Annotated in this window: 833 protein-coding genes, 17 tRNA genes, 3 rRNA genes, 10 pseudogenes and 1 riboswitch (2 of these 864 cut by a window edge); of the genes and pseudogenes, 372 read left to right on the forward strand and 491 right to left on the reverse strand. The window is 59.9% G+C overall.

Going from position 1 to position 917,703, the window contains the following annotated elements; genetic code table 11:
• Positions 1-1,317, reverse strand: partial view of an MATE family efflux transporter gene (locus IF199_RS18740; protein ID WP_102622031.1) — the 5' portion only. The gene continues 39 nt to the left of window position 1, outside the view; 1,317 of the gene's 1,356 nt are visible here — the first part of the coding sequence; the start codon lies at positions 1,315-1,317; its stop codon lies off the left edge, out of view.
• Positions 1,318-1,444: 127 nt separating this feature from the next.
• On the opposite strand from IF199_RS18740, the gene IF199_RS18745 reads away from it, so the two are divergent.
• Together IF199_RS18745 and IF199_RS18750 are read left to right on the forward strand one after the other, a co-directional pair.
• Positions 1,445-2,011, forward strand: a complete 567-nt coding sequence (locus IF199_RS18745; RefSeq protein ID WP_096822614.1) for a chorismate mutase — start codon at positions 1,445-1,447, stop codon at positions 2,009-2,011.
• Positions 2,012-2,135: 124 nt separating this feature from the next.
• Positions 2,136-2,615, forward strand: coding sequence for a phage infection protein (locus tag IF199_RS18750; protein WP_192558378.1), 480 nt, complete (start codon positions 2,136-2,138; stop codon positions 2,613-2,615).
• 72 nt (positions 2,616-2,687) lie between these two features.
• Here the strand turns inward: IF199_RS18750 and IF199_RS18755 are convergent, their stop codons facing one another.
• From IF199_RS18755 to IF199_RS18765, 3 genes are all read right to left on the reverse strand, one after another.
• The gene (locus IF199_RS18755; RefSeq protein ID WP_102622033.1) at positions 2,688-3,023 is read right to left on the reverse strand and encodes a hypothetical protein; all 336 of its coding nucleotides are present in this window, start codon (positions 3,021-3,023) and stop codon (positions 2,688-2,690) included.
• Positions 3,024-3,180: 157 nt separating this feature from the next.
• Positions 3,181-4,269 carry a polyamine ABC transporter substrate-binding protein gene (locus tag IF199_RS18760; RefSeq protein ID WP_192558379.1) on the reverse strand — a complete coding sequence of 363 codons (1,089 nt, stop codon included), beginning with the start codon at positions 4,267-4,269 and terminating at the stop codon, positions 3,181-3,183.
• Positions 4,270-4,320: 51 nt separating this feature from the next.
• Positions 4,321-5,622 (reverse strand): NAD(P)/FAD-dependent oxidoreductase, encoded by a 1,302-nt coding sequence (locus tag IF199_RS18765; RefSeq protein WP_192558380.1) that lies wholly within the window; start codon positions 5,620-5,622, stop codon positions 4,321-4,323.
• Positions 5,623-5,782: 160 nt separating this feature from the next.
• Between IF199_RS18765 and IF199_RS18770 the strand changes: the two genes are divergently transcribed.
• Positions 5,783-6,667: a LysR substrate-binding domain-containing protein gene (locus tag IF199_RS18770; RefSeq protein WP_192558381.1), complete on the forward strand. Its 885-nt coding sequence runs from the start codon at positions 5,783-5,785 to the stop codon at positions 6,665-6,667.
• A gap of 49 nt (positions 6,668-6,716) precedes the next feature.
• Here the strand turns inward: IF199_RS18770 and IF199_RS18775 are convergent, their stop codons facing one another.
• The gene (locus tag IF199_RS18775; RefSeq protein ID WP_192558382.1) at positions 6,717-7,106 is read right to left on the reverse strand and encodes a c-type cytochrome; all 390 of its coding nucleotides are present in this window, start codon (positions 7,104-7,106) and stop codon (positions 6,717-6,719) included.
• A 59-nt stretch (positions 7,107-7,165) separates the two neighbouring features.
• The gene (locus IF199_RS18780) at positions 7,166-8,497 is read right to left on the reverse strand and encodes an aminotransferase-like domain-containing protein (RefSeq protein WP_192558383.1); all 1,332 of its coding nucleotides are present in this window, start codon (positions 8,495-8,497) and stop codon (positions 7,166-7,168) included.
• 91 nt (positions 8,498-8,588) lie between these two features.
• Between IF199_RS18780 and IF199_RS18785 the strand changes: the two genes are divergently transcribed.
• On the forward strand, positions 8,589-9,482 hold the full coding sequence (locus IF199_RS18785) for a DMT family transporter (protein ID WP_192558384.1): 894 nt from the start codon (positions 8,589-8,591) through the stop codon (positions 9,480-9,482).
• Between the two features lie 3 nt (positions 9,483-9,485).
• Here the strand turns inward: IF199_RS18785 and IF199_RS18790 are convergent, their stop codons facing one another.
• Positions 9,486-10,307 (reverse strand): cupin domain-containing protein, encoded by an 822-nt coding sequence (locus IF199_RS18790; protein ID WP_192558385.1) that lies wholly within the window; start codon positions 10,305-10,307, stop codon positions 9,486-9,488.
• Positions 10,308-10,440: 133 nt separating this feature from the next.
• On the opposite strand from IF199_RS18790, the gene IF199_RS18795 reads away from it, so the two are divergent.
• Entirely contained in the window at positions 10,441-10,959 is a 519-nt protein-coding gene (locus IF199_RS18795; protein ID WP_192558386.1) for a carboxymuconolactone decarboxylase family protein, read from the forward strand.
• 19 nt (positions 10,960-10,978) lie between these two features.
• On the opposite strand, the gene IF199_RS18800 is transcribed toward IF199_RS18795, so the two are convergent.
• Entirely contained in the window at positions 10,979-12,424 is a 1,446-nt protein-coding gene (locus IF199_RS18800; RefSeq protein WP_192558387.1) for a SulP family inorganic anion transporter, read from the reverse strand.
• A gap of 159 nt (positions 12,425-12,583) precedes the next feature.
• Between IF199_RS18800 and IF199_RS18805 the strand changes: the two genes are divergently transcribed.
• On the forward strand, positions 12,584-12,877 hold the full coding sequence (locus IF199_RS18805) for a DUF7693 family protein (protein WP_192558388.1): 294 nt from the start codon (positions 12,584-12,586) through the stop codon (positions 12,875-12,877).
• A 78-nt stretch (positions 12,878-12,955) separates the two neighbouring features.
• Entirely contained in the window at positions 12,956-13,501 is a 546-nt protein-coding gene (locus IF199_RS18810; protein ID WP_096822626.1) for a hypothetical protein, read from the forward strand.
• Between the two features lie 62 nt (positions 13,502-13,563).
• Here the strand turns inward: IF199_RS18810 and IF199_RS18815 are convergent, their stop codons facing one another.
• Both IF199_RS18815 and IF199_RS18820 read right to left on the reverse strand, forming a co-directional pair.
• A complete protein-coding gene (locus IF199_RS18815) occupies positions 13,564-14,178 on the reverse strand; it encodes a hypothetical protein (RefSeq protein WP_096822627.1) in 615 nt (204 codons plus the stop codon).
• 118 nt (positions 14,179-14,296) lie between these two features.
• Positions 14,297-14,755: a GNAT family N-acetyltransferase gene (locus IF199_RS18820; RefSeq protein WP_096822628.1), complete on the reverse strand. Its 459-nt coding sequence runs from the start codon at positions 14,753-14,755 to the stop codon at positions 14,297-14,299.
• A gap of 124 nt (positions 14,756-14,879) precedes the next feature.
• On the opposite strand from IF199_RS18820, the gene IF199_RS18825 reads away from it, so the two are divergent.
• Complete coding sequence (locus tag IF199_RS18825; RefSeq protein ID WP_192560978.1) at positions 14,880-15,521, forward strand: TetR/AcrR family transcriptional regulator; 642 nt, start codon at positions 14,880-14,882, stop codon at positions 15,519-15,521.
• Positions 15,522-15,530: 9 nt separating this feature from the next.
• Here IF199_RS18825 and IF199_RS18830 read toward each other — a convergent pair whose 3' ends face one another.
• From IF199_RS18830 to ggt, 3 genes are all read right to left on the reverse strand, one after another.
• Positions 15,531-16,550, reverse strand: a complete 1,020-nt coding sequence (locus IF199_RS18830; RefSeq protein ID WP_192558389.1) for a lysozyme inhibitor LprI family protein — start codon at positions 16,548-16,550, stop codon at positions 15,531-15,533.
• Between the two features lie 109 nt (positions 16,551-16,659).
• Positions 16,660-17,193, reverse strand: a complete 534-nt coding sequence (locus tag IF199_RS18835) for a cysteine hydrolase family protein (RefSeq protein WP_096822630.1) — start codon at positions 17,191-17,193, stop codon at positions 16,660-16,662.
• 66 nt (positions 17,194-17,259) lie between these two features.
• Entirely contained in the window at positions 17,260-18,987 is a 1,728-nt protein-coding gene (ggt, locus tag IF199_RS18840; protein WP_192558390.1) for a gamma-glutamyltransferase, read from the reverse strand.
• Positions 18,988-19,122: 135 nt separating this feature from the next.
• Here ggt and IF199_RS18845 point away from each other — a divergent pair, with 135 nt between their 5' ends.
• Positions 19,123-19,638: a methylated-DNA--[protein]-cysteine S-methyltransferase gene (locus IF199_RS18845; RefSeq protein WP_096822632.1), complete on the forward strand. Its 516-nt coding sequence runs from the start codon at positions 19,123-19,125 to the stop codon at positions 19,636-19,638.
• On the opposite strand, the gene IF199_RS18850 is transcribed toward IF199_RS18845, so the two are convergent.
• The 4 genes and pseudogenes from IF199_RS18850 to IF199_RS18865 all read right to left on the reverse strand — a co-directional run bounded on the left by IF199_RS18850 (position 19,635) and on the right by IF199_RS18865 (position 22,709).
• Positions 19,635-20,225: an NUDIX domain-containing protein gene (locus IF199_RS18850; protein WP_096822633.1), complete on the reverse strand. Its 591-nt coding sequence runs from the start codon at positions 20,223-20,225 to the stop codon at positions 19,635-19,637. The two genes, IF199_RS18845 and IF199_RS18850, sit on opposite strands and share 4 nt — an antisense overlap.
• A gap of 119 nt (positions 20,226-20,344) precedes the next feature.
• Positions 20,345-21,373: pseudogene (locus IF199_RS18855) on the reverse strand (chitinase); the annotation flags it as partial.
• Positions 21,374-21,412: 39 nt separating this feature from the next.
• Entirely contained in the window at positions 21,413-22,048 is a 636-nt protein-coding gene (locus IF199_RS18860) for a lytic polysaccharide monooxygenase auxiliary activity family 9 protein (RefSeq protein ID WP_192558391.1), read from the reverse strand.
• Between the two features lie 223 nt (positions 22,049-22,271).
• Positions 22,272-22,709 (reverse strand): hemerythrin domain-containing protein, encoded by a 438-nt coding sequence (locus IF199_RS18865; RefSeq protein WP_192558392.1) that lies wholly within the window; start codon positions 22,707-22,709, stop codon positions 22,272-22,274.
• A 149-nt stretch (positions 22,710-22,858) separates the two neighbouring features.
• Between IF199_RS18865 and IF199_RS18870 the strand changes: the two genes are divergently transcribed.
• Positions 22,859-23,284, forward strand: coding sequence for a GNAT family N-acetyltransferase (locus tag IF199_RS18870; protein ID WP_096822636.1), 426 nt, complete (start codon positions 22,859-22,861; stop codon positions 23,282-23,284).
• 20 nt (positions 23,285-23,304) lie between these two features.
• Here the strand turns inward: IF199_RS18870 and IF199_RS18875 are convergent, their stop codons facing one another.
• Positions 23,305-23,655, reverse strand: coding sequence for a hypothetical protein (locus IF199_RS18875; protein WP_096822637.1), 351 nt, complete (start codon positions 23,653-23,655; stop codon positions 23,305-23,307).
• A 136-nt stretch (positions 23,656-23,791) separates the two neighbouring features.
• On the opposite strand from IF199_RS18875, the gene IF199_RS18880 reads away from it, so the two are divergent.
• From IF199_RS18880 to IF199_RS18915, 8 genes are all read left to right on the forward strand, one after another.
• Entirely contained in the window at positions 23,792-24,121 is a 330-nt protein-coding gene (locus IF199_RS18880; protein ID WP_192558393.1) for a DUF6388 family protein, read from the forward strand.
• A gap of 25 nt (positions 24,122-24,146) precedes the next feature.
• Positions 24,147-24,851 (forward strand): YoaK family protein, encoded by a 705-nt coding sequence (locus IF199_RS18885; RefSeq protein WP_102622706.1) that lies wholly within the window; start codon positions 24,147-24,149, stop codon positions 24,849-24,851.
• A gap of 77 nt (positions 24,852-24,928) precedes the next feature.
• Positions 24,929-25,321, forward strand: coding sequence for a sulfurtransferase complex subunit TusD (tusD, locus tag IF199_RS18890; protein WP_192560979.1), 393 nt, complete (start codon positions 24,929-24,931; stop codon positions 25,319-25,321).
• A 1-nt stretch (position 25,322) separates the two neighbouring features.
• Positions 25,323-25,679: a sulfurtransferase complex subunit TusC gene (tusC, locus tag IF199_RS18895; RefSeq protein WP_192558394.1), complete on the forward strand. Its 357-nt coding sequence runs from the start codon at positions 25,323-25,325 to the stop codon at positions 25,677-25,679.
• Complete coding sequence (gene tusB / locus IF199_RS18900) at positions 25,679-25,972, forward strand: sulfurtransferase complex subunit TusB (protein WP_192558395.1); 294 nt, start codon at positions 25,679-25,681, stop codon at positions 25,970-25,972. The genes tusC and tusB overlap by 1 nt, the downstream gene beginning before the upstream one ends.
• Positions 25,969-26,304 carry a TusE/DsrC/DsvC family sulfur relay protein gene (locus IF199_RS18905; RefSeq protein WP_085732133.1) on the forward strand — a complete coding sequence of 112 codons (336 nt, stop codon included), beginning with the start codon at positions 25,969-25,971 and terminating at the stop codon, positions 26,302-26,304. The genes tusB and IF199_RS18905 overlap by 4 nt, the downstream gene beginning before the upstream one ends.
• Positions 26,301-27,302, forward strand: a complete 1,002-nt coding sequence (locus IF199_RS18910) for a glycosyl transferase family protein (RefSeq protein ID WP_192558396.1) — start codon at positions 26,301-26,303, stop codon at positions 27,300-27,302. The genes IF199_RS18905 and IF199_RS18910 overlap by 4 nt, the downstream gene beginning before the upstream one ends.
• Before the next feature lie 91 nt (positions 27,303-27,393).
• Positions 27,394-28,395: a glutathione S-transferase family protein gene (locus IF199_RS18915; RefSeq protein WP_192558397.1), complete on the forward strand. Its 1,002-nt coding sequence runs from the start codon at positions 27,394-27,396 to the stop codon at positions 28,393-28,395.
• Between the two features lie 45 nt (positions 28,396-28,440).
• On the opposite strand, the gene cysG is transcribed toward IF199_RS18915, so the two are convergent.
• From cysG to IF199_RS18945, 6 genes are all read right to left on the reverse strand, one after another.
• Positions 28,441-29,835: a siroheme synthase CysG gene (gene cysG / locus IF199_RS18920; RefSeq protein WP_192558398.1), complete on the reverse strand. Its 1,395-nt coding sequence runs from the start codon at positions 29,833-29,835 to the stop codon at positions 28,441-28,443.
• Complete coding sequence (gene serS / locus IF199_RS18925; protein ID WP_192558399.1) at positions 29,836-31,116, reverse strand: serine--tRNA ligase; 1,281 nt, start codon at positions 31,114-31,116, stop codon at positions 29,836-29,838. It abuts the gene before it with no gap.
• A 15-nt stretch (positions 31,117-31,131) separates the two neighbouring features.
• Positions 31,132-31,506 carry a fluoride efflux transporter CrcB gene (gene crcB, locus IF199_RS18930; protein ID WP_096822646.1) on the reverse strand — a complete coding sequence of 125 codons (375 nt, stop codon included), beginning with the start codon at positions 31,504-31,506 and terminating at the stop codon, positions 31,132-31,134.
• Positions 31,506-32,828, reverse strand: a complete 1,323-nt coding sequence (locus tag IF199_RS18935; RefSeq protein ID WP_102622713.1) for a replication-associated recombination protein A — start codon at positions 32,826-32,828, stop codon at positions 31,506-31,508. Before IF199_RS18935 ends, crcB begins: the two co-directional genes overlap by 1 nt.
• 24 nt (positions 32,829-32,852) lie before the next feature.
• Positions 32,853-33,473: an outer membrane lipoprotein periplasmic chaperone LolA gene (gene lolA / locus IF199_RS18940; RefSeq protein WP_007958184.1), complete on the reverse strand. Its 621-nt coding sequence runs from the start codon at positions 33,471-33,473 to the stop codon at positions 32,853-32,855.
• 78 nt (positions 33,474-33,551) lie between these two features.
• The gene (locus tag IF199_RS18945) at positions 33,552-35,960 is read right to left on the reverse strand and encodes a DNA translocase FtsK (protein WP_102622714.1); all 2,409 of its coding nucleotides are present in this window, start codon (positions 35,958-35,960) and stop codon (positions 33,552-33,554) included.
• Between the two features lie 535 nt (positions 35,961-36,495).
• On the opposite strand from IF199_RS18945, the gene aat reads away from it, so the two are divergent.
• The 3 genes from aat (at position 36,496) to infA (ending at position 38,273) form a co-directional block, all read left to right on the forward strand.
• Positions 36,496-37,176: a leucyl/phenylalanyl-tRNA--protein transferase gene (gene aat, locus IF199_RS18950; RefSeq protein WP_192558400.1), complete on the forward strand. Its 681-nt coding sequence runs from the start codon at positions 36,496-36,498 to the stop codon at positions 37,174-37,176.
• A gap of 58 nt (positions 37,177-37,234) precedes the next feature.
• Positions 37,235-37,942, forward strand: coding sequence for an arginyltransferase (locus IF199_RS18955; RefSeq protein ID WP_096822650.1), 708 nt, complete (start codon positions 37,235-37,237; stop codon positions 37,940-37,942).
• Between the two features lie 112 nt (positions 37,943-38,054).
• Positions 38,055-38,273 carry a translation initiation factor IF-1 gene (gene infA, locus IF199_RS18960; RefSeq protein ID WP_002553999.1) on the forward strand — a complete coding sequence of 73 codons (219 nt, stop codon included), beginning with the start codon at positions 38,055-38,057 and terminating at the stop codon, positions 38,271-38,273.
• Between the two features lie 924 nt (positions 38,274-39,197).
• On the opposite strand, the gene clpA is transcribed toward infA, so the two are convergent.
• Entirely contained in the window at positions 39,198-41,468 is a 2,271-nt protein-coding gene (gene clpA, locus IF199_RS18965) for an ATP-dependent Clp protease ATP-binding subunit ClpA (RefSeq protein ID WP_085732141.1), read from the reverse strand.
• Between the two features lie 30 nt (positions 41,469-41,498).
• Positions 41,499-41,861 carry an ATP-dependent Clp protease adapter ClpS gene (gene clpS, locus IF199_RS18970; protein WP_015094394.1) on the reverse strand — a complete coding sequence of 121 codons (363 nt, stop codon included), beginning with the start codon at positions 41,859-41,861 and terminating at the stop codon, positions 41,499-41,501.
• 224 nt (positions 41,862-42,085) lie between these two features.
• Between clpS and IF199_RS18975 the strand changes: the two genes are divergently transcribed.
• Positions 42,086-42,367, forward strand: a complete 282-nt coding sequence (locus tag IF199_RS18975) for a cold shock domain-containing protein (RefSeq protein ID WP_096822254.1) — start codon at positions 42,086-42,088, stop codon at positions 42,365-42,367.
• A gap of 79 nt (positions 42,368-42,446) precedes the next feature.
• On the opposite strand, the gene icd is transcribed toward IF199_RS18975, so the two are convergent.
• The gene (icd, locus tag IF199_RS18980; protein WP_003223831.1) at positions 42,447-43,703 is read right to left on the reverse strand and encodes an NADP-dependent isocitrate dehydrogenase; all 1,257 of its coding nucleotides are present in this window, start codon (positions 43,701-43,703) and stop codon (positions 42,447-42,449) included.
• A gap of 481 nt (positions 43,704-44,184) precedes the next feature.
• Here icd and IF199_RS18985 point away from each other — a divergent pair, with 481 nt between their 5' ends.
• From IF199_RS18985 to nuoN, 22 genes are all read left to right on the forward strand, one after another.
• The gene (locus IF199_RS18985) at positions 44,185-46,410 is read left to right on the forward strand and encodes an NADP-dependent isocitrate dehydrogenase (protein WP_192558401.1); all 2,226 of its coding nucleotides are present in this window, start codon (positions 44,185-44,187) and stop codon (positions 46,408-46,410) included.
• A gap of 78 nt (positions 46,411-46,488) precedes the next feature.
• Positions 46,489-46,935, forward strand: coding sequence for an NUDIX hydrolase (locus IF199_RS18990; protein ID WP_096822256.1), 447 nt, complete (start codon positions 46,489-46,491; stop codon positions 46,933-46,935).
• 59 nt (positions 46,936-46,994) lie between these two features.
• Positions 46,995-48,119 carry a tRNA 2-thiouridine(34) synthase MnmA gene (gene mnmA / locus IF199_RS18995; protein ID WP_074688946.1) on the forward strand — a complete coding sequence of 375 codons (1,125 nt, stop codon included), beginning with the start codon at positions 46,995-46,997 and terminating at the stop codon, positions 48,117-48,119.
• Positions 48,116-48,739 carry a high frequency lysogenization protein HflD gene (gene hflD / locus IF199_RS19000; protein ID WP_096822257.1) on the forward strand — a complete coding sequence of 208 codons (624 nt, stop codon included), beginning with the start codon at positions 48,116-48,118 and terminating at the stop codon, positions 48,737-48,739. Before mnmA ends, hflD begins: the two co-directional genes overlap by 4 nt.
• 126 nt (positions 48,740-48,865) lie before the next feature.
• Positions 48,866-50,236 (forward strand): adenylosuccinate lyase, encoded by a 1,371-nt coding sequence (gene purB, locus IF199_RS19005; RefSeq protein ID WP_039767413.1) that lies wholly within the window; start codon positions 48,866-48,868, stop codon positions 50,234-50,236.
• 86 nt (positions 50,237-50,322) lie between these two features.
• A complete protein-coding gene (locus tag IF199_RS19010; RefSeq protein ID WP_096822258.1) occupies positions 50,323-51,495 on the forward strand; it encodes a ribosomal protein uL16 3-hydroxylase in 1,173 nt (390 codons plus the stop codon).
• Positions 51,488-51,913: a GNAT family N-acetyltransferase gene (locus tag IF199_RS19015; protein WP_085712389.1), complete on the forward strand. Its 426-nt coding sequence runs from the start codon at positions 51,488-51,490 to the stop codon at positions 51,911-51,913. Before IF199_RS19010 ends, IF199_RS19015 begins: the two co-directional genes overlap by 8 nt.
• 132 nt (positions 51,914-52,045) lie before the next feature.
• Positions 52,046-52,783, forward strand: a complete 738-nt coding sequence (locus IF199_RS19020) for a secretin N-terminal domain-containing protein (protein ID WP_096822260.1) — start codon at positions 52,046-52,048, stop codon at positions 52,781-52,783.
• A gap of 476 nt (positions 52,784-53,259) precedes the next feature.
• Entirely contained in the window at positions 53,260-54,585 is a 1,326-nt protein-coding gene (aceA, locus tag IF199_RS19025) for an isocitrate lyase (RefSeq protein WP_011334956.1), read from the forward strand.
• A gap of 545 nt (positions 54,586-55,130) precedes the next feature.
• The gene (locus IF199_RS19030) at positions 55,131-55,544 is read left to right on the forward strand and encodes an NADH-quinone oxidoreductase subunit A (RefSeq protein ID WP_003223812.1); all 414 of its coding nucleotides are present in this window, start codon (positions 55,131-55,133) and stop codon (positions 55,542-55,544) included.
• Positions 55,545-55,554: 10 nt separating this feature from the next.
• Positions 55,555-56,229 (forward strand): NuoB/complex I 20 kDa subunit family protein, encoded by a 675-nt coding sequence (locus IF199_RS19035; protein WP_003223809.1) that lies wholly within the window; start codon positions 55,555-55,557, stop codon positions 56,227-56,229.
• A gap of 70 nt (positions 56,230-56,299) precedes the next feature.
• Positions 56,300-58,084, forward strand: coding sequence for an NADH-quinone oxidoreductase subunit C/D (nuoC, locus tag IF199_RS19040; RefSeq protein ID WP_016987416.1), 1,785 nt, complete (start codon positions 56,300-56,302; stop codon positions 58,082-58,084).
• Positions 58,085-58,086: 2 nt separating this feature from the next.
• Positions 58,087-58,584 carry an NADH-quinone oxidoreductase subunit NuoE gene (gene nuoE / locus IF199_RS19045; protein WP_003223804.1) on the forward strand — a complete coding sequence of 166 codons (498 nt, stop codon included), beginning with the start codon at positions 58,087-58,089 and terminating at the stop codon, positions 58,582-58,584.
• Entirely contained in the window at positions 58,581-59,936 is a 1,356-nt protein-coding gene (nuoF, locus tag IF199_RS19050; protein WP_064380702.1) for an NADH-quinone oxidoreductase subunit NuoF, read from the forward strand. The genes nuoE and nuoF overlap by 4 nt, the downstream gene beginning before the upstream one ends.
• A 136-nt stretch (positions 59,937-60,072) precedes the next feature.
• On the forward strand, positions 60,073-62,787 hold the full coding sequence (gene nuoG, locus IF199_RS19055; RefSeq protein ID WP_192558402.1) for an NADH-quinone oxidoreductase subunit NuoG: 2,715 nt from the start codon (positions 60,073-60,075) through the stop codon (positions 62,785-62,787).
• A complete protein-coding gene (gene nuoH / locus IF199_RS19060) occupies positions 62,784-63,791 on the forward strand; it encodes an NADH-quinone oxidoreductase subunit NuoH (protein ID WP_007951460.1) in 1,008 nt (335 codons plus the stop codon). Before nuoG ends, nuoH begins: the two co-directional genes overlap by 4 nt.
• Before the next feature lie 11 nt (positions 63,792-63,802).
• A complete protein-coding gene (nuoI, locus tag IF199_RS19065; protein WP_085712394.1) occupies positions 63,803-64,351 on the forward strand; it encodes an NADH-quinone oxidoreductase subunit NuoI in 549 nt (182 codons plus the stop codon).
• Between the two features lie 9 nt (positions 64,352-64,360).
• Positions 64,361-64,861 carry an NADH-quinone oxidoreductase subunit J gene (gene nuoJ / locus IF199_RS19070; RefSeq protein WP_096822263.1) on the forward strand — a complete coding sequence of 167 codons (501 nt, stop codon included), beginning with the start codon at positions 64,361-64,363 and terminating at the stop codon, positions 64,859-64,861.
• Between the two features lie 3 nt (positions 64,862-64,864).
• Positions 64,865-65,173 (forward strand): NADH-quinone oxidoreductase subunit NuoK, encoded by a 309-nt coding sequence (nuoK, locus tag IF199_RS19075; protein ID WP_003180046.1) that lies wholly within the window; start codon positions 64,865-64,867, stop codon positions 65,171-65,173.
• Positions 65,170-67,023, forward strand: a complete 1,854-nt coding sequence (nuoL, locus tag IF199_RS19080; protein WP_102622477.1) for an NADH-quinone oxidoreductase subunit L — start codon at positions 65,170-65,172, stop codon at positions 67,021-67,023. The genes nuoK and nuoL overlap by 4 nt, the downstream gene beginning before the upstream one ends.
• Before the next feature lie 39 nt (positions 67,024-67,062).
• The gene (gene nuoM / locus IF199_RS19085) at positions 67,063-68,595 is read left to right on the forward strand and encodes an NADH-quinone oxidoreductase subunit M (RefSeq protein WP_096822265.1); all 1,533 of its coding nucleotides are present in this window, start codon (positions 67,063-67,065) and stop codon (positions 68,593-68,595) included.
• Positions 68,596-68,602: 7 nt separating this feature from the next.
• Complete coding sequence (nuoN, locus tag IF199_RS19090; RefSeq protein ID WP_102622478.1) at positions 68,603-70,066, forward strand: NADH-quinone oxidoreductase subunit NuoN; 1,464 nt, start codon at positions 68,603-68,605, stop codon at positions 70,064-70,066.
• A 66-nt stretch (positions 70,067-70,132) separates the two neighbouring features.
• Here nuoN and IF199_RS19095 read toward each other — a convergent pair whose 3' ends face one another.
• Positions 70,133-70,597, reverse strand: a complete 465-nt coding sequence (locus IF199_RS19095; RefSeq protein WP_192558403.1) for a GNAT family N-acetyltransferase — start codon at positions 70,595-70,597, stop codon at positions 70,133-70,135.
• Between the two features lie 369 nt (positions 70,598-70,966).
• On the opposite strand from IF199_RS19095, the gene IF199_RS19100 reads away from it, so the two are divergent.
• From IF199_RS19100 to IF199_RS19110, 3 genes are all read left to right on the forward strand, one after another.
• Entirely contained in the window at positions 70,967-71,311 is a 345-nt protein-coding gene (locus IF199_RS19100; RefSeq protein WP_096822369.1) for a toxin, read from the forward strand.
• Positions 71,308-71,622 carry a helix-turn-helix domain-containing protein gene (locus tag IF199_RS19105; protein WP_007951468.1) on the forward strand — a complete coding sequence of 105 codons (315 nt, stop codon included), beginning with the start codon at positions 71,308-71,310 and terminating at the stop codon, positions 71,620-71,622. The genes IF199_RS19100 and IF199_RS19105 overlap by 4 nt, the downstream gene beginning before the upstream one ends.
• 159 nt (positions 71,623-71,781) lie before the next feature.
• Positions 71,782-73,107: an OprD family porin gene (locus IF199_RS19110; protein ID WP_192558404.1), complete on the forward strand. Its 1,326-nt coding sequence runs from the start codon at positions 71,782-71,784 to the stop codon at positions 73,105-73,107.
• Positions 73,108-73,258: 151 nt separating this feature from the next.
• Here IF199_RS19110 and IF199_RS19115 read toward each other — a convergent pair whose 3' ends face one another.
• The 5 genes from IF199_RS19115 to IF199_RS19135 form a co-directional block, all read right to left on the reverse strand.
• Positions 73,259-73,591, reverse strand: a complete 333-nt coding sequence (locus tag IF199_RS19115; protein WP_192560980.1) for a DUF2790 domain-containing protein — start codon at positions 73,589-73,591, stop codon at positions 73,259-73,261.
• A gap of 79 nt (positions 73,592-73,670) precedes the next feature.
• Positions 73,671-73,871 (reverse strand): co-regulatory protein PtrA N-terminal domain-containing protein, encoded by a 201-nt coding sequence (locus tag IF199_RS19120; protein WP_096822271.1) that lies wholly within the window; start codon positions 73,869-73,871, stop codon positions 73,671-73,673.
• A 134-nt stretch (positions 73,872-74,005) separates the two neighbouring features.
• On the reverse strand, positions 74,006-77,158 hold the full coding sequence (locus IF199_RS19125; protein ID WP_192558405.1) for an efflux RND transporter permease subunit: 3,153 nt from the start codon (positions 77,156-77,158) through the stop codon (positions 74,006-74,008).
• A gap of 15 nt (positions 77,159-77,173) precedes the next feature.
• Positions 77,174-78,367, reverse strand: coding sequence for an efflux RND transporter periplasmic adaptor subunit (locus IF199_RS19130; protein WP_192558406.1), 1,194 nt, complete (start codon positions 78,365-78,367; stop codon positions 77,174-77,176).
• A 49-nt stretch (positions 78,368-78,416) separates the two neighbouring features.
• Complete coding sequence (locus tag IF199_RS19135; protein ID WP_192558407.1) at positions 78,417-79,664, reverse strand: TolC family protein; 1,248 nt, start codon at positions 79,662-79,664, stop codon at positions 78,417-78,419.
• Positions 79,665-80,073: 409 nt separating this feature from the next.
• Here IF199_RS19135 and IF199_RS19140 point away from each other — a divergent pair, with 409 nt between their 5' ends.
• The 6 genes from IF199_RS19140 (at position 80,074) to IF199_RS19160 (ending at position 85,760) form a co-directional block, all read left to right on the forward strand.
• Entirely contained in the window at positions 80,074-80,748 is a 675-nt protein-coding gene (locus tag IF199_RS19140) for a heavy metal response regulator transcription factor (RefSeq protein ID WP_192558408.1), read from the forward strand.
• Positions 80,745-82,151, forward strand: a complete 1,407-nt coding sequence (locus tag IF199_RS19145) for a heavy metal sensor histidine kinase (RefSeq protein WP_192558409.1) — start codon at positions 80,745-80,747, stop codon at positions 82,149-82,151. Before IF199_RS19140 ends, IF199_RS19145 begins: the two co-directional genes overlap by 4 nt.
• Before the next feature lie 384 nt (positions 82,152-82,535).
• Positions 82,536-82,664 (forward strand): hypothetical protein, encoded by a 129-nt coding sequence (locus IF199_RS30475; RefSeq protein ID WP_279612876.1) that lies wholly within the window; start codon positions 82,536-82,538, stop codon positions 82,662-82,664.
• Between the two features lie 50 nt (positions 82,665-82,714).
• On the forward strand, positions 82,715-83,938 hold the full coding sequence (locus tag IF199_RS19150) for a YcaO-like family protein (RefSeq protein ID WP_192558410.1): 1,224 nt from the start codon (positions 82,715-82,717) through the stop codon (positions 83,936-83,938).
• Between the two features lie 41 nt (positions 83,939-83,979).
• Positions 83,980-84,885, forward strand: coding sequence for a class I SAM-dependent methyltransferase (locus IF199_RS19155; protein ID WP_244142404.1), 906 nt, complete (start codon positions 83,980-83,982; stop codon positions 84,883-84,885).
• Positions 84,882-85,760: an alpha/beta fold hydrolase gene (locus IF199_RS19160; RefSeq protein WP_192558412.1), complete on the forward strand. Its 879-nt coding sequence runs from the start codon at positions 84,882-84,884 to the stop codon at positions 85,758-85,760. Before IF199_RS19155 ends, IF199_RS19160 begins: the two co-directional genes overlap by 4 nt.
• Before the next feature lie 43 nt (positions 85,761-85,803).
• Here the strand turns inward: IF199_RS19160 and IF199_RS19165 are convergent, their stop codons facing one another.
• From IF199_RS19165 to IF199_RS19190, 6 genes are read right to left on the reverse strand one after another with little or no spacing between them, the layout of a single operon-like run.
• A complete protein-coding gene (locus IF199_RS19165; RefSeq protein ID WP_192558413.1) occupies positions 85,804-87,546 on the reverse strand; it encodes an ABC transporter substrate-binding protein in 1,743 nt (580 codons plus the stop codon).
• 47 nt (positions 87,547-87,593) lie between these two features.
• Positions 87,594-87,866, reverse strand: a complete 273-nt coding sequence (locus tag IF199_RS19170) for a DUF2160 domain-containing protein (RefSeq protein WP_039767461.1) — start codon at positions 87,864-87,866, stop codon at positions 87,594-87,596.
• A gap of 10 nt (positions 87,867-87,876) precedes the next feature.
• Positions 87,877-88,677 carry a carbohydrate ABC transporter permease gene (locus IF199_RS19175; RefSeq protein ID WP_085732164.1) on the reverse strand — a complete coding sequence of 267 codons (801 nt, stop codon included), beginning with the start codon at positions 88,675-88,677 and terminating at the stop codon, positions 87,877-87,879.
• Between the two features lie 9 nt (positions 88,678-88,686).
• Positions 88,687-89,553 carry a carbohydrate ABC transporter permease gene (locus IF199_RS19180; protein ID WP_007981247.1) on the reverse strand — a complete coding sequence of 289 codons (867 nt, stop codon included), beginning with the start codon at positions 89,551-89,553 and terminating at the stop codon, positions 88,687-88,689.
• Positions 89,550-90,659: an ABC transporter ATP-binding protein gene (locus IF199_RS19185; protein WP_102622487.1), complete on the reverse strand. Its 1,110-nt coding sequence runs from the start codon at positions 90,657-90,659 to the stop codon at positions 89,550-89,552. The genes IF199_RS19180 and IF199_RS19185 overlap by 4 nt, the downstream gene beginning before the upstream one ends.
• Positions 90,659-91,753, reverse strand: coding sequence for an ABC transporter ATP-binding protein (locus IF199_RS19190; RefSeq protein ID WP_192558414.1), 1,095 nt, complete (start codon positions 91,751-91,753; stop codon positions 90,659-90,661). The genes IF199_RS19185 and IF199_RS19190 overlap by 1 nt, the downstream gene beginning before the upstream one ends.
• A 249-nt stretch (positions 91,754-92,002) precedes the next feature.
• Here IF199_RS19190 and IF199_RS19195 point away from each other — a divergent pair, with 249 nt between their 5' ends.
• Together IF199_RS19195 and IF199_RS19200 are read left to right on the forward strand one after the other, a co-directional pair.
• Entirely contained in the window at positions 92,003-93,850 is a 1,848-nt protein-coding gene (locus IF199_RS19195; protein ID WP_192558415.1) for a sigma-54-dependent Fis family transcriptional regulator, read from the forward strand.
• Between the two features lie 244 nt (positions 93,851-94,094).
• Positions 94,095-94,967: an undecaprenyl-diphosphate phosphatase gene (locus tag IF199_RS19200; RefSeq protein WP_096822281.1), complete on the forward strand. Its 873-nt coding sequence runs from the start codon at positions 94,095-94,097 to the stop codon at positions 94,965-94,967.
• Positions 94,968-95,033: 66 nt separating this feature from the next.
• Here IF199_RS19200 and IF199_RS19205 read toward each other — a convergent pair whose 3' ends face one another.
• From IF199_RS19205 to IF199_RS19215, 3 genes are all read right to left on the reverse strand, one after another.
• The gene (locus IF199_RS19205; protein WP_192558416.1) at positions 95,034-96,242 is read right to left on the reverse strand and encodes an MFS transporter; all 1,209 of its coding nucleotides are present in this window, start codon (positions 96,240-96,242) and stop codon (positions 95,034-95,036) included.
• Between the two features lie 172 nt (positions 96,243-96,414).
• Entirely contained in the window at positions 96,415-97,797 is a 1,383-nt protein-coding gene (gene cysS, locus IF199_RS19210) for a cysteine--tRNA ligase (protein ID WP_096822283.1), read from the reverse strand.
• Between the two features lie 20 nt (positions 97,798-97,817).
• Positions 97,818-99,518, reverse strand: coding sequence for a glutamine--tRNA ligase/YqeY domain fusion protein (locus IF199_RS19215; RefSeq protein ID WP_096822284.1), 1,701 nt, complete (start codon positions 99,516-99,518; stop codon positions 97,818-97,820).
• A gap of 252 nt (positions 99,519-99,770) precedes the next feature.
• On the opposite strand from IF199_RS19215, the gene IF199_RS19220 reads away from it, so the two are divergent.
• Positions 99,771-100,277 (forward strand): peptidylprolyl isomerase, encoded by a 507-nt coding sequence (locus IF199_RS19220; RefSeq protein ID WP_096822285.1) that lies wholly within the window; start codon positions 99,771-99,773, stop codon positions 100,275-100,277.
• A complete protein-coding gene (gene lpxH, locus IF199_RS19225; protein WP_192558417.1) occupies positions 100,274-101,029 on the forward strand; it encodes a UDP-2,3-diacylglucosamine diphosphatase in 756 nt (251 codons plus the stop codon). Before IF199_RS19220 ends, lpxH begins: the two co-directional genes overlap by 4 nt.
• A 40-nt stretch (positions 101,030-101,069) precedes the next feature.
• On the opposite strand, the gene IF199_RS19230 is transcribed toward lpxH, so the two are convergent.
• The 8 genes from IF199_RS19230 to IF199_RS19265 all read right to left on the reverse strand — a co-directional run bounded on the left by IF199_RS19230 (position 101,070) and on the right by IF199_RS19265 (position 113,552).
• The gene (locus tag IF199_RS19230; RefSeq protein ID WP_096822287.1) at positions 101,070-102,599 is read right to left on the reverse strand and encodes a DHA2 family efflux MFS transporter permease subunit; all 1,530 of its coding nucleotides are present in this window, start codon (positions 102,597-102,599) and stop codon (positions 101,070-101,072) included.
• A gap of 81 nt (positions 102,600-102,680) precedes the next feature.
• Positions 102,681-103,883: an HlyD/EmrA/EmrK family protein gene (locus IF199_RS19235; RefSeq protein WP_096822288.1), complete on the reverse strand. Its 1,203-nt coding sequence runs from the start codon at positions 103,881-103,883 to the stop codon at positions 102,681-102,683.
• Between the two features lie 15 nt (positions 103,884-103,898).
• Entirely contained in the window at positions 103,899-105,368 is a 1,470-nt protein-coding gene (locus IF199_RS19240; RefSeq protein ID WP_192558418.1) for an efflux transporter outer membrane subunit, read from the reverse strand.
• Positions 105,358-105,840 (reverse strand): MarR family winged helix-turn-helix transcriptional regulator, encoded by a 483-nt coding sequence (locus IF199_RS19245; RefSeq protein WP_192558419.1) that lies wholly within the window; start codon positions 105,838-105,840, stop codon positions 105,358-105,360. The genes IF199_RS19240 and IF199_RS19245 overlap by 11 nt, the downstream gene beginning before the upstream one ends.
• Positions 105,841-105,995: 155 nt before the next feature.
• A complete protein-coding gene (locus tag IF199_RS19250) occupies positions 105,996-107,318 on the reverse strand; it encodes a hypothetical protein (protein WP_192558420.1) in 1,323 nt (440 codons plus the stop codon).
• Positions 107,319-107,436: 118 nt separating this feature from the next.
• Positions 107,437-111,111 (reverse strand): translocation/assembly module TamB domain-containing protein, encoded by a 3,675-nt coding sequence (locus tag IF199_RS19255; protein WP_192558421.1) that lies wholly within the window; start codon positions 111,109-111,111, stop codon positions 107,437-107,439.
• Positions 111,108-112,835, reverse strand: a complete 1,728-nt coding sequence (locus IF199_RS19260) for an autotransporter assembly complex protein TamA (protein WP_096822293.1) — start codon at positions 112,833-112,835, stop codon at positions 111,108-111,110. Before IF199_RS19260 ends, IF199_RS19255 begins: the two co-directional genes overlap by 4 nt.
• Positions 112,836-112,901: 66 nt before the next feature.
• Positions 112,902-113,552: a GNAT family N-acetyltransferase gene (locus IF199_RS19265; RefSeq protein WP_085732178.1), complete on the reverse strand. Its 651-nt coding sequence runs from the start codon at positions 113,550-113,552 to the stop codon at positions 112,902-112,904.
• Positions 113,553-113,726: 174 nt separating this feature from the next.
• Between IF199_RS19265 and xthA the strand changes: the two genes are divergently transcribed.
• On the forward strand, positions 113,727-114,539 hold the full coding sequence (gene xthA, locus IF199_RS19270; protein WP_192558422.1) for an exodeoxyribonuclease III: 813 nt from the start codon (positions 113,727-113,729) through the stop codon (positions 114,537-114,539).
• A gap of 115 nt (positions 114,540-114,654) precedes the next feature.
• Entirely contained in the window at positions 114,655-115,989 is a 1,335-nt protein-coding gene (locus tag IF199_RS19275) for a substrate-binding domain-containing protein (protein WP_192560981.1), read from the forward strand.
• 50 nt (positions 115,990-116,039) lie between these two features.
• Here the strand turns inward: IF199_RS19275 and IF199_RS19280 are convergent, their stop codons facing one another.
• Positions 116,040-117,269, reverse strand: coding sequence for an acyl-CoA dehydrogenase (locus tag IF199_RS19280; protein ID WP_102621748.1), 1,230 nt, complete (start codon positions 117,267-117,269; stop codon positions 116,040-116,042).
• A 176-nt stretch (positions 117,270-117,445) separates the two neighbouring features.
• On the opposite strand from IF199_RS19280, the gene IF199_RS19285 reads away from it, so the two are divergent.
• The 6 genes from IF199_RS19285 (at position 117,446) to IF199_RS19310 (ending at position 122,634) form a co-directional block, all read left to right on the forward strand.
• Positions 117,446-118,390 carry a LysR family transcriptional regulator gene (locus tag IF199_RS19285; protein WP_011334997.1) on the forward strand — a complete coding sequence of 315 codons (945 nt, stop codon included), beginning with the start codon at positions 117,446-117,448 and terminating at the stop codon, positions 118,388-118,390.
• A 55-nt stretch (positions 118,391-118,445) separates the two neighbouring features.
• The gene (locus tag IF199_RS19290) at positions 118,446-118,847 is read left to right on the forward strand and encodes a MerR family transcriptional regulator (RefSeq protein ID WP_007951507.1); all 402 of its coding nucleotides are present in this window, start codon (positions 118,446-118,448) and stop codon (positions 118,845-118,847) included.
• Between the two features lie 29 nt (positions 118,848-118,876).
• On the forward strand, positions 118,877-119,776 hold the full coding sequence (locus IF199_RS19295; RefSeq protein ID WP_192558423.1) for a hydroxymethylglutaryl-CoA lyase: 900 nt from the start codon (positions 118,877-118,879) through the stop codon (positions 119,774-119,776).
• A gap of 915 nt (positions 119,777-120,691) precedes the next feature.
• Positions 120,692-120,904 (forward strand): phage head morphogenesis protein, encoded by a 213-nt coding sequence (locus IF199_RS30415; protein ID WP_244142405.1) that lies wholly within the window; start codon positions 120,692-120,694, stop codon positions 120,902-120,904.
• Between the two features lie 166 nt (positions 120,905-121,070).
• The gene (locus IF199_RS19305) at positions 121,071-122,270 is read left to right on the forward strand and encodes an S-type pyocin domain-containing protein (RefSeq protein ID WP_192558424.1); all 1,200 of its coding nucleotides are present in this window, start codon (positions 121,071-121,073) and stop codon (positions 122,268-122,270) included.
• Positions 122,271-122,280: 10 nt separating this feature from the next.
• On the forward strand, positions 122,281-122,634 hold the full coding sequence (locus IF199_RS19310) for a DUF6572 domain-containing protein (RefSeq protein ID WP_192558425.1): 354 nt from the start codon (positions 122,281-122,283) through the stop codon (positions 122,632-122,634).
• Positions 122,635-122,972: 338 nt separating this feature from the next.
• On the opposite strand, the gene IF199_RS19315 is transcribed toward IF199_RS19310, so the two are convergent.
• Positions 122,973-123,647, reverse strand: coding sequence for a hypothetical protein (locus IF199_RS19315; RefSeq protein WP_192558426.1), 675 nt, complete (start codon positions 123,645-123,647; stop codon positions 122,973-122,975).
• A 700-nt stretch (positions 123,648-124,347) separates the two neighbouring features.
• Here IF199_RS19315 and IF199_RS19320 point away from each other — a divergent pair.
• Together IF199_RS19320 and IF199_RS19325 are read left to right on the forward strand one after the other, a co-directional pair.
• Positions 124,348-124,713, forward strand: a complete 366-nt coding sequence (locus IF199_RS19320) for a DUF6124 family protein (RefSeq protein WP_192558427.1) — start codon at positions 124,348-124,350, stop codon at positions 124,711-124,713.
• A gap of 87 nt (positions 124,714-124,800) precedes the next feature.
• Positions 124,801-125,160 carry a DUF6124 family protein gene (locus IF199_RS19325; RefSeq protein ID WP_192558428.1) on the forward strand — a complete coding sequence of 120 codons (360 nt, stop codon included), beginning with the start codon at positions 124,801-124,803 and terminating at the stop codon, positions 125,158-125,160.
• Between the two features lie 99 nt (positions 125,161-125,259).
• On the opposite strand, the gene IF199_RS19330 is transcribed toward IF199_RS19325, so the two are convergent.
• Positions 125,260-126,957: an AMP-binding protein gene (locus IF199_RS19330; protein WP_192558429.1), complete on the reverse strand. Its 1,698-nt coding sequence runs from the start codon at positions 126,955-126,957 to the stop codon at positions 125,260-125,262.
• A 201-nt stretch (positions 126,958-127,158) separates the two neighbouring features.
• On the opposite strand from IF199_RS19330, the gene IF199_RS19335 reads away from it, so the two are divergent.
• The 4 genes from IF199_RS19335 to IF199_RS19350 are packed head-to-tail and all read left to right on the forward strand — an operon-like array spanning position 127,159 to position 132,720.
• Entirely contained in the window at positions 127,159-128,322 is a 1,164-nt protein-coding gene (locus IF199_RS19335) for an isovaleryl-CoA dehydrogenase (protein WP_102621744.1), read from the forward strand.
• A gap of 12 nt (positions 128,323-128,334) precedes the next feature.
• Complete coding sequence (locus IF199_RS19340) at positions 128,335-129,942, forward strand: carboxyl transferase domain-containing protein (protein WP_192558430.1); 1,608 nt, start codon at positions 128,335-128,337, stop codon at positions 129,940-129,942.
• 13 nt (positions 129,943-129,955) lie between these two features.
• A complete protein-coding gene (locus tag IF199_RS19345) occupies positions 129,956-130,771 on the forward strand; it encodes a gamma-carboxygeranoyl-CoA hydratase (RefSeq protein WP_192558431.1) in 816 nt (271 codons plus the stop codon).
• Positions 130,771-132,720 carry an acetyl/propionyl/methylcrotonyl-CoA carboxylase subunit alpha gene (locus IF199_RS19350; protein WP_192558432.1) on the forward strand — a complete coding sequence of 650 codons (1,950 nt, stop codon included), beginning with the start codon at positions 130,771-130,773 and terminating at the stop codon, positions 132,718-132,720. The genes IF199_RS19345 and IF199_RS19350 overlap by 1 nt, the downstream gene beginning before the upstream one ends.
• Positions 132,721-132,759: 39 nt before the next feature.
• On the opposite strand, the gene IF199_RS19355 is transcribed toward IF199_RS19350, so the two are convergent.
• Complete coding sequence (locus IF199_RS19355) at positions 132,760-133,416, reverse strand: LexA family protein (RefSeq protein ID WP_192558433.1); 657 nt, start codon at positions 133,414-133,416, stop codon at positions 132,760-132,762.
• Positions 133,417-133,545: 129 nt separating this feature from the next.
• Here IF199_RS19355 and IF199_RS19360 point away from each other — a divergent pair, with 129 nt between their 5' ends.
• The 3 genes from IF199_RS19360 to IF199_RS19370 all read left to right on the forward strand — a co-directional run bounded on the left by IF199_RS19360 (position 133,546) and on the right by IF199_RS19370 (position 136,860).
• Positions 133,546-133,884: a DUF6124 family protein gene (locus tag IF199_RS19360; RefSeq protein WP_096822304.1), complete on the forward strand. Its 339-nt coding sequence runs from the start codon at positions 133,546-133,548 to the stop codon at positions 133,882-133,884.
• Positions 133,885-134,351: 467 nt separating this feature from the next.
• A complete protein-coding gene (locus IF199_RS19365) occupies positions 134,352-135,503 on the forward strand; it encodes a M14 family metallopeptidase (RefSeq protein ID WP_192558434.1) in 1,152 nt (383 codons plus the stop codon).
• Between the two features lie 148 nt (positions 135,504-135,651).
• On the forward strand, positions 135,652-136,860 hold the full coding sequence (locus IF199_RS19370) for an MFS transporter (protein WP_192558435.1): 1,209 nt from the start codon (positions 135,652-135,654) through the stop codon (positions 136,858-136,860).
• 9 nt (positions 136,861-136,869) lie between these two features.
• On the opposite strand, the gene IF199_RS19375 is transcribed toward IF199_RS19370, so the two are convergent.
• Together IF199_RS19375 and IF199_RS19380 are read right to left on the reverse strand one after the other, a co-directional pair.
• Positions 136,870-137,415 carry a cytochrome b gene (locus IF199_RS19375; RefSeq protein WP_096822307.1) on the reverse strand — a complete coding sequence of 182 codons (546 nt, stop codon included), beginning with the start codon at positions 137,413-137,415 and terminating at the stop codon, positions 136,870-136,872.
• The gene (locus tag IF199_RS19380) at positions 137,412-138,506 is read right to left on the reverse strand and encodes a catalase family peroxidase (protein WP_192558436.1); all 1,095 of its coding nucleotides are present in this window, start codon (positions 138,504-138,506) and stop codon (positions 137,412-137,414) included. Before IF199_RS19380 ends, IF199_RS19375 begins: the two co-directional genes overlap by 4 nt.
• Before the next feature lie 157 nt (positions 138,507-138,663).
• On the opposite strand from IF199_RS19380, the gene IF199_RS19385 reads away from it, so the two are divergent.
• Together IF199_RS19385 and IF199_RS19390 are read left to right on the forward strand one after the other, a co-directional pair.
• Complete coding sequence (locus IF199_RS19385; RefSeq protein ID WP_192558437.1) at positions 138,664-139,170, forward strand: RNA polymerase sigma factor; 507 nt, start codon at positions 138,664-138,666, stop codon at positions 139,168-139,170.
• Positions 139,167-139,919 carry an anti-sigma factor family protein gene (locus IF199_RS19390; protein WP_192558438.1) on the forward strand — a complete coding sequence of 251 codons (753 nt, stop codon included), beginning with the start codon at positions 139,167-139,169 and terminating at the stop codon, positions 139,917-139,919. Before IF199_RS19385 ends, IF199_RS19390 begins: the two co-directional genes overlap by 4 nt.
• A 5-nt stretch (positions 139,920-139,924) precedes the next feature.
• Here IF199_RS19390 and IF199_RS19395 read toward each other — a convergent pair whose 3' ends face one another.
• From IF199_RS19395 to IF199_RS19425, 7 genes are all read right to left on the reverse strand, one after another.
• Positions 139,925-140,896 carry a Csu type fimbrial protein gene (locus IF199_RS19395; protein ID WP_192558439.1) on the reverse strand — a complete coding sequence of 324 codons (972 nt, stop codon included), beginning with the start codon at positions 140,894-140,896 and terminating at the stop codon, positions 139,925-139,927.
• Positions 140,893-143,250 (reverse strand): fimbria/pilus outer membrane usher protein, encoded by a 2,358-nt coding sequence (locus tag IF199_RS19400; protein WP_192558440.1) that lies wholly within the window; start codon positions 143,248-143,250, stop codon positions 140,893-140,895. The genes IF199_RS19395 and IF199_RS19400 overlap by 4 nt, the downstream gene beginning before the upstream one ends.
• A gap of 108 nt (positions 143,251-143,358) precedes the next feature.
• Complete coding sequence (locus IF199_RS19405; protein WP_192558441.1) at positions 143,359-144,141, reverse strand: fimbrial biogenesis chaperone; 783 nt, start codon at positions 144,139-144,141, stop codon at positions 143,359-143,361.
• Between the two features lie 23 nt (positions 144,142-144,164).
• A complete protein-coding gene (locus IF199_RS19410) occupies positions 144,165-144,665 on the reverse strand; it encodes a Csu type fimbrial protein (RefSeq protein ID WP_102621736.1) in 501 nt (166 codons plus the stop codon).
• Between the two features lie 4 nt (positions 144,666-144,669).
• Complete coding sequence (locus IF199_RS19415; RefSeq protein ID WP_102621735.1) at positions 144,670-145,206, reverse strand: Csu type fimbrial protein; 537 nt, start codon at positions 145,204-145,206, stop codon at positions 144,670-144,672.
• A 19-nt stretch (positions 145,207-145,225) separates the two neighbouring features.
• Positions 145,226-145,759 (reverse strand): Csu type fimbrial protein, encoded by a 534-nt coding sequence (locus tag IF199_RS19420; RefSeq protein WP_096822316.1) that lies wholly within the window; start codon positions 145,757-145,759, stop codon positions 145,226-145,228.
• 86 nt (positions 145,760-145,845) lie between these two features.
• On the reverse strand, positions 145,846-146,355 hold the full coding sequence (locus IF199_RS19425; protein ID WP_192560982.1) for a Csu type fimbrial protein: 510 nt from the start codon (positions 146,353-146,355) through the stop codon (positions 145,846-145,848).
• Positions 146,356-146,652: 297 nt separating this feature from the next.
• Here IF199_RS19425 and zapE point away from each other — a divergent pair, with 297 nt between their 5' ends.
• A complete protein-coding gene (gene zapE, locus IF199_RS19430; RefSeq protein ID WP_192558442.1) occupies positions 146,653-147,783 on the forward strand; it encodes a cell division protein ZapE in 1,131 nt (376 codons plus the stop codon).
• Positions 147,784-147,846: 63 nt separating this feature from the next.
• Positions 147,847-149,160: a protein kinase gene (locus IF199_RS19435; RefSeq protein WP_192558443.1), complete on the forward strand. Its 1,314-nt coding sequence runs from the start codon at positions 147,847-147,849 to the stop codon at positions 149,158-149,160.
• A gap of 56 nt (positions 149,161-149,216) precedes the next feature.
• Here IF199_RS19435 and IF199_RS19440 read toward each other — a convergent pair whose 3' ends face one another.
• Positions 149,217-149,921 carry a YebC/PmpR family DNA-binding transcriptional regulator gene (locus IF199_RS19440; RefSeq protein WP_007951538.1) on the reverse strand — a complete coding sequence of 235 codons (705 nt, stop codon included), beginning with the start codon at positions 149,919-149,921 and terminating at the stop codon, positions 149,217-149,219.
• A gap of 219 nt (positions 149,922-150,140) precedes the next feature.
• Here IF199_RS19440 and IF199_RS19445 point away from each other — a divergent pair, with 219 nt between their 5' ends.
• A complete protein-coding gene (locus tag IF199_RS19445; RefSeq protein ID WP_192558444.1) occupies positions 150,141-151,547 on the forward strand; it encodes a type VI secretion system Vgr family protein in 1,407 nt (468 codons plus the stop codon).
• Positions 151,548-151,550: 3 nt separating this feature from the next.
• On the opposite strand, the gene IF199_RS19450 is transcribed toward IF199_RS19445, so the two are convergent.
• Entirely contained in the window at positions 151,551-152,948 is a 1,398-nt protein-coding gene (locus IF199_RS19450; RefSeq protein ID WP_192560983.1) for an FAD-dependent oxidoreductase, read from the reverse strand.
• 67 nt (positions 152,949-153,015) lie between these two features.
• The gene (locus tag IF199_RS19455; RefSeq protein ID WP_192558445.1) at positions 153,016-154,341 is read right to left on the reverse strand and encodes an MFS transporter; all 1,326 of its coding nucleotides are present in this window, start codon (positions 154,339-154,341) and stop codon (positions 153,016-153,018) included.
• 270 nt (positions 154,342-154,611) lie between these two features.
• Between IF199_RS19455 and IF199_RS19460 the strand changes: the two genes are divergently transcribed.
• A complete protein-coding gene (locus IF199_RS19460; protein WP_039767551.1) occupies positions 154,612-155,484 on the forward strand; it encodes a LysR family transcriptional regulator in 873 nt (290 codons plus the stop codon).
• 28 nt (positions 155,485-155,512) lie between these two features.
• On the opposite strand, the gene IF199_RS19465 is transcribed toward IF199_RS19460, so the two are convergent.
• Entirely contained in the window at positions 155,513-156,373 is an 861-nt protein-coding gene (locus IF199_RS19465) for a LysR substrate-binding domain-containing protein (protein ID WP_192558446.1), read from the reverse strand.
• 113 nt (positions 156,374-156,486) lie between these two features.
• On the opposite strand from IF199_RS19465, the gene IF199_RS19470 reads away from it, so the two are divergent.
• The 3 genes from IF199_RS19470 (at position 156,487) to IF199_RS19480 (ending at position 159,226) form a co-directional block, all read left to right on the forward strand.
• On the forward strand, positions 156,487-157,596 hold the full coding sequence (locus tag IF199_RS19470) for a 2-aminoethylphosphonate--pyruvate transaminase (RefSeq protein WP_192558447.1): 1,110 nt from the start codon (positions 156,487-156,489) through the stop codon (positions 157,594-157,596).
• Between the two features lie 57 nt (positions 157,597-157,653).
• Positions 157,654-158,481 (forward strand): phosphonoacetaldehyde hydrolase, encoded by an 828-nt coding sequence (gene phnX / locus IF199_RS19475; protein WP_192558448.1) that lies wholly within the window; start codon positions 157,654-157,656, stop codon positions 158,479-158,481.
• Positions 158,482-158,671: 190 nt separating this feature from the next.
• Positions 158,672-159,226 carry a cytochrome b gene (locus IF199_RS19480; RefSeq protein WP_096822327.1) on the forward strand — a complete coding sequence of 185 codons (555 nt, stop codon included), beginning with the start codon at positions 158,672-158,674 and terminating at the stop codon, positions 159,224-159,226.
• On the opposite strand, the gene IF199_RS19485 is transcribed toward IF199_RS19480, so the two are convergent.
• Complete coding sequence (locus IF199_RS19485) at positions 159,223-160,131, reverse strand: 1-aminocyclopropane-1-carboxylate deaminase/D-cysteine desulfhydrase (protein ID WP_192558449.1); 909 nt, start codon at positions 160,129-160,131, stop codon at positions 159,223-159,225. The two genes, IF199_RS19480 and IF199_RS19485, sit on opposite strands and share 4 nt — an antisense overlap.
• A 41-nt stretch (positions 160,132-160,172) precedes the next feature.
• On the reverse strand, positions 160,173-162,209 hold the full coding sequence (locus IF199_RS19490) for an oxidoreductase (RefSeq protein WP_192558450.1): 2,037 nt from the start codon (positions 162,207-162,209) through the stop codon (positions 160,173-160,175).
• Positions 162,210-162,414: 205 nt separating this feature from the next.
• On the opposite strand from IF199_RS19490, the gene IF199_RS19495 reads away from it, so the two are divergent.
• Both IF199_RS19495 and IF199_RS19500 read left to right on the forward strand, forming a co-directional pair.
• Positions 162,415-163,545, forward strand: a complete 1,131-nt coding sequence (locus IF199_RS19495; RefSeq protein WP_192558451.1) for a carbon-nitrogen hydrolase family protein — start codon at positions 162,415-162,417, stop codon at positions 163,543-163,545.
• 3 nt (positions 163,546-163,548) lie between these two features.
• Positions 163,549-164,589: an AraC family transcriptional regulator gene (locus IF199_RS19500; protein WP_192558452.1), complete on the forward strand. Its 1,041-nt coding sequence runs from the start codon at positions 163,549-163,551 to the stop codon at positions 164,587-164,589.
• A 315-nt stretch (positions 164,590-164,904) separates the two neighbouring features.
• Here IF199_RS19500 and IF199_RS19505 read toward each other — a convergent pair whose 3' ends face one another.
• From IF199_RS19505 to IF199_RS19555, 11 genes are all read right to left on the reverse strand, one after another.
• Complete coding sequence (locus tag IF199_RS19505; protein ID WP_192558453.1) at positions 164,905-165,771, reverse strand: DUF2242 domain-containing protein; 867 nt, start codon at positions 165,769-165,771, stop codon at positions 164,905-164,907.
• A 226-nt stretch (positions 165,772-165,997) separates the two neighbouring features.
• Entirely contained in the window at positions 165,998-167,869 is a 1,872-nt protein-coding gene (locus tag IF199_RS19510) for a SurA N-terminal domain-containing protein (RefSeq protein WP_102621719.1), read from the reverse strand.
• A 233-nt stretch (positions 167,870-168,102) separates the two neighbouring features.
• Positions 168,103-168,375, reverse strand: a complete 273-nt coding sequence (locus IF199_RS19515; RefSeq protein ID WP_096822334.1) for an HU family DNA-binding protein — start codon at positions 168,373-168,375, stop codon at positions 168,103-168,105.
• A 148-nt stretch (positions 168,376-168,523) separates the two neighbouring features.
• Positions 168,524-170,920 (reverse strand): endopeptidase La, encoded by a 2,397-nt coding sequence (lon, locus tag IF199_RS19520; protein ID WP_096822335.1) that lies wholly within the window; start codon positions 170,918-170,920, stop codon positions 168,524-168,526.
• A 162-nt stretch (positions 170,921-171,082) separates the two neighbouring features.
• The gene (gene clpX / locus IF199_RS19525; RefSeq protein WP_007951558.1) at positions 171,083-172,366 is read right to left on the reverse strand and encodes an ATP-dependent Clp protease ATP-binding subunit ClpX; all 1,284 of its coding nucleotides are present in this window, start codon (positions 172,364-172,366) and stop codon (positions 171,083-171,085) included.
• Between the two features lie 112 nt (positions 172,367-172,478).
• Complete coding sequence (gene clpP, locus IF199_RS19530; RefSeq protein WP_007951559.1) at positions 172,479-173,114, reverse strand: ATP-dependent Clp endopeptidase proteolytic subunit ClpP; 636 nt, start codon at positions 173,112-173,114, stop codon at positions 172,479-172,481.
• A 92-nt stretch (positions 173,115-173,206) separates the two neighbouring features.
• Positions 173,207-174,517 (reverse strand): trigger factor, encoded by a 1,311-nt coding sequence (tig, locus tag IF199_RS19535; RefSeq protein WP_011335037.1) that lies wholly within the window; start codon positions 174,515-174,517, stop codon positions 173,207-173,209.
• A gap of 401 nt (positions 174,518-174,918) precedes the next feature.
• A tRNA-His gene (locus IF199_RS19540) sits at positions 174,919-174,994 on the reverse strand.
• A gap of 76 nt (positions 174,995-175,070) precedes the next feature.
• Positions 175,071-175,155: transfer RNA gene (locus tag IF199_RS19545), tRNA-Leu, on the reverse strand.
• A 58-nt stretch (positions 175,156-175,213) separates the two neighbouring features.
• Positions 175,214-175,289, reverse strand: a tRNA-His gene (locus IF199_RS19550).
• Positions 175,290-175,321: 32 nt separating this feature from the next.
• A tRNA-Arg gene (locus IF199_RS19555) sits at positions 175,322-175,398 on the reverse strand.
• Positions 175,399-175,672: 274 nt separating this feature from the next.
• Between IF199_RS19555 and folD the strand changes: the two genes are divergently transcribed.
• A complete protein-coding gene (gene folD, locus IF199_RS19560) occupies positions 175,673-176,527 on the forward strand; it encodes a bifunctional methylenetetrahydrofolate dehydrogenase/methenyltetrahydrofolate cyclohydrolase FolD (RefSeq protein ID WP_085712473.1) in 855 nt (284 codons plus the stop codon).
• 228 nt (positions 176,528-176,755) lie between these two features.
• Positions 176,756-177,694, forward strand: coding sequence for a D-alanyl-D-alanine endopeptidase (gene pbpG / locus IF199_RS19565; protein ID WP_096822336.1), 939 nt, complete (start codon positions 176,756-176,758; stop codon positions 177,692-177,694).
• A gap of 54 nt (positions 177,695-177,748) precedes the next feature.
• Here pbpG and IF199_RS19570 read toward each other — a convergent pair whose 3' ends face one another.
• A complete protein-coding gene (locus tag IF199_RS19570) occupies positions 177,749-177,955 on the reverse strand; it encodes a hypothetical protein (protein ID WP_102621718.1) in 207 nt (68 codons plus the stop codon).
• Between the two features lie 96 nt (positions 177,956-178,051).
• Positions 178,052-178,723, reverse strand: coding sequence for a peptidase C39 family protein (locus IF199_RS19575; protein WP_102621717.1), 672 nt, complete (start codon positions 178,721-178,723; stop codon positions 178,052-178,054).
• Positions 178,724-178,954: 231 nt separating this feature from the next.
• Here IF199_RS19575 and IF199_RS19580 point away from each other — a divergent pair, with 231 nt between their 5' ends.
• Positions 178,955-179,125, forward strand: coding sequence for a hypothetical protein (locus tag IF199_RS19580; protein ID WP_176504897.1), 171 nt, complete (start codon positions 178,955-178,957; stop codon positions 179,123-179,125).
• 74 nt (positions 179,126-179,199) lie between these two features.
• On the opposite strand, the gene IF199_RS19585 is transcribed toward IF199_RS19580, so the two are convergent.
• Together IF199_RS19585 and IF199_RS19590 are read right to left on the reverse strand one after the other, a co-directional pair.
• Entirely contained in the window at positions 179,200-179,949 is a 750-nt protein-coding gene (locus IF199_RS19585; protein WP_192558454.1) for a TerC family protein, read from the reverse strand.
• 28 nt (positions 179,950-179,977) lie between these two features.
• Complete coding sequence (locus IF199_RS19590) at positions 179,978-180,220, reverse strand: hypothetical protein (RefSeq protein WP_192558455.1); 243 nt, start codon at positions 180,218-180,220, stop codon at positions 179,978-179,980.
• A gap of 144 nt (positions 180,221-180,364) precedes the next feature.
• On the opposite strand from IF199_RS19590, the gene nhaR reads away from it, so the two are divergent.
• Positions 180,365-181,264: a transcriptional activator NhaR gene (nhaR, locus tag IF199_RS19595; RefSeq protein ID WP_096822341.1), complete on the forward strand. Its 900-nt coding sequence runs from the start codon at positions 180,365-180,367 to the stop codon at positions 181,262-181,264.
• On the opposite strand, the gene IF199_RS19600 is transcribed toward nhaR, so the two are convergent.
• Complete coding sequence (locus IF199_RS19600; RefSeq protein ID WP_102621716.1) at positions 181,261-182,421, reverse strand: MFS transporter; 1,161 nt, start codon at positions 182,419-182,421, stop codon at positions 181,261-181,263. The two genes, nhaR and IF199_RS19600, sit on opposite strands and share 4 nt — an antisense overlap.
• Before the next feature lie 337 nt (positions 182,422-182,758).
• On the opposite strand from IF199_RS19600, the gene sstT reads away from it, so the two are divergent.
• A complete protein-coding gene (gene sstT / locus IF199_RS19605) occupies positions 182,759-183,991 on the forward strand; it encodes a serine/threonine transporter SstT (RefSeq protein ID WP_192558456.1) in 1,233 nt (410 codons plus the stop codon).
• Positions 183,992-184,057: 66 nt separating this feature from the next.
• On the opposite strand, the gene IF199_RS19610 is transcribed toward sstT, so the two are convergent.
• Positions 184,058-184,567 (reverse strand): DUF1993 domain-containing protein, encoded by a 510-nt coding sequence (locus IF199_RS19610; protein WP_096822344.1) that lies wholly within the window; start codon positions 184,565-184,567, stop codon positions 184,058-184,060.
• A gap of 124 nt (positions 184,568-184,691) precedes the next feature.
• On the opposite strand from IF199_RS19610, the gene IF199_RS19615 reads away from it, so the two are divergent.
• Positions 184,692-185,339 (forward strand): YceH family protein, encoded by a 648-nt coding sequence (locus IF199_RS19615; protein ID WP_102621713.1) that lies wholly within the window; start codon positions 184,692-184,694, stop codon positions 185,337-185,339.
• Between the two features lie 17 nt (positions 185,340-185,356).
• Here the strand turns inward: IF199_RS19615 and IF199_RS19620 are convergent, their stop codons facing one another.
• A complete protein-coding gene (locus IF199_RS19620) occupies positions 185,357-185,875 on the reverse strand; it encodes a cupin domain-containing protein (protein WP_192558457.1) in 519 nt (172 codons plus the stop codon).
• 97 nt (positions 185,876-185,972) lie between these two features.
• The gene (locus tag IF199_RS19625) at positions 185,973-186,791 is read right to left on the reverse strand and encodes a shikimate 5-dehydrogenase (protein ID WP_102621711.1); all 819 of its coding nucleotides are present in this window, start codon (positions 186,789-186,791) and stop codon (positions 185,973-185,975) included.
• Between the two features lie 254 nt (positions 186,792-187,045).
• Between IF199_RS19625 and IF199_RS19630 the strand changes: the two genes are divergently transcribed.
• The 3 genes from IF199_RS19630 to IF199_RS19640 all read left to right on the forward strand — a co-directional run bounded on the left by IF199_RS19630 (position 187,046) and on the right by IF199_RS19640 (position 188,121).
• Positions 187,046-187,396 carry a hypothetical protein gene (locus IF199_RS19630; protein ID WP_096822348.1) on the forward strand — a complete coding sequence of 117 codons (351 nt, stop codon included), beginning with the start codon at positions 187,046-187,048 and terminating at the stop codon, positions 187,394-187,396.
• A 245-nt stretch (positions 187,397-187,641) separates the two neighbouring features.
• Positions 187,642-187,836 (forward strand): hypothetical protein, encoded by a 195-nt coding sequence (locus IF199_RS19635; protein ID WP_085712486.1) that lies wholly within the window; start codon positions 187,642-187,644, stop codon positions 187,834-187,836.
• A 102-nt stretch (positions 187,837-187,938) separates the two neighbouring features.
• Positions 187,939-188,121, forward strand: a complete 183-nt coding sequence (locus IF199_RS19640) for a hypothetical protein (protein ID WP_096822349.1) — start codon at positions 187,939-187,941, stop codon at positions 188,119-188,121.
• Here the strand turns inward: IF199_RS19640 and IF199_RS19645 are convergent.
• Positions 188,118-189,179, reverse strand: coding sequence for an AI-2E family transporter (locus tag IF199_RS19645; RefSeq protein ID WP_192558458.1), 1,062 nt, complete (start codon positions 189,177-189,179; stop codon positions 188,118-188,120). The two genes, IF199_RS19640 and IF199_RS19645, sit on opposite strands and share 4 nt — an antisense overlap.
• Before the next feature lie 521 nt (positions 189,180-189,700).
• Here IF199_RS19645 and IF199_RS19650 point away from each other — a divergent pair.
• The 3 genes from IF199_RS19650 to trhP all read left to right on the forward strand — a co-directional run bounded on the left by IF199_RS19650 (position 189,701) and on the right by trhP (position 196,575).
• Positions 189,701-194,284, forward strand: a complete 4,584-nt coding sequence (locus tag IF199_RS19650; RefSeq protein WP_192558459.1) for an RHS repeat-associated core domain-containing protein — start codon at positions 189,701-189,703, stop codon at positions 194,282-194,284.
• Between the two features lie 79 nt (positions 194,285-194,363).
• Entirely contained in the window at positions 194,364-194,855 is a 492-nt protein-coding gene (locus tag IF199_RS19655; RefSeq protein ID WP_192558460.1) for a hypothetical protein, read from the forward strand.
• 391 nt (positions 194,856-195,246) lie between these two features.
• Positions 195,247-196,575, forward strand: coding sequence for a prephenate-dependent tRNA uridine(34) hydroxylase TrhP (gene trhP / locus IF199_RS19660; RefSeq protein ID WP_192558461.1), 1,329 nt, complete (start codon positions 195,247-195,249; stop codon positions 196,573-196,575).
• Between the two features lie 6 nt (positions 196,576-196,581).
• Here trhP and IF199_RS19665 read toward each other — a convergent pair whose 3' ends face one another.
• Positions 196,582-197,445, reverse strand: a complete 864-nt coding sequence (locus IF199_RS19665; RefSeq protein ID WP_192558462.1) for a LysR family transcriptional regulator — start codon at positions 197,443-197,445, stop codon at positions 196,582-196,584.
• A gap of 102 nt (positions 197,446-197,547) precedes the next feature.
• Between IF199_RS19665 and IF199_RS19670 the strand changes: the two genes are divergently transcribed.
• A complete protein-coding gene (locus tag IF199_RS19670) occupies positions 197,548-198,441 on the forward strand; it encodes a DMT family transporter (RefSeq protein ID WP_192558463.1) in 894 nt (297 codons plus the stop codon).
• A 12-nt stretch (positions 198,442-198,453) separates the two neighbouring features.
• Here IF199_RS19670 and IF199_RS19675 read toward each other — a convergent pair whose 3' ends face one another.
• On the reverse strand, positions 198,454-199,170 hold the full coding sequence (locus IF199_RS19675) for a FadR/GntR family transcriptional regulator (RefSeq protein ID WP_192558464.1): 717 nt from the start codon (positions 199,168-199,170) through the stop codon (positions 198,454-198,456).
• 365 nt (positions 199,171-199,535) lie between these two features.
• Here IF199_RS19675 and IF199_RS19680 point away from each other — a divergent pair, with 365 nt between their 5' ends.
• Together IF199_RS19680 and gudD are read left to right on the forward strand one after the other, a co-directional pair.
• A complete protein-coding gene (locus tag IF199_RS19680; protein WP_192558465.1) occupies positions 199,536-200,882 on the forward strand; it encodes an MFS transporter in 1,347 nt (448 codons plus the stop codon).
• Between the two features lie 14 nt (positions 200,883-200,896).
• Positions 200,897-202,240 carry a glucarate dehydratase gene (gudD, locus tag IF199_RS19685; protein WP_192558466.1) on the forward strand — a complete coding sequence of 448 codons (1,344 nt, stop codon included), beginning with the start codon at positions 200,897-200,899 and terminating at the stop codon, positions 202,238-202,240.
• Here the strand turns inward: gudD and IF199_RS19690 are convergent.
• Positions 202,237-203,112, reverse strand: coding sequence for a LysR family transcriptional regulator (locus IF199_RS19690; protein WP_192558467.1), 876 nt, complete (start codon positions 203,110-203,112; stop codon positions 202,237-202,239). The two genes, gudD and IF199_RS19690, sit on opposite strands and share 4 nt — an antisense overlap.
• 160 nt (positions 203,113-203,272) lie before the next feature.
• On the opposite strand from IF199_RS19690, the gene ampC reads away from it, so the two are divergent.
• Positions 203,273-204,439: a class C beta-lactamase gene (gene ampC, locus IF199_RS19695; RefSeq protein WP_192558468.1), complete on the forward strand. Its 1,167-nt coding sequence runs from the start codon at positions 203,273-203,275 to the stop codon at positions 204,437-204,439.
• Between the two features lie 71 nt (positions 204,440-204,510).
• Here the strand turns inward: ampC and IF199_RS19700 are convergent, their stop codons facing one another.
• A complete protein-coding gene (locus IF199_RS19700; protein ID WP_096822362.1) occupies positions 204,511-205,074 on the reverse strand; it encodes a DUF4174 domain-containing protein in 564 nt (187 codons plus the stop codon).
• 209 nt (positions 205,075-205,283) lie between these two features.
• Between IF199_RS19700 and IF199_RS19705 the strand changes: the two genes are divergently transcribed.
• Entirely contained in the window at positions 205,284-205,760 is a 477-nt protein-coding gene (locus IF199_RS19705; protein WP_192558469.1) for a GNAT family N-acetyltransferase, read from the forward strand.
• Here IF199_RS19705 and IF199_RS19710 read toward each other — a convergent pair.
• The gene (locus IF199_RS19710; RefSeq protein ID WP_192558470.1) at positions 205,742-206,527 is read right to left on the reverse strand and encodes a sulfite exporter TauE/SafE family protein; all 786 of its coding nucleotides are present in this window, start codon (positions 206,525-206,527) and stop codon (positions 205,742-205,744) included. The two genes, IF199_RS19705 and IF199_RS19710, sit on opposite strands and share 19 nt — an antisense overlap.
• 293 nt (positions 206,528-206,820) lie before the next feature.
• Here IF199_RS19710 and IF199_RS19715 point away from each other — a divergent pair, with 293 nt between their 5' ends.
• Positions 206,821-207,492 carry a hypothetical protein gene (locus IF199_RS19715; RefSeq protein WP_096822365.1) on the forward strand — a complete coding sequence of 224 codons (672 nt, stop codon included), beginning with the start codon at positions 206,821-206,823 and terminating at the stop codon, positions 207,490-207,492.
• 21 nt (positions 207,493-207,513) lie between these two features.
• Here the strand turns inward: IF199_RS19715 and IF199_RS19720 are convergent, their stop codons facing one another.
• Positions 207,514-208,263 carry a hypothetical protein gene (locus tag IF199_RS19720; RefSeq protein WP_192558471.1) on the reverse strand — a complete coding sequence of 250 codons (750 nt, stop codon included), beginning with the start codon at positions 208,261-208,263 and terminating at the stop codon, positions 207,514-207,516.
• Positions 208,264-208,509: 246 nt separating this feature from the next.
• Here IF199_RS19720 and IF199_RS19725 point away from each other — a divergent pair, with 246 nt between their 5' ends.
• The gene (locus IF199_RS19725) at positions 208,510-209,658 is read left to right on the forward strand and encodes an aldose epimerase family protein (protein ID WP_192558472.1); all 1,149 of its coding nucleotides are present in this window, start codon (positions 208,510-208,512) and stop codon (positions 209,656-209,658) included.
• 182 nt (positions 209,659-209,840) lie between these two features.
• On the opposite strand, the gene IF199_RS19730 is transcribed toward IF199_RS19725, so the two are convergent.
• The 26 genes and pseudogenes from IF199_RS19730 to IF199_RS19855 all read right to left on the reverse strand — a co-directional run bounded on the left by IF199_RS19730 (position 209,841) and on the right by IF199_RS19855 (position 230,824).
• A complete protein-coding gene (locus tag IF199_RS19730) occupies positions 209,841-210,278 on the reverse strand; it encodes an SUKH-3 domain-containing protein (RefSeq protein ID WP_192558473.1) in 438 nt (145 codons plus the stop codon).
• Positions 210,279-210,349: 71 nt separating this feature from the next.
• The gene (locus IF199_RS19735; RefSeq protein ID WP_192558474.1) at positions 210,350-210,820 is read right to left on the reverse strand and encodes a hypothetical protein; all 471 of its coding nucleotides are present in this window, start codon (positions 210,818-210,820) and stop codon (positions 210,350-210,352) included.
• An 86-nt stretch (positions 210,821-210,906) separates the two neighbouring features.
• A complete protein-coding gene (locus IF199_RS19740) occupies positions 210,907-211,338 on the reverse strand; it encodes a hypothetical protein (protein ID WP_192558475.1) in 432 nt (143 codons plus the stop codon).
• An 85-nt stretch (positions 211,339-211,423) separates the two neighbouring features.
• Positions 211,424-211,678, reverse strand: coding sequence for an Imm32 family immunity protein (locus tag IF199_RS19745; RefSeq protein ID WP_192558476.1), 255 nt, complete (start codon positions 211,676-211,678; stop codon positions 211,424-211,426).
• A 222-nt stretch (positions 211,679-211,900) separates the two neighbouring features.
• Positions 211,901-212,332 (reverse strand): DUF4265 domain-containing protein, encoded by a 432-nt coding sequence (locus tag IF199_RS19750; protein WP_192558477.1) that lies wholly within the window; start codon positions 212,330-212,332, stop codon positions 211,901-211,903.
• A 130-nt stretch (positions 212,333-212,462) separates the two neighbouring features.
• The gene (locus IF199_RS19755) at positions 212,463-213,128 is read right to left on the reverse strand and encodes a hypothetical protein (RefSeq protein ID WP_192558478.1); all 666 of its coding nucleotides are present in this window, start codon (positions 213,126-213,128) and stop codon (positions 212,463-212,465) included.
• 52 nt (positions 213,129-213,180) lie between these two features.
• Positions 213,181-213,804: a hypothetical protein gene (locus IF199_RS19760; RefSeq protein WP_192558479.1), complete on the reverse strand. Its 624-nt coding sequence runs from the start codon at positions 213,802-213,804 to the stop codon at positions 213,181-213,183.
• A 40-nt stretch (positions 213,805-213,844) separates the two neighbouring features.
• On the reverse strand, positions 213,845-214,390 hold the full coding sequence (locus tag IF199_RS19765) for an Imm15 family immunity protein (RefSeq protein WP_192558480.1): 546 nt from the start codon (positions 214,388-214,390) through the stop codon (positions 213,845-213,847).
• 127 nt (positions 214,391-214,517) lie between these two features.
• On the reverse strand, positions 214,518-215,012 hold the full coding sequence (locus IF199_RS19770; RefSeq protein WP_192558481.1) for a hypothetical protein: 495 nt from the start codon (positions 215,010-215,012) through the stop codon (positions 214,518-214,520).
• A 106-nt stretch (positions 215,013-215,118) separates the two neighbouring features.
• The gene (locus IF199_RS19775; protein ID WP_192558482.1) at positions 215,119-215,469 is read right to left on the reverse strand and encodes a hypothetical protein; all 351 of its coding nucleotides are present in this window, start codon (positions 215,467-215,469) and stop codon (positions 215,119-215,121) included.
• A 444-nt stretch (positions 215,470-215,913) separates the two neighbouring features.
• Entirely contained in the window at positions 215,914-216,327 is a 414-nt protein-coding gene (locus IF199_RS19780; RefSeq protein ID WP_192558483.1) for a hypothetical protein, read from the reverse strand.
• Positions 216,328-216,380: 53 nt separating this feature from the next.
• Entirely contained in the window at positions 216,381-216,650 is a 270-nt protein-coding gene (locus tag IF199_RS19785) for a hypothetical protein (protein WP_192558484.1), read from the reverse strand.
• A gap of 87 nt (positions 216,651-216,737) precedes the next feature.
• Positions 216,738-217,199 carry a hypothetical protein gene (locus tag IF199_RS19790; RefSeq protein WP_192558485.1) on the reverse strand — a complete coding sequence of 154 codons (462 nt, stop codon included), beginning with the start codon at positions 217,197-217,199 and terminating at the stop codon, positions 216,738-216,740.
• 190 nt (positions 217,200-217,389) lie between these two features.
• Positions 217,390-217,986 carry a hypothetical protein gene (locus IF199_RS19795; protein ID WP_192558486.1) on the reverse strand — a complete coding sequence of 199 codons (597 nt, stop codon included), beginning with the start codon at positions 217,984-217,986 and terminating at the stop codon, positions 217,390-217,392.
• Between the two features lie 101 nt (positions 217,987-218,087).
• The gene (locus IF199_RS19800) at positions 218,088-218,456 is read right to left on the reverse strand and encodes a hypothetical protein (RefSeq protein WP_192558487.1); all 369 of its coding nucleotides are present in this window, start codon (positions 218,454-218,456) and stop codon (positions 218,088-218,090) included.
• A gap of 37 nt (positions 218,457-218,493) precedes the next feature.
• A pseudogene (locus IF199_RS19805) lies at positions 218,494-218,592 on the reverse strand (PAAR domain-containing protein); the annotation flags it as partial.
• A gap of 67 nt (positions 218,593-218,659) precedes the next feature.
• The gene (locus IF199_RS19810; RefSeq protein ID WP_192558488.1) at positions 218,660-218,992 is read right to left on the reverse strand and encodes a hypothetical protein; all 333 of its coding nucleotides are present in this window, start codon (positions 218,990-218,992) and stop codon (positions 218,660-218,662) included.
• 37 nt (positions 218,993-219,029) lie between these two features.
• Entirely contained in the window at positions 219,030-219,767 is a 738-nt protein-coding gene (locus tag IF199_RS19815) for a hypothetical protein (protein WP_192558489.1), read from the reverse strand.
• Positions 219,768-219,938: 171 nt separating this feature from the next.
• A complete protein-coding gene (locus IF199_RS19820; RefSeq protein ID WP_192558490.1) occupies positions 219,939-220,532 on the reverse strand; it encodes a DUF1963 domain-containing protein in 594 nt (197 codons plus the stop codon).
• A 439-nt stretch (positions 220,533-220,971) separates the two neighbouring features.
• Complete coding sequence (locus IF199_RS30420) at positions 220,972-221,157, reverse strand: hypothetical protein (RefSeq protein WP_244142406.1); 186 nt, start codon at positions 221,155-221,157, stop codon at positions 220,972-220,974.
• A gap of 359 nt (positions 221,158-221,516) precedes the next feature.
• Positions 221,517-221,780, reverse strand: a complete 264-nt coding sequence (locus tag IF199_RS19830) for a PAAR domain-containing protein (protein ID WP_192558491.1) — start codon at positions 221,778-221,780, stop codon at positions 221,517-221,519.
• 67 nt (positions 221,781-221,847) lie between these two features.
• A complete protein-coding gene (locus IF199_RS19835) occupies positions 221,848-222,180 on the reverse strand; it encodes a hypothetical protein (RefSeq protein ID WP_192558492.1) in 333 nt (110 codons plus the stop codon).
• A 49-nt stretch (positions 222,181-222,229) separates the two neighbouring features.
• The gene (locus tag IF199_RS19840; protein ID WP_192558493.1) at positions 222,230-222,586 is read right to left on the reverse strand and encodes a hypothetical protein; all 357 of its coding nucleotides are present in this window, start codon (positions 222,584-222,586) and stop codon (positions 222,230-222,232) included.
• A complete protein-coding gene (locus IF199_RS19845) occupies positions 222,586-227,277 on the reverse strand; it encodes an RHS repeat-associated core domain-containing protein (protein ID WP_244142407.1) in 4,692 nt (1,563 codons plus the stop codon). The genes IF199_RS19840 and IF199_RS19845 overlap by 1 nt, the downstream gene beginning before the upstream one ends.
• Complete coding sequence (locus IF199_RS19850; RefSeq protein WP_192558494.1) at positions 227,274-230,180, reverse strand: type VI secretion system Vgr family protein; 2,907 nt, start codon at positions 230,178-230,180, stop codon at positions 227,274-227,276. The genes IF199_RS19845 and IF199_RS19850 overlap by 4 nt, the downstream gene beginning before the upstream one ends.
• Positions 230,181-230,308: 128 nt before the next feature.
• Positions 230,309-230,824 (reverse strand): Hcp family type VI secretion system effector, encoded by a 516-nt coding sequence (locus IF199_RS19855; protein WP_007949952.1) that lies wholly within the window; start codon positions 230,822-230,824, stop codon positions 230,309-230,311.
• Positions 230,825-231,256: 432 nt separating this feature from the next.
• On the opposite strand from IF199_RS19855, the gene IF199_RS19860 reads away from it, so the two are divergent.
• Both IF199_RS19860 and IF199_RS19865 read left to right on the forward strand, forming a co-directional pair.
• Positions 231,257-232,078, forward strand: a complete 822-nt coding sequence (locus tag IF199_RS19860; RefSeq protein ID WP_096823053.1) for an aldo/keto reductase — start codon at positions 231,257-231,259, stop codon at positions 232,076-232,078.
• A gap of 29 nt (positions 232,079-232,107) precedes the next feature.
• The gene (locus IF199_RS19865; protein WP_096823054.1) at positions 232,108-232,578 is read left to right on the forward strand and encodes a DUF1810 domain-containing protein; all 471 of its coding nucleotides are present in this window, start codon (positions 232,108-232,110) and stop codon (positions 232,576-232,578) included.
• Here the strand turns inward: IF199_RS19865 and IF199_RS19870 are convergent.
• Positions 232,543-234,903: a DNA polymerase II gene (locus IF199_RS19870; protein ID WP_192560985.1), complete on the reverse strand. Its 2,361-nt coding sequence runs from the start codon at positions 234,901-234,903 to the stop codon at positions 232,543-232,545. The genes IF199_RS19865 and IF199_RS19870 overlap by 36 nt on opposite strands.
• 189 nt (positions 234,904-235,092) lie before the next feature.
• Between IF199_RS19870 and IF199_RS19875 the strand changes: the two genes are divergently transcribed.
• A complete protein-coding gene (locus tag IF199_RS19875) occupies positions 235,093-235,533 on the forward strand; it encodes a CBS domain-containing protein (RefSeq protein WP_096823056.1) in 441 nt (146 codons plus the stop codon).
• 12 nt (positions 235,534-235,545) lie between these two features.
• Here the strand turns inward: IF199_RS19875 and IF199_RS19880 are convergent, their stop codons facing one another.
• Entirely contained in the window at positions 235,546-236,169 is a 624-nt protein-coding gene (locus tag IF199_RS19880; protein WP_192558495.1) for a glutathione S-transferase N-terminal domain-containing protein, read from the reverse strand.
• A gap of 1,090 nt (positions 236,170-237,259) precedes the next feature.
• Between IF199_RS19880 and IF199_RS19885 the strand changes: the two genes are divergently transcribed.
• The 12 genes and pseudogenes from IF199_RS19885 (at position 237,260) to IF199_RS19935 (ending at position 250,247) form a co-directional block, all read left to right on the forward strand.
• Entirely contained in the window at positions 237,260-238,075 is an 816-nt protein-coding gene (locus IF199_RS19885; RefSeq protein WP_192558496.1) for a TonB family protein, read from the forward strand.
• A gap of 49 nt (positions 238,076-238,124) precedes the next feature.
• Complete coding sequence (locus IF199_RS19890) at positions 238,125-238,829, forward strand: MotA/TolQ/ExbB proton channel family protein (RefSeq protein WP_007959058.1); 705 nt, start codon at positions 238,125-238,127, stop codon at positions 238,827-238,829.
• Positions 238,829-239,230: an ExbD/TolR family protein gene (locus tag IF199_RS19895; RefSeq protein ID WP_007959059.1), complete on the forward strand. Its 402-nt coding sequence runs from the start codon at positions 238,829-238,831 to the stop codon at positions 239,228-239,230. The genes IF199_RS19890 and IF199_RS19895 overlap by 1 nt, the downstream gene beginning before the upstream one ends.
• Before the next feature lie 208 nt (positions 239,231-239,438).
• Positions 239,439-242,144 carry a TonB-dependent receptor gene (locus IF199_RS19900; RefSeq protein WP_192558497.1) on the forward strand — a complete coding sequence of 902 codons (2,706 nt, stop codon included), beginning with the start codon at positions 239,439-239,441 and terminating at the stop codon, positions 242,142-242,144.
• A gap of 110 nt (positions 242,145-242,254) precedes the next feature.
• Positions 242,255-244,117: pseudogene (locus IF199_RS30425) on the forward strand (extracellular solute-binding protein); the annotation flags it as partial.
• A gap of 9 nt (positions 244,118-244,126) precedes the next feature.
• Entirely contained in the window at positions 244,127-245,191 is a 1,065-nt protein-coding gene (locus IF199_RS30430) for a microcin C ABC transporter permease YejB (RefSeq protein ID WP_085686623.1), read from the forward strand.
• The gene (locus IF199_RS19910; protein ID WP_096823062.1) at positions 245,191-246,213 is read left to right on the forward strand and encodes an ABC transporter permease; all 1,023 of its coding nucleotides are present in this window, start codon (positions 245,191-245,193) and stop codon (positions 246,211-246,213) included. Before IF199_RS30430 ends, IF199_RS19910 begins: the two co-directional genes overlap by 1 nt.
• Before the next feature lie 14 nt (positions 246,214-246,227).
• On the forward strand, positions 246,228-247,853 hold the full coding sequence (locus IF199_RS19915) for an ABC transporter ATP-binding protein (protein WP_192558499.1): 1,626 nt from the start codon (positions 246,228-246,230) through the stop codon (positions 247,851-247,853).
• Between the two features lie 89 nt (positions 247,854-247,942).
• Positions 247,943-248,464: a DUF3455 domain-containing protein gene (locus IF199_RS19920; RefSeq protein WP_192558500.1), complete on the forward strand. Its 522-nt coding sequence runs from the start codon at positions 247,943-247,945 to the stop codon at positions 248,462-248,464.
• 42 nt (positions 248,465-248,506) lie between these two features.
• A complete protein-coding gene (locus IF199_RS19925; protein WP_192560986.1) occupies positions 248,507-249,040 on the forward strand; it encodes a sigma-70 family RNA polymerase sigma factor in 534 nt (177 codons plus the stop codon).
• Positions 249,037-249,732, forward strand: a complete 696-nt coding sequence (locus IF199_RS19930; RefSeq protein ID WP_192558501.1) for an anti-sigma factor — start codon at positions 249,037-249,039, stop codon at positions 249,730-249,732. The genes IF199_RS19925 and IF199_RS19930 overlap by 4 nt, the downstream gene beginning before the upstream one ends.
• Positions 249,733-249,845: 113 nt before the next feature.
• The gene (locus IF199_RS19935; protein ID WP_192558502.1) at positions 249,846-250,247 is read left to right on the forward strand and encodes a hypothetical protein; all 402 of its coding nucleotides are present in this window, start codon (positions 249,846-249,848) and stop codon (positions 250,245-250,247) included.
• 77 nt (positions 250,248-250,324) lie between these two features.
• Here the strand turns inward: IF199_RS19935 and IF199_RS19940 are convergent, their stop codons facing one another.
• On the reverse strand, positions 250,325-251,413 hold the full coding sequence (locus IF199_RS19940) for a DUF1615 domain-containing protein (RefSeq protein WP_192558503.1): 1,089 nt from the start codon (positions 251,411-251,413) through the stop codon (positions 250,325-250,327).
• Between the two features lie 184 nt (positions 251,414-251,597).
• Between IF199_RS19940 and IF199_RS19945 the strand changes: the two genes are divergently transcribed.
• Entirely contained in the window at positions 251,598-253,133 is a 1,536-nt protein-coding gene (locus IF199_RS19945) for an FAD-dependent oxidoreductase (RefSeq protein WP_192558504.1), read from the forward strand.
• 4 nt (positions 253,134-253,137) lie between these two features.
• Here IF199_RS19945 and hemB read toward each other — a convergent pair whose 3' ends face one another.
• A complete protein-coding gene (gene hemB / locus IF199_RS19950; RefSeq protein ID WP_003223551.1) occupies positions 253,138-254,112 on the reverse strand; it encodes a porphobilinogen synthase in 975 nt (324 codons plus the stop codon).
• Between the two features lie 143 nt (positions 254,113-254,255).
• Positions 254,256-254,954 (reverse strand): glutathione binding-like protein, encoded by a 699-nt coding sequence (locus IF199_RS19955; protein ID WP_096823070.1) that lies wholly within the window; start codon positions 254,952-254,954, stop codon positions 254,256-254,258.
• 297 nt (positions 254,955-255,251) lie between these two features.
• On the opposite strand from IF199_RS19955, the gene IF199_RS19960 reads away from it, so the two are divergent.
• Positions 255,252-255,926, forward strand: coding sequence for a histidine phosphatase family protein (locus IF199_RS19960; RefSeq protein WP_096823071.1), 675 nt, complete (start codon positions 255,252-255,254; stop codon positions 255,924-255,926).
• A 31-nt stretch (positions 255,927-255,957) separates the two neighbouring features.
• Here the strand turns inward: IF199_RS19960 and mnmH are convergent, their stop codons facing one another.
• The 3 genes from mnmH to IF199_RS19975 form a co-directional block, all read right to left on the reverse strand.
• Positions 255,958-257,061, reverse strand: a complete 1,104-nt coding sequence (gene mnmH, locus IF199_RS19965) for a tRNA 2-selenouridine(34) synthase MnmH (RefSeq protein ID WP_192558505.1) — start codon at positions 257,059-257,061, stop codon at positions 255,958-255,960.
• Positions 257,061-258,095 carry a selenide, water dikinase SelD gene (selD, locus tag IF199_RS19970; protein ID WP_096823073.1) on the reverse strand — a complete coding sequence of 345 codons (1,035 nt, stop codon included), beginning with the start codon at positions 258,093-258,095 and terminating at the stop codon, positions 257,061-257,063. Before selD ends, mnmH begins: the two co-directional genes overlap by 1 nt.
• A gap of 99 nt (positions 258,096-258,194) precedes the next feature.
• The gene (locus tag IF199_RS19975; protein ID WP_192558506.1) at positions 258,195-268,715 is read right to left on the reverse strand and encodes an autotransporter-associated beta strand repeat-containing protein; all 10,521 of its coding nucleotides are present in this window, start codon (positions 268,713-268,715) and stop codon (positions 258,195-258,197) included.
• Positions 268,716-269,122: 407 nt separating this feature from the next.
• Here IF199_RS19975 and IF199_RS19980 point away from each other — a divergent pair, with 407 nt between their 5' ends.
• On the forward strand, positions 269,123-270,082 hold the full coding sequence (locus IF199_RS19980; RefSeq protein ID WP_096821989.1) for a nucleoside-specific channel-forming protein Tsx: 960 nt from the start codon (positions 269,123-269,125) through the stop codon (positions 270,080-270,082).
• A 14-nt stretch (positions 270,083-270,096) separates the two neighbouring features.
• Positions 270,097-271,119 (forward strand): purine-nucleoside phosphorylase, encoded by a 1,023-nt coding sequence (locus IF199_RS19985; protein WP_192558507.1) that lies wholly within the window; start codon positions 270,097-270,099, stop codon positions 271,117-271,119.
• Positions 271,120-271,122: 3 nt separating this feature from the next.
• Here IF199_RS19985 and IF199_RS19990 read toward each other — a convergent pair whose 3' ends face one another.
• The 3 genes from IF199_RS19990 to IF199_RS20000 all read right to left on the reverse strand — a co-directional run bounded on the left by IF199_RS19990 (position 271,123) and on the right by IF199_RS20000 (position 273,161).
• Positions 271,123-272,079 (reverse strand): quinone oxidoreductase family protein, encoded by a 957-nt coding sequence (locus IF199_RS19990; protein WP_192558508.1) that lies wholly within the window; start codon positions 272,077-272,079, stop codon positions 271,123-271,125.
• Between the two features lie 30 nt (positions 272,080-272,109).
• Positions 272,110-272,283 (reverse strand): DUF1427 family protein, encoded by a 174-nt coding sequence (locus IF199_RS19995; protein WP_085733565.1) that lies wholly within the window; start codon positions 272,281-272,283, stop codon positions 272,110-272,112.
• 89 nt (positions 272,284-272,372) lie between these two features.
• On the reverse strand, positions 272,373-273,161 hold the full coding sequence (locus tag IF199_RS20000) for an AraC family transcriptional regulator (protein ID WP_192558509.1): 789 nt from the start codon (positions 273,159-273,161) through the stop codon (positions 272,373-272,375).
• A gap of 137 nt (positions 273,162-273,298) precedes the next feature.
• On the opposite strand from IF199_RS20000, the gene IF199_RS20005 reads away from it, so the two are divergent.
• Both IF199_RS20005 and IF199_RS20010 read left to right on the forward strand, forming a co-directional pair.
• Positions 273,299-273,526: a DUF6555 family protein gene (locus tag IF199_RS20005; RefSeq protein ID WP_096821993.1), complete on the forward strand. Its 228-nt coding sequence runs from the start codon at positions 273,299-273,301 to the stop codon at positions 273,524-273,526.
• A gap of 38 nt (positions 273,527-273,564) precedes the next feature.
• Positions 273,565-273,837 (forward strand): hypothetical protein, encoded by a 273-nt coding sequence (locus IF199_RS20010; RefSeq protein WP_096821994.1) that lies wholly within the window; start codon positions 273,565-273,567, stop codon positions 273,835-273,837.
• 23 nt (positions 273,838-273,860) lie between these two features.
• On the opposite strand, the gene IF199_RS20015 is transcribed toward IF199_RS20010, so the two are convergent.
• The 3 genes from IF199_RS20015 to IF199_RS20025 form a co-directional block, all read right to left on the reverse strand.
• Positions 273,861-274,028, reverse strand: a complete 168-nt coding sequence (locus IF199_RS20015) for a metallothionein (RefSeq protein WP_074689145.1) — start codon at positions 274,026-274,028, stop codon at positions 273,861-273,863.
• A gap of 421 nt (positions 274,029-274,449) precedes the next feature.
• The gene (locus tag IF199_RS20020) at positions 274,450-274,905 is read right to left on the reverse strand and encodes a DMT family transporter (protein WP_192558510.1); all 456 of its coding nucleotides are present in this window, start codon (positions 274,903-274,905) and stop codon (positions 274,450-274,452) included.
• Between the two features lie 4 nt (positions 274,906-274,909).
• Positions 274,910-275,398 carry a DMT family transporter gene (locus IF199_RS20025; RefSeq protein WP_192558511.1) on the reverse strand — a complete coding sequence of 163 codons (489 nt, stop codon included), beginning with the start codon at positions 275,396-275,398 and terminating at the stop codon, positions 274,910-274,912.
• 111 nt (positions 275,399-275,509) lie between these two features.
• Between IF199_RS20025 and IF199_RS20030 the strand changes: the two genes are divergently transcribed.
• Complete coding sequence (locus IF199_RS20030) at positions 275,510-276,445, forward strand: LysR family transcriptional regulator (RefSeq protein ID WP_192558512.1); 936 nt, start codon at positions 275,510-275,512, stop codon at positions 276,443-276,445.
• A 21-nt stretch (positions 276,446-276,466) separates the two neighbouring features.
• Here the strand turns inward: IF199_RS20030 and IF199_RS30605 are convergent, their stop codons facing one another.
• The 3 genes and pseudogenes from IF199_RS30605 to IF199_RS20040 form a co-directional block, all read right to left on the reverse strand.
• Positions 276,467-277,288 (reverse strand): methyl-accepting chemotaxis protein, encoded by an 822-nt coding sequence (locus IF199_RS30605; RefSeq protein WP_371855536.1) that lies wholly within the window; start codon positions 277,286-277,288, stop codon positions 276,467-276,469.
• An 84-nt stretch (positions 277,289-277,372) separates the two neighbouring features.
• Positions 277,373-278,149 (reverse strand): annotated as a pseudogene (locus IF199_RS30610) (cache domain-containing protein); the annotation flags it as partial.
• 125 nt (positions 278,150-278,274) lie between these two features.
• Positions 278,275-279,594, reverse strand: coding sequence for a Na+/H+ antiporter family protein (locus IF199_RS20040; RefSeq protein WP_096821997.1), 1,320 nt, complete (start codon positions 279,592-279,594; stop codon positions 278,275-278,277).
• Positions 279,595-281,051: 1,457 nt separating this feature from the next.
• On the opposite strand from IF199_RS20040, the pseudogene IF199_RS30735 reads away from it, so the two are divergent.
• Together IF199_RS30735 and IF199_RS30620 are read left to right on the forward strand one after the other, a co-directional pair.
• Positions 281,052-281,198: pseudogene (locus IF199_RS30735) on the forward strand (HAMP domain-containing protein); the annotation flags it as partial.
• 102 nt (positions 281,199-281,300) lie between these two features.
• A complete protein-coding gene (locus IF199_RS30620; protein ID WP_404943238.1) occupies positions 281,301-282,056 on the forward strand; it encodes a methyl-accepting chemotaxis protein in 756 nt (251 codons plus the stop codon).
• A gap of 40 nt (positions 282,057-282,096) precedes the next feature.
• On the opposite strand, the gene IF199_RS20050 is transcribed toward IF199_RS30620, so the two are convergent.
• From IF199_RS20050 to IF199_RS20065, 4 genes are read right to left on the reverse strand one after another with little or no spacing between them, the layout of a single operon-like run.
• Positions 282,097-283,410, reverse strand: coding sequence for an ATP-binding protein (locus IF199_RS20050; RefSeq protein ID WP_192558514.1), 1,314 nt, complete (start codon positions 283,408-283,410; stop codon positions 282,097-282,099).
• The gene (locus IF199_RS20055; RefSeq protein WP_192558515.1) at positions 283,407-284,075 is read right to left on the reverse strand and encodes a response regulator transcription factor; all 669 of its coding nucleotides are present in this window, start codon (positions 284,073-284,075) and stop codon (positions 283,407-283,409) included. The genes IF199_RS20050 and IF199_RS20055 overlap by 4 nt, the downstream gene beginning before the upstream one ends.
• A 3-nt stretch (positions 284,076-284,078) precedes the next feature.
• Positions 284,079-284,405, reverse strand: coding sequence for a PepSY domain-containing protein (locus tag IF199_RS20060; RefSeq protein ID WP_096822001.1), 327 nt, complete (start codon positions 284,403-284,405; stop codon positions 284,079-284,081).
• Positions 284,405-284,716, reverse strand: coding sequence for a PepSY domain-containing protein (locus IF199_RS20065; protein ID WP_096822002.1), 312 nt, complete (start codon positions 284,714-284,716; stop codon positions 284,405-284,407). The genes IF199_RS20060 and IF199_RS20065 overlap by 1 nt, the downstream gene beginning before the upstream one ends.
• Positions 284,717-284,865: 149 nt before the next feature.
• Here IF199_RS20065 and IF199_RS20070 point away from each other — a divergent pair, with 149 nt between their 5' ends.
• The 5 genes from IF199_RS20070 (at position 284,866) to codA (ending at position 289,988) form a co-directional block, all read left to right on the forward strand.
• Entirely contained in the window at positions 284,866-285,945 is a 1,080-nt protein-coding gene (locus IF199_RS20070; RefSeq protein ID WP_192558516.1) for a patatin-like phospholipase family protein, read from the forward strand.
• 86 nt (positions 285,946-286,031) lie between these two features.
• Positions 286,032-286,388, forward strand: a complete 357-nt coding sequence (queD, locus tag IF199_RS20075; RefSeq protein ID WP_007955941.1) for a 6-carboxytetrahydropterin synthase QueD — start codon at positions 286,032-286,034, stop codon at positions 286,386-286,388.
• An 84-nt stretch (positions 286,389-286,472) separates the two neighbouring features.
• On the forward strand, positions 286,473-287,285 hold the full coding sequence (locus IF199_RS20080) for an alpha/beta fold hydrolase (protein WP_192558517.1): 813 nt from the start codon (positions 286,473-286,475) through the stop codon (positions 287,283-287,285).
• A gap of 176 nt (positions 287,286-287,461) precedes the next feature.
• Positions 287,462-288,733 carry a cytosine permease gene (codB, locus tag IF199_RS20085; RefSeq protein ID WP_102622361.1) on the forward strand — a complete coding sequence of 424 codons (1,272 nt, stop codon included), beginning with the start codon at positions 287,462-287,464 and terminating at the stop codon, positions 288,731-288,733.
• Positions 288,734-288,746: 13 nt separating this feature from the next.
• On the forward strand, positions 288,747-289,988 hold the full coding sequence (codA, locus tag IF199_RS20090; protein ID WP_102622360.1) for a cytosine deaminase: 1,242 nt from the start codon (positions 288,747-288,749) through the stop codon (positions 289,986-289,988).
• A gap of 143 nt (positions 289,989-290,131) precedes the next feature.
• On the opposite strand, the gene IF199_RS20095 is transcribed toward codA, so the two are convergent.
• Positions 290,132-291,124, reverse strand: a complete 993-nt coding sequence (locus IF199_RS20095; RefSeq protein WP_192558518.1) for a diaminopimelate epimerase — start codon at positions 291,122-291,124, stop codon at positions 290,132-290,134.
• Between the two features lie 136 nt (positions 291,125-291,260).
• Here IF199_RS20095 and IF199_RS20100 point away from each other — a divergent pair, with 136 nt between their 5' ends.
• Together IF199_RS20100 and IF199_RS20105 are read left to right on the forward strand one after the other, a co-directional pair.
• Positions 291,261-292,412: an MFS transporter gene (locus tag IF199_RS20100; protein WP_096822008.1), complete on the forward strand. Its 1,152-nt coding sequence runs from the start codon at positions 291,261-291,263 to the stop codon at positions 292,410-292,412.
• 111 nt (positions 292,413-292,523) lie between these two features.
• Complete coding sequence (locus IF199_RS20105; RefSeq protein ID WP_244142408.1) at positions 292,524-294,053, forward strand: trypsin-like serine peptidase; 1,530 nt, start codon at positions 292,524-292,526, stop codon at positions 294,051-294,053.
• A 63-nt stretch (positions 294,054-294,116) separates the two neighbouring features.
• On the opposite strand, the gene IF199_RS20110 is transcribed toward IF199_RS20105, so the two are convergent.
• From IF199_RS20110 to IF199_RS20125, 4 genes are all read right to left on the reverse strand, one after another.
• Entirely contained in the window at positions 294,117-296,540 is a 2,424-nt protein-coding gene (locus IF199_RS20110) for a TonB-dependent siderophore receptor (RefSeq protein ID WP_192558520.1), read from the reverse strand.
• Between the two features lie 98 nt (positions 296,541-296,638).
• Entirely contained in the window at positions 296,639-297,622 is a 984-nt protein-coding gene (locus tag IF199_RS20115; RefSeq protein WP_192558521.1) for a FecR family protein, read from the reverse strand.
• A gap of 40 nt (positions 297,623-297,662) precedes the next feature.
• Positions 297,663-298,163: a sigma-70 family RNA polymerase sigma factor gene (locus tag IF199_RS20120; RefSeq protein WP_045121794.1), complete on the reverse strand. Its 501-nt coding sequence runs from the start codon at positions 298,161-298,163 to the stop codon at positions 297,663-297,665.
• Positions 298,164-298,220: 57 nt separating this feature from the next.
• Entirely contained in the window at positions 298,221-299,060 is an 840-nt protein-coding gene (locus IF199_RS20125) for a hypothetical protein (RefSeq protein WP_192558522.1), read from the reverse strand.
• 208 nt (positions 299,061-299,268) lie between these two features.
• Between IF199_RS20125 and IF199_RS20130 the strand changes: the two genes are divergently transcribed.
• The 3 genes from IF199_RS20130 to IF199_RS20140 are packed head-to-tail and all read left to right on the forward strand — an operon-like array spanning position 299,269 to position 303,187.
• Positions 299,269-300,438, forward strand: coding sequence for an aromatic ring-hydroxylating oxygenase subunit alpha (locus IF199_RS20130; RefSeq protein WP_192558523.1), 1,170 nt, complete (start codon positions 299,269-299,271; stop codon positions 300,436-300,438).
• Positions 300,439-300,477: 39 nt separating this feature from the next.
• Positions 300,478-302,139, forward strand: a complete 1,662-nt coding sequence (locus tag IF199_RS20135) for a choline dehydrogenase (protein WP_192558524.1) — start codon at positions 300,478-300,480, stop codon at positions 302,137-302,139.
• 13 nt (positions 302,140-302,152) lie between these two features.
• Positions 302,153-303,187 (forward strand): GlxA family transcriptional regulator, encoded by a 1,035-nt coding sequence (locus IF199_RS20140; protein ID WP_192558525.1) that lies wholly within the window; start codon positions 302,153-302,155, stop codon positions 303,185-303,187.
• A gap of 1 nt (position 303,188) precedes the next feature.
• On the opposite strand, the gene IF199_RS20145 is transcribed toward IF199_RS20140, so the two are convergent.
• Complete coding sequence (locus IF199_RS20145) at positions 303,189-303,917, reverse strand: class II aldolase and adducin N-terminal domain-containing protein (protein WP_192558526.1); 729 nt, start codon at positions 303,915-303,917, stop codon at positions 303,189-303,191.
• Positions 303,918-304,294: 377 nt separating this feature from the next.
• Here IF199_RS20145 and IF199_RS20150 point away from each other — a divergent pair, with 377 nt between their 5' ends.
• Entirely contained in the window at positions 304,295-308,173 is a 3,879-nt protein-coding gene (locus IF199_RS20150; protein ID WP_192558527.1) for a non-ribosomal peptide synthetase, read from the forward strand.
• Positions 308,174-308,233: 60 nt separating this feature from the next.
• Here IF199_RS20150 and IF199_RS20155 read toward each other — a convergent pair whose 3' ends face one another.
• The 3 genes from IF199_RS20155 to IF199_RS20165 all read right to left on the reverse strand — a co-directional run bounded on the left by IF199_RS20155 (position 308,234) and on the right by IF199_RS20165 (position 315,764).
• On the reverse strand, positions 308,234-312,703 hold the full coding sequence (locus tag IF199_RS20155) for a hemagglutinin repeat-containing protein (protein WP_192558528.1): 4,470 nt from the start codon (positions 312,701-312,703) through the stop codon (positions 308,234-308,236).
• Positions 312,704-312,797: 94 nt separating this feature from the next.
• Positions 312,798-314,525: a ShlB/FhaC/HecB family hemolysin secretion/activation protein gene (locus IF199_RS20160; RefSeq protein WP_192558529.1), complete on the reverse strand. Its 1,728-nt coding sequence runs from the start codon at positions 314,523-314,525 to the stop codon at positions 312,798-312,800.
• 105 nt (positions 314,526-314,630) lie between these two features.
• On the reverse strand, positions 314,631-315,764 hold the full coding sequence (locus tag IF199_RS20165) for an MFS transporter (protein WP_192558530.1): 1,134 nt from the start codon (positions 315,762-315,764) through the stop codon (positions 314,631-314,633).
• A 97-nt stretch (positions 315,765-315,861) separates the two neighbouring features.
• Here IF199_RS20165 and IF199_RS20170 point away from each other — a divergent pair, with 97 nt between their 5' ends.
• The 3 genes from IF199_RS20170 to IF199_RS20180 all read left to right on the forward strand — a co-directional run bounded on the left by IF199_RS20170 (position 315,862) and on the right by IF199_RS20180 (position 319,446).
• Positions 315,862-316,626 (forward strand): AraC family transcriptional regulator, encoded by a 765-nt coding sequence (locus tag IF199_RS20170; RefSeq protein ID WP_192558531.1) that lies wholly within the window; start codon positions 315,862-315,864, stop codon positions 316,624-316,626.
• Positions 316,627-316,735: 109 nt separating this feature from the next.
• Complete coding sequence (locus tag IF199_RS20175; RefSeq protein ID WP_096822021.1) at positions 316,736-317,857, forward strand: HlyD family secretion protein; 1,122 nt, start codon at positions 316,736-316,738, stop codon at positions 317,855-317,857.
• On the forward strand, positions 317,854-319,446 hold the full coding sequence (locus IF199_RS20180) for a DHA2 family efflux MFS transporter permease subunit (protein ID WP_096822022.1): 1,593 nt from the start codon (positions 317,854-317,856) through the stop codon (positions 319,444-319,446). The genes IF199_RS20175 and IF199_RS20180 overlap by 4 nt, the downstream gene beginning before the upstream one ends.
• Before the next feature lie 4 nt (positions 319,447-319,450).
• On the opposite strand, the gene IF199_RS20185 is transcribed toward IF199_RS20180, so the two are convergent.
• Positions 319,451-319,891: a carboxymuconolactone decarboxylase family protein gene (locus IF199_RS20185; protein ID WP_192558532.1), complete on the reverse strand. Its 441-nt coding sequence runs from the start codon at positions 319,889-319,891 to the stop codon at positions 319,451-319,453.
• Positions 319,892-320,143: 252 nt separating this feature from the next.
• On the opposite strand from IF199_RS20185, the gene IF199_RS20190 reads away from it, so the two are divergent.
• From IF199_RS20190 to IF199_RS20200, 3 genes are all read left to right on the forward strand, one after another.
• A complete protein-coding gene (locus IF199_RS20190) occupies positions 320,144-320,650 on the forward strand; it encodes a sigma-70 family RNA polymerase sigma factor (protein WP_192558533.1) in 507 nt (168 codons plus the stop codon).
• Positions 320,650-321,609, forward strand: a complete 960-nt coding sequence (locus tag IF199_RS20195) for a FecR domain-containing protein (RefSeq protein ID WP_192558534.1) — start codon at positions 320,650-320,652, stop codon at positions 321,607-321,609. The genes IF199_RS20190 and IF199_RS20195 overlap by 1 nt, the downstream gene beginning before the upstream one ends.
• A gap of 99 nt (positions 321,610-321,708) precedes the next feature.
• Positions 321,709-324,138 carry a TonB-dependent receptor gene (locus IF199_RS20200; protein WP_192558535.1) on the forward strand — a complete coding sequence of 810 codons (2,430 nt, stop codon included), beginning with the start codon at positions 321,709-321,711 and terminating at the stop codon, positions 324,136-324,138.
• A gap of 70 nt (positions 324,139-324,208) precedes the next feature.
• Here IF199_RS20200 and IF199_RS20205 read toward each other — a convergent pair whose 3' ends face one another.
• The 3 genes from IF199_RS20205 to IF199_RS20215 all read right to left on the reverse strand — a co-directional run bounded on the left by IF199_RS20205 (position 324,209) and on the right by IF199_RS20215 (position 327,244).
• Positions 324,209-325,780: a sensor domain-containing diguanylate cyclase gene (locus IF199_RS20205; protein ID WP_096822027.1), complete on the reverse strand. Its 1,572-nt coding sequence runs from the start codon at positions 325,778-325,780 to the stop codon at positions 324,209-324,211.
• Positions 325,781-325,964: 184 nt separating this feature from the next.
• Positions 325,965-326,426, reverse strand: coding sequence for a hypothetical protein (locus tag IF199_RS20210; protein WP_192558536.1), 462 nt, complete (start codon positions 326,424-326,426; stop codon positions 325,965-325,967).
• Between the two features lie 152 nt (positions 326,427-326,578).
• Positions 326,579-327,244 (reverse strand): ribonuclease T2, encoded by a 666-nt coding sequence (locus IF199_RS20215; RefSeq protein ID WP_096822029.1) that lies wholly within the window; start codon positions 327,242-327,244, stop codon positions 326,579-326,581.
• Positions 327,245-327,413: 169 nt separating this feature from the next.
• Between IF199_RS20215 and IF199_RS20220 the strand changes: the two genes are divergently transcribed.
• Positions 327,414-327,896, forward strand: coding sequence for a hypothetical protein (locus IF199_RS20220; protein WP_096822030.1), 483 nt, complete (start codon positions 327,414-327,416; stop codon positions 327,894-327,896).
• Positions 327,897-327,902: 6 nt separating this feature from the next.
• On the opposite strand, the gene IF199_RS20225 is transcribed toward IF199_RS20220, so the two are convergent.
• Entirely contained in the window at positions 327,903-328,757 is an 855-nt protein-coding gene (locus IF199_RS20225; RefSeq protein ID WP_192558537.1) for a LysR substrate-binding domain-containing protein, read from the reverse strand.
• A 101-nt stretch (positions 328,758-328,858) separates the two neighbouring features.
• On the opposite strand from IF199_RS20225, the gene IF199_RS20230 reads away from it, so the two are divergent.
• The 7 genes from IF199_RS20230 (at position 328,859) to pseH (ending at position 335,102) form a co-directional block, all read left to right on the forward strand.
• Positions 328,859-329,506 (forward strand): FMN-dependent NADH-azoreductase, encoded by a 648-nt coding sequence (locus IF199_RS20230; protein ID WP_192558538.1) that lies wholly within the window; start codon positions 328,859-328,861, stop codon positions 329,504-329,506.
• Between the two features lie 84 nt (positions 329,507-329,590).
• Positions 329,591-331,294, forward strand: a complete 1,704-nt coding sequence (locus tag IF199_RS20235; RefSeq protein ID WP_192558539.1) for a copper resistance system multicopper oxidase — start codon at positions 329,591-329,593, stop codon at positions 331,292-331,294.
• An 11-nt stretch (positions 331,295-331,305) separates the two neighbouring features.
• Entirely contained in the window at positions 331,306-332,163 is an 858-nt protein-coding gene (locus IF199_RS20240; RefSeq protein WP_192558540.1) for a copper resistance protein B, read from the forward strand.
• A 55-nt stretch (positions 332,164-332,218) separates the two neighbouring features.
• Positions 332,219-332,593 (forward strand): copper homeostasis periplasmic binding protein CopC, encoded by a 375-nt coding sequence (gene copC / locus IF199_RS20245; RefSeq protein ID WP_192558541.1) that lies wholly within the window; start codon positions 332,219-332,221, stop codon positions 332,591-332,593.
• Between the two features lie 3 nt (positions 332,594-332,596).
• A complete protein-coding gene (gene copD / locus IF199_RS20250; protein WP_192558542.1) occupies positions 332,597-333,460 on the forward strand; it encodes a copper homeostasis membrane protein CopD in 864 nt (287 codons plus the stop codon).
• Positions 333,461-333,519: 59 nt separating this feature from the next.
• Complete coding sequence (locus tag IF199_RS20255) at positions 333,520-334,305, forward strand: transporter substrate-binding domain-containing protein (protein WP_192558543.1); 786 nt, start codon at positions 333,520-333,522, stop codon at positions 334,303-334,305.
• Between the two features lie 245 nt (positions 334,306-334,550).
• Positions 334,551-335,102: a UDP-4-amino-4,6-dideoxy-N-acetyl-beta-L-altrosamine N-acetyltransferase gene (gene pseH / locus IF199_RS20260; RefSeq protein WP_192558544.1), complete on the forward strand. Its 552-nt coding sequence runs from the start codon at positions 334,551-334,553 to the stop codon at positions 335,100-335,102.
• A gap of 42 nt (positions 335,103-335,144) precedes the next feature.
• On the opposite strand, the gene IF199_RS20265 is transcribed toward pseH, so the two are convergent.
• Together IF199_RS20265 and IF199_RS20270 are read right to left on the reverse strand one after the other, a co-directional pair.
• Entirely contained in the window at positions 335,145-335,360 is a 216-nt protein-coding gene (locus tag IF199_RS20265; protein WP_096822039.1) for a hypothetical protein, read from the reverse strand.
• Positions 335,361-335,537: 177 nt separating this feature from the next.
• Positions 335,538-335,900 (reverse strand): DUF6124 family protein, encoded by a 363-nt coding sequence (locus tag IF199_RS20270; RefSeq protein ID WP_192558545.1) that lies wholly within the window; start codon positions 335,898-335,900, stop codon positions 335,538-335,540.
• A gap of 454 nt (positions 335,901-336,354) precedes the next feature.
• Here IF199_RS20270 and IF199_RS20275 point away from each other — a divergent pair, with 454 nt between their 5' ends.
• The 4 genes from IF199_RS20275 (at position 336,355) to IF199_RS20290 (ending at position 338,594) form a co-directional block, all read left to right on the forward strand.
• Positions 336,355-336,900 carry a PAAR domain-containing protein gene (locus IF199_RS20275; protein WP_192558546.1) on the forward strand — a complete coding sequence of 182 codons (546 nt, stop codon included), beginning with the start codon at positions 336,355-336,357 and terminating at the stop codon, positions 336,898-336,900.
• A 9-nt stretch (positions 336,901-336,909) separates the two neighbouring features.
• Positions 336,910-337,692 carry a hypothetical protein gene (locus IF199_RS20280; protein WP_166223752.1) on the forward strand — a complete coding sequence of 261 codons (783 nt, stop codon included), beginning with the start codon at positions 336,910-336,912 and terminating at the stop codon, positions 337,690-337,692.
• Positions 337,677-338,039 (forward strand): DUF7079 family protein, encoded by a 363-nt coding sequence (locus IF199_RS20285; RefSeq protein ID WP_192558547.1) that lies wholly within the window; start codon positions 337,677-337,679, stop codon positions 338,037-338,039. Before IF199_RS20280 ends, IF199_RS20285 begins: the two co-directional genes overlap by 16 nt.
• Positions 338,040-338,189: 150 nt before the next feature.
• Positions 338,190-338,594 carry a DUF7079 family protein gene (locus IF199_RS20290; protein ID WP_192558548.1) on the forward strand — a complete coding sequence of 135 codons (405 nt, stop codon included), beginning with the start codon at positions 338,190-338,192 and terminating at the stop codon, positions 338,592-338,594.
• Positions 338,595-338,829: 235 nt separating this feature from the next.
• Here IF199_RS20290 and IF199_RS20295 read toward each other — a convergent pair whose 3' ends face one another.
• Entirely contained in the window at positions 338,830-339,492 is a 663-nt protein-coding gene (locus IF199_RS20295) for a hypothetical protein (protein WP_192558549.1), read from the reverse strand.
• Positions 339,493-339,705: 213 nt separating this feature from the next.
• On the opposite strand from IF199_RS20295, the gene dusA reads away from it, so the two are divergent.
• On the forward strand, positions 339,706-340,701 hold the full coding sequence (gene dusA / locus IF199_RS20300) for a tRNA dihydrouridine(20/20a) synthase DusA (RefSeq protein ID WP_192558550.1): 996 nt from the start codon (positions 339,706-339,708) through the stop codon (positions 340,699-340,701).
• Between the two features lie 84 nt (positions 340,702-340,785).
• Positions 340,786-341,157 carry a DUF2388 domain-containing protein gene (locus IF199_RS20305; protein ID WP_192558551.1) on the forward strand — a complete coding sequence of 124 codons (372 nt, stop codon included), beginning with the start codon at positions 340,786-340,788 and terminating at the stop codon, positions 341,155-341,157.
• On the opposite strand, the gene IF199_RS20310 is transcribed toward IF199_RS20305, so the two are convergent.
• Positions 341,158-341,988: an undecaprenyl-diphosphate phosphatase gene (locus IF199_RS20310; RefSeq protein ID WP_102621820.1), complete on the reverse strand. Its 831-nt coding sequence runs from the start codon at positions 341,986-341,988 to the stop codon at positions 341,158-341,160. It lies immediately after the preceding gene.
• A gap of 505 nt (positions 341,989-342,493) precedes the next feature.
• Between IF199_RS20310 and IF199_RS20315 the strand changes: the two genes are divergently transcribed.
• The 3 genes from IF199_RS20315 (at position 342,494) to IF199_RS20325 (ending at position 345,945) form a co-directional block, all read left to right on the forward strand.
• Entirely contained in the window at positions 342,494-343,234 is a 741-nt protein-coding gene (locus IF199_RS20315; RefSeq protein ID WP_192560987.1) for a winged helix-turn-helix domain-containing protein, read from the forward strand.
• A gap of 291 nt (positions 343,235-343,525) precedes the next feature.
• Positions 343,526-344,167, forward strand: coding sequence for a winged helix-turn-helix domain-containing protein (locus IF199_RS20320; RefSeq protein ID WP_102621822.1), 642 nt, complete (start codon positions 343,526-343,528; stop codon positions 344,165-344,167).
• A gap of 383 nt (positions 344,168-344,550) precedes the next feature.
• A complete protein-coding gene (locus IF199_RS20325) occupies positions 344,551-345,945 on the forward strand; it encodes an undecaprenyl-phosphate glucose phosphotransferase (RefSeq protein WP_192558552.1) in 1,395 nt (464 codons plus the stop codon).
• Between the two features lie 288 nt (positions 345,946-346,233).
• Here the strand turns inward: IF199_RS20325 and IF199_RS20330 are convergent, their stop codons facing one another.
• The 6 genes from IF199_RS20330 to galE all read right to left on the reverse strand — a co-directional run bounded on the left by IF199_RS20330 (position 346,234) and on the right by galE (position 352,432).
• A complete protein-coding gene (locus IF199_RS20330; protein WP_096822055.1) occupies positions 346,234-348,312 on the reverse strand; it encodes a YjbH domain-containing protein in 2,079 nt (692 codons plus the stop codon).
• The gene (locus tag IF199_RS20335; protein WP_096822056.1) at positions 348,309-349,073 is read right to left on the reverse strand and encodes a capsule biosynthesis GfcC family protein; all 765 of its coding nucleotides are present in this window, start codon (positions 349,071-349,073) and stop codon (positions 348,309-348,311) included. The genes IF199_RS20330 and IF199_RS20335 overlap by 4 nt, the downstream gene beginning before the upstream one ends.
• A complete protein-coding gene (locus IF199_RS20340) occupies positions 349,070-349,735 on the reverse strand; it encodes a YjbF family lipoprotein (protein WP_192558553.1) in 666 nt (221 codons plus the stop codon). Before IF199_RS20340 ends, IF199_RS20335 begins: the two co-directional genes overlap by 4 nt.
• A gap of 12 nt (positions 349,736-349,747) precedes the next feature.
• A complete protein-coding gene (locus IF199_RS20345; RefSeq protein WP_141401799.1) occupies positions 349,748-350,863 on the reverse strand; it encodes a polysaccharide export protein in 1,116 nt (371 codons plus the stop codon).
• A gap of 89 nt (positions 350,864-350,952) precedes the next feature.
• A complete protein-coding gene (locus IF199_RS20350) occupies positions 350,953-351,189 on the reverse strand; it encodes a hypothetical protein (RefSeq protein ID WP_003226528.1) in 237 nt (78 codons plus the stop codon).
• A 226-nt stretch (positions 351,190-351,415) separates the two neighbouring features.
• Positions 351,416-352,432, reverse strand: coding sequence for a UDP-glucose 4-epimerase GalE (galE, locus tag IF199_RS20355; RefSeq protein WP_192558554.1), 1,017 nt, complete (start codon positions 352,430-352,432; stop codon positions 351,416-351,418).
• A gap of 381 nt (positions 352,433-352,813) precedes the next feature.
• Here galE and galU point away from each other — a divergent pair, with 381 nt between their 5' ends.
• Together galU and IF199_RS20365 are read left to right on the forward strand one after the other, a co-directional pair.
• The gene (gene galU, locus IF199_RS20360) at positions 352,814-353,647 is read left to right on the forward strand and encodes a UTP--glucose-1-phosphate uridylyltransferase GalU (protein WP_085733509.1); all 834 of its coding nucleotides are present in this window, start codon (positions 352,814-352,816) and stop codon (positions 353,645-353,647) included.
• A 31-nt stretch (positions 353,648-353,678) separates the two neighbouring features.
• Positions 353,679-354,089 (forward strand): phosphohexomutase domain-containing protein, encoded by a 411-nt coding sequence (locus tag IF199_RS20365; protein WP_192558555.1) that lies wholly within the window; start codon positions 353,679-353,681, stop codon positions 354,087-354,089.
• Positions 354,090-354,093: 4 nt separating this feature from the next.
• Here IF199_RS20365 and IF199_RS20370 read toward each other — a convergent pair whose 3' ends face one another.
• Genes IF199_RS20370 through IF199_RS20405 form a run of 8 tightly spaced genes read right to left on the reverse strand, consistent with a single transcriptional unit; the run spans position 354,094 to position 363,576 of the window.
• The gene (locus IF199_RS20370; RefSeq protein ID WP_192558556.1) at positions 354,094-355,230 is read right to left on the reverse strand and encodes an SGNH/GDSL hydrolase family protein; all 1,137 of its coding nucleotides are present in this window, start codon (positions 355,228-355,230) and stop codon (positions 354,094-354,096) included.
• Positions 355,230-356,282 (reverse strand): acyltransferase family protein, encoded by a 1,053-nt coding sequence (locus tag IF199_RS20375; RefSeq protein WP_192558557.1) that lies wholly within the window; start codon positions 356,280-356,282, stop codon positions 355,230-355,232. Before IF199_RS20375 ends, IF199_RS20370 begins: the two co-directional genes overlap by 1 nt.
• A gap of 12 nt (positions 356,283-356,294) precedes the next feature.
• On the reverse strand, positions 356,295-357,398 hold the full coding sequence (locus IF199_RS20380; protein ID WP_096822062.1) for a hypothetical protein: 1,104 nt from the start codon (positions 357,396-357,398) through the stop codon (positions 356,295-356,297).
• Positions 357,389-358,621: an MATE family efflux transporter gene (locus IF199_RS20385; protein ID WP_192558558.1), complete on the reverse strand. Its 1,233-nt coding sequence runs from the start codon at positions 358,619-358,621 to the stop codon at positions 357,389-357,391. Before IF199_RS20385 ends, IF199_RS20380 begins: the two co-directional genes overlap by 10 nt.
• Entirely contained in the window at positions 358,618-359,730 is a 1,113-nt protein-coding gene (locus IF199_RS20390; RefSeq protein ID WP_096822064.1) for a polysaccharide pyruvyl transferase family protein, read from the reverse strand. Before IF199_RS20390 ends, IF199_RS20385 begins: the two co-directional genes overlap by 4 nt.
• Positions 359,731-359,744: 14 nt before the next feature.
• A complete protein-coding gene (locus IF199_RS20395; RefSeq protein ID WP_192558559.1) occupies positions 359,745-360,827 on the reverse strand; it encodes a glycosyltransferase in 1,083 nt (360 codons plus the stop codon).
• Positions 360,828-360,868: 41 nt separating this feature from the next.
• Positions 360,869-363,097 carry a polysaccharide biosynthesis tyrosine autokinase gene (locus IF199_RS20400; RefSeq protein WP_192558560.1) on the reverse strand — a complete coding sequence of 743 codons (2,229 nt, stop codon included), beginning with the start codon at positions 363,095-363,097 and terminating at the stop codon, positions 360,869-360,871.
• A gap of 38 nt (positions 363,098-363,135) precedes the next feature.
• Complete coding sequence (locus IF199_RS20405) at positions 363,136-363,576, reverse strand: low molecular weight protein-tyrosine-phosphatase (RefSeq protein ID WP_096822067.1); 441 nt, start codon at positions 363,574-363,576, stop codon at positions 363,136-363,138.
• A 303-nt stretch (positions 363,577-363,879) separates the two neighbouring features.
• Here IF199_RS20405 and IF199_RS20410 point away from each other — a divergent pair, with 303 nt between their 5' ends.
• Together IF199_RS20410 and tal are read left to right on the forward strand one after the other, a co-directional pair.
• Positions 363,880-364,845 (forward strand): cellulase family glycosylhydrolase, encoded by a 966-nt coding sequence (locus IF199_RS20410; RefSeq protein ID WP_192558561.1) that lies wholly within the window; start codon positions 363,880-363,882, stop codon positions 364,843-364,845.
• Between the two features lie 202 nt (positions 364,846-365,047).
• Positions 365,048-365,974, forward strand: a complete 927-nt coding sequence (tal, locus tag IF199_RS20415) for a transaldolase (RefSeq protein ID WP_096822069.1) — start codon at positions 365,048-365,050, stop codon at positions 365,972-365,974.
• Positions 365,975-366,046: 72 nt separating this feature from the next.
• On the opposite strand, the gene rssC is transcribed toward tal, so the two are convergent.
• The 3 genes from rssC to IF199_RS20430 all read right to left on the reverse strand — a co-directional run bounded on the left by rssC (position 366,047) and on the right by IF199_RS20430 (position 368,722).
• Positions 366,047-366,529: an anti-sigma factor antagonist RssC gene (rssC, locus tag IF199_RS20420; RefSeq protein ID WP_042560140.1), complete on the reverse strand. Its 483-nt coding sequence runs from the start codon at positions 366,527-366,529 to the stop codon at positions 366,047-366,049.
• Positions 366,529-367,710 carry a two-component system response regulator RssB gene (gene rssB, locus IF199_RS20425; protein ID WP_096822070.1) on the reverse strand — a complete coding sequence of 394 codons (1,182 nt, stop codon included), beginning with the start codon at positions 367,708-367,710 and terminating at the stop codon, positions 366,529-366,531. Before rssB ends, rssC begins: the two co-directional genes overlap by 1 nt.
• Positions 367,711-368,032: 322 nt before the next feature.
• The gene (locus tag IF199_RS20430; RefSeq protein ID WP_096822071.1) at positions 368,033-368,722 is read right to left on the reverse strand and encodes an MlaA family lipoprotein; all 690 of its coding nucleotides are present in this window, start codon (positions 368,720-368,722) and stop codon (positions 368,033-368,035) included.
• Between the two features lie 184 nt (positions 368,723-368,906).
• Here IF199_RS20430 and pcrP point away from each other — a divergent pair, with 184 nt between their 5' ends.
• Both pcrP and IF199_RS20440 read left to right on the forward strand, forming a co-directional pair.
• Positions 368,907-369,527, forward strand: coding sequence for an HAD superfamily inactivated hydrolase PcrP (pcrP, locus tag IF199_RS20435; protein ID WP_192558562.1), 621 nt, complete (start codon positions 368,907-368,909; stop codon positions 369,525-369,527).
• A 108-nt stretch (positions 369,528-369,635) separates the two neighbouring features.
• The gene (locus IF199_RS20440) at positions 369,636-369,899 is read left to right on the forward strand and encodes a DUF4404 family protein (RefSeq protein WP_096822073.1); all 264 of its coding nucleotides are present in this window, start codon (positions 369,636-369,638) and stop codon (positions 369,897-369,899) included.
• A gap of 68 nt (positions 369,900-369,967) precedes the next feature.
• Here IF199_RS20440 and queF read toward each other — a convergent pair whose 3' ends face one another.
• Positions 369,968-370,798 (reverse strand): NADPH-dependent 7-cyano-7-deazaguanine reductase QueF, encoded by an 831-nt coding sequence (gene queF, locus IF199_RS20445; protein WP_192558563.1) that lies wholly within the window; start codon positions 370,796-370,798, stop codon positions 369,968-369,970.
• A gap of 61 nt (positions 370,799-370,859) precedes the next feature.
• Positions 370,860-371,393 carry a copper-resistant cuproprotein CopI gene (copI, locus tag IF199_RS20450; RefSeq protein ID WP_096822075.1) on the reverse strand — a complete coding sequence of 178 codons (534 nt, stop codon included), beginning with the start codon at positions 371,391-371,393 and terminating at the stop codon, positions 370,860-370,862.
• A gap of 159 nt (positions 371,394-371,552) precedes the next feature.
• On the opposite strand from copI, the gene IF199_RS20455 reads away from it, so the two are divergent.
• Together IF199_RS20455 and IF199_RS20460 are read left to right on the forward strand one after the other, a co-directional pair.
• A complete protein-coding gene (locus tag IF199_RS20455) occupies positions 371,553-372,233 on the forward strand; it encodes a heavy metal response regulator transcription factor (protein WP_192558564.1) in 681 nt (226 codons plus the stop codon).
• A complete protein-coding gene (locus IF199_RS20460; RefSeq protein ID WP_192558565.1) occupies positions 372,233-373,573 on the forward strand; it encodes a heavy metal sensor histidine kinase in 1,341 nt (446 codons plus the stop codon). The genes IF199_RS20455 and IF199_RS20460 overlap by 1 nt, the downstream gene beginning before the upstream one ends.
• Positions 373,574-373,603: 30 nt before the next feature.
• Here IF199_RS20460 and IF199_RS20465 read toward each other — a convergent pair whose 3' ends face one another.
• The 3 genes from IF199_RS20465 to IF199_RS20475 all read right to left on the reverse strand — a co-directional run bounded on the left by IF199_RS20465 (position 373,604) and on the right by IF199_RS20475 (position 376,853).
• Positions 373,604-374,848: a lipoprotein-releasing ABC transporter permease subunit gene (locus tag IF199_RS20465; protein ID WP_096822078.1), complete on the reverse strand. Its 1,245-nt coding sequence runs from the start codon at positions 374,846-374,848 to the stop codon at positions 373,604-373,606.
• Positions 374,849-374,911: 63 nt separating this feature from the next.
• Positions 374,912-375,595: a lipoprotein-releasing ABC transporter ATP-binding protein LolD gene (gene lolD / locus IF199_RS20470; RefSeq protein ID WP_169844077.1), complete on the reverse strand. Its 684-nt coding sequence runs from the start codon at positions 375,593-375,595 to the stop codon at positions 374,912-374,914.
• A 7-nt stretch (positions 375,596-375,602) separates the two neighbouring features.
• Positions 375,603-376,853 carry a lipoprotein-releasing ABC transporter permease subunit gene (locus IF199_RS20475; protein ID WP_096822079.1) on the reverse strand — a complete coding sequence of 417 codons (1,251 nt, stop codon included), beginning with the start codon at positions 376,851-376,853 and terminating at the stop codon, positions 375,603-375,605.
• Positions 376,854-376,947: 94 nt separating this feature from the next.
• Between IF199_RS20475 and IF199_RS20480 the strand changes: the two genes are divergently transcribed.
• Positions 376,948-377,529 carry a PilZ domain-containing protein gene (locus IF199_RS20480; protein WP_096822080.1) on the forward strand — a complete coding sequence of 194 codons (582 nt, stop codon included), beginning with the start codon at positions 376,948-376,950 and terminating at the stop codon, positions 377,527-377,529.
• A 13-nt stretch (positions 377,530-377,542) separates the two neighbouring features.
• Positions 377,543-378,265, forward strand: a complete 723-nt coding sequence (locus IF199_RS20485) for a glycerophosphodiester phosphodiesterase (protein WP_096822081.1) — start codon at positions 377,543-377,545, stop codon at positions 378,263-378,265.
• Between the two features lie 42 nt (positions 378,266-378,307).
• On the opposite strand, the gene sthA is transcribed toward IF199_RS20485, so the two are convergent.
• Both sthA and IF199_RS20495 read right to left on the reverse strand, forming a co-directional pair.
• On the reverse strand, positions 378,308-379,702 hold the full coding sequence (gene sthA / locus IF199_RS20490) for a Si-specific NAD(P)(+) transhydrogenase (RefSeq protein ID WP_007984277.1): 1,395 nt from the start codon (positions 379,700-379,702) through the stop codon (positions 378,308-378,310).
• 197 nt (positions 379,703-379,899) lie between these two features.
• Positions 379,900-380,949 carry an FAD:protein FMN transferase gene (locus tag IF199_RS20495; RefSeq protein ID WP_192560988.1) on the reverse strand — a complete coding sequence of 350 codons (1,050 nt, stop codon included), beginning with the start codon at positions 380,947-380,949 and terminating at the stop codon, positions 379,900-379,902.
• A 75-nt stretch (positions 380,950-381,024) separates the two neighbouring features.
• Here IF199_RS20495 and tcuC point away from each other — a divergent pair, with 75 nt between their 5' ends.
• Complete coding sequence (tcuC, locus tag IF199_RS20500) at positions 381,025-382,317, forward strand: MFS transporter (protein WP_096822083.1); 1,293 nt, start codon at positions 381,025-381,027, stop codon at positions 382,315-382,317.
• A 65-nt stretch (positions 382,318-382,382) separates the two neighbouring features.
• Here the strand turns inward: tcuC and IF199_RS20505 are convergent, their stop codons facing one another.
• Complete coding sequence (locus tag IF199_RS20505) at positions 382,383-383,846, reverse strand: glyceraldehyde-3-phosphate dehydrogenase (protein ID WP_192558566.1); 1,464 nt, start codon at positions 383,844-383,846, stop codon at positions 382,383-382,385.
• Between the two features lie 354 nt (positions 383,847-384,200).
• On the opposite strand from IF199_RS20505, the gene mfd reads away from it, so the two are divergent.
• The 3 genes from mfd to IF199_RS20520 are packed head-to-tail and all read left to right on the forward strand — an operon-like array spanning position 384,201 to position 390,929.
• On the forward strand, positions 384,201-387,650 hold the full coding sequence (mfd, locus tag IF199_RS20510; protein ID WP_102621842.1) for a transcription-repair coupling factor: 3,450 nt from the start codon (positions 384,201-384,203) through the stop codon (positions 387,648-387,650).
• 10 nt (positions 387,651-387,660) lie between these two features.
• Positions 387,661-388,227: a CsiV family protein gene (locus tag IF199_RS20515; RefSeq protein WP_096822086.1), complete on the forward strand. Its 567-nt coding sequence runs from the start codon at positions 387,661-387,663 to the stop codon at positions 388,225-388,227.
• A gap of 11 nt (positions 388,228-388,238) precedes the next feature.
• The gene (locus IF199_RS20520) at positions 388,239-390,929 is read left to right on the forward strand and encodes a DEAD/DEAH box helicase (RefSeq protein ID WP_192558567.1); all 2,691 of its coding nucleotides are present in this window, start codon (positions 388,239-388,241) and stop codon (positions 390,927-390,929) included.
• Positions 390,930-390,971: 42 nt separating this feature from the next.
• On the opposite strand, the gene IF199_RS20525 is transcribed toward IF199_RS20520, so the two are convergent.
• From IF199_RS20525 to IF199_RS20535, 3 genes are all read right to left on the reverse strand, one after another.
• Positions 390,972-391,709, reverse strand: a complete 738-nt coding sequence (locus IF199_RS20525) for an S-methyl-5'-thioinosine phosphorylase (RefSeq protein WP_085733486.1) — start codon at positions 391,707-391,709, stop codon at positions 390,972-390,974.
• 12 nt (positions 391,710-391,721) lie between these two features.
• Entirely contained in the window at positions 391,722-392,732 is a 1,011-nt protein-coding gene (gene nagZ, locus IF199_RS20530; protein ID WP_102621844.1) for a beta-N-acetylhexosaminidase, read from the reverse strand.
• 158 nt (positions 392,733-392,890) lie between these two features.
• Entirely contained in the window at positions 392,891-393,598 is a 708-nt protein-coding gene (locus tag IF199_RS20535) for a TetR/AcrR family transcriptional regulator (protein ID WP_085713141.1), read from the reverse strand.
• A 230-nt stretch (positions 393,599-393,828) separates the two neighbouring features.
• Here IF199_RS20535 and lexA point away from each other — a divergent pair, with 230 nt between their 5' ends.
• Both lexA and sulA read left to right on the forward strand, forming a co-directional pair.
• The gene (gene lexA / locus IF199_RS20540) at positions 393,829-394,437 is read left to right on the forward strand and encodes a transcriptional repressor LexA (RefSeq protein WP_096822089.1); all 609 of its coding nucleotides are present in this window, start codon (positions 393,829-393,831) and stop codon (positions 394,435-394,437) included.
• Positions 394,438-394,447: 10 nt separating this feature from the next.
• Positions 394,448-394,921: an SOS-induced cell division inhibitor SulA gene (gene sulA / locus IF199_RS20545; RefSeq protein WP_096822090.1), complete on the forward strand. Its 474-nt coding sequence runs from the start codon at positions 394,448-394,450 to the stop codon at positions 394,919-394,921.
• Positions 394,922-395,000: 79 nt separating this feature from the next.
• On the opposite strand, the gene IF199_RS20550 is transcribed toward sulA, so the two are convergent.
• The 7 genes from IF199_RS20550 to IF199_RS20580 all read right to left on the reverse strand — a co-directional run bounded on the left by IF199_RS20550 (position 395,001) and on the right by IF199_RS20580 (position 403,451).
• A complete protein-coding gene (locus IF199_RS20550; RefSeq protein ID WP_003226592.1) occupies positions 395,001-395,234 on the reverse strand; it encodes a hypothetical protein in 234 nt (77 codons plus the stop codon).
• Between the two features lie 106 nt (positions 395,235-395,340).
• The gene (locus IF199_RS20555) at positions 395,341-395,865 is read right to left on the reverse strand and encodes a DUF6586 family protein (RefSeq protein WP_085733483.1); all 525 of its coding nucleotides are present in this window, start codon (positions 395,863-395,865) and stop codon (positions 395,341-395,343) included.
• 171 nt (positions 395,866-396,036) lie between these two features.
• The gene (topA, locus tag IF199_RS20560) at positions 396,037-398,667 is read right to left on the reverse strand and encodes a type I DNA topoisomerase (RefSeq protein WP_096822091.1); all 2,631 of its coding nucleotides are present in this window, start codon (positions 398,665-398,667) and stop codon (positions 396,037-396,039) included.
• A 114-nt stretch (positions 398,668-398,781) separates the two neighbouring features.
• The gene (locus IF199_RS20565; protein WP_007953059.1) at positions 398,782-399,018 is read right to left on the reverse strand and encodes a DUF1653 domain-containing protein; all 237 of its coding nucleotides are present in this window, start codon (positions 399,016-399,018) and stop codon (positions 398,782-398,784) included.
• A gap of 99 nt (positions 399,019-399,117) precedes the next feature.
• Positions 399,118-400,293 carry an acetyl-CoA C-acyltransferase FadA gene (gene fadA / locus IF199_RS20570; protein WP_085608206.1) on the reverse strand — a complete coding sequence of 392 codons (1,176 nt, stop codon included), beginning with the start codon at positions 400,291-400,293 and terminating at the stop codon, positions 399,118-399,120.
• Between the two features lie 32 nt (positions 400,294-400,325).
• Positions 400,326-402,473: a fatty acid oxidation complex subunit alpha FadB gene (gene fadB / locus IF199_RS20575; protein ID WP_096822092.1), complete on the reverse strand. Its 2,148-nt coding sequence runs from the start codon at positions 402,471-402,473 to the stop codon at positions 400,326-400,328.
• Between the two features lie 540 nt (positions 402,474-403,013).
• Positions 403,014-403,451, reverse strand: coding sequence for a hypothetical protein (locus tag IF199_RS20580; protein WP_085733480.1), 438 nt, complete (start codon positions 403,449-403,451; stop codon positions 403,014-403,016).
• 103 nt (positions 403,452-403,554) lie between these two features.
• Here IF199_RS20580 and IF199_RS20585 point away from each other — a divergent pair, with 103 nt between their 5' ends.
• Positions 403,555-403,992 carry a universal stress protein gene (locus IF199_RS20585; RefSeq protein ID WP_047295289.1) on the forward strand — a complete coding sequence of 146 codons (438 nt, stop codon included), beginning with the start codon at positions 403,555-403,557 and terminating at the stop codon, positions 403,990-403,992.
• A 76-nt stretch (positions 403,993-404,068) separates the two neighbouring features.
• Here the strand turns inward: IF199_RS20585 and IF199_RS20590 are convergent, their stop codons facing one another.
• Positions 404,069-405,991, reverse strand: a complete 1,923-nt coding sequence (locus tag IF199_RS20590; RefSeq protein ID WP_096822094.1) for an ATP-binding cassette domain-containing protein — start codon at positions 405,989-405,991, stop codon at positions 404,069-404,071.
• A 213-nt stretch (positions 405,992-406,204) separates the two neighbouring features.
• Between IF199_RS20590 and IF199_RS20595 the strand changes: the two genes are divergently transcribed.
• Positions 406,205-408,133 (forward strand): transglycosylase SLT domain-containing protein, encoded by a 1,929-nt coding sequence (locus IF199_RS20595; RefSeq protein ID WP_096822095.1) that lies wholly within the window; start codon positions 406,205-406,207, stop codon positions 408,131-408,133.
• A 93-nt stretch (positions 408,134-408,226) separates the two neighbouring features.
• On the opposite strand, the gene IF199_RS20600 is transcribed toward IF199_RS20595, so the two are convergent.
• The gene (locus IF199_RS20600; RefSeq protein ID WP_192558568.1) at positions 408,227-410,020 is read right to left on the reverse strand and encodes an ABC transporter transmembrane domain-containing protein; all 1,794 of its coding nucleotides are present in this window, start codon (positions 410,018-410,020) and stop codon (positions 408,227-408,229) included.
• Between the two features lie 258 nt (positions 410,021-410,278).
• Between IF199_RS20600 and IF199_RS20605 the strand changes: the two genes are divergently transcribed.
• Positions 410,279-410,458, forward strand: coding sequence for a PA1571 family protein (locus IF199_RS20605; RefSeq protein ID WP_065260694.1), 180 nt, complete (start codon positions 410,279-410,281; stop codon positions 410,456-410,458).
• A gap of 57 nt (positions 410,459-410,515) precedes the next feature.
• Here the strand turns inward: IF199_RS20605 and pdxB are convergent, their stop codons facing one another.
• Complete coding sequence (pdxB, locus tag IF199_RS20610) at positions 410,516-411,658, reverse strand: 4-phosphoerythronate dehydrogenase PdxB (RefSeq protein WP_192558569.1); 1,143 nt, start codon at positions 411,656-411,658, stop codon at positions 410,516-410,518.
• A gap of 177 nt (positions 411,659-411,835) precedes the next feature.
• Between pdxB and IF199_RS20615 the strand changes: the two genes are divergently transcribed.
• A complete protein-coding gene (locus tag IF199_RS20615) occupies positions 411,836-413,245 on the forward strand; it encodes an MATE family efflux transporter (RefSeq protein ID WP_096822097.1) in 1,410 nt (469 codons plus the stop codon).
• Between the two features lie 50 nt (positions 413,246-413,295).
• On the opposite strand, the gene tusA is transcribed toward IF199_RS20615, so the two are convergent.
• Entirely contained in the window at positions 413,296-413,547 is a 252-nt protein-coding gene (gene tusA, locus IF199_RS20620) for a sulfurtransferase TusA (RefSeq protein WP_011335204.1), read from the reverse strand.
• 65 nt (positions 413,548-413,612) lie between these two features.
• Positions 413,613-414,686: a 23S rRNA (cytidine(2498)-2'-O)-methyltransferase RlmM gene (gene rlmM / locus IF199_RS20625; RefSeq protein ID WP_192558570.1), complete on the reverse strand. Its 1,074-nt coding sequence runs from the start codon at positions 414,684-414,686 to the stop codon at positions 413,613-413,615.
• A 364-nt stretch (positions 414,687-415,050) separates the two neighbouring features.
• On the opposite strand from rlmM, the gene acnA reads away from it, so the two are divergent.
• The gene (gene acnA / locus IF199_RS20630; RefSeq protein WP_102621852.1) at positions 415,051-417,792 is read left to right on the forward strand and encodes an aconitate hydratase AcnA; all 2,742 of its coding nucleotides are present in this window, start codon (positions 415,051-415,053) and stop codon (positions 417,790-417,792) included.
• A gap of 289 nt (positions 417,793-418,081) precedes the next feature.
• On the opposite strand, the gene IF199_RS20635 is transcribed toward acnA, so the two are convergent.
• Entirely contained in the window at positions 418,082-418,897 is an 816-nt protein-coding gene (locus tag IF199_RS20635) for an aminoglycoside phosphotransferase family protein (RefSeq protein WP_192558571.1), read from the reverse strand.
• Positions 418,890-419,378 carry an SRPBCC family protein gene (locus tag IF199_RS20640; protein ID WP_085713126.1) on the reverse strand — a complete coding sequence of 163 codons (489 nt, stop codon included), beginning with the start codon at positions 419,376-419,378 and terminating at the stop codon, positions 418,890-418,892. Before IF199_RS20640 ends, IF199_RS20635 begins: the two co-directional genes overlap by 8 nt.
• Before the next feature lie 196 nt (positions 419,379-419,574).
• Here IF199_RS20640 and IF199_RS20645 point away from each other — a divergent pair, with 196 nt between their 5' ends.
• Together IF199_RS20645 and IF199_RS20650 are read left to right on the forward strand one after the other, a co-directional pair.
• Positions 419,575-420,492: an ADP-ribosylglycohydrolase family protein gene (locus IF199_RS20645; RefSeq protein ID WP_192558572.1), complete on the forward strand. Its 918-nt coding sequence runs from the start codon at positions 419,575-419,577 to the stop codon at positions 420,490-420,492.
• Positions 420,493-420,550: 58 nt separating this feature from the next.
• Positions 420,551-420,955: a lysozyme inhibitor LprI family protein gene (locus IF199_RS20650; RefSeq protein WP_192558573.1), complete on the forward strand. Its 405-nt coding sequence runs from the start codon at positions 420,551-420,553 to the stop codon at positions 420,953-420,955.
• Positions 420,956-421,005: 50 nt separating this feature from the next.
• Here IF199_RS20650 and peaD read toward each other — a convergent pair whose 3' ends face one another.
• From peaD to peaA, 4 genes are all read right to left on the reverse strand, one after another.
• Positions 421,006-422,127: a quinohemoprotein amine dehydrogenase subunit beta gene (peaD, locus tag IF199_RS20655; RefSeq protein WP_102621853.1), complete on the reverse strand. Its 1,122-nt coding sequence runs from the start codon at positions 422,125-422,127 to the stop codon at positions 421,006-421,008.
• A 23-nt stretch (positions 422,128-422,150) separates the two neighbouring features.
• Positions 422,151-422,474 (reverse strand): quinohemoprotein amine dehydrogenase subunit gamma, encoded by a 324-nt coding sequence (qhpC, locus tag IF199_RS20660; protein WP_008016081.1) that lies wholly within the window; start codon positions 422,472-422,474, stop codon positions 422,151-422,153.
• Position 422,475: 1 nt separating this feature from the next.
• Positions 422,476-423,906 (reverse strand): quinohemoprotein amine dehydrogenase maturation protein, encoded by a 1,431-nt coding sequence (gene peaB / locus IF199_RS20665; RefSeq protein WP_192558574.1) that lies wholly within the window; start codon positions 423,904-423,906, stop codon positions 422,476-422,478.
• Positions 423,907-423,987: 81 nt separating this feature from the next.
• Positions 423,988-425,568 carry a quinohemoprotein amine dehydrogenase subunit alpha gene (gene peaA / locus IF199_RS20670; RefSeq protein ID WP_192558575.1) on the reverse strand — a complete coding sequence of 527 codons (1,581 nt, stop codon included), beginning with the start codon at positions 425,566-425,568 and terminating at the stop codon, positions 423,988-423,990.
• Between the two features lie 371 nt (positions 425,569-425,939).
• Here peaA and IF199_RS20675 point away from each other — a divergent pair, with 371 nt between their 5' ends.
• The gene (locus tag IF199_RS20675; protein WP_192558576.1) at positions 425,940-427,880 is read left to right on the forward strand and encodes an amidohydrolase; all 1,941 of its coding nucleotides are present in this window, start codon (positions 425,940-425,942) and stop codon (positions 427,878-427,880) included.
• Between the two features lie 49 nt (positions 427,881-427,929).
• Here IF199_RS20675 and IF199_RS20680 read toward each other — a convergent pair whose 3' ends face one another.
• Positions 427,930-428,358, reverse strand: coding sequence for a hypothetical protein (locus IF199_RS20680; RefSeq protein WP_192558577.1), 429 nt, complete (start codon positions 428,356-428,358; stop codon positions 427,930-427,932).
• A 285-nt stretch (positions 428,359-428,643) separates the two neighbouring features.
• Here IF199_RS20680 and IF199_RS20685 point away from each other — a divergent pair, with 285 nt between their 5' ends.
• Complete coding sequence (locus IF199_RS20685; RefSeq protein ID WP_192558578.1) at positions 428,644-430,134, forward strand: aldehyde dehydrogenase family protein; 1,491 nt, start codon at positions 428,644-428,646, stop codon at positions 430,132-430,134.
• A 16-nt stretch (positions 430,135-430,150) separates the two neighbouring features.
• Here IF199_RS20685 and qhpG read toward each other — a convergent pair whose 3' ends face one another.
• The 7 genes from qhpG to IF199_RS20720 all read right to left on the reverse strand — a co-directional run bounded on the left by qhpG (position 430,151) and on the right by IF199_RS20720 (position 439,447).
• Positions 430,151-431,446, reverse strand: a complete 1,296-nt coding sequence (qhpG, locus tag IF199_RS20690) for a flavin-dependent monooxygenase QhpG (RefSeq protein ID WP_192558579.1) — start codon at positions 431,444-431,446, stop codon at positions 430,151-430,153.
• On the reverse strand, positions 431,443-432,120 hold the full coding sequence (qhpE, locus tag IF199_RS20695) for a subtilisin-like serine protease QhpE (RefSeq protein WP_192558580.1): 678 nt from the start codon (positions 432,118-432,120) through the stop codon (positions 431,443-431,445). Before qhpE ends, qhpG begins: the two co-directional genes overlap by 4 nt.
• Positions 432,110-433,825 (reverse strand): ABC transporter ATP-binding protein, encoded by a 1,716-nt coding sequence (locus IF199_RS20700; protein ID WP_192558581.1) that lies wholly within the window; start codon positions 433,823-433,825, stop codon positions 432,110-432,112. The genes qhpE and IF199_RS20700 overlap by 11 nt, the downstream gene beginning before the upstream one ends.
• Positions 433,825-435,729, reverse strand: a complete 1,905-nt coding sequence (locus tag IF199_RS20705; protein ID WP_192558582.1) for a sigma-54-dependent Fis family transcriptional regulator — start codon at positions 435,727-435,729, stop codon at positions 433,825-433,827. Before IF199_RS20705 ends, IF199_RS20700 begins: the two co-directional genes overlap by 1 nt.
• Positions 435,730-435,852: 123 nt before the next feature.
• Positions 435,853-436,872, reverse strand: coding sequence for a histone deacetylase family protein (locus IF199_RS20710; RefSeq protein ID WP_192558583.1), 1,020 nt, complete (start codon positions 436,870-436,872; stop codon positions 435,853-435,855).
• Positions 436,873-436,875: 3 nt separating this feature from the next.
• Positions 436,876-438,114: a Zn-dependent hydrolase gene (locus IF199_RS20715; protein WP_192558584.1), complete on the reverse strand. Its 1,239-nt coding sequence runs from the start codon at positions 438,112-438,114 to the stop codon at positions 436,876-436,878.
• A 22-nt stretch (positions 438,115-438,136) separates the two neighbouring features.
• Positions 438,137-439,447 (reverse strand): MFS transporter, encoded by a 1,311-nt coding sequence (locus IF199_RS20720; protein ID WP_192558585.1) that lies wholly within the window; start codon positions 439,445-439,447, stop codon positions 438,137-438,139.
• A gap of 162 nt (positions 439,448-439,609) precedes the next feature.
• Here IF199_RS20720 and IF199_RS20725 point away from each other — a divergent pair, with 162 nt between their 5' ends.
• Positions 439,610-440,545 carry a LysR family transcriptional regulator gene (locus tag IF199_RS20725; RefSeq protein ID WP_192558586.1) on the forward strand — a complete coding sequence of 312 codons (936 nt, stop codon included), beginning with the start codon at positions 439,610-439,612 and terminating at the stop codon, positions 440,543-440,545.
• On the opposite strand, the gene IF199_RS20730 is transcribed toward IF199_RS20725, so the two are convergent.
• From IF199_RS20730 to IF199_RS20740, 3 genes are read right to left on the reverse strand one after another with little or no spacing between them, the layout of a single operon-like run.
• The gene (locus IF199_RS20730) at positions 440,539-441,468 is read right to left on the reverse strand and encodes a 2-hydroxyacid dehydrogenase (protein ID WP_192558587.1); all 930 of its coding nucleotides are present in this window, start codon (positions 441,466-441,468) and stop codon (positions 440,539-440,541) included. The two genes, IF199_RS20725 and IF199_RS20730, sit on opposite strands and share 7 nt — an antisense overlap.
• Complete coding sequence (locus IF199_RS20735) at positions 441,465-442,220, reverse strand: class II aldolase/adducin family protein (protein WP_096822115.1); 756 nt, start codon at positions 442,218-442,220, stop codon at positions 441,465-441,467. Before IF199_RS20735 ends, IF199_RS20730 begins: the two co-directional genes overlap by 4 nt.
• Positions 442,217-443,518 (reverse strand): MFS transporter, encoded by a 1,302-nt coding sequence (locus IF199_RS20740; RefSeq protein WP_192558588.1) that lies wholly within the window; start codon positions 443,516-443,518, stop codon positions 442,217-442,219. The genes IF199_RS20735 and IF199_RS20740 overlap by 4 nt, the downstream gene beginning before the upstream one ends.
• A 144-nt stretch (positions 443,519-443,662) precedes the next feature.
• Here IF199_RS20740 and IF199_RS20745 point away from each other — a divergent pair, with 144 nt between their 5' ends.
• Positions 443,663-444,622, forward strand: a complete 960-nt coding sequence (locus tag IF199_RS20745) for a LysR family transcriptional regulator (protein ID WP_192558589.1) — start codon at positions 443,663-443,665, stop codon at positions 444,620-444,622.
• A gap of 12 nt (positions 444,623-444,634) precedes the next feature.
• Here the strand turns inward: IF199_RS20745 and mrdA are convergent, their stop codons facing one another.
• The 7 genes from mrdA to IF199_RS20780 all read right to left on the reverse strand — a co-directional run bounded on the left by mrdA (position 444,635) and on the right by IF199_RS20780 (position 452,446).
• The gene (mrdA, locus tag IF199_RS20750) at positions 444,635-446,527 is read right to left on the reverse strand and encodes a penicillin-binding protein 2 (protein ID WP_192558590.1); all 1,893 of its coding nucleotides are present in this window, start codon (positions 446,525-446,527) and stop codon (positions 444,635-444,637) included.
• 214 nt (positions 446,528-446,741) lie between these two features.
• Positions 446,742-446,857: ribosomal RNA gene (gene rrf / locus IF199_RS20755) — 5S ribosomal RNA — on the reverse strand.
• A 179-nt stretch (positions 446,858-447,036) separates the two neighbouring features.
• Positions 447,037-449,927, reverse strand: a 23S ribosomal RNA gene (locus IF199_RS20760).
• A gap of 245 nt (positions 449,928-450,172) precedes the next feature.
• Positions 450,173-450,248, reverse strand: a tRNA-Ala gene (locus tag IF199_RS20765).
• Between the two features lie 30 nt (positions 450,249-450,278).
• Positions 450,279-450,355 (reverse strand) — tRNA-Ile (locus tag IF199_RS20770).
• An 81-nt stretch (positions 450,356-450,436) separates the two neighbouring features.
• A 16S ribosomal RNA gene (locus IF199_RS20775) occupies positions 450,437-451,973 on the reverse strand.
• The 16S, 23S and 5S rRNA genes sit together here with 2 tRNA genes alongside, the layout of an rRNA operon.
• 293 nt (positions 451,974-452,266) lie before the next feature.
• A complete protein-coding gene (locus IF199_RS20780; protein ID WP_192558591.1) occupies positions 452,267-452,446 on the reverse strand; it encodes a hypothetical protein in 180 nt (59 codons plus the stop codon).
• A gap of 201 nt (positions 452,447-452,647) precedes the next feature.
• Here IF199_RS20780 and rhtA point away from each other — a divergent pair, with 201 nt between their 5' ends.
• On the forward strand, positions 452,648-453,535 hold the full coding sequence (gene rhtA, locus IF199_RS20785; protein WP_102620395.1) for a threonine/homoserine exporter RhtA: 888 nt from the start codon (positions 452,648-452,650) through the stop codon (positions 453,533-453,535).
• A 168-nt stretch (positions 453,536-453,703) separates the two neighbouring features.
• Positions 453,704-453,985: a hypothetical protein gene (locus tag IF199_RS20790; RefSeq protein WP_096821152.1), complete on the forward strand. Its 282-nt coding sequence runs from the start codon at positions 453,704-453,706 to the stop codon at positions 453,983-453,985.
• Positions 453,986-453,995: 10 nt separating this feature from the next.
• On the opposite strand, the gene IF199_RS20795 is transcribed toward IF199_RS20790, so the two are convergent.
• On the reverse strand, positions 453,996-454,565 hold the full coding sequence (locus tag IF199_RS20795; RefSeq protein ID WP_096821145.1) for a TetR/AcrR family transcriptional regulator: 570 nt from the start codon (positions 454,563-454,565) through the stop codon (positions 453,996-453,998).
• A 92-nt stretch (positions 454,566-454,657) separates the two neighbouring features.
• On the opposite strand from IF199_RS20795, the gene IF199_RS20800 reads away from it, so the two are divergent.
• Entirely contained in the window at positions 454,658-455,386 is a 729-nt protein-coding gene (locus tag IF199_RS20800) for an SDR family oxidoreductase (RefSeq protein ID WP_096821144.1), read from the forward strand.
• A 33-nt stretch (positions 455,387-455,419) separates the two neighbouring features.
• The gene (locus IF199_RS20805) at positions 455,420-456,010 is read left to right on the forward strand and encodes a 2-hydroxychromene-2-carboxylate isomerase (protein ID WP_192558592.1); all 591 of its coding nucleotides are present in this window, start codon (positions 455,420-455,422) and stop codon (positions 456,008-456,010) included.
• On the opposite strand, the gene IF199_RS20810 is transcribed toward IF199_RS20805, so the two are convergent.
• Positions 456,007-457,005, reverse strand: a complete 999-nt coding sequence (locus IF199_RS20810; RefSeq protein ID WP_192558593.1) for a zinc-dependent alcohol dehydrogenase family protein — start codon at positions 457,003-457,005, stop codon at positions 456,007-456,009. The genes IF199_RS20805 and IF199_RS20810 overlap by 4 nt on opposite strands.
• A 112-nt stretch (positions 457,006-457,117) precedes the next feature.
• Here IF199_RS20810 and IF199_RS20815 point away from each other — a divergent pair, with 112 nt between their 5' ends.
• A complete protein-coding gene (locus tag IF199_RS20815) occupies positions 457,118-458,026 on the forward strand; it encodes a LysR family transcriptional regulator (protein WP_244142410.1) in 909 nt (302 codons plus the stop codon).
• Here IF199_RS20815 and IF199_RS20820 read toward each other — a convergent pair.
• From IF199_RS20820 to IF199_RS20835, 4 genes are all read right to left on the reverse strand, one after another.
• On the reverse strand, positions 458,019-459,827 hold the full coding sequence (locus IF199_RS20820; RefSeq protein ID WP_192558595.1) for an aminopeptidase P family protein: 1,809 nt from the start codon (positions 459,825-459,827) through the stop codon (positions 458,019-458,021). The genes IF199_RS20815 and IF199_RS20820 overlap by 8 nt on opposite strands.
• A 57-nt stretch (positions 459,828-459,884) precedes the next feature.
• Entirely contained in the window at positions 459,885-461,051 is a 1,167-nt protein-coding gene (locus tag IF199_RS20825) for an aminotransferase class V-fold PLP-dependent enzyme (RefSeq protein WP_192558596.1), read from the reverse strand.
• A 205-nt stretch (positions 461,052-461,256) separates the two neighbouring features.
• Complete coding sequence (locus IF199_RS20830; protein WP_192558597.1) at positions 461,257-461,871, reverse strand: LysE family translocator; 615 nt, start codon at positions 461,869-461,871, stop codon at positions 461,257-461,259.
• Between the two features lie 101 nt (positions 461,872-461,972).
• Positions 461,973-462,242, reverse strand: a complete 270-nt coding sequence (locus tag IF199_RS20835; protein ID WP_192558598.1) for a hypothetical protein — start codon at positions 462,240-462,242, stop codon at positions 461,973-461,975.
• A gap of 388 nt (positions 462,243-462,630) precedes the next feature.
• Between IF199_RS20835 and msuE the strand changes: the two genes are divergently transcribed.
• Genes msuE through IF199_RS20855 form a run of 4 tightly spaced genes read left to right on the forward strand, consistent with a single transcriptional unit; the run spans position 462,631 to position 466,675 of the window.
• Positions 462,631-463,194: an FMN reductase gene (msuE, locus tag IF199_RS20840; RefSeq protein ID WP_192560989.1), complete on the forward strand. Its 564-nt coding sequence runs from the start codon at positions 462,631-462,633 to the stop codon at positions 463,192-463,194.
• Between the two features lie 10 nt (positions 463,195-463,204).
• Entirely contained in the window at positions 463,205-464,350 is a 1,146-nt protein-coding gene (gene ssuD / locus IF199_RS20845; RefSeq protein WP_007955828.1) for an FMNH2-dependent alkanesulfonate monooxygenase, read from the forward strand.
• 10 nt (positions 464,351-464,360) lie between these two features.
• Complete coding sequence (locus IF199_RS20850) at positions 464,361-465,548, forward strand: acyl-CoA dehydrogenase family protein (protein WP_096821137.1); 1,188 nt, start codon at positions 464,361-464,363, stop codon at positions 465,546-465,548.
• A 23-nt stretch (positions 465,549-465,571) separates the two neighbouring features.
• Entirely contained in the window at positions 465,572-466,675 is a 1,104-nt protein-coding gene (locus IF199_RS20855) for a sigma-54 interaction domain-containing protein (RefSeq protein ID WP_096821136.1), read from the forward strand.
• On the opposite strand, the gene IF199_RS20860 is transcribed toward IF199_RS20855, so the two are convergent.
• Positions 466,672-467,037, reverse strand: a complete 366-nt coding sequence (locus tag IF199_RS20860) for an antibiotic biosynthesis monooxygenase (RefSeq protein WP_096821135.1) — start codon at positions 467,035-467,037, stop codon at positions 466,672-466,674. The two genes, IF199_RS20855 and IF199_RS20860, sit on opposite strands and share 4 nt — an antisense overlap.
• Before the next feature lie 90 nt (positions 467,038-467,127).
• On the opposite strand from IF199_RS20860, the gene soxR reads away from it, so the two are divergent.
• Positions 467,128-467,586: a redox-sensitive transcriptional activator SoxR gene (gene soxR / locus IF199_RS20865; RefSeq protein WP_192558599.1), complete on the forward strand. Its 459-nt coding sequence runs from the start codon at positions 467,128-467,130 to the stop codon at positions 467,584-467,586.
• Between the two features lie 36 nt (positions 467,587-467,622).
• Here the strand turns inward: soxR and IF199_RS20870 are convergent, their stop codons facing one another.
• The 3 genes from IF199_RS20870 to IF199_RS20880 all read right to left on the reverse strand — a co-directional run bounded on the left by IF199_RS20870 (position 467,623) and on the right by IF199_RS20880 (position 470,349).
• A complete protein-coding gene (locus tag IF199_RS20870; protein ID WP_085710692.1) occupies positions 467,623-468,393 on the reverse strand; it encodes a MetQ/NlpA family ABC transporter substrate-binding protein in 771 nt (256 codons plus the stop codon).
• A 73-nt stretch (positions 468,394-468,466) separates the two neighbouring features.
• The gene (locus IF199_RS20875) at positions 468,467-469,132 is read right to left on the reverse strand and encodes a methionine ABC transporter permease (RefSeq protein ID WP_192558600.1); all 666 of its coding nucleotides are present in this window, start codon (positions 469,130-469,132) and stop codon (positions 468,467-468,469) included.
• Between the two features lie 2 nt (positions 469,133-469,134).
• Entirely contained in the window at positions 469,135-470,349 is a 1,215-nt protein-coding gene (locus IF199_RS20880) for an SfnB family sulfur acquisition oxidoreductase (protein ID WP_192558601.1), read from the reverse strand.
• Positions 470,350-470,620: 271 nt separating this feature from the next.
• Between IF199_RS20880 and IF199_RS20885 the strand changes: the two genes are divergently transcribed.
• From IF199_RS20885 to IF199_RS20930, 10 genes are all read left to right on the forward strand, one after another.
• A complete protein-coding gene (locus IF199_RS20885; protein ID WP_192558602.1) occupies positions 470,621-471,079 on the forward strand; it encodes a VOC family protein in 459 nt (152 codons plus the stop codon).
• Positions 471,080-471,221: 142 nt separating this feature from the next.
• On the forward strand, positions 471,222-472,097 hold the full coding sequence (locus IF199_RS20890; protein WP_192558603.1) for an alpha/beta fold hydrolase: 876 nt from the start codon (positions 471,222-471,224) through the stop codon (positions 472,095-472,097).
• 224 nt (positions 472,098-472,321) lie between these two features.
• Positions 472,322-473,521 (forward strand): PepSY-associated TM helix domain-containing protein, encoded by a 1,200-nt coding sequence (locus IF199_RS20895; RefSeq protein ID WP_096821129.1) that lies wholly within the window; start codon positions 472,322-472,324, stop codon positions 473,519-473,521.
• A 14-nt stretch (positions 473,522-473,535) separates the two neighbouring features.
• The gene (locus IF199_RS20900; RefSeq protein WP_192560990.1) at positions 473,536-474,060 is read left to right on the forward strand and encodes a thiamine pyrophosphate-binding protein; all 525 of its coding nucleotides are present in this window, start codon (positions 473,536-473,538) and stop codon (positions 474,058-474,060) included.
• Positions 474,057-474,389, forward strand: coding sequence for a hypothetical protein (locus tag IF199_RS20905; protein ID WP_096821127.1), 333 nt, complete (start codon positions 474,057-474,059; stop codon positions 474,387-474,389). Before IF199_RS20900 ends, IF199_RS20905 begins: the two co-directional genes overlap by 4 nt.
• Positions 474,386-474,952, forward strand: a complete 567-nt coding sequence (locus IF199_RS20910; protein WP_192558604.1) for a DUF6162 family protein — start codon at positions 474,386-474,388, stop codon at positions 474,950-474,952. The genes IF199_RS20905 and IF199_RS20910 overlap by 4 nt, the downstream gene beginning before the upstream one ends.
• 35 nt (positions 474,953-474,987) lie before the next feature.
• Positions 474,988-475,917 carry a metal ABC transporter substrate-binding protein gene (locus IF199_RS20915; RefSeq protein WP_102620413.1) on the forward strand — a complete coding sequence of 310 codons (930 nt, stop codon included), beginning with the start codon at positions 474,988-474,990 and terminating at the stop codon, positions 475,915-475,917.
• Positions 475,914-476,657: a metal ABC transporter ATP-binding protein gene (locus IF199_RS20920; protein WP_192558605.1), complete on the forward strand. Its 744-nt coding sequence runs from the start codon at positions 475,914-475,916 to the stop codon at positions 476,655-476,657. The genes IF199_RS20915 and IF199_RS20920 overlap by 4 nt, the downstream gene beginning before the upstream one ends.
• Positions 476,657-477,556 carry a metal ABC transporter permease gene (locus IF199_RS20925; protein WP_192558606.1) on the forward strand — a complete coding sequence of 300 codons (900 nt, stop codon included), beginning with the start codon at positions 476,657-476,659 and terminating at the stop codon, positions 477,554-477,556. Before IF199_RS20920 ends, IF199_RS20925 begins: the two co-directional genes overlap by 1 nt.
• Positions 477,557-478,462: a metal ABC transporter substrate-binding protein gene (locus IF199_RS20930; RefSeq protein ID WP_192558607.1), complete on the forward strand. Its 906-nt coding sequence runs from the start codon at positions 477,557-477,559 to the stop codon at positions 478,460-478,462. It abuts the gene before it with no gap.
• A gap of 71 nt (positions 478,463-478,533) precedes the next feature.
• Here the strand turns inward: IF199_RS20930 and IF199_RS20935 are convergent, their stop codons facing one another.
• From IF199_RS20935 to IF199_RS20955, 5 genes are all read right to left on the reverse strand, one after another.
• Positions 478,534-478,758, reverse strand: coding sequence for an MbtH family protein (locus IF199_RS20935; RefSeq protein WP_192558608.1), 225 nt, complete (start codon positions 478,756-478,758; stop codon positions 478,534-478,536).
• Positions 478,759-478,841: 83 nt separating this feature from the next.
• Positions 478,842-480,254 (reverse strand): aspartate aminotransferase family protein, encoded by a 1,413-nt coding sequence (locus IF199_RS20940; protein ID WP_102620417.1) that lies wholly within the window; start codon positions 480,252-480,254, stop codon positions 478,842-478,844.
• Positions 480,255-480,397: 143 nt separating this feature from the next.
• Entirely contained in the window at positions 480,398-480,883 is a 486-nt protein-coding gene (locus IF199_RS20945; protein WP_192558609.1) for a GNAT family N-acetyltransferase, read from the reverse strand.
• 101 nt (positions 480,884-480,984) lie between these two features.
• Positions 480,985-482,307, reverse strand: coding sequence for an ATP-binding protein (locus IF199_RS20950; protein WP_096821118.1), 1,323 nt, complete (start codon positions 482,305-482,307; stop codon positions 480,985-480,987).
• A complete protein-coding gene (locus tag IF199_RS20955) occupies positions 482,307-482,987 on the reverse strand; it encodes a response regulator (protein ID WP_085607085.1) in 681 nt (226 codons plus the stop codon). The genes IF199_RS20950 and IF199_RS20955 overlap by 1 nt, the downstream gene beginning before the upstream one ends.
• 153 nt (positions 482,988-483,140) lie before the next feature.
• On the opposite strand from IF199_RS20955, the gene dsbD reads away from it, so the two are divergent.
• From dsbD to dsbG, 3 genes are read left to right on the forward strand one after another with little or no spacing between them, the layout of a single operon-like run.
• Positions 483,141-484,874 carry a protein-disulfide reductase DsbD gene (dsbD, locus tag IF199_RS20960; RefSeq protein ID WP_192558610.1) on the forward strand — a complete coding sequence of 578 codons (1,734 nt, stop codon included), beginning with the start codon at positions 483,141-483,143 and terminating at the stop codon, positions 484,872-484,874.
• Positions 484,874-485,749 (forward strand): TlpA disulfide reductase family protein, encoded by an 876-nt coding sequence (locus IF199_RS20965; protein WP_102620420.1) that lies wholly within the window; start codon positions 484,874-484,876, stop codon positions 485,747-485,749. Before dsbD ends, IF199_RS20965 begins: the two co-directional genes overlap by 1 nt.
• Complete coding sequence (gene dsbG, locus IF199_RS20970; protein ID WP_192558611.1) at positions 485,725-486,495, forward strand: thiol:disulfide interchange protein DsbG; 771 nt, start codon at positions 485,725-485,727, stop codon at positions 486,493-486,495. Before IF199_RS20965 ends, dsbG begins: the two co-directional genes overlap by 25 nt.
• Before the next feature lie 82 nt (positions 486,496-486,577).
• Here the strand turns inward: dsbG and IF199_RS20975 are convergent, their stop codons facing one another.
• Together IF199_RS20975 and IF199_RS20980 are read right to left on the reverse strand one after the other, a co-directional pair.
• Entirely contained in the window at positions 486,578-487,390 is an 813-nt protein-coding gene (locus IF199_RS20975) for an alpha/beta fold hydrolase (RefSeq protein WP_192558612.1), read from the reverse strand.
• Between the two features lie 121 nt (positions 487,391-487,511).
• The gene (locus IF199_RS20980; RefSeq protein WP_192558613.1) at positions 487,512-500,510 is read right to left on the reverse strand and encodes a non-ribosomal peptide synthetase; all 12,999 of its coding nucleotides are present in this window, start codon (positions 500,508-500,510) and stop codon (positions 487,512-487,514) included.
• Positions 500,511-500,890: 380 nt separating this feature from the next.
• On the opposite strand from IF199_RS20980, the gene IF199_RS20985 reads away from it, so the two are divergent.
• Positions 500,891-501,445, forward strand: coding sequence for an RNA polymerase factor sigma-70 (locus IF199_RS20985; protein WP_096821112.1), 555 nt, complete (start codon positions 500,891-500,893; stop codon positions 501,443-501,445).
• A 71-nt stretch (positions 501,446-501,516) separates the two neighbouring features.
• Here IF199_RS20985 and IF199_RS20990 read toward each other — a convergent pair whose 3' ends face one another.
• From IF199_RS20990 to IF199_RS21000, 3 genes are all read right to left on the reverse strand, one after another.
• Complete coding sequence (locus IF199_RS20990; RefSeq protein WP_192558614.1) at positions 501,517-502,530, reverse strand: GNAT family N-acetyltransferase; 1,014 nt, start codon at positions 502,528-502,530, stop codon at positions 501,517-501,519.
• A gap of 87 nt (positions 502,531-502,617) precedes the next feature.
• Positions 502,618-503,415 (reverse strand): substrate-binding periplasmic protein, encoded by a 798-nt coding sequence (locus tag IF199_RS20995; RefSeq protein WP_096821110.1) that lies wholly within the window; start codon positions 503,413-503,415, stop codon positions 502,618-502,620.
• A 91-nt stretch (positions 503,416-503,506) separates the two neighbouring features.
• Complete coding sequence (locus IF199_RS21000; protein WP_096821109.1) at positions 503,507-504,130, reverse strand: TetR/AcrR family transcriptional regulator; 624 nt, start codon at positions 504,128-504,130, stop codon at positions 503,507-503,509.
• A 187-nt stretch (positions 504,131-504,317) separates the two neighbouring features.
• Here IF199_RS21000 and IF199_RS21005 point away from each other — a divergent pair, with 187 nt between their 5' ends.
• The 8 genes from IF199_RS21005 (at position 504,318) to ppnP (ending at position 513,593) form a co-directional block, all read left to right on the forward strand.
• Positions 504,318-506,108, forward strand: coding sequence for an acyclic terpene utilization AtuA family protein (locus IF199_RS21005; RefSeq protein ID WP_192558615.1), 1,791 nt, complete (start codon positions 504,318-504,320; stop codon positions 506,106-506,108).
• A 10-nt stretch (positions 506,109-506,118) separates the two neighbouring features.
• On the forward strand, positions 506,119-506,988 hold the full coding sequence (locus tag IF199_RS21010) for an SDR family oxidoreductase (protein WP_192558616.1): 870 nt from the start codon (positions 506,119-506,121) through the stop codon (positions 506,986-506,988).
• Between the two features lie 3 nt (positions 506,989-506,991).
• Complete coding sequence (gene atuC / locus IF199_RS21015; RefSeq protein ID WP_192558617.1) at positions 506,992-508,608, forward strand: geranyl-CoA carboxylase subunit beta; 1,617 nt, start codon at positions 506,992-506,994, stop codon at positions 508,606-508,608.
• A gap of 29 nt (positions 508,609-508,637) precedes the next feature.
• Entirely contained in the window at positions 508,638-509,795 is a 1,158-nt protein-coding gene (gene atuD / locus IF199_RS21020; RefSeq protein WP_085710720.1) for a citronellyl-CoA dehydrogenase, read from the forward strand.
• Positions 509,792-510,589 (forward strand): enoyl-CoA hydratase/isomerase family protein, encoded by a 798-nt coding sequence (locus IF199_RS21025; RefSeq protein WP_192558618.1) that lies wholly within the window; start codon positions 509,792-509,794, stop codon positions 510,587-510,589. The genes atuD and IF199_RS21025 overlap by 4 nt, the downstream gene beginning before the upstream one ends.
• A gap of 64 nt (positions 510,590-510,653) precedes the next feature.
• Positions 510,654-512,615: an acetyl/propionyl/methylcrotonyl-CoA carboxylase subunit alpha gene (locus tag IF199_RS21030; protein WP_192558619.1), complete on the forward strand. Its 1,962-nt coding sequence runs from the start codon at positions 510,654-510,656 to the stop codon at positions 512,613-512,615.
• 69 nt (positions 512,616-512,684) lie between these two features.
• A complete protein-coding gene (locus IF199_RS21035; RefSeq protein ID WP_192558620.1) occupies positions 512,685-513,227 on the forward strand; it encodes a 3'-5' exonuclease in 543 nt (180 codons plus the stop codon).
• Between the two features lie 81 nt (positions 513,228-513,308).
• Positions 513,309-513,593, forward strand: coding sequence for a pyrimidine/purine nucleoside phosphorylase (gene ppnP / locus IF199_RS21040; RefSeq protein WP_007940055.1), 285 nt, complete (start codon positions 513,309-513,311; stop codon positions 513,591-513,593).
• Positions 513,594-513,664: 71 nt separating this feature from the next.
• Here ppnP and IF199_RS21045 read toward each other — a convergent pair whose 3' ends face one another.
• Both IF199_RS21045 and IF199_RS21050 read right to left on the reverse strand, forming a co-directional pair.
• Entirely contained in the window at positions 513,665-514,471 is an 807-nt protein-coding gene (locus IF199_RS21045; protein WP_102620430.1) for an MOSC domain-containing protein, read from the reverse strand.
• Between the two features lie 112 nt (positions 514,472-514,583).
• Positions 514,584-515,519, reverse strand: coding sequence for a chemotaxis protein CheV (locus tag IF199_RS21050; protein WP_034155209.1), 936 nt, complete (start codon positions 515,517-515,519; stop codon positions 514,584-514,586).
• Positions 515,520-515,974: 455 nt separating this feature from the next.
• Here IF199_RS21050 and IF199_RS21055 point away from each other — a divergent pair, with 455 nt between their 5' ends.
• The 3 genes from IF199_RS21055 (at position 515,975) to IF199_RS21065 (ending at position 518,485) form a co-directional block, all read left to right on the forward strand.
• On the forward strand, positions 515,975-516,445 hold the full coding sequence (locus IF199_RS21055; RefSeq protein ID WP_096821100.1) for a hypothetical protein: 471 nt from the start codon (positions 515,975-515,977) through the stop codon (positions 516,443-516,445).
• 490 nt (positions 516,446-516,935) lie between these two features.
• Positions 516,936-517,829 (forward strand): sensor histidine kinase, encoded by an 894-nt coding sequence (locus IF199_RS21060; RefSeq protein WP_096821099.1) that lies wholly within the window; start codon positions 516,936-516,938, stop codon positions 517,827-517,829.
• Positions 517,826-518,485, forward strand: coding sequence for a response regulator (locus IF199_RS21065; RefSeq protein ID WP_096821098.1), 660 nt, complete (start codon positions 517,826-517,828; stop codon positions 518,483-518,485). The genes IF199_RS21060 and IF199_RS21065 overlap by 4 nt, the downstream gene beginning before the upstream one ends.
• On the opposite strand, the gene yegS is transcribed toward IF199_RS21065, so the two are convergent.
• Positions 518,469-519,386, reverse strand: coding sequence for a lipid kinase YegS (gene yegS / locus IF199_RS21070; RefSeq protein ID WP_192558621.1), 918 nt, complete (start codon positions 519,384-519,386; stop codon positions 518,469-518,471). The two genes, IF199_RS21065 and yegS, sit on opposite strands and share 17 nt — an antisense overlap.
• 315 nt (positions 519,387-519,701) lie before the next feature.
• Between yegS and IF199_RS21075 the strand changes: the two genes are divergently transcribed.
• Positions 519,702-520,010 carry a hypothetical protein gene (locus IF199_RS21075; protein WP_173861321.1) on the forward strand — a complete coding sequence of 103 codons (309 nt, stop codon included), beginning with the start codon at positions 519,702-519,704 and terminating at the stop codon, positions 520,008-520,010.
• Between the two features lie 41 nt (positions 520,011-520,051).
• On the opposite strand, the gene IF199_RS21080 is transcribed toward IF199_RS21075, so the two are convergent.
• Both IF199_RS21080 and moaB read right to left on the reverse strand, forming a co-directional pair.
• Positions 520,052-521,278: a molybdopterin molybdotransferase MoeA gene (locus tag IF199_RS21080; protein WP_192558622.1), complete on the reverse strand. Its 1,227-nt coding sequence runs from the start codon at positions 521,276-521,278 to the stop codon at positions 520,052-520,054.
• Positions 521,262-521,801: a molybdenum cofactor biosynthesis protein B gene (gene moaB, locus IF199_RS21085; protein ID WP_096821094.1), complete on the reverse strand. Its 540-nt coding sequence runs from the start codon at positions 521,799-521,801 to the stop codon at positions 521,262-521,264. Before moaB ends, IF199_RS21080 begins: the two co-directional genes overlap by 17 nt.
• Before the next feature lie 81 nt (positions 521,802-521,882).
• Between moaB and mobA the strand changes: the two genes are divergently transcribed.
• Positions 521,883-522,485 carry a molybdenum cofactor guanylyltransferase MobA gene (gene mobA, locus IF199_RS21090; RefSeq protein ID WP_192558623.1) on the forward strand — a complete coding sequence of 201 codons (603 nt, stop codon included), beginning with the start codon at positions 521,883-521,885 and terminating at the stop codon, positions 522,483-522,485.
• Positions 522,486-522,563: 78 nt separating this feature from the next.
• The gene (locus IF199_RS21095; protein ID WP_085710733.1) at positions 522,564-522,785 is read left to right on the forward strand and encodes a YgdI/YgdR family lipoprotein; all 222 of its coding nucleotides are present in this window, start codon (positions 522,564-522,566) and stop codon (positions 522,783-522,785) included.
• 74 nt (positions 522,786-522,859) lie between these two features.
• Here the strand turns inward: IF199_RS21095 and IF199_RS21100 are convergent, their stop codons facing one another.
• The 3 genes from IF199_RS21100 to IF199_RS21110 form a co-directional block, all read right to left on the reverse strand.
• On the reverse strand, positions 522,860-523,753 hold the full coding sequence (locus IF199_RS21100) for a pseudouridine synthase (RefSeq protein WP_192558624.1): 894 nt from the start codon (positions 523,751-523,753) through the stop codon (positions 522,860-522,862).
• Positions 523,754-523,822: 69 nt separating this feature from the next.
• The gene (locus IF199_RS21105; RefSeq protein ID WP_192558625.1) at positions 523,823-524,140 is read right to left on the reverse strand and encodes a transcriptional regulator; all 318 of its coding nucleotides are present in this window, start codon (positions 524,138-524,140) and stop codon (positions 523,823-523,825) included.
• A gap of 172 nt (positions 524,141-524,312) precedes the next feature.
• Positions 524,313-524,549 carry a glutaredoxin family protein gene (locus IF199_RS21110; protein WP_007955734.1) on the reverse strand — a complete coding sequence of 79 codons (237 nt, stop codon included), beginning with the start codon at positions 524,547-524,549 and terminating at the stop codon, positions 524,313-524,315.
• Positions 524,550-524,751: 202 nt separating this feature from the next.
• Here IF199_RS21110 and IF199_RS21115 point away from each other — a divergent pair, with 202 nt between their 5' ends.
• A complete protein-coding gene (locus IF199_RS21115) occupies positions 524,752-526,464 on the forward strand; it encodes a cation:proton antiporter (protein ID WP_192560991.1) in 1,713 nt (570 codons plus the stop codon).
• Here IF199_RS21115 and IF199_RS21120 read toward each other — a convergent pair.
• On the reverse strand, positions 526,461-527,669 hold the full coding sequence (locus IF199_RS21120) for an ammonium transporter (RefSeq protein WP_192558626.1): 1,209 nt from the start codon (positions 527,667-527,669) through the stop codon (positions 526,461-526,463). The genes IF199_RS21115 and IF199_RS21120 overlap by 4 nt on opposite strands.
• 316 nt (positions 527,670-527,985) lie before the next feature.
• Between IF199_RS21120 and IF199_RS21125 the strand changes: the two genes are divergently transcribed.
• From IF199_RS21125 to IF199_RS21160, 8 genes are all read left to right on the forward strand, one after another.
• Positions 527,986-528,300: an ElaB/YgaM/YqjD family protein gene (locus tag IF199_RS21125; protein WP_085710739.1), complete on the forward strand. Its 315-nt coding sequence runs from the start codon at positions 527,986-527,988 to the stop codon at positions 528,298-528,300.
• A 2-nt stretch (positions 528,301-528,302) separates the two neighbouring features.
• Entirely contained in the window at positions 528,303-528,689 is a 387-nt protein-coding gene (locus IF199_RS21130) for a phage holin family protein (RefSeq protein WP_096821090.1), read from the forward strand.
• A complete protein-coding gene (locus IF199_RS21135; protein ID WP_096821089.1) occupies positions 528,686-529,024 on the forward strand; it encodes a hypothetical protein in 339 nt (112 codons plus the stop codon). Before IF199_RS21130 ends, IF199_RS21135 begins: the two co-directional genes overlap by 4 nt.
• 124 nt (positions 529,025-529,148) lie before the next feature.
• Positions 529,149-530,312: an EAL domain-containing protein gene (locus tag IF199_RS21140; protein ID WP_096821088.1), complete on the forward strand. Its 1,164-nt coding sequence runs from the start codon at positions 529,149-529,151 to the stop codon at positions 530,310-530,312.
• 68 nt (positions 530,313-530,380) lie between these two features.
• Positions 530,381-531,709: a deoxyguanosinetriphosphate triphosphohydrolase gene (locus IF199_RS21145; RefSeq protein WP_096821087.1), complete on the forward strand. Its 1,329-nt coding sequence runs from the start codon at positions 530,381-530,383 to the stop codon at positions 531,707-531,709.
• Positions 531,710-532,103: 394 nt separating this feature from the next.
• Positions 532,104-532,730 carry a response regulator transcription factor gene (locus IF199_RS21150; protein ID WP_096821086.1) on the forward strand — a complete coding sequence of 209 codons (627 nt, stop codon included), beginning with the start codon at positions 532,104-532,106 and terminating at the stop codon, positions 532,728-532,730.
• A gap of 8 nt (positions 532,731-532,738) precedes the next feature.
• On the forward strand, positions 532,739-536,383 hold the full coding sequence (locus tag IF199_RS21155; protein WP_192558627.1) for a transporter substrate-binding domain-containing protein: 3,645 nt from the start codon (positions 532,739-532,741) through the stop codon (positions 536,381-536,383).
• A gap of 48 nt (positions 536,384-536,431) precedes the next feature.
• The gene (locus tag IF199_RS21160) at positions 536,432-539,377 is read left to right on the forward strand and encodes an HD domain-containing phosphohydrolase (RefSeq protein WP_192558628.1); all 2,946 of its coding nucleotides are present in this window, start codon (positions 536,432-536,434) and stop codon (positions 539,375-539,377) included.
• On the opposite strand, the gene IF199_RS21165 is transcribed toward IF199_RS21160, so the two are convergent.
• Positions 539,378-539,860, reverse strand: coding sequence for a GAF domain-containing protein (locus IF199_RS21165; protein ID WP_085710746.1), 483 nt, complete (start codon positions 539,858-539,860; stop codon positions 539,378-539,380). It abuts the gene before it with no gap.
• Complete coding sequence (locus IF199_RS21170; protein WP_096821083.1) at positions 539,857-540,747, reverse strand: ATP-binding protein; 891 nt, start codon at positions 540,745-540,747, stop codon at positions 539,857-539,859. Before IF199_RS21170 ends, IF199_RS21165 begins: the two co-directional genes overlap by 4 nt.
• Before the next feature lie 166 nt (positions 540,748-540,913).
• Between IF199_RS21170 and IF199_RS21175 the strand changes: the two genes are divergently transcribed.
• Complete coding sequence (locus IF199_RS21175; protein ID WP_192558629.1) at positions 540,914-543,235, forward strand: hybrid sensor histidine kinase/response regulator; 2,322 nt, start codon at positions 540,914-540,916, stop codon at positions 543,233-543,235.
• Here IF199_RS21175 and IF199_RS21180 read toward each other — a convergent pair.
• The 3 genes from IF199_RS21180 to msrB all read right to left on the reverse strand — a co-directional run bounded on the left by IF199_RS21180 (position 543,219) and on the right by msrB (position 544,659).
• Entirely contained in the window at positions 543,219-543,680 is a 462-nt protein-coding gene (locus tag IF199_RS21180) for a MarR family winged helix-turn-helix transcriptional regulator (RefSeq protein WP_192558630.1), read from the reverse strand. The two genes, IF199_RS21175 and IF199_RS21180, sit on opposite strands and share 17 nt — an antisense overlap.
• Positions 543,677-544,162 carry a glutathione peroxidase gene (locus IF199_RS21185; RefSeq protein ID WP_085730592.1) on the reverse strand — a complete coding sequence of 162 codons (486 nt, stop codon included), beginning with the start codon at positions 544,160-544,162 and terminating at the stop codon, positions 543,677-543,679. The genes IF199_RS21180 and IF199_RS21185 overlap by 4 nt, the downstream gene beginning before the upstream one ends.
• Positions 544,163-544,263: 101 nt before the next feature.
• Positions 544,264-544,659 (reverse strand): peptide-methionine (R)-S-oxide reductase MsrB, encoded by a 396-nt coding sequence (gene msrB / locus IF199_RS21190; RefSeq protein WP_096821149.1) that lies wholly within the window; start codon positions 544,657-544,659, stop codon positions 544,264-544,266.
• A gap of 225 nt (positions 544,660-544,884) precedes the next feature.
• Here msrB and IF199_RS21195 point away from each other — a divergent pair, with 225 nt between their 5' ends.
• Positions 544,885-546,096 (forward strand): pyridoxal phosphate-dependent aminotransferase, encoded by a 1,212-nt coding sequence (locus IF199_RS21195; RefSeq protein ID WP_085710751.1) that lies wholly within the window; start codon positions 544,885-544,887, stop codon positions 546,094-546,096.
• 304 nt (positions 546,097-546,400) lie between these two features.
• Complete coding sequence (gene htpX, locus IF199_RS21200; RefSeq protein ID WP_096821080.1) at positions 546,401-547,288, forward strand: protease HtpX; 888 nt, start codon at positions 546,401-546,403, stop codon at positions 547,286-547,288.
• A gap of 51 nt (positions 547,289-547,339) precedes the next feature.
• Here htpX and IF199_RS21205 read toward each other — a convergent pair whose 3' ends face one another.
• Positions 547,340-547,996 (reverse strand): thiopurine S-methyltransferase, encoded by a 657-nt coding sequence (locus IF199_RS21205; protein ID WP_096821079.1) that lies wholly within the window; start codon positions 547,994-547,996, stop codon positions 547,340-547,342.
• A 102-nt stretch (positions 547,997-548,098) separates the two neighbouring features.
• Here IF199_RS21205 and IF199_RS21210 point away from each other — a divergent pair, with 102 nt between their 5' ends.
• The gene (locus IF199_RS21210) at positions 548,099-548,866 is read left to right on the forward strand and encodes a DODA-type extradiol aromatic ring-opening family dioxygenase (protein ID WP_192558631.1); all 768 of its coding nucleotides are present in this window, start codon (positions 548,099-548,101) and stop codon (positions 548,864-548,866) included.
• Positions 548,867-548,956: 90 nt separating this feature from the next.
• Here the strand turns inward: IF199_RS21210 and IF199_RS21215 are convergent, their stop codons facing one another.
• Positions 548,957-550,630, reverse strand: a complete 1,674-nt coding sequence (locus IF199_RS21215; protein WP_007955707.1) for a DEAD/DEAH box helicase — start codon at positions 550,628-550,630, stop codon at positions 548,957-548,959.
• 422 nt (positions 550,631-551,052) lie between these two features.
• Here IF199_RS21215 and IF199_RS21220 point away from each other — a divergent pair, with 422 nt between their 5' ends.
• Complete coding sequence (locus IF199_RS21220; protein ID WP_192558632.1) at positions 551,053-551,844, forward strand: crotonase/enoyl-CoA hydratase family protein; 792 nt, start codon at positions 551,053-551,055, stop codon at positions 551,842-551,844.
• Positions 551,845-551,847: 3 nt separating this feature from the next.
• Here the strand turns inward: IF199_RS21220 and IF199_RS21225 are convergent, their stop codons facing one another.
• Positions 551,848-552,603: a spermidine synthase gene (locus tag IF199_RS21225; protein ID WP_096821076.1), complete on the reverse strand. Its 756-nt coding sequence runs from the start codon at positions 552,601-552,603 to the stop codon at positions 551,848-551,850.
• A gap of 150 nt (positions 552,604-552,753) precedes the next feature.
• On the opposite strand from IF199_RS21225, the gene IF199_RS21230 reads away from it, so the two are divergent.
• Positions 552,754-554,100, forward strand: coding sequence for a class II 3-deoxy-7-phosphoheptulonate synthase (locus tag IF199_RS21230; protein WP_007955704.1), 1,347 nt, complete (start codon positions 552,754-552,756; stop codon positions 554,098-554,100).
• Here the strand turns inward: IF199_RS21230 and IF199_RS21235 are convergent.
• Together IF199_RS21235 and IF199_RS21240 are read right to left on the reverse strand one after the other, a co-directional pair.
• Positions 554,097-555,344, reverse strand: coding sequence for a winged helix-turn-helix domain-containing protein (locus IF199_RS21235; RefSeq protein ID WP_192558633.1), 1,248 nt, complete (start codon positions 555,342-555,344; stop codon positions 554,097-554,099). The two genes, IF199_RS21230 and IF199_RS21235, sit on opposite strands and share 4 nt — an antisense overlap.
• A 64-nt stretch (positions 555,345-555,408) precedes the next feature.
• A complete protein-coding gene (locus IF199_RS21240; RefSeq protein ID WP_192558634.1) occupies positions 555,409-555,624 on the reverse strand; it encodes a DUF1127 domain-containing protein in 216 nt (71 codons plus the stop codon).
• Between the two features lie 97 nt (positions 555,625-555,721).
• Here IF199_RS21240 and IF199_RS21245 point away from each other — a divergent pair, with 97 nt between their 5' ends.
• Positions 555,722-556,576 carry a LysR substrate-binding domain-containing protein gene (locus tag IF199_RS21245; RefSeq protein ID WP_007955701.1) on the forward strand — a complete coding sequence of 285 codons (855 nt, stop codon included), beginning with the start codon at positions 555,722-555,724 and terminating at the stop codon, positions 556,574-556,576.
• On the opposite strand, the gene IF199_RS21250 is transcribed toward IF199_RS21245, so the two are convergent.
• Positions 556,566-557,315, reverse strand: coding sequence for a sulfite exporter TauE/SafE family protein (locus IF199_RS21250; protein WP_085744971.1), 750 nt, complete (start codon positions 557,313-557,315; stop codon positions 556,566-556,568). The genes IF199_RS21245 and IF199_RS21250 overlap by 11 nt on opposite strands.
• 112 nt (positions 557,316-557,427) lie before the next feature.
• Between IF199_RS21250 and IF199_RS21255 the strand changes: the two genes are divergently transcribed.
• The 4 genes from IF199_RS21255 to IF199_RS21270 all read left to right on the forward strand — a co-directional run bounded on the left by IF199_RS21255 (position 557,428) and on the right by IF199_RS21270 (position 560,681).
• Complete coding sequence (locus IF199_RS21255; RefSeq protein ID WP_192558635.1) at positions 557,428-558,384, forward strand: LysR family transcriptional regulator; 957 nt, start codon at positions 557,428-557,430, stop codon at positions 558,382-558,384.
• 83 nt (positions 558,385-558,467) lie between these two features.
• Positions 558,468-558,932 (forward strand): MarR family winged helix-turn-helix transcriptional regulator, encoded by a 465-nt coding sequence (locus tag IF199_RS21260; RefSeq protein WP_102620446.1) that lies wholly within the window; start codon positions 558,468-558,470, stop codon positions 558,930-558,932.
• A 282-nt stretch (positions 558,933-559,214) separates the two neighbouring features.
• A complete protein-coding gene (locus tag IF199_RS21265; RefSeq protein WP_041069547.1) occupies positions 559,215-559,634 on the forward strand; it encodes an organic hydroperoxide resistance protein in 420 nt (139 codons plus the stop codon).
• A 33-nt stretch (positions 559,635-559,667) separates the two neighbouring features.
• Positions 559,668-560,681 carry an alpha/beta hydrolase gene (locus tag IF199_RS21270; protein WP_192558636.1) on the forward strand — a complete coding sequence of 338 codons (1,014 nt, stop codon included), beginning with the start codon at positions 559,668-559,670 and terminating at the stop codon, positions 560,679-560,681.
• Positions 560,682-560,745: 64 nt separating this feature from the next.
• Here the strand turns inward: IF199_RS21270 and IF199_RS21275 are convergent, their stop codons facing one another.
• Together IF199_RS21275 and earP are read right to left on the reverse strand one after the other, a co-directional pair.
• Positions 560,746-561,315 carry an elongation factor P gene (locus tag IF199_RS21275; RefSeq protein ID WP_096821070.1) on the reverse strand — a complete coding sequence of 190 codons (570 nt, stop codon included), beginning with the start codon at positions 561,313-561,315 and terminating at the stop codon, positions 560,746-560,748.
• A 48-nt stretch (positions 561,316-561,363) separates the two neighbouring features.
• Complete coding sequence (gene earP, locus IF199_RS21280) at positions 561,364-562,506, reverse strand: elongation factor P maturation arginine rhamnosyltransferase EarP (protein ID WP_192558637.1); 1,143 nt, start codon at positions 562,504-562,506, stop codon at positions 561,364-561,366.
• A 124-nt stretch (positions 562,507-562,630) separates the two neighbouring features.
• On the opposite strand from earP, the gene IF199_RS21285 reads away from it, so the two are divergent.
• On the forward strand, positions 562,631-563,038 hold the full coding sequence (locus tag IF199_RS21285; protein ID WP_192558638.1) for a hypothetical protein: 408 nt from the start codon (positions 562,631-562,633) through the stop codon (positions 563,036-563,038).
• Between the two features lie 2 nt (positions 563,039-563,040).
• Positions 563,041-563,523, forward strand: a complete 483-nt coding sequence (locus tag IF199_RS21290; RefSeq protein WP_192558639.1) for a GreA/GreB family elongation factor — start codon at positions 563,041-563,043, stop codon at positions 563,521-563,523.
• A 22-nt stretch (positions 563,524-563,545) separates the two neighbouring features.
• Here IF199_RS21290 and cysB read toward each other — a convergent pair whose 3' ends face one another.
• From cysB to IF199_RS21315, 5 genes are all read right to left on the reverse strand, one after another.
• Entirely contained in the window at positions 563,546-564,520 is a 975-nt protein-coding gene (gene cysB, locus IF199_RS21295) for an HTH-type transcriptional regulator CysB (RefSeq protein WP_007955684.1), read from the reverse strand.
• A 113-nt stretch (positions 564,521-564,633) separates the two neighbouring features.
• Positions 564,634-565,137: a universal stress protein gene (locus IF199_RS21300; protein WP_085730577.1), complete on the reverse strand. Its 504-nt coding sequence runs from the start codon at positions 565,135-565,137 to the stop codon at positions 564,634-564,636.
• Between the two features lie 98 nt (positions 565,138-565,235).
• A complete protein-coding gene (locus tag IF199_RS21305; RefSeq protein WP_096821066.1) occupies positions 565,236-566,141 on the reverse strand; it encodes a 5'-nucleotidase in 906 nt (301 codons plus the stop codon).
• Between the two features lie 30 nt (positions 566,142-566,171).
• Complete coding sequence (locus tag IF199_RS21310) at positions 566,172-567,125, reverse strand: putative 2-dehydropantoate 2-reductase (protein WP_425220323.1); 954 nt, start codon at positions 567,123-567,125, stop codon at positions 566,172-566,174.
• Positions 567,125-567,511: a thioredoxin family protein gene (locus IF199_RS21315; RefSeq protein WP_192558641.1), complete on the reverse strand. Its 387-nt coding sequence runs from the start codon at positions 567,509-567,511 to the stop codon at positions 567,125-567,127. The genes IF199_RS21310 and IF199_RS21315 overlap by 1 nt, the downstream gene beginning before the upstream one ends.
• On the opposite strand from IF199_RS21315, the gene IF199_RS21320 reads away from it, so the two are divergent.
• Together IF199_RS21320 and IF199_RS21325 are read left to right on the forward strand one after the other, a co-directional pair.
• Positions 567,510-567,938 (forward strand): PilZ domain-containing protein, encoded by a 429-nt coding sequence (locus tag IF199_RS21320; protein WP_085730573.1) that lies wholly within the window; start codon positions 567,510-567,512, stop codon positions 567,936-567,938. The two genes, IF199_RS21315 and IF199_RS21320, sit on opposite strands and share 2 nt — an antisense overlap.
• A 145-nt stretch (positions 567,939-568,083) precedes the next feature.
• A complete protein-coding gene (locus IF199_RS21325; RefSeq protein WP_042560279.1) occupies positions 568,084-569,160 on the forward strand; it encodes a 3-deoxy-7-phosphoheptulonate synthase in 1,077 nt (358 codons plus the stop codon).
• Positions 569,161-569,230: 70 nt separating this feature from the next.
• Here IF199_RS21325 and IF199_RS21330 read toward each other — a convergent pair whose 3' ends face one another.
• Positions 569,231-569,512, reverse strand: a complete 282-nt coding sequence (locus tag IF199_RS21330; protein WP_007955658.1) for a GNAT family N-acetyltransferase — start codon at positions 569,510-569,512, stop codon at positions 569,231-569,233.
• Positions 569,513-570,149: 637 nt separating this feature from the next.
• Between IF199_RS21330 and oprI the strand changes: the two genes are divergently transcribed.
• Positions 570,150-570,401, forward strand: a complete 252-nt coding sequence (oprI, locus tag IF199_RS21335; protein WP_003183784.1) for an outer membrane lipoprotei OprI — start codon at positions 570,150-570,152, stop codon at positions 570,399-570,401.
• A 123-nt stretch (positions 570,402-570,524) separates the two neighbouring features.
• Here oprI and IF199_RS21340 read toward each other — a convergent pair whose 3' ends face one another.
• The 3 genes and pseudogenes from IF199_RS21340 to IF199_RS21350 all read right to left on the reverse strand — a co-directional run.
• Positions 570,525-571,496: a L,D-transpeptidase family protein gene (locus IF199_RS21340; RefSeq protein ID WP_096821063.1), complete on the reverse strand. Its 972-nt coding sequence runs from the start codon at positions 571,494-571,496 to the stop codon at positions 570,525-570,527.
• A gap of 150 nt (positions 571,497-571,646) precedes the next feature.
• Positions 571,647-571,940 (reverse strand): hypothetical protein, encoded by a 294-nt coding sequence (locus IF199_RS21345; RefSeq protein ID WP_007955656.1) that lies wholly within the window; start codon positions 571,938-571,940, stop codon positions 571,647-571,649.
• 57 nt (positions 571,941-571,997) lie between these two features.
• Positions 571,998-572,144: pseudogene (locus tag IF199_RS21350) on the reverse strand (arylesterase); the annotation flags it as partial.
• 150 nt (positions 572,145-572,294) lie between these two features.
• Here IF199_RS21350 and hxsA2 point away from each other — a divergent pair.
• The 4 genes from hxsA2 (at position 572,295) to hxsC (ending at position 575,490) form a co-directional block, all read left to right on the forward strand.
• A complete protein-coding gene (hxsA2, locus tag IF199_RS30625; RefSeq protein ID WP_081493573.1) occupies positions 572,295-572,579 on the forward strand; it encodes a His-Xaa-Ser repeat protein HxsA2 in 285 nt (94 codons plus the stop codon).
• 1 nt (position 572,580) lies between these two features.
• Positions 572,581-572,883 (forward strand): His-Xaa-Ser system protein HsxD, encoded by a 303-nt coding sequence (locus IF199_RS21355; RefSeq protein WP_192558642.1) that lies wholly within the window; start codon positions 572,581-572,583, stop codon positions 572,881-572,883.
• Between the two features lie 97 nt (positions 572,884-572,980).
• Entirely contained in the window at positions 572,981-574,333 is a 1,353-nt protein-coding gene (hxsB, locus tag IF199_RS21360; RefSeq protein WP_238553833.1) for a His-Xaa-Ser system radical SAM maturase HxsB, read from the forward strand.
• The gene (gene hxsC / locus IF199_RS21365; RefSeq protein WP_192558643.1) at positions 574,327-575,490 is read left to right on the forward strand and encodes a His-Xaa-Ser system radical SAM maturase HxsC; all 1,164 of its coding nucleotides are present in this window, start codon (positions 574,327-574,329) and stop codon (positions 575,488-575,490) included. The genes hxsB and hxsC overlap by 7 nt, the downstream gene beginning before the upstream one ends.
• Positions 575,491-575,514: 24 nt before the next feature.
• Here hxsC and IF199_RS21370 read toward each other — a convergent pair whose 3' ends face one another.
• Positions 575,515-576,120, reverse strand: a complete 606-nt coding sequence (locus IF199_RS21370) for an arylesterase (protein ID WP_096821062.1) — start codon at positions 576,118-576,120, stop codon at positions 575,515-575,517.
• A gap of 10 nt (positions 576,121-576,130) precedes the next feature.
• On the opposite strand from IF199_RS21370, the gene IF199_RS21375 reads away from it, so the two are divergent.
• Genes IF199_RS21375 through greB form a run of 3 tightly spaced genes read left to right on the forward strand, consistent with a single transcriptional unit; the run spans position 576,131 to position 579,850 of the window.
• Positions 576,131-576,814 (forward strand): ABC transporter ATP-binding protein, encoded by a 684-nt coding sequence (locus tag IF199_RS21375; protein WP_085730571.1) that lies wholly within the window; start codon positions 576,131-576,133, stop codon positions 576,812-576,814.
• Entirely contained in the window at positions 576,814-579,318 is a 2,505-nt protein-coding gene (locus IF199_RS21380) for an ABC transporter permease (protein WP_192558644.1), read from the forward strand. Before IF199_RS21375 ends, IF199_RS21380 begins: the two co-directional genes overlap by 1 nt.
• 34 nt (positions 579,319-579,352) lie before the next feature.
• Entirely contained in the window at positions 579,353-579,850 is a 498-nt protein-coding gene (gene greB / locus IF199_RS21385; RefSeq protein ID WP_003226818.1) for a transcription elongation factor GreB, read from the forward strand.
• Between the two features lie 3 nt (positions 579,851-579,853).
• Here greB and IF199_RS21390 read toward each other — a convergent pair whose 3' ends face one another.
• The 3 genes from IF199_RS21390 to IF199_RS21400 all read right to left on the reverse strand — a co-directional run bounded on the left by IF199_RS21390 (position 579,854) and on the right by IF199_RS21400 (position 582,376).
• A complete protein-coding gene (locus tag IF199_RS21390) occupies positions 579,854-580,162 on the reverse strand; it encodes a hypothetical protein (RefSeq protein WP_096821060.1) in 309 nt (102 codons plus the stop codon).
• A gap of 250 nt (positions 580,163-580,412) precedes the next feature.
• Positions 580,413-580,847: a DoxX family protein gene (locus IF199_RS21395; RefSeq protein ID WP_096821059.1), complete on the reverse strand. Its 435-nt coding sequence runs from the start codon at positions 580,845-580,847 to the stop codon at positions 580,413-580,415.
• Positions 580,848-580,954: 107 nt separating this feature from the next.
• Positions 580,955-582,376, reverse strand: a complete 1,422-nt coding sequence (locus tag IF199_RS21400) for an MltF family protein (protein ID WP_096821058.1) — start codon at positions 582,374-582,376, stop codon at positions 580,955-580,957.
• A gap of 236 nt (positions 582,377-582,612) precedes the next feature.
• On the opposite strand from IF199_RS21400, the gene IF199_RS21405 reads away from it, so the two are divergent.
• From IF199_RS21405 to IF199_RS21415, 3 genes are all read left to right on the forward strand, one after another.
• The gene (locus IF199_RS21405; RefSeq protein ID WP_192558645.1) at positions 582,613-583,419 is read left to right on the forward strand and encodes a TatD family hydrolase; all 807 of its coding nucleotides are present in this window, start codon (positions 582,613-582,615) and stop codon (positions 583,417-583,419) included.
• A 122-nt stretch (positions 583,420-583,541) separates the two neighbouring features.
• Entirely contained in the window at positions 583,542-585,020 is a 1,479-nt protein-coding gene (locus tag IF199_RS21410) for a methyl-accepting chemotaxis protein (protein ID WP_096821056.1), read from the forward strand.
• A gap of 119 nt (positions 585,021-585,139) precedes the next feature.
• A complete protein-coding gene (locus IF199_RS21415; RefSeq protein ID WP_085730565.1) occupies positions 585,140-585,505 on the forward strand; it encodes an Mpo1-like protein in 366 nt (121 codons plus the stop codon).
• Between the two features lies 1 nt (position 585,506).
• On the opposite strand, the gene IF199_RS21420 is transcribed toward IF199_RS21415, so the two are convergent.
• The 3 genes from IF199_RS21420 to IF199_RS21430 form a co-directional block, all read right to left on the reverse strand.
• Positions 585,507-586,301, reverse strand: coding sequence for an acyl-CoA thioesterase (locus IF199_RS21420; protein ID WP_192558646.1), 795 nt, complete (start codon positions 586,299-586,301; stop codon positions 585,507-585,509).
• Between the two features lie 120 nt (positions 586,302-586,421).
• A complete protein-coding gene (locus IF199_RS21425) occupies positions 586,422-587,189 on the reverse strand; it encodes a CHAD domain-containing protein (protein ID WP_192558647.1) in 768 nt (255 codons plus the stop codon).
• 77 nt (positions 587,190-587,266) lie between these two features.
• The gene (locus tag IF199_RS21430) at positions 587,267-587,545 is read right to left on the reverse strand and encodes a hypothetical protein (RefSeq protein ID WP_096821053.1); all 279 of its coding nucleotides are present in this window, start codon (positions 587,543-587,545) and stop codon (positions 587,267-587,269) included.
• A gap of 217 nt (positions 587,546-587,762) precedes the next feature.
• Between IF199_RS21430 and IF199_RS21435 the strand changes: the two genes are divergently transcribed.
• Positions 587,763-588,800 carry a patatin-like phospholipase family protein gene (locus tag IF199_RS21435; protein ID WP_096821052.1) on the forward strand — a complete coding sequence of 346 codons (1,038 nt, stop codon included), beginning with the start codon at positions 587,763-587,765 and terminating at the stop codon, positions 588,798-588,800.
• On the opposite strand, the gene IF199_RS21440 is transcribed toward IF199_RS21435, so the two are convergent.
• From IF199_RS21440 to kdpF, 6 genes are read right to left on the reverse strand one after another with little or no spacing between them, the layout of a single operon-like run.
• A complete protein-coding gene (locus tag IF199_RS21440) occupies positions 588,797-589,495 on the reverse strand; it encodes a response regulator (protein ID WP_102620456.1) in 699 nt (232 codons plus the stop codon). The genes IF199_RS21435 and IF199_RS21440 overlap by 4 nt on opposite strands.
• A 48-nt stretch (positions 589,496-589,543) precedes the next feature.
• Positions 589,544-592,195: a sensor histidine kinase gene (locus IF199_RS21445; RefSeq protein ID WP_192558648.1), complete on the reverse strand. Its 2,652-nt coding sequence runs from the start codon at positions 592,193-592,195 to the stop codon at positions 589,544-589,546.
• A gap of 28 nt (positions 592,196-592,223) precedes the next feature.
• Positions 592,224-592,769 carry a potassium-transporting ATPase subunit KdpC gene (gene kdpC / locus IF199_RS21450; RefSeq protein WP_096821049.1) on the reverse strand — a complete coding sequence of 182 codons (546 nt, stop codon included), beginning with the start codon at positions 592,767-592,769 and terminating at the stop codon, positions 592,224-592,226.
• 57 nt (positions 592,770-592,826) lie between these two features.
• Positions 592,827-594,893: a potassium-transporting ATPase subunit KdpB gene (gene kdpB / locus IF199_RS21455; protein WP_096821048.1), complete on the reverse strand. Its 2,067-nt coding sequence runs from the start codon at positions 594,891-594,893 to the stop codon at positions 592,827-592,829.
• A gap of 10 nt (positions 594,894-594,903) precedes the next feature.
• A complete protein-coding gene (kdpA, locus tag IF199_RS21460; protein WP_096821047.1) occupies positions 594,904-596,598 on the reverse strand; it encodes a potassium-transporting ATPase subunit KdpA in 1,695 nt (564 codons plus the stop codon).
• An 8-nt stretch (positions 596,599-596,606) separates the two neighbouring features.
• Positions 596,607-596,696 (reverse strand): K(+)-transporting ATPase subunit F, encoded by a 90-nt coding sequence (kdpF, locus tag IF199_RS21465; protein WP_007899818.1) that lies wholly within the window; start codon positions 596,694-596,696, stop codon positions 596,607-596,609.
• Positions 596,697-596,999: 303 nt separating this feature from the next.
• On the opposite strand from kdpF, the gene eat reads away from it, so the two are divergent.
• Positions 597,000-598,364, forward strand: a complete 1,365-nt coding sequence (gene eat / locus IF199_RS21470) for an ethanolamine permease (RefSeq protein WP_102620459.1) — start codon at positions 597,000-597,002, stop codon at positions 598,362-598,364.
• Between the two features lie 130 nt (positions 598,365-598,494).
• Positions 598,495-598,662 (forward strand): DUF2897 family protein, encoded by a 168-nt coding sequence (locus IF199_RS21475; protein WP_096821045.1) that lies wholly within the window; start codon positions 598,495-598,497, stop codon positions 598,660-598,662.
• Positions 598,663-598,708: 46 nt separating this feature from the next.
• Here the strand turns inward: IF199_RS21475 and IF199_RS21480 are convergent, their stop codons facing one another.
• A complete protein-coding gene (locus IF199_RS21480; RefSeq protein WP_192558649.1) occupies positions 598,709-599,560 on the reverse strand; it encodes an urea carboxylase-associated family protein in 852 nt (283 codons plus the stop codon).
• A gap of 175 nt (positions 599,561-599,735) precedes the next feature.
• Between IF199_RS21480 and IF199_RS21485 the strand changes: the two genes are divergently transcribed.
• The gene (locus tag IF199_RS21485) at positions 599,736-600,293 is read left to right on the forward strand and encodes a TetR/AcrR family transcriptional regulator (protein ID WP_192558650.1); all 558 of its coding nucleotides are present in this window, start codon (positions 599,736-599,738) and stop codon (positions 600,291-600,293) included.
• Here the strand turns inward: IF199_RS21485 and fabF (IF199_RS21490) are convergent.
• The 5 genes from fabF (IF199_RS21490) to IF199_RS21510 form a co-directional block, all read right to left on the reverse strand.
• Positions 600,290-601,564, reverse strand: a complete 1,275-nt coding sequence (fabF, locus tag IF199_RS21490; protein ID WP_192558651.1) for a beta-ketoacyl-ACP synthase II — start codon at positions 601,562-601,564, stop codon at positions 600,290-600,292. The two genes, IF199_RS21485 and fabF (IF199_RS21490), sit on opposite strands and share 4 nt — an antisense overlap.
• A gap of 32 nt (positions 601,565-601,596) precedes the next feature.
• Positions 601,597-602,391 (reverse strand): SDR family NAD(P)-dependent oxidoreductase, encoded by a 795-nt coding sequence (locus IF199_RS21495; protein WP_192558652.1) that lies wholly within the window; start codon positions 602,389-602,391, stop codon positions 601,597-601,599.
• 216 nt (positions 602,392-602,607) lie between these two features.
• Positions 602,608-602,943 (reverse strand): ComEA family DNA-binding protein, encoded by a 336-nt coding sequence (locus tag IF199_RS21500; RefSeq protein WP_096821040.1) that lies wholly within the window; start codon positions 602,941-602,943, stop codon positions 602,608-602,610.
• 110 nt (positions 602,944-603,053) lie between these two features.
• Positions 603,054-605,048, reverse strand: a complete 1,995-nt coding sequence (locus tag IF199_RS21505; protein WP_192558653.1) for a polysaccharide biosynthesis protein — start codon at positions 605,046-605,048, stop codon at positions 603,054-603,056.
• Between the two features lie 88 nt (positions 605,049-605,136).
• A complete protein-coding gene (locus IF199_RS21510) occupies positions 605,137-606,165 on the reverse strand; it encodes an MraY family glycosyltransferase (RefSeq protein ID WP_192558654.1) in 1,029 nt (342 codons plus the stop codon).
• Between the two features lie 732 nt (positions 606,166-606,897).
• Here IF199_RS21510 and IF199_RS21515 point away from each other — a divergent pair.
• The 6 genes from IF199_RS21515 to IF199_RS21540 are packed head-to-tail and all read left to right on the forward strand — an operon-like array spanning position 606,898 to position 612,108.
• Entirely contained in the window at positions 606,898-607,677 is a 780-nt protein-coding gene (locus IF199_RS21515) for an ABC transporter permease (protein ID WP_096821037.1), read from the forward strand.
• Positions 607,678-607,682: 5 nt separating this feature from the next.
• Positions 607,683-608,426: an ABC transporter ATP-binding protein gene (locus tag IF199_RS21520; protein ID WP_176504855.1), complete on the forward strand. Its 744-nt coding sequence runs from the start codon at positions 607,683-607,685 to the stop codon at positions 608,424-608,426.
• Between the two features lie 4 nt (positions 608,427-608,430).
• Entirely contained in the window at positions 608,431-609,567 is a 1,137-nt protein-coding gene (locus IF199_RS21525; protein ID WP_192558655.1) for a DegT/DnrJ/EryC1/StrS family aminotransferase, read from the forward strand.
• Between the two features lie 2 nt (positions 609,568-609,569).
• Positions 609,570-610,391 carry an NAD-dependent epimerase/dehydratase family protein gene (locus tag IF199_RS21530; protein WP_096821034.1) on the forward strand — a complete coding sequence of 274 codons (822 nt, stop codon included), beginning with the start codon at positions 609,570-609,572 and terminating at the stop codon, positions 610,389-610,391.
• Positions 610,392-610,399: 8 nt separating this feature from the next.
• Positions 610,400-611,380, forward strand: coding sequence for an ATP-grasp domain-containing protein (locus IF199_RS21535; protein WP_096821033.1), 981 nt, complete (start codon positions 610,400-610,402; stop codon positions 611,378-611,380).
• 41 nt (positions 611,381-611,421) lie between these two features.
• Positions 611,422-612,108 carry a metallophosphoesterase family protein gene (locus IF199_RS21540; RefSeq protein ID WP_176504854.1) on the forward strand — a complete coding sequence of 229 codons (687 nt, stop codon included), beginning with the start codon at positions 611,422-611,424 and terminating at the stop codon, positions 612,106-612,108.
• 121 nt (positions 612,109-612,229) lie between these two features.
• On the opposite strand, the gene IF199_RS21545 is transcribed toward IF199_RS21540, so the two are convergent.
• The 21 genes from IF199_RS21545 to mtnA form a co-directional block, all read right to left on the reverse strand.
• Entirely contained in the window at positions 612,230-613,390 is a 1,161-nt protein-coding gene (locus tag IF199_RS21545; RefSeq protein WP_192558656.1) for an acyltransferase family protein, read from the reverse strand.
• Between the two features lie 315 nt (positions 613,391-613,705).
• Positions 613,706-614,557 (reverse strand): class I SAM-dependent methyltransferase, encoded by an 852-nt coding sequence (locus tag IF199_RS21550; RefSeq protein ID WP_192558657.1) that lies wholly within the window; start codon positions 614,555-614,557, stop codon positions 613,706-613,708.
• A 107-nt stretch (positions 614,558-614,664) separates the two neighbouring features.
• Positions 614,665-615,585, reverse strand: coding sequence for a glycosyltransferase family 2 protein (locus IF199_RS21555; RefSeq protein WP_192558658.1), 921 nt, complete (start codon positions 615,583-615,585; stop codon positions 614,665-614,667).
• Between the two features lie 78 nt (positions 615,586-615,663).
• Positions 615,664-616,998, reverse strand: a complete 1,335-nt coding sequence (locus IF199_RS21560) for a glycosyltransferase (protein ID WP_192558659.1) — start codon at positions 616,996-616,998, stop codon at positions 615,664-615,666.
• The gene (locus IF199_RS21565; protein ID WP_192558660.1) at positions 616,995-618,251 is read right to left on the reverse strand and encodes a glycosyltransferase family protein; all 1,257 of its coding nucleotides are present in this window, start codon (positions 618,249-618,251) and stop codon (positions 616,995-616,997) included. The genes IF199_RS21560 and IF199_RS21565 overlap by 4 nt, the downstream gene beginning before the upstream one ends.
• Positions 618,252-618,429: 178 nt before the next feature.
• A complete protein-coding gene (locus IF199_RS21570) occupies positions 618,430-619,401 on the reverse strand; it encodes a UDP-glucose 4-epimerase family protein (protein ID WP_192560992.1) in 972 nt (323 codons plus the stop codon).
• A 5-nt stretch (positions 619,402-619,406) separates the two neighbouring features.
• Complete coding sequence (locus IF199_RS21575; protein ID WP_192558661.1) at positions 619,407-620,327, reverse strand: glycosyltransferase; 921 nt, start codon at positions 620,325-620,327, stop codon at positions 619,407-619,409.
• 55 nt (positions 620,328-620,382) lie between these two features.
• A complete protein-coding gene (gene rfbA, locus IF199_RS21580; RefSeq protein WP_192558662.1) occupies positions 620,383-621,273 on the reverse strand; it encodes a glucose-1-phosphate thymidylyltransferase RfbA in 891 nt (296 codons plus the stop codon).
• Entirely contained in the window at positions 621,270-622,163 is an 894-nt protein-coding gene (gene rfbD / locus IF199_RS21585; RefSeq protein WP_192558663.1) for a dTDP-4-dehydrorhamnose reductase, read from the reverse strand. The genes rfbA and rfbD overlap by 4 nt, the downstream gene beginning before the upstream one ends.
• Positions 622,160-623,236, reverse strand: coding sequence for a dTDP-glucose 4,6-dehydratase (gene rfbB / locus IF199_RS21590; RefSeq protein ID WP_176504853.1), 1,077 nt, complete (start codon positions 623,234-623,236; stop codon positions 622,160-622,162). Before rfbB ends, rfbD begins: the two co-directional genes overlap by 4 nt.
• 226 nt (positions 623,237-623,462) lie before the next feature.
• On the reverse strand, positions 623,463-623,702 hold the full coding sequence (locus IF199_RS21595) for a lipopolysaccharide assembly protein LapA domain-containing protein (protein WP_096821022.1): 240 nt from the start codon (positions 623,700-623,702) through the stop codon (positions 623,463-623,465).
• A 27-nt stretch (positions 623,703-623,729) separates the two neighbouring features.
• The gene (ihfB, locus tag IF199_RS21600) at positions 623,730-624,026 is read right to left on the reverse strand and encodes an integration host factor subunit beta (protein ID WP_003189779.1); all 297 of its coding nucleotides are present in this window, start codon (positions 624,024-624,026) and stop codon (positions 623,730-623,732) included.
• Between the two features lie 153 nt (positions 624,027-624,179).
• A complete protein-coding gene (locus tag IF199_RS21605; RefSeq protein WP_096821021.1) occupies positions 624,180-624,458 on the reverse strand; it encodes a hypothetical protein in 279 nt (92 codons plus the stop codon).
• A 207-nt stretch (positions 624,459-624,665) separates the two neighbouring features.
• Positions 624,666-626,351, reverse strand: a complete 1,686-nt coding sequence (gene rpsA, locus IF199_RS21610; RefSeq protein ID WP_007950918.1) for a 30S ribosomal protein S1 — start codon at positions 626,349-626,351, stop codon at positions 624,666-624,668.
• 120 nt (positions 626,352-626,471) lie between these two features.
• Positions 626,472-627,161 (reverse strand): (d)CMP kinase, encoded by a 690-nt coding sequence (gene cmk, locus IF199_RS21615; RefSeq protein WP_011335369.1) that lies wholly within the window; start codon positions 627,159-627,161, stop codon positions 626,472-626,474.
• Positions 627,158-629,365, reverse strand: a complete 2,208-nt coding sequence (locus tag IF199_RS21620; RefSeq protein ID WP_244142485.1) for a bifunctional prephenate dehydrogenase/3-phosphoshikimate 1-carboxyvinyltransferase — start codon at positions 629,363-629,365, stop codon at positions 627,158-627,160. The genes cmk and IF199_RS21620 overlap by 4 nt, the downstream gene beginning before the upstream one ends.
• A gap of 28 nt (positions 629,366-629,393) precedes the next feature.
• The gene (hisC, locus tag IF199_RS21625) at positions 629,394-630,506 is read right to left on the reverse strand and encodes a histidinol-phosphate transaminase (protein WP_085730519.1); all 1,113 of its coding nucleotides are present in this window, start codon (positions 630,504-630,506) and stop codon (positions 629,394-629,396) included.
• 13 nt (positions 630,507-630,519) lie between these two features.
• Entirely contained in the window at positions 630,520-631,614 is a 1,095-nt protein-coding gene (gene pheA / locus IF199_RS21630; protein ID WP_007950913.1) for a prephenate dehydratase, read from the reverse strand.
• Entirely contained in the window at positions 631,614-632,699 is a 1,086-nt protein-coding gene (gene serC / locus IF199_RS21635; protein WP_096821019.1) for a 3-phosphoserine/phosphohydroxythreonine transaminase, read from the reverse strand. Before serC ends, pheA begins: the two co-directional genes overlap by 1 nt.
• Before the next feature lie 64 nt (positions 632,700-632,763).
• Positions 632,764-635,547, reverse strand: a complete 2,784-nt coding sequence (gene gyrA, locus IF199_RS21640) for a DNA gyrase subunit A (RefSeq protein ID WP_192558665.1) — start codon at positions 635,545-635,547, stop codon at positions 632,764-632,766.
• Between the two features lie 424 nt (positions 635,548-635,971).
• On the reverse strand, positions 635,972-637,048 hold the full coding sequence (mtnA, locus tag IF199_RS21645; protein ID WP_096821017.1) for an S-methyl-5-thioribose-1-phosphate isomerase: 1,077 nt from the start codon (positions 637,046-637,048) through the stop codon (positions 635,972-635,974).
• A 108-nt stretch (positions 637,049-637,156) separates the two neighbouring features.
• On the opposite strand from mtnA, the gene IF199_RS21650 reads away from it, so the two are divergent.
• The 5 genes from IF199_RS21650 to IF199_RS21670 all read left to right on the forward strand — a co-directional run bounded on the left by IF199_RS21650 (position 637,157) and on the right by IF199_RS21670 (position 642,020).
• On the forward strand, positions 637,157-638,491 hold the full coding sequence (locus IF199_RS21650; protein ID WP_102620488.1) for a TRZ/ATZ family hydrolase: 1,335 nt from the start codon (positions 637,157-637,159) through the stop codon (positions 638,489-638,491).
• Between the two features lie 57 nt (positions 638,492-638,548).
• Positions 638,549-639,247, forward strand: coding sequence for a bifunctional 2-polyprenyl-6-hydroxyphenol methylase/3-demethylubiquinol 3-O-methyltransferase UbiG (gene ubiG, locus IF199_RS21655; RefSeq protein ID WP_007950906.1), 699 nt, complete (start codon positions 638,549-638,551; stop codon positions 639,245-639,247).
• A 4-nt stretch (positions 639,248-639,251) separates the two neighbouring features.
• Positions 639,252-639,923 (forward strand): N-acetylmuramic acid 6-phosphate phosphatase MupP, encoded by a 672-nt coding sequence (gene mupP / locus IF199_RS21660; protein WP_096821015.1) that lies wholly within the window; start codon positions 639,252-639,254, stop codon positions 639,921-639,923.
• Positions 639,924-639,990: 67 nt separating this feature from the next.
• Positions 639,991-640,731 (forward strand): YciK family oxidoreductase, encoded by a 741-nt coding sequence (locus IF199_RS21665; protein WP_007950904.1) that lies wholly within the window; start codon positions 639,991-639,993, stop codon positions 640,729-640,731.
• A 362-nt stretch (positions 640,732-641,093) separates the two neighbouring features.
• Positions 641,094-642,020, forward strand: coding sequence for a GGDEF domain-containing protein (locus IF199_RS21670; protein ID WP_096821014.1), 927 nt, complete (start codon positions 641,094-641,096; stop codon positions 642,018-642,020).
• A 64-nt stretch (positions 642,021-642,084) separates the two neighbouring features.
• Here IF199_RS21670 and IF199_RS21675 read toward each other — a convergent pair whose 3' ends face one another.
• Together IF199_RS21675 and IF199_RS21680 are read right to left on the reverse strand one after the other, a co-directional pair.
• Positions 642,085-642,846, reverse strand: coding sequence for an iron-containing redox enzyme family protein (locus IF199_RS21675; RefSeq protein WP_425220324.1), 762 nt, complete (start codon positions 642,844-642,846; stop codon positions 642,085-642,087).
• A 79-nt stretch (positions 642,847-642,925) separates the two neighbouring features.
• Complete coding sequence (locus IF199_RS21680; protein WP_192558667.1) at positions 642,926-645,388, reverse strand: EAL domain-containing protein; 2,463 nt, start codon at positions 645,386-645,388, stop codon at positions 642,926-642,928.
• 191 nt (positions 645,389-645,579) lie between these two features.
• Here IF199_RS21680 and IF199_RS21685 point away from each other — a divergent pair, with 191 nt between their 5' ends.
• Positions 645,580-647,241: a hypothetical protein gene (locus tag IF199_RS21685; protein WP_192558668.1), complete on the forward strand. Its 1,662-nt coding sequence runs from the start codon at positions 645,580-645,582 to the stop codon at positions 647,239-647,241.
• A gap of 266 nt (positions 647,242-647,507) precedes the next feature.
• Positions 647,508-650,159: a hypothetical protein gene (locus tag IF199_RS21690; protein WP_192558669.1), complete on the forward strand. Its 2,652-nt coding sequence runs from the start codon at positions 647,508-647,510 to the stop codon at positions 650,157-650,159.
• Between the two features lies 1 nt (position 650,160).
• On the opposite strand, the gene IF199_RS21695 is transcribed toward IF199_RS21690, so the two are convergent.
• The 5 genes from IF199_RS21695 to IF199_RS21715 all read right to left on the reverse strand — a co-directional run bounded on the left by IF199_RS21695 (position 650,161) and on the right by IF199_RS21715 (position 654,483).
• Complete coding sequence (locus tag IF199_RS21695) at positions 650,161-651,978, reverse strand: ABC transporter ATP-binding protein (RefSeq protein ID WP_192558670.1); 1,818 nt, start codon at positions 651,976-651,978, stop codon at positions 650,161-650,163.
• On the reverse strand, positions 651,971-652,573 hold the full coding sequence (locus tag IF199_RS21700; protein WP_172829544.1) for a DsbA family protein: 603 nt from the start codon (positions 652,571-652,573) through the stop codon (positions 651,971-651,973). The genes IF199_RS21695 and IF199_RS21700 overlap by 8 nt, the downstream gene beginning before the upstream one ends.
• A 35-nt stretch (positions 652,574-652,608) precedes the next feature.
• On the reverse strand, positions 652,609-653,550 hold the full coding sequence (gene trhO / locus IF199_RS21705) for an oxygen-dependent tRNA uridine(34) hydroxylase TrhO (RefSeq protein WP_096821010.1): 942 nt from the start codon (positions 653,548-653,550) through the stop codon (positions 652,609-652,611).
• Positions 653,551-653,652: 102 nt separating this feature from the next.
• Positions 653,653-653,952 (reverse strand): BolA family protein, encoded by a 300-nt coding sequence (locus IF199_RS21710; protein WP_096821009.1) that lies wholly within the window; start codon positions 653,950-653,952, stop codon positions 653,653-653,655.
• Positions 653,953-653,964: 12 nt separating this feature from the next.
• The gene (locus IF199_RS21715; protein ID WP_192558671.1) at positions 653,965-654,483 is read right to left on the reverse strand and encodes a DUF2059 domain-containing protein; all 519 of its coding nucleotides are present in this window, start codon (positions 654,481-654,483) and stop codon (positions 653,965-653,967) included.
• Positions 654,484-654,676: 193 nt separating this feature from the next.
• On the opposite strand from IF199_RS21715, the gene IF199_RS21720 reads away from it, so the two are divergent.
• The gene (locus IF199_RS21720; protein ID WP_192558672.1) at positions 654,677-656,071 is read left to right on the forward strand and encodes a class II fumarate hydratase; all 1,395 of its coding nucleotides are present in this window, start codon (positions 654,677-654,679) and stop codon (positions 656,069-656,071) included.
• Positions 656,072-656,108: 37 nt separating this feature from the next.
• Here IF199_RS21720 and IF199_RS21725 read toward each other — a convergent pair whose 3' ends face one another.
• Positions 656,109-657,068, reverse strand: coding sequence for a DMT family transporter (locus IF199_RS21725; RefSeq protein WP_096821006.1), 960 nt, complete (start codon positions 657,066-657,068; stop codon positions 656,109-656,111).
• A 210-nt stretch (positions 657,069-657,278) separates the two neighbouring features.
• Here IF199_RS21725 and IF199_RS21730 point away from each other — a divergent pair, with 210 nt between their 5' ends.
• Positions 657,279-657,479, forward strand: coding sequence for a DUF6316 family protein (locus IF199_RS21730; RefSeq protein ID WP_192558673.1), 201 nt, complete (start codon positions 657,279-657,281; stop codon positions 657,477-657,479).
• Here IF199_RS21730 and IF199_RS21735 read toward each other — a convergent pair.
• A complete protein-coding gene (locus IF199_RS21735) occupies positions 657,476-658,660 on the reverse strand; it encodes a thiolase family protein (RefSeq protein WP_192558674.1) in 1,185 nt (394 codons plus the stop codon). The genes IF199_RS21730 and IF199_RS21735 overlap by 4 nt on opposite strands.
• A 102-nt stretch (positions 658,661-658,762) precedes the next feature.
• Positions 658,763-660,277, reverse strand: a complete 1,515-nt coding sequence (gene pap / locus IF199_RS21740; RefSeq protein WP_096821003.1) for a polyphosphate:AMP phosphotransferase — start codon at positions 660,275-660,277, stop codon at positions 658,763-658,765.
• 173 nt (positions 660,278-660,450) lie between these two features.
• Between pap and mnmC the strand changes: the two genes are divergently transcribed.
• The gene (gene mnmC, locus IF199_RS21745) at positions 660,451-662,430 is read left to right on the forward strand and encodes a bifunctional tRNA (5-methylaminomethyl-2-thiouridine)(34)-methyltransferase MnmC2/FAD-dependent 5-carboxymethylaminomethyl-2-thiouridine(34) oxidoreductase MnmC1 (protein WP_192558675.1); all 1,980 of its coding nucleotides are present in this window, start codon (positions 660,451-660,453) and stop codon (positions 662,428-662,430) included.
• A gap of 18 nt (positions 662,431-662,448) precedes the next feature.
• On the opposite strand, the gene IF199_RS21750 is transcribed toward mnmC, so the two are convergent.
• Entirely contained in the window at positions 662,449-667,281 is a 4,833-nt protein-coding gene (locus IF199_RS21750; protein ID WP_192558676.1) for an NEL-type E3 ubiquitin ligase domain-containing protein, read from the reverse strand.
• 298 nt (positions 667,282-667,579) lie between these two features.
• Here IF199_RS21750 and IF199_RS21755 point away from each other — a divergent pair, with 298 nt between their 5' ends.
• The 4 genes from IF199_RS21755 (at position 667,580) to IF199_RS21770 (ending at position 672,640) form a co-directional block, all read left to right on the forward strand.
• Positions 667,580-669,352 (forward strand): N-acetylglutaminylglutamine amidotransferase, encoded by a 1,773-nt coding sequence (locus IF199_RS21755; protein ID WP_192558677.1) that lies wholly within the window; start codon positions 667,580-667,582, stop codon positions 669,350-669,352.
• A 3-nt stretch (positions 669,353-669,355) separates the two neighbouring features.
• Positions 669,356-671,101 (forward strand): N-acetylglutaminylglutamine synthetase, encoded by a 1,746-nt coding sequence (gene ngg / locus IF199_RS21760; RefSeq protein ID WP_192558678.1) that lies wholly within the window; start codon positions 669,356-669,358, stop codon positions 671,099-671,101.
• Between the two features lie 61 nt (positions 671,102-671,162).
• The gene (locus tag IF199_RS21765) at positions 671,163-672,353 is read left to right on the forward strand and encodes an osmoprotectant NAGGN system M42 family peptidase (protein ID WP_096820998.1); all 1,191 of its coding nucleotides are present in this window, start codon (positions 671,163-671,165) and stop codon (positions 672,351-672,353) included.
• 59 nt (positions 672,354-672,412) lie between these two features.
• Positions 672,413-672,640 carry a YheU family protein gene (locus tag IF199_RS21770; protein ID WP_003236706.1) on the forward strand — a complete coding sequence of 76 codons (228 nt, stop codon included), beginning with the start codon at positions 672,413-672,415 and terminating at the stop codon, positions 672,638-672,640.
• A 5-nt stretch (positions 672,641-672,645) separates the two neighbouring features.
• Here the strand turns inward: IF199_RS21770 and csrA (IF199_RS21775) are convergent, their stop codons facing one another.
• The 3 genes from csrA (IF199_RS21775) to IF199_RS21785 all read right to left on the reverse strand — a co-directional run bounded on the left by csrA (IF199_RS21775) (position 672,646) and on the right by IF199_RS21785 (position 674,179).
• Positions 672,646-672,831: a carbon storage regulator CsrA gene (csrA, locus tag IF199_RS21775; protein WP_102620500.1), complete on the reverse strand. Its 186-nt coding sequence runs from the start codon at positions 672,829-672,831 to the stop codon at positions 672,646-672,648.
• A 136-nt stretch (positions 672,832-672,967) separates the two neighbouring features.
• On the reverse strand, positions 672,968-673,300 hold the full coding sequence (locus IF199_RS21780; protein ID WP_085710895.1) for a YnfA family protein: 333 nt from the start codon (positions 673,298-673,300) through the stop codon (positions 672,968-672,970).
• A 63-nt stretch (positions 673,301-673,363) separates the two neighbouring features.
• Positions 673,364-674,179 (reverse strand): SDR family oxidoreductase, encoded by an 816-nt coding sequence (locus IF199_RS21785; RefSeq protein WP_192558679.1) that lies wholly within the window; start codon positions 674,177-674,179, stop codon positions 673,364-673,366.
• A gap of 256 nt (positions 674,180-674,435) precedes the next feature.
• On the opposite strand from IF199_RS21785, the gene IF199_RS21790 reads away from it, so the two are divergent.
• The gene (locus tag IF199_RS21790; RefSeq protein WP_169432680.1) at positions 674,436-674,594 is read left to right on the forward strand and encodes a DUF3309 family protein; all 159 of its coding nucleotides are present in this window, start codon (positions 674,436-674,438) and stop codon (positions 674,592-674,594) included.
• A 59-nt stretch (positions 674,595-674,653) separates the two neighbouring features.
• Here IF199_RS21790 and IF199_RS21795 read toward each other — a convergent pair whose 3' ends face one another.
• The 10 genes from IF199_RS21795 to IF199_RS21840 all read right to left on the reverse strand — a co-directional run bounded on the left by IF199_RS21795 (position 674,654) and on the right by IF199_RS21840 (position 684,096).
• Complete coding sequence (locus IF199_RS21795; RefSeq protein ID WP_102620503.1) at positions 674,654-676,747, reverse strand: LTA synthase family protein; 2,094 nt, start codon at positions 676,745-676,747, stop codon at positions 674,654-674,656.
• A 314-nt stretch (positions 676,748-677,061) separates the two neighbouring features.
• Positions 677,062-677,667 carry an START domain-containing protein gene (locus IF199_RS21800; RefSeq protein WP_085704686.1) on the reverse strand — a complete coding sequence of 202 codons (606 nt, stop codon included), beginning with the start codon at positions 677,665-677,667 and terminating at the stop codon, positions 677,062-677,064.
• Positions 677,668-677,708: 41 nt separating this feature from the next.
• Complete coding sequence (locus IF199_RS21805) at positions 677,709-677,963, reverse strand: YkgJ family cysteine cluster protein (RefSeq protein ID WP_102620504.1); 255 nt, start codon at positions 677,961-677,963, stop codon at positions 677,709-677,711.
• 166 nt (positions 677,964-678,129) lie between these two features.
• Positions 678,130-678,606 carry a translation initiation factor 2 gene (locus IF199_RS21810; RefSeq protein WP_096820993.1) on the reverse strand — a complete coding sequence of 159 codons (477 nt, stop codon included), beginning with the start codon at positions 678,604-678,606 and terminating at the stop codon, positions 678,130-678,132.
• Between the two features lie 78 nt (positions 678,607-678,684).
• On the reverse strand, positions 678,685-680,124 hold the full coding sequence (locus tag IF199_RS21815; protein ID WP_096820992.1) for an aminotransferase-like domain-containing protein: 1,440 nt from the start codon (positions 680,122-680,124) through the stop codon (positions 678,685-678,687).
• 200 nt (positions 680,125-680,324) lie between these two features.
• On the reverse strand, positions 680,325-681,137 hold the full coding sequence (locus IF199_RS21820; protein WP_192558680.1) for an OmpA family protein: 813 nt from the start codon (positions 681,135-681,137) through the stop codon (positions 680,325-680,327).
• The gene (locus tag IF199_RS21825; RefSeq protein ID WP_096820990.1) at positions 681,134-681,490 is read right to left on the reverse strand and encodes a DUF4398 domain-containing protein; all 357 of its coding nucleotides are present in this window, start codon (positions 681,488-681,490) and stop codon (positions 681,134-681,136) included. Before IF199_RS21825 ends, IF199_RS21820 begins: the two co-directional genes overlap by 4 nt.
• A 9-nt stretch (positions 681,491-681,499) precedes the next feature.
• Positions 681,500-682,336 carry a substrate-binding periplasmic protein gene (locus IF199_RS21830; RefSeq protein WP_192558681.1) on the reverse strand — a complete coding sequence of 279 codons (837 nt, stop codon included), beginning with the start codon at positions 682,334-682,336 and terminating at the stop codon, positions 681,500-681,502.
• 80 nt (positions 682,337-682,416) lie between these two features.
• Positions 682,417-683,346: an electron transfer flavoprotein subunit alpha/FixB family protein gene (locus IF199_RS21835; protein WP_085710904.1), complete on the reverse strand. Its 930-nt coding sequence runs from the start codon at positions 683,344-683,346 to the stop codon at positions 682,417-682,419.
• A complete protein-coding gene (locus IF199_RS21840) occupies positions 683,347-684,096 on the reverse strand; it encodes an electron transfer flavoprotein subunit beta/FixA family protein (RefSeq protein ID WP_003226982.1) in 750 nt (249 codons plus the stop codon).
• A 525-nt stretch (positions 684,097-684,621) separates the two neighbouring features.
• Here IF199_RS21840 and IF199_RS21845 point away from each other — a divergent pair.
• Complete coding sequence (locus IF199_RS21845) at positions 684,622-686,286, forward strand: electron transfer flavoprotein-ubiquinone oxidoreductase (protein WP_096820988.1); 1,665 nt, start codon at positions 684,622-684,624, stop codon at positions 686,284-686,286.
• Between the two features lie 66 nt (positions 686,287-686,352).
• Here IF199_RS21845 and IF199_RS21850 read toward each other — a convergent pair whose 3' ends face one another.
• Positions 686,353-687,243, reverse strand: a complete 891-nt coding sequence (locus IF199_RS21850; RefSeq protein ID WP_192558682.1) for an AraC family transcriptional regulator — start codon at positions 687,241-687,243, stop codon at positions 686,353-686,355.
• 191 nt (positions 687,244-687,434) lie between these two features.
• On the opposite strand from IF199_RS21850, the gene IF199_RS21855 reads away from it, so the two are divergent.
• Positions 687,435-688,487, forward strand: coding sequence for an NAD(P)-dependent alcohol dehydrogenase (locus IF199_RS21855; protein ID WP_096820986.1), 1,053 nt, complete (start codon positions 687,435-687,437; stop codon positions 688,485-688,487).
• Here IF199_RS21855 and IF199_RS21860 read toward each other — a convergent pair.
• The 11 genes from IF199_RS21860 to IF199_RS21910 all read right to left on the reverse strand — a co-directional run bounded on the left by IF199_RS21860 (position 688,484) and on the right by IF199_RS21910 (position 697,538).
• Positions 688,484-689,287, reverse strand: coding sequence for an IclR family transcriptional regulator (locus IF199_RS21860; protein ID WP_192558683.1), 804 nt, complete (start codon positions 689,285-689,287; stop codon positions 688,484-688,486). The genes IF199_RS21855 and IF199_RS21860 overlap by 4 nt on opposite strands.
• Before the next feature lie 60 nt (positions 689,288-689,347).
• Positions 689,348-690,658, reverse strand: coding sequence for an MFS transporter (locus IF199_RS21865; RefSeq protein ID WP_192558684.1), 1,311 nt, complete (start codon positions 690,656-690,658; stop codon positions 689,348-689,350).
• Positions 690,659-690,755: 97 nt separating this feature from the next.
• Positions 690,756-691,904 carry a galactonate dehydratase gene (gene dgoD, locus IF199_RS21870; protein ID WP_007908327.1) on the reverse strand — a complete coding sequence of 383 codons (1,149 nt, stop codon included), beginning with the start codon at positions 691,902-691,904 and terminating at the stop codon, positions 690,756-690,758.
• Between the two features lie 46 nt (positions 691,905-691,950).
• A complete protein-coding gene (locus IF199_RS21875; protein WP_192558685.1) occupies positions 691,951-692,571 on the reverse strand; it encodes a 2-dehydro-3-deoxy-6-phosphogalactonate aldolase in 621 nt (206 codons plus the stop codon).
• A 19-nt stretch (positions 692,572-692,590) separates the two neighbouring features.
• Positions 692,591-693,580 (reverse strand): 2-dehydro-3-deoxygalactonokinase, encoded by a 990-nt coding sequence (locus tag IF199_RS21880; RefSeq protein ID WP_192558686.1) that lies wholly within the window; start codon positions 693,578-693,580, stop codon positions 692,591-692,593.
• 107 nt (positions 693,581-693,687) lie between these two features.
• Positions 693,688-694,569, reverse strand: coding sequence for a 3'-5' exonuclease family protein (locus tag IF199_RS21885; protein ID WP_192558687.1), 882 nt, complete (start codon positions 694,567-694,569; stop codon positions 693,688-693,690).
• Between the two features lie 189 nt (positions 694,570-694,758).
• A complete protein-coding gene (locus tag IF199_RS21890) occupies positions 694,759-695,274 on the reverse strand; it encodes a hypothetical protein (protein ID WP_192558688.1) in 516 nt (171 codons plus the stop codon).
• Positions 695,271-696,005: an alpha/beta hydrolase family protein gene (locus IF199_RS21895; RefSeq protein WP_192558689.1), complete on the reverse strand. Its 735-nt coding sequence runs from the start codon at positions 696,003-696,005 to the stop codon at positions 695,271-695,273. The genes IF199_RS21890 and IF199_RS21895 overlap by 4 nt, the downstream gene beginning before the upstream one ends.
• A 5-nt stretch (positions 696,006-696,010) precedes the next feature.
• The gene (locus IF199_RS21900) at positions 696,011-696,505 is read right to left on the reverse strand and encodes a PAAR domain-containing protein (protein ID WP_192558690.1); all 495 of its coding nucleotides are present in this window, start codon (positions 696,503-696,505) and stop codon (positions 696,011-696,013) included.
• Positions 696,502-696,900 carry a hypothetical protein gene (locus tag IF199_RS21905; protein WP_192558691.1) on the reverse strand — a complete coding sequence of 133 codons (399 nt, stop codon included), beginning with the start codon at positions 696,898-696,900 and terminating at the stop codon, positions 696,502-696,504. Before IF199_RS21905 ends, IF199_RS21900 begins: the two co-directional genes overlap by 4 nt.
• Positions 696,901-697,058: 158 nt before the next feature.
• Positions 697,059-697,538, reverse strand: coding sequence for a GNAT family N-acetyltransferase (locus IF199_RS21910; protein ID WP_041475599.1), 480 nt, complete (start codon positions 697,536-697,538; stop codon positions 697,059-697,061).
• A 111-nt stretch (positions 697,539-697,649) separates the two neighbouring features.
• Here IF199_RS21910 and IF199_RS21915 point away from each other — a divergent pair, with 111 nt between their 5' ends.
• The 3 genes from IF199_RS21915 (at position 697,650) to IF199_RS21925 (ending at position 700,023) form a co-directional block, all read left to right on the forward strand.
• Positions 697,650-698,303, forward strand: coding sequence for an HD domain-containing protein (locus IF199_RS21915; protein WP_192558692.1), 654 nt, complete (start codon positions 697,650-697,652; stop codon positions 698,301-698,303).
• A gap of 111 nt (positions 698,304-698,414) precedes the next feature.
• Entirely contained in the window at positions 698,415-699,611 is a 1,197-nt protein-coding gene (locus IF199_RS21920; RefSeq protein ID WP_192558693.1) for an MFS transporter, read from the forward strand.
• 82 nt (positions 699,612-699,693) lie between these two features.
• Complete coding sequence (locus IF199_RS21925) at positions 699,694-700,023, forward strand: hypothetical protein (protein WP_096820975.1); 330 nt, start codon at positions 699,694-699,696, stop codon at positions 700,021-700,023.
• Here IF199_RS21925 and IF199_RS21930 read toward each other — a convergent pair.
• The 27 genes from IF199_RS21930 to IF199_RS22060 form a co-directional block, all read right to left on the reverse strand.
• A complete protein-coding gene (locus tag IF199_RS21930; protein WP_192558694.1) occupies positions 700,017-700,946 on the reverse strand; it encodes a PfkB family carbohydrate kinase in 930 nt (309 codons plus the stop codon). The two genes, IF199_RS21925 and IF199_RS21930, sit on opposite strands and share 7 nt — an antisense overlap.
• Positions 700,939-702,405 carry a purine-cytosine permease family protein gene (locus IF199_RS21935; protein WP_192558695.1) on the reverse strand — a complete coding sequence of 489 codons (1,467 nt, stop codon included), beginning with the start codon at positions 702,403-702,405 and terminating at the stop codon, positions 700,939-700,941. The genes IF199_RS21930 and IF199_RS21935 overlap by 8 nt, the downstream gene beginning before the upstream one ends.
• Before the next feature lie 70 nt (positions 702,406-702,475).
• Positions 702,476-703,474, reverse strand: a complete 999-nt coding sequence (locus IF199_RS21940; protein WP_192558696.1) for an ADP-ribosylglycohydrolase family protein — start codon at positions 703,472-703,474, stop codon at positions 702,476-702,478.
• On the reverse strand, positions 703,471-704,184 hold the full coding sequence (locus IF199_RS21945) for a GntR family transcriptional regulator (RefSeq protein WP_096820971.1): 714 nt from the start codon (positions 704,182-704,184) through the stop codon (positions 703,471-703,473). Before IF199_RS21945 ends, IF199_RS21940 begins: the two co-directional genes overlap by 4 nt.
• Before the next feature lie 118 nt (positions 704,185-704,302).
• Complete coding sequence (gene araH, locus IF199_RS21950) at positions 704,303-705,271, reverse strand: L-arabinose ABC transporter permease AraH (RefSeq protein ID WP_085697229.1); 969 nt, start codon at positions 705,269-705,271, stop codon at positions 704,303-704,305.
• A gap of 12 nt (positions 705,272-705,283) precedes the next feature.
• Entirely contained in the window at positions 705,284-706,825 is a 1,542-nt protein-coding gene (gene araG / locus IF199_RS21955; protein WP_192558697.1) for an L-arabinose ABC transporter ATP-binding protein AraG, read from the reverse strand.
• Between the two features lie 54 nt (positions 706,826-706,879).
• Complete coding sequence (locus tag IF199_RS21960) at positions 706,880-707,884, reverse strand: substrate-binding domain-containing protein (RefSeq protein ID WP_192558698.1); 1,005 nt, start codon at positions 707,882-707,884, stop codon at positions 706,880-706,882.
• Positions 707,885-708,028: 144 nt separating this feature from the next.
• On the reverse strand, positions 708,029-708,847 hold the full coding sequence (locus tag IF199_RS21965; protein ID WP_102622546.1) for an SDR family oxidoreductase: 819 nt from the start codon (positions 708,845-708,847) through the stop codon (positions 708,029-708,031).
• Positions 708,848-709,117: 270 nt separating this feature from the next.
• Positions 709,118-709,993, reverse strand: coding sequence for an SMP-30/gluconolactonase/LRE family protein (locus tag IF199_RS21970; RefSeq protein WP_192558699.1), 876 nt, complete (start codon positions 709,991-709,993; stop codon positions 709,118-709,120).
• A 25-nt stretch (positions 709,994-710,018) separates the two neighbouring features.
• Complete coding sequence (locus tag IF199_RS21975) at positions 710,019-710,735, reverse strand: FadR/GntR family transcriptional regulator (RefSeq protein WP_102622544.1); 717 nt, start codon at positions 710,733-710,735, stop codon at positions 710,019-710,021.
• Between the two features lie 102 nt (positions 710,736-710,837).
• Positions 710,838-711,398: a DUF1285 domain-containing protein gene (locus IF199_RS21980; protein ID WP_096820965.1), complete on the reverse strand. Its 561-nt coding sequence runs from the start codon at positions 711,396-711,398 to the stop codon at positions 710,838-710,840.
• A 15-nt stretch (positions 711,399-711,413) separates the two neighbouring features.
• Positions 711,414-712,019 (reverse strand): DUF4823 domain-containing protein, encoded by a 606-nt coding sequence (locus tag IF199_RS21985; RefSeq protein ID WP_007950810.1) that lies wholly within the window; start codon positions 712,017-712,019, stop codon positions 711,414-711,416.
• 120 nt (positions 712,020-712,139) lie between these two features.
• The gene (locus IF199_RS21990) at positions 712,140-713,108 is read right to left on the reverse strand and encodes a GTP 3',8-cyclase MoaA (protein WP_096820964.1); all 969 of its coding nucleotides are present in this window, start codon (positions 713,106-713,108) and stop codon (positions 712,140-712,142) included.
• 138 nt (positions 713,109-713,246) lie between these two features.
• Positions 713,247-713,885, reverse strand: coding sequence for a TetR/AcrR family transcriptional regulator (locus IF199_RS21995; protein ID WP_007950805.1), 639 nt, complete (start codon positions 713,883-713,885; stop codon positions 713,247-713,249).
• Between the two features lie 341 nt (positions 713,886-714,226).
• On the reverse strand, positions 714,227-715,012 hold the full coding sequence (locus IF199_RS22000; RefSeq protein WP_085730469.1) for a TatD family hydrolase: 786 nt from the start codon (positions 715,010-715,012) through the stop codon (positions 714,227-714,229).
• Positions 715,013-715,027: 15 nt separating this feature from the next.
• On the reverse strand, positions 715,028-715,384 hold the full coding sequence (locus tag IF199_RS22005; RefSeq protein WP_085710925.1) for a PilZ domain-containing protein: 357 nt from the start codon (positions 715,382-715,384) through the stop codon (positions 715,028-715,030).
• Positions 715,385-715,426: 42 nt separating this feature from the next.
• The gene (locus tag IF199_RS22010; RefSeq protein ID WP_192558700.1) at positions 715,427-716,410 is read right to left on the reverse strand and encodes a DNA polymerase III subunit delta'; all 984 of its coding nucleotides are present in this window, start codon (positions 716,408-716,410) and stop codon (positions 715,427-715,429) included.
• Positions 716,403-717,035, reverse strand: a complete 633-nt coding sequence (tmk, locus tag IF199_RS22015) for a dTMP kinase (RefSeq protein WP_096820962.1) — start codon at positions 717,033-717,035, stop codon at positions 716,403-716,405. Before tmk ends, IF199_RS22010 begins: the two co-directional genes overlap by 8 nt.
• Positions 717,036-717,054: 19 nt before the next feature.
• Positions 717,055-718,236: an endolytic transglycosylase MltG gene (gene mltG, locus IF199_RS22020; protein ID WP_192558701.1), complete on the reverse strand. Its 1,182-nt coding sequence runs from the start codon at positions 718,234-718,236 to the stop codon at positions 717,055-717,057.
• 3 nt (positions 718,237-718,239) lie between these two features.
• Positions 718,240-719,055 (reverse strand): aminodeoxychorismate lyase, encoded by an 816-nt coding sequence (gene pabC / locus IF199_RS22025; RefSeq protein ID WP_096820960.1) that lies wholly within the window; start codon positions 719,053-719,055, stop codon positions 718,240-718,242.
• Positions 719,055-720,299, reverse strand: coding sequence for a beta-ketoacyl-ACP synthase II (gene fabF / locus IF199_RS22030; RefSeq protein WP_007908259.1), 1,245 nt, complete (start codon positions 720,297-720,299; stop codon positions 719,055-719,057). Before fabF (IF199_RS22030) ends, pabC begins: the two co-directional genes overlap by 1 nt.
• 108 nt (positions 720,300-720,407) lie before the next feature.
• Complete coding sequence (gene acpP, locus IF199_RS22035) at positions 720,408-720,644, reverse strand: acyl carrier protein (protein ID WP_003175607.1); 237 nt, start codon at positions 720,642-720,644, stop codon at positions 720,408-720,410.
• Between the two features lie 196 nt (positions 720,645-720,840).
• The gene (fabG, locus tag IF199_RS22040) at positions 720,841-721,584 is read right to left on the reverse strand and encodes a 3-oxoacyl-ACP reductase FabG (RefSeq protein ID WP_007950790.1); all 744 of its coding nucleotides are present in this window, start codon (positions 721,582-721,584) and stop codon (positions 720,841-720,843) included.
• 16 nt (positions 721,585-721,600) lie between these two features.
• Positions 721,601-722,539 carry an ACP S-malonyltransferase gene (fabD, locus tag IF199_RS22045; RefSeq protein WP_096820958.1) on the reverse strand — a complete coding sequence of 313 codons (939 nt, stop codon included), beginning with the start codon at positions 722,537-722,539 and terminating at the stop codon, positions 721,601-721,603.
• Between the two features lie 125 nt (positions 722,540-722,664).
• On the reverse strand, positions 722,665-723,675 hold the full coding sequence (plsX, locus tag IF199_RS22050) for a phosphate acyltransferase PlsX (protein WP_192558702.1): 1,011 nt from the start codon (positions 723,673-723,675) through the stop codon (positions 722,665-722,667).
• Positions 723,676-723,679: 4 nt separating this feature from the next.
• Positions 723,680-723,862, reverse strand: coding sequence for a 50S ribosomal protein L32 (rpmF, locus tag IF199_RS22055; protein WP_003179396.1), 183 nt, complete (start codon positions 723,860-723,862; stop codon positions 723,680-723,682).
• A 13-nt stretch (positions 723,863-723,875) separates the two neighbouring features.
• On the reverse strand, positions 723,876-724,403 hold the full coding sequence (locus tag IF199_RS22060; protein WP_003204262.1) for a YceD family protein: 528 nt from the start codon (positions 724,401-724,403) through the stop codon (positions 723,876-723,878).
• Between the two features lie 106 nt (positions 724,404-724,509).
• Between IF199_RS22060 and IF199_RS22065 the strand changes: the two genes are divergently transcribed.
• Positions 724,510-725,088 (forward strand): Maf family protein, encoded by a 579-nt coding sequence (locus IF199_RS22065; protein WP_192558703.1) that lies wholly within the window; start codon positions 724,510-724,512, stop codon positions 725,086-725,088.
• A gap of 48 nt (positions 725,089-725,136) precedes the next feature.
• Here the strand turns inward: IF199_RS22065 and IF199_RS22070 are convergent, their stop codons facing one another.
• From IF199_RS22070 to rluC, 3 genes are read right to left on the reverse strand one after another with little or no spacing between them, the layout of a single operon-like run.
• Complete coding sequence (locus IF199_RS22070) at positions 725,137-726,126, reverse strand: S49 family peptidase (RefSeq protein WP_192558704.1); 990 nt, start codon at positions 726,124-726,126, stop codon at positions 725,137-725,139.
• A gap of 24 nt (positions 726,127-726,150) precedes the next feature.
• Positions 726,151-726,813, reverse strand: coding sequence for an HAD-IA family hydrolase (locus tag IF199_RS22075; protein ID WP_096820954.1), 663 nt, complete (start codon positions 726,811-726,813; stop codon positions 726,151-726,153).
• The gene (gene rluC, locus IF199_RS22080; protein ID WP_192558705.1) at positions 726,800-727,762 is read right to left on the reverse strand and encodes a 23S rRNA pseudouridine(955/2504/2580) synthase RluC; all 963 of its coding nucleotides are present in this window, start codon (positions 727,760-727,762) and stop codon (positions 726,800-726,802) included. Before rluC ends, IF199_RS22075 begins: the two co-directional genes overlap by 14 nt.
• 697 nt (positions 727,763-728,459) lie before the next feature.
• Between rluC and rne the strand changes: the two genes are divergently transcribed.
• Positions 728,460-731,702, forward strand: coding sequence for a ribonuclease E (rne, locus tag IF199_RS22085; protein WP_192558706.1), 3,243 nt, complete (start codon positions 728,460-728,462; stop codon positions 731,700-731,702).
• A gap of 68 nt (positions 731,703-731,770) precedes the next feature.
• On the opposite strand, the gene IF199_RS22090 is transcribed toward rne, so the two are convergent.
• The 12 genes from IF199_RS22090 to IF199_RS22145 all read right to left on the reverse strand — a co-directional run bounded on the left by IF199_RS22090 (position 731,771) and on the right by IF199_RS22145 (position 743,219).
• On the reverse strand, positions 731,771-732,367 hold the full coding sequence (locus tag IF199_RS22090; RefSeq protein ID WP_192558707.1) for a nucleotidyltransferase family protein: 597 nt from the start codon (positions 732,365-732,367) through the stop codon (positions 731,771-731,773).
• Positions 732,364-733,341 (reverse strand): XdhC family protein, encoded by a 978-nt coding sequence (locus tag IF199_RS22095; RefSeq protein WP_192558708.1) that lies wholly within the window; start codon positions 733,339-733,341, stop codon positions 732,364-732,366. The genes IF199_RS22090 and IF199_RS22095 overlap by 4 nt, the downstream gene beginning before the upstream one ends.
• The gene (locus IF199_RS22100; protein WP_192558709.1) at positions 733,341-735,662 is read right to left on the reverse strand and encodes a xanthine dehydrogenase family protein molybdopterin-binding subunit; all 2,322 of its coding nucleotides are present in this window, start codon (positions 735,660-735,662) and stop codon (positions 733,341-733,343) included. The genes IF199_RS22095 and IF199_RS22100 overlap by 1 nt, the downstream gene beginning before the upstream one ends.
• Positions 735,659-736,129 (reverse strand): (2Fe-2S)-binding protein, encoded by a 471-nt coding sequence (locus tag IF199_RS22105; RefSeq protein WP_096820949.1) that lies wholly within the window; start codon positions 736,127-736,129, stop codon positions 735,659-735,661. Before IF199_RS22105 ends, IF199_RS22100 begins: the two co-directional genes overlap by 4 nt.
• A gap of 246 nt (positions 736,130-736,375) precedes the next feature.
• The gene (gene murB / locus IF199_RS22110) at positions 736,376-737,395 is read right to left on the reverse strand and encodes a UDP-N-acetylmuramate dehydrogenase (RefSeq protein WP_192558710.1); all 1,020 of its coding nucleotides are present in this window, start codon (positions 737,393-737,395) and stop codon (positions 736,376-736,378) included.
• Positions 737,392-737,856: a low molecular weight protein-tyrosine-phosphatase gene (locus tag IF199_RS22115; protein WP_102622528.1), complete on the reverse strand. Its 465-nt coding sequence runs from the start codon at positions 737,854-737,856 to the stop codon at positions 737,392-737,394. Before IF199_RS22115 ends, murB begins: the two co-directional genes overlap by 4 nt.
• Positions 737,856-738,620, reverse strand: coding sequence for a 3-deoxy-manno-octulosonate cytidylyltransferase (gene kdsB / locus IF199_RS22120; protein WP_192558711.1), 765 nt, complete (start codon positions 738,618-738,620; stop codon positions 737,856-737,858). Before kdsB ends, IF199_RS22115 begins: the two co-directional genes overlap by 1 nt.
• A complete protein-coding gene (locus IF199_RS22125) occupies positions 738,617-738,802 on the reverse strand; it encodes a Trm112 family protein (RefSeq protein ID WP_003174668.1) in 186 nt (61 codons plus the stop codon). The genes kdsB and IF199_RS22125 overlap by 4 nt, the downstream gene beginning before the upstream one ends.
• 24 nt (positions 738,803-738,826) lie before the next feature.
• On the reverse strand, positions 738,827-739,837 hold the full coding sequence (gene lpxK, locus IF199_RS22130) for a tetraacyldisaccharide 4'-kinase (RefSeq protein WP_192558712.1): 1,011 nt from the start codon (positions 739,835-739,837) through the stop codon (positions 738,827-738,829).
• Positions 739,837-740,265: an ExbD/TolR family protein gene (locus IF199_RS22135; protein ID WP_007950767.1), complete on the reverse strand. Its 429-nt coding sequence runs from the start codon at positions 740,263-740,265 to the stop codon at positions 739,837-739,839. Before IF199_RS22135 ends, lpxK begins: the two co-directional genes overlap by 1 nt.
• Positions 740,262-740,897, reverse strand: coding sequence for a MotA/TolQ/ExbB proton channel family protein (locus IF199_RS22140; protein ID WP_162803506.1), 636 nt, complete (start codon positions 740,895-740,897; stop codon positions 740,262-740,264). Before IF199_RS22140 ends, IF199_RS22135 begins: the two co-directional genes overlap by 4 nt.
• A gap of 78 nt (positions 740,898-740,975) precedes the next feature.
• Complete coding sequence (locus IF199_RS22145) at positions 740,976-743,219, reverse strand: DNA internalization-related competence protein ComEC/Rec2 (RefSeq protein ID WP_192558713.1); 2,244 nt, start codon at positions 743,217-743,219, stop codon at positions 740,976-740,978.
• Positions 743,220-743,373: 154 nt separating this feature from the next.
• Between IF199_RS22145 and IF199_RS22150 the strand changes: the two genes are divergently transcribed.
• Positions 743,374-743,892 carry a DUF2062 domain-containing protein gene (locus IF199_RS22150; RefSeq protein WP_192558714.1) on the forward strand — a complete coding sequence of 173 codons (519 nt, stop codon included), beginning with the start codon at positions 743,374-743,376 and terminating at the stop codon, positions 743,890-743,892.
• A gap of 55 nt (positions 743,893-743,947) precedes the next feature.
• Here the strand turns inward: IF199_RS22150 and IF199_RS22155 are convergent, their stop codons facing one another.
• From IF199_RS22155 to IF199_RS22170, 4 genes are all read right to left on the reverse strand, one after another.
• The gene (locus IF199_RS22155) at positions 743,948-744,727 is read right to left on the reverse strand and encodes an ABC transporter permease (protein WP_096820942.1); all 780 of its coding nucleotides are present in this window, start codon (positions 744,725-744,727) and stop codon (positions 743,948-743,950) included.
• On the reverse strand, positions 744,724-745,656 hold the full coding sequence (locus tag IF199_RS22160) for an ABC transporter ATP-binding protein (protein ID WP_192558715.1): 933 nt from the start codon (positions 745,654-745,656) through the stop codon (positions 744,724-744,726). The genes IF199_RS22155 and IF199_RS22160 overlap by 4 nt, the downstream gene beginning before the upstream one ends.
• A gap of 132 nt (positions 745,657-745,788) precedes the next feature.
• Positions 745,789-746,412, reverse strand: a complete 624-nt coding sequence (locus tag IF199_RS22165) for a glutathione S-transferase family protein (protein ID WP_192558716.1) — start codon at positions 746,410-746,412, stop codon at positions 745,789-745,791.
• 43 nt (positions 746,413-746,455) lie between these two features.
• Positions 746,456-747,115, reverse strand: coding sequence for a transglutaminase-like domain-containing protein (locus IF199_RS22170; RefSeq protein WP_192558717.1), 660 nt, complete (start codon positions 747,113-747,115; stop codon positions 746,456-746,458).
• A 247-nt stretch (positions 747,116-747,362) separates the two neighbouring features.
• Here IF199_RS22170 and IF199_RS22175 point away from each other — a divergent pair, with 247 nt between their 5' ends.
• Together IF199_RS22175 and IF199_RS22180 are read left to right on the forward strand one after the other, a co-directional pair.
• On the forward strand, positions 747,363-749,810 hold the full coding sequence (locus tag IF199_RS22175; protein ID WP_192558718.1) for an acyl-CoA dehydrogenase: 2,448 nt from the start codon (positions 747,363-747,365) through the stop codon (positions 749,808-749,810).
• Positions 749,811-749,884: 74 nt separating this feature from the next.
• Positions 749,885-750,292: a PA2817 family protein gene (locus IF199_RS22180; RefSeq protein ID WP_007950758.1), complete on the forward strand. Its 408-nt coding sequence runs from the start codon at positions 749,885-749,887 to the stop codon at positions 750,290-750,292.
• A gap of 59 nt (positions 750,293-750,351) precedes the next feature.
• On the opposite strand, the gene IF199_RS22185 is transcribed toward IF199_RS22180, so the two are convergent.
• Positions 750,352-751,347 carry a LysR family transcriptional regulator gene (locus IF199_RS22185; protein ID WP_192558719.1) on the reverse strand — a complete coding sequence of 332 codons (996 nt, stop codon included), beginning with the start codon at positions 751,345-751,347 and terminating at the stop codon, positions 750,352-750,354.
• Between the two features lie 90 nt (positions 751,348-751,437).
• Between IF199_RS22185 and IF199_RS22190 the strand changes: the two genes are divergently transcribed.
• The 4 genes from IF199_RS22190 to IF199_RS22205 all read left to right on the forward strand — a co-directional run bounded on the left by IF199_RS22190 (position 751,438) and on the right by IF199_RS22205 (position 755,500).
• The gene (locus IF199_RS22190) at positions 751,438-752,064 is read left to right on the forward strand and encodes an alanyl-tRNA editing protein (RefSeq protein ID WP_192558720.1); all 627 of its coding nucleotides are present in this window, start codon (positions 751,438-751,440) and stop codon (positions 752,062-752,064) included.
• 90 nt (positions 752,065-752,154) lie between these two features.
• Positions 752,155-752,925 (forward strand): 2OG-Fe(II) oxygenase, encoded by a 771-nt coding sequence (locus tag IF199_RS22195; RefSeq protein ID WP_192558721.1) that lies wholly within the window; start codon positions 752,155-752,157, stop codon positions 752,923-752,925.
• A gap of 1 nt (position 752,926) precedes the next feature.
• Positions 752,927-753,565, forward strand: a complete 639-nt coding sequence (locus tag IF199_RS22200) for a LysE family translocator (RefSeq protein ID WP_096820935.1) — start codon at positions 752,927-752,929, stop codon at positions 753,563-753,565.
• 195 nt (positions 753,566-753,760) lie between these two features.
• The gene (locus IF199_RS22205; RefSeq protein ID WP_192558722.1) at positions 753,761-755,500 is read left to right on the forward strand and encodes a dipeptidase; all 1,740 of its coding nucleotides are present in this window, start codon (positions 753,761-753,763) and stop codon (positions 755,498-755,500) included.
• A gap of 125 nt (positions 755,501-755,625) precedes the next feature.
• Here the strand turns inward: IF199_RS22205 and IF199_RS22210 are convergent.
• From IF199_RS22210 to IF199_RS22235, 6 genes are all read right to left on the reverse strand, one after another.
• Positions 755,626-755,701, reverse strand: a tRNA-Gly gene (locus IF199_RS22210).
• A 2-nt stretch (positions 755,702-755,703) separates the two neighbouring features.
• Positions 755,704-755,779, reverse strand: a tRNA-Glu gene (locus tag IF199_RS22215).
• A 58-nt stretch (positions 755,780-755,837) separates the two neighbouring features.
• Positions 755,838-755,913: transfer RNA gene (locus tag IF199_RS22220), tRNA-Gly, on the reverse strand.
• A gap of 3 nt (positions 755,914-755,916) precedes the next feature.
• A tRNA-Glu gene (locus IF199_RS22225) sits at positions 755,917-755,992 on the reverse strand.
• A 106-nt stretch (positions 755,993-756,098) separates the two neighbouring features.
• Positions 756,099-756,174: transfer RNA gene (locus tag IF199_RS22230), tRNA-Gly, on the reverse strand.
• Between the two features lie 2 nt (positions 756,175-756,176).
• Positions 756,177-756,252, reverse strand: a tRNA-Glu gene (locus IF199_RS22235).
• 387 nt (positions 756,253-756,639) lie between these two features.
• Between IF199_RS22235 and IF199_RS22240 the strand changes: the two genes are divergently transcribed.
• Complete coding sequence (locus tag IF199_RS22240; protein ID WP_065261849.1) at positions 756,640-757,398, forward strand: hypothetical protein; 759 nt, start codon at positions 756,640-756,642, stop codon at positions 757,396-757,398.
• A gap of 585 nt (positions 757,399-757,983) precedes the next feature.
• Here the strand turns inward: IF199_RS22240 and IF199_RS30630 are convergent.
• From IF199_RS30630 to IF199_RS22255, 4 genes and pseudogenes are all read right to left on the reverse strand, one after another.
• On the reverse strand, positions 757,984-758,865 hold the full coding sequence (locus tag IF199_RS30630) for a methyl-accepting chemotaxis protein (protein ID WP_425220391.1): 882 nt from the start codon (positions 758,863-758,865) through the stop codon (positions 757,984-757,986).
• Positions 758,845-759,945 (reverse strand): annotated as a pseudogene (locus tag IF199_RS30635) (HAMP domain-containing protein); the annotation flags it as partial. The gene IF199_RS30630 and the pseudogene IF199_RS30635, both read right to left, overlap by 21 nt.
• A 108-nt stretch (positions 759,946-760,053) precedes the next feature.
• Positions 760,054-761,454: an aminotransferase-like domain-containing protein gene (locus tag IF199_RS22250; protein WP_192558724.1), complete on the reverse strand. Its 1,401-nt coding sequence runs from the start codon at positions 761,452-761,454 to the stop codon at positions 760,054-760,056.
• A gap of 193 nt (positions 761,455-761,647) precedes the next feature.
• Entirely contained in the window at positions 761,648-762,409 is a 762-nt protein-coding gene (locus IF199_RS22255) for an SDR family oxidoreductase (RefSeq protein ID WP_192558725.1), read from the reverse strand.
• Between the two features lie 225 nt (positions 762,410-762,634).
• Here IF199_RS22255 and IF199_RS22260 point away from each other — a divergent pair, with 225 nt between their 5' ends.
• The gene (locus IF199_RS22260; RefSeq protein ID WP_192558726.1) at positions 762,635-763,639 is read left to right on the forward strand and encodes an NADP-dependent oxidoreductase; all 1,005 of its coding nucleotides are present in this window, start codon (positions 762,635-762,637) and stop codon (positions 763,637-763,639) included.
• A gap of 52 nt (positions 763,640-763,691) precedes the next feature.
• On the opposite strand, the gene pyrF is transcribed toward IF199_RS22260, so the two are convergent.
• Positions 763,692-764,390 carry an orotidine-5'-phosphate decarboxylase gene (gene pyrF / locus IF199_RS22265; protein ID WP_065258867.1) on the reverse strand — a complete coding sequence of 233 codons (699 nt, stop codon included), beginning with the start codon at positions 764,388-764,390 and terminating at the stop codon, positions 763,692-763,694.
• A gap of 295 nt (positions 764,391-764,685) precedes the next feature.
• Between pyrF and IF199_RS22270 the strand changes: the two genes are divergently transcribed.
• From IF199_RS22270 to xopAW, 3 genes are all read left to right on the forward strand, one after another.
• Positions 764,686-765,435: a response regulator gene (locus IF199_RS22270; protein ID WP_085710962.1), complete on the forward strand. Its 750-nt coding sequence runs from the start codon at positions 764,686-764,688 to the stop codon at positions 765,433-765,435.
• On the forward strand, positions 765,435-766,484 hold the full coding sequence (locus tag IF199_RS22275) for a sensor histidine kinase (RefSeq protein ID WP_192558727.1): 1,050 nt from the start codon (positions 765,435-765,437) through the stop codon (positions 766,482-766,484). The genes IF199_RS22270 and IF199_RS22275 overlap by 1 nt, the downstream gene beginning before the upstream one ends.
• Before the next feature lie 110 nt (positions 766,485-766,594).
• The gene (xopAW, locus tag IF199_RS22280; RefSeq protein ID WP_192558728.1) at positions 766,595-767,452 is read left to right on the forward strand and encodes an EF-hand domain-containing protein; all 858 of its coding nucleotides are present in this window, start codon (positions 766,595-766,597) and stop codon (positions 767,450-767,452) included.
• Positions 767,453-767,800: 348 nt separating this feature from the next.
• On the opposite strand, the gene IF199_RS22285 is transcribed toward xopAW, so the two are convergent.
• From IF199_RS22285 to IF199_RS22325, 9 genes are all read right to left on the reverse strand, one after another.
• Positions 767,801-768,853, reverse strand: coding sequence for an AI-2E family transporter (locus tag IF199_RS22285; protein ID WP_096817984.1), 1,053 nt, complete (start codon positions 768,851-768,853; stop codon positions 767,801-767,803).
• A gap of 69 nt (positions 768,854-768,922) precedes the next feature.
• Complete coding sequence (locus IF199_RS22290; protein ID WP_192558729.1) at positions 768,923-769,729, reverse strand: DUF4892 domain-containing protein; 807 nt, start codon at positions 769,727-769,729, stop codon at positions 768,923-768,925.
• Between the two features lie 127 nt (positions 769,730-769,856).
• Positions 769,857-770,711, reverse strand: a complete 855-nt coding sequence (locus tag IF199_RS22295; RefSeq protein WP_192558730.1) for an alpha/beta hydrolase — start codon at positions 770,709-770,711, stop codon at positions 769,857-769,859.
• On the reverse strand, positions 770,708-771,514 hold the full coding sequence (locus IF199_RS22300) for an alpha/beta fold hydrolase (protein ID WP_192558731.1): 807 nt from the start codon (positions 771,512-771,514) through the stop codon (positions 770,708-770,710). Before IF199_RS22300 ends, IF199_RS22295 begins: the two co-directional genes overlap by 4 nt.
• Positions 771,515-771,630: 116 nt before the next feature.
• Entirely contained in the window at positions 771,631-772,074 is a 444-nt protein-coding gene (locus tag IF199_RS22305; RefSeq protein WP_007957810.1) for a hotdog fold thioesterase, read from the reverse strand.
• Positions 772,075-772,105: 31 nt separating this feature from the next.
• Positions 772,106-773,761, reverse strand: coding sequence for an AMP-binding protein (locus tag IF199_RS22310; protein ID WP_192558732.1), 1,656 nt, complete (start codon positions 773,759-773,761; stop codon positions 772,106-772,108).
• 82 nt (positions 773,762-773,843) lie between these two features.
• Positions 773,844-774,296 carry a phosphohistidine phosphatase SixA gene (gene sixA / locus IF199_RS22315; RefSeq protein ID WP_085710970.1) on the reverse strand — a complete coding sequence of 151 codons (453 nt, stop codon included), beginning with the start codon at positions 774,294-774,296 and terminating at the stop codon, positions 773,844-773,846.
• Positions 774,293-774,640 carry a DUF4389 domain-containing protein gene (locus IF199_RS22320; protein WP_096817994.1) on the reverse strand — a complete coding sequence of 116 codons (348 nt, stop codon included), beginning with the start codon at positions 774,638-774,640 and terminating at the stop codon, positions 774,293-774,295. The genes sixA and IF199_RS22320 overlap by 4 nt, the downstream gene beginning before the upstream one ends.
• 32 nt (positions 774,641-774,672) lie before the next feature.
• Entirely contained in the window at positions 774,673-775,698 is a 1,026-nt protein-coding gene (locus IF199_RS22325) for an NAD(P)H-dependent glycerol-3-phosphate dehydrogenase (protein ID WP_096817996.1), read from the reverse strand.
• Positions 775,699-775,954: 256 nt separating this feature from the next.
• Here IF199_RS22325 and IF199_RS22330 point away from each other — a divergent pair, with 256 nt between their 5' ends.
• The 6 genes from IF199_RS22330 (at position 775,955) to IF199_RS22355 (ending at position 783,311) form a co-directional block, all read left to right on the forward strand.
• Positions 775,955-778,018, forward strand: a complete 2,064-nt coding sequence (locus tag IF199_RS22330) for a TonB-dependent receptor plug domain-containing protein (RefSeq protein WP_425220392.1) — start codon at positions 775,955-775,957, stop codon at positions 778,016-778,018.
• A complete protein-coding gene (locus IF199_RS22335; protein WP_192558734.1) occupies positions 778,019-778,951 on the forward strand; it encodes an ABC transporter substrate-binding protein in 933 nt (310 codons plus the stop codon). It begins immediately after the preceding gene.
• Positions 778,948-780,849, forward strand: a complete 1,902-nt coding sequence (locus tag IF199_RS22340) for an ATP-binding protein (protein WP_102620998.1) — start codon at positions 778,948-778,950, stop codon at positions 780,847-780,849. Before IF199_RS22335 ends, IF199_RS22340 begins: the two co-directional genes overlap by 4 nt.
• 247 nt (positions 780,850-781,096) lie before the next feature.
• Entirely contained in the window at positions 781,097-781,612 is a 516-nt protein-coding gene (gene fabA / locus IF199_RS22345; RefSeq protein WP_003227150.1) for a 3-hydroxyacyl-[acyl-carrier-protein] dehydratase FabA, read from the forward strand.
• Positions 781,613-781,623: 11 nt separating this feature from the next.
• The gene (fabB, locus tag IF199_RS22350; protein WP_096818004.1) at positions 781,624-782,844 is read left to right on the forward strand and encodes a beta-ketoacyl-ACP synthase I; all 1,221 of its coding nucleotides are present in this window, start codon (positions 781,624-781,626) and stop codon (positions 782,842-782,844) included.
• A 278-nt stretch (positions 782,845-783,122) separates the two neighbouring features.
• A complete protein-coding gene (locus IF199_RS22355; protein ID WP_096818006.1) occupies positions 783,123-783,311 on the forward strand; it encodes a hypothetical protein in 189 nt (62 codons plus the stop codon).
• A gap of 96 nt (positions 783,312-783,407) precedes the next feature.
• On the opposite strand, the gene IF199_RS22360 is transcribed toward IF199_RS22355, so the two are convergent.
• The 7 genes from IF199_RS22360 to IF199_RS22390 form a co-directional block, all read right to left on the reverse strand.
• Positions 783,408-783,950, reverse strand: a complete 543-nt coding sequence (locus IF199_RS22360; RefSeq protein WP_007957793.1) for a DUF2058 domain-containing protein — start codon at positions 783,948-783,950, stop codon at positions 783,408-783,410.
• A 26-nt stretch (positions 783,951-783,976) separates the two neighbouring features.
• On the reverse strand, positions 783,977-784,810 hold the full coding sequence (gene mazG, locus IF199_RS22365; RefSeq protein WP_192560993.1) for a nucleoside triphosphate pyrophosphohydrolase: 834 nt from the start codon (positions 784,808-784,810) through the stop codon (positions 783,977-783,979).
• A gap of 5 nt (positions 784,811-784,815) precedes the next feature.
• Positions 784,816-787,059, reverse strand: a complete 2,244-nt coding sequence (relA, locus tag IF199_RS22370) for a GTP diphosphokinase (protein ID WP_096818008.1) — start codon at positions 787,057-787,059, stop codon at positions 784,816-784,818.
• Between the two features lie 124 nt (positions 787,060-787,183).
• On the reverse strand, positions 787,184-788,536 hold the full coding sequence (gene rlmD, locus IF199_RS22375) for a 23S rRNA (uracil(1939)-C(5))-methyltransferase RlmD (RefSeq protein WP_192558735.1): 1,353 nt from the start codon (positions 788,534-788,536) through the stop codon (positions 787,184-787,186).
• A complete protein-coding gene (cysM, locus tag IF199_RS22380; protein WP_096818012.1) occupies positions 788,536-789,438 on the reverse strand; it encodes a cysteine synthase CysM in 903 nt (300 codons plus the stop codon). Before cysM ends, rlmD begins: the two co-directional genes overlap by 1 nt.
• A gap of 170 nt (positions 789,439-789,608) precedes the next feature.
• Positions 789,609-791,033, reverse strand: a complete 1,425-nt coding sequence (locus tag IF199_RS22385) for a sensor histidine kinase (RefSeq protein ID WP_192558736.1) — start codon at positions 791,031-791,033, stop codon at positions 789,609-789,611.
• Positions 791,020-791,742, reverse strand: coding sequence for a response regulator transcription factor (locus IF199_RS22390; protein ID WP_192558737.1), 723 nt, complete (start codon positions 791,740-791,742; stop codon positions 791,020-791,022). Before IF199_RS22390 ends, IF199_RS22385 begins: the two co-directional genes overlap by 14 nt.
• Positions 791,743-791,958: 216 nt before the next feature.
• Between IF199_RS22390 and IF199_RS22395 the strand changes: the two genes are divergently transcribed.
• Both IF199_RS22395 and IF199_RS22400 read left to right on the forward strand, forming a co-directional pair.
• Positions 791,959-794,712: a response regulator gene (locus IF199_RS22395; RefSeq protein ID WP_096818639.1), complete on the forward strand. Its 2,754-nt coding sequence runs from the start codon at positions 791,959-791,961 to the stop codon at positions 794,710-794,712.
• 83 nt (positions 794,713-794,795) lie between these two features.
• The gene (locus tag IF199_RS22400; RefSeq protein WP_102621004.1) at positions 794,796-795,785 is read left to right on the forward strand and encodes a 2-hydroxyacid dehydrogenase; all 990 of its coding nucleotides are present in this window, start codon (positions 794,796-794,798) and stop codon (positions 795,783-795,785) included.
• Between the two features lie 10 nt (positions 795,786-795,795).
• Here IF199_RS22400 and IF199_RS22405 read toward each other — a convergent pair whose 3' ends face one another.
• Complete coding sequence (locus IF199_RS22405) at positions 795,796-796,266, reverse strand: hypothetical protein (protein ID WP_096818020.1); 471 nt, start codon at positions 796,264-796,266, stop codon at positions 795,796-795,798.
• Between the two features lie 133 nt (positions 796,267-796,399).
• Between IF199_RS22405 and IF199_RS22410 the strand changes: the two genes are divergently transcribed.
• Together IF199_RS22410 and IF199_RS22415 are read left to right on the forward strand one after the other, a co-directional pair.
• Positions 796,400-796,834 carry a hypothetical protein gene (locus IF199_RS22410; RefSeq protein WP_192558738.1) on the forward strand — a complete coding sequence of 145 codons (435 nt, stop codon included), beginning with the start codon at positions 796,400-796,402 and terminating at the stop codon, positions 796,832-796,834.
• Positions 796,834-797,238, forward strand: coding sequence for an META domain-containing protein (locus tag IF199_RS22415; RefSeq protein WP_096818024.1), 405 nt, complete (start codon positions 796,834-796,836; stop codon positions 797,236-797,238). The genes IF199_RS22410 and IF199_RS22415 overlap by 1 nt, the downstream gene beginning before the upstream one ends.
• Before the next feature lie 39 nt (positions 797,239-797,277).
• Here IF199_RS22415 and IF199_RS22420 read toward each other — a convergent pair whose 3' ends face one another.
• Complete coding sequence (locus IF199_RS22420; protein WP_096818026.1) at positions 797,278-797,745, reverse strand: TlpA disulfide reductase family protein; 468 nt, start codon at positions 797,743-797,745, stop codon at positions 797,278-797,280.
• 114 nt (positions 797,746-797,859) lie between these two features.
• Between IF199_RS22420 and arsC the strand changes: the two genes are divergently transcribed.
• The 3 genes from arsC to IF199_RS22435 are packed head-to-tail and all read left to right on the forward strand — an operon-like array spanning position 797,860 to position 799,233.
• On the forward strand, positions 797,860-798,213 hold the full coding sequence (arsC, locus tag IF199_RS22425; protein WP_011335489.1) for an arsenate reductase (glutaredoxin): 354 nt from the start codon (positions 797,860-797,862) through the stop codon (positions 798,211-798,213).
• Positions 798,210-798,806, forward strand: coding sequence for an NAD(P)H:quinone oxidoreductase (gene wrbA / locus IF199_RS22430; RefSeq protein WP_192558739.1), 597 nt, complete (start codon positions 798,210-798,212; stop codon positions 798,804-798,806). Before arsC ends, wrbA begins: the two co-directional genes overlap by 4 nt.
• A 1-nt stretch (position 798,807) precedes the next feature.
• Positions 798,808-799,233: a DUF2069 domain-containing protein gene (locus tag IF199_RS22435; protein ID WP_096818030.1), complete on the forward strand. Its 426-nt coding sequence runs from the start codon at positions 798,808-798,810 to the stop codon at positions 799,231-799,233.
• A gap of 51 nt (positions 799,234-799,284) precedes the next feature.
• Here the strand turns inward: IF199_RS22435 and IF199_RS22440 are convergent, their stop codons facing one another.
• Together IF199_RS22440 and ttcA are read right to left on the reverse strand one after the other, a co-directional pair.
• Positions 799,285-799,959 carry a DNA-3-methyladenine glycosylase I gene (locus tag IF199_RS22440; protein WP_102621007.1) on the reverse strand — a complete coding sequence of 225 codons (675 nt, stop codon included), beginning with the start codon at positions 799,957-799,959 and terminating at the stop codon, positions 799,285-799,287.
• Between the two features lie 69 nt (positions 799,960-800,028).
• Positions 800,029-800,853 (reverse strand): tRNA 2-thiocytidine(32) synthetase TtcA, encoded by an 825-nt coding sequence (gene ttcA / locus IF199_RS22445; RefSeq protein ID WP_096818033.1) that lies wholly within the window; start codon positions 800,851-800,853, stop codon positions 800,029-800,031.
• A gap of 289 nt (positions 800,854-801,142) precedes the next feature.
• On the opposite strand from ttcA, the gene IF199_RS22450 reads away from it, so the two are divergent.
• The gene (locus IF199_RS22450) at positions 801,143-801,745 is read left to right on the forward strand and encodes a Yip1 family protein (RefSeq protein ID WP_053122787.1); all 603 of its coding nucleotides are present in this window, start codon (positions 801,143-801,145) and stop codon (positions 801,743-801,745) included.
• Positions 801,746-801,905: 160 nt separating this feature from the next.
• A complete protein-coding gene (locus tag IF199_RS22455; RefSeq protein ID WP_096818035.1) occupies positions 801,906-802,400 on the forward strand; it encodes a SprT family zinc-dependent metalloprotease in 495 nt (164 codons plus the stop codon).
• Position 802,401: 1 nt separating this feature from the next.
• On the opposite strand, the gene IF199_RS22460 is transcribed toward IF199_RS22455, so the two are convergent.
• Entirely contained in the window at positions 802,402-803,583 is a 1,182-nt protein-coding gene (locus tag IF199_RS22460; protein ID WP_192558740.1) for a CaiB/BaiF CoA transferase family protein, read from the reverse strand.
• Positions 803,584-803,741: 158 nt separating this feature from the next.
• The gene (locus IF199_RS22465; RefSeq protein ID WP_096818039.1) at positions 803,742-805,076 is read right to left on the reverse strand and encodes a dicarboxylate/amino acid:cation symporter; all 1,335 of its coding nucleotides are present in this window, start codon (positions 805,074-805,076) and stop codon (positions 803,742-803,744) included.
• 353 nt (positions 805,077-805,429) lie between these two features.
• Here IF199_RS22465 and IF199_RS22470 point away from each other — a divergent pair, with 353 nt between their 5' ends.
• Complete coding sequence (locus IF199_RS22470; RefSeq protein WP_192558741.1) at positions 805,430-806,428, forward strand: AraC family transcriptional regulator; 999 nt, start codon at positions 805,430-805,432, stop codon at positions 806,426-806,428.
• A gap of 4 nt (positions 806,429-806,432) precedes the next feature.
• On the opposite strand, the gene IF199_RS22475 is transcribed toward IF199_RS22470, so the two are convergent.
• The gene (locus tag IF199_RS22475) at positions 806,433-807,779 is read right to left on the reverse strand and encodes an ATP-binding protein (protein ID WP_096818044.1); all 1,347 of its coding nucleotides are present in this window, start codon (positions 807,777-807,779) and stop codon (positions 806,433-806,435) included.
• Positions 807,776-808,453, reverse strand: coding sequence for a response regulator transcription factor (locus IF199_RS22480; RefSeq protein WP_096818046.1), 678 nt, complete (start codon positions 808,451-808,453; stop codon positions 807,776-807,778). Before IF199_RS22480 ends, IF199_RS22475 begins: the two co-directional genes overlap by 4 nt.
• Positions 808,454-808,659: 206 nt before the next feature.
• Between IF199_RS22480 and IF199_RS22485 the strand changes: the two genes are divergently transcribed.
• Positions 808,660-809,451, forward strand: coding sequence for a dienelactone hydrolase family protein (locus IF199_RS22485; protein WP_096818048.1), 792 nt, complete (start codon positions 808,660-808,662; stop codon positions 809,449-809,451).
• Between the two features lie 93 nt (positions 809,452-809,544).
• Complete coding sequence (locus tag IF199_RS22490) at positions 809,545-810,270, forward strand: 4'-phosphopantetheinyl transferase family protein (RefSeq protein WP_192558742.1); 726 nt, start codon at positions 809,545-809,547, stop codon at positions 810,268-810,270.
• A 6-nt stretch (positions 810,271-810,276) separates the two neighbouring features.
• Here the strand turns inward: IF199_RS22490 and IF199_RS22495 are convergent, their stop codons facing one another.
• Together IF199_RS22495 and IF199_RS22500 are read right to left on the reverse strand one after the other, a co-directional pair.
• On the reverse strand, positions 810,277-811,887 hold the full coding sequence (locus IF199_RS22495; RefSeq protein ID WP_102621011.1) for an ATP-binding protein: 1,611 nt from the start codon (positions 811,885-811,887) through the stop codon (positions 810,277-810,279).
• On the reverse strand, positions 811,884-812,606 hold the full coding sequence (locus IF199_RS22500; protein ID WP_096818051.1) for a response regulator: 723 nt from the start codon (positions 812,604-812,606) through the stop codon (positions 811,884-811,886). Before IF199_RS22500 ends, IF199_RS22495 begins: the two co-directional genes overlap by 4 nt.
• Before the next feature lie 734 nt (positions 812,607-813,340).
• Here IF199_RS22500 and IF199_RS22505 point away from each other — a divergent pair.
• Positions 813,341-816,235 carry a ribonucleoside-diphosphate reductase subunit alpha gene (locus IF199_RS22505; protein ID WP_096818053.1) on the forward strand — a complete coding sequence of 965 codons (2,895 nt, stop codon included), beginning with the start codon at positions 813,341-813,343 and terminating at the stop codon, positions 816,233-816,235.
• Positions 816,236-816,410: 175 nt separating this feature from the next.
• Here the strand turns inward: IF199_RS22505 and IF199_RS22510 are convergent, their stop codons facing one another.
• From IF199_RS22510 to IF199_RS22555, 10 genes are all read right to left on the reverse strand, one after another.
• The gene (locus tag IF199_RS22510) at positions 816,411-816,608 is read right to left on the reverse strand and encodes a hypothetical protein (protein ID WP_096818055.1); all 198 of its coding nucleotides are present in this window, start codon (positions 816,606-816,608) and stop codon (positions 816,411-816,413) included.
• 384 nt (positions 816,609-816,992) lie between these two features.
• Complete coding sequence (locus IF199_RS22515) at positions 816,993-818,378, reverse strand: efflux transporter outer membrane subunit (RefSeq protein ID WP_192558743.1); 1,386 nt, start codon at positions 818,376-818,378, stop codon at positions 816,993-816,995.
• Positions 818,375-820,393, reverse strand: coding sequence for a MacB family efflux pump subunit (locus IF199_RS22520; RefSeq protein ID WP_192558744.1), 2,019 nt, complete (start codon positions 820,391-820,393; stop codon positions 818,375-818,377). The genes IF199_RS22515 and IF199_RS22520 overlap by 4 nt, the downstream gene beginning before the upstream one ends.
• Entirely contained in the window at positions 820,390-821,550 is a 1,161-nt protein-coding gene (locus IF199_RS22525) for an efflux RND transporter periplasmic adaptor subunit (protein ID WP_192558745.1), read from the reverse strand. The genes IF199_RS22520 and IF199_RS22525 overlap by 4 nt, the downstream gene beginning before the upstream one ends.
• Before the next feature lie 190 nt (positions 821,551-821,740).
• Positions 821,741-823,078, reverse strand: coding sequence for a flagellar hook protein FlgE (gene flgE / locus IF199_RS22530; protein ID WP_192558746.1), 1,338 nt, complete (start codon positions 823,076-823,078; stop codon positions 821,741-821,743).
• A gap of 30 nt (positions 823,079-823,108) precedes the next feature.
• Positions 823,109-823,834 (reverse strand): flagellar hook assembly protein FlgD, encoded by a 726-nt coding sequence (flgD, locus tag IF199_RS22535; RefSeq protein ID WP_096818065.1) that lies wholly within the window; start codon positions 823,832-823,834, stop codon positions 823,109-823,111.
• A gap of 15 nt (positions 823,835-823,849) precedes the next feature.
• On the reverse strand, positions 823,850-824,293 hold the full coding sequence (gene flgC, locus IF199_RS22540; RefSeq protein ID WP_007960329.1) for a flagellar basal body rod protein FlgC: 444 nt from the start codon (positions 824,291-824,293) through the stop codon (positions 823,850-823,852).
• 3 nt (positions 824,294-824,296) lie between these two features.
• The gene (gene flgB, locus IF199_RS22545; RefSeq protein WP_007960328.1) at positions 824,297-824,704 is read right to left on the reverse strand and encodes a flagellar basal body rod protein FlgB; all 408 of its coding nucleotides are present in this window, start codon (positions 824,702-824,704) and stop codon (positions 824,297-824,299) included.
• A gap of 241 nt (positions 824,705-824,945) precedes the next feature.
• Complete coding sequence (gene cheR, locus IF199_RS22550) at positions 824,946-825,773, reverse strand: protein-glutamate O-methyltransferase CheR (protein WP_007960327.1); 828 nt, start codon at positions 825,771-825,773, stop codon at positions 824,946-824,948.
• A 47-nt stretch (positions 825,774-825,820) separates the two neighbouring features.
• Positions 825,821-826,753 (reverse strand): chemotaxis protein CheV, encoded by a 933-nt coding sequence (locus tag IF199_RS22555; RefSeq protein WP_007960326.1) that lies wholly within the window; start codon positions 826,751-826,753, stop codon positions 825,821-825,823.
• Between the two features lie 82 nt (positions 826,754-826,835).
• On the opposite strand from IF199_RS22555, the gene flgA reads away from it, so the two are divergent.
• The 4 genes from flgA (at position 826,836) to IF199_RS22575 (ending at position 829,476) form a co-directional block, all read left to right on the forward strand.
• Positions 826,836-827,597: a flagellar basal body P-ring formation chaperone FlgA gene (flgA, locus tag IF199_RS22560; RefSeq protein ID WP_096818067.1), complete on the forward strand. Its 762-nt coding sequence runs from the start codon at positions 826,836-826,838 to the stop codon at positions 827,595-827,597.
• 194 nt (positions 827,598-827,791) lie between these two features.
• Positions 827,792-828,118 carry a flagellar biosynthesis anti-sigma factor FlgM gene (gene flgM, locus IF199_RS22565; RefSeq protein ID WP_096818069.1) on the forward strand — a complete coding sequence of 109 codons (327 nt, stop codon included), beginning with the start codon at positions 827,792-827,794 and terminating at the stop codon, positions 828,116-828,118.
• Positions 828,119-828,166: 48 nt separating this feature from the next.
• Positions 828,167-828,634, forward strand: coding sequence for a flagella synthesis protein FlgN (locus tag IF199_RS22570; RefSeq protein ID WP_096818071.1), 468 nt, complete (start codon positions 828,167-828,169; stop codon positions 828,632-828,634).
• Positions 828,635-828,729: 95 nt separating this feature from the next.
• Complete coding sequence (locus IF199_RS22575; RefSeq protein ID WP_096818072.1) at positions 828,730-829,476, forward strand: flagellar brake protein; 747 nt, start codon at positions 828,730-828,732, stop codon at positions 829,474-829,476.
• A gap of 75 nt (positions 829,477-829,551) precedes the next feature.
• Here the strand turns inward: IF199_RS22575 and IF199_RS22580 are convergent, their stop codons facing one another.
• The 4 genes from IF199_RS22580 to IF199_RS22595 all read right to left on the reverse strand — a co-directional run bounded on the left by IF199_RS22580 (position 829,552) and on the right by IF199_RS22595 (position 834,745).
• Positions 829,552-830,922, reverse strand: coding sequence for an MFS transporter (locus tag IF199_RS22580; RefSeq protein ID WP_192558747.1), 1,371 nt, complete (start codon positions 830,920-830,922; stop codon positions 829,552-829,554).
• Positions 830,923-830,990: 68 nt separating this feature from the next.
• On the reverse strand, positions 830,991-832,232 hold the full coding sequence (locus IF199_RS22585) for a glutamine synthetase family protein (protein WP_173861370.1): 1,242 nt from the start codon (positions 832,230-832,232) through the stop codon (positions 830,991-830,993).
• 219 nt (positions 832,233-832,451) lie between these two features.
• Entirely contained in the window at positions 832,452-833,144 is a 693-nt protein-coding gene (locus IF199_RS22590) for a sensor histidine kinase (protein ID WP_096818078.1), read from the reverse strand.
• Positions 833,141-834,745 (reverse strand): tetratricopeptide repeat-containing response regulator, encoded by a 1,605-nt coding sequence (locus IF199_RS22595; RefSeq protein WP_192558748.1) that lies wholly within the window; start codon positions 834,743-834,745, stop codon positions 833,141-833,143. Before IF199_RS22595 ends, IF199_RS22590 begins: the two co-directional genes overlap by 4 nt.
• A gap of 222 nt (positions 834,746-834,967) precedes the next feature.
• On the opposite strand from IF199_RS22595, the gene IF199_RS22600 reads away from it, so the two are divergent.
• The 7 genes from IF199_RS22600 to IF199_RS22630 all read left to right on the forward strand — a co-directional run bounded on the left by IF199_RS22600 (position 834,968) and on the right by IF199_RS22630 (position 846,305).
• Positions 834,968-836,353 (forward strand): lysozyme inhibitor LprI family protein, encoded by a 1,386-nt coding sequence (locus tag IF199_RS22600; RefSeq protein WP_192558749.1) that lies wholly within the window; start codon positions 834,968-834,970, stop codon positions 836,351-836,353.
• Positions 836,354-837,014: 661 nt separating this feature from the next.
• Entirely contained in the window at positions 837,015-838,970 is a 1,956-nt protein-coding gene (locus IF199_RS22605) for a type VI secretion system Vgr family protein (RefSeq protein ID WP_192558750.1), read from the forward strand.
• 29 nt (positions 838,971-838,999) lie between these two features.
• Complete coding sequence (locus IF199_RS22610; RefSeq protein ID WP_192558751.1) at positions 839,000-839,449, forward strand: DcrB-related protein; 450 nt, start codon at positions 839,000-839,002, stop codon at positions 839,447-839,449.
• A 44-nt stretch (positions 839,450-839,493) separates the two neighbouring features.
• A complete protein-coding gene (locus IF199_RS22615; RefSeq protein WP_192558752.1) occupies positions 839,494-843,687 on the forward strand; it encodes an RHS repeat-associated core domain-containing protein in 4,194 nt (1,397 codons plus the stop codon).
• Position 843,688: 1 nt separating this feature from the next.
• A complete protein-coding gene (locus tag IF199_RS22620) occupies positions 843,689-844,126 on the forward strand; it encodes a hypothetical protein (protein WP_192558753.1) in 438 nt (145 codons plus the stop codon).
• A 221-nt stretch (positions 844,127-844,347) separates the two neighbouring features.
• Positions 844,348-844,683, forward strand: a complete 336-nt coding sequence (locus IF199_RS22625; RefSeq protein WP_192558754.1) for a hypothetical protein — start codon at positions 844,348-844,350, stop codon at positions 844,681-844,683.
• A gap of 410 nt (positions 844,684-845,093) precedes the next feature.
• A complete protein-coding gene (locus IF199_RS22630; RefSeq protein ID WP_192558755.1) occupies positions 845,094-846,305 on the forward strand; it encodes a site-specific integrase in 1,212 nt (403 codons plus the stop codon).
• Here the strand turns inward: IF199_RS22630 and IF199_RS22635 are convergent.
• The gene (locus IF199_RS22635) at positions 846,302-846,799 is read right to left on the reverse strand and encodes a hypothetical protein (protein WP_192558756.1); all 498 of its coding nucleotides are present in this window, start codon (positions 846,797-846,799) and stop codon (positions 846,302-846,304) included. The two genes, IF199_RS22630 and IF199_RS22635, sit on opposite strands and share 4 nt — an antisense overlap.
• Before the next feature lie 160 nt (positions 846,800-846,959).
• Between IF199_RS22635 and IF199_RS22640 the strand changes: the two genes are divergently transcribed.
• The 4 genes from IF199_RS22640 (at position 846,960) to IF199_RS22655 (ending at position 848,150) form a co-directional block, all read left to right on the forward strand.
• On the forward strand, positions 846,960-847,160 hold the full coding sequence (locus IF199_RS22640; RefSeq protein ID WP_161776283.1) for a helix-turn-helix domain-containing protein: 201 nt from the start codon (positions 846,960-846,962) through the stop codon (positions 847,158-847,160).
• Between the two features lie 2 nt (positions 847,161-847,162).
• On the forward strand, positions 847,163-847,345 hold the full coding sequence (locus tag IF199_RS22645; protein WP_192558757.1) for a hypothetical protein: 183 nt from the start codon (positions 847,163-847,165) through the stop codon (positions 847,343-847,345).
• Positions 847,346-847,448: 103 nt separating this feature from the next.
• A complete protein-coding gene (locus IF199_RS22650; RefSeq protein WP_226499613.1) occupies positions 847,449-847,685 on the forward strand; it encodes a helix-turn-helix domain-containing protein in 237 nt (78 codons plus the stop codon).
• Positions 847,686-847,748: 63 nt separating this feature from the next.
• Positions 847,749-848,150 (forward strand): MarR family transcriptional regulator, encoded by a 402-nt coding sequence (locus IF199_RS22655; RefSeq protein ID WP_085730383.1) that lies wholly within the window; start codon positions 847,749-847,751, stop codon positions 848,148-848,150.
• 451 nt (positions 848,151-848,601) lie between these two features.
• On the opposite strand, the gene IF199_RS22660 is transcribed toward IF199_RS22655, so the two are convergent.
• From IF199_RS22660 to IF199_RS22675, 4 genes are all read right to left on the reverse strand, one after another.
• Positions 848,602-848,928, reverse strand: coding sequence for a hypothetical protein (locus IF199_RS22660; RefSeq protein ID WP_192558758.1), 327 nt, complete (start codon positions 848,926-848,928; stop codon positions 848,602-848,604).
• Positions 848,925-849,170 carry a hypothetical protein gene (locus tag IF199_RS22665; protein ID WP_134023841.1) on the reverse strand — a complete coding sequence of 82 codons (246 nt, stop codon included), beginning with the start codon at positions 849,168-849,170 and terminating at the stop codon, positions 848,925-848,927. Before IF199_RS22665 ends, IF199_RS22660 begins: the two co-directional genes overlap by 4 nt.
• The gene (locus IF199_RS22670; RefSeq protein ID WP_192558759.1) at positions 849,167-849,352 is read right to left on the reverse strand and encodes a hypothetical protein; all 186 of its coding nucleotides are present in this window, start codon (positions 849,350-849,352) and stop codon (positions 849,167-849,169) included. Before IF199_RS22670 ends, IF199_RS22665 begins: the two co-directional genes overlap by 4 nt.
• Positions 849,353-849,471: 119 nt before the next feature.
• A complete protein-coding gene (locus tag IF199_RS22675; protein ID WP_192558760.1) occupies positions 849,472-849,693 on the reverse strand; it encodes a hypothetical protein in 222 nt (73 codons plus the stop codon).
• 245 nt (positions 849,694-849,938) lie between these two features.
• On the opposite strand from IF199_RS22675, the gene IF199_RS22680 reads away from it, so the two are divergent.
• A complete protein-coding gene (locus IF199_RS22680; RefSeq protein WP_192558761.1) occupies positions 849,939-850,700 on the forward strand; it encodes a TIGR04255 family protein in 762 nt (253 codons plus the stop codon).
• An 850-nt stretch (positions 850,701-851,550) separates the two neighbouring features.
• Here IF199_RS22680 and IF199_RS22685 read toward each other — a convergent pair.
• On the reverse strand, positions 851,551-851,721 hold the full coding sequence (locus IF199_RS22685; protein ID WP_192558762.1) for a hypothetical protein: 171 nt from the start codon (positions 851,719-851,721) through the stop codon (positions 851,551-851,553).
• Positions 851,722-851,892: 171 nt separating this feature from the next.
• On the opposite strand from IF199_RS22685, the gene IF199_RS22690 reads away from it, so the two are divergent.
• From IF199_RS22690 to IF199_RS22730, 9 genes are all read left to right on the forward strand, one after another.
• Positions 851,893-853,380 carry a PIN-like domain-containing protein gene (locus IF199_RS22690; RefSeq protein WP_192558763.1) on the forward strand — a complete coding sequence of 496 codons (1,488 nt, stop codon included), beginning with the start codon at positions 851,893-851,895 and terminating at the stop codon, positions 853,378-853,380.
• Positions 853,381-853,480: 100 nt separating this feature from the next.
• Complete coding sequence (locus IF199_RS22695; protein WP_192558764.1) at positions 853,481-853,813, forward strand: DUF7957 family protein; 333 nt, start codon at positions 853,481-853,483, stop codon at positions 853,811-853,813.
• A gap of 585 nt (positions 853,814-854,398) precedes the next feature.
• Positions 854,399-854,575: a hypothetical protein gene (locus tag IF199_RS22700; RefSeq protein ID WP_164486614.1), complete on the forward strand. Its 177-nt coding sequence runs from the start codon at positions 854,399-854,401 to the stop codon at positions 854,573-854,575.
• Positions 854,572-854,988: a DUF5681 domain-containing protein gene (locus tag IF199_RS22705; protein ID WP_192558765.1), complete on the forward strand. Its 417-nt coding sequence runs from the start codon at positions 854,572-854,574 to the stop codon at positions 854,986-854,988. The genes IF199_RS22700 and IF199_RS22705 overlap by 4 nt, the downstream gene beginning before the upstream one ends.
• A complete protein-coding gene (locus IF199_RS22710; protein WP_192558766.1) occupies positions 854,985-855,416 on the forward strand; it encodes a hypothetical protein in 432 nt (143 codons plus the stop codon). Before IF199_RS22705 ends, IF199_RS22710 begins: the two co-directional genes overlap by 4 nt.
• Positions 855,403-855,621: a hypothetical protein gene (locus IF199_RS22715; protein WP_192558767.1), complete on the forward strand. Its 219-nt coding sequence runs from the start codon at positions 855,403-855,405 to the stop codon at positions 855,619-855,621. Before IF199_RS22710 ends, IF199_RS22715 begins: the two co-directional genes overlap by 14 nt.
• Positions 855,618-856,388, forward strand: a complete 771-nt coding sequence (locus IF199_RS22720) for a hypothetical protein (RefSeq protein WP_244142411.1) — start codon at positions 855,618-855,620, stop codon at positions 856,386-856,388. The genes IF199_RS22715 and IF199_RS22720 overlap by 4 nt, the downstream gene beginning before the upstream one ends.
• A 115-nt stretch (positions 856,389-856,503) precedes the next feature.
• Complete coding sequence (locus IF199_RS22725) at positions 856,504-856,866, forward strand: hypothetical protein (RefSeq protein ID WP_192558768.1); 363 nt, start codon at positions 856,504-856,506, stop codon at positions 856,864-856,866.
• A 9-nt stretch (positions 856,867-856,875) separates the two neighbouring features.
• Positions 856,876-857,454, forward strand: coding sequence for a tail assembly protein (locus IF199_RS22730; RefSeq protein WP_192560994.1), 579 nt, complete (start codon positions 856,876-856,878; stop codon positions 857,452-857,454).
• Positions 857,455-857,469: 15 nt separating this feature from the next.
• Here IF199_RS22730 and IF199_RS22735 read toward each other — a convergent pair whose 3' ends face one another.
• On the reverse strand, positions 857,470-858,375 hold the full coding sequence (locus tag IF199_RS22735; protein ID WP_192558769.1) for a DUF4435 domain-containing protein: 906 nt from the start codon (positions 858,373-858,375) through the stop codon (positions 857,470-857,472).
• An 8-nt stretch (positions 858,376-858,383) separates the two neighbouring features.
• On the reverse strand, positions 858,384-859,697 hold the full coding sequence (locus IF199_RS22740) for an AAA family ATPase (RefSeq protein ID WP_192558770.1): 1,314 nt from the start codon (positions 859,695-859,697) through the stop codon (positions 858,384-858,386).
• 200 nt (positions 859,698-859,897) lie between these two features.
• On the opposite strand from IF199_RS22740, the gene IF199_RS22745 reads away from it, so the two are divergent.
• Entirely contained in the window at positions 859,898-860,518 is a 621-nt protein-coding gene (locus tag IF199_RS22745; protein WP_192558771.1) for a recombinase family protein, read from the forward strand.
• Positions 860,519-860,615: 97 nt separating this feature from the next.
• Positions 860,616-861,128: a hypothetical protein gene (locus IF199_RS22750; RefSeq protein ID WP_192558772.1), complete on the forward strand. Its 513-nt coding sequence runs from the start codon at positions 860,616-860,618 to the stop codon at positions 861,126-861,128.
• 137 nt (positions 861,129-861,265) lie between these two features.
• On the opposite strand, the gene IF199_RS22755 is transcribed toward IF199_RS22750, so the two are convergent.
• Positions 861,266-861,342: transfer RNA gene (locus IF199_RS22755), tRNA-Arg, on the reverse strand.
• Positions 861,343-861,625: 283 nt separating this feature from the next.
• Between IF199_RS22755 and IF199_RS22760 the strand changes: the two genes are divergently transcribed.
• The gene (locus tag IF199_RS22760; protein ID WP_192558773.1) at positions 861,626-861,856 is read left to right on the forward strand and encodes a hypothetical protein; all 231 of its coding nucleotides are present in this window, start codon (positions 861,626-861,628) and stop codon (positions 861,854-861,856) included.
• 19 nt (positions 861,857-861,875) lie between these two features.
• The gene (locus IF199_RS22765; RefSeq protein ID WP_096818082.1) at positions 861,876-862,055 is read left to right on the forward strand and encodes a PA3371 family protein; all 180 of its coding nucleotides are present in this window, start codon (positions 861,876-861,878) and stop codon (positions 862,053-862,055) included.
• Here IF199_RS22765 and phnN read toward each other — a convergent pair.
• Positions 862,030-862,599, reverse strand: a complete 570-nt coding sequence (phnN, locus tag IF199_RS22770; RefSeq protein WP_192558774.1) for a phosphonate metabolism protein/1,5-bisphosphokinase (PRPP-forming) PhnN — start codon at positions 862,597-862,599, stop codon at positions 862,030-862,032. The genes IF199_RS22765 and phnN overlap by 26 nt on opposite strands.
• 389 nt (positions 862,600-862,988) lie before the next feature.
• Here phnN and IF199_RS22775 point away from each other — a divergent pair, with 389 nt between their 5' ends.
• Positions 862,989-863,315, forward strand: a complete 327-nt coding sequence (locus IF199_RS22775; RefSeq protein ID WP_003178899.1) for an Arc family DNA-binding protein — start codon at positions 862,989-862,991, stop codon at positions 863,313-863,315.
• 114 nt (positions 863,316-863,429) lie between these two features.
• On the opposite strand, the gene mgtE is transcribed toward IF199_RS22775, so the two are convergent.
• On the reverse strand, positions 863,430-864,872 hold the full coding sequence (gene mgtE, locus IF199_RS22780) for a magnesium transporter (protein WP_085730362.1): 1,443 nt from the start codon (positions 864,870-864,872) through the stop codon (positions 863,430-863,432).
• A 319-nt stretch (positions 864,873-865,191) separates the two neighbouring features.
• Between mgtE and IF199_RS22785 the strand changes: the two genes are divergently transcribed.
• On the forward strand, positions 865,192-865,710 hold the full coding sequence (locus IF199_RS22785) for a cell envelope protein SmpA (RefSeq protein WP_192560995.1): 519 nt from the start codon (positions 865,192-865,194) through the stop codon (positions 865,708-865,710).
• Between the two features lie 19 nt (positions 865,711-865,729).
• On the opposite strand, the gene IF199_RS22790 is transcribed toward IF199_RS22785, so the two are convergent.
• From IF199_RS22790 to ltaE, 8 genes are all read right to left on the reverse strand, one after another.
• A tRNA-Arg gene (locus tag IF199_RS22790) sits at positions 865,730-865,806 on the reverse strand.
• A gap of 72 nt (positions 865,807-865,878) precedes the next feature.
• Positions 865,879-865,955 (reverse strand) — tRNA-Arg (locus IF199_RS22795).
• A 72-nt stretch (positions 865,956-866,027) separates the two neighbouring features.
• A tRNA-Arg gene (locus IF199_RS22800) sits at positions 866,028-866,104 on the reverse strand.
• A gap of 107 nt (positions 866,105-866,211) precedes the next feature.
• Positions 866,212-866,302 (reverse strand) — tRNA-Ser (locus IF199_RS22805).
• A 62-nt stretch (positions 866,303-866,364) separates the two neighbouring features.
• Positions 866,365-866,553: a carbon storage regulator CsrA gene (gene csrA, locus IF199_RS22810; protein WP_002554426.1), complete on the reverse strand. Its 189-nt coding sequence runs from the start codon at positions 866,551-866,553 to the stop codon at positions 866,365-866,367.
• Positions 866,554-866,740: 187 nt separating this feature from the next.
• The gene (locus IF199_RS22815; RefSeq protein ID WP_096818090.1) at positions 866,741-867,982 is read right to left on the reverse strand and encodes an aspartate kinase; all 1,242 of its coding nucleotides are present in this window, start codon (positions 867,980-867,982) and stop codon (positions 866,741-866,743) included.
• 90 nt (positions 867,983-868,072) lie between these two features.
• Positions 868,073-870,691: an alanine--tRNA ligase gene (gene alaS / locus IF199_RS22820; protein ID WP_102621024.1), complete on the reverse strand. Its 2,619-nt coding sequence runs from the start codon at positions 870,689-870,691 to the stop codon at positions 868,073-868,075.
• Between the two features lie 146 nt (positions 870,692-870,837).
• A complete protein-coding gene (gene ltaE, locus IF199_RS22825; RefSeq protein ID WP_102621025.1) occupies positions 870,838-871,842 on the reverse strand; it encodes a low-specificity L-threonine aldolase in 1,005 nt (334 codons plus the stop codon).
• Positions 871,843-872,039: 197 nt separating this feature from the next.
• Positions 872,040-872,211: riboswitch (FMN riboswitch) on the forward strand.
• Between the two features lie 102 nt (positions 872,212-872,313).
• Here ltaE and IF199_RS22830 point away from each other — a divergent pair.
• A complete protein-coding gene (locus IF199_RS22830) occupies positions 872,314-872,823 on the forward strand; it encodes a 6,7-dimethyl-8-ribityllumazine synthase (RefSeq protein WP_011335530.1) in 510 nt (169 codons plus the stop codon).
• Between the two features lie 43 nt (positions 872,824-872,866).
• Here IF199_RS22830 and astE read toward each other — a convergent pair whose 3' ends face one another.
• The 7 genes from astE to IF199_RS22865 all read right to left on the reverse strand — a co-directional run bounded on the left by astE (position 872,867) and on the right by IF199_RS22865 (position 880,577).
• Positions 872,867-873,877, reverse strand: coding sequence for a succinylglutamate desuccinylase (gene astE, locus IF199_RS22835; RefSeq protein WP_192558775.1), 1,011 nt, complete (start codon positions 873,875-873,877; stop codon positions 872,867-872,869).
• A gap of 12 nt (positions 873,878-873,889) precedes the next feature.
• Positions 873,890-874,180, reverse strand: coding sequence for a topoisomerase II (locus IF199_RS22840; protein ID WP_192558776.1), 291 nt, complete (start codon positions 874,178-874,180; stop codon positions 873,890-873,892).
• 62 nt (positions 874,181-874,242) lie between these two features.
• Positions 874,243-875,589, reverse strand: a complete 1,347-nt coding sequence (gene astB / locus IF199_RS22845) for an N-succinylarginine dihydrolase (RefSeq protein ID WP_192558777.1) — start codon at positions 875,587-875,589, stop codon at positions 874,243-874,245.
• A gap of 73 nt (positions 875,590-875,662) precedes the next feature.
• Positions 875,663-877,132 (reverse strand): succinylglutamate-semialdehyde dehydrogenase, encoded by a 1,470-nt coding sequence (gene astD / locus IF199_RS22850; RefSeq protein ID WP_173861371.1) that lies wholly within the window; start codon positions 877,130-877,132, stop codon positions 875,663-875,665.
• Positions 877,129-878,154, reverse strand: a complete 1,026-nt coding sequence (gene astA / locus IF199_RS22855) for an arginine N-succinyltransferase (protein ID WP_096818101.1) — start codon at positions 878,152-878,154, stop codon at positions 877,129-877,131. Before astA ends, astD begins: the two co-directional genes overlap by 4 nt.
• 51 nt (positions 878,155-878,205) lie before the next feature.
• Positions 878,206-879,225 (reverse strand): arginine/ornithine succinyltransferase subunit alpha, encoded by a 1,020-nt coding sequence (aruF, locus tag IF199_RS22860; RefSeq protein ID WP_096818103.1) that lies wholly within the window; start codon positions 879,223-879,225, stop codon positions 878,206-878,208.
• Between the two features lie 131 nt (positions 879,226-879,356).
• On the reverse strand, positions 879,357-880,577 hold the full coding sequence (locus IF199_RS22865; RefSeq protein ID WP_096818105.1) for an aspartate aminotransferase family protein: 1,221 nt from the start codon (positions 880,575-880,577) through the stop codon (positions 879,357-879,359).
• A 306-nt stretch (positions 880,578-880,883) separates the two neighbouring features.
• Between IF199_RS22865 and IF199_RS22870 the strand changes: the two genes are divergently transcribed.
• Positions 880,884-888,590, forward strand: coding sequence for a dermonecrotic toxin domain-containing protein (locus IF199_RS22870; protein WP_192558778.1), 7,707 nt, complete (start codon positions 880,884-880,886; stop codon positions 888,588-888,590).
• Positions 888,591-888,638: 48 nt separating this feature from the next.
• Here the strand turns inward: IF199_RS22870 and argR are convergent, their stop codons facing one another.
• The 7 genes from argR to acs all read right to left on the reverse strand — a co-directional run bounded on the left by argR (position 888,639) and on the right by acs (position 896,398).
• Positions 888,639-889,619 (reverse strand): transcriptional regulator ArgR, encoded by a 981-nt coding sequence (argR, locus tag IF199_RS22875; protein ID WP_192558779.1) that lies wholly within the window; start codon positions 889,617-889,619, stop codon positions 888,639-888,641.
• A 111-nt stretch (positions 889,620-889,730) separates the two neighbouring features.
• Positions 889,731-890,495, reverse strand: coding sequence for an ABC transporter ATP-binding protein (locus IF199_RS22880; RefSeq protein ID WP_016983952.1), 765 nt, complete (start codon positions 890,493-890,495; stop codon positions 889,731-889,733).
• A 23-nt stretch (positions 890,496-890,518) separates the two neighbouring features.
• Positions 890,519-891,631, reverse strand: coding sequence for a succinylglutamate desuccinylase/aspartoacylase family protein (locus IF199_RS22885; protein ID WP_192558780.1), 1,113 nt, complete (start codon positions 891,629-891,631; stop codon positions 890,519-890,521).
• Between the two features lies 1 nt (position 891,632).
• Positions 891,633-892,331: an ABC transporter permease gene (locus tag IF199_RS22890; protein ID WP_102621033.1), complete on the reverse strand. Its 699-nt coding sequence runs from the start codon at positions 892,329-892,331 to the stop codon at positions 891,633-891,635.
• A complete protein-coding gene (locus tag IF199_RS22895) occupies positions 892,328-893,017 on the reverse strand; it encodes an ABC transporter permease (protein ID WP_096818114.1) in 690 nt (229 codons plus the stop codon). Before IF199_RS22895 ends, IF199_RS22890 begins: the two co-directional genes overlap by 4 nt.
• Before the next feature lie 91 nt (positions 893,018-893,108).
• Complete coding sequence (locus tag IF199_RS22900) at positions 893,109-893,882, reverse strand: ABC transporter substrate-binding protein (protein WP_192558781.1); 774 nt, start codon at positions 893,880-893,882, stop codon at positions 893,109-893,111.
• A gap of 560 nt (positions 893,883-894,442) precedes the next feature.
• Positions 894,443-896,398 (reverse strand): acetate--CoA ligase, encoded by a 1,956-nt coding sequence (gene acs, locus IF199_RS22905; RefSeq protein ID WP_102621034.1) that lies wholly within the window; start codon positions 896,396-896,398, stop codon positions 894,443-894,445.
• 463 nt (positions 896,399-896,861) lie between these two features.
• Between acs and IF199_RS22910 the strand changes: the two genes are divergently transcribed.
• Both IF199_RS22910 and IF199_RS22915 read left to right on the forward strand, forming a co-directional pair.
• On the forward strand, positions 896,862-897,122 hold the full coding sequence (locus IF199_RS22910) for a DUF2790 domain-containing protein (protein WP_102621035.1): 261 nt from the start codon (positions 896,862-896,864) through the stop codon (positions 897,120-897,122).
• 561 nt (positions 897,123-897,683) lie between these two features.
• Positions 897,684-898,931 (forward strand): ribonucleotide-diphosphate reductase subunit beta, encoded by a 1,248-nt coding sequence (locus tag IF199_RS22915; RefSeq protein ID WP_096818122.1) that lies wholly within the window; start codon positions 897,684-897,686, stop codon positions 898,929-898,931.
• Between the two features lie 165 nt (positions 898,932-899,096).
• On the opposite strand, the gene IF199_RS22920 is transcribed toward IF199_RS22915, so the two are convergent.
• Positions 899,097-900,194, reverse strand: coding sequence for an HNH endonuclease (locus tag IF199_RS22920; RefSeq protein WP_192558782.1), 1,098 nt, complete (start codon positions 900,192-900,194; stop codon positions 899,097-899,099).
• 172 nt (positions 900,195-900,366) lie between these two features.
• Between IF199_RS22920 and IF199_RS22925 the strand changes: the two genes are divergently transcribed.
• Entirely contained in the window at positions 900,367-901,353 is a 987-nt protein-coding gene (locus IF199_RS22925; RefSeq protein ID WP_192558783.1) for a hypothetical protein, read from the forward strand.
• Between the two features lie 3 nt (positions 901,354-901,356).
• On the opposite strand, the gene IF199_RS22930 is transcribed toward IF199_RS22925, so the two are convergent.
• The 3 genes from IF199_RS22930 to IF199_RS22940 form a co-directional block, all read right to left on the reverse strand.
• Positions 901,357-902,481, reverse strand: a complete 1,125-nt coding sequence (locus IF199_RS22930) for a hypothetical protein (RefSeq protein ID WP_192558784.1) — start codon at positions 902,479-902,481, stop codon at positions 901,357-901,359.
• A gap of 126 nt (positions 902,482-902,607) precedes the next feature.
• Positions 902,608-903,756: a hypothetical protein gene (locus IF199_RS22935; protein WP_192558785.1), complete on the reverse strand. Its 1,149-nt coding sequence runs from the start codon at positions 903,754-903,756 to the stop codon at positions 902,608-902,610.
• Positions 903,757-903,846: 90 nt separating this feature from the next.
• On the reverse strand, positions 903,847-904,662 hold the full coding sequence (locus IF199_RS22940; protein WP_192558786.1) for a sulfite exporter TauE/SafE family protein: 816 nt from the start codon (positions 904,660-904,662) through the stop codon (positions 903,847-903,849).
• 112 nt (positions 904,663-904,774) lie between these two features.
• Between IF199_RS22940 and IF199_RS22945 the strand changes: the two genes are divergently transcribed.
• Together IF199_RS22945 and IF199_RS22950 are read left to right on the forward strand one after the other, a co-directional pair.
• Positions 904,775-905,542, forward strand: a complete 768-nt coding sequence (locus tag IF199_RS22945; protein ID WP_192558787.1) for an AraC family transcriptional regulator — start codon at positions 904,775-904,777, stop codon at positions 905,540-905,542.
• Between the two features lie 93 nt (positions 905,543-905,635).
• Positions 905,636-905,950, forward strand: coding sequence for a helix-turn-helix domain-containing protein (locus IF199_RS22950; protein ID WP_192558788.1), 315 nt, complete (start codon positions 905,636-905,638; stop codon positions 905,948-905,950).
• 93 nt (positions 905,951-906,043) lie between these two features.
• Here IF199_RS22950 and IF199_RS22955 read toward each other — a convergent pair.
• Positions 906,044-907,560 (reverse strand): annotated as a pseudogene (locus tag IF199_RS22955) (amidase family protein).
• 112 nt (positions 907,561-907,672) lie between these two features.
• A complete protein-coding gene (locus tag IF199_RS22960) occupies positions 907,673-908,746 on the reverse strand; it encodes an MBL fold metallo-hydrolase (RefSeq protein WP_192558789.1) in 1,074 nt (357 codons plus the stop codon).
• Between the two features lie 214 nt (positions 908,747-908,960).
• On the opposite strand from IF199_RS22960, the gene IF199_RS22965 reads away from it, so the two are divergent.
• The 5 genes and pseudogenes from IF199_RS22965 to IF199_RS22980 all read left to right on the forward strand — a co-directional run bounded on the left by IF199_RS22965 (position 908,961) and on the right by IF199_RS22980 (position 912,862).
• A complete protein-coding gene (locus IF199_RS22965; protein ID WP_192558790.1) occupies positions 908,961-909,569 on the forward strand; it encodes a TetR/AcrR family transcriptional regulator in 609 nt (202 codons plus the stop codon).
• A 147-nt stretch (positions 909,570-909,716) separates the two neighbouring features.
• The gene (locus tag IF199_RS22970) at positions 909,717-910,769 is read left to right on the forward strand and encodes a diguanylate cyclase (protein ID WP_192560996.1); all 1,053 of its coding nucleotides are present in this window, start codon (positions 909,717-909,719) and stop codon (positions 910,767-910,769) included.
• Positions 910,770-911,043: 274 nt separating this feature from the next.
• Positions 911,044-911,727, forward strand: a pseudogene (locus tag IF199_RS30640) (PAS domain-containing protein); the annotation flags it as partial.
• Between the two features lie 108 nt (positions 911,728-911,835).
• Positions 911,836-912,273, forward strand: a pseudogene (locus tag IF199_RS30645) (methyl-accepting chemotaxis protein); the annotation flags it as partial.
• Between the two features lie 61 nt (positions 912,274-912,334).
• The gene (locus IF199_RS22980) at positions 912,335-912,862 is read left to right on the forward strand and encodes a DUF1003 domain-containing protein (RefSeq protein WP_096818152.1); all 528 of its coding nucleotides are present in this window, start codon (positions 912,335-912,337) and stop codon (positions 912,860-912,862) included.
• On the opposite strand, the gene IF199_RS22985 is transcribed toward IF199_RS22980, so the two are convergent.
• Positions 912,863-913,804, reverse strand: coding sequence for a LysR family transcriptional regulator (locus tag IF199_RS22985; protein ID WP_096818154.1), 942 nt, complete (start codon positions 913,802-913,804; stop codon positions 912,863-912,865).
• 15 nt (positions 913,805-913,819) lie between these two features.
• Between IF199_RS22985 and IF199_RS22990 the strand changes: the two genes are divergently transcribed.
• Both IF199_RS22990 and IF199_RS22995 read left to right on the forward strand, forming a co-directional pair.
• Positions 913,820-914,527: a CTP synthase C-terminal region-related (seleno)protein gene (locus IF199_RS22990; protein ID WP_192558792.1), complete on the forward strand. Its 708-nt coding sequence runs from the start codon at positions 913,820-913,822 to the stop codon at positions 914,525-914,527.
• Positions 914,524-914,844, forward strand: coding sequence for an antibiotic biosynthesis monooxygenase family protein (locus tag IF199_RS22995; RefSeq protein ID WP_192558793.1), 321 nt, complete (start codon positions 914,524-914,526; stop codon positions 914,842-914,844). Before IF199_RS22990 ends, IF199_RS22995 begins: the two co-directional genes overlap by 4 nt.
• Here the strand turns inward: IF199_RS22995 and IF199_RS23000 are convergent, their stop codons facing one another.
• A complete protein-coding gene (locus IF199_RS23000) occupies positions 914,845-915,171 on the reverse strand; it encodes a DUF2025 family protein (protein WP_085730336.1) in 327 nt (108 codons plus the stop codon).
• Positions 915,172-915,386: 215 nt separating this feature from the next.
• Here IF199_RS23000 and IF199_RS23005 point away from each other — a divergent pair, with 215 nt between their 5' ends.
• Both IF199_RS23005 and IF199_RS23010 read left to right on the forward strand, forming a co-directional pair.
• Complete coding sequence (locus tag IF199_RS23005) at positions 915,387-916,514, forward strand: glycerophosphodiester phosphodiesterase (RefSeq protein ID WP_192558794.1); 1,128 nt, start codon at positions 915,387-915,389, stop codon at positions 916,512-916,514.
• Entirely contained in the window at positions 916,514-917,197 is a 684-nt protein-coding gene (locus tag IF199_RS23010) for a helix-turn-helix transcriptional regulator (RefSeq protein WP_192558795.1), read from the forward strand. The genes IF199_RS23005 and IF199_RS23010 overlap by 1 nt, the downstream gene beginning before the upstream one ends.
• A 1-nt stretch (position 917,198) precedes the next feature.
• On the opposite strand, the gene IF199_RS23015 is transcribed toward IF199_RS23010, so the two are convergent.
• A protein-coding gene (locus IF199_RS23015; RefSeq protein ID WP_192558796.1) for a sterol desaturase family protein crosses the window boundary here: on the reverse strand, positions 917,199-917,703 show its 3' portion. 374 nt of this gene lie beyond the right edge of the window; the window shows 505 of its 879 coding nt (coding positions 375-879); its start codon lies off the right edge, out of view; the stop codon is at positions 917,199-917,201.

Consider the following 917,703-nt stretch of genomic DNA (forward strand, 5'->3'; position numbering starts at 1 on the left):
TTTGTAGTACAGCGTCTGCAGCACCAGCATCCCGAGGTACGCCACCGGGAACGCCATCCACACGCCCTGCAAGCCAAACTGCCCGTCCAGCCAGTACGCCGCCGGCAACTGCACACCGACCACGCAAATGATCGCGATCGCGACGGGTACCAGCACCGTGCCGCTGGCGCGCATGATCCCGCCGATGATGGCCTGGAAGCCGAAGATCAACAGGCTCCACAGCATGATGTGCAGCAAGTGCTCGGCCATCGCCCGGGTCGAGTCCTCGGTCAGGAACAGCCCCAGCAGCCAGTGCGACAACAGGTAACCGAGCACAATCAAGCCACCGGTCAGGCACACGTTGATCCACAGCCCGGTGCGCAGGATCGGGCCCATCCGCTCCAGCCGCCCGGCGCCAATCGCCTGGGCGCCGAGGATCGACGCGGTGATTGCAATCGACAGCGCCGGAAACTGCACATAGTTGACGATCTGCGTCACCGCGCCATAGGCCGCCGTCGCCTGGGAGCCGTGCTGGTTGACCAGCGCCAGAATCACCAGCTCCGACAGCGACAACACAATCATCTGCACCCCGGTCGGCAGACCGATGCGCAACACCTTGCCGAGAATCTCGCCGTCCAGCCGCAACGCCCCGAAGAACTCCCGGTCCGGCGCCAGTGGATGGCCCTTGCGGATCAGGCTCCACGCCAGCCATGCCATCGCCGCCAGCGTACCGGCCAGCCCGGCGAACGCCGCGCTCTGAATCCCCAACTGCGGCAAGCCCAGCCATCCGCGAATGAACGCCGGGGTCAGCGCCAGACCGACCACGGTCGACAGCAGCAGTGCCAGCATCGGCGACAGCGTGTCGCTCACCCCGCGCAACAACTGGGTGAACAGCACGTACACCAGCACAAACGGCAAGGTCCACATCATCACGCGGGCATAGGCCACCGCATCGTCCAGCACATCCGCCGGCGTCCCCAACCCCTGCAACGCCTGACGCGCAAACACACTGCCCAGCACCGCCGCGACCAGCCCGATCAACACCCCCAGCAACAACGTCGCCCCGGCAATCGCCTTCACCATATGCGACTCACGCGCGCCCCACGCCTGGCCGATCAACACCCCCGCCCCGGCGCCCAGACCGATGACCAGCGCGATAAAGAAAAAGATGATCGGAAACATCCCCGACACCGCCGCCAGCGCCTGAGTGCCGAGCATCTGGCCGATATAGATGCTGTTGACCGTGCCGGACATCGACTGCAGGAAGTTCGACAGCACCATCGGGGCAAGGAACAGCAGGTAGGTTTTCCAGAGGGGTTTTTGGGCGGGGTTTTGCATTGAGGGTCCGTCTCGGGTGGGAGCGATGGGGAGAGTCTAAGGTATGCAAAGCGCTTCAGGTCGTACCCGTTTGCATTAAAACTTCGTAATCTCTACCACTTGCCCAAAATGGAAGTGAACCGATCCCATGTCCCGCGTCTCGACCCTGCTGACCTCTACCCTTTTTGCCGTTCTGGCGACGACAGCCAACGCCGCCCCGACACCAGCGCCCCAATCGCTGCAAAGCCTGCTGAGCACCCTGAACGAACGCCTGAACATCGGCGATCTCGTCGCCCTGACCAAGTGGGACAGCGGCAAGCCGATCCAGGACAGTCCCCGCGAAGCCCAGGTCATCGCCAACGCCCGAACGCTGGCCACTGAACGCAAGCTTGATCCAGAAGACGTGGCGCAATTGATCGCCGCGCAGATGGAAGCCAACAAGCTGGTGCAATACGGTTTGCTGGCGAAGTGGCAAGCGGCGGGTGCCGCGCCGGACACACCTCGCCCGGATCTGGGCAAGCAGATTCGGCCGCGCCTGGATGAGCTGCAATCCCGCCTGTTGCAGCAATACGCCGACTTCACGCCCTACCGCCGCGACCCGAATTGCCCGGTATGGCTGGCCAAGGCGCGTAGCGGTTTGACTCACGACGGGTTGCACGAACTGGCCCTGACCCGCGCCACCGGGGAGCTATGCGTTCGCGCGACAGCCCCGTGAATCGGGGCTCAGGCATCCATCGCTGGCGTCGATAGTCACCATCACGTCAATGAAGTTCTCATAAAAAATCCCGGGCGTAAGATCGGCTCCATACCAAACAAACAACACCCCGGAGCACACGATCATGAAACGCCAAATCCTTCTCGGCATCGCTTTCTCGGTTCTTGCAGTCAACGCTTTTGCAGCCAAACCCGCTCACACCATGATCGCCGAAGGCGGTTCGGATCGATTGATCGAACACCGTGTAGCTGAAGGTGGTTCGGATCGTCTGCAAGAACGTCGAGTTGCCGAAGGTGGCTCGGACCGTCTGCAAGAGCGCCGTTTAGCTGAAGGTGGCTCGGATCGTCTGCAAGAGCGCCGTGTAGCTGAAGGTGGCTCGGATCGTCTGCTGGAACGTCGAGTTGCCGAAGGTGGCTCGGATCGTCTGCAAGAGCGCCGTGTAGCTGAAGGTGGCTCGGATCGTCTGCAAGAACGTCGCGTTGCCGAAGGTGGCTCGGATCGTCTGCTGGAACGTCGCGTTGCTGAAGGTGGTTCGGATCGACTGATGGAACGCCGTGTTGCCGAAGGTGGTTCGGATCGTCTGATGGAACGCCGCGTCGCATGACTTGACGGCCCAATCGCAAGAAAAAGAAAAGCCCGGCCTGATCAGCCGGGCTTTTTCACATCCAACCGTCGCTTACTGAGCGGTTCTCAGCTTGACCACGTCACCGGAGATCTTGGTGGTGTAGCCAGTCAGAACCCACGCCCAGAACCAGTTTTCCTGGACTTGGGTGTTGATCATCGCGTCACCGCCACGGGCTTTGATCGCGGCATCTTGGGCGCGGACGAAACGGCTGTTCTGACGGATCGGGATAATGCCGAACAGCAGCAGGCCGGTGGCGGTCGCTTCGCTGTGGCCAATCACGGTGTATTGGCTGCTGTCGTATTGTTTGGTGTTCATCGCGGTGCCGGTGCAACCTGCCAGAACCACACCGAACAGTGCGGCGGCGACTACTTTGCTGAGGTATTTCACTTCAAGACTCCATGGGTATAAGCCCGGGATCCATCTCTCGGGCGGCGCACACTTTACTGGAGGCAGTGGCACATTGGTATCAACCTGACAATATTTCATGAAGCGTGTTTCATGTAACGCTGTCGGTTTAATCGCCGACAGCGTTACCTCTTCAACTTCAAGTGTTGGTCTTGAGTTTGGTCCACAACCGCGTCGTCAACCGGGCAATCGCCGCCGGCAACTCTTCCACGGTGAACAATTTGTCCATCACCTCTTTAGGCGGATAGATCGCCAGATCCTGTTTCACCGCCGGTGTCAGGAACTCATTGGCAGCCGCGTTGGGGTTGGCGTAGTGAATGCTGTTGCTGATGTTGGCGATCACCTTGGGTTCAAGCAGGTAGTTCATGTAGGTGTAGCCGTTCTTCTCGTGGGGCGCGTTCTTGGGCATGACCACCATGTCGAACCACAACGTCGTGCCTTCGTCCGGGATCGAATAGGCGATGTCGATGCCGTTTTTCGCTTCCCTGGCACTGGCGGCCGCCTGGACCACATCGCCGTTGAAGCCGATCACCGCACAGACGTTGCCGTTGGCCAGATCGCTGATGTACTTCGACGCATGGAAGTACTGCACGTAAGGGCGAATCTTGAACAAGGCCGCTTCGGCTTTTTTGTAATCCACCGGTTCATGGCTGTGTGGCGGCAAGCCCAGGTAGTTGAGGGTGATCGGTAGTACCTGAGTCGGGTTGTCGATGATTGCCACGCCGCACTGGCTCAACTTCTTGATGTTGTCCTCTTCGAAGAACATCTTCCACGAGCGGGTAACGTCCGTGTTGCCGAAGATCGCCTTGATCTTCTCGACGTTGTAACCGATGCCGGCGGTGCCCCACATGTACGGATAACCGTATTGATTGCCCGGGTCGTTGACTTCGAGTTTCTTCATCAACTGCGGATCGAGGTTCTTCCAGTTCGGCAGTTGCGACTTGTCGAGTTTCTGGATGGCGCCGGCCTTGATCAGTCGCGACAGAAAGTGGTTCGACGGACTGACCACGTCGTAACCGGTATTGCCGGTCATCAACTTCGATTCCAGCACTTCGTTGCTGTCATGAATGTCGTAAGTGGCCTTGATGCCGGTGTCTTTGGTGAAGTTGGCCAGGGTGTCGTCGGCGATGTAGCCGTTCCAGTTGGAAATGTTGACCGCTTCGTCGGCAAGAGCGCCCGCCGAAGCTGTTGCGAGCAAGACCGCCAGGGAAAGTGTATTGACGCGCATGTTCTGTCACCTGAATTGAGTGGCTTTTGTTCTTGTGGGATGTGCGGAATTTCAGATTTCTGTTCTGGCCCTGACCGCCTCCACGCGCATGCGAAGCATGGCACCGATATCGAAGAAAGGTCGCGGCGGCAGCCAGCCCGGTTCGGCCCGTTGCATCACCGATTGCAACAAGGGCGAGTCGATGCCCGACGCCAGCTCCGCCAACAGCCGTCCCCACAGGGTTCCGCGCGCCACGCCCGAGCCGTTGCAACCGGCCACGGCGAAAACGCCCTCCTCAACCCGGTCGAAATACGCCTGGCCGCTGCGGGTCGCACTCAGGTGGCCCGTCCAGGTGTAGCGAATGTCTTGCTCGCCGAGGAACGGAAAACGCCGTTGCAGACCGCGCACATGATGTTGCCGCCGCAGGACCAGCTCGCTGTTGGACAGGTCCCGCGTGCGGTATTCGGCGGTATTGCGAATCATCACCCGGCGATCCGGGGTCAACCGCACGGTGGCGCCCAGCGGCCGGGTCGACAGCACGCCCCACGGCTCGACCGAACCGATGGCCGCGAACTCCTGATCCGTGAGCGGACGCGTAAGGCTGGCGCTCAACTCCATCGGGAACGTGGCACTGTCGTTGATGCCGACGCGGGGAATGAAGGCGTTGAGGCACACCAGCACCTGCTTCGCCTCGATACTGCCTTCGGCACCTTGGGCGCGTAGACACCCCTGACCGACACGCTCAAGACCGGAAATATCGGTGCTCTCGAACACCGTGACGTTGTCCGGAAGTGCACTGAGCAAACCCTTCACGTACTTGGCCGGTTGCAGCAGCGCGTTGCCATTGCCACACCAGATCGCGGCCTGATAGTGGCGAGTGCCGAGCTTCTGGCTCAGCGCCTCGCCTTGCAGAAACTCGGCGCGGGCACCGAGGGCGCGCAGCGTGGCCAGTTTCGTGTCGACCTGATTGAGCTTGGCCGGATCGTTCACGGCAAAGAAGTACCCACTGTCGCGGAAGTCGCAGTCGATGGCGTGTCGGGCAATTCGTTGGCGGACTTCTTCGCTGGCGGCGCGGGAAATCGCCGTGTCGACTTCAAACCCGGCAAAACCTGCGGCGCCGATCAGTTCACTGTCGGCCGGGTGTTCATGGGCGACGACAAAACCCGAGTTGCGCGCCGACGCGCCCTGCGCCGCCGATTGCCGATCCACCACCACAATCCGCGCCTGGGGATGCAGTTGCGCGAGGTTATGCGCGGCGCTGAGCCCGGTGATGCCGGCCCCGATCACCAGCCAGTCGGCTTTTTGCGCTCCGCTCAGGCGACCGCGTGCCGGGGAGTTTCCGGCTTGCGCGATCCAGCCACAGATATTGTCCATGCATCACCTCGTTCGACTGTCGTTCGGCGACTTGCCTTCTTCTGATGGCCATGCGTGAATCGCATGCCCGTGTTGTGAAGATCGCCGCCAGAGCTAGAATCTATAAGGTCTTCGAACGCCTCACCAACGCTAAGAAATCATCGAGCCATTCTGAAAACGCATGGATAAAATTCGCCACGTCCCTTCCCTGCAAGCCATGCAGGCACTGGTCGAAGTCGCCCGATGCGGCAGCTTCACTCAGGCAGCGCAGACGTTGTGCCTGACCCAAAGCGCCGTGAGCCGGCAGATCCAGCAACTGGAGAGTCACTTCAACGTGGCGCTGTTCGTGCGCACCAGTCGCAACCTGCACCTGACCCCGGAAGGCGAGCAGGTTTTGGCCAGTGCACGGAGCATCTTCGAGCAACTGAAAACCCTCAAAGAACGCCTCACGCCGCAGAAACGTCCATTCCGCATTCGCATGCACGTGTCGCTGGCAGTGCGTTGGCTGCTGCCCAAACTCAGCGACTTCTATCTGCGCCATCCCGAGGTATCGCTGGCCATCGAAACCGTCGCCACCGAAGTCGTCGAACCGACCGGCGACAGCGATGCCTACATCCTTTACTTGCCGACAGCATCAAGCGATCCGGATTGCCTGACGCTGTTTCAGGAAACGCTGGTGCCGGTGTGCGCCCCGAATCTGGCCGGAGCACCGCGCTCAGTGGAAGCGTTGCTGCGCTTCCCGCTGCTGCATCGCTCAGTAGATCGCCAGGCGTGGATCGAATGGCTGGCCGCGAACGACGGCAAACCGCTGGAGGATTACCGGCACATCCCGTTCAACCTCGATGAACTGGCACTGGATGCGGCGGCGCGGGGATTGGGTGTGGCGGTGACGGACATGACGCTGGCGGCAGAATCCATCGAGCGTGGCGTGCTGGTGGTGCCGTTCGGGGAACCGCTGAAAACCGGGGGGATTTACTCGTTGTGCTTACAGCCGTCGGCGGCTTCGCATCCGGCGTGTGGGGTCGTGATGGGATGGTTTGCGGGGAAGGCCGAGCGCGAGGTTTGAACGCAGACGTCACACGGGAGCTGTCTTACTCAGCTCCCGTGCAAGATTTTCATTGCTGGGCAAACGTCTGAAGATACGCCAACAGATTATCGATCTTCTCCTCGTCACTCAGCCCCCAGAAGATCATCCGCGTCCCCGGCACCACGCCCTTCGGGTCCTTCAGATACGCCGTCAGCGTTTCACGGTTCCAGGTCACGCCGGAGTTCTTCATGGCATCTGAATACACGTAGTTCGCCGACGTCCCGGCCGGGCGGCCGATGATGCCGTTGAGTTCCGGGCCGAATCCGGGGCGGGCGGATTCGCCGACCTGATGGCAGCCGCCGCACAGGCGCGGGAAGATTTTGGCGCCGGCCTCGGCGTCGCCCGCCGCCAGGGCGGGCGTGCTGAGCAGGCCTGCGTTGAGGATCAGGGCGAAGGTCAGTAAGGCGCGTTTTTTCATTGCAGGTTCCGGACTGGCGTAAATCGGGCGGCGCAAGGGTAACATTTTGTGGCGATCGGCTATTGGTAGGCGCCCACCACCTGCCGGACTTTTATCAGCGCCTGACGCAGTACATCCATGTCCACCGACCCCAGGGCAATCCGGATCGCATGGGGGATGTGCGCCGAAACCACGAACGGTTCAGCGATCGATACCGCAATCTGCTGCTGCATCAACTCGACCACGACCTGATCGGCGCGCGCGTCCTCCGGCAATGGCAGCCAGAGGAAATACGAGGACGGATGGCCAATGTGCACGATGTCTTTGAGTATTTCGCCCGCCAGCACCTGACGTGCCCGAGCGTCGTGACGTTTTTGCGCTTCGAGCACCGTGACGGTGCCGTCGTCGAGCCAGCCGCAGGCAATGGCAGTCATGACGCCCGGAGTGTTCCAGGTGGTGGCGCGGATGATGCGCTCAAGGGCCGGGACGGTTTGCAGCGGCGCGGCGATGAAGCCGACGCGCAGGCCGGTGGCGATGTTTTTCGAGAGACCCGAGACGTAAATCGTCCGCTCCGCTGCCAGATCGGCCAACGGTGGCGGCGGGTTATCGACCAGAAAGGCGTAGGCCGCGTCCTCGATGATCGTCAGATCATGCTGTCGGGCAATCGCCACCAGCTGTTCGCGCTGATCAAGGGACATGACCCAGCCGAGCGGATTGTGCAGGGTCGGCATGCTGTACACGGCACGCACCGAGCGGCTGTGGCAGAGTCGCTCCAGCGCCGGCAAATCCGGCCCGTGATCGGTCACCGGAATCGCCACCACTTCCAGGTGCAACGCCTCAGCCAGCACCTTGAAGCCGGAATAGGTCAAGGCATCGGCGGCAATGACATCCCCGGGTTTGAACAGCGCCATCAGCGCGACGGCCAGTCCCTGTTGCGCCCCGTTGACGATCAGCACTTGCCCGGCATCGACCTTCAGGCCACGGGTTTGCAAATGCCGGGCGACCGAGGCGCGCTCGTGCACTCGGCCGGCGTGGGGTTGATAGCGCAGCAGCGCTTCGAGGTCGCCGGAGAGCGCCAATTGCCGCAGCGCCGTTCGCAATAACTCGGCCTGACCGGGCAACGACGGGTAGTTGAAATTGAGGTCGACCATACCGACCGCCACGTCTTTCTGATCGATGCTGTGCCCCGGCGGCAACGACATCTCCCGCACAAACGTACCTCGCCCCGCTTCGCCGCTGACCAGGCCCATCGCCTCAAGCTCCGCGTATACCCGCGACGCCGTGACCAGCGCCAACCCTTCGCTGGCGGCCAGTTGCCGGTGGGTCGGCAGCCGCGTGCCGGGCAACAGGCGACCGCTGCGAATATCGGCGGCATAGGTATCAACGAGGGTCTTGTAACGGGAGCGCGGCATGTCGGGATGTATCCATGACAATTCTTTGATTGTGCTGATTCTCAGCCCTAGGATGAGCCACAAGCAACCCCACTCTTGAGCGTGACCCAACATGGAACGAACCACGAATCTGCCCGCACCGGCCCTGGAAAAAACCAGTGGTTGGATCAACGGTTTCATCGGCGTCGTGATTTTCAGCGGTTCGCTGCCGGCCACGCGGCTGGCGGTGCTGGAATTCGACCCGGTGTTCCTCACCGTCATCCGCGCCGCCATCGCCGGGGTGTTGGCGCTGTGCCTGTTATGGCTGTTTCGCGAACGACGACCGGCGCGGGATCAGTGGTTCTCGTTGTTGATCGTGGCGTTGGGCGTGGTCGTGGGTTTCCCGTTATTGACCGCCCTTGCGCTGCAATACGTGACGTCGGCGCATTCCATTGTGTTTGTAGGATTGCTGCCACTGGCGACAGCGATTTTCGGCGTGTTGCGCGGCGGTGAACGGCCGCGTCCGGTGTTCTGGATCTTTTCGGTGCTGGGCAGTTCGCTGGTGGTCGGTTTTGCTGTTTCACAAGGCCTGACCGCCTCGCCCACCGGCGATCTGTTGATGCTGGCGGCGATCCTCGCCTGCGGTCTCGGTTATGCCGAAGGCGCAAAACTCTCGCGTACCCTCGGCGGCTGGCAAGTGATCTGCTGGGCGTTGGTGCTTTCGTTGCCCGCGATGGCCGTATTAAGCGTATGGCTGGCGCCCGTCTCGTTCAGTGGCATCAGCGTGTCGGCGTGGGTGTGCCTGGCTTACGTTTCGCTGTTCAGCATGCTGATCGGTTTTGTGTTCTGGTATCGCGGACTGGCTCAGGGCGGGATTGCTGCGGTCGGACAGTTGCAGTTGTTACAGCCGTTCTTCGGTCTGGCGCTGGCGGCGACGTTGCTGCATGAACAGGTCAGCGTCGGCATGCTGGTGGTCACGTTGGGCGTGATCCTGTGCGTCGCCGGGGCGAAGAAATTCGCCAAATGACCTTCAACTCACTCCCGCTTTCCACTCCCGTGGACTGAGCCCGGTCTTGCGCCGAAACGCCCGGGCCAGCGCCGAAGGGCTTTCATAGCCGACTTCTTCGGCGATCAGGGCGATCGGCCGCCCTTCGCGCAGACGTTTCTGCGCGAGGCTGATTCGCCAGCTCACCAGATAATCCACCGGCGTCTGCCCCACCACTCGCCGGAAGTGCTCGGCAAAACCGGCACGGGACACATGCGCGGTCGCTGCCAGTTCGGCAACACTCCAGGCCTTGGCCGGTTGGTCATGCATCAGGCTCAACGCACGGGAAATCTTCGGATCCGCCAGCCCCGCCATCATGCCCGGCTGCTGGTCGCGACTGCTGATGAGATGCCGCAGCAGCAGAATCACCAGCAACTCGAACAGCCGATCCATCACCGCTTCGCGCCCGCAGTGGCCGTCGAACGCTTCCTTGAACAGCCACTCCAGGGTGCTGGCCATTTCAGGAAGGTCGACGAGTTTCAGCACCAGATAATCCGGTAATGCCGCCGCCAGCGCATTGCCTGCACCGCCATCAAACGTCAGTGAGGCGCACACCAGTTGCGTGTTCATGGCTTCATCGGCGAACAGTCGGTGAGCAAACGGTCGGGGGAAGAAAATCAGGGTCGGTTCACTGAGCGTGAGTTCGGGGTCATTCCCCGGTTTGAGCAGCACCTGCCCGGCCTGCAACAGATGCACATGACCGCAGACTTGATCGCCACCATAGGCACTGATGCCGCAGAAGGTGCCGCTGTGGAAGGTGCCGGCATTGACGCCGAAGTGGCTGAGCAACGTGGACAAGCGATCCATGGAAGAATCCCTGACGGAAGGTTTGGACGATCTGTCGCATATCCTCGACGATTTGCACCCAAAGCACCAGTCGCGCTCAATAACATGACCTCCATCCCCGGCGCACTTCGCACCGGACTTTCGGAGAATCACCATGAGCCGCATCGTTCCTGTCAGCCTCGAAACCGCCACTGACGCCACTCGCCCGACGCTTGAAGGCGTGCAGAAAAAAATCGGCTTCCTGCCCAACCTGTTCAAGACCCTGGCTGTTGCGCCCGCCGCACTGGATGCCTACGTGCAAATCTCCGCCACACTGGGCAAAACGTCCCTGAGCGCCAAGGAAAAAGAAGCGGTGTACCTCGCCACGTCGCAGGTCAACGGCTGCGATTACTGCCTGGCGGCGCACACCTTGTTTGCCAGCAAGGCCGGACTGGCAGCGCAGGAGATTGTCGAGGCGCGTCACGGTCGGCTGAACGCCTTCGCCACCCTCGCCCATCAACTGACGGAAACCCGTGGCCATCTGAGCGATGAACATATCGCCGCCGCCCGCGCTGCCGGCATCGACGACAAGAAGATCATCGAAACGATCGCCATCGTCGCCGCGCAGACCCTGACCAACTACCTCAACAACGTGGCGCTGACCGACATCGATTTCCCGGCCATCGATGCCTGATCAGTGACCGGGGTCGATCTCAGTCGTGATCGACCCCGGCGCGTTTCAGCAATTTCTTGCAGCGCTCGGACAGGTGAAACACCTGCAATTGCTTGCCGGCCTTGGCGTAACGTTCGCGCAGGGTTTTCAACGCAGCGATGGCCGAGTAGTCGACAAAGCTCAGGTGCCGGCAATCCAGCGTCACCCGCTGTGGGTCGCTGGCCGGGTTGAACTGATTGAGGAACGGCGTGGTCGAGGCAAAAAACAGCGTGCCGTGCAGGCGATACAGTTTGCTGCCGTCGGCTTCCAGATGTTCATCGGCGTACAGTTCGCGCGCTTGCTGCCAGGCAAAGTTCAGCGCCGCGATGATGATCCCGCACAGCACTGCCGTGGCCAGATCGGTGAACACCGTGATGGTGGTTACCGCGATGATCACCAGCACATCGTTGAGCGGCACTTTGTTCAGCACCCGCAACGAGGCCCAGGCAAACGTCTGCTGCGACACCACGAACATCACCCCCACCAGCGCCGCCAACGGAATCCGCTCGATCAGCGGCGACAGAAACAGAATGAACAGCAGGATCAACACCCCCGCCACCACCCCGGACAACCGCCCGCGCCCGCCGGAACTGAGGTTGATCACGGTCTGGCCGATCATCGCGCAACCACCCATGCCGCCGAACGCGCCGGACACCATGTTCGCAGCGCCCAGCGCCACGCACTCGCGATCCGGGTAGCCACGGGTTTCGGTGATTTCGTCGGTGAGGTTGAGGGTCAGCAGGGTTTCCAGCAGGCCGACCATAGCCATCAAAATCGCGTAGGGCGCGATGATGCGCAGGGTGTCCAGCGTCCACGGAATGTCCGGCAGCGCGAACGTCGGCAGACCGCCGGCGATGTGCGCCATGTCGCCGAGGGTGCGGGTCGGCAGGCCAAGCAGATAAACCAGCAAACCGACGCCTAGGATCGCCACCAGCGCTGGCGGCACCGCGCGGGTCAGGCGCGGCAGGAGGTAGACGATGGCCATGGTCAGCAGCACCAGCCCGGTCATCAGGTACAACGGCGTGCCGCTGAGCCACTGCTCACCGCTTTTGAAATGCTCCAGTTGCGCCAGCGCAATGATGATTGCCAGACCGTTGACGAACCCTAGCATCACCGGGTGCGGCACCATGCGCACCAGTTTGCCCAGGCGCAACAGCCCGAACGCCATCATGATCAAGCCGCCGAGCAACACGGTCGCCAGCAGGTACTGCACGCCGTGCTGCACCACCAGCGCGACGATCACCACCGCCATCGAACCGGCCGCCCCGGACACCATGCCCGGCCGGCCGCCGAACAACGCGGTCAGCGTGCAAATGATGAAGGCGCCGTACAGGCCCATCAGCGGATTGAGGTGAGCCACCAGCGCAAACGCAATGCATTCGGGCAACAGGGCAAACGAGGTGGTGAGTCCGGCCAGGACATCGGCGCGCAGACGAATCGGTTTCATGGCTTACCTGACAAAGCGGCCGACACGGGCGGCCACTGCATTCGCGGGAAAAAGAGGGTTGCGGATGTTACGCAAATGCCCGGGCACGGGCCAGTGATCGCTGACAGGGACGGGTTGGCGCTCTATGCTTGCGGGCTTCATTGATCTACGGGTTTGAACATGTCACCTCTATCCGCCCGCGAAGTTTGCCAGTGCCTGCGTGATGCCGCGCTGGGCGTGCGCCATTTCCGGGTGACGGGCCCGCGATCCGGTCAGGTTTCAGTCGACATTGAAGGCTGGAACCTGCAACTCGACTTCGACGGCCAACACCTGCACCACTGTTGCGACTGTCGTTGTCCGCAAGGTCGTCGATGGACACTCGACACCCGGCAACGCTTTGGCACCGATCCGGTCAGCCTGCTGAGTACCTGGGAACTGGCCCGGATCGAAGCGTTGTTGCGACAGGTTGATTGACTCACGGCAAAGAAGGTTGCCGGATGATGGCACTCTGCCCATAATTCGCCCCCCTTCTTCAACGCGCAAGGAACTGCTGTGAAAAAAACCCTGCTGTTGGTCCCGCTGTTTGCTCTGCTCCTGCAAGGCTGTGGCATGACCATGACCCGCTACGAGCCAAGCTTCGACAACGTTCAAAAGCTCAAGCAAACTCCGCCGCTGCACGCGATCAGCAATCCGCAGGTTACCGCCGAGTCGGGCGAAGGCTCGTTGATGGTCCGCGCCAACCCGATCAAGTCGCCGACGGGCAGCATCCCGGCGCATATCCAGGACGCGATCACCGAAGAACTGCGCAAGGCCGGCCTGCTCGACCCGAACGCCACTCGCCACCTGCAAGTGCTGGTAGTGAAAAACCAGTTGAATGCCGGGATGGGTACCGGTGACGGCAAGATTGCCGCGCGCTTCACGATGCTCGACGGCAAGAACGTGGTGTACGACGCGACCAAGGAAGTCAGCCATCAGTGGAACAGCAGCTTCTTCGGCTTCATCGCGATTCCCAACGCGACCAACGCCTACAACCCGATGCTGCAGGATTTGCTGAAGGATCTGTACAGCGATCCTCAGTTCATCCAGGCCCTGAAGTAAGGGCAAAAAAAAGAGCCGCGATTGCGGCTCTTTTTTTGGCTTCCTGTCGACGGGCGAGTCGTTCAGAGTGCCGAGTATTTCGGGCTGTTGCTTTCAGCCCACTGCTTGAGCAGCGCGTTGACCTGACGATTGAAAGTGTCATTAACCGCGTCTTTAGGGGTGTTGGCCATCAGCGGGATAAACCAGATACCGAACCAGGTGCCAACCGCGTCATGGTTGCTGGCAGTGGCCATCGCCTGGCCGTTCTGGTCGAGGGTTTCCAGGCTCAATGTGTACTGGTCGGTGCCATAGGCCGGGATGACCATCATGCTGAAACCGCTGATGAACGCCAGTACCATCGAACCGGCATTCGGCGGATGGTTGTACATCTTCAGGCGCAGGCTGTAATCGCCTGGCTGCTTCTCGAACTGATCGAGGGTCACACGGCCGAACAGACCTGAATCCTTCAGGATCTTTTGCAGCTGTGGCTTGAGATTGTCACGCGCTTGCGGAATTTCCACGGCGGAAGCGCTTTTCGGCTCGCCCTGGTAGAAGTCGAAATCCACATAAACGTTAGGTTTGTTGGTGTAGTTGGCCATCGATGGCAGCGTGACCGGTGCTACTTCATCCTTGGTGAAACTGGCACAGCCGCCCAGCGTGAGCACCAGACCCAGCGCAAGGATTTTCCCGAATTGCATGATGTCGTCCCTAAAGTGATATCAAAGAGCCTCCATTGCGGAGCGCCGGGGCGGATTCTAGTGATCGCCCGCGCTCGGGAAAAGACCTGATTCGGGAAAACCTGAAAATATTGCCGGCTCAGCCCTGCCGCAGGTCGAGCACGTAAGTGTAATACCCGGTGTCACGCACCCAACCGAGAGACTCGTACAACCCCTGGGCGGTGAAGTTGTCAGTGGCGGTTTCCAGCACCAGCCCCTTGGCACCGGTTTCCACGGCGAAGTCGCGCGCGGTGTTCATCAGCAATCGTCCGACGCCACGACCTCGGGCGGCCGGCGTGGTGAACAGGTCGCTGAGCAGCCAGGTGCGGTGGGCGTCTATCGAAGAAAATGTCGGGTACAACTGGACGAATCCCAGCGCATTACCGCTTTCGTCCTCAACCAGAAAAATCGCCGATTCATTGCCGGCCATGCGCTCGGCGATGAAGGCCCGCGATTGCGCCAGGTTCGACGGCTGGCCATAGAAACCGCGATAACCATCGAACAGTTCGGCTACCGCATCCAGATGTTCCGCGTGGGCGCGCAGTGCCTGAAGACTCATATCCCCTCCCCGATCGATTCCAATGATTGCACCAGCATAGCGCTGTCCGTCGAGTACACTGGCTTAACCGCTATATAGTTTTGTATATTGCGAGCCCGAAATGGCCAGATCTTCCATGCCGTCCATGAGCAGCATCCGCGAACGCAACCAGCAACAGATCCTCAAAGCCGCCAGCGAAGAGTTTGCCGCCAACGGCTTCGACGCGACCCAGACCCGCGACATCGCCGCCCGTGCCGGGGTGCCCAAGGCCAATCTGTATTACTACTTCCAGAGCAAGGAAAACCTCTACGGCAAAGTGCTGCTCGGCTTCGTCGAGCCGCTGCTGGAAGCCTCGGCGGTGCTGCGCGAAAGTGATGACCCGCTGATCGGCCTGCGCGCCTACGTCGCCGCGCGCATCCGCATTGCCCGCGAGCATCCGGCAATTGCCAAAGTGTTCAGTGGTGAACTGCTGCTGGGCGGTCGCCAGTTGCCCGACGAATGCCGTGACCTGCTGCATGCCGAAGCCAGGCGCAATGTCGAGTGCCTGCGCAGCTGGATCGAACGCGGCTTGCTGGCCCCGGTCGATCCCGAGCATTTGATGTTGTTCATCTGGTCGGCGACGCGCACCTACACCAATATCGGCTGGCAGATGGGGCGCATCACCGGGCGGGAAGTGCCGCAGGATGAGGATTATGCGGTGGCGGCGGATACCATTACGCGGCTGGTGCTGGGCGGTGTGGTGTCCGAGCCGGTGAGTGATGTTCGCAGGTTGATGTTTGCGACTTGAGCGGGAGGGTCAGGGCATGATGTCCAGAGGTAGTGCGTGGTCGCCTTCCATCCGTTCGTACCAGGCCTGGAACTGAGCAGGCAGACGCTTTTTCCATTCCGGTACATTGGTGTAATAACGGGCTCGCGTATGGCCCTCTTTATCAGGCACCAACATCAGCACCCAGAAACGGTTACTGGCCGCACGCATCAGAATGGCCGCGTTCACATTGCCCAGTCCGCGCACCCACATCTCGATGATCTCTGCATCAGGCACATCAACCGCCGGGTCGCCGACGGTCATGGTACTCGTACGGTCCACCAGCTTCTGATAATCACCCTTGAGCAGTTTATGCAACGCCTGATCCTCTTGCTGCGTACGAGCAAGTCCAAGGCTGAGCAAGTTGTAATTCATCGAAAGTGGTTTATCAGACGCCACATAACGACCTGAGTAGAAGACGCCCATACCTCCACCGCAATCACCGTCGCCACCATTCTGTGTGACGTCCAGGACACCATTGATCGCTCGAAAAACAAGCGTGCAACTACCCTCTTCGAAACGGGCTTCACCACCATTCAACACAGCAATACCTTCCAGATCACCAGAGTTGGCGCCCTCCTGTGCTGAAACCCCAAAGCGGATGTGTGTGGCGTCCTGACGCTTGATGATCACTTCAGATGCCGAGTTCACCCCGTGAGGAATCAACTGCCATGTGGCATCCCAGGTGAACGCTCTGGTCGCATGTTCCAGCTCACTCAGGCGCATCAGATATTGACGACGCATGCAGGCCGGTTCGGCGCCACAAAGGCTGCGGTTCTTCAACCATGCTCTTTGATCAGCCTTGAGCGTTTGCGGATCTGCAACCTGCACCACCGCTGTCCTCCAGACCTCCCCAAGCTTCTCATCAAGTCTCGACGTATACGGATCAGCGCAAATGGCTTTTTCAACCGGGCTGGAAGCGCCAGCGCAGTCAAAACTGGCAGCGTGAGTGTTGGCAGCAAAAACGAGAGACGTCAGCAGCAAGGCGTGACGGAGATTGAAAGCGAGCATCGACAGATTCCATTCCTGAGGCGGCGGCAGTATGCCGCGCCCGGGCTATCGATGCTCTGGATTTTTCACCGGTTGCAGGCAGACAACCGGGGGCTTCGGCAAAAGAGCATCAGAACGCGATGTCAGCCGCCGGCTTCACATCGATCCGTGCCACGGAACCGGTCAGGTGCGCCCAGTCCTTGTTGTGCTCGGCGATGATGTCTTCGGCGCTCATGTTGCCGTTGTCGACGGTGGAATGTGCGTCGGCCGCCAGTTCCACGTCATAGCCCAGTTGATGGGCCTGGCGCACGGTGGCGTTGACGCAGTAATCGGTTTGCAGACCGCAGATCACCAGGCGGTCGAAGTCTTCCCGGGGGATCAGTTTCTGCAGGTTGGTCTGGTAGAACGAGTCATTGGCGGTCTTGTCGACGCGCAGATCGCCCGGCGCGGTGGCCAGGCCGTCAGCCAGTTGCCAGCCCTCGGTGCCGTGGACGAACGGACTGTCCTTTTCGTTATGCTGGATCAGTACAACTGTAACCCCAGCCTTGCGCGCGCGGGCACTGAGGCCGTTGATGGTGTCGATCACCCGTTTGATGTCGTGGCACTCGTATTCGCCTGTGCACAGGGCGCGCTGGACATCAATGATCAGCAATGCGGTGGTCATGGTGAGCCTTCCTTGATCGGTCCTTGAGACAGGGGCGGACGTGTGCCCGCCCCCTTTTTACCCTTCTCAGTAACCCAATGACAACCCGGTGTTGCGCCGTGGATCGTTGGCGCCGTAGAAGCGGTTCTTGCCGACCGGTTTACCGCCCAGCGACGGCGCGCCGACCAGAATGGCAGCGATGTGGTTGGCGTCCTGCGGACCCGCGAACTTATGGCCCCAGCTCTCGAGAATTTTCTTCGTGTCGGGGCTGGCGGCGAAGTCTTCGAGGTTGGTCTGTTCCGGCATCCACTGCTGGTGGAAACGCGGCGCATCGACCGCTTCCTGCAGGCCCATGCCGTAGTCGATGACATTGAGCATGGTCAGCAAGGTTGCCGTGATGATGCGACTACCACCCGGCGTGCCCACCACCATCACCACCTTGCCGTCCTTGGTCACGATGGTCGGGCTCATCGACGACAGCGGCGCCTTGCCGGGCGCGATGGCGTTGGCTTCGCCCTGCACCAGGCCATACATGTTCGGCACGCCGACTTTCGAGGTGAAGTCGTCCATTTCATCGTTGAGGATCACCCCGGTCTTGCTCGCCATCACGCCTGCGCCGAACCAGTCGTTGAGGGTGTAGGTGACAGACACCGCGTTGCCCCATTTGTCGACGATCGAGTAGTGCGTGGTGTTGCTGCCTTCGTGCGGCGCAACGCCGGGTTTGAGTTCCGCAGACACGCCGGCCTTCTGCGGCTGGATCGCGTTGCGCAGCTTGGTCGCGTAGTTCTTGTCCAGCAGATGTTCGATCGGGTTCTTCACGAAATCCGGGTCGCCCAGATAGCTGTTGCGATCCACATACGCGTGGCGCATCGCCTCGATCTGGTAGTGCATGCCTTGGGCCGAATGGAAGCCCAGATCTTTCATCGGGTAGCCTTCGAGGATGTTCATGATCTGGCAGATCACCACCCCGCCGGAGCTTGGCGGCGGTGCCGACACGACGTGATAACCGCGATAGTCGCACTCCACCGGAGCCAGCTCGCGGGTCTTGTATTTGTCGAGGTCGGCCTGGGTGATGATGCCCTTGTTGGCCTGGCTGGAAGTGACGATCGCGTCGGCGACCCAGCCTTTATAGAAACCGTCCGCACCTTTTTCGGAAATGGTGCGCAGGGTTTTACCGAGGTCCTTCTGCACCAGTTTCTGCCCGACCTGCATCGGCTCACCGTTGCTCAGAAAGATCGCGCCGGAGTCTTTGATGTCCTTCTTGAACACGTCGGTGGCGTAATCCAGCAGATCGACGTCGCCCTGTTCCAGTTCGAAACCTTCTTCCGCCAGTTTGATCGCCGGGGCGATCATGTCCTTGCGCGGCTTGGTGCCGTACTTGCTCAGCGCCAGCTCCATGCCGGACACGGTGCCAGGAACGCCAACGGCCAGGTGACCACGGGTACTCAGATCAGGAATGACGTTGCCCTGCTTGTCGAGGTACATGTCGGCCGTTGCGGCCAATGGGGCTTTCTCCCGGAAGTCGAGGAAGGTCTTGCGTCCGTCCGCCAGTTGAATGGTCATGAAACCACCACCACCGAGGTTGCCCGCTGCCGGGTAAACCACCGCCAGTGCGTAGCCTACGGCGACCGCCGCATCCACCGCATTGCCGCCACTTTTCAGTACATCGACACCCACATGGGTCGCCAGATGCTGGGCGGTGACCACCATGCCGTTTTCGGCGGCAACCGGTGCCACGGAGGCGGCGTGGGCCATGAGGCAACTGAGCGCCAATGAGGTCGCAATCAGCGATTTGGCAAAAGGTTCGTACTTCATGAGTCGGTCTCTTCTTTTTATAAGGTAGGAAAGCGCTTCAAGAGCATCAGCCAGTATGGTCGCGATTGCGGTTTGCGCCTCCCCGATCCGGCAGTATGCTGGGCGCTGTTGCCGAGCCGATCCGGAGTTTTCCCCATGGCCTACACGTTCATCACCCTGCCCTCGCCCGTTGGCGAGTTGAAGCTGGTCGCGAACGGTTCACGACTGGCCGCCATCCTCTGGGAAAACGACAAACCGAATCGGGTGCGCCTCGGGCCGATGAACGAAGCCCCGGACAATCCGGTGTTGATGAAAACCGCGCAGCAACTGGAAGAATATTTTGCCGGGACGCGAAGTGCGTTCGATCTGGATCTGGATTTCGCCGGCACCGAGTTCCAGAAAAAGGTCTGGGCCGCATTGCTCACCATTCCGTTTGGCGAAACCCGCACCTACAGCCAGATTGCCCGGCAGATCGGTCACCCCAGCGCAGTGCGCGCCGTCGGCGCGGCGAACGGCAGAAACCCGATTTCGATCATCGCGCCCTGTCATCGGGTGATCGGAGCGTCGGGAAAACTGACCGGGTTTGCCGGAGGCCTTGAAGCCAAGGAGCGGTTGCTGACACTGGAAGGTGGCCAGTGGTCGGACATCGGCAAGACCGGTGATCTGTTTTAAGCGCCGAAGAAGTGATTCATCGCCGCGTACTGCAACAGCATGATGGTCTTGGCATCGCAGATTTCGCCTCGATGAAACGCTGCCAGTGCATCGTCGAAACGCCACTCCAGCACTTCAAGTTCTTCGGTTTCCTCTTCCAGGCCGCCGCCATCGCCGACCTTCGACTTCGCGTCATATTCGGCGACGAAGAAGTGCAGCTTCTCGGTCACTGAGCCCGGGCTCATGTATGCCTCGAACACCTTCTTCACGTCATGCACGCGGTAACCGGTTTCCTCCTCGGCCTCATCGCGAATGCGCTGCTCCGGTGCTGCGCCTTCCAGCAACCCGGCAGCGACCTCGATCAGCAAACCGTCGTGACCGTTGACGAACACCGGCAGACGGAACTGGCGAGTCAGTACCACTGTGCGTTTTTCGCGGTTGAACAACAGAATTGCCGCACCATTGCCACGGTCGTAGACCTCGCGGGTCTGGCGTTGCCATTCACCGTTGTTGCGCAGGTAGTCGAAGGTGATTTTCTTCAGCAGGTACCAGTCGTGGGACAACACCTGAGTGTCGACGATATTGATCCGCTCGGCGGTGTTGGGCATGACGCTTCATCCATTGTTGTCATCGGGAAGCCCCATGTTAGGCGAAAAAAAGCCCGGCAGCGCTACCGGGCTTTTTTATTCAATTACCGCTGGCGGGCCATGTCCGCAATCGCGACATCAGGCTCCGGCGAGGCCGCTCCTGCGCCGTTGATCAACGGTCCATAACGCCGACTGAACTCCCAGTTGTACGGCACACGATCCTTGCTGGTGCCGTTGTCCCAGTTCACCGACCACGTCATCAGGCCCTTGATCGGGTGCCCTTTGACCGCCAGGCGTTTCATCGCATTGCCGACCACGTTCTTGTCGATCACGTAACCGGTGGCAGCGGCGTCGACGTTGGCTGGCAGGCCGATGACGAACTTGTCCGCAGGGATTTTGGTGAATCCGCGAGTGCCGGTCACCAGACTTTCGGTCAGGTAATAGAGGAAGTCCTCTTTCAGCGCATCGTTGTTCTGCGCGATCCACGCACCGTTGCCGTTGTTGGCCTCCGGCACCCAGACACCGTCACCGCCCTGGTTGTAGAACTGCGGCGCGATGAAGTCGTAGTAGCCTTCCAGCGCCTGCAAGTAACCGACGTATTTGCCAGTGGTCGTCAGGTACGGAAACTCCGGGGCCATGCTGATGATGAAATGCTTGCCCTGGCCTGCGTAGTGATCCTTGACCAGTTTCAGCGCGGCCGGCAGGACGGTCTTGTTGGCAGCGAAATCAATCGCGCTCTGCTCAAGATCGATGTCCAGCCCGTCGAAGCCGTAGGTTTCCACCAGACGGATGATTTCGTTGGCCAGCGGTTGCTCCTGCCCGGCACGCAACTCGATGTGCGCATCGGCGCCGCCGAGGGAAATCAGCACGGCCCGGCCCTGGCTGTTGAGCACGCCGACCTGACGGCGAAACTCGGCATCGGAGACGTTGAACGGCTTGAAGGTCGGAATCCCGCTGCCCTTCATGAACGCCACCGCAACCACGTTGTAGTCCTTGGGCACGTTTTCCAGGGCGATGTTGGCGAACTGACCACGCTGATAGCCATCGCTCGGGCCGGCCGGCCAGTTGTGCCAGAAGCCCATGAGGATTTTCTTGCCGGCGATGCTCGGCATCAGCGAAGCCGCGTCGCTCGCCTGGTTTTGCAATAAGGTGAAGTCGATATTTGACATGTTCTAATCCTTCAGAACGTGTAGGTGGGTGTTACGGACTTATTTGAAGTCCACATCGAAGGCCTGATAGAAGGCGTTGCCGGTGTTGGCGACGATCCACATCAGGACAACAACGTGATGACCTTGCTTGTTGGCCGGAAGTTTCACCGCGTGATTGACCTTGGCCTTCAGCTCCGCCGCATGACTGTAGTACGGCACTTGCGGATAGAAGTCCTCGGCGAACGGTTTTGCTTCCAGTTGTGCACGGGTGATGCGTTGTTTCGGGTCCCAGCCATCCTTGGTGATCAGCCAGCGGTAACCGCGAGTGGTGTGCGGCGCGGTGTATTCCCATTTGACTTCAAGGGTCTGGCCAGGGGTGACGTTGAGCAGCGGCCAGGTGAACGGACGACCGAGTTTCTTGCTCATTTCCTCGTCGGTGAAGTTCACGCAATCGCGGGCATCGTCCTTGCCACCGCTGAGAATGTGACCGTCGGCCGGAGGCACGACACTCGGGTTATCCGACTCGAAAGGCGCCGGGAACGGGCCGGCCACCAGTGCCGGGAAGTTCTTGCCACCTTCCATCTCGTTGACCTGCCAGCCACCGAGCAGTCCTTGTTCGATGGCCACCGCACCGCGGCTTGCAGGGGAAATGACGCGACCGTGTCGCAGTTGGGTTTGAGCTTGTGGTTGGTTCATGTTTTTCACTCCGTTGATTTAAGAACTCTCCTTTCCGAGGAGAGGCCTTCAAGCTAACGGAGGGGGATTTTTTGTCCATCGGCGGTTTTGTCGCTGCCTGCGGCGGTGAAATGCGTAAAACACCGAAAATACTGGATATAAATACAGTACATTGCGACGACGCTCACCCAACGCATGGCAAAAAGCCTACACGGCGTCATTACAAAAACCTGCATTCACCGGCTCAGGGAAGCTGCGCCTTGAACTCCTTTTCATACTGCCCGGCGAGCTGTTCTTTCTGTTTGTCGTCGAGCAGCTTGCCAGCCATCTGGAAGAACTTCTGCTCCTCCTCCTTCAAGTGGTGATGGACCTTGTCCGAGAGCTTTTTCGCCGCGGCCAGCCAGGCCGGACTGGACATTTCGGTCTCGTCGAGCTCCTCCATCATTTCGTCCATTTCATGGTGTTCGGCGATGGCGTGGCGACTGAGATCGACGCCGTTGTCGAACTCCATCAACGGGATGTAGAAGTGGCGTTCTTCGGCCGTTTCGTGGGCCTGCAGTTCGGCTTTGAGTTGCTTGTAGGCTTCGACGCGTTCCGGGGTATCGCCGCTGGTCTTGATCAAGGTCTTGGCGTACCCACGCTGGCGATCGTGGCTCTCGCGAAGGGCTTCGAAAATGTTCATGGACTCTCCTCGATAAACGCATTCGGAATGAACGCCTTCAAGGGCTAGACCCCAACGCTGGAGCGACGGTTCCAACTGTTCGATGCCGGGATGGATCAATTGACCGAGGCGCGATAGGCTGCCGGTTCACTGCCATAAGGATGTTGCACATGAGTTTACGGATCGAGCTGTCGCAAGACTCTACAGAAGAAGAACGCCTGGCCATTCTGGCGCCGCTGCACGCCTACAACGTCGCTCAGGCCGGGATTGCCGTATCGGAGCCGCTTACGCTGCTGGTACGCGATGAACACGACACCATTCTGGGTGGACTCTATGGCCGGTTGGTCTGCCAGTGGCTGTTTGTCGATTTGCTGTCGGTGCCGGAGCAGGGTCGCCACCAGGGGATCGGGTCGAAACTGATGCGCATGGCCGAAGACCTGGCGCGTGAGAAGGGTTGCATCGGGGCCTGGCTCGACACCTTCGATTTTCAGGCGCCGGAATTCTACAAGAAGCTGGGATATAGCCAGTTTGGCGAGTTGTCGGATTACCCGCCGGGGCACAAACGCATGTTTTTCCAGAAGCGTCTGGACGTCTGAACCCCGCGGATCGCTAGGTGTTACAGACAGGTCGCCAACGCCGCCAGCCGGCGCTTGGCGACAAAGTCATCCTTCTGCGCGTAGTAGCTCAGCACCGTGCCGGACGCATTCGTGGTCACGTCGACAAACGACTCCGCCGAACGGGTGTAGACCGTCGAACCGCCCTTCTTGCCCGGTTGCAGATACGCCGCCGCATCGACGCCGAACACCGCTTCGTCCTGCCAGGCGAATTGCACGCACTGGGCCACGACTTTCTCGGGTTTGTCCGAGTTCAGGACTTTGTAAGGGGTTTGCGTGCGGGCGTCTTCCATCGCCGAACCCGCGCAACCGGCCAGCAGGGTTGCCGCCAGTGCCACCATCAGCATTCGCATTGCATTCGCTCATTCGGAAAAAAAACGGACTGTATCACCGCAACGCGCAAAATCGTTCTGCTTTACTGCATTTAGAGCGCGACACCCGCCGGCCGCTGCGGCACATTAAAGGTCATCAGCCCCACAAGGAAACCCCATGGCGCCTACCGACCAGCGACATGAACATGCCCTGAAACTGTTTCTCGATGCACACCCTGAAGTGCGCGAAGCCCTCGATCATCTCAACCCGTTGCTGGCCCAGGCCAAAGGCGAAACCCCGGCACAGTACCGCGAAGAACGCCTGCACGAAGCCTTCGAAGCCGAGGCCGAAAGCCAGGGCTTGTTTGCCTGGGAACTGACGCTGCAACTGACCGCTGCAACGCCCGAGGACTATCAGGCGCAACGCCTGGAAGTGCATCGGGAAGTGGCGGAGATGGCCGGGATGGAATGGTTGGAATATTGCGACCTTTATGGCATAGAACCCTGACCTCTACGCAAGGACATCCGCACCAATGCTGCCAACCCTCTCGACTCACCGCGCCAGCCCCGGCCACTTGCATATGCAGAAATGGCGCGGTCGCGTAGGGCTGGCCATGGTGGCCGCGCTCTCGGTCCTGGCGGGGATGACCGATGCCATCGGCTTCATGGCCAGTGGTGACTTCGTTTCATTCATGAGCGGGAACACCACACGGCTGGCGGTGGCGATCAGTGATGGCGATGTGAGTCTGACGCTGCGGCTGGTGATCCTGGTCGCGACGTTCATCCTCGGCAACGCCCTCGGCGTGGTGATCGGTCGCCTCGGCAGGCGCCGCGCACTGCCGTTGCTGCTGTGCATCGCGACACTGCTCTGCGGGGCCGCCGCCTGGCCGTCCGATGTGCAACTGCCGGCATTGCTGGCGGCAATCACCGCCATGGGCATGCTCAATGCCGCGGTGGAGGAAGTGAACGGTCTGGCGGTCGGACTGACCTATGTCACCGGTGCACTCTCGCGGTTCGGTCGCGGTCTGGGGCGCTGGATAATGGGCGAGCGGCGCAATGGCTGGCGCGTGCAACTGGTGCCGTGGAGCGGCATGTTCATCGGCGCCATCCTCGGTGCCGTGCTGGAGCATCACCTGGGGCTCAAAGCGCTGTACGCCAGCGGTTTGCTGGCTGCGTTGATCGGCCTGGTCTCGCTGAAAATCCCCCGGCGCTGGCAGTTGGGGTACATGCCGCGCTGAAGTCTGCGGCAACATCCACTTCGCCGCCCCGCCGAGAAAGCTTTATCATGGCCGCAGTTTTGCTGATCGAGTCCGTCATGAAGTTCGCCATTGCGTTGTTTTCCGCCGCCCATGCGCCCTCCTCGCGCCGCGCCCTGCTGTTTGCTCAGGCCGCGCTGGCCGGCGGGCATGAAATCGTCCGGCTGTTTTTCTATCAGGACGGTGTCTACATCGCGTCTGACGCCGTGGTCACGCCGCAGGACGAACTGGACCTGCCCAAACAGTGGCGAACGTTTATCACCGAACAAAACCTCGACGGTGTGGTGTGCATCGCCGCCGCTTTGCGCCGTGGCGTGTTGAATGCCGAGGAAGCCGGGCGTTATCAGCGTGAAGCCGTGGCGGTCAGCGCGCCGTGGGAATTGTCCGGCCTCGGCCAGTTGCATGACGCGGTTCAGGATGCCGACCGTCTGATCTGTTTCGGAGGCGCATGACATGGCCAAGTCCCTTCTGATTATCAGCCGTCAATCGCCGTGGTCCGGCCCCGGTGCCCGCGAAGCATTGGATATCGTGCTGGCCGGCGGTGCCTTCGATCTGCCGATCGGCCTGCTGTTTCTCGACGACGGTGTGTTGCAACTGGCCGCCGGGCAAAACGCCAAGGCCCTGCAACAGAAAGACCTGAGCGCCAACCTGCAAGCGTTGCCGATGTTCGGTGTGGAAGAGCTGTTCTACTGCGCCGACAGCGCCAGTGCTCGCGGCCTCGGCGATCGTTCGCTGGACGAGGCTCAGCCTTTGGCCGCCGATGAAATCACCGCCCTCATTGACCGTTACGACCAGGTGATCACCCTCTGATGTCGACTTTGCATGTGTTGTCCCATTCCCCGTTCGGCGACGAACGCCTGACCAGTTGCCTGCGCCTGCTCGGTTCTGCCGACGCGCTGTTGCTGTCTGGCGATGCTGCTTATGCGCTGCAACCCGGCACTGCGCCGTTCATTGCGCTGGAAACCCGTCGGGTGAAACTCTTCGTTCTGGCCGAAGACGCGCAAGCCCGCGCCGTGCAGGTTCCGGATTGGGCCGAATCCATCGATTACCCGGCCTTCGTCGAACTGTCGATCCACCACGACAAGGTCAATTCCTGGCTATGAATGCGCTGACCGTCGGCGCCCGCGCCATCGAACTGGACAAGGACGGCTTCCTGGTCGACCTGAACGACTGGTCGGCCGAAGTCGCCAGCGCCCTCGCCGCTGCCGAAGACATCGAACTGAGCGCCGAACACTGGGAAGTCCTCGAACTGCTGCGCAGCTTCTATGCCGAATTCCAGCTGTCCCCGGCCACCCGGCCGCTGATCAAATACACCGCGCTCAAGCTCGGCGCAGAGAAAGGCAACAGCCTGCACCTGAACCGACTGTTCAAAGGCACCCCTGCCAAACTCGCCGCGAAACTGGCGGGCCTGCCCAAACCGACGAATTGTCTATGACCGACTATCCAGCGCTGACCCTCGAAACGCCCGCCGAGCACCCGTTCGCCCAGTTCGTGCGCATCCTCGGCAAGGGCAAGCGCGGCGCCCGCGACCTGACCCGCGAGGAAGCCCGGGAAGCCATGGGTATGGTGCTCGACGAAGCCGTCGAAGAAACCCAGCTCGGCGCCTTCCTGATGCTGCTGCGGCACAAGGAAGAAAGCGCCGAGGAAATGGCCGGCTTCACCGAAGCCCTGCGTGAACGCTTGCAGGCGCCAGCACTGAAGGTCGATCTGGACTGGCCGACCTATGCCGGCAAGAAGCGTCACCTGCCGTGGTATCTGCTGGCAGCCAAGTGCCTGGCACAGAACGGCGTGCGCATCTTCATGCACGGCGGCGGCGCGCACACCGCCGGGCGCTTGTACTCCGAACAACTGCTCGGTGAACTGAACATCCCGCTGTGCCGCAACTGGCAACAGGTCGGCGCGGCGCTGGACAACGGTGGCCTGGCGTTCATGCCACTGTTGGACTGGGCACCGCAGCTGCAGCGAATGATCGATCTGCGCAATACCCTCGGCCTGCGTTCGCCTATTCATTCGCTGGCGCGGATCCTCAATCCGTTGGGCGCGCGTTGCGGCTTGCAGAGTATTTTCCACCCCGGCTATCAGGCTGTGCATCGCGATGCCAGTGGTCTGCTCGGCGATACGGCGATCGTGATCAAAGGTGACGGCGGCGAAATCGAGATCAACCCGGATGCCGACAGCCACCTGTACGGCACCACCGGCGGCGAGAGCTGGGACGAGGAATGGCCGCAGTTGTCGGCGCAACGCCACGTCAAACCGGCGTCGCTGGATGTCGAGCATCTGAAGGCCGTCTGGCGTGGCGACGTGGTCGACAGCTATCCGCAAATGGCCCTGATTTCGACCATGGCCCTGGCCCTGCGAGGCCTTGGCCAAAGCCGCGAACAAGCCTTCGAAACTGCCGAGCAATACTGGGCCGCACGGAACAAATCGATTTAACCGATCATTCACGCCCGATCTTTGCGCTTTTTGTTCGAACTCATCGGAATAGACTCGGCTCCAACGATTATTGGTTTGTGGAGTCTTGATCATGGGTTTACTCGTCGACGGCCGCTGGCAGGACAAGTGGTACGAAAGCAGCAAGGACGGCGCGTTCCAGCGTGAACAGGCGCAGCGTCGCAACTGGGTCACTCGCAACGGTGAGCCTGGCCCGAGCGGTGAAGGCGGTTTTGCCGCCGAGGCCGGGCGCTATCACCTCTACGTCTCCCTCGCCTGCCCTTGGGCGCATCGCACGCTGATCCTGCGCAAGCTCAAGGGCCTGGAAAGTCTGATCGATGTTTCGGTCGTCAGTTGGCTGATGCTGGAAAACGGCTGGACCTTCGACCAGAACCTCGGCTCGACCGGCGACAAACTCGACCACTTCGACTTCATGCACCAGCGCTACACCGCTGACACCGCCGACTACACCGGCCGCGTCACCGTACCGGTTCTGTGGGACAAAAAGCTCAAGCGCATCGTCAGCAACGAATCGGCGGAGATCATCCGCATGTTCAACAGCGCCTTCGACGACTTGACCGGCAACGATCTGGACTTCTATCCGGCGCCGTTGCGCGGTGAGATTGATGCGCTGAACGAGCGGATCTATCCCGCCGTGAACAACGGCGTGTATCGCGCCGGGTTTGCTACTTCGCAGAACGCCTATGAAGAGGCTTTCGATGATGTGTTTGCCGAACTGGATCATCTGGAGCAGGTGCTGGGCGCCAACCGTTATCTGACGGGTGAATACCTGACCGAGGCGGACGTGCGGTTGTTCACCACGCTGATTCGTTTCGACGCGGTGTATCACGGGCACTTCAAATGCAATCTGCGGCGGATCAGCGATTATCCGAACCTGTCGAACTGGCTGCGTGAGATGTGCCAGTGGCCGGGCGTTGCCGAGACCGTGGATTTCCAGCACATCAAGAACCACTACTACGGCAGCCACAAGACCATCAACCCGACCGGGGTGGTACCGAAGGGGCCGAAGCAGGATTTCAATGTGGCCCATGACCGGGACCGGTTGGGCGGGAAAGGGGTTTGGCGCCGAGGTTGAAAGCAGCATGATCGTTCCCACTCGATGGGAACGATCATTTCAGGCTCAGACCTGCGCCTGAGCGCCTTCGAACCACGCCAGTTTCTCGCGCAGTTGCACCACTTCACCGACGATCACCAGCGTCGGCGCATGGACTTCATGCTCCGCCACCAGACGCGGCAGGTCGGCCAGCGTGCCGGTGAAGACCCGCTGATTGACTGTGGTGCCCTGCTGGATCAACGCTGCCGGGGTATCGGCCGCACGACCATGCTTGATCAACTGCTCGCAGATGATCGGCAACCCCACCAGCCCCATGTAGAACACCAACGTCTGCGCCGGCGCGACAAGGTCGGCCCACGGCAGATCGGTGGAACCGTCCTTCAGGTGCCCGGTGACGAAACGCACCGACTGCGCGTAATCACGATGGGTCAGCGGAATACCGGCATACGCCGCGCAACCGCTGGCCGCCGTGATGCCCGGCACCACCTGGAACGGGATGCCATGGGCCGCCAGTTCTTCGATCTCTTCGCCACCACGGCCGAAGATGAACGGATCCCCGCCCTTCAACCGCACCACGCGCTTGCCAGCCTTGGCCAGATCCACCAGTTGCTGGTTGATCTGATCCTGCGGTACGGCGTGATCGGCGCGACGCTTGCCGACGTAAACCCGCTCTGCATCGCGACGGCACAGCTCAAGAATCGCCGGAGCGACCAAACGGTCATACAGCACCACATCGGCTTGCTGCATCAGGCGCAAGGCGCGGAAGGTCAGCAGATCCGGATCACCCGGCCCCGCGCCCACCAGATACACCTCGCCCGTGGCCACGGCCGCTTCGCCATCGATTTTCGCCTGCAACAGACGTTCGGCTTCAGCGCCCTGCCCGGCCAGTTGCCGGTCGGCAATCGGCCCCTGGAACACGTCTTCCCAGAAGGCACGACGCTGCTGCACATCGGGAAACAGGTTTTTGACCTGATTGCGAAAACGTGCGGCCAGACCGGCCAGATGGCCGTAGGTCGAAGGAATCCAGGTTTCGATCTTGGCGCGAATCAGCCGGGCCAGCACCGGCGCATCGCCGCCGCTGGAGACCGCAATGATCAGCGGCGAACGATCAACGATCGCCGGGAAGATCACGCTGCACAGCGCCGGCGCATCCACCACGTTGACCGGCACGCAACGCCGATGAGCATCGGCGGAAACTTGCGCGTTCAAGGCTTCATCGTCGGTGGCGGCAATGATCAGCCCGCAACCGTCCAGATCCGTTTCGGCGTAACCGCGCGACAGACACTCGCCACCGCTGGCGGCAACCAGCTCGCGCAGTTGCGCTTCGATTTCAGGTGCGACCACCCGCAGCAGCGCACCGGCATCGGCCAGCAGGCGGGATTTGCGCAAGGCAATCTCCCCCCCACCGACGACCAACACACGACTGCCGCGCAGGTTGTGAAACAGCGGCAGATATTTCATTTAGCCGATGACCTCAAGGCCACCCATGTACGGCTTCAGCACGTCCGGCACACGGATCGAACCGTCGGCCTGCTGGTAGTTTTCCAGCACAGCTACCAGGGTACGACCGACCGCCAGACCAGAACCGTTCAGGGTGTGTACCAGTTCAGGTTTGCCGGTTTCCGGGTTGCGGAAACGCGCCTGCATGCGGCGGGCCTGGAAGTCGCCGCAGTTGGAGCACGACGAGATTTCACGGTATTTGTCCTGGCTCGGGATCCACACTTCCAGGTCGTAAGTCTTGACCGCGCTGAAGCCCATGTCGCCGGTGCACAGCGCCAGGGTACGGTAAGGCAGACCCAGCAGTTGCAGGACTTTCTCGGCGTTGGCAGTCAGGCTTTCCAGCGCGTCCATCGACGTCGACGGCTCGACGATCTGCACCATCTCGACCTTGTCGAACTGGTGCTGGCGGATCATGCCGCGAGTGTCACGACCCGACGCACCGGCTTCGCTACGGAAGCACGGAGTGTGAGCGACGAACTTGATCGGCAGCTGCTTCGAATCGACGATTTCACCGGCCACGATGTTGGTCAGCGACACTTCGGCGGTCGGGATCAGGTACAGATCGGCTTCGCCTTCGCGAGCGATCTTGAACAGGTCTTCTTCGAACTTCGGCAGTTGACCGGTGCCTTGCAGCGCCGGGGCCTGAACCAGATAAGGCGTGTAAGCCTCTTCGTAGCCGTGCTCGGTGACGTGCAGGTTGATCATGAACTGCGCCAGTGCGCGATGCAGACGGGCAATCGGGCCACGCAGCAGCGCAAAACGCGCACCGGACAGCTTGGCGGCGGTTTCGAAGTCGAGCCAGCCGAACTTCTCGCCCAGGGCCACGTGATCCTGAACCGGGAAATCGAAGGCAGTCGGAGTGCCCCAGCGGCGGACTTCGACGTTGCCGTCTTCGTCTTCGCCAACCGGTACCGATTCGTGCGGCAGGTTCGGAATGCCCAGCAGGATCGAATCCAGTTCGGTCTGGATCGCGTCCAGCTCGACTTTACCGGCGCTCAGTTCGCCCGCCATGCGCTCGACGTCCGCCATCAGCGGCGCGATGTCTTCACCGCGCTGCTTGGCCTGACCGATGGATTTGGAACGCGCGTTACGCTCAGCCTGCAGTGCTTCGGTGCGGGTCTGGACGGTCTTGCGCTGTTCTTCCAGCGCTTCGATGCGCGCGACATCCAGGGCAAAGCCACGGGAAGCCAGGCGGTCCGCTACGTCCTGGAGGTTGCTACGTAACAGTTTGGAATCGAGCATGTCGGTTTCTCGTTATCAAAGTTTGGTCAAAGTCAGGCCAGCCCAGGTCGCGAGCAGGCCGCCGAACACGCTGATGCCCAGATAACCGAAGGCTATCAGGGCCTGTCCGCTTTCCAGCAAACGCAGCGTATCCAGTGAAAAGGATGAAAACGTCGTCAGACCGCCGACAAAACCGACGATCAGACCGGCGCGGATTTCGATCGGCACTTCCGGCCGGGTCAAAAACAGTCCGTACAGCAGGCCGATGATCAGACAGCCGACCAGATTGACCGCCAGCGTTGCCGCATAGAAATGCCGGGGCCAATTGGCGCTGACCCAATTGCCAGCCGCGAAACGCAGTAATGTACCAGCGATGCCCGCCACGGACACCGCAAGAATCGTTCGAATCACTATTTTCTCCGCTGCCGGGGGCTTAAACGATCGAGTTTGGCGAGGTGGTTGAGCTTCTCGCCAATCTTCAGTTCCAGGCCACGGGGCACCGGTTGGTAGAACGGGATGGGGTCGAGCTCTTCCGGAAAGTAGTCTTCGCCGGCCGCGTAGGCGTCCGGTTCATCGTGTGCATAGCGATATTCGTCGCCATAACCCAATTGTTTCATCAACTTGGTCGGTGCGTTGCGCAGGTGCAGCGGCACTTCCAGCGAGCCATGTTCGGCAGCGGCCCGCAATGCGGTCTTGAAGCCCATGTACACCGCGTTGCTTTTCGGCGCGCAAGCCAGATACGTAATAGCTTGAGCCACTGCCAACTCACCTTCCGGGCTGCCAAGTCGCTCCTGCACTTCCCACGCCGCCAGGCACAGACTCAGGGCGCGCGGGTCGGCATTGCCAATGTCTTCGCTGGCCATGCGCACCACGCGGCGGGCCAGATACAGCGGATCGCAGCCACCGTCGATCATCCGCGCAAACCAGTACAACGCGCCGTCCGGATTGGAGCCCCGCACCGATTTGTGCAGCGCGGAAATCTGGTCGTAGAACGCTTCGCCGCCCTTGTCGAAACGCCGACGCGTGTCGCCGAGCAGGCTTTGCAGAAGCTCAGTGCCCATTTCGCTGTTGTCTTCAGCGAGGTCCGAAGCGTTCTCCAGCAGATTGAGCAAGCGTCGGCCATCGCCGTCGGCGGCGGACAGCAGCATCTGGAAGCCCTCATCACTGAGGGTCAGGTTGCGCTTGCCCAGGCCGCGTTCTTCGGTGAGTGCGCGGTGCACCAGTTTACGCAACGCCGCCTCGTCGAGGCTCTTGAGTACGTAGACCCGGGCCCGCGACAGCAACGCGTTGTTCAATTCGAAGGAAGGGTTTTCGGTGGTTGCGCCGATGAAGATCAGCGTGCCGTCTTCAACGTAAGGTAGAAAGGCGTCCTGCTGGGACTTGTTGAAGCGGTGAACTTCGTCGACAAACAGGATCGTGCGCTTGCCGTATTGGCCGGCCTGCTGTTTGGCGATTTCCACCGCCTGACGGATCTCTTTTACCCCGGCCAATACGGCCGAAACCGTTTCGAAGTGCGCATCCGAGACTTCCGCCAGCAGCCGCGCCAGGGTGGTCTTGCCCACGCCCGGCGGGCCCCAGAAGATCATCGAATGCAGGGCACCCTGCTCCAGCGCTTCGCGCAGTGGTTTGCCGCGAGCGAGCACGTGTTCCTGACCGACGTACTCATCCAGATTGGTCGCCCGCAAACGGGCGGCCAGTGGCTGGGCAATCGGTGCACTGCGAAACAGATCCATCACGTACCGTTGAAACCTCTGTGTTTATTCCTGGATCACATCGGCACCCTTCGGGATGTCGAATTTGAACTTCGAGGCCGGGACCGCTTCGTTGGCCTTCACCCCGGTGAACAGGATGTTGGTGCGCTGGCCGACGCTGTCGATCAATTGCATGTCATTGACCAGACCGTTGCGGAACGACAGACGCAGGCTGTCGAACAGGGTGTCCTTGGTTTTCGGCTTCAGGGTGAAGTCGATCACGCCACCGGCTTCCTTGGCGCTGATATCGAAGCTCTGGCTGATCTTCGATACGTCACCGGACAGCAACAGGGCCGGGGTCTGGGTCAGGCGCTCATCGAGTTTCTTGATGGTGGCCTGTTCCAGATCCGGGTCCCACAGGGTGACTTTCTTGCCGTCGGACACCATGGTCTGCTCGGCGGGGGCATTGGTGTGCCAGTAGAACAGGCCCGGACGCTGCAGGGTCATGTCGCCGGTGGTTTCCTGCAACTGGGTGCCGCTGCCGTCGAGAGTGAGCTGGGAGAAGTTCGCGGTCAGGGTCTTGGATGTTTCCAGCAATTGGGTCAGGCGTGCCACATCCTTGTCATCGGCGTGAGCCGTGAGGGTGGTCAGAGCCAGTACTGGCAGCAGCATGCGGATAAGACGCATGGGAGTCCTCTTGAATACTCGTGGGAAAGTGGACGGCGCTTCATGCACCGTCCTTTGCATGTGAATCAGGGTATCGAATCAGTCGCGCACCGGGCCAGGGGCCAGGACTTCGCGGGAACCGTTGGTGTTCATGGACGTCACGACCCCGGCCATTTCCATGGCTTCGATCATGCGCGCGGCACGGTTGTAACCGATCTTCAGCTTGCGCTGTACAGCGGAGATGGAGGCGCGGCGGCTTTCCAGTACAAACTGCACGGCTTCGTCGTACAGCGCGTCGGCTTCCGGATCATCGCCGTCACCACCGCCGCTGCTGCCTTCGAAACCACTACCCGCCTCTTCGACACCGTTGAGGATGTCGTCGTTGTATTCCGGCGCACCGCGCAGCTTCCAGGCTTCCACCACCCGGTGAACTTCATCGTCGGACACGAAGGCGCCGTGAACCCGGATCGGCAGGCTGGTGCCCGGCGGCATGTAGAGCATGTCACCGTGGCCAAGCAGTTGTTCGGCGCCACCCTGATCGATGATGGTCCGAGAGTCGATCTTGCTCGATACCTGGAACGCCATCCGCGTCGGGATGTTGGCCTTGATCAGACCGGTGATCACGTCCACCGACGGCCGCTGGGTCGCAAGGATCAGGTGAATACCAGCCGCCCGCGCTTTCTGGGCGATACGGGCGATCAGCTCTTCAACCTTCTTGCCGACGATCATCATCATGTCGGCGAATTCGTCCACGACCACAACGATGGTCGGCAGCTTCTGCAATAGAGGAGCTTCGTCGTGGATGCTTTCGCGCTTGTACAGCGGATCACTCAGCGGCTCGCCGGCGTCCTGGGCTTCCTTGACCTTGGCGTTGAAGCCGGACAGGTTTCGCACGCCCATCTTCGCCATCAGCTTGTAGCGACGTTCCATCTCGGCAACGCTCCAGCGCAGGGCGTTGGCGGCGTCCTTCATGTCGGTCACGACCGGGCACAGCAAGTGCGGAATGCCTTCGTAGATCGACAGTTCCAACATCTTCGGGTCGATCATGATCAGCTTGGCGTCTTCCGGGCCGGACTTGAACAGGATCGACAGGATCATCGCGTTCACGCCCACCGACTTACCGGAACCGGTCGTACCGGCCACCAGCAAGTGAGGCATCTTCGCCAGGTCAGTAATGACCGGCTTGCCGCCGATGTCGTGGCCCAGGGCCAGGGTGACCGGCGACTTGAAGTTGTCGTACTCAGGGGTCGACAGCACTTCGGAGAAACGCACGATCTGGCGGTCTTCGTTGGGAATCTCGATACCGACCGTGGTCTTGCCCGGAATCACCTCGACCACCCGCACGCTGGTCACGGCCAGCGAACGTGCAAGGTCTTTGGCCAGGTTGGCGATACGGCTGACCTTGACGCCAGCGGCTGGCTGGATTTCGTAACGGGTAATGACCGGGCCGGGATGGATCGAATCCACAGTGACTTCGACGCCGAATTCCTTGAGCTTGATCTCCAGCAAGTGGCCGACTGCCGCCAGGGACTCGGGCGAGTAGTTGAGCTGTTTCTTTTCCGCAGGATCGAGAATCGAGATCGGTGGCAAGGTGCCTTCCACGGCGCTGTCGACGAACAGCGGCGCCTGCTTCTCTTTCTGCACGCGCTTGCTTGGCTCTGGCGCCTTGACCGGGGCCGGAGCGATGACCGGCGGAACCTGTTTCTCGCGCTCGGACATGTGCTTGCTCAGGGCCTGTTCACGCTCGATCAGACGTTCCTTGACCTTGGCCTGCTCGCGCTTGTCGGTGACTGTCGGGGCGACCACGTCGTGCACCCGGTCATCGACTTCACGCAATTGCGCGACCAGTTGCTTGCGCTCGGTCCGCGCCGACCACCAGCGGTTGACCGCGCCCTGGAACAGTTCGAACAGGTCGAGGGTGATCTTGCCGGTAACGTCCATCACCTTGAACCACGACAGGTCGGTGAATACGGTCAGGCCGAACAGGAACAGCGCGATGAACAGCAATGTGCTGCCCTGAATGTTCAGGGCGTTGCGGGCCAGATCACCGAGGCTTTCACCCAGCGCGCCACCCGCACCGGCCGGCAACGCGGTGGCCGCATGGAAATGAATGTGCGCCAGCGCAGCGCCGGACAGCACCAGAAACACCAGGCCGATCAGGCGCCAGGAGAACAGCCAGCCGCTCCACTGCCAGGGTTCGTGGCGCTGACGGAAGATCTGATACGCCTTGATCGCCAGCAGCAACGGGAAGATGTACGCGAAGTAACCCAGCACCATGAACAGGATGTCGGCGCTGTAGGAGCCCGCCGGGCCGCCGAAATTCTGCACGTCGTCGATCTTGCTGTTGTGGCTCCAGCCCGGATCGTCCTTGCCGTAAGTCAGCAAGGCCATCATCAGGAACAGGCACAAGGCACCGATGGCGATCAATGCACCTTCCTTGAGTCGGTAGTGCAATTGCTGGCGCCAGAGCGGGACGACTGTTTTTGGTGCTGCGGTGGATTTCTTCAAAACGCTTCTTTTCCTGCGCCAGAGGCGCGTCCATCTATTGAATGACAATAAAAAACTGCCCAATCCAGGCAGGTAAAAAAATTGACGGGCACAACTGAGACTACTTTTAACACTGCGCCCCGTGTTTTATAAACACGGCTCGCTGCGAATATTCTGTAACAGCCCGGCATTGTACGGGTTTGCGCGTGCGATGCCATGCTTCGAGCCCCAGCTTCAAGCATAGCCAAGCAGACAAAACCTGCGACGCAATTTGAGCATGCATTGTCTTTTGTGACAAAGGCTTATGAGGTGTATTTGATGAACGTAGCGAAGCATCTACCTCTGATTGCTCATGACGGCCAAATGCCCCCACTCGACGCCTTCCCGGACACCGTGCACATTCGCCCCCGACGCCCGTCTACGACCGCGTCCACCCGACCAAGTTGCAGCCGTGCAATCTTCGAACAGGTTCGGGGGGACATTCGCGCTTTTTACCGGCACACTTTGTAACGGGCCTCACCGCCTACTGCCCTCCCCTTCTGCAAGCCTGGACGCCATGCTGACTTGGTTACAACGCAATTCACTGACTTTCCCGCCACTGGAAAAGGCCATGCGCGATCCCAACGGATTGCTGGCGGCCGGCGGCGACCTGTCCGCCGATCGTTTGATCCAGGCCTATCGCCATGGCTGCTTTCCGTGGTTCTCCGAAGGCCAGCCCATCCTCTGGTGGTCGCCGGATCCGCGCACCGTGTTGTTTCCCGACGAACTGCATGTCTCGCGCAGCCTCGGCAAACTGCTGCGCCAGCAACGCTATCAAGTGACTTTCGATCAGGATTTCGAGGCGGTCATTCGTGCCTGCGCCGCACCACGGGATTACGCCGATGGCACCTGGATCACCCAGGCCATGCAAGACGCCTATGTCGAACTGCACCAGCGCGGCTTCGCCCATTCGGTGGAAGTGTGGGAACAGGGCGAACTGGTCGGCGGACTCTACGGCCTGGCGATGGGGCAATTGTTTTTTGGCGAGTCGATGTTCAGTCGCGCCGACAACGCCTCCAAGTACGGCTTCGCCACGCTGGTGCGACACCTCAAAGACTCGGGTTTCGTGCTGATCGACTGCCAGATGCCTACCGATCATCTGCACAGCCTCGGTGCCCGGGCGATCTCCCGCCCCGCATTTGCCGAATATCTGGCCCGGCACCTCGATCAACCCAACCTTGCCACCTGGGTTTGCTGAGCGACTTTTGCGCGCGTGGCTTACACTTAATTCACCAGCTTACCCCCGAGGGTTGATCATGACCGAGTTGGCGCGGTTGAAGTTTTATGCCACTCAGCCTCACTCTTGCAGTTATCTGCCCGAGGAGCAGGCCACGACCCTGTTTCTCGACCCGAGCCAGCCCATGGATGTGCATGTCTACGCAGACCTGTCGGAAATGGGCTTTCGTCGCAGCGGCGATCACCTGTACCGCCCGCATTGCCAGAACTGCAATGCCTGCGTGCCTGCGCGCATCCCGGTGGCGCAGTTCAACCCCAATCGGCAGCAAAAGCGCATTTTCAAACGCAACGCCGACTTGCAGGTGCGCCCGGTCAAGCCTGGTTTCAGCGAAGAATATTTCGATCTTTATCAGCGTTACATCGAACAGCGCCATGCCGACGGCGATATGTACCCGCCGAGCCGTGATCAATTCTCGACTTTTCTGGTTCGCGACCTGCCCTTCTCACGCTTCTACGAGTTCCGGCTCGACGGACGGTTGCTGGCGGTCGCCGTCACCGATCTGCTGCCTAACGGTCTGTCGGCGGTCTACACCTTTTACGAACCAGAGGAAGAGCGCCGCAGCCTCGGGCGCTACGCCATTCTCTGGCAGATCGGCGAGGCCCAGCGACTGGGGCTCGAAGCGGTGTACCTGGGTTACTGGATCAAAAACTGCAAAAAGATGAACTACAAGACCCAATATCGACCGATCGAACTGCTGATTAATCAGCGCTGGGTCATCCTGAACTGAATGCAAGCCCTAAACCCCTTGGCGTAAACCCCATTTTTCGGGCACAATGCACGCCGCTTTTGCCTGGCGCAGTTGCACCGGGCCATTCATTGGACACCGAGGGCTTTACTGCATGTCGAAAGAAGACAGCTTCGAAATGGAAGGCACTGTCGTCGACACCCTGCCCAACACCATGTTTCGTGTGGAGTTGGAAAATGGGCACGTCGTAACCGCGCATATCTCCGGCAAGATGCGCAAGAACTACATTCGTATTCTTACCGGTGACAAAGTGCGCGTCGAGCTGACGCCCTATGACTTGAGCAAAGGGCGTATTACTTACCGCGCTCGCTAATCAAGTCAATACAAGACGCCCGGCTTAATGCCGGGCGTTTTTGTTTGTCTGGGATTTGGCGCTTTGGGTTTGTGCTTGAGTTTTGGGTGTATATCCGTTGTTTCGGGTGCTGCCGCTGGCGGTTTCGCTCTTACAGCGAGTCACTTTTGACAAACGCCTCAAAAGTAACCAAAAAGTCTTGGCCCCGGCGTACGGCACTTCGCTTAGGCTCAGTGTTCCCTCGCTACGGTGTCCATCAGGGGGCATCGCCTACGGTTTGCTTCGCTGCACCTCCTCTCGATGTATGCGGCTTCGCCGCACGGCGCTGCGCGCCTACCCCCTGATGGACACCTTCGCTCGGCCTGCCGAAGGGGCAAAAATCAAAAGCCAAAGCCAAAGCCAAAGCCAAAGCCAAAGCCAAAGCCAAAGCCAAAGCCAAAGCCAAAGATCGCAGCTTCGGCAACTCCTGCGGACAATTCCCAAATCAAACAAATTGGTCAGCCAACAAGCCGCCATTCTCAGCAAGCCGGCTCCCACAGCTCTAATCCACGTGCAACCCAAGCGGCAAAGCCGCCCCACTCAACACAATGAGCGTTAGCTCGAGTAAAGCTGTTGATCGCAAGGCCCGTCGGCAGGCTGAGTGGAGGGATTGATCCCGGGGTGGGAGCGCAGCGACCGTTTGGCGAAGCCAAACACATCGAGAGGAGGTGCAGCGAAGCAAACCGTAGGCGATGCCCCCGGATCAATCCCGGAGCGAAGGAACCCGAGCCACAGCGAGGGCCGAACGTCAGGGCATAGACCTTTTGGTTACTTTTGGGGCGTTTGCCAAAAGTGACCCGCCGTAAGGGCGGAACCCTAAGCGGCCATAACCGCAGCAACGGATATTCACACCAAACAAACAGACAACAAAAAGGCGCCCGAAGGCGCCTTTTCACTTCACAGCCGTCAGGCCATTTCCGCCGTAGTCTCGAAGTCAAACGTCAGTTCACCATCCTTGATGTCGATGTGAACCACACCGCCATGCTCGGCCAGCTCGCCAAACAGAATCTCCTCCGCCAGCGGACGCTTGATCTTGTCCTGGATCAGACGCGCCATCGGACGAGCGCCCATGGCCGAATCGTAACCACCGGCCGCCAGCCAACTGCGCGCCGCATCGGTAACTTCCAGAAGCACACGCTTGTCTTCCAGCTGCGCCTGAAGTTCGGTGAGGAACTTGTCCACCACGCTTTTGATGACCTCATGACTGAGGCGACCAAACTGAATGATGGTATCCAGACGGTTGCGGAATTCCGGCGTGAAGCTCTTCTTGATCACTTCCATCGCATCGGACGAATGATCCTGATGGGTGAAACCGATCGAAGCACGCGCCGCCGTTTCAGCACCGGCGTTGGTGGTCATGATCACGATCACGTTGCGGAAGTCCGCCTTGCGCCCGTTGTTATCGGTCAGCGTGCCGTGGTCCATCACCTGCAGCAGCAGGTTGAAGACTTCCGGATGCGCCTTCTCGATTTCGTCGAGCAGCAATACGCAGTGCGGCTGCTTGGTGATCGCTTCGGTCAGCAGACCGCCCTGGTCGAAACCGACATAACCCGGAGGCGCACCGATCAGACGCGATACGGTGTGGCGCTCCATGTACTCGGACATGTCGAAGCGAACCAGTTCAATCCCAAGAGCCTTGGCCAATTGGCGCGCAGCCTCGGTTTTACCGACACCGGTAGGCCCGGCGAACAGGAACGAACCGACCGGCTTGTCCGGCGACTTGAGGCCGGCACGGGACAGTTTGATCGCAGTCGACAGCGAATCGATCGCCGCGTCCTGACCAAACACCGTCAGCTTCAGGTCACGCTCGAGGTTACGCAGCAGTTCCTTGTCGGAACTGGTGACGTGCTTCGGCGGAATCCGCGCGATCTTCGCTACGATGTCCTCGACCTGCGGCACTTCGATGCGTTTCACACGCTTCTCGACCGGTTGCAGACGCTGATAGGCGCCCGCCTCGTCGATCACGTCGATGGCCTTGTCCGGCATATGCCGGTCATTGATGTAGCGCGAAGCCAGTTCTGCAGCGGCGCGCAACGACTCATCGCTGTATTCGATGTTGTGGTGCTGCTCGAAACGCCCTTTCAGGCCGCGCAGGATACCGATGGTGTCTTCCACCGATGGCTCGACCACATCGACCTTCTGGAAGCGACGTGCCAGGGCACGGTCTTTCTCGAAGATGCCACGGAATTCCTGGAACGTGGTCGAGCCGATGCAGCGAATGTCGCCAGACGACAGCAGCGGCTTGAGCAGGTTCGAGGCATCCATGACGCCACCCGACGCGGCACCCGCACCGATAATGGTGTGGATCTCGTCGATGAACAGGATCGCCTGCGGACGTTTTTTCAGTTCGTTGAGCAACGCCTTGAAGCGCTTCTCGAAATCACCGCGATACTTGGTGCCTGCGAGCAAGGCGCCGAGATCGAGGGAATAAACGACGCTGTTGGCCAGCAGGTCCGGCACCTGGTTGTCGACAATGCGCTTGGCCAGGCCTTCGGCAATCGCGGTTTTACCCACGCCCGCCTCGCCCACCAGCAGCGGATTGTTCTTGCGACGACGCGCGAGAATCTGCGCGACACGCTCGACTTCCGTTTCACGCCCGACCAGCGGATCGATCCGGCCCTGACGTGCGAGTTCGTTGAGGTTGCTGGCATAAGCATCCAGCGGATTGCCTGAAGAAGAAGACTCACCGCCCTCGTCGTCCTGCATATCTTGTTCACCTTCAGAGTGATCGCCATGCCCCGGCACCTTGGAAATGCCATGGGCGATATAGTTGACGACATCAATGCGTGCAACGCTCTGCTGTTTCAGCAGGAACACCGCCTGACTCTCTTGCTCACTGAAGATTGCAACCAGCACGTTGGCGCCGGTCACTTCGCGTTTGCCCGAGCTCTGCACATGAAAGACAGCACGTTGCAGCACACGCTGGAAGCCCAGGGTTGGCTGGGTTTCGCGATCTTCGTCATGGACGGGGATCAGCGGCGTGGTGGAGTCGATGAACTCCTGCAGGTCGTGCTTGAGTTTGTCGAGGTTTGCGCCGCAGGCACGCAATACGGTGGCGGCAGCCTCATTGTCCAATAGGGCCAGCAGCAGGTGTTCGACGGTCATGAACTCATGACGCTTCGAACGTGCCTCCTTGAAGGCAAGATTGAGGGTGACTTCGAGCTCGCGGTTTAACATAGCTTCACCTCATACCCAAGTGGTCGGCGATTAACCGTCCTTCTCGATTTCACAGAGTAGCGGATGCTGGCTTTCCCTGGCGTACTGGTTGACCTGCATGGCCTTTGTCTCGGCGATGTCGCGGGTAAACACTCCACATACTGCCCGTCCTTCTGTGTGGACGGCCAGCATGACCTTGGTCGCCAGCTCGCGATTCAGGTTAAAAAACACCTCGAGCACTTCGACGACGAAATCCATCGGTGTGTAGTCATCATTAAACAAAACCACCTTGTACATCGGCGGCGCCTGTAACGCAGGCTTTGCTTCCTGAACAGCAATACCCGCTGAATCGTCGTCGTGTAAATCAGGGCGATCCTGATTGAATGTTAGTCGAATCTGGCTGATTGCATGCATGGAAAGAAAGGTTCGTCAGTTGTGCAAATACAGTGGTGGGGGCGGCTTGACACGTTTTCAACTCCGACTGCCCGGTCACCTTGACTATCGGGAAAACGGTGTTACAACCAATAGAACCCACAGTGGGTAAAAAAGATCCGCGGAGTCAATCTTTTTAACGGATTCGACTGCGGATGAATTGGATGATACTCCAGCGATGGAGACTGTTGCAGAGGGATTTGAGCATGGCTGTCGGCAAGGTGAAATGGTTCAACAATGCCAAGGGGTTCGGTTTCATCAATACCGAATCCCGCGAGGGGAAGGACGAGGACGGCAAGGAAATCGATTTCTTTGCACACTACTCCGCCATTGAGATGGACGGGTACAAAACCCTCAAAGCCGGGCAAATCGTCAAATTCGATATCGTGCAAGGCCCCAAAGGGCTGCACGCCACAAAAATTCAGAATGCCGAGCCTGCGAAAGATACCGTCTCGGCCGCCGCGCAGCATCAATCAGTGACCAGCTGAAGCGACCAGAACACCTGCCAGAAAACAAACCGCCCGGCTCGATCACTCGAGCCGGGCGGTTTCGTTGCAGCGGTCTTTCTTACATGTGTTTGATGATCGCCTCACCGAAGCCCGAAGAAGACACCAGCGTGGCGCCTTCCATCAGACGTTCGAAGTCGTAGGTCACGGTCTTGGCCTTGATCGCGCCATTGGTGCCCTTGATGATCAGGTCAGCCGCCTCGGTCCAGCCCAGGTGGCGCAGCATCATCTCGGCCGACAGGATCACCGAACCCGGGTTGACCTGGTCCTTGCCGGCATATTTCGGCGCGGTGCCGTGGGTCGCCTCGAACATGGCCACGGTGTCGGACAAGTTGGCACCCGGCGCGATACCGATACCGCCCACTTCCGCCGCCAGGGCGTCGGACAGGTAGTCACCGTTGAGGTTGAGGGTGGCGATCACATCGTATTCGGCCGGACGCAGCAGGATCTGCTGGAGCATGGCGTCGGCGATGGCGTCCTTGACGATGACTTCGCGGCCGGTTTTCGGGTTCTTGAATTTCATCCATGGGCCGCCATCGAGCAGCTCGGCACCGAATTCTTCCTTCGCCACCTCGTAGCCCCAGTCCTTGAAGGCACCTTCGGTGAATTTCATGATGTTGCCCTTGTGCACGATGGTCAGCGACTTGCGGTCGTTGTCCACCACGTATTGCAGGGCCTTGCGCACCAGACGCTTGGTGCCTTCTTTCGAAACAGGCTTGATGCCGATGCCGCAATCCTGGTCAAAACGGATCTTGGTGACGCCCATTTCTTCTTTCAGGAACTTGATGACCTTGGTAGCTTCAGGAGAGCCAGCCTTCCATTCGATACCGGCATAGATGTCTTCGGAGTTCTCGCGAAAGATCACCATATCGACATCGCCAGGCTTTTTCACCGGGCTCGGTACGCCTTCGAACCACACCACAGGGCGTAGGCAGACATAGAGATCGAGCTGCTGACGCAGGGCAACGTTGAGAGAGCGGATGCCGCCACCGACCGGAGTGGTCAGCGGGCCCTTGATGGAAACCACGTAATCTTTAACGGCGTCCAGGGTTTCCTGGGGCAGCCAGGTGTCCTGGTCATAAACTTGAGTTGCTTTTTCGCCAGCATAAACCTCCATCCAGGAAATCTTGCGCTTGCCCCCGTAGGCCTTGGCCACGGCAGCATCAACCACTTTGATCATCACAGGGCTGACGTCGACGCCAATGCCGTCACCTTCAATGAAGGGAATGATCGGGTTATCAGGGACATTGAGAGAATGGTCTGCGTTGACGGTGATTTTGTCGCCGACGGCTGGAACCTGAATCTTCTTGTAACCCATGCTGAACTCCATTGTTTGGATTGAACATCTGGCTTGGTTCGAGCGTAACCCAGTTGAATCAACACGCAAACCCTCTGTTCCGGGCGCGACCACATCTCGTTTCGTACAAGCCTGAAAGCAAAGGGAAAAGCGCCAATCTCAAGCATTCACGGCGACTCTACGCCCCACCCCGGCCTGCGACCTTTAGACCAATGGACGAGAATCGTTGCATATGAACCATCGGCAGATTGCCAGCTACCTATGTATAATGCCGCCCGCTGACCAAAGGGTCACGACGGCTGGCCTCTCTAGCACGAGACTTTCCGCCTGATTGGTTGAACTGTTACCGCAGTCCGACTGCTTGACGCTCTACTGATGCACCCAACATCACCGCGAAGAATCTCGACATTCGGTTCATGGATGACTTTGAACGAACGCGCTTACCCGGCGCCCCTCGAGTTTCTGCGCACGCTTTAGCAAAGAAGAGAGAGTTAATCCGAATATGCCCACCCGCTCGAAGATCATCTATACCTTCACCGACGAAGCTCCAGCCCTCGCCACCTATTCCCTGCTGCCGATCATCGAGGCTTACACCGCCTCGGCCGATATCGCCGTGGAAACCCGCGATATCTCTCTTGCAGCACGTATTCTGGCCAGCTTCCCCGAGCAACTGGGCGACAAAGCCGTAGCCGACCACCTCGCCGAACTGGGCGACCTGGCCGTTACGCCTGAAGCCAACATCATCAAGCTGCCGAACATCAGCGCCTCGGCTCCGCAACTGCAAGCCGCGATCAAAGAGCTGCAAGCCCAGGGCTACAACCTGCCGGACTACCCGGAAACCGTGACCAGCGACGCCGACAAAGACACCAAGGCACGTTACGACAAGGTCAAGGGCAGCGCCGTGAACCCGGTTCTGCGTGAAGGCAACTCCGACCGTCGTGCTCCGCTGTCGGTCAAGAACTACGCGCGCAAGCACCCGCACAAAATGGGCGCCTGGGCCAAAGACTCCAAGTCCCACGTCGCTCACATGAGCACCGGCGATTTCTACGGCAGCGAAAAAGCCGCCCTGATCGACGCCGCTGACGCCGTGAAGATCGAACTGATCGCCAAAGACGGCACCGCGACCGTCCTGAAAGAAAAAACCACCGTTCAGGCGGGCGAGATCCTCGACTGCTCCGTAATGAGCAAAAAGGCCCTGCGCGCGTTCATCGCCGCTGAAATCGACAGCGCCAAGCAACAAGGCGTGCTGCTGTCGGTTCACCTGAAAGCCACCATGATGAAGGTCTCCGACCCGATCATGTTCGGCCAGATCGTTGCCGAGTTCTACAAAGACGCCCTGACCAAGCACGCCGACGTGCTGGCCGAGATCGGTTTCAACCTGAACAACGGCATCGGCGACCTGTACGCCCGCATCAAAGCCCTGCCGGCCGAGCAACAAGCTCAGATCGAAGCTGACATTCAAGCGGTCTACGCCGTTCGTCCGTCACTGGCGATGGTCAACTCCGACAAAGGCATCACCAACCTGCACGTGCCGAGCGACGTTATCGTCGACGCCTCGATGCCGGCCATGATCCGTGACTCCGGCAAAATGTGGGGCACCGACGGCCAGCTGCACGACACCAAGGCCGTGATCCCGGATCGTTGCTACGCCACCATCTACCAGGCCGTGATCGAAGATTGCAAAGCCAATGGCGCTTTCGATCCGACCACCATGGGCAGCGTGCCAAACGTTGGCCTGATGGCTAAAAAGGCCGAAGAGTACGGTTCCCACGACAAGACCTTCCAGATCAAGGCCGATGGCGTGGTTCGAGTGACCGACAGCAAAGGCACCCTGCTGATGGAACAGGCTGTTGAAGCCGGCGACATCTTCCGCATGTGCCAGACCAAAGACGCGCCGATCCAGGACTGGGTCAAACTGGCCGTCAACCGTGCTCGCGCAAGCAGCACCCCGGCCATTTTCTGGCTGGACCCGATGCGCGCCCACGATGGCGTGGTGATCGAGAAGGTTCAGGCTTACCTGAAGAATCACGACACCGCCGGTCTGGACATCCAGATCATGGCGCCGGTCGACGCCATGAAGTACACCCTGCAGCGCACCCGTGACGGCAAGGACACCATTTCGGTGACCGGCAACGTACTGCGCGACTACCTGACCGACCTGTTCCCGATCATGGAACTGGGCACCAGCGCCAAGATGCTGTCGATCGTGCCGCTGATGAACGGCGGTGGCCTGTTCGAAACCGGCGCTGGCGGTTCGGCTCCGAAGCATGTGCAGCAACTGGTCGAAGAGAACTTCCTGCGCTGGGATTCGCTGGGTGAATTCCTGGCCCTGGCCGCGTCTCTCGAGCACCTGGGTGTGAACTACAACAACCCGAAAGCGCTGGTTCTGTCCAAGACTCTGGACCAGGCCACTGGCCAGTTCCTGGACAACAACAAGTCGCCATCGCGCAAAGTCGGCAACATCGACAACCGCGGCAGCCACTTCTACCTGGCAATGTACTGGGCACAAGCCCTGGCCGCCCAGACCGAAGACGCTGCACTGCAAGCGCAGTTCGCGACCCTGGCCAAGACCCTGACCGAGAACGAGGCGACCATCGTTGCCGAGCTCAACGCCGTTCAAGGCAAGCCAGTGGACATCGGCGGTTACTACCACGCCAATGCCGAGCTGATCAGCAAGGCCATGCGCCCAAGCACAACCCTCAACGCGGCCATCGCTGCGCTGGTATAAGGTTGTAAAGGGAACATCACAAACCCCGGCCTCGTGCCGGGGTTTGTGTTTCCGCCTTCCGCCCAGGAGATTCAATTCATGCAATGGCTCCCCCACATCACCGTCGCCACCATCGTCGAGGACAACGGTCGCTTCCTGATGGTCGAGGAACACAAGGCTGGCCGTAACGTGCTCAATCAGCCCGCCGGTCATCTGGATCCGGACGAAACCCTGATCGAAGCCGCCGTGCGCGAAACCCTCGAAGAAACCGGCTGGGACGTCGAACCCACCAGCGTGATCGGCATTTATCTGTACACCGCACCCAGCAACGGCGTGACTTACCAGCGCGTGTGCTTCAGCGCCAAAGCCGTGAAACACCACCCGGATTATCAGCTGGACGACGGTATCGTCGGCGCCAAGTGGCTGACCCGCGACGAATTATTGGCCCAGCGCGATCACTGGCGCAGCGAGCTGATTATCCGCTGCATCGATGATTATCTGGCCGGCAATCGCTTCGGCCTCGAACTGATCCGCCCTTCCCTTTAGCCTTGAGGCCGTGAGCCTGATAGAATCGCGTCCTTTTTCAAGACACTCATTGAATCCCTATGCGTGATCCAGCCCCTTCTGACACATCCAAGAAGCGCGTCATTGTCGGCATGTCCGGCGGCGTGGACTCTTCCGTTTCCGCTCTCCTGCTGATCGAGCAGGGTTATGAGGTGGAAGGCCTGTTCATGAAGAACTGGGAAGAAGACGACGGAACGGAATACTGCACCGCCATGGACGACCTGGCGGATGCTCAGGCTGTGTGCGACAAGATCGGTATCAAGCTGCACACCGCCAACTTCGCCGCCGAGTACTGGGACAACGTGTTCGAGCACTTCCTGGCCGAATACAAGGCCGGCCGCACGCCGAATCCGGACATCCTGTGCAACCGCGAGATCAAGTTCAAGGCGTTCCTCGACTACGCCATGATGCTCGGCGCCGACCTGATCGCCACCGGCCACTATGTGCGCCGCCGCGACATCGATGGCCGCACCGAACTGCTCAAGGGCCTGGACCCGAACAAGGATCAGAGCTACTTCCTGCACGCCGTCGGCGGCGAACAGATCGCCAAGACCCTGTTCCCGGTCGGTGAGCTGGAAAAACCGGAAGTCCGTGCAATTGCCGAGAAATACGAACTGGCGACCGCCAAGAAGAAGGATTCCACCGGGATCTGCTTCATCGGTGAGCGTCGTTTCAGCGATTTCCTCAAGCAATACCTGCCGGCACAACCGGGCGAGATCAAGACCACCGAAGGCGAAGTCATTGGCCGTCACCACGGCTTGATGTACCACACCATCGGCCAGCGCCAGGGCCTGGGCATCGGCGGTCTGAAAGACGCTGGTGACGAGCCGTGGTACGTGCTGCGCAAGGATCTGGACACCAACGAGCTGATCGTCGGCCAGGGCAACAACCATCCGTGGCTGTTCTCCAGCGCCCTGCTCGCTTCGGAAATCTATTGGGTCAACCCGATCGATTTGAGCCAGCCGCTGCGCCTGACCGCCAAGGTTCGTTATCGCCAGAGCGATCAGGCCTGCACACTGGAAAAAACCGAGACCGGCTATCGCGCGGTGTTCGACGAGCCGCAACGCGCGGTCACGCCGGGCCAGTCGGTGGTGTTCTACGACGGAGAAATCTGCCTCGGTGGCGGCGTGATTGAAGTCGCCGAGCCGTGGAGCGGCCAGGCATGAGCCCGACTCAGGAGCAACTGACGGCTCTGGGCGGTGTGTTTCTCGCCGCCGTGCTGGTCGACCGGATCGCCAAGACCGGCCAGACCAACGAGGCCGGTCTGAGCTGCATGCTCGGCAGCCTGCTGGTTCGCGACCCGAAAGACACGCTGGACGTGTACGGCGGCGACGATATCAACCTGCGCGACGGTTACCGCGCATTGATCGGCGCCCTCGAACGCGACCCGAGCACCTTGCAGCGCGAGCCGTTGCGCTACGCTTTATCGATGCTCGGCCTTGAGCGGCAACTGGCCAAGCGCAACGACATGCTCGACGTGATCGGCAAGCGTCTGCCGCAGATCCAGTCGCAGGTCGAGCATTTCGGCCCGGCCCACGAAAACGTGATCGCCGCGTGCGGCGCGTTGTACCAGGACACTCTGAGCACCTTGCGTCAACGCATCCAGGTGCACGGCGACATGCGTAACCTGCAGCAGCCGAGCAACGCCTCGAAGATCCGCGCCCTGCTGCTCGCCGGCATCCGCTCGGCACGCCTGTGGCGTCAGCTGGGTGGTCATCGCTGGCAGTTGGTGATCAGCCGTCGCAAGTTGCTCAAAGAGCTTTACCCGCTGATGCGCAGCAGCTGAACCGCGCCCGCAACACCGTTTTGAGTCAGTAACGCGTAATACGCCGGTCAGTTGGCGACGGACCGGCGGATTTTTTCATGTATGATACGCGCCCCATTTCGTTGCCCGACTGTCCGAGAACACCCCATGCAGCTCTCTTCGCTCACTGCGGTTTCCCCTGTTGACGGCCGCTACGCCGGCAAAACCCAGGCCCTGCGCCCAATTTTCAGCGAGTACGGTCTGATCCGTGCCCGTGTTCTGGTTGAAGTGCGCTGGCTCCAGCGCCTGGCCGCTCACGCCGGTATCCCGGAAGTGCCAGCCTTCTCCGCCGAAGCCAATGCCGTTCTGAACGAACTGGCCGAAAACTTCTCGCTGGAGCACGCCGAGCGCGTGAAAGAGATCGAGCGCACCACCAACCACGACGTAAAAGCGATCGAATACCTGCTCAAGGAGCAGGCGGCCAAGCTGCCGGAACTGGCCAAGGTCAGCGAGTTCATCCACTTCGCCTGCACCAGCGAGGACATCAACAACCTGTCCCACGCCCTGATGCTGCGCGAAGGCCGTGACGACGTGATGCTGCCGCTGATGCGCCAGACCGCCAACGCCATCCGCGAGCTGGCCATCCGCTTCGCCGACGTGCCAATGCTGTCGCGCACCCACGGTCAACCGGCTTCGCCGACCACCTTGGGCAAAGAGCTGGCGAACGTGGTTTACCGTCTCGAGCGTCAGATCGCTCAGGTCGCTGCCGTTCCGCTGCTGGGCAAGATCAACGGCGCTGTCGGCAACTACAACGCTCACCTGTCGGCCTACCCGCAGATCGACTGGGAAGCCAACGCCCGCGCCTTCATCGAAGACGAACTGGGTCTGGGCTTCAACCCGTACACCACGCAGATCGAGCCGCACGACTACATCGCCGAGCTGTTCGACGCCATTGCGCGCTTCAACACCATCCTGATCGACTTCGACCGTGACATCTGGGGCTACATCTCCCTGGGTTACTTCAAACAGCGCACCATCGCTGGCGAAATCGGTTCGTCGACCATGCCGCACAAGGTCAACCCGATCGACTTCGAAAACTCCGAAGGCAACCTGGGCATCGCCAACGCGCTGTTCCAGCACCTGGCGAGCAAGCTGCCGATCTCCCGCTGGCAGCGCGACCTGACCGACTCCACCGTTCTGCGTAACCTCGGTGTCGGCTTCGCCCACAGCGTGATCGCGTACGAAGCGAGCCTCAAAGGCATCAGCAAGCTCGAGCTGAACGCTGACAAGATTGCTGCCGATCTGGACGCTTGCTGGGAAGTCCTGGCCGAGCCGATCCAGACCGTAATGCGCCGCTACAACATCGAAAACCCGTACGAGAAGCTGAAAGAACTGACTCGTGGCAAGGGCATCAGCCCTGAAGCGCTGCAGACTTTCATCGATGGCCTGGACATGCCGGCCGCTGCGAAAGCCGAGCTCAAGCAACTGACCCCGGCCAACTACATCGGCAACGCTGTAGCGCAAGCCAAACGCATCTGATCGACTGCTTGACCCGTTTGAGACGCCCGGCCGCGCCGGGCGTTTTTATTCCCGTCTGAAAAATGCTTTTTTTCAATAGGTTACATATGAATCCCGATATTCCTCTTCAACTTCTGGGTGGTCTCACGGCGCGCGAGTTCATGCGCGACTACTGGCAGAAAAAGCCACTGCTGATCCGTCAGGCGATTCCTGATTTCGAAAGCCCGATCGACGCCGACGAACTCGCCGGCCTGGCCCTGGAAGAAGAAGTCGAATCGCGCCTGGTGATCGAACACGGCGAGCGCCCTTGGGAACTGCGCCGCGGCCCGTTCGCCGAAGACGAATTCAGCAAACTGCCGGAACGCGAGTGGACCCTGCTGGTGCAGGCTGTCGATCAGTTCGTGCCGGAAGTCAGCGAACTGCTGGAAAACTTCCGTTTCCTGCCAAGCTGGCGTGTCGACGACGTGATGATCAGCTTCGCCGCCCCGGGTGGCAGCGTCGGCCCGCACTTCGATAACTACGACGTGTTCCTGCTGCAAGGCCACGGCAAGCGCAACTGGAAAATCGGCCAGATGTGCGACTCCGAAAGCCCACTGCTGCAACATGCGGACCTGCGCATCCTCGCCGAATTCCACGAGACCGAAGAGTGGGTCCTGGAACCGGGCGACATGCTCTACCTGCCGCCGCGCCTGGCTCACTGCGGCGTTGCCGTTGATGACTGCATGACCTACTCGGTCGGTTTCCGCGCACCGAGCGCCGCTGAAGTGCTGACCCACTTCACCGACTTCCTCAGCCAGTTCCTGACTGACGAAGAGCGCTACACCGACGCCGATGCGAAGCCGGTCAGCGATCCACACCAGATCCAGCACGATGCACTCGGCCGCCTGAAAGCGCTGCTCGCCGAGCACATGAGCGACGAACGCCTGCTGCTGACCTGGTTCGGCCAGTACATGACCGAGCCGCGTTATCCGGAGCTGGTGGTCGGCCCGGAAGAAGTCGAAGAAGAAGACTTCCTCAGTGCACTTGAAGACGGCGCCATCCTGATCCGCAACCCGAGCGCGCGCCTGGCATGGTCGGAAGTCGATGACGATCTGCTGCTGTTCGCCAGCGGCCAGAGCCGTTACCTGCCGGGCAAGTTGCGCGAACTGCTGAAGCTGATCTGCTCCGCCGACGCTCTGCACACCGACAACCTCGGTGACTGGCTGAGCGACGAAGACGGTCGCGGCCTGCTGTGCGAACTGGTCAAGCAAGGGAGCCTGGGGTTCGCCGACGATGAATAAGATTCGCGTACGTGTTGCAGACTGGCAAAAGGACAACGCCGAGATCCGCCGCATTCGCGAAACGGTGTTCATTGCCGAACAATCGGTTCCGCCCGAGCTTGAGTGGGACGCCGATGACGCCACGGCGGTGCATTTCCTGGCCTTCGAAGGTGATTTTCCGATCGGCACCGCCCGCCTGCTGCCCGACGGGCACATCGGCCGGGTTTCGGTGCTCAAGGACTGGCGCGGGCTGAAAGTCGGTGACGCGCTGATGCAAGCGGTCATCGCCGAAGCCGAAGCTCGCGGACTGAAGCAGCAGATGCTTAGCGCGCAGGTGCAGGCCACGGCGTTCTATGAACGCCTGGGTTTCAACCTGGTCAGCGAGGAATTCCTGGAAGCCGGGATTCCGCATGTCGACATGGTTCGTCATTCGGCATAACGCTTGATGTACACCTCAAAACGCCCCGCCATCTCATGATGCCGGGGCGTTTTGCTGTCTACGATTCAACTTGCCCCACCCCGGGCCGACAAACTGGCAATATCAAGCCTTTCGAAAGCGGAGATAACGGACATGTCCCTACGCACCCTGCTCACCACCCTGCTGCTCGGCTGCAGTTTTTCGGTGATGGCAGCCACAGAAATCGTGCCCCTCAAGTACCACACCAGTGCCGACATGCTGCCGGTGGCCCAGGACTTCATCGGCAAGGACGGCCAGGTCAGCGCCTATGGCAACCAACTGATCGTCAAGGCCGAACCGGACAAGATTCAGGCCCTCAAGGCCCTGCTGACCCAACTGGACACCGAGCCCAAACGCCTGCTGATCACCGTCGACACCAACGAAAACAACCAACAGAACACCGGCGACCAGCAAACCAGGATCATCAACTACAGCACGTCCAGCCGCGACGGCGGCATCCAGCAGATTCAGGCCAGCGAAGGCGCGCCCGCCCTGATCCAGGTCGGCCAGAGCGTGCCGATCACCAGCAGCCAGACCAATTCCTACGGCGATTACAGCAGCCAGACCCAGTATCGCAACGTCACTCAGGGCTTCTACGTCACCGCCAGCGTCACCGGCGACACCGTTCACCTGGCAATCAGTACCAACCGTGACCGCATGAGCCAGGAACGTCCCGATGTAGTGAACGTGCAGAGCACCGACACAACCGTCACCGGACGCCTGGGCGAATGGATCACCCTCGCCGGCGTGAACCGCGAGACTCAGGCCGACAAACAGGGTCTGGCCCGCAGCTACTCGACTCAAGGCCGGGATGACATGACGTTGCGGGTAAAAGTCGACACGTTGGACTAAAGCACCAAAAACTGACTGATTAGTCGTATTAGACGAAAGATGTAGTGCTTGAAAAAAAGCACTACAAAACGTTTGACGAGCCAAAAAAGCGAAGGCATGATGGCCTCGCTCCCGCTAATCAGAGGCCCTGGCAAGGGCCTTCGAAGCGATGCTCGCACCCATCCCCGCGAGCCGTTTCGTGTCTGTACCGCCCACAAGGTGTGTTTGACGAGGTTGCCGACTGGAACGAAGTTGTCCCGAGGGACGGAAGCGTAATTAGGTAACCCGGCTTTACACTGTAGTTCGCATAAAGGCCCACGACGCCCGAATGCGCCCGCCAGTTCGCCTTTACCTGCTCACTTCCCCTCGAGCCCATCGTTCATCCCGTCGCCTGCCCCGCCGAACCCGACCTGACCACCTAAGCTTCTGGTCAGCGAGCGCAAGGAATTTTCCACCGCAGAACAACTTTTCATAAAGACGCGACGAGGTTTATCTCCATGGCACTGACACGCGAACAGCAAATTGCAGCCCTTGAAAAAGACTGGGCTGAAAACCCGCGCTGGAAAGGCGTGACTCGCAATTACTCCGCTGCTGACGTCGTCCGTCTGCGTGGCTCGGTTCAACCAGAGCACACCTTTGCAAAAATGGGCGCCGAAAAACTGTGGAACCTGGTCACCCAGGGTGCCAAGCCGTCCTTCCGCCCAGAGAAAGATTTCGTCAACTGCATGGGCGCCCTGACCGGCGGCCAGGCTGTGCAGCAGGTTAAAGCCGGTATCCAGGCGATCTACCTGTCGGGCTGGCAAGTCGCTGCGGACAACAACTCCGCCGAATCGATGTACCCGGACCAGTCGCTGTACCCGGTGGACTCGGTTCCAACCGTGGTCAAGCGCATCAACAACTCGTTCCGTCGTGCCGACCAGATCCAGTGGAAAGCCGGCAAGAACCCGGGCGACGAAGGCTACATCGACTACTTCGCACCAATCGTGGCTGACGCTGAAGCCGGTTTCGGCGGCGTACTGAACGCCTACGAGCTGATGAAGAGCATGATCGAAGCAGGCGCCGCCGGCGTTCACTTCGAAGACCAACTGGCTTCCGTGAAGAAATGCGGCCACATGGGCGGCAAGGTGCTGGTTCCTACCCAGGAAGCCGTACAGAAGCTGACCGCTGCTCGTCTGGCTGCCGATGTTGCCGGCGTACCGACCATCATCCTGGCCCGTACCGACGCCAACGCTGCCGACCTGCTGACTTCCGACTGCGACCCGTACGACCAACCGTTCGTAACCGGCACCCGCACTCAGGAAGGTTTCTACAAGGTTCGTGCAGGTCTGGACCAGGCAATCGCCCGCGGCCTGGCCTACGCGCCGTACGCCGACCTGATCTGGTGCGAAACCGCCAAGCCGGATCTGGACGAAGCCCGCCGCTTCGCTGAAGCGATCAAGAAGGAATACCCGGACCAGATCCTGTCGTACAACTGCTCGCCTTCCTTCAACTGGAAGAAAAACCTGGACGACGCGACCATCGCCAAGTTCCAGCGCGAACTGTCCGCCATGGGTTACAAGCACCAGTTCATCACCCTGGCCGGCATTCACAACATGTGGCACAGCATGTTCAACCTGGCGCACGACTACGCCCGCAACGACATGACTGCCTACGTGAAGCTGCAAGAGCAGGAATTCGCTGACGCCGCCAAGGGTTACACCTTCGTGGCTCACCAGCAGGAAGTGGGCACTGGCTACTTCGACGACATGACCACCGTGATCCAGGGCGGCACGTCCTCGGTGACCGCGCTGACCGGTTCGACCGAAGAAGAACAGTTCCACTGATCGACTTCGCCTGAGTAAACGGCCTTTGCGGACCGTGTAGAAAGCTAACCGCATTGCCGAAAGACTGACGCCCCGACTGGTTCGGGGCGTTTTTTTGCCTGCGGCTTTCGGAGCACCTCGAGGACAGCACAACCTGCGAGACAAAACATTGATCCAGAGCGCTATCCAGGTCACAAAAATCGGTTAAAACGTGCGCCGCCGCTACTTGCAGTAACGCGGATATAAGACAACTTCCCAACTGCCCAATCGCTAAACAGTTACAAAACCACTCCAAACGATATTAATTATCATTTAGCGGCAACTATGTTCGTTACATTTCCTACAAAACATAATTCGTGAAATCCCGGCTAATGCCCGCAACGCATGGGCTGCGGGGCCATCGAGGTGCGCTATGTCCTTATTCCAATAAATAATTTCGCTATAGGAATTTTACTTGCAGGGTGTTTAGCCATAAAATCAGCGCGATTGATTGCTGCGACATATCGTCACTGCCTTATTTCTTTATCAAGCTCAGAGACCTTTGCTCTCTGTTAAGGATTACCAGCATGCCCGAAGCGACAGGACTCATGGCCCACAACTGGGGCTTTGCCATTTTCCTTCTGGGTGTAGTCGGCCTGTGTGCCTTCATGCTCGGCGTCTCCAGCCTCCTCGGGTCAAAAGCCTGGGGCCGCAGCAAAAACGAACCGTTCGAGTCCGGCATGCTACCTACCGGTGGCGCCCGCTTGCGGCTCTCAGCCAAATTCTATCTGGTCGCGATGCTGTTCGTGATCTTCGATATCGAAGCCCTCTTTCTCTTTGCATGGTCTGTGTCCGTCCGCGAAAGCGGCTGGACCGGATTCGTCGAAGCTCTCGTTTTCATAGCAATTCTGTTGGCAGGTCTTGTCTACCTGTTCCGAGTGGGCGCCCTTGACTGGGCTCCGGAAGCTCGTCGCAAGCGGCAGGCGAAGCTGAAACAATGAGGCTTTGGCAATGCAATACAATCTCACCAGAATCGACCCCGATGCTCCTAACGAGCAGTATCCGATTGGCGAACGGGAAACCGTTTCCGATCCGTTAGAAGATCAAGTCCACAAAAACATTTTCATGGGCAAGCTGGAAGACGTGCTGAGTGGCGCGGTCAACTGGGGACGTAAGAACTCCCTGTGGCCGTACAACTTCGGTCTTTCGTGCTGCTACGTGGAAATGACCACGGCCTTCACGGCGCCCCACGACATCGCGCGCTTCGGCGCCGAAGTTATCCGGGCATCACCGCGTCAGGCCGACTTCATGGTTATCGCCGGTACGTGCTTCATCAAGATGGCGCCGATCATTCAGCGTCTGTACGAGCAGATGCTCGAGCCCAAATGGGTGATCTCGATGGGTTCGTGCGCCAACTCCGGTGGCATGTACGACATCTACTCCGTGGTTCAAGGGGTGGACAAGTTCCTGCCCGTTGACGTCTACGTACCTGGCTGCCCGCCCCGTCCGGAAGCATTTCTGCAAGGCTTGATGCTGTTGCAGGAATCCATTGGACAGGAGCGTCGCCCACTTTCCTGGGTCGTTGGCGATCAAGGCGTTTATCGCGCCGACATGCCTTCGCAGAAGGAACAGCGCCGCGAACAGCGAATCGCAGTCACCAACCTGCGCAGCCCTGACGAAGTCTGATCCAGATCTGTTTCAAAGAAACGAGAAGCTGGCTTCATTCTTTACGTTGACCGAAAGCGAAAAAATAACCATGACTACAGGCAGTGCTCTGTACATCCCGCCTTATAAGGCAGACGACCAGGATGTGGTCGTCGAACTGAACAATCGTTTTGGCCCCGAGGCGTTCACCGCCCAGCCGACCCGCACCGGCATGCCGGTGCTGTGGGTGGCGCGTGCCAAGCTCGTCGAAGTCCTGACCTTCCTGCGCAACCTGCCCAAGCCGTACGTCATGCTCTATGACCTGCACGGCGTGGACGAGCGTCTGCGCACCAAGCGTCAAGGCCTGCCGAGCGACGCCGAGTTCACCGTGTTCTATCACCTCATGTCGCTGGAACGTAATAGTGACGTGATGATCAAGGTCGCCTTGTCCGAGAGCGACCTCAGCTTGCCGACCGTCACCAGCATCTGGCCGAACGCCAACTGGTACGAGCGTGAAGTCTGGGACATGTTCGGTATCGACTTCAAAGGTCACCCTCACCTGTCGCGCATCATGATGCCGCCGACCTGGGAAGGTCACCCGCTGCGCAAGGACTTCCCGGCGCGCGCCACGGAATTCGATCCGTACAGCCTGAACCTGGCCAAGCAACAGCTTGAGGAAGAAGCCGCGCGTTTCCGTCCTGAAGACTGGGGCATGAAGCGTTCCGGCCCGAACGAGGACTACATGTTCCTCAACCTGGGTCCGAACCACCCTTCGGCTCACGGTGCCTTCCGCATCATCCTGCAGCTGGACGGTGAAGAGATCGTCGACTGCGTTCCGGACATCGGTTACCACCACCGTGGTGCCGAGAAGATGGCCGAGCGTCAGTCCTGGCACAGCTTCATTCCGTACACCGACCGTATCGACTACCTCGGCGGCGTGATGAACAACCTGCCGTACGTGCTCTCGGTCGAGAAGCTGGCCGGCATCAAGGTGCCCGAGAAGGTCGACGTCATCCGCATCATGATGGCCGAGTTCTTCCGTATCACCAGCCACCTGCTGTTCCTGGGTACCTACATCCAGGACGTCGGCGCCATGACTCCGGTGTTCTTCACCTTCACCGACCGCCAGAAGGCGTACACGGTGATCGAAGCCATCACCGGTTTCCGTCTGCACCCGGCCTGGTACCGCATCGGCGGCGTCGCCCACGACCTGCCACGCGGCTGGGAAAAACTGGTGAAAGACTTCGTTGAATGGCTGCCAAAGCGCCTCGACGAATACACCAAGGCTGCCCTGCAGAACAGCATCCTCAAGGGTCGTACCATCGGCGTTGCCCAGTACAACACCAAAGAGGCCCTGGAATGGGGCGTCACCGGTGCCGGCCTGCGTTCCACCGGTTGCGACTTCGACCTGCGTAAAGCGCGTCCATACTCCGGCTACGAAAACTTCGAGTTCGAAGTACCGCTGGCCGCCAACGGCGACGCCTACGACCGCTGCATGGTTCGCGTCGAAGAGATGCGCCAGAGCATCAAGATCATCGACCAGTGCATGCGCAACATGCCGGAAGGCCCGTACAAGGCGGATCACCCGCTGACCACGCCGCCGCCGAAAGAGCGCACGCTGCAACACATCGAAACCTTGATCACGCACTTCCTGCAGGTTTCGTGGGGCCCGGTCATGCCGGCCAACGAATCCTTCCAGATGATCGAAGCGACCAAGGGCATCAACAGTTATTACCTGACGAGCGACGGCGGCACCATGAGCTACCGTACCCGGATCCGCACTCCAAGCTTCCCGCATCTGCAACAGATCCCTTCGGTGATCAAAGGCAGCATGGTCGCGGACATGATTGCGTACCTGGGTAGTATCGATTTCGTTATGGCCGACGTGGACCGCTAAGCATGAACAGCACGCTTATCCAGACAGACCGTTTCACCTTGAGTGAAACCGAGCGCTCGGCCATCGAGCACGAGCTGCATCACTACGAAGACCCGCGCGCGGCGTCGATCGAAGCCCTGAAGATCGTTCAGAAAGAACGCGGCTGGGTGCCGGACGGCGCTCTGTACGCCATCGGCGAGATCCTCGGCATCCCGGCCAGCGACGTTGAAGGCGTGGCCACGTTCTACAGCCAGATCTTCCGCCAACCGGTCGGCCGTCACATCATTCGCGTCTGCGACAGCATGGTCTGCTACATCGGCGGCCACGAGTCGGTCGTCAGCGAAATCCAGAACAACCTGGGTATCGGCCTGGGCCAGACCACCGCCGACGGTCGCTTCACCCTGCTGCCGGTCTGCTGCCTCGGCAACTGCGACAAGGCACCGGCGCTGATGATCGATGACGACACCTTTGGCGATGTCCAGCCTGCCGGCGTCGCCAAACTGCTCGAGGGCTACGTATGACCCTGACCTCTTTCGGTCCTGCCAACCGCATCCAGCGTTCGGCCGAGACTCACCCGCTGACCTGGCGCCTGCGCGACGACGGCGAAGCCGTATGGCTCGACGAGTACCAGGCCAAGAATGGTTACGCGGCGGCACGCAAAGCCTTTGCCGACATGGATCAGGACGCCATCGTCCAGACCGTGAAAGACGCCGGCCTCAAGGGTCGCGGCGGTGCAGGCTTCCCCACTGGCGTGAAGTGGGGCCTGATGCCAAAGGACGAATCCATCAACATCCGCTACCTGCTGTGCAACGCGGATGAAATGGAGCCGAACACCTGGAAAGACCGCATGCTGATGGAGCAACTGCCCCATCTGCTGATCGAAGGCATGCTGATCAGCGCCCGCGCGCTGAAAACCTACCGGGGCTACATCTTCCTGCGCGGCGAGTACACCACCGCCGCCAAGCACCTGAACCGTGCCGTGGAAGAAGCCAAGGCAGCGGGCCTGCTGGGCAAGAACATCCTGGGCAGCGGCTTCGATTTCGAGCTGTTCGTCCACACCGGTGCCGGGCGTTACATCTGCGGTGAAGAAACCGCACTGATCAACTCCCTCGAAGGCCGCCGCGCCAACCCGCGCTCCAAGCCGCCCTTCCCTGCCGCCGTTGGCGTCTGGGGCAAGCCGACCTGCGTGAACAACGTTGAAACCCTGTGCAACGTGCCGGCGATCATTGCCGACGGCGTTGACTGGTACAAATCGTTGGCCCGCGACGGCAGCGAAGACATGGGCACCAAGCTCATGGGCTTCTCTGGCAAGGTCAAGAACCCTGGCCTGTGGGAACTGCCATTCGGCGTGACCGGTCGCGAGCTGTTCGAAGACTACGCCGGCGGCATGCGCGACGGTTACAAGCTCAAGGCCTGGCAGCCAGGCGGCGCCGGTACCGGTTTCCTGTTGCCGGAACACCTCGACGCACAAATGTACGCCGGCGGCATCGCCAAGGTGGGCACCCGTATGGGTACCGGCCTGGCCATGGCGGTGGACGACAGCGTCAACATGGTGTCCCTGCTGCGCAACATGGAGCAGTTCTTCGCTCGCGAATCCTGTGGTTTCTGCACCCCTTGCCGTGATGGCCTGCCATGGAGCGTCAAGCTGCTGATGGCCATCGAACAAGGCCGCGGCCAGCCAGGCGACATCGAGACCCTGCTGGGTCTGGTCAACTTCCTCGGACCGGGCAAGACCTTCTGTGCTCACGCACCGGGTGCCGTGGAACCGTTGGGCAGTGCCATCAAATACTTCCGTCCAGAGTTCGAAGCCGGTATCGCGCCCGCAAGCGCCGCCGTCCCGCCTCTGGCAAAGCCGATCGTAGTCGGCGCGTAAACGCTTAAAAAGGCGAAGGGTCCGTGCCCTTCGCCTTTCGTCCGATGACGCCTTTCGGGGCTGACTGGATTCGGACGGATAACAAGATTCCATTAGCCACGCCCGCTGACACCGGGCCAACGAAGACCTTTGAACCATGGCCACTATCCACGTAGACGGCAAAGCGCTCGAAGTCGACGGGGCAGACAACCTGTTACAGGCATGTCTGTCGCTGGGCCTCGACATCCCTTATTTCTGCTGGCACCCCGCGCTTGGTAGCGTCGGGGCCTGCCGCCAGTGCGCGGTCAAGCAGTACACCGACGAGAACGACACCCGTGGTCGCATCGTCATGTCCTGCATGACGCCTGCCACCGACAACACCTGGATCTCCATCGACGATGAAGAATCCAAGGCGTTCCGCGCCAGTGTTGTTGAATGGCTGATGACCAACCACCCGCACGACTGCCCTGTGTGCGAGGAAGGCGGTCACTGCCACCTGCAAGACATGACCGTGATGACCGGCCACAACGAGCGCCGTTATCGCTTCACCAAACGCACCCACCAGAACCAGCAACTGGGCCCGTTCATTTCCCACGAAATGAACCGCTGCATCGCCTGCTACCGCTGCGTGCGTTTCTACAAGGACTACGCCGGCGGCACCGACCTCGGTGTATTCGGCGCCCACGACAACGTGTACTTCGGTCGCGTTGAAGACGGCACGCTGGAAAGCGAGTTCTCCGGCAACCTCACCGAGGTCTGCCCGACCGGTGTGTTCACCGACAAGACTCACTCCGAGCGCTACAACCGTAAATGGGACATGCAGTTCTCGCCGAGCATCTGCCATGGCTGCTCCAGCGGTTGCAACATTTCCCCGGGCGAGCGTTACGGCGAACTGCGTCGCATCGAAAACCGTTACAACGGTTCGGTGAACCAGTACTTCCTGTGCGACCGTGGCCGTTTCGGTTATGGCTACGTCAACCGCACCGACCGTCCACGTCAGCCGCTGCTGGCCGACGGCACCAAGCTTGGACTGGATGCTGCGCTGGATAAAGCCGCCGACCTGCTGCGCGGTCGCAACATCGTCGGTATCGGTTCGCCGCGTGCCAGCCTCGAAAGCAACTACGCGTTGCGTGAGCTGGTGGGCGCCGAGCACTTCTACTCCGGTATCGAAGCCTCCGAACTGGAACGCATCCGTCTGGTCCTGCAAGTGCTGAAAGACAGCCCGTTGCCAGTGCCGAACATGCGCGACATCGAAGACCACGACGCCGTGTTCGTCCTCGGTGAAGACCTGACCCAGACCGCCGCCCGTATGGCCCTGGCCCTGCGTCAGTCGGTAAAAGGCAAGGCCGAAGACATGGCCGAAGCCATGCGCGTTCAGCCTTGGCTCGACGCCGCCGTGAAGAACATCGGTCAGCACGAGCTGAACCCGCTGTTCATCGCCAGCCTGGCTGAAACCAAGCTCGACGATATCGCCGAAGAGTGTGTACACGCCGCTCCAGACGATCTGGCCCGCATCGGTTTCGCCGTGGCTCACGCCCTGGACGCCAGCGCACCTGCCGTCGAAGGTCTGGACGCCGAAGCCCTGGAACTGGCCAAGCGCATCGCCGACGCCCTGATCAAAGCCAAGCGTCCGCTGATCATCGCCGGTACTTCGCTGGGCTCCAAAGCCTTGATCGAAGCTGCTGCGAACATCGCCAAGGCCCTGAAGCTGCGCGAGAAGAACGGTTCGATCAGCCTGATCGTGCCGGAAGCCAACAGCCTCGGTCTGGCCATGCTCGGTGGCGAATCGGTTGATGCTGCCCTGCAAGCGGTCATCGACGGCAAGGCCGACGCCATCGTCGTGCTGGAAAACGATCTGTACACCCGCACCACCAAAGCCAAGGTCGATGCTGCACTGAACGCTGCGAAAGTAGTGATCGTTGCCGACCATCAGAAGACGGCCACCAGCGACCGCGCGCATCTGGTTCTGCCAGCCGCCAGCTTCGCTGAAGGCGACGGTACTTTGGTCAGCCAGGAAGGCCGCGCCCAGCGCTTCTTCCAGGTTTTCGACCCGCAATACATGGACTCGAGCATTCTGGTCCACGAAGGCTGGCGCTGGCTGCACGCCCTGCGCGCCACCCTGCTGAACCAGCCGATCGACTGGACGCAACTCGACCACGTGACCGCTGCCGTTGCTTCGAGCACCACGCAGCTGGCGCGTATCGTCGACGCCGCACCGTCCGCCTCGTTCCGCATCAAGGGTCTGAAACTGGCGCGTGAACCGCTGCGTTATTCCGGTCGCACCGCGATGCGCGCCGACATCAGCGTTCACGAACCACGCACCCCGCAAGACAAGGACACCGCGTTCGCCTTCTCGATGGAAGGTTACTCGGGCTCCGTCGAACCGCGTCAGCAGGTTCCTTTCGCCTGGTCGCCAGGCTGGAACTCGCCGCAAGCCTGGAACAAGTTCCAGGACGAAGTCGGTGGTCACCTGCGCGCTGGCGATCCGGGCACCCGCCTGATCGAAAGCACCGGTGATTCGCTGAACTGGTTCGCCAGCGTTCCGCGCGCGTTCAACCCGGCCCAGGGCACCTGGCAAGCCGTGCCGTTCTACCACCTGTTCGGCAGCGACGAGAACTCGTCGAAAGCCGCCCCGGTCCAGGAACGTATCCCGGCCGCCTACGTTGGCCTGGCCAAATCCGAAGCGGATCGCCTGGGCGTCAACGACGGTGCACTGCTGAGCCTCAATGTTGCCGGCCAGACCCTGCGTCTGCCGCTGCGCATCAATGAAGAGCTGGGCGCCGGCCTGGTTGCACTGCCGGCCGGTCTGGCAGGCATTCCGCCGGCGATTTTCGGCCAAACCGTTGATGGTCTGCAGGAGGCAGCGCAATGACCTGGTTCACCCCTGAAGTGATCGATGTGATCCTGACGGTCATCAAAGCCATCGTCATCCTGCTGGCCGTGGTGGTCGCGGGTGCGTTGCTCAGCTTTGTCGAACGTCGCCTGCTGGGCTGGTGGCAGGACCGTTACGGTCCGAACCGCGTTGGCCCGTTCGGCATGTTCCAGATCGCTGCCGACATGCTGAAGATGTTCTTCAAGGAAGACTGGACCCCGCCGTTTGCCGACAAGGTGATCTTCACCCTGGCACCGGTCGTGGCCATGTCCGCCCTGTTGATCGCTTTCGCGATCATCCCGATCACCCCGACCTGGGGCGTGGCGGATCTGAACATCGGCCTGCTGTTCTTCTTCGCCATGGCCGGTCTGTCGGTCTACGCGGTGCTGTTCGCCGGCTGGTCGAGTAACAACAAGTTCGCCCTCCTCGGCAGCTTGCGTGCCTCGGCGCAGACCGTGTCCTACGAAGTGTTCATGGGCCTGGCCCTGATGGGCATCGTGGTGCAGGTCGGCTCGTTCAACATGCGCGACATCGTCGAGTACCAGGCGCAGAACCTGTGGTTCATCATTCCGCAGTTCTTCGGCTTCTGTACCTTCTTCATCGCTGGCGTGGCTGTGACTCACCGTCACCCGTTCGACCAGCCGGAAGCGGAACAGGAACTGGCCGACGGTTACCACATTGAATACGCCGGTATGAAATGGGGCATGTTCTTCGTCGGTGAATACATCGGCATCATCCTGATCTCGGCGCTGTTGGTCACCCTGTTCTTCGGTGGCTGGCACGGTCCGTTCGGCATCCTGCCGCAACTGTCCTTCGTCTGGTTCGCACTGAAGACCGCGTTCTTCATCATGCTGTTCATCCTGCTGCGCGCTTCGATCCCGCGTCCGCGTTATGACCAGGTGATGGACTTCAGCTGGAAATTCTGCCTGCCACTGACCCTGATCAATTTGCTGGTGACCGCTGCAATCGTGTTGTGGAACACGCCTGCAGTTGCGGTTCAGTGAGGATTTGACCCATGTTCAAATATATTGGCGACATCATTAAGGGTACCGGTACCCAGTTGCGCAGCCTGGTCATGATCTTCGGTCATGGCTTTCGCAAGCGCGACACCCTGCAATACCCGGAAGAACCGGTCTACCTGCCGCCACGCTACCGTGGCCGTATCGTCCTGACCCGCGACCCCGATGGCGAAGAACGCTGCGTAGCCTGCAACCTGTGCGCCGTGGCTTGCCCGGTGGGTTGCATCTCGCTGCAGAAAGCTGAAACCGAAGACGGTCGCTGGTACCCGGACTTCTTCCGTATCAACTTCTCGCGCTGCATTTTCTGCGGTCTCTGCGAGGAAGCCTGCCCGACCACCGCGATCCAGCTGACCCCGGATTTCGAGATGGCCGAGTTCAAACGTCAGGACCTGGTGTACGAGAAAGAAGATCTTTTGATCTCCGGCCCCGGCAAAAACCCTGATTACAACTTCTATCGTGTTGCAGGTATGGCCGTTGCCGGTAAGCCGAAAGGCGCCGCACAAAACGAAGCCGAGCCGATCAACGTGAAGAGCTTGCTGCCTTAAGGAAGAACGATGGAATTCGCTTTCTATTTCGCATCGGGTATCGCTGTTGTGTCCACACTGCGCGTGGTCACCAACACCAATCCTGTGCACGCCCTGCTCTACCTGATCATTTCGCTGATCGCCGTGGCCATGACCTTCTTCGCACTCGGCGCTCCGTTCGCCGGTGTGCTGGAAGTGATCGCCTACGCTGGCGCCATCATGGTGCTGTTCGTGTTCGTGGTGATGATGCTGAACCTGGGCCCCGCCTCGGTTCAGCAGGAACGCACCTGGCTCAAGCCCGGTATCTGGGCAGGGCCGGTGATTCTCGGCGCCCTGCTGCTGGCCGAACTGCTGTATGTGCTGTTCGCTCACCAGAGCGGTCAGGCCATCGGCCACACCACCGTGGACGCAAAAGCCGTGGGCATCAGCCTCTTCGGTCCGTACCTGCTGGTGGTCGAACTCGCCTCGATGCTGCTGCTCGCTGCAGCCGTCACGGCGTTCCATTTGGGCCGTAACGAGGCGAAGGAGTAAGACATGCCTGCTATCCCTCTCGAACATGGTCTGGCCGTTGCCGGCATCCTGTTCTGCCTTGGTCTGGTCGGCCTGATGGTCCGCCGCAACATTTTGTTCGTGTTGATGAGTCTGGAAGTGATGATGAACGCCTCTGCACTGGCCTTCATCGTTGCGGGTGCCCGCTGGGCGCAACCGGATGGACAGATCATGTTCATCCTGGTGATCAGCCTTGCAGCCGCCGAAGCCAGTATTGGCCTGGCGATCCTGCTGCAACTGTATCGCCGCTTCCACACGCTCGATATCGACGCTGCCAGTGAGATGCGCGGATGAACCTACTCTTTCTGACTTTCGTATTCCCTCTGATCGGGTTCCTGTTGCTGTCGTTTTCCCGCGGCCGCCTCTCGGAAAACCTGTCGGCGCTAATCGGTGTCGGCTCCATCGGCCTGTCTGCCATCGTCGCGGCCTACGTGATCTGGCAATTCAACGTCGCTCCACCGGAAGGTGGCGTGTACGTTCATGTGCTGTGGAAGTGGATGTCCGTCGAGGGCTTCCAGCCTAACTTCGCCCTGTACCTGGATGGTCTGTCCGTGACCATGCTCGGTGTGGTAGTCGGTGTGGGCTTCCTGATCCACCTGTTCGCCTCCTGGTACATGCGCGGTGAAGCCGGTTACTCGCGTTTCTTCGCCTACACCAACCTGTTTATCGCCAGCATGCTGTTCCTGGTCCTGGGCGATAACCTGCTGTTCATCTACTTCGGTTGGGAAGGCGTGGGCCTGTGCTCGTACCTGTTGATCGGTTTCTACTACAGCAACCGCAACAACGGTAACGCCGCACTGAAAGCCTTCATCGTCACCCGTATCGGCGACGTGTTCATGGCGATCGGCCTGTTCATCCTGTTCCAGCAACTGGGCACGCTGAACGTCCAGGAACTGCTGGTGAAGGCGCCTGAGCACTTCAAGGTCGGCGATTTCTGGATCGTGCTGGCGACCCTGATGCTGCTGGGCGGTGCGGTCGGTAAATCGGCTCAACTGCCGCTGCAGACCTGGCTTGCGGACGCGATGGCCGGCCCTACCCCGGTTTCGGCACTGATCCACGCCGCAACCATGGTTACTGCTGGTGTCTACCTGATCGCCCGTACCCACGGTCTGTTCGCCCTGGCGCCGGACATCCTGCATCTCGTGGGAATCGTCGGTGGTGTGACCCTGGTGCTGGCCGGTTTCGCGGCACTGGTACAAACCGACATCAAACGTATCCTCGCCTACTCGACCATGAGCCAGATCGGCTACATGTTCCTGGCGCTGGGTGTTGGCGCCTGGGAAGGCGCGATCTTCCACCTGATGACCCACGCCTTCTTCAAGGCCCTGCTGTTCCTTGCTTCCGGTGCGGTGATCGTTGCCTGCCACCACGAGCAGAACATCTTCAAGATGGGCGGCCTGTGGAAGAAACTGCCGCTGGCCTACGCCAGCTTCATCGTCGGTGGTGCCGCTCTGGCCGCCCTGCCGCTGGTGACCGCAGGTTTCTACTCCAAGGACGAAATCCTCTGGGAAGCGTTCGCCAGCGGCAACCACGGTCTGCTGTACGCAGGTCTGGTCGGCGCATTCATGACTTCGCTGTACACCTTCCGCCTGATCTTCATCGCGTTCCACGGTGAAGCCAAGACCGAAGCTCACGCCGGTCACGGCATCGCTCACTGGCTGCCACTGTCGGTGCTGATCGTGCTGTCGACTTTCGTCGGCGCCATGATCGTTCCACCGCTGCACGGCGTACTGCCTGAGAGCGTTGGCCATGCCGGTGGCGAAGCCAAGCACAGTCTGGAAATCGCGTCGGGCGCCATCGCCCTGGCCGGTATCCTGCTGGCGGCCCTGCTGTTCCTCGGCAAGCGTCGCTTCGTGACTGCGATCGCCAACAGCGGCATCGGCCGTTTCCTTTCGGCCTGGTGGTTCGCTGCCTGGGGCTTCGACTGGATCTACGACAAACTGTTCGTGAAGCCGTACCTTGCGATCAGCCACATGCTGCGCAAAGACCCGCTCGACCAGACCATCGGTCTGATCCCGCGCATGGCCAAGGGTGGTCACACTGCCCTGAGCCGTACCGAAACCGGTCAACTGCGTTGGTACGCTGCTTCGATGGCTGCTGGTGCCGTGTTGGTAATCGGCGCTGTCGTGCTGGTAGCGGTCTGATATGAACCTTGCGAATTTGCGAAAGGAAACGAGCCCGTCATGATTCTGCCTTGGCTAATCCTGATCCCCTTCATCGGCGGCCTGCTGTGCTGGATGGGTGAGCGCTTCGGCGCTACTCTCCCCCGCTGGATTGCGCTGTTGACCATGACCCTGGAACTCGCCCTCGGCCTCTGGCTGTGGGCCCACGGTGACTATTCATTTGCTCCGGCGCCTGGCGCCGATCCGACCTGGGCGCTTGAGTTCAAGCACGTCTGGATCCAGCGCTTCGGCATCAACGTGCACCTGGCCCTCGACGGCCTGTCGCTGCTGATGATCCTGCTGACCGGTCTGCTGGGTATCCTGTCGGTACTCTGCTCGTGGAAAGAGATCCAGCGTCACGTTGGCTTCTTCCACCTGAACCTGATGTGGATCCTGGGCGGCGTTGTCGGCGTGTTCCTCGCCCTCGACCTGTTCATGTTCTTCTTCTTCTGGGAAATGATGCTGGTGCCGATGTACTTCCTCATCGCGCTCTGGGGTCACAGTTCTTCGGACGGCAAGAAAACCCGGATCTACGCCGCGACCAAGTTCTTCATCTTCACTCAGGCTTCCGGCCTGATCATGCTGGTGGCGATCCTGGGTCTGGTACTGGTCAACTACAACAGCACCGGCGTGATCACCTTCAACTACGCCGATCTGTTGAAGACCAAGATGTCGATGACCACCGAGTACATCCTGATGCTCGGCTTCTTCATCGCCTTCGCGGTCAAGCTGCCAGTGGTTCCGTTCCACTCCTGGCTGCCTGACGCTCACGCCCAGGCACCGACCGCCGGTTCCGTCGACCTCGCCGGTATCTTGCTGAAAACCGCGGCCTACGGTCTGCTGCGTTTCGCCCTGCCGCTGTTCCCGAACGCCTCGGCCGAATTCGCGCCGTTTGCCATGGCCCTGGGCCTGGTCGGGATCTTCTACGGTGCGTTCCTGGCGTTCGCCCAAACCGACATCAAGCGTCTGATCGCCTTCTCGTCCGTTTCCCACATGGGTTTCGTACTGATCGGCATCTACTCCGGCAGCCAACTGGCGCTGCAAGGCGCCGTGATCCAGATGCTGGCTCACGGTCTGTCGGCAGCGGCACTGTTTATCCTCAGCGGTCAGCTGTACGAGCGTCTGCACACTCGTGACATGCGTGAGATGGGCGGTCTGTGGTCGCGTATCGCTTACCTGCCGGCGATCAGCCTGTTCTTCGCAGCCGCCTCGTTGGGTCTGCCGGGCACCGGTAACTTCGTCGGCGAGTTCCTGATCCTGATCGGTACCTTCGCCAGTGCTCCATGGATCACCGCGATTGCCACGTCCGGTCTGGTGTTCGGTTCGGTCTACTCGCTGATCATGATCCACCGCGCTTACTTCGGTCCGTCCAAATCGGATTCGATCCTGCACGGCATGGACGGTCGCGAACTGATCATGGTGCTGGGCCTTGCGGCACTGCTGATTTACCTCGGCGTCTACCCGCAACCGTTCCTCGACACCTCTGCCGCCACGATGCATGGCGTGCAGCAGTGGCTCGGCACCGCCTTCACTCAACTCGCTTCGGCCCGGTAAGAGCGCTATGGAATTCACGATTCAACACTTTATTGCGCTTGCGCCACTGTTGATCACCAGCCTCACCATTATCGTGGTGATGCTGGCAATCGCCTGGCGCCGCAACCACTCGCAGACCTTCCTGATTTCGGTGGCAGGTCTGAACCTGGCCTTGCTGTCGATCCTGCCGGCACTGAAAGTCGCGCCTCTGGCCGTGACCCCATTGCTGCAGATCGACACCTTTGCCTGCCTGTACATGGCGCTGATCCTGGTCGCCACCCTCGCCTGCGTAACTCTCGCCCACGCCTACCTCGGCGATGGCGGTTCGGGTTACCCGGGCAACCGTGAAGAACTGTACCTGCTGATCCTGATGGCCGCCGCCGGTGGTCTGGTTCTGGTCAGCGCACAGCACCTGGCCGGCTTGTTCATCGGTCTGGAACTGCTGTCGGTGCCGGTCTACGGTCTGGTGGCCTACGCCTTCTTCAACAAGCGTTCGCTGGAAGCCGGTATCAAGTACATGGTGCTGTCGGCCGCCGGTTCCGCGTTCCTGCTGTTCGGTATGGCGCTGCTGTACGCCGACTCGGGTTCCCTGAGCTTCGTCGGTATCGGTCAGGCACTGGCCACCACCAACCTGCCGAGCTCGCTGGCGCAACTGGGCCTGGGCATGATGCTGATCGGCCTGGCGTTCAAACTGTCGCTGGTACCGTTCCACCTGTGGACGCCGGACGTGTACGAAGGTGCTCCGGCACCGGTGGCCGCGTTCCTCGCCACCGCGTCGAAAGTGGCTGTGTTCGCGGTAATGGTTCGTCTGTTCCAGATCTCCCCTGCCGCCAGCAGTGGCGTACTGAGCAACGTACTGACCATCATCGCCATCGCCTCGATCCTGTTCGGTAACCTGCTGGCCCTGACCCAGAGCAACCTCAAGCGTCTGCTCGGTTACTCGTCCATCGCGCACTTCGGCTACTTGCTGATCGCACTGGTGGCGAGCAAGGGTCTGGCGGTGGAAGCCATCGGCGTGTACCTGGTCACCTACGTGATCACCAGCCTCGGCGCGTTCGGCGTGATCACCCTGATGTCCTCGCCGTACAACGGCCGTGACGCAGACGCGCTGTACGAGTACCGCGGCCTGTTCTGGCGCCGTCCGTACCTGACCGCCGTACTGACCGTGATGATGCTGTCCCTGGCCGGTATCCCGCTGACCGCAGGCTTCATCGGCAAGTTCTACATCATCGCTACCGGTGTCGAGTCGCACCAATGGTGGCTGGTCGGTTCGCTGGTTCTGGGCAGCGCCATCGGCGTGTTCTACTACCTGCGCGTGATGGTCACCCTGTACCTGATCGAACCGAACCTGCGCCGCCACGACGCCCAACTGCACTGGGAACAGAAAGCCGGCGGCGTGATGCTGCTGGCAATCGCCCTGGTTGCGTTCTTCCTCGGCGTCTACCCACAACCGTTGCTGACCCTGGTTCAGCAGGCGGGTCTGGCGGGCTGATTGCTCTGCTGGAATGGGCTACAAACAGAAACGGCACCTTCGGGTGCCGTTTTTGCGTTTATGCCATCACAGTTTTTTCAGCATCGGCACACAGGCCAGTTGAAGACCTGAAGGCGATTGATAAACCGCACTCCCCTCCCCGACGTAACCGCAGCGCCTGTAGAAATCAGCGGCATTCAAGGTCGCATCCAGACAAACCTCTGCCAGCCCCAGACTCCGTGCCAGCGCTTCAAGAAAGTGCAGCACTCGCTTGCCCAGACCGCGCTGAATGAAATCCGGATGGATGAAGATGGCGCCGATTTCGCGATGCTCCAGATCGAGCATGCCGGTTGCCACAGGCTCACCCTCAACGTAACCCAGATAGAATTGCTTTTGCATGAGCGTGTCGTAACCGTCTGCCGCCGAGCCTTTTGTCCAGTCGAGCATCTGCTGCTCGCTGTAGGCACCGATGCATTGATGCCAGATCGCCAGTCGCCGAATCTCGAACGCTATCCCGGCATCGTCCGGGGTGGCTCTTTTCATTTCGAACATTTCTCTCTCCTTGAGCCATGTGCGGACGGGCAATTAAAAAGCCCCGTCCATTTCTGGCGGGGCTTTGGGTAACACGTCATTTACCAGACATGCATGACCTTATGGCCCGCCGGAAGCGGTCACAGAGGAGCACATCATGGTCATTCGATGTTGGGCATTCATGGCTGGATAGTGCTGCGGATTGTTCGGTCACGTCAATTGCAAGGTTCCTCCCTATTCAGTCGAATGCTCCCACCACACTGGTCGATTCGTCCTACAGGCGTTTTTACGATCGGTGACTACCGTTGAAAAGGGGGCGAAAAGGATGGCCTGGAGGCCTTGACCAATTCGATCATCGGGACAAAACTATACGTAGGTAACGTACAGAACATGGATGCTCTTTTTATCGAATTACCCGCGTTCCAGAAGCACCGGGACGATTACCTGGATGATGATTTGTTCCGCAGCTTTCAATTAGAGCTGCTGAAAAATCCCGAAGCGGGCGATCTCATCGAAGGAACGGGTGGGCTGCGTAAAATTCGCTTCTGCGACCAACGACGCGGTAAAGGCAAGCGCAGCGGATTACGAGTGATTTATTACTGGTGGTCTGGTTTCGACCAATTCTGGCTGTTCACCGTGTACAGCAAAAACGAGCAAGACGATCTGTTGCCTTCCCAGAAAAGAGTCTTCAAACAGGCTCTGGATACAGAAATCAACACGAGAACCCAAATATGAAACGTGACATTTTTTCCGAACTGATGGAGGGCCTTGAGGCTTTGGCCGACGAGCGCCAGGGCAAGGTCACCCTTCGCACCCACAAAGTCCAGTTACCAAAACTATTGCCGATCACTGCCGAGGAAGTTGTTGCGATCCGCCAGCAACTCAACCTCTCCCGGTCAGTTTTCGCCATGTACCTGCGAACCAACACTCGAACCCTCGAAAACTGGGAACAAGGTCGAGCAACGCCAAATGCCCAAGCGACGACACTCATTCGACTGGTCGAGCGTTTTCCACAAACGATCGACCACCTTGCGGCTCTGACCTGACTTCCGGGATCTAACAAAATTGTAATCCCCCAATCACCTCCGCGTTATCCGCAGCCTGCAACGATGTCACCCGGCGACTCTCCCGGCGGGCCCTTGCCCGTCGAACAATAAAACCCACGCCGAAGCACGTTCCCGTTCTGCCGAACTCAGGAGTGATTGATGGTTAACAACAAAAAAATGTCGATGGCCGCTTTAGCAGTGGTTGTCGGCTCCGGGCCGTCCATGGTGTTTGCAGAAGAAAAACCCGAAGGGTTTATCGAAGGCAGCAGCCTGACGGTACTCAACCGCAACTTCTATTTCAATCGTGACCACCGCAACGGCCAGTCCAGCCCTACCGGCAATGGTTATTCCGAAGCCTGGGCCCATGCGGTCATCAGCAAGTTCGAATCCGGTTTCACCCAGGGCACCGTCGGGGTCGGGGTGGATGCTTTCGCGATGATCGGCCTGAAACTCGATACCGGTGATGGTCGCAACGGTGGCCGCAGCTCGTTCGATGTGTTGCCGGTCAACAGTGACGGTGAAGCACGGGACGAATACACCAAGGTCGGGGGCGCCGCCAAAGTACGGGCCTTCGATACGGTGGTGAAAATCGGCGATGTGTTCCCGGCCAACCCAGTGGTTGCAGCAGGTGATTCGCGACTGCTGCCGGAAAGCTTTCGCGGTGTGACGGCGACCAACACCAGCATCGAAGGTCTGTCGATTCAGGGCGGCCGGCTGCATGCGATGAGCCAACCGGTGTCCAGCGACATGCGCGAGAACTTCGCAACCTTCTATGCCGGCCCGGTCAACTCGCCGTGGATTGCTTATGGCGGCGGCGACTATGCACTGAACAAAAACCTCAGTTTCAGCCTGTACACCAGTCGACTGAAAGATGCCTGGAACCAGTACTACGCTGGCACCGCCTGGACGTATCCGCTGTTGGACGACCTGTCGCTGTTCGGTGGCCTGAACTATTACAAGGCAGTCGACGAAGGCAAACAATTGCTCGGCAAGTTCGACAACAACATCTGGAGCGGCCGTGTCGGTGTGAAGCTTGGCGCCCACTCTGTCGCCCTCTCCCACCAGCGCAACAACGGCAACGACGACTTCGATTACCTGCGTCAGTCCGACTCGATCTTCCTCGACAACTCCATCCAGTACAGCGACTTCAACTCGCCGAAAGAGCGTTCGTGGATGGTGCGCTACGACCTCGACATGACCACTTACGGCGTGCCGGGCCTGTCGTTCATGACCCGTTATGCCCGTGGCACCGACTCCGACTACTCCAACGCCAACGCCGTGTACATGCGTCGCGATGCCGACGGCAATCCGCTGACCGACCAGAAGCGCTGGGAGCGTGATATCGAAGTCAAATACGTGGTGCAGAGCGGTTCGATGAAGGACCTGTCGCTGCGTTTGCGCCAGGCCACCACCCGTGCCACGGCATTCGAGTCTGACCTGGATGAAGTACGCGTGATTGTCGAATACCCGCTGGCGATTCTCTGAGTCTTCACGAGCAATACAAATTCACCTTTAGAAGCTCCTTGCTCCTTTGGTAAGAGGTGAATCCTTTGGCGTCCTTCGGGGCGCCTTTTTTATGCGTGAAAAAAAGCCCGACTCACTGAACATGAACCGGGCGTTTGAGCCGCTATCGGCGCTATCCACCCTGCTGACGGCAGGTGCCCATCACGCTATAGGTGAGCGTATTGAGTTGCCCTTTGGAGTCCTCATAAGTCATCGCTGCCGGCACAACCGCGCATTCATTCTTCGGCCGGACAACGCTGACCACCTTCTTCACATCCAGCTTCATACCGTACTCGTATTCCTTGACCACCGGCGCCGCTTTGCCCTGGGCGGCCGCGTACTGCTCCATGGCTTGGGCATTGGCGCTGAGCGCCCGGTCGAACGTCCGGTCTCCGCCCCCTTCGGCCAACGCATTCAAAGACATTGCCATGACACCGGTGAACGCCATCAACTTGAGAAAGTTCATATCCATTTCCTTCAAAAAACGACTCATAAAAAAGCCCACCATCGATGCGCGATGACGGGCTCATTCATTGGTGACACGCTTACAGGTCTTGGGTCTTTTCGTCCTTTTTGTCATTCACGACAACAGGATCACGGGCCTTCTCCTTGGCCACAAACAGTTCCACGGAGCGGTCGTTGGCGGTCATCATTCGGTCGAAAGTACGGTCACCGCCACCTTCGGCCATGGCCAGGGAAGACATCACCAACGCCACCAAAAAAGCACCGATCTGTACAGATTTCATGTTTGATTCCTCGTTTAAGTAACTGACGGGATCAAGGTAACAATCCGAACCTTTCGTGACGGTGGCGCCGAAATTACATATCCGTTATGTAGAAAGGCCCGCAATCGCGGGCCTGTTTTTGAATCATGCAGTGACTAAGCAGCAGCGGGCGATTCCTCGTCCCGACGATGCGCAAGCTGATACAGCGCCGGCAATATCAACAACGTGAGGATGGTCGAGGACAGGATCCCGCCAATCACCACCGTCGCCAGCGGTCGCTGAACCTCGGCCCCGGTGCCGGTCGCCAGCGCCATCGGAATGAAGCCCAGGGACGCGACCAACGCCGTCATCAACACCGGGCGCAATCGCGTTAGCGCACCTTCATGAATCGCCTCGGCAAGCGAGCGTCCCTCCTCGCGCAAATTACGTATGAACGCGATCATCACCAACCCGTTGAGCACCGCCACGCCGGACAACGCGATAAACCCGACCCCTGCCGAGATCGACAACGGGATGTCCCGCAGCCACAACGCCATGACCCCGCCAGTCAGCGCAAACGGAATCCCGGTGAACACCAGCAACCCGTCCTTGAGGTTGTTGAACATCATGAACAGCAAACCGAACACCAGCAGCAACGCCACCGGCACCACGATCTGCAAGCGTTTGGCCGCCGATTGCAGTTGCTCGAACTGACCGCCCCAAGTGGTCCAGTAACCCGCCGGCACCTGCACATCGCGCTCGATCACCTCGCCCGCCTCGGCGACGAAAGAGCCGATGTCACGCCCGCGCACGTTGGCGCTGACGATCACCAGGCGCTTGCCGTTCTCGCGGCTGACCTGATTCGGCCCCAGCACCAGATCGAGACTGGCAACATCTTTCAGCGCAATGAAGCCGATCTGACTGGCCGCCTCACCGCCAGCCGCCGGCACCGGAATCAGCAGCGCCGACAACCCGTCGACGTCCTTGCGCATGGCGTCGGACAAGCGCACCACCATGTCGAATCGACGATCACCTTCATACATTGTCCCGGCCTTCTGCCCGCCGACGGCCACGGCAATGGTGTCCTGCACATCGCCGACGTTGAGCCCGTAACGCGCAGCCTTATCGCGATCGATGTTGATGGTCAGCACCGGCAGGCCAGTGGTTTGCTCGACCTTGACCTCGGACGCGCCATTGACCTTCTGCATCGCGGCGGCAATCTTCGCCGCCGTGGCATTGAGCACATCCATGTCATCGCCGAACACCTTGACCGCTACGTCGCTGCGCACGCCGGAGATCAGTTCGTTAAAGCGCAGCTGGATCGGCTGCGACAGTTCATAGTTGCTGCCCGGCAGCGTCGCAGCGGCTTGTTGCAGCTCGGCCATCAGGGTTTCCCGGGACTTGCCCGGGTCCGGCCATTGGTCTTTCGGTTTGAGCATCACGTAGCTGTCGGAAATGTTCGGCGGCATCGGATCGGAGGCGATTTCCGCGGTGCCGGTGCGGGCGAACACGCGTTCAACCTCGGGCACTTTATTGAGGATCAACGTTTCCAGTCGCTGCTGCATATCCACCGATTGCGTCAGGCTGGTGCCCGGCACGCGCAACGCCTGCAAGGCAAAATCGCCTTCGCTGAGACTCGGCACAAACTCGCTGCCCATGCGGCTGGTGACCACGCCACTGAGCACGATCACTCCCAACGCCGCACCGACCGCCATCGCCCGATGGGCCATGACCCAGGCCAGTGCCGGTGCATAGACGCGACGTGCACCGCGCATCACCAAGCCCTCTTCTTCCTTGACCTTGCCGGTCACGAACAGCGCAATCGCCGCCGGCACAAAGGTCACGGACAAGAGCATCGCACCGAGCAACGCAATCACCACGGTAAACGCCATCGGGTGGAACATTTTCCCTTCGACGCCGCTCAGGGCGAAGATCGGCAGGTACACGACCATGATGATCAACTGGCCGAAAATCAGCGGTCGCCGCGCCTCTTTCGCTGCCGCAAACACTTCATGGAAACGCTCGGATCGCGTCAGCAGACGCCCGTGATGCTGCTGCGCATGGGCCAGTCGTCGCAGCGTATTTTCGACGATCACCACCGCACCATCGACGATGATGCCGAAGTCGAGCGCGCCGAGACTCATCAGATTGGCGCTGACCTTGTTGCTGAACATGCCGGTGAAGGTGAACAGCATCGACAGCGGAATCACCATTGCCGTGATCAGCGCAGCGCGGATGTTGCCGAGGAACAGAAACAGAATCGCGATCACCAGAATCGCGCCTTCGACGAGGTTTTTCTTCACCGTCGCGATGGCTTTGTCGACCAGATGCGTGCGGTCGTACACCGGCACCGCAATCACGCCGTCGGGCAAGGATTTGTTGATCTGATCGAGCTTGGCGGCGACTGCCTGAGAGACCGTGCGACTGTTTTCGCCGATCAGCATGAACACCGTACCCAGCACCACTTCGCGGCCATTTTCCGTGGCGGCGCCGCTGCGCAGTTCGCGGCCGATGTCCACGGTGGCGACGTTCTTGATGCGGATCGGCGTACCGTCGACATTGGCCATGACGATGTTGGCGATGTCCTCGGTGCTCGCCACCTGGCCCGGTGCGCGAATCAGCAATTGCTCGCCGCTGCGCTCGATGTACCCGGCGCCGACGTTGGCGTTGTTGCGCTCCAGCGCCGTCACCAGATCGGTGAGGGTCAGTTTGTAGGCCGCGAGTTTTTTCGGATCGGGGGCAATCTGGTACTCCTTGGCAAAGCCGCCGATGGTGTTGATCTCGGCCACGCCGGGGACGTTGCGCAATTGCGGCTTGATGATCCAGTCCTGAATCACCCGCAGATCGGTCGGCGTGTAGGGCGTACCGTCGTCCTTCAGCGCGCCTTCCTTCGTCTCGACCGTCCACAGGAAAATCTCGCCAAGCCCGGTGGAGATCGGCCCCATCACCGCCTCAACGCCCTCGGGCAATTGCTCCTTGGCGGACTGCAACCGCTCGTTGACCAATTGCCGGGCAAAGAACAGATCAGTGCCGTCCTTGAAGATCACCGTGACCTGAGACAACCCCGAACGCGACAGCGAACGGGTCTGTTCCAGCGCCGGCAGGCCGGCCATCGCGGTTTCAATCGGGAACGTAATGCGCTGTTCGGTTTCCAGCGGCGAGAACCCGGCCGCGCCGGTGTTGATCTGCACCTGGACGTTGGTGATATCGGGCACGGCGTCGATCGGCAGCTTTTGGTAACTGGCGATGCCGAGGCCGGCCATGAGCAGAACGGCGAGCAGCACGATGATGCGCTGCTCGATGGCAAACTGGATCAGGCGTTCGAACATGGGAGTCTTCCGCAATTAGTGACTGTGCTCGGCCGAGGCTTTGCCCAGCTCCGATTTGAGGACGAAGCTGCCGGCGCTGGCGACTTGCACGCCCGGTTCCAGCCCGGCGGTGACTTCCACCTGACCCGCCGCGCGACTGCCCAGCTCCACCGCTTGCGCCTTGAAGCCGTCGTCGGTGCGCACGAATACCGTGGGTTTGTCCTCGACGGTCTGGATCGCGGTTTCCGGTACAGCGACTTTGGCCTGGCGGCTGTCGGTGGCGACCAGCGCGGTGACAAACAGGCCCGGGCGCCATGAGCCTTGCGGGTTTTCCAACGTCACGCGAACCGTCGCGGTACGGGTCTGTTCGCCGAGCAGGCTGCCGACGTAGGCCACGGTGCCGGTCACTTCAGCATTCAATTCCGCCGCGCTGACCGTGACGGGTTTGCCCACTTGCACCTTGTTCAAGTCCTTCGGTGAAACGCCGAAGGTGACCCACACCCGCGACAAATCCGAGAGCGTGAACGCCGCCGTGGTTTCATCGACCACCTCGCCCGGCGTCAGGTGTTTTTCCACCACCACACCGTCGAACGGTGCCCGCAGTTCATAGCGATTACCGCCAGTGGCAACCACACTGCCGCTAAGCACGCTGATCTTTTGCCGGGCGTTGTTCAGGGCGATTTCGGCTTCTTCCAGAGCCTGACGTGCCTGGAGGAAATCCTGCTCGGCGGAGATCTTGTCCTGCCACAGTTTCTTCTCGCGTTCGAAAGTCGTACGCGCCAAGGCCAGACGACGTTGCGCGGCCGCCTGCTCGCTGCGCTGATCGGAAATCTGCTGGCTGGCGATCACGGCCAGCAGTTGGCCCTTCTTCACTGACTGCCCGAGATTGACCGACACCGACTCGACCACCCCCGGTACGCGTGGCACCACATGGGCGGTGCGGTCCTCGTCGAAGCGCACTTCACCGGGGAACGGCAGGCCGAGACTGATGCGCTGCGCTCGCGCTTCGGCCACTTGAATCCCCGCCGCCGTGATCTGTTCGGCCGTCAATTCGATGTGCCCTTCTTCGCCATGTTCGCCTTCAGCAGCGGCGCCTTCTTCGGCGTGATCCGCATGCTCGGCGGCCTCATCGGCATGCGCGTCGATGCCTGAGTTGCCCGCCCACATCGAGCCGATACCAATGCCCAACGCCAAGGTCGCCGCAGCGACCACGATCAGTTTTTTATCCATGGAAACTCCTCTGCGCCGTGCCATCGCGCAGTGATCAGAAAATTGAAATTCAAGGGCTGACGCTGAGGTCGCCGAAAATGCGTTCGATGCGGACCCGAGCGTCGGTCGCCTCGCTCACCGCCTGGATGTATTGGGTGCGAGCGCTGATCAGCGTGCGCTGGGCGTCGAGCACGTCGAGGAAGCCGAACTTGCCCATTTCGAAACCGCGAGTGGCGCTGTCCACTGCACTTTGCGCGGCGGGCAGGATGGTCTGGTTGAACGCCTTGATTTCGCCATTGGCGGTCTGCCATTGCGCAAGCGTGGTCTGGATCTCGGTGCGCAAGCGAAGCTCGGTGGCGTTGCGCAGGTCCCGCGCCTGATCGGTACGCCGCGCGGCCGCCAGCACGTTGCCCTGATTGCGGTTGAACAACGGAATCGGCATCGACAGCCCGACCACATTGACCCGCTCGCGCTCGGTTTCACTGTACTGGCTGCCGATGCTGACGGTGAGATCGGGTATCCGCTGGGACTTTTCCAGCCCCAGCGACGCTTCGCGCTGGTCGATCTGCAACCTGGCCAGGCGCAGCTCCGCCGTTTCATTCAGACGCTCAAGCAAACGGGTAGGCGGCGGTACGCTGGGCAGGCTTTGAGTCGAGGTCTGCACCGTGGTCGACGTCGGCAACGGTGCGCCCATGACCTGTGCCAATTGCTGGTACGCATTGGCCTGATCGCGCTCCGCGCGGCTTAGCTCCAGGCGCACTTCCGAGAGCTGCACCTGGGCGCGCGTGCCTTCCACCGGCGACGACTTGCCCGCCTCGATCCTCCCCTGCGCCACACGCAAACCGTGCTCGGCGAGTTGCTGCGACTGCCGGGCCAGTTGCAAACGTTGCTGCGCGGTCTGCGCACCGTTGAACGCTTGAAGCACGTCGGCACGCAGTGCGTTGCGCTTGCGCTCCAGTTCGATGCCGGCGGCATCCTGCGCACGACTCGCCACATCAATCCGCGCGCCACGCTTGCCGCCCAGCTCGATCGGCTGGCTGAGCATCACCGTGGTGGTGCGCGACTGGCGCCGGGTGTCCTCGGCCTCCCACGAAACCTCGGGGTTGGGAATCAGCCCGGCCTGCTTGCGGTCACCTTCGGCAATGCCGATTTCCCACTGTGCAGCGGCCAGATCCGGGTTGCTGGCGAAGGCGGTTTGCAGGGCCTGATCCAGGGTCAGGGTCGAAGCACTGGCAAGGCTTGTACAGGCCAACAACAAGAGGCCGCTGGCGGTTTTTTTCAGGCGTGATCGCGCCGTCAGTTCTATTAAACCGGGCAATGGAAGGCTTCCTTTAATCAAGAATCGTTGATTGCGCCACGGTAGGGTTTTGAACTTATCGACAAGGTGACGTGAACATTACAAATCCGTTATCCACGGTTTATCGAAGTTGTTTTGCTCTAGGATTCGAAGTTCGAATGGCTTTGTTGTAATACATAGAAACAAATGCACGTTAGTTATCCGCCGAACAGCACTTGCCGAAATCGAAGTCATGAGAAATTCGCTTTTCTGCTGTGACAGGCTGTCGCGGATGGCCGACTTAAAGGCCTCAGGCGTTGACTCTGTAGCCACTACAGCCTTTACCGTGCACGCCATTGAGTTATTGAAAGCGTCCGGAAGCCCCTACAAAAACAACAACTTTCCCGGCCACCTTAATTAATTATCCATTGAATAAAAGTGGTGATAAATCATGCGAATCCTTGTCGTCGAGGACGAGCTTAAAGCTGCCGAATACTTGCATCAGGGTCTGACCGAAAGTGGTTATATCGTTGACCACGCCGTCAATGGCGCTGATGGTTTGCACCTGGCACAACAACAGGTTTATGACCTGATCATTCTGGATGTGAACCTGCCGGAACTCGACGGTTGGGGTGTGTTGGAACAACTGCGTCGCACGCACTCCACCCGGGTGATGATGCTCACCGCACGCGGGCGGCTGGCGGACAAGATCCGGGGCCTGGATCTGGGTGCCGACGACTATCTGGTCAAGCCGTTCGAGTTTCCGGAACTGCTGGCCCGGGTGCGCACCCTGATGCGCCGTAGCGAGAACATTCCAGTGCCGCAGGTGCTCAAGGTCGGCGATCTGGAGCTCGATCCGGGCCGTCACCGGGCGTTTCGTGGCCAGCAGCGCATCGACCTGACCACCAAGGAGTTCGCCCTGTTGCATCTGCTGATGCGCCAGTCCGGCGAAGTGCTGACCCGCACCCAGATCATCTCGCTGGTGTGGGACATGAATTTTGACTGCGACACCAACGTGGTCGAGGTCTCGATCCGCCGCTTGCGAGCGAAAATCGACGACCCATTCGACAGCAAACTGATCCATACCCTGCGCGGTGTCGGCTATGTGCTGGAGGCACGGGAATGAAGCCGGTCAGCCTGTCGCTGCGGCTGGGTCTGACAGTCAGTACTCTCGGTGCGCTGCTGGTGGTGTTCCTGGCGATCCTCGCGTATTTCGCCCTGACCCATGAACTGAATGCGTTGTCTCGGGACAGCCTGGAAAAGAAGATGACGCAAGTGGAACACAGCCTCTCGCTGTACATCGATACCAATGAAGTCAGTGGCAAGCCGCACATTCTGCTCGATCAGGTCATGGGGCATGACAACCTGACGCTGACGATTTATGACCGCGGCCGTTTGCGCTCTCCGCTGCTCAAGTCAGGGTCAGGATTGACGGACCCACGGATTGAATTGAAAGCAGTGCGGGCGACGACCGATCAGTTGACCTACACCGACAGCGTCGATGCTGAAGGCGCGAAGTTTCTCACCGCCTCGAAGCTGATTCGTCTGAAGGACGGCAGCAACGTGCCGGTGCTGTTGTCGATGGACAATGCCCACGACCAGGCCTTGCTCAGCGCCTACCTGCGCTCGACGCTGATTGCCTTGCCGTTGCTGCTGGTGTTCATCGGCCTGACCGCCTGGGGCGCGGTGCAGCGCGGACTGGCGCCGCTGCGCGAGTTTCGCAAAGTGGCGGCCCGGGTGACCACCCAGGACCTCGACCATCGGCTGTCAGTAGTGAACATGCCTCAGGAGCTCAGCGAACTGGCGCAAGGCATCAACGTGATGCTCGATCGCCTGGACAGCGGCGTGCAGCAGTTGTCGCAGTTCTCCGATGATCTGGCCCACGAACTGCGTACGCCGATCAACAACCTGATGGGCAAGGCTCAGGTCACGCTGTCGCGGGAACGCTCGGTCGAGGAATACACCGACGTCCTGGTGTCCTGCACCGAAGAACTGGAGCGCGTTGCACGGATTGTCTCGGACATGTTGTTTCTGGCCCAGGCCAGCCAGCCGATGGCGCACGCGTCGTTCGAGTCGATTGCACTGGAAGACGAGGCGCTCAGGGTGGCCGAGCTGTTTTCCCTGTCGGCGCAGGACAAACAGATCCAGCTGAAGGTGGTCGGCAGCGCGCAAGTCTCTGGCGACCGACTGATGATCCAGCGAGCGATATCGAACCTGCTGTCCAACGCCCTGCGCCACTGCCCCGCCGGCAAACCCGTTTCACTGTTCATCGAGCAGGCGCCGACACAGGTGGCACTGCGTGTGAGCAATCCCGGCGCAGGCATCGAAGCGCAGCACTTGCCGCATCTGTTCGACCGCTTTTACCGTGTCGACAGCAGCCGCACCCGCTCGCAGGGCAGCACCGGTCTCGGGCTGGCCATCGTACGCTCGATCATGAGCCTGCATTCGGGCACCGCGCAGGTGCAAAGCCGCCCGGGGGCAATGACGGTATTCAGCCTGGTGTTCCCCGTGCTCGCGCAAAAGCATTAAACCCTCAAACAGATTTGTGCGGTGTTTTCTCAATCTCCATCAGAAAACTCACCGCACAAGTGCGCCATACATCCATGTAGTCCCTTCAGTGCGATTTTGCGTCGGCTTTGCGATGAAACGTCTGACAAGGACAGGAAAAAAACTTCGCAGACGATTGGTTCATGATCGTTTCGCTCGCCTTATCGCACACCGCTCACCCCCTCTAAAACAAGCCTTTGCGGTGATCCTGAGGCGTCTATTCAAGATTTATCAGTACGTATTTCGGCGCGGGTAAAAACCGCGAACGGAAACGTCTGGACATTTTTGACCCCGCCGTCGCTGCCCTCTTAGATTCGGCTCGTGCTTGCAAACAGCACACCCAAACAACAACCAAGGAGAAACCTCATGGGCTACATGGGCAGCTGGAACGCAAACCCTATCGATGAACTCGACGAGCAGGAAACACCCTCGGCAGAGCAGATTGAAGCACTGCAATTGACCGAGGAAGAACAGGCGGAACTGAACGCCGAGTGACAAGACCCGCGGGGGCCTCGCGCCCCTGCGGGCTTTCCAGGAGGGAAATCATGGACAAGACAAGGATGGCCGAGCGCGAGCTGACGGCCGATCAGGCAGAACGACGGATTCATGCCGAGCTTTCACTTCTGGGCCTCACACCGTTAACCCGCACACTCGGCCGCAAGGTCGTTGCCGTTCAGGCGAGTCTTCACGGCAGCGACAACCGTCATGCCCGTGGCTGCGGCAAGGGTTATGCGGATCAGGCACACCTGGGCGCGCTCTATGAAGCGCTTGAGCATTATTGGACGGATGAACGTCATGCCTTCGATGTTCACCACGAGACGGAACGCTATTTCAAAGACACGCCGATCTTTGCCGATGACTCGCTTCTGCACAGGCTCACCTGTCAGCAAAATGTACGCATACCCTGCAGGACCTATGTCTGTCCGCCGTGGCATGGCCTGTTTTCCTACCCGGTGGCGCTGACCTCGCCCAACGGTTCACGTCAGTACTCGCCACCGGGCACGGCCGACTACCGCGCCGTGCAACGCTATGCCAGCAACAGCGGCACTGCCATCGGCGCCACTTGCAGCGAAGCAATGCTGCACGCCACCAACGAATGCATCGAGCGCGATGCCGTGTCGCTGTTTCTGCTCAATCATTTCTATTACGAGAATCACCCGCCACTGCAGCGGGTGGCCCGCCTCGGTGACGGCGACGAACTCGGTCGCTTGTGGGCCGATGCCGAGCAGGAAGTCGGCAGCGAAATCGTGCTGGTGGATATCAGCAGCGAATTCAAGGCACGAACCTTTTTGGCATTTACGACGAAGCCGACGCCACATCCACAGGTATACGGCAGCGGCTGTTCCCTTGACCTACGTCACGCCGCATGGCGAGCGCTCACTGAGCTGGCGCAATTGCAGCTCAGCGCCGCCGAGCCCGAATACCACCAAACGCTGGTCAACGCGCTGCGCAACCTGCAGCCCTTTCCGCGTCTACTGCGTTGTGCGCAATTCGACCCGCAGACGCTGTTGCATCGCAGCCCGCAACACGAGGTGACGCTGCCCGGCGTTGGTGAGGACATGTCCGTAGACGATCAACTTCACTTGCTGACTCAAGACCTGCAAAGCCACGGCCGTACGCTGGGCACTTCGATCCTGAAGCAAACCAAGCTCGGCACAACCCTGATCAACGTGGTGATACCCGGACTGGAGAGGTTCTTCGTGGTCTCCAGCGGCAACGTGGTCATCCCTCAGGCCCGGGGCCGTGCTCTGGAGAGAGCAGCCCCATGAGCCGACTCGATCGCACCCGGGAACTGGCACTGGCCCGCTCCATGCCCCGTCACCTGAACGAGAACGGTGGCGTCGGCCATTACCTCGAACCGCCAGGCAGCGGGCTGCACCACGTTTTTTTCCTGCGCCTGAACGATCAGGTCTGGGTCGGCCGCAAACTCCTGCAACGTGACCGGCACTTTCGATGGCAGGCCAGCAGCGCACTCAAGCCCGGCATGCTGCTGGGCCCGCATCTCCATTCACTGTGGGGTGACGACGGTTTGTCGATCGGCTTTCGAACAGTTTCTGCCGAGAAAAAAACGCAAATCTTCGAGCGTGCATTCCGCCAGGCTGACAGCGAGATTCTGTTCCCGTTTCCGATACTCGACGCTGCCGGACGGGAAGCGGTCTGCCCGGCGGACTTCTGGCAATGCAGCCCGGTACTGGCCGAACAGCTGAACACCGACGAACAACACTTGCGCGCATATTGCGCCGGATTGCTCCAGGCGATCACCGCAACAGGTGCACTGATTTACGACCCCGCCTGCTCGACGGGCGAGTTCATTACCCATCTCGCCCGCGCCCTCCCCGACTGCCTGTGCCTGGGGACCGATCGCTCAGCCTCGATGATCGAACACGCTCGACAAACTCATGGGAGAACGTCTGTCGAGTTCCGTTTGCTCGATGCGAGTGAGGCTTTTGATGCCGGAATTCACTGCGATGTGCTGATCCTGCGTTTCCTGAATGCGGAAGTCTTGACCCGCCGTGAGGCCCGGGCCGCATTCGAGTCGCTCATCCGATGCGTCAAACCTGGCGGCACGATCCTCGTCTTTGGTCACACGCCGGTGCTGATCCCTGTCGCCTGGCTCGCTGCCACCCACCACCTGCAACTGGAATCCAGCGTTGCAGCGCGCCCGGGACAGGTCGAACTGTTCCAGTTCTATCGTCTGAAGGTCCTGCCAGCATGACGTTTTCCCTGCAAGGCAGAGGCTATTACCCGACCGGCGATGGCCATCAACTCTACTGGGAACGCCATGGCATTGCAGGAGGCGAACCGGTGTTTTTCCTGCATGGCGGCCCCGGTGGGCGCATCAGCCGCCATCATCTGGACTTCTTCGACCTGCGTCATTTCGACATCATCCTGTTTGACCAGCGCGGTTGCGGGCGCTCGACGCCTTACGGCGAACTGCGCAACAACACCACAGGGCTCTGCGTCGAAGACATCGATGCCCTGCGCCAGCACTTCGGCTTCGAAAAAATCAGTGTGCTGGGCGTTTCGTGGGGCAGCTGGCTGGCGATCCAGTACCAGCAGCGCTATCCGCAGCACCTGCTGAAAACCACACTGGTGTCGGTGTTCGTCCCATTCGCAGCCAATGTCCGGTCATACGATCAGGCACTCAACGACGGGTTGGCACAATCGCCTCAAGCGACGTCAGGCCATCGCGCCAGGGACATCTACCGGATACTCGGTGAAGGCTGCCCATTGCAACAGCGTGTCGCCGCCATTGAATGGTTGAATGGGGTTTTGCGCCGTACGGGGCAGACGGTTTGCCCCGGCACGCTGGAGCGTTTCGTCGATCAGGAAGCAGTGCTCGCGATCCGTCTGGAGCTGCATTACCACCTGCAAGGCTATTTCTTCCAGCCAGGGGACCAGGGCCTGACCCTCGATGACAACACCCTGCTGATCCAGGGCATCCGCGATACCTTCGGCATGGCCAGCATGCGCTGGCTCAGGCAACGCATGAACATTCACTGTCGTTTGCTGCACGCCGGGCACAACGCCTTTGAAGGCGCCATCCTCAAAGCCGTACGCCGGGCGGTGAAACGTGAAATCGAGGGCTGAAAAAAACGGCACCCGAAGGTGCCGTTCTGTTCCCCCAAAACGCTTACTTGCGTGCCGCCTCCCACGACTTGAGCAGTTCGTTGTAGCTCACGGTTTCGCCTTTCGGTTTCTCGTTGGCCAGTTTTGGTTTAGGTGCGCCAGGCTGATCGAACCAGTATTGCGCGTCGCGCTCGGGGTTCATTTTCGGGGCGCAGGTGGCCTGGGCCTTGGAGCGTTCCAGACGGGTCATGATCGCGTCCTGATCCTTGGCCAGACCGTCGAGCGCCTGTTGCGGGGTCTTGTCGCCGCTGGCGGCTTCGGCGATGTGGCTCCACCACAGTTGTGCCAGACGTGGATAGTCCGGCACGTTGGTGCCGGTCGGCGTCCATTGCACCCGGGCCGGGCTGCGGTAGAACTCGACCAGACCACCGAGTTTCGGTGCCAGGTCGGTCATGGCTTGCGAGTTGATGTCCGACTCGCGGATTGGTGTCAGGCCGACGATGGTTTTCTTCAGCGACACGGTTTTCGAGGTCACGAACTGCGCGTACAGCCAGGCCGCGAGTTTCTGCTTCTCAGGCGTGGACTTCATGAAGGTCCAGGAACCTACGTCCTGATAACCCAACTTCATGCCTTCTTCCCAGTACGGTCCGCGCGGCGACGGCGCCATCCGCCATTTCGGTGTGCCGTCGGCGTTGACCACCGGCAGGCCCGGTTTGGTCATGTCGGCAGTGAACGCGGTGTACCAGAAAATCTGCTGGGCGATGTTGCCCTGGGACGGTACGGGGCCGGACTCGGAGAAGGTCATGCCCGCCGCTTCCGGTGGCGCGTAAGCCTTGAGCCAGTCCACATACTTGGTCGTGGCGAACACCGCGGCCGGGCCGTTGGTGTCGCCGCCGCGGGTCACGCTGGAGCCCACCGGATGGCAGTCCTCGACGCGGATGCCCCACTCGTCCACCGGCAAGCCGTTGGGCAGGCCCTTGTCGCCGCCACCGGCCATGGAGAACCAGGCATCGGTGAAACGCCAGCCCAGCGACGGGTCTTTCTTGCCGTAGTCCATGTGCCCGTAGATGCGTTTGCCGTCGATTTCCTTGACGTCTTCGCTGAAGAACTTCGCGATGTCTTCATAGGCGGACCAGTTCACCGGCACGCCCAGCTCATAACCGTACTTTTCCTTGAACTTGGCTTTGAGGTCGGCGCGTTCAAACCAGTCGGCGCGGAACCAGTAGAGGTTGGCAAACTGCTGATCGGGCAATTGATAGATCTTGCCGTCCGGTGCGGTGGTGAAGGAAATGCCGATGAAGTCCTTGATGTCGAGGGTCGGCGAGGTGAAGTTCTTGCCTTCGTTGGCCATCAGGTCGGTGATCGACTCGGTCTTGCCGTAGCGAAAGTGCGTACCGATCAGGTCCGAGTCGTTGACCCAGCCGTCGTAGATGTTCTTGTCCGACTGCATCACGGTCTGCATTTTTTCCACGACGTCGCCTTCTTGCAGCAGGTCGTGGGTCAGCTTGATCCCGGTGATTTCGGTGAAGGCCTTGGCCAGCACCTTCGATTCATATTCGTGGGTGGTCAGGGTTTCGGAAACGACCTTGATTTCCATCCCGCGAAACGGCTCGGCGGCCTTGATGAACCACTTCAGTTCTTCGAGCTGCTGATCGGCCGTCAGGGTCGACGGCTTGAACTCGCTGCCGATCCATTTTTTTGCCGCGTCTTCGTACGCATCAGCCCAGGCGGTTGCGCTCAAACCGCTGAGTGCCAGCATGGCTGCCAATGAAATGCTATGTCGCAGCTTATTGTTTTTGTCGAACATAGAGACCTCCTGTTTAAGTTCTGGAGCACGATTGCCGAGCGATTCGACTAGCCCCAACGCATCACAGCCAACAGCCACACCAGGGACAACGCGGACGCTACCCAGATGCTCCAGTCGGTCACGCCGATTACCAGCAGGTGCAGGTAGGCGCTGCCGAGAAGACCGATGAACAAGCGATCGCCACGGGTGGTGGCAATCGGCAGAAACCCTCGCCGCAGGATGCTCGGCGAGCGCAGTTCCCAGGTGGTCATGCCCACCAGGATCAAGCCAATCACGATGAAAAATGCCGCCGTCGGGACGGTCCAGCTCATCCATTCCATCATCAGCTCCTCAGACCCGGCCCAGGGCAAAGCCCTTGGCCACGTGGTTGCGAACAAACCAGATCACCAGCATGCCCGGCAGGATGGTGAGCACCCCCGCCGCCGCCAGCACGCCCCAGTCGATACCGGACGCCGACACCGTACGCGTCATGACCGCCGCGATCGGCTTGGCGTTCACCGAGGTCAGCGTGCGTGCCAGCAGCAGTTCGACCCAGGAAAACATGAAGCAGAAAAACGCTGTCACCCCGATCCCGGAGCCGATCAGCGGGATGAAGATCTTCACGAAGAACTTGGGAAAGCTGTAGCCGTCGATGTAGGCGGTTTCGTCGATTTCCTTGGGCACGCCGGACATGAACCCTTCGAGAATCCACACCGCCAACGGCACGTTGAACAGGCAGTGCGCCAGTGCCACCGCGATGTGGGTGTCGAACAGACCAATCGACGAGTACAGCTGGAAGAACGGCAGCAGAAACACCGCCGGCGGCGCCATGCGGTTGGTCAGCAACCAGAAGAACAGGTGCTTGTCGCCGAGAAAGCGATAACGGGAAAACGCATAAGCCGCCGGCAACGCCACGCTCAGGGAAATCACCGTGTTCAGGCTCACGTAGTACAGCGAGTTGAGATAACCGGTGTACCAGCTCGGATCGGTGAAGATCACCTTGTAGTTGTGGAAGGTGAAATCCTGGGGAAACAGCGTCAGGCCGCCGAGGATTTCGGTGTTGCTCTTGAACGACATGTTCAGCAGCCAGTAGATCGGCACCAGCAGGAACAGGATGTAGAGCAGCAACGGGATCACTTTTCTCTTGCTCATGGCCGGGCCTCAGCGGTTGGCGTCGCTATGGGTCATGGCGGTATAGAACAGCCAGGACACCAGCAGGATGATCAGGAAGTACACCAGCGAAAAGGCTGCCGCTGGCCCCAGGTCGAATTGGCCTACGGCCATCTGGGTCAACGTCTGACTCAAGAAGGTCGTGGCATTGCCCGGCCCGCCGCCGGTGAGCACGAATGGCTCGGTGTAGATCATGAAACTGTCCATGAAGCGCAGCATCACCGCGATCAGCAGCACGCTTTTCAGCTTGGGCAACTGGATGTGCCGGAACACCGCCCAGGCCGAAGCCCGGTCGATCCGCGCCGCCTGGTAATACACATCGGGAATCGCCCGCAGCCCGGAGAAACACAGCAGCGCCACCAGCGAGGTCCAGTGCCACACGTCCATCACCAACACCGTGACCCACGCATCCATGGTGTTGGCCGCGTAGTTGTAGCTGATACCCATGGCGTTGAGGCTCGAACCCAACAGGCCGATGTCCGCACGACCGAAGATCTGCCAGATGGTGCCGACCACGTTCCATGGAATCAGCAACGGAATCGCCAGCACGATCAGCACCACCGACGACCAGCGGCCCTTGGTCGGCATCGTCAGGGCGATGGCAATCCCGAGGGGGATTTCGATCAGCAGCACGCACGCCGAATAGATGAACTGGCGCAGCAACGAGTCGTGCAGACGCGGATCGAGCAGCACTTGCTTGTACCAGTCAGCGCCGACGAAGTAGCGGCTGGACTGGTCGAAAATGTCCTGCACCGAGTAATTGACCACGGTCATCATCGGGATCACCGCACTGAATGCCACCAGCAGGAACACCGGCAACACCAGCCACCAGGCCTTGTTGTTCTGCACCTTGTTCATGGCTGCACCTCTTCGCTGGCTTCGAGCAGGAACTCATCGGCATAGACCATCAGCCACTGCGCCGGGAAACTGATGTACGCCGTGCCCTGCGGCACCGGTTTGTCTTCGGCCAGGCGCACTTTCAGCGGTGCACCGTCCAGATCCAGGGTCATGATCTTGTAGGTACCGAGGTCTTCGACGTGTACGACTCGCGCCTGCATCGCGTCATCGAACGGCTCGTCCCACACATGGATGAACTCGGGGCGGATGCCGACCTTCAGGTTTTTCCACTGGCCATGCTCGATATGCCGTTGCAGCGCGTCGGACAGCGGCAGATGGGTCGAATTGAAACCGACCCCGCCCGGTTGCGGCTGCACCTCGATCAGGTTCATCCCGGGGCTACCGATGAAGTAGCCGACAAAGGTGTGGCTCGGCCGCTCGAACAACTCCCGAGGCGTGCCGAACTGGACGATCTGGCCGCCGTACATCACCGCGATCTTGTCGGCGAAGGTCGAGGCCTCCAGTTGATCGTGGGTGACGTAGACCATGGTGATGTTGAACTGCTCGTGGATCTGCTTGAGCTTGCGCCGCAGTTTCCATTTCAGGTGCGGGTCGATCACTGTCAGCGGCTCGTCGAAGAGGATCGCCGAGACGTCGTCGCGCACCAGACCACGGCCCATGGAGACTTTCTGTTTTTCGTCAGCGGTCAGGTTGCGTGCCTTTTTGCTCAACAGGTTTTGCAGGTCGAGGACTTCGGCGATTTCCTGCACCTTGCTGTGCACTTTCGCCTCGGCCATGCCCTGATTGCGCAGCGGGAAGGCCAGGTTATCGAACACGGTCATGGTGTCGTAGACCACCGGAAACTGGAAAACCTGCGCGATGTTGCGTTTCTCCGGGGTCAGGTCGTTGACCGCTTTGCCGTCGAACAGTACGTGGCCCTGAGACGGGCTGAGCAGGCCGGAAATGATGTTGAGCAAGGTCGACTTGCCGCAACCCGATGGCCCGAGCAAGGCATAGGCGCCGCCCTGCTCCCAGATGTGGTCCATCTCGCGGATCGCATAGTCCTCGGGCCCGGCGGGAGTGCTGGTGTAACTGTGGGCGAGGTGTTGCAAACGGATTTCGGCCATCAGGCAACCCTCGCGACACGCCGGCCCGGTGCCTGCACCAGACGACCCTGCGCATCGAACACAAACAGTTTATGGGTCGGGATATAGATGCGGATCGGCGCATCGACGTCGTATTCGTGAACGCCCGGCAAATGCAGCACCAGCAGGAAATGCTCGTTGCGCACGTGCAGGAAGGTTTCCGAACCGCTGATCTCCGCCACCTCGACGGTCACCGCCAGTTCCAGGTCGTCGTCGTTGCTCGGCACCAGCGAGATATGGCTTGGACGCACACCGAAACGGAACTCGCCTTCGCCCACCGGGCGCAGATCGACGTTCAACGGGAAGTGCACGAAGTTGGCGAAACTCACTTCATTACCGGCGATGCGTCCCGGCATCAGGTTGATCGGCGGCTCGGAGAACAATTCAGCCGCGAGCACCGTTTGTGGCTGGTGATAGACCTCGGTCGACGGGCCGCTCTGGATCACCCGGCCTTCGTGAAGAATGGTGGTGGTGCCGCCCAGCGCCAGCGCTTCGTTGGGCTCGGTGGTGGCGTAGATGGCGATGGTGTGGCGCGCCTTGAACAGCTCGCGCATTTCCTGGCGCAGTTCTTCGCGCAGTTTGTAGTCGAGGTTGACCAGCGGTTCATCGAACAGGATCAACTCGGCATCCTTGACCAGCGCCCGGGCCATGGCCGTGCGCTGTTGCTGGCCACCGGAGAGTTCCAGCGGATAGCGCTTCAGGAACTTCTCGATGCGCAGCATCTTCGCGGTTTCCTGCACCTTGCTCTGGATCTGCTCGTTGGAGATCCCGGCCTGGCGCAGCGGCGAGGCAATGTTCTCGAACACCGTCATGGTCGGGTAGTTGATGAACTGCTGATAGACCATCGACACGTTGCGCAGACGCACCGGGCGTTGGGTGACATCGACGCTGTTCATCAGGATCCGGCCGCTGTCGGGCTTGTCCAGACCGGCCATCAGGCGCATGAGGCTGGTCTTGCCGGACAGCGTGCGCCCGAGCAGGACGTTGAAGGATCCAGGTTCGAATTTCAGGCTCGCATCGTCGATCCAGGTCTGGCCCTCGACGGTGCGGCTGACGTGCTCCAGGGTGAGTGACATGGCTCGGCCTTTTTATTATTGGAGTCAAGCGACGTGTGCAGTAGAGCGACATTCGTGCCAGAAATCCCAAGCCTTTGATTCGCCGCGAAAATCGCCGAAAGCACGGGCAAACCACCTTCATTGCTGAACACATTTGAACAGTTCAACGATTGACAATGAACAATAGTGAACAACACTCTATCGATGCTTTTCAGGTCCCGAGGGGCCTCATAACAATAATAAAAACGCTGCTTTCAGAGGCTGACTGTCATGGCCGCACCTGTCCCGCCGCTTTCCCACGAGGCCATCGTTCAGGACTCCTGGTCCCGTTGCCGCGCCTTCGGCCTCAAGCATCAAAGCGTCCCGGCGTTCGATCAGTTGCCCTCCGCCGGCATCGCCCGGTTGCTCGACAGTCACCATTCGCTGGTGCAGACCACCCACCAGGAAGTGCTGCCGTACTACGAGAACATCCTGAGCAATTCCAACTGCCTGATCATGCTGGCCGACAATCAGGGCCAGGTCCTGACGTCCTGGGGCACCCAACGCTTTATCGAGCCGAATCTGGCGCGCGGCTTTCAGGCCGGCGCGAGCTGGATGGAACGCTCGAGCGGCACCAATGCAATCGGCACGGCGCTGGCCTGCGAGCAGGCGGTGCACATCGAGCACGACGAGCACTTCCTCAAGGCCAACCGTTTCATGACCGGCTCCGCCGCACCGATTTTCAACGCCGAGCGCAAGGTCATCGCCGTGCTCGATGTGTCCAGCGACAGTTACCTGCCGCCCTCCCACACCCTAGGCATGGTCAAGATGATGAGCCAGACCGTGGAGAACCGGCTGATCCTCAACCTGTTTCACGGCCAGCACTTTCAACTGACCTTCAACACCGGGTTGAACAACCTCGACAGCCAATGGGCGGGTCTGCTGATTTTCGATGAAAGTGGTCAGGTACTGTCGGCCAACCGCCGGGCCGACAATCTGTTGGGTGTGCGGCTGTCGCGGGTGAGTGTCGAAAGCCTGTTCAAAGTGTCGCTACTGGAATTGCTCAATCAGCCTGACGGCTTGCCGTTTTCCTTGCAGACGTCGGGCCGCAACCGATTCCAGTGCCTGTTGAAACGGCCTAAACAGGCACCGATTCAGGCGCGGGTGTTCGCTGAAGCCAAAGCCACCGAACCGACAGTCGCCGCCCCCACGGCCATCAGCCTGAGCACCCTGCACTTCGGCGACAGCCGCGTGGAAAAAGCCGTGCGTCAGGCCGAACGCCTGCTGGAGAAAGATATTCCGCTGTTGATTCACGGTGAAACCGGGGTCGGCAAGGAAGTGTTCGTCAAAGCCCTGCATCAGGCCAGCTCTCGCAGCAAACAGGCATTCATCGCCGTGAACTGCGCAGCGATCCCCGCCGAACTGGTGGAGTCAGAACTGTTCGGCTACGAGAAAGGCGCCTTCACCGGTGCCAACCAGAAAGGCAGCATCGGCCTGATCCGCAAGGCTGACAAAGGCACGCTGTTCCTCGACGAAATCGGCGACATGCCGCTGCCAACCCAGGCCCGCCTGCTGCGGGTGTTGCAGGAGCGTTGCGTGCAACCGGTGGGCAGCAGTGAGCTGTTCCCGGTGGATCTGCGGATCATCTCCGCCACCAACCGCTCGTTGCGCGAGCAGGTGCAACTGGGGCGGTTTCGCGAGGACTTGTACTACCGCATCGGCGGCCTGACTCTGGAGCTGCCACCGCTGCGCGAACGCAGTGACAAGCAAGCGCTGTTCAAGCGGCTGTGGGAACAGCATCGCGAACCAACGCAATGGGCGGGATTGAGCCGCGAAGTATTGGAATTGTTCGACCGTCACCCGTGGCCGGGCAATCTGCGGCAAGTCAGCAGCGTGATGCAGGTGGCGCTGGCCATGGCCGAAGAGCAACCGGTAAGACCTGAGCATCTGCCGGATGATTTCTTTGTCGATCTGGAGATGGAGCCGCTGGATACGCCAGAGCCCTTGGGGATCGATCTGAATGACAGTGAGGCGTTGAATCGGGAGTTGCAGGCGGCCGGCGGCAATATTTCCCATCTGGCGCGGCGATTGGGGGTCAGTCGCAATACGCTCTACAAGCGCTTGCGCCAGGCTGAGTGATCGTGGGCCGAAGGCACGTCAAATCGTCGCTCCCACATTAAATTTTCGTCATCTGCGGTTTCGTCCACGACACGAATCCCCCGTGGGAGTGAGCCTGCCCGTAATGACGCCAGTGCGGCCATCAAAAACCATCCAGCCCACCCATTGACCACACCGACCAGACTGTGACGAAATGTTTCAGCTTTTCGCTGCATACCTTTGATCCAGACACCTCCCTCCTCCTGCCCCTCACAGGACACGCTCTTTGACCAACATCTGCACCACCGGCCTTGATACCGGCTTTGCCTCTCTCGATTACCTGCAAATCGGCATCCTCGGCATCATTCAAGGCATCACCGAGTTATTGCCCGTTTCCTCCACCGCCCACATGCGCATCGTCCCGGCCCTGCTCGGCTGGCCGGATCCCGGCTCGGCGTTTTCCGCCGCCATGCAGATGGCTGCACTGGCGGCGGTCATCAGTTACTTCTGGCGAGACGTGAGGCAGGTTGTCAGCGGCAGTGTCGAGGCTGTGCGGCAGCGCGATTTCAACAATCAGTGGTTCATCCTGGCGGTGGCCATCGTACTGGCGACCATTCCCATCGGTATTGCAGGCCTGGCCTTGTCCTCGACGCTCAACGCCTGCAACTCGCCGTTGCGCGGTTTGATGGTGATCGGGATTTCCTGTGTGGTGATGGCGATTCTGCTGGCAATCGCCGAGCTCACGTGCCGCCACCGTCGCACAGTGGGCGAAATGCGTTTGCGTGATGCGCTGATCGTTGGTATTGCGCAAATCGGAGCGCTGATTCCGGGCGTTTCGCGCTCCGGCTCAACGCTGACGGCGGCGCTGTTCCTCAATTTCAAACGTGAAGAAGCGGCACGCTTCTCCTTCCTGCTCGGATTGCCGGCCATCGCGCTGGCGGGGTTGAAGGAGTTGTGGGTGTTGTTCCATGCACAACTTCCGGCGCAAGCCTGGGCGCATCTGATCTTCGGTCTGGTGGTGGCCAGTATCTCGGCGTTCTTCGCGATCTGGGGTCTGATGCGCTTTCTGGAGAAGTTCTCCACCTGGCCTTTCGTGATTTACCGCGCAGTGCTCGGGATTTTCCTGATCGTCGCCGTCAGCACCGGGCTGTTGAGCTAAGGCTCGCCACAAAAAACAAAACCCGCCTGGTGCGGGTTTTGTTTTTTTGGCTTCGTACAACACACATTACCGGCAGGTCGGTTCAGCACTCGTGGCGGATACGGCCCCCAATGTACGCAGCCCGACCAGCACCACTACCAGCATCGCCAGCCCCGCGAAAATGGCGACGCCGAAACCGGCCCGAGCGCCATAGGCATCAATGATCAAACCCGAGAGCAAGCCACCCAGAGCGACGCCGATGCTGATGCCAGTGGTCATCCATGTCAGCCCTTCGGTGATCCTCGACGGCGGGATGATGATCGTCCCCAGCTTCATGACCACGACCATCGTTGGCGCAAACGATATGCCGGCGATAAACAGCATCGCCGAGAGGACATAAACGTCAGGTGAGAACAGCGGCAATACGCCTGTGATGGCCGTGACCAATATCCCGATAAAGAACTGCTTTTCTATCGGCAGGGAAACCCTCAAGGCACCGAACGTCAGGCCCGCCACCAGTGAACCGAACGCATAGGCGGCGAGGATGAAGGTCGCAGAGGCAGGCCAGCCTTGCGCATTGGCGAAGGCGACAACGGCGACATCGATCGAGCCTCCGATTGCGCCCATCGCCAACAGCGCCAGCACGATGGTGGGAACGCCGGGAATCCGCAGGGTTGAACCCGTATGCCGCGTATGACCCACAACAACTTTGGGTTCGGTCTGACGCTGCAGGAGAAACGCCGTCACCCCGACGGCCAGTAGCCCGACCGCGACAAGCGGCCCGGCTTCGGCAAAGAAGCTCACGCTCAAACCGATCGCCAAGGGTGGGCCGACGATGTACGCGAGTTCGGTCAGCACCGTATCCAGAGAGAACGCCGTGTGCAGCTGCGGCTTGCCCCGGAACAATTGCGTCCAGCGTGCCCTGATCATCGACGGCATGCTCGGCATGGTGCCCGCCAATGCAGCCAGAATAAAAAACAATGCCGCCGGCGCCCTCATATGGACGGCGAAGATCAGCGCCAGCAGCATGCCGATGCTGAACGTCGTCACGACAGGCAGCACACGGCTTTGGCCACGCTGATCGACGAGTTTCGAGATGTACGGGCCGATCAGTGCATTGGCGAGGGTAAACGTACCGGCGACTGCACCGGCCAGCCAGTAGACACCGGTTTGCTCCACCAGCATGGTAATGATGCCAATGCCGATCATTGCCTGCGGCAATCGCGCAATAGAACTCGCGAGCACCAACCCCGTTGCGCCGGGGGTTGTCAGGAGTTCGCGATAGTGGTTTGCCATGATGTCTCCATTCCATAAACGTCGCCGACCAGCATCCCGCTGCAAGGGCTGCAGCCCATGTTGGCCGCGTCAGACATCAAGACCTACGCGCAGAGCAAAAGCAACCACCGCCTGAACAGCAGAAAAACAAAAACCCGCACAAGGCGGGTTTTGTTTGTAGCAATCACAACAATCAGTCAGCCAGACGCCAGGTCGTACCGCCCTTGCCGTCTTCCAGCACCACGCCCATGGCAGTGAGCTGGTCGCGGATGCGGTCGGATTCGGCCCAGTCCTTGCCGGCACGTGCCGCCAGACGTGCAGCGATCAGCGCGTCGACTTCAGCCGCATCCACGCGCCCTTCGGCGCCGGCTTGCAGGAAGTCATCGGCTTCGAGCTGCAACACACCCAGCACGCTGGCCAGTTCTTTCAGGCGCGCCGCCAGACCGGCCGCCGCATCGAGATCGCTCTCGCGCAGACGGTTGATCTCACGCACCATCTCGAACAGCACCGCGCAGGCTTCCGGCGTGCCGAAGTCGTCGTTCATCACCGTGGTGAAACGCTCGACGAACGCTTCGCCGCCAGCCGGAGCAACGTTCGGCAGGCCTTTCAACGCGTGGTAGAAACGCTCCAGTGCGCCCTTGGCGTCCTTGAGGTTGTCTTCCGAGTAGTTGATCGCGCTGCGGTAGTGGCTCGACACCAGCAGGTAACGCACGACTTCCGGGTGGTACTTGTCGAGCACGTCGCGAATGGTGAAGAAGTTGTTCAAGGACTTGGACATCTTCTCGCCATTGATACGGATCATGCCGCAATGCATCCACGCGTTGGCGTAGGTCTTGCCGGTGGCCGCTTCGCTCTGGGCGATTTCGTTTTCATGGTGCGGGAACTCGAGATCGCTGCCGCCGCCATGAATGTCGAAGGTCTCACCGAGGCAGCAGGTGGACATCACCGAGCACTCGATGTGCCAGCCCGGACGCCCGGCGCCCCACGGTGATTCCCAGCTTGGCTCGCCCGGCTTGACGCCTTTCCACAGCACGAAGTCCAGCGGATCTTCCTTCGCTTCGTCGACCTCGATCCGCGCACCGATGCGCAGGTCTTCGATCTTCTTGCGCGAGAGCTTGCCGTAACCCATGAACTTGCCGACGCGGTAGTACACGTCGCCATTGCCCGGGGCGTAGGCGTAACCCTTGTCGATCAGGGTCTGGATCATCGCGTGCATGCCTGGGATGTGATCCGTGGCGCGCGGCTCCATGTCCGGCTTCTTGATGTTCAGGCGCGCTTCGTCTTCGTGCATCGCCGCGATCATGCGCTCGGTCAACGCTTCGAACGACTCGCCGTTCTCGTTGGCCCGGTTGATGATCTTGTCGTCGATGTCGGTGATGTTGCGCACGTAGGTCAGGTCATAACCGCTGAACCGCAACCAGCGGGTCACCAGGTCGAACGCGACCATGCTGCGGCCATGGCCCAGGTGGCAGTAGTCGTACACGGTCATCCCGCAGACGTACATGCGCACCTTGTTGCCATCCAGCGGCTTGAAGACTTCTTTGCTCTTGGTGAGCGTGTTGTAGATCGAAAGCACGATGGTTCCTTAAGACTTGATCACTGGCCCCACGAATCACGCAGGGTCACGGTACGGTTGAATACCGGCTGACCTGGTTTCGAGTCCTTGATATCCGCGACGAAGTAGCCTTCGCGCTCGAACTGGAAACGGTCTTCCGGCTGTGCGTTGCCCAGCGAAGGCTCGGCACGACAACCGGTCAGCACTTGCAGTGAGTCAGGGTTGATGTTGTCCAGGAAACTCGCGCTGTCCTCGGCCTTCTCCGGGTTCGGAGAACGGAACAGGCGATCGTACAGACGCACTTCGCACTCGATGCTGGCAGCGGCCGGCACCCAGTGGATCACGCCCTTGACCTTGCGGCCTTCAGGGTTCTTGCCCAGGGTGTCCGGATCGTACGAGCAACGCAGTTCGACGATGTTGCCGTCGGCGTCCTTGATCGCTTCGTCGGCACGGATCACGTAGCTGCCGCGCAGACGCACTTCGCCGTTCGGCTCCAGACGCTTGTAGCCCTTTGGCGGCTCTTCCATGAAGTCATCGCGGTCGATGTAGATTTCACGGGCGAACGGCAGCTTGCGCACGCCGAGTTCTTCTTTCTGCGGATGACGTGGCAGTTCGAGGTTGTCGACCTGGTCTTCCGGGTAGTTGGTGATCACGACTTTCAACGGACGCAGCACGCACATGGCGCGCGGGGCGTTCGCGTCCAGATCCTGACGGATGCTGAATTCGAGCATGCCGAAGTCGACCACACCGTCGGAACGGTTGGTGCCGATCATGTCGCAGAAGCTGCGGATCGACGCCGGGGTGTAGCCACGACGGCGGAAGCCCGACAGCGTGGACATGCGCGGATCGTCCCAGCCGTTGACGTGCTTTTCATCGACCAGTTGCTTGAGCTTGCGCTTGCTGGTGATGGTGTAGTTCAGGTTCAGACGGCTGAATTCGTACTGACGCGGGTGCGCCGGCACTGGCAGTGCGTCGAGGAACCACTCGTACAGCGGACGATGGCTTTCGAACTCCAGGGTGCAGATCGAGTGGGTGATGCCTTCGATGGCGTCCGACTGACCGTGGGTGAAGTCGTAGTTCGGGTAGATGCACCACTTGTCACCAGTCTGATGGTGATGGGCGTGGCGGATGCGGTACATGATCGGGTCGCGCAGGTTCATGTTCGGCGAGGCCATGTCGATCTTGGCGCGCAGTACGCGGGCACCGTCCGGGAACTCACCGGCGCGCATGCGGGCGAACCAGTCCAGGTTCTCTTCCACCGAACGGTCGCGGAACGGGCTGTTCTTGCCCGGCTCGGTCAGGCTGCCGCGGTATTCCTTGGCCTGTTCAGGCGTCAGGTCGTCGACGTAGGCCTTGCCGGCCTTGATCAGTTCAACGGCCCAGTCGTGCAACTGGTCGAAGTATTGCGAGGCGTAGCGCACTTCGCCGGACCACTCGAAGCCCAGCCATTTGACGTCGCTTTCGATCGCGTCGATGTATTCCTGGTCTTCCTTGGCCGGGTTGGTGTCGTCGAAACGCAGGTGCGTGACGCCGCCGAACTCCTGGGCCAGGCCGAAGTTCACGCAGATCGACTTGGCGTGGCCGATGTGCAGGTAGCCGTTGGGCTCAGGCGGGAAACGGGTGACGATCTGCGTGTGCTTGCCCGAGTCCAGGTCTGCCTGGATGATCGGCCGCAGGAAGTTGACCGGCACGGCAGGGCCGGACTTGGCATTCGAGGTAGGGTCGACAGTGGGCTTGCTCATTAGGATCCTTGACTTACATGTGCGCGGCCGCAAAGAGGGGCCAGACAAAACAAAGCCGCTATCATAGCCGATGCTGTCAAGGGGCTGACAGAGCAGGCCTTAGAAAGGAGCGCATTTAATCGCAGGGATTTGAAAAACAGCCTCGAAATTCGCGCCTGTCACGCTAAACTGCGCACCTTGGCCGAAGCAGGCTGAACCGGTTGCGGGGCCTGAGGCTCCAAAACCACGAATTCCTTATAAAGAGTACTGACCATGACTCAAGTCAAACTGACCACCAACCACGGTGACATCGTCATCGAACTGAACGCTGAAAAGGCCCCGATCACCGTGGCCAACTTCATCGAGTACGTCAAAGCCGGTCACTACGAAAACACCGTTTTCCACCGTGTCATCGGTAACTTCATGATCCAGGGCGGCGGTTTCGAGCCAGGCATGAAGGAAAAGAAAGACAAGCGTCCAAGCATCCAGAACGAAGCCGACAACGGTCTTTCCAACGACAAGTACACCATCGCCATGGCACGCACCATGGAGCCGCATTCGGCTTCCGCGCAGTTCTTCATCAACGTGGCCGACAACAGCTTCCTGAACCACAGCGGCAAGAACGTTCAAGGCTGGGGCTACGCGGTATTCGGTAAAGTGACCGCCGGTACTGATGTTGTCGACAGCATCAAGAAAGTCTCGACCGGCTCCAAGGCTGGCCACCAGGACGTACCAAGCGACGACGTGATCATCGAGAAAGCCGAGATCATCGAAGCGTGATATTGCTGATTTCAGACTTGCATCTGGAAGAGGAGCGCTCGGACATTACTCGGGCGTTTCTGGATTTGCTCGCCGGACGCGCCCGCTCGGCGAGTGCGCTGTACATTCTGGGCGACTTTTTCGAGGCGTGGATTGGCGACGATGCCATGACCCCCTTCCAGCGTTCCATCTGCCAGGCCCTGCGCGAACTCAGCGACAGCGGCACGGCCATATTTCTGATGCACGGCAATCGCGACTTCATGCTCGGCAAGGCCTTCTGCAAAGAGGCCGGCTGTACGCTGTTGAAGGATCCGAGTGTCGTGCAGTTTTACGGCGAGCCGGTGCTGCTGATGCACGGCGACAGCCTGTGCACCCGCGACGAAGCCTATATGAAGCTGCGCCGCTATCTACGCAACCCGCTGAGCCTGTTCATCCTGCGCAACCTGCCCTTGCGCACCCGCCACAAACTGGCGCGCAAACTGCGCAGCGAAAGCCGGGCGCAGACGCGGATGAAGGCCAACGACATCGTCGATGTCACGCCGGAGGAAATTCCGCGGATCATGCAGGAATACGGGGTGAAAACCCTGATTCACGGGCATACCCACCGACCGGCCATCCACAAGTTGCAGATCGGCGATCAGGCCGCGAAGCGGATTGTGCTGGGGGATTGGGATCGTCAGGGCTGGGCGTTACAGGTGGATGAGAACGGGTTTGGGTTGGCGCCGTTTGATTTTGCACCGCCGCCTTCACTGCCCGCCCCTGCCACCGTTTGATGATCGCTCCCACGCTCTGCGTGGGAACGATCTTGCAAACTTAATGGCCGCTGGCCGCCGGGCCTGCCTTGGCAGCAAACGGCGGCTTCGCCAGCCAAACAATCAAGATCAACCCCATAAACCCCCACCCCAGCAGCGTGAAGTAATCCACGGTGGAGAGCATGTACGCCTGACTCGTCAGCACATGATCAAGCTGCGCATACGCCGGATTACCCGCCCCGCCCAGGTTGTTCAGCGCCTCCCGGGTCGCCGGCTCATAGGTGCTGATGCTTTCACTCATGTAGGCATGATGCTGATCCGCCCGGCGAATCCAGATCCAGGTGGTCAGCGACGCTGCAAAGCTACCGCCCAGTGTCCGCAGGAACGTCGCCAGACCGGCGCCGTCAGCAATCTGGCTCGGCGGCAGGTCCGACATCAGGATGCTCAGGGTCGGCATGAAGAACAGCGCCACGCCAATCCCCATGAACAGTTGCACCAGCGCGATGTGCTGGAAGTCCACTTCGTTGGTGAATTCGGCGCGCATGAAGCAGCTCAGTCCGATCGCCAGGAACGCCAGCCCGGCCAGCAGTCGCAGGTCGAACTTGTGCGCGTACTTGCCGACAAACGGTGACAGCACCACCGGCAGAATCCCGATCGGCGCCACCGCCAGCCCGGCCCAGGTCGCGGTGTAGCCCATCTGGGTCTGCAACCACTGCGGCAGGATCAGGTTGATGCCGAAGAACCCGGCGTAACCCAACACCAGCACCAGTGTGCCGATGCGGAAGTTGCGGTGGGCGAACAGGCGCAGATTGACCACCGGATGCTGGTCGGTCATCTCCCAGATCACGAACACCGCCAGGGCAATCACCGAAATGGCCGCGCCAATGATGATGAAGTTCGATTCGAACCAGTCCAGGTCGTTGCCCTTATCGAGGATCACCTGCAAGGCACCCACGCCGATGATCAGCGTGATCAGCCCGACGTAGTCCATCGGTTGACGGCTGGTGACCACGGGGCGTTTCGCCAATTGCGAACGCACCACCATCACCGCGAACACGCCAATCGGCACGTTGATGAAGAAGATCCACGGCCAGCTGTAACTGTCGGTGATCCAGCCGCCGAGAATCGGGCCGGCAATCGGCGCCACCACCGTGACCATCGCCAATAACGCCAGGGCCATGCCTCGCCTGGCGGGCGGATAGACCGCGATCAACAGCGTCTGGGTCATCGGGTACAACGGCCCGGCCACCAGCCCTTGCAGGACACGGAAGCCGATCAGTTCAGGCATCGAGGTGGAAATACCGCAGAGGAACGAGGCCAGCACAAACAGCATGGTCGCCCAGAGAAACAGCTTCACCTCGCCGAAACGCCGGCTCAGCCAGCCGGTGAGCGGCAGCGCGATGGCGTTGCTCACGGCGAAGGAGGTAATGACCCAGGTGCCCTGCTCCGAACTCACGCCGAGGTTGCCGGAAATGGTCGGCAGCGCCACGTTGGCGATGGTGGTGTCGAGCACTTGCATGAAGGTCGCCAGCGACAGGCCGATGGTGCTGAGCAACAGGCTGGGCGGCGAAAAAGAGGCGTTATTGCTCATCGCGAATCCTTTGGAGCCGAATTTTTTGGAGCGGGGACGGGCGCCGCGCCCGTTACGGGGCGCGGCGAAGGGATTGGCGAATCAGCGTTGCGCGGTCTTGCTGACCGCAGCGCTGTTGTCGTGGATCAGTTGGGCGATCATCGCGTCGGCTTCACCCAGTTGGCGGTCGTAGACGCTGGTGCTGAACGAGGCCTGTTGCGGCGGCTGCTGGGCCAGTACCGGGCCGCTCTGGTCATGCAGGTTGACCTCGACATTGGTCGACAGACCGACGCGCAGCGGATGCTTGGCCAGTTCTTCGGCATTGACGTGAATCCGCACCGGTACTCGTTGCACGATCTTGATCCAGTTACCGGTGGCGTTCTGCGCCGGCAACAGTGCGAACGCGCTGCCGGTGCCCGCACCGAGGCTGTCCACGGTGCCGCTGAATTTCACGTCGCTGCCGTAGATGTCGGATTCGATGTCCACCGGCTGACCGATGCGCATGTCACGCAGCTGGGTTTCCTTGAAGTTGGCGTCGATCCACAGTTGATCCAGCGGGATCACCGCCATCAGCGCGGTGCCCGGCTGCACGCGCTGGCCGAGTTGCACGGTGCGCTTGGCAACGTAACCGGTGACCGGCGCAATCAGCGTGCTGCGAGCGTTGGTCAGGTAGGCCTGGCGCAGATCGGCAGCGGCCGACATCACGTCCGGGTGCGACGACACCACGGTGTCATCGACCAGCGCGCTGGTGGTTTTCAGTTGCTGCTGGGCGTTGGCCAGGGCGTTTTGCGCCGAGGTCAGGTCGTCGCGAGCGTGGGACAGTTCTTCTTGGGAAATCGCGCCGCCGGCGGCGAGGTTTTTCCGGCGATTGAAGTTGTCCTGGGCTTTCTGCACGTTAGCCTGTTGCGCGTTAACCTGGGCTTTCATGCCGTCAACGTTGCTGTACAGACCGCGAACCTGACGCACGGTACGCGCCAGTTTGGCCTGGGCACTTTGCAGACCGACTTCGGCGTCGTTCGGGTCGAAGTTGATCAGCACCTGACCTTCGTGAACCAGATCGCCATCGTCGGCGCCGATGCTGACCACGGTGCCGGTGACCAGCGGAGTGATTTCAACGACGTTGCCGTTGACGTAGGCGTCGTCGGTGCTTTCGTTCCAGCGCCCGACGAATTCGTGATACGCCCAGACGCCGGCACCGGCGAGGGCAACCACAACGGCCAGCACCACCAGCATCACTTTGCGTTTGCGCGGATTGCCGGTGTCGGGGGTGTTGTCTTGAGCTTGAGTGTTTTCGGCAGTGGCCATGACAAATACCTTGAATTAGTTGTGCGTGGTGGCTGGGCTGGCGTTGGCAGTGGTCAGGGTTTGCCCCTGAAAGCCGCCACCCAGCGCTTGCATCAGTTGAATCGACAGGTCGATCTGCTCGGCATTCAGGTTGGCCAGCTGACGCTGGGCCTGCAGCAATTGCTGCTCGATGCTGAGCACGTCCAGGTAGTTGCCGATGCCGGAACCGTAACGCTGGACCACGGTGTTGTAAGAATCCTGAGCAATGTCGGTCGCGTGCTGCTGGGCGCCGATCTGCCGGCCGATGTCACGCAACTGGTTGATCGTGTCGCTGACATCGCCCAAGGCTTTCACCAGGCTTTTGTTGTACAGCGCCACGGCCAGGTCGTAGTCGGCGTCGCGTGCATCGAGGTTGGCGCGCAAGCGTCCACCGTCGAAGATCGGCAGCGAAATGGTCGGAGCGATGTTGAAGAAGCGGCTGGCGGACCCGAACATCGCGTCACCCAATAACGATTCGGCACCGGCGGACGCCGTAAGGTTCAGGTTGGGATAGAAGCGGGTCTTGGCCGAGTCGATGTCCTTGCTCGCGGCCTCGACACGCCAGCGTGCGGCGACCAGATCCGGGCGACGGCCCAGCAGTTCCGCCGGCAGAACAGACGGCAGCGCTACGGCACTGGCTTGCAGGACTTTCGGTCGGGCGATTTCGTTGCCGCGATCCGGGCCTTTACCGAGCAATACGGCCAGAGCGATTTTGGCGCTGTTCAGGCGCTTTTCGGCGTCGATCAGGCTGGCTTCGGAGCTGGCTTCCAGGCTTTGGGTCTGCTGGAACTGGTACTGGCTGTCGATCCCGGAGCTCAAACGACGCTGGCTCAGATCGAGCATCTGTTTGGTGCGCTTGAGGTCTTCGGTCGCCAGGTCATAAACGATGTGCGCCTGACCCAGATCGCTGTAGGCCCGGGCCACGTCGGCGGCGAGGGTCAGTTGCGCGGCCTGACGGTCGACTTCAGCCGCGCGAGCCTGGCCGAGTGCGGCTTCCCAGGCGTCACGCTGACCGCCCCAGAGGTCGAAGTTGTAATTGAAGCCGGCGCTGATATTGCGCGTAGTGGCGTAGGCGTCGCCCTGCCCTCGCGGGTCCTGATCCTTGGCCAGGCGCGAGCGCGTAATGCCGGCGCTGGCGTCGAGGGTCGGGTAGCGCTCGGCATCGGCGGCATATGCAGCGGCGCTGGCCTGATGGGCGCGGGCGTCGGCGATCTGCATGTCCGGGCTGTCGTGCAGGGCTTCGCGGATCAGACCGTCGAGCTGCGGATCGCCGAGGCTGGTCCACCAATCGCTCTTCGGCCAAGCGGCCTGGGACAGAGTGACGCCATTGAGCGACTGACCGGTCTTCAGGGTTTTCGCGTCGAGGCTGGCGCCTTGGGTATCGAGGCCACTGTAGTTGGCGCAACCGGCGAGGATCATCGCCGACAGCACCAGTGTCAGGCTGCTGCGCAAGGTTTTACCGCTCATTGTGTTCACCTAACCGCTGGAGGGTGATCGGGTCACCGGCCGCCAGCAAAATTTTCTTGAGGATGTATTCCAGAGTTTTCAACTCGTCCGGGGTCACGGCGCCGGCCAGTTCGTTCATGGCGTCGGCACCGATGTGCGGCAGGCGATCGGCCAGTTGCTGGCCTTGTTCGGTGAGTTTCAGTTGCACCTGACGGCGATCGCCTTCGCTGCGTTGGCGAATCAGGAAACCTTTCTGCTCCAGGCGGTCGAGCATGCGGGTCATCGAACCGCTGTCCAGCGACAGGTGCCGGCACAGCTCGGCCGGGGTATCGACGCCGAACTGGGCCATGATGATCAACACCTTGAACTGCGCGGCAGTGATGCCGTGGGGTTCCATGTGGGTGTCGATGATCTTGTCCTTGAGCAAGGCCGCACGGCCGAGCAACAGGCCGAGATGGCAATGCTTGAATTCGTCGGGGGTGAAATGCTTCATGTGCTCACCTAATAACTGCCTAGGCAGTGAATGTATGTCGAGATGTTACTGCCTAGGCAGCGAATGTCAACGTAATAGTTAGGTTGCTTTGTAATTGGCGGATAAATGGCTGGGCGAGCGTGGCTGAACAAGGGCGCATTGCGCGCGGATCACGCTCAGGATTTGTCAGAGGGATGATTCATCGATGGCGGGTGAAGGGGATGGACTTCCCGCCCACGCAAAGCAGTTGCCGCATAACCACAGGCGCGTTTGACTACCGCATAAATACTGTGCCAGCCCGGCGGCGTCGGCTCGATGGCAGCATGCAGCGCCCACACGTAATCGAGCAGCAACCCCGGCGTCCAGGCCATCGCCTCGGCGCGCTTGCGCACCTGGGCCGCGACCCAGAATTCAGGACTGATGATGACCCGGGCAAAATCCAGCATGCTCGAATGGCCCCGGTTCATCGCGCCTTCCAGCGCCGCTTCCAGGCTATGCGCGACGGCACTCGAACAGTTGCGGCTGGTGAGGTTGTAGGTGGTGTCCTGCCGATAATCCGTCCAGAACGCCTGAAGCCGTGCCGCGTCGAAATGCACGAAACTGACCTGAACCGAGGACGGACACCAGTCGGCAACCTCGCTCGCATAATCCTGCAGAAACCTGCCTGGGACATCGTTGTTCGGTGTTGCCCGCAGCAACCGCACGAAATCCCCCGCCGAACGATCGATGTCGTCCAGCGGGTAATGGCTGATGTAGAGGTCCGGCCCACATTCCAGTGCCGCGTGGCCGGCGGAGATGACGCCGTTGATGTCGACTGCAGCGATATAACGGTTGAGCAGCCGGTTGCGCACAAGGGTGTCGTCAACGGTGCCGCTGGGGGTCCAGACATGGATCACCAGCGCACCCTTATAGGCAGGCGCATCGACCAGAGAAGGCATCACCGGTGACTGCCCGTTCTTGAACCGGAACGCCTGCTGCAACAAGGCACAACCCGAGAGAAAGATGCTCATGCCAATGCAGAACGGCACTGTCCCCTTGTAAAGCGTCGGGTACGGTTCGAGGAGGAACAACGCGAAGCCAATCTCGAACAGCGCCACCAGCAGTGACACCTGCCAACCGACAAAGCGCACCACCACCGCAGCCGCCAGGCGAAAACCGCCGTCGAGCAGAAAAGCCACACCGAACAGCACCGCGAGAATCACCCCGGCGACATGTTGCCGGTCGACGATCAGCAGCCCCAGCAGCAGAAAAGCCAGGCCCCGCGCCCTGTGCAAAACCGCCGCGGTGCCAGCTTGCGGGGCCGGCACCAGCAGAATGATCAGGGCTTCGAGCAACAACAGATAGCCGAACACATGCAGCGGGAAATACAGAACGCCGTCCAGCGCATCGATGAAAATGGCCACGCCGGCCGCGCCCCAGACAACGCCGGTCAGCGCCAGTGCTGACCAGCGCCGGCGGACAAAGTCGTTACCGAGCAAGACCATACTCAAACGGACCATAGGCGCCCCCGGGGCGTTTCGGGCAGCCGCACTTTGCAGCCATCAAGCTGAGATCAGTCTAATACATCAAAAAAGAGCCGGATCGTGGTGACACGAACCGGCTCTGTAGGAATGCGGTCTAGAAGTCCCGCTTGTAGAAGATATCCAGCGAACTGGCCACGCCGCTGGCGGCTTCCAGGTAGACCTTTTTGCTCAGCTTGTAGCGCAAGGCGATGGTGTTGGCCGGTTCGAACACGCCGACGCCGTAACGCAAGCTGAGCTTCTCGGAGATATTGCCGCTGGCCACCACGCTGGTGGTGTTGCCGCTGCCCTGGGTGTCGAGCTGGAAATCCTGAATCCCCAGGTCCTTGGCCAGACCGCTGGTGACCCCGGAACTGCCCATCAGGCCCAGACCGAGCGCCGCTTGCGCGAGCATGTTGTTGTCCTCGCCGGTGGTGCTCAGCGGACGCCCCAGCACCAGATAGGACAACGCCTGCTCCTGGCTCATCGCCGGCTCGGAGAAGATCTGCGTGGTCGGCTGCTCGGCGCTGCCGCTCAGGCGAATACCGGCGATCACGTCGTCGGTCTGGCGGATCGCTTCGATGTCCAGATACGGCTGATCGATCGGCCCGGCAAACAGCAGACGCGCGCGGCGCACTGTCAGGCGCTGGCCGTAGGCGCGGTATTTACCGTCGTTGAGCCACAGCTCGCCACGGGTGTCCAGGTTGTCGCCGATGTGCACGTGACCTTGCAGATTGGCGGTCAGGCCGAATCCGGCAAAGCTCAGCTTGTCCTCACCGACCACCACGTCGATGTCCATCTTCATGGCCAGCGGCGGTTTGCCCTCTTCGGTCTGCGCACCGACGATGATCGTGTCATCGGAGACTTTCACCGTCGATGGCGGCAGTTCGCGCACGGTGATTTCGCCTCTGGGCACCAGCACCTTGCCGGCAATCGCCAGCTCATCGCCAGCCATGGAAATCTTCAAGTCCGGCGCCACTTCAAGCTTGGCGTAGGGCTCGACGGTGACCGGCAATTGCGTGCCCTTGAGCGCCAGATCCACCACCAGCGCCTGACCCCAGGCGACGTTGCCGCTGAGGCTGCCCTGCCCGGCCTTGCCGCTTTTCCAGCCGCCGTTCAATTGCACGGTTTCCCCGGCGATCACCGCTTGCAGTTGCAGTGCCTGCAACTCCAGCGGCAGTTCCGGACCGGACACTTCACCGTCACTGAGTTGCACAGTGCCGTTGACCAGCGGCGCAAGCAATCCACCGGAAATCGTGCCGCTGCCGTTCAGGCGTCCGGTGAGTTTCTCGACCATCGGCACAAACGGCCGCGCCACCGACAGGTCCAGCCCGCTGAGGCGGAACGAGCCATTCAACGGTTTGTTCTTCGGCAGTGGATTGAGTTGCGCCTGCACCATCAGTTCACCGAGTTTGCCACCGACGAAATTGAGGTCGGTGTCGATGCGTTTCGGCGTGAGTTTGCTGGTGAGCTTCAGGGTCTGGTACGGGAAGTCCAGCCACTGGTCCTTTTCCTTCATGCGCAAAGTGCCGCCGCTGGCATCGACGCTGATCTGGCCGTTCGGGCCGCTGGCCGGCAGGTCCAGTTGCAGGTCGGCATTGAGCTTGCCCTGCCAGGCGAAATCCTTGGGCAGCCATTGCGCCAGGCTTTCGATCGGGAATTGCTTGAGGTGGTAACGCAGCTTCGGCTCCGGCATCAACCGCTGGTCTTCGCCGCACAGGCTGGCATTGCCGGACATCCAGCAATGGGCGCCGAAGTTGATCTTGCCGTCGGCCAGACGTTCGAGTTTGGCCGGGTTTTGCAGCTTCCAGTCCTGACCGCCGGCCTGAATGTCGCCGCTGGCCAGACGCCCGCGCCAGTTGCCTTTGTCCAGATTGCCGTCCAGGCCCAGCGCGAGTTTCAGCTTCGGTCCGAGCAGGTCGAGAGTGAGCTTCTGATTTTTGATATCGCCCTGAGCGCTGGCGGTCAGGGTGCCCAGCGACGTGTCGCCGGCCTGAATGCCGCTGCCCTTCAAGTCGATTTTCGCCCGTTGCGCGCTGTCGAGGGTGGCGTCGAGGTTGAGGCTTTGCAGGCGATTGTCCTGGAACACCAGTTGCGAGCCTTGCAAATCGAGCTTGCCTTGCGGTGCTTTCAACGTGCCGGCGACATCGACCCGACCGTTGATCTGCCCGCGCAGCTGCGGCCAGAGCTGGGCCAGACGCGGCAGCTTGATGTCGATCTGCCCGGTGAGCTTCTGTTGCAGGCTGCCCTTGCCATTGATGCTGTTGTCGCCGAGGCGGATTTGCAGGGCATTCAGATTCCACTGCTCGCCCGCGCCGTCAGCCTTGGCTTGCAGCACCGCCGGTTGCCCACGCAGTTTGCCTTTGAGGTCGAGGTCAGCGTTGAGGCTCAGGCGCTCGTTCTTCATTTCGCCCGTGCTTTTCAGTGGCCCGGCCAAGGTGCCCGGCAGCTCCGCCATCCAGTACGCCGGGTTGAGCGCGGACAACTCCAGCGCAGTGTCCCAGGCAATGCCGTCGGCGAACTGCACGTTCACATGCCCTTCAGCCTTGCCCTGCCCCGCTTCGAGTTTGAATTGCGGCAGGAAGATCTGCTTGAGGTTGCCGCTGAACGGACTGCTCAGGCTGAACGCCCCCGCCGGGCCATCCAGCGCGGCGGCGAAATTGCCGAGGTATTGGCCGTCGGTGTAGGAGACTTCGCCGGTGAACGTGCGCAAGGCGACTTGCGGCTCGTCGATCTCGGAATAGAGCCGATGCCACGGGAAATCCTGCCAATTGATGTTGGCCTGGGCGCTGAGGCCTTTGCTCCAATCGACATTGCCAGTGAGCTTGAGGCTTTGCTTGTCATTGGCCGTCAGGTCGAGGCCAGCGATTTGCGCACCCTTGGCGTCAACCTTGCCTTTGAGCAACAGCGCTACCGGGCCTTTATCGGCAGGCAACGTCGCATTGCCGAGGAGTTGGTAACCATTTTTCAGGTCGCCTTCGCCGGTCAATACCAGTTGATTGAGTTGCAGAGTGTCCGGCAGGTCGGCGCTCGGTTTGAACGCATCCGAGGTGATGCGCACCTTGGCCGGCAGGTTTTCCGCCAGCGGTTGCAGCTCGCCGCTCAACTGGCCGTCGAGGTAGCCACGGCTGTCGGCGTGCAGGTTCAGGGTCTTGAGCAGATCACCGTCGATTTTGAGTGCCAGCGTCCATGGGCCGGTGCCCGGAGACGGTAGGGTCAGATCACCGGCGATGTTTAGCGGCCAGTTACCGGTGGGCTGCAACAGGCCGGACAGATTCAGGCTCAGGTCGTCGCGTTGCAGTTTCACGCTGTCGATCTGCATGCCCTTGGCAGTCCAGTGTGCCGCGAGTTGCAGGCCTTTGAGCTGTTCGCTGCCGTTGAACAACAGGCTGCCGACTTGTACGTCACCCAGTTCGATGGCCACCGGCAATTGCAGGTCCGGCAGTTTGATCGGACCGCTTTCGGTGGTTTCTTCGCCGGGCGGGAATTGCAGAATGACCTGATCGGCCTTGAGCTGTTCGATGCACAGCGTCATGCGTGTCAGGCACAGCGGCGACCATTCGAAAATCGCCTTGTTGAGCTCGACGCGGCTGCCGTCCTGCTGCCAGAGCAAATGATCGGCGCTCCACTGCCCTCCCAGGCGACCCTGGAAGTTGTCGACGCTCAAACCCGGAACCAGCCCCAGCACCCAACGGCTGCCGGCCTGCGTTCCGAGCACAGCGGTAACGCTCAATACAATCAGCAGCACCAGCGACAACAGCGCCAACGCCGAAATTTTCAAACCACGCTTCACAGCTCAGGCCCCATGGAAAAGTGCAGCCGGATGCCGCCATCGTCGTCCAGCGCGTGAGCCAGGTCGAGGCGGATCGGCCCCACCGGCGAAACCCAGCGCACACCGATACCGACCCCGGTCTTGAGGTTCGGCAGTTCGAGTTTGTTGAAGGAGTTGCCCTGGTCGACGAAGGTCGCAATCCGCCATTTTTCAGCGATCGAGTATTGATATTCGACGCTGCCGGCAATCATGTAGCGCCCGCCGATGCGGTCGCCCTCGGCGTTTTCCGGGGACAGGCTCTGATAGTCGTAACCGCGCACGCTCTGATCGCCACCGGCGAAGAAACGCAGCGACGGTGGTACGGATTTATAACCGTTGGTGGCGCTGCCGCCGACCTGCACCCGCCCGAGGAAACGGTGATTGTCGAATACCGTGGTCAGGCCTTTGATCAATGCGGTGCCATATAAAAGGTTGGTGTCCGAAGCCAGACCTTCCTTGGCCACCTTGGATTCAAACGTCAGGCGATAACCATTGTGTGGGTCGATGCGGTTGTCGCTCTTGAGGTAGGAATAGCTGACACCGGGCATCAACAGGTTGCTGAGACCGGAGTCGTCGCCCAGTTGATATTCCTCACGCTGCCATTTCAGCGAAATCACCCGCTGCCAGCCACTGGGCAACTTGCTGTGCCACTCAGGGCCGAAGGTCAGCAGTTTGCTCAGGGTGTCGGAGCCGTCGATATTTTCGTACTGATAACCACCGGCCCAGCGCAGTTTGTCGGTCAGCGGCGGGTCCAGCGGAATGTCATAGAACAGGCCGACGTTCTGCCGTGGCGCCGAGAGTTCGGCTTCCCAGCCGTAGCTGTCGCCTTGCGGGTTGACCCAATGGCGGGTCCAGTTGGCCTTGATTCGCGGGCCGACGTCGGTGGAATAACCGAGGCCGAGGCCCATGGTGCGCGGCTTGCGGGTTTCGAGTTTGACGTCCACCGGGATCACATCGTTTTTCGCGGCGGTCGGTGCGGCATCGACCCGCACGCCTTCGAAATAACCGCTCGATTGCAGGTCGCGATTGAGTTCGGCGATCAGTTCCGAGTCGTAGGGTTCGCCAGCCTTGAACGGCACCATGCGTTGCAGCAGGTCTTCGTCGAACGGCGTATCGCCCGCGAAACTGACTTTGCCCAGCGCATAACGCGGGCCGCTTTCGTAGATCAATTCAACATCGGCGACCCCGGCGCGGGGATCGACCATCAATTTCTGGCTGGTGAAACGGCCACTGAAGAAGCCATAGCGCGACGCTTGATTCTGGATCAAGCGCTTGGCGTCTTCGTAACGACCATGGTTGAGCACGGCGCCGGGCTTGAGCACGTCGCTTTTCGGTACACGAAAGGCTTTGAGGGCGGCAGCGGGTCCGTCGACACGCACGGTGACATTGCGCAGGCGAATCGGCTCGCCGGGATCGATGTTCAGCACCAGGCGCGGTTTTTCGCCGCCCTTCACGTCACTCTCGATGTGCGGCTGGTAGTAGCCCAAAGCCTGGGCGGCCTTGCGCGCCTGCTCTTCGGCGCCGCGACTGAAGCGCTGCAAGGCTTCTTCGTCACGATCGCCGAGGCTGCCGATATAGCCTTCTATATTGGCTTTGAGTTCATCGTTGGACGGTTTGATCCGCACATCCAATTCACTTTGCGCCAGCGCCGCGCAGCTGGTTAACAGCATGAGCACGCCACTGGTAAATCTTCCTGGAAACTTCATAGGCGCGGATGCTATCACGGGCTTGGGAGCGTGATAGAACAGGAAACTTCCCAAAAAGTTCGATGGTTATCCCGTTGCAGTTTGTAACACCTGCGGGTTGGCGTGGAAAAACACGTGTTCGCGCACCGGTCCGACGGCGACTTCACCGATTTCCTCATAGCCCTGACGCTTGTAAAACTCCAGGTAGCGCGGGTTGCCGGTATCGAGGATCACCCCTTGGGAGCTTTCGTCCACCGCGCACCAGTTGTGCACCGCTTGCAACAGTTGTTCGCCGAAGTGTTTGCCCTGAAATTGTGGATGCACGCCCAGCAGCGGCAGCATGTGTACCGAATCGGTCGGCACGCAGGCTTCAACGGCGGCGTGATATTCCAGATAACGCCGGGTGCAGCGAAAACCGGTGCTCAACACCATGCGCAGACGCCAGGCCCAACTCTCGGTGACACCCAGACGTCGTTGCGGCGGTGCGATCAGGGCGATGCCGATCAAGCGATCGTTGACCAACAGGCCGATGGCCGGCAGATCCTGCAGAAAATGCTGTTTGACCAGTTCCCGCACCGTGGCACGCACCCTTTGTTCGTAGCCCGGGCGTTCGGCCTCGAACAGATAAGCGAAGGTCGGCTCATGACGGTAAGCCTGATACAGCAAGGATCGCGCTTCACGGGAATAGCCGCGGTCGAGCATGTGGATGTCGGCGATGGCGGTCGAGGTTTCAGGCATGACGGTGATTCTCCCTGGACGGGACTCAACAGGCCCCGTTCTTGTTATACGAGCCTTGGGCTGAAGGGATCGTTCCCACACCCGAAAGACATTAGCAGCGCATATGGACTACCGCCACGCTGGCCCAGATCCTACATGTCAGCTAGCATCGCCCTTTTGCCAGGACTGCCGACCATGAAGATCGTTTCCTTCAACATCAACGGACTGCGGGCCCGCCCGCATCAGCTGGCGGCGCTGATCGAAAAGCATCAGCCTGACGTCATCGGCCTGCAGGAAACCAAGGTCCACGACGACCAGTTCCCGCTGGAAGAAGTGCGGGCCCTGGGTTATCACGTGTATTTCCACGGCCAGAAAGGCCATTACGGCGTTGCCCTGCTCTCGCGCCAGGAGCCGATTGCCGTGCACAAAGGCTTCGCCACCGATGAAGAAGACGCTCAGCGACGCTTTATCTGGGGCACTTTCGCCGACGCCAACGGCGTGCCGGTGACGATCATGAACGGCTATTTCCCACAGGGCGAAAGCCGCGACCATCCGACCAAATTCCCGGCCAAGCAGCGCTTCTACAGCGATCTGCAAACACTGCTGGAAAGCCAGTTCAACAATGAACAGCCGCTGGTGGTGATGGGCGACGTGAACATTTCCCCGGAAGACTGCGACATCGGCATCGGCCCGGACAACATGAAGCGCTGGCTGAAAACCGGCAAATGCAGCTTCCTGCCGGAAGAGCGCGAGTGGATGGCCCGCCTGAAAAACTGGGGCCTGACCGACAGCTTCCGTCACCTGAACCCAGATGTTACTGACACCTTCAGCTGGTTCGACTATCGCAGCCGTGGTTTTGAAGACGAGCCGAAGCGTGGTCTGCGCATCGACGTGATTCTGGCGTCCCATGGCTTGCTGCCACGGGTGAAAGCGGCCGGCGTGGACTATGAACTGCGCGGGATGGAAAAACCTTCGGACCATGCGCCGATCTGGCTTGAATTGAGCTGACCAGCCTGAAGCAGAAGATCACAGCCAGCGGTTGTGATCTTCTGCCTTGTCATCTTTCAGAAACCTCACTGACTTAATCTCCCCGGCAATCCCCTTGGCTGCATTCGGTGCCGGCATGACCCTGCGCGTTCTGTTCGTCTTTCTCCTGAGTGCCTGGCTGCAGGTTTCGGCCGCTGCATTGCCCATTCCCGAGAACGGCCCGGTCCTGCGTATCCAGGGTTCCAACACCATCGGCGCGGCCCTCGGCCCGGCGCTGGTGGAAGGCCTGCTCAAAGAACAGGGACTGTCAAAAGTCCACAGCGAAACCCCGGACACCGCCAACGAACAGCGAGTCGTCGGCCTGACGGCTCAAGGTAAACGGATCGTGGTGGAAATCGCCGCCCATGGCTCCAGCACCGGTTTCACGGCACTCAAAAGCAACAGCGCCGATCTGGCCGCCTCTTCTCGTCCGATCAAGGACAGCGAACTCGCCAGCCTGCAACCCCTCGGCGATCTGAAAAGCCCCGGTGCCGAGCAAGTCATCGCCATCGATGGCCTGGCGATCATCCTTCACCCCGCCAATCCGCTGAATCAATTGAACACCGAGCAACTGGCGCGCATCTTCAGCGGCGAGGTGAAGACGTGGGAAGAACTCGGCGGCAAGGGTGGGACGATTCATCTGTATGCGCGGGATGATCAGTCCGGGACCTACGACACGTTCAAGGAACTTGTCCTCAGTCGTCGTGGGAAAACTCTGAACAACTCGGCGAAACGTTTCGAGTCGAGCGAGCAATTGTCCGACGCGGTCAGTGCCGATCCGCAGGGCATTGGTTTCATCGGCCTGCCCTATGTGCGCCAGGCCAAAGCCGTGGCGATTGTCGATGGGCAATCCCTTGCGATGCTGCCACTGGCCAGTCTGATTGCCACGGAAGACTATCCACTGTCGCGACGGTTGTTCTTCTATTTGCCACCCGACAGCCTGAACCCGTGGGCCCGGGCGTTGGTGGATTTTGCGCAAAGCCGTCAGGGCCAGGCGATTGTTGCGGCCAACGGTTTTATCGCCCAGACCGTGCACGCCATCTCGGTTACGCCGAATGCGCTGATGCCCGAGGGGTATCAATCCCTCAGCCGGCACGCCCAGCGTCTGACAGTGAACTTCCGCTTCGAAGAAGGCAGCGCCAGCCTCGACAACAAGGCCCGGCAGGATCTGGCCCGGGTGTTCGACTATATAAAGCACCACGAGAAGACTGACCGTGCGGTAACACTGGTGGGATTCGGCGATGCCAAGGACGACCCGGCGCGGGCGGATTTGCTGTCGAAGCTGCGGGCGATGGCGGTACGTCGGGAGCTGGTGAAGAACGGCGTGGTGTTGCGCGAAGTGCGCGGATTTGGCGCGCTGATGCCGGTGGCGACCAACAGCGGGGATGAAGGCAGGATCAAGAATCGGCGGGTCGAGGTTTGGGTTTACTGAGCTGAGCCAGTTCGGTCCCACGTTTTGCGTGGGACCGAACAGGTGCTGGATCAGCGCTCGCTACGCAGCATTTCCTTCGGCACGTACTTGCCGATCTCGAATTTGCCGATCGCCGCGCGGTGCACTTCGTCCGGGCCGTCGGCCAGGCGCAGGGTGCGTTGCATGGCGTACATGTAGGCCAGCGGGAAGTCGTTCGACACCCCTGCCCCGCCATGAATCTGGATCGCCCGGTCGATCACCCGCAACGCGACGTTCGGTGCGACGACCTTGATCTGCGCGATCTCGCTCTTGGCGACCTTGTTACCCACGGTGTCCATCATGTACGCCGCCTTCAGGGTCAGCAGGCGTGCCATGTCGATTTCCATCCGCGAGTCGGCGATCTTGTCGACGTTACCGCCCAGACGCGCCAGCGGTTTGCCGAACGCGGTACGGCTCACCGAACGCTTGCACATCAGTTCCAGCGCACGCTCGGCCATGCCGATCGAACGCATGCAGTGGTGAATCCGGCCCGGGCCAAGGCGACCTTGAGCGATTTCGAAGCCGCGTCCTTCGCCGAGAAGGACGTTTTCGTACGGCACTCGCACGTTGTCGAACAGCACTTCGGCGTGACCGTGGGGTGCGTCGTCGTAACCGAACACCGGCAGCGGACGGACGATCTTCACGCCGGGGGTGTCGACCGGCACCAGAATCATCGAGTGCTGGGCGTGGCGCGGGGCGTCGGGGTTGCTCAGGCCCATGAAGATCAGGATCTTGCAGCGCGGATCGCAGGCGCCGGAGGTCCACCATTTCTTGCCGTTGATCACCCACTCATCGCCATCACGCACGGCACGAGCAGCCATGTTGGTGGCGTCGGAGGACGCGACGTCCGGTTCGGTCATGGCAAACGCCGAGCGAATCTCGCCACGCAGCAGCGGTTCGAGCCAGCGCTGTTTCTGTTCTTCGTTGGCGTAACGCACCAGCACTTCCATGTTGCCGGTGTCCGGTGCCGAGCAGTTGAACGGCTCGGGACCGAGCAGCGAGCGGCCCATGATTTCCGCCAAGGGCGCGTATTCGAGGTTGGTCAGGCCGGCGCCGAGCTCCGACTCAGGCAGAAACAAATTCCACAGCCCTTCAGCCTTGGCCTTGAGTTTGAGTTCTTCCATGATCGCCGTCGGCTGCCAGCGATCGCCTTCGGCGACCTGGCGCTCGAACACGGCTTCGGCCGGGTAAACGTAAGTGTCCATGAACGCGGTCACGCGCTCACGCAGTTCTTGCACCTTGGGCGAATAAGCGAAATCCATGAGCAATTACCTTTTTTCGGCAGGTTGTTTAAGTCATGCAATCGATGCTAGAACAGCGCTGATAATTTACCTAGCCTATTCTCGGCGTGTATAAACATTCATCACCGATATATGATTGGTTGATTTTCCTGGCCGCCCTGACCCGCGCCATCCACCTATAAAAAGAGAGCCGCGTAATGAATCTGAGCAAGGTCGACCTCAACCTTTTCATCGTCTTCGACGCGATCTACACAGAAGCCAACCTGACCCGCGCCGGGCAGATTGTCGGCATCACCCAACCAGCGGTGTCCAACGCATTGGCACGGTTGCGCGAGACCTTCAACGACCCGCTCTTCGTACGCACGGCCCAGGGCATGGTGCCAACACCCATGGCTCAGAACATCATCGGCCCGGTGCGCAACGCACTGTCGCTGCTGCGGGTATCGGTTCAGGAAAGCCGGATTTTCAACCCTTCGCAAGCGGTCAAGACTTACCGCATCAGCATGACCGACCTGACCGAAGCGGTGATTCTGCCGCCACTGTTCCAGCGCCTGCGTCGCCTGGCGCCGACGGTGATCATCGAAAGCTTCCTGTCCAAACGCCGGGAAACCACCAAGGAACTGGCCGCCGGACGTCTCGACTTTGCCGTGGATGCGCCGCTCAATACCGACCCGCAGGTGCGCCACGTCAAGCTGATGGAAGACCGTTACGTCTGCGCCATGCGCAAGGGCCATCCGCTGGCGACCAAGGAAAAATTCACTCTCGACGATTACCTGTCGCTGACCCACATTCATATTTCCAGCCGTCGCAGTGGCCTGGGCCATGTCGATCTGGCGCTGGGCAAAATGGGCATCCAGCGCAAGATCGCCCTGCGCTCGCAGCACTATCTGATGGCGTCCCAGGTGTTGCAGCAGACCGACATGGTGATGACCGTGCCTGAGCGTTTCGCCCGGCGCCATGACCTGCACGCGTTCAATCTGCCGGTCAACGATGTGCCACCGGTGGAAACCCATTTGTACTGGCACGAAAGCACCGATCAGGACCCGGCCAACCGCTGGATGCGCGAGCAGATGATCGAGCTGTGCCAGCAAGTGACAGCGCATGAGAAGAAGCTCGACAAGCTGCAGGCGCCCGCTACTTGACGTAAACGTCAACCTGCCATTAGCTTAGCGCCAAGACCCTTCTTCGAGCGCTTTCATGAGCAGCCAGACCTACAGCATTTCCGACCTCGCCCGCGAGCTGGACATCACCACCCGGGCGATCCGCTTCTATGAAGAACAAGGCCTGCTCAGCCCCGAGCGCCGAGGTCAGGAACGCATCTATTCGCCGCGCGACAAGGTCAGCCTGAAGCTGATCCTGCGGGGCAAGCGCATCGGTTTTTCTCTGGCCGAGTGCCGCGAGCTGATCGAGCTCTACGACCCCTCCAGCGGTAACACCAAACAACTCAACAGCATGCTGGCGAAAATCAGCGAGCGCCGGGAACAGCTCGAACAGCAACTGCTGGACATCGAACAGATGAAGCTGGAACTCGACACCGCCGAAGAACGCTGTGTGCAGGCGCTGGAGCAGACGCTCAAGAGTCAGCAAGTCGCGCAGTAGCCTCCCGACAATTACAACAGGTCAACGCCATGTCCCTCCCCTCCCAAGTACGCCTGATCGAAGTCGGCCCGCGTGACGGCCTGCAGAACGAAGCCCAACCCATCAGCGTTGCCGACAAGGTGCAACTGGTCGACGCGTTGAGCGCTGCCGGCCTCGGCTATATAGAGGTCGGTAGTTTCGTTTCGCCCAAGTGGGTGCCGCAGATGGCCGGTTCCGCCGACGTGTTCGCGCAGATCCAGCGCAAGCCCGGCGTGACCTACGGCGCACTGGCGCCGAACCTGCGCGGCTTTGAAGATGCGCTGGCCGCCGGGGTCAAGGAAGTCGCGGTGTTTGCGGCTGCGTCCGAAGCGTTCTCGCAGCGCAACATCAATTGCTCGATCAGCGAAAGCCTCGCACGGTTCGCGCCGATCATGGAGTCGGCGAAACAGCACGGCGTTACCGTGCGCGGTTACGTGTCCTGCGTGTTGGGTTGCCCTTATGAAGGTGAGGTCGCCCCGGAACAAGTCGCCATGGTCGCCCGCGAGTTGTACGCGATGGGCTGCTACGAAGTGTCGCTGGGCGACACCATCGGCACCGGCACCGCGGGCGCGACCCGCCGGCTGTTCGAAGTGGTCTCGAAGCAGGTGCCGCGAGAGAAACTCGCCGGCCACTTCCACGACACCTACGGCCAGGCCATGGCCAACATCTACGCCAGCCTGCTGGAAGGCATTGCGGTGTTCGACAGCTCGATCGCCGGCCTCGGCGGCTGCCCGTACGCCAAGGGCGCCAGCGGTAACGTCGCCACCGAGGATGTGGTGTACCTGCTCAACGGCCTGGGCATCGAGACCGGTATCGACCTCGGCGCCTTGATTGCTGCCGGCCAACAGATCAGTGCCGTGCTGGGTCGCCCGACCGGTTCGCGCGTGGCCAAGGCACGTAGCGCACAGTGAGGGCGAAGGTGTTACCGCTGTGTCCGAAACGTGGGCATAGGCGAGTAACACGGAAACAAATTGTCTGGTTTTGCCTGAAGGAAAAATCCTTCAAAAAACTCAAACCATTGATTTACAAGGGTTTTAAAAAGTTGGCACGGCTTCTGCTATCTCTATGGCATAACAAGAATAAAAAGCAGCAAACCAATAAAAATAAGACGTACCGACTCTGACATAACAAAAACAACACGGCAGAGACGCAGCTAACAGATTTTTTTGGAGAAGGTGTGCTTTTCAGGGTATTCCTCGGAATGACCCGCAACCGGGCAGAGAACAATAAAACTACCTTCAGGTAGCTCCCGAATCGGTTGGATCGCCTGGCGAGAAAGCAGATCAGCGCTCAAAAAAATACGTTTGCTCTTGACCCCGGATGGGGGTCGCCAAAAACAGCAGTAAAGGGTCACGGTTGCCAAAAACAACAACAGACCGCCCCTCAATAATAAAAAAGAGCACGCGACGACAAAATTAAAGGGGAGCTTCGGCTCCCCTTTGTGCTGTCTGGCTGTTCAAGACTGATCTAAACCATACCCCCAAAAGCGACATAACCCTGATCCATCCCAGGCTACCCGACAGCCTCGAAGCCATGGTTCGGAACGCCGTCGCCGCCACCCCCGACGACGCCAGCATCCAAATCATCGAAGCCGCCAGCATCGCACCCGAACCTACTGTCCGACATCCGCACCGCCCTCGAAACAGCTCTGCAACAAGGCCCCACCCTCAAACAATTCACCAACAACCTACAATCGCCCCTGCTAGCCCAAGGCTGGTGAGGTAAACCCATCATCGTCGACAGCGAAGGCGCCGCCCAACCCGCCTAATAAAAACCATCTACCAAACCAACATGCAAAGCGCCTACATGTCCGGCCGCAAACCGCCATGGAACAAACCACCCACACCCACCCGTACTGGATGCTCATCGCCATCCTCGACAGCAAAAAACGCCCTAGCCACCGCGAACTCCATGGCCAAGTCTTCCGCCACAACGACCCCATTTGGCAAACCATCTACCCACCCGACGACTTCAACTGCCGCCTCCGGGTCATCGCCCTGACCGAAGCCGCCATCAAACGCAAAGGCTTGACCGTCTAAACCAGCCAGGGCCAACCCATCACATTCCGTCCCGACCCCGGCTTCAACCACAGGTAGCTCAGAAGAGCGGAGTCTCACAGACAGGGCAAAGTGCCACTCATTGCCACCCAAACCCCCACCTGTCACCCTGCACGCCGTTCAAAGGACCAGGACAAGGAGTCAAGGATTGAGTGGCTACGTCCCCAACCCACCCAAGGGTTACCGCAACGCCGGCGTCGAACCCGTCGACATCAACGCCCAACACTGGGCGCAGTACAAAGACCTCCCGCCAGCACCAGACGCAAAGCCCGAAACCATGGGCTGCGTCTTTGCCAAAAGCTGCAACCTGCCCGACGGCGAAATCAACCACACCAACCCAGCTGGGTTCGTTCCCGTCGAAAAACTGGCTGACTACGGCCTATGGGCCGTGCTCGGCACGGCGGCAGCAGTTACCGCCGAAGGTACGCCACTGCAACTGGTCGGCGGTTCCGCAACCGGCAGCACCATCACCCAGCGGTTGGGCGGCTCACTTGCACTCAATCTGCTAGAGGGCGCTGGTACGTTAGCCGCCGGTGCAGTAGTAGGCACCGTCGCGCTGCTAATACCCAACACCAGCATCGCCCCCGACAGCGCCTTCTACAAAAACGATCAATACGCCACGCTCGACAGCGGTCGCACCCGCGTACGCGTCAACGTAAAAACACTGCCCGATGGCTCCGTAAACGCATACGGCTTCTACACCGGCGGCAAAAAGGACTGGGAAAATGTCCCTGTCATCAAAGCAGAAAAGGACGGAGAGAAATTCGTTGCCGACATAGGCAACGGCATAGGCCTCACCTGGACGCCAGCGACAAGCCCAGACGGCGTACTGGGTATTCCAGCACTAGAAGGCGCGCCCCAGCTGCCACCTGTATGGGTGTATCCACCGACAGCACAGTCGGACACACTCCTGGCCAACCCGGCACATCCCCCAGAGTTCCAGGATGCAATCATCTGGTTCCCCGATGACGCAGGCCTAGAGCCCATCTACATCGTGCTCAGCACGCAGCTTGAGAAGAACAAACAAAAAGGCAAGGCGTTTGAAGAAGCGTCCTTCGAAGAGTTCAGCAAGACAAAACCTGAAGCCGCCCGTGAGGTCACAGTCAAAACCGACAGCGGAGTCCGTACCCGCATTGATATGATGGGCCGCGATGCCGAAGGCAATATTTCATGCGTTGAGTGCAAATCTTCAGAAACAGCGCCGCTCACCCGCAACCAGAAACTCGGCTTTCCAGAAATTGAAAAGTCCGGCGCGACCGTCGTCGGCAAAGGCAAACCCGGCTTCACCGGAGGCACCAGAATTCCACCCACCAGAGTCGACATCATTCGACCTGACCCGACCCTCTGAGGGAGCAGACATGTCCATCACAGAAACAAAAGTCGTCGACATCATCGCAGTACCCGAGTGGGAGCCCGACAACGTCATACTTGTCATCACCGACCATCTCGAATGGGGTGACAAAGCCCAACAAGGCGAGCACCTGTTGTTGCTTCAAGAGAAGATCAACACCTACATCGCCTTCATTGAGAGCGGCGAACTGCTGGAAAGCTACCCGCCAGCCAAAGGCAAAAGTCCGAAAATTCGCGTCAATGGCCTGTACCAACTTCCCGAGCAGGGCGAGATTTTCATTGATCGTGTTACCGAGGTGCTGAAAGGCGTGGGCATTGGAATGGAGTTTGTGCTCAAAGACGACTCAGCAATTCGGCACTAATTTGGGGGATAGGTTGAATTACGCTAGGACATTAATGGCTCAGCGCATCTCTCCGAAACTCAAAATTCGATCCATCTGGTTTCCTGACGACGTGGGCCTTGATCCGATTTAGATCGTGCTCAGCAGGCAATCAAAGAACCAAGGCAACAGGTGCTGCGTATAGGGTGGTCCGAAGGCATGGAAGAAAATCTTGCGACCACCCTTTTCTTCTCGCTCAACGACGAGCCAGCCAAGCGGTGAGTCGTCAACGCGATCTTTATCTCTAATCTCCAGCACTAAAATACGTGGATTAATTCTTTGTTGGTCACGTCAAGCTGCATCAAAAGAAGGCAGAGATATCAGTTCTTGTGTCCTTTTTGATCCGAAAGCGGAAAAAATAGCTCATCCACCTGCGCCGTGACGCGCTGCACAACAGGGTCTAGCTCTTGGCCAAGGGATCTCATTCCATCCGCCGTATCCCCCATACCTAGGTGGGCAGCCATAAACGCCACACCGCCGTGAAAAATCTGATCTCGCAGTTCATCTGACAGCTCGAGGTTCTGCTTATGCGCATGTTCAAGATTATTGAGCAATAGGGAGCGCGCATGTTGAAGAGCTTCCTCGTAATCGCGATTATTCATCTGGATCATGGCAATCAAACCCTTCGCGCGCATATAAAAATGCACGACATCTTTTGCAAGATCAGCCGGTAAGAGGTTGAGAGCTTCAGGCGCTGAATCAAAAATCGGAAACGGCGATGCTCCAATTGGAAAAATCGTTAGGTAGGGTGTTTCCGGTTTCAGCTCCAATAGCTCGTCAGCGTACTCATGTTTGAACAACGTCCAAGCAGTAGTGATCTCAGTGCGTAGGAGCATCAGCGTAGTGACCATTTTTTCCTTTTCTGCGGCTTGCTCCTTCTTTAAAGCCAGCTCGTGGGCTTTGGTTGCCCCCTTCAGCGTGAAGGCACCACCAATCAATGCGCCGACAAGGCCTGAAATCAAACTGATGTAAGCATCAGGGCTTCCCAAATCCATACGTTTCTTGCTCCAGTATTTGGTCTAGCTGGTCGATTACAGAAGCTCTATCTCGTACGATCACGGGTTAGCTCCACGTCGAGTCGCGCTCCAACATTCAGCGGGTCTTAAACGTTTTATAAAACCTGACATTAGCATTGCGCACCAATAGATCATCTCGCAAAGCCAAGCCGACTGCTCTCATCTCAGAATTCGACCATCCCTTTAAATCCGATTAAAAGCCCAAACCAACCATCAAGTCCAAGCTCTGCAAATCTCCCCGACGCAGCGCTAAACCATCCACATGCACCCGGCAAATGCATCAAAAACAAGACGAAAGTTTCATGGCTTTCGCTGTGTGTAAACACGACGCCGCATGCACGTTTAAATTACACCAACTGTTACGCCATAAAGGCTACAACGCCTTGCGTCGTTACCTACGCGTACGCCAGAATCCGCCGGCTTGTGCGCTTAGACCTCGGACTCTATCGTTTACCTGCCACTGCCCATCAGTGGTCGGGTTTAGTAGCCCGTATGGTCTTAGTAAGTGCATGAGCCCCATTCAGTCAGGTACGTCTAGTCCTGCACTTGATGGTGGTTGTGCGCAGGGCGCTCTCGAGCGCGCCGGTCTTGCTAATTCCTCCGGTCTACTAACCTGCGCGCAGCCGCCACCCTTCTTTTAGTAGAGAACGGTCGCGGCCCTATTTCAGGAATTAGATATATGTTCAAGATTACGCCTAACCCTCCGGATGCAGATCCGATCCCCTACGACGCCGCACTCGAAGCCGAAAACATAAAAACGGCCACCGAGCGAGCGATCAATCATTACCTCGATCCTGGTGCGCAGAAGACATCCAAGCCCTCGCGCAAGCCGGGCAGGATCTATCTGGTCAATCCAACAATGGATGACGAAACGCTGCTGGTCGAAGCTTGCGAAACGCTGTCGTCGGCCAGTGACATGGCCCGGGATCTCGGCAACACCGTCGATCCGTCGCAGCGCAAGGCGATGCAGATTCTGCAGCAGGTCATCATGCTGAGTGAGCTGTTGGTCAATCGTGTGCTGGATAACCATCACGTCTCGCGGTAGTTGCCGCCTCGGTGAGGGGCTTGTCCCCTCACTGCCTGGCAGCCGTCTATAAAAATCCTCAAGCGACTCTTTTCGGAGTTCCAGTTGATGTCCCAGACCGTTATTCCACCGTTAGAAGATCCGGTATCCCCGTACGAATTTCCCGATTCAAGAAAGCTTCACGACGCCGACGAACGCGCCCTCGACTATTACCTGACACCCGCAGCCCAGATCATGGCCACGCCCTACACCCCAAACGACATGTTCATGGTCAACCCGCAAACCGACACGGAGTCCTTGCTGGCCAACGCCTGCGAATCCCTCGCGTCAGCCACGGTCATGCTCGGTGACTTTGCCGGCCTGCTGGAAGGGCCGAACCGCAAGACCCTGTTGGGCATTGCGCAAGTCGTTATGTTGGGGGAGTTAGCGGTGAATCAGGCGTTGGAAAATGTAGAAGTAAAGCAATAAGCGATGCTTTCGAAGCCAGGGTCCGCGCCCTGGCTTCGAAGGCTCTGATCGATATAGAAAGTTGACACTGTGGGAGCAACGCCCCCACAGATCTTTTCCTCAGCCCTCGTTACCGCGCAACTCCTCGATACTGATCTCACGCATCCGGAACTTCTGGATCTTGCCCGTTACCGTCATCGGAAACTCCTCGACGAACTTGAAATGACGCGGCGTCTTGAAGTGGGCGATGCGTTCCTTGCACCACGCTTGCAGCTCTTGTTCGGTCGCGCTGTGGCCAGGATGGAATTTGATCCAGGCGACGATTTCCTCACCGTAACGCGAGCAGGGAATGCCGATCACCTGCACGTCCGCCACCGCTGGATGGGTGAAGAAGAACTCTTCCAGTTCACGCGGGTAAATGTTCTCGCCGCCACGGATGATCATGTCCTTGTTGCGGCCGGCGATGCAGACGTAACCCTCGTCGTTCATGCTCGCCAGGTCGCCGGTGTGCATCCAGCCTGCCGCGTCGATGGCTTCGGCGGTGGCATTCGGGTTGTTCCAGTAGCCGAGCATCACGCTATAGCCACGGGTGCACAGTTCGCCGATGGTGCCGCGCGGTACCGGGTTGCCGGCCTCGTCGATGATTTTGCTTTCGAGTTGCGGCTGAGTGCGGCCGACGGTGGTCACGCGCAGTTCCAGTTCGTCGGATGGCCCGGTCTGCAGGGACACGGGGCTGGTTTCGGTCATGCCGTAGGCGATCTGCACTTCGCTCATGTGCATTTCGCTGATGACCCGTCGCATCACCTCGATCGGGCAGGTGGCGCCGGCCATGATTCCGGTGCGCAGGGTCGACAGGTCGAACTCGGCGCGCTGCGGCTGATCGAGCATGGCGATGAACATGGTTGGCACGCCGTACAGCCCGGTGGCCTTTTCTTCGGCCACGGTACTGAGGGTCAGCAGCGGATCGAAGGCATCGTTGGGGTAAATCATCGTGCTGCCGTGGGTGATGCAGCCGAGGTTGCCCATGACCATGCCGAAGCAGTGATACAGCGGGACCGGGATCACCAGGCGATCGGCGGCGGTCAGGCCGAGGCTTTCGCCGACCATGTAACCGTTGTTGAGGATGTTGTAGTGACTGAGGGTCGCGCCCTTGGGGAAACCGGTGGTGCCGGAGGTGTACTGGATGTTGACCGGTTGATCGAAGTGCAGGCTGTCGCTGCGTTCACGCAATTGTTCTGGAGAGACACTGGCGGCCAGATCTGCCAGTTGCGACCATGGGAGAAAACCCGAAGGCGGCTGGGGATCGAGGCTAATCAAGCCGCGCAGCTCCGGCAGGCGCTCACTGCGCAGTTCGCCGATGGATTGCTCGGCCAGCTCCGGCAGCAAGCCTTGCAACATGCCGTGATAGTTCGAAGATTTGAAGGCACCCGCACAGACCAGCCATTGGCAACCGGATTGCTTGAGCACGTATTCCAATTCGGAACTGCGGTAGGCCGGGTTGATGTTGACCAGGATCACGCCGATCTTCGCGGTGGCGAACTGAGTGATGCACCACTGCGCGCAGTTCGGTGCCCAGATGCCGAGCCTGTCGCCGGCCTGCAAACCCAACGCCAGCAGGGCTCTGGCATGCACGTCCACCGCGTCGGCCAGTTGCCGCCAGGTGTAACGCTGCTGCTGATGGCGCACCACCAGCGCCTCACCGTCCGGGTACTGCACGACGGTCTCGTCGAACTTCTGCCCGATGGTCATCGCCAGCAAGGCTTTGTCCTGGGAACCACGGGTGTAGCTGCGCTGCGGGTTTGCACTGGGTTGATCCATGACGACCCCTATTGTCTTTATTAGTGGGTGTTGGACCGGAGCCATATGAGCTCCGACCATTCAGAACTGGCCCTACTCTCGCTCAAGTTGACGTTAACGTAAAGGGTGATTGACAGCCATTCGTCACAGGCTTACGTTAACGTAAAGGTGAGAACTGAAACGCCCTTCTCCCTACCCTACAAAAAAGCCAAAAGGTGACCCATGAGCTACCCATCCCTGAACTTTGCCCTCGGTGAAACCATCGACATGCTGCGCGATCAGGTTCAGTCCTTTGTCGCCAAGGAGGTCGCTCCGCGCGCCGCGCAGATCGACAGCGACAACCTGTTCCCCGCCGATCTGTGGCGCAAGTTCGGTGACATGGGCCTGCTCGGCATCACCGTACCGGAAGAGTACGGCGGCGCGGGCCTGGGTTACCTGGCGCACGTCGTGGCGATGGAAGAAATCAGCCGCGGCTCCGCTTCCGTGGCTTTGTCCTACGGCGCCCACTCCAATCTCTGCGTGAACCAGATCAACCGCAACGGTAACCACGAACAGAAATCCAAGTACCTGCCGAAACTGATCAGCGGCGAACACGTCGGCGCACTCGCCATGAGCGAGCCGAACGCCGGTTCCGACGTGGTCTCGATGAAACTGCGCGCCGAAAAACGCGGCGACCGCTACGTCCTCAACGGCAGCAAGACCTGGATCACCAACGGTCCCGACGCCAACACTTACGTGATCTACGCCAAGACCGACCTGGAAAAAGGCCCCCACGGCATCACCGCGTTCATCGTCGAGCGCGACTGGAAAGGCTTCAGCCGCAGCAACAAGTTCGACAAGCTCGGCATGCGCGGTTCCAACACTTGCGAGCTGTTCTTCGACGACGTCGAAGTGCCGGAAGAAAACATCCTCGGCGTGCTCAACGGCGGCGTGAAAGTGCTGATGAGCGGCCTCGATTACGAGCGCGTCGTGCTTTCCGGTGGCCCGACCGGGATCATGCAGTCGTGCATGGACCTGATCGTGCCGTACATCCACGACCGCAAGCAGTTCGGCCAGAGCATCGGCGAATTCCAGCTGATCCAGGGCAAGGTCGCCGACATGTACACCCAGCTTAACGCCAGCCGCGCCTACCTCTACGCCGTGGCCCAGGCCTGCGAGCGCAACGAAACCACGCGCAAGGACGCCGCCGGCGTGATCCTTTACACCGCCGAACGCGCCACGCAAATGGCCCTCGACGCAATCCAGATTCTCGGCGGTAACGGTTACATCAACGAATTCCCGGCCGGCCGTCTGCTGCGTGACGCCAAGCTGTACGAAATCGGTGCCGGTACCAGTGAGATCCGTCGCATGCTGATCGGTCGCGAACTGTTCAACGAAACCCGCTAACCGGAGCTGTCCATGGCTATCCTGCATACCCAGCTCAACCCCCGTTCAGCGGAGTTCGCCGCCAACAGCGCGGCGATGCTCGAACAGGTCGACGCCCTGCACACCCTGCTCGCCCAAGTGGCACAGGGCGGAGGCGCGAAAGCCCAGGAACGTCACACCTCGCGCGGCAAACTGCTGCCCCGTGAGCGGATCAACCGCTTGCTCGATCCGGGCTCGCCGTTTCTGGAAATCAGTCAGTTGGCTGCCCACGCCGTGTATGGCGAAGACGTGCCCGCCGCTGGCGTGATTGCCGGGATCGGCCGCGTGGAAGGCGCCGAGTGCATGATCGTCGCCAACGACGCGACGGTGAAAGGTGGCTCGTACTACCCGCTGACCGTGAAGAAACACCTGCGCGCCCAGACCATCGCCCAACAGAACCGCCTGCCATGCATCTATCTGGTGGACTCGGGCGGCGCCAACCTGCCGCGTCAGGACGAAGTGTTCCCGGATCGCGAACACTTCGGGCGAATCTTCTTCAACCAGGCCAACATGAGCGCCATGGGCATTCCGCAGATTGCCGTGGTCATGGGTTCCTGCACCGCCGGCGGCGCTTACGTGCCGGCGATGGCTGACGAAGCGATCATGGTGCGCAATCAGGCGACGATTTTCCTCGCCGGCCCGCCCTTGGTGAAAGCTGCGACCGGTGAAGTGGTCAGCGCCGAAGACCTCGGCGGGGCCGATGTGCATTGCAAGATTTCCGGGGTCGCCGACCACTACGCCGAAAGCGATGAGCACGCCCTCGCCCTCGCCCGCCGCAGCGTCGCCAACCTCAACTGGCGCAAGCTCGGCGAAGTGCAGCAGCGCGCGCCGATTGCGCCGCTGTACGCCAGCGACGAGTTGTACGGTGTGGTGTCGGCGGACGCCAAACAGCCGTTCGATGTGCGCGAAGTGATTGCGCGACTGGTCGACGGTTCGGTGTTCGATGAATTCAAGGCGCTGTTCGGAACCACGCTGGTGTGCGGTTTCGCCCATCTGCACGGCTACCCGATCGCGATCCTCGCCAACAATGGCATCCTGTTCGCCGAAGCCGCGCAAAAAGGCGCGCACTTCATCGAACTGGCCTGCCAACGCGGCATCCCGCTGTTGTTCCTGCAGAACATCACAGGCTTCATGGTCGGCCAGAAATACGAGGCCGGCGGCATCGCCAAACACGGCGCGAAACTGGTGACCGCCGTGGCATGCGCCAAGGTGCCGAAATTCACCGTGATCATCGGCGGCAGCTTCGGCGCCGGTAACTACGGCATGTGCGGGCGGGCCTACGATCCGCGCTTCCTGTGGATGTGGCCGAACGCGCGGATCGGCGTGATGGGCGCCGAACAGGCGGCCGGCGTGCTGGTTCAGGTCAAGCGCGAGCAGGCCGAACGCAGCGGCCAGGCGTTCAGCGCCGAGCAGGAAAGCGAGATCAAGCAACCGATTCTCGACCAGTACGAAGAACAGGGTCACCCCTACTACTCCAGCGCACGGCTGTGGGACGACGGCGTCATCGACCCGGCGCAGACCCGCGATGTACTGGCCCTGGCCTTGTCCGCGTCGTTGAACGCGCCTATCGAACCGAGCCGCTTCGGCGTGTTCCGGATGTGATCGGGAGAACCTCATGAGCGACTTCAACACCCTCGAATTGCAGAGCGATCCACGGGGTTTCGCAACCCTGTGGCTGAGCCGCGAAGAAAAGAACAACGCGTTCAACGCCGAGATGATCCGCGAACTGATCCTGGCGCTGGACAAGGTCGCCAGCGATGCCAGCCTGCGCTTTTTGCTGGTACGCGGACGCGGCAAGCACTTCAGCGCCGGCGCCGATCTGGCCTGGATGCAGCAATCGGCCGAACTCGATTACCACACCAACCTCGACGACGCCCGGGAACTGGCGGAGCTGATGTACAACCTCGCCAAACTGAAAATCCCGACCGTGGCCGTGGTGCAAGGCGCGGCGTTCGGCGGTGCGCTGGGTCTGATCAGTTGCTGCGACATGGCGATTGGTTCCGATGACGCGCAGTTCTGTCTGTCAGAAGTGCGAATCGGTCTGGCGCCGGCGGTGATCAGCCCGTTCGTGGTGCAAGCCATCGGCGAACGCGCGGCCCGGCGTTATGCGCTGACGGCCGAGCGTTTTGGCGGCCAACGGGCGCGTGAAATTGGATTGCTCTCCGAAAGTTATCCGGCGGCCGAGCTTGAACAGAAAGTCGAACAATGGGTCGACAACCTGCTGCTCAACAGCCCCGCCGCCATGCGTGCCAGCAAGGATCTGCTGCGTGAAGTCGGCAACGGCGCCCTGACCCCGGCCCTGCGTCGCTACACCGAAAACGCCATCGCCCGCATCCGCGTCAGCCCGGAAGGCCAGGAAGGCTTGCGGGCCTTTTTGCAGAAACGCCTACCGAGCTGGCAAGCCGCAACCACCACCAAGGAGCCGCGTTGATGAGCGCACCTGTTCTCACCACCCTGCTGGTGGCCAACCGTGGCGAAATCGCTTGCCGGGTGATGCGCACCGCCAAGGCACTGGGCCTGACCACCGTGGCCGTGCACAGCGCCACCGACCGTGAAGCGCGGCACAGCCGTGAAGCGGATATCCGCGTCGATCTGGGCGGCAGCAAAGCGGCCGACAGTTATCTGCAAATCGACAAACTGATCGCGGCGGCCAAGGCCAGCGGCGCCCATGCGATTCATCCGGGTTATGGTTTTCTTTCGGAAAACGCCGGGTTTGCCCGCGCCATCGAAGCGGCGGGCCTGATCTTCCTCGGCCCGCCGGCCTCGGCCATTGATGCGATGGGCAGCAAATCCGCCGCCAAGGCTCTGATGGAAACGGCCGGCGTGCCGCTGGTGCCGGGTTATCACGGTGAGGCCCAGGATCTGGACACCTTCCGCGATGCTTGCGAGCGCATTGGCTATCCAGTACTGCTCAAGGCCACTGCCGGCGGTGGTGGCAAGGGCATGAAGGTCGTTGAAGACGTCAGCCAGTTGGCTGAAGCGCTGGCCTCGGCCCAGCGTGAAGCGCAGTCGTCGTTCGGCGATTCGCGGATGCTCGTGGAGAAATACCTGCTCAAGCCGCGCCACGTGGAAATCCAGGTGTTCGCCGATCAGCATGGTAATTGCCTGTATTTGAATGAGCGCGACTGCTCGATTCAGCGCAGACACCAGAAGGTCGTTGAGGAGGCACCGGCACCGGGGCTGAGCCCGGAGTTGCGCCGGGCCATGGGCGAAGCGGCGGTGCGTTCGGCGCAGGCCATCGGTTATGTCGGCGCTGGCACGGTGGAGTTTCTGCTGGACGCTCGCGGCGAGTTTTTCTTCATGGAGATGAACACGCGGCTGCAGGTCGAACACCCGGTCACCGAGGCCATCACCGGGCTCGATCTGGTGGCGTGGCAGATTCGCGTTGCTCGTGGCGAAGCGTTGCCGATCACTCAGGATCAGGTGCCGCTGAACGGGCATGCGATTGAAGTGCGGCTGTATGCGGAAGATCCGTCGAACGATTTCCTGCCGGCGACCGGACGCCTCGATCTGTATCGCGAATCCACCGTTGGGCCGGGGCGCCGTGTTGATGCGGGCGTTGAGGAAGGCGATGAGATTTCGCCGTTTTATGACCCGATGCTCGGCAAGCTGATTGCCTGGGGCGAGGATCGTGAACAGGCGCGGTTGCGATTGCTGAGCATGCTCGATGAGTTCGCGATTGGCGGGTTGAAGACCAACATCAACTTCCTGCGTCGAATTATCGGTCATCCGGCGTTTGCGGCGGCGGAGCTGGATACCGGGTTCATTCCGCGCTATCAGGAGCAGTTGCTGCCAGCGCCTGCTGCGCTGAGCGATGAATTCTGGGATGCGGCGGCGCAGGCTTTTGCACAGAGTTTGCCGGGGATGACTCGGGAAGATGATCCGGCCTCACCTTGGGCGCTTCACAGCGGCTTGCGCGCGGGGTTGCCACGTGAAATCACTCTGCATTTGAGTTGCGAGGGGCAGGATCGGGCGCTCACGCTCGGTGCTGGCGGCAATGCAAAATTGATCGGCGAGCAACTGGTGATCGAGCGCGATGGTTTGCGTCGCCAGCTCCGGGCAATTCGTCGCGATAACGCGCTGTACCTGCAATGGGACGGCGAGCTGCGACGCATTGAAACGTACGACCCGATCAGCGCTGTCGAAGCCAGTCACAGCCATCAGGGCGGTCTGACTGCGCCGATGAACGGCAGCATCGTACGGGTGCTGGTGGAGGCTGGGCAAACGGTTGAAGCCGGCGCTCAACTGGTGGTGCTGGAAGCGATGAAGATGGAGCACAGCATCCGCGCCCCCCATGCCGGTGTGATCAAGGCGCTGTATTGCCAGGAAGGTGAAATGGTCAGCGAAGGCAGCGCGCTGGTCGAGCTGGAAGAAGCTTGAAAGGTGGATCGATCCTACGCATTGCGAGGATCGATCTGACTAGTACTTGGCCGATGCCTGAACCACGACACCGATAATTCGGCACTCGTCGGTAAACACGGCTTTCGGCCAGGTCGGATTGAGCGGCATCAGGTAACGCTGGCCGCCCTCTTCGATCAGTTTGCGGAAAACTGCCTCGTCACTGTCCTGCCACTGGGCGATCACCAGTTTGCCGGGCTCCGCCTCCACCGCCGGATCCACCAGGATCAGCATGCCCTCGCCGATGCTCTGCCCGGTTGGTGCGGTCATCGAGTTGCCCATTACCGTGAGCCAGAACGCCGGGCCTCGGGCATGGTAATCCGTCAGTTCGAAACGTCGCTTGTCCTTGCCGCTCGAATACGCTGGTTGGCTTTCACGGGCCTCGATCGGGGTTTTCCAGTCGCTGACCGGATAGCGGAAGTAAGGGTTGTACTTCTGCGCCAGAGGCATTTCGTCGTCCTTGTCGACTTGCGGTTCGCGGATCACTACCGCGACTTCGAGAAACTCCATGCCCAGCGCTTTCAGCACGCGGTTCATCTGCGTGATGCCGGGCTCACGGCGTTTGTTCAGCCAATGGCCGATACCGCCCTGAGACATGCCGACGCGCTCGCCGAGTTCGACTTGAGTGACATTGAGTTCACTCATTTTGGCCTTGACCAACTCAATCCATTTATCCATGTGCGGCACCATACGTGCCCATCCCGGGCCATCAAAACACATATTGTAGTATTTAAATTCTGGTCACAAATACTCTAGGTACTATTCTTGGATCACGGATTTGAATCGACCAAGGAGTGACCTTTCACCATGAACATCACCAGCAAAGACCTGCCCGACCTGCAAATGGACACCACCTTCACGTCTGCGCAAGGTTGCGCCGCTGCGCAGCGGGCATTGGACTATTACTTGAAACCGGCTGTGTCAGAACCGGATGTGGAGGAACGCTTTTTCGGCGTGAACAGCAACCTGAGTGGCGAAGAATCCCTGGTCCACGCCTCGGATTTGCTGCGATGTGCAGCGGCCACGGCATTCAAGGCAGCAGACGGCTTGCAGGGTGTCAGTCGGGATTTGGCTTTTTCGGTCGTGCACATGGTGGACATGGCACGAGCGATGGTCGATCACTCGCTCGATGGCGGTGTTCGCTGAAGACGGACGGGAAAGAATTTTCCAATCGCGCAGATAAAAACGTTTGACTTGCAAATGATAATGATTATTATTGCAAGCAACTGGTCGCGAGATCAGTCGATGGACCAGAGACCTTAGGTCGGTCTTCTGGACTATCTCCTCATCAGGCTAATCACGGTTTTTGACCCGGCTTTTTGCCGGGTCTTTTTTTTGCCAGTTTTCTGGCTTGTGGCTTCAGGCTAATGAAGTCTTTGGGTGCCGCAAATTCGATGGCGCGGATAATATCAAAAGAATATCGCTTGGCAAGAGAACCCCGCCCGCGTTAGGGAAAAGTAATGCCAATTAGCACTTGAGAATCAATCGCACAGCCACTAAGCTGCATCCGCGTCATGGAGGACGCCCCCCGCCACACCCCGCAATTTCCCTCGGTTTCACCCCTGTCTTGCGTGTAAAGTAGCCGCCATAAAAATCATATTCAGGAACCGATTATGACCGTGGCCAAATCTTCGTTCGACATCAGCGCCAACTTCGACAGCGGCAACATCCAAGTCATCGACATCAGCAACCCGCTCAGCCCGGTTCTGGCGATTCGGCCAGATACCCGCAGCGCCCACTTCCAGTGGTTCCACTTCAAGGCCAGCGGCCTGCATGTTCATCAGGAACACTGGTTCCGCCTGGTCAACGCCAGCCAGTCCTCCTACAACAAGGCCTGGACCGGCTATCAGGCCGTCGCTTCCTACGACCACGTCAACTGGTTCCGCATTCCGACCCAATTCGAAGGCGACAGCCTGCGCTTCTGCCTTGAAGCCGAGCAGACTCACGCCTGGTTCGCCTACTTCGAACCCTACAGCCGTGGCCGTCATGACTGGCTGATCGAGCAAGCGCTGACCAAGGCCGGCACCGAGCTGCTGGCCACTGGCAAAAGCGTCGAAGGCCGTGATATTCAACTGCTGCGCAAAGGCACTGGCGCTGAAGGTCGACGCAAGATCTGGATCATCGCCCAGCAACACCCGGGCGAGCACATGGCCGAGTGGTTCATGGAAGGCGTGATCGAACGTCTGGAGCATCACAACGATCCAGTGCTGAACAAACTGCTGGAAAGTGCCGATCTGTACCTGGTGCCGAACATGAACCCGGACGGTGCCTTCCACGGCCACCTGCGCACCAACGCCATCGGGCAGGACCTGAACCGCGCCTGGCAGAACGCCAGTCAGGAAGTCAGCCCTGAAGTCCTTTTCGTACAGCAGCAAATGGAAAAGTACGGCGTCGATCTGTTCCTCGACGTACACGGCGATGAAGAAATCCCCCACGTGTTCACTGCCGGCTGCGAAGGAAATCCGGGCTACACCCCGCGGATCGAGAAACTCGAAGAACACTTCCGCAGCCACCTGAAACACACCACCAAAGACTTCCAGACCAAGTACGGCTACACCCGCGACGAACCGGGTCAGGCCAACATGACCCTGGCGTGCAACAGCGTCGGCCAGAAATTCGACTGCCTGTCGCTGACCCTGGAAATGCCGTTCAAGGATCATGATGACGCACCGAACCCGCTCACCGGCTGGTCGGGCCAACGCTCGAAACAATTGGGCAAAGACGTGCTGACCACCATCGCCGACATGGTCGACACCCTGCGCTGATCCCCCCTGTTTTTCGCCACATGAAAGATCGCAGCGTGTCTGCGATCTTTTTTTTGCGCTGCACTTTTACCCAATCAGGTTGCAAAACAAAACCAGATTACTTACCGTCAATCCAGTTTTAATTTAAAACCTGAAAAGGAACCGGGACATGAAAGCTCAAACACTCGGCAGCGGCGTGGTGTTGCTGTTCGCCATTGCCTGCGGTCTGGCGGTGGGTAACGTGTATTACGCTCAACCGCTGTTGGATGCCATGGCCGCAGCGTTCAACCTGTCGCCCGCCAGTATCGGCATCGTCATCACGCTGACCCAGGTCGGCTACGGCGTCGGGCTGATACTGCTCGTGCCGCTCGGCGATCTGCTCAACCGTCGGCGCTTGATTGTCACGCAAACCCTGTTGTCCGCCGCGGCATTGCTGATGATCGCGCTGGCAACCAGCAGCACCTGGCTGCTGATCGGCATGACCCTGACCGGTCTGCTCGCCGTCGTCACTCAAGTGCTGGTGGCCTATGCCGCAACCCTGGCCATCCCGGCGCAACGCGGACACGTCGTCGGCGTCATCACCAGCGGCATCGTGGTCGGCATTTTGCTCGCGCGCACTGTGGCTGGCGGGATGGCGGATCTGGCCGGTTGGCGGGCGATTTATCTGTTATCCGCAGGGCTGACGCTGGTCATGGCGTTGCTACTGTTTCGCGTGCTGCCCAAGGACGAGAGCCCGCAACCGGCAACATCCTATACAGTGCTGATCGCCTCGGTGTTCCGGTTATTCCAAGAGGAACCGGTACTGCGACAACGGGCGATTCTGGCCTTGCTGACCTTCGCCAGCGCCATGGTCCTGTGGACGCCGATGGTGCTACCGCTCGCCGCCCCGCCGCTGTCGCTTTCCCACAGTGAAATCGGATTGTTCGGACTGGCCGGCGCGGCTGGCGCACTGGCGGCTGCAAGAGCTGGGCGCTTGGCGGATAGAGGGTTCGGCCAATGGGTCAGCGGCCTGTCCTTGCTGCTGATGCTCGGCTCATGGCTGCCGATTGCCTTTACCCAATCCTCGTTGTGGGCGCTGCTGCTAGGCGTGATCACTTTGGATCTGGGCCTGCAAGCTGTGCACGTCACCAGCCAGAGCATGATCTACAGCGTCCGCCCGCAGGCACAGAGCCGACTGACCGCCGGCTACATGCTGTTTTACTCGATTGGTAGCGCCGTGGGCTCAATTGCATCGACCGCCATGTACGCCTGGGCAGGATGGCCGGGTGTCTGCTGGTTGGGTGCCGGAATCAACATGGTCGCGTTGTTGTACTGGTGGCGAACGCTGGCACCGCAAAAACGTGGCGAGCAGACTTGCTCCCTCGCCACGCCAGATTAACGTCCGTGGTCAGTCGCGACTCCGTCCCCGCAGCATGCTGTCGAGCACCTCGTCACGGCGCACCCAACCATGGAACAGCGCCGCCGCCAGGTGCAGCAACACGGTCAGAAACAACAGATACGCCAGATAACCGTGTGCCTTGCGCAACAGCGCAAACACCTGGGCATCCGCCGGCAGGATCGACGGCAATTGCAACGAATGGCCAAGCATCACCGGATCCCCCGCCGCGCTGATCATCGCCCAACCCAGCAGCGGCAACACCAGCATCAGCGCGTACAACAACACATGCGACGCCTTGGCCGCCATCACCTGCCAACCCGGCAAGTCCTCCGGCAGCGGCGGCTGACGCGTGCCCAGTCGCACCAGAATGCGCACGATCACCAGCAACAGAATCGCAATGCCAAGCGGTTTGTGCAGGTTGATCAGCCATTCATGCCGCGCCGATACCGAGGTCACCATACCGGCGCCGATAAACAGCATGGCGATGATCATCAGCGCCATCAGCCAGTGCAGCAGTCGCGCCAGCGGATTGAAATGCGTCGGTGGCGTTCTCATGGGCGAGCCTCCTGTTTGGCGGCGGGCAGTTGGCTGACTTCGCTGGTGCGACGCAGGTAGGAATCGGCGTAACCGGCTGAACGAGCGGCGAGCAGCGGGTCGTCGGAACCTTCAATCCCGGCGGGCAGGACCAGTGGGTCGTAGTTGATGTCACGGCATTCGCCGCTGAGCTGCGGCTGAGTCTTTTCCAGCACCAGGGTGCCGGCGTTCAGCACTTTGCGACCGCCAGGCCAGGCCTTGCTCGCGTCGTTCACCGGATCGTCGGCGTTGGCCAGGGTGATGTTCAACTGAAAACGCAGCGGTCCTTCGGCCAGGTGTTGCACCAGATCCTTCTCCAGAAAGTCGCTGCCCTCCGGCGCCGTGGCCCCGGCGGGATCCTGCGCCAATGGCGTCATGCTCCAGCGCACGGCTTGCTTCTTGCCACTGGCATCGACCAGATAGAACGCGTTGACGCTGTTGTAGGTTTCCGTGACATAGCTGGCCGAAGGTTTGGCCCCCTTTATCCAGGTCAGGAACGGTACGGCTTCCGGGTGCGAGGCAAAGAACGCCGGGACCTTGCTCGGGTCCGGTTTGCCCGTCGCCGGATCCGGCGATTGCGCCTGCTGCAATTGATAGAACGCCTCAGGCGTGCCGACCGGGAACACCGGCATGCTGTTCATCCCGGTACGCCACTGCTGGCCGTTGGCCTGAGTGAAACGCAGCGCCAGGCTGCGAATCGGTACGGCGCTGTCCGGTGCATAAGGACTGCCCGCCGGCAACGCAAATCGCCCGACCACCGGCGTGCGTGGCTCGTTGAACACCTGCGCAACGGAGAACGGCCGCGCTTCACCGCTGCTCTCGAAATGTCCGATCACGCACACGCCCTTGGCGTGGTTGCGGCGAAACCCGGGATGCACGCCGTTGTTCTTTTCCAGCACATCAACCAACGCTTTTGGCGTCAGGCGTTGTGGGTCAAACGAGCCATGAACATAGGCAAACGCCCCGGCCACTGCTGCGACCACCACGGCGATACCGCCAAGACGCAACACCAGGCTCGCGGCACTCAGTGGCGGGCGTTGTGGCCCGCCGGGCGGTGAGCTGCGATCAACCATGAAAGACTCCAGGGCCATCGGCCACAAGTAGGAAGAATCAGCAAGACGCACGCCATCAGGATTTATTCCACGGCCCGGTATTTATTTTTCCGAGCGTGGAATAACCTCGAATGCCGGGCGTCTTCCTAGTCCACAGCGTAGTGACTAGCAGAACTTCATGAGCGAATTCGACGAACAACTGAGAGAAATCATTCCCAGATTGCGGCGCTTTGCCGTGTCGTTGACGCGCAACAGCAGCAGCGCCGATGACCTGGTGCAGGCCAGTCTGGAGCGCGCCCTGTCCAGTTGGGGTGACAAACGCACCGAGGGCGATCTGCGCGCGTGGCTGTTTTCGATTCTGTATCGCCAGTTCCTTGATGCGCACCGACGCTCTCGGCGCTACGCGCGGATGCTCGAATTCTTCACCGGCCGCGATGACGCCGAACCCTCAGTAGAACGCACCGTGATTGCCCAATCGACCCTGCAAGCCTTCGATCGCCTGCCCACCGAGCAACGCGCCCTGCTGTTGATGGTGTCGGTGGAAGGCTTGACCTATAAGGAGGTCGCCGAGATCCTCGACGTCCCCACCGGCACCGTGATGTCGCGCCTGTCCCGCGCCCGCCAGGCTCTGCGCCAGCTCAGCGACGGCGAAATCAGCAGCCCTTCCTTGCGGATACTCAAATGATCAGCCTGCCCCCCAGCGAGCGTGATTTGCACGCCTACATCGACCACCAGCTCAGCGACGCCGACCGGCGTGTGCTGGAAAACTGGCTGGCCAGCCACCCCGACGACGCTGCGTTGATCCGCGCCTGGCAACAGGATGCCCAGCACCTGCGCGCCGCCCTCGGTGGCGCCCTGCAACAGCCGGCGAATCCAGACCTCGATCCGGCACTGATCCGCCAACGGCTCAAGCATCGATCACGCCGACAATTGGCCAGCGCAGCCGTGTTGCTGATAGCGGTCAGCATCGGCGGTATCAGTGGCTGGCAAGCCCGGGAAATGACCTTTGTGCGCACGGTTGCGCCCATGACCGATGCCTTGCAGGCGTACCGTTTGATCGCCCAGCAAGGGATTCTGCCGGCGGACTACAAGGTCGGCGGCGAAGGTGACATGCAGCGCTGGCTCGACCGTTACTTCACCCAGGCCAACCGCCTGCCGGACCTGACGGCGGCGGGTTTCCGGCCGGTCAGCGGACGCCTGCTGAGCACCGAAGAAGGTCCGGCGGCGATGGTGATGTATGAGGATCGCGCCGGGCACAAAGTGAGTTTCTACGTGCGCCCGCCCGGGCCGAAAAACACCTTCCTGCCACGCGGTAGCCGACTCGACGGGGATTTACAGGCCGAATACTGGTCCGGCGAAGGTTACAACTACGCGATGGTCAGCCCGACCGACACTCCGGCAGCGCAGCTCCTCAAGCAGACCGTGCGCTTCTGATCGGATCAGAAGCCGACATCCAGTACCACGTTGTCCAGATAGGTGCCGGCGGGCGGCGTGGTCTGATCGGTGTAGATCTTCGCGTTGTAGTTGAAGATCTGGCTGCCGGTGCCCAAACCATTGCCAGGATTGACCTCGGCATCGCTGCTGGCCCGTCGCTCCGCACCGACACTGCCCCAGCGAGTGGTGCCGGCGCTTTTGAAAACGTCGTAGGCCAGGTAATTGCTGCCGGAAATCATTCGTCGTCGACCGCCGACACTGACCGCGTTCTGTCCGTCGTTCAAACCCACGGTATAGGCGCTGCCCTTGGTGCAGGCCAGGTTGATGGTCTGACCGGTCACCGGGGTAAACGCACTGATCACCGGGGCGCTGCCGAAGGCGATGTTGGGCGCAGTGATGGTGCAATCGTTGGCCACGGTCAGGTTCACCGTCAGCGTCGTGGTGCCGCTACCGATATCGCGCCCCAGACACACCGAGCCGATGCCAATCCCGGAGCAGTAGTTCCAGTTCCAGAAAATGCTCAGGGTTTCGGTATACACCCCGGCTGCTACGTTGCTGCCGATGGTGGTGCCGAAGTACAGCGGCACGGTTTTCGGCACCGTACCACCGAGCAATCCGAGCGCATCGATGATGCCGTTGCGGGCGAAGTCGTAGGCCGTGCCGCGGGTCAGCGGGTAGCTGGTGCTGTTGTTGGCGTAGATCGTGTAGCCGATGACGTCGCCGGTCGGCCCGAGCAAACCACTCTGGGTCGAAGTCACCGTGGCCCAGAAGTGGTCGCTGGTGCTTAACAAGGACAGTAGCGAGCCCGTACAGCTCAAACCACCGTTCAGCGTGGAACTGGGTTGCGAGGTCGTGCGAACTGCAATCGAACTGATCGTGCCGAACGCGGCCGGTGTGGTCGTGACCACCGAACACAGCGCCTGCGCCGCCCCCGGCAACGTCAGCACCAGCCACAGGCAGAGCCGAACCCACGTCATTGGCACACCAGCGGCCCGATCAGCGGCACCTGATCCTGTTGCAGATCCACATTGAACTGCGCCTGACAGGTCTTGCCATCCGCCAGGGTCACCCTTAATGAGTTCTGTGCTCGCAGGTTTTCCAGATAGACCAGCCCGTCCCAGCCCACCACCGTGCGCGTGCCACTCTCCTCATGCAGCACGCCACTGCCCAGCGGCAGTTCCTGTTGCTGCGCATCCACCAGCACGATGCTCGCGGCAATCACCCGGCTCAGCGGAAATTCCAGCAGATAACCGCTGCCACGGCGCACGGCAATCCGCTGTTCGACATTCGGGCTGCGCACGTTGGCCGGCAGGTTCAACGGATCGATTTCGTATTTGCCGCGGTAGTAGGCACTGCTCCACGGCACCAGCAAGTGGCCGTTGCGATCCGTCTGACCGACCTGCTGGTTCTCGTAACGCACCGGAACATCCGCATAACCATCGGTACTGACCACCACGAAGGCATCGTCGATGCGGTTGGCCGCAAACACTTGATGATCCATCCACACTAGCGATCCGCTGGCATCGGCCCAGCGGGTTTCCGCATCCGAGGTGCCGTAGACACCGGCCTGCAACTGCACCGATTGCAGACGCCAGGTCACATCGGCCTGACGGTAATCAGGCCCGTCGCCGTTGGCATAACCGAGATTGAAACCTACCCCGCCCTGGGACGGCACGGCACGGCTGTAGTTGACGCGTTGTTGCGTCTGCCCGGTCTTGCTGCGCTCGCTGCTGATGGCCAGGCTGCCGCGCAGATCGAACGGGATCACCAGTTGCGCCTGTACCGCCCAGTTGGCATCACCGATTTCGCGGTTGGCCGACAGGTAGAAACTGCTGTTGTGCCATAACGGCTTGCTCCAGCTCAGGTTGAGCAACCGCGTGCGGGTTTCGTCCGCCGCCCGAATATCGAAGTAGCCGACACCCAGACTGCCCCAGCGCTCAAGGTTCAGGCTCAGGGTCGCCTGCTCGCTACGCTTGCTGAGGCTGGTGTAAGGACTGTCGACCACCGTGAGGTCGGCGTACTGGTCGCGGCGTTGCAACCGTTGCCAGGAAAAGCTGAAACGTTGAGCGCTGTACTGATAACCGAGACTGAGTTGCTGACCACCGTCACCGTCAAAACGGCTCTGGCTGATCGCACTGTTGAGGACCCCGAAATTGCCCAGCCGCAGATTGCCACCGAGCCCGCCGAGGGTCAGTGAATCGGCCGCTTCGGCGTGGCTTTCCAACGTGAAGCTGTCGCTGATGCCATAACGCAGGCTGCCCGACGTCACGCCCGGCCCGTAGCTGAAATCCTTCAACCCGTAATCACGTCGCAGCGTACCGGCGCTGACCGAGAAATCGCTCAAGCCCTTTTGCAACAGGCTGCTGGTGACATAAAAAGGCACGGTGGTCGACACTTGCCGACCCAGCGCATCGGTGGTCACCACCACGGCTTCGCCCGCACCGTTGATGAACGGAATGTTGGTCAGCGTGTACGGCCCCGGCTGCAAATCGGTGCTGCTGGACTTGTAGCCATTGATGAACAGGTCCACCGAGGACGGCACCGCCGCTTCACCGGCGAACTGCGGCAGCGGATAAGTCACCAGGTCCGGGCGCACCGCAAAATCCCGGGAGAACTGCACGCCGCCCAGACGCACCGAGCTGCTCCACGGCAAGGCGCCGCTGACCACGTCCCCCGCCTCGTAGGTCAGCATCCGCTCATCATCGGAGAAGCGCCATGTGGTGTCGTAGCGCAGATACCCGTTGCTCAGCGTGCTGACCGAATCCCCCGACAAGGTGCGCCGGTACTGCCCGGTGTTGGACAGCGTGCCCCAACTGTCGAACACCCGCACCTCGTTCCATGCCGCCAGATAAGTCCCGGCGTCATCGGTGTCGTTGAGGTACAGGTCATAGTTGAACAACGCGCCGAAACTGCTCAGCGCCGGGGTCCGCGGGTAGACCTGACGGTTACCGATGAATTGCTCCGGCAGCCAGTCCGGCGGCACGTCGAGCAGCAGTCGCTGGCTGACGCTGTCGTAGTCGCTGTGCAGCCCCGGCAGACCATCGAGATCGACTTCAGCCCCCGCACTCTCGGGCAGTTTCATACCGGTGTCACGCAACACACTGGCCGGCAGGAACAACCGCCCGCCGCGCTGCTCCACCGCCACCACCCGACCGGTATTCATCTGGTTGACCACCAGTTCCAGAAACAACTGAGCATCGCTGACGGCCTCCATGCCGCTGGGAGGCGGCGGCAGTTCGCCGGCCCCGGATGGATGAATGAACATCAGGCAACACGCGCCGGTGACAAGCCACAACGGACGCTGAATACGGCGAGCCCATCCCGGACTCATTAGCGTGTTTCGTCCGTCAATGGACTGGTTCCTCCTGAAACCGCTGTTGCCCGCCGGCCAATCGCTTGCCTGGCGGCCCCGCACTACCCGGCCCGCAGGCCGCCATCGCTACTTCGCCGGAGCGATGCTCTGCACTTGTGCTGCGCCATTGATCCGTCCCGCCAGTTCCCCCGCCACAGGTCCCGGCGCCGGCCAGCGCATCACCGCGCCGGGCAACACATAACCCAACAGCCCTTCCGCCAGCGGCTTGCTCTGCCCGCCCTGCTTGAGCGCAACATCGGTCAAGCGCGCATGTACCGCGCCCTGATTGCGCACTTCCACATAAGGCCGTCCATCCACCGCCACCGTGCGCCAGCTCAATTGCGGCAGGCCGATGCCTTTGGGATCACGCTGACGGGTCGTGTCTTCCTTGCTCCACAGCCCCGCGCCGTAGGCGAACAGGGGCACCGAATAGCGCATCTGGAAGCGGATCGCGGCGGCGGTTTTCCCGGCGTCGGCGGCAGGCGGCTGGGCCGAGGGAATTTCGTCGATGATGATCCGGTAGGCCAGTTCCTGGCCGGGCGGGACTTCCCTGGTCCGGGTCAGTCGCACCAGTTGCTTCTGCCCCGGCTCGATCTTCGCCACCGGTGGACTGCCGATCACGTCACGCTGGTTCTGGTATTGCTCCTGGAAACCGTTCTGGCTCCAGCCGAACACCCTGATCTGCAGGTTGGCGGTTTCGCTGCCACGATTCTCCAGCCACAGCGCACTGGCCTGCTGATCGGCTTCGAGCACCGGATCGATCGGCCAGATCAGCACCGAACTGGCCGCCTGCGCCTTGACCGCAGCGAGCAGAGCCCACATCAACATCGCGCAACGCACGAGCCATGGCCGTGACGTGATAAACCCCATAAACCCGCTCCTTGTGCCTTGCATCACCACGACAGCTGCACCTGCAACACGTCGCTGTATGTCCCCCCAGGCTGATTGCCCGGCAATTGCACCTGACCGTAGATCGGCAGGCTGATGTTGTTGGCGTCGCTATAGGCCACCGCCACGGTCTGGCCGATGCCCAGACTCTGGCTGTAGGCCGCATCGCGAAACAGCGCATACGCCACCTTCGCACTGCCGCCACTGATCTGCATGCGTCGCCCGCCGCTGTTGTACTGACCGCCATCGACCGTCATGTTCAGCGTCACCCCCGGCGTGCATTGCAACTGCACGCCACCGCTCAATGCCACTTGCACCGTGCCGGTGGCCAGGGCGGAACTCGAGCCGAAATTCAGCCCGCCATAGTTCGACACGCCCCCCACCACCAGGCAGCCCGGTGTGATCGTCGCGCTGACCTGAAAGCTCTGGCTGGTCACCGCCGCCAGCGGCAACGGCACAGCCCCCGCGCATAGCACCAGCAGCGCCGCACAGCCATGCCGGCCCATGGCACTAGAACGTCAGTTCAACGGAAATGGTGTCGGTGTAAGTGCCCGCCGGCAGGCCGGCCTTGCCCACCGCCTGACCGTAGATGTTCACGGTCTGCGCCACACCGGTGCTGGCGGCGAGGTTGATCACGCCGTCGATGGCCAGCAATTGCGAGTGCCCGGCATCGGTGTACAAGTCGTAAGGCACATAGTTGGCGACACCGTCGTACAGCGCGCGGGTGCCGCCGGGCGACAACCCGTCATGGGCACCGGCCCGCACCTTGACCGTCGGCGTGGTGCCGGCAGAGCAGAGAATCGACAACGCCCCGCCACCGCCGCCCAGCACTTGCCCGGTGGCCGTGGTGAACAGGCTGTTGGCGGTGCCGAAGTTCAAGGCACCGAAGTTCAGACCGGAGGACCCGCCGGAACCGTTGACCTGGCAACTGCTGATCAGGATCAGGCTGGAGGTGATCTGACCGGTGACCGTGGTGGCGGCGTTGACGCTGGAGGCCAGCGTCAGGCCGAGCAACGACAAACCTATCCTTGATGCAATCGTACGCATGGTGTCCTTCCTCTACGGTTTACCAATCGAGCGTCACCGTCAGGGTGTCGGTGTAGACACCCACCGGTACCGCACGGGTGTTCGCCACCACCGTGCCAAATACCGGGATGGGTATCTGCGCGCCGCTGGTGACAGCGAAATTGTGTTGTTGGCCGATGCTGTAGCTCTGGCTGCCCGAGGCATCGAGAAACAGTTGATAGGGAATGGTCTGGCGACCGTTGCTCAAGCGCCGGGTGCTGCCGTCGCCATGGGCGCCACCGTCGATGGTCACGGTGAAACCGGTCACTGAAGGATTGCAGGCCACGTTGAGCCGGCCGCTGCTGTCATTGGCCAGGCTGGCCTTGATCGGCGCATTCCAGGTCGGGCCCTGCTGGCCGAAATCGAGTTTGCCGAAATCGCCCACCGGGCTGGCGATGCTGGACGAATTGGTCACCTCGCAGCCGGCGATCAGAATCAGCCGCGCATGAATCTGCCCGTTGATCGCGGCTTGCGCGTCCTCGGTGAGCAACAGCAATGCGCCTGTGGCGACTACCAGCCAGTGCTTGCCTGTCATTGCGTCCCTACTCCTTCTGATCCTTCAGCGTCACTCGACCTCTGCGTTCGTCATTGAACGTCGATTTCCTGTTGCATCCGGCTCGATCACCAGGTGACCGTTACCTTGACCAGATCCGAATACCGGCTGACACGCGGAACTTCGGCCATCCGCTCGATCCGCCCATACAGCGGCAATTCAACCGAACCGCTGTCCGGCACCCTCCCGGTGACCGGCACGTCCACCACCAGCGGCACTCGCCGCGCGGCGTCCTGATACAAACGGTAAGGAATGACTTTGCCACCCGCCTCGCCTGCCATGTAGCGCACTTCGCCCGTCCCGCCGTGCAGGCCGCCATCGACGCGCAACTGATACGGCGTGTCCGGGTTGCATTCCAGGCGCGGCAATCGCGAATTGATCAGCGCCGCCCCGAGCGGCCCGGCCGGATCGTCGAGGCGCGCCGTGCTGCCGAAGTCGAGCACGCCCAGTTGCTCGATACCGGCTTCGCGCTGCTGGCCGATCAACTGGCAACCGCGCTGCACATCGACGCGCACCTCAACCTGCAAGTCAGCCGCCTGCACCGTTGTTGCGAACCCGCCCAGCAATGCCCAGACCATCCCTGCATTCACTGCCCGTTCCTTGATGGCGACAGCGTCTGTGTCGTTACAGTGTTTCAGGTTAGCAACGGACGCCGATTGCGCCAGTCGATTGGATCCACTGATCGGGCGGGATTTGTTTCGAAAGATTGGCGATCCGGCACGCCAGGACGCTGAAAAAACCTGTACGCGCCGCAGAATGCTGTCCAGAAAATTCGCCGGCCGATAAAGCGCAGTGGAAGGAAAACTATCCGTCTGGTTACACTACGCCGCCGCGCTCGGGGGGAGCCGGCCTGACGATGACGGAGTGACCACACCGTGCCCGCCCGACCGCCCGAACGTTCGCGTCTGTCACAACGCCTTTCAGGATTACGCCGCTTGTTCGGCAAGCGAAACCTGGCCAGTGCTGGCCATTGCGCCAGCGCCCAGTCGATTCGCGATTATTTCCGGCACAAAGCCCATGGCCAGGGCTACACCCTCAGCCACAGCCAGCAGCGGGTGATCGACTGCATGGCACAGCAGGCCGGCCTGTTGTTCGGCCCTTCGGCGCAAACCCCGCCCAGTCTTTACCTGCACGGCGCCGTCGGGCGCGGCAAGAGCTGGTTGCTCGACGGTTTTTTCCAGGCGTTGCCGATCCAGCAGAAACAGCGCCTGCACTTCCATGAGTTCTTCGCCCGCCTGCACCAGGGCATGTTCCGTCATCGAGAGCAGGACGACGCCCTCGGCGCCACCCTCGACGAGTTGCTGCAGGACTGCCGGGTGCTGTGTTTCGACGAGTTCCATGTGCATGACATCGGTGACGCGATGCTCATCACCCGCTTGTACAAAGCTCTGTTCCAGCGCGGCATCCTGCTGTTGGTCACCTCCAACTATCCGCCGGAAGGACTGTTGCCCAACCCGCTGTACCACGCGCGGTTCAAACCGGTGATCGATCTGATCAATGCCCGCATGCAGGTCATGGAAGTCGGCGGCCCCCACGACTACCGCAGCCAGGCGCGCAACCACGCGCATCAGCTGTTCACCCAGGGCCATTACGTTTGGCCAGCCACGCCGGCACAACGTCTGGCGCTGGACTTGCCGCCACGCGATACCGCGCCGCAGCCGTTAGCGGTCGGCAACCGGGTTTTACAGGCGCGTCTGTGCACAGGCCGCCGCGTCGCCTTTACCTTCAATGACCTTTGCGAGCAGCCCACGGCCGTGATGGATTATCTGGAACTGTGCCGACGCTTCGACCAGTGGATCATCGATGAACTGCCGGAACTGGACGAATGCTCGATTGCCGTCCAGCAGCGCTTCATCAACCTGATCGACGTGCTCTACGATCAGGACAAACACCTGACGCTGCTCGGGCAGCTGCCTCTGCACGAAAGCCTGGCCGGCAACGCCATTGACCTGGCCCGCACCCGCAGCCGGCTGGGACAATTGCCGGAAGTGCGTGAACCGGCCTGATTTGCCGTTATCATGCCGCCCATTCCCGGCGTCACTGCGCCCTCTTTGATAGCGACCCATTACATGCACACCCTTGCTCAATTGCGCGCCGGCGAACTGTCGGGCATCACCCGGCTGGACCTGGTCGAAGGCTTGACCGAGTTTCCACCCGAGATCTTCGAACTGGCCGACACGCTGGAGGTGCTCAACCTCAGCGGCAACGCGCTGAGCAGTCTGCCGGACGATTTGCATCGCCTGCGCCATCTGCGCGTGCTGTTCTGCTCCGACAACCGGTTCACCGAACTGCCCGAGTGCCTTGGCCAGTGTCAGACCCTGAGTATGATCGGCTTCAAGGCCAACCGGATCGCCCGAGTGACCGGCGCTGCACTGCCACCAAAGCTGCGCTGGCTGATACTGACCGACAACCTCATCGAAACCTTGCCCGCCGAACTGGGTGAGCGCCCGCTCCTGCAAAAACTCATGCTCGCCGGTAACCGTCTGCGCACCTTGCCGCCGTCCTTGAGCCAGTGCCATCGACTGGAGCTGATCCGCATCGCCGCCAACCAGCTGACAGAATTGCCGCAATGGCTGTTGACCCTGCCGAGCCTGACCTGGCTGGCCTACGCCGGCAACCCGCTGGAAACCGAGGCCGACGCCGCCGCACTGGAGGTCACGCCGCTGATCGATTGGTCGACCTTGCGTCTGGAACAACGGCTGGGCGAAGGCGCGTCCGGGGTGATTTCCCGTGCGGTGTGGCAGCCGGCCGGCCAACCGGAGCGCTCGGTAGCGGTCAAACTCTACAAGGGCGAAATGACCAGCGACGGCTCGCCGTTGCATGAGATGAACGCCTGCATCACGGCCGGGCTGCACCCGAATCTGATCCGGGTCGAAGGCCGCATTGGCAATCACCCCGATGGCCAGCAAGGGCTGGTGATGCAACTGATCGATCCGAGCTATCGCAACCTCGCCGCCTTGCCGAGCCTGGCCTCCTGTTCGCGGGATATCTACACCGATGACTGCCGGTTCAGTGCCGATGTCGCCTTGCGCATCGCCAAGGGGATTGCGTCGGTCGCCGAGCATCTGCACGAACAAGGCATCACCCATGGCGACCTTTATGGGCACAACATTCTGTTGAACGATCAGGGCGATTGTCTGCTGGGGGACTTTGGCGCGGCGTCGTTCCATGCCACCACGGACAACCTGGAAACCCGCGCACTGCAACGCATCGAAGTGCGAGCGTTCGGGATTTTGCTGGGGGAATTGCTGGCGCGCATCGACTCGGGTCTGAGTGCGGATCGGCGTGAAGTGCTGGAGGCGCTGGAACAGCGCTGCTGTCAGCCAGATGTGCTGGCGCGACCGGGATTCAGCGAGGTTGTGCAGCAGCTGGAAGCGTTGTAGCCGCTACACCGCCATCGCGAGCGAACTCGCGATGGCGGCATCATTGACGCAGCGGATCAGCCGGCCAGGCCGACGAACATGTCCTGCACGTCGTCGTGGTTGTCGAGGCCTTCGAGGAACGCTTCGACTTCAGCCATCTGCTCGTCGCTCAGGCCGCTGACCGGGTTCTTCGGCTGATAGCCCAGCTTGGCCGACAGCACGGTGAAACCTTGCTCAGGCAGGGCTTTCTGCACCGAGTCCAGGTCGGTCGGGTCGGTCAGGAACAGGGTCGCGCCCTCTTCGCCCGGCTCGAAGTCCTGGGCACCGGCTTCGATCGCGGCCATTTCCGGATCGGCATCCGGGGTGTCCGGCGAGGCTTCGATCATGCCGACGTGGTTGAAGTCCCACGCGACCGAACCGGAAGCGCCCAGTTGGCCCTTGCGGAACGCCACGCGGATTTCCGCCACGGTGCGGTTGATGTTGTCGGTGACGCACTCGACGATCAACGGAACCTGGTGCGGAGCGAAACCTTCGTAAGTCACGCGATGGTACTGAACGGTCTCACCCAGCAGGCCCGCGCCTTTCTTGATCGCGCGGTCCAGGGTTTCCTTGGGCATCGAGGCTTTCTTGGCCTGTTCGACCACCAGACGCAGGTGTGCGTTGGTGGCGGTATCGGCACCGTTGCGGGCAGCGATGGTGATTTCTTTCACCAGTTTGCCGAAGATCTTGCCCTTGGCGTTGGCTGCCGCTTCTTTGTGTTTAACCTTCCACTGTGCGCCCATTACTCACTCTCTTGATCTGTGGCGCCGAGACATCTATTGGCCGACGCGTGGCGCCAAGTTTATACGGCCTAAAGTCGGCAATCGACCAAAAATTCCGTCACGTGTCGACATCTTCTACACACCTTGTAGGGCGATTCTGAAAAACCGGTTTGTCATGACCATTTCGCACTGCGGTTTCGTACCCTCTGTGGCCCGTATGACCCGACAGAGCCCGTCCGAATGCTCAATGACAAGGAAAGTCCCTTCACGCTGACTCTCATCGAGGGTGGCCTGTGCCTGCCGGTACTGCGCTTCAGCGGCCATGAAGGCCTGAACCGGCCCTATCGTTTCGAGATAGAAGTCCTTGGCCTGGCCCCGGCCCTTGCCCCCGCCACCCTGTTGCATCGGTCGGCCTTCCTGCAGTTGAGTGAAGGTCATGGCCTTCACGGCACCCTTCATAGCGCCAGTTGCGAACATCGCGGTGCCCATCGGATCGGTTACCAAGTGGTGCTGGTGCCGCACCTGCAGAGGTTGGAGCACCAGCCCAGGCGCCGGGTGTTCACCCGGTTGAGCGTGCCGGACATTCTCGAAAGACTGCTCACCGAACATCGCCTGCCCGCACACGGTTACCGGCTCGACCTGACGGTGGGACACTATCCGCCGCGTCCGTTTTGCATCCAGTACGACGAGACCGACCTCGCACTGTTGCATCGGCTGTGCGAGGAAGAAGGCATCCACTATCACTTCGAGCACCGGCCGGATGGCCATGTCGTGGTGTTCGCCGATGACAGTCTGAACCTGCCGCAGCCCCCGATACCCGTGCCCTTCTGTCCAGAGAACGAGGCGCGCGCGCCCACTCTCAGTACGCTGTTCCTGCGTCACGACGCCGTCACGGCGCAGGTGTCACCCACCGTCCGTGAACGCGGGCAACCGAGCAACGACGATGAGGCGGCCAATCACGCGGCGACAGGCGTCATCCCCCTGCGAGGATTCCCGCCCTCCGGGCAACGCCACGCCGATCAACGCAGCCGTCGACAGCTGGAACGCCAGCGCTGCCAATACCGCTGCATTCAGGGTCGCAGCGATTGCACGCAATTGCTCAGTGGCCATCTGTTGCAGGTCACGGATCATCCGGTGGGTGCGTTCAACGAGCAGTGGCTGATCACCGAATTGCGCCATCAGGGGCAGCAGCCGTCGATTCTCGAGCCGATGTCCACGCCCCGCCGTTATCACAACGATTTCACTGCACAGCCCTGGTCGACGGAGTATCGCCCGCCGCTGCGGCAACCGCGCCCGAGCATTCCGGGCTATCACCCGGCGCAAGTGCTGGGTTCGCCCGGGCAACCGCCGCAGCTGGACGATCTGGGCCGAATCGCCGTCAGGTTATGGCCCACGCTGGCACAGAACGCCGACGGTGACGGGTTATGGCTGGCAATTGCCATGGTCGGTGCGGGCGGCCGGATCGCCAGGGAAGCGCTGCCGCGTGCCGGCAGCGAAGTATGGGTGAGTTTTCTCGACAGCGATCCGGATCGACCGATCCTGTGCCTGGACGTCAGCCAACCTCGCCCGGCGCGCAAAAACCCGGAACCACACGACAACGGCCTGTTGCTCGACTGGCTACTCAATCGCACCCCACCTTCGTCCTGACGTTCAACCCTTGTCAGCCTTGCCGGCGGCGGCGGCGAATTTCGCCAGGCGTACATCGAGGTGCCGAGGTCGCCGCCCGTGATCCTCGGCGCGCTCCTTGCGGCGAATGGCATTGCGCACCATCAGCGAACCGAGATAGCGGATAGGCTCAGGCGGAAAGTAACCCAACGGCCCGTTGACCAGCGGCGAACGCGTCCACGGGTTGTCGAGACCTAGCACCAACGAGGCGAGAATCTGCCCGCCCATGTGACACGGTCCAACCCCACTGCCGGAATAACCGAACCCGTAGAACACGTTGCCGCTGGCACTCATCTGGCCGAAAAACGGCAGGCCGGTGACCGAACGATCCGACGGGCCATTCCACGTTGCGTCGACCTTCACATCGGCGAAGGCCGGGAAAAAATCGTCGAGGCTGCGCTTGAGCAACCCGGCGTAAGGCGATGGTTGATCAAACACCGGCAGCATCCGCCCGCCGTAAGCGAAGGTGTTGCCGCCTTTGCCGAGCATGATCCGGCCGTCCGGGGTGTTGTGGTAGTAGTGAACGAAAATCCGCGAATCAAGCACGGTCACGCCGCTGGTCAAACCGATTTCCTGCAACAGCTCCGGGCGCGGCTCGGTGATCAGCATGTCGCTGGAGACAATCGCCACGCTGCGTTCGAACTGCGGAAAAGCCCGCGCCATCCAGGCATTCATCGCCAGCACCACGCGGTCGGCGACCACACTGCCGCTGGCCGTCTGGAGGCGCGCCGGACGCCCTTCCTCCAGTCCCGTCATTGCAGTGTTTTCATGGATCTTCACGCCCAGTTGCAACGCGACCCGACGCAACCCACGCACCAGTTTGCCCGGCTGGACACTGGCGGCGGCCGGCGAGAACCAGCCTTCCAGATGCTTGTCTGAACCGGCCATGCGCTGAACATCGGCAACCGGACGTTGGGTGAACGAGTTGATGCTGTTGCGCTCAAGCGCCGCAATCACCGCGTCGGTCGAGCCGCATTGCGCACGATTGGTCGCGGTGTAAAGCGTGCCGTCCAACCGGTAATCGGCATCGACGCCGTACTGCTCGCAGAACTCGCCAATGGCGTGAATGCTGCGTTCGGATTCCTTGACCAGCCGCACCGCTTCTTCAACGCCGAACAGCCGCTCGAGGGTGAAGTACTTCGCCGACCACGACAGCGCACAACCGCCATTGCGCCCACTGGCGCCGGCACCGCAGATGTCGGCCTCGATCAGCAACACATCGAGTTCGGGGTTCTGTTGCTTGAGCATGATTGCCGTCCACAAACCGGTGTAACCGCCACCGACGATGCACACGTCGGTGCGCACTTCGCCTTGCAGCGGCGGGCACGGTTCGGACGAATCGAGTTGCAAGGCCTGCTCCAGCCAAAACGGTCTCATGAAAATTCTCCAGTCAGTCGGCCACGGCACAGCCTGCCGCGAACACCGCAGCAGGCCGCGAGGCAGGGTTTGTTCAGTTACGCAGGGGTTTGATGGTCAGGGCACGATTGGGCACGTAGGCACGCGGTTCCATGACGCCGACCGGGCGGCTGTTCCAGTGCGGAATCAGCACCAGCGCCGAGAACAGCGCACAACCGGCGAAGACGATGAACACCGTCACGGAGTCGAAGTAACCCGGCAGCAAACCACCGAGCACCGCACCGACCGAGCCGCAGCCGTTGACGAATCCGGCCGCCGTGGCGCCAGCCTTGGCTTTGCCGAAGTCGATGGCGGCTGCACCGCTGATCATCGAATCCGGGCCGTACAGGGTCAGGCCCATCACGAACAGCAGCGCCACCACCAGCATCACGCTGCCGGTATGCAAGGCGCCCATGAACAGCGCCAGGGTTACGGTCAGCGCCAGCAGGCTCAGTACGCAGGCCGGCATGCGCCGGGCGCCGAACAGTTTGTCCGAGGCCATGCCGATCATGATCGGGCCTAAAAGACCTGCCAGTTCAAACGAGGTCGGAATGATCGCCGCGCCGACCTTGCCCACGGTGGGCATCTGTTCAAAGACGATCACCGGGCCCCACAAGAGGATCGCGTAACGCGCCGGTTTCAACAGGAAGTACGCCAGCCCCAGGACCAACACCGTGCGGTTTCGAAGGATTTCCTTGAGCGGCTCCCACACGCTGAGTTTGCTGTTGGCTTCAGTTTCCTCGGCGCTGAGCTCCGGCTCCGGCTCCACCGCCGGCAGGCCGACATCTTCCGGTTTGTTGCGCTGAAAGAGGAAGAACAACACCGCCACTGCCGCGACCACCGCCGCACTGGAAATGAACGCCGCGTGCCAGGTGCCGACCAGCGTGTACGCCCACCAACCGGCGAACGGCGAGGCCACCAATCCACCGAAGGCGTAGCAGGAACTCCACAACCCGAGCACTCGCCCGCGCTGTTCCGAAGGGAAAAAACTACCGAGGTTCTTGCACAGCCCCGACCATCCGGTGGACTGCGCCAGCCCTTGAATCAACATGCAGGTGGCGAAGATCGGCAAAGTCGCAAAACTGCCCATCACCAACGCCGCCGCAGCGGAAATAAGCAACCCACCGAGCACCACGACCCTTGGACCAAAGCGGTCGGCGAGCATGCCCCAGGTGAACTGGCCAATGGCGTAGGCCGCCAGGTAAATCGCGTCGAGGTTGGCCATGGCCATTTTGTCGAGCATGAAGGTGGGGTCTTCGGCGATGCCCAGTTTGGCCACCGAAAAGGCTTTGCGGGTGAAATAAAACGCGGCGTAAGCGAGCCAGGTAACAGCGAAGATCTGCATGCGCCAACGCGCAAGGGTGCCGATGTGCTTGTTCATTGTGGTTCTGACCTCAGGGTGTGAGTGTGCCGGCAGAATCGTTAAGTAAACGCCTGTGTTTTTTATTGTTGAGCACTGCGATATCACCCCGTCCCTTCGGCGATACCGGTCAGATGAGTCCTGGTGTTGCACGCACAGGCTCATGGCCAGCGTCGCTGCCCGACCGGGCAGTCAGCGTTGGCGTGAGCCGATCAAAGCAATTACTGTTTAATAAATAAAATCGATTTATCGTATTTCACACATAAGCTCAGCTTGTTAATGGAGTCTGCGATGTCTGTTTCCCACGCCCAGCTCAAAGCCTTTCACGCCGTGGCCGTGCACGGAAGCTTCACCAAGGCCGCCGAGCGGCTTTATCTGACGCAACCGGCGATTTCCGATCAAGTGCGCAAGCTGGAAGAGCGCTTCGGCGTGTTGCTGTTCCATCGCAACAAACGCTCGGTGCGCCTGACGGATCTGGGCGAACGCCTCCTGGCAATCACCCAGCGCCTGTTCGTGGTTGAGGCCGAAGCTCAGGAGTTATTGCAGGAATCCCAGGCCTTGCAGACCGGCAGCCTGATTCTGGCGGTGGATGCGCCGGTGCATGTGTTGCCGCAGATCGCCCGGTTCTGCGAGCGCTACCCGGGGATCAGCGTGAAGATCGAGACCGGCAACACCGATGAATCGCTGTTCCGTCTGTTCAACTATCAGGCTGATCTGGCGTTGCTCGGGCGTGATGTCAGCGATGAGCGCCTTCTGTGCGTACCGCTGCGCAATGATCCGATGGTGGCATTCGTCTCGCGCCATCATCCGTGGGCCGAGCGCGAGTCGATCTGCCTGGAAGATCTGGACGACACGCCGCTGGTGCTGCGCGAACACGGCTCAGTGACCCGCCAGACCCTGGAAGAAGAAATGGCCCGCGCCGGTTTCCGCATCCGCCCGGCGATTCAGGTCGAAGGCCGGGAAGCCGCGCGGGAAGCGGTGGTCGTGGGAATTGGCGTGGGGGTGGTGTCGGCGGCGGAGTTTGGTGCGGACTCACGGGTCTGCGCGCTGCCGATCACTGATTGCACCCGCCGATTGACGGAGACGCTGGTGTGCCTGCGCGAGCAGAGTTCGCGGCGGGTGGTGGCGACGTTTCTCGAGATGGTGCGCGAAAGCCTCCTGTAGATCGTTCCCACGCCGAGCGTGGGAACGATCAGGTGGGGGCCAACCCGAAAAACGCCTGAATCAAGCGCAACTCCCGCCGCCGCTCCACGCAGCCGATCATGTGCCGATTGACCAGCCCCTCGCCGGCAATCGGAATCGCCACCACTCGCGGGTCATGGCTGACTTCAACCGATGACACCACGCCAACCCCCAGTTCAGCCGCCACCGCTTCCGTCACCGCCTCACGGCTGTCCAGTTCCAGCAACACCCGTGGACTGACCGACGCCTGTGCACAGGCCTGATCGAAGGTGCGCCGGGTAATCGAACTCGGCTCGCGCAAGACCATGATCACCTGGTCCAGCTCCTTGAGCCTGACTTCGCCGCTGCGCGTCGCCCACGGATGCGCGGCCGGCACCAGTGCGCAGATCCGCGATTCGCTCAGCGCTTGCAGGTGCAGGCCCTTGCGCGGCTCGACTTCGGTCAGCACCGCCACGTCCGCATGTTCGGACAACAACGCCGCCAGGGTTTCCTGGGCATTGCCCAACCGCAGGTTCACGGTGATCCCCGGATACCGCGCCCGCAGGCTGGCGAGCATCGGCATGACCATGTGCGGACCGTCCGCCGCCACCTCAAGTCGCCCGGTGAGCAACTGCCGGTTGGCTTCAAGCAGCGCCTGGGCCTCTTCGGCCATGCCGAACATCGCCCGGGTGATCGCCGCCAGTTTGGTGCCCTCCTCCGTCAACTCGACCCGGCGTGCCGTCCGTCGCAACAGCGTGATCTGGTAATGCTCCTCGAGCGCCTTGATGTGCCCGGTGACCGCCGGCTGGCTGATAAACAGGCGTGCGGCGGCACGGGTGAAGCTGCCTTCCCGGGCCACGGCGTCGAAGGCGCGGAGCTGGAACAGGTTCATGAATAACCCTCACTGATGGCTGGCATAACAACAAACAATTTGATTGATGATCCGCCGAATTGCAACGTATGCCCCGTAGCTTCATCCCACAGCGCTATCGCGAGGACACACGAATGAGTACTGCCGCACCCATCCTGCTCACTCCCGGCCCGTTGACCACCTCGGCCCGCACCCGCCAGGCGATGATGGTCGACTGGGGTTCATGGGATGACCGCTTCAACCAATTGACCGCCAGCCTGTGCGAGCAACTGCTGGCCATCCTCAACGGCGCCGACAGCCACCACTGTGTGCCTTTGCAGGGCAGCGGCACCTTCGCCGTCGAAGCCGCGATCGGCACCCTCGTCCCCCGCGACGGCAAGGTGCTGGTGCTGATCAACGGCGCCTACGGCAAGCGCCTGGCGAAAATCTGCGAAGTGCTGGGCCGCTCGTTCAGCACCTTTGAAACCGCTGAAGATGAACCGACCACCGCCGCCGACGTCGACCGCCTGCTGCGCGCCGACAGCGACATCACCCACGTCGCGCTGATCCACTGCGAAACCAGCACCGGCATCCTCAATCCACTGCCGGAGATCGCTCAGGTCGTCGAGCAACACGGCAAAAGCCTGATCATTGATGCCATGAGCTCGTTCGGCGCCTTGCCGGTGGATGCGCAAAAAGTCCCGTTCGATGCACTGATCGCCGCTTCCGGCAAATGCCTGGAAGGCGTGCCGGGCATGGGCTTCGTGTTTGCCCGCAAGGAACCCCTGGCCGCTGCCGCCGGCAACTCCCATTCGCTGGCGATGGACCTGTTCGACCAGCACAGCTACATGAAGAAGACCGGCCAATGGCGCTTCACCCCGCCGACCCACGTGGTCGCGGCGCTGCACGAAGCCCTGCTGCAATACAACGAAGAAGGTGGCCTGCCGGCACGGCATGCGCGTTACGCCGCCAACTGCCAGGCGCTGATGGAAGAGATGGGCAAACTCGGCTTGCGCAGCTTCCTGCCCGCCGCCATCCAGGCACCGATCATCGCCACGTTCCATGCACCAAAGGATCCGCGCTACCAGTTCAAGGACTTCTACGAACGGGTCAAGGCCAAGGGATACATCCTCTACCCCGGCAAGCTGACCCAGGTCGAAACCTTCCGCGTCGGCTGCATCGGCCACGTCACCCCGGCGCAGATGCGTGAAGCCGTCTCGGCAGTGGGTGAAGTACTGCGCGAGATGGAAGTGCTCGACATCTGATTCATCCGGCCCGCTCCCCCATTTGAATTGCATTGCCCACTCAGGAATTTGATTGCCATGAACTACAACAACCCAAGCAAACTGCAAGCCGCCATCCTCGACTGGGCCGGCACCGTGGTCGATTTCGGCTCTTTTGCACCGACCCAGATCTTCGTTGAAGCCTTCGCCGAGTTCGACGTCCAGGTGTCCATCGAAGAAGCTCGCGGCCCGATGGGCATGGGCAAGTGGGATCACATCCGCACCCTGTGCGATCAGCCGCAAGTAGCCGAGCGCTATCGCAAGGCGTTCGGCCGCACCCCGACCGATGATGACGTCACCGCGATCTACAACCGCTTCATGCCGCTGCAGATCGAGAAGATCGCCGAGCACTCGGCGCTGATTCCCGGCGCACTGGAGACCATCGCCAACCTGCGCCAGCAAGGGATCAAGATCGGCTCCTGCTCCGGCTATCCGAAGCAAGTGATGGACAAGGTCGTGGAACTGGCCGCCAGCAACGGCTACATCGCCGACCACGTCGTGGCCACCGACGAAGTGCCGAACGGCCGCCCATGGCCTGCTCAAGCGCTGGCCAACGTGATTGCGCTGGGCATCGACGATGTCGCCGCCTGCGTGAAGATCGACGACACCGTGCCGGGGATTCTTGAAGGTCGTCGTGCCGGGATGTGGACCGTGGCGCTGATCTGCTCCGGCAACGCGCTGGGCCTGGATTACGAAGGCTACCGCGCACTGGGCAGCGACGCGCTGGCCAGCGAACGCAAGCGCATTCACGCGCTGTTCGAAGGTTCGCGTCCGCACTACATGATCGACACCATCACCGATCTGCCGGAAGTGATCGCCGACATCAACAAGCGTCTGGCCAACGGTGAAATGCCGCAAAGCAGCTGATAACGCAGCCTGCGGCAAACAGAAACGCCAGTGTCTGCGCGACACTGGCGTTTTTTTATGGGCAAACCCCTGATTTCGCGCAATGAAAGAGTTTTTAGACACGCGCAAATCGGCCAAAGCGGATTACAGTTAAAGCATGCCGTCGCTCAAGAACGGCACGTTTCGACCCTGATCCGTGAGGAAATACCGTATGCCGTGGACAAGTTCCGAATCACGCTACAGCACCGTGTCAGTCCTGTTGCACTGGTTGATGCTGGTGTTGTTGGTGCTGGTGTATGCCAGCATGGAATTGCGAGGCATCTTTCCCAAGGGCAGTGGTGGCCGCTCGCTGATCCGTGAAGCGCATTACATGCTCGGCCTGACCGTGTTCGTGCTGGTGTGGTTTCGCCTGCTGGCCCGCAGCATCGGCCCGGCACCGAAAATCTTCCCGGCTTCACCGCAATGGCAGACCGCACTGGCCCGACTGATGCACTGGGCGCTGTACCTGTTCATGATCAGCATGCCGATTCTTGGCTGGCTGATTACCAGCGCCGAAGGTCATCAAGTGATGTTCTACGGTTTCGACCTGCCGTTGCTGGTGCAAGAGGACAAAGCCTTCGCCAAGCAGGTTGAACACTGGCACGTGTTGATCGGCAATATCGGCTACTGGCTGATCGGCCTGCACGCGCTGGCAGGGCTGTATCACCACTACGTGGTAGGCGATAACACACTGCTGCGGATGATGCCCAAGCGCAACCAGGTTTAGCCGTCGAATCCACGCCGGCCCTGCAAGCCGCCGGTGTGGACGAAGATCAGTCGCGTTCCACGGGCAAAGCGGCCCGCCTCGATCTGCTGTTTGAGCGCCAGCAAGGCCTTGCCGGTGTACAGCGGTTCGAGGGGAATGCCGCTGGCCAGTTCAGTCTGTGCGATGAACTCAAGCAGCGGCGCATCGACTTTGGCGAAACCGCCACGGCTGGCGTCGATCAGTTCGTAGCCTGCGATGTCACCGACAATCGCTTCGACGTTGGCCGCGACGCCGTGATCGTCGGGCACGGCCATGGCGCCATACACCGGGTGTTTACCCGCCTCCGCCAGAACCAGTCCCGCGAGCGTGGTGCCAGTGCCGCACGCCAGCCACCAACCGTCATGGTCGTCCCAACCGAGCTTGCCCATTTGCTCACTGACCTGATCCTTGAGTGATGCGCAACCCAGCGCACCCGGTAATCCCCCGCCACCTTCGGGCACCGGATGCAGCGTCGGATATTGCGCCAGCCACGGCTGCCAGAACCCCGGCTCGTGCCGCGCCCGGTAGCCACCAAAACCGAGCCAGTGCAGCTGCATGTCAAAGTCCTGCAGATCCCTGACCGTCGGCGTGTCCTGCGGATGCCCGCGCAGCAAACCGACCGTTGCGAATCCCAAGCGCTTGCCCGCCGCAGCCAGTGCATGCAGATGATTGGAGTGCGCACCGCCCAGGCTGATGATGCCTTCGGCGCCCGCACGGTCGGCGGCTTTGAGGTGTTCGACGAGTTTGAACCACTTGTTGCCGCTGATCAGCGGGTCGATCCGGTCCAGACGCAGAATCGCGACTTCAATGCCGGCGGCAGTGAGCCAGTCCAGATGAAGGGGTTCGAGAGGGGCTGGGGCCAGCCAGTCGGTGGGAGGCAGAAACATGAAGGCCGGCTCTGTGCAAAGAGCCGGCATTCTAGGGTGGATCAGAGCTCGGCGGCCAGACGCGAACCCTGATTGATCGCACGCTTGGCATCCAGCTCGGCCGCCACATCGGCGCCGCCGATCAGGTGCACGTTCTGCCCGGCTGCCACCAGCCCTTCTTGCAGCTCGCGCAGCGGATCCTGACCAGCGCAGATGACGATGTTGTCCACCGGCAGCACTTGTGGCTCGCCGGTTTCGCCGATGCGGATATGCAAGCCTTCGTCGTCGATCTTCAGGTACTCGACGCTGTTGAGCATCTGCACCTGCTTGTTCTTCAGACCGGTACGGTGAATCCAGCCGGTGGTCTTGCCCAGACCGTCGCCGACCTTGGATTTCTTGCGTTGCAGCAGGAACACGTCACGGGCCGGTGCATGCGGTGCAGCCTTGATCCCGGCCACACCACCACGGGCCTCGAGGTGGGTGTCGATGCCCCACTCTTTCCAGAACGCAGCGCGATCCTGGCTGGTGGCCACGCCTTCATGGACGAGGAATTCCGACACGTCGAAACCGATACCGCCGGCGCCGATCACCGCCACCCGCTTGCCGACCGGTTTGCGCTCGAGCAGCACATCCAGATAGCTCAGCACTTTGGCATTCTCGACGCCCGGAATCGCCGGCAGGCGCGGTGCAATACCGGTCGCCAGGATGACTTCGTCGTAACCGCCCTCTACCAGTTTCGCCACATCGACTCGGGTGTTCAGGCACACCTCGACGTTGGTGATCTGCAACTTGCGTTTGAAGTAGCGCAGGGTTTCGTAGAACTCTTCCTTGCCCGGCACACGCTTGGCGACGTTGAACTGACCGCCGATCTCGCTGGCCGAATCGAACAAGGTCACCTGATGCCCGCGCTCAGCGGCAACAGTGGCGGCGGACAGACCGGCAGGGCCGGCACCGACCACGGCAATCTTCTTGATCTGCTTGACCGGCAGGTAGTTGAGCTCGGTCTCGTGGCAGGCACGCGGGTTGACCAGGCAACTGGTGAGCTTGCCACCGAAAGTGTGATCGAGGCAGGCCTGGTTGCAGCCGATGCAGGTGTTGATTTCATCGGCGCGGCCTTCGGCGGCCTTGTTGACGAAGTCCGGGTCGGCGAGGAACGGGCGCGCCATCGACACCATGTCGGCATCGCCTTCGGCGAGGATCTGCTCGGCGACTTCCGGGGTGTTGATACGGTTGGTGGTGATCAGCGGAATGCTCACCGAACCCCGCAGCTTGGCCGTGACCTTGCTGAACGCAGCACGCGGCACTTTGGTGGCGATGGTCGGAATCCGTGCTTCGTGCCAGCCGATGCCGGTGTTGATGATGGTCGCGCCGGCCTGCTCGATGGCTTTGGCCAGGGTGACGATCTCTTCCCAGGTGCTGCCGCCTTCCACCAGATCGAGCATCGACAGGCGGAAGATGATGATGAAGTTCAGGCCGACCGCTTCACGCACCCGGCGAACGATTTCCACTGGCAGGCGCATGCGGTTTTCGTAGCTGCCGCCCCAGCGGTCGGTACGATGGTTGGTGTGAGCCGCGAGGAACTGGTTGATGAAGTAGCCTTCGGAACCCATGATTTCCACGCCGTCGTACTCGGCGGTCTGGGCCAGTACCGAGCAGGTGACGAAATCGCTGATCTGCTTCTCGATGCCTTCCTCGTCCAGCTCCTTGGGCTTGAACGGGTTGATCGGCGCCTGAATCGCGCTCGGTGCGACCTGTTTCGGGCTGTAGGCATAACGGCCGGCGTGGAGGATCTGCATGCAGATCTTGCCGCCCGCCTCATGCACGGCGCGGGTGACGATGCGGTGCTTGAGCGCTTCTTCCTCGGTGGTCAGCTTGGCTGCACCGGAGTACACGCCGCCCTCGTCGTTCGGGCCGATACCGCCGGTGACCATCAGGCCGACGCCGCCACGGGCACGTTCGGCGAAGTACGCCGCCATGCGTTCGAAACCACCCGGCTTCTCTTCAAGGCCGGTGTGCATCGAGCCCATCAGGGTGCGGTTGCGCAACGTGGTGAATCCCAGGTCCAGCGGGGCCAGCAGGTGCGGGTAAGTGGCGGTCATCGGTAACTCCACAGCGAGCGATCACGGAAAATGCGGGAGCTCTGCGTCCCCCGTCAGTCATGTTCGACAGACTAAGAGTCGCATCGCTGTCACTCAATGACCGTAACTGACAAGTTATTGATCCAAATGCGCAGCGCCCCTTGGCAAGCGCAGGCATGGGCCCTACCCTAGTCGCACACCCTGTACCCGGCTGTTGTTGGATTTCATGCGCAAACTTTTGTACCTGACCTTTTCCATGGCGCTTGTCGCCGCGCTTACCTTCTACGCCATGTGGGCGGCTGACCGCCCGGCCGGTCATTACCTGTCGGACCTGCGGATCAAACTGGCGGTCGATCAAGGCACCCGAGCCGACCGTGGCAACCTGCTGGGGATTCAGCCGGAACTGTTCCCGACCGACTATCAAAGCTCCGAACGCCTGCACCGCAAACTCGCCGCTTATTTGCAGCAGGCTCAGGATCAGGGTTTGCTCAATGATAAAACCATCGTGGTATTGCCCGAGCATGTCGGCACCTGGCTGATGATCAGTGGCGAGAAAGACGAGTTGTACCAGGCCCCCACCCTCGCCGAAGCGATGAACTGGCTGGCCGCCAGCAATCCGTTGCAATTCGCCCGCGCCTGGCTCACCGCCAGGGGCAGCAGCCGTCTGGATGACGCCCACTTGCGGATGAAATCCCGAGACATGGCCAAGGACTATCAGCTGCTGTTCGGCGGTCTGGCCAAGGAATTCCACATCACCCTGGTCGCCGGCTCGATCGTGCTTCCGGAACCGAACATCATCGACGGCCGGCTCAAGGTCGGCAATGGCGCGCTGTACAACACCAGCGTGGTGTTCGGTCGTGACGGCGCCCCGCTCGGTCAGCCACAGCGGCAGATGCGCCCGATCTTCGATCAGGATGACACGATGCCATCCAACGATGTCTCCCGGATCAATGTGATCGATACCCCGGCCGGGCGCCTCGGCGTGCTGATCGGCAACGACAGCTGGTACCCGGACAACTATCGCAGACTCGACGAGCAAGGCGCGCAACTGATTGCGGTGCCCGCGTTCGTCATCGGTCATGGCGTGTGGGATCTGCCTTGGCAGGGCTACAGAGGTTTGAACGTGCCAGACTCGGTCAGCCTCAAACCGGGAGAGGTCAGTGAAGGCCAGGCCTGGCACCGCTTGACCCTGACGGCACAACCACCGGGCAGCCGGGCGATTGCCGGCATGAGCGTGTTCCTGCGCGGGCAGTTCTGGGACAAGCCAAGCTCCGGGCAGAGCTTCCTCAGCAGCAACGGCCAGCAGTTCGCCGACGGTGAAGCCCGTGGCGCGCGCTTGCTGAACCTCTGGTTGTAAACCATGAAGCCGCTGCCGATGCGCCTCGGGGATCTGTCAGTGGGCTTCGTCCATAGCCTCGCTGATGCCGTGCGCAGCCATGACGCCGACCCGCAACCGCTGCTCGAACAATACGGCCTCGACGCAGCACGGCTGGCCGAGGCCGGGGCACGCCTGTCGATCCCGCGCTACATGCGCCTGGGCCATGGCGCGATCCAATTGACCGGCGATCCGGCACTCGGATTGCGCATGGGCCAGCTCAGTCGACTGAGCCAGGCGGGATTGGCCGGCGTCACCGCAGCGCAGGCACCGACCGTGCGCGAAGCCGCCCGCTGCCTGACGCGCTTCGAACCGTTGTACGGTTCCAATTATCGCGGCCAGTCGAGTTTCCACGAGGATGCCAGCGGTGCCTGGCTGCGCTTCTACTCGATCAGCCCGTACAACGCCTACAACCGCTTTGTGGTGGATTCGATCATCGCTGGCTGGCTGCATCAGTTGTCCAGCGTCAGCCCCGAACCGCTGCGCGCCGAACGGATCGAGATCGAATTCGACACCCCGGATTATCGCGACGCCTACGCCGTACTCGGCGACTGCCCGATCCAGTTCGGCGCCGAGCACAATCAGCTGCGTCTGAGCCTCACCAGCCTGGCCGCACGCAACCCGGAGCATTGCCCCAGCACCTGGAAGCATCTGCTGCAACTGTGTGATCGGGAACTGGAACAATTGACACGAACCCGCAGCCTGCGCGAACGCATCACGCAATTGCTCGGACCGTTGCTCAATGGCGGTCGTGAACCCGACCTGGAAGAAGTGGCGGCGCGCCTGAAGCTACCGACCTGGACGTTACGGCGAAAGCTGGCCGAAGAAGGCACGCAGTTTCGCGCGATCCTCAACGACACTCGCCGTGATCTGGCGATGACCTACATCCGTGACACTGAACTGGCGTTCGGTGAAATCGCCTACCTGCTGGGTTTTGCCTCGGCCGAAGCTTTCCAGCGCGCCTTCAAGCGCTGGAACGGCCAGACGCCGGGCGAGTTTCGCCGCAGTCACCGCAAGACCGGTTGAAGCGTCAGAGCTCGGTGGCGTCTTCCGCAGGCTCCGGTGAATCCAGTTCGTAGGCCTGGAATTCGAGCAGTTCTTCTTGATAGTCATCCATCGTGTAATCCCCCTAACTGCTTTGCTGAAATGGCCTGGAGCAAATGACCAGTGCCTCGAGCATAAAGTGCCCGTATGAAGGAAAAATGAAACGCAGCCTTCATGAAATAAACGTAGCAGGCGGTCAGGGATTTATCGCGGGGATATTTTCAGAATGTGTGAACCGACATTTCAGATCACACAGAAATCGAAGCAGGAGCGACGTTGCGTCGCTCCCGCAACCGATCAATGCCCGGTTGGCATTGCCGGAATCGGCTCGGACGGCGGTGGCAGATCCGTCGGATTGGCCGGTGGCGTGATGACTTCCGTTGCCGGCGCTGCTGCTGGAACCAGCTCCGAACCTGGTGCCGGGGTGATCGGCGCTGCTTCAGCCGGTGGAACGACCGGCTCTGAACTGACCGGAGCCGGCTCTGCGGGGGCCGGGGTCGCAGCAGGTGCGGCGGCCGGGGCTGGGGCCGGAGTCGGTTCAGCCGCTGGCGTCGGAGCCAATGCGGCCGGCGCTGCCTTGGGTTCCGGCACGCCCAGATCGGCCTTCGGCTTCTCGGTGATGTGCGCAGCTTTCTTCGCATCCGCCGGCAGGAACAGCTCCACCAGAGTGAAGAAGCGCTCGTAGAATTTCTGCGAGGACACGGTTTCGCTGGCCACCTTGACCATCGAGTCGTCAGAGGAGCCGATCGGCATCGACACCGAGCCCAGCACGCCAACCCCCAGGCTGGCCGAGTTGTTGGTCTTCTTCAGCGCGTAGCGGTCCTGCAAGGCGTTGGCGAATACCGTGGCGTGGTGGCCAGCGCTACCATCATCGGCACACACGACGTTGAAGCTGATCTCCAGGTGGGTTTCACCGGTCTGCTGGAAACTCTTGTGTCCGCTGACCAGTTTCGGGTCGCTGCTGGTGATGATGTAGCCTTGGCTGAGCAACGCCCGGCGAGCCGCTTCGCAACTGGCGGTGTCGGTGACCGGGTAATTGCGCGAAAAGGTGCCGGAGTCGTCGAAGTTCTCATGCTCGTAGATAGGCTTGTCCTTGGAGCAGCCGGCAGCGGCGGTCAGCAACAACGCCAACCCGATGAAACGCACGGGAATAGAATTCAACATTAAACATCCTGAGGGAAAAACGGTCCGGGGCGTATTGTGCAACATATCGCTGCCCCGCGGCGTACGGATTAGTGTCTTAAAACAGTTACAACTCTACCGGTCATGGGTGCAGGGAAAAAGGCAAACCGGCCAATGGTCGATGAAAATCCTGTCACCCAGTGATTGATAGGCAAAAAAAAGCCCCGAATGTTCATCCGGGGCTCATTTTTTGTCGCTCAGTCAGGCATCAGAAACGCTTGATGTCCGCTTCGCTTTCCAGCTGCTTGCGGTACGCCGCGAAGTCCTGCTGGCCTTCACGCGAGGCAAGGAAGCGACGGTATTGCGCTTTCTCTTCATCGGTCGGCGCAGCGGCTTCGTTCACAGCGTTCAGGCGCACGATGGTCAGGCTGCCATCAGGCAGTGTCACGCTGCTGAAAGTCGGCTTGTCCTTGCCTGCCGGTTTCGGCATGCGGAACAGTGCTTGCAGCACGGCTGGATCAACACCTTCCTGGGCGCGGGTGGCCGCCTGGGTCACTTTCCAGTTCTGACCGTCGATGGCCTTGTCCAGCGGGGTCTTGCCATCACGCAGACCGGCGATCAGTTGCTCGGCCTTGGTCTTGGCAGCAGCGCTGGCGTGCTCTTTGGCCAACTGGGTGCGAATGGCAGTCGCCACGGCTTCCAGCGGCAGTTGCGCAGGCTTGAGGTGCTCCTTGGCGCGCAGCACGATCACGGTTTCCGGATCCAGCTCGATGGCGGTGCTGTTGGCACCCTCTTCCAGTACTTCGGTGCTGAACGCTGCAGTCACCACGGCGCGGTTGGCTGCAACACCTTCACCACCTTCACGGCCGAACGGCTTGGAGGTGTGCACGGTCAGTTTCAGATCCTGCGCCGGCTGAGCCAGGTCAGACGATTCGAACGAAGAGTCTTCCAGTTGCTTGGTCGCCTCGACGAAACGCTGCTCGACTTGCTGGGTTTTCAGCTCGCGGGTCAACTTGTCTTTCAGGCTGGCGAAAGTCGGAACTTCCGGTGCTTCGACGCCCAGCAGCTTGATCAGGTGGAAACCGAAGTCGGTGCGAACCGGCTCGGACACTTGATCCTTGTTCAACGAATACAGGGCTTTTTCGAAAGCCGGATCGTAAACGCCAGGACCGGCATAACCCAGGTCGCCGCCATTGTTGGCCGACCCCGGATCCTGCGAGAACTCCTTGGCCAGCGCTTCGAACTTCTCACCCTTGGCCAGGCGTGCCTGAATGTCTTCGATCTTCGCCTTGGCCTGAGCCTCGGTGGTCTTGTCATTCACTTCGATCAGAATATGCGCCGCACGACGCTGCTCCGACAGGTTGGCGATCTCTTTCTGATACGCCGCCTGCAGGTCTTCGTCCTTGACGGCGACCTGGTCGAAGAAAGAAGCCTTCTTCAGCTCGAGGTAATCGATGACCACCTGATCCGGGGTCATGAATTCCTTGGCATGTTCGTCGTAGTAAGCCTTGACCTCATCGTCGGTCAGCTTCACTGCCGCCGGGTCAGCCTTGATGCTCAGCGAGGCGAAGTCACGGGTCTGTTTTTCCAGACGGGCGAAGGCCAGCACTTGAGCGTCAGTCACGAAACCGCTGCCCGCCACACCGGCGCGCAGTTGGCCGATCAGCATTTCCTGAGCCAGCATCTGGCGGAATTGCATGCGGCTGTAGCCCAGTTGACGGATCACCTGGTCGAAACGGTCGGAACTGAACTTGCCGTCAACCTGGAATTCAGGTGTTTGCAGGATCACTTGGTCCAGCGCCGCTTCGGAGAAAGCGAACTTCGATTTTTCTGCGCCTTGCAGCAGCAGCTTGCGATCGATCAGACCCTTGAGGGCCGACTCGCGCAGCATTTTTTCGTCGAGCAAGGAAGCATCGAAGTCCTTGCCCAGCTGTTGCATCAGCTGACGGCGTTGCATGTCAACGGCCTGGCTCAGCTCGTTCTGGCTGATTTCTTCACCATTGACCTTGGCCGCCTCGTTGGTGTGAGTCGTGGCCTTGAAAATGGCGTCGAAACCGGTCAGAGCCATCAGTGCAACGATGACCCCGATAATGGTCTTGGCAATCCAGCCTTGTGAATTGTCCCTGATATTCTGCAGCATGCGTCCCCCAGAAACGGTTGAACTTCAAAAATTAGGCAACCGTGGAGCGTGGGTAGAATCCGGATAGAAGAAAGGCGCATCCGAGGATGCGCCTTCTCGTAACTGGCGGAGCGGACAGGGCTCGAACCCTCGATCCCGGTGTAGCAGGCAATTATTCCAAACCGCCTGCTCTACCGCTCCGCTGCCAAGTCAGGCATGACCCCGACCCGGATGGGTAAAAACCTGAATCAAACTTAGTTGACGGCTTCTTTCAGGGCTTTACCGGCTTTGAAACCTGGCTTTTTGGCAGCAGCGATTTCCAGAGTCTTGCCGGTCTGTGGGTTACGACCAACGCGAGCTGGACGATCAGTTACGGAGAAAGTACCGAAACCAACCAGAACTACGGAGTCGCCAGCCTTGAGAGCGCCAGTGACGGATTCGATTACAGCGTCCAGCGCACGGCCAGCAGCAGCTTTCGGGATATCAGCGGATGCAGCGATAGCATCAATCAGTTCCGACTTGTTCACTCTAAGTCCCCTTATATCTATTTGAGTATGATTCTAAGTTTTTTGGTGAAAGCAAAAACGAGTGCTGAATGGCCTACAGACACTTAAGAGCCGCTTTATAACAAGGGCTCTAAAAAGCTGTCAAGGAAGCCCCCCAGGCAAAAGCGTATTAATGCGTGCTAATTCTTTCCTTAGAGTCAGACTCACGTTTTTCGTCCTTGGCAACTATCTCCGGAGCCACATCCGGCAAGGGCTCCGGCGCGTATTGCAGCGCAATTTGCAGGACCTCGTCAATCCATTTAACCGGTTTGATCTGCAGATCCTGCTTGATATTGTCAGGAATCTCCTTCAGATCGCGCACGTTCTCTTCCGGAATAATCACTGTCTTGATTCCGCCACGGTGAGCGGCCAGCAGTTTTTCCTTCAGACCGCCAATGGCGAGGACTTGACCACGCAGGGTGATCTCGCCGGTCATGGCGACATCGGCACGCACAGGAATACCCGTCAAAGCCGACACCAGCGCAGTACACATGCCTACACCGGCGCTAGGACCGTCTTTCGGCGTAGCCCCTTCCGGCATGTGGATGTGCGTGTCGCGCTTCTCGTGGAAGTCCAGGGGAATGCCCAGGCTCTTGGCACGGCTGCGCACCACGGTCAGGGCCGCAGTGATCGATTCGACCATTACGTCACCCAGCGAACCGGTCTTGATCAGTTGACCTTTACCCGGTACGACAGCGGCTTCGATGGTCAGCAGTTCGCCGCCGACCTGAGTCCAGGCCAGGCCGGTCACCTGACCGATCTGATCCTGTTGCTCGGCCAGACCATAGCGGAATTTGCGGACACCGAGAAAGTGTTCCAGCAGATCAGCTGTCACTTTCACCGAGAAACGTTTTTCCAGTGCATGCTCTTTGACCGCCTTGCGGCAGACCTTGGCAATCTGCCGCTCGAGGCCACGCACACCGGCTTCACGGGTGTAGTAACGAATGATGTCGCGGATCGCTTCTTCGTCGAATTCCAGCTCGCCTTTCTTCAGGCCGTTGGCTGCAATCTGCTTCGGCGACAGGTACTTGACGGCGATGTTGATCTTTTCGTCTTCGGTGTAGCCCGGCAGACGGATCACTTCCATCCGGTCCAGCAGCGCCGGCGGAATATTCATCGAGTTCGAGGTGCACAGGAACATCACATCCGACAGGTCGTAATCGACTTCCAGATAGTGATCGTTGAAGTTGTGGTTCTGCTCCGGATCGAGCACTTCCAGCAACGCCGACGCCGGATCGCCACGCATGTCGCTGCCCATCTTGTCGATTTCATCGAGCAGGAACAGCGGGTTGCGGACGCCCACCTTTGTCATCTTTTGAATCAATCTTCCTGGCATCGAACCGATGTAAGTCCGACGGTGACCACGGATTTCCGCTTCGTCACGCACACCACCGAGGGCCATGCGCACAAATTTGCGGTTGGTGGCATGGGCAATCGACTCCGCCAGCGAGGTTTTACCCACACCCGGAGGACCGACCAGGCACAACACCGGGCCACGAATCTTCTTCACGCGCTTCTGCACAGCGAGGTATTCAAGGATGCGCTCCTTGACCTCTTCGAGGCCGTAGTGATCGGCATCGAGAATGTCTTCAGCACGAGCCAGGTCCAGACGCACCTTGCTCTGAGCCTTCCACGGCACCTGCACCAGCCAGTCGATGTAGGAACGCACGACGGTGGCTTCAGCCGACATCGGCGACATCTGCTTGAGTTTGTTCAGCTCGGCAGTGGCCTTGGCCAGCGCGTCTTTCGGCAGGCCAGCGGCATCGATTCGCTTTTTCAGGTCTTCGATTTCGTTGTGGCCTTCGTCGCTGTCGCCGAGCTCTTTCTGAATGGCCTTCATCTGCTCATTCAGGTAGTACTCGCGCTGACTGCGCTCCATTTGCTTCTTGACGCGGCCACGGATGCGTTTTTCGACCTGCAGCAGATCGATTTCAGCATCCAGCAAGGCCAGGACGTGCTCGACACGTGCCGGCAGCTCGATGATTTCGAGGATTTCCTGCTTCTGCTCGATTTTCAGCGCCATGTGCGCGGCCATGGTGTCTACCAGACGGCCAGGCTCATCGATGCTGTTGAGCGACGACAGGACTTCAGCCGGGACTTTCTTGCCCAACTGAACATATTGTTCGAACTGCGACAGCAGCGTGCGCACGAAGACTTCGGACTCGCGCTCGGCGGCGTCGACTTCATCGATCAGCGACACTTCGGCGCGGCAATGGCCGTCGACTTCGCTGAAACGCTCGACAGCGCCACGCTGCTCGCCCTCGACCAGAACCTTGACGGTGCCGTCAGGCAGCTTGAGCAGTTGCAGAACGGTGGCGATGGTGCCAACGCGATACAGAGCGTCTTCTCCGGGATCGTCGTCAGCCGGGTTTCTCTGGGCCAGCAGCAGGATCTGCTTGTCGCCCGTCATCGCGGCCTCGAGGGCTTCGATGGATTTCTCGCGCCCCACGAACAGCGGGATAACCATGTGCGGATACACAACGACATCACGCAATGGCAGGAGAGGCAATTCGATGGTGGTCTTCATGATTTCGCCTCTACGGCGGCCATATGGCCGTAATCAGATGGAATTAAGCTTGAAACCAAGATGGGGGCTGCTTCCAAAAAAAACAAGCGCTATGAGGACGTTAAAATTTCTTAAAAAAAAAGAGGCCCGAAGGCCCCTTCTTTATTCCAGCAGACTGGACGCTTAGGCGTCCGGTGCTGCCTTGGCAGCCGGCTCACTGTTTTCGTAGATATACAGTGGCTTGGACTTGCCTTCGATCACACTTTCATCGATCACGACTTTGCTCACCTCGGACTGCGAGGGGATTTCATACATCGTGTCGAGCAGCACACCTTCGAGAATCGAACGCAGGCCACGGGCACCGGTTTTACGCTCCAGGGCACGTTTGGCGACCGATTTCAGCGCGTCGGAACGGAATTCCAGATCCACGCCTTCCATCTCGAACAGCTTGGCGTACTGTTTGGTCAGGGCATTTTTCGGCTCGGTGAGAATCTGCATCAATGCAGCCTCATCCAGCTCGTCCAGCGTCGCGAGGACCGGCAGACGACCGACGAATTCCGGGATCAGACCGAACTTGACCAGATCGTCAGGCTCGACTTCACGCAGGGATTCACCGACTTTCTTGCCTTCTTCCTTGCTGCGTACTTCTGCGTTGAAACCGATGCCACCTTTGGTGGAACGGTTTTGAATCACTTTCTCCAGACCGGAGAACGCACCACCGCAGATGAACAGGATGTTACGGGTGTCGACCTGCAGGAACTCCTGCTGCGGATGCTTGCGACCACCTTGCGGCGGAACGGAAGCGACCGTGCCTTCGATCAACTTGAGCAAGGCCTGCTGCACGCCTTCACCGGAAACGTCCCGGGTGATCGACGGGTTGTCGGACTTGCGCGAAATCTTGTCGATTTCATCGATGTAGACAATGCCCATCTGGGCCTTTTCCACGTCGTAATCGCACTTCTGCAGCAGCTTCTGAATGATGTTCTCGACGTCTTCACCCACATAACCCGCCTCGGTGAGGGTGGTTGCGTCGGCGATGGTGAACGGAACGTTCAGCAAGCGGGCCAAAGTTTCGGCCAGCAGGGTTTTACCGGAGCCTGTCGGGCCGATCAGCAGGATGTTGCTCTTGCCGAGTTCGACGTCGTCAGCCTTTTTGTCACGCTGGTTCAGACGCTTGTAGTGGTTGTACACCGCTACCGCCAGAACCTTCTTTGCACGCTCCTGACCGATTACGTACTGGTCAAGGATGCCGCTGATTTCTTTAGGCGAAGGCAATTTATGCGCGCTGCTTTCGGCCTGTGCTTCCTGCACCTCCTCACGGATGATGTCATTGCACAGGTCGACGCACTCGTCGCAGATAAAGACCGAGGGGCCGGCAATCAATTTGCGCACTTCATGCTGGCTTTTGCCACAGAAGGAGCAATAGAGCAGCTTGCCGTTGTCCTCGCCGTTGCGGGTGTCAGTCATTCGTTCGATCCAAATCCGATAGGCTTGCAACACAAGATGAAGGCTATTGCGGGCTTTTTCAAGCCCGCCGCTGATCGGACCAGCCGACCAGGCCTATTTCGAGCTGCTTATTTTAAGCTGGACGCTGGTTGATCACTTCGTCGATCAAGCCATATTCCTTCGCAGCTTCTGCACTCATGAAGTTGTCGCGGTTGGTATCGCGCTCGATTTCTTCCAGAGTGCGACCGCTGTGCTTGGCCATCAGCGTGTTGAGACGCTCGCGGATGAAGAGGATTTCCTTGGCGTGGATTTCGATATCCGACGCCTGGCCCTGGAAACCGCCCAGTGGCTGGTGAATCATCACACGCGAGTTCGGCAGGCAGAAGCGCTTGCCCGGAGCACCTGCGGTCAGCAGGAATGCGCCCATGCTGCACGCCTGGCCGATGCAGGTGGTCGACACGTTTGGCTTGATGAATTGCATGGTGTCGTAGATCGACATGCCCGCAGTCACCGAACCGCCCGGGGAGTTGATATAAAGATGGATGTCCTTGTCCGGGTTTTCCGCTTCAAGGAACAGCAATTGCGCACAGATCAGGTTGGCCATGTAGTCCTCTACCGGACCCACCAGAAAGATCACTCGCTCCTTCAGAAGACGCGAATAAATGTCATAGGCGCGCTCGCCACGAGCGGACTGCTCGACAACCATCGGGACCAGGCCGCCGGCGGCCTGGATATCAGAGTTCTGCTGAATATACGAATTTCGGAACATGCTCTGCAGTCACTCCCAAATAGTTATGTCTTGAATACGCATAAGCCAGCTCGAAAGCTGGCTTATGGTGTGTGCTTCTAACGCAAAAACAATCAGTCGGCTTTTGGAGCTTCTACCGGCTTGACCGCTTCTTCGTAAGAGACCGATTTGTCGGTCACACTGGCTTTCTGCAGAACAGTATCCACAACTTGTTCTTCCAGCACAACCGAACGGACTTCGTTCAGTTGCTGCTCGTTCTTGTAGTACCAGGACACAACCTGCTCAGGCTCTTGGTAAGCCGAAGCCATTTCCTGGATCATTTCACGAACGCGGGCTTCGTCTGGCTTCAGGTCGAATTGCTTGACCACTTCAGCCACGATCAGACCCAGCACAACGCGGCGCTTGGCTTGTTCTTCGAACAGCTCGGCCGGCAGCTGGTCAGGCTTGATGTTGCCGCCGAACTGCTGAACAGCCTGCACGCGCAGACGGTCAACTTCGTTGGACAGCAGAGCCTTTGGCACTTCGATCGGGTTGGTGGCCAGCAGACCGTCCATTACCTGATTCTTGACCTTGGATTTGATCGCCTGACGCAGTTCACGCTCCATGTTCTTGCGAACTTCGGTGCGGAAGCCGTCGATGCCGCTTTCCTTGATACCGAACTGGGCGAAGAACTCTTCGTTCAGCTCTGGCAGTTTTGGCTCGGAAACGGTGTTGACGGTCACGGTGAACTCGGCGGTCTTGCCAGCCAGGTCCAGGTTCTGATAGTCCTCTGGGAAGGTCAGGTTCAGAACGCGCTCTTCGCCAGCTTTAGCGCCGACCAGGCCTTCTTCGAAGCCTGGGATCATGCGGCCGGAACCCAGCACCAGCTGAGTGCCCTTGGCGGAACCGCCAGCGAACACTTCGCCGTCAACCTTGCCAACGAAATCGATGTTCAGTTGGTCTTCGTTCTGGGCAGCACGATCGGCCACTTCGAAACGGGTGTTCTGCTTGCGCAGGATGTCCAGCATCTTGTCCAGATCGGCGTCAGCCACGTCAGCGCTCAGACGCTCAACGGTGATGCCTTCGAAGCCGGCAACGGTGAACTCTGGGAACACTTCGAATACGGCTACGTATTCCAGGTCCTTGCCAGCTTCGAGCGACTTAGGCTCGATCGACGGCGAACCGGCCGGGTTCAGCTTCTGCTCAACCACAGCTTCGTAGAAGGAGGACTGGATCACGTCGCCGATCGCTTCCTGGCGCGCATCAGCACCGAAACGGCGCTTGATTTCGCTCATTGGCACTTTGCCTGGACGGAAGCCAGCAATCTTGGCCTTTTGGGCAGTCTGCTGCAGACGCTTGTTGACCTGAGTCTCGATGCGCTCAGCCGGCACGGTGATGCTCATGCGGCGCTCAAGAGCAGTAGTATTTTCAACAGAAACTTGCATGGATATTCCTCGTTGCACAGACGTTAGCCGGCCGTTTCCGACCCAAGAATCAAGGGCATGCATTCTAGTGGGTCAAACTCAAGAAGTCACCCTACTGAAAACGGGTAAGAAAACAGCAGGCAATTTGAAGGCGGGGACAAACGGTTGCGCCTCGCCCTGTTAGCAAATACAGCCAATCAAGCCAGGGCTCTGCGCCAACCTCTTCTATATATAGAGGCGGTTGAATCATCTCCCTGACAGCCAACCTCGCAAGCAAGGTCGGCGGGCAGCGCAGCATCATCGAGCAACATTAATACGACGAAGCGCCCTGCCCTGCGACCCGAAACCGGCAGTCGCCGAAATACTCGAAACCGTAAAACAAAAAAGGCGCCAGACTGTTAAGTCTGGCGCCTTTCGAAATATGGGGTGGACGATGGGGATCGAACCCACGACAACGGGAGTCACAATCCCGTGCTCTACCAACTGAGCTACGCCCACCATATTGCGTGCCAAAGAAGCCAAACAACTTCTTTGTAGAACTTCACCCTACCAATGGCATGAATGAAGCTTTGATTGGTGCGGATGAAGAGACTCGAACTCTTACGCCTCGCGGCGCTGGAACCTAAATCCAGTGTGTCTACCAATTCCACCACATCCGCGGATGAAGCTTTTTAAAGCAAAGGCGCCAGACTGTTACATCTGGCGCCTTTCGAAATATGGGGTGGACGATGGGGATCGAACCCACGACAACGGGAGTCACAATCCCGTGCTCTACCAACTGAGCTACGCCCACCATATCGCGTTACTTGTGCCAAAGCTGCCTAATGGCGCACCCGGCAGGACTCGAACCTGCGACCATCCGCTTAGAAGGCGGATGCTCTATCCAGCTGAGCTACGGGCGCCTTGTTAGCTGTACCCTTGGAGGACTACAAACTAAGTGCTTTCCAGTCTCGCAGAACCTTGATTCCGCTCAACCTTCTTAACCAGTGCTAGGCTGTGCCCGACAAGTGCGACGAATAGTATAGAGCGACCTGCAGGTCGTCAAATCCTTTTTAAAAAAAATTCATTTAATTAAAGGGCTTAGGGGAATTTGCTGACCAAGCGCCTTTGCCCTCACCGTCTGACATGCGAGAATGCGTTCTCTTTTTTTCCCCTCTCGATGGTTAATCACGCGCAATGACTGCACAACTAATCGACGGCAAATCAATCGCCGCCAGCCTGCGCCAGCAGATCGCCCAACGGGTAGCCGAACGTCGCGAGCAAGGCTTGCGCACTCCCGGCCTCGCGGTGATCCTGGTCGGCAGCGATCCTGCCTCTCAGGTTTATGTCTCGCACAAGCGTAAAGACTGTGAAGAGGTCGGCTTCCTCTCTCAAGCCTACGACCTGCCTTCTGAAACCACTCAAGAAGCGCTGACCGATCTGATCGATCGACTGAACGACGACCCGGCAATCGACGGCGTTCTGCTTCAACTTCCGCTGCCTGAGCACCTGGACGCCTCCAAACTGCTGGAACGCATCCGCCCGGACAAGGACGTCGATGGTTTCCATCCTTATAACGTCGGCCGCCTGGCCCAGCGCATTCCGCTGCTGCGCCCCTGCACCCCGAAAGGCATCATGACCTTGCTGGAAAGCACCGGTGTCGATCTGTACGGGATGGACGCCGTGGTTGTCGGCGCTTCCAACATCGTCGGTCGCCCGATGGCCATGGAGCTGCTGCTGGCCGGCTGCACCGTGACCGTGACCCACCGCTTCACCAAGGACCTGGCCGGTCACGTCGGCCGCGCCGATCTGGTGGTGGTGGCTGCCGGCAAGCCGGGCCTGGTCAAGGGCGAGTGGATCAAGGAAGGCGCGATCGTGATCGACGTCGGCATCAACCGTCAGGACGACGGCAAACTGGTCGGTGACGTCGTGTACGAAACCGCCCTGCCCCGCGCTGGCTGGATCACTCCAGTACCGGGCGGCGTCGGCCCGATGACCCGTGCCTGCCTGCTGGAAAACACGCTGTACGCGGCAGAAACCCTGCACGCCTGAGGCGCTTTTCCCGCACTCCCGAAACCCCGCCTCGTGCGGGGTTTTTCATATCCTCGAAAAAACCTTTACCGTTCGCCGGAAACCCCTATTTTCACAGGGCTTTTCACGACTTTTTCATGCCCCACAAACAACCATCGACAGATCTTCAGCCATACTCCTAGAATGCGTCGTTTTACGACACAGTCCGTTACAAATAACGGCATTTCCAACCTTCATGAGTTCGCCCGCGTGAATATTCGTCTGTCCATCCTGAGCCTGGTTTTTGCATTTTCAGGCACGCTCCTCACGCCAACGGTCAACGCCGCCGAAACCACCGCTGCCCCCCGAGACGCCTCGCAACTGAAAATCGCCTCTGGCAGCGCCCTGCTGATGGATCTGCAGACCAATAAAGTCATCTACTCCAGCAATCCGGACGTGATCGTGCCGATCGCTTCCGTCAGCAAGTTGATGACCGGTCTGGTCGTGGTTGAAGCGCACCAGAACATGGACGAATGGATTGACGTCGACATCAGCCATACCCCGGAAATGAAAGGCGTGTTTTCCCGGGTCAAACTGCGTAGCGAATTGCCGCGCCGAGAGATGCTGCTGATTGCCCTGATGTCCTCGGAAAACCGCGCGGCGGCCAGCCTGGCGCACCACTATCCGGGCGGCTATGTGGCATTCATCGCGGCGATGAACGCCAAGGCCAAGGCGCTGGGCATGACCAGCACCCACTTCGTCGAGCCGACCGGCCTGTCGGAACGCAACGTTTCCACTGCCCGCGATCTGAGCAAGTTGCTGATGGCCGCGCAAAAACATCCGATCCTCAGCGAGCTCACCACCACCAAGGAAAAAACCGTGTCGTTCCGCAAACCCAATTACACCCTGGGTTTCCGCAACACCGACCACTTGGTCAACAAAGCCGACTGGGACATCAAGATCACCAAAACCGGCTTCACCAATCCGGCCGGCCACTGCCTGGTGCTTGTGACCAGGATGAGCAACCGTCCGGTCGCCCTGGTGATTCTCGACGCCTTCGGCAAGTACACCCACTTTGCCGATGCGAGCCGCATCCGCAGCTGGATGGAAACCGGCAGAAGCACCAACGTTCCGGCGGTGGCTCAGCAATACAAGGCCGAGAAGAACCTCAAGGGTCGCCACAGCGGCGTCGTCGAAGCCTCCAAGTAATCCGCGACACAAGAAAAAGCCCCGAACATTCGGGGCTTTTTTTCGTCTGCTGGATCAGTCGTTGGGCAGCGGCATCTGGTCATCATCGGGAATGCCGTCACCGGCACTTGGATCGCGCCGATGCTCCGGCGTCACGACGGCGGGACGAGCCAGCGGATCACGCAGCGGGCTGTCCGGGTCCAGCACCGGATCAACGTCCGGTTCCGGCGTCGTCGGCACACTGTCCGGTTTATGGTCGTCGAAGCTCGAATCGGTACTCATACGCACCTCTCATTCGGGTCATCACCCGATAAATCGGGCGTTACCTTTAAGAGCTTAGCCCCGCGCCATCGTGCCCGTCAGAAGACGGACGGAACCTCATTTCGCTTCCAGCGCCTTGCGGGCCTGTGCCGCCTCGCGCTCCTGACCGGCCTGTGCCAGTTCATCAGCCGCTTTCAACCAACGCTGGCGATCGACCGCTGCCGGGATCTGCGAAGGCTTCTGAATCAATACTGCCCAGCCACCCGACTTCTCGAGCGCCGACTCAAAAGAGCTGAAACTCATCAGTTCGCGGCGGTTCATCCCGGCGCGCAGCAGCACCTTCTGCTTTTTGCGGTCGTAGCCAGAGAGGATCGCGTAACGCGGCTCGGCCCAGAACGCCGAACCCTCGCTGAAGCGCACCATCACCGGATAACCGGCCGCCACCTGGGTCAGCAGCGCGGGCAACTGGCTGTCCAACGGATAGACCACCATGCCGTACTCGCGGGCCAGGTTCTGCATATTCTGCTGCAACTTGTCTTCGGCGCCCGGCAAATGCAGCGGTTTTTCCAACAGGCCCGGCGTGATCATGACGCCCTGTTGCGACAGCAGACTGGCCAGCACCTGCGGCCCGCTCTGATTGGCTTCGCCACGATAGAAGGTGCCGCTGAGCTCGACGCGCTCCGGCAGGCGCTGGACCTCGGGTGCCACACTGCCCGCACAACCCACCAATGCTGTCACGCAACCGGCTACCAGCAACGCCATGCGAATCCGGGAAAATAGCTGCACCATCGTCACTCTCTTGATCAGTTACCGGTCATCGTGTTCCGGCTTGGTCGAGGATCATAGGACGGCGTAACGCTGCGGTATAGCCCAAAGGGGCAGATGCATCGTCTGCATAGAGCGAAGTGATTGGTCACCACCGACCTTTGGTCAATAGCCTGAAACACGCCAGCGACTAGACTGTCATCCAGACAAGCGCAAAAGAGCGAGCGCCCGACGCAGGGCAAAGAGGAGGCACAGATGAGCCTGACCATGACCATCGTAATGCTGATTGCCGGCTGGCTGGCCGTCGCCGCCGCCATGCTGTGGGGCGTGCTGCGGATTTCCCGGCGCCACCATCACCACCCTGCACAACCCGCACCGATCAAGAAAGTCGAGAAACACAGCACCCGTCACGCCACCGCGCACTGACCTCCTGCAACCGACTCAAACAAAAAGGCCGCCTGGACTCTCGCGAGTTCAGGCGGCCTTTGGTTTTCCAGCGATTACGCTTCTGCAGTCAGTTTCTTCTGCCTGGCGCGGCGCGACATCATGTTCAGCACTTCAATCGAAGCCGAGAACGCCATGGCGGCATACACATAACCTTTCGGTACGTGGGCGCCGAAGCCTTCGGCGATCAGCGTCATGCCGATCATGATCAGGAAGCCCAGGGCCAACATCACCACCGTCGGGTTGTCGTTGATGAACTTGGCCAGCGGATCAGCCGCAAACAGCATCACCAGCACCGAAACCACCACCGCGATCACCATGATCGGCAAGTGTTCGGTCATGCCGACCGCGGTAATGATGCTGTCGATCGAGAACACCATGTCCAGCATCAGAATCTGCCCGATGGCGGCGGCAAAACCCAGGGTCACTGTCGACGTGGCGGACTTCGGATCTTCCGGCGCCGGGTCCATGCTGTGATGGATCTCGGTCGTCGCTTTCCACACCAGGAACAAGCCACCGGCGATCAGGATCATGTCCTTCCAGGAGAACGCCTGGCCGAGGATCTCGATGACCGGCGCGGTCAACTGAACGATGAACGCGATGGTGCTCAGCAAGGCCAGACGCATGATCAGCGCCATGCCGATGCCCAGGCGACGGGCCTTCTGCCGGTACTGCTCGGGCAGTTTGTTGGTCAGGATCGAGATGAAGATCAGGTTATCGATGCCCAGCACGATTTCCATTACCACCAGTGTGGCCAAGGCAATCCAGGCAGTCGGGCTGGAAGCGAGTTCTAACAGGTATTCCATGGGTCAGTCCTGACTCTTGTAAGACGATTTAGATGGTCTTGGAGGAAGATTCGGTTTTTTCCGCGTCTTTTTCCGGGGCTTCTTTTTTCTCGATCAGGCCGCCAGTGGCCTCGCTGAGCGCTTGCTCAGCGGCTTTGTGCGTGTCGTCGATCGCCTGCTTGGCGCTCTCGGCCGCTTTGCCCATCAACTGCTGGGCGCTTTTTTCAGCCTGGTCGCAACCCGCCATAAGCAGTAAAGACGTAAACATCAGTGCCGGGATCGTGTATTTCATGAGGTTTCCTTCGAATGAACAGACGGGGTCACAGACCACTCGTCGATGGCTGGGCATTCTAGGGAGACAAACACTTCAGGAAAATTCGTATTTTCAGCGGCTATACTTCGATTTATACGAACTGTATTTCATGGACGGATCGCCATGCTCAATTACCGACAACTGCATTACTTCTGGGTGGTCGCCAAGACCGGCAGCATCGTGCGCGCGTGCGAGCAACTGAACCTGACGCCACAAACCATCAGCGGACAGATTTCCCTGCTCGAACAGACTTACGGCATCGAATTGTTTCAACGAGTCGGCCGGCAATTGGAGCTCACCGAAGCCGGGCGCCAGGCCCTGCCCTATGCCGAACAGATGTTTCAGCTCGGTGGCGAACTGGAACTGATGCTGCGCGCCCAGCCCAATGAGCAGCAGATCCTGTTCCGGGTCGGCGTGGCGGACGTCGTGCCCAAATCCATCGTCTATCGCCTGATCGCCCCGACCATGGAATTGAGCGAGCCTCTGCGCATCACCTGCCGCGAGGACAAACTCGAGCGATTACTGGCGGATCTGGCGATTCAGCGCCTGGATCTGGTGATCTCCGACAGCCCGATGCCGTCGCACCTGGACATCAAGGGGTACAGCCAGAAACTCGGGGAATGCGGGATCAGCTTCTTCGCCACCGCCGAACTGGCAGCGCAGTACGGTCAGGATTTCCCACGCAGCCTGCACGGTGCGCCGCTGTTGATCCCCGGCGCAGAAACCGTAGTGCGCAGCCGTTTGCAGCGCTGGTTCGCCGAGCAACAGATTCAGCCAAGAATTGTCGGGGAGTTCGATGACAGCGCCTTGATGCAGGCGTTCGGCCAGTCCGGCAGCGGGATTTTCATCGGCCCGAGCGTGATTGCCGAGGAGGTGAAGCGCCAGTACGGCGTCGAGTTGATCGGCCAGACCGATGCGGTGAGCGAATCGTTCTACGCGATTTCGGTGGAGCGCAAGGTCAAGCACCCCGGCATCAAAGCGATTACCGAAGGTGCCCGACGCGAGCTGTTTACAGAGTTTTAAGCCGGCGCGCAGACGTCGCGCGGCTTGAGTACCATCAGCACCATGGCGAGGAAAATCGACAGCAGAATGAACCCGGCTGCGGCGAAACCCACGAAGCCGAGGCCAGCGCTGTCGATTACCCGACCGCCAATGATCGCGCCCAGACCAATCCCGAGGTTGGCCCCGGCAATGTTCAGCGACGCCGCAAAGGCCGGCGCCTCAGGTGCGGCTTTCATCAAGCGCACGTGACTGACCAGGAACAGCGCGGCCTGCGTCACGCCCCAGATGCCCATCGCCGCCGCCAGACCCAGCGACGAATTGATGTTCGGCACCAGCGCCACCATCCCGGGGATCATGAACGCACAGAACATCACCGACGCCATCAACGGATGACGATCCACCGCGCGTCCACCCAGCGAGTTGCCGATCAGGCCGACCGCGCCAAAGCCCATCAGGCACCAGCCGACCACGGTGCCATTGAAGCCGGCCAGGCGTTCAAGAATGTCCGCCAGATAGGTGTAAGCGGTGAACATGCCGCTGAACACCAGGATCGACAGCAACACATGACCGAGCATCAGCGGGCTGCGCAGGATCTTGAACTGTGAAGCGAAGCTGACCTGATGCTGGTGCAGGCTGGTTTTCGGCAGATAGACAAACAGCAGCAACGCCTTGGCAAACGCGATCACCGCCAGAATGCCGAACGCACTGCGCCAGCCGAACGCGTCGGAAATCAGCGTGCCGACCGGAATGCCGAATACCGTGGCGCAGACGATGCCGAAGCCGATCTTGGCGATGGCACGACCGGCGAAGTCCGGGCCGACGATATCCACGGCGGTTTCACTGGCCAGCGCCCAGAACACCGGCAGCCCCAGCGCCGGAATCAACCGTGCAATGGCCATGACCCAGATGTTCGGTGCGAATGCCGCCACGGTATTGGCCAGTCCGAACATGATCAGGATGGTGATGAACAGTTTGCGCCGTTCGAAACGGGCGAAATATGCCGTCAAGAATGGGCCGAACATGGCCACGGTGAAAGCGAATAGAGTCACCAGCAACCCGGCTTGCGGGATGGTGACGGCCAGATCGCGGGCAATCGCCGGCAACAGGCCGACGATGACGAACTCCGTGGTCAGCACCGTGAACCCGGCGGCAGACAACAGAAGGATGGGCAACAGCATGAGGAACTCCAGCAAAACGACGACACCAGCGCTGACCCGAAGGCCCGCTGGCAGAACTTGAAAATAAGGATGCGCAATCTTAACAGAGTGTTTCCAGAGTGACTTGCACAAACCTGTCTAAGTTGCCGAACAATCCGGTGGCAGATCGTCACAGGTCTGAAGGATCCGGACGCCCCTGTGATAAAGTCCGCGCCCTGCAAAACGTACACCCTGTTCAGCCGCCCGTTTAACGGCGTGGCTGTCGCGTCATTCCTTTCGGTTCGTGTCTGTGGCCTGCCCCCGATTCATCGCCCGGATCACGCAACCTTGCACCCTATAAAAAAGCAGAGATGCCGTTATGACCGCTTCATCCCCTTCTCTATTGCAACGCCTTAAAAGCCTCAGCCTGGTCACACAGATCCTGATCGGCCTGATTGCCGGCATCGCCCTGGCGCTGCTCGCGCCGGAAGCGGCCAAAGGCACCGCATTCATCGGCAAGGTGTTCGTATCCGCGCTGAAAGCCGTGGCGCCGATCCTGGTGTTCGTGCTGGTCATGGCCTCGATCGCCAACCACAAGCACGGCCAGGAAACCCACATCCGGCCGATTCTGTTCCTTTATCTGCTGGGCACTTTCGCCGCTGCCGTGGTCGCGGTAATCGCCAGCACAATGTTCCCGTCGCATCTGGTGCTGTCCACCGACAACATCGCCGTGAGCGCGCCGGGCGGCATCGGTGAAGTGCTGCAAAGCCTGCTGCTGAGCGTGGTGGAAAACCCGATCACCGCGCTGATGAACGCCAACTTCATCGGCATTCTGGCCTGGGCCATCGGCATGGGCGTAGCCATCCGCCATGCGGGCGACACCACCCGGGAAGTGGTCAGCGACCTGTCCAACGGCGTGACCCTGATCGTGCGCGTGGTCATCCGCTTCGCGCCGCTGGGGATTTTCGGCCTGGTGGCGTCGACCCTGGCCACTTCGGGTTTTGGTGCACTGGTCGGTTACGCACACCTGCTGGCGGTGCTGCTCGGCTGCATGCTGTTCGTGGCGCTGGTGATGAACCCGCTGATCGTGTTCTGGAAGCTGCGTCGCAACCCGTACCCGCTGACGCTGAAATGCCTGCGTGAAAGCGGCATCACCGCGTTCTTCACCCGCAGCTCGGCAGCGAACATTCCGGTCAACCTGGAACTGAGCAAGCGTCTGGGCCTGCACGAAGACACCTACTCGGTATCGATTCCGCTCGGCGCTACCATCAACATGGCCGGCGCATCGATCACCATCACCGTGTTGACCCTCGCGGCCGTGCACACGCTAGGCATCGCCGTGGACATCCCGACCGCCATCCTGCTCAGCGTCGTCGCGGCGATCTGCGCGTGCGGTGCCTCGGGTGTGGCCGGTGGTTCGCTGCTGCTGATTCCGCTGGCGTGCAGCCTGTTCGGCATCCCGAGCGAGATTGCCATGCAAGTGGTCGCAGTCGGTTTCATCATTGGCGTGTTGCAGGACTCGGCCGAGACGGCGCTGAACTCGTCCACCGACGTGCTGTTCACCGCCGCCGCTTGCCTGGGCGAAGAGCAGAAAACCCAGCGTCCGGCGTAAAAACCGAGCGCAATAAAAAGCCCGCCAAGGTTTGCACCTTGGCGGGCTTTTTCGTTGCAGGGCGGTTTAGAACGCGCCCATGTAATCGCGCTTGCCCACTTCCACACCGTTGTGACGCAGCAGTGCGTAGGTGGTGGTGACGTGGAAGAAGAACTGCGGCAGACCGTAGCTCAGCAGGTAAGCCTGGCCGGAGAAGCGCTTCTCTTTCGGCGTGCCCGGACGGGTAACGATTTCGATGCCTTCCTTGCCATTGATCTGCTCAGGCTTGATCTCGCCGATGAAGGCCAGAACCTTGGCGATCAACGCTTGCAGGTCGGCGAAAGTGGTTTCTGTGTCGTCGTATTTCGGAATCTCGACTTCAGCCAGACGCGAAGAAACGCCTTTGGCGAAGTCCACGGCGATCTGCACCTGACGCACCAGCGGGAACATGTCCGGGTACAGACGCGCCTGCAGGAAGGCGTTCGGGTCGATGTTTTTCTCGGTGGCGTGGGCTTCAGCCTTTTTCAGCACATCGCTCAGGGCGTTGAGCATTTGTTGGAAAACCGGGACGGATGCGGCGTACAGGGAAATGGTCATGGCAGTCTCACGTGGTGGCTGGGTGAATCGTGGGGCGATTATAGCCATGCTCGCGCGCCGCGCGGCTTGTCTTTTATCCAGCAAGGATTAGGCTAGGCGCCTTCGACTGCAGAGGGAACGCGCGATGACCACAGAACTTGATACCAACGCCAACGAACCACGGCTCAACGCCACGGAAATCCGCATTCTGGGTTCGTTGATCGAGAAACAGGCCACCAGCCCGGAAACCTATCCGCTGACCCTCAACGCCCTCGTGCTGGCCTGCAATCAGAAAACCAGCCGGGAACCGGTGATGAACCTGACCCAGGGCCAGGTCGGCCAGAGTCTGCGCGCCCTCGAAGGTCGCGGTTTCGCCAAGCTGGTGATGGGCAGTCGCGCCGACCGCTGGGAGCACAAGGTCGACAAGGCGCTGGAGCTGGTGCCTGCACAGATGATTCTGACCGGGCTGATGTTCCTGCGCGGCCCGCAGACCGTCAACGAACTGCTGACCCGCAGCGGTCGCATGCATGAATTCGAAGACGCCGAACAGGTGGTGCATCAGCTGGAACGCCTGATCGCTCGGGATCTGGCCGTGCTGATTCCACGTCAGGCCGGCCAGCGCGAAGATCGTTACACCCACGCACTGGGTGATCCGGCGGACATCGAGGCGATTATCGCCGCGCGGCAGAACCCGAGTGATCGCGGCGCGGCCAGCGGTGTTTCAGTCGAACGCATCGAAGAACTGGAAGCGCGGATTGCAGCGCTGGAAGAGCGTCTGGCCCGACTCGAATAAGTGCAATCGGGGCGGCGTCACTCGCCGTCCCAGTAATCCACCCCGTCCGCCTGCCGCGCCACCGCCACGAAGCCCGAGGCATTGCCTTCGGCATCGACGCTGAAATTATCCATCACCGCGTATTTGTTCGAATCCGGGTACTCGCAGATTTCCGGTTGCTGCTGAGTGCTGACCGCCAGATAGCGCAGTTCTTCGCAGCTGGTGTTGATGATCTGATGCGCGGCTTCCGGACCACCCGGCGGGCAGGCGATCACGTCGCCGGCGCGGATCGGGAAACGCTCGGCACCGAGGCGCACCTCCCCTTCCCCGGCCACCACGTAAAACATTTCCTCATTGACCCGATGGCTGTGAAACGGGCTGCCACGCATGCCCGGTGGCAGCGCATACAGGCGATAACCAAGTTTCTGGGAGCCCAATTGCTGGCCGACCCGGGCGAACCGTTGTTGATAACGCCCGGCGGCTTCACCTTCGGGGGCCAAGCCTTCGGGGAGTGGTTCGAGTTCGACGTCATTCAGGTTGAGAATGGGCGGGTGCATGCAGACCTCGGTTTTTGTGATGGGCAAGTCTGTGCTTGCTGGTCCGACAGTATAGGCAACGGCAAGTCCGGACGGATTTGCCGATGCTCAGGATCCATCAACTACGGGCAAACGCCACCGCCGCGTCAAACTGCTCGACCGTCGGCCGCACGCCGGTATACAGCACGAACTGCTCCAGCGCCTGAATCGCGATCACTTCCAGCCCGGTGATCACTTTTTTACCTTCGGCGCGGCCACGCACGATCAGCGGAGTTTCCGACGGGATCGCCACCACATCGAACACAGTCTCGGCAGATTTGATCACATCCACATCAAAAGAAAGCTGACCCGCTTCCGGGCCGCCGTCCATCCCCACCGGGGTGACGTTGATCAACATCTGCGGGCGTTCGTCGCCCAGTTCCGCCTGCCAGCGATAGCCCAGGGAATCGGCTAATGCACGGCCGGCGCGCTCGTTACGGGCCACGATCAAACCATTCTTGTAACCGCCATCGCGCAAGGCGCTGGCCACCGCTTTGGCCATGCCGCCGCTGCCGCGCAGGGCGAAGGTCGAGTCCTTCGGCACCGCGTGGGTTTCCAGCAACTGGGCAATGGCAATGTAATCGGTGTTGTAGGCCTTGAGATGGCCGTTGGTGTTGACGATGGTGTTGATCGACTGGATCGCTGCCGCCGAGGCATCCAGTTCATCGACCAGCGCAATGCTCGCTTCCTTGAACGGCATCGACACCCCGCAACCGCGAATCCCCAGCGCGCGGATCCCGCCAACGGCACCGGGCAGGTCCTGGCTGCTGAACGCCTTGTAATAGAAATTCAGGCCCAGTTGCTCGTACAAATGGTTATGAAAACGCAGACCGAAATTCCCGGGACGCCCAGACAGGGACATACACAGTTGGGTGTCTTTGTTGGGGTTCATCTGCATGGGAGTCTCCTTCTAATGCACTTTCGGATGGACGGGATTAGCCAGACCATCGGCTTCTGAACGATCATAAGGCGGTCTGTTCCGGGCATCACAGCCGTTGCATGAAACCCGGTAAGCAAACCGGTACAGACCTTACACAAAATTTACCCAGCCGCCGTGCTGTTTTTCCAAATGTTGCTGTCTTAGAAGTATCCCCGCGCCATCCCGAGCCTGTTGCAGGCCTCGACGCCGGGTCGAAGAACCGAGGATTTATCATGATTCGTAAACTCCCCATCGTGGCCTTGTTGATCGGTGCATGCGCTATCACAGGTCAGGCAGAAGCCCATGGCGGTGGCTGGCAGGGCCCGGCGGTATTTGGTGCGATCGTCGGCTCGGCCATCATCGGCTCGGCGCTCATCAACCAGGATCGTCCGGTGTATGTTCAACAGCCTGTTTACGCTCAACCGGCACCGGTGTACGTGCAACAACCGCCACCACCGGTCTACTACCAGCCGGCCCCGGTTTACGTACAGCAACCGGTCTACGTGCAACCGGCCCCGGTGTATTACGGCCCTCCGCACGGCTATTACGGTCGTCCGCACTACTACGGCGGCCCGCGCTGGTAGCCAAAACACAAAGCCCCGCTGTTTAGCGGGGCTTTTTATTGCCCTGGATAAAGGGCGCCGTCTGTCGGACAAAGTCTGAAAAAATCTCGCCAAGGTCGCTGTGGGGACAGTTTGAACCGTTAAAGTCGGCATGATGGACTCGACCGTCGGGGGCAAAACACAAAACGGTCATCTATTTGTCATGACGGAACCGCAATCTGAATCCGTCCGCATACAACAGGTTGATAACAACAAGGACGACTTGAATGCCTACACAGAATCCGCACCGCATCGTCGGTTTATGCACCTCGAGCAAGGTGTACAACGCACTGACCGAGCTCAAGCACCTGGAAGGCCATCGCACGGCGAAGTTTGTGTCGCTGCTGGCGGAAAACCTGGTGCGCAAGGGCTTGCTCAATGAGCACGAGATCGTGCACATGCTCGATCAAGTGGTGGATTGAGCCAGTCCTCACTGGCATCAATGTCCACTATCGAAAGCGTTGATTGTCCCTGAAACGGACGAGTCCTTAAGGTAGCTCCATAGATTGATGGAGGTACTTCTCATGGCTCAGGTTCAAATCATGTCCGTTATCGGCAGCGCGGTTCCCGCATCGCTCAGAGAAATGGGACTGCTCGCCTGCTGGTATCTGGTGCGCGACGGCGAGCCGGTCAGCGGCCCGCTCACTTCACTGCCAGCCGCCCAGGCATTGTCGCAACGGCTGATCAACGGCCCGTTCAAGGCTTAAGGCAGCTGCACCTTCGGCCTGGTTTCGATGAACAGCGCCCAGCTCGACATGAACAATGCAGCGATCAAAGGCCCGATCACGAAACCATTGAGGCCGAACACGGCCATCCCGCCCAGCGTCGAAATCAAAATCATATAGTCGGGCATGCGAGTGTCCTTGCCGACCAGCACCGGACGCAGCACGTTGTCCACCAGGCCGATCACGAATATCCCGAACAACCCCAGCACCACGCCCTGCCAGATCATCCCGCTGAGCAGGAAATAAACCGCCACCGGCGCCCAGACAATCCCCGCACCCACCGCTGGCAACAGCGATAGAAACGCCATCAACACCGCCCAGAGCAACGCGCTGGGAATGTCGAGAAACCAGAAAATCGCCCCGCCCAATGCGCCCTGAGTAATGGCCACCAGCAGGTTGCCTTTGACCGTGGCGCGCACCACCCGATTGAACTTCAGTTGCAGCCGACGCTTGTGATGTTCCTCCAGCGGCACCGCCGTGCGCACTTTACGCGCCAGTTCGGCGCCATCGCGCAGAAAGAAAAACAGCAAGTACAACATGATGAAAAAACTCACCACGAAATCGAACGTGCCCTGGCCGAAACTGAACGCCTGGGTCGCCAGCACCTGACTGCCCTGCATCGCAGCCTTGACGATTTTCTCGCGCAAGGCATTGAGTTCACCCACGCCAAAACGGTCTAGCAAATGCTGAAAGTACGGCGGCAGGCTGTGCTTGAACTGCGCCAGATACGCGCCGATGTCGAGCTTGCCGCTTTCGATGTTGTCGTAGAGCACCGCCCCTTCCTGCACCAGCAACACGCTGATGACGATCACCGGCAGGATCGCGATCACCAGACAGACACTCAGGGTGCACAGTGACGTCAGGTTGCGTTGCCAGCCGAATTTCTGCTGCAACCGGCGCTGCATCGGCGCAAACAGAATGCCGAGGATCACCGCCCAGAACACCGCGCCGTAGAACGGCAGCAGGATCCAGATGAAAGCCAGCGTCACCAGAAACAGCAGCACGGTGAGGGATTTGAATTGCAGACTCTTTTGGTTCATGTCCGGTCCATGTCAGTCAGGCGCCAAGCGCACCCGCCCAACTTAGTCAGCCCACGCCCGCGCGAGTGCCATCTTTGTTCATGGAGCATAGATCCAGATCGATTAGGTCTCGATGGGGGGCAAACATTGCCCATTTGGAATAGGGTTGCCGGTCAGTTTGGCTTGTTTATCCATGACTGTTTTCAAACGGGGTCCCCAGAAGCTGTACCGATGATTCTGGCAACGGAGAATCAAATAGCCACCACTCAGATTGACAGTCTGTTCAATTCCCTTTCATCATAAAAAAAGGATTTTATAGATGGATAACACGGAATGTTTGCCCCAGCCATCCAGGCCTTCCATAGCCCGGCGATTCACTCATGCCTGCCTGCCTTTCAGGCTCTGACCGCTAATAGCCCTCAAGCGCTGGCCGCGTCTGTTTCGTTACCACTCAAGTGGAGCAACGAAAGCTCACCGGACTTCGAATACCTGTCCGTGAAAGCCCATCTGTCTCCAGGTCAAGTGGCCGCCGGGGTGCTTTCATGAGCGCGCAAAAAGCCGTTAAGCCACAACGCGAACCGCAAGTTGCGCTAACACCGCTGAGCGAGGTGTATCTCGAAGACGTGGGGCTGGGTGCCGAGCATTTCGATGCCTGGCTGCGAGACATCAGTGATGACTGGATCAACCTGGAGCGAATCAAAACCGTGGCGGGCGCCCTGCCGGCAGTGGGCAACGTCATTGCCTTGATGGATGCCCTGGGAGACATCGTCACACTGGCCACCAGTGACGAGCCTGATCCGTTCGTCTGGGTCAGCCTGGGCATCAACCTGATCGGTGTCATTCCGATTCCGCCGACAATGGCTGCAGCACGTATGAGTCTGCGGCCGATGCTGTTTCTGGTGCGTCAGGAGGGCAAAAAAGCGCTTGGCGATGCCCTGATCAATATCCTGATCGGGCACTTGAACACCGATATCGTCGGTACACTCGAAGACTTTGTCGGCGACAAGGCCAAGACAAAACTCAAGGATTTGCTGGACGCCGTCGGCTTGTACGGCGAAGAAATGGTCAACGATCTCGCCCGGGGTCTGGACGAACTGGCAACCGGCACCTTCAAAACCCGGGCGGACATCGACGCCCTCGCCAAACATACGGACGCGTTACTGCACAATCCTCGGGAGATCATCGAAAACTCCTACGGAGCTGCCGCAAGCATCCTCAAGCTCACTTACAAGAGCACTGCCAACGCCGCAGCGCAGTGGGTTATTCCGTCAGAGATCAGCGCGCTCATACAGCAAAACACACCCAAGTTACGTGCTCTTGCACCCAAGCTACGTCGCGAACTCAACAAACTGTCTGACCCACAGAACCCGGACTCCCTCGAACGCCTGCGCCAAACCCTGGCCGACAGCGTGAAAGAATGGACGCTGCGCAACGAAAATGGCCAGGGTGCCAGCGTCAAACCCGATGCCGTCAGCCAGGCAATGTTCCTGGCGAGTGCCAATGCGCTGGAAGTAATCCGACGCCAGAAGCGTGGAAAAAAGCGGCCGAAAGAACAGAAAAACGGCGTTTGCCCCGGTACATGTAAAAGCATCAGTTTTGCCATGGGTTCAGAATCCATGGAGCACACCGACTTCAGCTTGCCAGGACCGTTCCCGGTGGCATGGACACGCACTTACAGCTCCGCGCTGAGCGCCTACGACCAGGATGTCTTGGGCGCGCGCTGGGTCAGCGAGTTCACCACACGCTTCGATTGCATCGACGACAGTCTGGTGTTTCATGATGCCGATGGGCGCAGCCATGACTATGCATTGCCCAAGGTAGGCCTCTTCCATTACGACCCGATCGAAGACTTCACGCTGATACGTGCCAGCGAGCAGCAACTGGTGCTGTGCCGCGGGTACGACCGCAAGGAAACGTACGTCCGCCATGGCCACCGCTACCTGCTGAGCGGTGTGGTCCTGCGCAACGGTGCGGGGGTGATGCTGCATCACGAGCATCGGCATGACGATCTGCCAGTACTGTCCGACCTGATGACCTATCAGGACGATTTAACTCAGGTACACCTGCACCTGGGCACGATGCTCGACGAGCAGGGTCGTTTGAGCGGCCTGTGGGAAATCAGTGACGGTACTCCCCTGCGCCAGCTCTGCGGGTATCACTACGACAGCAGCGGCGATCTGGTCCTGGCACAAGATGAGCACGGTGCAACGTGGAATTATCAGTATCAGCATCACTTGCTTACCCGCTACACCGATCGCACCGGACGCGGGATGAATCTGCAATGGGAAGGGCTGGGCGCCGACGCCAGAGCCGTGCGCGAGTGGGCCGACGATGGCAGTTTCGATACTCGCCTGGAATGGGACAAAAATATCCGCCTGACTTACGTCACCGATGCCCATGGCTACGAAACCTGGCACTACTACGATCTCCTTGGTTACACCTATCGCATTCGCCATGCCGATGGCAGTTCCGAGTGGTTGTTCCGTGACCAGGCCAAGAACGTGGTGCGCCACGTTCACGCCGACGGCACTACCGACCGCTTCAGCTACGATAACCGTGGCAATCTCTTGGAACACATTCGCGCCGATCACAGTGTCGTGCACTACGCCTACGATGATCACAGCCAACTGATCAAGATCAGCGATGGCGAAGGCGGCCAGTGGCAACGGGCCTATGACGACCGCGGCAATCCGATCGAAGCCATCGACCCTCTCGGCAACATTACCGAGTACGCCTACAACGCGGCGGGCCAGCCTACAGCGATCAAAGACGCCCACGGCAATGAAAAAACCCTGGCTTACAACGATGCCGGGCAGTTGGTTGAGTACGTCGACTGCTCGGGCAAGACCAGCGCATGGGAGTACGATGATCGCGGCCAAATGGTCGGTTTCACCGACGCGGCCGGCTTGACTACCGAGTACCAGTACCTGGCTGGTCAAATGGTACTGATCAAATACCCGGACAACACCGAAGACCGCTTCGAGCGTGATGCCGAGGGGCGTTTGTTGGTGCATGTCGATGCAATGGATCGCCGCACCACCTGGAGTTATACCGTCGCCGGGCAGATCGCCGAGCGCGTCGATGCCGCCGAACAGACCCTGCGCTACCGCTGGGATCGCCTTGGGCGCTTGCAGAGCCTGGAAAACGAAAACGAGCGGCGCGCCCATTTCCACTATGACCCGATGGGTCGACTGCTGGAAGAAAGCGGTTTCGACGGTCATACCACGTGCTACCAATATGATCCGAACACCGGTCGCTTGCAGAGCACGGTCAATGGCGCACGCGTGATCTCGGTCAAATTCGACCCGTTGGGCCGTCTCACCGAACGCCACGCCAGTCTAGGCGAGCAAACACAACAGGAAACTTTCGCTTACGACAACAACGGCAACCTGGTCATGGCCTGCAACGAGCAGAGCCGTTTGCAGTGGTTCCATGATCCTGCCGGCAACCTGGTGCGCGAACATCAGCACTATCTGGGCCTGGACAAACCTCAGGTTGCGGTCTGGCAGCACGAATACGACGTGCTCAACCAGCGTATCGCCACCGTGCGTCCGGACGGCCATCGCGTCAGTTGGCTGACCTATGGCAGCGGGCACTTGCTCGGCATGCGCCTGGATGAGCATGATCTGATCGGCTACGAACGGGACGACCTGCACCGGGAAGTCGCCCGCCATCAAGGCAATCGCCTGCTGCAAACGCAAACATGGAGCCCCACCGGGCGTCTGCAAGAGCAGTTGCTGACCCGTGCCGACGACAAATCTACCCTGTTGAAACGCGAATACCAGTACGACGCCGTCGGCCAACTGACTGACATCAATGACAGCCGCCGCGGCCCTCTCGCCTATCAATATAACCCGGTAGGCCGACTGCTCAGCGCCACCACTCGCCAGGGCGTGGAAACCTTCGCCTTCGACCCGGCCGGTAACTTGCTTGACGAAAGCGTCCGGCAGATTCGTAGACCACTGGATCAAGACCCGCCACGCAGCAAGCTGGTCGACAACCTGCTGCGCGAATACGCCGGCACCCACTATGACTACGACGAACGCGGCAACCAGATTCAGCGCTGGCACAACGGCCAACGCTGCGACCTGCGCTGGGACTTGTTTGATCGGCTGGTGCAATACGAAGACTCACGACTATCCGTCGATTTTGCCTACGACGCACTTGGACGACGCCTACACAAAAAATCTACGGCGCACTACAAACATCGCCCCGAAGCCGGCTCCCAATGGAATCGCAATGAGCATGCGCGCAAACAACGCGAGCTGGGTTGCGGTTTCACGTTGTACGGCTGGGACGGTGACCAACTGGCGTGGGAAAGCAGCCCGGCCCAACACGAAAGCGGCACCGGTCGCACCGTGCACTACATTTTCGAACCGGGCAGTTTCGTACCGGTGGCACAGGCACTGCGGCATCAACCGATTCACCTGAGTGGTCAACCCGACTACAGCGACAGCTACAGCCTCGATGACGACCCTTTGTGGAATCACAAACCGGCCGCTCTACCCTTCGAGATGCTGGCCTGGTATCAATGTGATCACCTTGGCACTCCGCAGGAACTGACCGACCAGCAAGGCAATACCGCGTGGAGCGCGCAATACAAGGCGTGGGGGGAAATACGCGAACAGCGCTCGGAATGGGCGCAACAGCAAGGGCTGACGAACCCGATTCGGTTCCAAGGGCAGTACCACGACCATGAGACGGGGCTGCATTACAATCGCTACCGTTACTATGATCCGGCTGTTGGCCGATTTATTGCCAAGGACCCGATCAGCTATGCCGGTGGGATCAATCTTTACCAATATGCTCCCAACCCAGTCGGATGGGTGGATCCACTAGGTCTGGCAAAACACAGCCCGGATAGCGTGCACTGCCAGCGTCTGGAGAAGAAAATCTCCAACATCAAGGAGGCGCTGGACAAACGCTGGCATGAGCTCGAATCTGATGAGCAGGGTTTGCCAGAATACATTGGTCCTGGGGAAAGTCTGTATCAGACCCGTCGTGGGCACCGAACCATCATTAACCACACGGACGGAAACTTGCGAAAGCTAGAGCGCCAACATGATGAAGAATGTAAGAGCGAAAACAAGCCCGGCACTTGCCCGTGTACAAAAAAGAAAACATGAAACCCAGAAAAACCAAATACAAACGTGAAGCCACCTACAATTAAAAAGCAACCAACAAGAGCTCAATGACCAGGTATTTATGAAAGAAATAAAAGACGCACTTCATGCAGCGGCCGGTAAAGGTGCACGCAAGGTCATTGCAGCGCAAGCCGATATTTATGAAAATGCCACTCTGGCCAACGAATATTTTTCGGATGAATGCCTGGAACTCATAACCTACATACTCTCTACGGAAGACCTGTTCAACAAGCCTGGAATGCATGTATTCATAGTAAAAATACACACCGACATGGATATCCTTTCAGACAATCAGAAACAGAAGCTTCTGGATACAGTATCTCTAAATTATCAACGGTATAATCAAACCGATCTGTGTTGGCATTTGGGTGACCTAATAGCCCGGTGCTACGATTCAAACCTGGCCATGAATTTCTTTCAGCATCATTTCGTTTCTGCAACACCTCAGGGAAAAGAAGGCATTGCACTTGGACTTGACATTCTCGCAAGACACTCAAAGCGAGATCCAAAAATCATGAAAAAAATAGAAACCATCTTAAAAGGTGAAAACTGAAAAAAGCACTGATGTTTATCTCGACCAAGGCACTCGATAAATTTCTGATCTTATTGTTTTCCTTGACGACAAACCGACTGAAAGTCCAAGCACAACAGAAGACGTTATCATTGAGTCTTAAAACTACATCGCTGGCCAGAATTCATACTCGAGAAAAAGGAAAAAAAGCGTAGCACTCGGGCTGGAGATCATGAAAGCAATGACCGAATCATATGCCAGCGCGATTAAAGCGGTTTGAGAACCGAAGCGCACAAGGTCAGCGCTGAGCAAAATATCGATGATTCCCCGGCAACTGACGCAACTTCCTCCCCGTTCATAAAACATAGACCCAGATCAACAAACCCTCGCCGCACCTCGTTTACCCTCCCGCGCTTTTGCGACCGACACCGCCATGACGCCCTCCTTCACCCCGGAATTGCTCGCCCCCGCCGGCACCCTGAAAAACATGCGCTACGCCTTCGCCTACGGTGCCGATGCGGTCTACGCCGGCCAGCCGCGCTACAGCCTGCGGGTGCGCAACAACGAGTTCGACCACGCCAACCTCGCCCTCGGGATTCGCGAAGCCCAGGCCCAGGGTAAGCGCTTTTACGTAGTGGTCAACATCGCGCCGCACAACGCCAAACTCAGGACCTTCCTCAAGGATCTGGCGCCGGTGATCGACATGGCACCGGACGCACTGATCATGTCCGACCCCGGCCTGATCATGCTGGTGCGCCGGCACTTTCCGCAGATGCCGATTCACCTGTCGGTGCAGGCCAACACGGTGAACTGGGCGAGCGTCGAATTCTGGCAGCAACAGGGTCTGAGCCGGATCATCCTGTCCCGGGAATTGTCACTGGAAGAAATCGGCGAAATCCGCGAACAGGTACCGGGCATGGAACTGGAAGTGTTCGTTCACGGCGCGCTGTGCATGGCCTATTCCGGCCGCTGCCTGCTCTCAGGTTACATGAACAAGCGCGACGCCAATCAGGGCACCTGCACCAACGCCTGCCGCTGGAAATACTCGGCGCAGGAAGCCACCGAAAACCAGCTCGGCGAGATCGTACAGACCTTCGAACCGCAACCGACCCTCGGCCTCGGCGCGCCCACCGATCAGGTGTTCCTGTTGCAGGAAGCCAACCGACCCGGCGAGATGATGCCGGCATTCGAAGACGAGCACGGCACCTACATCATGAACGCCAAGGACCTGCGCGCCGTGCAGCACGTCGAGCGCCTGACCCGCATGGGCGTGCACTCACTGAAGATCGAAGGCCGGACCAAATCGCACTTCTACTGCGCGCGCACCACCCAGGTTTATCGCCGCGCCATCGACGATGCGGTGGCCGGTCGTGAATTCGACCGCAGCCTGATGACCGATCTGGAGTCATTGGCCCAGCGTGGCTACACCGAAGGTTTCCTGCGCCGTCACGTGCATGACGAATATCAGAACTACCAGAACGGCAGCTCGGTGTCGGAGCGTCAGCAATTCGTTGGCGAACTGACCGGCGAACGCCGGGGCCGGCTGGCCGAGGTGAAAGTGAAGAACCGCTTTGCGCTGGGCGATCATCTGGAACTGATGACACCCAAGGGCAACTTCCATTTTGATCTGCATGAATTGCAGAGCCTCAAGGGCGACGCCATCGACGTGGCGCCGGGGGATGGGCACACGGTGTACCTGCCGATTCCGGATGCCGTGGATTTGCGCTTCGGCTTGTTGATGCGCGACGTGAGCGGGGCCTGATCCCGCTCAGACAAACTCCTCGCGCAACATCGCCACAAACGCCTCACGCGCCGGGTGCACCCCGGCGTTTTCATGCCAGTAGAACAAGTTGTCGATGGCCGTCAGCTCGGGGAATTCGTAACCCGCACACCCCGCGCCTTTGGCGTATTGCTCGAACACACCCTTGGGCACCAGCGCCACGCCAGCGCCGGCACTCACGCAACCGACAATCGCCCCGTAACTGGCCAGGCTGACAATCGGCAACGCCAGGCCCTGACGCAACAGCCAGTGCTCCAGCGCGGCGCGATACGGACAGCCTTGCGGCCACATGAACACGGTCTTGTCCTGCAAATCATCGAGGTCGCGCACCGGCCCGAATGAGGTCGACGCGATCAGCAGCAATTCTTCGCGATACATCGGGGTGCGTTTGAGCTGGGAGCGCTCGACATCCACCGCGACGATGGCGCCGTCCAGACGATGGCTGGCGGTATCGTCGAGCAGTTGCCCCCAGGTGCCGGTGGTCAACTCCAGAGCCACGTTCGGATAGCGCTTGTGAAATTTCGCCAGCAAGCGCGGCAGACGCCCGGTTGCCGAAGATTCAATGGCACCGATGCGCAGCGGCCCCGAAGGCTCGGCAGCAGGGTCGACCGCCCTTTTGGCTTCAGCTGTCAGCGCCAGAATCTTCTCTGCATAAGCGAGAAAGGTCTGCCCGGCAGGACTGATCCGCAGCCCGCGCCCCTCGCGCAGAAACAGCGCCACCCCCAGTTCCGCTTCCAGGTATTTGATCCGCGCCGTGATATTCGACGGCACGCAAAACAGCTTTTCAGCCGCTTTGGCGATGCTGCCGACCTCGGCCACGGTCTTGAACATGCGGATCTGCGCCAGCTCCATAACTCGTCACTCATAGTGAATGGTTGACGCAGTATAAGTCAGTTGTGGCGAATAATTGGCCACCCGGATACTCGGCGCATCAACCCTCTTGGTGCCTCGCTCATGCCTTCCACTTCGCCTTTGAAAATCCTGTTGGCCATGGCCTTCGTCGTCGGCTGCTGGGCCTATTCGCCGACCGGCATTCACATCGGCCTGCAAGCCTACGAGCCCGGTCATCTGGCGTTGCTGCGGTTTCTGCTGGCGTCGTTGTTCATGGCGGTGATTGCGGGTTTCAAGGGTATTCACCTGCCGCGTCTGCAGGATTTGCCGCTGTTGTTTGCGTTGGGCTTCTTTGCCGTCAGCCTGCATCACGTCGTGCTGAACATCGGCCAGCAAAGCGTCAGCGCCGGCGCGTCGAGTGTGCTGGCGCAATCGACGCCGCTGTTCAGCACGCTGCTGGCGCGGTTTCTGTTCAAGGATCGGGTGAGCGTCTGGCGCTGGGGTTGCGTGCTGACGGGATTCGTCGGCGTGGTGATTGTGGTGAGTGGCGATCGCGGCCTCGGCAGCATCGACGCCCACGGTTTGCTGATCCTGCTGGCGGCGGTGTCGTGGAGCGTTTACTTCGCCCTGCAAAAACACCACGCCCGGCGCTACGACGGGCTCACGCTGGTTTGCTACACGGTGTGGTCCGGCACGTTGTTGCTGTTGATCTACTTGCCGGGGCTGGCCGACAGCGTGGCCAGTGCGCCGCTGCGGGTGCAATGGGCGGTGCTCGGTCTGGGCGTGTTTCCCAGCGCCCTCGCCTATCTGGCGTGGGCATTCGTGCTCAAGCATGTGGACCTGAGCCGGGCGACGATGACGTTGTACCTGATTCCGCCGACCGCGATGGGGATTGCTTCGGTGGGCTTGGGAGAGCGACCGACGCTGTTGGTGCTGGTGGGTTCGGCGGTGGTGTTGATCAGCGTGCTGGCGTTGAACCTGGAACGGCCGGCGGTGGTCCGGGCCATTGAGACTTGAGTCGCGGCGGCGTTACGCGCCGGCTGCCGAAAACCGGTCGCGGCTGTTACTCAGGTGCAGCCACATCGCTGCCCGCGCCGCTTCCGGATCCTGACGCTTGATCGCGTTGAAAATCGCCTCATGCTCCAGGTTCGCCAGTTGCCCGAGTTTGCTCAAATCCACCGCCCCGCGCTCGGCCGCATTGACCCGCGTGCGCGGAATCATCGCGCTGCCCAGGTGCTGCATGATTTCGGTGAAGCAGACATTGCCGGTGGCTTCGGCAATCAGCAGGTGAAAGCGCCGGTCGGCCTCGACGCAACTGTCGTTGTTGGCCAGTAGACGCTGGTAGTCGTCCAGCGCCTGGCGCATCTGCACCAGTTGTTGTTCGCTGCGACGTTGCGCGGCCAGCGCCGCCGCTTGCGTCTCGAGGCCCATGCGCAATTCAAGAATGCTGCGCACCCCCAGCGCGGTGTCGACATTCAGCCGCAGCCCCTGCTCCGGTGCGCGCTCGATCACGAACGTGCCGATGCCGTGCCGTGTCTCCACCAGCCCCGACGCCTGTAATTTGGAAATCGCCTCGCGCACTACGGTGCGACTGACGCCGTGTTCCTGAACGATCGAGTTTTCCGAAGGCAACTTGTCACCGGGCAACATCTGGCCGAGCAGGATGCTCTGGGTGAGTTTTTCCACCAGATCATGGGCCAGGTTGTGCGCGCGTTTACGGGCGGGAGCGTCGAGGTCTTCTTGCATGGTCGGTTCCGGTGATCGGGGCACACCGATCGTAGCACTGCGAGGGATGACTTGTATGAGCTCCTATGATTTCAGGCCTCCAACTTGTATGACAACAATCGATTTTAGCTAGAAAAACCTCCATTTCGCCGGGCAATCAACCAACGATCACTGGCACAGAACTTTGTATCACGCCTGATGAAATCTCTATAACCCCCAACAAATACGGCACATAAAATCTGAAAAAGCATAAAAAACGCTCCCCGTAGACAAATTTGATTGAGCACTCCCGCTTGTAGGACAAAAAAATCTAGTTGTATGATGTCTATCAACAACGCAGCATCCAGCCACACCCCGCATAAAAATAACGAGTGGGAGAAAACCAAGTGAAATCATCCATTGCCGGGATGAACGAGGGCGCCGATTCGGTGCTGTCCTCCGCCATTGCCAAAGTCAAACGCCACGTCCTGCCTCTGTTCGTGATCATGTTCATCGTCAATTACATTGACCGGGTGAACATCGGCTTCGTCCGCACTCACATGGAACATGACCTCGGTATCGGCGCCGCTGCCTATGGCTTCGGTGCGGGCCTGTTCTTCATCGGTTACGCGCTGTTCGAAGTCCCCTCAAACATGCTGCTGCAAAAGGTCGGCGCGCGAATCTGGCTGACCCGCATCATGTTCACCTGGGGTCTGGTGGCCGCCGGCATGGCGTTCATCCAGAACGAAACCCACTTCTACATTCTGCGATTTCTGCTCGGCGTGGCCGAGGCCGGATTCTTTCCCGGGGTGATCTACTACTTCACTCGTTGGCTGCCGGGGGCCGAGCGCGGCAAGGCGATTGCGATATTCCTCAGCGGTTCGGCCGTGGCCTCGCTGATTTCCGGCCCATTGTCCGGCCTGCTGTTGCAGATCGAAGGGCTCGGCCTGCACGGCTGGCAATGGATGTATTTCATCGAAGGGATGTTCTCGGTCGGCCTGTGCGTATTCGTCTGGTTCTGGCTCGACGCCAAACCCCACGACGCCAAGTGGCTGACCCACGCCGAGCAGGACGCACTGGTCAAAGCCATCGACGATGAACAGAAGGCCCGCGAAGCCGCGACCCCGATCAAGCCGTCGCTGGGCAAGTTGCTCAAGGATCGCCAGATCATCCTGTTCTGCCTGATCTACTTCTTCATTCAACTGACGATCTACGCAGCAACGTTCTGGCTGCCGAGCATCATCAAGAAGATGGGCGAGATGAGCGACTTCCAGGTCGGCCTGTTCAACTCGATTCCGTGGTTGCTGTCGATCATCGGCATGTATGCATTCGCCTCGTTCTCGGCGAAGTGGAAACACCAGCAGGCGTGGGTGGCCACGGCGCTGTTGATCGCCGCCGCGGGGATGTTCATGTCCACCACCGGCGGGCCGATCTTCGCCTTCGTCGCGATCTGCTTTGCCGCACTGGGTTTCAAATCCGCGTCGTCGCTGTTCTGGCCGATCCCACAGGCCTATCTCGATGCGCGGATCGCCGCTGCCGTGATCGCGCTGATCAACTCGGTGGGCAACCTCGGCGGCTTCGTCGCCCCGACCACTTTCGGCCTGCTGGAACAACACACCGGTTCGATCCAGGGCGGCCTCTATGGCCTGGCCGCGACCTCGATCATCGCCGCGATCATCGTGTTCGCCGCCCGCATGACACCCAAATCCGCACCTGACGTCGCCGTGGCCGATGCCGCGCCGAAACACGCTTGAAAGGACAACGCCAAATGACCGCACACGACATCGCCAAAGCCCCGATCATCACCGAGATGCAAGTCATCCCGGTGGCCGGCCACGACGGCATGCTGCTCAACCTGAGCGGCGCCCACGGGCCGTTTTTCACCCGCAACATCGTCATCCTCAAGGACAACGCCGGCCACACCGGCGTCGGTGAAGTACCCGGCGGCGAACGCATCCGCCAGACGCTGGAAGACGCCCGCAATCTGGTGGTCGGCAGCCCGATCGGCACGTATCAGAAGATACTCAACCAGGTGCGCCAGACCTTTGCCGACCGCGATGCCGGCGGCCGCGGCCTGCAAACCTTCGACCTGCGCATCACCATTCACGCGGTCACCGGCCTCGAAGCCGCCCTGCTCGACCTGCTGGGCCAGCACCTCGACGTGCCGGTGGCGGCATTGCTCGGCGAAGGCCAGCAGCGTGATGAAGTGAAGATGCTTGGCTACCTGTTCTACGTGGGGGATCGCCGGGAAACCGACCTCGCCTACCGCAGCGAACCGGACGCCGACAACGACTGGTTCCGCGTGCGTCACGAGAAAGCCATGACTGCCGACGCGGTGGTGCGTCTGGCGGAGGCGGCCCATGCGCGTTACGGCTTCAAGGACTTCAAGCTCAAGGGTGGCGTGCTCAGCGGCGACGCCGAAATCGAAGCGGTGACGGCACTGGCCGAGCGCTTCCCGGACGCCCGCATCACCCTCGATCCGAACGGCGCGTGGTCACTGAAAGAAGCGATCCGTCTGTGCCGCGACCAACATCATGTGCTGGCCTACGCCGAAGACCCGTGCGGTGCGGAAAACGGCTATTCGGGCCGTGAAGTGATGGCTGAATTCCGCCGCGCCACCGGCCTGAAAACCGCCACCAACATGATCGCCACCGACTGGCGCGAAATGGGTCACGCGATTCAGTTGCAATCGGTGGACATTCCGCTGGCCGACCCGCATTTCTGGACCATGCAGGGTTCGGTGCGGGTGGCGCAGATGTGTCATGAATGGGGCCTGACCTGGGGCTCGCACTCCAACAACCACTTCGACATTTCCTTGGCGATGTTCACTCATGTAGCGGCCGCCGCGCCGGGCGACATCACCGCCATCGACACCCACTGGATCTGGCAGGACGGCCAGCGCCTGACCAAGGCGCCGCTGCAAATCGTCGATGGCTGCGTGCAGGTGCCGAAGAAACCGGGGCTGGGCATCGAGCTGGACATGGATCAGGTGGCCAAGGCCCACGAACGCTATAAAGGCATGGGACTGGGCGCGCGGGATGACAGCGTGGCGATGCAGTTTCTGATTCCGGGCTGGACGTTCGATAACAAGAAGCCGTGCCTGGTGCGCTAAGCCTGCGCAGCCTCCAGCAACCAGTGCCTGAACGCTGCCATCGCCGACGTCTCCGGCCGTGACTGCAACCGCGTCAGCCAATAGCTGCCGGTGGTGATTTCGATGGCAAAGGGTTGGCGGATCAGGTCCGCCGCCAGTTGCCGGGCAAACATCAACGGCGGCGCCAACGCCACTCCGCCACCCTGCAACGCCGCTTCCATCATCGCCAGCGACGAGTCGAACACGATGCTCTGGGGCGGCGCGGCATGGGTCGCCAGACCGGCTGCATGAAACCATTCCGGCCACTCATCGGTGCGATAGGAACGCAGCAAACGCTGCTGCAGAAGATCCCCCGGCGTGTGCAGTTGCTTGGCGATTTCCGGCACGCAAAGCACCGACAACGGCGCCTCCAGCAAACGGGTCGCCTCAATACCGTGCCAGGCCCCGGCGCCAAACCGGATCGCGTAATCCAGCCCTTCAGCGGCGACGTCCACCCGATTGTTGTTGGTCGACAGTCGCAAATCTATGAGCGGATGTTTCGCCTGGAAGTCCGCCAGCCTCGGCAACAACCAGCCCACGGCGAAAGTGCCCACCGCGCCGACCGTGAGCATTTCCCGATATTGCCCGCCTGCCAGACGCTCGAGCATCTGCGCGATATGATCGAACGACGTGGTCAGCACCGGCAGCAAAGTTTCGCCCTCGCCGGTCAGCATCAGCCCACGGGGCAGGCGTTTGAACAGGATCACGCCGAGTTGCGCCTCCAGGCTTTTGACCTGATGGCTGACCGCGGCTTGAGTCACGCACAGCTCAACGGCAGCGCGAGTGAAGCTCAAATGACGCGCAGAAGCTTCAAAGGCGCGTAATGCATTCAAGGGCAATTGAGGTCGAATCATGCCAAGTCCCAAATTTTTCTAATGGCTCATCCGAGTTTTCATCGTTTGTCGAAAGACACCGGACTGCCTAGATTTGGCGGCGCCGATCAGCCGGCTCGACGGAAAACGCTCGCAGTGTAGCGGGATAACACCATCAACACTCATGGAGAGTGGTTCAAGCATGTTTTCGATCAACCTGAACAAACTCAAGTCCCTCTGCGCTTTCGGACTTTTCTTCAGCGCCGCCACCTGCCTGGCCGCCCCGCAAACCGACGATCAGTTGCAGGCGCTGGTCAAGGCCACCGTGACACCGGTCATGCAGCAACAGGACATCGCGGGTCTGGCTGTAGCCGTGACCGTCGATGGCAAGGCGCATTACTTTAACTACGGTGTTGCCGACAAAAGCACCGGGCAAGCGGTGAGTGAAAACACCCTGTTCGAAATCGGCTCGGTCAGCAAAACCTTCACCGCGACCCTCGGCGCCTACGCCCAGGCCAGCGGCAAACTGGCGTTTTCCGACAAGGCCAGCCAGCACTGGCCCGAGCTGAAAGGCAGCGCGTTCGACCGTATCAGCCTGCTGCAACTGGGCACCTACAGCGCCGGTGGCCTGCCGCTGCAATTCCCGGACGCCGCGGACTCTTCCGACAAGATGCTCGGCTATTACCAACAGTGGAAACCGACGTATCCCGCCGGCAGCCATCGCCTGTACTCCAACCCGAGCATCGGCCTGTTCGGTTATCTGGCGGCGAAAAGCCTCGGCCAGCCGTTCGATCAGATCATGACCGAAACCCTGCTGCCGAAACTCGGGCTCAAGCACACCTTCCTGTCGGTGCCCGCGTCTGAAGAGAAGCTCTACGCCCAGGGCTATGACAAGAACAACCAACCGGTGCGAGTCAGCCCCGGCGCACTGGATTCCGAAGCCTACGGCGTGAAAACCAGCGCTGCGGACCTGCTGCAATTCGTCGAAGCCAACCTCGACACCGCCAAACTCGAAACACCGCTGCAAAAAGCCATCGCCCTCACCCACACCGGCTACTACACCGTCGGCGACATGACCCAGGGCCTGGGCTGGGAACGCTACGCCTACCCGATCAGCCTCGAACGACTGCTGGACGGCAACTCCACGCCAATGGCCATGGAAGCGCACAAGGTCAAATGGCTCAACCCACCACAGCCGGAACCGGCGAACGTGCTGCTCAACAAGACCGGCGCCACGGGTGGCTTCGGTGCGTATGTCGCGTTCGTGCCGTCGAAGAAAGTCGGGATCGTGATTCTGGCGAACCGCAACTACCCGAATGGAGAGCGGGTGAAGATTGCGCACAAGATTCTGGGTGAGTTGACCCGGTAATCACGCCATAAAAAATGGGCGACCTGTGAAGGTCGCCCATTTTTGTTTCAGCTCATTCCACGATCACGGCATCAATCATCCGGCATTTCCGCAGGTTTGGCCGGCTTCGCGGGTTTCGCCGGCTTGCCGCCCTTCGTCCCTTTGGTCGGTGCCGCTTCAGCGGCCACCGGTGGTGGTGGCGGCGCTGCAAGCTCTTTCTCGGCGGCTGGCAGTGCATCGATGGTGTCGAAGACTTTTTTCAAATCGACCGACTTGGCCTCATCACCCGAAACGGCAAGCTTGGTCTCGCCGTCCTTGCCCACCAGAAAAATTTTCGGATAAGCCCCGGCTCCCAGCTTCAACGAGCGCAACAGCCCCATGGTGTCCTGCTGGCCGAGGTCCTTGCCGTCGAGTTGGCCGAACATGTTGAGGATGGTGTAGACCTTGAGCTTGCGGTCGGCGATGCCTTGCTTGTTGGCCGGATCTTCCAGCGACTTTTTCAGGCCGACCCAGACGGGGTCGACCGTGCTGCTGGCGATCACGATCAAGGGACGGTAGTTGCCTTTGTCGACGTCCAGCGGGGAATCGTTGTCGCCGGCGAACAGGGGGCCGGCAATCGCCAGCAAGAGTGTCAGGGTCAGTGACCTGATGAGCATGCGCATCTCCTTTTGATATCCACGCTCTAATGATTGCGCATCGTGGCGATTGTTCCGGGGTTACCCGGCAAATATGTTTCGCCTTGTTCAAAGCGTAGGTCAGCAACGATTTTGCGCAACCGGATGCGCTCGATCATGTCGCGCATTTGATTACCTTTCATGACCGCATTAGGGTGGTTGTTCTGCTGATGAAACGGAGTTCAAGCCCCATGCACATCGACTACCTGTGCGATCACCCCGAACTGATCGAAGAACTGGCCGAGCTCAACTTCAAGGAGTGGGGCCAATACAATCCCGAAGACACCCTCGCCGCCCGCACCGAACGCATGCGCGCCGCCTGCGGCAAAGGCGCGATTCCCAGCGTGGTGGTGGCGATCGAAGACGGCCGGTTGCTCGGCGGTGCGCTGCTGATCGACAGTGACATGAACGCCCGTCCACAACTGACGCCGTGGCTGGCCGGGGTCTACGTGAAGGCCGCACAGCGTGGACGCGGCATCGCTTCGCAACTGGTCAACCGTATCGTCGAGGAAGCCGCCGCGCTGGGCCTGCCGCAGTTGTACCTGTACACCGACGCGGCGCAGTCGCTGTATGCGCGACTGGGTTGGGAGGTGGTGGAAGAGATGGAGTATGACGGCTTGCCGGTGACGGTGATGAAACGGGCGCTCACTCAGAACGCCAGTTTGTAGCCGATCAGCACCAGCATCGTCGCCAGGCACGGGCGCAGCAGTTCATCGGAGACGCGACCGGTCAGGTGGCTGCCGAGCCAGATGCCCGGCAGCGACCCCACCAGCAGAAAGCCCAGCACGCCCCAATCCATATTGCCCATGCTCGCGTGGCCGAGGCCGGCGACCAGGGTCAGCGGTACAGCGTGTGCGATTTCGGTGCCGACCAGACGGCGGGTCGGCAGCAGCGGATAGAGGATGAACAGTGCGACGGTGCCGAGGGCGCCGGCGCCGATGGAAGTCAGGGCGACCATGGTGCCGAGGATCAGACCGGTGATGACGGTCATGAGATTCAGGCGCGCACCGCTCGGGTTGTAGTTGCCGCCGGCACGTTTGTGGGCGAACTCCAGCAGGCGTTTCTTGAACAGAATTGCCAGCGCCGTGGCGAACAGCACGAAGCCCAGCGCCTGCTTGATGATTGCGTTCATCGCGTCCGGCGCGGTGTGCAGGGTGCTGAGGAACCACAAGGTCATCGCCACCGCCGGGACACTGCCCAGGGTCAGCCAGCCAGTGATGGCCCAGTCGATGTTCTTGTTCTTCCTGTGCACCAGCACGCCGCTGGATTTGGTGATGGCGGCGTACAGCAGATCCGTGCCCACCGCCGTGGCCGGATTGATGCCGAACCACAGCAGGATCGGCGTCATCAACGAACCGCCGCCGACACCGGTCATGCCGACGATGAACCCCACGACCAGCCCGGCAATCACCAGGCCGAAATTTGCCAATTCCATTAAGACGTCCAGACGAACCACAGGAAAATCCGGCCCGCAGCATAACCAGTTTTCTTATAACGCCCTATATCGATAGGATCTATCGTTATTCTTTTTCATTCATCAACTTTTCATGGGCAACGGCAACAGATCAGGCAACCGATGGACATGGATCGTCCTGATACTTTCGGATAGTGGTTTGTAGAGAAAGTCCTGTGACATGCTCGGCAAAGCCATCATTAAGCCACTAGCAACAGGCACACCATTCAGTATGTGAAGGCTGTCATCCACTGAAACATTCCAAGGAAGAAGAAATGCAAGCGAGCACCACTGAAGAGACGTGTTATTGCTGTGACAAACCGAGTGAAGGACGGGAGCATGTCCCCCCACGCTGCCTGTTCCCCAAAGGCGAAGATGCAGGGTTGGCAGATCTGATCACTGTGCCTTCCTGCGCCGAACACAACCCTGATCAATCTCACATTGATGAGCAACTCATGCAAATGCTGGTCGGGACCTCAGCTGACGTACACCCGGAGGTACTCCAGCGGACTGTGCGAGGGATTATTCGCCACGTTAAGAAGGACAGCCAGATCATTGGTCGTTTCGGCATAGAAAAAGTCGCGCCAAAACAGTACATCCAGCATCCGACCGGGCCAGTCAATTTCGAGGTGATCGAACAGGCACTCGAAAAAATTGCCAAGGGTGTCTATCACCATCACACGAAAGAGGAACAGAAAATTGACTCAGTGCTTGCAGTTCACCCTCTCTTTCTGGGCATCGACGAAAGTGCGACACCTGAGGCACGCGAAAAAATTCTCGACCTGATTGCCTTGGCGCACTGCGATTTTGAAGAGTTTCCAAGCCATGGCCTGAACCCGCAGTATTTCGCCTATCAAATCATCGACTACCCAGGCCATGTTTTCATCAACCTGAAATTCTACGATCAAAAAATCGCGAGTGTCGTCTGCCGTCTCCCCAACCAATAAAAGAGAGTCGGTCCGACTCTTTTACTGCACTGGCAAAAAATTCAAAAACAGCAGGCTCTGGGCGTAATTCAAGCCGATGCGCCGGTAGCGCTCGTCGAGCATCTGGGTCAGCAAGTCCAGACGCGCCACGACTTTGCCGAACTCCGTGGCGAAACTCAGATTGCTGCCCTCCTCCGAAATCTCGTTGGAAAACAGCAACGGCTGACCCTCCTTGTTCTGCCGCTGGGCGAGGATCCACGTGGCCTTCTCAATGTTGCGCGCAGCGTTGTTGACGAAGGTCGGGTTGATCTCGTCGGTCATGTAGAACTCGGTGCGGTTGCCGTGGGCGGTGACCAGCATGCTGCCGATCGCATAGATGAACGCGCCGACCCGATCACCGAGAAACTCCGGGCTCATGGCGTAGCTCAGCGCTGCCAGATCCTTCTTGCCGCCCAGCGTCGGCAACGGTTGCTGCTGTTCGATCGCCAGCCGCACCTGCTTGACCGCCGTGCGGACGTCGAGGAAGCCGGATTTGCGCAGCTCGTCCGGGTTGCGCAGGTACAACTTGCCCATCAAACGATAAAGGCTGTCGAGGTTGTCACGCATCGCCAGCGTGGCCATGCGGTCGACGCTGGTCTGGAGAAATTCCTGAGGCCTGCCCTCGCGCATCTGGTTGATGAAATTGTTGCCGTCCTGATGGCTGCAACCACCGAGCAACAGCGTCGACAGGCAGGCCAGTAACAGGCACGGGCGATGAATGAAAGCAGCGATTGGGCGAAAAACTCTCGACATGAATTCTTTGAAGGACACATTCCTGTGCGGCGGGAGTCACCGCAACCTGGCCATGGATAGAGCCGGGGATTTCGCAAAAGTGCAGTGCCGCAGCGATTTCCCGACCTTCGGCGCTGGTTGCCTCTTCAATTTAGTCGGACTTTATTTTTGCAATAAACGTTTAATCCGCTATAAATTTTCATTAACACGATAATTAGCATGACTATTTAACGATTTTCAAAACAACAACAAAATGGAAGGTCAACCATGCTTCAATCCCGACACTCACTCTGCGGCCTCGGACTGTCCCTGATGATCGCCACCCTCTCCGCCCAGGCCGCCGGCCTGACCAGCGAACACAAAGCGTTCGGCAAAACCAATGACGGCACGCCCGTCGAGCAATACATCCTGCGCAACAGCCACGGCATGCAAGCCACGGTCATCACCTACGGCGCAACCTTGCAGGCGCTGCTGGTGCCGGATAAACACGGCAAGCTCGACGACATCGTCCTCGGCTTCGACGATGTGCAGGGTTACCAGAAAGGCACCGCGTACTTCGGCGCGACCATCGGCCGCTTCGGCAATCGTCTGGCCGATGGCGCGTTCGAGCTCGATGGCAAACGCTACCAGGTGCCGCAGAACGACAAAACCAATACCTTGCACGGCGGCACTCAGGGCTTCGACAAAAAAGTCTGGAAGGCGAAGGAAACCAAGGACCAGGATTCGGTCGGCGTGACCCTGACCTACCTGTCGGCGGATGGCGAAATGGGTTTCCCCGGCAACCTCACCACCGAAGTCACCTACCGCCTCACCGACAGCAACGAACTGCGCATCGACTACAAGGCCAGCACCGACAAACCGACAGTGCTCAACCTGACCAACCACAGCTACTTCAACCTCGCCGGTGCCGGCAACGGCGACATCCTCAAACAGGTCGCCACCCTGCACGCCAGCCATTACACCCCGGTCACCGCCAAACTGATCCCGACCGGCGAACTGGCCCCCGTGGCCGGCACGCCGATGGACTTCACCAAGCCCACCGCCATCGGCCAGCACATCAAGGCCGATCACCCGCAATTGAAATTCGCCGAACCGAAACACGGCGGCTTCGATTTCAACTGGGCGCTAGACACCAAAGGGGACGCAAGCAAACTCGCCGCCGAAGTCAGCGACCCGCAATCCGGTCGCCAATTGCAGCTGTTCACCAATGAACCGGGCGTGCAGTTCTACACCAGCAACTTCCTCGACGGCACGGTCAAGGGCAAGGGCGGCAAGGTCTATCCGCACTGGGGCGCGTTCACCCTGGAGACTCAGCACTATCCGGACTCACCGAACCAGCCGAACTTTCCGAGCACCCGTCTGGATCCCGGTCAGGCCTACACCCAGAGCGTGGTGTTGAAGTTTTCTGCGAAGTAAAAGCAAAAGATCGCAGGCTGCGACAGCGTCTACAGGGGAAAATTAATCCTGATGTAAGGTTGCTGTGGGCTGCGATCTTTTTGCTTTTTGAACCCCAGGGCTAGCCTGCTGCCCACTCAAAATCGTATCAGCACGAACAGACAGACGAACTCTTTACACTCAACAAGTCCGGGGGACAGGAATCACTCGCTCCACTCACTGGCCTTGCGCCCGAAAATCAGGGTTTCCATGGCCTGAATGAAGTCACGTCCCTGCATCCAAAGTGCGTCATGGATAAGGCTCAAGACGTAGCAGCGACCCCGCTCGTCCATCAACAGCGCGCCGTGGCCGTGCTGGACTTCGGCGATGCTCACCAAGGTACTGCCCAGGCGTTGCTGCCACTCAAGGAATTCTTCGCTCCCATGCAGATGTTCAAAGGTGCCGAATGCGACATCACTGGTAGCGCATTCCTCACCTGCGCCGCAGGTGCCCACCCGCAGCCCGGCGAGTTGCTTGAGAAAGGCCGCGGCCGGGTGTTCGGGTGGGACGAAACCCGGCAGTGGTTCGGTGCTGGTAGTGGGCCAGCCTGCGGCGAGAAACAGTGGACGCAGGCTTTCGGGGAGTTCGATCAGCGGGGGCATGTTCAGCATCCGGTCACAATCAGTGTTGGTAACAACAACGTGCGTTTTAAAAAGACGCCCGTCTGGCTATTTCAGCGCTTCGGCCCTCTTGAGTTCGACTCACCATCAAGAGCTGCTTTTGTGGCTAGCTGTTCGAACGCCCGACTGAAATCGCCAATCCTGTTGATCATCTCGAAAAACCACTCAAAAGACTCCTGCACAAAATCTTCATCGGAAACTCTGTCAGGATACATAACGCAAAATAAGGCTCTTATGGCAGCGTCCTCGTTATCTTCAATATCGACATCGCGCCCCTTCGTCTCCAGAAAATCCCAACATTTGACCCTGGCAGCATTCACCTCTTTTTTATTTTCTCCCCTCTCAAACCAGTATCTGTGCGCAGCTGTAAACGCACCGTTGACAACAGGGGACACTTCTTCGCCCTGAAGAACCATACCGACGCCCGCGCACATGAACTTCATTATGTTCCGAGTTGCATCGGCTTCAGCTTTACCTTTACTCAACAGATCTGAAAAATTAACAATTTGCTCATGACTAATCATGGTGGACTCCAAGTGTTTCGAAATCATTAACTCCACGACCCTCTTGATTCGCCACCTTCAGCCCCTCAACCTACCGATGTCAAATATCATTTAAATTCAAAGTATTCAATCATCATCTTAATAGGTGTTTTCATGTCCACTTTCAAAAAACCCAACAATTCAAAAAACCACGAAAGATTATCTCCCATTACAGAAATATCATCTTCATCATTTGACAGCAGGCAAATAGCTAGTCTCGCCAGCAACACTTCCCTATCTTGCAAGTTTCGTATTGCTCCGTCCTCATCGATTTTGTCCCACCAAACAGAAGCTTCGACCTTACAGCTTTCGATTGGGATCCTCCCGTCCACATAGTCTTTAGCAAGAAGCAGAGGATCATTCTCACAGTCAGAAAATGTAATATCCAATGCATCCAAAACCTTTATCAAAAATCCAACCTGCTGCTTAAGCGCCTCGGAATTGTCAGCCGGCCGAACAATCGCGCCAACATTATATCTCTTAAAATCAATTTGATTCATGCGAAGCCGACCTTAAACTCATCACTCTTTTGGCTAGAGAACTTACAGTCGTTAAAGTTGACAACTTTACGACTGACTCTCATGCTTATACAACTTCCACCAAACAGCTATTCAGTGCTATGAAGTCCACATTCGCTTCATGGTCGAAGTCCTTGACCACATCTTGAAGGTGCATATGTTCAAGGCCATTCGCTGACATTTCATATGACGCATTAATTAGAAAAACACCAAGCTCTCTAATCGTTTGTGGATCCGCATGAATCGAAACCTCATCAAGCTGGACACTTTCACCACTCCCGATATCGGTTCCGTGCACAGTGAATTTAGTTAATTTTTCCATAGATTTAATCTTGATCCCGAAGGCAGTCCTTTTCTTTCCGCGTGAATTCAGAGACGCTACCCCGCGCAATATCACTCTGAGCCCCTTCCCTTGCTAACTAAAATTTCAGCCTTCCTTGTCTTGAAGTGACCGTGAGCATGAACCTCTGGATTCGTATTTTCCACAGAGTATTCAGCCCTTAAATACAGTCTCCTATTCCGTTGCTTGAACAGTTGAGAATCTTTACTGACGGAGTAGCCCATATTCGTAATCCAGCCACCCCTTTTCCTCACCATCGGCCAATTTTTCTATCATTTCACCAAGGGGAACGTTAGCCGGAATATTCACAGAAAAGAAGCGTTTGCTCATGCCTTCCCACGTGCATCCAATGTTGACCAGTGAACCCAAGACAGCCGATACGTGTGCTTTTCCCGCATCAAAAAAAACGATCCTGATTGTGCTGTTACCACTGCTCGTGATAACCCGCTCAAAATAATGCTCACCGTCGGCACCTGGCTTGACTAGCACCTCGTCATCAAGACAAGCATCCTTCGAGTAGAACGGAATGTTCCTCACAATGAATGCACCGGAAGCCAATCGCTCTGCCCAGACGCTTTCGCTAGAGACAGGTGGATAGTCATCCGTTACCGCCAATCTAAAAAAAACCTTTTCCACTTAAGATCCTTGATGCATGTCGTCGCATTCGTAATCCATTAGTTCATGTTCGTTAAGGCGAAATGCTAAAAATGACCGCTGTCATAGGCCAAGCACCGGACCCGAAGATCATCTGAATGCGCGCTGGAAACTACCAAAAATACTTCTGTAGAATTTTAACCAGACGAAGATAAGCACTTGGCTTATCAGCGGCCTCGACTTCTACTTTCATAACACTCTGACTGACTGATTCCAAGGAATCTTTAACTGCATTCTTGGCTATAGCCCCAAACAGCTCACTCTCAACAAAATCACACTCAAATGTCGAAACCATATAAGCGTTTCGCGCTCCCCACTGATCAAAACGCACGACCAGCCGATCATCAAAGATGACAGCTCCCTCACGTCTGTCGTCCGAGAAAAAGAAACTCAACTGTAAATCGTCTAAGTTTTGTCGGCTTACAGCCATCAGTAGTTTTTTCAGAAGCGCTGTAAGCCTCACTCCGTCGCCTACAGAAAGGCCTGCCCCAAGGCTAACTTCACCGTTGAAATAATACTTAAATACAATTATCACTTTACGATTATGATATGGCACATCGTATGCCTTTTCATAAAAATGAAAATCTGATGCATCCCCCACTAGCTCGTAGCTATTTCCCACAAGTTCTGATCTGGAAAAGCTGTCCACACCCATTTTTTGGGGGTGAAGATCTCGCGCTCCTCCCATGAAAGAATCAAATAACTCGTAAAACGTCGTAGAAATCATAAACTCTTTGCTCAATGCGCCGCTACTGGCAACGTCCTTGATGGCATTCAACAGGACGATAGCAATCCGGGTTCACGTTTACCATCCATACGCTTTAGCACCATCAAAAAACTATCAAGTCAGAAGCTTTCTCAACCGCTACCCACTCCGCTGCGTCACCTGCAAACAAGCGAAACTCATCAAAAAAGAACTCTAAATCATCTGAGAAAACATCAAACGCACCAAATCCATATTCACCTGAGATCTTGGCGACCGCCACATAATGACACGCGCCGATCAAGAACTCATATACTTCTTTATCCATTGGCAGTTCGCCATCAAAAAGAAACTTAGTCAGGATTGTTGGGACAGGCCTTTCGGCCTCTCGATGCCTTGATAAAACTTTGTATTTTTTATAATTCTTTTCATACTCACCATGAGCACTCACTGCCTTCTTGAACTGTTTATCTTTATCTCTAAAGATAAACAGCGGCATATAACCCAACTTCCTACTCGATGGCGGCTGCAGTCTCCCATCAATATAAATAAAATAACAACTGGAAATCAGAGCATTGATCGCGACACGCCCCTGGGGAGCTCTATCAAATCCGACAGCGCCTTCTCTATCAACAGAACTCACCAACGCAAAGTCATCATTTTTTTTGGCAGGAATTCCGTTGACACGCTGACTGGAGGACTTTCTAAAATCACAAAACCGCTCTCTCCAATATAAAATCCTGTAATTCACCACGTTATATTCCTCCCCGGCATGTGAACACTTTCTTCTCTCAATTTTTGTTCTTCGTATGAATAGGGGGAGAGTTATGATCTTTAAAAACAGCAAAGACTCTTACAATTTCTTCACCGCAAGCTGCGTCATGAAACCTGCTTTCATAAAAGTCAAATGCGGTTTCTAGTCCGCAGTTAGAAAAATGTCTTTTAATTTCTTTAATCTCCTGCGACGCAAGTCCGCTATGGCTTTCTCTTATCTTTTCCAAAAAACCTACCGAGGCAGGTTTTGGATAAATAAATATATTAGGCACGAGGACACCCTGCTCTTCTCCCCCTTCAAAATCTGTAAAAGTAATTGCAAAAAAAACATCATTGCCTCTTGACGCATCCAACAATCTCAAAGTACTCAAAAGAAACGCAGCAAACCCAGTTAGAAAATCAGAAACCCCGTCGCTGCTCATCTCCTCTTCCAAGCATTTTAAGCGGCTATATCTGGATACAAGCGGAATCTCTTCAAAATTCTCATAGTTCGCAAAGAAAATATCCATATCATTATACGGTTCCTTGCTAATTATTTTACTGTAAAGATCTTTAAATCTCATTCTAAACGCCGCTAAAGATGCTCGTAAAAGGTGACAGATTTATAAAATGAAAAAAAATGAAAAATGCCCCCAATTATTCCACCGAGAGATTCTCTTGGCCTACTATTTCGCCAGCTGGAAATTCTTTTTAGAGTCTTTTTTTTGCGGCCTCGGCGATCATTTCATTTTCATCTTCAGCAAGTAGAATCAGTAAATCTTCTGGCACCTTCGGGTTGCATGCAATTCTATGTCTAACCACTACAGACTTATCAGTTGCCAGTCTCTCAAAAGTGCTTCTATTGATACGCCTCTTCATTGCAACATCCCAGCGAACATCAACGTCGTCGCTTAGTGAGAGCCTCTCGAGCACATCAGTAGAAATCGATCCATTCGCAACAACCAGCCGTGAAAGCTCGGGGTACTTCGAGACAACCTCTAGCCATACTTCCTCTGTCGCAGCTTCATTTATCCTTGCATTCTCTGTCTCATTTTTGCTTTCCGCATAACACTTAAAATCATCAGCACTGTTAATCATTTGCTCCAACCTCAAGACTTTCGGCACGTCATGTTTTTTCATTGGTATTACTTTACCTGGCGGACCTTTGTATTTCCCTGTCATCCCCCCCATAAACGTCTGCATCATGCTTACGCACTAGGTCCGTACCTTGCTGTGCAATTACCCCATCATTCTAAAATATCGAAGTGCGTCTTCTCAGCTGACGACAGCAAGCAACTCCGACTCCCGAAAGCTATTGAGTGCTGATCCAAACGGAAATTTTTTTCTTTATTTCTTCCAGCAAGGCTAGATTTCCGATTACAACCAACTCACACCCTGTTTCCTTATCGCGATATGAACAAAGCTCATGAACATTCTCAGCTAATACAACTCTGAGGACCTGTCCATTGACTTCATTTTTCGCCGAAAAAATTGGATTACCGTCCATAAACGGCAAGCCATTTGAAAAATAAGTATTGTAATAAGGCACTTTAAAAGCCTCTACAGCAACTTGACTCGCCTGAACCTTCAATCGAAAATAATTATAAAAACTCCGCTCCAACTCGAGATAGCAATCTTTATTATCCAGATAATCATTGAACACTTTTTCTACTCCACAGAAACTTTACCAATTATCACTTCGATATCAACACGCTCACTTTTTTGTCTTTTACCATGAACGTCTGACTGATGTGCGCATCTGGTACCACGCCAATGCATCGAACGGTGCTGCCGTGATCTTGTGATTTAACAACGGATCTTCATCAAGATTGTAGTTGCTACCGTAATCTGTCTGATCAAGGAGATTAATGGGGCATACCGAACCACCTGAGCGACCGGAAGAAAGGTGCGGGGCTCGAAAATGTAGTGAACTGCGCGCTCTGGCACGCTATCGGTTTGCACCAGATTGCTTTCCCAGACAAATTTTTTCCATTCCAACCATATGGCCTGAAACCGTGGAGTCTGGTATGCACAGACTCCGCTTAAACAATTTTTAAAAATGTAGCCAGCCCCAGATGAATTTGTATTTTTAATGCCGACTAGCTATTTAAAATTGCTGATATGTTTTTACACAGCATTCAAAAACTTTCTCGCCGCAAGTCTCACTGAAATCAATAGAGATTTGCGTGGAAAGGTCAGTACTGATCAATCTAATCTCGTCGCTTGTGGCTTCGTCAAAATCGAAACTCGCGCAGAGAGAAGCACCGCTTTCGACCATGTATGCCCCGCAGCACTTCCAATCTTCATCTATCAGCAAGTAGTATTTTCGATCCTCGATTACCGACAGGACAAAATTAAACGCTTCAGTAGATAATGAACACTCGTCGCGCACGCAAGAAATTTCGCGCATCGTCATCAGCTCTGCAATTATATTATCTGTTTCCGCCAAACTTAAAAGCAGCAACTCATCAAAAGGCAGCTTTAAAAGAGACTCTATCTTTACTTGATATTGGCTCAGCATTCTTTTCCCCTGAGACTTTCTATAAAAAATTTCTCTTCTATAAGAGTCTATATTCATTTGCAGCACCCTTCTTTGTAAAAAGACTTCTCTTTACCGTTGCGCAACTGAGGACGACCATGCTTACTCATTCTTAATTTCAAAGGGGGCAGAGTACTTTTTACTCCACTTTCATAGATCAATCGAGCGTCATAATTAGCGCGACTGTTGAGCGACTGATCTTTCAGGTAAAGGTCACCAGGCTGTTGCACGCGAACGCATGCGCCGCTGCCCTCTACTTCCTTCATTACTTTGCTGGCGGAGGTGGTGTCGTCGTCGTCGAACACCAACTTGCATTCATAACTCATTGCAAAAAATAAACCCGTCCCAATTATTAATTTTTATCTGAGCCCGGCAAAACAACAGAGGGCGAATTAGCTGCGCCCCTCAAGGAATCGATTAAAACTACTAATAAAATCTTTCCTCAGCCCTGGCAATATTTTTTTCAGAATCAAAAAGTAAAGATAGATAGGGGTTGGACCATCCCCCTCCTCTTCCCAAACTTCCTCTGTCCCATAGCAATAGAGCACACCTCGGATGAAATTTGCGAAATCTTCATCTTCCTTACAACTTCGCTGCTCCATTCTCCAAAGATCGACCGTGAGCCTCTTTCGAAGTACCTCATCACTTTCGATACGCTCGCGCAAGATAGCCTCTTCCAGGAACGGCACCAACTTTTCCAACTTGCTGGCAGCAATGGTTTTTAATTCACCACTTTGGATAAGGCCCATTAGATAACTAGCGTACTCACACGTCATCTCCCCATAAGAAACATTCGCATCAAGCAACTGTTCTTCCAGATCATCAAACTCTTTAACTTCTATACTATCAATCATTGTATGGCTCCATCTTCCATTCCTAGCTTACCCATGGCTCGTTTACATGACTTACAGAATTATGTTAAAGGTGACATATTTATATATGTACAAAAATCATGCAAAAACAAATCCGCCCCCAACAAGTCTCGCTAACTCTTGGCACAGTAACGGCTGCCCCCCGTCATGGCTGCTTTAAAGAACCGTTCGACTAACCTAGCTGGAGAAAAAAACTACCGCACCCGGTTCCTTTTTTCCCTGAAAATTCATCATCCAGGAAAAGATAGCCCATACCATCAGATAGTATGCCTTTGTTATTGGGGAGAGAAATATCTAAGTCCCCACCATAAATAGACAGCCGTCTGCGCCCTATACTTGATGATATAGGTGCCTGCAACCAAGCATCTACACCATCGAGTTTAGACGCCAAATTTTCATCATCATCAGAATCGGGATTCGACAAAAGCAGGATTCTTCCGCAATCCAGTATTTTATTAGACGCTTCATTCCGCTCTTCGCTTGATCGGAAATACCCTATAACAACGGCTTTGGACACCCCATTGATGACTCTTAGTTTTCTGTAATGCCCAACCTCTCCCGATAGGTACGGTATAAATACCGAGACCCAATAAGTTTCATCTACTAGCGCATCGGAAAACCATGCACCGGGAAAAGAGATAAAATGTGTAAGTGGCTGTCCATCTGTCGATTGAGGCCAAACCACATCACTCGGCAGATAGACTCCTCCACCTGCATAGGCATCAGCTGTCGTAGGCGGCTCTTGGGTAAAAGCCAATTCATTAAACATCTGTATCTCTCCGCTAACTTATTGATCACAGCAGCAGTTAAGCGAGTTTATATATTGACCAGCGCGCATGCGCAGACGTCTGGCCTACGAAGCTTCAGCTATCAGGAACCTATGTATTTATAATAAACCAATAATTGTCCATTACCTTCGAAAACCTCAAGATAAAGAATCGCTTCGCTGGGTTCGCCATTGGCAAAAAGGACACATTCTAATCCAAGTGCTTTGCCGTTAGTTTCATATGTATCAATGAAAGGACGGTGCTGTGCGCTTGCATCAAAAGCTTTTCCTTGAGGTGCAATGGATATCTTGGTTCCTTTGTCGAAGTAATCATCGATAGATTCGTAAATCTCAACAGCAACCACGTTGGATATTCCAAAATCACTTTCTAGGGTCGGCGGGTCACGCCGATCAATAGCCTCTACGAGCAACTTGGTCTTGGCATAGGCTTGCTGCTTAGTGGGTATACTCATTTATCGAATCCGTCTCTTGGAATGTGTTGCGGTGTTGGCCGGCAATCGGCTTGCCGTTGAGGTCGGTCCGGGAGAACGCTTCAAGGACCTTGCCACCGTGAGTGGTGGAGTCGCCCAAGCGAATGGCGTCTTTCATGTTGTCACTCCTTTGAGCATGGCCTGTCTATTTGCACTGACGCACGATGCAGACCTTCAACCGCTCTTCAAACATTGCCCTTGATGCGAAATGCTTCCTTGAGCGGCACCTTTTTATCGTCATCACCATCCTCAAGACATCTATAGTCGCTGCCGCCCAACGCCGAGAGCATGGTTTGGTAAAGGCTCAATGACTTGAAATTGACCTGAAGCCACAGAACGCTTTCACTTTCATACATCAATCGAGCGTCATAATCAGCGCTGCTGTTGAGCGACTGATCTTTCAGGTAGAAGTCACCAGGCTGTTGCACGCGAACGCATGCGCCGCTGCCCTCTACTTTCTTCATTACTTTGCTGGCTGATGTGGTGTCGTCGAACACCAGCTTGCATTCATAACTCATTGCAAAAATAAATCCGCCCCCTTTATTCGATTGTTATTTACATCTCAAACATACGCCTTCTCGCGAAAGGGGTTTTTATTGTGAAATTCCGTGTTAACGGTGTTGGAGTCCGATTGGAGTCGGTTCGAACCAAAGTGTTTGCGAGCTCTGAAAAATCGATTATCTGTTCCGGATGGCCTGAGATTAGTATTGCTCGAGTATCAGAGAGATCTTCACCTAGCATGACGACAGTACACTTTTTTGAAAATAGCATTGCCATTATTTTATGAAATAACTTTAATGAGGAGACCTCAGAGAAATCTGTTCCTGAGGTTCTATACATCTCAGAGATTACACCGAGGATTTCTTTTTTATCACTTTCATTCAGCTCTATCTCTGATAAAAATATTAATGCATTCCATCCTTTGTATATGGCAGTCAAAAGTGTTTTTATTTCTTCGCCGCTAGAGAGGGCAGAGAGGTCACAGAAATGATGTTTCCCCTCAATGTCTAAGTCTAATTCCAAGTGTCTTCTTTTGTTCGCTGCGGCCAAGCCAAGCTTCCCAAATGCTCTTTTATGCTGGCCTAACTTCTTCGCGATACTGCTACTGGAATCGAGCTCGGCAGCAAGCACCGCATATATATTATGCCGAAAAAAAATGGGAGCCAAGCAATCAAAAATCAATCCATAATCATAGCCTGTAGCCAGATACCATATCGAGTCGCATGAATTATCAAAGCGAAATCCTGCAGATTTCGAAGCAAGAACGGACCCGGCATCAACTACAGCTTTCATTGTGGGCATCCTTTAGACTTTTGATTCTCATATTAATAACATTAAAGGTGACAGATTTATATAATGCAAAAATGATGCAAAAAAACAAATCCGCCCCCCTTTACCAGTCTAATCAACTAATAACGACAACAATAAATCCGATGTCATTTAAAATTAATAGAAATCATCCTTTCATGAGACTTGAATTACAAGCTCTCCCGCCAACAAATCTTCATCGACAATATTTCTCTTCAATAACAGATACCCCATACCACCCACAAAAATACTCTTATGGCTAGGCGCCGCTTTGTTAAGCCGAGAGTTGTTGATCTGAAGAACATAAGTCAAGTCATCTCGACTCTCATCATCTTGAATCCATGCAGGAATGCCAGCAATCTTAGCGACTCCATTTTCATCGCTATCTTCACTTGTATTTTCGATTGCAGTAATTAATAGCGAGGGAAAAATTGGTTTTCCATAACCGTCCACTTGCCGATTGGAAGGTCTGTACGCTAGAACTTTGCCCCCTTCGTTCATCGCCGTGTTGATGTAGGAGTCGGAGGATACCGAGTAAGGTGTAAAAAGCGAAATCATGATTTCTTCGCTTATTTGCACTTGCGGAATGTAGCGATTGATGAACGCTGCCGAAAGACTCGCTAAATGTAACAAAGGTGCGCCAGTCGAGTCGGTCGGCCAAGCGATCGACTCAGGCAGGTAAGGGTTACCGCCAAGAAATGGATACATCTTGTCAGGGTTACCATTCGAAAAAACCAATTCATTGAACATCGATTATTCCTCTTTAATTGCATGGGCAGGGACAGCCTGCCAAGGAACCTTTAGCTTGTTTTCTGAGCTGCCTAGCTCGAGAAGCTGGAAACCCGATGATCTTAAAGCTCCTTGCCAAACATCCGTTTGACGCTTAGAAGGTAGCCCATCTGCTCCAAGCTGAAACTCGTCACGCCCTACATTCAAATGCTGAACTGCCAGTACATTCTCATTGATTTGTACATGCATATGCATGCCCCGAGGAAGCGCAATAGAGGGGTTAGCTTTATTTCGCCCCTCCTCGGGAGTCAGTCACCTCTGCTCCAAAGCTTCATTGCGAACGAATTCATGAGCGTCTAGTTCATCTCCCCTGTTAGCTTTCCCGATCGAGCACAAAGGTGACAGATTTATATAGTGCAAAAATTATACAAAAACAAACCTGACCCAATTACTCCATTAATCACAACTGAGGAATATCGATGCCATTTTTGCGAAGAATTGAAGTTATTTTTTCTAGGAGTTTGACCGGCAGCTCGCTTGGAGCTCCATAGACATCTACTATTCCGACCTCGACCGCGCTATCCACAACATGGCAAAAATCGTCAATATCTTGAGATGGAATCGATTGGTTAAGGTCTTGAGGCATATCATCCCCCCTTCCACTGAGTGGCAACAGTGCACCCTTTCTCTCCCACTCAGCCAAGTCACGACCTTCAGGAAAACTATTAAGGTGGACTATCAACTCATCGACTGCCACGTGCCGAATAGATTTTGCTACGCAATAAGCATGTAAAAGCTTTGATGCGTAGAGATTGTAAATCTCTCGGAGAAAGATTGAAAAGTTTGCTTAAACACTCTGACATCATGATTTCCTCCGCCCCCACCGACAACTTTCAAGTTAAATTTCTTCACCAACTTTCAAGGGGGAGACAGGTGTGATCGTGGTTAAGGTTCTCACACGTAAAATACGCGACATTGAAGTATGCCTAATCGAAATTCAGAAACTTAGCTGATCACGGCGCCTTTCGGGCCGCTGGCAATCAGCGCCGCCCCGCAGGCGGTTTTCATACCGTCCAGTGCGATGGGTGTGCCGTCCACGGTGTAAATGCTGCTGCCCTCGGCAATCGGGAAAATCCCCTTGCACAGCGGGCAACTGACCTTGTGACCGACCCCGGCAATCGGCTTGCCGTTGAGGTCGGTCCGGGAGAACGCTTCGAGGACCTTGCCACCGTGAGTGGTGGAGTCGCCCAAGCGAATGGCGTCTTTCATGTTGTCACTCCTTTGACCATGGCCTGTCTATTTGCACTGACGCACGATGCAGACCTTCAACCGCTCTTCAAACATTACCCTTGATGCGAAATGCTTCCTTGAGCGGCACCTTTTCATCGTCATCACCATCCTCAAGACATCTATAGTCGCTGCCGCCCAACGCCGAGAGCATGGTTTGGTAAAGGCTCAATGACTTGAAATTGACCTGAAGCCACAGAACGCTCTCACTTTCATAGATTAATCGAGCGTCATAATCAGCGCTGCTGTTGAGCGACTGATCTTTCAGGTAGAGGTCACCAGGCTGTTGCACGCGAACGCATGCGCCGCTGCCCTCTACTTTCTTCATTACTTTGCTGGCTGAAGTGGTGTCGTCGAACACCAGCTTGCATTCATAACTCATTGCAAAAAATAAATCCGTCCCAATTATTGGAACCAAACATGCATTGACTTCATTCGTTGAGAAACCTCAAAAGTTCTGCAAGTACTGAGGCCTCTGAACGCTCCAAAGTTTTCCTGATTTCGTCACAACCGCCTTTTGCAGACACCACCTTGCCCTTCAACATTTCCCCTTCAGGAGTACATATATCCAGACTCACAACATAACTCCCGCCCTCTACTTGCTCACCTTCAAAAACAAGCTCAATTTCCTCGGGGAAAACCGTAACATATACAGAGAACTTGTCACCCGCATAATCGTAATGACCACAGTTTCTACTTAATACACCGCCCTGTTCTCTCGACGCCTGTCCATAAATCCTGTCTAAAAATTCCTGAAGTAGATCAACGCATTTTTGTTTTTCAGTCATTACTTCACCCCTTTGCGGCTTATTGATTTCAACACACCGTCAGTCAGGGCGTGATTGGATTCTGCTCCACGGGTATTTGCCCATGCTTTCAGTTTTGAATCATCAGGATCGTCAGATGGACGAATAGTCACATGCCCGCTCTCTTTGTCATTAATTACATCAAAACCACAAGAGCAAAGCGCTTCAACATCGAGCTCAACATATTTTCCAGGCCCCATATTGTCCACTGACATATCGGCTGACAAACCCGGAGCGTTACTTCCTTTACGAACATCATCCTTGTTCGGACGCGGTGTCATGCTGCTCGCCGTACCGGATCCACCTCTAAACACACTGCCCGTCGTCAAGGTCTTAGGTTTGAAGCGATTGAGTCCCAAAGGGTCAATCCAGCTCACTGGGTTAGAAGCATATTGATAGAGGTTTATGCCTCCAAAATAACTGATCGGGTCATGCGAAATAAACCGACCGATCTTCGGATCATAGTACCGATACCTGTTGTAATGCAGCCCCGTCTCATGATCGTGATACTGCCCCTGAAACCTGATCGGGTTCGTCACGCCATGCTGGCGCGCCCAGTCCGAATGCTGCTCCGTCACCTGCCCCCACGCCTTGTACTGCGCGGTCCAGGCCATTTTGCCTTGTGAATCCGTCAGTTCCTGCGGTGTTCCCAGGTGATCGCACTGGTACCAAGCCAGCGCATCAAACGGCAATGCCGTTGCCTTGTGATTCCACACCGGGTCTTCATCGAGCCTGTATTCACCACTGTAATCCGGCAGCCCCATCAGATTGATCGGCGCATGCCGTACAGCCTGTGCAACAGGTACAAAAGTCCCCGGCTCGAAGACGTAGTGCACCGTGCGACCCGGCTCGCCATCGCCCTGCGCCAGACTGCTTTCCCACGCGAGGTTGTCGCCGTCCCATCCGTAAAGCGTAAAACCGCAGCCCAGTTCACGCTGTTTGCGGGCGTGCTCGCTTCTATTCCAGAGGGAACCGGCTTCCGGACGCTGTTTATAGTGCGCGCGGGAGTTTTTGTGCAGGCGGCGTCCCAGTGCGTCGTAAGCGAAATCTACGCTCAGGCGCGGATCTTCGAAATGCACCAGTCGATCAAACAGGTCCCAACGCATATCGCTACGCTGACCGTTGTGCCAGCGCTGGATCTGATTACCGCGTTCGTCGTAGTCGTAGTGGGTGCCGGCGTATTCGCGCAGCAGGTTGTCGACCAGTTTGCTGCGCGGCGGCGTCAGATCCAGTGGACGACGGATTTCGGCAGTCTTGTCATCCAGCAGGTTACCGGCCGGGTCGAAGGCGAACGTTTCAACGCTTTGACGCGTCACGGCGCTGAGCAGTCGGCCGACGGGATCGTAACGATAGGCGAGCGGGCCGCGACGACTGTCGTTGATATCAGTCAGTTGGCCGGCAGCGTCGTATTTGTATTCGCGCTTGAGTAGAGTGCTTTTGTCATCGCTGCGCCCCAGCAGTTGCTCCTGCAAGCGACCGGCCGGGTCCCAGCTTTGGGTTTGCAGCAAATGGTTACCTTGATGACGGGCAACTTCGCGGTGCAGGTCGTCGCGTTCGTAACCGATCAGCTCATGCTCGTCCAGGCGCATGCCCAGCAGGTGGCCGCTGCCGTAAGTGAGCCAACTGACGCGGTGTCCGTCCGGGCGAACGGTGGCAACACGCTGGTTGAGCACGTCGTACTCGTGCTGCCAGATCGCGACGGTTGGCTTTTCCAGTCCGAGGTAATGTTGGTGTTCGCGCAGCAGATTGCCGGCCGGGTCGTGGAACCATTGCAGGCGGCTGTCGGCGTTGTCGGCCAGCACCATGTTGCCGTTGCCGTCATAGGCAAAGATTTCGCTTTGCGATTGATCACCCAGGGTGGCGCGACGCTCGGTCAAGCGGCCCATCGGGTCGAAGCTCACCGAGATGACGCGTTTGCCATTGATCGATTGGGCAAGGCGACCCGTTTGAGCATCGTATTGATAGCGCGTGGCGCGGCCGTCGAAGCCGCGTTCTTCCAACAGGCGTCCGACCGGGTCGTAGTGGAAGTGTGCGCGTTGTTCGTTTTCGTTTTCCAGGGCGGTTAACCGTCCGAGGCGGTCCCAGCGATAGCGCAGGGTTTGCTCGGCGGCATCGACACGTTCGGCAATCAAACCGGCCGCGCTATAGCTCCAGGTGGTGCAGCGATCGAGACCGTCGACATGTGTCAACAGCCGGCCTTCGGCGTCGCGTTCAAAGCGTTCTTCAGTCTTGTCCGGGTGCTTGATCAGTACCAGTTGGCCAGCCTTGTATTCGTATTCGGTGGCGTTACCGGCGGCGTCAGTGAAGCAAATCATCTGCCCCAGTTCGTTGTATTCCCAGGCGCTGGTCTTGCCTGAGCAGTCGACGTACTCGACCAGTTGCCCGGCGTCGTTGTAGTCCAACGTCTTTTCGTTGCCGTTGGCGTCCTTGATCGCGGTGGGCTGACCGGATTTGTTGTAGGCGTATTCGGTTTTGTTGCCCAGCGGATCGAGCGCTTCAACCAGGTTGCCTTGGTCGTCATAGGCGCGTTGCCACTGACCACCCTCGGCGTCGCTGATCTTGATCAGCATGTCCTGATCATCGTAGGCGTAATGCATCACCGTGTGATCGGCGCGGATGTGTTCGAGCAGGTTGCTGCGTTCATCGTAGCTGTAGCGATCCGTGCTGCCATCGGCATTCACGCGGCGCACGATGTTCTTGGCCTCGTCGCGGAAGAACCATTCCGAACGCTCATCCGCGTAACGGATGCGGTAGGTGTAGCCAAGGATGTCGTAGTAGTGCCAGGTCTCGTTGCCGAGCGCATCGGTGACGTAGGTGAGACGGATGTTTTCGTCCCACTCCAGGCGCGAGTCGAAGCTGCCGTCGTCCGCCCATTCGCGGATGGCTTTGGCCTTGGCGCCCGGACCGTCCCACTGCAGGTTCATGCCACGCCCGGTGCGGTCGGTGTAACGGGTGATCAGGTGATGCTGGAACTGATACGACCATGCTGCGCCGTTCTCGTCCTGCGCCTGAACCAGGTCGCCATAGGCGTCGTATTGGTACGCACAAAGTTGTCGCAACGGTTCGCCGTCAACGATCTGCCAGAGGCCGATAAACCGGCCGTGGTCGTCGATCATTGTGCCGAGGTGCAAGTGCACCTTGCTGGTGTCGTTTTCCTGATAGGTGATCAGGTCGGAGAGCACCGAGTGTTCGCCGTAGCGATGCTCGTAATGCAGCATGATCCCGGCGCCGTTGCGCAGCGAAATGTTGCTCAGCACAAAACGCTGGCCACGGCGGACGTAGGTTTCCTTGCGTTCGAAACCACGACACAACAGCAACTGCTCCTCGCCACTGCGAACCAGGGTGATGTTTTCAATGGCGTCGTAGTGAAACAGACCGACTTTGGGCAACGGATAGCTATGGTCGCGGCCATCGGCGTCGTAGAACGTCAGGCCATCGTCCACGCAGTCGAAACGTGTGGTGAACTCGCTGACCCAGCGAGCGCCGATTTCGCTCTGATCGTAGGCGTCGAGGCGTGAGTTGTAAGTGCGTGTCCATTCGATCGGGAATGGGCCGGGCAAGCTGAAATCGGTATGGCTGAGGCTTTCCGAACCCAAGGCGAAATTGATGCTGAAGTCCGTGGCACATTTGCAAGGGCCTTTCTTTGGATTGGGCGCGCCTTTCGCAGGTGCCTGTTGGCCGTGGGCGGCCAACTGCCCCTCAGATGCCGTACGCTTCGCCTGTCCGGTCTTCTCCGGATGGACGGCGGCGTTCTGGCCATGGGCATTGCGCTTGCGCCACAACGTCACGGCGCTGGAAAGAATCAGCAGCAACCAACCGATGGAGTTCTGAACGGACTCGTCGTCCAGCTTGCTCAACTGGGTGCGCAGCTCCGGACCCATCGCCCGCAGTTTCGCGGTTTCCGTGGCAACCCGCTTCTTCACCTCATCGGGCAGCAGGTGATCGGCCGCACTGTTGGCCAAGCCTTTGCCTGCGGCCTTATAAGCGCTGCACGCGGCGCCGAAGATGTTTCCGAACGATGCAAGGGGATCATTCTTGAATTGATCGACCGCCGCACTCGCTTGTGCGCCAGCCGCGTTTAGGTCGCCCTTGGCATCAAGCTTGCCATTGGCCACCGTCTCGAGGCCTTTGGCAATCTCGTTGACGACGTCTTCGCCCAGCTTGCCAGCGTCCGCCAAAATGCCCGGCAGCTTGCCTTTGGCCTGTTCAACAAAATCATCCAGCGTGCCGATAATCGAGGCGTTCAGGTGACCTACCAGCACCTCGATCACGGAGGTGCTGAGCAACAACTTGCTGCTGGCCCTCATCTCCTGACGCACCAGAAACAGCGTCGGGCGCAGGGTCATTCGGGCTGCCGCCATCGCCGGTGGCAACGGCAAAACACCGATCAGGTTGATGCCCAGACTGGCCCAGGCGAGCAGATCACGCTTCTGCGCATTCGACAACGTGACGATGTCACCCAGCGCATCGACCAGTGCCATGATGTTGCCCACCACGGGTAAGGCGCCGGCGACGTTCTTGATCCGATCTAGGGTGACCACGCCGCCACTGGCCGATTGCAGCCAGGCATCGAAAGTCGCCGCACCGCTGGCGACGTCCTGAATGTCGATGGCATTCAGGGGAACGATGGCAACCTGAGGTTCACGTTTTACAGCAGCATTTTCAGTGGTCATGACAGCATCTCACCCGCCAGCAGGCCCGGGGTTTTCAAGGAAGTTTTTGGAAGCGTCGGCGCCGGCAGACTCGGCAACTTGCCCGCCTTGCTCGCCGCCCCGAGCAGCCCGGAAGCACTCGGCATCGCCGCACTCGCCAGTTTCGGCAGCCCGGCCGCTCCGCCCTGCATCACGCCCTTTACCTGCTGCGCCGTTTGCATCGCGCCTTGTGCGGTCTGCATCGCCCCCATCCCTGTCTGTGCCAATTCCTTGCCCTTCTCCAACAGATCCCAGTTCTTGCTCGGCAGCGCCTGCGCCACCATCGCCTGCACCTGACTCGGCACGTCCTCAGCGCCCGGTGGATTCAACGGCCATTCCGGTTTGCCGATGTAGCTGCCTTCGCTCCAAGTGTCCGCCGGATCCTTGCCGAACAGCACGCGCGCCGGCCCCGGTGCGGCGCCGGCAACACTGGCGAAACCCTTCGCATCGAGCTTGCCCTTGATGCTTTTGCCCAGCGCATCGATGACTTCGTAATCGCCTTCCTTGATGCCTTGGCGCCCGGCGTACTGGTTGAATAATTCGAGGTTGCCCTTGCCCGGTTTCGGCGGTTCCGGGAACACGCCGGCCAAGCTCTTGGCGCCGGTGTAGGCGAAGTTCGCCGCGTGGGCGGTGTACGGGCCGCTGGTGGCGTGGGTGATGCCGCCGGCGTTGTAGGTCGTGGCGCTGCCGCCGCCCTGGATCACCAGTTCGGTCTTGGCGGTGATGGTGATGCGGTCGGCGTTGGCGGTGATGTTGAGCTTGGCCAGCAGGTTGATGCTGTCCTTGAGTGCCTTGACGTCGATGTCGCCGGAGGCCGCCACCAGCCGCCAGCCCATGCTCTGCACGAACAGGCGCATGCCACGGCTGGCACTGGCCAGCAGGCGTTTGCCGATGGAAAAACTGGTGTGCCCGGTGCTGCTCAGCGCCAGGTGTTCGCCGGTGGCGATGTGGCTGGAGCGCGGTGTGGTCAGGGCGATACCGGCCGGACTGGCGAGCACCAGATGCGGCTCGGTGAACTCGGGGAATTCGTTGGCGGTGAGGTTTGCCGGACCCGAGCCGAGTACGCCTTGATGCTGCGCGTGCAAGGCCTTGGCCACGTCGTCCTGGTCGCCCGCTTCCTGGGCTTGCAGCTCTTTGGCCTGCGTGGCGAAACCATCCTGTTGATCGCTGGCCGTGGCCAGGCGTTCGGCGGTTTCCGGCAGGTCCTTGTGGTGCTTCGATTCGTTCGGGCGCGGCTCGGTGGTGATCAGCAGGCCGGCACCGGCGCGCACGGCGCCGTGGCGGTCGGTGCGCAACTCGAAACCTTCGCCGCGCGGCTGGCCGCCGCTTGGGCGCGGGTGGGTCAGGTAACCAAGGTTGATCGCACTCGCGCCGTGGTCACTGCGCAGCGCGATGCTGATCTCGCTGGTGGTGTCGTCGATGCGCAGTTCGTTGGCGCGGCTGCCCTTGTATTCCTTGCTCTTGACCGTGGCCAGGGTCTTGAAGTCCGGCAGTTTGTACGGCGGCAGGTTGGCGCCGTGGTACAGGCAACCGGTGATCAGCGGCTGGTCGGGATCGCCTTCGAGGAAGGTGATCAGCACTTCCATGCCGACCCGCGGAATGTTGATCGAGCCAAAGGTTTCAGCCGCCCAGCTGGAGGCCACGCGCATCCAGCAGGTGGTCTTGTCGTCGTGCTGGCCTTCGCGGTCCCAGAAGAACTGCACCTTCACCCGGCCGTACTGGTCGCAGAAGATTTCTTCGCCTTCGGGGCCGGTGACCACGGCGCTTTGCGAACCGAGGACTTTGGGTTTCGGGTGGTCCAGCGGCGGACGGTACGGCACGTCCCAGGGGATGGCGTTGAAGCGGTTGCGATAGCCCTGATGGAAATCGTCTTTGTTGTCGGTGGTGTCGCTGGTCACCGACTCTTCCAGCACCTGCGGCTGTTTGCCTTCGTGGAAGATGTCCGTAAGCAGCCACAGGTCGTTCCACGTCGGGTTGGCGTGGTCGGTCAGGGCCAGAAAATGCCCGGTGACCAGAATCGGTTGGTCGCTGTTGCCCTCGGCCAGCCGATAGTCGCTGCGGTGGCGTTCGAGGTTGCGGTTGGCCAGATGCTTGCCGCGCTCGCGGTCCACGAAACGCCCCGGGTAATCGTAGTCTTCCAGGTCCGGTTGGGCGCTGCTCTTGGCGTCGCTTTCCAGCTCGATCTTCGGTTTGACGAAGTCATAATCGCGCCGCGTAGTGCGGCTGGTGCGGGTCGCCAGGCGCAGGCCGAAACGCTTGACCACCGGTTTGTCCGCCACCAGCCCGGAGTCCTGCTGATAGGCCACGGGCGCCAGTTTCGGGAACACCGTCTGGTCATCGCCGAAGGTCAGTTTGTGGCCGCTGGCGGTGTGCTGGAAGTGGTAGTGAATCCCCTCCTCTTCGCACAGGCGCTGGACGAAATGCAGGTCACTTTCGTCGTACTGCGTGCAGTAGACGCGCTCGGGATAGATCGCGCTCAGCTGGAAGTGGTAGTCGCTGGCGAGGATGCCGTGTTCTTCCAGCACCTGGCTGATGATCTGCTGCACGGTCATCTGCTGGAAAATGCGCTGGTTGAAACGGTGCGCGAGGTACGAAAGCTGCGGGCGCAGCGAGATCTTGTAGCGGGTCAGGCGCTTGCCCGCCTCGCCCTGAGCGATGCTGTAGATCAGCCCGTGAATGCCGGTGCCGCTCGGCGACAGCTGAAGAAACGCCAGTTTGTGCAGCAGACTTTCGAGGTTGATCGAGGCCTTTTCGCTGACCAGTTCCAGCTCGAATTCGAAGGGCGTGTTGAGGGCCTCCCGACCGGTGAACGACAGCACCTGGAAATCGCTGTCCGCGCCATCGATGGTCAGGTTGAAATGAGCCTGGTTGGCCGGTGAGAACATTCCCTTGTCCCTCGTGCTGTGCTGCTGCGCACGCCAGATCGATAAGAATCTGACGCTGAAAATTCTTTGAGTAGTGAAGGTGCCTCGACCGGCGAAACCGGCCGAGGCGGTACAACCATCAGTCGTAATTAAACGACTGGAGCACGCCAGTCATCGGAACCCGAAGTACCGGATACTTCGTGGGTCCAGGTGATTTTGCGGTAGGTGAACTGCACTTCTTCCAGGTGGGTGAAGTGCGCGTTGCCTGGATCCTGGCAGTTGTGCATTTTGTTGTTGATGGCGACGATGATCGCGTCTTCCAGTTTGGTGGTGTAGTAGTGCTCTTGGGTGCCTTGCGCCGAAGTGCGGTACCACTGGATAACGATTTCGCTCATGCGCTCGCCGGAGGTCAGAGCCGCTTGCAGCAGAGGCGAAGCCTTGTCGTAGACCTTGGTGATCACAACTGGCTTGTGAACGCGCTGACCGGTTGGCTGACCGGATTGCGGGTCACGCGGGATGATCACGTCGTGGGTGAAAGCCTGAACCATGACCTGGTCTTCGTGGCCTTCCTGGTAGGTGTTGCCAACGGAGTCGGCGGTGAAGGCGCCGGCAGTGATCAGGCCTTGTTTTTCGCCGGTAACCGACATGTACGCTGGTGTTGCCATGGGGTGTGCTCCTTGCTGAATCGTTGGGTGCGCCGATAGGTGATATCACCCAAGAGGCGGCCAATGGCCATCAATTAGCATGCCAACTTTTTCAAACCCTTATAAACCGGGGGCTTGGTAAGTTTTCTTCGCAGATTCGGCGAAAATTCCCACTGAATTCGTCGAAAAGTGCGCAAGAAGTTGCGCAGTACTGCGCAACTTCTTGCGCACTTGGCTGCAGACCTTGATCGGCAAGGCCTGTAGCGGTTTTGAACCTGGTTTTATTACGGACAACTGCGCAACTTCTTGCGCAGTTGCGAAACGCCCGTTCAATACATCGGAGCAACAGAACCTCGCCATAAACGCCTCAACGGGCCGACACCCTCATATGGAACCCATGGGCTATCCTGCTGCCCACTTAAAGGTATCGACCGTTTCAGATAGGAGGTTTGAATGCGTACCCTCGAATTGGCTGGCGTGCAGGTTCCGGTGATTGGCCAGGGCACCTGGCGCATGGGCGAAGACCGCTCGGCGCACACGCGTGAAGTCGCGGCCCTGCGCAGTGGCATCGAACTGGGCATGACCCTGATCGACACCGCCGAAATGTACGCCGAGGGCGGTGCCGAAACCGTGGTCGGTGAAGCCATCGCCGGCCTGCGCGATCAAGTGTTCCTGGTGAGCAAGGTCTACCCGCACAACGCCAGTCGCAAAGGCATTCCCCAGGCTTGCGAACGCAGTCTGCGTCGGCTCGACACCGATTACATCGACCTCTATCTGCTGCATTGGCGCGGCCAGTATCCGCTGGAAGAAACCGTCGAGGCTTTCGAGCGTTTGCGCGAGGACGGCAAGATCGGCCGCTGGGGCGTGTCGAACTTCGACGTCGGCGATCTTGAAGAACTGTCGAATTCGGCCTGCGCGACCAATCAGGTGCTGTACAACCTGGAAGAGCGCGGCATCGAATTCGATCTTTTGCCGTGGTGTCAGCAACAGCGCATGCCACTGATGGCGTACTGCCCGATCGGCCAGGGCGGCGCGATGCTCGCGGAAACCGTGCTGAAACAGATTGCCGTTCGTCACGGCGTGACCCCGGCACAGGTTTCGCTGGCGTGGATTCTGCGTCAGGATGGGGTGATTGCGATTCCCAAGGCAGTGCGTCCGGAACATGTGCAGCTCAATGCACAAGCGGCGCAGCTACAGCTCGATGCCGGGGATCTGGCGGCGCTGGACCAGGCGTTTCACGCGCCACAACGCAAGCAGCGGCTGGCCATGGTCTGAGCCACCGCCGACGGGCAGAGGGCTTCGCCATGAGAAGCACTGATCAGTACGACCCGTTCAACCTGCAACGATTTGTCCTGGCCCAGGACCCGGTGTTCGAACGGGTGCAACGCGAACTCGACGAGGGCCGCAAGCGCAGCCACTGGATGTGGTTTGTGTTTCCGCAGTTCGCCGGGCTCGGGGGCAGCGAGATGTCCCGGCGCTTTGCCATCGGCTCGGCCGGGGAAGCCAAGGCTTATCTGGCCCATGAGCTGCTCGGCGCCCGGCTGCGCACGTGCGCGCAACTGGTGCTGAACGTGCAGCAGCGTTCGATTGCCGAGATTTTCGGCCACCCGGACGATCTGAAATTCCACTCATCGATGACTCTGTTCGCCCAGTTCGCCGACGAAAACAGCCTCTGGCATCAAGCGCTGGAGCGTTATTTCCACGGCATTCAGGACGAATGGACCCTGCAACTGCTGGACTCAAAACAGGCCCAGTTGCCCCCCGATCAGGGTTGAGAAATCGTCGTCGACAAACGGCAGGATCGCATCCGCCACCGGTTGCAGCTGGCGGGTGATGTAGTGGTCGTAGTCGATGGCCGCGCGACGCACCTCCAGCGGTTCAGGGCCGGCCAGGGTGATCACGTAGCTGATCCAGCCGCCGTTCTGGTATTGCCGCGGGCGACCGTGCTGCGCGTTGTAGTCGTCGGCCAGCCGTGCGGCGCGCACGTGGGGCGGCACGTTGCGTTCGTAATCGTCGAGGGTTCGGCGAAGACGCTTGCGGTAGACCAGTCGCTCGTCGAACTCGCCGGCCAGGGTCTTGCGCACGTATTCACGCACGTAATCCTGATACGGCTTGCGCTGGAAGATCCGCTCGTACAACTCCTGCTGAAATTGCCGGGCCAGCAGCGACCAGTCGGTGCGCACGGTTTCCAGGCCTTTGTAGACCATTTCTTCTGTGCCGTCGGCGCGGGTCACCAGGCCGGCATAGCGCTTTTTGCTGCCCTCCTCGGCACCACGAATAGTCGGCATCAGGAAGCGTTTGTAGTGGGTTTCGAACTGCAATTCGAGGGCGCTTTCCAGCCCGTACTGCTCACGCACATGCTCGCGCCACCAGTCGTTGACGTACTGCACCAGCGCCCGGCCGATGGTCGCCGCTTCTTCCTGACCGTGGGGGCGACGCAGCCAGACGAACGTCGAGTCGGTGTCGCCATAGATCACCGCATGCCCCTGAGCCTCGATCAACTGCCGGGTGCGCAGCATGATTTCGTGGCCGCGCAGGGTGATCGATGACGCCAGCCGCGTATCGAAAAACCGGCAACCGCTGGAACCCAGCACGCCGTAAAAGGCGTTCATGATGATCTTCAGCGCCTGGGACAGCGGCGCGTTGTGTTCACGCTTGGCGGTCTCGCGGCCCTCGGCGACCCGGGCGACGATGGACGGCAGGCAATGACGGGTACGGGAGAAACGCGCGCCGCGAAAACCCGGCACCGAATCGCTGTCGTCAGGATGCTGCAAGCCTTCGATCAACCCCACCGGATCAATCAGGAATGTGCGAATGATCGACGGATAGAGACTCTTGTAGTCGAGCACCAGCACCGATTCGTACAGCCCCGGTTGCGAGTCCATGACAAATCCGCCGGGGCTCGCCTGCGGAGGATTGGTGCCAAGGTTCGGCGCCACAAAACCCTGGCGGTGCATCAACGGCATGTACAGATGGGTGAACGCCGCCACCGAGCCGCCGCTGCGATCCGCCGGCAAACCGGTGACGCTGGCGCGCTCCAGCAAAAATTTCAGCAGCTCGGTCTTGGCGAAGATCCGCGTGACCAGTTCGCAGTCCTTGAGGTTGTACTTGGCCAGCGCCGGTTTGTCCTCGGCGAACATCCGGTTGATTTCGTCCATGCGCTGGTACGGGTTGTCGATCGACTTGCCTTCGCCGAGCAGGGTCTGGGCGACGTTTTCCAGACTGAACGAGGGGAAACTCCAGGTCGCCGAACGCAGGGATTCGATGCCATCGATGATCAGCCGCCCCGCCGCTGCCGCGAAGTAATGAGTGCGGCTGCCGTGTTCGCGCCACTGCATTTCTTCACCGCCGCGCCCGAGCTTGAGCGGCACGCCAAGGCGTCGGGCGTGTTCGTGGAGAATGCGCAGGTCGAACTGCACGAGGTTCCAGCCGATGATTGCGTCAGGGTCGTGGTAGGCGAACCAGTCGTTGAGTTTCTTCAGGATCAATGTGCGCGATTCGCAGTACTCAAGGTCGAAGTCGACAATGCTGTCATCGCCATTCGGCGCGCCCAGCATGTACACCTGCCGTTCGCCGCAGCCTTCCAGCGCGATGGAATACAGCTCGCCCTGCTCGGTGGTTTCGATATCCAGCGAAACCAGCCGCAGTGTCGGGCGATAGTCGGGCGAAGGCTTGAGGTGGGCGTCGAGCAGCACACCGTCGGCATCGGGTGTGCCGCTGAACCACACCGGCGCGGTGATGAAACGCTCCATCAGGTAACGCTCGGGCGGTCGCACATCAGCTTCGAAGACATCGACACTGTGACGGTTGAGCGCCGTTTCCAGGCGCATCAACTGGCCGTGTTGCTGGCAATACAGCCCGAGCACCGGGCGATGCTCGAAATCCTGCAGGGCCAGAGGGCGCAGTTCGACGTTCTTTTCGTCCGCCAGCACCCGCTCGGCCTGCTCAAGCTGCGCCGCCGGGATGAACGCCACCGACGGCTGATGCGGCAGGCGAACACGGCGCGGCCCGGCGTCGGTCGCCAGCCAGAACTCGACTTCGGTGCCGGCCGGGGTGTCGCGCCAATGCCGGGTCAGGACGAAGCCCTGCTGTAAATCCACCACTGCGACCTCAAGAATTGATTCAGATAGGCATTCTACGCGGCATTGCAGCAACCGGTGGCACAGGCCTCGCAATGAAAAAACCCGTCAAATGACGTTTTTTGCGTGTTATCTGCCGTTTTGCGGCCTTGCTCTGCGCGCCACGGTCTACGATGCTTGGAGAACAACGACAACACCTGAGTAACCACCATGAAAACCGTCGCCCAGCTGCTCAAGCTCAAAGATCAGAAAAATCAGGAAGTGCACCAGATCAAACCCGATCACATGGTGCTCGAAGCGCTGATGAAGATGGCCGAGAAAAACGTCGGCGCCTTGCTCGTGGTGGAGGACGATAAAGTGGTGGGCATCATCAGCGAACGCGATTACGCGCGCAAACTGGTGCTGCACGGGCGCTCCTCGGTAGGCACGCCGGTACGCGACATCATGGTCGCAAACGTGATCACGGTGGACACCCACCAGACCGTCGACACTTGCCTGAGCATCATGTCCGACAAACGCCTGCGCCACTTGCCGGTGGTGGAAAACGGCAAGCTGCTGGGCCTGCTGTCGATCGGCGACCTGGTCAAGGAAGCGATTGCCGAACAGGCCGAGCTGATCAAACAGCTGGAGCAGTACATTCGCGGGGAGTGATCGGCCGAAGTCTCAAGAAGGCCAATGTCGCGCAAAGACCGGCGCCAGTACCGGGTGCCGGTCAATGCGTTGCAGCCATGCATAAAACCCCGGCCGGGCCTGGCGCAGGTGTTCGCGGGTGCCGGCCCAGCGCGTCACTACTGCCGCCAATACATCCAGTGCTCCCGGTGTTTCATCGTCCAGGTACAGCTCGGCGGAAAACTGGTCGGCGAACACTTCCCACATCCAGTGCAATCGCTCCCGCGCGCCCGCCATCAGGTTCTGTCGCGATGCTTCATCCGGCATCACCAGCCAACGCTCGGGGTAATCGATGACACCGATGGCCACGTAGCAATTGTTGACGATGTACACCAGACCGCGAATCGCCTGATCACGATCCGCCGCGTTGGCCGGCAACAGGCCCGACGCAGGGAAGCTCAACCCCAGGTGAATCAGGATTGCCGCGCTTTCAGTGAGCGCACTGCCATCGGGTAGTTGCAAAGTCGGAATCTGCTTGAGCGGATTGAGCCTGGCCAGTTCCTGCGCCGCTTCGGCGCTGGCTTCGATGTCGATGAAGCGATAAGCGATCTGGCACAGCTCGAGCGCCGCTTCGATGGCCGCCGCCCCTGAATTGCGATGTCCGTAGAGCTGATACATATCCCCTCCTCCACTGCGAAAGGCATCCTGCCTGGCCCTATTTATAGCTGTTGTATCGAATTTGGCACGGATTGCGCATTCATCGGCAGCTTGCGAATCCCTGATCTCGCAAAACAGCGCTGGCGGTGCCCATCCCGCACCAAGAGCAATCAGCGAACGCTATCCGCGTTCTTGTAAGGTGCGATACCGAACCAAAAGTTCGCGTATCCGAGCTGGCAACAAGGAGTTCACCGCGTGAATCTTCATCTGCTGCGCCATTCTCTTCTCTCCGTACCCCTGTACCTGCGCGGTGTTCGTCCTCCGGACAGTCCGTACATTCCTTTTATTACCTGAACGCCAGCACTATTTATTTTTTAAATAGCATGCAAGAAGTCATTGCGTGCGCGCTGCATTAATGAACGCCAGAAAATATTGTTCGACAATAACTTCCAGACAGCACACCGCTACAACTTTTGCTGTTCGGCGCTAATGTTCTGAGTGCACCAAAACTGCACTTTCAGTCAATACACCGCTCAAGCGGAACGACCGACTCTACTTAAACAAGAACAAGGAACATCGCCTGTGACCCGCTAAAACACTGACCCGCACCAAATCAGTCCGCCACGCACCATCACGCGCCCTGGCTGACACGAGAACAGCCGCTCTATCTCGCTGAACAGCGCGATACCGCGCCCGGTCTGTCTCGCCTTGAAAAAAGCCCTGCAAACAGGGCCTTCGGAAGGTTATGCGCCCATGAAAACCGGCGTGCTTGATGAAACTTATATAAATGCGACATACGTATCAGTCGAGAAATAAACACAACACAATGGGTCACTCTTTGGCACAGCGGTTGCTATTGCATCAATCATGAGGGCAAGAATGAGACAAGCCACTCAATTGCACACTCACTCATAAAAGAACAGCCACGGACCGGGTCAATGAACAATCGAAGTCGATGTTACTGAAGCAATAAGCTGCACAAGCCCTGTTCAATAGATAGTTCAACTATCGGCTTCTGCACACCTGTATGAAAGTTGCGACCACTCACTCGAACAACGCTGTGTTGTTCGAACGGCACCTTATTGCCCTTCATCCAGCCGAGGGAGCTTTAATGAACGATGCGGTAAAGCACAGAACGCCGCCGGGGCCATTACGGAACGCACCACTTGCGTCGGTGGCGGGTCGGCCCGTCTATAAGGCCAACACTTCGCAGCCCGGCGGCCTGAACAAACAGCAGATGCTGTTGCTGGTGGCGGTGTCGGCATTGATACACGGCGGCGCCTGGTGGTTTTTCCAGCAGGCCAGGGCCGAGCCGTTGCCCACGCCACCGGAAATTCCGGAAATGACCGTCGAGCTCACCAGCCCGACACCTCCGGCCCCGCCGACACCGGAGCCGCCGCCCCCACCGCCGCCTCCTGAACCGGAACAACCGGTGGAAGACGAGGACGCGGTCAAGCCACCGCCCAAACCGGTGGAGAAACCCAAGCCGATCGAAAAACCGAAACCGGTCGAGAAACCCAAACCGGTGAAAAAGGCCGAGCCGCCGAAAGCGCCGCCCGCCCCTGCGCAACCGGCAGCGCCTGCCGCCCCGGCCACCCCGAGCGCGCCACCGGCACCTGCTGCCGCACCGGACCCGGTGAAAGAGTCGGCGGCGATTTCCGGCCTCGCCAGCCTTGGCAACCCGCCGCCGGAATACCCGTCGCTGGCCCTGCGGCGCAACTGGGAAGGCAGCGTGCTGCTGCGGATTCAGGTGCTGGCCAACGGTCGTGCAGGCTCGGTGACGGTGACCAGATCCAGCGGCAAGCCGCAACTGGATGACGCAGCAGTCGCGGCGGTGAGGGCCTGGAAGTTTATTCCGGCCAAGCGCGGCGACACGCCGATCGACGGCTTCGCCACCCAGACCATCGATTTCAAATTGCCGCAATGACGGCGCGACAACCGAACTCACAACCGATTAACGCAAGCGAGGTGTAGCCATGAACGATTCTTTGTCTTCGATGATTGTCCCCGGCGTGCTCTGGGGGCTGGTGCTGTTTTCCGTGGTCAGTTGGGCAATCCTGCTGGTCAAGTCGGCGCAATACCTGCGCCAGAAAACCCAGAACAGACAGTTCAGCAAAGCCTTCTGGGGCGCGCCGGATCTGCTGACCGCCGCCGAGCACGCCAGCCAGTACCCGGGCTCGCTGGCGCGGATCGCCAGCAGCGGTTTCGAAGCCCTGCTGGTGGAAGAATCCCCCCGCACCACCCAGCAACTGGCGCACACCATCAACCGCTCCGACCGACTGGAGCGCAACCTGCGCCAGCAGATCCAGAAGGAACGCCGCTCGCTGGAAAACGGCCAGGCGATCCTCGCCAGCATCGGCAGCACCGCGCCGTTCATTGGCCTGTTCGGTACCGTGTGGGGAATCATGGAAGCCCTGCAAAGCATCGGCGCCAGCGGTTCGGCCAGCCTGGAAACCGTGGCCGGCCCCATCGGCCACGCACTGATCGCCACCGGCGTGGGGATTGCCGTCGCGGTGCCGGCAGTGCTGATTTACAACTTCTTCCTGCGGCGCCTGAAGCTGGCCTCGGCGGACATGGATGACTTCGCCCACGACTTCGACGCCCTCGCCTCGCGCAGTGCGTTTTCCATCAGCCGCCAGGCCATCGCCAAGTCCACGGCCGCCGTGCGGGAGGCCAGCTGATGTCCTTTTCCACTCAAGACAGCGATGAAGTGCTCAGCGAAATGAACGTCACGCCGCTGGTGGACGTAATGCTCGTGCTGCTGGTGGTGTTCATCGTCACCGCGCCGCTGATGACTAATGCGATCAAGGTCAACCTGCCGAAAACCGACGCCGTCGCCCCCGCCGAAAAGAAAGACCCGGTGGTGGTCAGCGTCGACCAGGACGGCAAGTTCTTCCTGGCCAAGACCGAGCTGGCGCCGGAATCACTGGAGGCCAGCCTCAAGGAGGTCAAGGCCAAGGACGCCGAAGTGCGCGTGCAGCTGCAGGCCGACTCCGCCGTGAATTACGGCCAGGTAGCCAAAGCCATGGCGTCCATCGAGCGCTCGGGCATCACCAAAATATCGGTGATGACCACCCGTTGACGGCGGTGCCGGGCGCGCTGTGAGGGACGCGCCCGACACCGTTCGTTGAATCCCGTCGCAATCGGCCGACCGAAAAAACGCAGCGCGTCTTCGGAGGGGATCGGCTTGCTTGAAGAAAGTGGTTTTCGCGGCGCGGCACCACCGTGCTCCGTGCAAAGAGGGCTCACAAGGCCATTTCGATAAACGTCTAACAAAGTCGGAAACAACCATGCTGATGAACACTCCACGCTTCACGCTCAAACCCTTGGTGGCGACGATTTCCCGCCACCGTTTCGTTCCGTTGTACCTGGTGGCCGTGGGGATGGGCGCCGGGGTTCAGGCTGCCGAGGACGACAACAACGTCCCGGCCGCCGCTGCGGTGGTCGCGCCGACCACGCAACTGCAACGAGTCGAAGTGACCGGTTCGGCGATCCGTCGGGTCGACGCGGAAACGGCGGTGCCGATCACCGTGCTCAAGGCCGAGGAACTGCGCAAACAGGGCGTGACCACCACCGCCGAACTGGTGCAGCGCATCACCGGCAGCCAGTCGATCAACAACAGCGCAGGCTCGGTCGGCGCGGCCACCGGCGGCGCATCGTTCGCCGACATGCGCGGCATCGGCGCAAACAAGACGCTGGTGCTGCTCAACGGTCGCCGGCTGGCGAACAACGCCCTGTCGGGCACCAACTCGGCCGGCGGCGCGGTGGATCTGAACATGATCCCGTTTGCCGCGATCGAGCGCGTGGAGGTGCTGCGCGACGGCGCCTCGGCCCTGTACGGCACCGACGCCATCGGCGGCGTGATCAACTTCATCACCAAGAAATCCATGACCGACGGCCAGCTCACCCTCGGCGGCGAAACCCCGACCCACAGCGGCGGCGGTGCGACCAAGGACATGAGCGCCAGTTGGGGTTACGGCGACCTGGAGCAGGACCGCTTCAACGTGCTCGGCGTGTTCAACTACAACAAGCAGCAGAACCTCGACGCCAACGACCGCTCCTTCGCCCGCGACTACGTGCCCGGCCGTGGCCTGGACCAGACCTCCGGCACCGCGTTCCCCGGCAATTACAGCCAGAACGGCAATGCCACCAACCCGCTGGCCAACAGCAATTGCAACGGCCCCAACCTGGTGGCCCGTGACGGCCTCTGCCGCTTCAGCACCCGCGAATACATCGACCTGGTGCCGCAGACCGAGAAGACCTCGTTCTTCGGCAAGACCACCGGCAAACTGGCCGATGATCACAACGTCAACCTCGAATACTTCTGGTCGCGCAACAACAACGCCACCGCTGTCGGCCCGGCGCCATTGACCGGCCTGAGCCTGGATTCGTCCTCGCCCTACTACCCCGGCAACGGCATCACCCCGGCGCCCACCGGCTTCGCCCTCGACCCGACGCAACCGGTGGATGTGAACTGGCGCGAAACCGCCGCTGGTCCGCGCGAATCGAAAGACCAGAACACCAGTCAGCGCTTCCTGCTGAGCTTCGACGGTCTGGTTGGCGGCTGGGACTACAACGTCGGCGCCTCCTACAACCAGAACAAGATTGTCTCCAGCGTCACCAGCGGCTATGTCAGCGATCAGGCGATGATCAGCGGTCTGGCCAGCGGCCTGCTCAACCCGTTCGGGCCGCAGAGCAGCGCCGGTCAGCAGTACATCGATCAGGCCATGTACCACGGCGCCTATTCCACGGCGGTCGGTCGGGTCGCCGGTTTCGACGGGCGGATCAGCCGCGAAATCGGTGACTGGTTCGGTGCCGGCCCGTCGGGTTTGGCGCTGGGCGGCGAGTACCGCAAAGAGAAATTCCACCAGGACTTCGAGCCGTTCGCCGGCGACATCCAGAGCCTGGGCATCGACCCGGCCGGCAGCGTTGAAGGTGACCGCAGCGTGAAAGCCGCCTACGCGGAAATCAACGTGCCGGTGCTCGACAGCCTGGAATTGTCCGCCGCCGTACGTCACGACAAATACAGCGACTTCGGCAGCACCACCAACCCGAAATATTCGTTCCGCTATCAGCCGCTCAAGGAGCTGGTAGTACGCGGCGCCTACAGCGAAGGTTTCCGCGCGCCGTCGCTGTATGAGTTGTATTCGCCGCGTAGCATCACCTACACCCAGGGCTACTACAACGACCCGGTGCTGTGTACCGGCGGTGTCGTGCAACCGGGCGGCAACGGCGGGCGCGATTGCGGTCAGCAGTTCCTCAACCAGATCGGCGGCAACGAAGACCTGGCCCCGGAGAAAGCCCGCAACGTGACGCTGGGCTTCGTCTATCAGCCGGTCAGCAATCTGTCCGTGGGACTGGATTTCTGGTGGATTCACATCTCCAACCAGATCCAGCCGTTCCCGGAATCCACCGTGTTCGATCAGGCCGGCAGCTACCCCGACCGCTTCGTGCGCAACGCCGACGGCACGCTCAATTACATCGTCACCGGCAACGCCAACCTCGGCATCGTCGAAACCAACGGCGTCGATGTGTCGCTGGACTATCGCTTCCCGAACACGCCGTACGGTCAATTCGGTCTGGGCCTGCAAGGCACCTATGTCGACGAGTACGACTTTCAGAGCACCATCAAGGGCCCGTTCACCGACAAGGTCGGCGACTTCAAGGGCGACGGTGTGATTGCCCGCTGGAAACACAACCTGACCGGTTCCTGGACCTTCGGCGCGGCCCGTGCGGCGCTGACCAACCGCTTCACCACCGGCTACAACGACTACGACCGCGAGACCAACGCGCGGGTCGCGTCGTATTCGGTGTGGGACCTGTCGGCCGGTTACACCTTCGACAAGGTGCTGGACGTGGATGCCGGGGTGAAGAACCTGTTCGACCGCGATCCGCCGTTCTCCAACCAGGCCTACAACTTCCAGAGCGGCTATGACCCGCGCTACACCGATCCGCTGGGCCGCACGCTGTTTGCGCGCATGACGTACCACTTCTGAGTCACGGTCGGGGCCGAGCAAGACTCCGGCCGGCCCCCTCCCCTTGCGAATTCGCATCCCGCAGCGGCCAGCCGCCGCTTCGGGTTTTTCCGGCTCAGAGGAACGACTTCATGACATTCATGCGCAACATGGCCGGCTTGCTGCTCGGCAGCGCGCTGCTGTGCAACGCGGCATCTGCGCTGGCCGGCGGCAGCTACGCGATGACGGTGTACGGCGAGGCGCCGAAATACCCCGCCGGCTTTCACCACTTCGATTTCGTCAATCCCGACGCACCAAAGGGCGGCTCGCTCAGCCGCGCCTCGATGGAAATCGGTCAGTACAACTACATCACCCCGTATGCCGATCAGGGCATTTCCGTGGTGCAGGTCAACGACTGGGTGTATTCGCCGCTGGCGTTCCGTTCGCTGGACGAGCCCTACACCGTCTACGGTCTGGTGGCGCAATCCATGGAGCGCGACCCCGGCGGCCTGTGGGTGCGTTTCAACCTGAATCCCGAGGCGCGTTTCGCCGACGGCACACCGATCACCGCCGAGGACGTGCGCTACACCTTCGAGCTGTTGATGACCAAGGGCAGCCTGAGTTATCGCCAGCAATACGCCGACGTGCAGGACGTGCTGATCGAAGGCCCGTGGCAGATTCGCTTCACCTTCAAGAACAACCTCAACCGCACGCTGGCGCTGGATCTGGCGTCGCTGCGACCGGTGCCCGAACACTGGTGGAAGACCCGCGACTTCGCCAACGGCGGCGGTTTCGAACCCCCGCTGGGCAGCGGCCCGTACCGGGTGAGCAAGGTCGATGCGGGGCGCAGCATCAGTTTCCAGCGTGATCCGCACTGGTGGGGCAAAGACCTGCCAGTCAGTCGCGGCATGTACAACTTCGACAGCCTGACCGTGAATTTCTACGGCGACACCGACGTCGCCCGGCAACTGCTGCAGGCCGGCGCGTTCGACTACAACCGCGAGTTTTCCTCGTCTGGCTATGTGGTCGGCTACGACAGCCCGGCCCTGCGCGACGGACGCCTGCAACAGGCGATTCTCGCCCCGGACAAACCGACCAGCGCCCAGGGTTTTGTGTTCAACCTGCAGAACCCGCTGTTCAAGGATCGCCGCGTGCGTCAGGCGCTGAGCCTGCTGTGGGATTTCGAGTGGACCAACAAGCAGATGATGCGCGGCTTCTACGTGCGCCAGAACAGCTACTGGCCGAAGAGTGAAATGGCCGCCACCGCACTTCCCGACGCCGGGGAACTGGCGATCCTCGAATCGCTGCGCGGACAGATTCCGGACGAGGCTTTCAGCCGGGTCTATCAGGCGCCTAAAACCGATGGCAGCGGCTACATCCGCGACAAGCAGTTGCAGGCATTAAAGCTGCTGGCCGAAGCCGGATGGACGCCGAAAAACAATCGGCTGGTGAACGCCGCCGGCGAGCCATTCGAATTCACCTTCCTCGACGGCCAGGGCGGCTTTGACCGCATGCTGCTGCCGTACAAACGCACCCTGGCGCAGATCGGCATCACCCTGAATCTGCGACGCATCGATTCGGCGCAATACATCAACCGGCTCAACGCCCGGGACTACGACATGATCGTCACCAGTTTCCCGCGCAGCGGCGATCCGATCGTCTCGCCGGGCCGCGAGTTGTACAGCCTGTACGCCTCGCAGAGCGCCACGCAGGTCGGCAGTTCCAATTCCATGGTGCTGACTGATCCGGCAGTGGACCAACTGATCGATGGCCTGGTGCAGGCCAATACCCGCGACGCCATGGTGCGTTACGCCCGCGCCCTCGACCGGGTGCTGCAATGGGGTGACTACATGATTCCCAACTACTACTCCAAAGGCACGCCGACGGTGTATCAGAACCGCTTCGGCATGCCGCCGGTGCAGCCGATCTACAGCGAAGGCCTCGACACCTGGTGGGAGGTCTCGACCAAGCCGCTGACCAACCAGCAAATGAGTGCCTTGCACCAACTCGCGGGGGGCAGTGACATGTGGCGCTATCTGAGTCGACGTCTGTTGCTGATCATCCCGACGCTGCTGTGCATTCTGGTGGTCAACTTCGTCATCGTGCAGGCCGCGCCCGGCGGCCCGGTGGAACAGGCCATCGCCCGCCTGCAAGGCTTCGGCGGGCACAGCATGGGCGGCGCCAGCGAGGTGACCGCCATCGGCGGTGCCGGGCGCAGCAGCCGTGGCCTGGACCCGGCGCTGATCGAAGAAATCAAACACCACTACGGCTTCGACAAACCGATGCACGAACGCCTGTGGCTGATGCTCAAGAACTACGCGCAACTGGACCTGGGCAGCAGTTTCTTTCGCGGTGCGAAGGTGACGGATCTGATCGTACAGAAACTACCGGTATCGCTGTCCCTCGGCCTGTGGGCAACCTTGATCACCTACCTGATCTCGATCCCGCTGGGCATTCGCAAGGCGATCCGAAATGGCAGCGCATTTGATGTCTGGAGTAGCACGGCGATCATCGTCGGCTACGCAATGCCGGCGTTTCTGTTCGCGATCCTGTTGATCGTGGTGTTCGCCGGGGGCAGCTACGTCAACTGGTTTCCGGTGCAGGGGCTGGTCTCGGACAACTTCGACAGTCTGAGCCTGTGGGGCAAGGTCGGCGACTACCTCTGGCACCTGGTGTTGCCGGTGACGGCGCTGGTGATCGGCGGTTTTGCGACGCTGACGATCCTGACCAAGAACAGCTTCCTCAACGAGATCAGCCGCCAGTACGTGATCACCGCACGCGCCAAGGGGCTGACCGAAAGACGCGTGCTCTACGGCCATGTGTTTCGCAACGCGATGCTGCTGGTGGTGGCCGGTGTGCCGTCGGCGTTGATCGAGGTGTTTTTCGCCGGTTCCCTGCTGATCGAAACCATCTTCAACCTCGACGGCCTCGGGCGCATGAGCTACGAAGCGGCGGTGTCACGGGACTACCCGGTGGTGTTCGGCACGCTGTTCCTGTTCACCCTGTTCGGCCTGTTGATCAAGCTGATCGGCGACCTCTGCTACACCCTGCTCGACCCGCGCATCGACTTTTCGGCGAGGACTGCCTGATGTTCACACTCTCCCCTCTGGGCCGGCGGCGCATCGCGCAATTCAAGGCCAACCGTCGCGGGCGCTGGTCGCTGTGGCTGTTCATCGGGCTGTGCCTGATCTGCCTCGGCGGCGAACTGATCGCCAACGACAAGCCGCTGGTGATCCGCTACCACAACGCCTTTTACTTCCCGATCCTCAGCGATTATCAGGAAACCGATTTCGGCGGCGAACTGCCGTTCCAGCCGGATTACGCCAGCAATTACGTACACAGGCTGATCGAGGATCAGGGCGGCTGGATGCTGTTCCCGCCGATCCCGTTCAGCTACGACACGGTCAATTACGACCTCACGGAACCAGCACCGAGTCCGCCGTCCTCCAGCAACTGGCTGGGCACCGACGATCAGGCGCGGGACGTGTTGGCGCGGGTGATCTTCGGCACACGAATTTCGATTCTGTTTGCGCTGATCCTCACCGCCGTCAGTGCGCTGGTCGGCATCGTCGCCGGGGCGTTGCAGGGTTACTACGGCGGTTGGGTCGACTTGCTCGGGCAACGGGTGCTGGAGATCTGGTCGGGGCTGCCGGTGTTGTACCTGCTGATCATTTTGTCCGGGTTCGTCTCGCCGAGTTTCTGGTGGCTGCTGGGGATCATGGCGCTGTTTTCCTGGCTGGCACTGGTGGACGTGGTGCGCGCCGAGTTCCTGCGTGGGCGCAGCCTGGAATACGTCAAGGCCGCGCGGGCGCTGGGGCTGACGGACAGCGAACTGATGCGCCGGCACATTCTGCCCAACGCCATGACCTCCACCCTCACCTACCTGCCGTTCATTCTGACCGGCGCCATCGCCACCCTCACCGCACTGGATTTTCTCGGCTTCGGCATGCCCGCCGGCACCGCGTCGCTGGGGGAACTGATCGGCCAGGCCAAGCGCAATCTGCAAGCGCCGTGGCTGGGGCTGACGGCGTTTTTTGCCCTGGCGCTGATTCTGTCCTTGCTGGTGTTTATCGGCGAAGCCTGCCGTGACGCGTTCGATCCGCGATCCTGATCCCCGGAGCTGAAATGACCGATAACCTGATTGAAATCCGCGACCTGCGCGTCGCCTTCGCCGGGCATGAAGTGGTGCACGGCGTAAACCTCGACATCCGCCGTGGCGAGTGCCTGGCACTGGTCGGCGAATCCGGCTCGGGCAAGTCGGTGACGGCGCACTCGATCCTGCGTTTGCTGCCGGCCAAGACCGTCAGCAGCACGGGCAGCATCCGCTACAACGGCGTGGACTTGCTGCACGCCAGCGAAAATCAACTGCGCAGCTTGCGCGGCAATCGCATCGCGATGATTTTCCAGGAGCCGATGACCTCGCTGAACCCGTTGCACACGGTGGAGAAGCAGATCAGCGAAGTGCTGGAGATCCACAAGGGGCTCAAGGGTCGCGCCGCTCGCCAGCGCACGCTGGAGCTGCTGGAACTGGTGGGCATTCGCCAACCGTTGCAACGGTTGAAGGCCTATCCGCACCAGCTCTCCGGCGGCCAGCGGCAACGAGTGATGATCGCCATGGCGCTGGCCAACGAACCCGAATTGCTGATCGCCGATGAGCCGACCACGGCGCTGGACGTGACCGTGCAGCAGAAGATTCTGGAACTGCTGATCGAGTTGCAGCAACGCCTCGGCATGTCGCTGCTGCTGATCAGTCATGACCTCAATCTGGTGCGGCGCATCGCCCAACGGGTGTGCGTGATGCGCCACGGGGAAATCGTCGAACAGGCCGATTGCGAAACGCTGTTCCGCACCCCGCAGCATCCTTACAGCCGCCTGCTGATCGAGGCGGAACCATCCGGCGCGCCGGTGCCAAGCCGCTACGATCACAACCTGCTGGAGGTGGACGATCTGAAAGTCTGGTTCCCGCTGCCCAAGGCGCTGTTCAGCCGCACCCAGGAATACATCAAGGCGGTAGACGGCGTGAGTTTTCGTCTGCAACGGGGCAAGACCCTGGGCATAGTCGGCGAGTCCGGCTCGGGCAAGTCGACGCTGGGCCAGGCGATTCTGCGGCTGGTGGAATCCGAGGGCGATATTCGGTTCGGCAACAAGCAATTGAGCCTGCTCAATCAGCGTTTGATGCGCCCGTTGCGCCGGCAGATCCAGGTGGTGTTCCAGGATCCGTTCGGCAGCCTCAGCCCACGGATGTCGGTGCAGCAGATCATCGCCGAAGGCCTGCTGACCCACGGCATCGGCACGGCCGAGGAACGTGAGGCAGCGGTGATCCGCGTGCTGGAGGAAGTGGGCCTCGACCCGCAGAGCCGCCATCGCTATCCCCACGAATTCTCCGGCGGCCAGCGCCAGCGCATTTCCATCGCCCGGGCGCTGGTGCTGGAACCGGCGCTGATTCTGCTCGACGAGCCGACCTCCGCGCTGGACCGCACGGTACAGAAACAGGTGGTGGAATTGCTGCGACAGTTGCAGATCCGCCATGGCTTGACGTACCTGTTCATCAGTCATGACCTGGCGGTGGTGCATGCGCTGGCGCATGACTTGATGGTGATCAAGGATGGCAAGGTGGTGGAACAGGGAGCGTCGCGCGAGATTTTTGCGGCGCCGCAGCATGCCTATACCCAGGCGTTGCTCAAGGCTTCCGGGCTCGTGCAGGCACGCCAAATTGAGGGATCTGCAACGGCTGCAAAAATTTTCTCATGAGCCCTGCATCCAAACCGTTCCGTCACGGGTAGTCCCTGTAACAGCCCTCTTTCGGCTGTCAGCGGTTTACCCTTTTCGGAGAAACACTGATGAACATCACCCAATTGATTGGCCTCACCGGTTTGCTCGCTGTCGCCTCGACAAGCTTTGCCCAAAGCAGTTATCCCGACGCGATCAAGGTGCCGGACGGCCACAAGATCGCCCTGGAGACCACGGGGGTCGGCGAGATCACCTACGAATGCCGGGACAAGGCCAATGTCGCCGGCCAGACCGAGTGGGTGTTCGTCGGCCCGAAAGCGGTGCTCAACGATCGCAGCGGCAAGCAGGTCGGCACCTACTTCGGCCCGCCCGCCACCTGGCAGGCGCAGGACGGTTCGAAAGTCACCGGCACGCAACTGGCCGTTGCCCCCTCAAGTCCGGGCAACCTGCCCTATCAACTGGTCAAGGCCAACCCCGCTGAAGGCAAAGGCGCGATGAGCGGCGTGAGCTACATCCAGCGCGTCGCCCTCAAGGGCGGTGTGGCGCCGGGCAGCGAATGCACGGCCGCAAACAAGGGTAAACAGGAAGTGGTGAAGTACCAGGCCGATTACATTTTCTGGGCGGCGAACTGAGCCTGACTGGACGTTTGGTCGATGCTTGCTAGATTGCAGGACATGCCCTTGCCCGAAAACCTGTTCGATTACGAAGCCCGCCTCGCCGCCTGTTCTCGCGGCGAGCGCGAGGCCCTGCGCGAATTGTACGTGCAGGAAGGTCCGCGGCTGCTCGGTGTGGCCCGGCGTCTGGTGCGTGATACGGCGCTGGCGGAGGACATCGTCCATGATGCGTTCATCAAGATCTGGGCCGGCGCGTCGGGGTTCGATCCGGCGCGCGGTTCGGCCCGCGGCTGGATGTTCAGCGTGACCCGGCATCTGGCGCTGAATGTGTTGCGCGATCATGGCCGGGAAACTCCGCTGAACGACAACAACGAATCACTGGCGAGTGATGACGGCTTCGACACGCTGGCGCAATCGACGCGCATCCACCGCTGCCTGCATCAACTGGAACCGCAACGGCGCCGCTGCATCCTTCACGCCTACGTCGACGGTTACAGCCACGCGCAGATCGCCCAACGCCTCGATACGCCGCTGGGCACCGTCAAAGCCTGGATCAAACGCAGCCTCAATGCGTTGCGGGAGTGCATGGGATGACCACCGAATCGGCGCAGGAACGCGATGAACTGGCGGGCGAATACGTGCTTGGCACGCTCTCGGCCGAAGAACGCGCCGAAGTGCAGCGACGCCTGCCGAACGAGCCCGAGCTGCAAGCGGCCGTGGATGCCTGGGAACGGCGTCTGCTGGAACTGACCGACCTCGCCTCGGCGCATCAGCCCTCGTCGCAGTTGTGGCAACGCATTGAACGCAGTGTCGGGCAACTCGCCCATAAGATGGCGCCAGAGATTTCATGGTGGAACCGCCTGTCACTGTGGCGCGGTTTGAGCGCTGCCGGGTTGGCCGCAACCTTGTTATTGGGTTCGATCCTGTTGACGCAGACCACGCCGAAACCGAGTTATCTGGTAGTACTGGTCGCCCCGCAGGACAAGGCGCCGGGCTGGGTGATTCAGGCCAGCAGTCCCCGGGAGATTCAGTTGATTCCGCTGGGCGTGGTCGAGGTGCCGGCCGACAAGGCGCTGGAGTTCTGGACCAAGGCCGACGGCTGGCAAGGCCCGGTGTCACTGGGACTGGTCAAGCCGGGGCAAGCGCTGTCGATTCCGTTGGACAAGCTGCCGCCGCTGCAACCTAACCAGTTGTTCGAGCTGACGCTGGAAGGCGCCAATGGTTCGCCGATCGGCAAACCCACCGGGCCGATCCAGGCGATTGGCCGAGCGGTGAAGGTGCTCTGAAGAACCATCATCGGCGTCGATGTTCACCATCACGTCAATGAAGTTCTCTTAAAAAATCCCGGGCGTAACATCTGCTCCATACCAAACAAACAACACCCCCGGAGCACAAAATCATGAAACGCCAAGTCATCCTCAGCATTGCCCTTTCGGTTCTGGCCTTCAACGCATTTGCCGCCAAACCTGCCCACACCATGATCGCCGAAGGCGGTTCGGATCGCCTGATCGAACAGCGCGTTGCCGAGGGTGGTTCGGATCGTCTGCTGGAACGTCGCGTCGCCGAAGGTGGTTCGGATCGTCTGCTGGAACGTCGCGTCGCTGAAGGTGGTTCGGATCGTCTGCTGGAACGTCGCGTCGCTGAAGGTGGTTCGGATCGTCTGCAAGAGCGCCGCGTTGCTGAAGGTGGCTCGGATCGTCTGCTGGAACGTCGCGTTGCTGAAGGTGGCTCGGATCGTCTGCAAGAACGTCGCGTTGCTGAAGGTGGTTCGGATCGTCTGATCGAACGCCGCGTTGCCTGAATGAAGGGCTTTACCGCAGCAATCCAGAAAAAACCCGGCTCCCGTCAGCCGGGTTTTTTTACGTCTTTTTTTCCCCTTCAGTCCCTGGCCATGCAGCGCCGATAGCGCTCATCGACCCGTTTGGCGAACCACGCAGTGGTCAGTTTGCGGGTGATCTTAGGGCTCTGCAGAACGATCCCCGGCAGCACCGCCCGGGGCAATGATTTGCCTTCTGCCTTGTCCGCCAGTTCGAAGACCCGTTGATACAGCCTGGTCTCCTCGAATCCCAGCGTGTTGCCCTTCTCCAATTGGTCACGGATCTGTGGATTGCGCATACCCAATGACTTGCCGAGCCTGCGCACCGCCAGTTCGGTCGTGCCCGGCATGATCGAGTCATAGCGGATCAGGTCGCCATCCAGTTCCAGTGGAACGCCCGAGGCGCGACTGACTGCATTCTGAAACGCCGCGTTGCGACTGGCGTACCACCCGGCATTGAAGTCGGCGAAGCGGTACAGCGGCTCGCGATAACTCACCGGATACCCCAGCAAATGGGCGATGCCGAAATACATGCCGCCACGACGCGTGAACACCTCATGGCGAATCGTGCCGCTCACCGGGTACGGATAACCCTTGGCATGCTGTTCGGCGAATTCGATGCTGACCTGCATGGGTCCCGCGGTGTGCACCGGGTTGAAGCCGCCAAACAGCGTGCGCCCCATCGGCACCATGCCGATGAAGTCATCAAAAATACCGCTCAGGTCTTTCTCGGTGCGTGCTGCGCTCAGGCGTTCGCTGTAAGTCTTGCCGTTGGGCGAGCGCACTTGCAAGGCGCCGCTGACCAGCAGGCTCGGGATGTGGACCTTGGCCGCGCGCCGGTCGATCTCGTCGCGGGCAATCTTGCCCAGGCCGGGCACCGACGGATCGACCTGAAAGTTGGATTCCTGCTCGGCGACGGCCAGCACCGAACACAGGTTTTGCGTGGTCGGGCTGATGCCCTGGGCGGCGAACGCGGTGTAGATGTCCGTGGCCCAGCCTTGGCGGTCGGCGGTTTTCGCTGGCAGCAAACGCACGATCTGCGCCTTGACCTCGGCCGGCGAACGCGGGGCCGGTTCCTGCCCGCGTTGGCCTGCGCAACCGGCCAGCACCAGCAATGCAGCGAGGCTGACGAATAATCGAGGGGTGTGCATAACGCTTCATCCAGTCCGTTGAGGCGGGTTAACCCTACGCTCAATCGCAGGGTGCAGGATAGGACTGCGGGCCGGCGGCGCTGTTCCATCGTCCCGTTTGGCAGGCCGACTGGCTGCCCTCGCCTGCTGATCCATACTTGCTGCTGCACACTCAGTGGCAAAGGGCACGCGAGGAGGACAGACCATGAACCGCAGTGACGTTCTGATCATCGGCGCGGGCCCCACCGGACTGGTACTGGCCCTGTGGCTGAGCAAACTGGGCGTGCGGGTGCGCATCATCGACAAGAGCTCCGTACCGGGTACCACCTCACGGGCGCTGGCGGTGCAGGCGCGCACGCTGGAGTTGTACCGGCAACTGGATCTCGCCGAAGCCGTGGTACGCAACGGGCACCGGGTGGCGGCGGCGAATTTCTGGGTCAAGGGCAACCCCGTGGCACAACTGCCCCTCAACCGCATCGGCGAAGGCCTGACGCCTTACGCCTTCCTGGAAATCTACCCGCAGGACGAACACGAGCGGTTGCTGATCGACCGCCTCGAAGACTACGACGTGTTCGTCGAGCGCAATACCACCCTCGAAAGCTTCACGGAAAACGGCGACGGCCTCACCGCACATTTGCGCCTGCCGGATGGCGAGCAAGAGATCTGCCAGGCCTGTTACCTGGCCGGTTGTGACGGCGCCCGTTCGGTCGTGCGCAAAACCCTCGACACCGGTTTCCCCGGTGGCACCTATCAACAGATTTTCTACGTCGCCGACGTGCAGGCCAGCGGCCCGGCGCTCAACGGCGAGTTGCATCTGGACCTGGATGAGGCGGATTTTCTGGCGGTATTCCCGCTGGCCGGCGAAGGCCGTGCGCGGCTGATCGGCACGGTACGCGACGAACGTGCGGATCGCGCCGAAACCCTGGAATTCTCCGATGTCAGCAGCCGCGCTATCGAGCATTTGAACGTGCACATCGAGGACGTCAACTGGTTCTCCACCTACCGCGTGCATCATCGGGTGGCGGATCACTTTCGCAAGGGCCGGGCGTTTCTGCTCGGCGACGCGGCGCACGTGCACAGCCCCGCCGGCGGCCAAGGCATGAACACCGGCATCGGAGATGCGATCAATCTGGCGTGGAAACTCGCGGCGGTACTCAGCGGTGGCGCCACGGCGAAGCTGCTCGACAGCTACGAAACCGAACGCATCGCCTTCGCCCGGCGACTGGTCTCGACCACCGACAAAGTCTTCAGTTTTGTGACTGCCGAAGGCCGGATGGCCGATCTGTTGCGCACGCGACTGGCACCGTTCCTGATCCCGAAAATGGCGTCATTCGAAACCAGTCGCGAGTTCCTGTTTCGCACCGTCTCGCAAATCACCGTCAACTATCGGGGCATGGCGTTAAGTGAAGGCGTGGCCGGGCATGTGCAAGGCGGTGATCGCTTGCCGTGGGCCCATGATGGCGAGGGGGATAATTACGAACCGCTGCGCAATCCATGCTGGCAGGTGCATGTGTACGGCGACACCAGCGACGAGATGATCGCCTGGTGCAATGAACATCACTTGCCGCTGCACGTGTTCGACTGGCGCCCGGCGTTTGAATCGGCGGGACTGGGGCGCAACGGCTTTTACCTGCTGCGCCCGGATACCTACGTGGCGATTGCCGACAACAGCGCGGATCCGAAGGTGATCGAACGGTATTTCCGTGATCACGGGATCCGGCCGTTTTTCAGTTGCCCCTGACGGATCAGATCCCAGCCAGGGCCAGGTCCATCGCGAAGTAGGTGAAAATCAGATCCGCACCTGCGCGTTTGATCGCACCGAGGCTTTCGCGCACCACACGATCCTCGTCGATGGCCCCGGCCTGGGCGCCGAACTTGATCATCGCGTACTCGCCGCTGACCTGATACGCCGACAGCGGCAGGTTCGAGGCTTCACGGATGTCACGGATGATGTCCAGGTACGCGCCGGCCGGTTTGACCATCAGCGCATCGGCGCCTTCCTGCTCGTCGAGCAACGATTCACGCAGGGCTTCGCGGCGGTTCATCGGGTTCATCTGATAGCTTTTGCGGTCGCCTTTCAGCGCGCTGCCACCGGCCTCGCGGAACGGGCCGTAGAGCGCCGAGGCGAATTTGGTCGAGTAGGCCATGATCGGAATCTGCGTGAAGCCGGCATCGTCCAGTGCCCGGCGAATCGCCCGCACCTGACCGTCCATCGCGGCCGACGGTGCGATTACATCGGCACCGGCGCGCGCTGCCGCGACCGCTTGTTTGCCGAGGTTGATCAGGGTCTGGTCGTTGTCGACTTCATGGTTGTGCATCACGCCGCAATGGCCGTGGTCGGTGTATTCGCAGAAGCAGGTGTCGGACATCACGATCATTTCCGGCACGGCGTCCTTGGCGATCCGCGACATGCGCGACACCAGACCGTTTTCACGCCAGGTGTCGCTGCCGTTGGCGTCCAGATGATGGGATACGCCAAAGGTCATCACCGACTTGATCCCGGCCCGGGCGTAACGCTCGATCTCGCTGGCCAGTTTGCGCTCCGGAATGCGCATCACACCGGGCATGCTCTTGATCGGCACGAAGTCGTCGATCTCTTCCTCGACGAAAATCGGCAGCACCAGATCGTTGAGCGAAAACTCGGTTTCCTGGAACAGGCTGCGCAGGCTCGCATTGCGGCGCAGACGGCGTGGACGTGCTTCGGGGAACTGACTGGACATGGGGCCTTTCCTGAAAACGGGCAGATGAGACGAAAGTCGTAGGGGGCGAAGCTTATGCCTTGCGGGGGACGGGGTACAAACCTGGATCAATCAACAGTGCATTACCGGGCGCGCAATAATCCGCGCACCCGGCTCCCACAGGGTTATGAGGGAATGGTCAGCCCGCGCACCACGGCCGGCCGCGCCAGAAAACGCTCCAGTACCCGGGTGACGTTCGGGAAGTCCTTGATGCCGACCAGATCGCCCGCCTCGTAGAACCCGATCAGGTTGCGCACCCACGGAAACGTGGCGATGTCGGCGATGGTGTAGCGCTCGCCCATGATCCAGTCGCGCCCTTCGAGGCGGGCGTTCAGGACGTTGAGCAGGCGTTTGCTTTCGTCGACGTAACGGTCACGGGGACGTTTGTCTTCGTAGTCCTTGCCGGCGAATTTGTTGAAGAAGCCGAGCTGGCCGAACATCGGGCCGATGCCGCCCATCTGGAACATCAGCCACTGAATGGTTTCGTAGCGCAGCGCGCCTTCCTGGGCCAGCAACTGACCGCTCTTGTCGGCGAGATAAATCAGGATCGCACCGGATTCGAACAACGGCAGCGGTTTGTCATCCGGGCCGTGAGGGTCGAGGATCGCCGGGATCTTGTTGTTCGGGTTCAGCGACAGGAACGCCGGGGACATCTGGTCGTTGGTGTCGAACCCCACACGGTGCGGTTCGTAGGGCAGACCGATCTCTTCGAGCATGATCGAGACCTTGACGCCGTTGGGAGTCGGCAGGGAATAGAGCTGAATCCAGTCAGGGTACTGCGCCGGCCATTTCTGGGTGATCGGGAACGCGGACAGATCGGTCATGTGTAGCATCCAGTCACAAAATGAAAGGCCTGAGCATAATCCACGTTTTCCGCTCTGGCTCGGGTTCTTTTTTGCCGTGGACGCCACGCTTACTTAATTCCGCAACATCCTGTCGCTAACCTTCCCTCAAGCCTTTGGGCGATGCCATTAGAGTGCGCCCCGGCAGGCGGATCGAACCAAAAGGCCTGCGGGGGCTCCAAGCAAGCCAATCAAGACAGGGAAAAACACCCGGCCCCGGCAGCCCGCGGTGTAGAGGTTTGTCAGCCTTAACCGAACACGCTGAAGAATCCTGATCTCATGACGAACTTGATGAAAGTCGCCAAACGCTTCAAACATCGCGCCTACGTGGCCCTGCCCTCTCTGTTGGCGGTGAGCGCGCTGTTCCTGTCGCTCGAGTCCAGCGAAAGCCGCGCACAACCGGTGGACGGCACCCAGACCCTGATCTTCCTGCGCCACGGGGAAAAACCTGCCGGCGGCCTCGGCCAGCTCAACTGCCAGGGCCTAAACCGCGCCATCGAGCTGTCGACGCTGCTGCCGGAGAAATTCGGCAAGGCCGACTACGTGTTTGCCGCCAACCCGACGCGCAATGTCGAGGAAGGCGAGCTGGACAATTCCTACAGCTACATCCGCCCCTTGATGACCATCAGCCCCGCCGCGATCAAGCTCGGCCTGCCGGTGAACATCGAGTTCTCGGCCAACGACACCAGCGACCTGGCTCGGGAGCTGACCGCCGACAAGTATCACAACTCGACCATCTACACCGCCTGGTCCCACGGATACCTACCGGAGCTGATCAACAAGGTCGCCGGCAAGGCCGTGGGCGAGAAACAGTCCATCACCGAAGACTGGGCGTCCGGCGACTATGACTCGCTGTACGTGCTGACCCTGACCTGGCACAACGGCAAGGCCAGCCTGCAGAGCCACAGCTACAAGCAGGGGCTGGATAACGGCAAGGTCACTTGCCCGACTTGAGTGTTCTGGAGCCGGTGTCGGGTCTCCGGTTTCAGCGTTTGTGATTCAACCGCTCGCGCAGATACTCGATCACCGCCCCGCGCTCTCCGGCAAACTCGATCCGCGCGCCCTTCTTCTCGCGCTGAAACACATACATCGGGTCGTAATATTCGCGCAGTAATCCCTCGATCCAGCCTCGGTGCAAATCCACTGCGCCGTTGCGCCCCTGCTCTGCCAATGCGTCTTCCATCAACAGCAGCATCCTTCGGTGGCGTTCGCCGCCCAGACGTTTCTGCACATTGTTCAGGCTCTCGAGCAACCGTTCAGAGAACAGTGCAAAACCCTGCTCGCCGTGCACTGCCGAAAACTCGGCCGACAGGTCCACCACGTAATCGCGCAAAATGCGCTGCACCCGATCTTCAAAACTGTCCTCCAGCCAGACCATCGGGTATTGCTGCATGCCCTGATACAACGGCAGCGGCAAGGCGCAGCTGCCGACCATCCGGCTCTCGTCTTCGAGCACGAACTGGCCGATGCCGGCGTCACGTTTCCTGAGGAGGTCGATGGCCAGGCGGTTTTCGAAATCAATGTTCGACGGTTGCCCCGTGGCGCGTTTGCCGAAGCTTGAGCCGCGATGATTGGCGTGGCCTTCCAGATCCAGACCGTTGTCCAACTGCACCAACAGTTCGGTCTTGCCGGTGCCGGTCATGCCGCCCAACAACACGAAATCGCACTGAGTCACGGCTTGCTCGAGGGTGTCGATCAGGAAATTGCGCAGCGCCTTGTAGCCGCCACGGATGCGCGGATAGTCGATCCCGGCCTCGCTCTTGAGCCATTGCCGGGTGATCTGCGAACGCAAGCCGCCGCGAAAGCAATAGAGATAACCGTCGGGATGGGCCCGGGCAAACTCGGCCCAGGCCTCGATACGTTCGGCCTTCACCGCGCCGGACACCAAGCGGTGGCCCAGTTCGATGGCAGCGTGTTGGCCATGCTGCTTGTAGCAAGTGCCGACCTTCTGCCGCTCCAGATCATTCATCAGCGGCAGATTGACCACGCCGGGGAACGCACCTTTGTGAAACTCGACCGGCGCGCGAACATCCATCAGCGGTCGGTCGTTGAGGAAAATATCCCGGTAATCGCCGTAGTCAGGGTCCATCAAGACACCTCGACGGCGTGGGTCTGTCGCTCGACCAGTTCGCCAATCGGTTCCAGGCTCAAGCCCAGTTCCGCCGCCACGGCAAGGAATTCGGCGTTGCCTTGCGGGGTCACGGCCACCAGCAACCCGCCGCTGGTCTGCGGGTCGCACAACAGCCGTTTGTGCAGTTCCTGCACCCGCCCGAGTCGGTCCGAATAGCTGTCGAAATTGCGCAAGGTGCCGCCCGGCACACAGCCCTGTTCGAGGTAATACTCGACGCTGTCCAGACGCGGCACCCGGTCATAGACGATGCGTGCGGTGAGGTGGCTGCCGTCAGCCATTTCCACCAGATGCCCGAGCAGGCCGAAACCGGTGACGTCGGTCATCGCGGTGACCCCGGCCAGTTTGCCGAAGCGACTGCCGGGTTTGTTCAGCGTACACATCCAGTCCCGGGCCAGACCGATATCGGCGTTGCGCAACTTGCCCTTCTTTTCGGCGGTGGTGAGGATGCCGATCCCCAGCGGTTTGGTCAGGTACAGCAGGCACCCGGCGGTGGCCGTGTCGTTGCGCTTCATGAAGCGTTTTTCCACCAGTCCGGTGACAGCCAGACCGAAGATCGGCTCCGGCGCATCGATCGAATGCCCGCCCGCCAGGGGAATTCCCGCCGCATCGCATACCGCGCGACCGCCACGAATCACTTCGCGCGCGACTTCCGGTGCCAGCACGTTCACCGGCCATCCCAGAATGGCAATGGCCATCAATGGATCGCCGCCCATGGCGTAGATATCGCTGATCGCATTGGTCGCGGCAATCCGACCGAAATCGAACGGATCATCGACGATCGGCATGAAGAAGTCGGTGGTCGACACCACGCCGCGCTCGGCATCGATCTCGTACACCGCCGCGTCATCACGCGAGGCGTTGCCGACCCACAGTTTCGGATCAAGGTTCTGCGCCCCGCTGCCGGCGAGGATCACCTCCAGCACTTTGGGCGAAATCTTGCAGCCACAACCGGCGCCGTGGCTGTACTGGGTCAGACGAATGGGCTCGCTCATCGGGGCAATCTCCGGGAAGGGACAGGGGCGAATTCTAGCAGAGGGTTTGGCGGGCAAAAAAAACCGCCCTTTCGGGCGGCTAAAGTGCTTCGACCATGATCAGAAGCTCTGGCTGAAGCTGATGGTCATCGCGCTGTCGTTGTTGTCGCTGGACACCTGACCCGAGTAGCCGATGCCGAGCTTGCCGGTCGGGCTGATCTGGAAGTCCACGCCGGCTTCGAGCAGCGCACTGTCCTTGGCAATCGGCACGCCCTGGGTGCTGAACGACGCGCCGCCGTCGATGAAGGTCAGGTCGGCGTCAGGTTTGGTGTCGCCGTAGGCATGCCGCCAGCCGATCGCCGCCCGTGGCGTGAGTTGGCTGCCGTTGGCCAGGGTCACCAACTTGCCGATGCGTACGCCGAGGGTCGAGTAGGTGATGTCCTGATCGGCATCGCCTTTCAGGCGCCCCACTCCGCCTTTTTCCTTGGCGGTGTCGCTGTCGTAGTTGACGTAGGCCAGGCCGGCGAACGGTTCGATGGCCACGCCTGCCGCATTGATGGCGTAACCCACTTCGCCGAACACCTGGGCACTGCGGGCATCGTAGTCAGCCTTCAGGCGATCGTTGTAGGCACCGACGCTGACGTCGCGTTTGGTCTCGATGCTGTGCCAGCTGTAAGCCGCGCCGAGGCGCACGGCCAGTGCATCGAACTGCGAACTCAGGTAACCCGCCAGGTGGTAGCTGTCGACCTTGGCATCGGAGTTGCGATCATGGGCGTTGAGATTGCCACGGGTGTAGCCCGCTGCCATCCCGGCGCGCCATTGATCGTCGAGTTGCTTGTCCGTGCCGAGCATGAAACCGCCGAGGCTGCGATCGACTTTCGCCGTGTTGCTGTCGCCGCCCATGTCGCCCCAGGCGCCAATGGCCCGGGCCCAGCCGACCATTTCACCGTGGCAGCCGTTGCTGCTCAGTTGGGTGTCGCTCGGTGCCAATGTACGGTGTGGATCATCCGATGCGCTGCAGGTCGGTTGACGCATACGGTCATTGACTGCTTCACGCACAAAGCGTGAATCCTCGAGAACCGCGCTCGCGGTGCTGGCATGGATCTCCCCGGACAGGTTGTCGAAAGCATGACGCGCGCCGGCCACGCTGAGGTTGACGATCTCGTTCTGCAACGCAGCACCCGCCGGCCCGTTGCTCATCAACGCCGAGGCGGTGTTGCGCTGGTTACTCGTGGCGGCGACGTCGGCGAACGAATTGCCGTTGCGGCTGACCACCAGGTTCACCGCGTCAGGGCTGTACACCAGCGCCGTGTCGAGGAACGCATATTGCGGCAGATCGGCTGCGCTGAAGGTGCCGGTCACCCCACCGCCGGCGGTGATCAGCGAATACACGGTGTTGCCGGTGAACGGCGCCAGGCTGTTCACTTGCAGGCCACCGCCCAGGGTTGCAGTGCCACCGACAGCCAGAGGCGTAGCGGTGGGCGAGCTGACGGTCAGGGCCAGTACACCGTCGGCAGCGTTGGTCAGGTTACCCGCCACACTCAAGGTGCCGTCTGCGCCACCGGAGGCCACCACACCGTGGTTGACCACCGAACCGACGCTGCCGTTACCGCTCAGGGCCGCGCCGTTGGCCACGGTCACTTGTCCGCCCAGGGAGGCCCGCGCTGAACGGCTGCCGACCTGCAGCACGCCTTGATCGACCGACACGGTGCCGCTGAACGGTTGATCGCCGGTCAACAGCAAAGTCCCGACGCCACGCTTGGCCAGCGCACCGAGGCCGCTGAGAACACCATTGAACTGGCCATTGGTATTCTGCTGGAACACCAACGAAGCGTTATCGATGATGTTGCCTTGCAGGCTGGTGGTGTTACCGATCAGCGTACCGCCGCTGACCGTGGTGCCACCGCTGTAAGTGTTGGCGCCGGTGAGGATCAGCGTACCGGAGTCCAGTTTTTCGATACCGCCGGTACCGATCAGTGGCACATCAATCTGCGCGCTGGCGCCGGCATTCACGCGGATTGGCGCCGGGGTGCCACCAGGCCCGTTGACCGGGGTCAGCGTGTCGCCGGCATCCGGTTCCAGGCTGTAGCCGTTGACGAGGAATTGCAGCCCGGTGAAGTTCTGGTTGCCTTGGATGGTGACCGTCCCGCCCTGCCCGCCAAACACTGCGAACTGGCCGTTGGAGCCCAGTGCCTGAGTGCCGGTCGGGTCGGTCCAGTTGGTGCCAGGCCCCCACACGCCGTTGCCGCCACCGATGCTGCCGTCCGGGTTGGTCTTGCCACCGTTCCAGAACTGCACTTCGCCCGGCGTGCCTTGCACCAGCAGGTTGACCTGATTGGCCAGCGCAGTTTGCAGGGTCAGATTGGCCGCCGAAACCGGCAGGCTGCCGTAGACCAGACCGTTGTTGGTCAGCGTGCCACCGTAGCTGAACAGCTGATACACCCCGACGCCGAAGCCACCGGCGTTAGTGATGTTCAGCGTGCCGTCGAGGGTCAGGTTGCCGGCGACGTTGACCACGGTCGTGGAGCTGGCGGCCGAGCCGAGGGTGAAGTCCAGATTCGTCCCCGAAGACAACGCCAGTGAACCAACCGACAACGGTGCGGCGTTACCGCCGCCAAGCAGCGTCGCACCGCTGGCCAGTTGCACAGTCCCACCGAATTGACCGCTGCCACCGATCTTCGCACCGCTGGCGACATTGACGTTGGCGCTGTTGAGCACGCCGTTGACGTTGAGCGTACCGGCCTGCACGGCGGTGTTGCCGGTGTAGGTGTTGTTGCCGGTCAGCAGCAAGGCGCCGGTGCCGGTTTTGTTCAGGGTGCCGGCGCCCGTCAGATTGCCGGTGTAGCTGCCGTCGCTGTTCTGCTCGAAGGTCAGCGCCGCGTTGTTGACGATTGCACCTTGCAGGCTGCTGGTGTCGCCACGGGTGCTGCCGCTGTTCAGCGTCGTGCCGCCGCTGTAGGTGTTGGCGCCGCTGAGCACCAGGTCGCCAGCGCCGTTTTTCACCAGGCTGCCGCTGCCGGTGATCGCACCGATCAACGTGGTGTTCTGGTTGCCGGCCAGGGTCAATTGCGCCCCCAGGTTGATGGCGTTGGCCAGTTGCAGCGCAGAGGTGCTGTCGAGGGTGCCGTTGCCCAGCACACTGAGAGCGCCGCTGCTGATCGCGCTGTTGTTGCCCAGAATCAGCGTACCGCCAGACAGCTGAGTACCGCCGCTGTAAGTGTTGCTGCCGTTGAGGGTCAGGCTCGATGCGCCGGTCTTGATCAGACTGCCGCTGCCGCTGACCACACCGCCGAGGGTCAATGCGTTGGAGCCGGCGACGGTGAGTCCGCCATTGAGCACCACATCGTTGGCCAGGCTGACCGCCGTGTTGCTGTCCAGCGCCGTGCCGTTGGCGGCGGTCAATACGCCAGTGCCGAGGGCCGCATTGTTGCCAACCACAATCTTGCCGCCGTTGAGCGCGGTGCCGCCGGTGTAGCCGTTGGCCGCGTTGAGCACCAGGGTGCCGGTGTCGTATTTGCCCAGCGTGCCGGCGCCATTGAGCGCGACGCCCACGGTCGCGGTGACGTTCGGGTCGACCCGCACGGTGGCATTGCCCAGCGAACCGTTGACCAGATTCAACGAACCGGCCGTGCCGTTCTGCAGGCTGTAGCCATCGGTGACGAACTGCATGCCGGTGATGGTTTGCGCGCCATTGACGGTCACGGTGCCCGCCGTGCCCTGGAACACCGCGAAGCTGTTGGTCCAGGCCTGATTGGTCGTGCCGTTGACGTCGGTCCAGTTGGTGGTGCCGGTGCCCCAGGTGCCGCTGCCGCCATCCACCGAACCGTTGGCAACGAGTTGGTTGCCGTCCCAGAACTGCACGGTGACGCCCGGTGCGGTGACCAGCAGGTTGATCTGGTTGGCCAGCGCGGTCTGCAGGGTCAGATCGCCCGGCGTGACGCTGCCCGGCACGGTGCCGATCAGCATGCCGTTGTCGGTCAGGCCGCCGGTGTAGTTGATCAACCGGTACACGCCACTGCCGAAGCCGCCGATGTCGCTGACGTTGAGGGTGCCGTCGAGGGTCAGGTTGCCGCCGACGTTGACCAGCGCGTTGCCGCCACCGGAAACCGGGGCGCCGAGGCCGACGTCGAAGTTTGAGTTGGCGTTGAACACCAGCGAATTCACCGACAGCGTGCTGCCGGTGGCGCCGGCCAGATGGCCGCCGTCCGCCACGGTCACGGCCCCGCCGAGCGAGCCGCCGCCAGTCAGGGTGCCACCGCTGTTGACCAGTACGCTGGCGCTGTCCAGCGAGCCGCTGACGTTCAAGGTGCCGGCGTTGACCGTGGTGTTGCCGGTCAGGCTGTTGAGGCCGGTCAGGGTCAGCGTACCGGTGCCGAGTTTGTTCAATTCTCCCGTACCGGTGAGCACACCGCCGAAAATACTGCTGGCGTTGTTGCCGCCGATGCTCAGCGTGTTGCCGCCGCCGATCAGGGCGGTACCGCTGCCGGTCAGGCTGGCGAGACTGCCCGAGCCGCCGAGGTTGAGGGTCGCCGCAGCGCCGAGATTGACCCCGGCGTTGCTGCCCAGTGCCGAGTTGCCCAGCGTGGTCAGGCTGCCGGCCTGCACATCGAAGGTGCCGCTGAAGGTGTTGTTGCCGGACAGCGTCAGGTCGGCCAGACCGTTCTTGGTCAGGGTGCCCGCCCCGGCAATCACGCCACCCAGGGTCAGGTTGTTGTTACCGGCCACGCTCAGGTTGGCATTGACGTTGACGTTGTTGGCCAGCACCAGCGGCGCAGTGGTGTCGAGGGTCGACGCCCCCGCCACGGTCACCGCGCCGGAGCCCAGGCCCGCCGAGGTACCGAGGGTCACGGTGCCGGCGTTCAGCGTGGTGCCGCCGCTGTAAGTGTTGATGCCATTGAGGGTCAGGTTGGAGGCGCCGTTCTTGATCAGTCCGCCGCTGCCGCTGACCACGCCGCTGAGGGCCACGTCGCTGTTGCCGGTGTTGGTCAGGTTGGCGTTGAGCACCACGTTGTTGCCGAGCGACACCGAGGTGTTGCTGTCCAGCGACGACGCACCGGCCACGGTCAGGTTGCCCAGACCGAGGGCGCCGTTGCTGCCGGCGGTCAGGGTGCCGGCATTGAGGGTGATGCCGCCGAGGAAGTTGTTGGCCCCGCTCAGGATCAGGTTGGCCGCGCCGTTCTTGGTCAGGCTGCCGGCGCCGTTGATGGCCCCGCTGAGTGTCAGATCGTTGCTGCCGACGATGCCGAGGTTGCCCGCCAGGTTGATCGCGTTACCCGCCGTGAAGGCGCCACTGGCATCCAGGGTGGTGCCGTTCGCCGCGTTCAGGGTGGCCGAGCCCAGCGCGCTGTTCGACGCCAGAATCAATCCGCCCGCGTTCAGTGCCACCGGCCCGAGGAAGGCGTTGTTGCCACCGAGGGTCAGGCTGGCCGAACCGTTCTTGATCAAGCCGCCAGTGCCGGAAATGACACCGTTGAGGGTCAGCGCATTGCTGCCGAGTACGGTGAGGTTGCCGTTGAGCGTGGCCGCGTTGGCCAGGGTCACGGCGGTGTTGCTGTCCAGTTGCGTGCCGGCGTTGGCGATCAAAGCGCCAGTGCCCAGGGCGGTGTTGCTGCCGACGACCAATGTGCCGCCATCCAGTTGCGTGCCGCCGGTGTAGCTGTTGGCGCCGTTGAGCACCAGTGTGCCGGCGTCGAGTTTGTTGAGGATGCCGCTGCCGTCGATGTTCACGCCGACCGTGCCGGTCACGCCCGGATCGACCCGCATCGCCGTGGTGCCACCGGTACCATTGACGGCGGTCAACAGCCCCGACGTGCCGTTGACCACGTTGTAGCCATCGGTGAGGAATTGCATCCCGGTGAACAGTTGCGTGCCGTTGACCGACACCGTGCCCGCCGTGCCCTGGAACACCGCAAAGTCGCCGGCCCAGGTCTGGTTCACCGTACCGCTGGAATTGGTCCAGTTGGTGCCGCCGGCAGTCCATGTACCAGTGCCGCCATCCACGGTGCCATTGGCGATCGTCTGGCTGCCGTCCCAGAAACGCAGGTTGGTGTTCGGCGCCGACACCACCAGATTCACCTGGTTACCCAGGGTCTGCACGAGGATGTCGCCGAGGCCGTAACCCACCGGCACACCGGCCACGGTCAGGCCGTTGTCGGTCAGCGCGCCGATGTAGTTGAACAAGCGATAGACACCGACACCGAAACCGCCGGCATCGGTGACGTTGAGGTTACCGTCGAGGGTCAGGTTGCCGCCGATGTTCATCAGCGAGCTGGTCGATGGCGTAGCGAGGCTAGCGTCGACATTACTGTTGGCGGTGAGGATCAGCGACGAGGTGGACAAGGTGTTGCCCGAGGACAACGCCAGATGACCGCCGCTGTTGATGGTGATGAAGCCCAGCGCCGAACCGGTACCCGTGAGGGTGGCGCCGTTGTTGATGTTGAGCTGGGTGCTGGCCAGCGAACCGGTGAGATTCAGCGTACCGGCGTTGACGTTGGTGTTGCCGGTGAGGCCGCTGCTGCCGGTGAGGTTCAGCGTCCCGGTACCGACCTTGGTCAGGGCGCCGCTGCCACCGAGGTCGCCGTCGAAGGTGCTGGTGCTGCTCACGCCGCCCACCGTCAGGGTGTTGCCGCCAGCGATCTGCACACTGCCGCTGCCGCTCAGCCCGGTGAGGCTGGCGCTGCTGTTGAGATAGAGATTGGCGCCGGCGCTGATGTTGGCGCCGGAGGTGTTGCCCAGCGCCCCGCTGCTCACGGTGGTGACGCTGCCGGAGGCGATGTTCAGCGCACCGGTGAAGGTGTTGTTGCCGCTGAGCGTCAGGTCGCCAAAACCGTCCTTGGTCAGGCTACCGGCGCCATCGATCACGCCACTGAGGTTCAGGGTGTTGCTGCCGGCCAGGGTCAGGCCGGCGTTGAGGGTGATGTTGTTGCCGACGCTCATGCCCGTGCTGGTATCCAGCGTCGAAGCGCCGCCGACGGTCAGATCGCCACTGCCCAACGCAGCGGCCGAGCCCAGTGTCAGCGTGCCCGCGTTGAGCGTGCTACCACCGCTGAAGGTGTTGGTGCCGTTGACGGTCAGGTTGGCCGCGCCGTTCTTGATCAACTGGCCTGCGCCGCTGATCACACCGCCGAGGGTCAGGTCCTGGGTGCCGCCGACGCTCAGCGCCGCATTGAGCACCACCGCATTGGCCAGGCTGGCCAGCGGGGAACTGCTGTCGAGGGTTGCCGCACCGCCAACGGTCAAGGCACCGGTACCCAGTGCCGAACTGTTGCCGACGGTCACCGTACCGGCGTTCAGCGTGGTGCCGCCGATGTAGGTGTTGGTGCCGTTGAGGTTCAGGTTGGCTGCGCCGTTTTTCACCAGGCTGCCGGCCCCGGCGACGGTTCCGGTGAGGGTCAGATCGGCAGTGCCGCCGATGTTCATCGCACCGGCCAGGTTGACCTGGTTGCCCAGAGTGACGGCTGTGTTGGTATCCAGTGTGGTGCCGGCCGCTGCGTTCAATGCGCCGCTGCCGATCGCGGTATTGCTGCCGACAATCAGCTTGCCGACGTTGAGTGCGGTGTTGCCGAAATAGGTGTTGGCGCCGTTGAGAATCAGGTCGGCGGGGCCGCTTTTGGTCAGGCCACCGACACCGGAGACCACACCCGCGAGCGTCAGCGCGTTGCTGCCGCCGATGGTCACGTTACCGCCGAGGTTGACGTTGTTGGCCAGGCTTGTCGTGGTGCTGGCGTCCAGCGTGGTGTTGTTGCCAGCGTTGAGCACGCCGGTGCCGAGGGCGGTGTTGGAGCCGACGATCAGTGTCCCGGCGTTCAGCGACGTCGCACCGGTGTAGGTGTTGTTGCCGGTCAGGGTCAGGGTCGAGGAGCCGGTCTTGATCAGGTTGCTGCCACCACTGATCACGCCACCGAGGGTCAGCGGGTTGGCGCCGCCGGCGGTGAGGTTGGAGTTCAGCGCAATCGCGTTGTTCAGCGTCACGTTGGCGCTGCTGTTGAGCGTTGCGCCCGCCCCGCCCACGGTCAGCGTCCCAGTGCCGAGTGCCGCGCCGTTGCCGACGGTCAGGCTGCCTGCGTTGAGCGCCGTGCCACCGGTGAAGGTGTTGGCGCCGTTCAGGGTCAGGTTGGCCGTGCCGTTCTTGATCAACTGGCTCGCGCCGCTGAGCACGCCGCCCAGGATCATGCCGTTGCTGCCGCCGATGGCCAGGTTGCCGTTGAGGGCGACGTTGTTGTTGAGGATGACCGAAGTGTTGCTGTCGAGGGTCGCGGCGCTGGCGACGGTCAGGGCGCCGCTGCCCAGTGCGGCGGCGTTGCCGACAGTCAGCGTCCCGGCGTTGAGGGTAGTGCCGCCGCTGAAGGTGTTGGCGCCGTTGAGAATCAGGTTGGCCGCGCCGTTCTTGGTCAGCCCGCCGCTACCGCTGACCACACCGCCAAGGGTCAGGTTGGCGTTGCCGGCGATGTTCAGGTTGCCGCCGAGGGCGACGGCGTTGCTCAGCGCCACCGTGGTGCTGGCGTCGAGGGTAGTGCCCGCCGCCGTGGTCAGTGCGCCGGTGCCGAGCGCGGTGTTGGAGCCGACGATCAGCGTCCCGTTGTTCAGCGCCGTACCGCCGGAGAACGTGTTGTTGCCGCTGAGGGTCAGGTTCGCGGTGCCGCCCTTGATCAGGTTGCCGGCGCCGCTGATGACGCCGCTCAGGCCCAGGGCCTGAGTGCCGCCGATGGTCAGGTCCGACGCCAGTGCAACCGCGTTGGCCAGTGTCACCGCCGTCGTTGCATCGAGGGTGGTGCCGGACGCAGCGTTAAGTGCTCCCGTGCCGAGCGCGGTGTTGCTGCCGACGAACAAAGTGCCGCCGTTGAGCGCGGTGGTGCCACTGTTGGTGTTGTTGCCGGTCAGGGTCAGGCTGGCGCTGCCGCTCTTGGTGATTGCGCCGGTACCGGAGACGATGCCAGAGAGGGTCAGAGCATTGCTGCCGAGCACGTTCAACGCACCGGTGATGCCGACGTTGTTGGCCAGGGTCACGTTGCCGGTGCTGTCGAGGCTGGTGCCGTTGCTGGTATTGAGCACCCCGGTGCCCAAGGCGTTGTTGTTGCCGACGCGCAAGGTGCCGGCGCTGAGGCTGGTGATCCCGGTGTAGGTGTTGATGCCGTTGAGAGTCAGGCTGCCGCTACCGGTTTTGGTCAGGTTGGCGGCGCCGCTGATCACCCCGCCCAGGGTCAGCGCACCGGTGCCGGTCGCGGTCAGGGTGCTGTTGAGCGTGATCGCGTTAGCCAGCGAAATCGGCGCCGTCGCCGAGATGCTCGAAGAACCGCCAACGGTGATGCCGCCGGTGCCGAACGCTTGATTGTTGCCGACCAGCACCACACCGCCGTTGAGCACGGTATTGCCGCTGTACGTGTTGATGCCGCTGAGGTCGATCTGGCCGCTGCCGATCTTGGTCAGGCCGCCAGTGCCGGAGATCACCCCGTTCAGGGTCATGCCGTTGATGCCCTGCAGGGTCAGACCGCCGGCGCCCAGGTTGATCTGGTTGGCCAGCGACAGTCCGGCGTTGCTGGCCTGGAGAATCCCGCCGTTGGACGTCAGCACACCGCTGCCGAACGCCGCGTTGTCGTTGAACTGCGCGACACCGCCATTGAGCGTGGTCGCACCGCTGACCAAGGGCCCCTGCAAGGTCCAGGTGCCGCTGTTGAGGGTCAGGTTGTTGAAGTTGACGTAGACCAGGCTGGATGCCGTGCCGGTGCCGGTGGTGCCGCCGCCAAGGCCGATCGGGTTTTGCAGGATCAGCGTGTTGGTACCGGCTGCGCCGCCATCGATCGTCCCGGTCGGGGCGAAGGTCAGGTTGACGCCGATCAAGCCACCGAGGCCGACGGACAATTGCGCACCGTCACCTTGGTTAACGCTGGAACCTGTGATCGCGTAGAAGGTGTTGGTGCTGCCCGCCCCCATCGACACGCCGCCAGTGATGTTACCGGCGTTGGTGAAAGTATTGCCCGCCACCGACGTCTCGAACGCGACCCGGCCGTTGATCGTGCCGGTGGCGCTGTTGGTCATGTTGACTTGTGAACCGCCATACACCCCGACCACCGGGGTATCGGCCAGGGTGATCCCGCCGACCGACAGCCCGGTCGAGGTAATCGTGCCGTCGTTGGTGATGGTCGTAGTGCCCGACACCGAGTTGTTCACGGCTATCCCCAGACCGTCGATGCTGGTCAGGTTGAGGCCGAGCAGCATGCCGGTACCGCGAATGAGCCCGGTGGTGTTGTTGACGATGCTCACCGTGCTGGTCGCACCGGTGCCGATGAACGCGCCGCCACTGAGGATCGAGACCAGGCCCAGCAAGGCCGGGTCGAGGGTGCCGGAGTTGTTCAGGTTGATGTTGGCCCCGGTCAGGTTGATCACCTTGCCACCCAGGGTCGCGTTCATCTGTGCACCGTTGGTGACGTTGACCGTCAATCCGCTGGTGGCACTGCTGTAATCGTTGAGAAACAGCGGCAGCGTCGGGACGCCCGAACAGGTAATCGTGGAGCCTGCAGCCGAGCAGGTGGCGAACGCCTGCTCACTGACCCCGCCGAACAGTAGCCCGGCGACGCTCAGGTGCACAGCAAGGGAAAGTGGGGAAAAACGCGAAACGAGGGCGACACCAAACCTTGCTTCCACGGGCTACTCCTTTCGTGGCCAATTCATCCTTGAAGGCGTGCAACTGCGGCAAGATCCGACACGCGTATCAAGCGTATGACGGTCATCAGATAAACCGTCTATTCCAGACACACGCTAGTTGATGCCCTGCGATGGGGCACCGGTTAAATAGTGTTAATACTTTTGTGCGATAAGCCGCTTGAGCGATGCTCCGAGCCGTTCTGAGCACGAGCTTGAGTGCTTTCGGGGAAGGCCTGAGCCATGCCTGACCGAAGGGCCAGGTAAATCACTGAATTGATCTGTTTTTCAGCGTCTTGCGAAACTGGTACGGGTTGTGCAAACGTTTGCGAGTCGCCGTTACTCACAATTTCGTTACAGAACCGTACAAGCCCGCTTTTTCGGGCCTTGATCCGCAAAAAGGACTTTGAATGCACGTTTCTTCCTGCCGCCGCCGTCGTGGTGCGCGCACCGTTGCTGTTTCCCTGCTACTGGCCGGCGTTACCGGAGTTCTCAGCCACACCGCGCTGGCGCAACCTGCCCTGCCCGAAGAATCTGCCCAGGGCGAAGCCCTCAGCCCCGAAGCCAGCCCGCCGAAAAAAGGCGCGTACCTGTCGGACTGGTACAACCAGGACCTGATGCTGATCGGCAGCAAGGACATCAGCTTCGGCCCGCAACCGGCCGACGATATCTATCTGGAATATGAGTACTTCGGGCGCAAGGGCCCGTTCGAGCTGTACGGCTACGTCGACATTCCGAAGATCTTCAACATCGGCAACAGCCACGACAAAGGCGTGTGGGATCACGGCTCGCCGGTGTTCATGGAACACGAACCGCGCATCTCCATCGACTACCTCGCCGGCCGCAGCCTGGCCATCGGGCCGTTCAAGGAATGGTACGTGGCGTTCGACTGGATCTACGATCACGGCAGCCGCAAGGAGAACCGTGCCAACACGCTGTACAGCGGTTTGGGTACCGACATCGACACCCACTCGCGGGTCAACCTGTCGGCCAACCTGTACGGGCGCTACCAGTGGGAAAACTACGGCGCCAGCAACGAGTATTCGTGGGATGGCTACCGCGCGCAGCTGAAGTACATCGTGCCGATCGACAAGTTCAGCAACGGTGCCTCGCTGACCTACATTGGTTTCACCAACTTCGATTTCGGCTCGGACCTGCACAAGGACAACCCGGCGCGCACCGCCAATGCCACGGTGGCGACCAACGTGTTGCTGTACTCGTTCACGCACCTGCGCTTCACCCTGGTCGGCCGTTACTTCCACAACGGCGGCAACTGGGAGGACGGCAGCGAGCTCAACTTCGGCGACGGCAACTTCCGCGCACGTTCCAACGGCTGGGGTTACTACGCCGGCATCGGTTATCAGTTCTGAATCCAGGAGCAATCATGAAAGCAATGACGCGAGTATCACTGGCCACCGCAGCCCTGCTCTCTTCCACCGCTTGGGCGGCCGAGGCACCGATTCAGCCGAAAGTGGTGCTGATCACCATGTTCGCCCCGGAAGCTCAGCACTGGATCGATCGTCTCGAACTCAAGCAGGAAATCCGCGTGCCGGGCCTGTCGGCCGAGTATCCGGTCATTCGCTGCAACACGCAGCAGGTGTGCCTGATGACCACCGGTATGGGTCAGACCAACGCCGCCGCCTCGACCCTGGCACTGGCGCTGTCGCCGAAATTCGACCTGCGCAAAAGCTACTTCCTGATCGCCGGGATTGCCGGCATCAGCCCCAAACACGGGACCATCGGCACCGCTGCCTGGGCGCATTATCTGGTCGAGTTCGGCACCCAGTGGGAACTGGATTCGCGCGATGCGCCATCGAGTTGGCCGACCGGTTACCTCGGCATCAACACTAAAGGCCCGAATGAAAAACCGCCGCTGGACTACAAGACCGAAGTCTTCGAACTCAACCCGAAACTACAGGCCAAGGCCTTCGCCCTGAGCCACAAGGTCGAACTGAGCGAGAGCAAGGAATCGGCCGCGTGGCGCCTGAAATACCCGGTAGCACCGGCCAATCAGCCGCCCGTGGTCACCCGCTGCGACACGCTGGCGGGCAACACCTGGTTCTCCGGCACACGCCTGAGCGAACGCGCCGAAGTCTGGACCAAACTGCTGACCGACAACAAAGGCGATTACTGCACCACTCAGCAGGAAGACAACTCCACCTACGAGGCCCTGCTACGCGCCAGCCGCGAGGGCCTGGTGGACGTGCAGCGCCTGGCCGTGGTGCGCGCCGGCTCCGACTTCGACCGCCCGGCGCCGGGCGGTAGCGAAGTGGACAACCTGCTCAAGTACGCCGATCAAGGCGGATTTGTCCCGGCACTGGAAAACCTCTACCGCGCAGGTCATCCGCTGGTGCAGGACATCCTGAAGCACTGGTCGGCGTGGGAGAACGGCGTCCCTGAAGCCTGAGGATCAAGGCATCAGGATGATCTTGTCGCCACTGCCCTGATTCACATCGGCATAGCGCGCCAGTCCTTCGGCCAGCGGCGCTTCGACAAGCCCTTGCGGCAGTGGCAGCAAGTCTTCGTCGAAGAACCGGCCGAACTGTTCGAGCATCGCCGCACAGGCTTCAACGCCGTACAGCAGGGAGTTGATGCCGACCACCGAACCGCCCTTGCGATACAGGGCCAGCGCCGGCAGTTGCACATGCCCGTCCACCGGCGCGGCGATGATCGCGATGCGCCCGAACGGGGCCAGCGCCGGCACCGAGGCCGGCAGCCAGAACCCGGTGGTGTCGAAGATCACGTCGGCGCCACCGCGGTACACCGCGTTGACCTGAGCGCCAAGCTCCTCGGGCTCGTCCAGTTGGATCGTCTGATAACCCTGCGCCTGCAAATCCTTGACCTGCTCCGGCCGCCGCGCCGCCGCCAGCAACTGCGCGCCGCGCACCTTGGCCAGCGCCAGTGCCGCCGTCGCCACCGCCCCGCCGCCGATCACCAGCAAACGGGTTTCAGCGCTGACCAGACTGCGCTCCAGCGCATCCCACGCTGTGGTGTAAGGCACACCGAGGCTGGCGGCCTGGGTGAAACTCAGGTGCGAAGGTTTGTGCGCCACGCCATTGGCCGGCAGTTTGACGAACTGCGCATGGGAGCCGTCGGCGAAAAAGCCCAGCTCACGTCCGGTGCCCCAGACTTCCTGACCAATCAGCGCCTGCGGCCCCTCGACCACCACCCCGGCAAAATCCCGCCCGGGAATACGCGGCAGCGTGGTGTAAGGGAAACGCCCGAGCACGTTCTTCACGTCGCTGGGATTCAGGCCCGCCGCCTTGATCTGCACCAGCACCTCGTCAGCCCCCGGCACCGGTGTCGGCACCTCGACGAAGCGCAGGGAAGACAAGTCGCCGGTTTTATCGAATTGCAGTGCTTTCATGAGTTGATCCACCGAATGAAAAAAGGAAATTCAGGACAGCCAGCCACTGACCAGTTGCCGGCCCATCGGCCACAACTGCTCGCCCGCCAGCATGCCCAACAGGCCGACCAGCGCGATGGCCGGTGGCGCCGGGGAACGGAAATCCAGCGCGCCATACAGCAGGCCGACGCCCAGACCGATGCCCAGGGAAATCAGGTAGTTCATGGGATCACTCCGCCACATAAAGGGAATGGGCAAAGTCTAGGGAAAGGCTGCGACCGGCACCGGCCAAGGACTTCTGAATTTCGGCCAAATCAGCCTGGAAGCTGCCCGGCACTGAACTGCGAAGGCGCCACGCCCAGCTCGCGGCGGAACATGTCGCTGAAACTGCTCGGCGAATAACCCAGCTCACGGGCAATCGCGCTGACCGGCACGCCCTGGATCAACTCCGCCACCGCCGTCGCCAACTGCACCTGCCGCCGCCACTCGGCGAAGCCCATGCCCAGGCCTTCCTTGAACAACCGTGCAAGCGTACGCACGCTGGCCCCGGCGTTTTCGGCGTGTTGCTCAAAAGGAATCTCCAGCGACGGCGCAGCCATCACCGCCTGACACAGACTCATCAGCCGCCGGTCGGCATCGTCCGGCAGCGGAATCTTCAACTGTGAACGCCTTGCGCGTCTCAGCTCCAGCAGCGCCAGCCCGACCAACGCTTCGTAATACTCGGCATCGCCGCTGTCGCCCTGCTCCACCAGCCCGACGATCAACTCGCGCAGCAGACCACCGACCTCGATCACCTGCACGGTTTCATCCAGCGTCGCCGCCAGCGCCGGGCGCAGGTAGATATTGCGCATCTGCAAATCCGACACCACGCGAATCCCGTGGGACACGCCCGGCGGCAACCACACCGCCCGCTGCGGCGGCACCACCAACGCCTCGTGCGGGGTCTCGACCCACATCACCCCGCTCATCGCATACAGCAATTGCCCCCAGACATGCTCATGCGGCTCGATGAACAGCCCACGCGGATACGTGCGGGCCAGCGGTTGCACCGGCACATCGGTATCACTCAGATCGGGGGGCGCGGCGAGGGCCATGGCGAACATTCATCGGGGTTGACGGAAACGCCATGGTAACCAGTCCGCCCCCTCGCTCGCCATTGATAGATACCGTCGGACAATCCGAGTGAATTTTCCCGGTGCGCGACGATCCTTCTATTACCACAGGGAGGAAGACGGGCTTTATGAACAACGCAAAACTGTTTGTCATCGAATACACCCTTCACGGCGCGCCGAAGTCGTTCATTATCCGCTCGGACAAAATGGACAACACCGAGGCGTGGCACTGGGCAAGCTGCGACGCCGGGGTGGGCCGCATCCCGCGTTTCGGCCGGGAAAAGGTGCAAAAGACCAGCAAGCCCGCGGCGGAAAAATTCGGCGTGGAAAACGTCACGTGGCGACCGGCAAGCTAAGCTGTGGCGCAGGTGGGGACTAATTCGGGGGAACACACATGACGACCATCAGCAGCCCGGCGCACCTGGACTACAGCCTGGACACCGCCTCCGGCCGAGTCACCAGAAGCATCGACTGCCCGGTTGGCCTGGAACCCGTCGAAAACGATCCCTACTGCTTCGCCCTGCGCGTCCCGGCCCCACAGCCGGAAGACCTCGAACAGGCCACAACCGTCGACGTCCGAGTCGAAGGCCGACGCCTGCAAGGCACCGTCCGCCATACCGAACGCCTGGACGACGACAGCCTGAAACTGGAAGTGGAGCCCGACTAGGCTCCACTTTTTCATGCAGCCCGTTATTTCGGGTGCGCGCACTGGCAACCCTTGCCAGAACACTCCTCGCCACTTTTGTGATGATGCGCGCAGGCCTCACAGCAATAATGCTTACCGTGCGCCACATAAGAATGCTCACCCTCCTTGATCGTGCAACGACATCCCGGACAATCGCATTTTCTATCTGCCATGGAACAGACTCCTTTGGTGGTGGTTGTCTGAGGCTGAAAGAACAAGCCGTGCTGACAGTGTAGAAGGTGCTGACCACGATGAGCGTTAGCTCGAGAAACGCTTTTGCCGTGCTGGCCCCTTCGGCAGGCTGAGTGAAGGGATTCATCCGGGGGTAGGCGCGCAGCGCCGTTCGACGAAGTCGAACACATCGAGAGGAGGTGCAGCGAAGCAAACCGGAGGCGATGCCCCCGGATGAATCCCGTAACGAAGGAACCCCGAGCCCCAGCGAGCGGGCCGAACGCCGGGGCCCAGCGTTTTGCTTACTTTTGGGCGTCTGCAAAAGTGAGTCGCTGTAAGAGCGAAACCGCCAGCGGCCGCACCCGCAGAAACGGATATGTACTCAATAACCCGAGAACCTGGTCGGCCCAAAGGCCGCCAAGTTCAAACAGCCTGACGCACGCTACTGCGATACATAAACACCAACGCCAACCCCAAACAAACCATCGCCAAAACCCGACTCGAAGACAGCTCAATCGCCGGATTCCCCAACCACCCAAAATTATCAATCAACATCCCCATCCCCAGTTGCCCGACAATCACCGCCACCGTCGCCACAGCCGTCCCCACCCGAGGCACCGCCCCCACCATCACCATCATATAAACCACCCCAAACAACGCCCCACTCAACTGCCACTTTGGCACCTCCAACAAACTCACCACCTGCGCAGGCTCAAAAAACAGAATCAACAACCCCGTCGAAACTGCCCCCACCACAAACGTCAACAAACTGCTGCGCAGAACGCCGACGGTTTCACCCAGACGTCCATTGATCGCCGCCTGCACACTCAACACCGCACCGGCCAACACCACCACCGCCAACAAAACAACCAGACTCATCTCATCACCCCCGCGCAATCAAAACCAAAGCCGCCACAATCAACCCCAACGCCAGCCAACGCTCAGCATTGACCTTCTTGCGCGTAGCCCCAAACCAACCGAAATGGTCAATCAGCACACTCTTGCCCACCTGCCCCGACAGGATCGCGATCATGGTCATCGCAATCCCGATATGCGGCGTCGCCAACGTCAGCACCACCACATACATCGGCCCCAGAAACCCGCCGATCAACTGCCAGCGCGGCAAATCGGTCAGCGCCGGCCCCTTCTGCGGCCCCGCAAACAGCAACAGCAAAAACAGAATCGCCGAGCCAACCCCGAAGATGCTCAAGGTCGCCCACAGGTGCCCGACCTGCTCACCCAGCGGCCCGAGCAACCCGGCCTCCACCGACAAACCCATGCCGGCCAGAATCACCAACGGCAACAGCAACAAGCGCAAACCGGACCGGACGACAGGAGCCGGCGCAGCACTCACTTCATCAAACGACTGCATCTGAAAAACCTCTGAAGGACACGATGGCGCGGATTATCGGCTGGCGCATCTGTGCGATAAATGGGAGCATCCTGACAACACTTTTGCGTAACTCGCACAGCAGGACACACGATGCACGGGCTCAACGAACTGGGATTCAAGGCGCTAAGGCTGTTTGTGGCCGTGCTCGATCACGGCAGCTTTTCCGAAGTCGCCCGCCGCGAGGGCGTGGCGCCCTCCTCGATTTCCCGGCAGATCCAGTTGATGGAGCAAGCGCTGAACCAGCAACTGCTTTATCGACACACCCGTGCAGTGACGCCGACCGAAGCCGGGCGCATGCTCGGCCACCACGCGCGGCTGGTGCTGGTGCAACTGGAGGAAGCCGAACAGGCGTTGCAGGAACAGCAAAGCGAACCGACCGGACTGGTGCGGATCAACGCCCCGGTGGTGTTCGGCCAACGTCATCTGACGCCATGGCTAGGCCGTCTGTGCGAGCGCTACCCGAAGCTGCAACTGGACATCCAGCAGACCGACCACTACATCGACCCGTTGCAGGAAGGCGCCGACCTGCTGTTCCGCATCGGCCCGCTGCACGATTCGAGCATGCAGGCACGGATCCTGGCACCGCACCGGTTTCAGGTCGCGGCCAGCCCGGCGTATCTCAAGCGCTTCGGCACACCGCAGCATCCCGAAGACCTCGCCCGCCACCAGTGCCTGGCCTACAAGGGCGCGACCGGCCAGCAGCGCTGGTTTTTCCGTCAGGATCAGGGCGAGTGGACGCCGTATTCGGTCAAGGGCCCGATCACTGGCAACCACGCCGACACCCTGACCCAGGCCGCTGTGCAAGGGCTGGGGCTGGTGATGTTTCCGTCATGGCTGATCGGCGAGGCGGTGCGTGAGGGCACGCTGGTGCCGGTGTTGGGGGAGTTTCAGGTGTCGAACAGTGTCGAGCCGCAGCAGATTGCGGTGCTGTGGCCGGGGAGCCGGCGGTTGTCGGTGAAGGTGCGGACGGTCATCGACTTTTTCATCGAGTGTTTTGGCGAGGTGCCGTATTGGGACAGACCGTGAGGGTCTGTCCCAGCAACGCCATCAGATCCTGAACTGGCCGACCAGTTTGCCCAACCGCTGCCCCAAATCCGCCAGACTCCGCGAAGTCTGCGCCCCCAACTGTGTCTCATCCGCCACGTTATCCACCGCCACCGCGATCTGATGCACGCTGCGATTGATCTCTTCGGCAACGGCTGTCTGCTCTTCGGCGGCGCTGGCGATCTGGGCGTTCATCGAGTTGATGGTCGCAATCAGATCCGCCATGGCGTCGAGCGACGCCCCCGCCTGATTGGCCTGGGCAGACGTGCCGTCACCCGCTTCACTGGAACGGCGCATCGCCTCGACCGCCGACTGCGTACCGGCCTGCAAGCGATCAATCATCCCCTGAATTTCCTGAGTGCTGATCTGCGTGCGCGAGGCCAGCGCCCGCACTTCATCCGCCACCACCGCAAACCCACGCCCGGCCTCACCGGCCCGTGCTGCTTCAATCGCGGCGTTGAGTGCCAGCAAGTTGGTCTGTTCGGCGATCGAGCGGATCACCCCGAGCACGCCGACAATCGACGACACGTCCTGCTGCAGGCTGTCGAGGGACACGCCACTGCTGCGGATGTCGTCCACCAGCGCATGAATCTGCTTGATGCTGCCGGCCACCACGCGTTTGGCGGTCTGGCCTTCTTCGTCGGTCTGCTGCGCGGCAACGGCGGCGTTCTGTGCGCTTTTGGCAACTTCCTGCGCGGCGGCGGACATTTCGTTGATCGCCGTCGCCACCTGATCGGTCTCGTGGCGCTGACGTTCCATGGCCTGATCGGAGCGCTGGGCCTGATCCGAGACCTGCGTCACCAGCCCGGTCAGTTGCGAAGTCATCTCGGTGATCTGCCGCACCAGACCGTGGATCTTGTCGACGAAACGGTTGAACGAGCCGGCCAGTTCACCGAGTTCGTCCTGGCTGGTGATGGTCAGGCGACGAGTCAGGTCGCCCTCACCCGCCGCGATGTCGTCGAGGTTGGCTTTCATCAGGGTCAGCGGCCGCAAAATGGTATTGGCCAGCACCAGCCCCGCCACCGCGATCACCAGCAACACGATCACCGCCACGCCGACGATGCTCAGCACCACGCCTTCCATTCGGTCCTGAACCTGGGCCTGAACCAGCGCCACTTGCGCCTCGATGCCGTCGAGGTTGACCGAGGTACCGAACGCCATGTCCCACTTCGGCAGGTATTCGGTGTAACCGAGTTTCGGCACCAGCACCTGCGCGTTACCCGGCAGCGGCGAGCTGTATTGCAGGTAATGGGTGCCGTCCTTCGCGACTTTCACCAAGTCGCGGTTGACGTAGACGCCGTTCGGGTCGCGGTTGTCCTTGAAGCTTTTGCCCACGCCGTCAGGGTCGGTGGACTTGAACAGGCGCACGGTCTCGGAGTCGTAGCCGAAGAAGTAGCCGTCCTTGCCGTACTTGATGCTCGACAGCAGTTTGATCACCTGCGCCCGCGCGTCGGCGTCACCGGGGGCGGCAGCGTCGTACAACGGTTTGATGGTGGTCATGGCCACGGCGACGTAGCTGGCCAGGGTGGCCTTGGCGTCACCGAGCAGGCGTTCGCGGGTCTGTTCGACTTCCTTGTGCGCCTGCTCCTGGAGGATGAACAGCGTGGTCAGGCTGATCACCAGCGCAAAGAGCAAGACCGGAAGGACGGCAAGGGACAGGACTTTAGCCTTGAGACTCAGGCGCATGGGTGCTCACTCTTTTGGTTTTATTGGCGTGGTTAAAGGCGTTAACGGCACGCGAAAGCAAAAGTTGAGCTGGGTCTTAACCAGATCGTTACCACTCACTGAGCAGTAACGATCCGGTTTGGGGCTTACAAGACCATCGCGGCCATCCAGCCCGCCGCCAGCAACGGCAGATTGTAGTGCAGGAAGGTCGGCACCACGGTGTCCCAGATGTGGTGATGCTGGCCGTCGATGTTCAGGCCGGAGGTCGGGCCGAGGGTCGAGTCCGAGGCTGGCGAACCGGTGTCGCCCAGAGCACCGGCCGTGCCGACGATGCAGACAATCGCCATCGGGCTGAAACCCAGCTGCACGCACAGCGGCACGAAAATCGCCGCCAGAATCGGCACCGTGGAGAACGACGAACCGATACCGATGGTCACCATCAGCCCCACCAGCAGCATCAGCAGCGCGCCAATGGCCTTGCTGTGATCAATCTGCGCCGCCGCGCTTTCGACCAGTGTGCGCACCTCGCCGGTAGCCTTCAGCACTTCGGCAAACCCTGAGGCGGCGATCATGATGAAGCCGATCATCGCCATCATCTTCATGCCTTCGGTGAACAGCCCGTCAGTCTCGCGCCACTTGACGATGCCCGACGCCGAGAAAATCAGAAACCCGGCCAGCGCCCCGATAATCATCGAATCCAGCAGCAACTGAATAATGAAGGCTGCGGCGATAGCCAGGCCGGCGATGCCGATCGTCATCGGGTTGTAGGCGACGCTGACCTGCTCCACCTGCTCGATCTTTTCCAGGTCGTAGACACGCTTCTTGCGGTAGCTGAAGAACACCGCCATCAACAGACCGAACACCATGCCCGCCGCCGGGATGGCCATCGCGTGCATGACGTTGACCTGGCTGATGTCCACGCCGGCCTTGCTGACGTTGGCCAGCAGGATCTGGTTGAGGAAGATGTTGCCGAAGCCGACCGGAAACACCATGTACGGCGTGATCAGGCCGAAGGTCATGACGCAGGCGATCAGCCGGCGATCCAGTTGCAGCTTGGTCAGTACATATAGAAGCGGCGGCACCAGCAACGGAATGAACGCGATGTGGATCGGCAGGATGTTCTGCGAAGCAATCGCCACCACCCACAGCAGGCCGATCAGCAGCCATTTGACGCTGCCGCCCCCGGTCGCATGCTGGCGATCGACCATCGCCAGGGCCTTGTCGGCCAGCGCATGAGCCAGGCCGGACTTGGCAATCGCCACCGCGAAAGCACCGAGCAACGCGTAGGACAACGCCACCGTCGCACCGCCGCCCAGGCCACTGTTGAACGCCTTGAGCGTGGCGTCGATGCCCAGGCCGCCAGTCAGGCCACCGACCAGCGCACCGACGATCAACGCGATCACCACATGCACACGGGACAGGCTGAGGATCAGCATGACACCGACCGCAGCAATCACTGCATTCATTTCACTACCTCAAAAACACGACGGTAAAGCCATTCACCGCCAGACAGGATGAGTCCGGCCGGCAAGCCACGAGGGTCGCCAGCGGATTTGCATAGAGGGTCTTATTAGAAGGGCGCGCACTGTGCCGCAGAGCGGGCGCAGTGTCAAAGCGACCGGTCGCGACACTGTGTAACTTTCCATGATCAAACTGCGAACGATGGCATATCCGCCACAACGTGCGTCAATTCGCCATATTGCATTTGCGCCATAAAGAAAGTCGAAACGCGGCCGTTACAGTGCAAAGTCTCAGATATTTATCGAATAAGGACGTCTCCATGTCGCTCAGACAACTTTCCATCCAATGGAAAATCACCCTGCTCGCCGGGCTCTGCCTGGCCGGTATCGTGACCCTGTTGGTGGGTCTTTCGCTGTATCGCATGGAGCACAGTTCTGAACTGGTGAAAGCTTCGAGCATGGAAATGCTCACCGAGTCGGCCCAGGCTCGCATCGAATCCCAGGGCGAAGTTCAGGCGGCAGGCATTCGCCAGCAGTTCATGGACGCCTATCAATATGGCCACGGCTTCTCGCGGCAGGTGCTGTTCCTGCGCGAACAGGCCGAGAAGCGCTTCCTCGATGCCTTCGACCTGCGCGAAGACATGACCCGTCAGGTGAAATCGGCGCTGCAGGCCAACCCGGAATTGCTCGGCCTGTCGCTGGTGTTCGAAGCCAACGCGCTGGACGGCAAGGATGAACTGTTTGCCGGCCAGGCCGAACTGGGCAGCAACGACAAGGGCCGCTTCGCCCTGTACTGGTCGCAGCCGACCCCGGGCAAAGTGACCTCGATGGCGCTGCCGGAAAGCGACATGGCCGACACCAGCACCGGCCCCAGCGGCCAGGCCGCCAACGCCTGGTTCACCTGCCCGCGTACCACGCTCAAGCCGTGCGTGATCGAACCGTACTTCTATGTGATCGACGGGCAAAACGTGCTGATGACCAGCATCGTGTTCCCGCTGATGGTCAACGGCAAAGTCATCGCCTCGCTGTCAGTGGACATCAACCTCAACAGCCTGCAAGCGATCAGCCAGGGCGCCAGCAAAAAGCTCTATGACGGCCAGACCGCCGTGAGCATCATCAGCCCCGCCGGCCTGCTCGCCGGTTACAGCCCGGACGCCAGCAAACTCAGCCAGCGCCTCGACGCCGTGGACACCACCAGCGGCGCTGAATTGCTGCGCCTGCTGGCCTCGAGCAAAACCGTCAGCAGCCTGCACAGCAATGCGCAGCTGAAAGTGCTGTCGCCGTTCCAGCCGATTCCCGGTGGCCCATCCTGGGGCGTGCTGCTCGATGTGCCGGAGAAAGTCCTGGTCAGCCGCGCCGAAGCGCTCAAGCAGCAACTGGATGCGAGCAACACCTCCGGCACGCTGATCGAACTGAGCCTGGGCGTGCTCGCCGCGCTGGTCGGCCTGCTGCTGGTGTGGCTGATGGCACGCAGCGTGACCAAACCGATCCTTGGCGTGGCCCACATGCTGGAAGACATCGCCAGCGGCGAAGGCGACCTGACCCGCCGTCTGGCCTATGACAAGAAAGACGAACTCGGTCAGTTGGCCGGTTGGTTCAACCGCTTCCTCGACAAGCTGCAACCGATCATCGCCGAGGTGAAACGCTCGGTGCAGGACGCGCGTAACACTGCTGACCAGTCTTCGGCCATTGCCACCCAGACCAGCGCCGGCATGGAGCAGCAATACCGTCAGGTCGATCAGGTCGCCACCGCGTCCCACGAAATGAGCGCCACTGCCCAGGACGTGGCCCGCAGCGCCGCCCAAGCGGCCGAAGCGGCAAAAGATGCCGATCGCGCTACCCGTCAGGGCCTGACCGTGATCGACCGCACCACCGCCAGCATCGACCACCTCGCCGCCGACATGAGCGCCGCGATGATCCAGGTCGAAGGCCTGGCCGCCAACAGCGAGAAAATCGGCGCGGTGCTGGAAACCATCCGCGCCATCGCCGAGCAGACCAACCTGCTGGCGCTCAACGCTGCCATCGAAGCCGCCCGCGCCGGTGAAGCTGGACGTGGCTTTGCGGTGGTCGCCGACGAAGTGCGCAACCTCGCTCGCCGCACCCAGGAATCGGTGGAAGAAACCCGCCAGGTGATCGAGCAACTGCAAAGCGGCACCCAGGACGTGGTCGGCTCGATGGGCAACAGCCATCGTCAGGCTCAGGGCAGCGTCGAACAGGTCGGCCAGGCCGTGACCGCGCTGCGCCAGATCGGCGATGCGGTAACGGTGATCAGCGACATGAACCTGCAGATCGCCAGCGCCGCCGAAGAACAGAGCGCGGTGGCCGAAGAGATCAACAACAACGTGGCGACCATTCGTGATGTGACGGAGTCGCTGTCGGGGCAGGCGAATGAATCGGCGCGGGTGAGTCAGTCGCTCAATAGTCTGGCGAATCAGCAGCAGAGTCTTATGGATCAGTTCCGGGTCTGACGCTCAAGCCCGCTCACCACAGATCCCTGTGGGAGCGGGTTTAACGCCGAGGCAACTGAATCTCCACCCTCAACCCACCCCACTCACTCTCCCCCAACACCAAACCCCCACCCCAAGTCTCAACAATATCCCGCACAATCCCCAGCCCCAGGCCATGCCCGTGGGTCTGCTCATCCAGCCGCGTACCCCGGCTGAACACCTGATCACGCTGCGCCTCGGGAATCCCCGGCCCGTCGTCCTCCACACTCAGCACAAAACCTTCAGCCTTCTCGACCACGCTCAGACGCACCTCGGCATCCGCCCATTTGCAGGCGTTGTCCAGCAGGTTGCCGAGCAATTCCAGCAGGTCTTCACGGTCCCACGGCAATTGCAGCCCGGTCGGCGCGACGTAGCTCAATGCCAGGTGTTCGCCGTGGATCATGTTCAACGTCGCCAGCAGCCCCGGCAGTTCCGCATCGCAATCGAACAGCGCCCCCGGCAACGCATCGCCGGAGAGTCGCGCACGATTGAGCTCGCGGTTAAGCCGTTGCTGCACCTGTTCCAGTTGTTCCTTGAGGATCTTGCGCAACTCGGGATGAGCATCGAGCTTTTCGTTCGAGGCCAGGCTCAGCAGCACCGCCAGCGGAGTTTTCAACGCGTGCCCGAGGTTGCCCAAGGCATTGCGCGAACGCTTGAGGCTGTCTTCGGTGTGCGCCAGCAAATGGTTGATCTGGGCCACCAGCGGCTCCAGTTCCGTCGGCACCTGTTCATCGAGTTGTGAGCGTTGGCCCTGCTGCAACTGGGCGATTTGCTCGCGAGCCTTTTCCAGTGGTCGCAAGGCCCGGCGCACGGTCAGCCGTTGCAGGATCAGAATCAGCAACAACCCGGCCAGCCCGAGCCCCAACCCGACCTGACGCATGCGCTGGAAGCTCTCGCGCACCGGCGTGTAATCCTGGGCCACGCTGATCGAGATCGACTGGCCGAGCCGTTTGTAATCCGAGCGCAGCACCAGCAGTTGCTGACCGTCCGGCCCCAGTTGCAGATTGCTGTGCAGGCCTGGCCGTTCCAGCAGCGGCAGTTCCTGATCCCACAACGAACGGGAGCGCCAGTGACTCTCGGCGAAATCGATGCGGAAGTAATGCCCGGAAAACGGCCGCTGATAGGCCGGCGACAAGTGCCGCTCGTCCAGCTGCAAGCCTTGCGGGCCGCGCACCAGCGCCACCAGCAGGCTCTCGCTGTCGTTGCGCAGGCCGGCTTCGAGGTAACGCTGCAAACCCACTTCGAACAGCCACAGACTGGTTTGCGCCAGCACCAGGCCGACGATCACCATCACGCTGATCAGACCCAGGCTCAAGCGGCGCTGGATCGATCTCACGAAGCTTGTCCGCCGAACAGATAACCCTGGCCGCGACGGGTTTCGATCACGCTTTTGCCGAGTTTGCGGCGCAGGTGGTTGACGTGGACTTCAAGCACGTTGGAGTCGCGCTCGGTTTCACCGTCGTAGAGGTGTTCGGCGAGGTGGCTTTTGGAAAGGATCTGCTCCGGGTGCAGCATGAAGTAGCGCAGCAGGCGGAACTCGGCGGCGGTCAGTTGAATATCGGCGCCGCCGCGCACGACGCACTGGCGGCCCTCGTCCAGATGCAGCCCCGCCGACTTGAGCGTCGGCTGGTTGGCCTGGCCCTTGGAGCGGCGCAGCAGCGATTGAATGCGCAAATGCAGTTCTTCCGGGTGGAAGGGTTTGGTCAGGTAATCGTCGGCACCGGCCTTCAGGCCTTCGATGCGCTCGGCCCAGGAATCCCGGGCAGTGAGGATCAGCACCGGCGTCGCCAGCCCACCGGCGCGCCATTGCGCCAGCACTTCAAGGCCCGGCACGCCCGGCAAGCCAAGGTCGAGAACGATCAGGTCGTACGGCTCGCTGCGGCCCTGATAAACCGCATCACGGCCGTCCGCCAGCCAGTCCACGGCGTAGCCCTGGCGTTGCAGGCCGGCGATCAGTTCATCGGCCAGGGGGACGTGGTCTTCCACCAGAAGCAAACGCATCGGTCAATCTTCCTTGTCTTTCAGTAAGCGGCCGGTGGCGGCCTCGAGATGCAGCTCGCGTGTCACACCGTCGACGGTCAGCAACTCGACTTCGTAAATGTAGACGTCGTGTTTTTCTTCCAGCTCGACTTCCAGCAGTTTCGCGCCGGGGTAGCGATCCAGCGCGTTATGCAGCACCTGCTCCAGCGGCAGAATCACCCCCTGCTGACGCAGGCGCAGGGCTTCGTCCTGATTCAGGTCGCGAGCGAGCGGCGCCGAGCAGAACGCAACGAGCGCCAGGGCCATAAGGCCCGTGGCGCGCGTCGATGAATACGGCAAAAACAATTTCATTAAGTGTCCTGATGATCCTTGCGCAACAGCCCGTCGCTCGCGTCCAGTTCCATTTCCCATTCCACGCCTTGCGGATCTTTCAGCTCGATCTGGTACAGATAAAAGCCGTAGCGCTTTTCCAGTTCGATATCGATGACTGTCGAATCCGGATGGCGGGCCATGGCCGTGGCCTTGACGGTCTCAATCGGCACAATGGTACCAGCGTCGATCAGTTTTCGGGCTTCATCGGCAAGCAAGTCGCGGGTGTGGGCGAGGTTCGAGGTCAGGCCGTAGAACAGGAGCGCGATGAACAGGGTCGCGAGGATTTTCATGAGTGTCTCCTGATATCTGGTAGTGCTTCCTTGGCGGACACCTTAGCGATTCGAACTTAATTGAAACTGAACTGCCATCATCGAACCCGCTCCTGCAGGGCCGGCAACATGTGTTTATAATTCTTCGCTTGCTAACGATCGAGACCGGTATGACAGCCATCCACATCAAGTTTCCTGCCCTCACCCTCAAGGCTGGCCCACGTGCCATGGCACGCATCCGCGCCCAGGGCCTGAACGCCGCCGACGTCGGCACACTGCCGGGCGCTGCCGGTGGGCCGAAGGCGTTGGGGATTCAGGGGCTGGATCTGGCGCTGTTCGGCGAGTGGCTGCCGGCCGCACCGCGCGAGCGCTCGCTGATCGGTGCGTCGGTGGGCTCCTGGCGCTTCGCCAGCGCCTGCCTGCCGGATGCCGCCGAAGGCATTCGTCGCCTCGGTCATCTGTACACCGAGCAAAACTTCAACAAAGGCGTGACCATCGGCGACGTCAGCCGCAGTTCGCAGCGCATGCTCGATGACCTGCTTGACGGTCGCGATGCCGTACTGCTCGACAACGCCCATTACCGCTTGAACATCATGGTGGTCAAAAGCCACGGGCGGCTGGCGGACGATCATCGCGGCCGGCTCGGGCTGGCGCTGGGTTCGGTGATCGCCGACAACCTGCGGGGCCGCGCGCGGCTGTCGCGGCACTTTGAACGGCTGATCATCCACGACCCGCGCCTGGCGCCGCCGGTGCATGCGCTGAACGATTTCCCGTCGCGCTTCGTCACCCTCAACGCCGGGAACCTGCGCCAGGCGCTGCTTGCGTCCGGTTCGATCCCGATGGTCATGGAAGGCGTGCGCGACCTGCCGGGCGCCGGAGCCGGCACGTTCCGCGATGGCGGTCTGCTGGACTATCACCTCGACCTGCCCTACAACGGCGACGGCATCGTGCTCTATCCGCACTTCACCGACCGGGTGATTCCGGGCTGGTTCGACAAGACCCTGCCCTGGCGCAAAGCCTCGGTGGAACGCCTGCAGGACGTGCTGTTGCTCGCGCCGTCCAAGGAATACCTGGCGCGCCTGCCCTACGGCAAACTCCCCGACCGTAACGACTTCAAGCGCTTCATGGGCGATGCACCGAGCCGGCAGAAATACTGGCGCGCGGCGATGGACGAAAGTCGCCGGCTGGGCGACGAGTTCCTGGAACTGACTGCCAATGGTCGCCTCGCCGAGCGCTTGCTGACCCTTTAGTCAGCACAGCCGGGGACAAGCTGGTAAACTCGCCGCCTGCCCGAATTCGCTGCGGCGAACGCCATCTCAACAGAGCTGAAAACACTGTGGAAATCTTCAAGGAATTTACGTTCGAATCCGCCCACCGCCTGCCCCACGTACCGGACGGCCACAAGTGTGGACGCCTGCACGGTCACTCGTTCAAAGTGGCGATTCACCTGAGCGGCGACCTCGACCCGCACACCGGCTGGATCCGTGATTTCTCCGAGATCAAGGCGATTTTCAAGCCGCTGTACGAGCGTCTGGACCACAACTACCTGAACGACATTCCGGGCCTTGAGAACCCGACCAGCGAAGTGCTGGCCAAGTTCATCTGGAATGAGTTGAAGCCCCTGCTGCCGGAACTCAGTGCGATCCGCATCCACGAGACCTGCACCAGCGGTTGCATCTATCGCGGCGAGTAAATCCCGCGACACAAAAAACCACCGAGACCGGTGGTTTTTTTACGCCTATGCTTTTTGGCTCGAACCCGCCAAGAGGACAGGCCCATGACGGACTGGCTGCTGGATCAGGTCTTTGACTTCAACGGGCGACAGATTCGCCACGGGGTGCGCGGCGACGGCCCGCCGCTGGTGTTCGTGCACGGCACACCCTTCTCTTCCTACGTGTGGCACCGCATCGCGCCGCATTTTTTCGCCAGCCATCGGGTGCATTACTTCGACCTGCTGGGCTACGGGCGGTCCGAGCAACCGGACGCCGACGTCTCCCTCGGCGTGCAAAACGAATTGCTCGCGCAGTTGCTGGATCACTGGGGCCTGCAACGCCCGGACGTGGTTGCCCACGACTTCGGCGGCGCCACGGCCCTGCGCGCGCATCTGCTCAATGGCAAGGATTACCGCACCCTGACGCTGATCGATCCGGTCGCGCTGACGCCCTGGGGCTCGCCATTCGTGCAGCACGTGCGCCAGCATGAAGCGGCGTTCAGCGGCCTGCCCGATTACATCCAGCGCGCCATCGTCCCGGCCTACATTCGTGGGGCGATTCATCGTGACATTCCGGATGATGAACTGGCGCCCTACGTGCAGCCGTGGCTGGGCGATCCGGGGCAAGCGGCGTTCTACCGGCAGATCGCGCAGATGGACCAGCGCTACACACTGGAAACTCAGCCGCTGTACCCGACGATTCGCTGCCCGGTGCAGATTCTCTGGGGTGAGGAGGATCAGTGGATTCCCATTGAACGCGGCCGGGCCTTGCACCAGATGATCCCTGGATCACAGTTTCATCCGATCCCGAATGCCGGACATCTGGTGCAGGAAGATGCGCCTGAAGCCATCGTTGCTGCGCTGCTGCGGTTCCTCTGATCGAATCCCATGACCTCGTGGGGGACGCCCTGCTCCCCCATGGTTCGGCACGGCGCCAAATGCACTGCTTTCGCGCCGATCATCCGTGTCTCGTCTATAAATACCCGCAACATCGCGTTTGGCACGACCACTGCAACATCCCCCGCGTCCTCCCCTTTCCAGCAAGGAACGCCCCCATGACGCAGAACGATCCCGGCAACGATTACCCCCTCAGTGAAGTCCCGATGCACGCACGCAAAGGCCTGGCCTCCACGGCGATGGTGCTGCTGGGATTCACCTTCTTCACCGCGACCATGTTTGCCGGCGGCAAGCTCGGTGTGGCATTCAATTTCGGCGAAATGCTCGCCGTCATCGTCATCGGCAACCTGCTGCTCGGCGTGTACGCCGCAGGCCTCGGTTACATCGCCTTCAAGAGCGGCCTGAATTCGGTGCTGATGGGACGTTTCTGTTTTGGCGAAGTCGGCAGCAAACTCAGCGACCTGATTCTCGGGTTCACCCAGATCGGCTGGTACGCCTGGGGCACCGCGACGGCGGCGGTGGTGCTCGGCAAGTATTTCGACCTGAACGAAGGCACGGTGCTGGGGCTGATGGTGCTGTTCGGCCTGGTGTTCTGCGCCACGGCGTATGTCGGTTATCGCGGCCTGGAGATCCTGTCGTACATCGCGGTACCGGCGATGATGTTGCTGCTGATGCTGTCGATGTGGGTCGCCACCGTGAAAGTCGGCGGCCTCGACGGATTGCTCAGTGTCGTACCCAGCGGTTCGCTGGATTGGTCAACCGCCATCACGCTGGTATTCGGCACCTTCGTCAGCGGCGCGACCCAGGCCACCAACTGGACGCGCTTTTCCCGTTCGGCACGGGTCGCGGTGCTGGCCAGCCTCATTGGCTTTTTCATCGGCAACGGACTGATGGTGCTGATCGGCGCTTACGGCGCGATCGTCTATCAACAACCCGACGTGGTCGAAGTGTTGCTGTTGCAAGGCTTCGCCATGGCGGCGATGGCGATGCTCTTGCTGAACATCTGGAGCACCCAGGACAACACCATCTACAACTTCGCCGTCGCCGGTTGCAACCTGCTGCGCACCGGGCGCCGCAAGACCGTGACCCTGGTCGGTGCCGTGATCGGCACCGCACTCGCGCTGCTGGGCATGTACGACATGCTGGTGCCTTATCTGATCCTGCTCGGCACGGTGATTCCGCCGATTGGCGGGGTGATCATGGCGGACTTTTTCTTCCGCTGGCGCGGTCAATATCCACGTCTTGCCGATGCGCGCCTGCCCGCGTTCAACTGGCCGGGACTGGCGGCCTACGCGGCTGGAACCGTCGCAGCCTTCGGCTCGCCGTGGGTCGCGCCGCTGGTCGGGATCGCCGTTGCCGCGTTAACGTATATCGCAGTGACCGGCCTGCTCGGCGCCCGCAACGCGGCCGCCCCTCTACAAGATCTATAAAAGGATTCGCCCGATGCACATCATCAACGCCCGACTGCGCAACCAGGAAGGTCTGCACGAATTGCACCTGGAAGATGGCCTGATCCGCAGCATCGCGCGCCAGACCGAAGCGCCGACCCTGGGCCCCGACGACCTCGACGCCGGCGGCAATCTGGTGGTGCCGCCCTTCGTCGAGCCGCACATTCACCTCGACGCCACCCTGACCGCCGGCGAGCCACGCTGGAACATGAGCGGCACGCTGTTCGAAGGCATCGAATGCTGGGGTGAACGCAAGGTCACCATCACCCAGGAAGACACCAAGGCCCGCGCCAAGAAAACCATTCAGTCCCTGGCCGCCCATGGCATCCAGCACGTGCGCACCCACGTCGACGTCACCGACCCGCAACTCACCGCGCTCAAAGCGATGCTCGAAGTGCGCGAAGAAAGCCGTCACCTGATCGACCTGCAAATCGTCGCGTTCCCTCAGGAAGGCATCGAGTCGTTTCGCAATGGCCGCGAACTGATGGAAGAAGCGATCCGCATGGGCGCAGACGTGGTCGGCGGGATTCCGCATTTCGAATACACCCGCGATCAGGGCGTCAGCTCGGTGAAGTTTCTGATGGACCTGGCCGAGCGCACCGGTTGCCTGGTGGACGTGCACTGCGACGAAACCGACGACCCGCATTCGCGCTTCCTCGAAGTGCTGGCCGAAGAGGCCCGCAGCCGTGACATGGGCGCGCTCGTGACGGCCAGCCACACCACGGCGATGGGTTCCTACGACAACGCCTACTGCGCCAAACTGTTCCGCCTGCTCGGGCACTCGGGGATCAGTTTTGTCTCCTGCCCGACCGAAAGCATTCACTTGCAAGGCCGCTTCGACACCTTCCCGAAACGCCGTGGCGTGACCCGCGTCAACGAGCTGCTTGAAGCAGGCATGAACGTCTGCTTCGGTCAGGATTCGATCGTCGACCCATGGTATCCACTGGGCAACGGCAACATCCTGCGCGTACTCGAAGCCGGGCTGCACATCTGCCACATGCTCGGTTACCGCAACCTGCAAAGCGCACTGGACCTGGTCACCGACAACAGCGCCAAGGCCATGCACCTTGGTGAACGCTACGGCCTTGAACAGGGCCGCCCGGCGAACCTGCTGATTCTGTCGGCGGACAGCGATTATGAAGTGATCCGCAGCCAGGGCCTGCCGCTGTATTCGATCCGAGGCGGCAAGGTGTTGATGAAGCGGCAGATGCCGGTGGTGGAGTTCGTCGAGGGTTGAGCCGTGGTTATGGATCGGGCCGGCCTTATCGCAAAACGATAGAGCCGGCCTGTCAGATCTGACAGGCGACAACCGCAGCGAACCGGCTCACAGTGAAGTCCAAGGGATCCATCGTTCCCGGGGGGACGATCATGAAAGGGACTTCACCTTTTTGTCTGATGCGCAGTGCCGAACAGACGCACGCCGATCAGTTCGCCGTCCTGCTCCTCCAGTAAAATCGGCGCAGTCCCGCCCGGCATCACCACCTGCACTTCTCCAGACGACACCCAGCCCACCCGCCATGCTGCACTCGCTACCGCACTGGCGCTGGTGCCGGAGGACTCCGTTGGCCCTTCACCGCGCTCGAACACCCGCGCAACGATGCGTTGATCGCCTGCGCGCATCGCCCATTGCAGATTGACCCCGGCCGGACACGGCTGGCCGGCGCCGACGGGTGTGGCGTAGGCGATTGCGGTCAGATTGTCCGTCAGTGGCGATTCAAGCATCTGCTCGTTGCTCGGTAATGCGGCTTCCTCCGACACCAGCGTCACGCAGTGGGGATTGCCGATGCGCACGAACTGGCTGTGCGCCCAGGCGGGATCGAGTTTTGCCAGTGGCTCGATGCGATTGACCTCAACACAATTGAAAGACACGGGTTCAACGCCGAGCGCACCGACGGCTGCCGGACCGAATCCGGGTTGCCCGAGATCCAGCCAGAAGCCTTGCACGCCCGCCACCTCAGCCGGCTTGACCGAAGTCGGCACGGGCGACGGCGCATCCTGTTTGTCGTGATGCACCTGCAGTGGTGCGCCCTCTTTCGGCATCAGCGCTTGTTCAAGCAGCGCCTGGGAGAAAATCGTCAAGCCGTTACCGCTGCGCTCGGCCAGCGTGCCGTCGGTGTTAACGATCAACAGATCGAACGGCGGCGAGGATTGAAACGGGCCGATCAGCAAACCATCGCTGCGATGATGTTTGGCACCAGCGGGACGAATCGCATCAGGCCATTGGCAAAAAGTCTCTATGGCCTGCCCGCTCCAGAGGGCTCTGGATAACGCCGCCTCTTGCGCGCTGGCTGGCAGATCGATGCCCGCTTCACGCACTTGCCTCGGAGAAACCACGCCGTAGATATTGCCCCGTGCATCGTAGAACTGCGTCATGAACAGGCCCTTGAATTTTCGTCGCCCAAAGATGCCACTGTAAAACGTAATCCCTGCCCGGGGCGAGCCGGCTCGCTCCCACTGCCTCACTGTGCAAGGATGTCCACTGCTGAAACGTTTTTTGCCAAGGATTCCCATGACCAGCCTCACGCCCAAAGACACTTTCGTCCCCGGACGCCTGCAACAGATCTCCACGCGCATCGCCTTCTTCATCGCCGGGCTCGGCATCGCGGCGTGGGCGCCGCTGGTGCCGTATGCCAAGGCGCGGGCCGGGCTCGATGAAGGGACGCTGGGACTGTTGCTGCTGTGCCTGGGCGTGGGCTCGATTCTGGCGATGCCGCTGGCGGGGATTCTGGCCACGCGGTTCGGCTGTCGGCGCGTAGCCACCGGCGGCACTTTATTGATCTGCGCGGCATTGCCGTTGCTGGCAACGGTGTCGTCGATCCCGGCGTTGATCGCCACACTGTTCATGTTCGGCGCCGGGCTCGGCACGGTGGATTCGACGGTGAACCTGCAAGCAGTGATCGTCGAACGGGCCAGCGGCAAGAACATGATGTCGGGTTTTCACGGCCTGTTCAGCCTCGGCGGGATCGTCGGCGCGGCAGGCGTCAGCGCCCTGCTCGGCCTGGGGCTGTCGCCACTGGCGGCAATGCTGGTGGTGGTCGTGGTGCTGATCGCGGCGCTGTTCAAGGCTGTGCCGCACATGTTGCCTTACGGCAGTGAAAGCTCGGGCCCGGCGTTCGCAGTGCCCCACGGGATCGTGCTGTTCATCGGCGGGATGTGCTTCATCGTGTTCCTCACCGAAGGCGCAGCGCTGGACTGGAGCGCGGTGTTTCTGGCGCAGGAACGCGGGATCGATACGGCATATGCAGGCCTGGGTTACGCAGCGTTTGCGCTGACGATGACGGCGGGCCGTTTGACCGGTGACCGGATCGTTCGCGCACTGGGCGCAACGCGGGTCATTCTGTTCGGCGGTCTGCTGGCAGCGGCAGGGTTGTTTCTGGCGACGTTCGCGCCGAGCTGGGAAGCCGCACTGGTCGGTTATGCACTGGTCGGCGCCGGCTGCTCGAACATTGTGCCGGTGCTGTACACGGCGGTCGGCAAGCAGACGGTGATGCCGGAAAGCATCGCGGTACCGGCGATCACGACGCTGGGTTATGCAGGCATTCTGGCGGGGCCGGCGGTGATCGGGTTTGTCGCCCATGCCAGCAGCCTGAGTTTCGCCTTCGGATTGATGGCAGCGCTGCTGGTAGCGGTGGCGATTGGCGGGAAAGCGCTGAAGGTCTGAGCCAACAAACATCAAGCGGTCGATGTTGGCTGAACTGACTGTCAGATCTGACAGTAGACACCGGTAGCCTGGGGTTCCAGCATGAGAGGAACCCTCTCTGGTGTTGAATCCGTGAAATCTCCCATCGTGAATCAGTCCATTGCCTTGATGCTCCTCATCGCCCTGAGCGGTTGCACCACGCTCGACGGTGCGGCCACTCAGGATTGGGGAGAAGGTGCAGCCAACCTCTCCCCTGCCGAACTTCTGAACAACGCAGCCGGGCGCTACGATCACTGGCAAGCCATTGCTCGCGTCCAGGTTGAAGGCGGTTCTGTCTGCTCGGGCAGCCTGATCGATACCCGAGGCGCAAACGATGACCGCAGCGGCCCGGCCTACATCCTGACGTCAGGACATTGCGCAAAAGGTGACGCTAACCGGTACATCGAAAACGCCCCGGCGTCCGGTCTCGTTACCTTCAACTTTTTCCAGGACACCCAGTCCCAACAAAAGCGCTACCCGATCATTGGAATCGAGTGGAGCACCATGCGAGGTCTCGACATTGCGATTCTCAGGCTTGATCGCACACTCAACCAATTGATGACCGATGGCATCACGCCGCTCAAAGTGGCGTCGCAACCACTGGCTGTCGACAGTGATGTGTTGGTGGTTGGCGCACCGATGGATGGCCATGTGCAACGCGCCGCCTGCCCTCAGGAACACAGTGCGGATGTTTTCGAAGCGGGTTGGGCATGGCCCGGACAATTCAGCAACCGTTGCCGGGAGGTACGGCCCGGCATTTCGGGTTCACCTGTCTTGAATCGGTACAGCAATGAAATCGTGGCGATCGTCGGCACCACAACGCAAGGCAGCGGGCTCTCACGTTGCTCTCGCAACGCCCCGTGCGAAGTCAACAAAGGGGAATCGATAAAAATACCGGAGACCAACTACGCCACCGGAGCAGCGCATCTGAACCAGTGTTTTACAGCCACTCATTTCAACCCGAAAAACTCTGCGTGCCCACTGGGCCGCGCGACAAATTTCGATCCCGTATTTGGTGACGTCTATATGAGGTTGATCCGTGGCGCGAATGGGGAATTCATCCCTTTGCAATGGAAGCAATCGTTCACCAGCGATCAACCGTTCTATCGGGTCAAGTTCGTAAGAACACTGGCGGATTGCGCACTTGATGTCGGTTATGGCGCTGTACATCCGAGTCATGGAGACGGATCAGACAGCTCAAGTCAGGAACTGCGTGAGGGGCCGGGTCTGTATTTCATGTGTGTGGTGGGGCAGCCACACAATGCAGGCCCTTCGCAGAGATGGGACGGCCGCAATGCAAGAATCTATTACCGCTGGGCTCTGGCAGAACCCGTCAAGACGCCGCCTGCCTACAGTGCATTTGAAAGTGCAAAGGATGAGTTCACCGTACAACCGTTCGGGATAACGCCGGATCTGGACGTCAGTCGCTACCTATACAAAAGTGGAGTACCCGAAGAGCTCGACTGCCAAGACGATGAAGGTTACAAGTTGGTCAGACCGCCGTTGCTGGACTTTCAGGTTTCGGTGGCGGATGGAAAGAAAAAAGTCTGCCTGAAGAGTACGGACATGGCGGGGAATCCATCTCCGATCGCGGACTTCACCGTGCCCACATCTGGCCAGTGACACGCCACCTGTTCTTGAGGCGTCGTGAAACAGGCGGCTGTCGCCAGCCGCCTGTCCTGCCGATCAGAACCCGACGCTGGCCTGCACGAAGAACGTACGCGGCGCGCCGACATACATCCCGGAGTTGTTGTCGCTGGAGCGGGTGAAGTACTGCTTGTCGAAGATATTTTTCACCCCGGCGCCGAGCTTCAGGTTCGACAGCTGCGCACCGAAGTCATAGCCGCCACGCACGTTCCAGGTCACGTAACCCGGGATGTCGCCGTACTGCCCGTCCGCCGTGCCTTCGGTGATGTAGTTGTTGCTGAAGCTGCCGTCGGCATTCACGCCGGTACCCGGCGAGCGCTGTTTGGACTGGGCGAACCCGTCGATGTTGTAGGTCCAGCGGTTGATGTCGTAACGCAGGCCGACAGTCGCCACCTGACGCGAGTAGAACGGCAGGTCGCGGCCCTTGAAGCCCGGGATCTCGCCTTCATAGGTCGCGCGGGTGTAAGTGAAACCGGCGTTGGCAGTCAGGCCATCGAGACGCGGATCCAGCGCAGCCATGTCGTAGTGTACCGACGCCTCGATGCCCTGGTGCTTGGTAGCGCCGAGGTTGGTCCAGCCTATGTCGTTGCTGATGTATTGCAGTTCGTCATCGAAGTCGATGTAGAACAGCGTCACTTCACCGCCCCAAACATCATCGTTGTAGCGAGTACCGATCTCGTAGGTCTTGGCTTTCTCAGGCTCCAGACCATTGGCGGTCTGATCACCCGAACCGCCCTGGCCGAGCTGGAAATACTGCAGGCTGCCGAACGAGGTTTCGTAGTTGGCAAACAGCTTCCATGCATCCGACAGGTGATACATCACGCTCAGTGCCGGCAGCGGTTCGTTGCTCTCGATGCTGCGGTTTTTCTCCGGTACGCGCTTGCCAGCAGTGTCGAGCACGGCGCGGTCGTGCCAGTCGGTGTTGATGTGCTCGAAGCGAATGCCCGGGGTGATGGTCCAGTTGCCGACGTCGATCTTGTTGTCGACGTAAACCGAATTGGCCTCGGTGCCGCCGGTGCGATCCTGGAACACATGGCCGTCGGACGACTTGGTCACTACCGGCTCATTGTTGACCAGCGCCAGACGGCTCGACTGCTCGTGCATCGCCTCTTTCAGGTAGCGATAACCGACGCTGACTTCCTGAGTGGTCGGGCCGACATCGAATACCCGGGAGACGCGTGGCTCGATGCCCAGCGTGTAGTAGGAACGCGGGTACGAGCTCAGGGTTTTCTGGTCGCGGGCGGCGATGGTGCTGCCACGGAAGCTGTCGGTGTAATAGGTCAGCACTTCCGCCTGGGTGCGCTCGTCGATCTGGCGGATCCACTTGAACGACACGTCCTTGCGGCGGCCGCTGAAGTTGTCGTAGTCGCGCACCGAGTCATACGGCTTGTCGTCGTACTGCTTCTGCGTCAGGCCGCCGGGCATGTCGGCGCTGGCGTCGTAGTAGTGGAAGTTGAGGCTGAAATCGTCCTGATCGGTCGGTGCCCAGTGGGTCTTGAGGAGCACGTCGTCGATGTCGTTGCCGTTGTTGCGCTCGCGATAACCGTTGCCGTTGACCCCGGAATACAACAGCGCCACGCCCATGCCGTTGTCGGCCGTGCCGCCGAGGAATGCGGTGTCGATGTGTTTCCAGCCGCCGTAGCGGGTGGTTTCCAGCGTGGTGCCGATTTCACCGGTGGCTTTTTCCGGGATGGCACGGGTCACGAAGTTGATCACGCCGCCGACGTTCTGTGGCCCATAACGCACGGAGCCGGCGCCACGCACGACGTCGATGCTGTCAAGGTTGCCGGAGGAAATCGGCGCCATCGACAGTTGTGGCTGACCGTACGGCGCGAACGCCGCCGGCACGCCGTCGATCAGCACGGTGGAGCGCGGCGACAGACGCGAAGTCAGGCCACGCACGCCCACGTTCAGCGAAATATCGCTGCCGCCGGTGCCGTTGGAGTCCTGCACCTGCACGCCCGGTACACGCTTGAGGACGTCGCTGACGTTCATTGCGCCCTGCTCGACCATGGCCTCGCGGCGGATCACCGTGCGCGCGCCCGGGTGGTTCTGTACCACGGCGGCATCGGCGTCGCCGAGCCAGTCACCGACCACTTTGATGTCGGTCACGCCCAGTTCCAGCGGGCCGTTGGCGGCTGCAGTCGGTGCTGGCGACAGGGTCACCGAACCTTCATTGATCTGATATTCCAGACCGCTGCCTTGCAGCAATTGGCGCAGCGCGTCTTCCGGCGAAAGATTGCCATCGACAGCCGGGGCCTGTTTGCCGGCAACCAGATCCGGGCTGAAAAACACCTGCAGCGAGGTTTGCTGACCCAGTTCGCTCAGCGCCTGACCCAGTGGCTGCGCGCGGATATGAATGGCGTCGGCCGCAAATGCCATCGGCATCGCAGCATTGACCGCCAGCGCGAGCGCCAGCGGCAACCAGGGGGATTTTTTGTTGTTGGCAGTGGTGTTTTTCACGTCGTACGCAGTCCTGTGGATCGCAAGTGAGTGCGGCTGTTAATGCAAACCAGTTGCAGTTGAACAGGAAGACGACGAACTCGAAAAAAACCTGAATTTTATTTTGAAATTATTTCCTGACTGCCGTCGGCGAGGGTCCGCACGGCCACCGGAAGGATGCTCGGCAAGGCCTTGAGCAAGGCATCGGTGTTGTCGGATTTGAACACGCTGGTCAGGCGCAGATTGGCCACCGTCGGATTGGCGACAGTCAACGGCTTGTCGCGGTAACGGGAAACCTCTTCAACCACTTCGCTGAGGCTGGCGTTGTTGAACACCAGTTTGCCGCTGCGCCACGCCGTCAGTTCCGTCGGGTTGACCGCGTAGGCCTGAGCCACAACGCCATGGGCATCGATATGAGTGCCGAGGCCGGCGGTCAGGTTGATGAACTCGTTGTCCGGCGCATGAAGCCCCTGCACCTTGACCGTCCCCTGCTCCACCGCGACCCGGGTTTGCGTCACGTCGCGGCGCACATCGAAGCGGGTGCCGGTGACCGTGACCTTGCCGCTGCCGGCCTCGACCACGAACGGCCGCGAGGTATCGTGCTCGACGCTGAACATCGCCTCGCCTTCGGTCAACTCGATCAGTCGCCGATCCTTCTCGAAACGCACCTGCAAACGGCTGCGGCTGTTGAGATCGATCACCGAGCCGTCCGGCAATGCCACATGGCGACGCTCGCCCAGCGCCGTGGCGAATTCGGCGCTGTAACCCGCCGGGTGATTCAAGCCACTGAACAGACCGAGCCCAAGCGCCACCGCGACCACGCTGGCCGCCACGGCATAACGCAGCAGCGGACGGCGTTCGCGACGTGCTGGCGGGGTTTCACACAGGGCCTTGAGCCGTGGCGCCGGCAGCAGATCCGCCGCCGTCCATAAGCCTTGCAGCAACTGGAATTCGTCACGGTGCTGCGGATGTTCGTTCAGCCAGGCGTCGAAGCGCCGGTATTGTTCGGCATCGACGGCTGGTTCCTGCAAACGCACAAACCAGCGTGCCGCGTCATCGCGCACCGTTGTTTGCCCGCACGCGCAATCACGAGTATCCATCATGGAATGTCCTGTTTGGCTGGGGATGAAAAGACGCCGCGGCTCATGATTGCGCCCCGTCCAGGCGATCACGCAGATGCCGCAGGGTGCGGATCATATACTTTTCCACCATGTTCTTGGACAGGCCCAGGCGTTCGGCGATTTCCGCCTGAGTCAGGCCTTCGATCTTCTGCCAGACGAAAATCCGCCGACAGTTGACCGGCAATTCGGTGAGCGCCCGCTCGATGGAATCGGCCAGCTGGATCGCATGCATGTAATGCTCCGGGTCACCGGTCGGCGACTCACTGAGATCGATCGCCTCCGACTCCATGGCACCCCGCCGGTCCTCACGCCGATAGCCGTCCACCGCGATGTTGCGCGCCGTCTGGTGCAAATACGCCCGGGGTTGCTGCACCGCCGACGAATCGGACTCGAGCACCCGCACAAAGGTGTCGTGCGCCAGATCCTCGGCCTGCGAGCGATTGCGCAGGCGGCGGGTCCAGGTGCCGATCAACTCTTCGTAATGCTCGAGAAAGCCGGGTCTGCGGGGCAGCATGGGGATCATTGCGGCGTGCTGGGGAAAGGGGCGTGAATAGTAATGCTTCCTATTAAGCCCCGCAAATCATTCCGGCTTGGCACCGACTGAAGGATAATGCGAACTCTGATCCGCGATGCCGAAATAGCCTTCAGGCAGTGCAAGGTAGTTATAAAACGGATTGACTTCGAGATGGGTGTATCCGATCGCGATCAAATGAATATGGTCCCGATGAAGACCAATGACCTCGGCCAGCGGTTCGGCTATCGCCCTGTGCATGTGAGGATTGGTCCTGTAACCAACCACCGCGTCGTGGTATTTCGTGCACAGGTTCATGAAAAGCTCACCTTTTTCAGGCTGCAGGCAGTCTCCGTTACCAAAGTAGTCTTCGTGAACCTGGATCACTTGCCCCGCTATTGTCTGCGGTGTGGGAAGCAGGCTGTGCCGGAAATTCTGCAAATTGGCATCCTCTTCTCTCAGCAAGCCCGCTGCCGCAACCCGCGCTGTCACTGTACACATCTCATCGACCAGCCGTTTCGGCAACCGAGCGGGTGCCAAATGGCGATTCATCACGAAAATCCCCATGGCGTTCAATATTTCATCGGAAATCGGCAGCTCCCAGCCCCTGACTTTGTGGTGACCAAACACAGGTGCGAAAAACCAGGGTACCGAGTCTATCTTGACGTCTCTCTGCGTTTTTTCGACGTGGCAGTAGACCTGATTGGCGATCACCTTCGGCTCCAGAATCCCCCACCACTCTTCGGTCTTCGTCCATCCGAAAGGGGGGTTCCCATGACCATCTCCCGCCAGAAATGCCAAGGGAGTACAGTCCGGAAATTGCGCCTGGGCCTCTGCCAGGCTATTCCTCTTGGCGGGGGCAACCAATGCACCCTCCTCGACCCACCACCTGCCAACCTTGACGCCCATGATGTCGCTTCCTGTCAGTCCATTGCCGTGAGAGTGCGCTTCAATACCCTAGTCCGTCCCCAGTGGCTTTGCCATCAATCACCCGGGCCTTGATGATTCCTCCTTGCATCTCGTCGCAATCCATCAACCCCACCCCCGTCCCGCACCCTAGATTAGATCCCACAACAACACGCCGCCCCGAGCGGCCCGCTACCGTGGAGATCGCCTCATGCACAGTTTCCAGACCCGCAAGCAGCACAGCCCGGTCGACGCCTGGGATCAGCAGGATCCGGAGCAGGCCTTCACCCTGCCCTCGCGCTATTTCTACGACGACAGCCTGTTTCGTGCCGAGCGCGACAACATTTTCATGAAGGCCTGGCATGTCGCCGGGCATGTCAGTGAGTTCGCCGAGCCGGGGCAGTTCGTGGTCACCGACCTGTTCGACCAGAGCGTGGTGGTGGCGAAGAATCGGCAGAGGCAGATCTACGGTTTTCACAACGTCTGCCAGCATCGCGGCAATCGCTTGCTCGAAGAGCGCCGAGGCACTACCAGCGGCGTGGTGCGCTGCGCCTATCACTCGTGGTGCTACGAGATGGACGGCAGCCTGCGCGGTGCGCCGCGTTGCGAACGGATGAAGAATTTCGAACTGGCGCAGTTCAACATTCCGCAGGTGCGCACCGAAGAACTCGGCGGCTTCATCTACTTCAACCTCGACCCGAATGCGCCGTCGCTGCGGGATCTGTTCCCCGGCGCGGACGAAGAAATGCGCCGGGGGTTTCCAGACCTGACCGACATGCGCCTGATCGAGGAACAGGACGTGATCGTGCCGGCCAACTGGAAGGTGATCATGGACAATTCCATCGAGGGCTATCACTTCAAGCTGTCCGGCCCGTGCCACATCGACCTCGCCCGACTGATCGACTTCAAGGGTTACGAGTTGATCAAACGCGACAACTGGTGGACCTATGCCGCACCGGCCAATCTGTCGGCGACCGAGGCTTATGGCGTGCCGCTGAAAAGCGAGCCGAATCCGCAGGAATGCTTTTTCAACATCGGCATGTGGCCGAACAACACCTTCTACACCTTCCCGTTCTCCGAGTTTCTCGGCTCGTTCATCATGATTCCGCTGGATGCCGAGCGTTCGCTGCTGCGCTTCGGTTACTACTCCAGCAACCCCGAGACCGCCGCCGTCAGCACGGCGTGCATGAAGTGGATGAACGAAGACCTCGGCCCCGAGGACATCGCCCTGAACATCTCGGTGCAAAAAGGCCTGCGCTCGCTCGGCTATGACCAGGGCCTCTACATGATCGACGCCCAGCGCAGCAACGAAAGCGAGCATCTGGTGCATCACTTTCATCGGCTGGTGTTCAACGGCATTCACGGCCACACCGTGGACTGATCCGCCCTTCCCTCGCCATTCGTTAAAAAGGAGCAAACCATGGACGAAACCGGGTTTGATTACCTGATCGTGGGCGCCGGCTCGGCCGGTTGCGTGTTGGCCAATCGCCTGAGCGAAGACCCTAACGTACGCATCCTGCTGCTGGAAGCCGGCCCCGAGGACAAGAGCTGGACGATCGACATGCCATCCGCCGTGGGCCTTGTGGTGGGCGGGTCGCGCTACAACTGGCGCTATCAGTCGGAGCCGGAGCCTTACCTCGACGGCCGGCGGATCGGCACGCCAAGAGGCCGCACGCTCGGCGGTTCATCGTCGATCAACGGCATGGTCTACATCCGTGGCCATGCCCGGGATTACGACGGCTGGGCCGAACAGGGCTGCACCGGCTGGAGTTATCGCGAAGTGCTGCCGTACTTCAAGCGTGCACAGACTCACGCCGACGGCGGTGATGACTATCGCGGTGCCAGCGGCCATTTGCACGTCACTCCCGGCGATGTCGAAACACCGTTGTGCGCAGCGTTTATCGCGGCCGGTGCCGAGGCCGGTTATGGCGTCAGCGAGGACTTGAACGGCTATCGGCAGGAAGCCTTCGGCCCGGTGGATCGCACCACGCGCCACGGTCGGCGCTGGAGCACTTCGCGCGGTTATCTCAGCGAAGCCTTGGCTCGGGGCAACGTGCGGGTGATCACCGATGCGCTGGTGTTGCGCATTCTGTTCGAGGGTCGGCGGGCCGTCGGCATCGATTACGAACAGAGCGGCGAAACCTGCACCGTTCGCGCCCGTCGTGAAGTGCTGCTGACCGCCGGGTCGATCAACTCGCCGCAGTTGCTGATGCTCTCGGGCGTGGGCCCGGCGGCAGAACTGCGCGACCTCGGGATCAGCGTCGTGCACGACCTGCCGGGCGTCGGCAAACGCCTCAACGATCACCCGGATGCCGTGGTGCAATTTCGCTGCAAGCAACCGGTGTCGCTGTATCGCTGGACCACTGCGCCGGGCAAATGGTGGATCGGTGCGCGCTGGTTCGTGCGTCACGATGGCCTGGCGGCAAGCAATCATTTCGAGGCCGGCGCGTTCCTGCGTTCCCGGGCCGGCGTCGAGCACCCGGATCTGCAACTGACCTTCATGCCGCTGGCGGTGCAACCGGGCAGCGTCGAGCTGGTGCCGACCCACGCGTTCCAGATCCACATCGACCTGATGCGCCCCACCAGTCTGGGCAGCGTGACCCTGCACAGCGCCGAACCGCGGCGGCCGCCGAGGATCTTGTTCAACTACCTGAAGACCGCACAGGACCGTGCCGACATGCGCGCCGGCGCACGACTGGTGCGCGAAATCCTCGACCAACCGGCGATGGCCCCGTTCAAGGGTGAAGAACTGGTACCGGGACGTTCAGTGCAGACCGACGCCGAGCTCGACGCCTGGGCGCGGCAGGTCACGGAAACCGGCTACCATGCCAGCGGCACCTGCAAGATGGGGCCGGCGGGCGATCCGGAAGCAGTGGTCGATCCACAATTGCGGGTGCATGGCCTCGTTGGCTTGCGGGTGGTGGATGCGTCGATCATGCCGGTGATCGTCAGCGGCAACACCAACGCACCGACAGTGATGATCGCGGAAAAGGCCAGCGACCTGATCCGCAACCTCGCGCCGTTGCCAGCCCTCGATGTACCGGTGTGGATCAACCCGCACTGGCAGACCGGACAACGATGAAGCCGAGATGGTGATGACCCGATCCGCTGAAGCTGTACTGCAAAACGGCGCACCGCTGCGAGTGGCGGTGCTGTTGTTGCCGGCGTTTTCCAACTTCGGGCTGGCGGCGGTGCTGGAACCGCTGGCCATCGCCAACTGGCTGAGCCAGCGCACGCTATTCGAGTGGACGCTGTTGTCCTTGCAGCCCGGCCCGGTGACCGCCAGCAACGGCCTGGTGAGCATCGCCGAAGCTGGCTTGAACACTGAACAGGCCTTCGACGCCTGCGTGGTGCTGGCCAGTTTCGAGGTGCATCAACACAGCCGCAACCCGGCGCTCAAGAGCTGGTTGCGCAAGCAGGCGCTGTTCGGTTCGGTGTTGATCGGCGTGGAAACCGGCACCGAACTGCTGGCCGCTGCCGGCGTGCTCGACGGCTACGAAGCGGCGGTGCATTGGGACAACCTGCAGGGTTTTCAGGAGAGTTACCCCAAGGTCCGCGCCCGACCGCAGCTCTACACCCTCGAACGCCAGCGCCTGACCTGCGCGGGCGCCACCACCATTCTCGACATGCTGCTGGGCTGGATCGGCCAGCGCTTGGATGCGGACCTGGCCCGGGAAATCGGCCTGCACCTGTTGATGGGCCAGATGCGCGCGCCGGCGGACAATCAGCTCGACGGTGGTCTGGGCAACAGCGGGATGTACGGCAGCAAGATCCGCCGCGCCGTGCAGTTGATGGAAAAGGCTCTGGAGGAACCGCTGGACTGCGAAGCAATTGCCAACGAAGTCGGCCTGTCTCGGCGGCAACTGGAGCGCCAGTTCAAGCATCAGACCGGGCTCTCGCCGCTCAAGTACTACATCACCCTGCGTCTGGCCCGGGCGCACAACCTGCTGCAACAGACGCAGATGAGCGTGGCCCAGGTGGCAGCGTGCTCGGGGTTCGGTTCGCTGGAGCATTTTTCCCGCACTTACCGTGCGCGGTTTGGTTGCCCGCCGAGCGAAGATCGGCGCCAGGCGTGGAGCGCGCCGGTGATGCGCCAGCCACTGAGCAAGGCGCACTTGCCGCAGGAGTGAGTCACTGCCGGTACGCCGGCTCTTCCTCATCGAGGATGTTCATCAACGCTGCAAAATGCTTGGCCGCAAACCCCGGATAATCCAGCCATTGCCGACATGTCTTGCGCGCCACTTCATCGCTGGCCACCCGCAACTCGCGCCCGGTCGCCAGTGCGGTGATGTACACCTCACAAGCCCGCTCGAAGTAATACAGATCATCAAACGCCTGAGCCACGCTCGGCGCCGCGACCAGCAATCCATGATTGCCCATCAGCAGGATCGGTTTGTCGCCGAGCAGCCTGCTCACCCGCTCCGCCTCTTCCCCAAGCCCCATGCCGTCAAAGCCGTCATCGATCGCCACCCGCTCGAAAAACCGCATGCTGTTCTGCTCGATCGGTGGCAGCCGCGAGTCCTTCAGACAAGCCAGCGTCGTCGCGTATTTGCTGTGGGTGTGGAGGATGCAGCGGGCCTGGGGCTGGTTGCGGTGCAAGGCGCTGTGCAAGGCCCAGGCGGTGATGTCCGGTGCGTCCGGGCGGTCGAGACTGGCCGGATCGTCGGCGTCGAGCAACAGCAGATCACTGGCTCGGATGCGCGAGAAATGTTTGCCGTAAGGGTTGATCAGAAACTCGCGACCGCCCGGTGAGGTGGCCACGCTGAAATGATTGGCGATGGACTCGTGCAGGTTCAGTCGCGCGGCCCAGCGCAGGGCGCAGGCCAGCTGGATTCTCAGGGTCGGGATACTGTCGTTCATGGCTCGGGCGCTCCCGGCAGGCAGGGGTTTTCGTCCACTGTAAACGCCTGAAAAGCCCGTGCTTGACGGTAAGCGGCAATGGCTGCCGTTTTTTGCAGACCTGGCAAAAGTCACAAATCAGTTAATTGACAGGGCTGTTTTATGCGCCTACGTTACCCGGCGAAGTGTTACCAAATGCTTCAACCTCACAACAAGAAACACCGCCAAGGATTGGCGTCATGCAACGGTTCCAGCCCCGCCTGACACACTTGGCGCACCCCTGAAAAACTGAAAACGGCGCTTGCCGTCGATTCCGGACCTGTCGCTTTCGCGCCAACCGGAATGGGCACGGTATTGCCTGCCGAAAACCCGACGCAACGGAAGAAAGGATGACTCTTATGCGTGACGTACACTCGTGCCCGCTTTCCACGGCACAGCAGGAAGTCTGCCTGGCCATCAGCCAGAACCACAGCAACCTCAACTACCATCTGTGCGATGTCATCGAACTGCGCGGCGAGCTGAACCTGACCTGGCTCGAAGCCGCCATCGGCGCGCAGTTCCGCCAAACCGACACCCTGCGCGCCACCTTCAGGACCGACCCGCAGACCGGCACCTTCGCCCAATACATCCAGCCCATCGATACCCTGCCAGCCAAGGCCTTCGAGCATCTGGACGTCAGCGACCAGCCTGACCCCGAAGCCGCCTGGCGCCAGGTGCTCGACCACCTGTTGCAAACCGACATGGACCTGCAACACGGCCCGTTGATCCGTTACGTGCTGATCCGCCTCGCACCCCACCACCACCGCATGATTGAACTGGCCTCGCACCTGGTGGTGGACGGGTTCGGCCACGGGATTCTGTTCGGCAACATCACTGCCCACTACAACGCCCTCAGTCGCGGCGAAGGGGTCGAGCCGTTGACGCTTGCGCCGTTGTCGAGCGTATTCGAGGCGCAGGAGGAATATCGCCTCAGCGAGATGCACAACAAGGATCGCACCTACTGGCGCCAGTACTGCCTGAAGATGCCCGAGCCGACCCAACTGGTGCCGGGCGATGCGCCGCTGATCCGGCTCAATCGCCTGCGCAAAGTGTTCGGCGGCAGAACCCTGCAACGCCTGCGCGCCGCCGCCAGCGAACACCAACTGCGGCTGTCGAGCATCCTGCTGGCCCTGTGTGCGACCTACCTACAGCGCATGACAGGCCAGGACGAACTGGCCCTCGGCATGCCAGTGGCCGCGCGCCAGCTCAAGGCCCTGCGCAACGTGCCGTCGATGGTCGCCAACATCCTGCCGCTGCACCTGTCGTTCAACGCTGAGAGCACGGTGCTGACGGTGGCGGCCAACCTTCAGCGGCAACTGCGCCATCACTTGTTGCACCAGAGCTACCGCAGCGAAAGCATGATCCGCGACCTGCACGCCGAGCGCGGCAACAAGCCGCTGTTCAACACCCTGCTGAACATCGTCGCCTACGATCAGGGGCCGGGGTTTGCCGGGTGCGAAACCACCCTGCAGAACGTCGCCAACGGGCCGGCGGATCATTTGGGCATCGACATCTTCGACCGTCACGCCGATGGCCGACTGGAGATCGGCTTCAATGCCAACGCCGACCTGTACTCCCCTGAAGCGCTGGAGCTGCATTACCAACGCCTGACCGCGCTGTTCGAACGTTTCGCCACAGCGCCCGAAACCCTGGCGGCCGACTACGATCTGTTTCTGCCCGACGAACAGCAGCGTTTCTACTCGCACCCGCAAAGCGATGCGCCGTTGCCGGTATTCGCCGAGGCCTTCGCCGAGTCCGTCCGCGAACATGCCCAGCGCCCGGCGCTGAGCCAGGGTGGGCGACACCTGAGCTATGCACGCCTCGATGACGAGGCCACCCGACTGGCCGCGCATTTGCGCGAACGCGGTGTGCAGGCCGGTGACTGCGTGGTGGTGATGTTCTCCCGCAGCCTCGAATGGGCGGTGGCCGCCGTGGCCCTGTTCAAACTCGGTGCCTGCTATGTACCGGTGGACCCGGACCTGCCCGAGGCACGGATCGAACACATCTTCAGCGATGCCGATCCGGCGGTGGTGATCGTCGCCCCCGGCAGTCAGCTCAAAGTCGAGATCACCGCCGACAAACAGCTGTGGCTGAACACCGAGTTCCTGGCGCAACTGCCGCCAGCCAACGAGCCGTTGGCGCCGTTCGAAGCAGGGCTGCCGGGCTACCTGATCTACACCTCCGGCTCCACCGGCAAGCCCAAGGGCGTGGAAGTCACCCAGCGCAATCTGGTGCCGATCGCTCGCACCGCCATCGACGCCGCGCAGTTGCAGCCCGGCGCGCGGGTGCTGCAATTCATCGCCGCCGGTTTCGACATGTCGGTGCTGGAAATCATGATGACTCTGTTGGCCGGTGCCGAACTGGTGATCACCGACAAAGTCACCAGCGCTCCCGGCCGGGCCCTGGCGCAACTGGTCAAGTGTGAAGCCATCGATTTGCTGGTGATGACACCGAGTCTGCTGGCCTGTCATCAAACCGAGGACTTCCCTCAGGACACCGTGCTCATGCTTGGCGGCGAGCCGTGCACCCCGGCGCTGCTGGCGCGTTTCTCCCATTGCCGCCTGCTCAACGTTTACGGCCCGACGGAAACCTCCTTCGCCACTTCGATCAACGCGCATTACGGCGCCGGTGATCTGTCCATCGGACCGGCCACCGCCAACACCCGTCTGTACGTGGTCGACAACCGCCAGCGCTTGTTGCCGCCGGGTGCCTGGGGCGATCTGTTCATTGGTGGGCCGGGCGTCGCGCGGGGCTATCGCAATCGTCCCGACCTCACGACCAAGGGCTTTGTCGCCGACCTGCTCGACGCGCAAGACACCATGTACCGCGCCGGCGACCGGGTGTTTTTCGATCATGCCGGGCGCATTCACTACCTTGGCCGGCAGGACAACCAGATCAAGCTGCGCGGTCTGCGCATCGAGCTGGACGAGATCAAGAACGTCCTGCTCGGTTGCGCCGGCGTCGATGACGCCACGGTCATGCTGCGTGAACTGGCCCACGGTCCGGCCATCGTCGGCTATGTGGCGAGCAAGGATGAAAGCCTCGACAGCCAGCAACTGAAACAGGCGCTCGGCCGGCACCTGCCGCAACACATGGTGCCGAGCGTGATCATGCGCGTGGCCGAGTTCCCGTTGACCCCCAACGGCAAACTGGCCGTCGATCGCCTGCCCGCGCCGACGCGGCAGGACGCAGCCGAACTGTCGCCTGCGCAGACCCCGGAAGAAGCGACGATGTGCAACCTGTTCGCCGAAGCCCTGGGCTGCAGCGAAGTGTTTGCCAACCAGAGTTTCTTCGACCTCGGCGGGCATTCGTTGCTCGGGTTGCAACTGGTCAGCCGGATCAAGGAACAGTTCGGCATTGCGCTGGGCATCGCCGATTTCCTCGCAGGACCGACCCCGCGACAACTGGCCCGACGCCTGCAACACAACACCGGTGCCAGCGATCCGTTCGACGCCGTGCTGGCACTGCGCACCGAAGGCAAGCGGCCGCCGCTGTTCTGCATCCACCCCGGCGGCGGGATTGCCTGGCCCTACGCAGGACTGCTGCCGTACCTGCCCGAGGATCAACCGCTGTACGCGTTGCAATCGCCGATCCTGCGCGATCCGACGCGGGTGATCGAGTCGCTGGATGAACTGGCCGAGGAATACCTGCAACGCATCATCGAGCTGCATCCCGAGGGGCCGTATCAACTGGCCGGCTGGTCGGTGGGTGGCAACCTGGCGTTGCGCATGGCGGCGATGTTGCAGGCCCGGGGACGTGAGGTGAGCTTCCTCTGCATGTTCGACAGCTACCCGCTGCAAGGTGGCCCGGCCTCACTGAAACTCGACGATGCGATGATCATCAGCCGCATGACCCGCGCCATCGTCGGCACGCCACGGGCCGGTCTCAAGGGTCTGAAAAGTGCGATGGAAGAAGTGCTCGGCAGCCGGCAGATCGGCGACGAGTTCCTGAGCCGTCTGGTCGACGATTCGAAGCGGATGCTGGAGTTGCTGGGCAGGACGCAGTACGAACAGTACCGGGGCGATATGTTGTTCATCCGTGCCACCGCAGACATCCTGCGCCAAGACGAACAGCAGCCGTCGCTGTGGTCGCCGTACATCAGCGGCGAGCTGATCCGGCATGACGTCGAAGCCCCCCACGAGTGCCTGTTGCAGCGTCAGTACCTGGAGCAATTCGGCAAACGCTTTGTGGAGGAACTGCTCAAGCGGCAGACCGTTCAAACGCTGACCGCGGTTTAACCGCTACAAAAAAAGGTGGGAGCCCGTTACCGGGCTCCCACCTTTTTTATTGCCGACGAATCAACCTCTTTCGTCGATCCCCGCTTGCAGGGACTGGCTGTCCAGGTGACCGCTCAAGGTCACCGGGCCGACTTTCAGGTTACCGTTTTCAAGGGAAACCTTCGGTGCGTTTTCTTCGGTTTTGTGCGGCAGATCCAACCCGGCTTTCACGCCGTAGTCGCGGTTGCTCAGGTCGCTGCTGCTGACCTTCGAACCACCCAGATCGACGTTGCCCCCGGTGGCGGAAATCCGCGCGCCGGTCAGTTGCGTAGCGCCGCCGACAGTGAGGTTCACACCCTGGCTGCCGCTGATACCGGAAGCCTGTTTCACGCTGTCCTTGTGCGCGTATTCGCCGTCGACTTTCAGCGTTGGCTTGTAGTCGGTGCCGGCCAGCTTGCCTTTGTCATCCGCGGGCGTCTTCTTGGCGGTCAGGCCCAGATCCACATCGACCTTGGCATGAGTGCTGGTGTCCTGACGGCTTTCGACCGTCAGATCACCGGCCACTTTGCCGCTGACGTCGCGCGCATCGATCCGCGCACCGCTCAGGCTCGCATCGCCCGCGCTGTTCAGCACCACAGTGTCAGCCTTGATCTGACTGTTCTGCTGGGTGGTGCCTTGCAGGTAGTCCACGCCGACTTTGGCCCCGGCATTGAAGCCGTGATCGCTGCTGACTTTTTCATCGGCGGCAGTCGGGGTGCTTTTGCTCAGATTGCCGCCGGCGTTCAGCGCAACGTTCCAGTTGTTGCGGTTGTCGCTGGACTGCGCGGACTCCTGAACGAAGCCGCCCTTCTGCGCGTCGATGTTGACGTTTGGCGCGCTGACCTGAGTGCCTTGCAGGCGCACCGAGTCGCCGCTCAGCGCAATGCCGTTCTGGCTGTTGAGCTGACCACCGGTGAGGGTCTGCGTGTTCTCGTTGACCCGACCGATGTTGAAGTTGCCGCTGAGGTTGCCGCCCTGATCACGGCTCTTCTCGCTGCTGGTTTTGCTGCCGCCCGCCTTCAGGCCACCGCCGAGATTGCTGCCGGTGGCGACGTGCGTGTCGGTGGCCGCTTGCAGGTCGAGCTTGCCGTCGGCCTTCAGGTCGATGTTGCCGACGCTATCGATCTTCGTGCCTTGTTGAACCTGATTGCCGCCGCTGCTCAATTGCACCGGGCCGTTGCCGCTGATGCTGGCGACATGCGCCTGGGTGTCGGTGGTCTGGTTGCCTTTGTGATCGAGCTGGAACCCGGCGCCGAGATCGACATTGGTGCCGTCGGTGCCCGGCAAGGTGCCGACGGTCAGCGAGCCGTTGCCACGCAGGCTGGAGCTGTCGCTGCTCTGACGGTCGTTGGCCTGATTCAGGGCCAGATCACCGCCGGTCTTGACGCTGACACCGCCCTGCCCGCCGTCGAAACGACTGCCTTCGAACTGTGCGTCGCGGGCGACATTGATGTTCACGCCCTGATTGCCAGCGTAACCGCCGACCACCGCCGTGGCGCTGTTCTTGCTCGACTGGCTGCTGCCGCCCGCGCCGCTGCCGGCCACGTTCACGTCTTCACCGGTCTTGGTGTAGACACGCACATCGACCTTGGCATCCACAGAATTTTCGGTGCTGCTGCGGGTGTTGTTCGCGGCATCGGCCACCAGTTTGTCAGCGCTGATGTTCACTTTGCCGGCGCTGGCGTTGTACTGGGTGCCCTGGTCGTGCAGCGTGCCGCCGACCTTCACGTCCACGGTCTTGCCGTCGAACTGGCTGACCACGGCGTTGCTGCTCTGCTCGGTTTTATCCGCGCTGGCATGACCGACCGCCACGTCGATACCGACGTTCGGCTGACCGAGATTGGCCAGTGCGTCCTTGTCCGGCACCTTGCCGTCGAGCACGTCTTTCACCGCGCCGGCAATCGGCCGGGCGATGTCTTTGTACTCGACGTTGGCGCCGATGTCTGCCGACCAGTTGCTCTCCTTGTGGGTGCTGCTCTCGGTGTTGCTGGCGGCACGGTTGTCCACTTCGTTGGCGGCGACGTTCAGACCGTTGCCGGACTTGAGTTGCGCACCCTCGGTGACGAGTTTGTCAGCGTTGATGTTCAGGCTGCCGCTGCTCTGCACACCGGTAGTTTGCGCGGTGGTTTTGCCGGTGGTGTCTTGCGAAGTGCTGTGCGAGAAGTCCACGCCGCTGCCCGCGCGGTCGAGGCCGCCGGTGTAGTAGAAACCGCCGCCGGTGCTGCGGGTCTCGGTCGAAGTATTGTGGCTGTCCTGCTCGGCCAGCAACGAAACGTTCTTGCCGCTCAGGGTGGTGTCGCCGGCGGTGGACTTCACCTCGGCGCCCTTGAGCGTCACATCGCCGCCCGCTTTCACTTGCACGCTGCCGCCGCTGAGGCTGGAACCCTGCTGCGTGACGTCGTTGGCGGTGACGGTTTGCGCCTTGTCTTCGTAATGCACGCCGGCGCGATATTGCTCCGCCGTCTGCTCCTTGGCATAAGCGTCGAAGCCACGGGTCTGTGTGCTGTTGCTGCTGTCGTGGGTGTTCTGCGTCGAATGCACATTCACATCACCCGCCGCATCCGCCGTCAGCGAACCGCCGGCCTTGACCGTGGAGCCGGCGACTTCGATGTCCTTGGCGCTTTTCAGCTTGAGGTTGCTGTCCGACACCAGCTCGCTGCGCACCGTGGTGCTGTCCTTGCTGTTCTGCCGGGACTCGTCCTTGGTGATGCCGAAGAACTTGCTGTCCTTGTCGTGGTTGTTGCTGTGCGAGGTGTCCTGCACGCCGTCGATGGTCAGCGAACCGTTGTCGCTGATCACACTGGCGTCCTGGCCGCCACGCACCTGGCTGCCGCTGATGCGCACGTCGTCTGCCTTGACCACCAGTTTGCCGGCCGCGTTGATCTTGCTGCCCTGATGCTGGGTCTGGCCCTTGTCGGCGTCGCCGGTCTTGCCGAAGAAACCGCCGCCGACCAGATCACCGGAATAGCGGTTATCGCTGCTGCGGTTAGTGCGGGTCGCGGTGGTGACTTCCACTTGTTTGCCGGCCAGTTGCAGATCGCCGGCGCTGTTCAGCTCGGCGCCTTCGGAGCGCAACAGTGCAGCGGTTTGCAGCGCAATGTTGCCGCCCTTCAACTGACTGGTGACGCTGCGCTGCTCTTCGCTGCTGCTGTCCCAATCGGCTTTCCACAGGTGCTTGCGGTGCTTGCCCTGATCGGTCTGGGTGTGGCTTTCAGTGGCGGCGGTCAAACGCAGGTCGCCGCCGCTTTGCACGCTGAGGTTGTTCTTCGCTTCGACCTTGGCGGCTTTCAGTTCGGTGTCTTTGCCGGACGACAGTTGCGCGTCGCGGCTGGCGACGATCTGGCTGCCGTGCTGGCGCGAATCGCTGTCGGTCTTGGTGCGCTCGTAGGTTTCCCAGGTGATGCCGATGGTGCTGTTGTTCCAGTTCTCGCGCTGTTCCTGGAGCTTGCGGCTCTCGACGGTGGTCAAGGTCAGATTGCGTTTGGCATCGACCTTCACATCACGACCGCTGACGTCGGTGGCGGCCAGCGTCAGATCCTTGCCGCTGTGCAGACCGACGTCGCCCTGGCTGCTGCGGATGCCGGCGCGGGTCACATCGAGGCTGTCCGGGATCGCCTGGCCGCTGACGCTCAAGTCGCCAGCCGAACGAATCTGTACGCCGTCACGCCCGGCGACTTGCACAGCCCCGACCTTCACGCCTGCACCTTCAGCGGTACTGACGATGTTGATGCGCCCGGCCTGCATCGCGCCGAACAGGCTGGCGTCGATCCGTTGATCGGTGGTGTTGCCCGCCGGGTCCACGGCTTTCACCTGGCCGCTGGCGTAGTCGATCTGATTGCGCCCGACGGTGAGGTTCAGTTGATCACGCGCAGTGATCGCACCCTGGCTGTCGATGCGCGGTGCGATCAGGTTGATCGAGCCTTCGCCATTGCGCAGCCCGCCGCCCTGAATCTGCAACTGACCGGTGGCGTCACGGGTGCTCAGGGCTTGCAGCTTGCCGTCGTTCAGCTCGGGACGGCCGACCACCAGATTGGCGTTCGGCGTGTTGATGAAACTGCCGCCGTTCACCGAAATGCCGTTCGGGTTGGCGAGCACGTAGTCGGCGGAGCGACCGAAGATTTCCTGGGCGCCGTTGATGGCCGACGGGTTGCGGCTGATCACTTCATTGAGGATCACGCTCGCGGCCTGACCCTGCAATTGCGGGTTGGCCGCCAGTTGTCCGGCGAGCTGCGATTGCCCGGCCTGCAAGGCGTTGTTCAGCACCAGGCCCTGACGGTCGACGTTGTAGTCGAGGAACTGGTTGTGCGACAGGCCCGAACCGTTAGGCGCCACGATATTGATGATGGGCACGCCGCCCTGGTTCTGCAATTGCGCGGTGCCGCCGGGGCCGGGTGTGACCACCACACCACCGGCCATGGCGCCCGGCAGATGAGCGACCAGGAACAGGCTGGCGATGGCCCAGCGCAGTTTGCCCCGTGGGGAAAGATGAAACGCAAAGGTATTCATTGGCATAAAAAACTCTCCATGTAGTGCGGCATCACGTTGCGCGTTGAGTAGAAGGCCACGGCTGTCGCGCTCAGGTCCGATGGCTGTTGTTCACTGACGTTCATATCTGTAATCCGACCCGCATCAGCCAGGTTTCAGGCTCGCTGTGCAGACCGGTCGGGGTGTTGAGGCTGCGTTGGTAATCGACATCCACTTGCAGGTTTTTCCAGCCCAGGTTGAGGCCGAGGCTGGCGCCGCTCAGGCGTTGAACCGAGGCGCCGTGGTCGGCCTTGATCCAGCCGTGGTCAAGTCCGATTCGCGGGGTGAGCTGCACGGGAAAATCACTGCGCAGCGGCAGGCGCAAGGTGTTGCGCCAGATCGCACCGCTGGCACCGGACGCGCTGCTGACCCGATAACCGCGCACGGCGGAATCGTCGGTGCCGAGCAGTTGTTCGATCGCCGGCAACGGATCCGGGCTGTACTGCACGTTCAGTTGGCTCTGCCATTGCCAGGCTTGCGCGCCGAGCTGGCCGTTGCGCCACTGGCTGAGGCCGGCGCGGTACTTGCGAAACTGTGCTTTGGGCAGGTTCTTGACCTGATGATCGGCATCGTCGTCGGCACCCAGCCAGCGCAGGCCCTGGGCGTAGTTGAAATCCAGGTTCCACACCGCGCGATCGAGCCAGAACAGATTGAGCCCGGCCTCGGCCACGGTCAGGGTCGGGCTCTGGATACCGAGGCGGACGTTTTCCAGATAGCTGTCGACATCCTTGTGCGCCAGTTGCAGGTTGGCGCTGAGCTGATGGCTCTGGTCGCGCCACAACACGCGGTCGGCGCGCAGGCTGAGCTGATCGGTGATGCCGGTGCTGTGCAGGGTCGCCGCGCTGAGTTTGAACGGTGCGCGATATTCGGCGTGGCTGGCGAAGGTGCTGAACGTCCAGTAACCGTAGGGAATTGCGTAATAGAGGCTGGCGTTGCGGCTGTAGCGGTCGCCCTGATTGAGCGTGTCGCTGGCACTGAGGCTCAACAGGTCGTTGAGTTCGAGCGGACTGTCGAGCGTCAGGCTGAACGTGTCGCGATCGCGGCCGGTGCTGACGCTGCCGAGGTTGTCGAAACCGACCCCGAGTGCCCAGCGCGACTGCCCCGAGGTCCGTGACCGCAAGATGATTTTTGACGCACCGGGCTGACTGCCGGGGGCGATGTCGGCGGTCAGATCCAGCGAGCGCAGACGGTTCAACTGATCCAGCCCCTGCTCCAGATCCCGCAGGTTCAGCGGCTTGCCAAGCATGCCCGGGAATGCACCGCCGAGAGACACCGGCAGGCTCTGGTCGGCCAGTTCGATGGATTCGATGTAGCCTTCGTCGATCAGGATATCCAGCGACTGGCCCGCTGCCGGCGCACTGCTCAGGTACGGCCGGCTGGCGATGTAGCCCTTCTCCACGTACAGCGCAGTGATGGTCGCCAGCAAATGGTTGATCTGGCCGACACCCATACACGGTGCCAGCAGCGGTTTGATCCGGGCGTTGAGCTTGTCCTTATCGATCAGCGTGACACCGCCGATGCGCGTGCCGCTCAAGGGCCAGCAACGTTCGTCAGGTTTGATCGATTCAGCAATGGCCGGGGTGGCAGGCGCCGGGCCGAACGCGCCGCGCTCCAGTTGCCGCTTGCGCTGTTCGAGTTGCAGTTGTTGCAGATCGCGCTGTTGCAGTTGTTGCTGGCGCAGCACTTCCTGGCCCGGGGCTGGAGCTTCGGCGGCGAGAACGCTGGGCGCACACACACTCAACAACAAGGCCGACAACAGCGGGCGAGGCAGGAAACTACAACGGGTAACAGCGCGAATCGAATACGGCACTCAACATCCTTGCAATCAAATGGCTTAATGCCATCCCATCAATTGCAGTGATAGTCAGAGCCTTCCTACACAATTGCAAGACGCTTCCTACGTTGCTTACATTTCTTAAACAAATGCCTTTTTAGCGCGGATCGCCAGCAATAACGCGAGCAAGTTGCAGATCATCAGGGTTTCCCCGAGGGCCTGAGACCACGCTGCCAACATCAATCCCGCACCGATCAGCAGGTAATAAAACAGCCCCAGCAATGCGCCGGCGGTGCCCAAACGATCGGTGTAATTGCTCAGTGCTGCGCCCAGAATGTTCGGGATCGCCATGCCGAACGCCAGTACCACCAGCAGCATCGGCAGCACGAACCAGACATGCGTCTGCAACAGCCACACGCCGATGCCACCGAGTAAACCAGTGAGGGCCGCAAGGCGAATCAACTGCAGCGGCCTGCAACCGATGTGCAGCAAGCGTTTGTTGAGCCATGCTCCAAACCCTGAGGCCAATGCGAGCATCACGCCGCTGTAGCCGAACCATGAACTGCTCAGTCCGAGACGTTCGAACTGAAAAGGCCCGAGGCTGTAATAGCTGAACAATGCGACGTTGAACGATGCAATCCACAGCGCCGAACGCCAGATACGGGGATCGCGCAACATGTCGCCCATGGTTGCGAACAGGCCAACGTAGGTGAGTTGTGGCGGACGGGTTTCCGGCAGGTTGCGCCAACTCCAGATCCACAAGGCCGATGCCAGCAACAGCAGCGCACCGAGCACGCCGCGATAACCGAAGCCCTGAACCAGGCTCGCGCCGCTGAACAAACCGATGGCCGGGCTGGCCGCCAGTGCCATGCCCACCAGAGAAAACACCTGGGCCAGTTCGCTCCCGCGATAGCGGTCACGCAACAGCGTCTGGGTCACCACCGAGCCGACGGCGGCGCCGAATGCCGCCAGCGCCTGGGCCATCAACAAACCGTTGAAACTGCGCACGCTCAAGCCGAGTACACAGGCAACCGCATAAATCGCCAGACCGGCGAGCATCGAGGGCCGCCGGCCAATCCGGTCGCACACCCGGCCCCACGTCACCACACCAAACGCGAAAGCCAGGAAGTACACCGACAGGGTTTGCGCCGCTGCTTGCGGGCCAACATCAAATGCACGGCCGATATCCCCCAGCGCCGGGCTGAACAGGGTCTGGGCGATTTGCGGAAACATCAGCAGCGCAATCGCCAACATCAAAAACTTTCTATGGCTCATCACCATGACTCCTCAACAAAAACGCCGAGGAGTTTAAAAAGAGGCAACTGACGTATTATCCAAACCCTGACAATTTATCGTTGAAATCGGACAACCCATGGCCTGGCTCGAAGCCCACGACCGTTTTGACCCGGATCGCTTCCCTGCGCCGGTAATCGGCATCGCCTCTACCCTCGGCGATCACGACTCCGGCCTGCATCGGCATCAGCGCGGGCAACTGCTCTACACCCGACAGGGCTGCACGCGCATCACGCTGGCGCAGCAGCTGTGTCTGCTGCCGCCGTCGCGGGCGGCGTGGATTCCCGGTGGCGTCACGCATCGGGCGGTGATGCAGCAAAGCGTCGATTACCGCTCCATCTACCTGACACCCGAGTTGTGTCGCGAGCTGCCGCAACAGGTCTGCGTGATCGAGGTCAGCCCGCTGCTGCGCGCCGTGCTGGAACCGATGGCGATGGCCGATTTCGCCACCGATTGGCAGCAGGGCAAATTCGTCCATCTGCTGGGGCTGTGCCTGAGTGAAATCCGTGACGCGGCGCAGCAACCGATGCTGCTGCCGCTGCCGCAAGACAAACGCCTGGCGCCTCTGCTTGCACGCCCCGAGCAACTGCCACCGGAGCTGCAAGTGCTGGAGCAACAGATCGGCGCCAGCAGCCGCACCATCGGCCGGATCTTCCAGAAGGAAACCGGCATGAGCTATCAACAATGGCGCCAGCAATGGCGATTGATGCGCGCCATGGAATTGCTCGCTACCGGGCGCAACCTCGGCTATTGCGCGTTTGAACTGGGTTTCGCCAGCGACAGCGCATTCATTGCGTTCTTCAAGACCATGACCGGCACGACGCCCGGCAACTGGCTGCGATAAGCAAACGACGGCCGGCAGCAAAAATCATTTGCCACAAAATATTACCTGCGTCATATTACAGCCGTAATAACAACCCGTTTTTGCCGGTATCAGCCGCAGGTATTACGCCATGACCAGCATGCCCACCGTTGAACCCGATCTCGCCGTTCCGGTCAGCGCTTCCAAACCTCCCCTGCTCAAACGCCTGCTGTTGCCCACTGCGGGTCTGGCCGCGCTGGTGTTCGCCGGGTTGTACGCCGCGCATTGGTGGGGTGCCGGTCGATTTCTCGAAGAGACCGACGATGCCTACATTGGCGGTGACGTCACGGTGATCGGGCCGAAAGTCGCCGGTTACATCGAAGAAGTGTTGGTCAGCGACAACCAGCCGGTGAAGGCCGGCGACGTGCTGATCCGCCTCGACGCCCGCGACTATCGCGCCAATCTGGCCAAGGCCGAAGGCGCCGTCGCCGCTGAAGAAGCGCTGCTGGCCAACCTCGACGCCACCGAACAACTGCAACAAGCGGTGATCGGTCAGGCCCGCGCCGGCATCGATGCTGCCGGTGCCGAAACCGCCCGTTCCCGGGACGACAACGCACGCTACAAACGCCTGGTGACCACCAATGCAGTCTCGGTGGAAAGTGCGCAACGGGCCGACGCCACCTTCAAGACCGCGCAAGCCTTGAGCGCCAAGGCCCAGGCCGAACTGCTGGCTGCGCAACGCCAACTCACCGTGATCGAAACCCAGAAACAACAGGCCCGCGCCGCCCTCCAGCAAGCCCGGGCCGAGCGTGATCTGGCGCAACTCAACCTTGGTTACACCGAACTGCGCGCCCCGGTCGACGGCGTGATCGGCAACCGCCGCGCGCGGGTCGGCGCCTACGCTCAGGCCGGTTCGCAACAATTGTCGGTGGTGCCGGCCAGCGGTCTGTGGGTCGATGCCAATTTCAAGGAAGACCAGTTGGCGCGGATGAAACCCGGCCAGCGCGTGAGCATCCGTGCCGACGTGTTGTCCGGCCAGGAATTCCACGGTCGCCTCGACAGCCTCGCCCCCGCCACCGGTTCGCAGTTCAGCGTGCTGCCGCCGGAAAACGCCACGGGCAACTTCACCAAGATCGTCCAGCGTGTGCCGGTGCGGATCCTGCTCGACCCCGCCGACGGCGTGCTCGGTCACCTGCGTCCGGGCCTGTCGGTGACGGCTGAAGTCGACACCCGTGCCCAGCCTGAAACCACCGCCGTGGCCAGCGCGCCATGAGCCGCGCCCTCGCCGTCCCTGCGCAGCCGTTCAATGCCGCCGAGATGGCGACGGCAACCAAAGTGTTCGCCTTCGCCACCATGTGCATCGGCATGTTCATCGCGTTGCTGGACATTCAGATCGTCTCGGCCTCGCTGCGGGATATCGGCGGCGGGTTGTCCGCCGGCACCGATGAAACGGCGTGGGTGCAGACCAGTTACCTGATCGCCGAGATCATCGTGATCCCGCTGTCGGGTTGGCTGTCGCGGGTGTTCTCGACCCGCTGGCTGTTCTGCGCCTCGGCCGTCGGTTTCACCCTTGCCAGCCTGTTGTGCGGCGCGGCCTGGAACATCCAGAGCATGATTGCCTTTCGGGCGCTGCAAGGGTTTCTCGGCGGCTCGATGATTCCGTTGGTGTTCACCACGGCGTTCTTTTTCTTCACCGGCAAACAACGGGTGATCGCCGCTGCGACCATCGGTGCAGTGGCCTCGCTGGCGCCGACATTGGGCCCGGTGATCGGTGGCTGGATCACCGACATCTCGTCCTGGCACTGGCTGTTCTACATCAACCTGGTGCCGGGGATTTTCGTCGCCGTAGCGGTGCCGATGCTGGTCAAGATCGATCAGCCGGAACTGTCGCTGCTCAAGGGCGCGGACTATCTGAGCATGGTGTTTCTCGCACTGTTTCTCGGCTGCCTGGAATACACCCTCGAAGAAGGCCCGCGCTGGAACTGGTTCAGCGACCAGACCATCCTGACCACCGCGTGGATCAGCGCCCTGGCCGGTGTGGCGTTCGTTGGCCGCACGCTGCACGTGGCCAATCCGATCGTCGACCTGCGCGCGCTCAAGGATCGCAATTTCGCCCTCGGCTGCTTCTTTTCCTTTGTCACCGGGATCGGCCTGTTCGCGACGATTTACCTGACGCCGCTGTTTCTCGGCCGGGTGCGTGGCTACGGTGCGCTGGACATTGGTCTGGCGGTTTTTTCCACCGGGGTGTTCCAGATCATGGCGATTCCGCTGTACGCCTTTCTGGCCAATCGCATCGATCTGCGCTGGATCATGATGGCGGGCCTGGCGTTGTTTGCATTGTCGATGTGGGAATTCAGTCCGATCACCCACGATTGGGGTGCCGGGCAATTGATGCTGCCGCAAGCCCTGCGCGGGATTGCCCAGCAACTGGCGGTGCCGCCGGCCGTGACGCTGACGCTTGGCGGGCTGGCGCCAGCGCGTTTGAAACACGCCTCGGGCCTGTTCAACCTGATGCGCAACCTGGGCGGTGCGATCGGGATTGCTGCTTGCGCGACCATTCTCAACGACCGCACCAACCTGCACTTCACGCGGTTGGCGGAGCATCTGAACAGCAGCAACGAAGCGTTGAATCAGTGGCTGGCCCAGGTCGGCGGCAACTTCGCCGCACTGGGTCAGAGCGGTGACGTCGGCATCACCGCCGGCCTGCATCAGTTATGGCTGCTGACCTACCGCGAGGCGCAGACCCAAACCTATGGCGACACGTTCCTGATGATCATGGTGTGCTTCGTGATCGCCACGGCGATGGTGCCCTTGATGCGCAAGGTGCAACCACCGGCCGCGCCGAGTGCCGATGCACATTGACCGATCAGGCTTGTGGGGTTTTGCGAAAGCCCACGGCCAGACGGTTCCAGCTGTTGATGGTGCTGATCGCCACGGTCAGGTCGACCATTTCTTTCGGCGAAAACTGGGCAGCGACCGCTTCGTAATCTTCGTCCGGGGCGTGGGTCAGGCTCAGTTGGGTCAGGGATTCGGTCCACAGCAGCGCGGCGCGTTCACGGTCGGTGAAGAACGGGGCTTCGCGCCAGGCCGTCACGGCGAACAATCGACGTGGGGTTTCGCCGCCCTTGATCGCGTCAGTGGTGTGCATGTCGATGCAGAACGCACAGCCATTGATTTGCGAGGCGCGCAGCTTGACCAGTTCGATCAGGGTCTTTTCCAGCGGCAGTTTCGAAACGGCGATTTCCAGGGCGATCATCGCTTTCAGGGCGTCTGGTGAAGCGGTGTAGAAATCGGCACGAGGTTTCATGGTGGTTCTCCGGGGCGAGTGAATGTGTGGCTACGTTAGTCCCGGGGGCGGGTCAGGCAAATAGCCAATCTCCCGGAAGACGAGTAGGCCACTTGGTTGGCGTCAGAAAAGAAAGTGTCGGGGGGCAATTGCCAGCGCTCGTTCCGTGCCACTAGAATGCGATCAATTCTTAATTGCACACTTTTCGCACTCTCGATTGCACCTCTACATTGCAACCAGGCAACGGACGCCCGAAACGAGTATCTGCCCTTCATGTCGTCCCTCGATCAGCCCTTGAATCAGCAAGTCCAGACGCTCTACAGCGAACACCACGGGTGGCTGCAGGGCTGGTTGCAGCGCAAGCTGGGCAATCGCTGCGATGCGGCCGACCTGGCGCACGATACATTCTTGCGCCTGCTGACCCGCCAGGTGATCAAACCGCTGGGCAGCGAACCCCGGGCGCTGTTGACGCACATCGCCAAAGGTCTGGTGATCGACCGCTGGCGCCGTCAGGACATCGAGCGCGCCTACCTGGAAACCATCGCCAGTCTCCCCGCCGACGAGGTGCCGTCGCCGGAGACCCGTTATCTGATTCTCGAAACCCTGTGGCGCATCGAAGCGTTGCTGCGCGAGTTGCCGGCGCAGACCCGCGACACGTTCCTGCTGTCGCAGATCGAAGGCCTGACCTACGCGCAGATCGCCACGCGCCTGAGTGTTTCGCTGATCACCGTGAAACGCCACATGCGCGCCGCGTTCATTGCCTGCCTGAGTGTCGCCTGATGAGTTCGTCGATGATCAATCCGCAGATTCTCGGTGAAGCCGCCGACTGGCTGGTGCAGTTGCATTCGGGCAGCGCCTCGCCGTCCGATCATCAGGCCATCGCCCAGTGGCGCAACCGCAGCACCGAGCACGCCCAGGCCTGGCTGCGGGCCGAAGCGTTGCTGGGGGATTTACGAAGTGTGCCGGCCAATGTGGCGATCCAGACCTTGCAACGGGCTTCGCGCCAAGAAGGCCTCAGCCGTCGTCAGACGCTCACCCGCCTCGGCCTGCTGTTGATGGCGGGACCACTGGGCATCGCCTCGCAACATGTGCCGTGGCAGCAATGGACCGCCGATCAGCGCACCGCCGTCGGCGAGCAAAAAATGCTGCAACTGCCGGACGGCACTCAGTTGCTGCTCAACACCGACAGCGCCGTGAACATCGCTTTCAGCCCGGTCGAGCGCCGGGTCCTGCTGCTCAACGGCGAGGTGCTGATCAACACCGCCAGCGATGCCGCCGCCCGCCCGTTCATGGTCGAAACCCCACAAGGCGTGGCCCGTGCGTTCGGCACGCGGTTCTGCGTGCGCACCGAGGGTTCGCGCAGCCTGGTGTCGGTGCTGGAGGGGCAAGTACAAATCACCCCGGAACTGCTCAAGCAAAATGCAATGCTCAAGGCCGGCGAGCGCCAGCGCTTCAAACTGAACGGCTTCGACAGCGCCGAAACCTTCGACACCGCTAGCCTGGCCTGGGACATAGGCATGCTGCTGGCCAGCAACATGCGCCTGGACGAACTGCTCGGCGAACTGAGCCGCTATCGTCGGGGTGTCTTGCGCTGTCATCCGGACGTCGCGGCGATGCGCGTGTCCGGGGCGTTTTCCCTGCGCGACACCGACGCCAGTCTGCGTCTGCTCAGCGACACCCTGCCGCTGAACATCAACAGCCTGACCCGCTATTGGCTGTCGGTCGAACCCCGTGTCTGAACCCGGTGAAATTATTTTCGATGTTCACTGATACCTTTTCGCGTCTCGTTCGGTGAGTGGATAGACCTTTCAATTCCACGCGCTCGACAGGATCGCCGAATGACCGCATTGCCCACGTCCCGCCCCGCCACTTTCCCGCTCAAGGCCCTGAACCTGAGCCTTGCCCTGGCCTTCGGCGCGCTGCTGCCGACCCTCGGCCACGCCGCCGACAGCACCCGCGAAAGCACCAGCCAAAGTGTCAACATCGGCCCCGGCCTGCTCAGCCATGTGCTGGCGCAATTTGCGGTCAGCGTCGGCGTGCCGTTGTCGTTCGATCCGGCGCAACTGGGCAATCGCCAGAGCCCCGGCCTGCAAGGCAGTTACACCGTGCAGAGCGGTTTTGCCCGCTTGCTGGAAGGCAGCGGTTTCGAGCTGATCAGCACAGGCCACAACGGTTACACCGTAGCCCCGAAAGTCGCGGCGGACGGCGCACTGGAACTGGGCGCCACCAACGTCAGCGCCCTGCGCGATGACAGCGGCGACACCTACGGCGGCGAACAGGTCGCCCGCCGCGCGCAGGTCGGCATGCTCGGCAACCAGGAAGTCAACGACCTGCCCTTCAGCGTCACCAGTTACACCGCCAAGACCATGGCCGATCAACAGGCGCAAACCGTCGGCGACGTGCTGCTCAACGATGCCTCGGTGCGCCAGTCCAACGGCTTCGGCAACTTCTCGCAGATGTTCATGATCCGCGGTCTGCCGCTGGCCTCCGATGACATTTCCTATAACGGCCTCTACGGCGTGCTGCCCCGGCAGATCATCGCCGTCGAAGCGCTGGATCGGGTCGAGCTGTTCAAGGGCCCGAACGCGTTCGTCAACGGCGTGACCCCGAGCGGCAGCGGCATCGGTGGCGGGATAAACCTGCAACCCAAACGCGCCATGGACACGCCGACCCGCAGCGTCACACTCGACTACAGCGCCGACGGTCGGGTCGGCGGGCATCTGGATCTGGGCCAGCGCTTCGGCGAAGACAACCGCTTCGGTGCGCGGGTCAACCTGATGCAGCGCGAAGGTGACACCGCAGTCGATGACGAAGACCAGCGCTCGTCGCTGTTCAGCGTCGGCCTGGACTATCGCGGTGAACGCCTGCGGGTCTCGACCGACTTCGGTTATCAGAAGCAGGTGATCAATCAGGGGCGCTCGGTGATCTATGTCGATTCGAGCCTGACAAAAGCCCCCAAGGTGCCGGACGCCAACGCCAGCTACGCCCAGCGCTGGAGCTATTCGCAACTCGAAGATACCTTCGGCATGGCCCGCGCCGAATATGACCTGAACGACAACTGGACCGCCTACGTGTCCGGTGGTGCCAAGCACACCCGCGAGAACGGTGTTTACTCGTCGCTGACCGTCACCGATCTCAACGGCAGTGCCCGCGGCGGTATGCTTTATTCGCCCCACGACGAGGACAACCAGAGTGCAATGGCCGGGCTCAACGGTCGCTTCGACACCGGTCCCGTTACCCATCAGTTGAACCTCGGTTGGGCCGGCATCTGGGGTGAACAGCGCTCGGCCTACGAAACCATCGGCAGCGCCGGGCGTTACAGCACCAACCTGTACAACGTCACCGACAAGCCGCGCCCGCCCGCCACCTCGTTTGCCAGCGACATCAACGACCCGCGCATCACCGGCAAGAACACCCTGCGCAGCGAGGCGATTTCCGACACTCTCGGCTTCGTCGATGACCGCATCCTGCTGACCCTCGGCGTGCGCCGCCAGGCACTGAAAGTCGACGGCTGGAGCACCGTCACCGGGGCACGCACGTCGAGTTATGACGAATCGATCACCACCCCGGTCTACGGCCTGGTGATCAAGCCGTGGGAACACGTGTCGTTCTACGCCAACCGCATCGAAGGCCTGGCCAAGGGCCCGACGCCGCCGACCACCGCGATCAACCGCGACGAAACCTTCGCCCCGGTGCGCAGCAAACAGGTCGAGGCCGGCGTGCGCCTGGACATGGGCAGCTACGGCGCCAGCCTCGGCGTCTACCGCATCGAACAGCCGTCGAGCTACACCCAGGACGGGATCTTCCGGGTCGACGGCCAGCAGACCAACAAAGGCGTGGAACTCAACGTCTACGGCGAACCGCTCGACGGCCTGCGCCTGCTCAGTGGCGCGACCTTGATGAAGACGGAACTCGAAGGCAGCGCCAACGGCGTGAATGACGGCAACCGCGCCGTCGGGGTGCCGCGCTTCCAGTTCAACCTCGGCGCCGACTGGGACATTCCGGGCCTCGAAGGCGCCGCCCTCAGCGCCCGCATGTTGCGCACCGGCGGACAGTACCTGAACGCGGCCAACACCCAGAGCATTCCGGCGTGGACCCGCTTCGACCTCGGCTCGCGCTACGCCTTCAAACTGGACGAAAAACAGATCACCCTGCGAGCCAATCTGGAAAACGTCGCCAACGAAGCCTACTGGGCCTCGGCCAACGGCGGGTACCTGACCCAAGGCACGCCGCGCACGCTGAAAGTCTCGGCGACCGTGGACTTCTGAGTCACGGCACTTCATCTGCCGCCCCAACGAAAAAGAGCAGGCCGTGGCCTGCTCTTTTTTATGTTGGCGATCAGCGGTCCGAACGCATCAACTCACCAATGCCGCCGTCCATCGACAACACCGCAGCGCGATTGCGACCAGCGTTCTTGGCTTGATACAGCGCCGCATCGGCACGCTGGATGAACAATTCCGGGCTGTCGTTGCCCAGCGGAATGAACGAATAGCAGCCCAGGCTCACGGTGAGATAACCGGTGGGCGAGCCGCTGTGGGTGATGTGTTTGTCCATGACGCTGCGGCGGATCTGCCCGGCAATCGCCAGCGCGCCGTTGATGTCGGTGTCCGGCAACAGCACCGCAAACTCTTCGCCGCCGTAGCGCACCGCCAGATCGGATTTGCGCTGGCAGCAGTTCTTCACCACCAGAGCGACCTGGGTCAGGCAATGATCGCCGGCCACATGGCCGTAGGCATCGTTGTAGCGCTTGAAGAAATCGATATCGAGCATGATCAGACTGACCGGACTCGATTGCCGGGCCCCCCGGGCGAACTCAATCTCCAGCGATTGCTCGAACAGGCGCCGGTTGGCCAGCCCGGTCAGACTGTCGTGAGTGGCAATCAGCTCCAGCGCCCGCTGGGCCTTGAGCAGGTTTTTCTCGATCCGCTCGCCGTCACGCACCTGATGGATGAACACCCAGCCAAACAGCCCAACCCCAAGCATCACCAGCGCCACGATCACGCTGGACTGGAAAGCGCGGTCATGCCAGCCCTTGAGAATCGTGTCCCGCGAGGAAGAGGCAGACACCACCAGCGGATAACTTTCGAGCTGCCGATAACCGTAAAGTCGTGTGACCCCATCGACCACAGAATCGATCATCGCCGTACCGGCGGAGGCATTGGGAAGCAGCGTCTGATAGATCTCGCCCTTGGCCAGCGAGGTACCGATCAACGCATCGTCGAACGGCCGGCGCGCAAGCAAAGTGCCGTCGGTCAGTCCGAGGAACATGGTGCCGTTGTCATCCAGGCTGAAGCTTTTGAAGAACCGGTCGAAGTACGACATCTTGATGCCGGCCAGCAACACGCCCTGGAAATTGCCGGCGCGGTCGTTGACCCGTTTGGAGATCGGGATAATCCAATCACCGTTTTCACGGCTGCGGATCGCCGGGCCGATGTGCGCCACGGCCGACACGTTCTGTTGGTGAAACTTGAAGTACTCGCGATCCGCCACGCCATTGCCACGCGGCAGATCAGGGAATGAGGTGATCACCCACTGCCCTTCGCGATCGAACAGGAACATGCCGTGCAACTGCTCCAGTTGCTGCACCCGGCGCGCGAAGGTTCTCTGCAAACGCGGCTTCTGCGCCGCGCCATAGCCGTCTTCCTGAATCCAGTCGACCAGGCTGGTCATCACCAGATCAGCGGCCAGAAAGGTGTCTTCGGCCTGCTGCGCCATCGCCCGGGTCAGGTTGGCCGAAGACATCTGCGCATTCGCCAGATCCTGCCGGCGCGACTGCTCGATCTGCAAATACAGCAGACCGGACAGGCACAGACACACCGCAACGATGAACAGCACCGCCGCCTTGCGCAGCGGCAAACGCTTGAGTGTGCCGCCGGGGGCCTGATGCGGATCGTGAATGGGGATAGGCAAAAGCGTGTCCTGGGCAGGTACGACAGGGGCAAAGGCCCGAAACCCTTGTTTTTTGTGAGCGTAGCCCACCGGATAGTGCGGGGCAACCAAGTGCCACCGAGACAATCCCGACCCCGTTGATATCGGCGCGCAGCGGAAATGGATGACCTGCGAGGCGATTTATTTTTCAGAGCTCGCCATGCTCTTAATCCACCAATGACGGTTGGGTAGCAACCGAGACGGTAAAGGCCACGACAAACAGCACGACGAGCACCCAGAACATCACCACAAGTATCTGCATGACGACCTTCAGGTTTTTATAAAGCCAGCGCAACCAATGGCCTTCGGGTTTAGCTTCCGAGCGAGTTCTGAGTACGCCGTTCAAATAAAAGCCGAGAAGGGCCAACAGTGCGCCATCAATGAACAGCGCAGGCAGGCCGGCTGAGGGAAAAATGCTTCCCCACCGATAAAATGACGACCGGCTCAGGAACACCACATAACACGTGAGGCTGCCGTAGGGGATGGCTCTCCACCATTTACCGGTCAGTGCTCCGGCCATCAGGCACATCATCACCATGAACGGGTTGAGGAGAATATGGATCATCCAATCCAGTACGTCGGGGAAGTAGCCTGGGGAATTGATGCTGCGCCAGATATATTCAAACATTGTTCAGTTTCTTGCCTTCTATGGAGTCGGTGGTGCTTCCGTGCCGCTGTACGGTATCGGCGTATCCTCGGATGACATAAGCCCTGTCGTGTAAACATAAAAAAACAGGCGCCTGAAAAGGCGCCTGTTTTTGTGGTCGGTTACCGCTCAGGTCAGCGCGACGGCGGAACCCGGATATCCCCTGCCCGGCACTGGGTTTTCACGCCCTTGCCGCAGGCGCCGAATTGCAGGTCCTTGCCCATGCACACCCGTACTTCCGAGAGTTCCGGGCCGCTGCAGATCACGGCGATGCCGTCTGCCGGGATGCCCGGATTGCTCTTGCGGAACAGGTCGGCGATTTCCTGCGCTTCGAAGTAATAAGAGTTGCTGAACGGTTGCAGCTCTTGCGGGATTGTCACCGCCGCCACGGCTTTATCCGCTTCGTCGAAATAGCCCATTGCACCGAGACCGCTGCAGGTGCCGTGCTTGCTCCACTCGTGATCGAGGAGTTTTTTGGTCGGGAACAGCGTCAGGCCCTTGGCGGTTTCGGCGGCCGACAGGTTGGTCAGCGGCGGGCAGGATTCCGGCCAGCCGCCCTTGGCGTATTGCGGCCACAGGCCATGCAGGACAAAACCGTAGCCCTTGCCGGTGCACTGAGGATCATCCTTGTGAGTCAGGCAGAACGTCGGCGACCAGGACAGCGTCAGCAGGTAGTAATCGAACACCCCCGCCACTGACTCCGTGGGTGCCTTGTTGGCATGCGACTGACGCGCCGAACTCAGGCCGATGCTACCGACCGTCAGCGCAATCAGCGCCATAATTGTAAAAAGCTTTTTCATCTTCCCGTTCCTTGGGACGCTGGCGTCCATGGTTTTTGTGATCTGACCGTCAAGTGGTCAGGGGCTGATTGAGTCATGCCAGTGTTGCAAGCGCATGACGCAAGGCAAAGCTGTACTACGTTGAAAGGTCTACGATTAATAAGCAGACACCAAAAACAGGGATCCCGAAATGAGTAAAGCAGACGAACTCGCCGCGAAGCTCAAGCAAACCCGGCACACCCACGCGGACGACATCACCTGCGCCGAACTGGAAATCGATTGCTGGCCGGCGGTGGTCTACGACCTGTATCACCGCATCGAGGGCTGGTTGCAACCGGTCACCGAGGTGGGACTGAAGATTCGGCGAAATCCTACCCATGTTTGCGAAAGTTCGCCGGAAGGCGAAACGCACGACTACGCTATCGACCAATTGATCATCGAGGCCAACCATCACAGCCTGACCTTTGATCCCATCGCGCGGTTCACCGAGGACGGTGCCGGTCGCGTGCAGATCGTCCTGCCGGGCCGGGACACTTCCCTGCTGCGGACCGTCGACGAACACGGCGAGAGTCATTGGTGGTTGCAGACGATCGAGACCGGGCAACAACTGGATGCGATTGCCCTGACGGAAAACAACCTGCTGCTGGTGGTTCAGGAAGGTCTCGGGTTGTAGGACGCTTCACTCCCGTCGCGCCGAGCAATAGTCGACGATCACCCGGGAAACCGCTTCGATCATCTGTGGATCGGCATGACTCGCCGTGAACAGGCGAAACTCCGCGTCCGGCAGCGTCGGCAAACCCAGTTCCACACCGAGCGCCGCCAGGCCTTGCCCCAACTGGCTGGCGGCCATCGGCGCCACCGCGAACCCGGCCAACGCCGCGGCACGCAAGCCAGCGGTGCTGGTGCAGAGCATCGCGGTGCGCTGGGCAATGCCGGCCTGGGCCAGGCGGGTCAACGCGGCTTCGCGATACGGACAGGGTTCGGGGAACAGCGCCAGCGGCAACGGCGTCGGCAATTGGGCGACCGGTTGCGCCGACCACGCCCACACCAGCGGTTCCTGCCACAGCAACAACCCCGGCTCTCGGGTCTCGCACAGCGACCCGATGACCAACTCCAGATTGCCCTGCTTCATCTGGTTCAACAACGTACCGGGAATGTTGACCTGCACATCGATCTCCATGCCCGGATGCTGCGCCGCGCAGTCCTGCAGTGCCCGCAACAACCTTGGCTCGACAAAATCCTCCGACACGCCAATCCGCACCCTTCCCTGAAACGGCGTGCGCGTGAGCTGTGCCCAGGCGTCGCGATTCAGCGCCAGAATCGTGCGCGCATAGGCGATCAAGCGCTCGCCATCCGCCGTCAACTGCTGGGAGCGGGTCGTGCGTTTGAGCAACGGTTTGCCGATCTGCTCTTCCAGCCGTCGCAGATGACCGCTGACCGCCGATTGGGTCAGGTGCAGTTTTTCGGCGGCACGGCTGAAGCCGTCCTCGTCGACAACGGTGACAAAGGTCTTCAACAACAGGGCGTCGAACATAGTTGAATATGTGATCAATGGCCGATTTATTTACAATTTATAGTGAGAAGCCAGCTATGTTGCAATGCCTCGCCTTCCCTAACCGAATGTCGAGGCCCACCGTGACCACCCTCCTGCACATCGAATGCTCACCCCGCAAACAGCGCTCCGCGTCCATTGAAGTGGCGCACCGTTTCATTGAGCGCTATCAGCAAAATGATTCGCAGACCCAGGTTCGCACGCTCGATTTATGGAGCCTGCACCTGCCGGAGTTCGACGAGGACGCGATGAACGCCAAATACGCAGGCCTGAGTGGAACACCGCTGACGCCGTCGCAACAAGCGGCCTGGCAGACCCTCGAAGACCTCGCCGCCCACCTACGCGGGGCCGATGTGCTGGTCTTCTCGGTGCCGCTGTGGAATTTCAGCATTCCCTACAAGCTCAAGCACTTCATCGACCTGGTGTCGCAGAAAGACATCCTCTTCAGCTTCGATCCGGAGCGCGGGTTGCGAGGTTTGCTGCAAGGCAAGAAAGCCGTCGTGGCCTATGCGCGGGGGATGGATTTTTCCGCGCAGTCGATCACGCCGGCCGAGCGTTTCGATTTTCAGAAACCGTACATGGAAGCGTGGCTGGAGTTTATCGGCGTGAGCGATGTGCACACGTTGATTGTCGAGAAAACGATCTTCGGTGAAGAGGTCGATCGCGATTCGCGGTTCGCCGCATCGCAACAAGCTCGGGATCTTGCGGACAACCTCAGCCGCCGAACCTGACACAACTGTAATCCGCGCCTCAGCCAACTGAAAGCCGGCGCTGGTTAGCCTCCCCGTCATTCGTCAAACGGGGACTTCCAGCGCATGCCTTCCACCACCACAAGACGCACCTTCGTCAAAGGCCTGGCCGCCGGCGGTCTGCTCGGCGGCCTCGGTCTGTGGCGTACGCCGGTCTGGGCGTTGAACAGCCCCGGCCAGGTAAATGAGCTCAGCGGTACAGACTTCGAACTGTTCATCGGCGAAACCCCGGTCAACTTCACCGGCCAGCCGCGCACCGCGATGACCATCAACGGCGGCGTGCCCGGCCCGCTGCTGCGCTGGCGCGAAGGCGACACCGTGACCCTGCGGGTGCGCAACCGGCTCAAGGCCGACACCTCGATCCATTGGCACGGCATTCTGCTGCCGGCCAACATGGACGGCGTGCCGGGTTTGAGTTTTCACGGCATCGAACCGGGTGGCGTGTACGTCTATCAATTCACGGTGCGCCAGCACGGCACCTACTGGTATCACAGCCATTCCGGGTTGCAGGAGCAGGCCGGCGTCTATGGGCCGCTGGTGATCGACGCCCGGGAGCCGGAGCCGTTCCACTACGACCGCGAGCATGTGGTGATGCTCAGCGACTGGACCGACGAAGAGCCGGCCAGCCTGATGAAGACCCTGAAAAAGCAGTCCGACTACTACAACTTCCGCAAGCGCACTGTCGGCGATTTCATCCATGACGTCGGCGAAAAAGGCTGGGGCGCCACCGTCGCTGATCGCACGATGTGGGCGCAGATGAAGATGAATCCCACCGACATCGCCGATGTCAGCGGCGCCACGTACACCTTCCTGATGAACGGCCACGCACCGGATTCCAACTGGACGGGGCTGTTCCGGCCCGGTGAAAAGCTGCGTCTGCGGCTGATCAACGGTTCGGCCATGACTTACTTCGACGTGCGTATTCCCGGCTTGAAAATGACCGTGGTCGCCGCTGACGGCCTGCACGTCAAACCGGTCAGCGTCGACGAGTTGCGCATCGCCGTGGCGGAAACCTATGACGTGATCGTCGAGCCCGCTGCCGACGCCTACACCCTGTTCGCCCAGGCCATGGACCGCACCGGCTACGCCCGTGGCACCCTTGCCGCCCGCGCCGGGTTGTCGGCCCCGGTGCCGGCGCTGGACCCGCGCCCGCTGGTGACCATGGACGACATGGGCATGGGCGGCATGGATCATGGCTCGATGGACATGAGCGGCATGGACCACGCCAGCATGAACATGGGCCCGATGCAGTCGCACCCCGACAGCGAAAAAGACAACCCATTGGTGGACATGCAAGCCATGACCACCGCCCCGAAACTCGACGACCCCGGCCTCGGCCTGCGCAACAACGGGCGCCGCGTACTGACCTACGCCGACCTGCGCAGCACCTTCGAAGACCCCGACGGCCGCGAACCTGCCCGCACGATCGAACTGCACCTCACCGGCCACATGGAGAAATTCGCCTGGTCGTTCAACGGCATCAAGTTCTCCGACGCCGAGCCCCTGCGTTTGAAGTACGGCGAGCGCATCCGCCTGGTGCTGGTCAACGACACGATGATGACCCACCCCATCCACCTGCACGGCATGTGGAGCGATCTGGAAGACGAAAACGGCGACTTCCAGGTGCGCAAACACACCATCGACATGCCCCCCGGCACGCGCCGCAGCTATCGCGTGACCGCCGATGCGCTGGGCCGCTGGGCCTTTCACTGTCATCTGCTTTATCACATGGAAATGGGCATGTTCCGTGAAGTGCGGGTGGAAGAATGAGGACGCTGACCATGACTCGATTTGCCGTGTTTTCGTTGTCACTCCTGACGCTGTCTTCGGCGTTCGCCGCCAGCGACATGCAGGGCATGGACCACAGCCAGATGGGCGATATGCAAAGCATGGACGACGGCATGATGCAGCCCGCCGCGCCAACTGAAAGCCGCACGCCGATCCCGAAGCTGACCGACGCCGACCGCGCCGCCGTGTTCACCAGCCCCGGTGGCCACCAGGTGCACGACAGCGCGATCAACACGTACTTCCTCGCCGACAAACTCGAATGGCAGAACGGCGACGACGCCAGCACTCTGGCCTGGGATTTGTCCGGCTGGATCGGCGGCGACATCGATCGTCTGTGGCTGCGCTCCGAGGGCGAACGCAGCAACGGCAAGACCGAAGACGCGGAGATCCAGGCGCTGTGGGGCCACGCGATTTCGCCATGGTGGGACGTGGTCAGCGGCGTGCGCCAGGACTTCAAACCCGGCGCCCCGCAAACCTGGGCCGCGTTCGGTCTGCAAGGCATGGCGCTGTACAACTTCGAAGCCGAAGCCACGGCGTTCATCGGCGAAAACGGCCAGAGCGCGGTACGGCTGGAGGGCGACTACGACATCCTGCTGACCAATCGCCTGATCCTGCAGCCGACCGCCGAACTCAACGTCTACGGCAAAAACGACCCGCAACGTGGCCTCGGCTCCGGCCTCTCGAACACCGAAGCCGGATTGCGCTTGCGCTATGAAATCCGCCGCGAGTTTGCGCCGTACATCGGCGTGACCTGGAACCGCACCTACGGCAACACCGCCGATTACGCACGGGAAGAAGGCGAGGATCGCAGCGAAGCGCGACTCGTCCTCGGCGTGCGGCTGTGGTTCTGAATCCGTTTCATCCACCCCTGAAAATCCACCGCCGAAGAGCGGTAAGAGGCCTCGCATGCGCATGATCAAGACAACCTTCATCCTCGCCACCGGATTGCTCTTGAGCACCCTGGCCCAGGCCCACCCGAAACTGCTGTCGTCGACCCCGGCCGAAGGCGCGGACGGCGCGCCACCGGAGAAAATCGAACTGCGCTTTTCGGAGAACCTGATGACCCAGTTCTCCGGCGCCAAACTGGTGATGACCGAAATGCCCGGCATGGCCCACTCGCCGATGCCGATGAAGGCCAAAGTCAGCGCCGGCAGCGATCCGAAAACCATGCTCGTCACCCCGCTCTCGCCTTTGCCGGCCGGCACCTACAAGGTCGAATGGCGCGCGGTGTCGTCGGACACTCACCCGATCACCGGCAACGTCACGTTCAAAGTGAAGTGACCGATGGCCGACCTGATCAACATCCTCCTGCGGATGGCGTTGTACGTGGATTTGCTGCTGTTGTTCGGGGTGGCGTTGTTTGGGTTGTACAACGTTGACGCGACGCTGCGGTGTCGGCCGATGCTGCGCGGGATGGCGTTGATCGGGGCATTGCTGTCGGTCGCCGGACTGGTGCTGATGACCCGCGCCATGAGCGGTGAAACGGAATTCGCGGCGCTGTGGCCGCATCTGCAAATGATGCTGTTTGAAACCGATGTCGGGCTGGCGTGGGCGGTGCGGATGATTGCGCTGATCGTCTTGATGATCTGGCCGGGTGTGTGGCTGGCGTCGATAGCCGGCGCACTCGCCCTCGCCTCTCTGGCCTGGAGCGGGCACGGGGCGATGGATAACGCCTGGCATCTGCTCAGCGACATCCTGCACCTGCTCGCGGCGGGTGCATGGATGGGCGCCATGCTGGCGTTGATCTTGATGTCACGGCTCGACGCTCTGTTCAGCGAAGCGCGAATTCGTTCGCTGGCCGATGCCGTCAAACGTTTCGAAGGCGTGGGCGCGGCGATTGTGCTCATCCTTTCCGTGAGCGGCGTACTGAATTACCTGTTCATCGTCGGCCCGACACTGGACGACGTCTTGCTCCGCACCTACGGGATGCTGCTGGCGATCAAGGTCGTGCTGTTTGCCGGCATGCTGGTTTTAGCGGCGCTGAACCGCTTTCACCTCGGCCCGTTGCTGGAGCAATCGCTGCGCGCGGGGCAGCATCAGGTGGCGGCCAATGCTCTACGCCGCAGCGTGTTATTTGAGCTGGTTATTGCGCTGTTGATTGTGGGGTTGGTGGCATGGCTGGGAACGCTCGGGCCGGACGCGGGATGACACCCGGCAAACCCTTTCACTACACTGGCCCGCACTCCCACTGCACAAGCCCGATCTCCATGACAATTCGAAAAAACACGACGATCCTCTGCGGTTTGCTGGCGCTGGCCAGCACCGCCCATGCGCAAGAGCCAGTCTCACACCTGGACACCATCCAGCAACAAGGCCAGTTGCGTGTCTGCACCACCGGCGACTACAAACCCTACACCTTCAAACGCGCGGACGGCGGTTTCGAAGGCATCGACATCGCCATGGCGCAGTCCCTGGCCGACAGCCTCGGCGTGAAAATCGAGTGGGTGCAGACCACCTGGAAAACCCTGATGCCGGACATGCAGGCCGGCAAGTGCGACATCGGCATGGGCGGCATTTCGGTGACGCTCGAGCGGCAGAAAAAGGCCTACTTCAGCAACACCCTCGACGTCGACGGCAAGATCCCGCTGGTGCGTTGCGCCGACCAGTCCAAGTACCAGACCATCGAGCAGATCAACCAGCCGAACGTGCGTCTGGTCGAACCGGCCGGCGGCACCAACGAAGCCTTCGTCCACGCCTTCCTGCCCAAGGCGCAACTGGCCTTGCACGACAACGTGACGATCTTCGAACAACTGCTCGACAACAAGGCTGACGTGATGATCACCGACGCCTCCGAAGCGCGGTATCAACAGAAACAGAAACCCGGTCTCTGCGCGGTCAACCCGGAGCAGTTCATGCAGTACGGGGAAAAGGCCTATTTGCTGCCGCGTGATGACATGAGCTGGAAGCTGTATGTCGATCAGTGGCTGCACTTGAGCAAGGTGACCGGGAAATATCAGAAGGTCATTGGCGAGTGGCTGGCAGGGCCGCAGTAAGTCTTTCAGGGCGAAATACGTAAAACGAAAAAGGGCGCCTCCATAGGCGCCCTTTTTTATGAGCAAAACACTGACGCCGTTCAATAACGCCTTGAAACATTTGGTGTTTATTTCGCGATTGCTCTCGAAAAAACAAAACGCCCAAATCCCACCCTCCCAGGCGCCTGCCTGGAAACACAACATGAAACATCAACGATCGACCCCGCGGGTTCAGCTTCAAGCTCCCGCGCGACAAGGAAAGCACCATGCAGTTTGTCCCCCTCACCGAGGCCAACCCCGCCATCCAGGCCCACGTCCGCACCCTTCGAAACCAGGAAGACGTGCGCAAGTACATGTACACCTCCCATGAAATCAGCGACCAGGAACATGCGAACTGGCTGACGTCCCTCAAAGACAATTCGCGCCAGCAAGTGTTTGTCGTGCTCAAGGAAGAGCGCGCGGTTGGCGTTGTTTCACTCAATGCAATCAACACCGTACAGAAGACGGCTGATTGGGCGTTTTACCTCGACGTTCAACTACAAGGCAAAGGCCTGGGCAGCGTGGTCGAGTTCTGGATGCTGGATTACGCATTTGCCGAAGCGGGGCTGGAAAAGCTCAATTGCGAAGTGCTGGCGAGCAATCCGGCGGTGGTGAAAATGCATCAGAAGTTCGGATTTGAGCTGGAGGGCGTCAGACGGCAGAACATCCTCAAGGACGGCGAGCGTATTGATGTGGTGCTGCTGGGGATTACCAAGGCTGAGTGGCTGGCCAAGCGACCGGCATTGCAGAAAGTCGTCGAGCGCATCGGCGCGATCTAGGCCATACGAAAAAGGGCGCCCGCGATGGGCGCCCTTTTCTATTCAATCGTCATGCAACATGCCGGAGCTGTACTGGTTGAGACTGGCACCAATACCGGTGCCGCCGAACTTCAGCGTATTGGCGCTGGCGCGCCCTTCCGGCGACTGGCAATCCGAAGAAAAACAACTGGTGGTGGTCAACCCACCGGAGCCCGAACAGGCACTCAATACCGAGACAGCTGCAGCGATCAACAGCACTTTGACGACATTGGCACGCATGGTGGGGCTCCCCTGGGATCAAACGCGAAATAGCACGACCTTATGCCTGCATCGTAGGCGCTTGCGTGGGGTGGGAAGATGAAACTTTCGTGTTTGACAGCTTGGGTTCAGGCGGGCCGTCCATGGGATGCCCTTCCGTGGCAACAACCAACGTTTTCGCCACGGAAGGGCTGTCGATTACGTCTTGATTTCGACGTTATCCAACGCCTGATTCACAGCCAGCCCCGCGACCATCACCACTTGCGCGATACCCAGCGCGGTTTTGCGGTGGGCGGGCTCCAGAATGGCGGCGAAGTTGTTGAGCATTTCGGCGATGGAGCCGAGGGATTCGCTCGCGTTGGCCAACAGGGACTCACTGTCGTAGGCCGAATTGGCAAGGAACATGGGGTCATGTTTGTGATGACTGCCCATGATGCGTTGTTGCGGGGTGAGGTAATGGTCGAGGGCGCGTTCGGCGGCTTCGTTGAGGGTCTTGGAATCGGGGAACTGATAAGGTGAAACCGGATCGGTTTCTGGTGGGTTTGGGGTTGGTTTGATCATGGATGAGACTCCTAACACTTTTAGTGAAGGCTTCACCCTTTCGCTACCAAACGAAGGGTGGCGGCCATGAACAGGTTGGTAGACCGGGTGCTAGGAGCCGGCGCGCCCGAAGACGCCCTGTACATGACCACCATAGACCCCCGATCGAAATCACGATCGGTGACGGTGACGCTGTACATCTAACACGCGGGCTACCAAACCCGATCACTGGTTTTCAGTGACCCGAGAACGATAAAAGCCACGGGGTAGACGCACAAGCCGGCGGATTCTGTCTTAGGTGTAGGGGGTGGCGCAAGGAAGTGTAGGGCCAAAGTCGTGTCAGAGAGCTTCGTTTAAACACTCTTGGATTTCGCTGTTTAGATTGGCGACTACACCGAGCAAGTCGCCGTCAGACACCCGCCAAAGCAAGTCTGATACAGTCGGTCCCAGCTAATCCGATGACAGGGAGTCACACATGGCAAAGCCCGCCGCACGCCTCACCGATCCCACCAGTTGCCCCATGCCCGGACACGGCCCCAAAGCCATCGCCTCCGGATCCCCCGACGTGTTCTTCGACGGACTCGCCGCCGCCCGAATGGGCGACACCTGCACCTGCGGCAGCGCACTGGCCTCCGCCGTATCCGGCACCGTATTCATCAACGGCAAAAATGCCGCGCTGGTTGGGACAGTCGGTTCACATGGAGACGTTGTGATCGGTGGATCGGGAACGGTGATTATTGGCGACTCGCATACGCCTGCGCCGTTTACGCCGCCTACCCCGATGATCATTCATGGGAACTGGATCGCCTTTAAGATCCCCGCATCTGAAAGTTATGAAGGATTTACATGCACCGCGCATTTTGATGACGGCTCATCAATGACCGGCGCCTTCGACTCAAATAACACCGTCCGATTTGCCAACCCGACCGGCAAAATGTGCCATACGCTCGCATTCGCAGAGCACGAAAACACCTGCACTACATCAAGCATCGACGCACTGCTAAAAGACATCTTGGGATAAGGACTTCTCATGACCGAACCGTACCTCGTAACCGGCTCATATGTTGTCAAAAGTGAACACACCCTCAGCCAGTCTCCACTTGAAATGGCCATCGCAGGAATGGAAGGCGCTGCCACACGTTTTTCGATTGACGCGATCAAAGACGAACGCGTCCGCGCCAGCTACCAGCGCAATATAAAACGAATGGCGCAACAGGTATTGGCAGACGTTAGAGCTGGCAATATCACCGTTGAAGACGGTACAAAATTCAGCAACGAAATGCGCAACAAAATAATGTTTGAGCATCGCAAATTCACCTCCGCCCAAGGCGTCGCCGTTGCCGAGAAAAAGAAAAAAGGTGGAAAAACGCACGCAGACATTCTTGATGAAAAATCTCGAACCGGTTTCAACAAAAATTACAACCAACTTTCAAAGACCCAGCAAAAAGAAATCCTTTATAAAGCCCTCGAAGGATCAGGCCGAGACAACGCTAAATTTACAGCCGGCACAAAAATCATGACCGTCATGGGCAAGGTTGGGATCATCATGACGGCCGCCCTTGCTACCTACGAAATACTGAACGCCGACAACAAAGTAAAAGAAACCGCGCGACAAGCAACAATCCTTGGCGCCGGAGCCGCCGGCGGCTTCCTTGCAGGCCTGGGTGTGAGCGCAATTTGCGGCCCGGCCGCACCAGCATGCGCCGTAGCTGTGGTTTTAATAGGCAGCATGGCAGGTGGCATCGCCGGAAGCGTAGTCGCAGATACCTTTGACGAAGAATTAGAGGAGCTTTCCCATTGGGAAGTATTTTAACTCCGGAAGACAAGGCCAAGATCCAGATAGCACTGGCTGAGGCCTTCGTTGACAACGAAGTCGACTATGCTTACATCGCCGAGCAAATTAAACCCTACGACCTGAAAACTGTTGAAGACATACTATATTCAGAAGTGGCTCCCGTGTGTTTTGGAAACCTTGAGACGCCTGTTCCTCCCATCTGGACGGGGTTCAAGGATGAGTGGCTGTTAGATGAGATTGAAAAAGAACTGCTAGCTCGTCAACGGAGTAAAGTGCGGCGAACTTTTGACGAACTGAAGATTCTTTGGCTTCGTTACAGCTATCGCTATATTTGGAAAGAAATCTTAAAAAGCATAAACAAATAACCAATTCAACAGTAAAAAATGAGGACAGATATATTCATCAATTAAAATAAATAAATCTGTCCCCTGTCCCCTTTTGATGCTGTTTCACAGCTACATTCAAGGTCGCCCTTAGAAGCAAGGCTGACACCATCACATGACAGGACGTCAAAAATGGCTGAACCAACTACTCGGAAGACATCCTCCACCAAGCGTGACTGGGCGTTAACAACTGAGAAGGAGCGCTCCCACGTCTATTGGGCACTGTCCGACGCGTTTGTAGACAACGAGGTCAACTACGAATCCATCGCGCGCCAGACCGAATATTACGACCCGCAAGAGATAAAGCGAATTCTCTACGAGGAGGTCGCACCTGTCTGCCATTCGAACCTTGAGACAGTGATCCCGATGATCTGGTCTGCTTTCAACCTTGAACAACTAACGTCTGACATTAGGGACAATCTGAGAGCCCGAGAGCACAGCCGTTATCGACGCCAAATAGACAAACTGCTGATACGTTGGCTTGAGTTCCGATACAGATACATATGGAAAGAAATCTCCAGGCACTATCGAAAATAATCTGAGCTGTACGCACATTCTCTAGTGCCCTTCCCTTCATCGCACGGGTGACGAACCCTCCGCGACAGCAAACTGCCCGCCTGCCACAGAGGGTTGCAACGACCCACTTCGGCTCGACGTTATCCAACGCCTGATTGAACAAAGGGGACAGATTTATTTATCGCCAAAAAATGAGCAAACAAATCTGTCCCTTTTCTATTACTGGCGAGGCGTATTACACGCCAAAGCATCAAACTTAGAAAGATTCGACCGGTTTTTTGGTCTGCTCAACAAGCTTGTTCTCGTCAAGTTTCGGGAAAGAAAACTTGATCATGATGACCGATTCCTCGCCCTCGCCCGTGACAATCAGATCAGCCCCCCTGACATTCGCAGGCGCGGCAGCCATCAAACCAGAAACGCTAGGTGTGCCTTTGATCGAGGCAGCGCCCTCAATAAACGAGTAGGTCAGATTATTGGCGTTTAGAGCAACACTTTCGTAGTTGGTGAGTTTCGCGGTGTACTCATCCTTGCTTTTAGCTTTAGCCGCCAGATCGACGAGATCAAGCATGGACTTGCCGTCAGCCAGTGCGACCAGACCGAATGACTTGGCCAACGCACCGATGGCACGCCCGAACAGTTCCCGCTCATAGGGCGCGAACAGGGAAACCATAATCAGCTTGTCACTGCTGAACACCAGGCCAGCAGTGAATTTTTGTTCAATGAAATCCACATCATCAATACACCGAGCGGGAGCGCCCACCTCTGCCGAGCAGTCATAGTAACCACCAGCCTCGGTGTATTTCGTGATTGGCGTGTCGTAAGCGTAGCTCTTGAACAGGTTGTCAGCTGCAACGGCATTCTGCATAGCGCCAACGAGGCCGGCCACACAAAGCATTAACGCATGGATTTTTTTCGACATGGATTCCGTTCCTGCGGATGTGGACATTGATAGCCACATGCTATCAATCCTGCGGCGGATTTGTCTCGCTCAATCCAGTGCGGGTTGTGCAAGCTCAGCAGATCCAGAAGTCGGACGCTGTAAACCCACTCTGCCATTCCTGCCCCTCAAGCTCCCTCCTCCCATTCCTGATAAACTCCCCCACCTCCCAGCCACACCGATTCCGTACCCCCAATGCCCCCAATCACCGCCACACCCGCCCCACTCTCCCGCCGTTTCTCCGTCGCGCCGATGATGGATTGGACTGACCGCCATTGCCGGTTCTTCCTACGCCTGCTGTCGAAAAACGCCCTGCTCTACACCGAAATGGTCACCACCGGCGCTCTTCTGAACGGTGATCACGAACGTTTCCTCCGTCACAACGAAGCCGAACACCCTTTGGCCTTGCAGTTGGGCGGCAGTGTCCCGCTGGACCTGGCCGCCTGTGCGCGTATGGCGCAGGAGCACGGTTATGACGAGGTGAATCTGAACGTTGGCTGCCCGAGTGATCGGGTGCAGAACAATATGATCGGTGCGTGCCTGATGGGGCATCCGCAGTTGGTGGCGGATTGTGTGAAGGCGATGCGTGATGCGGTGTCGATTCCGGTGACGGTGAAGCATCGGATCGGGATCAACGGGCGGGACAGTTATGAGGAGCTGTGTGATTTCGTCGGCACGGTGCGGGATGCCGGGTGCACCAGTTTTACGGTGCATGCGCGGATTGCGATTCTGGAGGGGCTGTCGCCGAAGGAGAACCGGGACATTCCACCGCTGCGTTATGACGTGGCGGCGCGGTTGAAGGCGGATTTTCCGGAGCTTGAGTTCATTCTGAACGGCGGGATCAAGACGATGGAGGCCTGCCATGAGCATTTGCAGACCTTTGACGGTGTGATGCTGGGCCGTGAGGCTTATCACAATCCGTATCTGCTGGCCGAGGTGGATCAGCAGTTGTTCGGTAGCTCAGCGCCGGTGATCACCCGGGCCGAGGCGCTGGCGCAGTTGCGGCCTTATATTGCCGCGCATCTGGCGACCGGCGGGGCGATGCATCACATCACGCGCCATGTGCTGGGCCTGGGCACCGGTTTCCCGGGGGCGCGCAAGTTTCGGCAGTTGTTGTCGGTGGATATTCACAAGGCCAAGGATCCGTTGGCGTTGCTGGATCAGGCGGCGGAGTTGTTGGCCGGTCGTTGATCGAGGCGTTGAATGTGCGGGCAACGAATGACCGTTGCCCGCGGCTGTAATTCTTTTGATGTACGGACAGGATGTCTTTTGTTTATGCCCGCGTTGAATTTCTCTGGCTTCAAGCGCTGCACCCTCCTTGCCTTGCTTTGCGTCACGTCCAATGTTCAGGCCCACTGCGACGGGCTGTGTCTGGGTAACACCGATACGCCATGGGAGGTGACCAAGCTGTCTGGTTTCACGCTTGTCTCTTTGCTGCTCACGCCCTTTACGGCCTCGCAAGAAACCACCGAAAGCCATAAACGCGTTTACTCCGCCGAGGAGCTGGAAGACGCGCGACTCTACCTCGCCAGCGACGGCATGCTGAAGGCTGCGTATTTCACGTCAGCCTTGCAGCGTTTTCGTCAGGAATCGCCTGATACTGAGTTAAACGATCTAGCCGTCGCGGCACTGATCAGCAGTCAGTGATCAAGCCGCCGCTTCCGTCCAGTTCACCCAGCCAAACACCCACGTGGCCAGGATCAACAATCCAAACGCGATCCGGTACCAGGCAAACGCAGCGTAGCTGTGGTTCGCAATGAACTTGAGCAAGCCGCGTACGGCGATCATCGCGAACACGAACGCGGTGACAAAGCCCAGGGCGAACACAGGCAGGTCGCCCGCCTGGAACAGTTCCCGGTACTTGTAGCCTGAGTACACCGCAGCACCGACCATGGTCGGCATCGCCAGGAAGAACGAGAACTCCGTGGCGGCCTTGCGCGACAGGCCGAACAGCAAGCCGCCGATGATGGTGGAGCCGGAGCGCGAGGTGCCCGGAATCATCGCCAGGCACTGTACGAAACCGATCTTCAACGCGTCGGACCAGGCCATGTCGTCGACGTGCTCGACGCTCACCACATGATCCCGACGTTCGGCCCACAACATCACGATACCGCCCACCACCAGTGCGACAGCGACGGTGATCGGGTTAAACAAGTAATGATGAATGGCATCGGCGAATAACACGCCCAGGACGACCGCCGGGAAGAATGCGATCATCAAATTAAGCGTGAATCGTTGCGCATTGCGCTGGGTCGGCAAGCCTTTGACGATTTCGAAGATCTTCGGCCGAAACTCCCAGACCACAGCAAGAATGGCACCCAGTTGAATAATGATGTTGAACGCCATGGCGCGTTCGCCACCAAAATCGAGCAAGTCGGCAACGATAATCTGGTGGCCCGTACTGGAGATGGGCAAGAACTCGGTGAGACCTTCTACCGCACCTAAAATCAACACCTTGAACAAGGTCAGTAAATCCATTAATCCTCCGTCAGAACGCTCTTGAAGAGCGCCCGGTCAACTGCATTCAGGCATTGGGTATCTGAAGTTAAACAATTGGTAGATCCAGACCCATTGCCCGACTCGGTGACGGAGAATATGTCTTATCAAAAGACACACTCAAGCCATGTTAATAATCGTCCGTCTGTGAACTTGTTCTCTTAGTAGCAAAAAAAGCCCTCACGCCCTAAAATGTGACCCACCTCACATTCTCCAGTTTCAAGCCACAATCAATAGTGGCCATAGGACATAAAACAGGTCGCCATAATTACAAAATAGTGGCACCATTGCACATCGCCACCATCTAACGACCTTCGTTTCGTTAGTTCACAGCCCCGAGAAAATCAACTAAAAGCTTGAAATGCTTAATTATTGTTAGAAAACTCGGGAGCCACGTCTAAAAACCGCGTAAATGTTACCAATTGTCAGTCACAGATGAGAACCGGTGCTTTAACATCCCGATGTCAGCACTTTTTCGAGTCAACGCATCATGCTTACAGGGAACTTGGCGACTAGCAGCCCACACCGGACAAACAACGAGCCAGGCGTTCTCACTCTGGCCCGTACCCGTGCTGTGGCTGAACATTTTAGAGCGTTGATCGCGCAGCATGTGCAGACCGATCTGGCTCTAGAGGCCAACTCCTTCACTAGTTCATATCAGCAAAATGAATATCACAGCTCCTATCGAGCCATCTTCATCATCATCGACACTCCCCAGGCACTCGAAGACAATCTGGCGATGGTGGAAAACCTGCGTGCCGATAACTTGAAGCCGATCATTTGCGCGGTCATTACAGGGCGCGGCGCCTACAGCAAGATCAAATACCATCTTGCGGGGGCCGACTTCTGTATCAAGCTCAATACGCTTGCCGACGAAGGCGCCGAGTTGTTCGGTGAGTTCTTCAGCAGTGAAGAATGGCTCAGGGATATAGACCTGGTGCTGGACCCGACCCGTATTTGCCTGTCGGACACCAGCAAGAAACTGGACATTTCCTTTGCCGAAATGAAGATTCTGGAAGCGTTTGCGCAGACCAGTAATCACATACTCAGCCATGATGAAATCGCCAGCATCATGGGGCTCAACAGCAATTTCTACGATCCCCGGGCACTGGAAAAATCCATCAGCCGCTTGCGTGGGAAAATCAAGGACGTGTACGGTACGAACGCCATACAGAGCATTCGCGGGTATGGCTACCGCCTGATGAGGGGGTTGATCTCGACCGCCTGATTCAGGAAATCATCATTTGCAGCATACGAGGGAACGTCTGATGCAACGCTATGAAAATCCAACGTCTCACCGCTTTATCCGCAATATCCATCCAATAAAAAGCTGTCAATTGAATGAGCGCTGCAACACTTAAACATAACAATAAATCATTACTCTAAAAGCAGACCAAGTGGAACTTATCGCGGCCATAATTGGGCCCAGACCCTGCCTGTCGATTATTTCCGAGCGCGTTATTACTCGTCTGCCGAATACCTTTTAGCCATATTTGGTGCGTTATTTCAGGAGAGAGACATGGAAACCAGTACAACCCTCCCAAGAAAATATTTTGTTGTCGTGACGAACAATTCCGCGTCGCAGCGCGAACTCGAGAGCATTCTCTCCAGTGAGCGTTTCAATTCGTTTGGTACGTCTCAGGCACAGATGTTTGTTGAAGGTGTTGCTTCGCCCTCTTCCACTCCCACGCTGATGGAGTTCACTTACCCACGCGGCACAAGGAAAAGCGTCGCTCGCAGTATTGAACATGATACCCAGCGAATATTGGCCACCCTCGAGTCCGAATGGCTGGCTGCACAATCTACTCATTCATTCCAGAACACCCAGGCCATAACGTCGGACGTCAATGACACTTCCCGGCCGGTCACAGAAGCCTGGCACCTCGACAATGATCAAGGCGTACTTGTCCGGGAGGATATCGAGATCAGTCTCACCGGCCTCGAAACCGCACTCGTCAGGAAAATGCTGCACCATGAAGAACGCGTTGTCAGTCGCGACGATCTGATTCTCAGCATCGGTCGGGAACCGGAACAATATCGCGGTCTGGAGATGTGCCTGAGCCGTCTTCAAGACAAATTCAAAAGTGCCAGTAACGGTGAGCGACTGTTTCGCGCTGTCCGCAATCGCGGTTATTGCCTGATCCAGGAAGTTGTTGCCTAAGCACAGCCTTCCCATCAATGAACAGAAGCAAGTGCAATTACAAAAATAAAAAAGCACTTTGCTTGTTTTAACCCTCCTTTGTCAGTAATGCCTCCCTCCTCACCCTTCCTACGATAGCAAACACAACAGGGATTATTAACCCTCCGCCCTTCGACCTTTTCTAACGTTTGATATTCTTCAATTCAAATGATTGGCACATTGCCATCTTGTTAGAACTCGTCAGACAGCTTCTTCCCCAATAACTTAGTCTATTGATTGACGACAGTTCGGCATACCGATGTTGTTACCTCAGAACATGGGCACCTAAAACAAAAACAAGTCTGCTTAACAACTCGGATTTCAACTGTCGAAACCTGAATGGAAGTCTTTTGGGGATATCGCATATGGATCTCACTCTACGTATCAACCGAAACACGGGCCTCAAGGGACTTACCTTCTGGGGCCAATGGGCACTGGCACAGTGCTTTATTGTTTCACTGTTATTTATATTGGCTGAGCAGCACACGGGAACGGTCGAGTTCTATTACCGGATGTGCACCATGCTGGCGGTGTTGGCCTCGGTTCCGGCTTATACCTTCAGTGGCGCTTACCGAAAGCGAGACAACTACCTGACCGGTCTGGGACGGCTGTTCATGGGCTGGTCGATGACCATGGCCGGGCTGACATTCATCGCGTTCATCTGCAAGGCCGATGAGCTGTTTTCGCGCCAGGTGATCCTTGACTGGGCGGTGTACGGCTTCCTCGGACAAGCGTTGCTGTATGCACCGCTGCATGCGTTCTCCAAGTACTACCAGCGTTCGCGCAAAAGCGAGCACAAGACCCTGATTGTAGGGACGGGCGAACTGGCCCTGGGCTTGGCGAAGAAGCTTAGCGAACACGAAAACCTGCCGTTGGTAGGTCTGGTCAGCAACGGTACCCTGCCCGCTCTGGACGCAGACGCACCACGCGTCGTCGGCGATCAGGAAAACCTGCTGGAACTGATCAAACGCCACGACATCCGTCGTCTGTACATCACGCTGTCGTTGTCCGAAGCGGCGAAGATCGAAGCGATGTATGTCGATCTGCTGGATGCCAACGTGGACGTGGTCTGGGTGCCGGATCTGAACAGCCTGACGCTGCTCAATCACTCGGTAAAAGTCGTGGACGGCCTGCCGGCGATCTACCTCAACGAAAGCCCGCTAACCAGCCGCCCCACCGCCGCCCTGAGCAAGAGCCTGATGGAGAAAAGCGTCGCGCTGCTGGCCATTGTTCTGTTGAGCCCGGTGCTGTTGCTCATCTCCCTGGCGGTTAAGCTCAGTTCCCCCGGACCGGTGTTCTTCAAGCAGGATCGCCATGGCTGGAACGGCAAGGTGATCCAGGTCTGGAAGTTCCGCTCGATGCGCGTGCACGATGACCGCGACGTCAAACAGGCTAGCCGCAACGATTCACGCATCACCGCCGTCGGACGCTTCATCCGCCGCACTTCGCTGGATGAACTGCCGCAACTGTTCAACGTGCTGCAAGGCCACATGGCACTGGTCGGCCCACGCCCGCACGCCGTGGCACACAACAACTACTACTCGGGGAAAATCCTCGCTTACATGGCGCGCCACCGAATCAAACCGGGCATCACTGGCCTGGCACAGATCAGCGGTTGCCGGGGTGAGACCGATACCCTCGACAAGATGGAGAAGCGTGTCGAGATCGACCTCAAGTACATCAACAACTGGTCGCTGTGGCTGGACGTGAAGATCCTGGTGAAGACGCCGTTTACCCTGTTGTCGAAGGATATTTACTGAGACGCAGAGCTGCAGAAAGCAACACCGCAAGGGGACGAAAGTCCCCTTTTTTGTGGGCGGGACTTGGGGGTTGGCGGGCAGCTTGCGAGCACGCTGGGTCAGTTGAATTGATGCCGACCGGACTGACGCCAATCGCGAGCAGGCTCGCTCCTACAAGGTTCCGGGTAATGCTGAAATCAGGCATTACCCAATAACCTGTGGCAACGCTGGAAGGATCAACAAAGGCATCCACCACAAACAAAAACGGGAGCCGAAGGGCTCCCATTTTGGCTTCCCGGTCTCCCGGACTTACTCGGTAATCTTCCCGAAGTTGCGATAGAACATGTCGTCTTCGCGGCTATCGGTCATCGAGTGCAGCTGGAAGCTGCGATTAAGCCTCGCGCCACCGTCCCGGGTCAGCGGCGCCCAGACCAGGTTGGCCCGGCGCATGGTCGACATGCTCATCATCTCGTCGAACGGAATGGACAGGTAAATGCCCTTGTCGAAGCTACCTTCGCCGTATTCCGTACTGCCGGCGGTGGTGATGGTCGCCCAGGCACCGAAGCGCACACCGTTGGAAAACTCTCGCGAGATATCCAGCGTGCCGCCAAAGTCGCCCGCCAGATAACGCCCGACGCTGACCGCCGCGAGCGTTTCGTAAGGCAAGTCGGTGTAGCCGGTGATGTGGCCGGTCAGCACCGAATAATCACGCAGGTCGAAACCCTGGTCGAATTCGCGCTGACGCACGTAGTTCAGGTCCGCACCGATCGCCCAGCGCTCCCCGGTCGGACGGAACAGCACCTCGCCGCCGACACCCGCGAACATCGACTCCAGATAACCGCCGTAGACCATGCCATACAGATCTTTGTCCAGTTGCTCGGCGTGGCTGACCTGAAATAACGGCATGGTGGTTTCGGAGGTCGTCAGGTACTGGCGCAAATCCGTACGCACACGCGGCAGACCGCTGGGTGCGTCGTATTTGAACTTGTCGAAGTTGTTCGCCAGGTTCTGGCTGAGCATGCCGCTCCACCAGGTGTTGCGGTTGAAGCGGAACTCGGCGTCGAGGTCGGCACTGAATTGATAGAGCAAACCATCCGGGCCGCCGACGTTCTGCTTGAAGCCCAGACCGGCGCCATAACTGAAATGCTGCGGCGCTTGGGTGTAGAGCGTCTTCTCGTTGTGCGGCATCGCCGGGTTGACCTCGGTGGTGCGGTGCAACGTTTGCAGCGGCTCCTCATTGTTGATCACTTCGCGGAAGGTCTGGCGCGGCACACTGGTTTCTTCCAGCGGCAGGTCATAGCGCTTGTTGACCACGGTGAACCAGTTGATGTCGTCGTTGACGCTGTTGTCCAGAATCCGGCTCGCACGGCCGACAGCCTTGGCCGAATGAAAATAACGCTGCTGCTCGCCGTACACGATCAGCTCGGAGTCTCGCTGGGTTATGCGCTCGACCTGATAGCCAGCATTCTGCTGCAAGCGTTGCGAGACGTTGGCCCAGTCGACCTGATCCGGCGCCGTGGTCGGTGCTTTCACTGGCAACGGTTCCGGCGGCGGATCGAAGGTCTTCGCCGGGGCTTTGCGGCTGACGAAATTGGTGTGGAACGTGACGCCGAACATGGCCGTATTACCGCGTTCCCACGCCGCGCTCACGTCGAGGGAGTCGGTCACCTTGAACACCGCGCCGAGGTTGATCGGCGAGTCCTGCTTGATCACGTTGTCCTTCGGTTCGTGCTTGTAGTCGTTGCCTTCGTATTCGAGTTTCAGGCTCAGGCGATCCCATGGCGTCTGGTAACTCACACCGCCGAAGAACGATGGCTGGCCGCGAAAATACGAGCCGGCATTGACGTCACCGGTGCCTTCCATCGCTGGCCGGGTCTTGAAGCGATCATCGAGATAGCCCAACGGGTTGTCGACATCTCCGCGATTGCCGATGTAACCCCAGGCAATGCCGGCGCTGAAATCCAGGTTGTCGAAGCGCTTGTTGGCCACCAGGAATTCACTGGCGAACAAACCCGTACCGCCGACGTCTCGGAAGCCCAATGCGATATCGGGCGCCCAATGGGTTTCTTCCCAGAGCCGGACTTTGACGTCGACCGCCTTGTCCTTATAGCTCTGGTTGCCGCTCATCGACTCCGGGCCGTAAGGGCGGTTGGTGATGGCGGTGTAGCGAAACGAGCCTTCGAGCCAGTCCAGCGGCTGCAACGAAACGCTGTAGCGGCTGTAAGGCTCGGTGCGGTTGGCGTTGACGCTCAACTCGCCGGCCGGGGCCATGCGCGCGGTGGGCGTCTGCAACAGACCGGTGCCACCAAAATCGCCCTGGGTAATGCGCGGCTCGGCATGGGCCAGGCCGCACGGCAATAACAACACAGCTGCAAAACGCAAATTCAACGAACCACCTCAGCCAACTGCGTGGCAATAAATTCGGCCAACTGCTGATTCAGTTCAGGGATAGGCGGGTCAAGATCATCGTTTTTCAACGGCACCAGAATCTTGCTGCCGGCAACGGGAAACTGCCCGCTCTCGCGATTCCAGTGAGCAATGCCGACGCGCCGCGAAACACCATTGGGCTGGATCAGCCACAGGTAATCGGCGTCGGCATCGTCCTCCAGCAGCACGCAACTGCTGAGATATTCACGGGCCTCGAGCAACGGTTGATAAGGCAGTCGGCAGGTCCCGGCAACGGCGCCGAGCACTTGCACTTCATCGACCCGCTGCGGGTAGATCAGGCGATCGCCATCGTCCAGACGGATGTTGCGGGCGAACCCGACTTCCAGCGCCACCGGGTCCAGATCCGCGATCTGACGCCCGGTGACCGGCATCTGCCGGACGTCCTCGGCCATGCGCACCGCCAGGGCTTTGCGGCTCGGTCGATCGAACAAATCGGCCATGCGTTGCAACACGTCCAGGTCGAACAGCACGCCGACCTTGAGCCGGGTCTGCTGCTCCAGCAGGGACTGACGCAGCAACTCCCCCGCCAGCCAATAACCTTCGGCATTCGGTACGGCGACGCTGATCACATCGGTCAATCGCCCACCTGCCGGCAACTCGACCGGCCCCGGGTTGGCAACGTCGCCGCTGACGGTCACCGCTGCCTGGCTTGCGCCGGCGAGCAACATCAAACCCGCCGACAAAACCTTCAAGCGCTTCATGGCACGCGCCTGCGATCAGGGGTCAGCTGCACGATCTTCACTCGCAGTTGCGAGGTCAGTTGCTGCTCACTCTGCACAATGAAACCGTCAACCGGATCGACCCAGTAACGGTTGGTCGCCCGCAGGCCGATGGCCGGGACGTCGATACGCTCATCGACACGCAGCACGGCGTATTCCTTGTTGAGAATCTTCAGGGTTTCCGTGGATTTTCGGGTGAAGCGGCTGTTGACGATCAACCCGACTTCCTGGCCCTTGTAAAGATCGATCCAGCGCTGACTGGTGTCGCCATCGGCAACGTTGTGCAGACCGCGCTTGAACGGCGACGCATCGGACAGCCGCGTGCCGTCCAGATCGCCTTCCGCGCCGAGGCCGATGGTGCGCACGGCGAGACCGTCGCGCAGCAGCAGAACCTGCTTGCCGGAGGCGACCCAGAACTGCAGGTCCTCACGCTCACGCACCAGTGCCAATACCCCGGAGCCGGACGGCGTGGTCAGTTTGAGTTGCGGATAGTTGACCTCGGCCACCTGGGCCGGAGTCACGTCGATATCATCCGGGCCGACCACCGCCGACTTGAGGTTGGTCACCGACGCGACCATCAATGGGTTGCAGCCACACAGCAACAAGGCCGCCATCAGGCAGACGCCAACTTTCAACGTATTCACAGTCGGCCGGCCTTATTTGCTGTTGTTGGTGAATTCGCTCCAGTTCTTCGCAGCGGAAGCACCCGTTCCGACAATCGATGCCGACGGCACCAACTGGCTGATCAGACGGTTCCAGCGAGTCACGTTGGCAGGCCCTACATAAACGACGTCCTGCGGGCGCACTTCGAAGTGCGTGGCGAGGACCATGGCGGTGGGAGATTCGGCTTCCAGTTGATAGATTTTCGCCGGTTCCACATCGAGGTTTTCCACTCCGCGAATGACGTACACGGCGTTGCCGTTGGCGGTGGTCTGGCTCAGGCCACCGACCGAGCCGAGCACGTCGGACAGGTTCATCGTGGCAGTCTTGAAGCTCAGGGCGCGCGGCTGGTTGACCTCACCCATCACGTAGATGCGCTTGTTGTCGTTGTACGGCAGATACAGTTTGTCGCCACCCTGGAGGTAGACGTTCTGCAACTCGGAATCCTGCTGGTTGAGGTTATCCAGATTCAGCGGATAGACCCGCCCGTTGCGCGTCAGCAACAGCCCGGACAAGTCGGCATTGTTGGTGTCGATACCCGCCGAACCGAGGGCTTCGACCACACTCAGCGGGTTGGTGGAAATCGCTTGCGGGCCGGCCTTGGCGACGGCGCCGGTGACCACGACCTTCTGACTGGCGAAGCGCAGCACGGCAACATCCACTTGCGGCTCGGCGATGAAGGCCGACAGCCGTTGTTCGATGTCGTCGCGCAGTTGCTGGATGGTCCGGCCGGCGGCCTGGACTTCCTTGATGTACGGGTAATACAGCGTACCGTCGGAGCGCACCAGGCGACCGTTGGCGTCGATCTGCTGCTGCGCGCCCGACGGCGCGGTCAGCTCGGGATGATCCCAGACCGTGATGTACAGCACGTCGTTGTTGCCGATGCGGTATTCGGCAGGCGTCGCCAGCAACTCCGTGGGCACTGACTCACGCTTCTGCGTGGCCCGGTTCATGGAGATCAGCTTGGGCGTGATCGGAATCAACTCGACCCGGCTGCTTTCACTGGCGCCCTGGCGGGTGATGCCAAAGGTGCTCAAGTGTTGACCGGGGGAAAACATGCAACCTTGCAGAGCGAGACTTGCCAGCATTAAAAGAGAAAAACTACGAGTCATAATGGCACTACGCTATTCAAGGGCGAATCCAAAACAAAGTCACCCGACTTTCGTCGGGCGACCTTGTACTGCACCAACAGTTACTTCAGTTAGTTGTGCGTGCCGGTTGTACCCGTGGTACCGGTGGTACCCGTTGTACCGCCGTTGGCACTTCCACCACTGTTGGACGCCGCTACGGCACTGGCGACCATTGCAGTACTGGCAGCAGGCGCTGTAGAAGCCGCGACACTGCCCGATACATTGGTCACCGCAGTAAGCGGCGCTTCAGCTGCGGATGCCCAGTTGCTCAACATCGTCAACAAGGCAATCGCCATCACTTTTTTCATATCAACTCCTTTCTAACATTGCACCGTTACATCGGGTGTTTCGTTAGAGGTGGTAGAGTTCAAGTCGCAAAAAGCGCGAACAAGATCCGCTGTTCTTTCACAGTCAGACTCAACTGATAAAGTCGAACGGCAGGTTATATCTACGGACTTGCAAAAGGCATTGCCAGCGTAATTTCCCGACGATATCTAACAACCTGACCGAAAATAACATTGGACTAAATGGCCATCATTCCAGGTAACCCCTGGGATGATTCGACTGCCAGCGCCAAGTATCGGTAACCATGTCCTGCAAGTTGCGCGTGGCTTTCCAGCCCAGTTCCTTTTCCGCTTTGGAAGCGTCGGCCCAACTCTCGGCAATATCGCCAGAACGCCGTGGCATCACCCGAAATGGCACCGGCTTCCCGCACGCCTGTTCGAAAGCTCGCAGCACTTGCATCACGCTGTAACCATCGCCGGTGCCGAGGTTCCAGGTATGAATGCCGGTGCGCCCGTCGATGGCCTGCAAGGCCTTCAGGTGACCGTCCGCCAGATCGACGACATGGATGTAATCGCGCACGCCGGTGCCGTCTGCCGTGGGGTAGTCGTCACCGAAAATCGACAACTCCTGCAGGCTACCGACCGCGACCTGGCTGATGTAAGGCAGCAGGTTATTGGGGATGCCGCTCGGGTCTTCGCCCATGTGGCCGCTGTCATGGGCGCCGATCGGGTTGAAGTAACGCAGCAGCGCGATACTCCAGCGCGGCTCGGCCAGGCTCAGATCGCGCAGCACATTTTCGACAATCAACTTGGATTGGCCGTAGGGATTGGTCGGGATGCCCGTAGGGAAATCCTCGCGGATCGGCATCTGCTCAGGCTCGCCGTACACCGTGGCCGAGGAGCTGAACACCAACCGGAAGACCCCCGCCGCCGCCATCGCCTGGCACAGCGTGATGCTGCCGCTGACGTTGGTTTCGTAATACTCGAGCGGCTTGCGCACGCTCTCGCCGACCGCCTTGAGGCCGGCGAAATGCAGGACGGCGTCGATCGAATGCTGCTGGAATATCCGGTCCAGCAACGCCCGGTCGCACACATCGCCGCGGACCATCACTGCACTTTTGCCGCAAATGCCTTCCACTGCATGCAGTGCCGCATCGCTGCTGTTGCAAAGATTATCCAGAACAACAACTTCATAACCTGCTTCAAGCAATGCAAGTGTGGTGTGCGAGCCGATATACCCGGCGCCACCCGTTACCAGAATCTTCATAGCGCGGTCCATAGTGGGGAAAGTGCCAACTAGCGTGTCAAGCCCCATTTGTTTAATGTGTGTCTTGCTTCACACAAACAAGGCGACAACAATCCAAAACAAAAACAGCTCCATAGCTGGCCAAAAATATTCTTAAAGGCCAAACTGTATTGCCCGGTACTTATTAGCACTCTCGCACTTTCACCACTATCGACAGATACCGACTAAAAATAACTGTTATTTATCAAGCCGACATCTAATAACATTATCCCGCTTTACACTAAGCTAACATTGCCACTTACAACCTGACTCAGGTATTAAAGTACAGCTTCATCAACTTGCAACTTTTCTTTATTGCAATGTAACCGATGGCTGTATGCCATGAATGTCCAGGAAACTTCTATGATTCGTAAATGTTTGTTCCCCGCTGCCGGCTATGGCACGCGTTTCTTGCCGGCCACCAAAGCCATGCCCAAAGAGATGCTGCCGATAGTCAACAAGCCGTTGATCGAATACGCCGTTGAAGAAGCACGGGACGCCGGCCTGCAGCACATGGCAATCGTCACCGGACGGGGCAAGCGCGCGCTGGAAGACCACTTCGACATCAGCTACGAACTCGAACACCAGATTCGCGGCACCGAGAAAGAGAAGTTTCTGGCCGGCACTCGCGAGTTGATCGACACCTGCACCTTCTCCTACACCCGTCAGGTGGAAATGAAAGGTCTGGGTCACGCGATTCTCAGCGGTCGTCCGTTGATCGGTGACGAACCCTTCGCCGTGGTGCTGGCCGACGACCTGTGCCTGAACCTCGAAGGTGACGGCGTGCTCACACAGATGATCCAGCTCTACAAGAAGTTCCGCTGCTCGATCGTGGCCATCCAGGAAGTCCCGCGCGATCAGACTCACAAGTACGGCGTGATCGCCGGCGAGGCGATTTCCGACGGTATCTACCGGGTCAATCACATGGTGGAAAAACCCGCGCCACAGGACGCCCCCTCGAACCTGGCGATCATCGGCCGCTACATCCTGACGCCCGACATCTTCGACCTGATCGCCGACACCGAGCCGGGCAAGGGCGGCGAAATCCAGATCACCGACGCCCTGATGAAACAGGCGCAGAACGGTTGCGTGCTGGCCTACAAATTCAAGGGCCTGCGCTTTGACTGCGGCGACGCCGAGGGTTACCTGCAAGCGACCAACTTCTGCTACGAGAACGTCTACCTCAAGGGCCGTTAAACCGCCCCCGCGCACATCCGACGAGGCAATCATGAACATCGCACAACATTCGACAGACATTGAACGGGAGGTGGACAACCTCGGGGTGATGAGCTGGTTGTCTCGTCATCAGCCGTTGCCCAGCGCCAACGAATCCTGGCTCGGGACCATCCTGCTGGTGGAGCGGATCGGCATGTTTCCTTCATCCGGGGACATTCGCCGGCCGCTGCGCGATCCCTATCCCCTGCTCGCCCATCTGAAACGGATCTACGGTGAACAGGCGCTGGAGGTCGATGACCGCGACGGCCTGAAAGTGATTTTCAGCGACTGGCGATTCCGGGTGCGCATCTGCTGCAACGACCCGGCGATCATCATCAATGTGGAAACCCGTTGTGTGACACAGTTGATGCCGCAAAAGACCGCAGAGCTTCTGGGTCACGTGGACAACTTCGACATGGGCTGAGCCCTTATTCCGAGGCGGCGCCGCAGGAAGCCCCGTGGTTGCCGCCGACGATCATCCGATAGAAGTAATCGGCAATCACCTTCCCGCCCGTGGCCGGCACCGGATGTATCTTGTCCGGGCCGATCATCGCCGCCGCGTAACGTTTGACATCCGTACCGAACGCGCATTGCAGATTGGCGTAACCCAGATGCTGCTCACGAGCCCAGGGCTCCAGCACCTGCGCATACGCCGACATCGGATAGGCACTGGAACGCGTGGTGTCCTGGCGCATGATCAGGTTGACGCTCGCTGACGGCTGAATCTCGTGGATCATCCCGACCAGGCCTTGAACGTTTTTCAGGTACTGCTCGGGTTTCACCCCGAAACCCTGATCGTTGCCACCGAGCATGATCAGGTAGACGTCAGCCGGAATCTTCGACACCACCGCCTTCCACTGCGCCTGCCATTGACTGTCGCCATGATAAAAGTCGGCAGAGGCCGCACCCGACGCCGCCAGTTTCGACACCCGCAAACCGGCCTGATCGTTGCTCATCCACAGACCGAACAGCGTTGGCGCGCCCTTCACCACTTCCAGCCTGAACGCCCAATCCGTCGCGGCGGAGATGCCTGACAGCGGGACTTCCTGAACACCGGCACCGGTCAGTTTCAACGGCTGCCAGGATTGCGAGGGTGCCCAACGATAGCGGATTTCATTGGGTTCGTCGTTGCCGAGATAGAGCAGTTTTGCCTGGGTGACGGCGGTGTTTATCGTTTCGCTCGGATGAGCATCGACTTGCAGCCATGCACCGGGACTTCCGGTTACGGTGCGGCTGTCGGGGCTGGCCTGACCGAGGCTCGATACCTGCCAGTCACCGCCGAAGTACTTTTCGCTGCTGCGGGTGTATTTGAAATGGCTGCCGCCCAGCGCCGCGCCATGGTTGAAACCGACATAACCGGGGCCGGCAAAACCAACCTCACCGACCAGCCGCTGCACCAGTTTGTTCAGATAGAAATCCTGCCCGGCGCTGTAGCTGTCGCCGATCACCGAGACCGACAGAACCTTCCCGGCCTTGCCTTCGCGCCACTGGGCAAACCGCTGGCGAGCGTCGCCGACTTCGACCACCGATGCCGCGACCGGCGCGGCATCATCCACTGCAACCATCAAACACTTCCTTTAGCCGAGACTTGCGCCGGGGAGACGTTCCCCGCCGGTTTTTTCGCCGCCGCACGCTCGCCCAGAAACAGTACCGAAGTGAAGTTGAACCGACTGAAGATCGTCGACAGCAACACCGGCCCGAGCAAACCGCAAGCCACGCCGCAGAACACCAGAACGCTTTCGTCCTTGATGCCCAGGCGTCCGAGCACCGAACGCGATGTCGCGGCGAACAGCACATGAAACAGGAAAATCGCGTAAGAGTAACCACCGAGCCAGGTCAGCGCCTTCGAGCGCATGTCACTCGACAGCAACGCGAAGCAGGACACGCAACCCACCGTCAGGCCGATCAGGCTGCGACGATCGATGATCAGCTCGCGATCCAGCGCCGCGATGTACAACAGCGTCAGGGAAATCAGCACGAACACCAACGGGCCGAGCACTTTGAATCGCTGCTTCAACGCGCTGACATTCTCCTGGCCAATCATCCCGGCCACAAAGAACGGCAACAGATAGGTCGCCCCATTGATGCCGAACGCATCGAACTTAAACGGCGGCAGCAGAAACACCGCGGCGGAGAACGCGAACAGCAGGTACAAACGCGTCGCCGAACGCAGCAAGCCACGCCATTCCAGCAGGCCGACAAACATGAAGATGATGAACACCGCCTGCAAGAACCAGAAGTGGTTGATCGGCACAAAGAACGACAACAACGCATCGATCACGCCGACGTCCTTGTTCACGCCCGGCCCCACCGCCTGCAACACCGAGAACGGCACGCCTACGCAGAACAGCGGCACGATCAGCCGCCGCACCTTGCCGGTAAAGAACGCCGAAAAGTCATTACCGCGAATCTTGTAGATGGAATAGATGTAGCCCGAGATAAAGGTGAACAGCGGCATGCGCACGTACACCATCGAATCGGCGATCACCCGGTACGGCGAGCCGATGTCGATCTTCAAACCGCCGCCCAACGGGCCGATCACGTGATAGAGCACCAGCAACAGGCACGCGAGGCCGCGCAGGGTTTCGATCTCCAGCGACTTTTTCTTGCTCGACATAAAACACCCGCCTCAATTCAGAATTCTTGACTCGACCTGCACCGGTTTATTCGCCCGCAACATCAACCCCAGGCCCACGAACAGCACCGGCACCACCATCGAAAAGTGCCGGGCGAACGAGCCGAAGTCCGGTTCGAACAAGCCTTGAACCAGCAAAAACGCCAGAGGAATCGCGATCAGTTCCTTGGGTTTGGTCTGGATCGGCGCGCCTTTGTAATCGGTTGAGGTGATGACTTTGAACAGCAGCAACGCGGTCATGATCATCAACGCCACGAAGATCACCTGCCCCGGCCCGGACAGCAGGATCAGCTCCACGGGGAACGACAACCGGAAGAAGATGATCATCGAATCCAGGGCCTGCGAGACGAAGTCGCTACCACTGAGCCACGAGACGATCAGCGACTTGGAACCCTCCTCGCCCGCCGTGCGCAGTTCGTTGTTGCTGGCGCGAATCGACGACACCGGAAAGCCCAGCGCCAACTGAATCGCCATGGCCACCGCCAGATAGAACAGGAACAGCATCAGGAAGAAGGTCATGCGCGACACGTACTTCTTCATCATGCAGACGCCGACCCAGGACAGCGAAAACAGAATCCAGTAGGGCCGGATCAGCACGCCGTAGATCACCGCCGACAGGAAAAATCCGCCGCGGTATTTGCGCGTCAGCGAGCTGAACAGAATGCTCAACACCGCCACCGACACGATGATTTCCTTGGTCAGGTTTTCCAGGAAAAACGAACGGACGATGCCCCACAGACACAGCGTGCCGAAGATCGCCAGCGGCATGCGCCGGAACACCACCACGGGAATCGCCGTGAGGAAGAAATTGCAGAACATCCCATAGGCCCAGGCGTTGGTCAGGTTGATCCCGGTGGGCCGCAACAGGAACGCCGAACACTCGTAGGACGAGCGATCCGGCGAGAACGGGTTCCAGAAATTGCAGTTGTCGGCCCGGGCATAAGACGACCACAAAGTCATCGCATCCGGGCCGGGATCGCGGGGGATCAGCAACGGCATGGCCACCGACAGAAACAGGCCGGTGAACAGGATCAGGAACGACAGCGACGAGTCGAGTTTCCTGCCGCGAAACTCGATGCACGGCAGTTTCAGGCCCATGACACGACAGCCTTTTTCGCGCGCGTGGCACGGGTCAGCAGCGCAATCACGCCGAGTTGCACGATGATCCCGAAGACGTTGCCCCAGGCCGCGCCGTAGATCGAATAGTGCTTGATCAGCAGGTAGCTGACCGGCACCGAAATCAGCAGGCAAATGGCCGAACTGGCGAGGGATACCCGGCTGTTTTTCGACGCGATCAAGCCACCCCAGACGATGTCGCCAATGGCGCGCAGGGCAAAGGAAAAAATCAGCACGCCGAGGATCCCGTTGTCCGGACGCGGCACCGCCGTTGCGACGTAATCGAGCACGATGTTGAAGAACAGGTAAATCAACACCGCCACCCCGGCCGACACCACCAGCGAACGCATCACCCACTTGTTCACGAACAACTGGGTGACCGTGAACGGTTGTTGATCCGCCTGATAACGCTTGGCGAGCACCGGAATGCCAACCACCGCCACCACCGCGTAGGACAACGCCTGCAAGGTGTTGGCCGCTGACCACGCGTACACGTATTTACCGAGGCTGGCGTAGGGTTCGAGGTCGATGATCAGAAAGCGCTCGGCGTACTGACTCAAGGCGATCAGACCGGTGCCCAGATAGAACGGCAACCCGGCTTTCCACACGGTCGCCGTCGCCAGCGTCCCCTCTTCGCGCCCGCGATGAACGTTCACCACAATCAGGTAACCGGCGACGATCACCAGCACGTTGGCGATGACCCACAGCCACAACACGCTGGCGATCCCGGACACCCAGCCAAGCATCATCCCGCCCACGGCCAGCAGCGCCCAAAGGCCGGTCTTGATGAAGAACAGCAACGCGCCCGCCGTGGCTTTCTGCGCGGAAAACACGAACGAGTTGATCTCGAACGACAGGTGCTCGGTCAGCAGCACCAGCGTCACACAGGCGATCAATGCCGTCGTCGCCTCAACTTGCTGGAACAGTGAATAAACCAACACTGTCACCACCGACAACAGCAACCCCACGGCCAGGTACAACAGCAGAACCTTGTCGACGACCCGCTTCGAGCTGCCGCCGACGCTGATCAGCCGATTGATCTCGGAGCTGAAACCGACGCTGTAGAACTTCGATGCGATCAACGACGCCGCGACCACCACCCCGTAGAAACCCAGCGCCTCGTAACCGAGGTAATGGGTGATGGCGAGCACCAGCAAGAACTTCGCGCCCAGTGCTCCGCCGCGCAGCAACAAGCGGAATATCATCGAATGACGCCCTTGATGATGTCGTCCATGGCCACGGTTTTCGCCTCGATTTCACGGCAGGTGTCGGTCAGGCGTTTGCCGAAATTCGACAGCGCGTTCGGCGCAAAAACCGTGTCGATGATGGTGTCGACATTGATGTCGCCGCCGTTGATCACCCAGTCCTCGACGCCCATGTCCTGATAGGCGCCGAAGCCTTTGCGCTCGTAGCTGATGTGGTACGCCGGCACCCCGGACAGCAGCGATTCGATCGCCCCGTGCAGGCGTACGGAAATCACCAGATCCGGTTGGTATTTGGCCAGCGTTGCCTTCAATGGCAGCAGGTCTTCGGTAATGCCCAGCTCGCGGTAGAACGCGCCGTCATCATTACCGCGCACAGCACTCTGCACGGCGCAGACCACTTTGCTTTTGTTCTTCAAACGCTGCAGCAACACTTTCAGATTGGCCACGTAGGCGAGCTTCTTTTCCTTGCTCCATGCCGGCGGTTTGCGCAGCACCACGCACACCGTGGCCGGCGTCGAGGCGCAGCGGGTGAACTTGGGTTGCTGAAGGATTTTGCCGGCCAGGGCCTGCACCGCCAGGTCCGGTGCGCGGTAGACATTTTCGCAGGCATCGAACAACGCCGAGGAGCGGTTATCGCGCACGAACACCGCATCGGCGCTGGCGTAGTGGCCGACGATCTTGTCGCTCTCACCGTGGAACGGCCCGATGCTTTGCGGCAGGTACACCGACGGCACTTTGCTGAGGATCGCCGTTTCCAGTTGCTTGGCGTGGCCCAGTTTCAGCTTGATGTGTTCGAAGGCACTTTTGGAGCGCATGTAGCCGCCACCGACGCCGACGATCAGATCGGTTTTCTTCAACAGATCCGCGAGCCCGGCATAGGACTGATTGAGGAATACCGCCTGTTTGACCCGGCCCAGGCCCTTGGCTGCCATGACCGGCGCATCGAAGCGCGGGTGCGGCAGGTATTTGAAAGAATCCGGATCGGAGGCCACGACACTGATCGCGGTGTCCTCGCCAAAGTTGCGCTGCACCAGCGCGATGGCCAGATCGACCAGCAGACCATCGCCGGAATTGGAGGCACTGTAGCCATGCAAAATCGTTACGTTCATGAGCGGATTTCTACTTAATAAGAGGGAGCGGAATACACGTCGTAGGTCTGGCGGATCATCAACGCGGCGCTGAAGCGCTCGCGGACGATGCGCCGACCTTCGAGTCCAAGGACCGACAACGCGGGTTTCTGGATCTGCTTCAGGCGATCGGCCAACGCGTGGTGATCACCGGTGGGGAATACGTAGCCGGATACCCCGTGAGTGACCAGTTCCGGCAGCGAGGTGCAGTCGCTGGCAATCACCGGCAGGCCCAGCGCCATGCCTTCCAGCGGCACCATGGCAAAGCCTTCCCAGCGACTAGGAACGATCAGCGCATCGGCCTGTTGGTACAGCGCGTTGACTTCGGCCGGCGTGACCCACGGCAGGTATTGAACGCCGTCCATTGGCGGGCACTCGACCGTTGCCTCGTTGACCGCACTGCCGACCACCGTCAGTTTCAGATCGTTGCGCCCGGCCTTGGCATAGGCCTTGAGCAGCACGTCGAAACCTTTCTGATAATCGAGCCGACCGACGAAGAGCAGATGAATCGGCTGCGGATCCTCGGCTTTGCGCTCGTCATCCTTTGGGTGGATGCCGTTGTAGATCAGTCGCATGCGCTTGCGCTCGATGCCGAACGCTGCGGCTTTGTCCATCTCGTACTGGCTGACGCAGATGATCGTGTCCGTGACCTTCTGCAACACCCGCTCGATCCACGCATAGACTTTCTGCTTGATCGGCGAGCTTTCCATCAGGAACGAAAAGGCATGCGGGCAATAGACGATTTTCGGTTTGCGCCACGGCCGCAAAAGCACGCACACGCAACGGCCGATCACCCCGGAAAACGTACTGTGCAGATGCACGACATCGGGTTTTTCCTTGAGCATCACTTGCATCAGGCGCCAGGCAAAACGCAGCAGCGAAGGCACATTGCGCCCGGTTCGATCGAAAGTACGGATCTGTTGCGGCGCGATGCCGTGCAGTTCCTTTTCCTGATCCTGCGGCACCAGATACACCAGCTCGTAGTTGGCGCGGTCATCTTCCGGGGACGCGGAAATCGTGCGGATCACCGTCGCGACGCCACCTTTTATCGTTTCAGCCACGTGCAGTATTTTTTTCACAACCCACCCACTTTCTTGCCGGTAAGGACAATCACTGATTTTCAGGACTTGTCGGACGCGTATTCGTAGTTGTAGTAGCCGTAGCTGCCGTTGCCGTAGTAACTGGCCGCACGCTTCTCGACGCCGTTGAACACCGCGCCTTTCAACTCGATGCCGTTCTGGGCGAAGCGGCGAATCGTCAGTTCGATCTCTTTGGCCGGGTTCACCCCGAAGCGCGCGACGATCAGGCTGATGCCCGCTTCGCGACCGACAATCGCCGCATCCGTCACCGCCAGCAGCGGCGGTGTGTCGATGATCACCACGTCATAACGCTCGCTGAGTTGCGCCAACAGTTCGCGGAAATTGGCGTGCATCAACAGCTCGGATGGATTGGGCGGCACCTGACCACGGCTGATGAAGTGCAGGTTGTCGACTTCGACCTTGTTGATCGCCTGCTCCAGGGTGCAGCGCTTGACCAGCAAGTCCGACAAACCGTTGGTGATCGGCGTGTTCAGCGACTTGTGCAGATGCCCCTTGCGCATGTCGGCATCGATCAGCACCACCCGCTGTCCGCTCTGCGCCATGACTGCCGCAAGGTTGGAAGACACAAAGGTCTTGCCGACCTGCGGGCTCGGGCCGGAAATCATGATGCGGTTGTTGGTCGAATCCAGCGCCGCGAAATGCAGGCAGGTGCGCAGGCTGCGGATCGACTCGATGGACAGGTCCGTCGGATTGCGCAGGGCCAGCAGATACGCCGGCGTATCCACCGTGACCTTGGCGCGGACTTTCTTGGTGTCCTCTTCCTGTTGCAGGGCGCTGTAGGGAATCGACGCGTAGACTGGCAAGCCGAGCTGCTCGATGGCTTCCGGCCCTTCCAGGCCCTTGCTCAGCGACTTGCGCAACAGCACCAGGGCCACGCCGACAAAGGCGCCGAGGAAGGTCGCGATCAGCACGATCAGGGCTTTCTTCGGTTTGACCGGGCTGGTCAGGTCGACATCCGCCGTATCCACCAGACGCACGTTGCCCACGGCGCCGGCGCGGATGATGTCCAGCTCCTGGGATTTGTTCAGCAACTGGGTGTAGATCTGCGAAGCGACTTCGACATCGCGGGTCAGGTTGAGCAGTTCCTGTTGCGTGGCCGGCAGGTCCTGAACCTTGCCTTCCAGCGACCGCTGTTGCTGGGTCAACTCACCAATCTGGGTCATCAACGCACGATAGGCCGGGTGCTGTTTGGTGAACTTGCGATCCATCTCCGCCTGTTGCAGTTTCAGCTCGGAAATCCGCGTTTCGAGGGCGACGGACTGGCCGAGCACCGATTGGGTTTCCAGGGAGATATTCACGGTCTTGCCGCGAGTCTGGTAGGCGTTGAGCGCATCGCTGGCCTTGGCCAGATCGCGTTTGACCTGCGGCAACTGGCTTTGCAGGAAGGCCAGGCTCTGCGCCGCTTCGGCCGAGGTGCGGCGTACGTTCTGATCGACGTACAGCGACGCGATCTTGTTGAGGATCTTCACCGCTTCAGCGGCGTCGCTGCTGGCCAGGGCCAGACGGATGATCCCCGACTCCTTGCCCTGCTCGGAAATATCCAGCGCGTCCTGATAACCCTGGATGGTCACGATTCGTGGGTAGCGCACCACTTCGAAACGGGTACCGGGGTTGGCCAACAGCTGCGTGATCTGCCCTTCTACGCAGTCCTGCGCGAAGGCTTCGCCGGCAACGCCTTCTGCCAGCAGGTTGTCGTTGTCATCGAATAGCTGGAAGCGATGCTGCTCGCCGGCGATCAGGCTGAGTTTCTTGCCCAGCAGTTCTTTGGGCAGATCGAGCCGGGAAAACTCCAGGCGCTCACCGCCCCAGGCGTAGCTGTTCAGGCCGAAACGTGGCGGCGCGACGCTGAGTTCGGTCTCCCCGCGATAACGGCGGGAGAGAAAGCCGCCGATCACCGGAAAAGTATTCGGGGTGACATCGATGTCCAGGCGCAGATCGTCGACCGTCTTGCCGATCACTGCACGGGATTTGATGATCCCGATCTCGGTCACGGACGGCGATTGCCCGCCCAGCATGCTGTTGAGATCGGAAAAACCGAGCATGTCGTTCTTCTTCGGTTCGACCTGTACCAGCGCGTTGGCCAGATACACCGGCGTGGCCAGAATCGCGTAGGCAACGCCGGTCATCATGAACGCGCCGGTGAAGGCGCCGATCAACCATTTCTGATCGATCAAACTGCCAAATATGCCGAGAAGATCAATACTGTCTTGATCGTTGTCACGGGTGCCGACTACTGACGGTAACTGCATAAGTCTTTCTTACCATTCACTGTTCTGAAGAATATTCATCAATGCCCGAGGCGTTGTGCCCATGAGCCAACAGCATCTTCAATCAATGCATGGGCATGAATAAAAGCGGCCTGCCCTTGACGATACGGATCCTGTATTTCTCGCTCGTTCTGCCACTTGCCGAGAAGAAACACTTTGCCTCTGGCGTGAGAGGCAATCTTCAGTACTTGTTTTACATGTTCTTTTTCCATGACCAGAATCAGGTCTGATTCATTGACGATGTCTGCTGTCAGTTGCCGCGCCTTGAACCCTTCGGCGCTCTGTCCACGGTCTTCCAGCACCTGGCGGGCCGTTCTCTCCATTGACTCGCCAACCCGTGCAGACAGGCCTGCGGAGGTGACAGTGATCGTCGAGGGCGCCAGCGCGTTACGCAGCAACAGTTCAGCTGTCGGACTTCGGCAAATATTGCCCACGCAGACGACAAGGATCTTTCTGAACAAGGTTTACATTCCCGTGTAATGTCAATCGGCCAACATGCCGTGTGGATTGAAATGAACCCACCGGACTTTCCTGCATTCGGAAATAGATTCGCCTGTTAGTACCGGTGCATTAAGTACCACGGGGTCTAAAAGTCACCCAACCAGAATTACCGGACTAAAAATAACTGTGATTTTCAGGGTATTTTCCCGACCGAAGTTTTCCGACAAAAAATAACATCGGTGCACTTTGTACCGTTGCGACGCTCTAAAAACGTGCGATGTGATAACCAATGGCCAGTGTCATTTCTAACAAGGAACACAGAAATGAAATCAACACACCTCAAACGGCTTGCCGCCCTGACCCTGTCGGTGCTCGGTGTCACCAGCCAGGTTCACGCCACTGAACTGTTCCCTGAACTGCCCGCCAACAAGACCATTGGCGTGCAGGTCAAGATCCAGACCTTTTCCCCCACCGACGCTGCAAAGATCAAAGCGGCCGGCCTGGGTTTCGTACGCTTTGGTGTCTGGACGGACAGCCTGAGTGACCCCAGCTATCAAAAACAGGTCAACGATGCCTTTGCGACCGCCCGGGCAGCCGGCCTGCCGGTGCTGCTGACCGTACGTTCGACCCAGGCGCTGACCTCCGCACCCGGCAACAACCGCGATTTCACCTCGGCCGGTGAGACGTTCGCCCGCGCGGTGACGACCCTGGAGAAAGAATATGGCCCGCAACTGGTCGCCATCGAGATATGGAATGAGCCGGATCTGGACACCTACTGGCCAACCGGCAATTTCAGCACTACGTTCGCGCCCTTCATGACCGCTGTGTGTAAAACGCTGCAGGGAAATCCACCGTCGACACCCCTGATCGGCTTCGGCTTCGCCCGGCCACCGAGTGACAGCTCTGCATCAACGGCGGCACTGAACAGCATCGTCAGTGCCTACCCCAAATGCTTGAGTGCGATTTCCTATCACCCGTACGGCATGACCACGACGCAGATCAGCAACGCACAGACGTTCATCCAGCAAAAATTCCATCTGCCGGGCGTCATCAGCGAATGGGGCGTATCGTCTCTCGCCTCCAATGGCGGGAATGCAGGGCAGGCCAGCAAAATCGGCGCGTTCGTCACCGATATGAAAAAGCTCAATATCCCGCTGACGTCGATTTACGAATGGAAAGACACCACGTCGGGCAGTAATGACCGGGAAAGGAACTTCGGCATGCTGAACGCCGACGGCCAGCCGAAACCTGCGGAAGTCACGGTTAAAGCCGAGCTCAATCCTATGTAATCAGCTGGTCCACAGAGTACTGACGGTCAGATGCCTTGAACCTGTGGCCGGTTTTGGCATCGTATTTATCGACATCGCGCCCCGATCATTCAAACAGCCGTTTTCAGGTTGTTGCCCACGGGGCAATCGATACATCCACATGCCCTTGAGTGGCCGTCAGCGCTCGGGTAATGTCGTCAGACCCATAGGACAGAGCACGCTCATGACTTCCAAGCTGGAACAACTCAAACAATTCACCACCGTGGTTGCCGACACCGGCGACTTCGAAGCGATTGCCCGGGTCAAACCGGTCGACGCCACCACCAACCCTTCCCTGCTCCTCAAGGCCGCGGCCATTCCGGCCTATGCCGAGCTGCTGAACGCCGCTGTTCGCGACTGCAAGGGCGATGTCGGCCTGGCCAGCGACCGCTTTGGCGTCGCGGTGGGTCAGGAAATCCTCAAAGTGATTCCGGGCCGCATTTCCACTGAAGTGGATGCACGTCTGTCGTTCGACAAGGACGCGATGCTCAAGCGTGCGCACCGTCTGATCGAGCTGTACGACAAGGCCGGCATCGGCCGTGACCGCGTGCTGATCAAGATCGCTTCGACCTGGGAAGGCATCCGCGCCGCCGAAGTGCTGGAGAAGGAAGGCATCCAGACCAACCTGACCCTGCTGTTCTCCTTCGCTCAGGCCGCTGCGTGCGCCGATGCCGGCGTGTTCCTGATTTCGCCGTTCGTGGGCCGCATCTACGACTGGTACAAGAAGGCCAACGGCAACGACTACACCGGCGCCGATGATCCGGGCGTGCAGTCCGTCACGCGCATCTACAACTACTACAAGGCCAATGACTACAAGACCGTGGTCATGGGCGCGAGCTTCCGCAACCTCAATCAGATCGAGCAACTGGCTGGCTGCGACCGCCTGACCATCAGCCCGGACCTGATCGACAAACTGGCGGCAGACACCGGCAAACTGGAGCGCAAACTGGCCCCGGGTCACGCTGGCGAAGCACGCCTGAGCCTCAATGAATCGCAATTCCGCTGGTTGTCCAACGAAGACGCGATGGCCACCGAGAAACTGGCCGAAGGCATTCGTCAGTTTGCCCGCGACCAGGAAAAACTCGAGGCGTTGCTGCAAGCCAAGCTGTAATCGGCTGACGGCAAACGCAAAAAGGGCGAACCCTCACAGGTTCGCCCTTTTTTGTGCCTGATGGCGGGTGAATCAATGCCTTTCGAGGGCATTCACCAGATCATGGAAGGCTTCGCGATTGGAGTCATTCAGGCCCATGAGGATCTTGTGCGCTTCGAGCACCTTGATCCGCACGACTTCCTCCGACTGATCCTGATCCGGCAGGTCATCGAGACATTCCGGGCAAGGCACGGGATGGTTGACGATATTGAACACCTGCTCGAAACCCATCGATTGCAGCAGACGGGTGATGTCGTCGTGGGTGGTGACCACGGTCGGCAGCAGGCCGACCTTCTGCCGCGACAGGATCGACAGCTTGGCCAGCAGGCCCAGCGTGGTGCTGTCGATGCTGCGGGTTTCGGTCAGATCGATCACGATCGCGTTGAAATTCAGCGCGGTGAAGATCTTCTCAATAGTCGCATCCAACGCCGAACACAGGGTCAGGCGAACTTCACCGACGAACTTCAGGACGAAGGTGCCGTCCTGTTCGGCGAACTGGATTCTACCGGTACTCATTAAAGATTCCTGCTCAACACCAACAAGGCGATATCATCCGGCATCTCCCCTAGCGTGGCCAATCCAAAAACCTGCCGCAGGCCATCCAGGCTGCCGCCCGCCGACTTGACCCGTTGGGGCAAGGCAGCTTCTTTCTCTTTGAGTGTGGGTTCTGGCAAAAGATCCAGAATGCCATCAGACATCAGCGTCAGGCTGAACGTCGGTGGCAGCTCGAGCACGTGATCTTCGTAGGTGGCTTCATTGAAAAGCCCCACGGGCAGACCGCGCCCCTCGAGGTAGCGAACACTGTCAGGCGTGTACAACACAGGCAACGGCAGATGGCCGCCGATGCTATAGGTCAACAAACCGGTCTCCTCGTCGATGACTCCACCGACCATTGTGACGTGTTTACCCAGCTTACAACTGATCAGCCCCCGGTTGATATGACCAAGGACTTCCGAAGGTTTGAATTCCGGCAAGGTGCCGTTGCGCTTGGACTCGAACAGCAGGCGCGTGGTCATGAACTTCAGCAGGACGGTGACGAAGGCCGAAGAGGCGCCATGGCCCGAGACGTCCGCCAGGTAGAACGCAACCCGACGCTCGTCCACCCGGAAATAGTCGACAAAATCACCCGACAGGTACAGCGACGGAATGATCTGGTGGGCGAACTTGAATTCGTCGATGGTCCACGGGCTGACCGGCAGCATGTTCATCTGCACCTGGCGACCGGCGTTCTGGTCTTCCTGGAGCAGATTCAGGCTGGCTTCGAGCTCACGGTTGGCCTTTTCCAGCTTCTCGCGGTAGCGCTGGTTTTCCAGCAGCAGGCGCGCACGATCCAGGGCCCGGCGCACGGAGTGCTCGAGCACGGCCAGATCTTCGAGAGGTTTGATCAGGTAATCCGCCGCGCCCAGGCGCAGGGCCTCGACCGCATCGTTCATCACGCCGGCACCCGAAACCACGATCACAGGAGTCTGTGGTGACCGCTCGGTGACCTGACGGATGAGTTCGAGACCGCCCATCTGCGGCATGCGCAGATCGCAGATGACCAAGTCGGGCTTGTCTTGCTCGAATACCTGAAGACCCTGCTGACCGTTACTGGCCTGCAAGACGCTGAAACCACTGTCTTCCAAATAGGCCGCGAGGCTCGCGCGCACTACTTCGTCATCATCGATTATCAGCAGCGTGGCACTGGTTTTTGGCATGTGGGCAAACGGCGCCAGAATTAGGTTGGCGTAGCAGGCGGGGCAACGGCCCGGCGCAGACTACTGGATTCGCTTTCTAGCCTCTCTGCTGCACCGTTTCAGAGCGCTTGCCCTGTACACGGTTGCACCAGAGGTGCCCTTCTAAGGCGCAGACGGTACTCCCATCCGAGAGGCGTTTCAAGCATGCGCCGATGGTCGCTTGGAGACTTTGTTTGTCAAATCACTCGCAGTTATAAGAACGGCTTCAACCGTAACCCAATCATTGGACGCGCCCACAAAAAAGGCGACCTTGCGGTCGCCCCTTCATGTCGATCAATCGAGATCAAAAATCGTCTTCGACGTGACCGTCCTTGACCTTGAACTCGCGGTTCTGCAGGTAGGCATTGCGGATGAAGGTGTACTTGTCGCCGCTGATCAGCTTCTCGCTGGACAGCAGGCTGGCGCGGGTGTCGACGATGTTCAGGCCGTAGATGGTGTTACGCGCCGGGATGTCGTTCATGTAGCGGTACGGTGCGGTGTAGGTGTCGACGTACTTGGACGGCGCGTCACGCAGAGTGCTCGGGCCCAGCAACGGCAGCATCACGTACGGACCGCTGCTGACGCCCCAGTAGCCGAGAGTCTGGCCGAAGTCTTCGTCGCTGCGATGCAGGCCCATCTTGGTCCCGACGTCGAAGAAGCCGAGCAGGCCGAAGGTGGTGTTGAAGATCAGGCGCGCGGTGTCGACACCGGCAGCGGCTGGTTTGGCCTGCAGAATGTTGTTCGCCAGGTTGGTGATGTCACCGACGTTGCGGAACATGTTGTGGATGCCGTCTTCCAGGAATTGCGGCGTTACATATTCATAGCCCTGCGCCAGAGGTTTCAGCGCGTAGGTGTCGACGAAATCGTTGAACTGGAAGATCGGACGGTTGACGCTTTCCCAAGGGTCTTCTTCCGTTGCAGCGTTAGCGGCGAACGGCACCAGCATCACACTGGCACATACACAAAGCTGAGCGAGAGGGTTGCTCCAGCGCATAGAAAACTCCTTGGATTGTACATACGCGGCAAGCGGGCCACGGTTATAAGAGGTGCAGTATAAGACGGAAACAAGGTTTTAGGCATTCCAGCATGAACACCTCTGTAGGACGGTGCGTCATGCGCTTGTCATCCAACTGTCACCGGCGATGCTTAGCCTGACTTCTATTTCAGGGACGTTTTCCATGCCTCAAGCCGAAGCCTTGCCCCTGTCCGCCCCCAACCTGACGGCCGTGCTGTTCGGGCTCAGCGGTTGCCTGGTGGACTTCGGCGCCCGCGCCCGTCACCACGCCAGCCCCGGCACAGAGCACGCCGACACCACGCCGGGCGCGCTAGACAGCCTGCGCAGCCTGCAGCGCCAACTGATCCCCTGCGCCTGGCTCGATGACTTGCCCCCTGCCCTCACCCAGGTGCTGGCATCCGGATTGCCGGGCTGGATCAAACCCTCGCAACATCCCGCAACAAACAATCCATGGCCGGCGCCGAATGCCTGCTGGCAAGCCTTGATGGCGTTGAATGTCGATCGCCTGGACGGCTGCGTGCTGGTCAGCGGTGAACCGCGCTTGCTGCAATCGGGCTTGAATGCCGGGCTGTGGACCATTGGCCTCGCGTCCTGTGGCTCACTCTGCGGCCTGGCCCCGAGCGAATGGCAAGCCCTTAGTCAAAAAGAACGCGAACAACTGCGCGGCAAGGCCACTGTGCAATTGTTCGGCCTGGGCGTGCACTCGGTGATCGATCACTTGGGCGATCTCGACACCTGCCTGGCGGACATCAGCCTGCGTCGCCTCAAAGGCGAAAAGCCCTGACCGGGATCATGCAGGTTCATCGAGAGTGGATTAGTCTTAAGGAGAGCCATAGACCTTTGGCGCACGGCTGCGGTCTATGCCAGTGCCTCTCGATAAAAGGAAAACACCATGCCCGCCCGCGAACTGCAAGAACAGCTCAACACCCTGCGCGAGCAACTGGATCAGAATCCGCCGCTTACAGAAGAAGAGCGCGAACATCTTCGTGAGCTTATGGCGCAGATCGAATCCCAAATCAAACTGGAGAGCGCGACGCAGGACGCCAGCATCGCCGATGGCGTGAATCTGGCAGTTGATCGCTTCGAGCTCGAACACCCTGCTATTGCGGGCACCCTGCGCAATATCGTCAATGCGCTGGGCAGCATGGGCATCTGATCGCCCTCCCCTGAAATGCAAAAAGCCCTGCCAGCAATGGCAGGGCTTTTTCATGTCCGCTTTGCAGGTTACTGACGAACCAGACGATGGTTCGGCAACTGCACGCTTTCAGTGCTGCGGTACGGATTGATATCCAGCCCGCCCCGGCGCACATAACGCGCGAACACCGTGAGTTTTTCCGGTTTCAGCAAACGCTGCAGGTCGAGGAAAATCCGCTCAACGCATTGCTCGTGAAAGTCCGAATGCTGGCGGAAGCTGACGATGTATTCCAGCAGGCTGGCGTGATCCAGCGCCGCCCCCCGGTACTCCACGACTACACTGCCCCAGTCCGGCTGGCTGGTCACCGGGCAATTGGACTTGAGCAGATGGCTGTGCACGCTCTCCTCCACCACCCGCGAATCGTCGCAACGCAGCAGTTCAGGACGCGGATGTTCGTAGTTGCTGACGCTGATATCCAGATCGTCGATGCACACGCCCGGCAGTGCGACCACGCCTTCGGCTTCGACCTCTTTCAGGCTGCGAACCCGCACACCCACCGGCTTGCCGGCAGCGGCGGACAAGTCCTTGACCAGCGTCGCTTCCAGGCTCGCGACGTCGGCGAACGGCGTCTGGTTCAACGAGTTCAGGTACAGCTTGAACGACTTGGATTCGATGATGTTCGGCGAGTCCGCCGGAATGCTGAATTCGCCGATCGCCACCACCGGTTTGCCCGACGGCAGCAACCACGACAGTTCGAAGCAGTTCCAGAAATCCACGCCTTTATACGGCAGGGTCTCGGCGGTCAGGCCCAGCTCGGCCCACTTCGCGGTGCGCGGGATCGGAAACAGCAGGGACGGTGTGTAAGTGGCGATGTATTCGCTGGACTTGCCCAGCGGCGAATGTTCGGCTGCGGGATGCATGGCGGAAACCTGACTGAAGAATCAGCGGATTCTATCAGCCTTTGCTCCCGCCTTTGAGTGCTTACTGACTGACAGTCAGTTTGCCGACCATTCCGGCCTGGTAATGCCCGGGAATGTTGCAGGCAAACTCCAGGTTCACGGCTTTGCTGAAGGTCCAGGTCAGCTCGGCGGTCTTACCCGGTTCGACCAGTACGCTGTTAGGGTCGTCATGCTTCATGACGTGCCCCATCGAGGCATGATCCATGCCCGCCATGTCGTGGGACATTTCTTTCATGCCGGTCGGCGTCAGCATGCCGCTTTGCTGCATCTGCAACATTTCCTGCTGGTGCTTGGCATGCATCGCCGCGTCGCCGAGGTTGAATTCATGCAGTAACTGGCCTTTATTCACCAAGACAAAGCGAATGGTCTCACCGGCCTTGATCTCGATGGCCTTCGGATCGAACGTCATGTCGCCCATCACCACTTCAATGCTGCGGCTGGCCTTGGCGGCCGGGGCGGGTTGGCCGAAGTCATAGGTGTGCGCAGGGTCAGCCCAGACGGATGAGCTCAACGCCAGCAGACAGGCGGCGACGGCCAGAGGGTTGCGCAAAAACATAGTCATACTCCAACTAGATAAGGTTCAGCCTGTGGGAAACTTTAGCCCGCCCGCGCTGGCAGCTACCTGACAGCCAGATTACAACTTTGTCAGGTTGGTCTGCATAACCACCGCCCACGGTATAACGCCCTTGTTCTGTCTATTTGAGCTCCACACCCCATGAAACTGCTGATCGTCGAAGACCAACCGAAAACCGGCCACTACCTGCGCCAGGGCCTGACCGAGGCCGGCTTCAACACCGAGTTGGTGGCCGACGGCACCACCGGACAGCAACTGGCCTTGAGCGGTGACTATGCCTTGTTGATCCTCGACGTAATGCTGCCCGGTCGCAACGGCTGGCAGATTCTGCAAGCAGTGCGCAGTGCCGGGCTCGAAACCCCGATCCTGTTTCTGACCGCCAAAGACACCGTGGAAGACCGGGTTCATGGCCTGGAACTCGGCGCCGACGATTATCTGGTCAAGCCGTTCGCCTTCTCCGAACTGCTGGCCCGGGTGCGCAGCCTGTTGCGACGCGGCAGCGCCATTCCGCAGGAAACCTGCCTGCAACTGGCCGACCTGCGTCTTGACCTGATTCGCCGCCGCGTCGAGCGCAGCGGTCAGCGCATCGATCTCACTGCAAAAGAGTTCGCGCTGCTGGAAATGCTTCTGCGCCGCCAGGGTGAAGTGCTGCCTAAATCCCTGATCGCCTCCCAGGTCTGGGACATGAATTTCGACAGCGACACCAACGTGATCGAAGTGGCGATTCGTCGGCTGCGCCTGAAGATCGATGACGACTTCCCCGACAAGCTGATTCACACCGTGCGTGGCATGGGTTATGTCCTTGAAGAGCGTGCCGACTGATGCGCCGCCTGTCACTCGGCAGTCGGCTGGCGTTGCTCTTCGCCGCGTGTACCGCGACGGTGTCGCTGGTGGCGGGCGTGGTTTTCAATCGGGCCAGTGAGGCGCATTTCATCGAGCTCGATCAGCAACTGCTCGAAGGCAAGCTGATCAATGTGCGTCAGACACTGCTGGGTGATGGTGACGCCGCGCATATCACTGCTGAATTGAGCCAACAGGGCGATGTTACCCTGCGCATCAGCAGCCCTGAGGGGCAACGCTGGTTCGGCCGCTCCCTGCAAATGCCGGCGAACCTGCCGCAGCAGCCCGGCCTGGCCACCATCAACGACAACGGCACGGATTATCGCCTGCTCAACGCTCCGCTCTACCCGGAACAAACCGACTCGCCACAGTTGACCCTGCTGCTGGACATCACCCACCACCAGCACTTCCTGCAACGCATGCAGCATCTGATCTGGCTGACCGTCGGTCTTTCGGCACTGGCGACCGCACTGCTCGGCGCCTGGGCAGCGCGCAGCGGATTGCGTCCACTGCGCCGCATGAGTGCCGTCGCGCGCGGGATTTCGGCGCAATCGCTCAATGCCCGACTGCCTGAAGCGCAGATGCCTGCGGAACTCACGGAATTGGCCCACAGCTTCAACGCCATGCTCGGACGCCTCGACGACTCCTTTCAGCGTCTCTCGGCGTTCTCCGCCGACATCGCCCATGAACTGCGCACCCCATTGTCGAATCTGCTGACCCACACGCAGGTCACCCTCACCCGCCCTCGCCCACTCGAGGATTATCGCGAGGCCCTGCACAGCAACCTCGAAGAGCTGCAATGGATGGCGCAACTGGTCAACGACATGCTTTATCTGGCCAAGGCTGACCACGGATTGCTGGTTCCCAAACGCGAACCGCTGGAACTGGCAGAAGAAGCCGATGCGTTACTGGAGTTTTTCGCACCGTTGGCCGAGGACGCTCAGGTCAACCTGAGTCGTGACGGTCAGGGGCGGTTCGAGGGTGATCGCGCGATGTTGCGCCGAGCGCTATCGAATCTGCTGGATAATGCGTTGCGCTTCACACCGGCGGCCGGCGAAGTACGCGTGCGGGTGGCCGAGCAGGCGAAGTCCTTGAGGGTGACTGTGGAAAACAGTGGCGAAGGCATTTCTTCGGATTTGTTGCCGCGCTTGTTTGACCGTTTCTACCGGGCGGACCCGGCGCGCCAGGAAGGCAGCTCGGAGCATGCGGGGCTGGGGCTGGCGATTACTCAGTCGATCATCCGGGCCCATGGCGGGCAGATTCATTGCGAATCAGCTTTGGGGTGGACGCGGTTTGTGATTGAGTTGCCGAAAAACGATTGAGGCCGGCAATGCCGGCCTCAACGGGGGAACTTACGAATAGCGCAACGCGTGCGCCGGCTCGATCTTCGCCGCTCGCCAGGCCGGGTAAACGGTGGCCAGGAAGCTGAGGATGAAGCCCGCCGAGCAGATCAGCAGCACGTCGCCACCCTGCAATTCCGATGGCAGATTGCTGACGAAGTAAACGTCGGAACTGAAGATGTGCTGACCGGAGACTCGCTCGATCCAGCCCACCAATTCAGAGACGTTCAGCGCGGCAATCACGCCGAGCACACCACCAATGATGGTGCCGACAATCCCGATCACCGTGCCCTGCACCATGAAGATCGCCATGATCTGCCGTGGCGTGGCGCCGATGGTACGCAGGATCGCGATGTCCGCGCCCTTGTCGTTCACCACCATGATCAGGGTCGCGATGATATTGAACGCCGCCACCGCGACGATCATCAGCAGCAACAGGCCGATCATGGTTTTTTCCATCTTCATCGCACTGAACAGGCTGCCCTGGGTGTGGGTCCAGTCGTCAGCCTTGAAGTCAGTGCCGAGACCGGTGGCGATGTCCGACGAGACCTTCGGCGCGGCGTACAGGTCTTTCACCGCCAGGCGCACGCTCTGCACCTGATTCGGTTCCCAGTGCTGCATCTGCGCGGCATCGGCGACGTGGATCAGGCCCATGGAACCGTCCAGCTCGGCGCCGACCTTGAACACACCGACCACGTTCAAACGCTGCATGCGCGGGGTAATGCCGCCCGGCGCGGTACTGACTTCCGGCACGATCAGGGTGATCTTGTCGCCGACGTTCAGGCGGAAGCGGCGGGCGGTGATCTCACCCAGCACTACGCCGAATTCGCCCGGTTTCAAGGCGTCGAGACGGCCCTGCACGATGTGCTGCGCAACGATCGACACCTTGCCTTCCTGGGCCGGGTCGACACCGCTGATCTGGATCGGCTGCATCATGCCCTTGTAGGACAGCATGCCTTCCATTTCAGTGAACGGCACGGCGGCGGTCACTTCGGGATTCTTCAGGGCAGCGGCAGCCACCGGTTGCCAGTCATCGATCGGCTTGACGCCAACGATGGTCGCGTGGGGCACCATGCCGAGGATGCGCGAGCTCATTTCGCGCTGGAAGCCGTTCATCACCGACAACACCACGATCATCGCCAGCACGCCGAGGGCGAGACCGATCATCGAGGTCATCGAAATGAACGAAACAAAGCGATTGCGGCGCTTGGCGCGGGTATAGCGCGTGCCGATAAAGATCGATAACGGTCTGAACATTCGCTGGGGCACCGTATAAAAATAAAAGACCCGAGGCCTTTTCAGGCATCGGGTTTCAAGCCGTCAGATAGGGGTCAGGCAACCTTCCTGCAAATGCAGGACGCGGTCCATCTGGCGAGCCAGGTTCATGTCGTGAGTCACTACCAGGAACGCCGTGCGCATCGACGTGCTGAGTTCCAGCATCAAGTCCTGGATGCCTTGTGCGGTGTGGGAGTCGAGGTTGCCGGTTGGCTCGTCGAGCATCACCAGGCCAGGTTTGTTGACCAGTGCACGGGCAATCGCCACACGCTGACGCTCACCGCCGGACAGTTCGGCCGGTTTGTGCTCCAGACGATGGCCCAGACCGACTCGCTCCAGCAACGCGGTGGCGCGCTGACGCGCTTCCGGGATCGGCGTCTTGCCGATCAGCAGCGGCATGCAGACGTTTTCCAGCGCGGTGAATTCCGGCAGCAAGTGGTGAAACTGATAAACGAAGCCCAGCGAGCGGTTACGCAGCAGGCCGCGCTTCTTCTCGCTGAGAGCCGAGAGTTCTTCGCCGTCGAGCCAGACGCTGCCCTTGGTCGGCGTGTCGAGGCCACCCAGCAGGTTGAGCAAGGTACTTTTGCCCGAACCCGAGGTACCGACAATCGCTACACGCTCGCCCGGATGCAACTCCAGTTGCAGACCGGCCAGTACTTCTACCGATTCCGGGCCTTCCTCGTAGGATTTGCCCAGGTTGCGGCAGCTCAAGATTGCTTTTTCACTCATGCCCGACTCACTCATAACGTAGCGCCTCCGCCGGCTGGGTGCGCGCGGCACGCCAGGCTGGATACAGGGTGGCGAGGAAACTCAGGACCAACGCAGCGGCGCAGACCATGATCACATCCTGGCTCTGCACCTGCGACGGCAGGTAATCAATGAAATACACGTCGGCGTTGAGGAATTTATGCCCGATCACGCCTTCGAGGGCCGAAATCGCTGCGCTGACGTTGAGCGCGGCAAAGATCCCGACCACGGCGCCGATGGCCGTACCGACCACACCGATCACCGTGCCTTGCACCATGAACGTGCGCATGATCGTGCCCGGCGTGGCGCCCAGTGTGCGCAGAATGGCGATGTCGCCCTTCTTGTCGTTCACCACCATCACCAGCGTGGAAATGATGTTGAACGCGGCAACCGCGACGATCAGCAGCAACAGCAGGCCGATCATGGCTTTTTCCATGCGGATCGCCTGATACAGATTGCCGTGGGTGCGGGTCCAGTCGCGGGCGTAGTAATGGTCTTCGCCGAGGCGTTGGGCGATGTTCCACGCTTCACGCGGTGCCTGGAACAGGTCGTCGAACTTCAGACGCAGGCCCTGCACCTGATCAGGCTTCCAGCGGTGCATCTTCGCCAGATCCTGCAGGTTGGTCACGCCCAGGTAACCGTCCAGCTCACCGGCGCCGACATGGAAGATGCCGACCACGGTGAAGCGCTTCATGCGCGGGAACATCCCGGCCGGCGTCACGCTGACCTCCGGTGCGACGAAGGTGATCTTGTCACCGATGCCCACGCCGAGCTTGGTCGCGGCCTTGTCGCCGATCACGATGCCGAAGCTGCCCGGCGTCAGGTCGTCGAGTTTGCCCTGCTTCATGAAGTTGTCGATGATCGAGACGTTGCGCTCCAGCGCCGGATCGATGGCATTGAGCAACACCTTGGACACCTGGCCGTTGTTGGTCAGCAGCCCCTGCATCTGGGTGAACGGCGCGACGGCCGCCACCTGCGGGTTCTGCTTGACCTTGGCGGCCAGGCTCGGCCAGTCGCTGATGGCTTCACCGGACTCGATGGTCGCGTGGGGCACCATGCCCAGCACGCGGGTGCGCATCTCATGATCGAAGCCGTTCATCACCGACAACACCACGATCATCACGACCACGCCAAGGGCGAGCCCGATCATCGAAGTCAGGGAAATGAATGACACAAAATGATTGCGACGCTTTGCACGGGTATAACGCGTGCCGATAAATACGAAGAGAGGTCTGAACATGTCGGGGCTTGTTCGGAGGGAAAAGGAACGTCCTTGTGGCGGGGGTCGATAACCAGCTTTACACTCAGACCACCGCCGCTACCATGGGTTCGCCATGTCGACATTAGATGAAGAAGATCGCCGCGAATACTACCGTATCGAGGACACGATCGCACTGGAAATTAGGCCCCTGTCCGCTCCCGAAGCCGCAGGCCAGGAAGTGTTGCAGGATGCTTCCCCGCTGTTCAATCTGCTCAGCGAACTGCACCTGAGCGAATTCGAGTCGCAGCACCTGCTGCGCCAGATCAGTGAACGTGACCGCGCCATCGCCGCGTTCCTGAAATCCCAGAACAAACGCATTGACCTGCTCAGCCAGGTGGTCGCCCTGACCGTGCTCGGCCACATCGGCGAGCCGCAGCCAGTGATCATCTCCGAGGGCGGCATCGACTTTCAGTACCCGACCCCGATCGCCACCGGCGCCCACCTGTCGGTCAAACTGGTGCTGATGCCCCAGGCGCTTGGCCTGTTGCTGCGCGCCCGGGTGACCCATTGCGACCGCAAGGGCGACGGCTACGACATCGGCACCGAGTTCGAACACTTGACCGATGCCCAGCGCCAGTTGCTCGCCCGCTATATCTTGCAAAAGCAGGCACAGGAACGACGTCTGGCCCGCGAACAGAACGAATCAGGCATTTAATTAAGGAAGAACCGTGACCCTTATCTACGGCCACCGCGGCGCCAAGGGCGAAGCACCGGAAAACACCCTGACCAGTTTTCAGGAATGTCTCAAGCACGGCGTACGCCGTTGCGAACTGGACCTGCACCTGTCCAAGGACGGTGAGCTGATGGTCATCCACGACCCGACCCTCAAGCGCACCACCGAGCGCCGTGGCAAGGTGGTCGAGCACTCTGCTGCCGATCTGGTGACCTACGACGCCCGCAAGGGTGGCCCGGGCTGGATCAAGCCGTGTCCGATTCCGACGCTGGAAGCACTGTTCGAGCAATGTGATTTCGATCACTGGCAGCTCGAAGTCAAAAGCGCTTCGCGCACCCGCGCCGCGACCACCGTGCTGGCCATCCGTGAAATGGCGGTCAGGCACGGGCTGCTCGACAAGGTGACGATCACCTCGAGCTCAAGGGAAGTATTGAAAGCTGCGCTGGATCTGGTGCCTGACGTATCGCGCGGCCTGGTGGCCGAATACGCCTGGCTCGACCCGTTGAAGGTCGCTCAGAGTTATGGCTGCGAGATTCTCGCGTTGAACTGGACGCTGTGTACGCCGGAACGCCTGCAGAAGGCGCAGCGTCAGGGGCTGCACGTGTCGGTGTGGACCGTCAACGAGCCTGCGCTGATGCGCAGACTCGCCGACTTCGGCGTTGACAGCCTGATTACAGACTTTCCCGGTTTGGCCACTGCCACCCTTGGGAATAGCTGAAATCGGTCTCCCCGGCCGGCTCAGGCCACCGGCCGGAGCCCGTCAAAAAAGCCGGTTGAGGCCGTCGTACGCCGCTACCCGATAGGCTTCGGCCATGGTCGGGTAGTTGAACGTGGTGTTGACGAAGTACTTCAGGGTATTCAGCTCACCCGGCTGGTTCATGATCGCCTGACCGATGTGCACGATCTCCGATGCCTGATAACCGAAGCAGTGAACGCCCAGCACTTCCAGGGTTTCACGGTGGAACAGGATCTTCAGCATGCCTTGCGGCTCGCCGGCGATCTGCGCACGCGCCATGCTCTTGAAGAACGCCTTGCCCACTTCGTACGGCACTTTGGCCTGGGTCAGTTCCTGCTCGTTCTTGCCGATCGAGCTGATCTCCGGAATGGTGTAGATGCCGGTCGGCACGTCATTCACGAAGCGCCAGCTGCCATTGTCGACGATGCTGCCGGCCGCCGAGCGACCCTGGTCGTGGGCGGCACTGGCCAGGCTCGGCCAGCCGATCACGTCACCGGCACCGTAGATGTTCGGCACACAGGTGCGGTAGGCCTCATCCACTTCGATCTGGCCACGACTGTTGACCTTGACGCCGATGTTTTCCAGACCCAACTGATCGGTGTTGCCGGTCCGGCCGTTGCACCAGAGCAAGGCATCGGCCTTGATCTTCTTGCCGGACTTCAGGTGCAGGATCACGCCGTTGTCCACGCCTTCGACGCGGTCGTAGTCTTCGTTGTGGCGCACGGTGATGTTGTTGTTGCTGAAGTGGTAGCTCAACGCCTGGGAAATTTCCGAGTCGAGGAAGCTCAGCAACTGACCACGGTTGTCCACCAGCTCGACCAGAACACCCAGACCGCTGAAGATCGACGCGTATTCGCAACCGATCACGCCGGCACCGTAAACGATCAGTTTGCGCGGGGTGTGGCCGAGGCTGAGGATGGTGTCGCTATCGTAGATACGCGGGTGGTGGAAATCGATGTCCGCCGGGCGATAAGGACGCGAGCCGGTGGCGATGATGATGTGCTTGGCCACCAGCTTTTCGACCACGCCGTTGGCGCAGACCACTTCGATGGTCTGCTCGTCGGCGAAGCTGCCGGTGCCGAAGAACACGTCGACGCGGTTACGGGCATAGTAGCCGGTACGCGAAGCGACTTGTTTGGAGATGACTTTCTCGGCGCTTTTCAACACGTCCGGGAAGGAGAACCAGCGCGGCTCACCGATCGCACGGAACATCGGATTGGTGTTGAACTGCATGATCTGCCGCACCGAGTGACGCAAGGCCTTGGACGGGATGGTGCCCAGGTGGGTGCAGTTACCGCCGACCTGACGACGGCTGTCGACCATCGCCACCTTGCGCCCTGCTTTGGCGGCGTTCATTGCCGCGCCTTCTCCCGCCGGGCCGGAACCCAATACCACCACGTCGTAGTTGTAGACAGCCATGCGTACTCCTCAGAACAGGCCGCGGTGCCAGCAGCACCGGCGGCTAAATCACGCCGAACGGCGGCGCGAAGGAACAATTGGGGGCCAGTAGAAAACCCGGACACAGTCTATAGAAGCGTCAACGCCGCGCACATTAACCCTTGGTCGCGTCGTAGGCTACTTTTGCCTGCACTACAACGCCAGTTTTCGTACTGTCTTCAGTCAACTTTTGCGCCACTGAGCCGCTCGAAAGCCTGACTGGTGCGGGTGACGAAACCTGTATCGGCACGAATCACAAAGAATGCACCAATGTCGTGTTTTTCGGCATAGTCCCAGGCCCTTTCCGGCCCGAGAATCAGCAACAGTGTCGATAGTCCATCGGCCATCAACGCTGAAGGATGAATTACCGTGACCGACGCCAGATCGTGTAGGACCGGCGCCCCGGTGCGGGCATCGAAGGTGTGGGAATAGCGCCGGCCATCCTGCTGAAAATAGTTGCGGTAGTCGCCGGACGTGGAGAGGCCATAGCCATCGACGTTGATGACGCGCTCCGCCACCTGCTGATCGTCACGGGGTTCTTCCAATGCGATGCGCCATGGCGAGCCATCGAGTTTCTTGCCGGACGCCTTGAGCTCGCCCGTGGCTTCGGCGAGGTAATCATGAATGCCCATGGCATCGAGCCGCGCGGCAATGGTGTCGACCGCATACCCGGCAGCGATGCTGTTGAAATCGACCTCGACCGCCGCGTCCTTGCATAACTGGTCGCCATCGACACGCAGATGCCGGTAGCCCACCCGTTTCTGCACTTCAGCCAGCGCCGCCTCGCTCGGGACTTTTTCCTCACGCCCCTGCGGACCGAATCCCCAGAGATTGAGCAGTGGCTCCACCGTCAGGTCGTAGGAACCTTCGCTTTGTTGCGACAGCTGCTCACCAACCCTGACCAATTCGAGGATCGGCGCCGGCATGGTCTGACAACGGTCGGCGGGCAATGCGTTGAAGCGCGAAATATCGGAGTCCGCGCGGTAGGTGGACATTTGCTGGTCGACGTCGGCGAGGATCTTCTCGACTTCGACGCGGACATCCTGAGGGGCAGGCAGATTGGCGCGGCGCACGTACTTGATCGAATAAGCGCTGCCCATGGTCGGGCCGCCGAAGCTCTCCATCGAGTCGCCGGAGCCGCAGCCGGACAAAACGCCGAGAAGAATCACGAAAACCACCCATCGTCCAGTTAACAATTCTTCATCTCCGAGCAAAACCGAGCCCGCCATTATGACCACAGAGCCCGCTAGCTCCCAAACGGATGCAACGCTTTCATACAAAATCAAAAAAGTGAGTACCTGAACATGTCCTCCACCACGGGCAAAGGCAAAGCGATTTTTCGCGTTGTCAGCGGCAATTTTCTCGAAATGTTCGACTTCATGGTCTATGGCTTCTACGCCGTGGCCATCTCCAAGACCTTCTTCCCCACCGACAGCGCCTTCGCCTCCCTGATGCTCGCACTGGCGACGTTCGGCGCAGGCTTCCTGATGCGTCCATTGGGGGCGATTTTCCTCGGTGCCTACATTGACCGTCACGGCCGTCGCAAAGGCCTGATCATCACCCTCGCACTGATGGCGGCCGGTACGGTGCTGATCGCCTGCGTGCCGGGGTACGCCACCCTCGGTGTTGCCGCGCCGCTGATCGTGCTGTTCGGCCGATTGCTCCAGGGCTTCTCGGCCGGCGTGGAACTGGGCGGTGTGTCGGTGTACCTGTCAGAGATCGCCACGCCTGGCCGCAAGGGTTTCTTCGTCAGTTGGCAGTCCGCCAGCCAGCAAGCGGCGGTGGTATTCGCCGGTCTGCTCGGCGTCGGCCTCAACCACTGGCTGAGCCCGGAACAGATGGGCGACTGGGGCTGGCGTGTGCCGTTCCTGATCGGCTGCATGATCGTTCCGGTGATCTTCGTCATTCGTCGTTCCCTGGAGGAAACGCCGGAATTCCAGGCACGTAAACACCGCCCTACCCTGCAGGAAATCGTCCGCTCGATTGGTCAGAACTTCGGCATTGTCATCGCCGGTATGGCACTGGTGGTCATGACCACCGTGTCGTTTTACCTGATCACCGCCTACACCCCGACCTTCGGCAAGGCGGAACTGCACCTGTCGGACTTCGATGCGTTGCTGGTGACGGTGTGCATCGGACTGTCGAACTTCTTCTGGCTGCCGGTGATGGGCGCACTGTCTGACAAGATCGGTCGCAAACCCCTGCTGCTGGCGGCGACGATTCTGGCAATCCTGACCGCTTACCCGGCGCTGTCGTGGCTGGTGGCGAACCCGAGCTTCAGCCATCTGCTGATCGTCGAGCTGTGGCTGTCGTTCCTGTACGGCTCGTACAACGGCGCGATGGTGGTGGCGCTGACCGAAATCATGCCGGTAGAAGTTCGTACGACCGGCTTCTCGCTGGCCTACAGCCTGGCGACCGCGACCTTCGGTGGATTCACGCCAGCCGCCTGCACTTACCTGATTCATGTGCTGGACAACAAGGCGGCGCCGGGGATCTGGCTGAGCGGCGCAGCGGTGCTGGGGTTGATCGCGACATTGGTGCTGTTCCATGGCAACAAGCACGAACTGCGCACGGCACAAGCGGCTATCCCCAACTGACCTGAATCGCGCACAAACAAAAACGCCCCGACCAAAGTCGGGGCGTTTTCATTTGCAGCTAAGGCTTAGCGCGGGAAGGCTGGCGGGTTTACACCGGCCATGTCTTCCATCACGCGGATCACCTGGCAGCTGTAACCGAACTCGTTGTCGTACCAGACGTACAGAACAACGCGGTTATCCTGGGTGATGGTCGCTTCAGCGTCGACAACACCGGCGTAGCGCGAGCCAACGAAGTCGGTCGAAACCACTTCCTGGGAATTGACGAAGTCGATTTGCTTGTGCAGATCGGAGTGCAGCGCCATGTAGCGCAGGTACTCGTTCATCTCTTCACGGGTAGCGGCTTTCTCAAGGTTCAGGTTGAGAATGGCCATCGACACGTTTGGCGTCGGAACACGGATCGCGTTACCGGTCAGCTTGCCGGCCAGCTCAGGCAGGGCCTTGGCAGCAGCGGTGGCAGCACCGGTCTCGGTGATTACCATGTTCAGCGCGGCGCTACGACCACGGCGATCGCCCTTGTGGAAGTTGTCGATCAGGTTCTGGTCGTTGGTGTACGAGTGAACGGTTTCGACGTGGCCGTTGACGATGCCAAACTTGTCATTCACGGCTTTCAGCACCGGCACGATGGCGTTGGTGGTGCAGGAAGCAGCGGACACGATCTTGTCGTCAGCAGTGATTTCGCTGTGGTTGATACCGTGAACGATGTTCTTCAGCTTGCCTTTGCCAGGCGCGGTCAGAACAACGCGGTCGATACCCGGGCACTGCAAGTGCTGACCCAGGCCATCGGCATCACGCCATACACCGGTGTTGTCCACCAGCAGCGCATCTTTGATGCCGTACTGGGTGTAGTCCACTTCGGTAGGGTTTTTCGCGTAGATAACCTGAATCAGGTTGCCGTTGGCGGTGATGGTGTTGTTTTCTTCGTCGATGGTGATGGTGCCGTTGAACGAACCGTGCACCGAATCGCGACGCAGCAGGCTGGCGCGTTTGGTCAGGTCGTTTTCGGCGCCTTTGCGCACCACGATGGCACGCAGACGCAGGCCGTCGCCGCCACCGGTTTTTTCGATCAGGATGCGCGCCAGCAGACGGCCGATACGACCGAAGCCGTAAAGCACAACGTCAGTGCCTTTGCGGGCCGAAGCGTTCTGCTGGCCAACCACGTCAGCCATTTCTTCACGAACGAATTGCTCGGCGGTACGGCCGTTGCCTTCGTTGCGGAATTTGAACGCCAACTTGCCCAGGTCCACCGAAGCCGCGCCGAGCTTGAGCTCGCTCATGGCCTTCAGCAGAGGGAATGTTTCGTGGACGGAGAGTTCGCTATCGTCGGAAGAACGATGGCGAGCAAAGCGGTGAGCTTTGAGAATCGCGATGACAGACTGGTTGATCAGGCTGCGGCCATAGATCGAGCTCACCACGTTGTTATTGCGGTAGAGCTGACCGATAAGCGGAATCATCGCTTCTGCGAGTGCTTCACGGTCGATCCATTCACCAAGACACTGGTCGGGCTTCTGAGTCACGGGAACCTTCCACATGTAGGGGCAGAAAAAAGGGGCTACATTATGCCGCCGAGAAGCTCTCGTAGCAATGCGCGCTTGTCGCGCAAACGGTAACAAAATTCCGTCCAAAAAAATAACGCTCTCCGCCAGCCCAGTAAAACCGGGGCTTTCAGCGCAGTCAGTTTTTCGACGACTGTTAGACGATGTCTGTAACCCTCCGTAACACCGCCCACTTTCGGCACTACATAATCGTCAAAAAAGTGCTCGTTTTTATGGTTACCACTACATTTCGCTGAAACAGCGCAGATAGACGCAGTCTGCAACTGACAGGCGGCACCGGACGCCGCTACAATTACCGACTTTGTCGCAACGCCTGGAGCTCAACCTTCCGTGCCTGTTCTGCGTCTACCGCTTCTCCCTGCCGCGGCAGGTAAACAGCATTGGGGCAATCTGCCCGGTGCCGCCCTGAGCCTGGCCATTGCCGAGGCTGCCAGCGCTGCCAAGCGCTTCACGTTGCTACTGACCGCCGACAGCCAGAGTGCCGAACGGCTGGAGCAGGAGCTGAGCTTCTTCGCCCCGGATTTGCCCGTTCTGCATTTTCCCGACTGGGAAACCCTGCCCTACGACCTGTTCTCGCCGCACCAGGACATCATCTCCCAGCGCATCGCCAGCCTTTATAGACTGCCGGAACTGGAACATGGCGTGCTGGTGGTGCCGATCACCACGGCCCTGCATCGTCTGGCGCCGACCAAGTTCCTGCTCGGCAGCAGCCTGGTGCTGGATGTCGGGCAGAAGCTCGACGTCGAGCAAATGCGCTCGCGGCTCGAAGCCAGCGGCTATCGCTACGTCGACACGGTTTACGAACACGGCGAATTCACCGTACGCGGTGCACTGATCGACCTGTTCCCGATGGGCAGCAAACTGCCGTATCGCATCGATCTGTTCGACGACGAAATCGAAACCTTGCGCACCTTCGACCCGGAAAACCAGCGCTCCATCGACAAGGTCGATTCGGTCAAACTGCTGCCGGCCAAGGAGTTCCCGCTGCAGAAGGATGCGGTCACCCGCTTCAAGGCGCGCTTTCGCGAGCGTTTCGACGTCGACTTCCGACGCTGCCCGATCTTCCAGGATCTGAGCAGCGGCATTACGCCGGCCGGTATCGAGTACTACCTGCCGCTGTTCTTCGAAGAGACCTCGACCCTGTTCGACTACCTGCCCCAAGACACCCAGGTGTTCTCGCTGCCGGGCATCGAGCAAGCGGCGGAAAACTTCTGGAACGACGTGCGCAACCGGTATGAAGAACGCCGCGTCGATCCATCGCGTCCTTTATTGCCGCCAGCCGAACTGTTCCTGCCGGTAGAAGACTGCTTTGCCCGCCTGAAGAACTGGCCGCGAGTGGTTGCCAGTCAACAGGACGTGGAAACCGGTGCCGGCCGCGAACGCTTCCCGGCGCAGGCCTTGCCGAATCTGGCGATCGAAGCCAAGGCCACGCAACCGCTGGCCGCGCTTTCCGCCTTCCTCGACGAATTCCCGGGGCGCGTGCTGTTCACCGCCGAATCCGCCGGCCGTCGCGAAGTGCTGCTGGAATTGCTGGAACGCTTGAAGCTGCGCCCGAAAACCGTCGACAGCTGGCCGGACTTCGTCGCGAGCAAGGATCGCCTGGCGATCACCATCGCCCCGCTCGACGAAGGCCTGATGCTGGATGACCCGGCGCTGGCACTGGTCGCGGAAAGTCCGCTGTTCGGCCAACGCGTGATGCAGCGTCGCCGCCGCGAAAAACGCGCCGACGCCAACAACGACGCGGTGATCAAGAACCTCACCGAGCTGCGCGAAGGTGCGCCGGTGGTGCACATCGACCACGGTGTCGGTCGCTATCTCGGCCTGACGATTCTGGAAATCGACAATCAGGCCGCAGAATTCCTGACCCTCGAATACGCCGAGAACGCCAAGCTCTACGTGCCGGTGGCCAACCTGCATTTGATCGCCCGTTACACCGGCAGCGATGATGCACTGGCGCCGCTGCACCGCCTCGGCTCCGAGACCTGGCAGAAGGCCAAGCGCAAGGCTGCCGAGCAAGTCCGCGACGTGGCTGCCGAACTGCTCGACATCTATGCCCGTCGTGCTGCCCGCGAGGGTTACGCGTTTGCCGATCCGAAAGCCGACTACGCAACCTTCAGCGCCGGTTTCCCGTTCGAGGAAACCCCGGACCAGCAGTCCACCATCGAAGCCGTGCGCGAAGACATGCTCGCGCCGAAACCGATGGATCGACTGGTCTGCGGCGACGTCGGTTTCGGCAAGACCGAAGTGGCCATGCGCGCCGCGTTCATCGCCGTGCACGGCGGCAAGCAAGTGGCGATCCTGGTGCCGACCACCCTGCTCGCCCAGCAGCACTACAACAGCTTCCGCGACCGCTTCGCCGACTGGCCGGTGACCGTGGAAGTGATGAGCCGCTTCAAGTCGACCAAGGAAGTGAACGCTGCGGTGGCCGAGCTGGCCGAAGGCAACATCGACATCGTCATCGGCACCCACAAGCTGCTGCAGGATGATGTCAAGATCAAAAACCTCGGGCTGGTGATCATCGACGAAGAACACCGTTTCGGCGTCCGTCAAAAAGAACAGCTCAAGGCCCTGCGCAGCGAAGTCGATATCCTCACGCTGACCGCCACGCCGATTCCGCGCACGCTGAACATGGCGGTGTCGGGCATGCGCGATCTGTCGATTATCGCCACACCGCCGGCGCGACGCCTGTCGGTGCGCACCTTCGTCATGGAGCAGAACAAGAGCACGGTCAAAGAAGCCTTGCTGCGTGAGCTGCTGCGCGGCGGCCAAGTCTATTACCTGCACAACGATGTGAAGACCATCGAGAAATGCGCCGCCGAACTGGCCGAACTGGTGCCGGAAGCGCGAATCGGCATCGGCCACGGGCAGATGCGCGAACGCGAACTCGAGCAGGTGATGAGCGACTTCTACCACAAGCGCTTCAACGTGCTGATCGCCTCGACCATCATCGAGACCGGCATCGACGTGCCGAGCGCCAACACCATCATCATCGAGCGCGCCGACAAGTTCGGCCTGGCGCAGCTGCACCAGTTGCGCGGGCGTGTTGGCCGCAGTCACCACCAGGCTTACGCCTACCTGCTGACTCCGCCACGCCAGCAGATCACCGGTGATGCGGAAAAGCGCCTGGAGGCGATTGCCAATACTCAGGATCTGGGCGCGGGCTTCGTGCTCGCGACCAACGACCTGGAAATCCGTGGCGCCGGCGAACTGCTGGGCGACGGACAGAGCGGGCAGATTCAGGCGGTCGGCTTCACGCTGTACATGGAAATGCTCGAGCGCGCGGTGAAATCGATCCGCAAGGGCGAACAGCCGAACCTCGATCAACCGCTCGGCGGCGGTCCGGAAGTCAACCTGCGGGTGCCGGCGCTGATCCCGGAAGATTACCTGCCGGACGTGCATGCACGCTTGATCCTCTACAAACGCATCGCTTCGGCCACCGACGAGGAAGGCCTGAAGGATCTGCAAGTGGAGATGATCGACCGCTTCGGCCTGCTGCCGGAACCGACCAAAAATCTGGTGCGCATCACGGCGCTGAAATTGCAGGCTGAACAGCTGGGCATCAAGAAAGTCGATGGCGGCCCGCAAGGCGGACGCATCGAGTTCGCGGCGCAGACGCCGGTCGATCCGATGACCCTGATCAAACTGATCCAGAGTCAGCCAAAACGCTACAAATTCGAAGGCGCCACCATGTTCAAGTTCCAGGTGCCGATGGAGCGCCCGGAAGAGCGCTTTAATACTGTGGAGGCGCTGTTCGAGCGCCTCATCCCGAAAACTGCTTGAAGGACGCCGCATGCGCCTGTTTCGCTCTCTGACTTTGCTACTGACTCTGGTAGCACCCTCGGTGTTTGCCGACGACCTGTATCAGGTCGAAATGATTCTGGTGCGCCAGAACGCCGTGCCGGCCATCGTCAGCCGTGCCGCACCCGAAGACTGGGCCGCAGGCGCCCAACGCCTGGGTGATGACAGCAAGCGCACCACAGCGCTGAACGACGTCGCCACCAAACTCACCGCCAGCGGCGAGTACAGCGTGCTGATGCACAAAGCCTGGCAGCAGACACTGGGCGAGACGCCGGCGAAGGTCGCGGTCAGCGAAGGTCAGGAGCAGTTCGGCCAGTTCCCCATCGAGGGCACGATCGAAATGAAGCTCGGGCGCTTCACCGACGTGAACGCCGACTTCTGGGTCAACCAGATCGACGCCAACGGCATGGTCACCGCCAGCGAACGCCTGAAACAGGAAAGCCACACCAAAAACGGCCAGCTCAACTACCTGGACAACGGCCACCTGGCCCTGCTGATCAAGATCACTTCACTGACGGCGCCTGCGCCTCGGGAAGCGCCTGAAGTCGTACCGGACTGATTGAAGTCCTTATGTCCCCGCCTCTGAGTAAACCGCTGGCCTCCTCCTGGGTCAGCCGATTCAAGGAACAAAGCCTGGAGCGTGGCCGCCGCTACGCGCTGGAAAACCGGGTGCGGATCGTGCAGGTCGGCGATGCGACCATTACCGCCAGTTGCGAAGGCTCTGGCGGCAACATTTATCGCCAGACGATTCATCTGCGCGAGTCAGCCAAAGGCACACTGCTGATGGTCGACGCCACGTGCACCTGCCCGGTTCACAGCAACTGCAAACACTGTGCGGCGGTCTTGCTGCAGGTGCAGGAAACCCTCGAATACCCCGCCGCGGCCAAAGACGCCGAACTGCTGGAAAAACTCCAGGCCGTCCTCGAAAACCGCAGCCCGAAAGCCCCGCCGCAAGTACTGGTGGACAACGTGCAACCGGTGCCGCGCCTGTGGCTGGCCAGTGTCGAGTTCAGCGCATTCGAGCCGCGCAACGGCAAGATGCAGCGCTACATCCAGCATCGTGCCGCGCTGTCTTTCAGCTACCTCGACGAATACGTCAGCGGCCAGAAAAACAGCGACATCCTGATTCGCCAGGAAGCCCAGACCCTGCGGGTCAAACGCCATCCGGATGTCGAGCAAAGCTACCGCGAACAACTTCGGATTCTCGGCTTTCGCATCGCCACCCGGCAGAGCAAAGCCCTGCCGGAAAGCGCGGGCGAACTCTATGAAATGGTCAATGACAGCGCCTGGCTGACGTTTACCCTGAACGACCTGCCAAAGCTGCGCACCCAAGGCTGGGAATTGCTGGTCGATGATGAATTCGGCTTCGACCTGACAGCCGTCGATGACTGGTATGCCACGGTCGAGCAGACCCCGGAACGCGACTGGTTCGATCTTGAGCTGGGCATCATCGTCAATGGTGAACGCCTGAGCCTGCTACCGATCCTGCTCAACCTGATGCGCTCGCACACGGAAATCCTCAACCCCGAACGTCTTGCCCGGCGACGGGACGATGAGTTGATTCTGGTGAACATCCCGCAACGCAACAGCGAGCACGGCCCCTTGCAAGTCGCCCTGCCCCTGGGCCGGTTGAAACCGGTGCTGGCAACGCTGGGCGAGTTCTATCTGCAAGAGCCGGGCGAAACCACCCTGCGCCTGAGCAAGGCTGACGCCATCCGCCTCAACTCGCTGGAAGGCATCCCCCTGCTGTGGGAGGGCGGCGAGCAGATTCGCAGCTTCGCCCAACGCCTGCGCGATATCCGCGACTACAGTGCCGAGGCGCCGGAAGGGTTGAACGCGACACTGCGGCCTTATCAGCTCGAGGGCTTGAGCTGGATGCAGTCGCTGCGGCAACTTGAGGTTGGCGGAATTCTCGCGGACGACATGGGCCTGGGCAAAACCCTACAAACCCTGGCGCACATTCTCAGCGAGAAAAATGCTGGACGCCTGGATCGCCCCTGCATGGTGGTGATGCCCACCAGCCTGATCCCCAACTGGCTGGACGAAGCGGCGCACTTCACGCCTCAGCTCAAGGTCGTTGCCCTGTACGGTGCCAGCCGCAAAAAGCACTTTGAGCATCTGGCCGATTGCGACCTGATCCTCACGACCTATGCGCTGCTGCCCAAGGATGTCGAGCGCCTCGCACAGCAACCGCTGCATGTATTGGTGCTGGATGAGGCGCAATACATCAAGAACCCGAACAGCAAAGCCGCCCAGGCAGCTCGTGAACTGAACGCCCGCCAACGCCTGTGCCTCAGCGGTACGCCGCTGGAAAACCACCTGGGCGAGCTGTGGTCACTGTTTCACTTCCTGCTGCCCGGCTGGCTCGGCGACGTCAAAAGCTTCAACGCCGATTACCGCGTGCCGATCGAAAAACGCGCCAGCGAAGTCAGACTTCAGCACCTCAACGGTCGGATCAAACCGTTTCTGCTGCGCCGCACCAAGGAACAGGTTGCGACCGAGCTGCCGCCGAAAACCGAGATCATCCACTGGGTCGATCTCAACGAGGCCCAGCGCGACGTGTACGAAACCATGCGCCTGGCCATGGACAAGAAGGTTCGCGACGAGATCACCCGTAAAGGCGTGGCGCGCAGTCAGATCATCATTCTCGAAGCGCTGCTCAAGCTGCGTCAGGTCTGCTGTGACTTGCGCCTGGTCAACGACGCCACCCTGCCCGCTCGCGGCAGCACCTCAGGCAAGCTCGACAGCCTGATGGAAATGCTCGAGGAGTTGTTTGAGGAAGGACGGCGAATTCTGCTGTTCTCACAGTTCACTTCGATGCTGTCACTGATCGAGGATGAGCTGAAAAAACGCAACGTCGCCTACGCGTTGCTGACTGGACAGACTCGGGATCGACGCACGCCAGTGAAGGAATTCCAGAGCGGCAAGCGTCAGATCTTTCTCATCAGCCTGAAGGCTGGCGGCGTTGGTCTGAACCTGACGGAAGCGGACACCGTGATTCACTACGATCCGTGGTGGAACCCGGCGACCGAAAACCAGGCAACCGACCGTGCGTATCGCATTGGTCAGGAGAAGCCGGTATTCGTCTACAAGATGATTGCCCGGGGGACGGTCGAGGAGAAGATTCAGCATCTGCAGAAGGAAAAGTCTGACCTGGCGGCCGGCGTGCTGGATGGGCGCAAGGCCGGGGACTGGAAGTTGCAGAGTGATGATATCGAGGCGCTGTTTGCGCCGTTGCCGGACAAGTTTGAAAAGCGCTGAGATCCTCAGCGCCTGTTCGTTCGAGTCACTCCGGAGCCAGACTCAGCCCTTGAGTACCCGCGCCAACGTCGACTTCACCTTGCCCATGCCGTCATGCAGCGCCTGCTCGATCTCGGCCATGGTGATCACCGCCGTGGTCTTGCCCGCCGCCGGGTTCACCACCAGCGACAGACAGGCGTAATCCAGATCCAGCTCGCGAGCCAGTGCCGCTTCCGGCATGCCGGTCATGCCAACGATGTCGCAACCATCGCGCTCCAGACGCACGATCTCGGCCACGGTTTCCAGACGCGGGCCCTGGGTGCAGGCGTAAACGCCTTGATCGCTGTATTCGCAACCTTCGGCGGCCAACGCAGCAATCAGTTGCTGACGCAGTGGCTCGCTGTAGGGAAAGCTGAAGTCAATGTGTGTGACATGTTCCAGGTCATCGGCGAAATAGGTGTGCTCGCGACCGCTGGTGTAGTCCACGATCTGATGCGGCACGCAGAAATGTCCGGTGCCCATTGCAGGATGGATCCCGCCCACGGCGTTGACCGCAATGATTGCTTCGGCCCCGGCCTGCTTCAACGCCCACAGATTGGCGCGGTAGTTGACCTTGTGCGGCGGGAAGCGATGCGGGTGACCGTGGCGAGCCAGGAACAGCACTTCCTTGCCGGCGTATTCACCGATCTGGACTTCGGCCGATGGCGCACCATAAGGCGTATCCACCGCCAGCGACTGACGAATGCTCAGACCTTCCAGCTGGGTCAGGCCGGTGCCACCGATGATTGCGTAAACCGTCATAGCGAAAAATCCTTAATCGATCAGTTGAGCGTCTTTGAGCGCGCCGACAGCGGTCAGCCAGCGCGGATCCTGACGGTATTCGGTGTTGGCGAACGCCTGACCGCGCATCCGCGCGATGCGTGGCGACGGCTTGACCTTCATGCGTTGCGCGGCGCTCAGGGCCAGCTCGGCGGCAGCGCGATCGTTGCACACCAGGCCCATGTCGCAACCGGCACTGAGTGCGGCTTCGATACGGCTGGCCGCATCGCCCACCACGTGCGCACCGGCCATCGACAGGTCGTCACTGAAGATCACGCCGTCGAACTGCAACTCGCCACGCAGGATGTCCTGCAACCAGCGCCGGGAGAAACCGGCTGGCTGCGCATCGACTTGCGGATAAATCACGTGGGCCGGCATGACGGCGGCCAATTGCTTGCTCAGCTTGGCGAACGGTACCAGGTCGTTGGCGCGGATCTCTTCAAGACTGCGCTCGTCGTTGGGGATTGCGACGTGAGAGTCGGCTTCCGCCCAGCCGTGACCGGGGAAATGCTTGCCGGTAGCCGCCATGCCGGCACTGTTCATGCCTTTGATGAAAGCACCGGCGAGCAGTGCTGCACGCTCCGGATCGCCCTCGAATGAACGAGTACCAACCACGGCGCTGCGCTGGTAATCCAGGTCCAGCACGGGAGCAAAGCTCAGATCGAGGCCGACAGCCAGCACTTCAGTGGCCATGATCCAGCCGCATTGCTCGGCCAGATACTCGGCGTTCGGGTTGTCGGCAATGGCTCGCATGGCCGGCAGACGCACAAAGCCCTGACGCAGACGCTGGACGCGACCGCCTTCCTGATCCACCGCCAGCAACAGATCCGGGCGAATGGCACGGATCGCCGCGCTCAACTCACGCACCTGGCGTGGATGCTCGATATTGCGGGCAAAAATGATCAGGCCGCCCACTTCGGGCTGACGCAACAATTGGCGATCTTCGGCCGTCAGCCAGGTACCGGCGACGTCCACCATCAACGAGCCTTGCAGGCCAGCAGTCATAGAGATTCCTTGAAAACGAAAAACCCGTTGCCCACGAAACCACCACCAGGGGCATTGCCCGGCAGGTCGGTGATTTCAATGAGAAACGGGTTCAGAACGAGAGTCGGCATGGGCGGCTAGCTTAGCGGATGTCAGCTGCCGCGCCCACCCATGGACAGTTAAACCTTGGCAGGCGCCGGCGTCGATTTGCTGCGTGGTCGCAGCTGCGCGGTGGCCATCGCGGTGTCGGTGACGCCGGTTTCGGCACGCATGCCGGCCGCCAGGAACGGCACCATCAGGCGCATCACCTGCTCGATGGAGGTGTTGACGCCGAAATCGGTCTCGGCAATCGCGCGCAACGCCTTGATACCCGACATGCTGAACGCCGCAGCGCCAAGCATGAAGTGCACACGCCAGAACAGTTCGATAGGAGGAATGCGCGGGGCGGCTTCGTTGACCAACAACATGTAGCGGCGGAATACCTTGCCGTACATGTCTTCCAGATAACGGCGCAAGTGGCCCTGGCTCTGGCTGAATGCAAGACCGAGCAAGCGCATGAAGATCGACAGATCGTTGCCGCTGCGTGGCTGTACCACCAGTGCCTGCTCGACGAGGATTTCCAGCAGTTCCTCAAGCGAAGGCTTGTTCTCCGGCTTGGCCTGACGCCGCTCCAGCTCTTTGTCGAGACTGATGCAGAACGGACCGAGGAAACGCGAGAAGACCGCCTGGATCAGCGCCTTCTTCGAACCGAAGTGATAGTTCACCGCAGCGAGGTTGACCCCTGCCTTGCTGGTGATCAGACGCAATGAGGTTTCGGCGAAACCTTTTTCCGCGAACAGCTGTTCTGCAGCATCAAGAATGCGTTCAACGGTTTCCGACTGGGCCATGGCTACTCCGCCTGACAAACACTTGTTTGAAACATACGTTTCAGCCTATGCCTTGTCAAGCCTGCCAGTTCGTTTTGGGAATGGTCGGTCAGGTATTTAACCACAACAAGGACGCCACATTAATCGACGCCGTCACTGACCGTCCGGCGGCCTGCGAAAAAACGGCCATTGCCAAGACCGACTCACTGTATATAATCCCAGTCACTGTATAAAAAGACAGAGCGATCAATATGATTAAGCTGACGCCACGCCAAGCCGAGATTCTGGCCTTTATCAAACGCTGCCTCGAAGACAACGGCTACCCGCCGACCCGCGCGGAAATCGCTCAGGAACTGGGGTTCAAATCCCCCAACGCCGCCGAAGAGCACCTCAAGGCGCTCGCCCGCAAAGGCGCGATCGAGATGACCCCGGGGGCCTCTCGCGGCATTCGAATCCCAGGCTTCGAAGCCAAGGTTGACGAATCCACCCTGCCGATCATTGGCCGCGTGGCCGCCGGTGCACCGATTCTCGCCCAGCAACACATCGAAGAGTCCTGCAATATCAACCCGGCCTTCTTCCACCCTCGCGCCGACTACCTGTTGCGCGTCCACGGGATGAGCATGAAGGACATCGGTATTTTCGACGGTGACCTGCTGGCCGTTCACACGACCCGGGAAGCACGCAACGGTCAGATCGTAGTCGCCCGGATCGGCGACGAAGTGACGGTCAAACGCTTCAAGCGCGATGGCAGCAAGGTCTGGCTGATCGCCGAAAACCCTGAGTTCGCCCCTATCGAAGTCAACCTGAAAGATCAGGAACTGGTGATCGAAGGCTTGAGTGTCGGCGTCATCCGCCGCTAAAGGAGGCTTTATGCAGTTCCCACACGCACCTCAGCAAACACAACTGCCGTTGTTCGAGGCATTTCTGGCGCAACCACTGGCCCCCATCCTCAAGGATGTAGCCGAGCGCCCATGGAATGTCGAACCCGAAGCGTTCAGTGAACTGTCGCTGCGCGGCGCGGCCGGGAACTGCCTGAACCTGCTGGCACCGATTCTTCGCGAATTGAGTGATGACCAGGATGCCCGCTGGCTGACCCTGATCGCGCCACCGGCGAGCCTGACCCAAACCTGGTTGCGGGATGCCGGATTGAATCGTGAACGCATCCTGCTGTTGCACCCGCGCGGCACACAGAGCGCTCAGCAACTGGCTTGCGAAGCCCTGCGCCTGGGTCGTAGCCATACGGTGGTGACATGGTTGAACCCGCTCAACTCAGGCTCACGCCAACAACTGATCAGCGCCGCCCGCACCGGGGACGCTCAAAGCCTGAATATTCGACTGGGCTGACTGCATGCGCGCTACTTCGAGCGCGGGGCTTCTCAAGGGATAGAGAAGCCGAACCGAAGGGATAATCGACGGGCGGTGCTCAATGAAGAACCCGCGGCCCCTCTTCCTTATCAAACTCGCCTTCAACCATTCGACCGGCCATTTGCACGCCGACGCTCAGCATCGCCTTGGCAATTTCAACGTGTTGGCCCTGCAGAAATGCCTTGGCATCCTCGGAGAAATCCAGAGTTACCAGAGAACCCTCGTCCTCGGCCCTGCGCAGTTCGATTCGGCCGTCTGGTAGCTCGACAATTTCTAGAAAGGACGTTGGCATATAGGTCTGTTCTCCACGAAAGGCAGGGATTATATAGAGATCGTTCAGGATTCGCTCAGGATCTTGACCAGCAGCACGCATCTCGTCGCCGCCAGCCAGGAAGCCATCAGCACTCGTTCAAGCCTTCACGGAAACGGATAGCCAGACCCTTCAGGTTCTGCCGCCAGCTCTCCAGCTCTTCACGACTCAATTCTTCGGGCGCCTGCTCTTCATCCAGATTAACCGCCTGAATCAGCGGCTGGGTCACATCACCCTTTGGCTTGTGTGGCACACGTGGTGGCTGAAACAGCGCCGAATGCGCGGCCAGCAATTTAGCTAGCCAGGTTTCCGGATTACCCGCCAACTCCACCATCTCGGCCAACTCCGGAATGGCAATCGACTCCAGCACTTCACGCGTCAGCAGCGTTTCAGCCCGCGGCGCATTGGCCTGCGGCAGCCTGTAGAACCCGGCAATTTCGTGACATAACCCCAGCAGCGCACCATAGAGATGGAACAACGCCGATTCGCGCCCGGCCTGAATCAGCGCCAGCGAATTCATCGCCCGCCCCTCTTCGGCCCTGGCCAGCGCTTCCAGCGACAGACCCGCGAAATAGATCTTCTGATTGGTACGGGTATAGAGTTCGTGGGCCATAGCGGCACTCTCCACAACGAAATAATTGCTTCACACAGGCCGGACAGTGTCATGGATCAGCCGATCCGACCGCAAGCTTTAAACAAAAAGGCCGCATGAAAACCCGAAGGTTGTCATGCGGCCTTTTGTATTGAAGGCGCCTGATCAGCGCACCTTCAGATCAGCGTTTGCTCAAGCCTTGGCTTTTGCCGGACGCTTGTCTTCAACTGTCCACTTGCCACCGTCGAAGAACGCTTTCCAGCCAGTCGGCTTGCCGTCGACTTCGGTCTGGACGTATTGCTCCTTGGTCTTGCGGCTGTAGCGAATCACTGCTGGCAGACCATCCGGATCCTTCTGCGGCGCTTCGCACAGGAAGTGGTACTTCGGATCAATCTCATCCTTGTGCGGCAGAATCTCTATCACCAGCGGAGCACGGGTCTCGCGGTTTTTCGGGAACTGACTGGCCGCCAGGAACAGACCGGACGCACCGTCACGCAGGATATAGGTGTCGTTGACCTTCTCGCATTTCAGCTCAGGCATTTTCACCGGATCCATCTTCGGCGGCGCCGCGTCACCGCTCTTCAGCAGTTTGCGGGTGTTCTTGCAGGTCGCGTTGGTGCAACCGAAGAACTTGCCGAAACGGCCGGTCTTGAGCTGCATCTCGCTGCCGCACTTGTCGCATTCCAGGCTCGGACCTTCGTAGCCCTTGATGCGGTAGCTGCCTTCTTCGATTTCATAGCCGGCGCAATCCGGGTTGTTACCGCAGATGTGCAGCTTGCGCTTTTCGTCGAGCAGGTAAGCGTCCATCGCCGTGCTGCAGATCGGGCAGCGATGCTTGCCGCGCAGCACCAGGGATTCCGATTCGCCCTCGTCGTCCGCAGCGATTTCATCGCCCGGTACCAGGTTGACGGTGGCCTTGCAGCGCTCTTTCGGCGGCAGGCTGTAGCCCGAGCAACCGAGGAACACGCCGGTAGAGGCAGTACGAATCTGCATCGGACGGCCGCAGGTGGTGCACGGAATGTCGGTCATTACCGGCTGGTTGGCACGCATGCCGGCTTCCGGGTTTTCAGCCACTTCGAGTTTTTTCTTGAAGTCGCCGTAGAACTCGTCCAGCACATTCTTCCAGTCGCGCTCGCCCTGGGCCACGTCATCGAGGTTCTCTTCCATGCCGGCAGTGAAGCCGTAGTCCATGAGGTTCGAGAAACTCTCCGACAGACGCTCGGTGACGATGTCGCCCATCTTTTCCGAGTAGAAACGACGGTTGTGCAGGGTCACGTAGCCGCGATCCTGAATGGTCGAAATGATCGCCGCATAGGTCGAAGGACGGCCAATGCCGCGCTTTTCCATTTCCTTCACCAGGCTGGCTTCCGAGTAACGGGCCGGTGGCTTGGTGAAATGCTGGGTCGGATCAAGCTTGATCAGTTTCATCACGTCGCCCTGCGCCATGTCCGGCAGGACATCGTCATCGCCAGGCTTGGCGATTTGCGGCAGAACGCGGGTGTAGCCGTCGAACTTCAGGATACGGCCCTTGGCGCGCAGCTCGAAGTCGCCAGCAGCCACGCTGACGGTGGTCGACAGGTATTGCGCCGGCAGCATCTGGCAAGCCAGGAACTGGCGCCAGATCAGCTCGTAGAGGCGCTCAGCATCACGCTCCATACCCGCGAGCTTGCTCGGCGTGGTGTTGGCGTCGGAAGGACGGATCGCTTCGTGAGCCTCTTGTGCGCCTTCCTTGCTGCTATAGACGTTCGGCGACTCCGGCAGGTACTTCTTGCCGAATTCGGTTTCGATGTAATCGCGCGCCATCGTCACGGCATCAGCCGAGAGGTTGGTCGAGTCGGTACGCATATAAGTGATGTAGCCAGCTTCGTACAGACGCTGAGCCATCATCATGGTTTTCTTCACGCCAAAGCCCAGGCGGTTGCTCGCGGCCTGTTGCAGGGTGGAAGTGATGAACGGTGCCGACGGTTTGCTGCTGGTCGGTTTGTCTTCACGCTTGACGATGCTGTAGCTGGAGGATTTCAGCTTCTCCAGCGCAGCCATGGCCTGAGCTTCGTTGAGCGGCTTGAAAGCTTCGCCCTTCTCACGCGCCACTTCGAAACGCACGGTCGAACCTTTGGTGGTGCCGAGATCGGCATGCACTTCCCAGTATTCTTCCGGATTGAACGCGCGAATCTCGCGCTCACGCTCGACCACCAGTTTCACGGCAACCGATTGCACACGACCGGCGGACAGGCCGCGAGCGATCTTGGCCCACAGCAGCGGCGAAACCATGTAACCCACGACGCGGTCGAGGAAGCGACGGGCCTGCTGGGCATTCACTCGATCGATATCGAGCTCGCCCGGCTCCGAGAAGGCTTCCTGAATCGCTTTCTTGGTGATTTCGTTGAACACCACGCGCTTGTAGCGGCTGTCGTCACCACCGATGGCTTCGCGCAGGTGCCAGGCAATGGCTTCCCCCTCGCGATCCAAGTCGGTTGCGAGATAGATGGTGTCAGCATCCTTGGCGAGCCGGCGCAGCTCTTCGATGACTTTTTCCTTGCCCGGGAGGATCTCGTACTTGGCTTTCCAGCCATGATCGGGATCGACACCCATGCGCGAAACGAGCTGTTTACGTGCCTTTTCCTTCGGCGAGAGCACCGGCCCTTCGCCCGCGGCGGCCTTGCCGCGCTTGGCGGCAGGCTCCTTGCTGGCGCTAGCCGAACCGCTGGTGGGCAGGTCTCGGATATGGCCGATACTCGACTTCACCACGTATTGGTTGCCCAGATACTTGTTGATGGTCTTGGCCTTAGCCGGGGATTCCACAATGACCAGCGATTTGCCCATGGATCAGAAAATTCCTGAATTCTAGAAGTGAAAGGCGGTTGGCGCCTGACGCGGCACCGCTATATATAGTGGCTACAAGGTGAGGTCAAGCGCAGGGTTTTGCGCGCACTCGCCTTATGGCTTCGAAAAAAGGCTTGGTTCGGCTTGCACCAAAGCAAAGCGCGGGACCTGCTCGCCGTCAACTTCGACGGACTCCAGGAACATGCTCAAGGGACGTACCCAAAAGCCGTAATCGCCATACAGGGCTTGGTAAAAGACCACTTCTTCTTCGGTCTCGGAATGCCGCGCAACACTGAATACGCGGTACTGCGGACCTTTGTAATGTTGGTAGAGCCCAGGTTGTATCGGCACGCTTCGGCCCTCACTCAAATTTTTTCAAAATAAATACAAAAATAAATCCGCAAAAACAAAAACCGGGGCACTTGGCCCCGGCTTCCATCGACGAGACGCTTAAACGCGTTCGAAGACGGTGGAGATGCCTTGGCCGAGGCCAATGCACATGGTGGCCACCCCGAAGGTGCCGCCATTCTGCTTCATCACGTTCAGCAAGGTGCCGGAAATACGGGCACCGGAGCAACCGAACGGGTGACCCAGGGCGATCGCGCCGCCGTGCAGGTTAACCTTCTCGTTCATCTTGTCGAGCACTTTCAGGTCTTTCAGCACTGGCAGAGCCTGTGCGGCGAACGCTTCGTTGAGCTCGAAGAAGTCGATATCGTTGATACCCAGGCCGGCACGTTTCAGTGCTTTCTGAGTAGCCGGTACCGGACCATAGCCCATGATCGCCGGATCCACACCTGCCACTGCCATCGAACGAATCACGGCCAGAGGCTGAATGCCCAGGTCCTGTGCACGCTGCGCCGACATCACGATCATGCACGAAGCACCATCGGTGATCTGCGACGAAGTACCGGCAGTCACGGTGCCGCCCTTTGGATTGAACGCCGGCTTCAGAGCCGCCAGGCTTTCCAGGGTGGTTTCCGGACGAATGGTTTCGTCGTAGTCGAAGGTTTTCAGGAAACCGTTCTCGTCATAGCCCTGCATCGGGATGATTTCGTCCTTGAACTTGCCTTCCACGGTTGCCTTGTGGGCCAACTGGTGGGAACGCACGCCAAAGGCGTCCTGCTGTTCGCGAGTGATGCCGTGCATCTTGCCGAGCATTTCAGCAGTCAGGCCCATCATTCCCGAGGCTTTCGCCGCGTACAGGGACATGTGCGGGTTCGGATCGACACCGTGCATCATGCTTACGTGACCCATATGCTCGACGCCGCCAACCACGAACACGTCACCGTTTCCGGTCATGATCGCTTGCGCAGCGGTGTGCAGCGCGCTCATCGACGAGCCACACAGACGGCTGACGGTCTGGCCGGCCGAGGTGTGCGGGATCTGGGTCATCAGCGACGCCATGCGCGCGATGTTCCAGCCCTGCTCCAGGGTCTGGTTCACACAGCCCCAGATCACGTCCTCGACTTCGGCAGGATCGACCTTGGCGTTGCGTTCCAGCAGTTTGCTGATCAGGTGCGCCGACATGTCTTCAGCGCGGGTGTTGCGGTGCATGCCGCCCTTGGAGCGGCCCATCGGAGTACGACCGAAGTCGACAATCACGACGTCTCTTGGATTCAAGCTCATAAAATTTCACTCTCGCTCAAAAGTTGGGACGCTTAACCGAAGAACCGTTGGCCGGTTTTGGCCATTTCACGCAGCTTCGCGGTCGGGTGGTAGAGCGCGCCCAAATCAGCGTACTGGTCGGCCAGGGCAACGAACTCGGCAACACCGATCGAATCGATGTAACGCAGCGCACCGCCACGGAATGGAGGGAAACCAATACCGTAGACCAGACCCATGTCGGCTTCGGCAGCGGTTTCGACGATACCGTCTTCCAGGCAACGCACGGTTTCCAGGCACAGCGGGATCATCATCCAGTTGATGATGTCTTCGTCAGTGACTTCACGCTGCTCGTAGACGATCGGCTTGAGCACTTCCAGTACCGACGGGTCGGCGACTTTCTTCTGCTTGCCTTTCTTGTCGGCCTCGTAGGCATAGAAGCCCTTGCCGTTCTTCTGACCCAGACGCTTGGCTTCGTAAAGCACGTCAATGGCCGAACGACGGTCGTCCTTCATGCGATCCGGGAAACCTTCAGCCATCACGTCACGACCGTGGTGGCCGGTGTCGATGCCGACCACGTCCATCAGGTATGCCGGGCCCATCGGCCAGCCGAATTTTTCCATGATCTTGTCGATACGGACGAAGTCCACACCGGCGCTGACCAGCTTGGCGAAACCGCCGAAGTACGGGAACAGGACGCGGTTGACCAGGAAGCCCGGGCAGTCGTTGACGACGATCGGGTTCTTGCCCATTTTCTTGGCGTAGGCAACGGTGGTGGCAACAGCCAGCTCGCTGGACTTCTCGCCACGGATCACTTCCACCAGCGGCATCATGTGCACCGGGTTGAAGAAGTGCATGCCGACGAAGTTTTCCGGACGCTTGAGGGCCTTGGCCAGCAGGCTGATGGAAATGGTCGAGGTGTTGGACGCGAGGATGGTGTCCTCTTTGACCTTGTCTTCGACTTCCGCCAGAACGGCTTGCTTGACTTTCGGGTTCTCGACTACAGCTTCAACGACCAGGTCAACGTGACCGAAATCGCCGTAGGACAGCGTAGGACGAATACCGTTGAGCACTTCAGCCATTTTCGCGGCGGTCATGCGGCCTTTATCAACGCGGCCGACCAGCAGCTTGGCGGCTTCCGCCAGACCTTGCTCGATACCGTGCTCGTTGATGTCCTTCATCAGGATCGGCGTACCTTTGGAGGCCGACTGATAGGCGATACCGCCACCCATGATGCCGGCGCCCAGTACGGCAGCCTGCTTAACGTCTTTGGCGATTTCGTCGTAGGCCTTGGCCTTTTTCTTCAGTTCCTGATCGTTCAGGAACAGACCGATCAAGCTCTGCGCGGCAGAGGTCTTGGCCAGTTTCACGAAACCTGCGGCTTCGACTTCCAGCGCCTTGTCGCGACCGAAGTTCGCGGCTTTCTGGATGGTCTTGATCGCTTCGACCGGTGCCGGGTAGTTCGGGCCGGCCTGGCCAGCCACGAAACCTTTGGCGGTTTCGAAAGCCATCATTTGTTCAATGGCGTTCAGCTTGAGCTTTTCCAGCTTCGGCTGGCGCTTGGCCTTGTAGTCGAACTCGCCGGAGATGGCGCGCTTGATCAGTTCAAGGGCAGCGTCCTGCAGTTTTTCAGGAGCAACCACGGCATCGACAGCGCCGACTTTCAGCGCGTCTTCAGGACGGTTTTCCTTGCCGGCGGCAATCCACTCGATGGCGTTGTCGGCACCGATCAGGCGCGGCAGACGCACGGTACCGCCGAAGCCCGGGTAGATGCCCAGTTTGACTTCCGGCAGACCGATCTTGGCCTTGGTGGACATGACGCGGTAGTCCGCGGCCAGGCACATTTCCAGACCGCCACCCAGGGCGATGCCGTTGATCGCGGCGACGGTCGGAACGTTGAGGTCTTCGAAATCGCTGAAGATCTTGTTGGCTTCGAGATTGCCAGCAACCAGCTCGGCATCCGGCAGCTTGAAGTTGTCGACAAATTCGGTGATGTCGGCGCCGACGATGAACACGTCCTTGCCACTGCTGACGATCACGCCCTTGATCGAAGCATCTGCCTTGATGGTGTCTACGGCCTGACGCAGTTCGTTCAGGGTAAGACGGTTGAACTTGTTGACGGACTCACCCTTGAGGTCGAATTTCAATTCGACGATGCCACTTTCAAGAGCTTTAACCGTGATGGCTTTACCTTCGTAAATCATCAACTGATCTCCACGATATGGAAGCTGAACAGTACACGTCGGACGCAGGCGAATGGCTCGGCAGGACGCTTTTTCGTCAATGCTGACACCAATCCACCCGGCACACCCGCCAACGCGATAGTCGGGATTCTGTAGGAGCAGTCTGCAATACAAACGCTCAATTCATACGCCCGTTTGATTTGGGTACGCCACCTTCACGGAATTTCCGACAATTGTCAATCGCCCTAAATACGGGTTGAAATGCGACTTTGCGGTCATTTCTGTAAGACGCAGCCCGCCAACACATGCTTGCATGTGAGGGCATTCATAAGATTAATAGTTAGAAAAGTCGCCCTAATTCGCTGCAGGCCTTGTTTAACAGGCTACGCTGGCTGGACTACGAAGGAAAACAGGCGCACTTTTGCTGACCGGACCTAACCGGATCAATGCCAAAAAGAATTTCCGGCCTGCCTGGCCAACCCCGCCCGATGAATCATGTCGGGCTTTTTATTGCTCGTCTGCCGGACGTTTCGCACCGTTGCAGCACGAAAAGTCCGCGAGTCATGCCAGCGCTTTCAGCGTGGCATCGATTTCCAGCAAAACCGTCGCTTCGCCCTTCTCGCCCCAATACAGCGCGATCATCTGCTTGTCGGCTTCAACCTTGAAAACGTTGCCCGGCAATTTCTCGAAATGATTCAGCAGAAGCGGGTCCTCACAGGCTTCCTGCCACTGATTGACCCACACGCCCGGGGACTTCTGCCAGTACGTCCAGCACACCGGCTGCTTGCTGCGCCGCGGCCGATGGTATTGCGCACACGGATTGGGCGGCTCCTGAGACAGCCAGTGCGGCCATTCCTGAGGCGCCAGCTGCATGGCCAACCCGATGCGCCGGGCCTCCGTGCGCAAGGCTATCCGGCCACTCTGTGCACGGGACGGGCGCAACCACGCCAGGGGGCTCAACACCACCAGCAGGATTGACACCACCAGCCAGACCGTCATATCTCTACTCCCGAATCTTGATGAGCCCATTGCGTCACTTTGGAACCAATGCGCTTGAAACCAGCCATACTTAACAATATTGATCCCTCACGAGGAGCACCTCATGCCCTACCACCATATCCTGGTCGCCGTAGATCTGACCGAAGAGTGCGACCCTGTGATCCACCGCGCCCGAGAGCTGTCGGTGAGCAATGGCGCCAAGCTGTCGCTGGTGCATATCGTCGAACCGATGGCCATGGCCTTCGGGGGTGACGTGCCAATGGATCTGTCACAACTGCAACAACAGCAGTTCGATCAGGCCAAGGAGCGCCTCGAGCGCCTGAAGCACAAATACACCGAACTGGAAGGCTCCAACTGCCACCTGACCTATGGTCAGCCACGCCAGGAAATCCACCATTTCGCCAAGGATCAGGAATGCGACCTGATCGTGGTCGGCAGCCATGGCCGGCACGGCCTGGCGCTGCTATTGGGCTCGACCGCCAACGATGTCCTGCACGGCGCGCCTTGCGATGTGCTGGCGGTGCACCTGGTCAAACGCTGATCCCGCTCTCTTATGAAAAGCTAAAAAAGCCCGGCGCCCATCACTGGACGCCGGGCTTTTTCATGACCGGAAGCTATCAGGCGTCCAGCTCGGCCCAACGCTCCACCAACGCATCCAGCTCAGCCTGCAACTGCTCCAGCGAAGCAATGACTTTGGCCGTTTCGGCCGGCGGACGCTGGTAGAAACCGGCTTCAGCCATTTCAGCCTCGACAGCAGCGATCTGCTGCTCCTTGGCGTCGATGTCGCCCGGCAACGCTTCCAGCTCGCGCTGAAGCTTGTAGCTCAGCTTCTTCTTCGCAGCCGGGGCCGCAGCAACAGGCGCGGCGACCGGAGCCGGCTCGGCGGTGACCACCGCCGAATTCAGGTCAGCCTTGCCGGATTTGCTTTCGGTCACGCCCAACAGGCGCGGCGAACCACCCTGACGGATCCAGTCCTGATAGCCACCGACGTATTCGCGAACCTTGCCTTCACCTTCGAAGACCAGGGTGCTGGTCACCACGTTGTCGAGGAATGCCCGGTCGTGACTGACCATCAGCACAGTGCCGTTGAAGGTCAACAGCACTTCTTCGAGCAGTTCGAGGGTTTCCACGTCCAGATCGTTGGTCGGTTCGTCGAGCACCAGCAGGTTCGCTGGCTTGCTGAACAGTTTGGCAAGCAGCAGACGTGCACGCTCACCACCGGACAACGCCTTCACCGGCGTACGGGCGCGCTGCGGGCTGAACAGGAAGTCGCCGAGGTAGCTGAGCACGTGACGGCTCTGGCCGTCGATATCGATGAAGTCGCGACCTTCGGCGACGTTATCGATCACGGTCTTTTCCAGATCCAGCTGATGGCGCAACTGGTCGAAGTAGGCCACGTCGATCCGGGTGCCCTCTTCCACCTTGCCGCTGGTCGGTTGCAGACCGCTGAGCATCAGTTTCAGCAGGGTGGTCTTGCCGGTACCGTTGGCGCCGAGCAGACCGATCCGGTCGCCGCGCTGCAGCACCATGGAGAAATCGCGAATCAGGAACGGACCGCCCGGATGCGCGAAGCTCACGTTATCCAGCACCATCACCTGCTTGCCGGACTTCTCTGCGGTATCCAGCTGGATGTTGGCCTTGCCGGTACGCTCGCGACGCTCACTGCGTTCGACGCGCAGGGCTTTCAGCGCACGTACGCGGCCTTCGTTACGGGTACGACGGGCCTTGATGCCCTGGCGAATCCACACTTCTTCCTGGGCCAGACGCTTGTCGAACAGCGCGTTGGCGGTTTCTTCGGCAGCCAGTGCGGCTTCTTTGTGAACCAGGAAACTGGCGTAGTCGCCGTTCCAGTCGATCAGGCCGCCGCGATCCAGTTCAAGGATGCGGGTGGCGAGGTTTTGCAGGAAGGAACGGTCGTGCGTGATGAACAGCACGGCGCCCTGGAAATCCTTCAGTGCTTCTTCAAGCCAGGCAATTGCACCGATGTCCAGGTGGTTGGTGGGCTCGTCGAGCAGCAGCAGATCCGGCTCGGACACCAGCGCCTGCGCCAGCAGCACGCGACGACGCCAGCCGCCGGACAACTCGGCAAGGGTCTTGTCGGCCGGCAGTTGCAGGCGGCTCAGGGTGCTGTCGACCAGGGTCTGCAAGCGCCAGCCATCGCGGGCTTCGAGGTCGTGCTGGACGTGCATCAGCTTGTCCAGATCGGCGTCGGTGACGATGTTCTGGCTCAGGTGATGGTATTCGGCGAGCAAGGCACCAACGCCGTCGAGGCCTTCGGCGACCACGTCGAACACTGTCCGCTCGTCGGCCACCGGCAATTCCTGCGGCAATTCACCGATTTTCAGACCGGGGGCACGCCACACCGAGCCGTCATCAGGCTTCTGGTCGCCCTTGACCAGTTTCATCATGCTGGACTTGCCAGTGCCGTTGCGGCCGATGATGCACACCCGCTCACCACGGGCGATCTGCCAGGACACCTTGTCCAACAACGGCATCGCGCCGAATGCAAGGGACACATCGCTGAATTTGAGCAGGGTCATGAGCTTCTCCAAAAACCGGGCGCGCATTCTACCTGAATCGGGACCCGAGCAGGCCGGCAATTTCGCCGCTGACGCACTCTGCACAACAATTGTTGCGAACTTGTGCCGCAAGGCCCGCAAAGCTTTCGCCGGCTGCTGGCAAAAGGCTAAGCTACAGACAATTCAGTGCCGCTACTGTCGGCACTTGTCATGATTTCTCTGCCCGGATGTCTCATGCGCAGTCGCCTTTTCAGTGTTTTGTCCTGTTTGCTACTCACCGCCGCTGCTGCCCAATCCGCCCAGGCGGTGGACCTGTCCACCCAGCGCCAGTATTACGATGAGGCCAAACGCGCCCTGGCCAAGGGCGACACCGGCCCGTACTTCCGTTACAGCCAGGCCCTCGCCGATTATCCGCTGGAGCCATACCTGGCCTACGACGAGCTGACCGCCCGGCTGAAGACCGCCAGCAACGCGGAAATCGAAAAATTCCTCGCCGAACACGGTGACCTGCCCCAGGCCAACTGGATGAAGCTGCGCTGGTTGCGCTGGCTGGCCGACCGTGGCGAATGGGCGACCTTCGTCAAGTATTACGACCCGAAACTCAACTTCACCGAGCTGGACTGCCTGAACGCGCAGTACCAGATCAGCAGTGGCCGCAAGGCCGAGGGTTATGCCAACGCCGACAAGCTTTGGCTGACCGGCAAATCCCAACCGGCGGCGTGTGATGCGCTGTTCGGGATCTGGGCCGCCGACGGTCAGTTGACCGAGCAAAAACGCTGGGAACGCACCAAGCTCGCCGCTCAGACACGCAACTATCCGCTGGCCAACAGCCTGGTCAACGGCCTGACCACCCTCGCCCCACGCGGGCGTCTGCTGGTGGATGTCGCGCAGAAACCGGAACTGCTCAACCAGCCATCGCGCTTCACCCCGGCCGACGAGCCGATGTCGGACATCGTCAGCCTCGGCCTGCGCCGTCTGGCGCGTCAGGATCCGGACAAGGCCATGGACCTGCTCGACGGCTACGCCAGCAGCATGCATTTCTCCCGGGATGAAAAAGTCGCGATCGCCCGGGAAATCGGCCTGACCCTCGCCCGTCGTTTCGACAGCCGTGCGCTGGACGTGATGACCAAATATGACCCGGAACTGCGCGACAACACTGTTTCCGAATGGCGCCTGCGCCTGTTGCTGCGTCTGGCGCGCTGGGACGACGCCTATCAGTTGACCCGCCGCCTGCCGCAGGATCTGGCCACCACCAACCGCTGGCGTTACTGGCAGGCCCGCAGCCTGGAACTGGCGCAACCGCAGAACCCGGAAGCGCAGACGCTGTACAAGAGCCTCGCACGGGAACGGGATTTCTACGGTTTCCTTGCCGCCGATCGCTCGCAGCTGCCTTATTCGCTGGTCAACAAACCGCTGGTACTCAGCCAGGCCACCATCAACAAGGTGCGCAACACGCCCGGCGTACGTCGCGCGCTGGAATTCCACGCCCGCGGGCAGATCGTCGACGGGCGTCGCGAGTGGTACCACGTCAGCCGTCACTTCAACCGCGATGAAATGGTCGCCCAGGCCAAACTGGCCTACGACCTGAAGTGGTACTTCCCGGCGATCCGCACCATCAGCCAGGCGCAATACTGGGACGACCTGGACATCCGCTTCCCGATGGCCCACCGAGACACCCTGGTGCGTGAAGCCAAGGTGCGCGGCCTGCATTCGAGCTGGGTGTTCGCCATCACCCGTCAGGAAAGCGCCTTCATGGACGACGCCCGCTCCGGTGTCGGCGCCAGCGGCCTGATGCAACTGATGCCCGGTACCGCCAAGGAAACCGCGCGCAAGTTCAGCATCCCTCTGGCCTCGCCACAGCAAGTGCTTGATCCGGACAAGAACATCCAGCTCGGCGCCGCCTATCTGAGCCAGGTGCACAGCCAGTTCAACGGCAACCGCGTGCTCGCCTCCGCCGCCTACAACGCCGGCCCCGGCCGCGTACGCCAGTGGCTGCGTGGCGCCGATCACCTGAGCTTCGACGTGTGGGTAGAAAGCATCCCGTTCGACGAAACCCGTCAGTACGTGCAGAACGTGCTGTCCTACTCGGTGATCTACGGCCAGAAACTCAACTCGCCGCAACCGCTGGTGGACTGGCATGAGCGGTACTTTGACGATCAGTGATCGTGCAAAGATCGACGTAAACAAAAATGCCCGCATCGAGAGATGCGGGCATTTTTTATGGCGCTCGACTGGGTCGGCTACATGGTCGGTTACTTAGTCGGTTACTTGGTCGGTCGAAGCCAGATGCCCATCACTGAACTGCAACGCTGCCAACCGCGCATACAGCGGATTACTGGCGATCAGCTCCTGATGCGTACCAATCGCCACAAGCCTGCCCTGGTCCATCACGGCAATCCGGTCGGCGTTTTTCACCGTGGCCAGGCGGTGGGCGATCACCAGGGTGGTGCGGTTTTGCATCAGGCTCGGCAGGGCTTGCTGGATCAGGTGTTCGCTCTGGGCATCGAGGGCGCTGGTGGCTTCGTCCAGCAGCAGGATCGGCGCGTCGACCAGCAGCGCCCGGGCGATAGCCAGGCGCTGGCGTTGGCCGCCTGACAGACCGAGACCGCCGTCGCCCAGATGGGTCTGGTAGCCGTCGGGCATTTGTTCGATGAAGTCGTGGGCGTGGGCGATTTTTGCCGCCTCCTGCACTTGTTCCAGGGTGGCGGTCGGGCAACCGTAGCGAATGTTTTCTTCGACGCTGCCGAAGAACAGCGCCGGGGTCTGCGAAACCAGTGCGAAACAGCGGCGCAAATCCAAAGGATCAAGGCTCGTCAGTGGCACGCCATCAATCAGAATCCGGCCCTCGCGCGGATCGTAGAAGCGCAGCAGCAAGTCATACACCGTGGACTTGCCCGCGCCGGACGGCCCGACCAGCGCGAGGGTTTCGCCCGCGTTGACCGTCAGACTCAAGCCGTCAACGGCAAAGCTTTCCGGACGCGAAGGGTAGGAAAAGCGCACGTCCTGCAACGCCAGTTCGCCTTTAACCCGCTCCGACAAGGTCACCAGTCCGGCTTTCGGCGGTTGGATAATGTTCTCCGAACGCAACAATTCGGCAATACGCTCGGCAGCGCCCGCTGCCCGCTGCAATTCGCCGATCACTTCGCTCAACGTACCAAACGCACTGCCGACGATCAGGCTGTAGAACACGAACGCCGCCAGCTCACCGGCTGAAATTCGCCCGGCAATCACGTCCATGCCGCCGACCCACAACATCACCGCGACGGCACCGAGCACCAGCACGATCACCAGCGTAATCAGCCAGGCCCGCTGGAAAATCCGTTTGCGCGCCGTTTCGAACGCTTGCTCGACGGTGCTGGCGAAACGTTGTTCGTCCTGCACCTGATGGTTGTAGGCCTGCACCGTTTTGATCTGGCCGAGGGTTTCCGAGACATAGCTGCCAATGTCGGCGATCCGGTCCTGACTCAGCCGCGAAAGATTACGCACGCGGCGCCCGAATATCAGGATCGGCGCAATCACCAATGGCAGCGCGATCACCACGATGCTGGTGAGTTTGGGGTTGGTGATGAACAGCAGCACCACACCGCCAATGACCATCAGCAAATTACGCAGGAACAGCGACAGCGACGAGCCGATCACCGATTGCAGCAATGTCGTGTCAGCGGTCAGGCGTGACTGGATTTCCGAACTGCGGTTGTCCTCGTAGAACCCGGGATGCAGGTACACCAGATGGTTGAACACCTGCCGGCGAATGTCAGCCACCACCCGTTCACCGATCCATGACACCAGATAAAACCGGGCAAAGGTGCCGACCGCGAGCCCCAACACCAGCAGCATGAACAGACCAATGGACTGGTTGAGCAGGTGCGGCGACTGAGTCATGAAGCCTTGGTCGACCAGCAGTTTGATGCCCTGCCCCATCGACAACGTAATGCCGGCCGTGACGATCAGCGCGAGCAGTGCGCCGAAGGCCTGCCAGCGATAAGGCTGAAGAAAATGACTGGTCAGGCGCAGGGCCCGGCGGTGGCGCGAGGAAAGCATCGGGATCATTCAGGTTCACGTCGTGTGCTGATTAATGGGGCCAGCCTGGACACTCAATGGGGTGGAACTCTGCAAATCACAATGAGTCAGGTTAATTATGACCGGCCAGACTACCCCCTAGATGCTATCGGTCTAATGCCCGGGTTGAGACGAACGGTCATTTCTGCTTGAGTGGAGATACCGTTCCGGAAAGATCGAAGGGAGTTGTCACAGCCTGGTCACCTGACGGTTTTATTGTGCATACACAACCTGATGAGGAGACAGGCCATGTCCTTGCAACACAGCAGCGATGACAAGATTCAAGTGATCCGCACCAAGCCCGGCCAACCTCTGGGTTGCTCGATTATCGATAAGGATGGGCGCGAAGTGCCAATCACTGAAGACATGATCCAGAACGCCTGCCGCGAACTGGAGAAGCGATTGGTCAAGCCTGCCGAACAAAAGTGATATCGCCACCGTCTTCCTGACCCGGCCCCTGGAGGCCGGGTTTTTTCTGCCCGCGATTTAAACGGCCACAGCGCCCAGCGCCGTCACGATCTGCTGCAACGCCGGGGAATGCCCCTCGATCCGCACTTTCAGCCCTTCGATCTCGCGGCGCACCGGATACTGTTTGCGCAACACATCAAACGCGGCACGTTGCTCACCGACGCTACCCAACAGGGTGCGGCGGAAATCCGCATCGTCCCGGCGCGGGTCGTACACACCACGGCACAACATCGCCAGCGCCCAGGCCGGATCGCTGTCGGCATGCAGGGAAACTTCCGACAACCACGGTGCCGGCAACAGATCGCTGAGCTGAATGCTGGCCGGCTGCCCGATGAAATCGCAGTAAGCCTGATAGATCTGCGCCGTGCCGCGTTGCTTGCCATCGAGGCTGTAACCGGCGATATGTGGGGTCGCCAGCACGCAGAGTTCGGCCAACGCGACATCGACTTCCGGCTCTGCTTCCCAGACATCGAGCACCGCCTGCAGGTCTTCACGCTCCAGCAGCACTTCGCGCAACGCGGCGTTATCCACCACCGGGCCACGGGCGGCGTTGATCAGCCAGGCGCCCGGCTTGAGTTGCTGCAAACGTTGCTCGTCGAACAGGTGCCAGGTCGCGCCTTCACCGCTGCGGGTCAGCGGGGTGTGCAGGCTGATCACGTCGCACTGCGCAATGATCTGCTCCAGGCTGACATAGTCACCGCCCTCGGCTGCCTGACGCGGCGGATCGCAGACTTTCACGTTCCAGCCCAGCCCTTTGAGCACCTTGATCAAGCGACCGCCCACTTCACCGGCGCCGATCACGCCATAAGTGCGCTCACTCAAATCGACGCCTTCGATTTCGGCCAGGGTCATCAGGCTGCCGAGCACGTAATCCACCACGCCCCGGGCATTGCAGCCGGGCGCACTGGACCAGGTAATGCCGGCCTCATTGAAGTATTCGAGATCCAGATGATCGGTGCCGATGGTGCAGGTGCCGACAAACCGCACCTTGCTGCCTTCGAGCAACGCACGATTGACGTTAGTTACCGAGCGCACCAGCAGCACGTCGGCCTGTTCGACCGTGGCCCGGTCAATGGAACGGCCCGGCACCCGGCGGATCTCGCCGAAACCGGCAAAAAAGGCATCGAGCAGCGGGATATTTTCGTCGGCAACAATCAGCATGGCAGGGCTCCTTGGGCGGATCGGCAGTGTAGGCGCTGACACTGCGATGAGCCAGCAGGCTGTGATTCTTGATAAGGCGGGACGATTACAAATCCGCAACAGAGGATTTTCCTGACCATAACGTCAGCGGCGTAGAATGCCCGGCCTTGCGCATCAACCCCTGTGGACGCTTTGCCTGTGAATTCCGTAACTGAACGCCCTGACGCCGTTTCCCTCAACCGCCCTGCCCGGGTTCGCCTGGAGCTGAAGAATCTGCTCGGCCTGGCCCTGCCGATCATGATCGCGCAACTGGCGACCACCGCCATGGGCTTCGTCGATGCGGTGATGGCCGGGCGCGTCGGGCCAAAGGATCTGGCGGCCGTGGCGCTGGGCAACTCGATCTGGGTGCCGGTGTTTCTGCTGATGACCGGCACCCTGCTGGCCACCACGCCGAAAGTCGCCCAGCGCTTCGGCGCCGGCACCCACAGCGAGATCGGCCCGATCGTGCGTCAGGCCTTGTGGCTGGCACTGGTGGTCGGACTGATGGCGACCGGCATGCTGTTCAGCGCCGAACCGATCCTGCACCTGATGAAAGTCGATCCGGAACTGATCGGCCCGTGCATGCAGTACCTGCACGGCATCGCCAGCGGTCTGCCAGCAGTGGCCTTCTACCATGTGCTGCGCTGCACCAGTGATGGCCTCGGCCGCACGCGGCCGGCGATGGTGTTGGGCCTGTGTGGGCTGGCGCTGAACATTCCGTTGAACTACGTGTTCATTTACGGTCACTTCGGCGTTCCGGCCATGGGCGGCGTCGGTTGCGGCTGGGCCACAGCGATCGTGATGTGGGTGATGGCGCTGGGCCTGGCCGGTTACGAGCGCTGGGCGCCAGCCTACAAGTCGAGCGAACTGTTCAGCCGTTTCGACTGGCCGCAATGGGCGGTGATCAAGCGCTTGCTGGCCATCGGTCTGCCGATCGGCGTCGCGGTGTTTGCCGAGTCGAGCATCTTCGCAGTGATCGCGCTGCTGATCGGCAGCCTCGGCGCCACGGTGGTGGCCGGGCACCAGATCGCGCTGAACGTCAGCTCGCTGGTGTTCATGATTCCGTATTCACTGGGCATGGCGGTGACCGTGCGGGTCGGTCAGGCACTGGGCCGTGAAGAACCCCGTGAAGCGCGTTTCGCGGCGGGTGTCGGCATGGGCACTGCGCTGGCCTACGCCTGCCTGTCGGCGAGCATGATGCTGCTGATGCGCGAGCACATTGCGGCGATCTACACCTCCGATCCGATGGTGATTCACATCGCCGCGATGCTGATCGTGTACTCCGCGCTGTTCCAGTTCTCCGACGCGATTCAGGTCACCGCCGCTGGCGCCCTGCGCGGTTATCAGGACACGCGGGTAACAATGATCCTCACGCTGTTCGCCTACTGGGGCATCGGCCTGCCGGTGGGTTACGCCCTCGGCCTGACCGACTGGCTCGGCGAGCCTCGCGGCCCGAGCGGCTTGTGGGAAGGCCTGATCGTCGGCCTGAGCTGTGCGGCGCTGATGCTGTCGATCCGCCTGACGCGCAGTGCGCGCAAACGCATTCGCATCAGCCGCTCGATGGGCTGATCGGCGATAAAAAAAGACCTGCACATGCAGGTCTTTTTTTTGCCTTTCGATCAACCGGACTTCTTGCGGATCCAGTACAGATAGGTCCCGGCTTCTTCGTGCTGGCCCACCAGTTCATGGTCGAGAAACACGCAGAACTTGGGGATGTCGCGGCGGGTCGACGGGTCGGTGGCGATCACCTTGAGCAAGCCGCCGGGCACCAGGTCACGAATGTGCTGATGCAGCATCATCACCGGCTCCGGGCAGTTGAGGCCGGTGGCGTCAAGGGTGCCGTCGACCGGCGTATTGATCATTTCACTCATGATTCACTCCTGAAACTGGCCGGCATTGTCGCCCAATGCCGGGTGTTCGGTCACCTGTCGCGCGCTCAGCGGGCTTTGGCTTTCTTCACGTCATGGCGACGCAAATGGCAGGTCACTTCCTCGCGGTCGTGGTATAGCTGCTTGCAGCCGATATCGACCTTGATCCCGCGGGCCTTGAAACCATCGGCGATACGCTCGAGCAGACGCTTCACTTCGGCGTAACGCTGCTTCATCGGCAACTTGAGGTTGACCACCGCTTCCCGGCAATGACCCTCGCCGATCCACTCTTCGAGCATCGCGGCGTTGCGCGCCGGCTTCTCGACGATGTCGCAGACCATCCAGTCCACCGGTTGCTTTGGTTTGAAGGTGAAACCGTCGGCCATCAAGTGCTGCACCAGGCCGGTGTCCATCAGGCTTTCGGCCATCGGGCCGTTGTCGATGGCCGTCACCAGCATGCCGCGATTGACCAGTTGCCAGGTCCAGCCGCCCGGCGCAGCGCCGAGGTCGACACCGGTCATGTCGCTGTGCAGGCGATCTTCCCACTGATCGCGGGGAATGAAGTGATGCCAGGCCTCTTCCAGCTTCAGGGTCGAACGGCTCGGCGCCTCGCGCGGAAATTTCAGACGCGGAATGCCCATCGGCCACATCGCCGAGTTACCGGCATCGGCCAGACCGAGGAACACCTCACGACCGCTCTTGAAGGTCAGCAGCAGGCGTGGCTTGCTGGCGTCGTCCACCAGTTTGCCGGCGCCGGTCAGCGCCTTGCGTAGCGGGCCTTCGAACTTCTTGCAGAAGTTCGACAGTTCCTTGCCGTCGTTGGTGTCGACGACCTCCAACCACAAGCTGCCGCACACCGGGAATTCGGCCATGTGTGCGAGGATCACGCTGATGCGGTCGGTTTCCGGCAGATCGATGAAAAGTCCACGCGCCCACTGGCGCGGGAAGATCAGCGCGGCGAAACGCTGGCCACGCATCAGGCGCTCGGCGCCGTCTTCTTCGGTGCAGACGAACTCGGCGCAAGCGGTCGCCGGTTTGGCCTTGGCGTAACCGGCCACGTTCAGTTGGGCGGCGAGGTCGGAAATCTCCGAGCAGACTTCGCCTTCGAAGCCTGGCCGGCAATGCATGAATAGGGTGTTCATTCTTACTCCTGGGCAGAGGGCGATCATTCATCCCCTGCGCGATGCCCAGACCTGCGTTGAAGCAAAGCCTGTCACGAAAACCGGCGCATGATAGCCCATGTCGGAACCTTGGACTTGCCCATAGAGTCCAGTTATTAGCCAGCTACTGAAAACAGGGCTACGTTGATAGCTCTGCCCGTCCCCTCAGTCCGTAGCCGTGCGGACTCAAACAGGCTGTTTGAAAACGTAGCGAGCGAAGGCAAGACAAGGCAAAAACAGGCTTGGAAGCGGAGTCTACGAGTTGTAAATGAGCATTCCGAGCCTGTTTTTAACGCAGGATTGCCGAGCGCAGTAGTTTTCAAACAGCCTGAAAGGAGTGATCGTAATGCCGTCCCTTGATAGCCTGAACACCCTTAAAACCTTGAAAGTCGATGACAAGACTTACCACTACTTCAGCCTGCCGGATGCTGCCAAAAGCCTGGGCAATATCGACAAGCTGCCCATGTCGTTGAAAGTCCTGCTGGAAAACCTGCTGCGCTGGGAAGATGAAAAAACCGTCACCGGCGCCGACCTCAAGGCGATTGCCGCGTGGCTCAAGGAGCGCCGCTCCGACCGGGAAATCCAGTACCGCCCTGCCCGGGTGCTGATGCAGGACTTTACCGGCGTACCGGCCGTGGTCGATCTGGCCGCGATGCGCGCCGCCATGGCCAAGGCTGGCGGCGATCCGCAGCGGATCAATCCGCTGTCGCCGGTGGATCTGGTGATCGACCACTCGGTGATGGTCGATAAATTCGGCAGCGCCAGCGCTTTCGAACAGAACGTCGACATCGAAATGCAGCGCAACGGCGAACGCTACGCCTTCCTGCGCTGGGGCCAGAGCGCCTTCGACAACTTCAGCGTGGTGCCGCCGGGCACCGGGATCTGCCACCAGGTCAACCTCGAATACCTCGGACGCACGGTGTGGACCAAGGACGAAGACGGCCGCACCTATGCCTTCCCCGACACACTGGTCGGCACCGACTCCCACACCACCATGATCAACGGCCTCGGCGTACTTGGCTGGGGCGTCGGCGGAATCGAGGCGGAAGCCGCGATGCTCGGGCAACCGGTGTCGATGCTGATTCCCGAAGTCATCGGCTTCAAACTCACCGGCAAGCTCAAGGAAGGCATCACCGCCACTGACCTGGTGCTGACCGTGACCCAGATGTTGCGCAAGAAAGGCGTGGTCGGCAAATTCGTCGAGTTCTATGGCGACGGCCTCGCCGACCTGCCGCTGGCCGACCGCGCGACCATCGCCAACATGGCCCCGGAATACGGTGCGACCTGCGGTTTCTTCCCGGTCGATGACGTAACCCTCGAATACCTGCGCCTCTCCGGCCGCCCGACTGAAGTGGTGAAACTGGTCGAGGCCTACACCAAGGCTCAGGGCCTGTGGCGTCTGCCCGGTCAGGAACCGGTGTTCACCGACAGCCTGGCGCTGGACATGGGCAGCGTCGAAGCCAGCCTCGCCGGGCCGAAACGCCCACAGGACCGGGTGTCCCTGCCGAATGTCGGCCAGGCCTTCAGTGACTTCCTCGACCTGCAATTCAAACCCACCAGCAAGGAAGAAGGACGTCTGGAAAGCGAGGGCGGCGGCGGTGTCGCCGTGGGCAATGCCGATCTTGTCGGTGAAACGGATTACGAGTACGACGGCCACACTTATCGCCTGAAAAACGGCGCGGTGGTGATTGCCGCGATCACCTCCTGTACCAACACCTCCAACCCGAGCGTGATGATGGCCGCCGGCCTGCTGGCGAAAAAAGCCGTGGAGAAAGGTCTGACGCGCAAGCCGTGGGTGAAGAGTTCATTGGCACCGGGTTCGAAAGTAGTCACCGATTACTACAAAGCCGCCGGGCTTACGCAGTACCTCGATCAACTCGGTTTTTCATTGGTGGGCTACGGCTGCACCACCTGCATCGGCAACTCCGGACCACTGCCGGAGCCGATCGAAAAAGCCATCCAGAAAGCCGACCTGACCGTCGCTTCGGTGCTGTCCGGCAACCGCAACTTCGAAGGCCGGGTGCATCCGCTGGTGAAAACCAACTGGCTGGCGTCACCGCCGCTGGTGGTTGCCTACGCCCTGGCCGGCAGTGTGCGCACCGATATCAGCAGCGAACCGCTGGGCAACGACCAACAGGGCAATCCGGTTTACCTGCGTGATATCTGGCCAAGCAGCAAGGAAATCGCCGACGCGGTGAATCAGGTCAACACGGCGATGTTCCACAAGGAGTACGCCGAGGTGTTTGCCGGTGACGAACAGTGGCAAGCCATCGAAGTGCCGCAAGCCGCGACCTACGTCTGGCAGGCAGATTCGACTTACATCCAGCATCCGCCGTTCTTCGATGACATCGCCGGGCCATTGCCGGTGATCGCCGATGTGAAAGGCGCGCGAGTGCTGGCGCTGTTAGGCGATTCGGTGACCACTGACCACATCTCCCCCGCCGGCAACATCAAGGCCGACAGCCCGGCCGGGCGTTACCTGCGCGAGCAAGGCGTCGAGCCACGGGACTTCAACTCCTACGGTTCGCGCCGCGGCAACCACGAAGTGATGATGCGCGGCACTTTCGCCAACATCCGCATCCGCAACGAAATGCTCGGCGGCGAAGAAGGTGGCAACACGATCTACATTCCGACCGGAGAAAAACTGGCGATCTACGATGCAGCCATGCGTTATCAAGCTTCGGGAACACCACTGGTGGTGATTGCCGGGCAAGAATACGGCACCGGCTCCAGCCGCGACTGGGCCGCCAAGGGCACCAACCTGCTTGGGGTGAAAGCAGTGATCGCCGAAAGCTTCGAGCGAATCCACCGTTCCAACCTGGTAGGCATGGGCGTGCTGCCGTTGCAGTTCAAGCTGGATCAAAACCGCAAGAGCCTGAACCTCACCGGCAAGGAAACCCTGGAGATTCAGGGTCTGACCGGAGTCGAGCTGACGCCAAGGATGAACCTGACCCTGGTGATCACCCGAGAAGACGGGCGTCAGGAGAAAATCGAAGTGCTGTGCCGCATCGACACCCTTAACGAGGTGGAGTACTTCAAGTCCGGCGGGATCCTGCATTACGTGTTGCGGCAGTTGATCGCTTCGTAAAACCTGCAGATGCAGAAACACCGCCAATCGGCGGTGTTTCTGTTTGGGCACGGTACTTTTCCATAGGCGAAAAAAAACCCGCCGAAGCGGGTTTTTCCCAAGACCATTATCGACTCCCTGTCGGCAGCGATCCTTGCTAATGGTCGATCATCCGTGATCCTGAAACACTCCCTGTGCTTCAGTTGATGAGGCTAGATTACGCTCTGGATCCAATCGGCAATAGTCGACAAAGCTACCAGCGCGTGTAAGACATTCGCCATAGCCCCCCTTCCGAAAACCCTTAGCCGTGTCAGGCATCGAGCGCGCAAGCCGCCAGATACGCGACTTCCAGCTGTCCGGCGGCGGCGTTTTGTTCGTCATCCTCCATGAACCACGCGGCAGACAGTCCGGCAAACGCCAGCACCCATTGCAAGAGACGCCGGCGATCCAGCCCTGCCGTTTCGCAGATCACAACGACTTGCCGTTGAAAGCGTTCAGGATCAGCGGCCGTCGGCAATTCCGGGTTGCAGATCAGGTTGGCGTAGTCGTAGCCGCGCTCGCCCCGCACCCGTTTCGGATCGATGGCCAGCCAGCCGCGCGAGCCAAAATCGAGGACGTTGTCGTGGTGCATGTCACCGTGCAGCACAACAATGTCCCGGGGTTCGGCGAGCAAGGTTTCAGCCATTTGCTGGCAAACAGAATATTGGCCGCCGTATCGGGCGGCGGACACTTGCAGCGAGGCAAACCACGGTGCCAGCTCTACTAACGCAGGCGGCTCCGTGGATCGCGGCGCATGCAACCGCGCCAAGGCCCGGCACATGATGCGGGTCGCCTCGTCATCTTCGCCATTGAGCGCCATATTCATCAACGAACGTTGACCCGTGGCCCGCTCCAGAAGCAGTCCTTCCTCGTGATGAGCGAGCACCCGAGCGGCGCCGTCGCCGTCCCACCAGGTCATCAGCAGGTTGCCGTACTTTTCCTCATCGTCCACCGCGACTTTCAGCATCGCCGGTACGTCGCCCTGACGCACCGGCAACAGCTTGCTGCCCGGCGTGATGATCGGAACACCGTCGGGCACCAGCGCCCAACGCTTCAACCACGGGTCAAACCATTCGCTGTCAGCCACCTTCACGCTCGCGTGCCCTGTCGGTCTCGGCCAGAAAGTGTTCGAGTCGGCTCAATTGCTCCTCCCAGCCACGGCTGTCCATGTAGTACGCCTCTTTTTGGCGGACGTCGGGAATGTGCGCAAAACCTGACTCGGAGACCTTCAGCAGCGTGCCGTTCTCGTAGTCCTGCAGCTCGAATTTGACCAGTGTGGTCGGTTCTTGGGAGTAATCGATTTTCGGGTTCACCGCGTACGGGTGCCAACGGAAGGAAAACAACTGCTGGGGCTCGACCCGCTCCACCAGCACGTTCCAGAGCACATGTTCATAACCGGGGTACGTGACCTGCCCCTGCGTCCACTCGCCCGCGATAAACCGCCGCCCTTCCAGAGCCACGCCAAACCACTGGCCAAACGCCTCGGCATCGACCAGCGCACGCCAGACATGGGAGCGTGGCGACCTGAGCATGATTTTACGTTCAAAGCTGTTGGGTACTGGTTTCATACGTCACCTCCTGTTTTGAACAGTAGGCTTGTATGACCACATGTCCAATGCGAAGTTGTATCAATCCAGTGCAACGGTCGGGTCTGATTGAAATATCCGGCAGTATTTTGGGGCGCCGGTTCGTCAGAATGCGCACGGATCAGCGCTGCCAAACTGATAACGTTCCCAGCGAACTGAACGACACAAGGACGTCATCATGCAGCCCTCCCTCCCCGAACGTTACCGTGGCGCCCTGCTCGGCCTGGCCTGCGGCGATGCCGTGGGTACCACCGTCGAATTCCAGCCTCGGGGCAGCTTCCAGCCCCTGACCGACATGGTCGGTGGCGGGCCGTTCCACTTGAAACCGGGCCAATGGACCGACGACACCTCGATGGCGCTGTGTCTGGCAGAAAGCCTGCTGAACAAAAACGCATTTGATGCCGCTGACCAGATGGGCCGCTATCTGAACTGGTGGAAATGGGGTTATCTGAGTTCGACCGGCGAATGTTTCGATATCGGCATGACCGTGAGTCAGGCGCTGGATCACTATCAGCACACCGGAGAGCCGTTTGCCGGCTCCACTGATCCCTACAGTGCTGGCAATGGCTCGTTGATGCGTCTGGTGCCCGTTGTACTGTTTTATTTCCCCGATGCCCGGCAAATCAGGCGATTCGCCGCCGACAGTTCACGTACCACCCACGCGGCGCCCGAGGCCGTCGAATCCTGCCAGTTGTTTGCCGAGCTGCTCGGCAAAGCCCTGGAAGGCGCATCGAAAGCGGAACTGCGCAGCCTGCCGCTAAGAACCTTCAGCCAGCCCAAGGTGGCGGCGATTGCCCGGGGCGACTACCTGAACAAGTCTGACAGGGAGATTCGCGGCAGTGGCTACTGCGTCGAATCCCTGGAAGCAGCGTTATGGTGCTTCCAGCACACCGACAGTTTTGCCGCAGCCGTCCTGCACGCGGCCAACCTGGGCGATGACGCAGACACTACGGCCGCCATCGTCGGCCAGTTGGCTGGCGCCCATTACGGCGTGCAGGGGATCCCGTTCGGGTGGCTGGAAAAACTACATGACGGAGAGGAAATTGCCGCGACAGCGGAGCGCTTGCTCAACGCATCGAGACAGCACAAATCCTGATGGCGCCACGAAGTCGCTAAACTGCTCGGCACCTTCATTCATCAAAGCGAGATGACTCATGTCCCCACGCCTGCTTCTGGCCCTGACACCCTTTTTTTTCACTTCCGTCGCCCACGCGGCCGTGGACTGCGCCAATGCCAGCGATCAGGCGACGATGAATCAGTGCGCCGGGCAAGAGAGCAAAGCGGCGGATAAAGAGTTGAACACGGTGTATCAGCAGATCACCGCACGGCTGAAAGAAGAACCTGCCAGCAAGAAACTGCTGGTCAGTGCTCAGCGGGCGTGGATTGGGTTTCGCGATGCCGAATGCGAATTTTCGGCGTCGGGCGTAAAGGGCGGAAGTATGTACCCGATGATCTACAGCGTATGCATCACGCGTGTGACCAAGGGTCGAACCGAGGCTCTCAAGCAGTATTTGAAGTGTGAGGAAGGGGATGTGGGCTGCCCGGTGCCAGGGGCCTGATATTCAAAACCTGAGCTGCTCGCGACTGCGGCAGCTCAGGCAATACAAAATTACCGAACAAAAATCTGCGCCGTGGTAATCGCCATATCCCCACCCGGCAATTTGATGCTGCCGGTCTGTTTCATGGTCTCGGCATCAAAGATCGCCACGTCGTTGAACGTCCCGGCCAGGTAGATTTTGCTGCCATCCTTGTTGAACGAAATGCAGTAGTAGGAATGGTCCAGCGTGGCCGCCTGAATCAGTTTCTTCTGCTTGATGTCGTACTTCGCCAGACGATTGAGCACGCCGAACATCAGGTTCGGATCCTTCGGTGAGCGCATGCCGCTGAAGTAGATTTCGGTCAGCGGGCCGAAGTCGGTGGTTTCGGTCTTGCCGGTCTTCAGGTCGATGCTGAACAGTCCGTACAGATACTCGGCAGTGGCCGGGTCCTGCTTCTTGTCCTTGAATTTGGCGGCGGTGTACAGCAGCGAGAAATCGTGGCGGTAAGTCTGCTGGTTCCACACGTAGAGCACGTCCGGCGCGCTGTAATTCGGGCGTTTCCAGTGGCGGCTGGGGATCAGCACGTCGAACTTTCCGCTCTTCACATCGACCTTGTACACATCGGCGCCCGCCACATACAACGTGCCGTCATCGCCGCTCTGCATGATCGTCAACTGCCGTGGCGCCGGGAAGCTGCGCACCGGTTTGGCGTTCATTCCGGCATCGGTGGCGTAAACGTCCAGACGCGGCTGCTTGACCTCGTAGTGGTCGTTGAGCATCAACGTCGGGTTGGCGATGGTGTACAGCTCCTTGCCGTCATGGCTGACGGTGAAGGCGAACATCGACCGCGCTTTCTCCCCCGGTTGCTGGGTGATGCTGGCGTGGAACACCTGCTTGCAGCTGTCCAGTTCGACACCGTAAACATCGGCGTAATGGTTGTTCAGCACATACGCGGTCTTGCGATCCGGCGACAGCTGCACGGTCCCGGGGCCAAAGGCGTCGGGCATCTTGCAGGTCTTGTACAAGGTGTCGGTCGCCAGGTCGATGACATGCAGGTTGTTCGGGTAATTGGTGGTCAACATGTACTCGTGACCGTCCTGCAGCGCGGTGTTTTCATCGGCCAGAACCGGGAGCGAACAGGCGCTCAGGACCGCGAGTGCGGCAAGGCCGCAGGCTTTGTTGAGGCTAGGCATGCTGGAATCCTTCTTCTTAGGGATCACTTGTCTTTCGGGAAGACAGTGCCGAGGTTGCGCCAGTTGTCGTTGGACGCCTGGGCATCCTTGTTCCAGTCCGGGTAGGTGCTCATCATGTCCGGCACCTGGGCCGGCCACCAGCACGGGTCGGAGCAGCCATACAGGTCGGCCTCCATCGGCTGGCACAGCGACGACACCCCGCCGAACGCATCGATTTCCCAACCCGGGTCGGTGGTCGAGGCACAGCCGGCGACGGAGCTCATCGCCACCACTTCTTCGATGCGGTTTTCATCCGCGGCCTGATCCAGCTTCAACGCTTTGTTATTGATTGCCTTGAGATGTTTCATATCAGTGAGCCTTGCGCGGAGTGATGTAGCTGCTGATGAACGCAGGGTTATTGGCCATGATCCGGGTGTAGACCTCGATGCCGAAGTCGACCCAGTCACGCATCAGTTCGCAGTAGTGATAAGTCGGGTGGGCCGGGTCGCCGTAGCGGGCGTAGCTTTCGTGGTAGCAGCCGCCGGAGCACAGGTTGCGGATCTGGCAGTCGTGGCAACCGGTGTTGGTGCGGTCCAGACGTTGGGACAGGAAGTCATTCAACTCGACCTGTTTCACACCGCTGTGGACATTGCCGAAGGTCGGCAGCGACGAGCCGGTGAAGCGATGGCACAGGTTCAACTCACCCTTGTGATCGACCGCCAGCATCTTCAACCCGGCACCGCACGGCAGGGCCTTTTTGTGGCCTTCGTGGATGTCGGTGATCAACTGATGCAGGTTGGAGAAACCGATGTTGCGGTGCTCCAGCGCGGCTTCCAGATAACGCCGACCCAGGCGCTTCATGCTGGCGAACACTTCGATCAGCTCGTCGGTGGAAAGGTTGAAGCTACTGATATCGCCGGACGTCACCGGGGCAAACCCGACTTCGGCAAACCCCAGTTCGTTGAACAGGTGATCCCAGATGGTTTCGACGTCGGTGACGCCAGTGGTCAGGGTCACCCGCGCACCGACCGGGCGGCTGTTGTAGCGTGACAGCAGCATCTCTGCCTTGCGCCGCACCACGTCATAAGTGCCCTGCCCGCCCACCGTGATGCGGTTGCGGTCGTGCACGGTTTTCGGTCCGTCGATGCTCACTGACAGCCCGAAGCGGTGAGCATTCAGGTAGTCCACGGTTTCTTCGGTGAGCAGCGTGGCATTGGTGGTCATCACGAATTCGACGAACTTGCCGGCCTCGGCAAACCGCTTCTCGCAGTAATCGACCATGTACTCGATCAGCTTGCGATTGCTCAGCGGCTCGCCGCCGAAAAACACCACGGTGAAGCGTTCTTCGTCGGGGGATTCACGCAGTAGCATTTCCACTGACGCGATGGCGGTTTCGACGTCCATCTTCTTGCCGGCGGACGGCTTGTCGAGGTCTTCCTTGTAGCAGTAGGTGCAGCTCAGGTTGCAGCCGGTGTTGACGTTGAGCACCACCGTGTTGATCGCGGTGCGCTCGACGCGTTTGACCGCGATGTCCGGGGTCAGCGGCGAGCCGTCGCTGACCAGCTCCAGCGAGATCAGCTCGCGCAGGGTCTCGTTGATTTCCTCGCCGTTGAACCGCGCGCCGAGGCGCTGGATCAAGTCTTCCGAGGAACAGCCGGGCCCGCGCAACGCATCGATGATGGTGCCGGTCAGTTCATCGCTGGCGAACAGCGAACTGCTGGGGATGTGGAACAGCATGCGGTCGGCGTCGACGTGCACTTCGTGCAGATTACGTTCGACCAGATTCAAGATAGCGCCCATTGCAAACCTCCTGTGCAAGCCCCGCCTGGCGGGACTTGCGGTCATTCCGAAAAGTGTCTGAATCGCTGCGATCAGTTCAACTCAAGGAATAGGTGGATTGTTCCAGCGTTGCACGGTGACGATCAGATGGCCTTCGCCGGTCAGGGATTTCCCTGCGTCGTCGACGGCGGCGATCACCTTGAGGTTACCGGCATTGTTGGTGGACATCTTGCGTGCCGGATTCGGCCCGGCATCGCCCGGGGTGAACACGCCTGCGTCGGCCTGCATGGTGCCGGCGAACTTGACGTCTTCATCCTCTTTGGCGCGCTCGTCGAAGGCTTCGACCTTCCATTGCGCCGGGAACACGCCGATGCGATACGGCTTGCCGTCGGCGCCCTTGCCCCAGGCTTCGGCATCGAAGCGACCCTGGACTTTCGGCGTCGAACCGCCGCCCTCGCCGATCCGTGCCACCGAGAATTCCGGCACCACTTTGACCGAGGCAATCGTGCTGTACACCGACAGGCTCGGGCCTTTCAGGTTGCCGACGCTGACCGCGCGCAGGCCCGGCTGGGCATTGGCCGCGGCTTTGACTTTGACTTTGATCCGGTCGGCGTTCTGCTCGACCACTTCAATCACTTCCACGCCTTTGCCGAAGTCCGGTTTGCCGCTCAGACCGCTACCGACCAGCGTCACTTCGGTTTCGCTGCCGGCCTTCACATAACCCGGCTGCACCGCCAGCAAGCGCTGGGAACCCTGTTTGGCGGCAACGAAGTCGAGGCCGCGCTCATCGTGCTCGGCCTCGAACATCCGGCCTTGCATGGCGTTGCCCTGTGCGGCGAACACCTGACGCATGGTCACGCCATCGACGGTCACGTTGCCGCGCCATTCGTAGCCGCTGTAGAGGATCGCGTTGCCGTCACCGTTGAATGGGCTGCCATCGGCGTACTGACCTTTGACGGCAACCTTGAAGGTGTCGCTGCCATCGGCCGTGACGGTCATGGTGCCGGCCAGTTCACCCTTGCCCGGCAAGTGGCCGCTGAAGCTCCAATCGCCGACCAGCGCCTCGGCCTTCGGTCTGGTTTTGGTCCAGGCCTGCCACGCCGGGTTGTCCAGCGGATAACGCTTGGCCAGCAGCGGGACCATTTCCTTGCGGGCGATATCGAACCAGTCGCGATCGCGAGCCAGCGCCTGATACTCCAGCGACGGCCACTGGCCGAGGTGGAAATTCACCAGGCGTTCCCATTCCTGGGCCGGACGCCGTTGCAGGGCGATCCGCGCACCCGAGTGACAGCGGCCGCACATCTGCGCGGTTTTCTCGTCGAACTGCTCGACGGTGTTCAGCCGTCGTTCCAGCGCGTAACGCACGCCATCGGTTTCGCTCGGCGCCAGGCCCTGAGTGTCGGCCAGGTATTTGACCAGCGTACGACGGTCTTCATCGCTGATCTGCAAACCGTGCATGGTCTGCATGCGGGCAATGCTCATCAGCCAGCCTTCCGGGGTCTTGCGCTGGTGGCTGATGCGGCTCAACTGGTCGCCGGCTTCAGGGGTGTGACAGCCCTGGCAGGTTTCCTTGAGGATGGTCTGGGCGTCGCGGGCTGCCAGGCTGTGGGGTGAATGCAGGGCCACGCAAGCGGCCACGGCCAGCAGACTGGCGCTCATGCCTGATCGGAGTTTTCTCTTCATCAACGTCGAACCTCGCACGGTGCTTTCTTATTGTTGTGGCTTATCGTTTTTATGGTTTCTGCCGTTCGCGGCGATGCACGAACGGAGGCAAGCGAAACGTCTGAGGTGAGCAATACACGGAGCGTGCCAGCTTGCCGATAAGCTGTTCAATCAAGCAGTTACGCGTTCATCAAGGTGTCGCGCCAATCTTTGCGTGGCCTCCCGGCGTCCAATTTCGCGACAGCTGTTGCAGTCTGAGACAAGCACAGTTGCAGCGCCCAAAGCCGGGCGGCCGACGACTGACCGTCCGATATCAAAGTGCCTGCTACGCTTGCTGTTCGCACACTCCGTGCGTCACGCCTCAAACCACCGAAAACCTGAGGAATGGAATCATGGGATCACATGGACAGGGTCAAGGCTGCACCCATTGCGGCTGCGAAAACCCAGTATGGAATACGCTTAGACACACCGTCGACCTTAAAGCCTTCGCAGGCAAGGTCGCCGGCCTGCTACCGGAACCCGGCAGCGAATCGTTGATCTTCACCGGCGGCACCATCTACCCCCTGAAAAACGGCAACATGGATGAGCAGGTCGAAGCGCTGGGCATCCATGGCGGCGATGTGGTTGCCACGGGCACCCTCGCCCATGTGCAGGAGCGCATGAAGGCCAAGGGCATCAAATACACAACGCGTTCGCTGGGCGATAAAACGCTGCTGCCGGGTCTGATCGAACCACACATGCACATCGTGCAGTCCTGCGTCATGGATGGATGGGTGAATCTGGGGCCGATCGACGAAGAGACTCAGCAGCTGAACAAGCGTTATGACTGGGACACACTGAAAGAAAAAATCTACGAAAATCTGCCGAAGGACAATACGAGCTGGCTCTTGGGACGGATGGTCGATCCGGCGCTCATGCCGTTCAAAGTAGTGCCTGACGGCAAGAACCAGCTCACCCGTTTCTATTGCAAAAGTGACTTCGATCCGCAGGCCGACAACACTGGCAACCTCGACAGCATTCTCAAAGAAACCCCGTTGCTGATGATCAGCGCCTCGATGCACACCGTTTACCTGAATACACCTGCGTGCAAAGCCGTGTACTTCCACAACAACGCGGCCAGCCAGAAGCTGCGAGACAAATACAAGAGTTTCGACACGTTCCTTGAAGAGACCCAGGGCAACTTGCAGGAAGAGGCCGGCATCACACCAGCCCTGCTCTCGATACCGCTGGCTCAGGCGCTGGACGTGGTGAACATCTTCAAGTACATGAAAGACTACTTCGAGACCGCCTCCAAACGAGGCATCACCTTGTTGTATGACGCCATGGTCGACCCGGTATCCAAGGTGATTCTGGAAGCCTACGGCCTGACCCATCCGCGCAATGTTCGCGTCGGTTATGCGGCGGCCTGCAATGGTGTGGACTTCAGCAAAATCGAACCCTACAAACCGGTGACCAAGGAAGCGGCCCGGCTGTTTTATCAAGGCTCGGTAAAACTGATATCCGATGGCTCGAACCAGGGGCTGACGGGTTATCAGATCGACGATTACTGCTGCGAGGCCACATCGCCGAAAGGCAACTTCAACTTCTGTGACCCAAGCCCGGCCCCCCAGGACCCGACAACGCTCCCGACGGCTTATCAGACCACCCTGAACAATGCCATCGGCACTGGCTGGCCATTGATGATTCACGCAAACGGTGACCGCGCCATCGAATTCACCTTGCAGGCCTACAAAAATGCGTTGAACGGCCAGAGCGGCCTGGAAAAACGCCATCGCATCGAACACTGCTCGATGCTGAACGACAAGACCCTCGACCAGATGAAGGACTTGGGCATCTCTCCCAGCTTCCTGATCGGTCACGTCGGCTATTGGGGGTATGCGTTCGAACAGGCGATCTTCGAGAAAAAGGCCAGCAAGATGCTCGACCTGTGCCAGGACGCCCTGGACAGAGGCTTGCGCATCTCGTTGCACAGCGATTGCACCGTCACCCCGCTGGGGCCGTTGCGCTCAATGGAACAGGCCGTGACCCGCAAAATGGAAGGTGTACGCAATGAGGACGGCACCTTTGTCAAAGAGGCAGCCCGACAACCGGTGCTCAACGAAGGCCAGTGCCTGACCCGTCAGCAAGCGCTGAAAGCCATCACCTATGACGCTGCGTGGCAGTGCCATGCGGATGCCTTTACCGGTTCGTTGCAGGATGGGCATTTCGCCGATTTTGTGATTCTCGAGAATAACCCCCTCGACGAACAATACCCGGCCAGCGACATCCGCAAAATCGTCGTCTGCGAAACCTGGAAAGGTGGGCACAAGGTCTACGACAACCCTGACGTCTGACCGATGATCGCTCGACCCTGCGGTAAACAGGCCGCAGGGTCGAGTTCAATTACCGAGCAGCCGTCTCCGGGACAGGCTTGTCAACCCGCTGTCCCGTTTCGATATCGCGGACCTCGAAATCCCACCGACCGTATCCGGTCTTGCCATCAAGCCCATAGGTACGGCCCGCTGCAAGTTCCACGGTTCTTTCCACCGTCCCGGTATAGCTTTGCTGGGAAAGTTCTCTGCGTACCTCGATGCGATGGATGCCCGGGCCGATGAAGTATTGGGACTGCCGGCTCAACCAGAACCAGGTGCCTTCACCATCGACTCTGACGATCGTTAACGCCGGGTTGATCTGATTGATCGTGGCGATATCCGAAACAGGCTTGCCTTCTGCACTTTCATGGGTGAAGTGGATGCATCCCGACAGCGTCAATCCCGCCAGCAAAAGCGCCGCAGAACGTAAAATGTTGCCAACTCGCATCAATGCCCCCACAGGCCTCTCAATAAAGCGGCATTAAATACGCTATCCCTTGATGAAATTCCACTTTGCCATCATTGATTGAAGGCCCGATGCTGCTGTCAGTCAGCGCCTCAAACCACTGGAAATCAGTATCTTGAGTCTCAGCCGCTGTCGCGAAATGCGACAACCTGAACTCCACAAAGCCCCCTCTTCCCCCTCCATCTCCTTGCACGGCGGGCCTGCGCAGCACGTTCGAGTATCTGGCACAGCCATTGCCAAGACCTGTTCAACGACAACGAACAACAAGAGGTCTTCACCATGCCCCTGCCCTATCTGCTTCCTGCCACCTCGGCTTTCATCCAGCGCCCGCCGCGCATGCTGATCGGTGGCGACTGGGTCGAAGCCACCGACGGCCAGACCATGCCGCTGCACAACCCGGCCACTGGCGAAGTGTTGTGCGTGGTGCCTCGCGCCACCCCGGAAGATGTCGACCGCGCGGTGCTCGCCGCGCGGCAAGCCTTCGATGATTCGGCCTGGAGTCGCACCCGCCCGCGTGAACGGCAGAACCTGTTGTGGAAACTTGCCGACCTCATGCAGCGCGACGCCGAACAGCTGGCGCAACTGGAATGCCTGAACAACGGCAAGAGCGCGGCGGTGGCGCAGGTGATGGACGTGCAACTGGCCATCGACTTCCTGCGTTACATGGCCGGCTGGGCGACCAAGATCGAGGGTTCCAGCGTCGAGGTGTCGCTGCCGCTGATGCCCGGCGATCAGTTCCACAGTTTCATTCGCCGCGAAGCGGTGGGCGTGGTCGGCGCCATCGTCGCCTGGAATTTTCCGCTGCTGCTGGCCTGCTGGAAACTCGGCCCCGCGCTGGCCACCGGTTGCACCGTGGTGCTCAAACCGGCCGACGAAACCCCGCTGACCGCGCTGAAACTGGCAGAGCTGGTGCTGGAGGCGGGTTACCCGGAAGGCGTGTTCAACGTGGTCACCGGCACCGGCATCACGGCCGGTTCCGCCCTGACTCACAACCCTTTGGTCGACAAACTGACCTTCACCGGCTCCACCGCCGTCGGCAAGCAAATCGGCAAGATCGCCATGGACTCGATGACCCGCGTCACCCTGGAACTGGGAGGCAAATCGCCGACCATCGTCATGGCCGACGCCGACCTGAAAACCGCTGCGGCGGGTGCGGCCAGTGCGATTTTCTTCAACCAGGGCCAGGTCTGCTGCGCAGGCTCCAGGCTGTATGTGCAGCGCAAGCATTTCGACAATGTGGTGGCCGACATCAGCGACATCGCCAATGCCATGAAACTCGGCAACGGCCTCGACCCGAGCGTGGAGATGGGCCCGCTGATTTCTGCGCGCCAGCAGGAACGGGTCTATCGCTACATCGAAATGGGCCGGGAAAGCGGCGCGACCATCGCCTGCGGCGGCGAGCAATTCGGGCCGGGGTTCTTCGTCAAACCGACGGTGATTGTCGATGTCGATCAGCAGCATTCGCTGGTGCAGGAAGAAATCTTCGGGCCGGTGCTGGTGGCGATTCCGTTCGATGACGAGGCCGATGCGCTGCGCATGGCCAATGACAGCCCTTACGGGTTGGGCGCGAGCATCTGGTCGAACGACCTGGCGGCGGTGCACCGGATGATTCCACGGATCAAATCGGGGTCGGTGTGGGTCAACTGCCACAGCGCGCTGGATCCGGCGCTGCCGTTTGGCGGCTACAAGATGTCCGGGGTCGGACGCGAGATGGGGTATGCGGCGATCGAGCATTACACCGAGTTGAAGTCGGTGTTGATCAAGTTGTAATGACTGCGCTCACGGCTCAGGGCTTGAACCCCTGAGCCAACAGCCACCCGCGAACGGCTCGTCCCTGCTCAAGCGTCAACCCCGCCAATACCTGATCCGCCGGTTCATCGCGCAACCGCCGCACCAGCGGCGCCAGCTCTACACCTTGCACATGCCAGATCCCCAGCGGCTGATCCGCCGCGATCACCACCTCGGCCTCATCGACAAAACCGTCACGCAGCACCGGCATCCGTTCGATCCGCAGCGCTGCAAAATCCGCCGCCGCATGAGCCGCTTCAGCGTCCGGCCATTGCCGCCGCGCCTGCCAGAACGGCCGATCGAGCCAACGTTGTTCATCGGCATAAAAGTCCCGCCCAACCCGTGCGAAACGCAGGAACAACTGCTCGACCCGTTGCCGGTGAAAACGCTGCGCCAACGCCACCCGTTCGGGTTTGCGCAACAGCGTGTTGATCACCACCGGCGCCTGCAACGCCGAGGACAGCGACTGAAAAATCCCGTTGCCGGACAGCGGGTCCACCGCCATCGCTGCATCGCCGACGCGAATCCAGTTTTCACCGCAAACCTGTGGCGCGAGAATCGCCGTGCTGCTGCGAGCGTGCAGTTGCAACTCCGACTCCACGCCACCAGCAAAGAACGCTTGGGCAAAATCCGAGGCCTGACGCCGCGCGCGGCAGTGATCGAGTAACTGCGCCTTGCCCGGCAACCCGGCGCTGGCTACGTCCACGGTCCATTGCCAATAACACTGGCCGTCGTCCCGCCGGGCCATCCACGCCCAGCCGTCTTCAAGACTTTCCACGGCGCTGGCCGTCACACCCGACGCACCTTGCCAGCGATTGAGCAGGCTGACCGTCTCCGGCCCGCGCAGACCTTTGCCGGACGCCGGCGCCTGTCGCCCCCGGGCCTCCACCAGGAAGTCCGCCGCCAGCCTCTGCCCGCCATCGAGTTCGACCCGGTGACCTTCCGCCGAAGACTGAACAATCAGGATTCGCCCTTCAATCACCTCGACCCCGGCTACCCGCAGATCTTCACGCAAGCCGCGATCAAAGGTAGGTCGATCCAGCAGACACTCGATATTCTGTGCATGTTGCTGGCCGTTCCATGAAACCTGTCGCTGGGACGGCAACGTGGCATTCGCCAAAGAATGATTCAACCCGGCACCGCGCAACGCCTCCAGCACCCGTTGCGACACGCCTTCGAGCGCCGCAAACCGCCGCCATTCGCTGACCAGCGTCACGGCGTAACCCAGCCGCCGCAGCCCCAACGCCACCGCCGCGCCAGCCGGCCCGGCACCGAGAATCAGGATCGCAGTCATGGGCCGAAACGCCGTTCAGGGCCGCGATAACGAGCGTGCTGTTTTAGCCAATCGATCACTTCAGCGTTGCTCGCCTGCGGATGCTCCAGCAGATAGCCGGCGATGTGACCGCTCAACGCTGCACAGCCCAGGCTTGCCCCGGACTGCCCCGGATAGGTGCCATGCACACACGCGGCAAAATCCGCCTGCGCACTGTCGAGCCATGACCATTGTTCATCGGTGCAACGGGCATCGCCGGTCACCCGCAGCACTTGCGGATAACTCGCCGGAAACACCGCTGCGCCCTGCGCCGGACTCGACGCACACAACAGAACACCACGGGCCACCGCCGCTGCGCAGGCCTCGCGCAACAGGCTGCGATCCTGACGCAAACCCAGGCTCAGATTGATCAGTCGTACGTCCTGCGCGACCAGCCAATCGATGGCCGCAGAAATCTGCAAGGCACTGGTGACGCCGCGCTGATCGAACACCTGGGCCACACACATCTGCGCGGCGGGTGCGCGGCGGCTGATCGCCTCGATCACCGCACTGCCATGGCCAAGCGGATCGTCGCGCAGATCCGATTCCGCCAGTCCGTCCTCCAGCAACGAGAAACGCCGCCCGGCAATCACCTGCACCCGTTGCGCCGCCGAGTGTCCGCTGTCGACCACACCGATACGCAATTCAGGCTTCATGCAGCACCGTTTTCGAAATGAGCACACCGTCGAGCAACTCGAAACGCAGATCGGCATCGGCCAGGGTCGACGGACGATGGCTGATGAGGATCCGTGTGCGCCCGGCAAACAGTCGGTCGATGGCTTCGATCACCTCGCGCTCGGTCGCTTCGTCGACGGCCGAAGTGGCTTCGTCGAGCACCAGAATCAACGGATCCTGCAACAGCGCCCGGGCAATCGCGATGCGCTGTTTCTGCCCACCGGACAATTGCTGACCGCGCTCGCCCAATGGGCTGTCGAGGCCTTCGGGCAACGATGCGATCAGGCTGTCGAGTTGCGCCAACCGTGCAACCTCGGCGATGGCTTCGCGGCTGGCATCCGGCACCGCGTAAGCCAGGTTGTCGGCGAGGCTGCCGCGAAACAGCACGATGTCCTGACTGACCACGGCGATACGTCGGCGCAGCTCGAACAGTTCAAGTTCACGCAGATCCACCTCACCGAGCAGCACTCGCCCGGACTGCGGATCGTGATGCCGTTGCAGCAGGTCGATCAGCGTTGATTTGCCGACGCCGGATCCGCCGCTCAAGGCGACTTTCAAACCGTAGGGAATCGTCGCCTCGATGCCGCTCAACGTGCTCGGACGACCCGGATGGCTGAAGTGCACCGCGTCAAAACGCAACTCACCCGAAGTTGGAAACGGCTTCGGCATGGCTGGAGAAAACACCGTGGGCTCTTCGCCGCGCAACTCCATGACCCGCCCCAGACTGACGGTCATGCGCTGGATCGCCACGTACAACCCCAACAGGCTCTGCACCGGCCCGACCGCCATCCCCAGATAAGTGGAAAACGCGATCAGCGCACCGAGTTGCCAAGTGCCCTGCACCACCCAATAACCGCCGATCAAAAACGCGCAGGCACGGGACAGCGACGTCAACGTGCCGGGCACAGCCTGGGTAAAAAACTCGGTGACTTGCAGGCGCAGCAACTGGTTCATGTAGCCCTGCCCGAGGCTTTCCAGACGCCGTGCTTCACGCTGCTGGCCGGCGGACTGGATGAACTTCATCACCGGCAAGGTCTCGACCATGAACGACGACATGTCCGCCGAACGCTCGCGCAATTGCCGCACATCGCGCTCGACCTTGCGCCGCATCCAGCGCAGCCACAGCACATCCAGCGGGATCAGCACCAGCGCCAGCAGCGAGAGTTTCCACGACAGCGTGAACAACATCGCGATCGCGACCACCAGGCCAATCACACTCGATACCGCCGAGAACAAAGAGTCCACGGCAAAGCGCTGAATCTCTGCCACATCGCCGTCGAGCCGCGACATCAGATCGCCGATCCGCCGCTGCCCGTAGAAACTCGGCGACAGTTTTTGCAGATGCCGATAAAGGTCATCGCGCAGGGCAAACAGGATCCGCCCCGATAGCCGCGTGTGCAGATAGCGGTTGATCCCCGACAACGCCGTGCCGAGCAACCCGGCGATGATCATCAGCACCGCAATCAGCACCAGCATCGGGAAATTGCGCGCCAGCAAGCCATCGTCGATCAACAACTTGACCAACCACGGCTGCACCAGCACCAACAGCGACGCGCATACCGACAGACCGAGCAGGCCGGCAATCGCCAACCGCTGCGGCCGCACGAAACCGTACAACCAGCGCAGCGCCGCTTGCAGCGCGGCGGGGTTCTGGCTGTCGATCAGCCGCACGAACAGGCGCTGCATCACGAGCGCAACTGTTTGAGTTTGCGGTACAGGGTCGCGCGGCTGATGCCGAGGGCGTCGGCGGCGGCCGAGACATTGCCCTGATGGGTGTCGAGGGACTGGCGGATCATCTCCAGTTCGTTTTCGCGAATGCTGCCGGTCTGGGGTTTCTCGGTGGCGCAGAGTTCGTCGAGCATGCTGTCGGGCAGGTGATCGAGGGTCAGCACGGTATCACCGGGTTCGCGCATCGCCAGCGCGGTACGCAGCACCATTTCCAGTTGGCGAATGTTGCCCGGCCAGTGATACGCGCCGAGCAGGCGATTGAGGTCGTCGTGCAGTACAGCATTCGGCGCATCGAGTTTGCTCAGCAGACGATCGACCAGCGCACTGAAGTCCTCGCGCTCGCGCAAAGCCGGGAGCATCACACTGATGCCATTGACCCGGTAGAACAGATCCTCGCGAAATTGCTTGTCCTCGACCTGACGCTTGAGGTCGCGGTGGGTGGCGCAGATGAGTGCGACGTCGATGTCCTGTTCTTCGCCAGCCCCCAGCGGCGCGACCTTGCGATCCTGCAAAACTCGCAGCAAACGCGCCTGCAAGGCCAGCGGCATGTCGCCGATTTCATCGAGGAACAACGTTCCGCCGTGGGCCTGTTGCAGGCGTCCGATCATGCCGCCACGGCGCGATCCGGTGAACGCGCCTTCGCGGTAGCCGAACAGTTCCGACTCGATCAGGCCTTCGGGTATCGCCGCGCAGTTCACGGCCACAAAGGGTTTGTCGCTACGGCTGCCGGCCAGGTGCAGGGCACGGGCGATCACCTCTTTACCGGTGCCGGTTTCGCCGAGCAACAGCACCGGCAGCTCATTGGCCAGGCCCTGTCGCGCCATGCGCAAGGCACGGGCATAACGGGCGTTGTTGCCGGCCAGCGCTTCCAGGTCCGGTGGCGCCTTGGCGGTTTTTGCCACGCTGCGCGGCGGGCCGCCGAGGTTGACCGAGCGCGCCGGGGCCCGCAGGGTCTTGTAGAAAAATTCGCCCTTGGCGGTCTGCACACTGCCGACGCCGCCCTGTTGCAGGCGGGTCAGCAATTGCACGCCATCGACCCCGAGAAACTCTTCGCAGCGCTTGCCAACCAATGCCGAACGCTCGGCCCGCAGCAACTGACAGGCCTGGGCACTGACCGCCAGAATCTGCCCGCCGAGACTGACTGCCAACAGGCCTTGCCACGGCGATTCCAGATACTGCCGGCGACTGTGGAAGGCGAGGACAATCTGATCGGGAAAACTGTTGTTGAACACCCGGCTCTCGATCTGGCTGACCGCCATGCTCAGCAGCGCGGTGCTGTCATGGACGCGGCCGAGAGGGCCTTCGCGGGTCAGGTCGAGGACGCCGAGAATTTCGCCCTGAGGGCAATGGATCGGCACCGAGGTGCAGGAAAAATCCGTGAGGCGATCGAGGTAATGTTCGCCGCAATCGATCAGCGTCGGCCGCGCTTCCACCAGTGCCGTACCGAGGGCGTTGGTGCCACGAGCGGCTTCGCTCCAGCAGGCGCCGAGGGTGATGTCTTGCAAACCGCTGCCCTTGAGCCGGTCGGCACGTCCCTCCACCGCAAGGATGGTGGCGTCGGAATTGGCGAGAATGATCAGACCTTCCTTGCCCTGACGCTCGGCCAGGTAATCGATGGCCGGTATCGCCGCATCGATCAGCAGGCGATTGCTCGCCAGCAAGACATCGAGACTCGCGCTCGATTCCAGCGCCAGCTCATGCTTGCCATTGAAATGCACGCCGTGGCTCAGGCTGCGCCGCCACGAAGCATCGATCTCCGCACGCAACACGCCATCCGGGACCTGCCCTTCGAGATGGAGTTTTTCCCGGGCCAGCCGGGCTTCGTGGTGAGACTTGGGATCGGTTGTTTTTATTAGAGTCATCAAGCGCTCCGGAGCGGTCCGCTTTGCGCTTTTTTACTTCAGCGCCCTGACGCCAATGTTTACGTTAACGTCAGGGCGATGGCAAGCACCACAGGGCACTTCATCAGGTGGATCGTCTCAGCGCTACCACACCTCGCCATTCACGAAAAACGCCCGGGCGTTGTCTTCGAGACTTTCCAGGTGATAGCCGCCTTCCTGCACGATCAGGCATGGCAGGCCCAGGCTGCGGATCCGCTCACCCAATGCCGCAAAGCCTTCCCGGGTCACGGCGACTTTGCTTTGCGGGTCCAGCTCATAGATATCGAAGCCCAGCGACAGCACCAGCACCTCGGCGCCGAACTCGCGCACCGCCGCCAACGCAACTTCCAGTTGCCCGAGGAAGTCCGCCTCGCTTGAACCATGCGCCATCGGCAGATTGAGATTGAAGCCCTCCCCCGCACCGCTGCCGCGCTCGTCGGCAAACCCGGCAACACCCGGATAGAAATTGGTCGGATCACCATGCACCGAGACGTAGAGCACGTCATCACGGTCGTAGAAAATCTCCTGAATGCCCTGGCCGTGGTGCATGTCGGTGTCGAGCACCGCGACTTTGCCGAATTTGTCGCGCAGCACCTGAGCCGCCACCGCCGCGTTGTTCACGTAGCAGAAACCACCCGCCGCTTCGGCCCGGGCATGGTGCCCCGGTGGACGGCACAAAGCGTAGGCCGCCGGCTCACCATCGATCAACGCCTGAGCCCCGGCCACCGCGCTTTGCGCCGACCAATAAGCCGAGCGCCAGGTCTGTTCGCCGACCGGGCAACTGCCATCCGCCAGATAGCGCGCAGCCTGGGCGAGGATGCCGCGCAAAGCGTTGGGCTCGCGGACGAAGATGTTCGACATCACCTCGTCGCCCCAGTCTTCCGGGATTTCTTTCCAGCGTGCGTGCGCTTCCTGAAGAAAGGTCAGATACGGCGCGCCATGCACCGCCAGCATCGGTGCGAGGCCGGCATCGACAGGCTGCTCGACACTGAAGCCCAAATTAAGGGCGGCCTGCACCAGACGTTGCGCACGTTCCGGGACTTCCTGCGGCGTGCGCATCTGCCCGCGCGAGTAATAGCTGCGTGGATGATGGAGCAATTGTTCGGGGTGGAAAAAACTGCGCATGGCTCAGACTCCCTGTTCGATTCGACCGGCGCGGGCCAGCACGGCGTTCAGCAATACGTCGGTGCCCTGTTTCACGTCTTCGGGCAGCACGTCTTCGGCTTCGTTATGGCTCAAGCCACCGACGCACGGGATGAACACCATCGCCGTCGGGCAGTAGCGCGCCAGGTGAATCGCGTCATGCCCGGCGCCGCTGACAATCGACTGCTGAGCGTAGCCCAGCGCATCCACCGCCTCCTGCACGGCCGCCACACATTCGGCGTCGAACGGCGTGGCCGGGCTGATCCAGTGCGGGGTAATCGTCAGGTTCAGGCCACGACCGTCGGCGATCGCCTGCAAGCGGGCGCGGACTTGTTGCTCCATGGCGGCGATGGCGTCGTCGCGGTGATGACGCAGATCGACGGTGAAATTCACCAGCCCCGGAATGGTGTTGCGCGAGGATTTGTTGATGTTCAACTCACCGACGGTGGTCAGGCCTTCGGGGGCAAAATCTGCGGCCAGACCTTCAATCGCCTGAATCATCCGCGCCACGCCGTACAACGCGTCTTTGCGCAGCGGCATCGGCGTGGTGCCGGCGTGAGCGGCCATACCTTCGACACGCACGTCGAGCCAGCGGATCGCCTGACCGCCCGTGACCACGCCGATGCTCTTGGCGTTGTCTTCAAGGATCGGGCCTTGCTCGATATGCGCTTCAAAATAGGCATCCACCGCACCGCCGAACGGACGATCACCGGCGTAACCGGTACGCTGCAACGCCTCGGCAACACTGACGCCATCGACATCACGCACCGCCAGCGCGGCATTCAGATCCATGATCCCGGTGAACACCGCCGAGCCGAACATGGCCGGCGTAAAGCGTGCACCCTCTTCGTTGGTCCACACCGCCACTTCCAGCGGTTTGCGGGTCCGGATATTCAGATCGTTGAGGCAACGCACCACTTCCAATCCTGCAAGCACGCCGTAGACGCCGTCGAAACGCCCGCCCTCGGGTTGGGTGTCGAGGTGGCTGCCCATCATCACCGGCGCAGCATCCGGATCGGTGCCAGCGCGGCGAGCGAACAGGTTGCCGATGGCGTCCACGCTCAAGGTCATGCCGGCTTCCCGGCACCAGTGGGCGAACAGTTCGCGACCGGCCTTGTCTTCATCGCTCAATGCCAGACGGCAGCTGCCGCCTCGGGCAGTCGCACCGATTTCGGCCATGGCCATCAGGCTCGCCCACAGGCGTTCGCCATTGATTTTCAACATGAGGTTCTCCTGAAATTCCGGGTTAGGCGCGGGCCATTTCCGCGCGATGGGCGTTGGCGTGACGACGCGCGAGAGACAGCACGCAGATCAGCGAGATGCCAGCAATCAGGCTGTAGAACACCGCCATCGGCCACCATTGCCCGGTGAATTTGTGCGCCAGCAGCGTGCCGATCAGCGGCGTCAGCCCACCGGCCACCGCGCCGCAAATCTGATAGGCCAACGAGATCGCGGTGTAGCGCACGCGGGTCTCGAACATGCCGCTGACGTAACCGGCGATCACCGCGTAGAACGAGGCCATGCACACCACCGCCAGCGCGATGCCGAGGATGATCAGCGGCGCCTGGGCCGAGCTGACCAGCACGAACATCGGGTATGGCGAAGCCATCGCCAGCAGCGACACCAGGCACAGGAATCGCGTGGCGCCGATCTTCTCCGCCGTCCATGCGGCCAGCGGCTGAATGCAGAACTGGATGAGCGCAACGAAGAACAGGCATTCGAGAATTAGCGAACGCGGCAGCGCCAGTTGCTGAGTGGTGTAGGCGATCATGAAGGTGTTGGTGAAATACACCCCGGCGATGCCCAGCGTGTTGGCGCCGATGCACAGCAACAGTGGGCGCCATGCGGTTCGCAGGACTTCCATCACCGGCGCCTGCTCTTTCTTGATCTGTTTGCTGGCCTGCTCGCGGCTGGCGAGGAATTCCGGCGACTCGTTCACGCCCAGGCGAATCGCCAGACCGACCAGCAGCAACAACGCACTGGCGAGGAACGGCAGACGCCAGCCCCAGCTCATCAAGTCGTCTTCCGGCAAACGGGTCACGGCACTGAAGGCCAGCAGCGACAGGATCAAACCTGCCGGGCTGCCCAGTTGCGCAAACGACGCGAAGAAATTGCGTCGGCCCTTCGGCGCATGCTCGCCGGCCATCAGCACCGCCCCACCCCACTCGCCACCGACGGCGATGCCCTGGACGATGCGCAGCAGAATCAGCAGCACTGGTGCGGTTGCGCCGATCTGCGCATAAGTCGGCAACAGGCCGATGCACACCGTGACCACGCCCATCATCAACAGCGTGATGATCAGGGATTTCTTGCGGCCGATGCGATCGCCGATATGACCGAAGATGATCCCGCCCAACGGCCGGGCAAAGAAGCCCACGGCGAAGGTGCCGAACGCAGCCATGGTGCTGAACAGTGGATCGTCGGAAGGAAAGAACAGCGCGCCGAACACCAGTGCGGCGGCGGTGGCGTAAATGTAAAAGTCGTACCACTCGATCATGGTGCCGATGAAGGCTGCGGCCGCCGCACGGCGCGGCTGGTTCGAAGCGTGAGGCTTCATGGGTCGGGCTCCTTTGATTGTTTTTCTGGCAGGAGGGAAACGGTCGATCCGAGGCACTCTGACGGCGCCTGTCGTGGGGTGATTTATCGTCCCGGGGCTATGATTAGTCAATTTTCTATTTATTATTCCGACTATTACCAATCCTTATGATCGAGAGCCGCCATGGCCGAACGCGATGTGCAACGCCTGCTCAACGACCGCCTCGACTGGAACCTGCTGCGCACCTTCCGGGTGATCGGCCAGGAGCTGAGCATCAGCCGCGCCGCCGCGCGCCTGCACCTGACCCAACCGGCGGTGAGCCAGGCGCTCAAGCGTCTTGAGGAACAACTGGGTCGCCAGTTGATCGCCCGACGCGGCCCGCGATTTGCCCTTACCGAAGTCGGCGAGCAAATCTTCGAACTGGCGGGCGAGATCTACGGGCAGATGTCCCAGGTCAGCAGCCTGCTGGAGCAACCGGCCGACGAAGTGATCGGCAAGGTGCGACTGCTGATCATCAGCCGGATCTTTTCCGAGCGCTTCGATGACTTCCTCGCTGACTTCCATCAGCAGTATCCACGGGTCGATCTGGAGGTTGATGTGATGCGCAGTTCGGACATCGTCAGCGCTCTTCAGGAGAAAACCGCGACCCTCGGCCTGAGCCTCAATCGCCGCCCGCAACCGCGTCTGGAACAGCGCCTGTTCCTGCGTCAGCGCTATGCATTTTTCTGTGGCAAGCACCACACGCTGTTCGGTCGACAGGACATTGGCGAAGGCGATTTGCAGCGGGAGAATTTCGTCAGTTTTACCAGTGACCAGATTGGCGGAATGCTCTCGCCACTGACGATTTTTCGTGATCAACAGGGCTTCAGCGGACGCATCGTCGCGTCATCGCCGAGCCTGGAAGAAGTGCGGCGACTGGTGATCGCCGGGTTCGGTATCGGTTGTTTGCCGGAGCACGTGGTGGCGGCGGACGTCGAGGCCGGATTGCTCTGGCGCCTGCCGCCTCACGAGGGGATCGCCGATGTCGACATTCATCTGTTGTGGAACCGTGAACAGCGCATGAGCCGCGCCGAAACGCTGTTCATCGAGCGCTTGCAGGCCTGCCTGGCGGATCAATAACCGAGCAGTCGATCCGCGCTGTTGAGCAATGGCTCACTGGCATTCAATCGACGGAAGTTCTCGGCAATCTGCTCCGCGATGCAATCGTGGGAGGCCGCCGAAGCCATGTGCGGGGTGATGGTCACGCCCGGGGTTGTCCACAGCGGATGATCGGCGGGCAGCGGTTCCTGCTCGAAGACATCGAGCAGCGCACCGCGCAGTTTTCCACGGGCCAGGGCCTGTTGCAGATCTTCGATGTTCAGATGCCCACCGCGCCCGACGTTGACCAGCGCCGCGCCGTTGGCCAGTCGTTCGAAGGTCTGGCGATTGAGGATGCCGCGTGTCTCGTGAGTCAGCGGCAACAGGTTGATCAGCAACTCCACGCCGTCGAGAAACGCGTTGAAGGCATCGGTGCCGGCAAAGTTCTGCACGCCCGGCAAATCCTTGCTGCTGCGCGCCCAGCCACGTACGTCGTAACCAGCGGCGGCCAGGTCTTGGGCAATCGCGCTGCCGAGTGAACCGAGCCCCATCACACCGATCCTGAATTGACTGGCCGGGCGTTGCAGCGGTCGCTCCCAATGCTGTTGGCGCTGTTGCTCAAGCACCTGATCGAAGCCGCGATGATAGTGAATCACCGCCCAGCGCACGTACTCGGTCATGCCTTGGCGATGGCCGGGATCGACCACCCGGCACACCGGCAAATCGGGGCACGACGGATCGTGCTCCAAATGATCGATGCCGGCGGCAACCGAGTGAATCACTTGCAGATTGGGCAACGCGGCAAGGCTGCCCGGCAGCGGAAACCAGCACGCCGCGATCTGCGCATTCGCCGCTTGGGGATCGTCGGCCAGCACCGCCGAGAGCTGCGGCGCGCGGCGGGCAAAGGCTTCCTGCAATTGTTTGAGCAACAGCGTGTCGCGTGACATCAGTGCAACGGTGTTCATGACAGATAGGACTCGCGCTGGGATTCGATGAGGGTCAAGGCAGCCTCCCAGGCCAGGTCGATGATGTTGTCCTGCTCGTCGCGGTCAAACTGCTCGGCGGTGTGGGCGCAGACTTCCGGCGACGGGTAATGCAGCTCACAACCGCCGGCCAGCGCTTGCACTTGCGCCTGGCAGGCACGCTCCAGAAAGTGGATTTCCTGAAACGCCTGGGCCACGCCGGAGCCACCAACCAGCAAGCCGTGATTGCGCAGGATCATCGCCCGGTGCGGGCCGAGATCGGCGATCAAGCGCTCGCGCTCATCCAGCGACAACGCGATGCCTTCGTAGGTGTGATACGCCAGTTTTCCGTAGAACTTCAGCGCGTGCTGACTGATCGGCAGCAGACCTTGCTTCTGCGCGGCGACGGCCATACCCGCAGCGGTGTGGGTGTGAATCACGCAGTTCAGATCCGGCCGCGCCATGTGGATCGCCGAGTGGATCACGAACCCGGCAGCGTTGACCCGATGCCCGGCGTATTCAGGGTCGACAATGCGCCCGTCCTGATCGATGCGCACCAGATCGGAGGCACGCATGCGGTCGAAGATCACCCCGTAGCGGTTGATCAGGAAATGATGCTCCGGCCCCGGAATCCGCAGGGTGATGTGGGTGTCGATCAGGTCGGTCATGCGAAAGTGCGCGATCAAGCGGTACAGCGCGGCGAGCTCGCAGCGGGCTTGCCATTCGATCGGGTCAATGTGGGCGGGTTTACTCACGAATACACCTCTTTGCTTGTGTGAAGGACGACCGGCTTGGCCCGCAGGCGTGCGAGGCCACAGACACCGATCAGCGACAGGGCGGACAGCAGCGTGAAAAACACCGCCAACGGCAGCCATTGCCCGGAAAACTTGCTGGCGAGCAGCGTGCCGATCAGCGGCGTGGTGCCGCCGGCCAAGGCGCAGCTCAACTGGTAGGCGATGGAAATGCCCGAGTAGCGCAGGTGCACCGGGAAGGCCTGGGTCATGTACCCGGCAATCACCGCGTACAGCGCCGACAGGATCACCACCGCGACCGCGATGCCAAGGGTCATCAGCAGAATGTTCTGGGTGCCGACCAACAGGAACATCGGGTACGGCGTGATCATGCACAGCAACGCCACCAGCATCAGGAACCGCCCTTCGCCGATGCGCTCGGCGAGCAGCGCCGACAGCGGTTGCGAGAGCAATTGAATGACCGTCACCAGAAACAGGCAGTCGAGAATGGTCGACCGCGGGATGCCCTGATATTGGGTGACGTAGGTGATCATGAAGGTGTTGGTGAAGAAGAATCCGGCCGAACCGATGGTCACGGCGGCAGCGGCGAACAGGATCTGCCGCCAGCATTGGCGAATCACATCCTTCACGGGGTATTGGGCGGTTTCGTTATTGTCCCTGGCCTTGGCGAACTCCGGCGATTCATGCACACCGGAACGGATCATCAAGCCGACCATCATCAGCACACCGCTGGCGAGAAACGGCAGACGCCAGCCCCAGGCGAGGAAGTCTTCCGGCGACAGCGATGTCACCAGACGGAAGGCGATCAACGCCAACAAAAGACCCGCCGGGCTGCCAAGTTGCGCGAACGAGGCATAGAAGGTCTTGCGTTTGGCCGGTGCGTGTTCGCTGGCCATCAATACCGCCCCGCCCCACTCGCCACCGACGGAGATGCCCTGGATCAGGCGCAATACGATCAACCCGATGGGCGCCCAGATGCCGACGCTGGCATAACTCGGCAGCAGACCGATGCCCGCGGTGGCCAGGCCCATCAGCGCCATGGTCACCAGCAGCATTTTCTTGCGACCGAGGCGATCGCCCAAATGGCCGAACACCATGCCGGCCATCGGGCGGGCGATGAAGCCGACGGCGAAACTGCCGAACGCGGCGAGCGTGCTGGTCACCGGGTCGCTGCTGGGAAAGAACACTTGCCCGAGCACCAGTGCGGCGGCGGTGGCGTAGATGTAGAAATCATAGAATTCGATGGTCGTGCCAATGAAGGCAGCGGCCGCGGCGCGACGCGGCTGAGCGGTGGTGTGCATGCAAGAACCCTGTGTATTTATAGTTTTGGGCAGGTGTCGAGGCGGCTGACGGTCGCGCTCTGTGGCGCTTGTGGGCTTTATCGCTTCCGTGACAGGATTAGTCAATTTTCAAAAACTTAACTTTACTATTAGCGTGGCTACTGCATGACTTCTTCCTCGAATCCTTGGATCGGCCGGCGTTTTCTCAATGACCGGCTGGACTGGAACCTGCTGCGCACGTATCTGGTGATCGGTCAGGAAGGCAGCATGAGCCGCGCCGCTGCGCGATTGCACATCACTCAGTCGGCGGTCAGCCAGGCGTTGAAACGTCTCGAAGAACAACTGGATTGTGTGTTGATTGCGCGCAGCGGACGACGCTTTGATCTGACGGAAACCGGGGAAGAAGTCCTGCGGATTGCGGCGGATATCTACGGCGATATTTCCCGTTTGGGCACCGTGGTCGAGAATCGTCATGACGACGTTGTCGGCAAGATCCGCATCCTCACCGTCAGTGGTGTGCAGGCTCGGCATTACGACGAGTTTCTTGCGGATTTCCACGAAACTCACCCGAAAATCGAGCTGGAAGTCGAGGTGATGGGCAGCTCGAACATCATCAGTTCACTGCTGCAAAAGACTGCTACGGTCGGCGTCGGGTTGTGTCGCCTGCCTCAGCCACGGCTGGAGCAGCGGGTACTGTTTCGTGAGCGCTACGCGTACTTTTGCGGGCAACGGCATCGACTGTTCGGGCAGCAGAATCTGACGCTGGAGCAGTTGGCAGCCGAGAACTTTGTCAGCTTCACCAGCGATCAGCTTGGCGGTAATCTGTCGCCGTTGACGCTGTTTCGCGACCAGCAGGGGTTTACCGGCAAGATCGTCGCTTCTTCCACCAGTTTCGAAGAGATTTACCGCCTGATCTGTGCAGGCTTCGGGATTGGTTGTTTGCCGATTCACCTGGTTCGACGGGATGTCGAACAGGGCTTGCTGTGGCGCTTGCCGCCGGAGGATGGGGTAGTGGATTTCGATATCCAGCTGCTGTGGAATCGCGAACAGAAGATGACTCAGGCTGAAACGGTGTTCCTCGACAGCTTCCAGCACATGCTCAGCCTGCGTGAGCCTGTGCTGTGAAGCTGGATCGAGTTACACGTGTGGATCGCCCGGTGCCTTGGTCGGCGCCGCGTATTGCGGCTTGAGGTGACCGTCCTGGTCGAGTAGCCAGGCGTCCATGATCTGCCGCACCACGGGACCTGCGACTCGGCCACCGGCCTCGCCGTTTTCGATCATCACCGAGATGGCGATCTTCGGATGTTCGGCCGGGGCAAAACCGACGAACAAGGCGTTGTCACGATGGCGCTCGAGGGTTTTCTCGCGGTTGTAACGCTCGCCCTGCTTGATCGCCACCACCTGCGCGGTACCACTCTTGCCGGCGATGCGGTACTGAGCGCCGGCCGCCGCTGCCCGGGCGATACCCCGAGCATCATGCATCACCATCTGCATGCCGTGGTTGACCTGCTCCCAGTCGCGGGGGTCCTTGAGCAGGATGTTCGGCATCGGGTGCTCGTCCACCGGCGGTACACCGTCGACAGTCTTGGCCAGGTGCGGACGATTCCATACCCCCTTGTTGGCGATCAGTGCCGTGGCCTGAGCCAGTTGCAGCGGCGTGACCTGCATGTAGCCCTGGCCGATGCCGAGGATCACCGTCTCACCGGGGAACCAGGCCTGACGTCGGGTGGCGCGCTTCCAGGCCTGGGAAGGCATCAGGCCGGGAGACTCTTCGAACATGTCCAGCGAGACTTTCTCGCCGAGGCCGAACATTGCCATGTAGTCGTGCAGGCGATCGATGCCGAGCTTGTGCGCCAGGTCGTAGAAGTAGGTGTCGTTGGAACGCATGATCGCCGCATCCATGTCCACCCAGCCGTCGCCACTGTGGTTCCAGTTGCGGTACTTGTGGTCGAAGTCCGGCAGTTGGTAGTAGCCAGGGTCGAAGACGCGGGTCTGAGGCGTGACCACGCCGGCGTCGAGTCCGGCAATCGCCACTTCAGGCTTGATCGTCGAACCGGGCGCGTACAGACCACGCAGTACGCGGTTGAACAGCGGCCGGTCGATGGAGTCACGCAGCGCCGAGTATTCCTTGGAGCTGATACCGGTCACGAACAGGTTGGGGTCGAAGCTCGGGTTACTGACCATGGCCAGCACTTCGCCGGTCGATGGATCCAGTGCAACCACCGAACCACGACGATCACCCAATGCGGCTTCGGCGGCTTCCTGAAGCTTGATGTCGAGGCTCAGGACAATGTTTTTGCCAGGAATCGGATCGGTGTGTTTCAGGACCCGCAATACGCGGCCCTGAGCGTTGGTCTCCACTTCCTCGTATCCGACGTGACCGTGCAGTTGCGGTTCGTAGAAACGTTCGATGCCGGTCTTGCCGATGGACTGCGTGCCACGGTATTCGACCGAGTCGAGGGTCTTGGATTCTTTTTCGTTGATGCGTCCGACGTAGCCGATCGAGTGTGCGAAGTGCGCCCCGAGCGGGTAGTTACGGACGAACTGCGGTTCGACATCCAGGCCCGGCAGGCGGAACTCGTTGACTGCGAGTACGGCGATCTGTTCTTCGGTCAACTCATAGAACAGCGTTACTGGTGTAAACGGGTGACGCGACTGCTTCATCGCCTTGTCGAACACCGTGCGATCTTCGGCTGGCAGGTGCAGGAGGCTGATGACTTCGTCCAGCTCCTGATTCACATCGGTAGCACGTTCGCGGGTGATGATCAGGTTGTAACTGGGACGGTTGTCGGCCAGCAGCACGCCATTGCGGTCGTAAATCAACCCGCGAGTTGGCGGGATTGGCAGGACGTGGACGCGGTTGTTTTCGGAGATGGTCGAGTGGTAGTCGAATTCAACCACTTGCAGGATGTACAGGCGCACCACCAGGGCACAGCTGATCGCGAAGACGAACAAGGCACAGGCGACCAGCCGTTTGTTGACCAGACGCGTCTCTTTTTCGTGATCCTTGATGGGGATTGGTTCAGGCATTTCTGCAGCAACTCGTTGACAAAAAATGAGCGCCGATCCTTGGGCGTGACATCAGTCCGTTAAAAAACGAGCTGCACCATACCAAAAACCGAGCGGTCATTTCAGAAGGATTTCCCCAATGGTTGCCATCGCGACGGTCGGAAGCCCTTTGAGCACTTTCCTGCGGGCAAAACAAAACCCCAACTGCTTTCGCAATTGGGGTTTCGGAATTTAATCTTGACGATGACCTACTCTCACATGGGGAAACCCCACACTACCATCGGCGATGCATCGTTTCACTTCTGAGTTCGGGATGGGATCAGGTGGTTCCAACGCTCTATGGTCGTCAAGAAATTCGGGTACTGAGTCGTGGCCAGACGGCCTCGCTTCAGCAAATTGGGTATGGGATAGTTTTCGGTGTTTTGTGCTGCCTTTTTAGGTGCAGTCGAACTTTCGGTTCGTTTCGTCTTCACACACCGCAATCTGGTTGCTCTGGTTTAGAGAGCCGACGCAAATTGCTTGGGTGTTATATGGTCAAGCCTCACGGGCAATTAGTATTGGTTAGCTCAACGCCTCACAGCGCTTACACACCCAACCTATCAACGTCGTAGTCTTCGACGGCCCTTCAGGGAACTCAAGGTTCCAGTGAGATCTCATCTTGAGGCAAGTTTCCCGCTTAGATGCTTTCAGCGGTTATCTTTTCCGAACATAGCTACCCGGCAATGCCACTGGCGTGACAACCGGAACACCAGAGGTTCGTCCACTCCGGTCCTCTCGTACTAGGAGCAGCCCCTCTCAAATCTCAAACGTCCACGGCAGATAGGGACCGAACTGTCTCACGACGTTCTAAACCCAGCTCGCGTACCACTTTAAATGGCGAACAGCCATACCCTTGGGACCGGCTTCAGCCCCAGGATGTGATGAGCCGACATCGAGGTGCCAAACACCGCCGTCGATATGAACTCTTGGGCGGTATCAGCCTGTTATCCCCGGAGTACCTTTTATCCGTTGAGCGATGGCCCTTCCATACAGAACCACCGGATCACTAAGACCTACTTTCGTACCTGCTCGACGTGTCTGTCTCGCAGTCAAGCGCGCTTTTGCCTTTATACTCTACGACCGATTTCCGACCGGTCTGAGCGCACCTTCGTACTCCTCCGTTACTCTTTAGGAGGAGACCGCCCCAGTCAAACTACCCACCATACACTGTCCTCGATCCGGATAACGGACCTGAGTTAGAACCTCAAAGTTGCCAGGGTGGTATTTCAAGGATGGCTCCACGCAAACTGGCGTTCACGCTTCAAAGCCTCCCACCTATCCTACACAAGCAAATTCAAAGTCCAGTGCAAAGCTATAGTAAAGGTTCACGGGGTCTTTCCGTCTAGCCGCGGATACACTGCATCTTCACAGCGATTTCAATTTCACTGAGTCTCGGGTGGAGACAGCGCCGCCATCGTTACGCCATTCGTGCAGGTCGGAACTTACCCGACAAGGAATTTCGCTACCTTAGGACCGTTATAGTTACGGCCGCCGTTTACCGGGGCTTCGATCAAGAGCTTCGCGTTAGCTAACCCCATCAATTAACCTTCCGGCACCGGGCAGGCGTCACACCCTATACGTCCACTTTCGTGTTTGCAGAGTGCTGTGTTTTTAATAAACAGTCGCAGCGGCCTGGTATCTTCGACCGGCATGGGCTTACGGAGCAAGTCCTTCACCCTCACCGGCGCACCTTCTCCCGAAGTTACGGTGCCATTTTGCCTAGTTCCTTCACCCGAGTTCTCTCAAGCGCCTTGGTATTCTCTACCCAACCACCTGTGTCGGTTTGGGGTACGGTTCCTGGTTACCTGAAGCTTAGAAGCTTTTCTTGGAAGCATGGCATCAACCACTTCGTCGCCTAATGGCAACTCGTCATCAGCTCTCGGCCTTAGAATCCCGGATTTACCTAAGATTCCAGCCTACCACCTTAAACTTGGACAACCAACGCCAAGCTGGCCTAGCCTTCTCCGTCCCTCCATCGCAATAACCAGAAGTACAGGAATATTAACCTGTTTTCCATCGACTACGCTTTTCAGCCTCGCCTTAGGGACCGACTAACCCTGCGTCGATTAACGTTGCGCAGGAAACCTTGGTCTTTCGGCGTGGGTGTTTTTCACACCCATTGTCGTTACTCATGTCAGCATTCGCACTTCTGATACCTCCAGCAAGCTTCTCAACTCACCTTCACAGGCTTACAGAACGCTCCTCTACCGCATCACTTACGTGATACCCGTAGCTTCGGTGTATGGTTTGAGCCCCGTTACATCTTCCGCGCAGGCCGACTCGACTAGTGAGCTATTACGCTTTCTTTAAAGGGTGGCTGCTTCTAAGCCAACCTCCTAGCTGTCTAAGCCTTCCCACATCGTTTCCCACTTAACCATAACTTTGGGACCTTAGCTGACGGTCTGGGTTGTTTCCCTTTTCACGACGGACGTTAGCACCCGCCGTGTGTCTCCCATGCTCGGCACTTGTAGGTATTCGGAGTTTGCATCGGTTTGGTAAGTCGGGATGACCCCCTAGCCGAAACAGTGCTCTACCCCCTACAGTGATACATGAGGCGCTACCTAAATAGCTTTCGAGGAGAACCAGCTATCTCCGAGCTTGATTAGCCTTTCACTCCGATCCACAGGTCATCCGCTAACTTTTCAACGGTAGTCGGTTCGGTCCTCCAGTCAGTGTTACCTAACCTTCAACCTGCCCATGGATAGATCGCCCGGTTTCGGGTCTATTCCCAGCGACTAGACGCCCTATTAAGACTCGCTTTCGCTACGCCTCCCCTATTCGGTTAAGCTCGCCACTGAAAATAAGTCGCTGACCCATTATACAAAAGGTACGCAGTCACAGAACAAAGTCTGCTCCCACTGCTTGTACGCATACGGTTTCAGGATCTATTTCACTCCCCTCTCCGGGGTTCTTTTCGCCTTTCCCTCACGGTACTAGTTCACTATCGGTCAGTCAGTAGTATTTAGCCTTGGAGGATGGTCCCCCCATATTCAGACAAAGTTTCTCGTGCTCCGTCCTACTCGATTTCATGACTAAGAGATTTTCGCGTACAGGGCTATCACCCACTATGGCCGCACTTTCCAGAGCGTTCCGCTAATCTCAAAGCCACTTAAGGGCTAGTCCCCGTTCGCTCGCCACTACTAAGGGAATCTCGGTTGATTTCTTTTCCTCAGGGTACTTAGATGTTTCAGTTCCCCTGGTTCGCCTCTTGCACCTATGTATTCAGTACAAGATAACCATCTTATGATGGCTGGGTTCCCCCATTCAGACATCTCCGGATCAAAGTCTGTTTGCCGACTCCCCGAAGCTTTTCGCAGGCTACCACGTCTTTCATCGCCTCTGACTGCCAAGGCATCCACCGTATGCGCTTCTTCACTTGACCATATAACCCCAAGCAATCTGGTTATACTGTGAAGACGACATTCGCCGAAAATTCGAATTTCTCAACTAAGAGAACTCACAAATTTTACCTTAGCCTGATCCGTTACCAGTGAAAGTAACGTTCAGTCTATCTTTCTATCACATACCCAAATTTTTAAAGAACGAACTAGTCAAAGACTAGAAATCAACATTCACCATCCACTCGATGGAATGCTCATTTCTAAGCTCTTACTTCAGAAGCAGTAGTGGTGGAGCCAAGCGGGATCGAACCGCTGACCTCCTGCGTGCAAGGCAGGCGCTCTCCCAGCTGAGCTATGGCCCCGTATTTCTACAGGCGTTTCCCACACAAAATTGGTGGGTCTGGGCAGATTCGAACTGCCGACCTCACCCTTATCAGGGGTGCGCTCTAACCAACTGAGCTACAGACCCAATTTCGGGCTGCTTCTTTCGTCTTCTTCAATGAATCAAGCAATTCGTGTGGGAACTTATGGAGCAGCTGATGTCGTCGATTAAGGAGGTGATCCAGCCGCAGGTTCCCCTACGGCTACCTTGTTACGACTTCACCCCAGTCATGAATCACACCGTGGTAACCGTCCTCCCGAAGGTTAGACTAGCTACTTCTGGTGCAACCCACTCCCATGGTGTGACGGGCGGTGTGTACAAGGCCCGGGAACGTATTCACCGCGACATTCTGATTCGCGATTACTAGCGATTCCGACTTCACGCAGTCGAGTTGCAGACTGCGATCCGGACTACGATCGGTTTTATGGGATTAGCTCCACCTCGCGGCTTGGCAACCCTTTGTACCGACCATTGTAGCACGTGTGTAGCCCAGGCCGTAAGGGCCATGATGACTTGACGTCATCCCCACCTTCCTCCGGTTTGTCACCGGCAGTCTCCTTAGAGTGCCCACCATTACGTGCTGGTAACTAAGGACAAGGGTTGCGCTCGTTACGGGACTTAACCCAACATCTCACGACACGAGCTGACGACAGCCATGCAGCACCTGTCTCAATGTTCCCGAAGGCACCAATCCATCTCTGGAAAGTTCATTGGATGTCAAGGCCTGGTAAGGTTCTTCGCGTTGCTTCGAATTAAACCACATGCTCCACCGCTTGTGCGGGCCCCCGTCAATTCATTTGAGTTTTAACCTTGCGGCCGTACTCCCCAGGCGGTCAACTTAATGCGTTAGCTGCGCCACTAAGAGCTCAAGGCTCCCAACGGCTAGTTGACATCGTTTACGGCGTGGACTACCAGGGTATCTAATCCTGTTTGCTCCCCACGCTTTCGCACCTCAGTGTCAGTATCAGTCCAGGTGGTCGCCTTCGCCACTGGTGTTCCTTCCTATATCTACGCATTTCACCGCTACACAGGAAATTCCACCACCCTCTACCATACTCTAGCTCGCCAGTTTTGGATGCAGTTCCCAGGTTGAGCCCGGGGATTTCACATCCAACTTAACGAACCACCTACGCGCGCTTTACGCCCAGTAATTCCGATTAACGCTTGCACCCTCTGTATTACCGCGGCTGCTGGCACAGAGTTAGCCGGTGCTTATTCTGTCGGTAACGTCAAAATTGCAGAGTATTAATCTACAACCCTTCCTCCCAACTTAAAGTGCTTTACAATCCGAAGACCTTCTTCACACACGCGGCATGGCTGGATCAGGCTTTCGCCCATTGTCCAATATTCCCCACTGCTGCCTCCCGTAGGAGTCTGGACCGTGTCTCAGTTCCAGTGTGACTGATCATCCTCTCAGACCAGTTACGGATCGTCGCCTTGGTGAGCCATTACCTCACCAACTAGCTAATCCGACCTAGGCTCATCTGATAGCGCAAGGCCCGAAGGTCCCCTGCTTTCTCCCGTAGGACGTATGCGGTATTAGCGTTCCTTTCGAAACGTTGTCCCCCACTACCAGGCAGATTCCTAGGCATTACTCACCCGTCCGCCGCTGAATCCGGGAGCAAGCTCCTTTCATCCGCTCGACTTGCATGTGTTAGGCCTGCCGCCAGCGTTCAATCTGAGCCATGATCAAACTCTTCAGTTCAAACATCTTTGGGTTTTGAGAAAACCCTAAACTTGGCTCAGCAATCGTTGGTTACATCTTTGATTTCTCGCGGAGTAACTTGTGATGCTGATAATCTTTCTGACTATCAGTCTGACTCCACAAGCACCCACACGAATTGCTTGATTCAGTTGTTAAAGAGCGGTTGGTTAAGATCTTTCGTCTCAACCGAGGCGCGCATTCTACAGCAGCCTCATTTGCTGTCAAGTGATTATTTTCAGAAGTTTTTGAAGAATTCTTCAACAACTTCAACCACTTGCGCTTCCGATCTCTCGTTAGCGGGAGGCGAATTCTACAGCGTTACACGCTGCTGTCAACACCTCTTTTTCTCCGCTTTCGATCGAGAAGATCGAAACGTCAAAAGAGCCAAACATCACCACTCTTTCAACTCCTTCCAGGCTTCGATGATCTGAAGCAAGCCGCTGTCGAAAACTGCGTAACTCATTGAGTTCCAAGGAGTTTTCCGTTTCGACTGCGCCGGAAGTGGGGCGAATTATAGGCCTCCAGAATCTGCCGTCAACCCCTAATTTGATTTTTCTATCAGTCGACTCAAAAAGCCCGCTTATATATAGACGCAACACCAGCGAATGCGCAGTATATTGCCCATCACTCAGTTAGTGCCTTCTACTGCCTTTACTATCGGACGATGCCGCGCAATGAACGACCAACCCCGCAGTCTTGTATCCATCCTGTTTCCGGTTGGCCTGATATTGATCGCCATGGCATCGATCCAGTCTGGCGCTTCTCTGGCCAAAAGCATGTTCCCCATCGTGGGCGCCCAAGGCACAACGACGCTACGCCTGATGTTCGCCAGCGTGATCATGCTGCTATTGCTGAGACCCTGGAGGGCAAAGCTGACGGCCAAATCGCTGCGCACCGTGATCGTGTACGGGATGGCGTTGGGCGGCATGAACTTCCTCTTCTATATGTCCTTGCGCACCGTGCCGCTCGGCATTGCGGTGGCGCTGGAGTTCACCGGGCCGCTGGCCGTCGCCATCTACGCTTCCCGTCGTGCAATCGACTTCCTATGGATTGCCCTCGCTGCCGTCGGATTGCTGCTATTGATACCAACAGGTGCAGCGACAGCGGGTCTAGACCTTACCGGTGTGGCCTATGCGCTTGGTGCTGGTGTTTGCTGGGCGCTTTACATTCTCTTCGGCCAGAAAGCGGGCGCTGACAACGGTGTGACGACTGCAGCTCTGGGAGTGATGATCGCAGCCCTGTTCGTTGCGCCCATCGGGATCGTCCACGCCGGCGCCGCATTGCTGACGCCGTCATTGATCCCGATAGCCATTGGTGTCGCGATTCTTTCCACAGCCCTGCCCTATACCCTGGAAATGGTCGCCCTCACCCGCATGCCCGCTCGTACTTTCGGTACGCTGATGAGCATTGAGCCGGCATTTGGTGCGCTATCGGGGCTGCTGTTCCTGCAGGAATATCTCTCCTTGTCACAATGGATGGCCATCCTGTGCATTATTCTGGCTTCCGTCGGTGCAACGATGACCATGGGCAGCCATGCCAAGCCCGTGATTGCGGCGGATTGAAAGCGGTTGTAACGAAGGTCTGGCATTTGCCGCTCATTTAGGCCATGTTTAGCTTCGCAACTCAGTGCCAGATATGGACTTTTTCGGATAGGGACATCGAAACGCGTCAAGCGAGAGCGAATGCAGGCAGACCCGAGCGCCAGACTCGAGGCCGCCATAAGGACGGTAATGAAACGAATTTTGATACTGATCGCCGTACTCGCCATTTCGGGATGCGCGGCGACCTCCAAGGCTCAGGTAAAGCACGGCAAAAAAGGGCTGCACATCAACTGTTCAGGGCTCTCCTCCTCCTGGGACAAGTGCTACACCAGTGCCGCCAACTCCTGCGCGCCGAAGGGTTATAAAGTCATCGCCAAGTCCGGGGATGCGGTGGAAGAGCCGGGTGATTATCCCTTCGGTCTCAACCCCGCCGGCTATACCAGCCGAAGCATGATCGTCATCTGCAAATAAACCGCCGCCGCTATTGTGCTCGCTGAACGGCGAGCTGGCGGCCGATCTCTTCGTGACTGGACTCCAGCACCCGTTGCTGGATCTGTGGGGACGCCAACATCCGCGCCACCACCAACGCCCCGACACATTGCGACAGAATGGCCCAGGCCAGGCTGTCGCTCTCCAGAATCTGCGCCCAACTTTCCTGAAGCCGACAAATCCACAGTTCGGCCTGTTCCCGCACGACGACATCCGACCGAGCGATCTCAGCGCCCAGCGCAGGTAACGCGCACCCCAGCTCAGGTTGCTCGACATGAGCCATGTTCAGATACAGTTTGAGGCATCGCTCCAACCTTTCACGATCCTGCTCACCCCGCCCGCCCAACCGCTCCAGGCTCTGACACAACTCGCGCTCGACGATAGCCGCGAACAAGGCGTCCTTGGACGAGAAATGACTGTAGAACGCCGCGCCACTCAGGCCGATCGTCTTCATCAGGCCATCGACACCCATCGTTGAAAATCCGCTTTTTTTCGCAGACAGCGAGCTGCTTTGCAGCAGCTTTTCTTTGGTTTCAAGCTTGTGACCGGCGGAGTACCGCATGCATTCATCCTCGCAATTGACTGCCTTGACGCTGAGCAAATCCTAGCATAACGTTCGTTCACTTAACGATCGTTTACTAAAGGGATCCACCCATGAATAACAAGAAGGTCGTATTGGTTGTCGGTGCAGGTGATGCCACAGGCGGCGCCATCGCCAGGCGGTTCGCCAAGGAAGGTTTCATCGCTTGCGTCACACGGCGCAGCGCCGACAAATTGCAGCCGTTGGTGGAAGCCATCCAGGCAGACGGTGGCGAAGCTCACGGTTTTGCCTGCGACGCGCGCAAGGAAGAAGACGTCATTGCGCTGATCGAAGATATCGAAACCCGTCTCGGGCCAATCGAAGCGTTCGTTTTCAACATCGGCGCCAACGTGCCTTGCAGCATTCTCGAAGAAACGGCGCGCAAGTATTTCAAGATATGGGAAATGGCCTGCTTCTCAGGGTTTCTCAATGCCCGGGAAGTGGCCAAGCGCATGGTGACCCGCCAGCGTGGCACCATTCTGTTCACCGGCGCTACCGCCGGGCTGCGCGGCGCCTCCGGTTTCGCCGCATTCGCCGGGGCCAAGCACGGCATCCGCGCACTGGCGCAAAGCATGGCCAGGGAACTCGGCCCGATGAACATTCACGTTGCCCACATCGTGGTCGACGGCGCCATCGACACCGACTTCATCCGCAGCAACTTCCCCGACAAATACGCAACCAAGGATCAGGACGGTATTCTCAATCCCGAGCATATCGCCGAGAACTATTGGTACCTGCACAGCCAGCCAAGGGACGCCTGGACCTTCGAGCTGGATCTGCGCCCCTGGAACGAACGCTGGTAATCCCTTCCAATAACAACAACGAGTGCAGCGACCATGAGCAAAACCGTGGAGTTCTACTTCGACCTCGGCAGCCCCGCCACCTATCTGGCCTACACCCAACTGCCAGGAATCTGCGCCGAGACCGGCAGCCAGCTGATCTATATCCCGATGTTGCTGGGCGGCGTGTTCAAAGCCACCGGCAACGCTTCACCGGCGATGATCCCGGCCAAGGGCCGCTACATGTTTCAGGATCTGGACCGCTACGCCAAACGCTACGGCGTGCCCCTTAAATTCAATCCGCACTTCCCGATCAATACCCTGATGTTGATGCGCGCTGTCACAGGTATTCAATTGCGTCATCCAGAACGCTTCCTGGCGTTCATCGACTGCCTGTTCAAAGCGCTGTGGGTCGAGGGTCGCAGCCTCAATGAACCGGCAACGGTCGCAGCCGTGCTGACCGAACATGGCTTCAATCCTGAGCAGGTACTGGCACTGACCAATGATGAAGCGGTCAAGGCCGCCCTCAAGGACAACACCGAGACGGCCGTGAAGCGTGGCGTCTTCGGCGCGCCGAGCATGTTCATCGGCAACCAGTTGTTCTTCGGTCAGGATCGGCTCGACTTCGTTGAAGAAGCCCTGCGTTAGATCTCTACTACAAGACGTCCCCGGGCTGCTTTCGATGAAAGCAGCTCATGGGCCTCGCCAGCTGACTCAAGCGTGAACCGACGCGCATCGAGCAGTGGCTTCACCTCTCCAGCTTCGATCAACAAGGCAACCTGGTGCAGGATCTCGCCATGGTGCTCGCCACCCTTTCCAGTCAGCAGCGGCAACAAGGTAAACACGCCAGAGTAGGTCGCCCCCCGGAAGGACAGCGGCGCCAGACTATGCTGCCCCCAGCCCAGGCAACTCAAGACATGGCCGTGATAGATCCGCGCAGCCTTGAAGGACGCATCCAGCGTTTCACCGCCAACCGTGTCATAAACGATATCGAACCCCTCCCCCGCCGTGTATTGGCTGACATAGTCCTCGACCGACATTTCACGGTAATCAATGAACGTCGCGCCATAACCCTCAATAATTCCGCGCTTCCCCGCAGACCCCGTCGCAAAAACCTCGGCACCGAACGCGCGGGCAATTTGCACCGCCACATGCCCAACGCCACCCGCACCGCCGTGAATCAATACTTTTTGCCCGGCACTCACCCGAGCCCGATCCACCAGGCCTTCCCAGGCAGTAATCAGTACCAGCGGCAAACCCGCCGCCTCGCGCATACTCAGGTTGGCCGGTTTACGCGCCAGAAGCCGCGCATCAACCACCGCAAATTCGGCCAGCGAACCCTGCACGCCGCCAATGCCGGTTGCCAACGCATAAACCTCATCGCCCGGCACCCAGCCCTGCACGCCCTCACCTACCGCTTCGATCACCCCCGCCAGATCCAGCCCCAGCACCGCCGGCAACGACTGTCGGGCATGAGCGGCCTGCCCCGCACGGATTTTCAGGTCCAGCGGATTCACACCGCTGGCCTTGATCCGCACCAACACCTGCCCGACCCCGACCACGGGGCGTTCAAGAGAAACCAAGCGTAGCGGACCGTTAGCGGTGTCCACCATCAGCGCGCGCATGTGCAGTGAGTCAGTCATTTCGGTCATTCCTGTGGGAGAAAGTGAAGCCATGTTCTCCCAACCTACTCATGCCGATAAGAAGCCGAATTACTATAGTGATCATGCCAATCCGGCATGAATGAGGCGCTCCGTGGACAAGCTCAACGCAATGGCAATCTTCGTCCGGGTGGTCGAGCGCGGCAGTTTTACCGCCGTGGCCCGGGAGCTGCAGACCACCCAACCCACCATCAGCAAAGTTCTGCGCGCCCTTGAAACCCAGCTGGGCGGCAAGCTGATTGCCCGCAGCACGCGAAAGTTGTCGCTGACCGATGAGGGTCAGCGGTACTACAACGAATGCCGAAATATCCTCGCAGCCGTGGATGCAGCCGAACACAGCTTCCAATCCGGCAGGGAAACGGTTGCCGGATCGTTGCGAATTGGCTCCTCAGTGAGTTTCGGTCGGCTACAGATCGCCTCGCGCCTGCCCGGCTTTCTTGAGCGCTACCCGCAAGTGCAGATTGACCTGCATCTGAACGACCAGAACCTGGATCTGGTCAGCGAAGGCCTGGACGTCAGCCTGCGCATCGGCGAGTTGAACGACAGCGGCATGATCGCCCGTCGAATCGGCACCACCCATCGCGTCACCGTCGCGGCACCTGCTTATCTGCAACGCCATGAACATCCGCAATCGCCGCGGGATCTTGTGCAGCACAACTGTCTGCAATTCAACCTGCTCGAATCGCAGAATCTGTGGACTTACGAAAAGGACGGACAACGCTACGAGGTGCGCATCAAAGGCAATGCACAGAGCAACAACTCCGAGGCGATCCGCGAAATGGTCTTGGGAGGGTTGGGGATTTCGCTGTCGCCGATCTGGCTGTTCAGCGAGGATTTGAAGGCCGGTCGAGTGGTCGCCCTGTTGCAGGACTACCAGACCCGAACGCTGCCGATACACGCCGTGTCCCCGGCGAACCGTCGCCAGTCCGCCAGGGTCAACGCGTTTGTCGAGTACATGACTCAGGCGCTGGCAGCAGCGCCCGAGCTTCAACCCCTTAAATAGCGGCAGTACGTGTGTTCAACCACGCCAGCGCCTCACCGCTGAGCAACGGGCTCAAACGCTCGCGCACTTCGGCGTGATAGGCGTTGAACCACTGCTTCTCTTCCTGCGTCAGCAACGACGGTTCCAGGCAACGGGTATCGATCGGGCACAGGGTCAGGGTTTCGAACTTGAGGAACTCGCCGAACTCGCTGCTTCCAGCCAGAACGTTCATCGCCAGGTTCTCGATGCGCACACCCCAGCGGCCCGGACGGTAGGTGCCCGGCTCGATGGAGGTGATCATTCCAGGTTGCATGGCGGTTTGCGGCGCTGGCGCAGCCTGATAGGCGATCACCTGCGGACCTTCATGCACATTGAGGAAATAACCCACGCCGTGACCGGTGCCATGGCCGTAATCGACGTTTTCGGCCCAGATCGGCGCACGGGCAATCGCATCCAGCAGCGGCGACAGAATGCCTTTCGGGAAATGCGCACGGGACAAGGCGATCACGCCCTTCAACACTCGGGTGCAATCGCGTTTCTGTTCTGCGCTCGGCGTGCCGACCGCCACCATACGAGTGATGTCAGTGGTACCGCCCAGGTATTGGCCGCCGGAATCGATCAGCAGCAAGCCGTCGCCCTCGATCACCGCGTGCTCTTCCGGGGTGGCGTGGTAATGCGGCATCGCGCCGTTGGCGTTGTACGCAGCGATGGTGTTGAAACTCAGCGACACATAATCCGGACGACGCTCACGGGCCGCCGTGAGTTTCTCGTCAATGGTCAGCTCGGTAATGCGCTCGCGACCCCAGGCCGACTCCAGCCAGGTGAAGAACTCGCACAGCGCCGCGCCGTCCTGTTCCATCGCCTGACGGATGTGCTCGGCATCCGCCGGGCTTTTTTGTGACTTGGCGAGGGTGGTCGGGTTCAGGCCTTCGACCAGTTTCACGCCACTGTCGAGGTTGCCCAGCAGGCCGCTGGTCACCCGTGCCGGGTCCACCAGCAGGCTCGCGCCGTTCGGGATCGCACGCAAGGCGTCAGCAATTTCGCTGTAGTCGCGCAGGGTCACGCCATCCTTTTCCAGTACGGCACGCAGATCAGCGTCGACCTTGCTCAACGCCACAAACAGCGTGGCTTGTTGCTGACCGATCAAGGCAAAAGAAACGAACACCGGGTTGAACGACACATCGCCGCCGCGCAGGTTGAACAGCCAGGCGATGTCGTCGAGGGTGGCGATGAAGTGCCAATCGGCGCCGCGTTCCTGCAGGGTTTCACGCAGTTGGGCGAGTTTCTCGCCACGGCTGACGGTCGCCTGCGGCGGCAAGTGTTGATAGATCGGCGCGTTCGGCAGGCCCGGACGGTCGCTCCAGACTTCGTTCAACAGGTCGAGGTCGGTCCGCAGGCTGGCGCCACGCGCTTCAAGCTTGCTGCCCAGGGTCCGCGCCGACGCCACGGCCATTACCGCACCATCGACCGCGACCACGCCACCTTCCGGCGTCTGCTCGGCCAGCCAGTCCAGCGGGCTCGGCTGGCCCGGTTGCAACTTGACCAGCTCGATGCCGCTGCCCTTGAGCTCCTTGGTCGCCTGTTCCCAGTAACGACTGTCGGCCCAGACCCCGGCGAAATCAGTGGTGACAATCAATGTCCCCACTGAGCCATGGAAACCCGACAACCACTGCCGCCCCTGCCAGTAACCCGGCAGGTATTCCGACAGGTGCGGGTCGGCGGACGGCACCAACAGTGCGTGGATGCCTTCGCGACGCATCAGTTCGCGGGTGTGCGCCAGGCGCTGGGGAACCGTTCCTTCGGTCAAAGTCTGGGTACTCATCGTGTCTCCTGCCAATCACTTCATCGTTATTGTTCGGTGCCGTTCGAAGTCGGCTCGTTAAAGCCCTGTCGCCCAGAATGCCGGAGCACTGGCGCAGGCGGTCTTGATCAGATCTACAGCCTTGTCGATGTCCTCGGCGGTGGTGAAACGACCGAGGCTCAGACGAATGGTACGGCCGGCCAAATGCGCATCGTGCCCCAATGCCAGCAGCACGTGGGACGGTGTGTTGCTGGCGGAGTTGCAGGCCGAAGTCGCAGAGAACGCGATCGAATGGCTCAGCGCCGCCGGGTTGAACTCGCCTTCGCTGAAGGTCAGGCTCAGGGTATGCGGGATACGTTGGCTGGCGCTGCCGTTGAGGCGTACGCCGGGCAGGCTCAACAGTTGTTCGAGCAGGCGCTCGCGCAGCGCGACGATGGTTTTCTTCTCGTCATCGAAAGCTTCGGCGGCCAAGGCAAAGGCCGAGCCCATCGCGGCGATCTGGTGAGTCGCCAGCGTACCGGAACGCAATCCGCCCTCGTGGCCGCCACCGTGAATCTGCGCCTGCAAGCGCTGTTGCGCACGCGGGCCGACGTACAGCGCGCCGATGCCTTTGGGGCCGTAGAGCTTGTGTGCCGAGAACGACATCAGGTCCACCGGCCATTGCGCCAGATCGATCGCGACCTTGCCGGCGCCCTGGGCCGCATCGACGTGCAACAACGCCCCGCGTCCACGCACCACTTCGCCGATGGCCGGGATGTCGTTGACGGTGCCGAGTTCGTTGTTGACCAGCATCAACGACACCAGAAAGGTGTCGTCGCGCATCGCTTCGCTGACCGCTTGCGCAGTAATCAGGCCGTCGGCGTCCGGCACCAGATAGGTCACGGCGACACCGGCGTCCTGCAATTGCCGGGCAGTGTCGAGGATGGCCTTGTGTTCGATCTGACTGGTGATGATGTGGCCGCCGGACACGCCACGGGCCTGGGCCACGCCTTTGAGAGCAAGGTTGTTGGATTCGGTGGCGCCGGAGGTCCAGACGATCTGTTGCGCCTGGGCGCCGACCAGTTCGGCGACTTGCTGACGGGCGTTCTCGACGGTTTTTCGAGCCTGTTGGCCGAAGGCGTGGGAACTGGAGGCCGGGTTGCCGAAGTTACCGTTGAAACCCAGACACTCGATCATCACCTGGATGACCCGCTCATCCACCGGGGTGGTGGCGGCGTAATCGAAATACAGCGGACGTGTGTTCATAAAAAGACTCGCAGAGCGTGTTCCGGGATCAGGAAGCTCGTGTCTACAAACGGCACGGCGCAGCCTTGTGAGCTGCGCCCGGGTTCGAGAGCGTCATCAATACCTGATCGGATGCCGTTAAAGAAGTAGGGCTTCATTAAAAGTGCGTAGGAACGCTCCTGAACACGACTTTAACAGGCATCGGGCCGGCGGTTGTAGCACTGCGTCAGCTAAAGCTTTCAAGGAGTAACGGATACAGCGAAATCACCAGCAGCGCCGCCATGCCCCAGTTGAACACCCGCAACCAGCGGCGATCCTTCAGTACGTTACGCAGCAGAGTCCCGCACGCCGCCCAGACACCGACGCTCGGCAGGTTGATGATGGCGAACACCGCCGCAATCACGATCACGTTGGTGAAATAACCCTGCATCGGCGTGTAGGTGCTGATGGCGCCAATGGCCATGATCCAGGCCTTGGGATTGACCCACTGGAAGGCTGCCGCGCCGAGGTAGCTGATCGGTTTTGCCTCGCCCGACTCACTTTCGCCGACCGGGCCGGAGTGAGCGATTTTCCACGCCAGGTACAGCAAGTACGCCGCGCCGACGTAACGCAGAACCGTATAGAGAAGAGGATAAGTCTGAAACACCGCGCCCAGCCCGAAACCCACCGCCACCACCAGCAAAAAAAAGCCGCAGGTAATGCCGAGCATATGGGGAATAGTGCGGTTAAAGCCGAAATTCACGCCCGATGCCAGCAACATGGTGTTGTTCGGCCCCGGCGTGATCGAGGTGACAAGGGCAAACAGGGCAAAGCCCAGCAGCAGGTCGAGCGAGAGAGTCATGGCAGGGAGTCCGTCAGGGTCATTCAGGTGTTGACCCTATCCCACGGCGCCGCGCAAACCCACGGACAGTTGGGTAAAACTTCGATCAGTACAGTTGCGAATCAGCTAGGACGACCGTGCAGCTGTACGGTCCGCTCCGCGCTCATTTCACTCTTGTTATCAAACCCGAAAGTCTTCTGTGGCTGGCCGAGCAGTTGGGCTTTCTTCGCGTGGTATTCCTCGAACGACAAGCCGCTGCGGTTCAGGGTTTCCAGCGCCAGCTCGCGGGTTTCTTCCGCCGTGTAAGGACGCAATTCCGGGGAAACGTGGCTCGCGCAACCGGCGAGAACAGAGACAGCGAGCATCAGGGAAACAGTCAGTAAACGATTCATGGGAGCGTCCTGGCGAGCAGTGTGGGTCGATGGAGAAAGGCTACGCCCGGGCACGCTCCGGCAGAAATCAACGCTCTCAATAGTGGCTATCAGAATTCGGGCAGGTCAGTCCCGAATATTCACAAACGATCTATCAATATCAATTATCAGTCTTTTACGGAATAACAGTCAGCCTTTATAAATCCTTCATCGCGTTCGGCACTGTTGCTCCAGCAACTGTTTCCCAGGCAACAGCGGTTCAACAAACCGGCCTGAAAGTCACATGAGCGCAGCCACCGACAACGCTCAAAGCCCCGGAATACGGGCCTCACAGGAATTGGTACAGCGCTTGCTCTGCTCCGGTGACTACTCACTGCTCGTCGAGCAACTGTTGAAAAAGGAACTGACCATGTCGCGTCCACTGAAAGTCGTCGCCCTGTCCGGCGGAACCTGGCGTCCATCCCGCACCCTGGTGCTGACCCAGGCCCTGCTGACCGAATTGTCCGGGCACCTGCCGGTCGAGAGTCACTTGATCGAACTCGGTGACATCGCCCGCCCGCTCGGCGCCGCGCTGTCCCGTCAGGAACTACCGGCCGAGATCGAAGCCGAGCTGCAAGCCATCGAACAGGCTGATCTGTTGATCGTCGCCGCGCCGGTGTATCGCGGCTCCTATCCGGGGCTGCTCAAGCACTTGTTCGACCTGATTGATCTCAATGCGCTGATCGACACCCCTGTGCTGCTCGCCGCCACCGGTGGCAGCGAACGTCATGCGCTGGTCCTCGATCATCAGTTGCGCCCGCTGTTCAGTTTCTTCCAGGCCGTGACCTTGCCGATCGGCGTGTACGCCACCGAGGCCGATTTCGCCGACTACCAGATCACCAGCGAGCAACTAAAAGCGCGCATCCGTCTGGCCGCCGAACGCGCCGCGCCGCTGTTTGCCACTCATTTCAAACCGTTGCTGAAAATCGCTTAAGGAGCTGTTCATGGATGTTTTCTGGTTCCTGCCGACCCACGGCGACGGTCACTATCTGGGCACCACCCAAGGCGCGCGCCCGGTCACCCTCAATTACCTGAAACAAGTGGCGCAAGCCGCCGACAGCCTCGGCTACCACGGCGTGCTGATTCCCACCGGGCGTTCCTGCGAAGATTCGTGGGTGATCGCTTCAGCGCTGGTGCCGCTGACCGAACGCCTGCGTTATCTGGTGGCGATCCGTCCGGGGATCATTTCACCGACGGTCTCGGCGCGCATGGCCGCGACGCTGGATCGACTGTCCAACGGTCGCTTGCTGATCAACGTCGTGACCGGCGGTGACCCCGACGAAAACCGTGGCGACGGTAGTTTCCTCAGCCACAGCGAACGCTACGAAGTCACCGACGAGTTCCTCAAGATCTGGCGTCGCGTGTTGCAAGGCGAGGCGGTGGATTTCGAAGGCAAACACCTGAAGGTGCAGAACGCCAAAGCCTTGTATCCACCGGTGCAGAAACCCTATCCGCCGCTGTACTTCGGAGGTTCCTCCGACGCGGCCCACGATCTGGCCGCCGAGCAGGTCGACGTGTACCTGACCTGGGGCGAACCACCGGCCGCCGTCGCCGAGAAACTCGCCGATGTACGTGAGCGCGCAGCCCGTCACGGACGCAAGGTGAAGTTCGGCATCCGCCTGCATGTGATCGTGCGCGAGACCGCCGAAGAAGCCTGGAAAGCCGCCGACAAACTGATCGAACACATCAGCGATGAAACCATCGAGGCCGCGCAGAAATCCTTTTCGCGTTTCGACTCCGAAGGCCAGCGGCGCATGGCCGCTCTGCACGACGGGCGCCGCGACAACCTGGAAATCGCCCCCAACCTGTGGGCCGGCGTCGGCCTGGTGCGCGGCGGGGCCGGCACCGCGCTGGTCGGCGATCCACAACAAGTGGCGGCGCGAATCAAGGAATACGCAGACCTGGGCATCGAGAGTTTCATCTTCTCCGGCTACCCGCATCTCGAAGAGGCCTACCGCTTTGCCGAGTTGGTGTTCCCGCTGTTGCCCGAGCCGTATGCGAGCCTGGCCGGACGCGGCGTGACCAACCTCACCGGGCCGTTCGGCGAAATGATCGCCAACGATGTACTGCCCGCCAAAGCCAACGCCTGAGGAAGACCGAGTGACCGCCAAACCGCAAAGCACCCTGCTCTCCCCCTTGCAGACCGCCCGCCAACTGGCCGCCGAATTCGCCCTGACCGCCGTCGAACGCGACGAACGCGGCGGTACGCCGAAAGCCGAACGCGACGCCCTGCGCGACAGCGGTCTGCTGGCCCTGAGCATTCCCACCCGATACGGCGGCCTCGGTGCGCGCTGGAGCGAAACCCTGGAAGTCGTGCGCGAATTCGCCAAGGTCGACAGCTCGATCGCCCACGTCTTCGGTTTTCATCATTTGATGCTGGCCACCGTGCGCCTGTTTTCCCGCCCGGAACAATGGCAACCGTGGTTCGAACAGACCGCGCGGCAGAACTGGTTCTGGGGCAACGCGCTCAATCCGCTGGACACCCGCACCGTGGTCAAGGACCTGGGCGGCTGGCGCGAGTTTTCCGGCAAGAAGAGCTTCTGCTCCGGCGCCAGCGATTCACAAATGCTGATCGCCTCGGCGGTGGACGAAAGCAACGGCGGCAAACTGCTGATCGCGGCAATTCCCAGCGGGCGCAGCGGCATCACCTTGCACAACGACTGGAACAACATCGGCCAGCGCCAGACCGACAGCGGCAGCGCCACGTTCGAACGGGTACGGGTCGAGGAATCGGAACTGCTGCTGGATCCGGGCCCGTTGAGTACCCCGTTCGCCTGTTTGCGCCCATTGATTGCACAACTGACGTTCACGCATATGTTTCTCGGTATCGCCGAAGGGGCCTTTGAAGAAGCGCGGCAATACACCCTCAGCGAAACCCGCGTCTGGCACAAATCCTCGGTGCGCGAGGTGCGTGAAGACCCGTATGTGCTGGCCCATTACGGCGATTTCTGGGTCGCCCTCGAAGGCATCCGTCTGCTGGTGGAACGCGCCGCCACGTTGCTCGACGAGGCGTGGGCCAAAGGCCCGAACCTCAGCGCCGAAGAACGCGGTCACCTGGCCACGGCGATTGCCACGGCCAAGGTCGCCGCCAGTCGTCAGGGCCTGGAGATTTGCAGCCGGCTGTTCGAAGTCACCGGCGCCCGTTCAACCCACGCGTCGCTGCGCCTGGACCGCCACTGGCGCAACCTGCGCACGCAAACCCTGCACGACCCGCTGGATTACAAACTCCACGAGCTGGGCGACTGGGCGCTGAACCAGTCCCTGCCGGTGCCGACGTTCTATTCCTGATTTCCTTTCGTGGAGCGAGACCCATGCAACTGCTGACCCTACCGCCCTCACCCGCCCTGGCCACTTCGATTCGCGCCACCGCCCAGGTCTTCGAAGACCCGAAGTCCCAGGCCTTGCTCGCGCATCTGCAACAAGTCGCGCCGAGCGAAGCCAGTGTGCTGATCATCGGCGAAACCGGCACCGGCAAGGAGTTGGTGGCGCGGCACATCCACAACCTGAGCAACCGGCGCAACCGACCATTCATTGCGGTGAACTGCGGGGCGTTCTCCGAATCACTGGTGGAAGCCGAACTGTTCGGCCACGAAAAAGGCGCCTTCACCGGCGCCCTCAGCGCCAAGGCCGGGTGGTTCGAAGAGGCGGATGGCGGCACCTTGTTCCTCGATGAGATCGGCGATTTGCCGATGGCGATCCAGGTCAAATTGCTGCGGGTATTGCAGGAGCGTGAAGTGGTGCGACTGGGTTCGCGCAAGAGCATTCCCATCGATGTACGGGTGCTGGCGGCGACCAACGTGCAACTGGAGAAAGCCATCAACGCCGGGCATTTCCGCGAGGATCTGTATTACCGGCTGAACGTGGTCAATCTGGAGCTGAGCCCGTTGCGCGACCGACCCGGCGACATCCTGCCGCTGACCCGGCACTTTATCGAAGCTTACAGTCAGCGTCTGGGTTACGGACGCATCACCATCAGCCCCGGCGCCGAGCACAAACTGCGCGGCTACAGTTGGCCGGGCAACATTCGCGAGCTGGAAAACGTCATCCATCACACGCTGCTGATCTGCCGTAACGGCGTGATTGAACGCGATGATCTGCGCCTGTCGAACCTGCGTATCGATCGCCCGGACGACCAGCATTCCAATGTCGACGACTCACCGGAAGCGCTACTCGAACGCGCTTTCCAGAAGCTCTTCGAACAACAGGCCGGCGCGCTGCATGAAAAGGTCGAGGACGCGTTGCTGCGTTCGGCCTATCGCTTCTGCCACTACAACCAGGTGCACACCGCCGCGCTGCTCGGCCTGAGCCGTAACGTGACCCGCACGCGGCTGATCAAGATTGGCGAACTGGCAGTCAACAAGCGACGACCCACGGAAAACCTGCAAGGCGAACGCTTGATCCAGTTGTCGATCTAGCCCACCAATTGGCAGTGCAAGCCATCGTCATGACTGCGGGCGATGCTGCTCAGCACCTGGAATGAACCGAAGGTCACGGTGCGCGCCTGATGGGTGCGGATCAACTGCCAGAAGTCCTGCTCACCGGTTTCGAAACTCTGGAACGCCGCCTCCCCCGCCTCGCGGGATTGCCATTGCAGGAACCCCAACACACGCCGGCCATCGTCACTGGCCTGAACGCTGGCGCTGACGAATCCGGCATAACGCTGGGCCAGACGCTCGGTCTGCACGGTCAGCGCCGAGACCAGCGCCGGTTGTTGGCCGGGTTCGATTTCAAATTCGATCAATTGGGTGAAGCTGCGGTTTTTCGCTGGTGCTTGCATGACATCCCCACTCTGTCAGGTGAATCTTGCGGTTCGAAGGCCTGCAGGGTAAAACCTCGAGTTAACTAGAGGTCAAGGGACAATTTTCAAATGATCACTGCGGAAAATGTGCACAGGCAACTCACCGTCGGCGAAGTCGCGGCCCGCAGTGGCGTGGCCGTCACTGCCCTGCATTTCTATGAATCCAAAGGTTTGATCAAAAGCCAGCGCAATGCCGGCAACCAGCGGCGTTACCCACGGGAAGTGTTGCGGCGGGTGGCGTTGATCAAGGTGGCGCAACGGCTGGGCATTCCACTGGCGGAAATCGGCGAGGCGCTGAAACAGTTGCCGGACAACCGCGCACCGACGGCGGCGGACTGGAAAGTGTTGTCGGAACAGTGGCGGCGGGAGCTGGATGAGCGAATCAATCAGTTGATGCTGCTTCGGGACCGACTGACCGGCTGCATCGGTTGCGGATGCCTGTCGATGGAGGCGTGTCCGCTGCGCAATCAGGGGGATGTGCTGGGCGAACAGGGACCAGGAGCGCACTTTCTCGATATCCCCACCTGAGGGCTCCCTTTTCGTGGGAACCCTCAGATCACTCCATCAGAAGCCCGGCGCAATCTGCCCTTTGTAGCGGGTCAGAATGAACTGACGCACTTCATCGGAATTCAACGCCTTGGCCAGTTTCTGCAGGCCCGGATCGTTGATGTTGTCGGGACGTGCGACCAGAAACTCGATGTACAGGCTTTTGCCCTTCTCGACGATCAGCGCGCTGTTGGTGTCGATCCCGGCTTCCAGCGCGTAGTTGGCGAACACGAAGGCCAGGTCCACCTGACTCACGGAACGGGCCAGCAACGCACCTTCCAGTTCACGGATTTTCAGGTGTTTGGGGTTTTCGACGATGTCGCGCTGGGTGGCCAGGGTGTTGCTCGGATCCTTGAGTTTGATCAGCCCCGCCTCGTGCAACAACACCAGGGCGCGGCCAGTGTTTACCGGGTCGTTGGGGATGGACACGCTGGCGCCGTCCTTCAGCTCCGAAATGTTCTTGATCTTGGTCGAGTAGGCGCCGAACGGTTCGATGTGCACGCCGACGACCGGCACCAGATTGGTATGGCGGGTCTTGTTGAAATCATCGAGAAACGGCCGGTACTGATAGTAGTTGGCGTCGAGGTTTTTCAGCGCCAGTTGCTGGTTGGGCTGGATGAAGTCGGTGAAGACCTTGATGTCCAGGTCCACGCCTTCTTTGGCCAGGGTCGGTTTGACGAACTCGAGGATTTCCGCGTGCGGCACCGGGGTGGCACCGACGATCAGTTTTTCGTTGGCGTGAGCGCCGAACGACAGAACGGCAGCCAGAACGGCCAGGGTCTTTTTCATGGTGTGCTCCAAGGCAGATTTGAGTGGCCGTCGTGGGGTGAACGTGGGGCCTTTATGGGTTGAAATTGTTTTGTCAGCGTCGGCTGTAGTGCGCCACCAGTCGGTCGCCGGTCATTTGCAGGGCTTGCACCAGAATCAGCAGCAACACCACGGTGACCACCATCACGTCGGTCTGAAAGCGCTGATAGCCGTAGCGGATCGCCAGATCGCCGAGCCCGCCGCCACCGATCACGCCGGCCATCGCCGTGTAATCCACCAGCACGATGGCGGTGACCGTCACCGCCGCCAACAACCCGCCCCGGGCTTCCGGCAACAGCGTGTGGCGAATGATCTGCCAAGTGTTGGCGCCCATGGCCTGGGTCGCCTCGACCACGCCGCGATCGACTTCGCGCAACGCGGTTTCCACCAGTCGCGCAAAGAACGGTGTGCAGCCGACCACCAATGGCGGAATGGTGCCCGGCACGCCCAGCGAAGTGCCCACCAGCAGCGTGGTCAGCGGAATCAGCACGATCAGCAAAATGATGAACGGCAACGAACGCAGCATGTTCACGATCACTGACAGCACCCGATACACGCCGACCGTTTCATGCAACTGGCGCTTGCCGGTGAGAAACAGCAGCAGCCCCAGCGGCAAACCCAGCAACACCGTGAACAGCAGCGCCGCGCCGAGCATGCTCAGGGTGTCGAGACAGGCTTGGGCAATGTCGGCCCAGTAAAGGTGTTTGAACCACTCGGCCATGATCAGGACCAGTCGTGGCGCGGAGGTTTGATGCCATTGAGCAACCAGTTGCCGACCACGTGGTATTTCCAGCGCACCGGGTCATGCAGGGTGTGGACCCGGGCGTTGCGCCAGTGACGGTCGAAGTTGTGCTTCTTCAGGGTCGAGCGGGTGCCACCGAGTTCGAACAACTTGTTGCTGGCCTCGATGGCGATTTCGGTGGTCAGCACTTTGGCCTTGGCCACGGCCAGGGACGCCAGCGCGACGTTGTCTTCATCGGGGGCCGGGCGCGCGGCGTCGAGCGCCCAACCGGCGCGTTCGAGCAGGGCTTCGGCGGCTTCCAGACGGATTTCCAGTGCGCCGATCTGAATGATCGTCAGCGGATCTTCGCTGGCCTTGTCCACCCCCGCGTCGATCCATGGCCGGGCAAACTGACGAACGAAGTCAACGGTGTCGCGCAGCGCCGCCCGGGCGATGCCGGCGTCGATGGCAGCGGTGGTCAACTGGGCGAACGGCCCGGCCAGGGTCGGGTTTTCGTAGGAGCGATAAGTCGGGAACAGATTGAACGGCGCCACCTGCAGATCTTCTGCCAGCACCGTACCGCTGGACGTGGTGCGCTGGCCGATGCTGTCCCAGTCGTCAACGATCACCAGCCCTTTCGTGCCGCGCTCGACAAAGGCCAACTGGCCCTTCTGTTCTTCATCCAGCGCCAGCACCGCCAGCCAGTGGGCGTAGAGCGAACCGGTGCAGTAACCCTTGCGGCCGTTGATCACGAATCCGTCGCCATAACGGCGGATGGTCGCCTGAATGTCCTGCACGTTCTTGCCGCCGGTTTCCGACAGCGCGTTGGCGAAACGGTGACCTTGCAGCGCCAACTCAAAGAAATGCGCCTGCTGCGCCGGCGTGCCTTGCAGGCGGATGTCTTCGAGCAGGCAGTAATGGTTTTGCGGGATCTGTCCGAGGGACGGATCGGCGGCGGAAATGATCGCGATCACCTGGGCCAGCACCGCGTAGGACACCTGGGCGCCGCCGTACTCCTTCGGCACGCTGATGCCCCACAGACCACTGTTGGAATACAGGTCGACGATCTCGGCAGGCACTTCACGGCTGCGGTCGCGCTCGGCGGCGTGCTCCTGCAAAACGGCGGCGACCTGTTCGGCCACGCGCAAGGCTTCGGCGGCGTCGGCGATACGGTGGGCGGCCGGCGGGTTGATCGGATAAACGGCAGATTCAGACATGGATGACTCTCGGTATCGGTGTTGTACCGGGTCATTGCAGCTTCTGTGCCTGACTGACAGGCCTTGTTTTTCGGGGCTTTCAGCGGACTTTCGCAGGATAGAACGATGAAAACCCGCGCATTCTGTTGCTTCACTGTCGATGGCTGAACACTGCTCGTCGGGTACTCGGTCAGGCCGGCGACACACGCCTATAGTTGAGCGACCGGTAACCCCGGCGAAGGCACACCTTCAACCCCCATAAAATCAGGGCGACAAAAACAAGGAGTACGCCATGAGCGTTCAACCTATTCCCGAGGGGTATCACAGCATTACCCCGTATCTCGGCATCCATAAGGCCGCCGAGGCCATCGATTTCTATAAAAAGGCGTTCGGTGCCACCGAAGTCATGCGCCTGGCCATGCCCGACGGCGGTATCGGCCACGCCGAACTGCGCATCGGAGACAGCGCAATCATGCTCGGCTCGCCGTGCGATCAAGGTCCGTTGAGCAATCCGGACAAAGCCGTGTCCGTCGGCTTGCATCTGTACGTGACCGATGTCGACAAGTCGTTCCAGCGCGCACTGGACGCCGGGGCGACGACCGTGTCCGAGGTCAAGGATCAGTTCTACGGCGACCGCAGCGGTACATTGAAAGATCCGTACGGGCATCTGTGGTTTCTGGCAACGCGCAAGGAGGACCTGACCCAGGAGCAGATCGAGCAGCGGGCGAAAGAGCTGTTCCAGCAGGGTTAGCAACAACGAATGTCCATTCCCGCGCAACGCGCGGGGATGGGCGAACACGATTCATGAACCGTCGAACCACGCTTCACGCCTTGTCATGAACGCCCGGCGATTTCAGGATGCAGTCAACTAGCCTGAATAAAGGATCACCCCGATGTTTGCCGGATTCGTCAAAGACCAGCGCCACGTCAACGGCGTGGACATCACTTACCGCCTCGGAGGCAGCGGACCGGGCCTGCTGTTGTTGCACGGGCACCCGCAGACCCACGTCATCTGGCACAAGGTCGCCGAGCAACTGGCGGAGCACTTCACCGTGGTTGCCGCCGACCTGCGCGGTTACGGCGACAGCGGCCGACCGCCGGCCGATGAGCGGCACACCAGCTATTCCAAACGCGAAATGGCCCGCGACGGCGTGGAACTGATGCAAGCGCTGGGCTTTAAGCAGTTCTCGATCCTCGCCCACGACCGTGGGGCCCGAGTCGCCCATCGCCTGGCCCTCGATCATTCCGCCGCCGTGCAACGCATGGTGTTGCTGGACATTGCGCCGACCCTGGCGATGTACAGCCAGACCAACGAAGCCTTCGCCCGGGCCTACTGGCACTGGTTTTTCCTGATCCGCCCGGCGCCGCTGCCGGAAACCCTGATCGAAGCTGATCCCGAAGCCTATCTGCGCAGCGTCATGGGCAGCCGCAGTGCCGGGCTCAAGCCGTTCACTGACGAAGCGTTCGCTGAATACCTGCGTTGCCTGAGCCTGCCCGGCAGCGCCCGTGGGATCTGCGAGGACTACCGGGCCAGTGCCGACATCGATCTGGAACATGACCGCGCCGACCTCGAGGCCGGCCATCATCTGAGCTTGCCACTGCTGGTGCTGTGGGGCGCCGAAGGCACGGTCGGTCGTTGCTTCGACCCGCTCAGGGAATGGCAACAGGTGGCCGCCGACGTACGCGGCAAGCCTCTGCCCGCTGGTCATTACCTCGCTGAAGAAGTGCCGGAACTGTTGCTCGCCGAAGCACTGACGTTCCTGCGCTGAGCCATCCTTTCCTCCCGCTCACCACAACGCCGACCGGCGTCGTGGTGAGATTGCGGTCGCGAAACATTTACTTTCACATCCTTCATCGGGATTTGCTTCGGTCATCCGTCTTATAAAGATGCGGGCCAGTCGCGTAGGCAAAAGCCACGACCGGCCCATCAGGGACTCCCGCGCTGCGAAGCCCGTAGTGGCCGAGTCCTCTCACCGAATCAAGACCCGTCATCATGTCGAAGAAATCCCGCTCGAAACTGTGGTTCCTGGTACACAGCTGGCTGGCGTTGCCGATCTGGTTTTTTGTCCTGATTGTCTGCGTCACCGGCACCCTGGCGGTGGTCAGCCAGGAAATCGTCTGGCTGGTGAACCCGCAAATGCGCGCCACCCAACCCTCGGATGACGCCCCGCTGCTGGGCTACGACCAGGTCATCGCCGCGATCAAGACTGCCGAACCGCAGTTGCTGGTCGAACGCATCAGTCGCCCCGACGAATCGCATTTCGCGCTGGAGGTGAACGTCAGTCAGCCTGACGGGCGCTCGGTGACGGTCTACGTCAACCCTTATACCGGTGTGATTCAGGGCACCGCACCAGACTTCAATTTCCGTGCCTTCACCCGCGCCTTGCATGGCTGGTGGCTGGTGCCGTTCACCAACGGTTACAGCTGGGGCTGGTATCTGGTGTCGTTTCTGGCACTGCCGATGCTGGCTTCGCTGGTAACCGGGCTGGTGGTCTACAAACGTTTCTGGAAGGGCTTTTTCAGCCCGACCCTGCGCCTGCGTCACGGTGCGCGGATTTTCTGGGGCGATTTCCACCGCCTCAGTGGCATCTGGTCGATCTGGTTCATCGCGGTGATCTCCGTCACCGCCGTGTGGTTCCTGATCGAAGCCATTCTTTCCGACAACCATATTTCCATCTCCAGCGAGCCAATCATCGCGGCCATGTCCCGTGAAGGCGTGCCGTTGTCCGCCGATGGTTCGCCACCACCACGGGTCAGCCTGGACCACGCCATCGAAATCGCCCAGCAACGGATTCCCGGGTTCGAAGCCAGCACCATCAATCTGCCCGGCAACGCCTACAGCCACCTCGATATCCGTGGACGCGGCTGGTATCCGCTGATGTTCCAGTCAGCCACGCTCAATCCCTACAGCGGTGAAGTGGCCGCCTCGCGCCTGCTCTCCGATCGGACCTCCCTGGAGTTCGTCACTGAATCCATGCGTCCGCTGCACACCGGCGACTTCGGCGGACTGTGGATCAAGCTGATCTGGTTCTTCTTCGGGCTGGTGCTGAGCATGATGGTCCTCAGCGGGCTGTTGATCTGGACCAAGCGCACCGCGCTGGCCACCGCCAACGCCCTCAAGCGCGAAAACAAGAAACAGCGCGTTCAGGCACAACCGGCCCTGCACCGTGAACCGTCGGAGGCCAACCTGTGAGCAAGTCCACCCCCATGGCTCAGCCCTCACGGCTGAGCGTGATCTGGCATAAATGGCGCTTCCACATCAACGTGCTGCTGTTGCTGATTCCGCTGGGATTCATGCCCAGGTACTTCGCCGATCAGGCGTTGTTTCGCGGTGACAGCGGGCTGGGTGAGCGCGAGATCGGCGAAGTCCAGGTGGGTCCGTGGAGCCTGCGTCTGGCCGAGTTTCGCAACGAAGCGCCGCTTCCCGATGGCGCAGCCGGCTATCTGAAGGGTTTTAGCGCCGCGCTGTGCGAGGCCTGTGTCGAACAGGTCAAGGCCACCTACCTGCGCATCGGCAAGCCACGCAGCCTGCGCGCTGCCGGTTCGATCTTCTTCGGCACGCCATACAGCATGGGCACGCAAATGCCCGTCCCGGACAAAACCAAAGCCGACGCCGAACTGTGGATCACCATGGAAGGCTGGGACGGCAGCATGCACCAAGCCTCGATTCCGCTGAGCCAGGCCTCCCCCGCCACCATTGCCTGGCTGAACAAACAAGGAGCCAAACCATGAGCCGCCCCTCCCGTCTGAGCATGAGCACCGCATTGCTGGTGCTGTGTGCCGGTTTCAGCGCCAGTGCCCTGGCCCACAACCCGATGTGCGAGTGCAAGGCCATCGATGCCGAGCAGATCAAATGCACCGGCGGTTTCTCCGACGGCAGCGGCGCGCCGGGGGTGACCCTCGATGTGATCGGCTACGACGAAACCATCCTGGTGCCGGGCAAGCTCGGCGCCGATTCAACCCTGACCTTCAAGAAACCCGGCGCCGAGTTCTACGTGCTGTTCGACGCCGGCCCCGGCCACGTCGTCGAAATCGACCAAGCGGATATCGAAGCCCCATGACCACGCCGACCACTCAAATCGTACGTCCCGCCGGCGCCGGCCATGAAACCCTCAACGTGCTGCTGATGTGCCTGCTGATCCTCGCGGTCGCCGGCTCCGTGGTGGCGTGGCGCGGGGTGTCCCACGAACCCGAACCGGTTTCCAGCCATCAGCTCGACGCCCGCCGCGACCTCGGCGCCAGCGAGCAAGGCATCTACGCCGACCTGCGAGTAACCCTCGACGAGATCCACCTGTTGCGTGAAGAACAGCAAGCGCTGCCGACCCCGCAGAATCTGGCGGATGAAGGTTTCGCGCCGTTCGCCCAGGACGCCAGCTCCGTGAGCCGTGGCGGCCATGCCTGGCAATTGCTGGCCGACACCGCCTACTTCGGCCACAGCCAGGCACCGGCCGTGGCCGGCTCGTTTCTGATGCGCCTGAACGACGCTGCACCGGACATCTGGCTCAACCGCGCCGCCGATCTGCAAGCGCCGACAGACCTGTCCGACGCAGCACTGACCGCTGCCGGATGGAAACAGATCGTCGCGCAATTCGATGCCGGGGTGACCCGCGAACATCGTCATTGAACCCTCGCCTTCATTCGAGAGAAGACCGCTTGCCCATGCCTAGTTCATCTCAACGCCGTCCTTTCCTGCGCCTGCTGCTGATCGGCCTGTGCGCCTGCCTGCTGAGCCCGCTGGCCAGCGCCGATCCGGCCAAACGTCTGCGCATCGGCATCACCCTGCACCCTTATTACAGCTATGTGGCGAACATCGTCGGCGACAAGGCCGACGTCGTGCCGCTGATTCCCGCCGGCTTCAACCCGCACGCCTACGAACCCCGTGCCGAAGACATCAAGCGCATCAGCGGGCTGGACGTGATCGTGCTCAACGGCGTCGGCCATGACGACTTCGCCGACCGCATGATCGCCGCCAGCGAAACACCGAACATCAAGACCATCGAAGCCAACGAGAACGTGCCGCTGCTGGCCGCCACCGGGGTCGCGGCGCGCGGTGCCGGCAAAGTGGTGAACCCGCACACCTTCCTGTCGATCAGTGCCTCGATTGCTCAGGTCAACAACATCGCCCGGGAACTCGGCAAGCTCGACCCGGATAACGCCAAAACCTACACGCAGAACGCCCGCGCCTACGGCAAACGCCTGCGGCAGATGCGCGCCGATGCCTTGGCCAAACTGACCCAGGCGCCGAACGCCGAACTGCGGGTCGCCACGGTGCACGCCGCTTACGACTACCTGCTGCGCGAGTTCGGCCTGGAGGTGACGGCGGTGGTCGAGCCGGCCCATGGCATCGAACCAAGCCCGAGCCAGTTGAAGAAAACCATCGATCAACTGCGGGAACTGGACGTGAAAGTGATCTTCTCCGAGATGGATTTCCCGTCCACTTACGTTGAAACCATTCAGCGCGAATCCGGTGTGAAGCTTTACCCGCTGTCGCACATTTCCTACGGCGAATACACCGCCGACAAGTACGAAAAGGAAATGACCGGCAACCTCAACACCGTGGTTCGGGCGATTCAGGAGTCCGGCGCATGACGGCTCAGGAAAACCTATCAATCATCAGCAGTGGCCCGACTCTGGATTTTTCGGAAGTCAGCCTGACGCTGGGTCGCACGACGATTCTGGATAAGGTGACCTTCCAGGTGCAGCCCGGCAGCGTGCACGCACTGGTGGGCCCCAACGGCGGCGGCAAGAGTTCGCTGATCAAGACCCTGCTCGGGCAGATGCCGCATCAGGGCCGGCTCAGCCTGCAATGGCCCGGCGAGCCCGGCACCATCGGCTACGTACCGCAGGCGCTGGAGTTCGATCGGGGCCTGCCAATGACCGTCGATGATTTCATGGCTGCCATGTGTCAGCGTCGACCGGCGTTTCTCGGCCTGAGCAAACGCTACGCCGGCGCCATCGGTGAGGCGCTGGAGCGGGTCGGCATGCAGGACAAACGCAAGCGCCGGATGGGCGCGCTGTCCGGCGGTGAGCGCCAGCGGGTGCTGCTTGCCCAGGGCCTGATCCCCGCCCCGCAATTGCTGGTGCTCGATGAACCGATGTCGGCCCTCGACGAAGCCGGGATCCAGGTGTTCGAACGCCTGCTCGGCGACTGGCGCGCGGCAGGCATCACCGTGCTGTGGATCGAACACGATCTGGAAGCCGTCGGGCGCCTGGCCAATCGCGTCACCGGCCTCAACCGCCGAGTGCTGTTCGACGCCACGCCGCAACAGGCCCTGACCCCGGAACGTCTGCTGACCCTGTTCTCGACCCATCCACGGAGCGCTGCCTGATGAGTTACGAAGCCTTTCGTTTGATGGTGCAGGGCTGGGCCACCTCCGGTTACCTGCCGGAAGCCCTGGCCTACGGTTTTGTGGTCAACGCACTGCTCGCCGGCCTGTTGATCGGCCCGGTGCTCGGCGGCCTCGGCACACTGGTGGTGGTCAAGCGCTTCGCGTTTTTCTCCGAGGCAGTCGGCCACGCGGCACTGACCGGCGTGGCCATCGGCATCCTGCTCGGCGAGCCCTACACCGGGCCGTACGGCAGCCTGTTCGGCTACTGCCTGTTGTTCGGCATTCTGCTCAACTACCTGCGCAACCGTACCGGCCTGGCCCCGGACACGCTGATCGGCGTGTTCCTGTCGGTGTCCCTGGCGCTGGGTGCCAGCCTGCTGCTGATCCTGGCGGGCAAGATCAACGTGCACATTCTGGAAAACGTGCTGTTCGGCTCGGTGCTGACGGTCAACGGCAATGATCTGGCGGTGCTGGCCATCGTCGGTTCGCTGGTGATGGCCCTGACCTTGCCGCTGTACAACCGCATCATGCTCGCCAGTTTCAACCCACAACTGGCAGCGGTGCGCGGTGTTGCCGTGAAGACTCTGGATTACCTGTTCGTGATTCTGGTGACCCTGATCACCGTCGCGGCGGTAAAAGTCATTGGCGCGATTCTGGTCGGCGCGCTGCTGGTGATTCCGGCAGCGGCGGCTCGTTTGCTCAGCCAGTCGCTCAAGGGCTTTTTCTGGTGCTCGGTGCTGATCGCCACGGTCAGTACGCTGTGCGGGATTCTCGCGCCCATCGTGTTCGACCTGCCGATTCCGTCCGGCGCCGCGATCATCTTGGTCGCCGGTATCGGCTTCGCCCTCGCCGCCATTGCCCGGGGCGTCGTCCCCAGTCTGAAAGGGAACCTTGGATAAATGTCTTTCTCACTGCGACAACTGACCCTGGCCATCGCCTTGTGCAGCGTGACCACGACCACCGTATTCGCCGCCGAAAGCGCCAAACCGCTGCGGGTGCTGGCCTCGTTGCCAATCACCTACGGTCTGGGTGAAGTGCTGCTCAAGGGCACCGACATCAGCCTCGAACGCGCAGCGCCGGCGAATCTGCCGGGCAGCCGCCAGACCGCGTACTTCACCGGACGCGGTGCTCCAGAGCTGAGCAAACTGGCCACCGGCGCCGATGCGGTGATCGGCGTGCGCTCGCTGTGGGCCGATGATCCGCTGTACCCGATTGCCCGACGCAGCAACATCCGCATCGTCGAAGTCGATGCCGCCCGCCCGGTGGACGGCGCCCTGCCCGGCATCGCCGTGCAACCGGGGCTGAACGTCGATGGCCTGAACAGCCAGCCGTGGCTGGCCAGCAACAACATGGGGCGCATGGCCGACGTGATGGCGGCGGACCTGGTGCGCCTGGCACCGAAGGACAAACCGAAGATCGAAGCCAACCTGGCCGCACTGAAACAGCGCCTGCTGAAACTCAGCGCCGACAGCGAAGCGCGCCTGGCCAGTGCCGACAATCTGAGCGTGATGAGCCTGAGCGATCACTTCGGCTATCTGATCGGCAGTCTGAATCTGGAGTTGATCGGACAGGACCCGCGACCGGACGCCGAATGGACACCGGAAGATCTGAAGAAATTGACCGCCACGCTCAAGGACAACGACGTGGCGGTGGTGCTGCACCATCGGCAACCGTCGGACGCGGTGAAAGCAGCGATTGCCGAGTCGGGCAGCCGTCTGCTGGTTCTGAGCACCGATGCGGCGGATCCAGTGGCTGAACTGGAAGGGAATGTGGATGCGCTGCTCAAAGGTTTGAGCGGCGCGTAATACCGAACCTCCGGACATAAAAAAACCCGCTGACTGTTTCCAGTCCAGCGGGTTTCTTTTTGGCCGGTGACTTACTGTGCAGCCGTTTGCGCTTCCATCTTCTGGCGCAGGCTCAGCGGACGCATGTCGGTCCAGGTTTCTTCGATGTAGGCCAGGCATTCCTTTTTCAGGCCGCTCTTGCCCACGGTGCGCCAGCCTTCCGGAATGGCCTTGTAATCCGGCCAGATCGAGTACTGCTCTTCGTGGTTGACCACGACCTGAAAGAGGATGTCCTCGCGGTCGAATACTGACGTCATGCTGTGTCTCCATCGTTGTAGGGGTGGGCTGCACGGTGGGTGCAGCCGGGTATGTAGAAGGAACGTTCGGCGCGGCGAAAAATTTACAGGGCAGCGGTCGCGGCGCTCAGTGCACGGCCGAAGATCTCGGCGACGCGGTCGATTTCAGCGGCGGTGATCACCAGCGGCGGCAGGAACCGCACCACCGCGCCATGGCGCCCGCCCAATTCCAGAATCAGGCCACGCTTGAGGCATTCGCGCTGTACCAGCGGCGCCAGACGGGCGAAAGCCGGTGGATGGCCCAGCGCATCCGGCGCACCGTTCGGATCGACCAGCTCGACGCCGAGCATCAGGCCACGACCACGAATGTCGCCCAGTTGCGGGAAGTCACGCTGCAGGATGCGCAGGTGCTCGCTCAGGCGTTCGCCCATGGCGGCGGCGTGTTCGCAGACCTTGTGCTCGACCAGGTAACGCATCACCGCGGAACCGGCGGCCATCGCCATCTGATTGCCACGGAACGTACCGGCGTGGGCGCCCGGCTGCCAGGTGTCGAGCCAGTCGCGGTAAACCACCACCGCCAGCGGCAGGCTGCCGCCGATGGCTTTGGACAGCACGACCACGTCCGGGGTGATGCCGGCGTGCTCGAAGGCGAACATCTTGCCGGTGCGGGCGAAACCGCTCTGGATCTCGTCGACGATCAGTGCAACACCCGCCTTTTCGGTGATACGACGCAGACCGCGCAGCCACTCGATGTCCGCCGGAATCACACCGCCCTCGCCCTGCACCGCCTCGACGATCACCGCCGCCGGCAATTGCACCCCGGCCTCCGGGTCGTTGAGCAGGTTTTCCAGGTAACTCAGGTTGGCCTTCACGCCCGCCGCGCCACCGAGGCCGAACGGGCAACGGTAGTCGTACGGGAACGGCATGAACTGCACGCCATTGCTGAGCAACGCACCCAGCGGTTTTTTCGGCCCCAGGCTGCCCATCAGGCTCAACGCGCCCTGGCTCATGCCGTGGTAACCGCCGGAGAACGACAGCACAGTGCTGCGGCCAGTGGCGGTGCGCACCAGTTTCAGCGCGGCTTCCACTGCGTCGGTGCCGGTCGGGCCGCAGAACTGGATTTTCGCTTCCTTGGCCAATGCTGGAGGCAGCAACCCGAACAGGTCCTGAACGAATTGATCCTTCACCGGCGTGGTCAGGTCGAGGGTGTGCAGCGGCAGCTCATCGGCCAGCACCTGCTGGATGGCTTCGATTACCACCGGGTGGTTGTGCCCCAGCGCCAGGGTGCCGGCACCGGCCAGGCAATCGATGAACGTGCGGCCTTCAACGTCTTCGACATACAGGCCCTTGGCACGCTTCAGCGCCAGGGGAATGCGCCGCGGGTAGCTGCGGGCATTGGACTCTTGCTGGCTCTGGCGGGCCAGCAGCGGCGATTCATTGAACTGATACAGCGTTTCCGCCGGCGCGGAGGCGATCCGGGCCGACGACTCTTCGATAAGGCTGGTGGCGACTGACATCTCTCGACCCCTCAATTCGCTATGGATAGTGACCAAAACTGCACACCGCACAGGTGCGCGTTCCGGTCGCGGGGCGCACATGCAGGTTTTCCTGTTCTGGAAACGCACCAGCCCCTCAAGGATTTACACCCTTGAGCGAGTTGTCATGCCGACAGCGGCAGCGACTTGTGCATCGGCAGGCTGCGCATGCCGTGGCGAATGAGCGGCGGCGCCGATTCGCGATACCCCAGACGCCGATAAAAGGCTTCACCGGTGCGGGTGCTGGTGAGCACGGAACGGGGGCTGCCGCGAGTCAGCAGCCAGCCTTCAAGGTCAGTCATCAGGGCCCGGCCGACGCCCCGGCGAAACCATTCCGGCTGCACATGACAAAGGGTGACATCGCCGTCGGCCAGCGCCATACCGACGCCCACCGGTCGGCCCTGCATCAGGGCGATGTTCAGATAGCGCTGTGGATCGGTGAGCCAGGCACTGATGTGTTCCGGCGATTGCTGGCGGATCCAGGCATCGACAAGGTGGGGGTCGTTACGATGGTCGAGCGCACAACCGACGCGGATCGAACGCTCGATGATGCGGCTGATGATGCCGGCATCAGCCGGGGTGGCCGGGCAAATGTAGATGGATGCATCCATGGCGCTGTTTCCCTCAATCCATTGAGTCAAAGGCTGGGGCGACAATAGCGTCGTGGCCGGCCGATGACCAATGGAGAGAGGTTACATTTGATGTGCCGGGCTCAGGCCGGTTGCAGCGGCATGGTCAGCTCGACCCGCAAGCCATCCGGGCGACTGTCGAAATGCAGGGTGCAGGCACAGCGCTGGACGATTGCCTGGACAATCGCCAGCCCGAGCCCGCAGCCGGTGCTCTGGCCGTTGCGCCAGAAGCGTTGGGTCAGGTGTTGCAGATCGTCCGGTGCAATCCCCGGCCCATGATCGCGCACCACGAAGCGCACGCGGTTGCCGGTGGTTTCCAGGCTCAGCTCCACGGCGCCTTCCGTCGGGGTATGGCGCAGGGCGTTATCGAGCAGATTGCGCAAGGCCGCGATCGACAACACTGCCGGCATTTGCAGAGGCGCGCCGGACAACTTTTCGGGCAGATGCAGTTTGATCCGTTGACGCTCGCCGCTGGCAGAGTCCTGAATCGCCAGTTTCGCCACTTGCTCGGCGCTGCACTGCACGCCGTCGTCGAACGACAGACTGCCCTCGACCCGGGCCAGCAACAGCAATTGCTCGAGGGTGCGATGCAAGCGATCGGCGCCCTCCTCGGCCCGGGCCAAAGACTGGTCGCGGGCACTGCCTTCGGTCATGCGCGCCACTTGCAGGTGAGTCTTGATCGCCGTCAGCGGGCTGCGCAGTTCATGGGCGGCGTCACCGGTCAGGCGACGTTCGCGCTCGATGGTCTTGCCGATGCGCTGGAACAGTTGGTTCTGAGTTTCAAGCAGCGGTTTCAGTTCGCTGGGGAATGATTGCAACTGCAACGGTTCGAGCGAGTCGGCATTGCGCCGCATCAGGGCTTCGCGCAAGCGATTGAGCGGCGCCAGCCCCTGACCGATCCCCAGCCACAGCAGGCACAGGCAGCCAAGCAGCGCCACACCCACCGGCACCGAAGCCGCCAGCAGGATCGACATGTTCAAGGCTTCACGCTCGATCACCCGGTCAGCGGTAGTGATGCGCACATCGCCCCGGGCCAGGGTGAACGTGCGCCACGGTGCGCCGTCGATCATCTGGTCATGGAAGCCCATTTTCTGGGCTTCCAGTGCCTGTTCCGGATTGTTGTGGCTGCGGGCGAGGATTTCGCCGCGCAACGAGCTGACCTGACAGGCCATGCCGCCGGGAATATTCAGTTGTTCGGCGCTGAAGTGAGTGCCCTCGCCTTTGCTCGGTATCGCCGGCAATTGCTCCAGCAACCCGGCGACCATCCGCGCCGAAGCCACCAGCCGCTGGTCGAGGGAAAACATCATCTGGTTGCGCAGGTCGCTGAGCATCCAGGCCGCCGCCAAGGCCCAGATCAGCGCGAATGCGGCGCCGAGGGTCAGGCTCAGGCGCAGGCGCAGACTCATCACTTGTCAGGTTCTCCACCATCGGCCGGGCCCAGGCGATAACCGAGGCCTCGCACGGTTTCAACGATGCCTTTACCCAGTTTGCTGCGCAGGTGGTGGATGTGCACGTTGAGCGCGTTGCTTTCCAGTTCATCGTTGAAACCGTAGACGCTGTCCTTCAATTGCTCGGTGGACAGCACCCGGCCACGGTTGTGCAGCAAGGCTTGCAGCAGGGATTGTTCGCGACGGGACAGGTCCACCGAACGGCCCGCCAGAGTGGTTTCGCGGCTGCTCGGGTCGTAAGTCAGCGCGCCGTGCTCGATCAGGTTGACGCTGCGCCCGGCCACGCGGCGCAGCAGGGTTTGCAGACGAGCGAACAGTTCGCGCAAATCGAACGGCTTGAGCAGGTAATCGTCGGCGCCGGACTGCAAACCGTCGACCCGGTCGGTGACCGAATCCCGCGCAGTGAGGATCAGCACCGGAATCTCCAGGCCCTGCTGGCGCAGCTGTTGCAGCAGCTTGAGACCATCTTCGTCCGGCAAACCGAGGTCGAGCACCATCACGTCGAATTCGGCAACCTTGAGGATCGCCCGCGCCTTGGAGGCGGTGTTGACGTGTTCGACCGTCAAGCCCTGGGCCGTCAGCCCAGCGACGATGCCACTGGCGATCAACTCATCGTCTTCACAAACCAGTACGTGCATGGTGAGTCCCGTAGAAAAATGCCGATTAGGCGGTTGGCCGATTAAGCTGACATTATGCCCCGAACGCCACAGCGACAAGGGTGCCGCGGTTAATCATCGGTTAATCGCCGCCGCCCATTGTGCTCATCACTTGCACAGGGACAAGGCTCCTCCATGCGTCATATTTTTTTATTGTTTGCACTGTTGATTTCGGGTCTGGCCCAGGCAGGGAACGATCCCTTTGCGACAAAACCGGAATTTCTCCCGGTCGACAAGGCCTTCGTGCTGACGTCCGAACGTCTGGATTCCGGCGAAACCCAACTGTTCTGGCAAATCGCCGACGGTTACTACCTGTATCAGAAACGCCTGAAATTCGACGGACTGGCGGCGGAAAACGCCCCAGCGCTGCCCGAAGGCGAATCCCACAGTGACGAGTATTTCGGCGAGCAACCGGTCTATCGCCAGGGCCTCGAACTGAAAATTCCTGCAGCAGCCAAAGGCCAGATCAAGGTCAGTTATCAGGGCTGCGCCGATGCCGGCCTGTGCTATCCACCACAGACTCGCGTGATCGACCTCGGTGGCAAAGCGGCCGCTGCGGCGACGGATGAGGCACAGGATCAAGCGCTGGCCAGCGGCCTGCAACAGCACTCGCTGGGCTGGAGCCTGCTGGTGTTCTTCGGTCTCGGCCTGTTGCTGGCCTTTGCGCCGTGCTCGTTGCCGATGTTGCCGATTCTGGCCGGTATGGTGGTTGGCAGCGGTGCCACGCCACGTCGTGGTTTTGCGCTGGCCAGCAGCTATGTGGTTTGCATGGCGCTGGTGTACGCGGCAATGGGCGTCATCGCGTCCCTGTTGGGCGCGAACCTTCAGGCGTGGCTGCAAAACCCATGGCTGCTGGGCACTTTCGCAATCGTATTTGTGATCCTCGCGCTGCCGATGTTCGGTTTCTTTGAACTGCAATTGCCGGTCGCCCTGCGTGATCGACTGGAGCACGCCTCGCGCAGTCGCAGCGGCGGCAGCCTGGTCGGCGCGGGTGTGTTGGGCGCGTTGTCCGGTCTGCTGGTCGGGCCGTGCATGACCGCGCCGCTGGCCGGTGCCCTGCTCTACATCGCGCAAAGCGGCAATGCGCTGCACGGTGGCTTGATCCTGTTTGCCCTCGGCATCGGTATCGGCATCCCGCTGTTGGTGCTGGTGACGGTCGGTAATCGTTTCCTGCCGAAACCCGGCGCCTGGATGAACCTGCTCAAAGGCATATTCGGTTTCCTGTTCCTCGGCACGGCGGTGCTGATGCTGCGTCCGGTGCTGGACTCGTCGCTGTGGCTTGCGCTGTGCGGCGCGCTGCTGCTGATCGCGGCCTACAGCGCCTGGAAACAGTCCGAAGGCTTCGGCCGTGTCGCCCAGTTGTTCGGTGCCAGCTCGCTGTTGCTGGGTCTGTGGGGCAGTTTGCTGGTCGTGGGTGCAGCGGGCGGCAGCGATGATCCGTTCCAGCCGTTGCAGGTCTACAGCGCCGGACGCACCGGCACGGTTGCACCCAACGGTCACGAAGCATTCATTACGATCAAGGACCCAGCCGCCCTGCAGCGCGAACTCGACACCGCCAAGGCTCAGGGCCAATGGGTGCTGCTCGATTACTACGCCGACTGGTGCACGTCGTGCAAAGTCATGGAGAAAAAGGTATTTGGCCAGGCGCGGGTAATGCAGGCCCTGAGCGAAGTGCGTTTGCTGCGCCTCGACGTCACTGATGACAATGCCGGCAGCCGCGAACTGCTCGGCCGCTACAAAGTGCCAGGGCCACCGAGTTTTGTGTGGATCGGTACCGACGGTGAAGAGCGCCGCAGCCAGCGCATCACCGGCGAGGTCGATGCCGACACCTTCCTGCAACACTGGACCACCACCCGAGACGCCCTTTAATGCTGACTTTCACCCTCGGCACCTTTGCCATTGCGCTTAACCACCTGTTGCTGATCAGCGCCCTGGCGCTGGCGACCTTCGTCGGCTGGCGGGTGGCCAAGCGCGGTGGCGATAACCCCGAGTCGGCGCTGTTCAGCCTGTTCCTGCTCGGGATGCTCGCGGCGCGCGTCGCGTTTGTTGCCGTGTACTGGGGACATTACCGCAACGATCCGTGGCAGATCATCGACCTGCGCGACGGTGGTTTTCTCGCTTGGCCGGGGGTGATCGTATTGCTGCTGGCAGCGCTGTATCGCGGCTGGCGGCGGCCGGGTTTGCGTCGACCGTTGGGGTTCGGCGTGGTCAGTGGCGTGGCATTCTGGTTGCTGGCCACCCTGTCGCTGAGCCTCTACGAGCAAGGCACACGTCTGCCGGACATCACCCTGCGCAACGCCGCCGGGGAAACCGTGAAACTCGCCGACTATCAGGGCGGCCCGCTGGTGATCAACCTGTGGGCCACCTGGTGCCCGCCATGCCGCCGCGAAATGCCGGTACTGGAAAACGCCCAGCAGCAACGCCCGGACCTGACGTTCCTGTTCGTCAATCAGGCCGAAAGCATGCAAAGCGTCGCGACCTTCCTCGAAACCCAGGGCCTGAGCCTGAACAACGTGCTGTTCGATCGCAGCGGTCATCTGGGCCAGGCCGTGGGTTCCATGGCATTGCCGACTACGCTGTTCTACAGCCCTGACGGTCAATTGCTGGCCAGTCATCTGGGCGAGTTGTCGAACGCCAGTCTGGCTCGAGCCCTGGAAAACTTCGACATCCCCAATCCGAATACGAACGCCGCACCGGCCACCTCTGCAAGGAAACTGCCATGCCCCGCCTCCGCCACCTGCTGACGCTGACTCTGGGCGCTGCCCTGCTGCACTTGCCGTCGGTGCAGGCCGCTGAAGAATTGCCTGACGCGATCAAGAAGATCGAAGCCAAGGGCGCAAAAATCGTCGGCCAGTTCGACGCGCCCGACGGCCTGCGTGGCTACGCCGCGCAATACCAGAACCGCGGCATGGCGCTGTACCTGACGCCGGACGGCAAGCACGTGTTGTTGGGCAACCTGTACGACGCCGACGGCAACGACCTGAGCAGCGCACCGCTGCAAAAACTTGTCTACGCGCCAATGGCCAAGGAAGTCTGGGCCAAGTTCGAGGCCAGCAACTGGATTCAGGACGGCAACAAGGATGCACCGCGCACGGTGTACCTGTTCAGCGACCCGAACTGCCCGTACTGCAACATGTTCTGGGAACAGGCCCGCCCATGGGTCAAGGCCGGCAAGGTGCAGTTGCGCCACATCATGGTCGGCATCATCCGCGAAGACAGCCCGGCCAAATCCGCCGCGCTGCTGGCCGCCAAAGACCCAGCCAAAGCCCTTGAAGATCACGAAAAGGCCGGCACAGCCAGCACGCTCAAGGCCTTGAAGAACATTCCGGCCGCCGTGCAGACCAAACTCGCAGCGAACATGCAGTTGATGGAGGACCTGGAATTACAGGCCACCCCAGCGATCTTCTACATGGACGACAAGGGTGAGCTGCAACAACAGCAAGGCGCGCCGACGCCGGACAAGCTGGCGAAGATTCTCGGGCCGAAATAAGCAGGACCAAAAGATCGCCGCGCGTCGCAGCGCCTACAGGAAACACACCCCCCTGTAAAAGCTGCGACACGCGGCGATCTTGTTAATGGCGCTCCGCCAGGAAGCTGAACAACACCTCCGTCACAAACTCCGGATTCTCCAGATTGGAGATATGCCCGGCCTCGGGCACCAGCACACTCGGGCAGCCGATCAGCTCGGCCATTTCCTTGGCTTCCGACGGTGGACGGGGTTTGTCCTGATCGCCGCAGACCACCAGTGTGGTCGCCGCATTCAGCTCGCCCAGACGCGGCAACAGGTCATCACGGCCAAACGTGATGCGCCCCATCGGCACGATGCTTTGACGCAGGCGATCAGCGGAATAACCGGCGAGTTTTGCGCGGAAATCCTGATACAGCGCAGACTGCGGATCGATGCCCGGACGGAAGAAGATCGGCACCACGATATCGAGCAACTGCTCGGAGATCTCACCGCTTTCTTCAATCTGCTTGAACAGGGAAAAGTAATACTGACGGGTCGGTTCCGGTTCGACGCCGACGTAGGTGTCCATCAGTACCAGACCGTTGAGCCGCTGCGGTGCCGACAGAGCGAGGCGCACGCCCCACATGCCGCCGACCGACAACCCGACCAGTGTCACCCGGTCAATCTCCAGATGATCGAGCAACGCCAGCGCCTGACGTGCGATGTCATCCAGAGACGTGGTGCCTTCAGGCAAACGCCCCGATTCACCATGGCCCCACAGATCCAGCGCAATCACCCGATAGTGAGGCGACAACGCAGCGATCTGCGGTGCCCACATGGCCTGATCCCACAGGTAACTGCCGGCCAGCAACACCGCCGGGCCTGTGCCTTGATCAATGTAATGAAGTGCTTGTCCGTCCACCGTGAAGAAAGGCATCGACTACCCCCGCGACAAAAAAAGAGAACCGGCAGCCTGAGCTGCCGGTTCTCGATCGTCAACCTTGGAAATGTACGTGAATGTACCGGTTGAAATGTGTTGAACGCACAGGCGCTGAAGACTACAAACCTTCCAGCGCCGCCATCAGATCATTCAACCGATCCACCTTCTCTTCGGTAATGTCACTGGCCGCCAGCCCTTCGATGTACTCGGCCAGTTCCTCCACCGTGCTGCACTCGAACATCGCTCGCAGCGGCACATCCCGTTGCAGGGTTTTCTGCACTCGCGAGGCGATTTGTGTGGCGAGCAGCGAGTGGCCGCCGAGTTCGAAGAAGTTGTCGCGGACCCCGACCTTCTCGACCTTCAGCACCTCGGCCCAGATATCGGCCAGGGTCTGCTCCAGTTCGCTGCGCGGTGCCAGGTAATCCTGACTCTGCAACTGGCCGATCTCCAGCGCCGGCAAGGCCTTGCGGTCGAGTTTGCCGTTGGCATTGAGCGGCAACCGGTCGAGCCACAACCAGTGCAGCGGCACCATGTATTCCGGCAGTTCGGCGCGCAGGCGCTGCTTGATCCGCTCCAGCCGTTCGCTCTGACTCAGTGCGGAATCTGCGGCCACCAGGTAGCCGACCAGATGCTTGCCGTTGATGCCTTCCTGCACGCCGACCGCCCCGTCACGGACTTCCGGTTGCTCGTGCAGACGCGCCTCGATTTCACCCAGCTCGATCCGGTAACCGCGAATCTTCACCTGATGGTCGACCCGGCCGACGTATTCCAGCACCCCGTCGCTGCGACGGCGCGCCAGGTCACCGGTGCGATACAGACGCTCGCCCGGCGCACCGAACGGATTCGGCACGAACACCGGCGCGGTGCGCAGCGGATCGCTGACATAACCACGACCGACACCGGTGCCGGCCACGCACAACTCGCCCACCGCACCCAGCGGCACCAGATCCAGCGCGCCATCGAGCAGGTACAGCAAGTTGTTGTCGGTCGGCGTACCGATCGGCAGGTAACTGCCGCGAGTCGACGCCAGATCGACACGGAAGAACGCCACATCGTCTGAGCACTCCGCCGGGCCATAGGCGTTGACCAGACCGATGTCCGGATAACGCAGCAGCCATTGGTGCGCCAGTTCCGGCGGCATCGCTTCACCGGTCGGCAACATCCAGCGCAGCCCGTCGAGGCTCAGGCGATCCGAAGCGAGCATGCCCTGGATCAACGACGGCACGCTTTCCAGCACGGTGATGCCCTGCTGTTGCACATGCACCAGCAAGCCTTGCGGATCATGGGCGATGGTGTTCGGCACGATGTCCACCCGCGCACCGAACAGCGGCGCGGCGAGGAACTGCCAGACCGAAATGTCGAAGCTTTGCGAAGCGGTCTGGGCAATCACATCGGCGTCGCTCAGATTCAGGTACGGCACCTTGCTCAACTGGTTGTTGAGCATGCCGCGCTGCTCGACCATCACGCCCTTCGGCAAACCGGTGGAGCCCGAGGTGTAGATCACGTAGGCCAGGTTGTCCGGGCCGCTGAAGATGCCCGGATTCGCCGACGACACCGCGCCCGCCTGAACCTCTTCCCACACCAACAGGCGTGGACGGTTGGCGCAGCTGAATTCATCCAGCAAGGTCGTCGCCTGTTCACGGCAAGCCTCGGTGCACACCAGCACCGGCGTGCGACTGAGCTCGATGATGCGTTGCAGACGCTGGCTCGGCAGGCCCGGATCCAGCGGCAGGTAACCGGCACCGGCCTTGAAGCTGCCGATGATCATGCCCAGCAGATCCAGATTGCGCTCGCCCAGCAGCGCCACCGGTTGATCCATCTGCACCCCGGCCGCAACCAGTGCATGGCCGAGACGGTTGGCGTTGTGGTTCAGTTGCTCGTAGCTCAACTGCTGATCGAGGCAACTGGCGGCAATGCGTTGCGGATGTTGCGCGACCTGTGCTTCGAACAGTTCGACGTAGCTCTGCTCCAGCGGATAGTCGTGCTCACTCTGGTTGCAGCCGTGGAGCAGGAAGTCCTGTTCATCAAAGCCCAGCAGCGGCAGGTCAGCCATGTCGCCATGGAAGCCGTCGACCAGCGCCAGCAGCAGACGCTTGAACTCGCCGAGCATGCGCTCGATGGTCGACTCGTCGAAGTAACGCTGGTCGTAAGACAGGTGCAGACCGAGGTCGTCGCCCGGGTAGCACACCGCCGTCAACGGGAAGTTGGTGTGGGTACGGCCCGAGTCCGACGTCGCGTTGAGGCTCTGCGCCCGATCCAGCACCGAGACTTCCACCGGGGCGTTTTCGAACACGAACAGGCTGTCGAACAGCGGCTGGCCTTTCGGCAGCTCGCTTTGCTCCTGGATGTTCACCAGCGGCAGGTATTCGTACTCGCGCAGTTGCATGTTGCTGTCGAGCAGACCGCTCAGCCACTGACGCACACTGGCCCGCTGATCGTCCGCCGGGATCTGCACCCGCAGCGCGATGCTGTTGATGAACAGGCCGACGGTGCGTTGCATCTCCGGCATCTCCACCGGACGCCCGGCCACGGTCACGCCGAACAGCACGTCGCGATCACCGCTCATGCGTCGCAGCACCAGTGCCCACGCCGCTTGGGCGAAGGTGTTGATGGTCAGTTGATGGGCCTGGGCCAACTCGCGCAGACGGGCGCCATCCTCGACATTGAGGCGGGTGTAGCGGTCGCCGACGATCATGCCGCCGCTTTCGCCAGCGTGTTCACGCAGGAACGGACGGTCGCTCGGGATCGGCGTGGTGCGCTCGAACCCTTGCAGGTTCTGCTGCCACCACTGACGCGCCTCGGCCAGGCTCTGGCGTTGCAGCCAGCCGATGTAATCGCGGTAGCGCGGCGGCACCGCCAATTGCGCTTCGCGACCTTCGCCCAGAGCGGTGTAGATCTCGAAGAAATCGTTCATCAGCAGCGAGCGGCACCAGGCATCGATCAGGATGTGGTGGTTACTCATCATGAACCAGTAGCGCGCCGCGCCAACCTTGATCAGACGCAGGTGGAACGGTGCCTGATTGAGCAGATCGAACCCGGCTTCGCGCTCGGCCTTGAGCAGCGCTTGCAGCTTCGGCTCCTGCTCGGCGTCAGCGATGGCGCTCCAGTCCAGGTACTCGATCGGCGTGTGACCCGGTGTGTGGATCACTTGCAGCATGTCTTCGCCGACGTTCCAGCAGAACGACGCACGCAGCGCTTCATGACGGGCGATCACCGCTTGCCACGACTGGGCGAAACGCTCGGGGTCGAGTTCGCTGTTGATGCGATAGCGATCCTGCATGTAGTACAGACCGGTGCCCGGCTCCAGCAAGGTGTGTAGCAGCATGCCTTCCTGCATCGGGGTCAGCGGGTACACATCTTCAATGTGCGCCGCCGGCACCGGCAGTGCGTCGAGTTGCGCCTGGGTCAGTTTCGCCAGCGGGAAGTCCGATGGCGTCAAACCACCGGCCTCGTCCTGCAGGCAATGTTCGATCAGGCTCTGCAACTCACCGACGTAGGCATCGGCCAAGTCGTTGATGGTCTGGGCGTCGTAACGTTCGGCGCTGAAGGTCCAGCGCAGCAGCAGTTCCCCGCCGTACACCTGACTGTCGACGCTCAACTCGTTCGGCAACGGTGCGTGCGGATCGTGGGCGGCACCGACCGATTCATCCAGCGGACGGAACAGCGCATCGCTGCCGAAACTCTGGTCGAACTGGCCGAGGTAGTTGAAGGTGATCGGTGCGTTCGGCAACGCTGCCATGCTCTGACGGCTGACGTCATCGGCCAGATAACGCAGCACACCATAACCGAGGCCTTTGTGCGGAACGGCGCGCAGTTGTTCCTTGATCGCCTTGATCGAAGCGCCCTGCCCGGCGGCTTCTTCGATGTTGTGCGGGGTCAGGCGCAGCGGATAAGCGCTGGTGAACCAGCCGACGGTGCGGGTCAGGTCGATCTCGTCGAACAGGGTTTCGCGGCCGTGGCCTTCCAGTTGAATCAGCGCTGACGGCTGACCGCTCCAGCGGCACAGCACGCGGGCCAGCGCAGTCAGCAACAAGTCGTTGACCTGCGTGCGATAGGCGCTCGGTGCCTGCTGCAGCAGTTGTTTGGTTTTTTCTGCATCCAGACGCACGCTGACGGTTTGCGCATGGCGATTCTCGCGGCCACCCTCAGGGCGTTCGCACGGCAAATCGGCATTCGGGCCAGCCAGTTGCGCCTGCCACCAGCTCAGTTCTTCACGCAGGGATTCACTGCCGGCGTAGGCCTGCAAGCGTGCCGCCCAGTCCTTGAAGGCGCTGGTTTTCGCCGGCAGTTTCACCGACTGATCGGCGTCGAGCTGGCGATACACGGTTTGCAGATCGTCGAGCAGTACGCGCCACGACACACCGTCGACCACCAGGTGATGAATCGCGATGAACAGTCGTTGCTGACCCTCCGGCCCGTCAATCAACAAGGCGCGCACCAGCGGACCCTGCTCCAGATCGAGGCTGCGCTGGGCATCGGCGAACAGTGCGGCGCACTTGTCCATCGATGGCACGCGAACCTGCCACAGCACGGCGGCATCGGTGACCGGTTGATGGGTCGCTTGCCATACGCCGTTGGCCTCGGTGAAGCGCAGGCGCAAGGCGTCATGCTGCTCGATCACGGCCAGCAACGCCTGTTCCAGACGATGCGGTTCCAGCGTCGCCGTCGGCTCCAGCAACAACGCCTGGTTCCAGTGCTGACGCTCGGGAATCTCGGTGTCGAAGAACCAGTGCTGGATCGGCGTCAGACGCGATTCGCCGGAGACCAGACCTTGTTCGGCGGTCACGGTTTTACTGCGACTGGCGACAGCGGCCAGCGTCTGCACAGTCTGGTGCTGGAACAGATCGCGAGGGCTGAAGTGAATGCCCTGCTGCCGCGCACGGCTGACCACCTGAATCGACAGGATCGAGTCGCCGCCCAGTTCGAAGAAGTTGTCGTTGAGGCCGACCTGCTCGACGTTGAGCACTTCGCACCAGATCTGCGCGAGGGTCTGCTCCAGCTCGTTGCTTGGCGCCACGTAATCCTGACGATTGAGCTCCGGATCCGGCGCCGGCAAGGCGCGGCGGTCGAGCTTGCCGTTGGCGGTCAGCGGCATGCTGGCCAACAGAATCAAATGCGTCGGCACCATGTAGTCCGGCAATTGCGTCTTCAGATGCGTCTTGAGGGCTTCGCGCAGTTCTGCTTGCTCGGCTTCGCTTCGCGAAGCGACCTCGGTCACGAGATAGCCGACCAGTTGCTTGCCGCTCGGCGCATCCAGCGCCAGCACCACCGCTTCGCGGATTGAAGCGTGATCGAGCAGGCGGGTTTCGATCTCGCCCAGTTCGATCCGGAAACCACGGATCTTCACCTGATGGTCGATCCGCCCGAGGTATTCCACCAGACCATCGGCGCGCTGGCGCACCAGGTCGCCGGTGCGGTACATGCGCCCGCCATTGGCGGCAAACGGGTCGGCGACAAAACGCTCGGCGCTGATGCCCGCACGGTCGTGATAACCCTGGGCCAGGCCGGCGCCGCCGACGAACAACTCACCGGTCGCGCCTTGCGGCACCAGTGCCAGATCGGCGTCGAGTATGTAGGCCACACGATCACCGATCACGCTGCCGATCGGCACGCTGCCGGCGCCCTCTTCCAATACTTCCGGCGCCAGACTGGCCAACGGCATGACCACGGTTTCGGTCGGGCCGTAGGCGTTGAAGAACAGGCTCGGCTTGAACGCCGCGCGAATCCGTTGCAGGTGTTCACCGGTCAGCGCTTCGCCGCCGGTGATGATCATGCGCACCGGCAGGATGTCGTTTTGCGTCGCGAGGAACTGCGCCAACTGGCTGCCGTAGCTCGGGGTGAAGCCGAGGATATTGATCCGATGTTCGCGAATCAGGCCGCAGATTTCTTCCGCGTCCCACTGTCCTTGCGCACGCAGTACCACCTGCGCACCGCTGAGCAGCGGCACCAGCAGACGCTCGGTGGCGGCGTCGAAGTTGATCGAATAGAAGTGCAGTTCACAATCGTCCGCACGCATGCCAAAACGCTCAATCACCGCCTGGCAGTGCATGGCGATTTCACCGTGGGACACCACCACGCCTTTCGGCTTGCCGGTGGAGCCCGAGGTGTAAATCAGGTACGCCTGATGCTGCGGCAGGCTGATAAATGGCAGCTCGGTGGCCGGGTAATCGGCCAGCGCTGCGCTGTCGTCTTCCAGGCACCAGCGCGCCACGTTCGACGGCAGCTCGCCGAGGGCTTTGAACATCGCCCGGTCGCTGAGCAGCAGGCCGACGCGGCTGTCTTCGATCATGTAATGCAGGCGGTCGAGTGGGTATTCCGGGTCCAGCGGCACGTAGGCACCGCCGGCCTTGAGGATCGCCAACAGGCCGACGACCATTTCCAGCGAACGCTCCAGCGCCAGACCGACCCGCACTTGCGGGCCGACACCGCGCTCGCGCAGGGCCCAGGCCAGACGATTGGCGCGGGCGTCGAGTTCGGCGTAGCTCAGGGTCTGCCCGGCAAAAGTCAGGGCCGGCGCATCTTTGCGCGCCAGTGCCTGCTCGGCGAACAGGTGATGAATGCATTGATCGAGACGACGCTCGCCCGGTTCGACGCCAAGGCTGTCGAGCAATTGTTGTTGCTCAGGCGCATCGAGCAATGGCAATTCGCTGAGGCGCTGTTGAGGGTCGGCGATCAGCGCTTCCAGCAGGTTGCGCCAATGTCTGGCCATGCGCGCGATGGTTGGTTCATCGAACAAGTCGGTGCTGTAAGTCAGGCAGCAACCGAGGCGATGGTCGAGGTCGGTGACTTCCAGGTTGAGGTCGAACTTGGTCGCCCGCGCATCGTTGGCCAGGTATTCGACAGTCATCCCGGCGAGCATGCGGCTCTGCTGGAATTCCCAGCGCTGCACGTTGCACATCACCTGGAACAGCGGGTTGTACGCCGCGCTGCGCGGTGGCTGCAAAGCTTCAACAAGATGATCGAACGGCAGGTCCTGATGGGACTGGCCTTCGATCACGGTGTGACGCACCTGCTCGAACAATTCGCCGACCGACATCTGGCCGTCGAGCTGGCAACGCAGCACCTGGGTATTGAGGAATGCACCGATCAGCCCTTCGCTTTCCGGACGGATACGGTTGGCCACGGGCGCGCCGATGCGCAGATCGGTCTGGCCGCTGTAGCGATAGAGCAACGTTGCAAGTGCTGCGGTCATGGTCATGAACAGGGTCAGACCGTTCTGCGCGTTGAACGCCCGAACGCGAGCGGCAAGGTCATCGCTGAGGTCGAAACGGAACAGTTCACCCTGGTGACTTTGCACCGGTGGACGCGGACGGTCGCCCGGCAATTCCAGCAGTGGGTGTTCGCGACCCAGTTGTGCGGTCCAGTAGTCGAGCTGACGCTGACGCTCGCCGGACTCCAGCCAGTTGCGTTGCCACACGCTGTAGTCGAGGTACTGTACCGGCAGCGGCTCCAGCGGCGAGTCGCGGTCATCGACGAACGCTTCGTACAGCGCGCTGAATTCCCGGGCGAAGATGTCCATCGCCCAGCCTTCGGTGACAATGTGGTGCAGGGTCAGGACGAAGTAATGCTCGTGCTCGGCAGTCTTGACCAGACAGGCGCGCAGCAGCGGGCCGGTCTCCAGATCGAACGGCAAATGCGCTTCATCGTCGGCCAGTTGCTGGACTTTCTGCTCGCGCACATCAGCGGCGAATTTCGAGAAATCCTTCCAGTCCATGCGCACGCCGGTCTCGGCATGCACCTGCTGACGGGCCACACCATCGACACTCGGGAACGTGGTGCGCAGGGTTTCGTGGCGCAGGATCAGCGCTTGCAACGCTGCTTCGAAACGCCCGACATCCAGAACGCCACGCAGGCGCGCCATGCCGCCGACGTTGTACGCCGGGCTGTCCGGTTCCATCTGCCAGAGGAACCACATGCGCTGCTGGGAATAGGACAACGGCACCGGTTTGCTGCGATCAACCTTGTCGATCGGCGGCTGTTTGTTGGTGCGGCCGCTGGCCTGGATCTGGCGGATCTGTTCGGCGAAATCACCCAGTTCGCTGTGTTCAAACAAGGCACGCAGCGGCAATTCGACGTCGCAGGCCTGACGGGTGCGGGAAATGATTTGCGTGGCCAGCAGCGAGTGACCGCCGAGGGCGAAGAAGTCGTCACGCAGGCCGACCTGTTTCAGGCCCAGCACTTCGCGCCAGATCGCGGCGATCTGTTGTTCCAGCTCGGTGACCGGTTCGACGTGTTCGCGCACCTGCCATTGCGGCTCGGGCAAGGCGCGGCGGTCGAGTTTGCCGCTCGGGCTCAGGGGCATTGCGTCCAGACGCATCAGTTGCGCCGGGACCATGTATTCCGGCAGCTCGGCAGCCAGTGCGGTTTTCAGGCGAGCGATCTGCGCGTCCTGATCTTCATTGGCATCGGTGGCGGTGAAGTAGCCGATCAATTGCGGGCCGGCGACGGTTTCACGCACCAGCACGGCGGCCTGGGCCACGCCTTCCTGAGCGAGCAGACGGGCTTCGATTTCTTCCGGCTCGACGCGGAAGCCGCGCAGTTTGACCTGCTGATCGAGGCGGCCGAGGTATTCGATCACGCCATCGTTGGTCCAGCGCGCGCGGTCACCGGTGCGGTACAGACGCGCACCCTGCTCACCCAGCGGATCGACCACGAAACGTTCGGCGGTCAGCGCCGGGCGGCCGAGATAACCACGGGCCAGGCCGATGCCGCTGATGCACAGCTCACCCGGCACACCGGCCGGCACTGGGTTGAGATCGCTGTCGAGCACACGGCAAACCACGTTGCCCAGCGGACGGCCAATCGGCGAACGCTCGCCATCGGCCACCGTGCAATGCCAGTGGGTGACGTTGATCGCGGTTTCAGTCGGGCCATAACGGTTGTGCAGTTGCACCGTCGGCAGTTGCGCCAGCACGCGGTTGCGCAGCTCCGCCGGCAGTGCTTCACCGCCAGAGAACACCCGGCGCAGGCTGGTGCACTCGGCGCTCAACGGTTCATCGATGAACAGCGAAAGCAGCGGCGGCACGAAGTGCAGCGTGGTCACGCCGTACTGCTGAACCAACTGCGCGATGCGATGCGGATCGCGGTGTTCACCGGGGCCGGCGATCAGCAGGCGCGCGCCGGTGATCAACGGCCAGAAGCATTCCCACACCGACACGTCGAAACTGATCGGCGCCTTTTGCATCAGCACGTCGGTGTCGTTCAGGCGATAGGTGTTCTGCATCCATTGCAGACGTTCGGCCAGCGCCGCGTGAGTGTTGCCCACGCCTTTCGGCTGGCCGGTGGAGCCGGAGGTGTAAATCACGTAGGCGAGGTTGTCGCCGTGCAGGTGCAGACCCGGTGCCTGGCTCGGCCAGTTTTCCAGGTGCAGGGTGTCCATGGCGATCACGCTGACGCCTTCGCTGGCCGGCAAGCGGTCGAGCAATGCAGTCTGGGTCAGCAGCAGTTCGACGCCGCTGTCGCTGAGCATGTAGGCCAGACGATCGGCCGGGTAATCCGGGTCCAACGGCACGTAGGCGCCGCCGGCCTTGATGATCGCCAGCAGACCGATCAGCAGTTGCGGCGAACGCTCGGCGGCGATGGCCACGCACACGTCCGGGCCGACGCCTTTGTCGCGCAGGTAATGGGCGAGACGGTTGGCCTGGGCGTGCAGTTCGGCGAAGTCGAGGCTGCCGCCGTCCCATATCAGGGCGGTGCGATCAGGGGTCTGACGGGCCTGTTCATTCAGCAGTTCCGGCAGCCATTGCTGAGCCGGCGTGCATGGGGCGACGCTCCACGCGTTTTGCTGAGTGTGTTCGTCGGCGGTCAGCAGTGGCAGGTCACCAATTGCCTGATCCGGGCGCTCGCAGACAGCGCGCAGCAGGTTGCTGAAATGCTCGGCGAGACGCTCGATGGTCGCGGCGTCGAACAGCTCATCGGCATAGTCGAAGGACAGCGTCAGACGACCATTTCGGTCTTCTTCACTGTGCAGTTGCAGGTCGAACTTGGCCTCGCGACTGTGCCACGGCAGTTCCTCGGCGAGCACGCCCGGCAGACGCTTGAGCGCACTCAGGTCGCGTTGCTGGTGGTTGAACATGACCTGGAACAGACCTTGTTCGCGAGCCTGCGGGAAGGCTTCGAGCAGTTGTTCGAACGGCAGGTCCTGATTCGCCTGAGCACCGAGCGCAGCCTGACGGGTTTGCGCCAGCAGTTCGGTGAACGGCAGACGCGAATCGACGTCAGCACGCAGTACCTGAGTGTTGATGAAGAAGCCGATCAGGCCCTGGGTTTCCAGACGCGGACGGTTGGCGTTGGGCACACCGATACGAATGTCGCGCTGGCCGCTGTAACGATGCAACAGGCTTTGGAAAGCCGAGAGCAGCAACATGAAAGGCGTGGATTGATAGGCCTGGGCGGTTTGGCGAATGGCGTCGCTGAGGCTGATTCCCAGACGAACGCTGTGGCGTGTGGCGCTGTGAATTTGTTTGGCAGAACGTGGATGGTCGGTCGCCAGTTCCAGCGTCGGATGCTCATTACCCAACTGCGCTTTCCAGTACGCCAGTTGTCGCTCGCCCTCGCCTTGCGCCAGCCACTGGCGCTGCCAACTGCCATAGTCGGCGTATTGGGTGGGCAGCGGCGCGAGTTCGGCGCGCTGGCCTTGGGAAGCAGCGGCGTACAGGCGCGAGAACTCGTCGATCAATACGTTCAGCGACCAGCCGTCAGCGATGATGTGGTGCATCGTCACCAGCAGTTGGTGATCTTCGTCGTCGAGGCGAACCAGGGTCACCCACAGCAGCGGGCCTTTCTCCAGGTCGAACTGGGTGCGGGCTTCGTCCTCACGGATTTGTTGTGCACGTGCTTCACGTTCGCTGGCCGGCAGATCGCTGATGTCGATCAGTTGCAGGTTGAACTCGCCCGCCGCTTCGACCTGTTGCAGGGCCACGCCATCGCGCTCGAAGAAACGCGTGCGCAGGGATTCGTGGCGTTCGATCAGTTGCTGGAAACTGGCGCGCAATGCGTCTTCGTCCAGTTCGCCGCGCAGGCGCAGGGCGCCGGGAATGTTGTAGGCGCTGCTGTGCGGATCGAGTTGCCAGGTGATCCACAGACGGTTTTGCGCCAGCGATTGCGGCAGTGCTTCGTTGCGCGACAGTGCGGTGATTTCGCCCTGGGCGCTGCCGCCGTCCTGTTGCTGTTGCGCCACGGCAGCGGCGAACGCAGACAGGGTCGGGGCTTCGAACAGCAGGCGCAGGTTTAGCTCCAGGCCCAGCTCTTCACGGACCTTGGCGATCACCTGAGTTGCGGCGATCGAGTTGCCGCCGAGCAGGAAGAAGTGATCGTCGGCGTTGACTTGCTTGACGTTGAGTTGCTCGGCCCAGACCTTGCCGATCAGGGCTTCCAGCTCAGAGGCGGACGCGGTCGATTCGCTGGTTTCAGCGGTGGCCGACGGGAACACCGCGTAGCTGTCGAGGCTGCCGTCAGCCAGACGATTGCGGCAGGCCGAACGTTGCAGCTTGCCGCTGGAGGTCTTCGGCAACGCACCCGGATTGAGCAGCACCACCACGCTCGGTGCTTCCTGATAAGTCTCGGCCACCGCCTGACGGATGGCTTTGATCAGCGCTTCGGGCGGCAGGATTTTCTGCACGCTGCGGCTGATTTCCGCCGCGATGCCGATGCCTTCTTCGCCATTCTGATTGACCGCGAACGCGGCGACGCGGCCCTTGCGCACCACCTCCACTTCGCTCTCGACCGTCTTCTCGATGTCCTGCGGGTAGAGGTTGTGGCCGCGTACGATCAGCATGTCCTTCAGGCGACCGGTGATGAACAGTTCGCCGTCGCGAATGAAGCCCAGGTCACCGGTGCGCAGCCAGGTCTGGCCGGCGTGCTGGACGAAAGTCTTGGCGCTGGCCTCGGGGTTGCGCCAGTAGCCGTGGGCGATGCTCGGGCCGGTGGCCCAGACTTCACCGACGGCGTTGTCGGCCAACTCTGCCAGCGTGGTCGGCTCGACGATCAGCACCGCATGATCGGGCTGGCTGATGCCGCAACTCATGATCGGGCTGCCCTCGCCCACTTCGGCACGGTTCTGTGCCAGGGCTTGATCGTCGACGCGCAGGGCCGGAATGCCCGTGCCGCGAGGTGTGCCGGCGACGAACAGGGTCGCTTCCGCCAGACCGTAGGACGCCATGAAACTGCTTTCGCTGAAACCACACGCAGTGAACTTCTCGGCGAAACGCTCAAGGGTGTCGAGACGGATCGGTTCGGAGCCGGAATAGGCGACGCGCCAGCGGCTCAGGTCGAGACGCTCCAGCGCCGATTCGCTGACCCGCTCGCTGCACAGTCGATAGGCAAAGTCAGGGCCGCCGCTGATGGTGCCGCCGTATTGGCTGATCGCTTCGAGCCAGCGCAACGGCCGGCCGAGGAAGTACGCCGGCGACATCAGGATGCACGGCACGCCGCTGAAGATCGGCTGCAGCAGACCGCCGATCAGGCCCATGTCGTGGTACAGCGGCAGCCAGCTGACGATCACGTCGTCCGGGTTCACGTCGATGCCGAAGCCGTGACGGATCAACAGTTCGTTGGCCACCAGGTTGCCGTGGCTGACCTGTACACCTTTGGGCAGCGCGGTGGAGCCGGAGGTGTATTGCAGGAAGGCGATGTGGTCTTGCGGCAAGGTCGGTTCGACCCAACGCTCGGCCAGCGAGGCGTCGAGGGTGTCGACGCACAACAGCGGCGGCGCACCTTCGATTTGCTGCAAGGCGTCGCGCAGGTCGGCGCTGGCCAGCAGCAGACGCGGTTCGGCGTCGGCAATGATCGACAGCAGGCGTTCCTGATGGTGACGCTTGGCCGATTCCGGCGGATAAGCCGGCACCGCGATCACGCCCGCGTACAGGCAACCGAAAAACGCCGCGACGTAATCCGGGCCGCTCGGGAACAGCAGCACCGCGCGATCACCGAATCCGGCCTCGGCCTGCAACGCTGCCGCGATGGTGCGCGCACGCTGATCGAGTTCGCGGTAACTGAGCACCACAGCCTGCTCCTCGGTTTCAGCGAGAAAACGCAAGGCCAGCCGATCCGGCGTCAGAGCCGCGCGGCGCTGGAGGGCTTGGACCAGGGTGCTGGGGAGTTCGAACGCGTCGGTCATGAGGTTTCCTGCCTGAATTCGGCTTGCTGGTGGAATCGGGTTGGCTGCGGCATGCCCGTGCAAGGCATGCGGGACACGGTCTTCGCCGACCGTGCAAGGCATTGGAATGCGGTATGGCCGGGGCTGTGTACCCGGAACCATTCACCAATGAGAACGGATGACGTCTTGAAATAATTAGTCGGCAGGCTGGATCGCCAATGGGGCTGGGCGCTTGGACGAGTGCGGCGGCGTGTCGCAGTTCACGGATCGCACCGTTATGGATCATTAGTTCTCTTTCTCAATTGACAATCATTATCATTCAACATAATTTGTCGCTCGATGTGTAGGACGGCCCCGTCCCCCAGGCGTCCCACTAACCTATTGGCAGCAAGGTGATTTCCATGACGGAACAAGTATCCACAAGCAGGTGCGATTCACCGCTACTTCAGGCATTCGTCGACAATCGACTGATTCTGGTCAAGATTGCAGCCCGCATTACCGGCTGCCGTTCACGCGCCGAAGATGTGGTGCAGGATGCGTTCTTCCGACTGCAATCGGCGCCGCCGATCACGTCGTCGATCAAGGCCCAGCTGAGTTATCTGTTCCAGATCGTGCGCAATCTGGCCATCGATCACTACCGCAAACAGGCGCTGGAGCAGAAGTACGCCGGCCCCGAGGAGGAAGGGTTGAACGTGGTCATTCAGGGCGCCTCGCCGGAAACCTCACACATCAACTTCTCGACCCTGGAACACATTGCCGATGCGCTGACCGAGCTGCCGGTCCGCACCCGCTACGCCTTCGAGATGTACCGTCTGCATGGCGTGCCGCAAAAGGACATTGCCAAGGAACTCGGCGTTTCGCCGACCCTGGTCAACTTCATGATTCGTGATGCGCTGGTGCACTGCCGCAAGGTGTCGGGCAGTCGTGCAGATGCCGTGACTGCGAACCGTCGCTGACAGCACACCGCCAAAAAAAAGATCGCAGCCTTCGCTGAAGGGCTGCGATCTTTTTTTGTTTCAGCGAGGCGTCACGCCAGTTTGCAGCGATCAAAAAACCGCTCACGCCCCAGGATCATCAACGCCGCGCGCTTGTGCGGGAAGTCGAACTCCTTTTCACAGTGGAAGCACTGGTTGTGCATGTGGCCGATCATCTTCGCGTTGTCGGCTCGCGGCTCGGCGACGACGTGCTGCGTACGCGGATCATCCAGAAACAGGTAGTGCACCAGCGCCGACAGCCAGCTCGCCACCTTGTGCGGGCCGCGATGATCTTCTTCGCCGACCAGCATGTGAATCCCGCGATCGTAGTTATCGGCATCGTAGAACGGCGCAATGCGATCTTCCTTGGCCCAGTAGGCTTCGAAATAAGCGAACGGCTGGTCGTCGAAACAGCCAATCAGCGTCAGAGTGTGCGGATCGGCGTCGAGCTTGCTCAGGTACTCGCGATGCTGTTCGATACTGCCCTCTTCCTGCCAGAAACTGGCGACTCGCGGGCTGTTCTGCCAACGGTTGAAACGCGCAAGATCCTGCTCGATTTCTACCGTTCGCAGGGAAATCCACGCACCGAGACGTGCATCGAAACGCCGATAAACCTCACCGCGCGGTTTCACCGGTCGCAACGGATGGCGCTTGCCGTTGCTGATGACCATCTGCTGCGGATAACTGCCGGTCAGCGAAGCCCCCAGCCACGGTTGCGGCAGTTGCCAGAACAGCGTGCGCTCGCAGCGATATTCGCCCGCCACTTCAGTGCTCACCAGCAAACCACTGAGCAAGGCTTCGGTCGGCGGCTGATCCAGTTGCCAGATCAGTTGCTGACGCGCCGGATCCCGGGCAAACAGCCAATAGCAGGCCGCCCACAGCGCCTGGCCTGCTGGCAATGCATAGCGTTCATCGATCTGGATCGGCCCCTGGCCTTCACGATCGAGGCGCAGGCGAATCAGCGGTTGCCCGTCCAGGCTGAGGCTCAGACGGCTTTCAGTGGTATCGGCTATCAGTTGACTGCCCGAAGGCAAGGCCAGGGCAGTCAGGTCATTCAGATTGGACATGGGTCGGGCTCACGATAATCGTCGACAGTTCAACGATGGGACGTGAGCCGGGGCGGGAAATTTAGGCCGGACGCGAAAAACCGCCCGTCATGGGTGAGGCACTGGCACCACGGCAATCTTGTACGGATCGAAGATCTTCAGCATCTGCCCGCTGTCGCGCAGCCCTTGCAGCAACTTGCCGAACGCCTCGCCGGTAATCGGCGCTTTCGGGCTGAGAATGGCGTAATGGTGATAGATCTGGTCGATGCGTTGCGACACCAGCAATTCGTCACGCACCTTGTCGTTGCGCAGCAGGTAATCGAACAGATACGAGCGAGTGACCAGGGCAATGTCCGCCCGACCGCGCAGCACCATCAACAGGTTGCTGTCGTGGGAATAGGTCAGCGTGGCGTTGTAGGTTTCCGCGAGGTATTTGGGGTCGGCATTGAAGTTGGCGAACTCGTAGTGATAGCCGCTGTAGAGCGCCAAGCGTTTGCCCTTGAGATCAGCGAAGTAATTCTGCTGGCGACCGGGTTCGTTTTCCGCGACGAAAATCTCCGCGTCCTCCAGTCCCATGTCGACCGTGGTATGGGGAATGTCTTTCCAGCCCCAGTCCGGGTTCTCGAAGATCGCCATGTCCGTGCGGCCCTCCTTGAAATCGCCGAACCGCCGCGGAATCGAGGTGGGGACAAGCTCGAAACGGTAGTCGCTCTGCGAGCTGTTCAATGCAGCGACCAGCTCCGGCAGCAGCCCGGTGTCGGCACCGTTTTCCGGGCGAATGGTGTAAGGCGGGAAATGCGCCGCACCCACCCGAACCACTTGCACCGCCTCAGCAGGCAAAACCCAGGATGCAGCCAGCGCTGCGAGCATCAGCCCGGCGGCCGTCCGATTTGACGAAGACTTCAAAACACCCCACTCCCCGAAAAAGTACCGTTCCATGCATTCAAGCTAGGCGGTTTCGCCCAGTTAGCCAGTTTCCCGGGCCGATAGAAAGTAATCAGCGTTCTTCGAGCACCAGGATCAGCGCTTCTTCGGCCAGTTGATCGAGGCTCAAACTGCCGCCGGCGCGGAACCAGGTGGTGGTCCAGGACAATGCGCCCGTGAGAAAACGTCGGGTAATGAACACATCGCCGCGGATGAACCCCGCTTCCTTGGCCTCGCCCAGCACTTGCAGCCAGATGTCCTCGTAGATGTCACGCAGCGCCAGCACCTTGGCCTGACCGTCTTCGGACAGCGAGCGCCACTCATACACCAGCACCGCCATCGCTTCGCCGCTGCCGCCCATGATCGACTGCAATTCGCAGCGGATCAGCGCCAGCACCCGCTCGCGCACATCGGCCGCTTCGGCCAGGGCTGCACGCATCAGCGCCGTGTTGTAGCGGATGGTTTCTTCCATCACCGCGCGCAGGATTTCGTCCTTGCTCTTGAAGTGATGAAAGATGCTGCCCGACTGAATGCCCACAGCGCCGGCCAGGTCGCGCACGGTGGTGCGTTCGTAGCCTTTGTTGCGAAACAGGTGGGCCGCCACTTGCAGCAGTTTGCCGCGAGCGCTGTCTGGGTCGGTCAACCGGCCTTCGTCGACCAGTTCGCGCATGACCTTCAGGGCTTTTTGCTCGTCCACCCGTTCTCTCCTACAGTCGTTCAGTCGTCTGCCGCCCTGAAACCGCAGGGTTGCGCGGGCAATTTAAGCCGCCGGCCGCGACCAAGCAAGCGCTTGGGCAGAAGATAACCTAGCCTGTTTACAAACCAAGCGCTTGCTTGGTAGCCTCGATGCACTTCTGTCACAGGTTGCTGAGTCGGAGATGAAAATGCCCACCACCGTCCGCATCGGATGCGCCAGCGCATTCTGGGGAGATACCTCGACCGCCGCCGCGCAGCTCGTGGCCGCGGGACAGCTGAATTATCTGGTGTTCGACTACCTGGCCGAAATCACCATGTCGATCATGGCCGGCGTCCGCATGAAGGACCCGCAGGCAGGGTTTGCCGGCGATTTCATCGAAGTCCTGGCGCCCCTGCTGCCGCAACTGGCCGAACAGAAGATTCGCGTCATCAGCAATGCCGGCGGAGTCAATCCACAGGCCTGTGCCGCCGCCCTGCAAGCGGCCTGCGACAAGGCCGGCGTGGCGCTGAAAATCGCCGTGCTGTCGGGCGATGACCTGCAACCACACTTCAAACAGCTCGCCACCCAGGGCATCACGGAAATGTTCAGCGGCGCCCCGCTGCCGCCGATGTGCGTTTCGACCAACGCCTACCTCGGCGCACCGGGCATCGTCGAAGCCCTGCGCCTGGGCGCCGACATCGTCATCACCGGCCGCGTGGTCGACAGCGCAGTGGTCAGCGCCGCACTGGTGCATGAATTCGGCTGGTCGTGGCACGACTACGACAAACTCGCGCAAGCAGCCTTGGCCGGGCACATCATCGAATGTGGCGCACAGTGCACCGGCGGCAACTTCACCGATTGGCGCGACGTACCCGATTACGAACACATCGGTTTTCCGATCGTCGAGGTCAGCACCGACGGCCAGTTCATCGTCAGCAAACCAGAAGGCTCCGGCGGACTGGTCACGCCGCTGACCGTCGGCGAACAGATGCTTTACGAAATCGGCGATCCACAGGCCTATCTGTTGCCCGATGTGGTCTGCGACTTCAGTCAGGTCAAGCTTCAGCAGCAAGGCAAAAACGCAGTTCGCGTCCACGGCGCCAGAGGCTTGCCGCCCAGCGACAAATACAAGGTCAGTGCGACGTACCCGGACGGTTTCCGCTGCACCGCCAGTTGCCTGATCGCCGGCATCGATGCGGTGGAAAAAGCCCGACGCGTCAGCCAGGCGATCATCGACAAGACTTCTGAAATGCTCGAGCAACGCGGCTGGGGCCCCTACAGCGAAACCCATATCGAACTGCTCGGCAGCGAAGCCACCTACGGCCCTCACGGCCAGCGTCGGGACAGCCGCGAAGTGGTGATCAAACTCGCCGTGCGCCACCCGAACAAACAGGCCTTGATCCTGTTTTCCCGGGAAATCGCCCAGGCCGCCACCGGCATGGCGCCGGGGCTGACCGGCATCGTCGGCGGGCGGCCGACGGTGTATCCGCTGATCCGACTGTTCTCGTTCCTGATCGACAAAAGCGCCTGCAGCTTGCTGATCGACATTGCCGGCGAGCACCACCCGTTTGTCCTGCCCGCCTCGGCCACCCTCGACAGCGAGGATTTGCCCCTGCCCCACGAAACGCCCAAACCCCATGGCCGCGCCGACGCCAGCGTGCCGCTGGTGAAACTGGCGGTGGCGCGCTCCGGCGACAAGGGCAATCACAGCAACATCGGCGTCATGCCACGTCGCCCGGAGTACCTGCCGTGGATCGCCGAAGCGCTGACCCCGGCCGTGGTCGTCGACTGGATGAGCCATGTCCTCGACCCGATTCACGGCCGGGTCGAACGCTGGTATCTGCCGGGTACTCACAGCCTGAATTTCCTGCTGGAAAACGCCCTCGGCGGCGGTGGCGTGGCGAGCCTGCGCATCGACCCGCAGGGCAAAGCCTTCGCCCAACAATTGCTGGAAATCCAGATCCCGGTGCCACAGAGCATCGCCGAGCAGTTCGACTAGAGGATTGTCCATGGCATACGAATCGATTTTCAGGGCTGATCTGTTCAGCGGCCAGACCGTGATCGTCACTGGCGGCGGCAGCGGCATCGGGCGTTGCACCGCCCATGAACTGGCCGCGCTCGGGGCCACCGTGGTGCTGGTCGGACGCAAACCGGAAAAGCTGCAAACCGTTGCTGCCGAAATCGCCGAGGACGGTGGCCGGGCGCACTGGAGGGCTTGCGACATTCGTGACGAAGAAGCCGTGAAGACGCTGGTCGGCGAATTGATCCGCGAACACGGGCCGATCCACGGACTGGTCAACAATGCCGGCGGCCAGTACCCGTCGCCCTTGGCCTCGATCAATCAGAAAGGCTTCGAAACCGTGCTGCGCACCAATCTGGTCGGCGGTTTCCTGATGGCTCGGGAAGTGTTCAATCAATCGATGAGCAAACACGGCGGCAGCATCGTCAACATGCTCGCCGACATGTGGGGCGGCATGCCCGGCATGGGCCACTCCGGCGCTGCCCGTTCGGGTATGGACAACTTCACCAAGACCGCGGCATTCGAATGGGGTTATGCCGGCGTTCGGGTTAACGCAGTGGCGCCGGGCTGGATCGCCTCCAGCGGCATGGACACTTACGAAGGCGCGTTCAAGGCGGTGATCCCGACCTTGCGCGAACATGTACCGCTCAAACGCATCGGCACCGAATCGGAGGTCAGCGCCGCGATTGTATTTCTGCTGAGCCCGGCGGCGTCGTTCATCAGCGGAAGCACGTTGCGCATCGATGGCGCGGCCAGCCTGGGCAGTCGCGCATGGCCGTTGCACAAGGCGACCCACAGCGAATCCTTCAACGGCTTCCACCGGGCCTATATGCCGGACGTCTTGAAGGACAAGGAGTAAGCCATGCCGCAGATCCAGTCCCAGCTTGACCCGCACAGCGAAGCCTTTGCGCGCAACCGCACCGCCATGCTCGCGGCCATCGAGCAAGTCCAGCAGCTCGAACAGAACCTGCTGAACAAGGCCGCCGAAGCCAAACCGAAATTCGACAAGCGCGGACAACTGCTGCCCCGCGAACGCCTGAACCTGCTGCTCGACCCGGGAGCCCCCTTCCTCGAACTGGCGAGCCTGGCCGGCTACAAACTGCACGACGACAAGGACGGCAGCTCGGCCGGTGGCGGCTTGATTGCGGGCATTGGCTACGTTTCCGGCGTGCGGGCGCTGGTGGTGGCGAACAACAGCGCGATCAAGGGCGGGACGATTTCCCCGTCGGGTCTGAAAAAATCCCTGCGCCTGCAACAGATCGCCCAGGAAAACAAACTGCCGGTGATCACCCTCGCCGAAAGCGGTGGCGCCAACCTCAATTATGCGGCGGAGATTTTCGTCGAAGGCGCGCGCAGTTTTGCCAATCAGGCGCGGATGTCGGCCATGGGGCTGCCGCAGATCACCGTGGTGCACGGCTCGGCCACGGCCGGAGGTGCGTATCAGCCGGGGCTGTCGGATTACGTGGTGGTGGTGCGCGGCAAGGCCAAGCTGTTTCTCGCCGGTCCCCCTTTGCTCAAGGCGGCGACCGGCGAAGTGGCCACCGACGAAGAACTGGGCGGCGCAGAGATGCACGCGCAAGTCGCCGGAACCGCCGAATATTTGGCCGAGAACGATGCCGACGGCGTGCGTCAGGTGCGGGAAATCATCAGCCTGTTGAACTGGAACGAGCAGCTTCCGTGGCTGCCCGAACCGCAATTCAAAGAGCCGTTGTATCCCATCGACGAACTGCTGGGCCTGATCCCGGACGATCCGAAAAAGCCCTACGACGTGCGTGAAATCATTGCGCGGATCGCCGATGAATCGCGTTTCATGGAGTTCAAGGGCGAGTTCGATCAGCAGACCGTTTGCGGCCACCTGAAAATTCAGGGCCGCGCCTGTGGCTTCATCGGCAACAACGGCCCGATCACACCCAATGGCGCGAGCAAGGCGGCGCAGTTCATTCAGCTGTGCGACCAGAGTCAGACACCCCTGCTGTTTTTCCACAACACCACCGGGTTCATGGTCGGCACCGAATCGGAACAGCACGGCGTGATCAAGCACGGCTCGAAACTGATCCAGGCCGTGGCCAATGCACGGGTGCCGAAACTGACCATCGTGGTCGGCGGCTCCTATGGCGCGGGCAACTATGCGATGTGCGGGCGCGGGCTCGATCCGCGCTTCATCTTCGCCTGGCCCAACAGCCGCACTGCGGTGATGGGTGGCGCCCAGGCCGGCAAGGTGCTGCGGATCGTCACCGAAGCCAAGCAGTTGAAAGACGGTCTGGTGCCCGACCCGAAGATGCTCGACATGCTGGAACAGGTCACCGCGCAGAAACTCGACAGCCAGTCCACCGCCCTCTACGGCAGCGCCAACCTGTGGGACGACGGGCTGATCGATCCACGCGACACCCGCACCCTGCTCGGTTACCTGCTGGACATCTGCCACGAAGCCGACATCCGCACGCTGGCCCCCAACAGCTTCGGCGTCAGCCGGTTCTGATTGCCACGGACTCAAGGAGAACAATAAAAATGATCTTCACCCCGGAACACGAAGCCCTGCGCCGCACCGTCCGCCAATTCGTCGAGCACGAGATCAACCCGCACGTCGATGAATGGGAAAAGGCCGGGCGCTTTCCGATCCACGAGATTTTCCGCAAGGCCGGCGACCTCGGCCTGTTGGGGATTTCCAAGCCGGAAAAATTCGGCGGCATGGGCCTGGATTACAGCTATTCGATCGTCGCCGCCGAAGAGTTCGGCACCATCCATTGCGGCGGCATTCCGATGTCGATCGGCGTGCAAACCGACATGTGCACCCCGGCCCTCGCCCGCTTCGGCTCCGATGAATTGCGCGACGAATTCCTGCGCCCGGCCATTACCGGCGAGCAAGTCGGCTGCATCGGCGTCTCGGAAGTCGGCGCCGGCTCCGATGTCGCCGGGCTCAAGACCACCGCGCGCAAGGACGGCGACGACTACGTGATCAACGGCAGCAAGATGTGGATCACCAACTCGCCGAGCGCCGACTTCATCTGCCTGCTGGCCAACACTTCGGACGACAAACCGCACGTCAACAAGTCGCTGATCATGGTGCCGATGAACACGCCGGGCATCAGCCTCAGTTCGCATCTGGACAAGCTCGGCATGCGCAGCTCGGAAACCGCCCAGGTGTTTTTCGACAACGTGCGCGTGCCCCAGCGCAATCGCATCGGCCATGAAGGCGCCGGGTTCATGATGCAGATGCTGCAGTTCCAGGAGGAACGCCTGTTCGGTGCGGCCAACATGATCAAGGGCCTGGAATACTGCGTCGACAGCACCATCGAGTATTGCAAGGAGCGCAAGACCTTCGGCAATGCGCTGATCGACAATCAGGTGATCCACTTCCGTCTCGCCGAATTGCAGACCGAAATCGAATGCCTGCGGGCACTGGTCTATCAAGCCACCGAGCAATATGTGAAGGGCCAGGACGTCACCCGACTGGCCTCGATGGCCAAGCTCAAGGCCGGGCGTCTCGGTCGCGAAGTCAGCGACAGCTGCCTGCAATATTGGGGCGGCATGGGCTTCATGTGGGACAACCCGGTGGCCCGCGCCTACCGCGACGTGCGGCTGGTGTCGATTGGCGGCGGCGCCGACGAAATCATGCTGGGGATCATCTGCAAACTGATGGGCATCCTGCCGGGGAAAAAGAAATGAGCACCCTGCCCGATTGCCAGACGCTGTTGCTGGAGCCGCATAACGGCGTGCTGCACATCACCCTCAATCGCCCGGAAAGCCGCAACGCCATGAGCCTGCAAATGGTCGCCGAACTGCGCGCAGTGCTGGCCGCCGTGCGCGATGACCGCAGCGTTCGCGCGCTGGTGCTCAGCGGCGCCGGCGGGCATTTCTGTGCCGGTGGCGACATCAAGGACATGGCCAACGCCCGCGCTCAGGGCAGCGATGCCTATCGCGAGTTGAACCGCACTTTCGGGTCGTTGCTGGAAGAAGCGCAGCACACGCCGCAAGTGCTGATCACCGTGTTGCAGGGCGCGGTGCTCGGGGGCGGTTTCGGACTGGCGTGCGTAAGCGATATCGCGATGGCCGATCATCAGGCGCAATTCGGTCTGCCGGAAACCAGCCTCGGCCTGTTGCCGGCGCAGATCGCACCGTTTGTGGTGCAGCGCATCGGCCTCACTGAAGCCCGCCGCCTGGCCCTGACCGCCGCGCGTTTTGACGGCCATCAGGCGCGGCGCCTGGGGCTGGTGCATTTTGTCGAGCAGGATCCCCAGGCACTGGCCGAACGGCTGGATGAAGTGCTGCAACATGTCCTGTGCTGCGCCCCCGAAGCGAATGCGGCTACCAAGAAATTACTGCTGGCCAGCACCGGCCAACCGTCGAGCGAATTGCTGGATGAAGCGGCGCAGTGGTTCAGCGAAGCCGTGACCGGTGCCGAAGGTATCGAAGGCACGATGGCGTTTGTGCAAAAACGCAAACCCGGATGGAGCACCTGACCTTGTGGGAGCGAGCTCGCGATAAGGCCCTCCAATCCACCGCCAACATTCAGGAAAAACCACCATGCCCGCCCTCCACAAAATCCTGATCGCCAACCGCGGTGAAATCGCCTGCCGCATCCAGCGCACTGCCCAGGCCCTCGGCTATCGCACCGTCGCGGTGTTCAGCGACGCCGACGCCGATGCGCTGCATGTCCAAATGGCGGACGAGGCCGTGAACATCGGCCCGGCGCCAGTGCAACAGTCCTACCTGAACATCCCGGCCATCCTCGACGCCGCCCGGCGCAGCGGTGCCGACGCGATCCATCCCGGTTATGGCTTCCTTTCGGAAAACGCAGGGTTCGCCCGAGCCTGCGAACAGGCCGGCCTGACCTTCATTGGTCCCAGCGTCGAAGCCATCGAACTGATGGGCAGCAAACGCCAGTCGAAAATTGCCATGCTCGCTGCCGGGGTGCCGTGCATCGCCGGCTATCAAGGCGCCGAGCAGGACGACGCGACCCTTACGCGCGAAGCCGAACGCATCGGTTATCCGCTGATGATCAAGGCCAGCGCCGGCGGTGGCGGACGCGGCATGCGCCTGGTGCATCACGCCGAGGAGCTGGCGGCGCAATTACGCACCGCCCGCTCCGAAGCCTTGAACGGTTTCGGCAGCGACGAACTGATCCTCGAACAGGCGTTGATCGAACCGCGCCACGTCGAAGTGCAGTTGTTCGGCGATCACCACGGCAACCTGATCTACCTCGGCGAGCGCGATTGTTCGATCCAGCGTCGCCATCAGAAAGTCATCGAAGAAGCACCGTGCCCGGTAATGACCGAAGAACTGCGTCAGGCGATGGGCGAAGCGGCGCTCAAGGCCGGACGTGCGGTGAACTATGTGGGCGCCGGCACCGTGGAGTTTCTCCTCGACGCCCGAGGCCAGTTCTACTTTCTGGAAATGAACACCCGGCTGCAGGTCGAGCATCCGGTAACCGAGTTGATCACGGGGCTGGACCTGGTGGCGTGGCAACTTTTGGTTGCCGAGGGCCAGCCGCTGCCGCTGACGCAAGCACAAGTCAAACTCGATGGCCACGCCATGGAGGTGCGCCTCTACGCCGAGGATCCGGCCCAGGGATTTCTGCCGCAGACCGACCGTGTCGAAGCCTGGGAACCGGCACTGAATCGGGGTGCGCGGATTGATCATGGGCTGATCGAAGGTCAGTCGATCTCACCGTTCTACGACCCGATGCTCGGCAAACTGATCGCCCACGGCGCGACCCGCGAAGAGGCCCGGCGCAAACTGTTGTGCGCGGTGCAGGACAGCGTGTTGCTCGGCGTGCAGAGCAATCAGCGACTGCTCGCCAGTCTGTTGCAGCATCCGCAGTTCATCAGCGGCGAATTCAGCACCGGGTTTATCCCGCAACACTTCGCCGACCATCCATGCCTGCACCCGCATACACCGAGTGCGGAAGAACTCGCAGTCGCGGCGTTGCTGTTTTATCAATCCTGCGCCGGGGCGCATCGTTCACCCTTGGCCGGTTGGCGCAACAATGCCGGGGCACCATTGCACTATCGGCTGGGTCTCGACGACCAGGCGTGGAGCGTGCAGTTGCTCGCCGCCCCGGACGGCATCGTTCGGGTTCAGGTGGCTGAACGTGCCTTCGAACTGAAGCTCATCGAATACAACGAACGCTCGATAACCCTCGAAATCGAAGGCCTGCGCCGGCGCCACGCCTATCGGCTGCACGACGACCAGCTCTGGCTGTTCACCCATCCCGGCAGCCTGCGTCTGGTGGATCGAACTCATGCCGTGATCGACAGTCAGACCAGCGTCAGCACCGGCACCTTGAAAGCCCCGATGGATGGCGCAATCATCGACGTGCTTGTCAGCGAAGGCAGTCCGGTCAGCAAAGGCCAACTGCTGGTGGTGTTGGAAGCGATGAAAATGGAGCACCCGCTCAAGGCCGGCATCGATGGCGTGCTCAAGCGGGTGCAGGTCAAGGTCGGCGATCAGGTCAAAAATCGTCAGGTTCTGTTGCAGGTCGAGTAGTCGCCGCGCGCATCCGCAAGGTTTGACTACGCTCTGAATAATCAGGACGCGGAAATCAGGAACCCTGCGATGCCCCATTGGCTGGTCATTGATCTGGAAGCCACCACCGATGAAGGTGGCTGGCCGGTTACGGAAATGGAGATCATCGAGATTGGCGCCACCCTGGTGGACCGTGCCGGTCGCGAGCAGGATCACTTTCAACGCTTCGTCAAACCGATGCGTCGGCCACTGCTGACGCCGTTCTGTCGTGAGCTCACGCATATCACTCAGGCCAACATCGACGCGGCGCAACCGCTGACCGACGTCTGGCCGGCGTTCGAGCGCTGGCTCGGTCAGCACCAGACACGCCTTGAAGGCTGGGCCAGCTGGGGCGATTACGACCGCAAGCAATTGCTTCAGGAATGGCAGCGCCTGCAACTCGACAGCGCCCTTAGCCGCGTGCCGCACATGAACCTCAAACAACGCTTTGCCAAGGCCCGACGCCTCGAACGGCCTCTGGGACTCAATGGCGCCCTGCAACTGGCGGGCATGCAGTTCACCGGTCAGCAGCATCGAGCACTGGAAGATGCGCGTAATACCGCCCGATTATTACCGCTGGTGCTGCCGCTCTAGCGCAGGTGACGGCGCCCTGAGCCTTGTGCATACTGGCCGACCTTTTTGACCCTTTTAAGCCCTTTTCGAGAGGAATCGCCCATGTTTAAAGTCAACGAGTACTTCGACGGCACCGTCAAGTCGATCGCCTTTGGCACAGCTGAAGGTCCTGCGACCATCGGCGTCATGGCCCCGGGCGAATACGAATTCGGCACCAGCCAGCGTGAAATCATGCACGTGGTGTCCGGCGCACTGACCGTCAAACTGCCGGACAGCAGTGACTGGGAAACCTTCGCTGCAGGCAGCCAGTTCAACGTGCCAGCCAACAGCAAGTTCCAGCTGAAAGTGGCCGTCGACACCGCTTACCTGTGCGAATACCGCGGCTGAAACCACGGTTTCCTGCGGCAATAAAAAATGCCCGTGTCCTTGGACACGGGCATTTTTCGTTTCTGGGCAGATTACTCGAGGATTTCCACCGGCATGCCGACTTCGAGTCGACCGTTGCTGTCATTGACCAGGTTCTGACCGAACATCGCACCGTCGGCCTGGGCGCGGGTCTTCTGCAGAGTCGCCAGCGGTTCGCGGTCTGTGCTGCGCTCACCGGTTTTCGGGTCGATGGTGGTGAGAATGCACCGCGAGCAGGACTTGACCACGCGAAACTCGACATCACCGATGCGGATGCGCTTCCAGCCATCCTCGGCATACGCCTCGCTGCCTTCGATCACCAGATTCGGCCGGAACCGCAGCATTTCCAGCGGACGCCCGACTTCCTGCGACAGATGTTGCAGCGACGCCTCGCCAATCAGCAGCAGCGGGAAACCGTCGGCGAACGCCACCTGGTCGTCATCGTTGCCGTACCCGGCCGCAGTCGTACGGGCGCGATCCAGCGGCACTTGCACCAATCGCGTCGGTTTGCCGATGAATTCGCTGACCCAGCGGGCCGCTTCTTCGCCGGCATCCGGCACGCGCAGGGTGTCGCGCCAGATGGTCACGCCGCGCAGTTCGGCTTCGTTGCCGGGCAACGCGATATCAATCGCCGAATGCCCCGGCGCATCGAGGGTCAGGCCACCGTCGGCATTCCACAGCGCCGACAACTGGCTCATCTTCGCTTCGGCACGTTGAGTCAGGAAACGCCCGCTGGCCTCGTCCACCAGCATCCAGCGTCGATCGCCCTCAAGCCCCAGTTTGTCCAGGCCGATCCCTTGCAGAACCTCGCCCTTGCCGGATTTCAACGGGTAACGATAAAGCGCGCTCAGACGCAGCATGGCCAGCTCCCTGATGGGTGAAAAACGCCACCCTATACGAGCTGGGTCGCCGAATCAAAGGCCAGAGATTGAGGAAGCGAACTTGCTCGCTTCCACTGCAACCGCTTAGTGATCAGGCCGGTACTTCGTCGAGCATCAGGCGCTGGCGCACCACGTCGACCAGTTTGTCCGGCTGGAACTTGGAGAGGAAGTTGTCGCAGCCGACCTTCTTCACCATCGAGTCGTTGAAGCTGCCGGACAGCGAGGTGTGCAGCACCACGTACAGGCCACGCAGACGCGGGTCGTTGCGGATTTCGGTGGTCAGGCGATAGCCGTCCATTTCCGGCATTTCCGCGTCGGTGAAGATCATCAGCAACTTGTCGGTCATGTTGACCCCAGTGTCGGCCCAGGCCTTGAGCATGTTCAGGGCCTTCAGACCGTCGCTGGCGATGTGCATCTTCACGCCCAACTGGCCGAGGGTGTCGCGCAACTGCGACAGTGCAACATTGGAGTCGTCCACCAGCAGCACTTCGCGGCCACGGGCGCGCTCCAGGACCGGATCGTCGAGTTTGTCGCGGGAGACCTTGGCGTTGTACGGCACGATTTCGGCGAGGACTTTCTCGACGTCGATGATTTCCACCAATTGATCGTCGACCTTGCTGATGGCGGTCAGGTAATGCTGGCGGCCGGCGCTGGTCGGCGGTGGCAGGATGGCTTCCCAGTTCATGTTGACGATGCGATCCACACCACCGACGAGGAAGGCCTGCACCGAGCGGTTGTATTCAGTGACGATGATCGTGCTGTTGGGGCCCGGCACCAGCGGACGCATGCCGATCGCCTGGGACAGGTCGATTACCGGCAGGGTCTGGCCGCGCAGGTTGACCACACCGCAGACAAACGGGTGACGCTGAGGCATCAGGGTCAGCTTCGGCAGTTGCAGGACTTCCTGAACCTTGAACACGTTGATCGCGAACAATTGGCGCCCGGCCAGCCGGAACATGAGAATTTCCAGGCGATTCTCACCCACCAGTTGCGTGCGTTGGTCTACCGTATCGAGAATGCCGGCCATCAATGACTCCTGGGCTTGTTCTGGTGAATTCACTAAAGGGGGTTATCGGCTGATTCCGGCCAATCTTGATCCCCATACAAATCACCTACAAAATGCCATGAGAAGGCATTGATGTCACATTAACATCATGCTTTACTGGCCCCGTGATTTCATCTGCTACATTCTCTGCGGCGCGACCTCGGTTTGCACGGTAGGTTCCCGTGTCTAAGGGATTCCCCTAGTAACAATCAGGCCCAACCTGATGTTCGCAATATCCAATAGCCATTAATGTGACGCCATTCTCATTGCATGAACGGAGTCAGGCTTTTGTGTGCGATCGCAGGTCAGTGGAACCCCATCCTCTCGAAACCCCCGGCACAAGCCTCCTCGGCACTGCAGGGCGCGATCTCACGACGGTTCATGATCGTCGACACACACGACATTCGCTCATCAGACATGACGTTGTGGAGATAAGCATGCCGAACGACCGTAAAGAGTGGGCGCAGCGCTTCCCCGAATTTCTTGTCGAGGCTGAAACGCTCCTGGCCAAGTCCGAAGAGTGCCTGAGTCATTTGCAACTGATCAGCAATGACAAGGACGCCATCGACTGCATGCTCAGCACCCTGCTCAAACTGGCGAACAAGGCCGATGCCCTTGCATTGGTGGCCGTGTCCGAGTTCTGTCTGCACCTGCATGGCCTGCTCACTCAGACGCAGGATCATGTCGACCTGCATGCCCAGGCGCTCGACGCCCTGAAAGATTGCTTCACCTTGATGGCCTGGCAACTTGAACTGGTCGACCAGAGCACCGGCCAGTTGAGCCTGGACGAAAGCGAGCAGACGTCCCTCATCGAAGCGTTCGCCTTCCAGGTGGGTCAGAGCCAGTTTCAACCGCCGCTCAGTGCCAAACCCTTGTCTCTCGTGTCTTATTCGGAGCGGCAAGCGTAATCGAGTGCACGCCGGGCCCATTGCAGCCCGTTAGTTCGAGCCATCGAATGTCGCAATTGAATAACTCATGCCTGCCAGCGACATCCTCAAATAAATAATTACGCGTCAACATGCAGACTGCCCAGCGCTGAAGTCAGGGTTTACCTGTGTATGAAAAATGAAAACTTCAGGTTTCATCGATAATTATCGATTCCAATAATTCAACTTTTTCCATTATGGAACTCGCGTCCAACATGGTGTATTTCCTGACTCTTTGGACATATAGGGCGAACGCGACCAACGGTATGTTAAGTGGTATTATGCCGCGCGTTAGTTGCTTTCACTTAATGGCACAGTGACTTCAATGATCGGTCTGCTCCGAAGTTGACAGTCAATTATCGATCACTGAACCGTATTGAAACCAACAACCTGAACCACAGATTTTCAGACAGAGACCGCCAGCCACTCTGACCGGTCTGCCCGCAGCGAACATCCATTGGCTCCATCCGCTATGTACGCCAGCCTCAAGTCAATCGCCACATGGCCACCCTCCCGAGAAAACGCGCGCAGGTTCACGCTCACGCTTTGCATTGGCGCGGCAGTGGGCAGTCTGCTGACTTATGGTTTGTCCGCGCCGCTGTCGTTTGGCCTGCTGCTGATCAATCTGGCAGCCGCCGCTTGCGTCTTTACCCAGCATCGCCTGTCGCGCAAATCGATCAAGTTCCAGCCTCAGGAACTGGCCGACCGATTACTCGAAGTCCAGGAAAACGAACGTCACCGTCTCAGTCGTGAACTGCACGATGATATTGGTCAGTTGCTGACCGCCGCCAAACTGCAAAGCGAATGGCTCAAGCGACGGCTGCCGGACGACTTGCAGGAACAGTGTTCGGCACTCTGCGACACCCTTGAGGAAACCCTCAACAAAGTTCGCGATGTTTCGGCCATTCTCAATCCACGGCAACTGACCAGCCTGGGGCTGGAAGCCAGTTTGCGCGCACATCTGCTCAAGACACTGACCAACACCTCGGTGCACTGGAGCCTGGACTGTCAGCAGCGTTTGAACGGCATCCCCGAGGAAATGGCAGTCGCCGCCTTCCGCATCACCCAGGAAGCCGTGACCAACATCCTGCGTCATGCGCAGGCCAAGAACCTGCTGATCCGCGTGCAACGTCTTCCCCAAGGCTTGACCCTGCTGATCAGCGATGACGGTCTGGGCTTTGCCCCGGCCGCCAATCCGGGTCGTGAAGGACAACGAGGCATGGCCGGGATGGCCGAACGGATCGAGCAACTGGGCGGCACCCTGAGCGTGACGAGCGAACCGGGCAAAGGCACTCAAATCGAAGCACTATTCCCCTGGGCGCCCCGTGCACTCGAGCGGGCCAGTACGAATAAGGTTATGCGTTGACTTGTAACTTACTTCTGGTGGATGACCACTCGCTGATCAGAGCCGGCGTGCGCGCTCTGGTGCTGGATATTCCCGGTTATGCGGTAATCGGCGAGGCCAATGACGGCTCGCAGTTGCTTGAGATGGTCGAGCAACTGAACCCCGATATCGTCTTGCTGGATATCTCCATGAAAGAAACCGGCGGCCTCGAAGCGTTGCAACGGCTCCGACGGGTTCGTCCGCACAGCAAAGTGCTGATCCTCTCGATGCACACCGATCCTGCACTGATCATGCAGGCACTGGAATCCGGCGCTCACGGTTACTTGCTCAAGGACACCACGGCGACCGAGCTCGAACACGCGCTGGAAGCCCTGCGCAACAACGAGCGCTACCTGAGCCCGGCCATCGCCCACACGGTGATCAATCAGGCACTGACCCGCAATCAGAAGCTGCAACCGGAAGTCGCCGACTCACATAACCTGACAGCGCGCCAGCTGGAAATCCTGCGCCTGATCGTGCGCGGCAAGTCCACCCGCGAGATCGCCAATGGTCTGGGCCTGAGCATCAAGACCGTGGAAACCCACCGCTCGCAGATCATGAAACGCCTGCAGATCTACGATGTGGCCGGGCTGGTGCTGTTTGCCGTGCGGGAACAGATCATCAGTCTGGACGACTGAAGCACCGCGCCCTGCCCAACAGCGGCGAGTTCTCCGGCAAATGCACACGCAATGCCGCCGGACGCGCCGCAAAGCGCAAACTGTCTCCCTCCAGGGGCTCGCCATCAAGATTGATGCAGAGCCCTTCGGCCACCTTGATTTCGACCCACGGCAAACGCGTGCGCACAAACATGTTGTCGATGCCGAACCCGTCGCTGAGCAGGGTTTTCAGCGTGCCAACCAGCTCCTGAGGTGCCGGCAGGATACTGATATCCAGCAGGCCGTCATCGGCCAGTGCCTCTGGGCACAATACATGCCCTCCACCCGCCTGGCGGCCATTGCCGATACCCAGCGCGAGCAGCTCACCGCGCCAATGGAAATCCGGCCCCTGCAATTCGCCATAGGCGGCGTGCAACTCACTGAATCGCGACAGGCCCGTAAACAGATAGGCCGCGCCCCCCAGCACCTTTTTCAGATCTTCCGAGGTATTGGCGGTGACCTGACTGCCAAAGCCGCCCGTGGCCATGTTCAGGAATATCTGCCCGCCCACCTCCCCCAGATCAATGTCACAGGCAGGCGCATCAAGCAACTCGAGTGCCTCATCCGGTTCCAGAGGAACACCGGCCGCGCGGGAAAAGTCGTTGGCGGTTCCCAGTGGCAACAACACCAGACCGGCCTTGCCCGGGTGAGCCGCCAGGGCCTCGGCGATATCACGCAAGGTACCATCGCCACCGCCAGCAATGATTTGCCCGAATCCGGCAGCCAGCGCTTCTTCGACCAGACGCTGGGCATCGCCGGCTTCCCAGGTCAGGCGCACAGCCAATTCCCAGCCCTGTCCGCGTTTGCGTTCAACAGCGGCGCGAACCGCTTCGTTGAGTGCCTGCTTGCCATGCAGAATCAACAATGCCCTGCGTTCACTCATTTTGGTCACTCCCGGAATTGAATCGGTTCGGGACATCTTGACCCTCACGGCACGCAAAAGAGCCGCCGCAATCCCAAGTATTTCCAGCGCCCCCCTTTCACGCGTCCTACAAGGCGGTATTTTTTCGTACGGAATGTAAGGAATCGGCTCAATTGACCCGTCCTGGCCATTGGTACACCGTGTGTCGGTGGCAACAATCTTCAACCCGATAACACAAGGATGTGCAGGTAATGAGTCAATACATCATCAGGACTTTCGATCATTCGAGTAGCCGTTTCTGCCGGCAGAAACTCATGGCAGCAGGCGGGAATTTCCATGCACAGCCATGAAGCAAGAATGCCATTGGGCCCGGTTGCTCCCCTCTCCGACAGTCGTGCCAGTCAAAGGGCCGAATTCAACAGCTGTGCCAAAAACACTGGAGAAACCGTTATGGAACCTCGTGTCACCGAGCTGGAAACCCACCTCAAATACATCCGCCGTGACATGGACGAAGTAAGAGGAGACGTCAAAGCCATCAAGCACCGTCTCGCCTACTCCGCAGGTGCCACAGCGGTGGTTCTTGGATTGTTGGGCTGGGTTGCCAATAGTCGCTTCGATCAGCTCGTTGCACTGATCAGCCGCTGACGGACTGAAATGCAGGCCCACACGAGCCTGCATTTCAATGATCAGCCGAGAAGTTCACTCAGGGGAATGAAAGGCACCATATCTCCCTGGGTCAGGGTGCGCCCCTCCTGCACCTCCACCAATCCATCAGCCCAGGCGGCGCTACGCAGAACGCCCGAGCTCTGGTTTCGGTAGATCGTTGCCTGTCCCTGTTCCAGGCGCCCCCGCAGGAATTCACGCCGATTGCCGGCCTGGGGCCAGACGAATCCAGCCGGGACTGGAAACTTGAGTGGCTCGACATCCTGCACACCCTGACGACGCAGCAGATAGGGCTTGGTCAACAAGGCAAACGTCACCAGGGTCGACGCCGGGTTGCCGGGCAGGCCGATGACCGGAACACCACGGAAATGACCAACAGTCAAAGGCTTCCCGGGCTTGATCGCCAGCTTCCACAGTGTCAGCTCACCCTCTTCCCTCAGCGCAACACCGAGAAAATCCGCTTCACCAACCGATACGCCACCGGTCGACAGTATCAGGTCGGCCTCTTTGAGCTCTCCAAGACGTGCGCGGGTGGTGGGCAAGTCATCCGGAAGAATCCCGGCATCCAGCACTTCACAGCCCAAACGCTGCAGCCAGCTGCACAGCACCACCCGGTTGCTGTTGTAAATCTGTCCCGGGCCCAGTGCCGTTCCCGGTTCGACCAACTCATCGCCGGTGGACAGCACTGCCACGCGGATCTTGCGGACCACGTCAAGACCGGCGCAGCCCAAAGACGCGGCCAGCCCTTGCTCGATCGGACCGAGCCGGGTTCCCGCGGACAGGATCAACTCGCCCACGGTGGTTTCCTGCCCCTGCGGGCGGATGTTCTGTCCGGACACCATGGTCTCGATGAACCGCACTCGTTCGTCGGCCTCGATCACCGCGTTTTCCTGCATCTCGACGCAATCGGCGCCCGGCGGAACGGGTGCGCCCGTAAAGATACGGGCGCAAGTGCCCGGTTCCAGCGGTTCAGGCGCCTGACCGGCAAAAATCTTCTGGCTGACCGGCATTGGCTCACCGGCCCAGTCAGCCAGGTTCAAGGCATAACCGTCCATGGCACTGTTGGGCCATGGCGGCAGATCCAGTGTCGAAACCAGATCCTGCGCCAACACGCGCCCCTCGACCTGCGCCAGTGGCAGATATTCGGATTCGACAATCCGCGAGGCGTCAGCCATTTCCAGCAGACGCGCCAGGGCCACCTCAACCGGCATCAGGCTGCCGGTCTTGCCAGGCTTACCCGCGGGATTCACAGGGAGCCGCCTGTTTCAGATGAGGGACGAAATTGCATGGACGGTGCCGCGAATCCAGTTGTTCAGCCAGGATGCCATCCCAACCGGTACGTACCGCGTTGGTCGAACCCGGCAGACAGCAGACCAGCGTACCGTTGGCCAACCCTGCCAGGGCACGGGACTGCACAGTGGAGGTGCCGATGTCGGCAACCGAGATCTGGCGGAACAGCTCACCAAAACCATCGACTTGCTTGTCCAGCAGGCACCCAACGGCTTCGGGTGTACTGTCGCGCCCGGTGAAGCCAGTGCCCCCGGTGATCAGCACCACTTGCACGACGTCTTCGGCAATCCAGTGGGCGACTTGCGCACGGATTTTGTACAGGTCATCTTTGAGCAATACCCGCTCCGCCAGGTTGTGACCGGCTGCGGTCAAACGGTCGACGAAGACCTGGCCGGAGGTATCGGTTTCCAGAGTGCGGGTGTCGCTGACCGTCAGTACCGCGATATTGAGCGGTGCGAAAGGTACATCAGCCTTGGCTTTCATAGGCTCATCCAGTTGTAGGAGAAACAGCCCGGTGTTATATCACAGCGCCTCATTTTTTCGCCGAACCTGCGGAGAGTTGCCATGACTTCCAATACCCGATTGCCGCCCTGTTCCGTCCTGTTGCTGGCCGGTGGACGAGGCCAGCGCATGGGCGGTCAGGACAAGGGGCTGATCGAATGGCACGGGGAACCACTGATCGCTCATTTGCAGCGCAAGGTTCGTCCGCTGACCGACGACCTGATCATTTCCTGCAACCGCAATCGCGAACGCTATGCACCCTTTGCCGATCAATTGGTCTCGGATGACGAGGAAGATTTTCCCGGACCATTGGCCGGTATTCGTGCAGGTTTGCGAGCCGCCCGCCATACGCATCTGCTGGTGTTGCCATGCGACGTACCGCGAATCGACCTTCCCTTGTTGCAGAGCATGCGCGAGGCCGCCAGCCTGCACCCTGAAAATCCTCTGATGCTGCGTCACGACGAGCACTGGGAACCGCTGCTTTGCGTGATTCCCGTGGTGCTTCTGCCCGCATTCGAAGAGGCCTGGCACGAGGGAGAGCGCAGCCCAGGCCGGCTCATGCGCAGCCTTGGCGCCCAGGCCCTGATTTGCCCGGACAACGACCCACGGCTGGCCAATCTCAATACCCCGGAACTGTTAAGCTCTCATAACACTGTGTCAGACTGACCGCGTTCAAGGAACTCTCACGCCTTGTATACGTCTACAAGCTCAGTAACCAAAAGAATTCCCTTCGGAGACAAACACATGACTCAACGGACTCTCGCCACTTTCATGCTCGCACTGGGCCTGGCCACCCTCGCCGGTTGCGCTTCGCCAACTGTGATCACCTTGAATGACGGTCGCGAAATCCAGGCCGTCGACTCGCCTAAATACGACAAGGATTCGGGCTTCTACGAATTCGAACAACTGGACGGCAAGCAGACTCGCATCAACAAAGATCAGGTTCGCACCGTTAAAGAGCTGTAAGCGACGCCAGATACAAAAAAGCCCGCATGATGCGGGCTTTTTCGTGGGCGGTAGAAAGTGGATTGCGCTATGGATCACCAGTCCAGCGTGATCCGGCTTTCAAATTCACGCGCCTGACCCGTGACCGGATCGATGAACCGCAAACCCTGCGCCAGAAGCTTGAGCGGTTTGGCGTAATCATCCTCAACGTCCTTCAGCACCTCGGGATAGAACGGATCGTTGCAGATGCTGGCGCCCAGCGACGTCATATGCACCCGCAACTGGTGTTTCTTGCCTGTCACCGGATACAGGCCGTAGCGCCAGAGGTCACCGTTCTTTTCCCGCACTTCCACTGCCGTTTCGGTGTTGCTGACACCTGGGCCTTCCTGCATACGGAAAAACGGCTCGCCATCGACCATGCGGCTCTTGTGCACCAATGGAAAATCCAGCCCCGGCAATGCAGCAGCGATGGCTTCGTAGCGTTTTTCGATTTGCCGTGTCGGGAACAATGACTGATACGCCGAGCGTGTCTGCGGATTGGCCGAAAAAATCACCAACCCGGCGGTGTGCCGGTCAATCCGGTGCAGCGGCACCAGGTGCGGATTGTCCAGTCGGCGAATCAACCGGCGCAGCAGCGTTTGCTCCACGTACTCCCCCGCTGGCGTCACCGGCAGGAAGTGGGGTTTGTCTGCGACGACCAGATGTTCGTCCGCGTAGAGAATCGACTCGACCACCGGAATCGGCTTTTCATCCGGCACTTCGCGAAAGTAATGGATGCGCAGGCCTTCCTTGTACGGCAAGTCCAGCGCAATCGGCTGGCCTTCACCATCCAGCACCCGGCCTCGGGCAATCCGGTCCAGCCATTGATCGCGTCCGATGGCACTGAAGTGATCACACAGACAATCGAACACTGTCCGCCAGTCGCCGGGAGGCAGATAAAGCGTGCTGGCCTGATTCTGTGCGGCGGAAAATGTAGATGTGCTGGACATACGGAGAACTCGAACCCTTAAAGCAGAGCGGCATTATCCAACACAGAGAGCAGCAGACCTAGCGCAGAATCAGGTGGGAATCGATTTGAGGGCCGCCGCCTCAGTGAATTCCTTCAGCCAGCGCAATACATCGACGGCCTCCCAGCGGCCCGGATCGTACAAGGCGTACAACAAGCCCTGATAACCCACCACATCCAGTTGCTTGTGATATCCGGCGCGCTGGAACAACGCCTCGATCTCGGCAAAACAGGTATTGAAATGCAGCTTGTTGAACGGCGTCTTGCCTTCCGTGACCAGACCGTCCAGGCGCAATTCGTGGACGGCTTCGCGCACCACGTCAACCGACATCCGGTTCACGCTGCTTTTCAACTGTTCGACATTGACCACGGTTCATCCCTCTGACGTCCTGGCTGCCCTGCCTGATGCCCCAAAAGGACACAGCACGACGAGCCCACTCAATTACTGTATGAACATACAGTAACCGAATAAACCCGAGAGTGCCAAGGATCGATGACCGTCGCGATGAATGGCCAGGTCGGAACAACGTCGAGGGAAAAGGCTAACGCAGGAATGCCACAACCTGATCGGCGCTGAACGGCCACCCCAGCTCCGCCCCGGTATCGACCCGGCGCAGCACAGGAATCCGCAGGCTGTAGGCCTCGAACCAGGACTCATCGTCAGCAATGTCCACCAGTTCCACCAGCAGGCCATGCTCGACAAACGGCATCAGCTCGGCTTCAGCGACTTCACACAGATGGCACCCCAGGGTGCCGAACAACTGGCATTCAGGAAGCATGCGCGTTCAATCCCAAAATTTGATTGGCCATTTTAGGCCTCACCTGTGAACCCGTCGACCCATCAGAGGCTTCAAGCCCTCGAGCAGGTTTATCCTCGCAAAACCCTGACTCAAATCAGCCCGCACAAATGCGTTTTCCAGCATGCTCCGGTGTTTTTTGCCTCTACGCTTGAAGAGCCTGACCCTGCCGCCGGAGTGTTTTGTGTTTGCCAACCTGTTGATCATTCTTGCCTCGTCCCTGGTGATGATTGCCCTGTTCCGCCGCCTGCGCCTGCCGCCAGTGCTGGGCTACCTGTGCGTCGGACTGATGGTCGGACCGAAGGCGTTCGACTGGATCAACGAGAGTGAACACCTGCCGGACCTTGCCGAGCTGGGTGTGGTGTTTCTGCTGTTTTCGCTGGGGCTGGAATTCTCCCTGTCGAAAATGATTGCCCTGCGCCAGGTGGTTTTCCGTCTGGGCAGCCAGCAGGTGCTGATCAGCACAGCGTTGCTGGGAGGTGTGCTGATGCTGCTGGGCATGCCCCTCACCCCGGCGCTGTTGCTCGGCGCGGGGCTTTCGCTTTCATCCACGGCGATCGTCACCAAGGAACTGGGCAGCCTCGGCGAAATCTTCAGCAGCCACGGCCAGAACGCCGTGGGTGTCCTGTTGTTTCAGGATGTGGTGGCCGTGTTGTTGCTGACGCTGGTACCCGTTTTCGCCGGTAGCAGCGATCAGGCCTGGTATTGGGCATTGCCGCTGACACTGCTCAAGACGGTTGTGCTGTTCATCGGCTTGCTGCTGGCCAGTCGCTGGCTGTTGCCACGTCTGTTTCAGGAGGTGGCGGCCTCGCGTTCGGCCGAGCTGTTCGTGCTGCTGGCGCTGGTGATCGTGTTGCTCACGGCGTGGCTGACTCACCTGCTCGGCCTGTCCCCTGCCCTCGGCGCCTTCCTGGCCGGCATGCTGCTGGGGGAAAGTCATTATCGGCATCAGATCGAAGCCGATATCCGGCCGTTCCGCGACATCCTGCTCGGCCTGTTCTTCGTCAGCATCGGCATGCTGATCGACCTGCAATTGTTTGCCAGCCACAGCCTGCTGATACTCGCCATGACCCTGGGTTTGCTGGTGATCAAGGGTTCAGTGGTGGCGCTGCTGGTGAAATGGCGCGGCAACGACAATGAAACCGCGTGGCGCAGCGGCCTGGCACTGGCTCAGGGCGGCGAGTTCTGTTTTGCCCTGATGGCGCAGATGCAGCAGAACCGGTTGATGCCGGCCGAGCTCGGCGCGCTGCTCCTCGCTGCTACATTCTGCTCGATGCTGCTGACGCCGCTGATGTTGCGTGCAGCACCGCGCATCGCTGCCGCCCTGCATCGCAAACCCAATCAGGAAGCACAGATCGAGCACATCAGCGCCCTCAATGCCGGCCTCGATCAGCATGTGGTGATCTGCGGTTACGGTCGTGTCGGTCAGTCGATCGGACGCTTCATGCGCAATGCCGGGCAACCTTACATCGCCCTGGATAACGATCCGGTCCGTATTCAGGAGGCCGCCACCGTCGAACGCGACGTGCATTACGGCGACTCTGCACGCGGCGACCTGCTGACCGCCGTCGGCTTGCTGCGCGCCAGGCTGCTGGTGATTGCCGTGGATAAAAGCGATGTGGCGTTGCGGGTGCTCAAGGAAGCCCGGCGACTCAACTCGAAGGTGCCGATTCTGGTGCGCACCCGCGATGACAGCCAGTGGGCCGAACTGAAAGCCGCCGGCGCCAGCGAAGTGGTGCCGGAGCTGTTGGAATCAAGCCTGATGCTCGCGTCCCATGCCTTGATTCTGCTCGGTCTGCCGGCACACCAGGTGCAAGAGAAAGTCGATCGGGTGCGCATCGACCGCTATCGCCTGCTGCATGGCTTCTACCCGGGTGCCGAAGATGAAGAGACTTAGTCCTGACTTACCGCGCCAATCTTGTGCAGCGACAGATCAGCGCCGTAATACTCCTGTTCCTGACTCAGGCGCAGACCATGCAGCGCCTTGATCGAACCATAGACGGCGAAGCCACCGATCAGCGCTACCAGCACGCCCAACGCCGTGCCGATCAACTGGCTGATCAGGCTGACGCCACCGAGCCCGCCCAACGCGGTCGAGCCGAAGATCCCGCAGGCAATGCCACCCCACACGCCACACAAGCCGTGCAGCGGCCAGACACCCAGCACGTCGTCGATCCGCCATTTGACCTGCGCCGCCGTGAAGCACCAGACAAACAGGGCACCGGCAATCGCACCGGTCACCAGCGCGCCCACCGGATGCATCAGGTCGGAGCCGGCACACACCGCCACCAGACCGGCCAACGGACCGTTGTGCAGAAAGCCCGGGTCATTGCGCCCGACGATCAACGCCGCCACGGTACCGCCCACCATCGCCATCAACGAATTGACCGCCACCAGACCACTGACACCCTGCAAGGTTTGCGCGCTCATCACGTTGAAGCCGAACCAGCCGACGATCAGGATCCACGAGCCCAGCGCCAGAAACGGAATGCTCGACGGTGCGAACGCCACCAGCCGGCCATCGCGATAGCGGCCATTACGCGGGCCGAGCAACAGCACCGCCGCCAGCGCCAGCCAGCCGCCCATGGCGTGAACCACCACGGAGCCGGCGAAGTCATGAAAGGATGCACCGAACCGCGCCGCCAGCCAGGCTTGCAGACCGAAGTTGCCGTTCCAGATCATGCCCTCGAAAAACGGATAGATGAACGCCACGATCAGCGCCGTCGCGCACAATTGCGGAACGAACCGTGCCCGCTCGGCTATACCCCCGGAAATGATCGCCGGAATCGCTGCCGCAAAGGTCAGCAGGAAGAAAAACTTCACCAGCCCGTAACCATGATCGGCGCTGAGCACCGCCGCCGGTTGCAGGAACGTCACCCCGTACGAAATCCAATAGCCTATAAAGAAATAGGCCAGCGTCGACACCGCGAAGTCGCTGAGGATCTTCGACAAGGCGTTGACCTGATTCTTCTGGCGAACCGTTCCGACCTCCAGAAAGGCGAAACCGGCGTGCATGGCCAACACCATGACCGCACCGATCAGAATGAACAACGTGTTGGAACTATGAACGAGCGTATCCACAGCGCTTTGCAGATTTTCCATGAAGAGGCAGACCCAAGGCTGAAAAAGGCACCAAAGCGGTTCATGCAGACATTTCATGCACCAAGTTGCGACTGCGCAGTCACCGATCCACTGGTCCGGCGAACCGCTTTGGCGCACAAGGTCGATGTCCTGATATGAACCCGTGTCATCCGGGCTATGATTTCCCGGCTTCGCGCCCGGCAACAGCGCACTGCTGTCCGGTGACGCACCACGACACAGCAAAAGATGTACCAGTCATTTGTACTGAACCTTCACGCAAGGCTCATACTCGAAAGTTTCAGAAGCCGTTTCAGACAGCCACTTACGGAGATTCCCCATGGCCAGCACCAAGGCAAAGACTGCTCAAGAAATCCTGATGAACGACTTCCAGACCCTGGTCAGCGACACCGAACGGTTGCTGGAACACACCGCCACGCTGGCCGGTGATCAGGCGGATGAGTTGCGCGAACAGATCCACGAAAGTCTGCTGCGCGCACGGGAAACCCTGAAACTGACCGAAGACACCCTGCGCGAGCGCGGTCAGGCAGCGGTCACCGCCACCGAAGATTATGTCTCGGCCAACCCGTGGCAATCGGTGGGAATCGCGGCGGGCGTGGGCTTTCTGATTGGCCTGCTGGCCACGCGGCGCTGATCATGTCGATCGGTGAATCCGGCCCGACTTCGGGCACCACTTCCTCCACGCGGCGCCTGGGCGCAGCCGTCCTTGGTCTGTTGCACAGTCATGTCGAACTGTTCGGCATCGAACTGCAGGAGCAGAAGGCACGCACCGTCAGCCTGTTGCTGTTTGCAGGCCTGGCGCTGGTGTTTGCATTGCTGTTGCTGGTTGGCCTGTCGACCCTCGTCCTGATCGTGTTCTGGGACACGTATCGTCTCGCCGCGATCATCGGCCTGTGCGTGTTCTACACCCTGGCGGCGATCTTCTGCGCGCTGCGTCTCAAGGCCGCGATCTTCGATGAATCCTCGCCCTTCCACGGCACCCTGGAAGAACTGGCCAACGACCGGGAGCGCCTGCTGCCATGAGCCTGCCTGAACTTCCACAAAACAGCTCGCGCCAGGAAATGCGCAAGGCCCTGATCCGTCTGCGCATGGAAATGCATCGTCAGGAAATCCGTCACGAAGCCGGCCAGGTCCTGCAACCCTTGCAACGCATGCGCGGCATGACGCAAAACCTGCAGGACGGTTTCGGCATCAAGCACGCGCCGTTGTGGGGCGTGGCGGCCGTGACGCTGCTGGGTTTCCTCACCGGCAAAGGTGCCAAGAGTGGAGGCGTCGGCGGTCTGAGTCGGTTGATCCGTCTCGGCACCAGCCTTGCTCCGCTGATCAAACTGGTCATGCAGAACACCAGCAAGCGCTGAGCTGCACATCTGGCTGCATTCTTGCAGTGCTGGCGGGATTGAATCTCTTCATCCGGAGATTCAATCCCGCTCGTCTATCCGGCCGGCAGGATCCCACCCGAACAACAACGACCAAGGAGGCCCCGTGATCGACGGGCAACCGCTCGCCTGCTTTCAGCCTTTCATCGATACCGCCACCGGACGCATCGCAGGCGTCGAAGCGCTGGGCCGTCTGCGCCAGGCGCAAGGGCAACTGACATCGGTCGGGCCGTTGTTCGCCGATCCACGAACGCCAGCCACCGCGTTGCGCCGCCTCGACCGGCAGGTTCGCGACAATGCGCTGAGCCGATTGCACGAAGCGCCACCGGACTGGTTTCTCAGCCTGAACATGTCGCCGCGCTGGATCAGCCGTCTGCGCGCCGATCAGGCGCTGCCGAGCCTCAAACAACTCGCCCGGCATGGCGTCGACCCGCAGCGGATTGTCTTCGAGATCACCGAGCTCGGCGGTAACAGTCAGCGTCTGTCTGAAGTGGTCGCGCGCTATCGCGATGCCGGAGCACGAATCGCCATCGACGACTTCGGCGCTGGTTACTCACAACTTGATCGTGTGCTCGCATTGCAACCGGACATCCTCAAGCTCGACATGCGCCTGTTCCAGGCCGCTGCGCTCGGCGGGCCCAGCAGCGATGTGGTCAAGGCGCTGGCACAGATGGCCGAAAAAACCGGCTGCTGGATCATCGCTGAAGGCGTGGAGACCGAAGCGCAGCTGAATTTCGCGCTGGAGTGCGGCTCGCGTTACGTGCAGGGTTTTCTGTTCGCCCGGGCGCAGGAGGCTTTCTTTGCGACGGATGCGTTCGTCCAGCGCTTCGCTGAACTGCGCCAGGCCTATGTGAAGCAGAAGCTCACTGAGCGCGGCAAGTTGATGTCGATGCGCCAACAGCTCGGCGAGCTGATGACGATCCTGCAGACCTGGGCTCAGGCTCGCGCGCCGCTCAGCGCCTTGCCGCAACTCGATGCCTTTCCGTGGTTGCTGCGGTTTTATCAGTGCGACCGCCAGGGCACGCAACTGACCCCGAATCTGGAATGGCGCCAAAGCGGCTGGGTCGCCGACAACCGCTACCTGGGCCACAACTGGTCGTGGCGCCCCTACTTCTACCACCTGCTGGCCGAAGGCTGGGAAGAACGGCGGCTGACGCTTTCCAACACCTACCGCGATGCCACCAGCAACCAGTATTGCCTGACCGCCGGGCAATTCTTCGACAATGGCGAACGCCTGCTGTTGATCGACATTGACGCTGCCGGACTGTAGTTGCGCTTGCAGACACTCGCTCGAACCGGGAAGCTAGGGCACCAGTCACCCGACGGAGAGAATCAGCCTTGGATTGGCAAACCCTGCTCAACCGCGAACGTCTCGGCAAGCCGCTGCACAGTCCGCAGGAACTCGGCCGCAGCCCGTTCCACAAAGACCATGACCGCATCATTTTCTCTGGCGCCTTCCGCCGCCTCGGCCGCAAGACCCAAGTGCACCCTGTGTCGAGCAACGACCACATCCACACGCGTCTGACCCATTCGCTGGAAGTCAGTTGCGTCGGTCGTTCGCTGGGCATGCGCGTCGGTGAAACCCTGCGCCGCGATCTGCCCGAGTGGTGCGAGCCGAGCGATCTGGGCATGGTCGTTCAGTCCGCCTGCCTGGCCCACGACATCGGTAACCCGCCGTTTGGCCATTCCGGCGAAGACGCCATTCGTCACTGGTTCCAGCAGGCTGCCGGGCGCGGCTGGCTGGATGCGATGAGTGACGCCGAGCGCGGTGATTTCCTGAATTTCGAGGGCAATGCCCAAGGCTTCCGGGTCCTCACGCAACTGGAATATCACCAGTTCGACGGCGGCACCCGGTTGACCTATGCGACCCTCGGCACCTATCTGAAGTACCCGTGGACCGCGCGTCACGCCGACTCCCTCGGCTACAAGAAACACAAGTTCGGTTGTTATCAGAGCGAGTTGCCACTGCTGGAACAGATCGCCCACAAACTGGGCCTGCCGCAACTCGAAGAGCAGCGCTGGGCACGTCATCCGCTGGTGTATCTGATGGAGGCCGCAGATGACATCTGCTATGCGCTGATCGATCTGGAAGATGGCCTGGAGATGGAGCTGCTGGACTACGCCGAGGTCGAGTCGCTGCTGCTGGGCCTGGTCGGCGACGATCTGCCGGAAACCTATCGCCTGCTGGGCCCTCAGGATTCGCGCCGGCGCAAACTGGCGATCCTGCGGGGCAAGGCCATCGAGCACCTGACCAACGCCGCCGCCCGGGCCTTCGTCGAGCAACAGGACGCACTGCTGGCGGGTACGCTGCACGGGGACCTCGTGGAGCACATGCATGGCCCGGCCAAACGTTGCGTCTTGAACGCCAAGGACATCGCCCGCCGAAAGATCTTCCAGGACAAGCGCAAGACGCTGCACGAGATTGGTGCCTACACGACACTGGAAATTCTGCTCAACGCGTTCTGCGGCGCGGCCCTGGAACAGCACAACGGCCGTACGCCGTCGTTCAAGAGCCGCAGAATCCTCGACTTGCTGGGCAACAATGCACCGGATCCGCACGGCCCGTTGCACGCATCGTTCCTGCGCATGATCGACTTCATCGCGGGCATGACTGACAGTTACGCCAGCGACATGGCCCAGGAAATGACAGGCCGCTCCAGCCAATGATGCCTCGTGCTCCGACCGGTCAGGCGCTGATCGGTCGGGCGCACGCATCACACAAGACAGAATTCAGGACAGGGTCTGTTGCAGGTTCCGATTTTTCTTTATATGCATCGCCCAAATATCGAAAAGAATCACTGAAACAAAAAAACCGAAGCCCCTTAATATCCGATAAATATTAAACAGCCAGACCTTTCAATAACGCACGGCGCTCCATTGACGAGACTCAATTAACGCCCCACTCCCTCTACCTACGCCAAAACTAGTTCACGCGTAGTCTCATTCTTCTTTATATGTAGGAATAATCCTAGATTGCCACTGAGGCACTGTCGGTTCATGCGACCGCTCATCCATCTGAGCTAAGGTGCGCCCTTTATTCGCGCTCGCATGGGACTTTATTATGAACTCCGTTTTTATCGTCGATGATCATCCGGTTATCCGTCTTGCCGTTCGAATGCTATTGGAACATGAAGGCTACAAAGTCGTCGGTGAAACCGATAACGGGGTCGATGCCATGCAAATGGTCCGCGAATGCGCGCCTGACCTGATCATCCTCGACATCAGTATTCCGAAGCTTGATGGCCTGGAAGTCCTTGCCCGCTTCAATGCCATGAGTTCGCCGTTCAAGACACTGGTACTGACCGCACAGTGCCCGACACTGTTCGGCATTCGTTGCATGCAATCCGGCGCGTCGGGTTATGTCTGCAAACAGGAAGACCTCAGTGAACTGGTCAGTGCCATCAAGGCTGTTCTATCCGGTTACAACTACTTTCCCAGTCAGGCACTGAACCCGGTTCGCAGCGATGATGTGCGTTACACGGAACTGGAACTATTCAAAGCCGTCAACGACCGGGAATTAATGGTATTGCAACTATTTGCCCAAGGTCGCACAAACAAGGAAATTGCCAAAGGCATGTTCCTCAGCAACAAGACCGTCAGCACTTATAAAAAACGCCTGATGCAGAAACTCAAAGCCAAGTCCCTTGTAGAACTTATCGAAATGGCCAAACGTAACGCACTCGTGTGAGAGCCAACATGCCCAGTCGCTTGAAAACCTGCCTGATTGTATTGAGTGCATGCCTTGGTTTAAGTGCTCATGCAACAGCCACGCCCGTCACGTCACAAGACCTGGCCCTGCTCAGTCGTTCGTCCGACAAGTTGCTGCCGGTCCTGCTTGAACATTCGCAACGGGACTGGTTGCACAATCGCAATGAGTTGATTCTGGGCACGTCCGCTCCCGACTATCCGCCTTTTGACATGACCGCCAGCGGCCGCGACTACGAAGGTTTCACGGCCGATTATGCCGGGCTCATTGGCCAGACAACCCGTCTGCCGGTCAAGGTCAAGCGCTTTGCCACACGGGACGCCGCGATACGGGCATTGATCGATGGCAGCATCGACATGCTCGGTACGTCCAACGGGCTGGAGGCGGAAAACGCCGACATCGTGCTGTCCAGCCCTTACGCCATCGATCAACCGGTACTGGTCACCCGCGTCGGTGAAACCCGCTCACTGACCGATGGCCTGGCCGGCCTGCGGCTGAGCATGCTGTATCACTATCTGCCGCTGGACGAGGTCAAGGCCCTGTATCCCAAGGCCCTCATCACGTCCTATCCGTCGTACCAGAACGCAATCAACGCGGTCGCTTTCGATCAGGCGGACGTGTTTCTCGGCGACACCATTTCCACGCACTACATGATCAGCAAGGGTTATCTGAACAACATCCGCATGGCCAATTTCGGCAAGCACGAGGCCCACGGTTTCAGCTTTGCCGTTCGCCGCGACAATCCTCAACTGCTGGGCATCATCGATAGCGTGCTCAAGGCTGTCCCGGGCAGCGAGCGGGAAAACATCGCCAAACGCTGGAGTGCCGGCAGCGATACCTTGCTGACCGATCAGAAACTGCAACTGACCCATCGCGAAGAACAATGGCTGAAAAAACACCCGGTGGTGAGCGTGGTCGTCAACGAGGCCTTTGCGCCCCTGAGCTTCTTTGATACCGATGGCAACTTTCGCGGCATCAGCGCCGACCTGCTCGAACTCATCCGCCTGCGCACCGGCCTGCGCTTCGAAATCCGCCGCAGCCGCAGCGATGCCGAGATGATCAAGCAGATCGAAAACCATCAGGCCGACCTGATCGCCGCCCTGCTGCCAACCGCCCTGCGCGAGGAAACCCTCAAGTTCAGCCGCCCCTACCTTGAAAACTCCTACGTCCTGCTGACTCGAAAGGCTGCCGACAGTCCGACGCACCTGGGCCAGCTCAAGCGCAAGCGTCTGGCCATCGCCCAGGGCAACCCGATGATCGAGTACCTGCGCCGCGAGTTTCCTTACATCCAGTTGATCGAAACCCCGGACACCTTCAGTGCGGTGGCACTGCTCGACGAAGGTCAGGTCGAGGGCGCGGTGAACTCGCTGGTGATCGCCAACTATTTCATCGCCTCACACATCTTCGAGCAGCCCTTGCAGATCACCACCACCATCGGCACACGGCAGGCAGCCTTTTCCCTGGCAACCGCCCGGGACAACACGGAGCTGGGCTCGATCATCGACAAGACGCTGATGAGCATAACGCCCGAAGAACTGGGCATCATCAACGGTCGCTGGCGGGGCTACTCCAGCCTGTCGCAAGGCACCTGGCATCAGTATCGACGCTTGTTCTATCAGGTGATCGGGGGCGCCAGCCTGCTCTTGCTGCTGTCGATGCTCTGGAATGCCTACATGCGCCGCCAGATCAAACAGCGCCAATCGGCCGAACGCGCCTTGAACGATCAACTGGAGTTCATGCGTTCACTGGTCAATGGCACGCCCCACCCGATCTATGTGCGAGATCGACAGGGCCTGCTGCAAAGCTGCAACGACAGTTACCTCGAAGCCTTCAATGCCCGGCGTGAGGACGTCATCGGCAAGAGTGTGATGGAAGGTGCCCTGAACAATGCCTTCGAAGCCCGCGCCTATCAGGCCGACTATCAACGGGTGGTGACCGAGGGCAGGCCGCTGGTGCTCGACCGGCCGTTGCATATCGGCAACCGGCGCCTGACGATTTATCACTGGATCCTGCCTTACCGCGACTCCGGCGGCGATGTCCAGGGGATCATCGGCGGCTGGATCGACATCAGTGAACGTCACGAGCTGCTCGACGAACTTCGTGCTGCCAAGGAGCGCGCAGATGATGCCAACCGGGCCAAGAGCACTTTCCTGGCGACCATGAGCCACGAAATCCGCACGCCGATGAACGCGGTCATCGGCATGCTCGAACTGACACTCAAGCGCATGGACAAAGTGCATCCGGACCGCTCCAGCATCGAAACCGCCTACAGTTCGGCCAAGGATCTGCTGGGGCTGATCGGCGACATTCTGGATATCGCCCGGATCGAGTCCGGGCGCCTGAGCCTGAGCCCCGAGCGGGTCAACCTTATCGAAACCATCACCTCGGTCGTCAGGATCTTCGAAGGCCTGGCCCGGCAGAAACGGCTGACGCTGGTAATGGACGTCTCCCCTCCCGAACTCAACGTCGACGTACATCTGGATCCCTTGCGCTTCAAACAGGTGCTGTCGAACCTGATCAGCAATGCCATCAAGTTCACCGAAAAAGGCCAGATCCGGATCACGCTGCACCTGATGGCCAGCGATGTTCCTGATTGCTCGCAGGTACAACTGACGGTTCAGGACAGCGGCATCGGCATCTCTGCCGAGGATCAGCGGCGGCTGTTCGAACCTTTCGCCCAGGCCTGCCAAGGCAGGGATCGGGCAATCAGTGGCGCAGGGCTGGGACTGGTCATCAGCCGCAGCCTGTGCGAGATGATGGGAGGTCAGTTGCAATTGAGTAGCCAGCCCGGGATCGGTACACAGGTAAGTGTGTCGCTGCCGCTGGCTATCCTGCCCGCGGAAGTGACAGGCCGAAAACACGAACCGCAGATCCAGACCGCCCTTGTCCCGCTGAACGTTCTGGTGGTCGACGATCATCCGGCCAATCGCCTGCTGATGTGTCAGCAACTCGAGTTCCTGGGGCACCACTTCAGCATCGCCGAAGAAGGCCAGAGCGCACTGGATCAATGGAAAAACGGCGCATTCGATCTGGTCATCGCCGATTGCAACATGCCCGTCATGAATGGCTATGAACTGACCCGCGCGATCCGGCGCCACGAACGACTCACGCAGCGCCCCACCTGCACCGTGCTGGGGTTTACCGCCAATGCCCAACCGGAAGAGGTGCTTCGCTGCAAGCAGGCCGGCATGAACGAGTGCCTGTTCAAACCGCTGAGCCTGAGTGTCTTGAGCCAATGGGTCGACAGTGTCCGGCCAGCGCTCATTTCGCCTGCGTTCAATCTGCAAGGGTTGCACGCCCTGACAGGAGGAAACCCCGCTCAGACCCGCCGACTGCTGACCGAACTGCTCAACAGCAGTCGGCTTGACCGTCAGGATCTGCTGGCGTTGTCCCCGGGGCGGGATCACCAGGCTCTGGCCGAGATGGCGCACAAGATCAAAGGCGCCGCGCGCATTGCCCAGGCGTCACGCCTGATCGACAGTTGCGACGCTCTGGAACAGGCCTGCCTGCAAGCGTTGCCGGTGGACGAGATCAAACGCCGCTGCAAGGCGAGCAGCTTCGCCATCCTTGAACTGGAGAAGGCACTGGAGCAACAACTGACGCTGACCGACCAGAGCAGAATGACCGGGCCTTAACTATGCTTGGGCGCTGAGCAGTGTGTTTACCAACACGGAGAGTCCGCAATGCCCAGCCCACTGCGCCCGGATCAACGCCGGTTTCCTTTGCACGTGCACATCAGCGTCATGTTCACCTTTCTGCTGTTGCTCACCGGGGTCGTGCTGGGGCTGTTCAACTACCGGCAGACCACGCAGATCATTCTGTCGAGCAGCGAAAAACTGTTCGAACGCATCGAACAGGATGTACGTGTCGACCTGCAATCGACCTACGCGCCAATCCGGCACCTGCTGAGCCTGCTCGCGGACAACCCCGGGACTCAGGCCTCAACGCTTGAACAACGCCTGACGCTGCTCAAGCCGTTCAGCCAGTCACTGGCGGACAACCCGGACCTGGCCTCGTTGTATCTGGGTTACGACAACGGCGATTTCTTCATGGTGCGCCCGTTGCGCACCGCGTCACTGAGAACCTTGCTGAAAGCTCCGGATGCAGCGGCGTATCAGGTCTGGAGCATCGAACATGACGCCGATGGCGGCGTCAGATCGCAATCGCTGTTTTTCGATCAGGTGTTGTCAGCGGTGGCTCGTCACGACAATCCGGACGATGCCTACGACCCGCGCAGCCGCACCTGGTACACCCGCGCGCAGCAACAGAACGAACAAATCACCACCGAACCCTATGTGTTTTTTTCCACCCACAATGTCGGCACCACCCTCGCCCGACGCAGCAGCGTGCACGCGGTGATCGCTGCCGACCTGACCCTCGACGCACTGTCGGCGACCCTGACCAAACATGTGGTGACGCCGGCGACAGAAATCGTCCTCTTCGATGCCGAAGGCAACGCCGTGGCCTATCCCGACAGCAGCCGGCTGATCGTCGATGACCGCACCGCGCGCCTGGCCAAGGCGGCTGACCTGAGCCCGAGCCTGCATGCCCTGCTGTCGGCCGATCATCAGGGCAAACGCCTGAAAGCTGACGGACGACGCTGGATCGTCGCCCGCAGCAGCCTGCAGGAAGGCGGCCCGAAAGGTTTGCAGATGGCCTTGCTGGTGCCGGAGGACGAGTTACTGGTCGATGCCTATCGCATGCGCTGGCAAGGTGCGCTGATCACCCTTGCCACCCTGTTGTTGTGCCTGCCGCTGGGCTGGCTGATCTCGCGGATTCTGGTCAAGCCGCTGCATGCACTGGTCAAGGAAGCCGATGCCATCCGCAGTTTCGATTTCAACTTTCCCGTGACCCGTCGCTCGCCGGTGCTGGAGGTCGATCAGTTGAGCCTGTCGATGGCGCGGATGAAGGACACCCTGGCCAGCTTCTTTCGCATCACCGACAGCCTGACCGCCGAAACCCGGTTCGCCCCGCTGCTGCAACGGGTGTTGTTCGAAACGGTGCAGATTGCCCAGGCCCAGGCCGGCCTGATCTACCTGCGCGAAAGTGATGGCAACCGCATGGAACCTTACGGGCTGGTGGTCGACGGCACTTCCCGGCCGCTGGCAGCGTTCGATATTCAAGGCCACAACCTTGATACCGCGCAGGGTCCCGAATGGTTCGAGCAACTGGCGCATGCCAACAACGTGGTCAGCAACCTCGGCTTCGAACAGGCCGCCGACCTGCAAAAGGTCCTGCTGGCCATGGACACGCCGCGCGTCCACCTGATCGGGATCCGCCTGCACAACCAGCACAACGAAACAATCGGCCTGCTGGTGTTGCTGATCAATGACAGCGGCACCCCGGCCGACCTGGAGAAGCTGCGACCCGACCGCATCGCGTTCCTGCAAGCGGTGTCCGGTGCGGCGGCGGTGAGTATCGAGAGCCAACGTCTGCAAGCCCGGCAGAAACAACTGCTGGATGCGTTCATTCAACTGCTCGCCGGCGCCATCGATGCCAAGAGCCCTTATACCGGCGGGCATTGCCAACGCGTGCCGGAACTGACCCTGATGCTCGCCCACGCCGCCGCGGCCAGCGAGGCCCCCGCCTTCAGCGACTACCAGCCCAGTGAGGACGAATGGGAAGCCTTGCACATCGCCGCGTGGCTGCACGACTGCGGCAAAGTCACGACGCCGGAATACGTCGTCGACAAAGCCACCAAACTGGAAACCCTGAACGATCGCATCCATGAAGTCCGCACCCGGTTCGAAGTGCTCAAGCGCGACGCGTGGATCAGCTACTGGCAAGCCCTGGCGTCGGGTGGCGACGAACGACAACTGGCCAGCCTGCGCGACGCGACGCTGACAGCGCTGGATGATGACTTCAGTTTTGTCGCCCGCTGCAATCTGGGCAGTGAGGCCATGGCCGACGCCGACCTTCAGCGTCTTGAGGGCATTGCGCAGCGCACCTGGACACGTACGCTGGATGATCGCCTGGGCGTGTCCTGGGAGGAAAACCGGCGCCAGGCACGCACATCGGCGCCCACCCTTCCGGTCAGCGAAAGGTTACTGGCGGACAAGCCCGAGCATCTGCTCGAACGTGCCGACAGCGAACTGATTCCGGAAGACAACCCATGGGGGTTCAAACTCGACGTCCCGCGCTACAAATACAACCGTGGCGAGCTGTACAACCTGAGCATTCCTCGTGGCACGCTGACCCGAGAGGAGCGTTACATCATCAACCACCACATGGTGCAGACGATCCTGATGCTCAGTCATCTGCCCTTCCCCGGGCATCTGAACAACGTGGCGGAGATTGCCGGCGGCCATCACGAAAAAATGGACGGCACCGGTTATCCGAAACGTTTGAAACGCGAGGAGATGAGCCTGCCGGCACGGATGATGGCGATTGCCGACATCTTCGAAGCGCTGACCGCCGCCGACCGCCCGTACAAAAAGGCCAAGACCCTCAGCGAAGCGCTGGGAATCATGGCCACCATGTGCCGCGAGGCACATATCGATGCCGAGCTGTTCGGCCTGTTCATCCGCGAAGGCCTGTATCTGCAATACGCCAGCCGTTTCCTCGACCCGCAACAGATCGATGCTGTCGACCCTGCCGGCGTGCTGCGCAAGGCCGGTCTTGCGGCGTGATCAGCAGTCGGTCAGGCGTAGGAAGATCGCCGCCAGTCGTTCGATACCAGCCTGATCGTCTGCGCCGAAACGCGAAAGCTTCGGGCTGTCGAGGTCGAGTACGCCAATCAGCCGACCATCCTTGACCAACGGCACCACCAGTTCGCTGTTCGACGCGCTGTCACAGGCGATGTGGCCGGGGAACGCGTGAACGTCTTCGACCCGTTGTGTCTGCAGACTGGCCGCCGCCGCGCCACACACACCGCGACCGAACGGAATGCGTACGCAAGCGATCTGGCCCTGGAACGGGCCGAGCACCAGCTCTTCATTGCGATTGAGGTAGAAACCGGCCCAGTTCAGATCATCGAGCTGGTTGAACAGGAACGCCGAAAACTGCGCGGCGTTGGCGATGAAATCGCGCTCGTCCGCCAGCAGCGACTCCAATTGCGCGGCCAACATGCCATAGCCTTCGAGGCCCTGGCCGCTCTGTTGCAAATCAATCATGCCTTGTGCTCCAGCAATTTCAGTCCCACCCAGTAACGGGCGAATTGGTACGCGCAACGTCCGTTGCGGTTGCCACGGCCGGTCGCCCAGCGCACGGCGAGAATGTCCAGTTGTTCGTCGCGCTGCCAGCTCAGGCCGGCCTTGGCGGCCAACTGGCCGATCCAGTGTTCGACGACGTTGAGGAAATGTTCCTGGGTGAACGGATAGAACGACAGCCACAGACCGAAGCGATCCGACAGGGCGATCTTGTCTTCCACCGCTTCGCTCGGGTGCAGTTCGCCATCGACGCGCTTCCAGTTTTCGTTGTCGCTTTCCTTTTCCGGCACCAGATGGCGACGGTTGGAGGTGGCGTACAGCAACACATTGTCCGGCGCCTGCTCCAGCGAGCCATCCAGCACGCTTTTCAGCACCCGGTAATCACCTTCGCCGGACTCGAACGACAGGTCATCGCAAAACAGCACGAAACGTTGCGGCAGTTTGCCGATCTGCTCCACCACCCGTGGCAGGTCGGCCAGGTGATCGCGTTCGATCTCGATCAGACGCAGACCAGCCTTGGCGTGCTCGGCCAGCAGCGCCCGTACCAGCGAGGATTTACCGGTACCGCGCGAACCCCAGAGCAACGCATGGTTGGCCGGCATGCCGTCGAGGAACTGCTGGGTATTTCGGCCCAGTTGCTCCAGTTGCCGATCGACACCGATCAAGTCCGACAGACGCATGTCGAGGCTGACTTCCAGCGGCAGCAGATAGCCGCTGCGACCGTCACGCTGCCAGCGTGCGGCCAGGCAAGTGCCCCAGTCGATGACCGGGCGTGGTGCAGGCAGCAGCGGTTCGATCCGCGCCAGAACCGACTCGGCGCGCTCAAGAAAAGCATTCAATCGGGAATCCACGTCTTCTCCTCGGGCTGGTTCACAGTAATGATGGCGATACAGCGACGACCGATAGCGTTCGACACCCGCCCCGGCCCTTGTTACAAGGCGATTCGGGAACCACGGTATCCATACATGATCGACTATGCTTGAGCAGCGAAGGGAAACGGAAGTGGTTCAACACCCCATGGATATCAAATTCACCCACCGGCTGTCATACAAACAGGCCCGGCTTACCGTGCTGGTCGGGTTCATTCTGGGCACGCTGCTCAGCCTGCTGCAAATCGGCATCGATTATGCCAGTGAAGACGCCTCCATCAACCGTGAAATCCTGTCTTTGCTGGAAATCAGCCATAACCCGGCCTCGCGTATCGCCTATAACATCGATGCCGAGCTGGCCCAGGAACTCACGCTGGGCCTGCTGCGCTCGCCGGCCATCATTTCCGCACAACTGACCGACAACAATCAGACGGTTCTGGCCAGCGTGAAGCGCCCGGAGCTGCAAAACGGCTATCGGTTGATCAGCGACTTTCTGTTCGGCGCCAAACGCGAGTTCGAAGATCGGCTCTATCTCGACCATTTGCCCAACGAATCCCTCGGCACCCTGAGCCTGGAAGTCGACACCTATGCCTTCGGCAGCCGCTTCCTGCGTCGAGCCGAAGTCACGCTGCTCAACGGTTTTGCCCGCAGCCTGATCCTGACCGGCATCCTGCTGGCGCTGTTCTACGTGATGCTGACCAAGCCCCTGGTGCGGGTGATCCGTGAACTCAGCGGGCGCGATCCGCGCAGTGCCGAACCGACCACGCTTGAATGTCCGAGTGGACACGCCAACGATGAGATCGGCGTGCTGGTGAAGGTCGCCAACCAGCAGTTCGAGAACATCGCCACGGAAATCCAGCAACGGCGCACCGCGGAAAACCGCCTCACCGACTACCTCGCTCAACTCGAAGACATCGTGTCGGCACGCACCGCCGAACTGAAAGCCATCAACGCCCGCCTCAGCCAGTCCAACGAGGAACTGGAGGTCGCCCGCAGCACCGCACTGGACATGGCAGAGGCCCGCTCGGCGTTCCTTGCCAACATGAGCCACGAGATCCGCACCCCGCTCAACGGCCTGCTGGGCATGATCGCGCTGTCCCTCGACGGCCCGCTCAATGGCGAACAGCAGCAACAACTGTCCATTGCCCACGACTCGGGCAAAGTGCTGGTGGAGTTGCTCAACGATATTCTCGACCTGTCGAAATTCGATGCCGGGCAACTGGAACTCGAACACATCCCGTTCGACCTCGGCTCGTTGATCGAAGACACCGCCAACCTGCTGTCGCAGAACGCCGCGCCAAGCGTGGAGCTGACGTGCCTGATCGATCCGCACTTTCCGGCGCTGGTGCTCGGAGACCCGACACGGGTCAGGCAGATCGTCAGCAACCTGCTGTCCAACGCCCTGAAATTCACCCGTTTTGGTCGGGTCGATGTGCGTTTGTCGACCTGGAAGGATGGCGTGCGCATCGAGGTCTGCGATACCGGCATCGGTATCGCCCAGGAAGCCCAGGTGAAGATTTTCCAGCCCTTCACCCAGGCCGGGGCCGGTATCACCCGCCAGTACGGCGGCACCGGGCTGGGCCTGGCCTTGACCTACAACCTGTGCGAGGCCATGCAGGGGCGCCTGACGATCAGTTCCGAAGTCGGTTTCGGCAGTCAGTTCTGTGCCGAACTGCCGTTGCCCTGCCACACCCGCGCGGTCATCCCGGCCCCGTTGCATGGCAGCGTGCTCGCCATCACCACTGCGGCCAGCGGCCTGTCAGAGCTGCTGGGCAGTCTGTTGCCGGTCTGGGGTCTGTCGTACGAACAGCGCACGATTGAAGCGTCACTCCTCGGCCCGTCACCGGACATCATCATCACCGATTGCCCCGAATGCCTGTTTGGCCTGCGCCCGACCATGACCGCACCGATTCTGCTGGTGACGGCCTACGGCAGTTTCATGCCGGGCGAAGAAGCTGCGGCCCTTGCCCCGCTACAGCAGCAGGCGCGTCCCCTGGCACGCAACGCGCTGTATCAGAATCTGCGCAGAACCCTGCAACCGGACATCACCACCATCGACCGTGCGCGTCTTGAAAGCGTGCCATCTCAGCGTCGCGGGCGGGTGTTGCTGGTGGAGGACAACCCGGTCAACCAACTGGTGGCCAAGGGCATGCTCGGCAAACTTGGTTGCGAGGTAGTGGTGGCGGCCCATGGCGCAGAAGCGCTGGATCAGCTGGAACACCATGAGTTCGATCTGGTGCTGATGGACTGCAACATGCCGGTGATGGACGGTTACGAAGCAAGCCGGCAGATCCGTCAGAGCGGTCGCTGGCCACACTTGCCGATCGTGGCGTTGACGGCCAACGCCATGTCCGAGGAACGGGAGCGCTGCCGGGCGGCGGGCATGAGTGACTACCTGGCCAAACCGTTCCGTCGCGAAGAACTGGCAGCGCTGCTGGATCAGTGGATACCGACTACGACAGCGCTTTGATTTGCCCCAGCAGATGATCGAGCCCGGTACGCAGTTCGTTGAGACGATCCAGGTCCACGCCACTGTCGCACAGCAACCGGTCCTTCAAAGGCCCGACCTGCTCGCGCAGCGCCTGGCCCTGAAGCGTGAGGCTCAGGTGAACCTCACGCTCGTCCCGCGCCGAACGTTGGCGCTGCACCAGTTGCAGTTGCTCCAGACGCTTGAGCAGCGGCGTCAGCGTCCCGGAATCCAGCGCCAGACGCTCGCCCAGTGCCTTGACGGTCGGTTGTTCCGGCGCCGCGCCCTGCCATTCCCACAGCACCAGCATCGCCAGGTATTGCGGGTAGGTCAGGCCGAGCTGATCGAGCATCGGCTTGTAGGCACGAATCACGGCCCGGGACGCGGCGTACAGCTTGAAGCACAACTGACTGTCGAGCTTCAGCGCATCGGCTGACAGATCGTTCATTTGAGCAGGGCTTCGATCTCGCGGCTCAGGTCCTGCGGCTTGGTGGCCGGGGCGAAGCGCTTGACCAACTGGCCGTCCTTGCCGATCAGGAATTTGGTGAAGTTCCACTTGATGCCCTGGGAACCCAGTACACCCGGCGCGCGCTTCTTCAACTGCACGAACAGCGGATGCGCACCGTTGCCGTTGACTTCGATCTTCTTGAACAGCGGGAAGCTGACGCCGTAATTGAGCTCGCAGAACTCGCTGATCGCACCCTCGTTGCCGGGTTCCTGCTTGCCGAACTGGTTGCACGGAAAGCCCAGCACCACCAGCCCCTGATCCTTGTAGGTCTGCCACAGCTCTTCAAGGCCCTTGTATTGCGGGGTGAAGCCGCACTTGCTGGCAGTGTTGACCACCAGCACCGCTTTGCCGGCGAAATCGGCCAGGGTCTTTTGCTCACCCTTGATGGTGGTGCACGGGATGGTCAGCAGGTTATCGCTCATGGTGCGCACTCTGGAAAGTTGAGAAGCTGTAAAAATAGCGAGCAATTGAATTGTGTGCAATTTAATTATCCGAAAGGCGATCCAGGGATCGCCCGCATCGGTTATTCGCGCGGCACCAGGTCCAGGCACACCGAGTTGATGCAGTAACGCAGACCGGTCGGCGGAGGGCCGTCGGGGAACACGTGACCCAGATGCGCATCGCATCGGGCGCATTTCACTTCGGTGCGGATCATGCCGTGGCTGGTGTCACGGATTTCGGTCATCGCGCTCTCGCCGATCGGCGCGTAGAAGCTCGGCCAGCCGCAACCGGAGTCGAATTTGGTCTTGGAATCGAACAACGGCTCATTGCAGCAGATGCAGTGATAGACACCGTCGGTCTTGGTGGCGTTGTATTTGCCCGAGAACGGTCGCTCGGTGGCACTGAGACGACACACGTTGTATTGCTCCGGGTCGAGCATCGCGCGCCATTCTTCCAGGGTCTTTTCAATCTTTTCCATCATCACACCTCAGCGGCTGAAAAAGCCCGATCTGTACCTTTTCCACGGATCGGGCGGCACGTATGATTGCGCCTCGTCACACGCCAGTCTGGCAGCGGGATCCTGCGCATTCAAACGGATTGTTGGAAACCGCCGCTCAAGACGCTTGCCTGTGTGAAGACGCAGGATTCCCAGCACGGTTGTCCATTCGCCGCCTGGATCGTTCATTTTCGGGATCACATCGCCATGCAGTTCAGCAAATCGAACAAGCTCGCCAACGTCTGCTACGACATTCGCGGCCCAGTGCTCAAGCACGCCAAACGCCTGGAAGAGGAAGGCCATCGCATCCTCAAGCTGAACATCGGCAACCCGGCGCCCTTTGGTTTCGAAGCGCCGGACGAAATTCTCCAGGATGTGATCCGCAACCTGCCGACCGCCCAGGGCTACAGCGACTCCAAAGGCCTGTTCAGCGCGCGCAAGGCCGTGATGCAGTACTACCAGCAGAAGCAGGTCGAAGGTGTCGGCATCGAAGACATCTACCTGGGCAACGGCGTATCCGAGCTGATCGTGATGTCGTTGCAGGCACTGCTCAACAACGGCGACGAAGTGCTGGTGCCGGCGCCGGACTATCCGCTGTGGACCGCTGCCGTGAGCCTGGCCGGTGGTAACGCGGTGCACTACCTGTGCGACGAAGGCGCCGACTGGTTCCCGGACCTGGCCGACATGAAGGCCAAGATCACCCCGAACACCAAGGCCATGGTGATCATCAACCCGAACAACCCGACCGGCGCGGTGTATTCGAAGGAAGTGTTGCTGGGCATGCTGGAACTGGCTCGCCAGCACAACCTGGTGGTGTTCTCCGACGAAATCTACGACAAGATTCTTTACGACGACGCCGTGCACATCTGCACCGCTTCGCTGGCGCCGGACCTGCTGTGCCTGACCTTCAACGGTCTGTCGAAGTCGTATCGCGTGGCGGGTTTCCGTTCCGGCTGGATCGCCATTTCCGGGCCGAAACACAACGCCCACAGCTACATCGAAGGCATCGACATGCTGGCCAACATGCGCCTGTGTGCCAACGTGCCGAGCCAGCACGCGATCCAGACCGCCCTCGGCGGCTATCAGAGCATCAACGACCTGGTGCTGCCGCAAGGTCGCCTGCTGGAACAGCGCAACCGCACCTGGGAGTTGCTCAACGACATTCCCGGCGTGAGCTGCGTGAAGCCGATGGGCGCCCTGTATGCCTTCCCGAAGATCGACCCGAAGATCTGCCCGATCCACAACGACGAGAAATTCGTCCTCGACCTGCTGCTGTCCGAGAAGCTGCTGGTGGTTCAGGGCACGGCCTTCAACTGGCCGTGGCCGGATCACTTCCGTGTCGTGACCCTGCCGCGTGTCGATGACCTGGACATGGCCATCGGGCGCATCGGCAACTTCCTCAAGTCCTACCGCCAGTAACCGGCGATCCGTGCGCAACGAGCCTTTCGTTGCGCACTGTCTGATTCAGCAACACTTCTGCCCCGCCCCCTTCCGTACGCCTTCTACACTGTCGATTCGTACCGATCACATGCGCCTGATGCAATGCCGGTGGGTGGCGCGCGACTGTCATCCTTGTCGTCTTCAGGGGTGGGAATTGTCCCGCACACCGGAGAATCCGATGTAGGACACAGTTTGAAATAGTCACTCGGTTGAATCGCCCGGTGCCGCACCTTATATACCCCGCAGTACGCTACATCTTTAGCTTGAGGAGATTTCTACAACCATGATGCGCATCCTGCTGTTTTTGGCCACTAACCTGGCGGTCGTGCTGATAGCCAGCATCACCCTGAGCCTGTTCGGCTTCAACGGGTTCATGGCGGCCAACGGGGTTGACCTCAACCTCAGTCAGCTGCTGGTCTTCTGTGCCGTCTTTGGTTTCGCCGGTTCGCTGTTCTCGCTGTTCATCTCCAAGTGGATGGCGAAGATGAGCACGAGCACCCAAGTCATCACCCAGCCGCGCACCCGCCACGAGCAATGGCTGATGCAAACCGTCGAGCAACTGTCCCGCGAAGCCGGGATCAAGATGCCCGAAGTCGGGATTTTCCCGGCCTACGAAGCGAACGCCTTCGCCACCGGCTGGAACAAGAACGACGCGCTGGTCGCGGTCAGCCAGGGCTTGCTGGAGCGTTTCTCTCCGGATGAAGTGAAAGCCGTTCTGGCCCACGAAATCGGCCACGTGGCCAACGGTGATATGGTCACCCTGGCACTGGTCCAGGGCGTGGTGAACACCTTCGTGATGTTCTTCGCGCGGATCATCGGCAACTTCGTGGACAAGGTGATCTTCAAGAACGAGGAAGGCCAGGGCATCGCGTATTACATCGCGACCATCTTTGCCGAACTGGTTCTGGGCATCCTGGCCAGCGCGATCGTGATGTGGTTCTCGCGCAAACGGGAATTCCGTGCCGACGAAGCCGGCGCGCGCCTGGCCGGTACCAGCGCGATGATCGGCGCTCTGCAACGCCTGCGTGCCGAACAAGGTCTGCCGGTGCACATGCCCGACACCCTGAACGCCTTTGGCATCAACGGTGGCATCAAACAAGGGTTCGCCCGCATGTTTATGAGCCACCCGCCGCTGGAAGAGCGTATCGACGCCCTGCGTCGTCGCGGCTGATCAGCCCGGCTAAAAAAAGGCCCGCAGTGATGCGGGCCTTTTTTGTGCCTGTTACTGGCCAGTCAGCCGGTACACACGCTCTTCCAGGCGCGTCACTCCCGCCTGCAGGAACTTCCCGCTTTCGCTCAACACGTCCTGTTCTTCCAGCGCCTGCACCTGCCAGCCGCCACCGAACAGACGCTGCACCTCGGCATCTTCCACTGCAAACGGCGGTCCGGGCATTTGCGCCTGATCATAATCCAGCGTGATCAGCAAACCGCGTACGCCTGCCGGCAAGATATTCTGCAAGTGCGACGCGTAGCGCTCACGCATCGGCGCCGGCAAGGCGATCAGCGCCGCGCGGTCATACAGTGCCGTGCATTCGGCCACATCGCTCGCGGACAAGGCGAAGAAATCCCCGCACCACAACTCGATCGCCCCGGCCCGATAAACCTTGAAGCCGCCCTCTTCGCTGATCTGCGGCTGCAATTGCTGTTCACGGAAGAAGTCTTCGACAGCCCTCTGCGACAGCTCGACGCCGAGAACCCGATGCCCACGACCGGCCAGCCACAACAGATCCAGGCTTTTCCCGCACAACGGCACCAGCACACGCGCCTGCGCCGGGATCGCCAGATCGGGCCAATGCCGTTGCAAATACGGGTTCACCTCGGGTTGGTGAAAGCCGATCTGGTTCGATTCCCACTTCTTGTGCCAAAACTCCGGCTGCATGGTTCCTCCTAAGAATTCGATCAAAAAGCGTTAAAACTTATATTGGAATTAGATCAATGAACTGACTGAAGATGAACCATCTTAACGCTCAGGAACCCTTCCATGCTTCCCAGCCTGTTTATCTCTCACGGCTCGCCCATGCTCGCACTGGAACCCGGCGCCAGTGGCCCGGCCTTGGCGCGTCTGGCCGCCGAACTGCCGCGTCCGAAAGCCATCGTCATCGTTTCCGCCCACTGGGAAAGCCATGAGCTGCTGGTCAGCAGCCATCCGCAACCGGAAACCTGGCACGATTTCGGCGGCTTCCCCCGTGCATTGTTTGAAGTGCAGTACCCCGCACCGGGCAATCCGCAATTGGCGCAAGAGGTCGCCGAACGGCTGACCGCCAACAACCTGCCCGCGCGTCTCGACCCGCAACGACCGTTCGACCATGGCGTGTGGGTGCCGCTGTCGCTGATGTATCCGCAAGCCGACATCCCGGTGGTTCAGGTTTCCCTGCCCAGCCGTGGCGGCCCGGCGTTGCAGACCCGCGTCGGCCAGGCGCTGGCCAGCCTGCGCGGCCAGGGCATTCTGTTGATCGGATCCGGCAGCATCACCCATAACCTGCGTGAACTGGACTGGCATGCCGGCCCGGAAAGCGTCGAGCCGTGGGCCCGGGACTTCCGTGACTGGATTATCGAGAAGCTGGCGGCCAATGATGAAGCCGCCCTGCACGATTACCGCCAGCAAGCGCCAAACGCCGTGCGCAGCCATCCGAGCGACGAGCATCTGTTGCCGCTGTACTTCGCTCGCGGCGCCGGCGGTGAGTTCAGCATTGCGCACCAAGGGTTCACCATGGGCGCGCTGGGCATGGACATCTACCGCTTCGGCTGACGAGTTCGTTCCCACCTCAAATCGCAGGCATAAAAAATCCCCGAACCAGTCGGGGATTTTTTATGTTCGATCAATCAGCCCAAGGGCGGATCAATCTTCGCGGTAGCGACGCAGCTTCAACTGCTTACCGGCAACGCGAGTGTCCTTCAGCTTGGTCAGGAGTTTATCCAGACCATCTTCCGGCAGCTCGACGAGGCTGAAGCTGTCACGCACCTGGATGCGACCGATGGCTTCACGTGCCAGACCACCTTCGTTGAGGATGGCGCCCAGCAGGTTTTTCGCCGCGATACCGTCACGCGCGCCCAGCGCGGTACGGCAACGGGCACGGCCTTCGCCCAGTGGCATCGGAGCACGACGCTCGCGATCACCACGGTCCGGACGATCACCGGAACGCTCAGGACGGTCGCCACGTGGAGCGCTGTTCGGCACCAGTGGACGTTCCTTCTCGATCGCTGCCAGGTTCAGCGCCTGACCATTGGTGGCCTTGCGCAGCAGAGCGGCAGCCAGGGCACGCGGGGTGCAACCGATGTCGGCGGTCAGGCGATCCAGCAGATCACCGTGAGTCGATTCGGCGTCAGCCACCAGCGGCGACAGGCTGTTGGTCAGTTTCTTGATGCGGGCATCGAGAACGGCCTGGGCGTCCGGCAGACGCACTTCGGCAACTTTCTGACCGGTTACACGCTCGATCACTTGCAGCATGCGGCGCTCACGTGGAGTCACCAGCAGCAGCGCGCGGCCTTCGCGACCGGCACGGCCGGTACGGCCGATACGGTGCACGTAGGATTCCGGATCGTACGGCATGTCCACGTTGAATACGTGGGTGATGCGCGGTACGTCCAGACCACGGGCGGCTACGTCGGTCGCCACAACGATGTCCAGACGGCCATCTTTCAGCGAGTCGATGACGCGCTCACGCTGGTTCTGGGCGATGTCGCCGTTCAACGCTGCGGCTTTGTAGCCTTTGGCGTCGAGGGCGCTGGCCAGATCCAGGGTCGCTTGCTTGGTGCGCACGAACATGATCAGAGCGTCGAAATCTTCCACTTCCAGCAAGCTGAGAACGGCAGAGGTCTTCTGGTCAGCGTGAACCAACAGGTGAGCCTGTTCGATCGCGGTAACGGTCTGGGTCTTGCTCTGGATCTTCACGTGCTTTGGATCGCGCAGGTGACGCTCGGCGATGGCACGGATCGATTGCGGCAGGGTAGCCGAGAACAATACGGTCTGACGGGTTTCCGGCATGGCCTTGAAGATGACTTCGAGGTCGTCCATGAAGCCCAGTTTGAGCATTTCGTCTGCTTCGTCGAGAACCAGGTGGTTCACGGTCTGCAGCACTTTTTCGTCGCGACGCAGGTGGTCGCACAGACGGCCCGGAGTGGCGACAACGATCTGTGCGCCATTACGGATTGCTTTCAATTGTGGGCCCATCGGCGCGCCGCCGTAGACAGCCACAACAGTTACGCCCGGCATTTGCTTGGCGTAGGTTTCGAAAGCGGTTGCAACTTGTAGCGCCAACTCACGAGTTGGGGCCAGGATCAGAGCTTGCGGCTCGCGCTTGGACGGATCAATGCGGTGCAGGATAGGCAGGGCAAAGGCAGCGGTTTTACCGGTACCGGTTTGCGCCTGACCAATCATATCGTGACCGGCGAGGATGATCGGGATCGACTGCTGCTGAATGGCCGAAGGCTCTTCATAGCCGGTAGCGACTACTGCAGCGACAATATTGGGATGAAGTTCAAGAGCGGCGAAGCCGCCGATTTCCTGGGTCATGGGTCTGCCTCTAAGTGCATCCGCAAAGACCCATGCTCCAAAGCTGCACATGCCGTGTTGAGACTCAAGAGTCGCCCTGGCAGCTTTGTCGGCGGGGATTTGCGAAAACGAATGAATGAAAAAGAATCGTCAAGGAAGAGCCCGCAGTGCGGACGTGCAGCCGAAGCTGACTTCGGGGAATTGCGCTACCTAAACGCGGCCCGGTTAAAGGCCGGCGCGCACTATACCGGAATTTGCCAAAAAAGGGAGCTTTTTTTATCGATGAAATACAGTTGTCACCGCTGTGTAACGGGGTTTTGCGGATAATCGGGCAAAGGTCTATTTTTCAAAGACCCCGGCCCTGCGGGCGATGGCGCTTAAACGATTCACCGACGTGCGGCATCTGGTCGCTGCACCCTTTCTTCCCGTCCGAGGAAACACCCATGAATCAGCCCTGCCCCGGCCGCGTCAGCCGTGCGCGCCACGGTCACGTCCATTTGATTGGCCTGGACCGTGCAGCCAAGCGCAATGCTTTCGATCTGGATCTGCTCAATGACCTGGCCCTGGCCTACGGTGAATTCGAGGCCGACAGCGACGCGCGGGTGGCCGTGGTGTTCGGGCATGGTGAGCATTTCACCGCCGGGCTCGACCTGGTCAACGTCAGTTCCGCCCTCGCCCAGGGCTGGCAGGTGCCGCCCGGCGGTTGCGATCCGTGGGGCGTATTTGTCGGGCCACGGGTCAGCAAACCGGTGATCGTCGCCGCGCAAGGCTATTGCCTGACCATCGGTATCGAGCTGATGCTCGCCGCCGACATCAACCTGTGCGCCAGCAACACCCGATTCGCGCAGATGGAAGTGCAGCGCGGGATCTTTCCGTTCGGCGGTGCGACGTTGCGCTTTCATCAGATAGCCGGCTGGGGCAATGCCATGCGCTGGCTGCTGACTGGCGACGAGTTTGATGCCCATGATGCGTTGCGCCTGGGCCTGGTGCAGGAAGTCATGGCCAGTGAAGATTTGCTGCCACGCGCCATCGAACTGGCCGAACGAATCGCCCGACAGGCGCCGCTGGGGGTGCAGGCGACGCTGATGTCGGCACGCCAGGCGCGCTATGAAGGCGAGACTGCAGCGGCGCAGAGCTTGCCGCCGCTGGTGAAGAAATTGCTGGCCAGTGAGGATGCCAAGGAAGGCGTGCGCTCGCTGGTGGAGCGCAGACCGGGGGTCTTCAAAGGCATTTGAGGCTCAGGTCGCCGGGCGAATAGCCTTGATCAACGACTGCAACGAGTAACCCAGCTTCGGCGCCAGCGCTTCAGCCCGAGCGGTGAGCGCCTGCATGTCCAGCACCTGATCGAGATCCGCCGGCACAATCAGAATCACGTTGCCCTCCTTCACCGGCAGTTCCCAGTAATGCCGGTGATAGAGCCCGCGCAACAGCGCCGCCCCCAGAGGCTTGCCGTCATCGGTGGCCCACTGGTTGATCACCAGCCAGCCGCCAGGATTCAGACGTTTCTGACAGTCGCCGAGGAAATTCCACGCAAGGTGCGCGGCACCCGGGCCAACGTCAGTGTAGAGGTCGACGAAGATCAGATCCGCCGGTTCGGCCGTCGGCAGCAGTTCGATTGCATCGCCAACGCGGATATACAGCCGCGGATCGTCATCGAGACCGAGGTATTCGATGGCCAGACGCGGCACATCCGGGCGCAACTCGATGGCTTCGACATCTTCCAGCGGCAGGAACTTGAGGCAGGCCTGGGTCAGCGTGCCGGCGCCAAGACCGAGAAACAGTGCGCTCTCCGGTTGCTCATGGCACAACGCGCCAATCAGCATCGCCCGGGTGTAGTCGTACTCCAGCCAGCTCGGGTCGGCGGTAAACACGCAGCTTTGCTCGATGGCGTCGCCGAACTCCAGAAAGCGGTAGTCGGCCACTTCCAGCACACGAATCACGCCGAACTCATCCTGTACCTCGGCGAGCAACAGCTCGACGCGCTCCTCAGTCATTTCGTCTCCTGGTGGTCACCGGGCGCGGTGACGCGATGGCACCGCTGTGGCGCCGTGGCAAAGCGGCGATTGTCGGCGAAGCGGCGGGAGCAGGTCACGCACTAATTGCTGCTAACATGGCCGTCCGTGCGTAGAACCATAGAGACCGTGATGAGCCAACCCTGGAGCCCTGACAGCTGGCGCGCCTTGCCGATCCAGCAACAACCCCAATACCCCGACGCCGCGCACCTGCGCCAGGTCGAGCAGACGCTGGCCAGCTATCCGCCGCTGGTGTTTGCCGGTGAAGCGCGGGAGCTGCGTCGTCAGTTTGCCGAAGTCACCCAGGGCCGGGCGTTCCTGCTGCAGGGCGGCGACTGCGCGGAAAGCTTCGCCGAGTTCTCCGCCGCGAAGATTCGCGACACCTTCAAAGTGCTGCTGCAAATGGCGATCGTCATGACCTTCGCCGCCGGTTGCCCGGTGGTGAAAGTCGGGCGCATGGCCGGCCAGTTCGCCAAGCCGCGCTCGGCCAACGACGAGACCATCGACGGCGTGACCCTGCCGGCCTACCGTGGTGACATCGTCAACGGCATCGGCTTCGACTCGGCCAGCCGCGTGCCGGATCCGGAGCGTCTGCTGCAGTCCTATCACCAGTCCACCGCGACCCTCAACCTGTTGCGCGCCTTCGCCCAGGGCGGTTTTGCCGACCTGCATCAGGTGCACAAGTGGAACCTCGATTTCATCGCCAACTCGGCGCTGGCGGAGAAGTACAGCCACCTCGCCGACCGCATCGATGAGACCCTGGCCTTCATGCGTGCCTGCGGTATGGACAGCTCGCCGCAACTGCGCGAAACCAGTTTCTTCACGGCCCACGAAGCGCTGCTGCTGAACTACGAAGAAGCCTTCGTGCGCCGCGACAGCCTGACCAACGATTACTACGATTGCTCGGCGCACATGCTGTGGATCGGCGACCGCACCCGTCAGCTCGACGGCGCCCACGTCGAATTCCTGCGCGGCGTGAACAACCCGATCGGAGTGAAAGTCGGCCCGAGCATGAACCCCGACGACCTGATCCGCCTGATCGACGTGCTCAACCCGGACAACGATCCGGGCCGCCTCAACCTGATCGCACGGATGGGCGCGAACAAGGTTGGCGATCACCTGCCGGCGCTGATCCGCGCGGTGCAGCGTGAAGGCAAGCAGGTGCTGTGGAGTTCCGACCCGATGCACGGCAACACCATCAAGGCCAGCAGCGGCTACAAGACCCGCGACTTCGCGCAGATCCTTGGCGAGGTGAAGCAGTTCTTCCAGGTCCATGAAGCGGAAGGCAGCTACGCCGGCGGCATCCACATCGAGATGACCGGGCAGAACGTCACCGAGTGCATCGGTGGCGCGCGACCGATCACTGAAGATGGTTTGTCGGATCGCTATCACACCCATTGCGACCCACGGATGAACGCCGATCAGTCGCTGGAGCTGGCGTTTCTGATTGCCGAGACGCTGAAACAGGTCAAACGCTAAACCGCGATGACGTTGGCTCGGTCGTTTTCGACTTGAGCCAACGCCACCCGCAACCGCCCGGCACTTTCGCGCTGGCAATTGAGCAGCACCTGCTCCAGCCCCAACCAATCCGCCATCCGCCGCAAATTCCCCGCCAACGCCAGCATCCCCGCCTCATCCAGCCCCGGCTCTTCCTCGTGCACCGCATGCACCGCCAATCGCCCCACCGCCCGCTCGGCGCGCAGATCAACCCGCGCAGCAATCCGTTCGTTGTGCAGGAACGGCAGCACGTAATAGCCGTAGACCCGCTTGTCCTGCGGCGTATAAATCTCCAGCCGATAGCGGAAGTCGAATAACCGCTCGGTGCGACTGCGCTCCCAGATCAGCGAATCGAACGGCGACAGCAATGCGCTGGCCTCGACTTTGCGCGGGACTTTCGGTTCGGGCAGGCAGTAAGCAATCTGACGCCAGCCAGCAACTTCGCAGGTCAGCAGTTGCCCGGCCTCGACCAGCTCCGCCAGGCGCGGACGGGCATCGGCAGGGTTCAGGCGGAAGTAATCGCGCAGGTCTTTTTCCGTGCCTACGCCCAACGCCTCAGCCGCGTGCAGCAGCAAACCGCGCTGCGCCTCGGACTCATCGGGCAATGGCTGTTGCAGCACGGACGCCGGGATCACTCGTTCCGGCAGGTCATACAGCCTTTCGAAGCCGCGCCGCCCGGCCACGGTGACTTCGCCGGCGGCAAACAACCATTCCAGCGCATGTTTTTCCGCGCTCCAGTCCCACCAGGGGCCGGCCTTTTCCTCGCGGGTCGACAGGCTGCCGGCGCCCAGCGCGCCCTGCTCTTCGACCGACGCCAGCACCCGGCGAATGGTGTCTTGTTGCTCACGGCCGAAACGCGCCAGTTGCTGATAGATATCTTCGCCCCGCTTGGCTCGCTGCATGCGCCAGCCCATCAGCGGGTACATCGACAGCGGCAGCAATGACGCTTCATGGCCCCAGTATTCGAACAGCGAACGACGTCGCCCCGAACTCCAGGCAGCCTGGTCGAGCAAGTCGGAAGGATAGGAACCGAGACGGGAAAACAGCGGCAGGTAGTGCGAGCGCACCACAGCGTTGACGGAGTCGATCTGCAACAGGCCGAGGCGTTCGATCAGCCGGTTGACGTGCATCGCCTTGACAGCCGGCGGCTGGCGCCCGTGAAACCCTTGGGCAGCCAGTGCCAGACGTCGAGCCTGTTTAAGGGAAAAGGACAATGTCGCGGGCATGTGTTCCTCCATGTCTGCTCGCAACCTACCTCACCTGAAAGTGGTTTGTGTAGCGATGGCCTCATCATTTATGCATCGGATCGTCCCAGAACGGCCGAATTGCTTCGTGCTCGACATCGGCACGGCTGACCCCGATGTCCTTCAACGCTTCGTCGCTCAGACTGGCGAGCAGCTCGCGTTCGCGGTGAAGTTCGTACCAGCGGCTAAACTTGTGCAGCAGATCGGAAATCAGATGGACCGGCATTTTTTCATCGCTCACATACAGTTTTTGACCTTTCATCGTGTTGCCCTCCTTTAGGGATGGCTCAAGTCTCGCGCCAGGGCTACGATCAATCCAACGAATGTTTCTGATGGCAAGCATCACGGAGATTCATCAATTGTCGGCGTACCCCAGTATCGATACCGATGTCCTGCGTACCTTTGTCGCAATTGCCGATCAGGGCGGTTTTACCCGCGCCGGCGAAATGGTGAACCGCACTCAGTCGGCGGTGAGCATGCAGATGAAGCGTCTGGAAGAGGACGTGTTGCAGCGCCAGCTGTTCGAGCGCGACGGGCGTCAGGTGCGCCTCACCGCCGAAGGCCAAGTGTTGCTCGGCTACGCACGGCGCATCCTGAAATTGCACAGTGAAGTCTTCAACACCTTGCGCGAGCCGCACATGGTCGGCACGGTGCGGATCGGTACGCCGGACGATTACGTGATGCGGTTTCTGCCGGGGATCCTGTCGCGCTTCGCTCAGTTCTACCCGCTGATCCAGATCGAAGTGCATTGCGAGTCGACCAAACAGTTGCTGCAACGCACGGACCTGGATCTGTCGATCGTCACCCGCGAGCCGGGCAACGAGATTGGCCAGTTGCTGCGCAAGGAGCGCTTTGTCTGGGCCGAGGCGCAGAACTTCAGCGCCCACGAGCAGACGCCGTTGCCGCTGGCGATGTTCAACAGTGATTGTTTCTGTCGACTGTGGGCCTGCAATGCGCTGGACGCCATGGGCCGTGAATACCGGATTGCCTACAACAGCACCAGCCTGTCGGCGTTGATGGCGGTGGTGAGCGCGGGTCTGGCGATCACCGCGCAACTGGAAAGCCTGATTACCCCGGACCTGCGGATTCTCGGTGCCGCCGAAGATCTGCCGCTGTTGCCCGAAGCCAGCATCATGCTGATCCGCAATCTGAACAATCCGTCGCCGATCACCGAATGCCTGGCCGAGCACATCGTCGAAGGCTTCAAACTTTAAAGGCGAGCATCACCGCACACAGCACCAGGAACCCGCAGAACAGCCCACGCAGGAGTTTTTCCGGCATCGCGTGGGCCACCTTCACGCCCCAACTGATACTGGCCAGACCGCCGATGGCCAGCGGCAGGCCGATCATCCAGTCCACTTCGTGGTGCACCGCGTACGTCACCAGCGTGACACCGGTGCTCGGCAATGCCAGCGCCAGCGACAGGCCTTGAGCGACCACCTGAGTGGTGCCGAACAGGCTGGTCAGCACCGGCGTCGCCACCACTGCCCCACCGACACCGAACAGACCGCCCATGGTGCCCGACGCCGCGCCGAGCACGCCCAGCCACGGCCATGAATAACGCATCTCGGAAGTCGCCGCCGGACGCGCGCCGAACATGCGCACGAGGTTGTACGCTGACAACGCCACAAGGAACGCGACAAAACCGATGCGCATGGTTTGCGCGTCGATGCCCACGGCCCAGATCGAGCCGATCCACGCAAAACAGAACCCCATCACCGCCAGCGGCAACGCATGCCGGAGTTCGATGCGGTTGCGCTGGTGATAACGCCACAGCGCCAGCATCACGTTCGGCACCACCATTACCAGCGCCGTGCCTTGGGCGATCTGCTGATCGAGCCCGAACCACACGCCCAGCAGCGGAATGGCGATCAAGCCGCCGCCGATGCCGAATATCCCACCCAGGGTGCCGAGGGCGGCGCCAAACAACAGGTACAGCAAAAACTCGATCACAGCAGAATTCCTCATACGTCAGGGGATTAATCCTACGCAGTCGGCGCTGGCACGGAAACGCACAGCAACGCACAATGGCTGTGCCAAATCCGCATAGGCACTGAGCTGATTCATGAATCCCAATCAATTGACCGAACAACTCGGGCTGTTTCTCGATGTGCTGGAGAGTGGCAGTTTTTCCGCCGCCTCACGCCGGCATCCGCTGACGCCATCGGCCGTCGCCCGGCGTATCGACAGCCTGGAAAGCGCTGTCGGCAGCCAGTTGTTCATCCGCAGCACTCATGCGGTGCGCGCCACACCGGCCGGTCTGGCGTTTGCCGAACGGGCGCGGCGGATTGTTGCCGAACTGCAACTGGCCCGCGCTGAAGCCGTTTCCCTGAGCAGCGCGCCGGAAGGCTTGATCCGGGTGGATGCGCCGGCAGCGTTCGGGCGTCGGCATCTGGCGCCGGTGATTGCCGATTTTCTGGTGCTGTATCCGGGGCTGGACGTGCAGCTGCATCTGATCGACAGCTTCGTCGACATGGACGGCTCGAACCTGGGCAAGGTCGATCTGGTGTTGCGCGCCGGGCAAATGGCCGATACCCGACTGGTCGCCACACCGCTGGCGAGCATGGTGCGCATCGCTTGCGCCAGTCCCGACTATCTCAAGCGTCGGGGTGTGCCGAGCGAGCCGGCACAACTGGGTGAACATGACGGCCTCGATTGGGACGGCCTCGCCCCGCCCTTCGCCTGGCGATTCGAACAGGACGGGCAGATGCAGTTGCACCGCCCGGCGCGGATCCGCATGAGCGCCAACAACGCCGAGGCTCTGGTGTGCGGTGCACTTGCGGGCCTCGGGATCGCGCATCTTCCGACCTGGCTGGCGAGCGAATACCTGTTGCGTGGCGAACTGCTGCCGCTGTTCTGTGACAACGGCCTGCCAAAACCGGAGAGCACCGGCATCTACGCGCTGCGGCTGGAACAACAGGCCAGCTCCCGCAGCCGCCTGCTGCTGGAATACCTCAAGACCCGCTTCAGCCCCGTGCCACCGTGGGATCTGGCACTGCAACGGGAGCTGGGCCGGCACTGACCGATTCGCCACCGGGCACAATTGTCTGGCGCATTAAAGATTCGAGCGCTAGATTCATCTGCATCACTGTTCAAGGCACCGACATGACCACCACCCGCGACACCACTGACCACTGCGAAGAGCTGCTGCTCGACAATCAGGCCTGCTTCGCCCTGCATTCCACTTCGCTGATGATGACCAAGGTCTACAAACCGCTGTTGCAAGCGCTTGGCCTGACCTATCCGCAGTATCTGGCGATGATGGTGCTGTGGGAGAAGGATGGTTTGACCGTCGGAGAAATCAGCACGCGCCTGCTGACCGATCCGGGTTCGCTGACCCCGCTGCTCAAGCGCCTGGAAGGTGAAGGTTTGCTGAGCCGAACTCGAAGCCGCGAGGATGAACGGGTGGTGATCGTCGAATTGACCGCACAGGGCCGCGCCTTGAAAGACAAGGCCCGGACCGTTCCGCAATGCATTCTGGGGGCCAGTGGCTTCACGCTGGAGCGCCTGCAAAACCTGCAAGCCGAGTTGCAGGCCTTGCGCGGTCATTTGCAGGACAGCCTCACTTAAGCCTCCCCCCTTCCCTGTAGGAGCGACCTCGCACCTACAGGGAAATCGCGCCTTTCTCTGCTTTCCCCCTCTCCCGCAAAATTTTTTCTCTCTCGTTTTCCCTTCGTAAAAACCTTTCATATCAAATAGTTGAGATCTCTTCTCAGCCTGATCCATGTCTCGGCTTCATCATTTTCCAAAAATTTATCTTGCGCGCTAAATATTCGCACAGTACATTTACTTCGCACCTAGTTAGCGCGCAAATAATTAGCGCAATAAATCACACTCAATGAGGCTCACACCATGCAAACTCTCTACACCGCAATCGCAACCTCCACTGGCGGCCGTGACGGTCGTGCGATCTCCAGCGACAACATTCTCGACGTCAAACTGGCCACTCCGAAAGAACTCGGCGGTGCCGGCGGCGCAGCCACCAACCCTGAGCAACTGTTCGCTGCCGGCTACTCGGCCTGCTTCATCGGCGCGCTGAAATTCGTTGCCAGCCAGACCAAACGCAAAATCCCGGACGACGCCTCGATCACCGCTCACGTCGGCATCGGTCAGATTCCTGGTGGTTTCGGTCTGGACATCGACCTGCACATCAACCTGCCGGGCCTGGAACAGGCTGACGCACAAAGCCTGGTCGACGCCGCCCACCAGGTCTGCCCGTACTCCAACGCCACCCGTGGCAATGTCGATGTGCGCCTGCACGTCACCGTGTAATCACTGACACCCAGGCCCGAACAGGAAATGAACATGAACACTTTCAGCAAAGTCTTGACCGGTACCCTTCTCGCCCTGTCCGTTCACAGCGCATTCGCCGGTGACGTCGAGCACAACACTCAGGCGTTCCTCGATGTGCTGAACGCCGGCACCGGCAAACCGATGGAACAACTGACGCCCAAGGATGCCCGCGCCGTACTGACGGGCGCACAGTCCGGGGTCAAACTGACGCTGCCCAAGGCAGACGTCAGCGAGAAGACCATCCAGGTCGATGGCCAACCGTTGAGCCTGACCATCGTCCGGCCGGCCGGGGTCAAGGGTGAGCTACCGGTGTTCATGTTCTTCCACGGCGGCGGCTGGGTGCTGGGAGATTTCCCGACCCACGAACGTCTGGTGCGGGATCTGGTGGTCGGCTCGGGGGCGGCGGCGGTGTTCGTCAACTACACCCCTTCGCCGGAAGCGCATTACCCGGTGGCGATCAACCAGGCTTACGCGGCAACCAAATGGGTGGCCGAACACGGCAAAGAGATCAACGTCGACGGCAAGCGTCTGGCGGTGGCGGGCAACAGTGTCGGCGGTAACATGGCGGCAGTCGTCGCCTTGATGGCCAAGGACAAAGGCACGCCAGCGATCAAGTTCCAGGTGCTGTTGTGGCCGGTGACTGATGCCGGTTTCGACACCGGTTCGTATAACCAGTATGCCGAGGGGCACTTCCTCACCCGAAACATGATGAAGTGGTTCTGGGACAACTACACCACCGACGCCAACCAGCGTAACGAGATCTACGCCTCGCCGCTGCGGGCCACGACCGCGCAATTGAAAGGTCTGCCGCCCGCACTGGTCCAGACTGCGGGGGCCGACGTGTTGCGTGACGAAGGTGAAGCCTACGCCCGCAAACTCGACGAAGCCGGCGTGCCGGTGACCTCGGTGCGCTACAACGGCATGATCCACGACTACGGTTTGCTCAACGTGGTCAGCCAGGTGCCGGCGGTGCGCTCGGCGATGTTGCAGGCCTCGGAAGAACTGAAACAACACCTGAAGCAGTAATTTTCATCAGCACAAAAAAGCCCGACTCAATGGTCGGGCTTTTTCTTTCCGCAAAAACCAGTGCTTATTTGGCACGGCCTTTGTAGGAACCGCCTTCGCGGGTATCGATCTCGATCTTGTCACCGATTTCGATGAAGTCGGCAACCTGCAGCTCAGTACCGTTGCTCAGCTTGGCTGGCTTCATGACTTTGCCGGAAGTGTCGCCACGAGCCGAACCTTCGGTGTAGTCAACTACGCGCACGATGGTGGTCGGCAGTTCTACGGAAACCAGACGCTCTTCGAAGAACACGGCTTCGCAAACGTCGGTCATGCCTTCTTCAACGAAAGGCAGAACGCTTTCGATGTCTTCGGCGTTCAACTCGTACATGGTGTAGTCGCTGGTGTCCATGAACGTGTAGGTGTCACCGCTGATGAAGGACAGGGTCGCTTCTTTGCGGTCCAGGATCACGTCGTCCAGCTTGTCGTCCGCACCGTAAACGGTTTCGGTCTTGTAACCGGTCAGCAGGTTCTTCAGCTTGGTCTTCATGATCGCGCTGTTACGGCCCGATTTGGTGAATTCAGCTTTCTGAACCAGCCAAGGATCGTTGTCGATACGGATCACGGTACCGGGTTTGAGTTCTTTACCAGTTTTCATTGCGAATATCCGAATTTGGATGGGATTTACAAAAATCTAGGCCGCGTATCATATCCAATTTCGGTAAAACTGTACCAGCGCCGTCGCAAGATCGGCCTGCAAGGCCTGTTCCAGACACCATGCTTCGGCATTTTTCTGCAGTTCGGGCCAGTATTTACGGGCCTCAAGCCAGTGCTCGCCGATAGGCTGCCCGGCACTCCAGGCTCGCCAGAGACCGTTCATCGCCTCGGCAGCTTCCGTCGAAAGGCCTTTTCCATAGAGCGCGAGGAAGGCATCGAGCTTGTCCAGATGGATATCTTCGTCCTGCTGATAGATGTGCCACAACATCGGCCGCCCTGCCCACTGCGCCCGGATGAACGAGTCTTCGCCGCGCACCGCGTTGAAATCGCAGCACCACAGCAGTTGATCGTATTGATCCTGACGGACGAACGGCAGCACCTGCACAATCAGCGATCGATCGACATGCACAGCGCCGACAGCCAGCGAGTCGACGCCGAGCCAGCGCGCGACATCACCGAGAATCCGCCCTTCCGGCACCAGCAGATGAGTGGGCGTCGAATCGGCCGCGAGTACATCCAGCCAACTGGCGAGCCCGGCATTCTCGTAGGCGAACAGCGAAATCAGTTGCGTACCGGGTGCAGGATCGACCCCCAACGCCTGCAGGAATTGTCGCTGCGACTCGGGATCCTGCTGAAACCGCTGACGTCGCTCAAGCAATCCGCTTTCACGCAATAACCCGCCAGTGCCCGCCTGGAATCCCGGGAAGAAAAAGATCTTCTGCACGGACTTGTACTTCACCGAAGGCAGGCCGTGGCAGCCGGCCACCCAGTCTTCGGCGCTGAGATAGTCGAGGTTCATCCACAATGGCGGCTTTTCCCGCTCGGCCATGGCATCCATGTAGGCACCCGGCAACTGGCAGGCGAACGCGGCGATCGCTACATCGGCGGCGTCCGTTTCCGGCCATTCTGCCGGCCAGTGCCGGACTTCAACGCCCTGTTGCCATTGCGCGTCGAGATTGATGTCGAGTTCCGGGCAAATCCGTTCGAACGCGCGCAGATCATCGACCCACAGCCGCACTGCCAATGCATGCTCGGCCACCAGTTGCCGGGCCAGACGCCAGGTCACCCCGATGTCGCCGTAGTTGTCGACCACGGTGCAAAAGATGTCCCAGCGGGTTTTCAGTTGCGGCATTCAAGACTCCCGTTGGCAAAAGCGACGATTGTCCGCATAAATGTGTGCGTGCAGAAGAGCCGACGACGATTAATCTTCGTGCGACAATCGCCACTTGCCCGCAATCATCCGCCAGGAGGCAGCCATGCCCTACCGCCCAAACCCGCGCCGCCCCTTGCCTGTTCAGCTTAGCGCGCTGCAATTGACCGGCAGCATTGCCCTGGGCCTGTGGCTGGGTTTCCTGGCCATTGCGCTGACTGGCTGGCTCGCCTCACGCTTTCTCTTCAATGAACAACTGGCGCCAGTTGCCCAGGCCGTACAACAACTGGCCAATCCACCGGCGGTACGAGCGGTGCCGGATATTCCTCCACAAAGCCCGTTGTTCGAGCAGTACGAAGAAAACCTGCGCAAGAACGAACAACAAAACCGTCTCGATCAGGCCCGCAGCAGCACGCGCAACCAGTCGAATCCTAAATGCCAGTTCTGGCTCCAGCAGGATCAGACGGCCCCAAGCGAAAAAAGCCGCGCCAACGTCCTGCAATTCTGCGATTGATCATGAACAAGCACGCCGTCCATCAACTGATTCTCGACAAACTGCGCGTCGACCTCGATATCGCCGAACGCGCCGCGCAAACCGCTTACGAAACCGCGACCCACGAAGAGAACATCGCCGAAAACAAGTACGACACCCTGGGACTTGAGGCGTCGTACCTGGCAGCCGGGCAAGCGAAACGGGTCGAGGAGATCCGCCAGTCACTGGCGGTCTGCCAGAACCTGACACTTCGGGCCTATGACGATCAACGCGGAATTGAAATCGGCGCCCTGCTCGGTCTGGAAGACGAAAAGGGTCGCGAGCAATGGCTGTTTCTGGCGCCGGATGCGGCGGGACTGAAAGTCGACGTGGTCGGTCAGCCAATTACCGTCATCACCCCGCGCTCGCCGCTGGGCAAAAGCCTGCTGGGCAAGTTCGAAGGTGATGAGGTGGAGATTCTGGTGACGGGCACCCGGCAACAGTTTGCTGTCACCGAGGTGCTGTAGACAGGGGCTCAGCGACAGGGGCTTAGTGAACCGGCAGTTCAACGCCTTCGAACAGTTCTTCGAGTTCCTGCTTGTTGTGGCACTGAATGGCCTTGGCCATGACTTCGCGGGTCAGGTGTGGCGCGAATTTCTCGATGAAGTCGCACATGAAACCACGCAGGAAAGTGCCGCGACGGAAACCGATCTTGGTCACGCTGGACTCGAACAGTTCGCTGGCATCAAGCACCACCAGGTCGTTGTCGAGTTTGGTATCGACGGCCATTTTCGCCACGATGCCAACACCCAGCCCCAGGCGCACGTAGGTTTTGATCACGTCGGCGTCGGCAGCGGTGAACACTACTTTCGGCGTCAGGCCACGATGGCTGAAAGCCTCGTCGAGTTTCGAACGGCCGGTGAAGCCGAACACGTAAGTCACGATCGGGTATTCGGCCAGCGCTTCGAGGGTCAGCTTCGGCAGCTTGGTCAGCGGATGACCCTGAGGCACGACCACGCAGCGGTTCCAGCGGTAGCACGGCATCATCACCAGATCGCCGAACAGCTCCAGCGCTTCGGTGGCGATGGCGAAATCCACGGTGCCGTCAGCGGCCATTTCGGCGATCTGCATCGGCGAACCCTGGTGCATGTGCAGCGCCACGTCCGGGTATTGCTTGATGAAATTGCTGATCACCGGCGGCAGTGCATAACGTGCCTGGGTGTGAGTGGTGGCGATCGAGAGGGTGCCTTTTTTCTCGTTGGAGAATTCCTGGGCGATCTGCTTGATGCTCTCGACCTTGCGCAGAATCTCACCGGCGGTGGTGATGATGCGCTCGCCGGCCGGAGTGACGCGGGTCAGGTGCTTGCCACTGCGGGCGAACACTTCGACGCCCAGTTCGTCTTCCAGCAGACGGATTTGCTTACTGATGCCCGGTTGCGAGGTGTAGAGACTTTGGGCTGTAGCGGAAACGTTGAGGTCGTGGTGCGCCACTTCCCAGATGTAGCGCAATTGTTGAAGCTTCATATGAATCCCTCAAAGCAGGTAGACGCCACGGGCATCAGCGACGGTATATAACTATATTAATGGTTTGAAGAATAAATCTAGAACTTTTTTATCAAAACGCCATTATTCCCGCCTCAGCGATCCTCCCGACGCCGACGCTCCACCAGCGGCACCATATAAACCGGCACCTTGGACAATTGCAGCAAGCGAGTCGCCGTGCGCCCCAACGGTGTTTCCGCCCCAACCCCGTGGCTGTGACTTCCTACGATCAGCAAATCGACGGAGAGTTTCTGTACCTGGTCGAGAATCACCTGCGACGGATCACCCTGCAGCACCCGCACCGCACGAATCCGCAGCAGATCCTGCTCGCCTTCGTCCCCCAGTTCTTCGCGAAAACTGTCCAGCACCCGCTGCTCGATATTGGCGATGACGGTTTTCAGACCCTGACTGTGAAATTCGTTCAACGCCTGCTCGTCGAGATAGCTCTGCAACACCGATTCGGCAAACAGCCCCATGGGTTCCACCGCGTGCACCACATACAAGTCGGCATTGAATATTCGAGCCATCGCCAAGGCATGCTGCATCACTAACGGTGCGTACAGACCGAGGTCAGTGGCATACAGCATCGAACGAATCATATGACCTCCTCGCTAGCCAACATGGCGGAGATTTGATTCAGCTTAGCAGTGCCTTGGCGAGTACGACGTGCGACGCAACGTCTTGAACCACGTGGGCTTTAGACCGCCGGTTCGTTGCTGATGCCGTGCGGGACATGGCCGGTGGCAACCACCTCCCGGGCCAGCTCGCAGTGACCGGCCTGATCGTCGAAAAACACGTCGGCGGCAAAGGCTTCGAGGAACGCCGATTTGGTCAGGCCGCCGAGGAACAGCGACTCGTCCAGACGGATGTCCCACTCGCGCAAAGTGCGGATCACCCGCTCGTGAGCCGGTGCCGAACGCGCCGTGACCAGCGCGGTGCGGATCGGACAGGCGTCGTCCGGGAACTCGCGCTGCAACAGATTGAGCGCCGCGAGGAAGCCTTTGAACGGCCCGCCACGCAACGGCTCACGAGCGGATTCACGCTCCTTGGCCTGGAAGGCTTCGAGCCCACCGGATTGATAGACCCGCTCCGATTCGTCGGAAAACAGCACCGCATCGCCGTCGAAGGCGATGCGCAATTCATCGCTGGCCGCACGGCTGGCGCCGCCGGAAAGAATGGTCGCTGCCGCAAAGCCGTTATCCAGCGCCGAGCGCACGTCTTCGGCGTGGGTGGAAAGAAACAGGTCGCAACCGAACGCTTTGAGATAAGGATAAGGACTGCGCCCGCCGACAAACGCCGCGCGGGAAATCGCCAGACCATAATGATCGATCGAGTTGAACACCCGCAGGCCGGTGTCGGCACTGTTGCGCGACACCAGAATCACCTCGACCCGGGCGCGACCGAGGCGACTGTTGAGGTTGAGCAGTTTTTCCACCAGCGGAAAGGCATCGCCCGGCGCGAGGATTTCGTCTTCGTGCTCGATCTGATATTGCCGATAGGCTTCGACACCGCTCGACAGATACACCTTGTGACTCTCGCTCAGGTCGAACAGGGCACGGGACGAAATCGCCAGCACCAGTTTGTCATCGATGTTCTTGGCCATGCCTTCCCCCAGATCCTTTCAAAAACCGACTCAGGTGTTACGCCGGTCGATAAAACGCAAATTGCGGTACAACGCTTCGATGCGCGGCAGCTCGCAACCTGCCGCTTTTGCCGCCGCCAAGGGTCGAGCGTAGATGGCGTCCAGCTCCAGCGGTCGTTTGTGCAGAAAATCGTGGTACATGCTCGGCCAATAGTCGGGCATTTTCTCGGTCATCATGAACAGGTACTCGGCGTAACCGGGCGGCATGTCATGACCACAGGCTTTGGCGCCCTGCACCACTTCGGCCATCAACGCCTGAATCAGTATGCGGCTGTCGGCATCGGCCATCAGCGGTGTGGTGCTCGCACCGAGCAGCACCGAAAGACCATTGTAGGGAATGTTCCAGACCAGTTTCTGCCAGCGCGCCTGATGCAGGTTCGGCATGGCCTGGGAGTCGATGCCCGCAGTGCGGAACAGTCCGACGCCCTCCTCGACGATCGCCATGCGCGCCGCATCATCGGCTGCCGGGCCGCTGTGATAACCCACGTTCACCGCCCCAAGCGCCTGATGGGTGATGTGGCCCGGGCCTTCCCGGTGAACGCAGATCAGGCACAAGCCGCCCAGCAAGTGCAGTGAATCGGGCAGCAACGCGCGAAGACTGTCCTCGACGTCCAGGCCGTTCTGCAGCACCAGCACTTTGGCATCGGGTTTGGCCGCCTGAATGATCGACGGCGCCAGCCTGGCATTGCTGGTGGTCTTGGCGCCGACCAGCAACCAGTCACAGGGCGGCATGTCTTCAGCCGAGGAATAGGCCTGCACCGGATTCAGCGTCAGCGTGCCGTGAACCGCACTGTCCACCTGCAAACCACGTTCGGCGACGGCGGAAAACTCGCTGCGCAGTAAAAAGTGCACATCGAACCCGGCCCGAGCCAGCATCAAGCCGTAAAACCCTCCAATTGCGCCGGTACCGATAATCCCCACGACCGGTCTGTTCACTGCTCCCATCACGGCAACTCCTCTGCAATTCGACCCAGCGCCTGGGCCACGGCTGCGTTCAGCTCCGTGGCGTTCAAGCGCGTGTGTACTGCCCCAAAGAACTCGCCGTCGCGCACCACGAACAGCGCCGGCAAATGAAAGACCTGATAACGCTCGACCAGCCCGCCGTTGTTGCCGGCGTCGATCCAGCACACGCGATCGACCGCCAGATCGAACCCTGGCAACACCTCGCGGGCATAGCGGCAACTCGCGCAGCCGACGCTGGTGAAAATCACCAGCGAAATGCCGTTCATCGCCAGCAGCCGTTGGTCGGCGTCGAAATCGGTCAGTTCCGATTCGAACACTATACTGGGGGAAACAATGTCAAATGGCCGACACAGGGAGTCTGTGCTCATGGGACGGTTTATTCCTCATCCGGATGATGTGCCCGTCGAATTAACGTTGCTCAAACCTGAGTGCATTTCGCGGCAACAGCTGCACACTATCAGCCTCGGCGGCATCGCTTGCAATTACCACCGCGCCTGGCGTCATGGCACCGCGCTGCAAGTGCGCATGCCCACACTCAATGCCGACTTCGCCTATCCGGGCTATGTGGCCTGGTGCTTGCGCCGTAAAAAAGGTTATCTGGTGGGCATTGCGTTCACCGATGAGCAAACGCTGTTCAGTGCGCGAATGGGTGAGCAGGTGTGTCAGATCGAGCGTTATTGCCGAATCAACGATGCCCACGATGACCTGCAGGATATCCAGGCGCGAGCGCTGCAATGGGTCGAGCAGCACGCCGAAGAGTTCTCCCACGACAGCGTTCGCAAGGCTTTTGCGTAACCAGAGCTGGACTGAACAGTGACTTGCCCATTGTCTAGCAGGCGTCTAACGCGATAAGGTTCGGCTCCCCGACGCGCTTAAATCTGCTGTGCTCCGCCGCGCGGGGATCGCTGGCGGCCGGCACCCGTGACCTGACGAGTAAACGATGGCTGATTTACCGATCAACGACCTAAACGTCGCCTCCAACGAGACACTGATCACTCCCGATCAGCTCAAGCGTGATATCCCTCTGAGCGACGCTGCCCTGCGCACCGTCACCAAGGGTCGCGAAGTCATCCGCAACATTCTCGATGGCACCGACCACCGTCTGTTCGTGGTCATCGGGCCTTGCTCGATCCACGACATCAAGGCTGCCCACGAGTACGCCGAGCGCCTGAAGGTGCTGGCGGCGGAAGTGTCGGACACCTTGTATCTGGTCATGCGCGTGTACTTCGAAAAACCGCGTACCACCGTCGGCTGGAAAGGCCTGATCAACGACCCGTACCTGGACGACTCGTTCAAGATCCAGGACGGTCTGCACATCGGTCGCCAGTTGCTGCTGGACCTGGCCGAGAAAGGTCTGCCGACCGCCACCGAAGCCCTCGACCCGATCTCCCCGCAGTACCTGCAGGATCTGATCAGCTGGTCGGCCATCGGCGCCCGCACCACCGAATCCCAGACCCACCGCGAGATGGCTTCCGGCCTGTCCTCGGCGGTCGGTTTCAAGAACGGCACCGACGGCGGCCTGACCGTGGCGATCAACGCCTTGCAGTCAGTCTCCAGCCCGCACCGTTTCCTGGGCATCAACCAGGAAGGTGGCGTGTCGATCGTCACCACCAAGGGCAACGCCTACGGTCACGTGGTATTGCGCGGCGGCAACGGCAAGCCGAACTACGATTCGGTCAGCGTTGCCCTGTGCGAACAGGCGCTGAACAAGGCGAAGATCAAGCCGAACATCATGGTCGATTGCAGCCACGCCAACTCCAACAAGGATCCGGCCCTGCAACCGCTGGTGATGGAGAACGTCGCCAACCAGATCCTCGAAGGCAACCAGTCGATCATCGGCCTGATGGTCGAGAGTCACCTGAACTGGGGTTGCCAGGCGATTCCGAAAGACCTCGCCGACCTGCAATACGGCGTCTCGATCACCGATGCCTGCATCGACTGGTCGGCCACCGAAAACACCTTGCGCAGCATGCACGCCAAGCTCAAGGATGTGCTGCCGAAACGTCAGCGCAGCTGATAGCCGTTTCGCAGGCATAAAAAAACGCCGGGCATTGCCCGGCGTTTTTGTGTGTGCGGTGTGAGGTCAGTCAGATCTTGGCGGTGCGCCGCTGATGACGCTCCATGTAGCGCTCCACGTAGGAGCACGACGGAATCACCGTGTAGCCCATTTCATCGGCGTACTGCAGCGCCCGTTCGGTCAGGGCTGCCGCGATGCCTCGGCCACGCAATGCGTTGGGCACGAAGGTGCGGTAGATATCCAGGGTCTGTTTCCCCAGATCCATATAGGTCAGGTAGGCACGATGACCGTCCACATTGGTCTCGAACTGATGACCAGCCTGGTCATGGTGGATGGACAACGCCTCGCTCATCACTACTCCTCGCGGGTCTCGAATTCTGACCCCTACCTTACCGATGTTTTCCCGGCGAAGGAACATCTACGCCACCCCGTGCCTGATGGACACCGAGAAGAACTGCACCGATCTCGCGCAACCCGAGCACGTATCAAATAGTAGGCACCAATGGCGAAAATGCTCAAGGCGCACTCGTCATCGTGCTGATTGACGGGGCAGCTCCGGTGGACTCAGGGCCGGTTCGGGAGAAGCTCGTCCCGAGCCGAAAGGCTGAACATCGCCGGATGTTGAGACTTAAGACGTGCCTGGTTTTTTAAAGTCACCTGAACATGGACAAAGATAGGTGAGACGCTGCACAAAAACGCAACAAAAGTGTGGACGAATCCATATAGACAGACTCTAGCCACTACCCGCAAAACAGCACCTGACCACGGGAACTTTTTCTCATTAACTCGCTCATCTCGGGCCTTGCAGCTGAATATTTTTTATACAACCCAGTTAAAAGTTGCTCGAAAAAGAATCAACGCCTACAATTTTTTTTGCTTCTTGCCTTACGTCAGTTTACTTACTACAAGTAATGGGTAGTATGTACGCCGGCTATTTCCTCAATCGGAGGAGACAGCCACTTAATTGAAAGTCCTTGAAGGGGAACACGATGAACAACGTTCTGAAATTCTCTGCTCTGGCTCTGGCCGCAGTTCTGGCTACCGGTTGCAGCAGCGCATCGAAAGAAACCGAAGCACGTCTGACCGCTACTGAAGACGCAGCTGCTCGCTCCCAGGCTCGTGCAGACGAAGCTTACCGTAAAGCTGATGAAGCTCTGGCTGCTGCTCAAAAAGCACAACAGACTGCTGACGAAGCTAACGAGCGTGCTCTGCGCATGCTGGAAAAAGCTAGCCGCAAGTAATAGTCCTTCGGGATTGTTATCAAGCCGACCCGTTTTTCGGGTCGGCTTTTTTTTGCCTGAAATTTTCTTCATGCAATAAAAAACCCGCCGACGCGCAAGCATCGGCGGGTTCTTTTTATCGGCTTACTGCTGCAAGTCGATCGGTGCGCTGGAGACGATCGGCGCCGAGGTGTTCGGCGTGCCGATTTCGGTTGGCAGGCCATCTTCGGCCGCGACTACATCACGGACGACATCCCAGTTCATGCGCAGGTTGTTGGTGATGTCTTCGCGCTTGAGCATCGCGTTGATCACGGCGGTGTGCTTGTCGACCACTGACGGGTTGCCCTTGTCGTCGATCGGTGTGTGCGCTTCCAGGTAGACCTTGCCACCACTGCGACCGAACTTGTACGCATCGTTGAGGATTCGCACCGACGTGCCCACCGGCACCATGCCGGCCATTTCCAGCACGTTGTTGTTGAACATGCGGAAGCAGCCGTGGCTGGTGCGCATGCCGATGCCGAACTTCTTGTTCGAACCGTGGATCAGGTAGCCCGGTGTGCCCAGGGTGAACTTGAACGGGCCCAGCGGGTTGTCCGGACCAGCCGGCACCACGTTCGGCAGCGGATCGCCATCGGCGGCGTGTTCAGCCTTGATCGAGGCTGGCGGTGTCCAGGTCGGATTCGGCGTCTTGGCGGTGATCGTGGTGTGGGCGATTGGCGAGCCCCAGCCTTCGCGACCGATACCCAGCGGGAAGGTGTACACCACGTTCCGGCCTTTCGGGTAGTAGTAGAGGCGGTACTCGGCCAGGTTGATCACGATGCCTTCACGTGGACCCGGCGGCAGGATGAAACGGGTCGGCAGGACCACTTCGGTGCCCGCACCCGGCAACCAGGCATCGACGCCCGGATTGGCCGCGACCATTTCCGAATAGCCCAGATCGTAGGTGGTGCCCAAATCGGCAAAGGTGTCTTCGTACTTGGCCTTGATCACCTGCACCTGGCCGATGATGTCTTCACCAGGTGGTGGCAGGGGAAACTCCAATGCGGCAACGGGGCCGGCCACACACAGGGCGGCAAGAGACAGGCAGCGGGTGACGGCAGGGAAACGCGGCAACATCCGGAGAATCCTTCGCAAGATCGACAAGGGTATAAGAACGCGATTGTACACCGCGCCCAGGGAATTCGGGGAGATGCGCCGATGGGCAGGCAGAACTCTTCATAATTGAAGCCACCGCCAGGTCGGGCTGCGTTCGGAAGATGCTTGCGCTTAAAGCTCGAAACGCAGCTCAGGCCAGATCGGCGAGGTTCCACGCTTCTGCGATTCGAGAATCGCCCGGCACAGCGAGCACAGGCGCTGATCCTGAAACACCCGGCGATCCACGCTCGACCAGCGCGGTTGCGCCGGCAGCAGACTGCCGCACAGGGTTCGGTCAGCCGAGCCACCGAGCTCCAATTGACGGGTCACCAGATGCACCCGCACTTCCTGGCAGGCGAACAGATCCAGCTGCTCGTCAGGCTCGATCAGTTGGTAGGCAAACAGGGACCAGGCAGAACGCGGCATCGGGGGCTCCATTTAGGGGGGCGCCACATTAGCCGAAAGCCTGCCGCTAGAAAAGCCTCATAACAGCGGTTTTAGCGTAGGCCAGACATTTTCCAGCAACTTGCCCTGGGCCCCGACCGCCGGGTGCAGACCATCGGCCTGCATCAAGTCGGGATGACCGCCGATTCCGTCGAGGAAAAACGGCACCAGCGGGATTTTTTTCTGAGGAGATCCTGCCCAAAATTCTACCCCCCTTACTACGCCTGTCGGATTTTGACCATGGAACACATAGCAACGTTAATTTCATATTGACATCACGATTGTCCGACGGAGAGACTCAGAGAGTAACCACACCCCTGATAAGGAAATCCAATAATGAAAAATCGCTCCTTTTTGGTACCTATGGCGACTTTGGCAGCAGCAGTTGTTGCAGAGCATGCTTCAGCATCAGTACCTCACCAGATCATCGACCCCGCCACCGACCAAACAATCCCAACTCAATCGCCTCCTCAGAGCGAAAACCTTTCTGTTCGCGGCGGCAACGATTTGTTTACGTTTGTATTGAAGCGCGGGGACCAAGGTCAATTCATGGCCTACCACAGCTCTCACAGCTCCCACTCATCGCACAGTTCGCACAGCTCTCACCATTCGGGCTCCTGATATGAAGTACGAGGTGGCACTTGTATTTGATGAGCAGCTCTACGACGCACAAGCGCTGCAAAAAGCTGCTTATCGCGCGATGAACTCGCTGACGGCTGATATTGCGCGTGCTGATGGGAAATTCAGCTGCGTTCTGTCCTCAAATATCGGCATCGACGAACCCACATTTCTGCTCGCTACTCAAGAATTCAAGAAGGACGTAGTCGACTACCAGCTTCGCCTCCGGCTGAATGCTGAAACTCTGCAGATCAAAAATCTGATCCTTGGACTGGCCTTCTCAAAAACCGGGCTGATCAGTGAGTAAATTTCAGGCGCTTGACTTCTATCTACAGCATCGTCCTTACGAGCTGTTGCCATTCAAATTTGACCGTCTGAATGACTGTGAGTACGTCATTATCAATATGGCAGGCGAGTATCACGTTTTACCGATACCGCTGCTCGAGCCACTGATCAACAGGACGCTACCGCTTACATCGGAGCTGATACCAACGCTCCGCTCAAAGCAATTCATACGATTTCCAGATGAGCAGACACCTCTACAGCTACTAGCTCTCAAGATTCGCACTCGCTTGTCCAGACTGGCTCAATTCACCAATTTGCATATCTTTGTCGTCACCCTTCGCTGCGACCATAGCTGTCCCTATTGCCAAGTCTCCAGGCAGTCGGAAAGCAAAGGTGAATTCGACATGACTACAGAGATGGCTGACCGGTCATTGGATTTCGTTTTCATGTCCCCCAATCCAGCCATCAAAATTGAGTTTCAGGGCGGAGAGCCGTTGCTGAATTTTGAAATGGTGAGATACGTTGTCCTTAACGCCAAAAAACGCAACCTGAAAGAAGGTCGTGACCTTCAGTTCGTGATCGCAACCACGCTGTCGCTATTGACTGATGAGATGCTGGATTTCTGTAAGCAGCACAGCATAGTGCTTTCATCTTCCCTCGACGGACCAATGAGCATCCATAATGCCAATCGCCCGCGTCCTGGTCGGGATAGCCACCAGCGCTTCGAAGAAGGGTTAGCGAAAGCACGAGCAGTACTCGGTTACGATCAAGTGTCTGCGCTGATGACGACCACCGACAAGAGCCTACCGCATGTACGAGCCATCATTGATGAGTACTTACGTCTAGGCTTTGATGGGATTTTTCTCCGCACTCTCTCGCCATATGGCTTTGCGATCAAGACCAAGAAATTCCTGTCATATGACACTGAACGTTGGCTGGAATTTTACAAGGAAGGTCTTGAATACATCATCCAGCTGAACAAGTCCGGCGTACGATTTGTAGAGCAGTACTCTTCGCTTGTACTGGCAAAAATGCTCACATCAACAGACCCAGGATTCGTTGATCTGATGAATCCAGCAGGGGTTGGAATTGCTGCCATCGTGTTCAATTATGATGGCTCGGTCTATGCCTCAGATGAAAGTCGTATGCTTGCAGAAATGGGCGACCATACCTTCAGATTAGGCAACATACTGGAACAATCCTATGAAGAGATCATCCTTTCCGATCAATTGCTTGATGCACTGGAAAACTCCTTTACGCTGAGTGCTCCCATGTGTTCTGACTGTGCATTTGAACCCTATTGCGGCTCGGAGCCCGTCTACCATCACGCCATGCACAAGGATCTGGTAGGCAGGAAACCAGAATCCTCGTTTTGTAAGCGAAACATGGCGATCTTTAAGCACCTCCTAGAGTTGATGGAAAACGACGAAGAAACGAAACGGATTTTTATGGGGTGGGCCAATCGATGCTGAAGCTCAGTGGAAAAATTATCCGTATCCACGCGGTTGATGTTTACAAGGATCTCACGCTAATCAAGGTCTCCACGAACCGGAACCTTCCCGAAATCCTCCGGAGAGAAATGGCCTATCTGGCTTCTGAACTCCCTGTCCCCATCGGATTCGCGCACTACCTTCTAACTGAGAAGCATCAGAATTTGGCTCAAGATCTACCACCAGATTCCGATTACTCGATTCTTCCGAACGATTACGACTACATTAGCAACAATGACATTGTCCGTCTTTCCGCTGACCGTCAAAGCATACGAGTTCTGTTTCGAGCCTCGTCGCCTAACAACAGCATCCTGCTGACCGAGCAATGCAACAACTACTGCCTCATGTGCTCTCAGCCTCCTAAAACGGCAGATGACTCATGGCTACTCGATGAGATCGAGAGCTTGATTCCGCTGATTCCTCGAGAGACCCGCGAATTAGGCTTCACGGGGGGGGAGCCGACGACCAACAAGGAGCGGTTTCTTAAAATTATTCGCCTGACAAAAAGCTATTTGCCAAGAACCGCTATCCATATCCTTTCGAACGGAAGAAGCTTCAAAGACCCATCGTTTGCCGAAGATTATGCAGCGATTGGATTACCAGATGCGATGGTCGGTATTCCTGTCTACTCAGACGATCCATCTCTGCATGATTACATCGTGCAGGCTCAAGGCGCATTCGAAGAAACCATACGAGGCATTCTGAATCTGAAGCGCTTGGGCCAGAGAGTGGAAATTCGAATCGTCATTCATAAGCTGTCAGTATCGCGACTTACTCAGCTATGTGAGTTCATTGCCCGCAACCTTCTGTTCGTCGATCAGGTCGCTTTGATGGGTCTTGAAATGATGGGGTTTACCCGCGCAAATCTTGACGAACTATGGATTGACCCCATCGAGTACAAAGACACGCTCAGCAAATCGGTGCAAATTCTTACCAAATATGGAATGAACGTATCGGTGTACAACCATCAGCTCTGTCTGGTTAACCCAGATATTCTTCCGTATTACCGAAAGTCGATCAGCGACTGGAAAAACGAGTTCGCGCCGGAGTGCGAAGGGTGCCGAAAACAAGGCGAATGCGGAGGCTTTTTCGCGTCTGGGATCAAATTTGGATACAGCAAGCAACTATCTCCCTTCTGATCTACAACCTACCGCAAGGCCGATTTATAACAGCGGTTTTAGCGTAGGCCAGACATTTTCCAGCAACTTGCCCTGGGCCCCGACTGCCGGGTGCAGACCATCGGCCTGCATCAAGTCGGGATGACCGCCGATTCCGTCGAGAAAAAACGGCACCAGCGGGATCTTTTTCTCCTCGGCCAGTTGGCCGTACACCTGCGCGAACGCATCGGTGTAGCGCTTGCCGTAATTGGGCGGCAATTGCATGCCGAGCAACAGCACCCGGGCACCGCTTTGACGGGAGCTGTCGATCATCGCCGCAAGGTTTTGTTGCAATTGCGTCGGCGGCATTCCGCGCAGGCCATCGTTGCCGCCCAACTCGAGGATCACCAGCTCCGGCTTATGCTCTGCAAGCAGCGCCGGCAGGCGCGCCTGGCCTCCGGCACTGGTGTCGCCGCTGATGGAGGCATTGACCACTTTATCGTCAAAACCTTCGGCCTTGAGCCGCTGCTCGAGCAGCGACACCCACCCCAACCGGGTATCCAGTCCGAAACCGGCGCTGATACTATCGCCAACGATCAGGACTGTACCCGCCGCTGCGTTCTGGGCCATGCACATCAAGGCCAGGCCAGCACTCAAAAACCACACACGCATCGGATTCTCCATGGGCGCAAGCATTCTCACCGCGAAGAACCTTAGCAAAGTGGTTCCCAGCGCGGAAGGTGAACTGACCATCCTGCACGAACTCAGCCTGGAACTGAACAAGGGCGACAGCCTGGCCATCGTCGGCGCGTCCGGCTCCGGCAAATCCACCCTGCTCGGCCTGCTCGCCGGCCTCGATCTGCCAAGCAGCGGCGAAGTCATTCTCGCCGGCCAGTCCCTGAGCAATCTTGACGAAGACCAGCGCGCACGCATTCGTGCCGAACACGTGGGTTTCGTCTTTCAATCCTTCCAGTTGCTCGACAGTCTCAACGCCCTGGAAAACGTCATGCTGCCGCTGGAACTCGACGGCCGCAAAGACGCCCGCGGTCGCGCCACCGAATTGCTGCAACGGGTTGGCCTCGGCCAGCGCCTGACGCACTCGCCGCGCCAGCTCTCCGGTGGCGAACAGCAGCGTGTAGCGATTGCCCGAGCCTTCGCTGCCGAACCGGATGTGCTGTTCGCCGACGAACCCACCGGCAACCTCGACAGCCACACCGGCGAGCGCATCAGCGACTTGCTGTTCGAACTGAACAAGGAGCGCGGCACCACCCTGGTGCTGGTGACCCACGATGAACGCCTGGCCCATCGCTGCCGGCGCCTGATCCGACTTGAAGCCGGCCTGCTGGTCGCCCCCCTGGAGCCTTGATGGCACGTCTGCCGCTGTTGCGTCTGTTCAGTCTTGCCCTGCGCCAACTCGCGCGCGATGCCCGCGCCGGGGAGTTGCGGGTGCTGTTCTTTGCCTTGCTGGTGGCGGTTGCCGCCAGTACCGCCATCGGCTACTTCGGCGCTCGTCTGAATGGTGCCATGACCTTGCGCGCCACCGAGTTTCTTGGCGCGGACCTGGTGCTCGAAGGCAGCTCTCCCGCCCGAACGGAACAGATCAAGAGCGGCACCGAGCTGCGCCTCGACCATGCGCAGATCGTTGAATTCTCCAGCGTCATCGCCACCGATAACGCCATTCAGTTGTCGAGCATCAAGGCCGTCGACCGCGCCTATCCGCTGCGTGGCGAATTGAAAAGTGCCCCGGCACCGTTTGCCGCCGAAACGTCGGGCGGCGAACCACAACCGGGAGAAGCCTGGGTCGAATCGCGCCTGCTCACGGCGCTGGACCTTAAGATCGGCGACAGCATCGACGTCGGCATGAAGACGCTGAAGCTCACAAGGGTGCTGACCTACGAGCCGGATCGTGCCGGCAACTTCTACAGCCTGACGCCACGGGTGCTGATCAACCTCGACGACCTCGCCGCGACCGGTGTGGTCCAGCCTGGCAGCCGGGTGAGCTACCGCGAATTGTGGCGCGGTGAACCCAACGCGCTGGAAACCTATCGCCAACTGATCAAACCGGGCCTTGCCGCCAACCAGCGGATTGAGGATGCCCGCGACGGCAACCGGCAGATCGGCGGCGCACTGGGCAAGGCCGAGCGTTATCTGAACATGGCCAGCCTGGTCGCCGTGCTGTTGGCCGGTGTGGCAGTGGCATTGTCGGCGAATCGCTTCGCCAGCCGTCGCTTCGATGCCAGTGCCCTGCTGCGTTGCCTGGGTCTGTCTCGCCGGGAAACCATGGTCCTGTTCAGCCTGCAACTGGCGGTGCTCGGATTGTTCGCCAGCCTCAGCGGCGCCCTGCTCGGCTGGCTTGCCCAGTTGGGATTGTTTGCGCTGCTGCATGATCTGCTGCCGACCGACGTACCGCCGGGTGGCTTGCTGCCGGCGCTGGCGGGGATCGGCACCGGGCTCGTTGCGCTGGCCGGTTTTGCCTTGCCGCCACTGGCCGCATTGGGCCGCGTTCCACCGCTGCGAGTTTTGCGCCGGGACATGCTGCCGATTCCGTCGAGCACCTGGATGGTCTACGGCGCAGCACTCGGTGCGCTCGGATTGATCATGTGGCGCCTGAGCCTGGATCTGTTGCTGACCTTTGCCTTGCTAGGCGGTGGCGTGGTCGCCGCGCTGGTGCTGGGTGGTTTGCTGTTGCTGCTGCTCAATAGCCTGCGTCGTCTGCTGGCTCGTGCATCGCTACCGTGGCGTCTCGGCTTGGGCCAGTTACTGCGTCATCCGCTCGCGGCAGCAGGACAGTCCCTGGCATTTGGTCTGATCCTGCTGTCCATGGCGCTGATCGCTTTGCTGCGCGGTGAATTACTCGACACCTGGCAAAACCAGCTGCCGAAAAACGCCCCCAACTATTTCGCCCTGAACATCCTGCCGGCGGACAAGCAGGCCTTCACCGATCACCTGATCAATGTCTCGGCCCAGGCTGCGCCGTTGTATCCGGTGGTGCCGGGACGACTGATCAGCATCAACGGCGAAGCGGTGCAGCAGATCGTCAGCAAGGACTCGGCCGGTGACCGGGCGATCCAGCGCGACCTGAGCCTGACCTGGGCCGCTGACCTGCCGGAAGGCAACAAGCTCACTGCCGGTGAGTGGTGGAAAGATCAGCCACAGGACGATGTGCCTGGCGTGTCGGTGGAAGGCAAAGTCGCCGAAAGCCTCAAACTCAAACTCGGCGATCACCTGGTGTTCACCGTTGGCGGAGTGAATCGTGAAGCGAAGGTCACCAGCCTGCGGGAGATCAACTGGGACAACTTCCAGCCGAACTTCTTCATGATCTTCCAGCCCGGCACCCTGAAGGATTTGCCAGCAACCTACCTGACCAGCTTCTATCTGGCGCCCGGTCACGACCAGCAGATTGTCGAGTTGTCACGAGCATTCCCGGCGGTGACCATCCTGCAAGTCGAAGCCTTGCTCGAACAGTTGCGCAGCATCCTCGCCCAAGTCACCCTGGCGGTGGAGTACGTGTTGTTGTTTGTGTTGGCAGCCGGGATGGCGGTGCTGTTTTCCGGGTTGCAGGCAACCCTTGATGAACGCATTCGCCAGGGCGCGCTGTTGCGTGCGCTGGGGGCAGAACGGCAGTTACTGGTCAAGGCGCGGCGGATCGAGTTCGGCCTGCTCGGTGCGGTCAGCGGCTTGCTGGCGGCCATCGGTTCGGAAGTGGTGAGTCTGGTGTTGTATCGCTTCGCGTTCGACCTGCCCTGGCACCCGCATCCATGGTTGCTGGTGCTGCCGTTGATCGGTGCGGCCCTGATCGGTGGCGCCGGTGTGTTCGGCACCCGTCGGGCCCTGAATGCGAGCCCGCTGACAGTGCTGCGCGAGGGTTGATAGACTCCAGCCCTCAATACCACAAGAAGTTGCCATGAGCCGTTATCGCCCTCCCCGCACCGCTGGCACCGCGCTGATCACCCCCGAAGGTGAAGCGCGGATGCGCGCCGAATTCCATGAGTTGTGGCACGTACGCCGGCCACAGGTGACGCAGTCGGTCAGCGAGGCGGCGGCTCAGGGCGATCGTTCGGAGAATGCCGAGTACACCTACGGCAAGAAAATGCTGCGCGAGATCGACAGTCGCGTGCGCTTTCTCACCAAGCGCCTCGAGGCGCTGAAGGTGGTCAGCGAAAAACCGAGCGATCCGAACAAGGTCTACTTCGGCGCCTGGGTGACCATCGAAGATGAGGACGGCAAACAGTCGCGCTACCGCATCGTCGGCCCGGACGAGCTGGATCTGAAACTGGGCCTGATCAGCATCGACTCGCCGCTGGCCCGCGCCCTGATCGGCAAGGCGCTGGACGCCGAAGTTCGGGTACAGACGCCAACCGGCGAGCAATTCGTCTACATCGTGGCGATCGACTATCCCTGACACTCAGCGCCGGGCAATCAGACCCTGGCGGGCAACGCGGGTCAGCTGACGGATCATTTCCGGGGCGTCTTCAGCGTTGGGCGACTGGATCACCGCCAGGTCGAAACTGTCATCGGCAAAACGCGCGAGCGACTCGCCGTCTTCGACAAACTGGATCAGGAAGGCGGCAGGACCGCCGCTGCGACGTGGCCAGCCATCGAGATAACGCAACAGCGTCGGCTGGTGTTTGCCGCCAAGCAGGATTTTTGGATTGCGCTGGGTGATATGTGCCGTGATCGGCGCGGGACGTGCTGGAGGGCGAAGTGCATTCATCGTGTCGTGTCTCTGCCTCAAAAGTCTGCATGGCAGGTGAGAGGCAACACCGAACCAGCGCTTTAGCGGTATTTCGAAGCCCTGTCCCGGCTTCTGACGGCAACTGAAGAATAGTCACCTGGCGCCCCGCAAGTAGCTGTTTAAATCGGCGCATGAGCGGCATCCTAGAGAACGTGACCAGCCAGTGTCAAGAATCAGCCGCAACAAAAAAGGCCCGCACAATGCGGGCCTTTTGCTTGAACCAGAGCGGTCAACCGGCGATGGCGCGATCCACCGAGAGTTTGCCGGCGCCTTCGATCAGCACCGCGAGGCTGCCACCGAGCAGGGCCAGGGCGAACTCGTAACCGTTGTTGGCCATGAACAGACCGTTGTGGATGTGCACCGAGAAGATCGCGACCAGCGACAGGAAGGTCAGCCCCAGTGCCGCCGGGCGAACCAGCAGACCGATGATCAATGCCAGACCGGCGAAGAACTCAGTACCGCCCGCCAGAGTCGCCATCAGGTAACCCGGGGTCAGACCGATGCTTTCCATGTATTGCGCAGTGCCGGCCAGGCCGTAGCCACCAAACAGGCCGAAGAGTTTCTGCGAACCGTGGGCGGCGAAGATCACGCCGACGGCAATGCGCAGAATGGTCAGACCGTAGCCAGCGCGGGTGAACAGGACCTTGTTGATCAGAGAGCTCATGTTTCGATTCCTTGTTGTGAGAAGTGCTTGTTGGTTGGCCGCCATATTAATCAGTTAAATTTATGTTAAAAGCGCAAATATTCCGCCATAACAATCAATTTATTAGATCATTTGCGTGAGACAACTTTCTGTCCCCGGGGCTCCAACGACTCCCGCTCCCGGTCGAACGCCAAGTAATACTTGTTCACGCTATTAACATAGCTGACGGCGCCCATGCCCACCTGCTCCATCGCGATGCGCTCGACCTGAAAGAACCACTGGTTCGGGTTCAGCCCACGGCGTCGGGCCTCGGCGCGCATGCCCTGCACACGCTCCGGGCCGATGTTGTAGGCGGCCAGGGTGAACGCCATGCGCTCGCGCTCGTTGAGCTTGGGGCTGTTGAAGAACTTGCGACGGATCATCGCCAGGTACTTGGCTCCGGCCTGCACATTCGCATCGAGATTCTGGATGTTGTTGACGCCGACCCGCTGTGCGGCGGATGGGGTGATCTGCATCAGCCCGGTCGGGCCTCCGCCGCCGCGTGCACTGGGTTGCAGTGCCGACTCCTTGAACGCCAGCGCTGCCAGGTTCAGCCAGTCCATGTTCTGCGCTTCGGCATGTTTTTGCAGGGTCGGACGCAGTTTTTCCAGGCGCTGGCGGTCAGCCTTGGCCAATGGATAGTGCACTTGATAGAGACGGCGGTAGATCCGCAGAAACGCTGCATCTTCGTTCGACGGCGTCTTGTAGCCGGTCAGGAAGCGGTCGATGCTCGCTCGCAGCATCGCGGCATCGCGCCGCACGAACCAGTACTCCTCGCCCGGCTCGCTGATCATCAACTGCCGGTCGAAGCGCAGTTTGGGCAGAATTTTCCCCCAGCGCTCGGCAATCGGTTGCTCGACGATGGTCAGGTGGAAGATCCCGCCCTGGACCATTTCCAGCACGTCCTCGACGGCCAACGTAGGATCGACCCATTCGATCTTGATCGGCGCCAGTTTGTGCAGCGCCAGTTTCTGGTTGAGCTGGCTGACCGCCTCCCCCGCCGCACTGCCAGTGGGCAGCGCCAGGGTTTTGCCGGCGAGTTGCTCGACCTTGGTGTAGCGCTTCTCACCCTTGATGCCGACCAGCACCAGCGGCACGTTGCTGGCGATCGGCTCGCTGCTGGCGACCGCGTGACCCGGTTGCAGATCGAGCAGCTCGCCCGGCGCTACCAGATCGCCTTCGCCACGCTGCAATGCGCCGAGTAATTGATCCTTGGCTTTGGGGATGATCTTGAGGGTGATTTCCTGGCCGTCGCGTGCGTGGCCATTGAGGTACTGCTCGAAGGCGCGCAAACGGTGATATTCGACGCCGATGGTCTGGCCCTGAACTTCGCCGGAGCTGTTGCGGCTCTGGTTGACCAGCACCCGCAGCACGCGGCTGTTGCGGATTTCGGTCAGGTCGCGGACCTTGGTGGCCGGCACGGCTTGCAGCGGCCCGGGCAGGCGCGCGACCGCCGTCATCGGCAGCAGCAACGAACCACACAGCAGTAGCAAAACCGAGGGACGAACCATCCACTCTCCGGAAAGAATACGGGGTGTTTTCACCGCTGAGCGGTCGCAAAACACCGACGAAAACAGAGCGCCTGAAGCGCTGACAAAGTGCGAGAGACTGGCACAGTGATGGCAACTCTGTCACCCCATCCTGTCTCGCGGCCTCAACAGACAGCCATAAGCCGTTGTAGTTCTTGGCTTTTCTTTTAAATCTACCGCTCTGATATGCTTTCCGGCCTTCGGCCCGAGGTAGCACCATGCAACTCATCGATATCGGCGTCAACCTGACCAACCCCAGTTTCGCCGACAAACACCAGGCCGTGCTCGACCGCGCCTACGCTGCCGGGGTCTGCCAACTGGTGCTCACCGGCACCAGCGTCGAGGGCAGCGAACAGGCGCTGGAACTGTGCCAGCAACTGGATCCGGACGGGCAGCGACTGTTCGCCACCGCCGGTATTCACCCGCATTCGGCCAGTGACTGGAACGCCGACAGCGCACGGCGTCTGCGCAGTCTGCTGAAGGAATCGAACGTGGTGGCGGTGGGTGAATGCGGGCTGGATTTCAACCGTGATTTCTCGCCGCGCCCGCAGCAGGAAAAAGTCCTCGAAGAACATCTGGCCCTGGCCGTGGAACTGCAATTGCCGGTGTTCCTCCATGAGCGCGATGCGAGCCAGCGCCTGCTGGAAATCCTCCGTGATTTTCGTGATCAGTTGCCTGCCGCTGTGGTGCATTGCTTCACCGGCGAGCAGAAAGCGCTGTTCAGTTACCTCGACCTCGACCTGCACATCGGTATCACCGGCTGGATCTGTGACGAGCGTCGCGGCACCCATTTGCACCCGTTGGTGAAAGAGATCAAGCAGGGTCGACTGATGCTGGAAAGCGATGCGCCTTACCTGTTGCCGCGCACACTACGGCCAAAACCGAAGAACGGACGAAACGAGCCGGCGTATCTGACCGAAGTGTTGCGTGAAGTGGCGCTGCATCGAGGTGAAAGCGAGAAAGACCTCGCGGCCCACACCACCGCCTGCGCCCGGGCGTTCTACGGTTTACCTGCCCTGCCCTGAAACACTTCTACAAGCCCAGACGAACGCATCACTTGTTGATGCACATCAAGATCCGGACACCTGCGTAGCGGCACAATGCTGGCACCTTGCCAAAACTGTTTCCGCTATCAGAGAAGACCTCCATGGGTGCCTGGCTTAGCAATATCTCGCTTAAATACAAATTCTGGGCGGTCAATGCGGTCGCCTTCGTCACCACCCTGTTGTTGGTCTTGTACGCAGTGCAGCTCGAACAACAGGCCCGCAGCCATGCCGCGCAGGCCTCGGCGCAGGCACAAGCGCAATTGCTCAAGGCCTGGCCCGCAGGTCAGGCACTGCCCAAGAGCGATCAGGTGCTGACCTTCAAACGCGGTGAAGCGCCGCGCCTCAACGATCAACCGCTTTTGGAAATCACCGACAGCAACGGCTGGGTCGACATCAGCCACTTGCCTCTGTTCGGCGAAAACCCGTTGCTCGGCGCCGAGGTGTTTAGCCGCGCCGATGGCCAGGTCGCCGTCATTGCTTTCGCACCAAGCCTGAGCCAGGTATTCAGTGAGCGCTTCGCCAACTATGCGGTGGCAGTGTTCATTTTGATGTTGGCGATGCTCGGCGCTTCACAGTTGCTGATCCGCTTCCTGCTCAGCCAGCTCAACACGCTCAAGGACGTGATGCTGCACGTGGAAAAAACCGGCGATCTTTCAGCCCGGGTGCCGTTGGCCTGCAAGGACGAAGTCGGCCAGATGGCCAATGCCTTCAATGCGATGCAGGCCGGCTATCAGCGGGTGGTCACCACCGTGGCCAACACCGCGCGGCAACTGGACGTCGGCGCCGCACGGCTGGCATCGAGCATGAACGAGGTGCGCCACGGCATGCTTGGCCAGCAGAGCGAAACCGATCAGGCCGCCACGGCCATCAACGAAATGACCGCCACCGTCTACCACATCGCCCAGCACGCCGGCGCCACTCGCGACCTGTCGCAGACCGCCGACGGGCTGGCTGGCAGCGGCCAGCAAGTGGTGACCCGCGTCCAGCATTCGATTGCCGGGCTGTCCAGCGGCGTGCAGCAGACCGCCGAAATGATCCAGCGTCTGGCCGAGGACAGCCAGAAGATCAACGGCGTGGTCAGCGTGATCCACAGCATCGCCGAACAGACCAATCTGCTGGCGCTCAACGCCGCCATCGAAGCGGCCCGTGCCGGGGAAATGGGTCGCGGGTTTGCGGTGGTGGCCGATGAGGTGCGCAACCTCGCCAAACGCGTGCAGACCTCCACCGATGAAATCACCACCATGGTGTCGGCGTTGCAGGCCGGCACTCGCGATGCGGTGGACTTCATGCAGGAGAGTTCGTACAAAGCCGACGATTGCGTACAACAGGCGCAAGAGGCCGGTGAAGCGCTGGCGGAAATCACCGGGGCGGTAGCGCAAATGCGCGAGAGCAACACGCAGATTGCGGTAGCGGCAGAACAGCAGAGTCAGGTAGCCGAAGAGATGAACCGCGCCGTAGTGAGCATTCGTGATGTGACCGAGAACACGGTGCAGCAGACCGTGGATTCGGCGACCACCAGTAACGAGCTGGCGACGCTGGCCGGGGAATTGAACAAGGCGATCGGTCAGTTGAAGCTCTAGGGACAACATCAAGAATGGCCATTGTCCCTATCACTGCAATAGCCAACCTTGATTCGCCGCCCTGCCCGCCCGGGCCTATTCTTCAACCATGAATCGAACATGGATTGAGGAGCAACAACATGGGCAAACGTCACCCCAACCTTCCCGCGTGGCAATGGCGCGCGTACCCGGCCAATCATCAGCACCCGACCAATCTGGTGTTGCACCTGATCGCCGTGCCGCTGTTCATCGTTGCGTTTCTGTTGATCGTCTCGGGCGTGTTCAGCCTGAGTCTGGCGAGCGTGGCGATTGGCGTGATCGGGATCGTCGCGGCGCTGGGTCTGCAGCGCCACGGCCACAGCCTGGAGGCGCAAGCCTCCGAGCCGTTCAGTGATCGCAAGGACGCGGTATCGCGCCTGTTGGTCGAACAGTTCCTGACCTTCCCGCGGTTCTTTCTCAGTGGCGGCTGGTATCGCGCCTGGCGTGAACGCCATCGCCGTCATTGAGTCAGGCGAAGATTGTCACCGTTTGCCGGCTCATGGCGATCAGCTCACCCTGGGCGCTCCACAGCTTGGCAGCAACGTGGCCGTAGCCGTCGGCGGCATACTCGATGTCCGCCAGATATTGGCACCAGTCCAGCGTGCTCAAGTCGTGTAATGGCTGAACGAATTCGATGGTCCAGGTCAGCGTGCTGCCCGGTGCCGGTTTCTTCAGGTACGGCAACAGCGCGGGCGGCCAGGCATCGACCAGCGCCAGCAGATGCGCCTCGTTGACCGGTTCTTCCTTCACATCCCCACGCAAGCGCACCCAACCGCCCATCAGCCGCGACTGATTACCAGTGAACGGCATACCGCCGACACTCCAGCGCATCGCCAGATGGCGCATGAACTCCGGGGTCACACCTTTGATGTACGGTAGCTCCTGGCAGTCGTCCCAATGCTTCATCTCGGGCGCCGGATAGGCTTCAACCGCCACTTCCGACGGGCGCGAAGCACCGAAGCTGCCTTGCACCATCGTCACCACCTGGCCGTTCTGCACGGCGCGTCCCAGCACTTGAATGACCGCTTTGCCTTCGCGCAGTACCTCGACCTCGAAGCTCACCGGCACCTCGGGCTCGACCGGGCCGACAAAACTGATGGCCAGCGATCGAACAGGCCGATCGGTGGGTACCTTGGTGCGCATCACTTCAAATTGCAGCGCGGCAACCAATCCGCCAAAACTGGCCCGGCCCTGGCCCCACTCGGCCGGAATGGTGACCTCCGGTTGACGGCGGACAGCATCGATCAGATCGCAGAAGCGCATGGGAACCTCGGACACGAAAAAGGGAATGACCGGATCTTAACCAGCGCGGCAGAGCGGCGCAGCGTCCATTCCGGTCAAAGAGACTGACAGATAAGACAGCGCGCCGAGCTGAAGAGGGTTTCAGGACTTGAAGCAGGCGGCGCTGAGTTTCTCCAGCACCCGGTCCGCCTTGCTTTCGGCCTTGATCATGGTTGCCTGCCAGGTGGCGACGCAGGGTTGCAGATCCGCCTCCTGTTCGGCCTTCGCCAGCCATTGCCAGCAATCGTGCCAGTCACCCAGCGCGCCCTGTGCGGACTTCAGACGCTCCAACGCGGGTTTCGGCAGGCGATCGAGCTCGGGGTAGGCCTCGATGCCGTAACGCACACGCTTGATCAGCAGGCGCAGGCGATGACGGTCGTGGGCCGGATCGTGCAGCGCCACGTCGAGGTTCTTCCATTGTTTGCCCAGGCGTTTTTCGATGCGTTTGTCCAGGTCATTGAGCAATCCCTGACGCTGGGACGCCCGCAGGAAACGCGGAAACGCGTCGAGGATCATCAGCAGCGAAGCCACTTCCGCACTCGCCGCCAATGCCGGATAAGCCTCGGCCATCTGCGCCATGCGCCGCTGCGCGGCCTCAGGTTGCCCATGTTCGAGCAGATACGCCGCCAGCACCTCGCGATCGCGCCATGGCGTGGTCAGTTGACCGACGCCAGCCGCCGCGACTTCCAGTTGCTCGACACCGGGCAAACCGCGCAACGGCCGCAACAGGCTGCGCAAGCGGCGCACGGTGGTTCGCAGATCATGCAGCGCCTCAGGGTCGGTTTGAGCGGTCAAACGTGCCTGACAGGCCAGCAGCCTGACTTCCAGGCTCAGGACATGAGCCACCAACCGATCAACCAACGCAGACATTACTTGCTCCTGAATTCAATGGCGCTGCACAAGTGTGCACCTGCGCAAGGCACCTGCACTTGCGCTACGTCAGCAGCTTAGCGCCCGGCGCGGGATTCGCGAATGTAGAAACGCGCCTTCTCGGCTTTTCTGCTGCAACCCTCGAATCCCTCGAATTGCTGCTGAGTCTTGGCCGCTGTCAGCAACGACAGGGCCTTGGAGTAACTGACCGTGCCGGCGAAACCCTCGGCCTTGGCCAGATCCAGTTCATGCCACGCCGCGTCGAGCTGGCTGCCGCAGCTGTCGCGGTAGGCGGTCTTGCCGGCGCAACCGGCCAATGCCAGGGCAATCAAGGGCACACAGATCCAGGCTTTCATCACTTACACCTCAAAGATAGGTCAACAGTCGTGCAGTTAAGACGGTTCGGCGGCGAAAAAGTGCCTTGTGCCCCGTGATTCCACCGCACTGCGAAAGATAACGCCAGCGGGTCATGAAGTATCGAAATAACGACGCCACTGCCACCCCGAGCGACCGTGACGATTGTAGCCCGGCCCTCGATGGGTGCATTGTGGAAACCTGTCGGGAGGAAGTCTGATGAAAAAGCGTGTCGCACTGGTGCTGGGCTCCGGTGGCGCCCGGGGCTATGCCCATATCGGGGTCATCGAAGAGATTGAACGGCGTGGTTACGACATCGCCTGTATTGCCGGTTGTTCGATGGGTGCCGTGGTCGGCGGGATCTATGCCGCCGGCAAACTCGACGAATACCGCAACTGGATCGAAAGCCTGGATTATCTCGACGTGCTGCGTCTGGTGGACGTGAGTTTCCGACTCGGCGCGATCCGTGGCGAAAAGGTCTTCGGCCAGATCCGCAAGATCGTCGGCGAGATCAACATCGAAGACCTGCGCATCCCCTACACGGCGGTGGCCGCCGACCTCACCAATCAACAGGAAATCTGGTTTCAGGAAGGTTGCCTGCATCAGGCGATGCGTGCCTCGGCTGCGATTCCCAGCCTGTTCACCCCGGTGATGCAAGGCAACCGGATGCTGGTGGATGGCGGGATTCTCAACCCGTTGCCGATCGTGCCGGTGGTGTCGAGCCACTGCGATCTGATCATCGCGGTCAACCTCAACTCGACCAACCAGCGTCATTACAAATTGCCGGTGATACAGCGTCCCGCGGCGTTTCGCACACGCTTCGACAGCCTGATCAGTTCGCTGGGATCGAAGATGCCGTTCCGCCGCAAACAGGCCGAGCAATTGCTGTTGCTGGAACAGGAAGCACTGCGCGCCGAAGCGGCGGAAATCAATCCGTGGGTCGAAGGCGCCGAGCCTGAAACCCAGCAACCGGCCGCCGCCCCCGAACGCGACGGCGCCCCGAAATCCGCCACCGGTTCGTTCATCATCGATAACGTCGGGCCGGCGTCATTGCTGGACTTGATCAACCAGAGTTTCGAGGTGATGCAGACCTCGCTGGCGCAGTACAAGATCGCCGGGTATCCGCCGGACATCCTGATCAACGTGCCGAAGCGGGTCTGCCGGTTCTTCGAGTTCTACAAGGCGCCGGAGCTGATCGCATTGGGCCGCGAGATCGCCCGGGACACCCTCGACCGCTACGAGAGTGAACAGAACTAAAGGCTGTTCTCGTTCAACAACCGATAACCAACACCGGCCTCGGTCACGATGAATCGTGGCCGGGTCGGATCGTCCGCCAGTTTCTGCCGCAGGTGTCCGACCACGATCCGCAGATAGTGACTGTCCTCGGTGTGGGTCGGCCCCCAGATGTCCTTGAGCAATTGCTGCTGGGTGATCACCCGTCCCGGGTGCCGCGCCAGTTGCGCCAGCACGGCGTATTCCTTGCGGGTCAGGGCGACTTCGACGCCGTCGAGCAGCACCCGGCGATAGGCCAGGTCCACCGTCAGCGGGCCAAACACCAACGCTGCTTGCTGCGCTTCTCCGGCCGGCGCCTGGCGCAACAACGCGCGGACCCGAGCGAGAAACTCCTGAATACCGAACGGTTTGGTCACGTAGTCATTGGCGCCGCCATCCAGCGCCTGGACCTTCTGCCCTTCGCTGGCGCGCACCGACAGCACCAGCACCGGCGCCGTAGCCCACTCGCGAAACTCGCGCAAAACTTGTTGGCCGTCCATGTCCGGCAGGCCGAGGTCGAGCACCAACAGGTCAGGTTTGTTCAGCGCAGCCTGAGCCAGGCCTTCGGCACCGGTGCCGGCCTCCAGCACTTTGTAGCCTTGGGAAACGAGGCTGATGCGCAGGAACTTGCGGATCTGCGGTTCGTCATCGATGACCAAAATGGTCGCGGTCTGAGTCATGAGTTCACATCAACACAAAAGAGTGGCAAGAGAGTAGCGCAGCGCGGATCAGGCTTCACCGTCCATCCCCGGTTGCGCCTGCAAAGGCAGGTGCAGGGTGATGCAGGTGCCGTGTCCGTCGATACCGTCGCCGACACTGATCCGCCCGCCATGGGCGCCGACCATGCCCTGACAGATCGCCAGCCCCAGGCCGGTTCCCTGCCCGCCACGATCACCCCGGGCGGCGGTGTAGAACATGTCGAAAATCTTCGCCCGCTCATCGACCGGAATCCCCGGCCCTTCATCGCTGACCGAGAAAAACACTTCGCTGTCATCCGCCCCGGCACGCAATTGCAGACGGCCGTGGGGCGGCGAAAACCGCGCGGCGTTTTCCAGCACGTTGACCAGCGCCTGTTCGATCAACGCGGCATGGACGAACAGCAGCGGCAACTCGGCCGGCACATCCGTGCTCACTTGCAACGATGACAGCACCGCCCGCAGACGATTGAGCGCACTGCCGACGATGTCCGCTGGCGACACCCAGTCCCGCGCCAGTTTCAGGGCACCGTGACCGAGGCGAGTCATGTCCAGCAGGTTCTGAATGTAACGGTCGAGACGCTCGGCTTCATCACGGGTGCCCTCAAGCAATTCGCGACGATCCTCCAGCGGGATCGCTTCGCCGAGGGCCAGCAGGCTGTCGATACTGCCGCGCATCGACGTCAGCGGCGTGCGCAGATCGTGTGACACCGAGGCCAGCAAGGCACTGCGCAATTGTTCGGTTTCGCCGTGCAGACGCGCGGCTTCCAGGTCATCGGCCAGTTGCGCCCGGGCCAATGCCTGGGCCAACGGCTGGCTCAGCGCGGTCAACAAGCGGCGGCGTTGCCCACTCAAGGTCTGGCCTTCTTTGGCACACACACCGAGCAGCGCCAGCGGCCCGTCCTCCACCGACAGCGGCCACCACCACCAACGCCCGAATGGCAGCGTGCCGGTGCCCATGCCCGCCGGTTGATCGTGTTGCCAGGCCCAGTCGGCGGCGGCGCGTTCCGCTTCGGTGAATTGCAACGGCCCGCCGGTCTCGACTTTCCAGCCGCCCTGACCATCACGATTGAGCAGGCACAATTGCAGATCGCTCCAGCCATTGAGGTGCTGGGCGGCGGCGCTGACCACGGCCTGACGGTCGGTGGCGGCAGTGAGTTTACGCGACAGGTCGAGCAGCTCGGTGGTCTCTTCCTGGGTATCGCGCAACGCCTGCAATTGCCGACGCTGACGCGCCGCCAGGTTACCGGTGAGCGCCGCCATCAGCAGGAAGAACAGCAAGGTCAGTACGTCTTCTTCGCGCTGGATAGCGAAGGAAAAATTCGGCGGGATGAACAGAAAGTCATAGGTCAGAAACGACAGTGCCGCACAGGCCAGCGACGGCCCAAGGCTGCTGCGCACCGCCACCAGCAATACTGCGGCGAGGAACACCAGCGAGATGTTCGGCAACGGCAATACGCTGGACACCGCCCACGCCAGCGCACTGGCCAGAATGGTCGCCACCAGCGCCAGCGCATAGTCGAACCACACCAGAGCCGGCGCCGTCCGCAGGCGTGCCGAATGTTGTTTGTGATCGCTGTCCAGCACGTTGATTTCCAGACCGTGGGACTGACGCAACAAACGCGCGGCCAGACCACCGCCGAACAAACGCCGGCGCAGGCTCGGCCGCGACTGGCCGACCAGCACCAGACTTGCCCGGCGCTCGGTGGCGTGCTGGATCAAGGTCTTCGCCACTTCGCCGGCCCGCAACAACACCACTTCGCCGCCAAGCCGCTCGGCCAGTTGCTGGGCGCTTTGCAGGCGCAGGCGTGTTTGTTCATCGCGCACGCTGCCGTTATCGACGTGCACCAGACTCCACGGCAAATGCCGACGCTGGGCGACCCGACTGGCATGACGCACCAGCCGTTCGGCATCGGCATTGCCGTCGACCCCGACCAGCAAACGCCCGCGCACCGCCGGCGCAGCCTGACCGAGCTGGCGATAGCCTTGGGCGAGATCGTTATCGACCTGCGCCGCAGCCGTCTGCATCGCCAGTTCACGCAGCGCGGTGAGGTTGGTCTGGGTGAAAAACGCATCGATGGCGGCGCGTGCCTGCTCCGGCACATAGACCTTGCCCTCGCGCAAGCGCTCGAGCAGCTCCCGAGGCGGCAGGTCGATCAGCAGCAGTTCGTAGGCTTCCTGCAGCACCCAGTCCGGCAGGGTTTCGCGCACCTGCACACCGGTGATGCCGCGCACCTGATCGTTGAGGCTTTCCAGGTGCTGGACGTTGACCGTGGTGTAGACGTCGATGCCGGCGGCGAGCAATTCCTGAATGTCCTGCCAGCGTTTGGCGTGACGGCTGCCGGGGGCGTTGCTGTGGGCCAGTTCATCGACCAGCACCAGTTTCGGTTTTGCTGCGAGCAGGCCGTCGAGGTCCATTTCCTCCAGCGTCACGCCACGGTATTCCGAACGCACAAGCGGCAGTTGCGGCAAGCCGCCGAGCAGCGCTTCGGTTTCGGCGCGGCCGTGGGTTTCGACCACGCCGGCGATGACTTTCACGCCCTGACGCAACTGGCTGTGAGCCGCCTGCAACATCGCGTAGGTCTTGCCCACGCCCGGCGCGGCGCCGAGAAAAACCTTGAGCCGGCCACGGCCGTCGCGGGGCAGGTCTGCTAACAGCGCATCGGCGCGGCCGGAGTCACTCATGCTTGAAGGTCTCTTCCTGATTGATTCATTACAGCTTTTCCAGCGCCATGTTCAGCGCCAGCACATTCACCACCGGCGGGCCCACCAGCGGCTGTTCGATGTGTGCGTCCAGCAACTGCTGCAGGGTCGCCACCGGCACATTGCGCGCTGCCGCAACACGCGCCAGTTGATAGGCAATCGCGGCCGGTGGCAAGTGCGGATCGAGACCGCTGCCGGACGTGGTCAACAGCGCCAATGGCACCGGGCCCTGACCGGGCACCTGCAACTTGTTGGCGTCATCGATTACCCGGGTGGCCAACGCCGGATTGCTCGGCGCCAGGTTACTCGCGCTGCTCGAAACGGTGGCAAAGGCACCGGCCGAAGGACGTGGATGGAACCAGGCATCGCCGACAAAGTCCTGGGCGATCAGGGACGAGCCGCGCACCTTGCCTTCTGCGTCGTGCACCAGACTGCCGTTGGCCTGCTCGGGGAATGCGACTTGCGCGACTCCGGTAACCACCAGCGGATAGGCAACGCCGGTGACCAGGGTCATCAGCACCAGCAGGCTCAGGGCCGGACGGATCATTGTGGACATTTCAGACTCCTCGAATTCGTGCTTGAAGCGGTGTGCCCGGCACACCGCTGTTCAGGTTCAAACCAGATGCAACGCCGTCAACAGCATGTCGATCGCCTTGATCCCCACGAACGGCACCAGAATCCCGCCCAGGCCATAGATCAGCAGGTTGCGGCGCAGCAGCGCCGCCGCACTCGCGGCCTGCACCCGCACGCCGCGCAGGGCCAACGGAATCAGCACGACGATGATCAGAGCGTTAAAGACGATGGCCGACAGGATCGCGCTCTGCGGACTGCTCAGGTGCATGATGTTCAGCACGCCCAGTTGCGGGTAGATCGCAGCGAACAGCGCCGGCAGGATCGCGAAGTACTTGGCCACGTCGTTGGCGATGGAAAAAGTCGTCAGCGCACCACGGGTCACCAGCAATTCCTTACCGATCTGCACCACGTCCAGCAGCTTGGTCGGATCGCTGTCGAGGTCGACCATGTTGGCCGCTTCGCGTGCCGCCTGGGTGCCGTCGTTCATCGCCATGCCAACGTCAGCCTGGGCCAGCGCCGGGGCATCGTTGGCGCCGTCGCCGCACATCGCGACCAGGCGACCGTCGTTCTGCTCGTGACGGATACGCGCCAGTTTTTTCTCCGGTGTCGCTTCGGCCAGCACGTCGTCGACGCCTGCTTCAGCGGCAATCGCGGCAGCGGTCAGCGGGTTGTCGCCGGTGACCATCACCGTGCGAATCCCCAGTTTGCGCAGCTCGGCGAAACGCTCGCGGATACCCGGCTTGACCACGTCTTTCAGATGAATCGCACCGAGCAGTTTGCCATCGGCGCAGACCAGCAACGGCGTGCCACCGCTCTGGGCGATCTTGTCGATTTCACGGGACAGGCTCGGGGCCAGATCAGAACGTTGTTGACCGATGAACCCCAGCAACGAATCCACTGCACCTTTGCGGAATACGCGGCCCTGATAGTCGACACCGGACAAGCGGGTTTCTGCGCTGAACGGCACGGCGGTCAATACCTCCAGCGCAGGTTCCGCTTGCGGATGCAGGCCACGCAGGTACTCGACGATGGACTTGCCTTCGGCGGTTTCATCGGCAAGCGATGCGAACAGCGCGCCTTCGGCCAACTCGCGGCCGCTTACGCCGGGAGCCGCATACACCGCGCTGCAACGACGGTTGCCGAAGGTGATGGTGCCGGTCTTGTCCAGCAGCAACACGTGCACGTCGCCCGCCGCTTCCACTGCACGACCAGACTTGGCAATCACGTTCAGGCGCACCAGACGATCCATCCCGGCGATACCGATCGCCGACAGCAGACCGCCGATGGTGGTCGGGATCAGCGTGACCAACAGCGCCACCAGGAACACCAGCGGCAGGCTGCCGTTGGCGAAGTGGGCGAACGGTTGCAGGGTCACGACCACCAGCAGGAAGATCAGGGTCAGGCCGATCAGCAGGATGTCCAGCGCCACTTCGTTCGGGGTCTTCTGGCGTTTGGCGCCTTCGACCAGCGCGATCATGCGATCCAGAGTCGACTCACCAGGGTTGGCGGTGATTTTCACCATCAGCCAGTCAGACACCAGACGCGTGTTGCCGGTGACGGCGGAACGGTCGCCACCGGACTCGCGGATCACTGGCGCCGATTCACCGGTAATCGCGGCTTCGTTGACCGCCGCGATGCCTTCGATGACCTCGCCGTCACCGGGGATCATTTCCCCGGCCTCGACGCGCACCACATCGCCCTTGCGCAGGCTGGCGGCCGGCACTACCTGGAAGCTGCCGTTGGCCAGTTTGCGACGGGCGCTCAGGCCTTCGCTGCCAGCCTTGAGGCTGTCGGCGCGGGCCTTGCCACGACCTTCGGCCAGCGCTTCGGCGAAGTTGGCGAACAGCACGGTGAACCACAGCCACAGGGCAATTTGCGCCGCAACGAAGGTCGGCACGACGTTGTCCGGAATGAAGCACAACACGGTAGTGAAGATCGCCGTCAGTTCGACCACCAGCATCACTGGCGAGCGCACCAGTTGGCGCGGGTCGAGCTTGACGAACGCTTGCACCAGCGCCGGACGCCACAGGGCGCTGATCGCGGTTTTGGGCGCTTCTGCCGACTTGGCAGCTACCGCAGGTTTTGAAGCTGGAACATGCATATTCATGATGGATTCCTTAGAAGCCCATGCTCAGGTGTTCGGCAATCGGGCCGAGCGCCAGGGTCGGCAAGAAGGTCAGGCCGCCCACCAGCAAAATGGTCACGGTCAACAGGGTCACGAACAGCGGGCCGTGGGTCGGGAAGCTGTTCTGGCCGATCGGTGCGGTTTTCTTCATCGCCAGGCTGCCGGCCAGGGCCAGTACCGGGAGGATGTAACCGAAGCGACCGATCAACATGCCCAGACCCAGCATCAGGTTATGGAACGGTGTGTTGGCACTCAGGCCACCGAACGCCGAACCGTTGTTGGCGCTGGCCGAGGTGTAGGCGTAAAGCAACTGGCTGAAACCATGGGGGCCAGGGTTGCTGATGGTCGCCGCCGGGCCAGGCAGTGCAGCGGCAATCGCGCCCAGCACCAGCACGCCGACCGGCATCACCAGCAAGGTCACGACCAGCAATTGCACTTCGCGGGCCTGGAGTTTCTTGCCGAGGTATTCCGGGGTGCGGCCGATCATCAGGCCGGCGAGGAACACCGCGATCAGCACGTTCAGCAACATGCCGTAGAGCCCGGCGCCGACGCCGCCGAAGATCACCTCGCCGACCATCATGTTGACCAGCGCCACCATGCCGCTGAGCGGGTTGAGGCTGTCATGCATGCCGTTGACCGAACCATTCGAGGCCGCGGTGGTGGTCACCGACCACAGCACGGTGGCGGTGGTGCCGAAGCGCGATTCCTTGCCTTCCAGCGGCGCGGTCTGTTCGACGGCCACGTTGTTCAGCGCAGGGTTCGGCTGATACTCGGCCCACAGCGAAGTGGCGCCGCCGATCAGGAACAGCGCGAGCATGCAACCGATGATGGCGCGGCTCTGACGCAGGTCCTTGACGTAGTGGCCGAAAGTGAACACCAGCGCGACCGGGATCAGGATGATCGAGGTGACTTCAAACAGGTTGCTCCACGCGGTCGGGTTCTCGAACGGATGCGCCGAGTTGACCCCGAAGAAACCACCGCCGTTGGTGCCCAGTTGCTTGATTGCAATCTGGCTGGCTGCGGGGCCCAGCGGGATCACTTGATCGACGCCTTGCATCGTCACCGCATTCACATATTGCGCGAAGGTCTGTGGCACGCCCTGCCACACCAGGTACAGCGCCAGCAGCAGGCACAGCGGCAGCAGGCCGTAGAGGGTGGCGCGGGTCATGTCGGCCCAGAAGTTGCCCAAGGTCTTGGTCGATTTGCGACCGATGCCACGGCACAGCGCAACCAATACCGCGAGGCCAGTGGCGGCGCTTACGAAGTTCTGCACGGTGAGACCGACCATCTGGCTCAGGTAGCTGAGGGTCGCTTCGCCGCTGTAGGACTGCCAGTTGGTGTTGGTCATGAAACTGACGGCGGTGTTGAACGCTTGCGTCCACTCCTGGCCCGGCAGGTTTTGCGGGTTCAGCGGCAGGTGATCCTGGAACAACAGGATCGCGAACAGCAGCAGGAAACCCGCGAGGTTGAACGCCAGCAGCGCCAGCGTGTACTTCTGCCAGCTCTGTTCGTCCTGCGGATTGACCCCGGCCACGCGATAACAGCCGCGCTCGACCGGGCCGAGAATCGGCGTCAGCCAGGTGCGCTGACCTTCCATTACCTTGTAGTAGAAGCGCCCGAGGAACGGCGCCGGCAGCAACACCAACGCGAAAAACGCGAGGATCTGCCAATAGTCATAACTGTGCATAGCCGCTCCTAGTTCCGGTCCGCGCGCAACAGCGCAACCAACAGATAAATGAACAGCCCCACTGCCAGCAGCAGGGACACCCCGTCCAGAACGCTCATGGAAGATCTCCGTGTTACGGCGTATTGCCGCGTGTGGAGGCATTGTCGGAAAGGAGGCTGTAAAGGAACGAGACCGAGGGTGCGTGCGGGACATAAAGAAAGCGTAAAGAGTGGGTTTATGCCTTCTTTACGACGGTATCCGGTGGGCGGTGCACCTGACTGGCGCACAGAAATGTGCGCTATCGAGTGGCGAACATCCCCGATACGACAGCTTTCAACGCATTACGACCCGCCAATACAAAATGGCACGCCCACTGCACACGCCCTCCCCCGAGCTTTCCAAACCGTTCAGGGAGCAAAGGCATGAACACACAACTCAAACCCACGCTGGGCACGTTGCATCTGTGGGGTATCGCGGTGGGGCTGGTGATTTCCGGGGAGTACTTCGGCTGGAGTTACGGCTGGGGCGTCGCGGGGACACTGGGTTTTCTGGTGACGTCATTCATGGTCGCGACCATGTACACCTGCTTCATTTTCAGCTTCACCGAACTGACCACGGCGATTCCTCACGCGGGCGGGCCGTTCGCCTACAGTCGCCGGGCGTTCGGTGAAAAAGGTGGATTGATCGCAGGCCTGGCGACGTTGATCGAATTCGTCTTCGCCCCGCCCGCGATTGCGTTGGCAATCGGTGCCTATCTGAACGTGCAGTTTCCGGCCCTCGATCCGAAACACGCGGCGGTCGGCGCGTACATCGTCTTCATGGGGCTGAACATCCTTGGTGTGAAACTGGCAGCGACCTTCGAGTTGATCGTCTGCGTGCTGGCCGTCGCCGAGTTGCTGGTGTTCATGGGCGTGGTTGCACCGGCCTTCAGCTTCAGCAACTTCGCGCTCAATGGCTGGGCCGGCTCGGACGTTTTCGGCGCACCGGCGATTGCCGGGATGTTCGCAGCGATTCCGTTTGCGATCTGGTTCTTCCTTGCCATCGAAGGCGCGGCCATGGCCGCCGAAGAAGCCAAGGATCCGAAACGCACGATTCCCAAGGCCTACATCAGCGGCATCCTGACATTGGTGCTGCTGGCGATGGGCGTGATGTTCTTTGCCGGCGGCGTCGGCGACTGGCGCACCCTGTCGAACATCAACGACCCGTTGCCGCAGGCGATGAAAGCAGTGGTCGGCGACAATTCCGGCTGGTTGCACATGCTGGTGTGGATCGGCCTGTTCGGTCTGGTGGCGAGTTTCCACGGGATCATTCTTGGTTACTCGCGGCAGTTTTTCGCCCTCGCCCGCGCCGGTTACCTGCCTGCCTCGCTGGCGAAGCTGTCGCGTTTCCAGACGCCGCACCGGGCGATCATCGCCGGCGGAATCATCGGCATTGCCGCCATTTACAGCGACGGTCTGATCAACCTCGGCGGCATGACCCTCACCGCCGCAATGATCACCATGGCCGTGTTCGGCGCCATCGTGATGTACATCATGAGCATGCTCAGTCTGTTCAAGCTGCGCAAAACCGAACCGAATCTGGAGCGGACTTTCCGTGCGCCGTGCTACCCGCTGATCCCGTTCATCGCGCTGGTGCTGGCGGTGGTGTGCCTGGTGGCGATGGCCTGGTTCAACGCACTGATCGGACTGATCTTCCTCGGTTTCATGGCGGTCGGATTCGGCTATTTCCTGCTCACTGGCCAGTTGCGCGCGAACGCGCCGGCCGATGCGATGCTGACCGGTCAATAGAAGCTGTGCGGGTGTACCGGGCATAACCGGCCTAGAATGGAACCACTGCGATTTTCCATCGCTCAAACGTGGTAAGCAGCATCGCCCGGCGAAATCCTCGCCCGGCGACCTGCCATTAAGGAGAGCCGCTATGCCCTGGTATGCCTGGTTGATTCTGGTCGTTGCAATCGGCTCGATCGTGGGGGGTCTGATGATGCTGCGCGACACCGCCAATAAGGTCGAACTGACCGAAGAACAACGTCAACGCGTTGCTGAGCGCAATGCCGAAGCGGACGTCAAGGACGCGCAGGATCGCTGAACGAAAAACCCCGCCTGAATCGGCGGGGTTTGTTTTTCTATCGCGGTTACTTTTCCCAGTCGGCCTTGGCGATGTGCAGGCCATGCAGCCCCTTGTACGCCGCGCGTTCCGGCGAACTCCAGCCTTCGAGCAGCGAATCCTCCAGCCGATAGATTTCCACACCCAGCGGACGGCACACACTCAGCGGATCCTGCGCATCCGGCCCCCACATCGCCAGCGACAGATCACCGCCAGGACAGGTCGATAACGCACACAGCAAGTCGATTTCCGCAAAGAACTCCAGATAGTCACCCTTCTGCGCCGGACAGGCTTTCATGAAGTACAGGTCATCGTGGTTAAGGCCCGTGCACTGGAAGATATTGAGCACGTCATGCACGTCGAACTCGGTCAGACCGTGCGGTAGCACGGCGCGGGTCAGGTTGGAGTGGCAGTGATGATGAAAGTCTTCGCCGGTGAGCATTTTGTTCACATAGGGATCGCAGCGCGTACCGAGCAAATCGTGCAGGCGCCCGCCGTGCTCGTCGATGCCATAACCGGCCAGGCTGTCATCGGTGATGGTGACCATTGGCCGCAGAAAAGGCAGGTTCGACCAGAGGCGATCGTGGGTGCTGACATGGGCGCCCTGCAGTTGCCGGGTCCGGGCCGCCCACATCCGTTCGCGCGGATCGTGGGCATTCCACACATTGAAGTCGCCCACCTGCGGCCCCACCGGTGTGGTGACACGAAACACATGCCCCGCCGGAACATGCCAGGCGCGACCGGTGCGGATCGGCACTTCGAATTGCTCGATCAGGGTCCGCGCAGCCTTCTGGTCGCGAATCCGCTCATAAAACGGCGCATTGACCTGCAAGGCCGAGCCTTTACTGACTTGATAGGCGGCCGGATAGTCTTTGTACATGGTTCTCCTGCTCCTTCGGTGATGGCAACTTTGTGAGCTGCAACCACTATCCGTGCCAACCGTTGATGGCTGTTACGAACATGTTGGATTCATCGGCAGGCTTTTTAGAAGTAGAAGTACAGTCACCATTCAATTCTCATTGGTTAAGATGGTGCTCTTGTTGCGGAGAGTTTAAATGCGTTACTCGCAAGATCATAAAGCCCAGACCCATCAGCGCATCATCAAGGAAGCGTCCGAACGGTTTCGCAAGGACGGCATCGGCGCGACCGGACTGCAACCGTTGATGAAAGCGCTGGGCCTGACCCACGGCGGCTTTTATTCGCATTTCAAATCCAAGGACGACCTGGTCGAAAAAGCCCTGCAAGCCGCCGGCGATCAGGTCGCAGGCTTGTGCGAGGAACTGTTCGCCCAGGAAAAACCGCTGGAAGCCTTCATCGATACGTACCTGTCCGAGTGGCATCAGACCTCGCCTCATGAAGGCTGCCCGCTGCTGACCATTTCTTCGGAACTGGGATTGCGCGGCCAACCGAGCCCGACCAGCGACGCCGTGCTGAAAGCGCGTCTGGATCAGATCCAGAACACCCTCGAAGGCGAGGACGCGGCCGCACGCAGCATCGTCATCATGGCCACACTGGCGGGCGCGCTCCTGCTCTCACGCAGCGTCGCGGATGCCGGATTGGCGCAACAGATCCTCGACGTCACCCGCGAACACCTCAAACGCTCCGAAGATTAATCCCGCCAACGCTTGAACAACACGCTCGCATTGACCCCACCGAATCCGAACCCGTTGGACAGCGCGTACTCGATTGGCATCGACCGCGCCTGACCGTGGACAATGTCCACGCCTTCGCTGGCCGGATCGGGATTGTCCAGGTTGAGGGTCGGCGGAACGACCTGGTCGCGGATCGCCAGCAGCGTGAAGATCGCCTCAAGGCCGCCGGCAGCACCCAGCAAATGCCCGGTGGCGGACTTGGTCGAGGTCACGGCGATTTTGTTCTGCGTTCCAAACACCGACTTGATTGCAGCCAGTTCACCCAGGTCGCCAACCGGCGTCGAGGTCGCATGTGCATTAAGATGCTGCACCTGGTCCGGCGCGATACCGGCCTGAGCCAGCGCCAACGTCATGGCTCGTCGAGCCCCGCTGCCGTCTTCCGGTCCAGCAGTCAGGTGATAGGCGTCGGCGCTGGTGCCGTAGCCGACCAGTTCGGCCAGTGGCCTGGCACCGCGTGCCAATGCGTGATCCAGCGATTCGATCACCAGCAGCCCTGCGCCTTCACCCATCACAAAACCGTCCCGGCCACTGTCGAACGGCCGCGAGGCTCGTTCGGGCGTTTCGTTGTAGCCGCTGGACAACGCCCGCGCCGCTGCGAAACCGGCAAGACTGACTCGATCGATAGACGCTTCTGCACCACCGCACACCGCAATATCGGCCTCACCGGCGCGAATCAGCCGAGCGGCGTCACCGATCGCCTGGACACCCGCGGCACACGCGGTGACCGGTGCGCCAATCGGACCTTTGAGCCCGTGCTGAATCGAGACATGGCCTGCCGCGAGGTTGACCAGAAACGATGGAATGGTGAACGGTGACAAACGCCGTGGCCCACGACTGTCGGTGGTACGCACGGCATCGGCAATCGCACCGAAGCCACCGACACCCGAACCGATGATGGTGGCCGTGCGTTCCTGAGCATTGGCGTCCGAAGGTTGCCATCCAGCTTGCTCCAGCGCCTGACGGGCAGCCTCCATGGCGAACAGAATGAAACGGTCCATCTTCTTCTGTTCTTTGGGCGGCGTCGCCCGATCCGGATCGAAACCGGCTTCGGCGTCCTCTTCCATCGTCGGCACCACACCACCGACCCGGGCCGGCAGATCGGCAATCACCGCTTCCGGCAACTGGCGCAAGCCCGAGCGCCCGGCAAGCAGACGCTGCCAGACGACTTCGACACCACTGCCCAAGGGCGATACCAGGCCCATACCCGTGACAACTATTCGACGCTGATCCATATCGGGTTGACCTCTCACGACTCTTAAGTTTTTTACTTGTAACGGCTGGCCGCCGAACTGTGGGACAGGTTGGGTGCCATCACATGACGTGCGGCAACGAAGGCTTGCCACTCTGCGGCATCGGGCAGCGAAGGAATGGTGACGAGCTCACCCTGATCCAGCCCCGACAGCGCAGCATCCACCATCTCGCCCGCCTCCATGACCATCTCCGCCGGAATACCGCTGGCATCAAAACCGGAACGCTCCCAGATTTCAGTGCGGGTCACACCCGGCAATACCGCTTGCACCTTGACCCCGGTGCCTTCGAGCTCCGTATTGAGCGACTGAGTGAGGCTCAACACGTAGGCCTTGCTGGCACTGTAGGTGGCATTGAAACGTTCGGGGAACAAGGCGACCACTGACGCGATATTGATGATCGTGCCGCGCCCGGCCTTGGTAAACGCAGCGGCTGCGGCGGCTGCCAATCGGGTCAGTGTGGTGACGTTCAATTGAATCAGTTGTTCCAGCACCTCGGGATCGGCATTGGCCAGCAATCCATTGACCGCCACCCCTGCATTGTTCACCAGCAGGCTGATGCTGGAATCGCTGCGCAGGCGCTGCTCAAGCTTGAGCACTTCCTCCTTTTGCGTCAGATCGGCCTTCAACACTTCGACCTGGACACCGTAGTCCCCCCGCAGCTTGCCAGCCGCAGACTCCAGGCGTTCCTGATCGCGAGCCACCAGCAACAGATCAAAACCACGTGCCGCCAACCGCTCGGCATACACCGCACCAATGCCGGAAGAAGCGCCAGTGACAAGCGCCGTACCTTGGGATTTCGGGGAATTCATGACGATACTCCTGGAATGCGTGAGGAATGAGCAGCCTCTGAAAGCAGGAAAGCTTCCGTGGCAAGCGAAATTATTATAGGCATAATCTCAGCGCAATATGATAGCCATAATTTTATATATTCCGACGGAAAGGCACCCTGCTCCCTCGCAGACCTTCAGGACCGGGATGCAAAAAGGGCCGGTCAATGACCGGCCCCTTGGCGTTGAACAATCAGCTTAGTTGACTTCCAGCTTGTCGCGATTGCGATCCAGGATCGCTTTGCCGATGCCTTTCACTTCGAGCAACTCATCGACGGATGCAAATGGCCCGTTTGTTTCACGATATGCAACAATTGCCTTGGCCTTGGCCTCTCCAACACCCGCCAGCTCCTTTTGAAGGGTGGCTGCATCGGCCCCGTTGAGATCAACTTTCCGGACGTCGGAAGTGGCTGACGAATCCATCACCAGTGGGACCTTGTTCGCATCGGACGGCGCCACAGGCGCAGCGATGGCAGCAATCGAGGCGCTGGTCAGCAGGGCAAAAATCAGGGAGTAGAAATAACCGGTACGCATATGTGACGCTCCATCATCAATTGAGAAAGCAGCTTTTCCGAAGCTGCTCCTCAAAGTTAGGCGATGATCAGGACAAGTCAAAAATGCGTCCGTTACAGGATGTGAAACAATCAGGGCTCGAGGCGGCGCTGCTGGTGGATCCAGTCGACTATCTCGCCGTCCGGCGTGTAGCCGCTGACCGTTTCGCGCAGAAGCTGGCGGACGCGGGAGTAGTCATCCGCTTCGACAGCCGCGAGCAGTTCTCTCAGCCGGGACTTCAGAACGTCCCAGGGCAAGTGATCCTCATTGGCCGTCATGATCATAGGATGCGGCGTGGCGGCAACATTGTCGCCGATCAGCAGTTCTTCGTAGAGCTTTTCACCCGGGCGCAAACCTGTGAACTCGATGGAAATGTCGCCCTGAGGATTGCGCTCGGAACGAATACTCAAACCCGACAGATGAATCATTTTCTCGGCGAGTTCGACAATCCTGACCGGCTCGCCCATATCCAGCACGAACACATCACCGCCCTGCCCCATGGAACCTGCCTGGATCACCAGTTGTGCCGCCTCCGGGATCGTCATGAAGTAGCGGGTGATCTTCGGATGAGTCACGGTCAGCGGCCCGCCGGACTTGATCTGGCTGTGAAACAGCGGAATCACGGAACCGGACGAACCCAGCACGTTGCCAAAACGCACCATGGTGAAGCGGGTCTTGTTGACACGGGAAACATTGGCCTTGTCGCCGAACAGCACCGGAGCCACTTCCCGACTCAGAGCCTGGAGGGTCAACTCTGCCAGACGCTTGGTACTGCCCATGACATTGGTCGGGCGAACAGCCTTGTCGGTCGAGATCAGTACAAAGTTCGAAACACCGGACTGCAACGCCGCTTGCGCCGTGTTGAGCGTACCGATCACGTTGTTCAACACACCCTCGGCAATGTTGTGTTCAACCATCGGTACATGCTTGTAGGCCGCCGCGTGGTAAACGGTGTCGACCTTCCAGGTTTTCATCACATCGAGCAACTTTTCCGGCTGACGGATCGATCCGAGGATCGGCAGCAACCGCACCCGCACCGCCTCCCTGCATCCCCGTTGCTCAAGTTCGGACAGAATGCTGTAAAGATTGAATTCGCTGTGTTCGAACAGCAACAGGGTCGTCGGCCCCAACACAAAGATCTGCCGGCACAACTCCGAACCGATCGATCCACCCGCCCCGGTGACCATCACGGTCTTGCCCCGGATGCAGCGCTCGAGCAGGTCCGGCTGAGCCGGCACCGAATCACGCCCCAGCAGGTCGGCGATATCGACCTCCTGGATATCCTCGACCTTGACCCGGCCACTGGCCAGATCCGTGAAGTTAGGCACGCTGCGCACATGAAGCGGAAAGCCTTCCAGCAGATTGAGGATTTCCCTGCGACGCGCCCGAGTCGATGAAGGCAGCGCCAGGAGAATTTCCTGCGCCCCGGTGACATCGATCATCTGTTGAATGTGTTTTGGCTTGTAGACCTGCAGACCCGAGATGGACCGGTCGGCAATACTGGAATCATCGTCGATGAACGCGACAGGACGCATGACCCGCCCCATGCGCAATGCCGCGACAAGCTGGTTGCCTGCGACACCCGCCCCGTAGATCGCCACCTTGGTCAGACCATCATCCCGGCTGGCGAACGGTACATGCTGCGCCGCGGTGAACCAGTCACCCATGAAGTACTGGCGCATGCACAGGCGCAGCCCACCGATGATCACAAGGCTCAGCCACCAGTAGTTGAAAATGATCGAGCGCGGGACGACAGCTTCATGATTGCTGTACCAGAAAACCACAAGCGCCAGGATCAGGGCAGAAAGGCTGACAGCCTTGATGATCGCAATCAGCGCGTCGTTGCCGAAATAGCGCATCACGGCACGGTACATACCGAAACGTATGAAAAGAGGAACGGCGATGACGGGAGCGCAAGCGAAAAGCCAGAAATGAATGCGCAGCGGGTTGTACATGTCGTCAATCCCGAGACGAACGATGAACGCCAGCCACAGAGCCATCCAGACCAGAAAAATGTCCGTAGCGACCTGGATGAGGCGCTTCTGCCGCCTCGGTAGCCCCAACAAAAACGCTCGTATCTTATCCATAAACCTCAACCGGATGGCCCTTTCCCTGACGACGATATATTGGCATTTTACGGGAATTCATGACGGCCGGACCCAAATGTATTATGCGCTACGTTGTAGGGGCGGGACGCTCCAGCTCACCCGCACGATACTTGATGGCAATCAACAACAGGGGCATATACGCAATTGTCAGAGCCGCTGCGCCATCGACATCAAAATACACGACCGAAAAAGCCACGGGCAGCAACCAGAATACATTGATCAACAAGACCCCAAGCGTCACCGGGAGATGCTTGCCGTAGAGGCGAGAGGCGTACTGGTAAGCATGACTTCGATGAGCCTCATAAACTTTGTCCCCCCGCACCAACCGGCGCAACAGCGTAAATGTCGCATCAACGATGAAAACACCCAGCAGAATGTTCCAGACCCAGAACCACCTGGAATCAACACTAGCAGCCGCCAGCGAAATACCACCTAAAATGATGCCCAGGAAACCGCTGCCTGCATCGCCCATGAAAATTCTGGCGGGCGGAAAGTTCCAGATCAGAAATCCCGCCACCGCCAGGGACAACAATAGCGGAACCCAGATCAACACCGACTGACCATCAAGCGCGTAAAGCAGACACGCCCCTGCGCAGGCACTGATCGCCTCGACACTGGCGATGCCATCGATACCGTCCATGAAGTTGTAGAGGTTGAGCATCCACACCAGATAGATCGCCGCAATGACGGCACCGCTCCAGCCCAGATGAACGGTCAGCCCGAACAGCTTGATCGTCTCGAAACCGTTGAGCCAGAAAACCATCCAGGCTGCCGCACAGAAATGCCCGGCAAGCCGCCAGCGAGCGGCAATGTGGCCGTGATCATCCATAAACCCGATAACCGCTATGACGACTCCCGCCGCCGCCATCCCGAGAAAGGTGGCAAGACTTGTCAGCGATTGCCCATAGAGAACGCAAAGCCCCAGAAGAAACACGATCACAATCGAAACGCCGCCGCCCCTCGGCGTCGCAACCGAGTGCGAACTGCGGGCATTGGGAATATCCATCAGACTGCGTGCGAGTGCGTATTGACGCAAAAGGGCCGTCAGCACGAACGATGCGACACCCGCGCCAATAAAAAACCACCAGAAACTCATACTCGACCGGGCTCCGAAAAAGTCGGCTAATTTGATACAACACTGCGCTCAGACAGCCCCGGGAGAATACTCTGTCAGGCTTCAACCTGATCTCGCCGAAGCCCTCTCTTCCTTTGGCATGTGCCCGCAACAGCGCAGGTGATATTGATCAGTGCCAACGGCACCTGATTGCCCTTCGTGAACGGTCAGCCGCTCCTTCAACGACAGCCAAGGATAATGCCCCCTCGAGAGAACCTCCACACCTTCACATATCAAGCACATCGAGCCTGGCTGCTGCGCAGGACAAGTGCACAGATCACCGGCCCGAATACACACAGCCAGCCCAATGACGGTACACAAGCCAAACCTGGCCAATCACTGGCACAGCGTGGCTTTCACCGCTCGTCGCTCCCCGCGCAAATGGGTGGCTGGCTTCATTCGATCGATACATGCTGGTATGCTGTCGCGCGGTCCAGGCAGGCTGATTCGGAATTCCGAAAGAAATGGAGGTGCTAGCATGTGTAAAGCCGAAAAAGCGATTATCAGCGAGCGGCTGAAACAATCAAACTCAACTGCATCATGCGCCACGCTTTCGGGACATGATTCTTTTGCGGACATGGATATGTTTTCTTGATACCCGGGCAACATTCAACACAACGGTATCAACAAAGCACTTGGCAGGCCGTCCATATGCAAGGGCGACCTCTTTTTGAGAAACATGCAATCTGGCCTTTCGCCTCGGAATAAAACATTGTGTTCAGCATTTTTTTTAAAGAACTATTCCAATACAAATTAGTGCTCAAGCAGTTGATTTGGCAACAATTGACAATGCGTTACAGAAGGACCGCCCTCGGCTTTTTCTGGACATTGTTAAACCCGCTACTGACCATGGTCGTGACCTCTGTCGTATTTTCGATGATCATGAAATGGCCACTTAAGACATTTGCAATTTTCCTGTTCTCGGGGCTCGTACCTTTCACGTTATTCTCGAACTGCCTGGCCCAAGGTATGCAGGCATTGCTGGCCAACGAGTCATTAATCAAGAAAATCCACATACCGAAACAGATATTCGTCATTTCCACTTCGATAAGCCTGCTGGTCGACGCTATCTTCAGCACGATCTGCCTGTTCATCATCGCCCTTGCGATCGGCGCTCCTTTTACCGCTTCGCTCTTTATCCTGCCAATCAACTTCCTGTTGCTATTTGCCTTTGCAGTAGGCCTGGGACTGGCATTGAGCATCGCGACCGTTTCGTTCCGTGACCTGCCCAACATCGTGGGTGTGATACTCCAAGCCCTTTACTACCTGACGCCGATCATCTACCCGCTCTCTTTCGTCCCGGATACCTACAGATGGATCTTTGCGTTGAACCCGCTGACGCTGTTCATCGAAATCTTCCGACTGCCTATCTATGAAGGCTCCCTCGCCGGGCCCGATGTTTATGCAAAGGTTGTGACACTGGCAATTCTCAGCTTGCTTTTGGGTATATACATATTCAAAAAGCATGATCGATACATAGTATTCAAGTTGTGATCGATATGAACTCAAGTATCTCGATAAAAGATCTAAATCTAAACTTCCGTCTGTACCATGACAAAGGACAGTCGCTGAAGGAATTCTTTGCTGGGCTGCTGAAGCGCCACAACAAAAGCAAATACACGGAATTCCGCGCACTGAAAAACCTCAATCTCGAGGTCGTTCATGGCGACCGGATCGGGATTGTGGGCCACAACGGAGCAGGGAAAAGTACGCTGCTGAAAGCCATTTGCGGCATTTACTGCGCAACAGAGGGATCTGTAACGGTCAATGGCCGAATTGCCCCTCTACTGGAAATTGGAGCAGGCTTCAACGTTGAGCTGAGCGGCCGTGAGAACATCTACCTCAACGGCGCGATCCTCGGCTACAGCAAGTCCATGCTCAAAAAGATCGAACCCGAGATCATTGAGTTCACGGGTTTGGCCGAGTTCATTGACACCCCTGTGAAGTACTACTCCACAGGGATGTACATGCGCCTGGCTTTTGCTATCGCCACCGCCGTTCATCCAGACATTCTTATTCTCGATGAACTTTTTGCCGGTGGTGATGCAGAATTCATCGATAAGGCTCTGGCACGCATGCATGATTTCATTGATAGCTCTAGCATCATGGTATTCGTATCCCATCAGCCCGACTTGCTGCGCAAGCTGTGCAATAGAGTTATCTGGATCGATCACGGCAGCATCGTCGAAGATGGTGAGCCAGATGTCGTTATTAAAAAATATTTGAATAATCACGCGGGGTGATACTGTGGCAACGCAACTTTTTGTTCCAAACTTCCGAGTCGACGAATGCCTTGAAGGCATCCGCGAATGCCTGGAAAAAGGCTGGACCGGTCTGGGCTTCAAGACAGTCGAAATGGAAGAGGCCTGGAAAACCTACACAGGCCTGCCGCATGCGCATTTCCTGAGCTCCAACACGGTTGGTCTGCACCTGGCATTCCACATGATGAAGACGAAGTATGGCTGGGACGACGATGCCGAAGTCATCACTACGGCGCTGACCTTCGTATCGACCAACCACGCGATCATCCAAGCCGAACTCACCCCGGTTTTCGCTGATGTCGACCAATACCTCTGCCTCGACCCGGTCGATGTAGAGCGCAAGATCACCGACAAGACCAAGGCGATCATCTTCGTCGGCCTGGGCGGTAACGTCGGCCAGTACGAAAAAGTGCTCAAGCTGTGCAAGGATCGCGACATCAAGGTCGTTCTGGACGCCGCTCACATGGCGGGTACCCGCGTTGACGGCAAGCACGTTGGCCATGACGCAGACGTCACCGTATTCAGCTTCCAGGCCGTAAAAAACCTGGCGACTGCCGACTCCGGGATGATCTGCTTCCGCGACAAGGAAGACGACGAACGTGCGCGCAAGCTGGCATGGCTCGGGATCAACAAGGACACATTTGCACGCACCGCCAGCCAGGGTGCCTACAAATGGAAGTACGACGTGGAAGAGCTGGGCTTCAAATATCACGGCAACTCCATCATGGCCGCCATCGGCCTGGTCTCGCTGAAGTACCTTGACCGCGACAACGCCTATCGCCGCCAACTGGCCGACTGGTACCTGGAAGCCCTGGAAGGCGAAACACTGATCGAGCCTGTTCTGGTTTCGCCAGGCTGCGAATCGTCCCGCCACCTGTTCCAGGTTCGTGTTGCAAAACGCGATGAAGTACTGATGGCCATGAATGAGCACGAGATCTACCCAGGCGTGCACTATCGCGACAACACCGAATACCGCCTGTACAGCTCGGGTGCCGGCAAATGCCCTGCCGCACACAAGGCCAGCAATGAGCTGATCTCTCTGCCGATGCACATGGGCGTCACCAAGAATGACGTAGAGTTCATCGTAGAGACTCTGAAGAAAGTAGTCAGAACGGGTCTCTGACCATGAATCTCCGATGCAAATATTCAGCCGGTTACCGCATTGCGGTAACCGGATCAACCGGATATGTCGGAAGCAAATTTCTGGAGTCTTTCGAGACTCCAGATTTTGTTGAGACTGACTTTACTCAACTTCCAGCTGGCTCATTGATTGTTCATCTTGCAGCAAACATGAACAATACAAGCAGCGCACTTTCTGAAAACACTCTCATCGACACGCTGGTACTGGAACAGGTCAACGAAAAACATCGTGGCTTGATCTACGCTTCCACCAACAACGTCTACCCCTACGCCTTGAACTGCCGCACTGGCGACAAGCTGCGCTGCAACGATTACTACTCTGCCTCCAAGGTCTTCGGCGAAAAACTGTTCGAAGATCTGATCAGAGTCCCCTTTGTCTCGGTAAGAATTGCCGATGTCTTTGGCGTAGGCCAGAAACACGGAAACTTCTTCAAGGCGATCGAGCAAGGCATCCGTCAAAAGAGCAGTCTCGCTCAGTACGGTGCAGGCCTCAAAAGACGCACGTATGTCCACATCACTGAACTGGTCCAATTACTGAAATGGATTGCGACAGACGGATTTGATCTGGCATCGACAACACGCGTTCTGAACACTGGCTACCCGGACTCTGCCAGCATTGCTGAAATCGTGGCGCTGGCAGCCGAAATGACCGGGTTGGAAGTCATCAACAAACACATAGAAAATGATCTGTCGGCTTTTGATGTCAGAACCATGCAGCCGACAATCCTGCCAGGCTATGCCCCTCAGTGGAGCTCTTTCAAAAGTGCTTTCGCTGGCTATGTCGAAGAAATCAATTTACAGGTTTAACATAGAACATGAATATTCTGATTACCGGTGCGGGCTCTGTAATGGGACAGAGCATTTACAAGGCCTTGGCATTTCACGATTTTGGCGAGCCTCTGAACATCCACTTCGCCAACAGTGAAGAGCTGGGTGCCGGACGCTTTTTTTCCCTGCCCTCAGCACCTGTAGTCAAGACGCCTATATTTCCTCTGGCGGCATCCCCTGAGTATCACAGCCACCTGCGAAACTATGTAAAAGAACACGACATTCAAATTGTGTTCTCCGGCACCCAGCACGAGCTGGCGGCGGTAGCCAACTATCGCGATGAAACACTGCGAGCCGCAACGCTCTCCTCTAGCATCACTGACATCTGCATGGACAAGGTCTCCACGTCAGCCGTGCTGGAGCGACATGGCATCAGAGTTCCAAAGACCAGTTCGCTGAGTGAGTACCTGGAGTCCGGCAACATCTCCGGCCCGATTGTAATCAAACCGAACCATAGCTCCTCTTCTCGCAGCATCTATAAGGTTTCCGGGCTTGCTGAAGCCAAGAAGCTGATCGCGGAAGAAAACATCAAAGTTGACTCCTTCCTGGTTCAAGAACTGTTGACAGGCAACGAGTACACTTGCGGTTGCTACGTTGACCGTTACACCAAAGAAATCAACCATATCATTTTCAAGAGAACACTGACGCCGGACGGCGCCACCTCGTATGGTGAAATCGTTCTGGATGAAAGCATTTCCTCTTATCTGAATAATATCGGCAAGGCACTGATTGAAGAAGGCTTGGACTTTGGCCACTTCAACGTTCAGTTGATCCAGACCGAAACCGGTCCCGTTTTGTTTGAAATCAATGGTCGCTTGAGTTCAACCGAGGCCTCCAAGGCATACTACGGCTACAACTCGTGCGCAGCCTTTGTATACAACATCGTTAAACAAGAACCTTTCAACGGCTGGAAGATTGCACAGTCTGGCCGATTCCTGCGCTACTACGAAGAGCTGTACTTCGAATAATGAGCAGCCTCCCCTTGCTGTTACCTTATCGTGGAGAGCCCGTGTACATCATTGCCGATGTACACGCCAACCTCCCCGCCCTGCAAGCGGTATTGGACTCAATACCGCCCTCGGCGGATATCGTTTGCGCTGGCGACCTCCTGGGCTACTACACCGAGCCGAACGAGGTTTGCCGGTTACTGCGAGAACGCAAAGTACATTGCATCAAAGGCAATCATGACAAATACGTACTGGGCGAGCTCAGCTATTCCGATAGCCGAGAATCGAAGTACAGAATACAGAGCACACGAGAATCGCTGACCGACGAGAATCTGGAATGGCTTTCATCACTCCCGGACGCTCTGGAACTGCGCTTTTCGACCGATGAAAAAAGCACGCCTGTCGATACAGCCATGTATGTAGCGCACGGAAGCCCACATAACGCTGAAGAGTACATCTATAAGGATACGGAGATAGGCTTTGCCTGGCCCGACGCAATGGACTACCTGGTGCTCGGACACACGCACCATCCAATGCAACGGCCAGCCGGAAGCGGAGTCATCGTCAACCCGGGTTCTGTAGGCCAGGCCAGGGACAGAATTCCCGGTGCGTGCTACGCGTCTATCGATGCGCACTCAAGAACTGTAGAGTTCTTCAGAGCAAATTATGATATCGATGCCTATAAAAACAGACTTCGAGAAGCAGGCATTCAAGAAGCCATGATCGAAATCCTGTCAAGAACCGCGTAAACAGTTAGCACCTTGGCCGAGGAGGAAGTTCACCCTTCCCGGCCAAGTTTCCCATGCACGTCGCGATTCGCTCCGACCACACACTGTCCCGTGAGCAGAATGCTCAGGACAAGAAACCGGCTTACACGGGAGCCACTTCCACCCCCTCGTTGCTTACCCTCTTGTTATCCTTCTTCTTGTTCATCCTGATAAATGGATATTCCACCAACAGGGAAACAAGATAGGAAAGAAAAACACAGACTGCTATCCGGATCATAGATAAACCGTGATCGGTAAACATATCAGACAACCACTTGAGCAGACCGCCATTGATATATCTGTTGGTTATCTCAAAGAACAGTATATGAATCAGGTAAAGCGGGTACGACAAGCGAGCCAGCAACACAATGGGTTTTACCTGTAGAGGTACCCAGTAAGCACCGAGTACGAAACAAGCCCCCATCGCACCCAAGAGTGTTGGCAGCCAGATGGTGTCTTGCGTTATCAGGTAGGGTTTCGCTAAAAATCCAGGGTTTCCATAGATATAAACAAGAAAAAGAAAACACAAAGTAATTGCTGCCGAGAGCCACCACACCGATTGCGATCTGACGTCAGGAGCAAATCTCAGGTAAGCCGCTGCCAGGACACCTGCCACCAGTTCGTCATATCGAGAATGGAATTGAATGAAGTTTGCGAAATACCAACTGGAGTCGTCGGGTGCAAAACCCGATGTCATCGCAGCTCGTACTGCCATACCTGAAATAAAAGCAACAACCAGCGTAACCAGCATCAACCATGGCCTCTTACCTGAAAGGTAAGACACCAACACAATCGCCAGCGGGGCAATCAAGTAGAACATTTCCTCAATGACCAGACTCCACGAGCCGCCGGGAATGTAAGCATCATTGATATTGAAGTAGTCCGGAAAGAAGTAAGGCCCCGTAGTTTGCAGAAACAACATCCCCGAAAGCATGCTTTTCAAAGCTATAAAATCGAACACCCCACCCGCTTTCAATACAAAACATAAAAGCATAGAAAAATAATAAACTGGAAGTATTCGCAAAGCTCTCTTCTTGTAGAACTCGACAAAATCGAAACGACCCGATGCTGTTTTATCGAGAATGATTCCGCCGATCAAAAAACCACTCAGTACAAAAAAAATGTCTACGCCTATCCAGCCGACAGAAAAAAAATGAAAGTGGAAAAGAACTACAAGCGCAACCGCCAGCGCCCTTAAACAATCGACGCCCGGATACGCACCTGCACCGGTCAAATAGCCCCAGTGCTCCTTGATATAACCCATTGCAGACATTCCCCTGGCCTGGCTAAATAGTTTCTGAATTGTACCGTCGTACAGGAGGCGGGGTGAACAAAACCATCCGTCTTCCGACGGAGCTCTGTCCCTGTTTGCCCTTGATCGGGAGAGGTGTTGCGACACCGCCACAGCCCCTTATCCTGAAACTAGGCAAAAAGGCGATCACCTACCCACCGGCGAGAGCTTTTACTAGTCTAATACAAACGGACTTAGTGAAATCCCGGCATCCTGCTCACTAAAAATAGCAACCATTCTGCCGGGGCTTAAAGGTGCAAGACAGCTGATCGTAGCCTCTTTGTTCGACTACCCCAGGGCATCAATCTTGCGACGAAGATCCTGAATGACGGCATCTAGCTCATAAACCAGGAAGTTGACTGGAGTCAGAACCCCGTCAACACTGAAAATACTTCCGTCTTTTCTCGTAGTGGTCACTACACTTTTCGCAGTACGGAGTTCTGGCTCACCCACTTCTCTTGCTTCAAGATAGGCGATTTGATTGTTTATGTGCTGGAGCTGCTGCTCAACAAACGCAAACGGATCATCCTTGGTCCCGACAGGACCTGTTTCAGGACGTACGGGACAAGGTTTGACTGCTTCCAGGGAATAGGCGATCTGATCTACCACGTTCATTTTCGAGGAACGCGCCAAAAACTTCTCTTCGTCTGAAGAGTCCACATATTCTGGAAAGTAGAAATAGGATACTGACAAGGTCTTGAACTCAATACCAATTTCACTGTTCGCAGAGTATCTCAGCCCCCAATGCGGGCAACTAGGTGAAGCATACTCGTGCTTCGCCATTGCATCCGTTTCCGAATCGGAGGAAAAGAACCGAAACGTATGTTCGTTGAAACAGATGTTGTTGTTGTGAAATGGATTGGCCAGGTTAGCGGTGGTTGTAAAATAAGGAACAACGATCTTGAGTTGACCAGCCGGTTTCAATACCCGATAGCACTCCTCCATAACATGGAGAAAGCCTTCGATCGTCAAATGTTCTAGAGTATGAGATGAAAAAATGAAATCGACACTGCTGTCCTCAAAAGGGAGACGTTCCTTATTGAGATCGAGCGTAATATCGGCATCGCTCATCGCAGAAAAGTCAATGCCGATTGCCCCGGTGATTTTCTTCCTTCCACAGCCAATATCAAGAACTACCATAAATAAAACCTACTCATATTTGATATGACTCTAAGCGCAATACACGTAGATCACGATGCAAGCCACTTACCTTACACACCCGAATGACCGGACGCCCCCGACAACGCTTATTTCATCTTGCCAGTGACACCGGCTATACCGTCCCGCGCGCCACGAAGCATCATCTTAACGCACGCCATTCGATCCGAAGAAAAAATACCAAAAAAAACCAGTGCTCTCAGGCATCGTGCAAGGTCGGCTATTTTCCAACGTAGCGGCATGTAGGATCTTTGCTGAAGCAGAATGCTATTGCGGAACATATAGTAATAACGGAAAGGTGAATGGTACGGAACGGTTCGCCAACGAAGAAACCAGAATCTGGCTCTACGATCTCCCAACGAATGCAACATGATCGCGTCGTTTACGCCAAACAGCTTGAGTCCCATAGACTTCGCGCGCAAGCACCATTCAGTGTCGACGTGATCGATAAACAGGCTCGCATCCACGCCCCCGACCTTGGCGATAGCTGAAAGGGGAATCAGCGATCCAGAGGAAATTAGAAAGTCTGCCTCGACAACTCCGCTGTCAGGAGCACAGTCTATTCGAGAAAAACCGAAATACCCGATACGTACAAAACTGGACAACCTGCCGCCGTCGAAGTCTTTGTAACCTGGCGCAACCGCTGCCAAAGGAACACCAGATGACTCCAGCTCCCTCGCTGCTGAAAGCAGCTTCACAACCATATTCTTCTCAGGGCAGCTATCCTGATCAAACAGCACGACGTAGGTAGCGCCGGAAGTCTTGGCATATTCAATACCAACGTTCTGCGCATGACCGATACCCAGGTTTTCACCAAGACTGAGAACAGCAGGTTTGCTTTCAATGTCTAGCTTGCTGACAAAAAGCTCCATCGAATCCGACGACCCATTGTCCACAATGACAATGCTATCGACCTGCTCGTTTAAAGACTCGACCAAATTCCTCAAGTTGCCCAGATCTGGAAAGAAGGTAATGATCACTGCGCATACAGATGGGACTTGTTTTTTCATATAAAACTCGAATGCTCATGCCCATTTATATAGTTACGGAACGTCAAACTACACGACCTCAAACCTGGAACTCCTCATTTAACGCAAACGTCTCCATACAGCAGCAAAAATCGATAGAACTCCGCCGGAAGCATAACGACGTCGCAAACGAAAGAAAAAACCTGTTGATTGATTGGCGCTGACGTAGTGCGACCGGACCAGTGATCGGTCAGGTGCAACAGTCATTGTCCCAAGCCTTTCGAGCAAAGGGTGTACTACAGAGTCCCAGCGAAACCTTTCTGAATAGTTGCGGACGTTTTCCTGGTATCTTTTATGCTCGCTTTTATCAGTCATCAAGACCGTTATAGCTTGAACCCAGCCCTCAAGGTCTTCAAAACCGACGGATATGCCCGTTCCCTCGGGAATCAGAGAATCACCAAACACATCGCCTTGTGTTGCGATGATCGGCAAGTCACACCAGAGATAATCCAGCATGCGAGTTCGAAACGAGAAGCGCGTCTCGGGATTGTCAAAGTGAGAACTTATACCGGCATCTGCATCAAGCAGAAAATTATGGCGATCGTCATAGTCCACCCAGCCAAAATTAAAGTGAACAAACTTATCGATCAACCCGAGCTCGGTGGCCAGTTCGACTGCGCGAGCACACATATCATGCTGAGCAATACTGGCATTTGGATGCTTGACCCCAATGAACACGAGATGCACTCGTGCACCTTCCGAAATCAAGCGATGGACAGCCTTGATAGGCGTCAATGGATCAAACCATTGATACAACCCACCTCCCCATACAAGAACAAAATCATCTGCGGGGATATTAAAGGTTGAGCGTATCGCTCGCCTGGTCGGCTCCGGCCGCTGGGACGACAATCCAAATGGTAGCAGCGATATCAGGTCGGAAACATCGGCGTGACTCGCTTGCGGCCAACGATCTGCGTTGACTCGTCCGGCCAACGTCAGTGCACCCAGCCAGAATTCCCTCTGTTTCTCACTTGCACAAAGGAAATGATCTCCGTACACGAGTTGCTCAAGCAGCACATCGCATAAAAAATTGCTGGTCATTCCTCTTACATTAAGGCTTACACCCTCAGATGCCTGATGATATTCAAGTGGAACCGGGCAATAAAGGTCTACCACAAGGCAACCCTTTAAATCCTTTAAAAAAGGATGAGATCTTAAAGCGTCACCTTGAACTATCAGAAAGTCCGCACTTTCTGCTGTCGACTTGAAATCCGCATCCGAGAATTTTTTTGTTTCGAACAACACGTCAACCAACGGCTGAGCCTTTGGCGCATACACTTTGACGTCGAAGCTTTGTGAAAGAACTTTTGCTATTTCCACACATCTGATTGCCGGTCCGGCCATTTTGAGCCCGACGACATCATTACAGACGATCAAAACAGTTTTTTTCCTCACATTATACTCGCCTTCAAGATATACAAGCCGGTAGCAATCAATGCAAAAAAAGCAAAGGTTCTTACCACTTTTCTAACAGGCGCCCTGCTCAAAAGCGACTTCAGCTTTCCTTTCAAGACAAATCCATATATAGAAGTCGCTGTAGCGGCCTCCATTCGCTTGGCAACGCGTGACATGCCACTCAGATGGAAATGTTTTACATAGTTGAACCGAATCCTGGAGGACATCAAGCATTCAGAATCATGAGAAACGCTATCGAGCGCCTCGCGCCAGGCTGGAATAATCGATTCATGCGAATGGTTCAATTCGACATACTTGAAGGACTCTTCCTTTATCGTATCGCGCAATTGAGAACTATCAACGAGGCGCTTGATAGCTTCCACCCAATCGTCGACGTTGTTATCAACCAACAGGCCGGAGCGCTCCGACACTACACACTCGACATAGGGAGTCGTATTGCTATAGATAGCGGATATTCCGCACCCACCGTACTCTCTGAACTTATTGTTCGTTTTGGAAGAGTTGAACTGACTTTCCATCAACGGCGCCAATCCGACAGTCCAGTTTCGCCCCATTTTGAACTCAAGAAATTTGGAATAGTCCGAAAAACCCGGAAACCACTGCACATTATTCAAGTTGCGCAATTCATCGGAAACACCACCAATGAACTCAAAGCGAATTTCAGGCCGCTCCTTTCCTAATTTCTCAACCACTTCCTGAAGCAGCGCAAACTCTTCTTCCTTATAGCCACCGGCGTACCCGACCACCGCGCCTCTTGCAGGTTTTACTGTAAGTTTTTTTGCAATCTTACGAATCAGTGAAGTGTCAAAAGGGACTGGCAACAACTCACATTTCACATCAGGGAATCTTCGATTGATAAACTCGGCGAATGTTTTGTTGTGCGTAATTACGAAACTGGCATTCTCAACAAAAGCGTCGAGCGACATGACGACTTCTGCCGATTGATAATAACGCGCCAACGCTCCCGAGCCAGTAATTTTCCAGAAATTGTCATCAATGTAATATGCATAGGGAATGCCATGCTCGCGCAAGTACACCGGCAACCAGTCGTATCTTGGATCACAAATCCGACAAAATATGTTGACACCGCTGACGAGGGACGACCAGCCGACAGTGCTTAGCAGTCGGGTATCGCAGTTATCTTCACCGCTCACATCATTCAGCAGACGCGAAACAATTCTTGTCGTCGAAATATCACCTTCAATCCAGAAATTTATTTTGCTGAATGACATACATAACCTATAAAAGTAAAAATAGTCTAACCCGTTAATCCGAAGTATCTCGCCGCGTACAGCAAGACTCAATCAAAGCTTCACATTTAAAACATTCCCGTCAGCAAGCAGCGTTACATCTACAGAGCGCCATTCGACCAGCGGCACCGAAGAATGAGAATCCAGATTCTTCATGGTTTCAGGCACGGTGCTTTACCAATGCTTCCTGATAGTGAATGGCCGTCTGACGCATGGCTCGATCTGAATGTATCGGTGGAGCCCACCCCAGTAACTCATAGTTCTTGGAGATGTCAACCTGCAGTGAACCGCAGACCCGACTTGCAACCGCTTGCTTGCCCAGCAGCGCCGCCACAGACAGTATCAGCCACTCTGGCAAGGCAATCAGCCGGGATCGCTTATCCAGAGCGTTCGCAAGGCTGTTCAATAACTGAGGAGTGGAGAGATCCTGACCATCGCTAACCAGAAATGTCTGATTAGCCGCTGCAGGATGATTGATACACGTGACGATAAAATCCACCAGATTGCCCAGCGCAACCAGACTTCGCTGGTTGCGTATGCCACCTAAAGGCAGTGGGACACCTCTGTCGAGCCAGCGCAACATATTCAGAAAATTGGCTTTGACACCAGGCCCATAGACCAGAGGAGGACGAATGATCACAAGCTCCATTGAAGTCTCGAGTGCCAGTTGTTTCAGTGCTTGCTCGGCCTCGTACTTGGAGACTCCATAGGGGTCTTGAGGAGCAGGCGCATCATCCGCGCTGAACGGTTTCCCCGGAAGAGTGCTTTCCCCATTGACCTTGATCGAACTGATGAAAATGAAGCGCCGCACTCCTGCTTCCGCTGCCTGCTTCGCCAGTCGCAAGGTTCCTTCAACATTGACCTTGCGAAACTCAGCGAGGGCATCCTCGGCAGTTTCATTCATCACATGCACTCGCGCGGCCGTATGAACAACAACATCCACGCCATTCAAATCAGGCCGGTGACTCGGGTTATCCATGTCAAAAGACACAGTGGGGCATAATCCCTGCAATTGCGTAGCACGACGCGCGGCAGCGATAGGCGTGTATTTTTTATCGAGCAACAGGCGCATGACCAGCCGCTGCCCGACAAACCCGCTGGCACCGGACACAAAAATGCTCGGTTTTGGCACGATGCTCAAGACTTGCTCCCCAACAATGCGCTAGCCCAACAGATAAAGAAGAAGAAGACCTTATCCCTTACCCGACGCCTGCATTGCCAGGCCCTGAAGGAAAGCTTGACCAGTTTCATCCCACGCAACTGCCGAGTATTGACTACCGATGGCGCCTGTTCAGGCGTCACCAACGTTGCGATGAGTTCAACCTGACTGAACCACCAGCCGTCATGGATGGTTTTATAGCGAGTAATCAATGGCCGTAGACCGGTATTGGCACCGACTTGATTACGCTCGTGCTGGCGATAATCCATAGATGCCCCTGGATCGATATACCAGCGATAGCCGTTGCTTCGCGCATAGGCATAGCAATACCAGTCATGCAGGCTGACGCCTTGCAGTTGCTGCCAGTTCGCAAGCATTGAAACCTTTAAAGAGCCCGCCAGAGCGTTACTCATTACGTAGGTACAACCCGGCCCGGCAGCCTCGAACAAATAGTCCAGATCGACCTGTGGCTGCGCTTTGTCCAGAAGGACAGTCTTGCCATCAGGCCAGAATGCAGTGACGTTACTGGAGTACGCATCAACGCTTTGCTCTGCAATGCTTTGAGTTGCACGAAGCAGCTTGTTCGAATGCCAGATGTCATCTTGATCTGAAAAGGCAATGAAGTCGAACTTAGCGAAGTCGACATCGCGTATAAGCCGGAAGAAGTTGCGCGACGCACCGCCAAATCGCCCGGAGTCCGGGAGGATCACCACACCGGGGTGCTCAGTGGCGTACGCTCGGCACAGCGCTTCCGTACCGTCTGATGAGGGATCAATACTGATGTAAACAGTTACATCGACTGCTGATTGATTGAGGATTGAGGAAAGTTGTTCCTCAATCCACGGTGTTCCATTGTAGGCAGCCAGTAAAACTGCAACCTTCGGATGTTCTACTGGCATGCCGTTCCTGCTTGCACGGATTGAACGCTTTGTTTGAATGCCGAACTTTCCAGACTCAGAAAGAAGTCGAATCCAACAATTTTTTCAGGTATTGCCCGTAGCCTGTCTTCTTGAGAGCCTCTGCCTGCTCGCTCAACTGATCCGACGTAATCCAGCCATTGCTGTACGCGATTTCTTCAAGGCACGCCACCTTCAAACCCTGGCGGTGTTCGATGGTATGCACGAAATGGCTCGCCTCAAGCAGCGAGTCGTGAGTACCGGTATCCAGCCACGCAAAGCCTCGACCGAGCATTTCGACATTGAGGGTTTGTTGCTCGAGATAAGCACGGTTAACGTCTGTAATTTCCAGCTCGCCTCGCTCGGAGGGCTTGATGCCCTTGGCAATATCGACAACCTGGTTATCGTAGAAATAAAGACCGGTCACGGCGTAACTGGATTTTGGCTTGAGCGGCTTTTCTTCGATGCTCAATGCCCGACCAGACGCATCGAACTCAACGACGCCGAAACGCTCCGGATCAGAAACGTGATAACCGAATACTGTCGCGCCTCGTTCCTGAGAGCTGGCGGAACGCAAGTTATCGGAGAAGTGCTGACCGTAAAATATGTTGTCACCGAGGATCAAGCAGCACGGATCCTTACCGATGAACTCCTCACCGATAATGAAGGCCTGAGCCAAACCATCGGGACTTGGCTGTTCGGCATAGGTCAATTGAATACCGTAGCGGCTACCGTCACCGAGCAGCTTGCGAAAGTTTGGCAGATCTTCAGGGGTGGAAATGATCAGGATTTCTCGCATACCTGCGAGCATGAGCACGGACAACGGATAAAAAATCATCGGTTTGTCATAGATCGGCAACATTTGCTTGGAAACACCCAGAGTCAGCGGGTGCAAGCGTGTTCCCGAACCACCGGCCAGAATAATTCCCTTTCGATTTGTCTTGATCATTTATTAAAAACTTCCATCAGCATTCTGTTTACGCCGCTTTGCCATTCCGGCAGGCGAAGGGCAAAATTATTTCGCAGTTTCTGGGTGTTCAGGCGTGAATTCAAGGGACGACGGGCGGGAGTCGGATAGGCTGTCGACTCGATCGGGTTTACTTCAGTCACCTTCAATGGCTCGCCAATCTTTCGCGCAAATTCTATGACATGGGAAGCATAGCCGTGCCAGGAAACTTCACCACCGGCAACCAGATGGTAGATACCCGCCAAATCGGCACTTTGCTTCACTTTCAAAATGGCATGGGCCGTTACATCGGCAATCAGGTCAGCACCGGTTGGCGCACCCACCTGATCGAAAATCACATTTAACGCCTCACGTTCTTTGGCCAGACGTAACATGGTTTTCGCGAAGTTGTTGCCCCGGGTGGAGTAGACCCAGCTCGTACGAAAGATCAAGTGCGAACAGCCGGAAGCAATAATTGCCTCTTCGCCGGCGCGCTTGCTGATTCCGTATTGATTCAGGGGCGCAACAGGGTCGTCTTCCTTCCAGGGCGAGTCACCCTCACCACTGAACACATAATCAGTAGAGTAGTGAACCAGCAAGGCATTCAGAGCCAATGCTTCATCCGCCATGACGGCGACGGCCTGGGTATTGATCAAGGTAGCGAGTTCCTTTTCGGACTCTGCTTTATCGACGGCATTGTAGGCGGCAGCGTTGACTATCACATCCGGCTTCAGATGACGGATCGTTGCGCGCAGCGCTTCCGGATCCGACAAGTCGCCTTGCAGGCCATTGAGCAGGTGGCGATCCATCGAGATGAGCTCACCCAGCGGAGCCAGGGAGCGCTGCAGCTCCCAACCCACCTGACCATTTTTTCCAAAAAGAAGGATTCTCATGCTTTTTGGGAGCGATCGCTGTAGTTCTGATCAATCCATTGTTGATAGCTGCCGCTTTTCACATGTTCAACCCACTGCGCGTTGTTCAAATACCATTCCACCGTCTTGCGAATACCGGTTTCGAAGGTTTCCTCTGGCGCCCAGCCGAGTTCACGCTGAATCTTGCTCGCATCGATCGCATAACGCTGATCATGTCCCGGACGATCCTGAACATAAGTAATCAAGCTTGCGTGTGGACGATGAGCTGAATCCGGCCGGAGTTCATCCAGCAGCGCGCAAAGGGTTTGAACCACTTCGATGTTCTGCTTTTCGTTGTGACCACCAATGTTGTACGTCTCACCGATGACACCCTCGGTGACGACTTTGTACAGCGCACGCGCATGATCTTCTACGTACAACCAGTCACGCACTTGATTGCCCTTGCCGTAAACCGGCAGCGGCTTGCCTTCCAGTGCATTGAGAATGATCAGCGGGATCAACTTCTCAGGGAAGTGGCATGGACCATAGTTGTTCGAGCAGTTGGTGACCAGTGTCGGCAGACCGTAGGTACGGGCCCAGGCACGAACCAGGTGGTCGGAGCTGGCCTTGCTGGCAGAGTATGGCGAGCTTGGCTGATAAGGCGTGGTCTCGGTGAAGAGATCTTCAGGGCCTTCGAGGTCGCCGTACACTTCATCAGTGGAAATGTGATGAAAGCGGAAAGCGGCTTTGCGGGTATCGTCCAGTGCGGACCAATATTGGCGTGCAGCTTCCAGCAACGTGTAGGTGCCGATGATATTGGTCTGGATGAATTCGGACGGACCGGAAATCGAACGGTCAACATGGGATTCAGCAGCCAAATGCATGATTGCATCCGGTTGGTGTTCCCGCAGGACACGATCAATTTGATCACGATCGCAGATATCGACACGCTCAAAGGCATAACGTGAGTTTTGACTAACTTCGACCAACGACTCAAGGTTGCCAGCGTAAGTCAGCTTGTCAACGTTCACGACGGCGTCGTTAGTGTTGGAAATGATATGACGGATGACTGCCGAGCCGATAAATCCGGCGCCGCCGGTTACTAGAATTTTCACGCGAAACCATACCCTTGAGCTGCGGACCGCGCCCATAACGAGCGCAGCCTAATCCATGAATGCGAAAGCCGTCATAACCCAGGCCTCCGTCAGAGTCAGTCTGAATCTATGTGGTAACGAAGCCACCATCGAACAAGGGCTGCATTTTACAGCTTAATTAACGTTTTACTAATGGATATAGACAGGCAGCGCCGCAAATTCGATGGATGTCCCGCGCCTGTCGTTTTCAGACAAGGCGCTTGCGCGCAGCGCGGGACGAGCGTCCCAGAAACCAGCCCAGAACAGGACCGACGAGCATCCCAAGAAGCAGCGCGAGAACCATCACCAGAGATACTGGAAGTTGCGGCCCCGCCCAACCAAGGAACATCAGCGAAATGGACTGCTGATTCTCCAGCACAAACGCCAGGATCACCAGCATCAGTAAAAGAATGAAAACGCCAAGAAGCATGCGTTTGAGGTTACGCATGAGTACCCTCCTGAAAGGTCGCGGCTGTCAAACCCCCTCCTCCTCTTCTTCGTTCACGCGATCACGCAACTCCTTGCCCGGCTTGAAATGCGGTACAAACTTGCCATCAAGGCTGACAGACTGACCAGTCTTCGGATTGCGGCCGACCCGCGGCGCACGATAGTGCAAGGAAAAGCTGCCAAAACCACGGATCTCAATGCGATCACCCGTAGCCAGACACTGGGACATTTGCTCAAGCATGGTCTTGATGGCCAGCTCCACATCTTTGGATGAGAGCAGCCCTTGATGGGTGACAATTCGTTCGATCAACTCCGACTTCGTCATATTTTTCCCTTCTTTTTCAAGCAGCTAGATCAGCGCTTGAAAGGTTTTAGCATGCCCGGAAGATTTTGAACAGCCCAGGGATTGACATATCTTCTTCAGCGTCAAAACGCCCGTTTTCAGGGCGAAAAACCATACATCCACGCCAGCAGGCACTCAGCGACACATCACCAGCATGGTCCGAGTCACGTAACCCGCGGGATTGAAGCCAAAAGGAAATTCATCTTCATCTTTTGCTTCATCAGATCGAGTGAGCACTTTATAACCCGCCCCCTTGCACTCCTTCGCCGCACGCTTTTGGCATTTTTCCCAGCCTGACCCCAACCCGGAACAGTCGATCTCTATACCGCTGACACCACGCACCGCGTGGGTTTTGGCACTTGTGGTGCAACCCGCCAAAACCAGCACAGCCATGAGGAGAATAAACTTGTTCATCCACTTCCTTATGCCAGGCAACAGCCCGACTACTGCACACCCAAGACCAAGCTTAGTCGCGAATAGGCGATTGATCCGATTAAAGAAACAGACCACCAAGCGAAGAGTTTGGTTTCACACACAAGGCGCAACAGGAAATCCAGCACACCAAATCGCAGGCACAAAAAAGGGCGACCGAAGTCGCCCTTTTTAATGATCAGACAGAACTCAGTTCTGTTTGGCCATTGCTTGACGCAGCAGTGCCGCCATAGTGGTGTCAGCTGCTTCGCCTTCCGGAGCTGCTTTCAGGCTCTGGATGGCTTCTTTCTCTTCAGCATCGTCTTTCGACTTGATCGACAGCTGGATTACGCGGCTCTTACGATCAACGCTGATGATCTTGGCTTCTACTTGCTGGCCTTCTTTCAGAACGTTGCGCGCGTCTTCAACGCGGTCACGGCTGATTTCGGAGGCTTTCAGAGTCGCTTCGATATCGTCGGCCAGAACGATGATGGCGCCTTTGGCGTCAACTTCTTTCACGGTGCCAGTAACGATTGCGCCTTTGTCGTTAACCGAGACGTACTCGGAGAACGGATCGCTTTCCAGTTGCTTGATACCCAGGGAGATACGCTCGCGCTCTGGGTCAACCGACAGGATAACGGTGTCCAGCTCGTCGCCCTTCTTGAAACGACGTACGGCTTCTTCGCCCACTTCGTTCCAGGAGATGTCGGACAGGTGAACCAGACCGTCGATGCCGCCGTCCAGACCAATGAAGATACCGAAATCGGTGATCGACTTGATGGTGCCGGAGATTTTATCGCCCTTGTTGAACTGGCCAGAGAAGTCTTCCCATGGGTTCGACTTGCACTGCTTGATGCCCAGGGAGATACGACGACGCTCTTCGTCGATGTCCAGAACCATAACTTCCACTTCGTCGCCGACTTGTACGACTTTCGAAGGGTGGATGTTCTTGTTGGTCCAGTCCATTTCCGAAACGTGTACCAGACCTTCAACGCCTTCTTCCAGCTCAGCGAAGCAGCCGTAGTCGGTCAGGTTGGTTACACGAGCGGTAACGCGAGTGCTTTCTGGGTAACGGGCTTTGATAGCAACCCATGGATCTTCGCCCAGTTGCTTCAGGCCCAGGGAAACACGATTGCGCTCGCGATCGTACTTCAGAACCTTGACGTCGATCTCGTCGCCAACATTGACGATTTCGGAAGGGTGCTTGATACGCTTCCACGCCATGTCGGTGATGTGCAGCAGGCCGTCCACGCCACCCAGATCGACGAATGCGCCGTAATCGGTGAGGTTTTTGACGATACCTTTGACTTGCTGGCCTTCTTGCAGGGATTCCAGCAGAGCTTCACGCTCGGCGGAGTTCTCGGCTTCCAGGACGCTGCGACGGGAAACGACAACGTTGTTGCGCTTCTGGTCCAGCTTGATGACCTTGAATTCCAGCTCTTTGCCTTCCAGGTGCGTGGTGTCGCGCACTGGACGGACGTCAACCAGGGAACCTGGCAGGAACGCACGGATGCCGTTAACGTCGACAGTGAAGCCGCCTTTAACCTTACCGTTGATAACGCCCTTGACCACTTCCTCAGCTGCGAAGGCTGCTTCCAGAACGATCCAGCATTCAGCGCGCTTGGCTTTTTCACGGGACAGCTTGGTTTCACCGAAACCGTCTTCAACCGAGTCCAGAGCAACGTGAACTTCGTCACCGACGTTGATGTTCAGTTCGCCAGCGTCGTTGTAGAACTGCTCCAGAGGGATCAGTGCTTCGGACTTCAGGCCAGCGTGAACGGTTACCCAGCGAGCTTGGTAATCGATATCAACGATAACACCGGTGATGATGGAGCCTGCCTGAAGGTTCAGGGTCTTTAGGCTTTCTTCAAAGAGTTCCGCAAAGCTTTCGCTCATTTTAATTCCTGTTGATTAGGGCGAAAAAGTACGCCCATCTCCACATCCCAGACGATGTGGGTTAGTTTCATTAAAAAGAAGCACCGCAGGACTATGACTGGTCCCCTGTGGCCTTCTTGGTCACCCGGCGATATCGCGAATGGCGATCTCGCTCATGATGCGTTCAAGCACCTGATCGATGGACAACTCCGTGGAATCCAGTTGTATCGCGTCGGCCGCCGGCTTGAGCGGGGCCACCGCTCGCTGGGTATCACGCTCATCGCGCGCACGAATCTCATCTAGCAGACTCGACAGACTAACACCCTCGACTTTGCCCTTCAACTGCAAATATCGACGGCGCGCCCGCTCCTCGGCACTGGCGGTCAGGAAAATCTTCAAGGGCGCATTCGGAAATACCACCGTTCCCATGTCGCGACCATCGGCCACCAGGCCCGGCGCTTCCTGGAAAGCACGCTGGCGCTGCAGCAACGCCTCGCGCACGGCCGGCAATGCAGCCACCTGGGAAGCGCCGGAACCGACGCTCTCGGTACGGATGACATCGCTGACTTCATCACCTTCCAGAATGATGCGCTGCAACTGACCGTCGGTCGCCGCGATGAACTGCACATCCAGATGAGCGGCCAGTTTCTTCAGCAGCTCTTCATTGGTCAGGTCGACACCATGGTTGTGCGCAGCAAACGCCAGCAAGCGATACAGCGCACCGGAATCCAGCAGGTTCCAGCCCAGACGCTTGGCCAGAATCCCGGCTACGGTGCCTTTGCCCGAGCCGCTTGGCCCATCGATGGTGATGACCGGAGCAATGTTGTTCACGACTGAGCCTCTTGCGCCACACGAATGCCAACCTGCGCGCACAGCGCCAGGAAGTTCGGGAACGATGTCGCGACGTTGGCGCAATCATGGATGCGGATCGGTGCAGTGGCGCGCAGCGAGGCCACGCTGAAAGCCATCGCGATACGGTGATCGCCATGACCATGCACTTCGCCGCCGCCAATCTGGCCGCCGTCGATGATGATGCCGTCCGGGGTCGGCTCGCACTTGACGCCCAGCGCCAGCAAACCGTCCGCCATGACCTGGATACGGTCCGATTCCTTGACCCGCAACTCTTCGGCGCCGGTCAGCACGGTGCGCCCTTCGGCACAGGCTGCCGCCACGAACAGTACCGGGAACTCGTCGATGGCCAGTGGAACCAGCGCTTCCGGAATCTCGATACCTTTGAGTTTAGCTGCTCGCACGCGCAGGTCTGCAACCGGCTCGCCGCCCACTTCACGCTGGTTTTCCAGGGTGATGTCGGCGCCCATCAGGCGCAGGATGTCAATCACACCGGTACGCGTCGGGTTGATGCCGACGTGTTCGAGTACCAGCTCCGAACCTTCGGCGATCGACGCTGCCACCAGGAAGAACGCCGACGACGAGATGTCGCCCGGCACTTCGATGTGGGTCGCGGTCAGCTTGCCGCCGGACTCAACCGATGCCGTGGCACCGTTGACGCTCACCGGATAGCCGAAGCCGCGCAGCATGCGCTCGGTATGGTCACGGGTCGGCGCCGGCTCGGTCACGGTGGTCTTGCCTTCGGCGTACAGACCCGCCAGCAGCAGGCAGGATTTCACCTGGGCACTGGCCATCGGCATGGTGTAGGTCAGGCCTTTGAGCTTGTGACCGCCACGAATAGTCATCGGCGGACGACCTTCGGCAGCGGTTTCGATCACGGCGCCCATTTCCCGCAGCGGGTTGGCCACGCGATTCATCGGACGCTTGGACAGCGACGCATCACCGGTCAGAGTGCTGTCGAAATCCTGCGCGGCCAGCAGGCCGGACAGCAGACGCATCGAAGTGCCGGAGTTGCCCAGATAGATCGGGCCCGGCGCGGGTTTCAGGCCGTGCAGGCCGACACCGTGGATGGTCACGCGGCCGTGATGCGGGCCTTCGATGACCACGCCCATGTCGCGGAACGCCTGCAAGGTCGCCAGGGCATCTTCGCCCTCGAGGAAGCCTTCGACTTCAGTGACGCCTTCAGCCAGGGAACCGAGCATGATCGAACGGTGGGAAATCGATTTGTCACCTGGTACGCGAATCCGACCGGACAGGCGGCCACCAGGTTGAGCCAGGAAAATCAGATCGTTGGAATTCATAGCGTCCACATAGGCCCTGCGGGCCAGGATTTTACTGAAATGCTCGCGGGCAACCCGGGCGCGCGTGAAGACGCCCAACAATTGGTGCCCATCCCCTGCATCGACCGCGTCGCGCAAGGCGTCGAGGTCGCTGCGAAATGTATCGAGTGTGCGCAGGACAGCCTCGCGGTTGGCGAGAAAGATGTCATGCCACATGACCGGGTCGCTTCCGGCGATTCTTGTGAAATCGCGAAAACCGCCCGCAGCGTAACGGAAGATCTCAAGGTTTTCATTGCGCTTGGCCAGCGAATCAACCAGACCGAAGGCCAGCAGGTGCGGCAGATGACTGGTCGCCGCCAGCACTTCATCGTGACGCTCGACCTGCATGTGCTCGACGTCGGCACCCAGCTCGCGCCACAAGCGATCAACCACTGCCAGCGCAGTCGGATCGGTCTGCTCCAGCGGGGTCAGAATCACCTTGTGACGACGAAACAGCTCTGAGTTGGAGGCTTCCACCCCGCTCTGCTCGGAACCGGCAATCGGATGACCCGGCACGAAACGCGCCGGCATGCCGCCGAACGCTTCGGTCGCCGCGCGCACCACATTGCCCTTGGCGCTGCCGACATCCGTCAGGATCGCCTGCCCCAGATCCATGCCAGCCAGACGGGCCAGCACTTTTTCCATGGCCAGGATCGGCACCGCCAACTGGATCACGTCCGCGCCCTGGCAGGCAGCCACCAGGTCTTCTTCGCAGCGATCCACCACACCCAACTCGACCGCCAGCCTGCGCGATTGCGGGTCGAGATCGACCCCGACCACTTCGCGGCACAGACCGCTCTCACGCAAGCCTTTGGCAAACGAACCACCGATCAACCCCAGACCGACCACCACCAGGCGCCCGATCATAGGTGCAGCAGATTGCAGCGCAGTGACATCACCCACGAGCCAGAACCTTGCGCAGCGCTTCGAGGAAGCGGCTGTTTTCCGCCGGCAGACCGATGGTCACCCGCAGATGGTTCGGCATGCCGTAGTTGGCCACCGGACGCACGATCACGCCTTCGCGCAGCAGGCCCTGGAACACCGGAGCGGCCACTTGAGCGAGGTCGACACAGATAAAGTTGCCCTTGGACGGAATCCAGCTCAGGCCCAGCTCGCGGAAACCCGCTTCCAGCTGTTGCATGCCGGACTCGTTGAGCTGACGGCTCTGCGCCAGATATTCCTCGTCCTTCAACGCCGCACACGCCGCGGCCAAGGCCAGGCTGTTGACGTTGAACGGCTGACGTACGCGATTCAGCACATCCGCCACCACTGGCGTGGACAAACCGTAGCCAACCCGCAGCGCCGCCAGACCGTAGGCCTTGGAGAAGGTGCGCGAGACCAGCAGGTTCGGGTAAGCCGCGAGGAAATCCAGACCATCCGGCAGATCGCTGCCTTCGGCGTATTCGATGTAAGCCTCGTCCAGCACCACCAGCACGTGCTCCGGCACGTCCTGCAGGAACTCGTCCAGTGCCTCGGCGCCAAACCAGGTACCGGTCGGGTTGTTCGGGTTGGCGATGAACACGACGCGTGTGTTGGCGTCGATGGCCGCCAGCATCGCTGGCAGGTCATGCCCCCAATCCTTGGCCGGAACGACCTTGGCCTGAGCCCCGACTGCCTGGGTCGCGATCGGGTAGACCGCGAACGCGTGCTCGCTGAACACGGCATTCAGGCCCGGCGCCAAGTAGGCACGCGCCACCAGCTCGAGAATGTCATTGGAGCCGTTGCCCAGGGTCACCTGGTTCAGCTCGACACGGCACTGCTCGGCCAGCAGGGATTTCAGTGCGAAACCGTTACCGTCCGGATAACGGGTCAGCTCGTCCAGCGCTTCGCGGATCGCGGCCAGCGCCTTCGGGCTGGCGCCCAGCGGGTTTTCGTTGCTCGCCAGTTTGACGATGCTCGCCGGATCCAGATCCAGTTCGCGAGCCAGTTCGTCCACGGGCTTGCCCGGAACATATGGCGAAAGTTGTTGCACGCCCGGCTGTGCCAGAGCGAGGAAGTTGCCACTCATTTGCTACCGCCCCTTAGAGAACTGCTTTCGGGTAGGAACCCAGCACCTTGAGTGCTACTGCTTCCTGACTGATCTTTTCCAGCACACCTTTGATCAGCGGATCACGGTGATGGCCGACGAAGTCGATGAAGAACACGTAGGTCCATTTACCGCTGCGCGACGGACGGGTTTCGATCCGGGTCAGGTCGATCCCGTTGTCATGGAACGGCACCAGCAGCTCATGGAGCGCGCCGGGCTTGTTGCTCATGGACACGATGATCGATGTCTTGTCGTCGCCGGTCGGCGGCACTTCCTGGTTACCGATCATCAGGAAGCGCGTGGAGTTGTCCGGACGATCCTCGATCTTCTCGGCCAGACGGGTCAGGCCGTACAGCCCGGCCGCCATGTCACCGGCGATCGCCGCCGAGTTCCACTCCCCCTTGACCCGCTTGGCCGCTTCGGCGTTGCTGGACACCGCCACGCGCTCGACATTCGGGTAATGGGCGTCCAGCCACTTGCGGCACTGGGCCAGCGACTGGGCGTGGGAATAGATGCGGCTGATGCTGTCGGTCTTGGTGTTTTCACCAACCAGCAGATGGTGGTGAATCCGCAGCTCGACTTCGCCACAGATGACCATGTCGTGCTCGAGGAAGCTATCGAGGGTGTGGTTGACCGCACCTTCGGTGGAGTTCTCCACCGGCACCACGCCAAAATTCACCGCACCGGCCGCCACTTCGCGGAACACTTCGTCGATCGCTGCCATCGGCTTGCTGATCACCGCGTGACCGAAGTGCTTCATGGCCGCCGCTTGCGTGAAGGTGCCTTCCGGACCGAGGTAGGCTACTTTCAGCGGGTTCTCGAGGGCGAGGCACGAGGACATGATTTCGCGGAACAGCCGCGCCATCTCTTCGTTGCCCAGCGGCCCCTTGTTGCGTTCCATCACGCGCTTGAGGACCTGCGCCTCGCGCTCCGGACGATAGAACACCGGCTGCTCGCCTTCGGCCAGACTGGCCATCTTGACCCGTGCAACCTCTTCGGCACAGCGTGCACGATCGCTGATCAGCTGGAGGATCTTCTCATCGAGGTTGTCGATGCGAACGCGCAGCGCCTTGAGCTCCTGCTCGGACATCAGGAATGCTCCTTCTCGAATTCAGCCATGTAGCCGACCAGAGCCTCGACAGCATCCAGGCCCAGGGCGTTGTAGATCGAGGCACGCATGCCGCCGACCGAACGATGGCCCTTGAGATTGAGCAGGCCGCGGGCGTCGGCGCCGGCCAGGAACGCCTTGTCCAGACGCTCGTCAGCCAGGCGGAACGGCACGTTCATCCACGAGCGGGCGTTGATGCTGATCGGGTTGGTGTAGAAATCGCTGTTGTCGATGAAGCCGTACAGGCGATCTTTCTTCGCCTTGTTGCGCTGCTCCATCGCGGCGACGCCGCCCTGCTCCTTCAGCCACTCGAAAACGAGGCCCGAGAGGTACCAGGAATAGGTGGCCGGGGTGTTGTACATCGAACCGTTGTCGGCCGAGACCTTGTAGTCGAGCATGGTCGGGCACGAACTGCGGGCGCGGCCCAGCAGGTCCTCACGGACGATCACCACCACCAGACCGCTCGGGCCGATGTTCTTCTGCGCACCGGCGTAGATCAGACCGTACTGCGACACATCGATCGGGCGCGAGAGGATATCGGAGGACATGTCGACCACCAGCGGAACGTCACCGGCCTCGGGAACCCAGTCAAACTGCAGGCCACCGATGGTTTCGTTGGACGCATAGTGCAGATAGGCCGCACCCGGGGTCAGCTTCCACTCGTTCTGACCAGGAATGGCCAGGTAGTCATAAGGCTTGGCGCTGGCGGCAACGTTGATGTTGCCGAAGCGACGCGCTTCCTCGATGGCTTTCTTCGACCAGATGCCGGTTTCGACATAGTCGGCAGTGCCGTTCTCGGGCAGCAGGTTCAGCGGAATCTCGGCGAACTGCTGGCTCGCACCGCCCTGCAGGAACAGCACTTTGTAATTGGAGGGGATGGACAGCAGGTCGCGCAGGTCCTGCTCGGCTTTCTCGGCAATGGCCACGTAGTCATCACTACGATGGCTCATTTCCATGACCGACAGACCCTTGCCGTGCCAGTCGAGCAGCTCGGACTGGGCACGCAACAGGACAGCTTCAGGCAGCGCAGCGGGACCTGCGCAGAAGTTAAAGGCTCGTTTGCTCACATCCACTCTCGCTATGCAATCACGGTAGCGGACAGAGCAAACACTCTGCCCTGCTACGGTTTGGTTAGTCTTGCGACTCTTCTTCGTCTGCGGCGTCCGCCTGCAGGTTGTCGACTGCATCGTCCGGTTCGGCGCCGATCACGCCTTCTTCCAGCTCGACACCTTCCTCACCCTCAAACTCTTCACCCTCGACTTCCGAAGGTTCCTGGACCCGCTCCAGACCAACCAGGGTTTCATCCTTGGCCAGCTTGATCAGGGTCACGCCCTGGGTGTTGCGACCCAGACTGGAGACTTCGTCGACACGGGTACGCACCAGCGTGCCCTGGTCGGAAATCAGCATGATCTCTTCACCATCCTGCACCTGAACCGCGCCGACCAGACGGCCGTTACGTTCGTTGCTGACCATGGCGATAACGCCCTGACCGCCACGCTTGTATTCAGGGAACTCGGTGATCGCCGTGCGCTTGCCGTAGCCGCGCTCGGAAGCCGTCAGGATCTCGCTGCCTTCTTCCGGGATCAGCATGGAAATCAGCTTCTGCCCTTCCGGCAGACGCATGCCACGCACACCGCGAGCGGTACGACCCATGGCGCGGACTTCGGATTCCTTGAAGCGCGTCACCTTGCCGCCGTCGGAGAACAGCATGATTTCCTGCTCGCCATCGGTGATGGCAGCGGAGATCAGGATGTCGCCTTCGTCCAGCTCCAGCGCGATCAGACCGACGCTGCGCTGACGACTGAAGGCCACCAACGGGGTCTTCTTGACGGTACCGTTGGCGGTCGACATGAAGATGAACGGTGCCTTCTTGCGGTCGGCAGCCTTGATACGTGCCTTGCGCTCTTCTTCGGTTTCGTTGCTGTTTTCGATTTCTTCTACATCAGCCTCGGCGCCTTCGGCTTCTTCTTCATCAGCCTGACGCTTCATGGCTTCGAGATCGACCGGCAGCATGGTGGTGATGTATTCACCGTCATCCAGAGGCAGCAGGTTGACCAGCGGACGACCACGAGCGGCGCGGGACGCTTCCGGAATCTCGTAGGTCTTGAGCCAGTACACCTTGCCCTTGCTGGAGAACAGCAGCAGCGTGGTGTGGCTGTTGGCAACCAGCAGGTGAGCGATGTAGTCCTCATCCTTCACGCCGGTAGCCGATTTGCCTTTACCGCCACGACGCTGAGCCTGGTACGCAGCCAGTGGCTGGGTCTTGGCATAGCCGCCGTGGGAGATGGTCACGACGCGCTCTTCTTCCGGGATCATGTCACCCAGGGTCAGGTCGAGGCGTGCATCGAGGATCTCGGTGCGGCGCACGTCGCCGTATTCGGCGCGGATCACTTCCAGTTCTTCGCGGATCACTTCCATCAGGCGCACGGCGCTGTTGAGGATGCGGATCAGCTCGCCGATCTGGTTGAGGATCTCTTGATACTCGGCCAGCAGTTTTTCGTGTTCCAGGCCGGTCAGACGGTGCAGACGCAGCTCCAGAATGGCTTGCGCCTGTTCCGGCGACAGGAAGTACTTGCCGTCGCGCAGACCGTATTGCGGATCGAGGTTTTCCGGACGGCACGAATCGGCACCGGCACGCTCGACCATCGCCACCACCGCCGAGGACTCCCACGGCGTGCTGACCAGCGCTTCCTTGGCTTCCGACGGCGTCGGCGAAGCCTTGATCAGGGCAATCACCGGGTCGATGTTCGACAGGGCTACCGCCTGACCTTCGAGGATGTGGCCACGCTCACGAGCCTTGCGCAGTTCGAACACGGTACGGCGGGTAACGACTTCGCGACGGTGACGGACGAAGGCTTCCAGCAGATCCTTGAGGTTCAGGATGCGTGGACGGCCATCGATCAGCGCAACGATGTTGATGCCGAATACCGATTGCAGCTGGGTCTGGGCGTAGAGGTTGTTGAGGATCACCTCAGGCACTTCGCCGCGACGCAGTTCGATCACGACGCGCATACCGTCCTTGTCGGACTCGTCGCGCAGTTCGGTGATGCCTTCGAGTTTCTTCTCTTTTACCAGCTCGGCGATCTTCTCGATCAGACGCGCCTTGTTCAGTTGGTAAGGCAGCTCGGTGATGACGATCTGCTGACGGCCACCGACCTTGTCGATGTCTTCGATGATCGAACGGGCGCGCATGTAAATGCGGCCACGGCCGGTGCGGTAGGCTTCGATGATGCCGGCGCGACCGTTGATGATCGCGGCGGTCGGGAAGTCCGGACCGGGAATGTATTGCATCAGCTCATCGACGGTCAGCTCGGGGTTGTCGATGAGGGCCAGGCAACCGTCGATGACTTCACCGAGGTTGTGCGGCGGAATGTTGGTCGCCATGCCCACGGCGATGCCGCTGGAACCGTTGACCAGCAGATTCGGAACGCGGGTCGGCATGACCGCCGGGATCAGTTCGGTGCCGTCGTAGTTCGGCACCCAGTCCACGGTTTCCTTGTGCAGGTCGGCCAGCAGCTCGTGCGCCAGCTTGGTCATGCGCACTTCGGTGTATCGCATGGCCGCGGCGTTGTCGCCGTCCACCGAACCGAAGTTGCCCTGACCGTCCACCAGCAGATAACGCAGCGAGAAAGGCTGCGCCATACGAACGATGGTGTCGTACACCGCGGTATCACCGTGCGGGTGATACTTACCGATCACGTCACCGACAACACGGGCAGATTTCTTGTACGGCTTGTTGAAGTCGTTGCCCAGCTCGCTCATCGCGAACAGCACGCGACGGTGCACGGGCTTCAAGCCATCGCGCGCATCCGGCAGTGCACGGCCGACGATCACGCTCATCGCGTAATCGAGATAGGACTGTTTCAGCTCGTCTTCGATATTGACCGGGAGGATTTCTTTGGCCAGTTCGCCCATGAGAAGCCTGATTCCTTTTTCTGGTGAAACTTCGCCATATCCATAGGGGACGCACGAAGCTCGTCGATGCAGGCTGAGTGCCATGCGCCGACTTACGACAAATCAACAAGTTGACCCTGGATTTGCGCAGTGAAGACAACCCCGTGGGACTGCCTCGGAAAACGCCGGATGTTATCACAAGAGCCGCCACGCACCTATCCCCCAGATGCGCATGGAGCATAGTTAGATGACCGATGACAGGCTTAACGGGGACGAGAGAGGCTCAGAGCTTCTCCGAATGCAAATTTCGAGACGAAATTGCGGATGTTTATTGACTTTCGAGGCCCCATCGCTGGCAAGCCGGCTCCCACAGGATCCGTGTCGGACACAAAACCTGTAGGAGCCAGCCTGCTGGCGATGGCCATTTAGCGGGCAGTGAACACCCTTAATGCAGGCGCTTGCGGCACATCAACTGGGCCATTTTCGCGGTGTCCGGGCGCTCGACGATGCCTTTTTCGGTGACGATCGCATCGATCAGGTCCGCCGGCGTCACGTCAAATACTGGGTTAAATGCTTCGACATCCGCCCCGACACGCTTGCCGCCGACTTCCAGCAGTTCGGCACCGTCGCGCTCTTCGATCGGGATGTCATCACCGCTGGCCAGATTCATGTCGATGGTCGAACTCGGCGCCACCACCATGAAACGCACGCCGTGGTGCATGGCGTTGACCGCCAGTTGATAGGTGCCGATCTTGTTCGCCACGTCGCCGTTGGCGGTGATCCGGTCGGCGCCGACGATGACCCAGGTCACGCCTTTGGTTTTCATGATGTGCGCGGCGGCGGAGTCGGCATTGAGCGTTACCGGAATGCCTTCGTTGGCCAGCTCCCACGCGGTCAGGCGCGAACCCTGCAGCCACGGCCGGGTTTCGTCGGCATAGACACGCTCGACCATACCTTCGATGAACGCCGCGCGGATCACCCCGAGCGCCGTGCCGAAACCGCCGGTGGCCAGGGCGCCGGTATTGCAGTGGGTCAGGATCGCCTGGGCATTGCCCTGATGTTTGCGGATCAGGTCGACGCCGAGCTGAGCCATGGTCAGGTTGGCTTCACGATCGCTTTCATGAATGGCGATGGCTTCGGCTTCGAGCGCCGCCAGCGGATCGGCGTTGTCCTTCAGGCGATCCAGCCGGTCATGCATGCGGTTCAACGCCCAGAACAGGTTGACCGCGGTCGGACGGGAATCGGCCAACAGCATGAAATCCTCTTCCAGCGCCGCATACCAGTCGCCACCCTCGGCAATCCGGGTACGGGCCGCCAGCACGATGCCGTACGCAGCACTGATGCCGATCGCCGGCGCACCGCGCACCACCATCGAGCGAATCGCTTCGGCCACGCCGGCGGCGCTGGTGTAGGCGATCCAGTTTTCCTCGAACGGCAAAACGCGCTGATCCAGCAGGTGGAGCGCGCCATCACGCCAATCGATGGCCTTCACTTTCTCCGCAGCCAACAGTCGATCGCGCATCCCTCACCCCGCACTCATGAACAAAAGCCGCCGATTATAGCGATCCCCCCGCGAAGACGCTCGGGTATACTTCGCCATCCTTTACAAAAGCACTGGAACCGACCCTCGATGCCGAAACCTGCCATTGCGCTCGACTTATTATTGCTGCCGACCTGGCTGGTACCCGTCGAACCCGCAGGCGTTGTGCTCAAGGAGCATGGCCTGGGCATCCGCGACGGTCGCATCGTGTTCATCGGCCCGCGCGCCGAAGCCTTGAAGTGTAACGCCGCCGAAGTCCGCGAATTGCCGGACGTGCTGCTCAGCCCCGGCCTGATCAACGCTCATGGCCATGCCGCCATGACCCTGTTCCGCGGCCTCGCTGACGATCTGCCTTTGATGACCTGGCTGGAAAACCATATCTGGCCCGCCGAAGGCAAATGGGTCGATGAAGATTTCGTGCGTGACGGCACTGACCTGGCCATCGCCGAGCAGATAAAAGGTGGTATCACCTGTTTCTCGGACATGTATTTCTTCCCGAAGGTTGCCAGTGAGCGCGTGCACAACAGCGGAATCCGTGCGCAGATCGCCATTCCGATCCTCGATTTCCCGATTCCGGGCGCTGCCAGCGCCGATGAAGCCATTCGTCAGGGCGTCGAACTGTTCGGCGATCTGAAGCATCACGAACGTATCAAGATTACCTTTGGCCCTCATGCACCCTACACCGTCGGCGATGAGAACCTGGAAAAAATCCGCGTGATCGCCGAAGAGCTGGACGCCTCGATTCACATGCACGTCCACGAAACCGCTTTCGAAGTGCAACAGGCCGTTGAACAGCGCGGCGAACGCCCGCTGGCCCGCCTCGGCCGACTTGGCCTGCTCGGGCCGCGCTTCCAGGCCGTGCACATGACCCAGATCAGCGATGACGACCTGGCGTTGCTGGTAGAAAGCAACACCAATGTGATCCATTGCCCGGAGTCGAACCTGAAACTGGCCAGCGGCTTCTGCCCGGTCGAGCGCCTGTGGCAGGCCGGGGTCAACGTCGCGGTCGGCACCGATGGCGCGGCGAGCAACAATGATCTGGACCTGCTGGGCGAAACCCGCACGGCTGCACTGTTGGCCAAGGCTGTTGCTGGCTCGGCCACCGCGCTGGACGCCCATCGGGCGCTGCGCATGGCCACGCTGAACGGCGCGCGGGCCTTGGGGATCGAAGCCGAGACCGGCTCCCTGGAACTCGGCAAGGCCGCGGACATTGTCGCGTTCGATCTGTCCGGCCTGGCACAGCAACCGGTCTATGACCCGGTCTCGCAACTTATTTACGCCACCGGCCGGGACTGTGTGAAACACCTGTGGGTCGCCGGCAAGCAATTACTCGACGACCGGCGCCTGACGCGCCTGGACGAACAGCAGCTGGGCGAAACCGCCCGGGCCTGGGGCCGTCGCATCAGCGGCCACACCGAATCGTAAACACCCCGGGGCAAACTCCGGGGCTACAGCCTTTTTCAAGTTTTAGAGGATTGAATCATGAGCAACGTCGACCACGCCGAAATCGCCAAATTCGAAGCACTGGCCCATCGCTGGTGGGACCGCGAAAGCGAGTTCAAACCGCTGCACGACATCAACCCGCTGCGGGTCAACTGGATTGACGAGCGCGTCAACCTGGCTGGCAAGAAAGTCCTCGACGTCGGTTGCGGCGGCGGCATCCTAAGCGAAGCCATGGCCCAGCGCGGCGCGACCGTGACCGGTATCGACATGGGCGAAGCGCCGCTGGCGGTCGCGCAACTGCATCAGCTGGAATCCGGCGTGAACGTCGAATACCGGCAGATCACCGCCGAAGCCCTGGCTGAAGAAATGCCCGAGCAGTTCGACGTCGTCACCTGCCTGGAAATGCTCGAGCACGTACCGGATCCGTCCTCGGTGATCCGCGCCTGCTTCCGCATGGTCAAACCCGGCGGTCAGGTGTTCTTCTCCACCATCAACCGCAACCCGAAGGCGTACCTGTTCGCCATCGTCGGCGCCGAATACATCATGAAGCTACTGCCGCGCGGCACCCACGACTTCAAGAAATTCATTCGCCCATCCGAGCTGGGTGCGTGGAGCCGCATGGCCGGCCTCACCGTCAAGGACATCATCGGCCTGACCTACAACCCGCTGACCAAGCACTACAAGCTGGCGGCGGACGTTGACGTCAACTACATGATCCAGACCCTGCGCGAGGAGTAAGCCGATGGCCATCAGAGCAGTCCTTTTCGACATGGACGGCACGCTGCTCGACACCGCGCCGGATTTCATCGCCATTTGCCAGGCGATGCGCGCGGATCGCGGTTTGCCGCCGATGAACGACAAGCACATCCGCGACGAAATCTCCGGCGGCGCCAAGGCCATGGTCGCAGTGACGTTTTCGATGGATCCGGAATCACCGGGCTTCGAGGAGTTGCGCCTTGAGTTCCTCGAGCGCTACCTCGCCGGCTGCGCCGTGCACAGCAAACTGTTCGACGGCATGGGCGAAGTGCTGGCCGACATTGAAAAAGCCAATCTGGTCTGGGGCGTGGTCACCAACAAGCCATTGCGCTTCGCCGAACCGATCATGCAGCAACTGGGGCTGGCCGAGCGCTCGGCCCTGCTGATCTGCCCGGATCACGTGAAGAACAGCAAACCGGATCCCGAGATGCTGATCCTCGCCTGCAAGATGCTTGATCTGGATCCATCGAGCGTTCTGTTTATCGGCGATGATCTGCGCGATATCGAATCCGGCCGTGACGCGGGCACCAGGACCGCCGCCGTGACCTACGGCTACATTCACCCGGACGACAACCCGCGGCACTGGGGCGCGGACGTGGTGGTGGATCATCCGCTGGAGTTGCGCAAGGTGCTGGATAACGCACTCTGCAGTTGCTGAATCGTGTCCACTGCATTCCCATGCCGGTCGTGGGAGCGATCAGAAGTTAATGGATTAGAGGTTGTTTATGTTTGATTACTCCGCTCGCCCCGAACTGCTCAAGGATCGGGTCATTCTGGTCACCGGTGCCGGTCGTGGCATCGGTGCGGCGGCCGCCAAGACCTACGCGGCCCACGGTGCGACCGTGTTGCTGCTGGGCAAGACCGAAGCCAACCTGACCCAGGTCTACGACGAGATCGAAGCGGCCGGGCATCCGCAGCCGGCGGTGATCCCGTTCAACCTCGAAACCGCCCTGCCCCATCAATACGATGAGCTGGCGGCGATGATCGAGACCGAGTTCGGCCACCTCGACGGTCTGCTGCACAACGCCTCGATCATCGGCCCGCGTACGCCGATCGAACAGCTGTCCGGTGAAAACTTCATGCGTGTCATGCAGGTCAACGTCAACGCGATGTTCATGCTGACCAGCACCCTGCTGCCGCTGCTCAAACTGTCCCAGGATGCCTCGGTGGTGTTCACCTCCAGCAGTGTCGGGCGCAAGGGCCGCGCTTACTGGGGCGCCTATGGCGTGTCCAAGTTCGCCACCGAAGGGCTGATGCAAACCTTGGCCGACGAAGTCGAAAACGTCGCCCCGGTGCGCTCCAACAGCATCAACCCGGGCGCCACCCGCACCAGCATGCGCGCTCAGGCTTACCCGGGCGAAAACCCGCTGAACAACCCGACTCCGGAAGAGATTATGCCGGTCTATCTGTACCTGATGGGCCCGGACAGCACGGGTATCAACGGCCAGGCATTCAACGCTCAGTAGTGCCATACGTCGCATTTGTTGCCGCGGCGGATTCCCGTCGCGGCAGGCATTTGCCGCTTTGCGCAGGCCTGTTTCAGTCAAATAACCACCATCCCTCTCCTCGCAAAAAACTCAAGCCTTTGATTCGCAACGGTTTTAATAAAACCTGAACTGAATGGCACGACTTTCGCTCTACATTCCCTGAAAGCACGCCGAGTGAAGGCAGTCGGGCAAGGCCTGATTCGATAGCTGACTAATCGTCATCGGGCAGACTAAACTTACGCCAAATGTCCTACGGGACTGATGGATCAGTATGACGCGCAGCCCATAGCCGCTCTCACCCAGCCTGTAAGACAGACTTACTGCTTAGGGGCTCACGCCATATGAAATCACCCTCCCAGACCACTGCAATTGACTTCGACAGTGCCAAATTGCAACGCCTGGGCTTTGGTCAGCTGCCTCCGCTTCTGGAGCGACCTGTCAGCCTGGCGCAATTGCGCCAGCAAATGAGCCTGCAACTGCAAACCAGCCTTGAGCCCCAACGTATCCTGGGTCTGTTCTTCCGCGAAGTTCAGCGTCTGGTGCCGCTCGATGCCTTGAGCTATGTACACAGCGGCAGTGACTTGCGCCTGGAATTCGGCGCCCGTGGTCATCATTCCGCCAGCTACAGCCTCAGCCACGACGGCGAGCACATGGGCGAACTGGTGTTTCGCCGCAACCAGCGTTTCAGCGAACAGGAACTGGGCAATCTGGAGTCACTCCTGTCGTCCCTGCTGTACCCGATGCGCAATGCGCTGCTCTATCGTGTCGCGACGCAAACCGCGCTGCGCGATCCATTGACCGGCGCCGGCAACCGCATCGCCATGGAGCAGACCCTGCAGCGGGAAATCGAGATGTCACGTCGACACCTGCAACCGTTGTCGCTGCTGATGCTGGACATCGACCATTTCAAACAGGTCAACGACAGCCATGGCCACACGGCCGGCGATGAAGTGCTCAAAGCCGTCGCGGCATCGATCAAGGACCAGTTGCGCAACGTCGACATGGTGTTTCGCTATGGCGGGGAAGAGTTCCTGATCCTGCTGTCCAATACCAGCCGCGAAGCCGCCGCGATGGTCGGCGAACGCCTTCGCTATGCAGCGCAAGCCCAGGACTACTACGCCGATGGCCAGTTGATCGAACTGACCGTGAGCCTCGGTTGCTCGACCCTGCTGCCGGGCGAATCCGCCGACAGCCTGCTGCGCCGCGCCGACAGCGCGCTGTACGTGGCCAAGCGCGAGGGGCGCAATCGCCTGACAATGGCCGGCTGAACCTTATCAGGCCAATAAAAAACGGGAGCACACAGGCTCCCGTTTTTTATGGATGTCGCCGAAACTAGCTCTCGACCAGCGCCCGTCGCTCGCGCCCGACCAGCACCCGCTCCGTCAACTCCAGCTGCATGCAGCGCTCGAGGAACAGGTACATGTAGTCATAGCTCTTGCAGATCGCCTGGCGCAGTTCCGCCTGCAAGGCCCGACTCGGGTTCATCCCGGCCAGGGTGCAGATGATTTCCAGCGCTTCCCACGGGTGGGCATCATCGTACTGGGCGTGCATCTTCAGCCACTTCATGGCCCGTTTGCGGTCTTCTTCAGGAAAGGCCGCGGCGTACACACCGGTCGAACAGACCAGCGCCGACCACTCCCCGGTCGCGCCTTCGATGGCATAGTTGGTGGCGGCGATGGCCACGATCAGCGAATCCGCCGAACTGGTGTGCCAGCACCAGTGACTCAGGGCGTGCAATTCCGGCGGCACTTGCTGGGCCTGCAGGTCTTCCAGGCTCACGCCGTGGGCCCGACTCCAGTTCACCCAGTAATCGGCATGGTTGAGTTCGACGCGAATGTTGCGCATCAGCCAACGCCGCGCCATGTCTTCACCCGGGTGACGGGCGAACTTGGTCTTGGTGAGATTCTGCGCCATGTACAGCGCGAACTGCTCAACGACGGGCCAGCCCCCGATCAGGTACTGGCGCATGGTCTTGGCGCTGAGCTTGTTATCACGCATGCGCAGGTAAAGTTCATGTTCGACAACCCGGCGTTTGCTCTCGCTGCAATCCTGAATCAACTGTTGTGCCCAGGCAGGATAACTTGCAGCTTCCATGAGTGGTCCGGTTCGGTTGAATGTGTCGATCACTGTTCGGCTCCTTTTGATTTGTGATTGTAAGGATCGGCGAGAGACTTCAACGGAACGTGCCAGGCGCCTTGAACAACAGCGGCTGCGGTCTGGCGGGCCGACTTTGCAAACTGTCACAGGTAAACAATTGCGGGCGTTCGATGACATAACCCTGAGCGTAATCCACGCCGATTTCAAGCAATGCCTGCTCGATCTGGGCTGTTTCGACAAACTCGGCAATTGTCTGCTTACCCATGACATGCCCGATGTGGTTGATCACTTCGACCATAGCGCGGTTAATCGGGTCGTCCAGCATATCCTTTACGAAACTCCCGTCGATCTTCAGGAAGTCTACAGGCAAATGTTTCAAATAAGCGAATGAAGACATTCCGGCGCAAAAGTCGTCCAGCGAGAAGTAACAACCCAAGCCTTTGAGTTCATTAATAAATCGGATTGCACTGCCAAGATTTGCAATGGCACTGGTTTCTGTAATTTCAAAACAAATCATTTCAGGAGGAACGGAATAGTTATCAAACTGTTCTCGCAGAAAGTGCAAGAACGCGTCATCTCCGATAGTAATGCCTGAAAGATTAATCGCACACATTGCCAGAGGCCGTTCGCACTCTTCGTTAATACATTGAGCAATTACCTTAAATACATTCTGCACAACCCAACGATCGAGTGACGTCATCAAACCGTAACGCTCGGCCGCCGGTATGAAACTGTCCGGCAGAATCATCCGACCCGCCTCGTCATGCAGGCGCAACAGAATTTCAATGTGCCCGCCCGCGCCACCGGCAACCGAACCCAGCGGGGCGATTTCCTGGGCATAGAGACAGAAGCGGTTTTCCTCCAGGGCCATGTGCAGGCGCTGTACCCAGGCCATCTCGCCGAATCGCAAGGACAGTTCAGAGTCGTCGGCATGGTAGACCTGCACCCGGTTGCGGCCCTTTTCCTTGGCCATGTAGCAGGCCATGTCGGCCGCCCGCAGCGAGGCTTCAAGAGTGGTCGGTGTTTGCGCGACATGCACCAGACCAATGCTGACGGTGGTCAGGAACGGCCGCCCCTTCCAGACGAAATGCAGGTTCTGCACCGTCTGACGCAGCCCCTCGGCGATCTTCTCGGCCGCCTCCGGTGCGCAGTTCTCCAGCAGGATGCCGAACTCGTCGCCCCCCAGCCGCGCCAGTGTGTCGCCCTCGCGCAGGCCTGATTGCAGCAACGCACAGATATGTCGCAGCAACTCATCGCCCGCCGCATGCCCGCAGGTGTCATTAACCAGTTTGAACTGATCGAGATCGAGGAACATCAGCGCATGTCGCCCGGGCTGCCGCGTCAGATTGTGCAAGGCCTGCTCGAGGCGGTATTCGAACTCGCGTCGGTTGGCCAGCCCAGTCAGTGCATCGTGAGTCGCCTGCCACGACAGATTGGCGATGTATTGCCGCTCCTGCGTCATGTCGTGCAACACCAGCACCGTTCCGCTGACCTTGCCCGCATTGCGGATCGGCGCGCCGACCAGAGTCACCGAAACGGTGCTGCCGTCCAGTCGCTGGATCAGCTTCGAGTGTTCGCTGCCGCCGGTGAGCTGGCCACTGAGAATGTGCTCGATCAGGGTCAGCCCTTCGGTCTGGGCATTGTCATCCAGCAAATTGAACAACGCCGCCAGCGGCAGACCGGCAGCCTGCTCGGCCTTCCAGTGTGTCAACGCCTCGGCGGCCGGGTTCATGTAGTCGATCGCACCGCTCACATCGGTGGTGATTACCCCATCGCCAATCGAATGCAGCGTGACATGTGCGCGATCCTTTTCCAGTTGCAGTGCTTCGGCGAAGGCATGCCGCTGCTTCAGCAGTTTGCGGGTGCGCAGCAGCGCCAGCACGATCAGGCCCAGCGCGGTGGCGAGGTTGGTGAACAGCAGCAGGCGCAGAATCACCCGTGACCCCTCACCAAGCGCATCACTGAAAGCCTTGGCGGCAGGCGTCACGCCATCGTTGATCGCAAAGATCCGGTCTTTCCAGCGCCGGATATCGGCATCAGTGGCGGCATTGGCGGTGATGCGTCGGTGCATCTCCTGCGCCACGTCATCGAGCTCCACCAGGTAGGCATCGCCCAGCGTCCAGCGGTCGATGGCGGTTTCCAGATAACTGAAGTGACGGAAATTCAGGTACAGCCAGATCAGGCTGGAGACATCGTCCGGGTGGTTGCCGCCCTTGAGGATGCCCTCGCGCGCCGCTTGCAGGTCGGGCGGTTGCTTGTCCAGTGCCAGGCGCAACTGATGGCCGCCCTGAGGCACGGCGATTGCGTTCTGGTATTTGAGATAAATCGCCTCGTCGCGGCTGTCGGCATACAGATTGAGGTAATAGATCGCGTCTTTCTGGCCCTTGGACCAGAGGCTTTCACCTGCGACATAGCCGCGAACGGCCGACAGGACGTAGAGACTCACGCCTCCCAGCAAGGCTTGAAACAACACGACGGCGATGAATGGCCAGACGATGCCCAACAGCCGTGGCGTTCCGAGAGTCCGCTTTTGCTTCATGAGGTCCCTTGATTTAGCACCGCCAGATCAGCGTCCAACGTGATCGCTACAGCTAGACTAGGGTGCGTTTTCGATCCCAGCAAGCGAGTAAAAGGCCAAATATCGAGACAGCCAATACATATCTACTGCACCGAGAGCGTCGTGGAATCTGAAACTGAGAATCCAACTACAGACTCAGGCGCTGATTATTTATGTTGACGACCCCCTCCGGACCTTCTCCCTCCAACCTGCAATATCTGGCTCAACTGGACGAGTACGACGCGCTGCTGTCATCGCTGCGCAACGCCAAAACGGCATCTACACCTTTGTCTGGCGTGTTTCTTTCGCCGAAACCCCATTCCTCCCTGGCGCAGGAGCATGAGATCGCACAGACGCACCTGAAGCAACTTCTCGACCACCCGGACTACCTTGCTTTGTTGCGCACGAAAACCGGGAACAACGTCACTCCCCTCCTGACAGTCACGCTTGATCAAGGACAGATTCAGTTTGAGGCCGCTGATGCAAATCAGCTGATAGTCCTACTACCCGTGACCGACCAGCGATCCCTGGAAAATATCGTGGCCACTATCAAGGAGTGCCTGGCAAACATAGGAGGACAACTTCGCTCCGACCGTCTGCTTCGTCTGCCTCAGATTCTGTGGTTCTACGGCCTGCAGCCAATAAAACCGCAAACCGGTGCCACACTTGATACCTTGATCAAAGAGCTGGACGAGATGCGGGCGTGTTTCAGTCTCGGCCTCGATTCAACCATGAACATGGGCGATTTCATCGAAGAGTCCGGTCGCAAGTCGATACTTGAGGCCCTCAGCTTCATACTTGCGGACAACGAAACGTCTGTCATTGAAAGCTTGGGCAAGGAGGTGTTACTCAATATCCCGACTGATCACCTGCGCGCAACCCCTGCCACCTTCCTGGATCGGATGCTCAACGGAAACAACGCGCAATGGTTGGCTCAAAAGTTACTTGAACAACTGCAATGGTACGGGTCGCAATCCCATGAAGAGGTCGATAGCGGGATTAAAAAAAGGCTATTGCTGGCAGCGATTCGGTGCTGGTACAGCCTCACCGATGACAAGCCGGATGACACTGTCATCCGCTTTCGACTTGAACAGCCCTCCAACTGGGGGAAAAGCTATCGCACCTTGCGCAGTGACTTTGAAACCTATCTGATTGATTCGGGCAACGTATCGACAGCCATCGAAGCGATCTTGCTTGCACGCCTGCTACAACCACAATTGCCTGCCGAATTCCAGGTCAGGGGCATTCCTGAAGAATTACCCTACAGGAGCTCGATCGTATGGGTGAACTTTGTTCACGGAGTAAACCTAGCTAAAGCTATCGACCGCTCTCTGATCTCACGAATGACCTTTCAGCAGATTGTTGACTTCCCGATTAAAAAATCCGCAGGCGCCTCCCCCGAACTTCTCGACCTGATCGTTTTGACCCGTATACACCCAACACTGGATTGGGCATCAACAAACGGCTTCTTGAACCAACAATCCAAGAACGCCTACACAGATGAAATGATTCTCCTGGCGACAGATGCGTTATTCACTCAAACAAACCTCCTTAACGAATCCATCACCTGTCTAGCTGCAGAAACCCCTAACCGACTGACCATCGCCAAAAACAAACTGACCAAAATTTTTGGTTCCGGCACTTTTAATGCCGGTAAAACGAAACTGGTAGAAGAGGCTAACCAATACCTCGTCAACCCTATACGACACGGCGGGCCAATACAAAGAACGCAAATCAACGCCTACGCTTTTGTTGACGTGTACGCTTCGGGAAAGATCTACAACGAAAAAAATGGTTTTTTACCGACGGTGTCACTGTTTCTGACAAGTGGATAAGCGTCAACAAACAAAAAATTGTCAGCAGCAATGCATTTCGACCCGAGCACAATAACAAGTCCATCAAACTGCCTGACGTAAAAAACCTGTTCAAGGCATCGTTCAACCTCCACCTTTTTCTTCAACGCATTGCTTATCAGGATTTGATCCTTTCCCAACTCGCCACATTGCCATGGACTGATCGCCTGGCCCTGGAGTATGGCGAGATAAGAATACTGACGCTGCGCAAAGGTACTGGCCGAGCCGCAGGCATTGAAACTCCTGCCATGACCTTGCCGCTCAGGTCACGTAAAGGATTTGTTCTGGCGGTGAAGCATGAGGGCAGACAGTCCTATTACGAACTTCTGCCGTCAGCCGGCATCATTCGTTTACTACCCGACTTTAGCGCAAGCTTGATCGGCGGCGTACTTACCGAAGGATTCTGGGGTAACGCCCGCGTGATCTATCGCGACCCGATTTCGGTGCCATTTGACTGGGATGCTCATACCCACGGCAGCCAACCGAGAAAGAATCAGAATTGCATGGCTATTATCGATCAGTTCGGTGAGACATTCACCGCGCAAAAAATCGATGAAAGTTACACAAGCTTCCCTTGCACTCTAAAATCACAACGATTGAAAAAACTCACTTCTTTCATCTCGCACACTCTTTTTTTTGTTGACGAAGAACATTATAGAAGTGCTGCTTATGATGAAACAAAATACGACAAGGAACAAAAAATCAGGGACAACATCCTGAACATAACAAAAAGCATCGTCCCGTTCTGGGGCAGTATCGAAGACCTGGCATCGGGCGATGCAAAAAAAATCAAGGATGGATTTCTTGGTATTTTCATTGATATTGCCTCGTTCCTGTTTCCCATCGGAAAGTTTGCATCCGGCTCAATGAGGCTGGTATCGATTTCAGGCAAGTTGGGCGTACGAGCAACACTCCCCTCGTTCATGACATTGACAAAAAAGCTGTTTATTACCACGTTGAACAACTTGAATCCTATCGATGGAATACCCACGCTTCTCGGGGCATTGGGCGCAGGCGTTTCGAGGCTTGGCAAATTCGGATTATTCAAACTCAAAGGGCTAGCGGGGAGAACAGGCCAATACGATTTCGTACAGGGTTTGCCTCAAGCAACAGATCCTGGTCGCTGGAAGCCCCTCGCGGCGGGCGACCAACTGGGGTCTGTAAACGGTATTGAAGATATCGTCCTTCGCCGCACCAACACAGGCAGCATTCCTTCGTACCATCCCGTTGATCCCCATTCCGGTAAACCTTACGGCCCGCCACTGGCGGACAAGACCCACCGGTTAACGCTGGGGCGCTCTTCATATGCTGCACTGGAGGCAACCGATCAGCAGGTGACCATCAGAGTGGCGGAGAGTGCAAAGATTCGCTCGATTCCGGAGATCGAGGGACGTACCACTCTGTTTATCGACGATGTGCCCTACAGGCTGGACGGCGACCGGCTACGTCGTATCGAACTGATCGACGAAAGTGAGAATTTCAAACGCGCTTCTTGCCGCATCAAACGCGTCCTTGCAAAAGGCGTTTGTATCAACGAATTCGTGACGGACGTGCCCCACGATCCGATCGATATTCCGGCGTTGCATTCATTTGACGAAACCAAAGGTTACGCACCTTGGTTTGGTGAAAGGCGGTGCACCCCGCTTGCGAGGTCTGGGCATGAAGGTGAGTTCTTTCTGCGGGACGGCGTGCTCTATCGATCGCTGAATAACAACGTGAAGCCCTGGACGAACAACATGACCCGCTTGGGCTTTCCCAAGGCATGGCCACAACCCAAGGCAGAAATTCTCGCCGATGTGCAATTTCAAAAAGGCATGTACGCACGGATCGAAATCCAGGGAACCTACACAGGCAGTAATGAACTGCATCGAGTCGGCGCCATTGTGGTGCCGTCGATCGGCGACGACGCCCTCTATCTGTTTACCCGTGTCAACAGTGACAAATGTTACCTGGCGAGACTGCCCGCCGGGCAAAAGTTAAGCGAGTTACAGACTGTCACCATGAAACGACTGTTTAAAGCCGAACTTGAGAAAGGCACACTCGGCGAAGAATTGTTGCGGATCCATAATGGCTCGTTGACCGCCAACAATATGGCGGCTATTTACGGTGTGAGCGCCGTTGAAAATGCCATTGAATCGATGGAACGGATCGCCATACGTGTGGGTGTTCCACGCAACCCACCCTACAATATGAAATTTGTGAAGGTGGACACCAGGCCCGGTGAGGCGTTGCTGTTCGACAACTCGACGCGAATGATTGTCACGGAGTTGCCCGACGGCACAGATACATGGAAGCGTAGCAGGGATGCATCGCCAACGCTGCGTAGAAGGACCGCGGATGTATTCGACACCTTGTTCCAGGAACCGACGATCAAACAGGCAATGGACAGCGTCTTCAGGATCGACCGCACAATGGTTAAGCTACAGGACCTGCTACCCCGATCACTTCGCCCTCATCAGCCAAGAAACATCGCGTATGCCGAAGTCACGAAAGCTGACGGCACACGGGAAGTCTATGTCAGCGTTTCCGGGGAACCGGATACTACCTCGAAACTGCCATTGTTCAAGGCGTGGCTCGGTGCCGAAGAAATCAGGATCGGCGACACGACCTATTTCAATATCGATGCGAACGTCTTGAATACCAAGACTTCTCTGCTCACGGACAGTCATGACAACCTTTTGGCCATCCCCAAAACCTATCCCAAGCTGCCCGACCAGCCAACGTCAGTGGACAGCGAAAGCAAACTGATCGGTGCCCTGCACAAAAAATACCCCGATAAAACAGCGATCCGCTCGGTCAACATCGCCACGACCATGCCACCTTGCGAATCCTGCGCAGTGATCATAAAACTGTTTGGCTACACGGGAGGGAAAAACGCACTCAACGTCATATGGAAATGAACTACAACCGCTGCAAATGCCCATACAGCTTGGCGTACAACCCGCCATCGGCAATCAGTTGCTGATGGTCGCCATCCTCGGCCACTTGCCCGCCGTCGAACACCAGCACCCGGTCCGCCTGCTTCACCGCCGACAAGCGGTGGGCGATGATCAGCGTGGTGCGGCCATGGAGAAAGCGCGCCATGGCCTGATGCAGGTTGTATTCGGTGGCGGCGTCGAGGGCTGACGTCGCCTCGTCGAGGATCACCACTTTGGGTTCGGCGAGGATCATCCGGGCGATGGCCAGCCGTTGTCGCTGGCCGCCGGACAGGCGCACGCCGGAGCGGCCGACGATGCTGTCGAGTCCATCCGGCAAGGCGCGGATAGTCGCTTCAAGCTGGGCGATTTCCAGTGCCTGCCAGCACGCTTCGTCACTGCGGGTACGGCCCATGGTCAGGTTGGCTCGCACGGTGTCGTTGAACAGCGCCGGATGCTGCAGCACCACCGCGACATTTTCCCGAACCGTTTCCAGGCCGATTTCCTGCTGGGTCGATCCGCCGAAACGAATGGTGCCGGCCAGCGGTGTATACAGACCCAGCAGCAGTTGCACGAGGGTACTTTTGCCGCCGCCGCTGGCGCCGACAATCGCCACTTTCTCGCCCGGTGCGATGGACAGGTTCATCTGATCCAGCACCAGCTCATCGCCATAACCGAAGCTCAGGCCTTGCACCTCGATGCCGACGGTATCGCGGCCCTTGAACGGATCGACGCCACCGGGGTATTGCGGCTCGTCGGCACGGGCCAGCAGCTCGTTGATCCGGGTCAACGCACCGCCGGCGGCGTAATAGGCGTATTGCAGGTTCAGCAGTTGTTCGACCGGGCCGATCATGAACCACAGGTAGCTGAACACCGCGAGCATCTGGCCGATCGAGAGGTCGGAGAACAGCACCGTGAGCATCGCCGCCGCGCGGAAGATGTCGATGCCGAACTGGAACAACAGACCGCTGGCACGGTTGGAGGCGTCGGTCTTCCACTGCGAATTGACCGCGTAATTGCGCACTTCCTGGGCTCGCAGGCCAAGGCGCCCGAGGAAAAAGCCCTGTCGGTTGCCGGCGCGCACTTCCTGGATCGCATCGAGGGTTTCGCTCAGCGCCTGGGTGAAACGCGAGGTGCTGTCGTTCTCCAGTTTCTTCAGGTGCTTGACCCGTTTGCCCAACTGCACCGTGGCGTAGATTACCAGCGGGTTGAACAACAGGATCAGCAGCGCCAGTTTCCAGTGCATCCACATCAGGATGCTGGCCGTGCCGACCAGCGTCAGCATCGCCACCAGGAAACGGCTGAGGGTTTCACCGACAAACTTGTCGAGGGTGTCGAGATCGGTGACCAGGTGCGTGGTGACCGTGCCGCTGCCCAGGCTTTCGTATTCGCCCAGCGAGATCCGCTTCAGACGCTCGATCAGCCGCACGCGAATGCGATAAACGATGTCCTTGGCCAGCCGCGCAAACAACCGCGCCTGCAACACGCCAAAACACAGGGCACTGCAGCGCAGGGTCAACGTCACCACCAGCATCAGGCCGATGTAGCCTGCCGCCTGCTGCCACATCGTCGGCAGCGCATGGTTCATGACTTTCAGTGCGGCATCGCCATGGCCAAGCAGGACTTCGTCCACCAGCAACGGCAGCAGCAACGGAATCGGCACGCTGCACAGCGTCGCCAGCACGGCGACGCCGTTGGCGATCCACAGGGATTTTTTGTGATGAAGAGCCAGACGCCGGACTTCAGCCCAGCTCAGCCGGTCGACACGCTTGACGGCTGGCGTGTCATCGGCCGGGTCAGACACAGGCGGCGCGCTCCAGCCATCGGCCGAGCAGCGGCGACAGTTCACTGAGCGGCTGGTAACCGTTGGTCAGCAACGCCAGTTGGCCATTGCGCTCGGCGAGCAGGGTCGGAAATCCGGCGATTCCCAGGTCCTGAACCCAACTGAAATCGGCCTGGGTCGCCTTGTGTTGATCGGCATGATCAAACAGGGCAGCAAATTCGATGCGGGGGACGCCGGCCTTCTCTGCCAGCTCCACCAGAACGCTGGCCTGGGTGACATCGCGACCTTCAGCGTAAAACGCGTGTTGGATCAACCCGACCAGTTTCCACGCGCAATCCGGCGCCAGGCTGCGCGCGGTGACAATGGCCCGGCAGGCAGGCTCGGTGTCGTAGACAAAACCGTCCGGCAGCGCGCCTTCGAACTTGAACGGCTGGCCGGTGGCCTCGGTGACCGCCTGCCAGTGCTCGAGAATGTAGCGCCGGGTGGTCGGTTCCAGCGCCGCACCGCTGCCGGTGCGCAACCCGCCGACCACCAGGTGCAGCTCCACCCCGGCTGCCTGCGCCTGCTCCACCAATGCCTTGGCCACCGGGGCAAATCCCCAGCACCACGAACACATCGGATCCATCACATAGAGCAGGCGTGCAGACATGATTAAGCCTCGGTGGATGCTTGCTTATAGTTGTAGCCGATCGGGTGCGGCATGTTGCGCGCTTTTGCCAGTTCGATCTGTTTCTGGCGGTCGATCGCGCTGCGGCGAGTCTTCTCGCTCAGGGTGTCCCAGCAGTGCGGGCAGCTGATACCGGCCACGTAATGCTCGGAAGCGCGATCTTCAACGCTGACCGGGGTGCGGCAGGCATGACACTGATCGTAGTCGCCTTCGCTCAGGTCATGGCGCACGGTCACGCGGTTGTCGAACACAAAGCAGTCGCCCTGCCATTTGGTCTCTTCCTGCGGCACCTCTTCGAGGTACTTCAGGATGCCGCCCTTGAGGTGGTAAACCTCTTCAAAGCCTTCGCCCAGCATGTAGCTCGATGCCTTCTCGCAGCGGATGCCACCGGTGCAGAACATCGCGACCTTCTTGTGCACGGCCGGGTCGAAGTGTTCTTTGATGTAGTCGGGAAATTCGCGAAAACTGGTGGTTTTCGGATCGATGGCGCCTTCGAAGGTGCCGATCGAGACTTCGTAATCGTTGCGGGTGTCGATCAGCAGCACTTCCGGGTCGCTGATCAGCGCGTTCCAGTCCTGCGGTTCGACGTAGGTGCCGACTTTCTTGTTCGGGTCGACGCCTTCGACGCCCAGGGTCACGATCTCTTTCTTGAGCTTGACCTTGGTGCGATAGAACGGCTGCTCGTCGCAGTACGATTCCTTGTGATCGATGTCGATCATGCGCGGATCGTTGCGCAGCCAGGCCAGCAGGCCGTCGATGCCTTCACGGCTGCCGGACACCGTGCCGTTGATGCCTTCTTCGGCGATCAGCAGGGTGCCTTTGATGCCGTTGTCGACCATCGCTTGCAGCAAGGGCTCGCGCAGGTTGACGTAATCTTCGAGGGTGACGAACTTGTACAGTGCCGCCACGACAATCGGTTGTGTCATGGGTATTTCTCCAGGTGGCTACCCTCGTAAAGGGTGAACCGGATGCGAAAAAAAACGCGCCGGGTGAGCGGCGCGTTGCGGATTCTAGCAAAAAACCGACGTTTAATGCTTGCTGCCGCCGGCACAGGTCGGCGACGCCGGAGCGGCGCCCACCTCTGACCATTCCTGCGGGGTGTAGGTGTGCAGCGCCAACGCATGGAACTCGCCCATCAGCTCGCCGAGCGTGCCGTAGACTTTCTGGTGGCGCTTGACCCGGTTCAGACCTTCGAACTGCGCGCTGACCACCACTGCCTTGAAGTGGGTCTGCAACCCGCGACTGTGCATGTGGCTTTCGTCCAGCACTTGCAGATGCTCAGGCTGAAGCAGCGCCAGCGTCGATTCGATGCGTTGTTGCATGGTCATCACGAACTCCGCTTACTTCTTCTTGGCCGGAGCAGCGCCTTTCGGTGCCAGCTCGTTGGTCATGTCGTCCAGCAATTTGTTGACGACCGGTACTGCGCTTTCCAGTTTGGCCTGGGTCATCTGGGCCGATTGCTGAGTCAGCTGCGGCATTTTTTCCAGGACTTTCTTGCCCAGTGGCGACTGGTAGAACGCGACCAGGTCTTTCAATTCCTGTTCGCTGAAAGTGCTGGTGTAGAGCTTGACCATGTCCGGCTTCAGCTTGTTCCAGCCGATGGCCTGGTCCAGGGCGGCGTTGGCCTTGGCCTGGTAGGTATCCAGTACGGCTTTCTTGGATTCCGGCGCCTTGGTCTGTTCAAAACGCTGGGCGAACATCTGCTGCACTTGCATGTACACCGGAGTGCCCAGCTTGTCAGCGTGCGCCAGGGTCAGGAAAGTTTCGGCACTGGCGTTGTGGCTGGCGGTATCGGCGAACACCTGGCCGCTGGCGCAAACCAGGGCAACCGCGGTGCAGATGGCACGAAGACGAGTCATCGAGTTTCCTTTTCAGCTAGGCGAGGTAAAACCCCAAGGGCGACCATTCTGCGCCTGAATAACGCTGCGGCTCAACCCCCGAGCCTTGCCGCGCTTGATTGGCGGGGCCTGGCGGGGCAACAATCGAGCGGATGGAACCACTTGGGCCACACCGGGCCTAAACTGCGCAAACAGACCAACAGGAGTGTGCACGATGAGCCGTATCGAAACCGACAGCCTGGGCCAGATCGAAGTCCCGGACGACGCTTACTGGGGCGCTCAGACGCAACGCTCGCTGATCAACTTTGCCATCGGTCAGGAACGCATGCCCCTGCCGGTGCTGCACGCCCTGGCACTGATCAAGAAAGCCGCGGCCCGGGTCAATGACCGCAACGGCGATCTGCCCGCCGACATCGCCCGCCTGATCGAACAGGCCGCCGACGAAGTGCTCGAAGGCCAGCACGACGACCAGTTCCCGCTGGTGGTCTGGCAGACCGGCAGCGGCACCCAAAGCAACATGAACGCCAACGAAGTGATTGCCGGCCGCGCCAACGAACTGGCCGGCAACCCGCGCGGCGGCAAGTCGCCAGTGCATCCCAACGATCACGTCAACCGCTCGCAGAGTTCCAACGACTGCTTCCCCACCGCCATGAGCATCGCCACCGCACAGGCTGTGCAGACCCAACTGCTGCCGGCCATCGCCGAGCTGTCGGGTGGCCTGGCCGAGCTGTCAGCGCGGCACATGAAACTGGTGAAGACCGGTCGCACCCACATGATGGACGCCACGCCGATCACCTTCGGCCAGGAGATCTCCGGCTTCATAGCGCAGCTGGATTACGCCGAACGGGCGATTCGTGCCGCGTTGCCGGCGGTCTGCGAACTGGCTCAAGGCGGCACCGCCGTCGGTACCGGGCTCAACTCGCCCCATGGTTTCGGTGAAGCGATTGCCGCGGAACTGGCGGCGTTATCCGGCCTGCCGTTCGTCACCGCGCCGAACAAGTTCGCCGCCCTCGCCGGCCACGAGCCGCTGACCACACTTTCCGGCGCCCTGAAAACCCTCGCCGTGGCGCTGATGAAAATCGCCAACGACCTGCGCCTCCTGGGCTCCGGCCCACGTGCAGGTTTTGCCGAGGTGCGGCTGCCAGCCAACGAACCGGGCAGTTCGATCATGCCCGGCAAGGTCAACCCGACCCAGTGCGAGGCGCTGTCGATGCTCGCCTGCCAGGTGCTGGGCAACGATGTGACGATCGGTATCGCCGCCAGTCAGGGTCACTTGCAGTTGAACGTGTTCAAACCGGTGATCATCCACAACCTGCTGCAATCGATCCGCCTGCTGGCCGATGGCTGCAGCAACTTCCAGCAGCACTGCATCGCCGGACTGGAGCCGGATGCCAAGGTTATGGCGCAACATCTGGAACGCGGTCTGATGCTGGTGACGGCGCTGAACCCGCACATCGGTTACGACAAGTCGGCAGAAATCGCCAAGAAGGCCTACAGCGAAGGGAAAACCTTGCGCGAGGCAGCGCTGGAACTGGGGTATCTGACCGATGAAGAGTTCGATGCCTGGGTGCGGCCGGAGAACATGATCGAGGCCGGCGCCAAGGGCTGAGTCATCCCGATCCTTCCCACGCCTGGCGTGGGAAGGATCATCCGACCAACAGTTTCGCCCGCCGGGCCTTGAGCCCGGCAATCAGCGAAGGCCCGAGCGCCACCAGCGCCGACCCCAGCACCACCAGCACCGCCCCGCCATACGCCAGCAAATTGATTTGCTCGGCATGCACATATTCCGGCCACACCCCGGCCGCCACCGCCACCGCGCCAAACGTCACCAACGGCGTGATCGCAAGCGTCGCACTGACCCGCGAGGCCTCCCAATGCGCCAGCGCCTCGGCAAACGCGCCGTAGGCGATCAGGGTGTTCATGCAGCACGCCAGCAACAACCAGCCCTGCAACGGGCTCAGCTCCAGCGCTTCGAGCGGATGAACCCACGGCGTCAGCAACAAGGCGCAGAACAGGTAGATCACCATCATCACCTGCAACGAATTCCATACCGTCAGCAATTGCTTCTGGCCCAGCGCATAGAACGTCCAGACCGTCGATGCCAGCAGCACCAGTAACACACCGGCGGTGTAGTCAGACAACGATGTGAGCAACTCCGCCAGACGCTGATTGAAGAACAGCGCGAAGCCGATCAGTAGCACCGCCAGCCCCATGCCCTGACCCATACTGAAGCGTTCCTTGAACACGAACAGACTGGCGATCAACAACATGATCGGCCCCATCTGCACCACCAACTGAGCGGTGCCGGGGCTGAGCAGGTTCAGGCCCATCAGGTACAGCACGTAATTGCCCACCAGCCCGAGCACCGCCATCAGCACCAGCCAGCCGCCCTTGGGCCCGAGCACCTTGCGACTCGGCAACCGCTTGGTCGCCGCCAGATAAATGAACAGACAGCCGCCGGACACCGTCAGGCGAAACCAGGTCACGGTGATCGGGTCCATCACCTGCAGCACCTGCTTGAGCTTGATCGGCAGGATTCCCCACAGAAACGCGGTCAACAAGGCCAGGAACATGCCGTACACCCAGCGACCCGACGAAACGTGCATGAGAACCCCGAAAGCCAATGACAGGAGCGCTCATTCTAGGCGCAGAGCTCCGGCCGACACAGGAACAGTTGCGCTCAAGCCGCTAATGAAACTGTGCAGGTCGCAGCATTAAATTGACGCGTTGCCGTTGATCGGCTGACGAAGCGCTGCAAGTGGTTCAGGCATAAGCTCTTTGGATCCCATCCAGCGCAGCGCTCAAGGAGATCGATCATGTTCGGAATGCGCGCCCAGGACACCGCCCCCGCCACGCACTTTCGCAGCGACCGGGTGTGCCGGGTCAACGGCGAACTGTTTTTCAGCACCCGGGAGAACACCCTCGAAGGGCCGTTCGACAGCCCCGAGAAAGCCGAGCAGGAAATCCGCGCGTACATCGCGCGGATGCGATTGATGGATTCCGGCAGACCGTTTTAGCGCACCGCTTCAAACAACCCGGTCGCGCCCATCCCACCGCCCACGCACATGGTCACGATTCCGTAACGCAGGTTGCGTCGCTGCAACTCGCGCACCAAATGCCCGACCTGCCGCGATCCGGTCATGCCGAACGGATGGCCAATGGAAATCGAGCCACCATTGACGTTGTACTTCTCGTTGTCGATTTCCAGCCGATCACGGGCGTACAGGCACTGCGAGGCAAACGCTTCGTTCAGTTCCCACAGATCGATATCGGCCACCTGCAACCCCTTGGCCTTGAGCAGCTTCGGTACGGAGAACACCGGGCCGATGCCCATTTCGTCCGGCTCGCAACCGGCCACGGTGAAACCGCGAAAAAACGCCTTCGGCTTGAGCCCCAGTTGCAGGGCTTTCTCCAGGCTCATCACCAGCGTCATCGAGGCACCATCGGACAACTGCGACGAGTTGCCGGCGGTCACTGAACCGTCCTCGGCAAACACCGGCTTCAACCCGGCGAGGCTTTCATAGGTGGTGTCCGGGCGGTTGCAATCATCGTGATCGACGATGCCGTCGAGGATCTGCACCTCGCCACTGTTTTTGTCTTCAACTCGGTACTTCACCGCCATCGGCACGATTTCATCGTTGAACAGGCCGGCTGCCTGCGCCTGGGCGGTGCGGATCTGACTTTGCAGCGAGTAGCGATCCTGAGCCTCGCGGCTGACGCCATAACGACGCGCCACCACTTCGGCGGTCTGGCCCATGGTGTAGTAGATGCCGGGCGTCTGCTGCTTGAGCAACGGGTTGATCAGGTGATCGGTATTGACGCTTTTCAGGGTCAGGCTGATCGACTCGACACCGCCGGCGACGATGATGTCGCTGCAACCCGAAGCGATCTGGTTGGCGGCAATCGCAATCGCCTGCAAACCCGAAGAGCAGAAACGGTTGAGGGTCATGCCCGCCGTTCCGGTGCCCAGTTGCGAAAGCACCGCCACGTTACGGCCGATGTTGTAGCCCTGGGCGCCTTCATTGGAACCGGCGCCAACGATGCAGTCCTCGACGCTGGCCGGGTCGACGTCGTTGCGCGACAGCAAGGCGTTTACACAATGGGCCGCCATGTCATCGGGACGGGTCTGGTTGAACTTGCCGCGAAAGGACTTGGCCAGGCCGGTCCGCACGCTGTCGACGATCACCACTTCACGCATGGCATACCTCATTGTTGTAGTCGGTTGAGAGTGGACCGAGCATAAGTCCACCCAATCGCCGACTGCGACAATCATTCACCTCGCGTATGCGTGCCCATTGTTTCAGTCCTTGTGTTTCTTGGCGTGCCTGTCGGACTTCTCGAAGGCCTCTTCCAGTGCACGGTTGATCGTGCGCAGCACCTTGACCCGGGCCCAGCGCTTGTCGTTGGCCTCGACCAGCGTCCACGGCGAGATTTCGGTACTGGTGCGGTCGACCATGTCGCCCACGGCCCCACGGTATGCGTCCCACTTGTCGCGGTTGCGCCAGTCGTCTTCGGTGATCTTGAAGCGCTTGAACGGGATCTCTTCGCGCTCCTGGAAACGCTCCATCTGCGTGTCCTTGTCGATCGCCAGCCAGAACTTGACCACGATCACGCCGGCGTCGGCGAGTTGCTCCTCGAAGTCGTTGATTTCGCCATAGGCGCGCATCCAGTCGGCGGTGCTGCAAAAACCCTCGACCCGCTCCACCAGCACCCGGCCGTACCAGGATCGGTCGAACACAGTGAACTTGCCCCGGGCCGGAATGTGCCGCCAGAAGCGCCACAGATACGGCTGCGCCCGCTCTTCTTCGGTCGGCGCGGCAATCGGCACGATGTTGTACTGACGCGGGTCGAGCGCCGCCGCGACCCGACGGATCGCCCCGCCCTTGCCCGCGGCATCGTTGCCTTCGAACACCGCCACCAGCGCATGCCGGCGCATGCGCTTGTCACGCATCAGCCCGGACAGTCGCGCCTGCTCGGTGATCAGTTGTTCTTCATAGTCTTTCTTTTCCAGGCGCTGGGTCAGGTTGAGGCTGTCGAGCAGGTTCAACTGATCCACCGATGTACCCAGCGGCTGGGCGTTGACATCGTGCGGGTGGACGTCGGGGCGCTTCAGCGCATTCTGCAGGCCTTCGAGCAGAATCTTGCCGACCGTCAGGCTGCGGTAATGCGCGTCCATCCCTTCGATGACATGCCACGGCGCGTAATCGCGGCTGGTGCGACGCAACACGCGCTCACCGTATTTGACGAACTTGTCGTAGGTCTCCGATTGCTGCCAGTCCAGCGGGCTGATCCGCCAACTGTGCAACGGGTCGTCGGCCAGGGCCTTGAGGCGCGCCTTCATCTGTTTCTTGGACAGGTGAAACCAGAACTTGAAGATCAGCGCGCCTTCATCGCACAGCATCTTTTCCAGACGCTCGGCGCCGGCAATCGCCTGATCCAGTCGCGGGTCCTTGAACAAGCCGTGCACCCTGCCCTGCAGCATCTGGCTGTACCAGTTGCCGAAGAAAATCCCCATCCGCCCCTTGGCCGGCAGCATCCGCCAGTAACGCCAGGCCGGTGGTCGTGCCAGTTCTTCGTCGGTCTGCTGGTCGAACGTGCGCACTTCGATCAGGCGCGGGTCCATCCATTCGTTGAGCAGCTTCACCGTCTCGCCCTTCCCGGCGCCTTCGATGCCGTTGATCAAAATGATCACCGGAAAGCGCTTTTGCTGCTGCAATTCGAACTGGACTTCAAGCAGTGCTTCACGCAGGGCGGGCACGGCGGCTTCGTAGGTTTCTTTGTCGATGGCGTGACCGATTTCAGCGGATTCGAACATAGGGACGGCTCCTTCCAGGATTCAGCAAGACTAGCGGATTGGGCACAGACACGGCACAGAAATTCCCGCCGGCGGCGGATTGTCCTTGAGTCATCAGCGACAAGGCTTGCCATGGATCAAGCGCCGCCCGCGTGATCGGCTAGAATGGCCGCCTTGCCGTTGCCGAGCCTGCCATGAAACCTGTAATGCCCCACGCCCAACTCGACTGGGATGACCAGGGACGCCCGCGTTCGCGTGTGTTCGACGATGTGTATTTTTCCGATCAGTCGGGGCTGGATGAAACCCGCTACGTGTTCCTCGAACAGAACCGTCTGGCCGAGCGCTTTGCCGCGTTGCCGGCGGGCGGGCGACTGGTGATCGGTGAAACCGGGTTTGGCACCGGGCTGAATTTTCTCTGCGCCTGGCAGTTGTTCGAACAGCACGCGGTGGCCGGTGCGCGGCTGCATTTCGTCAGCGTCGAAAAGTTTCCGTTGAGCCCTGCCGACCTGCAGCGGGCGCTGGCGCTGTGGCCGGACCTCAAGCCACTGGCCGATCAACTGCTCAAGCATTACGTGGCAATCCATCAGGGTTTCCAGCGCATTGTTCTGGATCACGGTCGAGTGACCCTGACGCTGTTGATCGGTGATGCGCTGGAGCAGTTGCCGCAACTGGACGGCCAGATCGACGCGTGGTTTCTCGACGGTTTCGCCCCGGCGAAAAACCCGGAGATGTGGACTGCCGAACTGTTCGCCGAACTGGCGCGGCTGGCGGCGCCCGGTTCGACTATCAGCACCTTTACCAGCACCGGTTGGGTGCGACGACTGCTCAACGCCGCCGGCTTCAAAATGAAGCGCACGCCGGGCATCGGTCACAAATGGGAGATTTTGCGCGGCGAGTTTCTCGGCTGGCCGCAAGATGTTCCGTTGCCCGCAGCGGAAAAACCATGGTTCGCTCGCCCGGCGCCATTGAGCAGTGAGCGACGGGCACTGGTGATCGGCGCCGGTCTGGCCGGTTGCGCCACGGCGGCCAGCCTCGCGGCGCGGGGTTGGCAGGTCAGTCTGCTGGAACGGCATGCGGCGGTGGCGCAGGAAGCCTCGGGCAATCCCCAAGGCGTGCTGTATCTGAAATTGTCCGCCCACGGCACCGCGCTGTCGCAGTTGATCGTCAGCGGTTTCGGCTACACCCGCCGCCTGTTGGAAACCCTGCAACGTGGCACCGACTGGGATGACTGCGGCGTGCTGCAACTGGCGTTCAATGAAAAGGAACGCGAGCGGCAGGCGCAACTGGCGGCCGCGTTTCCCGAAGACCTTCTGCAATGGCTCGATCAACCCGAGGCTCAGGCCCGCGCCGGGATCGGTCTGGCGCACGGCGGTTTGTATTATCCCGAGGGCGGCTGGGTGCATCCGCCGGCCCTGTGTCAGGCACAATCCGCACAGCCTGGCGTCACGCTGCTCACCCATCAGGAAGCCGTGGAGCTGCGCAAGGTCGAAGGTCAGTGGCAAGCCTTCGACGGTGAACGATTGATCGCAACAGCGCCCGTCGTGGTGCTGGCCGGTGCCGCCGAGATCAAGCGTTTCCCCCAGAGTGCCGACCTGCCCCTCAAGCGTATCCGCGGGCAGATCACCCGACTGGCGCAGACCTCGCAAAGCCAGGCGCTGGCCACGGTGGTCTGCGCCGAAGGCTATGTGGCACCGGCACGGTTGGGCGAGCACACCCTCGGTGCCAGTTTCGATTTCAACAGCGACGACCTGACCCCGACTACCGCCGAACATCTGGGCAATCTGGCGATGCTCGAAGAGATCTCCACGGATCTGGTCAGCCGTCTGCACCTCAGCGAGCTCGATGCTGACAGCCTTCAGGGCCGCGCAGCCTTCCGGTGCACCAGCCCTGACTACCTGCCGATTGTCGGTCCACTGGCCGACCGCGAAGCCTTCACCGAGGCTTATCGCGCCTTGAGCAAGGATGCCCGGCAAGTGCCGGACACTCCCTGCCCGTGGCTGGACGGTCTGTACGTCAACAGTGACCACGGTTCACGCGGTTTGATCACCGCGCCATTGTCTGGCGAGTTGCTCGCGGCATGGCTGGACAACGAACCGCTGCCGCTGCCCAGAGCCGTGGCCGAAGCCTGTCATCCCAACCGCTTTGCCCTGCGCCGACTGATTCGTGGCAAATGACACCCTCTGCGAAGGCAATCAGTCACCGGGCGCAATGCAGGTCCCCCTCTCGATCAACTCCGTCACCTGCAGGGTCAACCGTTGCAGCAAGGCATTTTCGGTCTGTTCCAGCCGGGTGGCGCAGAGGTTCATTTCACTGAGGTAATCGGCAGAGCTGAGTTCTTCAGCCCTGTCGAACAATGCCTGAACCTCCACTTGATGAGGCACCCGGGCATCGTCGAACTGCTGCGCAAAACTGTTCTTCACGTAGTCGCTCCAGAACGGCTGGCGAACCAGAAAATCCAGCCATTTGGGGGACAGTTCAGCCGTCTGGATTCGATTGATAGCCGTTACCAGATCATCACTCGTCACATCGGCGACTTCAGCGTAACGCATGTGCGAGGGCTGCCCCGGCAGATCGAATGCCCGCGCCAGCCCCGTGCGATAGGCAAGGGTCACTTCCAGCGGGTCGGGTGATCCTTGATCCCGGGCGTGCTCCGCGGCGATCAGGTCGATTTGCTCAAGCTGGAACAAGCCTCGCGCAAGCCTCATCAGCACTGCCGCCGACACCTGCCGCCCCCCGGAAACGCGCAACACATTGCGCACATGCACGGCGACCTCCAGATGACTGAAGTTCAGCGCTGCGCTATCCGTGCAATTGATCGGGTTGGCCGCCAGATTGAAAATCTGCTCGCGCAGTTCGGCGTTGGCCTGCGTCGCCTCAAGCACTGTCCAGACGCGCCTGGACATATCCTCTCGCACGAATTCGGAGTCAGCGGTATTACCCAGCTCCGCCAGCAAATGAAACAGGCCTTCAGCCATCGGATCGTCGTTGATCGCGTTCCATGTTTGCAGCCGCCTGGAACCCACTGTTCCTCCGGTCTCGGTCAGCCAGATCGAACGTGCCTGGTGTTCATCCAGGCGCGCGATATCGTTTTCCAGATACCCCATACCGACGCCGATTTTCTTGCGGTAGTTCTCCAGATGAGTGCTGCTGAGATCGGAAATCGGGTTGTTGCGCAGATTGATCGTTTCACTGAAGCGCCGGGGTGTTTCAAACAGCCACTGCGGCAAATCACGAATGTCGTTGTCACGCAGGTCCACCCGATCCAGATGGGGCAAGCGCTGCAAACCTTTAGGCAGCTCCGTGGTGCGGGTGTTACGCACGCTGAGGTCAGTCAGCTCAAACATCTCGCTGACATCCAGCGTGGCCCCAAGGGGATTTTCGCTCAGGTCCAGGCTTTGCAGATTGCGCATCCGCGACAGTTTTACCAAGGCCTGCTCAGTCAACTGAATCCGGTTTTGCCCCAGACCCAGACGCCTGAGGTTCGGCATGAGCGAGACCACCTCCGGCAATTGCGTAAGCCTGTTGCGACCTAGTTCAAGCGTCTCGAGGTTCTTGAAGGCTTTGAGGAAATAGGCGACATCGTTGTCCAGATGCATGTTTTGCAGAGACAGATGCCTGACATGGTCAAAGGTCAGCCCGGGTGGCAGGATCGGCAGTTTTCCGAACCGCATGCCATCGAGCTTCAGGCCATACGCCGAACGATAGAATTCGTCGGGCAGGAAGATCAGTCGGCGAAAACTGTCCTCGATCTCGTACGCCACAAGATGCCGACATTCGCGCACCTCGCTCAGTACCCCGCCCTCTGCCTTGATAGCCACGGCATCGTCCATCCAGGTATCGAGCACCTCGCGCAGTCGCTCCAGATCATCCTGCAACTGCCTGACCCGGAGTGCCCGAGTCAGATGGTCGCTGCCCAACTGGTCAAGAAACTCCCGGGCCTGCATATCGGAAAACAACGGGAAGAGTTTTTTCACCTTGCGTAACAAACGCTGTGGATGATGCGTCGCCTCGCCGGGTGGATTGGAGAGCGTACATACCGACTCCCGAATCGCCGGCTCGAACCGGTCACCGTTCAACAACCGGTTACTTCCCTCACGCTCATCCAGTGCGCTGCTGAGCAATTGGCTTCGCAGACGCCAGCCGTCTTCAGGCCTGGCCTCTGCCAATCCAATGGCCTTGATCTGGCGAGGTGAAAGGCCTTTGAGGATGACCTGATAAAGGCTGTCGGGCCCGAAAACCTGACCGAGCGATTTTGCCTGGCTGTCGAATCCTTCGTAGCCGTTTTCGAGCCTGACCAGCGTGAGCGAGTTCCCGGGAGTGAGGGGTTTCTTGCCAAGGGTCTGCAGCAGGTTGCCCCTGAGTGACTGAGCACGCAGTTCAAGGTAAAGCTGCGGATCCCAGCCGCTGAGTTGCGGCAACAGACCGATGGCCAGTTTCTCGGTATCGGCATTGGCAACCTCAGCCAGGTAGAACCCTGTCAGCGCCCGATCCAGGCGAATATTGCTCGTTGCCTCACTCAACCGTTGCGCAAGGCCCATGGGCACTCGTCCGGTGGTACGCAGAAGCAAGCGCTCGACACTCGAAGCCTGTCGGATCAGTTCCTGAGCGTAACGCGCCGGCACATCGGGAAATGCTTGCCTTGCCTTGAGCACCTCACTGTCCAGGGTCTGGTCATAGCGCCGGTACAGGTGGTCGAACATCGAGCGACGATCAGCCTTGACCGCGGCACCGAGTACCTTTGCCAACGCCACCCCTTGGTCAGCCGGCGCAACGTTCGCGCCGACCAAAGCTTCCACTTCTTTGGGATACAGGCCGTCGATGACGGTCTGCAGCAATTCGCCCCTTTCCAGTTGGGTGTTGCTGACAATAACGCTCAGAGTGTCATCATCAATCGAACCGGGTGGAAAGGTCGCAGCAATACCGCCGTCCTCATCCACGACCTTGATGTAGCGATCCTGTGGCCAGTTCGCAAGTCTGGGCAGCACATGCATCTGTTCCTGGACATGACGGGGATCAGTCGCCTCACCACGCTCCATGGCGACAATGAAGTCACGGCCCCGGCGCTCAAGGCCGAACCGTTCGATCATGTCTCGCAAACGGGGGGGCAGTGGCAGGCTGTCGTCGCTCAGCCGATGCAGTTCATCGAAGCGAGTGTCGGACAGACGCCGGATCATCTCCAGACGACTGTCATCGAGTCGCGCCAACGGCGGATCGATGCGTTTGAGTGTGTAAGCCCCGGACCATTGCTCGCTCGGCTCCGAGGCATGACGCCAGCCCCCGTGCTGATTGCGCTTGAGTATCGGGGCATAAGCCTCCGGGCGGACAGGATGCTGAATGCGCCAGCTCCTGGAAACCGGATCCCGGACCACGGCGTAGGCTCGATCGTCGACGCGGGCAAAAACCTTGCCGTCAGCCTGATACAGGCCTGTCGCGTCAGATTCAGCCCCCGCCCCTGCCGGTAAAGGTTGTTCATAGGCACTCAGTTGCGGCTTCCACAATCGGGACTGTCCATTGCGGTCAAGAATGGCGGTGAAAGGCTGGAAGAAGTCCGGGTGTTTTTGAACCGTCTTGATCGCCAGGGATTTCAGGACCTTGACGCCGGCACCCACGGCGGCCATCAAGGCAAGATTTTCCGCCACGCTGAGCAGGTGTGAAAAGGCTTCCTGACGGTCACCCCGATTCCAGTCCTCGATCCCTTCGTACACCTCAGCGAGCATTTGTCCGATCGCGACGCCTATCATCAATTGCCCCAGTACCGGCACGACGAACCCCGCCACGTTGGCGATCGTCATGCCGATTTCCAAGTACTGGATCAATCGTTTTTTGCGCTCTTCTTCATCGACATCGGCCGTCGGCACGGCGAGCGCACGGGCATCGAGTTGCAACTTGCCGACATGGCTCTTGAGCATGAAGTCGAACAGCGGACCGGTCATCTCCAATTGTTTGACGTGCCCCAGGCTCTCCGTGTCGGCAAACGTCTTGAAAAAATCGACCTTATCGACTTCGCCGATGCAGTGGGTGAAGTAACTTTTGTAACTGCCCACCCCCAGTTTGAACTCCAGGTACGCGACGAACGCCTTGAAGCTGGCGTACTCGTACAGCGGCTGACCGGGTTCGCCGGGCATGTACACCAGACACCATTGATCGGGATCCAGCTCGATCGATTTTTCGGAGAACACCACGACACCCCAGAGGCAGCTGTCGAGTGCTTCAATGCCCTGCATGATCAGCGGCCGGCCCTTGAACTGAAGGCTTTTGGCATCGACGACGCCTCCGGCATCGATCAAGCGCTGAACCGTCTGGAAGCCTTCCCGGGAAACGTGTTCCTTCATCAGCGCCAGGTGCAGATCCAGTTGCAGCATCTGCTTTTTCATCACCGAGATATTGCGAACCATCGGGCCGGTGGCGACCCGACTGCCATTGACCTCCTTGACTCCAAACACCTGCTGGAAATGTTCCTGGTATAGCCGGCCCAGATCCAGCTCCCGGCAGAATGCGGCGAACGCCGTCGGTGTCAGACCGGGAACGCCATCAGGTTTGCTGGCAATCCGCACGACGCTGCCTTCAGGGAAATAATCGGCTTGCGCCTCGTCTTCCGTGAAGTTCTGCATGGCCGCTTCGAGCAGCGTCGGGGTCGCCGGCGGAATGACTTTCTCCCCACCTCCAGACGGGGTCACCGCTTCACAACCGCAATAGCTTCCCGGCAACTCCAGATGGTCTTTCTCGACATCGAACACAGCCAGCCAGCGCGCAGTCAGGGCGCGATTCAACTGTTCGATGCAAAAATGCTTGAGCGATTGCAGCCGGCTCAGGTCTGTCTCGACTTGAGCCTGGGTTGTGTGCAAGTCACGCGCGGTCTTGTCCAGTGCCGCCAAGGTGTCGGCACTGGCCTTGAGCAGCACAGGGGGGAAGCTTTTCTGCAATGCCCTGGCGGTGTCCAGATCGCCTGTGGCCTCCAGCAAAAAGCTCAGTTTCTGTTTTTCCGTGAGGGTGATCGGTGTGACCGACACTGGTGTAGTGGACATGGGCAATATTCCTTTATTGCTGTTGAGTCCCTTCACCCTAGCGATCCCGTCATCAAATAAAAAACACGAATAACTGCCCGTTCGGGCCCGCAAACAAGCAGCAATCCGTATGTTTCGAATACTTATCTACTACCTGACACTTCAGCCAGACTGGTAACGGCCCACCGGTCAGACCAACGCACTTATAACTGATCGTTCTAAAACTCCCACATCCGAGCCGGGTCAGTTTCTGGGTACCGGCCACTTCGGCGCGGTTCAGCGACACCCTCTCCCCAACGGAAAAACCGGTAAGGACTTTATGTGCGGATTAGCTGGCGAGTTACGCTTTGATCAACAACCTGCAGACCTTGCAGCCATCGAGCGAATCACCCATCACCTGGCCCCTCGCGGCCCTGATGCGTGGGGGTTCCATGCCCAGGGGCCGATTGCCCTGGGCCATCGACGCCTGAAAATCATGGACCTGTCGGACGGCTCGGCGCAGCCGATGATCGACAGCCAACTGGGCTTGTCCCTGGCCTTCAATGGCGCGATCTACAACTTCCCGGAACTGCGCGCCGAACTCGAAGCGCTCGGTTATGCGTTCTACTCCGGCGGCGACACCGAAGTGCTGCTCAAGGGCTATCACGCCTGGGGCGAAGCGCTGCTGCCGAAACTCAACGGCATGTTCGCCTTCGCCATCTGGGAGCGCGATGCCCAGCGCCTGTTCATCGCCCGCGACCGCCTCGGCGTCAAACCTCTGTACCTGTCGCGCACCGGCCAGCGCCTGCGCTTTGCCTCGGCCCTGCCGGCGCTGCTCAAGGGCGGTGACATCAACCCGATACTCGATCCGGTGGCACTCAACCATTACCTGAATTTTCACGCTGTGGTGCCAGCGCCGCGCACCTTGCTGGCCGGCATCGAAAAGCTGCCGCCAGCAAGCTGGATGCGCATTGAAGCGGACGGCACCACCGAGCAGAAAACCTGGTGGACGCTGCCATACGGCCCACGCGACGACGAGAAAAATCTGACCCTGGAAGACTGGCGCGAGCGCGTGCTCGACAGCACCCGCGAAGCCGTGGCGATCCGCCAACGGGCGGCGGTGGATGTCGGCGTATTGCTTTCCGGCGGTGTCGATTCGAGCATGCTGGTCGGCCTGTTGCGCGAAGTCGGCGTGGAAAACCTGTCGACCTTTTCCATCGGTTTCCAGGATGCCGGCGGCGAACGCGGTGATGAATTTCAATATTCGGATTTGATCGCCAGACACTACGGCACCCAGCACCATCAACTGCGCATCGACGAAAAGGAAATCATCGAGCAACTGCCCGCCGCCTTCCGAGCCATGAGCGAGCCGATGGTCAGCCACGACTGCATCGCCTTCTATCTGCTGTCCCGCGAAGTGGCCAAGCATTGCAAAGTGGTACAGAGCGGCCAGGGCGCCGACGAATTGTTCGCCGGTTATCACTGGTATCCGCAGGTGGACGGCGCGGCCGATCCGTATGCGGCCTACCGCGAGGCGTTTTTCGACCGCAGCTACGACGATTACGCCGCCACGGTGCAGCCTAAATGGCTGACAGCGAATGACACTGCCGGCGACTTCGTGAAGGAACATTTCGCACAGCCCGGCGCCGATGCGACGGTCGACAAGGCCCTGCGTCTGGACAGCACGGTGATGCTGGTGGACGACCCGGTCAAACGCGTCGACAACATGACCATGGCCTGGGGCCTGGAAGCGCGCACGCCGTTTCTCGACTATCGCCTGGTGGAATTGTCGGCCCGTGTTCCGGGCAAATTCAAACTGCCCGACGGCGGCAAGCAGGTATTGAAAGAAGCCGCGCGACTGGTGATTCCGAGCGAAGTGATCGACCGCAAGAAAGGCTATTTCCCGGTACCGGGCCTCAAGCATCTGCAAGGCGACACCCTGAACTGGGTACGCGAACTGCTGCTGGATCCGGCCCAGGATCGCGGCCTGTTCAACCCCGCCATGCTCGACAAATTGCTGACCGATCCACAAGGCCAGTTGACCCCGCTGCGCGGCTCCAAGCTGTGGCAACTGGCGGCCCTGAACCTGTGGCTCAGCGAACAAGGAATCTGATCGATGAAACCTCACGCCACGGCTTACAGCCAGCGGCTGCTGCGCGGTCAGACACCGTCCTACGAACGCTTGCAGGCGCGGCTGGCCGAAGATGGCAACCAACCGAGCGCCGAGCCGATCGCCGTGCATTGCGGCTGGGGCCGCTTGCTGATCGGCCACACCTTTCCCGACCCGGCCAGCCTCGCCCAAGAGTTGCTCAACGAGCAGCCGGGCGAACGCGATATTGCGCTGTACGTGGCCGCGCCGCAGCAGGTTCTCGGCCTGGAGCCGACTCAACTGTTTCTCGATCCGTCCGACACGTTGCGCCTGTGGTTCAGCGATTACCGTCAGGCAACACGGGTGTTTCGCGGCTTCCGCATCCGTCGTGCGCAAAGCGAAGAGGACTGGGAATCGATTAATCAGCTGTATCAGGCACGCGGCATGCTGCCGATCGATGCCACCCTGCTCACTCCGCATCATCAGGGCGGCCCGGTGTATTGGCTGGCCGAGGACGAGGACAGCGGCGCGGTAATCGGCAGCGTCATGGGCCTCAATCATCAGAAGGCTTACAACGACCCGGAAAACGGCAGCAGCCTGTGGTGCCTGGCGGTCGATCCGCAGTGTTCGCGCCCCGGTGTCGGTGAAGTGCTGGTGCGGCATCTGATCGAGCACTTCATGAGTCGGGGTCTGAGTTACCTCGACCTGTCGGTGCTGCACGATAACCGCCAGGCGAAAAACCTCTATGCGAAGCTCGGTTTTCGCAACCTCTCGACCTTTGCGATCAAGCGCAAGAACGGCATCAACCAGCCACTGTTCCTCGGGCCGGGGCCGGAGGCCGCGTTCAATCCCTATGCACGGATCATTGTCGAGGAAGCCCATCGGCGTGGCATCGATGTGCAAGTGGACGATGCCGATGCCGGGCTGTTCACCCTCAGCCATGGCGGTCGCCGGGTGCGTTGCCGCGAGTCGCTGAGCGACCTGACCAGCGCCATCAGCATGAATCTGTGCCAGGACAAGAGCCTGACCCATAAAGTGCTGAAAAGCGCCGGGTTGAATGTACCGGCACAGCAACTGACAGCGAATGCGGACGACAATCTGGCGTTTCTCGACGAGCATCAGCGGGTGGTGGTCAAACCGCTGGATGGCGAGCAAGGCCAAGGCGTGGCGGTGGATCTGCAAAGCATCGAAGAGGTGCAGCAAGCCATCGAAACGGCGAAGCAATTTGACAGCCGCGTGTTGCTCGAAAGCTTCCACGAAGGCCTCGACCTGCGGATTCTGGTAATCGGTTTCGACGTGGTTGCCGCGGCGATCCGCCGACCGGCCGAAGTGGTCGGCGACGGCCATCACTCCATCGGCGCGCTGATCGAAGCCCAGAGCCGACGCCGGCAAGCGGCCACCGGCGGCGAAAGCAAAATCCCGCTGGACCACGAAACCCAACGCACCTTGCACGCGGCAGGTTACGACTACAGCAGCATCCTGCCGGCCGGCGAGCATCTGTTCGTGCGGCGTACGGCGAACCTTCACACCGGCGGCACCCTGGAAGACGTCACGGCGATTCTGCATCCGACCCTGGTCGATGCCGCGGTGCGTGCGGCGCGAGCACTGGACATTCCGATGGTCGGGCTCGACCTGATGGTGCCCGCCGCCGATCAGCCGGAGTACGTGTTCATCGAAGCCAACGAACGGGCGGGCCTGGCCAACCATGAACCGCAGCCGACGGCCGAGCGGTTTGTCGATTTGCTGTTTCCGCACAGTCAGCCGGCCGTTTGATCTCTCTTCAGCGTCATTCCCGTGTCGAACGCGGGAATGACGCCCCGCAACAGGAGTTTCCATGACCACCCACATTCCCGAACCGGATCTGAACTACCTGCAAAAAGTCCTGCTGGAGATGCTCGCCATTCCCAGCCCTACCGGGTTCACCGACACCATCGTGCGTTATGTCGCCGAGCGGCTGGAAGAGCTCGGCATCCCCTTCGAAATGACCCGTCGCGGCACCATCCGCGCCACGCTCAAGGGCAAAAAAAACAGCCCCGACCGTGCAGTGTCAGCGCACCTGGACACCATCGGTGCCGCCGTGCGCGCGGTGAAAGACAACGGGCGCCTGACCCTGGCGCCGGTCGGTTGCTGGTCGAGCCGTTTCGCCGAAGGCAGCCGCGTCAGCCTGTTCACCGACAACGGCGTGATTCGAGGCAGCGTGTTGCCGCTGATGGCTTCCGGGCACGCCTTCAACACCGCCGTCGACGAAATGCCGATCAGTTGGGATCACGTCGAACTGCGCCTGGACGCCTACTGCGCGACCCGCGCCGATTGCGATTCGCTGGGCATCAGTGTTGGCGATGTGGTGGCGTTCGATCCACTGCCGGAGTTCACCGAAAGCGGCCATATCAGCGCCCGACATCTGGACGACAAGGCTGGGGTCGCCGCACTGCTCGCAGCGCTGAAAGCCATCGTCGACAGCGGTCAGGAGTTGATGATCGATTGCCATCCGCTGTTCACCATCACCGAGGAAACCGGCAGCGGCGCGGCGGCGGCCTTGCCGTGGGACGTCAGCGAATTTGTCGGGATCGATATCGCGCCGGTCGCGCCCGGCCAGCATTCCAGCGAACACGCAGTCAGCGTGGCGATGCAGGATTCCGGCGGGCCTTACGACTATCACTTGTCGCGACACCTGCTGCGTCTGGCCGGTGAGCATGAGTTGCCGGTGCGCCGCGACCTGTTTCGCTATTACTTCAGCGACGCCCATTCGGCCGTAACCGCCGGCCACGACATTCGTACCGCCCTGCTCGCCTTTGGTTGCGATGCGACCCACGGCTACGAACGCACGCACATCGACAGCCTCGCCGCGCTGAGTCGTCTGCTGGGGGCGTACATCCTGAGTCCGCCGGTGTTCGCCAGCGATGCGCAACCGGCCAACGCGTCACTGGATCGCTTCAGTCACCAGATCGAGCACGAGACGCAGATGGAAAGCGACACCCGGGTACCCTCGGTGGACAGCCTGGTGGGGCAACGCTCGGACAGTTGAGTCTGGCCCTCGGCGGTCATTCGCCGTAGCATCCCGACATTGATTTAGCCGAGGTGCCCATGCTGATCCCCTACGACGCGCTCGAAGTCGACACCCTCACCCGCCTGATCGAGGACTTCGTCACTCGCGACGGCACCGACAACGGTGACGACACCCCACTGGAAACCCGCGTATTGCGGGTTCGCCAGGCCCTGACCAAAGGTCAGGCGCTGATCGTCTTCGATCCGGACAGCGAGCAGTGCCAGTTGATGCTCAAGCACGACGTGCCCAAGCACCTGTTCGACTGAAACAGTCAGTGGCCCTTGCCGTTGGCCTGTTTGCGCTGGATCCGCTCATAGACTTCGGCACGGTGCACGTTGACCTGCTTTGGCGCCTCGACGCCGAACCGCACGCTGGAGCCGTTGACCGCCAGAACGCGCAAAGTGATGTTGTCGCCGATGGAAATCAGTTCACCGACAACACGGCTGAGTACAAGCATGAGGGTTGTCCTTCAAGGTTTTCGAGCCTTGAAGATGCGCGGCTTTCGAGCGCCCTACAATGCGCTGCGGGCAAATCAGTCAAACCCTACGCGCCCGGGTGCTTTGGCCTTCAGACGTTTCCTTCAAGCCGGTGTTTCAGGTCGCCGAAAACCGTGGCCCGAACAGAATCACGCTGGCACCGATCACGCACAAGGCGACACCGATCCAGTCCGACCCCAGCGGACGAATGCGCTCGACCACCGCCAGCCAGCCAATCGACGCAATGATGTAGATGCCGCCGTAAGCGGCGTAGGCGCGACCCGCATAGGTCGCTTCAACGCGCGTCAACAACAGTGCAAACAAGGTCAGGCTGAGCAGCGCCGGGATCACCCACAGGGCGCTCTTGCCCTGGCGCAACCACATCCAGAATGCGAAACAACCGGCGATTTCGAACAGCGCGGCGAGGAAAAACCACAAGTAGTTGAGCATGCAGATGACTCGTCAGGGTGACTGTGGCGGTCACCCTAACGACGGGGCTTTGGCGGCGCAAGTTCAGCCGTTGTTCTGTTTGGCCTTGGCGCGCATCTTTTCGGCCATCGCGGTCATTTCGTTGTAGAGCAACTGCGGGTTCTTCTGCTTGACCGCCCAGGCCATGCGGCCTTGTTCGTGGGGCAGGATCATGAACTCGCCGGCGGCGACCTGTTTGTAGATGTAGTCGGCAATATCGGTGGCAGTGATCGGCGAACTTTCCAGCAACTTGCCGACCTGCGCTTTCATCGCCGGCGTCGGGCCACGGAAGGAGTCCAGCAGATTGGTCTGGAAGAACGACGGGCACACCACGTGGACACCGACTTCCTGTTGGGCCAGTTCGATCAGCAGGCTTTCAGACAACGCCACCACACCGGCCTTGGCCACGTTGTAGTTGCTCATCGCCGGGCCTTGCATCAGTGCCGCCATCGAGGCGATGTTGATGATCTTGCCTTTGCTTTGCTCCAGCAGCGGCAGGAACGCCTTGCAACCCTTGACCACGCCCATCAGGTTGATCGCGATCTGCCAGTCCCAGTCCTCCAGCGACAACTCGCTGAAGAACCCACCCGAGGCCACGCCCGCGTTGTTGACGATGATGTCGATGCCGCCGAATTTCACTTCACAGGCCTGGGCGAACGCGGTGAGCTGGCTGTAATCGCGCACGTCGCAACGCTGGATGAAGCCGTCGCCGCCAGCCTCGCGGACGAGTTTGAGGGTTTCCTGCAGGCCGGGCTCGCTGACGTCCGACAAGGCCAGCTGCCAGCCTTCACGCGCCCAGCGCAGCGCGATTTCGCGACCCAGGCCGGAGCCCGCGCCAGTGATCATCATGCGATTTTGCATAGCAAACAGCCTTGTTGTTCCGGGGAAGATGCGCGGAGTGTAGCGAAGGATCCGGAGCGACCCACGCTCCATCAGATTGCTGAATGGCGGGAGCAAACCGTGGCATCAAACGAAATAAGACCGTGAACCAAATACACTGAAAAAACATTGAATTTTCTTTCACGCGCGCCAGTCGGAATTTGTAAGCCGACTGGATTTAGTTCAACTTCCAGCCGCCCTTGAACACCAAGACTTCCCAGACACTATCAACAAGGAAATCGACATGGGCACAATTCTTATCATTATCCTGATCCTGTTGCTGATCGGTGGTCTGCCGGTCTTCCCACACTCCAGAAGTTGGGGTTACGGTCCTTCGGGCATTATCGGTGTGGTGCTGGTTGTACTGTTGGTGCTGCTGTTGCTCGGCCGCATATGACGTTTTGACCGACAAAAAAAGAGGCCCTGAAAAGGGCCTCTTTTTATTGCGCCAGATGATCAGTCCGGCTTGCCGTTAATCACACCGGCGGTGTTGTCGAGCAGGCTCTTGGTGGCCGTCTGCAGGAACGCTTCGAGTTTGAGTTTCAACTCGGCGGTGCGCGGTGCGTCCGGAATGATTTCGGCGGAAGGATTCGCACCCAGTTGGTACTGGTAGATCTTCGGCGCCATTTCCTTCTCTTTCGGCAGTACCAGGATCTGGTCAGCGGTGACGATGGCGGTGGTCTGCTCGCTGCCCGACGGCTTGATCACACCGAAACCGGTGTCGCCTGCGGGCAGGTTGAGCAGGTCACGGCCCCAGCACTGATGACGCACTTCGCCACCCAGGCGACCCATGATGGTCGGCACGATGTCGATCTGCGTACCCACGGTGTGGTCACGAGTACCGAATTTCTCCTGGATGCCCGGTGCGATCATCAGCATCGGCACGTTGAAGCGGCCCAGGTCCATTTCGGTGATCTGACGCTCGTTGCCAAAGCCATGGTCGCCGACGATGACAAACAGGGTTTCCTTGAAGTAAGGCTCCTTGCGGGCCTTTTCAAAGAACTGGCCCAGTGCCCAGTCCGCATAACGCATGGCGGTCAGGTGCTCGTTGAGCGTGCCACGATCCGTCACGCGCTCGACCGGCAATGGCGTCGGCAAGGCGTAAGGCGTGTGGTTGGACAGGGTCTGCAGCAGCGCGTAGAACGGCTTGCCGTTTTCACGTGCCTTGAGCTCCACCAGACCACGGTCGAACATGTCCTGGTCGGACACGCCCCAGGTCGGATCGGAGAACACCGGGTTGACGAAGTCATTGCGGCCAACGAAGTTGGTCATGCCCTGGTTGCTGAAGAAACCGGACTGGTTGTCCCAGGCGAAGTCGCCGTTGTAGACATAGACGTCGTCATACTTGCGCGCGCTGAGCAGCTGCGGCAGGCCGGACAGTTTGTGGCTGCCTTCCGGGGTCTGCATCAGGTATTCGAAACCCGGCAGGTTCGGGAAGCAGGCCATGGTGGCGAACATACCCTGGTGGGTGTGGGTGCCGTTGGAGAAGAAACGGTCGAACAGCAGGCCTTCCTTCGACAGTTTGTCGAGGTACGGCGTGATATTGCCCGGTGCACCAAGAGCGCCCACCGAGTGACCGGCCATGCTTTCCATGAGGATCACGACAACGTTCTTGATCGGCAGGGTCTTGTCGGCTGGCGGCGTGTAGTCACGACGCACGGCGGCGATGTCGGCATCGACCAGTTTGTCGTCCGGCATGACCAGCATCTCGCGCACGACTTTCTGCGCCTGATCCTGCGGGAGCGTGGCTTTCCAGATGTTGTTGCGGTCTTCGCCCATGCGGTCCTTGGCGGCCGCGATCAGCGACAGGGTGCCATTGAGGCCGAGCTGGTTGGCGAAGTTCGATTCGGTGGTGTACACGTCACCCCAACGCAGCGGCGGGCCTTGACGCAGGGTGCCACGCACGGCGACCACACAGATCAGCAGGCACACCACGAACACCGCCAGACGCGCATACCATGGCGCTACCTGACGAGTGCCGACGTTGCCGCCACTGAACGGGCCACGCGGACGGGTCAGACGGTCGGCGCCCTTGAACGCCAGCGTCAGGATCACAGTGCCCACGGCCCAGGCCAGCAGGTAGCGCACCACCGGGAAACCGTACCAGAGCATGCTCATCACGGTTTTCGGGTCTTCCTTCACGTACTGGAACACCAGGCCGTTGAGGCGCTGGTGGAACTCGCGGTAGAAGTCCATTTCCATCAGGCCGAGGAACAGCGCGATGCTGGAGGTCACCGTCAGCCATAGACGGAAGAACCCGCGTGCGGCCATCGCCCGGGCACTGAACAGCGCCAGCACCATCGGAACGCAGAGGTAGACCACCAGGCGCAGGTCGAAACGCAGGCCGTTGGCGAAGGCTTCGAGGAACGTCGAAGCCGGGGTGTCGAGGATCATCTCGCGGTTGTAGACCAGCAGCGCGAGGCGCAGCACGGAAAACATCACCATCATGACCAGTGCGCACAAAAGCGTGTAGGCCAGATGCGATTTGACGGTCGGTTGCAGCAGGCGACTGGAAGATCGCTGCTGATTCAGGGCGTCCGGGTTTGCCATGTCGTTTTAGGACCCATTGGAAGTTGAAGTTGCAAAAATACAGCTGCGCCCTGCCCTCTGTTGGCCATTCCAGGCCCCGGGGCTTGCGCGGTGCGCAAATGTTGCACGATCACCGGCGGCATTGCCATTGATTACTGCCCCGCTGCCGGACTCTTTCATTAAAGGCACGGCATACCCGGACAGCTGCAAACAGCGCGGGCGAATTGTCTTGAAGACTTTGTGAAAATTTCGTTCAACGCATATCCGGAAACACAATAAACCTACAAAACAAAACGCCCCGAGTTCTTCGGGGCGTTTGCAGAGGAACGCGATACTTACTTCTCGGCGCGCTCTTTCAGGGCTTTCAAGGTATTGAACGGTGCGTCGACCACAAACTTGTTGGCAATCATCGACGGCACGCTGCCACCTGGCTCGGTGTGGACCTGATAGGTCACTTCGACCTGATCGCCTTTTGGCACGAACTTCCAGAAGCCTTTGACCTGAGCTACGCGGACAAAGCCTTTTTCTTCCGGCAGGTACTTCGGCAGGCCTTCGAGGTTGCGGGTCAGGCTGCCATCGGCGCCTTCAACGGTGGTGACGTGCAGGATCGAGTCGCGCGGGGTCACTGGCCACGGCGTGTTGAACTGGGTGTAGGTCCAGCTCTGGTCGCCTTCGTGCTTGAGCAGTTTCTGGGTCTTGCACTCGTGAATCCAGGCACAGGCACCGGAGACGTCTTCCTGCAATGCGCGCAGTTTGGCGACGGTGGTCTTCATCAAGGTCACGCCCTGATAAGACTTGTAGTCCGAACCCGGCACTTCGCTCAGGGAGACCTTGATGCCATCTTCGTTCTTGGCCACTTTCCAGTCTTCAGCCTGGGCAGCCGAAGTGGCCAGCACGGCAGTCAAACCACACAACACAGCGATACGATGCAGCGAACCCATAGTCTTATTCCTTATTGTTGAAGTTCCGTTCGTTTGACACATCACGCCGCCGTCATCTGCTCCCACCAGCCGAGCAGTCTGATCGCGTCTTCCTGACTGCTTCCGCAGACTTCGACATCGGCCTTGAACCCTGAACAGACCGCTGGACGTTCCGGTTGGCCGAAAATGCTGCACAGGTTTTCGACCGAGAGCTGAACGCAACGTTCGCCGGCAGGTTTGCCATCGGGCATGCCCGGAATCGGCGAGCTGATGGAAGGGGCAATGCAACAGGCGCCACAACCTTCACGGCAGTTCATGACGACGAGTTCCTCGCGACGGGCAATGTGTTAAAGGGACGCGGAACAGGGTAACCGCTAAAACGGCTGTTTTAAATTCCCTGAACCGGGGTTTTTACGCAGAAACGAAAGTGACTGACCAGTCTCCGACAAAGCGTCTGGTCTGCGGGTCACGGATCGATTGAATTTACTGCTTGAATTCGAAATCCAGCGCAGCGCCTTCGACTTCGCGGCGCTCTTCATTGCGCAGCTGCAACTGCATTTCGTTGCTCAGCAAACGACCGTTGAGCTGGAAGCCGCTGTTCTTCTCGCCAAACATCTGCGGCAGGATCGCTTCGCGCTTGGGCAGCGGCACGGTGCCAACCGGTTTCAACTGCTGAACCATGTCCTTGGGCAGGCTCAAGTCGAGTCTGGCCGGGGGTAATGGCGTCTTGGCCACTTCACTGGCGGATTTCGACTTGGAAGCGATCGGTGCACGTTTCTTGGCGGGAGCGGCTTTCTGCTGCTTTTCTTTAGCAGGAGCGGCTTTCTTGCTGGCAACCGGCTTTTTCACCGTGGACGCTGCTGTCGGTTTTTCCGAAACGGCAGCGGCCATGACAGCTGGCGCGTGACCGATCATCAACAGACAAAGCAAAACCCAGGCAGCAGGAAAAATCGCTTTCATGGAACCTACAACGCTAACGGCAGAGGGCCATATGCTCGCTTGTTGAACGCCACATGACAAGCGCGCCGCGCGGTCTGTTCAGAAACCGCCGGCCATTTCCTGACACAGTTGAGTCGCCAGCAGACCAAGCGTCATCAGCGCCCGTTCCGCTTCGCGATTCCACGGCGTGCCGCAGTTCAGCCGGATACAGTGGTTGAACTGCTCGGTATTACTGAAAATCAGCCCCGGCGCGATACTGATGCCCTGCTGTAATGCGCGGACATGCAATTCCTGCGTGTTGACCCGCCCCGGCAGGCTCACCCACAGGATGAAACCGCCCGTGGGCCGGGTCATTTGTGTGCCTTCGGGGAAGTACTGCTGCACCGCCAGCTGGAATGCGCTGAGGTTTTTTCGGTATTCCTGGCGGATGTACCGCAAATGCCGGTCATAACCGCCATTTTCCAGATAAGCGGCGATCGCCATTTGCGTGACGCTGCAAGCCGAATGCGTGGTGAAGGTCTGCAGACGCTGGATTTCCTGTTGATACTTGCCGGCAATCATCCAGCCGACGCGCACACCGGGTGACAAGGTCTTGGAAAAACTCGAACAGTAAATGACCCGATCCAGCCGGTCGTAGGCCTTGAGCGCCTTGGTGCGACCTTGCTCGAACATCAATTCGCCATAGATGTCGTCTTCGACGATCTGGATATCGAAGTCCGAGGCCAGGCGCAGCAATTGTTTTTGCCGCTCTTCGGGCATGGTGCCACCCAGCGGGTTACTCAGCCGGGTCGTCAGCACCAGCGCTTTGATCGACCATTGGTTGGCCGCCAGTTGCAGGGCTTCCAGACTCATGCCGGTGGCCGGGTCGCTGGGAATTTCGATGACTTTCAGGCCCAGCAGGTCGGCCAGTTGCAGCAATCCGTAATAGGTCGGTGATTCGGCGGCGATCAGATCGCCCGGGCGCGTCAGCACCCGCAACGACATCTGCAGTGCATCGACACAACCGTGGGTGATCACCACTTCCGACGGGTCGACCACCACACCGGCGTCGCGCATGCGGATCGCCACTTGTCGGCGCAACGGCTCGAAACCGGGGCTGAACATGTAGCTGAAGGCGCGCGGGCTATGGAATCGGGTGACCTTGGCTAATTGCTGATGCAGTGCGCGCACCGGCAAATAATCAACACTGGGCACCGCTGCACCCAGCGGGAACACGCCTTCGCGGCGCGACTCGACCAACACTTGCTGAATGATGCTCGCGCGGGTGACCAGGCCAGGTCGTTCGACCCGGGCAATGTCCGGGGTCGGTGCGGTCAGTGCCGGGGTCTGGTGCACGTAGTAGCCAGACTGCGGCCGTGCACGGATCAGCCCCTGATCCTCGAGGTTGGCGTAAGCCTGCAACACCGTGGCATGGCTGACGTTGAGCTGCGAACTCATCTTGCGCACCGAGGGCACGCGCTCGCCCGGCTGATAGACGCCGCGGCGGATGTCTTCGGCCAGTTGTTGAGCAATACGTTGGTAGAGCAAGAGATTGGTCATGACGCAGCACTCGATATCACGGGCGTTTTATTTTTGTGTGAACAATACCGGAACAGTCTGGAAGTGTACTGGGACAGTTGCCATATTAGTCAACCATACAGTGCAGTGTCGGATAAATCTGTACTGCTTTGTGAGGTAATCGACAGACGTAAAAAAGCCCGGCGCTGCATGACAGGCCGGGCTTTCCAGTAACGCCACCCTCAGCGGGCGGCGCCGAGCTGGCCTTTTTCGTCGGAGAACACGATTTCCACGCGACGGTTCTGCGCACGCCCACGCTCGGAAGCGTTGGCGTCCACCGGGTATTCGTCGCCGTAGCCTTCGACCTGAATGCGTTTTTCGTCGATACCCAGGTCCGTCAGCACATCGGCAACCGACTGTGCGCGGTCGCGGGACAGTTTGAGGTTGTCCTGCTTGCCGCCGGTGCTGTCGGTGTAACCCTCGATACGCACCACGCGTTTCGGATTGAGTTGCAGGAACTGCACAATCTTCAAGACCACGCGATTCGCCGAATTCTTCAGCTCGGCTTCGCCGGTGTCGAACAGCACGTCACCCAGGGTCATCACCAGACCACGGTCGGTCTGGGTGGTGGCGAGAGCAACGATCTGCTCTTCCAGCCATTTGCCCTGCTGCTGCACGCTCAACAGTTTGGACTCGCGCAGTGCCAGTTGCAGGCGTTGGCGCTCCAGCTCCAGCTTCGCCGCGCGCTCTTCGTTGAGCACCAGGTTGGTGTGCTCGCGAGCGATCTGGCTGTAACGCTGGCTCAGATAGGAGTAATGCGCCACGTCCGAGCCACTTCCCCAGTAAGTGGAGAGACGATCGGCGCGGGCCAGGGATTCACCGGCACGAATCACGTCTTTCGGCGCGATACGCAGCACATTGGAATCTTCCTTGACCTTCTGGAAGTCAGCGCTGGCTTCCTGCAAGGCGGTTTCGCTGTGTTGGCCGGCGCAGCCATAAAGGCTGGCGCAACCCACGAGGATCAGAGTGCCGAAGGCTTTTGAAGTCAGGCTCATTGGGCATCCCCCAGTTGCTTGCGCAGACGGACGATGCGGGTATTGAGCACGTTCAGTTGCTCTTCGCTCTTCTGGGTCAGCACCTTGGCTTCGGCCAGGCGTGCATCCAGTTCGGCCTGTTCGGCGCGCATCCGCGCGTTCTTGAAGGATTCACCGGCCATGCTGCCTTTGGCCCGGTTGAACTTGTCTTCTGCCAGTTTCATTTCCGGCACTTCGTCGGCGGTGGCGCCGACGGCCTTGGCCTGCTCCAGCGCCTGTTCGGTCAGGCGCATTTGTTCATTGGGTGCCGGATCGCTGGCGCAACCGGCCAGGGCCAGAACGGCCAGGGCCGTGAAAAGAACTCGATTACTCACTAAGAATCCCTACTGTTTTGGGGCGCTGACAGGTGGTTGCGGCGGCTGTTGCTGCTGCGCCTTCCAGCGCTCGATGTTGCGTTGCAGCGCGGCTTCCGTCAGGCCGGACGCGGGCAATTCTGTCATCTTTTTGGCCAGCTGTCCGCGCAACCACGGATCGTTGCAAGCCGAGTTGTGGGAAAGCGCGAGGAACAGACCCGGCCGGTCAATCGGTTGCTCGAAGGCCAGCAGATCATTGGCCATGCCCAGGGCCTGCGCGGCCGCCATCCCCGAGTAACGGCCGGCGAGTACATATTCCACTTCGCCCAGCAGCAGTTTCTGCAGGGCCTGAGTGAGGTTTGCCGTACGGGTCAGGGTCAAATGCTGCTCGGCAAAAGTGCCAAATGCCTGGGTCATTCGAGACTTTTCCGACAATCCTCCTTGATGGCCCTGGAGATCCTTCGCTTCGCTGTAGACCAGGGTCGAGCCTTTGCGGGTCCACACCAGATAGTCGTTTTCCAGCAGCGGCGGATGGATGTAGTCGAGGTTTTCCAGCTCGTTGAAGGTCATCGGCGCGTCGGCCAGCATGTCCATGCGCCCGCTGCGCACTTCGTCGAGGGCCTGTGAGCGTTTACCGGCATAAAGCAATTCGACCTTGATGCCCAGATCCTTCGCCACTTGCTGCAACAGGTCGGCACTGGCACCGATCAACTGTTTGGGATTCTGCGGATCCTGCCAGAGATACGGCGGTGCATCCGGGCTGCCGGTGACGACCAGTCGCTCGCATTTGCCCGCTGCCATGGACAACCCCGGCAACAGGCTGGAACACAGCAATAACGAGAAGCCCAACCGGCGATGCAGATCCATGGCGAAACGCTCCCACTCAAATCCGAGACAAAAAAAAGCCCGACCAATAGGCCGGGCTCTTTATAAGTGAAGCCGCCGGATTAGACCAGCTTCTCCAGCTCAGGTACGGCTTCGAACAGATCCGCCACCAGGCCGTAATCGGCCACCTGGAAGATCGGCGCTTCTTCGTCCTTGTTGATCGCAACGATCACTTTGGAGTCTTTCATGCCGGCCAGGTGCTGGATCGCGCCGGAGATACCGACGGCGATGTACAGCTGAGGCGCAACGATCTTGCCGGTCTGACCGACCTGCATGTCGTTCGGTACGAAACCTGCGTCGACCGCGGCGCGGGAAGCACCCACGGCAGCGCCCAGCTTGTCGGCCAGCGCGTACAGGTGTTTGAAGTTGTCGCCGTTCTGCATGCCGCGGCCGCCGGAAACGACGATCTTGGCAGCGGTCAGCTCAGGACGATCAGATTTCGCAAGCTCTTCACTGACGAAGCTGGAAGTACCGGCGTTGTGAGCAGCGGCAACCGCTTCAACGGCAGCCGAACCACCTTCAGCAGCAACCGGGTCGAAACCGGTGGCACGCACGGTGATCACTTTGATCGCAGCGGTCGATTGCACGGTAGCGATGGCGTTACCGGCGTAGATCGGACGCTTGAAGGTGTCAGCGCTTTCTACCGAGATGATCTCGGAGATCTGGTCAACGTCCAACTGGGCGGCAACGCGCGGCAGGATGTTTTTACCGTTGGAGGTGGCGGCAGCCAGGATGTGGCTGTAGCCCTTGCCCAGTTCGGCGACCAGCGGAGCAACGTTTTCCGGCAGCTGATGCGCGTAGGCAGCATTGTCAGCGTTCAGGACTTTGCTCACGCCTGCGATTTTCGCGGCGGCTTCAGCCACGGCGCCAGCGCCCTGGCCTGCGACCAGAACGTGGATGTCGCCACCGATTTTGGCAGCGGCAGCAACGGTGTTCAGAGTGGCCGGGGCCAGCACTTTGTTGTCGTGTTCAGCAATAACCAAGATAGTCATTTAGATTACCTTCGCTTCGTTTTTCAGTTTCTCGACCAGTTCAGCCACCGACTTGACCTTGATGCCCGCGCTGCGTGCAGCCGGCGCTTCGACTTTCAGGGTCTTGTTGGTGGAGGCGGTGGAAACGCCCAAAGCGTCCGGAGTCAGCACTTCGAGAGGCTTCTTCTTGGCTTTCATGATGTTTGGCAGGGACGCGTAGCGCGGCTCGTTCAAACGCAGGTCGGTGGTGACGATCGCTGGCAGTTTCAGGGAAACGGTCTGCGCGCCGCCGTCGATTTCGCGGGTCACGGCAACGCTGTCGCCGGAAACTTCGACTTTCGAGGCAAAAGTGCCCTGACCGTAGCCGCTCAGTGCTGCGAGCATCTGGCCGGTCTGGTTGTTGTCGCTGTCGATGGCCTGTTTGCCCAGGATCACCAGCTGAGGCTGTTCCTTGTCGACCACGGCCTTGAGCAGCTTGGCCACGGCCAGGGAGGTCAGGTCTTCAGCGGATTCGACGAGGATGGCGCGGTCGGCACCCAGAGCCAGTGCGGTACGCAGCTGTTCCTGAGCGGTGGACGGGCCGATGGAGACGACGACGATTTCAGTCGCAACGCCTTTCTCTTTCAGGCGTACGGCTTCTTCCACTGCGATTTCGCAGAATGGGTTCATCGACATCTTGACGTTGGCGAGGTCTACGCCGGAATTGTCCGCCTTGACGCGAACCTTGACGTTGTAATCCACAACGCGTTTGACAGCTACAAGAACCTTCATGGATTCCTCGTTACTCTCCGGTGAAAAGAAAGTCGCCTAGGCGAACCTGGCGGTTGATGCTCATCGGGCACAAGGGCACCTCTAAAAACGCCGGCTGAGCGGGATGACCGTTCGTCAGTCGTGACCAACGAGTCATGCCGCTTCGCGGTGTGTAAACTGCGCGCCGAACCTGCGCTGCGCATCACCGGTTACCGCCTACGCCCAGTCTTTAGAGGTGCTCTTGAAACCACCATTCAGCCTACGGCGAGCGCAAAACCGCCCGTATCTTGACCGGAACGCCCATTCTGGTCAATACGCCAAAATGCCCTGTCATAAGCCGCGCTTCTTTGATTTCTCTGGGCTGGAGCCGATTCAAACAAACGTTTGTATTGGACGCTAAGAGTGGTGTAGATATAATGCGCCGCCTAGAGAGAAAGGTGGTTTGCCCATTATTAGCCTTGACGTTAACGTAAAGGCAATAACGGATACGACACCGAACCTCCAAATTAGAAAAAAAACTGTTGAGCCTTGAGTAGGAGATAGCCTGTGGAACGCGAATACATGGAATTCGACGTGGTCATCGTCGGTGCCGGCCCCGCTGGCCTGTCCGCCGCCTGCCGTCTGAAGCAGAAGGCCGCCGAAGCCGGTAAGGAAATCAGCGTCTGCGTGGTCGAAAAAGGCTCCGAAGTCGGCGCACACATCCTTTCCGGTGCCGTATTCGAACCACGGGCCCTGAACGAACTGTTCCCTGACTGGAAAGAACTCGGCGCCCCGCTGAACACGCCAGTCACCCGCGATGACATTTTCGTGCTGAAAAACGCCGAAAGCGCGCAGAAAATCCCTGACTTCTTTGTGCCCAAGACCATGCACAACGAAGGCAACTACATTATTTCCCTCGGCAACCTGTGCCGCTGGCTCGCTCAGCAGGCCGAGAACCTGGGCGTGGAAATCTACCCGGGCTTCGCCGCTCAGGAAGCACTGATCGATGAAAACGGCATCGTGCGCGGGATCATCACCGGTGACCTCGGCGTCGACCGCGAAGGCCATCCGAAAGAAGGCCTGTACACCCCGGGCATGGAACTGCGTGGCAAATACACGCTGTTCGCCGAAGGTTGCCGTGGCCACATCGGCAAGCAACTGATCAAGCGCTACAACCTCGACAGCGATGCCGATGCCCAGCACTACGGCATCGGCTTGAAGGAAATCTGGGAAATCGACCCGGCCAAACACCAGCCAGGCCTGGTGGTGCACACCGCCGGTTGGCCGATGGACATCATGGGCACCGAGAACACCGGCGGCTCCTTCCTCTATCACCTGGAAAACAACCAGGTGGTGGTCGGCCTGATCGTCGATCTGTCCTACAGCAACACCTACCTGTCGCCGTTCGACGAATTCCAGCGCCTCAAGCATCACCCGGTGCTCAAGCAGTATCTGGAAGGCGGCAAGCGCATCAGCTACGGCGCCCGCGCCATCTGCAAGGGCGGCCTGAACTCGCTGCCGAAAATGGTCTTCAAGGGCGGCGCGCTGATCGGTTGCGACCTCGGTACCCTGAACTTCGCCAAGATCAAGGGCAGCCACACCGCGATGAAGTCCGGCATGCTCGCCGCTGAATCCGTGGCCGACGCACTGTTCGCTGACAAGGACGGCACCGAAGAGCTGACCACCTACGTCGACGCCTTCAAGAAGAGCTGGCTCTACGAAGAACTGTTCGCCAGCCGCAACTTCGGCCCGGCGATCCACAAGTTCGGCGCCATCGTCGGCGGCGGTTTCAACTGGCTGGATCAGAACATCTTCGGCGGCAAACTGCCGTTCACCCTGCACGACACCAAGCCGGACTACGCCTGCCTCAAGCTCGCGGCCGACTGCAAGAAGATCGACTACCCGAAACCCGACGGCAAGATCAGCTTCGACAAGCTGAGCTCGGTGTTCATCTCCGGTACCAACCATGAAGAAGAACAGCCGTGCCACCTGAAACTGACCGACCCGACCATCCCGTTGAGCCGCAACCTGCCGATGTACGACGAACCGGCGCAGCGTTACTGCCCGGCCGGCGTATATGAAGTGATCACCAAGGAAGACGGCGAGAAACGCTTCCAGATCAACGCCCAGAACTGCGTGCACTGCAAGACCTGTGACATCAAGGACCCTTCGCAGAACATCACCTGGGTGACGCCGGAAGGCGCCGGCGGCCCGACCTACCCGAACATGTAAGTCGACCCGCTGAACATCAAGGCTCCCTTTATGGGGGCCTTTTTGTTGCCCGCGATTTGCCGGGAATCAAGCCGCGCGCTCATCCCCCGGGCTGCGTTCGAAATAGCGTTTGTACTCGCGACTGAACTGCGACGTGCTCTGATACCCCACCCGATGCGCCACCTGCGCGACGCCCAGCCCCTCGGCGATCAACAACGTCTGCGCCTTCAACAAACGCAAACGCTTCAGATACTGCACCGGCGACAGCAACGTGCTGCGTTTGAAGTGTTCGTGAAAGGTCGAAACGCTCATGTTCGCGCAACTGGCCAATGTCTCGACGTTCAACAGTTCGGTGTAGTGCGAATGCAAATGGCTGATCGAAGCCGCCACCCGGGCAAACTGCCCCTGCTGCTCCACCAGCGCCCGCAATACATCAGCCTGTGGACCGCGCAACGCGACGAACAACAACTCCCGCACCCGCGCAGGCCCGAGAATCTGGCACTCCAGCGGATCGTGCAGACAGCGCAGCAAGCGTTCGACGCAGCCGCGCATGTCATCGTCGAGCACCACCGAGGTCATCGACTCAGGTGTCTGCGCCGGAATATGTCGCCCCGGCGCCAGCCCCATGGCCAGCACCAGCTCACCGAGCAACACCCGGTCGATCGCCACCGATACGCCGAGCAACGGCGCGTCCGGCAACGCATAGGTTTCGCACTCGAACGGCACCGGCAACGCCTGGATCAAGTAATGCCCGGCACCGTATTCCATGGTGCGCGGCCCCAGATACGCCAGTTTACTGCCCTGGGCGATGATCATCAGGCTCGGCTCATAAATGTGCGGACCACGGGCAACGTCACAACTGGCGCGCAATACCTGCACGCCCGGCAGCCCGGTCGGGCTGTAACCATCGCGCAGCGCCAGCGGTTCGATCAGCGAAACAAGCGTGGCGTTGGCATCAAGGTGACGGGTCAATTGCATCGAGTGGCTCTTCAGAAAAAATCACGGAAAAAGGGATAAAAGCATCATCGCAGATCCTTTTGCCAATGCGACCGATCAACCCCGCATGCCGGAGGATTAGGCATGACACCCGGAGGAATCGCCATGGCCGGACGACCGGACGGCGCCCAGAATGCGCCGCCTCACTTGTCACTGCTTTTGCGAGGTTTCACATGTACACCGCCATCGGCTATGCCGCTCAAACGGCCACCACCCCCCTCGCCCCGATGAAATTCGAACGCCGCAGCCCTCGGGCCGACGATGTCGCCATCGAGATTCTGTACTGCGGCGTCTGCCACTCCGACATCCACCAGGCGCGCAACGAATGGGGTATTGCCGTTTACCCGTTGATGCCCGGCCACGAGATCGTCGGAAAAGTCACCGCTGTCGGTGCGAACGTCACCAAACACAAAGTAGGAGATCTGGTCGGTGTCGGCTGCATGGTCGACTCTTGCCGCACCTGCGAAGCCTGCCAGTCGAACCTCGAGCAATATTGCCTCGAAGGCCCGACCATGACCTATGCCACACCCGACCGGGTCGATGGCAGCAACACCATGGGCGGCTATTCGGACAGCATCGTGGTCAGCGAACACTTCGTGGTGCGCATCCCCGAGAAGCTGGATCTGGCAGCGGCGGCTCCGATTCTCTGCGCCGGCATCACCACTTACTCGCCGCTCAAGCACTACGGCGTGAAGGCCGGCGACAAGGTCGGGATTCTCGGCATGGGCGGCCTTGGTCACATGGGCATCAAGTTCGCCAAGGCCATGGGCGCTGAAGTCACACTGTTCACCCGTTCGGCGAGCAAGGCCGAGGAAGGTCGTCGTCAGGGCGCCGATCATGTGATCGTCTCCACCGACGAAGAGCAAATGAAAGCCGCGGCCGGTCGCTTCGATTTCCTGCTCGACACCATTCCGGTGCAGCACGATCTCAACCCGTACCTCGACACTCTGCGCTTCGACGGCGTGCACATTCTGGTGGGTCTGATCGAACCGATCGACCCGCCGGTTCACGCCGCGAAGCTGGTACTGGGTCGTCGTGTATTGGCCGGCTCGTTGATCGGTGGCGTCGCCGAAACCCAGGAAGTGCTGGATTTCTGCGCCGAGCACAACATCACTTGCGACATCGAAATGCTCGACATCCGCCAGATCAACGAGGCCTACGCCCGCATGATCGCCGGTGATGTGAAGTACCGTTTCGTGATCGACATGGCGACCCTGAAGCTTTAAACCTTCAGGCCAAGCTCCGCCGAAAGCCGGGTTGTGACCCCTTTGATCAGGGGAATCAGCTCGGCCATTTTCTCCAGCGGCATATACGGCACGGTGCTGGCGATGCTGATCGCCGCGACGATGCGCTTGCTCGCGTCGCGGATCGGCGCCGCCACGCAACGGATCGACGGTTCGTTGTCTTCCAGATCGAACGCGTAGCCGCCGGCCACGTACTCGATCATCCGCTGCTCCAACTGCTCCCACGACTGCTGGGGATGCTGTGGCCAGAACTGATTTTTCCCACCTGCCGGCAGGCTGATGTCGTACAGACGCTGCCAATCCTGCGGCGCGTCATCCAGCATCAGCGCCTTGCCGATCCCGGTGCGCGCCAGCGGCATGCGATGGCCGACCCGCGAGCGCATTTCCGGGCCGTTGCGCCCCGGATTCTTCAGCAGGTAAAGCACCTCGTCGCCTTCGCGAATCCCCAGGTGAACGGTATCGCCAGTCAGTGCCGACAACTCGTCCAGATACGGTCCGGCCAGGGTCACCAGCGGCAACTCTTCGCGCGCCTGAAAACCGAGTTCGATCAGCTTCGGCCCCAGCAGATAACCGACTTGCGGCACGACGCGCAGGTAACGCTCGTCCACCAGGCAACTGGCCAGACGATGAGTGGTGCTGCGCGTGGTGCCGATCAGGCGGGCGATCTCTTTGAGATCGCGGGCGCCACTGGCGACGGCCTGCACCACACCCAACCCGCGAAGCAGAGTCTGGGTGCCGGTCGGCGCGGCGTCCTTGGCGGTTTTTGGGGCGTCTTCCTGCATATCCAGCCTTTAGCGTTGAGCGAGGGAACGGGCGGCATTATGGTCGCCCGACAGGGACGACTACAACTCGATGCGCTCGACCTTGCCCACCAGCAGCACGTAGGACAAAGCACCAATCAATGCCAGAACCGCGATGTAGGTGATCGCCGGAGCGAACGAATCGCCGCTGGCCAGAAAGCCGATGACAATCGGCGTGGCAATCGCCGACAGATTGCCGATGAAATTGAACACCCCGCCGGTCAAGCCCAGCAACCGTGCCGGCGCCAGTGTCGACACCAGCGACCAGGTGATCGACGCCAGCCCGTTGCCGAAAAACGCCAGGGCCAGGAAGGCAATCACCAGCGGCGTCGACTCGACGAAGTTGGCGCCGATGATCGAGGTGGAAATCAGCAGCCCGCCAATGATCGGCAACTTGCGCGCAAACCCGACGGTGCAGCCACGGCGGATCAGGAAGTCGGAAAAGAACCCGGAGCACAGCACGCCGATGAACGCAGCGAGAAACGGCAGCGACGCCAGCAGGCCGGACTTGATGAAGTCCATGCCGCGATATTTCACCAGATAGGTCGGGAACCATGTCAGGAAAAACCACAGCGTCGAGTTCAGGCAGAACTGGCCGAGGTAAATCCCCCACAGTTTGCGTTTGCTGAGGACGATGCCGAGATCGGTCCAGCTGAATTTCGCTTTCACTTTGGCGGTTTCGGCGGCGATGTCCACCAGCCCGCCGCCCTCACGGATCAGGTCGATTTCGCCTTCGTTGGCGCCTTTGAAATCCCGTGGTTCGCGATACACCGCATACCAGATCGCGGCCCAGACAATGCCCACCGCCCCCGTCACGACAAACACCATGTGCCAGCCAAACTCATGTTGCAGCCAGGCCAGTACCGGGGTCAGAAACGCCAGCCCGACAAACTGCCCGGAGGTGTAGAAACCGATCGCCGTGGCACGTTCGCGCTCGGGAAACCAGGTCGTCACCACGCGGCTGTTGATCGGATACGCCGGCGCTTCCAGCGCACCGACCGCCATGCGCAGCACGAACAGCGCGATGAAACTGGCGGCGAACCCGAGCATCACCGTGGCCAGCGACCACAACAGCAGCGCGACGCTGTACAGGATGCGCGGTGGCACCCGATCCACCAGCCAGCCGCCGGGAATCTGCATGGCGGCGTAGGTCCAGCCGAACGCGGAGAAGATCAGTCCGACATGCACCGGGTCGATGCCCAGCTCGGTGGTGAGCGCCGGGGCGGCAATCGACAGATTGCTGCGGTCGAGGTAGTTGATGACCACGGTGATGAACAGCAACACCATGATAAAAAAACGCTTGCGGCTGGGCGTGACTAACGTCGCTTGCCCGGTGAGGGTTTGCGGTTGCATGGGGAGAACCTCTTCTTATGTTTATTGAGGTTGGCCTGAGGCCTTGAGTCGTTCCCGCGCTCGGCACGGGAACGATCAGATGTGCTGAGTCAGCCACTCACCACTCGGCAAAACTGCCATCGGCATGACGCCAGATCGGATTACGCCAGCGGTGGCCGACCGCCGCGCGTTCGATCACGTATTCCTCGTTGATCTCGATCCCCAGGCCCGGGCCGTTGGGGATTTTCACGAAGCCTTTGTCGTAATCGAACACCCTTGGATCCTTCACATAATCGAGCAGGTCATTGCTCTCGTTGTAATGGATGCCCAGGCTCTGTTCCTGGATAAACGCGTTGTAACAAGCGGCGTCCAGTTGCAGACACGCCGCCAGTGCGATCGGCCCCAGCGGGCAGTGCAGTGCCAGCGCCACGTCGTAGGCTTCGGCCATGTTGGCGATCTTGCGGGTCTCGGTGATGCCGCCGGCGTGGGAGGCATCCGGCTGGATAATGTCGACGTAACCTTCGCTCAACACCCGTTTAAAGTCCCACCGCGAAAACAGCCGCTCGCCGAGGGCAATCGGGGTGCTGGTCAACGGTGCGAGTTCTTTCAGTGCTTCGTAGTTTTCGCTGAGCACCGGTTCTTCGATGAACATCAATTTGTACGGGTCGAGTTCCTTCATCAGCACCTTGGCCATGGGTTTGTGCACTCGGCCATGGAAGTCGACGCCGATGCCGACGTTGGGCCCGACCGCATCGCGCACTGCCGCGACATTGGCCAGCGCCAGATCGACTTTCTCGAAGGTATCGAGGAATTGCAGTTCCTCGGTGCCGTTCATTTTCACCGCGGTAAAACCGCGACTCACCGCCTCTTTCGCGGCCCGCGCGGTGTCTGCCGGACGGTCGCCGCCGATCCACGAATACACGCGGATCTTGTCCCGAACCTGACCACCAAGCAGATCACTGACCGACACGCCGAGCGCCTTGCCCTTGATGTCCCACAACGCCTGATCGATGCCGGCCAGTGCGCTCATGTGGATCGCGCCGCCCCGATAGAAGCCGCCGCGATACAGCACGGTCCAGATGTCTTCGATGTTGCGTGGGTCTTTGCCGATCAGGTAGTCGGACAATTCCTCGACCGCTGCGGCAACAGTATGGGCGCGTCCCTCGACCACGGGCTCGCCCCAACCGGTCACGCCCTCGTCGGTTTCGACTTTCAGGAAGCACCAGCGCGGCGGGACGATGAAGGTGGTCAGTTTGGTGATTTTCATCTTTTTGTCTCTCTTATAGATGCAGCGCACGCAGCGCCAAAAAGTCTTAGCGAAGGGCTTTCCAGGCCGTCACGTAGGCCTTGGCATTGGCTGCCACTTGTTCAGTCGTCATGCCCGGTTTGAACAGCCCGGAACCGAGGCCGAAGCCTTTGACGCCGGCATCGATGAACACCTGCATGTTGTCCGGTGTAATACCACCGACCGGCGCCAGAATCGTCCCGACGGGCAACACCGCCAACCACGCTTTCACCACTGCCGGCCCCATCTGCTCGGCCGGGAACAGCTTGAGAATGTCCGCGCCCTCCTCCAGCGCCGCAAAGGCTTCGGTCGGCGTGGCAACACCCGGCGACAGATACAGCCCCGCCGCTTTCGCCGCCCGCAACACCTTGGCATCGCTGTGGGGCATGACGATGACCTGGCCGCCGGCCTCCTTCACCAGTTCGACCTGTTCCGGGGTCAGCACCGTGCCGGCACCGATCAGGCAATCAGCGGGCAGGGTCTTGCGCAGGATGCGAATGCTTTCGTACGGCGCGGGGGAATTGAGCGGTACTTCGATGACGCGAAATCCGGCCGCATACAGGACTTCTCCGACAGCGGCGGCTTCCTGCGGATGCAGGCCGCGCAGGATCGCGATCAGACCGTTTTGCGCCAGTGCTTGCTTGAGCATGTCAGGCCTCCAGTCAGGGTTAACGGGATGAGGAATCGATCAGTCCGGCGGCAAGCGCCAATTGCCACAGCCCACGCTCGGTGGCCTGCTCGGCCAGGGTCACCCGGGCGAAACCACAGGCGTCGAGCGCACGGCTGTAGCGGGCGCACAACTGCGCGTTGCCGATGAGGATGATCGAAGGAAGATGTGCGCTGTTGCGACGGCGCCGTTGCACGGTGGCCAACGCTGTCAGCTCGTGGCCGATCAGCAGACCGGACAGATAGTCCGGTTGCGCGGTGGTGCTGAGTTCACCGGTCAGGCCCAGGCTGCGGGCGCTGAACAGGGTCGACAGCACGCCGATCTCGCCTTCCGACGACAACGCCACCTGCACGCCGCGATCAAACGCCTCGGCATCGAACGTCGCGCTGTGCTGTTGGGTACGGCCGAGAATGCTGTGTTCGCTGAGCACGGCGAACACCTCGCCGGTCATGAAGGTGTCGAAACGGGTGATGCAGCCGTCGGCCACTTCCACCCATTTCGAATGACTGCCCGGCAGGCCGATCAACAGATCATTGCCCGCCTCGACCGGCAGACTCTGCAGGACGCCGAGTACCTGGGTTTCTTCGCCGCGCATCACGTTCGGCAGCGTCGAGCGCTGAATCACACCCGGCACGATGTGCACATCGACACCGCGAAGACTGCGAACGGTTTGCAGGGATTTTCCAAGATCGGCGACGTTGGCCGGCGTATCGCGGTAGGACGCTTCGCGCCAACCCTGAGCGCTGCCGACCATGCCGCAGGCAATCACCGGCAAGTCGGGTTGCGCATCGAGCCAGTCGCCGCACGCCTCATCGAATGCCAACTCAAAACCGTCGGCGCATTCGCGACCGTTGATGACCCGCGGCGTCTTCGGCAACTGCATGATCCCGAACGACAGCGACCGCTGCGCCAGCACCTGCCCGCCCGCCGCGAGTTTGTAAGCACGTAGGGAGGTCGTTCCCCAATCGAGCGCGATCAATTGCGCCAGCATCGCTTCACCTGTTTTGTTATTGGCAGTGAGTGAGCTGGACTATAGACCTCTCAAGTGGAAAATCTCAATATGTAATTTTACATCCCATATTGTGGGATATACCAATTCTACATCGTCATGGCTTCCAGCCCTTCGTCAAACAGGAAAAGCTTGAAATTTTCAGGGTAATTCGAACCAAAGACATGTGTATCGCCCAGAGCATCACTCAGCCCCTCTTCTTCCCTTCCATCCGGACGTTTGATGATGTAGCGCACGTTCGGTTGGGGTTTTCGCGTCTGGGCATCGACAATTCGGAATTTGCCATTCAGCGGTGCGAACGAACTTAATAACCCACTGTAAGGCAGGCCACTGCACACGCCGCCATGAACGATGGTGTCTCCTGCGTGGTAGCGTCTCTCCGTAATGCAAATCTGCTCAAACTGCAGCCATGACAGCGGCCGAAGTTCTGGCGGCAATATTACATACTCCGGCGCTGTAATTACTTTTTCAACCTCAGCAATGATCCGAGAGGTGGGAACATACATAACCTTCGAATAATAAGCGTTATAAAAAGTAGCCGTTATTGTTGCCTGACACGGAATATAGTCCTGCTTGCCCAACAACGACAACAACACCTCCTTTCTGATTGTTCTGGAACTACTACCCTGATCAACATCCTCTTCAAACCTGAACCACACATCAAACTCATAACGTCGATCACCCTCCACAATACGAACGTCGTTGACGACCCCATCACCGTAAAGACGAATTTTGTGAAGTATGGAAAAATCAACATCACCATCCAGCGAGCACTTCAACCAAGTGCCGACCTGCTCATTGATACCATGCGCCTTGTATAAATTGACCAAATCCCTGTCAGACCTGAAACGAAAATTATAATACCCGCCCTTGTATTCAATCGATGTAAATTCAATCCGTGGCGCTGGCACATGCAACTGCATACATGAAGAACACAACACAAACAACGCAACCAACATCAATCGATACATCACAACCCCAAAAACCCGACCATACAATAATTAAAAACCACCATTACTCAGAGCAAACTCCTAACCCACGGCTCGAATAATACTTTCAACCGGAACGTACATAACATTAGAATAATAGGCACCCATCATTCTGGAATAAAACGATCGGTAGCACGAAGCTGAAACTTCAACTTCGTAGTGATCACCTGCCTATTGAATGACACGCACGAGGTCATTTGCCGGAATCAACATCGGCTTCGAATAATGCCCTCCGAACGAATAAGCCGAAGTGAATACTCTGCAGGAGACCGTATTTCGTTCTCTTAATGCCGCCAACAACTCACTTGCGGTCATAAAAACATTCGATACGCCCTCATCCTCTTTCTTTAATGCGGACAATGTAGACACATAAATATGACTCAGGCCGGATTCAGAGCCATCAACCTCAACAAGATCGCCCACCAGATATTGAGTCAGTCGATCAAAATCCTCGAACTCAACTTCCTTATCCAGAGAACAATACAAGGTCTCACCCAACTGGCTTTCCCCCGTTGCATTCTGGAAAAAATTTAATACATCTGTTTTCGATCCAAATTTGATATTCAGCCTTGAACGATCTTCCCTACCACTGGCAGAGATAAAATCGAGCTTAATGGCAGGAAGAACCGGCCGCTCAGCGCAAGAACAGCACAACAGAAGCATGAACACAGCAAACAAACGTTTCATTTCGAAGTTCCCAGATACTGAGTCAAGCGTTCATACACAATATCGCACGCAGATTTACCACCTTGAAGTATTGATCCAAACATCACGCCCGCCTGACGGTGATTGGCATCGACTGCTTCATTGATATCAGGGCCGGAGGTCATGACCCAGCGTTCTCCCATGCTTGCGACAGTATCGGAGGAGTCTGTCACCTTGGGTGCCGCCAATATATTAATCCAATAATCAGCCACGGGCTTTGGTGTTGTGAAATATATATCCGACATCATCCAGACACCTGTACCACCACCCACAGGATCAAGCGTCACCAACACTTTTACTGTATAACCACGTTCTTTCAAAATCGAAGTCAAATGGGCACCATTCCAACCGCCCAGACTGTGACCAACAATCACAATATATACCGACTTATCACCCTTAAGCGGACGAATCACATATTTTTCAATATCCTTATCGCCACGAACATCCTTATAACTCACATAGGGAAGGTTAACCTCGCTCGTTTGATCAGGAGCAATACGTTTCTCCAACTGCTTCCAAGCATTTAGCACATTACGATGAGGGGGCTGATTTTGATAGTACTCTTCCTTATCGCCTGCACCACCGATAAAAAAAACAGCGACTTTTTTAACTTTAACAGCAGCTTGTTTGACAGTTTGATCCGTCTTGCAGGTCAAATCATGGCCAGCAACTTCGGTTTTGCAATCTTTGAGCGCGGGATTTTCGACTTCCATTTCGGTCACTCTACAAACAGTTTGATTTTTTCGGGTAAATGGGAGCTGACCATATGGGTGAAGCCTTGCTCGTCGGTAATGCCGTGCTCAATGCGTCCATCACCTCGCTGAATCGCATAGGGATGATCGGGGATAGGCTCTCCCGTGGCTTCATTGATCACCTGCATCCGATCATTGAAATGCACCGGCATCGGCAACAACCCACTAAACGCTGCCCCTCCGCCACTCTGTCCAATAATCACCGTCCCGGACCCACCGACCACAACATTGCCGTGCCCGCCGGTGCTGTCGAGCATCGCGGCGTTCAGGCCGTTGATGAATACGGTGGCGGAAACGCCGCCGGTAATCGGGCTGCCGCACGCCGATTTATCGGTCATGCGCGCAGCGGGGAGCCCGTCGAAGAACACGTCCGGCGAGCCGGAGACGATCGGGTTGTTGCCGTGACCTGGCATTGGGCAGGCGGTTGGGTCGGTGACGCGTGCAGCGGGTTTACCACTCAATTCAAAGCTCCTTGCTTCAGAGGTTCCGGGTGAGGCTGATAAAGGTCGACATCGGTCGCGGCGAAGCGCCAGCGGTGGTCGACGGAATCAAACAGCGCGTGACAATGCTCGCGGCTGTTCGGGGGGGTGAGGGTTTGCAGTTGTTGCCAGGCTTCGTCGGCAAACCAGTTCGACTCGGCAACTGTGGCGTCGTCGAGCTGATTGAGCCAGGTGTTGTAGCCCGCACTGCGCGCCATCAGCTCGGCATCGAGGCGCGAGACAAACGCACGGATGGCTTTGCCACCGAGGCGGTTGACGGTGCAGAGAGTGTCCACCGGTTGGCGGTGCAGGTTATCGGAGGAACCGAGGTTTCTGACCAGACCGTACAGGCGGATCGACGCCCGTAGTCCGCTCAACGCCGGTCACTCGTTGACGCAGCGAGGGCTCCACGGGCGTGGAGAAAGAGTGCCAGAGGCATTGCAGGTGTCGTCCGTGAGCGCGCAAAAATGGCGCGTAGAATGCCGGACTAGAGCGGTGATAACAATCGAATCAGCATCGGATTGCCATCACTCCCTCAGCCCTCGGCAAATTCGCGCAATACCTTGCCGTCCATGCGATAGCGCACCCACTCCTCCTGTGGCTGGGCGCCGAGGGATTTGTAGAACTCGATGGCCGGAGTGTTCCAGTCCAGCACGCTCCATTCGAAGCGGCCGCAGTCGTTGGCGCAGGCGATTTTTGCGAGGTGGCGCAGCAACGTTTTACCGGCGCCGCCGCCCCGTTGTTCCGGGGTGATGTAGAGGTCTTCGAGGTACAGGCAGTTGCTGCCCAGCCAGGTCGAATAGCTGAAGAAGAACACCGCAAAACCGATCGGCAGACCATCGCGCAGGCAGATCAGGCCGTGGGCGGTGGCGCCTTCGCTGAACAGGCTGCGCTCGATGTCGGCGACGCTGGCGATGACTTCGTGACGGGCCTTTTCGAAGTCTGCAAGTTCAGTGATGAACGCGAGGATTTGCGGTGCATCGCTGGGGGTCGCCGGGCGGATTTCGATCGTCATGGACGGGCCTTGTCGGAAAAAGGAAAACGCCATACTAAGGCGGCGCGCGGCGCTCGTCACATGGCAATCCACAGATTAGGCTAGCGCCGCCGAACACTCGAAAGGACGCCCATGAAAAACTTCGCTTTCTCGCCCCTCACGGAACTCGCCGCTGAACTGCTGCCCCACGCCCTGGAACCGTCGGAGGACGGCGCTCATGACCTGTCGCACCTGCAACGGGTCTGGCACAACGCGCGCACCTTGCAGGCCGAGGAAGGCGGCGATCTTGAAGTCCTTCTGGCAGCGGTGCTGCTGCACGATTGTGTGGCCGTGGAAAAGAACTCGCCACTGCGTTCACAGGCATCGCGCCTGGCGGCGGAAAAAGCATCAAAGGTGCTGGCAAACCTGAACTGGCCCGATGAAAAAATCAGTGCAGTGATCCACGCCATCGAAGCCCACAGTTTCTCCGCCAACATCACACCGACGACCCTCGAAGCCCGACTGATGCAGGACGCCGACCGTCTCGACTCCCTCGGCATGCTCGGCGTCGCCCGCACCTTCTACATCGCCGGGCGCATGGGCAGTGCGCTATACGACCCGCAGGATCCCGAGGCTCGGGAAAGGGACTACGACGACAAGCGATTCTGCCTCGATCATTTCCAGACCAAACTGCTGCACCTCGCCGACGGTTTCCAGACCGTTGCCGGTCAACGTCTGGCGCAAATCCGTCATCAACGCCTGAAGGGTTTCATGGAGCAATTCAAGGAAGAGATCGGCGTCGTCTGAAGGCGTTACTCCGGTCATTCACGATCCTGAGTTCGCCAAGCTCAGACCTAAGCCTCGGGCCTGACGTGTTAGATAGATGACGCTCAATTTTTCCGGTCAAGGAACCGCGTCATGCCTCAAGCAACACCCCAGGTCTCGGGCAAACTGTTCGGCCTGTTCTGCCTCGCCAGTTATCTGTTGTCGCTATCCTACGGCGCGACGTTTCTGCTCTCGCTGCTGATCGGTTCTCGCGGTGGCAACGAGCACGATGCCGGCAGCGTGATCAGTGCGGCGATGCTCAGCACATTCGTTGCGGTGCTGGTGTCCGGGCACCTGTCCGACTGGCTGGGCGCGGCGCGTTCGATTGCGCTGTTCGGGCTGTTGCTGGTGGCGGCGAGTCTGGGGTTTGCGATGACGCCGGGGTTCGGCCATTGGCTGCTGTTTTTCGGATTGCTGCTTGGTTTGGGCTGGGGCGTGTTCTACACGCTGGGGCCGATCATCGTCGCCAGTCTGGTGAGCCCGGCGCAGCGGGCAAAATACTTTGCGCTGCTGTCCGGCAGCATGATGACCGGGATCGGCAGCGGCCCGTTGCTCGGGCGTGCAGCGAGTGCGCTGGGCTTGCCGGTGACGTCGGCGTTCTATCTGGCAGCCGGGGCGAGCCTGATCGGCGTGCTGCTGTTCTGGCGTCTCGGCACCCGCCTGAAAAGTACACAAGCCCCGTCAGCCGCAAAAATCACTTGGCTCGCGACGACCCAGGTACTCGGCTCAAGCGCGGCGTTTCCGATCATCATGGTCGGCCTCGGCGGTTGCGTGTTCGGTGGACTGTCGAGTTTCCAGACCACCTATGCCGCCGCCCGCTCGCTGGATTATTCGCTGTTCTTTCTGGGCTTCATGAGCGCTGCGATCAGCAGCCGGATGTTGATCGCAGGCTATGTGGTCAAGCGTGATCCGCTGCGGGCGTCGTGTCTGCTTTCAGGGTTGATGCTGGGCTCGATCGTGCTGTTCGCGTTCGGCGTCCAGAACGGGTTTAGCTATCTGCTGGCGGCGGTGATGCTCGGTGTCGGATACGGCCTCACCTACTCGGTGATCAATGGACTCGCCGCCAACGAAGCACCGGCCGGCACCACGTCGCAGGCGTTGCTGCTGTTTAGTCTGGCGTACTTCATCGGTGTATTCGGCTTCCCGCTGCTGGCCGGGAAAATCATTGTCGAGCACGGCATGGCGACGCTGTTGCTGACCGTTCTGGCGGTGGCGGCGTTGAACTGGTCGATCACCCTCGGCCGTTTGCTTTGGCGCCGAATGTCAGTAGAAAGCGCACTGACGAACTGAACCGTTCGTCATTCAATCGGCACCTATGCCACACGAGGGCAGACCAAGATCAGGTACGGATTCCAATCACTGGAGACACACCATGATCTCGTCAAGGTTGACTGCTTTCGTGTTTGCCACCCTGCTCTGCCCCGTGGCGTTCGCCGCGACCGCCACCGGCACTGGCCCCACCGATCCGGTCGAGCGCCCGAAGGCCCCGGCCATCCAGAGTGCCCCCGGCATGAACACCGATGGCTCGGGCGTCGAGAACGCCCTGCCGCCCGCCACCGGCACTGACCCACGCACCCAAGGCAATGATCCAGGGCGTCAGGGCGGCACTCAGGGTAATCCCGTTCCGCCGGACAATTCCGGCTCCGGTATGGGCTCGAAAACCACTACCGGTGGTTCGGGTTCAGAAGGTGCCGGTCAGTAGGCGGAAGATTCGCGGATCAGCGCATCGACTTCGGCTGTGCCCGGTGCAGTCGCCGGCCCCCAACGGGTCACGGCCAACGCTGCTGCAGCATTGGCGCGCCTCGCGGCTTCATCAGCCGCCAGACCTTGCGCCAGGCCGGCAACGAACACGCCGGCATGGGCATCGCCCGCGCCGTTGCTGTCCACCGCCTGCACCTTGAAACCCGGCACATGCCGGCGTTCGCCGTGCTGATGAATCCAGCAACCCTGCGGCCCGTCGCGCACCACCATCAGCACACCCTGCGGCAGGTGCACGGCCAACCGGTCCAGCGCGGTTTCGATGTCCGTCGCGCCAGTGAAACGCAAGGCTTCGACACTGTTGCTGGTCCACACATCGATGCGCGGCAGCAGCGCCTGCATCATCGGAGAGTCCGGCGATTCCACCAGCGGGCCCGGATCGAACACCACGTTGATCGTCTTCGGCAACGCCAGCGTCCAGTCCAGCAACGCCTGGGCCTTGCCGCTGTGCAGCAGGCTGTAGCCGCTGACGTAGACATAGTCGCCCGCCTCGGCTGCAACGCTGTTCAGCTCCGCCGCCGTCACTTCACCTTCGGCGCCGATGTAGGAAATGAAACTGCGCTCGGCCGACGCATCGGTCAGCGCCACGCAGATGCCGGTGTCGCGCTCTGCAGGTTGTTCGATGCCGATACGGATGCCTTCAACGTTCATCGCCTGCCGTGCCAGATCACCGAATCGACCGTTGCCGTGGCGACCGAGATAGACCACCGGCAAGCCGTTACGCACGGCGGCGGCCATCACATTGAAACCGCCGCCGGCTTCGAAACTGGCGGATTGCGCCAGCACATCGCCGCCGATTTGCGGCAGCGCCTCCACGGCCATGACCAGGTCGATGATGACCTGGCCGGTGTGCAACATCTTAGGCATGAGCGTTCTCGACTTGCGCGGCGCGGCGGTCTTTCGCCCCGCCGAGTACGAAGTACAGGCCTCCGGCGACCACAAACGTCACGATCCAGCCGAGGCCGTTGTGGCCCAGCCATGAGTCGGACAGGAAGCCCTTGAACCAGACATTTTCGGCGGTCGTACCGATGGTGGTGAAACTGAAACCCAGCACGATGGCAATCGCCCACGCACCGAATGCGCGCCACTCGATGCCGCCGCTGTACCAGTAGGCGCTGCTCGGGCTGACGTCGAGCAGGTCTTTCGGGCTGTAGTAGTGACGGTGAATCAGGTCGACCACGAAGATCCCGACCCACGCGGTGATCGGCACCGCCAGCAGGGAAATAAAGGTAATGAACGGGCCGTAGAAACTGTCGGCAATCAGCATGAAGTAGATCGAACCGGCGAAGATCGCGACGATGTCGACCACCACCGCGTACACGCGCCTGACCTTCAGGCCGAGGGTCAGCGTGGTCAGACCGGCGGAGTACACCGACAGGTTGTTCGATAACAGCAAGCCACCGAATGCGGTAATCAGGTACGGCACCGCCATCCAGGTCGGCAGCATGTCGCGGATCGCCACGATCGGGTCGGTCGCCGATGCCAGATCGTTGTTGCCCACCGACAGCAGGCCACCGAGGGTGATCAGCAACACCAGCGGAATCCCCGCACCGAACGCTGCCGAAGCGACCAGGCGCACGGCTTTGACGCTGCGATGCTGATAGCGCGACATGTCGGCCCCGGCATTCGCCCAGCCGATCCCGGTGCCGGCCGCCATGGTGCCGATACCGATGATCATCGCACTCATTGGCGCCGGGGTGGCGTTGAACACCGCGCTCCAGTCGATGGTCGCGCAGAGGAAGCCACCGACCAGAATGTTCAGCGCGCCGAACACGTAGGTCGCCCACTTCTGGATCACCAGCAACGTGGCGTGGCCGAGGCCGGACACCGACAGGGTCAGCAGCACGAAAATCGCGATGAAGACCAGGGTCAACACCGGCGCGCTTTTGGCTTCTACCGGCGAGCCGAACAGGATCGAGCACAACGACAACAGCACGAACGCAGCGGTAGTGGTGTTGACGGTTTCCCAGCCCAGGCGCGACATCAGCGACACCAGCGTCGGGCCGATATTGCCGCGCACACCGAAGATCGCCCGCGACAAAGTCAGGCTCGGCGCACGACCGCGACGGCCGGCAATCGAGATGATCCCCACCACCGCAAACGAACCGGCGGCACCGAGGATCGCAACGATGATCGCCTGCCAGATTGCCAGGCCGCGAAACGCAACCAGCGTGGCGCCCAGCGGCAGGCCGAGGATGGAAATATTGGCAGCAAACCAGACCCAGAACAGTTGCAGCGGATGGCCGTTGCACTCGCCTTCCGGCACCGGCTCGATGCCACGGGTTTCCAGTTGCCCGGCGCTTTGCCCGGCGTTCGATGAACTCATGAGAGATGCTCCTGTTGCCATTGTTGTGGTTGTCGGCAAGACAGATGGTTGACGTGTGGCGGGCGGCGTTTCAGCGCAGCGCGAGGAGTCCTTTCACCAACGGTTCCAGCTCCAGATCATTGACGGTTTTGACGGTTTCAATCATCGCCGCCGGCCAGCTCTGAAGACCCAGGCAGGCCCCGAGCATGGCGCCGAGAATCGCCGCGATGGTGTCGGTGTCGCCACCGAGGCTCGCGGCCATGCACAGCGCGTCGAACGGCGTCACTTCACCGACCGCGACTTGCTGCGCGAGGGCGAACGACACCACCACCGATTCCTGCGAGGCCACCGATGTACCGATCACGTCGTACAGCAGATCCGCGAGCAGCACCGGGTCGCTTTCAACGCTGATGCTGCGCGCCCAACTGATCCGCGACGCGATGCGCCCACCGGCCACCCAGTGCCCGTGCGCTTCCGCTTGCTGGGCGATCTGCTGGCCGAGGTTCAGCGCCTCGCCCAGATCCAGGCCGTTGATGCCGGCCGAAACCACCGCCGCCACCGCTGCCGCGCTGGAAATCCCCAGCGTGGTGTTGTGAGTGACCTGACACGCCTGCACCACCGCCGCGATAAAACGCTCGGGGTCGGCGACATCGGCGGCGATTCCCACCGGGGTGATGCGCATCGCCGCGCCGTTGGTGGTGCCGTAGCGCCCGGCCTCTTCCGGCGAATGGCCGGCGAGGATCATTTCGATCGCACGTTTGGTCGACGGACCGAGCAAGTCCTGCGAGCCCTTGGCCTGCATCTCGGCTTCCCATTCGATCAGCCGTTGCGCGAGTACCGCCGGCTCGATCCGGCCCTTGCCTTCGACCAGCAACTCGCCCACCAGAATCGCCTGTTCGGTGTCATCGGTGATCGAGCCTTTGGGCATGTTCGCGGCAATCGGTTGCAAGGGGCCGGCGTCTTGCAGGTCGGTGATCTGGCCGAAGCGCTGCTTGATCGTTTCGCGGTTCAGGGATTGGGTCGGCATACCCAGCGCGTCGCCAAGCGCCAGGCCATAAAACGCGCCCAGGGCACGGTCGAGGGCGGTCATTTCGATTCTCCAAATTGCAGGTGCAGACGAAAATGCACCGGATCAAGCAGGCTTTCGACCAGTTCCATGAAGCGGTTCTGCCGGTCGTAGGTGGTGCGCAGTGCCTTGAGGAACACCGTGCCTTCCGGACGGCCGAGCAGCTCGGCATCGACAGCGTTGAGCGGTTCGGCGCCGATCCACTGATCGCCGCGCTCGCCGATGTAGCCGTAGGCCGCCAGGGTGACAGTCAGCGAATTGTCGATCAGGCCGACACGCGGCAGGCTTTCCAGGCCTCCGGTGGCGGGCATCAATGAGCGTTCGAGGGACACCAGCGTGCCGTCATTGGAACGGCGACGACGGTCGAGGGTGATGAATTGGTCGGTGCCGAAGCGAGGCAGCAGGTCGGGCCGGGTCACGGCTTCCAGGCGCAGCACTTCGGTGTTGATGAACGCCCCGCTGTCGGCCAGGGCCTGGGCCCAGCCGCTGCGCTGATCGAGCACCACACCGTCGAACGTGACGATGGAACCGACCCCGCTTTGCGTGGCGATGTAATTGCGCCGTTTCAGTTCGGCCAGCGCTTCGCGCAACGTGCCACGGCTGACGTTGAATTCCTGAGCCAACTGATGCTCGCCGGGCAACAGAAAGCCGTCCTCCATGAGGCCGCTTTCGATGCGTCGGACGAGCTCGTCGACCACCCGTTGTTTCTTGTCAAATCGTACCTGTCTAATCATGTACAAAGTGATAACCGAAACGGGTTGGGACGGGCAAGGTAATTTTTGGGGAAGGTGACAAAAGGCGTAGTACTGGAGACACCCTCTCCCAAAGGAGAGGGTCAGCAGAATATTGATCTCAGCGCTGTTTCAGACGGTCGATCACAACAGCCAACAGCAAAATCGAACCTCGAATCACATACTGATAAAACGTGTCGATATTCTTCAGGTTCATCGCATTCTCGATAATCGCCAGAATCAACACCCCGGCAATCACATGCCGAATCATCCCGATCCCGCCACTCAGCGACACACCACCCAGCACGCAAGCCGAAATCACCGTCAGCTCAAAACCCTGCCCGATCATCGGTTGCCCGGACGTCATCCGCGACGCCAGAATCACCCCCGCCAGCGCACCGATCACTCCATGCACGGCGAAGATGATGATCTTCGTGCGATCGACATTCACCCCCGCCAGCAACGCCGCTTCCTGGTTGCCGCCGATGGCCATGGTGTTGCGCCCGTAGGTCGTGTAGTTCAGCAACCAGCCGAAAAACAGGAAGCAGACAATGGTGATCAGGATCGGCACCGGCACGCCGAACAACTGACCGTTGCCGAACACGAAGAACGATTCCTGCGATACGCCCACCGCTTTGCCGTTGGCAAAAATGTAGGCTAGGCCACGGACGATCTGCATGGTCGCCAGCGTCGTGATCAACGCATTGACCCGCAACTTGGCGATCACGATGCCGTTGATCAACCCGACGATCAGGCCCATCACCAGCGCGGCGCTGACGCCGAGAAACACGCTGTTGGTATCGCGCATCACCACCGCCGCAACCACCCCGGCGCAGGCAATCACCGAACCCACCGACAAGTCGAAATGCCCCGACGCCAGGCAATACAACATGGTGCACGCGGCGATACCGGTGGTGGAAATCGCCAGGCCCAGGCCACGCATGTTCAGCGGCGAGAGGAAGTTGTCGATCAGCAAGGTGCAGGCGAGGAAGATCCCGACCGCCGCCAGCAACATCACCCAGTCATCGAGGAAGCGCCGCATATCCAGCGGTTTGCGCGCGGTCGGCAGGGTTTCGTTTTGGGTTGTCATCATAGTCACCTCTCAGTTCGCCACGCCGTCAGCGCGGTGGCGCGGCAAAGCCAGTTGCAGCAGGTTGGATTCGTTGGCCTGGTCGCGGCTGACTTCGCCACGCAGGGCGCCCTCGCACAGCACCAGAATGCGGTCGGAAATGCCCATCACTTCCATCAGATCACTGGACACCACGATCACCGAAATGCCGTCGGCGGCCAGGTTATGGATGATCTGGTAGATCTCGGCCTTGGCGCCGATGTCGATGCCCCGGGTCGGCTCGTCGAGCAGCAGGACTTTCATCGGCATCGACAGCCAGCGGCCGAGAATCGCCTTCTGCTGGTTGCCGCCGGAGAGGAACTTGATCTGTTGCCCGGCGTGGGGCGTTTTCACTTTCAGGGCCTTGATCTGTTTGTCGGCGTTGCCCTTTTCCCAGATCCCGCGCAGCAGGCAACCGAGCCCTGAGTTCGCGCCGCGGGCACTGATGTTGATGTTCTCGGCGACGCTGGCGAGCGGGATGATGCCTTCCTTCTTGCGATCCTCCGGGCACAGCAGGATCCCGGCGGCAATCGCATCGCGGGGCGAACGCAGCTTCAGTTCATGGCCGCGCAATTCCAGGCGCCCGGCGGTGTTGCGTTCCAGGCCGCTGAGCAACCGGAACAGCTCGGTGCGCCCTGCCCCGACCAGTCCGAACAGGCCAAGGATTTCGCCTTTGTGCGCATCGAAACTGATCGGCTCACGCAGGCCCGGGCCGAGCAATCCATCGACTCTCAGCGCCACCGCACCGCGCGGGCGACCGCGATAATCGTAGATGTCCTGAATGTCGCGCCCGACCATGCAAGTCACCAGTTGATCGTGGGTCAACTGACTCATGTCCTCGAAGGTACGTACGTAGCGACCGTCCTTGAACACCGTGACCGCGTCGCAGATGCGGAACACTTCTTCCATGCGATGGGAGACGTAGAGCACCACTTTGCCCTCGTCGCGCAGCCGGCCGATGATCGCCATCAACCGGTCGATTTCCCGAGCCGAGAGGCTGCTGGTCGGTTCATCGAAGGCAATCACATGGGCGCCACGGGACAACGCCTTGGCGATTTCCACCAGTTGCCGCTGGCCGAGGGACAGGCGCCCGACCTTGGTCTGCGGATCGATTTCATCGGCCAGACCTTTGAGACAAGCCAAGGCTTGCTGACGCAGCGCACCGCGATTGATCAGACCGAAACTGGCCGGCAGGTGGCCGAGGAACAGGTTCTCGGCCACGGTCATTTCCGGCACCAGGTGCAACTCCTGGTGAATCACCGCCACGCCGCTGCCGATGCTGTCGGCGGTGGACTTGAAGGCCATCGTCCGTTCGCCGATCTGCAGCTGGCCGCTGCTGGGAATGTAGGCGCCACCGAGGATTTTCAGCAGCGTCGATTTGCCGGCGCCGTTCTCGCCCATCAAGGCGTGCACCTGCCCGGGATAGGCGACGAAGCTGATGCCGTCCAGCGCCTTCACCCCGGGGAAGGTCTTGCCGATCCCGTTGAAGCGCAGACTGCCGGCACTGTGTTGTTGTGTTTGTACTTGCGCGTGCATTTAAGCCACCTCTTCACACCGATGACAGCCCGGTTGCCCGGGCCGCCGCTGCCGTCAGTTCCACAGGCCGATCTTTTCCAGCTCTTGCTTGAAGTTCTCGCGGGTGATCAGGGTGACGTCGTCCATCGCGGTGTACTTCGGCGGTTCTTTGCCGGTGGTGACCCACTCGTACATCATGCTGGCGGTGTTGTAGCCCTCGATGTGCGGGCTCGGCAGCATCGAACCGTAGAAGCCGCTGTTGGGCTTTTTCAGCTCGCCGATCGCGTCGGTGCCGTTGATGCCGATGCCGATCACGTTGGCGGCGGCAAACCCGGCGGCTTCGGTGGCGCGCACGCCGCCGAGCACGGTGTTGTCGTTCATGCCGCCGATGATCAGGTTCTTCGCCGCGCCCGGCAGCTTGACCAGCGCCGAGTTGGTGGCGTCCATGCTGCCCGGTACGTCGAGGGTTTTCAGGGCGGCGGTCAGGATGTGCCCTTTCGGCAGGCCGGCATCTTCAAGCGCTTTCATCGAGCCGTCGGTGCGCTTCTTGCCGGTGTCGAGTTCGTTGTAGGTGTTCACAACGGCGTAGGTGTCTTTCCAGTCCCAGTTACGCTTTTTCGCTTCGGCGGCCATGGCGGCGCCCTGCTTCTGGCCGACTTCGAACGCGGCCATGCCGAGGTACGGCACCTCTTCCATGAACTTGCCGTTGGCGTCGACGAAACGGTCGTCCACGGCAATCACTTTCAGGTCATTGAGTTTGGCCTTGGCCATGATTGCAGGGCCGAGGGACACGTCCGGCGGGCAAATCACGAAGCCCTTGGCACCGTTGGCCGCGAGGCTGTCGATGGCCGAGAGGGTTTTCTCGCCGTCCGGCACGGCGATCTTGATCAGCTCGAAGCCTTTGTCCTTGGCCGCTTTTTCTGCGAAGGCCCATTCGGTCTGGAACCACGGCTCTTCGGCCTGCTTGACCAGAAAACCGATCTTCACCGGATCGGCGGCCAGCAGCGAACCGCTCAGGCTGAACGCAGTGGCCGCCAGCGCGGCACTGCACAGGGTACGAATCCCGAAACGACGTTTCATAAGCAGACTCCTTGTTATTTTTCTTGAGCGTTATTTGAAAAGCGTTGAAGCGGTCGAAGCATGTTTCTGTCAATCATCAGGACAATAGTCATATCGTATGATGATTGGATTTCAGGCGGACCTTGCCACCTGGAATCCGGTTTTTCAGTCGTGGTACATCACCGAGCGACCACCATCGATGGTGATGCACGAGGCGTTGATGAACGGCGCTTCGTCGCTGGCCAGGAACACGGCCGTCATCGCCACTTCGATCGGTTGGCCGATGCGTTTGGGCGGATGCAGGTCAAAGGCGCGCTGGCGTTCAGCGTGCGGGTCGGCGAAGCCGTTCCAGTAATCGACGTTGAGCTGGGTTTCGATGTAGCCCGGGGCGATGGCGTTGACGCGAATACCCTTCGGCGCGTACTCGATGCCCAGCGCGCGGGTCAGCCCGAGCAGGCCATGTTTGGCCACCGGGTACGGGAAGCAGCCGGGAATGATGTTCGTGGAATGGGTCGAGGCAATGTTGATGATGCTGCCGATGCCTTGCTCGATCATCTGCGGCAACACGGCCTTGCAGCCATACCAGGCGCCGTCGAGGTCGATGGCAAAGCAGCGGCGCCAGTCTTCTTCGGTCATTTCCAGCGGATCGCGGAACACGTTGACGCCGGCGCAATTGACCAGCACGTCGATACGACCGTGCAGCTCGATGGCCAGTTTGGCCATGGCGTGCAGATCCTGCTGACGCGAGACGTCGGCCTTGATCGCTTGCACATCGGCGCCCTGCTCGCGCCAGTGCGCAGCGACCTTCTCGACCTTTTCAGCCTGGATATCGCTGATCACCAGTTTCGCCTGCTGCGAGGCGAAAGTCGCGACGATCGCTTCGCCGATGCCTTGGGCGGCGCCGGTCAGCAACACAACCTTGTTTTTCAGGCGCTCGCCTTTCGGTGGCTCGGGTACCGGTGGCAGGGACAGAGGTTCAGCCATGAATCAGGACTCCTGTTGGAAAGCATAAAAAAACCGGGCATCTGACGATGTCCGGTCTGGAAGGCTTCTGGAACACAACAGGCGAGCGCCGCTGACGGCATCGGGCCGTTGCGGGACGCTGACTCCGCTGGGGAGTGCGATAGAGATTCGCTGCATCACTTCACCTGTTTTGTTCTTTTTAAGTGTGAGTGCGTGTTACTGCTGGAGCCGACTATAAACCCGACCGCCAAATAATCTCAATATATAATTTTGCATCCCATATTTTGGGATTTAACTGGCGAATCGAGTACAGAGCTTTCCTGCGACGTCCACTCGTAGCGACAGCACGGCGCCGTCCAGCGGGTGGTTCAGCGGACTTTTGGCGCTGGTGATGTACAGGGTTTTCAGGTCGGCGCCGCCGAATACGCAACTGGTCGGGCGGCTGATCGGCAGGTCGATCTTGCGGTCGACCTGGCCATCCGGTGTCAGGCGCAGCAGGCAGCTGCCGTCCCAGCGGGCGTTCCAGATGTAGCCTTCGGCGTCCATCGCCGAACCGTCCGGGCCACCGTTCTGATCGGCGCCGTACCAAGACCGGGCCGTGTCGAGGTTGCCGTCGGTGTGGATGAAATAGCGATACAACGTGCCGTCGAGGCTGTCGCCGAACAACAGCGTGGTGCCGTCGTCACTCCAGAGCAGCGTGTTGGGAATCCCCAGGCCACGCAGCAACGGCGTGACTCGTTTATCCGGATCAATCCGGAACAGCCCGCCGGAACGGCGCGTGATCGGCAGATCCTCGCCCTGCTCGCCGATGTTGTTTTGCATGGTGCCGAGCCACAAGCGGCCCTGACCATCACAACGCGCTTCGTTAGCGCGGTTGCCCGGTTGCGGATCGGCGACGCAGAACAGCGTCAGTCGCGGCTCAAGTCCGGGGGACTCGAGATCCAGCCGGTAGACGCCGCTGCTCAGGGTCACCAGCGCGTCGCCGCTGGCGCAGGGAATGAACGCCGAGACGTGTTCCGGCATCTGCCAGATCTGCACGTTCTGCCCGATCAGGCGCAGCGCCTGCTTGCCGGCGATGTCGACCCAGTACAGCGCCTGGGTCGGTGCGTCCCAGAACGGGCCTTCGCCCAGTTGCGCCCGATGCTCTGTCACCGCAGTCCACGTCATGCAACCTCCTGTCTTGTTGTTTTTGTCAGCTGGCTTTTTTGTCGGCCATCACCTGCGGGTAGAACCGCTTGATGGCCAGGTCGGCATTGTCGATCAGGGTCATGCAGGCCCATACCCCGCGCGCGGCATCCCGAGCGGCGATGGCGTCGGCCATGTCTTTATGGATGGGCAGTGTGCGGCGTAATTCGTCGGGGTCTGCCGCGGACACTTCGAAGGACACGGCGAGCAGCGCGCCGAGGGCCGGCACCATTTGCTCGATGAATTGATTGTGGCTGGCGGCCAGAATGCACTCGTGGAAGAACTGGTCGGCACGGTTGTAATCGATACCGCTGTCCACCGCCTTCTCCAGGGCGTTGTAGGCCTGCTGCACGGCTTGCACCTGTTCGACGGTTGCCCGCTCGCAGGCCCAGCGCACCGCCATCGGTTCGATGGTGCGGCGCAGGTCGAGCAGGTCATCGACGAAGTTTTCCGGCAGGCCGCTGCGCGACAGCCAACCCACGACTTGCGGGTCGAACAGGTTCCAGCGCTTGATCGGCAACACCCGCGTGCCGACTTTCGGCCCGACTTCGAGCATGCCTTTGGCGACGAGGGTCTTGATGGCTTCGCGGATCACGGTGCGGCTGACGCCGAGCTGTTCGCCCAGATCGGCCTCGACTTTGATCGCCTGCCCCGGTTTTACCTGGCCGGCGGCAATCCAGGCGCCCAGCCAGTCAACCGTTGATGCGTGAAAACTGCTCGACATGGATACCCCGAAGCCGTTCGCTGTGGTTGCCCAAGCTAATCATCATACGATTGAGAGTCAACGACAAAAAACCGCAGCCTGCTTTCACAGACTGCGGTTTTTTTACGGTTCGAGGCCGATGCGAAAGAACTCGCCGCCACTCCAGACGCCGAGCCAGCGCTGGCCATCGATTTCTCGGCTGACCGCCAGTTCGACCAATTGGTAGAACACGTTACGGTGGATCAGCGCTTCGAGATTGGTGCGTACATGCACGTAGGGCGCAGGTTCTTGCGTCGTCGGATCGATCTCGACCCGGATCGGATGCTCCGGGCCGGCCTCGGTGGTTTCATCGACATTGGTGGTAAAGCGCAGCAGTTGCGCCTCACCCTCGCCTTCCACCTCGACGGCAATCGCCACGAATGGCGCATCGTCGACCTTGATCCCGACTTTCTCCACCGGAGTAATCAGGAAATAATCATCGCCATCGCGGCGGATGATGGTGGAGAACAGCTTGACCATCGGCTTGCGCCCGATCGGCGTGCCCAGGTAATACCAGGTGCCGTCGCGGGCGATGCGCATGTCAATGTCGCCGCAGAAATCCGGGTTCCACAAGTGCACCGGCGGCAAGCCTTTGGTTTTGGGGATTTGTCCCAACAGGTCATTGGCTTTTTGCGGGCCACTCATGGCGTACTCCTTGAATTACTGGTCCCCGACGCCCAGCAAGCTGCGCGCGTATTGCGCCAGCGGTGGGCCGATCAGGTCTTCGGGCTTGTTGTCGTGGAACGTCAGTAAACCGCCACGACTCTTGATCCGTGCAGTATCAATCAAATACTGGGTGCTGGTCTCGATCAACATGATCTGAATCACGCCGCCGTCGATACCGAGGCGATCCACGGCTTCCTGATCGAGCCATTCATCGGAGTTGCCGATGCGGTCGTCAGCCTTGGCGAAACGGGTGTACAGCAGGTAGTGAGCACCGGCATCACGGGCTTCGCCCATCGCCTGGTCGAGGCCTTCCGGCGCGCGGGCGCGGCGGACCATCGGGAAGTATTCGACGAAGCCTTTGAAGGCCTCTTCGGCCACTACGTTGGGACGCGGGTACGAACCACCCGGTGGCGCGAACGAGCCTTGCGCGATGTAGATGAACGAATCCGGCTGAATGCGGAAATTGTTTACGCGGCGGCTGTCGCTGTGATCCAGCAGACCTGCGTCGCTCATCTGGTAGCGAGTCCCTTCGGCCATGTCACTGACAGTCATACAGCCGCCCAGCGCCAAAACGGCCAGCAGCAAAACCAGGCTACGCATCCTAATCCTCCAGAAGCCGGTGACGGAAAACCGGCGAATGGCCGTAGGATGCAGCTTTTGCGCCAGTCCTTGGAAATGTGCAGGTATCCGGTTTGAAATAAAGCTTTTGTGGCGAGGGGCTTAGCCGCCAATGATCTTCATGACGGTGGCGCCGCCGGAGAATGCGACTTCCTGCTTGTCGCCCAAGGCTTTGACCAGCAATCGTTGCAACGCTGGCAGCGCCTCGTGGCGCGGCTTGTCGAGCAGGTCACCGACGTAGTGACGATTACTCGATGACAGGCAACCATGCAGCCATCCGGTGGATGACAGTCGCAGTCGCGAGCAGGTTCGGCAGAACGGAACGCTTTCGTTGGCGATCACACCAAAGTTGCCGAGACCGGGAATTGCATAGCGAACGGCCGTGGCGTCCACCGGCGCGTCGGTTTGCGCGTACTCGTAATGTTCGCCGATCAGGCTCAGCAACTGTTGCAGGCTGACGAACTGTTGCAGGAAGGCGTTGGAATCAGTGGCCAGGTGGCCCATGCGCATCAGCTCGATGAAGCGCAGTTCAAAGCCACGCTCGAGGCAGTAATCGAGCAGCGGCATCACCTGGTCGAGGTTCTGCCCGCGCAACGGCACCATGTTGACCTTGATCTTCATCCCCGCCGCTGCGGCCTGATCCATGCCGTCGAGCACGGTGGCCAGATCGCCGCCACGGGCAATGCTGCGGAACGCGCCGGCGTCCAGGGTATCGAGGGAAACGTTGATGCGTCGCAGGCCGGCATCGACCAGCAGCGGGAGTTTTTTCGCCAGGAGCTGGCCGTTGGTGGTCAGGCTGATGTCTTCCAGGCCCATCTTGCCGACGGCGCTCATGAAGGATTCGAGCTTGGGACTGACCAGCGGCTCGCCGCCAGTGATGCGCAGGCGCTCGATGCCGGCGGCTTCGATCAGATAGGCAACGCCGCGTGCCATGGCCTCGGCCGACAGTTCATCCTGCGCAGCCACCAGCCGCTTGCCGTTGGGCACGCAGTAGGTACAGGCGTAATTGCAGGCGGAGGTCAGACTGATCCGCAAATTGCGAAAACGCCTGCCTTGACGGTCAACGATCATGAAGCACTCCGGCGATGGAAAATCGAGCGGCTAAAACTTGACTCACAATTCAAGTTTTAGCAAGCCCTATGCCTGAGTATATTCCTGCGGTACTGCGCCATGTAGCGAAAAACACGGCGCATAAGGCGACTGAATGATTCAGCTGCTTGGCGTTTCAGGGTCGCGCTTGCGCTTGTTGCCCATGCGCACGCCGATGTCCATCAGGAACTGGAAGAAACCTTCCTGATCTTCCAGCACGTTGCTCCAGAACGGCGAGTGATACAGCGCCACAGCGCCGTGCACCAGCGCCCAGGATGCGCAGTAGTGGAAGTACGGCGGCACGTCTTCGAGCTTGCCTTCGCTGATGCGGCCCTTGATGAGCAGGGTCAGACGTTCGAAGTTCGAGGCACGGATCTTGTGCAGCTCCTCGACCATCTCCGGGACCTGATTGCCCTTGACCACCTTCTCTTCCAGGCGATCGAACAGGCGATAGCGCTGCGGGTCGCGCATGCGGAATTCAAAGTAGGCACGGGACAGGGCTTCCTTGTCCTTGTCGACATCGGCCGAATGCAACAGCTCGTTCAAGTCGCGCTCGTAATCGAGCATCAGGCGCAGATAGATTTCCGCCTTGGACTTGAAGTGCTTGTAGATCGTGCCTTTGCCGATACCCACGGCATCAGCAATCATCTCGACGGTGACACTGTCTTCACCTTGTTCGAGGAACAGCTTGAGCGCGGTATCGAGAATTTCTTGCTCGCGGCGACGAAACTCACGGACCTTACGAGGTTCTTTGTGCATAAGAAAAGGTCTGTAGGGGTCAAAATTCGAAGCCGCGTATTATGCCTAACTTGCGCAAAAATGCACGGATCATCCGACCATATCTGTGTTTCTTGTTCATTTCACGAACGTTTCGGGGGGAATGAGAACATAACCGAAGCGAACGTATTCCAAATTTGTTTAAAAACCCCGACCGGCCAACTGGACTGAACGCCAGACTGATCAATACTTGAACTGTCGGGCGACATCTCCCCCAAGTGTCGCGCCGGTAAAGGTACCAAAGGACCGCGTGCCTTTGTTTTACTCCTAATGGTCTTAACCCGGATTCACCCCCCAGAACCCGGGTTTTTTTTGCCTGCGATTCAGGCTTTTACGTGCGCCAGCGGAAACAGTCGCTTGAAGTTCTCAGTGGTCTGCTCGGCAAAGCGCTCGTAGTTCTCGCCCCGCAGCATCGCCAGAAACTCTGCCACTTCCCGCACGTATTGCGGCAGATTCGGCTTGCCGCGATAAGGGATCGGCGCCAGGTACGGCGAATCGGTTTCCACCAGCAGGCGATCCGCCGGAACCTTGCTCGCCACATCGCGCAGCGCATCGGCATTGCGGAACGTGACGATGCCCGACAGGGAGATGTAATAACCCATGTCCAGCGCGGCCTTGGCCATGTCCCAGTCTTCGGTGAAGCAATGCAGCACACCGGCCTGGGGTAGCGCGGCTTCGCGCAACAACTCAAGCGTGTCGGCGCGGGCGCCACGGGTGTGGATGATCACCGGTTTGCCGGTCTGCTGTGCGGCTTGCAGGTGCAGACGGAAAGACTCCTGCTGCAATTCGGCGGCTTCCGGCTCGTAGTGGTAGTCCAGACCGGTTTCGCCGATCGCCACCACTTTCGGGTGATTCAGTTCATGCAGCAGCCAGTCCAGCGCCGGCGCCGCGCCCGGCTGCACATCCAGCGGATGCACGCCGACCGAACAATCGACGTCGTCGTAACGCTCGGCCAGGGCTTTGACGTCGGCGGCGTTATCGGCGCTGACGCCAATGCACAGGAAATGCCCGACGCCGCGCTGGCGGGCCGCATCCAGCGCGGCATCCAGGGAACCGTCGTGAACGGCGAGGTCGAGGCGATCAAGGTGACAATGGGAATCTACGAGCATAAAAAGGACTGCAACTTACATCGTATGAGTGGGACGGTCGGATTTCAGGGCTCCGGCCAGATGAGTTTCGATGCGACTGCGCGCGGTGTTGTCGCCATCGTTGAATTGCACGCCGACGCCGGCAGCGCGGTTGCCCTGGGCGCCTTTGGGGGTGATCCAGGCGACTTTGCCGGCCACCGGTATCTTTTCCGCCTCATCCATCAGGTGCAGCAGCATGAACACCTCGTCGCCCAACTTGTAGCTCTTGTTGGTCGGGATGAACAAGCCACCGTTCCTGATGAACGGCATGTAAGCGGCGTAAAGGACAGACTTGTCCTTGATGGTCAGGGACAAGATGCCGTTGCGCGGCCCCGGGCTGACGGGTTCATTCATGTTGACCTCCACTGCTGATGTTCAGAGTCTAGGTACACATTCTTATCTTTGGCCAGGCAGACTCGCCCATTGCACCAACAACGCTTCCAGCAGCAACGCGGCATTGAGGTTGGCCTTGCTCAGGACTTTCTGGCGCTGGGCGAGAATCCAGTCCTGGATATCGAGGACTTTACGCTGGGCGCTTTTCTGCGCCAGGTACTGCACGACCTTGCGCATGTCGGTCAGGCCGAGGCCCGCTTCATCCTGGGTCAATTGATAGCGCAGGATCAGGCTCGACCAGTCGCAGAACCAGTCGAACAGGCGCAGCATCGGAATGTTTTTCCACTCCTCGGCCAGTTGCGTCGGCGATTGCTGCTGTTTGAGCAGCTTCTTCACGCCTTCCACAACCTGCGCACGCTGCTCACGTACGCCCTGCCCCTGCAACGTGACAGCGGCCAATGGTGAGCCAGCCGCCAGAGTCAGAAGCTCGACCCGTTCCTCTTCGGAGCATTCCGGCAATGCCTGAGCCAGCCATTGCAGGCTCATGGCCTCGCTCGGCAGCGGACAGGCCTGTTGCACGCAGCGGCTCTTGATGGTCGGCAATAGACGGCTCGGCTGGTGACTGACCAGCAACAACACGGTATTGCCCGACGGCTCTTCGAGACTCTTGAGCAAAGCGTTGGCGGCGTTGACGTTCATCGACTCCACCGGCTCGATCAGCACCACCTTGCGACCGCCCAGTTGCGCGGTCTGCACCACGAAACTGACCAGATCACGCACCTGGTCGACCTTGATCGCCTTGTCCGCTTCTTCCGGTTCGAGGATGTAATTGTCCGGGTGGCTGCCGGCCTTGAGCAGCAGGCAGGATTTGCACTCGCCGCAGGCTTCAGGCGTCGGACGCTGGCACAGCAGACTGGCCATCAGCCGCTCGGCCAACGCGCGCTTGCCGATCCCGGCGGGACCGTGCAGCAGATACGCGTGGGCGTGCTGAGGGCGACCGGCCAGTTGCTGCCAGAGACTGTCCTGCCACGGATAGGCCTCAGCCACGGCACAGCTCCAGCAAGTTCGGAATCAGGGTATCCAGCGATTGTTGAACCTTGGCCAACGGCTGACCGGCGTCGATCCGCACGTAACGCGCCGGATCGGCCTCGGCACGCTTGAGGAAAGCACTGCGCACCGCCTCGAAAAACGCCCGGCCTTCCAGCTCGAAGCGATCCAGACGCCCCCGGGCGCTGGCGCGGGCCAGGCCGATTTCCACCGGCAGATCGAAAATCAGCGTCAGGTCGGGACGCAGGTCGCCCTGCACGAAAGTCTCCAGCGCAGCGATACGCTCCAGCGACAGACCGCGACCGCCACCCTGATAGGCGTAAGTCGAATCGGTGAACCGGTCGCACAAGACGACGGCACCACGGGCCAGCGCCGGGCGAATGACTTCAGCCAGATGCTGGGCACGGGCGGCGAACACCAGCAGCAGCTCGGTGTCCGGGTTCATCACTTCGTCGACCGGGGCCAGCAACACCTCACGAATACGCTCGGCCAGCGGCGTACCGCCGGGCTCGCGGGTCAGCACCACTTCGATACCGGCGGCGCGCAGGCGCTCGGCGAGGTATTCGCGGTTGGTGCTCTTGCCGGCGCCTTCCGGGCCTTCCAGGGTAATAAACAAGCCAGTCACAGGCAGTCCTTAATCAAAGTCATTGCGCGGTTTGCGGTGCGGCCGCTTCGGTTTCCGGAGTCGGCGCGGGCTCCTGGGCAGGAACCTGCGGCAACGATTCTGGCGCAGTGTCGGGTGATGCGGCAGGAACGGTTTCGCTATTTGCTGGATTGGCTTCCGGTGCCGACGCTGGCGCAGGGCTCGAACGGTAATCCGAGCGTCGTTTGAGCTGGAACTCACGCACCGCACTGTTGTGCGCATCGAGGTCGTCAGAGAACACATGGCTGCCATCGCCACGAGCTACAAAGTAGAGGCTGGTGCCTTCCACCGGGTTCAACGCGGCGTGAATCGCCTCGCGGCCAACCATCGCAATCGGCGTCGGCGGCAGCCCCGGAATCATATAAGTGTTGTACGGCGTGGCTTCCTTGAGATGCGCACGAGTCAGCTTGCCGTTGTAGCGATCACCCAGGCCGTAGATCACCGTCGGATCAGTCTGCAACTGCATGCCCAGCGCCATGCGACGTACGAACACGCCGGCAATCTGGCCACGCTCCTGCGGAACGCCGGTTTCCTTCTCCACCAGTGACGCCATGATCAGCGCCTGGTAAGGCTCGGTGTAGGGCGCATCGGTGGAGCGGCTTTCCCATTCCTTGGCCAGCACTTCGTCGAGGCGGTCGAAGGCCTTTTTCAGCAACTCGGTATCGGAGACCCCGCGCACGAAACGGTAGGTGTCGGGGAAGAACCGACCTTCGGGAAACAAGCCCTTGTGGCCGATTTTGGCCATCACATCGCTGTCGCTCAGACCGGTCAGGGTCTGCTCGATCTTTTCGTCTTTCGACAAAGCGGCGCGCACCTGATGGAAGTTCCAGCCTTCGACGAGGGTCAGGCTGTACTGAACCACTTCGCCACGCTTCCACAGATCGATCAGACCCTTGACGGTCATGCCCGGCTGCATGCGGTACTCGCCCGTGTGAATCGGGGTGCCCGTCAGATTGAAACGCCAATAAATGCGTAGCCAGAAAGCGTCCTTGATCACGCCATCGGCTTCAAGTCCGAGAAGGGTGCGGGTCGGCGTGGAACCCTTGGGCACATCCAGCAGTTCTTCCTGCGTGATATTCAAAGGCTGTTCCAGTGCCGAATGAATCTTCCAGGCGCTGGCGCCCAGCAGCAGCCCTGCCAGAACCAGTCCGGTTTCCAGCAGCAGCAAAAGTTTACGTCTCACGAATCAGGCATCCAGTAGCGTGCGGGCAATGGTTTGCAGTTTACGGGTGAGCGGCCCAACCGGCCAGCTCAGTGCAGCGTACGCGCGTACCGGCCAGACGCCATACACGCTGTTGCAGACAAAGACTTCATCAGCCCATTGCAGCTGATCAAGGCTGATATCGGTGATTTGTGTGGAGATACCCGCTGACGCTGCCTGAAACAATAGTTCGGCGCGCATTACACCGGCCACCCCGCAGCGTTTCAGATCCGCCGTGACCAGCACGCCATCGCGCACCAGAAACAGGTTGCTGAACACACCTTCGATCACACGGCCCGCCTGGTCGAGCATCAAGCCTTCGGCGTGCTCGCTGTCTTGCCATTCGGCGCGAGCGAGGACTTGTTCCAGACGATTGAGATGTTTGAGACCTGCCAGCAAGGGCTGGACAGATAAACGCGTCGTACACGGAAACAGGCGAACGCCTTGCTCGCCATGGACGGCAGGATAAGCAACGGGAGGATTGCCTTGCAGAATGCGTCGGCCCGGCGCCGAAGGGTCCGGCGCATAACCGCGCAAACCGTCGCCACGGGTGAGGATGAGCTTGAGCACACCCTCGCCCATGGCCGCTGCATAGGCTTGCAGCTCGCTACGGATCAGCTCGATGTCGGCCGCGATGGCCAGGCGTGAGCAGCCTTCGGCCAGTCGCGCCACGTGACGCTCCAGCAGCAAAGGTTGGCCGTTACGCACGGCGATGGTCTCGAACAGACCGTCGCCGTAAGCCAGGCCGCGATCTTTCAGCGACAGAGTGTCAGCCGGTTGACCGTCGACCCAGCAGTCCATCAGCCGGCGAACCGACGGAACGCCAACGTGCCGTTGGTGCCGCCAAACCCGAACGAGTTGGACAGCACGACATCGATGTCCATGTTGCGCGCAGTGTGCGGCACAAAGTCGAGATCGCAGCCTTCATCCGGCTCATCGAGGTTGATGGTCGGCGGCGCCACCTGGCTGTTGATCGCCAGCACGCTGAAGATCGCCTCGACCGCGCCCGCTGCACCCAACAGGTGACCGGTCATGGACTTGGTGGAGCTGACCGCCAGTTTGTAGGCGTGATCACCGAACACCGACTTGATCGCATTGGCTTCGGCGAGGTCGCCGGCCGGCGTCGAAGTACCGTGAGCGTTGATGTATTGCACTTGATCGACGTTGATCTTCGCGTCACGCAGCGCATTGGTGATGCAACGCGCAGCACCGGCACCGTCGGCAGGTGGCGATGTCATGTGGAACGCATCGCCACTGGTGCCGAAACCGATCAGCTCGGCGTAGATGGTCGCGCCACGGGCCTTGGCGTGTTCGAGTTCTTCGAGCACCAGGGCGCCGGCACCGTCGGACAGGACGAAGCCGTCACGGCCCTTGTCCCACGGACGGCTGGCACGGGTCGGTTCGTCGTTGCGGGTCGACAGTGCGCGGGAGGCGCCAAAGCCGCCCATGCCCAGACCGCACGCGGCCATCTCGGCACCGCCGGCAATCATCACGTCGGCTTCGTCGTACATGATGTTGCGGGCTGCCATGCCGATGCAGTGCGTACCGGTGGTACACGCTGTGGCGATGGCGTAGTTAGGCCCCTGTGCACCCAGGTGGATGGACAGGAAACCGGAAATCATATTGATGATCGAGCCAGGCACAAAGAACGGAGAAATCCGGCGCGGGCCGGTTTCGTGCAGGGTGCGACTGGTTTCTTCGATGTTGGTCAGACCGCCGATACCCGAACCCATGGCCACGCCAATGCGTTCACGGTTGGCATCGGTGACTTCCAGGCCAGCATTGCGTACGGCTTGAAAGCCGGCCGCCAGACCGTACTGAATGAACAGGTCGAGCTTGCGCGCTTCCTTGACCGACAGGTATTCCTCGACATTGAAGCCCTTTACCGAGCCGCCAAAGCGGGTGGAATAGGCAGAAAGGTCGGTGTGTTCGATCAGACCAATGCCACTGCGGCCAGCCAGAATGCCCTGCCAACTGCTCGGCACATCCGTGCCCAGTGGCGACAACATACCCATACCGGTGACTACGACGCGTCTACGCGACACAGCACTCTCCTTTTTCAAATGACGACTTTGCATCAGGCCTAAAGAAAAAACCGCACGCCATGATGGCAGTGCGGTTTTTCCATGACAGCAAGCAACGATTACAAACTATTACGCCTGGTGGCTAGTAACGTAGTCGATTGCAGCTTGTACAGTAGTGATCTTCTCAGCTTCTTCGTCAGGGATTTCGGTCTCGAATTCCTCTTCCAGAGCCATCACCAGCTCAACGGTGTCAAGGGAGTCGGCACCCAGGTCTTCTACGAAGGAAGCGGTGTTTACCACTTCTTCTTCTTTAACACCCAGTTGCTCGGCAACGATTTTCTTGACGCGCTCTTCGATGGTGCTCATACCTTGTTTTCACTCCTAATGGACAAATTCAGGCAGCTGGCCAGTGGGTAAGTGTATAGAAAGACTTTTCAGCTTTTCAACTGAAAGCTTCACTCCTCAAACCCTGCGGCCCTCTGCCTATAAATAGATTGCAGCTTTATAACGGATTTTAGACAGCTCGTATGACATTTTTTTGAAGCAATCCGTCACATTTGAATTACATGTACATCCCGCCGTTAACCGGGATTGTAGCCCCGGTCACGTATGCCGCACCGTCGGATGCAAGAAAAGCGACCACGGACGCGATCTCTTGAGCTTGTCCCAGACGGCCCAGCGGAATCTGCGTCTGCAAGGCTTCACGCTGTGCTTCAGGCAGCTCGCGGGTCATATCGGTGTCGATGAACCCTGGGGTCACCGAGTTGACCGTAATCGAACGCGAACCGACTTCACGCGCCATGGCACGGCTGAAACCTTCCAGACCGGCCTTGGCGGCTGCATAGTTTACTTGGCCTGCGTTGCCCATGGCACCCACCACCGAGCCAATACTGATAATTCGACCCCAACGCGCCTTGGTCATGCCGCGCAGAACGCCCTTGGACAGGCGATACAGACTGTTCAGGTTGGTATCGATCACGTCGTACCACTCGTCGTCTTTCATGCGCATCATCAGGTTATCGCGGGTGATGCCAGCATTGTTGACCAGGATCGCGACCGGAGCACCGAACTGCTCCTGGATGCTTGCAAGCACCTTGGTGACCGATTCGTCGCTGGTGACGTTCAGTTCGAAACCTGCGCCCTGAATGCCGTTTTCCTTCAGGGTCGCAGCAATGCGCTCGGCGCCGGAAGCGGAAGTCGCGGTGCCAACAACGATGGCGCCCTGACGACCCAGTTCCAGTGCGATAGCCTGGCCGATACCACGGCTTGCGCCGGTGACCAGTGCAACTTTACCTTGCAGACTCATGCAAGTTTCTCCTGATTCAGACAATCGCTGCACGAGCGGCAGCGAAAGCGTCTGGGGTATTGAGGTTGGAAGTCGAAACGCCTTCGGCGCAACGTTTGTTCAGACCGGCAAGCACTTTGCCAGGGCCGCACTCGACCAGATTGGTCGCGCCTTTCGCTGCCAGAGTCTGTACGGACTCGACCCAGCGAACCGGCTTGTAGAGTTGTTCCAGCAGATCACGCTTGAGGGTTTCCAGATCCGCCGGCACCTGAGCGCTGACGTTCTGCACCACAGGGATCTGCGGCGCCTGCCAGTCGATGGCAGCGATGGATTCGGCAAAGCGCTCGGCAGCCGGACGCATCAGTTCGCAGTGCGACGGCACGCTGACCGGCAGCGGCATGGCACGCTTGGCGCCACGAGCCTTGCAGCCTTCGATGGCGCGCTCAACTGCGGCCTTGGCACCGGCGATCACCACCTGGCCCGGGGAGTTGAAGTTCACCGCGCTGACCACGTCGCCTTGCGCCGCTTCGGCACAGGCTGCCAGCACGTCGGCGTCTTCCAGACCGAGGATGGCAGCCATGCCGCCCTGCCCGGCCGGAACGGCTTCCTGCATCAGCTGGCCACGGCGCTCGACGAGCTTCACCGCGTCCGCCAGGCTCAGGCTGCCCGCAGCGACCAGCGCGCTGTACTCACCCAGGCTGTGACCGGCAACGAACGCCGGGCGCGCACCACCTTCCGCCAGCCACAGACGCCACAGGGCGATCGAAGCGGTCAGAATGGCCGGTTGGGTTTTGTCGGTTTGATTGAGCAGCTCTTCCGGACCCTGCTGGGTCAGCGCCCACAGGTCGTAGCCCAGAGCATCGGATGCTTCTTTGAAAGTTTCGAGGATCAGCGGATGTTGCGCGCCCAGCTCGGCCAGCATGCCGAGGGACTGCGAACCCTGTCCTGGAAAGACGAATGCGAGGGAAGCAGACATGTAACAAGCCCCTAATGATCTTGTCGTCGGAAAAATGGCATCCCGCTAGAGGGACGCAAGAAACTGACAGTTGGATGGCCCTTTGAACCGGGCGGTCACATTTAAGCATTGTCCGACGAAAACGCCTAAGACAACAAATCCTCCAGACGGCCGTGCAGGCGCTCGGGAAGGTTCTCCTGAATCTCGATCAATGCCCGCTGAATGGCGCTCTGAAACCCCTGAACCCCGGCCGAACCGTGACTTTTCACCACGATCCCCTGCAAGCCCAGAAAGCTTGCACCGTTGTGTCTCGCAGGCGCCAGATCAGCCTGCAGACGCTTCATCAGGGGCAGCGCCAGAGCGCCGACAGCGCGGGAGGCAAGGTTTTTCTTGAACAAGGCCTCGATGCGCGCCGCGATCATCGTCGCCAGACCTTCGCTGGACTTGAGCAGGATGTTGCCGACAAAACCGTCGCAAACCACCACATCCGCCTCGCCGCGATACAAGCCGTCGCCTTCAATGAAACCGATGTAGTTAATGCCCCGGGCCGCCTGCAACAGCGTCGCAGCCAGCTTGACCTGCTGATTGCCCTTGATGTCCTCGGTGCCAATGTTCAGCAACGCGACACGCGGGCGGGCAATGCCCAGCGTTTGTGCGGCCACAGACCCCATCACAGCGAACTGCAACAGATGCTCGGCACTGCAATCGACGTTGGCGCCCAGATCGAGCAACTGGCAATAGCCCTTCTGCGTAGGGATCGCCGCGACCATGGCCGGACGATCAATCCCCGGCAGGGTCTTGAGCACAAATCGCGACAGCGCCATCAGCGCACCGGTATTGCCGGCACTGACACAGGCCTGAACCTTGCCATCACGCAGCAATTCGAGGGCGACACGCATCGACGAGTCCGGCTTGCCACGCAGAGCCTGGGCAGGTTTTTCGTCCATGGTGATGACTTCGGACGCCGGAACAATCGTCAGGCGCGCGCGATCGGCAGCCGATTGGCCGATGATCAATTCTTCAAGAAGGGAGGGTTGACCGACGAGGGTCAGGTGCAGCGAGGGCGTAGCAGAAAGGCAAGCAAGGCTGGCCTGAACAATGCTGCGGGGACCGAAGTCCCCGCCCATTGCGTCAATCGCGATGACTTGAGCGGACAAGTGATTACTCGTCAGCGCCCTTGTCGATCACTTTACGACCACGGTATACGCCTTCTGGCGATACGTGGTGACGCAGGTGAACTTCACCAGTGGTTTTTTCTACAGACAGGGTGCTAGCCTCGAGAGCGTCGTGCGAACGGCGCATGTCACGGGCAGAGCGGGATTTTTTGTTCTGCTGAACAGCCATAATTGATTAACTCCTAAACGTTTGGGTCACGCTTTAACTGCGCCAATACACTGAACGGGTTGGACCGCGTTACCTCGTCCTCGCTCGGTTCGGGCTCATCTGCTCCCGCCGGCTGCTGGCATTCTTCCGGATGATGAGCAGGCACAATGGGCAAGGCGAGCAGAAGCTCCTCCTCGATCAGTGACTGCAGATCCAATGGATCTTCGCCCAGTTCCAGCACGTCATAACCTTTCGGTAACGACTGGGTATTCGCACCCTCCTTCACTACAGCGTAACTGCATTCGCTGTGGATCGGCAGGGTGACCAGCTCAAGACAACGCTGGCAAACCATTTTGACTTCGGTGTCGATAAAGCTGTGGATCACCACAGATTTACGTTCATCTCGTTCAAAAACGAATTTAGCCTGCACCGTACCGACATCGTCGGAAAGCGGGTCGCAGAGTCTCTTCAAATCGGCCAGCAGCAGTTCACCTTGAAGGGTGGTGCCACGGTCAGCCAATTTGCGCGGGTCAACGTGAGGTGGAATCGGGTCATTCAACATAGGCGCAGCATTATAGGGATGCACCCGCCCATGTCAAAGGAAATTGCGCCCTGTCCGTCACTTACGCGGCTCCGCTAGAATCTGCCACCTGCCTCTGGAGATGCGAATGCTGCCTTTATTACTCGCTTCAAGCTCGACCTATCGTCGGGAATTGCTCAGCCGCCTGCGCTTGCCGTTCGTCTGCAGCTCACCGAATATCGACGAAAGCCATCGCCCGGACGAGTCGGCAATCGAGCTGGTCAAACGCCTCGCCGAACAGAAAGCCCGGGCACTGGCCGACAGCCACCCTGCTCATCTGATCATCGGCTCCGATCAGGCTGCCGTACTCGGCGAGCGAATCATCGGCAAGCCGCACACCTTTGAAAACGCCCGTGAACAACTGATGGCCGCCAGCGGCGCCAGCGTGACCTTCCTCACCGGCCTGGCCCTGCTCAACAGCCAGACAGGCCACTGCCAGGTCGACTGCGTGCCCTTCACCGTGCACATGCGTGTATTGGACCAAGCCCGCATCGAGCGCTACCTGCACGCCGAGCAGCCCTACGACTGTGCCGGCAGCTTCAAGGCCGAAGGACTGGGCGTGAGCCTGTTCCAGTCCACCGAAGGCCCCGACGCCACCAGCCTGATCGGCCTGCCGCTGATTCGCCTGATCGACATGCTGCTGGCGGAAGGCGTACACATTCCCTGACCCATAAAAAACCGGCCACAAAGGCCGGTTTTTTTATTCATCAAGCGATCAACGCAACGATGGCCCGTGGAAACCCATCCACATTGCCAACTGCTCGGCCACACTGGCGCCCAGCTTTTTCGAGAAGCGATCGAACGGCGATTCCTGAACGGTGAAATCCACCAGCTCCTTTTCGCCAATCACGTCACGCGCCACCGAACTGGCATTGCCCAGACCATCGATCAACCCCAGCGGCAACGCCTGCTCGCCAGACCAGACCAGCCCGGAGAACAGCTCCGGATGCTCCTTGTCCTTCAGGCGATCGCCACGCCCCTGCTTCACGCTATTGATGAACTGCTTGTGCGTGGTATCCAGCACACTTTGCCAGAACGCCGTCTCTTCCGGCTTCTGCGGCTGGAACGGGTCGAGGAACGACTTGTGCTCGCCAGAGGTGTAGGTGCGACGCTCGACGCCCAGTTTCTCCATGGTGCCAACAAAGCCGTAACCGGCCGCTGTCACACCGATAGAGCCCACCAGGCTCGCCTTGTCGGCGTAGATCTGATCTGCGGCGCTGGCGATGTAATAGGCCCCGGAGGCACCGAGATCGGAAATAACCGCATACAACTTGGTATCCGGATGCAGACCACGCAGGCGCTTGATCTCGTCATACACGTAACCCGACTGCACCGGACTGCCGCCAGGGCTGTTGATGCGCAGGATCACGCCCTTGACCTTCTTGTCCTCGAACGCCGCTCGCAGACTGCCGACGAGATTATCGGCACTGGCCGGCTCTTTATCGGCAATCATGCCGGTGACGTCGATCAGCGCGGTGTAGTTCGGGCCACGAGTGGCGCTTTTTTCCATGTCCATCAACGGCGTGAACAGGATCAGCGCAACAAATAGATAAACAAACGTCAGCAGCTTGAAGAAGATCCCCCAACGCCTGGAACGACGCTGCTCTTGCACACCGGCCAGCAGAGTCTTTTCCAGCAGCTTCCAGCTTTTCGCATCACCGTCGTCGGCAGTTGCCTTGGCCGGTGCTTTCCATTCGTCGGTCATGCCATCCACCCCAGCAAAAACGTATTAAGCCTGCTGCGCGAGCCAGGCATGCAATTCACAAAATCGGTCAATCGACAGACGCGGCTCGAACTGCTGCAGCGATTCGATCGATTGCGCGCCATAACTGACCGCCACCGAATCCATCCCCGCATTGCGCGCCATCAACAGATCGAAGGACGAATCGCCGACCATCAGCGCCTGCTCCGCACGCACACCGCAATGCGCAAGGATCTGCTCCAGCATCAGCGGATGCGGCTTGCTCGCCGTTTCATCGGCCGCGCGGGTGATATCGAAATAATCTTCCCAGCCATTGGCCTTGAGCACCCGATCCAGCCCGCGACGATTCTTGCCGGTCGCGACTGCCAGGTGATAGCCCTGCTCGCGAAAGGACGCCATCGACTCGACTACGCCCTCGAACAACGGCGAAGGCACGGCCTCCGCGGCGATGTAGTGATCCGCGTAATACTCGCGAAACAAGGTCATTTCGGCATCGCTGATGTCCGGATACAAGGTGCGGATCGCCTCGGGCAAGCCCAGACCGATGATGCCTTTGACGGCAAAATCATCACGCAACTCGAAACCTGAACGCCCGGACGCCGAGTGCATTGCCTCGACAATCCGATGAATGGAATCGGCCAGCGTGCCGTCCCAATCAAAAATCAGCAGCTTGTAATCAGATGGGCGCACTCAATCGCTCCACAGTCTTGGCCCACATTTCATCGACCGGTGCCTGCAACTTGAGTTCACCGCCATCGGGCAGCGGCACGGTCAGCATGTAGGCGTGCAGGAACAGGCGCTTGCCGCCCAGATCACGGATTTCCTTGCTGAAACTGTCATCGCCGTATTTGGTGTCACCGGCAATGCAGTGCCCGGCGTGCAATGTGTGGACGCGGATCTGGTGCGTACGACCGGTGATCGGCTTGGCTTCGATCAGAGTGGCAAAATCGCCAAAGCGACGCAGGACCTTGAACACGGTCACAGACTCCTTGCCCTCCTCCTCGTCGACCTCGACCATGCGCTCACCGGAGCGCAGATTGCTCTTGCCGAGCGCCGCACGAACTTGCTTGATCGAAGTCGCCCAGTTGCCGCGAACCAGCGCCATGTAGCGCTTGTCGACACCGTCACCGCGCAACGCGGCATGTAAATGACGCAACATGCTGCGTTTCTTGGCGATCATCAGCAGGCCAGAGGTATCACGATCGAGACGGTGAACCAGCTCGAGCTCCTTGGCATCGGGGCGCAACTGACGAAAGGCTTCGATAACGCCGTAATTCAAGCCGCTGCCACCGTGAACCGCAATGCCGGCGGGCTTGTTGATCACGATCAGGGCTTTGTCTTCGTAGACAATCGAGGCTTCCAGGCGCTGCAACAGACCTTGTGCCAAAGGCACCGGTTCGTCACGCTCAGGCACGCGAACCGGCGGCACGCGCACGATATCACCGGCCTGCAGCTTGTATTCGGGCTTGATCCGACCTTTGTTAACACGCACTTCGCCTTTGCGCAAAATGCGGTAAATCAAGGTCTTGGGCACGCCTTTGAGCCGGGCGAGGAGGAAATTGTCGATTCGTTGGCCGGCATATTCCGGCGAGACCTCAAGCAATTGAACGCCTGGAGTCGAATGGGCAGTAGTCGTCATGGCGCGGATGATAACAATTTTTATGGAATTGAAGCACTTAATCATTGCTGCTATAGTCGCGAACGCCGCCAAAAGCGGCCTGGACAGCGGAACCACGGTCAAAAACCGGCCCTGACCAACGCAATTCACCAGGACGCGAGGCCGTCCTACGGGGCTTTCGCTACGTAACGGTGGAGTTTGCAGCTGTAACAAGCGCAGGTGACATGAGGCCTGAATCACGCCGCAAAGCAGAGTTTTGACTCGCCACGCGAGCCATATTCACGGCCAGTTCACAAAGTGCAGTCAGCCGCGGATGACCCCGAGCGAAAGCGCCGGAAACACCGCCTGAATTAGCCATGATGCGTGACCTCCCCTTTCGGAGCTCACGGTAAATGCCAACCCGCTGCGGATTCTGCGCGCGGCAGCACCCGAATTATCAGGGATACGTGTAGGGTGGAGATGCACAACCGCTGGACTGTGTAGCAACAGGCTTTATCAAGACGCTTCATCTCGTCCACAGCCGCGGTTGATTCCTCCTCCTGACTGAGTGCTTAAGTAGCCACAGCAAGCAGGACGCGTACGTCGCGATAACGGCCCAATTGGCCGGACATCGCTGGACACGGGAATGGCCAACCACTCCCGACGCACCTGACACCGACCGTGAGAAGTCGTGTGTGCCGAACGCCGTTTCCGGCAGCCCGGAAACCGACGGTACTACATGAAAAGAATGCTGATTAACGCAACTCAACCCGAAGAGTTGCGTGTTGCACTGGTAGATGGCCAGCGCCTCTACGACCTGGACATCGAATCCGGTGCACGCGAGCAGAAAAAGGCCAACATCTATAAAGGCCGTATCACTCGCATCGAACCAAGCCTTGAGGCTGCCTTTGTCGATTTCGGCTCCGAGCGCCACGGCTTTCTGCCCCTCAAAGAAATCTCCCGCGAATACTTCAAGAAAGCCCCCGAAGGCCGCGTCAACATCAAAGACGTCCTGAGCGAAGGCCAGGAAGTCATCGTTCAGGTCGAAAAAGAAGAACGTGGCAACAAGGGCGCAGCCCTGACCACCTTCATCAGCCTGGCCGGTCGTTACCTCGTTCTGATGCCGAACAACCCGCGTGCCGGCGGCATCTCCCGTCGCATCGAAGGCGAAGAGCGCAACGAACTGCGTGAAGCGCTGAACGGCCTGGTTGCTCCAGCCGACATGGGTCTGATCGTGCGCACTGCCGGCCTTGGCCGCAGCAGCGAAGAAATGCAGTGGGACCTCGATTACCTGCTGCAACTCTGGACCGCTATCAAGGAAGCGTCGCTGGATCGTTCCGCGCCGTTCCTGATCTACCAGGAAAGCAACGTCATCATCCGCGCCATCCGCGATTACCTGCGCCAGGACATCGGCGAAGTGCTGATCGACAGCGTTGAAGCCCAGGACGAAGCCCTGACCTTCATCCGCCAGGTGATGCCGCAGTACGCCAGCAAGATCAAGCTGTACGAAGACAGCGTTCCGCTGTTCAACCGTTTCCAGATCGAAAGCCAGATCGAAACCGCTTTCCAGCGCGTCGTCGAACTGCCTTCCGGCGGCTCCATCGTCATCGATCCGACCGAAGCCCTGGTGTCCATCGACATCAACTCGGCGCGCGCCACCAAAGGCAGCGACATCGAAGAAACCGCCCTGCAGACCAACCTTGAAGCGGCTGAAGAAATCGCCCGTCAATTGCGCCTGCGTGACATCGGCGGCCTGATCGTCATCGACTTCATCGACATGACCCCTGCCAAGAACCAGCGCGCCGTGGAAGAGAAAGTCCGCGAATGCCTGGAAGCCGACCGCGCCCGTGTGCAGATCGGCCGCATCTCGCGCTTCGGCCTGCTGGAAATGTCCCGTCAGCGCCTGCGTCCTTCGCTCGGCGAAAGCAGCGGCATCGTCTGCCCGCGCTGCAGCGGCACCGGCATCATCCGTGACGTCGAATCGCTGTCCCTGGCGATCCTGCGCCTGATCGAAGAAGAAGCCCTGAAAGACCGCACCGCCGAAGTTCGCGCTCAAGTGCCGATCCCGGTGGCCGCGTTCCTGCTCAACGAAAAACGCAACTCGATCACCAAGATCGAACTGCGCACCCGCGCTCGCATCGTCATCCTGCCGAACGATCACCTCGAAACCCCGCATTTCGAAGTTCAGCGTCTACGTGACGACAGCCCGGAAGCCGCGACCAACCAGTCCAGCTACGAAATCGCTGCCGCTGCCGCCGACGTCGAAGACGTTCAGCCAGCCGCCGCGACCCGCACCCTGGTTCGCCAGGAAGCTGCGGTCAAGACCGCTCCGGCCCGCGCCAACGCTCCGGTTCCGACCGAAGTCGCCGCTCCGGCTCCAGCCCCTGCTCCGGTTGCCGCACCAGAGCCAAGCCTGTTCAAAGGCCTGGTGAAATCGCTGGTCAGCCTGTTCGCTACCAAAGAAGAGCCAGTTGCTCCGGTCGTGGTTGAAAAACCTGCCGCCGAGCGTCCGGCCCGCAATGAAGAACGTCGCAACGGTCGTCAGCAGAGCCGCAACCGTAACGGTCGCCGCGATGAAGAACGCAAGCCGCGCGAAGAACGTGCCCCACGTGAAGAGCGCGCACCGCGCGAGCCGCGTGAGGAGCGTCAGCCTCGTGAAGCCCGCGAAGTCCGCGAGCCACGCGAGTCCCGTGACGAAGCACCGGTAGCCCGCGAAGAACGCGCACCACGCGCCCCTCGTGAAGAACGTGCACCACGTGCTCCGCGCGAAGATCGCAAGCCGCGTGGCGAGCGCGAAGAGCGCGTACGTGAACTGCGTGAACCTCTGGATGCCGCACCAGCCGCAGCTGCTGCCGCTGTTGCTGTAGCCGCCACTGAAGAGCGTCCAGCTCGTCAGCCGCGTGAAGAGCGTGCACCACGTCCACCGCGTGAAGAGCGTCAACCGCGTGCCGAACAAGCCGCTGCTGCCGTAGCTGAAGAAGAAATCACCACCAACGAAGAGCAACTGCCGGAAGACGGTTCGGAGAACGCCGAAGGCGATCGTCCACGTCGCCGCTCCCGTGGTCAGCGTCGTCGCAGCAACCGTCGCGAGCGTCAGCGTGATGCCAACGGTAACGTGATCGAAGGTTCGGAAGAATCCGAAACCGGCGAAAACGCCGAAGCACCAAGCACTGCCGACCTGGCTGCCGGCCTGGCTGTGACTGCCGCTGTTGCCAGCACCGTGATCAGCGCTCCGGCCGAAGCTCAGGCCCACGAGCAAGCTGAACGCGCCACCGCTGCAACGCTGGAAACCGCTCCAGTAGAAGCGCCGGTTGTTGAAGCAACCACGCCAGTAGAAGTGGCTGCTGCTCCAGAAGTCGAAGTGGCTCCGGTTCGCGAAACTCAGCCTCAGGTTGAAGTCGCTGCCGAACCTGCCGTGGCCTTCGAAGCACCGGTCGTTGTTGAAGCATCGGTTGTCGAAACCGTCGCTGAAACCGTGACCGAAACCGTGCGTGAAGTTCGCGAAGAACAGACCGCTTTCAACTGGGTGGCCGAGCCGGCTGTCGCTGAAACTCCAGCGCCAGTGGTTGAAGCGCCTGTTGTTGAAGAAGCCAAGGCTGCCGAGCCAGTGGTTGTTGCTGAACCGGCACCGGTCGTTGAAGCTCCGGTCGTAGAAGCGCCAGTTGTAGCCGAAGCACCAGCCCCTGTGGTTGAAGCGGCTCCGGTCAGCGCCCTGACGCCAAGTGGCCGCGCGCCGAACGACCCACGTGAAGTGCGTCGCCGCAAGCGCGAAGAAGAGCGTCTGCAGAAGGAAGCCGAACTGGCTGCCGCTGCCGCCGCTGCTACTCCAGCTGCCGAAGTGGTCGAGGCAGCCCCTGCCCCGGTCGCTGAAGAAGTTGCCGTTGAAGCCGTGATTGCCGAAGCACCACGTTCCGTTCAGGACGCGGTCGAGCATCACGAACAGGCCCAGGAAAAAGAACACGAGCCTAAACCTCTCGTCTGATTCCGACCGCCAATGAAAAGCCCCGCCTGGTCATCCAGGCGGGGCTTTTTTATGCCTTGCGGTTTAGATCAGGCCGGCGGAAAAACCAACGCCTGGGGCACATCGATATCCCACAGGACGCCAGGATCATCCACGACTACCTCAACCACCCGCCCTTGCTTGAACAAAGGCCTGGCCCCACGATCACCGGACAACGCCATCAACCCGGACCCAAATGTTCGACCAAATCCAACCGGATGCCCGTATTCACCGTTGAGCAGCGGCACACTGACCGCATCGTCGGCAATCGCCGCCACCACCCGTTCAATGCTCGACGGCAGGATGAACGGCATATCGCCCAGCACAATCAGCCAGCCATCCAGATCCGGGCAAGCCGCGACACCCGCCGCAATGCTGTCACCCATCCCCGTGGACTCGATCGAGACAACATCACACCCATAAGCCTGCGCCATGCGCATCGCCTGCGGCCGTGCCTCGGTCGTCACCAGCACTCGCTTGTCGAGACTCGTCGGCAGGTTCACCAGCGTCTGCTCGATCACCGAACGCACAGCCCCGTCGCGCCCCGTGCAATCGGCCAGAAGCTTGTCTTTGTCGGCACCCGCCACCTCGCGGAAACGGCTGCCCTCGCCTGCCGCCAGCACAATCACTCCGATGGATCGACTCATGCGTGCTCTGCCCTCTTCTGCGTCAACTCGACACCATTCTTGATCGCGACGATTTCCGCCAGCAACGACAACGCGATTTCCGCCGGGGAATGACTGCCGATCGGCAGACCGATCGGCCCGTGCAATCTTGCAATGGACGCTGGCGACAAGCCTAGCTCAGCCAGATATTCCCGGCGCTTGAGGCTGTTGACGCGCGAGCCCAGGGCACCAACGTAAAACGCCTTGGAATCCAGCGCCGTCAGCAGCGCCATGTCGTCCAGGCGCGGATCGTGGGTCAGGGCAACGATGGCAGTGCGTTCGTCGGTCTGAATGTTCAGCACCGCCTCATCCGGCATGCCCGGGACAAAGCGGCCATGCTGCTCTTCCCAGTCATAAACGAATTCGGTGCGGGGATCACAGATCAGCACTTCGAAATCCAGCAGCCGCGCCATTTCTGCCACATAACGCGACAACTGTCCGGCACCGATCAGCAGCAGGCGCCAACGCGGGCCGTAGATGGCGCGTAAAGTTTTACCGTCGAAAACCAATGCATCCGCTTTGCTCGCCGGCGAAAGAATCACTTCACCGCTTTCAAGATTCAGCTCGCGGGCAACGATTTCGTGAGCCTCACAACGAGCCAACAACTCGGCGACCCATGCAGGATCGCCGACTCGCTCTTCGGTCAGGCGCAAGGTGCCGCCACAAGGCAGGCCGAACCGCGCCGCCTCCTCCCGCGTCACGCCATAGGTGATCAACTGCACCGGCGGCCCGTCGGCGGGAATCCGCCCGTCATGCAACCGGGCAATCAGATCGTCCTCGACACAACCGCCAGACACAGAACCGATGACCACGCCATCCTCGCGCAACGCCAGCATCGCGCCGGGCGCCCGGGGCGCGGTACCCCAGGTCTGCACCACCGAAAACAACACCACCCGCTGCCCGGCGCGGCGCCATTCCAGGACGCTGCGCAGGACATTGAGATCGGCGCTGTCCATCACGCTTGCGCCTTTTGCCAGCCCTGCAACTGGTAACGCACCGGCAGGCTGCGGATGCGCTGGCCGGTCGCGGCGAAGATCGCATTGCACAACGCCGGCGCAATCGGCGGCACGCCCGGCTCACCGACACCGCCCAGCGGCACTTCGCCCGGCGGCGTCACCAGATGCACCGCGACTTCCTTCGGTGCCAGCGACATGCGCGCCACTTCATACATATGGAAGTTGTCTTGCTGCACCTTGCCGTCCTTGAAGCTGATTTCACCCCACACGGCATTGCCCAGGCCCATCACACAGGCGCCTTCGAACTGCGAACGGATCCGCTCGGGGTTGATCTGCGGCCCGCAATCCACCGCGATATCAGCCTTGTGTACGATCAGCGTGCCGTCGTCCTTGACCTCGACTTCGATCACCGCTGCCACATAAGTGACGAAGCTGTAATGCACGGCTAATCCGAGACCACGGCCCTTGGGCAATTTCCGCCCCCAACCGGCGGCCTTGGCCGCGGTTTCCAGCACGGTGCGCATACGCCCGGTGTCGATCGGATAACGCTCGGGAGATTCGCCGTAGTTCCATTCTTCACTGAGCGTGCGCGGGTCGATCTGCCGATCCGGGCCGAGTAATTTGATCTGGTACTTGAGCGGATCTTCCTTGGCCTTGTGCGCCAGTTCGTCGACGAAGCTCTGGATCGCGAAGCCATGGGGAATGTTCGACACCGAGCGATACCAACCCACACGCGTATGAACCGTGGCTTCAGGGTTTTCCAGACGTACGTTGGGAATCGCATAAGCCATGTTGGTGAAACCCATGCCCAGCTCGAACGCGGCTTCGTGATTCATGCCCGGTGCGAACAGCGCCGTGATGCTCGGCGCCACCGTGCGGTGCAGCCAGGCGGACGGCAAGCCATCCTTGCCCACGCCGGCCTTGAGGTATTCGGCGGACACAGTGTGGAAATACGAGTTGTGGATGTCGTCTTCCCGGGTCCACTGGACCCGCACTGCCTTGCCGGGGAACTCCTTGGCGAGGATCGCGGCTTCGACAACGAAGTCCGGTTTGGACTTGCGGCCAAAACCACCGCCGAGCAGTGTCACGTTGAAGGTCACGTTATCGAACGGCAGGCCGAGGCGTTCGGCGATTCGCTCACGGGTGACCTGCGGTGCCTGACTCGGCGCCCAGGCCTCGCACACGCCTTCTTTATAGCGAGCGATGGCCACCATCGGCTCCATCGGCGCCTGTGCCAGATGTGGCAAGTAGTAAGAAGCTTCCAGGGTGCTGGCAGCGCTGCCGATGGCCTTTTCGATGTCGCCGGTGTTGCGCACTACCTTGCCCGGCTTCAGCGAAGCGGCTTCGATCTCTTTGCGATAGGCAACCGAGTCGTAACTGGCGTTCGGGCCGTCGTCCCATTCGATCTTCAGCGCCTCGCGGCCCTTGAGCGCCGCCCAGGTGTTGCTGGCCACGACGGCCACGCCGCCCAATGGCTGGAACTCCGAAGGCAGCGGCCGGGGCTCGATCTGAATGACTTTCAGCACACCCGGTACTTTCAGCGCGGCGCTGTCATCCACCGACTTGACCTTGCCGCCGTACACCGCAGGTCGAGCAATCACGGCGTACAGCATGCCGTCGAAATGCACATCGGCTCCGTACACGGCGCGACCGTTGACGATGTCATCGCCATCGATGGCCTTGGTGCCTTCCTTGCCGATGTAGCGGAATTCCGACGGCTGCTTGAGCCGCAGGCTATCACGCCCCGGAACCGGCAACGCACTGGCCGCTGCAGCCAGCTCGCCATAACCCAGCTCGCGCCCGGACGGTGTGTGAATGACTTTGTGCAGTTGCGCGCGGCACTCGCCGACCGGCACCTTCCACTGCGCGGCCGCAGCCTGCTCAAGCATGGTCCGGGCAGCGGCGCCGCAACGACGCATCGGTTCGTACCAATGGCGCATGCTGCGCGAGCCGTCGGTATCCTGGTTGCCGAAACGCACTTCATCGCCCGGCGCCTGTTGCACTTTGACGTGAGCCCAATCGGCCTCAAGTTCATCGGCGACCACCATGGTCAGGCTCGTACGCACGCCCTGGCCCATCTCCGAGCGGTTGCAGACCACGGTCACCGTGCCGTCGGCGGCAATGCTGACATAGACCTTCGGATCGTCGATCCAGCCGTTGGGCATGCCATCGGCACCGAATTTCTTCGGTTTGTCTTCGGCCAGCGCATCCTGCCAGCCCCAACTCGCGGCCAGCACCAGCGCACCGGTAGCGCCCACACCCTTGAGGAAGCCCCGACGACTCAGGTTGCTCAGGGCGAAATCGTTCGGTAAGCGGCTCATGCCTTGGCCTCCTTCAAGTGAGTGGAGGCCTGGCGGATGGCGGTCTTGATTCGGTTATAGGTGCCGCAGCGGCAGATATTGCCGACCATCGCCTCTTCGATCTGCTCGTCGCTCGGGTTCGGGTTGGTCTTGAGCAACGCGGTGGCAGACATGATCTGCCCACCCTGACAGAAACCGCACTGGGCCACGGCGGTGTCCAGCCAGGCCTGCTGGACGATCTGGCCAATCGGATCGGCGTGCAGGTTGTCGATGGTGGTCACATTCTGCCCGGCCACCGAGCCGATCGGCGTGATGCAACTGCGCGCCGGCGAGCCGTCGATATGAATGGTGCAGGCGCCACACAGGCCCATGCCGCAGCCGAACTTGGTGCCGTTGTAACCGGCGACGTCACGGATCGCCCACAACAGGGGCATGTCCTCGGTGACATCGAGTGGATGATCTTGACCATTGAGTTTCAGGGTAATCATGGGCACGCCCGCATATTCGTGGAGGTTATGGGGTCGAGCAATCTGCCGCCGGAAAATCAGCGGTGGGTTCACGCAGATCGACTCAGGCTAATGAGGCTCTCTTGTGCCGACAGGAACGTCTGCACCGGGCCTTTGGTGGAGCAAAGGGTTGTATCGTTAGCTCGCTAAGTTAACCCGGGATTAACAAAAAAGCCCTGCACTTTTTAAATAGTGCAGGGCTTTGGATTCAGCCTTGAAAGCGTAGCCTCAATAACGGTTGGGCTCCATTTCCAGCTCGACATTGAAACGTTCTGCAATGTCTTTCTGGATACGTTGCGCCAGATCGAGCAGTTGCAGCCCGGTCGCCGCGCCGTAGTTGACCAGCACCAGCGCCTGCAACTTATGCACGCCGGCATCGGCCTCACGGAAACCTTTCCAGCCCGCCCGCTCGATCAGCCAGCCCGCCGCCAGCTTCATCTGCCCGTCCGGTTGCGCGTAGGCCACCAGATCCGGGTGCTGCCCCTTGATCTGCGCGACCACCGCTGCCGACACCAGCGGGTTCTTGAAGAAGCTGCCGGCATTACCGAGCACCGCCGGGTCCGGCAGTTTCTCGCTGCGGATGCTGCAAATGGCGCGGCTGACATCCGTCGGCGTCGGCTGCTCGATGCCCTGCTCGGTCAGGCGCTGACGCACCGGGCCGTATTCCAGGTGCAGATGCGCGACTCGATTCAGTTCGAATCGCACCCGCAGGATCAACCAACGACCCGGCTGCTGCTTGAACACGCTGTCGCGGTAGGCGAAGTTGCACTCTTCCAGCCTGAAGTCGCGCAACTCGCCGGTCTGGCGATCCAACGCTGTCAGGCCGGCGAACACGTCCTTGATCTCGACACCGTAGGCACCAATGTTCTGCATCGGCGCAGCGCCGACGGTGCCGGGGATCAGGCTGAGGTTTTCCAGCCCCGAAAAACCCTGCGCCAGCGTGTGCTGGACAAACGGATGCCACGGCTCGCCAGCCTCGGCCTCGATCACCACGCGGTTGCCGTCATCACTGATGACGCGAATGCCACGGCTGGCCATGCGCAGCACCAGTGCCGGAATGTCCGCCGTCAGCAGCAGATTGCTGCCGCCACCGATGACCAGCAACGGCACATCTTGGGCGGTCGCATAAGCCAGGGCTTCGCGCACATCGGCGTCATTGTGGGCTTCGGCAAACAGTTGCGCGCGAACGTCCACACCAAAGGTGTTGAACGGCCTCATGGAAACCTGGGGGTGTACCTGCAAACTCATAACCGGCCCTTCACTTCAATCAGCAACCGGTCGCAGGCGCGCTCGATCAGATCCAGCACCTGCTCGAAACCCTGATCGCCGTCGTAATACGGATCCGGCACCTCATCGACTTCGCCTTCATAACGGCGCAGGAACAAGTCCAGCTCAGCCTTGCCGGTAGACGGTTGCAAGGCCTTGAGGTTGCGCAGGTTGCTGTTGTCCATGGCGAGGATCAGGTCGTAGCTGGCGAAATCGGCGCGGCTGACCTGCTGAGCGCGTTGCGCCGACAGGTCGTAACCACGCAGTTTGGCCGCTGCCTGACTGCGCTTGTCCGGCGGATTGCCGACGTGCCAGTCGCCGGTACCGGCAGAGGCCACTTCGACCTGAGCCGCCAATCCGGCTTCACGCAGTTTGGCGCGCATCACGCCTTCGGCGGTGGGCGAGCGGCAGATGTTGCCCAGGCACACGAACAGAACGCGCATCAGGCCTCCAGCAGGCGACGGACGCGCTCGAGGTCTTCGGCGGTGTCGACCCCGGTCGGCGGCGCGATCAACGCGTCAGCCACGTGAATCCGCACGCCGTGCCACAGGGCACGCAACTGTTCGAGGGATTCGGTATTTTCCAGCCAGCACGGGCCCCAGCTCACGAAGTCCTGGAGGAAGCCTGCACGGTAGGCATAGATGCCGATGTGGCGGCGATACGGCACGCCTTCCGGCAGCACGTCGCGGTTCCTGGCGAACGCATCGCGGGCCCACGGCAACGTCGCACGACTGAACGTCAGCGCCAGACCGTTGAGGTCGCTGACGACCTTGACCACGTTCGGATTGAACAGGGTTTCCACGTCCTCGATCGGCTCGCCCAGGGTGGCCATGCGCGCTTCGGTGTGAGCCGCAAGGTTGGCGGCGACCTGATCGATCACGCTTGGCGGGATCAGCGGTTCGTCACCCTGCACGTTGACCACGATGGCATCCGGTTCCAGACCCAGCTTTGCGGCCACTTCCGCCAAGCGGTCGGTACCGGAGTTGTGATCTTCGCGGGTCAGCACCACTTCGGCGCCGAAAGCCTTGCAGGCCTCGACGATGCGCGCATCGTCGGTGGCCACGACCACACGGCTGGCGCTGCTTTTGCTCGCCTGTTCCCAGACGTGCTGGATCATCGGCTTGCCGGCGATATCCAGCAGCGGTTTGCCCGGCAGACGGGTCGAGGCGTAGCGCGACGGGATGACAACGGTGAAGGCTGTGGTCATTTATCCAGACGCTCGTCGGTGGTCAGGGTGCGGGCTTCGCTTTCCAGCATGACCGGGATGCCATCACGGATCGGGTACGCCAGGCCGGCGCCCTTGCTGATCAGTTCGGTCTTGTCGGCGCTGAGCTTGAGCGGGCCTTTGCAGATCGGGCAGGCGAGGATGTCGAGCAATTTGGTGTCCATGAGCATTCCCTGGATAAAAACGGTTTAAGGCAAAAGCCGATCCGGCAACAGGCGCATCAGTTGCGTGTCGAACCAGGCCACGAAGGCCGGCGACGGCACGGCATCGACCGCCAGGTACCACCAGTCGGCGGCAGCGAAGGCGCGGCACTTCACCGCGTCCTTTTCGGTCATCACCAATGGCAATGACGGCGTGAAACTCAAGGCCTGCACGCTGTATTCGGCGTGGTCGGCAAACGCGTGGGGCACAGGCCGACAGTCTAGCGCTTCGAGGGTATTGAAGAAACGTTGCGGATTGCCGATCCCGGCCACTGCGTGCACTGCCTGGCCGGGCGGAAAGTGATCGAGGGGCCGGCGTTCGCCGCTGAGTAGATTGACCAGTGCGGTGGGTTGCAGACGGAAAGCGAAACCGTCCTCGCGGTCCGACGCCGCGCCGTTGAACAGCACGCCATCGACGCTTTGCAGGCGCTCGATCGGTTCACGCAACGGGCCGGCGGGCAGGCAGCGTTTGTTGCCCAGCCCTCGGGCAGCGTCAATCAGCACCAGCTCAAGATCCCGCGCCAGACGATAATGCTGCATGCCGTCATCGGACAGGATCAGGTCCAGCGGCTCGCTGGCCAGCAGGGCTTTGACGGCGCCGCCGCGGTTCGGGTCGATCATCAGCGGCACACCGGTGCGCTGCACGATCAGCAATGGCTCGTCACCAGCGATTTCGGCGCCTTGATCGGCTTCAACCCGCCATGGCAACTGCGGCGGCTTGGCGCCGTAACCGCGACTGACCACACCGACCCGCAACCCGCTGCGCCGACAGTGTTCGATCAGCCACAGAATCATCGGCGTCTTGCCGGTACCGCCAACGGTGATGTTGCCGACCACGATCACCGGCACCGGCGACTGATAGATTTCGCCTTCGCCGTCGAGAAAACGCTGACGCTTGCCGGCCACGACGCGGCGGTACAGCCACTCCAGCGGCCGCAACAGCGTAAGGGCCGGATGCCCCTGATACCACGCGGCGAGCAGACGATCGGACATGGCCATCAGGATTTGGGCGCCGCCTCGACCGTGGTCATGCGCAAATGGCTGAAACCGAGCTTGCCGGCCGCGTCCATGGCGGTGATCACGGATTGATGCTGAGTCTTGCCATCGGCACTGATCGACAACGGCATGTTGGTGTCACCGTTGGCTTCCTTCTGCATGGCTTCCATCAGAGTCGCCAGGTCGTTTTTCGGCAGAATCTTGTTGTTCACCGAAAACACGCCTTCAGCGCTGATGGCGACGTCCAGTTGCTTGACCTGCTGATCCTCGGCCGGCGAGCCGCTGACCGCTTCCGGCAGGTCGACACGCAACTGGGTTTCGCGGGTGAAGGTGGTGGTCACGACGAAAAACAGCAACAGAATGAACACCACGTCGATCAGCGACGCGAGGTTGATGTCGATCGTTTCCCGGGGTTTGCGACGGAATTTCACGCTTTGCCCCCGGCCAGATCGACGTCACGGTCGCCCTGCACCACTTCCACCAGTTTGATCGCTTCCTGCTCCATGCCCACCACCAGCTCATCGATGCGGCGTTGCAGGAAACGGTGGAAGAACACCGACGGAATACCGACCATCAGGCCCGCTGCCGTGGTGATCAGCGCCTTGGAGATACCACCGGCCAATACCGAAGCGTTGGTGGTCATGCCGGAACCGGTGAAGGCACTGAAGATGTCGATCATGCCCAGCACCGTACCCAGCAGACCGAGCAGCGGCGACATGGCGGCGATGGTGCCCAGCGCGTTGACGTAGCGCTCCAGCTCGTGGATGACCCGGGCGGCGGCCTCTTCGATGCACTCTTTCATGATCTCGCGACCATGCTTGGAGTTGGCCAGGCCTGCGGCGAGGATTTCACCCAGCGGCGAGTTGGCGCGCAATTCCTTGAGTTTTTCCTTGTTGAGCTGCTTGTCCTTGATCCAGACCCAGACCTGACCCAGCAGATGCTCAGGGGTGACGCGACTGGCGCGCAGGGTCCACAGGCGCTCGGCGACGATCGCCATGGCGGCGATGGAACTCAGAATGATCGGCAACATCATCCAGCCGCCGGATTTGACCAATTCCCACACAGTGACAGCCCCCTCGAAAAAGTGCGCCACTTTACCATACCGGTTCGCGATAAAGACCCGTCCCCCCGACGACCGTGCTCAACGGTACTCCGCCCCCGGCAGCGGCGGGTCGCGCCAGAACCGGCGCTGCTGACGCATCGACCGGGCCGGCTGGAATCTGCCCAGTTGCAGATGAATGGCACCCTGCTCGGCGCTGTCATGGATGCGCAAGCCCAGCTTGCGGTAACGAGCGATGACCGTCGGATACGGATGCCCGAACGAGTTGCCCTGCCCCCGGGAGATCAGCACGTCCCGAGGCTGCAAAACCTTGAGCAACGCCATCGAGGAAGAACTGCGACTGCCATGGTGCGGGGCTTGCAGCCATCGGGTCGGAACCGCCAGTGCGCTGTTGAGCAAATCCCGTTCGGCAGCGGTGTCGATATCGCCGGTCAGCAGCAACCGCTCGCCGTTGGCTTCGATCTGCAGGACGCAGGAACGCTGGTTGCTGTCATGGGCGTCGGCCCACTGCCATAGATGAAAGGCAACGCCGTCCCATTGCCATTGCCGACCGCTTTCACAGGTTTCAGCGTTCAGCGCTTCGGGCAGACCCGGCGGATCGCCACTGAGCACCCGGCTGACCGGCAAGCCGTTTGCCACCGCCAACGCGCCACCGGCATGGTCAGCGTCGGCATGGCTGAGCAGCATCAGGTCGAGCCGCTCCACGCCCAGCTTGTACAAGGCAGGCAGCACCACCCGTTCACCGACGTCAAAGTCGCCGAAACGCGGGCCGCTGTCGTACAGTAATGTGTGGTGACGGGTGCGTATCAGAATCGCCAGACCCTGGCCGACGTCGAGCTGCCAGACATCCGCCAGGCCTTCGGCCAGCCGCTCCCGGGGCGGTAATGCCAGCACCAGCAGTAACAGCCAACCCAAGGGGCGCAACGGAACGCCTCGGGGCAGCAATAACAGCAGTGCACCGATGCAGCCCAGTGCCAGAACCCAACCCGGCATCGATGCTGCAACCCACGCTGGCCAACGCCCTGCGATCTGGGCCAGAGTCCGGAACAATCCATCGACCAGCCCGCCGGCCAGCCACAACAGACCTTCGCCGACATAGGGAATCGGCAACAACAAAGTGCCCAGCAATGCCGGCGGCAGCACCGCAAAGCTGATCCACGGCACCGCCAGCAGATTGGCCAATGGCCCGCTGAGGCTGATCGGCAAGCCCAAGGTCAGCAACACCGGGCACAGGCCGATAGCGATCAGCCATTGCGCTCGCGTCCAGGTCTGCCACCAGCGCCAGGGTCCCAGTCGACCGCCGAAGGTGAAAATCAGCACCGCCACCGCCGCGAAGGACAACCACAATCCCGGACGCAGACTGGCCAGCGGGTCCATCAACAACACCCCATTGAAGGCCAGCAACAACGGCCACCAGGCACCGAGATGGCGAAATCGCAATCGCCACAGCAACACCAGCGCAACCATCACGCAGGCCCGTCGCACCGGCACCTCGAACCCGGCCAGCAGCCCGTAACCCAGCGCCGCCGCGAACGCCAGACCGCACGCCCACGGCAGCCATGGCCAACGCAATGGCCACACACCGAATCGCGCCAGCCCGGCGACCAGCCCATACATCACCGCCGCCAACAGACCGATGTGCTGCCCGGAAATCACCAGCAGGTGCACGGTGCCGGTGTCCTGCAGAATCTGCCAGTCCTCGCGACTGAGTCCCGAGCCATCACCCAGCACCAACGCCGCCAGCGCGGCGCCTCGCCCCTGGGTGTCCACTTCCAGCAGACGCCGACGAATGCCGTCCCGCCAGGCCCAATGCGCTGCCGCCAGCCGACTGCCGTCCTTTACCGTGCCGGTGGCGCCGATGCGTTGCGCCAACAGCCAGGCCTCGTAATCGAAGGCATCGGGATTGAGCAGCCCGCCGGGACGCTTGAGCTTGACCGCCAGGCGCCAGCGCTCACCGCTGTTGACCGATGGCCCGTCGTACCACGCCAGACGCATCAGCGACGGCAGTTTCTCGTGCCGCGAACGGGCATCGGCCAGTTCGAAGCGCACAACGCCGTCGCCATTTTGCGGCAGACCGACCACCTGCCCTTCGACCCAGCGCGTCTCACCGTCCAGCTTCGATGGCAATCGATCATCCAGCGCCCACTGCGCACCGATGCACGACCAGGCGAAGCCGAACAGCAAAAAGGCCAGCGGGTAACTGCGAAACGGCAGCAGCATCAGCGCCACGACCGGCAGCAAAACCATCCACCCGACCGGCGGCAACGCCGGCAAAAAAACCGGAACCAGCAGACCGACCGCCAGCGCCATCATCCCTGTGCGCATACGCTCGTCCTTGATTGCGACTTTCCAGAAAAGTCTCCCCTCACCAGGCATAGCGGGTGTTGGTCACAGCCGTCGTTATCAATTGTCACAAAGTCTGAATGGGCGGTTCGTAGAATCCAGACATACTTGCCGCCTTAACCGACCGAGAAGCCTTATGCCCCGGCGCTTATTCAAACGTTACATGCCCGATCCGACGAGCATCAGGGAACACAAATCCTTACGCTTTCTCGGCACGTTGCTGCATGACCCGAACCTCTGGCACCTCAATCGTCACTCGGTGGCCCGGGCCATGGCCGTTGGCCTGTTCGCGGCGTTTCTGCCGATTCCCGCGCAGATGCTGGTGGCGGCGGCACTGGCCATCACGGTGCGCGGCAACATGCCGATTGCCGTCAGCCTGGTCTGGCTGACCAACCCGATCACCATGCCAGCCGTGTTCTTCTGCACCTATCAGGCGGGTGCCTGGTTGATGGATGTTCCCGCCCGCACTCTCCCCGACGAATTGACCTGGGAATGGATCAGCGGAGAACTCTCGACCCTGTGGCAACCCTTCCTGCTGGGCTCGGTGGTGGTCGGGCTGGCGCTGGGCGCCCTCGCCTACTGCGTGGTGATGATGTACTGGCGCTGGTGGGTGGTCCGGCAATGGGCGCGGCGCAAGAAAAGTCGCCAATCGTGAATGCAAAACGGCCTCCACTGTGGGAGGCCGTTTTTTTATTGCAACACCGGGTGAATCAGGTACGCATGCCGCGTCCGCTTACCAGCAACCGTGCGCAACCGACATACAGCACCACAGTGGCGACCAGCATGAAGGTGATCGCGATACCGATGCGAATGTCCGAAACGCCCAGGATGCCGTAACGGAAGGCATTGACCATGTGCAGCACCGGGTTGGCCAGCGACACGGTCTGCCAGAACGGCGGCAGCAAGGTGATCGAGTAGAACACGCCACCGAGGTAAGTCAGCGGGGTCAGCACGAAGGTCGGGATGATCGAGATGTCATCGAAGTTACGTGCGAACACGGCGTTGATGAAGCCCAGTAGCGAGAAGATCGTCGCCGTCAGCACCACCACCAGAACGGTGACGCCCAGGTGATGCACCTGCAGGCTGGTGAAGAACATCGACAGGATCGTCACGATAACCCCCACCATCAGGCCGCGCAGCACGCCGCCGAGGGTGTAGCCGATCAGAATCGTGTGCGGCGACACCGGCGACACCATCAGTTCTTCGATGGAACGCTGGAACTTGCTGCCGAAGAAACTCGACACCACGTTGCCGTAGGAGTTGGTGATCACCGACATCATGATCAGCCCCGGCACGATGTACTCCATGTAGGTGAATCCACCCATGCCGCCAATCTGCTTGCCGATCAGGTTGCCGAAGATCACGAAGTACAGAACCATGGTGATCGCCGGCGGCAGCAGAGTCTGCGGCCAGATCCGGGTGAAGCGTTTGACCTCGCGGTAAACGATGGTGTTGAGGGCGACGAGGTTGGGGCGCAGCTCGGAACTCATACCGCCACCTTCGACAGATTTTTCTCCACCAGGGACACGAACAGCTCCTCGAGGCGATTGGTTTTATTGCGCAGGCTCAGCACTTCGATGTTCTGCAGGGCCAGTTGGCCGAACAGCGCAGTGATGCCCATGGACTTGTCGACCTGGACTTCCAGGGTATGCGCATCCACCAGACGGGCCGGATAGCCGACCAGTTGCGGCGCAACCGCCAGATCGCTCTTCAGATCGAGCAGGAAGGTTTCCACATGCAGTTGCCCGAGCAACTGACGCATGCTGGTGTTCTCGACGATGGTGCCGTGGTCGATGATGCCGATGTTGCGGCACAACTGCTCAGCCTCTTCCAGGTAATGCGTGGTGAGGATGATGGTGATGCCTTTCTGGTTCAGCTCGGTGAGGAACGTCCACATCGAACGACGCAGCTCGATATCCACCCCGGCTGTCGGTTCGTCGAGGATCAGCAGGCGCGGCTCATGCACCAGTGCGCGGGCGATCATCAAGCGCCGCTTCATGCCGCCGGACAACGAACGCGACGGCACATCGCGCTTGTCCCAAAGGCCAAGCTGGGTCAGGTACTGTTCGGCGCGTTCCTTGGCGATCTTCGCCGGAATGCCGTAGTAACCCGCCTGGGTCACGACGATGTCGAACGTCTTTTCGAACTGATTGAAGTTGAATTCCTGGGGCACCACGCCAATCGAGCGCTTGAGCGCCGCGGGGTTCTTGTCCAGGTCGTGACCGAAGATATTCACCGTGCCGCTGGTCTTGTTCACCAGGGTCGAGAGAATGCCGATGGTCGTGGATTTGCCTGCGCCGTTAGGGCCGAGCAAGGCAAAGAAGTCACCTTCGGCGACGTCCAGATCGATACCACTCAAGGCCTGGAACCCGTTGCTGTAGGTTTTGGTTAGCTGCCGGATGGACAGAGCGGAACTCATATCGGATTTACGCACCAAGAAGAGAAAAAGGACTGAATGACGGCGGGCGGCGAGGAAGACAACCGCGGCGCACAAGCGCAATGGTGCTTGCCGCCGCCGCACAAGTACAGTCAAGTGTGTCGATAGTAGGTATTAAGTCAACGCGGTCATGACGGCTTTTTGATACGCCGGACGCTGCTTCAGTCGCGCATACCAGGCCTCCAGATGAGGCATCGGCGCACGCTCGATCGGCATCTCGAACCAGGCATAAATGAAACTGCCGAGCGGAATATCGCCCATGCCGATTTCACTGCCGGACAGATAAGGCTGGTTTTTCAGGGCCTGATCGGCCATCGCCAGCAACCCTTCGCATTCCTTGATCGCGGCATGAATCGCCGGCCAGTCCTGCTTGTCCGCCGGGGTGCGCAGAACGCCCCAGAACACCGTACGGAAAGGGCCTGCGAAACTGGAGGTGGTCCAGTCCATCCACTTGTCGGCGACAGCACGGGTTTGCAGATCTGCCGGATACCACGAAGTGTTCGCCGCGTGTCTGGCCAACAGGTAGCGGACGATGGCGTTGGACTCCCACAACACGAAACCGTCGTCTTCGATCACCGGCACCCGACCGTTCGGGTTCATCGCCCGGTACTCAGGCGTGTCGACCACACCGAACGCGCCACCGGCATCGATTGCCTCATAGGCCAGCCCGAGTTCTTCGGCAGCCCACAACGGTTTTCTGACATTCGACGAATTCTTGCGACCCCAGATCTTCAGCATGACCGCCTCTTTTCCATTGAGTGGGCGAGCAGCATACGCCGGATCAGCGGCTGCCGACATCACCGCGCATGTCACTGGACAGTGGCGTCTGCTGGTCGTTGAACAGGTGCGGATAACACTTCTGCAGATGTTCGAAGAAAAAAGATTCCGGTACATCGGCGAACTGGCCGTGATCGACCAGGTACTCCATCAGCAGCGCGCCATCGCTGTTATACGGGTGGAAAACGCTGTCGTTCATGCCGTCGAATTCCAGCGGCGCAACGTTGAACATTTCGCAGAGCTTCTGGTTGAACGCGGGTGTGGCTTTGACCCAACGATCATTGAGAAACAGCTCGGTATAACCATGCATGGCGAACACTTCGCTTCTCAGCAGCTCAAGCAGACGCGGCGTCGACAGATGGTTTTTCACATCCGCCAGACCGATGCGTGCGGGGATCCCGCAATGGCGCGCGCAACCGGCGAGCAACGTGGCCTTGGGCACGCAATAACTTTCACCCGCCGCCAGCGCGTAGCTGCCGCGCAAGGTTTGCGGGTCGCGACTGAAGGTGTACATGTTGTATCGCACCGCCTCGCGCACGGCGTAATAAAGACTGATCGCCTGCGCGCGCGGGTCGCGGCTGGCACCACGGTGCTGTTCTGCGAACTCCACCACCGAGGGGTGGTCACTATCGATGAAGCGGCCGGGGCTCAGATACTCGCGCATGACGACATTCTCCTGGATGAACCCGGAGTCTAGCGAGAGGATCAGCACAGAGATAACGACGTTTCGGCCAAACATGGACGCAAAGCCGCGGAGTCTGCGAACGATTTCCCACGGGTGTTGCCCACCGAACCTACAAAAGACATCCAGGGATTCCCACGATTTAGATCAGCTTGCTCTGACCGCCCCGTTTTGCAGATGCCGTCTAAGCTCTGGAGGGTCGTTCGCCCTGGTTCACGGAGGATTGAATATGCTGTTGTTGTGGATACTGGTTCTGATCGTCGGCGTGGCGTATCTGGCCCACCGGCGCATCGCCCCGTTGCCTGCACTGGGTATCGTCGCGGCTTACCTGCTGGCGATGGGGATTTTCAGCCACGCGCCAGGCTGGTTGCTGCTGATCTTCTGGGTCGTGCTGGCCATCGTTGCGGCTCCGCTGCTGTTGCCGGATCTGCGCCGCAAACACTTCAGCGCGCCGCTGTTCAACTGGTTCCAGAAAACCCTGCCACCCATGTCGCAGACTGAGCGCGACGCGATCGACGCCGGCACGGTGTGGTGGGATGGCGAACTGTTCAGCGGCCGTCCGGACTGGGAAAAACTGCTGTCCTATCCCAAAGCGCAACTGAGCGATGAAGAGCAGGCATTCATCGACGGCCCGACCGAAGAACTCTGCGCCATGGTCACCGACTGGCAGATCGGCCAGTCGATGGACCTTCCACCCGAAGCCTGGACCCACATCAAGGAACACGGTTTCTTCGCCCTGATCATCCCCAAGGAATTCGGCGGTAAAGGCTTCTCTGCCTACGCCCACTCTCAAGTGGCGATGAAACTGGCAACCCGCAGCGGCGACCTCGCCTCCACCGTGATGGTGCCCAATTCCCTCGGCCCGGCCGAACTGCTGCTGCATTACGGCACCGACGAACAACGTAATCATTACCTGCCACGACTGGCCCGGGGCGACGATATTCCATGCTTTGCGCTGACCGGCCCGCTCGCCGGTTCCGATGCCGGTGCGATGCCCGACACGGGGATCATCTGCAAAGGCCAGTGGGAAGGCCAGGAAACCCTCGGCCTGCGCCTGAACTGGGAAAAACGCTACATCACCCTCGGCCCCGTCGCGACCTTGCTCGGCCTGGCCTTCAAGGCCTACGACCCGGATCACCTGCTCGGCGACAAAGAAGACCTGGGCATCAGCCTCGCGCTGATTCCGACCGATACCGCCGGCGTTGAGATTGGCCGTCGCCACTTGCCGCTGGGCGCCGCATTCATGAACGGCCCCAACTCCGGCAAGGACGTGTTCATCCCGCTGGACTTCCTGATCGGCGGCCAGGACATGCTCGGTAAAGGCTGGATGATGCTGATGAATTGCCTGTCGGTGGGGCGTTCGATTTCGTTGCCGGCAGTGGGTACTGGCGCGGCCAAGTTCACCAGCCTGGTGACCGGGCAGTACGCGCAGATCCGTGAACAGTTCAACGTCCCGCTGTCAGCGTTCGAAGGCATTCAGGAAGCCATGGCGCGCATCGGCGGCAACGCGTGGATGATGGACGCTGCGCGGATGCTGACCGCCAACGCGGTGGATCTGGGCGAGAAGCCCTCGGTGCTGTCGGCGATCCTCAAATACCACCTCACCGAACGCGGTCGCGAGTGCATCAGCCACGCCATGGACGTGCATGGCGGCAAGGCGATCATCATGGGCCCGAACAACTACCTGGGTCGTAGCTGGAACGGCGCGCCGATCTTCATCACCGTGGAAGGCGCCAACATTCTTTCGCGCAACCTGATGATCTTTGGTCAGGGCGCAATCCGCTGCCATCCGTTCGTACTCAAGGAAATGGCCCTCGCCGGTCGCGAGGACAAGGATCAGGCACTCAAAGAGTTCGATGGCCTGCTGCTCAAGCACATCGGCTTTGCCGTGAGCAACGCTGCCAGCACGCTGGTATTGAATCTTGGTTTCGGCCATTTCGAACATGCACCGGGAGACAAGCTCAGCCAGGGTTATTTCCGCGCGCTCAACCGTCAGGCTGCCGCGTTTGCCATGCTCGCCGACCTGAGCATGATGCTGCTGGGCGGCGAACTGAAACGCCGTGAGCGTCTGTCGGCGCGCCTGGGCGATGTGCTGAGCAACCTGTATCTGGCCTCGGCGGCGCTCAAGCGTTATCACGATCTCGATTCCCCGGCGTACATGGAGCCGTTGTTCAGATGGGCCATGGAGGAAAGCCTCGGCCAGTCGGAAAAGGCCCTGGATGAACTGCTGACCAATTTCCCGAACCGGGTTTTCGGCTGCCTGTTGCGGGTGATCGTGTTCCCGTTTGGTCGTCGCCACAAAGGCCCGTCCGACAAGCTCGGTGCCGAAGTGGCCGGCGTCATCGGTCGGGCCAAGGGCGATCCGGCGCTGGAAGAACTGCTTGCCGGCTGCTATCGCCCACAATCGGCGGACGATGCGGTCGGTGCGCTGCAACACGCCTGCGATCAGTTGAACGCTGCGCAACCGCTGCACAAGAAACTGCACACCTCGCTCAAAAGCGGTCAGGTCAAACCGGTCGCAGGGGAACACGCCATCGATGCAGCACTGGAGGCCGGAGTGCTACAGGCAGTGGAAGCCCAGACCCTGCGTGATGCCGAAGCGGCGCGGCGCAAGGTGATCGATGTCGATGATTTCGACAAGGAGGAACTGAAACCCGCGGAAGGGAAAGTCCGCTGATCCCTTCAATCAGTGAAAAACGGGCGCAGGCGCTTTATACTCCCGCGCCCGTTTTGCTCTTGAGGACTTATCTCGTGTCCAATGTCGTTGCCGATCATCTGGTTTTGCTCGACCACCTGCGCAGTATCCTGGTCGCCGTAGGTGAGGCCGATCAGGTTCCCGAAGAAAGCCATGCCCTGTTCCTGGAGCGTTTCGACGAACTGCTGGCGTCACTGCCGATCGAGCCGATCGAAAGCCAATACCTGGGCCAGGACATCCTGACTCAAGTGATTACCCGCTATCCGCAAATTGCCCACCTGATCCCGCGGGATCTGCTGTGGTTCTTCGCTGGCGACTGCCTGCATTACCTGTCCGATGAAGAAATCGACATGTATCAGGCACTGGAAGAGCGCCGTTACGAAGCTGAACAGAACGACGAACCGTTCGACTGGAATCAGGAAAAACAACTGCTGGCGATGTCCGCCCAGGACAGCAAGCACTGATTTTCGCCCGGTAAAGAAAAGGCCCGCATGGTGATCCATGCGGGCCTTTTTTTGATCGATTAAAGCAGCCCTTCACTCTCGGGTAATTCGTACTCGGCCAAGGCTTTTGAACCGCCGGTTTTTCCGGGTTTACTCAATGTCGGCTCTTTCTCCAGGCACTCCACCAGATAGTCGATGAACACCCGCAACTTTGGTGGCAGATAGCGCGTCGGCGAGTGCAACAACCATAGTCCACCGTGGTAGGACGCCAGGAATGTCCAGTCCGGCAGGACCTGCACAATCAAACCTTGCTCCAGGGCATAGCGGGCCGTGAAATACGGCAGGCTGCCAATACCGATGTGCTGCAACACCGCGCCTAGACGTACGCCGGTGTGATTGGCGGCATACCGTCCCCGAACGCCGACCGTCACCGCTTTGCTGCCTTTCTTGAATTTCCAGCGCGCATCGCTCGGGGTTTCGCCCAGGTAGATGCAGCTGTGATTGAGCAAGTCATGGGGATGCGTCGGCGTGCCATGTTCGGCCAGGTATTGCGGCGTCGCGCAGAGCAAATGGTCGATGGTCAACAACTGCCGTCCAACCAACCCCGCCGGCGGCCGCTCCGTGATGCGAATCGCCAGGTCGACATGATCGTCGATCAAATCCACCTGTCGATCTTCCAGCAGCAACTCCATATCAACCTTCGGATAGCGGCGCAGAAACTCCGGCATATGCGGATGAATCACAAAGCGGCCGACCGCTTTCGGCACGCTGACCCGCACCAGTCCCTCGGCTTCGTGGGTGAACTGGCCGCTGATCTCCATCACTGACCTGGCGGCGCTGACCATCTCCTGACAGCGCTTGAACACCTCTTCCCCGCCATCGCTCAAGCGCAATTTGCGCGTGGTGCGTTGCAGCAGCCGCGTGGCCAATGCCTTCTCCAGCCGGGAAATACTGCGGCTGATCGCCGAGGGCGACGAACCCAGTTGGCGCGCGGCTTCGGAGAAGCTGCCGGTCTCCACGACCTTGACGAAAATCGCCATTTCACCGAGCAGCGGCAGGGGGAGATTTATGCTCACAGCGCAACAGTCCTTTGATGTTTGAACGGATTATCACGTTATTGCACGATTCATATAATTAAAAAAGAAACTTTAATAAGGGCATGGAATATGACGCTTCGCCTCTTTTTCCATAGTGATGACCTCAAGGCCAATGTGGAAGTCCTCGACTGCACGCCCCACGAGAACGAGTTCGCCGTGGTGCTGCGCGCCACTCTGTTCCACCCGCAAGGTGGCGGACAGCCTTGCGATACCGGCTGGATCGGCGACAGTCAGGTCCTGCGCGTCGTGCAGGAGCCGGATCGAATCATCCATTTCGTCGATCAGCCCATCCCGCTCGGCATGACCCAGATTCGTATCGATGAAGACCGCCGTCGCTTCAACACCCGCATGCACTCTGCCGGGCATTTGATCGGCCACTTTGTCCAGGCCATGGGCTGGATGCCGATCAAGGCACACCACTGGCCGGACGAAGGCCGGGTGCAATTCAAGCCCGGGGATTCGGCTCAGGAAGTCGATGCGCAATCCGTTCAATACGGCATCGGGCAATGGATCGAACACGATCTGCCCCGCCTGACGTCTCTGCGCGAAGGTGCGCGGGAAATCGGCTTCGGTGAACTGCCAGCCTACGGCTGTGGCGGCACCCATGTACGCAGCCTGAAGGATCTGGGCACAGTCACGATCGCGTCCCTTTCGCAGAAGAAGGGCACGTTGTCCGTCCACTACAACGTGGATTGAGGATTTCGGGCGCTGCCAGGCGCAGCGTCCGTCGCCGGGGGAACCGCGTTCGCTGGTTCCGTTGACTACTCGTTAGATGGACCTGAAACCATGATGCTTGACGTCGAGCGTCTCGATGAGACGTGCATAAAAAAACTGGCCAACGAAGAAGTCCTCGCCATCCGCGTCAAAGGCTTTTTGCCTGAAGACCAGGCGATCCGGATTGGCGACAAGATCCTCGCCCCCGGCTTCGAGGGTTACATCAACGCCCCCAGCATCGGCCGCATCGGCATGGCGTTCTACGAGGCGGAAAACCAGCCGTTGCTGATCGAGGATTACTTCGAACGCGCCACCAGCAACATTGCCGAACTGCGTAACCGCTGCGCGCCCTACTCCTCGCCGATCGACACCTTGCGCTGCATGTTCGACGAATCCTGGCCGGCAGGCGCCCATCTGGAGAACCTGTACGGACGCAAGATGTACGTCGGTCTGTCACGGGTGGTCAAACCCGGCGTCTGCTTCCTGGCCCACCACGACATCTTCGCCAAGGACGCGCCGGAGAGTTTCCAGGCTCACAGCCTGGAGGCGCAATTCGCCTGCAACGTCTACCTGAACATGCCGACCGAAGGCGGCGCGTTGCAGATGTGGGAAGACGACATTTCACCGGACCGATTCGACGAGATGCGCGGCGACAGCTACGGCATCGACCCGGCGCTGCTCGGCCCGCCAGCCCTCGAAGTTCGCCCGGAACCGGGTGATTTCATCATGTTCAATTCGCGTCGCATGCACTCGGTGACGCCGGGCGTGGCAGATCCGCGCTTGAGCCTTTCGTTTTTTGTCGGCTATCGCGGCAATGCTTCACCCCTGACTTTCTGGAGCTGAAATGACATCGAATTACCTGGGCGAGTTTCTGGCGCTGGCCACCATCCACTTTCTCGCCGTGGTCGCTCCCGGCCCGGACTTCGCCGTGACCATTCGCCAGAGTGTGCGATTCGGTCGACTGGTCGGCATCTGCACGGCACTGGGCATCGGCGCGGGGATTTCCGTGCACGTGCTGTACACCCTGCTGGGCGTCGGCGCCTTGATGCACACCACGCCCTGGCTGCTGACGGTGGCCAAGGTCGTGGGCGGCGCCTACATCTTTTACCTCGGTATCAGCCTGATCCGCAGCAAACCCAAGACAACACTGGAAGGCGAAAAGACCAGCGACGAACCGCTGGTCGAGCAATCGTTGTTCAAGGCGTTTTCCACCGGTTTCCTGACCAACGCCACCAATCCCAAGGCCACGCTGTTTTTCCTGGCGATCTTCACCACGATCATCAGCGCCAGCACGCCGCTGGAAATCCAGGCCCTGTACGGACTGTGGATGTGCGGCGTGAATGCGTTGTGGTTTGTGATCGTTGCGCTGTTCTTTTCAAGCAGCAAAGTGCGCGTGCTGTTCATGCGCATGGGGCACTGGTTCGAGCGCAGCATGGGGGTGATTCTGATCCTGTTTGCCGGGCGACTGGTGTTGTCGATGTAAACACGTTGAACGGAGAAGCCCGGTCCAGACAGATTGGACGGGCTTTTTCGATTCTGCGCCGCTTTTGCATTTCTGTGCGACGCGTCCCACTTCGGGGGCTCCCCTATCACGCGCTTGTGGTGTTAGTTTGCGAAACCGTCTGACCTATCGATCAGACACTTCCTACTCACTGCCTGCAAAGGAATGCCCCCAGCAATGGATTTTTCCCTCAAGCAACTGGCCGCGTCGACCCTGATTCTGGCCAGCCTTTCGTCCGTGACACTGCCCGCACACGCCAACATCACACCGCAGCAAAGCGCGACCATCCTCAAGACATTCAGCGATGCAAAGGTCAGTGACTTCCGCCAGTTCCTCGGCGAACTGGCCAAGAGCGACCTGAGCAAGACCGACGACCTGCGCCCGTCCATCAGCGCGTTTCTCGACAACAAGACACTGACCGCTGAGCAGCAAAACGAAATCTATCGCCTGCTCGGCCTCTACACTCGGGCGAAATACGGCAAGGCCGCTCTCGAAACCCTGCGCGAACTGGTCGAGATCCCGACCGATCGCAAGGAAGGTGTTGCCCAGCACGAGAATCCTGAATTCATCAAGATTGCCGCCAAGATCAAGAGCCTGGCCGAATCCTTTGGCCTGAACTACCGAAACGTCGACAACCGCGTCTACGAGATCTCCCTCGACGGCAGCGGCAAGGAAGTCGTGGGCATTCATGCTCACGCCGACGTGGTCCCAGTGACTCCGGAAAACTGGGTGCTGAAGGACGGCACCAAACTCGACCCGTTCAAGGTCACGCTGATCGGCGACCGCATGTACGGCCGCGGCACCGAAGACGACAAGAACGGCATCGTGGTGACGCTGTATGCCATGAAGGTCATCAAGGAAGAAAAGCTGCCGCTGGCACGCAACTTCAAATTGCTGGTGGACACCACCGAAGAAACCACCGGCGACGCGATTCCTTACTACTTCGAGCGCAACCCGACGCCCGAATACAATCTGGCGCTGGATGGCGGCTACCCGGTGGTGATTGCCGAGAAAGGCTACGGCACGGTCATGGCCAAATTTGCCAAGCGCAAGGCCGAGGGCAAAGGTGCGGAAATCATCTCTATGACAGGCGGTATGGCGACCAACCAGATTCCATCGGTTTCGCTCGTCACCCTGCTGACAGACAAACCGGCCGAACTGGCCGCCAGCCTGCAAAAGGCCGGTAACGAATACGCCAAACAACATGGCGGCGATTTCGAAGTGAATGCCAAGGTCGATGGCAAAGACGTGAAACTCAGCGTTACCGGCGTTTCCGCGCACTCTTCCGAACCGGAATCCGGCGTCAACCCGGTCGCCCGCATGCTGGACTTCATCCACAGTGTGGATGGCAAAATCGCGCTCAAACACAACCACATCACCGACGCCGCCCGCTACGCCGCCGACAACTGGGGCCTGGACTACAAGGGGGGCAAGTTGGGTGTCGGTTTCGCCGATGACTTCATGGGCCCGCTGACCACCTCGCTGACCTATGTCGGGATGGACGACAAAACCTTCAAACTCGCGGTCAACCTGCGCGTGCCGAAGGGCAAGTCGCCGGAAGTGCTCAAGTCCGAAATCGCCGACAAACTGGCGGCCTGGAGCAAGAAAACCCACGTCGCGGTCAACTTCGATTACTCGATCGCCGAGCCGATGTACCGCAATCCAGAGGGCGAGTGGGTCAAGGCGCTGCTGGCCGTGTCCACCGAAAACCTGGGCATGAAACACGAATTCGGCACCTCTGCCGGCGCCACCTCGGTGCATGAACTGCCTAACGGCGTGCAATTTGGCCTGGCTCGACCTGAGGTCAAATACACCGGTCACACCGACGGCGAGTTCAAGACGGTTGACCAGTTCCTGCTGGACCTGCAGATCGTTACCGAAATGATGGGACGGATCGGGCAACTGCCGAAGCTTTGATCGCGACACTGGCCCGCCAAGGTGATGGGCCCACAAAAAAGGACCGCAAGGTCCTTTTTTGTTGCGCCGCGAATGACGCACAAACAAAAACGCCGCTCATCACTGAGCGGCGTTTTTGTTGAATATGGAGCGGGAAACGAGACTCGAACTCGCGACCCCGACCTTGGCAAGGTCGTGCTCTACCAACTGAGCTATTCCCGCAATGGCGTCCCCTAGGGGACTCGAACCCCTGTTACCGCCGTGAAAGGGCGGTGTCCTAGGCCACTAGACGAAGGGGACAGGCTACAACTTTCACTAATAAAAACGCCGCTCTTTGCGGAGCGGCGCTTCTTGAATTTGGAGCGGGAAACGAGACTCGAACTCGCGACCCCGACCTTGGCAAGGTCGTGCTCTACCAACTGAGCTATTCCCGCAAATGGCGTCCCCTAGGGGACTCGAACCCCTGTTACCGCCGTGAAAGGGCGGTGTCCTAGGCCACTAGACGAAGGGGACACGCTACCCGGAACACATGGTGTGTGTGTTTCGGTGTCCAGACCCGTATCCGAAGACTTGGTTCTGGTTTCACTCAGCACCGCCCGAAAGCAATACTGTTTAAAATTGGAGCGGGAAACGAGACTCGAACTCGCGACCCCGACCTTGGCAAGGTCGTGCTCTACCAACTGAGCTATTCCCGCTTTGGCGTCCCCTAGGGGACTCGAACCCCTGTTACCGCCGTGAAAGGGCGGTGTCCTAGGCCACTAGACGAAGGGGACACACTACAACATTCACTCCCTGCTTCGTATCGCTGTGTGCTTTACGCTGCAAGTGGCGCGCATTCTATGGATGGATTGGAAGGTCGTCAACCCCCTGATATAAATTTATTTAAATCAATGACTTCGCCCTGCTTTACGAGCCGATTCGGACTTTTCCGTCGCCCGACGATTGACGCCTATATTCCGCCACTCGCCAAGGCGCTATAGTCCACGGCACAGGTGATGGCAATCTGCACCCCAAGGGCCAGCATTTATATAAGCAGCCCTGCGGCCGATACAGATTGAGCTTAGCCGATCCAACCCGTCGAGCGGCGCTAGGCTCCTATATGCCAAGCCACTACACTCGCACGCGAACCCTATAAAGAGGTCTTACCGGTGACACCACTCATGATCACCCTGCTAGTCATAGCCGGGATTGCAATCTTGATCGCCATTGGCTACATGAACCATGTGGTGGAAAACACCAAACTGGAGAAGGCCCGCACCAAGGTCGAACTCAACGACCGCCTGCGCCGTTGTGGCGAACTGACCGAAACCTTCCCCGGCCAGTTCATGACCCCGGCCCTCAAGCTGTTGATGACCCGCCTGGAACTGAACGTCTGCCAGCGCCTGCTGAACCTGGAAAAGACCAGCGCCACCACCAAGGCCCGCATCACCGAACTGAGCGCCCTCGTCGCCCAGGGCGAATCGATCCCGGTCAACAACCCACCGGCCCCGATCCAGACCGAAGCCAAGGCCAAGGACGTCCGCTTCCTGCTCGAAGCCCTGCACGGCCAGATCACCCGCGCCGCTCAGGACGGTTTCCTGCCACCAAACGAAGCCAAGCACTGGATTCGCGAAGTACGCCATATCCTGGTGCTGCTGCACATCGAGTTCTTCAACAACCTCGGCCAGCACGCCCTGCAACAAAACCAACCCGGCCAGGCCCGCCTCGCCTTCGAACGCGGCGTGCAATACCTGCGTAAACAACAGGACCCGCAAATCTACGCCGAACAACTCCAATACCTGGAAAAACTCCTGGCCCGCGCCAACGCCCAGGTCATGGACAAGATTGCCCCGGTCGAAGGCGAAGAAAACCAACTGACTGCAGGCCTCAAGGATGTCGAGGCTGATGCGGACTGGAAGAAGAAAGTGATTTACGACTGAGTGCAGTCAAAGAGAGAAGCCACCGGAAGGTGGCTTTTTTATTGGGCGCGGCAAAGATCAGAATCAAAAGCGCCCTCACCCCAGCCCTCCCGAAACGTCGGACCGCCCGAAGGGAGAGGGAGCCGACGGAGTTGTTCATCCGATGTTCGCCGACGTGAAATACCGAGGTGAACTCGGGTTTTAAAACACAAACAACTCCACTCCCGCTTTGGCTTTCCACCACTCAACACGATGAGCGTTAGCTCGAGTACCGCTTTTGACGTGCCGGCCCCTTCGGCAGGCTGAGTGGAGGGATTTATCCGGGGGTGGGCGCGTAGCGCCGTGCGGCGAAGCCGCATGCATCGAGAGGAGGTGCAGCGAAGCAAACCGTAGGCGATGCCCCCGGATGAATCCCGGAACGAAGGAACACCGAGCCTCAGCGAGGGGCCGAACGCAGGGGCCCAGCGTTTTGGTTCCTTTTTGGCGTTTGAAAAAGGGACTCGCCGTAAGGGCGAAACCGTCAGCGGCAGCACCCGAAGCAACGGATATTCACACCAAACAACCAGCAACCTGGTCGGCCCAAAGGCCGCCAAGGTCAGATCCAAATCAAAGCCTGAAGTGCCCAACCATCCCCCTGAGCTCACTCCCCAACTGCGCCAGCTCAACACTCGAAGCCGCATTCCCCCGCATCGCAATCGACGACTGATCCGCACTCGCCCGAATACTGGTCACACTGCGATTGATCTCCTCGGCCACCGAACTCTGCTCCTCGGCCGCCGCCGCAATCTGCTGATTCATCTGCTGAATCAACGAAACCGCCGCCGCAATACTCCCCAGCGCACTTTCGGTCTGCAACGCATCACTCACCGCCAGCTTCACCAGCTCGCCACTGCTCTGAATCTGCTGCACCGACGAATGCGCCGCCGAGCGCAAGGCACTGACCAGCCGCTCGATCTCTTCGGTCGACTGCTGGGTGCGCCGGGCCAGCGCCCGTACCTCATCGGCGACCACCGCAAACCCCCTGCCCTGCTCGCCCGCCCGCGCCGCTTCAATCGCGGCGTTGAGCGCCAGCAAGTTGGTCTGTTCGGCAACACTCTTGATCACCCCGAGCACCGTGCCGATGTTCTGGATTTCTGCGCTCAGGCTTTCGATGCTCGAACTGGCCGACGTCGCCGAATCCGCCAGTTGCTCGATCCGCGCCATGCTCTGGCGCACCACCTGCTGGCCACTCTCGACCTTGTCGTCGGCAGTCTGCGCGGCGAGCGCCGCTTCTTCGGCATTGCGCGCCACGTCGTGAACGGTGGCGGTCATCTGATTCATGGCCGTGGCGACCTGCTCGGTTTCCTCTTTCTGGCTGCTGACCTCAAGGTTGGTCTGCTCGGTCACCGCCGACAGCGATTGCGCGGAACTGGCCAACTGTTCAATACCCGCCTGCAACCCGCTGACGATGGTGCTGAGACCCGCGCCCATCTGCTGCATGGACTGCATCAACTGGCCGATTTCGTCACGACGGGTCACCTCTACCGTTGCACTCAAGTCACCGGCGGCGATCCGCTGAGCGACATGCATCACACTGCGCAACGGGGCGACGATCAAGCGGGTGATCACCCACGCCGCAATCAGACCGACCAGCAGCGCCAGCGCCGACGAGCCGATAATCAGCACCGAGTTCTTCTTCAACTCACCCTGCATCGCGACGTCCTGGGCGACATAGGCCTGATCGACCCGTTCCACTACCTGGGCGGCACGCTGATGCAGTTGCTCATAGACGGTTTTTTCCTGAGCCAGAAGCCCGGTGTACTCGGCGAGCTTGTCATTGAAACCGGCGATGTGGCCTGAGACCTCATTGAGGACCGTCAGATAACCTTCGTCCTTGACCGTGGATTTCAGTTGTTCGGCTTGCGCCTGGGCCTGAGCGGCCTGTTCGATGTTGCCCTTGGCGCTGTCGTCACCCTTGCGACTCTGATCCAGCCGCACCCGCGCTTCGTTCATGGCCTGCAACATCAAGCGCGAGACCTGGCTGACCTGACTGGCCTGCTCGATGAACTGGGCCCCATCCTTGCCCTCGCTGTCTTTCAGCGTATAGGCACCGTCATCGGCAAGCCCGGCCTGCAGGACGTCGAGGTTGTTGGCAACGCTGGACACCGACCAACTGGCCATTTCCAGCGCCAGGTCCTTGGCCTGGGTCAGCGAAACGAACTCATCGAAGGCTTTACGGTAAGCGCCCAGCGACTGCTGGACGTCGTTCATGACCGACTCATTGCCCGGCGACAGAGCCTTGAGCTGATCGGCCATGGCGATCAGACCATCCACGCCCTCGTGCAAGGCATCGGCGGTTTTCGGATTGCCGTGCAAGGCGTAGTCCTGTTCCAGCAGACGCACCTTGAGCAGGCCGCTGTTGAGCGAGGACATCTGCTTGAGCCCGTCGAAGCGCTGACTGATGGTTTGCAGGGACCAGACGCCGATGGCCGCCACCAGCGCGGTCAAGAGCAAAACCAGCACAAACCCGATACCCAGTTTTTTTGCCATACCGAGGTTGGCAAAACGTCCTTGCACGGCCGAAATCATTGCGCGTAGTCCCCTGCCAAAGTCTGTTGCCGAAGAGTCGCAACGGCCATGAACCAGCACAAGACTCTGGCGTCGGAATAATGGCAAAAAGCTAGGTGTGCGTCGTTTTCAGAACACTTGAGGTCGATCCACGGCCGTACTACGAAAAAACTGTCGTGCCCGTGGATCACAGGCGTAGGCCACGTTGATGCGCTGCCAGTCACTCGCTTCCCCGCTGGGACTGAACGACGTCGCACAGGACAGTTGCACTCCATGGCGCAAGGCCTGCCTGCGCAAGTGGCCCTCGTCCGTCAGCGGCGATCGCGCCCAGATGAACAGCCCGCCCGTCGGCTTGCCGAACACCTCCCAGTCGGCGTCTTCCAATGCCTGCAAGGCCGCCGCGCGATCGGTATTGAGCCGCTGACGCTGGCGCTGCACCAGTTTTCGATAGGCGCCACTGGCCAGCAGCGCCGACAGAACCGCTTCGTTGAACCTCGAAGTGCCCATGCAACTGATCATTTTGACCCGCGCCAGTTGCTCGATCACCTCAACACTGGCCATTACGAAACCTGCCCGTAACGAGCTGCTCAGCGTCTTGGAAAAACTGCCGACGTAAATCACCCGCCCGTCTTCATCCAGTGCCGCCAGACGCGTGCCGCTGCCATTGTGCAGATCGGCGTAGACGTCGTCTTCGATCAGCCGCAGGTCGTAGGTTTTGCTCAATTGCAGAATACCCCGCGCCACGGCCGGCGCCAGACAGCTCCCCGTGGGGTTGTGGTGATGACTGTTGATGAACAGCGCCGCCGGCCGGAGCTGCTGCAACAACGCCTCAAGCGCCTCAAGGTCCGGCCCGCCAGGCGTACGGCGAACCTCCAGCATGCGCACACCGTGCAGCCGCAGGAGGTCGAACAGCGGCGCATAACCCGGTGTTTCCACCACCACACAGTCACCGGCCCGGAACAGGGTACGCACGATCAGATCCAGCCCGTGGCTGGCGCCGGCAGTGGTCAGCACCCGATCGTCGTCAGCCTTGATATCGAGCAACCCGAGTCGTTTGACGATTTGCTCGCGCAGCGCGGGGAGCCCGAGGGGGGTGTTGTAGTTGAACAGGCTGGCCATGTCGGTGCGGGCCACCTGACGGATCGCGTAGCTGAGATCATCGGGCTCTCGCCAGCTCTCGGGCAAAACCCCGTCGCCCAGCTTCAGCCCGCCACGCCGTTGCGGATCCGTATCACAACCGTGGCGCTCGCCCTCGAAAGCCGGACTGTCGAGGGCCTTGCAACACTTCGGCAACGTGGTTGCGACCATGAACCCCGCCCCTTGCCGCGAGGCCAGAACGCCCTGTGCCACCAGACGTTCACAGGCCTCCATGACGCTCGACTGGCTGAGCAGGTTCAACCGAGCGATTTGTCGCACCGAAGGCAGGCGCGTGGCTGGCGGCACCTCTCCCTGCACGACCCATTCGATCAATCCATCAACAATCTGCTGCACAACCGGCACCATTGCCTGTCGGTCAATTCTCAATTCCATGAGTACCCAAACTCCTGTCCGTTTTGCCCGCGGCAGTAAATCACAGCCGCGCCGGTCAGGCTGTGCGACAACGCCGTCAAAAGCCACCGTTCTAACTATTTGATACACATTGTTTATCAGCGACATGTAACTGACGGCAGACGAAAAAAAACCCGCCGGCAGGCGGGTCTTTTCCTGCATCAATGGACGCGTTTCAGAACGCGGTCACGCCACCGTCCACGGCCAGCGAATGGCCGGTAGTGAACGCTGCACCATCGCTGCACAGGTACAGCACGGCGCTGGCAATTTCCTCGACCTTGCCGATGCGACCCACCGGATGCATGGCGTTGGCGAATTCGCCTTTTTTCGGGTCGGCCTCATAGGCGCGACGGAACATGTCGGTATCAATCACCGCCGGGCAAACGGCATTGACGCGGATTTTCTTCTTGGCGTATTCGATGGCGGCCGACTTGGTCAGGCCGATCACCGCGTGCTTGGAGGCGGCGTAGATGCTCATCTTCGGCGCAGCACCCAGCCCGGCCACCGACGCGGTGTTGACGATCGCCCCGCCACCCTGGGCCAGCAGCAACGGCAACTGGTACTTCATGCACAGCCAGACGCCTTTGACGTTGACGCCCATGATTGCGTCGAACTCATCCATCGAACCTTCGGCCAGTTTGCCTTTCTCGATTTCGATCCCGGCGTTGTTGAAGGCATAGTCGAGTCGGCCGTAGGTCTTGATCACCTCGTCCATCAGATTTTTCACATCACTTTCGACGGTAACGTTGCACCGCACGAAAGTCGCTTCACCACCAGAGGTACGAATCAGCGCCACCGTCCCCTCGCCCCCGGTGGCATCCAGGTCGGCCACCACCACTTTCAGACCTTCAGCGGCGAACGCCTGGGCGGTCGCGCGGCCAATACCGTTGGCGGCGCCCGTGACGACGGCGACCTGACCGGAAAACGTCATGCTCATTGTTATGTCCTCGAATGCGGGGATTGATGAGGGCAGCATAGCCACAGCCACCCCGACAGCGGCAGCACTATCAGAAGGCCGTTTAACCGCCCATGAATCGCAGTGATAAAACGGTGACAGCCACTATCACCCTGTTTGATCGACCTGCATTCGCCTCGTCAGCCAACCTTGCGGCATCACCAAGGAGGGTCTATCAACAAGGCTTCATCCCGTTGAGTGCCTGTCATGACTAACCAGACCAATCGTCAGTTCCTGCTCGCCAAACGCCCGGTGGGCGCCGCCACCCGCGAAACCTTCACGTATCAGCAAGTACCGGTGGGTGAACCGACGGCGGGACAGATCCTGGTCAAGAACGAATACCTGTCCCTCGACCCGGCCATGCGCGGCTGGATGAACGAGGGCAAGTCCTACATCCCGCCGGTGGGTCTGGGTGAAGTCATGCGAGCGCTGGGTGTAGGCAAAGTCATCGCGTCGAACAACCCGGGGTTTGCGGTCGGCGACTACGTCAACGGTGCCATTGGCGTGCAGGATTATTTCCTTGGCGAGCCAAGAGGTTTCTACAAGGTCGATCCGAAACTGGCACCGCTGCCGGTTTACCTGTCTGCATTGGGCATGACCGGCATGACCGCCTACTTCGCCCTGCTCGATGTCGGCGCACCGAAGGCCGGCGACACCGTGGTGTTGTCCGGGGCAGCGGGTGCAGTCGGCAGCATTGCCGGGCAGATCGCCAAGATCAAAGGTTGCCGGGTGGTCGGCATCGCTGGCGGCGCCGACAAATGCAAGTTCCTGATCGACGAACTCGGCTTCGACGGCGCCATCGACTACAAGAACGAAGACGTGTTGGCCGGCCTTAAACGCGAATGCCCGAAAGGCGTGGACGTGTATTTCGACAACGTCGGCGGCGACATCCTCGACGCCGTGCTGAGCCGTCTGAACGTCAAGGCGCGCGTAGTGATCTGCGGTGCCATCAGCCAGTACAACAACAAGGAAGCAGTCAAAGGCCCGGCCAACTACCTGTCGCTGCTGGTCAACCGCGCGCGGATGGAAGGCTTCGTGGTGATGGATTACGCGGCGCAGTACGCCAGTGCCGCCCAGGAAATGGCCGGCTGGATGGCCAAGGGTCAGCTCAAGAGCAAGGAAGACATTGTCGATGGCCTGGAAACGTTCCCGGAGACTCTGGGCAAACTGTTCAGCGGCGAGAACTTCGGCAAGCTGGTGTTGAAGGTCTGAAAACAATGAAGGGAGCCATCGGGCTCCCTTCATTGCATCTTCAGCTGTTCGATCAGGCCAGTTCGGCGACCACCGAGGCCAGTGCCTTGGCCGGATCCGCCGCCTGGCTGATCGGACGGCCGATCACCAGATAGTCGGAACCGGCATCCAGCGCCTGACGCGGGGTCAGGATGCGACGCTGGTCGTCCTGGGCGCTGCCGGCCGGACGAATCCCCGGGGTCACCAGTTGCAGCGACGGGTGAGCGGTTTTCAACGCCGTGGCTTCCAGCGCCGAGCACACCAGACCGTCCATCCCGGCCTTCTCGGCCAATGCAGCCAGGCGCAGCACCTGCTCCTGCGGCTCGATGTCCAGACCGATACCCGCCAGATCCTCGCGCTCCATGCTGGTCAGCACGGTCACGCCGATCAGCAGCGGTTGCGGGCCGCTGCGCTTGTCCAGCTCTTCACGGCAGGCCGCCATCATGCGCAGGCCACCGGAGCAGTGAACGTTGACCATCCACACGCCCATCTCGGCTGCGGCCTTGACCGCCATCGCCGTGGTGTTGGGAATGTCGTGGAATTTCAGGTCGAGGAATACTTCAAAACCCTTGTCACGCAGGGTGCCGACGATTTCCGAGGCACAGCTGGTGAACAGCTCCTTGCCCACTTTGACCCGGCACAGTTTCGGGTCCAACTGGTCGGCCAGCTTCAGTGCGGCGTCACGGGTGGGGAAATCCAGGGCGACGATGATAGGAGTCTGGCAGGCGGACATGGATGGGCTCTCAGGCAAGTCGAAATCGGCGCGCATTGTAGCGGAACCGGCGGCGGCGCGGCACCCGATGATCGGTAAATCGTCGCGCCGGACGTGATCAGCATAGCCTTGCAGGGTATTGTGTCGAAGCCGATACACAACCGACACGCCGACAACATGCGTCCGCGCTAGCCTCGCCAGCCGCAACATGTCCTTACAGCAGCCCTTCCCGCCTCACGGCCGGACGCCTATGCTGAAACCACAACCTCGCAGCCTATCTTTGTGGTTGGCGGCCTACTGGCAGATGAACAGCCTCATGCACAACTCCCAAGTCTCCGTGAATGAAGAGCAGAAAGACGACAAGCGCTGGAGCATCCGGGCCTTGATCGTCGACGATGATGTGCCGATCCGCGAACTGATGATCGACTACCTGGCCCGTTTCAACATTCACGCCAGCGGCGTCACCGACGGCGCGGCCATGCGCCAGGCGATGCAGGCCGAACATTTCGACGTGGTGGTGCTCGACCTGATGCTGCCCGGCGAAGACGGCCTGTCGCTGTGCCGCTGGCTGCGCGCCGAATCGGATATCCCGATCCTGATGCTCACCGCCCGTTGCGAACCCACCGACCGCATCATCGGCCTGGAGCTGGGTGCCGATGACTACATGGCCAAGCCGTTCGAACCTCGGGAACTGGTGGCGCGGATCCAGACGATTCTTCGCCGGGTGCGCGACGACCGCACCGAACAGCGTGCGAACATTCGCTTCGACAACTGGCGCCTGAACAGCGTCCTGCGCCAGTTGATCGCCGACGATGGCCTGGTCGTGCCGCTGTCCAACGCCGAATTCCGCCTGCTCTGGGTGTTCATCGAACGCCCGCGTCGGGTGCTCAGCCGCGAACAGTTGCTGGACGCCGCCCGTGGCCGCTCGATCGAAGCCTTCGACCGCAGCATCGACCTGCTGGTCTCGCGCCTGCGGCAAAAACTCGGCGACGACCCGAAAGCCCCACAGTTGATCAAAACCGTACGCGGTGAGGGTTACCTGTTCGACGCACGGGACATCGGCTGATGCGGGCGCGCTTCGACACGCTGTTCGGCCGCCTGTTTGGCGTGCTGTTCGTGGCGATCGTCCTGGCGCACCTGTTGGCCTTCGCCTGGTTCCATCATTACGGCCCGCCACCACCGCCTCCACCACCGGAGTTCTCCGAAGGGGTCGACGGCCAACGGCCGCCGCTGGACCCGCGCTTCCCACGGCGCCCCCCACGCCCGTGGTTTGGTGGGCCATTGGTGCCGCTGACCTTTCAGTTCCTCTCATTGATGATCGCTGCGTGGTACGGCGCCAAGCTGCTGAGCCGCCCGATCCAGCGCCTGAGCGACGCTGCCGAACGCCTTAGTGAAAACCTCGACAGCCCGCCGCTGGACGAATCCGGCCCGCGCGAAGCACGCCAGGCGGCGCACACTTTCAACCTGATGCAGCAGCGGATTCGTGAACAGGTACAACAGCGTGCCCGCATGCTTGGCGCCGTCTCCCACGACCTGCGCACACCGCTGTCGCGGCTGAAACTGCGCCTGGAAAAGATCGACGACGACAAACTTCAGGGCCAGATGCGTCAGGACCTCAACGACATGATCGGCATGCTCGACGCCACCCTCACCTACCTGCACGAACAACGCACCAGCGAAGCGCTGCAATTGATGGACGTGCAGGCGCTGGTCGAATCCCTGTGCGAAAACGCCCAGGACCAGGGCGCCGACGTACAGGTCAGCGGCCACTGCGCGCCCTTGCAGGTGCAGCCGATGGCGTTGCGTTCCTGCATCAACAACCTGATGGACAACGCCTTGCGCTACGCCGGGCAAGCGCACATCGAACTGCAGGATCAGCGCGAGCAACTGCTGATCCGCGTCATCGACCACGGCCCGGGCATCGCTGCGGACAAGCGTGAAGCGGTGTTCGAACCGTTCTTCCGCCTGGAAGGCTCGCGCAACCGCAACTCCGGCGGCGTCGGCCTAGGCATGACCATCGCCCGGGAAGCCGCGCAACGCCAGGGCGGACAACTCAACCTCGAAGAAACCCCCGGCGGCGGCCTCACCGCCGTGATTCGCCTGCCCCGCCACTGAAGCCGACTGTGTACCGCCCGGTACAAAATCCACATACCCACGACACCTCCCGCCTTGACGCTGCATAAGCCGGTACACAAACCGGTTTTCCAGCCCAAGGAGAGAGCCCGATGATCGGTAGCGTGAGCAACTACACGAGCTACACCAGCACCAGCAGCACCACCACGCAAAACGCCCGCAGCCAGCAACTGCAAAAAGAACTGTTCGCCAAACTCGACAGCAACGGCGACGGCGCGGTGGATCAGGACGAACTGAACAGCGCCCTGTCGCAAAAATCCAACGACGGTTTGCTGGTCAACCTGAGCAAACAATTCGGCGACCTGGACAGCGACAGCAGCGGCAGCCTCAGCGCCGACGAAATGGCCGCCATGGCCCCACCCCCACCACCCGACCACGACCAGGCCCCCAACACCGACCTGGCCGACGCCCTGATCAAAGCCCTGGACACCGATGGTGACGGCGCCATCAGCGGCGACGAACTGAGCAGCGGCCTGACCAGCGCCGGCAGCACCGCCGACAGCAGCAAAATCTTCTCCGCTCTGGACAAGAACAAGGACGGCGTCGTCAGCCAGGACGAACTCACCGCCAGCCTCACCCCACCACCACCGCCGCCACCCCGGGTTTCCAGTGACGAACTGTTCAGCCAGCTTGATGCGGACGGCGACGGCAATGTGACGGCGACCGAACTGAGCAGTGCGTTGCAGGCCAGTGACAGCACCTCGTCGAACAGCAGCGACACCAGCGCGGCGTTGCTCAAGGTGCTGGATAGCGACAGCAGTGGTGGCGTGAGCAGTGATGAGTTGAAGGCGGCGTTACAGGCGGGGCGCCAGCGTCCGAGCGATGAACAGACTGCCAGTACTACTCAAACCACGACTGAAGCGTTGAACCGGATGATTGCCAATCTGAGCAAGCAGTATTCGCTCGATAGTGCGGCGTCGGTGGGCAAGTATTTGAATGTGGCGACGTGAGGTAATCCAAAAACAGGATGAGCGTTAGCTCGACAACGCTTTTGATCTTGATCCACCCGCCCCTTCGGAAGGCTGAGTGGAGGTGTTCATCCGGGGATTGGCACGTAGTGCCGTGCGGCGAAGCCGAACTCATCGACGAAGTCGATGCCCCCGGAGGGACACCGGAGCGAAGGAACCTGAGCCTGCGAGGGCCGAACGCCGGGGCAGGTCCATGCTTACTTTTTTAGGCGCTTGTAAAAAAGTGAGTCGCCGTAAGGGCGAAACCATAAGCCGCCGTTACCGAAGAAACGGATATTCACCCAAAACAACCCAGAGCCTGGCCGGCCCAAAGGCCGCCAAGGCCCGCCGTCAACGCCGATCCTCAACCCGCCCCTGACTCTTGCTCCAATCCGTCAACAAACTATAAGCAACCGCCAAAAGCGTAGGCCCGATAAACAACCCGATAAACCCAAACGCAATCAACCCGCCAAACACCCCGAGCAACACAATCACCAGCGGCAGATTCCCGCCACGGCTGATCAGGTACGGCTTGAGCACGTTGTCCACGCCACTGATGATGAACGTCCCCCAGATCCCGAGAAACACCGCCATCCCGTACTCACCCTTCCAGGCCAGCCACGCCGTGGCCGGAATCCACACCAGCGGCGGCCCCATCGGAATCAGACTGAGCAGGAACGTCACGATCCCCAGCACAAGCGCCCCCGGCACCCCGGCAATCAGGAAGCCGATCAGCGCCAGAATGGCCTGCGCCGCCGCCGTACCGATCACCCCGTTCACCACCCGCTGCACGGTGCCGGCCACCAGCTCGATGTAGTACCCGGCGCGATCACCGATCAACCGCTCCAGCAGACTGTGCACGAACGCCGCCAGCCGTGGCCCGTCACGGTAGAAAAAGAACACGAAGACAATGCTCAGGGTCAGCTCGAGAATCCCGCCGCCGATCTGCGCACTGCGCGCCAGCAGCCAGTTGCCGACCTGTCCCAGATAAGGCTTGATCGACACCATCAGCGCCGCGCCCTGCTGATCGACACTGTTCCAGAATCCGACCAGCCGCTCCCCTACCAGCGGAATCGTGCCAAGCCAGGCCGGCGCTTCCGGCAGACCATCGACCTGCACATCCTTGATGAACACCGTGGCATCGCGCACGTGATCGGCCAGGTTGAACCCCAGCCATACCAGCGGTGCCGCCACCAGCACCATCCAGCCCAGGGTCAGGATACTTGCCGCCAGAGATTCGCGGCCGCCGAGCCAACGGGTCAGCAGGCGCATCAGCGGCCAACTGGCGAACGCCAGCACCGCGCCCCAGAACAGCGCCGACCAGAACGGCGCCATCACCCAGAAACTGGCGCCGAACAACACCAGCAACAGGATCTGCACCAGCAGACGATCATTATTGGGCATGTGAAATCTCGAAAAAGTCAGTCAGGCAAAGAGTAGGCGAACACGCCAAACGTGCCCGCCAGAGACACCTTATCGCAACAGATCGATGCGCAGGCCGGTACCTTCGACATTAGCGGTCTCCATGCGTGCCGCACGCACACCCTGGACGATCAACGCCTGACGCCAGGCCTCGGCCTTGGACCCGGAGACCGTGACCCGCAACGTGGTGTCGAGGTTCAGGCCACGGGACAGCAGACGCAGCCAGGTGTCGTCGGGATCGCCGGTCAGTTTCGGCAACTTCAGCTCGCCGGTGTCTTTCAACTGGCGCAACAGGGTCGCGGACGTCGGCAGCAGCTCCCCCAACGGCGTGGCGGCCTCGAACTGCTCGACATGCAGATAGGCTTTGCGATTGCCGCGAGTGATGCTGTAGAGCGCCACCAGCGTGTTGTCACGAGGCGCCGCCAGCCTCAGCAGCAGATAGGCCTGCTGCTCGTCGGCGCCGTACAGCTTGGCGTTGCCGAACACTTCATTGGCCCACAGGCTGCTTTCGCCGCAATCCCTGGCCTGACACCAGAACAACAGCTCGGCGTCCTGTTTTTGCAGGGCCTCACGGGCGACGGTGAACGCTTCATTGGCGGAATGTTCGGGCGGTAACTCGTAGGTGACCGAGGTGGTTTGCCCGCGGGCGCCGACCTGGCCGTCGAAACGCAACTGGCCGCTGATCTTGCGGATCGAGCCCATCGGGTAAATCCGCTCCAGTTCCACGGGAGGGCGATAGTCGACGATCTGCGCATCGGCCAGACGCGGCACGATCGGCAGATCCTGACTGCCCGGCAGGTCGGCAGCGAGCAACACGGGACTGAAACAGCACAGCGCCAGCAGACTGAAAGATCGCATGGACAGGCTCATCGGATCGGCATGGCCGGGGCGCCTTTCTGGCTATTCGGGTTCGCAGCGGTGTAGAAATCCATTGTGGTTGTCTCCCATTTCAACCCGCCCAGCCTCGACAGTTGCCCGGGGCAAGTCAAGGAATGGCGAAGAACCGATTGAAACAGTCTGCGACAAGAACCGCACCCGACTCGTCATTCAGGTGCAGATGGTGCCCGCCTGGCAGCTGTTCCCGGTTAAAGGGTAGACGCTCCAGCAGCTCGGGATGTTTGGCCAGCATGCCGTCGGCCGCCACCACCAATTGCGTAGGACAGGCGATGCGCTGGATGAAAGCCATCGCCTGTTCCTGAGTCAGACGCAATGGCGATGGCAGGGTCAGACGATTGTCGCTGCGCCAGGTGTAACCGCCGGGCACTGGCATCAGGCCTCGTTGCGCCAGCAGTTCGGCGGCTTCACGACTGACCGCCACCAGACCTTTCATGCGCGCTTCGATGGCCCGGTCAAGGGTGTTGTAGACCGGTTTGCGTTTTTCCCGAAGATCGAGCTGCGCCTGCAGGGCCATGCCCATGCGTTCGGCAGCGTTTTCACCTTTGTCCGTCGGAGGAATCACCCCGTCGATCAACGCCAGGTGGGTGATGCGCTCCGGCAACGAGCCTGCCAGCACCAGCGAAACAATCGCCCCCAGCGAATGCCCGAGCAGGCCGAAGCGCTGCCAGCCCAGTTGTTCGGCGACTTGCAGCACGTCATGGGCGTAGTCCCACAGCGCGTAACCTGCGCCGACCGGACGATGCGCCGAGTGACCGTGGCCGGCCATGTCCAGCGCAACAATGCGCAAGCCTTTGAGCTTCGGCGCCAGGCGAGCGAAGCTGTTGGCGTTATCCAGCCAGCCATGCAGGGCAATCACCGGCAACCCGTCTTCCGGGCCGAAAATGTGTGCCGCCAGCTCGATATGCGGCAGGCTCAGGCGCACTTCTTCGACCGCCGGGCTCATGCGCAATCCTTGTGCTGGCGGTTTTCCCAGCGACTGAACAGGTTTTTCAGCAACTGCGCGGTGTCCTGCGGCCGCTCAAGGGGAAACATGTGACCGCCGGGCACAGTCAGTGACTCGCCCTGAGGCAGACGCCCGACGAACCGGGTGTGATGGTTCATCACCACGCGACTCTTGTGCCCGCGCACCACCGCCAGTGGCACCTGAAGCTGTCGGGTTCGTCCGGGACTGGTGTGCGGCACACCGCGATAAATACTGATCTCGGTGGCCGGATCGAAGCGCAGGCGCAACTTGTCACCGACCTTATGCAAACCGTGTTGCAGATAGGCATCGAAGCACTCGGGATCGAAGCCACGGAACAGGGTCTTGCCGGCAAAATAGCTACGGGCGCTGTCGAGGTCGGCGAACTCCTCACGCCGCCCCAACGTGCGACCGGCCGGGGTGAGCTTGTCGATGAAGCCAAAACGCTTGGCAGCACGGATCACCCAGCGGTCGGTGCGGGTCAGCACCGGCGAATCGAGCATCACCACCCCGCGATACAGTTCAGGGCAACGCAGCGCGGCGTGCAGGTGCAGCATTCCGCCGAAGGAGTGGCCAACGCCCCACACCGGCTCGTCCTGCTGTTGCAGGTGGTGAATCAGTTCGTCAACCAGGTGGTACCAGTTGTCACCCGCCGGAAAACGCGGGTCGTGGGCATGCTGCTCCAGATGCGTCACCCGGAACTCGGGCGCCAGCGCCGAGAACAGCTTGCCGTAGGTACCGGAAGGGAAACCGTTAGCGTGGGCGAAGAAGATCGGTTGCGACATACGGGCAAATCCATGGGCGGTAAACGTGGCGTTGATTGTCCGTAAGACCGCGCTTCACAGCAATGACCGTAACTGCCAGGAATGATGACAGTCCGGTCAGGGCTATGACGGATCGGTCAGCGCGCCGGCGGCTGCTCACCCAGCGGCACCACTGCCATGGTCAGCCGCGACACGCAACTGGCCTTGCCTTCATCGCTGGTCAGGCGGATGTCCCAGACGTGGGTCGTGCGGCCGATGTGAATCGGCTTGGCCACCGCCGTTACCCGTCCGCTGCGCAATCCACGCAGATGGTTGGCGTTGATCTCCAGACCCACGCAATAGAACTTGCTGGCATCGATGCACAGGTAACTGGCCATCGAGCCGACGGTTTCGGCCAGCACCACCGACGCACCGCCGTGCAACAGGCCATAAGGCTGGTGGGTGCGATGGTCGATCACCATGCTGGCGGTCAGGGACTCTTCGTCGAAGGACTCGAAACGGATGTCCAGCACTTCGCCGATGGTGTTTTTCTGGATTGCGTTCAACTGCTCGATGTTGGGAGTGGTGCGCCACAAGGTCATCGCAGGCTTCCTTTGTTGTTTTGATCGTCGCTCAATCCTGCCACAGCACCGCCTCGCTGCGCTCGCTCCATTCTTCGAAGCGTGCGCCGTAGGTGTCTTCGATGACGTTGCGCTTGATCTTCAGGGTCGGCGTGAGAAAGCCGTTTTCCACCGCCCAGCTGTCCTTGACCACCACCAGACGCCGCAGGCGCTCGTGCTTGTCGAGGGCACCGTTGACCTCCTCCAGCAACTTTTCCAGGCTCGAATGCATTTGCGGTCGCGCTTCCTCGTGGCCGGCGGCCGAAAGCACACACAGCCCCAGCGGTGCACTCAAACCATCGCCGACCACGCAGACCTGCTCGATCCGCGTATGCACGGCGAGGCGGTTTTCGATCGGGGCCGGGGCGACGTATTTGCCTTTGCTGGTCTTGAAGATTTCCTTGAGCCGCCCGGTCAGGCGCAAACGGCCTTCGGCGTCCTGCTCGCCCTTGTCACCGGTACGCAGGAAACCGTCGGCGGTCAGCGTCTCGGCGGTTTTCTGCGGCTCCTTGAAATAGCCGAGCATGTTGGCCTGGCTGCGCACCTGCACTTCGCCGGTTTCGTCGATCCGCACTTCGACGTCAGGGCAAGGCTGGCCGATCCAACCCTGCTTGTACTGACCCGGCAGGCAGATGTGCGAATAGCCGCAGCTCTCGGTCATGCCGTAGACCTCCAGCACATCCAGCCCGAGTTTCTGATACCAGTCGAGCAAGGCCTGCGGCACCGGCGCGGCACCGGACAAGGCCACACGCAAGGCATCCAGCCCCAGCCCGGCAAGGACTTTGTGCCCGACCCGCTTGCCGATGAAAGGCAAACCGAGCAGGACATCCAGGCGTTTGGCGGGGATCTTCGCGTACACGCCCATCTGGAATTTGGTCCAGATTCTGGGCACACCGAACATCGCCGTGGGCCTCGCGCGTTTCAGATCGGTGAGAAAGGTATCGAGGCTCTCGGCAAAGAAAACCGTCTGCCCGGTATAGATCGACGCCAGTTCGACAAACATCCGTTCGGCCACATGACACAGCGGCAGATAGGACAGCAGACGATCGTTTTCATTGAGGCCGAACAACTGCGTGCCACGGGTGGTGGCAAAACCGAGATTGGCGAAACTGTGCATCACGCCCTTGGGCAGGCCGGTGGTGCCGGAGGTGTAAATGATGGTCGCCAGTTGATCGGCGGCGGGTCGCGGATCGTCCTGGATCGGTGAGCTGCGTTGCAGGTCGTCCCAGTTGAAATCGAACGTGCCCGGCGGGTGCAGCGGCAGGCTGATGGTCGGCAAACCCGCCGGCACACCGGTCGACATCCCCGGCCAGTCATCCAGTTTGCCGATGAACGCCAGCACGCTTTCGGAATGGGTGAGGACCTGATTGACCGAGTCGGCAGTGAGATTGGGATAGAGCGGCACCGAAACGTGTCCGGCCATCCAGATCGCCAGGTCGGCGATGATCCAGTGGGCGCAGTTTTTCGAGATCAGCGCGATGTGGCTGCCTTGGGGCAACTCCCGGGAGCGCAGCCAGTGCGCGGCACAGCGGGCCTGATGGCCGACGTCGGCCCAGGTCAGCGTTTCGACCTGCCCACCGCCGATGGGCTGCACCAGGAAGCGTTGGCGCGGGTGCCGGGCCTCGCGCTCGTAGAACACGTCCAGCGGCAATCGAAAAGCAGCAGACATGCGACTCGCTCCTTTCTTTTTGGGATGGAGCAAGCGTAGTCAACCAAGCAAGTGCTTGGTTGACTATTTCATACAAAAAATTTCACGGATGCTTGAGGCTGTTCAGCGTCATCGACCCGATCAACAACTCGCTGTGTTCGAGCTCGGCGAGCCCGGCGGTGCTGACCTTTTCCGGCGGATAGCCGGCGCCGTGTTGCAGGTAACTGAGCAGATGCCCGACCAGCGGATTGTGGCTGACCAGCAGCACATTGCTCACCGACACCAGTTGCTCGGCGACGCGGTCCGGATCGACCTCCGGCGTCAACCACTCGACCGTGCGGATCTCCGGCTCGAAACCCAACGCCTCGCGCACCAGTTGCGCGGTCTGCTGCGCCCGCAAGTACGGGCTGGCGTAGATGGCCGTCAGTGGCTGGCCCATCAATCGGGCGGCGCTGCTGAGCACTTCCTTGCGACCGTGAGCGGTCAGTTCCCGCTCCGAATCGGGGCGCGAGCCATAGGGCTCGGCCTCACCGTGACGCAATACCCAGAGTTTCATAGCTTGGGTTCCTCATCCCGGGCCGGATGCGGTGCTGGCGCAACAACGTGTGGCGCTTCACCTTCCGGGGTACGCGGCGCCGGCCAGTCGGCGAACGGCCAGGGTTTCTGGTCGCTGTGGAAACTGCCGAACCGGCCGATCTGGGCCAGGAACTGGCTCAGGCTGTCGCCGAAATTCATCAGACCGGCGCTTGGAGCGCCATAGATCAGTCTATACACAAGCTGCACCAGCACCACCGCGCCGAGAATGAACTGCGCCACCTGCCAGACCACGATGTAGACGATCATCCACAACACCCGCAGCAGGATGGATTCGTACTTGGCTTCGGTTTTCGGATCGTTCATGTCTAGCTCCCCTGCCCTGAAATAAAAAGCAATCAGTTGAAACCACTGGTGGAAATGAAGTCGACGTCGGTCTTCGGCTCGGCGCGCATCAACAGGCCGATCACCTGATCCAGCGTGCGCCCTTCGAACAGGATCGCGTGGAGCCCGGCGACCAGCGGCATGTACACGCCGACCTCCTGGGCCTTGGCCTTGAGCACTTTCAGGGTGTTGACCCCTTCAGCGACTTCACCGAGACGCGACACCGCTTCGTCGAGGCTCAAGCCCTGACCGAGGGCGAAACCGACCTGATAGTTGCGGCTTTTCGGCGACGAGCAGGTGACGATCAGGTCGCCGACTCCGGCCAGACCGAGGAAGGTCATCGGGTTAGCCCCCTGATTCACCGCAAACCGGGTCATCTCGGCCAGGGCGCGAGTGATCAGCATGCTCTTGGTGTTCTCGCCCATCTCCAGCGCCACCGCCATGCCGGCGATGATCGCATAGACGTTTTTCAGTGCGCCGCCCAGTTCCACGCCGAAACGGTCGGCACTGGCGTAGACGCGAAAGGTGCGGCCATGCAGCGCGGCCTGCACTTCTTTGCACAGTTCTTCGTCTTCGCTGGCGACTACCGTGGCGGTCAGCGCGTGTTCAGCGATTTCCCGTGCCAGGTTCGGCCCGGACAGCACGCCGATGCGCGCCTGCGGGGCGATCTCTTCGAGAATCTGGCTCATCAGTTTGAAGGTGTGAGCTTCGATGCCTTTGGTCAGGCTGACCAGCATCTTGCCGCTCAGGCGCTCGGCATGAGCCGCCAATACCGTGCGCAGCGCGCTGGACGGCAACGCCACGAAACACAATTCGCAGGCATCGAGGGTTGCCTGCAGGTCGGTGACCGCCGTCACGCCGGGCAGAATCTTGATGCCTTTGAGGTAACGCGGGTTCTCGCGATTGACCCGGATGGCCTCGGCCTGTTCGGGGTCACGCATCCACTGCCGGACTTGATGGCCGTTCTCGGCCAACAGATTGGCCACGGCGGTACCGAAACTTCCGCCTCCCAGGACCGCAATCGGGCGCTGTTCAGTCATATGTAATCCGTTAATCCATACCAGTGGCGATGCGGGCATTATACGGAGCGGCCCCTTCTCGGACAGCCCCGGCGTCAATTACCGGCACTTGTAGGAAGAAGACCAATAAAACCGAGGAAAATGCCCGCAACGTGACTGGAAAAGTCACTGTCCTCGGTTAACATGCGCGCCAATTCTTTGCTATCAAGGCTGCGTCGTGTTTTCTGGCACTCCCTCCCCGCGTTCGTCCCTGCTGTTGGCGCTGCTGTTCAGCCCGATGTTGCTGGCGGACGACCTGTTTCTCGACAGCGAGGCCTTGCCGCAAATCCTCACGGCCACGCGCTTGAAACAGTCGCCGGCGGAAGTCCCCGGCAGCATGACCGTGCTCGACAGCGAACTGATCAACGCCAGCGGCGCCCGGGATATCAGCGAACTGCTGCGCCTAGTGCCGGGGATGATGGTCGGCAACATCAGCGGCAATCAGGCGGTGGTGAACTATCACGGCACCAACGCCACCGAAGCACGGCGCATGCAGGTACTGATCGACGGCCGCTCGGTGTACCGCGCCGGCCTGGCCACGGTGGACTGGAGCGACATCCCGGTAGCCATGGAAGACATCGAGCGCATCGAAGTCTTTCGCGGCCCGAACACTGTCAGCTATGGCGCCAACGCGCTGATGGCGGTGGTCAACATCATCACTCGCAACCCGGCGGACAGCCACGGCACACGGTTGAAAATCACCCGTGGCCAACGCGGCATCAACGATTTCTATGCCAGTCAGGGAACAGGCTGGAATGGCGGCGACCTGCGCCTGTCGCTGTCCGGCCAGGAAGATGACGGCTTCGACAGCGACCGCACCGGCGCCGATTACCGCGACAGCCGCCGCTTGAACCGCTTCAGCCTTGCGGTCAGCCAGACCCTCAGCGACAACCAGAGCGTGGACTGGCAACTCAACGCCAAGGACGGGACCAACCAGCGGCCTTACACCTATCGCCCTGTGTTCTCGGGGATTACCGCCGCCGGGAACAATTCCGACGTGATCGCCAAGGATTACGCCGGCTCGGTGCGCTGGAACCTGGATATCAACCCCGATCACAGCCTTTATGTACAAGGCTCGGCGCAACACTGGGACCGCCAGCAAACCTGGCGTGCCTGCGACGCCGAGGTGTCGTTCAGCCCGCAGCTGACGGAGTTGTGGCAACTCAACCCGAACTACACCGAGCAACTGGCGCGCAATATCACCCGCTTCATCGGGCCCGGTGCTGCACCCGGCACACCCACGGAAATGGCCCTGGCCAATCAAGTGCTCGATCAATGGCGCAATGGCGCCGGCCGGACTCTGTGCGGCGACATCGACCAGAGCGCCCGGGAATCGCGCTATGACCTGGAATTACAGGACACCCTCAGCCTGTCCGACAGTCTGCGTCTGGTCAGCGGCCTGAACTATCGTTACGACCGGGCCGATTCCGAGACCTATTTCAACGGAACGCTGGACGACACCACGTGGCGCGCGTTCGGCCAACTGGAATGGCGCGCCAGCGAACACTGGCTGTTGCAGGGTGGCGCCATGTTTGAAAACACCCAGTTGATCGGCAGTTCGCTGACGCCCAGGTTCGCCGTCAATTACCTGATCAACCCGCGCCACAGCCTGCGTGCGGTGTACTCGGAAGCGATCCGTTCACCGGACATGTTCGAGAACAACGTCAACTGGAGTTATCAGGTGACCAACCTGCGCCCGTCCGCCTTCGGCCAGTCTTCGGCCCGCTACTTCGTCAAGACCCGGGGCCCCGGCGATCTGGACCAGGAGCACATGCGCTCGCGGGAACTGGGCTACAACGGCTTTTTCCCTGAATGGGGCCTGGCGCTGGACGTGAAGCTGTTCTACGACGAAATCACCGGGATGATCAGCGAGCCGCTGCGTAACAATCAGTACATCGCCAGCAACGCCAACGACTCGCGCTTTCGCGGCACCGAGACCCAGGTGGATTGGCGCCTGAGTGCGGCCGATCGGCTGCGCCTGACTTACGCCTACGTCGACGCCGAGGCGAGCAACCCGCTGGACCAGCAGTTCACCGCGCGCAACAGCGGCTCGGCCGGTTGGCTGCGCGACTGGGGTCAGGGCTGGAACAGCGCCCTCTTCTATTACGGTGACAACGCCCTCAACGGCTATCGCTTCGAGCGGGTCGACACGCGCATCGCCAAACGTATCCCGCTGGGCAAGGCCCAACTGCAACTGGCCGGGGTGCTGCAACAGCGTCTGGACAATGAGCCGACCACCTTCGTCGACAACAACTACGACGAACGCCGGGTGATGTATTTCAGCGCCGAGCTGGAGTTCTAGATGCGCTACGCCCTGTCGCGGAAGATGCCAACGGCCGCCCAATGGCTGGCCGGGCTGTGCCTGTTCCTGACAGCCTGGCTGCACGGCGTGGCGGTGCAGGCGGCCGACATTCTGCTGACCGGCGCCGAGGAAAGCCCCGGCGTGCAATCGTTCGTCCAGGCCCTGAGCGAACTGCGCCCCACCGACCGCGTACATTTCCAGCCATTGGCGAGCCTGCCGGCGCCGGGCAAGCTGCCGTCCAGCCTGCGTCTGATTCTGCTGGACCTGCCGAGCCTCGACTGGCGCATGCAGGAACCCCAGGGGCCGGCGACGTTGGTTCTGCGCATCAGCCGTTTGCAGGCCCGACAACGTTTCGGCACGGCGCAACCGCCCCACTTGAGTCTGCTGTGGAGCGATCCGCCGCTGAGTCGCCAGTTACAACTGATCCGACGGATCCTGCCCCAGGCTCAGCGAGTCGGCGTGCTGTTCGATCAGCACAGCGAGTTCCTGCTCAAGGAGCTGCAATCGGCCGCCCAGCCGCTGAATCTGCAAATCGTCCCGCAGCGCTGGGACAACACCCACGACAGTCGCCCGTTGCAGACCGTGCTGAAAAACAGCGATGTGTTGCTGGGTCTCGACGATCCTGACCTGTACAACCCGAAAACCGCGAAGAACCTGCTGCTCAGCAGCTATTCGCGGCAACTGGCGCTGATCGGCCCGAACGTCTCGTTCGTGCGCGCCGGCAGCCTCGCCAGTACTTACAGCGACCAGAGCGATTGGCTGGCGGTGCTCGACGAATTGCTCGACCGCCCGCCGGCCACCTGGCCGAGAGCGCTCTATCCCGAGCGTTTTAAAGTATCAAGCAATGCGCAGGTGGCTCGTTCATTAGGGATAGAACCGATGAATGAAGCGTCTGTTGCCGAAGAGCTGGCCCAAGGAGAGCGCCGCCCATGATTTTCCGCCGTTGGGACATCAATACCCGCACCCAGTTGATCAGCCTGGGTCCTGCGCTGTTGCTGACCTTGCTGCTGATCAGCTTTTTCACCTTCGTGCGCATCCAGGATTTGCGTCAGGAGCTGAACCACACCGGCCAACTGATCGCCAACCAGCTCGCACCCGCCACCGAATACGGGGTGATATCCGGCAACAACGAAGTGCTGGAAAGCCTGCTCAAAGCCACACTGGCCACGCCGAACGTGCGCTTTCTTGAAGTACAGGACAGCGCCAACCGCATTCTGGCGTATGTCGAACAACCGTCGGACACGCACAAACGCCCGCATCAGGTCGAAGTGTTCCAGTCGCCGGTGCGGCTGCAGCGGATTGCCCTGCACAATGATTTCTTTCAGGACGGCAAAAGCAGCAACGGCGGCGCCAGCGAAGATTATCTGGGGCGGGTGATCGTCGGTCTGTCCAACGATGCCTTCAGTCAGCGCCAACAGGAAATCCTGCTCAAGGCCGGGATTCTGGCGCTGTTCGCCCTGCTCTTCACCTTTGTCCTGGCACGGCGTCTGGCCGGCAGCCTGTCGCAGCCGATCCGCGATATCGGCGATGCAGTCAAGGCAATTCAGGACGGTGACTACAAGACCCCGCTGCCGATTGTCGATGACACCGAGTTGGGCGCCCTTTCGCAACACATCAACAATCTGGCCCAGGCCCTGGAACAGGCCAGCCGCGAACAGCATCAGGCCATGGCGCAACTGATCCAGACCCGCGAAGAGGCGGAAAAGGCCAACAACGCCAAATCGGATTTCCTGGCAATGATGAGCCATGAACTGCGCACCCCGATGAACGGTGTACTGGGCATGCTGCAACTACTCGAAACCACCGAAATGACTGAGGAGCAGATCGAATACGCGGCGCTGGCCTCCGAGTCCACCGAGCATTTGCTCAAGGTGATCAACGACATTCTGGATTTCTCGCGCATCGAGCGTTCGGAACTGGAGCTGGAGCACATTCCATTCAACCTCGCCGACCTGATCGGCGCGTGCGCGCAGTCGTTCCAGCACAGTGCGGCGCAACGCGGCCTGGAGTTGCAACTGCGGATCCCCGAAGACCTGCGCGGCTTGCAGGTGCAGGGCGACCCGACGCGGATCCGGCAGATCCTGGTCAATCTGGTGGGCAATGCGCTGAAGTTCACCGAGCAGGGGCGCGTCAGCATCGAGGCCCAGTGGCAGTCGCTGGATCACGAATTGCTGTGGTTCACCTGTTCGGTGCGCGACAGCGGCATCGGGATTTCTTCGGAAAGCCTGGAATTGATGTTCAACGCGTTCCAGCAAGCCGACAGCTCGATTTCGCGTCGTTATGGCGGAACCGGTCTGGGCTTGCCGATCGCACGCACCCTGGCCGAGCGAATGGGCGGCACCTTGCGCGCGCAAAGCGAAGAAGGTCGCGGTTCGGTGTTTACCCTGGAAATTCCGTTGGCTCTATATAAGCAGGCATTGCCTGCACTGGCGGCGCCGCGTGCAATCGATGGCAATGCGCACGGCGAAGGTCGCAATGTCTTGCTGGTGGAAGACAATCCGGTCAACCAGACCGTGATCGAGGCAATGTTGCGCAGTCTGGGCTTCACTGTGAGCGTCGCCACCGACGGTATGCAGGCCGTGCGCAGTGCCGGGGGCAGTCGTTACGAAGCTATCCTGATGGATTGCCGCTTGCCGATCATCGACGGTTACGAGGCGACCCGACAGATCCGCCGCCTGCCCGGTTGCGGTCATGTACCGATCATCGCCCTGACCGCCAACGCGTTGCAGGGCGACCGCGAAAACTGCCTGTCGGCGGGGATGAATGATTACCTGGCCAAGCCGTTCAAACGTAATGACCTGCAGCAGATTCTGCAGCGCTGGGTGCAGTAGGGAGGCCCTTTCGAGCATCTGCGACTGGCGTGAAAAGCGAAAGTGCGGCAGTCTTAGGCACCCGAACGAGCCTCAAAAGGGGCTTGAATAAAAATTTCAGTGCACAAGTGTACATTCATGTCCTTGGTGCTGTGACTTTCACCACAACGCAATAGTCTATGAGTAGGCTGCCGGTTCGAGGCATGAACGCGTCGATCGGTCGGGAAGATTTGCCCCACCTGCCGCATGGGATTATTGAGGAGCTCGCATGACCAAACAAAACGCCTTTACTCGGGAAGACCTGCTGCGCTGCAGTCGCGGTGAGCTGTTCGGCCCAGGTAACGCGCAACTGCCCGCCCCGAACATGCTGATGGTGGATCGCATCACCCTGATCAGCGAAGAAGGCGGCAAGTACGGCAAAGGTGAATTGGTCGCCGAGCTGGATATCAACCCTGACCTGTGGTTCTTCGCTTGCCACTTCGAGGGTGATCCGGTGATGCCGGGCTGCCTGGGTCTGGACGCCATGTGGCAACTGGTCGGCTTCTTCCTGGGCTGGCAAGGTCTGCCGGGCCGCGGCCGTGCGCTGGGTTCGGGCGAAGTGAAATTCTTCGGCCAGGTCCTGCCGACCGCCAAGAAAGTCACCTACAACATTCATATCAAGCGCGTCCTCAAAGGCAAGCTGAACCTGGCCATCGCCGACGGTTCGGTGACTGTCGACGGTCGCGAAATCTACACCGCCGAAGGCCTTCGCGTCGGCGTGTTCACCTCCACTGACAACTTCTAAGGGTTATTCGCATGCGCCGCGTCGTTATCACTGGTCTGGGCATTGTTTCGTGCCTGGGCAATGACAAAGAGACCGTCTCCGCTAACCTGCGTGCAAGCCGCCCTGGCATCCGGTTCAACCCGGAATATGCCGAAATGGGTCTGCGTAGCCAGGTTTCCGGCTCCATCGACCTCAACCTTGAAGAACTGATCGATCGCAAGATCTATCGCTTCGTCGGCCACGCTGCGGCTTACGCCTACCTGGCCATGAAAGACGCCATCACCGACTCCGGCCTGACCGAAGAGCAGGTGTCCAACCCGCGTACCGGCCTGATCGCAGGTTCCGGTGGTGCGTCGACCCTGAACCAGATGGAAGCGCTGGACATCCTGCGCGAGAAAGGCGTCAAGCGCGTCGGCCCATACCGTGTAACGCGGACCATGAGCAGCACCGTTTCGGCGTGCCTGGCCACTCCGTTCAAGATCAAGGGCCTGAACTACTCCATCGCTTCTGCCTGCGCCACCAGTGCTCACTGCATCGGTACCGCCATGGAACAGATCCAGATGGGCAAGCAGGACATCGTGTTCGCCGGTGGCGGTGAAGAGGAGCACTGGAGCCAGTCGTTCCTGTTCGACGCAATGGGCGCCCTGTCCAGCAAGCGCAACGACACCCCGGAAAAAGCCTCCCGTGCCTACGACGCCGACCGTGACGGTTTCGTCATCGCTGGCGGTGGCGGCATGGTCGTGGTCGAGGAGCTGGAGCACGCTCTGGCCCGTGGCGCGAAGATCTACGCGGAAATCGTTGGCTACGGCGCGACGTCCGACGGCTACGACATGGTGGCTCCAAGCGGCGAAGGCGCCATCCGCTGCATGCAGATGGCAATGTCCACCGTCGACACCCCGATCGACTACCTGAACACCCACGGCACTTCGACTCCGGTCGGCGACGTCGCGGAAATGAAAGGTGTGCGTGAAGTGTTCGGCGACAAGGCCCCGGCCATCAGCTCCACCAAGAGCCTGTCGGGTCACTCCCTGGGCGCCGCCGGCGTTCACGAAGCGATCTACTGCATGCTGATGATGGAAGGCAACTTCATCGCCGGTTCCGCCAACATCGACGAGCTGGACCCTGAAGTGGCCGATCTGCCGGTGCTGACCAAGACCCGCGAAAACGCCACCATCAACACCGTGATGAGCAACAGCTTCGGCTTCGGTGGCACCAACGCCACCCTCGTGCTGAAGCGCTGGGAAGGCAAGTAATTCCTTCCTGCTGAGCCGCACATGAAAACGCCCCGACTGGTTCGGGGCGTTTTTTTTCGCCTGGAGAAAAGCGCTTTTTCAGCAGCACCAAGATGAAACTTCTGTCATGCAACTTACTGCCCTGCGACCGAATGTCGCGTATTTGGCGGGCTCCAGGACTGTTGCAGATTTCGCAAGGATACATTGCACGAATCGAGCGTTTACTTAGCAGGCTAACAAATTCTATAACAGAGGCCTGCACACGCCTTGCTGCAGATAACAGAGATTGGAGCTAGCAGATGACTGTAAAAGTAACTGAACGCGACGATTCACACATGTCCCATGAAGGCGTAGCCGCCGGTGTACGGATCTGGGATGTGCATCAACAAGACTTGCTGGTCGGCATGTTCCACAACGAGATCGACGCCCACAACTACAAGGCCGAACTGGAACTGCTCGAACGGCAACGTGACCAACGCTCTGCCTGAATCAAACCACAGCATTGAAAACGACAAACCCCGCGATGAGCGGGGTTTGTCGTTATTGGGCGTTTCAGCGCAGCTTCACAGCCCGGCGGAACCCGTTTACCACATCAGATCATCAGGGATCACATAAGCCGCGTACGGATCGTCCTCGGCATTGACCTCTTCGACCTTCTCGTTGAGCTGCACGATGCGCTGTGGATCGCGCTCCTGAATCTTCAGGGCCGCCTCACGAGGAATCACTTCATAGCCGCCGGCATGGTGCACGATCGCCAGCGAACCGCTGCTGAGCTTGTTGCGCATCAGTGTGTTGACCGAGATGCGCTTGACCTTCTTGTCGTCGACGAAGTTGTAGTAGTCCTCGGTGGTCAGCTTCGGCAGACGCGAGACTTCGATCAACTGCTTGACCTGCGCGGCGCGGGCCTTGGCCTCGGCCTTCTCCTGCTGCTGACGGTTCAGCTCCTGGTCGCGCTTGACCTTCTCGGCCTGAGCTTCCTGGGCAGCGCGCTGCTGGGAGTCGTCCAGTTCGATCTGGCCTTTGTGGGCCAGACGTTGTTGTTTCTGCTTGTCTTTGCTGACCTGTTTGGCCTGCTTTTGGTTGACCAGTCCTGCCTTGAGCAACTGGTCGCGAAGGGAAAGGCTCATTGATGCTTACTCACTTGGGCAACGGCTCAGCCGCAGCTGGGCAAATTCTTTTCCTGACGTTTGGCTTCACCCCACAGGGCGTCCAACTCTTCGAGGGTGCAATCTTCTATGGGTCGGTGGGTGTCGCGCAATGCCTGTTCGATAAATCGGAAACGTCTTTCGAACTTGCCATTGGCGCCACGCAGTGCGGTTTCCGGATCGACCTTCAGATGCCGGGCCAGATTGACCACGGAAAACAGCAGGTCGCCGATCTCGTCGGCCACCGCTTGCGGGTCATTCTCGGACATGGCTTCGAGCACTTCATCGAGCTCTTCGCGCACCTTGTCCAGCACCGGCAACGCGTCCGGCCAGTCGAAACCGACCTGCCCGGCGCGCTTCTGCAACTTGGCCGAGCGGGACAATGCCGGCAACGCGGCGGGCACATCGTCGAGCAATGACAGTTGCTGCGGCGCGGTGGATTTCTCGGCACGCTCTTCGGCCTTGATCTCCTCCCAGCGCTGCTTGACCTGCTCCTCGTTCAGGCGCGGCACGTCCAGCGGCGCATACAGATCACCGGTGGGGAATACATGCGGGTGACGACGAATCAACTTGCGGGTGATGCTGTCGACCACACCGGCAAACTCGAACCGCCCTTCTTCCCGCGCCAGCTGGCTGTAATACACCACCTGAAACAGCAGATCACCCAACTCGCCCTGCAAGTGATCGAAGTCGCCGCGCTCGATGGCGTCGGCGACTTCGTAGGCTTCCTCGAGGGTGTGCGGGACGATGGTCGCGTAAGTCTGCTTGATGTCCCACGGGCAACCGAACTGCGGGTCGCGCAGACGGTTCATCAGGTGCAACAGGTCTTCAAGGCTGTAGATCGATTTCATGGAGTCCGGTTACGCCGCGTCTCGATGATGTTCGGCAACTGGGAAATCCGCCCCAGCAACCGCCCCAGTGCGTCCAGCCCCGGAATCTCGATGGTCAGGGACATCAGCGCTGTGTTGTCCTCCTTGTTCGAGCGGGTGTTGACCGCCAGCACGTTGATCCGCTCGTTGAGCAGCACCTGCGAAACGTCACGCAGCAGACCGGAACGGTCGTAGGCGCGAATGACAATGTCCACCGGATAGGTGAGCACCGGCACCGGGCCCCAGCTGACCTGAATGATCCGCTCCGGCTCGCGCCCGGACAGTTGCAGCACCGAGGCGCAGTCCTGACGGTGAATGCTCACGCCGCGGCCCTGGGTGATGTAACCGACGATCGCATCGCCCGGCAACGGCTGGCAGCAGCCGGCCATCTGGGTCATCAGGTTGCCGACGCCCTGGATCTGAATGTCGCCGCGCTTGCCCGGCTTGTAGCCGGTGGCCTTGCGTGGAATCAGTTCCAGCTGTTCGTTGCCGCGTTCCGGCTCGACCAGTTGTTGCGCCAGGTTGACCAGTTGCGCCAGACGCAGGTCGCCGGCCCCGAGGGCGGCGAACATGTCTTCGGCGGTTTTCATGTTGGCCTTGTCGGCCAGCTTGTCGAAATCCACCGCCGGCAGACCGAGGCGATTGAGTTCGCGCTCGATCAGGGTCTTGCCGGCTGCGACGTTCTGATCGCGAGCCTGCAACTTGAACCAGTGAACAATCTTCGCCCGCGCCCGGGACGTGGTGACGTAACCGAGGTTCGAGTTCAGCCAGTCGCGGCTCGGCGTACCGTGCTTGCTGGTGATGATCTCGACCTGCTCGCCGGTCTGCAGGCTGTAGTTGAGCGGGACGATCCGCCCGTTGATCTTGGCGCCGCGGCAGTTGTGACCGATTTCGGTGTGCACGCGGTAAGCGAAGTCCAGCGGCGTCGCGCCCTTCGGCAAATCGATGGCGTGGCCGTCAGGGGTGAAGATGTAGACCCGGTCCGGTTCGATATCGACCCGCAACTGTTCAGCGAGGCCACCGATGTCGCCCAGCTCTTCGTGCCACTCGAGCACCTGACGCAGCCAGGAGATTTTCTCTTCGTAGTGGTTCGAGCCGGACTTGACGTCGGTGCCCTTGTAGCGCCAGTGCGCGCAGACGCCGAGCTCGGCCTCTTCGTGCATCGAATGGGTACGGATCTGGACTTCCAGCACCTTGCCTTCCGGACCGATCACCGCGGTGTGCAGCGAGCGGTAGCCGTTCTCTTTCGGGTTGGCGATGTAGTCGTCGAACTCTTTCGGAATGTGCCGCCACAGGGTGTGGACGATGCCGAGCGCGGTGTAGCAGTCGCGCATTTCCGGCACCAGCACGCGCACCGCACGCACGTCGTAGATCTGGCTGAACTCCAGACCCTTGCGCTGCATTTTGCGCCAGATCGAATAGATGTGCTTGGCCCGGCCGCTGATGTCGGCGTCGACGCCGGTGGCCTGCAATTCGTCCTTGAGCTGCGTCATCACATCGGCGATGAAACGCTCGCGGTCGAGCCGCCGCTCGTGCAACAACTTGGCGATCTGTTTGTATTGGTCGGGTTCCAGGTAACGGAAGGACAAGTCCTCCAGTTCCCATTTGATATGGCCAATGCCGAGTCGGTGGGCGAGCGGCGCATAGATGTCGAAGACTTCCCGGGCGACCCGGTTGCGCTTTTCGTCGTCAGCGGTTTTCACCGCTCGGATCGCACAGGTGCGTTCGGCAAGTTTGATCAGTGCGACGCGTACGTCGTCGACCATCGCCACCAGCATCTTGCGCAGGTTTTCCACCTGGCCCTGAGTGCCCATCACCATCGATTGGCGAGGACTGAGGCTGGCGCTGATCGCGGCCATGCGCTGCACGCCGTCAATCAGTTTGGCGACCACCGGACCGAAGCGCTGGCTGACCGCTGCCAGTTCGATCTGGCCTTCGCGCACGCCACGGTAAAGCACCGCCGCGACCAGCGAATCCTGATCCAGCTTGAGGTCGGCAAGAATCTCCGCGATTTCGAGGCCGGTGCTGAAACTGCCGCTGCCTTCGGTCCAGAGATTCTTGGCCGCATTGGACTGTTGCTCGGCCTGTCGAGCGAACTCACAGGCTTCTTTCAAGGCTTCGCGATCCAGTGCCAGATCGACACTGACCGCATGATCGAGCCAAGCCTCGAGATTGATACTGCCGTCGGTGTTGATCGGCTGGTGTGCTCTCACCTGTACCATCTTGCTTTACCTTCCCTACGACGCAGATTCAATGCGTCAAATCACTGACCTGTATTGCCCGTTCGCACTCGCGGGGCTAAGACGAGCGCTGCACGGGCGGACCAGTCGGATCAGACGAGCCATCCTAGCTCGCTTCAAATAACGCCATGGCCTCGACATGTGCCGTCTGAGGAAACATATCGAGAATCCCGGCACGTTTTAACCGGTAGCCCTGCTTGATCAATTCGACCGTATCGCGCGCCAGAGTTGCAGGGTTGCACGACACATAAACCAACCGCTCGGCACCCAGGGTCGCGAGCTTGCGCACCACCTCGAAAGCACCGTCACGCGGTGGGTCCAAGAGTACCGCAGAAAAGCCGTTTCCGATCCACTCGGCATCGGTCAAAGGCTGGGATAAATCGGCCTGAAAAAACTTTGTGTTATGCAAATTGTTGCTAGCGGCATTCGCCGCAGCGCGATCGACCATGGTCTGCACGCCTTCGACCGCTACTACTTCGCGCACGGCCTTGGCCAGCGGCAAGGCAAAATTGCCGAGCCCGCAGAACAGGTCGAGCACGCGCTCATCAGCGGTCGGTTTCAACCACTCCAGGGCCTGGGCAACCATGGATTCGTTGACCCCGGCGTTGACCTGGATGAAATCTCCTGGCCGCCAATCCAGTTCCAGATCCCACGGCTCCAGGCGATAACCCAGCGATTGCGTGACATCGACCGGTTGCGGCCCGTCTTCGCCGTGCAGCCACAACTGCGCCTGATGGAATGCGCAGAAATCCTTGAGGATCGTCAGGTCGGCCTCGGACAGCGGCGCCACGTGACGCAGCAGAACGGCCAGGGACGAACCACTGAATAATTCCACATGACCCAGCGCCTGAGGTTTGCTCAGGCGACGGAGCATCTCCGGCAAACGGGTCATGATCGGTTGCAAGGGCTGTACCAGCACCGGGCATTCGCTGATCGCCACGATGTCCTGGCTGCCGGCGGCGCGGAAACCGACTTCGAGCGTTTTGGCCTTGCTGTCCCAGCGCACGGCGACCCGGGCGCGGCGACGGTAGCCGAATTCCGGACCGGTCAAAGGTGCAGCCCATTCTTCAGGCTCGACACCGGCGACCCGCGAAAGCTGTTCGGCGAGCATGCGCTGTTTCAGGGCAAGCTGTTCGCCGTGGGGCAAATGCTGAACGCTGCAACCGCCGCAGCGACCGGCGTGCTGACAAGCGGCCGGACGACGCAATTCGCTGGCCGTGAATACACGTTCGGTACGCGCCTCGACCACTTTGCCGTGGGCGCCCAGTACCCGCGCCTCGACCTCTTCACCCGCCAGGGCGCCGAGGACAAACCAGGTTTTGCCTTCAAAAAACGCGATGCCGCGACCGTCATTGGCCAGGCGCTCGATCTTCAAGCGCTGCTTTTTGCCGGTCGGGATTTGCGGGGCCTTGCTGCCGCCGGTGGGCTGGAAGCGCAGGCCTCTCTCATGCTTGGCCATCAGTTGGGCGCGTCGAAAATGCCGGTCGACAGGTATCGGTCGCCACGGTCACAGATGATCGCGACGATCACCGCGTTTTCAACTTCTTTGGACAGACGCAGCATCGCTGCCACCGCACCGCCCGAGGACACGCCGCAGAAGATGCCTTCTTCGCGGGCCAGACGACGGGTGACGTCTTCGGCTTCGCTTTGCGCCATGTCGACAATGCGATCGACACGATCAGCCTGATAGATCTTCGGCAGGTATTCCTGCGGCCAGCGGCGAATGCCGGGAATGGCCGAGCCTTCCATCGGTTGCAGGCCGATGATCTGCACGCTGTCGCTCTGCTCTTTGAGGTAGCGCGACACGCCCATGATGGTCCCGGTGGTCCCCATGGAACTGACGAAATGAGTAATGGTGCCCTGGGTCTGGCGCCAGATTTCCGGGCCGGTGGTGGTGTAGTGCGCTTCGGGGTTGTCGCCGTTGGCGAACTGATCCAGCACCTTGCCACGACCTTCGGCTTCCATCCGCTGGGCGAGATCGCGAGCGCCTTCCATGCCCTCTTCCTGGCTGACCAGAATCAGCTCCGCGCCATAAGCGGTCATCGCCGCTTTACGCTCGGCGCTGGAGTTGTCCGGCATGATCAGGATCATCTTGTAACCCTTGATCGCGGCGGCCATCGCCAACGCGATCCCGGTGTTGCCCGAGGTCGCTTCGATCAGCGTATCGCCGGCGTGGATCTGCCCGCGCAACTCGGCACGGGTGATCATCGACAGCGCCGGACGATCCTTCACCGAACCCGCAGGGTTATTCCCTTCGAGCTTGAGCAATAGGGTGTTGCTGGTGACACCGGGCAGGCGCTGCAAACGCACCAGCGGCGTGTTGCCGACGCAATCGGCGATGGTTGGGTACTGCAAGGTCATGGCGTTTTTCGCAATCCGGACAGCGGGGGCGCCTATCATACCGGCAAACCTGCGCGGCCCATATCACGCAAAGTGTGGTGCTTATGGTTTCTTGGAATAAGCAGTAAAAGTCGCGCCGGTGGTGCGACTTTTTAAAGAGTGTCAGCAGTGCTGACACTTTCTTGTACCGCTCACACAATCTGCGGGCGATTCATGTCCACTGTGGGAGTTGGCTTGCCAGCAAAGGCGTCGGGAGTGGCGGCGCTATCATCGGCCACCAACCGCAAATTCAAGCGCAATCCCGACGGGCCGTTCTCAGCCCAAAGGCTCCCGCCCTGCCGCTGCACCGCATTCCTCGCAATGCTCAGCCCCAAACCAAATCCACCGTCCCCCGGCCGCGAGCCGTCGAGCCGGGTGAACGGCGAGAAGATCCGCTCCAGATCCGCCTCGGCCACGCCGCCGCCCTCGTCCTCCAGCCATAGATGCCAGTAATCCCCGTCACGCCGGCCATCCAGCCGCACGATGCCGCCCACTGGCGAATGCCGGATCGCGTTGCGCAGGATGTTTTCCAGCGCCTGGGCCAGGGTATTGAGATTGCCGCGCACCCAGCACGATGCATCCACCGCACATTGCAACTGGCCCACCGGACAGCAACTTTCGTAACAGGCGTTTTCCGTGAGCATTTCCCACAACGCCTGGATCTGGATCGCCTCGTCCGGCAGCGGTGCGCGTTCGGTTTCGAGCCAGGCCAGTTGCAGGGTGTCTTCGACCAACCGCTGCATGCCATCGACTTCGCGGCCAATGCGTTCGCGCAACGGCAACAGATTCTGTTCGCTTTCGCTGGCCACCCGCAGGCGACTCAGGGGGGTGCGCAGTTCGTGGGACAGGTCGCGCAACAATTGCTGTTGCAGGGCGACGGTCGATTGCAGGCGTTCGGACATCGAGTCGAAGGCCCGGGCCAGTTCGCCGAGTTCGTCCGGGCGCTGGGTGATGCCGCTCGACAGGCGCACATTCAATTGATCGGCACGCCACGCGTTGGCCTGCTCGCGCAGGTTGTTCAGCGGCACCACCAGCAAGCGATACAGGCCCACGCACAGCAACAGGGTGAACAGGCCGGGAATCACGCCGTTGGTGATCACCCGCCAGAACACTCGGTATTTGCCCGGCAGGAATCGCTCAGGCAACTCGATGACCAGGCTGCCGGCGGAGGGTTCTGCGGGAAAGGGAACACGCAACCACGGCCGGCCTTTCTTGTGAATCGGCCAGTCGAGCCCCCGCAGAAAGGTCAGGTGCTGGATTTCCTTTTCGTTCAATGGATCACGGCTCAGCGACTGCAAGTTGCCGTCGATCACACCGACCCAACCAGCTTCGCGCAATTCCATGCTCTGCAACCAGCGGTCGACGCCGTCACGCTGATCGCGCCGCCAAGCCGCTTCGGCTTCGGCGGCATAACGCGCGAGCGTGCCGCGAGCCTCGTCGGAGAGGAACTGATTGCGCTCCTCCATATAACGGCCCCAGGACCAGCTCAGCCAGATCATCAACAGACAGAACGCCACCAGCAGACAGGCCAGTTTCCAGAACAGCGAATGCCGACCCGGAAGTTCAGACACCCTCATCGACGGCGCTCAGAACGTAGCCCTTGCCCCACACCGTGCGCACTTCCCGCTCGGTGTAGCCAATCGATTTGAGTTTGCGGCGGATCTGGCTGATGTGCATGTCGAGGCTGCGGTCGTGGGCCGCGTAACCGCGCTGAAGTACATGCTGATAAAGGAAGGCTTTGCTCAGCACCTCTTCATCATTGCGATTGAGGGTTTCCAGCAAGCGGTATTCGCTGCGGGTCAGGCCGGCCGGTTGATTGCAGTAAGACACTTCGCATTGCTCGTCGTCGAAATGCAGACCGCCCGCCACCGCTGGCTCAGCGTTGACCGCCGGACGCCGATCGAGAGCGACCCGACGCAGGATCGCTTCGATCCGCACGTGCAGCTCCGCCATGCTGAACGGCTTGGGTAGATAGTCGTCAGCCCCCAGGCGAAAACCGCTGATGCGATCGGCCTCCGCCCCCAGCGCCGACATCAACAGCACTGGCGTGGAATGACTCTGGCGCAGTTGCGTCAGCACGTTCAGACCATCGAGGCCCGGCAACAGAATGTCCATCAACACCACATCGAACGGCTGGCGCCGGGCAATGCTCAGGCCTTCGCTGCCGTTCTGGCACCAGGTGACCTGGAAGCCGCTGCGCCCCAATTGCTCGTGAACATAGGCACCGAGCACGGGATCGTCCTCGATGGAAAGAATGCGTGGCTGGCCAACAGAGACAGGAGTCATGACTATCTGCAAATAATTCTCAGTTGGGCGATTATTCAAGATTGCCCGCCGCCCGGCAACCCAAGGTTGACCTGTCGGACAAATGACCGGCGCAGAAACGACGGATCGCGACATGATTTTTCCCGGGAATGCCCGCAAGCAAATCGCTACACTGCGCCCATGCCGCGTGCCGGAAGCACGCAAGAGTCAATGATCAGCGGGATGCAGGAGATAGGCGTGCTCAAGAAACTGGGAATCAAAGGTCGCGTGTTGTTGCTGACCCTGTTGCCGACCAGCCTGATGGCACTGGTGCTGGGCGGCTATTTCACCTGGACGCAGCAGTCCGACCTGCAGGCCCAATTGATGCAGCGCGGCGAAATGATCGCCGAGCAACTCGCGCCGCTGGTGGCGCCGGCCATGGGTCACGGCGATTCCGATCTGCTCGAGCGCATCGCCACCCAGTCCCTTGAACAGCCGGACGTGCGCGCGGTGACCTTCCTCGCACCCGACCGCTCACCACTGGCCCACGCCGGCCCGACCATGCTCAACCAGGCCCCCAGCGGCGACAGCACGCAACTGCTGCGGCGCAGCGGCAACGACGCCACCCGCTATCTGCTGCCGGTGTTCGGCAAGCATCGCAACCTCGCTGGCGAACTGATCCCTGAAGAGTCCGACCGCCTGCTCGGCTGGGTCGAACTGGAACTCTCGCACAACGGCATGTTGCTGCGCGGCTACCGCAGCCTGTTCGCCAGCCTGCTGCTGATTGCGGCGGGACTGGCCGGCGCCGCACTGTTGGCCCTGCGCATGGGCCGCACGATCAATCGCCCGATCAGCCAGATCAAACAGGCGGTCGCGCAACTCAAGGACGGCCATCTGGAAACCCGCCTGCCGCCCCTCGGCAGTCAGGAACTGGATGAACTGGCGTCCGGCATCAACCGCATGGCCGGCACCCTGCAAAACGCCCGGGAAGAATTGCAGCACAGCGTCGACCAGGCCACCGAAGACGTGCGTCAGAACCTGGAGACCATCGAGATCCAGAACATCGAACTGGACCTGGCCCGCAAGGAAGCGCTGGAAGCGAGCCGGATCAAGTCCGAGTTCCTCGCCAACATGAGCCACGAAATCCGCACACCGCTCAACGGCATTCTCGGTTTCACTCATCTGTTGCAGAAAAGCGAGCTGACCCCGCGCCAGCTCGACTATCTGGGCACCATCGAAAAGTCCGCCGACAGCCTGCTGGGGATCATCAACGAAATTCTCGACTTCTCGAAAATCGAAGCCGGCAAACTGGTGCTCGATCATATTCCGTTCAACCTGCGCGATCTGTTGCAGGACACCCTGACCATCCTCGCCCCCGCGGCCCACGCCAAGCAGCTGGAACTGGTGAGTCTGGTCTATCGCGACACGCCGCTGTCGCTGGTTGGCGATCCGCTGCGGCTCAAGCAGATCCTCACCAACCTTGTGAGCAACGCGATCAAGTTCACCCGCGAAGGCACCATCGTCGCCCGCGCGATGCTCGAAGAAGAACACGAAGACAGCGTGCAACTGCGCATCAGCATTCAGGACACCGGCATCGGCCTGTCGAACCAGGACGTGCGCGCCTTGTTCCAGGCCTTCAGCCAGGCTGACAACTCGCTGTCGCGTCAGCCCGGCGGCACCGGTCTGGGGCTGGTGATTTCCAAGCGCCTGATCGAACAGATGGGCGGCGAGATCGGCGTCGACAGCACCCCGGGCGAAGGCTCGGAGTTCTGGATCAGCCTGAGCCTGCCCAAGACCCGCGACGATGCCGAAGACCTGCCCGCCGCGCCGTTGCTCGGCCGCCGGGTAGCGGTACTGGAAAACCATGAACTGGCGCGTCAGGCGCTGCAGCATCAACTGGAAGACTGCGGGCTCGACGTCACGCCGTTCAATACTCTGGAAAGCCTGACCAATGGCGTCACTGGCGCCCACCAGACCGATCAGGCCATCGACCTCGCCGTGCTCGGCATCACCAGCAACGACATGCCGCCGGAACGACTCAACCAACACATCTGGGACCTCGAACACCTCGGCTGCCGGGTACTGGTGTTGTGCCCGACCACCGAACTGACGCTGTTCCATCTATCGGTACCCAACCCGCACAGCCAGCTCCAGTCCAAACCGGCCTGCACGCGCAAACTGCGCCGGGCACTGTCGGACATGGTCAACCCGCGCCAGACGCGCAGCGAACCCGGCGAACCGCTGTCGAGCCGTGCACCGAAAGTGCTGTGTGTCGACGACAACCCGGCCAACCTGTTGCTGGTGCAGACCCTGCTCGAAGACATGGGCGCCAAGGTGCTGGCCGTCGAAAGTGGCTACGCGGCGGTCAAGGCTGTGCAGAGCGAAACCTTCGATCTGGTCTTGATGGACGTGCAGATGCCAGGCATGGACGGGCGTCAGAGCACCGAGACGATCCGTCAGTGGGAAAGCGAACGCCATTGCACACCACTGCCGATCGTCGCCCTCACCGCCCACGCCATGGCCAACGAAAAACGCGCACTGCTGCAAAGCGGCATGGACGACTACCTGACCAAACCGATCAGCGAACGGCAACTGGCCCAAGTGGTGCTGAAGTGGACAGGACTGGCACTGCGCAATCAGGCACCGGACCGCAACAGCGAAAGCCTGGCGGGCCATCAGGACCTGCCGGTACTCGACCAGGAAGAAGGCCTGCGTCTGGCCGCCGGCAAGGCGGATCTGGCGGCGGACATGCTGGCCATGTTGCTGGCGTCCCTTGAGGCCGACCGCGAAGCGATCCGCAGCGCCCGCGACAGCCACGACCAGACTGGCCTGATCGAACGGGTGCATCGCCTGCACGGCGCCACCCGCTACTGCGGCGTTCCGCAATTGCGCGCGGCCTGCCAGCGCAGCGAAACCCTGCTCAAACAGGAAGACCCCAAGGCCTCCACCGCTCTGGATGAACTGGAGCGGGCGATCAATCGTCTCGCGGCGCAGGCGAAGATCAGCGCCTGATCCACGGCAATGCCGATCAACGCCCACGCGGCTAAAGTGGTCGCGGGTGATTCGCGCCCGCGTCGATGCTTCAGGAGGATTGCATGCGCACGATCGTTTTCAGCAGCCAGACCTACGACCGCGACAGTTTTCTCGCCGCCGACTGCCCGGCCGGCATCGAGCTGCACTTTCAACCGGCCCGACTGAGTCTCGACACGGCACCGCTGGCCGACCGGCACGAAGTGGTCTGCGCCTTCATCAACGATGACCTCAGCGCGCCCGTGCTGGAACGTCTGGCGGCCGGCGGAACCCGGCTGATCGCCCTGCGCTCGGCGGGTTACAACCATGTCGACCTGAGCGCCGCCAAACGCCTGGGACTGGTCGTCACGCGCGTACCGGCCTACTCGCCCCACGCGGTGGCCGAGCATGCCGTCGCATTGATTCTTGCGCTCAATCGCCGACTGCATCGGGCCTACAATCGCACCCGGGAAGGCGATTTCAGCCTGCACGGCCTGACCGGGTTCGATCTGGTGGGCAAGACCGTCGGCATTGTCGGCACCGGCCAGATCGGCGCGACGTTCGCGAAAATCATGCACGGTTTCGGCTGCGAGCTGCTGGCCTTCGACCCGTATCCGAACCCGGCCGTCGAAGCCCTGGGTGCGCGCTACCTGAGCCTGCCGCAACTGCTCGAACAATCGCAGATCATCAGCCTGCACTGCCCGCTCAACGAGCAGAGCAAGCACCTGATCAACCGTGATTCGCTGGCGCACATGCAGCCGGGCGCGATGCTGATCAACACCGGCCGCGGTGGTCTGGTAGACACCCCGGCGCTGATCGACGCCCTGAAGGACGGTCAACTGGGTTATCTGGGGCTGGACGTTTATGAGGAGGAAGCGCAGCTGTTTTTCGAAGACCGCTCCGACCTGCCATTACAGGACGATGTGCTGGCGCGGCTGCTGACCTTTCCCAACGTGATCATCACCGCGCATCAGGCGTTCCTGACCCGCGAGGCGCTGGGCGCGATTGCCGCCACCACCCTGCACAACATCGCGACCTGGGCGGCAGGAACGCCGCAGAACCAGGTCGAGGGCTGACAATCGATCGTCAGGCCGGAGGCGTAGCCGGGGAAATCGCCACCCAGAAAATCAGCAGCGCCAGCCAGCCGAAGCCAATCAGTCGCTGCTTGAGGGAATGGCCCCGGCGCAGCAGGAACCAGACAAAGATGATCGGCATCAGGAACGCCATGACCTTCAGCCAGCCCTCCACCGGGCGAGAGCCATCGGCATTCAACTGAAGTTCGACCGCTTGTTCGGCCTGTTGCCGGCGCCGGCGCCCAGCGGCGGCGGGCATTACTTTCGGCGCCGGGGCTGGAGTGGAAGCGGATTCTGCGACGAAAGCGTCGGCAACCGCCTTGTTCCGGGGCAGACTGCCAAAGGAAATCGTTGATGTCGCGGTGGCCGGTCGGGTCGCCTGCAGCGGTGCATGTTTCCCCGTCATCGGAGCCCCGCAATGAATGCAGGTCTTCGCTTCGGGGCTGATGCTCCGCTTGCATTCATAACATTCGATCAGCGCCATGTTCCGTTCCTTAGAGATGAAGGCGGCAGTTTGCCACGACTGTAGTGTCGATTTGAACCGGATCGAAGGTCGCAAGCGCGCGTTATTCTGCAATCAAGCCCGTGCTAGCATGTCGCGCATATTTGGAGGACCCATGGTCGAACACGATTTCCGCTACACCCTGATGAACCCGCAACACACCCTCACCGAATGCCGCGCCCTCGTACCGGGCCGTTATCAGGTTACCGGCAACGGTGGCTCGATCCGTATCGGCGACGTGCTGGTCGTGACCCTCAAAGGCAGCAAGGACTTGTCCATGCGCCTGACCGTCGACACCGTCCGCCACCTGATCAACCCGCCGGGTCAATGGACCGCGATGACCACCGGCCCGGTGTTCGGCGAACTGGCGATCCACACCTGGCAGGTCAACTGCGACAGCTGCGCCAAGGAACTGAGCTTCGAATTCGCGGTGGACGCCAAGCTCGGCAAACCGGCAGAAAAACCGGCCGCCACGGCGCGTATCGCCGAACTGGGCTGGAAAGCCGTCGATGACAAGCACCTGTGCCCGAAATGCCAGGAGCCGGCGTGATGAAACACCTGGCCCTGACCGCCGCTGTCGGCGCCGGCCTGATGGGTTGCGCCGCGGAGCCTGTGCAACTGCAACAGAACCGCAGCTACATTCTGGAGTGGATCGGCGAACGGCCACTGATGGACTACAGCCACCTGACCGTGACCCTGGGCGATGATGGCCGGGCGTATGGCAATGGCGGCTGCAACCATTGGTTCGCGCCTTACACCCTGGAAGGCGACAAGCTCAGCTTCGGCAAGATCGGCAAGACCCGCAAACTGTGTGCCCCGGCGCTGATGGAGCAGGAGCAACGCTTCCTCCAGGCGCTGGAGCGTGTGGAGCGCTGGGATATCTCGCCAATCGAGCAGATGCGTTTCTGGCCTGCCGAGGGCAAGCCATTACGCTGGTGGCTGGAAGAAGGCTGAGCCTTCCAATCGTTCCCACGCACAGCGTGGGAACGATCCTCAGTTGGCCGCCTTCAACGCCTCAAGCTTCGCCATCACCCCCGCCGCCGTCTGCTCGCCCATCAACTGTTCCCGCACCTTGCCCTTGTTGTCGATGATGTAAGTCACCGGCAAGGCCTCGCTGCGCGGCAGTTCGAACAAGTCCGCCGGATCCTGCGCCAGCACGGTGAACTTGATGCCGAGTTTCTCGCTGGCACCTTTCAGTTCTTCGCCCTGCACATTGTCGAAGTTGACCCCGAACACGCCGATCTTCTTGCTCTTGAGCTCGTCCGCCAGATGATTGAGTTCCGGGATTTCCGTGCGGCACGGACCGCACCATTCGGCCCAGTAGTTGAGCACGACCCATTGTTTGTCCAGACGCTCGGACGCCACCTTCTGCCCGTTCTGGTCAATGCCGTAGTCGTTACCGCAGCCCCCCAGCATCAACGCCCCGATGATCGTCAATGCCGCTGCCAGTCGCCGTGTCATGTCATGTTCCTTGTCAAAAATTGAATGCGCCTGCGACCCATCGCCTCCCAAGGTTCTGGATTGCGCGCTGCACAGTTAGAATAGCCGCCACTCTACGCAAGAAGCGACCCGCCCATGACCGATCTGACGCTTTATCACAACCCGCGCTGCTCGAAATCCCGCGGTGCGCTCGAACTGCTCGAAGCCCGTGGCCTGACGCCTAACGTGGTGCGCTACCTCGAAACGCCGCTGGACGCCGCGCAGATCAAGGCCCTGCTCGGCAAGCTGGGGATCAGCGCACGGCAACTGCTGCGCACCGGCGAAGACGAATACAAGACCCTGAACCTGGCCGATGCCAGTCTCACCGAGAAACAATTGATCGAAGCCATCGCGGCGCATCCGAAGTTGATGGAGCGCCCGATTCTCGAAGCCGGTGACAAAGCCGTGATCGGCCGTCCACCGGAGCAGATCCTGGAGCTGTTGCCGTGAGTGCGCCGTACATTCTGGTTCTGTATTACAGCCGCAGCGGTTCGACCAACGAGATGGCCCGGCAGATTGCCCGTGGCGTTGAGCAGGCGGGCCTCGAAGCGCGCCTGCGTACCGTGCCGGCGATCTCCACCGAGTGCGAAGCCGTGGCACCGGACATTCCCGATGAAGGCGCGCTGTACGCCACGCTGGATGACCTGAAGAACTGCGCCGGCCTGGCCCTTGGCAGCCCGACCCGTTTCGGCAACATGGCCGCGCCGCTCAAGTACTTCCTCGACGGCACCAGCAACCTGTGGCTGACCGGCGCGCTGGTCGGCAAACCGGCTGGTGTGTTCACCTCCACCGCCAGCCTGCACGGCGGTCAGGAAACCACGCTGCTGTCGATGATGCTGCCGCTGCTGCACCACGGCATGCTGATCACCGGTCTGCCCTACAGCGAATCGGCGCTGCTGGAAACCCAGGGCGGCGGCACGCCTTACGGTGCCAGCCATCACGCCGGGGCCGATGGCAAAAGCGGTCTCGATCAGCACGAAGTGGCGCTGTGTCGCGCACTGGGCGCACGCCTGGCCAAAACGGCTTTGAAGCTGGGGAACTGAGATGGCGAAAAAGCCGAAAATCCTGCCCGCCGTCGAATGGCTGGAGCCACGGGTAAGGGCAATGCGGGTGGTCAGTCTGCTGTGTTTCTTTGGATTGGCCGGACTGCTCGCCGCTTATTACCTGCTGTTCGCCGACCTGCATGGTGCGCGGCCGTGGGTGATTCTGCTGATCGAGCTGATCCCGTGGATCGTGCTCGCACCGGGCATGATCATGGGCAGCGCACGGGGGCATTCGTGGATGTGCTTTGTGGTGAACCTGTATTTCATCAAGGGCGCATTGGCGGCGTATGACCCGAGCCGGCAGCTGTTCGGCGTGCTGGAGATGATCGCCAGTCTGGCGGTGTTCTGCTCGGCGCTGCTGTATGTGCGCTGGCGGTATCAGTTGAACCGCAAGCTGGCTGGTGAGGGCGAAATCTCCGTCGCCTGACAGCTGTCCCGAGATCGTTCCCACGTTTTGCGTGGGAACGATCACTCGGTCTCAATGATTGACGGTATACGCCAGCATCATCGATATCTGGCTCATCGGTCGCCCGCCGCTTTCTTCATGCCACTGGTTGAACGCGCTCTGCACCGTCGCCAGATCCCGCAGACTGCTCGGCACCTTGTCGACGATCTTCTGTGCATTCAACGCCGCGACCACGTCGTAGCTCGGCACGAACGTGTCCTTGCCAACCATCCGCAGAAAGCGTGGCGCCGACAGCCCGCCCAATTGGTGGCCGTGCTTTTTCAGGTAGGTCCACAGGCCAACGATATCGGTCACCGGCCAGTCGGCGAGCAACGCGCCGAAACTGCCCTTCTCTTTCTCGACGTCCAGAATGAACTGCGCATTGCGCGGCACGCTTTTGAGTTTGCCCAGGTGACGGATGATCCGCGCATCCTGCATCAGCCGCTCAAGGTGTTCGGCGCTCATCAGCACGACTTTTTCCGGGTCGAACTTGAAGAACACTTCTTCGAAGGCCGGCCACTTGGCGTCCACCAGACTGTGCTTGAGCCCGGCGCGAAATACCCGCAGGGCCATGGTCGAGAGATAACGGTCGTCGCTGATCTGGCGCAGTTGCGTCGGGGTCTTGGGAACGGGCAGATGGGCTTCCAGTTCAGCCGCCGAACCGAAGCGGTTCAGACAGTATTCGTGCAGCCACTTGTAATCGCGCATGCCCTCTCCTAGAAAACGAATTGAAAACGGCGCCCGCGAGCGCCGTTTTTTTTCAAGCGATCGGATCGCTTACAGGTTCACCACGTTGACGAAACGCGAAGCAGCGGTTTCATCAATCTTCAGGCTGGTGAAATCGAACAGATTACGGTCAGCCAGTTGCGACGGGATCACGTTCTGCAGGCTGCGGAAGATGCTTTCGGTACGACCCGGGGTCTTGCGTTCCCAGTCCTGAAGCATTTCCTTGACCACCTGACGTTGCAGGTTTTCCTGGGAACCACAGAGGTTGCACGGAATGATCGGGAATTGCTTGAAGTCCGAGTAGGCCTGGATGTCTTTCTCGTTGCAGTAGGCCAGCGGACGGATCACCACGTTGCGCCCGTCGTCGGCGCGCAGCTTCGGCGGCATCGCCTTGAGGGAGCCGTTGAAGAACATGTTGAGGAAGAACGTCTCGACGATGTCGTCGCGGTGATGACCGAGGGCCATTTTGGTCGCGCCGATTTCGTCGGCGAAGGTGTACAGCGTGCCGCGACGCAGGCGCGAGCACAGCGAACAGGTGGTCTTGCCTTCAGGAATCAGCTCCTTGACCACCGAGTACGTGTCTTTCTCGACGATGTGGTACTCGATGCCCAGCTCTTTCAGGTAGGCCGGCAGCACGTGCTCGGGGAAGCCTGGCTGCTTCTGGTCCATGTTCACGGCGACGATCTCGAACTTGATCGGTGCAACCTTCTGCAGGTGCATCAGCACGTCGAGCATGGTGTAGCTGTCCTTGCCCCCGGACAGGCAGACCATGACCTTGTCGCCGTCTTCGATCATGTTGAAGTCGGCGACCGCTTCGCCGGCCAGGCGGCGCAGGCGCTTTTGCAGTTTGTTCTGGTTGACCGTAAGAGTGCCCATGACGCGAAATCCGTGAGGTGTGACGAAAGGCGGGCATTTTACGCAAAAACACCAGGGTTGTGGCCACAGGTTGTCGCCCCTTCGATTGCCCGTTTGCACAGACCCCGACGCGATTACCCCGCCGGTTTACAGCGCGATTTGCTCTAAGACCCTATCACCTGTGCGGTTAAGACCTTTCTATACTGCGACATAAGGTCGCACACAATCTGAAGACCTGTATTTGCTCGGCCACATTGGCCCGTAGGCGCTCCGCTGGGGGGCGATGGCAATAACGAGAGGAGTGACTGGCATGATCCATCACGTAGTGGGACTTTTTACCCACCCCGATCAGGAATGGAAGGAAATCCGTGGCGACCAAGAGGAAAGCATCAGCCACATGTACCTGACGCACACGCTGATTCTGGCAGCGATCCCCGCTATTTCGGCTTTTATCGGCACGACTCAGGTCGGCTGGGTGATCGGTAACCGCGCGCCGGTGATGCTCACCGTCGAAAGCGCGATCTGGATGACCGTCATGTCGTACCTGGCGATGCTCGGCGGGGTCGCGGTCATGGGGGCCTTCGTGCACTGGATGGCCCGTACCTATGACGCCAATCCGAGCCTGGCCCGCTGCGTCGCGTTTGCCACCTACACCGCGACGCCGTTGTTCGTCGGCGGGCTGGCGGCGTTGTATCCGCATATGTGGCTGGGGATGATCGTCGGCACGGCGGCCATCTGCTACACGGTGTACCTGCTGTATGTGGGTCTGCCGACCTTCATGAACATTCCGTCTGACGAGGGATTCCTGTTTTCCAGCTCGGTGCTGGCGGTGGGTCTGGTGGTGCTGGTCGCCATCATGGCGTTTACCGTGATTGTCTGGGGACTGGGCGTGGGGCCCGTCTACACCAACTGACGACCGATCCAACCCGAGAAGAACAAGATCCGCCAACACAGGCCGCCGCAAGGCGGCCTTCTCGTGCCGGTTGAAAAAGAGCGACGACCATTCGGCAGTTCGGCGATTCGCAACGCCCCGGGGTTGCGGCATACTCGACGCCTCTGGAGATCCATCAAGCATGCCCGAGCAACTCAATACCCGCGTCGAAGACTGTTTCCAACTCGCTGAATCCTTTTTCAAACGTCCTTTCAAACGCCCCGTGGTGAGCCTCAAGCTGCGCGGGCAAAAAGCCGGGGTCGCGCATCTGCACGAGAACCTGCTGCGCTTCAACCCGCAGCTGTATCGGGAGAACGCCGAACACTTCCTCAAGCAGACCGTGGCCCACGAAGTCGCGCACCTGATCGCCCATCAACTGTTCGGTGACCGCATCCAGCCCCACGGCGAGGAGTGGCAACTGATCATGCGCGGCGTCTACGAATTGCCGCCGGATCGCTGCCATACCTACGCCGTCAAACGCCGCAGCGTGACCCGCTACATCTACAAATGCCCGTGCGCCGACAGTGATTTTCCGTTTTCAGCCCAGCGCCATAGCCTGGTCAGGCAAGGTCGGCGCTATTTGTGCCGTCGCTGTCGCAACACCCTGGTGTTCAGTGGCGAGATGCGGGTCGAGTAAGTCAGGCGATCACTTTGGCTCGCCGCAGTTCGGCAATGCGCTCAACACTCAAGCCCAATTCTCCCAATACCTGATCCGTATGCTGCCCCAGCGCCGCCCCGACATGTCGCGGCGCCGGCAATACCTCGGAGAACTTCAGCGGACAAGCGATCTGCGCCTGCGAAGAGCCATCCCCACGGGGCACCTGCGCCACTAATTCCCGCGCCTGCAATTGCGGATGCTGCACCGCTTCCCCCAGATTCAATACCGGCTCGACACAGGCATCGATCCCGGCGAACAGCTCGCGCAGTTCAGCAAAGTCATGCTTCTCGAACTCGACCTTCAACGCCTCCTTGAGCGCCCGTTGCTGCTCGGGCTTGGGTGACAAGCCCTGGGCCGCCAGTTCCGGCCGGCCCAACGCTGCGCACAATTGCTGCATGAAGGCCGGCTCCAGACTGCCCACCGACATCCAGCGCCCGTCGCGGGAGCGGTAGTAATCGTAAAAACTGCCGCCATTGAGCATCTGATCCTCCCAGCGCGGTTCTTCACCGCAGGCCAGATACCCGGCGCCAGCCATGGCGTTCAGGCTGAACGCACAGTCAGTCATGCTCACATCCAGATGCGTGCCCTGCCCGGTCTGTTGGCGGGAAATCACCGCCGCCAGCAAGCCAATCACCCCGTGCAGCGAGCCACCCGCGATATCCGCCACCTGCATGCCCAGCGGCAACGGCCCGCTGTCGGCGCGGCCGGTGTAGCTGGAGAGCCCGGCCAGTGCCAGATAGTTGATGTCGTGTCCGGCGCGATCCTTGTACGGGCCGGTCTGGCCGTAACCGGTGATCGACACGTAAATCAGCTTCGGATTGATCGCCTTCAGCGCCTCGTAACCCAGCCCCAGCCGCTCCATCACACCGGGGCGAAACTGCTCCAGCACGATGTCGTAGTCCGCCAGCAACTGCTTGACCAGCTCCAGCGCCTCGGGCTGTTTGAGATCCAGCGCCAGGCTGCGCTTGTTGCGGTTCAGGTAGGCGTGGCTGGCCGAGATTCCGTGATCGTGGGGCGGCAAGACCCGCAACAGGTCGAGGCGAGTCGGCGATTCGATGCGCAACACCTCGGCGCCCATGTCCGCCAACAGCAGCGAGGCGAACGGTCCCGGCAGCAAGGTCGAGAAATCCAGAATCTTCAGTGAGGCCAACGGTGCAGACATGGGCGATCTCCATCAACGATGCTTGCAGCCTAGGCAGCCGTCGGCGATGGGGCAATTACCGGATGCATCAGTTGCTGTGACCGTTGCGCTCAAATCGCCCGCTCAAATCACAGACATGAAAAAACCCGCCGAAGCGGGTTTTTCCAATCAAGCGATGCTTACTTCACATTGCTCGGGGTTGGGCCTTCGGCCACACCCAGGTCGTCTTCGTGACGCTGGTCAACGATACCGCGACCGCCCGAGGCCAGCTCGGTTTGCAGCACGTCGGTGTCCAGTTCCTTGACCCACTTGGCCACAACGATGGTGGCAACGGCGTTGCCGACCAGGTTGGTCAGGGCGCGGGCTTCGGACATGAAACGGTCGATACCCAGGATCAGCGCCAGGCCGGCCACCGGCAGGTGACCTACCGCCGACAGGGTGGCGGCCAGCACGATGAAGCCCGAACCGGTCACACCGGCTGCGCCTTTGGAGGACAGCAGCAACACCACCAGCAGAGTGATCTGGTGAGTGATGTCCATGTGGGTGTCGGTCGCCTGAGCGATGAACACGGCCGCCATGGTCAGGTAGATCGCGGTACCGTCGAGGTTGAACGAGTAACCGGTCGGGATCACCAGACCCACTACCGATTTCTTCGCGCCCAGACGCTCCATCTTGATCAGCATGCGTGGCAGTACCGATTCCGACGAGGAAGTGCCGAGTACGATCAGCAGTTCTTCGCGGATGTAGCGGATCATCTTCAGCACGCTGAAGCCGTGCATGCGGGCGATACCGCCGAGCACGATCAGGATGAACGCCAGGCACGTGATGTAGAAGCAGATCATCAGTTGACCCAGCTGCACCAGCGAGCCGACACCGTAGGCACCGATGGTGAACGCCATCGCACCGAAGGCACCGATTGGCGCGAGCTTCATGATCATGTTGATGATGTTGAACATCACGTGGGCGAAGCGATCGATGAAGTCCAGGATCGGCTTGCCGTAGGCACCCAGGCGATGCAGGGCGAAACCGAAGATCACCGAGAACATCAGCACTTGCAGGATGTCACCGGTGGCGAACGCGCCGACGATGGTGGTCGGGATCACGTTGAGCAGGAAGCCGACGACGCTCTGGTCAGCGCCCTGTGCCACGTAGGTGGCGACTTTCGAGGCGTCGAGGGTGGCGACATCGATGTGCATGCCGTTGCCCGGCTGCACGATGTTGACCACGACCAGACCGACCAGCAGTGCGATGGTCGAAACGATTTCGAAGTACAGGAGTGCATAGCCACCGGTCTTGCCGACCGATTTCATGCTCTGCATGCCGGCGATGCCGCTGACCACGGTGCAGAAGATGATTGGCGCGATGATCATTTTGATCAGTTTGATGAACCCGTCACCCAGCGGCTTTACGGCCACGCCGAACTGCGGGTAGTAATGGCCGAGCGCAATACCGATACAGATTGCGACGATCACCTGGAAATACAGGGATTTGTACAGTGGCTGACGAGTCGTCATTGCAAAGTTCCTCAAGAGTCCCGCGTAGCAACATCCATCTGTTGAACGCGACACTTGAATTGCGAACCCTCCTGCACTGGAGGGATTTGTTGTGTCGAACGACGCTTTTCCGGACCGGCTCGGCGCACGCTTCTGTCGCTCTTATCGCAAACCTCGTGCCACTTTGGTGCAATTCGCTGCAAGCCTTTTGATATCAGGGGATGCAGGTTTTTCTGTGTCACCATTCGGTTACCCAAGTATGGCGGATTTCCGCCAACACACCGGGTCTCGTCCTACAATTTGGCGGAAATCCGCCTTGTTGCCGATCAAGGCCGCCGGCTACCATCGGTCGCCAGAGGAAGGATTTGTCGCTTATGCGCGAACGCACCATCGCCAGTCATTTCGCCCGTGCCGCCCTCGGTGGCGCACGCCGTCGCGGGTTCGATTATTCGGGCCTGCTGCTGCAGCTGGGCATCAGTCCCGAACTGCTCGACGAGCCGCGTGCGCGGATCGCCCCGGAACAATTCACCCAACTGATCCAGAACCTGTGGCTGGCCCTGGACGACGAATGCCTGGGCTTCGGCAACGCGCAGAGCAAACCCGGCAGCTTCGCCATGATGTGCCACGCCATCATTCATTGCCGCAGCCTGGAAAAGGCTCTGCAACGCGGCTTATTGTTTTATAGCCTATTCCCCGACGCTCCGCGCCTGACCCTGACCCATGAAGACGAATGGGTACGCCTGAGCCTCGACGATGCGCAATGGTGGGATCCGGATCACTTTCTCAGCGAGAGCCTGCTGGTGATCTGGCATCGCCTCGGCAGCTGGCTGATCGGCCAGCGGATTCGCCTGGAACAGGCCACTTTCAGCTACCCGAAACCGGTGCACGGGGCCGAATACGATTTGCTGTTCTCCTGCCCGCTGGAATTCTCGGCAACGCAAACCAGCCTGGTGTTTCACAGCCGCTATCTGCACATGCCGCTGTTGCAGGACGAGCGCACGCTCAAGCATTTCCTCGAGCGCTCCCCCGCCGACCTGCTGTCACGCCCGGATGACGGCAACAGTCTCAGCAGTCGATTGCGTCGCCTGCTCAGCCATGACAGCGCGCGCTGGCCGGACCTGGAAGCCGTGGCCGCGCACCTGCACATCAGCCCGCAAACCCTGCGTCGGCATTTGCGCGAGGAAGGCACCAGTTTTCAGGAGTTGAAGGACCAGTTGCGGCGGGACATCGCGATTTATCACCTGGGACGGGCAGATCTGTCGTTGCAACAGATCGCCGAACAGCTCGGGTTTTCCGAGCCTTCGGCGTTTCACCGGGCGTTCAAGAAGTGGACGGGGCTGACGCCGGGGGCTTATCGGGCGCAGGAACAGTAGGCGATCACACCGCCGGAAAATGAATCCTGAACGCCGCACCACCCATTGGTGAATCGCCCAGCGTCAGTTTCGCGTTGTAGCTCTCGATGATGTCCTTGACCACCGCCAGCCCGATCCCCTGCCCCGGATGCTGGCGATCCAAACGCTCACCCCGCTCGAGAATCCGCGCGCGCTGATGCTGTGGAACACCGGGGCCGTCGTCTTCGATGCACAACTCGATGCCGGCGAGGCTTTCGCGCACGCTGATGCGTACTTCGCCGAGGCACAGGCGATAGGCGTTTTCCAGCAGGTTGCCCATCATTTCCAGCAAGGCGCCCTGCTCGATCGGCACGTAGCAGTGTTCCGGCAGGTCGAACGCCACGCGTACGCGTTTGTCGCGGTAGACCTTGTCCAGCGTGTCGCACAGGCTTTTGAGCACCGGCCGCAGGCGCACCTGATGGCGTACCAGACCGCTTTTGCGCAGGCTGGCGCGCTGCAATTGGTAGCTGATCTGCTGGCTCATGCGTTCGATCTGGGTTTGCAGCACCCAGGCCTGATCGCGATCTTCTGGGCGCTGGGCCATGTCTTCGCTGACGCCCTGCAACACCGCCAGCGGGGTTTTCAGGCTGTGGGCCAGATCGTCGAGGGAGTCGCGGTAACGGCTGCGCTGCTGGCGTTCACTGTGCAGCAAGCGGTTGAGCGAGCCGGTCAGGCGCAGCAGTTCACGGGGGTGCTGTTCGCTGAGGCTTTCGAGGGTGCCGCCTTCGATTTCGTCCAGCTCCTGACTGAGCCGGCGCAAGGCTTTCAGGCCCCAGGTCAGGCCGATCCACAGCAGCGAGAGCAGCACCAGCAACGCGGCGCCGAAACCGAGGTAGAGGTTTTCCCGCAGGCCTTCGAGGGTGGTTTCGTATTCGCGTACCGGTTGCAGCGCGACGATGCTGAACGCCGCGTTCTTGCCGCCGAGCAGTTTGACTTCGACGTCATAGACGAAGAACTCCTGACCGCTGGCCTCACGAATCCGTGCGAACTCGTTACCCATCCCGTCATAACGCGGCTTGTAGTTGATCTGTTCTTCCTGGGTCGCTTTGGAGCGCCAGACCAGATGACCTTCGCGGTCGTAGATGTAACCCAACAGACGGAAATCGGCGAGGTTGAAACGCTCGTCCGGCAACTGCATCGGCATCACCAGCCGGCCGTTTTCAATCCGCGCGGCAGAAATCAGTGTGGTGACGTCCGAGGCCAGGCGCTGCTCGATCGAATCCTGCAGCGCCAGGCTGAACGCACCTTGCATCGCCGGGAGCAAGGCGAGCATGAACAACACCGCCAACGTGGTGGCGGCCAACATCAAGCGAACGCGAAGCGAACGGATCAAGTGCAGCGCTCATTGAACAGGTAGCCGAGGCCGCGCACCGTGTCGATCGGCTTGAATCCGGCCGGGCCTTCCAGCTTGCGACGCAGGCGCCCGACCAGCACTTCGATCACGTTCGGATCACGCTCGTCGTCATCCGGGTACAACTGCTCCATCAGGCGATCCTTGGGCACCACTTGCTGGTGGTGGCGCATCAGGTATTCGAGGATCCGGTATTCGTAGGCGGTCAGCGCCAGCGGCTGTTCATCGAGGGTCGCCTGTTTGCGATTGAGGTCGAGCAGCAGCGGCCCGGCGACAATGGAAGACTGGGTGAAACCGCTGGAGCGACGCAGCAGCGCATTGAGCCGTGCTTCGAGTTCTTCGAACTGGAACGGTTTGACCAGGTAATCGTCGGCGCCGGCGGCCAGGCCTTCGACCTTGTCCTGCCAGTTGCCACGGGCGGTGAGGATCAGGATCGGGAAGCTCTTGCCGTCCGAGCGCAACTGGCGGATCAGGTCGAGCCCGCCCATGCCCGGCAGGCCGAGGTCGATCACCGCCAGGTCAAAGTTGAATTGCCCGGTCTGGTACAGCGCCTCTTCGGCATTGGCCACGGACTCGACCACGTGACCGCTTTCCGTCAGGCGGGTTTGCAGGTGATGGCGCAACAGCGCTTCATCTTCGACGACCAACAGTTTCATGACGCTCTCCCGGGCAAATCAGAATCTCCAACAGCATACCTGCGACAACGGTGTACTGCCGCTTTTGAGGGTCCTGTTCATTTCTCCCCTCGGACATGATTCAAGCTTACTGAACCGGGCCTGTACCTGCCCTGAACACACCCTGAACCCGAGCGCAATCAAATGAACTAGGCTGTTTTGACCTTTTATTGTCAGGAGACCCGATCATGCGCCTGTTCCTTGCCCTCACCCTGCTCGCCTTCAGCAGCCTCAGCGCGGCAGCCATCAAGACCGAGGAAATCCCTTACCAGAGCGCCGACGGCACGAAACTGATCGGCTACTACGCTTTCGACGATGCCATAAAAGGCCCGCGCCCGGGCGTTGTAGTGGTGCACGAATGGTGGGGCCTCAACGACTATGCCAAGCGCCGCGCCCGGGATCTCGCCGGGCTTGGCTACAGCGCGCTGGCCATCGACATGTACGGTGAAGGCAAGAACACCGAGCACCCGAAAGATGCCATGGCATTCATGCAAGCGGCCACCCAGAATGCCGATGCGGCCAGCAAACGCTTCCAGGCCGGCCTTGATCTGCTGAAGAAACAACCGCAGACCGACACCGGCAAACTGGCCGCCATCGGTTATTGCTTCGGCGGCGGCGTGGTGTTGAATGCCGCTCGCCAAGGCGTACCGCTGGCGGGTGTCGTGAGTTTCCACGGCGCACTGGCCACCAACACCCCGGCGACACCTGGCAGTGTCAAAGCCAAAGTCCTCGTCGAGCACGGCGCGCTGGACAGCATGGTCACCGCCGACAACGTCACGGCGTTCAAATCTGAAATGGACAAGGCCGGCGCCGACTACAAATTCGTCAGCCTAGACGGCGCCAAGCATGGCTTCACCAACCCCGACGCGGATCGCCTGAGCCACGGCGATCACGGTGGCCCGGATATCGGCTACAACAAGGCAGCGGATGAAAAGTCCTGGGCGGACATGCAGGCATTCTTCAAGAAAATCTTTGGCTGAGCCGGAGTATGCTGATCGCTCCCACGTTCTGCGCGAGAGCGATCTGCACCAGCGCACTATTCAGCCTGAAGGCAACCCGGCAAAATGCCCGCCATGAATTCCAGCCCCCTCCTCCCCGCCTGCTGCACCCCGCTCGATGCCCACTGGCCGCTACCGACCGTGCTGCCGGACACCGTGCTGCTGAGCACTCACTTCAACCCGGCGCAACTGCTCGGCGATGACTTCCGCCGCAGCGCCATCGAACCGCCACCGAGCATCCAGCGCTCGGTGGCCAAGCGTCAGGCGGAGTTTCTGGCCGGGCGGATTTGCGCCCGGGCCGCGCTGCAACAACTGGAAGGTAAAAGCAGCGTCCCGGCCATTGGCGAGGATCGCGCACCCGTGTGGCCGGCACATATTTGCGGCTCGATCACCCACAGCACCGGCCGGGCGGCAGCGATTGTCGCCAACAAGCAGCACTGGCGCGGACTGGGCATGGACCTGGAAAACCTGCTCAACGCCGAAAGGGCCGAGCGGCTGGCCGGGGAGATTCTGACGCCAGCGGAGTTGCAGCGCATGGCCGCCGGCGCCCGCGATCAACTGGCGTTATGGGTGACTCTGACGTTTTCGGTGAAGGAAAGCCTGTTCAAGGCGCTGTACCCGATCGTCCAGAAGCGTTTCTATTTCGAGCACGCCGAGATGCTCGACTGGACCGAACAAGGTCATGTGCGGCTGCGCCTGCTGACGGACCTCTCCAGCGAATGGCGCAACGGCACCGAACTGGACGCACAGTTCGGGGTGCACGACGGGCAGTTGTTGAGCCTGGTCAGCATCCAGGCTTGAGCGGCTTCAGCGCCGCTCCTGATTCCGCGGCCAGCTCAGGCTGAAACACGCCCCGCCCAGACTCTTGCTCTTGCCGATCAGCGCCCGGCCGTCATGCCAGTGGATGATCCGTCGCACGATAGATAAGCCCAGGCCGTGCCCACCGGATGCCCGGGTACGGCTGTCGTCCAGCCGCAGGAATGGCGTGAAGATTTTCTCCCAGGCACTTTCCGGCACACCGGGGCCGTCGTCCTCGACGTCCACCCGGCAACGCATCTGCCCGACCTGATAACTGACCGTGACCCTTGAGCGCGCATGACGCATGGCGTTGCCCACCAGATTCTGCAAGGCGCGATGCAGGTAACGCGGCTCGGCCTCGACCCAGGCATCGTCGCAGTCGGCGGCCGACAGGCACAAACCACGTTGCACCGTGACGTCGGCACGCAGTGGCGCCAGTTCTTCGATCACCTGATTGACCAATGCATCGAGGTCGATGCGCTGGAAGGTCAGCGCCGGTGAACCCTGCTCCAGCCGCGCATAGGTGAGCATTTCGTCCACCAGCTTATCGAGGTCCTCGATGTCGTGGTCCATGCCTTCGCGGTACTTTTCCAGCGCTTGCGGGGTGGTGGCCGAACCGATCATTTCCAGACCGAAGCGCAGGCGCGCCACCGGTGTGCGCAACTCATGGGACACCGCACGCACCAGTTCACGCTGGATCGCCAGCAATTGCTGCAGGTGCTCGGCCATGCCGTTGAACGCCGCCGCCAGTTTCCCCACCGAGTCGGCGCCGCGGGCCGGCACCCGGGTTTCCAGACTGCCCTTGGCGATGCGCGTGGCCGCCGCTTCGAGACCACGCAAACGCCGTTCGAGCTGGCGCACCAATAAATAGACAATGAGACCGATCAGGCTCAGCCCCAGCGCGGCAATCAGCACCAGCCACTGCGGCGGGTACGGATTCATCTGATAGAGCGGACCGATTTCCAGCACCCACGGCGTACCGACCATCCCGGCGAACACCCGGATCGAGTCCCCGCCCTTGCCCAGCGCCATCACCGTATCGCCTTCCGACACGCGACGGCTCTGGTCTTCATCCATGTCGGCCTCGTTCACGGTGACCAGCCGCAGGTCGAAACCGAAGCCCTTCTCTTCCTTCAATTGCGCCAGTCGTTTGGGCTGCTCGCCCACCGGCACCCGCACCAGTTCATCGGCCAGCAGATAAATGGTCGCCCGTGCCAGTTGTTCACTGATCTGCTGCACCTCGCCCACCAGCACAAGCTGCTCCTTGTCGCTGACCAGTCGATAGACCTTTGCCGCGTGCGGCCCGGTTTGCTCGACCAGTGCCTGCCCGCGTTGCACGCGGGTGCGCTGGGTGAGATCGAGATCGGTCTGGGCGAAGGTTTTCAGTGCCAGCGGAATCCCCAGCAGCCGTTCCCACACCAGCAAGGCGCGGTGGCGCTCGGTTTCGTTCATCGGTTGCAGGTTGTCGGCCATCAGCGAAAACGTGCCGTGGGCCAGACGCTCTCGGTACTGCTCGCTGCGTACCTGGTTGAGCAGGTGCAGCGCCAGAACGCCGAGCACCGCCACCAGAATCAGCGCCGCGCACATGCCGCCGTAGATGCGCAGGAAGATCGAGTTCACAGCGGCAGTTCTACGCAGGCTTCAGGCACGAACAGATAGCCTTTGCTGCGCACGGTCTTGATCAGGCGCGGGTGATCGGGGTCGTCGCCGATCTTCGGACGGATGCGCGAGATGCGCACATCGATCGAACGGTCCTGGCCGTCGTAGCCGATGCCGCGCAGCGCGGTGAAGATTTCTTCCCGCGACAGAATCCTTCCGGCGTTGGACACCAGCAGCCACAGCAGATCGAATTCGGCGCTGGTCAGTTCGATGCCGCTGTCGCTCAGCCAGGCTTCGCGTAAGGCGTTGTCCACCACCAACGGGCCGAATTGCAGACGGCGTGGCTTGCCCGACGCCGGCTCCGGTGCGTCACTGCGTCGCAACAACGCCTGGATGCGCGCCAGCAACAGCCGTGGGCGAACCGGTTTGCACACGTAGTCATCGGCGCCGATGTCGAGGCCGAGGATCTGGTCGGCATCGTCGGTGCGCGCGGTCAGCATCAGGATCGGCCCGTCGTACTGGTCGCGCACTTTGCGGCAGATGCTCAGGCCGTCTTCACCGGGGAGCATCAGGTCGAGGATCACCAGGTCCGGCTGTTCCTTGATGATTCGCGCCGCCGCCAGGGCTCCGTTGCCTTCGATCTCCACGCGCAATCCATTGGCTTGCAGGTATTCGCGGGTCAGTTCGGCCAGACGCTGGTCGTCCTCGACTATCAATACCTGCCAGGCTTCTTGCTCCACGGATGACCTCTGCTTGCCGATGTTGCGAATAAAGGAAGGATCCTCCCGTCTTTTTGTCATCTTTAAGGAGGATAAGAATGCGTGTGACAGGGCCGATTGTATAAACGGCGTACAGCGAGAACACAAGTCGGTAAATGCGTTCGGACAAGGCCGTTTTTTGTGATAGGGTTCGCGCCCTTAAAAATCCGCTGAAGCGTTTTTCCCGAAGAGAAAACAGTGACAAACGGTCTAACTCAGCAGGTTCGCGGCCTACAAAGGAATTCCCTGTTTCGCACACAATTTACGCACAGGGTTATCCACAGGCTGTCCGTTGCAATCGCCCCCCAAAACGCATTATCTTGTAGCCCGCGCTCAAAAAAACCCTACATATAGGGTTTGACGCTAAAAACCAAACACAAACCGGACAGTGAATTCAAGGCTTTTTATTGCCATTGTCGGGTTGAACCAAACGTATTTTCAGAAGCCCAAACCGCGCCTGCGGATGGCTACCGTTTTTCAGCCGATCACGGCGTAAACGGTACGGGTGTTGCAGTTCAAAACTGCTCCCCGAAAGGAATGCGGTTTCACGCGTATCGCGCGAACCGAAGACTTCGGCATGGAAGCGGCGCCCACAAGGCCCACTTCCTGAACTGTCCCGAAGTCGTTACCCGGCGCTGGCCGGTCGTAGTGCTTCAGGACGGAACGGTGGGCACCGTGATGGTGCCCAAACAAACATAGAGAACGTGGAGACACCCATGCAAACCGACACAACTCGCGAGAACCCGCAGGGCACCTTGCCGCAGGCCGCCGATTCGAATTCGGATCTGGCTGCCACCGCGCCTGGTCAACTGCGTGTGATCAAGCGTAATGGCACTGTCGTTCCTTACACCGATGACAAGATCACCGTCGCTATCACCAAAGCGTTTCTCGCAGTTGAGGGCGGCACCGCTGCCGCTTCGTCGCGAATCCACGACACCGTTGCCCGCCTGACCGAACAGGTCACCGCGACCTTCAAGCGTCGCATGCCTTCGGGCGGCACCATCCACATCGAAGAAATCCAGGACCAGGTCGAACTGGCCCTGATGCGTGCCGGCGAGCAGAAAGTGGCTCGCGACTACGTGATCTACCGTGACGGCCGTTCGAAAGAACGCGCTGCCCACGCTCCGGCCGAAGCCGCAGTCAACGCTCACCCGTCGATCCGCATCACCCGCGCCGACGGCAGCCTCGCGCCGCTGGACATGGGTCGCCTGAACACCATCGTCACCGAAGCCTGCGAAGGTCTGGCCGAAGTCGACGGCGACCTGATCCAGCGCGAAACCCTGAAGAACCTGTACGACGGCGTTGCCCTGAACGACGTCAACACCGCGCTGGTAATGACCGCCCGCACCCTGGTCGAGCGCGAGCCGAACTACTCGTTCGTGACCGCCCGCCTGCTGATGGACACCCTGCGTGCCGAAGGCCTGGGCTTCCTGGGCGTCGCCGAGAGCGCGACTCACCACGAAATGGCTGACCTGTACGCCAAGGCGCTGCCGGCCTACGTCGCCAAAGGTATCGAGTTCGAACTGCTGAACCCTGTGCTGGCCTCCTTCGACCTGGAAAAACTGGGCAAGGCGATCAACCACGAGCGCGACCAGCAATTCACCTACCTGGGCCTGCAAACCCTGTACGACCGTTACTTCATCCACAAGGATGGCGTGCGTTTCGAACTGCCACAGATCTTCTTCATGCGCGTGGCCATGGGCCTGGCGATCGAAGAGAAGCAGAAAGAAGACCGTGCGATCGAGTTCTACAACCTGCTGTCCTCGTTCGACTACATGGCTTCGACCCCGACCCTGTTCAACGCCGGTACCCTGCGTCCACAGCTGTCGAGCTGCTACCTGACCACCGTGCCGGATGACCTGTCGGGCATCTACCACGCGATCCACGACAACGCCATGCTGTCGAAATTCGCCGGTGGCCTGGGCAACGACTGGACGCCGGTGCGTGCACTGGGTTCGTACATCAAGGGCACCAACGGCAAGTCCCAGGGCGTGGTTCCGTTCCTGAAAGTCGTGAACGACACCGCCGTTGCCGTTAACCAGGGTGGCAAGCGCAAAGGCGCTGTCTGCGCCTACCTGGAAACCTGGCACATGGACATCGAAGAGTTCATCGAGCTGCGCAAGAACACCGGTGATGACCGTCGTCGTACCCACGACATGAACACCGCCAACTGGATCCCTGACCTGTTCATGAAGCGCGTCTTCGATGACGGCAAGTGGACCCTGTTCTCGCCATCCGAAGTACCAGACCTGCACGACCTGACCGGCAAGGCCTTCGAAGAGCGCTACGAGTACTACGAAGCCCTGACCGAGTACCCAGGCAAGGTCAAGCTGTTCAAGACCATCCAGGCCAAAGACCTGTGGCGCAAGATGCTGTCCATGCTGTTCGAAACCGGCCACCCATGGCTGACTTTCAAGGACCCGTGCAACCTACGCAGCCCGCAGCAGCACGTCGGCGTGGTTCACAGCTCGAACCTGTGCACCGAGATCACCCTGAACACCAACAAGGACGAGATCGCGGTCTGCAACCTGGGCTCGATCAACCTGCCGAACCACATCGTCGACGGCAAGCTGGACACCGCCAAGCTCAAGCGCACCATCGACGTAGCCGTTCGCATGCTCGACAACGTGATCGACATCAACTACTACTCGGTACCGCAGGCGAAGAACTCCAACTTCCGCCACCGTCCGGTCGGCCTGGGCATCATGGGCTTCCAGGACGCGCTGTACCTGCAGCACATCCCTTACGGTTCCGACGCTGCCGTCGAGTTCGCCGACAAGTCGATGGAAGCGGTCAGCTACTACGCGATCCAGGCTTCCTGCGACCTGGCTGACGAGCGCGGCTCGTACGAGACGTTCCAGGGTTCGCTGTGGTCCAAAGGCGTACTGCCGCTGGATTCGCAACAGATCCTGATCGAAGCACGTGGCCAGAAGTACATCGACGTCGACCTGACCGAGTCCCTGGACTGGGCACCGGTTCGCGCCCGTGTACAGAAAGGCATCCGTAACTCGAACATCATGGCCATCGCACCGACCGCGACCATCGCCAACATCACCGGCGTATCGCAGTCGATCGAACCGACCTACCAGAACCTGTATGTGAAATCGAACCTGTCGGGCGAATTCACCGTGATCAACCCGTACCTGGTTCGCGACCTGAAGGCTCGCGGTCTGTGGGACTCGGTCATGATCAACGACCTGAAGTACTACGACGGTTCGGTTCAGCAGATCGAGCGCATCCCGCAAGAACTCAAAGAGCTCTACGCGACCGCGTTCGAAGTGGACACCAAGTGGATCGTTGACGCCGCCAGCCGTCGTCAGAAGTGGATCGACCAGGCCCAGTCGCTGAACCTGTACATCGCCGGCGCATCGGGCAAGAAACTCGACGTGACCTACCGCATGGCCTGGTACCGTGGTCTGAAAACCACCTATTACCTCCGTGCCCTGGCTGCGACCAGCACCGAGAAGTCGACCATCAACACCGGCAAGCTGAACGCTGTTTCCAGCGGCGGCAACCACGGTGACGATTCGGTCCTGGCAGCGCCTGCCGGCCCTGCTCCAGTGCCGAAGGCTTGCGCCATCGACGAGCCGGATTGCGAAGCTTGCCAATAAGCTGAGCTGAATCGGGCGTTGCGAGACGCCTGATTCCTCCAGACAAAAGAAAACCCCCGACAGACTTCTGGTTTGTCGGGGTTTTCTTTTGTCTGCCAAACACCAAGGCTCTAACGAACAGGTTTCAGCAGATACAAAAAAGGCCCCTTCACAGAAGGAGCCTCCCTATCGGTGCTTACCGACGGCAGCCGCCGTTGTTGAAAGGACCGGCAACACGAACCCAGCCACTGGCTTGCGGAACGTTGCTGCACATAGTACGGCCGGTCGAAGCCGACTCATAAAGCCACCAGGAAGCCGGAGCAGCTTGAACAACGACTGCACCCAACAGCAAACTTGCGGCCAAAGTCAGACCAAAACCAATACGCAGCGACATAACGATCTCCATTTCAAATAAACGTCTCAAACGGCCGTCAGCGCAATAACTTCATAGTTCATCATCTTGCCGACACAACCAGAGACAGCAGTAAGAGTGTTGCAACCGAACACCCATCTTTTCATCAAGACCCTGACGAAAGAGCGCGCACCTTACATTGCGAAACAACTAAAAACAATAAAGAAAACTCTCACAGCCAAAATTATTTATTAATTAAATAAACTCAAAAAAAATCAACAAACACGAAAAAACCTACAACCTTAATTGCATATAAACCATTGACCCAGATCAAAAAAAATACGCTAACTAAAACCAGACACGCGACACAATCTTCCTTAATTAAAAACAACGCTCCAACAAGTTAACGTTTGTCTGCGCAATAAATTAACGCGCGAAGCCTCCGCCCAGTGCCAGGTACAGTCCCATTTGCGCCTGCAGTCGCTCGAAGCGATTCTGCGCCAGCGAAATTTGCGCGGCACGACGGCTCTCTTGCAAATCCAGCCACTCCTTGATACCCGTTTGCCCGCTGCGATAACGAATTTCGGCCAACCCTTCGGCTTTCATTGCGGCGACCAGAGCCTGCTCTCGCCGTCCCCCCTGATCAGCAAACTGCACTTGCGCCGACAGCGCATCTTCAACTTCCGCCAGCGCGATATAAAGGCTCTGGCGAAAATCGATTATCGCCGCCTCATAGTCCACCGCCGATATACCCACTGTGTACTTGCGAACATTCCATTGCACAAACGGCAGACTGATACCAACGCCCAGTAGACCGACAGGGTTATTGAGCACCTGGCTTAACTCCCGACTACCACCCGTCGCCAGACCGCCAGTCAGTGTGAACGAAGGATAGAAACTGGCACGCGTTGCGTCATAGTTCGACAGCGCCTGGCGTAATCGCCATTCAGCCGCCTGCAGATCCGGGCGTCGATCAACCAGATCAGCCGGCAAGCCTGCCGGTACACTCGCCAATGCCGCCGAAGGTAATTGCACAAGTTCTGCAAACCGATGCTCGGGTGCCTGATCGAAGACAATGGCCAGTGCGTTGCGCGCCACTTCAAGTTGCTGCAGATAGTCGCTCAATACAGCACGCTGCGTGGCCAGGACCTGCTCGGCTTGCGCCTCTTCAAGTCCGCTCGCCGCACCCGCCAGACGTTGGGACTGCACCAGTTGCAACGTCTGTTCGGCGTACCGGATGCTTTCCCGCGCAGACCGGGCCAGTTCGTTGAACAGGCCGATCTGCCAATAAAGGCGCGCTGTCGTACCCACCAGACTCAGCGCACTGGCACGCCGGTCAAAATCGGTCGCCAACAGCGCCCACTGCGCGGCATCGCGCGTACTCGCCAGGCGCCCCCACAAATCGACTTCGTAACGCACCGACGAGCTCGTGGAAAATCGACGCTGGCCTGAATTGTCTCGATGTAGATTCCTGCTCCAGTCCGCCCCCGCCCCCACGTCCAGATCGGGCGTGATATTGGTCCCGGTGAGTCCTGCCTGAAGCGCTGCCCGACGCACTCTGAGCGCAGCCACTGCAAGATCGTTATTGCGCGCCAGAGCGTCGTCAACCAAGGCGTTCAGACGTGGATCATCAAACGCTTCCCACCATCGCTCCCGCACACTCAATGAGCGCTCACGGGATGCGTCACCAAACCAGAAGGCCGGCGTCTTCACTTCCGGTTGACGGTATTCGCTGTGCAGCAGGGCGCTGCAACCACCCAACAACAAAGGCAACTGCAATGCCCAGATCCACTTGCGCTTCATGTACTTCATTCTCGGGACAACGCCTGAATGGGATCAAGCCGGGCGGCATTGCGCGCCGGGATATAACCGAACAACACGCCGACCAGCAGCGAACACAAACACGCTGAAATCATGGCCAGAGCCGTGAACTCCATAACGATTGCCTGCACGAAGTAGCCGAACACCTGGCTGATCAACAACGAAAGCAGGACGCCCAACAAGCCCCCCAGCAGACAGACCAGCACAGCCTCGATCAAAAACTGCTGCAGAATGTCCGCGCGCCGCGCGCCGACGGCCATGCGGATGCCAATCTCCCGGGTACGCTCGGTGACCGATACCAGCATGATATTCATCACCCCGATACCACCGACCAAAAGCGAAATGAACGCCACGGCAGAGATCAGCAGCGTCAGGGTGTCCGTGGTTTTCTGTACGATTTTCAGGATGCTGTCGCTGGAACTGAGGAAAAAATCCGCGCGCCCATGACGTGCCACCAACAATGTTTGCAGTGCTTGTTCTGCCGCGGGACTGGCAACCTGCTCCTTGAGCCGAACCTTGATCGAATTGAAATGGCTCTGCCCCAACAAGCGCCCCATTACCGTCGTATAAGGCAAATAGACTTGCAGGCTCGGCCCTGAAAAACCGTCATCGCGACTTTCCATGACCCCCACCACCGTACAAGGCAGGCCACCAACCAGGATGACTTTGCCCAGCGGTTGCTCCCAGTCCTTGAACAGCCGTTGTCGAGTGTTGTGGTCAATGATCAGTGTCTGAGCGCGGCGCATCACATCGCCCGCATTGAACATCGCGCCCTGGGTCACGCGGATGCCCATCACCTGAAAGTAATCCTGGCTGACACCATTGACCGTGGCACTGACATGCAGATTGCGGTAACGAATCGTCCGGCTGCCATTGACCATCGCAGAAACACTGTCTACCCAGGACTGCGCCTGGATGATCCGCAAGTCCACGGGCTGCAATGTCCGGATTGAAGCTGCCTGCTCATCCCCCCAATCCTTGCCGGGATAAACATCGATGGTATGGGTGCCCATCGCACTGATATCACGCAGCACCCGGGTCTGTGCGCCCTGCCCCAGCGCTACCACCGAAACCACCGAGGCAATACCGATGACGATCCCGAGCATGGTCAGCAATGTGCGCATGCGATGGCTGCGCAGAGAGATCCAGGCCATCTTGAAGGCCTCGCTGAAGCGGCGCCAATGCACCGCCGTCGCGTCACGCTCCCGAGTTTGCGGGATGTCGCCTGGCTCGGTGACCGGCGCCGCAAGCACCTTGCGGTCGGCATTCAAACGATCACCGACGATTTCGCCATCATGTATCTCGATGATGCGGTCTGCGTACTGCGCCACCTGCGAGTCATGGGTCACGATAATGATCGTGTGACCGCTGCGATGCAGTTCACGCAGGATCGCCATCACCTCCTCGCCACTGCGCGAGTCCAGCGAGCCGGTGGGCTCGTCGGCCAGAACAACCGCACCGCCATTGATCAGCGCACGGGCAATGCTGACCCGTTGCTGCTGCCCACCGGAGAGTTGCGCTGGCCGATGCAGCATGCGCTGACCCAGACCGAGACGTTGCAGCAGCCCCCTGGCCTTTTGCCGATGCTCGGTAAACGGCTGATCGGCGTAAATGGCCGGTACCTGCACGTTGGCCTCCGCACTCAGATGCGACAGCAAATGAAAGCGCTGAAAAATGAATCCGAAATGCTCACGACGCAGCGTCGCCAGCTCATCGCTACTCATTTCGGCCATGTCAGCACCGTTGATGCTGTAGCGGCCAGCAGAGGGACGATCCAGGCATCCGAGGATATTCATCAGACTGGATTTTCCAGAGCCCGACGGCCCGACGATCGCTACCATTTCACCGGCGGCGATGGTCAGGTTCACGTCGCGCAGCACATGGGTCCGTGCCTCACCCTCGGCGAACCAACGCTGCACGCCTTCAAGAGCCAACAACGGCGTGACCGGCAGCTCGTCTTTCACGGGGTCTGGCGTCCAGCCATGAAGATTACTGGCGCTGCTCATCGAGGCTCCGGCTCTTCGCCGAGAACGACTTCGTCATTTTCCTTGAGCCCGTCCAGCACCTGAACGCTCAGGTCATTTCGCAACCCGGTTGTCACCAGCACCGTCTGCGGCTGACCATCCACCAGTCGGCGAACTTCGTAGCGACCGTCAGCGGCACGCTTGCCCAGCGCAGCCACCGAGACCGTTGTGGCTTTGCGCACCGAGTCGAGCAGAACGCTGACCTGCGCCGTCATCGAGGTGCGCAACGAACGATCGTCATTGGGTACGTCAAACAGCGCGTTGTAGTACACCGCTGCATCGGCGCCGCCGGTAGTCGAGCCACCGCCACCCTGCATTTGATCCTGCCGGGCAATGGACTCGGGCGCAGGCTCTACCGCCCGTATATGGCTGGTAAAACGCCGGTCCGGATCACCCAGAATATTGAAGGACACGGCCTGGCCCGCCTTGACCCGAACCACGTCAGCTTCCGAAATTCGCGCTTCGACCGTCATCCGGTCCAGACGGGCAAGTATCAGCAATGTCGGGACACTCTGTGCGGAAACGACGGTCTGGCCCTGTCTGGTCACCACGGCAATGACCTCGCCGTCCATCGGCGCACTGATCCGCGTATATCCGAGGTTGACTTCGGCGATCCTGATTTCTATCTCCGCTTGGGAAATCTGCGCAGCCAGGGATGCCAGCTCGGCGCGCGAACTTTGCAGCTGCGCCTCGGCAATTTCCAGATCGGCCCGCGATCCGGCTTCACTGGCAACCAGGCTTTGCTTGCGACGAAAATCAAGTTCGTACTGGCGGATCATCGCCTGCCGGGCTTTGTATTGCGCGCGGACACTGAGCAACGCAGCCCGGGATTTGAGCAATTCATTCTGTGGCAGCAACGGGTCGATTTCAGCCAACAGCTGACCCTGGCGAACCGTATCACCCAACCCGGCTTTCAGACTCTGGAGTTGCCCATTGACCTGCGCGCCGACGCTGACTTGCTGAAAGGGCTTGACCGTACCACTGGCCAATACGGTCTCTTCAAGATCTTCAACGGTGACGGTCGCTGTCAGGAATTTCTTTGGAGGGGTGCCCCAGCCTTGGCCCCATACAAACCAGACCAACAAGGCAACAACGGGCAGCGTCCCGAACACGATTCGGGAGCGAGAGAAAAAAACCATGAAGTAGTCGTTACATCCCTGTCAGTGGTTGGGCGAACCGCTCATTGGCGCCCGGGTATAGCGTGAGCAGGCGTGTGAATACACGCGCGCAAATGCGAATGCCGCGGACGAGTGGCCCCGGCGCGCGCATTAAACAAGAAAGCCCCTCAAAGAGGGGCTTTCCGTTACAGCTTTTTACAAAGCATCGATATCAGGTCATCTGAATGATGGTCTGCATGATGGTGCTCTGGGTGGAGATGGTCTTGGCGTTCGCCTGATAGTTGCTCTGGCCCTTGATCAGGTCTACCAGCTCGTTGGTCAGGTTAACGTTGGACTCTTCCAGCGAGTTGGACTGGATGGAGCCCAGGGTGCCGGTTTCCGGAGCGTCATAACCCGGAATCCCCGACGCGAAGGTTTCCTTCCAGCTGGTACCACCGATCGCTTGCAAGCCTTGTTCGTTGGTGAAGCTGGCCAGCGCAACCTGGCCGATGGCCTTGTTCTGGTTGTTGCTGAAGTTTGCGAACAGGGTACCGGTGCCGTCGATGGTCAGGTTAGTGATCTGGCCAGTGGCATAACCGTCCTGAGTCGGGATCGAGCGCGCGGTGTCGGCGTTGTACTGAGTGGTACTGGCCATCGAAATGGTGATGCCGGCCGGGTTTGCTGCTGCACCGTTAGGCTTGAAGGTACCGTTGACGACATTGCCTGGTACCCAACCGCTGATCTTCAGGTCACTGCTGATGATCGGGTTCGGTGCCGGAGGCGGCAAGGTGCTTGGCGTGCTGACCTGAGTCAGCTTGCCAGCCGAGTCAAAGGTCATGGTTGAAGCCACCGGCGGGGTGGTTTTCGGATCACTGCCGGTAGCATCCGGGTTGCGACCGTCGACCAGGGTGTAGACCTTCCAGGTGTTGGCACCGGTTTTCACCACGTACTGATCCATCGGGTGCATGTTGCCCTGGCTGTCATAGATCGGGGTGCTGAACGACTTGGTGTAGGTCGCCAGGTTGGTCGGGTCGAATTTGCCGGCCGGCACTGTGTCGTCGATCACCGGGGCGGTCGAGTTCAGGTTGATGGTCGAGGTCACCAGCGAGGAGGACTTCGGCGCCAGGTTCGAGGTGTCGATCTTCAGGTCGGTCAGTACGCCGTTGATGACCTTGCCGTTGGCATCCACACCATAACCTTGCAGGCGCGAGGTGTAGTCGGTGTTGGTGATGAAACCCTTGTCGTCGACCTTGAACGTACCGGCACGGGTATAGGAAATCGAGCCGTTGTTGCTCATGGTGAAGAAACCGGAGCCGTTGATGCCCATGTCCAGCACGTTACCGGTGTTGTTGATGTCACCCTGGGTGAACTGCTGGGAAACGTTGGCCAGGCGCACGCCGTTGCCGATGACCTTGCTGCCGCTACCCAGGCGAGTCGCCGAGTAGACGTCTTCGAATTCTGCGCGGGACGATTTGAAACCGGCGGTCGCGACGTTGGCGATGTTGTTGCCGGTCACGTCCAGTTGCTTGTTGGCTGCATAGAGACCGCTAAGGCCGATATTGAAAGACATATTCCACTCCTTTGTGCCGGTTAGTCGGCTCTATATACCAATGGTTTGTACTTTGGACAGGGCAACGGTGCCCTTGCCGGACAGGTTGAGCATCAGCTCGCCGCCGGTCTGGCTGATCGTCACGCTGGTGACGGTGGCCGGCAGGTAGGTCGCCATATCGGTCGCGGTGCCGTTGATCGATGCGTTGGCCTTGACGGTATAGGTACCGGTCTTGACCAGGTTGCCGTCCTTGTCCTTGCCGTCCCAGGTGAAGCTCGCGGCGCCTGCGGCGCGACTGCCCAGATCGAGGGTACGAACAATCGTGCCGCTGCTGTCGGTGATGCTGACGGTGCCGCCGGCAATCGACGACGGAACGGTGACCGAACCGGTCATGCCTTTGCTCGGATCGTCGAGCTGGACCGAGTTGGTCTGCACGATCACGTTGCGACCGACCAGCGAAGAAGCCTGCAGGGCTTGCGACGAGTTGTAATTGCCGGCCAGCGAACTCACGGTGCTGTTGAGGGTAGTAATACCCTCGAGGCTGCTGAACTGCGCCAACTGGGCAACGAATGCGCTGTTGTCCTGCGGGTCGAGCGGGTTCTGGTTTTTCAGCTGGGTTACCAGCAATTGCAGGAACGCGTCCTTGCCCAGGGCCTGGCCGCCGGTGGAACTGTTAGTGGCCGAAGCAATGCCATCGGTTGTCGAACTGGTCTTTTTCGACGAGTTCGCCAGGATGTCCTTCATGCTCAGGCTGCTGGTGGTATCGGAAACACTCATGGCAGTCGCCCCTTATTACTGACCGAGGGTCAGCACCTTCTGCATCATGGTTTTGGCCGTGTTCATCATTTCGGCGTTGGTCTGGAACGAACGGCTCGCGGAAATCATGTCAGCCATTTCTTCCACCACGTTGACGTTCGGGTAGTAGACGTAGCCCTTGGCGTCGGCGGCCGGATGGTTCGGCTCGTAGCGCGCTTCGAGGTTGCTCTGGTCTTCGACCACGCCCATGACCTGCACGCCCTGGCCGGCCGCGTCCTGGTTCTGGAACAGCGAGTTGCTGCCGCCGCTCTGGCCGCCCTGGAACATGGTGGCGAACACCGGGTGACGGGCGCGATAGGTCTGGTCGATGCTCGACGAGACGGTTTCGGCGTTGGCGATGTTCGAAGCCACGGTGTTCAAACGCGTGGTCTGTGCGCTCATGCCGCTGCCGGCAATGTTGAAAACGCTGGACAGGGACATGGATTACTCTCCGCGCAGGGCTGACACCAGCCCTTTGAATTTGCTGTTGAGCAGCGTGAAGCTGGCCTGGAAGCCGACGGCGTTTTCCGCGTAGTTCGACTGTTCCAGTTGGGCATCAACGGTGTTCTGGTCGATCGACGGCTGCATCGGCGTGCGATACATCAGCGACTCGTCGCCATTGCCCAGACCTTCAGCTTCGATGTGACGGCTGTTGGTCATGTTCAGGGCGATAGTGCCGTTGGCGTTCTTCTGGCTCTGTGCTTCGAGCACTTTGGAGAACTCCAGATCCCGAGCCTTGTAGTTCGGGGTGTCGGCGTTGGCGATGTTGTTGGCCAGGACTTCGGCACGCTGGGCGCGGAAGCCCAGGGCTTTTTCGTGAATTCCGAGCGCTTTATCGAAGCTGATGCTCATGTCGGGAACCTTCAGGTGACCGGGTTTTTCGTAACTGGGTTATAGCAAGCGTCGTGCCAGTTTTAAAAAGCCCCGGATTCCGGGGCTTTGCAGGTGATCGGCAATGCGGCAATGCCAGAAAAGCGGCAACGGGTTTCCGCCGGATGCCGCTTTTCTGCCGCTTGCCGTCACTGCAAAAACGGTCAGGCATAAAAAAACGGGAGCCCCTGAGGACTCCCGTTTTTTGTGTTGCCGGTGCCAATCACTTCGCCTGGTAAATGATCCCCGGGCTGCACTGGACCATCTGGTAATGGTCCGGCAAACCGTTCAGCGCTTCGGAAGCGCCGAGGAACAGATAACCGCCCGGCTTCAGCGTGCTGTGGATACGCAACAGGATGTCTTTCTTCACCTCGGCGGAGAAGTAGATCAGCACGTTGCGGCAGAACACGATGTCGAACTTGCCAAGGCTTGCGTAGCTGTCGAGCAAGTTGAACGAGCGGAACTCCACCCGGTTCTTGATCGGCGCCTTGATCACCCAGCGCCCCGGCCCTTTCGGGTCGAAGTAGCGCTGCAGACGATCGGCGGACAAGCCGCGACCGATCGCCAGGCTGTCGTACTCGCCGGTCTTGCAGTTGGTCAGCATGCTGCCGGACAGATCCGTGGCAACGATCTGTACGCCCATTTTCAACTGGCCGATGTTGGTCCGTTCGAACTCGTCGATCGACATCGACAGCGAATAGGGTTCCTGACCCGACGAGCACGCCGCCGACCAGATCCGCAGACGCTGGTTGGGAGCAGCCTTGATCGCTTCGGGCAGCACCTTGTTCTTCAAGACTTCAAACGGATAGGTGTCGCGAAACCACAGGGTTTCGTTGGTCGTCATGGCATCGACCACCTGCTCGCGCAAACCGCTGCGCGGCTGGGTCTGGATGCGCTGTACCAGCTCACCCAGGGACTTGATGCCTTGCTGCTCCATCAGTTTGTTGAGACGGCTCGAGACCAGGTACTGCTTGTTTTCACCGAGCAAAATGCCACAGGCTTTTTCCAGGAAGACCCGGAACTGTTCGAAATCCAAATTACCCGTAGACAAATGATGCCGCCTCTTAAATCGTGTTGATCGCCAGGGACGAAAAGTCCCTAGCTGATATCTGCTGCTTTGATCCGGTCGACTACCCGGGATGCCAGGTCATCAGGACGGAATTTGGCCAGGAAGTCATCGGCACCGACCTTCTTGACCATCGCCTGGTTGAACACACCCGACAACGAAGTATGCAGGATGATATGAAGCTTTTGCATGCGAGGGTCGCTGCGGATTTCGGCCGTCAGGGTGTACCCGTCCATCTCCGGCATTTCGATGTCGGAGATCATCATCAGGAACTCTTCTTCCGGCTTCTTGCCCTCATCGACCAGCTTGCGCAGGTAATCCAGCGCCTGCTTGCCGTCGTTCAGCGCCACCACTTCAACGCCTACCGTCTGCAGGCAACGCGTCACCTGCTTGCGCGCCACCGACGAGTCATCGACCGTCAGCACCCGCAGAGACAGCGCCTTGCTCTGGGTCTCGACATCCACCACGCCGACCGAAATCGCTTCCGGTGTCGGTGCGACTTCCGCCAGCACCTTCTCGACGTCGATGATTTCGACTAACTGATTGTCCACCCGAGTCACAGCGGTCAGGTAATGATCACGACCGGTCCCCTTGGGTGGCGGATGGATCTCTTCCCAGTTCATGTTGACGATACGTTCCACCGAGCGCACCAGGAAACCCTGGGTCTTGGTGTTGTATTCCGTGATGATCACGAACGGACTGTTCTTGTCTTTCAACGCCCCGGAGCCGGTTGCCATTGCCAGATCAAGGATCGGAATGGTCGCCCCCCGGATATTCGCCACCCCGCACACGACAGGACTGGACTTGGGCATCAGCGTCAGTTGCGGGCACTGCAGCACTTCCCGAACCTTGAACACGTTGATCCCGTAGAGTTGCTGGCCGTCGAGACGGAACAACAACAGCTCCAGGCGATTCTGCCCCACCAGTTGCGTGCGCTGGTTCACCGAATCCATTACACCAGCCATGCCCAGACTCCTACACCAACGCCAAGTGTTGTTGCGACGCACATTCATTGCTAAACGGCACGGCGCTTGCTTTTTAACTCTTATGAACATTCAAACGACATTTTTCCGACGCCTGACATCCCCCCTTCGCAGAGGACTTTGCGCGGTGTCTGCCGCTTGCCTGTTTTTCGCGGGCAGCCCTGCCATTGCTGATGCGGTTACCTTGCCTGACATGCTTATCGGCGTCACTCAGGGCTTTCTTGAATTCACCGTAGAAGACTATCTGGCTACCAGTCAAACGGAAGGGCGTTATGAAATCGAGGTCAAGCAGCTCGATCCGCGCATGCACATGCCTATGTGCGACAAGGAATTGACAGCGTCGCTGGAGAGCCCGGCACGTCCTTTGGGGCGCGTAACCGTCAAGGTTCGCTGCGAAGGCGCCTCCCCCTGGACCGTGTTCGTACCCGCTCAAGTCCGCCTGTTTCGCCCGGTCGTGACCACCACTCGCCCGCTCAAGCGCGCCGGGATCATCGAGCCCCAGGACGTGACCCTGCGCGAGCATGATGTGAGCCTGATCAACCAGGGCTTCCTGACGTCGGTGGATGAGGCGATCGGGCAAAAATTAACCCGACCAACGGTCGCCGACCAAGTGATTACCCTGGTGCATCTGGAACAGGCGGAAGTCGTTCGCAAAGGCGATCAAGTGGTGATTACCGCCCGCAGCGGCACGCTCTCCGTGCGCATGCCGGGCGAGGCCCTGTCCAACGGTGGCCTGAAAGAACAGATTCGAGTGAAAAACCTCAATTCCCAACGGGTCATCAAGGCGCAGGTCATGGCGCCGGGCCAGGTGGAAGTGGCAATGTGAACAACGATTGGAGCAATGACAGGAAAGCCTCGTGAGGGATCGCGCAGAAAACTGGCGCCAACCTGAGCTGTTCCCTAAACTGTGCCGCAGCAGGATCTGTGCGGCGCATGCAGGCTCATTGGTAAAAGAGCCTAAAGTTTTCCAGGGGATGGCCGAGAACATGGCAAGCGTCCAAATTCCCAGAGGTTTTTAACATGGTCATCGATTTCAGCCGTTTGAACAGCTCCTCGTCACTTACGGGCAGTACACGTACCAGCACGCCTAAGGAAACCGCCGAAACCGGTACTTCCGCGACGCTGAATACCCCGGCCGAACAGGCCAGTACCGCAAAAAGCGGGGAATCGGTACACCTCAGCAATGAGGCTCAACAGTTGCAGAAGGTCACTGACAAGCTGCGCGATCAGCCTGCCGTCGACAAAGCCCGCGTGGCCGAGTTGAAAGCAGCGATTGCCGATGGCAGCTATAAAGTCGACAGCAACCGTGTAGCCAGCAAACTGCTCAACTTCGAAGCCCAGCGCTAGGCCTCGGTCAGCGCCAGGCTTTTGGACGCTTAAAACCCAAGGCCAGCCATGCACGACACTACTTTATTGCAACTGATCACCGACGACTTTGCTCCAGCTCAACAATTGCTGGAGTTACTGCAATCCGAGTCCCTCGCCTTGCACGGTCGCGACATGCCGCTGCTGGAAGAAATTCTGGCGCGCAAACAGGCATTGATCATTCTGCTTGAGCAGCATGGCCGCAAACGCAGCGAAATCCTCGCCAGCCTCAATCTGTCGCTCGACCGTCAAGGCTTGGAACAACTGGCCAGCCAGTCGAGCATCGGCGAGCAGTTGCTGACCCAGAGCGACGTTCTGACCGACCTGATCGCCCAGTGCCAGGCGACCAATGCCAAAAATGGCCAGTCGATCGTGATTCAGCAGGCCGCCACGGCCAATCAGCTGAAAATCCTCACCGGCGGCGAGCCACCTGCGCTCTATGACGCCAGTGGCACCTTCTCCAAACTGCAGAAACCCCGCGCGCTCAGTCAGGCGTGATGCGTTCTTCTATGCTTGCGCCCTATCAACGCGCGAAACATGCTGGCAAAATACTGGCCAGCCGTAGTCAAATTTTGTCTGGAGATTGATTTAACGTGTCCAACGTCCTCAGCGCGGATGATTCTCCGCAGCCACCAAAGGTGCTCACCACGCCTCTGGAAATCTCCAGCAACCTGCGCCAGCTGCAAGAGAGCCACGATCCGCTGATCATCACCTTTCACGAACGCAGCCAGCGCTTCCAGAGCTACCTGATCAAGGTTGACCGGGATACCGCCACGATTGCCCTGGATGAAATGATCCCGCGCGATGGCGAACGCTTCCTGCTGGCGGGCGAGCCGTTCAAGGTCGAAGGTTTCCATGAAGGCGTACGCATTGCCTGGGAATGCAACGGCACGCTGGATATCAAGGAATCCGACGGTGACCGCTTTTACATTGGCGAGATGCCCACCGAAGTGGTCTATCACCAGCGCCGCAACGCCTTTCGCGCGGCACTGAAGCTGACCGATCTGGTCAGCGTCGAACTGGGTGGCGAAAAGCTCAAGTCGCCGATCGGTGGCAAGTTGCTGGATATTTCCGCCACCGGCTGCAAGCTGCGTTTTGAAGGTGATATCACCGACCGCCTGCAACTGGGCCAGGTCTACGATCGCCTGATCGCCCCGCCGCTGTTCGGCAATCAGCCAACATCGGTCGAGCTGCGCTACCTGCACTTCGAAGAAAAACTCAACATCACCTTCGCCGGCCTGCGTTTTCACAACATCAGCGGCCCGGCGGCGCGTAACGTCGAGCGTTTCGTCTATCAGCTGCAACGTGAAGCACGGCGTTTCGACAAAGACGATCTCTGATTCGTACGCACCATGAAAAACGGGCAGTCCCTTGCGGTGACTGCCCGTTTTTTTATACCTGGTGTTTTTTCAGAATCAAGGCCTGGCGCCGCTGATGTCCGGCGCAGGATTGTCGTTGCCGGCCTCAGGCTCCACAGGTGACTCAGATTCAGGTGCGGACTCAGGTGCCGGTTCAGGCGCGACGTTATTCTGCATCTGCTCCTGCACCACTTGCTCATCGACCCGCGGATCGAGCGCGGCCACCAGCGGCGAACTGGACATGCTGTCCGGCATCGCCACGTGATGCAGCGGTGCGTCGTCGACCTGGTGCAGATTGGTCACGGCTTTCGGCCGGATGCGCCACACCAGCACCAGCGCAAAGAAGCTGAAGAACGCATACAGGCTCTGGCTACCGAACATTTTCATCAACACACCGGCCAACAACGGCCCGATGCTGGCGCCGACCCCGTAGGTCACCAATAGCATCGCCGTCAGCGAGACCCGCCGATCCCCTTCGACATGGTCGTTGGAGAACGCCACGGCCAGCGGGTACAGGCAGAATTGCACCAGAGAGCACAGGAAACCGACACCGAACAAGACCTCCAGTGGCACCTGCGGCAGGATCGCCAGCGGCAACGCGGCTACGGCCAGAAACCCGGCAAAGCAACGGATCAGCAAGGCCCGGTCATAGCGGTCGGACAACCAGCCCAGTGGCCACTGCACCAGCAGCCCAGCAAAAATGCAGGTACCCATGAACAGACCGACCTGTTCGGTGGACAACCCCTGCTGCGAGGCATAGAGCGGCGCCAGACCGTAGAACGAACCGATGATCAGACCGGCACCGAGTACCGTACTCAACGACTGCGGTACGCGCTTGATAAAGAAGCGAGGCTCCATCGGTGCCGGATGCAACGGCGCCGGGTGAATCCGTCGGGTCAGTGCCACCGGCACCAGACACAGAGCAAAACACAAGGCGACCAGCATCAGCAGTTCCAGGCCCAGCCCCGGGTGCATGACCAGAATCAGCTGACCGAGTACCAGCCCCAGGTACGAGGCGATCATGTAGCCGCTGAACACCACGCCGCGCTGGTTGGCGTCAGCCTGTTCGTTCAGCCAGCTCTCGATCACCATGTACTGGCACATCATGCCGAGGCCGACGATGGTCCGCAGCACCAGCCAGGCCGGCAACCAGTCCACCAGACCATGACCGAGCACCGCCGCGCCGACGATCCCGGCACACGCCGAGTAAGCGCGGATATGCCCGACCCGGGCAATCAATCGGTGACCGATCTTGCCGCCCAGCACCAGACCGAAATAGTTGGCCGCCATCAACGCACCGACCCACAGTCCGTCGACATGGTCGGCCGCCAGACGCAAAGCCAGATAAGTAGAAAGAAGGCCCGAGCCGATCAACATCATCAGCGAGGCGAAATACAGCGCTCGAAAGGATTTCCAGATTTGGCGCATCGGCGTTCCGAGCGGCTCCTTGCGGTGAGTATCGGGCTATCAAACGATAGCCCGATGGCGACAGTTCGTCAGGCCTGGGCAGCTAGAACACGCCGTTCCCAGGGAGTGATTTCATCAAAGAAACTGGTCAACTCCATGGTTTTCGAAGCGATGTAGCCTTCGATGAACTCCTTGCCGAACAGTTCCTTGGCCAACTGGCTGCGTTTCAGACGCTCAAGTGCAGCGTGCATCGTGCACGGCAGCGAAAGATTGTCCGGCACTTCGAATTCACCCTGGATCGGCGCGCTCGGCTCCAGCTCATGTTCGATACCGTGCAGACCGGCCGCCAGACTCGCGGCAATCGCCAGGTAAGGATTGGCATCGGCGCCCGGCAAACGGTTCTCGACCCGACGGGCGACCGGCGAACTGGCCGGAATACGCAGGCCCGCAGCACGGTTGTCGTGGGACCAGCAAGCATTGTTCGGCGACGCAAACGGATGGCACAGACGCTGGTAGGAATTGACGTTCGGTGCAAACAGCGCGGTGAAGTCAGCCATACCCGCCTGCTGCCCGCCGATGAAGTGGCGGAACATCGCGGTCGGCTGACCGTTCTCATCGCTGAACACATTCTTGCCGCTGCCGATTTCGACGATGCTCTGGTGAATGTGCATCGAACTGCCCGGCGTGTGCGCCAGCGGCTTGGCCATGCAGACCACGGTCAGGCCATGCTTGAGCGCGACTTCCTTGAGCAGGTGTTTGAACAGGAAGGTCTGGTCGGCCAGCAGCAGCGGATCACCGTGCAGCAGGTTGATCTCGAACTGGCTGACGCCCATTTCGTGCATGAAGGTATCGCGCGGCAGGCCCAGGGCCGCCATGCATTTGTAGACTTCACTGAAGAACGGTCGCAGACCGTTGTTGGAGCTGACGCTGAAGGCCGAGTGACCGTCCTCGCGACGACCGTCGAGACCGACTGGCGGCTGGAAAGGTTGGGTCGGGTCAGTGTTCGGAGCGAACACAAAGAATTCGAGTTCAGTCGCCACTACCGGCGCCAGGCCGAGAGCTGCGTAGCGAGCAATGACTTTCTTGAGCTGGCCACGGGTCGACAGGTTGGAGCTTTCGCCGGTCAGTTCGTCGGCATCACAGATGGCCAGCGCGCGCGGCTCCTGGCTCCACGGTAGAGGATGGATTTGCGCAGGGTCGGCCACCAGCGCCAGGTCGCCATCATCGCTGCCGTAGAACCGCGCAGCGGGATAGCCCCCCATGATGCATTGCAGCAGCACCCCCCGGGCCATCTGCAAACGCCGCCCTTCGAGGAAACCCTCGGCGGTCATTACCTTGCCTCGTGGTACGCCGTTCAAATCCGGCGTGACACATTCAATCTCATCAATGCCCGTCAATCGCTGCGCGAGTGAACGCTGGCCATCGGTTGTCATGACGCAATCCTTGTTATTGTGCGAGCCGCGAACGGCGACCCGGACAAAATAGGCTTCAGCTGTTCGGAATATCAAGCAGCGGCCAACAAAAAGACTTCGAGTCGATGAATCCGTGATTCAGGGCAGGTAAATACTGAACACACCGCCACCCAGTGGCCCGCCATTGCGGATCTCGGTCCGGCCGCCGACACCGTTGCGCTGATGCAGCGCCGCGATGCGTCCGGCGAAGTACAGACCGAGGCCGGTACTGCCGCTGCTGTGATTGATGCCCTGCACATAATCGGCCTGGCGCTCGAGCATCTCGACCGGGTAACCGGGGCCATCGTCATTGATGCTCAGAACCAGCTGCCCGGCCTCGTCGCTGACAGTGATCAGCAGCGATTCACGGGCGTAACGGATCGCGTTGTTGATACAGTTGCCGAGCACCGAGGCGATCAGTTCGCGGTCGAAGAAACCCAGGGGGCTGAGCGGGTCGACTTCATAAGTGGCAATGATCCCGCGACTGGCGAAAACCTCCTGATGTGCCGCCAGTTGCGCCTCGATGAAATCGTCCAGCTCGTGGTAGGCCGGCTGCAACGGCATCTGGTTGACGCCGAGCTTGTACAGCCCGAGCAACTGCACCAGCATGCCGTTGAGGTGAGCGAACTCGAAGTCGATCACGCCCTGCTCCGGCACCTTTCGCTGGGCCTCGGGCAGACGCGCCAGCCATTGGCTGTGGGCCTGCATCAACATGGCCAGAGAGTTCTTCATGTCGTGCACGGTGGAGGCAATCACCGTGGAAAAATCCAGTGCCTGCTCGTCTTGGTTCATTCGCCAAACGCCTTGCTTTTCAGCTTCTGATAACGCGGATAACGCGCGTCGGTGTCGGGCATCATGCCCACCAGTTTCAGGCAGGCCCGACATTCTTCCAGCTCCGCCGACGGCACACTGGTGTCGGTGCCGTGCAGCAGCGACTGCGCCATGTTCAGCGCAATACTGATGTTCTTCGGTTGCATCTTCAGCGCCTTGCGGAACACCTCGCGGGCCTCCACCAGGTTGCCGGTCTTGTACACGCGCACGCCCTGACGGTTGAGGTCGGCGGCGGCATTGCTGGAGCTGAGAATAGTCGGGTCGTCGGTGAGCTTGGCGATGTCTTTCATCACCGTCGGGTCATCGCCGTAGATTTCCGCGCAGCTCTTGAGCATCGACGTGCCCGCCTCGGCCTGGCCGAGCATCTGCAATTGCTTGGCGACCAGCAGCGCGGCCTCGGGGCTCATGAACTGCTCCATGCCGTCGAGACGCATCAGCGCTTGCTCGGTGAGTTTCTCGGCAGTTTCGGCGTCGTTGAGCAGCAGACTGGTGGCCTTCATCAGACGCGCACGAATCTGCAGGCCCGGGTCGGTCGGGTTCTCCTTGGCCACGGCACTGAGGGTGGTGTTGATCTCCAGTCGCGTGCGGGTATCGAGGCCTTTCTCGCTGCCCTTGCTGATCAGCGCATGGGCCAGGCCCAGATTGCTCTCCGGGTCCTTGAAGCGCGACTGCGCGCCTTGGGAGACGGCCTGACGGTAGGCCCGCGACGCCGTGTCGAAATCCTCGTTGGCCATCGCCAGTTTGCCGAGCAGTGCCTGGCGACGTACCGCCAGCGGCGACAGACGGATCGCCTCTTCCAGCACCTGTTGCGCGCCCTTGGTGTCGCCTTCAGCCACCAGGACATCCGCCATGCCGTCGTACAGCGCCGGCATCATTGGGAATACCTTCAGGGCTTTTTCATACACGCCTTTGGCCTGGGCAATCTGACCGCGCTTGAACAGCAACTTGCCCAGACCGGCAAATGCCCATGGCAGCGGTCGGTCGGCGATGATGCTGTCATACAGCCGCTCAAGTGCTTCGTTCTGATTCATGTCGCGCAAGGCATCGGCGCGGTAACGCAGGCACAGCGGCGAATAGCGGATGTCCTGTTTGCACAGGGCGATACAGGCGTTGAGCACTTCGACCGGTTTGCCACGGTCGAGGGCTTGCAGAATCGGTTTGAGCAGGGTCTTGCGCTGCTCCAGACGCTCCAGGCGCTGGGCCAGGCCGATGCGGTTGAACGGCTTGGTCAGGTACGCATCCGGCTCGTGCTCCAGGGCACTGAGCACCATCGCCTGACTGGTCTCGGCGGTGACCATCACAAACACCGCTTCGTGACTGATCAGCTTGTCCACCATCAGGTCTTCCAGCACCTGCTGACCGTTTTTCTTGCCGTCACCGAGGTGGAAGTCCTGGAGGATGAAGTGATAGGACTTCTGCGCGCACATTTTCAGCGCCTGCTCACCGGTGTCGGCGGTGTCCACGTCCTTGACGCCCAGCTCGCGCAACATCGAGCGTACGGAACTGCGGAAATCCGAGAAATCATCGACGATCAGAAAACTCTTTTGGTGATACGACAGCATCGAGGATTTCCAGGCAATTGAAGAGGATGGACCGAGGGCAAATTTCAGGCGCGCAGATGATAGCTGCCGGCCAAATGCTATCAAGCGATTTCGTGCGACTCTGAAGTCACCGAATGGGTTATCGGCCGGATCAACGGTTCTCTTGAAGCGGGGCTTCAAGATTCGTTGTACAGCGATTACCCTGCGCGCCTGCTCCCACCCTCCTACTTCAAGGTTTTCATCGTGTACATCAAAGGACGCTACATCGTGTCGGCCTGTGCACTGCTGTTTTTCCAGCAGGCACAGGCGAGCGGAATGGACTGCACAAAGGCTGTGAGTGTTGTGGAGAATGCGATTTGCGCGGACAAATCGCTGTATGAACTCGACGTACAAATGGGCTCGGCTTATCGAAAGTTGATGAAAGCCACCCCACAGGCCCAGGCCGAACTGAAGTCGGCTCAGCGTCAGTGGCTGAAAGTGCGCGATGAATGTGTCGACAACGTCAGTTGCCTGAACCAGCGCTATCAAGATCGCTTGCAGATGTTAAACGTGCAGTGGATCGAGGCCGTTGCCTACAAGCCGGACGACACCGACAAACAGGTCATGAAGGAGCTGCAACAACGTATTCGGGACATGAGCAAGGGCCATCCGGAGTTTGCGCTGGAGCGAGCACTGGGTTCTCTCACGACCGAAAAAGGCAAAACCTCATTCTCCGGCGATCCAAATGACGACCCGACGGAAGATCACACACTGTTCCCCAAGCGCATCCCCAAGGGTGTCACACCGGATGAATGGAAAGCGCTGAACGCTTCCGGCCTTGACGCTGACGCCGAGCATGGCCAGGCGAATTACACATTGATCGACCTGGACGGCGACGGTCAACGGGACTTGATCGTTTCAACCTATACCGGCGGTACCGGCCTGTTCAGTTTCTATGAAACCTTGCGTCGCGATGGAGAGCGGTTCACCAGAAGGTTGGCCACTTATGACCCTGAAGCAAGCGCCGGCAGTTCGCTATTCTTCACCAATGATCGCGGCGCCAATCAATCGGCCGGCTGGATCAAGTCTCACGCAAGAATGTATCTGGCCTACCGCGACAGCTTTTACGGTGTTGATAGGGTTTACCTGCTCAATCCCCTGAAAATCAACAGCCAAGTGCCGACAGTGACGGTTCAGTACGACTACCAGTTGACGGTCCCCCGCACTCAGTACAAGGAGGACAACAAGACGCGCTACAAACTGGAGCCAGCCTTGTTAAAGTCGCTCACCAAAGCCCTGATTCAATCGAAAGCCGGCCAGCCGCAACAGCCCAGCCAACAGAAAGGCCCCCTCTGCCCCATACCTGCATCGGGGCCCGGCGACGATGACTACTACAGCTACGGCGCAGGTTACTACGTGATAGAACCCGTTACGGATATGCGAGTCATCATTGGCAACGAGTGCTTCATTGCACGGCTGAACAATTGGTTCGGGAGTTACAGCGAGAAAGACGGATTGTATGCGCAGCTGACATTGCGCAAGCCTGGATCCGGGGATCCCGAACGAAGTTACTCGGTCAACGGCCGCCGGCATGTCACACAGGTCAGTACATCGATTGGCAAAGCCGAAGGTGGGGCTGAGACTTTCTAGCGCGTTGTCCGATTCATCGTCCGCCGTACCATCATTGTCCTTGCGCTTTCATCCATGTGATTTGGTTCTTGTTTGAGCAATCACGCTGCTGTGTTGCAGGCGATAGGACACGTTGCCCGTTCCAACGGTTTCTTGCCCTCGATTCGAGACTTGGCCGGGAAGCGGTCTTTTGCCGATGTGCGCAACTTCTTGCGCACTTTTTCCAAAAATCCGCCCATAAAACCTCTACAGCCCACGGCCCACCTGACCTGTAGCCGAGTGCGCAACTTCTTGCGCAGTACTGCGCAAGAAGTTGCGCACTTTAGCGACCATTCCTACGCAAAATAAGGCAAACCCCCACACGATAAATATTCAACTAGTTGATTTAATTAAAATTCATTACACATGGCACAAATTTTGATAAACAAAGATCACTCAGTAGGAGATTTCGCCCGCAAGCAAACTCATTTCATGTAAGCAAGGAACGCATCCATGGCAACACCAGCGTGTATGTCCAGCATCGGCGAAAGGCAAGGCCGCAATCACCTGAAACTACAAAGTATCGGGTACTTCGGATCCTGATGAGTGGCGTTCCCCGGTCGCCGGCCAAGTCTGGCCGACCGTTACAACACATCGGTCAGCCCAACTGAGCGATGTCACTTTGGCGCTAGAGGAACAATGGATGTTCAGCCCTGCCCACCAGACGCATTTCAGCCTGTCTATCGACGACCTTGCACATGACCTTCAAGTGCTCTCCTTTACCGGCAAGGAGGCACTCAGCACGCCGTTTGCCTTCGAAGTGGAGCTCGTCAGCGAACGTCCGGACCTGGACCTCGAAAGCCTGCTGCACAAGCAAGCCTTTCTGGCCTTCAATGACACCGACAGCGGCATTCACGGACAAGTCTACCGAGTCGCCCAAGGGGCCAGCGGTAAACGCCTGACCCGCTACAGCGTGACGCTGAGGCCGCAACTCGCCTACCTGAGCCAGCGCCACAACCAACGTATTTTTCAGCAGTTCCCGGTCAACCACATCATTGCGCAGATCCTCGAAGAACATGGCCTCCTGAGCAATGCCTATCGGTTTGCGCTGAGTACACCGCTGCCCCCGCGTGACTACTGCGTGCAGTACGACGAATCGGACCTGCAATTCATCCAGCGCCTGTGCGAGGAAGAAGGTATCCACTACCACTTCCAGCACAGTCGCTCCGGGCATGTACTGGTGTTTGGCGACGACCAGACTGTGTTCCCCAAGCTCGGCCGCCCCACCGCCTACCAGCCGGACAGCGGCATGGCCGCCACCGAGCCGGTGATCAAGGCGTTCGACCTGCGCCTGGAAGCGCGCACCAGCCGTACCACCCGCCGCGATTACGACTTCAAGAAACCGCGGATGCTGCTGGAGTCTGACTACCAGCCGGAAAAGGACTCCAGACAGCCTGACCTGGAAGACTACGACTATCCAGGCCTGTTCACCGATCGCGAGCGGGGCAAGTTGCTCAGTCAGCACGCCCTGGAACGTCATCGCGCCGACTACCGCCTGGTTGCCGGCAAAAGCGACCAGCCGACCCTGGTCTGCGGCCACTTTCTGCAACTTGGCGAGCACCCGCGTACCGAGTGGAACGACCTGTGGTTGTTGACCGAGGTGTGCCATGAAGGCAAACAACCGCAAGTCCTCGAAGAGTCCATCATCAGCGACGTACAACTCTCGGACGGCTTTGTCCAAGGCTATCGCAACACGTTCAACGCCATCCCTTGGGCCACGTTCTACCGGCCGCCGCTGCCGCCACGAAAACCCGTACTGGCCAGCCAGACCGCCATCGTGACCGGCCCCAAGGGCGAGGAAATCTATTGCGACGAACACGGTCGGGTCAAAGTGCAGTTTCACTGGGACCGCGACGGCCTCTACGACGACCAAAGCAGTTGCTGGGTACGCGTCGCGTCCAGTTGGGCAGGCCCCGGTTACGGCCAGGTGGTCATCCCGCGAATCGGCATGGAGGTGTTCGTCACCTTCCTGGAAGGCGACCCGGACAAACCGCTGATTACCGGTTGCGTGCCGAACAAGGTCACCCCCGTGCCCTACCCGCTGCCAGCGAACAAAACCCGTAGCGTGTTCAAGACCAACAGCAGCCTGGGCGGCAACGGCTCCAACGAATTGCGCATCGAAGACCGCGCCGGCCAGGAGCAGATCTTCATCCACGCCCAGCGTAACCAGGACTGTACCGTCGAGAACAACGAGAGCCATTGGGTCGGCGTCAACCGCGTTCACTCGGTGGGGCAGAACGAAACCGTGACCATCGGGCAAAACCGCCTGCGAACCGTCAAGGTCGATGACACCTTACAGGTCGGCGGGACGAAGCTGGACAGCATCGGCACCCAATACATGATCGAGGCCGGTGAAAAACTGCGGCTGGTGTGTGGCCAGAGCGTCATCGAGATGACGGCGGACGGGGCGATCAATCTCTACGGCACCTCGTTCAACTTTTCGGTGACGGGCGACGCACAAATCAATACGGGCGGAAAACTCGACATCAACATGCCCGGAGGCGCAGCAATCGCTACGCCGGGGGCCGATGGCGCCCAAGGCACGATCGAGGCGAAGGTCGATGGGGTTTTCTCCAATCCACCGGCACCCGCAATCTGAACAACATCACCACGGACGAGATGACGTAAATGGATTACTTGCTACAGGAAGGCAGCCTCACTCTGCCCGCTGGCTTTCACGACCGCAGCGTCAACATGTTTGTCCCCAGTGTCGCCCTGCCGGCACCGTTCAGCCTGACGGTCTCACGCGATAACACACTGCCGGGCGAGGCCCTTACTGACTATGTCGAACGTCAGGTCAGCCTGATTGCGGCCAAGCTGCGCAAGTACAAACACCAGGGCCTCAGCGCGGTCGTGCTGTCGGCACAGGCACCGATAGCGGGTCAGCAGGTCGATGCTCACTACCAGAGCGATGGTCGCCCGGTGTACCAGCGTCAGGCCGCGTTCATCGTGGCGCCCGAGCGAGTGCTGGTGTTCACCGCCACCTGCCAGGTGCCGTTCGACGATCCGTTGAACGCGCTCTGGGCAGACGTGCTGGCCAGTTTCAAGGCCCATCCGCCTGTGACCGCCACCCCTTGAGCCCACTCCGGCCTTGAAGGGTCGATGCGACAGAGAGACTTCGCATGTTCGAAGCAGCACGGCTGAATGACGAGATTGCGCACAGCAACGCCCTCGTCGGTTTCCTGGTGGGCGCGGCATTGGGGCTGGCCCTGGTCGCCGCGGTAGCGATCTTCACGGTCGCGACTTGCGGCTTTGGGGCCGGCCTGGTGGTGGGCTTGATTGCAGGCCTGGGAGGAATGGGACTGGTCGCCGGGGGGGAGGCCATAGGACGAATGTCCAAGGCCCCCGCCGGGGGCATCGAAAGCGGCTCACCCGATGTGTTCATCAACGGCCTCAAGGCCGCTCAGGCCGAAGCCAGCACAGGGATCTGCAAAAAGCACCCGAACCCGTTGCCCTTGGTTGCCGAAGGTTCAGGCAAGGTCTTCTACAACGGTTTGGCCGCTGCGCGCAAAGGCGACAAACTGACCTGCGGCAGTGCCATCGACAGCGGTTCGGACAACGTCTTTGTCGGTGCCGACGCCGAGCAATACCTGCCGATAGACGACGAAGTTCCGCCTTGGCTGCGCACCACCGTCGACATCCTCATGGCCGTGGCCGGTGCGGCCGGTGGCTTGCTGAAACTGGGCTTGATGGCCGGCAAGGTTGGCCTCAAGCAAGTGGCCCCCTGCGCCCTGGAGTTCGCGGCGGGATTCGTTGCTGGAGAGCTGGCCGGACAATTCGTCATCGGCCCCGCCATCAGACGCGTCGCCGGGGCCCTGATGGGCAACCCGGTGGATGCCATCAGCGGGCGTAAATTGCTCCTGGAAGACGGCGAAACCGACTTCAGCCTGCCGGGGTTGATGCCCATCAGTTGGGCACGTTTTTATGCCAGCGATCTCACCCACGAAGGCCTGCTCGGGCACGGCTGGGTTTTGCCGTGGGAACAAAGCCTACGCCTGGAAGACGACCAGCTCTACCTGCGCGACAACCAGGGCCGTGACCTGCCGCTGCCGTCGCTTGAGCCGGGCGAACGCCTGTATCTGACGGACGAACAACTGTTTGTGGTGCGCTCCGAAGGCGGTCACTACCTGCTTCACAGCCTCGACAACACCTTTTTCTACTTCGGCGAGCTGCCGGAAAACGGCCAACCCGCGCCACTGCGGCGGATCGAAAATGCGCTCGGTCATTTCCTCACGTTCAGCTACGACGACCAGCAGCGTCTGAGTGACATCTGCGCCACGGGCGGCATTCGTCTGCATCTGTGTTACGACCATCACCCCCGGCGCCTGAGCCGCGTCGAGCGTGTGGTCGACAACCGACCGGTGGAAACCCTGGTGCATTACCAGTACGACGCCCACGGCCAACTGCAACAGGTGATCAACCGCAACGGCGACCGGGTGCGCAGCTTCGCCTACGAGCACGGGTTGATGGTCGCCCACGAGAACGCTCTCGGGCTGGTTTGCCATTACCGCTGGTCAACGACCTTCAGCGACAACGAACCGCGCGTGATCGAGCACTGGACCAACGACGGCGAGCACTTCCACTTCCACTACGACCTTGCGCAACGGCAAACCGATATCCGCGACGTACTCGGGCGTGTCGCCCAGATCCACTACAACGAAGGCCGGCGCGTGGTGGCCAGCCGTGACTTCGGTGGCGAGCAGTACCGCTTCGAACTGGATGATTCGGGCAATATGACCGGCCTGGAATTGCCCGACGGCAACCTACTCAAATTCGCCTACGACGAGCTATCCCGACTGGTCGAAGAAACCGATCCTCTGGGTCGCTCGACTCGCTACAGTTACCACCTGAACACCGACCTCGTCACCGCCATCGAACGCCCGGATGGCAGCAGCGCAAGCTGGACCTATGACCGCAGCGGCAACCTGCTCGACAGCACCGATCCACTGGGCCAGGTCACTCAGTTTTTCAACAGCGACGCCGGCCTGCCACACACCTCCGTCGACCCGCTCGGCAACACCACCCACCTGTGGTGGAACAACCTTGGCCAGCTCGAGCAATACCAGGACTGCACCGGCAACCGCAGCCAGTACGCTTACGACGAACGCTTGCATCTGGTCAGCATCAAGGATGCCCTGGAGCGCACCACCCGCCTGACCCACAAGCCTGATGGCGAACTGCTGCGCATCGAACACCCCGACGGCAGCCACGACACCTACACCTACAACGCCCTCGGCCAGTTGCTCAGCCACACCGACGCCGACGACCACACCGTTTACCTGTCGCGCACCGCACGCGGTTTGCCCAGCAAGCGCAAGGACGCCCGCGGTCAGCAGGTGCATTACCAGTACGACAAAACCCAACGGCTGGTGGCGTTGATCAACGAAAACCAGGCGGCCTACCGGTTCAGCTACGACGCCAGCGACCGCCTGCAAGAAGAAGTGCGGGTCGATGGCCTGCGTCGGCGCTTCAGCTACAACGTCGGCGGCTACCTCACCCAACTGGATGAAATCGCTGCCCAGTCGTTCAACGAAGTCTCGCGCCTTCAGCAATTCGAATACGACGCCGCAGGCCGTATGCTCTGCCGCACGACCGAGGACGCGCGCCTCGACTATCAGTACGACGACGCCGACCGGGTGACTGCCATCGACCGTCTACCTACGGCGGCCGGTAAAGCGCTGGGCATCGACGACGACCATCTGGCGTTCAGCTACGACGCGGCCGGCCAGTTGCTCAGCGAAACCAGCAGCAGCGGCGAGTTGCATTACCGCTACGACGTGCTGGGTAACCTCAGCGGCCTGGAACTGCCGGACGGCCGTCAGCTCAATCAGCTTTACTACGGCAGCGGTCACCTGCACCAGATCAACCTTGACGGTCATCTGATCAGTGACTTCGAACGCGACGCCCTGCACCGCGAAACCCTGCGCACCCAAGGCAAACTCACCAGTCGCTTCGGCTACGACACCAAGGGCCGAAAACTCTGGCAGGCCACCATCCAGTTGCCCCACGAGCAGCTCAGCCGGTTCAACGACAATACCGACAGCCTGCTCGGCCACCCACAACACCCGGCCACCGCCCTGCACCGCCGCTATCACTACAGCCCCGGCGGCGAAGTACTGCGGGTGGTCGACAAGCAACGCGAGGTCACCGACTACAGCTACGACGCCAGCGGCCAACTGCGCAGCCGTCAACCACAGCACCCGCAACTGCAAGTCGAAGACTTCTCCTACGACCCGGCCGGCAATCTCAGCGGCAGCGGCAGATGGCAGTTCGACAACCGCCCGGACAACCGCATCCTTGCCTTCAAAGACCTGCGCTTTAGCTACGACACTTGGGGCAACCTCAGCGAAAAAACCAGCGCGGGCGGCACGGTGCAACGGTTCCACTACGACTGTGAAAACCGACTGATCAGCGCGCAAACCTGGCAAGGCACTACCCTGAGCAGCGAGGCCCGCTACCAGTACGACGCAGTCGGCCGACGCATCGGCAAGCAGGTCACCCAGAACGAGCAAACCCAACACACCCGCTTCCTCTGGCAAGGCCTGCGCCTGCTCCAGGAACAACACGCCGAGTGCCGCAACCTCTACATTTACGAACCCGACAGCTACGCCCCACTGGCTCGCGTCGACAGTAACCCCGAGCACCCCGAACAGGATGCCCGGCACTACTACCTCCATACCGACCAGATCGGCACTCCCCAAGAAATGACCGACGCCAACGGCCACGTGGTGTGGCGCGCGTACTACAAGGCGTGGGGCGGGCTGGAAGCACTTTCGCCGAATCTGGTGGAGCAGAACCTGCGTTTCCAGGGGCAATACCACGACCGTGAAACGGGGTTGTACTACAACACGTTCAGATACTACGATCCGGCGGTAGGGAGGTTTACCACGCAGGATCCGATTGGGTTATTGGGTGGGGAGAATCTTTATCAATATGGGCTTAATCCGCTGGCATGGATCGACCCACTAGGCCTCAAGTGCTGGAATTCAGCAAGGCGTAGTTATTGGAAAGCGGAAGCAAAAGCTGCTTCAAAAGGCATGTACTCAACAACCAACATGTTACGAATGCGTTCAGGATTGGCGCCAAGAATAAGAGTCAAGGAATTTCACTTTAAAACGCAGACAGTGAGAACAAGAAATGTCTCGCTAGAGTTAAATCATCGTTATTGGCCGCAGCGTACAGGGCGCAACGTAGACATTCCATATAACTTGGAGAAAGTGACCCCATGGAAACATGCTGAAAATGACCCATTTAGATACCCAGGCTCAGAGCTAATAGAGATAATACAAGGCATTGGAAACTACAAAGGATTCTGACATGGCATTGCTAAACTTCATGAAGTCCGATTTTTATACGAGCTACTTGAATGATCTAGATAAAAACATGCCTATAAGCATTGATAGAGAAACGGCCATACACAGTATAATTATCAAAGTCATGACCGCCTCGCTAGAGAACTCCTCCGTCTCCCTGGATGACATAGAATGGCTAATTAACAATCACAGGCGCAAGACCATAAGCTACATTGTAAACAAGTACAAAACATACATTGAGCCCGATGGCGGAGATGAAAACATAGTTAATGAAGCGCCACAAATAAATTTCCCGATCGGCCATTTGATTGAGTACTTTTTGATCTTAAACCATCCGGAAAGACTTGTTGAATATATAAAATCTTCTAGAATACCAAGCGCAAAAAAATACGCTAAAGAAATTAATGAGATCTTTTTAGAAGCCCAAAAAACTATCGGCTAGCGTTTTGAGCATCCTGGCCTAGGAAAGACTAATCGATGATGACGTACCTGGATTTTTACTAACTCCAAGAATCGGGCAGCCATCCAAAGCAAAAAAGTACAGACCGGCACTGAGTGCCGGTTTTTTATTGAGATGTGTAAGCGCTCACTACAGTAACCGACCAGTAAAATCTCGCCCTGAGGCGGGTAAGAAAATGGTGATCAGTCAGCTCCCAGTCTCAGGTGTACCTCGGCCAGCTTGAGCAATACCAGGACTGCACCGACAACCGCAGCCAGTACGCTTACGACGAACGCTTGCATCTGGTCAGCATCAAGGATGTCCTGGAGCGCACCACCCGCCTGACCCGCAAGCCCGATGGCGAACCGCTGCACATCGAACACCCCGACGGCAGCCACGACACCTACAAAGCCCTCGGCCAGTTGCTCAGCCACACCGACGCCGACGACCACACCGTTTACCTGTCGCGCACCGCACGCGGTTTGCCGAGCGAGCGCAAGTACGCCCGCGTTCAGCAGGTGCATTACCAGTACGACAAAACCCAACGGCTGGTAGGCTGATCAACGAAAACCAGGCGGCAAGGGCTCGTCACGCCAACTGCTCCACCACCACCGCTCTGAGGATCAGGGACTTGGCCTTTTTCTCAACTTGAGGAAAACCCTGGAGCCGGTCGCCCAAGACGCAAACAAAAAAGCCCCGCCTGAGCATTGCCCGGCGGGGCTTCTTTTTTGGCCTGCTGCCACCCTGCTGTCACGAAAAAAATCTTCTGTCAGGAGAATGACTTGTAAGGCCCGAATTATATGGTGTCCCAGGGCAGGTTCGAACTGCCAACCTTCCCCTTAGGAGGGCTATCTGAACCCCAACAAACGCTGGCCAAACCCCGCATTTATTGGGCTTTTCGTCCGGTTGTGTCCGTGAAAACGACGCCGTATAGTTCTTTTTGCACCCACCATGCACCCATGGGAACAAATTGAAAGAGAAGCTCACCGCCAAGCTGCTGGCGTCCCTGCAGATAACAGGCCAGGAATATGAGGTCCACGATACCACCGTCGGCGGTCTGTTCGTGCGCGTCACTGCTGCCGGCGCCAAGTCCTATGTAGTGACCTGGGCCAGGGGCCGAAAGAAGACATTGGGTCGCATCGGCATACTGACGTTGGAGCAAGCGCGGGCGGAGGCTACTCAATATCTCGCAGAGGCAAGAACCCTGGGGGAACCGCTAGCCGTTACCCAAGGGCGTAAAGGCGCTACCCTCCCCTCCTTACGCGAGTTCATCGATGACATATACATGCCTTGGTTCAAGACGCACCACAAAGGGCATGAGAAAACTCTGCACACGCTCGACCACAACTTCGAAGCAATCATGCCCCAGCGTCTCGATGCGATCACTGGCCGCGACCTGGAGCAGATCCGTACGGGATGGATGCAGTCAGGCAATAAGCCGTCGACGGTCAACCGGAAAATGGGTTCCATCAGCGGCGTATTCAGTAGAGCCGTTGAATGGGAGTACATCGATGTCCACCCGATGGACAGGCTCAAAGCCTTAAAGGTCGACTCGATGGGACTGGTCCGCTACTTAGATGCTGAAGAGACCAAACGACTTCGGGAAGCACTCGACGCCCGTCAAGACGAGGCGCGGGTGGAGCGCGAGAGTGCTAACAAGTGGAGAGCGGATCGCGGCAAGGAACTTATGCCGAGTTTGCTGCAGGTCCCATTCACCGACCACCTAAAGCCTATGGTCCTGGTATCGCTGAATACAGGCATGAGACGTGGAGAGCTGTTCGACCTGAAATGGTCGGCGGTGAACTTCCATACGAAGACGATCACCGCCGCCGGCGCCACCACCAAAACCAGCGACACACGACACATCCCTATGAACAAGGAAACGGTGCGCGTGCTGGAAGACTGGAAAAAGCTGGCCGGCAAATCTCGATACGTGTTCCCGAGTCAGGAAGGCGGCCGTCTGGAGGACGTTAAAAGCGCCTGGCTCAGGCTGCTAGAGCGCGCCGAGATCGAAGGCTTCCGCTGGCACGATATGCGGCACGACTTCGCGTCACGCCTGGTGATGGCCGGCGTACCGCTCAACACGGTACGGGATCTGCTGGGGCACGCCGATATCAAGATGACACTTAGGTATGCCCATCTCGCGCCCGGCACAAAAGCTGCTGCTGTAGAGCTAATTTAAAAAGGAGGTTCAAAGGGCACGATAGTGCGGCTCTCTTTATTTTCTTCGACGTGCTCTAACAGGCTGCTCCAGAACATCCGGATGTATCCCCGATCAAGTCGCCCTACACCTTCGATCTGCCAGTGGGTGCCTATTTTTGCGGCCCCTTTATCCAGAAACACCGGGGATGCCTTGATGGTTTCCCAGATGCGTTGCTCTTCGTAGGTGAGAAGGTTCGGAAGGTGATAGCAAAGGTTGATAAACCTTTCACTTTCGTCAGTCGACCAGACTTCAGTCAAAGCGTTGGAAACCGACCAGACCTCGGTGTTGCCTCCATCATGGAATGGCACATCCAGATCCAAAACCAAATCCTCGATTGCTGCCTCAACGACACCGGTAATCGACTGGCGCTTTATCCGTGAGATCACCTCGATCATAAATTTGACCTTCGGATCTAGCCGTAGGGTAAGCGTTTCGGTCTTCCGCGCTCCCTGGTTAGGCTTGTTCTTTGCCATTCAAAATCTCCGGCCCCTTTATCGAACGCCAATCCTAATCTGTACGTCCGAGCGCGTCCATACGTTCATATAAATCATGTGATTGCAGTTGACGTACAGTATTCCAAAGAAATAGGATTATCTCAGGCCCAACAATTCTTGTGGGCGAAGGAGAGTCGAAATGCTTGCAGCAGAACAACCAGCAGCCTTGTCCGTTAGCGTCGAAGACGCAGCTCGGATCGTCGGATATTCGCGATCGGGCGTTTATGAGTTGATAGCTAAGGGAGAAATCAAAACGTTCAAGCTTGGTCGACGTCGCTTGATTTTGATGACCGAACTTAAGGTTTGGATTGAACGGGCAGCGAAAGAAGGTGCGCGATGATCTTGGAATTTACCGATAACGAACATCTGATGCTTCAGTCCGCCTGCGACACATTCCGGGCCATGCAGGGGATGAGCACCACTACTACCAAATACGAACGACTGTGCAAGCGCTGGGAGGAGGAGAAATCCGCCGTCCTTTGGCTTGTTCTAAGTCGCTTCGTCGACGAGCCGAGCGACAAATGATCAGGGAGAAATTGCGCAGGAATGCGCGAGAAGTTGCCAAGGCGGTGCGGGAACACCGCCTAGGCGAAAACACACTGGATAGCACCAACGTGAAGGGCAAACTATGACACGCCATTCTTCAACTGAGCAAGACCGCAAGATGATCGACGCGCTGAGAAACGGCCCGATCTCCTCTGTCGAGGCCGCCCAGGCACTCGACATCGTTCAACCACCAAGCACCATCCGCCGCCTCAGGAAAAAGGGGCACGAAATCCAGACCTACTGGACGCATCAGTCCACCGAGCCGGGGCGGCCGCCTCACCGAGTGGCCAAATACATCCTCCTGCGCGAAGCGTCGTAACCCAGCGAAGCGGAGATGTCCCCACCTTTGGGGATATCTCTGCGCCTGCCTGCGAGTCACTGAATGGCCAAGAAAAAAATAGCCAAATCAAATTGGGGGCCTAGGGGGGCGTTCGCCAAGCCGAAGGTACTCATGGCCCAGCAGGAATACCGAGAAATGTCATGGGCCGCCCGCAAGGTCTTGGAGGTCTTGGAGTACCAGTTCAACGGGAGAAACAACGGCAATCTCGCAGCAACACACGTAATGATGGCCGACTGGGGCGGGATGTCCAAAACGGTATTGGCGGCATCCCTGAGAGAGCTCACTGAGCGGAACCTGATTCAGAAGACGAGGGGGTACGACCGGAGCCGGGACAATGGCAGACCGAACCTTTATGCACTGACCTGGCTACCAATCGACGAGTGTCCGGGCGCCGACCTCGAGGAAGGCCCAACAGAGACGCCAAAGCGGAAATTGCTCCTCTGATTAACAGAATTTCTAGTCCAGAAAATGGACTGCACCAGTCCAGAAAATGGACTCACATTTTCCGGTTACGTCCGGTTGTTCCAGAGCCTAAAAATACCAGTCCAGAAAATGGACTGCTTTAGCCGATTTCAAGGGTTTTGTGAGTCCAGAAAATGGACACCTTTATAAATTACCATCCCCATAGGGGGTTTTAGATGATCCAGAACTTCAGGCAAGGTCGCTGTATTGGCATGGACTACAGGCAGTGTGCGCAGGCTGGTGGAATGACATTCCTTGTCGTCGATTGGTTGCCTTGGACTGCAGCAGGTTACTGCCGTGAATGCGCGCGCTCACTCCGTCCAGATCTGATAGCGATCTTCGAAAGCTCGCGACGGGGTTGATACCCTGATGGAAAGAGGCACCACCCCGTTGCAGGGTAGTGCCTTCGATACTACGAAGCTTTCGTAGTTTTTCAGTCGATGTCTGTAGGAGCGAAATGCTCAGCACCAGCCCGCAGTGAACGCAGACCAATCACCGCCGCCCGGGCCACTCGGTCGATGAAGCCCGTTTCCAGACTTGTGCAGCGCCCTCCCATTCCCACGATCGCGAATTGGATCGCATGGAACGCTTCTGTTTCGTCGTAGGCGGCCAGCTCGGCAATCTCGACATCGAAGCAGGCGTTGCCCTTTTCCCAGTCTCCAGGCACGCCGTAGTTGTACCGAGGCCAATTGATGAGCCGGCCGGCATCATCGCGCTTGGTGAAGCTCAGGTCGTCCCGTGATCGAATAGCGGCGCTCATTGGGCCACCTCCACCGCGTCGAGCGCCTTCTGCATCTGCTCGACTTCACTGTCGACGTAATTCGCCCAGTCGTAGCCAAGGAAACTGCCGAGGCTGGCCAGCTCCTCGATATCGTGCGACTTTCCGTGCTTCAGGTCCTTCGTGATGGCGTTGAACAGCACCCGCATATTGCTGATGCGTTCGTGCGTGGCGCGCAGGAGCTCAAGGGCTTCGTCGGCGATGCGAGCGGTAGGCTGGCTCATTGCACACCCCCTACACAGATCCCGCGAAATGGAGCGGCGCCGGGCAGAACCTTCACGCTGATGTCGCCGAGGATCTTCAGTGGTGCCAACTGGGCCAGCTTGATGTAGACCGGCAGCACCATGGTGGTAATGAGCTGCCCGTGCGCGTCCAAAATTTGGATGGTATTCTGTTTGAATTGCATGACGTGGACCTCGAAGTTTCGTCGTGTGATCGCTTACCCGGTGTTAGCGCACCGGGTAAGCACCTCTTTTTTGATGGCTCGGATCTGAACCACCTTCAAATGTGGGGTAATCCCACCGTTTACGGCTTACCCTTCTCAGCGATCCAGCCCGCTGCCCAGCTCAGGGGGTCCTTCGACGCCATCGGCTTGAGTGGCTTGCCTTCCCGCGCCGCCTGCCTCCCCTCCTCCTCTATTTCTGTGTGGATCCACAGTGTTTGCTGTTTGAATCCGGCCTCTCGTTGACGCTCTCTGTATTCGCGTTGTCTTTCCGTCGTGCTCTTTACTTTACTTTGGTTGGCCATAAGCACACCGTTACCTGTAACGAGCCCGAATAATGCACGATCGTTACGGGTAACGCAAGAGAGGCTTGAACACGCGTCAACGGTTGGTGTCAGCTCACCACCGCTGAGAAAAATGCGAATTTTATTAAAAACATGACCTGTTCCGAGCCATATTCAGCAGACCCGTTATACTCGCTAAAGCCTTGAGCACTGGACACATCACTGGTAGCCGTCCTGTGCCTATCATCAATTTAGCGAGATCAAAAATGTACGAGGAAGTTTGCTATCAAAAGTCTTTTCTAAAACAAGTTATAGTGAAAATTGACTTTACCACCCCAATATCACAGCTCGAAAAAAACGTACCTGTAAAGCTGCTTAACGCAATCATAAAAAACTTTCCAATCATTGAGCCCGAAGAAGTTTTCTCACACGAAGTGTCCTTCGAAGGAAGCTCAATGCACTCAAAGCAGACAACAATTAAACAATGGAACTATTACGGAGTTGATCGAGAACGCCAGCTATCGATAAGCCCACTCAATATCTTTGCACTATACACAACATACAACAACTACGAAGAAACAAAAGAGCAGTTCGGCGCTGTAATCGATGCTTTCGCAAAAGCATTCCCTGACACTAAAGCTTCACGCTTCGGATTGCGCTATATCAATCAAATTGATATTCCCATTACTGATCCGACGTTATGGGAGGAGTACATAGACCCAACACTTTTGCACAATCGGCAATTTTTTGGGGACAACGAAATCACTAGGCTTATTAGTATTGCAGAGGTCAGATACGATAACGTTGGTGTACGTTTTCAATATGGAATGCCAAACCCCGATTATCCCGCTCTCCTTAAGCGTCCACTTTTTGTACTCGACCTCGACGGTAGCATTACCCAAGCTCACGACTTGACTGAAACCTCGAATAATATGGACGAAACCCATGCTCGCATTCAGGGTATCTATGAGCGGAGTATCACTAACAAACTGAGAGACAAGATGCATGCCAGACACATTCAGCAGTGATTACGCCTCTTCGAATAGCACCTCGCCTGAGGTGAGCCCCGTGGCCTTAAGGAGCCCCAGAGAGGGACCGGTCAAGCTCCCTGGCATAAACGAAGACGCCATCGAGGTGGACATTCGCTCGTTTGGATTTGAGCCTGAGCGTTATGGCCTAGGTAAGCCGAAACGTATTGTGATCAGAGGAAAGATTTCAAGTGAGTAATGTCAAAGTCGATAAAAGACGTCGAATTCGAATATCACAAGGCGATATTTTTCGAAATATCGAATGCATTGAATATGTCATTGAAAAAAAAGGCATCATCGAGGTAAGCAAGATAATATTCCCACTAGCAATAGTTCTCACACAGGATTGCGATCTGGAACAAGACTCCCGAAACAGAGGGAAAGCAACTCAAAACACGAAACTTCTTTCCGTGTTGGTAGCTCCGCTCTATAATGCCGAGCACGTTTTTCTAGGTGAGCATTTATCCGACCTAGATCTAAAGATGGAACCTATAAACAAGAACAAATCGCCTGGGCAAGGACTGATGCAGAACGAAAGACCTAGATATCATTACATAAACTTCCCACAGAATATTCCCCTAGTCGCTTCAGTCGCAGACTTCAAACATTATTTCTCGGTACACGTTTCCTATCTTGAAAGCGTTCGGAAAAAAAATTTTGTTTGTAGATTATCCGACCTTTTCCGAGAGGATGTTTCACAGCGTTTTTCCGCATATTTGGCCCGTATCGGCCTCCCGAATTAGAGTTAAGATAGGTTTCAGTCAACGTCACCAGGTAACGTATCTACATCGCCCCTTTCTTAGAGTTAAATGTCGCGAGATGTGACGTTTTGGTCTCACTCCGCCCCGCCTTAATCTGACGTTGCACGAAGGTAGCAGGCACCGAGCGCGTCCTTGCCCTGCGCTCGCGCCACAGCGATAAGGCGTACCAACATCTGGTTGCAATCAGCCTCAGACGCTCTTTGCACGGTCATGACCGGTTGCCCGCCGATGAACATCACGAAAATCCAGTGGGTAAGCATTTGGTTCCCTCCATTGAGCTATCGCTTTGCGGCCGACATGAACCCTTGGTGGCAGTCAATTGATGTGAAGTGAAAACCTGTGCTGGTTGCTTCAACGATAGATGAGAACCCTGATTTCATTACGCAGGAAAGCACAAGGCTGACCGTTTCGAGCAGAACCGCCGGATCGGGATGGAATCGTTACTGAAGGAGGCTTTCGACAATCGTCCAAAAAGGCGGCAAGATGATGCCATATCAATGGCTACCCACTTGCCTGAGTGTTACCTGCCTGGAGGGCACATGAAGGGACTCTTTCCGCAGTACGATTACACAGCATCTGCCGATCAAGCCGAAACATGGAAAACTGCTCTCTTCGTTTTCGATACCAATGTGCTCCTCAATCTATATCGATACCACGAGCGCACTCGTGAGGAGCTGCTCGAAACCTTAGACAAACTAGCTGAGCGCATCTGGATACCACACCACGTTGCTCTAGAATTTCAGCGCAACCGACTTACAGTAATTGCTGCACAAGGCCGTCGCTTTTCCGACATTCGAAAAGTCGTTGAAAAAGCAAAGACCGACCTTGCAAACAGCATTAACAACCTGCAACTCACCAAAAGACATGCCTTGATTAATCCAGAACCATTGACAACTGGATTTGAGAATCTCACTTCAACTTTTCTGGCTGAACTTGACAAACTTCAAGAGAGCCAGCAAACGCTCACAGCACCCGACCCTATAAAAATAAGAATCGAAGATATTTTCGATGGGAAAGTGGGAACAGCTTTCGCGTCACAAGAGGACATAGACAAAAAAAACAAGGACGCGGAAGCCAGATATAAATTAAAAATACCACCAGGATACAAGGACAGTGACAAGGACAAAGACAGCTCCGACGACTTTCATCACAACGGGCTAACCTACAAGAAAAAATATGGCGACTACTTTGTATGGACTCAAATTCTTGACCATGCTGTTAACAGCCAAAAAAAGAAGCTCATATTTATTACTGACGACGCTAAAGAGGACTGGTGGCAGCAAATAGACTTTGATGGACCCAAGACCATAGGCCCTCGTGTTGAACTAATAGAGGAGGCCGGTAGAATTGGCAAACTTGAAACATTCCTAATGTATAAGCCTGAAAGCTTTCTGAAACATGCAAATGAATTTCTAGCAGCCCAGGTCTCAGAAGAGACGCTAACTGAAGTCCGCGACGTATCTTTTGAAAACAAGAAACGTGAAAATCTTTCGATGAATTCACAAGCGCGAAGAGACATAGAGCGCGCAGTATTGATCTGGCTATTAAAGAGCAACAAAACAGTTACGCAATACGATAGCACTTTCCCAGACTTTATAACCTCCGAAGGTGACATCCTTAACGGATATGATGTAAAGCAAATAAGAACAATTAGATTTGAAATATACCGAGATATAATTCTCCACGCAAAAAACGCCATCACCAAAAAGAAACTTTCAACCCTCACAATAATCTTCATGATAGATAGCTCCTATACCATGAGCGTTATATTAGACACGCTCTCCTCAAACAAGATAACTGACATACCAGACAGCGTAATTATTTTATTAGGCCAACTCGAATACTCCTTGGGCGAACCAGTATTCCAAGTGGTTTATGAGGAACGCTATAACGATATCATCAATGATAATTTCCGTTAGTACGCCTACTGCTCCCCCTTCCTGAGAGCAGGTTGGAGCACGCCACGATGACGCTCAATTATTACTGAGCATGGGGTAAGGAATGACAGGAATGGCCAGGATGCATCTCAACGTCGACCGCAAACACATTTTTGGCAACGGGGTAAGCTTTGAGGCTGAGTACCCAGTCCTTCAAGTGGTGCTGATCAACGAGCGAGTGATGGTGACATTCGACTGGATGGCCTTTGAGAGGGATATCCCTGCTCGAAACCTTTTCTGCTATGACAGGTCCGGCAACCTTTTATGGCGCGCGCCAGATATTGGGATGGGGATCGTGGATGCCTATACCGGCGTGACGAACGAGGAACCGCTGTGGGTTGGGAACTTCGCCGGCTTCAATTGCCGCATTGATGAAGCTTCTGGCCAGGTGCTAGAAACTCGCTTTACGAAATGAATGGCTCACATTTCAGCGATCCGTACCAATGTGGGATTTTTTCACTTTGCCCAGGCCGCGAAACTATAAGAGTTTCCCTGGGTTCGAAATTCCCACCGTTCAGAGGTATTTCACCAGTGGTGGAACACGCAGATTGAGGGGAGGTTTCCACTGACGGTGTAAACCTTTCCGTGCCAGATCAGAAGCTGGCCATCAGTACGCGACACGTTTTCATAATTCGCAAAACGTGTCGCGACACTTGCCTGAGTGGGATGGCAGATCCAGCCCCAATGAGGGTTGGATCGCTCAACGTCCCCCAGTGGGGAGTTTTCCTCAAATTGAGGAAATAAAAAGACCTCGGGTAATCCCCCAACCTGCACCGCAGGATCAATGACTGGGCTGAAATCTCAGCCATGTATCACTTTGCCTACCTACGACTTACTGCAACAAAAATATCCCCTTCCGCTCCGTCAAATCCAACTATTTCAGTCCCGTTTAATCCAGTTTCGTGTAGCACCTTAGGTGCACCTAAAAAACACTGGATATAAGACCAGATCATGCCTAATGTGGGTTTGAAGCAAGTTCAAATCCACTCGAGGCCATCCCATGAACACAGCCAAGACCGCTCGAGGTCGACAACATAAACCGACTCGCTCAGAGGTGGCCGCGGCGTGGGGCCGCCTGCGCGACGCTGCCAGCGAAGGAAGCATCCAAGCATCCGCCCTCCTCATCGCACTTGCGGAAAACAAACCGGTCATTGCCATGGAATCGCCCGCCGCATGACTGAACGCGACAAAAGCGGGAAATGGAAGCCCGGGCAATCAGGCAACCCAGGTGGACGCTCCGGGCAAACACAGGAGCTTCGCGCTCGACTTGCCGAGGGTGCTGACGCAGTTACCAAGAAGGTGCTCGCAGCTGCCAAGAAGGGCGATATGCAGGCCTGCCGATTGATCCTTGAGCGCCTTGTCCCGCCAATCAAACCGACCTCTGAGCCGGTGCAATTCGAACTCGACGACACGGACCTGCCGAGCGCAGCCAAATCAATCATGCGTGCTGTTGCCGGCGGACATCTCGCGCCCGACCAGGGCAAGTCGCTCATCGAAGGCTTGGGCGCCGTCGCCCGGGTGATCGAGGTCGCTGAGCTTCAAAAGGCCGTCGAAGAACTCCGCACGCAAATGGAGGGAATGCAGCAATGAGCATCAAGTCATTGAAAGCAGAACTGCATAGGATCGCCCAGAAGATCGGCGCCGCAGATGAAACTGTACTGCTGATTGTGCTCGCGGTGATCCGAGCGAATACCAGAGAGCCCCAAGCGGAAAAAGGCTTTCCGAAAACCGCTGGGCACCAGGTCGACTATCGAATTCAGGGACAAAACGTATCGCTTTTCTTCCCCTTCGCAGAAATGGATAGCGACCAGGGTGAGCAAATGGCGAAGGCCATCATTCTCCACACCCGGCAGACAGAACGGGCCGGCCGTACACCTCAAGTCGGCGTACTCAATATGCGTGCTGCGCCCGAGGAAGGGGCTTGGATCGTTACGTGGCCTCCTGAAGGGATCACGGTTGAGCAGCACGCCGCAGAGCAATACCAGCGGATCGTGGAGGCGCGCAATGAACATCCGTAACCAAATCGCCCGCCTGAAGCAGACCGCCGGCGACTCGCAATTTAGCAGCGACGTTCGGCAGATCAGTCAGCTGATGGACGAGTTGAGCGCCGAAGCCGTCGGCGGTGCCGCCACCGGGGAAGCCTCTCTTCTCGAAATCTTCAACGCCACTTCGACCTCCGACCGCCCCACCCCGATCCCAAACAATCCAAAGGTAACTCAATGAAAATCGGCAAACGTTCAGTTCTCAAGGTCGGCCTGGCCAACCTTCACTACTCCGAATATGAGCACTCTCGTATTGAGGCTCACACCTTCTCTATTCAGCGTCCGGACGGGACCAAAGGTGTATGGCAAGCCGGTGGCTTGATGAAGTCCGCTCGCCAGCTCCAAACCCTAGCGCTGGAGACCTTCAAAGACTTCGGCGAAGAGATCGTCTCGATCCGGGAAAACAAAGATTTCAACTCGTCCGCGATCGAGCGCTTGAGCAAAGAGAAAATCGCAGGCGTGACAGACACCCTCCTTCCCGCAATGCAGTCGGTCGCGAAGGATATGCTCACCCTGGCCGAAACCGTCACCCAAGGCTTCTCCCCTGTCGCTCCTCGCGCGAGTAGCGATATCGCAGGCTTTCTCGCAGACCAAGAACTGAGAACCCTTGTGCGAGGCCTCAGTCCGGAAGAGCGCCGCAACCTCATGTCCGAAGCGCGCCAGGGTGGTCACCCCGATATCGTCGAAGCAGTGCTAAGAGCAAATCCGATGCTCTCTGGCCTCAACTCTGAAGCAGCAGCGAGCCTTTCCCGGGCGGGCATTGCCGCCTCTCGTGCAGATGACATTGACGTGCTCCGTCAAATGCTGGCCGTCTACGACGATGTGCTCGCCACCACTTCGCAGGTTGGCGTGTCACTTAGCGGCATGATTGCCAACTCCGCAGGCTATGCCGGCCGATTCGAAAAATGGCGATCCGGTTGTGAGGGCTCCGAAGCTTTGCGCGCTTAGCTGGACAAGATCCCGGCCCGAGGAAAACCAAAAGCAGCAGCGGAAGAATCCGAAGCCGCGTAAGCGGTCCGGCGTGCGGTCGTCACAGTTCGGCCGCCAACTAGGAGCAACTACCTTGACCACCTACCAACAGCGCTTCGCCGAGGCGTGCAAGACAACTTGCTTTGCGTCCTACCCACTCAAACAAGGTCCTGACTCCGGCTACGTGGTGTGGGATGTCCAGCACGTCCGCGACGGCCAGAAGGTGACCATTGACGGGCCGTTCTTCACTGAGGACGAAGCCCGGGTATCGGCCGATCTTTTGCGCGGTACCTTCCGCGGTGCCAGGGCCTATCAGGGAATCCATGACCGGATCTGGAACTACGACCCACGGCACGAGCAGGTGACGATCGACCAGGCTCGGATGTCGCGCTCGCTGCTCGCCATCCGACTGGGTGTTTCGATACCCAACAACAGCGCCCAGGGCGCCCAGGAGTAAACCGTGGCCATGACCACCGCCTACGGCACCAAAACCCGAATCCTACTGAGCGGATCGGCCGGCAAGCTATTCGGGCGTGAGCACATTTACGAACTCTCTACCGGCGACACGCGGGAGGCTGTGAAGGCTGTCGACGTCAATCACCCTGGGTTCGCGAAGTACCTCGCTGATGCGAAACGAAAGGGACTTGAGTTTGCGGTTTTCCGGAACCGGAAAAACATTGGCGAGAAGGGGCTAAAGATGGGTGGGGCTCAGGAGATCCGGATCATCCCTGTGATTGCAGGCAGCAAGCGCGCAGGCCTGTTTCAAACTGTGCTCGGAGTCGTTTTGATTGCTATGAGCTCTGTAACAAATGGCGCGACCCTGGCACCAGGTATCGCGCTAGCAGCGGGGGGAGTCATCCAGATGCTAAGCCCTCAGGCTACTGGTCTGAAGCAAAGCACATCTCCTGAGAACGCCCCGTCCTATGCATTCGGTAGCGCCAAGAACACCACCGCCAGCGGCAATCCGGTCCCGATCTGCATAGGTGAACGCCGGTGGGGTGGAATCATTATCTCTGCCTCTATCCATGCGGAGGATCGCCAATAACTCTCCATTAACCGCTTAGGCTGATCTTGAATCGAGCTCAGCCTCAGATGGGAGGATCTCAGGCATGTTTATGACCCTGCTGATTTCTTCTACTACTTCAGATAGCGGCTCTACGCTGCACTTCTTAGACATACGCATTTTCAAACTAATGTGGGGCATTTTCGCTGGAACGACAGTTTTCATCTTTAGAATTATCAGCGGAAGAGTAAAGTCTTTAGCAGAGACGTATGTTCTCACAAAACACTTTTCCGGATCTATCCTCGAATCAACATAGGCCAATGCACGGTCAACTTCAGCTTGCCCATGATATAAAACCAAGCTTTCTAAAATCTCATTTTTTACTTTATTTATTCTATCTTGGTCAACCTCTCCTGTTTGCCCATTACAAACAACACCATAACCTCGAGACACCGTCTGAACTCCCGAGTGCAAAAAGTGCGCCGCCGCGAATATACGAAACAAAGAACATAAAGATTCAGTAGATCGATCAAACCACCCATCAAAATCGAACCGCCCCCTTAAATCCTCCAAGGGTAAGTCACAATGCTCTTCATCCATAATTTCAACAAACGCAGCTTCATCGAGCAGAAAATTTTCAATACAGTAGCGAGGTAGGACCACTACATTACCAGGGAGCTCTTCTCGCTCACCCGCTAACATATATAGATCACCATCAACAACATATACTGCCGGTCTATCCCCGCCCGCCTCCAGCCTAGCTTTCGCAGCAGCTATGACGTCAACGCGCGCGCCCAATGGAAAGACCTTATCAAGTGCTATGCGACTAGACATCGCACGAGAAAACATCGCAGCGAATATCTTTCCATAACCAGGAGCCGTATCTTCAATATACAAATCAAAGTCATTGAAGCTTTCGTAAAAAACCGAGGAGGCAAATTTGGCCGCTTTACTTCTCTCCATTGCTCACCTCAGCCCAGACGAATGCAGTTATCAACGTGATACCCAACAATTTCCGGCGAATGGGTCGCAAAGATAAACTGGTTACTTTTTCCGCCTTTTATTAACGCATCAACCAACATTTCCTGCCAACGCATATGAAGCGAAATTTCCGGTTCATCAACGACGAAAGCACTGCGTTTACTGGAGCCAAAACGAGCATGGGCGATCAATATAAGCAGTTGCTTTTCACCCGAAGAGAGAAACTCCAACTCAACCGGCGATCCGTTTTGACTAATCTTTATCTTCCCGAGAGAGTCTACGAGTAGCTCTTTACGGGAGTGACGAAAAAATTCATTTACCGTATCGCAGAACTCTCTTATGGGTGCATAAAACTTTTCAGCTGATTTCTTCTGACGATCCATCTCGGCTAGAACCTTTTGAATACGACGAATCTGCGCCATATTCAGTAGCCATTCCAAACTCCAGGCTCCATCAGAGTCTTTTTCATCACCAGCGATAGCCACCATTTTCTCAAAAAACTTTTCAATCAGAACGGTAGTTTTTTCGGACCCACCTAAATCTCTAGCAAACTTCTCCAGCTCTTCACGCCGCTGCCTAAGGTCGGACATCTCCAAATAAGGTCTAGAATCATCAAGAAATTTTGGCTCGATCTCTACGTATTCGAACGTAGACTCGACAATGATATTCAACAGCCTATCCAACCTACCATCACTAGCACGACGATATTGCTTATATGCCGCCTGCACTAGTTGCTGACAATTATCTAGCCCATCCAAAATTTCTTTTCGGCGAGATCTCGCTTGAATACCGTCTTCATCACCGAAAACCTCATCACTAAGCAGGTCATCTTGGTAGTTTCCGAGTCGCCTCTCCAGCCCTAAAAACATTGGTCGCGTCCCACGTAAGAAGCCATGGAGCAGAGGACCGCCCGCTCGAATAATTTCTTGCCTATTGTCCTCTATATGACGACGACTACGACCGCCTGTAATAAAAGCTTGAATTCGACTCTCACTATTGCTGAACGCGGGTGAGACCGTATAAGAAAACTCCCAACCATTCAACCTGAATAACATTTTCTCCGGAGATGCATTGATGGCCAAGGTGTATTCCTCACCATCTTTTTCAACTTCTATCTTAAGACTGCTAAACTTAATATCCAGAAGAGATGCAATATCTATCGACAGAGCAGCCTGCATTAATCTTAGAGCGGTCGTTTTACCAGCCCCATTATTACCAACAAGAAAATTAATATCAGGCTTAAACTTTAAATTATAATCATAAAAATCATGAACTTTTCTCGCTGAAAAACTCTTGATAATCATACGCTCTTCCGTGAATTCAATGATATGAAGCAGTGTCTTATACAGATTAGCTGACTTTACAGTCTCTCCAGTCTGTAGCCAAGGGTATGCCTGAGCTGATACACGCAAATTCGTGTTTATTTGCGCATTACGCTTGATAAGTGACACTCATAGTGCAACAGTATTAGTAGAACACCTTAACTGATACGGACAAGCACATAATGTTCATCCGCGCATACCTCCGAGCATCAACCGAAGAGCAGGACGCCAGCCGCGCCCGGGCATCGCTCGAGCAATTCGCCACCGACCACAACAAGGTGATCGCGAGCGTGTACCTGGAGAACGCCAGTGGCGCGTCGGCAGATCGGCCTGAGCTGCTGCGCCTGCTCAAAGATGCGCGCAAGGGTGACGTGCTGCTGGTCGAGTCGATAGATCGCCTCTCGCGCCTCCCGGTGGAGGACTGGCAGAAGCTCAAGGCTGCGATCGACTCCAAAGGCTTGCGCATCGTCGCGCTCGATCTGCCGACCAGTCACCAAGGAATGCAGGACACTAAAGGCGACGAGTTCACCGGCCGGATGTTGGGCGCCATCAACTCGATGCTGGTGGAAATGATGGCGGCAATCGCGCGCAAGGATTACGAGCAGCGACGGGAGCGCCAGGCTCAGGGCATCGAAAAGGCAAAGGCCGCCGGCAAGTATCAGGGTCGTCCGGTGGACGCCGATCTACACAAGCGGGTTACAGAACTACTTGCTGCTGGCCTGGGAATCCGTGCAACCGCACGGCACGCGAACTGCTCAACCACGACGGTGCTGAGAATCAGGGATGCCGCAACCAAGTCCTAACGGCCTCCGCCGAGCAAATGCTGGCATTGAGCTACGCTTCTTCGACAATGGCTCACTTTCCTGTGCGCCAGTTTGGTCAAACAGTTGAGGGAGCGACATGGGACTGAATCAAAAGGATCTCAACCCCGAGATACGTCAATTGATGATTCAAGAGATAGATCACGATGGCCTGAATCTCTACAAAAGCTCTAATCTCAATGCCCAGGGAAGAATTGTCTGGTGCCAATTACTGAAGGAAGCGTCAGCCAACCATTCGGATGATTGGCTAGCGAATGAAATAGCTCGCCAACGACTGCTTAACGCGCACTATTTGCGACAAGGACGACCAGTTGCAATGCCCAGAGACGCCCACACAAAACTTGCGGAATGTGAGTTCAATCGCTTTTTCATGCGCGGAATTTGCGTAAAGGCGATTCAATTAGGAGTTCCGGCAGTTGTGGGCTATCGAGCAAGAGCATCGTCGAACCCCAGGCCGGAATCCATAGCGATCATCGGCAAGAGATTCGCCCCCCAAGAACTTCTTGATCGGCTTCGTTCTGCTATCGGTGCTGATACCCCATTCGGATATCCAGGTAGCGCCAACTCCGGCCTTTCGGTTGAATTCGCATAAATCTGAACCAACAAAAAGCCCCGCTAAGCGAGTGCCTGAGCGGGGCTTTTTTTGCCTATAACATTCCTGTTGCACCCACCATGCACCCATGAGAGTTCAGCGAGAAAAACAGAAACTGCTAGAGACCTTGATTTATATGGTGTCCCAGGGCAGGTTCGAACTGCCAACCTTCCCCTTAGGAGGGGGATGCTCTATCCAATTGAGCTACTGAGACACAGGACTGTCGGTGCGACAGACGGCGTGCATGTTAACGGCCAGGCCCTGATTTGTCATGTCGTCCGCAGGCTTTTTAAGTGTAGGCAGGCGCCCTGCAATGCAGTCGGACGTTTTATCGTGCAATTTGCACCCCTCCAAAAAGCCATCATTGCAGAATGCAATCCACGCCCTGCTAAAAACCCTGCTAAATGCTTGTTTTTAAAGGACTTGTCAGCGGTTAGACTAGTGGCACGACGGCTGCTTCAGTCATTCTTATAAAAGAACAACTGGAGAACCGCCTCATGAACCGCGTCCTCTTGCTCGCCAACGCAATCGCCCTGACGGTTCTGGTGGGGTTTCAATTCGTTCCCCAGCAAACTGAAGCAGTGGCACAGCGCGTGCCGCACTACCTGCAAGTGCAGAAGGCGCCACAGTGGGCGGTGCTGAGCGATCAGCGCGGCGGTGTTGCGCAAGATGTCAGCGAGTCAGATCAGGCACAGACGACACCGATGTCCGAACGCCTGGTGTTTTGAATCATTTTCGGAGTACAGCATGTCCAAATCCGCCCTGGGGTTGTTGATCCTCGCTTTCTTGAGCGGTGTTCTGCATTTCTCGCTGTTCGAAGAGACGGAAATCTCTTTGCCCCTGATTGGCTGCGGCGTTTTCGCTGTGCTGTTTACGCTGGCCCTGGTTGCCGGGCGCAAGATCAAGTTTGATCCGGTACTGCGTTGAGCCTGACCAGATCCAGCAGATGACCAACGGCATCGGCCAGGTCGCCCGAGTTGTCGATCAGATGCACAGTCATGTCAGTTGAACGCCGCTCCTTGAACAGCGCATTGCGAGCGAGCCTGGCATCGATCTGTTCAAGCGTCTCCCGGCCACGCCTGAGCAAGCGCTCACGCAACACATCATCGCGAACTGTCAGCAACACTGGCACCAATGTCGGGTAGCCTTCCAGCGCTTGTCGAAGGTTCGCCCGAGAGCCGTTGACCAGCACATGCTTCCCGGCTTTCAACCATTGGTCCATTTCCACCGGAATTCCGTAAGAGAGGCCGTTGGCTTGCCACGCGAGAGAAAAATCCCCGGCGCGCTGACGCTGTTCGAACTCTTGCGGCGTCACACCGATCGCATCCTCGCCCACCGATTCAGCCGAACGCGTGATCACCCGCCGCATCACTTCGCAGTTCAACGCACGTAATGGCTCACGCGCAGCCTCGATCAGACTGTCCTTGCCGGAACCGGATGGCCCCATGAGATAAATCAGCCTGCCATCCATCCTGAAAACGCCCTCCGGCGGGCATTTGCCCCTAGTAAATCGGCCATTTGCCACTATCCTGTACAAGGTAAGGAACAAGGATTCTAGCCGCATAGCATGCACGGTCTGACGTCTTCGGGCATCTGTTCGTGCGCTTCAGGACGCGGTCAGCGATACGGGCCGACGCATTCTTTTCAAACCAGTCCGCATTTCTGATAATTGGTGCTGGCATTACGCCTTTACCCGGATCAATATTTGTCACAGAATTGACGCCAATGATCTGGCAATTTTGAGGCATGATGCGAGCCTCTTAACAATTCAGGTTGAACCATTTGGCGCGGATGCTTGTCCTACGACTCATCCTGCGGCCAATCCCGAGAACCGCTCCCCTGAACTAACCGGTTAAATATATGCGCCCATTGAAACAGGCAATTTATTCCAGCCGTACGGCTGACAAGTTCGTCGTACGTCTGCCAGACGGAATGCGTGAACGCATTGCCGAGGTGGCTCGCAATCATCATCGCAGCATGAACTCCGAGATCATTGCGCGCCTTGAGCAGAGTCTTATTCAGGAAGGTGCACTGGGCGAAGAGCTGAGCATGCGCCTCGACAGCCCGGAGCTTTCGCTGCACGAACGCGAGTTGTTGCAACGCTTCCGTCAACTCTCCCATCGCCAGCAGAACGCGCTGGTTTCTCTGATCGCCCACGACGCCGAAATGGCCGCAGACGCATCCTGAGTCAAACCGAACATCTCAAGCCAGCATGAATGCTGGCTTTTTTTTGCTCGCCATTCTGGCTTTTCAAGGACGAAAAAAAGCCCGCCAATCGGCGGGCTGTTTCGATACGGACAATCAGAGCAGGAATATCGTCGCCAATCCCAGGAAGATAAAGAAACCACCACTGTCGGTCATGGCCGTGATCATCACGCTGGCCCCCATTGCCGGATCGCGCCCCATCTTCGCCAGGGTCATCGGGATCAACACCCCCATCAGCGCCGCCAGCAGCAGATTCAGCGTCATGGCAGCCGTCATCACGACGCCCAGCGACCAGCTGCCATACAGCAAGTAAGCCACCACGCCGATCACACCGCCCCAGACCAGGCCGTTGATCAACGCCACGGCGAGCTCCTTGCGCATCAGGCGCGAAGTGTTGCCGGTGCTGACCTGATCGAGCGCCATGGCGCGAACGATCATGGTGATCGTCTGGTTGCCGGAGTTGCCGCCAATGCCCGCCACAATCGGCATCAGGGCCGCCAATGCCACCAGCTTCTCGATCGAGCCCTCGAACAGACCGATCACCCGCGACGCGACGAATGCCGTGATCAGGTTGATCGCCAGCCACGCCCAACGGTTGCGCAGGGATTTCCAGACCGACGCGAAAATGTCTTCCTCTTCACGCAGACCCGCCATGTTGAGGACTTCACTTTCGCTCTCCTCACGAATCAGGTCGACCATTTCGTCGATGGTCAGACGGCCGATCAGCTTGCCGTTCTTGTCGACCACCGGGGCCGAGATCAAGTCGTAACGTTCGAACGCCTGAGCAGCGTCATAGGCGTCTTCGTCCGGGTGGAAACTCACCGGATCGCTGGCCATCACTTCGGAAACCTGTTTCTCCGGATCATTGACCAGCAAACGCTTGATCGGCAGCACGCCCTTGAGCACGCCGTCGTAATCGACCACGAACAGTTTGTCGGTATGGCCCGGCAGCTCTTTGAGGCGGCGCAGGTAACGCAGAACCACTTCGAGACTGACATCCTCACGGATGGTCACCATCTCGAAGTCCATCAGCGCACCGACCTGCTCCTCGTCATAGGAAAGGGCCGAACGCACACGCTCGCGTTGTTGCTGATCCAGGGTCTCCATCAGCTCATGGACGACGTCTCGCGGCAGCTCGGAGGCCAGGTCAGCAAGTTCGTCGGCATCCATGTCCTTGGCGGCAGCCAGGAGCTCGTGATCGTCCATGTCGGCGATCAGCGTTTCACGGACGGAGTCGGATACTTCGAGAAGAATGTCGCCGTCGCGATCAGCCTTGACCAACTGCCAGAGCGTCAGACGATCGTCCAGCGGCAGGGCTTCAAGAATGTAGGCAACGTCGGCGGAGTGCAGATCATCGAGCTTGCGTTGCAGCTCGACGAGATTTTGCCGGTGGACCAGGTTCTCGACCCGGTCATGATGTGCGCCTTCCTGGCGGTGAGTCAGGTCTTCGACGACCCGTTGGCGCTGCAGCAGCTCAACGACCTGAGCCAGGCGATCCTGCAGGCTTTCCTGTGTTTTCTTTACTTCGATTTCGGACATAGGCGAACTCCACTCCCAGCAGCGGGGCACGCCGGAAGGATCAATCAGTCAATTCATGATTGGTAAAACGGGGTACTGAGTAACTACTGGGTAAGTCCATGGAGGTATTCCATAAGCCCCGGCGGGGCTGACGGGCGCAATGATACACCGCCTGACGGTTTTAAACGTTAAAAATCTAGGCTGAAACAAGCGCTTGCGAGACAAACCTGAGCGCTGTCCTGACTCTTCAGACTGCGACGACTCATCCTGAAAAGAAAACACACCGGCGATGAAAAAACTGCCGGCTACGCTTGAGGAGGAACGTCATGGAGGACGCCGAATGCCATCGAAAACATCCCGACTCATGCTGACCACCCTGCTCTGCCTCCCACCCATAGGGAACGCAACGACACTTCATCGCTGCGAAGCCCCTGACGGCAGCCTCACCTTCACGACACTGAGCTGCGCGAACGATGAGCATCTTTCACTTCAGGAGGTACACCCCTACTCGCCTGGCTCGACAGTGGCACTGATGCCCGAAGCCCGGCACGAAGAAATATCCGGTATGAATATCAGAAAACGGGAAATGGCCATCGTCGGGCGCACCCAGGACAAATGCGGGGATCTGATCGACGCGCGACAGAAGCGCGAAGCAATCATCAATCAACGAATCATCGCCGGCATGAGCCAACAGGACGTTGAAAGCGCCCTGGGCAAACCCGACAAGGTGAGCATTCGCAATTCGGCTACGAGCTATCGTTACGACCTCAAGCGAGGTCGCAGTGCTCAAGTCGATTTTGATGAGAAAGGATGCGTGACGGGAAAAGCCAAATCCCGGACAGCAAAAAGCCCGCGTTAAACGCGGGCTTTCTGGTATATGGTGCACTCGACAGGATTCGAACCTGTGACCGCTCGGTTCGTAGCCGAGTACTCTATCCAGCTGAGCTACGAGTGCATTTTGTGTTTTTAAACCAGACCACAACTGGCTGAAGCCAAGTTACTTACATTGCTGCAACTAACTCTTAAATGGTGCACTCGACAGGATTCGAACCTGTGACCGCTCGGTTCGTAGCCGAGTACTCTATCCAGCTGAGCTACGAGTGCATTTGTGTTTGTTAGACCAGATCACACCTGGTTGAAGCCAAGTCATTTACATTGCTGCAATTGACTCTTAAATGGTGCACTCGACAGGATTCGAACCTGTGACCGCTCGGTTCGTAGCCGAGTACTCTATCCAGCTGAGCTACGAGTGCATTTGTTGCGCCGCATTATAGCCCGTCTAATCTCTATTCCAACCACTTTTTCTATTAATTTCAACAACTTACAGAAAAAGCCAGATTACAACGTACTAAGCAAATAATGGCGGAGAACGGGGGATTCGAACCCCCGACACCCTTGTGAGGTGTACTCCCTTAGCAGGGGAGCGCCTTCGGCCACTCGGCCAGCTCTCCGCAACACGGGGCGTATCTTAACCAACCTTTTCCCCGTTTGCAAACATAAAAATCAATAAAAATTAATGACTTGGTTCTTCGTCCTTCTCTTTCTTTATACGCAGGTAGATTTCCTCACGGTGCACGGCGACCTCTTTCGGGGCGTTGACGCCGATACGCACTTGATTTCCTTTGACGCCGAGCACGGTCACGGTGATTTCGCCATCACCGATAATCAGGCTTTCTGCGCACCGACGAGTCAGAATCAGCATACCTTTCTCCTCACGCGAATCATTTCAGGGACAACAGTCTGCAAAAAAAAGGCACCCGACCTACAACCGGAGCGATCGTAGCCCTACATGCCTGAGTATTGACCAGCGCGAGCAAAAGAACAGTTCAGGGCTCGCGCCATTCAAAAAATAAAGGGCGCGGTCAGACCGCGCCCTTCATTGACCAGGATTACTCGCCCTGACGGGCCGGAGCGTCCAGTTCGAAAGCCGTGTGCAGGGCGCGCACGGCCAGTTCCAGGTACTTCTCTTCAATCACCACGGAAACCTTGATTTCCGAAGTCGAGATCATCTGGATGTTGATGCTTTCCTTCGCCAGGGATTCGAACATGCGGCTGGCCACACCTGCGTGGGAACGCATGCCGACGCCGACGATCGAGACCTTGGCAATCTTGGTGTCGCCGACGACTTCACGGGCACCGATCTCGCGAGCGGTGTTTTCCAGCACGGTCTGTGCGGCCTGGTAATCATTGCGGTGCACGGTGAAGGTGAAGTCGGTGGTGTTATCGTGCGCGACGTTCTGCACGATCATGTCGACTTCGATGTTCGCGGCACTGATCGGGCCGAGAATCTTGAACGCCACGCCCGGGGTGTCTGGCACGCCACGGATGGTCAGCTTGGCTTCATCGCGGTTGAAAGCGATGCCGGAAATGATCGGCTGTTCCATGGTTTCCTCTTCATCAATAGTAATGAGGGTGCCCGGACCCTCCTTGAAGCTGTGCAGTACGCGCAGCGGAACGTTGTACTTGCCGGCGAACTCCACCGCGCGAATCTGCAGCACCTTGGAACCGAGGCTGGCCATTTCCAGCATCTCTTCGAAGGTGATCTTGTCCAGACGCTGAGCGACCGATACCACACGCGGGTCAGTGGTGTAGACACCATCGACGTCGGTGTAGATCTGGCATTCGTCAGCCTTCAACGCAGCGGCCAGCGCCACGCCGGTGGTGTCGGAACCACCACGACCCAGGGTCGTGATGTTGCCGTGCTCGTCGACGCCCTGGAAACCGGCGACCACAACCACGCGGCCGGCCTTCAGGTCGCCGCGAATCTTCTGGTCATCAATCTGCAAGATACGCGCTTTATTGTGCGCACTGTCCGTCAGGATCCGCACCTGATTACCGGTGTACGACACCGCTGGCACACCGCGCTTGATCAGCGCCATGGCCAACAGGGCAATCGTCACCTGCTCACCGGTGGAAACGATCACGTCCAGTTCACGCGGAACCGGTTGATCTTCGCCACTGATTTGCTTGGCCAGATCGATCAGACGGTTGGTTTCGCCGCTCATTGCAGACAGCACAACCACCAGGTCATCGCCGGCATCGCGGAATTTCTTAACCTTGTCGGCGACCTGCTCGATTCTCTCGACAGTGCCGACCGAGGTGCCTCCAAATTTCTGTACGATCAAAGCCATTTCAAAGCCGCCTCTGCCCATGAAGGGCGCCCAATAATCACTCAAACAGCCGCCGGGCCCGCCACTAGACTGCGGGCCCGACGGGCCGTCTTATAAACCCTGCTCGACGAATGGAACGGTCAGCGCCAGTGCGCCATCCAGTGCGCCGGCGTCGATACCGCCGCCCTGCGCCATGTCCGGACGACCACCGCCCTTCCCGCCCACTGCCGCAGCAGCCTGTTTCATCAAATCACCGGCTTTGAGTTGGCCAGTCAGGTCCTTGGTCACACCTGCAACCAGTACGACCTTTTCCTCATGGACACTGCCGAGCAGGATCACTGCGCGACCGAGTTTGTTTTTCAGCTGATCGACCAGCGCCAGCAGCGCCTTGCCGTCCTGCCCGTCCAGACGCACGGCCAGGACCTTCACGCCCTTGACGTCCACGGCCGAGGCCGACAGATCGTCGCCTGCGGCAGCAGCGGCCTTGGCCTGCAACTGCTCGAGCTGCTTTTCAAGCGCACGGTTGCGCTCCAGCACAGCCGACAGCTTGTCGATCAGGTTGTCGCGGCTGCCCTTGACCAGGCTGGCCGCTTCCTTGAGTTGTTCTTCCGCCGCGTTCAAGTAGGCCAGCGCCGCAGCGCCGGTAACCGCTTCGATACGACGCACACCCGATGCCACACCGCCTTCGCTGATGATTTTCAGCAGGCCGATGTCGCCGGTACGGTTGGCGTGGATACCGCCGCACAGCTCGACGGAGAAATCACCGCCCATGCTCAGCACGCGCACGTTGTCGCCGTACTTCTCGCCGAACAGCGCCATCGCGCCCTTCTGCTTGGCGGTTTCGATGTCGGTTTCTTCGGTTTCAACAGCGGAGTTCTTGCGGATCTCGGCGTTGACGATGTCTTCCAGCGCTTTGATTTGCTCAGGCTTGATCGCTTCAAAGTGGCTGAAGTCGAAGCGCAGGCGCTGGCTATCAACCAACGAACCTTTCTGTTGAACATGCTCACCCAGCACCTGACGCAATGCAGCGTGCAGCAAGTGGGTGGCCGAGTGGTTCAACGAAGTCGCATGACGCACCTCGGCATCCACGTGGGTTTCCACTGGTGCGCCGATGAGCAGGCTGCCGGACGCCAGCACGCCGTGGTGCAGGAACGCGCCGCCGGTCTTGGTGGTGTCGCGCACGTCGAAACGGCTGTTGCCGGCCTGCAGATAACCGCAGTCGCCCACCTGGCCGCCGGATTCAGCATAGAACGGCGTCTGATTCAGAACGATCACCGCCTCTTCGCCTTCATTCAAGACGTCAACCGACTGGCCATCTTTATAGATAGCGACAATTTTCGCCGAACCGCTGGTGTCGGTGTAACCGGTGAACTCGGTGGCCACATCGACCTTGACCAGCGTGTTGTAGTCCAGACCGAACGAACTGGCCGAACGTGCACGAACACGCTGGGCTTCCATCTCGCGTTCGAAACCGACTTCGTCGATGGTCAGGCTGCGCTCGCGAGCGATGTCCGCGGTCAGGTCCATCGGGAAACCGTAGGTGTCGTAGAGTTTGAACACCACGTCACCCGGCACCACAGTGCCTTTGAGCTCCAGCAGATCCTGCTCGAGGATCTTCAAGCCGTGATCCAGAGTCTTGGAGAACTGCTCTTCTTCAGCCTTGAGCACGCGCTCGATGTTGGATTGCTGCTTCTTCAGTTCCGGGAACGCTTCACCCATTTCGGCGACCAGCGCTGCAACGATCTTGTAGAAGAAGCTGCCGGTGGCGCCCAGCTTGTTACCGTGACGGCAGGCACGACGGATGATCCGGCGCAGCACGTAGCCACGGCCTTCGTTGGACGGCAGCACGCCGTCGGCGATCAGGAAACCGCACGAACGGATGTGGTCCGAAACAACCTTGAGCGACGACTGATCGCCATTTTCGCAGCCGATTGCTTCGGCCGATGCGCTCAGCAGGTTCTTGAACAGGTCGATTTCGTAGTTGGAATTGACGTGCTGCATCACCGCACTGATCCGCTCCAGGCCCATGCCGGTATCCACCGACGGCGCTGGCAACGGATGCAACACGCCGTCGGCGGTGCGGTTGAACTGCATGAACACGTTGTTCCAGATCTCGATGTAGCGGTCACCGTCTTCTTCCGGCGAGCCCGGAGGGCCGCCCCAGATGTGGTCGCCGTGATCGTAGAAAATCTCGGTGCATGGGCCGCACGGGCCGGTATCGCCCATGGTCCAGAAGTTGTCGGACGCGTAAGGCGCGCCTTTGTTGTCGCCGATGCGGATCATGCGCTCGACCGGCACACCGACTTGTTGGGTCCAGATGTCATACGCTTCGTCGTCGGAGGCGTAGACGGTGACCCAGAGCTTTTCCTTCGGCAGTTTCAGAACACCGGTCAGAAACGTCCAGGCGAAGGTAATCGCGTCGTGCTTGAAATAGTCACCGAAGCTGAAGTTACCCAGCATTTCGAAGAAGGTGTGGTGACGGGCGGTATAACCGACGTTTTCCAGGTCGCTGTTCTTGCCACCGGCACGCACGCATTTCTGGCTGCTGGTCGCACGGGTGTACGCGCGCTTTTCCTGGCCCAGGAAGCAGTCCTTGAACTGGTTCATCCCCGCGTTGGTGAACAGCAGGGTTGGGTCGTTGCCCGGAATCAAAGAGCTGGAGGCTACACGGGTGTGGCCTTGCTCTTCGAAGAAGCGAAGGAAGGCTTCACGGATTTCTGCGCTTTTCATTAGGTTCTTCCACGGAGGCTGCGGCCAAAGGCCTGTACGAAACGTCAACAGACGAAACGACGGCAAAGGGCCGCATTATATCGGCCCTGCGCGCGGGGTACAGCGTGTTTATACGATAGAAACGGTCAATTGAGGGGCTAACGCTGTCACTTGCGCGAAAACTCGACGAATGTCGCGATCACTTGCTCGATTTGCGAACGATTGACGTCCATGTGCGTGACCATCCGCAGACGGGCGGCAGCGCTCAATTTGATCCCGCGCTCGGCGGCAAACGCCTTGATCGCCTCGGCACGGTCGCCCATCTGCACGTAAACCATGTTGGTCTGCACCGGCTCGACGGTGAAACCGGCCGCACGCAGGCCTTCGGCCAGAAATTGCGCGTTGGCATGATCATCCGCCAGACGCTCGACGTGATGATCCAGCGCATATAACCCCGCCGCCGCCAGCAAGCCCGCCTGACGCATGCCGCCGCCGACCATCTTGCGCAGGCGCCGCGCCTTGCCGATCAACTCGACCGAACCGCACAGCACCGAGCCGACCGGTGCGCCGAGGCCTTTGGACAGGCACACCGACACCGAATCGAAGTGTTGCGTGATTTCCCGGGCATCGACCCCTAGCTTGACCGCCGCGTTGTACAGCCGCGCGCCGTCCAGATGCAGGGCCAGTCCGTTGTCCTGAGTGAACTGGCGAGCCCGGGCCAGATACTCCAGCGGCAGCACTTTGCCTTGCATGGTGTTTTCCAGCGCCAGCAGACGGGTGCGGGCGAAGTGAAAGTCGTCAGGCTTGATCGCCGCCGCCACCTGATCCAGGTCCAGCGAGCCATCGGCCTGCACTTCCAGCGGCTGCGGCTGGATCGAACCGAGTACCGCTGCGCCACCACCCTCGTACTTGTAGGTGTGCGCCTGCTGACCAACGATGTACTCGTCACCGCGTTCGCAATGCGCCATCAGCCCCAAGAGGTTGCTCATGGTGCCGGTCGGAACGAACAGCGCGGCGGCGAAACCCAGCCGTTTTGCCAGTTCGGCTTCCAGACGATTGACCGTCGGATCTTCGCCATACACATCATCACCGGTGGCCGCAGCGGTCATCGCGTCGAGCATGGCGGGAGTCGGTTGGGTGACGGTGTCGCTGCGAAGATCGATAACGCTCATGAACCTGGCCTCTAGTCAGCAGGGGAAATCCCTTTTCGTAGAGGAATTACTGCGGGCATGACGCGGATTAATCAACCCTCGCACAAGGAAAAGTCGTTTCCACGCTTCGAAAAATCCGATGGCAATCATCACAAAGGCGCAATGCACAGCCCGCCGATCTGTGTTAAAAACGCTGCGCCGCCCGAAAAAGGGTGGCGAAACGTTCTCAGGGCGGGGTGCAATTCCCCACCGGCGGTAATTGCGCGCAATGCGCATAGCCCGCGAGCGCTTGGTGTCAGGCACGGCAAAAGCCGTGAGCGGCGGCAAGGTCAGCAGACCCGGTGTGATTCCGGGGCCGACGGTCATAGTCCGGATGAAGAGAGAACGGGATTGACGCCAAAGGGCCGTCCGCCGTGTTCGCGCGAGCGTGCGTACCCTTGAATCCCTTTCGATTCATAACGCCCTGTTTTTCACACAAACAGGAGTCAGAACATGCAACCCACCGCTATCGACAGCAAAAGCAAACACACTCACGGCGAGCGCGTCGCGTTCATCCAGGCCTGCTGGCACAAGGAAATCGTCGACCAGAGCCGTAAAGGCTTCCTCGCCGAAATGATCGCCCAGGGCTATCAGGAATCGGACATCGATTTCTTCGAAGTCGGCGGCGCGTTTGAAATGCCCCTGCACGCCAAGCTGCTGGCCAAGACCGGCCGTTATGCCGGTATCGTCGCGGCCGCCCTGGTGGTGGACGGCGGGATCTACCGTCACGAATTCGTCGCCCAGTCGGTCGTCAGCGGCCTGATGCAGGTTCAGCTGGAAACCGAAGTGCCGGTGTTCTCGGTATCGCTGACCCCGCACCACTTCCATGCCGGCGAAGAACACCAGAAGTTCTTCTTCGAGCATTTCGTGCACAAGGGTCAGGAAGCGGCGAAGACTTGCGCGGATACGCTGCAGAAAGTGCGTGCGTTGCGCCGCACCGAGCCGCGCGCCGTAGCGGTCTGATGCAATAACGATCTCCCCCGCGCTGCGCGGGGGAGATTCAGGGTCAGGCCAACTGCGCGTCAGTGGTCGGCACAATCAAAATGCCCGCCCGCAGGCCGTTCTTGACCTTGGGATTGGGGAAGATGATCCGCGCGCCCTGCTCCTCGATGATCCAGCGGGTATTGGCCAGGTCTTCGGCCAGCACATAACCCACATCCAGTTCCGAAAAGTTTTCGATGTCCGCCGGCAGGTTCAGGCGGAACGCATCGCTGTGCTTGATGATTTCCCGGGCCACGCTGAACAGTTGCAGACCGTCCAGCCCCTGCTCGGCCATCTCCGGCTCGGTACCTTCGATGATCTGCTTCAGACGGGTTTCCAGCAGCGACACATTGACCCCGGCGTTCTGCCCGAACGGCCGCGCCTTGCCCAGTTCCAGGGTGAAGGACTCGGCACCGAGCTTGTCATAGGTGTAGGAGCTGAACACGATCGACGGCTTGTTCTGCAACAGCACCGCCTCCATGCCGGCCGCACGCAGACGGGACAGTTCAAGACGGGAATGCTGGCGACCCTCCTTCCACGGATACAGGGCGAACTGCTCGATCTTCGAACCGCGAATCGCCGTGTGCAGGTCGTAGTGCAGACGCTGACGATCCGGCACGCTGAAGAAGCTCGCCGCCAGGCGCTCCAGCTCGCAGGCGCGCAGGGCTTCGGAGCCGCTGCTTTGTTCGTGACGGCCGTTGAACAGCCGATTGACGTCCTGCTCGATGAAACGCTCGCCCTTGCGAATCGCTTCCGGGTTGCCGAACAGGAACAGAATGCGTGCGCGCGGCTTCAAGTCGCCGCGGGCGATGTCATGCAGCAACCGGTCGAGCAATTCGATCGGTGCCGTTTCGTTGCCGTGGATCCCTGCCGACAGCAGCAGGTCCAGGCCATTGTCGCGTGCTTCGGGTGGCCGGACTTCCAGCGCACCCTCGCTCAACCAGCGCATGCGCACGCCTTCGACAGTCAGTTGAGTCTTCTCCGCCGGTTCGCGGCCGGCGAGGGTCAGTTCAAGCAGTTTGCCGAGGGCGAGCATAGAGCGGTTTCCTTAGTGGTCGTGGTTGCAATCCGGGCCGTGCACGTGACCGTCATCGTCGCCGAGGTCAGCCGGTTCCATCTCCAGTTGCAGACTTACCAGATTAGTCGCCAATGGGCGCAACAGCAGGTTGGCGTATTCAGCGTCGCCTTCTTCGACGTCCACGCCGATCAACAGTTGGCCGCGGCCGTCCTGCTGGATCCACAGCTCTTTGCCTTGCCACATGACCGCGACGCGGGTGCAGGAAGTTTCCAGTTGCTTGCCGTCGGTGTCTTCAAGGATCAGCCGCAGGGAATCGCTCATGTCTTTTTTACGCTCTGTTGGGGTGACAAGCCGCGCGCCGCGTTCAGGCGGCGCGCCGGCCATCAATTGATCTGGAATGGATAAACCGCGCCCAGTTTAAGGATTTGCGTCAGTTCATCCAGTGCCGTCCGGCATTCAAGCAGCAATTGCGGGTCCGCCAGATCGCTTTCGCTCAGGCGGTCGCGGTAGTGCTTTTCAACCCATGCGGTCAACGAACCGTACAACGGGGCGGTCATGATAACCCCTGGGTTGACGGCCGCCAGCTCGGTTTCGTTGAGCGCGACGCGCAGTCGCAGGCACGCCGGGCCACCGCCGTTCTGCATGCTTTGCTTGAGGTCGAAGACTTTCACTTCGCGGATCAGGCCGCCGGAGCTGGTCAGGCCTTGCAGGTAGTTCCACACGCGCTCGTTGCCACGGCACTCTTCCGGCACGATCAGCAGCATCGAACCGTCAGGGCGCGACAGCAACTGGCTGTTGAACAGGTAGGAACGCACCGCGTCGTCCACGGTGACCGCCGAGCGTGGCACGCAGACCGACTGGAACTTGCCGCCGACCTTGGCCAGCTTGGTTTGCAACTCGGCCAGCATCTGCTCGGTGTCGAGGAACGCGTCCTCGTGATAGAACAGCACCTCGCCGTTGCCCACCGCGATCACGTCGTTGTGGAACACGCCTTGATCGATCACCGCCGGATTCTGCTGCGCGTAGACCACGCCTTCGTCGCGCAGGCCGTGCAGACGGGCAACTGCTTGCGAGGCTTCGAGGGTCTGGCGCGCCGGGTACTTTTGCGGCGCCGGGTAACGGGTGTCGAACGCACTGCGACCGAAGACGAAGAACTCGACGCCAGCCTCGCCGTACTCACGGCAGAAACGCGTGTGGTTGGCCGCGCCTTCGTCGCCGAACTGCGCCACCGCCGGCAATGCGGCGTGGTGAGCAAAGTGTTGCTGATCAGCGAACATCGCACCGAGCACGCGGCTGGTGGTCGGGTGCTCGATGCTGCGGTGATATTTGCAATTGAGGTTGGCGGCGGTGAAATGCACGCGACCGTCAGCGGTGTCGGCACTCGGGCTGACCGTGGCGGCGTTGGCCACCCACATGCTCGACGCCGAGCAGCTGGCGACCAGCAGCGGCATCGCGTCTTTTGCGGCGCGCTCGATGACCTGGGCGTCGGTGCCGCTGAAACCCAGACGGCGCAAAGCAGCCACGTCCGGACGCTCCTGCGGTGCGAGAACGCCCTGCTGAAAGCCCATTTCCATCAGCGCTTTCATTTTCGCCAGGCCTTGCAGCGCCGCTTCCTTCGGATTCGAGGACTGCTGGCTGTTGCTCTGGGACGCAACGTTGCCGTAGGACAGACCACCGTAGTTATGAGTCGGCCCCACTAGACCGTCAAAATTGACTTCAAAGGATTTCATCAGCGAGGCTCCACGAGAATCTGTTTTTATAGGCATCAAATAACAATTGAGTGCAATCGAGGCGCGACGCGCCTCACGCCATCTTCACGCCAGGCGTCAGGGCCGCCGGCATCACCAGGCTCGGGGTTTCCAGCGAGGCCACCGGGTAAGCGCAGTAATCCGCCGCGTAGTAGGCACTGGCGCGGTGGTTGCCCGAAGCGCCGACACCGCCGAACGGCGCGCTGCTCGCAGCACCCGTCAGCTGTTTGTTCCAGTTGACGATACCGGCACGGCTTTCCAGCCAGAACTGCTGGTAGCGCTCTTCGGAATCCGACAGCAGGCCAGCGGCCAGACCAAACGCGGTGTCGTTGGCTTCGGCAATCGCCGCCGCGAAATCGGCGTAGCGGATCACTTGCAGCAACGGGCCGAACAGTTCTTCGTCGGAGCGATCGGCAACCGCCGTCACATCAACGATGCCAGGGGTCAGCAGCGCCGACTGCGCCTGTGGCTGAGTCATTGCCAGCAGCGACACTGCGCCATTGGCCAGCAGATGCGCCTGGGCATCCATCAACGCTTTCGCCGCGCCGAGGGAAACCACCGAGCCCATGAACGGCGCCGGTTGCTGATCAAACGCGCCGACCTCGATGGTCGAGCTGACGTCCACCAGACGCTTGAGCAGACTGTCGCCCCACGCGCCTTGCGGCACCAGCAGACGACGGGCGCAGGTGCAACGCTGACCGGCGGAAATGAACGCCGATTGAATGATCGTGTACACCGCCGCATCGAGGTCAGCGACCTGATCGACCACCAGCGGGTTGTTGCCGCCCATTTCCAGCGCGAGGATCTTGTCCGGACGACCGGCGAACTGCTGGTGCAGGTGATTGCCGGTACGACTCGAACCGGTGAAGAACAGACCGTCGATGCCCGGGTTCGCCGCCAGAGCGATCCCGGTTTCACGGGCGCCTTGCAGCAGGTTCAGCACGCCGGCCGGCAGACCGGCTTCGATCCAGCACTTGACCGTCAGCTCGGCGACTTTCGGCGTCAGCTCGCTTGGCTTGAACAGCACGCTGTTACCGGCCAGCAGCGCCGGCACGATGTGGCCGTTCGGCAAATGCCCAGGGAAGTTGTAAGGGCCGAACACCGCTACCACGCCGTGGGGCTTGTGGCGCAACACGGCGGTGGCGTCGCCCAATGGGCCGCTCTTCTCGCCAGTACGTTCGCGGTAGCTTTGCACCGAGATCGCGATCTTGTTGACCATGCTGGTGACTTCGGTCGCGGCTTCCCACAGCGGTTTGCCGGTTTCCTCACCGATGGTGCGGGCCAGCTCGTCGGCGTGGTTTTTCAGCGCGGCGGCGAAAGCCTCGAGCACGCTGATGCGCTCTTCCAGGGTACGACGGGCCCAGCCCGGGAACGCCTGGCGTGCGGCCTGCACGGCGGACTCAACCTGAGCGGCAGTGGCGCCCTCCCCCGACCACAGCACTTGCTGGGTCACCGGGTTCAGCGATTGAAAGGCCTCGCCCTGACCGGCCAGCCACTCACCTGCGATGTATAGCGAATTCATTATTTCGACTCCCGAGCAGCGGACAACGCCACGGCGCGAACCTGATCGCCAGCGTTGAGTTGAAGACGTTTGGCGGTCAGCGGATCAACCACCAGCGTACCGGCGGCCAGACGGGCCGGCGCAGCCGTGATGCGGCAGTCTTCGCGTTTGCGGTTATGGATGATGAACGGCGTGGCGTCTTCGCCCGGCGTGCCGATGGCCAGCACCAGCGCCTCGCTGTCACGCACAGCTCGGATCTTGCTGGTCTCGCACTCGATGGCCGGGCCGGCATCGAAGATGTCGACATAGCCCTGATAGCTGAAACCTTCGCTCTTGAGCATCGCCAGCGCCGGCTCGGTGTCCGGGTGCACCTGGCCGATGACGTTGCGCGCGTCCGGCGACAGGAAGCAGGTGTACAGCGGGAATTTCGGCATCAGTTCGGCGATGAACGCCTTGTTGCCGACGCCGGTCAGGTAATCGGCCTGGCTGAATTCCATTTTGAAGAAGTGACGGCCCAGGCTTTCCCAGAACGGCGAACGACCGGCTTCATCCGACACACCGCGCATCTCGGCAATGATCTTGTTGCCGAACAGCTGCGGGAATTCGGCGATGAACAGCATCCGCGCCTTGGACAGCATGCGACCGTTGAGGCCGGTGCGGTAGTCGGCGTGCAGGAACAGCGAGCACAGTTCGGAGTTGCCGGTCAGGTCGTTGGCCAGGAACAGCGTCGGGATCTCGCGATAGATGTTCAGCTCCTGCGAGGCGCTGACGGTCAGGCCGACGCGGAAGTTGTACCAAGGCTCGCGCAGACCGACGGCGCCGGCGATGGCGGAAATCCCCACCACGCGACCGTTGTCGTCTTCGAGCACGAACAGGTAGTCCGCGTCGCCACGGCCGGCTTCACCGCGAAAGGTCTTCTCGGCCCAGCCGACCCGGTGGGTCAGGCGCTCTTCGTTGGCCGGCAACGTGGTCAGGCCGGTGCCGGTGCTGCGGGCCAGGTCGATCAGAGCGGACAAATCGCTGCTGCGTACGGGACGAACAATCATGCTATCTCCTCAAACGGGCCGCCGTGGCCACCCGTGAAACTCGCTAAGGCGTTAAACCGCCACCAGGCGCACGCTGGCACCTTCACCGACGCCCAGGGCTTCGGCCGCTTCCAGATCCAGGGTCACCGGTTTGCCCGGCGCGTAATCCAGTTCCAGCAATACCGCGCGGTAATCCTGCAACTGGGCATTGGCCACCAGATACTGGCGCCCGGCACCTTTGACCGGCTCGCCGATCTTCACCGGCACCACACGGCTCTGGGCGATCGAACGGATCCCCGAGACGCGTGCATGCAGGGTCGGGCCACCGTCGAAAATGTCGATGTAGTGATCGGTCTCGAAGCCTTCGCGCATCAGGATGTCGAAGGTGATCTGCGCACGCGGGTGAACCTGGCCCATCGCTTCCTGAGCGGAGTCCGGCAGCAGCGGCACGTAGATCGGGTAATGCGGCATCAGTTCGGCGAGGAACGTGCGGCTTTTCAGGCCACACAGACGCTCGGCCTCGGCGTAGTTCAAGTCGAAGAAGTTGCGACCGATGGCGTCCCAGAACGGCGAGTCGCCGTTCTCGTCGCTGTAACCGACGATCTCGGTCACCACCGAATCGGCGAACCGCTCCGGGTGGCTGGCGACGAACAGCAGACGGCCACGGGAGTTGAGTTCCGAGAACGGCGAACCCACAAGCTCGCGCTGCACGTAGAAACTGGTCAGCAGACTGTTGCCGGTCAGGTCGTGGCATTGCGAGAGCACGTGGATCTTGTTGTGGATCTTCAGCTCGCGGGAGGCATGCACGAAGGTCTCGTTGCGAAAGCTGTAGAACGGCTCGGAATAACCGGCCGAAGCGACGATCGCCGAGCAGCCCACCAGTTTGCCGGTGGCGGTGTCTTCAAGGACGAAGAAGTAACTCTCTTCACCGTTGAAGCTCACTTCGGCGGCAAACGAGGCTTCGCTCGCGGCGATCTTGTCGCTCAGGCGTTCCACGTCATCCGGCAAGGAAGTGACACCAATCGGGCTGTCCGCAGCCAGACGCTGTACCTCGCCCAGATCAGCCATTTGCGCGGGGCGCATCACCAGCATGGTGTCACTCCTTTCTCAACTTCAGGTCGGCGAAAGCGCCGACTCGGGAAAAAAATGCCGGGCAGGCCCGGCACAGGAAAATTGTCCCGCCGCCAGTCCATGACGACAGGCGGCGGGCGGTCTTGCATGAATCAGGCTTGGGTCAGTTTCGCTGCAGCACGTTCGAAGCGATCCAGACCGGCGTCGATATCCGCGTCTTCAACCACCAGGCTCGGGGCGAAACGGATCACGTCCGGGCCCGCCTGCAGAATCATCAGGCCTTCTTTTTCTGCGGCGTTGAAGATGTCCTTGGCCTTGCCTTTCCAGGCATCGCTCAGCACGCAACCGATCAGCAGACCGAGGCCACGCACCTGGGTGAACAGGCCGTACTTCTCGCCGATCTGTTGCAGGCGGGTCTTGAACTTGTCGTGCTTGGCGTTGACGCCGTTCAGCACCTCAGGGGTGTTGATCACGTCGATCACCGCTTCGGCCACGGCGCACGCCAGCGGGTTGCCGCCGTACGTGGTGCCGTGCGTGCCGACGACCAGGTGCTTGGCCAGCGCTTCGGTGGTCAGCATCGCCGCGATCGGGAAACCGCCGCCCAGGCTTTTGGCACTGGTCAGGATGTCCGGAACCACACCGTAATGCTGGTAGGCGAACAGGTTGCCGGTGCGGCCCATGCCGGTCTGCACTTCGTCGAACACCAGCAGCGCGTTGTTCGCGTCGCACAGTTCACGGGCACCTTGCAGGTAAGCCAGCTCGGCCGGCAGTACGCCGCCCTCGCCCTGGATCGGTTCCAGAACGACCGCGCAGGTCTTGTCCGAAACAGCGGCTTTCAGTGCCGCCAGATCGTTGTACGGCACGTGGGTGATGCCGGTGATTTTCGGGCCGAAACCGTCGGAGTACTTCGACTGGCCACCGACGTTCACGGTGAACAGAGTACGGCCGTGGAAGCTGTTGAGCGCAGCGATGATTTCGTACTTCTCGGTGCCAAAACGATCAAACGCAACGCGACGGGCCAGCTTGAAGGCGGCCTCGTTGGCTTCGGCGCCGGAGTTGCAGAAGAACACGCGCTCGGCGAAGGTGGCGTCAATCAGCTTGTGCGCCAGGCGCAGGGCCGGTTCGTTGGTGAACACGTTGGACACGTGCCACAGCTTGTTCGCTTGCTCGGTCAAGGCACCGACCAGCGCCGGGTGCGCGTGACCCAATACGTTGACGGCGATGCCGCCGGCGAAGTCGATCAGCTCGCGGCCGGCCTGGTCCCAGACGCGGGAACCGGCGCCACGCACCGGAATGAAAGCGGCAGGCGCGTAGTTGGGAACCATAACCTGGTCGAAATCGGCGCGTTGTACCGCAGCGTGCTCAACGGACATCGGAGTCTCCTGATGAGGGCCACCCGCCTGAAACTGGCGAGCGATGGGGGGATTGTAAGGACAGTTTTCAGCCCGGCCTTGCCGCCAAGCGACAACTTCTTATAGCGCAAACCCCGGATTTTCCCGGGTTTACGGCAATGCGACATATAGCGTCGCAAAGGCGCAGTTTAAACTGCCGCCGGCCATTGCAGCACTCCTGCGAGCTTATCAATTGCGAAGGCGCTTGCTGTCATACATATGTACCACCGGACACGGGATGCATTTTGCTCTGCTTGAGCTCCTTATCGACGCTCAAGGACGCCAACGATGTCTTCCACCACCGGGCAATCGCTCAACCCCGCTTCTCACTATGAACCGCTGGCCAAAGCGATCCCCGAATGGCTGGGTAAGGCCTCACCCGCCCGACGCTCCGCATTGAAGAACAGCCGCCGCCCCCTCACCGACGCGCTCAAGTCAGCTCCGCGACCGCAGCATGACGCCCTCAGAAGCGCAATTGCCACGCACATGACGGCACAAAATGCTGTCGATCAAATGCTCGACCGCGTGCAAAACGCCAGTACCTTCGCCGAGCCTCTGCTGACCGAGGCGCTGAAGTCGCGCTTCGACCTGGACGTGAATGTCAGGGAAACCTTTTTGCAGTTGTATATCCCCGTCACAGCGGCTGGCATGACCACCGGCACCCGGACGTGGACGGTGTCTCTGCTGGAGGCGGCGCTGCATAACTTCGAAGCTGGCGAAACAGAAGCCGGTGCGTATGCCAGCGGCTCCTCGTTCATCACCCGCCCGTCGGCGACAGAGCAATTCGATACGCTGGCGCCGCTCAATGAGAAACCCGGCATCCCGGCCTTTACCCGTCTTTGCCGGGAGCTGGATATCGGCGCCCGCTACAAGAACTATCTCGAGGAAAACCTCGCGATTTCCAATCCGGTGGCGGCTGCTGTGCTGAGACACAAAGTCAACGCGACGCAAAAAACTGCACTGCGTGTCGCACTGAAGATGGCCCGGATGAAGGGCGATATCAGTGAAGCGAATCTGCTGTCGATTGAAAGCCTGCTGGATGGCGCAACCACCGTATTGATGAACGGCCAGCCAATGCGGTGCCACGACTTGACGATGATGTCGGTCGCCCTGACCGGGATCGTGATATTTGCGCCAGACCTCGAACGCGCGAAAACCGCAGTCAGTGTGGTGGCTTACTTACCGGATGACCCGGAGCATCCGATCAAGGAGTACCGCTCCACCGCAGACCTCGCAAAAGAACTGATCCGGCAATTGCGCGGGACCGACTATCAGCGATTCTTCAGCCGCTTTGTCGCTCACGAGCAGCGTGGACAATTTTTCGGTCAGCTCAAGCAACGCCTGAGCGAAGTGAAGTGGCACCCGCCCCAGGCCGGTAGTCAATCGCCGTCCTGGCGTGATAAGCCAATTGAAAAGCCTGATCTGCAATTGGCAGTCACACCCATCGTCGGCGAACTTTGGGAACATCTTTATCAGGGCAAGCTGAACAAGATCCTCAACGATGCGACGGTGATTGCAGTTCCAACCGCAATGGTCGATCGCAATGCACGCTGGAGGCGCTGGGATTCGTTTGTCAGTGTCGCGGCGTCGATCCTGGAAATCGCCGCATTCGTCGTTTTGCCGTTCGTGCCGTTTCTGGGCGAAATGATGATGGCGTACATCGCTTACCAACTGCTCGATGAGGTCTTCGAATCTGTCATTGATTGGGCTGAAGGTCAGACGACCGAAGCCAGCGAACATTTCTTTGCAGCACTCGAATCGCTGATCCAGCTCGGCGCTTTCGGCATTGGCACCGGCATCGCCATGACCGAGCTGCCCAAGGTGTTGCCGGCCGAGGTGGTGGCGTTCATGGATCGCTTCCAGCCGGTGAAACTGCGCAACGGCAGAACCCTGTACTGGAAGCCTGAACTGCAAAGCTACACCCGTGACACCGTGCCAGCCGCTGACTCCACGCCTGACGCGCAAGGCTTGCACAGGCTTCAGGGTAAAAAACTGCTACCGATGGAGCAGGCGCACTTCGTCGTCAATGATCACGAGCTACCCGGCAAGTGGCGCATCGAACACCCTGTGCGCACCGATGCCTATGAACCAGTCGTGCGACATAACGGCGAAGGTGCGTTTCATACCGAACTGGAAAATCCGCTGCAGTGGGACGGCGCCACCGTGCTGCGACGTATCGGCCCGCGCATGGAACCGTTCGCCCCGGCCCGGCGCGAGCGAATGCTTCAAGTCAGCGGCTACACCGAAGACGGTTTGCGCAAGATGCACGTGAATCAGGAGCGCGTGCCACCGTTGCTGGCCGACACCATCGAGCGCTTCAGGATCGATCAGGATCTGCAGACGTTCATCGAGCAACTGACCAGCGACGATCCAGCGATTTATCGCAAGGCCGATCCGTTGATCCAGCTTCAATTGCTCAACGAGCAGGGCCTGTGGCCGGACACCAAACGGCTGCGCCTGATCAATGCCTTGGGCGAAACGTTCTGGCAGTCCTCCGACAATGCGCAGCTCCCGTTGACAGACATTCACGCTGACCGGCTTATCGACAGCGACCTGCTCAAGACTTTGCTGCAAACCCTCGGCGAAGCCGAAGTCCACGCCCTGCTCAATGAAGAGTTCGGGCAGAAAATCGCCCTCGAGGTACGCAGTCGTCAACTCAGGATCCGGCTCGCGCAGATCGCCGAACAGCAGCGCCCTGCCCTGTTCGAACAACGCTATCAGTCACTCCAGCATCACGATGCCCCGCTGGTGAAACAAGTGGCACGGCACGTACCTCAACTGCCCGTCAGGATCACCGAAGAACTCGTTCTCACCGCTACCGGCACCGAGCTGCTGCAACTGGGCGAAGGCGCGTTTGCAGAGCGTCAGCAGCGACTCTCTGAAAACGCCCTGCACGAATTGCGGATCACCCGCGCCTATGAAGGACTGGAAATCGATTCGGTGCACAACCCGGATTCCGAAACCCTGGCACTGCACAGCCTGTCGCTGCTGCCGGGTTGGTCAGACGCGGTGAGTCTCGAAGTCCGCGACCAGTCGTTTGCAGGGAACAGGCTCGACACCACCGGCCCCGTGGGTGCGGCCATCGAGAAAGTACTGGTGCGCCGGGCCGACGGCACCTGGCAGCCGTTCGACCAGGCCGGACTGGAACTGCACGGCCCGACGGATTTCTACACCAGCGTGCTGCAAGCCTTGCCCGATACACAGCGCCGGGCAATGAACCTGCAAATCGGCGAAGGGCAGAAACTCCGGCAGCTCATACGCGATAATCCCCTGCCACGCGCCAGCCTGCGACTCACACTGGCAGTCGAAACCGCTCCCGCAGCCGACGTCGACCCCCTGCGCCTGCTGGGCGCTGAAGGTTACTCACGCAATCTGTCATCCGACGATTCACCGCCTACCCTGGAAACCCGGGTGCGCGATGTTTTTCCCGGCATCACGCAAGAAGGCCTGCAGGCGATGGTGCTGCACCTGCAAAGCCATCTGGAGAATCCGATTGCCGAGCTATCGCGCCTGCGCCTCGAATACGCGCGCCTGGAAAACGATCTTGATCAATGGCGCCTCCGGGAAGTGCGGATCGATCCCGCGACCGGCCAGGAACTGTCCCTCGCCCGGCGGGCAGCCGCAGGGCGTGACCGACAAGTGTTCGCCCGCACACTGCTCAGTTGCTGGCGCCGGGAAACCCAGGAACGCTTTGGCTATCGCATGCGCTTCACCGAACCTCTGCTGGGCGACCTGCCGGTGCTGACGGCGGACTTCAGCCATGTCATCAGCCTGGAATTGAGCGGCAGCGGAACATCCGCAGGCATCGAGACTTTCATAGGCCGATTCCCTCGTTTGTCCCGTCTCGACCTGCAGAACTTCGACCTGCACAACTTGCCGCAAGCCATCACGACCCTGCCCACCCTGCGACAACTGCGACTGCGTAAATGTGGAATCATCCTGACCCCGGAAAATCAGGCGCTACTGACATCACTCAACGAACTGGTGGAGCTGGACCTGAAGGACAACCCGCTGGGAACGAACTTCGACGTAACCTTCATGCCTTCGCTGACCTACCTCAACCTGTCGCGCACCGGGATTGCCGAAGTGCCCGTCGGCTTGATCGATCACCCGCAGATCAGGAGCGCCTGGCTGACCGACAACCAGATCACCACGCTGCCCGCAGCGCTGTTCGAGTTCTCCCCCACCGCCGGGGCCGGATACGATTTCTCCGGTAACCCGCTTTCCGCTGCTGCGCGCGAGCGGGTGAAAACCTATTTCACCCGCACAGGCGTCAATTTCGGCGTTCGTGCCGAACAGGCCGATATCGTCCGCACCAGAGCACTGTTTCCGGATATCGATGAAGGCCAGGCCAGCGGCCTGATTTATCGCTTGCCCGGCTCACTGATTCAGGGCCGTTTGCAACTGACGGCGTGGGAAACCGAGTTGGCAACGCTGAGTACCGAGCTGACTCGCTGGGCCAGGGACACTCCCGACCGCGACCCGAACAGCGGCGCGATGCTGGAGGCCAACGAACGGTTTACCGAACAGGATGCGCGCGAAACCTTCGCCGTCAAGCTGCTGCGCCTGTGGCGTCACCGCTCGAAAATCCATCCTCACGCCAGGGCCGATGTCTTCACGGCCGAAGCTACGTTCATCGGCGACCTGCCGCAAATGAGCGCTGACTTCAACCACATCACTGCGCTGACCCTCAACGGCAACAAAGGCCTGCGCGGCAATGCGCCCTTCCTCAAAAGTTTTCCCCGGCTCAAGCGGTTGTTTCTGCGCAATGGTGAGCTCGATCAATTGACCCAAACCCTCACCGGGCTGCCGATGCTGGAGGTGTTGGTACTGGACAGCTGCGGCGTGAGTTTCACCGCCGAATCACTGACGGCGCTGGCCGCGATGCCCAGTCTCGAATCACTGGAACTGCCGGGAAATCCGCTGGATCTGGTGCCCGACCTGCAAACCCTGACCACACTCACTTACCTTGACCTGTCGCGTACGGGCCTGCTGGAAATCCCGCCCGGTCTGATCGATCACCCAACCCTCAAGACCGCGATCCTCAGCGAAAACCAGATCACCGAACTGCCCGAGGCACTGTTTGAGTTATCGGCCCAGGCCGGTGACGGCTACGACCTGTCGAACAACCCGCTGACCCTCGCCACTCGAGAAAGGATCAAACAGTACTGCCGTGAAACCGGCCAGGATTTCGCCGTCCTCGCCGACGCGGCCGATATCGAAACCACCCAGCAGCTGTTTCCAGATCTCGACGCGCAGGACGCCAGCGATGTGTTCTACAACTTACCGGGTTCACTCGAACATGGCCGTAGCCAGCTGCGGCACTGGCAGGCAGAAATCCGTCAACTGAACGCCGACCTTGCGCGGTGGGCAGCAGCAGGGCCGAGCGTTCACCCGAGTACGGGGCGGTTACTCAATCCCCGGCAGTTATTCATGATGCAAGCCAACAGGAAACTGTTCGCTCAGCGAATCGAAGAACTGTGGCGCTTCCGGTTTGCCGAAAAGCCCACCGAACGAGGCAATGTACTGATCGCGGAACTGCCTTTCATCGGCGAGCTTCCCGTGCTGTCAGCGGACTTCAGCCACATCGCCGAGCTGACACTCGACGGTAACCCGACTCTGAGCGGCGTCGATGCCTTCCTTTCATCCTTTACCGGCCTTCGTCACCTGGAACTGCACGAATTCAAACTTGAGCACTTGCCCCAGGCGTGCGAGCGAATGCCCTCGCTGGCACGTCTGGTACTGGAGTACTGCGAGCTGACCCTGACGCCACCCACCCAGGCTCGCCTGTCTTCGATGGCCCGATTGCAGTTCCTCAACCTGAGCCATAACCCGTTGGGCGCCACACCGGAGTTGAAGGAGTTGCCAGCGCTGATCCATGTGCGCCTGATCGACACCGGAATCACCCACGTGCCGGAAGGCCTGGTCGAACACCCGACACTGATCATGGCCAACTTCGATCACAACCGGATCAGCGAACTGCCCGACAGTCTGTTCGACCTTCCCGTGCTTTCGCCCAACCAGTTCATTCTGGGTGAAAACCCGTTGTCACCCGCCACACGCGAACGAATCAAGAGCAGCTACCAGCGCAACCGGCAAGACTTCGGGGTGTCGATGCCCCAGGCGGATATCGACCGCGTGCTTGCGCTGTTTCCCGCGCTGGACGCAGAGCAAGCGAGTCGAATGCTCTACCTGTTGCCGGGAACACTTGATCAAGGTCGCCTTCAAATCGCTCAATGGGAAACGGAATGGCAGCAGCTGGATGCGACGCTCAACCGTTGGGTCGGGGACATTCCCGCACAACATCCTTCAACCGGTGCCCAGTTCACTGATGAGGAAAAAGTTGTTGAGCGCTCCGGACGCAATCAGTGTCGCCGGGATCTGCAAGCATTCTGGCGCGCCCGCTCAACAGCCCAACCCGAGGCGCGATCGGACAGGCTGGTTCTCAACCTCCCCTTCATCGGTGAGCTGCCAACGCTGAGCGCAGACTTCAGCCACGTCGCAACCCTGTCGATCACCGGTAATGCCCAGCTGCGCGCCGGCGATGGATTCTTCGGCGTTTTCACAGGGCTGAAAACCCTGGAACTGCGCGACCTCGGCTTGCAGCAAATGCCGGATTCATTCCGGCGCATGCCTGCCCTGGAAAGTCTGGTACTGAGCAATTGCGCGGTGGTGCTGAATACCGAAGGTCGCGCCACTCTCGCTTCGCTGACACGCTTGAAGAAACTCGATCTCTACAACAATCCGCTGGGGTTGGCGCCAGACATCCGTTCCCTGCCGGCGCTGGATTTTCTCGATCTGGCCAGTACCGCGATTGCCGAGGTACCCATCGGGATGATCGATCATCCGGAGCTGGAAATCGTCATCCTCAACAACAATCGCATCAGTGAGATTCCAGACGAAGTTTTCAACTTGCCGGCGGAAATCGGCAATGGCTACGACTTCGGCAATAACCCCCTGAGCCCTGCGACTCGTGAACGGGTCAAAGACTACTTCAGGCACACCGGCGGTGATCTCGGCGTGCTTGCCGAAGAAGCGGATCGAGCGCGGGTGCAAACGCTGTACCCCGCACTGGACAATGATCAGGCCAGCACTTTCATCTATCGCCTGAGCGGAACGTTGGCCGACGGTCGCCAGGAAGTGGCACGTCGGGAAACGGCGCTAAGCAATCTCACCCGCAGCCTCGCCCACTGGAGCGGCGACATTCCTGCAAACCCGCTCAACGGCCAGCCACTGTCGGAAACCGCACGATTGCGACAGGAGCAACTGCGCTCACAGTTCGCCGAAGCGCTGCTGACCTGCTGGCGCAAGATCCCGATAGAGGATTCAAGTCTGGACAGTTACGGGTTCAGCCACACCGTGAGTTTCATCGGCGAACTGCCGACACTGGGCGCCCCATTCTCTGACGTGCCGGACCTGTTCCTGGTAGGTGCCGGCCACTCATCACGGCTCGGTCGCTTCCTCGAAGCCTTTCCCGGCCTCGACAGCCTGGCCATTCGCGAATTCATTCTGGGCGATATTCCCAAGGATATTTTCACCATGAACCGATTGACGGCGCTGAGCCTGCCGGACTGCGAGATCAGCCTGACGCCCGAGTCAGTCGCGGCACTGGCGGGGATGGACAACCTCGAAGTGCTCAATCTGCGCGACAACCCGCTGGGGCTGACGCCGGACGTCAGCAACCTGCACTCCCTGACCGATCTGGATTTGAGCGATACCGGGATCACCGAGATACCAAAAGGGACGCTGGAAAACCTGCACTGGAACGAGCTTGACCTGTCCGACAATGCGATCACTGACATACCGGAAGAAATAATGGATGTGCCCGCGACAGTCGGTGACCGCTACGACTTGCGCAACAACCCACTGTCACCCCAAAGTCTGGCCCGGGTTCGAGCCTACTATCAGGAAACGGGTAACAGCCTGAACGTTGCCGGCATCGACGGTACGCCGAGACCGCCGGAAATGAGGCCTGATCTGGAAATCGAAGACTGACCGATATGGCGCCATGGCAGCCAAAGCCATGGCGTCGTTGGCAGCGGATCAACCGCGCTCTGGCGGCACCGACGACAGTTCGAACGGACTGCTGCTGCGCCGCTGGTTGCGGTCTTCCCGCGGCGTGGCGCCGAAGAAGTTGCGATAGGCGCTGGAGAAATGTGGCCCCGAGGAGAACCCGCACGACAGGCCGATCTGGATGATCGACTTGCTGGTCTGCATCAACATCTGCCGGGCCTTGTTCAGGCGCAGTTCCAGGTAGTACTGGCTCGGCACGCGGTTGAGGTATTGCTTGAAGATCCGCTCCAGCTGGCGACGGGACACGCACACGTGCTGGGCGATTTCGTCGGTGGTCAGCGGTTCTTCGATGTTGGCTTCCATCAGCAACACCGCCTGGGTGAGCTTCGGATGGCTGGAGCCGAGACGGTTCTGCAATGGAATGCGCTGACGCTCGCCACCTTCGCGGATGCGCTCGACCACCAGTTCTTCGGAGACCGCACCGGCCAGTTCAGCACCGTGATCACGGGCCAGCACCGCCAGCAACAAATCGAGTACCGACATGCCGCCGCACGCCGTCAGGCGATCGCGATCCCAATCGAACAGATGGCTGGTGGCGATGACCTTCGGGAAGCGTTCGGCGAAGTCGTCCTGCCAGCGCCAGTGCACTGCCGCGCGGTAACCGTCGAGCAGACCGAGCTGCGCCAGCGGATACACACCGGCCGACAGACCGCCGATCACACAACCGGCGCGCACCAATTGTTTCAGCGCGCTGCTGAGTGCCGGCGCCAAAGTCATCGGTGGCTCGTCAGCGAGCAGGAACAGTTTCTGGAAGTTTTCGAGCTTGCCGGCCCAAGGTTCGCCGGGCAGTTGCCATTCGCCTTCAAGCGGTGGCTCGGCCTGCAGGAACGACAACTCGTAAACCACGTCCGGATGCACACGCTGGGCAACACGCAAGGCCTCCTCTGCCAGCGCCAAAGTCAGAGCTTTAGTGCTGGGCCAAATCAGGAAACCAATTCGATGGGCAGTCATGGCGGGCGATCCGAAACGTAAACAGAGGGAAAAACCGAAATCGGCTGCAACCAAATTAGACCATCTGGCGCGCTGCGCAGCATGACCTAATTTGGTGCATAACGGGAGCGATTACTTGAGGCTGCCCGAGAGGAATTGTTGCAAACGTTCCGACTGCGGATTGACCAGCACTTCACGCGGGTTGCCGCTTTCTTCCACGACGCCTTTATGCAGGAACACCAACTGGTTCGACACTTCACGGGCGAAGCCCATTTCGTGAGTCACCACCACCATGGTGCGGCCTTCCTGAGCGAGGGCCTGCATGACTTTCAGCACGTCGCCGACCAGTTCCGGGTCGAGGGCCGAAGTCGGTTCGTCGAACAGCATCACTTCCGGTTCCATCGCCAGCGCACGGGCAATTGCCACACGCTGCTGCTCACCACCGGACATGTGCCCCGGGAACGCGTCTTTACGATGAGCCACGCCCACCTTGTTCAGGTAGTACTCGGCTTTTTCGCGAGCTTCGGCCTTGGACACGCCCAGCACGTGAACGGGCGCTTCCATGATGTTTTCCAGCGCGGTCATGTGCGACCACAGGTTGAAGTGCTGGAACACCATCGACAGGCGCGAACGCATGCGTTGCAGCTGTTTCGGATCAGCGGCTTTCAGCGCGCCGTCCTTGTTCGCCACCAGCTTCAACTCTTCATTGTTGAGCAGGATCTTGCCCGCGTGCGGCTGCTCGAGCAAGTTGATGCAGCGCAGGAAAGTACTTTTGCCGGAGCCACTGGAGCCGATGATGCTGATCACATCGCCGGCGGCCGCTTTCAGGGAAACGCCCTTGAGCACTTCGTGACTGCCATAGCGTTTATGCAGGTCTTGGACTTCAAGTTTGTACATGCGGTCGGTTCTCACAAAAACAGTCAGTCGTTGAGCAAAGGGCCGTCGCGCAGCGCATCGCGCCCCGCCACTTTGGCCAGCCAGAAACCGGGTTGGGCGTAACGCAGCCGCTCAATGGCAAACAGCACCCCGGACGTACCAGCACACACCGTGCTGACCCGATCCGACAGCGGATCGATCACTTCAAAAATCTTGTCACCGGCTTCAACCCACTCGCCGGGCTTGCGCAGAAAACTCACCACGCCAGGATGCGGCGGCAGGAGCAGTTCCGTGCCTTCGAACGGCATGCCTTCGCATGGTTCGCGCTCGGCGCTTGGCCACTCGCCACGGATCAGGCCTTGCTCGGCGAGGAACGCCAGAATGCCTTCTGCCCAGGCCTCAGCCTGTGCAGGTGTGGTGTCAGCCTGACCGCCGAGTTCAACGGTGGTCGCCAGGCACGCCAGTGGAATCTGCGCGTCCGGGAACAGGCGCGACAGACGCAGCCACGGCAGCGAACAGGCTTCGTCGAACGAGCTGCCACCGGAATCTTCCGCCAGCAGGCCGACCTTCACGTCCAGGTGCGCAGCGAGCGAACGCCACTGCGGCCAGTGTTGCGGCAAGGCATACATGTGCAGTGCGGCTTCGCAGTCGCAATGCAAGTCCAGCACCACATCGGCGGTGGCGGCATGTTGCAGCAGGATGCGCTGCATGCCTTGCAACTGGCTGCTGGCCTCGGGCAATGCGGCCAGGTGATCGGCCATCGCCTGACGGATCAGACGGATATTGGCGTGCGGATCATCACCGAGTTGTCCTTCCAGCTTAGCGGCCACCGGCGCGCTGAGCTCGACGAAATCACGGTTGAAATTCTTGCCGCTGCCGGCCTCGAAACGCCCCTGGTGGTTGCCTTGCAGCAACTGGCCAAGACCCAGCGGGTTGGCCACGGGCACCAGTTCGATGACGCCGTTGAGCAGGCCCTTGGCTTCGAGTTCGCCGAGGCGTTTTTTCAGTTCCCAGGCGGTACGCATGCCGGGCAATTCGTCGGCGTGGAGGCTGGCCTGGATGTAGGCCTTGCGCTCACCGCTACCGAAGCGAAACACCGAAATCCGGCGCTCGCTGCCCAGGTGGCTCCACGGCAGAACGTGGTCGATGCGTTCCATATCAGTGCTTCCTCGGGGCCAGGTAGCTCAGCCAGCGACGCTCGGCCAGCTTGAACAGGCGCACCAGAATGAAGGTCAGGCACAGGTAGAACACGCCGGCGGTGATGTACGCCTCGAACGGCAGGTAGAACTGCGCGTTGACGGTACGGGCCGCGCCGGTGATGTCGATCAGGGTCACAATGGACGCCAGACTGGTGGTCTGCAGCATCATGATCACTTCGTTGCTGTACTGCGGCAGTGCCCGGCGCAGGGCCGATGGCAACAGGATGCGCTGGTACATCTTGAAGCGCGACATGCCCATGGCCTTGGCCGCTTCGATCTCGCCATTCGGCGTGGCCTTCAGGCTGCCGGCGATGATTTCGGCGGTGTAGGCGCTGGTGTTGATCGCGAACGCCAGGCACGCACAGAACGTTGCGCTGGACAGCCACGGCCAGAGGAAGCTTTCACGCACCGTTTCGAACTGAGCCAGACCGTAGTAGATCAGGAACAGCTGAACCAGCATCGGTGTGCCGCGAATCACGTAAGTGAAGAGCCACGCCGTCATGTTGACGACGGCATTCTTCGAGACGCGCATCAGCCCCAGCGGCAGTGCCGCGAGCAGACCGAAGAACAGCGACAGCGCGAGCAACTTGAGGGTGGTGACCAGACCGCCGAGGTACAGCGGCAGGGCCTCCCAAATGACGTTGTAGTCGAAGATCATAGATCAGCCGCCCTTACGCCTACCGAGTAGCGCTTCTCAAGGTGACGCAGCGCCAGCAACGAGACACTGGTGATCACCAGGTACATCGCCGCCACTGCGAGGAAGAAGGTGAAAGGCTCGCGGGTGGCGTCGGCCGCCTGCTTGGCCTTGAACATCATGTCTTGCAGACCGACCACGGAAATCAGCGCGGTGGCCTTGGTCAACACCAGCCAGTTGTTGGTGAAGCCCGGAATCGCCAGACGGATCATCTGCGGCACCAGCACCCGGAAGAACACCTGGACACTGCTCATGCCGTACGCCATGCCCGCTTCGGCCTGACCTTTGGGGATCGCCATGAACGCGCCACGGAAGGTTTCCGACAGGTACGCACCGAAGATGAAACCGAGGGTGCCGATACCGGCGGCCAACGGGTTCAGGTCGATGTAGTCGTCATAGCCGAGCATCGGTGCGACGCGGTTGAGCAAGTCCTGGCCGCCGTAGAAGATCAACAGGATCAGCACCAGATCGGGAATCCCGCGGATCACCGTGGAATACAGATCGCCCAGCCAGGCCAGCCAGCGCACTGGCGACAGGCGCAATGCGACACCGATCAGCCCGAGAACGATGGCCAGGGCCATGGACGACAAGGCGAGCTGAAGCGTCAGCCAAGCGCCATCGAGGATGACAGCCCCGTAGCCTTTCAACATGATTCAGGTCCTCGAAAGTTGGGATGAAAAAATGGCGCAAACCGCAGAGATCCTGTTGCTTGCGCCATTTCGGACGGGTCGAGCGACGTCTTTACTTGCCGTAAATGTCGAAGTCGAAGTACTTGTCCTGGATTTGCTTGTACTTGCCGTTTTCGCGGATGGCCGCGATGGCAGAATTGATCTTGTCTTTCAGGGCGTCGCCCTTGCGCACCGCGATACCTACGCCGTCGCCGAAGTATTTGACGTCGGTGAAGGCCGGGCCGACGAACGCGAAGCCTTTGCCGGCGTCGGTTTTCAGGAAGCCGTCATTCAACAGCGTAGCGTCAGCCACGGTACCGTCGAGGCGACCGGCGGCCACGTCGAGGTAGATTTCGTTCTGCGAGCCGTATGGCTTGATTTCGGCACCCAGCGGGGCCAGGACTTCGCGGGCGAAACGCTCGTGGATCGAACCACGTTGTACGCCGATGTTCTTGCCCTTCAGCTCGGTCAGGCCTTCGCTGACAGCGGTGCCTTCTTTCATGACCAGGCGAGCCGGGGTGTTGTAGTACTTGTTGGTGAAGTCCACGGACTTCTTGCGGTCGTCAGTGATCGACATGGACGACAGGATCGCGTCGATCTTGCGCACTTTCAGTGCCGGGATCAGACCGTCGAATTCTTGCTCGACCCACTGGCACTTGACCTTCATTTCTTCGCACAGTGCGTTGCCGATGTCGTAGTCGAAACCGACGATGCTGCCGTCCGGCGCTTTGGAAGCAAATGGAGGGTAAGCCGCTTCGATACCGATCTTCAGAGGCTTTTCATCGGCGAATGTCGGCAGGGACAGCACGGACAGTGCCAGGGCGCCAAGCAGCACAAGTTTCTTCATCTTGGGACTCCATCGGTAAAGGGCAAAAACGGCAGAGTGAGCGACAGCCCAATATGCGAATGGGTGAATCGGGAAAGCGGTGCTGCATCTGTGGGAAATTTCCCATTGAAACCGTCAGCGATTTCAACACGAGCCACGACGAGCGAGTGATCGGCATTCTAACGACAGGCCCGAAGCCGATATTTCTTCAATGCGACAACTAATTACAGATGCACCGAGAAACCCGCTTGAGCACATTGACAGCTCCGCAATTTCATGCAAGAGCGAAAGACAGTGAACCGATCTATGCTGCAAATTGCGGGCCTATTATTCGCAAACCCTTCTAATCCGGCAAGCGCGGGGTGATGTCTTATTTTTCACAGGGTGTTTTGAGGCCCTGAAACAGGGCGTGGCGTTTCCCATCGCCCCGTTGCGGAGCAGGCGGTTACACATTCAGTTACTTGAAGGCTGACGGGTAACAGTGGGAAGTGCCTGACAGATGAAACCGATAATTATTGGAAAACAAAAAGCCCCGCCCGGCGCGATGCCGGACGGGGCTTTTCAGCCTTCAGACCCGCCGCTTACGCGACGTTCATGGTCTTGTGCGTATCGATCAGATGCTGCACCACGCCTGGATCGGCCAGGGTGGAGATGTCGCCCAACCCGTCGTATTCGGCCGTGGCGATCTTGCGCAGGATGCGGCGCATGATCTTGCCCGAACGGGTCTTTGGTAGCCCCGGCGCCCACTGGATCACGTCTGGCGAAGCGATCGGGCCGATCTCCTTGCGCACCCAGTTCTTCAGTTCCAGGCGCAGTTGCTCGCTCGGTTCTTCGCCATTCTTCAAGGTGACGTAGACATAAATGCCCTGCCCCTTGATGTCGTGCGGCACACCGACCACCGCCGCTTCGGCGACTTTCGGGTGAGCGACCATCGCACTTTCGATCTCGGCGGTACCCATGCGGTGGCCGGACACGTTGAGCACGTCGTCCACACGACCGGTGATCCAGTAATAACCATCGGCATCGCGACGCGCACCGTCACCAGTGAAATACATGCCGCGGAAGGTCTTGAAGTAGGTGTCGACGAAACGGTCGTGGTCGCCGTACAGGGTGCGCGCCTGACCTGGCCACGAATCAAGAATCACCAGATTGCCTTCGGCCTCGCCCTCGATGATGTTGCCGAGGTTGTCCACCAGCGCCGGCACCACACCGAAGAACGGACGCGCCGCCGAACCCGGCTTCAGGGTATGAGCCCCCGGCAGCGGGCTCATCATGTTGCCGCCGGTTTCGGTCTGCCACCAGGTGTCGACGATCGGGCAACGGGACTTGCCGACGTTCTTGTAGTACCAGTCCCAGGCTTCCGGGTTAATCGGCTCGCCCACCGAACCGAGCAGGCGCAGGCTGCTGCCGTCCGCGCCTTCAACAGCGGCGGTGCCGGAAGCCATCATCGCGCGGATCGCGGTCGGCGCGGTGTAGAGGATGTTGACCTTGTGCTTGTCGACGATCTTCGCCACCCGGGTGATGTCCGGGTAGTTCGGCACGCCTTCGAACAGCAGCGTGGTCGCGCCGTTGGCCAGCGGGCCGTACACAATGTAGGAGTGACCGGTGACCCAACCAACGTCAGCGGTGCACCAGTAGATTTCGCCCGGGCGGTAGTCGAACACGCGCTCGTGAGTCATGGCCGCGTACAACAGGTAGCCGCCCGTGGTGTGCTGCACGCCCTTCGGCTTGCCGGTGGAGCCGGAGGTATAAAGGATGAACAGCGCTTCTTCGGCGCCCATCTCTTTCGGCGCGCAGACGGTGCCCGCCACTTTCATCAGGTCTTCGTACCAGATGTCGCGATGCTGGTTCCACTTGATGTCGCCGCCGGTGCGCTTGCACACGATGACTTTCTGGATGCTGCTGGTTTCCGGGTTGGTCAGCGCGTCGTCGACGTTGGCCTTGAGGGAAATTTTCTTGCCGGCACGGATGCCTTCGTCAGCGGTGATCACCACTTTCGAGCGGCAGTCGATGATGCGACCGGCCAGGGCTTCCGGCGAGAAACCACCGAACACCACCGAGTGAATCGCGCCGATCCGGGTGCAGGCCAGCATGGCGACCACGGCTTCGGGGATCATCGGCATATAGATGGTCACCACGTCGCCGCGGTGAACGTCCTGGCCACGCAGGGCGTTGGCGAACTTGCAGACTTGTTCGTGCAGTTCGCGGTAGGTGATGTTGCGGCTTTCGGAAGGATCGTCGCCTTCCCAGATGATGGCGACCTGATCGCCGCGCTCGGCCAGATGACGGTCGAGGCAGTTGTAGGAAACGTTCAGGGTGCCGTCGGCAAACCACTTGATGTCGACATGGTGGTCGTCGAACGAAGTCTGTTTCACCGTGGTGAAAGGCTTGATCCAGTCGAGGCGCTTGGCTTGTTCGCGCCAGAAGCCGTCAGGGTTGACGACCGACTGTTGGTACATGGCTTTGTAGGTCGCCTCGTCGGTCAGCGTATTGGCCAGAACCTCGGGACGAACGGGATACAGGGAAGCCGCACTCATCTTTCCTACCTCGGTGTAATAGTTGTTTTTGTATGACCCTGTTGTAGCCGGGGCGCCCGTATAGAACCATTCGACGATGGTAGTAACAAGCCCCTACAAAACATCCAGACACCCCGGAGGCGCGCGGCCAATACCTTTGCGAAACACCCTGCAACCCTTGTGGGATCTGGCCTGCAAGCGATTCGGGCGAGTCGATAGCTCAGGAAAGTCGCATCACCGACATCACGATATCCGCCGATTGTTACCAAATCTGCCAAAGGTGTTTATCAAAACCGAGTCTGTTTACCCCCTCCCCGCCTCCCTAGAATTCACCTCGCCGACAAGGCAAAGCGATTAACAACGTTACAGCCCCCACGAAGGCCGTTAATCCAGCTCTTAAGTAACAAACCAAAACGATGAAGTTCCACACGCAACCCTAAAAAGGTTGCGTGACCCCACTCGACCTCAAGAAGGTAAATTTCAAATGAAAGCTTTATTGGTTCTGGCCCTCAGCAGTCTGTGCGCAACCGCCATGGCAGACGAGGTCCCGACTGATGTCGCACAGCAACAACCGGCCATCGAGGAATACACTTACTCCACTCACCTGGACATCGCCAACGTTGTATCGATGAGCGAAGTTCCAAATGTCTGCGAAGTGGTTCCGATGAAAATGGAGTACGACGACTCCACCGGCCAGCGCCACATCCTGCGTTACAGCGTGATGGGTAACGGCTGCACCAATTGATGGTTTGAGACTGCACCGAATCGGATCACTCAGCGCAACATCGAGGGTCGATTCCAGCCCGGCTTCGGTCGGGCTCAGTTGTGTTTGAAGGGACTTAAAAGGGTTGCAAAACACAAGATATAGTGAAAAACGCGGTTTTTTGCTCGTTTTTTGAGCAATCAATCACACGCAGAAAAATTAATGAAAAAAAATTCTCCCGGGCCAATCCCGGCGAAAGCCCTGTAAACCCTCGCTCCGATCGAAATCCCCCTCTCGCTCGACCGCCCTGCGCTGTTTCGCCCTCCCCCACGCCGGTGTTTTTTTCCCTATAATGCCGCCCAATCGGGTCAGCAATATTCCCTTACAGGGATCAAAGCCATTCTGAAGCCCCGCAGCAGCGACAACGCTGACCTGCGCCCGTCAGAGGCTCTCGGAAACCCGTACAAAATTCTGTTTTATTGCCTGCCTTAGCTGCTGCAAAAAACGATTCCTTAAGATCCAACGCGGCCAGTACGGTCGTGTGAAAAACCAACCATCAGTTTTCACACGGGCATCTGGCCCTCACGCAGGAGACGACACGTCATGCTGAGCTGGGACGAATTCGACAAAGAAGACAGTGAAGTAGCCGTAAAAGGCGCCAACGCCGGCCACGCTACCGAAGCCAACATGGACCGCCTCGACAGCGCCGGCGGTGCCGCTGCTCTTGAAGCCCGCGCCGTGACCGCCGCTGACTCGGCCGCCGTGGCCCGCGCCAAGGCTGCACTGGATTCCCTCGACGTCGCCGAAGGCCTCGCCGAACTCGAAGGCTCCGCCGCCCGTGTCGCCGTTGACGAAAAGCGCATGATCAACTGCCGCGCCGACCTCAACCAACTCGTGCCATTCAAGTACGACTGGGCCTGGCAGAAATACCTGGACGGCTGCGCAAACCACTGGATGCCGCAAGAAGTCAACATGACCGCCGACATCGCCCTCTGGAAAAACCCGGAAGGCCTGACCGACGACGAGCGCCGCATCGTGATGCGCAACCTCGGCTTCTTCTCCACCGCCGACTCCCTGGTTGCCAACAACCTGGCCCTGGCCGTGTACCGCCTGATCACCAACCCGGAATGCCGCCAGTACATCCTGCGCCAGGCGTTCGAAGAGGCGATCCACACCCACGCTTACCAGTACTGCATCGAATCGCTGGGCATGGATGAAGGCGAGATCTTCAACATGTACCACGAGATCCCGTCGGTCGCGAAAAAAGCCGCCTGGGGCCTGAAATACACCCGCGCCATCTCCGACCCGGAATTCAACACCGGCACCGTCGAAACCGACAAAGAACTGCTGCGCAACCTGATCGCCTACTACTGCGTTCTGGAAGGCATCTTCTTCTACTGCGGCTTCACCCAGATCCTCTCCATGGGCCGCCGCAACAAAATGACCGGCGTCGCCGAGCAGTTCCAGTACATCCTGCGCGACGAATCCATGCACCTGAACTTCGGCATCGACGTGATCAACCAGATCAAAATCGAAAACCCACACCTGTGGGACGCCGAAATGAAGGAAGAAGCTTCGCAGATGATTCTGCAGGGCACCCAGCTGGAAATCGAATACGCCCGCGACACCATGCCTCGCGGCGTACTGGGCATGAACGCAGCGATGATGGAGGACTACCTGAAGTTCATCGCTAACCGTCGCCTGTCGCAGATCGGTTTGAAGGAAGAGTACCCAGGGACGACTAACCCGTTCCCTTGGATGAGCGAGATTATGGACTTGAAGAAAGAGAAGAATTTCTTTGAGACTCGTGTGATCGAATACCAAACTGGTGGTGCTCTGAGCTGGGACTAATCGTCTCGCTCGCCACGATTTGACGATTGCTGCTTGAGTCGTCGAATTGAGAAAGCAAAAAGCCCCGATTTTATCGGGGCTTTTTTTGGCGGTGAATTCTCTTCCCAATGAGTTAGCTACTGCTTGTTATCGGCAATGGCACTACTGTCTTGGTTGCCAGTTAAATCAACCTTCAATTACTTCTAAACGCTGCTTCAGCCTTTCATTCACCACCACACCGTGCAGCCCAGAATGAATCTCCCGGTGACAACTTGGACACACTGCTGCCACATACCGTGGGTGGTCCAACCCGCCATCGGAGACTCGGTTTACGTGATGCGGCTCCAAGTAAGGCGTGCCGTCCTTTTTCGTGAAAGGAGCCGGCCGCTCACAGCTTTCGCATGCACCTTTGGCACGCATCAGCACATAGTGCGCAACCTTCCGGCTGCGCTGATAAATCTTACGGGGAGCGGATTGTTTTAAATCATCGCTCCCAGGCTTGCATGCTGCCAATGCAACCAAACGCGCAGCGGCTAGAGAGTCCGGGAAGTCTGTATCTTCCTCATTCTCTGCTTCAGACTCAATCAGTCCACTCGGAAAACCAACAGGAACTAGCCGAAAAACAATTGCTGTCCGAGTCTCGCCTTTCACATCCAATTGGGTACGCTCAAACATGTCGGCGCAAGAAAACTCGCCCTCGTAGATGTAGCCTTTTCCTTTACCGAGTGACCTAAACATGTGCAGAGCTCGACCATCCTCGGCATGCCGAGCAATGGCTAGGTTCCCTCGAGTCAGTGTCATAGGCCCACGCTGTCCTTCACCGGTGTAAAGATATGCGCCATCGTCCCATCCGTCGGTGTAACCGTATTGCTCTCCGCTATCGCCCGTGAACAAAAAAATCACGGGGTAGATGGCAGACGCTGCAATTCCGCTTTGTCGGCTTCCACCAAACGGTCCGTTGATCTCGGTTCTTCGGTCGTAAACCGCGTTACGTGTGAACTGCAATAGAAGGTCACCTTCCCCACGCGGTAACTCCACAACTGTAAAGCCTCGTTTTTCCAGGTAACTGTTGGTCGGATGCCCCCCAGAAAAATCACCTACAGCGAGACCGGTCGCTAATGAGATGATTTTCTTCGCAGGATAGAGTTCACCGCCTGCCTGAACGGCATAACGGTGGGCTTGGTTAACTTCCCAACCCTGCCATTCACGCCTGCTTCGAAATTTATGATCAAATTCCAGCATCGCTTTGCTTATTCGTTCCTTCGAAACCGCTTTGATCACCACGGATGCTGCCCTTTATCGACTTTAGCTGTAGGAAAATTCCTATACTCACCAAAGTACGAAAGGGTTTCAATGCGTAACAGAGCAAAAAGCCACTATTTATAGCTCTGGCGTGCGCTATAACTCGACTCCCGCTATTAATACCCCTCCCCCACTCAAGGACCCGAGCCCTACCATGAAATTCGATCTCGCCTACTGCCTCAGCCTCGACGACAAACTGTCGATCTACGACGTTCGCGATCTCAATTTCGATGAGACGGTGGCGTTCGATTCTGCGAAGGAGCATTTCCAGTGCCCCAACGACGCCTGTCGTGCGGCGTTCGATGCGTCCAACGAACTGGGCACGTTCAACGCCAAGAACGTGAATTACGTGCGCACGCCGCACTTCAAGAATCTGCCCGGTACGCAGCATGTGGCGGGTTGTCCGTATGTGAGTTTGAAGACGTCGGCGTCGGGGGTTGAGGCGGCGGAGGGGGAAACGGATGACGGGCGTGAGGAGCATTTCCCGTCGGAGTTGTTGTTGACGCGCCGTGAGTATGTGCGCAAGCCTGCCGCGCCTGCGGGGGCGGCGGATGTGTTGCGGGATGATCCGGTGCGGGTGGCGGCTACCCCCTCAAAAGAATCGCCGAGTCGTGAGACGGCGCCAGACAAGACCAGCGTCTTCGCTCACCCCGTGGAGTGTTTTGTGTCGAACTTCGCGGACAAGGATTTGCTCAAGCGCATGCCATTGAAGATTGGCGAGCATACGGCGCCGTACAGTTCGTTCTTCAAGAAGATCGAGTACTTGATGGACAACAAGGGGCTGATTTACTGGGGCCGGATCAAGAAGATCGAGGACTTTCACAGCGCCAGTTTCCGGATCGATTTCGAGGACAAGGTCTGGTTCAAGAAGCCGGATGACAGCAAGAAGAAGCCTTATCCGGTCAGTGTCTATCTCAACAAAAAGCTGATCGACAACTACCGCAAGCGCAAGGCGTTTCTGGAAGAGATCAAGCACGCGGTCGACAGCGACAAGGAGTTGTTCTGCTTCTTCTATGGTGTAACGCCGGAGTTGAAACAGGTGCCGGGCAAGAAGAACCCCGAAAAGCCTTTCGAGGTCTTCAATGCCAATATCGAGAACCTGGATCACTTCATCATTCGTGAAGCGCCGGGTCTGGCGTGATGGTCAGCCCTGGGGCAGTTGCAGTTTGACGGCGCCGGGGTGTTGTTTGACGACTGAGTACGGCAGCACCGACCACTCGGGGTTATCGCAGTTGCGCTGGTAACGGGCGAAGTAGGCTCCCAGGTAAATTCCCTTCGGCGTGAAGTGCCAGTTGGAATAACCCCAGACGCCCTCATCGGTGTAATCGCAACTGCCGTCGTCTTCGGCCGGCTTCTTCATTTCATCCGGGTACAACGTGGTGAACTGTTTGACCAGCCACGGCGCCATGACTTTTTGTTGATCGTATTCGCTGGCTGCGTTATCGGGTTTACCAATCCACAGGACGTCTTTGAGTTTCAACAACTCACCTGTGTGAACGTTCAAGTTGATCGGCGAACTGCCAAAGTCCGGGTGGGCACCACCGCAGCTGTAGCCGGTTGAGATATCCAGGCTGACCACGTCGGGCGAGAGAAATTCAGGGGCGGCGCCTTGTTCGAACTCCGCGTATTCCCCGCCATCCATCATGCAGCTGTGATATTCAATGACTTCACTCCAGAGCCGTCCGAGCAGGTGGTTGTTGATTCGCTGCTGCTCTTCTTTGGGGTAACCGGACTCAATGCTGAAGAAAGAGATTTTCGACTCAGGCTCCACCCACCATTGCAGGTCATAGCCCATGAAGTTTTCTTTCTTTCCCGGTTTGAGCTTGAGCCCCTGCAGGCGCAAATACTCGTAGGGTTCGTCTTTCGGCAAGGTGGCAATAAAGGGCAACGTCGATGCGGTCGGTGCGGGAAGTTTGGCCTCGACCAGTTGTACCGGCAGTTTCTTGCCTTTCGGGTTTTGCCATTCGCCCTGCCAACCGCTGGCGGTGGATTTCAGTTTGAGGGTTGGCAGCGGTTTGTCCTCGCTGTAGCGATTGTTGCCCTCGACCAGCGTCAACGTGGTGTCCTGCAACGAGCCACTGAGGGCCAAATCGCGGTGATACTTCTCGTAGAAGTAACGACCGGTCACTTCATCCGGTTGCTGGGTATAGAGCTCGACCACAATCGGCGTTTTACCCAGCGTGCCGGTGAACACTTCGGCATGGGCAGTGGAAATCAGTGTGAACAACGCCACGGCATATGGCGCCAGGCGTAACAGTCCCTTGAGCATGGATCGGTCCCTGAATGAGTCGGAAGTTGCGCCGGGACGTGGGTGCCGGCGCTGGAAAATTCGCGGCGGATTATGGCGGGGTTGTGCCCGGTAATCGAGAAATGTAATTCGAGATGCAACGTCGCGTCATGGCAGTTGCAGCGCAACACCACCCGGATGTTGTTTGACGATGTTGTACGGCAGAACACTCCAGTCTACGAATCCGCAGACCGCTGCGACGTGCGGAAATGATGGCTCGATGTTGATGCCCTGTTCCGTGAAGTGCCAACCCGGATAATGCCAGGGATAATCCTCGTTGTAGCCGCAATCGTTTTCACCCTCGGCGGTGATGGTCATTTCGTTGGGGTAGAGTTTCAGAAACTGTGCGACCAACCAGGGTGCCAGTTCATTGGTGCGGTAGTTCGACCACGCTGTAGAGGAGCCGGGGGAGTCTGCGGCGAAATCTTCATATTCCTCGTAGTGCAATGGCTTGCCCTGCCCCACCCACATAACATCATCCAGGGTCAGAAGCTTGCCTGTCTTGGTATCGATGTTGAGCGCGTCGTGGCTTTGATCCGGATAGGCGCCACCGCAGTAATAGTCCGATGAAATCCGCACACTCATCACGGTGGACGACATCCACAGTGGCTGGCTCCACTGTGCGTAACTGCCGGAACAACCATAAGAAGACAACACTTCGCCCCACAAACGCGCCATCAATTTTTGGTTGATACGTCGACGCTCTTCGAGGGAGTAACCGGACACCACTTCAAACAGGGAAGTGTCAGTCTTCGGCTCGGTCCACCACTGCAGCGTGTAGCCCATGAAGGTGTCGGTCTTGCCTTTTTTGAGTGTGACGCCTTGCAGCCGCAGATATTCGTAAGGGTACTTATCGTGAAGTGTGGTGAAAAAGGGCAAGGCATCGGCGGGCACTTCGGGAATGACGGCTGGCTCTAACTCGATCTTCAGGGTCTTACCGGCAGTACTTGTCCACTCGCCACTCCAACCATTAGCTGTCGGCTGCAGACGAAGGGTCGGGCGCGAGTCTTCGATTCGCGAACCTTCTTCCAGCACCAGTGTTTCCCCGTCCAGGACACCGTCAAGTGGCAGATCCTTGCGGTACTTCTTATAGAAGTAACGACCTTCTCCAGTGCGAGGATTTATTTCGAGGACGATAGCCGCTTTGCCCAAGGTGCCGGTGTACACCTGCGCGCCGTTATCGGCCCGAGTTGCCGTCGAGACAAACAACCCCGTCAGTAAAAGAGCAGCGAAAAGGCGTATCAGTCCTCGGAACATCACTTCATCCTTGAATAAACGAGCAACTGCCCGCGAAAAGTAGCCGTGGATTATGTCGAGGTTGTGCGGGGGAATCGAGCGTCTTCGTTATCAGCTCAAGCACATGCTGATCATCACCATCATGAGCAGACCGATATACACCCGCGCATGCACCCGATCCGGTATCCGCCCGATCCACGGCGTCGCCAGTCGAATCCCCAGCATCGAGCCCAGCGTCAGCACCGCAAACGCCAGCAGATCCACATACCCGATAAACCATGGCCCGAGGTCTGTCTCGCTGAACCCCGCCATCACCATGTACGTCAGCGTCCCCGCCAATGCCACCGGTACGCTCAGCGGATTGGCCATCGACGTCGCCTGCGACATGCTCAACCCGCAACGCCGCAACAACGGCACAGTCATGACGCTTCCTCCTACGCCGAGAAAGGTCGCGATGGCGCCAATGCCTACACCACCGCCGGACGTTTCCACCGTTCCCAATCGCCGTGGGATGACGCCTTCGGACTGTGTGAGAAAGCCGCGTCGCAGCAGGCAATCGACAATCGTCACGCCGAGGTAGGCGATGAAGGCATAGCGAATGACCTCACCGCTCACCCACACCGCCGCGACGGCACCGACAATAGAGCCCAATCCAATGAACCCGCCCAAGGGCCACAGGTAATCCCGGATCAAGTTGCCGGCGCGGCGGTGTTTGTCGGCAGCAATCAGGGCGTTGACGATCATCACGCAGGTCGAGGTGGCGACGGCGATGTGCATGGCCGATTGACCGACGGGGTCGTCGACGCCGTGGCTGGCGGTGAGCATGCGGTACAGCAGCGGCACGACGACGAAGCCGCCGCCGAAACCAAAGAGCACGGCGGTGACGCCAGTCAGGCAGCCGAAGAGTGTTAGCAGAAGGTAAAACATGGCGCGTCGTCCGTTGGTGGGGAGCGGTCGACGATAGAGCGGCGGCGCTTGGCCTGCTTCAGCAAGTCAGCCAATAATGTTTGCGTTTACGCCAATTGCTGGGTGCCGCTCGATGCGCAATGTTTCGATCAATCTGCTGGATGACACGCCGCGCCCGGTGGTGGCGATCGGTACGGATTATTCCCACGGCTATCTGTTGCCACGTCATACGCATCGGCGGGCGCAATTGTTGTACGGCGCGACCGGGGTGATGCAGGTCAGCACTCACGATGGCAACTGGGTGGTGCCGCCGCAGCGGGCGGTATGGATTCCGCCGGGGGTGGCGCATGAGGTGTTGATGCTGGGGGTCAGCACTCGCAGTTTGTATATCGAGCCGGGGGCGGTGGATCTGGGTGAGCGTTGTCAGGTGATCAGTGTGTCGCCGTTGATGCGGCATTTGCTGATGGAGGCGGTGGAGCTGCCGCTGACCTATGACCTGGCCGGGCGCGACGGTGTGCTGATCGATTTGTTGCTGCATGAATTGGTGCGCAGTGCACCGCTGCCGTTGCATATACCGCTGCCGTCTGACGGAAGACTGCTCGAACTGTGTCAGAAATTTCTGCATCAGCCGAACGCCCATCAGTCCCCCCTGCAATGGGCGGATGAGCTGCACGTAAGCTTGCGCACCTTCAACAGACTGTTCCGTCAGCAGACCGGCCTGAGTTTCAGTCAATGGCGCCAGCGCGCCTGCGTGGTACTGGCGCTGGCACGGCTGGCGGCGGGTGAAGCGGTGACGCGGATTGCCCTGGATTTCGGCTATGACAGCCCGGCGGCGTTCTCGACGATGTTCCGCCGGATCCTCGGTCAGGCACCGTCCGTCTGGTTGGAGGCGGCGAACTAGGGCAAATCAAAAAATGCGTTTGATCCCGGCCGAAAACAACTGTACAAAAACACAGTACATTTTCCATCAGCACTCTCGAGCCCGGAGCACACCATGGCCTCTTCAGCGATGAACCTCATCCTCGAACGTATCGCCCTTTTCCAGTTCACCCCGACGCATTGCGCCCAGGCCCGAGGGATGTTGGGCTGGAGCGTGGAACAGCTATCGCGGGAGGCAGGGGTTTCGGTAGACGATATTCAGCGATTCGAAGCGCAGCAGGACGTGGCGGATTCGGCGCGGCTGGCGTTGACCTATCGGTTTGAGGCGCAGGGGCTGGTGTTCTTTCCGGGGTTTGCGCCGGGATGTGGGGCGAATATGAGGGAATCAGGCTCTGTTGAGATGCGCGGTGATTTGGCAATGGTCGAATAATTCACCGCGCATGGTTGCCCGAATGTGATTGTTGCTGTGACTTGAATTCGAAGGTTCCGCTGACATGTTGCAAGGGAACCCTCGTTGGCCTGATTACTCCTTGAACCCTGGATGCTGCAATTTCATCGAAGCCTGTTCGTAGCTGTATGCCATCGCAAACAACTGAGGCTCGCTCCACTGCTGGCCGTAAAAGAACACGGAGGTCGGCGTGTCGTCATCGCTCATGCCCGAGGGCAAGGTGATTGCCGGGTAGCCTGCGGCCGCAGCGGAGAACTGGGAAAAGCCATCCGACTCGGCGAACAACGCATCCAGATTGTGCTCACGCACCTGCTCATCGATAGCGCCTTTGAAGTTCTGGCTGATGGTTGTAATCAGTGCGCTCGCCTCCTGATGGGAAAGCGCCGACGCGTTGATAGCCTCCAGCATCTGCTGGCCGTGTTGCTCCTCACCGGGTTGGCCCGGTTGAAGTCGATCAGAGCCTGCAATGAATTGATCGGCAAGCCCTGGCGACTGGCCAGATACTCGGGCAACTCATGCTTCATCCCCCCCATCAGGCCATTGAGGTAGCCATCGATGTCAGGAAGACGCACAGTCAGCGGGATTAGCGTAGCGCCCTGTTCCTGCAAAGTGGCCATTGCTGCTGCCATCTCGGGGCTCGGGGTCAGTTCCGCTTCGTGGGATCCTGTGTACGCTGTCGGGTAACCGATCCGCTTGCCTTGCAAGGCTTCGTTGGAAAGCAGCGCGGTGTAGTCGACCCCGGTGGGAGCGTCGGCAGTGACGCTGTCCGAAGCATCGGTGCCTTGCATGACGTTGAACAGCAGCGCGGCATCCCGCACGGTGCGGGTAAGCGTACCTGGGGTGTCTTGCAATCGAGTGATCGGCACAATGCCGGAGCGACTGAACAACCCCAGCGTCGGTTTGACGCCAACCACGCCGTTGGCCGACGCCGGGCAAGTGATCGAGCCATTGGTTTCAGTCCCCACGGCCAGCGGTGTGAAGCCTGCGGCTACCGCTACCGCCGGGCCGGAGCTGGAACCACAGGTGCTTTCACTCAGTACATGAGGATTTTTACCCTGGCCGCCGCGCCCGCTCCACCCCAATGGCAGAGACATATCACGCATGCCCGACCATTCGCTCATGTTGGCTTTGCCCAGCAGGATGGCGCCGGCATCGCGCAGTTGTTTAACCGTAAAAGCATCTTGAGCCGCCGGCTGCCCGACCATGGCCAGTGACCCGGCACTGGTTTGCAGGCTGTCAGCGGTATCGAAGTTGTCCTTCAACAGGACCGGAATTCCGTGCAGCGGGCCACGGATGTTGCCTTGCGCACGCTCTTCGTCCATCGCAGTCGCGATGTCGAGGGCCTGGGGATTCATTTCAATGATGGCGTTGAGGGTCGGACCTTGCTTGTCCAGATCCGCTATGCGCGTGATGAGGTGTTGAACCAGCGCGACCGATGTCAGTTCGTTGCTGACCATCATCGCACTCAGCTCGCTGGCGCTTGCGTATTCAAGTGCTGCACTGGAGGGTGCCGCGAGGGCGACGCCGCTGCTCAGCGAAAGCACGATGGCCTGCGCCAGCGTATTCATGTTGCGTTTAAAGCGGTATTTCATTTTCCAATCCTTGTTTAAGCCAATCACGAGTGAGTCATTTCACTCGCGACCAAGCCTACCGAAGCCGCAGGAAACGGCTGTCAGCAACAAGAACCAGAGCTGGTAGGAAAACTCACCCAGCCTTGTAGCCGCTACAGGCAACACGCCCTTTTTCTGACACCTCTTGTTCCACTTCCAACCACCATGCGTCCCCACGTTGCGGTTGCATCAGGTTAAACGCCTCGCCCATTTGCGGGGTGGTAATGGAAACGCTGCGCTCCCAGGCCAGTGCAAGAATGCGATCGAACGGTTCATGCCAGGCATGCATCGCCAGATCGAACGTGCCGTTGTGAATTGGAAACAGCCAGCGACCCTTGAGGTCGATGTGGGCTTGCAGGGTTTCTTCCGGTTGCATGTGCACGTGGGGCCATTCGACGTTGTAGGCGCCGGTCTCCATCAGGGTCAGGTCGAACGGGCCGTATTGTTCGCCGATGCGTTTGAAGCCATCGAAGTAGCCGCTGTCGCCGCTGAAGAAGATTCGTGTATCGCCATCGATGATCACCCACGAAGCCCACAGGGTCTGGTTGCCATCGAACAGGCCACGGCCGGAGAAGTGCTGCGACGGGGTGGCGATGAAGCGGATGCCGGCGACTTCGGTGCCCTGCCACCAGTCGAACTGGCGGATCTTGCTGGCATCGATGCCCCATTTGACCAGCGTGTCACCGACGCCCAGCGGAGTCAGGAACACGTTGACCTTGTCCGCGAGTTTCAACACCGCTTCGTAGTCGAGATGGTCGTAATGGTTGTGCGACAGAATCACCGCTTCGATCGGTGGCAACTCGTCGATGCTGATCGGTGGCTGGTGGAAGCGTTTCGGGCCGGCCCATTGCACGGGCGAGGCGCGCTCGGCGAACACCGGGTCGGTGATCCAGAATTTGTCTTGCAACTTCAGCAGCAAGGTCGAGTGACCGAGGCGAAAGACGCTGTGATTGGGGGCGGCGATCAGGTCGGCACGGGTCAGCGGCTGCACGGGAATGGCCGACGCCGGACGGGTATTGCGTGGCTTATGGAAGATCATGTTCCACATGATGCGCAGCATCTTGCGCACACCTTCACGTTGCACTGGAGCGTGGTTACGGAACGTCCCTTCTGCCTGGCGCGAAGCTTCAGGTACAGGACTGACCGCGGAAGAAATTGATTTGGCCATGACTGAATGACTCCAGAAAAACCGTGCAATTCACGGTTTTCCACGGTGGGACGATAAATGGCCAAGGCACGCACGCATCAGCCGGACATCTGGTTTTAGGTTGCACCGATTAACGCAACATTACACTGATCGGTGTACTTTCTAGGTTGCATCAAACCGGATGACAAGTAAACTGCCGAGTGTAATTTCATCTATTTCCTGCCGAATCGAATTTATGACAGCTCCAACGCGCCTCACCGAACGCAAACGCGAAGCCATCATCCTGGCGGCCATCACCGAATTCCGTGCCAACGGTTTCGAAGTCACCAGCATGGACAAGATCGCGGCCACTGCCGGGGTGTCGAAGCGCACGGTGTACAACCATTTTCCGAGCAAGGAAGAGCTGTTCGCCGAAATTCTCAACCAGTTGTGGGCACGAATCAGCACCGAGCAAGCCGTGTCGTATCAGCCTGATCAACCCTTGCGCGATCAATTGCGAACGATGCTGCTGGCCAAACTGCAGATGATGGCTGACGACAATTTCATGAATCTGGCCCGTGTCGCCATCGCCGCCGCGATCCACTCGCCCGAACGCGCACAGAACATGGTGGCGCGCATGGGCGAGCGTGAGGAAAGCGTGACCGTGTGGATTCGCGCCGCTCAGGCAGACGGTCGGCTGAAACCGGTCGACCCGGAATTCGCCGCGCATCAGGTACAGGGCCTGCTCAAGTCTTTCGCCTTCTGGCCACAGATTTCCATGGGCCAGCCGGCGCTCGACAACGCAACGCAAAATGCCGTGGTCGAATCGGCGCTGGACATGTTCCTGGCCTGTTATCAGCTCTAGATCGAGCCTGCGCCACGATTAAATGGCTCACAAGGACACTGAATTTTCCCGCTGGAATAAATGACAATATCTGTCATTGACCGATGAACGGTCGCTCTGAAGAATTACACTGGAAAGTGTTTCAGAATGAATCTGGCGAAGAACCTCATGGATAACCAACGCGGCAAAGGCTTGTCATTCGCCAGACGCATTTACCTGCCACGCGCCATCGGTTTGGGCGTCGGTTTCTTCAGTGTCGGCGCCGCGCTGTATCCGTTGAACATGCCGGCCTGGCTCTGGGCGCTGTTGCTGTTCAATGGATTTCTCTGGCCCCACGTCGCGTATCAATGGTCGACCCGTTCGGCTTTCCCCTACCGCGCCGAACGTCGCAACCTGCTTTATGACTCGGTGTGCGGCGGCTTCTGGACCGCGTGTTTCCAGTTCAATCCGCTGACCGCCGTGACCATTCTGTCGATGATGACCATGAACAATGTGGCCGCCGGTGGCCGGCGGTTGTTCCTGCTCGGCGCCCTCGCCCAGGTGATCGGCGTGCTGTTGGGCTGGTCGGTGTTCGGGGTCAAGTTCAACCTGACCACCACGCAAACCCAGGTCTGGGCGTGTCTGCCGATGCTGACCCTTTATCCGCTTGCACTGGGGATGGTCTGTTACCAACTGGCGATCAAACTCGCCGAACACAAACGCACCTTGAGCGCCCTGAGCCGCACCGACAGCCTCACCGGCCTGCTCAACCACGGTGCCTGGAAAGACCTGCTGCACCTCAAGTTCCAGCAGTGCCGCGACCACAACAGCCAGGCCATCCTGGCACTGATCGACATCGATCATTTCAAGGTGATCAATGACAGTTACGGGCACATCGTCGGCGATGCGGTGCTGCAACAACTGAGTCGCGAACTGAAATTCCTGCTGGATGAAAGTGAGCTGGCCGGGCGTTACGGCGGCGACGAATTCTGTGTGATCCTGCCCAACCTGCCGCTGAGCAAAGCCGAAGCCCTGATGGAGCAACTGCGCCAGGCTCTGCATCAGTACCGCCATCCCGAGGTGCCCGAGTTGCGGGTCAGCCTGAGCATCGGACTGGCGCGTTTCCAACTGACCTGCCCGGACGCCCTGGACTGGCTGGATGACGCCGACAAAGCGTTGTACACCGCCAAGCACACGGGTCGTAACACGATCAGCGTAGCGTTGAGCCGTTCCAGCGCCTGACAAGCGTTGTACAAGATCCGGATCAACCACTTTCTTGTACAACTTTATAAACTTTGTATAAGATCGAGCTGTCAGCCTGGATGCTGGCACTATGAAGTCAACGCCGAACGTCGCCAGCATCTTCGGCCTGCCGCCGCGGGAACAGGGACAACACCTCTAGCCCTATTTCCGGAGCGCACTCAGCATGTTTTTCAATCGCCAGCAGTCTGTTGTCGACGAACTGCAACACGCCCTCGCCCAGCAAACCGGCCTGCTCGAAGCCATCGACCGCTCCATGGCGGTGATCGAGTTCAATCTCGACGCGGTGGTGTTGCGCGCCAATGACAACTTTCTCAAGACCACGGGCTATACCGCCGAACAGGTGATCGGCCAGTCCCACCGCCAGTTCTGCCCACCGGAATTTGCCCGCAGCAGCCAGTACACCGAGCTTTGGTCGAAGCTGAAAAACGGTCAGTTCCAGTCCGGCACCTTCGAACGCGTCGACAGCCAGGGCCGGCCGATCTGGCTCGAAGCCAGTTACAACCCGATCAAGGATGCTTCGGGTCGCGTGGTGAAAGTGGTCAAGTACGCCATGGACGTCACCGCCAAGGTGCAGCAGGAAAGCGAAGCCAACGCCAAGTTGCAGGCCATCGACCGCGCCATGGCAGTGATTGAGTTCGACCTCAATGGCAATGTTCTTACAGCCAATCAGAATTTTCTGACGCGCATGGGTTACACGCTCGCCGAGCTCAAAGGTAAACATCACCGCTTGTTCTGCACTGCAGAGCTGGTCAACAGCAGTGCTTATGATGACTTCTGGCGCCGGCTCAATCAGGGTGAGTTTTTCCACGGCCAGTTCGAACGCGTCGACAAGCGCGGGCAAACCGTTTGGTTGGAAGCCAACTACAACCCGGTCTACGACGCCGCCGGCCGCTTGTGCAAAGTGGTGAAGTTTGCCTCGGACGTCACCGCCCGGGTCGAGCAGCACGAGCAGGATGCACGCAGCGCCAGCGCCGCTTATCACATTTCTGTCGCCACCCGAAAAGTCGCCGAGCAAGGCACGCAAGTGATCCAGCAAACGGCCAGCGAAATGCGCGAGATCGCCGATGACATCGCCGAATCGTCGAACCTGATTGCACAACTCGGCGAGCGCTCCGAACAGATCACCACCATCGTCAACACCATCCGTGCGATTGCCGATCAAACCAATCTGCTGGCCCTGAACGCCGCGATCGAAGCGGCGCGTGCCGGCGAGCAAGGTCGTGGTTTTGCCGTGGTGGCCGATGAAGTACGGCAACTGGCGGCCCGTACCAGCGGCTCGACGGCGGAGATTTCCAACATGATCGGCCTGATCCAGAGCGAAACCCGCCAGGCGATCAAGAGCATGGACGGCACCCGTGGACGCGCGGCGCAAGGCGTCGAACTGGCGGATCAGGCGGGGACGGTGATTCTGCAGATTCGCGATGGCGCCAGCGAAGCCGTGGAAGCGGTGAGCATGTTTGCCAACGAGCGTGCGCCGGGATAAGGCCAACACGGGCGACGCAGGGCTATAGTGACTCAACGTCCCAAGCCCTGCCGAGTCCGTCATGACCACCGAAAAAAACGAATCCGCCGCCCCTGTCGATCACCTGCGCTTCCACCGCCCCCACGCCCACCTCAACACAACCTTCGGCAACGACAAGTTCGCCTTGCGGGCCGAGGCGTTTGCGCGATTCTTCGGTACGCCGACCTTCCTCGGCGCGCAGACCCTGATCGTGGTGCTGTGGGTGTGTCTCAACATGTTTGGCGTCACGAACTTCGACGTCTATCCGTTCATCCTGTTGAACCTGGCGTTCAGCCTGCAATCGGCCTATGCCGCACCGCTGATTCTGCTGGCCCAGACCCGTCAGGCCGCGCGGGACAAGGCGCAATCCGACGCCGACGCGCAGCATCGCGAAGCCCTGGCCGTGGCCAATTCCGAGCGTCAGGCGCAGGCCGCAAAGAACACCGCGCAGTTGCTGGAACTGCTGGAGCAGAACACCCGGCTCACCGAAATGACCAAGAACCTCACCGAGCGCATCGAAGGCCTGACCCGCGAACTGCACGATCACATGCGCCAGAACCCGCAGGCCTGATCACGGCAAACGCAGTGCCCGCCCGAGTTCATCGAACAGCGTAACCACCGAGCGCAACGCACGGCAGTCCGGGCGGGTCAGCAGCCAGAGCGCGGTGTCGTAACCGTGCAGCGGTTCGCTCAAGGCTCGCAGGCCTTCGGTGATCAGAAAGTCCGGTAACGCCGCGACGCCGAGCCCGGCACGCACCAGCTCCGTCACCGACAACATGCTGTTGCAGCGATAGCCCGGTGTCACGCCCGGCAAGTGCTGGCGACGCCAGACGACAGTCGGGTGATCGGGTAGAAAATCATCCGGGGCAATCCAGGTCAGGGCGTTTAGATCGACTGCTTCAACATTTTGCAGATAACGCTCGCTGGCACAGACCCGGTAGGAAATCTTCGCCAGCTCCCGTCCGACCAGGTGCTCCGGTGGCGTGCGCGTCAGGCGCAAGGCGATGTCGGCGTCGCGACGGCTGAGGTTGGCAAAGTCGTTGGAGGTGCTCAGTTCGATGGTCAGCGCCGGGTAGTTCGGCATGAACTGCGCCAGTGCCGGCAGCAGCAGACCTTGCAGCACTGAATCGGTACAGGTCAGGCGTACCGTGCCGCTGATCACTTCGCCGCCCTGCTCCACACCGATTCGCGCCGCCTCCAGTGCCTGCTCGGCGCGCTCGGCCTGCTCGGCCAAAGTCTGCGCAAGGCTGGTGGGCAGGTAACCGGCGCGGCTTTTTTCGAACAGTTGCTGACCGAGCGCGGCTTCCAGTCGGCGCACGGCGCGAAACACCGTCGACACGTCGACCTTCAGTAGCTGCGAGGCCCGGGCCAGAGAGCCGCCGCGCACCAGGGCGAGAATCAGCGCCAGATCCGGGAAGTCGAGTCGATAGTGCGTCGCTGCATTAATCACTTGGGGAAACGCCCATATTGAGTGCGTGAACGCCAATCTATAGTGAGCGTCATCCCTCAACAAGCACAGCGAACACTCATGGAATCCAGAGCCCTGCGCATCGCCCTGATCGGTGACTACGACCCGCAAGTCACCGCCCACCAAGCCATCCCCGTCGCCCTCGGGCTTGTGACGGAACACATCCGCCGACCAGTCGATTTCGAATGGCTGTCCACGGAGCAAATCCACCTCGATACGCCGCTCGAAGGCTTCGACGGTTTCTGGTGCGTTCCGGCCAGCCCTTACAAAAGTGAGGCTGGCGCGCTGCGAGCCATCCGCTTTGCCCGCGAACAGCAGCGCCCGTTCCTCGGCACCTGCGGCGGTTTTCAACATGCGGTGCTGGAGTTTTCCCGCCACGTACTGGGCTGGGACGATGCGGAGCATGGCGAAACCTCGCCCGATTCCAGCCGCGCGGTGCTCACGCCGCTGACCTGCTCGCTGGTGGAAGCGGTGGACAGCATCCATCTGGTGCCCGGTTCGTTGATCGTCAAGGCGTACGAAACGTCCGAGATCCGTGAAGGCTATCGCTGCCGTTTTGGTGTGAATCCGCAGTTCGAACGCGAATTGCTGACCCATGACCTACATGCCGTGGGCCACGATTCGGCAGGCGATCTACGCGCCATCGAGCTGAAAAACCATGTGTTCTTTGTCGCGACGTTGTTCCAGCCGGAACGTGCGGCGCTCAAAGGTCTATTGCCACCGCTGGTGCGGGCGTTTGTCGAAGCCTGCGCGGAGCAACGGGCATGATCGCCGAAACGCCAGAAGCGCCGTACTACGCGGTGATCTTCACCTCGACCCGTACCGAAGGTGATCAGGGATATGCCGAAGCTGCCGAGCGCATGTTTGAACTGGCGCGCGAGCAACCGGGATTTCTCGGCGTGGAGTCGGCCCGAGGGGCGGATGGGCTCGGGATCACGACATCCTATTGGAACAGTGAAGCAGCGATTCTGGCGTGGAAACACCATCCCGAGCACCAGGCGATTCGCGAGCGCGGACGTTCGACCTGGTACTCGGCATGTCATACGCGGGTGTGCAAAGTGGAGCGCGATTATCGATTCGGATAGTCAGCCCTTCACCAGACTGCGCACCGCCACAATCTCCGGCACTTCGCGCTTGCTCATGTAAACGCGCAACGGCTCGGTGATGTTGATCCGGTCATCGATGTGCTGATCGAGCAGCAACTGGATCAACTCGCGCTTGAGGGTCATGGTCTGTTCGGTGGCCGGTGCCCAGACGAATTCGCTGGCGGGAATGATGCCGTCATCGGCCACGTCCATGCCGAACGAGTCTTCGCTAAAACGCACGATGTATTGGCCAGTCTTGCGATTGAGGCCGACAAAACCCTTGAGGTCGTCGGCCGCCTGGCAGATGAGTTGGGATGTGATGCGCATGGTAAACCTCACAAGAGTGATCGAAGGTTTACACGCAGGGCATTGAGGCACACCCTCTGCCGGGGTGGTTGCCGAGGCCAAGCGTACTGCAAACAAACGCACAAAAGTGCGGAAATTTTCGCTTTCAGTACGTTTATGTCGGTCTTGCGATAGCACGTTTTCGTTTGAGTTGCTAAAAGGGACATCTTCGAAAATACCTGCGAAAGGACCTCGACATGCCCGCCACGTTTACCAAAAGCGCTCTGCTGCTGAGCCTGATACTCGGCCTCGGTCAGGCCCATGCTGCCAGCCAGCCAAACCCGGTTGCGCTCGCTGCCTCCGAGGGCATTCCGCACCCGGCGGTGATCGCCCACCGTGGCGCCTCCTTCGATGCACCGGAATCCACCGCAGCCTCCTACAAACTGGCCCGTGACCTCGGTGCCGATTACCTGGAAATGGACCTGCAGCGCAGCAAGGACGGCGTGCTGTTCGCCCTGCACGACAACAACCTGCAACGCACCACCGACGTCGCCAGCAAGTTCCCGGACCGCAAGGACAGCCCGGCCAACGCCTTCACCATGGCCGAACTGAAAACCCTGGATGCTGGCAGCTGGTACAACAAGGCCTACCCGGATCGCGCGCGTCCGTCCTACGCCGGCCTGAAGATTCTGACCCTGGACGAAATCATCGACATCGCCCAGGCCAACCCGCAGCACAAGCCGGGCCTGTACATCGAGACCAAGGAGCCGCAACTGTTCCCCGGCATCGAGCACGACCTGAAGGAAAAACTCCAGGCTCGCGGCCTGCTGATCCCGGCCGGCGCCAAGCAGCCAAAAGACGCCACCAGCGTCGGCGCGGGCAACGGTAAAGTGATCCTGCAAACCTTCGAGAAGAACAGCCTCGAACTGCTGCAAAAGGAAATGCCGCAGGTGCCGAAGATTCTGTTGCTGTGGGTTGGCGAAGGCAGCATCGAGCCGAAATCCAAAGTGACCTTTGCCGACTCCGGCGAGAAGGACAAGAACACGTTCTACGGCAAACAAGAGCCGAAATCCGAAGCTGAATTCAAGCAATGGGTCGACTACGCCAAGGCTCAGGGCGCCATCGGCACCGGTCCTTCGGCCAAGCTGACCCACGGTGGCGATCAGAGCTATTCGGACCTCGTGCAGCCATGGATGAACAAGTACACCCATGACAAAGGAATGCTGGTGCACGTCTACACCGTCGATGAGCCGGTGGACTACGAGAAAGTCATGGCTGCCGGCGTCGACGGCATCTTCACCAACCGTGCCAGCGAACTGCTGAAGTTCTACAAACGCCCGGCCGCCGCCAGTGTGGATCAGGTGTTGAAGAACAACGGTTTCTGATGCAACCGGACACCCCGTGGACAGGCCGCCTCTGGCTGGGGCACGACTATGGCCTGATCCACGGGATGTCGGGGCGCACTGCGCCCCACTCCCACTACGCTCACCAACTGATTCTTGCGCCTGACCGGCCGTTGACTGTTCTGGTCGAGGGTACACCCGTCACCACTTCCCGCCTGCTGATTACGTCCCAGACTCGTCATGCGATTGTCGAGGCGCCGGACCCTGTGTTCACCGTGTACGCCGAACCGCTGCGATTTGAGGCTCAGGCGTTGCGCGATCTGCTGTTCGACAATGAGTTGTCGCTGACGGCACTGAATCACGCCATTGGCCAATGCCCCCGCCGCGAGCTGAGCGATCCGCGAATCGAACGCGCCCTCGCCACTGTCGATGCCTCGCTGTCGAGTAAAGTTGCCGCCAGTGCCGTGGCCGATTCCGCCCACGTGTCCATGAGCCAGTTGCAACGGTTGTTCGTCAGCCAGGTCGGCCTGCCCGTGCGGCGACTGGTGTTGTGGCGCCGGTTGCGACTGGCGATGGCTTTAATAATCGCCGGCAGCCCGGTAACCGACGCCGCCCACGACGCCGGGTTTGCCGATTCCGCGCACTTTTCCCGCAGCCTGAAAAAACTCTTCGGCGTCACCGCCCGCCAAGCGTTGCAACACATCGAATTGCGTCTGCTGGACTGACTCAACGTCGCAGGCCGTCCGGCACTTTCGGTTCCTTGCCCAGCGTTGCCGGTTCGAACGGATCGAGCAACTGCGCCACATAGTCCCGTGGAAAGTCCGGACGACTGCCAATGCCCAGATCGCCCGCGCCGATCCGGTAATTCTCCGTGTAAAAACCGGTGCCCAGCAGCCAGTCCCAGAGGGTAAAGAACAGCCCGAAATTGACGTCACCGGCGCGCCCGTACTTCATGTGATGAAAACGGTGCAGCGGCGCCCAGGCGAAGATCCAGCGCATCGGGCCAACGCGCATGTCGAGGTTCGAATGCTGCAGCAACAGCTGGATCGCAATGGCGAATGCCAACAACACCGCGACCTCGGACGGAATGCCCAGCACCAGCAACGGCAGCAGCCCCGCCGTCGCCTCCAGCAATTGATGCAGCGGATGCTTCATCAAACCGTTGAACCCGTAGAGCCGTTCGACGCTGTGATGAATCGCGTGCAGCCGCCACATCCACGGCACGCGATGG

Source organism: Pseudomonas allokribbensis, from assembly GCF_014863605.1.
GTDB lineage: Bacteria > Pseudomonadota > Gammaproteobacteria > Pseudomonadales > Pseudomonadaceae > Aquipseudomonas > Aquipseudomonas allokribbensis.

What these genes read in the sequence shown, in the direction of transcription:
- IF199_RS18760 (WP_192558379.1), bottom strand. Translation starts at nt 4,269, where the DNA reads ATGCGCGTCAATACACTTTCCCTGGCGGTCTTGCTCGCAACAGCTTCG.
- IF199_RS19190 (WP_192558414.1), bottom strand. Translation starts at nt 91,753, where the DNA reads ATGTCACTCACCCTGGAGCACGTCAGCCGCACCGTCGAGGGCCAGACC.
- rhtA (WP_102620395.1), top strand. Translation starts at nt 452,648, where the DNA reads ATGAACGACCAACCCCGCAGTCTTGTATCCATCCTGTTTCCGGTTGGC.
- nuoJ (WP_096822263.1), top strand. Translation starts at nt 64,361, where the DNA reads ATGGAATTCGCTTTCTATTTCGCATCGGGTATCGCTGTTGTGTCCACA.
- IF199_RS22450 (WP_053122787.1), top strand. Translation starts at nt 801,143, where the DNA reads ATGATCCATCACGTAGTGGGACTTTTTACCCACCCCGATCAGGAATGG.
- IF199_RS22865 (WP_096818105.1), bottom strand. Translation starts at nt 880,577, where the DNA reads ATGTCCGTTGAGCACGCTGCGGTACAACGCGCCGATTTCGACCAGGTT.
- IF199_RS18800 (WP_192558387.1), bottom strand. Translation starts at nt 12,424, where the DNA reads ATGAAACCGATTCGTCTGCGCGCCGATGTCCTGGCCGGACTCACCACC.
- IF199_RS20190 (WP_192558533.1), top strand. Translation starts at nt 320,144, where the DNA reads ATGTCGTCCCTCGATCAGCCCTTGAATCAGCAAGTCCAGACGCTCTAC.
- clpS (WP_015094394.1), bottom strand. Translation starts at nt 41,861, where the DNA reads ATGCATGCAATCAGCCAGATTCGACTAACATTCAATCAGGATCGCCCT.
- IF199_RS21345 (WP_007955656.1), bottom strand. Translation starts at nt 571,940, where the DNA reads ATGCCGCGTTCTGCCTGGTCCCTGTTTGCCTACCAACTGATCGAGCCT.
- IF199_RS20525 (WP_085733486.1), bottom strand. Translation starts at nt 391,709, where the DNA reads ATGACGGTTTACGCAATCATCGGTGGCACCGGCCTGACCCAGCTGGAA.
- mtnA (WP_096821017.1), bottom strand. Translation starts at nt 637,048, where the DNA reads ATGCGCGATCGACTGTTGGCTGCGGAGAAAGTGAAGGCCATCGATTGG.
- IF199_RS19400 (WP_192558440.1), bottom strand. Translation starts at nt 143,250, where the DNA reads ATGAGTCCGGGATGGGCTCGCCGTATTCAGCGTCCGTTGTGGCTTGTC.
- IF199_RS19220 (WP_096822285.1), top strand. Translation starts at nt 99,771, where the DNA reads ATGACTCAAGTCAAACTGACCACCAACCACGGTGACATCGTCATCGAA.
- IF199_RS22730 (WP_192560994.1), top strand. Translation starts at nt 856,876, where the DNA reads ATGACCACCGCCTACGGCACCAAAACCCGAATCCTACTGAGCGGATCG.
- IF199_RS22870 (WP_192558778.1), top strand. Translation starts at nt 880,884, where the DNA reads ATGTCTTCCACCACCGGGCAATCGCTCAACCCCGCTTCTCACTATGAA.
- IF199_RS20860 (WP_096821135.1), bottom strand. Translation starts at nt 467,037, where the DNA reads ATGCAAGCACCAGCGAAAAACCGCAGCTTCACCCAATTGATCGAATTT.
- IF199_RS20375 (WP_192558557.1), bottom strand. Translation starts at nt 356,282, where the DNA reads ATGTCGAGCAAGAAAAAGTCGCTGGAGATCGAAACCCTGCGCGGCCTC.
- rlmD (WP_192558735.1), bottom strand. Translation starts at nt 788,536, where the DNA reads ATGGCCAAGCATGAGAGAGGCCTGCGCTTCCAGCCCACCGGCGGCAGC.
- IF199_RS20030 (WP_192558512.1), top strand. Translation starts at nt 275,510, where the DNA reads ATGCACGGGCTCAACGAACTGGGATTCAAGGCGCTAAGGCTGTTTGTG.
- IF199_RS21310 (WP_425220323.1), bottom strand. Translation starts at nt 567,125, where the DNA reads ATGGGAGCAGTGAACAGACCGGTCGTGGGGATTATCGGTACCGGCGCA.
- IF199_RS22910 (WP_102621035.1), top strand. Translation starts at nt 896,862, where the DNA reads ATGAAAGCTTTATTGGTTCTGGCCCTCAGCAGTCTGTGCGCAACCGCC.
- IF199_RS19260 (WP_096822293.1), bottom strand. Translation starts at nt 112,835, where the DNA reads ATGAAGTTTCCAGGAAGATTTACCAGTGGCGTGCTCATGCTGTTAACC.
- IF199_RS21735 (WP_192558674.1), bottom strand. Translation starts at nt 658,660, where the DNA reads ATGCGTGAAGTGGTGATCGTCGACAGCGTGCGGACCGGCCTGGCCAAG.
- rssC (WP_042560140.1), bottom strand. Translation starts at nt 366,529, where the DNA reads ATGAGTACCGGTAGAATCCAGTTCGCCGAACAGGACGGCACCTTCGTC.
- IF199_RS21185 (WP_085730592.1), bottom strand. Translation starts at nt 544,162, where the DNA reads ATGAGCGATAACCTGCTGACCATCCCGTGCACCACCATCAAGGGTGAG.
- IF199_RS20900 (WP_192560990.1), top strand. Translation starts at nt 473,536, where the DNA reads ATGGCTCAGCCCTCACGGCTGAGCGTGATCTGGCATAAATGGCGCTTC.
- IF199_RS20905 (WP_096821127.1), top strand. Translation starts at nt 474,057, where the DNA reads ATGAGCCGCCCCTCCCGTCTGAGCATGAGCACCGCATTGCTGGTGCTG.
- IF199_RS21920 (WP_192558693.1), top strand. Translation starts at nt 698,415, where the DNA reads ATGCCTCAAGCAACACCCCAGGTCTCGGGCAAACTGTTCGGCCTGTTC.
- rfbD (WP_192558663.1), bottom strand. Translation starts at nt 622,163, where the DNA reads ATGAGAATCCTTCTTTTTGGAAAAAATGGTCAGGTGGGTTGGGAGCTG.
- IF199_RS19850 (WP_192558494.1), bottom strand. Translation starts at nt 230,180, where the DNA reads ATGTTCTCACCGGCCAACCAGGCTCATTTCAACCTGACCATCGATGGC.
- IF199_RS21970 (WP_192558699.1), bottom strand. Translation starts at nt 709,993, where the DNA reads ATGACGTGGACTGCGGTGACAGAGCATCGGGCGCAACTGGGCGAAGGC.
- ggt (WP_192558390.1), bottom strand. Translation starts at nt 18,987, where the DNA reads ATGAAGTACGAACCTTTTGCCAAATCGCTGATTGCGACCTCATTGGCG.
- IF199_RS22980 (WP_096818152.1), top strand. Translation starts at nt 912,335, where the DNA reads ATGACCACCGAAAAAAACGAATCCGCCGCCCCTGTCGATCACCTGCGC.
- IF199_RS22740 (WP_192558770.1), bottom strand. Translation starts at nt 859,697, where the DNA reads ATGATTATCAAGAGTTTTTCAGCGAGAAAAGTTCATGATTTTTATGAT.
- IF199_RS20455 (WP_192558564.1), top strand. Translation starts at nt 371,553, where the DNA reads ATGAAACTGCTGATCGTCGAAGACCAACCGAAAACCGGCCACTACCTG.
- aceA (WP_011334956.1), top strand. Translation starts at nt 53,260, where the DNA reads ATGGCACTGACACGCGAACAGCAAATTGCAGCCCTTGAAAAAGACTGG.
- IF199_RS18990 (WP_096822256.1), top strand. Translation starts at nt 46,489, where the DNA reads ATGCAATGGCTCCCCCACATCACCGTCGCCACCATCGTCGAGGACAAC.
- lolA (WP_007958184.1), bottom strand. Translation starts at nt 33,473, where the DNA reads ATGCGTCTTATCCGCATGCTGCTGCCAGTACTGGCTCTGACCACCCTC.
- eat (WP_102620459.1), top strand. Translation starts at nt 597,000, where the DNA reads ATGAACACACAACTCAAACCCACGCTGGGCACGTTGCATCTGTGGGGT.
- IF199_RS21800 (WP_085704686.1), bottom strand. Translation starts at nt 677,667, where the DNA reads ATGGGTTCGCTGCATCGTATCGCTGTGTTGTGTGGTTTGACTGCCGTG.
- ltaE (WP_102621025.1), bottom strand. Translation starts at nt 871,842, where the DNA reads ATGAGCGTTATCGATCTTCGCAGCGACACCGTCACCCAACCGACTCCC.
- IF199_RS18885 (WP_102622706.1), top strand. Translation starts at nt 24,147, where the DNA reads ATGCTGCCAACCCTCTCGACTCACCGCGCCAGCCCCGGCCACTTGCAT.
- IF199_RS22525 (WP_192558745.1), bottom strand. Translation starts at nt 821,550, where the DNA reads ATGGTTTTTTTCTCTCGCTCCCGAATCGTGTTCGGGACGCTGCCCGTT.
- copC (WP_192558541.1), top strand. Translation starts at nt 332,219, where the DNA reads ATGCGCATGATCAAGACAACCTTCATCCTCGCCACCGGATTGCTCTTG.
- ngg (WP_192558678.1), top strand. Translation starts at nt 669,356, where the DNA reads ATGAAACCTCACGCCACGGCTTACAGCCAGCGGCTGCTGCGCGGTCAG.
- IF199_RS21670 (WP_096821014.1), top strand. Translation starts at nt 641,094, where the DNA reads ATGAAATCACCCTCCCAGACCACTGCAATTGACTTCGACAGTGCCAAA.
- IF199_RS21325 (WP_042560279.1), top strand. Translation starts at nt 568,084, where the DNA reads ATGGCTGATTTACCGATCAACGACCTAAACGTCGCCTCCAACGAGACA.
- IF199_RS20475 (WP_096822079.1), bottom strand. Translation starts at nt 376,853, where the DNA reads ATGTTCAGACCTCTCTTCGTATTTATCGGCACGCGTTATACCCGTGCA.
- IF199_RS20335 (WP_096822056.1), bottom strand. Translation starts at nt 349,073, where the DNA reads ATGAAGCGCTTGAAGGTTTTGTCGGCGGGTTTGATGTTGCTCGCCGGC.
- IF199_RS20365 (WP_192558555.1), top strand. Translation starts at nt 353,679, where the DNA reads ATGAACATCGCACAACATTCGACAGACATTGAACGGGAGGTGGACAAC.
- flgE (WP_192558746.1), bottom strand. Translation starts at nt 823,078, where the DNA reads ATGTCTTTCAATATCGGCCTTAGCGGTCTCTATGCAGCCAACAAGCAA.
- IF199_RS22890 (WP_102621033.1), bottom strand. Translation starts at nt 892,331, where the DNA reads ATGATCTTCGACTACAACGTCATTTGGGAGGCCCTGCCGCTGTACCTC.
- IF199_RS19375 (WP_096822307.1), bottom strand. Translation starts at nt 137,415, where the DNA reads ATGAGAACGCCACCGACGCATTTCAATCCGCTGGCGCGACTGCTGCAC.
- IF199_RS19880 (WP_192558495.1), bottom strand. Translation starts at nt 236,169, where the DNA reads ATGTATCAGCTCTACGGACATCGCAATTCAGGGGCGGCGGCCATCGAA.
- IF199_RS19890 (WP_007959058.1), top strand. Translation starts at nt 238,125, where the DNA reads ATGAACGATTCTTTGTCTTCGATGATTGTCCCCGGCGTGCTCTGGGGG.
- IF199_RS18830 (WP_192558389.1), bottom strand. Translation starts at nt 16,550, where the DNA reads ATGCTCGCTTTCAATCTCCGTCACGCCTTGCTGCTGACGTCTCTCGTT.
- nuoH (WP_007951460.1), top strand. Translation starts at nt 62,784, where the DNA reads ATGACCTGGTTCACCCCTGAAGTGATCGATGTGATCCTGACGGTCATC.
- IF199_RS20595 (WP_096822095.1), top strand. Translation starts at nt 406,205, where the DNA reads ATGCGCAGTCGCCTTTTCAGTGTTTTGTCCTGTTTGCTACTCACCGCC.
- IF199_RS19110 (WP_192558404.1), top strand. Translation starts at nt 71,782, where the DNA reads ATGGTTAACAACAAAAAAATGTCGATGGCCGCTTTAGCAGTGGTTGTC.
- IF199_RS22300 (WP_192558731.1), bottom strand. Translation starts at nt 771,514, where the DNA reads ATGTCGCAACCGATCTTCTTCGCCCACGCTAACGGTTTCCCTTCCGGT.
- IF199_RS20385 (WP_192558558.1), bottom strand. Translation starts at nt 358,621, where the DNA reads ATGATATTCCGCTTGTTGCTGCGCGGCGGAGCACTGGGCGCGAAGTTC.
- IF199_RS21895 (WP_192558689.1), bottom strand. Translation starts at nt 696,005, where the DNA reads ATGGAAGTCGAAAATCCCGCGCTCAAAGATTGCAAAACCGAAGTTGCT.
- IF199_RS21050 (WP_034155209.1), bottom strand. Translation starts at nt 515,519, where the DNA reads ATGGCCGGCATTCTCGATACGGTAGACCAACGCACGCAACTGGTGGGT.
- IF199_RS20555 (WP_085733483.1), bottom strand. Translation starts at nt 395,865, where the DNA reads ATGGCCCACGAACTCTATACCCGTACCAATCAGAAGATCTATTTCGCG.
- IF199_RS22490 (WP_192558742.1), top strand. Translation starts at nt 809,545, where the DNA reads ATGAATTCCAGCCCCCTCCTCCCCGCCTGCTGCACCCCGCTCGATGCC.
- IF199_RS18815 (WP_096822627.1), bottom strand. Translation starts at nt 14,178, where the DNA reads ATGCAATTCGGGAAAATCCTTGCGCTGGGTCTGGTGCTCACGCTGGGC.
- IF199_RS19395 (WP_192558439.1), bottom strand. Translation starts at nt 140,896, where the DNA reads ATGACGTGGGTTCGGCTCTGCCTGTGGCTGGTGCTGACGTTGCCGGGG.
- IF199_RS22940 (WP_192558786.1), bottom strand. Translation starts at nt 904,662, where the DNA reads ATGTTTTACCTTCTGCTAACACTCTTCGGCTGCCTGACTGGCGTCACC.
- IF199_RS19150 (WP_192558410.1), top strand. Translation starts at nt 82,715, where the DNA reads ATGGACAAGACAAGGATGGCCGAGCGCGAGCTGACGGCCGATCAGGCA.
- kdpF (WP_007899818.1), bottom strand. Translation starts at nt 596,696, where the DNA reads ATGAGCGTTCTGGACGGGGTGTCCCTGCTGCTGGCAGTGGGGCTGTTC.
- IF199_RS21130 (WP_096821090.1), top strand. Translation starts at nt 528,303, where the DNA reads ATGTCGATCGGTGAATCCGGCCCGACTTCGGGCACCACTTCCTCCACG.
- IF199_RS18775 (WP_192558382.1), bottom strand. Translation starts at nt 7,106, where the DNA reads ATGAAAAAACGCGCCTTACTGACCTTCGCCCTGATCCTCAACGCAGGC.
- IF199_RS20495 (WP_192560988.1), bottom strand. Translation starts at nt 380,949, where the DNA reads ATGGCGGGCTCGGTTTTGCTCGGAGATGAAGAATTGTTAACTGGACGA.
- msrB (WP_096821149.1), bottom strand. Translation starts at nt 544,659, where the DNA reads ATGGAAAAGATTGAAAAGACCCTGGAAGAATGGCGCGCGATGCTCGAC.
- nuoI (WP_085712394.1), top strand. Translation starts at nt 63,803, where the DNA reads ATGTTCAAATATATTGGCGACATCATTAAGGGTACCGGTACCCAGTTG.
- rlmM (WP_192558570.1), bottom strand. Translation starts at nt 414,686, where the DNA reads ATGAACACCCTATTCATGCATTGCCGGCCAGGCTTCGAAGGCGAAGTC.
- IF199_RS22435 (WP_096818030.1), top strand. Translation starts at nt 798,808, where the DNA reads ATGGCGAAAAAGCCGAAAATCCTGCCCGCCGTCGAATGGCTGGAGCCA.
- IF199_RS22700 (WP_164486614.1), top strand. Translation starts at nt 854,399, where the DNA reads ATGAACACAGCCAAGACCGCTCGAGGTCGACAACATAAACCGACTCGC.
- IF199_RS22320 (WP_096817994.1), bottom strand. Translation starts at nt 774,640, where the DNA reads ATGAACGATCCGAAAACCGAAGCCAAGTACGAATCCATCCTGCTGCGG.
- hxsB (WP_238553833.1), top strand. Translation starts at nt 572,981, where the DNA reads ATGGCAGGCGAGTATCACGTTTTACCGATACCGCTGCTCGAGCCACTG.
- IF199_RS21265 (WP_041069547.1), top strand. Translation starts at nt 559,215, where the DNA reads ATGCAAACTCTCTACACCGCAATCGCAACCTCCACTGGCGGCCGTGAC.
- IF199_RS19130 (WP_192558406.1), bottom strand. Translation starts at nt 78,367, where the DNA reads ATGGATAAAAAACTGATCGTGGTCGCTGCGGCGACCTTGGCGTTGGGC.
- mupP (WP_096821015.1), top strand. Translation starts at nt 639,252, where the DNA reads ATGGCCATCAGAGCAGTCCTTTTCGACATGGACGGCACGCTGCTCGAC.
- tusC (WP_192558394.1), top strand. Translation starts at nt 25,323, where the DNA reads ATGGCCAAGTCCCTTCTGATTATCAGCCGTCAATCGCCGTGGTCCGGC.
- IF199_RS22270 (WP_085710962.1), top strand. Translation starts at nt 764,686, where the DNA reads ATGCACAACTCCCAAGTCTCCGTGAATGAAGAGCAGAAAGACGACAAG.
- IF199_RS19340 (WP_192558430.1), top strand. Translation starts at nt 128,335, where the DNA reads ATGGCTATCCTGCATACCCAGCTCAACCCCCGTTCAGCGGAGTTCGCC.
- IF199_RS22440 (WP_102621007.1), bottom strand. Translation starts at nt 799,959, where the DNA reads ATGCGCGATTACAAGTGGCTGCACGAATACTGTCTGAACCGCTTCGGT.
- IF199_RS19480 (WP_096822327.1), top strand. Translation starts at nt 158,672, where the DNA reads ATGCCGTGGACAAGTTCCGAATCACGCTACAGCACCGTGTCAGTCCTG.
- IF199_RS18905 (WP_085732133.1), top strand. Translation starts at nt 25,969, where the DNA reads ATGAATGCGCTGACCGTCGGCGCCCGCGCCATCGAACTGGACAAGGAC.
- peaB (WP_192558574.1), bottom strand. Translation starts at nt 423,906, where the DNA reads ATGGGCGCTATCTTGAATCTGGTCGAACGTAATCTGCACGAAGTGCAC.
- IF199_RS21925 (WP_096820975.1), top strand. Translation starts at nt 699,694, where the DNA reads ATGATCTCGTCAAGGTTGACTGCTTTCGTGTTTGCCACCCTGCTCTGC.
- IF199_RS18935 (WP_102622713.1), bottom strand. Translation starts at nt 32,828, where the DNA reads ATGGATCTGTTTCGCAGTGCACCGATTGCCCAGCCACTGGCCGCCCGT.
- IF199_RS19840 (WP_192558493.1), bottom strand. Translation starts at nt 222,586, where the DNA reads ATGACTGAAAAACAAAAATGCGTTGATCTACTTCAGGAATTTTTAGAC.
- IF199_RS20650 (WP_192558573.1), top strand. Translation starts at nt 420,551, where the DNA reads ATGTCCCCACGCCTGCTTCTGGCCCTGACACCCTTTTTTTTCACTTCC.
- IF199_RS20605 (WP_065260694.1), top strand. Translation starts at nt 410,279, where the DNA reads ATGTCCTTGCAACACAGCAGCGATGACAAGATTCAAGTGATCCGCACC.
- IF199_RS18860 (WP_192558391.1), bottom strand. Translation starts at nt 22,048, where the DNA reads ATGAACCAACCACAAGCTCAAACCCAACTGCGACACGGTCGCGTCATT.
- IF199_RS21175 (WP_192558629.1), top strand. Translation starts at nt 540,914, where the DNA reads ATGGATATCAAATTCACCCACCGGCTGTCATACAAACAGGCCCGGCTT.
- nuoC (WP_016987416.1), top strand. Translation starts at nt 56,300, where the DNA reads ATGACTACAGGCAGTGCTCTGTACATCCCGCCTTATAAGGCAGACGAC.
- IF199_RS22400 (WP_102621004.1), top strand. Translation starts at nt 794,796, where the DNA reads ATGCGCACGATCGTTTTCAGCAGCCAGACCTACGACCGCGACAGTTTT.
- IF199_RS20675 (WP_192558576.1), top strand. Translation starts at nt 425,940, where the DNA reads ATGGGATCACATGGACAGGGTCAAGGCTGCACCCATTGCGGCTGCGAA.
- IF199_RS21940 (WP_192558696.1), bottom strand. Translation starts at nt 703,474, where the DNA reads ATGACCGCCCTCGACCGTGCCCTGGGCGCGTTTTATGGCCTGGCGCTT.
- IF199_RS19670 (WP_192558463.1), top strand. Translation starts at nt 197,548, where the DNA reads ATGCCTTCCACTTCGCCTTTGAAAATCCTGTTGGCCATGGCCTTCGTC.
- IF199_RS22150 (WP_192558714.1), top strand. Translation starts at nt 743,374, where the DNA reads ATGCCCCGGCGCTTATTCAAACGTTACATGCCCGATCCGACGAGCATC.
- IF199_RS21410 (WP_096821056.1), top strand. Translation starts at nt 583,542, where the DNA reads ATGGGTGCCTGGCTTAGCAATATCTCGCTTAAATACAAATTCTGGGCG.
- IF199_RS20950 (WP_096821118.1), bottom strand. Translation starts at nt 482,307, where the DNA reads ATGAGTCTGCGCCTGCGCCTGAGCCTGACCCTCGGCGCCGCATTCGCG.
- IF199_RS19380 (WP_192558436.1), bottom strand. Translation starts at nt 138,506, where the DNA reads ATGGTTGATCGCAGCTCACCGCCCGGCGGGCCACAACGCCCGCCACTG.
- IF199_RS19995 (WP_085733565.1), bottom strand. Translation starts at nt 272,283, where the DNA reads ATGAACTACCTGATTTCCCTGGGCATCGGTCTGGGCGTCGGCCTGCTG.
- IF199_RS22610 (WP_192558751.1), top strand. Translation starts at nt 839,000, where the DNA reads ATGGATTACTTGCTACAGGAAGGCAGCCTCACTCTGCCCGCTGGCTTT.
- IF199_RS30430 (WP_085686623.1), top strand. Translation starts at nt 244,127, where the DNA reads ATGTGGCGCTATCTGAGTCGACGTCTGTTGCTGATCATCCCGACGCTG.
- IF199_RS21710 (WP_096821009.1), bottom strand. Translation starts at nt 653,952, where the DNA reads ATGACCATGCAACAACGCATCGAATCGACGCTGGCGCTGCTTCAGCCT.
- cysG (WP_192558398.1), bottom strand. Translation starts at nt 29,835, where the DNA reads ATGAAATATCTGCCGCTGTTTCACAACCTGCGCGGCAGTCGTGTGTTG.
- IF199_RS20390 (WP_096822064.1), bottom strand. Translation starts at nt 359,730, where the DNA reads ATGAACGTAACGATTTTGCATGGCTACAGTGCCTCCAATTCCGGCGAT.
- IF199_RS19470 (WP_192558447.1), top strand. Translation starts at nt 156,487, where the DNA reads ATGAGTACTGCCGCACCCATCCTGCTCACTCCCGGCCCGTTGACCACC.
- IF199_RS21620 (WP_244142485.1), bottom strand. Translation starts at nt 629,365, where the DNA reads ATGATCGGGCGCCTGGTGGTGGTCGGTCTGGGGTTGATCGGTGGTTCG.
- IF199_RS22765 (WP_096818082.1), top strand. Translation starts at nt 861,876, where the DNA reads ATGTCCAAATCCGCCCTGGGGTTGTTGATCCTCGCTTTCTTGAGCGGT.
- mnmA (WP_074688946.1), top strand. Translation starts at nt 46,995, where the DNA reads ATGCGTGATCCAGCCCCTTCTGACACATCCAAGAAGCGCGTCATTGTC.
- tal (WP_096822069.1), top strand. Translation starts at nt 365,048, where the DNA reads ATGACTTCCAAGCTGGAACAACTCAAACAATTCACCACCGTGGTTGCC.
- IF199_RS22925 (WP_192558783.1), top strand. Translation starts at nt 900,367, where the DNA reads ATGAAATTCGATCTCGCCTACTGCCTCAGCCTCGACGACAAACTGTCG.
- IF199_RS21915 (WP_192558692.1), top strand. Translation starts at nt 697,650, where the DNA reads ATGAAAAACTTCGCTTTCTCGCCCCTCACGGAACTCGCCGCTGAACTG.
- tig (WP_011335037.1), bottom strand. Translation starts at nt 174,517, where the DNA reads ATGCAAGTTTCTGTTGAAAATACTACTGCTCTTGAGCGCCGCATGAGC.
- IF199_RS21935 (WP_192558695.1), bottom strand. Translation starts at nt 702,405, where the DNA reads ATGAGTTCATCGAACGCCGGGCAAAGCGCCGGGCAACTGGAAACCCGT.
- oprI (WP_003183784.1), top strand. Translation starts at nt 570,150, where the DNA reads ATGAACAACGTTCTGAAATTCTCTGCTCTGGCTCTGGCCGCAGTTCTG.
- IF199_RS19020 (WP_096822260.1), top strand. Translation starts at nt 52,046, where the DNA reads ATGTCCCTACGCACCCTGCTCACCACCCTGCTGCTCGGCTGCAGTTTT.
- IF199_RS21860 (WP_192558683.1), bottom strand. Translation starts at nt 689,287, where the DNA reads ATGCAGGAAGACGCCCCAAAAACCGCCAAGGACGCCGCGCCGACCGGC.
- arsC (WP_011335489.1), top strand. Translation starts at nt 797,860, where the DNA reads ATGACCGATCTGACGCTTTATCACAACCCGCGCTGCTCGAAATCCCGC.
- IF199_RS22145 (WP_192558713.1), bottom strand. Translation starts at nt 743,219, where the DNA reads ATGCGCACAGGGATGATGGCGCTGGCGGTCGGTCTGCTGGTTCCGGTT.
- IF199_RS18850 (WP_096822633.1), bottom strand. Translation starts at nt 20,225, where the DNA reads ATGCCCAACACCGCCGAGCGGATCAATATCGTCGACACTCAGGTGTTG.
- IF199_RS20885 (WP_192558602.1), top strand. Translation starts at nt 470,621, where the DNA reads ATGAGCGTTCAACCTATTCCCGAGGGGTATCACAGCATTACCCCGTAT.
- xopAW (WP_192558728.1), top strand. Translation starts at nt 766,595, where the DNA reads ATGATCGGTAGCGTGAGCAACTACACGAGCTACACCAGCACCAGCAGC.
- IF199_RS21315 (WP_192558641.1), bottom strand. Translation starts at nt 567,511, where the DNA reads ATGAGCACAGACTCCCTGTGTCGGCCATTTGACATTGTTTCCCCCAGT.
- IF199_RS20010 (WP_096821994.1), top strand. Translation starts at nt 273,565, where the DNA reads ATGACGACCATCAGCAGCCCGGCGCACCTGGACTACAGCCTGGACACC.
- nuoL (WP_102622477.1), top strand. Translation starts at nt 65,170, where the DNA reads ATGAACCTACTCTTTCTGACTTTCGTATTCCCTCTGATCGGGTTCCTG.
- IF199_RS19390 (WP_192558438.1), top strand. Translation starts at nt 139,167, where the DNA reads ATGATCAGCCTGCCCCCCAGCGAGCGTGATTTGCACGCCTACATCGAC.
- IF199_RS19765 (WP_192558480.1), bottom strand. Translation starts at nt 214,390, where the DNA reads ATGAGATTTAAAGATCTTTACAGTAAAATAATTAGCAAGGAACCGTAT.
- IF199_RS20410 (WP_192558561.1), top strand. Translation starts at nt 363,880, where the DNA reads ATGAAATCAACACACCTCAAACGGCTTGCCGCCCTGACCCTGTCGGTG.
- IF199_RS21255 (WP_192558635.1), top strand. Translation starts at nt 557,428, where the DNA reads ATGAATCCCAATCAATTGACCGAACAACTCGGGCTGTTTCTCGATGTG.
- nagZ (WP_102621844.1), bottom strand. Translation starts at nt 392,732, where the DNA reads ATGACTGCTGGCCTGCAAGGCTCGTTGATGGTGGACGTCGCCGGTACC.
- IF199_RS20705 (WP_192558582.1), bottom strand. Translation starts at nt 435,729, where the DNA reads ATGACTCTAATAAAAACAACCGATCCCAAGTCTCACCACGAAGCCCGG.
- IF199_RS21805 (WP_102620504.1), bottom strand. Translation starts at nt 677,963, where the DNA reads ATGAACTGCCGTGAAGGTTGTGGCGCCTGTTGCATTGCCCCTTCCATC.
- IF199_RS22070 (WP_192558704.1), bottom strand. Translation starts at nt 726,126, where the DNA reads ATGACCGACGAATGGAAAGCACCGGCCAAGGCAACTGCCGACGACGGT.
- murB (WP_192558710.1), bottom strand. Translation starts at nt 737,395, where the DNA reads ATGAGTTTGCAGGTACACCCCCAGGTTTCCATGAGGCCGTTCAACACC.
- IF199_RS21880 (WP_192558686.1), bottom strand. Translation starts at nt 693,580, where the DNA reads ATGCTGGCGCAATTGATCGCGCTCGATTGGGGAACGACCTCCCTACGT.
- IF199_RS19320 (WP_192558427.1), top strand. Translation starts at nt 124,348, where the DNA reads ATGTTCAAGATTACGCCTAACCCTCCGGATGCAGATCCGATCCCCTAC.
- IF199_RS22460 (WP_192558740.1), bottom strand. Translation starts at nt 803,583, where the DNA reads ATGTCTGCACCGTTGGCCTCACTGAAGATTCTGGATTTCTCGACCTTG.
- IF199_RS21680 (WP_192558667.1), bottom strand. Translation starts at nt 645,388, where the DNA reads ATGAAGCAAAAGCGGACTCTCGGAACGCCACGGCTGTTGGGCATCGTC.
- IF199_RS22090 (WP_192558707.1), bottom strand. Translation starts at nt 732,367, where the DNA reads ATGAGTCGATCCATCGGAGTGATTGTGCTGGCGGCAGGCGAGGGCAGC.
- IF199_RS21750 (WP_192558676.1), bottom strand. Translation starts at nt 667,281, where the DNA reads ATGTCCACTACACCAGTGTCGGTCACACCGATCACCCTCACGGAAAAA.
- IF199_RS21665 (WP_007950904.1), top strand. Translation starts at nt 639,991, where the DNA reads ATGTTTGATTACTCCGCTCGCCCCGAACTGCTCAAGGATCGGGTCATT.
- IF199_RS19735 (WP_192558474.1), bottom strand. Translation starts at nt 210,820, where the DNA reads ATGATTAGTCATGAGCAAATTGTTAATTTTTCAGATCTGTTGAGTAAA.
- IF199_RS20875 (WP_192558600.1), bottom strand. Translation starts at nt 469,132, where the DNA reads ATGGCCGAGTGGTTCAAACACCTTTACTGGGCCGACATTGCCCAAGCC.
- tcuC (WP_096822083.1), top strand. Translation starts at nt 381,025, where the DNA reads ATGTCCTCCACCACGGGCAAAGGCAAAGCGATTTTTCGCGTTGTCAGC.
- hisC (WP_085730519.1), bottom strand. Translation starts at nt 630,506, where the DNA reads ATGAGTGGCAACTTCCTCGCTCTGGCACAGCCGGGCGTGCAACAACTT.
- nuoE (WP_003223804.1), top strand. Translation starts at nt 58,087, where the DNA reads ATGAACAGCACGCTTATCCAGACAGACCGTTTCACCTTGAGTGAAACC.
- IF199_RS20255 (WP_192558543.1), top strand. Translation starts at nt 333,520, where the DNA reads ATGACAATTCGAAAAAACACGACGATCCTCTGCGGTTTGCTGGCGCTG.
- IF199_RS20135 (WP_192558524.1), top strand. Translation starts at nt 300,478, where the DNA reads ATGGACGAAACCGGGTTTGATTACCTGATCGTGGGCGCCGGCTCGGCC.
- IF199_RS22620 (WP_192558753.1), top strand. Translation starts at nt 843,689, where the DNA reads ATGGCATTGCTAAACTTCATGAAGTCCGATTTTTATACGAGCTACTTG.
- IF199_RS19930 (WP_192558501.1), top strand. Translation starts at nt 249,037, where the DNA reads ATGACCACCGAATCGGCGCAGGAACGCGATGAACTGGCGGGCGAATAC.
- gudD (WP_192558466.1), top strand. Translation starts at nt 200,897, where the DNA reads ATGACCGCACACGACATCGCCAAAGCCCCGATCATCACCGAGATGCAA.
- IF199_RS20290 (WP_192558548.1), top strand. Translation starts at nt 338,190, where the DNA reads ATGGCTGAACCAACTACTCGGAAGACATCCTCCACCAAGCGTGACTGG.
- IF199_RS21820 (WP_192558680.1), bottom strand. Translation starts at nt 681,137, where the DNA reads ATGAGCCTGACTTCAAAAGCCTTCGGCACTCTGATCCTCGTGGGTTGC.
- IF199_RS22095 (WP_192558708.1), bottom strand. Translation starts at nt 733,341, where the DNA reads ATGGACAGCGCCGATCTCAATGTCCTGCGCAGCGTCCTGGAATGGCGC.
- IF199_RS22945 (WP_192558787.1), top strand. Translation starts at nt 904,775, where the DNA reads ATGCGCAATGTTTCGATCAATCTGCTGGATGACACGCCGCGCCCGGTG.
- IF199_RS18975 (WP_096822254.1), top strand. Translation starts at nt 42,086, where the DNA reads ATGGCTGTCGGCAAGGTGAAATGGTTCAACAATGCCAAGGGGTTCGGT.
- IF199_RS20745 (WP_192558589.1), top strand. Translation starts at nt 443,663, where the DNA reads ATGACTTCTTCCTCGAATCCTTGGATCGGCCGGCGTTTTCTCAATGAC.
- IF199_RS22165 (WP_192558716.1), bottom strand. Translation starts at nt 746,412, where the DNA reads ATGCTGAAGATCTGGGGTCGCAAGAATTCGTCGAATGTCAGAAAACCG.
- IF199_RS20890 (WP_192558603.1), top strand. Translation starts at nt 471,222, where the DNA reads ATGTTTGCCGGATTCGTCAAAGACCAGCGCCACGTCAACGGCGTGGAC.
- IF199_RS19440 (WP_007951538.1), bottom strand. Translation starts at nt 149,921, where the DNA reads ATGGGCGCACAGTGGAAGGTTAAACACAAAGAAGCGGCAGCCAACGCC.
- IF199_RS21215 (WP_007955707.1), bottom strand. Translation starts at nt 550,630, where the DNA reads ATGACCCAGGAAATCGGCGGCTTCGCCGCTCTTGAACTTCATCCCAAT.
- IF199_RS19410 (WP_102621736.1), bottom strand. Translation starts at nt 144,665, where the DNA reads ATGGGCCGGCATGGCTGTGCGGCGCTGCTGGTGCTATGCGCGGGGGCT.
- IF199_RS22840 (WP_192558776.1), bottom strand. Translation starts at nt 874,180, where the DNA reads ATGAGCGATTCCCTGCGGCTGATCCTTGAAGACACCGACGGCAAGCAA.
- IF199_RS20270 (WP_192558545.1), bottom strand. Translation starts at nt 335,900, where the DNA reads ATGATCAAACCAACCCCAAACCCACCAGAAACCGATCCGGTTTCACCT.
- IF199_RS18825 (WP_192560978.1), top strand. Translation starts at nt 14,880, where the DNA reads ATGAGCAGCATCCGCGAACGCAACCAGCAACAGATCCTCAAAGCCGCC.
- IF199_RS19600 (WP_102621716.1), bottom strand. Translation starts at nt 182,421, where the DNA reads ATGCTGTTGCCCATCCTTCTGTTGTCTGCCGCCGGGTTCACGGTGCTG.
- IF199_RS20180 (WP_096822022.1), top strand. Translation starts at nt 317,854, where the DNA reads ATGAGCCGCGCCCTCGCCGTCCCTGCGCAGCCGTTCAATGCCGCCGAG.
- IF199_RS19800 (WP_192558487.1), bottom strand. Translation starts at nt 218,456, where the DNA reads ATGAGTATACCCACTAAGCAGCAAGCCTATGCCAAGACCAAGTTGCTC.
- IF199_RS21545 (WP_192558656.1), bottom strand. Translation starts at nt 613,390, where the DNA reads ATGGGTTATATCAAGGAGCACTGGGGCTATTTGACCGGTGCAGGTGCG.
- IF199_RS22815 (WP_096818090.1), bottom strand. Translation starts at nt 867,982, where the DNA reads ATGGCTTTGATCGTACAGAAATTTGGAGGCACCTCGGTCGGCACTGTC.
- IF199_RS18750 (WP_192558378.1), top strand. Translation starts at nt 2,136, where the DNA reads ATGAAACGCCAAATCCTTCTCGGCATCGCTTTCTCGGTTCTTGCAGTC.
- IF199_RS21075 (WP_173861321.1), top strand. Translation starts at nt 519,702, where the DNA reads ATGCACAGCCATGAAGCAAGAATGCCATTGGGCCCGGTTGCTCCCCTC.
- IF199_RS21210 (WP_192558631.1), top strand. Translation starts at nt 548,099, where the DNA reads ATGCTTCCCAGCCTGTTTATCTCTCACGGCTCGCCCATGCTCGCACTG.
- IF199_RS20155 (WP_192558528.1), bottom strand. Translation starts at nt 312,703, where the DNA reads ATGCCAATGAATACCTTTGCGTTTCATCTTTCCCCACGGGGCAAACTG.
- IF199_RS21980 (WP_096820965.1), bottom strand. Translation starts at nt 711,398, where the DNA reads ATGAGTGGCCCGCAAAAAGCCAATGACCTGTTGGGACAAATCCCCAAA.
- IF199_RS18835 (WP_096822630.1), bottom strand. Translation starts at nt 17,193, where the DNA reads ATGACCACCGCATTGCTGATCATTGATGTCCAGCGCGCCCTGTGCACA.
- IF199_RS22615 (WP_192558752.1), top strand. Translation starts at nt 839,494, where the DNA reads ATGTTCGAAGCAGCACGGCTGAATGACGAGATTGCGCACAGCAACGCC.
- pdxB (WP_192558569.1), bottom strand. Translation starts at nt 411,658, where the DNA reads ATGCTGATTGTTGCCGACGAAAATATCCCGCTGCTCGATGCCTTTTTT.
- IF199_RS19120 (WP_096822271.1), bottom strand. Translation starts at nt 73,871, where the DNA reads ATGAAATCTGTACAGATCGGTGCTTTTTTGGTGGCGTTGGTGATGTCT.
- IF199_RS21445 (WP_192558648.1), bottom strand. Translation starts at nt 592,195, where the DNA reads ATGAGTGACTCCGGCCGCGCCGATGCGCTGTTAGCAGACCTGCCCCGC.
- IF199_RS18770 (WP_192558381.1), top strand. Translation starts at nt 5,783, where the DNA reads ATGGATAAAATTCGCCACGTCCCTTCCCTGCAAGCCATGCAGGCACTG.
- IF199_RS19425 (WP_192560982.1), bottom strand. Translation starts at nt 146,355, where the DNA reads ATGGTCTGGGCATTGCTGGGCGGGTTCGCAACAACGGTGCAGGCGGCT.
- IF199_RS20095 (WP_192558518.1), bottom strand. Translation starts at nt 291,124, where the DNA reads ATGACGCAGTTCTACGATGCACGGGGCAATATCTACGGCGTGGTTTCT.
- IF199_RS19245 (WP_192558419.1), bottom strand. Translation starts at nt 105,840, where the DNA reads ATGAAGCATTTCACCCCCGACGAATTCAAGCATTGCCATCTCGGCCTG.
- IF199_RS22895 (WP_096818114.1), bottom strand. Translation starts at nt 893,017, where the DNA reads ATGTTGAAAGGCTACGGGGCTGTCATCCTCGATGGCGCTTGGCTGACG.
- IF199_RS22190 (WP_192558720.1), top strand. Translation starts at nt 751,438, where the DNA reads ATGACGCTTCGCCTCTTTTTCCATAGTGATGACCTCAAGGCCAATGTG.
- IF199_RS22970 (WP_192560996.1), top strand. Translation starts at nt 909,717, where the DNA reads ATGGATAACCAACGCGGCAAAGGCTTGTCATTCGCCAGACGCATTTAC.
- IF199_RS22580 (WP_192558747.1), bottom strand. Translation starts at nt 830,922, where the DNA reads ATGCGCCAAATCTGGAAATCCTTTCGAGCGCTGTATTTCGCCTCGCTG.
- msuE (WP_192560989.1), top strand. Translation starts at nt 462,631, where the DNA reads ATGTCGCGTCCACTGAAAGTCGTCGCCCTGTCCGGCGGAACCTGGCGT.
- IF199_RS19745 (WP_192558476.1), bottom strand. Translation starts at nt 211,678, where the DNA reads ATGGAAAAATTAACTAAATTCACTGTGCACGGAACCGATATCGGGAGT.
- IF199_RS19350 (WP_192558432.1), top strand. Translation starts at nt 130,771, where the DNA reads ATGAGCGCACCTGTTCTCACCACCCTGCTGGTGGCCAACCGTGGCGAA.
- IF199_RS21260 (WP_102620446.1), top strand. Translation starts at nt 558,468, where the DNA reads ATGACCACCACCCGCGACACCACTGACCACTGCGAAGAGCTGCTGCTC.
- IF199_RS21485 (WP_192558650.1), top strand. Translation starts at nt 599,736, where the DNA reads ATGCGTTACTCGCAAGATCATAAAGCCCAGACCCATCAGCGCATCATC.
- IF199_RS21060 (WP_096821099.1), top strand. Translation starts at nt 516,936, where the DNA reads ATGTACGCCAGCCTCAAGTCAATCGCCACATGGCCACCCTCCCGAGAA.
- IF199_RS22390 (WP_192558737.1), bottom strand. Translation starts at nt 791,742, where the DNA reads ATGACTCCTGTCTCTGTTGGCCAGCCACGCATTCTTTCCATCGAGGAC.
- IF199_RS21030 (WP_192558619.1), top strand. Translation starts at nt 510,654, where the DNA reads ATGCCCGCCCTCCACAAAATCCTGATCGCCAACCGCGGTGAAATCGCC.
- IF199_RS21195 (WP_085710751.1), top strand. Translation starts at nt 544,885, where the DNA reads ATGCAGTTCAGCAAATCGAACAAGCTCGCCAACGTCTGCTACGACATT.
- IF199_RS19725 (WP_192558472.1), top strand. Translation starts at nt 208,510, where the DNA reads ATGCTTCAATCCCGACACTCACTCTGCGGCCTCGGACTGTCCCTGATG.
- IF199_RS22745 (WP_192558771.1), top strand. Translation starts at nt 859,898, where the DNA reads ATGTTCATCCGCGCATACCTCCGAGCATCAACCGAAGAGCAGGACGCC.
- IF199_RS22325 (WP_096817996.1), bottom strand. Translation starts at nt 775,698, where the DNA reads ATGACTGAACAGCGCCCGATTGCGGTCCTGGGAGGCGGAAGTTTCGGT.
- IF199_RS20080 (WP_192558517.1), top strand. Translation starts at nt 286,473, where the DNA reads ATGACGGACTGGCTGCTGGATCAGGTCTTTGACTTCAACGGGCGACAG.
- IF199_RS20990 (WP_192558614.1), bottom strand. Translation starts at nt 502,530, where the DNA reads ATGTCCAATCTGAATGACCTGACTGCCCTGGCCTTGCCTTCGGGCAGT.
- IF199_RS20640 (WP_085713126.1), bottom strand. Translation starts at nt 419,378, where the DNA reads ATGAAACCAGTACCCAACAGCTTTGAACGTAAAATCATGCTCAGGTCG.
- IF199_RS21890 (WP_192558688.1), bottom strand. Translation starts at nt 695,274, where the DNA reads ATGAAACGTTTGTTTGCTGTGTTCATGCTTCTGTTGTGCTGTTCTTGC.
- IF199_RS20720 (WP_192558585.1), bottom strand. Translation starts at nt 439,447, where the DNA reads ATGAAGCCTCACGCTTCGAACCAGCCGCGCCGTGCGGCGGCCGCAGCC.
- IF199_RS19405 (WP_192558441.1), bottom strand. Translation starts at nt 144,141, where the DNA reads ATGGGGTTTATCACGTCACGGCCATGGCTCGTGCGTTGCGCGATGTTG.
- tusB (WP_192558395.1), top strand. Translation starts at nt 25,679, where the DNA reads ATGTCGACTTTGCATGTGTTGTCCCATTCCCCGTTCGGCGACGAACGC.
- IF199_RS18795 (WP_192558386.1), top strand. Translation starts at nt 10,441, where the DNA reads ATGAGCCGCATCGTTCCTGTCAGCCTCGAAACCGCCACTGACGCCACT.
- IF199_RS20020 (WP_192558510.1), bottom strand. Translation starts at nt 274,905, where the DNA reads ATGAGTCTGGTTGTTTTGTTGGCGGTGGTGGTGTTGGCCGGTGCGGTG.
- IF199_RS22160 (WP_192558715.1), bottom strand. Translation starts at nt 745,656, where the DNA reads ATGAGTTCCGCTCTGTCCATCCGGCAGCTAACCAAAACCTACAGCAAC.
- IF199_RS22935 (WP_192558785.1), bottom strand. Translation starts at nt 903,756, where the DNA reads ATGTTCCGAGGACTGATACGCCTTTTCGCTGCTCTTTTACTGACGGGG.
- IF199_RS21815 (WP_096820992.1), bottom strand. Translation starts at nt 680,124, where the DNA reads ATGACCAATCTCTTGCTCTACCAACGTATTGCTCAACAACTGGCCGAA.
- IF199_RS22485 (WP_096818048.1), top strand. Translation starts at nt 808,660, where the DNA reads ATGCGCCTGTTCCTTGCCCTCACCCTGCTCGCCTTCAGCAGCCTCAGC.
- IF199_RS19175 (WP_085732164.1), bottom strand. Translation starts at nt 88,677, where the DNA reads ATGAGCAAGAGAAAAGTGATCCCGTTGCTGCTCTACATCCTGTTCCTG.
- IF199_RS22260 (WP_192558726.1), top strand. Translation starts at nt 762,635, where the DNA reads ATGACTAACCAGACCAATCGTCAGTTCCTGCTCGCCAAACGCCCGGTG.
- dusA (WP_192558550.1), top strand. Translation starts at nt 339,706, where the DNA reads ATGCCCCCAATCACCGCCACACCCGCCCCACTCTCCCGCCGTTTCTCC.
- copI (WP_096822075.1), bottom strand. Translation starts at nt 371,393, where the DNA reads ATGTTTTTGCGCAACCCTCTGGCCGTCGCCGCCTGTCTGCTGGCGTTG.
- IF199_RS22205 (WP_192558722.1), top strand. Translation starts at nt 753,761, where the DNA reads ATGGATTTTTCCCTCAAGCAACTGGCCGCGTCGACCCTGATTCTGGCC.
- ttcA (WP_096818033.1), bottom strand. Translation starts at nt 800,853, where the DNA reads ATGGGCACTCTTACGGTCAACCAGAACAAACTGCAAAAGCGCCTGCGC.
- IF199_RS21110 (WP_007955734.1), bottom strand. Translation starts at nt 524,549, where the DNA reads ATGCTTCCTGAATGCCAGTTGTTCGGCACCCTGGGGTGCCATCTGTGT.
- IF199_RS19740 (WP_192558475.1), bottom strand. Translation starts at nt 211,338, where the DNA reads ATGAATCAAATTGATTTTAAGAGATATAATGTTGGCGCGATTGTTCGG.
- IF199_RS22760 (WP_192558773.1), top strand. Translation starts at nt 861,626, where the DNA reads ATGAACCGCGTCCTCTTGCTCGCCAACGCAATCGCCCTGACGGTTCTG.
- IF199_RS18985 (WP_192558401.1), top strand. Translation starts at nt 44,185, where the DNA reads ATGCCCACCCGCTCGAAGATCATCTATACCTTCACCGACGAAGCTCCA.
- IF199_RS30415 (WP_244142405.1), top strand. Translation starts at nt 120,692, where the DNA reads ATGGAACAAACCACCCACACCCACCCGTACTGGATGCTCATCGCCATC.
- earP (WP_192558637.1), bottom strand. Translation starts at nt 562,506, where the DNA reads ATGCCGCAACTGAAAACCCGCTGGGACATCTTTTGCACCGTGGTCGAC.
- IF199_RS20880 (WP_192558601.1), bottom strand. Translation starts at nt 470,349, where the DNA reads ATGTCTGAATCTGCCGTTTATCCGATCAACCCGCCGGCCGCCCACCGT.
- IF199_RS21180 (WP_192558630.1), bottom strand. Translation starts at nt 543,680, where the DNA reads ATGAACGATCTGTCAGCCGATGCGCTGAAGCTCGACAGTCAGTTGTGC.
- IF199_RS22585 (WP_173861370.1), bottom strand. Translation starts at nt 832,232, where the DNA reads ATGACCGCCGAGGGTTTCCTCGAAGGGCGGCGTTTGCAGATGGCCCGG.
- soxR (WP_192558599.1), top strand. Translation starts at nt 467,128, where the DNA reads ATGATCACTGCGGAAAATGTGCACAGGCAACTCACCGTCGGCGAAGTC.
- IF199_RS21225 (WP_096821076.1), bottom strand. Translation starts at nt 552,603, where the DNA reads ATGACTGAGGAGCGCGTCGAGCTGTTGCTCGCCGAGGTACAGGATGAG.
- IF199_RS21975 (WP_102622544.1), bottom strand. Translation starts at nt 710,735, where the DNA reads ATGTCGAGCAGTTTTCACGCATCAACGGTTGACTGGCTGGGCGCCTGG.
- IF199_RS21045 (WP_102620430.1), bottom strand. Translation starts at nt 514,471, where the DNA reads ATGCTGCGTCTGAGCGCGCTTTATCGTTACCCGTTGAAATCCGGCAAG.
- IF199_RS20225 (WP_192558537.1), bottom strand. Translation starts at nt 328,757, where the DNA reads ATGTTCGACGCCCTGTTGTTGAAGACCTTTGTCACCGTTGTCGACGAG.
- copD (WP_192558542.1), top strand. Translation starts at nt 332,597, where the DNA reads ATGGCCGACCTGATCAACATCCTCCTGCGGATGGCGTTGTACGTGGAT.
- IF199_RS20345 (WP_141401799.1), bottom strand. Translation starts at nt 350,863, where the DNA reads ATGACTCGTAGTTTTTCTCTTTTAATGCTGGCAAGTCTCGCTCTGCAA.
- mgtE (WP_085730362.1), bottom strand. Translation starts at nt 864,872, where the DNA reads ATGTCCGAAATCGAAGTAAAGAAAACACAGGAAAGCCTGCAGGATCGC.
- IF199_RS20240 (WP_192558540.1), top strand. Translation starts at nt 331,306, where the DNA reads ATGACTCGATTTGCCGTGTTTTCGTTGTCACTCCTGACGCTGTCTTCG.
- IF199_RS21500 (WP_096821040.1), bottom strand. Translation starts at nt 602,943, where the DNA reads ATGCGTACCGGTTATTTCTACTCCCTGATTTTTGCCCTGCTGACCAGC.
- IF199_RS23005 (WP_192558794.1), top strand. Translation starts at nt 915,387, where the DNA reads ATGCCCGCCACGTTTACCAAAAGCGCTCTGCTGCTGAGCCTGATACTC.
- IF199_RS21340 (WP_096821063.1), bottom strand. Translation starts at nt 571,496, where the DNA reads ATGTTGCCGCGTTTCCCTGCCGTCACCCGCTGCCTGTCTCTTGCCGCC.
- IF199_RS21510 (WP_192558654.1), bottom strand. Translation starts at nt 606,165, where the DNA reads ATGAGTTTCTGGTGGTTTTTTATTGGCGCGGGTGTCGCATCGTTCGTG.
- peaA (WP_192558575.1), bottom strand. Translation starts at nt 425,568, where the DNA reads ATGAAGAGAAAACTCCGATCAGGCATGAGCGCCAGTCTGCTGGCCGTG.
- mrdA (WP_192558590.1), bottom strand. Translation starts at nt 446,527, where the DNA reads ATGCCTGAACCAATCCCCATCAAGGATCACGAAAAAGAGACGCGTCTG.
- IF199_RS22720 (WP_244142411.1), top strand. Translation starts at nt 855,618, where the DNA reads ATGAAAATCGGCAAACGTTCAGTTCTCAAGGTCGGCCTGGCCAACCTT.
- mnmC (WP_192558675.1), top strand. Translation starts at nt 660,451, where the DNA reads ATGAAACCTGTAATGCCCCACGCCCAACTCGACTGGGATGACCAGGGA.
- IF199_RS19935 (WP_192558502.1), top strand. Translation starts at nt 249,846, where the DNA reads ATGAAACGCCAAGTCATCCTCAGCATTGCCCTTTCGGTTCTGGCCTTC.
- IF199_RS19625 (WP_102621711.1), bottom strand. Translation starts at nt 186,791, where the DNA reads ATGCAGATGAACCCCAACAAAGACACCCAACTGTGTATGTCCCTGTCT.
- IF199_RS20955 (WP_085607085.1), bottom strand. Translation starts at nt 482,987, where the DNA reads ATGCACGTACTGGTTTGTGAAGACGATGAGTTGATCGCCAGTGGCATC.
- kdsB (WP_192558711.1), bottom strand. Translation starts at nt 738,620, where the DNA reads ATGACCACAGCCTTCACCGTTGTCATCCCGTCGCGCTACGCCTCGACC.
- IF199_RS18780 (WP_192558383.1), bottom strand. Translation starts at nt 8,497, where the DNA reads ATGCCGCGCTCCCGTTACAAGACCCTCGTTGATACCTATGCCGCCGAT.
- folD (WP_085712473.1), top strand. Translation starts at nt 175,673, where the DNA reads ATGACTGCACAACTAATCGACGGCAAATCAATCGCCGCCAGCCTGCGC.
- IF199_RS20740 (WP_192558588.1), bottom strand. Translation starts at nt 443,518, where the DNA reads ATGCACACCACCGCTCAGCCGCGTCGCGCCGCGGCCGCTGCCTTCATT.
- IF199_RS19140 (WP_192558408.1), top strand. Translation starts at nt 80,074, where the DNA reads ATGCGAATCCTTGTCGTCGAGGACGAGCTTAAAGCTGCCGAATACTTG.
- cysM (WP_096818012.1), bottom strand. Translation starts at nt 789,438, where the DNA reads ATGACCTTGCAGTACCCAACCATCGCCGATTGCGTCGGCAACACGCCG.
- IF199_RS22690 (WP_192558763.1), top strand. Translation starts at nt 851,893, where the DNA reads ATGGAATCGTTACTGAAGGAGGCTTTCGACAATCGTCCAAAAAGGCGG.
- IF199_RS18875 (WP_096822637.1), bottom strand. Translation starts at nt 23,655, where the DNA reads ATGCGAATGCTGATGGTGGCACTGGCGGCAACCCTGCTGGCCGGTTGC.
- clpX (WP_007951558.1), bottom strand. Translation starts at nt 172,366, where the DNA reads ATGACTGACACCCGCAACGGCGAGGACAACGGCAAGCTGCTCTATTGC.
- IF199_RS20120 (WP_045121794.1), bottom strand. Translation starts at nt 298,163, where the DNA reads ATGATCCCCATGCTGCCCCGCAGACCCGGCTTTCTCGAGCATTACGAA.
- IF199_RS20550 (WP_003226592.1), bottom strand. Translation starts at nt 395,234, where the DNA reads ATGCCAACGTCCTTTCTAGAAATTGTCGAGCTACCAGACGGCCGAATC.
- IF199_RS18805 (WP_192558388.1), top strand. Translation starts at nt 12,584, where the DNA reads ATGTCACCTCTATCCGCCCGCGAAGTTTGCCAGTGCCTGCGTGATGCC.
- trhP (WP_192558461.1), top strand. Translation starts at nt 195,247, where the DNA reads ATGACGCCCTCCTTCACCCCGGAATTGCTCGCCCCCGCCGGCACCCTG.
- IF199_RS20070 (WP_192558516.1), top strand. Translation starts at nt 284,866, where the DNA reads ATGACAGCCATCCACATCAAGTTTCCTGCCCTCACCCTCAAGGCTGGC.
- IF199_RS19895 (WP_007959059.1), top strand. Translation starts at nt 238,829, where the DNA reads ATGTCCTTTTCCACTCAAGACAGCGATGAAGTGCTCAGCGAAATGAAC.
- IF199_RS21715 (WP_192558671.1), bottom strand. Translation starts at nt 654,483, where the DNA reads ATGACTCGTCTTCGTGCCATCTGCACCGCGGTTGCCCTGGTTTGCGCC.
- IF199_RS19920 (WP_192558500.1), top strand. Translation starts at nt 247,943, where the DNA reads ATGAACATCACCCAATTGATTGGCCTCACCGGTTTGCTCGCTGTCGCC.
- sthA (WP_007984277.1), bottom strand. Translation starts at nt 379,702, where the DNA reads ATGGCTGTCTACAACTACGACGTGGTGGTATTGGGTTCCGGCCCGGCG.
- IF199_RS19985 (WP_192558507.1), top strand. Translation starts at nt 270,097, where the DNA reads ATGAAAGCAATGACGCGAGTATCACTGGCCACCGCAGCCCTGCTCTCT.
- astE (WP_192558775.1), bottom strand. Translation starts at nt 873,877, where the DNA reads ATGCTCGCCCTCGGCAAACTGCTTGAACTGACCCTCGCCGGCCGCGAA.
- rfbA (WP_192558662.1), bottom strand. Translation starts at nt 621,273, where the DNA reads ATGATCAAGACAAATCGAAAGGGAATTATTCTGGCCGGTGGTTCGGGA.
- IF199_RS20430 (WP_096822071.1), bottom strand. Translation starts at nt 368,722, where the DNA reads ATGCGCTGGAGCAACCCTCTCGCTCAGCTTTGTGTATGTGCCAGTGTG.
- IF199_RS22950 (WP_192558788.1), top strand. Translation starts at nt 905,636, where the DNA reads ATGGCCTCTTCAGCGATGAACCTCATCCTCGAACGTATCGCCCTTTTC.
- IF199_RS19115 (WP_192560980.1), bottom strand. Translation starts at nt 73,591, where the DNA reads ATGAACTTTCTCAAGTTGATGGCGTTCACCGGTGTCATGGCAATGTCT.
- IF199_RS19310 (WP_192558425.1), top strand. Translation starts at nt 122,281, where the DNA reads ATGTCCATCACAGAAACAAAAGTCGTCGACATCATCGCAGTACCCGAG.
- IF199_RS19500 (WP_192558452.1), top strand. Translation starts at nt 163,549, where the DNA reads ATGAAGCCGCTGCCGATGCGCCTCGGGGATCTGTCAGTGGGCTTCGTC.
- topA (WP_096822091.1), bottom strand. Translation starts at nt 398,667, where the DNA reads ATGGGCAAATCGCTGGTCATTGTGGAATCCCCGGCTAAGGCCAAGACC.
- IF199_RS19010 (WP_096822258.1), top strand. Translation starts at nt 50,323, where the DNA reads ATGAATCCCGATATTCCTCTTCAACTTCTGGGTGGTCTCACGGCGCGC.
- IF199_RS22295 (WP_192558730.1), bottom strand. Translation starts at nt 770,711, where the DNA reads ATGAGCCCGGCGGTCGAAGAAGTGCGCCTGAGCCTGCCGCATATCGAG.
- nhaR (WP_096822341.1), top strand. Translation starts at nt 180,365, where the DNA reads ATGCTCAATTACCGACAACTGCATTACTTCTGGGTGGTCGCCAAGACC.
- IF199_RS22305 (WP_007957810.1), bottom strand. Translation starts at nt 772,074, where the DNA reads ATGACCTTGTGGCGCACCACTCCCAACATCGAGCAGTTGAACGCAATC.
- IF199_RS20585 (WP_047295289.1), top strand. Translation starts at nt 403,555, where the DNA reads ATGCCCTACCACCATATCCTGGTCGCCGTAGATCTGACCGAAGAGTGC.
- IF199_RS20195 (WP_192558534.1), top strand. Translation starts at nt 320,650, where the DNA reads ATGAGTTCGTCGATGATCAATCCGCAGATTCTCGGTGAAGCCGCCGAC.
- purB (WP_039767413.1), top strand. Translation starts at nt 48,866, where the DNA reads ATGCAGCTCTCTTCGCTCACTGCGGTTTCCCCTGTTGACGGCCGCTAC.
- IF199_RS21320 (WP_085730573.1), top strand. Translation starts at nt 567,510, where the DNA reads ATGGGACGGTTTATTCCTCATCCGGATGATGTGCCCGTCGAATTAACG.
- IF199_RS19485 (WP_192558449.1), bottom strand. Translation starts at nt 160,131, where the DNA reads ATGTTTCTGCCTCCCACCGACTGGCTGGCCCCAGCCCCTCTCGAACCC.
- IF199_RS20370 (WP_192558556.1), bottom strand. Translation starts at nt 355,230, where the DNA reads ATGGTTGCAGTGGATGATGCCGCGCCGGTCGCGGCATCGGTGGTCGAA.
- IF199_RS21420 (WP_192558646.1), bottom strand. Translation starts at nt 586,301, where the DNA reads ATGCGCTTCTGCGATCTGATCGATGCTGTCCGCCGTCAACCGGAGGTC.
- IF199_RS21475 (WP_096821045.1), top strand. Translation starts at nt 598,495, where the DNA reads ATGCCCTGGTATGCCTGGTTGATTCTGGTCGTTGCAATCGGCTCGATC.
- IF199_RS21495 (WP_192558652.1), bottom strand. Translation starts at nt 602,391, where the DNA reads ATGAATTCCCCGAAATCCCAAGGTACGGCGCTTGTCACTGGCGCTTCT.
- IF199_RS22660 (WP_192558758.1), bottom strand. Translation starts at nt 848,928, where the DNA reads ATGAGCGCCGCTATTCGATCACGGGACGACCTGAGCTTCACCAAGCGC.
- IF199_RS19900 (WP_192558497.1), top strand. Translation starts at nt 239,439, where the DNA reads ATGCTGATGAACACTCCACGCTTCACGCTCAAACCCTTGGTGGCGACG.
- acnA (WP_102621852.1), top strand. Translation starts at nt 415,051, where the DNA reads ATGCCGTCCCTTGATAGCCTGAACACCCTTAAAACCTTGAAAGTCGAT.
- IF199_RS19155 (WP_244142404.1), top strand. Translation starts at nt 83,980, where the DNA reads ATGCCCCGTCACCTGAACGAGAACGGTGGCGTCGGCCATTACCTCGAA.
- flgD (WP_096818065.1), bottom strand. Translation starts at nt 823,834, where the DNA reads ATGAGTGTTTCCGATACCACCAGCAGCCTGAGCATGAAGGACATCCTG.
- IF199_RS19285 (WP_011334997.1), top strand. Translation starts at nt 117,446, where the DNA reads ATGAATCTGAGCAAGGTCGACCTCAACCTTTTCATCGTCTTCGACGCG.
- IF199_RS20700 (WP_192558581.1), bottom strand. Translation starts at nt 433,825, where the DNA reads ATGCAGCGCCTGTTCGTGCGGCTGATCGACAGCCAGAACCCCGCCGCG.
- IF199_RS22640 (WP_161776283.1), top strand. Translation starts at nt 846,960, where the DNA reads ATGCTTGCAGCAGAACAACCAGCAGCCTTGTCCGTTAGCGTCGAAGAC.
- IF199_RS21150 (WP_096821086.1), top strand. Translation starts at nt 532,104, where the DNA reads ATGAACTCCGTTTTTATCGTCGATGATCATCCGGTTATCCGTCTTGCC.
- IF199_RS20065 (WP_096822002.1), bottom strand. Translation starts at nt 284,716, where the DNA reads ATGAAAATCCTCGCGACCCTGTTCATCGCGCTCCTGTTCTACGGCCTG.
- IF199_RS18880 (WP_192558393.1), top strand. Translation starts at nt 23,792, where the DNA reads ATGGCGCCTACCGACCAGCGACATGAACATGCCCTGAAACTGTTTCTC.
- IF199_RS21965 (WP_102622546.1), bottom strand. Translation starts at nt 708,847, where the DNA reads ATGGCTGAACCTCTGTCCCTGCCACCGGTACCCGAGCCACCGAAAGGC.
- atuD (WP_085710720.1), top strand. Translation starts at nt 508,638, where the DNA reads ATGATCTTCACCCCGGAACACGAAGCCCTGCGCCGCACCGTCCGCCAA.
- IF199_RS22710 (WP_192558766.1), top strand. Translation starts at nt 854,985, where the DNA reads ATGAGCATCAAGTCATTGAAAGCAGAACTGCATAGGATCGCCCAGAAG.
- IF199_RS19230 (WP_096822287.1), bottom strand. Translation starts at nt 102,599, where the DNA reads ATGAGCAATAACGCCTCTTTTTCGCCGCCCAGCCTGTTGCTCAGCACC.
- IF199_RS19845 (WP_244142407.1), bottom strand. Translation starts at nt 227,277, where the DNA reads ATGACCACTGAAAATGCTGCTGTAAAACGTGAACCTCAGGTTGCCATC.
- IF199_RS21830 (WP_192558681.1), bottom strand. Translation starts at nt 682,336, where the DNA reads ATGGATCTGCATCGCCGGTTGGGCTTCTCGTTATTGCTGTGTTCCAGC.
- IF199_RS22310 (WP_192558732.1), bottom strand. Translation starts at nt 773,761, where the DNA reads ATGTCTGCTGCTTTTCGATTGCCGCTGGACGTGTTCTACGAGCGCGAG.
- IF199_RS21520 (WP_176504855.1), top strand. Translation starts at nt 607,683, where the DNA reads ATGAACTCAAGTATCTCGATAAAAGATCTAAATCTAAACTTCCGTCTG.
- IF199_RS18915 (WP_192558397.1), top strand. Translation starts at nt 27,394, where the DNA reads ATGGGTTTACTCGTCGACGGCCGCTGGCAGGACAAGTGGTACGAAAGC.
- IF199_RS22105 (WP_096820949.1), bottom strand. Translation starts at nt 736,129, where the DNA reads ATGATTACCCTGAAACTCAATGGTCAAGATCATCCACTCGATGTCACC.
- araH (WP_085697229.1), bottom strand. Translation starts at nt 705,271, where the DNA reads ATGACAACCCAAAACGAAACCCTGCCGACCGCGCGCAAACCGCTGGAT.
- IF199_RS19495 (WP_192558451.1), top strand. Translation starts at nt 162,415, where the DNA reads ATGCGCAAACTTTTGTACCTGACCTTTTCCATGGCGCTTGTCGCCGCG.
- IF199_RS20115 (WP_192558521.1), bottom strand. Translation starts at nt 297,622, where the DNA reads ATGATGGATACTCGTGATTGCGCGTGCGGGCAAACAACGGTGCGCGAT.
- IF199_RS21395 (WP_096821059.1), bottom strand. Translation starts at nt 580,847, where the DNA reads ATGAGCTCTCTGATCAACAAGGTCCTGTTCACCCGCGCTGGCTACGGT.
- serS (WP_192558399.1), bottom strand. Translation starts at nt 31,116, where the DNA reads ATGCTCGATTCCAAACTGTTACGTAGCAACCTCCAGGACGTAGCGGAC.
- IF199_RS19810 (WP_192558488.1), bottom strand. Translation starts at nt 218,992, where the DNA reads ATGAGTTATGAATGCAAGCTGGTGTTCGACGACACCACATCAGCCAGC.
- IF199_RS19790 (WP_192558485.1), bottom strand. Translation starts at nt 217,199, where the DNA reads ATGATTGATAGTATAGAAGTTAAAGAGTTTGATGATCTGGAAGAACAG.
- IF199_RS19630 (WP_096822348.1), top strand. Translation starts at nt 187,046, where the DNA reads ATGATTCGTAAACTCCCCATCGTGGCCTTGTTGATCGGTGCATGCGCT.
- csrA (WP_002554426.1), bottom strand. Translation starts at nt 866,553, where the DNA reads ATGCTGATTCTGACTCGTCGGTGCGCAGAAAGCCTGATTATCGGTGAT.
- ppnP (WP_007940055.1), top strand. Translation starts at nt 513,309, where the DNA reads ATGTTTAAAGTCAACGAGTACTTCGACGGCACCGTCAAGTCGATCGCC.
- IF199_RS20460 (WP_192558565.1), top strand. Translation starts at nt 372,233, where the DNA reads ATGCGCCGCCTGTCACTCGGCAGTCGGCTGGCGTTGCTCTTCGCCGCG.
- IF199_RS22415 (WP_096818024.1), top strand. Translation starts at nt 796,834, where the DNA reads ATGAAACACCTGGCCCTGACCGCCGCTGTCGGCGCCGGCCTGATGGGT.
- IF199_RS21285 (WP_192558638.1), top strand. Translation starts at nt 562,631, where the DNA reads ATGCCCTACCGCCCAAACCCGCGCCGCCCCTTGCCTGTTCAGCTTAGC.
- IF199_RS22880 (WP_016983952.1), bottom strand. Translation starts at nt 890,495, where the DNA reads ATGTACAAACTTGAAGTCCAAGACCTGCATAAACGCTATGGCAGTCAC.
- IF199_RS21240 (WP_192558634.1), bottom strand. Translation starts at nt 555,624, where the DNA reads ATGAAAGGTCAAAAACTGTATGTGAGCGATGAAAAAATGCCGGTCCAT.
- ihfB (WP_003189779.1), bottom strand. Translation starts at nt 624,026, where the DNA reads ATGACGAAGTCGGAGTTGATCGAACGAATTGTCACCCATCAAGGGCTG.
- IF199_RS20015 (WP_074689145.1), bottom strand. Translation starts at nt 274,028, where the DNA reads ATGGCAGATAGAAAATGCGATTGTCCGGGATGTCGTTGCACGATCAAG.
- icd (WP_003223831.1), bottom strand. Translation starts at nt 43,703, where the DNA reads ATGGGTTACAAGAAGATTCAGGTTCCAGCCGTCGGCGACAAAATCACC.
- IF199_RS19510 (WP_102621719.1), bottom strand. Translation starts at nt 167,869, where the DNA reads ATGCTGCAGAATATCAGGGACAATTCACAAGGCTGGATTGCCAAGACC.
- IF199_RS22405 (WP_096818020.1), bottom strand. Translation starts at nt 796,266, where the DNA reads ATGGCGCTGATCGAATGTTATGAATGCAAGCGGAGCATCAGCCCCGAA.
- IF199_RS19335 (WP_102621744.1), top strand. Translation starts at nt 127,159, where the DNA reads ATGAGCTACCCATCCCTGAACTTTGCCCTCGGTGAAACCATCGACATG.
- IF199_RS21415 (WP_085730565.1), top strand. Translation starts at nt 585,140, where the DNA reads ATGGGCAAACGTCACCCCAACCTTCCCGCGTGGCAATGGCGCGCGTAC.
- aat (WP_192558400.1), top strand. Translation starts at nt 36,496, where the DNA reads ATGCTGACTTGGTTACAACGCAATTCACTGACTTTCCCGCCACTGGAA.
- IF199_RS20350 (WP_003226528.1), bottom strand. Translation starts at nt 351,189, where the DNA reads ATGAAAAAAGTGATGGCGATTGCCTTGTTGACGATGTTGAGCAACTGG.
- IF199_RS21290 (WP_192558639.1), top strand. Translation starts at nt 563,041, where the DNA reads ATGAACAAGCACGCCGTCCATCAACTGATTCTCGACAAACTGCGCGTC.
- araG (WP_192558697.1), bottom strand. Translation starts at nt 706,825, where the DNA reads ATGCACGCGCAAGTACAAACACAACAACACAGTGCCGGCAGTCTGCGC.
- IF199_RS22065 (WP_192558703.1), top strand. Translation starts at nt 724,510, where the DNA reads ATGCTGCCTTTATTACTCGCTTCAAGCTCGACCTATCGTCGGGAATTG.
- IF199_RS19240 (WP_192558418.1), bottom strand. Translation starts at nt 105,368, where the DNA reads ATGAGCGGTAAAACCTTGCGCAGCAGCCTGACACTGGTGCTGTCGGCG.
- gyrA (WP_192558665.1), bottom strand. Translation starts at nt 635,547, where the DNA reads ATGGGCGAACTGGCCAAAGAAATCCTCCCGGTCAATATCGAAGACGAG.
- IF199_RS22385 (WP_192558736.1), bottom strand. Translation starts at nt 791,033, where the DNA reads ATGAGGGTGTCTGAACTTCCGGGTCGGCATTCGCTGTTCTGGAAACTG.
- IF199_RS21505 (WP_192558653.1), bottom strand. Translation starts at nt 605,048, where the DNA reads ATGGATAAGATACGAGCGTTTTTGTTGGGGCTACCGAGGCGGCAGAAG.
- IF199_RS21910 (WP_041475599.1), bottom strand. Translation starts at nt 697,538, where the DNA reads ATGACGATCGAAATCCGCCCGGCGACCCCCAGCGATGCACCGCAAATC.
- IF199_RS20935 (WP_192558608.1), bottom strand. Translation starts at nt 478,758, where the DNA reads ATGACGTCAGTATTCGACCGCGAGGACATCCTCTTTCAGGTCGTGGTC.
- tusD (WP_192560979.1), top strand. Translation starts at nt 24,929, where the DNA reads ATGAAGTTCGCCATTGCGTTGTTTTCCGCCGCCCATGCGCCCTCCTCG.
- IF199_RS19980 (WP_096821989.1), top strand. Translation starts at nt 269,123, where the DNA reads ATGCACGTTTCTTCCTGCCGCCGCCGTCGTGGTGCGCGCACCGTTGCT.
- IF199_RS20400 (WP_192558560.1), bottom strand. Translation starts at nt 363,097, where the DNA reads ATGCAGTTACCGTCAGTAGTCGGCACCCGTGACAACGATCAAGACAGT.
- IF199_RS22605 (WP_192558750.1), top strand. Translation starts at nt 837,015, where the DNA reads ATGTTCAGCCCTGCCCACCAGACGCATTTCAGCCTGTCTATCGACGAC.
- IF199_RS30605 (WP_371855536.1), bottom strand. Translation starts at nt 277,288, where the DNA reads ATGACTTCGCAACTGACCGGGCTGGTGACGCAGGTCTCGGATCAGGCC.
- IF199_RS22175 (WP_192558718.1), top strand. Translation starts at nt 747,363, where the DNA reads ATGCTGTTGTTGTGGATACTGGTTCTGATCGTCGGCGTGGCGTATCTG.
- IF199_RS20730 (WP_192558587.1), bottom strand. Translation starts at nt 441,468, where the DNA reads ATGAACACCGTTGCACTGATGTCACGCGACACGCTGTTGCTCAAACAA.
- pap (WP_096821003.1), bottom strand. Translation starts at nt 660,277, where the DNA reads ATGTTCGAATCCGCTGAAATCGGTCACGCCATCGACAAAGAAACCTAC.
- IF199_RS22470 (WP_192558741.1), top strand. Translation starts at nt 805,430, where the DNA reads ATGCGCGAACGCACCATCGCCAGTCATTTCGCCCGTGCCGCCCTCGGT.
- IF199_RS22650 (WP_226499613.1), top strand. Translation starts at nt 847,449, where the DNA reads ATGACACGCCATTCTTCAACTGAGCAAGACCGCAAGATGATCGACGCG.
- IF199_RS19015 (WP_085712389.1), top strand. Translation starts at nt 51,488, where the DNA reads ATGAATAAGATTCGCGTACGTGTTGCAGACTGGCAAAAGGACAACGCC.
- IF199_RS30475 (WP_279612876.1), top strand. Translation starts at nt 82,536, where the DNA reads ATGGGCTACATGGGCAGCTGGAACGCAAACCCTATCGATGAACTCGAC.
- IF199_RS21960 (WP_192558698.1), bottom strand. Translation starts at nt 707,884, where the DNA reads ATGAAACGTCGTTTCGGGATTCGTACCCTGTGCAGTGCCGCGCTGGCG.
- IF199_RS22695 (WP_192558764.1), top strand. Translation starts at nt 853,481, where the DNA reads ATGCATCTCAACGTCGACCGCAAACACATTTTTGGCAACGGGGTAAGC.
- IF199_RS21595 (WP_096821022.1), bottom strand. Translation starts at nt 623,702, where the DNA reads ATGCGTAACCTCAAACGCATGCTTCTTGGCGTTTTCATTCTTTTACTG.
- IF199_RS21005 (WP_192558615.1), top strand. Translation starts at nt 504,318, where the DNA reads ATGCCCACCACCGTCCGCATCGGATGCGCCAGCGCATTCTGGGGAGAT.
- clpP (WP_007951559.1), bottom strand. Translation starts at nt 173,114, where the DNA reads ATGTTCCGAAATTCGTATATTCAGCAGAACTCTGATATCCAGGCCGCC.
- IF199_RS20055 (WP_192558515.1), bottom strand. Translation starts at nt 284,075, where the DNA reads ATGCGTTTGCTTCTGGTGGAAGACCACGTCCCCCTGGCCGATGAACTG.
- IF199_RS20800 (WP_096821144.1), top strand. Translation starts at nt 454,658, where the DNA reads ATGAATAACAAGAAGGTCGTATTGGTTGTCGGTGCAGGTGATGCCACA.
- IF199_RS21120 (WP_192558626.1), bottom strand. Translation starts at nt 527,669, where the DNA reads ATGGAAAATCTGCAAAGCGCTGTGGATACGCTCGTTCATAGTTCCAAC.
- IF199_RS20590 (WP_096822094.1), bottom strand. Translation starts at nt 405,991, where the DNA reads ATGACCCTGCTCAAATTCAGCGATGTGTCCCTTGCATTCGGCGCGATG.
- IF199_RS21995 (WP_007950805.1), bottom strand. Translation starts at nt 713,885, where the DNA reads ATGCACAAAGAACCTCGTAAGGTCCGTGAGTTTCGTCGCCGCGAGCAA.
- tusA (WP_011335204.1), bottom strand. Translation starts at nt 413,547, where the DNA reads ATGAGTGAAATGATCAATACGCCGGTCGACGGCACCCTTGACGCCACC.
- IF199_RS21390 (WP_096821060.1), bottom strand. Translation starts at nt 580,162, where the DNA reads ATGAATGCACTTCGCCCTCCAGCACGTCCCGCGCCGATCACGGCACAT.
- IF199_RS21125 (WP_085710739.1), top strand. Translation starts at nt 527,986, where the DNA reads ATGGCCAGCACCAAGGCAAAGACTGCTCAAGAAATCCTGATGAACGAC.
- kdpA (WP_096821047.1), bottom strand. Translation starts at nt 596,598, where the DNA reads ATGCACAGTTATGACTATTGGCAGATCCTCGCGTTTTTCGCGTTGGTG.
- IF199_RS20915 (WP_102620413.1), top strand. Translation starts at nt 474,988, where the DNA reads ATGCCTAGTTCATCTCAACGCCGTCCTTTCCTGCGCCTGCTGCTGATC.
- IF199_RS19820 (WP_192558490.1), bottom strand. Translation starts at nt 220,532, where the DNA reads ATGTTCAATGAATTGGTTTTTTCGAATGGTAACCCTGACAAGATGTAT.
- IF199_RS19360 (WP_096822304.1), top strand. Translation starts at nt 133,546, where the DNA reads ATGAACATCACCAGCAAAGACCTGCCCGACCTGCAAATGGACACCACC.
- IF199_RS19655 (WP_192558460.1), top strand. Translation starts at nt 194,364, where the DNA reads ATGAAAGAAATAAAAGACGCACTTCATGCAGCGGCCGGTAAAGGTGCA.
- IF199_RS22830 (WP_011335530.1), top strand. Translation starts at nt 872,314, where the DNA reads ATGCAACCCACCGCTATCGACAGCAAAAGCAAACACACTCACGGCGAG.
- IF199_RS19960 (WP_096823071.1), top strand. Translation starts at nt 255,252, where the DNA reads ATGACGAACTTGATGAAAGTCGCCAAACGCTTCAAACATCGCGCCTAC.
- IF199_RS22250 (WP_192558724.1), bottom strand. Translation starts at nt 761,454, where the DNA reads ATGGAATTGAGAATTGACCGACAGGCAATGGTGCCGGTTGTGCAGCAG.
- IF199_RS19385 (WP_192558437.1), top strand. Translation starts at nt 138,664, where the DNA reads ATGAGCGAATTCGACGAACAACTGAGAGAAATCATTCCCAGATTGCGG.
- IF199_RS19915 (WP_192558499.1), top strand. Translation starts at nt 246,228, where the DNA reads ATGACCGATAACCTGATTGAAATCCGCGACCTGCGCGTCGCCTTCGCC.
- IF199_RS21550 (WP_192558657.1), bottom strand. Translation starts at nt 614,557, where the DNA reads ATGGTAGTTCTTGATATTGGCTGTGGAAGGAAGAAAATCACCGGGGCA.
- IF199_RS20820 (WP_192558595.1), bottom strand. Translation starts at nt 459,827, where the DNA reads ATGAGTACCCAGACTTTGACCGAAGGAACGGTTCCCCAGCGCCTGGCG.
- IF199_RS21945 (WP_096820971.1), bottom strand. Translation starts at nt 704,184, where the DNA reads ATGATTAGACAGGTACGATTTGACAAGAAACAACGGGTGGTCGACGAG.
- galE (WP_192558554.1), bottom strand. Translation starts at nt 352,432, where the DNA reads ATGAAGATTCTGGTAACGGGTGGCGCCGGGTATATCGGCTCGCACACC.
- IF199_RS22420 (WP_096818026.1), bottom strand. Translation starts at nt 797,745, where the DNA reads ATGACACGGCGACTGGCAGCGGCATTGACGATCATCGGGGCGTTGATG.
- IF199_RS22750 (WP_192558772.1), top strand. Translation starts at nt 860,616, where the DNA reads ATGGGACTGAATCAAAAGGATCTCAACCCCGAGATACGTCAATTGATG.
- IF199_RS19640 (WP_096822349.1), top strand. Translation starts at nt 187,939, where the DNA reads ATGGCTCAGGTTCAAATCATGTCCGTTATCGGCAGCGCGGTTCCCGCA.
- IF199_RS20150 (WP_192558527.1), top strand. Translation starts at nt 304,295, where the DNA reads ATGCGTGACGTACACTCGTGCCCGCTTTCCACGGCACAGCAGGAAGTC.
- IF199_RS21230 (WP_007955704.1), top strand. Translation starts at nt 552,754, where the DNA reads ATGAGCCAACCCTGGAGCCCTGACAGCTGGCGCGCCTTGCCGATCCAG.
- IF199_RS30620 (WP_404943238.1), top strand. Translation starts at nt 281,301, where the DNA reads ATGGAGCAGCAATACCGTCAGGTCGATCAGGTCGCCACCGCGTCCCAC.
- IF199_RS21025 (WP_192558618.1), top strand. Translation starts at nt 509,792, where the DNA reads ATGAGCACCCTGCCCGATTGCCAGACGCTGTTGCTGGAGCCGCATAAC.
- IF199_RS19910 (WP_096823062.1), top strand. Translation starts at nt 245,191, where the DNA reads ATGTTCACACTCTCCCCTCTGGGCCGGCGGCGCATCGCGCAATTCAAG.
- IF199_RS19705 (WP_192558469.1), top strand. Translation starts at nt 205,284, where the DNA reads ATGCACATCGACTACCTGTGCGATCACCCCGAACTGATCGAAGAACTG.
- IF199_RS19280 (WP_102621748.1), bottom strand. Translation starts at nt 117,269, where the DNA reads ATGGATTTCGCTTATTCGCCCAAGGTGCAAGAACTGCGTGAGCGCGTG.
- IF199_RS21720 (WP_192558672.1), top strand. Translation starts at nt 654,677, where the DNA reads ATGAGCCGTATCGAAACCGACAGCCTGGGCCAGATCGAAGTCCCGGAC.
- IF199_RS19265 (WP_085732178.1), bottom strand. Translation starts at nt 113,552, where the DNA reads ATGCCTGAAACCTCGACCGCCATCGCCGACATCCACATGCTCGACCGC.
- IF199_RS22515 (WP_192558743.1), bottom strand. Translation starts at nt 818,378, where the DNA reads ATGAAGTACATGAAGCGCAAGTGGATCTGGGCATTGCAGTTGCCTTTG.
- IF199_RS20710 (WP_192558583.1), bottom strand. Translation starts at nt 436,872, where the DNA reads ATGCGCAGTTTTTTCCACCCCGAACAATTGCTCCATCATCCACGCAGC.
- sstT (WP_192558456.1), top strand. Translation starts at nt 182,759, where the DNA reads ATGACCGCTTCATCCCCTTCTCTATTGCAACGCCTTAAAAGCCTCAGC.
- IF199_RS19710 (WP_192558470.1), bottom strand. Translation starts at nt 206,527, where the DNA reads ATGGAATTGGCAAATTTCGGCCTGGTGATTGCCGGGCTGGTCGTGGGG.
- IF199_RS19855 (WP_007949952.1), bottom strand. Translation starts at nt 230,824, where the DNA reads ATGGCAACACCAGCGTACATGTCGGTTACCGGCGAAAAACAAGGCCTG.
- IF199_RS20925 (WP_192558606.1), top strand. Translation starts at nt 476,657, where the DNA reads ATGAGTTACGAAGCCTTTCGTTTGATGGTGCAGGGCTGGGCCACCTCC.
- IF199_RS22125 (WP_003174668.1), bottom strand. Translation starts at nt 738,802, where the DNA reads ATGGACACCAAATTGCTCGACATCCTCGCCTGCCCGATCTGCAAAGGC.
- hxsA2 (WP_081493573.1), top strand. Translation starts at nt 572,295, where the DNA reads ATGAAAAATCGCTCCTTTTTGGTACCTATGGCGACTTTGGCAGCAGCA.
- atuC (WP_192558617.1), top strand. Translation starts at nt 506,992, where the DNA reads ATGCCGCAGATCCAGTCCCAGCTTGACCCGCACAGCGAAGCCTTTGCG.
- IF199_RS22670 (WP_192558759.1), bottom strand. Translation starts at nt 849,352, where the DNA reads ATGCAATTCAAACAGAATACCATCCAAATTTTGGACGCGCACGGGCAG.
- IF199_RS19860 (WP_096823053.1), top strand. Translation starts at nt 231,257, where the DNA reads ATGCGTACCCTCGAATTGGCTGGCGTGCAGGTTCCGGTGATTGGCCAG.
- IF199_RS19330 (WP_192558429.1), bottom strand. Translation starts at nt 126,957, where the DNA reads ATGGATCAACCCAGTGCAAACCCGCAGCGCAGCTACACCCGTGGTTCC.
- IF199_RS19420 (WP_096822316.1), bottom strand. Translation starts at nt 145,759, where the DNA reads ATGACAGGCAAGCACTGGCTGGTAGTCGCCACAGGCGCATTGCTGTTG.
- mnmH (WP_192558505.1), bottom strand. Translation starts at nt 257,061, where the DNA reads ATGGACCCTGACTACGGCGATTACCGGGATATTTTCCTCAACGACCGA.
- IF199_RS20000 (WP_192558509.1), bottom strand. Translation starts at nt 273,161, where the DNA reads ATGTTCGCCATGGCCCTCGCCGCGCCCCCCGATCTGAGTGATACCGAT.
- IF199_RS21990 (WP_096820964.1), bottom strand. Translation starts at nt 713,108, where the DNA reads ATGATCGTTGACCGTCAAGGCAGGCGTTTTCGCAATTTGCGGATCAGT.
- IF199_RS20810 (WP_192558593.1), bottom strand. Translation starts at nt 457,005, where the DNA reads ATGACTGACTCACTGCACATGCGCGCGCTGATGGTGGACACCGCTAAC.
- IF199_RS19575 (WP_102621717.1), bottom strand. Translation starts at nt 178,723, where the DNA reads ATGGTGCAGCTATTTTCCCGGATTCGCATGGCGTTGCTGGTAGCCGGT.
- IF199_RS20965 (WP_102620420.1), top strand. Translation starts at nt 484,874, where the DNA reads ATGCTGACTTTCACCCTCGGCACCTTTGCCATTGCGCTTAACCACCTG.
- IF199_RS19095 (WP_192558403.1), bottom strand. Translation starts at nt 70,597, where the DNA reads ATGTTCGAAATGAAAAGAGCCACCCCGGACGATGCCGGGATAGCGTTC.
- IF199_RS21725 (WP_096821006.1), bottom strand. Translation starts at nt 657,068, where the DNA reads ATGCACGTTTCGTCGGGTCGCTGGGTGTACGGCATGTTCCTGGCCTTG.
- IF199_RS30630 (WP_425220391.1), bottom strand. Translation starts at nt 758,865, where the DNA reads ATGCAGTCCATGCAGCAGATGGGCGCGGGTCTCAGCACCATCGTCAGC.
- IF199_RS22705 (WP_192558765.1), top strand. Translation starts at nt 854,572, where the DNA reads ATGACTGAACGCGACAAAAGCGGGAAATGGAAGCCCGGGCAATCAGGC.
- fadA (WP_085608206.1), bottom strand. Translation starts at nt 400,293, where the DNA reads ATGAGCTTGAATCCAAGAGACGTCGTGATTGTCGACTTCGGTCGTACT.
- IF199_RS21700 (WP_172829544.1), bottom strand. Translation starts at nt 652,573, where the DNA reads ATGTGTTCGTGGTGCTGGGGATTTGCCCCGGTGGCCAAGGCATTGGTG.
- IF199_RS21355 (WP_192558642.1), top strand. Translation starts at nt 572,581, where the DNA reads ATGAAGTACGAGGTGGCACTTGTATTTGATGAGCAGCTCTACGACGCA.
- IF199_RS19445 (WP_192558444.1), top strand. Translation starts at nt 150,141, where the DNA reads ATGCTCAATGACAAGGAAAGTCCCTTCACGCTGACTCTCATCGAGGGT.
- mobA (WP_192558623.1), top strand. Translation starts at nt 521,883, where the DNA reads ATGACTTCCAATACCCGATTGCCGCCCTGTTCCGTCCTGTTGCTGGCC.
- flgA (WP_096818067.1), top strand. Translation starts at nt 826,836, where the DNA reads ATGAACATTCAAACGACATTTTTCCGACGCCTGACATCCCCCCTTCGC.
- rluC (WP_192558705.1), bottom strand. Translation starts at nt 727,762, where the DNA reads ATGACGACTACTGCCCATTCGACTCCAGGCGTTCAATTGCTTGAGGTC.
- IF199_RS19720 (WP_192558471.1), bottom strand. Translation starts at nt 208,263, where the DNA reads ATGTCGAGAGTTTTTCGCCCAATCGCTGCTTTCATTCATCGCCCGTGC.
- IF199_RS21840 (WP_003226982.1), bottom strand. Translation starts at nt 684,096, where the DNA reads ATGAAGGTTCTTGTAGCTGTCAAACGCGTTGTGGATTACAACGTCAAG.
- IF199_RS20520 (WP_192558567.1), top strand. Translation starts at nt 388,239, where the DNA reads ATGTCCCCGCCTCTGAGTAAACCGCTGGCCTCCTCCTGGGTCAGCCGA.
- IF199_RS21555 (WP_192558658.1), bottom strand. Translation starts at nt 615,585, where the DNA reads ATGAAAAAACAAGTCCCATCTGTATGCGCAGTGATCATTACCTTCTTT.
- IF199_RS21530 (WP_096821034.1), top strand. Translation starts at nt 609,570, where the DNA reads ATGAATCTCCGATGCAAATATTCAGCCGGTTACCGCATTGCGGTAACC.
- IF199_RS22195 (WP_192558721.1), top strand. Translation starts at nt 752,155, where the DNA reads ATGATGCTTGACGTCGAGCGTCTCGATGAGACGTGCATAAAAAAACTG.
- IF199_RS21330 (WP_007955658.1), bottom strand. Translation starts at nt 569,512, where the DNA reads ATGAGCGAGGCGTTGTCCATCCACCATGACCAGGCTGGTCATCAGTTC.
- IF199_RS21165 (WP_085710746.1), bottom strand. Translation starts at nt 539,860, where the DNA reads ATGATTGATTTGCAACAGAGCGGCCAGGGCCTCGAAGGCTATGGCATG.
- alaS (WP_102621024.1), bottom strand. Translation starts at nt 870,691, where the DNA reads ATGAAAAGCGCAGAAATCCGTGAAGCCTTCCTTCGCTTCTTCGAAGAG.
- infA (WP_002553999.1), top strand. Translation starts at nt 38,055, where the DNA reads ATGTCGAAAGAAGACAGCTTCGAAATGGAAGGCACTGTCGTCGACACC.
- fabD (WP_096820958.1), bottom strand. Translation starts at nt 722,539, where the DNA reads ATGTCTGCTTCCCTCGCATTCGTCTTTCCAGGACAGGGTTCGCAGTCC.
- fabA (WP_003227150.1), top strand. Translation starts at nt 781,097, where the DNA reads ATGACCAAACAAAACGCCTTTACTCGGGAAGACCTGCTGCGCTGCAGT.
- IF199_RS19355 (WP_192558433.1), bottom strand. Translation starts at nt 133,416, where the DNA reads ATGGATAAATGGATTGAGTTGGTCAAGGCCAAAATGAGTGAACTCAAT.
- IF199_RS22930 (WP_192558784.1), bottom strand. Translation starts at nt 902,481, where the DNA reads ATGCTCAAGGGACTGTTACGCCTGGCGCCATATGCCGTGGCGTTGTTC.
- IF199_RS21425 (WP_192558647.1), bottom strand. Translation starts at nt 587,189, where the DNA reads ATGTCTGCGTTGGTTGATCGGTTGGTGGCTCATGTCCTGAGCCTGGAA.
- IF199_RS22155 (WP_096820942.1), bottom strand. Translation starts at nt 744,727, where the DNA reads ATGAGTTCCGAGCTGCGCCCCAACCTCGTCGCCCTCAACACCATCGTT.
- IF199_RS22680 (WP_192558761.1), top strand. Translation starts at nt 849,939, where the DNA reads ATGTACGAGGAAGTTTGCTATCAAAAGTCTTTTCTAAAACAAGTTATA.
- IF199_RS20130 (WP_192558523.1), top strand. Translation starts at nt 299,269, where the DNA reads ATGCACAGTTTCCAGACCCGCAAGCAGCACAGCCCGGTCGACGCCTGG.
- IF199_RS21430 (WP_096821053.1), bottom strand. Translation starts at nt 587,545, where the DNA reads ATGAAAGCCTGGATCTGTGTGCCCTTGATTGCCCTGGCATTGGCCGGT.
- IF199_RS19205 (WP_192558416.1), bottom strand. Translation starts at nt 96,242, where the DNA reads ATGGCAAACCACTATCGCGAACTCCTGACAACCCCCGGCGCAACGGGG.
- flgC (WP_007960329.1), bottom strand. Translation starts at nt 824,293, where the DNA reads ATGTCCCTGTCCAGCGTTTTCAACATTGCCGGCAGCGGCATGAGCGCA.
- IF199_RS19700 (WP_096822362.1), bottom strand. Translation starts at nt 205,074, where the DNA reads ATGCTCATCAGGTCACTGACCCTGACACTCTTGCTGGCGATTGCCGGC.
- IF199_RS21275 (WP_096821070.1), bottom strand. Translation starts at nt 561,315, where the DNA reads ATGAAAACTGGTAAAGAACTCAAACCCGGTACCGTGATCCGTATCGAC.
- IF199_RS18870 (WP_096822636.1), top strand. Translation starts at nt 22,859, where the DNA reads ATGAGTTTACGGATCGAGCTGTCGCAAGACTCTACAGAAGAAGAACGC.
- IF199_RS20140 (WP_192558525.1), top strand. Translation starts at nt 302,153, where the DNA reads ATGACCCGATCCGCTGAAGCTGTACTGCAAAACGGCGCACCGCTGCGA.
- htpX (WP_096821080.1), top strand. Translation starts at nt 546,401, where the DNA reads ATGATGCGCATCCTGCTGTTTTTGGCCACTAACCTGGCGGTCGTGCTG.
- IF199_RS22170 (WP_192558717.1), bottom strand. Translation starts at nt 747,115, where the DNA reads ATGCGCGAGTATCTGAGCCCCGGCCGCTTCATCGATAGTGACCACCCC.
- IF199_RS19815 (WP_192558489.1), bottom strand. Translation starts at nt 219,767, where the DNA reads ATGAAAGCTGTAGTTGATGCCGGGTCCGTTCTTGCTTCGAAATCTGCA.
- IF199_RS22995 (WP_192558793.1), top strand. Translation starts at nt 914,524, where the DNA reads ATGATCGCCGAAACGCCAGAAGCGCCGTACTACGCGGTGATCTTCACC.
- IF199_RS21885 (WP_192558687.1), bottom strand. Translation starts at nt 694,569, where the DNA reads ATGTATCGATTGATGTTGGTTGCGTTGTTTGTGTTGTGTTCTTCATGT.
- IF199_RS19250 (WP_192558420.1), bottom strand. Translation starts at nt 107,318, where the DNA reads ATGGTCCGTTTGAGTATGGTCTTGCTCGGTAACGACTTTGTCCGCCGG.
- IF199_RS19580 (WP_176504897.1), top strand. Translation starts at nt 178,955, where the DNA reads ATGAGCCTGACCATGACCATCGTAATGCTGATTGCCGGCTGGCTGGCC.
- IF199_RS21305 (WP_096821066.1), bottom strand. Translation starts at nt 566,141, where the DNA reads ATGGCCAAGAACATCGATGACAAACTGGTGCTGGCGATTTCGTCCCGT.
- IF199_RS19145 (WP_192558409.1), top strand. Translation starts at nt 80,745, where the DNA reads ATGAAGCCGGTCAGCCTGTCGCTGCGGCTGGGTCTGACAGTCAGTACT.
- IF199_RS22965 (WP_192558790.1), top strand. Translation starts at nt 908,961, where the DNA reads ATGACAGCTCCAACGCGCCTCACCGAACGCAAACGCGAAGCCATCATC.
- IF199_RS19315 (WP_192558426.1), bottom strand. Translation starts at nt 123,647, where the DNA reads ATGGATTTGGGAAGCCCTGATGCTTACATCAGTTTGATTTCAGGCCTT.
- flgB (WP_007960328.1), bottom strand. Translation starts at nt 824,704, where the DNA reads ATGAGCATCAGCTTCGATAAAGCGCTCGGAATTCACGAAAAAGCCCTG.
- cysB (WP_007955684.1), bottom strand. Translation starts at nt 564,520, where the DNA reads ATGAAGCTTCAACAATTGCGCTACATCTGGGAAGTGGCGCACCACGAC.
- IF199_RS23000 (WP_085730336.1), bottom strand. Translation starts at nt 915,171, where the DNA reads ATGCGCATCACATCCCAACTCATCTGCCAGGCGGCCGACGACCTCAAG.
- IF199_RS20220 (WP_096822030.1), top strand. Translation starts at nt 327,414, where the DNA reads ATGAGTAAAGCAGACGAACTCGCCGCGAAGCTCAAGCAAACCCGGCAC.
- IF199_RS20165 (WP_192558530.1), bottom strand. Translation starts at nt 315,764, where the DNA reads ATGAGCCATAGAAAGTTTTTGATGTTGGCGATTGCGCTGCTGATGTTT.
- IF199_RS20215 (WP_096822029.1), bottom strand. Translation starts at nt 327,244, where the DNA reads ATGAAAAAGCTTTTTACAATTATGGCGCTGATTGCGCTGACGGTCGGT.
- IF199_RS20975 (WP_192558612.1), bottom strand. Translation starts at nt 487,390, where the DNA reads ATGCCTTTCTTCACGGTGGACGGACAAGCACTTCATTACATTGATCAA.
- IF199_RS20985 (WP_096821112.1), top strand. Translation starts at nt 500,891, where the DNA reads ATGACGGAACAAGTATCCACAAGCAGGTGCGATTCACCGCTACTTCAG.
- IF199_RS21235 (WP_192558633.1), bottom strand. Translation starts at nt 555,344, where the DNA reads ATGCCCGCGACATTGTCCTTTTCCCTTAAACAGGCTCGACGTCTGGCA.
- IF199_RS19170 (WP_039767461.1), bottom strand. Translation starts at nt 87,866, where the DNA reads ATGGAATGGATGAGCTGGACCGTCCCGACGGCGGCATTTTTCATCGTG.
- phnX (WP_192558448.1), top strand. Translation starts at nt 157,654, where the DNA reads ATGAACTACAACAACCCAAGCAAACTGCAAGCCGCCATCCTCGACTGG.
- IF199_RS21780 (WP_085710895.1), bottom strand. Translation starts at nt 673,300, where the DNA reads ATGCTCAACTACTTGTGGTTTTTCCTCGCCGCGCTGTTCGAAATCGCC.
- IF199_RS19925 (WP_192560986.1), top strand. Translation starts at nt 248,507, where the DNA reads ATGCCCTTGCCCGAAAACCTGTTCGATTACGAAGCCCGCCTCGCCGCC.
- IF199_RS19455 (WP_192558445.1), bottom strand. Translation starts at nt 154,341, where the DNA reads ATGAACAAGCACATCGGCACCCTTGCGCGTTGGCGCATGCAGATCTTC.
- greB (WP_003226818.1), top strand. Translation starts at nt 579,353, where the DNA reads ATGAGCCGTTATCGCCCTCCCCGCACCGCTGGCACCGCGCTGATCACC.
- IF199_RS22520 (WP_192558744.1), bottom strand. Translation starts at nt 820,393, where the DNA reads ATGAGCAGCGCCAGTAATCTTCATGGCTGGACGCCAGACCCCGTGAAA.
- IF199_RS22570 (WP_096818071.1), top strand. Translation starts at nt 828,167, where the DNA reads ATGCACGACACTACTTTATTGCAACTGATCACCGACGACTTTGCTCCA.
- moaB (WP_096821094.1), bottom strand. Translation starts at nt 521,801, where the DNA reads ATGAAAGCCAAGGCTGATGTACCTTTCGCACCGCTCAATATCGCGGTA.
- IF199_RS19100 (WP_096822369.1), top strand. Translation starts at nt 70,967, where the DNA reads ATGGATGCTCTTTTTATCGAATTACCCGCGTTCCAGAAGCACCGGGAC.
- IF199_RS20930 (WP_192558607.1), top strand. Translation starts at nt 477,557, where the DNA reads ATGTCTTTCTCACTGCGACAACTGACCCTGGCCATCGCCTTGTGCAGC.
- IF199_RS20305 (WP_192558551.1), top strand. Translation starts at nt 340,786, where the DNA reads ATGCCCGCGTTGAATTTCTCTGGCTTCAAGCGCTGCACCCTCCTTGCC.
- IF199_RS22505 (WP_096818053.1), top strand. Translation starts at nt 813,341, where the DNA reads ATGCAAACCGACACAACTCGCGAGAACCCGCAGGGCACCTTGCCGCAG.
- pyrF (WP_065258867.1), bottom strand. Translation starts at nt 764,390, where the DNA reads ATGTCCGCCTGCCAGACTCCTATCATCGTCGCCCTGGATTTCCCCACC.
- IF199_RS20895 (WP_096821129.1), top strand. Translation starts at nt 472,322, where the DNA reads ATGTCGAAGAAATCCCGCTCGAAACTGTGGTTCCTGGTACACAGCTGG.
- IF199_RS19865 (WP_096823054.1), top strand. Translation starts at nt 232,108, where the DNA reads ATGAGAAGCACTGATCAGTACGACCCGTTCAACCTGCAACGATTTGTC.
- IF199_RS22000 (WP_085730469.1), bottom strand. Translation starts at nt 715,012, where the DNA reads ATGCTCGTAGATTCCCATTGTCACCTTGATCGCCTCGACCTCGCCGTT.
- IF199_RS18910 (WP_192558396.1), top strand. Translation starts at nt 26,301, where the DNA reads ATGACCGACTATCCAGCGCTGACCCTCGAAACGCCCGCCGAGCACCCG.
- IF199_RS20025 (WP_192558511.1), bottom strand. Translation starts at nt 275,398, where the DNA reads ATGCAGTCGTTTGATGAAGTGAGTGCTGCGCCGGCTCCTGTCGTCCGG.
- IF199_RS18865 (WP_192558392.1), bottom strand. Translation starts at nt 22,709, where the DNA reads ATGAACATTTTCGAAGCCCTTCGCGAGAGCCACGATCGCCAGCGTGGG.
- hxsC (WP_192558643.1), top strand. Translation starts at nt 574,327, where the DNA reads ATGCTGAAGCTCAGTGGAAAAATTATCCGTATCCACGCGGTTGATGTT.
- csrA (WP_102620500.1), bottom strand. Translation starts at nt 672,831, where the DNA reads ATGCTTGTACTCAGCCGTGTTGTCGGTGAACTGATTTCCATCGGCGAC.
- IF199_RS21220 (WP_192558632.1), top strand. Translation starts at nt 551,053, where the DNA reads ATGAATCAGCCCTGCCCCGGCCGCGTCAGCCGTGCGCGCCACGGTCAC.
- fabF (WP_192558651.1), bottom strand. Translation starts at nt 601,564, where the DNA reads ATGGATCAGCGTCGAATAGTTGTCACGGGTATGGGCCTGGTATCGCCC.
- IF199_RS22005 (WP_085710925.1), bottom strand. Translation starts at nt 715,384, where the DNA reads ATGAATGAACCCGTCAGCCCGGGGCCGCGCAACGGCATCTTGTCCCTG.
- IF199_RS21770 (WP_003236706.1), top strand. Translation starts at nt 672,413, where the DNA reads ATGCTGATCCCCTACGACGCGCTCGAAGTCGACACCCTCACCCGCCTG.
- IF199_RS19570 (WP_102621718.1), bottom strand. Translation starts at nt 177,955, where the DNA reads ATGAGTACCGATTCGAGCTTCGACGACCATAAACCGGACAGTGTGCCG.
- IF199_RS20910 (WP_192558604.1), top strand. Translation starts at nt 474,386, where the DNA reads ATGACCACGCCGACCACTCAAATCGTACGTCCCGCCGGCGCCGGCCAT.
- IF199_RS20830 (WP_192558597.1), bottom strand. Translation starts at nt 461,871, where the DNA reads ATGACTCTCTCGCTCGACCTGCTGCTGGGCTTTGCCCTGTTTGCCCTT.
- IF199_RS22480 (WP_096818046.1), bottom strand. Translation starts at nt 808,453, where the DNA reads ATGAAACTGTTGGTCGTCGAAGATGAAGCGCTGTTGCGCCATCACCTG.
- IF199_RS20600 (WP_192558568.1), bottom strand. Translation starts at nt 410,020, where the DNA reads ATGATCCCGATGCTTTCCTCGCGCCACCGCCGGGCCCTGCGCCTGACC.
- IF199_RS22990 (WP_192558792.1), top strand. Translation starts at nt 913,820, where the DNA reads ATGGAATCCAGAGCCCTGCGCATCGCCCTGATCGGTGACTACGACCCG.
- fabG (WP_007950790.1), bottom strand. Translation starts at nt 721,584, where the DNA reads ATGAGTCTGCAAGGTAAAGTTGCACTGGTCACCGGCGCAAGCCGTGGT.
- relA (WP_096818008.1), bottom strand. Translation starts at nt 787,059, where the DNA reads ATGGTACAGGTGAGAGCACACCAGCCGATCAACACCGACGGCAGTATC.
- IF199_RS21160 (WP_192558628.1), top strand. Translation starts at nt 536,432, where the DNA reads ATGCCCAGCCCACTGCGCCCGGATCAACGCCGGTTTCCTTTGCACGTG.
- peaD (WP_102621853.1), bottom strand. Translation starts at nt 422,127, where the DNA reads ATGCCTAGCCTCAACAAAGCCTGCGGCCTTGCCGCACTCGCGGTCCTG.
- IF199_RS19160 (WP_192558412.1), top strand. Translation starts at nt 84,882, where the DNA reads ATGACGTTTTCCCTGCAAGGCAGAGGCTATTACCCGACCGGCGATGGC.
- IF199_RS19590 (WP_192558455.1), bottom strand. Translation starts at nt 180,220, where the DNA reads ATGAAATACACGATCCCGGCACTGATGTTTACGTCTTTACTGCTTATG.
- IF199_RS19730 (WP_192558473.1), bottom strand. Translation starts at nt 210,278, where the DNA reads ATGCCCCCGCTGATCGAACTCCCCGAAAGCCTGCGTCCACTGTTTCTC.
- xthA (WP_192558422.1), top strand. Translation starts at nt 113,727, where the DNA reads ATGAAGATCGTTTCCTTCAACATCAACGGACTGCGGGCCCGCCCGCAT.
- IF199_RS21155 (WP_192558627.1), top strand. Translation starts at nt 532,739, where the DNA reads ATGCCCAGTCGCTTGAAAACCTGCCTGATTGTATTGAGTGCATGCCTT.
- IF199_RS19460 (WP_039767551.1), top strand. Translation starts at nt 154,612, where the DNA reads ATGTCTGTTTCCCACGCCCAGCTCAAAGCCTTTCACGCCGTGGCCGTG.
- IF199_RS22635 (WP_192558756.1), bottom strand. Translation starts at nt 846,799, where the DNA reads ATGGCAAAGAACAAGCCTAACCAGGGAGCGCGGAAGACCGAAACGCTT.
- codA (WP_102622360.1), top strand. Translation starts at nt 288,747, where the DNA reads ATGCACATCATCAACGCCCGACTGCGCAACCAGGAAGGTCTGCACGAA.
- pabC (WP_096820960.1), bottom strand. Translation starts at nt 719,055, where the DNA reads ATGGACTGCTGGGTCGACGGTCAACCGGCTGACACTCTGTCGCTGAAA.
- argR (WP_192558779.1), bottom strand. Translation starts at nt 889,619, where the DNA reads ATGACTGCCCATCGAATTGGTTTCCTGATTTGGCCCAGCACTAAAGCT.
- ubiG (WP_007950906.1), top strand. Translation starts at nt 638,549, where the DNA reads ATGAGCAACGTCGACCACGCCGAAATCGCCAAATTCGAAGCACTGGCC.
- IF199_RS22715 (WP_192558767.1), top strand. Translation starts at nt 855,403, where the DNA reads ATGAACATCCGTAACCAAATCGCCCGCCTGAAGCAGACCGCCGGCGAC.
- IF199_RS19295 (WP_192558423.1), top strand. Translation starts at nt 118,877, where the DNA reads ATGTCCCTCCCCTCCCAAGTACGCCTGATCGAAGTCGGCCCGCGTGAC.
- IF199_RS21755 (WP_192558677.1), top strand. Translation starts at nt 667,580, where the DNA reads ATGTGCGGATTAGCTGGCGAGTTACGCTTTGATCAACAACCTGCAGAC.
- IF199_RS20945 (WP_192558609.1), bottom strand. Translation starts at nt 480,883, where the DNA reads ATGGATGCATCCATCTACATTTGCCCGGCCACCCCGGCTGATGCCGGC.
- IF199_RS21055 (WP_096821100.1), top strand. Translation starts at nt 515,975, where the DNA reads ATGCCGAACGACCGTAAAGAGTGGGCGCAGCGCTTCCCCGAATTTCTT.
- IF199_RS19585 (WP_192558454.1), bottom strand. Translation starts at nt 179,949, where the DNA reads ATGGAATACCTGTTAGAACTCGCTTCCAGCCCGACTGCCTGGATTGCC.
- IF199_RS19645 (WP_192558458.1), bottom strand. Translation starts at nt 189,179, where the DNA reads ATGAACCAAAAGAGTCTGCAATTCAAATCCCTCACCGTGCTGCTGTTT.
- IF199_RS21685 (WP_192558668.1), top strand. Translation starts at nt 645,580, where the DNA reads ATGTTGACGACCCCCTCCGGACCTTCTCCCTCCAACCTGCAATATCTG.
- IF199_RS20295 (WP_192558549.1), bottom strand. Translation starts at nt 339,492, where the DNA reads ATGTCGAAAAAAATCCATGCGTTAATGCTTTGTGTGGCCGGCCTCGTT.
- qhpC (WP_008016081.1), bottom strand. Translation starts at nt 422,474, where the DNA reads ATGAAACATCTCAAGGCAATCAATAACAAAGCGTTGAAGCTGGATCAG.
- IF199_RS22685 (WP_192558762.1), bottom strand. Translation starts at nt 851,721, where the DNA reads ATGCTTACCCACTGGATTTTCGTGATGTTCATCGGCGGGCAACCGGTC.
- IF199_RS21100 (WP_192558624.1), bottom strand. Translation starts at nt 523,753, where the DNA reads ATGTCCAGCACATCTACATTTTCCGCCGCACAGAATCAGGCCAGCACG.
- IF199_RS21875 (WP_192558685.1), bottom strand. Translation starts at nt 692,571, where the DNA reads ATGCTCAAGCAAGCACTGGCGCAAAACGGTCTGATCGCGATCCTGCGC.
- IF199_RS20265 (WP_096822039.1), bottom strand. Translation starts at nt 335,360, where the DNA reads ATGCGTGCCAATGTCGTCAAAGTGCTGTTGATCGCTGCAGCTGTCTCG.
- IF199_RS20005 (WP_096821993.1), top strand. Translation starts at nt 273,299, where the DNA reads ATGAACAACGCAAAACTGTTTGTCATCGAATACACCCTTCACGGCGCG.
- IF199_RS20835 (WP_192558598.1), bottom strand. Translation starts at nt 462,242, where the DNA reads ATGAATCGTTTACTGACTGTTTCCCTGATGCTCGCTGTCTCTGTTCTC.
- IF199_RS20790 (WP_096821152.1), top strand. Translation starts at nt 453,704, where the DNA reads ATGAAACGAATTTTGATACTGATCGCCGTACTCGCCATTTCGGGATGC.
- IF199_RS20200 (WP_192558535.1), top strand. Translation starts at nt 321,709, where the DNA reads ATGACCGCATTGCCCACGTCCCGCCCCGCCACTTTCCCGCTCAAGGCC.
- sulA (WP_096822090.1), top strand. Translation starts at nt 394,448, where the DNA reads ATGCAGTTCCCACACGCACCTCAGCAAACACAACTGCCGTTGTTCGAG.
- IF199_RS19945 (WP_192558504.1), top strand. Translation starts at nt 251,598, where the DNA reads ATGAACCGCAGTGACGTTCTGATCATCGGCGCGGGCCCCACCGGACTG.
- IF199_RS20645 (WP_192558572.1), top strand. Translation starts at nt 419,575, where the DNA reads ATGCAGCCCTCCCTCCCCGAACGTTACCGTGGCGCCCTGCTCGGCCTG.
- IF199_RS20870 (WP_085710692.1), bottom strand. Translation starts at nt 468,393, where the DNA reads ATGAAAAAGACCCTGGCCGTTCTGGCTGCCGTTCTGTCGTTCGGCGCT.
- IF199_RS22330 (WP_425220392.1), top strand. Translation starts at nt 775,955, where the DNA reads ATGTTGCTGGCGGACGACCTGTTTCTCGACAGCGAGGCCTTGCCGCAA.
- IF199_RS22555 (WP_007960326.1), bottom strand. Translation starts at nt 826,753, where the DNA reads ATGGCTGGTGTAATGGATTCGGTGAACCAGCGCACGCAACTGGTGGGG.
- IF199_RS20380 (WP_096822062.1), bottom strand. Translation starts at nt 357,398, where the DNA reads ATGGGCCTGAAACTGCCGTGCATCGAGTTTCGCGGCAGGAAACTCGAC.
- hemB (WP_003223551.1), bottom strand. Translation starts at nt 254,112, where the DNA reads ATGTCCAGTCAGTTCCCCGAAGCACGTCCACGCCGTCTGCGCCGCAAT.
- IF199_RS18845 (WP_096822632.1), top strand. Translation starts at nt 19,123, where the DNA reads ATGGCCTACACGTTCATCACCCTGCCCTCGCCCGTTGGCGAGTTGAAG.
- IF199_RS21095 (WP_085710733.1), top strand. Translation starts at nt 522,564, where the DNA reads ATGACTCAACGGACTCTCGCCACTTTCATGCTCGCACTGGGCCTGGCC.
- galU (WP_085733509.1), top strand. Translation starts at nt 352,814, where the DNA reads ATGATTCGTAAATGTTTGTTCCCCGCTGCCGGCTATGGCACGCGTTTC.
- IF199_RS21605 (WP_096821021.1), bottom strand. Translation starts at nt 624,458, where the DNA reads ATGAACAAGTTTATTCTCCTCATGGCTGTGCTGGTTTTGGCGGGTTGC.
- IF199_RS21765 (WP_096820998.1), top strand. Translation starts at nt 671,163, where the DNA reads ATGACCACCCACATTCCCGAACCGGATCTGAACTACCTGCAAAAAGTC.
- IF199_RS18820 (WP_096822628.1), bottom strand. Translation starts at nt 14,755, where the DNA reads ATGAGTCTTCAGGCACTGCGCGCCCACGCGGAACATCTGGATGCGGTA.
- IF199_RS20275 (WP_192558546.1), top strand. Translation starts at nt 336,355, where the DNA reads ATGGCAAAGCCCGCCGCACGCCTCACCGATCCCACCAGTTGCCCCATG.
- rpsA (WP_007950918.1), bottom strand. Translation starts at nt 626,351, where the DNA reads ATGAGCGAAAGCTTTGCGGAACTCTTTGAAGAAAGCCTAAAGACCCTG.
- codB (WP_102622361.1), top strand. Translation starts at nt 287,462, where the DNA reads ATGACGCAGAACGATCCCGGCAACGATTACCCCCTCAGTGAAGTCCCG.
- queF (WP_192558563.1), bottom strand. Translation starts at nt 370,798, where the DNA reads ATGCATCCCGCAGCCGAACATTCGCCGCTGGGCAAGTCCAGCGAATAC.
- phnN (WP_192558774.1), bottom strand. Translation starts at nt 862,599, where the DNA reads ATGGATGGCAGGCTGATTTATCTCATGGGGCCATCCGGTTCCGGCAAG.
- ssuD (WP_007955828.1), top strand. Translation starts at nt 463,205, where the DNA reads ATGGATGTTTTCTGGTTCCTGCCGACCCACGGCGACGGTCACTATCTG.
- ampC (WP_192558468.1), top strand. Translation starts at nt 203,273, where the DNA reads ATGTTTTCGATCAACCTGAACAAACTCAAGTCCCTCTGCGCTTTCGGA.
- IF199_RS19290 (WP_007951507.1), top strand. Translation starts at nt 118,446, where the DNA reads ATGAGCAGCCAGACCTACAGCATTTCCGACCTCGCCCGCGAGCTGGAC.
- IF199_RS19030 (WP_003223812.1), top strand. Translation starts at nt 55,131, where the DNA reads ATGCCCGAAGCGACAGGACTCATGGCCCACAACTGGGGCTTTGCCATT.
- IF199_RS19650 (WP_192558459.1), top strand. Translation starts at nt 189,701, where the DNA reads ATGAGCGCGCAAAAAGCCGTTAAGCCACAACGCGAACCGCAAGTTGCG.
- IF199_RS20060 (WP_096822001.1), bottom strand. Translation starts at nt 284,405, where the DNA reads ATGAAATTGTTTTTGCCGTATTCATCGACGCGCGCCACGGGCCTTATG.
- trhO (WP_096821010.1), bottom strand. Translation starts at nt 653,550, where the DNA reads ATGACACAACCGATTGTCGTGGCGGCACTGTACAAGTTCGTCACCCTC.
- IF199_RS21835 (WP_085710904.1), bottom strand. Translation starts at nt 683,346, where the DNA reads ATGACTATCTTGGTTATTGCTGAACACGACAACAAAGTGCTGGCCCCG.
- IF199_RS19180 (WP_007981247.1), bottom strand. Translation starts at nt 89,553, where the DNA reads ATGAACAAGGTGCAGAACAACAAGGCCTGGTGGCTGGTGTTGCCGGTG.
- IF199_RS19435 (WP_192558443.1), top strand. Translation starts at nt 147,847, where the DNA reads ATGCACACCCTTGCTCAATTGCGCGCCGGCGAACTGTCGGGCATCACC.
- IF199_RS22340 (WP_102620998.1), top strand. Translation starts at nt 778,948, where the DNA reads ATGATTTTCCGCCGTTGGGACATCAATACCCGCACCCAGTTGATCAGC.
- IF199_RS19275 (WP_192560981.1), top strand. Translation starts at nt 114,655, where the DNA reads ATGACCCTGCGCGTTCTGTTCGTCTTTCTCCTGAGTGCCTGGCTGCAG.
- IF199_RS21675 (WP_425220324.1), bottom strand. Translation starts at nt 642,846, where the DNA reads ATGGAAGCTGCAAGTTATCCTGCCTGGGCACAACAGTTGATTCAGGAT.
- IF199_RS21435 (WP_096821052.1), top strand. Translation starts at nt 587,763, where the DNA reads ATGAAAAAGCGTGTCGCACTGGTGCTGGGCTCCGGTGGCGCCCGGGGC.
- yegS (WP_192558621.1), bottom strand. Translation starts at nt 519,386, where the DNA reads ATGAGTGAACGCAGGGCATTGTTGATTCTGCATGGCAAGCAGGCACTC.
- IF199_RS19345 (WP_192558431.1), top strand. Translation starts at nt 129,956, where the DNA reads ATGAGCGACTTCAACACCCTCGAATTGCAGAGCGATCCACGGGGTTTC.
- IF199_RS19165 (WP_192558413.1), bottom strand. Translation starts at nt 87,546, where the DNA reads ATGTTCGACAAAAACAATAAGCTGCGACATAGCATTTCATTGGCAGCC.
- IF199_RS22675 (WP_192558760.1), bottom strand. Translation starts at nt 849,693, where the DNA reads ATGGCCAACCAAAGTAAAGTAAAGAGCACGACGGAAAGACAACGCGAA.
- IF199_RS20515 (WP_096822086.1), top strand. Translation starts at nt 387,661, where the DNA reads ATGCGCCTGTTTCGCTCTCTGACTTTGCTACTGACTCTGGTAGCACCC.
- IF199_RS21785 (WP_192558679.1), bottom strand. Translation starts at nt 674,179, where the DNA reads ATGCAAAATCGCATGATGATCACTGGCGCGGGCTCCGGCCTGGGTCGC.
- IF199_RS19365 (WP_192558434.1), top strand. Translation starts at nt 134,352, where the DNA reads ATGACCGTGGCCAAATCTTCGTTCGACATCAGCGCCAACTTCGACAGC.
- IF199_RS19955 (WP_096823070.1), bottom strand. Translation starts at nt 254,954, where the DNA reads ATGACCGATCTGTCCGCGTTCCCGATCACCCAGAAATGGCCGGCGCAG.
- IF199_RS21370 (WP_096821062.1), bottom strand. Translation starts at nt 576,120, where the DNA reads ATGCGTGTGTGGTTTTTGAGTGCTGGCCTGGCCTTGATGTGCATGGCC.
- IF199_RS19125 (WP_192558405.1), bottom strand. Translation starts at nt 77,158, where the DNA reads ATGTTCGAACGCCTGATCCAGTTTGCCATCGAGCAGCGCATCATCGTG.
- fadB (WP_096822092.1), bottom strand. Translation starts at nt 402,473, where the DNA reads ATGATTTACGAAGGTAAAGCCATCACGGTTAAAGCTCTTGAAAGTGGC.
- IF199_RS20175 (WP_096822021.1), top strand. Translation starts at nt 316,736, where the DNA reads ATGACCAGCATGCCCACCGTTGAACCCGATCTCGCCGTTCCGGTCAGC.
- IF199_RS21480 (WP_192558649.1), bottom strand. Translation starts at nt 599,560, where the DNA reads ATGTACAAAGACTATCCGGCCGCCTATCAAGTCAGTAAAGGCTCGGCC.
- IF199_RS18765 (WP_192558380.1), bottom strand. Translation starts at nt 5,622, where the DNA reads ATGGACAATATCTGTGGCTGGATCGCGCAAGCCGGAAACTCCCCGGCA.
- IF199_RS19370 (WP_192558435.1), top strand. Translation starts at nt 135,652, where the DNA reads ATGAAAGCTCAAACACTCGGCAGCGGCGTGGTGTTGCTGTTCGCCATT.
- IF199_RS22915 (WP_096818122.1), top strand. Translation starts at nt 897,684, where the DNA reads ATGCTGAGCTGGGACGAATTCGACAAAGAAGACAGTGAAGTAGCCGTA.
- IF199_RS22510 (WP_096818055.1), bottom strand. Translation starts at nt 816,608, where the DNA reads ATGTCGCTGCGTATTGGTTTTGGTCTGACTTTGGCCGCAAGTTTGCTG.
- IF199_RS21010 (WP_192558616.1), top strand. Translation starts at nt 506,119, where the DNA reads ATGGCATACGAATCGATTTTCAGGGCTGATCTGTTCAGCGGCCAGACC.
- IF199_RS20685 (WP_192558578.1), top strand. Translation starts at nt 428,644, where the DNA reads ATGCCCCTGCCCTATCTGCTTCCTGCCACCTCGGCTTTCATCCAGCGC.
- dgoD (WP_007908327.1), bottom strand. Translation starts at nt 691,904, where the DNA reads ATGAAAATCACCAAACTGACCACCTTCATCGTCCCGCCGCGCTGGTGC.
- IF199_RS19185 (WP_102622487.1), bottom strand. Translation starts at nt 90,659, where the DNA reads ATGGCCGAAATCCGTTTGCAACACCTCGCCCACAGTTACACCAGCACT.
- IF199_RS21400 (WP_096821058.1), bottom strand. Translation starts at nt 582,376, where the DNA reads ATGGTTCGTCCCTCGGTTTTGCTACTGCTGTGTGGTTCGTTGCTGCTG.
- IF199_RS19690 (WP_192558467.1), bottom strand. Translation starts at nt 203,112, where the DNA reads ATGATTCGACCTCAATTGCCCTTGAATGCATTACGCGCCTTTGAAGCT.
- IF199_RS18785 (WP_192558384.1), top strand. Translation starts at nt 8,589, where the DNA reads ATGGAACGAACCACGAATCTGCCCGCACCGGCCCTGGAAAAAACCAGT.
- IF199_RS20185 (WP_192558532.1), bottom strand. Translation starts at nt 319,891, where the DNA reads ATGAAACCTCGTGCCGATTTCTACACCGCTTCACCAGACGCCCTGAAA.
- IF199_RS20100 (WP_096822008.1), top strand. Translation starts at nt 291,261, where the DNA reads ATGACCAGCCTCACGCCCAAAGACACTTTCGTCCCCGGACGCCTGCAA.
- IF199_RS18745 (WP_096822614.1), top strand. Translation starts at nt 1,445, where the DNA reads ATGTCCCGCGTCTCGACCCTGCTGACCTCTACCCTTTTTGCCGTTCTG.
- IF199_RS22410 (WP_192558738.1), top strand. Translation starts at nt 796,400, where the DNA reads ATGGTCGAACACGATTTCCGCTACACCCTGATGAACCCGCAACACACC.
- IF199_RS22900 (WP_192558781.1), bottom strand. Translation starts at nt 893,882, where the DNA reads ATGAAGAAACTTGTGCTGCTTGGCGCCCTGGCACTGTCCGTGCTGTCC.
- rne (WP_192558706.1), top strand. Translation starts at nt 728,460, where the DNA reads ATGAAAAGAATGCTGATTAACGCAACTCAACCCGAAGAGTTGCGTGTT.
- IF199_RS19195 (WP_192558415.1), top strand. Translation starts at nt 92,003, where the DNA reads ATGGCCGCACCTGTCCCGCCGCTTTCCCACGAGGCCATCGTTCAGGAC.
- IF199_RS20440 (WP_096822073.1), top strand. Translation starts at nt 369,636, where the DNA reads ATGCCCGCCCGCGAACTGCAAGAACAGCTCAACACCCTGCGCGAGCAA.
- IF199_RS19875 (WP_096823056.1), top strand. Translation starts at nt 235,093, where the DNA reads ATGAAAACCGTCGCCCAGCTGCTCAAGCTCAAAGATCAGAAAAATCAG.
- IF199_RS22360 (WP_007957793.1), bottom strand. Translation starts at nt 783,950, where the DNA reads ATGAGCCTTTCCCTTCGCGACCAGTTGCTCAAGGCAGGACTGGTCAAC.
- acpP (WP_003175607.1), bottom strand. Translation starts at nt 720,644, where the DNA reads ATGAGCACCATCGAAGAGCGCGTCAAGAAAATCGTTGCCGAGCAACTG.
- IF199_RS19675 (WP_192558464.1), bottom strand. Translation starts at nt 199,170, where the DNA reads ATGCAAGAAGACCTCGACGCTCCCGCCCGTAAACGCGCGCACAACCTG.
- IF199_RS30420 (WP_244142406.1), bottom strand. Translation starts at nt 221,157, where the DNA reads ATGCCTCAAGACCTTAACCAATCGATTCCATCTCAAGATATTGACGAT.
- IF199_RS21795 (WP_102620503.1), bottom strand. Translation starts at nt 676,747, where the DNA reads ATGGCAAACCCGGACGCCCTGAATCAGCAGCGATCTTCCAGTCGCCTG.
- IF199_RS20170 (WP_192558531.1), top strand. Translation starts at nt 315,862, where the DNA reads ATGGCCTGGCTCGAAGCCCACGACCGTTTTGACCCGGATCGCTTCCCT.
- IF199_RS22665 (WP_134023841.1), bottom strand. Translation starts at nt 849,170, where the DNA reads ATGAGCCAGCCTACCGCTCGCATCGCCGACGAAGCCCTTGAGCTCCTG.
- nuoN (WP_102622478.1), top strand. Translation starts at nt 68,603, where the DNA reads ATGGAATTCACGATTCAACACTTTATTGCGCTTGCGCCACTGTTGATC.
- IF199_RS22335 (WP_192558734.1), top strand. Translation starts at nt 778,019, where the DNA reads ATGCGCTACGCCCTGTCGCGGAAGATGCCAACGGCCGCCCAATGGCTG.
- IF199_RS22060 (WP_003204262.1), bottom strand. Translation starts at nt 724,403, where the DNA reads ATGTTGAATGACCCGATTCCACCTCACGTTGACCCGCGCAAATTGGCT.
- hflD (WP_096822257.1), top strand. Translation starts at nt 48,116, where the DNA reads ATGAGCCCGACTCAGGAGCAACTGACGGCTCTGGGCGGTGTGTTTCTC.
- IF199_RS21865 (WP_192558684.1), bottom strand. Translation starts at nt 690,658, where the DNA reads ATGCAACCGCAAACCCTCACCGGGCAAGCGACGTTAGTCACGCCCAGC.
- lolD (WP_169844077.1), bottom strand. Translation starts at nt 375,595, where the DNA reads ATGAGTGAAAAAGCAATCTTGAGCTGCCGCAACCTGGGCAAATCCTAC.
- nuoK (WP_003180046.1), top strand. Translation starts at nt 64,865, where the DNA reads ATGCCTGCTATCCCTCTCGAACATGGTCTGGCCGTTGCCGGCATCCTG.
- IF199_RS22290 (WP_192558729.1), bottom strand. Translation starts at nt 769,729, where the DNA reads ATGCGATCTTTCAGTCTGCTGGCGCTGTGCTGTTTCAGTCCCGTGTTG.
- IF199_RS22200 (WP_096820935.1), top strand. Translation starts at nt 752,927, where the DNA reads ATGACATCGAATTACCTGGGCGAGTTTCTGGCGCTGGCCACCATCCAC.
- IF199_RS21380 (WP_192558644.1), top strand. Translation starts at nt 576,814, where the DNA reads ATGGCACGTCTGCCGCTGTTGCGTCTGTTCAGTCTTGCCCTGCGCCAA.
- pcrP (WP_192558562.1), top strand. Translation starts at nt 368,907, where the DNA reads ATGCCTCAAGCCGAAGCCTTGCCCCTGTCCGCCCCCAACCTGACGGCC.
- IF199_RS20280 (WP_166223752.1), top strand. Translation starts at nt 336,910, where the DNA reads ATGACCGAACCGTACCTCGTAACCGGCTCATATGTTGTCAAAAGTGAA.
- IF199_RS19835 (WP_192558492.1), bottom strand. Translation starts at nt 222,180, where the DNA reads ATGAGTTATGAATGCAAGCTGGTGTTCGACGACACCACTTCAGCCAGC.
- qhpG (WP_192558579.1), bottom strand. Translation starts at nt 431,446, where the DNA reads ATGACTGCGATCCTGATTCTCGGTGCCGGGCCGGCTGGCGCGGCGGTG.
- IF199_RS21035 (WP_192558620.1), top strand. Translation starts at nt 512,685, where the DNA reads ATGCCCCATTGGCTGGTCATTGATCTGGAAGCCACCACCGATGAAGGT.
- IF199_RS19770 (WP_192558481.1), bottom strand. Translation starts at nt 215,012, where the DNA reads ATGATGCAGACGTTTATGGGGGGGATGACAGGGAAATACAAAGGTCCG.
- IF199_RS19940 (WP_192558503.1), bottom strand. Translation starts at nt 251,413, where the DNA reads ATGCACACCCCTCGATTATTCGTCAGCCTCGCTGCATTGCTGGTGCTG.
- IF199_RS22455 (WP_096818035.1), top strand. Translation starts at nt 801,906, where the DNA reads ATGCCCGAGCAACTCAATACCCGCGTCGAAGACTGTTTCCAACTCGCT.
- IF199_RS19665 (WP_192558462.1), bottom strand. Translation starts at nt 197,445, where the DNA reads ATGGAGCTGGCGCAGATCCGCATGTTCAAGACCGTGGCCGAGGTCGGC.
- IF199_RS19505 (WP_192558453.1), bottom strand. Translation starts at nt 165,771, where the DNA reads ATGTTGAATTCTATTCCCGTGCGTTTCATCGGGTTGGCGTTGTTGCTG.
- IF199_RS20980 (WP_192558613.1), bottom strand. Translation starts at nt 500,510, where the DNA reads ATGACCGACGCGTTCGAACTCCCCAGCACCCTGGTCCAAGCCCTCCAG.
- IF199_RS22240 (WP_065261849.1), top strand. Translation starts at nt 756,640, where the DNA reads ATGATCACCCTGCTAGTCATAGCCGGGATTGCAATCTTGATCGCCATT.
- IF199_RS21930 (WP_192558694.1), bottom strand. Translation starts at nt 700,946, where the DNA reads ATGCCTAAGATGTTGCACACCGGCCAGGTCATCATCGACCTGGTCATG.
- IF199_RS22785 (WP_192560995.1), top strand. Translation starts at nt 865,192, where the DNA reads ATGCCATCGAAAACATCCCGACTCATGCTGACCACCCTGCTCTGCCTC.
- IF199_RS19105 (WP_007951468.1), top strand. Translation starts at nt 71,308, where the DNA reads ATGAAACGTGACATTTTTTCCGAACTGATGGAGGGCCTTGAGGCTTTG.
- lexA (WP_096822089.1), top strand. Translation starts at nt 393,829, where the DNA reads ATGATTAAGCTGACGCCACGCCAAGCCGAGATTCTGGCCTTTATCAAA.
- dsbD (WP_192558610.1), top strand. Translation starts at nt 483,141, where the DNA reads ATGCGTCATATTTTTTTATTGTTTGCACTGTTGATTTCGGGTCTGGCC.
- IF199_RS19795 (WP_192558486.1), bottom strand. Translation starts at nt 217,986, where the DNA reads ATGTTTAATGAATTGGCTTTTACCCAAGAGCCGCCTACGACAGCTGAT.
- IF199_RS18955 (WP_096822650.1), top strand. Translation starts at nt 37,235, where the DNA reads ATGACCGAGTTGGCGCGGTTGAAGTTTTATGCCACTCAGCCTCACTCT.
- IF199_RS19635 (WP_085712486.1), top strand. Translation starts at nt 187,642, where the DNA reads ATGCCTACACAGAATCCGCACCGCATCGTCGGTTTATGCACCTCGAGC.
- IF199_RS19830 (WP_192558491.1), bottom strand. Translation starts at nt 221,780, where the DNA reads ATGAAAGACGCCATTCGCTTGGGCGACTCCACCACTCACGGTGGCAAG.
- IF199_RS22775 (WP_003178899.1), top strand. Translation starts at nt 862,989, where the DNA reads ATGCGCCCATTGAAACAGGCAATTTATTCCAGCCGTACGGCTGACAAG.
- dsbG (WP_192558611.1), top strand. Translation starts at nt 485,725, where the DNA reads ATGCCCCGCCTCCGCCACCTGCTGACGCTGACTCTGGGCGCTGCCCTG.
- kdpC (WP_096821049.1), bottom strand. Translation starts at nt 592,769, where the DNA reads ATGTCCACAATGATCCGTCCGGCCCTGAGCCTGCTGGTGCTGATGACC.
- IF199_RS22255 (WP_192558725.1), bottom strand. Translation starts at nt 762,409, where the DNA reads ATGAGCATGACGTTTTCCGGTCAGGTCGCCGTCGTCACGGGCGCCGCC.
- IF199_RS21405 (WP_192558645.1), top strand. Translation starts at nt 582,613, where the DNA reads ATGCAACTCATCGATATCGGCGTCAACCTGACCAACCCCAGTTTCGCC.
- IF199_RS23010 (WP_192558795.1), top strand. Translation starts at nt 916,514, where the DNA reads ATGCAACCGGACACCCCGTGGACAGGCCGCCTCTGGCTGGGGCACGAC.
- IF199_RS20855 (WP_096821136.1), top strand. Translation starts at nt 465,572, where the DNA reads ATGCAACTGCTGACCCTACCGCCCTCACCCGCCCTGGCCACTTCGATT.
- IF199_RS21440 (WP_102620456.1), bottom strand. Translation starts at nt 589,495, where the DNA reads ATGACTCAGACCGCGACCATTTTGGTCATCGATGACGAACCGCAGATC.
- IF199_RS19615 (WP_102621713.1), top strand. Translation starts at nt 184,692, where the DNA reads ATGACCACAGAACTTGATACCAACGCCAACGAACCACGGCTCAACGCC.
- IF199_RS22885 (WP_192558780.1), bottom strand. Translation starts at nt 891,631, where the DNA reads ATGGAACGCATCGACCACGTTCTGCCGTGGAGCCACCTGGGCAGCGAG.
- clpA (WP_085732141.1), bottom strand. Translation starts at nt 41,468, where the DNA reads ATGTTAAACCGCGAGCTCGAAGTCACCCTCAATCTTGCCTTCAAGGAG.
- IF199_RS21855 (WP_096820986.1), top strand. Translation starts at nt 687,435, where the DNA reads ATGTACACCGCCATCGGCTATGCCGCTCAAACGGCCACCACCCCCCTC.
- aruF (WP_096818103.1), bottom strand. Translation starts at nt 879,225, where the DNA reads ATGCTGGTGATGCGCCCCGCGCAAATGGCTGATCTGGGCGAGGTACAG.
- IF199_RS20795 (WP_096821145.1), bottom strand. Translation starts at nt 454,565, where the DNA reads ATGCGGTACTCCGCCGGTCACAAGCTTGAAACCAAAGAAAAGCTGCTG.
- IF199_RS19325 (WP_192558428.1), top strand. Translation starts at nt 124,801, where the DNA reads ATGTCCCAGACCGTTATTCCACCGTTAGAAGATCCGGTATCCCCGTAC.
- IF199_RS19990 (WP_192558508.1), bottom strand. Translation starts at nt 272,079, where the DNA reads ATGAAAGCACTGCAATTCGATAAAACCGGCGACTTGTCTTCCCTGCGC.
- pheA (WP_007950913.1), bottom strand. Translation starts at nt 631,614, where the DNA reads ATGTCCGAGCAGGAGCTCAAGGCGCTGCGCGTTCGCATCGACAACCTC.
- IF199_RS22355 (WP_096818006.1), top strand. Translation starts at nt 783,123, where the DNA reads ATGACTGTAAAAGTAACTGAACGCGACGATTCACACATGTCCCATGAA.
- lpxK (WP_192558712.1), bottom strand. Translation starts at nt 739,837, where the DNA reads ATGGCCATGTCCGATCGTCTGCTCGCCGCGTGGTATCAGGGGCATCCG.
- IF199_RS20320 (WP_102621822.1), top strand. Translation starts at nt 343,526, where the DNA reads ATGGAAACCAGTACAACCCTCCCAAGAAAATATTTTGTTGTCGTGACG.
- IF199_RS19415 (WP_102621735.1), bottom strand. Translation starts at nt 145,206, where the DNA reads ATGCGTACGATTGCATCAAGGATAGGTTTGTCGTTGCTCGGCCTGACG.
- acs (WP_102621034.1), bottom strand. Translation starts at nt 896,398, where the DNA reads ATGAGTGCGGCTTCCCTGTATCCCGTTCGTCCCGAGGTTCTGGCCAAT.
- IF199_RS20940 (WP_102620417.1), bottom strand. Translation starts at nt 480,254, where the DNA reads ATGTCAGTCGCCACCAGCCTTATCGAAGAGTCGTCGGCCCGGATCGCC.
- IF199_RS19620 (WP_192558457.1), bottom strand. Translation starts at nt 185,875, where the DNA reads ATGCACCCGCCCATTCTCAACCTGAATGACGTCGAACTCGAACCACTC.
- IF199_RS20580 (WP_085733480.1), bottom strand. Translation starts at nt 403,451, where the DNA reads ATGACGGTCTGGCTGGTGGTGTCAATCCTGCTGGTGGTGTTGAGCCCC.
- IF199_RS21300 (WP_085730577.1), bottom strand. Translation starts at nt 565,137, where the DNA reads ATGATTCGTTCGATGCTGTATGCCACTGACCTCGGTCTGTACGCACCG.
- IF199_RS20145 (WP_192558526.1), bottom strand. Translation starts at nt 303,917, where the DNA reads ATGAACGACAGTATCCCGACCCTGAGAATCCAGCTGGCCTGCGCCCTG.
- IF199_RS22655 (WP_085730383.1), top strand. Translation starts at nt 847,749, where the DNA reads ATGGCCAAGAAAAAAATAGCCAAATCAAATTGGGGGCCTAGGGGGGCG.
- IF199_RS20125 (WP_192558522.1), bottom strand. Translation starts at nt 299,060, where the DNA reads ATGGGCGTCAAGGTTGGCAGGTGGTGGGTCGAGGAGGGTGCATTGGTT.
- IF199_RS19215 (WP_096822284.1), bottom strand. Translation starts at nt 99,518, where the DNA reads ATGAGCAAGCCCACTGTCGACCCTACCTCGAATGCCAAGTCCGGCCCT.
- nuoM (WP_096822265.1), top strand. Translation starts at nt 67,063, where the DNA reads ATGATTCTGCCTTGGCTAATCCTGATCCCCTTCATCGGCGGCCTGCTG.
- IF199_RS21985 (WP_007950810.1), bottom strand. Translation starts at nt 712,019, where the DNA reads ATGCGTAGCCTGGTTTTGCTGCTGGCCGTTTTGGCGCTGGGCGGCTGT.
- rpmF (WP_003179396.1), bottom strand. Translation starts at nt 723,862, where the DNA reads ATGGCTGTTCAGCAGAACAAAAAATCCCGCTCTGCCCGTGACATGCGC.
- nuoF (WP_064380702.1), top strand. Translation starts at nt 58,581, where the DNA reads ATGACCCTGACCTCTTTCGGTCCTGCCAACCGCATCCAGCGTTCGGCC.
- pseH (WP_192558544.1), top strand. Translation starts at nt 334,551, where the DNA reads ATGCAGTTTGTCCCCCTCACCGAGGCCAACCCCGCCATCCAGGCCCAC.
- IF199_RS20805 (WP_192558592.1), top strand. Translation starts at nt 455,420, where the DNA reads ATGAGCAAAACCGTGGAGTTCTACTTCGACCTCGGCAGCCCCGCCACC.
- IF199_RS21850 (WP_192558682.1), bottom strand. Translation starts at nt 687,243, where the DNA reads ATGCAATTGACCCGTCACCTTGATGCCAACGCCACGCTTGTTTCGCTG.
- IF199_RS22735 (WP_192558769.1), bottom strand. Translation starts at nt 858,375, where the DNA reads ATGGAGAGAAGTAAAGCGGCCAAATTTGCCTCCTCGGTTTTTTACGAA.
- IF199_RS21135 (WP_096821089.1), top strand. Translation starts at nt 528,686, where the DNA reads ATGAGCCTGCCTGAACTTCCACAAAACAGCTCGCGCCAGGAAATGCGC.
- IF199_RS22590 (WP_096818078.1), bottom strand. Translation starts at nt 833,144, where the DNA reads ATGAACCAAGACGAGCAGGCACTGGATTTTTCCACGGTGATTGCCTCC.
- IF199_RS20715 (WP_192558584.1), bottom strand. Translation starts at nt 438,114, where the DNA reads ATGTTGAAAATCAATGGCGAACGCCTGTGGGCGAGCCTGATGGCCATG.
- IF199_RS20325 (WP_192558552.1), top strand. Translation starts at nt 344,551, where the DNA reads ATGGATCTCACTCTACGTATCAACCGAAACACGGGCCTCAAGGGACTT.
- IF199_RS20465 (WP_096822078.1), bottom strand. Translation starts at nt 374,848, where the DNA reads ATGTTCAGACCGTTATCGATCTTTATCGGCACGCGCTATACCCGCGCC.
- IF199_RS21205 (WP_096821079.1), bottom strand. Translation starts at nt 547,996, where the DNA reads ATGCAGCCGGAGTTTTGGCACAAGAAGTGGGAATCGAACCAGATCGGC.
- IF199_RS19235 (WP_096822288.1), bottom strand. Translation starts at nt 103,883, where the DNA reads ATGGCCACTGCCGAAAACACTCAAGCTCAAGACAACACCCCCGACACC.
- sixA (WP_085710970.1), bottom strand. Translation starts at nt 774,296, where the DNA reads ATGAAACTCTGGGTATTGCGTCACGGTGAGGCCGAGCCCTATGGCTCG.
- astB (WP_192558777.1), bottom strand. Translation starts at nt 875,589, where the DNA reads ATGAAATCCTTTGAAGTCAATTTTGACGGTCTAGTGGGGCCGACTCAT.
- IF199_RS20480 (WP_096822080.1), top strand. Translation starts at nt 376,948, where the DNA reads ATGTCGACATTAGATGAAGAAGATCGCCGCGAATACTACCGTATCGAG.
- nuoG (WP_192558402.1), top strand. Translation starts at nt 60,073, where the DNA reads ATGGCCACTATCCACGTAGACGGCAAAGCGCTCGAAGTCGACGGGGCA.
- IF199_RS20725 (WP_192558586.1), top strand. Translation starts at nt 439,610, where the DNA reads ATGGCCGAACGCGATGTGCAACGCCTGCTCAACGACCGCCTCGACTGG.
- kdpB (WP_096821048.1), bottom strand. Translation starts at nt 594,893, where the DNA reads ATGAATATGCATGTTCCAGCTTCAAAACCTGCGGTAGCTGCCAAGTCG.
- IF199_RS22115 (WP_102622528.1), bottom strand. Translation starts at nt 737,856, where the DNA reads ATGCGCGTTCTGTTCGTGTGCCTGGGCAACATCTGCCGCTCGCCCACC.
- IF199_RS21690 (WP_192558669.1), top strand. Translation starts at nt 647,508, where the DNA reads ATGACCTTGCCGCTCAGGTCACGTAAAGGATTTGTTCTGGCGGTGAAG.
- selD (WP_096823073.1), bottom strand. Translation starts at nt 258,095, where the DNA reads ATGAGCGAGCCCATTCGTCTGACCCAGTACAGCCACGGCGCCGGTTGT.
- IF199_RS19035 (WP_003223809.1), top strand. Translation starts at nt 55,555, where the DNA reads ATGCAATACAATCTCACCAGAATCGACCCCGATGCTCCTAACGAGCAG.
- IF199_RS19490 (WP_192558450.1), bottom strand. Translation starts at nt 162,209, where the DNA reads ATGACCGCCACTTACCCGCACCTGCTGGCCCCGCTGGACCTGGGATTC.
- IF199_RS21810 (WP_096820993.1), bottom strand. Translation starts at nt 678,606, where the DNA reads ATGAAAGCGATTTTTCCTGCTGCCTGGGTTTTGCTTTGTCTGTTGATG.
- IF199_RS21650 (WP_102620488.1), top strand. Translation starts at nt 637,157, where the DNA reads ATGCCGAAACCTGCCATTGCGCTCGACTTATTATTGCTGCCGACCTGG.
- IF199_RS22465 (WP_096818039.1), bottom strand. Translation starts at nt 805,076, where the DNA reads ATGACGACTCGTCAGCCACTGTACAAATCCCTGTATTTCCAGGTGATC.
- IF199_RS20535 (WP_085713141.1), bottom strand. Translation starts at nt 393,598, where the DNA reads ATGGCCCAGTCGGAAACCGTTGAACGCATTCTTGATGCTGCAGAACAG.
- IF199_RS19780 (WP_192558483.1), bottom strand. Translation starts at nt 216,327, where the DNA reads ATGCTGAGCCAATATCAAGTAAAGATAGAGTCTCTTTTAAAGCTGCCT.
- IF199_RS22960 (WP_192558789.1), bottom strand. Translation starts at nt 908,746, where the DNA reads ATGGCCAAATCAATTTCTTCCGCGGTCAGTCCTGTACCTGAAGCTTCG.
- IF199_RS20210 (WP_192558536.1), bottom strand. Translation starts at nt 326,426, where the DNA reads ATGTTTGAATATATCTGGCGCAGCATCAATTCCCCAGGCTACTTCCCC.
- IF199_RS21730 (WP_192558673.1), top strand. Translation starts at nt 657,279, where the DNA reads ATGTTCGGAATGCGCGCCCAGGACACCGCCCCCGCCACGCACTTTCGC.
- fabB (WP_096818004.1), top strand. Translation starts at nt 781,624, where the DNA reads ATGCGCCGCGTCGTTATCACTGGTCTGGGCATTGTTTCGTGCCTGGGC.
- IF199_RS20920 (WP_192558605.1), top strand. Translation starts at nt 475,914, where the DNA reads ATGACGGCTCAGGAAAACCTATCAATCATCAGCAGTGGCCCGACTCTG.
- IF199_RS21565 (WP_192558660.1), bottom strand. Translation starts at nt 618,251, where the DNA reads ATGTCATTCAGCAAAATAAATTTCTGGATTGAAGGTGATATTTCGACG.
- IF199_RS19885 (WP_192558496.1), top strand. Translation starts at nt 237,260, where the DNA reads ATGAACGATGCGGTAAAGCACAGAACGCCGCCGGGGCCATTACGGAAC.
- IF199_RS22100 (WP_192558709.1), bottom strand. Translation starts at nt 735,662, where the DNA reads ATGAGCCGCTTACCGAACGATTTCGCCCTGAGCAACCTGAGTCGTCGG.
- IF199_RS19715 (WP_096822365.1), top strand. Translation starts at nt 206,821, where the DNA reads ATGCAAGCGAGCACCACTGAAGAGACGTGTTATTGCTGTGACAAACCG.
- IF199_RS18790 (WP_192558385.1), bottom strand. Translation starts at nt 10,307, where the DNA reads ATGGATCGCTTGTCCACGTTGCTCAGCCACTTCGGCGTCAATGCCGGC.
- IF199_RS22285 (WP_096817984.1), bottom strand. Translation starts at nt 768,853, where the DNA reads ATGCCCAATAATGATCGTCTGCTGGTGCAGATCCTGTTGCTGGTGTTG.
- qhpE (WP_192558580.1), bottom strand. Translation starts at nt 432,120, where the DNA reads ATGAAGCCTGAATTGCGTATCGGTGTGGTCGACAGCGGACACTCGGCG.
- IF199_RS20505 (WP_192558566.1), bottom strand. Translation starts at nt 383,846, where the DNA reads ATGTGGAAGGTTCCCGTGACTCAGAAGCCCGACCAGTGTCTTGGTGAA.
- IF199_RS20310 (WP_102621820.1), bottom strand. Translation starts at nt 341,988, where the DNA reads ATGGATTTACTGACCTTGTTCAAGGTGTTGATTTTAGGTGCGGTAGAA.
- rssB (WP_096822070.1), bottom strand. Translation starts at nt 367,710, where the DNA reads ATGCCAAAAACCAGTGCCACGCTGCTGATAATCGATGATGACGAAGTA.
- IF199_RS20235 (WP_192558539.1), top strand. Translation starts at nt 329,591, where the DNA reads ATGCCTTCCACCACCACAAGACGCACCTTCGTCAAAGGCCTGGCCGCC.
- astA (WP_096818101.1), bottom strand. Translation starts at nt 878,154, where the DNA reads ATGATTGTTCGTCCCGTACGCAGCAGCGATTTGTCCGCTCTGATCGAC.
- IF199_RS19465 (WP_192558446.1), bottom strand. Translation starts at nt 156,373, where the DNA reads ATGAACCTGTTCCAGCTCCGCGCCTTCGACGCCGTGGCCCGGGAAGGC.
- IF199_RS21535 (WP_096821033.1), top strand. Translation starts at nt 610,400, where the DNA reads ATGAATATTCTGATTACCGGTGCGGGCTCTGTAATGGGACAGAGCATT.
- IF199_RS21375 (WP_085730571.1), top strand. Translation starts at nt 576,131, where the DNA reads ATGGGCGCAAGCATTCTCACCGCGAAGAACCTTAGCAAAGTGGTTCCC.
- lon (WP_096822335.1), bottom strand. Translation starts at nt 170,920, where the DNA reads ATGAAGACCACCATCGAATTGCCTCTCCTGCCATTGCGTGATGTCGTT.
- flgM (WP_096818069.1), top strand. Translation starts at nt 827,792, where the DNA reads ATGGTCATCGATTTCAGCCGTTTGAACAGCTCCTCGTCACTTACGGGC.
- IF199_RS20825 (WP_192558596.1), bottom strand. Translation starts at nt 461,051, where the DNA reads ATGAACACACGTCCGCTGTATTTCGATTACGCCGCCACCACCCCGGTG.
- IF199_RS22275 (WP_192558727.1), top strand. Translation starts at nt 765,435, where the DNA reads ATGCGGGCGCGCTTCGACACGCTGTTCGGCCGCCTGTTTGGCGTGCTG.
- IF199_RS19610 (WP_096822344.1), bottom strand. Translation starts at nt 184,567, where the DNA reads ATGACCATTTCCCTGTACGCCGCATCCGTCCCGGTTTTCCAACAAATG.
- IF199_RS21270 (WP_192558636.1), top strand. Translation starts at nt 559,668, where the DNA reads ATGAACACTTTCAGCAAAGTCTTGACCGGTACCCTTCTCGCCCTGTCC.
- IF199_RS20040 (WP_096821997.1), bottom strand. Translation starts at nt 279,594, where the DNA reads ATGAATGCAGTGATTGCTGCGGTCGGTGTCATGCTGATCCTCAGCCTG.
- IF199_RS21575 (WP_192558661.1), bottom strand. Translation starts at nt 620,327, where the DNA reads ATGCCAGTAGAACATCCGAAGGTTGCAGTTTTACTGGCTGCCTACAAT.
- IF199_RS22595 (WP_192558748.1), bottom strand. Translation starts at nt 834,745, where the DNA reads ATGCTGTCGTATCACCAAAAGAGTTTTCTGATCGTCGATGATTTCTCG.